Annotated in this window: 880 protein-coding genes, 8 tRNA genes, 5 pseudogenes and 1 riboswitch (2 of these 894 only partly in view); of the genes and pseudogenes, 504 read left to right on the top strand and 389 right to left on the bottom strand. The window is 63.9% G+C overall.

Annotation, left to right across the window (positions count from 1 at the left end; all coding sequences use genetic code 11):
- A protein-coding gene (locus BRA471DRAFT_RS26040; protein WP_007612686.1) for an alpha/beta hydrolase crosses the window boundary here: on the top strand, window positions 1-581 show its 3' end. It extends 1,270 nt beyond the left edge of the window; the window shows 581 of its 1,851 coding nt (coding positions 1,271-1,851); the start codon falls outside the window, past its left edge; it ends in the stop codon at window positions 579-581.
- Here BRA471DRAFT_RS26040 and BRA471DRAFT_RS26035 read toward each other — a convergent pair.
- A complete protein-coding gene (locus BRA471DRAFT_RS26035) occupies window positions 578-1,549 on the bottom strand; it encodes a CHAD domain-containing protein (protein ID WP_007612685.1) in 972 nt (323 codons plus the stop codon). The genes BRA471DRAFT_RS26040 and BRA471DRAFT_RS26035 overlap by 4 nt on opposite strands.
- A 12-nt stretch (window positions 1,550-1,561) precedes the next feature.
- Window positions 1,562-3,094, bottom strand: coding sequence for a bifunctional aminoglycoside phosphotransferase/ATP-binding protein (locus BRA471DRAFT_RS26030; RefSeq protein ID WP_035974275.1), 1,533 nt, complete (start codon window positions 3,092-3,094; stop codon window positions 1,562-1,564).
- Window positions 3,095-3,287: 193 nt separating this feature from the next.
- Between BRA471DRAFT_RS26030 and BRA471DRAFT_RS26025 the strand changes: the two genes are divergently transcribed.
- The gene (locus BRA471DRAFT_RS26025; protein WP_007612682.1) at window positions 3,288-4,118 is read left to right on the top strand and encodes a universal stress protein; all 831 of its coding nucleotides are present in this window, start codon (window positions 3,288-3,290) and stop codon (window positions 4,116-4,118) included.
- Between the two features lie 67 nt (window positions 4,119-4,185).
- Window positions 4,186-6,879: a bifunctional acetate--CoA ligase family protein/GNAT family N-acetyltransferase gene (locus BRA471DRAFT_RS26020; RefSeq protein WP_007612681.1), complete on the top strand. Its 2,694-nt coding sequence runs from the start codon at window positions 4,186-4,188 to the stop codon at window positions 6,877-6,879.
- Between the two features lie 9 nt (window positions 6,880-6,888).
- Here the strand turns inward: BRA471DRAFT_RS26020 and BRA471DRAFT_RS26015 are convergent, their stop codons facing one another.
- Both BRA471DRAFT_RS26015 and BRA471DRAFT_RS26010 read right to left on the bottom strand, forming a co-directional pair.
- Window positions 6,889-7,377 (bottom strand): hypothetical protein, encoded by a 489-nt coding sequence (locus BRA471DRAFT_RS26015; protein ID WP_007612679.1) that lies wholly within the window; start codon window positions 7,375-7,377, stop codon window positions 6,889-6,891.
- Window positions 7,378-7,653, bottom strand: coding sequence for a hypothetical protein (locus BRA471DRAFT_RS26010; RefSeq protein ID WP_007612678.1), 276 nt, complete (start codon window positions 7,651-7,653; stop codon window positions 7,378-7,380).
- A 175-nt stretch (window positions 7,654-7,828) separates the two neighbouring features.
- Between BRA471DRAFT_RS26010 and BRA471DRAFT_RS26005 the strand changes: the two genes are divergently transcribed.
- From BRA471DRAFT_RS26005 to BRA471DRAFT_RS25995, 3 genes are read left to right on the top strand one after another with little or no spacing between them, the layout of a single operon-like run.
- A complete protein-coding gene (locus BRA471DRAFT_RS26005) occupies window positions 7,829-8,965 on the top strand; it encodes an MlaE family lipid ABC transporter permease subunit (protein WP_007612677.1) in 1,137 nt (378 codons plus the stop codon).
- A gap of 2 nt (window positions 8,966-8,967) precedes the next feature.
- On the top strand, window positions 8,968-9,735 hold the full coding sequence (locus tag BRA471DRAFT_RS26000; RefSeq protein WP_007612676.1) for an ABC transporter ATP-binding protein: 768 nt from the start codon (window positions 8,968-8,970) through the stop codon (window positions 9,733-9,735).
- Between the two features lie 3 nt (window positions 9,736-9,738).
- Complete coding sequence (locus tag BRA471DRAFT_RS25995; protein WP_007612674.1) at window positions 9,739-10,842, top strand: MlaD family protein; 1,104 nt, start codon at window positions 9,739-9,741, stop codon at window positions 10,840-10,842.
- 6 nt (window positions 10,843-10,848) lie between these two features.
- On the opposite strand, the gene BRA471DRAFT_RS25990 is transcribed toward BRA471DRAFT_RS25995, so the two are convergent.
- Window positions 10,849-11,166 carry a cytochrome c gene (locus BRA471DRAFT_RS25990; RefSeq protein ID WP_007612665.1) on the bottom strand — a complete coding sequence of 106 codons (318 nt, stop codon included), beginning with the start codon at window positions 11,164-11,166 and terminating at the stop codon, window positions 10,849-10,851.
- 148 nt (window positions 11,167-11,314) lie between these two features.
- On the opposite strand from BRA471DRAFT_RS25990, the gene BRA471DRAFT_RS25985 reads away from it, so the two are divergent.
- Both BRA471DRAFT_RS25985 and BRA471DRAFT_RS25975 read left to right on the top strand, forming a co-directional pair.
- Window positions 11,315-12,025, top strand: a complete 711-nt coding sequence (locus BRA471DRAFT_RS25985) for a helix-turn-helix domain-containing protein (protein ID WP_007612657.1) — start codon at window positions 11,315-11,317, stop codon at window positions 12,023-12,025.
- Between the two features lie 499 nt (window positions 12,026-12,524).
- Window positions 12,525-13,253 carry a Crp/Fnr family transcriptional regulator gene (locus BRA471DRAFT_RS25975; protein WP_007601607.1) on the top strand — a complete coding sequence of 243 codons (729 nt, stop codon included), beginning with the start codon at window positions 12,525-12,527 and terminating at the stop codon, window positions 13,251-13,253.
- Here BRA471DRAFT_RS25975 and BRA471DRAFT_RS25970 read toward each other — a convergent pair.
- Entirely contained in the window at window positions 13,250-14,026 is a 777-nt protein-coding gene (locus BRA471DRAFT_RS25970) for a cyclase family protein (RefSeq protein ID WP_007612648.1), read from the bottom strand. The two genes, BRA471DRAFT_RS25975 and BRA471DRAFT_RS25970, sit on opposite strands and share 4 nt — an antisense overlap.
- 324 nt (window positions 14,027-14,350) lie before the next feature.
- On the opposite strand from BRA471DRAFT_RS25970, the gene BRA471DRAFT_RS25965 reads away from it, so the two are divergent.
- The 4 genes from BRA471DRAFT_RS25965 (at window position 14,351) to BRA471DRAFT_RS25950 (ending at window position 18,071) form a co-directional block, all read left to right on the top strand.
- A complete protein-coding gene (locus BRA471DRAFT_RS25965; RefSeq protein ID WP_007612646.1) occupies window positions 14,351-15,322 on the top strand; it encodes a TRAP transporter substrate-binding protein in 972 nt (323 codons plus the stop codon).
- A gap of 86 nt (window positions 15,323-15,408) precedes the next feature.
- Window positions 15,409-15,957 (top strand): TRAP transporter small permease, encoded by a 549-nt coding sequence (locus tag BRA471DRAFT_RS25960; RefSeq protein WP_007612645.1) that lies wholly within the window; start codon window positions 15,409-15,411, stop codon window positions 15,955-15,957.
- Complete coding sequence (locus tag BRA471DRAFT_RS25955; protein WP_007612644.1) at window positions 15,948-17,240, top strand: TRAP transporter large permease; 1,293 nt, start codon at window positions 15,948-15,950, stop codon at window positions 17,238-17,240. The genes BRA471DRAFT_RS25960 and BRA471DRAFT_RS25955 overlap by 10 nt, the downstream gene beginning before the upstream one ends.
- Before the next feature lie 24 nt (window positions 17,241-17,264).
- The gene (locus tag BRA471DRAFT_RS25950; protein ID WP_007612643.1) at window positions 17,265-18,071 is read left to right on the top strand and encodes an SDR family NAD(P)-dependent oxidoreductase; all 807 of its coding nucleotides are present in this window, start codon (window positions 17,265-17,267) and stop codon (window positions 18,069-18,071) included.
- A 9-nt stretch (window positions 18,072-18,080) separates the two neighbouring features.
- On the opposite strand, the gene BRA471DRAFT_RS25945 is transcribed toward BRA471DRAFT_RS25950, so the two are convergent.
- From BRA471DRAFT_RS25945 to BRA471DRAFT_RS25930, 4 genes are read right to left on the bottom strand one after another with little or no spacing between them, the layout of a single operon-like run.
- Window positions 18,081-18,779: a substrate-binding domain-containing protein gene (locus BRA471DRAFT_RS25945; RefSeq protein WP_007612642.1), complete on the bottom strand. Its 699-nt coding sequence runs from the start codon at window positions 18,777-18,779 to the stop codon at window positions 18,081-18,083.
- Window positions 18,776-20,911: a molybdopterin cofactor-binding domain-containing protein gene (locus tag BRA471DRAFT_RS25940; protein WP_007612641.1), complete on the bottom strand. Its 2,136-nt coding sequence runs from the start codon at window positions 20,909-20,911 to the stop codon at window positions 18,776-18,778. The genes BRA471DRAFT_RS25945 and BRA471DRAFT_RS25940 overlap by 4 nt, the downstream gene beginning before the upstream one ends.
- A complete protein-coding gene (locus BRA471DRAFT_RS25935) occupies window positions 20,908-21,378 on the bottom strand; it encodes a (2Fe-2S)-binding protein (RefSeq protein ID WP_007612640.1) in 471 nt (156 codons plus the stop codon). The genes BRA471DRAFT_RS25940 and BRA471DRAFT_RS25935 overlap by 4 nt, the downstream gene beginning before the upstream one ends.
- 15 nt (window positions 21,379-21,393) lie before the next feature.
- Window positions 21,394-22,350: a tripartite tricarboxylate transporter substrate binding protein gene (locus tag BRA471DRAFT_RS25930; protein ID WP_198287910.1), complete on the bottom strand. Its 957-nt coding sequence runs from the start codon at window positions 22,348-22,350 to the stop codon at window positions 21,394-21,396.
- A gap of 249 nt (window positions 22,351-22,599) precedes the next feature.
- Between BRA471DRAFT_RS25930 and BRA471DRAFT_RS25925 the strand changes: the two genes are divergently transcribed.
- Together BRA471DRAFT_RS25925 and BRA471DRAFT_RS25920 are read left to right on the top strand one after the other, a co-directional pair.
- Window positions 22,600-24,690 carry a molybdopterin-dependent oxidoreductase gene (locus BRA471DRAFT_RS25925; RefSeq protein WP_007612638.1) on the top strand — a complete coding sequence of 697 codons (2,091 nt, stop codon included), beginning with the start codon at window positions 22,600-22,602 and terminating at the stop codon, window positions 24,688-24,690.
- Window positions 24,691-24,827: 137 nt separating this feature from the next.
- Window positions 24,828-25,610 carry an enoyl-CoA hydratase/isomerase family protein gene (locus BRA471DRAFT_RS25920; protein ID WP_007612631.1) on the top strand — a complete coding sequence of 261 codons (783 nt, stop codon included), beginning with the start codon at window positions 24,828-24,830 and terminating at the stop codon, window positions 25,608-25,610.
- A gap of 209 nt (window positions 25,611-25,819) precedes the next feature.
- Here the strand turns inward: BRA471DRAFT_RS25920 and BRA471DRAFT_RS25915 are convergent, their stop codons facing one another.
- Both BRA471DRAFT_RS25915 and BRA471DRAFT_RS25910 read right to left on the bottom strand, forming a co-directional pair.
- Window positions 25,820-26,248, bottom strand: coding sequence for a heme-binding protein (locus tag BRA471DRAFT_RS25915; RefSeq protein ID WP_007612624.1), 429 nt, complete (start codon window positions 26,246-26,248; stop codon window positions 25,820-25,822).
- Complete coding sequence (locus tag BRA471DRAFT_RS25910; RefSeq protein ID WP_050992710.1) at window positions 26,241-29,252, bottom strand: FAD-binding and (Fe-S)-binding domain-containing protein; 3,012 nt, start codon at window positions 29,250-29,252, stop codon at window positions 26,241-26,243. The genes BRA471DRAFT_RS25915 and BRA471DRAFT_RS25910 overlap by 8 nt, the downstream gene beginning before the upstream one ends.
- Window positions 29,253-29,464: 212 nt before the next feature.
- On the opposite strand from BRA471DRAFT_RS25910, the gene BRA471DRAFT_RS25905 reads away from it, so the two are divergent.
- The 5 genes from BRA471DRAFT_RS25905 to BRA471DRAFT_RS25885 all read left to right on the top strand — a co-directional run bounded on the left by BRA471DRAFT_RS25905 (window position 29,465) and on the right by BRA471DRAFT_RS25885 (window position 34,886).
- Window positions 29,465-30,664 carry an alanine--glyoxylate aminotransferase family protein gene (locus tag BRA471DRAFT_RS25905; protein WP_007612621.1) on the top strand — a complete coding sequence of 400 codons (1,200 nt, stop codon included), beginning with the start codon at window positions 29,465-29,467 and terminating at the stop codon, window positions 30,662-30,664.
- A 61-nt stretch (window positions 30,665-30,725) separates the two neighbouring features.
- Window positions 30,726-31,523 carry an enoyl-CoA hydratase/isomerase family protein gene (locus BRA471DRAFT_RS25900; RefSeq protein ID WP_007612619.1) on the top strand — a complete coding sequence of 266 codons (798 nt, stop codon included), beginning with the start codon at window positions 30,726-30,728 and terminating at the stop codon, window positions 31,521-31,523.
- Between the two features lie 138 nt (window positions 31,524-31,661).
- The gene (locus BRA471DRAFT_RS25895; RefSeq protein WP_007612617.1) at window positions 31,662-32,648 is read left to right on the top strand and encodes a tripartite tricarboxylate transporter substrate binding protein; all 987 of its coding nucleotides are present in this window, start codon (window positions 31,662-31,664) and stop codon (window positions 32,646-32,648) included.
- Window positions 32,649-32,831: 183 nt separating this feature from the next.
- Window positions 32,832-33,374 carry a tripartite tricarboxylate transporter TctB family protein gene (locus tag BRA471DRAFT_RS25890; RefSeq protein ID WP_035974269.1) on the top strand — a complete coding sequence of 181 codons (543 nt, stop codon included), beginning with the start codon at window positions 32,832-32,834 and terminating at the stop codon, window positions 33,372-33,374.
- Window positions 33,375-33,386: 12 nt separating this feature from the next.
- On the top strand, window positions 33,387-34,886 hold the full coding sequence (locus BRA471DRAFT_RS25885) for a tripartite tricarboxylate transporter permease (protein WP_007612613.1): 1,500 nt from the start codon (window positions 33,387-33,389) through the stop codon (window positions 34,884-34,886).
- Window positions 34,887-34,910: 24 nt separating this feature from the next.
- Here BRA471DRAFT_RS25885 and BRA471DRAFT_RS25880 read toward each other — a convergent pair whose 3' ends face one another.
- The 3 genes from BRA471DRAFT_RS25880 to BRA471DRAFT_RS25870 all read right to left on the bottom strand — a co-directional run bounded on the left by BRA471DRAFT_RS25880 (window position 34,911) and on the right by BRA471DRAFT_RS25870 (window position 37,317).
- Window positions 34,911-35,399, bottom strand: coding sequence for a hypothetical protein (locus BRA471DRAFT_RS25880; protein ID WP_231170965.1), 489 nt, complete (start codon window positions 35,397-35,399; stop codon window positions 34,911-34,913).
- Between the two features lie 278 nt (window positions 35,400-35,677).
- A complete protein-coding gene (locus BRA471DRAFT_RS25875) occupies window positions 35,678-36,871 on the bottom strand; it encodes a CaiB/BaiF CoA-transferase family protein (protein WP_007612609.1) in 1,194 nt (397 codons plus the stop codon).
- Between the two features lie 134 nt (window positions 36,872-37,005).
- Window positions 37,006-37,317, bottom strand: coding sequence for a hypothetical protein (locus tag BRA471DRAFT_RS25870; protein ID WP_007612608.1), 312 nt, complete (start codon window positions 37,315-37,317; stop codon window positions 37,006-37,008).
- Window positions 37,318-37,514: 197 nt separating this feature from the next.
- Here BRA471DRAFT_RS25870 and BRA471DRAFT_RS25865 point away from each other — a divergent pair, with 197 nt between their 5' ends.
- The 6 genes from BRA471DRAFT_RS25865 (at window position 37,515) to BRA471DRAFT_RS25840 (ending at window position 46,913) form a co-directional block, all read left to right on the top strand.
- The gene (locus BRA471DRAFT_RS25865) at window positions 37,515-39,893 is read left to right on the top strand and encodes a M10 family metallopeptidase C-terminal domain-containing protein (RefSeq protein WP_007612607.1); all 2,379 of its coding nucleotides are present in this window, start codon (window positions 37,515-37,517) and stop codon (window positions 39,891-39,893) included.
- A gap of 1,128 nt (window positions 39,894-41,021) precedes the next feature.
- A complete protein-coding gene (locus BRA471DRAFT_RS25860) occupies window positions 41,022-42,446 on the top strand; it encodes a glutamate--cysteine ligase (protein WP_007612606.1) in 1,425 nt (474 codons plus the stop codon).
- 338 nt (window positions 42,447-42,784) lie between these two features.
- Entirely contained in the window at window positions 42,785-43,531 is a 747-nt protein-coding gene (locus tag BRA471DRAFT_RS25855) for a sugar transferase (RefSeq protein ID WP_007612604.1), read from the top strand.
- Between the two features lie 167 nt (window positions 43,532-43,698).
- Entirely contained in the window at window positions 43,699-44,757 is a 1,059-nt protein-coding gene (locus BRA471DRAFT_RS25850; protein WP_007612603.1) for a thiamine pyrophosphate-dependent dehydrogenase E1 component subunit alpha, read from the top strand.
- Window positions 44,754-45,773, top strand: coding sequence for an alpha-ketoacid dehydrogenase subunit beta (locus BRA471DRAFT_RS25845; protein WP_007612602.1), 1,020 nt, complete (start codon window positions 44,754-44,756; stop codon window positions 45,771-45,773). Before BRA471DRAFT_RS25850 ends, BRA471DRAFT_RS25845 begins: the two co-directional genes overlap by 4 nt.
- A gap of 27 nt (window positions 45,774-45,800) precedes the next feature.
- Window positions 45,801-46,913, top strand: coding sequence for a DegT/DnrJ/EryC1/StrS aminotransferase family protein (locus BRA471DRAFT_RS25840; RefSeq protein ID WP_007612601.1), 1,113 nt, complete (start codon window positions 45,801-45,803; stop codon window positions 46,911-46,913).
- Window positions 46,914-47,806: 893 nt separating this feature from the next.
- Here BRA471DRAFT_RS25840 and cysN read toward each other — a convergent pair.
- The 4 genes from cysN to BRA471DRAFT_RS25820 all read right to left on the bottom strand — a co-directional run bounded on the left by cysN (window position 47,807) and on the right by BRA471DRAFT_RS25820 (window position 53,244).
- A complete protein-coding gene (gene cysN, locus BRA471DRAFT_RS25835; RefSeq protein ID WP_007612600.1) occupies window positions 47,807-49,690 on the bottom strand; it encodes a sulfate adenylyltransferase subunit CysN in 1,884 nt (627 codons plus the stop codon).
- Window positions 49,690-50,622: a sulfate adenylyltransferase subunit CysD gene (cysD, locus tag BRA471DRAFT_RS25830; RefSeq protein ID WP_007612599.1), complete on the bottom strand. Its 933-nt coding sequence runs from the start codon at window positions 50,620-50,622 to the stop codon at window positions 49,690-49,692. Before cysD ends, cysN begins: the two co-directional genes overlap by 1 nt.
- A complete protein-coding gene (gene cysQ / locus BRA471DRAFT_RS25825) occupies window positions 50,619-51,413 on the bottom strand; it encodes a 3'(2'),5'-bisphosphate nucleotidase CysQ (RefSeq protein WP_007612598.1) in 795 nt (264 codons plus the stop codon). The genes cysD and cysQ overlap by 4 nt, the downstream gene beginning before the upstream one ends.
- Window positions 51,414-51,864: 451 nt before the next feature.
- The gene (locus tag BRA471DRAFT_RS25820) at window positions 51,865-53,244 is read right to left on the bottom strand and encodes an O-antigen ligase (RefSeq protein ID WP_007612596.1); all 1,380 of its coding nucleotides are present in this window, start codon (window positions 53,242-53,244) and stop codon (window positions 51,865-51,867) included.
- Window positions 53,245-53,455: 211 nt separating this feature from the next.
- On the opposite strand from BRA471DRAFT_RS25820, the gene BRA471DRAFT_RS25810 reads away from it, so the two are divergent.
- Entirely contained in the window at window positions 53,456-54,409 is a 954-nt protein-coding gene (locus BRA471DRAFT_RS25810; protein ID WP_007612595.1) for a sulfotransferase, read from the top strand.
- Window positions 54,410-54,564: 155 nt separating this feature from the next.
- On the opposite strand, the gene BRA471DRAFT_RS25805 is transcribed toward BRA471DRAFT_RS25810, so the two are convergent.
- Entirely contained in the window at window positions 54,565-55,260 is a 696-nt protein-coding gene (locus tag BRA471DRAFT_RS25805; RefSeq protein WP_007612594.1) for a class I SAM-dependent methyltransferase, read from the bottom strand.
- A 231-nt stretch (window positions 55,261-55,491) separates the two neighbouring features.
- Between BRA471DRAFT_RS25805 and BRA471DRAFT_RS25800 the strand changes: the two genes are divergently transcribed.
- Window positions 55,492-56,976 (top strand): lipopolysaccharide biosynthesis protein, encoded by a 1,485-nt coding sequence (locus BRA471DRAFT_RS25800; protein WP_007612590.1) that lies wholly within the window; start codon window positions 55,492-55,494, stop codon window positions 56,974-56,976.
- Here the strand turns inward: BRA471DRAFT_RS25800 and BRA471DRAFT_RS37115 are convergent.
- Window positions 56,973-57,197 (bottom strand): DUF2061 domain-containing protein, encoded by a 225-nt coding sequence (locus tag BRA471DRAFT_RS37115; protein ID WP_007612588.1) that lies wholly within the window; start codon window positions 57,195-57,197, stop codon window positions 56,973-56,975. The genes BRA471DRAFT_RS25800 and BRA471DRAFT_RS37115 overlap by 4 nt on opposite strands.
- A gap of 425 nt (window positions 57,198-57,622) precedes the next feature.
- Between BRA471DRAFT_RS37115 and BRA471DRAFT_RS37110 the strand changes: the two genes are divergently transcribed.
- Together BRA471DRAFT_RS37110 and BRA471DRAFT_RS25785 are read left to right on the top strand one after the other, a co-directional pair.
- On the top strand, window positions 57,623-58,396 hold the full coding sequence (locus tag BRA471DRAFT_RS37110; RefSeq protein WP_007612587.1) for a class I SAM-dependent methyltransferase: 774 nt from the start codon (window positions 57,623-57,625) through the stop codon (window positions 58,394-58,396).
- An 8-nt stretch (window positions 58,397-58,404) separates the two neighbouring features.
- Window positions 58,405-59,712 (top strand): nucleotide sugar dehydrogenase, encoded by a 1,308-nt coding sequence (locus tag BRA471DRAFT_RS25785; RefSeq protein WP_007612580.1) that lies wholly within the window; start codon window positions 58,405-58,407, stop codon window positions 59,710-59,712.
- Between the two features lie 28 nt (window positions 59,713-59,740).
- Here BRA471DRAFT_RS25785 and BRA471DRAFT_RS25780 read toward each other — a convergent pair whose 3' ends face one another.
- A complete protein-coding gene (locus tag BRA471DRAFT_RS25780) occupies window positions 59,741-59,974 on the bottom strand; it encodes a hypothetical protein (protein WP_035974255.1) in 234 nt (77 codons plus the stop codon).
- On the opposite strand from BRA471DRAFT_RS25780, the gene BRA471DRAFT_RS25775 reads away from it, so the two are divergent.
- The 11 genes from BRA471DRAFT_RS25775 to BRA471DRAFT_RS25720 all read left to right on the top strand — a co-directional run bounded on the left by BRA471DRAFT_RS25775 (window position 59,963) and on the right by BRA471DRAFT_RS25720 (window position 75,574).
- On the top strand, window positions 59,963-61,258 hold the full coding sequence (locus BRA471DRAFT_RS25775) for a glycosyltransferase family 4 protein (protein WP_007612577.1): 1,296 nt from the start codon (window positions 59,963-59,965) through the stop codon (window positions 61,256-61,258). The two genes, BRA471DRAFT_RS25780 and BRA471DRAFT_RS25775, sit on opposite strands and share 12 nt — an antisense overlap.
- Complete coding sequence (locus tag BRA471DRAFT_RS37105; RefSeq protein ID WP_007612575.1) at window positions 61,255-62,361, top strand: glycosyltransferase; 1,107 nt, start codon at window positions 61,255-61,257, stop codon at window positions 62,359-62,361. Before BRA471DRAFT_RS25775 ends, BRA471DRAFT_RS37105 begins: the two co-directional genes overlap by 4 nt.
- Window positions 62,249-63,832, top strand: coding sequence for a hypothetical protein (locus BRA471DRAFT_RS25765; RefSeq protein WP_198287839.1), 1,584 nt, complete (start codon window positions 62,249-62,251; stop codon window positions 63,830-63,832). Before BRA471DRAFT_RS37105 ends, BRA471DRAFT_RS25765 begins: the two co-directional genes overlap by 113 nt.
- 395 nt (window positions 63,833-64,227) lie before the next feature.
- Window positions 64,228-66,159 carry an SDR family NAD(P)-dependent oxidoreductase gene (locus BRA471DRAFT_RS25760; RefSeq protein ID WP_007612568.1) on the top strand — a complete coding sequence of 644 codons (1,932 nt, stop codon included), beginning with the start codon at window positions 64,228-64,230 and terminating at the stop codon, window positions 66,157-66,159.
- 1,469 nt (window positions 66,160-67,628) lie between these two features.
- A complete protein-coding gene (locus tag BRA471DRAFT_RS37100; protein WP_007612566.1) occupies window positions 67,629-68,543 on the top strand; it encodes an NUDIX domain-containing protein in 915 nt (304 codons plus the stop codon).
- A gap of 446 nt (window positions 68,544-68,989) precedes the next feature.
- Window positions 68,990-69,262 carry a hypothetical protein gene (locus BRA471DRAFT_RS25750; RefSeq protein ID WP_035974250.1) on the top strand — a complete coding sequence of 91 codons (273 nt, stop codon included), beginning with the start codon at window positions 68,990-68,992 and terminating at the stop codon, window positions 69,260-69,262.
- Window positions 69,262-69,618, top strand: coding sequence for a hypothetical protein (locus tag BRA471DRAFT_RS25745; protein WP_007612564.1), 357 nt, complete (start codon window positions 69,262-69,264; stop codon window positions 69,616-69,618). The genes BRA471DRAFT_RS25750 and BRA471DRAFT_RS25745 overlap by 1 nt, the downstream gene beginning before the upstream one ends.
- 54 nt (window positions 69,619-69,672) lie before the next feature.
- The gene (locus BRA471DRAFT_RS25740; RefSeq protein ID WP_157234096.1) at window positions 69,673-70,611 is read left to right on the top strand and encodes a spermidine synthase; all 939 of its coding nucleotides are present in this window, start codon (window positions 69,673-69,675) and stop codon (window positions 70,609-70,611) included.
- 1,257 nt (window positions 70,612-71,868) lie between these two features.
- Complete coding sequence (locus tag BRA471DRAFT_RS25730) at window positions 71,869-73,095, top strand: hypothetical protein (protein WP_035974246.1); 1,227 nt, start codon at window positions 71,869-71,871, stop codon at window positions 73,093-73,095.
- The gene (locus tag BRA471DRAFT_RS25725) at window positions 73,092-74,198 is read left to right on the top strand and encodes an acyltransferase (protein WP_007612560.1); all 1,107 of its coding nucleotides are present in this window, start codon (window positions 73,092-73,094) and stop codon (window positions 74,196-74,198) included. Before BRA471DRAFT_RS25730 ends, BRA471DRAFT_RS25725 begins: the two co-directional genes overlap by 4 nt.
- A 62-nt stretch (window positions 74,199-74,260) precedes the next feature.
- The gene (locus BRA471DRAFT_RS25720; RefSeq protein WP_007612558.1) at window positions 74,261-75,574 is read left to right on the top strand and encodes a GDSL-type esterase/lipase family protein; all 1,314 of its coding nucleotides are present in this window, start codon (window positions 74,261-74,263) and stop codon (window positions 75,572-75,574) included.
- 332 nt (window positions 75,575-75,906) lie between these two features.
- Here BRA471DRAFT_RS25720 and BRA471DRAFT_RS25715 read toward each other — a convergent pair whose 3' ends face one another.
- Genes BRA471DRAFT_RS25715 through BRA471DRAFT_RS25705 form a run of 3 tightly spaced genes read right to left on the bottom strand, consistent with a single transcriptional unit; the run spans window position 75,907 to window position 78,441 of the window.
- The gene (locus BRA471DRAFT_RS25715; RefSeq protein WP_007612556.1) at window positions 75,907-76,497 is read right to left on the bottom strand and encodes a hypothetical protein; all 591 of its coding nucleotides are present in this window, start codon (window positions 76,495-76,497) and stop codon (window positions 75,907-75,909) included.
- Window positions 76,494-77,639 (bottom strand): ERF family protein, encoded by a 1,146-nt coding sequence (locus tag BRA471DRAFT_RS25710; protein WP_007612554.1) that lies wholly within the window; start codon window positions 77,637-77,639, stop codon window positions 76,494-76,496. The genes BRA471DRAFT_RS25715 and BRA471DRAFT_RS25710 overlap by 4 nt, the downstream gene beginning before the upstream one ends.
- Window positions 77,623-78,441 (bottom strand): YqaJ viral recombinase family protein, encoded by an 819-nt coding sequence (locus BRA471DRAFT_RS25705; RefSeq protein WP_371258331.1) that lies wholly within the window; start codon window positions 78,439-78,441, stop codon window positions 77,623-77,625. Before BRA471DRAFT_RS25705 ends, BRA471DRAFT_RS25710 begins: the two co-directional genes overlap by 17 nt.
- Before the next feature lie 413 nt (window positions 78,442-78,854).
- Here BRA471DRAFT_RS25705 and BRA471DRAFT_RS25700 point away from each other — a divergent pair, with 413 nt between their 5' ends.
- From BRA471DRAFT_RS25700 to BRA471DRAFT_RS25685, 3 genes are all read left to right on the top strand, one after another.
- A complete protein-coding gene (locus tag BRA471DRAFT_RS25700; RefSeq protein ID WP_007612552.1) occupies window positions 78,855-79,415 on the top strand; it encodes an HAD-IIIA family hydrolase in 561 nt (186 codons plus the stop codon).
- Between the two features lie 2,594 nt (window positions 79,416-82,009).
- The gene (locus BRA471DRAFT_RS25690; RefSeq protein ID WP_035975130.1) at window positions 82,010-82,342 is read left to right on the top strand and encodes a hypothetical protein; all 333 of its coding nucleotides are present in this window, start codon (window positions 82,010-82,012) and stop codon (window positions 82,340-82,342) included.
- A gap of 74 nt (window positions 82,343-82,416) precedes the next feature.
- Complete coding sequence (locus BRA471DRAFT_RS25685; protein ID WP_007612551.1) at window positions 82,417-82,665, top strand: hypothetical protein; 249 nt, start codon at window positions 82,417-82,419, stop codon at window positions 82,663-82,665.
- Window positions 82,666-82,897: 232 nt separating this feature from the next.
- Here the strand turns inward: BRA471DRAFT_RS25685 and BRA471DRAFT_RS25680 are convergent, their stop codons facing one another.
- The 4 genes from BRA471DRAFT_RS25680 to BRA471DRAFT_RS25670 all read right to left on the bottom strand — a co-directional run bounded on the left by BRA471DRAFT_RS25680 (window position 82,898) and on the right by BRA471DRAFT_RS25670 (window position 85,633).
- Window positions 82,898-83,596, bottom strand: coding sequence for an outer membrane protein (locus BRA471DRAFT_RS25680; protein WP_007612549.1), 699 nt, complete (start codon window positions 83,594-83,596; stop codon window positions 82,898-82,900).
- An 85-nt stretch (window positions 83,597-83,681) separates the two neighbouring features.
- Window positions 83,682-83,807: a hypothetical protein gene (locus BRA471DRAFT_RS40035; RefSeq protein WP_256379918.1), complete on the bottom strand. Its 126-nt coding sequence runs from the start codon at window positions 83,805-83,807 to the stop codon at window positions 83,682-83,684.
- Window positions 83,808-84,086: 279 nt separating this feature from the next.
- Window positions 84,087-84,596: a hypothetical protein gene (locus tag BRA471DRAFT_RS25675; protein ID WP_007612548.1), complete on the bottom strand. Its 510-nt coding sequence runs from the start codon at window positions 84,594-84,596 to the stop codon at window positions 84,087-84,089.
- 383 nt (window positions 84,597-84,979) lie between these two features.
- Window positions 84,980-85,633, bottom strand: coding sequence for a DNA-binding protein (locus tag BRA471DRAFT_RS25670; protein WP_007612546.1), 654 nt, complete (start codon window positions 85,631-85,633; stop codon window positions 84,980-84,982).
- An 83-nt stretch (window positions 85,634-85,716) separates the two neighbouring features.
- On the opposite strand from BRA471DRAFT_RS25670, the gene BRA471DRAFT_RS25665 reads away from it, so the two are divergent.
- A complete protein-coding gene (locus BRA471DRAFT_RS25665) occupies window positions 85,717-86,508 on the top strand; it encodes an outer membrane protein (RefSeq protein ID WP_007612544.1) in 792 nt (263 codons plus the stop codon).
- Between the two features lie 222 nt (window positions 86,509-86,730).
- Here the strand turns inward: BRA471DRAFT_RS25665 and BRA471DRAFT_RS25660 are convergent, their stop codons facing one another.
- From BRA471DRAFT_RS25660 to BRA471DRAFT_RS25640, 5 genes are all read right to left on the bottom strand, one after another.
- Window positions 86,731-88,098, bottom strand: coding sequence for a DNA methyltransferase (locus BRA471DRAFT_RS25660; RefSeq protein WP_007612542.1), 1,368 nt, complete (start codon window positions 88,096-88,098; stop codon window positions 86,731-86,733).
- Window positions 88,099-88,175: 77 nt separating this feature from the next.
- Window positions 88,176-88,619 carry a hypothetical protein gene (locus BRA471DRAFT_RS25655; protein WP_007612540.1) on the bottom strand — a complete coding sequence of 148 codons (444 nt, stop codon included), beginning with the start codon at window positions 88,617-88,619 and terminating at the stop codon, window positions 88,176-88,178.
- A complete protein-coding gene (locus tag BRA471DRAFT_RS35820; RefSeq protein WP_007612538.1) occupies window positions 88,612-89,130 on the bottom strand; it encodes a DUF5681 domain-containing protein in 519 nt (172 codons plus the stop codon). Before BRA471DRAFT_RS35820 ends, BRA471DRAFT_RS25655 begins: the two co-directional genes overlap by 8 nt.
- Window positions 89,120-89,677, bottom strand: coding sequence for a hypothetical protein (locus BRA471DRAFT_RS25645; RefSeq protein WP_007612536.1), 558 nt, complete (start codon window positions 89,675-89,677; stop codon window positions 89,120-89,122). Before BRA471DRAFT_RS25645 ends, BRA471DRAFT_RS35820 begins: the two co-directional genes overlap by 11 nt.
- A gap of 441 nt (window positions 89,678-90,118) precedes the next feature.
- Window positions 90,119-91,342 carry a phenylacetate--CoA ligase family protein gene (locus tag BRA471DRAFT_RS25640; protein WP_007612534.1) on the bottom strand — a complete coding sequence of 408 codons (1,224 nt, stop codon included), beginning with the start codon at window positions 91,340-91,342 and terminating at the stop codon, window positions 90,119-90,121.
- An 86-nt stretch (window positions 91,343-91,428) separates the two neighbouring features.
- Between BRA471DRAFT_RS25640 and BRA471DRAFT_RS25635 the strand changes: the two genes are divergently transcribed.
- Window positions 91,429-92,583 (top strand): AGE family epimerase/isomerase, encoded by a 1,155-nt coding sequence (locus BRA471DRAFT_RS25635; protein ID WP_007612532.1) that lies wholly within the window; start codon window positions 91,429-91,431, stop codon window positions 92,581-92,583.
- Here BRA471DRAFT_RS25635 and BRA471DRAFT_RS25630 read toward each other — a convergent pair.
- The 6 genes from BRA471DRAFT_RS25630 to BRA471DRAFT_RS25605 form a co-directional block, all read right to left on the bottom strand.
- Window positions 92,580-93,422: an ABC transporter ATP-binding protein gene (locus tag BRA471DRAFT_RS25630; RefSeq protein ID WP_007612531.1), complete on the bottom strand. Its 843-nt coding sequence runs from the start codon at window positions 93,420-93,422 to the stop codon at window positions 92,580-92,582. The genes BRA471DRAFT_RS25635 and BRA471DRAFT_RS25630 overlap by 4 nt on opposite strands.
- A 143-nt stretch (window positions 93,423-93,565) precedes the next feature.
- Window positions 93,566-94,849, bottom strand: coding sequence for an ABC transporter substrate-binding protein (locus tag BRA471DRAFT_RS25625; protein ID WP_007612529.1), 1,284 nt, complete (start codon window positions 94,847-94,849; stop codon window positions 93,566-93,568).
- A gap of 46 nt (window positions 94,850-94,895) precedes the next feature.
- Window positions 94,896-95,969: a branched-chain amino acid ABC transporter permease gene (locus BRA471DRAFT_RS25620; protein ID WP_007612527.1), complete on the bottom strand. Its 1,074-nt coding sequence runs from the start codon at window positions 95,967-95,969 to the stop codon at window positions 94,896-94,898.
- Window positions 95,970-95,972: 3 nt separating this feature from the next.
- Window positions 95,973-96,866 (bottom strand): branched-chain amino acid ABC transporter permease, encoded by an 894-nt coding sequence (locus BRA471DRAFT_RS25615; RefSeq protein WP_007612526.1) that lies wholly within the window; start codon window positions 96,864-96,866, stop codon window positions 95,973-95,975.
- 223 nt (window positions 96,867-97,089) lie between these two features.
- On the bottom strand, window positions 97,090-99,021 hold the full coding sequence (locus BRA471DRAFT_RS25610) for a long-chain fatty acid--CoA ligase (RefSeq protein WP_007612524.1): 1,932 nt from the start codon (window positions 99,019-99,021) through the stop codon (window positions 97,090-97,092).
- Window positions 99,018-99,839 carry an ABC transporter ATP-binding protein gene (locus BRA471DRAFT_RS25605; RefSeq protein WP_007612523.1) on the bottom strand — a complete coding sequence of 274 codons (822 nt, stop codon included), beginning with the start codon at window positions 99,837-99,839 and terminating at the stop codon, window positions 99,018-99,020. Before BRA471DRAFT_RS25605 ends, BRA471DRAFT_RS25610 begins: the two co-directional genes overlap by 4 nt.
- A gap of 332 nt (window positions 99,840-100,171) precedes the next feature.
- On the opposite strand from BRA471DRAFT_RS25605, the gene BRA471DRAFT_RS25600 reads away from it, so the two are divergent.
- Entirely contained in the window at window positions 100,172-100,846 is a 675-nt protein-coding gene (locus BRA471DRAFT_RS25600) for a Crp/Fnr family transcriptional regulator (RefSeq protein WP_035975127.1), read from the top strand.
- 13 nt (window positions 100,847-100,859) lie between these two features.
- Here BRA471DRAFT_RS25600 and BRA471DRAFT_RS25595 read toward each other — a convergent pair whose 3' ends face one another.
- Complete coding sequence (locus BRA471DRAFT_RS25595; protein WP_007612520.1) at window positions 100,860-102,122, bottom strand: MFS transporter; 1,263 nt, start codon at window positions 102,120-102,122, stop codon at window positions 100,860-100,862.
- A 129-nt stretch (window positions 102,123-102,251) separates the two neighbouring features.
- Window positions 102,252-103,091 carry a uroporphyrinogen-III synthase gene (locus BRA471DRAFT_RS25590; protein WP_007612519.1) on the bottom strand — a complete coding sequence of 280 codons (840 nt, stop codon included), beginning with the start codon at window positions 103,089-103,091 and terminating at the stop codon, window positions 102,252-102,254.
- Between the two features lie 155 nt (window positions 103,092-103,246).
- Between BRA471DRAFT_RS25590 and purU the strand changes: the two genes are divergently transcribed.
- A complete protein-coding gene (purU, locus tag BRA471DRAFT_RS25585; protein WP_007612518.1) occupies window positions 103,247-104,110 on the top strand; it encodes a formyltetrahydrofolate deformylase in 864 nt (287 codons plus the stop codon).
- A 39-nt stretch (window positions 104,111-104,149) separates the two neighbouring features.
- On the opposite strand, the gene BRA471DRAFT_RS25580 is transcribed toward purU, so the two are convergent.
- Window positions 104,150-104,434, bottom strand: a complete 285-nt coding sequence (locus BRA471DRAFT_RS25580; protein WP_007612517.1) for a hypothetical protein — start codon at window positions 104,432-104,434, stop codon at window positions 104,150-104,152.
- Between the two features lie 524 nt (window positions 104,435-104,958).
- On the opposite strand from BRA471DRAFT_RS25580, the gene BRA471DRAFT_RS25575 reads away from it, so the two are divergent.
- The 6 genes from BRA471DRAFT_RS25575 (at window position 104,959) to BRA471DRAFT_RS25550 (ending at window position 110,822) form a co-directional block, all read left to right on the top strand.
- Window positions 104,959-106,149: an ABC transporter substrate-binding protein gene (locus BRA471DRAFT_RS25575; RefSeq protein ID WP_007612511.1), complete on the top strand. Its 1,191-nt coding sequence runs from the start codon at window positions 104,959-104,961 to the stop codon at window positions 106,147-106,149.
- 166 nt (window positions 106,150-106,315) lie between these two features.
- A complete protein-coding gene (locus BRA471DRAFT_RS25570) occupies window positions 106,316-107,185 on the top strand; it encodes a branched-chain amino acid ABC transporter permease (protein ID WP_007612509.1) in 870 nt (289 codons plus the stop codon).
- A gap of 8 nt (window positions 107,186-107,193) precedes the next feature.
- Window positions 107,194-108,222 (top strand): branched-chain amino acid ABC transporter permease, encoded by a 1,029-nt coding sequence (locus tag BRA471DRAFT_RS25565; RefSeq protein ID WP_007612507.1) that lies wholly within the window; start codon window positions 107,194-107,196, stop codon window positions 108,220-108,222.
- Entirely contained in the window at window positions 108,219-108,974 is a 756-nt protein-coding gene (locus BRA471DRAFT_RS25560; protein ID WP_007612502.1) for an ABC transporter ATP-binding protein, read from the top strand. The genes BRA471DRAFT_RS25565 and BRA471DRAFT_RS25560 overlap by 4 nt, the downstream gene beginning before the upstream one ends.
- Window positions 108,967-109,683, top strand: a complete 717-nt coding sequence (locus BRA471DRAFT_RS25555) for an ABC transporter ATP-binding protein (protein ID WP_007612498.1) — start codon at window positions 108,967-108,969, stop codon at window positions 109,681-109,683. The genes BRA471DRAFT_RS25560 and BRA471DRAFT_RS25555 overlap by 8 nt, the downstream gene beginning before the upstream one ends.
- Before the next feature lie 20 nt (window positions 109,684-109,703).
- Complete coding sequence (locus BRA471DRAFT_RS25550) at window positions 109,704-110,822, top strand: cobalamin-independent methionine synthase II family protein (protein WP_007612496.1); 1,119 nt, start codon at window positions 109,704-109,706, stop codon at window positions 110,820-110,822.
- A gap of 141 nt (window positions 110,823-110,963) precedes the next feature.
- On the opposite strand, the gene BRA471DRAFT_RS25545 is transcribed toward BRA471DRAFT_RS25550, so the two are convergent.
- Complete coding sequence (locus BRA471DRAFT_RS25545; protein ID WP_007612494.1) at window positions 110,964-112,682, bottom strand: caspase family protein; 1,719 nt, start codon at window positions 112,680-112,682, stop codon at window positions 110,964-110,966.
- Window positions 112,683-112,856: 174 nt separating this feature from the next.
- On the opposite strand from BRA471DRAFT_RS25545, the gene BRA471DRAFT_RS25540 reads away from it, so the two are divergent.
- The 6 genes from BRA471DRAFT_RS25540 to BRA471DRAFT_RS25520 all read left to right on the top strand — a co-directional run bounded on the left by BRA471DRAFT_RS25540 (window position 112,857) and on the right by BRA471DRAFT_RS25520 (window position 120,245).
- Entirely contained in the window at window positions 112,857-114,212 is a 1,356-nt protein-coding gene (locus BRA471DRAFT_RS25540; RefSeq protein ID WP_007612489.1) for a hypothetical protein, read from the top strand.
- Window positions 114,213-114,273: 61 nt separating this feature from the next.
- On the top strand, window positions 114,274-115,470 hold the full coding sequence (gene metK, locus BRA471DRAFT_RS25535) for a methionine adenosyltransferase (RefSeq protein ID WP_007612488.1): 1,197 nt from the start codon (window positions 114,274-114,276) through the stop codon (window positions 115,468-115,470).
- 202 nt (window positions 115,471-115,672) lie between these two features.
- Window positions 115,673-117,094 (top strand): adenosylhomocysteinase, encoded by a 1,422-nt coding sequence (gene ahcY, locus BRA471DRAFT_RS25530; protein ID WP_007601979.1) that lies wholly within the window; start codon window positions 115,673-115,675, stop codon window positions 117,092-117,094.
- A 159-nt stretch (window positions 117,095-117,253) separates the two neighbouring features.
- Window positions 117,254-118,714 (top strand): NAD(P)/FAD-dependent oxidoreductase, encoded by a 1,461-nt coding sequence (locus tag BRA471DRAFT_RS25525; RefSeq protein WP_007612487.1) that lies wholly within the window; start codon window positions 117,254-117,256, stop codon window positions 118,712-118,714.
- 313 nt (window positions 118,715-119,027) lie between these two features.
- A complete protein-coding gene (locus BRA471DRAFT_RS39095) occupies window positions 119,028-119,183 on the top strand; it encodes a hypothetical protein (protein WP_007612486.1) in 156 nt (51 codons plus the stop codon).
- A 132-nt stretch (window positions 119,184-119,315) separates the two neighbouring features.
- Complete coding sequence (locus BRA471DRAFT_RS25520) at window positions 119,316-120,245, top strand: aspartyl/asparaginyl beta-hydroxylase domain-containing protein (RefSeq protein ID WP_007612485.1); 930 nt, start codon at window positions 119,316-119,318, stop codon at window positions 120,243-120,245.
- On the opposite strand, the gene BRA471DRAFT_RS25515 is transcribed toward BRA471DRAFT_RS25520, so the two are convergent.
- A complete protein-coding gene (locus BRA471DRAFT_RS25515) occupies window positions 120,179-120,793 on the bottom strand; it encodes a Spy/CpxP family protein refolding chaperone (RefSeq protein WP_007612480.1) in 615 nt (204 codons plus the stop codon). The genes BRA471DRAFT_RS25520 and BRA471DRAFT_RS25515 overlap by 67 nt on opposite strands.
- Before the next feature lie 131 nt (window positions 120,794-120,924).
- Here BRA471DRAFT_RS25515 and BRA471DRAFT_RS25510 point away from each other — a divergent pair, with 131 nt between their 5' ends.
- A complete protein-coding gene (locus tag BRA471DRAFT_RS25510; protein WP_035975126.1) occupies window positions 120,925-121,383 on the top strand; it encodes a nuclear transport factor 2 family protein in 459 nt (152 codons plus the stop codon).
- A gap of 74 nt (window positions 121,384-121,457) precedes the next feature.
- On the opposite strand, the gene BRA471DRAFT_RS25505 is transcribed toward BRA471DRAFT_RS25510, so the two are convergent.
- The 3 genes from BRA471DRAFT_RS25505 to galE form a co-directional block, all read right to left on the bottom strand.
- Entirely contained in the window at window positions 121,458-122,159 is a 702-nt protein-coding gene (locus BRA471DRAFT_RS25505) for a fumarylacetoacetate hydrolase family protein (protein ID WP_007612477.1), read from the bottom strand.
- A gap of 35 nt (window positions 122,160-122,194) precedes the next feature.
- Window positions 122,195-123,997 carry an ABC transporter ATP-binding protein gene (locus BRA471DRAFT_RS25500; protein ID WP_007612475.1) on the bottom strand — a complete coding sequence of 601 codons (1,803 nt, stop codon included), beginning with the start codon at window positions 123,995-123,997 and terminating at the stop codon, window positions 122,195-122,197.
- A gap of 118 nt (window positions 123,998-124,115) precedes the next feature.
- Window positions 124,116-125,129 (bottom strand): UDP-glucose 4-epimerase GalE, encoded by a 1,014-nt coding sequence (gene galE, locus BRA471DRAFT_RS25495; RefSeq protein ID WP_007612473.1) that lies wholly within the window; start codon window positions 125,127-125,129, stop codon window positions 124,116-124,118.
- A gap of 125 nt (window positions 125,130-125,254) precedes the next feature.
- Here galE and BRA471DRAFT_RS25490 point away from each other — a divergent pair, with 125 nt between their 5' ends.
- From BRA471DRAFT_RS25490 to BRA471DRAFT_RS37090, 3 genes are all read left to right on the top strand, one after another.
- Window positions 125,255-126,292 carry a glycosyltransferase family 4 protein gene (locus tag BRA471DRAFT_RS25490; protein WP_007612472.1) on the top strand — a complete coding sequence of 346 codons (1,038 nt, stop codon included), beginning with the start codon at window positions 125,255-125,257 and terminating at the stop codon, window positions 126,290-126,292.
- A gap of 382 nt (window positions 126,293-126,674) precedes the next feature.
- On the top strand, window positions 126,675-126,956 hold the full coding sequence (locus BRA471DRAFT_RS25485) for a DUF1902 domain-containing protein (RefSeq protein ID WP_007612471.1): 282 nt from the start codon (window positions 126,675-126,677) through the stop codon (window positions 126,954-126,956).
- Complete coding sequence (locus tag BRA471DRAFT_RS37090) at window positions 126,953-127,147, top strand: type II toxin-antitoxin system HicA family toxin (RefSeq protein WP_007612469.1); 195 nt, start codon at window positions 126,953-126,955, stop codon at window positions 127,145-127,147. The genes BRA471DRAFT_RS25485 and BRA471DRAFT_RS37090 overlap by 4 nt, the downstream gene beginning before the upstream one ends.
- Before the next feature lie 9 nt (window positions 127,148-127,156).
- Here BRA471DRAFT_RS37090 and waaF read toward each other — a convergent pair whose 3' ends face one another.
- Window positions 127,157-128,245 carry a lipopolysaccharide heptosyltransferase II gene (waaF, locus tag BRA471DRAFT_RS25480; protein ID WP_007612467.1) on the bottom strand — a complete coding sequence of 363 codons (1,089 nt, stop codon included), beginning with the start codon at window positions 128,243-128,245 and terminating at the stop codon, window positions 127,157-127,159.
- A 173-nt stretch (window positions 128,246-128,418) separates the two neighbouring features.
- On the opposite strand from waaF, the gene rfaD reads away from it, so the two are divergent.
- The 6 genes from rfaD (at window position 128,419) to BRA471DRAFT_RS25450 (ending at window position 136,370) form a co-directional block, all read left to right on the top strand.
- The gene (gene rfaD / locus BRA471DRAFT_RS25475) at window positions 128,419-129,399 is read left to right on the top strand and encodes an ADP-glyceromanno-heptose 6-epimerase (protein ID WP_007612466.1); all 981 of its coding nucleotides are present in this window, start codon (window positions 128,419-128,421) and stop codon (window positions 129,397-129,399) included.
- 11 nt (window positions 129,400-129,410) lie between these two features.
- On the top strand, window positions 129,411-130,895 hold the full coding sequence (gene rfaE1 / locus BRA471DRAFT_RS25470; RefSeq protein WP_007612465.1) for a D-glycero-beta-D-manno-heptose-7-phosphate kinase: 1,485 nt from the start codon (window positions 129,411-129,413) through the stop codon (window positions 130,893-130,895).
- Window positions 130,892-132,181 (top strand): O-antigen ligase, encoded by a 1,290-nt coding sequence (locus BRA471DRAFT_RS25465; RefSeq protein WP_007612464.1) that lies wholly within the window; start codon window positions 130,892-130,894, stop codon window positions 132,179-132,181. The genes rfaE1 and BRA471DRAFT_RS25465 overlap by 4 nt, the downstream gene beginning before the upstream one ends.
- 108 nt (window positions 132,182-132,289) lie before the next feature.
- Window positions 132,290-134,203, top strand: a complete 1,914-nt coding sequence (locus tag BRA471DRAFT_RS25460) for an SDR family NAD(P)-dependent oxidoreductase (protein WP_035975124.1) — start codon at window positions 132,290-132,292, stop codon at window positions 134,201-134,203.
- Window positions 134,204-134,205: 2 nt separating this feature from the next.
- Window positions 134,206-135,426, top strand: coding sequence for a glycosyltransferase family 4 protein (locus tag BRA471DRAFT_RS25455; RefSeq protein ID WP_035974234.1), 1,221 nt, complete (start codon window positions 134,206-134,208; stop codon window positions 135,424-135,426).
- Window positions 135,423-136,370, top strand: coding sequence for an NAD-dependent epimerase/dehydratase family protein (locus BRA471DRAFT_RS25450; RefSeq protein WP_007612460.1), 948 nt, complete (start codon window positions 135,423-135,425; stop codon window positions 136,368-136,370). Before BRA471DRAFT_RS25455 ends, BRA471DRAFT_RS25450 begins: the two co-directional genes overlap by 4 nt.
- Here the strand turns inward: BRA471DRAFT_RS25450 and BRA471DRAFT_RS25445 are convergent.
- Window positions 136,358-137,377: a glycosyltransferase family 4 protein gene (locus BRA471DRAFT_RS25445; protein WP_007612459.1), complete on the bottom strand. Its 1,020-nt coding sequence runs from the start codon at window positions 137,375-137,377 to the stop codon at window positions 136,358-136,360. The two genes, BRA471DRAFT_RS25450 and BRA471DRAFT_RS25445, sit on opposite strands and share 13 nt — an antisense overlap.
- Window positions 137,374-138,333 carry a lysylphosphatidylglycerol synthase transmembrane domain-containing protein gene (locus BRA471DRAFT_RS25440; RefSeq protein ID WP_007612458.1) on the bottom strand — a complete coding sequence of 320 codons (960 nt, stop codon included), beginning with the start codon at window positions 138,331-138,333 and terminating at the stop codon, window positions 137,374-137,376. The genes BRA471DRAFT_RS25445 and BRA471DRAFT_RS25440 overlap by 4 nt, the downstream gene beginning before the upstream one ends.
- 216 nt (window positions 138,334-138,549) lie before the next feature.
- Here BRA471DRAFT_RS25440 and BRA471DRAFT_RS25435 point away from each other — a divergent pair, with 216 nt between their 5' ends.
- The 10 genes from BRA471DRAFT_RS25435 (at window position 138,550) to BRA471DRAFT_RS25390 (ending at window position 150,356) form a co-directional block, all read left to right on the top strand.
- On the top strand, window positions 138,550-138,879 hold the full coding sequence (locus BRA471DRAFT_RS25435; RefSeq protein ID WP_035974232.1) for a hypothetical protein: 330 nt from the start codon (window positions 138,550-138,552) through the stop codon (window positions 138,877-138,879).
- Between the two features lie 7 nt (window positions 138,880-138,886).
- Window positions 138,887-140,299, top strand: a complete 1,413-nt coding sequence (locus BRA471DRAFT_RS25430) for a mannose-1-phosphate guanylyltransferase/mannose-6-phosphate isomerase (RefSeq protein ID WP_035975123.1) — start codon at window positions 138,887-138,889, stop codon at window positions 140,297-140,299.
- 184 nt (window positions 140,300-140,483) lie between these two features.
- A complete protein-coding gene (locus BRA471DRAFT_RS25425; protein ID WP_007612455.1) occupies window positions 140,484-141,488 on the top strand; it encodes a Gfo/Idh/MocA family protein in 1,005 nt (334 codons plus the stop codon).
- Window positions 141,489-141,497: 9 nt separating this feature from the next.
- On the top strand, window positions 141,498-142,685 hold the full coding sequence (locus BRA471DRAFT_RS25420; RefSeq protein WP_007612454.1) for a DegT/DnrJ/EryC1/StrS aminotransferase family protein: 1,188 nt from the start codon (window positions 141,498-141,500) through the stop codon (window positions 142,683-142,685).
- Between the two features lie 275 nt (window positions 142,686-142,960).
- Window positions 142,961-144,487, top strand: coding sequence for a murein biosynthesis integral membrane protein MurJ (murJ, locus tag BRA471DRAFT_RS25415; RefSeq protein WP_007612453.1), 1,527 nt, complete (start codon window positions 142,961-142,963; stop codon window positions 144,485-144,487).
- Between the two features lie 163 nt (window positions 144,488-144,650).
- A complete protein-coding gene (locus BRA471DRAFT_RS25410; RefSeq protein ID WP_007612451.1) occupies window positions 144,651-145,064 on the top strand; it encodes an SRPBCC family protein in 414 nt (137 codons plus the stop codon).
- Between the two features lie 299 nt (window positions 145,065-145,363).
- Entirely contained in the window at window positions 145,364-145,642 is a 279-nt protein-coding gene (locus tag BRA471DRAFT_RS25405) for a DUF1127 domain-containing protein (RefSeq protein ID WP_007612443.1), read from the top strand.
- A 321-nt stretch (window positions 145,643-145,963) separates the two neighbouring features.
- Window positions 145,964-148,273, top strand: a complete 2,310-nt coding sequence (locus BRA471DRAFT_RS25400) for a xanthine dehydrogenase family protein molybdopterin-binding subunit (RefSeq protein ID WP_007612442.1) — start codon at window positions 145,964-145,966, stop codon at window positions 148,271-148,273.
- Window positions 148,274-148,362: 89 nt separating this feature from the next.
- Window positions 148,363-148,809, top strand: a complete 447-nt coding sequence (locus tag BRA471DRAFT_RS25395; RefSeq protein WP_007612428.1) for a cytochrome c — start codon at window positions 148,363-148,365, stop codon at window positions 148,807-148,809.
- Between the two features lie 251 nt (window positions 148,810-149,060).
- Window positions 149,061-150,356 (top strand): cystathionine gamma-synthase family protein, encoded by a 1,296-nt coding sequence (locus BRA471DRAFT_RS25390; RefSeq protein ID WP_007612426.1) that lies wholly within the window; start codon window positions 149,061-149,063, stop codon window positions 150,354-150,356.
- 76 nt (window positions 150,357-150,432) lie between these two features.
- Here the strand turns inward: BRA471DRAFT_RS25390 and BRA471DRAFT_RS25385 are convergent, their stop codons facing one another.
- A complete protein-coding gene (locus BRA471DRAFT_RS25385; RefSeq protein WP_007612424.1) occupies window positions 150,433-150,849 on the bottom strand; it encodes a CHRD domain-containing protein in 417 nt (138 codons plus the stop codon).
- A gap of 155 nt (window positions 150,850-151,004) precedes the next feature.
- Between BRA471DRAFT_RS25385 and BRA471DRAFT_RS25380 the strand changes: the two genes are divergently transcribed.
- Window positions 151,005-151,934 (top strand): cytochrome c, encoded by a 930-nt coding sequence (locus BRA471DRAFT_RS25380; RefSeq protein ID WP_035974230.1) that lies wholly within the window; start codon window positions 151,005-151,007, stop codon window positions 151,932-151,934.
- Between the two features lie 24 nt (window positions 151,935-151,958).
- On the opposite strand, the gene BRA471DRAFT_RS25375 is transcribed toward BRA471DRAFT_RS25380, so the two are convergent.
- Entirely contained in the window at window positions 151,959-152,204 is a 246-nt protein-coding gene (locus tag BRA471DRAFT_RS25375) for an Lrp/AsnC family transcriptional regulator (protein WP_007602021.1), read from the bottom strand.
- A gap of 129 nt (window positions 152,205-152,333) precedes the next feature.
- Between BRA471DRAFT_RS25375 and thiD the strand changes: the two genes are divergently transcribed.
- The 4 genes from thiD to BRA471DRAFT_RS25355 all read left to right on the top strand — a co-directional run bounded on the left by thiD (window position 152,334) and on the right by BRA471DRAFT_RS25355 (window position 156,235).
- On the top strand, window positions 152,334-153,134 hold the full coding sequence (thiD, locus tag BRA471DRAFT_RS25370) for a bifunctional hydroxymethylpyrimidine kinase/phosphomethylpyrimidine kinase (RefSeq protein WP_007612420.1): 801 nt from the start codon (window positions 152,334-152,336) through the stop codon (window positions 153,132-153,134).
- 184 nt (window positions 153,135-153,318) lie between these two features.
- Window positions 153,319-154,131 (top strand): UDP-2,3-diacylglucosamine diphosphatase, encoded by an 813-nt coding sequence (locus BRA471DRAFT_RS25365; RefSeq protein ID WP_007612418.1) that lies wholly within the window; start codon window positions 153,319-153,321, stop codon window positions 154,129-154,131.
- 13 nt (window positions 154,132-154,144) lie between these two features.
- Window positions 154,145-155,188: a glycosyltransferase family 1 protein gene (locus tag BRA471DRAFT_RS25360; RefSeq protein WP_007612417.1), complete on the top strand. Its 1,044-nt coding sequence runs from the start codon at window positions 154,145-154,147 to the stop codon at window positions 155,186-155,188.
- 63 nt (window positions 155,189-155,251) lie between these two features.
- Window positions 155,252-156,235, top strand: a complete 984-nt coding sequence (locus BRA471DRAFT_RS25355) for a threonine/serine dehydratase (RefSeq protein WP_007612414.1) — start codon at window positions 155,252-155,254, stop codon at window positions 156,233-156,235.
- Window positions 156,236-156,655: 420 nt separating this feature from the next.
- On the opposite strand, the gene BRA471DRAFT_RS25350 is transcribed toward BRA471DRAFT_RS25355, so the two are convergent.
- Window positions 156,656-158,470 carry a caspase family protein gene (locus tag BRA471DRAFT_RS25350; RefSeq protein WP_007612413.1) on the bottom strand — a complete coding sequence of 605 codons (1,815 nt, stop codon included), beginning with the start codon at window positions 158,468-158,470 and terminating at the stop codon, window positions 156,656-156,658.
- A gap of 164 nt (window positions 158,471-158,634) precedes the next feature.
- On the opposite strand from BRA471DRAFT_RS25350, the gene BRA471DRAFT_RS25345 reads away from it, so the two are divergent.
- On the top strand, window positions 158,635-159,078 hold the full coding sequence (locus BRA471DRAFT_RS25345; protein WP_007612412.1) for an RbsD/FucU family protein: 444 nt from the start codon (window positions 158,635-158,637) through the stop codon (window positions 159,076-159,078).
- Window positions 159,079-159,108: 30 nt separating this feature from the next.
- Here BRA471DRAFT_RS25345 and BRA471DRAFT_RS25340 read toward each other — a convergent pair whose 3' ends face one another.
- Window positions 159,109-159,426 carry an antibiotic biosynthesis monooxygenase gene (locus BRA471DRAFT_RS25340; RefSeq protein WP_007612411.1) on the bottom strand — a complete coding sequence of 106 codons (318 nt, stop codon included), beginning with the start codon at window positions 159,424-159,426 and terminating at the stop codon, window positions 159,109-159,111.
- Between the two features lie 121 nt (window positions 159,427-159,547).
- On the opposite strand from BRA471DRAFT_RS25340, the gene BRA471DRAFT_RS25335 reads away from it, so the two are divergent.
- Complete coding sequence (locus tag BRA471DRAFT_RS25335) at window positions 159,548-159,907, top strand: hypothetical protein (RefSeq protein WP_007612410.1); 360 nt, start codon at window positions 159,548-159,550, stop codon at window positions 159,905-159,907.
- A gap of 188 nt (window positions 159,908-160,095) precedes the next feature.
- Here the strand turns inward: BRA471DRAFT_RS25335 and BRA471DRAFT_RS25330 are convergent, their stop codons facing one another.
- Window positions 160,096-161,499: a hypothetical protein gene (locus tag BRA471DRAFT_RS25330; RefSeq protein WP_007612406.1), complete on the bottom strand. Its 1,404-nt coding sequence runs from the start codon at window positions 161,497-161,499 to the stop codon at window positions 160,096-160,098.
- A 75-nt stretch (window positions 161,500-161,574) separates the two neighbouring features.
- Between BRA471DRAFT_RS25330 and BRA471DRAFT_RS25325 the strand changes: the two genes are divergently transcribed.
- Window positions 161,575-162,771 carry a major facilitator superfamily domain-containing protein 6 gene (locus BRA471DRAFT_RS25325; protein WP_007612404.1) on the top strand — a complete coding sequence of 399 codons (1,197 nt, stop codon included), beginning with the start codon at window positions 161,575-161,577 and terminating at the stop codon, window positions 162,769-162,771.
- On the opposite strand, the gene dgcA is transcribed toward BRA471DRAFT_RS25325, so the two are convergent.
- Window positions 162,741-163,736 (bottom strand): N-acetyl-D-Glu racemase DgcA, encoded by a 996-nt coding sequence (gene dgcA, locus BRA471DRAFT_RS25320; protein WP_007612403.1) that lies wholly within the window; start codon window positions 163,734-163,736, stop codon window positions 162,741-162,743. The genes BRA471DRAFT_RS25325 and dgcA overlap by 31 nt on opposite strands.
- A gap of 143 nt (window positions 163,737-163,879) precedes the next feature.
- On the opposite strand from dgcA, the gene BRA471DRAFT_RS25315 reads away from it, so the two are divergent.
- Genes BRA471DRAFT_RS25315 through BRA471DRAFT_RS25305 form a run of 3 tightly spaced genes read left to right on the top strand, consistent with a single transcriptional unit; the run spans window position 163,880 to window position 166,681 of the window.
- Window positions 163,880-165,013 (top strand): ABC transporter permease, encoded by a 1,134-nt coding sequence (locus tag BRA471DRAFT_RS25315; RefSeq protein WP_007612401.1) that lies wholly within the window; start codon window positions 163,880-163,882, stop codon window positions 165,011-165,013.
- A 2-nt stretch (window positions 165,014-165,015) separates the two neighbouring features.
- Window positions 165,016-165,786, top strand: coding sequence for an ABC transporter ATP-binding protein (locus BRA471DRAFT_RS25310; RefSeq protein ID WP_007612400.1), 771 nt, complete (start codon window positions 165,016-165,018; stop codon window positions 165,784-165,786).
- Between the two features lie 16 nt (window positions 165,787-165,802).
- A complete protein-coding gene (locus BRA471DRAFT_RS25305) occupies window positions 165,803-166,681 on the top strand; it encodes an MlaD family protein (protein WP_007612399.1) in 879 nt (292 codons plus the stop codon).
- Between the two features lie 252 nt (window positions 166,682-166,933).
- On the opposite strand, the gene BRA471DRAFT_RS25300 is transcribed toward BRA471DRAFT_RS25305, so the two are convergent.
- On the bottom strand, window positions 166,934-172,576 hold the full coding sequence (locus tag BRA471DRAFT_RS25300; protein WP_007612396.1) for a negative regulator of septation ring formation: 5,643 nt from the start codon (window positions 172,574-172,576) through the stop codon (window positions 166,934-166,936).
- Window positions 172,577-172,719: 143 nt separating this feature from the next.
- The gene (locus tag BRA471DRAFT_RS38470; RefSeq protein ID WP_157234094.1) at window positions 172,720-172,974 is read right to left on the bottom strand and encodes a hypothetical protein; all 255 of its coding nucleotides are present in this window, start codon (window positions 172,972-172,974) and stop codon (window positions 172,720-172,722) included.
- Here BRA471DRAFT_RS38470 and BRA471DRAFT_RS25295 point away from each other — a divergent pair.
- Entirely contained in the window at window positions 172,973-173,347 is a 375-nt protein-coding gene (locus BRA471DRAFT_RS25295; RefSeq protein WP_088931159.1) for an Hpt domain-containing protein, read from the top strand. The two genes, BRA471DRAFT_RS38470 and BRA471DRAFT_RS25295, sit on opposite strands and share 2 nt — an antisense overlap.
- A 165-nt stretch (window positions 173,348-173,512) precedes the next feature.
- A complete protein-coding gene (locus tag BRA471DRAFT_RS25290) occupies window positions 173,513-173,833 on the top strand; it encodes a 2Fe-2S iron-sulfur cluster-binding protein (protein WP_007602043.1) in 321 nt (106 codons plus the stop codon).
- Between the two features lie 12 nt (window positions 173,834-173,845).
- Here BRA471DRAFT_RS25290 and BRA471DRAFT_RS25285 read toward each other — a convergent pair whose 3' ends face one another.
- Window positions 173,846-174,313, bottom strand: a complete 468-nt coding sequence (locus BRA471DRAFT_RS25285; RefSeq protein WP_007612392.1) for a thioesterase family protein — start codon at window positions 174,311-174,313, stop codon at window positions 173,846-173,848.
- A gap of 179 nt (window positions 174,314-174,492) precedes the next feature.
- Here BRA471DRAFT_RS25285 and BRA471DRAFT_RS25280 point away from each other — a divergent pair, with 179 nt between their 5' ends.
- From BRA471DRAFT_RS25280 to BRA471DRAFT_RS25270, 3 genes are all read left to right on the top strand, one after another.
- A complete protein-coding gene (locus BRA471DRAFT_RS25280) occupies window positions 174,493-175,521 on the top strand; it encodes an NAD(P)/FAD-dependent oxidoreductase (RefSeq protein WP_007612390.1) in 1,029 nt (342 codons plus the stop codon).
- A 116-nt stretch (window positions 175,522-175,637) separates the two neighbouring features.
- Window positions 175,638-176,240, top strand: coding sequence for a DUF2147 domain-containing protein (locus BRA471DRAFT_RS25275; RefSeq protein WP_007612388.1), 603 nt, complete (start codon window positions 175,638-175,640; stop codon window positions 176,238-176,240).
- 377 nt (window positions 176,241-176,617) lie between these two features.
- Complete coding sequence (locus BRA471DRAFT_RS25270) at window positions 176,618-176,974, top strand: hypothetical protein (RefSeq protein ID WP_035975119.1); 357 nt, start codon at window positions 176,618-176,620, stop codon at window positions 176,972-176,974.
- A gap of 89 nt (window positions 176,975-177,063) precedes the next feature.
- On the opposite strand, the gene garD is transcribed toward BRA471DRAFT_RS25270, so the two are convergent.
- The 8 genes from garD to BRA471DRAFT_RS25230 form a co-directional block, all read right to left on the bottom strand.
- The gene (garD, locus tag BRA471DRAFT_RS25265) at window positions 177,064-178,605 is read right to left on the bottom strand and encodes a galactarate dehydratase (protein ID WP_007612382.1); all 1,542 of its coding nucleotides are present in this window, start codon (window positions 178,603-178,605) and stop codon (window positions 177,064-177,066) included.
- 118 nt (window positions 178,606-178,723) lie between these two features.
- Window positions 178,724-180,172, bottom strand: a complete 1,449-nt coding sequence (locus BRA471DRAFT_RS25260; protein ID WP_007612381.1) for an aldehyde dehydrogenase family protein — start codon at window positions 180,170-180,172, stop codon at window positions 178,724-178,726.
- Between the two features lie 17 nt (window positions 180,173-180,189).
- Window positions 180,190-181,533: a glucarate dehydratase gene (gudD, locus tag BRA471DRAFT_RS25255; RefSeq protein ID WP_007612380.1), complete on the bottom strand. Its 1,344-nt coding sequence runs from the start codon at window positions 181,531-181,533 to the stop codon at window positions 180,190-180,192.
- Between the two features lie 24 nt (window positions 181,534-181,557).
- Window positions 181,558-182,502, bottom strand: coding sequence for a 5-dehydro-4-deoxyglucarate dehydratase (kdgD, locus tag BRA471DRAFT_RS25250; RefSeq protein WP_007612378.1), 945 nt, complete (start codon window positions 182,500-182,502; stop codon window positions 181,558-181,560).
- Window positions 182,503-182,626: 124 nt separating this feature from the next.
- Window positions 182,627-183,532 (bottom strand): LysR substrate-binding domain-containing protein, encoded by a 906-nt coding sequence (locus BRA471DRAFT_RS25245; protein ID WP_007602059.1) that lies wholly within the window; start codon window positions 183,530-183,532, stop codon window positions 182,627-182,629.
- Window positions 183,533-183,654: 122 nt separating this feature from the next.
- Complete coding sequence (locus BRA471DRAFT_RS25240; protein ID WP_007612370.1) at window positions 183,655-184,995, bottom strand: MFS transporter; 1,341 nt, start codon at window positions 184,993-184,995, stop codon at window positions 183,655-183,657.
- A gap of 299 nt (window positions 184,996-185,294) precedes the next feature.
- On the bottom strand, window positions 185,295-187,247 hold the full coding sequence (locus tag BRA471DRAFT_RS25235) for a hypothetical protein (RefSeq protein WP_007612368.1): 1,953 nt from the start codon (window positions 187,245-187,247) through the stop codon (window positions 185,295-185,297).
- Between the two features lie 152 nt (window positions 187,248-187,399).
- On the bottom strand, window positions 187,400-188,482 hold the full coding sequence (locus tag BRA471DRAFT_RS25230) for a YbhN family protein (protein WP_007612366.1): 1,083 nt from the start codon (window positions 188,480-188,482) through the stop codon (window positions 187,400-187,402).
- A gap of 416 nt (window positions 188,483-188,898) precedes the next feature.
- Here BRA471DRAFT_RS25230 and BRA471DRAFT_RS25225 point away from each other — a divergent pair, with 416 nt between their 5' ends.
- From BRA471DRAFT_RS25225 to BRA471DRAFT_RS25215, 3 genes are all read left to right on the top strand, one after another.
- Complete coding sequence (locus BRA471DRAFT_RS25225; protein ID WP_007612365.1) at window positions 188,899-189,405, top strand: ferritin-like domain-containing protein; 507 nt, start codon at window positions 188,899-188,901, stop codon at window positions 189,403-189,405.
- Between the two features lie 162 nt (window positions 189,406-189,567).
- On the top strand, window positions 189,568-190,971 hold the full coding sequence (locus tag BRA471DRAFT_RS25220) for an MFS transporter (RefSeq protein WP_007612364.1): 1,404 nt from the start codon (window positions 189,568-189,570) through the stop codon (window positions 190,969-190,971).
- Window positions 190,972-191,082: 111 nt separating this feature from the next.
- Window positions 191,083-193,482, top strand: a complete 2,400-nt coding sequence (locus BRA471DRAFT_RS25215) for an EAL domain-containing protein (RefSeq protein WP_007612363.1) — start codon at window positions 191,083-191,085, stop codon at window positions 193,480-193,482.
- Window positions 193,483-193,484: 2 nt separating this feature from the next.
- On the opposite strand, the gene BRA471DRAFT_RS25210 is transcribed toward BRA471DRAFT_RS25215, so the two are convergent.
- Entirely contained in the window at window positions 193,485-193,919 is a 435-nt protein-coding gene (locus BRA471DRAFT_RS25210; RefSeq protein ID WP_007612361.1) for a hypothetical protein, read from the bottom strand.
- A gap of 73 nt (window positions 193,920-193,992) precedes the next feature.
- Here BRA471DRAFT_RS25210 and BRA471DRAFT_RS25205 point away from each other — a divergent pair, with 73 nt between their 5' ends.
- Window positions 193,993-194,586, top strand: a complete 594-nt coding sequence (locus tag BRA471DRAFT_RS25205; RefSeq protein ID WP_007612360.1) for a hypothetical protein — start codon at window positions 193,993-193,995, stop codon at window positions 194,584-194,586.
- Between the two features lie 26 nt (window positions 194,587-194,612).
- On the opposite strand, the gene BRA471DRAFT_RS25200 is transcribed toward BRA471DRAFT_RS25205, so the two are convergent.
- Window positions 194,613-195,956: a PLP-dependent aminotransferase family protein gene (locus tag BRA471DRAFT_RS25200; protein ID WP_007612359.1), complete on the bottom strand. Its 1,344-nt coding sequence runs from the start codon at window positions 195,954-195,956 to the stop codon at window positions 194,613-194,615.
- A 184-nt stretch (window positions 195,957-196,140) separates the two neighbouring features.
- Here BRA471DRAFT_RS25200 and BRA471DRAFT_RS25195 point away from each other — a divergent pair, with 184 nt between their 5' ends.
- On the top strand, window positions 196,141-196,377 hold the full coding sequence (locus BRA471DRAFT_RS25195; protein WP_007612358.1) for a DUF1127 domain-containing protein: 237 nt from the start codon (window positions 196,141-196,143) through the stop codon (window positions 196,375-196,377).
- An 855-nt stretch (window positions 196,378-197,232) separates the two neighbouring features.
- Here the strand turns inward: BRA471DRAFT_RS25195 and BRA471DRAFT_RS25190 are convergent.
- The 3 genes from BRA471DRAFT_RS25190 to BRA471DRAFT_RS25180 all read right to left on the bottom strand — a co-directional run bounded on the left by BRA471DRAFT_RS25190 (window position 197,233) and on the right by BRA471DRAFT_RS25180 (window position 198,757).
- On the bottom strand, window positions 197,233-197,694 hold the full coding sequence (locus BRA471DRAFT_RS25190; protein ID WP_007612356.1) for a hypothetical protein: 462 nt from the start codon (window positions 197,692-197,694) through the stop codon (window positions 197,233-197,235).
- A 16-nt stretch (window positions 197,695-197,710) separates the two neighbouring features.
- Window positions 197,711-198,136: a universal stress protein gene (locus tag BRA471DRAFT_RS25185; protein WP_007612355.1), complete on the bottom strand. Its 426-nt coding sequence runs from the start codon at window positions 198,134-198,136 to the stop codon at window positions 197,711-197,713.
- An 87-nt stretch (window positions 198,137-198,223) separates the two neighbouring features.
- Window positions 198,224-198,757 carry a histidine phosphatase family protein gene (locus BRA471DRAFT_RS25180; protein WP_007612354.1) on the bottom strand — a complete coding sequence of 178 codons (534 nt, stop codon included), beginning with the start codon at window positions 198,755-198,757 and terminating at the stop codon, window positions 198,224-198,226.
- A 195-nt stretch (window positions 198,758-198,952) separates the two neighbouring features.
- On the opposite strand from BRA471DRAFT_RS25180, the gene BRA471DRAFT_RS25175 reads away from it, so the two are divergent.
- From BRA471DRAFT_RS25175 to BRA471DRAFT_RS25135, 9 genes are all read left to right on the top strand, one after another.
- A complete protein-coding gene (locus BRA471DRAFT_RS25175) occupies window positions 198,953-200,410 on the top strand; it encodes an FAD-binding oxidoreductase (RefSeq protein ID WP_007612353.1) in 1,458 nt (485 codons plus the stop codon).
- Window positions 200,411-200,495: 85 nt separating this feature from the next.
- Entirely contained in the window at window positions 200,496-201,008 is a 513-nt protein-coding gene (msrB, locus tag BRA471DRAFT_RS25170; protein WP_007612345.1) for a peptide-methionine (R)-S-oxide reductase MsrB, read from the top strand.
- Window positions 201,009-201,186: 178 nt separating this feature from the next.
- Window positions 201,187-203,439: a flagellar hook-basal body complex protein gene (locus tag BRA471DRAFT_RS25165; protein ID WP_007612344.1), complete on the top strand. Its 2,253-nt coding sequence runs from the start codon at window positions 201,187-201,189 to the stop codon at window positions 203,437-203,439.
- Between the two features lie 35 nt (window positions 203,440-203,474).
- On the top strand, window positions 203,475-205,358 hold the full coding sequence (gene flgK / locus BRA471DRAFT_RS25160) for a flagellar hook-associated protein FlgK (RefSeq protein WP_007612341.1): 1,884 nt from the start codon (window positions 203,475-203,477) through the stop codon (window positions 205,356-205,358).
- Between the two features lie 21 nt (window positions 205,359-205,379).
- A complete protein-coding gene (locus BRA471DRAFT_RS25155; RefSeq protein ID WP_007612340.1) occupies window positions 205,380-207,731 on the top strand; it encodes a flagellin/flagellar hook associated protein in 2,352 nt (783 codons plus the stop codon).
- Window positions 207,732-207,801: 70 nt separating this feature from the next.
- Window positions 207,802-208,584 carry a hypothetical protein gene (locus BRA471DRAFT_RS25150; protein WP_007612339.1) on the top strand — a complete coding sequence of 261 codons (783 nt, stop codon included), beginning with the start codon at window positions 207,802-207,804 and terminating at the stop codon, window positions 208,582-208,584.
- Window positions 208,574-210,223: a hypothetical protein gene (locus BRA471DRAFT_RS25145; RefSeq protein ID WP_007612338.1), complete on the top strand. Its 1,650-nt coding sequence runs from the start codon at window positions 208,574-208,576 to the stop codon at window positions 210,221-210,223. The genes BRA471DRAFT_RS25150 and BRA471DRAFT_RS25145 overlap by 11 nt, the downstream gene beginning before the upstream one ends.
- Before the next feature lies 1 nt (window position 210,224).
- Window positions 210,225-211,478, top strand: coding sequence for a RimK family alpha-L-glutamate ligase (locus tag BRA471DRAFT_RS25140; RefSeq protein ID WP_007612337.1), 1,254 nt, complete (start codon window positions 210,225-210,227; stop codon window positions 211,476-211,478).
- Window positions 211,475-212,971 carry an aspartate aminotransferase family protein gene (locus BRA471DRAFT_RS25135; RefSeq protein WP_007612329.1) on the top strand — a complete coding sequence of 499 codons (1,497 nt, stop codon included), beginning with the start codon at window positions 211,475-211,477 and terminating at the stop codon, window positions 212,969-212,971. Before BRA471DRAFT_RS25140 ends, BRA471DRAFT_RS25135 begins: the two co-directional genes overlap by 4 nt.
- Before the next feature lie 121 nt (window positions 212,972-213,092).
- Here the strand turns inward: BRA471DRAFT_RS25135 and flbT are convergent, their stop codons facing one another.
- Window positions 213,093-213,530 (bottom strand): flagellar biosynthesis repressor FlbT, encoded by a 438-nt coding sequence (gene flbT, locus BRA471DRAFT_RS25130; protein WP_007612328.1) that lies wholly within the window; start codon window positions 213,528-213,530, stop codon window positions 213,093-213,095.
- Window positions 213,531-213,849: 319 nt separating this feature from the next.
- Between flbT and BRA471DRAFT_RS25125 the strand changes: the two genes are divergently transcribed.
- The 5 genes from BRA471DRAFT_RS25125 (at window position 213,850) to flaF (ending at window position 224,535) form a co-directional block, all read left to right on the top strand.
- Window positions 213,850-216,129 (top strand): DUF1522 domain-containing protein, encoded by a 2,280-nt coding sequence (locus BRA471DRAFT_RS25125; protein ID WP_007612324.1) that lies wholly within the window; start codon window positions 213,850-213,852, stop codon window positions 216,127-216,129.
- 357 nt (window positions 216,130-216,486) lie between these two features.
- Window positions 216,487-218,766 (top strand): DUF1522 domain-containing protein, encoded by a 2,280-nt coding sequence (locus BRA471DRAFT_RS25120; RefSeq protein ID WP_007612323.1) that lies wholly within the window; start codon window positions 216,487-216,489, stop codon window positions 218,764-218,766.
- 325 nt (window positions 218,767-219,091) lie between these two features.
- Window positions 219,092-221,371: a DUF1522 domain-containing protein gene (locus BRA471DRAFT_RS25115; protein ID WP_007612322.1), complete on the top strand. Its 2,280-nt coding sequence runs from the start codon at window positions 219,092-219,094 to the stop codon at window positions 221,369-221,371.
- A gap of 215 nt (window positions 221,372-221,586) precedes the next feature.
- Window positions 221,587-223,875 (top strand): DUF1522 domain-containing protein, encoded by a 2,289-nt coding sequence (locus BRA471DRAFT_RS25110; RefSeq protein WP_007612321.1) that lies wholly within the window; start codon window positions 221,587-221,589, stop codon window positions 223,873-223,875.
- Between the two features lie 291 nt (window positions 223,876-224,166).
- Window positions 224,167-224,535, top strand: coding sequence for a flagellar biosynthesis regulator FlaF (flaF, locus tag BRA471DRAFT_RS25105; RefSeq protein ID WP_007612319.1), 369 nt, complete (start codon window positions 224,167-224,169; stop codon window positions 224,533-224,535).
- Window positions 224,536-224,678: 143 nt separating this feature from the next.
- Here the strand turns inward: flaF and BRA471DRAFT_RS25100 are convergent, their stop codons facing one another.
- From BRA471DRAFT_RS25100 to BRA471DRAFT_RS25085, 4 genes are all read right to left on the bottom strand, one after another.
- The gene (locus tag BRA471DRAFT_RS25100) at window positions 224,679-225,038 is read right to left on the bottom strand and encodes a hypothetical protein (protein WP_007612317.1); all 360 of its coding nucleotides are present in this window, start codon (window positions 225,036-225,038) and stop codon (window positions 224,679-224,681) included.
- A gap of 159 nt (window positions 225,039-225,197) precedes the next feature.
- On the bottom strand, window positions 225,198-225,695 hold the full coding sequence (locus BRA471DRAFT_RS25095) for a hypothetical protein (RefSeq protein ID WP_007612316.1): 498 nt from the start codon (window positions 225,693-225,695) through the stop codon (window positions 225,198-225,200).
- An 11-nt stretch (window positions 225,696-225,706) separates the two neighbouring features.
- Complete coding sequence (flgJ, locus tag BRA471DRAFT_RS25090; RefSeq protein ID WP_007612314.1) at window positions 225,707-226,072, bottom strand: flagellar assembly peptidoglycan hydrolase FlgJ; 366 nt, start codon at window positions 226,070-226,072, stop codon at window positions 225,707-225,709.
- On the bottom strand, window positions 226,072-227,196 hold the full coding sequence (locus BRA471DRAFT_RS25085; RefSeq protein ID WP_007602120.1) for a flagellar basal body P-ring protein FlgI: 1,125 nt from the start codon (window positions 227,194-227,196) through the stop codon (window positions 226,072-226,074). The genes flgJ and BRA471DRAFT_RS25085 overlap by 1 nt, the downstream gene beginning before the upstream one ends.
- A gap of 270 nt (window positions 227,197-227,466) precedes the next feature.
- Between BRA471DRAFT_RS25085 and BRA471DRAFT_RS25080 the strand changes: the two genes are divergently transcribed.
- A complete protein-coding gene (locus tag BRA471DRAFT_RS25080) occupies window positions 227,467-227,880 on the top strand; it encodes a flagellar assembly protein FliX (protein ID WP_007612313.1) in 414 nt (137 codons plus the stop codon).
- 4 nt (window positions 227,881-227,884) lie between these two features.
- Here BRA471DRAFT_RS25080 and BRA471DRAFT_RS25075 read toward each other — a convergent pair whose 3' ends face one another.
- A complete protein-coding gene (locus tag BRA471DRAFT_RS25075; protein ID WP_007612312.1) occupies window positions 227,885-228,256 on the bottom strand; it encodes a helix-turn-helix domain-containing protein in 372 nt (123 codons plus the stop codon).
- Between the two features lie 148 nt (window positions 228,257-228,404).
- Here BRA471DRAFT_RS25075 and BRA471DRAFT_RS25070 point away from each other — a divergent pair, with 148 nt between their 5' ends.
- Both BRA471DRAFT_RS25070 and dksA read left to right on the top strand, forming a co-directional pair.
- A complete protein-coding gene (locus tag BRA471DRAFT_RS25070; RefSeq protein ID WP_007612311.1) occupies window positions 228,405-229,016 on the top strand; it encodes an NAD(P)-dependent oxidoreductase in 612 nt (203 codons plus the stop codon).
- Window positions 229,017-229,231: 215 nt separating this feature from the next.
- A complete protein-coding gene (gene dksA / locus BRA471DRAFT_RS25065) occupies window positions 229,232-229,597 on the top strand; it encodes an RNA polymerase-binding protein DksA (RefSeq protein WP_008554760.1) in 366 nt (121 codons plus the stop codon).
- Between the two features lie 284 nt (window positions 229,598-229,881).
- On the opposite strand, the gene BRA471DRAFT_RS25060 is transcribed toward dksA, so the two are convergent.
- Entirely contained in the window at window positions 229,882-230,280 is a 399-nt protein-coding gene (locus tag BRA471DRAFT_RS25060) for a helix-turn-helix domain-containing protein (RefSeq protein WP_198287838.1), read from the bottom strand.
- Window positions 230,281-230,375: 95 nt separating this feature from the next.
- On the opposite strand from BRA471DRAFT_RS25060, the gene BRA471DRAFT_RS25055 reads away from it, so the two are divergent.
- Window positions 230,376-231,404 (top strand): aldehyde reductase, encoded by a 1,029-nt coding sequence (locus BRA471DRAFT_RS25055; RefSeq protein WP_007612308.1) that lies wholly within the window; start codon window positions 230,376-230,378, stop codon window positions 231,402-231,404.
- A 95-nt stretch (window positions 231,405-231,499) separates the two neighbouring features.
- Entirely contained in the window at window positions 231,500-232,279 is a 780-nt protein-coding gene (locus tag BRA471DRAFT_RS25050) for a 2-keto-4-pentenoate hydratase (RefSeq protein ID WP_007612306.1), read from the top strand.
- A gap of 295 nt (window positions 232,280-232,574) precedes the next feature.
- On the opposite strand, the gene flgH is transcribed toward BRA471DRAFT_RS25050, so the two are convergent.
- The 4 genes from flgH to flgF are packed head-to-tail and all read right to left on the bottom strand — an operon-like array spanning window position 232,575 to window position 236,062.
- The gene (gene flgH / locus BRA471DRAFT_RS25045; protein ID WP_007612305.1) at window positions 232,575-233,342 is read right to left on the bottom strand and encodes a flagellar basal body L-ring protein FlgH; all 768 of its coding nucleotides are present in this window, start codon (window positions 233,340-233,342) and stop codon (window positions 232,575-232,577) included.
- Window positions 233,343-233,345: 3 nt separating this feature from the next.
- On the bottom strand, window positions 233,346-234,485 hold the full coding sequence (gene flgA, locus BRA471DRAFT_RS25040) for a flagellar basal body P-ring formation chaperone FlgA (RefSeq protein ID WP_007612303.1): 1,140 nt from the start codon (window positions 234,483-234,485) through the stop codon (window positions 233,346-233,348).
- Between the two features lie 10 nt (window positions 234,486-234,495).
- A complete protein-coding gene (gene flgG / locus BRA471DRAFT_RS25035; RefSeq protein ID WP_007612302.1) occupies window positions 234,496-235,284 on the bottom strand; it encodes a flagellar basal-body rod protein FlgG in 789 nt (262 codons plus the stop codon).
- A 16-nt stretch (window positions 235,285-235,300) separates the two neighbouring features.
- The gene (gene flgF, locus BRA471DRAFT_RS25030; protein WP_007612301.1) at window positions 235,301-236,062 is read right to left on the bottom strand and encodes a flagellar basal-body rod protein FlgF; all 762 of its coding nucleotides are present in this window, start codon (window positions 236,060-236,062) and stop codon (window positions 235,301-235,303) included.
- Window positions 236,063-236,442: 380 nt separating this feature from the next.
- Here flgF and fliL point away from each other — a divergent pair, with 380 nt between their 5' ends.
- From fliL to BRA471DRAFT_RS25005, 5 genes are all read left to right on the top strand, one after another.
- Window positions 236,443-236,943 carry a flagellar basal body-associated protein FliL gene (gene fliL, locus BRA471DRAFT_RS25025; protein WP_007612300.1) on the top strand — a complete coding sequence of 167 codons (501 nt, stop codon included), beginning with the start codon at window positions 236,443-236,445 and terminating at the stop codon, window positions 236,941-236,943.
- A gap of 19 nt (window positions 236,944-236,962) precedes the next feature.
- Window positions 236,963-238,165: a flagellar motor switch protein FliM gene (gene fliM / locus BRA471DRAFT_RS25020; RefSeq protein ID WP_007602134.1), complete on the top strand. Its 1,203-nt coding sequence runs from the start codon at window positions 236,963-236,965 to the stop codon at window positions 238,163-238,165.
- Window positions 238,162-238,608 carry a DUF6468 domain-containing protein gene (locus BRA471DRAFT_RS25015; RefSeq protein ID WP_007612299.1) on the top strand — a complete coding sequence of 149 codons (447 nt, stop codon included), beginning with the start codon at window positions 238,162-238,164 and terminating at the stop codon, window positions 238,606-238,608. The genes fliM and BRA471DRAFT_RS25015 overlap by 4 nt, the downstream gene beginning before the upstream one ends.
- Before the next feature lie 9 nt (window positions 238,609-238,617).
- Complete coding sequence (locus tag BRA471DRAFT_RS25010) at window positions 238,618-239,376, top strand: MotE family protein (protein WP_007612293.1); 759 nt, start codon at window positions 238,618-238,620, stop codon at window positions 239,374-239,376.
- A 102-nt stretch (window positions 239,377-239,478) separates the two neighbouring features.
- On the top strand, window positions 239,479-243,252 hold the full coding sequence (locus tag BRA471DRAFT_RS25005) for a hypothetical protein (protein WP_050992660.1): 3,774 nt from the start codon (window positions 239,479-239,481) through the stop codon (window positions 243,250-243,252).
- A gap of 285 nt (window positions 243,253-243,537) precedes the next feature.
- Here BRA471DRAFT_RS25005 and BRA471DRAFT_RS25000 read toward each other — a convergent pair whose 3' ends face one another.
- The 3 genes from BRA471DRAFT_RS25000 to BRA471DRAFT_RS24990 form a co-directional block, all read right to left on the bottom strand.
- Entirely contained in the window at window positions 243,538-244,743 is a 1,206-nt protein-coding gene (locus BRA471DRAFT_RS25000; RefSeq protein WP_007612291.1) for a multidrug effflux MFS transporter, read from the bottom strand.
- 197 nt (window positions 244,744-244,940) lie between these two features.
- Window positions 244,941-245,702, bottom strand: coding sequence for a flagellar type III secretion system pore protein FliP (gene fliP / locus BRA471DRAFT_RS24995; protein ID WP_007612290.1), 762 nt, complete (start codon window positions 245,700-245,702; stop codon window positions 244,941-244,943).
- Window positions 245,699-246,667 (bottom strand): flagellar biosynthetic protein FliO, encoded by a 969-nt coding sequence (locus tag BRA471DRAFT_RS24990; RefSeq protein ID WP_007612289.1) that lies wholly within the window; start codon window positions 246,665-246,667, stop codon window positions 245,699-245,701. The genes fliP and BRA471DRAFT_RS24990 overlap by 4 nt, the downstream gene beginning before the upstream one ends.
- A gap of 351 nt (window positions 246,668-247,018) precedes the next feature.
- On the opposite strand from BRA471DRAFT_RS24990, the gene flgB reads away from it, so the two are divergent.
- From flgB to atzF, 9 genes are all read left to right on the top strand, one after another.
- Window positions 247,019-247,423, top strand: a complete 405-nt coding sequence (gene flgB, locus BRA471DRAFT_RS24985) for a flagellar basal body rod protein FlgB (RefSeq protein WP_007612288.1) — start codon at window positions 247,019-247,021, stop codon at window positions 247,421-247,423.
- Between the two features lie 18 nt (window positions 247,424-247,441).
- Window positions 247,442-247,867 (top strand): flagellar basal body rod protein FlgC, encoded by a 426-nt coding sequence (flgC, locus tag BRA471DRAFT_RS24980; RefSeq protein ID WP_007612286.1) that lies wholly within the window; start codon window positions 247,442-247,444, stop codon window positions 247,865-247,867.
- Between the two features lie 16 nt (window positions 247,868-247,883).
- Window positions 247,884-248,192: a flagellar hook-basal body complex protein FliE gene (gene fliE / locus BRA471DRAFT_RS24975; protein ID WP_007612285.1), complete on the top strand. Its 309-nt coding sequence runs from the start codon at window positions 247,884-247,886 to the stop codon at window positions 248,190-248,192.
- 173 nt (window positions 248,193-248,365) lie between these two features.
- Complete coding sequence (gene fliQ / locus BRA471DRAFT_RS24970) at window positions 248,366-248,629, top strand: flagellar biosynthesis protein FliQ (protein ID WP_007612284.1); 264 nt, start codon at window positions 248,366-248,368, stop codon at window positions 248,627-248,629.
- A 17-nt stretch (window positions 248,630-248,646) separates the two neighbouring features.
- Window positions 248,647-249,417: a flagellar biosynthetic protein FliR gene (gene fliR, locus BRA471DRAFT_RS24965; protein ID WP_007612283.1), complete on the top strand. Its 771-nt coding sequence runs from the start codon at window positions 248,647-248,649 to the stop codon at window positions 249,415-249,417.
- 11 nt (window positions 249,418-249,428) lie between these two features.
- Window positions 249,429-250,508: a flagellar biosynthesis protein FlhB gene (gene flhB / locus BRA471DRAFT_RS24960; protein WP_007612282.1), complete on the top strand. Its 1,080-nt coding sequence runs from the start codon at window positions 249,429-249,431 to the stop codon at window positions 250,506-250,508.
- 154 nt (window positions 250,509-250,662) lie between these two features.
- The gene (cckA, locus tag BRA471DRAFT_RS24955) at window positions 250,663-253,245 is read left to right on the top strand and encodes a cell cycle histidine kinase CckA (protein ID WP_007612281.1); all 2,583 of its coding nucleotides are present in this window, start codon (window positions 250,663-250,665) and stop codon (window positions 253,243-253,245) included.
- Between the two features lie 205 nt (window positions 253,246-253,450).
- Window positions 253,451-254,455, top strand: a complete 1,005-nt coding sequence (locus BRA471DRAFT_RS24950) for a Tim44 domain-containing protein (protein ID WP_007612274.1) — start codon at window positions 253,451-253,453, stop codon at window positions 254,453-254,455.
- A 225-nt stretch (window positions 254,456-254,680) separates the two neighbouring features.
- The gene (gene atzF / locus BRA471DRAFT_RS24945) at window positions 254,681-256,006 is read left to right on the top strand and encodes an allophanate hydrolase (RefSeq protein ID WP_231170964.1); all 1,326 of its coding nucleotides are present in this window, start codon (window positions 254,681-254,683) and stop codon (window positions 256,004-256,006) included.
- A 10-nt stretch (window positions 256,007-256,016) separates the two neighbouring features.
- Here atzF and BRA471DRAFT_RS24940 read toward each other — a convergent pair whose 3' ends face one another.
- From BRA471DRAFT_RS24940 to BRA471DRAFT_RS38465, 5 genes are all read right to left on the bottom strand, one after another.
- On the bottom strand, window positions 256,017-256,742 hold the full coding sequence (locus BRA471DRAFT_RS24940) for a Crp/Fnr family transcriptional regulator (protein ID WP_007612272.1): 726 nt from the start codon (window positions 256,740-256,742) through the stop codon (window positions 256,017-256,019).
- Between the two features lie 90 nt (window positions 256,743-256,832).
- On the bottom strand, window positions 256,833-257,672 hold the full coding sequence (locus BRA471DRAFT_RS24935; RefSeq protein WP_007612271.1) for an ABC transporter ATP-binding protein: 840 nt from the start codon (window positions 257,670-257,672) through the stop codon (window positions 256,833-256,835).
- Window positions 257,673-257,692: 20 nt separating this feature from the next.
- Window positions 257,693-258,541, bottom strand: coding sequence for an ABC transporter permease (locus tag BRA471DRAFT_RS24930; protein ID WP_007612269.1), 849 nt, complete (start codon window positions 258,539-258,541; stop codon window positions 257,693-257,695).
- Window positions 258,532-259,686, bottom strand: coding sequence for an NrtA/SsuA/CpmA family ABC transporter substrate-binding protein (locus BRA471DRAFT_RS24925; protein ID WP_231170963.1), 1,155 nt, complete (start codon window positions 259,684-259,686; stop codon window positions 258,532-258,534). Before BRA471DRAFT_RS24925 ends, BRA471DRAFT_RS24930 begins: the two co-directional genes overlap by 10 nt.
- Window positions 259,686-259,916 carry a hypothetical protein gene (locus tag BRA471DRAFT_RS38465; protein ID WP_157234093.1) on the bottom strand — a complete coding sequence of 77 codons (231 nt, stop codon included), beginning with the start codon at window positions 259,914-259,916 and terminating at the stop codon, window positions 259,686-259,688. Before BRA471DRAFT_RS38465 ends, BRA471DRAFT_RS24925 begins: the two co-directional genes overlap by 1 nt.
- Here BRA471DRAFT_RS38465 and BRA471DRAFT_RS24915 point away from each other — a divergent pair.
- Window positions 259,906-260,586 (top strand): hypothetical protein, encoded by a 681-nt coding sequence (locus BRA471DRAFT_RS24915; protein WP_007612263.1) that lies wholly within the window; start codon window positions 259,906-259,908, stop codon window positions 260,584-260,586. The two genes, BRA471DRAFT_RS38465 and BRA471DRAFT_RS24915, sit on opposite strands and share 11 nt — an antisense overlap.
- A 79-nt stretch (window positions 260,587-260,665) precedes the next feature.
- A complete protein-coding gene (locus tag BRA471DRAFT_RS24910; protein ID WP_007612261.1) occupies window positions 260,666-261,388 on the top strand; it encodes a glutathione S-transferase in 723 nt (240 codons plus the stop codon).
- Between the two features lie 82 nt (window positions 261,389-261,470).
- Here the strand turns inward: BRA471DRAFT_RS24910 and BRA471DRAFT_RS39090 are convergent, their stop codons facing one another.
- Both BRA471DRAFT_RS39090 and BRA471DRAFT_RS24905 read right to left on the bottom strand, forming a co-directional pair.
- Complete coding sequence (locus BRA471DRAFT_RS39090) at window positions 261,471-261,644, bottom strand: hypothetical protein (protein ID WP_007612258.1); 174 nt, start codon at window positions 261,642-261,644, stop codon at window positions 261,471-261,473.
- A gap of 237 nt (window positions 261,645-261,881) precedes the next feature.
- Window positions 261,882-262,355: a hypothetical protein gene (locus BRA471DRAFT_RS24905; protein WP_035975114.1), complete on the bottom strand. Its 474-nt coding sequence runs from the start codon at window positions 262,353-262,355 to the stop codon at window positions 261,882-261,884.
- A gap of 246 nt (window positions 262,356-262,601) precedes the next feature.
- On the opposite strand from BRA471DRAFT_RS24905, the gene BRA471DRAFT_RS24900 reads away from it, so the two are divergent.
- Window positions 262,602-264,257, top strand: coding sequence for a fumarate hydratase (locus tag BRA471DRAFT_RS24900; RefSeq protein WP_007612256.1), 1,656 nt, complete (start codon window positions 262,602-262,604; stop codon window positions 264,255-264,257).
- 161 nt (window positions 264,258-264,418) lie between these two features.
- Here the strand turns inward: BRA471DRAFT_RS24900 and BRA471DRAFT_RS24895 are convergent, their stop codons facing one another.
- The 6 genes from BRA471DRAFT_RS24895 to BRA471DRAFT_RS24870 form a co-directional block, all read right to left on the bottom strand.
- Window positions 264,419-265,339 carry an SH3 domain-containing protein gene (locus BRA471DRAFT_RS24895; RefSeq protein WP_007612255.1) on the bottom strand — a complete coding sequence of 307 codons (921 nt, stop codon included), beginning with the start codon at window positions 265,337-265,339 and terminating at the stop codon, window positions 264,419-264,421.
- 14 nt (window positions 265,340-265,353) lie between these two features.
- Window positions 265,354-265,650 (bottom strand): hypothetical protein, encoded by a 297-nt coding sequence (locus tag BRA471DRAFT_RS24890; RefSeq protein WP_007612254.1) that lies wholly within the window; start codon window positions 265,648-265,650, stop codon window positions 265,354-265,356.
- Between the two features lie 107 nt (window positions 265,651-265,757).
- Window positions 265,758-266,312, bottom strand: a complete 555-nt coding sequence (locus BRA471DRAFT_RS24885) for an inner membrane-spanning protein YciB (protein ID WP_007612253.1) — start codon at window positions 266,310-266,312, stop codon at window positions 265,758-265,760.
- A 12-nt stretch (window positions 266,313-266,324) separates the two neighbouring features.
- Entirely contained in the window at window positions 266,325-266,900 is a 576-nt protein-coding gene (locus BRA471DRAFT_RS24880; RefSeq protein WP_007612252.1) for a hypothetical protein, read from the bottom strand.
- A gap of 77 nt (window positions 266,901-266,977) precedes the next feature.
- Window positions 266,978-267,247, bottom strand: a complete 270-nt coding sequence (locus BRA471DRAFT_RS24875; RefSeq protein WP_007612244.1) for a hypothetical protein — start codon at window positions 267,245-267,247, stop codon at window positions 266,978-266,980.
- 41 nt (window positions 267,248-267,288) lie between these two features.
- Complete coding sequence (locus tag BRA471DRAFT_RS24870) at window positions 267,289-268,686, bottom strand: carotenoid oxygenase family protein (protein ID WP_007612238.1); 1,398 nt, start codon at window positions 268,684-268,686, stop codon at window positions 267,289-267,291.
- Window positions 268,687-268,793: 107 nt separating this feature from the next.
- Here BRA471DRAFT_RS24870 and BRA471DRAFT_RS24865 point away from each other — a divergent pair, with 107 nt between their 5' ends.
- Window positions 268,794-269,519 (top strand): TetR/AcrR family transcriptional regulator, encoded by a 726-nt coding sequence (locus BRA471DRAFT_RS24865; RefSeq protein WP_007612236.1) that lies wholly within the window; start codon window positions 268,794-268,796, stop codon window positions 269,517-269,519.
- A 50-nt stretch (window positions 269,520-269,569) separates the two neighbouring features.
- Here the strand turns inward: BRA471DRAFT_RS24865 and BRA471DRAFT_RS24860 are convergent, their stop codons facing one another.
- The gene (locus BRA471DRAFT_RS24860; RefSeq protein WP_007612234.1) at window positions 269,570-270,190 is read right to left on the bottom strand and encodes a hypothetical protein; all 621 of its coding nucleotides are present in this window, start codon (window positions 270,188-270,190) and stop codon (window positions 269,570-269,572) included.
- 165 nt (window positions 270,191-270,355) lie between these two features.
- Between BRA471DRAFT_RS24860 and BRA471DRAFT_RS24855 the strand changes: the two genes are divergently transcribed.
- Complete coding sequence (locus BRA471DRAFT_RS24855) at window positions 270,356-270,916, top strand: SET domain-containing protein (RefSeq protein ID WP_007612233.1); 561 nt, start codon at window positions 270,356-270,358, stop codon at window positions 270,914-270,916.
- A gap of 143 nt (window positions 270,917-271,059) precedes the next feature.
- Here BRA471DRAFT_RS24855 and BRA471DRAFT_RS24850 read toward each other — a convergent pair whose 3' ends face one another.
- Entirely contained in the window at window positions 271,060-271,458 is a 399-nt protein-coding gene (locus tag BRA471DRAFT_RS24850; RefSeq protein ID WP_007612232.1) for a hypothetical protein, read from the bottom strand.
- A 38-nt stretch (window positions 271,459-271,496) separates the two neighbouring features.
- Entirely contained in the window at window positions 271,497-271,727 is a 231-nt protein-coding gene (locus BRA471DRAFT_RS24845) for a hypothetical protein (RefSeq protein WP_007612230.1), read from the bottom strand.
- A gap of 101 nt (window positions 271,728-271,828) precedes the next feature.
- Between BRA471DRAFT_RS24845 and BRA471DRAFT_RS24840 the strand changes: the two genes are divergently transcribed.
- Together BRA471DRAFT_RS24840 and BRA471DRAFT_RS24835 are read left to right on the top strand one after the other, a co-directional pair.
- Window positions 271,829-272,650, top strand: a complete 822-nt coding sequence (locus tag BRA471DRAFT_RS24840) for a helix-turn-helix domain-containing protein (RefSeq protein WP_007612227.1) — start codon at window positions 271,829-271,831, stop codon at window positions 272,648-272,650.
- Window positions 272,651-272,717: 67 nt separating this feature from the next.
- Window positions 272,718-273,383 (top strand): DsbA family oxidoreductase, encoded by a 666-nt coding sequence (locus BRA471DRAFT_RS24835; protein ID WP_007612225.1) that lies wholly within the window; start codon window positions 272,718-272,720, stop codon window positions 273,381-273,383.
- 8 nt (window positions 273,384-273,391) lie between these two features.
- On the opposite strand, the gene BRA471DRAFT_RS24830 is transcribed toward BRA471DRAFT_RS24835, so the two are convergent.
- The 6 genes from BRA471DRAFT_RS24830 to BRA471DRAFT_RS24805 form a co-directional block, all read right to left on the bottom strand.
- Window positions 273,392-274,555: a GNAT family N-acetyltransferase gene (locus tag BRA471DRAFT_RS24830; RefSeq protein ID WP_007612223.1), complete on the bottom strand. Its 1,164-nt coding sequence runs from the start codon at window positions 274,553-274,555 to the stop codon at window positions 273,392-273,394.
- Window positions 274,556-274,697: 142 nt separating this feature from the next.
- Window positions 274,698-276,137 carry a cytochrome c oxidase accessory protein CcoG gene (gene ccoG / locus BRA471DRAFT_RS24825; protein WP_007612221.1) on the bottom strand — a complete coding sequence of 480 codons (1,440 nt, stop codon included), beginning with the start codon at window positions 276,135-276,137 and terminating at the stop codon, window positions 274,698-274,700.
- Between the two features lie 31 nt (window positions 276,138-276,168).
- On the bottom strand, window positions 276,169-276,558 hold the full coding sequence (locus tag BRA471DRAFT_RS24820; protein WP_007612210.1) for a DUF302 domain-containing protein: 390 nt from the start codon (window positions 276,556-276,558) through the stop codon (window positions 276,169-276,171).
- Between the two features lie 42 nt (window positions 276,559-276,600).
- On the bottom strand, window positions 276,601-276,804 hold the full coding sequence (locus tag BRA471DRAFT_RS24815) for a DUF2892 domain-containing protein (protein ID WP_007612209.1): 204 nt from the start codon (window positions 276,802-276,804) through the stop codon (window positions 276,601-276,603).
- Window positions 276,805-276,833: 29 nt separating this feature from the next.
- A complete protein-coding gene (locus tag BRA471DRAFT_RS24810) occupies window positions 276,834-277,277 on the bottom strand; it encodes a co-chaperone YbbN (protein ID WP_007612208.1) in 444 nt (147 codons plus the stop codon).
- On the bottom strand, window positions 277,274-278,560 hold the full coding sequence (locus tag BRA471DRAFT_RS24805; RefSeq protein ID WP_007612207.1) for an NAD(P)/FAD-dependent oxidoreductase: 1,287 nt from the start codon (window positions 278,558-278,560) through the stop codon (window positions 277,274-277,276). The genes BRA471DRAFT_RS24810 and BRA471DRAFT_RS24805 overlap by 4 nt, the downstream gene beginning before the upstream one ends.
- A gap of 109 nt (window positions 278,561-278,669) precedes the next feature.
- On the opposite strand from BRA471DRAFT_RS24805, the gene BRA471DRAFT_RS24800 reads away from it, so the two are divergent.
- The 4 genes from BRA471DRAFT_RS24800 (at window position 278,670) to BRA471DRAFT_RS24785 (ending at window position 283,667) form a co-directional block, all read left to right on the top strand.
- Window positions 278,670-278,969: a helix-turn-helix transcriptional regulator gene (locus BRA471DRAFT_RS24800; RefSeq protein WP_007612206.1), complete on the top strand. Its 300-nt coding sequence runs from the start codon at window positions 278,670-278,672 to the stop codon at window positions 278,967-278,969.
- Window positions 278,970-279,093: 124 nt separating this feature from the next.
- The gene (locus tag BRA471DRAFT_RS24795; RefSeq protein WP_007612205.1) at window positions 279,094-280,083 is read left to right on the top strand and encodes an efflux RND transporter periplasmic adaptor subunit; all 990 of its coding nucleotides are present in this window, start codon (window positions 279,094-279,096) and stop codon (window positions 280,081-280,083) included.
- The gene (locus BRA471DRAFT_RS24790) at window positions 280,080-283,301 is read left to right on the top strand and encodes an efflux RND transporter permease subunit (protein WP_007612204.1); all 3,222 of its coding nucleotides are present in this window, start codon (window positions 280,080-280,082) and stop codon (window positions 283,299-283,301) included. Before BRA471DRAFT_RS24795 ends, BRA471DRAFT_RS24790 begins: the two co-directional genes overlap by 4 nt.
- A gap of 9 nt (window positions 283,302-283,310) precedes the next feature.
- A complete protein-coding gene (locus tag BRA471DRAFT_RS24785; RefSeq protein ID WP_007612203.1) occupies window positions 283,311-283,667 on the top strand; it encodes a carboxymuconolactone decarboxylase family protein in 357 nt (118 codons plus the stop codon).
- 75 nt (window positions 283,668-283,742) lie between these two features.
- Here the strand turns inward: BRA471DRAFT_RS24785 and BRA471DRAFT_RS24780 are convergent, their stop codons facing one another.
- Together BRA471DRAFT_RS24780 and BRA471DRAFT_RS24775 are read right to left on the bottom strand one after the other, a co-directional pair.
- On the bottom strand, window positions 283,743-284,075 hold the full coding sequence (locus BRA471DRAFT_RS24780) for a hypothetical protein (RefSeq protein WP_035974224.1): 333 nt from the start codon (window positions 284,073-284,075) through the stop codon (window positions 283,743-283,745).
- 110 nt (window positions 284,076-284,185) lie between these two features.
- The gene (locus BRA471DRAFT_RS24775) at window positions 284,186-284,590 is read right to left on the bottom strand and encodes a hypothetical protein (RefSeq protein ID WP_007612201.1); all 405 of its coding nucleotides are present in this window, start codon (window positions 284,588-284,590) and stop codon (window positions 284,186-284,188) included.
- 200 nt (window positions 284,591-284,790) lie between these two features.
- Between BRA471DRAFT_RS24775 and BRA471DRAFT_RS24770 the strand changes: the two genes are divergently transcribed.
- On the top strand, window positions 284,791-285,024 hold the full coding sequence (locus BRA471DRAFT_RS24770; RefSeq protein WP_007612200.1) for a hypothetical protein: 234 nt from the start codon (window positions 284,791-284,793) through the stop codon (window positions 285,022-285,024).
- Window positions 285,025-285,278: 254 nt separating this feature from the next.
- Here the strand turns inward: BRA471DRAFT_RS24770 and BRA471DRAFT_RS24765 are convergent, their stop codons facing one another.
- On the bottom strand, window positions 285,279-285,521 hold the full coding sequence (locus BRA471DRAFT_RS24765; RefSeq protein WP_007612198.1) for a PilZ domain-containing protein: 243 nt from the start codon (window positions 285,519-285,521) through the stop codon (window positions 285,279-285,281).
- 180 nt (window positions 285,522-285,701) lie between these two features.
- Between BRA471DRAFT_RS24765 and BRA471DRAFT_RS24760 the strand changes: the two genes are divergently transcribed.
- The gene (locus BRA471DRAFT_RS24760; protein ID WP_007612197.1) at window positions 285,702-285,995 is read left to right on the top strand and encodes an HdeA/HdeB family chaperone; all 294 of its coding nucleotides are present in this window, start codon (window positions 285,702-285,704) and stop codon (window positions 285,993-285,995) included.
- A gap of 115 nt (window positions 285,996-286,110) precedes the next feature.
- On the opposite strand, the gene BRA471DRAFT_RS24755 is transcribed toward BRA471DRAFT_RS24760, so the two are convergent.
- On the bottom strand, window positions 286,111-286,575 hold the full coding sequence (locus BRA471DRAFT_RS24755; RefSeq protein WP_007612196.1) for a PaaI family thioesterase: 465 nt from the start codon (window positions 286,573-286,575) through the stop codon (window positions 286,111-286,113).
- Window positions 286,576-286,935: 360 nt separating this feature from the next.
- On the opposite strand from BRA471DRAFT_RS24755, the gene BRA471DRAFT_RS24750 reads away from it, so the two are divergent.
- Entirely contained in the window at window positions 286,936-287,247 is a 312-nt protein-coding gene (locus tag BRA471DRAFT_RS24750; RefSeq protein WP_007612188.1) for a hypothetical protein, read from the top strand.
- A gap of 105 nt (window positions 287,248-287,352) precedes the next feature.
- Window positions 287,353-287,607: a hypothetical protein gene (locus BRA471DRAFT_RS24745; protein WP_007612182.1), complete on the top strand. Its 255-nt coding sequence runs from the start codon at window positions 287,353-287,355 to the stop codon at window positions 287,605-287,607.
- 9 nt (window positions 287,608-287,616) lie between these two features.
- Here the strand turns inward: BRA471DRAFT_RS24745 and BRA471DRAFT_RS24740 are convergent, their stop codons facing one another.
- The gene (locus tag BRA471DRAFT_RS24740; RefSeq protein WP_007612180.1) at window positions 287,617-287,850 is read right to left on the bottom strand and encodes a hypothetical protein; all 234 of its coding nucleotides are present in this window, start codon (window positions 287,848-287,850) and stop codon (window positions 287,617-287,619) included.
- A gap of 91 nt (window positions 287,851-287,941) precedes the next feature.
- Window positions 287,942-288,148, bottom strand: a complete 207-nt coding sequence (locus BRA471DRAFT_RS24735; RefSeq protein ID WP_007612179.1) for a hypothetical protein — start codon at window positions 288,146-288,148, stop codon at window positions 287,942-287,944.
- Between the two features lie 298 nt (window positions 288,149-288,446).
- On the opposite strand from BRA471DRAFT_RS24735, the gene BRA471DRAFT_RS24730 reads away from it, so the two are divergent.
- On the top strand, window positions 288,447-288,704 hold the full coding sequence (locus tag BRA471DRAFT_RS24730; protein WP_035975111.1) for a DUF2798 domain-containing protein: 258 nt from the start codon (window positions 288,447-288,449) through the stop codon (window positions 288,702-288,704).
- A gap of 709 nt (window positions 288,705-289,413) precedes the next feature.
- On the opposite strand, the gene BRA471DRAFT_RS37610 is transcribed toward BRA471DRAFT_RS24730, so the two are convergent.
- Window positions 289,414-289,581 carry a hypothetical protein gene (locus tag BRA471DRAFT_RS37610; protein WP_007612175.1) on the bottom strand — a complete coding sequence of 56 codons (168 nt, stop codon included), beginning with the start codon at window positions 289,579-289,581 and terminating at the stop codon, window positions 289,414-289,416.
- A 249-nt stretch (window positions 289,582-289,830) separates the two neighbouring features.
- Between BRA471DRAFT_RS37610 and recA the strand changes: the two genes are divergently transcribed.
- On the top strand, window positions 289,831-290,919 hold the full coding sequence (gene recA / locus BRA471DRAFT_RS24725; protein WP_007602214.1) for a recombinase RecA: 1,089 nt from the start codon (window positions 289,831-289,833) through the stop codon (window positions 290,917-290,919).
- Between the two features lie 305 nt (window positions 290,920-291,224).
- On the opposite strand, the gene gcvP is transcribed toward recA, so the two are convergent.
- The 3 genes from gcvP to gcvT all read right to left on the bottom strand — a co-directional run bounded on the left by gcvP (window position 291,225) and on the right by gcvT (window position 295,896).
- Window positions 291,225-294,089, bottom strand: a complete 2,865-nt coding sequence (gene gcvP / locus BRA471DRAFT_RS24720; RefSeq protein ID WP_007612174.1) for an aminomethyl-transferring glycine dehydrogenase — start codon at window positions 294,087-294,089, stop codon at window positions 291,225-291,227.
- Between the two features lie 278 nt (window positions 294,090-294,367).
- Window positions 294,368-294,736 carry a glycine cleavage system protein GcvH gene (gcvH, locus tag BRA471DRAFT_RS24715; RefSeq protein WP_007612173.1) on the bottom strand — a complete coding sequence of 123 codons (369 nt, stop codon included), beginning with the start codon at window positions 294,734-294,736 and terminating at the stop codon, window positions 294,368-294,370.
- Between the two features lie 11 nt (window positions 294,737-294,747).
- Window positions 294,748-295,896, bottom strand: a complete 1,149-nt coding sequence (gene gcvT / locus BRA471DRAFT_RS24710) for a glycine cleavage system aminomethyltransferase GcvT (protein WP_007612171.1) — start codon at window positions 295,894-295,896, stop codon at window positions 294,748-294,750.
- A gap of 143 nt (window positions 295,897-296,039) precedes the next feature.
- Window positions 296,040-296,129, bottom strand: a riboswitch (glycine riboswitch).
- 233 nt (window positions 296,130-296,362) lie between these two features.
- Between gcvT and alaS the strand changes: the two genes are divergently transcribed.
- Both alaS and BRA471DRAFT_RS24700 read left to right on the top strand, forming a co-directional pair.
- The gene (gene alaS / locus BRA471DRAFT_RS24705) at window positions 296,363-299,056 is read left to right on the top strand and encodes an alanine--tRNA ligase (protein ID WP_007612170.1); all 2,694 of its coding nucleotides are present in this window, start codon (window positions 296,363-296,365) and stop codon (window positions 299,054-299,056) included.
- A 4-nt stretch (window positions 299,057-299,060) separates the two neighbouring features.
- Window positions 299,061-300,329, top strand: a complete 1,269-nt coding sequence (locus tag BRA471DRAFT_RS24700) for a cyclic nucleotide-gated ion channel (protein ID WP_007612168.1) — start codon at window positions 299,061-299,063, stop codon at window positions 300,327-300,329.
- Here BRA471DRAFT_RS24700 and BRA471DRAFT_RS24695 read toward each other — a convergent pair.
- Together BRA471DRAFT_RS24695 and BRA471DRAFT_RS24690 are read right to left on the bottom strand one after the other, a co-directional pair.
- Complete coding sequence (locus BRA471DRAFT_RS24695) at window positions 300,293-300,787, bottom strand: DUF3455 domain-containing protein (RefSeq protein ID WP_007612166.1); 495 nt, start codon at window positions 300,785-300,787, stop codon at window positions 300,293-300,295. The two genes, BRA471DRAFT_RS24700 and BRA471DRAFT_RS24695, sit on opposite strands and share 37 nt — an antisense overlap.
- A gap of 99 nt (window positions 300,788-300,886) precedes the next feature.
- Window positions 300,887-302,101 (bottom strand): NADP-dependent isocitrate dehydrogenase, encoded by a 1,215-nt coding sequence (locus tag BRA471DRAFT_RS24690; RefSeq protein WP_007612164.1) that lies wholly within the window; start codon window positions 302,099-302,101, stop codon window positions 300,887-300,889.
- A 368-nt stretch (window positions 302,102-302,469) separates the two neighbouring features.
- On the opposite strand from BRA471DRAFT_RS24690, the gene BRA471DRAFT_RS24685 reads away from it, so the two are divergent.
- Window positions 302,470-303,669 (top strand): TrmJ/YjtD family RNA methyltransferase, encoded by a 1,200-nt coding sequence (locus BRA471DRAFT_RS24685; RefSeq protein WP_007612163.1) that lies wholly within the window; start codon window positions 302,470-302,472, stop codon window positions 303,667-303,669.
- An 88-nt stretch (window positions 303,670-303,757) separates the two neighbouring features.
- Here BRA471DRAFT_RS24685 and BRA471DRAFT_RS24680 read toward each other — a convergent pair whose 3' ends face one another.
- Genes BRA471DRAFT_RS24680 through mddA form a run of 3 tightly spaced genes read right to left on the bottom strand, consistent with a single transcriptional unit; the run spans window position 303,758 to window position 306,283 of the window.
- Window positions 303,758-304,507, bottom strand: a complete 750-nt coding sequence (locus tag BRA471DRAFT_RS24680) for a hypothetical protein (RefSeq protein WP_007612162.1) — start codon at window positions 304,505-304,507, stop codon at window positions 303,758-303,760.
- Window positions 304,508-304,535: 28 nt separating this feature from the next.
- On the bottom strand, window positions 304,536-305,513 hold the full coding sequence (locus tag BRA471DRAFT_RS24675; RefSeq protein WP_007612161.1) for an NADPH:quinone oxidoreductase family protein: 978 nt from the start codon (window positions 305,511-305,513) through the stop codon (window positions 304,536-304,538).
- Window positions 305,510-306,283 (bottom strand): methanethiol S-methyltransferase, encoded by a 774-nt coding sequence (gene mddA, locus BRA471DRAFT_RS24670; protein ID WP_007612160.1) that lies wholly within the window; start codon window positions 306,281-306,283, stop codon window positions 305,510-305,512. The genes BRA471DRAFT_RS24675 and mddA overlap by 4 nt, the downstream gene beginning before the upstream one ends.
- A 144-nt stretch (window positions 306,284-306,427) precedes the next feature.
- Between mddA and BRA471DRAFT_RS24665 the strand changes: the two genes are divergently transcribed.
- A complete protein-coding gene (locus BRA471DRAFT_RS24665) occupies window positions 306,428-307,996 on the top strand; it encodes an alpha/beta fold hydrolase (RefSeq protein ID WP_007612158.1) in 1,569 nt (522 codons plus the stop codon).
- Between the two features lie 79 nt (window positions 307,997-308,075).
- On the opposite strand, the gene BRA471DRAFT_RS24660 is transcribed toward BRA471DRAFT_RS24665, so the two are convergent.
- Entirely contained in the window at window positions 308,076-308,756 is a 681-nt protein-coding gene (locus BRA471DRAFT_RS24660; protein WP_007612157.1) for a TetR/AcrR family transcriptional regulator, read from the bottom strand.
- Window positions 308,757-309,002: 246 nt separating this feature from the next.
- Here BRA471DRAFT_RS24660 and BRA471DRAFT_RS24655 point away from each other — a divergent pair, with 246 nt between their 5' ends.
- Genes BRA471DRAFT_RS24655 through BRA471DRAFT_RS24645 form a run of 3 tightly spaced genes read left to right on the top strand, consistent with a single transcriptional unit; the run spans window position 309,003 to window position 311,637 of the window.
- Complete coding sequence (locus tag BRA471DRAFT_RS24655; protein WP_007612153.1) at window positions 309,003-309,545, top strand: OsmC family protein; 543 nt, start codon at window positions 309,003-309,005, stop codon at window positions 309,543-309,545.
- A gap of 33 nt (window positions 309,546-309,578) precedes the next feature.
- Complete coding sequence (locus BRA471DRAFT_RS24650) at window positions 309,579-310,712, top strand: acyl-CoA dehydrogenase family protein (RefSeq protein ID WP_007612151.1); 1,134 nt, start codon at window positions 309,579-309,581, stop codon at window positions 310,710-310,712.
- A gap of 46 nt (window positions 310,713-310,758) precedes the next feature.
- Window positions 310,759-311,637 carry a sulfurtransferase gene (locus BRA471DRAFT_RS24645; protein ID WP_007612150.1) on the top strand — a complete coding sequence of 293 codons (879 nt, stop codon included), beginning with the start codon at window positions 310,759-310,761 and terminating at the stop codon, window positions 311,635-311,637.
- Window positions 311,638-311,856: 219 nt separating this feature from the next.
- Here the strand turns inward: BRA471DRAFT_RS24645 and BRA471DRAFT_RS24640 are convergent, their stop codons facing one another.
- Window positions 311,857-313,791, bottom strand: coding sequence for a sigma 54-interacting transcriptional regulator (locus BRA471DRAFT_RS24640; RefSeq protein ID WP_007612147.1), 1,935 nt, complete (start codon window positions 313,789-313,791; stop codon window positions 311,857-311,859).
- Between the two features lie 160 nt (window positions 313,792-313,951).
- Between BRA471DRAFT_RS24640 and BRA471DRAFT_RS24635 the strand changes: the two genes are divergently transcribed.
- The 4 genes from BRA471DRAFT_RS24635 to cynS all read left to right on the top strand — a co-directional run bounded on the left by BRA471DRAFT_RS24635 (window position 313,952) and on the right by cynS (window position 317,768).
- On the top strand, window positions 313,952-315,331 hold the full coding sequence (locus tag BRA471DRAFT_RS24635) for a CmpA/NrtA family ABC transporter substrate-binding protein (RefSeq protein ID WP_007612146.1): 1,380 nt from the start codon (window positions 313,952-313,954) through the stop codon (window positions 315,329-315,331).
- A 166-nt stretch (window positions 315,332-315,497) separates the two neighbouring features.
- On the top strand, window positions 315,498-316,340 hold the full coding sequence (gene ntrB / locus BRA471DRAFT_RS24630; protein ID WP_007612145.1) for a nitrate ABC transporter permease: 843 nt from the start codon (window positions 315,498-315,500) through the stop codon (window positions 316,338-316,340).
- Window positions 316,341-316,345: 5 nt separating this feature from the next.
- Window positions 316,346-317,269: an ABC transporter ATP-binding protein gene (locus BRA471DRAFT_RS24625; RefSeq protein WP_007612143.1), complete on the top strand. Its 924-nt coding sequence runs from the start codon at window positions 316,346-316,348 to the stop codon at window positions 317,267-317,269.
- 16 nt (window positions 317,270-317,285) lie between these two features.
- Complete coding sequence (gene cynS, locus BRA471DRAFT_RS24620) at window positions 317,286-317,768, top strand: cyanase (protein ID WP_007612142.1); 483 nt, start codon at window positions 317,286-317,288, stop codon at window positions 317,766-317,768.
- Window positions 317,769-317,823: 55 nt separating this feature from the next.
- On the opposite strand, the gene BRA471DRAFT_RS24615 is transcribed toward cynS, so the two are convergent.
- Window positions 317,824-318,147: a DUF1476 domain-containing protein gene (locus tag BRA471DRAFT_RS24615; protein ID WP_007612141.1), complete on the bottom strand. Its 324-nt coding sequence runs from the start codon at window positions 318,145-318,147 to the stop codon at window positions 317,824-317,826.
- A 309-nt stretch (window positions 318,148-318,456) separates the two neighbouring features.
- On the opposite strand from BRA471DRAFT_RS24615, the gene purC reads away from it, so the two are divergent.
- Both purC and purS read left to right on the top strand, forming a co-directional pair.
- Complete coding sequence (gene purC / locus BRA471DRAFT_RS24610) at window positions 318,457-319,224, top strand: phosphoribosylaminoimidazolesuccinocarboxamide synthase (RefSeq protein WP_171944915.1); 768 nt, start codon at window positions 318,457-318,459, stop codon at window positions 319,222-319,224.
- Between the two features lie 12 nt (window positions 319,225-319,236).
- On the top strand, window positions 319,237-319,479 hold the full coding sequence (gene purS, locus BRA471DRAFT_RS24605; protein WP_007602264.1) for a phosphoribosylformylglycinamidine synthase subunit PurS: 243 nt from the start codon (window positions 319,237-319,239) through the stop codon (window positions 319,477-319,479).
- Window positions 319,480-319,489: 10 nt separating this feature from the next.
- Here the strand turns inward: purS and BRA471DRAFT_RS24600 are convergent, their stop codons facing one another.
- Window positions 319,490-320,506 carry a magnesium and cobalt transport protein CorA gene (locus BRA471DRAFT_RS24600; protein WP_007612140.1) on the bottom strand — a complete coding sequence of 339 codons (1,017 nt, stop codon included), beginning with the start codon at window positions 320,504-320,506 and terminating at the stop codon, window positions 319,490-319,492.
- Window positions 320,507-320,671: 165 nt separating this feature from the next.
- On the opposite strand from BRA471DRAFT_RS24600, the gene purQ reads away from it, so the two are divergent.
- Together purQ and BRA471DRAFT_RS24590 are read left to right on the top strand one after the other, a co-directional pair.
- Complete coding sequence (purQ, locus tag BRA471DRAFT_RS24595) at window positions 320,672-321,373, top strand: phosphoribosylformylglycinamidine synthase subunit PurQ (RefSeq protein WP_007612139.1); 702 nt, start codon at window positions 320,672-320,674, stop codon at window positions 321,371-321,373.
- Window positions 321,370-322,359 (top strand): tripartite tricarboxylate transporter substrate binding protein BugD, encoded by a 990-nt coding sequence (locus tag BRA471DRAFT_RS24590; protein ID WP_007612137.1) that lies wholly within the window; start codon window positions 321,370-321,372, stop codon window positions 322,357-322,359. Before purQ ends, BRA471DRAFT_RS24590 begins: the two co-directional genes overlap by 4 nt.
- Here BRA471DRAFT_RS24590 and BRA471DRAFT_RS24585 read toward each other — a convergent pair whose 3' ends face one another.
- Window positions 322,360-323,316, bottom strand: a complete 957-nt coding sequence (locus BRA471DRAFT_RS24585; protein ID WP_035975106.1) for a DMT family transporter — start codon at window positions 323,314-323,316, stop codon at window positions 322,360-322,362.
- A gap of 75 nt (window positions 323,317-323,391) precedes the next feature.
- Window positions 323,392-323,871, bottom strand: a complete 480-nt coding sequence (locus tag BRA471DRAFT_RS24580; RefSeq protein WP_007612134.1) for a PaaI family thioesterase — start codon at window positions 323,869-323,871, stop codon at window positions 323,392-323,394.
- A 183-nt stretch (window positions 323,872-324,054) separates the two neighbouring features.
- Here BRA471DRAFT_RS24580 and purL point away from each other — a divergent pair, with 183 nt between their 5' ends.
- The gene (gene purL, locus BRA471DRAFT_RS24575; protein WP_007612128.1) at window positions 324,055-326,265 is read left to right on the top strand and encodes a phosphoribosylformylglycinamidine synthase subunit PurL; all 2,211 of its coding nucleotides are present in this window, start codon (window positions 324,055-324,057) and stop codon (window positions 326,263-326,265) included.
- A gap of 101 nt (window positions 326,266-326,366) precedes the next feature.
- Here the strand turns inward: purL and BRA471DRAFT_RS24570 are convergent, their stop codons facing one another.
- Entirely contained in the window at window positions 326,367-327,545 is a 1,179-nt protein-coding gene (locus BRA471DRAFT_RS24570) for an acyltransferase (RefSeq protein WP_035974221.1), read from the bottom strand.
- Window positions 327,546-327,715: 170 nt separating this feature from the next.
- Here BRA471DRAFT_RS24570 and BRA471DRAFT_RS37075 point away from each other — a divergent pair, with 170 nt between their 5' ends.
- Window positions 327,716-327,889, top strand: coding sequence for a DUF1328 domain-containing protein (locus tag BRA471DRAFT_RS37075; protein ID WP_007612121.1), 174 nt, complete (start codon window positions 327,716-327,718; stop codon window positions 327,887-327,889).
- A gap of 100 nt (window positions 327,890-327,989) precedes the next feature.
- Here the strand turns inward: BRA471DRAFT_RS37075 and BRA471DRAFT_RS24560 are convergent, their stop codons facing one another.
- Window positions 327,990-328,349: a DUF427 domain-containing protein gene (locus tag BRA471DRAFT_RS24560; protein ID WP_007612119.1), complete on the bottom strand. Its 360-nt coding sequence runs from the start codon at window positions 328,347-328,349 to the stop codon at window positions 327,990-327,992.
- A 211-nt stretch (window positions 328,350-328,560) separates the two neighbouring features.
- On the opposite strand from BRA471DRAFT_RS24560, the gene BRA471DRAFT_RS24555 reads away from it, so the two are divergent.
- Together BRA471DRAFT_RS24555 and BRA471DRAFT_RS24550 are read left to right on the top strand one after the other, a co-directional pair.
- Window positions 328,561-328,797 carry a BolA/IbaG family iron-sulfur metabolism protein gene (locus tag BRA471DRAFT_RS24555; RefSeq protein ID WP_007602284.1) on the top strand — a complete coding sequence of 79 codons (237 nt, stop codon included), beginning with the start codon at window positions 328,561-328,563 and terminating at the stop codon, window positions 328,795-328,797.
- 24 nt (window positions 328,798-328,821) lie between these two features.
- On the top strand, window positions 328,822-330,015 hold the full coding sequence (locus tag BRA471DRAFT_RS24550) for a low temperature requirement protein A (protein ID WP_007612117.1): 1,194 nt from the start codon (window positions 328,822-328,824) through the stop codon (window positions 330,013-330,015).
- A 185-nt stretch (window positions 330,016-330,200) separates the two neighbouring features.
- Here the strand turns inward: BRA471DRAFT_RS24550 and egtD are convergent, their stop codons facing one another.
- Window positions 330,201-331,172, bottom strand: a complete 972-nt coding sequence (egtD, locus tag BRA471DRAFT_RS24545) for an L-histidine N(alpha)-methyltransferase (RefSeq protein WP_007612115.1) — start codon at window positions 331,170-331,172, stop codon at window positions 330,201-330,203.
- Window positions 331,173-331,225: 53 nt separating this feature from the next.
- On the bottom strand, window positions 331,226-332,524 hold the full coding sequence (egtB, locus tag BRA471DRAFT_RS24540) for an ergothioneine biosynthesis protein EgtB (RefSeq protein WP_007612113.1): 1,299 nt from the start codon (window positions 332,522-332,524) through the stop codon (window positions 331,226-331,228).
- 226 nt (window positions 332,525-332,750) lie between these two features.
- Between egtB and grxD the strand changes: the two genes are divergently transcribed.
- Genes grxD through BRA471DRAFT_RS24520 form a run of 4 tightly spaced genes read left to right on the top strand, consistent with a single transcriptional unit; the run spans window position 332,751 to window position 336,226 of the window.
- On the top strand, window positions 332,751-333,077 hold the full coding sequence (grxD, locus tag BRA471DRAFT_RS24535; RefSeq protein ID WP_007612111.1) for a Grx4 family monothiol glutaredoxin: 327 nt from the start codon (window positions 332,751-332,753) through the stop codon (window positions 333,075-333,077).
- Window positions 333,078-333,080: 3 nt separating this feature from the next.
- Complete coding sequence (locus BRA471DRAFT_RS24530; RefSeq protein WP_007612110.1) at window positions 333,081-333,632, top strand: O-acetyl-ADP-ribose deacetylase; 552 nt, start codon at window positions 333,081-333,083, stop codon at window positions 333,630-333,632.
- A gap of 46 nt (window positions 333,633-333,678) precedes the next feature.
- A complete protein-coding gene (locus tag BRA471DRAFT_RS24525) occupies window positions 333,679-334,965 on the top strand; it encodes a serine hydrolase (protein ID WP_007612109.1) in 1,287 nt (428 codons plus the stop codon).
- Window position 334,966: 1 nt separating this feature from the next.
- Window positions 334,967-336,226 (top strand): serine hydrolase, encoded by a 1,260-nt coding sequence (locus BRA471DRAFT_RS24520; RefSeq protein WP_007612108.1) that lies wholly within the window; start codon window positions 334,967-334,969, stop codon window positions 336,224-336,226.
- Between the two features lie 105 nt (window positions 336,227-336,331).
- Here the strand turns inward: BRA471DRAFT_RS24520 and BRA471DRAFT_RS24515 are convergent, their stop codons facing one another.
- The 6 genes from BRA471DRAFT_RS24515 to murI all read right to left on the bottom strand — a co-directional run bounded on the left by BRA471DRAFT_RS24515 (window position 336,332) and on the right by murI (window position 341,265).
- Window positions 336,332-337,399 (bottom strand): low specificity L-threonine aldolase, encoded by a 1,068-nt coding sequence (locus BRA471DRAFT_RS24515; RefSeq protein WP_007612107.1) that lies wholly within the window; start codon window positions 337,397-337,399, stop codon window positions 336,332-336,334.
- A gap of 88 nt (window positions 337,400-337,487) precedes the next feature.
- The gene (rpsD, locus tag BRA471DRAFT_RS24510; RefSeq protein ID WP_007612106.1) at window positions 337,488-338,105 is read right to left on the bottom strand and encodes a 30S ribosomal protein S4; all 618 of its coding nucleotides are present in this window, start codon (window positions 338,103-338,105) and stop codon (window positions 337,488-337,490) included.
- 197 nt (window positions 338,106-338,302) lie between these two features.
- Window positions 338,303-339,070, bottom strand: a complete 768-nt coding sequence (locus BRA471DRAFT_RS24505; RefSeq protein WP_007612105.1) for a hypothetical protein — start codon at window positions 339,068-339,070, stop codon at window positions 338,303-338,305.
- Window positions 339,071-339,175: 105 nt separating this feature from the next.
- Window positions 339,176-339,559: a cupin domain-containing protein gene (locus tag BRA471DRAFT_RS24500; protein WP_007612104.1), complete on the bottom strand. Its 384-nt coding sequence runs from the start codon at window positions 339,557-339,559 to the stop codon at window positions 339,176-339,178.
- A gap of 72 nt (window positions 339,560-339,631) precedes the next feature.
- Window positions 339,632-340,405, bottom strand: coding sequence for an HpcH/HpaI aldolase/citrate lyase family protein (locus tag BRA471DRAFT_RS24495; RefSeq protein ID WP_007612103.1), 774 nt, complete (start codon window positions 340,403-340,405; stop codon window positions 339,632-339,634).
- Window positions 340,406-340,467: 62 nt separating this feature from the next.
- Window positions 340,468-341,265, bottom strand: a complete 798-nt coding sequence (murI, locus tag BRA471DRAFT_RS24490) for a glutamate racemase (RefSeq protein WP_007612098.1) — start codon at window positions 341,263-341,265, stop codon at window positions 340,468-340,470.
- 173 nt (window positions 341,266-341,438) lie between these two features.
- On the opposite strand from murI, the gene BRA471DRAFT_RS24485 reads away from it, so the two are divergent.
- Both BRA471DRAFT_RS24485 and BRA471DRAFT_RS24480 read left to right on the top strand, forming a co-directional pair.
- On the top strand, window positions 341,439-341,987 hold the full coding sequence (locus tag BRA471DRAFT_RS24485) for a cytochrome b (RefSeq protein ID WP_007612097.1): 549 nt from the start codon (window positions 341,439-341,441) through the stop codon (window positions 341,985-341,987).
- A gap of 66 nt (window positions 341,988-342,053) precedes the next feature.
- Complete coding sequence (locus BRA471DRAFT_RS24480) at window positions 342,054-342,695, top strand: glutathione S-transferase family protein (protein ID WP_007612093.1); 642 nt, start codon at window positions 342,054-342,056, stop codon at window positions 342,693-342,695.
- Between the two features lie 18 nt (window positions 342,696-342,713).
- Here the strand turns inward: BRA471DRAFT_RS24480 and BRA471DRAFT_RS24475 are convergent, their stop codons facing one another.
- A complete protein-coding gene (locus BRA471DRAFT_RS24475) occupies window positions 342,714-343,520 on the bottom strand; it encodes a Crp/Fnr family transcriptional regulator (RefSeq protein WP_007612089.1) in 807 nt (268 codons plus the stop codon).
- Window positions 343,521-343,798: 278 nt separating this feature from the next.
- Window positions 343,799-344,908, bottom strand: a complete 1,110-nt coding sequence (locus tag BRA471DRAFT_RS24470; protein ID WP_007612088.1) for a hypothetical protein — start codon at window positions 344,906-344,908, stop codon at window positions 343,799-343,801.
- A gap of 269 nt (window positions 344,909-345,177) precedes the next feature.
- Here BRA471DRAFT_RS24470 and BRA471DRAFT_RS24465 point away from each other — a divergent pair, with 269 nt between their 5' ends.
- Entirely contained in the window at window positions 345,178-347,085 is a 1,908-nt protein-coding gene (locus tag BRA471DRAFT_RS24465) for an acyl-CoA synthetase (RefSeq protein ID WP_007612087.1), read from the top strand.
- Between the two features lie 194 nt (window positions 347,086-347,279).
- The gene (locus BRA471DRAFT_RS24460; protein WP_371258289.1) at window positions 347,280-349,094 is read left to right on the top strand and encodes a caspase domain-containing protein; all 1,815 of its coding nucleotides are present in this window, start codon (window positions 347,280-347,282) and stop codon (window positions 349,092-349,094) included.
- Window positions 349,095-349,127: 33 nt separating this feature from the next.
- On the opposite strand, the gene BRA471DRAFT_RS24455 is transcribed toward BRA471DRAFT_RS24460, so the two are convergent.
- Complete coding sequence (locus tag BRA471DRAFT_RS24455) at window positions 349,128-350,300, bottom strand: M20 aminoacylase family protein (RefSeq protein WP_007612084.1); 1,173 nt, start codon at window positions 350,298-350,300, stop codon at window positions 349,128-349,130.
- Window positions 350,301-350,407: 107 nt separating this feature from the next.
- A complete protein-coding gene (gene purB / locus BRA471DRAFT_RS24450; RefSeq protein WP_007612083.1) occupies window positions 350,408-351,715 on the bottom strand; it encodes an adenylosuccinate lyase in 1,308 nt (435 codons plus the stop codon).
- Between the two features lie 572 nt (window positions 351,716-352,287).
- On the opposite strand from purB, the gene BRA471DRAFT_RS24445 reads away from it, so the two are divergent.
- On the top strand, window positions 352,288-352,875 hold the full coding sequence (locus BRA471DRAFT_RS24445) for a TetR family transcriptional regulator (protein ID WP_007612082.1): 588 nt from the start codon (window positions 352,288-352,290) through the stop codon (window positions 352,873-352,875).
- A 139-nt stretch (window positions 352,876-353,014) separates the two neighbouring features.
- Here the strand turns inward: BRA471DRAFT_RS24445 and BRA471DRAFT_RS24440 are convergent, their stop codons facing one another.
- Window positions 353,015-354,211, bottom strand: coding sequence for a calcium-binding protein (locus BRA471DRAFT_RS24440; RefSeq protein WP_007612081.1), 1,197 nt, complete (start codon window positions 354,209-354,211; stop codon window positions 353,015-353,017).
- Window positions 354,212-354,389: 178 nt separating this feature from the next.
- Here BRA471DRAFT_RS24440 and BRA471DRAFT_RS38455 point away from each other — a divergent pair.
- Window positions 354,390-354,521: pseudogene (locus BRA471DRAFT_RS38455) on the top strand (TetR/AcrR family transcriptional regulator); the annotation flags it as partial.
- 61 nt (window positions 354,522-354,582) lie between these two features.
- On the opposite strand, the gene BRA471DRAFT_RS24435 reads toward BRA471DRAFT_RS38455, so the two are convergent.
- From BRA471DRAFT_RS24435 to BRA471DRAFT_RS24420, 4 genes are all read right to left on the bottom strand, one after another.
- Window positions 354,583-354,882, bottom strand: coding sequence for a hypothetical protein (locus BRA471DRAFT_RS24435; protein WP_007612080.1), 300 nt, complete (start codon window positions 354,880-354,882; stop codon window positions 354,583-354,585).
- A 105-nt stretch (window positions 354,883-354,987) separates the two neighbouring features.
- Window positions 354,988-356,127: an MBL fold metallo-hydrolase gene (locus BRA471DRAFT_RS24430; protein ID WP_371258288.1), complete on the bottom strand. Its 1,140-nt coding sequence runs from the start codon at window positions 356,125-356,127 to the stop codon at window positions 354,988-354,990.
- Between the two features lie 137 nt (window positions 356,128-356,264).
- Complete coding sequence (locus BRA471DRAFT_RS24425) at window positions 356,265-356,915, bottom strand: response regulator transcription factor (protein ID WP_007612055.1); 651 nt, start codon at window positions 356,913-356,915, stop codon at window positions 356,265-356,267.
- Window positions 356,916-356,922: 7 nt separating this feature from the next.
- Window positions 356,923-358,293, bottom strand: coding sequence for a sensor histidine kinase (locus tag BRA471DRAFT_RS24420; RefSeq protein WP_007612054.1), 1,371 nt, complete (start codon window positions 358,291-358,293; stop codon window positions 356,923-356,925).
- A gap of 179 nt (window positions 358,294-358,472) precedes the next feature.
- Here BRA471DRAFT_RS24420 and BRA471DRAFT_RS24415 point away from each other — a divergent pair, with 179 nt between their 5' ends.
- The 5 genes from BRA471DRAFT_RS24415 (at window position 358,473) to BRA471DRAFT_RS24395 (ending at window position 362,828) form a co-directional block, all read left to right on the top strand.
- Window positions 358,473-359,258: a MotA/TolQ/ExbB proton channel family protein gene (locus BRA471DRAFT_RS24415; RefSeq protein ID WP_007612053.1), complete on the top strand. Its 786-nt coding sequence runs from the start codon at window positions 358,473-358,475 to the stop codon at window positions 359,256-359,258.
- Window positions 359,255-359,941, top strand: a complete 687-nt coding sequence (locus BRA471DRAFT_RS24410; protein WP_007612052.1) for a hypothetical protein — start codon at window positions 359,255-359,257, stop codon at window positions 359,939-359,941. The genes BRA471DRAFT_RS24415 and BRA471DRAFT_RS24410 overlap by 4 nt, the downstream gene beginning before the upstream one ends.
- Window positions 359,934-360,539, top strand: coding sequence for a hypothetical protein (locus BRA471DRAFT_RS24405; RefSeq protein ID WP_007612051.1), 606 nt, complete (start codon window positions 359,934-359,936; stop codon window positions 360,537-360,539). Before BRA471DRAFT_RS24410 ends, BRA471DRAFT_RS24405 begins: the two co-directional genes overlap by 8 nt.
- A gap of 117 nt (window positions 360,540-360,656) precedes the next feature.
- Window positions 360,657-361,397: a metallophosphoesterase gene (locus tag BRA471DRAFT_RS24400; RefSeq protein WP_007612050.1), complete on the top strand. Its 741-nt coding sequence runs from the start codon at window positions 360,657-360,659 to the stop codon at window positions 361,395-361,397.
- Window positions 361,398-361,403: 6 nt separating this feature from the next.
- The gene (locus BRA471DRAFT_RS24395) at window positions 361,404-362,828 is read left to right on the top strand and encodes a bifunctional serine/threonine-protein kinase/universal stress protein (RefSeq protein WP_007612046.1); all 1,425 of its coding nucleotides are present in this window, start codon (window positions 361,404-361,406) and stop codon (window positions 362,826-362,828) included.
- A gap of 24 nt (window positions 362,829-362,852) precedes the next feature.
- Here BRA471DRAFT_RS24395 and BRA471DRAFT_RS24390 read toward each other — a convergent pair whose 3' ends face one another.
- From BRA471DRAFT_RS24390 to rpe, 4 genes are all read right to left on the bottom strand, one after another.
- Window positions 362,853-363,044 (bottom strand): hypothetical protein, encoded by a 192-nt coding sequence (locus BRA471DRAFT_RS24390; protein ID WP_007602380.1) that lies wholly within the window; start codon window positions 363,042-363,044, stop codon window positions 362,853-362,855.
- Window positions 363,045-363,065: 21 nt separating this feature from the next.
- The gene (locus BRA471DRAFT_RS39085; protein ID WP_162847283.1) at window positions 363,066-363,242 is read right to left on the bottom strand and encodes a hypothetical protein; all 177 of its coding nucleotides are present in this window, start codon (window positions 363,240-363,242) and stop codon (window positions 363,066-363,068) included.
- Between the two features lie 4 nt (window positions 363,243-363,246).
- Window positions 363,247-363,387 (bottom strand): hypothetical protein, encoded by a 141-nt coding sequence (locus BRA471DRAFT_RS39080; protein ID WP_007612044.1) that lies wholly within the window; start codon window positions 363,385-363,387, stop codon window positions 363,247-363,249.
- Between the two features lie 149 nt (window positions 363,388-363,536).
- The gene (rpe, locus tag BRA471DRAFT_RS24385; RefSeq protein ID WP_007612042.1) at window positions 363,537-364,238 is read right to left on the bottom strand and encodes a ribulose-phosphate 3-epimerase; all 702 of its coding nucleotides are present in this window, start codon (window positions 364,236-364,238) and stop codon (window positions 363,537-363,539) included.
- A 251-nt stretch (window positions 364,239-364,489) separates the two neighbouring features.
- Here rpe and BRA471DRAFT_RS24380 point away from each other — a divergent pair, with 251 nt between their 5' ends.
- The gene (locus tag BRA471DRAFT_RS24380; protein ID WP_007612041.1) at window positions 364,490-365,293 is read left to right on the top strand and encodes an EF-hand domain-containing protein; all 804 of its coding nucleotides are present in this window, start codon (window positions 364,490-364,492) and stop codon (window positions 365,291-365,293) included.
- A gap of 12 nt (window positions 365,294-365,305) precedes the next feature.
- On the opposite strand, the gene BRA471DRAFT_RS24375 is transcribed toward BRA471DRAFT_RS24380, so the two are convergent.
- The 3 genes from BRA471DRAFT_RS24375 to BRA471DRAFT_RS24365 form a co-directional block, all read right to left on the bottom strand.
- A complete protein-coding gene (locus BRA471DRAFT_RS24375; RefSeq protein ID WP_007612040.1) occupies window positions 365,306-365,518 on the bottom strand; it encodes a KTSC domain-containing protein in 213 nt (70 codons plus the stop codon).
- A gap of 147 nt (window positions 365,519-365,665) precedes the next feature.
- Window positions 365,666-366,661, bottom strand: coding sequence for a P1 family peptidase (locus tag BRA471DRAFT_RS24370; RefSeq protein ID WP_007612039.1), 996 nt, complete (start codon window positions 366,659-366,661; stop codon window positions 365,666-365,668).
- Between the two features lie 58 nt (window positions 366,662-366,719).
- A complete protein-coding gene (locus BRA471DRAFT_RS24365; RefSeq protein WP_007612038.1) occupies window positions 366,720-369,530 on the bottom strand; it encodes a PAS domain S-box protein in 2,811 nt (936 codons plus the stop codon).
- A gap of 240 nt (window positions 369,531-369,770) precedes the next feature.
- Between BRA471DRAFT_RS24365 and BRA471DRAFT_RS24360 the strand changes: the two genes are divergently transcribed.
- On the top strand, window positions 369,771-370,157 hold the full coding sequence (locus BRA471DRAFT_RS24360; protein WP_007612037.1) for a response regulator: 387 nt from the start codon (window positions 369,771-369,773) through the stop codon (window positions 370,155-370,157).
- Window positions 370,158-370,238: 81 nt separating this feature from the next.
- Here BRA471DRAFT_RS24360 and BRA471DRAFT_RS24355 read toward each other — a convergent pair whose 3' ends face one another.
- The 5 genes from BRA471DRAFT_RS24355 to BRA471DRAFT_RS24335 all read right to left on the bottom strand — a co-directional run bounded on the left by BRA471DRAFT_RS24355 (window position 370,239) and on the right by BRA471DRAFT_RS24335 (window position 375,330).
- Window positions 370,239-371,357 (bottom strand): branched-chain amino acid ABC transporter substrate-binding protein, encoded by a 1,119-nt coding sequence (locus BRA471DRAFT_RS24355; protein ID WP_007612036.1) that lies wholly within the window; start codon window positions 371,355-371,357, stop codon window positions 370,239-370,241.
- A 157-nt stretch (window positions 371,358-371,514) separates the two neighbouring features.
- Complete coding sequence (locus BRA471DRAFT_RS24350; RefSeq protein WP_007612035.1) at window positions 371,515-372,255, bottom strand: ABC transporter ATP-binding protein; 741 nt, start codon at window positions 372,253-372,255, stop codon at window positions 371,515-371,517.
- Window positions 372,252-373,085 (bottom strand): ABC transporter ATP-binding protein, encoded by an 834-nt coding sequence (locus BRA471DRAFT_RS24345; RefSeq protein ID WP_007612034.1) that lies wholly within the window; start codon window positions 373,083-373,085, stop codon window positions 372,252-372,254. Before BRA471DRAFT_RS24345 ends, BRA471DRAFT_RS24350 begins: the two co-directional genes overlap by 4 nt.
- Window positions 373,082-374,401 (bottom strand): high-affinity branched-chain amino acid ABC transporter permease LivM, encoded by a 1,320-nt coding sequence (gene livM / locus BRA471DRAFT_RS24340; protein ID WP_007612033.1) that lies wholly within the window; start codon window positions 374,399-374,401, stop codon window positions 373,082-373,084. The genes BRA471DRAFT_RS24345 and livM overlap by 4 nt, the downstream gene beginning before the upstream one ends.
- Before the next feature lie 11 nt (window positions 374,402-374,412).
- Window positions 374,413-375,330 (bottom strand): branched-chain amino acid ABC transporter permease, encoded by a 918-nt coding sequence (locus BRA471DRAFT_RS24335; RefSeq protein ID WP_018455577.1) that lies wholly within the window; start codon window positions 375,328-375,330, stop codon window positions 374,413-374,415.
- Between the two features lie 341 nt (window positions 375,331-375,671).
- Here BRA471DRAFT_RS24335 and BRA471DRAFT_RS24330 point away from each other — a divergent pair, with 341 nt between their 5' ends.
- A complete protein-coding gene (locus tag BRA471DRAFT_RS24330; protein ID WP_007612026.1) occupies window positions 375,672-376,208 on the top strand; it encodes a hypothetical protein in 537 nt (178 codons plus the stop codon).
- Here the strand turns inward: BRA471DRAFT_RS24330 and BRA471DRAFT_RS24325 are convergent.
- The 3 genes from BRA471DRAFT_RS24325 to BRA471DRAFT_RS24315 all read right to left on the bottom strand — a co-directional run bounded on the left by BRA471DRAFT_RS24325 (window position 376,170) and on the right by BRA471DRAFT_RS24315 (window position 378,866).
- The gene (locus BRA471DRAFT_RS24325; protein ID WP_027567707.1) at window positions 376,170-376,562 is read right to left on the bottom strand and encodes a carboxymuconolactone decarboxylase family protein; all 393 of its coding nucleotides are present in this window, start codon (window positions 376,560-376,562) and stop codon (window positions 376,170-376,172) included. The genes BRA471DRAFT_RS24330 and BRA471DRAFT_RS24325 overlap by 39 nt on opposite strands.
- Window positions 376,563-376,691: 129 nt before the next feature.
- Entirely contained in the window at window positions 376,692-377,474 is a 783-nt protein-coding gene (gene pcaD, locus BRA471DRAFT_RS24320) for a 3-oxoadipate enol-lactonase (RefSeq protein WP_007612022.1), read from the bottom strand.
- A 36-nt stretch (window positions 377,475-377,510) separates the two neighbouring features.
- The gene (locus BRA471DRAFT_RS24315) at window positions 377,511-378,866 is read right to left on the bottom strand and encodes a 3-carboxy-cis,cis-muconate cycloisomerase (protein ID WP_007612020.1); all 1,356 of its coding nucleotides are present in this window, start codon (window positions 378,864-378,866) and stop codon (window positions 377,511-377,513) included.
- 185 nt (window positions 378,867-379,051) lie between these two features.
- Here BRA471DRAFT_RS24315 and BRA471DRAFT_RS24310 point away from each other — a divergent pair, with 185 nt between their 5' ends.
- From BRA471DRAFT_RS24310 to BRA471DRAFT_RS24265, 10 genes are all read left to right on the top strand, one after another.
- Entirely contained in the window at window positions 379,052-379,498 is a 447-nt protein-coding gene (locus BRA471DRAFT_RS24310) for a carbon monoxide dehydrogenase subunit G (protein ID WP_007612017.1), read from the top strand.
- A gap of 164 nt (window positions 379,499-379,662) precedes the next feature.
- On the top strand, window positions 379,663-380,148 hold the full coding sequence (locus BRA471DRAFT_RS24305; RefSeq protein WP_007602418.1) for a (2Fe-2S)-binding protein: 486 nt from the start codon (window positions 379,663-379,665) through the stop codon (window positions 380,146-380,148).
- Between the two features lie 33 nt (window positions 380,149-380,181).
- On the top strand, window positions 380,182-380,988 hold the full coding sequence (locus BRA471DRAFT_RS24300; protein ID WP_007612008.1) for a xanthine dehydrogenase family protein subunit M: 807 nt from the start codon (window positions 380,182-380,184) through the stop codon (window positions 380,986-380,988).
- 62 nt (window positions 380,989-381,050) lie between these two features.
- Window positions 381,051-381,989: a MoxR family ATPase gene (locus BRA471DRAFT_RS24295; protein ID WP_007612006.1), complete on the top strand. Its 939-nt coding sequence runs from the start codon at window positions 381,051-381,053 to the stop codon at window positions 381,987-381,989.
- Between the two features lie 147 nt (window positions 381,990-382,136).
- A complete protein-coding gene (locus BRA471DRAFT_RS24290; protein ID WP_007612004.1) occupies window positions 382,137-383,339 on the top strand; it encodes a VWA domain-containing protein in 1,203 nt (400 codons plus the stop codon).
- A gap of 9 nt (window positions 383,340-383,348) precedes the next feature.
- A complete protein-coding gene (locus BRA471DRAFT_RS24285) occupies window positions 383,349-383,672 on the top strand; it encodes an XdhC family protein (RefSeq protein ID WP_007602422.1) in 324 nt (107 codons plus the stop codon).
- Window positions 383,673-383,674: 2 nt separating this feature from the next.
- Window positions 383,675-384,376 (top strand): XdhC family protein, encoded by a 702-nt coding sequence (locus BRA471DRAFT_RS24280; RefSeq protein WP_007611999.1) that lies wholly within the window; start codon window positions 383,675-383,677, stop codon window positions 384,374-384,376.
- Window positions 384,373-385,977, top strand: a complete 1,605-nt coding sequence (locus BRA471DRAFT_RS24275) for an NTP transferase domain-containing protein (protein ID WP_007611995.1) — start codon at window positions 384,373-384,375, stop codon at window positions 385,975-385,977. The genes BRA471DRAFT_RS24280 and BRA471DRAFT_RS24275 overlap by 4 nt, the downstream gene beginning before the upstream one ends.
- A gap of 162 nt (window positions 385,978-386,139) precedes the next feature.
- Window positions 386,140-386,529: a DUF4189 domain-containing protein gene (locus BRA471DRAFT_RS24270; protein ID WP_007611990.1), complete on the top strand. Its 390-nt coding sequence runs from the start codon at window positions 386,140-386,142 to the stop codon at window positions 386,527-386,529.
- Between the two features lie 63 nt (window positions 386,530-386,592).
- Window positions 386,593-387,003 carry a DUF2000 family protein gene (locus tag BRA471DRAFT_RS24265; protein ID WP_007611989.1) on the top strand — a complete coding sequence of 137 codons (411 nt, stop codon included), beginning with the start codon at window positions 386,593-386,595 and terminating at the stop codon, window positions 387,001-387,003.
- A gap of 159 nt (window positions 387,004-387,162) precedes the next feature.
- On the opposite strand, the gene BRA471DRAFT_RS24260 is transcribed toward BRA471DRAFT_RS24265, so the two are convergent.
- From BRA471DRAFT_RS24260 to BRA471DRAFT_RS39825, 4 genes are all read right to left on the bottom strand, one after another.
- Window positions 387,163-387,576 (bottom strand): GFA family protein, encoded by a 414-nt coding sequence (locus BRA471DRAFT_RS24260; RefSeq protein WP_007611988.1) that lies wholly within the window; start codon window positions 387,574-387,576, stop codon window positions 387,163-387,165.
- Window positions 387,577-387,588: 12 nt separating this feature from the next.
- Window positions 387,589-388,053: an SRPBCC domain-containing protein gene (locus BRA471DRAFT_RS24255; protein WP_007611987.1), complete on the bottom strand. Its 465-nt coding sequence runs from the start codon at window positions 388,051-388,053 to the stop codon at window positions 387,589-387,591.
- A complete protein-coding gene (locus BRA471DRAFT_RS24250) occupies window positions 388,050-388,385 on the bottom strand; it encodes a helix-turn-helix transcriptional regulator (protein WP_007611986.1) in 336 nt (111 codons plus the stop codon). The genes BRA471DRAFT_RS24255 and BRA471DRAFT_RS24250 overlap by 4 nt, the downstream gene beginning before the upstream one ends.
- Before the next feature lie 96 nt (window positions 388,386-388,481).
- Window positions 388,482-388,655: a hypothetical protein gene (locus BRA471DRAFT_RS39825; RefSeq protein ID WP_231171171.1), complete on the bottom strand. Its 174-nt coding sequence runs from the start codon at window positions 388,653-388,655 to the stop codon at window positions 388,482-388,484.
- Between BRA471DRAFT_RS39825 and BRA471DRAFT_RS24245 the strand changes: the two genes are divergently transcribed.
- From BRA471DRAFT_RS24245 to BRA471DRAFT_RS24220, 6 genes are all read left to right on the top strand, one after another.
- Window positions 388,579-389,190 (top strand): TetR/AcrR family transcriptional regulator, encoded by a 612-nt coding sequence (locus tag BRA471DRAFT_RS24245; protein WP_007611984.1) that lies wholly within the window; start codon window positions 388,579-388,581, stop codon window positions 389,188-389,190. The two genes, BRA471DRAFT_RS39825 and BRA471DRAFT_RS24245, sit on opposite strands and share 77 nt — an antisense overlap.
- Complete coding sequence (locus BRA471DRAFT_RS24240) at window positions 389,187-389,975, top strand: HlyD family secretion protein (protein ID WP_007611983.1); 789 nt, start codon at window positions 389,187-389,189, stop codon at window positions 389,973-389,975. The genes BRA471DRAFT_RS24245 and BRA471DRAFT_RS24240 overlap by 4 nt, the downstream gene beginning before the upstream one ends.
- Entirely contained in the window at window positions 389,972-390,904 is a 933-nt protein-coding gene (locus BRA471DRAFT_RS24235) for an ABC transporter ATP-binding protein (RefSeq protein ID WP_007611975.1), read from the top strand. Before BRA471DRAFT_RS24240 ends, BRA471DRAFT_RS24235 begins: the two co-directional genes overlap by 4 nt.
- Window positions 390,901-392,064 carry an ABC transporter permease gene (locus BRA471DRAFT_RS24230; RefSeq protein ID WP_007611973.1) on the top strand — a complete coding sequence of 388 codons (1,164 nt, stop codon included), beginning with the start codon at window positions 390,901-390,903 and terminating at the stop codon, window positions 392,062-392,064. Before BRA471DRAFT_RS24235 ends, BRA471DRAFT_RS24230 begins: the two co-directional genes overlap by 4 nt.
- Before the next feature lie 31 nt (window positions 392,065-392,095).
- Complete coding sequence (locus tag BRA471DRAFT_RS24225) at window positions 392,096-393,403, top strand: adenylate/guanylate cyclase domain-containing protein (protein WP_007611971.1); 1,308 nt, start codon at window positions 392,096-392,098, stop codon at window positions 393,401-393,403.
- A 221-nt stretch (window positions 393,404-393,624) separates the two neighbouring features.
- Complete coding sequence (locus BRA471DRAFT_RS24220; RefSeq protein WP_007611967.1) at window positions 393,625-394,539, top strand: PhzF family phenazine biosynthesis protein; 915 nt, start codon at window positions 393,625-393,627, stop codon at window positions 394,537-394,539.
- Between the two features lie 143 nt (window positions 394,540-394,682).
- Here the strand turns inward: BRA471DRAFT_RS24220 and BRA471DRAFT_RS24215 are convergent, their stop codons facing one another.
- Both BRA471DRAFT_RS24215 and BRA471DRAFT_RS24210 read right to left on the bottom strand, forming a co-directional pair.
- Entirely contained in the window at window positions 394,683-395,144 is a 462-nt protein-coding gene (locus tag BRA471DRAFT_RS24215; RefSeq protein WP_007611965.1) for a DUF488 family protein, read from the bottom strand.
- Window positions 395,145-395,166: 22 nt separating this feature from the next.
- Window positions 395,167-395,988 carry a DUF72 domain-containing protein gene (locus BRA471DRAFT_RS24210; protein ID WP_007611963.1) on the bottom strand — a complete coding sequence of 274 codons (822 nt, stop codon included), beginning with the start codon at window positions 395,986-395,988 and terminating at the stop codon, window positions 395,167-395,169.
- Window positions 395,989-396,104: 116 nt separating this feature from the next.
- Here BRA471DRAFT_RS24210 and BRA471DRAFT_RS24205 point away from each other — a divergent pair, with 116 nt between their 5' ends.
- From BRA471DRAFT_RS24205 to BRA471DRAFT_RS24190, 4 genes are all read left to right on the top strand, one after another.
- Complete coding sequence (locus BRA471DRAFT_RS24205; RefSeq protein ID WP_007611959.1) at window positions 396,105-396,485, top strand: hypothetical protein; 381 nt, start codon at window positions 396,105-396,107, stop codon at window positions 396,483-396,485.
- Between the two features lie 89 nt (window positions 396,486-396,574).
- The gene (locus tag BRA471DRAFT_RS24200; RefSeq protein WP_007611954.1) at window positions 396,575-396,778 is read left to right on the top strand and encodes a hypothetical protein; all 204 of its coding nucleotides are present in this window, start codon (window positions 396,575-396,577) and stop codon (window positions 396,776-396,778) included.
- Window positions 396,779-397,052: 274 nt separating this feature from the next.
- Entirely contained in the window at window positions 397,053-398,186 is a 1,134-nt protein-coding gene (locus BRA471DRAFT_RS24195; RefSeq protein ID WP_035974215.1) for a glycosyltransferase family 2 protein, read from the top strand.
- A gap of 6 nt (window positions 398,187-398,192) precedes the next feature.
- The gene (locus tag BRA471DRAFT_RS24190) at window positions 398,193-399,695 is read left to right on the top strand and encodes a glycosyltransferase family 39 protein (protein ID WP_007611950.1); all 1,503 of its coding nucleotides are present in this window, start codon (window positions 398,193-398,195) and stop codon (window positions 399,693-399,695) included.
- A gap of 26 nt (window positions 399,696-399,721) precedes the next feature.
- On the opposite strand, the gene BRA471DRAFT_RS24185 is transcribed toward BRA471DRAFT_RS24190, so the two are convergent.
- Both BRA471DRAFT_RS24185 and BRA471DRAFT_RS24180 read right to left on the bottom strand, forming a co-directional pair.
- Complete coding sequence (locus BRA471DRAFT_RS24185) at window positions 399,722-401,611, bottom strand: CHASE2 domain-containing protein (protein ID WP_007611948.1); 1,890 nt, start codon at window positions 401,609-401,611, stop codon at window positions 399,722-399,724.
- A gap of 104 nt (window positions 401,612-401,715) precedes the next feature.
- Complete coding sequence (locus BRA471DRAFT_RS24180) at window positions 401,716-402,240, bottom strand: FecR domain-containing protein (RefSeq protein ID WP_007611946.1); 525 nt, start codon at window positions 402,238-402,240, stop codon at window positions 401,716-401,718.
- Window positions 402,241-402,896: 656 nt separating this feature from the next.
- Here BRA471DRAFT_RS24180 and BRA471DRAFT_RS24175 point away from each other — a divergent pair.
- Complete coding sequence (locus tag BRA471DRAFT_RS24175; protein ID WP_007611938.1) at window positions 402,897-403,970, top strand: DUF2778 domain-containing protein; 1,074 nt, start codon at window positions 402,897-402,899, stop codon at window positions 403,968-403,970.
- Window positions 403,971-404,038: 68 nt separating this feature from the next.
- On the opposite strand, the gene BRA471DRAFT_RS24170 is transcribed toward BRA471DRAFT_RS24175, so the two are convergent.
- Window positions 404,039-404,863: an SDR family NAD(P)-dependent oxidoreductase gene (locus BRA471DRAFT_RS24170; RefSeq protein WP_007611936.1), complete on the bottom strand. Its 825-nt coding sequence runs from the start codon at window positions 404,861-404,863 to the stop codon at window positions 404,039-404,041.
- A gap of 22 nt (window positions 404,864-404,885) precedes the next feature.
- Window positions 404,886-405,719 (bottom strand): MurR/RpiR family transcriptional regulator, encoded by an 834-nt coding sequence (locus BRA471DRAFT_RS24165; RefSeq protein WP_007611934.1) that lies wholly within the window; start codon window positions 405,717-405,719, stop codon window positions 404,886-404,888.
- Window positions 405,720-405,854: 135 nt separating this feature from the next.
- Here BRA471DRAFT_RS24165 and BRA471DRAFT_RS24160 point away from each other — a divergent pair, with 135 nt between their 5' ends.
- From BRA471DRAFT_RS24160 to BRA471DRAFT_RS24130, 7 genes are all read left to right on the top strand, one after another.
- Window positions 405,855-407,147 carry an ABC transporter substrate-binding protein gene (locus BRA471DRAFT_RS24160; protein ID WP_007611933.1) on the top strand — a complete coding sequence of 431 codons (1,293 nt, stop codon included), beginning with the start codon at window positions 405,855-405,857 and terminating at the stop codon, window positions 407,145-407,147.
- A gap of 106 nt (window positions 407,148-407,253) precedes the next feature.
- Window positions 407,254-408,174, top strand: coding sequence for a branched-chain amino acid ABC transporter permease (locus BRA471DRAFT_RS24155; RefSeq protein WP_007611932.1), 921 nt, complete (start codon window positions 407,254-407,256; stop codon window positions 408,172-408,174).
- A 5-nt stretch (window positions 408,175-408,179) separates the two neighbouring features.
- Window positions 408,180-409,223, top strand: coding sequence for a branched-chain amino acid ABC transporter permease (locus BRA471DRAFT_RS24150; protein ID WP_007611931.1), 1,044 nt, complete (start codon window positions 408,180-408,182; stop codon window positions 409,221-409,223).
- Entirely contained in the window at window positions 409,220-409,963 is a 744-nt protein-coding gene (locus BRA471DRAFT_RS24145) for an ABC transporter ATP-binding protein (RefSeq protein WP_007611930.1), read from the top strand. Before BRA471DRAFT_RS24150 ends, BRA471DRAFT_RS24145 begins: the two co-directional genes overlap by 4 nt.
- Complete coding sequence (locus tag BRA471DRAFT_RS24140) at window positions 409,960-410,661, top strand: ABC transporter ATP-binding protein (protein ID WP_007611928.1); 702 nt, start codon at window positions 409,960-409,962, stop codon at window positions 410,659-410,661. Before BRA471DRAFT_RS24145 ends, BRA471DRAFT_RS24140 begins: the two co-directional genes overlap by 4 nt.
- Complete coding sequence (locus tag BRA471DRAFT_RS24135) at window positions 410,662-411,321, top strand: ATP-binding cassette domain-containing protein (protein ID WP_007611926.1); 660 nt, start codon at window positions 410,662-410,664, stop codon at window positions 411,319-411,321.
- Window positions 411,322-411,347: 26 nt separating this feature from the next.
- Window positions 411,348-412,784, top strand: coding sequence for an NAD-dependent succinate-semialdehyde dehydrogenase (locus BRA471DRAFT_RS24130; RefSeq protein ID WP_007611920.1), 1,437 nt, complete (start codon window positions 411,348-411,350; stop codon window positions 412,782-412,784).
- Between the two features lie 18 nt (window positions 412,785-412,802).
- Here BRA471DRAFT_RS24130 and BRA471DRAFT_RS24125 read toward each other — a convergent pair whose 3' ends face one another.
- The 3 genes from BRA471DRAFT_RS24125 to BRA471DRAFT_RS24115 form a co-directional block, all read right to left on the bottom strand.
- The gene (locus BRA471DRAFT_RS24125) at window positions 412,803-414,167 is read right to left on the bottom strand and encodes a caspase family protein (protein WP_007611919.1); all 1,365 of its coding nucleotides are present in this window, start codon (window positions 414,165-414,167) and stop codon (window positions 412,803-412,805) included.
- A gap of 111 nt (window positions 414,168-414,278) precedes the next feature.
- Complete coding sequence (locus BRA471DRAFT_RS24120; RefSeq protein ID WP_007611918.1) at window positions 414,279-414,917, bottom strand: glutathione S-transferase N-terminal domain-containing protein; 639 nt, start codon at window positions 414,915-414,917, stop codon at window positions 414,279-414,281.
- 13 nt (window positions 414,918-414,930) lie between these two features.
- Entirely contained in the window at window positions 414,931-415,524 is a 594-nt protein-coding gene (locus tag BRA471DRAFT_RS24115) for a cysteine hydrolase family protein (protein WP_007611917.1), read from the bottom strand.
- A gap of 132 nt (window positions 415,525-415,656) precedes the next feature.
- Here BRA471DRAFT_RS24115 and BRA471DRAFT_RS24110 point away from each other — a divergent pair, with 132 nt between their 5' ends.
- The 3 genes from BRA471DRAFT_RS24110 to BRA471DRAFT_RS24100 all read left to right on the top strand — a co-directional run bounded on the left by BRA471DRAFT_RS24110 (window position 415,657) and on the right by BRA471DRAFT_RS24100 (window position 417,699).
- Window positions 415,657-416,490 carry a LysR family transcriptional regulator gene (locus BRA471DRAFT_RS24110; protein WP_007611916.1) on the top strand — a complete coding sequence of 278 codons (834 nt, stop codon included), beginning with the start codon at window positions 415,657-415,659 and terminating at the stop codon, window positions 416,488-416,490.
- 107 nt (window positions 416,491-416,597) lie between these two features.
- Complete coding sequence (gene lepB, locus BRA471DRAFT_RS24105; protein ID WP_007611915.1) at window positions 416,598-417,344, top strand: signal peptidase I; 747 nt, start codon at window positions 416,598-416,600, stop codon at window positions 417,342-417,344.
- A gap of 67 nt (window positions 417,345-417,411) precedes the next feature.
- On the top strand, window positions 417,412-417,699 hold the full coding sequence (locus BRA471DRAFT_RS24100) for a GIY-YIG nuclease family protein (protein WP_007611914.1): 288 nt from the start codon (window positions 417,412-417,414) through the stop codon (window positions 417,697-417,699).
- A 118-nt stretch (window positions 417,700-417,817) separates the two neighbouring features.
- Here BRA471DRAFT_RS24100 and groL read toward each other — a convergent pair whose 3' ends face one another.
- Window positions 417,818-419,458: a chaperonin GroEL gene (groL, locus tag BRA471DRAFT_RS24095; RefSeq protein ID WP_007602475.1), complete on the bottom strand. Its 1,641-nt coding sequence runs from the start codon at window positions 419,456-419,458 to the stop codon at window positions 417,818-417,820.
- Window positions 419,459-419,502: 44 nt separating this feature from the next.
- The gene (locus tag BRA471DRAFT_RS24090; RefSeq protein WP_007611913.1) at window positions 419,503-419,817 is read right to left on the bottom strand and encodes a co-chaperone GroES; all 315 of its coding nucleotides are present in this window, start codon (window positions 419,815-419,817) and stop codon (window positions 419,503-419,505) included.
- A 374-nt stretch (window positions 419,818-420,191) separates the two neighbouring features.
- Here BRA471DRAFT_RS24090 and BRA471DRAFT_RS24085 point away from each other — a divergent pair, with 374 nt between their 5' ends.
- Together BRA471DRAFT_RS24085 and BRA471DRAFT_RS24080 are read left to right on the top strand one after the other, a co-directional pair.
- Window positions 420,192-420,479 (top strand): usg protein, encoded by a 288-nt coding sequence (locus tag BRA471DRAFT_RS24085; RefSeq protein WP_007611911.1) that lies wholly within the window; start codon window positions 420,192-420,194, stop codon window positions 420,477-420,479.
- A gap of 153 nt (window positions 420,480-420,632) precedes the next feature.
- On the top strand, window positions 420,633-421,172 hold the full coding sequence (locus tag BRA471DRAFT_RS24080; protein WP_007611910.1) for a cupin domain-containing protein: 540 nt from the start codon (window positions 420,633-420,635) through the stop codon (window positions 421,170-421,172).
- 12 nt (window positions 421,173-421,184) lie between these two features.
- Here BRA471DRAFT_RS24080 and BRA471DRAFT_RS24075 read toward each other — a convergent pair whose 3' ends face one another.
- Both BRA471DRAFT_RS24075 and BRA471DRAFT_RS24070 read right to left on the bottom strand, forming a co-directional pair.
- Window positions 421,185-423,311: a tetratricopeptide repeat protein gene (locus BRA471DRAFT_RS24075; protein ID WP_007611909.1), complete on the bottom strand. Its 2,127-nt coding sequence runs from the start codon at window positions 423,309-423,311 to the stop codon at window positions 421,185-421,187.
- Between the two features lie 103 nt (window positions 423,312-423,414).
- A complete protein-coding gene (locus BRA471DRAFT_RS24070; RefSeq protein ID WP_007611908.1) occupies window positions 423,415-424,665 on the bottom strand; it encodes a NupC/NupG family nucleoside CNT transporter in 1,251 nt (416 codons plus the stop codon).
- Between the two features lie 158 nt (window positions 424,666-424,823).
- On the opposite strand from BRA471DRAFT_RS24070, the gene BRA471DRAFT_RS24065 reads away from it, so the two are divergent.
- Window positions 424,824-426,062, top strand: coding sequence for an MFS transporter (locus BRA471DRAFT_RS24065; protein ID WP_007611905.1), 1,239 nt, complete (start codon window positions 424,824-424,826; stop codon window positions 426,060-426,062).
- Window positions 426,063-426,232: 170 nt separating this feature from the next.
- On the opposite strand, the gene BRA471DRAFT_RS24060 is transcribed toward BRA471DRAFT_RS24065, so the two are convergent.
- From BRA471DRAFT_RS24060 to BRA471DRAFT_RS24040, 5 genes are all read right to left on the bottom strand, one after another.
- Window positions 426,233-426,991 (bottom strand): SDR family oxidoreductase, encoded by a 759-nt coding sequence (locus BRA471DRAFT_RS24060; RefSeq protein ID WP_007611904.1) that lies wholly within the window; start codon window positions 426,989-426,991, stop codon window positions 426,233-426,235.
- A 26-nt stretch (window positions 426,992-427,017) separates the two neighbouring features.
- Window positions 427,018-427,776, bottom strand: coding sequence for a proteasome-type protease (locus BRA471DRAFT_RS24055; protein WP_007611902.1), 759 nt, complete (start codon window positions 427,774-427,776; stop codon window positions 427,018-427,020).
- 123 nt (window positions 427,777-427,899) lie between these two features.
- Window positions 427,900-428,748 carry a transglutaminase family protein gene (locus BRA471DRAFT_RS24050; RefSeq protein WP_007611900.1) on the bottom strand — a complete coding sequence of 283 codons (849 nt, stop codon included), beginning with the start codon at window positions 428,746-428,748 and terminating at the stop codon, window positions 427,900-427,902.
- A gap of 109 nt (window positions 428,749-428,857) precedes the next feature.
- Window positions 428,858-429,802 carry an alpha-E domain-containing protein gene (locus tag BRA471DRAFT_RS24045; RefSeq protein WP_007611898.1) on the bottom strand — a complete coding sequence of 315 codons (945 nt, stop codon included), beginning with the start codon at window positions 429,800-429,802 and terminating at the stop codon, window positions 428,858-428,860.
- A 4-nt stretch (window positions 429,803-429,806) separates the two neighbouring features.
- Window positions 429,807-431,225: a circularly permuted type 2 ATP-grasp protein gene (locus BRA471DRAFT_RS24040; protein ID WP_007611895.1), complete on the bottom strand. Its 1,419-nt coding sequence runs from the start codon at window positions 431,223-431,225 to the stop codon at window positions 429,807-429,809.
- Window positions 431,226-431,502: 277 nt separating this feature from the next.
- Here BRA471DRAFT_RS24040 and BRA471DRAFT_RS24035 point away from each other — a divergent pair, with 277 nt between their 5' ends.
- From BRA471DRAFT_RS24035 to BRA471DRAFT_RS24025, 3 genes are all read left to right on the top strand, one after another.
- Window positions 431,503-432,240 carry a molybdopterin-binding protein gene (locus tag BRA471DRAFT_RS24035; RefSeq protein WP_007611894.1) on the top strand — a complete coding sequence of 246 codons (738 nt, stop codon included), beginning with the start codon at window positions 431,503-431,505 and terminating at the stop codon, window positions 432,238-432,240.
- Between the two features lie 36 nt (window positions 432,241-432,276).
- On the top strand, window positions 432,277-432,804 hold the full coding sequence (gene gpt, locus BRA471DRAFT_RS24030; RefSeq protein WP_007611893.1) for a xanthine phosphoribosyltransferase: 528 nt from the start codon (window positions 432,277-432,279) through the stop codon (window positions 432,802-432,804).
- A gap of 107 nt (window positions 432,805-432,911) precedes the next feature.
- Window positions 432,912-433,529 carry a hypothetical protein gene (locus BRA471DRAFT_RS24025; RefSeq protein ID WP_007611892.1) on the top strand — a complete coding sequence of 206 codons (618 nt, stop codon included), beginning with the start codon at window positions 432,912-432,914 and terminating at the stop codon, window positions 433,527-433,529.
- Here BRA471DRAFT_RS24025 and BRA471DRAFT_RS24020 read toward each other — a convergent pair.
- The gene (locus BRA471DRAFT_RS24020) at window positions 433,526-433,753 is read right to left on the bottom strand and encodes a hypothetical protein (RefSeq protein WP_035975104.1); all 228 of its coding nucleotides are present in this window, start codon (window positions 433,751-433,753) and stop codon (window positions 433,526-433,528) included. The genes BRA471DRAFT_RS24025 and BRA471DRAFT_RS24020 overlap by 4 nt on opposite strands.
- A gap of 4 nt (window positions 433,754-433,757) precedes the next feature.
- Window positions 433,758-434,780, bottom strand: coding sequence for a methionine synthase (locus BRA471DRAFT_RS24015; protein WP_007611891.1), 1,023 nt, complete (start codon window positions 434,778-434,780; stop codon window positions 433,758-433,760).
- 110 nt (window positions 434,781-434,890) lie between these two features.
- Between BRA471DRAFT_RS24015 and BRA471DRAFT_RS24010 the strand changes: the two genes are divergently transcribed.
- Together BRA471DRAFT_RS24010 and BRA471DRAFT_RS24005 are read left to right on the top strand one after the other, a co-directional pair.
- Complete coding sequence (locus BRA471DRAFT_RS24010) at window positions 434,891-435,496, top strand: 2-hydroxychromene-2-carboxylate isomerase (RefSeq protein ID WP_007611889.1); 606 nt, start codon at window positions 434,891-434,893, stop codon at window positions 435,494-435,496.
- Window positions 435,496-436,473: an NADPH:quinone oxidoreductase family protein gene (locus BRA471DRAFT_RS24005; RefSeq protein ID WP_007611888.1), complete on the top strand. Its 978-nt coding sequence runs from the start codon at window positions 435,496-435,498 to the stop codon at window positions 436,471-436,473. Before BRA471DRAFT_RS24010 ends, BRA471DRAFT_RS24005 begins: the two co-directional genes overlap by 1 nt.
- Window positions 436,474-436,587: 114 nt before the next feature.
- Here the strand turns inward: BRA471DRAFT_RS24005 and BRA471DRAFT_RS24000 are convergent, their stop codons facing one another.
- The 8 genes from BRA471DRAFT_RS24000 to BRA471DRAFT_RS23965 form a co-directional block, all read right to left on the bottom strand.
- The gene (locus BRA471DRAFT_RS24000; RefSeq protein WP_007611887.1) at window positions 436,588-437,478 is read right to left on the bottom strand and encodes a crotonase/enoyl-CoA hydratase family protein; all 891 of its coding nucleotides are present in this window, start codon (window positions 437,476-437,478) and stop codon (window positions 436,588-436,590) included.
- 147 nt (window positions 437,479-437,625) lie between these two features.
- Complete coding sequence (locus BRA471DRAFT_RS23995; RefSeq protein WP_007611886.1) at window positions 437,626-439,047, bottom strand: amidase; 1,422 nt, start codon at window positions 439,045-439,047, stop codon at window positions 437,626-437,628.
- Window positions 439,040-440,212, bottom strand: a complete 1,173-nt coding sequence (locus tag BRA471DRAFT_RS23990; RefSeq protein ID WP_007611885.1) for a M20 aminoacylase family protein — start codon at window positions 440,210-440,212, stop codon at window positions 439,040-439,042. Before BRA471DRAFT_RS23990 ends, BRA471DRAFT_RS23995 begins: the two co-directional genes overlap by 8 nt.
- 13 nt (window positions 440,213-440,225) lie before the next feature.
- On the bottom strand, window positions 440,226-441,731 hold the full coding sequence (locus BRA471DRAFT_RS23985; RefSeq protein WP_007611883.1) for a M81 family metallopeptidase: 1,506 nt from the start codon (window positions 441,729-441,731) through the stop codon (window positions 440,226-440,228).
- A 297-nt stretch (window positions 441,732-442,028) separates the two neighbouring features.
- Entirely contained in the window at window positions 442,029-443,678 is a 1,650-nt protein-coding gene (locus BRA471DRAFT_RS23980) for an ABC transporter ATP-binding protein (RefSeq protein WP_007611876.1), read from the bottom strand.
- A gap of 128 nt (window positions 443,679-443,806) precedes the next feature.
- On the bottom strand, window positions 443,807-444,694 hold the full coding sequence (locus tag BRA471DRAFT_RS23975; RefSeq protein WP_007611875.1) for an ABC transporter permease: 888 nt from the start codon (window positions 444,692-444,694) through the stop codon (window positions 443,807-443,809).
- 21 nt (window positions 444,695-444,715) lie between these two features.
- Window positions 444,716-445,657 (bottom strand): ABC transporter permease, encoded by a 942-nt coding sequence (locus BRA471DRAFT_RS23970; RefSeq protein WP_007611873.1) that lies wholly within the window; start codon window positions 445,655-445,657, stop codon window positions 444,716-444,718.
- Window positions 445,658-445,825: 168 nt separating this feature from the next.
- Entirely contained in the window at window positions 445,826-446,956 is a 1,131-nt protein-coding gene (locus tag BRA471DRAFT_RS23965; protein WP_007611870.1) for a M20/M25/M40 family metallo-hydrolase, read from the bottom strand.
- 280 nt (window positions 446,957-447,236) lie between these two features.
- Between BRA471DRAFT_RS23965 and BRA471DRAFT_RS23960 the strand changes: the two genes are divergently transcribed.
- A complete protein-coding gene (locus BRA471DRAFT_RS23960; protein ID WP_007611869.1) occupies window positions 447,237-448,844 on the top strand; it encodes an ABC transporter substrate-binding protein in 1,608 nt (535 codons plus the stop codon).
- 87 nt (window positions 448,845-448,931) lie between these two features.
- Here BRA471DRAFT_RS23960 and BRA471DRAFT_RS23955 read toward each other — a convergent pair whose 3' ends face one another.
- From BRA471DRAFT_RS23955 to BRA471DRAFT_RS23935, 5 genes are all read right to left on the bottom strand, one after another.
- Complete coding sequence (locus BRA471DRAFT_RS23955; RefSeq protein WP_007611868.1) at window positions 448,932-449,075, bottom strand: hypothetical protein; 144 nt, start codon at window positions 449,073-449,075, stop codon at window positions 448,932-448,934.
- A 53-nt stretch (window positions 449,076-449,128) separates the two neighbouring features.
- The gene (locus tag BRA471DRAFT_RS23950; RefSeq protein ID WP_007611867.1) at window positions 449,129-450,379 is read right to left on the bottom strand and encodes a multidrug effflux MFS transporter; all 1,251 of its coding nucleotides are present in this window, start codon (window positions 450,377-450,379) and stop codon (window positions 449,129-449,131) included.
- Between the two features lie 353 nt (window positions 450,380-450,732).
- On the bottom strand, window positions 450,733-451,590 hold the full coding sequence (locus tag BRA471DRAFT_RS23945) for a hypothetical protein (protein WP_007611865.1): 858 nt from the start codon (window positions 451,588-451,590) through the stop codon (window positions 450,733-450,735).
- Window positions 451,591-451,609: 19 nt separating this feature from the next.
- Entirely contained in the window at window positions 451,610-451,972 is a 363-nt protein-coding gene (locus BRA471DRAFT_RS38450) for a hypothetical protein (RefSeq protein WP_007611854.1), read from the bottom strand.
- Between the two features lie 340 nt (window positions 451,973-452,312).
- Window positions 452,313-452,401: transfer RNA gene (locus BRA471DRAFT_RS23935), tRNA-Leu, on the bottom strand.
- Between the two features lie 189 nt (window positions 452,402-452,590).
- Here BRA471DRAFT_RS23935 and BRA471DRAFT_RS23930 point away from each other — a divergent pair.
- A complete protein-coding gene (locus BRA471DRAFT_RS23930; RefSeq protein ID WP_007611853.1) occupies window positions 452,591-453,010 on the top strand; it encodes a hypothetical protein in 420 nt (139 codons plus the stop codon).
- 25 nt (window positions 453,011-453,035) lie between these two features.
- Here the strand turns inward: BRA471DRAFT_RS23930 and BRA471DRAFT_RS23925 are convergent, their stop codons facing one another.
- Window positions 453,036-454,238, bottom strand: coding sequence for an FAD-dependent monooxygenase (locus BRA471DRAFT_RS23925; RefSeq protein ID WP_007611852.1), 1,203 nt, complete (start codon window positions 454,236-454,238; stop codon window positions 453,036-453,038).
- A gap of 19 nt (window positions 454,239-454,257) precedes the next feature.
- Complete coding sequence (locus tag BRA471DRAFT_RS23920) at window positions 454,258-454,503, bottom strand: zinc-finger domain-containing protein (protein WP_007602543.1); 246 nt, start codon at window positions 454,501-454,503, stop codon at window positions 454,258-454,260.
- Window positions 454,504-454,808: 305 nt separating this feature from the next.
- Here BRA471DRAFT_RS23920 and BRA471DRAFT_RS23915 point away from each other — a divergent pair, with 305 nt between their 5' ends.
- Complete coding sequence (locus tag BRA471DRAFT_RS23915; protein ID WP_007611851.1) at window positions 454,809-455,945, top strand: hypothetical protein; 1,137 nt, start codon at window positions 454,809-454,811, stop codon at window positions 455,943-455,945.
- Between the two features lie 34 nt (window positions 455,946-455,979).
- The gene (locus BRA471DRAFT_RS23910) at window positions 455,980-456,735 is read left to right on the top strand and encodes an alpha/beta fold hydrolase (protein ID WP_007611849.1); all 756 of its coding nucleotides are present in this window, start codon (window positions 455,980-455,982) and stop codon (window positions 456,733-456,735) included.
- Here BRA471DRAFT_RS23910 and BRA471DRAFT_RS23905 read toward each other — a convergent pair.
- Complete coding sequence (locus BRA471DRAFT_RS23905) at window positions 456,721-458,094, bottom strand: hypothetical protein (protein WP_007611848.1); 1,374 nt, start codon at window positions 458,092-458,094, stop codon at window positions 456,721-456,723. The genes BRA471DRAFT_RS23910 and BRA471DRAFT_RS23905 overlap by 15 nt on opposite strands.
- 275 nt (window positions 458,095-458,369) lie before the next feature.
- On the opposite strand from BRA471DRAFT_RS23905, the gene cysE reads away from it, so the two are divergent.
- Together cysE and BRA471DRAFT_RS23895 are read left to right on the top strand one after the other, a co-directional pair.
- Window positions 458,370-459,194: a serine O-acetyltransferase gene (gene cysE, locus BRA471DRAFT_RS23900; RefSeq protein ID WP_007602549.1), complete on the top strand. Its 825-nt coding sequence runs from the start codon at window positions 458,370-458,372 to the stop codon at window positions 459,192-459,194.
- 138 nt (window positions 459,195-459,332) lie between these two features.
- Window positions 459,333-459,551, top strand: coding sequence for a DUF3126 family protein (locus BRA471DRAFT_RS23895; RefSeq protein WP_007602550.1), 219 nt, complete (start codon window positions 459,333-459,335; stop codon window positions 459,549-459,551).
- A 464-nt stretch (window positions 459,552-460,015) separates the two neighbouring features.
- Here the strand turns inward: BRA471DRAFT_RS23895 and BRA471DRAFT_RS23890 are convergent, their stop codons facing one another.
- On the bottom strand, window positions 460,016-461,857 hold the full coding sequence (locus BRA471DRAFT_RS23890) for a caspase family protein (RefSeq protein WP_007611847.1): 1,842 nt from the start codon (window positions 461,855-461,857) through the stop codon (window positions 460,016-460,018).
- A 315-nt stretch (window positions 461,858-462,172) separates the two neighbouring features.
- Window positions 462,173-462,880: a hypothetical protein gene (locus BRA471DRAFT_RS23885; protein ID WP_007611846.1), complete on the bottom strand. Its 708-nt coding sequence runs from the start codon at window positions 462,878-462,880 to the stop codon at window positions 462,173-462,175.
- 222 nt (window positions 462,881-463,102) lie between these two features.
- Here BRA471DRAFT_RS23885 and BRA471DRAFT_RS23880 point away from each other — a divergent pair, with 222 nt between their 5' ends.
- Both BRA471DRAFT_RS23880 and BRA471DRAFT_RS23875 read left to right on the top strand, forming a co-directional pair.
- A complete protein-coding gene (locus BRA471DRAFT_RS23880; RefSeq protein WP_007611845.1) occupies window positions 463,103-463,432 on the top strand; it encodes a hypothetical protein in 330 nt (109 codons plus the stop codon).
- A gap of 90 nt (window positions 463,433-463,522) precedes the next feature.
- Window positions 463,523-464,053: a gamma carbonic anhydrase family protein gene (locus BRA471DRAFT_RS23875; RefSeq protein WP_007611844.1), complete on the top strand. Its 531-nt coding sequence runs from the start codon at window positions 463,523-463,525 to the stop codon at window positions 464,051-464,053.
- Between the two features lie 2 nt (window positions 464,054-464,055).
- Here BRA471DRAFT_RS23875 and BRA471DRAFT_RS39075 read toward each other — a convergent pair whose 3' ends face one another.
- Window positions 464,056-464,220, bottom strand: a complete 165-nt coding sequence (locus BRA471DRAFT_RS39075; protein ID WP_007611843.1) for a hypothetical protein — start codon at window positions 464,218-464,220, stop codon at window positions 464,056-464,058.
- 142 nt (window positions 464,221-464,362) lie between these two features.
- Between BRA471DRAFT_RS39075 and BRA471DRAFT_RS23870 the strand changes: the two genes are divergently transcribed.
- Both BRA471DRAFT_RS23870 and BRA471DRAFT_RS23865 read left to right on the top strand, forming a co-directional pair.
- Entirely contained in the window at window positions 464,363-464,665 is a 303-nt protein-coding gene (locus BRA471DRAFT_RS23870; protein WP_007611842.1) for a hypothetical protein, read from the top strand.
- A gap of 103 nt (window positions 464,666-464,768) precedes the next feature.
- Window positions 464,769-465,137: a hypothetical protein gene (locus tag BRA471DRAFT_RS23865; RefSeq protein WP_007611840.1), complete on the top strand. Its 369-nt coding sequence runs from the start codon at window positions 464,769-464,771 to the stop codon at window positions 465,135-465,137.
- A gap of 180 nt (window positions 465,138-465,317) precedes the next feature.
- Here BRA471DRAFT_RS23865 and BRA471DRAFT_RS23860 read toward each other — a convergent pair whose 3' ends face one another.
- The 6 genes from BRA471DRAFT_RS23860 to BRA471DRAFT_RS23835 form a co-directional block, all read right to left on the bottom strand.
- A complete protein-coding gene (locus BRA471DRAFT_RS23860; protein ID WP_007611837.1) occupies window positions 465,318-465,812 on the bottom strand; it encodes a hypothetical protein in 495 nt (164 codons plus the stop codon).
- Between the two features lie 176 nt (window positions 465,813-465,988).
- Complete coding sequence (locus tag BRA471DRAFT_RS23855; protein ID WP_007611836.1) at window positions 465,989-466,720, bottom strand: aspartate/glutamate racemase family protein; 732 nt, start codon at window positions 466,718-466,720, stop codon at window positions 465,989-465,991.
- Between the two features lie 4 nt (window positions 466,721-466,724).
- Window positions 466,725-467,603: an ABC transporter permease gene (locus BRA471DRAFT_RS23850; protein WP_007611835.1), complete on the bottom strand. Its 879-nt coding sequence runs from the start codon at window positions 467,601-467,603 to the stop codon at window positions 466,725-466,727.
- A 3-nt stretch (window positions 467,604-467,606) separates the two neighbouring features.
- Window positions 467,607-468,566, bottom strand: coding sequence for an ABC transporter permease (locus BRA471DRAFT_RS23845; RefSeq protein WP_007602562.1), 960 nt, complete (start codon window positions 468,564-468,566; stop codon window positions 467,607-467,609).
- 4 nt (window positions 468,567-468,570) lie between these two features.
- Window positions 468,571-469,860 (bottom strand): PotD/PotF family extracellular solute-binding protein, encoded by a 1,290-nt coding sequence (locus BRA471DRAFT_RS23840; RefSeq protein WP_007611834.1) that lies wholly within the window; start codon window positions 469,858-469,860, stop codon window positions 468,571-468,573.
- Between the two features lie 42 nt (window positions 469,861-469,902).
- Complete coding sequence (locus BRA471DRAFT_RS23835; RefSeq protein WP_007611832.1) at window positions 469,903-470,889, bottom strand: ABC transporter ATP-binding protein; 987 nt, start codon at window positions 470,887-470,889, stop codon at window positions 469,903-469,905.
- Between the two features lie 265 nt (window positions 470,890-471,154).
- Here BRA471DRAFT_RS23835 and BRA471DRAFT_RS23830 point away from each other — a divergent pair, with 265 nt between their 5' ends.
- Window positions 471,155-471,862 (top strand): GntR family transcriptional regulator, encoded by a 708-nt coding sequence (locus tag BRA471DRAFT_RS23830; protein WP_007611826.1) that lies wholly within the window; start codon window positions 471,155-471,157, stop codon window positions 471,860-471,862.
- 42 nt (window positions 471,863-471,904) lie between these two features.
- On the opposite strand, the gene BRA471DRAFT_RS23825 is transcribed toward BRA471DRAFT_RS23830, so the two are convergent.
- Both BRA471DRAFT_RS23825 and BRA471DRAFT_RS23820 read right to left on the bottom strand, forming a co-directional pair.
- Window positions 471,905-472,834, bottom strand: a complete 930-nt coding sequence (locus BRA471DRAFT_RS23825) for a tripartite tricarboxylate transporter substrate binding protein (protein ID WP_231170962.1) — start codon at window positions 472,832-472,834, stop codon at window positions 471,905-471,907.
- Between the two features lie 163 nt (window positions 472,835-472,997).
- Window positions 472,998-473,810 (bottom strand): helix-turn-helix domain-containing protein, encoded by an 813-nt coding sequence (locus BRA471DRAFT_RS23820; RefSeq protein ID WP_007611818.1) that lies wholly within the window; start codon window positions 473,808-473,810, stop codon window positions 472,998-473,000.
- A gap of 353 nt (window positions 473,811-474,163) precedes the next feature.
- Between BRA471DRAFT_RS23820 and BRA471DRAFT_RS23815 the strand changes: the two genes are divergently transcribed.
- Entirely contained in the window at window positions 474,164-475,933 is a 1,770-nt protein-coding gene (locus BRA471DRAFT_RS23815) for a CYTH and CHAD domain-containing protein (RefSeq protein WP_007611816.1), read from the top strand.
- Between the two features lie 121 nt (window positions 475,934-476,054).
- Here BRA471DRAFT_RS23815 and BRA471DRAFT_RS23810 read toward each other — a convergent pair whose 3' ends face one another.
- The 4 genes from BRA471DRAFT_RS23810 to BRA471DRAFT_RS23795 all read right to left on the bottom strand — a co-directional run bounded on the left by BRA471DRAFT_RS23810 (window position 476,055) and on the right by BRA471DRAFT_RS23795 (window position 480,172).
- A complete protein-coding gene (locus BRA471DRAFT_RS23810; RefSeq protein ID WP_007611814.1) occupies window positions 476,055-476,681 on the bottom strand; it encodes a transglutaminase-like cysteine peptidase in 627 nt (208 codons plus the stop codon).
- Window positions 476,682-477,012: 331 nt separating this feature from the next.
- Window positions 477,013-477,624 (bottom strand): PilZ domain-containing protein, encoded by a 612-nt coding sequence (locus BRA471DRAFT_RS23805; RefSeq protein WP_007602573.1) that lies wholly within the window; start codon window positions 477,622-477,624, stop codon window positions 477,013-477,015.
- A gap of 68 nt (window positions 477,625-477,692) precedes the next feature.
- A complete protein-coding gene (locus tag BRA471DRAFT_RS23800) occupies window positions 477,693-478,859 on the bottom strand; it encodes a CynX/NimT family MFS transporter (RefSeq protein WP_007611812.1) in 1,167 nt (388 codons plus the stop codon).
- A 71-nt stretch (window positions 478,860-478,930) separates the two neighbouring features.
- Entirely contained in the window at window positions 478,931-480,172 is a 1,242-nt protein-coding gene (locus BRA471DRAFT_RS23795) for an MFS transporter (RefSeq protein ID WP_007611809.1), read from the bottom strand.
- Between the two features lie 420 nt (window positions 480,173-480,592).
- Between BRA471DRAFT_RS23795 and BRA471DRAFT_RS23790 the strand changes: the two genes are divergently transcribed.
- The 3 genes from BRA471DRAFT_RS23790 (at window position 480,593) to BRA471DRAFT_RS38440 (ending at window position 482,913) form a co-directional block, all read left to right on the top strand.
- Entirely contained in the window at window positions 480,593-481,744 is a 1,152-nt protein-coding gene (locus BRA471DRAFT_RS23790) for a zinc-binding dehydrogenase (protein ID WP_007611807.1), read from the top strand.
- 101 nt (window positions 481,745-481,845) lie between these two features.
- Complete coding sequence (locus BRA471DRAFT_RS38445) at window positions 481,846-482,286, top strand: VOC family protein (protein WP_084777549.1); 441 nt, start codon at window positions 481,846-481,848, stop codon at window positions 482,284-482,286.
- Between the two features lie 114 nt (window positions 482,287-482,400).
- Window positions 482,401-482,913, top strand: coding sequence for a hypothetical protein (locus BRA471DRAFT_RS38440; protein WP_007611803.1), 513 nt, complete (start codon window positions 482,401-482,403; stop codon window positions 482,911-482,913).
- Window positions 482,914-482,950: 37 nt separating this feature from the next.
- Here BRA471DRAFT_RS38440 and BRA471DRAFT_RS23775 read toward each other — a convergent pair whose 3' ends face one another.
- Window positions 482,951-483,304: a cupin domain-containing protein gene (locus BRA471DRAFT_RS23775; protein ID WP_007611801.1), complete on the bottom strand. Its 354-nt coding sequence runs from the start codon at window positions 483,302-483,304 to the stop codon at window positions 482,951-482,953.
- 464 nt (window positions 483,305-483,768) lie between these two features.
- Between BRA471DRAFT_RS23775 and BRA471DRAFT_RS23770 the strand changes: the two genes are divergently transcribed.
- Window positions 483,769-485,766, top strand: a complete 1,998-nt coding sequence (locus BRA471DRAFT_RS23770) for a DEAD/DEAH box helicase (RefSeq protein ID WP_007611799.1) — start codon at window positions 483,769-483,771, stop codon at window positions 485,764-485,766.
- Window positions 485,767-485,798: 32 nt separating this feature from the next.
- On the opposite strand, the gene BRA471DRAFT_RS23765 is transcribed toward BRA471DRAFT_RS23770, so the two are convergent.
- The gene (locus BRA471DRAFT_RS23765; protein ID WP_035975100.1) at window positions 485,799-486,305 is read right to left on the bottom strand and encodes a GNAT family N-acetyltransferase; all 507 of its coding nucleotides are present in this window, start codon (window positions 486,303-486,305) and stop codon (window positions 485,799-485,801) included.
- Between the two features lie 146 nt (window positions 486,306-486,451).
- On the opposite strand from BRA471DRAFT_RS23765, the gene BRA471DRAFT_RS23760 reads away from it, so the two are divergent.
- On the top strand, window positions 486,452-486,841 hold the full coding sequence (locus BRA471DRAFT_RS23760; protein ID WP_007611791.1) for a hypothetical protein: 390 nt from the start codon (window positions 486,452-486,454) through the stop codon (window positions 486,839-486,841).
- A gap of 13 nt (window positions 486,842-486,854) precedes the next feature.
- Here the strand turns inward: BRA471DRAFT_RS23760 and BRA471DRAFT_RS23755 are convergent, their stop codons facing one another.
- Window positions 486,855-487,409: a PAS domain-containing protein gene (locus tag BRA471DRAFT_RS23755; protein WP_007611788.1), complete on the bottom strand. Its 555-nt coding sequence runs from the start codon at window positions 487,407-487,409 to the stop codon at window positions 486,855-486,857.
- Between the two features lie 453 nt (window positions 487,410-487,862).
- On the opposite strand from BRA471DRAFT_RS23755, the gene BRA471DRAFT_RS23750 reads away from it, so the two are divergent.
- Both BRA471DRAFT_RS23750 and BRA471DRAFT_RS23745 read left to right on the top strand, forming a co-directional pair.
- The gene (locus tag BRA471DRAFT_RS23750) at window positions 487,863-488,699 is read left to right on the top strand and encodes a rhomboid family intramembrane serine protease (protein WP_035974206.1); all 837 of its coding nucleotides are present in this window, start codon (window positions 487,863-487,865) and stop codon (window positions 488,697-488,699) included.
- Between the two features lie 189 nt (window positions 488,700-488,888).
- Complete coding sequence (locus tag BRA471DRAFT_RS23745; protein ID WP_007611784.1) at window positions 488,889-489,317, top strand: CBS domain-containing protein; 429 nt, start codon at window positions 488,889-488,891, stop codon at window positions 489,315-489,317.
- Window positions 489,318-489,334: 17 nt separating this feature from the next.
- Here BRA471DRAFT_RS23745 and BRA471DRAFT_RS23740 read toward each other — a convergent pair whose 3' ends face one another.
- The gene (locus tag BRA471DRAFT_RS23740; protein ID WP_007611782.1) at window positions 489,335-490,378 is read right to left on the bottom strand and encodes a patatin-like phospholipase family protein; all 1,044 of its coding nucleotides are present in this window, start codon (window positions 490,376-490,378) and stop codon (window positions 489,335-489,337) included.
- A 242-nt stretch (window positions 490,379-490,620) separates the two neighbouring features.
- Here BRA471DRAFT_RS23740 and BRA471DRAFT_RS23735 point away from each other — a divergent pair, with 242 nt between their 5' ends.
- Window positions 490,621-491,694, top strand: coding sequence for a hypothetical protein (locus BRA471DRAFT_RS23735; RefSeq protein WP_007611780.1), 1,074 nt, complete (start codon window positions 490,621-490,623; stop codon window positions 491,692-491,694).
- A 302-nt stretch (window positions 491,695-491,996) separates the two neighbouring features.
- Entirely contained in the window at window positions 491,997-492,278 is a 282-nt protein-coding gene (locus tag BRA471DRAFT_RS39070) for a hypothetical protein (protein ID WP_007611778.1), read from the top strand.
- Window positions 492,279-492,355: 77 nt separating this feature from the next.
- On the opposite strand, the gene BRA471DRAFT_RS23725 is transcribed toward BRA471DRAFT_RS39070, so the two are convergent.
- On the bottom strand, window positions 492,356-493,348 hold the full coding sequence (locus tag BRA471DRAFT_RS23725; protein WP_007611776.1) for a zinc-dependent alcohol dehydrogenase family protein: 993 nt from the start codon (window positions 493,346-493,348) through the stop codon (window positions 492,356-492,358).
- Between the two features lie 104 nt (window positions 493,349-493,452).
- On the opposite strand from BRA471DRAFT_RS23725, the gene BRA471DRAFT_RS23720 reads away from it, so the two are divergent.
- The 3 genes and pseudogenes from BRA471DRAFT_RS23720 to BRA471DRAFT_RS23710 all read left to right on the top strand — a co-directional run bounded on the left by BRA471DRAFT_RS23720 (window position 493,453) and on the right by BRA471DRAFT_RS23710 (window position 497,827).
- Entirely contained in the window at window positions 493,453-494,304 is an 852-nt protein-coding gene (locus BRA471DRAFT_RS23720; RefSeq protein ID WP_007611774.1) for a LysR family transcriptional regulator, read from the top strand.
- 72 nt (window positions 494,305-494,376) lie between these two features.
- On the top strand, window positions 494,377-494,799 hold the full coding sequence (locus BRA471DRAFT_RS39820; protein WP_007611773.1) for a hypothetical protein: 423 nt from the start codon (window positions 494,377-494,379) through the stop codon (window positions 494,797-494,799).
- Window positions 494,800-495,365: 566 nt separating this feature from the next.
- Window positions 495,366-497,827: pseudogene (locus BRA471DRAFT_RS23710) on the top strand (putative bifunctional diguanylate cyclase/phosphodiesterase).
- Here the strand turns inward: BRA471DRAFT_RS23710 and BRA471DRAFT_RS23705 are convergent.
- Together BRA471DRAFT_RS23705 and BRA471DRAFT_RS23700 are read right to left on the bottom strand one after the other, a co-directional pair.
- Complete coding sequence (locus tag BRA471DRAFT_RS23705) at window positions 497,813-499,081, bottom strand: serine hydrolase (protein ID WP_007611771.1); 1,269 nt, start codon at window positions 499,079-499,081, stop codon at window positions 497,813-497,815. The pseudogene BRA471DRAFT_RS23710 and the gene BRA471DRAFT_RS23705 sit on opposite strands and share 15 nt — an antisense overlap.
- 63 nt (window positions 499,082-499,144) lie before the next feature.
- Window positions 499,145-499,708 (bottom strand): nitroreductase, encoded by a 564-nt coding sequence (locus tag BRA471DRAFT_RS23700; protein ID WP_007611770.1) that lies wholly within the window; start codon window positions 499,706-499,708, stop codon window positions 499,145-499,147.
- Between the two features lie 148 nt (window positions 499,709-499,856).
- Here BRA471DRAFT_RS23700 and BRA471DRAFT_RS23695 point away from each other — a divergent pair, with 148 nt between their 5' ends.
- Window positions 499,857-500,159: a type II toxin-antitoxin system HigB family toxin gene (locus BRA471DRAFT_RS23695; protein ID WP_035975099.1), complete on the top strand. Its 303-nt coding sequence runs from the start codon at window positions 499,857-499,859 to the stop codon at window positions 500,157-500,159.
- Window positions 500,160-500,169: 10 nt separating this feature from the next.
- A complete protein-coding gene (locus BRA471DRAFT_RS23690) occupies window positions 500,170-500,541 on the top strand; it encodes a type II toxin-antitoxin system HigA family antitoxin (protein ID WP_007611768.1) in 372 nt (123 codons plus the stop codon).
- A gap of 6 nt (window positions 500,542-500,547) precedes the next feature.
- Here BRA471DRAFT_RS23690 and thrS read toward each other — a convergent pair whose 3' ends face one another.
- Window positions 500,548-502,629: a threonine--tRNA ligase gene (gene thrS, locus BRA471DRAFT_RS23685; RefSeq protein ID WP_007611766.1), complete on the bottom strand. Its 2,082-nt coding sequence runs from the start codon at window positions 502,627-502,629 to the stop codon at window positions 500,548-500,550.
- Window positions 502,630-502,815: 186 nt separating this feature from the next.
- Between thrS and BRA471DRAFT_RS23680 the strand changes: the two genes are divergently transcribed.
- Window positions 502,816-503,988 carry an MFS transporter gene (locus tag BRA471DRAFT_RS23680; protein ID WP_007611765.1) on the top strand — a complete coding sequence of 391 codons (1,173 nt, stop codon included), beginning with the start codon at window positions 502,816-502,818 and terminating at the stop codon, window positions 503,986-503,988.
- A gap of 92 nt (window positions 503,989-504,080) precedes the next feature.
- Window positions 504,081-504,473, top strand: a complete 393-nt coding sequence (locus tag BRA471DRAFT_RS23675) for a hypothetical protein (RefSeq protein WP_007611764.1) — start codon at window positions 504,081-504,083, stop codon at window positions 504,471-504,473.
- A 31-nt stretch (window positions 504,474-504,504) separates the two neighbouring features.
- On the opposite strand, the gene BRA471DRAFT_RS23670 is transcribed toward BRA471DRAFT_RS23675, so the two are convergent.
- Together BRA471DRAFT_RS23670 and BRA471DRAFT_RS23665 are read right to left on the bottom strand one after the other, a co-directional pair.
- Window positions 504,505-504,831, bottom strand: coding sequence for a GrlR family regulatory protein (locus BRA471DRAFT_RS23670; RefSeq protein WP_007611762.1), 327 nt, complete (start codon window positions 504,829-504,831; stop codon window positions 504,505-504,507).
- Between the two features lie 167 nt (window positions 504,832-504,998).
- Window positions 504,999-506,345, bottom strand: coding sequence for an alpha/beta hydrolase (locus BRA471DRAFT_RS23665; RefSeq protein WP_007611758.1), 1,347 nt, complete (start codon window positions 506,343-506,345; stop codon window positions 504,999-505,001).
- A gap of 329 nt (window positions 506,346-506,674) precedes the next feature.
- Here BRA471DRAFT_RS23665 and BRA471DRAFT_RS23660 point away from each other — a divergent pair, with 329 nt between their 5' ends.
- Together BRA471DRAFT_RS23660 and BRA471DRAFT_RS23655 are read left to right on the top strand one after the other, a co-directional pair.
- On the top strand, window positions 506,675-508,042 hold the full coding sequence (locus BRA471DRAFT_RS23660; RefSeq protein ID WP_007611757.1) for an APC family permease: 1,368 nt from the start codon (window positions 506,675-506,677) through the stop codon (window positions 508,040-508,042).
- Between the two features lie 2 nt (window positions 508,043-508,044).
- On the top strand, window positions 508,045-509,259 hold the full coding sequence (locus tag BRA471DRAFT_RS23655) for a hypothetical protein (RefSeq protein WP_088931132.1): 1,215 nt from the start codon (window positions 508,045-508,047) through the stop codon (window positions 509,257-509,259).
- Here the strand turns inward: BRA471DRAFT_RS23655 and BRA471DRAFT_RS23650 are convergent, their stop codons facing one another.
- Both BRA471DRAFT_RS23650 and yidD read right to left on the bottom strand, forming a co-directional pair.
- Window positions 509,260-509,472, bottom strand: coding sequence for a hypothetical protein (locus tag BRA471DRAFT_RS23650; protein ID WP_007611754.1), 213 nt, complete (start codon window positions 509,470-509,472; stop codon window positions 509,260-509,262).
- Between the two features lie 90 nt (window positions 509,473-509,562).
- Window positions 509,563-509,901 carry a membrane protein insertion efficiency factor YidD gene (gene yidD / locus BRA471DRAFT_RS23645; protein WP_035974203.1) on the bottom strand — a complete coding sequence of 113 codons (339 nt, stop codon included), beginning with the start codon at window positions 509,899-509,901 and terminating at the stop codon, window positions 509,563-509,565.
- 241 nt (window positions 509,902-510,142) lie between these two features.
- Here yidD and BRA471DRAFT_RS23640 point away from each other — a divergent pair, with 241 nt between their 5' ends.
- The gene (locus tag BRA471DRAFT_RS23640) at window positions 510,143-511,042 is read left to right on the top strand and encodes a hypothetical protein (RefSeq protein ID WP_035974201.1); all 900 of its coding nucleotides are present in this window, start codon (window positions 510,143-510,145) and stop codon (window positions 511,040-511,042) included.
- Between the two features lie 58 nt (window positions 511,043-511,100).
- On the opposite strand, the gene BRA471DRAFT_RS23635 is transcribed toward BRA471DRAFT_RS23640, so the two are convergent.
- On the bottom strand, window positions 511,101-511,556 hold the full coding sequence (locus BRA471DRAFT_RS23635; RefSeq protein ID WP_007611750.1) for an iron-sulfur cluster assembly scaffold protein: 456 nt from the start codon (window positions 511,554-511,556) through the stop codon (window positions 511,101-511,103).
- 231 nt (window positions 511,557-511,787) lie between these two features.
- Between BRA471DRAFT_RS23635 and folE the strand changes: the two genes are divergently transcribed.
- The 4 genes from folE (at window position 511,788) to BRA471DRAFT_RS23615 (ending at window position 515,529) form a co-directional block, all read left to right on the top strand.
- Window positions 511,788-512,480 (top strand): GTP cyclohydrolase I FolE, encoded by a 693-nt coding sequence (folE, locus tag BRA471DRAFT_RS23630; protein WP_007602630.1) that lies wholly within the window; start codon window positions 511,788-511,790, stop codon window positions 512,478-512,480.
- 27 nt (window positions 512,481-512,507) lie between these two features.
- Window positions 512,508-512,930 carry a phosphoribosyl-AMP cyclohydrolase gene (gene hisI, locus BRA471DRAFT_RS23625; protein ID WP_007611749.1) on the top strand — a complete coding sequence of 141 codons (423 nt, stop codon included), beginning with the start codon at window positions 512,508-512,510 and terminating at the stop codon, window positions 512,928-512,930.
- An 83-nt stretch (window positions 512,931-513,013) separates the two neighbouring features.
- Window positions 513,014-514,147, top strand: coding sequence for a hypothetical protein (locus BRA471DRAFT_RS23620; RefSeq protein ID WP_007611748.1), 1,134 nt, complete (start codon window positions 513,014-513,016; stop codon window positions 514,145-514,147).
- 206 nt (window positions 514,148-514,353) lie between these two features.
- Window positions 514,354-515,529 (top strand): DUF2336 domain-containing protein, encoded by a 1,176-nt coding sequence (locus BRA471DRAFT_RS23615; RefSeq protein ID WP_007611747.1) that lies wholly within the window; start codon window positions 514,354-514,356, stop codon window positions 515,527-515,529.
- Between the two features lie 111 nt (window positions 515,530-515,640).
- Here BRA471DRAFT_RS23615 and BRA471DRAFT_RS23610 read toward each other — a convergent pair whose 3' ends face one another.
- From BRA471DRAFT_RS23610 to BRA471DRAFT_RS23600, 3 genes are all read right to left on the bottom strand, one after another.
- Window positions 515,641-516,219 carry an Hpt domain-containing protein gene (locus BRA471DRAFT_RS23610; RefSeq protein WP_007611746.1) on the bottom strand — a complete coding sequence of 193 codons (579 nt, stop codon included), beginning with the start codon at window positions 516,217-516,219 and terminating at the stop codon, window positions 515,641-515,643.
- 31 nt (window positions 516,220-516,250) lie between these two features.
- Complete coding sequence (locus BRA471DRAFT_RS23605) at window positions 516,251-516,796, bottom strand: response regulator (protein WP_007611745.1); 546 nt, start codon at window positions 516,794-516,796, stop codon at window positions 516,251-516,253.
- 88 nt (window positions 516,797-516,884) lie between these two features.
- The gene (locus BRA471DRAFT_RS23600) at window positions 516,885-517,664 is read right to left on the bottom strand and encodes an NAD kinase (RefSeq protein ID WP_007611744.1); all 780 of its coding nucleotides are present in this window, start codon (window positions 517,662-517,664) and stop codon (window positions 516,885-516,887) included.
- A 255-nt stretch (window positions 517,665-517,919) separates the two neighbouring features.
- On the opposite strand from BRA471DRAFT_RS23600, the gene BRA471DRAFT_RS23595 reads away from it, so the two are divergent.
- On the top strand, window positions 517,920-519,485 hold the full coding sequence (locus BRA471DRAFT_RS23595; protein WP_007611743.1) for a S10 family peptidase: 1,566 nt from the start codon (window positions 517,920-517,922) through the stop codon (window positions 519,483-519,485).
- Here BRA471DRAFT_RS23595 and BRA471DRAFT_RS23590 read toward each other — a convergent pair.
- Window positions 519,472-520,860 (bottom strand): serine hydrolase, encoded by a 1,389-nt coding sequence (locus BRA471DRAFT_RS23590; protein ID WP_007611742.1) that lies wholly within the window; start codon window positions 520,858-520,860, stop codon window positions 519,472-519,474. The two genes, BRA471DRAFT_RS23595 and BRA471DRAFT_RS23590, sit on opposite strands and share 14 nt — an antisense overlap.
- A 108-nt stretch (window positions 520,861-520,968) precedes the next feature.
- Window positions 520,969-521,511, bottom strand: coding sequence for a tetratricopeptide repeat protein (locus BRA471DRAFT_RS23585; RefSeq protein WP_007611741.1), 543 nt, complete (start codon window positions 521,509-521,511; stop codon window positions 520,969-520,971).
- Window positions 521,512-521,763: 252 nt separating this feature from the next.
- Between BRA471DRAFT_RS23585 and BRA471DRAFT_RS39060 the strand changes: the two genes are divergently transcribed.
- From BRA471DRAFT_RS39060 to BRA471DRAFT_RS40420, 4 genes are all read left to right on the top strand, one after another.
- Window positions 521,764-522,147: a His-rich protein BRANT gene (locus BRA471DRAFT_RS39060; RefSeq protein WP_007611740.1), complete on the top strand. Its 384-nt coding sequence runs from the start codon at window positions 521,764-521,766 to the stop codon at window positions 522,145-522,147.
- A 388-nt stretch (window positions 522,148-522,535) separates the two neighbouring features.
- On the top strand, window positions 522,536-522,931 hold the full coding sequence (locus tag BRA471DRAFT_RS23575) for a hypothetical protein (RefSeq protein WP_007602657.1): 396 nt from the start codon (window positions 522,536-522,538) through the stop codon (window positions 522,929-522,931).
- A gap of 288 nt (window positions 522,932-523,219) precedes the next feature.
- On the top strand, window positions 523,220-523,927 hold the full coding sequence (locus BRA471DRAFT_RS23570; RefSeq protein ID WP_007611739.1) for an outer membrane protein: 708 nt from the start codon (window positions 523,220-523,222) through the stop codon (window positions 523,925-523,927).
- A 253-nt stretch (window positions 523,928-524,180) separates the two neighbouring features.
- Window positions 524,181-524,423, top strand: coding sequence for a hypothetical protein (locus BRA471DRAFT_RS40420; RefSeq protein WP_007611734.1), 243 nt, complete (start codon window positions 524,181-524,183; stop codon window positions 524,421-524,423).
- Window positions 524,424-524,461: 38 nt separating this feature from the next.
- Here the strand turns inward: BRA471DRAFT_RS40420 and BRA471DRAFT_RS23560 are convergent, their stop codons facing one another.
- Both BRA471DRAFT_RS23560 and BRA471DRAFT_RS23555 read right to left on the bottom strand, forming a co-directional pair.
- Window positions 524,462-524,716 carry a hypothetical protein gene (locus BRA471DRAFT_RS23560; protein WP_007611733.1) on the bottom strand — a complete coding sequence of 85 codons (255 nt, stop codon included), beginning with the start codon at window positions 524,714-524,716 and terminating at the stop codon, window positions 524,462-524,464.
- A 303-nt stretch (window positions 524,717-525,019) separates the two neighbouring features.
- Window positions 525,020-525,394 carry a hypothetical protein gene (locus tag BRA471DRAFT_RS23555; protein ID WP_007611731.1) on the bottom strand — a complete coding sequence of 125 codons (375 nt, stop codon included), beginning with the start codon at window positions 525,392-525,394 and terminating at the stop codon, window positions 525,020-525,022.
- Between the two features lie 102 nt (window positions 525,395-525,496).
- On the opposite strand from BRA471DRAFT_RS23555, the gene BRA471DRAFT_RS39055 reads away from it, so the two are divergent.
- A complete protein-coding gene (locus BRA471DRAFT_RS39055) occupies window positions 525,497-525,661 on the top strand; it encodes a hypothetical protein (protein ID WP_198287837.1) in 165 nt (54 codons plus the stop codon).
- A gap of 3 nt (window positions 525,662-525,664) precedes the next feature.
- On the opposite strand, the gene BRA471DRAFT_RS23550 is transcribed toward BRA471DRAFT_RS39055, so the two are convergent.
- Window positions 525,665-525,844, bottom strand: a complete 180-nt coding sequence (locus tag BRA471DRAFT_RS23550) for a hypothetical protein (protein ID WP_156527113.1) — start codon at window positions 525,842-525,844, stop codon at window positions 525,665-525,667.
- Window positions 525,845-526,125: 281 nt separating this feature from the next.
- On the opposite strand from BRA471DRAFT_RS23550, the gene BRA471DRAFT_RS23545 reads away from it, so the two are divergent.
- From BRA471DRAFT_RS23545 to BRA471DRAFT_RS23520, 6 genes are all read left to right on the top strand, one after another.
- Window positions 526,126-526,845, top strand: coding sequence for a bifunctional 2-polyprenyl-6-hydroxyphenol methylase/3-demethylubiquinol 3-O-methyltransferase UbiG (locus BRA471DRAFT_RS23545; RefSeq protein ID WP_007611728.1), 720 nt, complete (start codon window positions 526,126-526,128; stop codon window positions 526,843-526,845).
- A 79-nt stretch (window positions 526,846-526,924) separates the two neighbouring features.
- Window positions 526,925-527,638, top strand: a complete 714-nt coding sequence (locus BRA471DRAFT_RS23540) for a class I SAM-dependent methyltransferase (protein ID WP_007611726.1) — start codon at window positions 526,925-526,927, stop codon at window positions 527,636-527,638.
- Window positions 527,639-527,740: 102 nt separating this feature from the next.
- Complete coding sequence (locus tag BRA471DRAFT_RS23535) at window positions 527,741-529,579, top strand: PQQ-binding-like beta-propeller repeat protein (RefSeq protein ID WP_007611725.1); 1,839 nt, start codon at window positions 527,741-527,743, stop codon at window positions 529,577-529,579.
- Between the two features lie 74 nt (window positions 529,580-529,653).
- On the top strand, window positions 529,654-530,067 hold the full coding sequence (locus tag BRA471DRAFT_RS23530; protein WP_007611723.1) for a GFA family protein: 414 nt from the start codon (window positions 529,654-529,656) through the stop codon (window positions 530,065-530,067).
- Between the two features lie 180 nt (window positions 530,068-530,247).
- Window positions 530,248-530,979 carry a Crp/Fnr family transcriptional regulator gene (locus BRA471DRAFT_RS23525; RefSeq protein WP_007611721.1) on the top strand — a complete coding sequence of 244 codons (732 nt, stop codon included), beginning with the start codon at window positions 530,248-530,250 and terminating at the stop codon, window positions 530,977-530,979.
- A 3-nt stretch (window positions 530,980-530,982) separates the two neighbouring features.
- Window positions 530,983-531,210 carry a hypothetical protein gene (locus tag BRA471DRAFT_RS23520; RefSeq protein WP_007611719.1) on the top strand — a complete coding sequence of 76 codons (228 nt, stop codon included), beginning with the start codon at window positions 530,983-530,985 and terminating at the stop codon, window positions 531,208-531,210.
- Window positions 531,211-531,324: 114 nt separating this feature from the next.
- Here BRA471DRAFT_RS23520 and BRA471DRAFT_RS23515 read toward each other — a convergent pair.
- Both BRA471DRAFT_RS23515 and BRA471DRAFT_RS23510 read right to left on the bottom strand, forming a co-directional pair.
- Window positions 531,325-531,399, bottom strand: a tRNA-Thr gene (locus BRA471DRAFT_RS23515).
- A gap of 165 nt (window positions 531,400-531,564) precedes the next feature.
- Window positions 531,565-532,074, bottom strand: coding sequence for a hypothetical protein (locus tag BRA471DRAFT_RS23510; protein WP_007611717.1), 510 nt, complete (start codon window positions 532,072-532,074; stop codon window positions 531,565-531,567).
- Between the two features lie 282 nt (window positions 532,075-532,356).
- On the opposite strand from BRA471DRAFT_RS23510, the gene BRA471DRAFT_RS23505 reads away from it, so the two are divergent.
- Window positions 532,357-532,842 (top strand): hypothetical protein, encoded by a 486-nt coding sequence (locus BRA471DRAFT_RS23505; protein ID WP_007611715.1) that lies wholly within the window; start codon window positions 532,357-532,359, stop codon window positions 532,840-532,842.
- 43 nt (window positions 532,843-532,885) lie between these two features.
- Window positions 532,886-533,419: a hypothetical protein gene (locus tag BRA471DRAFT_RS23500; RefSeq protein ID WP_007611712.1), complete on the top strand. Its 534-nt coding sequence runs from the start codon at window positions 532,886-532,888 to the stop codon at window positions 533,417-533,419.
- 66 nt (window positions 533,420-533,485) lie between these two features.
- On the opposite strand, the gene rlmB is transcribed toward BRA471DRAFT_RS23500, so the two are convergent.
- The gene (gene rlmB / locus BRA471DRAFT_RS23495; protein ID WP_007611710.1) at window positions 533,486-534,316 is read right to left on the bottom strand and encodes a 23S rRNA (guanosine(2251)-2'-O)-methyltransferase RlmB; all 831 of its coding nucleotides are present in this window, start codon (window positions 534,314-534,316) and stop codon (window positions 533,486-533,488) included.
- A gap of 206 nt (window positions 534,317-534,522) precedes the next feature.
- Between rlmB and BRA471DRAFT_RS23490 the strand changes: the two genes are divergently transcribed.
- Window positions 534,523-534,608: transfer RNA gene (locus tag BRA471DRAFT_RS23490), tRNA-Tyr, on the top strand.
- A 121-nt stretch (window positions 534,609-534,729) separates the two neighbouring features.
- Here the strand turns inward: BRA471DRAFT_RS23490 and BRA471DRAFT_RS23485 are convergent.
- Entirely contained in the window at window positions 534,730-535,761 is a 1,032-nt protein-coding gene (locus tag BRA471DRAFT_RS23485) for an LLM class flavin-dependent oxidoreductase (RefSeq protein ID WP_007611707.1), read from the bottom strand.
- 94 nt (window positions 535,762-535,855) lie between these two features.
- Window positions 535,856-537,913 carry an ATP-dependent helicase gene (locus BRA471DRAFT_RS23480; RefSeq protein ID WP_007611705.1) on the bottom strand — a complete coding sequence of 686 codons (2,058 nt, stop codon included), beginning with the start codon at window positions 537,911-537,913 and terminating at the stop codon, window positions 535,856-535,858.
- Window positions 537,914-538,041: 128 nt separating this feature from the next.
- On the opposite strand from BRA471DRAFT_RS23480, the gene BRA471DRAFT_RS23475 reads away from it, so the two are divergent.
- Window positions 538,042-538,632 (top strand): TMEM175 family protein, encoded by a 591-nt coding sequence (locus tag BRA471DRAFT_RS23475; protein WP_007611704.1) that lies wholly within the window; start codon window positions 538,042-538,044, stop codon window positions 538,630-538,632.
- 9 nt (window positions 538,633-538,641) lie between these two features.
- On the opposite strand, the gene BRA471DRAFT_RS23470 is transcribed toward BRA471DRAFT_RS23475, so the two are convergent.
- Window positions 538,642-539,028, bottom strand: a complete 387-nt coding sequence (locus BRA471DRAFT_RS23470; RefSeq protein WP_007611703.1) for a YciI family protein — start codon at window positions 539,026-539,028, stop codon at window positions 538,642-538,644.
- A gap of 198 nt (window positions 539,029-539,226) precedes the next feature.
- Between BRA471DRAFT_RS23470 and BRA471DRAFT_RS23465 the strand changes: the two genes are divergently transcribed.
- Together BRA471DRAFT_RS23465 and BRA471DRAFT_RS23460 are read left to right on the top strand one after the other, a co-directional pair.
- Window positions 539,227-539,418, top strand: a complete 192-nt coding sequence (locus BRA471DRAFT_RS23465) for a hypothetical protein (protein ID WP_007611702.1) — start codon at window positions 539,227-539,229, stop codon at window positions 539,416-539,418.
- A 29-nt stretch (window positions 539,419-539,447) separates the two neighbouring features.
- Window positions 539,448-539,651, top strand: a complete 204-nt coding sequence (locus BRA471DRAFT_RS23460) for a hypothetical protein (protein WP_007611701.1) — start codon at window positions 539,448-539,450, stop codon at window positions 539,649-539,651.
- 7 nt (window positions 539,652-539,658) lie between these two features.
- Here the strand turns inward: BRA471DRAFT_RS23460 and BRA471DRAFT_RS23455 are convergent, their stop codons facing one another.
- Window positions 539,659-540,372 carry an ABC transporter substrate-binding protein gene (locus BRA471DRAFT_RS23455; RefSeq protein ID WP_007611700.1) on the bottom strand — a complete coding sequence of 238 codons (714 nt, stop codon included), beginning with the start codon at window positions 540,370-540,372 and terminating at the stop codon, window positions 539,659-539,661.
- A 363-nt stretch (window positions 540,373-540,735) separates the two neighbouring features.
- Between BRA471DRAFT_RS23455 and BRA471DRAFT_RS23450 the strand changes: the two genes are divergently transcribed.
- The 3 genes from BRA471DRAFT_RS23450 to BRA471DRAFT_RS40415 all read left to right on the top strand — a co-directional run bounded on the left by BRA471DRAFT_RS23450 (window position 540,736) and on the right by BRA471DRAFT_RS40415 (window position 543,813).
- A complete protein-coding gene (locus BRA471DRAFT_RS23450) occupies window positions 540,736-543,159 on the top strand; it encodes an ATP-binding protein (RefSeq protein WP_007611698.1) in 2,424 nt (807 codons plus the stop codon).
- 355 nt (window positions 543,160-543,514) lie between these two features.
- Window positions 543,515-543,588 (top strand) — tRNA-Gly (locus BRA471DRAFT_RS23445).
- Entirely contained in the window at window positions 543,589-543,813 is a 225-nt protein-coding gene (locus BRA471DRAFT_RS40415) for a DUF2934 domain-containing protein (protein ID WP_083843267.1), read from the top strand.
- A 596-nt stretch (window positions 543,814-544,409) separates the two neighbouring features.
- On the opposite strand, the gene BRA471DRAFT_RS23435 is transcribed toward BRA471DRAFT_RS40415, so the two are convergent.
- The 4 genes from BRA471DRAFT_RS23435 to BRA471DRAFT_RS23420 form a co-directional block, all read right to left on the bottom strand.
- On the bottom strand, window positions 544,410-544,742 hold the full coding sequence (locus BRA471DRAFT_RS23435) for a hypothetical protein (protein ID WP_007611689.1): 333 nt from the start codon (window positions 544,740-544,742) through the stop codon (window positions 544,410-544,412).
- Window positions 544,743-544,806: 64 nt separating this feature from the next.
- Complete coding sequence (locus BRA471DRAFT_RS23430; RefSeq protein WP_007611688.1) at window positions 544,807-545,070, bottom strand: GlsB/YeaQ/YmgE family stress response membrane protein; 264 nt, start codon at window positions 545,068-545,070, stop codon at window positions 544,807-544,809.
- Between the two features lie 27 nt (window positions 545,071-545,097).
- Window positions 545,098-545,556, bottom strand: coding sequence for a YidB family protein (locus tag BRA471DRAFT_RS23425; RefSeq protein WP_007611687.1), 459 nt, complete (start codon window positions 545,554-545,556; stop codon window positions 545,098-545,100).
- A gap of 269 nt (window positions 545,557-545,825) precedes the next feature.
- Window positions 545,826-546,689 carry a formate/nitrite transporter family protein gene (locus BRA471DRAFT_RS23420; RefSeq protein WP_007611686.1) on the bottom strand — a complete coding sequence of 288 codons (864 nt, stop codon included), beginning with the start codon at window positions 546,687-546,689 and terminating at the stop codon, window positions 545,826-545,828.
- Between the two features lie 193 nt (window positions 546,690-546,882).
- On the opposite strand from BRA471DRAFT_RS23420, the gene BRA471DRAFT_RS23415 reads away from it, so the two are divergent.
- The 4 genes from BRA471DRAFT_RS23415 to BRA471DRAFT_RS39050 are packed head-to-tail and all read left to right on the top strand — an operon-like array spanning window position 546,883 to window position 549,095.
- Window positions 546,883-547,335 (top strand): DUF2231 domain-containing protein, encoded by a 453-nt coding sequence (locus BRA471DRAFT_RS23415; protein WP_007611685.1) that lies wholly within the window; start codon window positions 546,883-546,885, stop codon window positions 547,333-547,335.
- Entirely contained in the window at window positions 547,332-548,666 is a 1,335-nt protein-coding gene (locus BRA471DRAFT_RS23410) for a sorbosone dehydrogenase family protein (protein ID WP_007611683.1), read from the top strand. Before BRA471DRAFT_RS23415 ends, BRA471DRAFT_RS23410 begins: the two co-directional genes overlap by 4 nt.
- 18 nt (window positions 548,667-548,684) lie before the next feature.
- Entirely contained in the window at window positions 548,685-548,888 is a 204-nt protein-coding gene (locus BRA471DRAFT_RS23405) for a hypothetical protein (protein ID WP_007611681.1), read from the top strand.
- A 36-nt stretch (window positions 548,889-548,924) separates the two neighbouring features.
- A complete protein-coding gene (locus BRA471DRAFT_RS39050; protein WP_007611679.1) occupies window positions 548,925-549,095 on the top strand; it encodes a hypothetical protein in 171 nt (56 codons plus the stop codon).
- Between the two features lie 57 nt (window positions 549,096-549,152).
- Here BRA471DRAFT_RS39050 and BRA471DRAFT_RS23400 read toward each other — a convergent pair whose 3' ends face one another.
- Window positions 549,153-549,536, bottom strand: coding sequence for a type II toxin-antitoxin system VapC family toxin (locus BRA471DRAFT_RS23400; protein WP_007611677.1), 384 nt, complete (start codon window positions 549,534-549,536; stop codon window positions 549,153-549,155).
- Entirely contained in the window at window positions 549,533-549,790 is a 258-nt protein-coding gene (locus BRA471DRAFT_RS23395) for a type II toxin-antitoxin system Phd/YefM family antitoxin (RefSeq protein WP_007611675.1), read from the bottom strand. Before BRA471DRAFT_RS23395 ends, BRA471DRAFT_RS23400 begins: the two co-directional genes overlap by 4 nt.
- 347 nt (window positions 549,791-550,137) lie before the next feature.
- On the opposite strand from BRA471DRAFT_RS23395, the gene BRA471DRAFT_RS23390 reads away from it, so the two are divergent.
- The 6 genes from BRA471DRAFT_RS23390 to BRA471DRAFT_RS23365 all read left to right on the top strand — a co-directional run bounded on the left by BRA471DRAFT_RS23390 (window position 550,138) and on the right by BRA471DRAFT_RS23365 (window position 556,114).
- Window positions 550,138-551,529, top strand: a complete 1,392-nt coding sequence (locus tag BRA471DRAFT_RS23390) for an MFS transporter (protein ID WP_007611674.1) — start codon at window positions 550,138-550,140, stop codon at window positions 551,527-551,529.
- A gap of 118 nt (window positions 551,530-551,647) precedes the next feature.
- Complete coding sequence (locus BRA471DRAFT_RS23385; protein ID WP_007611673.1) at window positions 551,648-552,475, top strand: 3-keto-5-aminohexanoate cleavage protein; 828 nt, start codon at window positions 551,648-551,650, stop codon at window positions 552,473-552,475.
- 135 nt (window positions 552,476-552,610) lie between these two features.
- Window positions 552,611-553,816, top strand: a complete 1,206-nt coding sequence (locus BRA471DRAFT_RS23380; protein ID WP_007611665.1) for an MFS transporter — start codon at window positions 552,611-552,613, stop codon at window positions 553,814-553,816.
- Between the two features lie 182 nt (window positions 553,817-553,998).
- The gene (locus tag BRA471DRAFT_RS23375) at window positions 553,999-555,228 is read left to right on the top strand and encodes a CaiB/BaiF CoA-transferase family protein (protein ID WP_007611664.1); all 1,230 of its coding nucleotides are present in this window, start codon (window positions 553,999-554,001) and stop codon (window positions 555,226-555,228) included.
- Between the two features lie 157 nt (window positions 555,229-555,385).
- The gene (locus BRA471DRAFT_RS23370) at window positions 555,386-555,601 is read left to right on the top strand and encodes a hypothetical protein (RefSeq protein WP_007602925.1); all 216 of its coding nucleotides are present in this window, start codon (window positions 555,386-555,388) and stop codon (window positions 555,599-555,601) included.
- A gap of 120 nt (window positions 555,602-555,721) precedes the next feature.
- Window positions 555,722-556,114, top strand: a complete 393-nt coding sequence (locus BRA471DRAFT_RS23365) for a RidA family protein (RefSeq protein ID WP_035975097.1) — start codon at window positions 555,722-555,724, stop codon at window positions 556,112-556,114.
- A gap of 175 nt (window positions 556,115-556,289) precedes the next feature.
- On the opposite strand, the gene BRA471DRAFT_RS23360 is transcribed toward BRA471DRAFT_RS23365, so the two are convergent.
- Complete coding sequence (locus BRA471DRAFT_RS23360; protein ID WP_007611659.1) at window positions 556,290-556,952, bottom strand: TetR/AcrR family transcriptional regulator; 663 nt, start codon at window positions 556,950-556,952, stop codon at window positions 556,290-556,292.
- 223 nt (window positions 556,953-557,175) lie between these two features.
- Between BRA471DRAFT_RS23360 and BRA471DRAFT_RS23355 the strand changes: the two genes are divergently transcribed.
- Complete coding sequence (locus BRA471DRAFT_RS23355) at window positions 557,176-558,411, top strand: acyl-CoA dehydrogenase family protein (protein WP_007611657.1); 1,236 nt, start codon at window positions 557,176-557,178, stop codon at window positions 558,409-558,411.
- Between the two features lie 138 nt (window positions 558,412-558,549).
- Window positions 558,550-559,608: a phosphotransferase family protein gene (locus BRA471DRAFT_RS23350; RefSeq protein WP_007611655.1), complete on the top strand. Its 1,059-nt coding sequence runs from the start codon at window positions 558,550-558,552 to the stop codon at window positions 559,606-559,608.
- A gap of 108 nt (window positions 559,609-559,716) precedes the next feature.
- Here the strand turns inward: BRA471DRAFT_RS23350 and BRA471DRAFT_RS23345 are convergent, their stop codons facing one another.
- Together BRA471DRAFT_RS23345 and argE are read right to left on the bottom strand one after the other, a co-directional pair.
- A complete protein-coding gene (locus BRA471DRAFT_RS23345) occupies window positions 559,717-560,013 on the bottom strand; it encodes a GIY-YIG nuclease family protein (protein ID WP_007611654.1) in 297 nt (98 codons plus the stop codon).
- 253 nt (window positions 560,014-560,266) lie between these two features.
- Window positions 560,267-561,439, bottom strand: coding sequence for an acetylornithine deacetylase (argE, locus tag BRA471DRAFT_RS23340; protein ID WP_007611652.1), 1,173 nt, complete (start codon window positions 561,437-561,439; stop codon window positions 560,267-560,269).
- 174 nt (window positions 561,440-561,613) lie between these two features.
- On the opposite strand from argE, the gene BRA471DRAFT_RS39810 reads away from it, so the two are divergent.
- Window positions 561,614-562,006, top strand: a complete 393-nt coding sequence (locus BRA471DRAFT_RS39810; RefSeq protein WP_007611650.1) for a hypothetical protein — start codon at window positions 561,614-561,616, stop codon at window positions 562,004-562,006.
- A 366-nt stretch (window positions 562,007-562,372) separates the two neighbouring features.
- Here the strand turns inward: BRA471DRAFT_RS39810 and BRA471DRAFT_RS23335 are convergent, their stop codons facing one another.
- Complete coding sequence (locus BRA471DRAFT_RS23335; protein WP_007611648.1) at window positions 562,373-563,158, bottom strand: SDR family NAD(P)-dependent oxidoreductase; 786 nt, start codon at window positions 563,156-563,158, stop codon at window positions 562,373-562,375.
- A 134-nt stretch (window positions 563,159-563,292) separates the two neighbouring features.
- Here BRA471DRAFT_RS23335 and BRA471DRAFT_RS23330 point away from each other — a divergent pair, with 134 nt between their 5' ends.
- Together BRA471DRAFT_RS23330 and BRA471DRAFT_RS23325 are read left to right on the top strand one after the other, a co-directional pair.
- The gene (locus tag BRA471DRAFT_RS23330; protein ID WP_007611646.1) at window positions 563,293-563,991 is read left to right on the top strand and encodes a histidine phosphatase family protein; all 699 of its coding nucleotides are present in this window, start codon (window positions 563,293-563,295) and stop codon (window positions 563,989-563,991) included.
- Between the two features lie 115 nt (window positions 563,992-564,106).
- Entirely contained in the window at window positions 564,107-564,874 is a 768-nt protein-coding gene (locus BRA471DRAFT_RS23325; protein ID WP_007611644.1) for an SDR family NAD(P)-dependent oxidoreductase, read from the top strand.
- A 154-nt stretch (window positions 564,875-565,028) separates the two neighbouring features.
- On the opposite strand, the gene BRA471DRAFT_RS23320 is transcribed toward BRA471DRAFT_RS23325, so the two are convergent.
- Window positions 565,029-566,282, bottom strand: coding sequence for a serine hydrolase (locus BRA471DRAFT_RS23320; protein WP_007611642.1), 1,254 nt, complete (start codon window positions 566,280-566,282; stop codon window positions 565,029-565,031).
- Between the two features lie 163 nt (window positions 566,283-566,445).
- On the opposite strand from BRA471DRAFT_RS23320, the gene BRA471DRAFT_RS23315 reads away from it, so the two are divergent.
- A tRNA-Trp gene (locus BRA471DRAFT_RS23315) sits at window positions 566,446-566,521 on the top strand.
- Window positions 566,522-566,594: 73 nt separating this feature from the next.
- Here BRA471DRAFT_RS23315 and BRA471DRAFT_RS23310 read toward each other — a convergent pair.
- From BRA471DRAFT_RS23310 to BRA471DRAFT_RS23235, 16 genes are all read right to left on the bottom strand, one after another.
- A complete protein-coding gene (locus tag BRA471DRAFT_RS23310) occupies window positions 566,595-567,629 on the bottom strand; it encodes a Gfo/Idh/MocA family protein (RefSeq protein ID WP_035974195.1) in 1,035 nt (344 codons plus the stop codon).
- Window positions 567,630-567,632: 3 nt separating this feature from the next.
- Entirely contained in the window at window positions 567,633-568,838 is a 1,206-nt protein-coding gene (locus tag BRA471DRAFT_RS23305) for a class I SAM-dependent methyltransferase (protein WP_007611640.1), read from the bottom strand.
- Window positions 568,831-570,048 carry a class I SAM-dependent methyltransferase gene (locus BRA471DRAFT_RS23300; RefSeq protein ID WP_007611639.1) on the bottom strand — a complete coding sequence of 406 codons (1,218 nt, stop codon included), beginning with the start codon at window positions 570,046-570,048 and terminating at the stop codon, window positions 568,831-568,833. Before BRA471DRAFT_RS23300 ends, BRA471DRAFT_RS23305 begins: the two co-directional genes overlap by 8 nt.
- Window positions 570,041-570,661, bottom strand: coding sequence for a WbuC family cupin fold metalloprotein (locus tag BRA471DRAFT_RS23295; RefSeq protein WP_007611638.1), 621 nt, complete (start codon window positions 570,659-570,661; stop codon window positions 570,041-570,043). Before BRA471DRAFT_RS23295 ends, BRA471DRAFT_RS23300 begins: the two co-directional genes overlap by 8 nt.
- Complete coding sequence (locus BRA471DRAFT_RS23290; RefSeq protein WP_007611637.1) at window positions 570,639-571,304, bottom strand: class I SAM-dependent methyltransferase; 666 nt, start codon at window positions 571,302-571,304, stop codon at window positions 570,639-570,641. Before BRA471DRAFT_RS23290 ends, BRA471DRAFT_RS23295 begins: the two co-directional genes overlap by 23 nt.
- 25 nt (window positions 571,305-571,329) lie before the next feature.
- Window positions 571,330-571,722 carry an LIC12192 family sporadic carbohydrate cluster protein gene (locus BRA471DRAFT_RS23285; protein WP_007611636.1) on the bottom strand — a complete coding sequence of 131 codons (393 nt, stop codon included), beginning with the start codon at window positions 571,720-571,722 and terminating at the stop codon, window positions 571,330-571,332.
- Window positions 571,715-572,521: a sporadic carbohydrate cluster 2OG-Fe(II) oxygenase gene (locus tag BRA471DRAFT_RS23280; protein ID WP_007611635.1), complete on the bottom strand. Its 807-nt coding sequence runs from the start codon at window positions 572,519-572,521 to the stop codon at window positions 571,715-571,717. Before BRA471DRAFT_RS23280 ends, BRA471DRAFT_RS23285 begins: the two co-directional genes overlap by 8 nt.
- Entirely contained in the window at window positions 572,518-573,636 is a 1,119-nt protein-coding gene (locus tag BRA471DRAFT_RS23275; protein ID WP_007611634.1) for a DegT/DnrJ/EryC1/StrS aminotransferase family protein, read from the bottom strand. Before BRA471DRAFT_RS23275 ends, BRA471DRAFT_RS23280 begins: the two co-directional genes overlap by 4 nt.
- Window positions 573,626-574,732, bottom strand: a complete 1,107-nt coding sequence (locus BRA471DRAFT_RS23270) for a DegT/DnrJ/EryC1/StrS aminotransferase family protein (RefSeq protein ID WP_007611633.1) — start codon at window positions 574,730-574,732, stop codon at window positions 573,626-573,628. Before BRA471DRAFT_RS23270 ends, BRA471DRAFT_RS23275 begins: the two co-directional genes overlap by 11 nt.
- Before the next feature lie 8 nt (window positions 574,733-574,740).
- The gene (locus BRA471DRAFT_RS23265; RefSeq protein WP_007611632.1) at window positions 574,741-575,700 is read right to left on the bottom strand and encodes a transketolase family protein; all 960 of its coding nucleotides are present in this window, start codon (window positions 575,698-575,700) and stop codon (window positions 574,741-574,743) included.
- Window positions 575,701-575,710: 10 nt separating this feature from the next.
- A complete protein-coding gene (locus BRA471DRAFT_RS23260; protein ID WP_007611630.1) occupies window positions 575,711-576,559 on the bottom strand; it encodes a transketolase in 849 nt (282 codons plus the stop codon).
- Window positions 576,556-577,584: an aminoglycoside phosphotransferase family protein gene (locus BRA471DRAFT_RS23255; protein WP_007611629.1), complete on the bottom strand. Its 1,029-nt coding sequence runs from the start codon at window positions 577,582-577,584 to the stop codon at window positions 576,556-576,558. Before BRA471DRAFT_RS23255 ends, BRA471DRAFT_RS23260 begins: the two co-directional genes overlap by 4 nt.
- The gene (locus BRA471DRAFT_RS23250; RefSeq protein WP_231170958.1) at window positions 577,581-578,192 is read right to left on the bottom strand and encodes a hypothetical protein; all 612 of its coding nucleotides are present in this window, start codon (window positions 578,190-578,192) and stop codon (window positions 577,581-577,583) included. The genes BRA471DRAFT_RS23255 and BRA471DRAFT_RS23250 overlap by 4 nt, the downstream gene beginning before the upstream one ends.
- A 5-nt stretch (window positions 578,193-578,197) precedes the next feature.
- Window positions 578,198-579,199: an NAD(P)-dependent oxidoreductase gene (locus BRA471DRAFT_RS23245; protein WP_007611627.1), complete on the bottom strand. Its 1,002-nt coding sequence runs from the start codon at window positions 579,197-579,199 to the stop codon at window positions 578,198-578,200.
- Window positions 579,200-579,226: 27 nt separating this feature from the next.
- Window positions 579,227-580,798, bottom strand: a complete 1,572-nt coding sequence (locus tag BRA471DRAFT_RS23240; RefSeq protein WP_007611626.1) for a PfkB family carbohydrate kinase — start codon at window positions 580,796-580,798, stop codon at window positions 579,227-579,229.
- Between the two features lie 83 nt (window positions 580,799-580,881).
- Window positions 580,882-581,910 carry an SDR family oxidoreductase gene (locus tag BRA471DRAFT_RS23235; protein WP_007611625.1) on the bottom strand — a complete coding sequence of 343 codons (1,029 nt, stop codon included), beginning with the start codon at window positions 581,908-581,910 and terminating at the stop codon, window positions 580,882-580,884.
- Window positions 581,911-582,072: 162 nt separating this feature from the next.
- Here BRA471DRAFT_RS23235 and BRA471DRAFT_RS23230 point away from each other — a divergent pair, with 162 nt between their 5' ends.
- The 13 genes from BRA471DRAFT_RS23230 (at window position 582,073) to BRA471DRAFT_RS23170 (ending at window position 602,271) form a co-directional block, all read left to right on the top strand.
- Entirely contained in the window at window positions 582,073-582,660 is a 588-nt protein-coding gene (locus tag BRA471DRAFT_RS23230; protein ID WP_231170957.1) for an SIS domain-containing protein, read from the top strand.
- Between the two features lie 52 nt (window positions 582,661-582,712).
- Complete coding sequence (locus tag BRA471DRAFT_RS23225; RefSeq protein WP_371258287.1) at window positions 582,713-584,005, top strand: methyltransferase domain-containing protein; 1,293 nt, start codon at window positions 582,713-582,715, stop codon at window positions 584,003-584,005.
- A gap of 364 nt (window positions 584,006-584,369) precedes the next feature.
- Window positions 584,370-584,561, top strand: a complete 192-nt coding sequence (gene secE / locus BRA471DRAFT_RS23220; protein WP_007611620.1) for a preprotein translocase subunit SecE — start codon at window positions 584,370-584,372, stop codon at window positions 584,559-584,561.
- Entirely contained in the window at window positions 584,561-585,115 is a 555-nt protein-coding gene (gene nusG, locus BRA471DRAFT_RS23215) for a transcription termination/antitermination protein NusG (RefSeq protein ID WP_007602985.1), read from the top strand. Before secE ends, nusG begins: the two co-directional genes overlap by 1 nt.
- Before the next feature lie 130 nt (window positions 585,116-585,245).
- Complete coding sequence (gene rplK, locus BRA471DRAFT_RS23210; RefSeq protein WP_007602986.1) at window positions 585,246-585,674, top strand: 50S ribosomal protein L11; 429 nt, start codon at window positions 585,246-585,248, stop codon at window positions 585,672-585,674.
- 6 nt (window positions 585,675-585,680) lie between these two features.
- Window positions 585,681-586,373: a 50S ribosomal protein L1 gene (gene rplA / locus BRA471DRAFT_RS23205; protein WP_007602988.1), complete on the top strand. Its 693-nt coding sequence runs from the start codon at window positions 585,681-585,683 to the stop codon at window positions 586,371-586,373.
- A 92-nt stretch (window positions 586,374-586,465) separates the two neighbouring features.
- Window positions 586,466-587,413 carry a 2-hydroxyacid dehydrogenase gene (locus tag BRA471DRAFT_RS23200; protein WP_035975093.1) on the top strand — a complete coding sequence of 316 codons (948 nt, stop codon included), beginning with the start codon at window positions 586,466-586,468 and terminating at the stop codon, window positions 587,411-587,413.
- Between the two features lie 577 nt (window positions 587,414-587,990).
- The gene (gene rplJ, locus BRA471DRAFT_RS23195) at window positions 587,991-588,509 is read left to right on the top strand and encodes a 50S ribosomal protein L10 (protein WP_035975090.1); all 519 of its coding nucleotides are present in this window, start codon (window positions 587,991-587,993) and stop codon (window positions 588,507-588,509) included.
- A 54-nt stretch (window positions 588,510-588,563) separates the two neighbouring features.
- Window positions 588,564-588,941, top strand: a complete 378-nt coding sequence (gene rplL / locus BRA471DRAFT_RS23190; RefSeq protein WP_007602994.1) for a 50S ribosomal protein L7/L12 — start codon at window positions 588,564-588,566, stop codon at window positions 588,939-588,941.
- A gap of 483 nt (window positions 588,942-589,424) precedes the next feature.
- Complete coding sequence (gene rpoB / locus BRA471DRAFT_RS23185) at window positions 589,425-593,540, top strand: DNA-directed RNA polymerase subunit beta (RefSeq protein ID WP_007602996.1); 4,116 nt, start codon at window positions 589,425-589,427, stop codon at window positions 593,538-593,540.
- 128 nt (window positions 593,541-593,668) lie between these two features.
- The gene (rpoC, locus tag BRA471DRAFT_RS23180; protein ID WP_007611616.1) at window positions 593,669-597,865 is read left to right on the top strand and encodes a DNA-directed RNA polymerase subunit beta'; all 4,197 of its coding nucleotides are present in this window, start codon (window positions 593,669-593,671) and stop codon (window positions 597,863-597,865) included.
- A 191-nt stretch (window positions 597,866-598,056) separates the two neighbouring features.
- The gene (locus tag BRA471DRAFT_RS23175) at window positions 598,057-600,117 is read left to right on the top strand and encodes an FAD-dependent oxidoreductase (protein ID WP_007611613.1); all 2,061 of its coding nucleotides are present in this window, start codon (window positions 598,057-598,059) and stop codon (window positions 600,115-600,117) included.
- 132 nt (window positions 600,118-600,249) lie between these two features.
- Entirely contained in the window at window positions 600,250-602,271 is a 2,022-nt protein-coding gene (locus tag BRA471DRAFT_RS23170; protein ID WP_007611612.1) for an ABC transporter ATP-binding protein, read from the top strand.
- On the opposite strand, the gene BRA471DRAFT_RS23165 is transcribed toward BRA471DRAFT_RS23170, so the two are convergent.
- Window positions 602,199-603,437: an NAD(P)/FAD-dependent oxidoreductase gene (locus BRA471DRAFT_RS23165; protein ID WP_007611611.1), complete on the bottom strand. Its 1,239-nt coding sequence runs from the start codon at window positions 603,435-603,437 to the stop codon at window positions 602,199-602,201. The two genes, BRA471DRAFT_RS23170 and BRA471DRAFT_RS23165, sit on opposite strands and share 73 nt — an antisense overlap.
- 642 nt (window positions 603,438-604,079) lie before the next feature.
- Between BRA471DRAFT_RS23165 and rpsL the strand changes: the two genes are divergently transcribed.
- The 34 genes from rpsL to BRA471DRAFT_RS22995 all read left to right on the top strand — a co-directional run bounded on the left by rpsL (window position 604,080) and on the right by BRA471DRAFT_RS22995 (window position 626,065).
- The gene (gene rpsL, locus BRA471DRAFT_RS23160; protein ID WP_007603006.1) at window positions 604,080-604,451 is read left to right on the top strand and encodes a 30S ribosomal protein S12; all 372 of its coding nucleotides are present in this window, start codon (window positions 604,080-604,082) and stop codon (window positions 604,449-604,451) included.
- A 15-nt stretch (window positions 604,452-604,466) separates the two neighbouring features.
- A complete protein-coding gene (rpsG, locus tag BRA471DRAFT_RS23155; protein WP_007603009.1) occupies window positions 604,467-604,937 on the top strand; it encodes a 30S ribosomal protein S7 in 471 nt (156 codons plus the stop codon).
- A gap of 30 nt (window positions 604,938-604,967) precedes the next feature.
- Window positions 604,968-607,040, top strand: coding sequence for an elongation factor G (gene fusA, locus BRA471DRAFT_RS23150; protein WP_007611610.1), 2,073 nt, complete (start codon window positions 604,968-604,970; stop codon window positions 607,038-607,040).
- A 40-nt stretch (window positions 607,041-607,080) separates the two neighbouring features.
- Window positions 607,081-608,271 carry an elongation factor Tu gene (gene tuf, locus BRA471DRAFT_RS23145; RefSeq protein ID WP_007603012.1) on the top strand — a complete coding sequence of 397 codons (1,191 nt, stop codon included), beginning with the start codon at window positions 607,081-607,083 and terminating at the stop codon, window positions 608,269-608,271.
- Between the two features lie 82 nt (window positions 608,272-608,353).
- Window positions 608,354-608,662 (top strand): 30S ribosomal protein S10, encoded by a 309-nt coding sequence (rpsJ, locus tag BRA471DRAFT_RS23140; protein ID WP_002712302.1) that lies wholly within the window; start codon window positions 608,354-608,356, stop codon window positions 608,660-608,662.
- A 53-nt stretch (window positions 608,663-608,715) separates the two neighbouring features.
- A complete protein-coding gene (rplC, locus tag BRA471DRAFT_RS23135) occupies window positions 608,716-609,429 on the top strand; it encodes a 50S ribosomal protein L3 (protein ID WP_007603016.1) in 714 nt (237 codons plus the stop codon).
- A gap of 1 nt (window position 609,430) precedes the next feature.
- Complete coding sequence (gene rplD, locus BRA471DRAFT_RS23130) at window positions 609,431-610,051, top strand: 50S ribosomal protein L4 (RefSeq protein WP_007603018.1); 621 nt, start codon at window positions 609,431-609,433, stop codon at window positions 610,049-610,051.
- Window positions 610,048-610,350, top strand: coding sequence for a 50S ribosomal protein L23 (locus BRA471DRAFT_RS23125; RefSeq protein ID WP_007603019.1), 303 nt, complete (start codon window positions 610,048-610,050; stop codon window positions 610,348-610,350). Before rplD ends, BRA471DRAFT_RS23125 begins: the two co-directional genes overlap by 4 nt.
- 12 nt (window positions 610,351-610,362) lie before the next feature.
- Window positions 610,363-611,196, top strand: a complete 834-nt coding sequence (rplB, locus tag BRA471DRAFT_RS23120) for a 50S ribosomal protein L2 (protein WP_007611609.1) — start codon at window positions 610,363-610,365, stop codon at window positions 611,194-611,196.
- Window positions 611,197-611,208: 12 nt separating this feature from the next.
- On the top strand, window positions 611,209-611,487 hold the full coding sequence (gene rpsS / locus BRA471DRAFT_RS23115) for a 30S ribosomal protein S19 (protein ID WP_007603021.1): 279 nt from the start codon (window positions 611,209-611,211) through the stop codon (window positions 611,485-611,487).
- A gap of 10 nt (window positions 611,488-611,497) precedes the next feature.
- Complete coding sequence (gene rplV / locus BRA471DRAFT_RS23110; RefSeq protein ID WP_007603022.1) at window positions 611,498-611,884, top strand: 50S ribosomal protein L22; 387 nt, start codon at window positions 611,498-611,500, stop codon at window positions 611,882-611,884.
- A gap of 18 nt (window positions 611,885-611,902) precedes the next feature.
- Window positions 611,903-612,628, top strand: a complete 726-nt coding sequence (gene rpsC, locus BRA471DRAFT_RS23105) for a 30S ribosomal protein S3 (RefSeq protein ID WP_007611608.1) — start codon at window positions 611,903-611,905, stop codon at window positions 612,626-612,628.
- A 32-nt stretch (window positions 612,629-612,660) separates the two neighbouring features.
- Complete coding sequence (gene rplP / locus BRA471DRAFT_RS23100; RefSeq protein ID WP_007603024.1) at window positions 612,661-613,074, top strand: 50S ribosomal protein L16; 414 nt, start codon at window positions 612,661-612,663, stop codon at window positions 613,072-613,074.
- A gap of 5 nt (window positions 613,075-613,079) precedes the next feature.
- Complete coding sequence (rpmC, locus tag BRA471DRAFT_RS23095; RefSeq protein WP_007603026.1) at window positions 613,080-613,286, top strand: 50S ribosomal protein L29; 207 nt, start codon at window positions 613,080-613,082, stop codon at window positions 613,284-613,286.
- A 13-nt stretch (window positions 613,287-613,299) separates the two neighbouring features.
- Window positions 613,300-613,548 (top strand): 30S ribosomal protein S17, encoded by a 249-nt coding sequence (gene rpsQ / locus BRA471DRAFT_RS23090; protein WP_007603028.1) that lies wholly within the window; start codon window positions 613,300-613,302, stop codon window positions 613,546-613,548.
- A gap of 83 nt (window positions 613,549-613,631) precedes the next feature.
- Window positions 613,632-614,000: a 50S ribosomal protein L14 gene (gene rplN / locus BRA471DRAFT_RS23085; RefSeq protein ID WP_007603030.1), complete on the top strand. Its 369-nt coding sequence runs from the start codon at window positions 613,632-613,634 to the stop codon at window positions 613,998-614,000.
- Window positions 614,000-614,314: a 50S ribosomal protein L24 gene (gene rplX / locus BRA471DRAFT_RS23080; protein ID WP_007603031.1), complete on the top strand. Its 315-nt coding sequence runs from the start codon at window positions 614,000-614,002 to the stop codon at window positions 614,312-614,314. Before rplN ends, rplX begins: the two co-directional genes overlap by 1 nt.
- Window positions 614,307-614,864, top strand: a complete 558-nt coding sequence (gene rplE, locus BRA471DRAFT_RS23075) for a 50S ribosomal protein L5 (protein ID WP_007611607.1) — start codon at window positions 614,307-614,309, stop codon at window positions 614,862-614,864. The genes rplX and rplE overlap by 8 nt, the downstream gene beginning before the upstream one ends.
- A gap of 46 nt (window positions 614,865-614,910) precedes the next feature.
- Window positions 614,911-615,216, top strand: a complete 306-nt coding sequence (rpsN, locus tag BRA471DRAFT_RS23070; protein ID WP_007611604.1) for a 30S ribosomal protein S14 — start codon at window positions 614,911-614,913, stop codon at window positions 615,214-615,216.
- A 14-nt stretch (window positions 615,217-615,230) separates the two neighbouring features.
- Window positions 615,231-615,629 carry a 30S ribosomal protein S8 gene (rpsH, locus tag BRA471DRAFT_RS23065; protein ID WP_007603034.1) on the top strand — a complete coding sequence of 133 codons (399 nt, stop codon included), beginning with the start codon at window positions 615,231-615,233 and terminating at the stop codon, window positions 615,627-615,629.
- A 16-nt stretch (window positions 615,630-615,645) separates the two neighbouring features.
- Window positions 615,646-616,179 carry a 50S ribosomal protein L6 gene (gene rplF, locus BRA471DRAFT_RS23060; protein ID WP_007611603.1) on the top strand — a complete coding sequence of 178 codons (534 nt, stop codon included), beginning with the start codon at window positions 615,646-615,648 and terminating at the stop codon, window positions 616,177-616,179.
- A gap of 11 nt (window positions 616,180-616,190) precedes the next feature.
- Entirely contained in the window at window positions 616,191-616,553 is a 363-nt protein-coding gene (gene rplR / locus BRA471DRAFT_RS23055) for a 50S ribosomal protein L18 (RefSeq protein ID WP_007603036.1), read from the top strand.
- Window positions 616,554-616,600: 47 nt separating this feature from the next.
- A complete protein-coding gene (gene rpsE, locus BRA471DRAFT_RS23050; RefSeq protein WP_007603037.1) occupies window positions 616,601-617,188 on the top strand; it encodes a 30S ribosomal protein S5 in 588 nt (195 codons plus the stop codon).
- 25 nt (window positions 617,189-617,213) lie between these two features.
- Window positions 617,214-617,420 (top strand): 50S ribosomal protein L30, encoded by a 207-nt coding sequence (gene rpmD / locus BRA471DRAFT_RS23045; RefSeq protein ID WP_007603038.1) that lies wholly within the window; start codon window positions 617,214-617,216, stop codon window positions 617,418-617,420.
- A 72-nt stretch (window positions 617,421-617,492) separates the two neighbouring features.
- Window positions 617,493-617,978, top strand: a complete 486-nt coding sequence (gene rplO, locus BRA471DRAFT_RS23040) for a 50S ribosomal protein L15 (RefSeq protein WP_007611602.1) — start codon at window positions 617,493-617,495, stop codon at window positions 617,976-617,978.
- A gap of 152 nt (window positions 617,979-618,130) precedes the next feature.
- Window positions 618,131-619,462, top strand: coding sequence for a preprotein translocase subunit SecY (secY, locus tag BRA471DRAFT_RS23035; RefSeq protein WP_007611601.1), 1,332 nt, complete (start codon window positions 618,131-618,133; stop codon window positions 619,460-619,462).
- A gap of 278 nt (window positions 619,463-619,740) precedes the next feature.
- Window positions 619,741-620,622 (top strand): adenylate kinase, encoded by an 882-nt coding sequence (locus BRA471DRAFT_RS23030; RefSeq protein ID WP_007611600.1) that lies wholly within the window; start codon window positions 619,741-619,743, stop codon window positions 620,620-620,622.
- Between the two features lie 187 nt (window positions 620,623-620,809).
- Complete coding sequence (gene rpsM, locus BRA471DRAFT_RS23025) at window positions 620,810-621,178, top strand: 30S ribosomal protein S13 (protein WP_007611599.1); 369 nt, start codon at window positions 620,810-620,812, stop codon at window positions 621,176-621,178.
- 122 nt (window positions 621,179-621,300) lie between these two features.
- On the top strand, window positions 621,301-621,690 hold the full coding sequence (gene rpsK / locus BRA471DRAFT_RS23020) for a 30S ribosomal protein S11 (protein WP_007603045.1): 390 nt from the start codon (window positions 621,301-621,303) through the stop codon (window positions 621,688-621,690).
- A gap of 111 nt (window positions 621,691-621,801) precedes the next feature.
- The gene (locus BRA471DRAFT_RS23015) at window positions 621,802-622,833 is read left to right on the top strand and encodes a DNA-directed RNA polymerase subunit alpha (RefSeq protein WP_007603046.1); all 1,032 of its coding nucleotides are present in this window, start codon (window positions 621,802-621,804) and stop codon (window positions 622,831-622,833) included.
- Between the two features lie 119 nt (window positions 622,834-622,952).
- Entirely contained in the window at window positions 622,953-623,369 is a 417-nt protein-coding gene (gene rplQ, locus BRA471DRAFT_RS23010) for a 50S ribosomal protein L17 (protein ID WP_007611592.1), read from the top strand.
- A 160-nt stretch (window positions 623,370-623,529) separates the two neighbouring features.
- Window positions 623,530-624,318: an SDR family NAD(P)-dependent oxidoreductase gene (locus BRA471DRAFT_RS23005; protein WP_007611591.1), complete on the top strand. Its 789-nt coding sequence runs from the start codon at window positions 623,530-623,532 to the stop codon at window positions 624,316-624,318.
- 64 nt (window positions 624,319-624,382) lie between these two features.
- Window positions 624,383-624,679 carry a DUF1330 domain-containing protein gene (locus BRA471DRAFT_RS23000; RefSeq protein ID WP_007611590.1) on the top strand — a complete coding sequence of 99 codons (297 nt, stop codon included), beginning with the start codon at window positions 624,383-624,385 and terminating at the stop codon, window positions 624,677-624,679.
- Between the two features lie 57 nt (window positions 624,680-624,736).
- Window positions 624,737-626,065 carry a chloride channel protein gene (locus BRA471DRAFT_RS22995; protein ID WP_007611589.1) on the top strand — a complete coding sequence of 443 codons (1,329 nt, stop codon included), beginning with the start codon at window positions 624,737-624,739 and terminating at the stop codon, window positions 626,063-626,065.
- Between the two features lie 3 nt (window positions 626,066-626,068).
- On the opposite strand, the gene BRA471DRAFT_RS22990 is transcribed toward BRA471DRAFT_RS22995, so the two are convergent.
- Window positions 626,069-627,082, bottom strand: a complete 1,014-nt coding sequence (locus BRA471DRAFT_RS22990) for a zinc-binding alcohol dehydrogenase family protein (RefSeq protein WP_007611588.1) — start codon at window positions 627,080-627,082, stop codon at window positions 626,069-626,071.
- Between the two features lie 78 nt (window positions 627,083-627,160).
- Entirely contained in the window at window positions 627,161-628,774 is a 1,614-nt protein-coding gene (locus BRA471DRAFT_RS22985; RefSeq protein WP_007611587.1) for an OprO/OprP family phosphate-selective porin, read from the bottom strand.
- A gap of 313 nt (window positions 628,775-629,087) precedes the next feature.
- On the opposite strand from BRA471DRAFT_RS22985, the gene BRA471DRAFT_RS22980 reads away from it, so the two are divergent.
- From BRA471DRAFT_RS22980 to BRA471DRAFT_RS22965, 4 genes are all read left to right on the top strand, one after another.
- Window positions 629,088-630,494: a DegQ family serine endoprotease gene (locus tag BRA471DRAFT_RS22980; protein ID WP_007611585.1), complete on the top strand. Its 1,407-nt coding sequence runs from the start codon at window positions 629,088-629,090 to the stop codon at window positions 630,492-630,494.
- Window positions 630,491-631,825, top strand: a complete 1,335-nt coding sequence (locus BRA471DRAFT_RS22975; protein ID WP_007611583.1) for a replication-associated recombination protein A — start codon at window positions 630,491-630,493, stop codon at window positions 631,823-631,825. The genes BRA471DRAFT_RS22980 and BRA471DRAFT_RS22975 overlap by 4 nt, the downstream gene beginning before the upstream one ends.
- A gap of 78 nt (window positions 631,826-631,903) precedes the next feature.
- The gene (locus BRA471DRAFT_RS22970) at window positions 631,904-632,221 is read left to right on the top strand and encodes a HigA family addiction module antitoxin (protein WP_007611581.1); all 318 of its coding nucleotides are present in this window, start codon (window positions 631,904-631,906) and stop codon (window positions 632,219-632,221) included.
- Complete coding sequence (locus tag BRA471DRAFT_RS22965; RefSeq protein WP_007611579.1) at window positions 632,218-633,432, top strand: RluA family pseudouridine synthase; 1,215 nt, start codon at window positions 632,218-632,220, stop codon at window positions 633,430-633,432. The genes BRA471DRAFT_RS22970 and BRA471DRAFT_RS22965 overlap by 4 nt, the downstream gene beginning before the upstream one ends.
- Before the next feature lie 183 nt (window positions 633,433-633,615).
- On the opposite strand, the gene BRA471DRAFT_RS22960 is transcribed toward BRA471DRAFT_RS22965, so the two are convergent.
- The gene (locus BRA471DRAFT_RS22960; protein WP_007611577.1) at window positions 633,616-634,062 is read right to left on the bottom strand and encodes a hypothetical protein; all 447 of its coding nucleotides are present in this window, start codon (window positions 634,060-634,062) and stop codon (window positions 633,616-633,618) included.
- A 74-nt stretch (window positions 634,063-634,136) separates the two neighbouring features.
- Between BRA471DRAFT_RS22960 and BRA471DRAFT_RS22955 the strand changes: the two genes are divergently transcribed.
- The 4 genes from BRA471DRAFT_RS22955 to blaOXA all read left to right on the top strand — a co-directional run bounded on the left by BRA471DRAFT_RS22955 (window position 634,137) and on the right by blaOXA (window position 637,818).
- On the top strand, window positions 634,137-634,931 hold the full coding sequence (locus BRA471DRAFT_RS22955) for an ATP12 family chaperone protein (RefSeq protein ID WP_007611573.1): 795 nt from the start codon (window positions 634,137-634,139) through the stop codon (window positions 634,929-634,931).
- Window positions 634,932-634,988: 57 nt separating this feature from the next.
- Window positions 634,989-636,593 carry a flagellar hook-length control protein FliK gene (locus tag BRA471DRAFT_RS22950; protein ID WP_007611571.1) on the top strand — a complete coding sequence of 535 codons (1,605 nt, stop codon included), beginning with the start codon at window positions 634,989-634,991 and terminating at the stop codon, window positions 636,591-636,593.
- Window positions 636,590-636,850, top strand: a complete 261-nt coding sequence (locus BRA471DRAFT_RS22945) for an EscU/YscU/HrcU family type III secretion system export apparatus switch protein (protein WP_007611569.1) — start codon at window positions 636,590-636,592, stop codon at window positions 636,848-636,850. The genes BRA471DRAFT_RS22950 and BRA471DRAFT_RS22945 overlap by 4 nt, the downstream gene beginning before the upstream one ends.
- A gap of 149 nt (window positions 636,851-636,999) precedes the next feature.
- Window positions 637,000-637,818 (top strand): class D beta-lactamase, encoded by an 819-nt coding sequence (gene blaOXA, locus BRA471DRAFT_RS22940; protein ID WP_035975088.1) that lies wholly within the window; start codon window positions 637,000-637,002, stop codon window positions 637,816-637,818.
- Window positions 637,819-638,002: 184 nt separating this feature from the next.
- Here blaOXA and BRA471DRAFT_RS38420 read toward each other — a convergent pair whose 3' ends face one another.
- The 3 genes from BRA471DRAFT_RS38420 to BRA471DRAFT_RS22930 form a co-directional block, all read right to left on the bottom strand.
- Window positions 638,003-638,146: a hypothetical protein gene (locus BRA471DRAFT_RS38420; protein WP_371258286.1), complete on the bottom strand. Its 144-nt coding sequence runs from the start codon at window positions 638,144-638,146 to the stop codon at window positions 638,003-638,005.
- A gap of 57 nt (window positions 638,147-638,203) precedes the next feature.
- Window positions 638,204-638,797 carry a hypothetical protein gene (locus BRA471DRAFT_RS22935; RefSeq protein ID WP_007611564.1) on the bottom strand — a complete coding sequence of 198 codons (594 nt, stop codon included), beginning with the start codon at window positions 638,795-638,797 and terminating at the stop codon, window positions 638,204-638,206.
- 140 nt (window positions 638,798-638,937) lie between these two features.
- Window positions 638,938-639,342: a DUF4260 domain-containing protein gene (locus BRA471DRAFT_RS22930; protein WP_007611562.1), complete on the bottom strand. Its 405-nt coding sequence runs from the start codon at window positions 639,340-639,342 to the stop codon at window positions 638,938-638,940.
- A 149-nt stretch (window positions 639,343-639,491) separates the two neighbouring features.
- Between BRA471DRAFT_RS22930 and BRA471DRAFT_RS22925 the strand changes: the two genes are divergently transcribed.
- Window positions 639,492-641,024, top strand: a complete 1,533-nt coding sequence (locus BRA471DRAFT_RS22925; RefSeq protein WP_007611560.1) for an acyl-CoA carboxylase subunit beta — start codon at window positions 639,492-639,494, stop codon at window positions 641,022-641,024.
- A gap of 119 nt (window positions 641,025-641,143) precedes the next feature.
- Window positions 641,144-641,491 (top strand): hypothetical protein, encoded by a 348-nt coding sequence (locus tag BRA471DRAFT_RS22920; RefSeq protein WP_035975085.1) that lies wholly within the window; start codon window positions 641,144-641,146, stop codon window positions 641,489-641,491.
- Between the two features lie 25 nt (window positions 641,492-641,516).
- On the opposite strand, the gene BRA471DRAFT_RS39040 is transcribed toward BRA471DRAFT_RS22920, so the two are convergent.
- Window positions 641,517-641,669 carry a hypothetical protein gene (locus BRA471DRAFT_RS39040; protein ID WP_007611557.1) on the bottom strand — a complete coding sequence of 51 codons (153 nt, stop codon included), beginning with the start codon at window positions 641,667-641,669 and terminating at the stop codon, window positions 641,517-641,519.
- A 90-nt stretch (window positions 641,670-641,759) separates the two neighbouring features.
- Window positions 641,760-642,407, bottom strand: coding sequence for a glutathione S-transferase family protein (locus tag BRA471DRAFT_RS22915; RefSeq protein ID WP_007611556.1), 648 nt, complete (start codon window positions 642,405-642,407; stop codon window positions 641,760-641,762).
- Window positions 642,408-642,534: 127 nt separating this feature from the next.
- Here BRA471DRAFT_RS22915 and BRA471DRAFT_RS22910 point away from each other — a divergent pair, with 127 nt between their 5' ends.
- Both BRA471DRAFT_RS22910 and BRA471DRAFT_RS22905 read left to right on the top strand, forming a co-directional pair.
- Window positions 642,535-642,849 carry a hypothetical protein gene (locus BRA471DRAFT_RS22910; RefSeq protein WP_007611552.1) on the top strand — a complete coding sequence of 105 codons (315 nt, stop codon included), beginning with the start codon at window positions 642,535-642,537 and terminating at the stop codon, window positions 642,847-642,849.
- Between the two features lie 136 nt (window positions 642,850-642,985).
- Window positions 642,986-643,285 (top strand): twin-arginine translocation signal domain-containing protein, encoded by a 300-nt coding sequence (locus BRA471DRAFT_RS22905; protein WP_007611550.1) that lies wholly within the window; start codon window positions 642,986-642,988, stop codon window positions 643,283-643,285.
- A gap of 144 nt (window positions 643,286-643,429) precedes the next feature.
- On the opposite strand, the gene BRA471DRAFT_RS22900 is transcribed toward BRA471DRAFT_RS22905, so the two are convergent.
- The 3 genes from BRA471DRAFT_RS22900 to BRA471DRAFT_RS22890 form a co-directional block, all read right to left on the bottom strand.
- Entirely contained in the window at window positions 643,430-643,681 is a 252-nt protein-coding gene (locus BRA471DRAFT_RS22900) for a GCG_CRPN prefix-to-repeats domain-containing protein (RefSeq protein ID WP_007603074.1), read from the bottom strand.
- Between the two features lie 189 nt (window positions 643,682-643,870).
- Window positions 643,871-644,881 carry an alpha/beta fold hydrolase gene (locus BRA471DRAFT_RS22895; protein ID WP_007611546.1) on the bottom strand — a complete coding sequence of 337 codons (1,011 nt, stop codon included), beginning with the start codon at window positions 644,879-644,881 and terminating at the stop codon, window positions 643,871-643,873.
- 101 nt (window positions 644,882-644,982) lie between these two features.
- A complete protein-coding gene (locus tag BRA471DRAFT_RS22890; protein ID WP_007611544.1) occupies window positions 644,983-645,681 on the bottom strand; it encodes an ArsR family transcriptional regulator in 699 nt (232 codons plus the stop codon).
- 245 nt (window positions 645,682-645,926) lie between these two features.
- Here BRA471DRAFT_RS22890 and BRA471DRAFT_RS22885 point away from each other — a divergent pair, with 245 nt between their 5' ends.
- From BRA471DRAFT_RS22885 to BRA471DRAFT_RS22875, 3 genes are read left to right on the top strand one after another with little or no spacing between them, the layout of a single operon-like run.
- Window positions 645,927-646,235: an NIPSNAP family protein gene (locus tag BRA471DRAFT_RS22885; protein WP_007603076.1), complete on the top strand. Its 309-nt coding sequence runs from the start codon at window positions 645,927-645,929 to the stop codon at window positions 646,233-646,235.
- A 37-nt stretch (window positions 646,236-646,272) separates the two neighbouring features.
- A complete protein-coding gene (locus BRA471DRAFT_RS22880; protein WP_007611543.1) occupies window positions 646,273-646,623 on the top strand; it encodes an antibiotic biosynthesis monooxygenase in 351 nt (116 codons plus the stop codon).
- Window positions 646,624-646,674: 51 nt separating this feature from the next.
- Window positions 646,675-647,484, top strand: a complete 810-nt coding sequence (locus tag BRA471DRAFT_RS22875; RefSeq protein ID WP_007611542.1) for an oxaloacetate decarboxylase — start codon at window positions 646,675-646,677, stop codon at window positions 647,482-647,484.
- 58 nt (window positions 647,485-647,542) lie between these two features.
- Here the strand turns inward: BRA471DRAFT_RS22875 and BRA471DRAFT_RS22870 are convergent, their stop codons facing one another.
- Entirely contained in the window at window positions 647,543-647,935 is a 393-nt protein-coding gene (locus BRA471DRAFT_RS22870; RefSeq protein WP_007611540.1) for a hypothetical protein, read from the bottom strand.
- A gap of 164 nt (window positions 647,936-648,099) precedes the next feature.
- Between BRA471DRAFT_RS22870 and BRA471DRAFT_RS22865 the strand changes: the two genes are divergently transcribed.
- Complete coding sequence (locus BRA471DRAFT_RS22865; RefSeq protein WP_007611539.1) at window positions 648,100-648,750, top strand: trimeric intracellular cation channel family protein; 651 nt, start codon at window positions 648,100-648,102, stop codon at window positions 648,748-648,750.
- A 1-nt stretch (window position 648,751) separates the two neighbouring features.
- Here BRA471DRAFT_RS22865 and BRA471DRAFT_RS22860 read toward each other — a convergent pair whose 3' ends face one another.
- Window positions 648,752-649,978, bottom strand: a complete 1,227-nt coding sequence (locus BRA471DRAFT_RS22860) for a cytochrome c (RefSeq protein WP_007611538.1) — start codon at window positions 649,976-649,978, stop codon at window positions 648,752-648,754.
- 280 nt (window positions 649,979-650,258) lie between these two features.
- Here BRA471DRAFT_RS22860 and BRA471DRAFT_RS22855 point away from each other — a divergent pair, with 280 nt between their 5' ends.
- The 9 genes from BRA471DRAFT_RS22855 (at window position 650,259) to BRA471DRAFT_RS22815 (ending at window position 663,416) form a co-directional block, all read left to right on the top strand.
- Window positions 650,259-653,750 carry an indolepyruvate ferredoxin oxidoreductase family protein gene (locus tag BRA471DRAFT_RS22855; RefSeq protein ID WP_007611537.1) on the top strand — a complete coding sequence of 1,164 codons (3,492 nt, stop codon included), beginning with the start codon at window positions 650,259-650,261 and terminating at the stop codon, window positions 653,748-653,750.
- Between the two features lie 391 nt (window positions 653,751-654,141).
- A complete protein-coding gene (locus tag BRA471DRAFT_RS22850) occupies window positions 654,142-655,299 on the top strand; it encodes a thiolase domain-containing protein (protein ID WP_007611536.1) in 1,158 nt (385 codons plus the stop codon).
- Window positions 655,299-655,688 carry a Zn-ribbon domain-containing OB-fold protein gene (locus BRA471DRAFT_RS22845; protein ID WP_007611535.1) on the top strand — a complete coding sequence of 130 codons (390 nt, stop codon included), beginning with the start codon at window positions 655,299-655,301 and terminating at the stop codon, window positions 655,686-655,688. Before BRA471DRAFT_RS22850 ends, BRA471DRAFT_RS22845 begins: the two co-directional genes overlap by 1 nt.
- A 149-nt stretch (window positions 655,689-655,837) precedes the next feature.
- Window positions 655,838-656,698 carry a MaoC family dehydratase gene (locus BRA471DRAFT_RS22840; protein WP_007611534.1) on the top strand — a complete coding sequence of 287 codons (861 nt, stop codon included), beginning with the start codon at window positions 655,838-655,840 and terminating at the stop codon, window positions 656,696-656,698.
- A gap of 123 nt (window positions 656,699-656,821) precedes the next feature.
- Entirely contained in the window at window positions 656,822-657,700 is an 879-nt protein-coding gene (locus tag BRA471DRAFT_RS22835) for an SDR family oxidoreductase (protein WP_007611532.1), read from the top strand.
- Window positions 657,701-657,824: 124 nt separating this feature from the next.
- Complete coding sequence (locus BRA471DRAFT_RS22830; protein WP_007611531.1) at window positions 657,825-658,778, top strand: dihydrodipicolinate synthase family protein; 954 nt, start codon at window positions 657,825-657,827, stop codon at window positions 658,776-658,778.
- A gap of 4 nt (window positions 658,779-658,782) precedes the next feature.
- On the top strand, window positions 658,783-659,598 hold the full coding sequence (locus tag BRA471DRAFT_RS22825; RefSeq protein WP_007611530.1) for a hypothetical protein: 816 nt from the start codon (window positions 658,783-658,785) through the stop codon (window positions 659,596-659,598).
- Window positions 659,599-659,678: 80 nt separating this feature from the next.
- Window positions 659,679-660,605: a DMT family transporter gene (locus BRA471DRAFT_RS22820; protein WP_007611528.1), complete on the top strand. Its 927-nt coding sequence runs from the start codon at window positions 659,679-659,681 to the stop codon at window positions 660,603-660,605.
- A gap of 123 nt (window positions 660,606-660,728) precedes the next feature.
- Window positions 660,729-663,416: a PAS domain S-box protein gene (locus BRA471DRAFT_RS22815; protein WP_007611525.1), complete on the top strand. Its 2,688-nt coding sequence runs from the start codon at window positions 660,729-660,731 to the stop codon at window positions 663,414-663,416.
- 98 nt (window positions 663,417-663,514) lie between these two features.
- On the opposite strand, the gene BRA471DRAFT_RS22810 is transcribed toward BRA471DRAFT_RS22815, so the two are convergent.
- Entirely contained in the window at window positions 663,515-663,865 is a 351-nt protein-coding gene (locus tag BRA471DRAFT_RS22810) for a GrlR family regulatory protein (protein WP_007611523.1), read from the bottom strand.
- 257 nt (window positions 663,866-664,122) lie between these two features.
- Here BRA471DRAFT_RS22810 and BRA471DRAFT_RS22805 point away from each other — a divergent pair, with 257 nt between their 5' ends.
- Window positions 664,123-664,620: a hypothetical protein gene (locus tag BRA471DRAFT_RS22805; RefSeq protein WP_007611518.1), complete on the top strand. Its 498-nt coding sequence runs from the start codon at window positions 664,123-664,125 to the stop codon at window positions 664,618-664,620.
- Window positions 664,621-664,670: 50 nt separating this feature from the next.
- On the opposite strand, the gene BRA471DRAFT_RS22800 is transcribed toward BRA471DRAFT_RS22805, so the two are convergent.
- Window positions 664,671-665,054 (bottom strand): VOC family protein, encoded by a 384-nt coding sequence (locus BRA471DRAFT_RS22800; RefSeq protein ID WP_007611517.1) that lies wholly within the window; start codon window positions 665,052-665,054, stop codon window positions 664,671-664,673.
- A gap of 179 nt (window positions 665,055-665,233) precedes the next feature.
- Here BRA471DRAFT_RS22800 and BRA471DRAFT_RS22795 point away from each other — a divergent pair, with 179 nt between their 5' ends.
- From BRA471DRAFT_RS22795 to BRA471DRAFT_RS22785, 3 genes are all read left to right on the top strand, one after another.
- Complete coding sequence (locus tag BRA471DRAFT_RS22795) at window positions 665,234-665,803, top strand: hypothetical protein (RefSeq protein ID WP_007611516.1); 570 nt, start codon at window positions 665,234-665,236, stop codon at window positions 665,801-665,803.
- Window positions 665,804-665,964: 161 nt separating this feature from the next.
- Entirely contained in the window at window positions 665,965-666,498 is a 534-nt protein-coding gene (locus BRA471DRAFT_RS22790; protein ID WP_007611515.1) for a hypothetical protein, read from the top strand.
- 151 nt (window positions 666,499-666,649) lie between these two features.
- Window positions 666,650-666,726: transfer RNA gene (locus BRA471DRAFT_RS22785), tRNA-Arg, on the top strand.
- 60 nt (window positions 666,727-666,786) lie between these two features.
- On the opposite strand, the gene BRA471DRAFT_RS22780 is transcribed toward BRA471DRAFT_RS22785, so the two are convergent.
- The 3 genes from BRA471DRAFT_RS22780 to BRA471DRAFT_RS37055 all read right to left on the bottom strand — a co-directional run bounded on the left by BRA471DRAFT_RS22780 (window position 666,787) and on the right by BRA471DRAFT_RS37055 (window position 668,452).
- A complete protein-coding gene (locus BRA471DRAFT_RS22780; protein WP_007611514.1) occupies window positions 666,787-667,752 on the bottom strand; it encodes a helix-turn-helix domain-containing protein in 966 nt (321 codons plus the stop codon).
- A gap of 135 nt (window positions 667,753-667,887) precedes the next feature.
- Window positions 667,888-668,022 carry a hypothetical protein gene (locus BRA471DRAFT_RS40030; protein WP_256375665.1) on the bottom strand — a complete coding sequence of 45 codons (135 nt, stop codon included), beginning with the start codon at window positions 668,020-668,022 and terminating at the stop codon, window positions 667,888-667,890.
- A gap of 157 nt (window positions 668,023-668,179) precedes the next feature.
- Entirely contained in the window at window positions 668,180-668,452 is a 273-nt protein-coding gene (locus BRA471DRAFT_RS37055) for a hypothetical protein (protein WP_007611512.1), read from the bottom strand.
- Window positions 668,453-668,766: 314 nt separating this feature from the next.
- On the opposite strand from BRA471DRAFT_RS37055, the gene BRA471DRAFT_RS22775 reads away from it, so the two are divergent.
- Window positions 668,767-669,228, top strand: a complete 462-nt coding sequence (locus BRA471DRAFT_RS22775) for a host attachment protein (protein ID WP_007611511.1) — start codon at window positions 668,767-668,769, stop codon at window positions 669,226-669,228.
- A gap of 35 nt (window positions 669,229-669,263) precedes the next feature.
- On the opposite strand, the gene BRA471DRAFT_RS22770 is transcribed toward BRA471DRAFT_RS22775, so the two are convergent.
- Window positions 669,264-669,527: a hypothetical protein gene (locus BRA471DRAFT_RS22770; protein WP_007611510.1), complete on the bottom strand. Its 264-nt coding sequence runs from the start codon at window positions 669,525-669,527 to the stop codon at window positions 669,264-669,266.
- 289 nt (window positions 669,528-669,816) lie between these two features.
- Here BRA471DRAFT_RS22770 and BRA471DRAFT_RS22765 point away from each other — a divergent pair, with 289 nt between their 5' ends.
- From BRA471DRAFT_RS22765 to BRA471DRAFT_RS22755, 3 genes are all read left to right on the top strand, one after another.
- On the top strand, window positions 669,817-670,263 hold the full coding sequence (locus BRA471DRAFT_RS22765; protein ID WP_007611508.1) for a hypothetical protein: 447 nt from the start codon (window positions 669,817-669,819) through the stop codon (window positions 670,261-670,263).
- A gap of 101 nt (window positions 670,264-670,364) precedes the next feature.
- The gene (locus tag BRA471DRAFT_RS22760; RefSeq protein WP_007611506.1) at window positions 670,365-671,237 is read left to right on the top strand and encodes a DMT family transporter; all 873 of its coding nucleotides are present in this window, start codon (window positions 670,365-670,367) and stop codon (window positions 671,235-671,237) included.
- 97 nt (window positions 671,238-671,334) lie between these two features.
- Window positions 671,335-672,078, top strand: coding sequence for a hypothetical protein (locus BRA471DRAFT_RS22755; RefSeq protein ID WP_007611505.1), 744 nt, complete (start codon window positions 671,335-671,337; stop codon window positions 672,076-672,078).
- Between the two features lie 55 nt (window positions 672,079-672,133).
- Here BRA471DRAFT_RS22755 and BRA471DRAFT_RS22750 read toward each other — a convergent pair whose 3' ends face one another.
- Together BRA471DRAFT_RS22750 and BRA471DRAFT_RS22745 are read right to left on the bottom strand one after the other, a co-directional pair.
- Complete coding sequence (locus tag BRA471DRAFT_RS22750) at window positions 672,134-672,442, bottom strand: hypothetical protein (protein ID WP_007611504.1); 309 nt, start codon at window positions 672,440-672,442, stop codon at window positions 672,134-672,136.
- A gap of 65 nt (window positions 672,443-672,507) precedes the next feature.
- The gene (locus BRA471DRAFT_RS22745; RefSeq protein ID WP_007611503.1) at window positions 672,508-673,995 is read right to left on the bottom strand and encodes a deoxyribodipyrimidine photo-lyase; all 1,488 of its coding nucleotides are present in this window, start codon (window positions 673,993-673,995) and stop codon (window positions 672,508-672,510) included.
- Between the two features lie 95 nt (window positions 673,996-674,090).
- Between BRA471DRAFT_RS22745 and BRA471DRAFT_RS22740 the strand changes: the two genes are divergently transcribed.
- Window positions 674,091-675,821 (top strand): methyl-accepting chemotaxis protein, encoded by a 1,731-nt coding sequence (locus BRA471DRAFT_RS22740; protein WP_007611502.1) that lies wholly within the window; start codon window positions 674,091-674,093, stop codon window positions 675,819-675,821.
- Window positions 675,822-675,877: 56 nt separating this feature from the next.
- Here the strand turns inward: BRA471DRAFT_RS22740 and BRA471DRAFT_RS22735 are convergent, their stop codons facing one another.
- Window positions 675,878-676,537: a peroxiredoxin gene (locus tag BRA471DRAFT_RS22735; RefSeq protein ID WP_007611501.1), complete on the bottom strand. Its 660-nt coding sequence runs from the start codon at window positions 676,535-676,537 to the stop codon at window positions 675,878-675,880.
- Between the two features lie 392 nt (window positions 676,538-676,929).
- Between BRA471DRAFT_RS22735 and BRA471DRAFT_RS22730 the strand changes: the two genes are divergently transcribed.
- Window positions 676,930-677,502 carry a hypothetical protein gene (locus BRA471DRAFT_RS22730; protein WP_007611500.1) on the top strand — a complete coding sequence of 191 codons (573 nt, stop codon included), beginning with the start codon at window positions 676,930-676,932 and terminating at the stop codon, window positions 677,500-677,502.
- Between the two features lie 56 nt (window positions 677,503-677,558).
- On the opposite strand, the gene BRA471DRAFT_RS22725 is transcribed toward BRA471DRAFT_RS22730, so the two are convergent.
- The 5 genes from BRA471DRAFT_RS22725 to BRA471DRAFT_RS22705 form a co-directional block, all read right to left on the bottom strand.
- Window positions 677,559-679,424, bottom strand: a complete 1,866-nt coding sequence (locus BRA471DRAFT_RS22725) for an alkaline phosphatase family protein (RefSeq protein ID WP_007611499.1) — start codon at window positions 679,422-679,424, stop codon at window positions 677,559-677,561.
- Between the two features lie 881 nt (window positions 679,425-680,305).
- Window positions 680,306-680,623 (bottom strand): response regulator transcription factor, encoded by a 318-nt coding sequence (locus tag BRA471DRAFT_RS22720; protein ID WP_035974188.1) that lies wholly within the window; start codon window positions 680,621-680,623, stop codon window positions 680,306-680,308.
- A 48-nt stretch (window positions 680,624-680,671) separates the two neighbouring features.
- Window positions 680,672-681,895 (bottom strand): ABC transporter permease, encoded by a 1,224-nt coding sequence (locus tag BRA471DRAFT_RS22715; RefSeq protein ID WP_007611497.1) that lies wholly within the window; start codon window positions 681,893-681,895, stop codon window positions 680,672-680,674.
- Window positions 681,892-682,617: an ABC transporter ATP-binding protein gene (locus tag BRA471DRAFT_RS22710; RefSeq protein ID WP_007611495.1), complete on the bottom strand. Its 726-nt coding sequence runs from the start codon at window positions 682,615-682,617 to the stop codon at window positions 681,892-681,894. Before BRA471DRAFT_RS22710 ends, BRA471DRAFT_RS22715 begins: the two co-directional genes overlap by 4 nt.
- Window positions 682,614-684,041: an efflux RND transporter periplasmic adaptor subunit gene (locus BRA471DRAFT_RS22705; RefSeq protein ID WP_007611494.1), complete on the bottom strand. Its 1,428-nt coding sequence runs from the start codon at window positions 684,039-684,041 to the stop codon at window positions 682,614-682,616. Before BRA471DRAFT_RS22705 ends, BRA471DRAFT_RS22710 begins: the two co-directional genes overlap by 4 nt.
- A gap of 596 nt (window positions 684,042-684,637) precedes the next feature.
- Between BRA471DRAFT_RS22705 and BRA471DRAFT_RS22700 the strand changes: the two genes are divergently transcribed.
- The 7 genes from BRA471DRAFT_RS22700 (at window position 684,638) to BRA471DRAFT_RS22670 (ending at window position 688,327) form a co-directional block, all read left to right on the top strand.
- Entirely contained in the window at window positions 684,638-685,297 is a 660-nt protein-coding gene (locus BRA471DRAFT_RS22700; RefSeq protein ID WP_007611493.1) for a response regulator transcription factor, read from the top strand.
- A 165-nt stretch (window positions 685,298-685,462) separates the two neighbouring features.
- Window positions 685,463-685,864, top strand: coding sequence for a hypothetical protein (locus BRA471DRAFT_RS22695; RefSeq protein WP_007611491.1), 402 nt, complete (start codon window positions 685,463-685,465; stop codon window positions 685,862-685,864).
- Window positions 685,865-685,983: 119 nt separating this feature from the next.
- Window positions 685,984-686,376: a hypothetical protein gene (locus BRA471DRAFT_RS22690; RefSeq protein WP_007611483.1), complete on the top strand. Its 393-nt coding sequence runs from the start codon at window positions 685,984-685,986 to the stop codon at window positions 686,374-686,376.
- A gap of 30 nt (window positions 686,377-686,406) precedes the next feature.
- Window positions 686,407-686,784, top strand: coding sequence for a curlin (locus BRA471DRAFT_RS22685; RefSeq protein ID WP_007611482.1), 378 nt, complete (start codon window positions 686,407-686,409; stop codon window positions 686,782-686,784).
- Window positions 686,785-686,867: 83 nt separating this feature from the next.
- Window positions 686,868-687,281, top strand: coding sequence for a curlin (locus BRA471DRAFT_RS22680; protein WP_231170954.1), 414 nt, complete (start codon window positions 686,868-686,870; stop codon window positions 687,279-687,281).
- Between the two features lie 20 nt (window positions 687,282-687,301).
- Window positions 687,302-687,592, top strand: coding sequence for a hypothetical protein (locus tag BRA471DRAFT_RS22675; RefSeq protein ID WP_007611480.1), 291 nt, complete (start codon window positions 687,302-687,304; stop codon window positions 687,590-687,592).
- Window positions 687,593-687,886: 294 nt separating this feature from the next.
- Window positions 687,887-688,327: a hypothetical protein gene (locus BRA471DRAFT_RS22670; protein ID WP_007611479.1), complete on the top strand. Its 441-nt coding sequence runs from the start codon at window positions 687,887-687,889 to the stop codon at window positions 688,325-688,327.
- Between the two features lies 1 nt (window position 688,328).
- Here BRA471DRAFT_RS22670 and BRA471DRAFT_RS22665 read toward each other — a convergent pair whose 3' ends face one another.
- Window positions 688,329-689,171, bottom strand: a complete 843-nt coding sequence (locus BRA471DRAFT_RS22665; RefSeq protein WP_007611478.1) for a GNAT family N-acetyltransferase — start codon at window positions 689,169-689,171, stop codon at window positions 688,329-688,331.
- Between the two features lie 122 nt (window positions 689,172-689,293).
- Here BRA471DRAFT_RS22665 and BRA471DRAFT_RS22660 point away from each other — a divergent pair, with 122 nt between their 5' ends.
- Window positions 689,294-689,998, top strand: coding sequence for an SDR family oxidoreductase (locus BRA471DRAFT_RS22660; RefSeq protein WP_035974187.1), 705 nt, complete (start codon window positions 689,294-689,296; stop codon window positions 689,996-689,998).
- A gap of 264 nt (window positions 689,999-690,262) precedes the next feature.
- Window positions 690,263-691,084: an outer membrane protein gene (locus tag BRA471DRAFT_RS22655; protein WP_007611476.1), complete on the top strand. Its 822-nt coding sequence runs from the start codon at window positions 690,263-690,265 to the stop codon at window positions 691,082-691,084.
- Between the two features lie 71 nt (window positions 691,085-691,155).
- Here BRA471DRAFT_RS22655 and BRA471DRAFT_RS22650 read toward each other — a convergent pair whose 3' ends face one another.
- Window positions 691,156-692,211 (bottom strand): serine hydrolase, encoded by a 1,056-nt coding sequence (locus BRA471DRAFT_RS22650; protein ID WP_007611474.1) that lies wholly within the window; start codon window positions 692,209-692,211, stop codon window positions 691,156-691,158.
- A 371-nt stretch (window positions 692,212-692,582) separates the two neighbouring features.
- Here BRA471DRAFT_RS22650 and BRA471DRAFT_RS22645 point away from each other — a divergent pair, with 371 nt between their 5' ends.
- Together BRA471DRAFT_RS22645 and BRA471DRAFT_RS22640 are read left to right on the top strand one after the other, a co-directional pair.
- Complete coding sequence (locus tag BRA471DRAFT_RS22645) at window positions 692,583-692,975, top strand: helix-turn-helix transcriptional regulator (RefSeq protein WP_007611471.1); 393 nt, start codon at window positions 692,583-692,585, stop codon at window positions 692,973-692,975.
- A 2-nt stretch (window positions 692,976-692,977) separates the two neighbouring features.
- On the top strand, window positions 692,978-693,469 hold the full coding sequence (locus tag BRA471DRAFT_RS22640) for an SRPBCC family protein (RefSeq protein ID WP_007611469.1): 492 nt from the start codon (window positions 692,978-692,980) through the stop codon (window positions 693,467-693,469).
- 111 nt (window positions 693,470-693,580) lie between these two features.
- Here the strand turns inward: BRA471DRAFT_RS22640 and BRA471DRAFT_RS22635 are convergent, their stop codons facing one another.
- The 3 genes from BRA471DRAFT_RS22635 to BRA471DRAFT_RS22625 are packed head-to-tail and all read right to left on the bottom strand — an operon-like array spanning window position 693,581 to window position 696,713.
- Window positions 693,581-694,801: an ABC transporter substrate-binding protein gene (locus BRA471DRAFT_RS22635; protein ID WP_007611466.1), complete on the bottom strand. Its 1,221-nt coding sequence runs from the start codon at window positions 694,799-694,801 to the stop codon at window positions 693,581-693,583.
- Between the two features lie 22 nt (window positions 694,802-694,823).
- Window positions 694,824-695,798 carry a tripartite tricarboxylate transporter substrate binding protein gene (locus BRA471DRAFT_RS22630; protein WP_007611465.1) on the bottom strand — a complete coding sequence of 325 codons (975 nt, stop codon included), beginning with the start codon at window positions 695,796-695,798 and terminating at the stop codon, window positions 694,824-694,826.
- Window positions 695,799-695,834: 36 nt separating this feature from the next.
- Window positions 695,835-696,713 (bottom strand): IclR family transcriptional regulator, encoded by an 879-nt coding sequence (locus BRA471DRAFT_RS22625; RefSeq protein WP_007611456.1) that lies wholly within the window; start codon window positions 696,711-696,713, stop codon window positions 695,835-695,837.
- A 210-nt stretch (window positions 696,714-696,923) separates the two neighbouring features.
- Here BRA471DRAFT_RS22625 and BRA471DRAFT_RS22620 point away from each other — a divergent pair, with 210 nt between their 5' ends.
- Window positions 696,924-697,766, top strand: coding sequence for a hypothetical protein (locus BRA471DRAFT_RS22620; RefSeq protein ID WP_007611454.1), 843 nt, complete (start codon window positions 696,924-696,926; stop codon window positions 697,764-697,766).
- 4 nt (window positions 697,767-697,770) lie between these two features.
- Here BRA471DRAFT_RS22620 and BRA471DRAFT_RS22615 read toward each other — a convergent pair whose 3' ends face one another.
- From BRA471DRAFT_RS22615 to BRA471DRAFT_RS22605, 3 genes are read right to left on the bottom strand one after another with little or no spacing between them, the layout of a single operon-like run.
- Window positions 697,771-698,982, bottom strand: a complete 1,212-nt coding sequence (locus BRA471DRAFT_RS22615; RefSeq protein WP_007611452.1) for an ABC transporter substrate-binding protein — start codon at window positions 698,980-698,982, stop codon at window positions 697,771-697,773.
- A gap of 44 nt (window positions 698,983-699,026) precedes the next feature.
- Complete coding sequence (locus tag BRA471DRAFT_RS22610) at window positions 699,027-699,878, bottom strand: fumarylacetoacetate hydrolase family protein (RefSeq protein ID WP_007611450.1); 852 nt, start codon at window positions 699,876-699,878, stop codon at window positions 699,027-699,029.
- A gap of 23 nt (window positions 699,879-699,901) precedes the next feature.
- Window positions 699,902-701,389, bottom strand: coding sequence for a bifunctional 3-(3-hydroxy-phenyl)propionate/3-hydroxycinnamic acid hydroxylase (locus BRA471DRAFT_RS22605; RefSeq protein WP_035975082.1), 1,488 nt, complete (start codon window positions 701,387-701,389; stop codon window positions 699,902-699,904).
- A gap of 219 nt (window positions 701,390-701,608) precedes the next feature.
- Between BRA471DRAFT_RS22605 and BRA471DRAFT_RS22600 the strand changes: the two genes are divergently transcribed.
- Both BRA471DRAFT_RS22600 and BRA471DRAFT_RS22595 read left to right on the top strand, forming a co-directional pair.
- Window positions 701,609-702,757: an ABC transporter substrate-binding protein gene (locus BRA471DRAFT_RS22600; protein ID WP_007611446.1), complete on the top strand. Its 1,149-nt coding sequence runs from the start codon at window positions 701,609-701,611 to the stop codon at window positions 702,755-702,757.
- 33 nt (window positions 702,758-702,790) lie between these two features.
- Window positions 702,791-703,969: a cytochrome P450 gene (locus BRA471DRAFT_RS22595; protein ID WP_007611444.1), complete on the top strand. Its 1,179-nt coding sequence runs from the start codon at window positions 702,791-702,793 to the stop codon at window positions 703,967-703,969.
- Here the strand turns inward: BRA471DRAFT_RS22595 and BRA471DRAFT_RS22590 are convergent.
- Window positions 703,966-704,754, bottom strand: a complete 789-nt coding sequence (locus tag BRA471DRAFT_RS22590; RefSeq protein WP_007611436.1) for a DNA-binding transcriptional regulator — start codon at window positions 704,752-704,754, stop codon at window positions 703,966-703,968. The genes BRA471DRAFT_RS22595 and BRA471DRAFT_RS22590 overlap by 4 nt on opposite strands.
- 147 nt (window positions 704,755-704,901) lie before the next feature.
- On the opposite strand from BRA471DRAFT_RS22590, the gene BRA471DRAFT_RS22585 reads away from it, so the two are divergent.
- The gene (locus tag BRA471DRAFT_RS22585) at window positions 704,902-705,885 is read left to right on the top strand and encodes a VOC family protein (protein ID WP_007611435.1); all 984 of its coding nucleotides are present in this window, start codon (window positions 704,902-704,904) and stop codon (window positions 705,883-705,885) included.
- 15 nt (window positions 705,886-705,900) lie between these two features.
- Here BRA471DRAFT_RS22585 and BRA471DRAFT_RS22580 read toward each other — a convergent pair whose 3' ends face one another.
- Together BRA471DRAFT_RS22580 and BRA471DRAFT_RS22575 are read right to left on the bottom strand one after the other, a co-directional pair.
- A complete protein-coding gene (locus tag BRA471DRAFT_RS22580; protein ID WP_007611428.1) occupies window positions 705,901-706,563 on the bottom strand; it encodes a response regulator transcription factor in 663 nt (220 codons plus the stop codon).
- On the bottom strand, window positions 706,560-707,945 hold the full coding sequence (locus tag BRA471DRAFT_RS22575; protein ID WP_007611427.1) for a HAMP domain-containing sensor histidine kinase: 1,386 nt from the start codon (window positions 707,943-707,945) through the stop codon (window positions 706,560-706,562). The genes BRA471DRAFT_RS22580 and BRA471DRAFT_RS22575 overlap by 4 nt, the downstream gene beginning before the upstream one ends.
- 192 nt (window positions 707,946-708,137) lie before the next feature.
- Between BRA471DRAFT_RS22575 and BRA471DRAFT_RS22570 the strand changes: the two genes are divergently transcribed.
- Window positions 708,138-709,016 (top strand): DUF3280 domain-containing protein, encoded by an 879-nt coding sequence (locus BRA471DRAFT_RS22570; protein WP_007611426.1) that lies wholly within the window; start codon window positions 708,138-708,140, stop codon window positions 709,014-709,016.
- A gap of 15 nt (window positions 709,017-709,031) precedes the next feature.
- Here BRA471DRAFT_RS22570 and BRA471DRAFT_RS22565 read toward each other — a convergent pair whose 3' ends face one another.
- Genes BRA471DRAFT_RS22565 through BRA471DRAFT_RS22555 form a run of 3 tightly spaced genes read right to left on the bottom strand, consistent with a single transcriptional unit; the run spans window position 709,032 to window position 712,068 of the window.
- A complete protein-coding gene (locus BRA471DRAFT_RS22565; RefSeq protein WP_007611425.1) occupies window positions 709,032-710,063 on the bottom strand; it encodes an L-idonate 5-dehydrogenase in 1,032 nt (343 codons plus the stop codon).
- 25 nt (window positions 710,064-710,088) lie between these two features.
- Window positions 710,089-710,856 (bottom strand): SDR family oxidoreductase, encoded by a 768-nt coding sequence (locus BRA471DRAFT_RS22560; protein ID WP_007611424.1) that lies wholly within the window; start codon window positions 710,854-710,856, stop codon window positions 710,089-710,091.
- A gap of 12 nt (window positions 710,857-710,868) precedes the next feature.
- Window positions 710,869-712,068: a mandelate racemase/muconate lactonizing enzyme family protein gene (locus BRA471DRAFT_RS22555; protein WP_007611423.1), complete on the bottom strand. Its 1,200-nt coding sequence runs from the start codon at window positions 712,066-712,068 to the stop codon at window positions 710,869-710,871.
- Between the two features lie 180 nt (window positions 712,069-712,248).
- Here BRA471DRAFT_RS22555 and BRA471DRAFT_RS22550 point away from each other — a divergent pair, with 180 nt between their 5' ends.
- Both BRA471DRAFT_RS22550 and BRA471DRAFT_RS22545 read left to right on the top strand, forming a co-directional pair.
- Window positions 712,249-713,013, top strand: a complete 765-nt coding sequence (locus BRA471DRAFT_RS22550) for a GntR family transcriptional regulator (RefSeq protein ID WP_007611421.1) — start codon at window positions 712,249-712,251, stop codon at window positions 713,011-713,013.
- A gap of 19 nt (window positions 713,014-713,032) precedes the next feature.
- Entirely contained in the window at window positions 713,033-714,397 is a 1,365-nt protein-coding gene (locus BRA471DRAFT_RS22545; RefSeq protein WP_007611420.1) for an MFS transporter, read from the top strand.
- A 71-nt stretch (window positions 714,398-714,468) separates the two neighbouring features.
- Here BRA471DRAFT_RS22545 and BRA471DRAFT_RS22540 read toward each other — a convergent pair whose 3' ends face one another.
- The 3 genes from BRA471DRAFT_RS22540 to BRA471DRAFT_RS22530 form a co-directional block, all read right to left on the bottom strand.
- Entirely contained in the window at window positions 714,469-714,705 is a 237-nt protein-coding gene (locus tag BRA471DRAFT_RS22540; RefSeq protein ID WP_007611419.1) for a hypothetical protein, read from the bottom strand.
- 98 nt (window positions 714,706-714,803) lie between these two features.
- Window positions 714,804-716,054, bottom strand: a complete 1,251-nt coding sequence (locus BRA471DRAFT_RS22535) for an arsenic transporter (protein ID WP_007611418.1) — start codon at window positions 716,052-716,054, stop codon at window positions 714,804-714,806.
- A 289-nt stretch (window positions 716,055-716,343) separates the two neighbouring features.
- Window positions 716,344-718,821 carry a PAS domain-containing sensor histidine kinase gene (locus BRA471DRAFT_RS22530; RefSeq protein ID WP_007611417.1) on the bottom strand — a complete coding sequence of 826 codons (2,478 nt, stop codon included), beginning with the start codon at window positions 718,819-718,821 and terminating at the stop codon, window positions 716,344-716,346.
- Here BRA471DRAFT_RS22530 and BRA471DRAFT_RS38415 point away from each other — a divergent pair, their 5' ends adjacent.
- From BRA471DRAFT_RS38415 to BRA471DRAFT_RS22510, 5 genes are all read left to right on the top strand, one after another.
- A complete protein-coding gene (locus BRA471DRAFT_RS38415) occupies window positions 718,822-719,040 on the top strand; it encodes a hypothetical protein (RefSeq protein ID WP_157234090.1) in 219 nt (72 codons plus the stop codon).
- A complete protein-coding gene (locus BRA471DRAFT_RS22525) occupies window positions 719,037-720,119 on the top strand; it encodes a putative zinc-binding metallopeptidase (RefSeq protein ID WP_007611416.1) in 1,083 nt (360 codons plus the stop codon). Before BRA471DRAFT_RS38415 ends, BRA471DRAFT_RS22525 begins: the two co-directional genes overlap by 4 nt.
- Window positions 720,120-720,302: 183 nt before the next feature.
- Window positions 720,303-722,318, top strand: coding sequence for an acetyl/propionyl/methylcrotonyl-CoA carboxylase subunit alpha (locus BRA471DRAFT_RS22520; protein ID WP_007611415.1), 2,016 nt, complete (start codon window positions 720,303-720,305; stop codon window positions 722,316-722,318).
- A 167-nt stretch (window positions 722,319-722,485) separates the two neighbouring features.
- Window positions 722,486-723,352: an oxaloacetate decarboxylase gene (locus BRA471DRAFT_RS22515; protein ID WP_007611411.1), complete on the top strand. Its 867-nt coding sequence runs from the start codon at window positions 722,486-722,488 to the stop codon at window positions 723,350-723,352.
- Window positions 723,349-723,648 carry an acylphosphatase gene (locus BRA471DRAFT_RS22510; RefSeq protein ID WP_007611410.1) on the top strand — a complete coding sequence of 100 codons (300 nt, stop codon included), beginning with the start codon at window positions 723,349-723,351 and terminating at the stop codon, window positions 723,646-723,648. Before BRA471DRAFT_RS22515 ends, BRA471DRAFT_RS22510 begins: the two co-directional genes overlap by 4 nt.
- 8 nt (window positions 723,649-723,656) lie before the next feature.
- Here the strand turns inward: BRA471DRAFT_RS22510 and BRA471DRAFT_RS22505 are convergent, their stop codons facing one another.
- Together BRA471DRAFT_RS22505 and BRA471DRAFT_RS22500 are read right to left on the bottom strand one after the other, a co-directional pair.
- Window positions 723,657-725,177, bottom strand: coding sequence for a PAS domain-containing sensor histidine kinase (locus tag BRA471DRAFT_RS22505; RefSeq protein ID WP_007611409.1), 1,521 nt, complete (start codon window positions 725,175-725,177; stop codon window positions 723,657-723,659).
- A 151-nt stretch (window positions 725,178-725,328) separates the two neighbouring features.
- Window positions 725,329-726,183 (bottom strand): LysR substrate-binding domain-containing protein, encoded by an 855-nt coding sequence (locus BRA471DRAFT_RS22500; RefSeq protein WP_007611408.1) that lies wholly within the window; start codon window positions 726,181-726,183, stop codon window positions 725,329-725,331.
- Between the two features lie 112 nt (window positions 726,184-726,295).
- Here BRA471DRAFT_RS22500 and BRA471DRAFT_RS22495 point away from each other — a divergent pair, with 112 nt between their 5' ends.
- Entirely contained in the window at window positions 726,296-726,718 is a 423-nt protein-coding gene (locus tag BRA471DRAFT_RS22495; protein ID WP_007611404.1) for a 4-oxalocrotonate tautomerase family protein, read from the top strand.
- 61 nt (window positions 726,719-726,779) lie between these two features.
- Here the strand turns inward: BRA471DRAFT_RS22495 and BRA471DRAFT_RS22490 are convergent, their stop codons facing one another.
- A complete protein-coding gene (locus BRA471DRAFT_RS22490) occupies window positions 726,780-727,493 on the bottom strand; it encodes a DNA helicase (RefSeq protein WP_007611403.1) in 714 nt (237 codons plus the stop codon).
- Between the two features lie 198 nt (window positions 727,494-727,691).
- Window positions 727,692-728,438, bottom strand: a complete 747-nt coding sequence (gene lipB, locus BRA471DRAFT_RS22485; RefSeq protein WP_007611402.1) for a lipoyl(octanoyl) transferase LipB — start codon at window positions 728,436-728,438, stop codon at window positions 727,692-727,694.
- An 80-nt stretch (window positions 728,439-728,518) separates the two neighbouring features.
- On the opposite strand from lipB, the gene BRA471DRAFT_RS22480 reads away from it, so the two are divergent.
- The 3 genes from BRA471DRAFT_RS22480 (at window position 728,519) to BRA471DRAFT_RS22470 (ending at window position 729,922) form a co-directional block, all read left to right on the top strand.
- Complete coding sequence (locus BRA471DRAFT_RS22480) at window positions 728,519-728,761, top strand: FliM/FliN family flagellar motor switch protein (RefSeq protein ID WP_007603171.1); 243 nt, start codon at window positions 728,519-728,521, stop codon at window positions 728,759-728,761.
- Between the two features lie 185 nt (window positions 728,762-728,946).
- Window positions 728,947-729,031, top strand: a tRNA-Leu gene (locus tag BRA471DRAFT_RS22475).
- 282 nt (window positions 729,032-729,313) lie between these two features.
- Window positions 729,314-729,922, top strand: a complete 609-nt coding sequence (locus BRA471DRAFT_RS22470; protein ID WP_007611401.1) for a cysteine hydrolase family protein — start codon at window positions 729,314-729,316, stop codon at window positions 729,920-729,922.
- Window positions 729,923-729,934: 12 nt separating this feature from the next.
- Here BRA471DRAFT_RS22470 and BRA471DRAFT_RS22465 read toward each other — a convergent pair whose 3' ends face one another.
- From BRA471DRAFT_RS22465 to BRA471DRAFT_RS22445, 5 genes are all read right to left on the bottom strand, one after another.
- Window positions 729,935-731,095, bottom strand: a complete 1,161-nt coding sequence (locus BRA471DRAFT_RS22465) for a DUF305 domain-containing protein (protein ID WP_007611399.1) — start codon at window positions 731,093-731,095, stop codon at window positions 729,935-729,937.
- Complete coding sequence (locus tag BRA471DRAFT_RS22460; RefSeq protein WP_007603181.1) at window positions 731,092-731,271, bottom strand: CsbD family protein; 180 nt, start codon at window positions 731,269-731,271, stop codon at window positions 731,092-731,094. Before BRA471DRAFT_RS22460 ends, BRA471DRAFT_RS22465 begins: the two co-directional genes overlap by 4 nt.
- A 144-nt stretch (window positions 731,272-731,415) precedes the next feature.
- Window positions 731,416-733,020: an alpha-amylase family glycosyl hydrolase gene (locus tag BRA471DRAFT_RS22455; RefSeq protein WP_007611397.1), complete on the bottom strand. Its 1,605-nt coding sequence runs from the start codon at window positions 733,018-733,020 to the stop codon at window positions 731,416-731,418.
- A 27-nt stretch (window positions 733,021-733,047) separates the two neighbouring features.
- On the bottom strand, window positions 733,048-733,587 hold the full coding sequence (locus BRA471DRAFT_RS22450) for a hypothetical protein (RefSeq protein ID WP_007611395.1): 540 nt from the start codon (window positions 733,585-733,587) through the stop codon (window positions 733,048-733,050).
- A 12-nt stretch (window positions 733,588-733,599) separates the two neighbouring features.
- Window positions 733,600-734,775 carry a zinc-dependent alcohol dehydrogenase gene (locus BRA471DRAFT_RS22445; RefSeq protein WP_007611391.1) on the bottom strand — a complete coding sequence of 392 codons (1,176 nt, stop codon included), beginning with the start codon at window positions 734,773-734,775 and terminating at the stop codon, window positions 733,600-733,602.
- 172 nt (window positions 734,776-734,947) lie between these two features.
- Between BRA471DRAFT_RS22445 and BRA471DRAFT_RS22440 the strand changes: the two genes are divergently transcribed.
- Entirely contained in the window at window positions 734,948-735,730 is a 783-nt protein-coding gene (locus BRA471DRAFT_RS22440) for an SDR family oxidoreductase (RefSeq protein ID WP_007611390.1), read from the top strand.
- Window positions 735,731-736,073: 343 nt separating this feature from the next.
- Here the strand turns inward: BRA471DRAFT_RS22440 and BRA471DRAFT_RS22435 are convergent, their stop codons facing one another.
- Complete coding sequence (locus BRA471DRAFT_RS22435; protein ID WP_007611389.1) at window positions 736,074-736,478, bottom strand: response regulator; 405 nt, start codon at window positions 736,476-736,478, stop codon at window positions 736,074-736,076.
- Window positions 736,479-736,563: 85 nt separating this feature from the next.
- Between BRA471DRAFT_RS22435 and BRA471DRAFT_RS22430 the strand changes: the two genes are divergently transcribed.
- The 5 genes from BRA471DRAFT_RS22430 (at window position 736,564) to BRA471DRAFT_RS22410 (ending at window position 742,250) form a co-directional block, all read left to right on the top strand.
- A complete protein-coding gene (locus tag BRA471DRAFT_RS22430) occupies window positions 736,564-737,571 on the top strand; it encodes a chemotaxis protein CheB (RefSeq protein WP_007611388.1) in 1,008 nt (335 codons plus the stop codon).
- Between the two features lie 10 nt (window positions 737,572-737,581).
- Window positions 737,582-737,848 carry a hypothetical protein gene (locus tag BRA471DRAFT_RS22425; protein ID WP_007611387.1) on the top strand — a complete coding sequence of 89 codons (267 nt, stop codon included), beginning with the start codon at window positions 737,582-737,584 and terminating at the stop codon, window positions 737,846-737,848.
- A 170-nt stretch (window positions 737,849-738,018) separates the two neighbouring features.
- Window positions 738,019-741,186: a CheR family methyltransferase gene (locus BRA471DRAFT_RS22420; protein ID WP_007611386.1), complete on the top strand. Its 3,168-nt coding sequence runs from the start codon at window positions 738,019-738,021 to the stop codon at window positions 741,184-741,186.
- On the top strand, window positions 741,186-741,932 hold the full coding sequence (locus tag BRA471DRAFT_RS22415) for a Crp/Fnr family transcriptional regulator (RefSeq protein ID WP_007611385.1): 747 nt from the start codon (window positions 741,186-741,188) through the stop codon (window positions 741,930-741,932). The genes BRA471DRAFT_RS22420 and BRA471DRAFT_RS22415 overlap by 1 nt, the downstream gene beginning before the upstream one ends.
- 135 nt (window positions 741,933-742,067) lie before the next feature.
- The gene (locus BRA471DRAFT_RS22410; protein WP_007611379.1) at window positions 742,068-742,250 is read left to right on the top strand and encodes a hypothetical protein; all 183 of its coding nucleotides are present in this window, start codon (window positions 742,068-742,070) and stop codon (window positions 742,248-742,250) included.
- Between the two features lie 77 nt (window positions 742,251-742,327).
- On the opposite strand, the gene BRA471DRAFT_RS39805 is transcribed toward BRA471DRAFT_RS22410, so the two are convergent.
- A complete protein-coding gene (locus BRA471DRAFT_RS39805) occupies window positions 742,328-742,501 on the bottom strand; it encodes a hypothetical protein (protein WP_231170953.1) in 174 nt (57 codons plus the stop codon).
- A 419-nt stretch (window positions 742,502-742,920) separates the two neighbouring features.
- Here BRA471DRAFT_RS39805 and BRA471DRAFT_RS22400 point away from each other — a divergent pair, with 419 nt between their 5' ends.
- The 7 genes from BRA471DRAFT_RS22400 to BRA471DRAFT_RS39035 all read left to right on the top strand — a co-directional run bounded on the left by BRA471DRAFT_RS22400 (window position 742,921) and on the right by BRA471DRAFT_RS39035 (window position 746,981).
- Window positions 742,921-743,127: a hypothetical protein gene (locus tag BRA471DRAFT_RS22400; RefSeq protein WP_007611373.1), complete on the top strand. Its 207-nt coding sequence runs from the start codon at window positions 742,921-742,923 to the stop codon at window positions 743,125-743,127.
- A 2-nt stretch (window positions 743,128-743,129) separates the two neighbouring features.
- Window positions 743,130-743,330 (top strand): hypothetical protein, encoded by a 201-nt coding sequence (locus tag BRA471DRAFT_RS22395; protein ID WP_007611372.1) that lies wholly within the window; start codon window positions 743,130-743,132, stop codon window positions 743,328-743,330.
- An 80-nt stretch (window positions 743,331-743,410) separates the two neighbouring features.
- A complete protein-coding gene (locus tag BRA471DRAFT_RS22390) occupies window positions 743,411-744,487 on the top strand; it encodes a flavodoxin family protein (protein ID WP_007611371.1) in 1,077 nt (358 codons plus the stop codon).
- Window positions 744,484-745,389, top strand: a complete 906-nt coding sequence (locus BRA471DRAFT_RS22385) for an NAD(P)/FAD-dependent oxidoreductase (RefSeq protein WP_007611370.1) — start codon at window positions 744,484-744,486, stop codon at window positions 745,387-745,389. Before BRA471DRAFT_RS22390 ends, BRA471DRAFT_RS22385 begins: the two co-directional genes overlap by 4 nt.
- An 18-nt stretch (window positions 745,390-745,407) precedes the next feature.
- On the top strand, window positions 745,408-746,352 hold the full coding sequence (locus BRA471DRAFT_RS22380) for a cation diffusion facilitator family transporter (protein WP_035974184.1): 945 nt from the start codon (window positions 745,408-745,410) through the stop codon (window positions 746,350-746,352).
- Window positions 746,353-746,452: 100 nt separating this feature from the next.
- Window positions 746,453-746,782, top strand: a complete 330-nt coding sequence (locus BRA471DRAFT_RS22375) for a four-helix bundle copper-binding protein (RefSeq protein WP_007611368.1) — start codon at window positions 746,453-746,455, stop codon at window positions 746,780-746,782.
- A gap of 10 nt (window positions 746,783-746,792) precedes the next feature.
- On the top strand, window positions 746,793-746,981 hold the full coding sequence (locus tag BRA471DRAFT_RS39035) for a hypothetical protein (protein WP_007611367.1): 189 nt from the start codon (window positions 746,793-746,795) through the stop codon (window positions 746,979-746,981).
- 21 nt (window positions 746,982-747,002) lie between these two features.
- Here the strand turns inward: BRA471DRAFT_RS39035 and BRA471DRAFT_RS39030 are convergent, their stop codons facing one another.
- Window positions 747,003-747,260 (bottom strand): hypothetical protein, encoded by a 258-nt coding sequence (locus tag BRA471DRAFT_RS39030; RefSeq protein ID WP_179950104.1) that lies wholly within the window; start codon window positions 747,258-747,260, stop codon window positions 747,003-747,005.
- A 289-nt stretch (window positions 747,261-747,549) separates the two neighbouring features.
- On the opposite strand from BRA471DRAFT_RS39030, the gene BRA471DRAFT_RS22360 reads away from it, so the two are divergent.
- Window positions 747,550-747,924: a hypothetical protein gene (locus BRA471DRAFT_RS22360; protein ID WP_007611365.1), complete on the top strand. Its 375-nt coding sequence runs from the start codon at window positions 747,550-747,552 to the stop codon at window positions 747,922-747,924.
- Between the two features lie 6 nt (window positions 747,925-747,930).
- On the opposite strand, the gene BRA471DRAFT_RS22355 is transcribed toward BRA471DRAFT_RS22360, so the two are convergent.
- On the bottom strand, window positions 747,931-749,247 hold the full coding sequence (locus BRA471DRAFT_RS22355) for a polysaccharide deacetylase family protein (RefSeq protein ID WP_035974182.1): 1,317 nt from the start codon (window positions 749,245-749,247) through the stop codon (window positions 747,931-747,933).
- A 190-nt stretch (window positions 749,248-749,437) separates the two neighbouring features.
- The gene (locus BRA471DRAFT_RS22350; protein WP_007611363.1) at window positions 749,438-750,211 is read right to left on the bottom strand and encodes a polysaccharide deacetylase family protein; all 774 of its coding nucleotides are present in this window, start codon (window positions 750,209-750,211) and stop codon (window positions 749,438-749,440) included.
- A 116-nt stretch (window positions 750,212-750,327) separates the two neighbouring features.
- On the opposite strand from BRA471DRAFT_RS22350, the gene mgtE reads away from it, so the two are divergent.
- From mgtE to BRA471DRAFT_RS22330, 4 genes are all read left to right on the top strand, one after another.
- A complete protein-coding gene (gene mgtE, locus BRA471DRAFT_RS22345; protein WP_007611360.1) occupies window positions 750,328-751,749 on the top strand; it encodes a magnesium transporter in 1,422 nt (473 codons plus the stop codon).
- 162 nt (window positions 751,750-751,911) lie between these two features.
- Entirely contained in the window at window positions 751,912-752,244 is a 333-nt protein-coding gene (locus BRA471DRAFT_RS22340) for a DNA-binding transcriptional regulator (RefSeq protein WP_035974180.1), read from the top strand.
- 172 nt (window positions 752,245-752,416) lie between these two features.
- Entirely contained in the window at window positions 752,417-753,235 is an 819-nt protein-coding gene (locus BRA471DRAFT_RS22335; protein ID WP_007611358.1) for an aldo/keto reductase, read from the top strand.
- A gap of 49 nt (window positions 753,236-753,284) precedes the next feature.
- Entirely contained in the window at window positions 753,285-754,235 is a 951-nt protein-coding gene (locus tag BRA471DRAFT_RS22330) for a hypothetical protein (protein ID WP_007611357.1), read from the top strand.
- Between the two features lie 850 nt (window positions 754,236-755,085).
- Here the strand turns inward: BRA471DRAFT_RS22330 and BRA471DRAFT_RS22325 are convergent.
- On the bottom strand, window positions 755,086-755,799 hold the full coding sequence (locus BRA471DRAFT_RS22325; RefSeq protein WP_007611356.1) for a DUF599 domain-containing protein: 714 nt from the start codon (window positions 755,797-755,799) through the stop codon (window positions 755,086-755,088).
- Between the two features lie 124 nt (window positions 755,800-755,923).
- Here BRA471DRAFT_RS22325 and BRA471DRAFT_RS22320 point away from each other — a divergent pair, with 124 nt between their 5' ends.
- The 4 genes from BRA471DRAFT_RS22320 (at window position 755,924) to BRA471DRAFT_RS22305 (ending at window position 758,726) form a co-directional block, all read left to right on the top strand.
- Entirely contained in the window at window positions 755,924-756,586 is a 663-nt protein-coding gene (locus tag BRA471DRAFT_RS22320; RefSeq protein WP_007611354.1) for a glutathione S-transferase family protein, read from the top strand.
- A gap of 328 nt (window positions 756,587-756,914) precedes the next feature.
- Entirely contained in the window at window positions 756,915-757,118 is a 204-nt protein-coding gene (locus BRA471DRAFT_RS22315; protein ID WP_007611353.1) for a hypothetical protein, read from the top strand.
- Window positions 757,119-757,277: 159 nt separating this feature from the next.
- Window positions 757,278-758,243, top strand: coding sequence for a hypothetical protein (locus BRA471DRAFT_RS22310; protein WP_007611352.1), 966 nt, complete (start codon window positions 757,278-757,280; stop codon window positions 758,241-758,243).
- 42 nt (window positions 758,244-758,285) lie between these two features.
- On the top strand, window positions 758,286-758,726 hold the full coding sequence (locus BRA471DRAFT_RS22305) for a DUF1489 family protein (RefSeq protein ID WP_007603229.1): 441 nt from the start codon (window positions 758,286-758,288) through the stop codon (window positions 758,724-758,726).
- Here BRA471DRAFT_RS22305 and panC read toward each other — a convergent pair.
- Window positions 758,723-759,574, bottom strand: a complete 852-nt coding sequence (gene panC, locus BRA471DRAFT_RS22300) for a pantoate--beta-alanine ligase (RefSeq protein ID WP_007611351.1) — start codon at window positions 759,572-759,574, stop codon at window positions 758,723-758,725. The two genes, BRA471DRAFT_RS22305 and panC, sit on opposite strands and share 4 nt — an antisense overlap.
- Before the next feature lie 282 nt (window positions 759,575-759,856).
- On the opposite strand from panC, the gene BRA471DRAFT_RS22295 reads away from it, so the two are divergent.
- The 4 genes from BRA471DRAFT_RS22295 to BRA471DRAFT_RS22280 all read left to right on the top strand — a co-directional run bounded on the left by BRA471DRAFT_RS22295 (window position 759,857) and on the right by BRA471DRAFT_RS22280 (window position 763,653).
- Window positions 759,857-760,780, top strand: coding sequence for a division plane positioning ATPase MipZ (locus tag BRA471DRAFT_RS22295; protein WP_007611348.1), 924 nt, complete (start codon window positions 759,857-759,859; stop codon window positions 760,778-760,780).
- A 344-nt stretch (window positions 760,781-761,124) separates the two neighbouring features.
- Window positions 761,125-761,985, top strand: a complete 861-nt coding sequence (locus tag BRA471DRAFT_RS22290; protein WP_007611343.1) for an alpha/beta fold hydrolase — start codon at window positions 761,125-761,127, stop codon at window positions 761,983-761,985.
- Between the two features lie 122 nt (window positions 761,986-762,107).
- A complete protein-coding gene (locus BRA471DRAFT_RS22285; protein ID WP_007611342.1) occupies window positions 762,108-762,857 on the top strand; it encodes a hypothetical protein in 750 nt (249 codons plus the stop codon).
- Window positions 762,858-762,927: 70 nt separating this feature from the next.
- On the top strand, window positions 762,928-763,653 hold the full coding sequence (locus tag BRA471DRAFT_RS22280) for a DnaJ domain-containing protein (RefSeq protein ID WP_007611338.1): 726 nt from the start codon (window positions 762,928-762,930) through the stop codon (window positions 763,651-763,653).
- Window positions 763,654-763,877: 224 nt separating this feature from the next.
- On the opposite strand, the gene BRA471DRAFT_RS22275 is transcribed toward BRA471DRAFT_RS22280, so the two are convergent.
- Window positions 763,878-765,719 carry a D-alanyl-D-alanine carboxypeptidase gene (locus tag BRA471DRAFT_RS22275; RefSeq protein WP_007611337.1) on the bottom strand — a complete coding sequence of 614 codons (1,842 nt, stop codon included), beginning with the start codon at window positions 765,717-765,719 and terminating at the stop codon, window positions 763,878-763,880.
- A gap of 387 nt (window positions 765,720-766,106) precedes the next feature.
- Here BRA471DRAFT_RS22275 and BRA471DRAFT_RS22270 point away from each other — a divergent pair, with 387 nt between their 5' ends.
- Entirely contained in the window at window positions 766,107-766,445 is a 339-nt protein-coding gene (locus tag BRA471DRAFT_RS22270) for a phasin family protein (RefSeq protein ID WP_007603238.1), read from the top strand.
- Between the two features lie 73 nt (window positions 766,446-766,518).
- Here BRA471DRAFT_RS22270 and BRA471DRAFT_RS22265 read toward each other — a convergent pair whose 3' ends face one another.
- Window positions 766,519-767,820: a pilus assembly protein gene (locus BRA471DRAFT_RS22265; protein ID WP_007611336.1), complete on the bottom strand. Its 1,302-nt coding sequence runs from the start codon at window positions 767,818-767,820 to the stop codon at window positions 766,519-766,521.
- A gap of 487 nt (window positions 767,821-768,307) precedes the next feature.
- On the opposite strand from BRA471DRAFT_RS22265, the gene clpS reads away from it, so the two are divergent.
- From clpS to BRA471DRAFT_RS22250, 3 genes are all read left to right on the top strand, one after another.
- The gene (gene clpS / locus BRA471DRAFT_RS22260; RefSeq protein WP_018455182.1) at window positions 768,308-768,640 is read left to right on the top strand and encodes an ATP-dependent Clp protease adapter ClpS; all 333 of its coding nucleotides are present in this window, start codon (window positions 768,308-768,310) and stop codon (window positions 768,638-768,640) included.
- A gap of 294 nt (window positions 768,641-768,934) precedes the next feature.
- Window positions 768,935-771,340 (top strand): ATP-dependent Clp protease ATP-binding subunit ClpA, encoded by a 2,406-nt coding sequence (gene clpA / locus BRA471DRAFT_RS22255; protein ID WP_007611334.1) that lies wholly within the window; start codon window positions 768,935-768,937, stop codon window positions 771,338-771,340.
- Window positions 771,341-771,421: 81 nt separating this feature from the next.
- Window positions 771,422-771,967, top strand: a complete 546-nt coding sequence (locus BRA471DRAFT_RS22250; protein WP_007611333.1) for a cupin domain-containing protein — start codon at window positions 771,422-771,424, stop codon at window positions 771,965-771,967.
- 46 nt (window positions 771,968-772,013) lie between these two features.
- Here BRA471DRAFT_RS22250 and BRA471DRAFT_RS22245 read toward each other — a convergent pair whose 3' ends face one another.
- From BRA471DRAFT_RS22245 to BRA471DRAFT_RS22235, 4 genes are all read right to left on the bottom strand, one after another.
- Window positions 772,014-773,435 carry an MFS transporter gene (locus BRA471DRAFT_RS22245; protein ID WP_050992656.1) on the bottom strand — a complete coding sequence of 474 codons (1,422 nt, stop codon included), beginning with the start codon at window positions 773,433-773,435 and terminating at the stop codon, window positions 772,014-772,016.
- A gap of 146 nt (window positions 773,436-773,581) precedes the next feature.
- Window positions 773,582-773,743 (bottom strand): hypothetical protein, encoded by a 162-nt coding sequence (locus BRA471DRAFT_RS39025; protein ID WP_007611331.1) that lies wholly within the window; start codon window positions 773,741-773,743, stop codon window positions 773,582-773,584.
- Window positions 773,744-773,828: 85 nt separating this feature from the next.
- Window positions 773,829-774,854: an aldo/keto reductase gene (locus tag BRA471DRAFT_RS22240; protein WP_007611329.1), complete on the bottom strand. Its 1,026-nt coding sequence runs from the start codon at window positions 774,852-774,854 to the stop codon at window positions 773,829-773,831.
- A gap of 167 nt (window positions 774,855-775,021) precedes the next feature.
- Window positions 775,022-775,978: a helix-turn-helix domain-containing protein gene (locus BRA471DRAFT_RS22235; RefSeq protein WP_007611328.1), complete on the bottom strand. Its 957-nt coding sequence runs from the start codon at window positions 775,976-775,978 to the stop codon at window positions 775,022-775,024.
- Window positions 775,979-776,175: 197 nt separating this feature from the next.
- Here BRA471DRAFT_RS22235 and BRA471DRAFT_RS22230 point away from each other — a divergent pair, with 197 nt between their 5' ends.
- Both BRA471DRAFT_RS22230 and BRA471DRAFT_RS22225 read left to right on the top strand, forming a co-directional pair.
- Entirely contained in the window at window positions 776,176-777,192 is a 1,017-nt protein-coding gene (locus BRA471DRAFT_RS22230) for a carbon-nitrogen hydrolase family protein (RefSeq protein WP_007611326.1), read from the top strand.
- 28 nt (window positions 777,193-777,220) lie between these two features.
- On the top strand, window positions 777,221-778,261 hold the full coding sequence (locus BRA471DRAFT_RS22225; protein WP_007611324.1) for a phenylacetaldoxime dehydratase family protein: 1,041 nt from the start codon (window positions 777,221-777,223) through the stop codon (window positions 778,259-778,261).
- Window positions 778,262-778,266: 5 nt separating this feature from the next.
- On the opposite strand, the gene BRA471DRAFT_RS22220 is transcribed toward BRA471DRAFT_RS22225, so the two are convergent.
- A complete protein-coding gene (locus BRA471DRAFT_RS22220) occupies window positions 778,267-778,905 on the bottom strand; it encodes an HAD family hydrolase (RefSeq protein ID WP_007611323.1) in 639 nt (212 codons plus the stop codon).
- Between the two features lie 231 nt (window positions 778,906-779,136).
- Between BRA471DRAFT_RS22220 and BRA471DRAFT_RS22215 the strand changes: the two genes are divergently transcribed.
- A complete protein-coding gene (locus BRA471DRAFT_RS22215; protein ID WP_007611322.1) occupies window positions 779,137-779,433 on the top strand; it encodes a hypothetical protein in 297 nt (98 codons plus the stop codon).
- Between the two features lie 79 nt (window positions 779,434-779,512).
- The gene (locus BRA471DRAFT_RS22210; protein WP_007611321.1) at window positions 779,513-779,713 is read left to right on the top strand and encodes a hypothetical protein; all 201 of its coding nucleotides are present in this window, start codon (window positions 779,513-779,515) and stop codon (window positions 779,711-779,713) included.
- A 55-nt stretch (window positions 779,714-779,768) separates the two neighbouring features.
- Here BRA471DRAFT_RS22210 and BRA471DRAFT_RS22205 read toward each other — a convergent pair whose 3' ends face one another.
- Complete coding sequence (locus BRA471DRAFT_RS22205; RefSeq protein ID WP_007611320.1) at window positions 779,769-780,809, bottom strand: TRAP transporter substrate-binding protein; 1,041 nt, start codon at window positions 780,807-780,809, stop codon at window positions 779,769-779,771.
- 108 nt (window positions 780,810-780,917) lie between these two features.
- Between BRA471DRAFT_RS22205 and BRA471DRAFT_RS22200 the strand changes: the two genes are divergently transcribed.
- From BRA471DRAFT_RS22200 to tsaA, 4 genes are all read left to right on the top strand, one after another.
- Window positions 780,918-781,871: a lytic transglycosylase domain-containing protein gene (locus BRA471DRAFT_RS22200; RefSeq protein WP_007611319.1), complete on the top strand. Its 954-nt coding sequence runs from the start codon at window positions 780,918-780,920 to the stop codon at window positions 781,869-781,871.
- A gap of 117 nt (window positions 781,872-781,988) precedes the next feature.
- Window positions 781,989-782,729 (top strand): AzlC family ABC transporter permease, encoded by a 741-nt coding sequence (locus tag BRA471DRAFT_RS22195; RefSeq protein ID WP_007611302.1) that lies wholly within the window; start codon window positions 781,989-781,991, stop codon window positions 782,727-782,729.
- Entirely contained in the window at window positions 782,726-783,076 is a 351-nt protein-coding gene (locus BRA471DRAFT_RS22190; RefSeq protein WP_007603256.1) for an AzlD domain-containing protein, read from the top strand. Before BRA471DRAFT_RS22195 ends, BRA471DRAFT_RS22190 begins: the two co-directional genes overlap by 4 nt.
- A 31-nt stretch (window positions 783,077-783,107) precedes the next feature.
- Window positions 783,108-783,599 carry a tRNA (N6-threonylcarbamoyladenosine(37)-N6)-methyltransferase TrmO gene (tsaA, locus tag BRA471DRAFT_RS22185; RefSeq protein ID WP_007611298.1) on the top strand — a complete coding sequence of 164 codons (492 nt, stop codon included), beginning with the start codon at window positions 783,108-783,110 and terminating at the stop codon, window positions 783,597-783,599.
- A 91-nt stretch (window positions 783,600-783,690) separates the two neighbouring features.
- On the opposite strand, the gene BRA471DRAFT_RS22180 is transcribed toward tsaA, so the two are convergent.
- From BRA471DRAFT_RS22180 to BRA471DRAFT_RS22165, 4 genes are read right to left on the bottom strand one after another with little or no spacing between them, the layout of a single operon-like run.
- Window positions 783,691-784,119, bottom strand: coding sequence for an HIT family protein (locus BRA471DRAFT_RS22180; RefSeq protein ID WP_007611297.1), 429 nt, complete (start codon window positions 784,117-784,119; stop codon window positions 783,691-783,693).
- Between the two features lie 52 nt (window positions 784,120-784,171).
- Window positions 784,172-785,413: a GNAT family N-acetyltransferase gene (locus tag BRA471DRAFT_RS22175; RefSeq protein WP_007611290.1), complete on the bottom strand. Its 1,242-nt coding sequence runs from the start codon at window positions 785,411-785,413 to the stop codon at window positions 784,172-784,174.
- Window positions 785,414-785,467: 54 nt separating this feature from the next.
- On the bottom strand, window positions 785,468-786,214 hold the full coding sequence (locus BRA471DRAFT_RS22170) for a glycerophosphodiester phosphodiesterase (protein ID WP_007611288.1): 747 nt from the start codon (window positions 786,212-786,214) through the stop codon (window positions 785,468-785,470).
- A gap of 5 nt (window positions 786,215-786,219) precedes the next feature.
- A complete protein-coding gene (locus tag BRA471DRAFT_RS22165; RefSeq protein WP_007611287.1) occupies window positions 786,220-786,687 on the bottom strand; it encodes a RidA family protein in 468 nt (155 codons plus the stop codon).
- A gap of 235 nt (window positions 786,688-786,922) precedes the next feature.
- Between BRA471DRAFT_RS22165 and BRA471DRAFT_RS22160 the strand changes: the two genes are divergently transcribed.
- Window positions 786,923-787,768, top strand: a complete 846-nt coding sequence (locus tag BRA471DRAFT_RS22160; protein ID WP_007611285.1) for a cell envelope integrity EipB family protein — start codon at window positions 786,923-786,925, stop codon at window positions 787,766-787,768.
- Between the two features lie 252 nt (window positions 787,769-788,020).
- Window positions 788,021-788,422: a RidA family protein gene (locus tag BRA471DRAFT_RS22155; protein ID WP_007611284.1), complete on the top strand. Its 402-nt coding sequence runs from the start codon at window positions 788,021-788,023 to the stop codon at window positions 788,420-788,422.
- A gap of 92 nt (window positions 788,423-788,514) precedes the next feature.
- Here BRA471DRAFT_RS22155 and BRA471DRAFT_RS22150 read toward each other — a convergent pair whose 3' ends face one another.
- Genes BRA471DRAFT_RS22150 through BRA471DRAFT_RS22140 form a run of 3 tightly spaced genes read right to left on the bottom strand, consistent with a single transcriptional unit; the run spans window position 788,515 to window position 790,519 of the window.
- On the bottom strand, window positions 788,515-788,922 hold the full coding sequence (locus BRA471DRAFT_RS22150) for an ACT domain-containing protein (protein ID WP_007611276.1): 408 nt from the start codon (window positions 788,920-788,922) through the stop codon (window positions 788,515-788,517).
- A complete protein-coding gene (locus BRA471DRAFT_RS22145) occupies window positions 788,922-790,211 on the bottom strand; it encodes a DNA polymerase IV (protein ID WP_007611274.1) in 1,290 nt (429 codons plus the stop codon). The genes BRA471DRAFT_RS22150 and BRA471DRAFT_RS22145 overlap by 1 nt, the downstream gene beginning before the upstream one ends.
- On the bottom strand, window positions 790,208-790,519 hold the full coding sequence (locus BRA471DRAFT_RS22140) for a DUF3572 domain-containing protein (protein ID WP_007611273.1): 312 nt from the start codon (window positions 790,517-790,519) through the stop codon (window positions 790,208-790,210). The genes BRA471DRAFT_RS22145 and BRA471DRAFT_RS22140 overlap by 4 nt, the downstream gene beginning before the upstream one ends.
- Window positions 790,520-790,759: 240 nt before the next feature.
- On the opposite strand from BRA471DRAFT_RS22140, the gene BRA471DRAFT_RS22135 reads away from it, so the two are divergent.
- Both BRA471DRAFT_RS22135 and BRA471DRAFT_RS22130 read left to right on the top strand, forming a co-directional pair.
- Window positions 790,760-791,125 carry a response regulator gene (locus BRA471DRAFT_RS22135; RefSeq protein WP_007611272.1) on the top strand — a complete coding sequence of 122 codons (366 nt, stop codon included), beginning with the start codon at window positions 790,760-790,762 and terminating at the stop codon, window positions 791,123-791,125.
- A gap of 14 nt (window positions 791,126-791,139) precedes the next feature.
- Window positions 791,140-792,513: a PleD family two-component system response regulator gene (locus tag BRA471DRAFT_RS22130; protein WP_007611271.1), complete on the top strand. Its 1,374-nt coding sequence runs from the start codon at window positions 791,140-791,142 to the stop codon at window positions 792,511-792,513.
- Between the two features lie 244 nt (window positions 792,514-792,757).
- Here BRA471DRAFT_RS22130 and BRA471DRAFT_RS22125 read toward each other — a convergent pair whose 3' ends face one another.
- The 4 genes from BRA471DRAFT_RS22125 to BRA471DRAFT_RS22110 form a co-directional block, all read right to left on the bottom strand.
- The gene (locus tag BRA471DRAFT_RS22125) at window positions 792,758-793,060 is read right to left on the bottom strand and encodes a hypothetical protein (RefSeq protein ID WP_231170952.1); all 303 of its coding nucleotides are present in this window, start codon (window positions 793,058-793,060) and stop codon (window positions 792,758-792,760) included.
- 210 nt (window positions 793,061-793,270) lie between these two features.
- On the bottom strand, window positions 793,271-793,945 hold the full coding sequence (locus BRA471DRAFT_RS37570) for a hypothetical protein (RefSeq protein ID WP_007611269.1): 675 nt from the start codon (window positions 793,943-793,945) through the stop codon (window positions 793,271-793,273).
- A 49-nt stretch (window positions 793,946-793,994) separates the two neighbouring features.
- Window positions 793,995-794,267: a hypothetical protein gene (locus BRA471DRAFT_RS37565; protein WP_007611268.1), complete on the bottom strand. Its 273-nt coding sequence runs from the start codon at window positions 794,265-794,267 to the stop codon at window positions 793,995-793,997.
- Between the two features lie 195 nt (window positions 794,268-794,462).
- Window positions 794,463-795,071 (bottom strand): TetR/AcrR family transcriptional regulator, encoded by a 609-nt coding sequence (locus BRA471DRAFT_RS22110; RefSeq protein ID WP_007611267.1) that lies wholly within the window; start codon window positions 795,069-795,071, stop codon window positions 794,463-794,465.
- 129 nt (window positions 795,072-795,200) lie between these two features.
- Here BRA471DRAFT_RS22110 and BRA471DRAFT_RS22105 point away from each other — a divergent pair, with 129 nt between their 5' ends.
- The gene (locus tag BRA471DRAFT_RS22105; RefSeq protein ID WP_007611266.1) at window positions 795,201-796,439 is read left to right on the top strand and encodes an MFS transporter; all 1,239 of its coding nucleotides are present in this window, start codon (window positions 795,201-795,203) and stop codon (window positions 796,437-796,439) included.
- A gap of 112 nt (window positions 796,440-796,551) precedes the next feature.
- Here BRA471DRAFT_RS22105 and arsA read toward each other — a convergent pair whose 3' ends face one another.
- The 4 genes from arsA to BRA471DRAFT_RS22085 form a co-directional block, all read right to left on the bottom strand.
- Complete coding sequence (arsA, locus tag BRA471DRAFT_RS22100; RefSeq protein ID WP_007611259.1) at window positions 796,552-798,306, bottom strand: arsenical pump-driving ATPase; 1,755 nt, start codon at window positions 798,304-798,306, stop codon at window positions 796,552-796,554.
- Window positions 798,307-798,469: 163 nt separating this feature from the next.
- Window positions 798,470-799,969: an acetyl-CoA C-acyltransferase gene (locus tag BRA471DRAFT_RS22095; protein WP_371258330.1), complete on the bottom strand. Its 1,500-nt coding sequence runs from the start codon at window positions 799,967-799,969 to the stop codon at window positions 798,470-798,472.
- Window positions 799,970-800,050: 81 nt separating this feature from the next.
- On the bottom strand, window positions 800,051-800,803 hold the full coding sequence (locus BRA471DRAFT_RS22090; RefSeq protein ID WP_231170951.1) for a DUF6064 family protein: 753 nt from the start codon (window positions 800,801-800,803) through the stop codon (window positions 800,051-800,053).
- 114 nt (window positions 800,804-800,917) lie between these two features.
- Window positions 800,918-802,156 carry an acyltransferase gene (locus BRA471DRAFT_RS22085; protein ID WP_157234089.1) on the bottom strand — a complete coding sequence of 413 codons (1,239 nt, stop codon included), beginning with the start codon at window positions 802,154-802,156 and terminating at the stop codon, window positions 800,918-800,920.
- A 204-nt stretch (window positions 802,157-802,360) separates the two neighbouring features.
- Between BRA471DRAFT_RS22085 and BRA471DRAFT_RS22080 the strand changes: the two genes are divergently transcribed.
- Window positions 802,361-804,244 (top strand): caspase family protein, encoded by a 1,884-nt coding sequence (locus tag BRA471DRAFT_RS22080; protein WP_083843257.1) that lies wholly within the window; start codon window positions 802,361-802,363, stop codon window positions 804,242-804,244.
- A 64-nt stretch (window positions 804,245-804,308) separates the two neighbouring features.
- Here the strand turns inward: BRA471DRAFT_RS22080 and BRA471DRAFT_RS22075 are convergent, their stop codons facing one another.
- The 7 genes from BRA471DRAFT_RS22075 to topA form a co-directional block, all read right to left on the bottom strand.
- Complete coding sequence (locus tag BRA471DRAFT_RS22075; protein ID WP_007611247.1) at window positions 804,309-804,977, bottom strand: helix-turn-helix domain-containing protein; 669 nt, start codon at window positions 804,975-804,977, stop codon at window positions 804,309-804,311.
- A gap of 501 nt (window positions 804,978-805,478) precedes the next feature.
- Window positions 805,479-805,646 carry a 50S ribosomal protein L33 gene (gene rpmG, locus BRA471DRAFT_RS22070; protein ID WP_007603295.1) on the bottom strand — a complete coding sequence of 56 codons (168 nt, stop codon included), beginning with the start codon at window positions 805,644-805,646 and terminating at the stop codon, window positions 805,479-805,481.
- A gap of 124 nt (window positions 805,647-805,770) precedes the next feature.
- On the bottom strand, window positions 805,771-807,096 hold the full coding sequence (locus tag BRA471DRAFT_RS22065) for an LLM class flavin-dependent oxidoreductase (protein ID WP_007611244.1): 1,326 nt from the start codon (window positions 807,094-807,096) through the stop codon (window positions 805,771-805,773).
- Window positions 807,097-807,342: 246 nt separating this feature from the next.
- A complete protein-coding gene (locus BRA471DRAFT_RS22060; RefSeq protein ID WP_007611242.1) occupies window positions 807,343-808,092 on the bottom strand; it encodes an NUDIX hydrolase in 750 nt (249 codons plus the stop codon).
- A gap of 33 nt (window positions 808,093-808,125) precedes the next feature.
- Window positions 808,126-808,560 carry a DUF983 domain-containing protein gene (locus BRA471DRAFT_RS22055; protein ID WP_007611241.1) on the bottom strand — a complete coding sequence of 145 codons (435 nt, stop codon included), beginning with the start codon at window positions 808,558-808,560 and terminating at the stop codon, window positions 808,126-808,128.
- Window positions 808,554-810,908 carry a ribonuclease R gene (rnr, locus tag BRA471DRAFT_RS22050; protein ID WP_007611240.1) on the bottom strand — a complete coding sequence of 785 codons (2,355 nt, stop codon included), beginning with the start codon at window positions 810,906-810,908 and terminating at the stop codon, window positions 808,554-808,556. The genes BRA471DRAFT_RS22055 and rnr overlap by 7 nt, the downstream gene beginning before the upstream one ends.
- 7 nt (window positions 810,909-810,915) lie before the next feature.
- Window positions 810,916-813,675, bottom strand: coding sequence for a type I DNA topoisomerase (topA, locus tag BRA471DRAFT_RS22045; protein WP_007611239.1), 2,760 nt, complete (start codon window positions 813,673-813,675; stop codon window positions 810,916-810,918).
- Window positions 813,676-813,903: 228 nt separating this feature from the next.
- Between topA and BRA471DRAFT_RS22040 the strand changes: the two genes are divergently transcribed.
- Both BRA471DRAFT_RS22040 and BRA471DRAFT_RS22035 read left to right on the top strand, forming a co-directional pair.
- The gene (locus tag BRA471DRAFT_RS22040; RefSeq protein WP_035975069.1) at window positions 813,904-814,143 is read left to right on the top strand and encodes a hypothetical protein; all 240 of its coding nucleotides are present in this window, start codon (window positions 813,904-813,906) and stop codon (window positions 814,141-814,143) included.
- Between the two features lie 283 nt (window positions 814,144-814,426).
- A complete protein-coding gene (locus BRA471DRAFT_RS22035; protein ID WP_007611237.1) occupies window positions 814,427-814,774 on the top strand; it encodes a hypothetical protein in 348 nt (115 codons plus the stop codon).
- Here BRA471DRAFT_RS22035 and BRA471DRAFT_RS22030 read toward each other — a convergent pair.
- The gene (locus BRA471DRAFT_RS22030; RefSeq protein ID WP_007611236.1) at window positions 814,771-815,250 is read right to left on the bottom strand and encodes a helix-turn-helix domain-containing protein; all 480 of its coding nucleotides are present in this window, start codon (window positions 815,248-815,250) and stop codon (window positions 814,771-814,773) included. The genes BRA471DRAFT_RS22035 and BRA471DRAFT_RS22030 overlap by 4 nt on opposite strands.
- 121 nt (window positions 815,251-815,371) lie before the next feature.
- Here BRA471DRAFT_RS22030 and BRA471DRAFT_RS22025 point away from each other — a divergent pair, with 121 nt between their 5' ends.
- Window positions 815,372-816,145 (top strand): SDR family oxidoreductase, encoded by a 774-nt coding sequence (locus BRA471DRAFT_RS22025; RefSeq protein ID WP_007611234.1) that lies wholly within the window; start codon window positions 815,372-815,374, stop codon window positions 816,143-816,145.
- 175 nt (window positions 816,146-816,320) lie between these two features.
- Complete coding sequence (locus BRA471DRAFT_RS22020) at window positions 816,321-816,503, top strand: hypothetical protein (protein ID WP_007611232.1); 183 nt, start codon at window positions 816,321-816,323, stop codon at window positions 816,501-816,503.
- A 71-nt stretch (window positions 816,504-816,574) separates the two neighbouring features.
- Here BRA471DRAFT_RS22020 and BRA471DRAFT_RS22015 read toward each other — a convergent pair whose 3' ends face one another.
- Window positions 816,575-817,183 carry an FMN-dependent NADH-azoreductase gene (locus tag BRA471DRAFT_RS22015; protein ID WP_007611231.1) on the bottom strand — a complete coding sequence of 203 codons (609 nt, stop codon included), beginning with the start codon at window positions 817,181-817,183 and terminating at the stop codon, window positions 816,575-816,577.
- Between the two features lie 83 nt (window positions 817,184-817,266).
- Between BRA471DRAFT_RS22015 and BRA471DRAFT_RS22010 the strand changes: the two genes are divergently transcribed.
- A complete protein-coding gene (locus tag BRA471DRAFT_RS22010) occupies window positions 817,267-817,677 on the top strand; it encodes a helix-turn-helix domain-containing protein (protein ID WP_007611230.1) in 411 nt (136 codons plus the stop codon).
- Here BRA471DRAFT_RS22010 and dprA read toward each other — a convergent pair.
- Window positions 817,674-818,816: a DNA-processing protein DprA gene (gene dprA / locus BRA471DRAFT_RS22005; protein ID WP_007611229.1), complete on the bottom strand. Its 1,143-nt coding sequence runs from the start codon at window positions 818,814-818,816 to the stop codon at window positions 817,674-817,676. The genes BRA471DRAFT_RS22010 and dprA overlap by 4 nt on opposite strands.
- A gap of 90 nt (window positions 818,817-818,906) precedes the next feature.
- On the opposite strand from dprA, the gene BRA471DRAFT_RS22000 reads away from it, so the two are divergent.
- Entirely contained in the window at window positions 818,907-820,151 is a 1,245-nt protein-coding gene (locus tag BRA471DRAFT_RS22000) for an amidase (protein WP_007611228.1), read from the top strand.
- Here the strand turns inward: BRA471DRAFT_RS22000 and BRA471DRAFT_RS21995 are convergent.
- The 4 genes from BRA471DRAFT_RS21995 to BRA471DRAFT_RS21980 all read right to left on the bottom strand — a co-directional run bounded on the left by BRA471DRAFT_RS21995 (window position 820,143) and on the right by BRA471DRAFT_RS21980 (window position 824,387).
- Window positions 820,143-821,357: a patatin-like phospholipase family protein gene (locus BRA471DRAFT_RS21995; RefSeq protein ID WP_007611225.1), complete on the bottom strand. Its 1,215-nt coding sequence runs from the start codon at window positions 821,355-821,357 to the stop codon at window positions 820,143-820,145. The two genes, BRA471DRAFT_RS22000 and BRA471DRAFT_RS21995, sit on opposite strands and share 9 nt — an antisense overlap.
- 146 nt (window positions 821,358-821,503) lie before the next feature.
- Window positions 821,504-822,100 (bottom strand): glycerol-3-phosphate 1-O-acyltransferase PlsY, encoded by a 597-nt coding sequence (plsY, locus tag BRA471DRAFT_RS21990; RefSeq protein WP_007611223.1) that lies wholly within the window; start codon window positions 822,098-822,100, stop codon window positions 821,504-821,506.
- Between the two features lie 32 nt (window positions 822,101-822,132).
- Window positions 822,133-823,434 (bottom strand): dihydroorotase, encoded by a 1,302-nt coding sequence (locus BRA471DRAFT_RS21985; protein ID WP_035974174.1) that lies wholly within the window; start codon window positions 823,432-823,434, stop codon window positions 822,133-822,135.
- Window positions 823,435-823,439: 5 nt separating this feature from the next.
- Window positions 823,440-824,387 (bottom strand): aspartate carbamoyltransferase catalytic subunit, encoded by a 948-nt coding sequence (locus BRA471DRAFT_RS21980; RefSeq protein ID WP_007603315.1) that lies wholly within the window; start codon window positions 824,385-824,387, stop codon window positions 823,440-823,442.
- A 171-nt stretch (window positions 824,388-824,558) separates the two neighbouring features.
- On the opposite strand from BRA471DRAFT_RS21980, the gene BRA471DRAFT_RS35815 reads away from it, so the two are divergent.
- Genes BRA471DRAFT_RS35815 through BRA471DRAFT_RS21960 form a run of 4 tightly spaced genes read left to right on the top strand, consistent with a single transcriptional unit; the run spans window position 824,559 to window position 829,175 of the window.
- Complete coding sequence (locus BRA471DRAFT_RS35815; RefSeq protein WP_007611221.1) at window positions 824,559-825,953, top strand: caspase family protein; 1,395 nt, start codon at window positions 824,559-824,561, stop codon at window positions 825,951-825,953.
- Complete coding sequence (locus BRA471DRAFT_RS21970; RefSeq protein ID WP_007611220.1) at window positions 825,950-826,723, top strand: M15 family metallopeptidase; 774 nt, start codon at window positions 825,950-825,952, stop codon at window positions 826,721-826,723. Before BRA471DRAFT_RS35815 ends, BRA471DRAFT_RS21970 begins: the two co-directional genes overlap by 4 nt.
- A 20-nt stretch (window positions 826,724-826,743) precedes the next feature.
- Window positions 826,744-828,387, top strand: a complete 1,644-nt coding sequence (locus BRA471DRAFT_RS21965) for an acyl-CoA dehydrogenase family protein (RefSeq protein WP_007611219.1) — start codon at window positions 826,744-826,746, stop codon at window positions 828,385-828,387.
- Window positions 828,388-828,410: 23 nt separating this feature from the next.
- A complete protein-coding gene (locus tag BRA471DRAFT_RS21960; RefSeq protein ID WP_007611218.1) occupies window positions 828,411-829,175 on the top strand; it encodes a CPBP family intramembrane glutamic endopeptidase in 765 nt (254 codons plus the stop codon).
- A gap of 106 nt (window positions 829,176-829,281) precedes the next feature.
- Here the strand turns inward: BRA471DRAFT_RS21960 and BRA471DRAFT_RS21955 are convergent.
- Both BRA471DRAFT_RS21955 and ruvX read right to left on the bottom strand, forming a co-directional pair.
- Window positions 829,282-830,202: pseudogene (locus BRA471DRAFT_RS21955) on the bottom strand (AEC family transporter); the annotation flags it as partial.
- A gap of 3 nt (window positions 830,203-830,205) precedes the next feature.
- Complete coding sequence (gene ruvX, locus BRA471DRAFT_RS21950) at window positions 830,206-830,697, bottom strand: Holliday junction resolvase RuvX (RefSeq protein ID WP_007603328.1); 492 nt, start codon at window positions 830,695-830,697, stop codon at window positions 830,206-830,208.
- 46 nt (window positions 830,698-830,743) lie between these two features.
- Between ruvX and BRA471DRAFT_RS21945 the strand changes: the two genes are divergently transcribed.
- Window positions 830,744-830,962 carry a hypothetical protein gene (locus BRA471DRAFT_RS21945; RefSeq protein WP_007611216.1) on the top strand — a complete coding sequence of 73 codons (219 nt, stop codon included), beginning with the start codon at window positions 830,744-830,746 and terminating at the stop codon, window positions 830,960-830,962.
- Between the two features lie 48 nt (window positions 830,963-831,010).
- Here BRA471DRAFT_RS21945 and BRA471DRAFT_RS21940 read toward each other — a convergent pair whose 3' ends face one another.
- Together BRA471DRAFT_RS21940 and BRA471DRAFT_RS21935 are read right to left on the bottom strand one after the other, a co-directional pair.
- Window positions 831,011-831,946, bottom strand: a complete 936-nt coding sequence (locus BRA471DRAFT_RS21940; RefSeq protein WP_007611215.1) for a cyclase family protein — start codon at window positions 831,944-831,946, stop codon at window positions 831,011-831,013.
- Between the two features lie 215 nt (window positions 831,947-832,161).
- Window positions 832,162-833,052 carry a LysR family transcriptional regulator gene (locus tag BRA471DRAFT_RS21935; RefSeq protein WP_007611214.1) on the bottom strand — a complete coding sequence of 297 codons (891 nt, stop codon included), beginning with the start codon at window positions 833,050-833,052 and terminating at the stop codon, window positions 832,162-832,164.
- 97 nt (window positions 833,053-833,149) lie between these two features.
- Between BRA471DRAFT_RS21935 and BRA471DRAFT_RS21930 the strand changes: the two genes are divergently transcribed.
- From BRA471DRAFT_RS21930 to BRA471DRAFT_RS21895, 8 genes are all read left to right on the top strand, one after another.
- Window positions 833,150-834,127, top strand: coding sequence for a nitronate monooxygenase family protein (locus tag BRA471DRAFT_RS21930; RefSeq protein ID WP_007611213.1), 978 nt, complete (start codon window positions 833,150-833,152; stop codon window positions 834,125-834,127).
- A 17-nt stretch (window positions 834,128-834,144) separates the two neighbouring features.
- Window positions 834,145-835,221 carry a nitronate monooxygenase family protein gene (locus tag BRA471DRAFT_RS21925; RefSeq protein ID WP_007611212.1) on the top strand — a complete coding sequence of 359 codons (1,077 nt, stop codon included), beginning with the start codon at window positions 834,145-834,147 and terminating at the stop codon, window positions 835,219-835,221.
- A 77-nt stretch (window positions 835,222-835,298) separates the two neighbouring features.
- On the top strand, window positions 835,299-835,586 hold the full coding sequence (gene gatC / locus BRA471DRAFT_RS21920; RefSeq protein WP_007611211.1) for an Asp-tRNA(Asn)/Glu-tRNA(Gln) amidotransferase subunit GatC: 288 nt from the start codon (window positions 835,299-835,301) through the stop codon (window positions 835,584-835,586).
- An 18-nt stretch (window positions 835,587-835,604) separates the two neighbouring features.
- A complete protein-coding gene (locus BRA471DRAFT_RS21915; RefSeq protein WP_007611210.1) occupies window positions 835,605-835,817 on the top strand; it encodes a hypothetical protein in 213 nt (70 codons plus the stop codon).
- A complete protein-coding gene (gatA, locus tag BRA471DRAFT_RS21910) occupies window positions 835,814-837,289 on the top strand; it encodes an Asp-tRNA(Asn)/Glu-tRNA(Gln) amidotransferase subunit GatA (protein ID WP_007611209.1) in 1,476 nt (491 codons plus the stop codon). Before BRA471DRAFT_RS21915 ends, gatA begins: the two co-directional genes overlap by 4 nt.
- Entirely contained in the window at window positions 837,280-837,582 is a 303-nt protein-coding gene (locus BRA471DRAFT_RS21905; RefSeq protein WP_007611208.1) for a hypothetical protein, read from the top strand. Before gatA ends, BRA471DRAFT_RS21905 begins: the two co-directional genes overlap by 10 nt.
- Entirely contained in the window at window positions 837,579-839,057 is a 1,479-nt protein-coding gene (gene gatB / locus BRA471DRAFT_RS21900; protein ID WP_007611207.1) for an Asp-tRNA(Asn)/Glu-tRNA(Gln) amidotransferase subunit GatB, read from the top strand. The genes BRA471DRAFT_RS21905 and gatB overlap by 4 nt, the downstream gene beginning before the upstream one ends.
- A 1,646-nt stretch (window positions 839,058-840,703) precedes the next feature.
- Entirely contained in the window at window positions 840,704-840,970 is a 267-nt protein-coding gene (locus BRA471DRAFT_RS21895; RefSeq protein WP_007611206.1) for a hypothetical protein, read from the top strand.
- Window positions 840,971-841,123: 153 nt separating this feature from the next.
- Here the strand turns inward: BRA471DRAFT_RS21895 and BRA471DRAFT_RS21890 are convergent.
- Window positions 841,124-841,216 (bottom strand) — tRNA-Ser (locus BRA471DRAFT_RS21890).
- 532 nt (window positions 841,217-841,748) lie between these two features.
- Between BRA471DRAFT_RS21890 and BRA471DRAFT_RS40410 the strand changes: the two genes are divergently transcribed.
- From BRA471DRAFT_RS40410 to BRA471DRAFT_RS37030, 5 genes and pseudogenes are all read left to right on the top strand, one after another.
- Window positions 841,749-841,895 (top strand): hypothetical protein, encoded by a 147-nt coding sequence (locus tag BRA471DRAFT_RS40410; RefSeq protein ID WP_371258329.1) that lies wholly within the window; start codon window positions 841,749-841,751, stop codon window positions 841,893-841,895.
- Between the two features lie 111 nt (window positions 841,896-842,006).
- Window positions 842,007-842,309 (top strand): annotated as a pseudogene (locus BRA471DRAFT_RS40405) (hypothetical protein); the annotation flags it as partial.
- Window positions 842,310-842,435: 126 nt separating this feature from the next.
- Window positions 842,436-842,741, top strand: a complete 306-nt coding sequence (locus tag BRA471DRAFT_RS21885; RefSeq protein WP_157234087.1) for a hypothetical protein — start codon at window positions 842,436-842,438, stop codon at window positions 842,739-842,741.
- A gap of 479 nt (window positions 842,742-843,220) precedes the next feature.
- Window positions 843,221-844,735, top strand: a complete 1,515-nt coding sequence (locus tag BRA471DRAFT_RS21880; protein WP_007611199.1) for a porin — start codon at window positions 843,221-843,223, stop codon at window positions 844,733-844,735.
- A gap of 120 nt (window positions 844,736-844,855) precedes the next feature.
- Window positions 844,856-845,146, top strand: a complete 291-nt coding sequence (locus BRA471DRAFT_RS37030; protein WP_007611197.1) for a DUF3551 domain-containing protein — start codon at window positions 844,856-844,858, stop codon at window positions 845,144-845,146.
- Between the two features lie 163 nt (window positions 845,147-845,309).
- On the opposite strand, the gene BRA471DRAFT_RS21875 is transcribed toward BRA471DRAFT_RS37030, so the two are convergent.
- Window positions 845,310-847,739 (bottom strand): lytic transglycosylase domain-containing protein, encoded by a 2,430-nt coding sequence (locus BRA471DRAFT_RS21875; protein ID WP_007611196.1) that lies wholly within the window; start codon window positions 847,737-847,739, stop codon window positions 845,310-845,312.
- A gap of 294 nt (window positions 847,740-848,033) precedes the next feature.
- Here BRA471DRAFT_RS21875 and dapA point away from each other — a divergent pair, with 294 nt between their 5' ends.
- From dapA to BRA471DRAFT_RS21855, 4 genes are read left to right on the top strand one after another with little or no spacing between them, the layout of a single operon-like run.
- Window positions 848,034-848,924, top strand: coding sequence for a 4-hydroxy-tetrahydrodipicolinate synthase (dapA, locus tag BRA471DRAFT_RS21870; RefSeq protein ID WP_007603384.1), 891 nt, complete (start codon window positions 848,034-848,036; stop codon window positions 848,922-848,924).
- A gap of 52 nt (window positions 848,925-848,976) precedes the next feature.
- Window positions 848,977-849,393, top strand: coding sequence for a large conductance mechanosensitive channel protein MscL (gene mscL / locus BRA471DRAFT_RS21865; RefSeq protein ID WP_035975062.1), 417 nt, complete (start codon window positions 848,977-848,979; stop codon window positions 849,391-849,393).
- Between the two features lie 59 nt (window positions 849,394-849,452).
- A complete protein-coding gene (smpB, locus tag BRA471DRAFT_RS21860; protein ID WP_007611194.1) occupies window positions 849,453-849,926 on the top strand; it encodes an SsrA-binding protein SmpB in 474 nt (157 codons plus the stop codon).
- Between the two features lie 4 nt (window positions 849,927-849,930).
- Complete coding sequence (locus BRA471DRAFT_RS21855; RefSeq protein WP_007611193.1) at window positions 849,931-850,524, top strand: peroxiredoxin; 594 nt, start codon at window positions 849,931-849,933, stop codon at window positions 850,522-850,524.
- Here BRA471DRAFT_RS21855 and BRA471DRAFT_RS21850 read toward each other — a convergent pair.
- Together BRA471DRAFT_RS21850 and BRA471DRAFT_RS21845 are read right to left on the bottom strand one after the other, a co-directional pair.
- Entirely contained in the window at window positions 850,521-851,195 is a 675-nt protein-coding gene (locus tag BRA471DRAFT_RS21850) for a uracil-DNA glycosylase (RefSeq protein WP_007611191.1), read from the bottom strand. The two genes, BRA471DRAFT_RS21855 and BRA471DRAFT_RS21850, sit on opposite strands and share 4 nt — an antisense overlap.
- Window positions 851,176-851,823: an NYN domain-containing protein gene (locus BRA471DRAFT_RS21845; protein ID WP_007603390.1), complete on the bottom strand. Its 648-nt coding sequence runs from the start codon at window positions 851,821-851,823 to the stop codon at window positions 851,176-851,178. The genes BRA471DRAFT_RS21850 and BRA471DRAFT_RS21845 overlap by 20 nt, the downstream gene beginning before the upstream one ends.
- A gap of 329 nt (window positions 851,824-852,152) precedes the next feature.
- Between BRA471DRAFT_RS21845 and rpoZ the strand changes: the two genes are divergently transcribed.
- From rpoZ to BRA471DRAFT_RS21785, 12 genes are all read left to right on the top strand, one after another.
- Window positions 852,153-852,545, top strand: a complete 393-nt coding sequence (gene rpoZ, locus BRA471DRAFT_RS21840) for a DNA-directed RNA polymerase subunit omega (RefSeq protein WP_007603391.1) — start codon at window positions 852,153-852,155, stop codon at window positions 852,543-852,545.
- A gap of 209 nt (window positions 852,546-852,754) precedes the next feature.
- Entirely contained in the window at window positions 852,755-855,040 is a 2,286-nt protein-coding gene (locus tag BRA471DRAFT_RS21835) for a bifunctional (p)ppGpp synthetase/guanosine-3',5'-bis(diphosphate) 3'-pyrophosphohydrolase (protein WP_007611189.1), read from the top strand.
- A 44-nt stretch (window positions 855,041-855,084) separates the two neighbouring features.
- The gene (locus BRA471DRAFT_RS21830; protein WP_007611186.1) at window positions 855,085-855,837 is read left to right on the top strand and encodes a pyridoxine 5'-phosphate synthase; all 753 of its coding nucleotides are present in this window, start codon (window positions 855,085-855,087) and stop codon (window positions 855,835-855,837) included.
- On the top strand, window positions 855,834-856,253 hold the full coding sequence (gene acpS, locus BRA471DRAFT_RS21825; protein ID WP_007611179.1) for a holo-ACP synthase: 420 nt from the start codon (window positions 855,834-855,836) through the stop codon (window positions 856,251-856,253). The genes BRA471DRAFT_RS21830 and acpS overlap by 4 nt, the downstream gene beginning before the upstream one ends.
- 248 nt (window positions 856,254-856,501) lie before the next feature.
- A complete protein-coding gene (gene lepB, locus BRA471DRAFT_RS21820; RefSeq protein WP_007611177.1) occupies window positions 856,502-857,266 on the top strand; it encodes a signal peptidase I in 765 nt (254 codons plus the stop codon).
- On the top strand, window positions 857,263-858,114 hold the full coding sequence (gene rnc / locus BRA471DRAFT_RS21815) for a ribonuclease III (RefSeq protein WP_007611172.1): 852 nt from the start codon (window positions 857,263-857,265) through the stop codon (window positions 858,112-858,114). The genes lepB (BRA471DRAFT_RS21820) and rnc overlap by 4 nt, the downstream gene beginning before the upstream one ends.
- Window positions 858,104-859,030, top strand: a complete 927-nt coding sequence (era, locus tag BRA471DRAFT_RS21810) for a GTPase Era (protein WP_007611165.1) — start codon at window positions 858,104-858,106, stop codon at window positions 859,028-859,030. Before rnc ends, era begins: the two co-directional genes overlap by 11 nt.
- A gap of 21 nt (window positions 859,031-859,051) precedes the next feature.
- A complete protein-coding gene (locus tag BRA471DRAFT_RS21805) occupies window positions 859,052-859,432 on the top strand; it encodes a hypothetical protein (RefSeq protein ID WP_007611164.1) in 381 nt (126 codons plus the stop codon).
- Between the two features lie 121 nt (window positions 859,433-859,553).
- Entirely contained in the window at window positions 859,554-860,306 is a 753-nt protein-coding gene (gene recO, locus BRA471DRAFT_RS21800) for a DNA repair protein RecO (protein WP_007611162.1), read from the top strand.
- Window positions 860,307-860,406: 100 nt separating this feature from the next.
- Entirely contained in the window at window positions 860,407-860,691 is a 285-nt protein-coding gene (locus tag BRA471DRAFT_RS21795) for a hypothetical protein (protein ID WP_007611160.1), read from the top strand.
- A gap of 61 nt (window positions 860,692-860,752) precedes the next feature.
- Window positions 860,753-863,011, top strand: coding sequence for a DNA topoisomerase IV subunit A (parC, locus tag BRA471DRAFT_RS21790; protein WP_007611158.1), 2,259 nt, complete (start codon window positions 860,753-860,755; stop codon window positions 863,009-863,011).
- Between the two features lie 84 nt (window positions 863,012-863,095).
- A complete protein-coding gene (locus BRA471DRAFT_RS21785; RefSeq protein WP_007611157.1) occupies window positions 863,096-864,640 on the top strand; it encodes a GMC family oxidoreductase in 1,545 nt (514 codons plus the stop codon).
- Window positions 864,641-865,539: 899 nt separating this feature from the next.
- On the opposite strand, the gene BRA471DRAFT_RS21780 is transcribed toward BRA471DRAFT_RS21785, so the two are convergent.
- A complete protein-coding gene (locus BRA471DRAFT_RS21780; protein WP_007611147.1) occupies window positions 865,540-865,953 on the bottom strand; it encodes a hypothetical protein in 414 nt (137 codons plus the stop codon).
- A gap of 107 nt (window positions 865,954-866,060) precedes the next feature.
- On the opposite strand from BRA471DRAFT_RS21780, the gene BRA471DRAFT_RS21775 reads away from it, so the two are divergent.
- Window positions 866,061-866,996, top strand: coding sequence for a LysR family transcriptional regulator (locus BRA471DRAFT_RS21775; RefSeq protein ID WP_007611146.1), 936 nt, complete (start codon window positions 866,061-866,063; stop codon window positions 866,994-866,996).
- A 162-nt stretch (window positions 866,997-867,158) separates the two neighbouring features.
- Here the strand turns inward: BRA471DRAFT_RS21775 and chrA are convergent, their stop codons facing one another.
- The gene (gene chrA, locus BRA471DRAFT_RS21770) at window positions 867,159-868,544 is read right to left on the bottom strand and encodes a chromate efflux transporter (RefSeq protein WP_007611142.1); all 1,386 of its coding nucleotides are present in this window, start codon (window positions 868,542-868,544) and stop codon (window positions 867,159-867,161) included.
- Window positions 868,544-869,362 (bottom strand): chromate resistance protein ChrB domain-containing protein, encoded by an 819-nt coding sequence (locus BRA471DRAFT_RS21765; protein ID WP_007611141.1) that lies wholly within the window; start codon window positions 869,360-869,362, stop codon window positions 868,544-868,546. The genes chrA and BRA471DRAFT_RS21765 overlap by 1 nt, the downstream gene beginning before the upstream one ends.
- Before the next feature lie 195 nt (window positions 869,363-869,557).
- Here BRA471DRAFT_RS21765 and dmeF point away from each other — a divergent pair, with 195 nt between their 5' ends.
- The 3 genes and pseudogenes from dmeF (at window position 869,558) to BRA471DRAFT_RS39020 (ending at window position 872,378) form a co-directional block, all read left to right on the top strand.
- Entirely contained in the window at window positions 869,558-870,508 is a 951-nt protein-coding gene (gene dmeF / locus BRA471DRAFT_RS21760; protein WP_007611140.1) for a CDF family Co(II)/Ni(II) efflux transporter DmeF, read from the top strand.
- A gap of 78 nt (window positions 870,509-870,586) precedes the next feature.
- A complete protein-coding gene (locus BRA471DRAFT_RS21755; protein WP_007611139.1) occupies window positions 870,587-871,417 on the top strand; it encodes an N-acyl homoserine lactonase family protein in 831 nt (276 codons plus the stop codon).
- An 83-nt stretch (window positions 871,418-871,500) separates the two neighbouring features.
- A pseudogene (locus BRA471DRAFT_RS39020) lies at window positions 871,501-872,378 on the top strand (DMT family transporter).
- Here BRA471DRAFT_RS39020 and BRA471DRAFT_RS21745 read toward each other — a convergent pair.
- Both BRA471DRAFT_RS21745 and BRA471DRAFT_RS21740 read right to left on the bottom strand, forming a co-directional pair.
- On the bottom strand, window positions 872,375-872,566 hold the full coding sequence (locus BRA471DRAFT_RS21745; RefSeq protein ID WP_007611138.1) for a hypothetical protein: 192 nt from the start codon (window positions 872,564-872,566) through the stop codon (window positions 872,375-872,377). The pseudogene BRA471DRAFT_RS39020 and the gene BRA471DRAFT_RS21745 overlap by 4 nt on opposite strands.
- Window positions 872,567-872,597: 31 nt before the next feature.
- Window positions 872,598-873,755 carry an MFS transporter gene (locus tag BRA471DRAFT_RS21740; RefSeq protein WP_007611137.1) on the bottom strand — a complete coding sequence of 386 codons (1,158 nt, stop codon included), beginning with the start codon at window positions 873,753-873,755 and terminating at the stop codon, window positions 872,598-872,600.
- A 183-nt stretch (window positions 873,756-873,938) separates the two neighbouring features.
- On the opposite strand from BRA471DRAFT_RS21740, the gene BRA471DRAFT_RS21735 reads away from it, so the two are divergent.
- A complete protein-coding gene (locus tag BRA471DRAFT_RS21735) occupies window positions 873,939-875,198 on the top strand; it encodes an adenylate/guanylate cyclase domain-containing protein (protein WP_007611136.1) in 1,260 nt (419 codons plus the stop codon).
- A 144-nt stretch (window positions 875,199-875,342) separates the two neighbouring features.
- On the opposite strand, the gene BRA471DRAFT_RS21730 is transcribed toward BRA471DRAFT_RS21735, so the two are convergent.
- Entirely contained in the window at window positions 875,343-876,587 is a 1,245-nt protein-coding gene (locus tag BRA471DRAFT_RS21730; RefSeq protein ID WP_007611135.1) for an MFS transporter, read from the bottom strand.
- 167 nt (window positions 876,588-876,754) lie between these two features.
- Between BRA471DRAFT_RS21730 and BRA471DRAFT_RS21725 the strand changes: the two genes are divergently transcribed.
- Window positions 876,755-878,107: an Nramp family divalent metal transporter gene (locus BRA471DRAFT_RS21725; protein ID WP_007611130.1), complete on the top strand. Its 1,353-nt coding sequence runs from the start codon at window positions 876,755-876,757 to the stop codon at window positions 878,105-878,107.
- A 116-nt stretch (window positions 878,108-878,223) separates the two neighbouring features.
- Here the strand turns inward: BRA471DRAFT_RS21725 and BRA471DRAFT_RS21720 are convergent, their stop codons facing one another.
- From BRA471DRAFT_RS21720 to hemB, 3 genes are all read right to left on the bottom strand, one after another.
- Window positions 878,224-879,000: an arginyltransferase gene (locus BRA471DRAFT_RS21720; RefSeq protein ID WP_007611125.1), complete on the bottom strand. Its 777-nt coding sequence runs from the start codon at window positions 878,998-879,000 to the stop codon at window positions 878,224-878,226.
- 148 nt (window positions 879,001-879,148) lie between these two features.
- Window positions 879,149-879,688, bottom strand: coding sequence for an RDD family protein (locus BRA471DRAFT_RS21715; RefSeq protein WP_007611123.1), 540 nt, complete (start codon window positions 879,686-879,688; stop codon window positions 879,149-879,151).
- A 356-nt stretch (window positions 879,689-880,044) separates the two neighbouring features.
- Window positions 880,045-881,106: a porphobilinogen synthase gene (gene hemB, locus BRA471DRAFT_RS21710; protein WP_007611121.1), complete on the bottom strand. Its 1,062-nt coding sequence runs from the start codon at window positions 881,104-881,106 to the stop codon at window positions 880,045-880,047.
- Between the two features lie 122 nt (window positions 881,107-881,228).
- On the opposite strand from hemB, the gene BRA471DRAFT_RS21705 reads away from it, so the two are divergent.
- The 7 genes from BRA471DRAFT_RS21705 to ribD form a co-directional block, all read left to right on the top strand.
- Window positions 881,229-881,726 carry a DUF6163 family protein gene (locus tag BRA471DRAFT_RS21705; RefSeq protein ID WP_007611119.1) on the top strand — a complete coding sequence of 166 codons (498 nt, stop codon included), beginning with the start codon at window positions 881,229-881,231 and terminating at the stop codon, window positions 881,724-881,726.
- Between the two features lie 508 nt (window positions 881,727-882,234).
- Window positions 882,235-882,753: a transcriptional regulator LdtR gene (gene ldtR, locus BRA471DRAFT_RS21700; protein WP_007603420.1), complete on the top strand. Its 519-nt coding sequence runs from the start codon at window positions 882,235-882,237 to the stop codon at window positions 882,751-882,753.
- Between the two features lie 202 nt (window positions 882,754-882,955).
- Window positions 882,956-883,192, top strand: a complete 237-nt coding sequence (locus tag BRA471DRAFT_RS21695) for a hypothetical protein (RefSeq protein WP_007611117.1) — start codon at window positions 882,956-882,958, stop codon at window positions 883,190-883,192.
- A gap of 37 nt (window positions 883,193-883,229) precedes the next feature.
- Complete coding sequence (locus BRA471DRAFT_RS21690; protein WP_007603423.1) at window positions 883,230-883,451, top strand: hypothetical protein; 222 nt, start codon at window positions 883,230-883,232, stop codon at window positions 883,449-883,451.
- Window positions 883,452-883,705: 254 nt separating this feature from the next.
- Window positions 883,706-885,004, top strand: coding sequence for a serine hydroxymethyltransferase (glyA, locus tag BRA471DRAFT_RS21685; protein WP_007611109.1), 1,299 nt, complete (start codon window positions 883,706-883,708; stop codon window positions 885,002-885,004).
- A gap of 29 nt (window positions 885,005-885,033) precedes the next feature.
- Entirely contained in the window at window positions 885,034-885,516 is a 483-nt protein-coding gene (gene nrdR, locus BRA471DRAFT_RS21680) for a transcriptional regulator NrdR (protein ID WP_007603426.1), read from the top strand.
- On the top strand, window positions 885,513-886,168 hold the 5' portion of the coding sequence (gene ribD, locus BRA471DRAFT_RS21675) for a bifunctional diaminohydroxyphosphoribosylaminopyrimidine deaminase/5-amino-6-(5-phosphoribosylamino)uracil reductase RibD (RefSeq protein WP_007611104.1). The gene runs 493 nt beyond the window's last position; only the first 656 of its 1,149 coding nucleotides appear in the window; the start codon lies at window positions 885,513-885,515; the stop codon falls past the right edge of the window. Before nrdR ends, ribD begins: the two co-directional genes overlap by 4 nt.

Genomic DNA, 886,168 nt, shown 5'->3' with positions numbered 1-886,168 from the left:
TGCGCTCGAACGATCTGATCTGGTCGCGGCTCTCGCACAATTATCTGATGGGGGAGCGGGCGCCGCCGAGCGATTTGATGACCTGGAATGCCGACGCCACGCGCTTGCCCTATCGCATGCACTCTGAATATCTGCGCAAGCTGTTCCTCAGCAATGACCTGGCTGAAGGTCGTTACCGCGTCGACGGCAAGAGCATATCACTCTCCGACATCCACACGCCGATGTTTGTTGTCGGCACGGTCAGGGATCACGTGGCGCCGTGGCAATCCGTCTACAAGATTCACTATCAAGTCGACGCCGATGTGACCTTCCTGTTGACGAGCGGAGGCCATAACGCCGGCATCGTCGCGCCTCCTGAGGAGCCCGGGCACAGCTACCAGATCATGACCAAGGCGGCGGATGCGCCCTATGTCGACCGCGATGAATGGCTGAAACTGGCACCGCATGCGAAGGGGTCGTGGTGGCAAGAATGGTCCAGATGGCTGACCGCCCGCTCTGGTGTACTCAATGAGCCGCCACGGATGGGGTTTGGGAACGTCGACAGCCTGCCCGACGCGCCGGGAGACTACGTCCAAACCTAGTCCTCAGGCTCCGCATTCGGCGCAAGGTCGGCGGAGCGGAACGGCTTGGCCTTGTCGAGTTTCCGGTAGGCGCGCGAGGCGGTCCGCAACAGTTTCTTTTCGCGCTTGCGGTTGAGGAAGCGAATGCCCGCCTCGGGGACGGCCTCGTTCAATGACGCCGCCAAGGTTTGCCCTCGCGCATCGTCATTCAATTGCCCGAGGGATTTTTGCGCCTTGCGCAATTGCTTGAGGATCGACTTCTGCTTGGTCAACGACTCGTCGGCGAAAAGGTCCTCGAGCGATTCGATCGAATAGGTCAGCCGCTTGTTGAGAAGCCGCAGCTTGTGCCGTTTCCCGACGTCGAGCTTGCGGAGCTTGCGTGCTTTCTTGAGCAGCGTCCTTTCCCATTCCGTGAGTTTCGCTGTAGCGTGGTCGGCGAGCGTGCAGCGGCGTAGCCTGATAGCTTCCTTGCTGCGCCGGGTCGACCAGGGGCCGCTCTCGATCCAGGCTGACGTCTGCTCGACGAGACGGCGATACCGCGCGGATTGCAGCGCGCGCGCCAACTGGCGATGGCTCTCGGCGCGCTTTTCGTCCCAATGCTGGAGCTCGGCAATCACGGTCAACTCGCCTCCACTCTCGGCGATGACCCGCTCGATTGCCACGTCGAGGTCCCGCACCATGCCGAGTTGGCTGTTCAACCATTTTAGTTCGGTCCAGACCTCCGGCCGAAGGGCATCATCGACCATCGGCGAGAAGAAGCGGATGGCGGTGCGCAGATGCGTCAGTGCAATCCGGATCTGGTGCAGCGCCTCGGGATCGCCGCGGCAGGTGCCGTCATGCTGCGCGAGAACGGCGGCGAGGTGACGGCGGGCGATGATCCGGAAGGCCGTGTCGCAGACCATGCCGGGGCTGAGGCGGCCGGGCAGGGCATTGCGCCTCGCCGCAAGCTTGATGCGCGCGGCCGTCGAACTCGTGCTGGGTCGCGCCATCTGCAGATTGCCTTATTTGCTTTCGGCGATCGCGTCCCGGCAGTTCTGGAGCGTCTGCTCTTGCGTGCCGGATGCATCGATGGTCGCCCAACCGACATGGCCGATATTATAGTGCTCTTGCAGCGCGGCAACCTCTTGCGTGGCGTCGGATGCGTCGCCCCGGCGGCCTCCGATCCGCGCCTGCCGGGTCGGGAGATCCGCAACCAGAAACAGGCCGCTCAGCGGCACGTTGCGCTTGCGCGCCAGTGCGGCGACCGCGTCTCGTTCGTCCTCACGGGCGAACACGCCGTCGATGATCGCTGAATGGCCTTGCGCCAGCACCCGCCCGGCGTGCCCGGCCAACATGTCGTAAACGCGGGCCGTGACCTCCGGCGTGTATGCGGATGCCGGCAGCCGGTCCGTATCTTCGACCCCGAACATCTGCTTGCGGACGAGGTCGCTGCGCAGCACGACGGCCCCCGGCAGCGGCGTAATATCCGGCGCGAGCGCGCGTGCCAAAATCGTCTTTCCGGTGCCTGACAATCCGCCGACTGCTACCAGCCGGGGGGCTGGCGGCTGGATCAGCACGCGGGCGAGGCCAAAATAGCGCCGTGCACCGTCGAGAATGCCCGTATCATGGGGATGCGGCGGCTTCAGCCGTGCCAGCGCGACCTGGGCGCGGATCGCCGCCCGGATGGACATGAACAGCGGCAGTGCGGAGAGAGCGTCGAGATTCGCAACCGAAGTTGCGGCGAGGTAGCGGTTCAATACGATGTTGGCCGCGCGTGGTTGATCGTGATGCAACAGGTCCATCAATCCGAATGCGAGATCGTAGAGCACGTCGGTGGTTGCCATCTGGGCGTCGAACTCGATGGCGTCGAACAGCACCGGCTGCTCGTCGATCGCCACGATGTTCGCAAGATGCAGGTCGCCATGGCAGCGGCGCACGAAACCTTGACGGCCGCGCTCTTCGAGCAAAGGCCGGAGGCGGAGGAACATTGCGTGCGAGTCTCTGCCGAGCTGCGCGATCTCTTCGGCTTCGAAATGATTGCCGGCCCGCAGGCCATTGCTGTTGCCATCGATCAGGCCGGGGATGGAGGAAACCCATGCGTTGCCGTCGGCGCGAACAGCCTGCGCGTGCGAAGCCACGATCGTCTCGGCGACGGCCGATACAAGACTTTCATCCAGCGGGCCGGCCTTGGCCAGATGATCCAGCGTGCGGTTTTCGTCGAAGCGCAACATATCAACCGCGTACTCGATCGGCCGGCCGCTTCCGTCGACCTTCACCGATCCATCGGCCTCTTCCGTGATCGCGACGACGCGGTGATAGATCTGCGGCGCCAGCGGCCGGTTGATCCTGATCTCCTCCTCGCACGCCGTCCTGCGCTTCTCGAGCGTCGAATAATCGAGGAACGGAAATTGCACGGCGCGCTTGATTTTCAGAGCACGCCCGCCTTCGAGAAAGACCGAAGCTGCGTGCGTATCGATCCGCCTCACGTTTGGATGATCCGCGGAATTGGTGAGCGCCGCAAAGATCCGGTCCTGGGTCGCAGAATCGTCGGTCATTCCAGCTGGTACGTCCAGATGCGTCGGAAGGCGGCTCGCCCCGCGATCAGGGTAATCCATAGAAGCAGACCGCGGCCAGTCCTTGACTTCGGTCAACGCCTGTCTCCCTCCGACCGGTCGGAGTTCCCGGCCTTGACGAGGATCAAGCGTCCCAACGAAAGCCGGCCTATTCTGGTGGCCAAGGAGAATTCCGATGCCGATCAAGGACGTCTTTCTGCCGCTCGTCGGCCAGCCACGCGGCCCGGCCCTTGTTGCGATCGAGAAATGCGTGGCCGTTGCCGGCGACCTCGGCGCCCGGATCACCGCGCTGGCACTCGAAGAGGATGTTTTCGTGCGGCCGAAGGTGATGCTCCCCGATGCGGCCGAGGCAGACGGGTCGCTTGAGGCCGGCGACAGTCAGCATCTCCTGGATGCGTTCACCCGCGCAACCTCCCGCACCGGTATTCGCGCTCAAAGCCGGTCGGCCAAGGTGCCGGCAGACCAGATCGCGTCAGTCCTGGCCGAACACGGCCGCTTCAGCGATCTTACGCTGGTCCCCGTGAAGCCACACGACAGCCGAACCGAGCACATCATCGAGACGCTCCTGTTCGAATCCGGGCGGCCAGTGCTGCTCTGCCCGGAGCAGCAGGTGGACCAACTGCGCCCGGAATTCGAGAACATCATGATCGCTTGGGATCACTCGGCGCGTGCGGCGCGGGCGGTCGGCGACGCGCTGCCTATCCTTCAGGCAGCCGCCTCGGTCCGCGTGGTGACCGTAGCGGACGACAAGTCCGACGCGATCGTGCAATCCGGGACGGCTCTGGTCGATCACTTGAGGGAACACGGGGTCTACGCCTCGTTCGAAACCACGAAGGGCAGCGGCAGCTCGATTGGCAAAGTGCTCGGAAGCTGGGCGAATTCCCATGCCATCGATGCGATCGTCATGGGCGCCTACCATCATTCGCGCCTGAACGAGATCGTTTGGGGCGGTGTGACAAAGACCGTCATTGGCGAGCCACCGTGCTGGGTTATGATCTCGTACTAGGCGGGTCGCCAGTCTCGGCTTGATCGTCAACCATCGGAACCGCCACCGACCGGGCGCATTTGCTTTCATGTCAACCTATCGTCTGAAGAACCTGCTGTCGCCGCGTTCGGTCGCGCTCGTCGGTGCGAGCGCCCGCCCGGTCTCCGTTGGACGCGCCGTTCTGGAGAACATCCGCAAGGCTGGATTCACGGGACAGTTCGGCCTCGTCAATCCGCGCCATGCCGAGATCGGCGGCGTCGCGGCCGTGGGCAACCTCGATCAATTGCCGTTCGTGCCCGAGCTTGTGGTCATCACCGCGCCGGCGCGCGCGGTTCCCGGCATTGTCGATCAAGCCGGGCGGCGCGGCTCGGCGGGCGCCCTGATCGTCTCGGCCGGGCTCGGCCATGGACCGGGCTCCCTGCACGAGGCCGCCATCGCTGCGGCCCGCAAATACGGCATGCGGCTGATCGGGCCGAACTGCTTGGGCATCATGATGCCCGGCGTGAGCCTCAACGCCAGTTTTGCCGCGCACATGCCGGGGCCGGGGAATCTCGCGCTGATCTCGCAATCAGGCGCGATCGCGGCCGGCATGGTTGATTGGGCCGCGCAGCGCGGCGTCGGCTTCTCCGGCATCGTCTCGATCGGCGATCAGATCGACGTCGATATTGCCGATCTGCTCGACTATTTCGCGATGGATCACAAGACCCGCGCGATCCTGCTCTATATCGAGGCCATCAAGGACGCGCGCAAGTTCATGTCGGCCGCGCGCGCCGCGGCGCGCGTGAAGCCCGTTGTCGTGGTGAAGTCCGGCCGAATGGCGCAGGGTGCGAGGGCGGCTGCCACCCATACCGGTGCGCTCGCGGGCGCCGACGCCGTCTATGACGCGGCGTTCCGCCGCGCGGGCGTCCTGCGGGTCTCCGATCTGCGCGAACTGTTCGATTGCGCCGAGACGCTCGGCCGCGTCGAGTCGCCGGCAGGAAAGCGCCTCGCCATCCTGACCAATGGCGGCGGCATCGGCGTCCTCGCTATCGACCGATTGGTCGAGCTCGGCGGCATTCCGGCGACCATCTCGGCGGACGCCCGCAAGAAACTCGATGACGCGCTGCCGCCGACCTGGTCCGGCGCAAATCCCGTCGACATCGTGGGCGACGCCGATGCGTCGCGCTATGCGGCGGCGCTCGAGGTGCTGCTCGCCGACGCCGACAACGACGCGGTCCTGGTCCTCAATGTGCAGACCGCGATCGCCTCGGCCGCCGATATCGCAACGATGGTGACCGAACGCGTCAAGGCATACCGCGAGAAGCACCGCAGTTGGGCCAAGCCGGTGCTTGCCGCCTGGATCGGGGCAGACCAGAACATCATCGAAACACTGTCCGGCGCCGGCATTCCGAACTATCCGACCGAGGACGACGCCGTGCGCGGCTTCATGTACCTCGTGAGGCATCGCGAAGTCGTGGAGGAGCTGAGCCAGGTTCCACCCGCAATGCCAGACACTTTCGTGCCGGACGCACGTACTGCGAAGCAGATCATAGCTGCTGCCATCGCAGACGGCCGCCAATGGCTTGAACCCGTCGAGATCAAGCACCTGCTCGAAGCCTACGATATCGCGATGGTGCCCACCTACGCCGCGGCCGATGTCGAGCAGGCGGTGGCCTACGCGAGCGACATCTTTGCGCAAGGCGCCACCGTCGTGCTGAAGATCATGTCGCGCGACATCGTCCACAAATCCGATGTCGGCGGCGTCGTGCTCAATCTGACGACGGTCGAGGCGGTGCGCGCCGCCGCTACCGATATTCTCGCCCGCGCGAGCAAGCTGCGTCCGCAAGCTCGCATCGAGGGCGTCATCGTGCAGGCGATGGTCGTGAAGGCGAAGGCGCGCGAGTTGATTCTGGGCCTTGCCGACGATCCGACCTTCGGCACGGTCGTTGTGTTCGGCCGCGGCGGGACCGCGGTCGAGATCATCAACGACAAGGCGCTTGCGCTGCCGCCGCTCGATCTGCAACTGGCCCGCGACCTGATCGACCGCACGCGCGTGTCCCGGCTGCTTCGCGCTTACCGGGACGTGCCGGCGGTGAAGCCCGACGCCGTCGCCATGGTCCTGGTCAAGCTGGCGCAGATGGCCGCCGACATCCCCGGGATCCGCGAATTCGACATCAATCCGCTGCTGGCGGATGAAACCGGCGTGACCGCGGTCGACGCCCGCGTGGCGGTCGGGCTGCCGCAACGGAAGTTTGCCGGCTCCGGCGCCGCCAACTTCGCCGTTCGGGCCTATCCGTCGCAATGGGAGCGCCGCCTCAAGCTCAAGGAGGGCTGGCGGATCTTCGCGCGGCCCCTGCGTCCGGAGGATGAGCCGACCATCCACGCATTCCTGAGTCATGTCACGGCGCACGACCTTCGTCTGCGTTTCTTCGCGCCGATGAAGGAGTTCACTCACGAGTTCATCGCCCGCCTGACTCAGCTCGACTATGCGCGCGCGATGGCCTTTATCGCGTTCGACGAGGCGACCGGTGAAATGGTCGGCGTGGTCCGTCTCCATTCGGACTCGGTCTACGAGAGCGGCGAATATGCGATTCTGCTGCGGTCCGACCTCAAGGGCAAAGGTCTGGGCTGGGCCCTGATGCAGCTGATCATCGACTACGCGAGATCGGAGGGGCTCAAAGCGATTTCCGGTGATGTTCTCAGGGAGAACACCACGATGCTCGAAATGTGCCGGCAGCTCGGCTTCGAGGTGAAGCCGGATCCGACTGAGCCGGATATTTGCGACGTCAGGCTGAAACTCTGAGCGCGCCCGTTAGGGGCGCGCTTCAGCCGGATTTGCCGCGGCGGAGTCCTTGGCCGTTCTCCGCAAATTCTTGATCAGGACCGCAATCAGTGGCACCAGCACGGGCAAGATTGTGCTGAGCGGATGATGGACGGCGCCCGACACCTGGGCCTGGAGTGTGCGTGCCTCGAGCTGAAGAGCTTCGATGGATGCGCCGTGAATCTCGTTGGCGAGTTCGATGTCGCGGCCTGCAGGAGGCCGGCCGGCAATCACAAAGAGAATTGCTGCGATGGCAAAATTGACGGCGCCAAGGATGGCGGCCGCGCCAATGGCACTCCAGATCTGCACCAGTGCGAAATAGGCGGACAGCTCCAGCATCAGGAGCCCGAACGCGGCGATCAGCGCCGCAAAGGCGCGCAGGCCGAGGCCGATCAGCAGGTGGCGCAGCCTGATGTCCGCGATGATCCTGTCGGTACGCCAGAGCACTCGCAGATGTTTGACGACATTTTCCGTGTTCACCTAGTGCCTCCGCAGCATGAATCCGACGACCACGCCGAGCGCGAAGGCCGAGGCAAGCGATGTGATCGGGCGGTCCGTAATGAGGCCCTGAAGCTGCTCCTGCTCCTCATCGACGGTCTCGCCGAGCTCGGCGAGCGCAGCCTTGATCTGATCGGCAAGGGCCTCCGTGCGGTCTTTCGAACTGTCGAACATCTCCTCGCCGGCCGTGCTCAGCAAGCGTGTGACGTCAACCTTCAGCGTGCGCAGTTCTTCGCTCATCCTGTCGCTGTCGAACATGGACCTGATTTCCCCTTTAATGGAATCAAACCTAGGACCCGCCGGCGCGAGCGCTCTTGATTTGCGTCAAGGAGGCAGACGCGTCGTGGTCTTGAGACAGGTCAAACCGGCTGCCACATGCCGGCCTAGAATGACCGGCTGAATGGGGACCCGGTTGTCCCGATGAGGTGGAAGCGTGAACTCCGAACCGCTGTTGCTGGCAACGCCCTCCGGCGAAGAGCTGAAATTGTGCCCGGAAGGGCCGTGGATTGCCGCGAACGTGTCGATGCTGGAGACGTTGTCCCGGTCGGTCGGGGCGGATGTCGATCGATCCAGAACCGTGACGCTGGACATGTCAGGCGTCAGCGCGCTTGACACGCTCGGCGCCTGGGTCCTGGAAAAGCTGTCGCGCAGGGCTTCATCATCCGGTCGAACGGCCGAGTTTATCGGTGTCGCCGACCATTTCAGTGGCCTGATGGAGGAGGTGCGTCAGGTCAACCGCCACACCCCGCCGCCGGCGCCTGCACCCAACCCTGTCCTGCTAAGACTGAACGATCTCGGCAAGTCCACGGTCGGCGCGCGCGAAGACATCACGATCTTTCTTCAAATGCTGGGCGCGTTGTTCATGGCCGTGATCGGCGTGCTGCGCCGGCCGCGCTCGCTGCGACTGACATCGCTGATCTATCAGCTCTACCGCATCGGCTGGCAGGCCATCCCCATCGTCGTGCTGATCACCTTCCTGATCGGCGCCATCATCGCCCAGCAGGGATTTTTCCATTTCCGCAGGTTCGGCGCGGAATCCTACACCGTCGACATGGTCGGCATCCTGGTGTTGCGCGAGCTCGGCGTGCTGATCGTCGCCATCATGGTCGCCGGCCGCTCGGGAAGCGCCTACACCGCCGAGCTCGGCTCGATGAAGATGCGCGAGGAGATCGATGCGCTCTCGACCATGGGCCTCGATCCCGTCCACGTCCTGATCCTGCCGCGGGTTGTGGCCCTGGTGATTGCGCTGCCGATCCTTGCTTTCATCGGATCGATCGCCGCACTCTATGGCGGCGGCCTGATCGCGCAGTTTTACGGCGGCATGGCGCCGGCGATCTATATCGCGCGGCTGCACGATGCGATCTCGGTCGCCCATTTCGAGGTGGGCATCCTGAAGGCGCCGTTCATGGCGCTGGTGATCGGAATCGTCGCCTGCAGCGAGGGCTTGCGTGTGAAGGGCAGCGCCGAGTCGCTGGGACGACAGACCACGATTTCGGTGGTCAAGTCGATCTTCCTGGTGATCGTGCTCGACGGCCTGTTCGCGATCTTCTTCGCCTCGATCGGAATGTGATCATGGGCGAATCGCAAGAGCAGTTCGCGATCCGCGTCCGCGACCTCGTGGTCGGCTTCGGCCGGCAGACCGTGCTCGATCATCTGACGCTCGACGTGCGCCGGGGTGAAATCCTCGGGCTCGTGGGGGCGTCGGGTGGCGGCAAGTCGGTGCTGATGCGAACCATCATCGGCCTCATCCCGCGCCAAGGCGGCACCATCGAGGTCACGGGACGGCCAATCGGCGGCCGCACCGAAGGCGCGGCCACGACATGGGGCATCCTGTTCCAGCAGGGCGCGCTGTTCTCCTCGCTGACGGTCCGGCAGAACATCCAGTTTCCGCTCCGTGAAAATCTCGTCCTGTCGCAGGAGCTGATGGACGAGATCGCGATCGCCAAGCTCGAAATGGTCGGGCTGCGGGCGCAGGACGCCGATAAATATCCGGCGGAGCTATCCGGCGGCATGACCAAGCGCGTCGCGCTGGCGCGCGCGCTCGCGCTCGATCCGCCGATCCTCTTCCTGGACGAGCCGACATCGGGTCTCGATCCGATCGCGGCGGGCGATTTCGATGCGCTGATCGGGACACTGCAAAAGACCCTCGGCCTCACCGTGTTCATGGTCACCCATGATCTGGCGAGCCTGACCACGGTCTGCGATCGGGTCGCCGCGCTCGCCGACGGCAAGATCGTGGCGATCGGTCCGATGCGCGAACTGCTGCAATCCGAGCATCCCTGGGTGCGCGCCTATTTCCATGGCAAGCGCTCGCAGATGCTGCAACACGAGATGAGATGAGACATGGAAACCCGCGCTCCCTACGTGCTGATCGGCAGTTTCGTCCTGGCGGCGATCCTCGCGGTGTTCGGCTTCGTCTATTGGCTGAACAACACCGGCGGCATCGGGCCGCGCACGAGCTATCACGTGCAATTCCAGGGCCCGGTGCCCGGTCTTCTGGTCGGCGCCGGCGTGCTGTTCAACGGCATCCGCGTCGGCGAGGTCACCCAGCTCGGGCTTGCGCCGGACAATCCACGCTTCGTCAATGCGACGATATCGGTTGCTTCAACCACGCCGGTGCGCGCCGACAGCAGGGTCGGGCTCGATTTCCAGGGGCTGACCGGCGTGCCGGTGGTGACGCTGGAGGGGGGCATCATCGTCGCCAAAGCCGGCGAGCCCCCGACCTTGATTGCCGAGGCCGGTGCGGGCCAGAGCATGACGCAGGCCGCGCGCGATGCACTGCGGCGGGTCGACACCGTGCTGGAGGACAATTCGGGCCCGCTAAAGGACACCGTCGCCAATCTCAAGACCTTCTCCGAGGGGCTTGCGCGCAACACCGGCAGGATTGACGGCATTCTGGCGGGCCTGGAGAAGATGACCGGCGGCGGAACGCCGGCGCAGAAAGTCACCTATGACCTGCGCACGCCGCAGAACCTCGGTCCGGCCGGCAAGACGCTCTCGGCGTCACTGGCCATCCCCGAGCCGACGGCGGTCGCCATGCTGCAGACCCAGCGTATGCTGTTCGCGCCCGGCGGCGATAATCCGGGCTTTGCGGACTTCCTCTGGGCCGACAGCATTCCCAAGCTGGTGCAGGCGCGGCTGATCGACAGTTTCGAGAATTACGACATCGCCCACGCGCCGTTGCGCACGGCCGATCTCGGGCAGGCGGACTATCAGCTGCTGATCGACATCAGGCGCTTCCGCATTGCCACGGAAGGGGAGACACGGGTCGAGATCGGACTGTCGGCACGGATCGTCGACAAGAACGGCAAGGTGATTGCCTCGCGTCTCGTCGAGACCAGCGAAAAGCTCGACAAGGTCGAGCCGGCCGTAGCGGTCGCAGCGTTCGATACGGCCTTCACGCGCATCGCGAGGGAGCTGATCGGCTGGACGGTGCAGGCGGTGTGACGCCGGCTATTCCAGGGTCTTGAGGTAGGACAGGAGATCGTGGATCTGGTCCGGACTGAGCTCGAAGGCCGGCATGTCGGCGTGGCCGGTGTTGATGCCCTCGGCCAGCGCCTCCCCAAGGCTCTCGATCGGATAGCGCTGGTGCAGGGCCCGCAGCGGCGGTGCGATCTTGAGCGGACTGTTCGACGCACGGTCGATCGCGTGGCAGCGCGCGCAATTGGCTCGCGCAAAGGTCTTGCCGCGTTGTTCGGCGGTCGGGGCAGCCAGGGCAGGCGTCATCAGAAGCAACCCGATCAACCCGTGACGCAGCGTTCCTAGCAGCATGTAAAGTGGCCCCGTTTATGTCTGGGAGAAGAATAGGGCGGGGATTCCCTCCAAAATTGATCTGGGTCAACCGGCTTTGGCGCAGTGCAGTAAAATGCAGCCGCGCGACGGAATGGGCCTGATGGGCACCCGGCGCTTGGAGCGGTCGATGAAGCCCGTAGTCACGATTGAGCCGAACTGGCAGCTCTGCAGCGATTGCGCTGTCCGCGCATCGGCGGTTTGTTCGTCGCTGGATGCGGTCGAGCTTCGGGAATTCGAGCATCTCGGCCGGCGCGTCCATTTTTCCTCAGGCGAGACTGTGTTCTCCGAGGAGGACATCACGACCTCGTTCTACAATCTCGTTGAGGGCGTCATGCGGCTGTACAAGCTGCTGACCGACGGCCGCCGGCAGATCGTGGGCTTTGCCTTGCCCGGCGATTTCCTGGGGATGAATGTTTCGGGCAGGCACAATTTTTCGGCCGATGCGATCGGCGCGGTGACCGTATGCCAGTTCGCTAAGGCACCCTTCGGCCGTTTCATCGAGGAGCGGCTGCACCTCCTCAGGCGGATCAACGAACTGGCAATTTGCGAGCTGAACCAGGCCCGGGACCACATGGTCCTGCTGGGTCGCCGTTCGGCGGACGAAAAGGTTGCGGCCTTTCTGCTCGGCTGGCGCGAGCGGCTGGTCTCGCTGAAGGGGGCGTCGGACACGGTTCCGCTTCCGATGAGCCGCCAGGACATCGCCGACTACCTCGGCCTGACCATCGAGACCGTCAGCCGCACCTTCACCAAGCTGGAGCGCCACGGCGTGATCGAGATCATTCATGGCGGGATCAGCCTGCTCGATCCGGCGAAGGTCGAGGCCCTGGCCGCAGCCTGATTCCGACGCAGCGCGGCTCGATTTTGATCGGGATCAATGCGTTCGGCCGCGTGCCTCAGATAATGCCTGAAACCACAGGGGAGGGCATCATGCCGGCTGACGCGTTGCTTATGAGCATCTTTGTCGTGGCAATCTTTGTCACATTCGCCGGGGCACTGGTCTGGGCAGACCGGCAAACCAGTCCAGGCCGGCTCAAGTCAGACGTCAAGCGTCCTAGCTCCTGAGAATCACGGTCGCATTTTGAGGCGCCCGCGGCGCGGGCTATACCGTGCGAGCTCGGGACGGTTGGCAGCGCTTCAACGCAAGGCGGCGTGCGGCGCTTGCAACTCTGCATCGACAGGGACGCATTGGCTCACCCTTCGGATGCCGGCTTCGCGCCTGAACCGCGGCATTTTCGCTGCGTTTGCCTCAAACAGCTAGCATGCTTTCCGGTTGAAAAACTGGGCTACACTGACTACGCAGGGACCCCAGTGCCTCGCAGTCTTAGGAGCCCAGTGGCGTGCCTCAGGACAAGACCGGCGACGACCCCCGACAAGCGGCGGGGAATAAATTATCGGTCCTGCGCAAGCACCCGATCTTTGCGGATCTGGAGCCGGAGGCGCTGGATCAGCTCTGCCGTTACGCCAAGCACACCACGGTGAAGCGCGGCGCGACGATCGCTGCCAAGGGCGATCCCGGCAACAATCTGTTCGCGGTGATCACAGGGACGGTGAAGATTTCCTCTTCGTCGCCCGACGGCCGTAACGCCATTCTCAATCTGATCGGTCCCGGAGAGATCTTCGGCGAAATCGCGGTGCTCGACGGCGCCCCGAGGTCGGCCGATGCGACCGCCAACACCAATTGCGAGCTCTACATCATCGATCGCCGGGACTTCCTGCCGTTCGTGAAGAGCCAGCCGGCGCTCGCAATGAAATTCATCGAGCTGCTCTGCGCGCGCCTGCGCTGGACCAGCCAGCAGGTCGAGCAGGTGATCCTGCAAAATCTGCCGGGCCGGCTCGCGAGCGCGCTGCTCGGCCTCACCGAAGAGCGCAAGTTCGACTCCGGCAGCGGCACGCTTGCCATCACGCAGCAGGAGATCAGCGAGATGGTGGGGATGACGCGCGAGAGCATCAACAAGCAATTGCGCGCCTGGGCGGGCCGCAACTGGGTTCGGCTCGAGCACGGCGCCATCGTCGTGCTCGACATGGATGCCTTGCGTGAACTCGCCGAGAGCGGGCTCGACAGCTAGCTGTCGATGATCGCCACGGCGCGGGTCCAGCCCGCGGAGGCCCGCTCGATCTTCACTGGAAAGCACGAGACGGTGAAGCCGGTCGAAGGCAGCTGGTCGAGATTGTGCAGCTTCTCGAGATGGCAATAGCCGATGTGCCGCCCTGCCTTGTGGCCCTCCCAGATCAGGCCGGCATCTTTCGTTTCGGCATATTTCTTCGCGGTATGGACGAAAGGCGCGTCCCAGCTCCAGCCGTCGGTGCCGGTCAGCCGCACGCCGCGTTCGAGCAGATACATGGTGGCCTCATAGCCCATGCCGCAGCCTGAGCTGACATAGTCGGCTTGGCCGAACTTGGCGCCGGCACCAGTGTTGACGACGACGATCTCAAGCGGCGACAGCGCGTGCCCGATCCTCCTCAACTCCTTCTCGACGTCGTCGGCGCTCGCCACGTAGCCGTCGGGAAGATGCCGGAAGTCGAGCTTCACGCCGGGCTGAAAGCACCATTCCAGCGGGACTTCGTCGATCGTCCATGACCGCTCGCCGCGATTCATGGTCGGATGGAAATGCCAGGGCGCATCGAGATGCGTGCCGTTATGGGTCGACAGCGAGACCTGCTCGACCGCCCAGCCCTTGCCGTCCGGCAGGTCCGGTGCCGTGAGGCCGTCGAAGAACTGCAGCATCCGCGGCAGGCCCTGCTGGTGATCGATGTACTGGATCGTCGGGTGATTGCCCGGCGGATCCGCCGTCACGTCGTTTCTGAGCGGCACGGAGATGTCGATCAGCTTCCGCGGCATGGGCATTCCCCGGGATGGTCCGTTTTGGTTCGCAGCATCTTGAGGGGGCCGCACCGGGGGCGTCAAGCAACGCGCATGAACACTTCCCGCGGCCGACGGCAGGTGATTTCGGAAAAACAGGACGATGAGCCGGTTGTCTGCCCAAGGCCGGTCTGATCCATCGATGCAACTCTAGCATTGATCGATGCCGGATTTGGCTTGGACAGAGAATGCCGCGCGCCCTAGGGACGACAATGGCGCTTGACTTCCCACCGGAAGTGGAGCGACCCAAAGGCGGCCCGCAACATCTGCCCAACGACATAATCAACTCAGGAGGAAGCCCAGATGAAGATACTCACCGGCATCGTCGCAGCCGCTCTGCTGGCGGTCTCAGCCCCCTTGGCGACCGCACGCGATTTCCGTTCCGCCGACGTCCACCCCGCCGATTATCCGACCGTCGAGGCCGTCAAGTTCATGGGCAAGCAGCTCGCCGCGGCGAGCGGCGGCAAGCTCGGCGTGAAGGTGTTCCCCAACGGTGCGCTGGGCTCTGAGAAGGACACCATCGAGCAGCTCAAGATCGGCGCCCTCGACATGATGCGGATCAACGCATCGCCCTTGAACAACTTCGTGCCGGAAACGATCGTGTTGTGCCTGCCCTTCATCTTCCGGGACACGCAGCACATGCGCACCGTCCTTGACGGGCCGATCGGCGACGAGATCCTGGCGGCCATGGCGCCCGCAGGCCTGGTCGGCCTCGCCTATTATGACAGCGGCGCGCGGTCCATTTACACCGTCAAGGCTCCGATCAAGTCGCTCGCGGACGTCAAGGGCCTGAAAATTCGCGTCCAGCAATCCGACCTGTGGGTCGGCATGATCCAGAGCCTCGGGGCCAATCCCACCCCGATGCCGTATGGCGAGGTCTATACTGCTCTCAAGACCGGTCTGGTGGACGCTGCCGAGAACAACTGGCCGTCTTACGAGTCCTCGCGCCACTTCGAGGCCGCCAAGTTCTACAACATCACCGAGCACTCCCTGGCGCCCGAAGTTCTCGTGATGTCCAAGACGGTCTGGGACACGCTGAGCAAGGAAGATCAGGCGATGGTCCGCAAGGCGGCCAAGGAATCAGTGCCCGTCATGCGCAAGCTCTGGGACGAGCGCGAGCAGGCGTCCCGCAAGACCGTCGAAGCGGCCGGCGTTCAAGTCGTGACGATCGCCAACAAGAAGGAATTCGTCGACGCGATGAAGCCTGTGTACGACAAGTTCGCGGGTGACGAGAAGCTGAAGAGCCTCGTCAAGCGTATCCAGGACACGAAGTAAGGCCATAGCGTCGGTCCGGCGTTGCCGACTGGCGACGCCGGACCGACGCATTGGACGCGCGCAAGGAGACTTGCAAGGAGACTTGGATGACAGACCCTCACGTCGCAGACCACGAACTGGACGTAGCCGGACGCCCGTCCACCGGCTTGCTGTCCCGGATCAATGCTCCCGTCGCTCGGCTAGGGATGTATCTGTCGGTGACCGGGCTGCTCGTCATCGTCACCATCGTCTTCTACCAGGTGTTCGGACGTTACGTGCTCAATTCCAGCCCGACCTGGACGGAGAACCTTGCGTTGGTTCTGATCCTGTATGTCACGTTGATCGGCGCCGCCGTCGGCGTGCGCGATGCCGGGCATATCGGCATGGACAGTTTGCTGGTGATGCTGCCGGACCACGCGCGGGAGAAGATCGAGCTTGTGATCCACGTCCTGGTCGCCGGGTTCGGCCTTGCGATGGCCTATAACGGCTGGATCCTCGGAGCGTCGGTCGGAACCGTGAAGATCCCCAATCTCGGCCTGCCCGAGGTCATCCGCTACGTGCCGCTGATCGCCTCCGGCGTCCTGATCGTCTCCTTTTCAATCGAGCACATCATCGCTCTCCTGCGCGGCGAAGAGGTCGTCCCCTCATGGAACTGATCATCCTCGGCGCCACTTTTTTCGGCTTCCTGGTCCTCGGCGTCCCCGTCGCCTTCGCGATCGGCCTCTCGGCGATTTGCACCATCTTCTACGAAGGCCTGCCGGTCGCGGTCATCTTCCAGCAGATGATGTCGGGGATGAACATCTTCTCCTTCCTCGCCATCCCGTTCTTCGTCTTCAGCGGTGAGCTGATGCTGCATGGCGGCGTCGCCGACAAGATCGTGCAGCTCGCCAAGAATCTCGTCGGACACATCCGCGGCGGGCTCGGCATGTCGAACGTGGTCGCCTGCACGCTGTTCGGCGGCGTGTCCGGCTCGCCAGTTGCCGACGTGTCGGCGATGGGGGCCGTGATGATCCCCATGATGAAAAAGGAAGGTTTCGACACCGACTACGCCGTCAACGTCACCACCCATGCTTCGCTGGTCGGAGCACTGATGCCGACCAGTCACAACATGATCATCTATGCGCTCGCCGCCGGCGGCAAGGTCTCGATCGGCGCGCTGATCGCCGCCGGCCTCCTGCCGGCGCTGGTGCTGATGGTGTGCATGCTGGTCGCCGCTTACGCGGTGGCGGTGAAGCGCGGCTATCCGGCCGGCAAGTTCCCGGGCTGGCCCGCAGTTTTTCGTTCGTTCGCCGCCGCTCTGCCCGGCCTTCTGATCGTCGGCATCATCCTTTCAGGCATCCTGTCGGGCGTGTTCACGGCGACCGAGTCCGCGGCCGTCGCGGTCACCTACACGATCCTGCTGACGTTCTTCATCTACCGCACGATGACCTTGCCGAACTTCCTGGGCGCCGCGGCCAAGGCGGTGAAGACGACGGGCGTGGTGCTGCTGCTGATCGGCGTTTCCACCATGTTCCAGTATCTGATGGGACTTTACGAGGTGGCCGACTTCGCCGGCGAGATGATGAGCAGGGTCTCGACGCAGCCCTGGGTCATCTTCCTGCTCATCAACGTCATCCTGTTCGTGCTGGGCACGTTCATGGACATGGCAGCGACCATCCTGATCTGCACGCCCATCTTCCTGCCGATCGCGATGAAGGCGGGCATGGATCCGGTGCAGTTCGGAATGCTGATGCTGATCAACTGCGCGCTGGGGCTGAACACCCCGCCGGTCGGGACCACCCAGTTCGTGGGCTGCGCCATCGGCGGCATCTCGGTGGGCGCGGTGATGCGCACCATCCTGCCGTTCTACGCGGCCCTGATCGCAGCTCTGATGTTCGTGACCTACGTCCCCGCCTTCTCGCTGTGGCTGCCCCGCCTGCTGATGGGCTACAAGGGCTAGCAGCAACGCAGGGAGAATCTATCCGTGACTGACTATCGCAAGCTCTTCGATCTCACCGGCAAGACGGCTGTGGTGCTGGGCGCCGCCTCGGGCATCGGCAAATCGTCGGCCGAGGCGCTGGCCGGGCTCGGCGCCCGTGTCGTCTGCGCCGATCGCGCGCTTGACGCCGCCGAAGCGACCGCCGCCGGCATTCGTGAGAAGGGCGGCTGGGCCGAGGCGGCTGGGTGCGACGCGGCGAGCGCCGCGGAGGTCAATGCGCTGGCCAGGATCGTGATGCAGAAATTCTCGCGGCTCGACATCGCGGTGACGACGCCCGGGCTCAACATCCGCAAGACCATCCTCGACTACACCGAGGAGGATCTCGACCGCGTCCTCAACCTCAACATCAAGGGCACGGTCTGGTTCTTCCAGGCCTTCGGCCGCATCATGGTCGAGCAGAAGGGCGGCAGCATCATCGCCTGCTCCTCGGTGCGGGCGGTGACCATCGAGCCGGGCCTGGGCGTCTACGGCTCGACCAAGGCCGCCATCGGCCTGCTGGTGAAGGGCTTTGCGTCTGAGGTTGGACGCTCCGGCGTGCGCGTCAACGCGATCGCGCCGAGCATCGCCGAGACCGCGCTGACCGGCCCGTTCAAGCAGCGTCCCGACATCTACAATCTCTACGCCGGCCACACCGTGTTCAACCGCTGGAGCAGCGCCGACGAGGTCGCGACCGCCGTCGCCTATCTCGCCTCGGACGCCGCGAGCTATGTCAGCGGCAGCACACTGTTCGTCGATGGCGGCTGGACCGCCGTCGACGGTCCGCCGACCGGCCTCACCCAGTTGCACACATAGGGCGGTTATCTAGCCTGTAAATCCGACGCGCTGGCGCAGATCCTTGCGGTCTGCGCCGGTCAGCAACGCGATCAGCGCCGCCGCCTCTTGCGGATGTGCGGCTCGCATGGTCACGCCGGCCGTGTACATCGTCACGAGCTCGCAGCCCGGCGGCAACGCCCCTGACAGCACGATACCGTCGGTCGCGATGATCTCGGTCGCCTGCGTGCAGCCGATCGGATGCGCGGCGGTGGATGCCGCAAGCTCCCGCATCGAAGTCGCGCCGTTGGGAAAGATCTTGAGGCGCGAAGCGACCTCGTAGGCGATGCCGAGCTGATGCAGCACCTTTGCAACGTGCTGTCCCGCCGTGGAGGCTTTCGTGTCCGGGACGTAGATCGCGTCGGCGCTGCGCAGCGCCTCGCGCAGGTCAGTCTCGGTCTTCACCGTCACCTTGGGATCGCGGCTACGGACCGCCAGCGCGGTCTCGACCCGTCCGATATCCGAGATCGAGGAGGGGATGACGAGCTTCTCTTCGGCAAGCTTAGCAAGCAGCGCCTGCGTCAGGATCACCAGATCGGCCGCCGTTCCCGCGCGCAGCTTGTCGGCCATGACGCCGACCGCGCCGAACTCGCCGTCGATGCCGAAGCCGGTCTGCGTCTTGAAGGGTTCGCTGAGGCCGCGCACCAGGCCTTGCGCCGCGCCTCCGCTCAAAATGCTCACTGTGGTCACGATGCCAGCTCCATGGCTGCAATGATCTTGTCGCGGGTGATCGGCAGGTCGCGCACGCGTACGCCGAGGCAATCGTAAACGGCATTCGCGATCGCGGCCGTCACCGGGCCGTGCGCGGCCTCGCCGGCGCCGACCGGTTCGATCTCCGGCCGCTGGACGATCTCGACATCCACCATTGGCACCTCGCTGAAGGTGAGGATCGGATAGTCGGTCCAGGACGTCGATGTGATGCGCGTGCGGTCGAAGCGGACACGTTCCTTCAGCACCCAGCTCGTCGCCTGGATCGCGCCGCCCTCGATCTGGTTGATGACGCCGTCCGGGTTGATGACCTCGCCGACGTCGACCGCCAGCGTCAGCCGCTTGACGCGGATGTCATCGCTGCCTTCGATCTCCGCAATCGCGGCGCAATAGGCCCCCGTGTTCTTGTAGCGGGCGAAGCCGACGCCGTGACCGATGCCGGACTGCTTCTGCGGTTTCCACTGCGCGCGTCGTGCCGCGGCCCGGATGACGTCCTTTGCGCGCTCATCGCGCAGATGACGCAAGCGGAACGCGATCGGGTCTTCGCCGCGCAGGGCGGCGATCTCGTCGAGCAGGGACTCGATGGCGAACACATTGCCTTGTCCGCCGAGTGTCCGCAGTGCCGAGGTTCGCACCGGCATGGTCAGCAGCCGGTGACTCGTGACCGTCCAGGCCGGGAAGTCGTAGAGCGGAACGGAGTTGCGGTCGCCGCCGCCGCCATTGGCCGCGGGCGGATTGGTCGAGATCATGCGCGGCCAGGGGGTCGCAATCTCGGTTGCGGCAAGCAGCGCGGGCTGTGCCGCGCGCCCCGGCCGCGCCGCGTGGCCGTTGCTCCAGATCGCATGGCGCCAACCGACGATCTCGTTGTCCGCATCGAGGTCGGCCTCGATCTCGATCGCCATCGCCGCGCCGAACGGCGCATGGGACATCTCGTCGTGGCGCGACCATTGCACCCGCACCGGACGGCCGCCGGCAGCTTTCGCCAGCAGCACGGCATCGAGCGCGACGTCGTCGGCGGCATTGTGTCCGTAGCAGCCCGCGCCTTCCATGTGCTCGACGACGATATTTTGTGCCGGCAGCTTCAGCACGATCGCGAGATCGGCGCGCAGCAGATAGACGCCCTGGCTGTGCGTCCAGATATGGACGCGATCGCCACCCCATTGTGCCATCGCACAGGACGGTGCGATCGAGGCATGCGCAATGTAGGGACGGATGTATCGCCGGCGGAGGGTGCGAGCAGCCTTCTTTATCGTTGCCGCAGTGGTCCTGGCGTCGATCACGGTGGTCTCGACCGGCTGGCTCTTCAGGAATCCGGCCAGATCATTTTCATCCGGCAGCGGCTCACCGGCCGACCATGTCGCGCCCCTGCGCAAGGCTTTCAGCGCGGCTTCCGCCGCTGCCTCGCTGTCGGCAACCACCCCGGCAAAGCTGCCGTCGCGGACGATCGCGACGAGGCCGGGAACGGCTCGCGTCGCCATCTCGTCGAGCGCGATCAGTTTGGCGCCCGAGGTCTCCGGCCGCAGCACGCGTCCGTGCAGCAAGTCCGGCAGCGGACAGTCATGAATGAAGCGCGGCCGTGCGAACACCTTGTCGGGAATGTCGACGCGCTGGACCGAATGTCCGGCGACGGTGCGCTTGGCGACAATCTTCGCCGTCGCGCCCGCATTGGCGTCGTGGTCGAGCGAGATGTCATCGGCCAACTCCCAATAGCTGGTCCTGACATTGCCGGGGCCCGAGATCGTGCCGTCATGGATCTCGAGCAGCGATGCATCGACACCGAGACGCTCCGACGCTGCGAGGAGGAAGCGCTGGCGGATTTCGGCACAGGCATGGCGTAGCGCGCGGCCGGATTGCTGGATCGAAAGGCTGCCCGAGGTGACGCCCTCGTTCGGGCTTGCCGCCGTGGAGGCGCGGATCATCTCGATGCGGCCAATATCGACGTCGAGCTCGTCGGCTGCGATCTGCGCCAGGGCCGTGACGATGCCCTGGCCGATCTCGACCTTGCCGGGCGAGATCGCCACACGGCCGTCGCCGACGAGCTTCACCCAGGATGACAGCTTGGGATTGGCAGCAAGGCTGACCGGCAGTGTCGGGGCAGGGGACGGCGCACTCATGATGTCGCCATCTCCGCGGCCGCCCGCAGCACGGCGCGGACCATGCGGTTGTGCGATCCGCAGCGGCACAGATTGCGATCAAGCGCCGCTTTCACCTCGGCCTCCGTCGGCGACGGATTGCGCTTCAGCAGCGCCGCCGCGCTGATCAGGATTCCCGATACGCAATAGCCGCATTGCATCGCCTGCTCGGAGATAAAGGCACGTTGCAGCGGATGCGGTTGCTCCGCCGTGCCGAGGCCTTCCACCGTAACGATCTCCTTGTCCGCGACCGACCACATCGGCATGTCGCAGGAGGCCATCGCGCGATCACCGACCATGACATAGCAAGCGCCGCACTCGCCGGCTCCGCAGCCGAAATGCGGACCGGTGACGCCGAGCCGGCCGCGCAGCACATCGAGCAGCGTCTGATCCGGATCGGTATCCACGGCCGCCGCCGTGCCGTTGAGCTGGAATCGAATGGTCGGCATTGTCGCTCTGCGGCCTCAGGACTTGTCGAACTTCTTGACCACGTCGGCCCATTTCTCGATGTCGCCGCGGAGGAATTTGTCGAATTCCTCCGGCGTCATCGACATGGGCACCGCGCCCTGCGCAGTCCAGAGCTTGACGATGTCGGCCCGCTTCACCATTGCGTTCACGGCGGCATTGAGCTTGTCGATCACAGGTTTCGGCGTGCCGGCCGGCGCCATCAGGCCGAGCCAGATCGTGGCTTCATAGCCTGCTATGCCCGCCTCGATCGCCGTCGGCACGTTCGCCAGCACCGCTGAGCGCTGCTTGCCGGTGGTCGCGAGCGCTCGGACCTGGTTCTCGCCGATGTTCGGCGCCATCGCCGGCACCGCGTCGATCATCATCTGCACCTGCCCGCCGATCACGCCGCTGCGCGCCTCGCCACTGTTGCGGTAGGGGACGTGGACGAGATCGATGCCGGCCATGGCTTTGAACAGCTCACCGGCCATGTGATAGGGCGTGCCCTGGCCGGAGGAGGCGTAGTTCAACTTGCCCGGCTGCGACTTGGCCAGAGCGACGAACTCCTGCAGCGTCTTCGCTGCGACTTGCGGGTTCACAACGATGACGAGATCGGAAGCGTTGACCGGCGCGATCGGCGCGAGGTCACGCATCAGCTCGTATTTGCGCTTGTCCGGCGTCAGCAGGGATTCGTTCGCTGTCTGGGTGTTGGACATCATCAGCAGCGTGTAGCCGTCGGCGGGCGACTTCGCCGCTTCGACCGTGCCGATGACGCCGCCCGCGCCGGTGCGGTTCTCGATCACGAAGGGCTGGCCAAAACTCTCCTGGAGTGCATTGCCGATCTGCCGGGCCGCGACATCGGCCGGTCCGCCCGCACCGAAGGGCACGACGATCCGGACCGCATGATTGGGATAGTCTTGCGCCAGGGACGGGGCTGCAGAGCATGCGCTGAGCAGGCCGGCAGCCAGCGCCAGCATGAATTGTCGGGCCGTCACACCCACCTCCCTGATGTCGTTCTTGTTGGCGGCACTGTAGCGGCAGGGGAGGCGGACTGTCGACGCCTCACAAGGCCGATCGTGCCTGGAATATCCTGCGGTTTTCGGTGTGGCGGCGCGGCTTTTCGCGGTCGCGGCAGGAACCGGCGGCGCGCGATTTGAGCAAATCGCATGGGCGTTGCCGGATAAATACCCTCGGCTGACAGGTATTTTGGTGTTACCAAATTGGACATGAACCAGCACGCCAAGATCGAAATCCGCCATTCGACCTGTCCGCATGATTGCCCGTCTGCCTGTGCCCTCGATATCGAGGTGGTCGAGGGACGCAGCATCGGTCGTGTCCGCGGTTCGAAAAAGCAGACCTATACGGCCGGCGTGGTCTGCGCCAAGGTCGCCCGCTATGCCGAGCGCATCCATCATCCCGAAAGGCTGGTGTATCCGCTGCGCCGAACCGGGCCGAAGGGCTCCGGCCAATTCGCCCGGATCACCTGGGACGAGGCGCTGGACGAGATTGCGGATCGCTTCAACCAGGCCGAGCGCGAATTCGGCGCGGAGTCAGTCTGGCCCTATTATTACGCCGGCACGATGGGACTGGTGATGCGCGACGGCCTCAACCGGCTCACGCATGTGAAGAAATATTCGCGGTTCTATCAGACCATCTGCGCCAATGTCGGCCGCATCGGGTTCGCGATCGGCACCGGCAAGATCGCGGGCGTCGATCCGCGCGAGATGGCGCTGTCCGATCTCGTGGTGATCTGGGGCACCAACCCCGTCAACACGCAGGTCAACGTGATGACGCACGCCGCCCGTGCCCGGAAGGAGCGTGGCGCCAAGATCGCGGCCGTCGACATCTACGACAACGAGACCATGAAGCAGGCGGACATCAAGATCATCCTGCGGCCGGGCACCGACGGCGCGTTCGCCTGCGGCGTGATGCATGTCCTGTTCCGCGACGGCTATGCCGATCGCGCCTATATGGACAAGTACACCGATTGCCCCGGCGAGCTCGAGGCGCATCTGAAGACGCGCACGCCCGAATGGGCATCCGCGATTTCAGGCGTGCCGGTGGCGGAGATCGAGGCTTTTGCCAAACTGGTCGGCGAGACCAAGCGGACCTTCTTCCGGCTCGGCTACGGCTTCACCCGCTCGCGCAACGGCGCGGCGCAGATGCATGCCGCGAACTGCATTCCCGCGGTGACCGGCGCCTGGCAATATGAAGGCGGCGGCGCCTTCTTCAACAATTACGCGCTGTGGCACTTCAACGAATCCATCATCGAAGGCCACGACGCCATCGATCCAACTATCCGCGCGCTCGACCAGTCGCAGATCGGCCGCATCCTCACGGGCGATTCCAAGGCCCTGCACGGCAAGGGTCCGGTCAAGGCGCTGCTGATCCAGAACACCAACCCGATGACCGTTGCGCCGGAGCAGGCGCTCGTGCGGCAGGGTTTTGCGCGCGAGGATTTGTTCGTCGCGGTGCACGAGCAGTTCATGACCGAGACGGCGCAGATGGCCGACATCGTGCTGCCGGCGACAATGTTCATGGAGCATGACGATCTCTATTACGGCGGCGGCCACCAGCACATCTCGGTCGGGCCGAAGCTGATCGACCCGCCCGGCGAATGCCGCTCCAACCACGAGGTCCTGCAGGCGCTGGCGCCGCGGCTTGGCGCCAGTCATCCGGGGTTCGAGCTGACGCCGCGTGAATTGATCGACGCGACGCTGAAGCTCAGCGGCCACGGCGACATTACCGGTCTCGAAGCCGACCTCTGGCGCGACCTGCAGCCGGACTTCCGCACCTCGCATTATCTCGACGGCTTCGCCCATGCCGACAGGAAGTTCCATTTCAAGGCCGATTGGGCTCATCCGCCGTTCGGCCAGACGATGGGTGACTTCGACAAGATGCCGTCGCTGCCGGACCATTGGGCGGTGATCGAGCATTCCGACCAGGCCCATCCGTTCCGGCTTGCCACGAGCCCGTCGCGCAGCTTTCTCAACACCACCTTCAACGAGACGCCATCCTCCCAGGCGCGCGAGGGCAAGGCGAGCGTGATGATCCATCCCCTGGATGCGGCCGCGCTCGACATCGCCCAGGGCGACGCCGTGACGCTCGGCAACACCCGCGGCGAGACCACGCTGATCGCCACGCTGTTCGAGGGCGTGCGGCGCGGCGTGCTGATCGCGGAGTCCGTTCAACCCAACAAGAACCATATCGGTAATCGCGGCATCAACATGCTGACGGGGGCGGACACGATCGCGCCGATCGGCGGCGCCGCGTTCCACGACAACAAGGTCTGGATCAGGAAAGCGGTCGCGGCCTGAGCCGCGCGCGCGCTTCGATCGCCGTTCAAGTTTGTGTCGAGGCGCTAAAGCGGCGCCGCGCCGCAGTTTGCCCTTGCACCTTCCGCCCGAGCTGCCGCAAATGGCCGCTAAACGGGAGCCAAGGAAGCGAGCGTGCCATGACCGACACCACAGCCGTGATCACCGAGAAACGCGGGCAGGCGCTCTGGATCACCATCAACCGGCCCGAGAAACGCAACGCGCTGAATGGCGAGGTGATCGCCGGCATCGCACGCGGCTATCGCGACGCGCATGACGACAAGGACGTGCGCGTCATCGTGCTGACGGGCGCAGGCGACAAGGCGTTCTGCGCCGGTGCGGACCTGCAGAACTCCGGCGCGGCCTTCGCGATGGATCATTCGAAGCCGAATGTCGACTATGCCGATTTGTTGCGCTTTTCGCAGAACGCGACCAAGCCTGCGATCGCACGCGTCGGCGGGGTCTGCATGGCAGGCGGCATGGGCCTGCTCTGCATGACCGACATGGCTGTCGCCGCCGATCACGTCATCTTCGGCCTGCCGGAAGTGAAGGTCGGCGTGTTCCCGATGCAGGTGTTGAGCCTGTTGCAGTCCATCGCGCCACCTCGCCTTGTCAACGAATGGGCGCTGACCGGCGAGCCGTTCGACGCGAAGGCGGCATTGGCAGCGGGCCTGCTGAACTACGTCGTGCCCACGGCCGAGCTGGACGCCAAGGTCGACTGGCTGATCGGCCGCATCGTCGACAAATCCCCGACCGCGATCCGCCGCGGCAAATACGCGATGCGCGCGATCGCCTCGATGTCGTTCGACGAGAGCATCGCCTACACCGAAAGCCAGATCGCATTGCTCGCCATGACCGAGGACGCCAAGGAGGGCCTGAAGGCGTTCAGCGAGAAGCGCAAGCCGGTGTGGACGGGCCGGTGAGGCGACGATCTCCTGTCCCGGACGCGCTGCAACGCTCTTGCGTTGCTGCGCAGAGCCGGGACCCATGGTGGTACGGGACACGCGGCACGATGGGCCCCGGCTCAGCAGCGCACCGCTGAAGGAGCGCTGCGCTGCGTCCGGGGCACGAGAGTGCTCTCGACTAGCTCAAATTGAATTTTCAAATAGCAGACGCGCTTCGAGCGGCGATCTCACCCCGCGTTGGCCTTCAACCCCGCCGCCTGGATCCCCGCCACCGCACACGCCTCGTCATTGTCCGAGGTGTCGCCGGAGACGCCGACGGCGCCGAGCAGCGTCGCGCTGTCCATGATCAGCACGCCGCCGGGGACCGGCACCAGCGCGCCTTTTGCGATCGTGTTCACGGCGTCAATGAAATACGCCTGCTCCTGCGCGCGCTGGAACAGGGCGCGTGAACCCATGCCGAGCGCGAGCGCGCCATAGGCCTTGCCGTGCGCGATCTCGGCGCGCATCAGGCTGGTGCCGTCCTGCGCCGCGGCGATCTTGAGCACGCCGCGGGCGTCCAGGATGGTGACGACGAGCGGCTTCAGCTTCAGTTCGGTGGATTTCGCGAAGGCGGCGTCGAGGATCTTGCGGGCGGTGTCGAGGGTGAGGTCAGCCATGACTGGTTTCCTTTGCAAGGGGAGTAGTTGTGGATTGGGTCTTCGCACGATCGAGGCTCATCGCCAGCACGCGAGCAACGTGAAGCGCCTCGCGCTGGGCGCCGTCGTGGATCTGGTGCCGGCAGGAGGTGCCGTCGGCCACGACGAGCGTATTTTGGTCCGCGCGCCGCACGGTGGGTAGCAGCGACAGCTCCGCCATCTCGATCGAGGCATCGTAGGTGTCCGCGCCATAGCCGAAGGCGCCGGCCATGCCGCAGCAGCTTGACTCGATGGTCTCGACCTTCAGGCCGGGGATGAGGCGCAGCACCTGCTCGACCGGCTTGAAGGCGCCGAAGGACTTTTGATGGCAATGGCCGTGCACCAGGGCTTTGTCTGCGACGGTGCCGAGCGGCAGTTGCAGCCGGCCGGCCTCGGCCTCCCGCACCAGGAATTCCTCGAAGGTCAGCGCGTGGGCGCCGACGGCCTTGGCGTCATCGTCCTTGCGGAGCGAGGCGAGCTCGTCGCGCAAGGTCAAAAGGCAGCTTGGCTCGAGGCCGACGATCGGCACGCCGCGCGCGGCAAACGGCGCGAAGGCGGCGACAAGACGATCGAGCTCGACTTTGGCTTCGTCGACGAGACCGGCGGACAGGAAGGTGCGGCCGCAGCACAGCGGGCGGCTGCCGCTTGCGGGTTTCGGCAGATGCACGCGATACCCGCCCGCCGCAAGCACGCGTAACGCGGCGTCGAGATTCTCGCGCTCATAGATGCGGTTGAAGGTATCGGCGAACAGCACGACCTCGCGGCCGGTTTCCGGCCCGACCGCTTCGGCAGGCGGCACGAACACGTCGCTGCGGAAGGCGGGCAGCGCCCGCCGCGCGCTGATGCCGGCAAAACGCTCGAACAGCTTTCGCAGCAGCGGGCTGCGGTTGCGCAAATTCGCCAGCGGCGCGAAGCGCGACGCGAGGCCGGCATAGCGTGGGAGGTAGCCGACCAGGCGGTCGCGCAAGGTCAGGCCATGCGAGGCCGTTCGCGCGGCGAGCACCTCGATCTTCATCTTGGCCATGTCGACGCCGGTTGGGCATTCGTGGCGGCAGGCCTTGCAGGACACGCAGAGCTTCAGCGTCTCCATCATCTCGTCGGAGGAGAGTGCGCCCGCGCCAAGCTGGCCGGAGATCGCGAGCCGCAATGTGTTGGCTCGCCCTCGCGTCACGTCCTTCTCATTGTGCGTCGCGCGGTAGGACGGACACATCACGCCGCCCTCGAGCTTGCGGCAGGCGCCGTTGTTGTTGCACATCTCGACCGCGCCCTGAAAGCCGCCGCCGGCCCCGGGATAAGCGGACCAGTCGAGTTTTGTCTTGAGCTCAGCGACGCGATACTCGGGCTTGAAGCGGAATAGCGAACGATCGTCCATCCTGGGAGCGTCGACGATCTTGCCGGGATTGAGCACGCCACCGGGATCGAAGCGCTGCTTCACCTCGCGGAAATCGGCGACCAGGCGCTGGCCGAACATCGTTTCGTGGAATTCGGAGCGCACCAGGCCGTCGCCATGTTCGCCGGAATGCGAGCCCTTGTATTCGCGCACCAACTCGAAGGCTTCCTCGGCGATGGCCCGCATCGCCTTAACGTCCTTCTCCAACTTCAAATTCAGCACGGGCCGCACATGCAGGCAGCCTTCGGAGGCGTGAGCATACATCGTGCCGCTGGTGCCGTGCTTGGCGAACACCTCGCTCAGCCGCGCGGTGTAGTCGGCGAGATGCGGCAGCGGCACGGCGCAGTCTTCGACGAAAGAGACGGGCTTGCCCTCCTGCTTCATCGACATCATGACGTTGAGGCCGGCGGCGCGGAAATCGGCGATCCCGCTCTGCAGCGCGGGCTCGGTGATTTCCACCACGCCGCCCCATTTGCGCTTGTCGTTGTTCCAGCCGAAGCCGAGATCGCCCATCAGCTCGCCGAGCTGCTTCAGGCGAAGAAGATTGTCCGCCTGATCCTCTTCCGCGAATTCGACCACCAGCACCGCGTCCGGATCACCCTTGATCGCGGTGGAGATGATGGGCCGGAACATCGCGATGTCACGGCCGAGTGCGAGCATGGTGCGATCAACCAGCTCGACCGCGATCGGCTTCAACTTGACCAGATGCTGGGCCGCGTCCATGGCCTCGTAAAAACTGCCGAAATGGCAGATGCCGAGCACCTTGTTGCGGATGAGGGGCCACAGCTTCAGCTCGACCTTGGTGGTGAAGGCGAGGGTGCCCTCGGAGCCGACGAGAAGGTGCGCCATGTTGTTGCGCGCATTGCGCGGCACCAGCGCATCGAGATTGTAGCCGCCGACACGGCGCTGCACTTTTGGAAAGCGCGCCGCGATCTCCCCGGCCTCGCGGGCGCCGAGATCGAGCATGTCGCGGAACAGGGCGCGGGCGCTGTCGTTCGCATCGAGATCGGAGAGATCGCGCGACACCTCGCCGAAGCGGCTCAGCGTGCCGTCGGCAAGCGCGGCCTCCATCGACAGCGTATTGTCGCGCATGGTGCCGTAGCGCAGGCTACGCCCCCCGCAGGAATTGTTGCCGGCCATGCCGCCGATGGTAGCGCGCGAGGCCGTAGAGACGTCGACCGGAAACCAGAGGCCGTGCTTTTTCAGCTGGCGGTTGAGGTCGTCGAGCACGATGCCGGGCTCGACCACGCAGGTGCGCCCTTCGACATCGAGCGACAGGATCCGGTTCAGGTGCTTCGAGAGATCGACAACGAGGCCGTCATTGACGGTCTGGCCGCATTGCGAGGTGCCGCCGCCGCGCGGGGTCACCTTCAGTCCCTCGTCGCGCGCGATCGACAGCGCCTTGAGAGCCTCGTCCATGGTGCGCGGCACCACCACGCCGTAGGGCATGATCTGGTAGAAGGAAGCGTCCGTGGCGTAGCGGCCCCGGCTGAAAGCGTCGAACAGGACGTCGCCGGTCATTTCCCGGGCCAGACGTGCCGCGAGGCCGTCCTTTTTGGCCGATTCCTGTGATTTCCCGGGCACTTCCGCCGTCATGGTCCGCTCTTGCCTGTTCGCCGCCTCCGTCTTGCCTAGGGTCACGGCCCTTGGCAAGGCGAGCCCTGCTTCTTGTGCATTGACGGACCCCGCCTGGCGAGGGACAAGCCCGGCGAATAGTGATATTCGAGCGGCTCGCGCAGCCCCCTTCAGCCAACAGGCTCGAAGTCGAGCTGGGCTCAAGACAGACTCAAAGACCGGGAAGGACGCCGATGACCGTGCATACTGGAAGGCATTTTCTCCAGATTCCAGGACCGACCAACGTGCCCGACCGGGTGCTGCGGGCGATGGACATGCCGACGCTGGACCACCGCGGTCCGGAGTTCGCCGAGCTCGGTTTCGCCGTCCTCGCCGGCATGCAGCGGGTGTTCCGCACCAAGCAGCCCGTGATCATCTTCCCCTCGTCCGGCACCGGCGCCTGGGAAGCTGCGATGGTCAACGTGCTCGCGCCCGGCGACAAGGTCCTGATGTGCGAGACCGGCCAGTTCGCCGTGCTGTGGCGCGGCATCGCCGACAAGTTCAAGCTCGACGTCGACTTCATCCCGAGCGACTGGCGCCATGGTGCCGATCTCGCCGAGATCGAGAAGCGCCTTGCCGGCGACAAGCAGCACACCATCAAGGCTGTCTGCGTCGTCCACAACGAGACCTCGACCGGCTGCGTGACGCCGCCGCTGGATGTGCGCAAGCTGCTCGACCGGGTCAAGCATCCCGCGCTGCTGATGGTCGACACCATCTCCGGCCTCGGCTCGATGGAGTATGAGCACGATGCCTGGGGCATCGACGTCTCCGTCGCGGGCTCACAGAAGGGCCTGATGCTGCCGCCGGGCCTCGGCTTCAACGCCGTCTCGGAGAAGGCGCTCGCGGTGGCCAAGGCCAACCCCGGCATGCGCTCCTATTGGGATTGGCAGGAGGTCATCGGCTTCAACAAGCTCGGCACCTTCCCCTATACGCCGGCCACCAATTTGCTCTACGGCCTGCGCGAGGCGATCAAGATGCTGGAAGAGGAGGGGCTCGACAACGTCTGGACCCGCCACAAGCGCCACAGCGCGGCGACGCGTGCCGCGATCAAGGTCTGGGGCCTGGAGACGCAGTGCGCCGACCCTGCCGCGCATTCGCCGGCGCTGACAGGCGTGCGCGTGCCTGATGGCCACGATGCCGACGCCTTCCGCAAGGTGGTGCTGGAAAACTTCGACATGTCGCTCGGCACCGGCCTGAACAAGGTCAAGGGCAAGGTGTTCCGCATCGGCCATATCGGCCATTTCAACGATCTGATGCTGATGGGCACGCTCGCCGGCGTCGAGATGGGCCTCGATCTTGCAAAGATCCCGCACCGGAGCGGCGGCGTGTTGGCGGCCATGGACGTCCTGAAGGGACGCGACGTGGTGCAGATGACCAAGGCCCAGGTAGCTTAAAGGCCCAGGCGGCCTGAAGGCTCAGGTTGCCTGAGCCAACTTCGAGAAAAGAGAGCGCGCGATGAACGCACCGACGACTGCCAACGAAGACCTGCTCTACTCCGTCACGGACGGCATCGCGCGGATCACCTTCAACCGCCCGCAGGCGCGCAACGCACTGACCTTCGCCATGTATGAGCGCATGGCGGAGATCTGCCACGAGATCAACGCCGACCGCTCGATCAAGGCGCTGATCCTGACCGGCGCCGGCGACAAGGCGTTTGCCTCCGGCACCGACATTTCCCAGTTTCGCGCGTTCAAAACCGCGCAGGATGCGCTCGACTATGAAGCCCGCATCGATCGCGTGCTCGGCACACTCGAGCAGTGCCGCGTGCCCGTGATCGCAGCGATCGCCGGAGCCTGCACCGGCGGCGGCGCCGGAATTGCGGCGTGCTGCGACCTCCGCATCGGGACTGAAACGACGCGCATCGGGTTTCCGATCGCGCGCACGCTCGGCAACTGCCTGTCGATGTCGAACATCAGCCGCGTCGTCTCGCTGGTCGGCCCCGCCCGCACCAAGGATATGATCTTCAAGGCGCGCCTCGTCGAGGCGCCGGAAGCACTGGCCCTCGGCCTCCTCACCGAGGTCGTCCCTGATGTCGAGACGCTGCAGCGGCGCGCCGACGAGACCGCCAGGCTCGTGGCGAGCCACGCCCCGCTGACGCTCGAAGCGACCAAGGAGGCAGTGCGCCGCATTCGCCGCACGCTGTCGCGCGAAGAGGGCGAGGATCTGATCCTCAAGGCCTATATGAGCGAAGATTTCCGCGAGGGAATGGACGCCTTCCTCAACAAGCGCACGCCGAACTGGAAGGGCAAGTAGCGCATCTGCGGCTTAGCTTCGTCAGCCGAAAGTCATAGGCAGCGGCATGCCCGGGTGCTTGAACTTACCCGCATTAATCCGCACAATGCGTCTACAAATTCCTTGCAAACAAAGCCAATAATCCAGGGGACGAAACTCGTGCGAATTCTAGTGAAAGCTGTTGGCGTTGCAGCGGCGCTATCGTTGAGCGCGCCAGCCTTTGCCGGCTGGGAGCCGACCAAACCGGTCGAGATCGTGGTCGCGGCGGGCGCGGGCGGCGCCTCCGACCAGATGGCGCGGATGATGCAGGCCGCGATCCAGAAGAACAATCTGATGAAGCAGCCGATCGTGGTCTCGCTCAAGGGCGGGGCTTCCGGCGCCGAAGCACTGATGTACATGAAATCCAGCGAGGGCGACCCCAACAAGGTGCTGATCGCCTATTCGCTGATCTACATGCTGCCGCTGTCGGCGAAGATTCCGTTCAACTGGCGTGAGCTCACCCCGGTTTCGGTGATCGCGCTCGACCAGTTCGTGCTGTGGGACAACAGCGCGGGTCCCAAGTCGGTGAAGGAGTTCGTCGCCGCCGCGAAGGCGGCAGCCGCGCCGTTCAAGATGGGCGGCACCGGCTCCAAGCGCGAGGATCACGTGCTGACCGTGTTCCTCGAGCAGAAGACCGGCGCGAAATTCTCCTATCTGCCCTACAAGTCCGGCGGCGAGGCGGCGACCCAACTCGTCGGCAACCACACCGAATCCAACGTCAACAATCCATCCGAGAATCTTGAGGTCTGGCGCGCGGGCCAGGTGCGTCCGCTCTGTGTGTTCGACAAGGAACGAATCTCCTACACCAGCAAGGTGACGGAGACGCAGTCCTGGGCCGACATCCCCACCTGCAAGGAGGAGGGCGTCGATGTGCAGTATCTGATGCTGCGCGCGACGTTCCTGCCCGGCAAGGTCACCGCGGAACAGCAGGCGTTCTATGTCGAGCTGTTCCACAAGGTGACGCAGACGTCCGAATACAAGGACTACATGGAAAAGCAGGCGCTGAAGCCGATCTTCCTCACCGGCAAGGACATGGTGCAATTCCTCGAGGAGGACGATGCAGTCAACAAGTCGCTGATGACGGAAGCCGGGTTCGTCGCGAAGTAGCCGTCTCTTCTCCCTCGCCCCGTTCTTTCGGAGATGCGACGAGCTTTGCTCGCGATGGGAGGTTGGGGTGAGGGCCCTCTCCCCGAATCCAACCCTCGCCGTCCCCGTTGAGACGTCCCGCACCCCCCTCTCTCCGCAAGCGGGGAGAGGGGGGAATTGAACTTACTCCGTCCCAAACGGCTCATGCCCCAAACCGACCTTGAAATCGTCGTCGACGATCCGACCGCGCCCGAAGACGACTCGCCTTCCGTCGTTTCCTCCGGCACGATCGAGATATTCGTCTGTCTCCTGTTGCTCGCGCTGGCCGCCACGCTCGGCTACGACAATTGGCGCACCGGCGCCTCCTGGGATTCGACCGGGCCGGAGCCCGGCTATTTCCCGTTCTATCTCTCCGTCATTCTCGGTGGTGCCAGCCTCTACGGCCTGATCGTGGCGCTGGTCGCGCACCGCGCGGCACCCGCAACCTTCGTTACGCGCGCGCAAGCCCGCCGCGTGATGGCCGTGTTCGTGCCGACGCTGCTGTTCTGCCTGGCGACGCAGTTTCTCGGCCTCTATGTCGCGAGCTTCCTCCTGATCGCCAGCTTCATGCGCCTCGTCGGCAAGATCGCGCTGTGGAAGTCGCTGCTCACCGCTGCTGTATTCACGGCGATCATGTTCGTTACCTTCGACATCGCCTTCGACGTCATCATGCCGAAAGGGCCGCTCGAAGCGGCCTTCGGCCACTAAGGCGAGCCCGCGATGGAAGCTTTCGGCCTGTTGCTTCACGGCTTCGCCGTCCTGCTGACGTGGAAGACGCTCGTGCTGATGATGGTCGGGCTGGTGCTCGGCATCTTCGTCGGCGTGTTGCCCGGACTCGGAGGACCCAACGGCGTCGCGATACTGTTGCCGCTCACCTTCACGATGGATCCGACCTCGGCGATCGTGATGCTGTCCTGCATCTACTGGGGCGCGTTGTTCGGCGGCGCGATCACCTCGATCCTGTTCAACATCCCCGGCGAGGCCTGGTCGGTCGCGACCACCTTCGACGGCTATCCGATGGCGCAGCAGGGCAGGGCGGCGGAGGCGCTAACCGCGGCGTTCACGTCCTCCTTCATCGGCTCGCTGGTCGCGGTGCTCCTTATCACCTTCCTCGCCCCGATGATCTCATCCTTTGCGCTGAAGTTCGGCCCGCCCGAGTTCTTCGCGGTGTATCTTTTGACCTTCTGCTCCTTCGTTGGTCTCGGGCGCGAGGCCAAGCACAAGACCGTCATCTCGATGTCGCTGGGGCTGTTGCTCGCCGGCATCGGCATGGACACGGTGTCAGGCAATCTGCGCATGACGTTCGGCTCGTCCGAGCTGCTCCGCGGCATCAACTTCCTGGTCGCCGTCATCGGCCTGTTTGGCATCAGCGAGATCCTGCTGACGATGGAGGAGCGGCTCGCGTTGCGCGGACACGCGGCGAGCATTTCGTTGCGCGTCGTGCTTGCTGTGTGGAAGGACCTGCCGAAATACTGGGTGACGCTGCTGCGCTCCTCCTTCATCGGCTGCTGGCTCGGCATTACCCCGGGCGGGGCGATCGCGGCCTCTTTCATGGGGTACAATCTGGCAAAACGCTTTGCCAACGATCCCGAGAGCTTCGGCAAGGGCCGCATCGAGGGGGTGTTCGCGCCGGAGACGGCGGCGCATGCCTCCGGCACCGCGGCGCTGCTGCCGATGCTGGCGCTCGGCATTCCCGGCTCCGGCACCGCGGCGATCCTGCTCGGCGGGTTGATGGTGTGGGGGCTCAATCCGGGACCGCTGCTGTTCGTGGAGCACAAGGATTTCGTCTGGGGCCTGATCGCCTCGATGTATCTCGGCAATGTCGTCGGCCTCGTGCTGGTGCTGACGACGGTGCCGATCTTCGCCTCGATCTTGCGCGTGCCGTTCGCCGCAGTGGCGCCGATGATCGTGGTGTCCTGCGCGATCGGCGCCTATGCGATCCAGAACGCGATGTTCGACATCTGGCTGATGCTCGGCTTCGGCGTCGTCGGCTACGTCTTCAAGAAGATCGGCATTCCGCTCGCGCCGTTCACGCTGGCGCTCGTGCTCGGCAACCGCGCCGAGGACGCCTTCCGACTGTCGATGATCGGTGCCGGCGGCGACCTCACGGTGTTCTGGTCGAACGGCCTGGTCGGCTCGATCACGACCTTGGCGATCGTGCTGCTGTTTTGGCCTGTGATCGACCGTCTCCTCGGACATCTAAAATCGAGGAGGCGATAGAAAACCGCATGGTCTTCTATTCGCTTATTGCTTCGCGACTAGCGCGGTTGCCGCAACGAGGGCGGCGAAGGCGGCCTGGGACACGATACCAATCTGCCAGTTCAGCTTACGTTTAGTGTGTATCCAGACATGGAAGCGTTGAAGCGTCACGAGCGGTTCTCGCTTGTAGAGGCTATGCACGAACTGGAGCGGGTCGGGCAGCATGCCGGCGGCTGCGCCCAGTGCGATCACCCAAATCGGCGCGCTTGGGTAAAATAGAAGGATCGCCAAGGCGAATCCCGCCGATGCATCGGTTGCAATCGTGAGCAGGTCCATCCACAACCGACGATCCGCCTTCAACAGTCGGTTATCGGCATTCTTGCGAACTGAGATTGCTTGAAGAGGATAGTCCCAATGTGGAATTGCATCGATCACAAAATGGCTCACAAATCCTGCGACAGCGACCACGATCGGATGGGAGGGCAACATATAAGCGATGGCGCCGCCAACAATCGCGTGTGTACTTAGAATCATACCGGACCGTACCGCTCGAGCATCCGCCCCACAAAAGCACGGCCTCACCCAGAAGCACAAGGCCGTCCCCAGGGTGCGTCCCCCAGACACAATTGTGAACTCGCGACCTTTAACGAGGAGGCGGTCAGTAAACGCAGGCTGAACGAGCGTCTTCCGTTCGCTGACCATCTTGTTCCAAGGCGACACGAGCCGGGTACCGGACCGTGCGCGAGCGCGTTCACTAGGCGACCTGAGACGAGCGTGCTTTTTCATGTCGCTTTCTGCTCGTCACTTTGAATCTACACGACCCTCGCCGCCCTGAGAGCTACAATTTCTTCTTGATCAAAACCGAATTCTGCCAGCACTTCGTCAGTCTGCTCGCCGAACTCCGGCGGCCGCGCCACCATCCTGCTCGGCGTGCGCGACAGCGTCACGGGCTGGCCGACCAGACGGATGTCGCGATCCTCATCATTGGGCACCTCCTGCGCGATGCCGAGATGCTTGACCTGTTCGTCTTCGAACATCTGGTCGATGGCGTAGATCGGCCCGCAGGGCACGCCGGCCTCGTTGAGTTCACGGACCCAGGTCTCGGTGGACTTCGTCAAGGTACGCTTCTCGATCTCTGCATTGAGCGCGTCGCGGTTCTTGGAGCGGGCCGGCGCGGTCAGATAGTCGGGATGGCTGAAGAGTTCCGGTGCGCCGATCGCCTGCGCGCAGCGCTCCCAGATCCGGCCGCCCGTAGTGGCGATGTTGATGTAGCCGTCCGAGGTCCTGAACACGCCGGTCGGAATGCTGGTCGGATGGTTGTTGCCGGCCTGCTTTGCCACTTCCTTCTCCATCAGCCAGCGTACGGCCTGGAAGTCGAGCATGAAGATTTGGGCCTGCAGCAGCGAGGTCTGCACCCACTGGCCCTTGCCCGAAACCTCGCGCTCCAGCAGCGCGGTGAGGATGCCCATGGCACAGAACAGACCGGCGGTGAGGTCGGCGACCGGAATGCCGACCCGCATCGGGCCTTCGCCCGGCGCGCCGGTGATCGACATCAGCCCGCCCATGCCTTGCGCGATCTGATCGAAGCCCGGACGCTTGTGGTAGGGCCCGTCCTGGCCGAAGCCGGAGATGCTCCCGTAGACGATGCGCGGATTGATCCTGGCGAGGCCCTCGTAGTCGATGCCGAGCTTCTTTTTCACGTCGGGACGGAAATTCTCCACCAGGACGTCGGCTTTGGCGGCGAGGCGCTTGAATACGGCGAGCCCGCGCTCGTCCTTCAGGTTCAGCGTCATCGCTCGCTTGTTGCGATGCAAATTCTGGAAGTCGGAGCCCCGCCGCGGCCCGCCCGGCTGCTCGCCGCCGGCATCCTCGGTCAGCGCGTCGATCTTGATCACGTTCGCGCCCCAGTCCGCGAGCTGCCGCACGCAGGTGGGCCCGGACCGGACGCGGGTCAGATCGAGCACGGTGAAGCGTGACAGGGCTTCCGAGGCATGTGGAAAGGGCATCTTGATGGGCTCCGGGACAGATTGCGGGCCTACCATAGTGCCGAAAGACCATGCGGCAAGACATCACGCGGCAGGTCAGGGCCGCGCGGATGCCGCCTGTCGAAATGCAACGGCTGAGCGGCGCCCGCGCAGGATCAGCGCGCCAGCTGTTTCAGCTCGGCGCGCGCCTGCTCGGCCAGCGGGTCATCGCCGTGGCGCGCAATGAACAGCTCGAACGCCTCCCGCGTTCCCTTGCGACGGGCGGATTCGTACTCCTCCGCGACCGCCGCCAAGGGGTCGCGGGCCATTGGAACGGAGGGCGCGCGCGCTGTGCCGCCTTGTTTGCCGCTCTCATCCGCATTGGCTTTTCCGACCATGACAGGCAGTCCTCCGAAGGGGATATGGCCCGACCCGGAGAGCGCCACCAGGGCGCCAAACAGACCGGCCGAGAGTAGACGTACTTTCATGGTTCCCTCGCAAATCGCGGGCCGTCGGAACCGGTATCCTCCTCCGGGGCCGTATGACTACGGCATTTGATGGCTAACACGGCCTTATGAAAGGAGTCTGGATCGGTACGCCAAAATTAAACCAAACGTTTACTCCTCAAGCTAGAATCACCTGTCGCGCCCCGAATCGAACGGGGTTTGCTGCTCCGGAGATTCCCTTGGCTACCGCTGTCAACGTCAGTGCGACCAACAACGCCGAAATCGACGGCTTGCTGTCGGGCTACAAATGGTCCGGGGCGATCACCTACAGCTTTCCGGACGCTGCAAGCGACTACGCCAGTTCCTATGCCGGTGGCAGCGGTGAGCCGACGAAGTCAGGTTTTGCCTCGGCGCCGAGTCAGATGCAGGCGGCCATCAATTACGCGATTGGACTGATCCTCGGCTACACCAGCGCCAGCATCCAGTACGCCGGGACGAACGGCGCCGACATCATGATCGCGCAGTCGCCGTCGGCCAATCCGACATCCTACGCCTATTACCCCGGCAACTACGCGTCGGGCGGCGACGTCTGGTTCGGGACTGGTTACGACTACACGCAGGCGAAGCTCGGCAACTACTTTTTCACGACCGCGCTGCACGAGCTCGGCCATGCCCTCGGCCTCAAGCACAGTCAGGAAGCGGGCGGACCCGCCAATGTCGCGGTGCCGAGCGCGCACGATGATAGCGAATACACCGTCATGAGCTATCGCAGCTATGTCGGAGCTTCGACGACAAGCGGCTACACTAACGAGGCTTATGGATATCCGCAGACCTATATGGCAAACGATATCCTCGCACTGCAGACGATGTACGGCGCGAACTACACTACCCAGGGCGGGACCACCGTCTATACATGGAGCCCGACCACCGGACAGGAGTTCATCAACGGCGCCGGCCGGCCGGCCGACAATGGCGGTGCCGGTGGCTCGGCCAATCGCATCTATGAGACGATCTGGGATGGTGGCGGCGTCGATACCTACGACTTGTCGAACTACACGACGAACCTGAGCATCAACCTCAATCCAGGTGCGTCGTCCGTGTTCTCGTCGGTTCAACTGGCCAATCTCGGAAACGGCCATTACGCATCGGGCAACGTGTACAACGCTTATCTCTACAACGGCGACGCGCGCTCCTACATCGACAACGCCATCGGCGGCTCCGGCAACGACACGATTCTAGGGAACGCGATTGCAAACACCTTGAACGGTGGTCTGGGCGCCGACACCATGAAGGGCGGACTTGGCGATGACGTCTACGTTGTCGATAACCCCAATGACCTAGTGATCGAAAACCCCAATGAAGGAGCTGATTCTGTTCAGACCACACTGGCGAGTTATTACCTGGCGGCCAATGTGGAGAACCTCAGTTTTGCAGATAACGCCCCTCATACGGGCATTGGTAACTCGCTAGACAACGCGATTGTAGGAGGCGGCGGAAGCGATACGCTCAGCGGCGGAGCGCCGGGGGACGGCATCGCATCGTTCGGCGCTTGGAATGACTGGGGCAGCGGCGTCACAGCAGGTGACCAAGTCGTTGATGTCAATGGCGACCATATGGCCGACCTTGTGCATTTCGGTGCGAACCAAGTGAGCGCCAGTCTTTCAAACGGCTCAAGCTTCGGATCTTGGGCACATTGGGCAACCGGCATCACCTCAAGTGACCAGGTCATTGATCTCAACGGCGACGGTAATGCGGATCTTCTGCAACTTTATCATGGTCGTGCCCTTGTCGCGCTATCGAACGGGAGCGCGTTCGGACCTTGGACCGATTGGACGACGAACACCACCAGCACAGATCGGGCGGTGGATGTAAATGGCGACCATATGGCCGACTTGGTCCAGTTTGGTCCCGACAGCGTGTCGGTAGCCCTGTCAAACGGGACCAGCTTCGGCCATTGGCAGCAATGGGCCACCGGCATCACACCGGACGACCAAATTGTCGACCTGAACGGCGACGGTAATGCGGATCTCTTGCAGCTTTGGCATGGCCGAGCTCTCGTGGCCCTATCGAACGGCAGCGGTTTTGGAGCTTGGCAGGACTGGACAACTGGCGTTACGTCGAGCGACAAGGCCATCGACGTGAACGGCGACCATATGGCCGACTTGCTGCAATTTAGCACAGAGAACGTCAAAGTCGCGCTGTCCACCGGCACCTCGTTCGGTCCAGGGATCATTGGTACTGGCGGCATCACGCCAAGCGACAAGCCGATCGACGTGAATGGTGACGGCAGCGCCGACCTTGTCCAGTTTTACCAAGGCCGCGCCATCGTTGCGCTGAACCAGCCGGGTACCGGCAACGATACCCTGACCGGTGGAGCGGGCAGCGACAATTTCATTTTTGAGTTGTCCTTCGGGAACGACATTGTGACGGACTTCCACCCAGGCTCGGACACGATCCAACTCGACAAAGCGATGTTTCTCAGCTTTGCCGACGTTTCCGCCCACACTGCGGATGACGGTCTTGGTAATACCGTCATCGCGTTTGATGCGAACAACACGATTGCCTTGGATGGCGTCTTAAAGGCCTCGCTGTCCGCGAGCGACTTCCATTTCGTATAGCCGAAAATATTCACGATCCGCTGCAGATCTGCCGCAGCCTTACCGGTGCGGATGTTAGACTAGCCCGAAGCAGCGCTGAGCGTTGAGGCGCGCCCCCGTCCCTATACGGCGAATACGTGATCAGGATTGCCGGCGGACCAGACCGCCTCTCCCCGAACTCGCACCACCGGTCCCGCGGTGACCGCCGCCACCACCACCGAAGCTGCCACCGCCCAATCCCGCGCCTCCGTTACCCATGCCCGCGCCAGTACCTACGTGTCCTTCGCCTCCGCCAATCTTGCCGGGGTCGGCCCCCCGCGCCCCTCCATTAGCGCCATCGGTGCGTTGCCATCCGCGTCTTGCACGGACAGGTCGCTGCCTCCGAAGCGGGACCTTTGTGCGCCTACCTGCAAAAATCTCCTCAGATTAGGTTTCCAGAACCCGGAGGGCGAAGCTTCTCGGCTTCCAGACAGGCAGGACAGATGCCTTTTGACGGCCTGAGAACCGACATCATGACCGTGCCGAATTCGAGAACAGCTGCCGATCTCAAGGGTGGGCATCGTTCGTCGTTTGCCTAGGTGCCGCAACTCTGAAAACGGCAACAGCCTGTCGAAGACCTCAGAACGAAAACGGCTGATCTACCAAGTCGACGCATCGTTGAACCCTGACGCGCCCCTGTGTATGACCTCTCGGTCCGCAGCAAGCTCAGTCAAGACCTTATTGTGGACTATTCATCCCGTGAGCGATTGGTCATCCCACTCGATCGTGCGGGTTCGATCAACCAACATAACCAACTCCGTCGTCCCTGCTGGACAGCATCCCCTTGGCGAAGACACTGTGACAGGATAGCCACACTTCCGGGCCACCAGTATCATCGCCAAAGATGGGCCACCAAAGCCACGCAGTGCCACGTGGAAGGGACCGGTGCCTGAGTGATCGGGGCGCCCTCGAAGGTCAACCAGCTTCCACCCCCAAAGAAACAGATGCGTCAGGGCGCCCGTTAAGCGCATTGTCGTACCCAATTGATCGTTGCTAGCTCTACTATAAGGCGAGTTGATTTCTGAATTGGACCTTGTTTCACTGTTTCTCGTCGAGTATTCGAGGCGCCACGGAAATGAAACTCGACCTTGTGGTGGATTTGAGAGCCTTATGGCGAGAGACCAACTCGATATGACGCCGCTGCGATCGCGCGACGAGCTCGTCGCGTGGTTCGAGGCAGGCTGCAAGCCACCGTCCGAGTGGCGAATGGGCACGGAGCACGAGAAGACGCCGTTCACGCTCGAAGGTCATCGCCCGGTGCCCTACGAGGGACCGCGCGGTATCGGCGCGCTGCTCGAAGGCATGAAGCTCCTGCTCGGCTGGGAGCCGATCATGGAGAAGGGCAACATCATCGGCCTCTATGACGTCACCGGCGGCGGTGCGATCTCGCTCGAGCCCGGCGGGCAGTTCGAGCTTTCAGGCGCCCCCGTCGAGAACGTGCACCAGACCCAGAGCGAGCTGATGGCGCATCTGGCGCAGGTGCGCGAGATCGCAACGCCGCTCGGCATCGGCTTCCTCGGGCTCGGCATGACGCCGTCCTGGTCGCGCGCCGACATCCCCGTGATGCCCAAGGGCCGCTACAAGATCATGACCAACTACATGCCGAAGGTCGGCCAGTACGGCCTCGACATGATGTACCGGACCTGCACGGTACAGACCAATCTCGACTTCTCCTCCGAAGCCGACATGGTGAAGAAGCTGCGTGTTTCGCTCGCGCTCCAGCCGGTCGCAACCGCCTTGTTCGCCAATTCGCCGTTTACCGAGGGCAAGCCGAACGGCTTCCTCTCCTTCCGGTCCGAGATCTGGCGCGACACCGACAACGCGCGTGCCGGCATGATGCCGTGGGCATTCGAGGACGGCATGGGCTTCGAGCGCTATGTCGACTACGCGCTCGACGTGCCCATGTATTTCGTCAAGCGCGACGAGGACTACATCGACGTCTCGGGCTCCTCGTTCCGCGCCTTCTTCGATGGCCGCAACAACAATTTGCCCGGGGAACGTCCGACGCTGTCGGATTGGGCCAACCATCTTTCGACGATTTTCCCGGAGGTGCGGCTCAAGCGCTATCTCGAGATGCGCGGCTCCGATGGTGGCCCGTGGGGCCGACTGCCGGCGCTATCGGCGTTCTGGGCCGGGCTGCTCTACGACGATGTGTCGCTCGATGCCGCCTGGGACCTTGTGAAGCACTGGACTGCGCCCGAGCGTCAGTCGCTGCGTGACGACGTGCCGCGCTTCGGCCTCCGCGCGCACGTTCGTGACAGCTCAGTTCGCGAACTTGCAAGAGCTTGTCTTGATATTGCTCGAGCTGGATTGAAACGTAGGAAAAAGTACGATGCGAAGGGAAGTGATGAAGCCGTTTATCTCGCGCCCCTCGAGCGAATTGTGCGCACTGGAGTGACGCCGGCCGAAGAAATGCTGGCGAAGTTTCATGGCCTATGGGGTCACTCTGTGTCCGATGTACACAGAGAGTACAAATTCGACGAAGACGCGTTTCTCGAGCCAACGCTGCCGGTCGCAAGTGACCAGTTGGTCTAGTGCTTTGTAGAGTTGTAATCGATTGTGAATCGAGACGGCGCAACTCCGTCGATTTCTCCGGCGAAATGCGCTGAAGAAGGCTTCTGCACTTCCCGCTGTTTGGTTTTGGTCGGGGCTACGGCGAGCATGGTAACATTTGAAGTAGCGCCGGAATTGACAAGGTCAGCTCCTCGATTGTTGCGATGGTGGGGTTCTAATCTGTGACCAGAGATTCGCGAGATGCGCTGCAGCCTTATGTCCCGCGTTGACAGCTCGCTCGAAAAGTAGGAATTGCAACCCGGGTAGGAGCGGGGAACTTTGGAAGTGCTGCAGCTCGAACGTGCTTGGCTGGAGAACAAATGAAGATCCTCCGCTTGTTAGACATCTTGATTGCGGGGACCGCCCTGCTGCTCGCCGGCCCATTGCTAGTTGCCAGCATGTTCCTGATCTGGTGCCGAGACAGGCACTCGCCTTTTTACGTTTCCGACCGAGTCGGGCAGGATGGAAGGCTGTTCCGGATGATCAAGCTGCGCTCAATGGAAGTAGGAGCGGATCGCACGGGAGTTGATTCGACAAGCCGCGACGACGAACGTATCACGCCCGTGGGCCGCCTTCTACGACGCCTAAAGCTCGATGAGCTGCCGCAGCTCTGGAACGTCCTGAAGGGCGAGATGAGCTTGGTAGGACCACGACCTAATGTGAAGAGAGAAACTGATCTTTACTCGCCGGAGGAGCGCCGCTTGCTGACTCTAGCTCCCGGCATCACGGACTTGGCCTCAATTGTGTTTTCTGACGAAGGTGATGTTCTCTCAGGCTCGGCCGACCCTGACCTTGCTTACAATCAACTCATACGACCATGGAAGAGCCGTCTCGGGCTGTTGTATATTGATCATTGCGGGCTAGAGCTCTATTGTAAAATTCTTTTCAACACCGCTATTGGGATCATGTCGCGGAGACATGCACTTGCTGGGGTCAACGGTATCCTTCGAAAGTTCCGAGCTGATCCGGTATTGATCGAGGTAGCCCACCGACGACGGCCTCTTGATGCGGCCCCACCCCCTGGAATGTCGAACGTCGTGACCTCGCGGCAGCCGAGGCGTCGCTGAGATTTGAAATCAATAGGCCTCTGCACTGCGCTTACCCCTTGGTACCGACGTAAAGGGTTGCGCGACATATCGTATTTTTCTATGGTCCCGCGCGCTTCTGCAGCCTGGATAGTTCCTTGCAGGGGTCGAGCTTGGCAGCCGTCTTGAAGCTAGCCGCGGGGCACAAAATGCTGAACTTGGGTGACCTGGCGGATCCTCGCCAATTTAGAGATCCGATCAACCTTCGTAACGAGAATACTGAGGCTCTACTTCAGGATCTTGATACAATGCTGCGAATTCGGAGGGTCGAGCTCGCAATTGCGGCTCTAGTTCGCTCCGGAGAGGCCGCGTGCCCGTGTCATTTGGCGGTCGGACAGGAAGCGGTCTCTGTTGGCGTCGCCCGACACCTGCGCAAAACCGATCGTTGTTTCGGCAATCACCGCTCGCATGGACATTACCTAGCGCTCGGCGGGGCTGTGGGTCCACTAATAGCCGAGATTCTCGGCAAGGCGAGTGGGTGCTCGAAGGGAATGGGCGGTTCGATGCACCTATATGGGGGCGAATTCGGCTTCATGGGTTCTGTTCCCATCGTAGCTGGAACCATCCCTATTGCTGCTGGTGCGGCTCTTGCCGCTAAATTCTCGGGCCAGGGCGATGTGGCGGTCGCGTACTTTGGTGACGGTGCGTGCGAGGAGGGCGTGGTTCATGAGACGCTCAATATGGCAGCGGCAATGAAATTGCCGGTTCTATTTGTCGTTGAAAACAATCTGTTCTCTAGCCACCTCGATCTTCACTTGCGTCAGCCGGCGACCTCCATGTCACGGTTTGCCGAAGCTCACTGCATCCGTTCGGAGGTTGTCGACGGCAACGATGTTGTCAGTGTGGCTCAGGCGGCGGACAGCCTTATCGCGCCAATGCGCAGCGGCGCTGGACCCGGCCTGTTGGAAGCCGTGACGTACCGGTGGCTCGGACACGTCGGTCCGAATGAGGATGTAGACGTTGGTGTTCATCGAAGTCTCGCGGAACTGAATGCTTGGAAGAAGCGTGATCCGATACACAGGCTGGAGCAGTCTCTTGTTAGCGCGAGAGGGGTTGCGCAAGTGCGGCTGCAGGACATCCGAGCTGCTATCGATGACCAGGTAGAAAAAGCGGTCGAGGCCGCGCGTGCAGCCGAATATCCGAAAGCCTCAGCGCTCTTGGAAATGGTATACAAAAGCCCACGCCGTGCGCAGGAAAGCGAGCCATGAGTCGGATGAAATATGGAGACGCTATTCGGGCGGGGTTTGAATATCTGCTGGAGAACCATAAGGAAGTCTTTGTCCTCGGGCAGGGCGTGTGGAGCCCATGGTACGTTGGCAATACGATGCTCGAACTTGAGAAAAAGTTCGGCAAAGAGCGTATCATTGACACGCCTGTCTCTGAAGCAGCAACGACAGGAGCGGCAATCGGTGCAGCACTCTGTGGTTATCGGCCTATCGTTATTCACCCCCGAATGGATTTCATGATCCTCGCCTGCGACGCGATTGTTAATCAGGCGGCGAAATGGTCGCATATGCTCGGAGGCCAAGCGCACCCCGCGCTGACCATCCGTTCGATCATAAATCGCGGAGGTGAGCAGGGCGCGCAGCACTCCCAGGCTCTTCATTCGTGGTTCGCGCATATTCCTGGACTGCGTGTTGTGATGCCCGCGACGGCCATTGATGCCCGCGATCTCTTGATCTCGTCGGTGCTGTGTGACGACCCGGTTTTGTACATCGATGACCGTTGGCTGTACGATTCCGAAGACGAGATGCAACCTGTCTACGATCACCCGTTACATTTTCAGGGACCTGTAGTTAGGCGCAGCGGAACTGACGTGACAATGGTCGGTGCCGGTTGGGGATACAAGCTTGTGCAGGAAGCAGCTGATCTACTGCACGAGCATGGCGTATCGGCCGAGATTATTGACGTCCGGATTCTCAATCCTTTTGATCCGCGGGTCATCGTGGGATCTGTGCGAAAGACTGGCCGGCTCATTGTCGCCGACGGAGGCTGGCAAACGTGCGGCTTCGGTGCTGAGGTGATCGCAGCCGTCTGCGAACGTCTCCCTGTTTCAGCCTGGCGTGCAAATCCGCTTCGCATCGGCCTCGCGAGCGCACCAGCGCCGACAAGCAAGCCTCTCGAAGCGACATACTATCCTACTGCGGAAAGTGTATTTTCGGCTGCTCGGGACCTTGTGATCGATGCTGCCGGGGCTAAGTTGTCGCAGGTGGCTCCTCAGTAAGACCTCATCCGTATTAGGTTATTTCAAATGCAAGTTCCCTTCTTTGATTGGTCGCGCCTTTACACGGAACGAAGCGACAAATTTCGCGAAATCATGCATGAGACGTGCATGCGCGGAGGATTTATCCTTCAAAAGGATGTCGTCAAGTTCGAGGAAAACTTGCGCACCTTCTTGGGGGTCAAGCATGCTGTTGCACTGTCTGATGCCACGAACGCCATTCTGTTGGGACTGCGCGCATCGGGGATTCGCCCCGGAGATGAGGTCATTCTACCATCGCACGGTTTCGTTGCCGCGGCGCAATCGATCCACCACGCGGGTGGTGTGCCGATCCTAGTTGAGATCGGCGAGGATTGGATGGTCGATCCGGCTGCGATGGAGAAGGCAATTACTGAGCGGACCCGTTTTTTGATGCCCGTTCAGGTCAACGGTCGAACTTGTGATATGGATCAAATCCAGGCAATCGCTCACCGGCACAACTTGATCGTGATTGAGGATTCCGCGCAAGCGCTTGGTGCGAAATACAAGGGGCGGCCAACCGGCACGATCGGTCAATGGGGGTGCTATAGTTTCTATCCGTCGAAAACCCTGGGCTGCTTCGGCGACGGCGGTGCCCTTGTTACAAACGATGACGAGATCGCGCGCCGCGTGAAACTAATGCGCAACCATGGTGCAAATGAAGATAAAGTAATCGAGCCAGACATTGCCGTCTGGGGCACCAATTCGCGGCTCGACAATATCCACGCGGCTATCTTGAACTACAAGCTCGGCTATTACGCTGAAACCTTGGACCGCCGACGAGAGATCGCAAAGCGTTATCACGATGCATTTGCCGACCTTGAAGAAATATCCCGACCACCAGGGCCCGACTCAGATTCCGACCGAGTTGACGTATTCCAAAACTATGAGCTAGAGGCGGACCGCCGCGACGAATTACGCTCGCACTTGCGGGCTACAGGAATAGGTACGATCGTTCAGTGGGGTGGGCTTGGGATGCACCAGATGCGCGGATTAGGCTTCAGCCAAGAGCTCAAGCGGACTGATCGCTTCTTTGAGCGGTCACTTCTTTTGCCGATGAACCACATGCTAACTGATGCAGAGGTGAACTATATCATCGACCAAGTTAGACAATTTTACCGCTAGAAGAATAGCTTCGACGGTTGTCCGGTGCTGCTTTGGAGATTGGAGCGCGATGGGAGCGGCTAACAAATTCAGATTGGTTGCAGTGCAGGAGGACCCAAGTTAACTCCCCGACCTGGTTAGTCAGCTCGCATCTCTAAAGCGAGATAGATTAGGTTGAATAGATTCGGGATTTCCAATTCAGCTTGACTCAAATCAACATGCTGGCTGATAGGAGGCCAGCATGGATAGGCAAGTAATATTCTCTACGGCAAACCTGTCGCGTCGCGTTCCAGGTCGGGATATCGCGCAATCAATTGGGGACGCGAGCAGCACGGCAATAGGCTGGATGTAGCGCGTTGACGAGACGGCTACGTTGAGCCTGATTAAATAGGGCGGGCACAAGCCGATGGCAGTTTCGGAAGGTTTCGCCGACTGCCTAGTAGCGATCAAGGATAGCGATTTCACCATAAATGACCTCGTTGGCGAGCTTGCCGTACGCGGTTCGAAGGTCCCCATAGTTGGTATGCGACTTCGTGCACGCCGAGAAGCTTAGCTTCAAAACGGCGTGGCGGGCTGGCACGCTCCTCCCGAGGTTGCGCCACGCAAGCCCGAAGGAAAAGCATCAAGGTCGCGGTGAAGCTCAGCGACTGGCCTTCATCGACGAGAGCTGGGCCACAACCGAATATAGATCCTTGCCAATCTCAAGTACCTGCTTCGCAAAGCCGCCGAGCGACCTTCGACGCGGTCCGAGTCTCATCGCGCATGCAATGCTATCACCCCGCGGAATGCGCCAACTGTCTCAAAAGTTCTGGCTATCAAACCTGATACCGTCAAGCCTTAACGAATACCCCGTTGAGTGTCTCCAATGAGGATCGATGTCAGACACCGCTGCAGGACAATGATCATTCTTTCGGTCAGTTGCGACGGACGGCGCCGTGCTGTATCAATATTTCGATGACCTTGTTGGCCAGTTGGTCTGGCTGTTGTCCAACAGTTTCCAAACGAATCTCTGGGGCGGCCGGAGGCTGGTATGGCGCGTCCACCCCGGTGAAGTTTTTGATCTTGCCGGCCTTAGCTTTAGAATAGAGGCCTTTTGGATCACGCCGTTCACACTCCTCCATTGGCGTGTCGACGAAGACCTCCACGAACTCGCCTTCGTCGACGAGTTCTCTAATCATGTCCCGCTCGGCCGTGTAGGGCGAAATGAAAGAGCAGATCACGATCAGCCCGCTCTCGACCATCAATTTCGCAACTTCCCCCACTCTTCGGATGTTCTCAACCCGATCCGCCTCGGTGAAGCCGAGATCACGGTTAAGGCCGTGGCGGATGTTATCGCCATCCAGGAGCATAGTGTGACATGACATCGCGAATAGCTTCTGGTCGACAATGTTGGCGATGGTCGACTTACCTGCGCCGGAGAGCCCAGTGAACCAGATGATACAGGGCTTCTGGTGCTTCAACTCCGACCGCTCCTTCTTTCCGATTGCGAGTGGCTGCCAGGCAATATTGGTAGCGCGCCGCAGCGGGAAACTGATCATGCCCGCGCCAACTGTTCGATTGGTGTAACGATCGATCACAATGAACGAACCGGTGCGTCGGTTCAGTTCATATGGGTCGAAACTAACGGGACGCGCCGTGGCAACGTTGCAGAACCCAATCTCGTTCAGCCCGAGTGTAGTGGCCGCGAGATGCTCACGTGTGTTCACGTCGATCTTGTATTTGATCCCAGTGAAGCTTCCGGCAGGGATTGATTGGGTGCCAACCCTAAAGGCATAAGTCCGACCTGGCACCAAGGCTTCCTCGTCCATCCATATGACGTGGGCCGCAAACTGATCGGCGACGTAAGGGCTTTCCGTCGGCGTAGCCAAGATATCTCCACGGCCGACGTCAATTTCGTCAGTAAGCGTGATGGTTACGGCATCGCCTGCTTCAGCCCGCAAAAGTTCGCCGTCGTAGGTCACGATCTGCTTGACTTGGGAGTTGCGGCCCGAAGCCGCCACGACAATCTCGTCGCCGAGGGTGATGCTACCAGAAGCGACCGTTCCCGCATAACCACGAAAATCGAGATTGGGCCGGTTCACCCACTGCACCGGAAAGCGGAACGGCAGATTCGCAGTGTCGGAATCTACATCGACTCTCTCCAGGTGCTCCAATAGACAAGGACCCTGATACCAGTCTGTATTTCCCGATCGGCTGATGATGTTGTCGCCGTACCTGGCGCATACCGGGATCGGTGCAATCGAGGCGAAGCCAAGCGTCGACGCGAAGGCAGCATAATCGCCTACGATGCGGTCGAACACTTCCTTGCGGTAGTCGACAAGATCAATCTTGTTCACCGCTAGAACGATATGCCGAATGCCCAAGAGGGAACAAATGAATGAGTGGCGCTTGGTTTGCACCAACACGCCTTTGCGTGCGTCGATTAGGATTATGGCAAGCTGGGCGTTGGAGGCACCTGTCGCCATGTTGCGGGTATATTGTTCGTGACCGGGCGTATCTGCCACCATGAAGGCTCTGCGAGGTGTGGCGACAAAGCGATAAGCTACATCGATAGTTATTCCTTGTTCGCGCTCGGCCTCAAGGCCGTCAACTAGAAGGGCAAAGTCAATCTCATTGCCGGTAGTTCCGTGCCGGGTGCTGTCGCGGGCGAGTGCTTGCAATTGATCATCATAAACCATCTTGCTGTCGTGTAGTAGCCGGCCGATTAGCGTCGACTTTCCGTCGTCAACCGAGCCGCAGGTAATGAAGCGGAGATGATCTTTGCTGTCGGATGAGCCGGTCCGTCGCAATGTATCCATCAGAAGTAGCCTTCTCTCTTCTTCTTCTCCATCGAGGCCGCCTCGTCGGTATCTATCAGGCGCCCTTGGCGCTCCGAGACTTTTGCGACCTGCATCTCGGCAACGATGTCCTCAATGTTGGAAGCGTTGGACTCGATGGCACCGCTCAACGGATAGCAGCCGAGCGTACGGAAACGGATCATCCGAAGCTCCGGTCTTTCATTCGGTAACAACGGAAGCCGCTCGTCGTCGACCATTATCATTGCACCATTCCGTTGAACAACCGGCCGCTTTTTGGCGAAATAGAGCGGAACAACCGGAATTCTTTCCAGCATGATGTACTCCCAGATGTCGAGCTCGGTCCAGTTCGACATGGGGAATACACGCATCGATTCGCCGGGGCGGATTCGCGTGTTGAAAAGATTCCAGAGCTCAGGCCTCTGATTGCGAGGATCCCAGACATGTCCGTGGGAACGGAATGAAAAGATGCGTTCCTTAGCCCGACTCTTCTCCTCGTCCCGGCGTGCGCCGCCGAATGCCGCATCAAACCCATGGAGATCGAGCGCCTGCTTGAGCGCGTCGGTTTTCATCACTTGAGTGTGCAGGGCAGAGCCGGAGCCAATCGGATTGATGCCCCGGTCGACCCCTTCCTTATTAGTATGTACAATGAGATTGATGCCTAGACGCCTCACGGTCTCATCGCGAAAAGCAATCATTTCGCGAAACTTCCAGGTCGTATCGACATGCATCAACGGGAAGGGCAGCTTCCCCGGATAGAAAGCTTTCAACCCGACGTGCAACATGACGCTTGAGTCTTTGCCAATCGAGTAAAGCATGACTGGCTTTTTGAACTCGGCCAAGACATCGCGCATGATTTCGATCGATTCGGATTCCAGCCTGCGTAGATGCAGTGGCAATTTGCGGGTTTCAGGTTTGGTATTTTGTGCGTTCATTTCGAACATCCTGGTGACATTCCCCAAGCAACAAATTCGCCGTTTCGATAGTCCAACTTGCCATAGCGCATTGGGGAGCCGTTGAGCGCGACTACGCTGCCGCCTGCAGCGGAAAGAACAGCATGCCCGGCCGCCGTGTCCCATTCCATCGTTGGCGCGAGTCGAGGGTAAACATCAGCCTCGCCCTCAGCGATGATACAGAACTTCAGAGATGAGCCGGAAGCTCGGAAGTCGTTGATCTGGTGGCATTCAATCCACGCCTTCGTTGCCGCGTCCAGGTGAGAACGGCTGACGACAGCGCGCGGCCCTTGGGAGGGAGCTGTTCGCACCTTTATCGAATGCATGTTGCTGAATGAGAGGGCGGTATTGTCTCCGCGAGTGTCCAGCTTGAATGCAGTCGTGCCGCCCATATAGAGCTGGTGCAAGGCCGGAGCGTACACTGCGCCTGCAACAGGAGTGGCGCGTTCGATGAGAGCAATGTTCACTGTAAAATCACTCTCTCCCCGTATGAATTCCTTCGTTCCGTCAAGCGGGTCCACTAGGATGAAGCGGTCAGCTCCGAACGAGAGGACATTCGGGCTAGTCTCCTCGCTTACCACTGGGATGTTCGACAGGTTCCGCTCAAGGCAGGATCGGATAAGTTCGTCAGCTTCAAGGTCCGCGGCGGTCACAGGCGAGCCGTCCGCCTTAATTTTAGGGCGGCCAGAAGATTCCCGATCCTTCATGATGACCTCGCCTGCGCGGACGGCGATCAAGCCGAATAGCCGAGCGATCCTGTCAAATTCTTCCATCGGGACCTTCTCTTCAAGTGGGTATCTTTCAATTGAGGCCCGGAATAGGCTGACTCTATTCCACCTTCCAGGGCCGGAAGCTGCTTACAGGATACCGCAAGCACCCCACTAGCCCCTATAGGTCGTGAACGCTTTCCGCAATCCCGGTTTTGAGATCGTCTTGAGGTTGCTCGCATCGCATTTGAAGCCGATTGGAGCGGCCGCGCCCAACTACCAACAGCGGCAACGTTCCCGTTCCAGGAGGCTCAAGTTGCCGCCATAAGCGCCCAGGGGCTTGGCCGCAAGCTCCTTTGCTATCGACATATGGCGACCGCCAGGCGACAAGCGCCTTGTTATTTCTGGGTGAACTAATTGCTACTGAGCGGGCGGTTTATTTGCCGTTCTTAACCTATGGCCAAAAACTTGAGATATTTGGGGTAATCGAACGGATGTCCTTCCGCGCATCGAGGCGTCACGGGGACGCGCGCATTTCAGAGAGGGGGGCGGAGACCTCTCGCGACTCCTTGGCATCCGCATCGAACTTAATTGACATCCCACCGGCTACTCCAACTCCGATAACGTAGATCCAGCCCTCGACAAAATCGGAGATGTGAGAATTGAAAATAGAACCAACGATGTTCTGAACTACTAAGATCGTTCCGAGCCACGCGATCCACTGATCGTGACGAAAAATAGAAAAGTGAACGATCCACATCGCATAAAGCAGTCCTACGCCAACGACGCCCCACTGAATCGCGAAGTAAAACGTCTGGTTGTGCGGATTTTCTACCACTTCCGCCGAAACTCCCGTCCGTCCTACTGCATCTCGCTCGAACAAGCCTCGTATCGATCCAGTTCCATGGCCGATGAACGGTGACATCAGAAAAAATTTGACTGATTTGCGCCAGTACTCGAGACGCTCGCCTGAAGAAGTCGTCTGGTTGTCGTTCGTGTATTTTGAGTACTCCGTCACCGCATTTTCCATACGCGCTCGGAGATAAGGCGAAACTGTCCAGAGAACGGCTATAGCCACGCCAGCAGTGACAACTAAAGCAACGCATTTGCGCCGGCTAACGTGCCTAATCAGAAGAATGGCCAACAGCAGCGGAATAGAGACGAAAGCTGTTCGAGCCGAAATTACAACCAGCAAATCGGTGAGGAATGCAAATCCCAGCGCAATAGCTGCGATAGCAGTTTTCCTATGATGTGCGGCCCACAGGTTTTGCGCGGCAATTGCTAACCCGAACGCGCAAAGCACAAACTCCTGACTTTGGCTTATGTAGTTTTTGACAGGTACTCCAATGATATAGACCTTAAAAGGAAAACCAATCTGACGTGCCACGTTGTAGACAAAGGGAGGATTAAGATACGATAGCCACGACACCATCAGCAGCGCTGTGCAGGACGCCAAGAAGGCGATAAATACCCGTCGTCCGTGCCTTGAACGCTCAAAGTGGTAAATCAGCAGCGGCAGGACCAAGAGTTTCGCATTCGGCCCTATGTAGTAAAGCCGCGTACCCCAAGGGGCGTCGGACCACAGAGTCCCCACGACGGCCAAGACGAATAGCGCGATCGGCAGCGCGCAAACCGGTCGTCCCAACGATCGTATGAACGTTCCAAAATCAATCGTCGGGGCGGTCGTTATCAGCCATACTACAACCAGGATGGAAACCAACGACGTCGACCATGGAAGTGATGCCGCAAGTAAGAAGGCAACGTAATCCGCCATATCGGTCCGGACTCTGGAGCCGTGTAACAAAGACGGACGCATTTCTGGCGATGAACTGGCAGGATCGGCGCTCATGCTTGGTAACTTGTTGCTCGGGCGCGAAACATCAACCTTGGATACCATTTGACCTCAAGCGCACTATTCAAAAGTTTTGGGAGTCTGAAGTCTCGAGTTTTCGGCTCCCTTCGAACCTAGTTCGCCTTCTGGCCTGAAAATGCGGATCTCCAGCGGGTCGATTGCGAGCTTACTTGTCTTATCGTAGTTCTTTTGATAGGCCAAACAGCTCTCAAGGTGCCTTTCTCGGTACTCAAGGAAGGGCTTTCCGAGTGTGCTCATGAAATTGTCCCCGGGCCATCCCCAGAACATTCCGGATTTTCTCGTTATTGGTGCAGCAAAAAGCGGCACGACGTCGCTGTTTTTCTATCTCGCCCAGCATCCAGAGATATTCGTTCCGAGAACCTTTAAAGAGCCGGGCTTCCTATGTTTCGCGGGTCGTCAAGCGACGGCCAAAAATCCAGCCGCGCCCTTTCCCGATATGTGGTCAGGTGTCATTAGCGACTTAACAGATTACACGGCACTGTTCGATCCGGCCACGGCCGGGCAAAGGGTGGGCGAAGCGACGCCCGAATATCTTTATCTTCACAATGCGACAATCCATAATATTCGTGCGACCTACCGCCAACGTGCGAACTCACTGAAATTCATAGTGGTTTTGCGCAATCCGATCGCACGCATTTGGTCGCATTACTGGATGTTCGTTCGTGACGGTTACGAAACGCTGCCATTCGAGATCGCAACTGCCGATTCGACCATTCAGAAGCGACTATCGGCAGGTTGGCATCCCTCATATGATTATCGTGGCTTTGGTAACTATGCCGCTCAAGTCGCGGCTTGGCAAGATGCGTTCGGCGGGGACAGTCTCAAAATCATATTGGCTGACGACCTCAGCAGGAGCGCGGGGGCCGTCTGCAGGGAAATGTACGCACACATTGGTGTCGCGGATGACTTTGTGCCTGACACTTCGACGACTTACAATGTCTCGGGAAGATTACGCAATGAGTGGCTTCACGAACTGCTCCTCCGCAGGCAATATGGCCTGAAAAGTTTGATGCGCCGAGTTGTTCCACAGAAGGCGTTACAGAGCCTAAAGCAGCGGCTTCTGATCTGGAATACGGAGAAGCTACCTATGCCGGATGACGTCAAGGTTCAATTTCTCGACTTCTATCGCGGCGACGTCGAAGCTTTGCAGCATCGAATTGGTCGCAATCTGGATGCGTGGCTTCGCTAGTGTACGTTAAATCACGAAACGCATTGCTTGCTCAAAACCACGCATTGCGGTCTTGCGCGCGAGTCCGTGAGCTTTCGTAGAGCTCGGCCCAATGGCTCCGGAAAATTTCGGCCGCGCTGGTCCAACTGTCAGGCCGCTTTGTCCAAAAACGGAGGTTACCGATCGTGTTGTATCATAACGATCGCGCCATAACGGTTCCAGCGCTTGTCCCGCCAGACGTCCGCCGGGTAGGGTGATATCTCAACCTTGATTGCGGGTGTAGTAGCGAGCAATCGGCGATAGTCGTATACCCAAGTCTCCTCGTCGTAATGCACTGTTTGGACTGCTTCTGGACCTTTGTCGACCGATCCATCAAAATGCCAAGTGCTCAAAACGACTCCAAAACGCGAGACCCGCAACATCTCTGCAAGAGTTTTGGCAATTAAATCGGGTGGAATGTACATCAGGACAGCATCTGCAAGGACTACATCGGCGGAGCTGTCAGGCAAGCAGCAAAGTTGATCTGCGGCGCCGACTTCGAGGCCTATCGAACTCGCCTCGCGCTGCCGCATCTCCGCGCCAGCTCCGTCGATCGCTACTCGACTCGGGTCCATACCAGTTAGGGTTAGCCCGTGATCCGCCTGCCATAGGAGGAATAGGTTCGGTCCCATACCGCAGCCGATCTCTAACACCGATGCTGGCTTCAATCCCAGTACAATGTCTCGGAGTATCAGACGATGGGGCTGTCGGATTTGCGTTGCAAAGTCGGGTACGCGACCTATCAAATACTTAACCCGCCACTTGGCGAGCTGCCAAAGCCGCGCCAACGGACTATGATCGAGCCAATAGGCAATGATACGAAGTAGACGCACGTAGCCCGGTTTCCTAGAAGTAGCTGGTGTTCCTAGAAGGTGCGACACCCATTAGTCGAGGGCGATCAGTGTCGCAACCAAGGATTGATCTAAGTTGGATATCTGTTACCCTTTTGGAACCGATAAGCCAAGCCGAGTCGCAGCTTTATAGCGGTAGTTGTGCCAAAGCGCCTTTTGATCAGCCGAAAGCACGAGCTTTGATCCTTGTGAAAGGTCTGTTAGGCCAAGCGGATGCAAAACCGTTTGCCTTCACTAAGGCGAGATACGCTGATCTATGGCGTGGCAGTGGTCGTCGACCGGCTTGTGGGCGTGGCTCTTCTCCCCATTTTAACAGCAAATATGGACCGTTGGGCGTTCGGCGCTTGGACTCAGGTTCTAACCACATTTGCGCTGATGTCGAATATTCTATCTTTTGGCTTTTTCCATTCCCTCTCGCAATATGTGCCAGGATCCAAGCGCGGCGATATACGGCGGATCCTGAACGGAGTGCTTTTGATCGTCATATCAAATGGCATCATCTGCGTTGCATTGGCCCTGACATTTCCTAATCAGCTCGGCGATTTGATCTTCGGCGATCGATCGGCCGCTCACGCGATTATTGCGGCATCTGTGTTCATGGTCACAGAAAGTCTCTTTGAAATACTTGTCATTGGATTTTTACGGGCGGACAGCCGTCTCACGCTGTGCTCACTATACTACTCTGCCAAGAGCGCAGTGCGATTGCTCTTGATGTGGGGAGGGCTGTTGGCCGGCTTCGACTTGGCAGGGTTGCTGTGGCTTTTGTCCGTAAGCAATCTGCTCGTTGTAGCTGCTGTCTATTTTGTTCACGTTTTGCCGACACTGAGGGCAGCCACTGTTTCAACTTTGAATGGGTTCTGGACGAAGGCTTTTCTGCACTCCGGCGGCATTGTCTTATCGTCAAATCTGGCGTGGGCGAATGCCTCGCTTGGTCGTTTTGCGATTGTCCATATACTTGGGCTATCGTCGCTTGGGCTCTACTCCGCGAATTATTCGCTGGCATCGATTGTTAGCTTGAGCGCATTGGTGATAAATTTCACCGCGATACCCCACATGAATGCTGCATGGAACGCCGGGAGCGCCAATAGAGCGGTTTCAATTTTGACCGCGACGATTGAGCATTATCTCTTTCTAACGATCCCCGTAGCTGTTGCATTGGGTTTATTCTATGACCTCGCGGCGAGCCTGCTTATCCACGGTGATTTCAATCCTGAGCCAACGTTGATGTGGGCGTTGATCGTGACCATTTTGCTAATGGGCCTTGAACAGTTACTCAGCTTTGCGACCTTCATGGTTAGCTCGCGATTCAGTGTGGTCGTTAGGTTGGCCGGCTTGTTGCTCAATCTTGTGATTGTATATTTTTGTATTTTGCCGATCGGCCTGATTGCCGTAGCTATAGCTATGTCGGCTTCTAGTCTGGTCGTAATTTCGGCGAGTGCGGCTTATCTGAGTCGACTTGGTGGGTTTGTCTTCCCCTGGCGCTCAAGCGCTTGGCTCTGCGCCGCCGGATTGTCGATGATAGGTGCCGCGGTAGCGACGAAATTGTGGCTAGATTGGGCCTCTCTATTCGGTGCGGGTCTAGTAGGACTGATCGGGCTCTTGTCATTCCTGCTGGTCGAGAGTTTGCGGGACCAGTCTATCTGCAGGAACTCATTGCAGCGGCCCATCTCAGCCTGGCTCGATCGGCTGATGCACTAGTCTTTTTTCCTTCCCCATGGAATTAAGGCCCAAGCACGTTCGTGAAAATAGTAGAGGAAAATTTTTGTTACCACTTCTACTGAAGCGATCGCGCTCGCAAGGCCCGCCTTGCCGGTTACGATAAAGCTAATCACGAATGTGTCCAAAGACCCGGCGAGGCGCCAGCTGATCGCCTTTAAGAGGGATCGTACATGTGCCTCGTGTTTGTTGAAGGAACTCATCCGTTTTCCACTCTTGCTCGTGCACTTGGCCTCGGCCAGCCAATACCGAGATAATGGGATAGTACTCGAACGTAAAGCAGGTGGAGCCGACCCGTAACCTAGGGCAAGTGTCTGGTTTGTCTAATCTGTTCCTGCTTCCTGAGCCGCTGAAAAATGCTGCTTGACACCGTTGAGGCGGCTCTGACATATGCGCACTAACGCGAACAGCGGGGCGTCGCGCCCAAGCTCATAGTCTGGGGTAGTGTAGCTCCAGTGCAAAGTGAGAAAACAAGAGGGCGCCTCAATCGCACGTTTCTTGGGCGATGCCCGATAGGCGGGAACTCAGCTGTACCGCGATTGACTAATCAGCGTACCGTCGCGGTTGTGTCAACGTAGGTTGAACATTTGCAGCTTGAGCCCTCGAGACAGCACTGCAGCCCGCAAGTATGACAAAACATTTCCTTGAAGTTACAGAGCTGCCCGGAGAAGAAATTTCCCAGGAGCAGCTGGAACGTCTTTGTCATCGTTACTATTGGGCAGCCCAGTATGTTCAAAATCGGGATGTGCTCGAAGTTGCCTGTGGTGCGGGACCTGGCCTTCGATATCTCGCGCAACGAGCGCGATCGGTCACGGCGGGTGATCTGTCACCGGAGATCCTTGCACGCGCGCAGCAGCATGCTGGGAGTGACGTTGAATTAAGAGTCTTCGATGCTCAGGACTTGCCGTACGGAGATGCGAGTTTCGATACGGTCATCATCTTTGAGGCGCTTTACTACGTTTCATCAGCCGAGAGGTTCATGGCCGAGGCCAAACGCGTTTTGAGACCCGGCGGCCAATTGCTCATATCGAATGCTAATCGGGATCTTTACGATTTTAATCCGAGTCCCCATAGCGCCGTGTACCACGGCGTTGTTGGTCTGAGAGAGCTGCTCGACGCCGCGAATTTCCGACCATTGTTCTTCGGTTATTTGAAAGTGGATCAGATCTCATTTAGGCAGAAACTACTTAGGCCGATCAAGAAAATTGCTGTTGATCTGAACTTAATGCCCGCGACGATGCAGAGCAAGAAACTGCTGAAGCGATTTGTATTTGGTCAGATGGTGCCAATGCCTGACTCAGTTATCGAGAACCTTGTTTCTTATCACCCGCCGGAGCAGATCGATGCAACCAAACCAGATCGAATTCACAAAGTGCTCTATTGCGCAGCTACCTCGTTGTAGCCAAAGATATGCGCGACATGCAGCTAATTGAGAGGTTGAGGTCTAAGAGGGCCGTTATAGGAATCGTTGGTTTGGGCTATGTCGGCTTACCGTTGGCGCTCAGGTTCTGCGAAGTTGGCTACAAGGTCATTGGGCTTGATATCGACCCAACGAAAATCGACATTCTGGCCCGCGGCGAATCCTACATCGAACATATTGAGCCTCAACGTATAACAAATGTCATTGGCCGTTATTTCGAGCCAACCTCAGAATTCGCTCAGGCTTCTCGTGTTGATGCTCTCATTCTTTGTGTGCCGACGCCGCTCAACAAGTATCGGGAGCCAGACCTCAGCTTCGTTATCGGTACAATCGAAGGTCTGTTGCCCTTTTTGCATCCTGGAATGATCGTCTCCTTAGAAAGTACGACCTATCCCGGTACGACGGACGAAGAACTGAAGCCCCGCATCGAGCAGCAAGGATTGGTGGTTGGTCAAGACATTTATCTTGTCTTTTCGCCTGAACGTGAAGATCCCGGCAACAAGAATTTTTCTACGCAAACAATCCCCAAAATTTGCGGAGGGCATACCGCAAGATGTCTGGAGGCCGGACTTGAGCTGTATGGAGCGATTATTGACAAGGTCGTTCCTGTAAGTTCAACGCGCGTTGCGGAGCTAACAAAACTGCTCGAGAACATTCATCGGTCCGTCAATATCGGTCTGGTGAACGAGATGAAGATTCTTGCGGATAAAATGGGCATTGACATTCACGAGGTCATTCGGGCTGCCGCGACTAAGCCGTTCGGCTTTGTCCCATATCAGCCCGGCCCCGGAATTGGCGGACACTGTATCCCCATCGATCCCTTCTATCTCACTTGGAAGGCCCGCGAGTATGGTATGCATACTCGATTCATCGAGCTTGCAGGCGAAATCAACTCGTCGATGCCAGATTATGTTGTGGGAAAGATTGTCACAGCGCTAAACCAGAGGCGTAAGGCAATCAACGGAAGCAAAGTTCTGGTTCTCGGTATCGCGTACAAGAAGAACGTGGATGATGTTCGAGAATCACCGTCGGTGTTCCTGATGGAAAAGATGCGGTATCTAGGGGCGGTGGTTGCATATAGCGATCCGCATGTGCCCGTTTTTCCACGCATGCGTGAGCACCACTTCGATCTCACGAGTACCGTTCTCACGGAAGAGAGCGTCAAATCTTTCGATTGCATTGTTCTCGCCACTGATCACGATAAGTTCGACTATGAGTTCATAAAGGCAAAATCTCGGCTCCTAGTCGATTGTCGAGGAAAGTTTCTTGAGCCTGCGGAGAACATCATCAAGGCGTGACATTGCGGTGGTGCTCGGTCTTTCCATTTCAAATATGGAATCCGATCGACGGTCCTAGTTGGATTGTTATTTCGTTTGCATTCGCAGAAAGGATCGACATGAACTGTGCACTGGGGCAGTACATCTGCTCCGTCAATAGCAAAAGAATCGTCGCCGCTTTGCTGCGCAAAACGGCTCCCAAAGTTGGCATGGCGTGCATATCCGGCCGCCGCTCGGCGGTGAGCGCGGTCTTAACCCAGAATTGACGATAGTGGTCGCACATTATCCACTCAAGATTTGGCTGATTACGGTTGGAGAACCACTCCCGATCGATGGCAACTACGCCCGTCTTTGGCGCACAGGGCTCATTGCCAAGATGTTGGCCAACTCTGGCGACAGCGTTACATGGTGGACGTCAGACTTCGATCACTTTAGTAAGCGTCATCGCTTCGGTCGTCACACGACGCAGATCGCGGGCGGAATCGAATATCGACTCCTCCACGGGTGCGGATATCGCAAGAACATCTCGTTAAGCAGGCAGATTGATCATCTTCAGATTGCCCGCCAATTTGCAAAGCAAGCGAAGGCGCTACAGCAGCCGGATATCGTGCTCGCATCGTTGCCCACCATAGAGCTCGCTTATGCTGCTGTGAACTACGGACGTCAGCACAGCGTACCGGTGGTCCTGGACATTCGCGACCTATGGCCTGACATCTTTGCTGAGGAGGCCCCCCTAATCGCGAGGCCTTTGGCGAGGCTTGCTCTGATGCCGCTTGAGGCCGTCGTGAACAAGGCCTGTCGAGGGGCAGCTGGGATCACGGGCAATTCCGAGGATTTCGTTGCTTGGGGGGTGCGACGCGCCGGTCGGAGCAGAACGATGTTTGATCGCGTGTTTCCGTTTGGGTATCCCCAACTTGACACTGATGATACGACAACGAAGGCTTACACGGCCGCATGGCGCGCGCGTGGTGTCGCTAACGATGGCTATCTAACTGTGTGCTTCTTCGGGTCGCTCAGCGATAGATTTGACTATGAGACGGTGTTGAGTGCCGCGCGCTTGCTGCTGGATCGGAAGTCGAGCGTGCGTTTTGTCCTGTGTGGAAACGGAGAAAATCTGGCGAAGCTCAGAGAGGCTGCAGAGACGACCCCGAATCTCATCGTCCCCGGGTGGGTGAATGCGGCCGAAATCGAATCGCTAATGCGCATCTCGCAGGTCGGGCTTGCGCCATATCGAAATGGCGTAGGTTTCGAGGGGAATGTTCCGAATAAGCCCATCGAGTACGCTTCAGGCCGGCTCGCTACAGTTTCCTGCCTCAACGGCGCTCTCGCCGAGCTGATCCAAAAATACGACATCGGCGCACAATATGAAAGTGGGCGTTCTGCGTCCCTGGTGGCTGTGCTCGAGACTCTGGAGCAGAATCGGGACGTCTTGGAGCGAAAGTGTAACAACGCCCGCTCATTGTTTGAACGCTCTTACCGCGCTGAGGCTGTCTATAATGAAATGATCGATTACTTGAGATCAATAGCGGGGTCCTCGGGTCCAATCGAGATCAGGGGCGCGCCATGAAGATCTGCTTTTTGGCCACCGGAGAATCCGTTCATAGCTTCCGTTGGATCCGGTTTTTCGCCCAACGGGGACACGAGATTCATTGGATTTCGCTAAAACCGTCGCGCTTTCCCAGTCTTCCGAATACCACATTTTATGACATGTCAGGCCCAGGGAAGATTGTGAGCGTTGTAAGCGCGATGATCCGCGTTCGAGCACTCCTTGCTCGATTAAAACCTGACATACTTCACGCACATTACGCCGGGTCATACGGGCTGATTGGCGCCTTCTCAGGGTTGCAGCCCTATGTCGTTACTGCATGGGGATCCGACGTCCTTTTCGCAGGGCGGGCGCGGTTCAAAGGTGCTCTTGTAGGATGGGCGCTTCGCAATGCCGCGCTCGTTACATGTGATGCCTATCACATGATCGAAGCCATGGTCGCGATCGGAGTCACGCGATCGCGCGTTCATCTCGTGTTTTTCGGAGTCGAGACAGACACGTTTTCACCGGGACTCGCGAGCGAGGACATGAAGACAGCCTGGGACGCTCAGGGCAAGCGGGTTGTGATTAGCCTTCGTAATCTTGAGCCAGTCTACGATATTGGCACCCTGATCAACGCTGTCCCTCGTGTTATTAGTGTTATGCCGAACACCAAGTTCATCATCTGCGGATCAGGTTCGCGAGAGGCCGAGTTGCGCGAGCAAGTTCGGGTCCTCGGAGTGGCCGAACACGTTGTTTTCGGTGGCCGATACGACAACGTAAAGCTTCCCGATATGCTTAGGAGTTCCGACGTCTACGTGTCGACGTCACTATCCGATGCTGGGATTGCAGCAAGTACGGCGGAGGCAATGGCTTGCGGTGTACCAGCCGTAATCACTAACACGGGTGAAAACGATCGATGGATTGACGAGGGTCAGAACGGGTTCTTGGTTTCTCCAGGTGACAGCGATGCCCTCTCTGCTCGAATCACTGAGCTGCTCGGGAATGAGAGACTCCGAAAAGAGGTCGGGAATGCTGGTAGAACAAAAATCCTCGCCACCAACAACTATACGTCAGAAATGGAGCGCATGGAACAGCTCTATCAGCGCGTTCTGCTCGACCGATCGCGCGCTGTCCTGGTTTGACGTAGTATCGGCGCGCGCGGCGTCTCCTGCCTACTTCGCAATAACCACTGCGGCGATCGTCTTCAGCGCTGTCATGATCTCCGGATATGCAGTGCTTGACGAGATTGTCATTTACATACTGCTTGCTGCGTTCTTGCCATCATTGTTGCGCTCGGCGCCTCTGGACATGTCTGCACTTGAGAGTGTGCATCGTGCCCTGTATATAGCATTCTGCGTTTACTTCGCCGCCCAGGCGATCCGCGGAGCCATTGTTCTCGACATTCGAATCATCCGTTTCGTGATCATGTTCTTCGCGCTGGGTTTGATGGCCTGGCGACTGGTCCCGTCGAATGATTTCGACCGAACAGTTGTTGCGCGCCTGATCTGCTGGTCAGTCTCAGTTTATTTTCTTGGCTACATTGCGGCCGGTTTAATTGCCGAAAATCTCCTCGACATGAGTAGATTCGCGCTACAGGGTTTCGTTTGGAGTGGAACATCGGTCGCGGTGTTTCCGGCATTGCTTAGCTATCCCGCAATGGCGCAGATCGCGCGGTCGGCCTCGTCAGGATCCGACCGGACAGTGCTCTGCCTGACATTTGCGACAACACTACTTGCGGGATTCTACTATGAATCGCGGAGCGTCTGGCTCTCGCTCATTGTTTTTATCGTTTTGGCGGCACCGCTTCTCGGCGCGGCGCGAGCCATCGCTATGGCAGCAATCTACCTGTTGTTTGTAGTTGGATTTCCATGGAATCACGAAAAACTCCTCACCCCGTCACAATTCGTCCGCGACGTTGCCGCGATTGTGCAACCGAAGGACGACGGCGTTGGCGCAGTTCTTGAGCTAAAGACTGTAAGATTTGGGTTGGCAGTTTTTGGAGGGTTTCTTCCAGGACCAATTCGTGAGAGGGTTGCAGAAACGGCGGTGGTGCAACGGGCCATTGGCGACGCGGCGGCGAGCCGGTCCGCCTTTGCCGATCCGGCTGGTCTCGGAACTCAGGATATCGATCGTAAGGTTGCTCTTATCGGTGCAATGCGATTTATGCTGGATGACGGTATCACGCGCGTTTTGTTCGGGACGGGCTATTATACACATCGAGTCGTCTTGATTCCCGAATTTCACGAAGTCGCGCGGGAGTTCGGATGGAGTTTACCCAGAAGTTACGATACCGCCGTCCGAACCGCGACGCTAAGCGCGGCAGTAGTAGACACTGGTCTCATAGGCGGCGCGCTGTGGCTCTCCCTTTTCGGCTGTGCAGGCCTGCAATTAGTTCGTTCCTCGAAAGCGATGGCTGCTGTCGGACTAGCGACCTTTGGGTTCATTTTGATGTCCTACCTCGTATCGATGAACCTCGACATGATCGTCATGTACTTGGCGTTGATGCCGCGTGGGCCGATCTTAGCCTTTTATCCAAGTTGCTCGCGAAAACCGAACTCCTGGCATCAGGGCTTGGAGAATGTAAGCCGACATGACGTCCGGACGTCGAGTTGATCACACAGTAATTGAGAGGGGGCTTGCAACAGAGCTTGGTTAGGGTGCGGTGGCCACTCGTCACAACCAATTTAGATAAGACGGAGGGAGCATTAGCAGGTCTTAGATAGCACTCAAGTGAGCCGCTCCTCACTTTAGAATGCTCGAATTGGGGTCTCGTAGACTATCTGCGAAGGAGCTAATGCTCGCAAGGTGAATTCAGCAGATCGCGTGACATCAGGATGAGTCCGATTATGGCCGCCTCGTTTGAAATAGGGCTCGAGACACATCGCTGGGGAAGGGAGTGATGATCCTCGGACCTTTGCGGAATGCGCAAAATTGTGGCAGAAGATTTGTCTTGAGGACCCGTGCCGTGGAAAACTATCTCCCGGTTTCTTTCTTTGGACTGTTCACTTATGCTCAGAATATCTCAGCTCAATCGGCGTAACTTTCTGATCGCGGTCCACGATCTGCTTGCGACCGCGGCTGCGCTATTCACTGCGTTTTACCTGCGCGTCGAGGGCGGCAACGATTTCTATCAAAGCCTGCCGCTGCTATTTCATATTCTTCCCTATTTCTTGATCCTAACTGCCGTCGTTTGCTTCACATTTCAGCTGACCACGACGAAGTGGCGATTTGTTTCGTTGCCGGATGGAATCAGGATCGTTCAAGTATCTACTCTTCTTACGTTGGCGCTCCTGGTGCTCGACTACATACTCGTGGCTCCCAATGTTCTCGGGGGCTACTTCTTAGGCAAGGTAACTCTTGTCCTGTACTGGTTTCTTGAGATTTTTTACCTAAGTTTGCTACGAGTGGCTTACAGGTATTTCCGCTACACTCGGGTTCGTCGTCACGCAAAAATTGGCCAAGCAACTCCGACGCTCCTCGTGGGCCGAGCCGCCGACGCCGAGGTTGTCCTACGCGGGATCGAGAATGGAGCCATAAAAGGAATTTGGCCCACGGGCATTCTCTCGCCGTCCCGTGCGGATCAAGGGCAGTTGGTCCGTAGTCTTCCGGTCCTGGGAGACACGGACGATCTCGAAGACATCGTAGCTGACTTCGCGAAGCGCAAGCGGTCTATTGGCCGCATCGTCATGACTCCTTCTGCGCTTGAAGTGGAGTCTCAGCCTGAATCGATTATCATGCGGGCGCGGCGACTCGGGTTGATCGTCAACCGGCTGCCCTCACTTGAAAGCGGAACTGTCCCAAGGCTTACCAGCGTTCGAATCGAAGACCTTCTTCTTCGGCCTACCGCCAAGATCGATTACGCTCAACTTTCAGCGGCGGTGAGCGGCAAGGACGTTGTGGTTACCGGAGGTGGGGGGTCGATCGGGTCAGAGCTTTGTGAACGCGTTGCCACGTTCGGTGCAAGGCGACTCTTGATCATCGAAAATTCCGAGCCGGCACTTTACGCGATCTCTGAAGCGCTTGCAGCTTTGCGCAGCACTGCTTTGGTTGAGGCGCGCATCGCGGATGTGCGCGATCGCGAACACATCATGCGTCTCATGGCCGCCTTTAAGCCCGATCTTGTGTTTCATGCTGCGGCGCTGAAGCATGTGCCAATCCTCGAGCGTGACTGCAGCGAAGGGGTAAAAACGAATATATTCGGTTCAATCAACGTTGCGGATGCAGCGGTAGCTGCCGGCGCAAAGGCTATGGTTATGGTCTCGACTGACAAGGCAATCGAGCCTGTTTCGATGCTCGGTCTGACAAAGCGTTTCGCGGAAATGTATTGTCAAGCACTCGATCAGGACTTGATCGTGCAGCCTACATCTGAAAAGCCGACTACTCGGCTGATCTCGGTTAGGTTCGGCAATGTTCTGGGCTCGAACGGCTCGGTAGTGCCGAAATTTAAGTCGCAAATAGCTGCGGGCGGCCCTGTCACAGTTACTCATCCGGAGATGGTCAGATATTTCATGACAATTCGCGAAGCGTGTGATCTCGTCATCACTGCTGCGACGCACGCTGTTGCGACGGAGCGATCTCGAGTATCCGTTTACGTATTGAACATGGGCCAGCCCGTCAAAATCGTCGACTTGGCCGAGCGCATGGTTCGGCTCTCGGGACTTGAGCCAGGTTGCGATATTGAAATCGTATTCACAGGCGTGCGAGCGGGGGAACGCTTGAACGAAATCTTATTTGCCTCTGAAGAACCTACCATTGAGATAGGTATTCCTGGAATAATGGCAGCCGAACCCAACCGGCCCAGCATGTTTGCGATGAAGCGGTGGATTGTTGGTCTTGAGCAAGCAATTCAGCGCGATGATGAGCCGGTGATTAGGGAACTCCTTGAAGAGGCGGTTCCGGAGTTTGCACTCCGCAACGCGACCGGCGGCGCGCGGGCGTGATTTTGGAGAACCATTGGCGGTCTGTTCCACAAATGCCTGGCACCGATGAGACGACATGCGGTCTGCGTCAGTCTCTAACTGGCCGGATGCTGTGCAACATTGACCTGTAGATGGCTCCCAGATATTGAATTGGTCCGTCTGTACATCTGCTGCGGATTTTCAATCGGATATGGTGGGTAGCATGGCGGTACTTAATGACGACGGGTCGCTGGCGTGTATCTGCCACGAACACAATCCGGTATGCAATTGTGCTGAGAGTCGTCCGGAGCGGACCGTGCTCGGGTTTCTCCTAACGATGCGCTGGCTTGCGTCTGCTGTTCGACGCCTTTCGATATTTCGGATTACGCGCTAACTTTTCCGCGACTTTGCGTTGGCTTCGGTATCAGCCCGCACACCACCCAGAGCTCGTGGTTCCATCTTTTTTAGCGCTTTCCCTCTTAATAGGGGGGGATCGTCTTACCGGAAGTGCGGAACCTGACCTCTTTTTGGCTTTCAACATCGTTCCGTGCCGCTGCTTTCGCTTTTAGCGTTACGGTTGAGCAATACGGCCCTCCCAATTTGTTAAGCGTGCTTAGTCCAGACGTGCCGACCGGAGGCGGCAGCGGTCCACGAGAGCGGTGGCGGTAGCGAAGCAGCAGGCGTTCACCATGCCGGCGCCAAAGAGTCGGCGAGGGTTGCGCAAGAAGTCAGCGTTTCCGCCGGCGCGGCACCCGGTTCCAGCCCGCCTTCTCCGTGCAAGGCTTGGATAGCAGCGGCTCGAATGACGCTAACGGCGGCTGCAGACCGATATTTGCAAAATTGGTGGCCGTGGTCGCTGGGGCCCGGGCCGCATATGCTTTGGAAGAGGTGGCGCGAACGTAACGCGTGCAATCCATCACTCGCTTGGCCGGCTCTAAATTCGTAGCGGCTTTCTTCTTCAAACGTGGCGCCCCGTTAGTGTTTACTGAGTTGCGGGAGTGCTATCCGTCACCAAGTTCAGTCAGCATTCCTTTCTGACGGCACGAGCTCGAGCGGGGGGCGGCCCCTGATCAGGGGTGGCGCCTGGTGGTGTTCCAAAAAGGTCGTGGCTGAACGCGAGTGAGACACCGTAAGGAACGTATACCGCGACTGCAGCCCAGAGGCAGACAATCGCCGGTATAAAACATTGCATCCCGTCAAGCTGGACACAAAGATCCAAACTAATATCATCGCCACAGCAGTGAGCAAGAAGACGTCCCAACGATTCCGCTCGGAAACCGGCCAAGCTGCTAATGGTGAAAGTTTGGAAAGAGTAGATGTTGAGGTCGTACCGATTGAACCTCATCTCGCTTGCCTTCAATTGATCTCTCCAGGGAGGCTAACAGCAGATCGAAGCAAGCTGGCGCGAAATCGATAAAAATCTTAGAAAATGGGCAGATACTTTCGACCTGTCCGATCGCCGATACATTACGTAGAAGTCAAACGTAGCCACATTCCAAGAAACGTACCTGATGACCTCGCCCCGACTCCGAGATTTTTCCGCAGCAATTCTTATCGATAGCGCTGGGTGCCTCCTCCTGCAGCGCAGGGATGACAAGCTGGGCGTCGCACAGCCGGGAAAGATATCCTTTTTCGGCGGTCGTAGAGAAGAGCGGGAAACATCGCTCCAGTGTATCGTTCGCGAGGTCGCTGAAGAGATCGGAGCAACGCTATCACCGGATGAATTCGAGCACCTGGTCACGCTGGATATTCCCGATCCAGAGAACGTTGGTGGGCATGTGAAGGGCGCGTACTTCGTTGCTCGCGGCCTAGACGCATCCACTCTGAGGGTCACCGAAGGCCAGTTGGTCATCGTTGATACTGGAAGCTTCGCCGCCATCCGAGACAAAATCACGCCTCTTACCACCCTTGTGCTCAGCCGTTTTCTGGCCTCTCGAATGACTGAAGACCACAAGTCTGTACTTTTCCTTTGTACGGGAAATTACTACCGTAGTCGGTTTGCTGAGGAGCTATTCAATCACTCCGCTGAACGCTACGGACTACCGTGGCGGGCTTTCTCCAGAGGCACTGCGGAGAGGGGATCGCCCGAAAATGTCGGTCCTGTCTCAATTTTCACACTTGAGGCCCTGTGGGCGCGCGGCGTCAATCCAAAAAGGGCAGATGAAATGCCGCAGCCATGCACCCGGTCAGACTTGGATCGTGCAGACATAGTCATAGGTTTGAAAGAGGCAGAACATCGATCGATGATTGAACGCCGCTTTCCCGAAGCCGCGGGTCGTGTTTTATATTGGCAAATCCATGATATCGATGTCGCGCACCCCATTATTGTTTTGCCCCAGCTAGAACGAATGGTTGCGAACTTGATCTCGGTACTTAGAACGGAAGATGCAAATGCGAGCCCCCGTGCTTCGGAGGAGGGCCGTTGAGAGACTTGAATTGGATAAAGCTGAGCTTAGTGCCTGCATCGCTGTTTCCGGGAAGCGGATGGACCGGCTGGGTCTACCGAGTCAATCGATTGAGAGCAGGGATATTTCCGGAGTTCGCGCTCTTGCTCGACGGCAAACAGTACGGTCGATACAAGAACCCACCTGGCTGGCTGCAGAGTGGATACGTGCATCGCCGCAGCCGGTCTCAATTACCAGCAGCGTTATCGAAGGAGTGTTGATCTACAGCGAATCCGCTCTATCGATCTGCGACGTACCGTTCGGGCCCGGCTCGGAGATCCTCGATGTCGCGCCACAAGTCGCCAAGGGGACGCTCACCAGCCTGCCTCCGCGGCTCGTGCGCGCTCACGGTACTAACGCCTTCTTCGAGGAAACGCGTCAGGTGCTCGACCGGCTAGGCGGCGCACTTGCTGCCCCTGAAGCTTCTCATGCTTTCTGTCATCTCAACCTTGTTCATTCTGGTCGCTCCCGAGCTGATCTATCGTGCCGGTTTGAATCAAGAACGCCTGGTGCTCGACGCTTCCGCTGGTGACCCGTTGTCTTGGGCAGCACTCAAGTACGAGGTCTTCAGCTTCCTGACGCCGGCACTGCGCGAGCGTATGAATATCACGTGGACCAGTTGGGGTATCGCCGACGTGAGTGGCAGCGCCGTCGTTCAGTGTGTCGTTATTCTAGCGACGGCAACCGCGTTGATGGGTTGATGGCGCCAATCGTTTTTATATCCGGCTTTTTCCCACTGGTTCTCCAGTGCTATTCGAGCGGCCGCGATGAGACCGGGCGGAATGCGGGCTGGCTTTATTTCGTGCAGACCTGTGGAAACCTGCTGGGCGCGATCATCACGGGCCTATTGTTGTTGCCCTATATTGGGGCCATCAATTCGTTGAGGTTCATGGGGGTGTTTTTGACGATTGCGGCAGTCATTCTTGCGGGCGTGATGCGACCGGCTCGACTATACAGTCGTGCGATCGCTGCCGCCGCGGCTATCCTCGTTGTCAGTTTCTACCCAACAGATTTCTACGCAACGATCCGCAGCTATTATGATGCATATCGATTTTGACAGAGCGAACCTATCCGACCTTCGATTGTCCTTGAGAACGCTGTCGGGGTGACTTTGGCCTATCCGATCCCTGGTGGTTTGTGGGTTAATGCCGGTCGAGAGCGCTCGACATCGGTCGTGAAGGAGGCAAGTGCGTGGGAACTCTGGCCCTTGGAATTTGTCGCTGCGCTCAGGCCTGATGCCCGTAGTGCGCTGATCATTGGGATGGGGCCGGGTACTCACTTGCCGATATTGGAACGGCTCTATCCGGGTATACATATCGCAGTTGTCGAGCTTAACCCGGCCGTCGTTGAATTGGTCCGAGAGCACGGACACGAGGCGATCCAGGCTGCTCTGGCGCGGCAACCTGTCATCGTGACCGACGGCCGTCGCTTTGCGTTGCGAAATCCTGAGCGACGATATGACATCATTCAGATCGGAGTAAACAATGTGGCCGCCTCGGGGGCAGGAAATCTCTATACCCAGGACTTCCTGCAAACCCTTCGGCATATGCTCACCCCGGGAGGTGTTCGGACGACTTGGGCGAGCGCGCCGGCAGTCAAGGCTGCTACGCACGTCTTCCAAGATATTGCGGTCGCCTCGCCGGGTGCCAACGTTGGTCCTTCCGCAGAAGCCGCTCGCGCGTATAATGCCAAAGGCAGCGGTGCTCGAGTTGCACATCTCTTGGCCTGGAATGGCGACGACGGAGCTAGATTTCGCGAGCTTCTCACGTCAGCTGCAAGCAAGATACCTGCGCTAATGCCGATAGATCCTAAGTCGCCAAAGATAGCGGCTCGGCCAAACTGGCTAGATGGCTGTTTGATCTTTTCTGAGGACATTCAGCGTTTGCTTGTGCCGGTGAAGGCCGCGACTGATGATTTACCGGTCACGGAATATTTTCTAACACAAAGAGAGACTATTCTGGGTGTCAACCCCAGTCTAGATTCGAGATCTTGGGGCAAGCCTTCGGGCTGCATCGAACTTAATCAGTCGGGAACTTTTCTAGGGGACTAAGATGTCCGCCCGCGGCGCGGATCCCACAACGTAATGGCAAGGCCAGCCGTTGCGCGTCAGAATGATGTTAGCGCATCGTCTGCCGCCGCTATCCGCCGCGGCTCGTTCAGCTTGCGGAACACCGCGTGGAATGGGGATTGCAACTTCATGATGGCGTCGCGGGTCGAGACGCGGGATGGGGTGTCCGTCGCTTCGTGGTGAACGTCCACTTTGAGCCAGAGGGTGTGCCTTAGCATGTGAAGGCAATTCAAATCGTCGATGCATCGTCGGATGCGAGCGATTCTTGACAGTGATCAACTATTTTTCAGACCCGAATTCGATCAAGTGGCTTCCCATCGCCGGACACCCACTCCTTGACGTCCCCAACCTTCATATTCAAGAACCCTAGACACGATTCTCGAGCTAAGTGCGCGCAAGAAATTCCGCATTGGGATCGCGGGACAAGAAGCAGCTGCCTTGCCTTCTACGGCCCGCGATCGTGACCGCGAGAGAAAACTTGTTGCAGGGCTGCCGCAGGATTTGCGTGCGCGGCCAGCCTTCTGCCAGCCGGTAACGCGGAACACTGGTCGGGCGGTGGGGACCAAAGCCCGGGCGCTGCCGAGAGCGGTGGATTGCGGAGCGGCGCGCTGCGGCGCCCGGGGAAGGTGATGACGTTCGATGATGGTTCTCACTGGTTTCGGCCTCTCACAGCCGCGTCCGGTGGGCGACCGGAAGGAGAGCCTGCCAGTGGGACAAGTGCATCGCTTTTAAGAGAGAGAACTGGGCATCTCCCCTCTGGACAGAACGGCAGGCCCCGGCCATAAAGGTCCAGTCGATACCTCGCCGCCCACGCGTCCCGTTGAGCCCTTTAGCGGGCTCGTTGAACTGCCGCCTGTCGGTTGCAAGGCGATAGGGCAATTCTCGCAGGGAATGGGCTCTCACACCACCTCCCATCATGATTCCGGGGGGCGCCTTGGTGCGTTGGGAGGGCGAATACGAGCCCAGAGCGGCCGATTAGGTTAAAGGAAGAAGCTGCAGCCGAACTGCGCATGTCGCTCCGCTGGTGGAGCAATAGTTGACGACAGCGATGACGTCCTTTAGCTGAATGCCAGAGTTACCTCAAAGATGCAGGCAGGGACATTTGGCATCTGTGGTGGAAGTTTTTAGCAAGGTGCGGTCCTTCCTTGGGCCGATAGTTCTGACGTCTCTAACATTGGTTGCCACGCTTTTGCTCACGATAGGAACGAAGCAAGCGCAGCACATCTATCTGATGTTCTGATGCGCGTACGTAATGCTCTCATTGGCGCTGCCGTGTTCACCCTATCGGTATCGCTGACCTTGATTATCGCAGAGATCGCTTCACGAGCGGTGACAGCGATGACTCGACCCGTCGAGCGAGTCGCTGATAATGCGATGTACGGTCCTGACCCCGCATTAGGAGCACGTCCCAAGCCAGGCTTTTCGGATCACGATGCACGGGGCTGGCGCAACAAGGAGGCTCTCGATCGGGCCGACATTGTGGCCATTGGGGACTCTCAGACCTATGGCCTGGGAGGCGTCAAAGAAAATGCATGGCCTCAGCAGTTAGGGTCCATCCTTGCGCAAACTACGTATCAAATCGCCTTCGGTGGATACGCTCCCCCTCATTTTGTCCGGCTTTCATCCGAAATCTTTTCACTGCGTCCCAAGTATGTTGTTGTTGGCCTCTATTTTGGAGCGCAGTTCACATCATCCTACTTGAACGTTTATTTCCGAGCGAAAGACAACGGAATTGAAGGGCTGAAAAGTAACGACCCCGAGTGGTTGAAAGTTCTCTCGACAGCGCACCACATTGACGGGGATTGGTGGATACGGGCGCAGTTTATGGACTGTCAGCTGGCTCAGTACGTGCCGGATGCAAGGCTTTTACAGATCAAGGACATCCTTTCGTGGCCACCGCTTGGCCCTCTGCAATATCCGTGGATCGCGAGAAACTCCGATTTTCTAAGGCGGGCTGCTTCAAGGATGCCGAAACCTTCGGCGACGGTCCTTGCCGCACCGTACTGCGTTGATTTCAAGAAGGACGGCATTGAGGCTATTCTGACGCCCAGCTATCGTCTGATCAACCTCGAGCCAACGGACCCCAGAAATTTGGAAGGCGAAAGAAATACTGTCGATTCAATAATAGCCTTGAAGGACGAGGCAATTCGAAACAGTGCAAAGCTGGTCGTCGTCTTGATACCGACAAAGGAGCTTGCGTTCAGCGAGCTAGCGACGGGTTTGCCAGGGGAGCAGACTACTCACCTGCGGCGGTTGTGGGCGTCCGAGATTTCTGCTCGGAGCAGAGTGTCAGAGCGCTTGAGGAGCAACGGTATAGCTGTTTGCGACGCTCTGCCATCCCTTCAATCAATGCTTCGAACGGGCAGCGATCCCTACCAGGGCGCAACGGGCGATGGTCATCCGTCCGCCAGTGGTTATCGCGCGATTGCTGAGACAGTTGCCACCGAGATCCGGAGCCTTCAGTGAGGCGCCCCTCTCTTGATCTACTGCGTGGAACGGCCGCTATTGCCGTCGCTATCCCCCATCTTATTCTTGTCACCCGCCCAAATAATCCCGTTCTCGAAGGGGTAGCGATTTTAGGCGTCGAAGTGTTTTTCGTCCTCTCGGGGTACGTGCTTGCCCCGCAAATATTGCTTTGCTTCCGGAATCTCAGTCAGATCCCAACTTTTCTCGCGAGACGCTGGTTGCGAACAATTCCGCCTTACGTTCTTGCCTTGGTGTGTGCGACTTTCGTTGTCGGTGAACTCGGTACTGCGGACTTCTATCGATATCTCGTTTATTGTCAGAACTTCTTTAAACAAAGCAACTTGGTTGACTACTACCCTGTGGCTTGGAGCCTTAGCGTAGAGGAATGGTTTTACATCATTTTTCCTGCCGTGCTGCTCATCGCGAGGCCCTTCGTATCTCCGTCAGCGAAAAACCTAGTCCTGCTAGGTCTGGCGTTCATTTTGATCATTACAGTGATACGTCAGAGCCTTGGCGATTCATCTCACTGGGGATCGGACGTTCGCCGTGTCGTTTTATTCCGAGTTGACGCCATTGCGTATGGTGTCATCTTGCGCGCGCTGAATGTCCGCGTGAATCGTACCCACGCGGTACTGTTGCCCTTTATCGCGGCCGCTGCTTTATCGGCAGATTTGTGGGTTATCGGTACCAGAGCAACGCTGCACTGGCTTTTTTCTCCGCTGGCCGCCGCTTTCGGCATCTCGTTGATCTTGCTCGCGGAGAATTTCGACAAGCGGATTACTTCGAGTTCACTCCTCAGCAGCGCCAGTTTCTACCTAGGGCGTATTTCATATTCACTGTACCTTTTTCACGCCATCTTCGCTGCGTTGTTGATCGATCGAATGATGGCGCTTCCAGCATCGATGCGCATTGCTCTGGTCCTTGCCGCGACAATCTCGTATTGCACCGTGTTTTACGAGTTTTTTGAAAAGCCAATTTTGGCCGCGAGGCCGAGCTATCAACCGGAACCCGGCCGTTGCACAGCAGTCGCAAGCGGTCAACACCAAGAGGTTGAAGCCACTCGGCCGCTGGCTTCAGACAATTGGGCATTGCAGCGCGACTAGGGTTGCGCGCGAAATTCTTAACGCTGGATAACCCGAGGGATTGGGGCGGATCGGGAGGGGTGATGCGCAAGAAGGCCTTCTTTACATTCACGGTGACGTTGTTCGCTATCGAGTGTGCATTGGGGTTGGTATGGCTATTCGCGCCATGGCTTCTGCCGACCACGCCATCACCCTTTTACGAAAACATCTTTAACCGACCCGCCGAGCCGGGACCGGACGGCTTCGTGTTGCTCGATCCGCTGGCGGCGCATCGTGCCCCACAGCTATATCCCGACAGACTGGGTATCGGTCCGAACGACGTCCTGGGTTTTCGAAATCGATATGTCCCAAGCTATGTTGACGTTGTGACACTCGGCAGCAGTACCACTTACGGCAACAACGCTGTGCTGGAGGAGAACTGGCCGAGTCAAATGCAACAACTCCTTCGAGACAAGCAGGCTCTCGTCTATAACATGGCCACCGGAGGCTGGGGGCCGGTACAGGAATTTGGCGCCCTCGATTACGCGCTGCAATTCAGACCGCAGATCGTTGTGATCGCGTTCAATGGCTATAACGATTCGCTCAATTCCATTGTGATGGCACGCAAGGTCAAGCAGTGGAATTATCTGCTAAACGGTTTAGAACTCGCCCGGGGCATCTACATGACTCCTCCGGACCGAACGTGGAAAACCGCTCTAGAGAGCGGGCAGCCGCTCGAGTTCACTCCTGGGATGCGGCTCGTGTCTAACGATCCGGCAAGCCCTCAAGCAATGCTGGGCTATAAATTGATGGCGCGCATCAGTGAACTGATGGTCGAGAAGGCCAAAAAATCCGGCGTGCATTTGCTGTTCACAATAATCCCCACCAAAGAACTCGTATTCTTGCCATTGCTGACTGCACAGCAAGTGCAACTTGACAACACCTACGCGACTCTAACGAGGAGCGAGGCGGAAAATGCTTTGAAGCTGAAGAACGCCATCGAAAAGGCGGGAGGAGAGTTCGTCGACGTTCTCCTACCGCTGCAAAACGCGGTGAAAACCCATCCCGAGATCTATCCGGAAAATGATAGCCACCCGTTGGCGGGTGGGTACGAGATCATTGCCCAAACTATAGCTGCCTCAACACGGCGTTGGCTGAAGGACAAACCGCACGGATTCGTTGCGGTGCGTGCCGAAAGGGAGTACCCGTTCGACGAAATTTCCCCCTCAAAGGCGGGTTCTGCTGAACTCCTCAGCACCAGCCGGGGTAAATTTGCAGTGTATTTCGCTGATGCCGAGGGGAGCTGGCTTGTTGATCGGCTTCGCGACGTGCAGGGAGTCGATGTCGAATCTATTCCAGTGGTAGATTACAGGGACTTGGCAACCATTCCTATGAAGGGGTTCTACTCGAAGCGGTAGTAGAGCGTCAGGCATTGGAATTAACCGCGGTTTGCGACGCGCAGGGAACAGGATGCCTCTGCGCATCTGGCGAGGTGCGCTCGGCGAGACCATGGACTAGCGACGATCCTTTGGATGACCCGATACCTCGATGGCACATCGCCACGTAAGTGAAAGTTCCTTTCGGCGAAGAAGCTTTTGATGTCGATCATGTGATGATTTTTCGCTTTCGTTGAGCTTGCTCAAACAGTTTGCGACTGAGGCGCATCTTGCTGAACGCCGGAACTTATCGGTGTCCTCTAGCAACAATGGACGTCGAATTTGCGCATCGTTCAGCAGCCCATCAAACAGAGTTAGGAGTTCTCTGAGCGACCAATCGTCCGATGCGTCTTGCTCGTATGTCTGAGCTGAGTTATCTCCTTCATCAACAGCAGACGACGGAGCTGAGCTCCACTTAGAAGCGCTTCAAACAGGGAAAAGAGCTCTCGCGCCTGAACGTACACTTCCATGTTGATAGCATGTTGATCGAAGCCGTACGATCGAAGGCGCGCCTCGATGTCGAGCGCCGCAGAAGCATCCAATTGCCAGTCCAGCGCGTTACCAATGGTGTAGATTTCGGCTACATCCTGGAAATCCGGGGCGATGCCTGCGAGATCGACCCTGCGAAGGGTCATCTCGACGGCCTTTTGGCGATAGGTGCTCAGGAGCCTATGCCGGAGAACCCGGTAACGTTGCATCTCCCAGGAGAGCTCGGCGATGTCGACGGCGAGCAACCACTCGACCGCGGACTGGGGATCTAGGTCGCAGAAAATGGCTGCCTGAATAGCCTGATAATCATCAATGTCTTCGCCGGGAAGAAGTTGCGGCGGAGGACACAGCGCCTTGAATTGAGGCGGCAAGACGCTGGCCAACTGCGGCTTACGAAGGTTGAGAGAACCATTCATTGACCTTGCACCCCCGATGCCGGTCGCGGCGACGGTGCTGCAGCTGTTTCGCTGTTCATCAGATTGACGGGGCTCGAATCCCAAAGCTCCTTTGCGATCGGCAGAGGAGCGATCTGTAGATTAGTCCACCAAGCTTTTTCGTTCCCATGTCTGTGCAGCGATTGATGATGTGATCGACAAAGCGGCACCGTGAACTCGTCGCTTACCTTGCGGCCTAACGTTCTTGGTTGAGCAAACTTGAGGTGATGCGCATCGGCGGGGGTCTTCTGGCAGACCAGACAACCCTGGCTGCGAATAAAGCCGAGGTGATCCTTGCTTCGTCTCCGAGGCGGCTCTTTCGGGAAGGCGAGGCCGACCTCTACTCCGGGCGAGGCCTTGGCAGGCTCCTCAACGTCGCGTCTTCCAGCCGCCACCCGGGGTTGTTGGTCTGCTATATTGAGATCGGGAAGAACGGCTTCCTCGAGCCTCTTCTGGTAGGCAGCTTCGAGAACGCGGGCGTCTGCCTCCAGAAGAGTGTTCTTGAGCGGGAGGCTGATCTTGGCCCAGGCGAGCAGGTGCTCGCCCCCTTCGCGCACCGCAAGCTCGCCCAAGAGCCGATTTAATAACTCAGCGGAGCGGTCAGGCGGAAGGACAGGAGGGCGGTTCAGAACCGGTTTGAGTGGCTTGCCTTTCGGTCCTGGTGCGATCTGTGGTTCGGCGGCGGGAGGCGCTGCGATGAGGTCCGGGGCGTCCAGATCATCCTCCCCGGCAATTCCGACCAAGGCAAACAGGGCATAGCGCCGGGCATAGGTCAGCGCAGCCCCCATTCGGTGCGGCGCTTCGACCTCCTTGGAGGCGCAGACCGGGAGGTCCGAGGAGATCCATTCGCCTGAAGCGTGGGCGAGCAGGGTGGTGAGGTGGATCTGCCCGGTTGGCTGCTCGATCCGCGTGGTCTGGATGGTGGCGATCTCCTGCTGACTCAGGGTTTTGCGGATGATGTCCAAGCCGTTCGCGAGGGAGGCGTACCGGAAAGTCCGGTCTTCCTCCCGCGGGAAGGGCGACCTGATGACGGCGGTCAGGGTCTTCTCGGGGTTCATCAGTTCACCTTGGGCCCGAGCGAGTGCGGCTGCGATGGTCCCGATGCGCTCACTGGACTGGTGCATGGGAGCCCTCCGCCAGCTGGGTCTCGAAGCTGATCGCGCCCGACTTCGAGCGCTTGGCTTTGATGCCGTGGCCGGTCGCCTCCTTGGCATCCTCCGGCATCAGCTTTTTCAGATCCGCTTTGGCGGTCTCGTGCTCGCCATGGGCTTCTCGCGTCCGCAGGTAGGTCGCCGCCAGCTCAGCCCATTGGTTGGAGGTCGACATATCGACGACCTTGACCGCCTCGAGCCTTGGGCGGGGTGTTTCGATATTGAAGAGGATGGGCGGCTCGCCGGTTTGGACGCACCGCCAGAACTTCTTTTCGGCCGTGAGCAGGAGGTGCTGATAGAGCGGATCGGCGTGGATTGTGATCTCGACCCATTTGCCGCCACCGGTGATGATCGATAGCACCGCGCTGCGGGACGCGGTGACCCACATGTTGTGCTGTAGCTGCGCCATGTGCTTCTCGGCCGCAGCTTCCTCGGTAAAGGCCCAGGGCAGCATGAACTTGGCTTCGAAGACGGCGCCGGTCTGCTCGACGGTCCCATCCAACGTTGCGGCCATCCATTTGTGGATGGGATGGCGAATGCGCTTCTGGATGTCTTTGACGGTGTGACCGCTCGTGCGCTGGTACCAGGCGCGGTTCAAGACCTCCGTCACGGTCCCGAGCTGGACGATCAGATTGTCTGAGAGATCCTGCGATTCGATTTCGCCGCGTTTTTCTCGCCAAAGGCGGATGAGGTTCTCCTGGTCATCCCCCATGATGGTGCGGGCATCCGAGCCGCCGATGAAATGCCGCCGGTCGTTCGGGTTGAATCTGATAATCTGATGCTGTGGCCCGTCGGGGCCTTCACTCTGTACGCTACGCACGGGTATCTCCTACTCCAAGGACAGCGGCGCTCCCCGCCGCACTGCCTGAAGCCCCGCGTCCGCGAGGCGAGATACCGGCGCTACGATCGATGATGGCGCCCGGTCGAATCAGTAACGCTCCAATCCCGGATGAAGGCCAGTCATATCTGCAGCAACAATCTTGCTCGTTTTAGCGGCAGGAATGGCTCTTGTTCTCACGCTCTTAGGGTAAGAAGTATTAAACCGACAAAACGAAGCCAATTCACACATGAACAGAAGACCTAGATGCAAGAGGCGCTCGCAGCGATGTTGTCCGGTCGCATGAATTGTTGAAATAAAGCCGTGATTGTCGGAAGATCCGGCATCCCTCCAACTTGGGCCTGTGAGATTTGAAGCGTCCGGCGGTATTTTTCGATCGTGATGGCGTCCTCAATGAGGACGATGGCTATGCTTTCGATCCCGGCAAGATCCGGTGGGTAGAAGGAGCCCAAGAGGCCGTCAAAGCAGTCAATGACGCAGGGTATTTCGCGTTTGTCGTGACCAATCAGTCAGGAATCGCGAGGGGGTTTTACGAGGAGCGGCATGTACGCAATCTGCACGAATGGATGTCGCGTGAACTTGCTATCGTTGGTGCCCGTATCGATGCGTTCGAATTTTGCCCCCATCACCCCGAAGGTCTGGTTGAGCGTTACCGTGTCCTCTGCAACTGTCGTAAGCCGCAGCCGGGGATGATCAGAGCCCTCCTTGAGCGGTACGCGGTGGATATCGATGGTAGCTTCATGATCGGCGACAAGCAAAGCGATCTTGCTGCTGCGCAAACGGCCGGAATAGCAGCCTATCTGTTTGGTGGATCAAACCTCCATACGTTCATTGCGCCATTGTTGACGGATCCGTCGTACCCTCCGGATCAGTCACTTTCGCATCGCGGAGGAGCCGGAACCGAGGATTGAGGCCGTGGTCTTTCGGAACAAACGGGTTGCCCCATGGCCAAGTAGAAAAATCAAGGAGGCAAGTTGGCGTCAAAGCGACAAGTCGAAGCCAATCGCGCAAACGCAGCGAAGAGTACCGGGCCGCAAACAAGCGCTGGCAAAGCAGCATCGAGCCGCAACGCCTATCGGCATGGCTTATCTCGTTGGGAAGAACCCGCTGGTTCTGGCGTCGATGCAGTCCTTGCGGAAGACTTCAAAGGTACGGATATGGAAGTCGCACTTCAAGATCTGGTTCAAGCTAGGAGTAGGCAGGATCGCCTGCGAGCTCTTAGGTTGGGCCTGATCTCGGCGGTGATTGAGGGCGCGGAACCAACGCAAACAAAATATTTGTCGAGCTTGGAACGGTATGAGAAGACTGCCCTCTCGCGGCAACGGCGGGGGCTCAAACACTTGAAGCGAAATCCCGGATGAGAACCATAGGCCTGGGTGGGATCATCGAAGAGTAGGAGATCGGGAGGCGGGGCGTCGCACCGGGCGTAGTGGCGGAGAGTGGTGGACCGACCATGCCTGTCCACATCGGATGCGACATGAACCATCATCACGTACCGGAGCTAAATGCAAAGGAACCCGCTAGAGCCCGCTGCAGTATGTATTTTACGCCACTTGGCGACCTTATAGGATGCGTCGCTCTTCTGATTGGGAGAGGCGACCCGACTGCTTCGACTAGTGTCGAGAAACCGTAGCCGCCATTTAACGTCACCATACAGACTGCGGCAGTGATCGAAGCACTGTCCTGATCTCGTTCGGAATGGGTACGTTAGCCGCGTAATCAGAACCGAGTTCCTCAAGGCCCTTCGGGAAAGTCCATCGACAACGTATCCAATATCGAAGAAGCTCCGCCAGCATGAAACCGGCGGCCAAGCTCCTCCTACGAAACCATTGCCCGCTAGGAAAACAGCTTGAGACAGACTGTTCGGCAGTAGCGCCATCGAACCCGGGGCGATATGCTAAGTAGTAATGAGTTTGATCGGTCGGCGCATTGTTTACACGAACCTGGCCAATATGCGTTCAAAATCAGTTAGGGAGCGCACGGTCTCGCGCATTTTGGGCCGCCTTTTAGCGCCGACGCACCGCCCGCACGTCGATATGCCTGCCCACTGCGAACGGAAGGGCCAGAGCCAAAACGCCTGCGCCGCCGGTAAGCGGCGAGGCCCCGCCAGTATGAATTGGCGAGCTTCAATTTCGTAGCCTCTGATATTGCCCCGACGCGCCTACCCAATTCGGCTCTTTGTCTTTATTCCATCTGAGAGAGCATACGAATGGCTGCGCTCACGCAAGTGAATGCTCGATCACTGGCACCCATCGCACCAGAATGAAGCCTGACACCTCGCGCACTTTCGGTATTTCAAAGCGTGATCAGCCGTTGTACAGGTTGGGTCGGGATAAACCCGTACCATCCCACGAGATGAACTTGATCCGACGGGGCTCAGGTCGCTCCTAGAGAGTTGATTTGGTGAAGTGAAGCGTTACACGCCTCTTTTCTGTTTGCTCTTGTCAAGCTGTTCTTCAATTTGGGTAGAAGCCTCTGCGCCACCCCCTGCCGTTCAGCCATTTCAGCCGCCACGCCAAGAGGCCCTCCAAAATGGTGTCGGCAAGTCGGTTAAGGAGCAACATTTAGCGCAACCGGTTGAAATATCCGCGCCACGACAGTCAGACCACGGGCCAGGCCGATACTATGTTTGTTTACGGGAGATAAGCCCGTTGGTCGATAAGCCACACCTCACACATTCGGTGTTCTTCGATGACGATGCTTACAAGGGATCTCGACAGTCGGTGATCTTGGAGGACTGTGAGCACCAGCAGTATTTTCGGCTAGACATCGCAACAGCCGAAACCGCAAAAGCCCATCCGAGGCCATGACAGACCGAATCGTCGAACTCTTCCAAACTTATGGGCACCTCTCGCTGGCCTCAGGAATTGCCCTTGCGTTGTTCTTCTTGGCAGCATTGGTGGTTTTCCCCCGCACCATCCTCATTGTGGGAGCCGGTGCGTCATTGGAATAGTAGCGGCGCCGATCATCCTCGTCGCCCGCGCGGCCGGTAGTAGCTCGGCCGAATGACCTGGATGGCCCATTCGGTGACTGGAAGGATGGCAGGCTGGGACGTCTGAGCTCTTTGGCTGGCACTTACAATTATGACGCCGTTCTAGATGATCCAGAGGTTAAGCTGGCGCTAGAGAGACTCGCTGGTGATCGACAAGCAAGGAAGCTCCGAGACTATATGTCAGTTATGGCTCCGATATCGCTCATCGGTTCGGACCTCGTACTGAGAGGCGCCGCCGAGCATCAAGGTGGTATTAAGGAAGCAACCGTTTGGGTTTCGATACACGACGGCTCAATTCGCGCTGCGTTACTCGATGACGGCGGCGTTACGGTACTTGCGCGTGATGCCCGCTACGAGTACCTGCCCGGGGAATTCGCCTGGCCAGCGCGGATCGCAGGCAAATAAAATCCTTGCCTCTAAACGGCTGAGCGGCTTCTTTGCCCGGTAGCGTCCAAGCTGAATAATCAGCGGTCAGACTGCCTGCCCAAGGTGGTCGTTCGATTCGAGAAAAAGATGAAACGAGTGCTCGCTATAGCCGTGATGCTACTTCTGCCGATAACCTGCCTGAACGCCGGATCAACGATTGTGGGCGCTGGCTCGCAATCTTGTACCGCCTGGCTGAATAGGAAGAAGAACTTAGTCGTAAAGGCAGCCTTTGAATCCTGGGTCGTGGGCTTCGTCAGCGGGCTTAACGTGAGTGCCGAGAGAGACATTGTCGGCGGCGGCGATTTCTCCGCGATCGTTGCTTGGATGGACCGGCGCTGCAAATCTAATTCTTCAGATCAAATCGGAGTTGCAGCTCTGGATCTAGCGATGGAATTGGCTGGTAACGCGGCGAAGCGCTGATCTGCTAGACACGCCAGTTGAGGCCGCTAACGTCCTTAGGCCGGGCGGAGCCGCCCGTATTCACGGAGACACATGTGCGGATCAAGCTACCCGAGACAGACCTCAAGTCAGTGCAAAGTCTTGGTAGCATTGAGCTCAAAGACGAAGGGGGCGGACACGTCGGCCAATACTTTTTCGGAAAGGGTCACGGCCGGACCGTCTTCCTATTCGGGAAGTACAAGGGCACTTTCAAGACCCACGCTGAGTGTCAAGCGTTTATCGATGGCGTGACCGCTGTGATTGATGACAACCGCAGCTCCCGCAGCAAGGAAACTGAAGCGTGATGGCAATAGCTTCGATAGCTTGAGTTTTGCGGCAGTTCGCGCATTCTTCTGGCGCGCCGTGGCAGCGCAGACCGGAGCAAGTGTTTGAGCTGGGCGAAGACCTGTCCGATCGAGTTCAGCCGGGTGACTATTTTGGCCGACACGCAATCCTCGCGCCAGCTATTCCGGCTTATGAAAAAGGGCCAGCCCGTATGGCTGACCCTTTAGGTAGATCATGTGACTATGTAAGCCGTCAGTAACGAGAAGCCGACGCGGCGCCCCAATTGAACCGGTAGTTCAGGCCGGCCTTGATGGTGTGCTCGTCATTGCGAAAGCCGACGGCGGTAACAACACCAGCGGCGCTGGTGAAGAGAGCGTTCCGCGTGCCGAAGTCGTAGTACTGGTATTCGACCTTGCCCGACCAGTTCTGGGCGAACATGTATTCGAGACCACCGCCCACGGTGTAGCCGTCGCGACCACCGCCGTTGTTGGTGAAGGTGCCGCCGCCGAAGCCGTTCGTAAGGCGGGAGTCAGCCCAGGCATAACCGCCTTTGACGTACACCATCGCCGGACCCCAGGTGTAGCCGAGGCGACCGGTGACCGAACCGAGCCCACGGTTGACGAAGGGATTGTTATTGGTGTCGAGGAAGCTGTAGTTCGCTTCAATGCCCAGCACCCAGTTCGGTGAGAACTGATGGTCGTAACCGACCTGCGCGCCGCCCATGAACACACCGTCGTTGCTATTGGTGCCGGTGAAGCCAGGGGCCAGAATGTTGTTGTCGCCGCCGAATGCGCCGCCTACGTGACCGCCGATGTAAAAGCCGGTCCAGTTGTAAATCGGCGAGGCCTCCATCGCTGGGGCTTTGGTGTAAGGACGCGCGGCCATATTAGCCGCCGATGCTGTACCCGCTAGGGCGGCAAAAGCGACAGTGGCGAGAAGGAACTTTTTCATTTCGAGTCTCTCAGGTTTAAAGCAGTGCCAAAAGCTACTACCCCAATTCGCCGAATTTGCTGTAGCGGGGCAGACACACAGCGGACTAGAATGCTGAAGCAGCATCCCTTTCGCGAACGACCGCAGGCAACGGCGCTTCAATGCGGAACATTCTGCGCTCAATCGCCGTCACTCCGCGCTTGCGAAGATCAAGAGAGTAAAGCTTGGCCATCCATGCTGCCCTCGGCCCAGCCAGAATGTGGTGATCAGAGACACCCTGTTTTGCTAATCCCAAATCATTCAGCTTAACCTCATCTCGCTCTAGATGATCTCAGCTGACTGATTGGAACCTTGCCGTCGCTGCGGCCAAAAGCGGACGTCGCGCTGCCTGGTCTGAAAGGCGACTCGAGGCTTGCGCCACGTCAGACCTCTGCATCTTAGGAACTGGCCGAGGCGCGCTGCGACTCTTTAAGGAGCCGCACCGTCATCGCCGTGGCAAGACCCGTGGCGATCAAGTACGCGGGGGACATGTTCCACCCGCTACCAGGGTGAAGAAGGCCCAGATCGAATCGGCCTGTGCCCACATTGCGCCGTTGAAGAGCACCGTCGGCGCAAGCCAAACTGCGCAAAATGCCACCGATGCGCGCAACGGCACCCTTGTCGCTCGCCAGACGATCTGGGCCACAGCGATCGCGCAGCCCAACTCGAAGACGGCCGAGATCGCTTTCACGAGGGACAGTGGCTGCCCCAGCCAATCAAATCGCGCGGCAATCAGCAGGAGGTAGCTGTAAAACGGGGTGTAGTTGGTGAAAGGTTCCGCCAGCGCGCCGATCCCATGACTTCGAGCAAAGGCATACCACGGGATCAGGAACTGAATGGCGTCGTCCGTAGCGTGCTCCCGGGCGAGGTAACGGAGCGCAAGGCCTGCAAACCCGCACACCATCAGCAGGGCAATCGCAAGCCGCGAGTTCGTGTCGTCTGAATTGGTGCCGGGGCCGGGCCGTGCCACGGAGGCGATCACTGTAGCCTCTTTCGTGACGCGATACTCATGCTGGCGTTTTCTCGTTTGGATCACCCTAACGAGTAACAATGCAAAGGTTGTATGAGCAGCGTGTGTGCAGTTCGCGGGCTGCCTTCAAACAAATTGTTTGGTTACCGAAGGCTTTAGAGAACTGCCTCGAAAGAGACTCGCAGCAGGAGGGCAAGCCACAATAACCGGCCTTTAGGGTCCCCAGGTCTTTGCTGTTGGGGAAAATGATCGTTGAGCAAACGGTTTGGATTCAAGTGGTGGGCCGCATTGGTGATGCGCGATGAGGAACTGATTGGGGCGCCGTTTCCTTGGGGAAGCCCCTTTGTTGGGCGTCGATGATGTTGCGTCGTTCGGCCCCGAAGATTAGAGGCTCGTTAGCTAGAGGCTCTTGGAGCTTTTGGCGGCCGACCAAGCTTGGGTCGCGGTAGCGCTGATCTGTGTGGAAGCGCAACGATAAGCAGCCGAAGCTGCATTGCCGCGAGGACCTTCAAAATTCTGCTGAGATTTGGATCCACGGCGCCGCCGAATGTCTTGTACATTGTTCTTCGCTCGATCCCGGCCTCCCGCGCCAGGGCGGAGACATTCTGGGACAGCACGGCTTCTTTCAATGCGAGGACGGCCTCCTCGAAGCGGTTGCTGGCGAAGCCTTGCGTTAGTCGCTTTGCGAGCCCTTCGAACGCATCAGGGGCCGTCCAGCTCGGTGCACTCTGCACCTCAGACGGACCCGCCCGCACCACGGAGGCCTGCACGTTGAGCGCATCAAAAAGCCTCAGGATTCGGCTGAGCTGAGGGTCGATTCGCCCCCCGAATGTCCTGTACAGGGCATCCCGTCTTAGACCAGCGTCCCGCGCCAGCATCTGCACATTTTGGGCTCGCATAACCAGGCTGAGACCCGTCCGCGCGGCATCAAAGTCGTTTTCTTTCATCTTTTCAGTTAGATAATTGGCTATGGCCGCTGGATTGTCGCGGAAAAAGTCGGCCAGGATTGCCTTGTTGCTAGTCAGCATCGCCCATCGATTGCCCGTCACTGTGGCCCTCGGGTTACAGCATTTTGGGCCGCTTGGGATAGATTACCCAAGACATCGACGCACAGCGCTTGGGGATTTTTGTGATGAAGAAGATTTTGTTTGCTCTCACCGCGATCGCGGCGATGACGGGTTCAGCTTCGGCAGCTGACCTTGGCGCCCGTCCCTACGTGAAGGCCCCCATGGCGGCCCCCGTTGCCAACTGGACCGGGTTCTACATCTTCGGCGGCGGTGGCGGCGGTCTCTCCGCTTCCGACCAGCACGTCCAGGGTACGGTCAGTGGGCTTCCGCTGACGATCGACCAGCGTCAGGGCGGTTCGGGCTGGTTCGGCACCGTCGGTCTCGGCTATGATTGGCAGTTCAGCGGTACCTGGGTCGCCGGCGTGTTCGCTGACGGTCAGTTCGGCAGCATTCGTGCCACCGTCCAAGATCCGAGCTTCCCCGGCGGTGGCATCACCGGAAGCCAGAAGCTGGAGGACTCTTGGGCCGCTGGTTTGCGCCTTGGCTATCTCGTCGCTCCGAACGTTCTCTCCTATGTCAACGGCGGTTACTCAGGCGCTCACTTCGGCCAGACCAACTTCCTGACGCTGGCCGGCGTTCCCGCTGGTGTCCATCTCAACAGCTACAACCGCAACGGCTGGTTCATCGGTGGCGGCGTCGAAAACAACCTGAACATCTTTGGCATCCAGTCGCCCGGCTGGTTCATGAAGACCGAATATCGGTCGGCCTTCTACAATGCGAAGACTTCGAACGAGCTGTTCGATGTGACCAACACTCTCGTCGGCCGCGACATCCGCGCCAACACCTGGAACCAGACGATCTCGACCTCGCTAGTCTACCGCTTCAACTGGACCGGTCCGGTCGTTGCGAAGTACTGATCTGAACGCTAGGCTCAGACGGCAAAGCCCCGGGATCGCCCGGGGCTTTTTCGTTGTATGGCGTGCATCTGCATCGAGCGAGCGAGTAGGTTAGCGGACGCCGCAATTGAAGCCGGCCTGTTCCGTTAGGTTACGGAGCGTATTCTTGAGGCGAAATCTAGCGCGAACGTCCGGCGCCTCGGCCAGCCCGCGTTCGGCACCAGCCGAGCGCATTCCGGGCTATTATTCGGCAGCCTCCCTCATGCAAGCCTCTCCGCATTGGCGCCGTGCGGCGACCGCCCCAAACGGTTCTCCCGTCGCTTCCAGGACGGCATCAAGTCCGCAGACGGTCTGAAGTCGCCGTAGGGCGACATCGCAATACCGGGGATCAATTTCGATGCCGTATCCGATGCGCCCGGCGCGCTCTGCCGCAATCAGGGTCGTACCCGAGCCGAGGAAGGGATCGAGGATCAGGCCCTTCCTGCGTGAACAGTCGCGAATCGCATCCTCGACCATGGCGACAGGCTTCACGGTTGGATGCAGCTGAAGATCGGCGCGGTCCTTGCCGAAGGCGTTCACGCCGGCGTAATCCCACACGTTAGTCCGGTTCCGCCCGAACTTGCCGAGCTCGATATTGTTGATGTGGGGAGCCGTGCCGGATTTGAACACGCAGACGAGTTCGTGTTGCGACCGGTAAAACGAGCCCATGCCGGCGTTGTTTTTGGTCCAGACGCAGAGGTTCTTCAACTCAGTATAGACGCCCTCGGCGGCTGCGAGCATGTCCTGGATGTGTCGCCAGTCGATGCACTGGAAGTGTATCGCGCCGTTCACCGTGTGGGCGACGAGGTGACGGAAGACCGCGTTGAGAAAAGCGGTAAACTCGCCTTTCGACATCTCTCCCGAGGCCATGGCAAAGTCGGGGTGAATGATCTCGCCATGACAGGAAACGTTCCCGGCGATCGGCACGTTGTAAGGCGGGTCGGAGAAGACCATCTGAGGCCGCTTGGTCCCGAGCAGGGCTTGATAGGTCTTAGCTTCGCTTGAATCGCCGCAAATCAGGCGGTGCTCTCCTATCCGCCATAGATCTCCGCTTTGGCTGATGGTCGGTCCTGCAGCAGGTTCAACGAGTTCGTCGGCAGCGTCCTCGCTCGCGTGCGCCGCTTCCGCCACCTCGCCGATAAGGATATCGATCTCAGGGATTTCGAATCCTGTGATGGTGACATCGAGGTCGATTTCGAGGTTGGAGAGATATTGCAGCTCGAGGCCGAGCAGGCGCTTGTCCCAACCGGCGTTCTCCGCAAGCTTGTTGTCTGCGATGACATAAGCTCGGATTTCTGCCTCGCTCATATCCGCGAGCCGGAGGATCGGTACTTCAGTGATGCCGAGCAACTTCGCCGCGGCGAGGCGGCCGTGACCCGCGATCACGCCGTTATCTTGATCGACGAGAATAGGATTGGTGAAGCCGAATTGCCGGATGGCGGCGGCGATTTGCTCGATCTGCTTCTTGGAATGAGTGCGAGGATTGGTCGCTCGCGGGTTGAGTTTAGTTGGGTCCAGATAATTGATAGCGAGCTGGCTATGTCTTTGTAGGCGTTGCAGTCCGTTTTCCACGATGAAGCTCCTTGTGCGGTGGTAACAAGGCTTCTTAGCGGGCGGTCGAGACCTCCTCATTCAGAATAATAGACGGCCTATTTTTTTGAATGGACCTCATTGAGGAATGAACGCCAATCCATCCGAAGGTGCCATTCTAGGACAATGCGCTCCGCAGCCTTCTGATGCGGAGGCTTATGATCTGCACCCCTGATGACATGGGCCGGGCGGGCCTGGTCTTCCGCCTTTTGTTCGTCCACTAAGCGCGGAAGGAGGATTTTGTATTCGCCGATCGCCGCCCACAAGCAGAGCTGCGCCAAGGCGCTTTTTTGCGGTCGGCCCCGCTTGCCTTTCAGCTGGCCCCGCACTCCCATGATCACCAGTGGTCTGAGCCAAGGAGGCAGAGGATGCTCCGGGTTCGCCTCTAGCAGACATGCAAGCTGCTCCGGCGTGGGCAAAACGCCATCTTGAATTTGCCGCCTCCAATACTCGAAGCTGGTTTCGTCAAAGAGATCGTATAGCGTAGGGCCCTGGTTACTCATGTCGGCCGCTGTATTTCATATGGTACGCCAGCAAGGCCTGACCGTAGATCGTCGGCTCGCCGCGCGCGGCCTTGATGAATTCCTCCGCATCGAGGTTGATTGCGCTGCTGGGCTCAACCTTGTCTCTGTTTCGCTCCTCCTCTCGCGCGATGAATTCCTCCATCGATATCGGCTCCGGAACGACGAGGTAAGCCCTGGCTTGGTCGGTTGCGTTCGGTGTGATGCGCGCCCGGAGCTTGCTCAACTCTTCGGCTGCTGTGGCGGAGCCGTCGGCGGCAAGCGCTTTAAGTTTAAGGATAGCGACGTCAAGCCGCGTCATCAGCTGCCGTTTACCTCCCATTGTGACGGGGACCTTTTTGAGTGCAAATTTTCGGGTGATCCTGGTCGGACTGACGGCTCCTTTTGGCCGGCCGGCCGGATTGCCCGATTGGCCTTTCTTGAATTGTGAGGCCTGAGGCGGCAGCCTGCGCCGACCTGCCGCGCCGTTTGGGTTCGGCTCGTCAGTAGACATTCTCGCCTCCAGCGCGGGCCTGACGGAGCGCGTCCTCTTTGAGCGTTTTCAGACGAGCAAGATCGCGCTCATATTCGGCCAAATACGGCCTTAACGTCTCCTTGCTCCACGGAGGCCGGCCCTCGCGTATCAGAACGTAACATGCAAGGTCGAATGGTATGTCTTTCGGGGCATGAATCACGGCCGAATGCTGCAGGACCTCGGGGTCGAGCAGCCCGGCGCGTTCGCACTCGCGCAGGAACTGCTTGATCGGTCGAAGTTGCCCCTTGATCGTTCTCGCAAATAGGCCGTGAAGCGTGGCCTCGTGCGGGTGCAGCTTGGTCGTCCGCCCGTTGAGTTTGACCTCGATGGGCTGGTCTAGAAACCTTGCGAGATCTGATGTTCGTCCTGAACGAGCGCCAGTTGCCTCGCTATGCCGCGAGGGCTGCGGGCGTACTCCGAATTGAGTGGCCTTCGGCGGCTTCCCGTAACCGACATCGTACGAACGCCGCTCGGCTTGCACGGGTGGGGTGCCGCGCTTGCCGCCATCGCTTTCATCGAATCCCATCGTCTCAACTCCACTTTGGCATCCGAGCCGCGGAGTGAGACCTCTCGTGCAGCAGAAAGCTACGCAAAGACGCAACACACCGCGGCGCTGTTTGCGCGCATCTGGTTCATGTCGAATTTCTCTGGTGTTTCTGAGCGGCGACTTCGGGTCCGTTGAACCCTATCGCTACCGCTTATCTAGTCATCAAAATCTCAGTCGTCAAACATATTTGGCCGTATGCGAACCTGCATTGATGCAGAGGAGATGAGCAGGTCGGAGTGGCGCTTCTTCGCGTGACAGCCGTAGCGTTCCCGCAAACGAAAAAGCGAATTCCCGCGATCGTTTTGACGGGAATTCTGCGCCCAAAGCTTTGTTTCCATTGCTTCTTTCGCGAATTCACATCGATCAAGCACGTCTTTCGTGAAATCTGCCCTGTTAATTCCCGATGGTGTCCCAATCAATCTACCGCTCGTCCGCGATCACCTTGCCGTCGTTCGGTAGCGCGCCGGGCCCCACCAGTTCAACCTCGCCTCCAAGTTTCGTCACGGCGCGCAAAGTGCCTGCAATCTCCTCGCGCAACGCATCGTTCGCGGCCGCGGTCTCCGCTTTCAGCGTCATTGCATCGGCCTCGCCTCGGCGCGTGACGACGAGGCGTAATCTTCCGAGCGCGGAATGGCGCTTGCCGATCTCGGCGACCTGCTCGGGTCGGACGAACATGCCCTTGACCTTGGTGGTCTGGTCGGCGCGGCCCATCCAGCCCTTGATGCGCATGTTGGTGCGCCCGCAGGGGCTGGTGCCCGGCATTGCCGCGGTGAGGTCGCCGAGAGCGAGCCGGATCCAGGGATGGTGCGGGTCCAGTGAGGTCACGACGATCTCGCCGACGTCGCCGGGCGCCACGGCATCGCCGGTCCCAGGCTTGACGATCTCCATGATGAGATCCTCGTTCACGACCATGCCGTCGCGCGCGCTGGTCTCGAAGGCGATGAGGCCGAGATCGGCAGTGCCAAAGGCTTGGTAGGCATCGATGCCGCGCGCCTTGATCTCGGCCTGGAGCGAGGGCGGGAAGGCGGCGCCCGAGACCAGCGCGCGCTTGATCGAGGAGACGTCGCGGTCCGAGCTTGCGGCAGCATCGAGCAAGATCTTCAGGAAGTCCGGCGTGCCGCTGTAGCCGACGGGACGGTAGGCCTCGATCAGCTCGAATTGCTGCTCGGTATTCCCTGGACCAGCCGGGATCACGGCGCAACCCAGCGCGCGGGCCGAGGCATCGAAGATGAAGCCGCCGGGGGTGAGATGATAGCTGAAGGTGTTGAGCACGATGTCATCGGGCCGGAACCCGGCCGCGAACAGCGCCCGTGCGCCGCGCCAGGGGTCGGCTTGCCGCCCCTCCGGCTCGAAAATCGGCCCGGGAGAGGTGAAGAGGCGGGCGAACGAGCCGGGCGCCGCCGCGACGAACCCTCCGAAGGGCGTGGAGGCCTTGTGCAGGGCCGGCAGTTCCGACTTGCGCAGCACCGGCAGGCCCGCCAGTGCCGCCCTGGAGGTCACGGTAGCCGGATCGACGCCTTTCAGCCGATCGGCATAGGCGGGCGCGGTCATCGCAGAGCGCAGCACGCCGGGCAGGCGGGCGAACAGATCGACCTCGCGCGCGGCTTGCTCGCGCGTCTCGAGGGCGTCGTAATGGGCGGTCATGGCTGATCTTTCCGGGTTGGCATCCGTTGCGCGCCGCCGCCGGCATGGGTATCAGACGGCCATGGACGGGGTTTGAAGGGGACGCGATGGCGGACGAGGGAATCAGTGCGGCGGACGAGGCGGCGGACGTCGTCGCGCGCCTGAAGCGCCGCATGATCGACGAGGCGCTGCCGCTGTGGTCGACGGTCGGCTGGGACCATGGGGCGGGTGGTTTCATGGATCGGCTGCACCGCGACGGCACGGCGGACGTGACCGCGCCGCGCCGGGTGTTCGTGCAGGCCCGCCAGATCTGGTGCTACGCCAAGGCTGCGCAGATGGGCTGGTACCCTGACGGGCGCGCCATCGCGCTGAAGGGGCTCGAGCATCTGCTCGCCAAAGCAAAGACGCCCGACGGCCGGCCCGGCTACGTGCACCGGCTGACGCCGGAGGGCGCGGTGCTGGACGGCCGGCGCGACGCCTACGACCACGCCTTCATCCTGTTTGCGCTCGCGGCCGTCTATGCGCTCGACCAGGACGCACAAATTCGCGCCGAGATTGATGCGCTGCTCGCCTTCCTCGATGGCCATCTGCGCTCGCCGCACGGCGGCGTCCACGAAGGCCTTCCGGTCTCGCTGCCGCGCCGGCAGAACCCGCATATGCATCTGTTCGAGGCGATGATCGCGTGCTTCGACGCAACCCACGATTTGTCGTTCCAGAACCGTGCCGGCGAGTTCTTCGCGCTGTTTCTCGCCAATCTCTACGACAAGCGGACGCGCGCGCTCGGCGAATATTTCGAAGAGGACTGGTCGAAGATCGCGCCGGTCAGCGTCGAGCCCGGCCACCAGGCGGAATGGGTCTGGTTGCTGAAGGGGTTCGAACGCATCACGGGCTGCCCGACCGGACAGCGGCGCGCCGAGCTGCTGGAAACCGCGCTGCGCTATCGCGACGAGGCCACCGGCTGCCTGATTGACGAGGGTGACGATGCAGGCAACATTCGCCGCACTACGCGCCGGCTGTGGCCACAGACCGAGATTGCGAAGGCGTGGATCGCTCAGGCCGAATCCGGCGAGGCGGGCGCGGCGGGCGAGGCGCGCATGGCGCTGGCGCGGCTCGAACGCCATTATCTCAGCCATCCCGTGCGGGGCGGCTGGTACGACCAGTTCGAGCGCGATGGCAAATCGCTGATCGACACCATTCCTGCGTCGTCGTTCTATCATGTTCTCTGCGCAGTCACGGAAGCGGAACAGGTATTGGAAGGTTAAAGCCAGCGCTTGCGCCGCTTGAAGCTCTTGAGGTTCTTGAAGCTCTTGCGCTGGTCGCCGGCGCCGCCGAGGTAGAATTCCTTGACGTCCTCGTTGTCGCGCAATTCATCCGCGGTGCCGTCGAGCACGACCTTGCCCTGCTCCATGATGTAGCCGTGGCTCGCCACCGACAGCGCAGCGCGGGCGTTCTGCTCGACCAGGAGAATGGTGACGCCGAGGTCACGGTTGATCTTCTGGATGATCGAGAACACCTCTTTGACCAGCAGCGGCGACAGACCCATCGAGGGTTCGTCCATCAGGATCATCTTCGGGCGCGCCATCAGCGCGCGGCCGATCGCGAGCATCTGCTGCTCGCCGCCGGAGAGATAGCCGGCCAGTCCGGTGCGCTCCTTCAGGCGCGGGAAATAGTTGAAGACCATATCGAGATCGGCGCCGACCTCGCGGTCCCTGCGAGTGAAGGCGCCGAGCTTGAGGTTTTCCAGCGAGGTCATGTCGGCGACGATGCGTCGGCCCTCCATCACCTGGAAGATGCCGCGGCGGACGATTTTGTCGGGGTCGATGCCATTGATCCGCTCGCCTTCGAACACGATTTCGCCACGCGTGACTTCGCCGTCCTCGGTCTTGAGCAGCCCCGAGATCGCTTTCAGCGTCGTCGACTTGCCGGCGCCGTTCGCGCCCAGCAGTGCCACGATCGCGCCTTTGGGCACGTCGAGGCTGAGGCCGCGCAGCACCAGGATGACGTCGTCATAGACGACCTCGATGTTGCGCACGCCAAGGAGAGGCGGCGCGGGTACGACGGTCGGGGAGGGGCGAGCTGCTGCTTCGTGAATTTCGGTCATGCCTCATACTCCGCTGTCGTCGCCCGGCTTGACCGGGCGACCCAGTATTCCAGAGACGCCTGAGGACTCACGGAGAGATCCCGGCGTACTGGATCCCCCGCCTTCGCGGGGGATGACATTTGTGCGTAAGGTGAGCGCCAAGCTCACCAGCCCAGCAATTCCGGCTTGCGCGGCAGCTCGACGGTCTTGACCTTCTCGAGCTTGATCGCGCCCTTGGCCATGAGGTCGTTGAGGTCGCCGTCGGTCGCGCCCGCAATCTTGGTGCGGTAGAGATCGACCTTCAGCGTGCCGCGGTGGTCCTTGTCGGTCCAGGTCGAGGGATTGCAGACGCCCTCCATGCCTGATGGCACCCAGTCCTTCTTCTGGTAGAAGCCCTTGGCAACGTTCTCGCCGGTGGCGCCGCCGTTCTTGGCGGCCCAATCGATCGCCTCCTTCATGTAGAGCGCCGAGCACACCGCCGCGATGTAGTGCACCGGGCGATAAACCTTGCCGGTGGGATCGGACATCTTCGAGATCTCCATCACCGTCTTCATGCCGGGCGCATCGCCGCCCCAGCTCACCGCGGTGCGCAGCGGGAAGATCACGCCGTCGGCGGCATCGCCTGCGGTCTTGGCGGCGTTCTCGTCCATGCCCCATACGTTGCCCATGAACTGGATGTCGACGCCGGCGGTCTTGCAGGCCTTCATCACCGAAATGTTGGACGCGGCGGTGTTGCCGAGATAGGCGTAGTTGGCGCCCGAGGATTTCAGGCTCAGGCACTGCGCGCTGTAGTCACCCGGCGCGAGCGCGAACACCAGCGGCGGCAGCACCTCGAAACCGAGCTCCTGCGCCATGGCTTCGCCGGCGGCCTTCGGCGCGTTCGGATAAGGGTGGTTGGCGCCCATGTGGACGAATTTCGGCTTGCCGGACTTGCCCTTGGCCTTCCAGTCTTCGGCTGCCCACATCAGCATCGCGCGCAGCGAGTCCGAATAGCTCGGACCATAGAAGAAATTGTAGGGCGCGGGCTTGGCCTTGCCGCTGACGCCTTCGGGATCGGTGAGGGCGGCGGCGTAGGAGCCGGAGAGGTCGGGGATTTTATCCTGTGCGAGGAAGCCGGTCAGCGCTTCGGTGTCTGCAGTGCCCCAGCCCATGATCGCCGCGACCTTGGAGTCCGGCGCCGACCACTTCTTGTAGAGTGCGATCGCGCGCGGCACCTGATAGCCATAGTCGTTGGTGTCGACGTTGATCTGCTTGCCGCTGACGCCGCCGTTCTTGTTGACCCAGGCGAAGGTGTCGGCGACGGCCTGGCCGTAGGGCGTGCCGACGTCCGACGTGCCGCCGGAATAATCGGCGAGATGACCGATCGCGATCTGCGCCTGCGCGCCTGACGAGAATGCGGCGATCGCCAGGGCGAGCGAAGCGGTGCTCAAAAGGGATTTTGTCTTCATTGGTTGCCTCCTCCTGCTTATTTGTTGGTTAGAGAGTTGCCCGCGCTCAATGCGAGAACGGGTAGAGTTTCCAGTACGCCTTGATCTGTCGCCAGCGATGGGCGAGCCCGTCGGGCTCGAACATCAGGAACGCGATGATGATCACCCCGATCGCGATCTCGCGCAGGAAGGTGATGTTGTTGTTGAGCGACAGCGCCTTGTCGATCGCACCGCCCTTCAGCGCCACGCTGAGGAACTCCATCGTCTCGGGCAGCAGCACCACGAACGCAGTGCCCATCAGCGTGCCCATGATCGAACCGGTGCCGCCGATGATGATCATGGCGAGGAACAGGATCGAACGTTCGATGCCGAAACCCTCTTGCGACACCACGAGCTGGTAGTGCGCATAGAGCGCGCCGGCGATGCCGGCGAAGAACGCGGCGAGGCCAAATGACAGCGTGCGGTACTTGGTGAGGTTGATGCCCATGATCTCCGCGGAGAGATAATGGTCGCGGATCGCCACCAGCGCGCGGCCGTCGCGGGTGCGCATCAGATTGGTGACGAGGACGTAGCTCGCGATCACATAGGCGAGCACGACATAGAAATATTGCCTGTCGCCGCGCAGCGTGTAGCCGAAGATCGAGAATGGATTGGCGCTGGCCGGCACCGAGCCGCCGGTGAACCACTCCGCGCGGGAGAAGAAATCGAGCAGGATGTATTGCGCGGCGAGCGTCGCGATGACGAGGTAAAGCCCCTTCAGTCGCGCCGCCGGGATGCCGAAGATCAGCCCGACCAGCGCAGTGACGACGCCCGCGAGAGGGATCGCGAAGAACACCGGGATCGATGCGCTGTTGGAGATGTAGGCCGAGGTGAAGGCGCCGAGCAGGAAGAAGGCGGCGTGGCCGATCGAAATTTGGCCTGTGAAGCCGACCAGGATGTTGAGGCCAAGCGCGGCGATCGAAAAGATGCCGATCTGGATCAGGATGCTGAGCCAGTACCCACCAAGGAATTGCGGCACGAGGCAGAGCAGCAGCACGCCGGCGATCGCAAAATTGCGGCTGGTCGTGGTCGGGAAGATCGTGGTGTCGGCCGCGTAAGAGGTGCGGAAATCACCAGCAGGGATGAGGGCGGGGCCGGCCATGGATCAGATCCGTTCGATGTCGTGGGTGCCGAACAGCCCGTACGGCTTGATCATCAGCACGATGATGAGGACGTAGAACGGCGCGATCTCGTAGAGATTGCCCCAGTGAAGGTATTCGCTGTCGACATATTGCGCGATGTTCTCGAGTAATCCGATGATGATGCCGCCGAGCACGGCGCCGCCGACGGAATCGAGCCCCCCGAGGATCGCAGCCGGAAATACCTTTATGCCGTAAGCGGCAAGGCCCGAGGATACGCCGTTCACGACCGCAACGACGACGCCCGCCACCGCCGAGACCGTTGCGGAGATCGCCCAAGCCATCGCGAACACGCTTTTCACGGAAATGCCGAGCGATTGCGCGACCTGCTGGTTGAACGCGGTGGCGCGCATCGCAAGGCCGTACTTTGACGCGCGGAAGAACCAGGCCATGCCGATCATCATCGCGATCGAGACGACGAGGCTCATGACATAGACGGTCTGGATCTGAAGCCCGAACAGGCTGACGGACTGGCTCTCGAACACGCGCGGGAATGGCTGCGGATTGACGCCGAACATCCATTTCAGCGTCGCCTGCAGCACAGTGGACAGGCCGATCGTCACCATGATGACCGAGATGATGGGTTCGCCGATCATCGGCCGCAGGATCAGGACCTGCACCGCGATGCCGAACACGAACATGAACACCAGCGTCATCGGCATGCCGATCCAGAACGGCACCTGGTATTTCGCGAGCAAGGTCCAGCACACCCAGGCGCCGACAAGCAAGAGCTCGCCCTGCGCGAAATTGACGACCTGCGTGGCCTTGTAGATCAGCACGAACGACATCGCGACCACGCCATAGAGCGTGCCGACCACGAGGCCGTTGACCAGGAGCTGGATAAGGAAGGCGGTGTTCATGCGGATGTCCGCGTAAAATGCAGAAGCGATGACGGTGCACCCTCTCCCCTTGCGGGAGAGGGTGGCTTCGCGAAGCGAAGCCGGGTGAGGGGTTTTCTCCGCAGCGATGGTGCGGAGAGAGGACCCCTCACCCGAGTGGGGTCTTGGCTAATAGCGGAGATGCCCTCTCCCGCAAGGGGAGAGGGCGCATCGACCCGCATCGCGCTCTCGGTTCGAAGTAGGCTCACTCCGCCGCCTCCGCCATGTGCCCGTGCTCGCCCAGATCCACGACCCTCAGCGTTGTTCGTACGCGCTGCGTGGTGCCGTCCTGGAAGCGGATCATGGTGTCCACGGGGATGTCGGCCTGGCCGCGGTAGATCGCGTCGATGATGCCTTCGTATTTTTCGTTGATGACGCTGCGGCGCACTTTCCGCGTGCGGGTGAGCTCGCCGTCGTCGGCGTCGAGTTCCTTGTAGAGCAACAGGAAACGCGAGATGCGCTGTGCCGGCGGCAGAGTCGCGTTGACGGTCTCGACTTCCTTCTTGAGCAGCGCATAGACCTCGGGCCGCGAGGCGAGGTCGCTGTAGGTCGTGAACGAGAGCCGGTTCTTCTCCGCCCATTTCGAGATGATGGAGTAGCGGATGCAGATCATTGCGGCGAGCGCGTCGCGGCCTGCGCCAAGCACCACGGCTTCCGCGATATAGGGCGAGAACTTCAGCTTGTTCTCGATGAACTGCGGCGAGAATCGCTCGCCGCGCGAGGTCTCGGCGAGATCCTTGATGCGGTCGATCACCACGAGCTGCTTGTCTTCGTTGAAATAGCCGGCGTCGCCGGACAGCATCCAGCCGTCCTTGATGTCGGCGACGCTCGCCTCCGGGTTCTTGTAATAGCCGAGGAACATATTGGGATGCCGCACCACGATCTCGCCGACACCGTGAACGTCGGCATTGTCGATGCGGATTTCGACGCTGTCGGCCATCGGCACGCCGGTGGTGTCGGGATCGACCTTGCCCGCGGGATGCAGCGTGTAGGCCCCCAGCAGCTCGGTCTGGCCGTAGAGCGTGCGCAGCGGCACGCCCATGGCCTGGAAGAACTTGAAGGTCTCGGGGCCGAGCGCCGCGCCGCCGGTTGCGGCCGAACGCAGGCGGGTGAAGCCGAGGCGGTCGCGCAATGCACGGAACAGGATCGCGTCGGCAAAGCCGGAACGCTCGCCCTGTCGGAGCGCGGCAAGCCCGCTCTTCATGCCGATGTCGAACAGGCGTTGCTTGAACGGCGTTGCGTCCATCACCCTGGCGCGAACGTCGGCGGCGATCGATTCCCAAACGCGCGGCGCAAATAGGATGAACGTCGGTGCGATCTCGCGCAGATCGTTCATCATGGTCTCGGGCTCTTCGACGAAGTTGATCTTCATCCGGCACAAGAGGCCTTTGCCGAGCACATAGACCTGCTCCATGATCCAGGGCAGCGGCAGCACCGACACGTACTCGTCATCCGGCCCTTTCGGGTCGAAAGCCAGATACGTCGCGCAATGGCCGAGCACGCGGCCGGCGGCGAGCATCGCGAGCTTTGGATGCGAGGTGGTGCCAGACGTCGTGCAGAGGATCGCGACGTCCTCGCCCTTGGTCGCGTCCACCAGCCGGTCGTAAAGTTCCGGTTCGCGCGTAGCCCGCGCCCGGCCGAGTTCGCCAAACGTCTCCGCCGACATCAAACGCGGATCATCGTATTTCCGCATGCCGCGCGGATCGGAATAGATGATGTGCTTCAGCTTTGGGACGCGGTCGGCGAGCGTGAGCAGCTTGTCGACCTGCTCCTCGTCCTCGGCGAAAACGAGCTGCGCCTCGCCATAATTGAGGAGATACGAGGCTTCTTCGTCGAGCACGTCGCGGTAGAGCCCGAGGCTCAAGCCTCCAACCGCATGAGTGGCGATTTCCGCCGCGACCCAGTCCGGCCGGTTGTCGCCGATGATGCCTATGACATCTTGGCGCCCAAGGCCCAGTTCGACGAGGCCGAGCGCGAAATCGCGCACCCGCCTCTGGTAGGCGTTCCAGGTGAACGGGCGCCACAGCCCAAGATCCTTCTCGCGCAGCGCAATCTCGTTGCCGTACTCCTTCGCATTGAGCCGGAGCATCTTCGGATAGGTGTCGGCCTGCGCGACGCGGCCTGCATAATCCATCATGCCGCGCTCTCCTGCGCCGGCGGAGCATCGTCAGGATCGACCAGCACCTCGTCCTCTTCGCCGAGATAGGCGCGCCTGACGTGGGGATCCGCGAGCACGGCGGCCGGATCGCCCTCGGCGATCTTGCGACCGAAATCCAGCACCATGACACGGTGGGAGATGTCCATCACCACGCCCATGTCGTGCTCGATCATCACCACGGTCATGCCGAACTCTTCATTGAGATCGACGATGTAGCGGGCCATATCCTCCTTCTCCTCGAAATTCATGCCGGCCATCGGCTCGTCGAGGAGAATGAGGCGCGGCTCCAGCGCCATGGCGCGCGCGAGCTCCACGCGCTTGCGTAGGCCATAGGAGAGGGTGCCGGCTTGCGCCTTTCGCACCGACTGGAGATCGAGGAAGTCGATGATCTCCTCGACCTTGCGGCGATGTTCCAGCTCTTCCTTGCGCGCGCCGGTGAGCCAGTACAGCGAGCCCGTGAGGAAATTGTTCTTCAGGAGGTGATGGCGGCCGACCATGACGTTGTCGAGCACGCTCATGTGGTGGAACAGCGCCAGGTTCTGGAAGGTGCGGCCGATGCCGAGCGAAGCGCGCGCGTTGGGCGTCAGGCCGGTGATGTCGCGTCCCCGGTAGAAAAGCTGGCCTTCAGTCGGCTTGTAGCGGCCGGAAATACAGTTCACGATCGAGGTCTTGCCGGCGCCGTTGGGGCCGATGATCGAGAACAGCTCGCCTTCCCTGATGGCGAAGCCGACATCGCTCAGCGCACGAACGCCGCCGAATCGCAAGGACACGCCGCGCACTTCAAGACTGGTAGCCACCAAACAGATCCCTCCCGGTGATGGCGCATTCAGTGGCGCTCTTCGTCCGTTCTGTCGGGCGATCCTAGTACGACCGTGCCGGTGAGACCATGCAGCAGATGGTCTCGACCGGAGCCGCGCCACTCTCGTTCCCGCTTGGGATCAAAAGCCGCATCGCCCGAGGTGGTCCTCAATAGGGGAAAGCGCTATTTTGAAATGTCTCCCGCCTGACAATTCTGCGACAAAGTTTTCGGGTGGAAGCAACCTCCGTCTTTCGTCGGATGGTAGCCGAAACGGTCATGCTGCATTGCAGCAGAACAGGAGTGACGAACGGTGCGGCTGGCTTCGGGATCATGATTTCAGAGGATCAACTGAAGCGCGTCGCTGCCTGGTCGCGCGAGCTCACGCAAGCGGAGATCGCGGTCGCTCGTGGCGGGATCACGGAGCGGTCCTACGGCACCGGCGAGACCGTCTTCATGCGCGGCGACACGTTCGACTATTGGGCCGGCATGGTCTTCGGCCTTGCCCGGATGGGCGGAGTCTCGCGCGATGGCAAGGAGACGAGTCTTGCCGGGCTGACGGCAGGGGCCTGGTTCGGCGAGGGCAGCGTGCTCAAGAACGAGCCGCGCCGTTATGACGTGGTCGCGCTGCGCAACAGCCGCGTCGCATTGATGGAACGCAGCGCCTTCATGTGGCTGTTCGAGAACAGCGTCGGCTTCAACCGCTTCCTGGTGCGCCAGCTCAACGAGCGGCTCGGCCAGTTCATCGGCATGCTCGAAGTCAACCGCACGCTGGATGCGACCGCGCGGCTTGCACGCAGCATCGCCTCGCTGTTCAATCCGATCCTCTATCCCGAATCCACCGCGCATCTGGAGATCACCCAGGAGGAGATCGGCGCGCTCTCTGGCATGTCCCGCCAGAATGCCAACCGTGCGCTGAACCGGCTGGAGAAAGAGGGGCTGCTGCGGCTCGAATATGGCGGCGTCACCATCCTCGATATCGAGCGGTTGCGGGGTTACGGGGACTAGAGTTACTCGTTCGTCATCGCGTATTGGCGGGGGCGTGCACCGGCCAGAGGTCAGCGCGCCAGCGCACCGCGATCGCCATCATTGCGATGAACCCCGATACCGCATAGAGCGACCCCGTCGCGGAATAGCCAATGATGTCGATCAGGCTGCCGGCCGCGAGCAATCCGAGCGGCAGACCGTAGATCACCATCATCCGCACGCCCATCACGCGGCCGCGAAGGTGTGCGCTGGCCGTGCGCATCAGGATGACGGCAGCTGATATCATCGACATGCTCTGGGCGATGCCGGCGAGCACGAGGCAGGCCATCGCCACCGGCATGGTCCTGATCTCGACGAACACCAGCAGCATGGCGTACCACGCCAGCGTCGCGCCAATCAGGAGCCGGGCAATGCGCAATCCACTGACGAGGCTGAGCGTGATGGAGCCGATCAGCGAGCCGACGGCGAAGCTCGCGGAGAGATAACCGAGGCCGGTCTGGTCGGTATGAAAGATGTCCCGCGCGATGTAGGGCAGCAATCCGCCGGTGAAAGGAAATGCGGTCAGGTTGGCCAGGAAGGCGACGCACAGCGCCGCGCGCATCCCCGGACCATTCCAGGCGTAGACGATCCCTTCCTTCAAATCGCCCAGCAATCTTGAAACGACGCGGCTGTCTGCCGGAAGATCAGTTGTGGCAATGGTCCGTTCCGGCCGGGTCAGGCAGAGCATGAGAAGCGCGGCCACGAGATAGAGGCAGACGATCACCACGTAAACGAGGCCAATGCCGAGGACGGCAAACAGTCCGGCGCCTGTCAACGCGCCAGCGATGCGCGCGCTGTCCTGGGTCGTGCGCGCAACGCTGATCGCGCCCACCAGTTGCTCGGTCGGCATGATCTCGGCGAGCAGCGCGCCGCGAACGCCGAGGTCCGAGGGGCGAATCAGGCCCATGATTGCGACGATGATCATCACGCCTGGCGGCGTCAGGTGACCGGTCAGTGCCAGAGTCATGATGGTCGACGCGAGCACCATATAGGCAAGACGCATCGCGACCAGGAGATCGCGATGACCCATGCGGTCGCCGATCATGCCGAACACCGGCGCCACCAATGTCCCGACGAACTGGAGCGACGCAAGCACGGTGAGCAGCAGCACCGAGCCGGTCTCGACCATGATGTACCAGCCGAGCACCAGCGTCTCGATCTCGAATGCCCAGGAGGTGAGCAGATCGGACGGCCACTGGAAGCGATAGTTGCGGATGCGGAATGGCGCGAGCGCGGAAAGACGTATGGTCGTGCTCAAGTCTCGACGACGGGTATCACGGCGATTCCCTGCCCTTTGTTATTCGTTTTTCTGGTCGCAGGGTAACCCCGGCGATGTCCGTGTCAATCGGCGCTGCCGCATAGTGCCATGCTCGCCGACGACGCGCGATCAACGCGCAGGAGCTCGCTTCCGCTGCGCCAGCGCCGCCGCCATGGCCGAGATCAAGGGCCGCATGAAATAGGCTTCCTCAGGCGGCGAAACGTCCGTGCGCAAACCATGCGCGGTGAGCTCGCCCGAGACCGCCGGTCCTACCGACGCGATCAGCGTCCGCTCTAGGCCCGCGCGCAGCTTCGCTTCGCTACCGTGGGCTCTCGCAGCTTCGATCAGCCGCCGGACCTGGCCAAGATTGGTCAGCGCGATCGAATCGATCCGCCCTTCGGCCATGTCGTCGATGGCGGCGACGATGCTGGCATCCGCCGCCTTGGAATCGTAGGCATAGGGCAGCACGGTATAGACTTCGGCACCTTGCGCCGAGAGCGCACCGGTCAGCGCGCTGTGATCCTTGTCGGGATAGAGCTGGAGGCCGAGGCGGTGTCCCTTCAAATCGAGCTTGCCGAGCATCTCGATCACGCCCTCGGTGGTCGGCTTCTCCGTGGTCTGCTGCGCCTCGAGCCCGATTTCGCGCAATGCCTTGCCGGGCTTCGGACCGCGGGTGAATTTTCGCGATCTGGCAAGCGCCGCCACGAGAGCCTGGTCCAGTCCTCGCGCGACGGCGAGCTTCATGATCCGCCGCAGCCCTTCGCCGGTCATCAGCACGAGATCGTCGAAAGGCTTGTCGATGGCGCGGCGGATCCAGGCCTCGACCGGGGCGGGGTCCGGCGCATCCTGGATTGTGAACATCGGGCATTGCACGACCTCGGCGCCTTGCTCGGCCAGCAGCTTCGAAAACTGCGCCTCCTCGCGCGTTTCCAGGATCAGGATGCGGGTGCCGTTCAAGCGGTCGGCCATGGTGAACTCCGGTCAGTCAAAGCAATGGTGCGTTCATCCTGACTCGACGGTCGGGATTGGCGCAAGGTGGGGTCGGTGATAGAGCAGGGCGCAAATCGCGGGTCGTTCCGCAGCCGCTGCCCAAACCTTCATCAAGGCCCATTGTTTCAAAGACCATGCCCGATCATCAATATGTCCTGACCCTGTCCTGTCCGGATCGTCCCGGCATCGTCTCGGCGGTGTCGACCTTCCTGGCGAATTCCGGACAGAATATCCTCGACGCCCAACAGTTCGACGATATCGAGACCAACAAGTTCTTCATGCGGGTGGTGTTCACCGCCGCCGATCTCGCCGTAGAGCTGTCGGCGCTGCAGACCGGCTTTGCCGCGATCGCCGAGCGTTTCGGCATGGATTGGCAAATGCGAGATCGCGCCGCGCATCGCAAGGTGATGCTTTTGGTGTCGAAGTCCGACCACTGCCTGGTCGACATCCTCTATCGCTGGCGCACCGGCGAGCTGCCGATGACATTGGCCGCCATCGTCTCCAACCATCCGCGCGAGGTCTATGACGGGCTCGATTTCGGCGGAGTTCCGTTCCACTATCTGCCTGTTACGAAAGAGACCAAGCGCGAGCAGGAGGCGCAGATCCTCGACCTTGTCGCCAAGACCGGGACGGATCTCGTCGTGCTGGCCCGCTATATGCAGATATTGTCCGACGATCTCTCGGCAAATCTGTCGGGACGCTGCATCAACATCCACCACTCGTTCCTGCCGGGTTTCAAGGGCGCAAAACCCTATCACCAGGCCCATGAGCGTGGCGTCAAACTGATCGGCGCCACCGCGCATTACGTCACGCGCGACCTCGACGAGGGCCCGATCATCGATCAGGACGTCGAGCGCATCAGCCATCGCGACACGCCTGAGGATCTCGTCCGAAAGGGCCGCGACATCGAGCGCCGCGTGTTGGCGCGCGCGATCCGCTACCATCTCAACGACCGCGTCATCCTCAACGGCCGCAAGACCGTGGTGTTCGTGGATTGATTTGCTTCGCTCTCGCCGCAAGCGGCGAGGGGGCGCAACTTAACGCGCCGCGGTGCCGGACGCCGAGCCCGTTGCGCCCTTCTGCGCCTGCTCTTCCTTTTCGCGATCCGCTGCCGGCATCAGTCGCTTGCGCTCGCGCTCCTTCATGTAGGCATCGTATTGCGGCGTGCCCGCCCGCGGCGGGGCGTCCGCCGGCAAGCCGCCGGCCCATTGCGGGACGTAGTCGCCCATGCCGGACGAGAGCTTTTCGTTGACGGTGCCGCAGCCGGACAGGCTCGCCGAGAGCGCGAGGAGGATCAGGAGGGAACGGAAGGATCTAGGCATTGTACGGGGGGCGCGAGGTCAGTCGTGTTGGACGCCAGATAGGCTGTCGCCGGGAGAGTAGCTTTCAACAAGGTAAAATAGACTTATTCGAGGTGGGTAATGGGATACCGTAATGTGACGCCCGGGACCCTGCCGATGTTCAAATTCTGCAAACAAAAGACGAAATCCTCCATCCACCCGGGTGGCAGCGTTTCTAGACTGCAGCAAGGGCTCGCGACAAAGTCGCTTCATCCGAGATGGGGCTTTTTCGTTGACAGGTCCATTTTATTTGTACAATCGTACAAAAGATAGCAATCACGGTCACGATGCCCGGGTTACCTGGACGTGACCCGATATCGCATCTGCCGTCGGCAATCGGAACGCTCGGCTTGCGCCGAAGGGTCGCCAAACGTCCGATTGACAATAAGGGCGCGAAAGACGCCATGTTGCGCGCGACATCACGCGTGCGTGAGCTAGACTTAAGGCAAGGACCGGGCACTCGGTCCGGCGCACAAGCGATCAGGAATGAAGGGGAGGGACATCTGATGTTCGAACGCAAACAACTGTCTCGCAAGACTATTTGGGCCGCAACAGCTACCGCCATCGCGGGCCTCGCGGCCGTCGCTCCGGCCAAGGCCGAGGACAGCGTCAAGGTCGGCCTGATCCTGCCGATGACCGGCGGCCAGGCCTCGACCGGCAAGCAGATCGAGAACGCGATCAAGCTCTACATGCAGCAGAAGGGCGACACCGTCGCCGGCAAGAAAATCGAGATCATCCTCAAGGACGATGCTGCGATACCCGACAAGACCAAGACGGCCGCGCAGGAGTTGATCGTCAACGACAAGGTCCATTTCATCGCCGGCTTCGGCGTGACCCCGGCCGCGCTCGCGGCGGCGCCGCTGGCCACGCAAGCCAAGATTCCGGAAGTCGTGATGGCAGCCGGCACCTCCATCATCACCGAGCGCTCGCCCTATATCGTGCGCACCAGCTTCACGCTGGCGCAGTCCTCCACCATCATCGCCGACTGGGCGGTGAAAAACGGCATCAAGAAGGTGGCGACGCTGACCTCGGACTATGCGCCGGGCAATGACGCGCTCAACTTCTTCAAGCAGAACTTCACCGCCGGTGGCGGTGAGGTGGTCGAAGAGGTGAAGACGCCGCTTGCCAATCCCGATTTCGCACCGTTCCTCCAGCGTATGAAGGATGCCAAGCCCGACGCGATCTTCGTGTTCGTGCCGGCCGGCCAGGGCGGCAACTTCATGAAGCAGTATGCCGAACGCGGGCTCGACAAGGCCGGCATCAAGGTGATCGGACCGGGCGACGTGACCGACGACGACCTCCTCAACAACATGGGCGACGCCGTGCTGGGCACCGTCACCGCGCACCTCTATTCGGCCGCGCATCCCTCGCAGATGAACAAGGATTTCGTCGCGGCCTACAAGAAGGCGTACGGAAACCGGCCGGGCTTCATGGCGGTGAGCGGCTATGACGGCATGCACCTGATCTACGAAGCGTTGAAGAAGACCAATGGCGACACCGACGGCACCAAGCTGGTCGAAGCCATGAAGGGCCAGAAGTGGGAGAGCCCGCGCGGCCCGATCTCGATCGACCCCGAGACCCGCGACATCGTGCAGAACATCTACATCCGGAAGGTCGAGAAGGTTGACGGCGAGCTCTACAACGTCGAGTTCGCGACCTTCGAGGCCGTCAAGGATCTAGGCAAGACCAAGAAGTGACACGCGAAAGCGCGACATTCCCGAGCGCGCACTAGCCGCGCATCGGGGATCTCGCCCGCCACTCTCGTCATGCCCGGGCTTGACCCGGGCATCCACGCGGGAGCCGAACCAGGAACGTGGATGGCCGGGACAAGCCCGGCCATGACGATAACGCCAAGCTGAGACGATGACCTCAATTCTCACCAACCTGTTCGATGGCGTTGCCTACGGCATGCTGCTGTTCGTGCTGGCTTGCGGGCTCGCGGTCACGCTCGGCCTGATGAACTTCGTCAACCTCGCCCATGGCGCCTTCGCCATGGCCGGCGGCTATGTCTGCATGGTGCTGGTCAACCGGATGGGCTGGCCATTCTTCGCTGCATTGCCGCTTGCCTTCGTCTCCTCTGCTGCGATCGGCATCGTGCTCGAGCGCACGCTGTACCGACACCTCTATGCGCGCAGCCATCTCGATCAGGTGCTGTTCACGATCGGCCTGACTTTCATGTCGGTCGCGGCAGTCGATTACATCCAGGGCTCGTCGCGGGTCTTCATCAACCTGCCGGCCGCGCTCCAGGGCCAGTTCGACGTGTTCGGCGTCGGCATCGGCCGCTACCGGCTGATGATCATCGTCATCTGCGGGCTGCTCACCATCGGTCTCCAGATGGTGCTGGCCAAGACGCGGTTCGGCAGCCGTCTGCGCGCCGCGGTCGACGATCCCCGCGCCGCGAGCGGCCTCGGCATCAACGTGCCGCAGGTGTTCGCCTTCACATTTGCCTTTGGCTGCGGCCTGGCCGGTCTCGGCGGCGCGCTGAGCGCCGAGATCCTCGGCCTCGACCCGTACTTTCCGCTGAAGTTCATGATCTACTTCCTGATCGTGGTCACCGTCGGCGGCTCGTCCTCGATCACCGGCCCGTTTCTGGCCTCGCTGCTGCTCGGCATCGGCGACGTCGCCGGCAAATATTACGTCCCGAAGATGGGACCTTTCGTGATCTACACCATGATGATCGTGATCCTGATCTGGCGCCCGAACGGTCTGTTCGGCCGCACGGCCGCGCGTTGAGTTCGCCGATGAACGCTTCTTCCGACGTCGGTTATCACGCCCAGCGCCAGGCCCGTTGGCACTACGGCGAGGCCGCTTTCTGGCTGATCGTGCTGGCCTGCGGCTTCGTATTTCCGACGCGTTATTTGATCATGACGGATATCTTGCGGCTCGCGCTGTTTGCGATGTCGCTCGACCTGATCCTCGGCTACGCCGGCATCGTCTCGCTCGGCCATGCCGCCTTCTTCGGCGTCGGCGCTTACGCCGCCGGGCTTCTTGCGCTGCACGGGATCATCAACGAGCCCGTGCTTGCGCTTGTCGTCGCCGGCCTTGTCGCGATGGTGCTCGGCTTCGCCACCAGCTTCCTGGTGATCCGCGGCGTCGACCTGACGCGGCTGATGGTGACGCTCGGCATCGCGTTGTTGCTTGAGGCGCTGGCCGAACGCTTCTCCAACATCACCGGTGGCACCGACGGTCTGCAGGGTATCGAGATGCAGCCGATCTTCGGCCAGATCCCGTTCGACATGTTCGGCAAGACCGGGTTCTTCTATTCGCTCGCCGTTCTGTTCCTGTTGTTCCTGTTCGCTCGCCGGGTCGTGCACTCGCCTTTCGGGCTGTCATTGCGCGCGATCAAGAACAACCCGCTGCGCGCGGCGGCTATCGGCATCCCCGTCAACCGTCGGCTGATTGCCATCTACACGCTCGCAGCGTTCTATGCCGGCATCGCAGGCGCGCTGTTCACCCAGACCACCGCGATCGCCTCGCTCGACGTGTTCTCCTTCGAGCGCTCGGCGGACCTGATGCTGGTGCTCGTGATCGGCGGCACCGGCTATCTCTACGGCGGGCTGATTGGCGCAGTGCTGTTTCGCATGCTGCAGGAATTGTTCTCGACCATCACTCCGCAATATTGGCAGTTCTGGATCGGGCTCGTGCTGGTCGTGATCGTCCTGGTTGGCCGCCAGCGCCTGCATCGCTGGATGCTCTATGTGCCCAATCTGGTCATCAGGCAGATAGCCGGGCGCAAGGCCGTCGTCGCCGTGCCGGAGAGCGACGCATGACCATCGCGCTCGAAACCCAGAATCTCGAAAAGCAATTCGGCGGTCTGCGTGTCACCCGCGACTTGTCGCTCAAAATCGAACAAGGCGCCCGCCACGCGCTGATCGGCCCGAACGGCGCCGGCAAGACCACGGTGATCAACCAGCTTACCGGCGTGCTCAAGCCGAACTCGGGCCGTATCCTGCTCGAAGGCCAGGACATCACCGATCTGCCCGTGCACAAGCGCGTGTTGCGCGGCTTGTCGCGCACCTTCCAGATCAACCAGCTCTATCCCGACCTGACCCCGCTCGAAACCATCGGTCTCGCTGTTTCCGAGCGCCTCGGTCATGGCGGCGACTGGTGGCGGCGGATGGGCACGCGCAGCGACGTCAACGGCGAGATCGCCGACCTCCTCACGCGTTTCCACCTGCTCGACGTCATGAACGAGCAGACCGTGACGCTGCCTTATGGCAAGCAGCGCCTGCTCGAGATTGCGGTGGCGATCGCCGCCAAGCCGCGCGTGCTGCTGCTGGACGAGCCCGCCGCCGGCGTGCCCGAGAGCGAGCGCCACGACATCCTCGCCGTCGTGGGCAGCCTGCCGCGCGACGTGACCGTGCTGCTGATCGAGCACGACATGGACCTCGTGTTCTCCTTCGCCGACCGCATCTCTGTCCTGGTCTCCGGCGCGCTGCTCACCGAAGGCCCGCCCGAGCAGGTCGCGCGCGACCCGCAGGTCAAGGCGGTCTATCTCGGCGAGGAGGCGGTCAATGTCTGACCTGCTCGCGATCGACTCGCTTCGCGCCGGCTACGGCGAGGCCGTGGTGCTGCCGAGCATGTCCCTGCGTCTCGCCGAAGGCCAGGTGCTGGCACTTTTGGGGCGCAACGGCACCGGCAAGACCACCCTGATCAACTCGATCGTCGGCGTCACCCGTCGCTTCTCCGGCACTGTCGGGCTGGCTGGCACCGACGTCACGACCTTGCGGCCCGACCAGCGGGCGCGTGCCGGGATCGGCTGGGTGCCGCAGGAGCGCAATATCTTCCGCTCGCTCACGGTGGAGGAGAATATGTCAGCAGTGGCCCAGCCCGGTCCCTGGACCGTCGAGAGAGTCTACGAGATGTTCCCGCGGTTGAAGGAGCGGCGGAGCAATTTTGGCAACCAGCTCTCCGGCGGTGAGCAGCAGATGCTGGCAATCGGCCGCGCGCTGACCCTCAATCCGAAAGTGCTTCTCCTGGACGAGCCGACCGAGGGCCTTGCCCCCATCATCGTCGAGGAGCTCTTGAAGGCGATCCGGACCATCACGCGGGCGGGCGGCATCTGCTCGATCATCGTCGAGCAGAATGCCCAAAAGATTCTGGGGCTGGCCGACCGTGTTGTGATATTGGAGCGCGGAACGATCGTCCACGACGCCCCGAGCGCCGCGCTGAAAGCCGACCCGTCGGTCCTCGAGCGCCACCTCGGCGTTGCAGGGGCGGCGGCCCACTAAAAAATTCACGGGAGTTAAGAATGCAGCGAACCAAAGCCCCCTTCCGCGCCGACGAGGTCGGCAGTCTCCTGCGCCCCGCCAAGATCAAGGAAGCCCGCGCCAGGCTGGAGAAGGGCGAGATCTCAGCCGACGATCTGCGCAAGATCGAGGACATGGAGATCGAGAAGGTCGTGCATAAACAGGCCTCGCTCGGCCTGAAGCTCGCGACCGACGGCGAATTCCGCCGCTCCTGGTGGCATTTCGACTTCCTGGCCAAGCTCACCGGCTGCGAAATGTTCCACCCCGACACCGGCATCCAGTTCGCGGGCGTCGAGACGCGGCATGATGCGGTGCGGGTGATCGGAAAGCTCGACTTCCCAGATGACCATCCGATGCTGGATCACTTCCGCTTCCTGAAGAAGGTCGCCGACCAGGCTCATGTCACCGCCAAGATGACGATCCCGTCGCCGGCGGTGCTGCACTTCCGCGGCGGCCGCAAGGCGATCTCCAAGGACGTCTATCCGGATCTCGATGCCTTCTACGAAGACCTCGGCAAGACCTACCGCAAGGCGGTGAAGGCGTTCTACGACGCCGGCTGCCGCTATCTCCAGTTCGACGACACCGTGTGGGCCTATCTCTGCTCGCCGGACGAATTGCAGAAGGCGCGCGAGCGGGGCGACAATCCCGACGGTCTCCAGCAGATCTATGCGCGCGTCATCAACTACGCGCTGGCCGAGAAGCCCGCCGACATGGTGGTGACGACGCATGTCTGCCGCGGAAATTTCCGTTCGACCTGGATTTCGTCAGGCGGCTACGAGCCGGTTGCCGAGACCATGCTCGCCGGCACCAATTACGACGGCTATTTCCTCGAATACGACAGCGACCGTGCCGGTGGCTTCGAGCCGCTGCGCTTCCTGCCCAAGGGTAACAAGGTCGTCGTGGTCGGCGTCATCACCTCGAAATTCGGTGAGCTCGAGAAGAGGGATGATATCAAGCGCCGTCTCGAGGAAGCCGCCAAGTTCGCCCCGCTGGAGCAGCTCGCACTCTCCCCGCAGTGCGGTTTCGCCTCGACGGAGGAGGGCAACGTCCTCTCCGAAGAGGAGCAGTGGGCCAAGCTCGGCCTCGCCGTGGAGATCGCGAAGGAAGTGTGGGGCCAATAAGGCTCTACTCGCTCACTGTCATTCCCTGCGAAGGCGGGGAATCCAGTACGCCGCGGCTTCTCGGAGAATCGCTGACTTCTCGGCGTACTGGATCGCCCGGTCAAGCCGGGCGATGACAGCTGAGGGTGAGGCACGCGCCCCTCACTTCTCCGCCAGATAAACCTCTCCCAGCAGCGACGAGTTCGACCACGGCACCTGCTTGTTTTTCGTGGTTGACACCACCTCCGCCCGCACACGTGTCAGCATCTGCTGCACTTCCAGGCCGGGCGTGCCGAGATGGCGGGAGAGCGCGGCGGAGAACGGCGAGTTGGCACCTTCGCCGTCGAGCGCGACCTGTCCCGGCGCAGTGGCGAAAGCGATCAGCGTGCCGGCGCCGAGCGTCGCGCCGGCGCCCAGGCTCGTTGGCGCTGCGAGGCCCGAGGCAGCTTCGATGGCGCGGTTGGTGCCGGCTGATGCGACCTGCTGTGCCATCGGATTATTGCGACAGGCATCGAAGATCAAAATGTTGGTGCGGACCTGGTCGTCGAGGCCGGCCATGATCGTGTCCATGTCGATCATCGCGTCCGTCATCCTCGCGCCCGGCTTGAGTTCGACGTCGACGGGAATGAGATAGTTGCGGCCGTCGACCTGCACGCCGTGGCCCGCATAGTAGACCACTACGACCTGCGCCCGCGCCGCTTCCCGCAAGAAGTCACGCGTCATCTTCTGCATCGCCGCGCGGTCGAGATCGACGCCTTCTGATACAGTGAAGCCGATATCGCGCAAGGCCCTGGCAACGGCGCGCGCGTCATTGGGCGGATTGGGCAGCGCCTTGACATGCGCATAGGCGCCGTTGCCGATGATCAGCGCCATGCGCGTGCCGCGCGCGGCCGGGGCAGGCGAGGCGGGCGGCGCGGCACCGGTCTGCTGGGGAGCCGGTGCGTTTGCCGGCTCGGTCGTCGGTGACGGCGCATCGCGCGGGATCGGTGCGCTTGCGTCGGTGATCAGCGACAGCCGCACCTTTGCGGTGGCTTGATTGGCCTTGCTGCCGGCATCGGACGCCGCGATCGCCAGCGTGGCCTTGTAGTCGTCGCTCGCGTGCGCGTAATCGCCTTTCGCCTCATAGGCCAGCGCGCGATGGGTGTAGCCCGAGATCAGCACGCTGTTCGGCGGCGTCATGATATTGACGGGCGGGTTTTCCTTCGCGAGCCGGATCGCATCGCTGCCGTCGGCAATCGCGCGATCGTAATCGCCTCTGACACGCCAGATCGCGGTCCGGTTGATCAGCGGCTGCGGCAGTGTCGGGTCGAGCCGGATCGCCTGGTTGATGTCGGCCAGCGCGCCGTCGAGATCGCCAAGTGCCTCCTTCGCGATACCGCGGTTCTGGAACGAGAACGCCGATCTTGGATTGGCCTTGATCGACATGTCGTAGTCGGCGATCGCCTTGGCGTAATCGCCTTTGCCGCGCCAGGCATTGCCGCGGTTGTGGAAGATGGTGCCATCAGGCGGGCCAAGCTTCAGCGCATCGTCGAAATCAGCGACCGCGATCTCGTAGTCGCCTTTGTCGTAATACGCCGAGCCGCGCAGGTTGTAGACTGCCTGGCTCGGATGGAGCCGAACCGCTTCCGTGGCGTCAGTGATGACCTTGGCGTAATCGCCCTTCTTATTCCAGCCCACCGCGCGCCAGAAGTAGACCGTCGCGAGCTGCTCGCCTTTGAACACCTTCAGCGCGATGATCTTGCTGCAGGCGTCGATCATCTGGTCTGCCGGCGTGGTGTCGGTGGTGCAGAGCGGCCCAAGCTGGTTGCGCGCCTGCGCAAAAGCGGGCGCCGACCACAGGGTTGCGGCGAGCAGGCAGAGCGCGACGAGCAGGCGACGCATTGGCGGTGGTCCCGTAGAGGAGAGGCGTCTGTTTGTTGCCCGGCGGGGGAAGGTGGTTCACGGCTTCGCTATTGTGCACACGGCAAACGGGGGGTGTCGCTATCCCTATTCCCTCAGTGGGCAGAATTTGCTAGGAGGCGCTACCCAATCCTTCTGCCCACCGCGTCCCACTCCATGAAGAATGACGAAATCCTGAGCCAAATCACCGAGTTCTGCCGTAAGGCGGACATGGCGGAGTCGACGTTCGGCCGGCGCGCGGTGAACGATGGGAAGCTTGTGCACCGGCTGCGCGAGGGCAAGCGCATCACGATCGACACGCTGGACCGGATCCAGGCCTACATGGCCGCATCGATGGCCGGCGGCGTGCCGCCACCGCGGGGGCTTCAGGTGCCGCCGGAAAAGCGCGATCCGCGCGGCAATTTCCGCTTTTTCGAGAATCGGCAGAAATACCTGCTGTTCGTCCACACTTGCAGTGAGAAGCGGGTGGTCGCCGAGCGCGTGGCCCTGGAGCTTGCCAGCATCCATCCCCGGCCGCCGGCGCTGCGCGTGTTCGATGCCGGCGTTGGCGACGGCACGGTGCTGGCGCGCGTGCTGCGCTCGATGCATCAGCGCTTTCCGCACATGCCGTTCTACGTCGCCGGCAAGGAGCTCAGTCTCGAGGACCTCCGCCTGACGCTGGACAAGGTGCCGGATCGCATTTTCGAGCATCCGGCCTCGGTGTTTGTTTTTACCAACATGCTTTACGCGGAGGCGCCCTGGCTCACGCCGGCATCACCCGCGGCGGCGGCCGCGACCGTCTGGCATGAGGTTCCCCTGCGGGGTGCTTCCTCGGGCGAGTTCGAGACGCAAATCGCGGAATTGAAGCCGTTTTTGGAGCAGAACTGGCGCGCGGCGGTCAGCCCGCGCACGGGGATGCCTCTTTATGAGCGGCCTGTCGTGCTGGTGCTCTACCGTGAAGACCAGCGGTTTCTGCTTGATTCGACCATTCCACGGCCGGGCCAGGCCGAGGCCAATTTCGACCTCGTTATTGCATCCCAGCCATACCGCGCGCTGTCCTCGGTCAATTTTCGGGCAAAACGGATCATTGCGCCCCTGGCCCGGGCCTTGCGGGCAGGCGGCCGCCTGATCGGAATTCACTCCCACGGCCAGGATCCGGGCATGGAAATGATCCAGGCGATCTGGCCCGGAGAAAACCCTTTCTCTGTGAGCCGTCATGAGCTATTGCGCGCGGTGAAGTACGAGCTCGGCTCGGTGGGCCGCGACTTAAATTTTAATGCTTACGCAGATAACCGCTCGATCTTCAGGTATGATATGGAAGCTCTGCCCAACGAGGTGACAGGCTCTATCGGCACCTCGACGGCCTTTGCAGCGTGGAATGCGGCGGTGTACGTCGCTCAGATTGAGGACGACCGGTTGACGGAAATGACTCAAAACGGCCGCACTCTGGATGCCGCCAGGGACGTGCTGCGAAAGTACAATGGGCTCTGGTTTCTCGACGAATCCTACGTCATCTCGCGCCGGCGTGATTGACATCATTCAAAGCTAAATATCGCAAACGCCCGCCAGCTAGCGGCGGAACAAGGGGTTACTGATGCGCGCGTCCTATCTCTTCACCAGCGAGTCCGTGTCCGAAGGCCATCCGGACAAGGTGTGCGACCGGATCTCCGACGAGATCGTCGATCTGTTCTACCGCGAAGGACCGAAAGCAGGCATCGATCCCTGGCAAATCCGTGCCGCCTGCGAAACGCTCGCGACCACCAACAAGGTCGTGATCGCCGGCGAGACCCGCGGTCCCGCATCCGTCACCAACGAGCAGATCGAAGGCGTCGTGCGCGCCGCGATCAAGGACATCGGCTACGAGCAGGACGGTTTCCACTGGCAGAAGGCCGACATCGAGATCCTGCTGCATCCGCAGTCTGCCGACATCGCTCAGGGCGTCGATGCGCTGCAGCCAGGCGAAGTCAAGGAAGAGGGCGCGGGCGACCAGGGCATCATGTTCGGCTACGCCACCAACGAGACGCCCGATCTGATGCCGGCGCCGATCTTCTACGCCCACAAGATCCTGCGCCTCATCTCGGAAGCACGCCACTCCGGCCGCGAGAAGGTGTTGGGCCCGGACTCCAAGAGCCAGGTCACCGTCCAGTACGAGAACGGCAAGCCGGTCGGCGTGCGCGAGATCGTGGTGTCGCATCAGCATCTGGTCGAGGACATCTCGTCCAAGCAGATTCGCGACATCGTCGAGCCCTATGTGCGCGAGGCGCTGCCGAAGGAGTGGATTACGGCGAAGACCATCTGGCACATCAACCCGACCGGCAAGTTCTACATCGGCGGTCCCGACGGCGATACCGGCCTGACCGGCCGCAAGATCATCGTCGACACCTATGGTGGCGCGGCCCCGCACGGTGGCGGCGCGTTCTCCGGCAAGGATCCGACCAAGGTCGACCGCTCGGCCGCCTATGCGGCACGCTACGTCGCCAAGAACATCGTCGCGGCCGGTCTTGCCGACCGCTGCACGCTGCAGCTCGCCTACGCCATCGGCGTGGCGCGGCCGCTGTCGATCTACATCGACACCCACGGCACCGGTAAGGTGTCGGAGGCTGAGCTCGAGAAGGCCGCCGCCAAGGCGATGGATCTCACCCCGCGGGGCATCCGCAGCCATCTCGATCTCAACCGCCCGATCTACGCGCGCACCTCCGCCTACGGCCATTTCGGCCGTACGCCCGACAACGAGGGCGGCTTCTCCTGGGAGAAGACCGATCTCGTCGAAGCGCTCAAGCGCGCGGTCTAAACGCTCTTACCTCGCCCCGCTTGCGGGGAGAGGTCGCCGCGAAGCGGCGGGTGAGGGGGACTCTCCACTGGCTCAGTGCGCGGATGGAGCCCCTCACCCCAGCCCTCTCCCCGTAAGAACGGGGGAGAGAAAGAAGACTGTGCCGCAAGGCGCTTCGTTTGCTTCGTTACTGACACGCCAGACCCACCACTAGGAAACAGACATGAACGCGAAGCCCGGCTTCACCGATTACATCGTCAAGGACATTTCGCTCGCCGATTTCGGCCGCAAGGAGCTCTCGCTCGCCGAGACCGAGATGCCCGGCCTGATGGCCACCCGCGAAGAATATGGCCCGAAGCAGCCCCTGAAGGGCGCGCGTATCGCCGGCTCCCTGCACATGACGATCCAGACCGGCGTGCTGATCGAGACGCTGGCCGCGCTCGGCGCCGACATCCGCTGGGTCTCCTGCAACATCTATTCGACGCAGGACCACGCTGCGGCGGCGATCGCAGCCGCCGGCATTCCGGTGTTCGCCGTCAAGGGTGAGAGCCTGACCGAGTACTGGGACTACACCGCCAAGCTGTTCGACTGGCACGGCGGCGGTCACCCGAACATGATCCTCGATGACGGCGGCGACGCCACCATGTACGTCCATCTCGGCCTGCGCGCCGAGAACGGCGACACCAAGTTCCTGGACAAGCCGGGTTCGGAAGAAGAGGAAGTCTTCTTCGCGCTTCTGAAGAAGCAGCTCAAGGAGAAGCCGAAGGGCTACTTCGCCGAGATCGCCAAGAGCATCAAGGGCGTTTCCGAAGAGACCACCACGGGCGTGCATCGTCTCTATGACATGCAGAAAGCCGGCACGCTGCTATGGCCCGCCATCAACGTCAACGACAGCGTCACCAAGTCGAAGTTCGACAACCTCTATGGCTGCCGTGAATCGCTGGTCGACGGCATCCGCCGCGGCACCGACGTGATGATGTCCGGCAAGGTCGCGATGGTCGCGGGCTTCGGCGACGTCGGCAAGGGTTCGGCCGCCTCGCTGCGCCAGGCCGGCTGCCGCGTCATGGTCTCCGAAGTCGATCCGATCTGCGCACTGCAGGCTGCGATGGAAGGCTATGAAGTCGTGACCATGGAAGACGCCGCGCCCCGCGCTGACATTTTCGTCACCGCGACCGGCAACAAGGACATCATCACGATCGAGCACATGCGCGCGATGAAGGATCGCGCCATCGTCTGCAACATCGGTCACTTCGACAACGAGATCCAGATCGCGGGTCTGCGCAACCTGAAATGGACCAACATCAAGCCGCAGGTCGACGAGATCGAATTTCCCGACAAGCATCGCATCATCATGCTGTCGGAAGGTCGCCTCGTGAACCTCGGCAACGCGATGGGCCATCCGTCCTTCGTGATGTCGGCCTCCTTCACCAACCAGACGCTGGCGCAGATCGAGCTTTTCGCCAACAACAAGGACGGCAAGTACAAGAAGGAAGTCTACGTGCTGCCGAAGTCGCTCGACGAAAAGGTCGCGCGCCTGCACCTCGCCAAGATCGGCGTCAAGCTCACCGAGCTGCGCAAGGACCAGGCCGACTATATCGGCGTCAAACAGGAAGGTCCTTACAAGTCGGACCATTACCGGTACTGATCCGCTGATCGCATCTATTGTCGACGCAAAGCCTCGGAGCGATCCGGGGCTTTGTTGTCTTGTGCCCGACGCACGTATCTCTTCGCGGTTGTGTCGGGGCCGATTGCCAGTTGACGAGCGATGATCCCGGTCAGACAATCCTTGGCAGCGGAGGAAACAATGGCTCAAGACCATTTCGACGTGCTGATCGTCGGCGCCGGCCTGTCCGGGATCGGCGCGGGCTTCCACCTGCAGACCAAATGCCCGGGAAAGAGCTACGTCATCCTCGAGGGGCGCGACTGCATCGGCGGCACCTGGGACCTGTTTCGCTATCCCGGCGTCCGCTCCGACAGCGACATGTTCACGCTGGGCTATTCCTTCAAGCCCTGGACCGATCCGAAGGCGATCGCCGACGGCGCGCAAATCCTCAACTACGTTCGCGAAACCGCGGCTGAGAACGGCATCGAGAAGCACATCCGCTTCCGCCATCGTGTCAAGCGTGCGGCGTGGTCGACGAGTGAGGCGCGCTGGGCCGTCGAGGCCGAGCGCATTACCGGCGAGGGCGCGATCGAAACCGTGCGCTTCACCTGCAATTTCCTGTTCATGTGCTCGGGCTATTACAAATACGAGGAAGGATACACGCCGGAGTTTCCGGGCGTCGCGGATTTCGCCGGCCGCATCGTGCATCCGCAGAAATGGACCGGCGACATCGACTGCGCGGGCAAGCGCGTCGTCGTGATCGGCTCGGGCGCGACCGCGGTGACGCTGGTGCCGGAGCTCGCCAAGACCGCCGCGCAGGTCACCATGCTGCAGCGCTCGCCGACCTATGTGGTGTCGCGCCCGGCGCAGGATCCCGTCGCCAACAAATTGCGCCGCAATCTCCCGACGCGGCTTGCCTATCACCTGATCCGCTGGCGCAACGTGATGTGGGGGATGTTCTTCTTTCAGCTCAGTCGGCGCCGCCCTGCGAAGGTGAAGGAGCTGGTTCTCAAGGGCGTGCAGATGGCGCTCGGCCCCGATTACGACGTCGCAACCCACTTCACGCCGCGCTACAATCCCTGGGACCAGCGGCTCTGCCTCGTGCCGGATGGCGATCTGTTCAAGGCGATCCGCGAGCAGCGCGCCTCGGTGGTCACCAAGGAGATCGACACGTTCACGCACGACGGTATCCGCCTCAAGGACGGCAGCGAGCTTGCGGCGGACATCATCGTGACCGCGACGGGACTGGTGCTCCAGGTCGTCGGCGGGTTGGAGGTGAGCGTCGACGGCCGCGCCGTCGATTTTGCCAACACGCTGACCTACAAAGGTATGATGTATGCGGATGTGCCCAACATGGCCTCCGCCTTTGGCTACACCAACGCATCATGGACGCTGAAATGCGACCTCACCTGCGAATATGTCTGTCGGCTCATCAACTACATGGACCGGCACAATTTCCGGCAGTGCATGCCGCATAATGACGATCCCACGATTACCGCGCAGCCGTCGCTCGATTTCACCTCGGGTTATGTGCAGCGCTCGGTCGCAAAGATGCCGAAGCAAGGCTCGAAGCAGCCGTGGCGGCTCTACCAGAACTACGCGCTCGACATCGTCTCCTTGCGGTTCGGCCGGATCGACGATGGCGTGATGCAGTATTCCTGATCGCCGCCGTGTTGTCTTGCGCGTGGTAAGCGCCAGCTTCAAATCGATCGCGAGCGCAAGACCAACTGCGTCGCCGCCGAGCCGGAACAGCACACAATGGTCTCCTCCGCGGTGAGCGTCGCCGCACCCGGCGTCGTTCCCCTCCTGAAGAAGAGCATCGGCGCTCGCCAAGAATCGCAACCGCCAATGCGTTGTTTTGCGTATACGGCCGCTGGGCTGAATTGGCCATGTTGCCCGAACGGTTAACGCCGGATTAACCGCGGAGTCCTAGCCTGTCTCGGCCGGGGTTACTTGCAAGGCCGAGGTGAGCCCAATGGAAGCCCAGAGAATAGCGGTCGACGCCGTCGTCGCGTTGACCGATTGCGACCGCGACGCCGTCATCGCGTTCATCCGCCGCCTGTATCTCGCCGGCGTCACCGACCCCAAGCGCCTGACCTTCAAGGGTCTCCAGGCGCTGTCACGGGCCTGATTCGGCTCGTTTCGGCCTCAAGTTGCCATCCCTGATCTCCGGAGCGTGATTGCAACCCTCCGGTGAATATCTTGCCGCTCGGGCCGCGTCAGGATAGATCACGTTCCCGGTTGGACCACCGGGGAACGGGGGATGTTAAAACAGCTTTTTGCGCCGCAACTCGTCATTCTCTATGTGCTGGCGGCATCGACGATCTACGTTCATTTCCGCGGCAAGCAGCGGCTGCGCTTTACGCGGCAGCTCGGCGATCACTCCACCTATCTCGCGCCCTACAATGTGCTGATGTACGCGGGCTCGGCGGTGCCGAACAAGCCGGTGATCCCGGTGGAGCAGTTTCCGGAGCTGAAAGCCCTCAGCGAGAATTGGGAGACCATCCGCGACGAGGCCGTTCGCTTGTTCGACGAAGGCTTCATCCGCGCGGCGGCGAAGAACAACGATTGGGGTTTCTACTCGTTCTTCAAGAGCGGCTGGAAACGCTTTTATCTGAAATGGTACGATGACTTCCTGCCTTCGGCGCGCACGCTGTGCCCGAAGACGGTGGAGCTGCTCAACTCCATTCCGAGCGTACATGGTGCGATGTTCGCAATGCTGCCGCCCGGCGGCAAGCTCGGCGCCCACCGCGATCCCTTCGCCGGTTCGCTGCGATACCACCTCGGCCTTGTCACGCCGAACTCGAACAAGTGCCGCATCCTGGTCGACGGCGTCGAATGCGTCTGGCGCGACGGTGAGGCCTTCATGTTCGACGAGACCTTCATCCACAGTGCGGAGAATGCCACCGACGTCAACCGCATCATCCTGTTCTGCGACGTCGAGCGTCCGATGAAGTACGGCTTCATGACCGCGATCAACCGCTGGGTCAGCCACCACATCGTCAAGGCCTCTGCAACCCAGAACGTCGACGGCGAGAGCGTCGGCGTCCTCAACAAGGTGTTCGGAAAGCTCTACGAGATCCATCTTGCGAGCCGCAAGGTCAAGGCATGGAATCGCAACGTCTACTACACGCTCAAATATTCGCTGACGGCGCTGATTCTCGGCCTCATCGTGCTGTCGGCATTGCGGTGATTGCGTTTAGTGACGGTGCTTGTGTCCTTCGGAGCCATCAGGGCGTTGGTAACGCGCAACTCAGCGTATCGCTGCTTCTGGCTCGGATCGAGCACGGCAGTTGTCGACAGATGATATTTGAGGTGGCTTTCGCGGAGCAGTGCCTGGGTTTCCGAAATGGCAACGAGGGTCGCCCTGAGTGACTCCGATGTCGCGACGCGGGTGGAGAAGAGCCGGTCCAACTCCGTCTCCTGCTCGACCAGCTTGTTACCCAGCGAAACCGCCTCTTGCTTCATGGCGTCGAAGAGGCGCTGAACCTGGATGCGCTGATCCGCGGTCAACTCAAGCCGATCACCTAATTCAAGAACATGGCTCGGACCGGGATATCCATTGAGCTCGGCGGCAAGCGCCAGGCCCATGCCACGTCCGGCCCGAAGATCGTCGATCTGCTGCTGCGACAGCGCCTTGATGGGGCGATGCTCAAGGCCAGCATAAGGCTGACTGGACTGCGCGCTGGCAATATTGCACGAGATGATAAGCGTGGCCGCGAGCAGGAGAAGGCGTCTCATGAGGCTGGCTCCATGACATCGGCCCGGCTCGTCGATCGATCTCCACCGGTGCTCTCCATATATCTTGCTGGACGGTTCGCCCCATGGCAACAAAGATTGCCGTGATTGAGTTGCCGAACATGGAGCAGGCGATGGCCTCGTTGCCAGTTGCGAACACTGAGCTGCTGCAATTCTTCCGCGCGTGGCTGGAGACCTTCGCGGGCCATGTCCGCGAGGTCGACTATGCTTCGGCACGGCCGCTCTTCCATCCGGATGTGCTGGCTTTCGGCACCCACAACGATGTCATCCCAGGTCTCGAGCAATGGGTCTCGACGCAATGGGACAACGTCTGGCCGAAGACGGCCGACTTCCGCTTCGTCGTCGACCAGGCCTCGATCCTGGCATCGTCCGATGGCACGATGGCGACCGTGATCGTGCCGTGGACGAGCACGGGCTATCATCCCGACGGCAGCGCGTTTCCGCGCCCCGGCCGGGCCACGATGGTGTTTTCAAGACTTGGCGATGGTTGGCTGTGCGTGCATTCCCACATGTCGCTCAATCGCGGTGTGCCGCAGGCAAGCCACGCCAATCGGCCGGTGAAGGCCCGGTAGATCAGGCATCGTCCGCCTAATGCAAAAGGCCCCGGGGCATGCCCGGGGCCCTCATATTTGGAGCGCCGTCAGCCTTACTCGGGCTGGCCGATCGAGACCTTCAGCGTGCCGACGCCGTCGACGCCGCATTCGAGCTTGTCGCCGGGCTGGAGCTGCGACACGCCGGCAGGCGTGCCCGTCATGATGATATCGCCGGCGGCGAGCTTCACCTGCTGCGAGAGCTGCCAGATGATCTCAGGCACGTTCCAGATCAGCTCGGTGAGATCGCCTTTCTGCGCTTCCTTGCCGTTGACCGTGAGCCAGATCTTGCCCTTGGCGGGATGGCCTATCTTCGATGCCGGCTGCACCGCGGAGCAGGGCGCCGAATAGTCGAACGACTTGCCGATCTCCCAAGGACGCTCCTTCTTGCGCGAGGCGATCTGCAGGTCGCGGCGGGTCAGGTCGATGCCGACGGCATAGCCGTAGACGTGGTCGAGCGCCTTCTCGGCGGGAATGTTGAGGCCGCCGCTCTTCATTGCGACGATCAGTTCGACCTCGTGATGAAGATCCTTGGTCAGCGGCGGATAGGGAATGGTGGCGCCGTCGGGCACCAGCATGTCGGCGTGCTTGGCGAAGAAGAACGGCGGGGCGCGCTCGTCATTGCCCATCTCGCGGATGTGCTCGAGATAGTTGCGACCGACGCACCAGATGCGGCGCACGGGATAACGGCCACTCTCCCCGACGACGGGAAGAGAAGCCTGGGTCGGAAGCGGGATGACGTAGGAGGCGGCGTTCATGGTGCGATCTCGCTGCTCTTGAGGTGAAAGGAACTCTATGCGGTTGCGCTGATCGGCGCCAGAGCGCCGGCGTCGTGATGTTGCAGGCGGAAGAACGACGCATAGCGCCCGCCGCGGCGGAGCAGCTCGTCATGCCGGCCCTGCTCGACGATCTCGCCGCCCTCGACCACCAGGATCGCATCGGCGTGCATGATGGTGTGCAGGCGATGCGCGATCACGATGGTGGTGCGGTTCTGGCAGAGATGCTCGATCGCCTCCTGCACCTGGCGCTCCGACTCCGAATCGAGCGCGGCGGTGGCTTCGTCGAGGAGGATGATCGGCGCGTTCTTGATCAGCGCGCGCGCGACCGCGATGCGTTGGCGCTGGCCGCCGGACAGTTGCGTGCCGTGCTCGCCGACGGGCGTGTCGTAGCCGAGGGGGAAGCCCATGATGAAATCATGCGCGCAGGCTGCTTTCGCAGCATCGATGATTTGTTCTTCGGTCGCGCCCGCGCGGCCGAAGGCGATGTTGTTGCGGATCGTGTCGCGGAACAGATAGACGTCCTGGCCGACATAGGCGGTCTGAGCCCGCAGCGATTTTCGCGAGACGGCGCCGATCGACTGGCCGTCGATCACGATGTCGCCTTGCGTCACCTCGTAGAAGCGCAGCAGCAACCCCAGCACGGTCGATTTGCCGCCGCCGGAGGGCCCGACCAGCGCAGTGACCTTGCCGGGCTCGGCAACAAAGCTCATCCGGTTGAGGACGGTCTCGCCGTTGCGATAGGAGAAGCTGACGTCGCGCAGTTCGATACGGGCATTCGAGAGTTTCAGCGCCGGCTTGTCGTCGTCGGAATGCTCGCTCGCAGGGCTGTCGACGACTTCGAGCAGCATGCGGGCGCCGACGAGCTGGCTGTTGAGGTCGATGTTGAGCCGCGCCAGCCGCTTGGCCGGCTCGGTCGCCATCAGGAAGGCGGTCATGAAGGAAAAGAAAGCGCCGGGCGTGGCGTTGAGCGCGACCACGCTATAGCCGCCATAAAGCAGGCAGCCGGCGACCGCGAAGCCGCCGAGCATTTCCATCAGCGGATTGGAGCGGTTGGCGACGCGGGCCATCTTGTTGGCGTTGCGCTCGACGATCGCGATGTTCTCGTCGATGCGGGTCTGCATGGTGTCTTCGAGCGTGAACGCTTTCACCGTGCGGATGCCCTGCAGCGATTCCTGCATCGTCTCCAGGATGTCGGCGGTGCCGGTGAACTGGTTGTAGGCGAGGCCCTTGATGCGCTTCACCAGCTTGCGTAGCACCAGCATCGCCGGCGGCACCGCGACGAGGCCGATGAACGACATCACCGGATCCTGCCACACCATCACGCCGATCATGGCGAGCAGCATCATGAGGTCGCGCCCGACCGCATTGACCAGCATGTTGAGGACATCGGTGATGGACTTTGCGCCGGCCGTCAGCCGCGCCAGAAATTCGGACGAATGCCGCTCGGAGAAGAATCCGACGCTCTCGCGCATCAGCTTGGCGAACAGCTGGCGCTGGTTGGTGGCGAGGATGGCGTTGGAGATCTTGGTCAGGATCACCATGTGGCCGTACGTCGCCACGCCCTTGATGAAGAGCAGGATCACCGTGATGCCTGAGAACATCGCGATGCCCGGGATGTTCTTGTCGACATAGGCCTGGTTGATGACCTGGCCGAGCACGTAGGTCGCGCCCGCGGTCGATCCGGCGGCAAGCGCCATCAGCGCGAAGGCGACCAGATAGCGCCGCCAGTAGAGAATCCCCTGTTCCGTGACCAGGCGGCGAATCAGCACCGCTGCCGCATAGGGATCGTCAGTGATTTTCTTTGGAAACTGAGCCATCCGTAGTCCATTGACGGCACAGGAATAAGCCTGCCCGCGCGTCAGGGATCGAACGGCCTCTGTGCCCGCTAAGCCAGCGCTTTTCAAGCCCAATTAAGGGCTTGCGCTGGAATGGAATCTAGGCCGAGGCGGCGTGGCGGAGCTCGCCGTGACGCTCGCGGAACAGCTTGTCCTCCCAGGCCAGCGCATGGGCGGCGATGGTCTCGAGGTCGTCGTATTGCGGCTTCCAGTCGAGCAGGCCGCGGATGCGGCTGGTGTCGGCGACCATGGTCATGATGTCGCCGGGCCGGCGCGGGGCGTATTGCACGGCGAAGCTGCGGCCCGAAACACGACGCACCGCGTCGATGGTCTCCAGCACCGAGTAGCCGCGGCCATAGCCGCAATTGAGCGTCGTCGAGGCGCCGCCGTTGCGCAAATAAGCGAGCGCCGATCGATGCGCCTGCGACAGGTCCGTGACGTGGATGAAGTCGCGAATGCAGCTGCCATCCTGGGTCGGATAGTCGGTGCCGAACACGTCGATCTTGGCGCGCTGGCCGGTCGCGGCTTCCACCGCGATCTTGAGCAAATGCGTGGCGCCGACGGTGGCAAGGCCGATGCGGGCCTGCGGATCGGCACCCGCAACGTTGAAATAGCGCAGGGTCACGTATTGCATGCCGTAGGCGGCGGCGACGTCGTGCAGCATGATCTCGGTCATCAGCTTCGACGAACCGTAGGGCGACAGCGGCCGTGTCGGCGCATGCTCGGGCACCGGCACCTGGTCCGGATCGCCGTAGACCGCCGCGGTCGAGGAGAAGATGAAGCGGTCGATGCCGCGCTTGACCGCGACATTGAGCAGGTTGCGCGCGGTCGTGAAATTGTTGCGGTAATAGCCGAGCGGATCGCGCATCGAATCCGGCACGACCACCGAGCCCGCGAAATGGATGATGCTCTCGATGTTGTGCTGGGCGATCACGCCTTCGAGCAGGTTCTCGTCGCCGGCATCGCCAATGAACAGCGGCACGCCTTCGGGCAGATAGGCCGAGAAACCGGTGGAGAGATCGTCGATCACGACGACGTCCTCGCCGGCTTCCGCCAGCGCCAGAACCGTGTGGCTTCCGATATAGCCGGCACCGCCGGTGACAAGCACAGTCATGATCTCACCCGTCTTCGATCAACGCTCCAAGCTAACGTTTACGTGGTGAAGAGGGGGTATCGGCGCGGCTGAACTGGTCACTATGCTTAATGTTGCGTATAGGGACTTTCGAAACGGAGCGTGGCGTGGCGAATTCCCCAGGCGATCTCGAAGTGATCGTGCCAAATCTGCACAGGCGCTATTCCGGGGTCACCGCGACCAACCGGATGGTGGCGCCGCGGCTGGCAAAGCTGTTTCGCGCCGCGTGGTTCGGCTCCGACGCGCCGGAGGGGATCGCGCGCCTGGGCGGTGCCGATCTCCTGAGATTGTGGCGCCGCAAGGCGCCGGTGATCTGGCACGCGCGCCGCAACAACGAGATGATCGCGGGCGTGCTGTTGAGCGCGCTCGGCTGGCCGCTCAAGCTCGTCTTCACCTCGGCGGCGCAACGCCATCATAGTTGGATCACGCGCTGGCTGATCCGGCGCATGGACGCGATCATCGCGACATCAGATCTTTCGGCCTCGTTCCTGAAGGTGAAGGCGACGGTGATTCCGCACGGCGTCGACACCGCCGTCTATGCGCCGCCGCTCGACCGCACTGCTGCCTTCGCTGAAACCGCACTGCCGGGCCGCTACGCGATCGGCTGCTTCGGCCGGGTGCGCGCGCAGAAGGGAACCGATGTGTTCGTCGATGCGATGTGCCGCTTGCTGCCGCGCTATCCGGATTTCACCGCAATCATCGTCGGCCAGGTCACAGCCGAGCAAACCGCTTTTGCAAACGATCTGAAGAAGCGGATCGAGGCCGCCGGCCTGCAATCGCGCATCGTCATCACTGGCGAACTGCCGATCGAAGACGTGCAGCGCTGGTATCAGCGGCTGACGATCTACGCCTTCACCTCACGCAACGAAGGTTTTGGCCTGACCTTGATCGAGGCGATGGCGGCCGGCAGCGCGCTGGTCGCCGCGCGCGCCGGCGCGGCCGAACTCGTGGTCGAGGATGGCGTGACTGGCGTGCTGATCCCGACCGGTGATGCGGATGCGCTGGCTGCAGCGCTGGAGCCGCTGATGCGGGATGCGGCCATCGCAATCGCGATGGGCGAGCGCGGGCGGGCACGGGTGCTCGAACGATTCAGCCTCGATGCGGAGGCGTCACGGATCGGGGACGTCTATCGGCCGCTGCTTTGAGCCACTGCCGTAGCGGCATCAAAAACAAAAACCGCGAAAACAACCCCATGCACAGTAGCCGGTGCTAGCGGAATCAATGGTTTGGCGGCCGGTGTAGTGGGCTGCTGATTTTACGAAATGGATTTGACTCGTCGGGCAAAACAGGTCTAAAGTTCATCATCGCAGGTTCGCTGTCCCCGTTGTCAGCGTACGCCCCGTCGAGCGGGAAGCCCTTTTCCTCTCGACAGCAATCCAACATTGTTGCGCACAGAAAATGCGCATCAAATCAGTGTGTTATGTTGCGGGGCGGGTTTTCCTAACTTGGCGAGACTAACTAGGGTTTAATGCGTTGTCTGGCACTCTGCTTGCTATGCGGTTGCCATGACTAGTGAGGGCTGCTTTGATGAAAGAAATCGCCGCAGAGGGAATGCTGAAAATGGGCCATCTCATCGTCGTTCGAGCGAATTGGGATACCGAAGCGTCTGTGTGGACTGCCGAGAGTTCCGACCTCCCGGGACTCGTCACGGAAGCTGCGAGCCTTGATGAGCTCGATGCGAAGTTGCCCGATCTTATTCGCGATTTGTTGGAGGATGAAGGCGCCACTGAAGGGTATGAAGTCCCCGTCGAGGTGATTGCGAGCTTCTCCAAACGCATAAAGATCGGCTCCGCAAAAGAAGCCGCATGAATAGCTTTACTCCGGAATTGAAACGAATTCTGGAGAAGGCGGGATGCTTCTTCGTTCGACGTGGGCGCGGCGACCACGACATTTGGGAGAGCCCGGTCTCAGGTATCCGCTTTACGGTCGATAACAATATCAAATCTCGGCATACAGCGAACGCAGTTCTGAAACAGGCTGGGCTGCCCAAGCAGTTTTGACCTCCACGCTCACGTCGAAGCCCGCATCCCCACCTCACCCAGCACCCGCTCCGCAATCCCAACCACCTCGCTCGCCGCGATATCTCGCATGCAGCGGTGGTCGTTCATCCTGCAGGTCGTGCTCTGGCAGGGTTGGCAGGAGAGCACGCTCTTGTCCTGCACCACGGTCGCGGCGAGGCCGTTGAGGGGGGCCCAGAGATAGGGGCTGGTCGGGCCGAAGATGCCCATGGTCGGTGTGCCCAGGGCGGCAGCGATGTGCATCAGGCCGGAATCGTTGGAGATTGCGACGCCGGCCGCGGCCATGGCCAGCACGCCGTTGCGCAGATCATTGCCGGTAAGGTCCCGCACCCCAGGGCCGCCAGCGGTCCCGGCGCCGCCGGCCGCGACGATCTCCTGGGCCAAGCCCTTTTCCCCGGGGCCGCCGACAACCCAGACCTCGAGGCCGCGCTCGGCGAGCAGGCGGGCGGCCTCGGGATAGTAGGTCCAGCGCTTTGAGACGCCGACCGAGCCGGGGGCGAGCGCTACGGCAGCGCCTGCGCTTAGGCCATTGGCCTGCCGCCAGCGGACGATTTGCTCGGCCGGGACCCGCAATTGCGGCACCGGCCATTCCGGCGGCAGCGGGGCGCCATCGGGCTGGGCGAGGGCGGCGTTCTTGTCGATGAAGCGGGGCAGCTTCTTTTCGCCCCAGCGCCAGCGATTGAGCAGGCCGAACCGGAATTCGCCGACGAAGCCGACCCTTTCCGGAATCCCGGCCAAAGCGGGCGCGATGGCGGCCTTCCAGGTCCGGGGCAGCACCAGGGCGGTGCCGTAGTTCCGCTCGCGCAGGAGCTTCGCCAGGCCGAGCTGGCGGCCCACGGCGAGCCGGCCGCGCGGCAGGTCCCAGACGATCGCTTCGCGCACGCCCGGCATGTAATCGACCAAGGGCGCGCATAGGGAGGTCGTGAGCAGATCGATCGGCCGGTTCGGCCAGCGCTCATTGAGGACCCGCACGACGGTGTGATTCCGGACGAAATCGCCGATCCACATGTAGGGGACGATCAGGATCGGGCGCGTGTCGCCCCGATCTGCCTCGCCACTAAGTTGCGAATCTTGGTTCATTCGTTGATAAGGCCGGGGTGCGCTGATGTGGCGGTTCGGTTAGCCGCTCCGGGCCGGCAGGTAAAGCCGGCTGAGTGGCAATCCCAAAACCGCTTACACTTTGGCGGATCATGCGCTAGGGCAGAACCGGGCCGCAAAACTTCGGGCAGGCGGAATCTGGCAGGGAAGTTGGAATGTTGCTGGTGACCGGCGGGGCCGGTTTTATCGGATCGAATGTCGTCGCCGCGCTGAACGAGGCCGGCCGCAGCGACGTGGTGGTCTGCGATTTCCTTGGCAACGAGGGCAAATGGCGCAACCTCGCCAAGCGGCAGCTTGTGGATATCGTGCCGCCGGCTGAGCTGCCGGACTGGCTGAAGGGCCGCAAGCTCGATGCCGTGATCCATCTCGGGGCGATTTCCGCGACCACCGCGACCGACGGCGACCTGGTGTTCGAGACCAATTTCCGCCTGTCGATGCGCCTCCTGGACTGGTGCACGGCGAATGCGGTGCCGTTGATCTACGCCTCTTCGGCGGCTACCTATGGCGACGGCGAGGCAGGATTTGACGACGATTCCTCGGTCGCTGCGCTGAAGAAACTGCGGCCGATGAATCTCTACGGCTGGAGCAAGCACCTGTTCGATCTCGCCGTCGCCGAGCGCGCAGCGAACGGCGAGAGGCTGCCGCCGCAATGGGCCGGGCTGAAATTCTTCAACGTGTTCGGCCCCAACGAATACCACAAGGGCTCGATGATGAGCGTGCTGGCACGCCGCTTCGACGACGTCAAAGCGGGCCGCGTCGTGCAATTGTTCAAGTCGCATCGCGAAGGCATCGCCGATGGCGACCAGCGCCGCGACTTCATCTATGTCGACGACGTCGTGCGCGTGATCATGTGGCTGCTGGCGACGCCGTCGGTGTCCGGGCTGTTCAATGTCGGCACCGGCAAGGCGCGCAGCTTCAGGGACCTGATGCTCGCGGCCTATGCTACGCTCGGCGCCAGCCCCAACATCGAATACATCGACATGCCGGAGCAGATCCGCGGCAGCTACCAGTACTTCACCCAGAGCGAGGTCGATCGCCTCCACCGCGCCGGCTACAATGGCGGCTTCATGACGCTCGAGGACGCGGTGAAGGCCTATGTCGGGGATTATCTCGACCGGCCCGACCGCTTCCGCTGAGGCCCATCACCATGCCGACGCCCATTCTCGATTTCGATGCTCTCGCGCAAGCCATCTCGGGCCGCACGGTGCTGTGCATCGGCGACATCATGCTGGACGAGTTCGTCTATGGCGAGGTGTCGCGGATCTCGCCGGAAGCGCCGGCGCCCGTCATCGCGGCACAGCGCAGCGAGATCCACATCGGCGGTGCCGGCAATGTCGCGCGCAACGTCGCCGCGCTTGGCGCGCGCTGCATCTTCGTCGGCCTCGTCGGCGAGGACGATGCGGGCAGGCAGCTCGCCTCGACGCTTGCGGAGCAGGGCGCCATCGAAAGCGTGCTGGTGTGCGATCCCTCGCGTCCGACCACGCGAAAAGTCCGTTTCGTCTCCGAGCATTTTTCCACGCACATGCTGCGTGCGGATTGGGAGCAGGCACAGCCTGCTTCCGATACGATCGAGACCAAGCTGATCGAAGCGATCCTGCCGCAGATCGCGCGCGCCGACATCGTGCTGCTGTCCGACTACGCCAAGGGCGTGCTGACCGCCCGCGTCATCCGCCACACCATCGACGCCGCGCGAAAACTCGGCAAGCCCGTGATCGTCGATCCCAAGAGCCTGAACTGGGCGATCTATCGCGGCGCCACGCTGCTCACGCCCAATCGCAAGGAATTTTCGGAAGCGACCCGAAGCCGCGCCGACACGCCGCAGAGCATCGTCGATGCCAGCGAGGACGTGATGCGGCTTGCCGATTGCGAAGCGATCCTGGTCACCCAAGGCGAGCAAGGCATGACACTGGTGCCGCGCAACGGCGAGGCCGTTCACGTTCCGGCGTTTCCGGTCAAGGTGCGCGACGTCTCCGGCGCCGGCGACACCGTTGCCGCGGCGCTCGCGGTCTCGCTCGCCACGGGCGCGGACTGGGACACGGCGCTGCGCATGGCCAGTGCCGCGGCCGCCGTCGCCGTCGGCAAGCAGGGCACCGCCAGCGTGAGTGCGGCCGAGCTGAAGCGAAAGATCTTGCCGCATGCCTATCTCGCGGCCGAGGAGAAGATCGTGCTCGAGCCCGGTGCGCTCGACGCGCAGCTCGCGGAATGGAAGAAGCAAGGCCAGCGCGTCGGCTTCACCAATGGCTGCTTCGACATCCTGCATCCCGGCCACGTCAAGGTGCTGACAGCGGCGCGCTCCGCCTGCGACCGCCTGATCGTGGGCCTGAACAGCGACGCCTCGGTACGGCGTCTGAAGGGTACCGACCGCCCCGTTCAGGACGAGCGAGCGCGTGCGGAAGTGCTGGCGGCGCTCGAAGCCGTCGATCTCGTCGTCATTTTCGATGAGGATACGCCGATCGACCTGATCACTCGCATCAAGCCGAGCGCGCTGATCAAAGGGGGCGATTACACCCGCGAACAGGTGGTCGGCCATGAGGTCGTCGAAGCCGCGGGCGGGACGGTCGTGCTGGTCGACATTCTCCAGGGCTTCAGCACGACGGCGCTGGTTCATCGCGCGCGGGGAGAGGGCAAGTGACGACGCTCGCCGGGGAGACGACCGGCCAGCTGCTGTGGCGGCGTCTGCGCAGTCCGGCGGCCTGGTCCGAGACGGTCGATCTGTTCGCGATCCTGACCGCGGCCTCGTTGCCATGGTCGACGTCGCTTGCGGCGATCTTCAATGTCCTGATGCTGCTCTGCATGGTGCCGTTCCTCGACGGCCGTGAGTTCCTGCAATCGCTCAAGCGTCCGATCTGCGCGGCGCCGATTGCGCTGGTCCTGCTCGCGCTGGTCGGGACGCTATGGTCGGACGCGGCCTGGGGCGCGCGGTTCTACGCGGTCAATCCGACGGTCAAGCTGCTGGTGCTGCCGGTCCTGCTCTATCATTTTGCGCGCTCGCCGCGCGGACATTGGGTGTTCGTCGCCTTCCTGGTGTCCTGCGCGCTGCTGTCGGTGATGTCCTGGGTCGTCGCCTTCTACCCTGATCTTGCACTCAAATCCGATCGCGTCGAGCGCGGCATCTTCGTCAAGAACTACATCGACCAGAGCCAGGAGTTCACGCTCTGCGCGGTCGCGCTCGCCTATCCGATCGTGCAGTTGCTGCGCCAGAAGCGCTACTGGATCGCCGGGCTGCTCACGGCGCTTGCGCTCGCCTTCTTCGTCAACATGGTGTTCGTGGTGGTATCGCGCACCGCGCTCCTCACCATTCCGATCCTGTTCGGGGTGTTTGCGTTGCTTCATCTGAGATGGCGCAGCATCGCGATCATCTCCGCCGCCCTGCTCGTGGGCGCGGTTCTCGCCTGGCAGGCCTCGCCGCAATTGCGCAAGACCGCCGACAGCTTTGCCAGCGACTACACGCGCTATGTCGAGAAAGGAGCGCCGACCTCGGCCGGCTTGCGGCTCGAATTCTGGCGAAAATCCCTCGGCTTCTTCGCGGAGGCGCCGGTCAAGGGGCACGGCACGGGCTCGACGCGCGGATTGTTCGAACGTGCCGCGACGCCGGGCGATGCTCTGTATCAGGCATCCGCCGAGGTGATCGGCAACCCGCATAACCAGACGCTGAACGTGGCCGTGCAATGGGGCATCATCGGGGTCGCCGCTCTCTACGCCATCTGGATCCTGCATCTGCTGTTGTTTCGCGGCGACGGGCTCGCAAACTGGGTCGGCCTCCTGGTCGTCGTCCAGAACGTCTTCACCTCGCTGTTCAACTCCCATCTGTTCGACTTCCACGAGGGCTGGATGTACGTCATCGGTGTCGGCGTTGCCGGCGGCATGGTGATCCGGGCCCAGCAGGCCGGGGCGAAGCCGGCGGAAGCCGGTTCCTGAACGGCCGGCCGACGGCAAACCTTGACCGGCAAGCCCTGACTGGCATGTCCGGCCGAGATGGGTTATCAGCGCGATCAGGTTGCATCTTACTGGATTTTCGGTCAGCGGATGACGCGTCTTTCGCATCTCACCTTGCGCAATTTCATGATCGCGCTCCACGACCTGCTGGCGACCACGGCGGCGCTGTTCGCCGCCTTCTATCTGCGCTTCGAGGGCGGCGACGGCTTCTTCGACCGCCTGCCGCTGCTGATCCAGATCCTGCCCTATTTCCTCGCCTTCAGCGTGGTCGTGTTCTTCGTCTTCAACTTGACCACGACGAAATGGCGCTTCATCTCGCTGCCCGACGCGCTGAACATCATCCGCGTCGCGACCGTGCTGACGGTTGCACTCCTGGTGCTCGACTACATCTTCGTCGCCCCCAACGTCCGCGGCGCCTTCTTCCTCGGCAAGGTGACCATCGTCCTCTACTGGTTCCTCGAGATCTCCTTCCTCAGCGCGTTGCGCATGGCCTACCGCTATTTCCGCTATACGCGGGTGCGGCGTCACGCCCGCACCGGTGATGCCGCGCCGACGCTGCTGATCGGCCGCGCCGCGGATGCCGAGGTGCTGTTGCGCGGAATCGAGAGCGGGGCGATCAAGCGCATCTGGCCGGTCGGCCTGCTCTCGCCGTCGAGTTCCGATCGCGGCCAGTTGATCCGCAACGTCCCGGTTCTGGGCGGCGTCGACGACATCGAGGATGTCATCGCCGACTTCACCAAGCGCGGCAAGCCGATCGCGCGCGTCGTGATGACGCCGACGGCGTTCGAGCCGGAGGCCCATCCCGAATCGATCCTGATGCGGGCGCGCAAGCTCGGCGTGATCGTGAGCCGCATGCCCTCACTCGAGAGCGGCGATACGCCACGGCTCACGGCCGTCGCCGTCGAGGACCTGCTGCTGCGGCCGAGCGAAAAGATCGACTATGCGCGGCTCGAGGCCCTGATCGAGGGCAAGGCGGTGATCGTCACCGGCGGAGGCGGCTCGATCGGTTCCGAGATCTGCGAGCGTGTCGTCGCGTTCGGCGCCGCGCGCCTTCTGATCGTGGAAAATTCCGAACCAGCGCTCTACGCGATCACCGAAACGCTCGCGGCGCTCGGCACCGCTGCTTCGATCGAAGGGCGGATCGCCGACATCCGCGACCGTGAGCGCATCATGCGTCTGATGGCCGAGTTCAAGCCGGACATCGTGTTCCATGCCGCCGCGCTCAAGCACGTGCCGATCCTCGAGCGCGACTGGAGCGAGGGCGTCAAGACCAACATCTTCGGCTCGATCAACGTTGCCGACGCCGCGCACAGCGCCGGCGCCGAAGCCATGGTGATGATCTCGACCGACAAGGCGATCGAGCCGGTGTCGATGCTCGGCCTGACCAAGCGCTTCGCCGAGATGTATTGCCAGGCGCTCGACCATGATCTTGCGGCGGGCCACGGCGGCGCCAGGCGGTCGATGCGGCTGATCTCGGTCCGGTTCGGTAACGTGCTCGCGTCGAACGGCTCGGTGGTGCCGAAGTTCAAGGCCCAGATCGATGCGGGCGGTCCCGTGACGGTCACGCATCCGGACATGGTCCGCTACTTCATGACCATCCGGGAGGCCTGCGATCTCGTCATCACGGCGGCAACGCATGCGCTCGGAACGCAGCGCTCGGACGTGTCGGTCTACGTGCTCAACATGGGCCAGCCAGTGAAGATCGTCGATCTCGCCGAGCGCATGATCCGTCTCTCGGGCTTGCAACCCGGCTACGACATCGAAATCGTGTTCACGGGCATGCGGCCCGGCGAACGCCTGCATGAAATCCTGTTCGCCTCCGAGGAGCCGACCCGCGAGATCGGCGTCGCCGGCATCATGGCTGCGCAGCCGAACGAGCCGCCGATGCAGACGCTGCGCAAATGGATTGCGGCGCTGGAGCAGGCGATCGCGCGCGACGATCGGGCCACCATCAGGACCATCCTGAAGGACGCGATTCCGGAATTCGGGTCGACCGCGGCCTGATCATGCAGCCTCGAGGCAAGATCGTCGTGGCGAGCCAGCATTACCCGCCTGATCCGAGCACGACGGCGGCGATCATGGCCGAGATCGCCTGCCGCATCGCCGGGGATCACGAGGTCGTTGTGCTGTCGGGCTCATCAGGCGCGTTGCCGGCGTCGCAGACCGGCCCGGGCAAGCCGCGCATCGTCGCCGTCAAGAACCGCATGACGGGCAAGGCGGCGCTGGTGCGGCGCGGCGCCTCCGAGCTGCTGTTCGCGGTGCGCGCGTTCCTGGCGTTGACACGGGAGCTGAGGCGAGGTGACGTCGTGCTCACCGTCACCGCACCGTTCATGCTGCCTTACGCGGTCGCGGCGGCGGCGAAGCTGAAGGGCGCGCGTTCGGCGCTGATCATGCACGACCTCTTCCCCGACGTGCTGGTGATGGCGGGCCTGCTGAAGCCCGGTTCCATCGTGACCTTGACGATGCGCGCCGCCAACAGCCTGATGTTCCGCGCGCTCAATGCCGTCATCACCATCGGCCGCGATGCGGAACGGCCGCTGCTGAGCTATTCCGGCATGACGCGGAACAAGATCCGCTTCATCCCGAACTGGGCGACGCTCGCGGCCGCACCCCGGCCGGTGACGCCGGACAATCCGTTCCGCACAGCGCTCTCGGCGGATTTCGTTGTCGGCCTGTCGGGCAATCTCGGCTTCACCCATGATCCGGAGATCGTGTTCGAGGCGGCGCGCCTTTTGAGGGCCGAGCCTGGCATCCACTTCCTGCTCTCCGGTTGGGGCATCGGCTTCGAGCGGTTGAAGCAGTTGCAGACTGAGGCGAACTTGCCCAATGTCTCCTTCGTGGGGCGGGTCGAGGATGCCGAGCTCGAGGCCTTCCTGACGGCGGCCAATCTCTGGATCATTCCGTACCGGAAGGACGTTGCGGGGGTGTCGGTGCCGAGCCGGTTCTACAATCTGCTGGCGGTCGGCCGTCCCGTGGTGCTGGTCTCCGAACCGGAGGCCGAGGCCGCGTTGACGGTGGTGGAGAACGGGCTGGGCTGGGTCGTGACGCCCGGCCGTGCCGATCAACTGGCCGAGGCGATCCGCGCGGCGTCATGCTCCGACGGTGTCCCCATTGCGGAGCGCGCGGTGAAGGCGGCGGCGAAGTTCGATCGCGTCACCGCGTTGAACGCCTATGCCGCCCTGATCGACGAATTGTTGCGCAACCCCGAACTGGCGGAGCAACGATGAACGAGCGCAAGCCAGTCGTGCTGGTGACGGGTGCGAGCGGTTTCGTCGGCCGTCATGTCGTGCCCGCGCTGGCGCGCGAGGGATGGTCGATCCGCCGCGCGGTGCGCAGACCGGAAGGCTTGGACGACGAGGTCGTGATCGAAACCGTCGGACCGGAAACCGACTGGCAAGCCGCGCTTCAAGGGGTCGACGCGGTCGTTCATCTCGCCGCGCGGGTGCATCACAAGCACGAAGAGCATGCGGTCCAGCTCTACCGCAACGTCAACATCGCCGGCACGCTGCACCTGGCGCGCAGCGCGGCCACAGCCGGCGTACACCAGTTCATCTTCATCAGCACCGTTCTCGTGCACGGTCGCAGCAATGAGGGCCGCGCGCCGTTCAGCGAGGACGATGTCCTGACGCCGCGCGGTCTCTACGGCATGTCCAAGGCCGCGGCCGAAGCGGGCTTGAAGACGCTGGCGCGCGACAGCGCCATGAAGGTCTCGGTGATCAGGCCGCCGCTGGTCTATGGTGCGGGCGCCAAGGGCAATTTCGCGCTGCTGACGCGTGCAGTGAACCTCGGGCTGCCGCTGCCCTTTGCGGCGATCCGCAATCACCGCGCCTTCCTTGCCGTGCAGAACCTGTCGTCGTTCATCCTGCGCCGGCTCTCTCATCCAGATCCCGCGAGCAATTTCGAGATCTTCCTGGTGGCCGACAGGGAGCAGGTCTCGACGCCCGAGTTCATCGCGCGGCTGGCCAAGGCTGCCGGCAAGAACTCGCGGCTGTTCGGCATGCCGCCGGAGCTGCTCAGCACGCTGCTGAGCGTGATGGGCCGGCAGGATACGCAGGACAGCCTGATCGGTTCGCTCGAGCTCAACCTCGCCAAGGCGATCGCGACCGGGTGGCAGCCGCAGGTGTCTCTCGACGAGGGGCTGCGGCTGGCGCTGCTGGCTCAGGACGCTTGAGGACGGGAGAATCGCCGCAGCACGATGCTGATCGCGATTGCGCCCGCCAGCAGCGCGATCAACGTGATTGTCGTCGAGCCGGCGCGAGCGGTGACGATGGCAAGCCCCGCGAGCACGAGATTGAGCGCGAACACCTCCCCGATCACGCGAGAGACCGTGAAGCCGTGCTCGGTGGCGCGCTGGTAGAAATGCGAGCGATGCGCCGACCAGAATTGCTCGCGCCTGGCGACGCGCCGAAATAGCGTGATGGTGGAATCCACGAGGTAATAGGCCGGCAGCAACAGCGCTGCGGCGGGCTGCCCGCGCCAGGCGAGCTCGAGCAGGCACCAGCCGAGCAAAAGGCCGATCGGCAGGCTGCCGACATCACCCAGGAAGACTTTTGCGACCGGCTTGTTGAACGGCGCAAAGCCGAGCATGGCGCCGCACAGCGTCGCGGCGATCAGCGCGGCCGGCCACGACAGCTCGCCGAGCAATCCCAGCAGCAGCAGCGCCGCGGTGACGGGCACGACTTCCGCCACCGTCATCAAGTCGAGTCCGTCCATGAAGTTGACGAGGTTCACGAACCACACGCCTGCCAGCAGGATCAGTCCGCGCTCCAGCGCGAGCGGCAGCGCCGGCACGATGCGCACGGTCTCGGGCGTGGTGAACACGACGGCGCCGACGGCTGCGGCCTGCAGCACGAGCCGTACCAGCACCGGCAGCGACACGATGTCGTCGGCAAATCCGACCACGGCGATCAACACAGTCGCAGCGATCAGCGTCGGCGGAATCGCGACGTTCGCCCAGACTGCCCAGGCTGATGCGACCAGCAGCGTCGCTGATATCACGGCGATACCCGCACCCTGCGGGGTCGGGATGCGATGAGAGGACCGCGCGTTGGGCCGCGCCAATGCGTAACGCTGGAGCATGGGGCGGCTGGTCCAGGTGATGACGCCCGATACCAGCGCGGCAATCGCAACGGCAAGCAGCGAGGGTACGGCGCCGAGCGCATCGATGGCCGCGCTCACTCCGGCACCCCGAGCGGCGCCGATCCCTGCGCGGCTTTCTCGGCGCTGAGGATCCAGACCAGGCCGCCGATCGCGCCGACGATGAAGTACACGGCGCCGAACAGCAGCGAGACGTTGACCCCCTCGTTGGCGGCCAGCCCCGCGAAGCCGAACGCGAGGCCCATGGTGGCTTCACGCACGCCCCAGCCGGCGATCGAGATCGGCATCATCGTGATCAGCATCACCGGCGGCACGAGCATAAAGACGTCGCTGAATCCGACCGGCGCAGCGATCGACTGCACGACGCACCAGGCGACCACGACCGCCAGCACATGCACGGCGAGCGACAGGATCACGACGGCCGGTCCGCGCGAGCGGCTGAAGATCACGCGGTTGGCGATCACGGCACAGGCGTGGATGTGATGCGTGGCCCACCAGGTTCTCAGCCAGTGCCATTTCAGCGCGCCGAAGACCAGGAAGCCGAGACCACCCGCGAGCGCCGCGAGGTCGACGAACAGCAGCGCCGAGCGCCCGTGCGGATCGGCGATGAGGCTGTAGCTCCAGGGCAGGCTCGCGACGATGATGATCGCCAGCGCGATCAAGCCGATCGCGCGATCGACGAAGATCGAGTAGGTCGCGGCGCGCCAGCCTGCGCCGGCGCGCGCGACGAGCCACAGCCGGACCGCATCGCCGCCGATCGCCGACGGCAGGGTCTGGTTGAAGAACGATCCGATCACGTTGTAGCGCATGGCCCGGCCGAGCTCGAGCGGGGCGCCGCATGCGGCGCTGACCTCGCGCCAGCGCAACACGCCGACGAAGATTTGCAGGAACGCGATGGCGATCGCCGAGCCGATCCAGAACAGGCTGGTCACGGTGAAGCGCGAAAACAGTTCGGACAGATCGACCTTGCGCAGCGCCAGGTAGAGCAGCGCTCCGGAAATCAGGATCTTGGCCGTCGACAGCAGGATTCGGCGCATTTCGCCCGCATGAACAAGGGTTTTGAAGCAACCCGACGCAGGGCGCCGAATTCGGCCGCTTTGGTATGGTTTTGGCGTCGATCTTGCAATAGCGGTGATCAGGAGCCCGAATGCAGGGCGGCGGGGCTATTGCGACCCCGTCGACGCGGAGGCTAAAGAGGCGCCGCGGGTGAAAGATCGAGCGACGGATCGGGCGAAGCAGTCCTTGGGAACAGGATGAGAGATCAGGTGATTTTGGTCACAGGTGCCGCCGATTTCACCGGCCTGGTGCCCGCGGATGACCCGGCTGCCGCAAATGCGCCGTCTAAGCTCTACAATGTCGGCAATCACCATCCGGAAGAGCTGACGCACGTCGTCGGAGTTCTGGAGCCGGAGCTGGGTCGGACGGCGATCAAAGAATTGCTGCCGATGCGGCCGGAAGACCTCTTGGAAACGTTCGCGGATGTCGATGATCTGATGCGCGACGCCGGCGTTGCATCGTCAACGCCGATCGCGCACGGAGTTCATAATTTTGTCACCTGGTATCGGGACGACTTCAAGGTTTGAAATGACGATGGACAAACGCATTATCCCCCTGATCATGTGCGGCGGTGCCGGAACGCGGCTGTGGCCGGCTTCGCGCGAGGTGCGCCCCAAGCAGTTCCTGCCGTTGTTCGGCACGCGCTCGACCTTCCAGGACACGCTGTTGCGCGTCTCGGAGGCCTCGCTGTTCGATCGTCCGATCGTCATCACCAATGCCTCCTATCGCTTCATGGTGCTGGAGCAGCTCGCCGAGATCGGCATCGAGGCCGACGTGATCCTCGAGCCGATGCGGCGCGATTCCGGCCCTGCGATCGCAGCCGGCGCGGTGTTCGCGCAGAACCGCGCGAGTGAGGCAATCGTGCTCGCGCTCGCCGCCGACCACGTGGTGCAGGACAATGCCGCCTTCGTCGCGGCGTGCCGCCAGGGCCTCACCGCCGCGAGCGCCGGGCGCATCGTCACCTTCGGCGTCAAGCCGGAGCGGCCGGCGACCGAATACGGCTATATCAGCCCGGGGGAGGTCATCTCCGGCGAGGTGCACGCGGTCGCGCGCTTCGTCGAGAAGCCGGATGCGGTGAAGGCGGCCGACTATGTCAATTCCGGCTATCTCTGGAACAGCGGCAACTTCATGTTCCCCGCCACTGTGTTGCTCGACGAATACCGCAAGGTCGACGCGGCGAGCGTGGAGGCGATTTCCAATGCCGTGAGCAATGCCGGCCGCGATCTCGGCTTCGTGACGCTGGAGCCGGAGGCGTTCGGCGCGGCCAAGGCGATCTCGATCGACTATGCGGTGATGGAGAAGACCGCGCGCGCCGCGGTGGTGCCGGTGTCGTGCGGCTGGTCCGACGTCGGCTCCTGGCACGCGGTGTGGGAATTGTCGGACAAGGATGCGCAAGGCAATGCCGCGCACGGCACCGCGGTGTTCGAAGATAGCCGCAACTGCAACGTCACCACCGACTCCGCGCTGGTCGCGCTCGAAGGCGTCGACGATCTCATCGTGGTCGCGACTGCGGACGCGGTGCTGGTCTCGCGCCAGAAAGATGCCAACGGGCTCAAGCGGCTGGTCACAAAACTCAAGGCGGTCGCACCGAAAGTCACCGAGGAGCACCTCAAGGTGCATCGGCCCTGGGGCAGCTACCAATCGGTCGACAATGGCGAGCGTCACCAGGTCAAGCGCATCGTGGTCAAGCCCGGCGGGCGGCTGTCGCTGCAGAAGCACCATCATCGTGCCGAGCACTGGATCGTGGTCCGCGGCACAGCCCGCGTCACCGTCAACGAGACCGTCAAAAGCGTGCACGAGAACGAGTCGATCTACATCCCGATGGGCGCGGTGCACCGGATGGAGAACCCCGGTAAAATCATGCTGGAGCTGATCGAGGTCCAGACTGGAAGCTATCTCGGGGAAGACGACATCATCCGGATTGAAGACGACTACCAAAGGTCGTAACCAGCACACTCCGAATCACGCGACCCGGGCCAAAAGAGTGGTCTCTTTCAGAGGCTTAAGGCCCGGGGAACGTGTAACTTTTTGAATCAAATCGTGTCCGGACCGCTAGCTCCGCATTCGCCACAAATGTGGCGTCCGTGCTAGAAGCGCCCCGGGGATTTGCGTTGAATCGGGGTTTGCTCACATGAGTTCCACAGGATCTGCACCGGCAAAGGCCGGCTTGCGCGTCGGCGTCATTGGCGCCGGCGTGATGGGCAGCAACCACGCGCGCGTGCTCGCGGGTCTTCCCGGCGTCAGCCTCGTCGGCGTCGTCGATCCTTCGCCGGCACATCGCACCCGGGCGATGGAGCTTGCCAATTGCGCGAGCTTCGAGACGCTCGACCAGCTGCTGGCCGAAGGCGTCGACGCGGTCACCATCGCGGCGCCGACCCATCTGCATCACGAGGTCTCGCTCGCCTGCATCGCGAAGAACATCCACGTGATGGTCGAGAAGCCGATTGCGTCCACGGTCGCGGAAGGCCGCGAGATCGTCACTGCTGCGCAAAAGGCCGGCGTGACGCTGATGGTCGGCCATGTCGAGCGCTTCAATCCGGCGGTCGCCGCCGTCAAGCAGGCGATCGCGGGCGAGGACATTCTGTCGATCGCGATCACGCGCGTCGGCCCGTTCCCGCCGCGCATGTCCAATGTCGGCGTCGTCATCGATCTTGCCGTGCACGATATCGATCTGATCCGCTGGTTCACCGAGTCCGACATCGTCGAGGTGCAGCCGCAATTGTCGAGCGCGGTCGCCGAGCGCGAGGACATCGCGCTCTTGCAGTTCCGCACCGCCAACGGCGTGCTCGCGCACATCAACACCAACTGGCTGACGCCGTTCAAGGCGCGCAGCGTCACGGTCGCGACCCGCGGCAAATACGTGATGGGCGATCTCCTGACGCGCCAGGTCACCGAATGTTTCGGCTTCAAGCCTGACGGCAGCTATTCGATGCGGCATCTGCCGGTCGGCCATGACGAGCCGCTCCGCGCCGAACTGATCGCGTTCCTCAAGGCCGTGCGTCACGGCGAGACGCCGGCGGTCACCGGCGACGAAGGCGTCGCCAGCCTCGAGATCGCGACGCAGTGCCTGGAAACGCCGTCGCGGCCCGCGGCCACGTCGTCTGCCCGCAAGGGTCCGCGCCGCGTCGCTGGCTGAACTCTTTCCATGTCGACTAGCCAAGAAGGCTCCAAGAACCAGGCCATGAACCAGCATCTGCGTTCCGAATCCATTCCCTTCATCGACGTCGCCTCGCAGCGCCGCCGGCTCGGCGATTCGCTCGATGCCGCCGTGAAGCGGGTTCTCGATCATTGTCAGTTCGTCAACGGCCCTGAAGTCGCCGAGCTCGAGAAGCAGCTTGCGGCCTATTGCGGCGCCAAGCACGTCATCGGCTGCGCCAGCGGCACCGACGCGATCCTGATGGTGATGATGGCGAAGAATGTCGGGCCGGGCGACGCCGTGCTGTGTCCGTCCTTCACCTTCATCGCGACGGCTTCGCCGGTGGCGCGGACCGGCGCGACGCCGGTTTACGTCGACGTCGATGAGACCACCTTCAACATGAGCCCGGAATCGCTCAAGCGCGGCATCGCAACGGCCCGGAAGGCCGGCCTCAAGCCGGTCGCGGTCATTCCGGTCGATTTGTTCGGACAGCCCGCCGATCACGACGCCATCGCCGAGATCGCCAAGGCCGAAGGCCTGTTCGTGCTCGATGATGCAGCGCAAGGCTTTGGCGCGAGCTACAAGGGCCGCAAGCTCGGCACCCTGGCACTCGCCACCGCGACCAGCTTCTTTCCCGCAAAGCCGCTCGGCTGCTTCGGCGACGGCGGCGCGATCTTCACCGATGACGACGAGCTCGCGGCGACGCTGCGCAGCATCCGCGTGCACGGACAGGGCGTCGACAAATACGACAACGTCCGCCTCGGCCTGACCGGCCGGCTTGACACCATGCAGGCCGCGATCCTGATCGAGAAGCTGAAGATCTTCGACGACGAGATCGCCGCCCGCAACAAAGTCGCCGAGCGCTACGCGCGCGGTCTCAGCAATGTGGTCACCGTGCCGCGCGTGGCTCCCGGCAACACCTCGGTGTGGGCGCAGTACACGATCCGCCTCCCTGTAGGCACCGACCGCGACGGCTTTGCTGCCGCGCTGAAGGCCCAGGGCGTGCCGACGGCGATCTACTACGGCAAGTCGATGCATCAGCAGACGGCCTACAAGCAGTACCCGGTCGCAGAGGGCGGCCTGCCGGCTTGCGAGAGCCTGTCGCAGGACGTCATCAGCCTGCCGATGCACGCCTATCTGACCGAAGCCGATCAGGAGCGAATCATCGCCGCCGTGCGCGGGGCGCTTTCAACCTGAGTCGCCGTTCTTACCCTCTCCCCTTGTGGGAGAGGGTGGCAGAGGCGGCTTTCGGCCGCCGTTCTTAAGGACGCCGATGCATCGCATCGGCTATCGCAAAGCGGCGAGACGGGTGAGGGGTCTCTCTCCGCATCGAAAGCTGGGAGAGAGACCCCTCACCCTATCGAGTTTGTGTCTACTTGCGGCGCTGCCCTCTCCCACAAGGGGAGAGGGCACAGCAATGCGCATCGCAAGATGCAATCGACCTCTGTTCGATAAGTCTCTAAAACAGACGCATGCTCGGACGTATCTTCACGGTTGGTGGTTACACGCTGCTTTCGCGGCTGACGGGATTTGCCCGCGACATCATGCTTGCGGCGATCCTCGGCGCCGGCCCGGTGGCCGACGCCTTTTTCGTGGCGCTGCGGCTGCCCAACCATTTCCGTGCGATCTTCGCCGAGGGGGCCTTCAACGCAGCCTGGGTGCCGGCCTATGCGCATGTCCATGGCGAGCGCGGGGAGGGGGCGGCAAGATTGTTCGCCGACCGCATCTTCACGCTGCTGCTGGCCTCCCAGGTGGTGCTGCTGATCGTCGCCTGGCTGTTCATGCCGCAGGCCATGAGCATTTTGGCGCCCGGATTTTCCGAGGACGCCGAGCAACGCAAGCTCGCGATCGAGCTGACCCGGATCACCTTTCCCTATCTGCTGCTGATCACGCTGGTGACGCTCTATGGCGGCATGCTCAACGTGATGCAGCGCTTCGCCAGCGCCGCAGCCGCGTCGATCTTCCTCAACATCTCGATGATGATGACGCTGGCGCTTGCCGCCTGGTTTCCCAGCGCGGGCCACGCCGCCGCCTGGGGTGTCCTGATCTCCGGCTTCCTGCAATATGTCCTGCTCGCCGGCGATCTCGCCCGCCATGGCGGCCTGCCGCGCTTTGCGCCGCTCAAGCTCGACGAAGACGTCCGCGCATTCTTCAGGGCACTCGGGCCGGCGACGCTGGGCTCGATGGGCACGCAGCTCGCGCTGTTTGCCGACACCATCATCGCGACTTTCCTGCCCGCCGGCGCCCTGTCGGCGCTTTACTATGCCGACCGCCTCAACCAGCTCCCGATCGGCGTGATCGGCATTGCCGTCGGCACGGTGCTGCTGCCGGAGATGTCGCGGCGGATCACGGCGAACGATCATGATGGCGCGATGAAGGCGCAGCGCCGTGCGTTCGATTTCACGCTGCTGTTCTCGGTGCCATTCGTCGCCGCCTTCCTCACCGTGCCCGACGCAATCATGCGCGCGCTGTTCGCCCGCGGGGCATTCTCGAAAACCGATGCCGCCGCCGCCGGCGCCACGCTCGCGGCCTATGCCATCGGTCTGATCCCCTTCGTGCTGATCCGCAGTGCCGTCGCGACGTTTTATGCGCGCAAGGACACGGCGACGCCGGTGCGGGCGTCGCTGACCGGCATCGCGGTCAACGTCGCCCTCAAGGTCGCCTTGATGGGATCGCTGGCCCAGATCGGCCTTGCGTTGGCAACGGCCGTCGGTGTCTGGACCAACCTGCTGCTGGTGCTGTTCTTCGCGGTGCGGCGAGGTTTTCTCGTGCTGGACCGCGCCTGGCTGTTGTCGCTCGTCAAATTCCTGGTGACGGGGCTCATCCTGGCCGCCGCCTTCTGGCTGATCGCGCGCTTTGGCGGTCCTTCGTTGGGCTCGATGCACTTCCGGGACGAATTGACGCTGCTTCTGCTGGCCGGCGGGGGCACCATCGTCTATGCGCTCGCCATCCTTGTGCTGTTCGGCCGCCGCTGGCTGGTCTCGCTGGTGCGCGGCTAGCTTTTTCATATTTTCAACGCATGGACGGCTCGACCTTGTCGGCACGGGCCAATCTCGATCGTCCTTGGATGGACACATCTCGGAAGTGCGGTGGATGGACCCTGCACAATTGACGTGATGCCGTCACCTCGAGCCGGCAAAAATCGAACCAGGAGCACTGTTTATGAGGATCACCGTCGAAACCAACGTCGCAGCCCCCATCGATCAGGTCTGGCGCGCTTACACGACGCCCGCCGACATCATGAAGTGGAACGCCGCGTCCGACGACTGGCATACGACCAAGGCGACCGTCGACCTGCGAGAAGGCGGTGTCTTCTCATCGCGCATGGAGGCCAAGGACGGCAGCATGGGCTTTGACTTCGCCGGTACCTACACGAAAATCATCGAGCACAAGCGGATCGAGTACGCGTTCGGCGAGCGAAAAGCCGAAGTCGAGTTTGTGCCCGGCCCGAAGGGCGTTCTGGTCCGGGTTGTCTTCGATGGCGAATCGACGCACTCGGTCGAGCAGCAGCAAGGCGGTTGGCAGGCCATCCTCGACAACTTCGCACGATACGTGGAAGCGAAGAAGAAGTCGTGAAGGCGTTGACGGGCGTCGTCGGCTTCGGCGCCCGGCACCCTCAGGTAGGGACTCGCCTCCAGGATGCAGCGAACTCTACACATCTCTTGATTTTGCGCGATTGCTGTGGTAATCGCGTCGCATGATCAAATCAGTGCGCAAACTCAACCGCAACCACATGACCCGCTTCGGCTGGGCCGTGGAAGGAGTCGCGCGCTAAAGAATTCGACGACGACATCTTTTCACCAGGCCCCGCCGGCATCGGACGGGGCCTTTTGTTTGGCCACGCTTCCCTGCCGGCACAACAGCAGGAGCGTCCGATGCCACCCCAACAGACGAACATCACATCCGAGGCCGAGGGGCTCACCCTCGAACTTGCATCGACGCGCAGCATCCCAGGCTTGCTCGCGCAATACTGGCGTGTGCTCCAGGACTGGCGCTGGCGGCAGGGTCCACAAATCGCCTTGCAGGACCTGAGTGACAGGGAGCTGATGGATATCGGTCTGACGCGTGGCGAGGTCGACTATATCTCGCCTCAGCGAGCGATCGATACGTTGAGAAATAGCGCAACCTATCTATGGAGCCGCGGAGGGATGTAGGTTTTGAGGAGCTTGGCTGACTGCTTCTTCGCGGCCCATCCTTCGAGACGCCCGCCTATGGCGGGCCCTCAGGATGAGGTCGCGTTTTGCGGCGAGATGTTAAACCCTCATGGTGAGGAGCCCGCCAAAGCGGGCGTCTCGAACCATGCAGGCCGAGTTCGTTCTACGGTCACTGGTTGCCATATGCGATAGTCCGGTGGGTGACCGGGCGCGGCGCGTTCCCCTGCCTGCAATCACGTGCCACCGCCTAAACCCGTTTGCCTTGCCAGTTTTTCCACGGCAATATGCCGGCAAAACAACCATGCGAAACGGGATGAGAAAATGGCAGCCCCAATCAAGTTCGGCGTCGGCCAAAGTGTGTTGCGCAAGGAGGATGACGCGCTCATTCGCGGCAAGGGCCGCTATACCGACGATTATGCGCCGCAGGCCGCTTTGCGCTGCCTGATGCTGCGCTCGCCGCATGCGCATGCCAAATACACCATTGATGCGAGCCGTGCCCGCACCCTTCCCGGCGTCGCGCTGATCCTGACCGCCGATGACGTTGGGGATCTCGGCAATCTGCCCTGCCTGTTCAATCTCGAGACAGATCCCTTCACCGGGCCGCCTTACCCGATCCTCGCCAAGGACGAAGTGCGCCATGTCGGCGATTCCATCGCCTTCGTCGTCGCCGAAACCATCGACCAGGCCCGCGACGCGATCGAGGCGATCGAGGTCAAATGGAGCCCGCTGCCGGCAGTGACCGGCGTCGTCAACGCCGTGAAGAAGGGCGCAGCCTTGGTCTGGCCGGACAAGCCCGGCAACGTCCTGTTCGACGTCTCGATCGGCGACAAGAAAGCGACCGAAGCGGCGTTTGCCAAAGCGCATGCGGTGGCCGAGATCTCGATCGTCAATCCGCGCGTGGTCGCGAACTTCATGGAGACGCGCGCGGCAGTGTGCGAATACGACGCCAAGCGCGACCATCTGACGCTGACGGTCGGCAGCCAGGGCAGCCATCGCCTGCGCGACATCCTCTGTCAGAACGTGCTCAACATCCCGACCGACAAGATGCGGGTGATCTGCCCCGACGTCGGCGGCGGCTTCGGCACGAAGCTGTTTCCCTATCGGGAATACGCCCTTTTGGCAGTCGCCGCGCGAAAGCTGAAGAAGGCGGTGAAATGGGCGGCCGACCGCACCGAGCATTTCATGGGCGACGCGCAGGGCCGCGACAACGTCACCACCGCGAAGATGGCGCTGGCCGAGGACGGCAAGTTCCTCGCGATGGATTGCGACCTGATGGGCGACATGGGCGCGTATCTGTCGACCTTCGGACCCTATATCCCGCATGGCGGCGCCGGCATGCTGCCGGGCCTCTACGACATCCAGGCGTTCCACTGCCGGGTGCGCACCATCTTCACCAACAGCGTGCCGGTCGATGCCTATCGCGGTGCGGGGCGACCCGAGGCTGCTTACGTCATCGAACGTCTTGTGGATGCCTGCGCGCGGAAACTCGACATGACGGTGGATGCCATCCGCCGCAAGAATTTCATCCAGCCGAAGGCGCTGCCCTACAAGACCGCGACCGGCAAGGTCTACGATTCCGGCGACTTCGCCGCGCATCTGAAGCGCGCGATGGAGATCGCCGAGTGGAAGGAGTTTGGCAAGCGCGCCAAGGCGGCCAAGAAGAACGGCCTGATCCGCGGCATCGGACTTGCGAGCTATGTCGAGGTCTGCGGCACCATGGGCGAGGAGACCGCCAATGTGCGGATGGACCCCAATGGCGATATCACCGTCCTGATCGGCACCCAGTCGAGCGGGCAGGGCCATCAGACCGCCTATGCGCAGATCGTTGCCGAGCAGTTCGGCGTGGCGCCCGAGCGCGTGCACGTCCACCAGGGCGACACCGACATGATCGCCACGGGCCTCGGGACGGGCGGCTCGGCTTCGATCCCGTCAGGCGGTGTCAGCGTCGAGCGTGCGACCCGCGAGCTCGGCGCGCGGCTCAAGGAGATCGCCGCGCAGGCGCTGGAAGCCAGTGCCGGCGACCTCGAGATTACCGATGGCCTGGTGCGCATCGCCGGCACCGACCGTTCGATCTCGTTCGCCGATCTCGCCAAGCGTCCCGGCGTCGATCCGTCGAAGCTCAATGCGAGCGCGACCTTCGCCAGCGCCGACGGCACCTATCCGAACGGCACCCATGTCGCGGAGGTCGAGATCGATCCGGCCACCGGCATCATCAAGATCGTCAATTACGTGATCGTGGACGATTTCGGCATGACGCTCAATCCGCTGCTGCTGGCCGGCCAAGTCCATGGCGGCGCCATGCAGGGCATCGGGCAGGCGTTGATGGAGCAGGTGGTCTATGGCGCGGGCGACGGCCAGCTCGTCACCGCGACCTTCATGGACTACGCGCTGCCACGCGCGGCGGACGGGCCGGCCTTCGTGTTCGAGACGGCCAACGTTCCCTGCAAGACCAATCCGTTGGGGGTGAAGGGCGCGGGCGAGGCCGGTGCGATCGGGTCCTGCCCGGCCGTCGTCAACGCCATCGTTGACGGGCTCTGGCGCGAGTACAAGATCGACCATATCGACATGCCGGCAACCCCGGAGCGGGTGTGGATCGCCGTCAACGAGCACCATCGCCGTCACAGCCTGTGACAATCTTCCACGGGAATGAAATCTGCCGGGCGGTGTTGGCCCCATTGAGGGGTCGGCACGATCCTGTATCAACGAAAGGGATTTCGCGAATGAAGCGAGTGTTGGTTGTTGGGGGCGCGCTTTTGCTGGGTATGGGCGCGGTTTGGGCGCAGCAGGACTCCGTCAAGGAGGTCCAGATGCTGATGAAGGCCAACGGCAAGAACGCCGGCGCGGTGGCGGCGATCGTCAAGGGCGAGAAGCCCTACGATCAGGCCACGGTGGACAGCGCGCTGGCGCAGTTCGAGGACACCGCCAAGAAGCTGCCGAACCTGTTTCCCGCGAGCGCAAAGGGCATGAAGCCCGAGGGCGACTACAGCGCCTCGCCGAAGGTCTGGGAGGACAAGGCCGGGTTCGATGCCAAGGTCGCGAGCTTCGCCAAGGTCGTTGGCGAGGCCAAGGGCAAGATCAAGGATATCGACTCGCTCAAGGCGAATTTCCCCGCGATCGGCAAGGAATGCGGCGGCTGCCACGAGACGTTTCGCGTGAAGAACGGCTGACGGAAGAAAAAGATTCTGGGAATCGGGAAAAGGCGGTTGCGACAGCAGCCGCTTTTTTCATGTCGGCGCGTAGCGCAGGAAATTCTGTTCGCAAGGCCTGACGGATTGCTGGCGGAGCAGCTATCTTGGCTCCAGCCGCCGCGGCATGGGCGTGAGCTTTTGACGCTGACGCATCTTGCTCCTGACTGCGTTGCGACATCAGGAGTTCCAACCCGCGGCGAGCAGCTCAATCAGCAACAGCGAGACAAGCCATGGTCAAACCGTTCCCGTCGAAGACGCACATCGGCAACCATATGCTGCATCCGGAAACGCTGATGCTGACCTATGGCTACGATCCGCAATTGTCGGAAGGCGCGGTCAAGCCGCCGGTGTTCCTGACCTCGACCTTCGTATTCAAGACGGCCGAGGACGGACAGGACTTCTTCGATTTCGTCTCCGGCCGGCGCGAGCCGCCGGAAGGGATGGGCGCGGGCCTGGTCTATTCGCGCTTCAATCACCCCAACAGCGAAATCGTCGAGGACAGGCTCGCGATCTACGAGCGCACCGAGAGCTGTGCGCTGTTCTCGTCCGGCATGGCGGCCATCGCGACCACGATCCTGGCGTTCGTCCGCCCCGGCGATGTCATTCTGCACTCGCAGCCGCTCTACGGCGGGACGGAAACGCTGCTGACGAATACGCTTGCGCGTCTGTCGATCGGCGCCGTCGGCTTCGCCGATGGCGTCGATGAAGCCGTGGTCAGCCAGGCCGCCGAGGAGGCCATGCGCAAGGGAAGGGTCTCGATGATCCTGATCGAAACTCCGGCCAACCCGACCAACGGGCTGGTCGACATCGCCATGATGCGGCGTGTCGCCGAGACGATCGGAAAGACCCAAGGCCACGTTCCGATCATCGCCTGCGACAATACGCTGCTCGGACCGGTGTTTCAGCGGCCGATCGAGCATGGCGCGGATATTTCCCTGTACTCGCTCACGAAATATGTCGGCGGTCATTCCGATCTGATCGCGGGCGCCGCGCTCGGCGCCAAAGCGGTCGTGAAAGGCATCAAGGCGCTACGGGGCGCCATCGGCACGCAGCTCGATCCGCATTCCTGTTGGATGATCAACCGATCGCTGGAGACGCTGAGCCTGCGCATGGAAAAGGCCGACGCGAATGCGCGCCTCGTGGCGGACTATCTGCGCGATCACCCCAGGGTGGCCAAGGTGCACTATCTCGGTCATCACGACGCCGCGTCGCCGGACGGACGTGTGTTTGCGCGGCAATGCACAGGGGCGGGGTCCACGTTCTCGTTCGACATCGTCGGCGGTAAGGCCGCCGCCATGAAGTTCCTCAACGCGCTGCAAATCCTCAAGCTGGCGGTGAGTCTTGGTGGAACGGAGTCGCTTGCGAGCCTGCCTGCCACCATGACCCATTCCGGCGTTCCCGCCGACATCCGCCGGAAGATCGGCGTGCTCGATTCCACGATCCGGCTGTCGATCGGCATCGAACACCCGTCGGATTTGATCGCCGACCTCGCACAGGCGCTGAACGCGGCCGAACCTGAGGTGTGACGCCTGCGCCAGCGTACGCGGAATCGAAAAGGGCGGCTGCGATGGCAGCCGCCCTTTTTGCTGGTCTGTGCGAAGGTTACTTCATCACCTGACCGCGGATCTCGCCGCCCGGATTGGCCGCGGTGTGGATGTTGACGTAGAGCTTGCCGCCGAGCAGATCGGCCGCCTGCGCGTCGGTCAGTGTCGCCGAGCCCTCGGCCGGGCTGGTGGCTGCGCCGGGAATCGGGATCGCAACGCCGGCGTTCTTGCCGGGTTCGGCAGGTCCGTGGAAATGCGCGGCGGTGGCGGGGCCGGACAGACCGGAATAGGTGACCTTCCAGGACAGCTTCTTGCTGGCGGCGTCGTAATCCAGATCAGCCGTTCCGGTGCCGCTGCTGGTCGTTGCGGGGACCTCGGACTTGGCGTCGAGCGTTGCTTTCAGCTTTTCCGCGCTGGCCGAACCTGCAAGAGCAACGGCGCCAAGCAATGACATCGCGATGACGATCTTGTTCATGATTTTTCTCCCTGCTGAACCCGTTTGGGCCGCCAAACTTCCAACAGCCGGCATTTCAGTTTATTCCCGTTTCAGGCCGCGGTGGGCTAAATTCTTCGTGGCTGGAGCCGCGAGGACATCGGTCATAAGCTTCGCCGCGACGACGAAAGGACCGCATATTGCGACGAACAATCTCCGTGGCGCTGCTCGCCGCACTCGCCGCAGCCGGCGTCTATTGGTGGCTCAGCGCGCCGGTGGTGGCGGCCGCCGGCATCGCGCCTGCCCGCGTCCCTGATCTTGCCAATGGCGAGGTGATGTTCAACGCCGGCGGCTGCGCCTCATGCCATGCCGTCCCCGACCAGCCCGATCGTCTCAGGCTCGGCGGCGGCGTCGCGATCAAGTCGCCGTTCGGAACGTTCTACGCGCCGAACATCTCGTCCGATCCGACCGACGGCATCGGCAAATGGAGCCAGGCCGAATTCGTCAACGCGGTGATGCACGGGGTCTCGCCGGAGGGACGGCATTATTTTCCGGCCTTTCCCTACACGTCCTATCAGCACGCCAGGCGCGAGGACGTGCTCGATCTCTTTGCGTACCTGAAAACGCTACCGGCCGTTGCAGGCAAGGTGCGCGACCACGACGTGCGCTTTCCGTTCAATATCCGCCGCAACGTCGGCATCTGGAAATTCTTATTTCTGGACGGCAAGCCCTTCGTCGCCGACAGCGCGAAGTCGCCGCAGTGGAATCGCGGCGCCTATCTCGTCAACAGTTTTGGCCATTGCGCGGAATGCCACAGCCCGCGCAATGCGCTTGGCGGCATCATCGCCGGACAACGCTTCGCCGGCGGACCCAATCCGGAAGGCGAGGGGTGGGTGCCCAACATCACCCAGAAGGGCCTTGGCGAGTGGAGCGCGAAGGATATTGCCTATTTCCTGAAGACCGGCGAATTGCCCGACGGCGACAGCGTCGGCGGCGCGATGACGCGGGTGATCAAGAACACCTCGCAATTGCCGGACGACGATCTCGCGGCGATGGCGGACTATCTCAAATCGCTGCCGCCGGTGGACGGTCCGCCGCGTCCCAAGCGCAAGGAGGGCGGCGCCTGATCAGGCCCGCTCCTTTCCGGACGATCAACTCGCGCCAAACGCCTTGAAGGTGATGATGGTGAGGGTGTCCTGGATCCCGGGCAGCACCTGCACCTTCTCGTTGACGAAGTGGCCGATATCGGTGTCGTTGTCGACGTAGAACTTCACCAGCAGGTCGTATTGCCCGGCCGTGGAATAGATCTCGGAGGCGATCTCGGCTTCGGCAAGCGCATTGGCGACCACATAGGATTGACCGAGCTTGCATTTGATCTGGACGAAAAAGGGAACCATCGCGGTCACTCCGAAAGCATATCTGACGGCTAATAGGCCAAACCCGGCCGGATTTAGCAAGCGAACTTGCTGGGCTGGGGGAGGCGCGCTAGGACGGGCCATGGCTTCGAAAACGCGGAAAATCGCCCCATGACGACGCCCGTCGCGCTGACCATTGCCGGCTCCGATTCGAGCGGCGGCGCCGGCATCCAGGCCGACCTGAAGACCTTTGCCGCGCTCGGCGTTTTTGGCGCGTCCGCCATCACGGCGCTGACGGCGCAGAACACCTGCGGCGTCACCGGCATTCACGCGGTGCCCGCCGAATTCGTCACCGCGCAGATCGACGCGGTGTTCTCCGATCTCGAGGTCGGCGCGGTCAAGATCGGCATGGTGGCGCAAGCCGCCAGCATCGATGCGATCGCGGCCGCGCTGTCGCGCTGGGCGCCCCGGCATATCGTGCTCGATCCCGTGATGGTGGCGACATCGGGCGATCGCCTGCTCGCGTCCGAAGCTGTCGACGCCCTGCGCATTAAACTGATGCCGCTGGCTTCGGTGATCACACCCAATCTGCCCGAGGCCGCGGCTCTGCTCGGCGAACCGGTCGCGGCCAGCGAGGCCGAGATCGAAAGCCAGGGGCGCCGGCTGCTGGCGCTCGGCTGCCGGGCGGTCCTGATCAAGGGCGGGCACGGCGAGGGCGCCGAGAGCATCGACTATCTCGTCGATGCCAGCACCACGATCGCGCTCGCCGCGCCGCGCGTTGCCACTCGCAATACCCATGGCACCGGCTGCTCGCTGTCCTCGGCGGTTGCCGCGGGGCTCGCCCGAGGCGAGGATCTCGAGCGCGCCGTGCGCAACGCCAAGACCTGGATCAGCGCGGCGATCGCCGCCGCCGACCGCTTCAGCGTCGGCCACGGCCACGGCCCGATCCATCATTTCCACAAATTCTACTGACGCCGCTCGCGAGCGCGCCGCGGTTCCGGGTTCTTGCGGAGGCCGCTGCGACGCCATGTCGCCTGATTGTCGCATGCGACTGATATTCGCGGGGTGGGCGAGGCAAGCGCGATTCGTATCCGAAGGTGCCTCAAAGGTTCAATTGGTCATCCCCCTGTCACGGGACATTGTTACAGGCTGGCGCATGGGAAGTTACGATGTGAGTGACGAGAGCCCGGAGCGGCGCTTTCGCACGTTGTTCATCTCCGACGTTCATCTCGGAGCCCGCGGTTCTCAAGCCGACCTTCTGCTCGACTTCCTGCGTTTCCATGATGCCGACACGATCTATCTCGTCGGCGATATCGTCGACGGCTGGGCGCTGAAATCGAGCTGGCATTGGCCGCAATCGCATAACGACCTGGTCCAGAAGCTTTTGCGCAAGGCGCGCAAGGGCGCCAAGGTGATCTACATCCCCGGTAATCACGACGAGTTCCTGCGCAACTATTACGGCACGCATTTCGGCGGCATCGACGTGGTCGAGAACACCGTCCACTCCGGCGCTGACGGCAAGCGCTATCTCGTCATCCACGGCGACATCTTCGACCTCGTGGTGCAGAACGCACGCTGGCTCGCCCATCTCGGCGACAAGGCCTACGATTTCGCGATCCAGCTGAATCGCTTCGTCAACTTCTTCCGGCGCATGTTCAAGGTGCCCTATTGGTCGCTGTCGCAATGGGCCAAGCAGAAGGTGAAGAATGCGGTGAACTATATCGGCGCGTTCGAGCAGGCGCTCGCCGCCGAGGCGCGGCGCCACGACGCCGACGGCGTGATCTGCGGTCACATCCACTACGCGGTGATCCGCGACGAGGGCGGCATCCGCTACATGAATTGCGGCGACTGGGTCGAGAGCTGCACGGCGCTGGTCGAGCACGACGATGGCCGTTTCGAGATCATCACCTGGGCGGACCAGGCCGAGAAGCCGGCACAGGTCCCGCAGGTTGCAGCCAGAGCTGCATGACAAAGGCAGCCTGATGCGCATCCTGGTCGCGACCGACGCCTGGCACCCGCAAGTCAACGGTGTGGTTCGGACGCTGACCAAACTTGCTGACGGTGCCAAAAGCCTCGACGTCGAATTCTCGTTCCTGACGCCGCAATCGTTCCGCACCTTTGCGATGCCGAGCTACCGTGACGTGCGGCTGGCCATGCCGCGGCCGGGCAGAATCGCAAAGCTGATCGAAGAGGCGCACCCGGACAGCATCCACATCGCGACGGAGGGTCCGATCGGCCTGATGGTTCGGCGTTATTGCCGCCAGCGCAAGCTGCCCTTCACGACCAGCTTCCACACCCGCTTTCCCGAATATGTCCGCGCCCGCGTGCCGGTGCCGGGCTCGCTGATCTGGCGGGCGCTGCGCCGATTTCACAGCCCCAGCCGCGCCGTGATGGCGGCAACGCCGGCGCTCGCCAGCGAGCTGACCGAGCGCGGCTTCGACAATGTCGTGCTGTGGCCGCGCGGCGTCGACACCCATTTGTTCCATCCCCGCGCGATCGATCTCTGCCTGCCGGCACCGGTGTTCCTCTCGGTCGGCCGGGTCGCGGTGGAGAAGAATCTCGAGGCGTTCCTCGACCTCGACCTGCCCGGCACCAAGGTGATTGTCGGCGACGGTCCGGCGCGTGTCGCGCTGGAGGAGGCCTATCCGGACGCGATCTTCCTCGGCGAAAAGCACGGCGAGGAGCTGGCGGACATCTATGCGGCCGCTGACGTCTTCGTGTTTCCGAGCAAGACCGACACGTTCGGCCTCGTTCTGCTCGAAGCGCTGGCGAGCGGCCTGCCGGTCGCGGCCTTCCCGGTGAAGGGCCCCCGCGACGTGATCGGCGATGCCCCGGTCGGCGCGCTCGATCACGATCTGCGCGGTGCCTGCTTCGCCGCGCTGGACATCTCCCGGCAGGACTGCGTCGAATTCGCCGCCAACTACACCTGGGAAGCCTCGGCCCGGGCCTTTATCGACAGCATTTTGGCGGTCGATGCGGTGCTGCCGGGCCGGAACGGGGCAGAACCGGCGCGATTCGTCGCCTGAGGGGAAGAAGCGCTCGCGCAGACATGCCTTGCCCGCGCCTCATCCGCCGCGATAACATCGGGCATGACAGAACAGCTCCTCCCGATCGGCCCTGCCGATATCGATGCCGCAGCACGCGTGATCGCACCCTTCGCCGTCCGCACGCCGCTGCTGTCCTTTCCCGTGCTCAACGAACGCGTCGGCGCAAAGGTCTATCTCAAGCCGGAGATGCTCCAGCGCACCGGTTCGTTCAAGTTCCGCGGTGCCTTCAACAAGGTCGCCTCGATCCCGCAGGACAAGCGCGCCGGCGGCGTAGTCGCGTTCTCCTCCGGCAACCACGCCCAGGGCGTGGCGGCGGCGGCCAAGATCCTCGACATGCAGGCGACCATCGTGATGCCTGCGGATGCGCCGTTGTCGAAGCGCGAGCGCACCAAATCCTACGGTGCCGAGGTCGTGCTGTACGACCGCGACCGCGACGACCGCGAGGCGATCTCGCGCGGTATCGCCGAGAAGCGCGGCGCGACGCTGGTCAGGCCCTATGACGATCCCTTCGTGATCGCCGGCCAAGGCACGGCCGGCCGCGAGATCGCCGAGGACATGGCGGCACTTGGTCTCGCCCCAGATATCGTGGTAGCGCCGGCCTCCGGCGGCGGCCTGATCGCGGGCGTCGCGACGGCCGTAAAGGCACGCTTTCCGCTGGCCCAAATCGTCGTGGCCGAGCCCGAAGCGTTCGACGATCACGGCCTGTCGCTGACCGCGGGCCACCGCGAGCCGCACGCACCCGCCGGCCGCACCATCTGCGATGCGCTGATGGCCCTGATCCCCGGCGAGATGACCTTTGCAATCAACAGCAAGCTGCTCGCGCGCGGCGTGACCGCGTCGGACAAGGAAGTCGGCGCGGCCGTCGCCTTTGCCTATCGCGAGCTGAAGCTCGTGGTCGAGCCGGGCGGAGCGGTCGGCCTGGCCGCGCTGCTTGCGGGGCGACTTGATGTTGCCGGCAAGAACGTCGTCATTGTGCTCTCGGGCGGCAATGTCGACGCCGATCTGTTCGCCGAGCTGGTGGCCTGAGAGCAGTTTCCCTGTGGCCATCCTTCGAGACGCCCGCTTTGGCGGGCTCCTCAGGATGAGGAAGGCGTGCGCGGCAGCAGCTTCAATCGGCCCCGATGCTGATTAGCCTCATCCTGAGGAGACCGCGGAGCGGTCGTCTCGAAGGACGAGGCGCGCGCTCAGAGCGCGCCAATGCTGATCATATCTATTCCCCAATGCGAAGAGGGGCAGAGCGTCACCGCTCTGCCCCTTCTTTATTTGTCGCATGTGGGTTCGAACTCGCCGCTTTGCTCGGTGCAACCTCTCCCGCTTGCGGGGGAGGTCGGCGCGAAGCGCCGGGTGGGGGCTCTTTCCTCTCGCGGGATCCTCGTTTGTGGAAGCACCCTCTCCCCAACCCTCCCCCGCAAGCGGGGGAGGGCGCGCACCTTCTTCTTTGCATCATCAGTGCATGAAGCCGCCGCGGTGGTTGTTGCCGCTGTTGCCACCCTGGCTCTGGTTCATCGACTGGCGGAAGTTGTTGTTGCCATTGTTGACGATCCGGTTGTTCGTGTTGAACTGCGGGCGGTCGTTGTTCTGCACCTGCAGCTTGTTCACCGGGTTGTTGCTGATCTTCACGCCGTTGTTGATGCGGATCGGGTTGTTCTGGGTCTGAACGTTGACGGGCTTCGTATCGATGGTCGTGCCGCCCTTGCCGACATTCACCGGCATGCTCACGATCTTGCCAGGATTGCCACTGGTTGTGCCGTTGGCAGTGCCATTCGGCGTCTTATTGGTCGCAGGCAGCGTCACGATCTTGCCGATGCCGCCATTGTTGTTGGTGGTGTTGGTGGTGTTGGTCGGCGCGGGCAGGGTGGCGATCTTGCCCGGGGTCTGCGACGGCGTGCCGTTCTGCGGGTTGGGCTGGTTGTTGCCCGCCGGCAGGTTGATGATCTGGCCGCCATTGCCGAGCTTGCCGATGCCGTTGTTGTCGCCCGACTTCTGCACGATCGGAAAATTGCCGTTCACTTGCGCGCCGCCATTACCCTGCTGCAGCGGCATGTATTTGGGCTGGCCGAGATTGCCGATCTTGAAGGTCGGGGCGATATTCTGCGGCGCCAGGAATTTGGTCGCCTGCATCAAGGGAATCTGCTTCGGCTGCATCTGGAGCTTCAGCGCGACCTGCGCATAGGGCGTGTTGCCGTAGCTGTCGTAGAAGTTCTTGTAGCCGAGCGGCGAGTTCGCGAGCACCGCCTTGTGCCAGGCCTGCGTGAGCAGCAGGTTGTTGAGCAGCCAGCGGACGTGATCGCACAGCGGGTCGTGCGGATACATCGTGATGAATTCCTGATAGTACTCCGGCCGTGCTTCGGACACGACGTAGTCATAGGCTTGGCGGGTCGAGCGGCTCGGCAGGTTGGAGGCCATCTGCACCACAGGCGCATTCACCGGCGCGCGGTTGGCGGCAACGGCGGTGTCGCCGAAGAAGGTGAAGTCCGACGTCAGCGACGAGCTCTCCCACGGGATCTGCGCGCCGCTGGTGGTCTGGTTCACTTCGAGGCGCACGCGCTTGAACAGCTGCTCGATCGGCACGTTGGGCTCGCGCGCGACGTTCAGGAAGGCCTGCGTATAGGGGCTGTGGCCGCCGGTGCCGTCCTGCGCTTCCGCGCCCGGCGCGGTCGAGTAACCGACGATCGAACCGTTCGGCGCATCGACGATGGCCAAGCCGCGGCCGGCATCATTCACGTTCGGGAACGGGTTGTTGCGGCAGGCGTCGAGGATGACGATGCGCATGCGGCTCGGGATCGTCTCCAGCGTCGACATCACGTCGACCAGGCGGACGGAGTTGTTGACGAGCTCGGTCTGGCTCGAGACCTTGGCGTCGACGGGAACGAGGTAGTTCTCGCCGGCGAGCTGCACGCCGTGACCGGCGTAGTAGACCATCGCCACGGTGTTCGGACCGCGCGCCGACACTTTGGCGGAGAAGTCCTGCACCACGCGGAGCATGTCGTTCTGGGTGAGGTCGGTCGCGGCGACCACTTCGAAGCCGGCGGAGTTCAGGAACTTCGCCATGGACTCCGCGTCGTTGTCCGGATTGGCGAGCTGCGGCGCGTTCTGGTAGTTCGAATTGCCGATCACCAGCGCCACCCGCTGTTCCGGGCCTTGCAGCGCGGTGGGGGCCGGCTCGACCGGGGCGACTTGCGCGGAAACTGGGCCGCAGGCAAAGCCGAACAGGCTTCCCAGCAGGCTAGCCGTCATCAGGAAAGGTCTTAGGCGGAACATGGCGTGCTCCTTTGGCACTGATCTCGATACGAGATTGGTTGCCGCGGAGCTTGGCCGCGTTCGAGTTTGAGGTCCGTGATCCCCATCACCATGGTAGGCTGCGTGATCTGAATCACGCTTGGAACCTGCCAAGGTGGGCGCCCCATGGGAGGACAGTCCGTCACATGCTGAAATCGATCGATCCGATCCTCACGCCCGACCTGCTCTGGCTGCTGGCTTCCATGGGCCATGGCGACGACCTCGCTTTCGTCGATGCCAATCACCCCGCGGCACGCATCGCGCAGAGCACGAATTCGCAGCGCCTGATCCAGTTGCCGGGCATGCGCATGGAGACCGCGATTCGCGCCATCATGTCGGTCTACCCGCTCGACGATTTCGATCCCGATCCGGTACGCGTGATGATGCCGGTCGACGATCCCGACCGCGTCCCCGATGTGCAGCGCGCGGTGCTCGCCGAGATCGAACGCGCCGCTGGCCGGCCGGTCACGCCCGGAAAACTCTCCCGGCCGGATTTTTATCGCGCGGCGGCGGGGGGTTTTGGCGTGGTGCAGGTGGGGGACAGCAGGGGTTACGGATGCTTCCTGATCAGGAAGGGTGTGATCAGCTAGCAGCGCACGATCGAACGATGTGAAACCGCGTCACGCGTGCGCGAATGGTCCAACTTCGCGGATCACCTTGCAGATCTGCAGGAAGCCGCTGGCATAGAATTCGGCATGTCCCCGCTTCATCGTCTCGACATGTTCGGGATGGGTGCGCCAGGCCTCGAGCGCTTGCTCCGAGGCAAAACGGAACACGGTGAGCTCCTCGCCGTCACTGGCCTTGAACGACTTGACCGACACAAAGCCGGGAAGACGGCTGACGATGTCGTACATGCGCGCGCCGAGCCGGTCGTGTTCGTCGACAGAGGCGCCGTTACGCAATTGCAGATCGCCAATGACAATCACTTCGCCAATCATGTTTCCTTGACCCTCGGTGATGGATTTCCGTTCCCGATCTCTTCGGTTTCGCGATGGGCTTTGTTACATCGCCCCCCGAATTTGAATGGCCTGCCGGCATCCGACTGTTTATGGTCGGTCCATGTCGCGCCTTATGTGTCTATCTGTCGCTATCGTCCTATCGCTGCTGCCGGCTGTCGCGCCGGCTGCTTCGATCCAAAAGCGTCCCAAGCAAGCCTGGCATGGCTACGGCTTCCTGCCGGGCTATCGCCAGCCGCTGAGCAACAGCATCCCGCTCTACAAGCAGAAGGAAGCGATGCGGCGGATGTCGCCCAGCGACCGGCGCCATTGGTACATCGATCCAGTTCCGCAATATTACGGCTGGGACGGTGAGTGGCGCTATTTCGGCCGGCCCGGCTTCGGCGGCGGCCGCTACAATGGCGGTAGTTTTGGCCCGTGCTGGACGCGGACGCCGATCGGGGCAGTGTGGAATTGCGGATGATGGGCTGAGCTCCGATCCATCACCGTCATCCTGAGGCGCGCACTCTGCGGCGCGACAGCGACGCAGAGTGCGCCTCGAAGGGCGACGGCCCGGCTGCATCTCGGCCGCTCATCCTTCGAGGCTCCGCGCACGATGCGGCGCATCGTGCGCCTCGCACCTCAGGATGACGGAAGTGAGAGCGCATCCCCTTACGAGAAGAACGCGATCTTCTCGGCCTGGGTCATGCGGCGAATGGGCGCCATGGGATCGTTGGCGGCGGCGCGGGGCTTTTGCAGGATGCCGCTGGCGAGGATGGTGGCGCCGAGCGAGGCTTCCGGAACCGGCGAGGGCATCGGCAGCGTCGTGGCCTGCGCCGCGCCGAATGTCGCGGTGGCTGCCATCACCGGCGCCGGCTGCTCCATCACTTCGGCGGCGGCTTCCGCAATGGCGTTGGTGAGGCGCGCCAGCGATTCCATCGCGATCGGCGCTTCCTCCACGGGCTCCTCCACGACCGTTGCGGCGGCGACTGGCTCCGGTGCGGCCGGCTCCGGTGCGATCGGCTCCGGTATCTCGGCTGCGATGGGCGCTGCGGCCTCCGCAACCACCGGATCCGGAACGGTCGCTTCCATCTCCACGGGCTCGATGATCTCGTCGAATTCCGGATCGGGCGCGGCCATCTCCAACGCGATGGCCTCGAGTATGGCTTCGTCCTCGGCTTCGGCGGCGGCGTCGAGCGAAAATTCGTCCGTCACCTCGGCAAAGGCGGCGGACTCAGCGGACGGCTCTGCAAAAGCGGCGGCTTCAGGCGCGGCCCGGCTCTCCGCGAGGGTCTCCGGCTCCAGGGCGGCGTCCATCGCCTGTTCCATCACGGAGAAGGCCTCGGCGACGACGTCGGCCGCTTCCATGGTGGTTTCGGGCTCGATCGCCTCTGCGATGTCCTGCGGCGCCTCCCTAAAAGCCACGGCTGCTTCGCCGGCCATCGCCGCAGGCGCGGCCTCCGCAGGCGGAGCTTCCGCAGCGGGCGACGGTGCGTCCTGTACCGGAGCCGGCGAGGGGGGCGCGGCCTGCGGCGTTGCGTCAGCGTCGGTCTGGTCGATCCGGTCCTTGAGCAGATCGAATGCGGCCTTGAGGTCGGCGCGGGGATCGATGGTCGAAACCTGCGCGCAGGCCGCCTCGATGGATGCGAGCTGCGAATCAATCAGGTCGCAGATTCGCCCGTCCGCGCCGATCTCGCGCCAGCGCCAGGAGATCTCCTTGATGATGCGGAGACCGCGCGGGATCGGCGCGAGACTCGCCTCGATCGCCCCGGGATCGAACGCCGCGATCGCAATCGTCTCGGCTTCGCGGATCGCGTGCCGGATCGCGACCAGCGCCTCGGGGAGGCGGTCCTCGACGACGGGCTGGCGCTGTGCCGCAAGGGTTTCTTCGATTTTCGCGACAGCATCGAGCACCATGCGGGTGTCGGCGTTGCGGTTGCGCTTGGCGTATTCGCCGAGGAACCAGCGGCCGCGCGCGGTCTCCAGGAAGGCTTCGCGGATCGCGTCGTAATCCTGCTCGTTCGGCTCGGCCGCGCGGGCAGACATAGGCGAGAGGGCGAATGCTTCGTTGGCCATGTCAATCTCGTCGCGCAAATCACCGCGCGTTACAGTAACGATCATCACGATATCGACCGAATCGCAATTGGTTTGATGGCGCCCGAATCACAAATCCCCATCGCAGCAGCTCGGAAGCGGCGATTCGCCGTGAGCCTCGCGCTGTTCTATTCGGCCGTGTTCGCGGTGTCGGGAACGCATCTGCCGTTCTTTCCGGTCTGGCTGAAGGCCATCGGCATCGACGCGGCCTGGATCGGCCTCATCAACGCGCTGCCGGCGATCACGCGCTTCACCACGCTGCCGCAGATCACGGCCTTTGCCGAAAAGCGACATGCCATTCGCGCCGGCATGATGGTGTCCGTGCTGGCGACGGCGATCGGGTTCACGGCGGTCGGCTTGCAGCAGCAGCCGCTGGCGCTGTTCCTGATCTATGCGCTGACCTGCATGATGTGGACGCCGACCATGCCGCTGACCGACGCCTATGCGCTGCGTGGCGTCGCCCGCTACGGGCTCGACTACGGGCCGGTGCGGCTGTGGGGCTCGGCAGCCTTCGCGGCCGGCTCGCTCGCCTGCGGCTATCTGGTGGACCACATTGCGGCGCGCGATCTGATCTGGGTCATCGTCGCCTGGGCCGTGGTTGCGGTCGCCGCCGGCATGCTGCTGCAGCCGCTCGACGATGTCAGGCGAAGGACGACGGTGGCGCACGCCAGCAAGGCGCTGCTGCGCGATGCCGGCTTCTGGGCCATTATCGTTTCGGCCGCGCTGATCCAGGGCAGTCACGTCGCGTACTACACGTTCTCGGCCATCAACTGGCAGGCCCACGGCCTCGGCGGGCTGACGATCGCAGGGCTCTGGACGTTAGGAGTGATCGCCGAGATCGTCGTGTTCGCGTTGTCGCCGCGCTTCTCGCTGCACCCGTCCTCGCTCATGGCGATCGGGGGCGCGAGCGCGGTCGTGCGCTGGGTCGTCACCGCGCACGATCCGCCGCTCGCGCTGCTCGCGGTCGTGCAGCTCGGCCACGGCCTGACCTTCGGGATGACGATCCTCGGCACGATGAGTCTGCTGGTGCAGCGCGTGCCGTCGCATCAGATTGCGCGGGGGCAGGGCTATTACGCCGCGTGCAACGGGTTGCTGGGTGCGACCACCTCGATCGCGTCAGGCGCGATCTACGCCCGCATCGGCGACGGCCTCTATTACGTCATGGCCGCGATGGCCGGTGTGGGTGCGCTTCTGATCTGGTCGGCGCGGCACCGGCTGAAAGCTCATCCCCACAGCGACGAGTCCGGCGGATAGACCAGGCTGTCATCGTAACGCAGGCCATGATCGCGGTCGCGCGTCAGCAGCAACGGGCCGTCGAGATCGACGAAGCGCGCCTGCGGCGTCACCAGCATCGCAGGCGCCATCGACAGCGAGGTCGCGACCATGCAGCCGATCATGATCTCGAAGCCGAGCGCCTGCGCGGCATCGGCCATCGCCAGCGCCTCGGTGAGGCCGCCGGTCTTGTCGAGCTTGATGTTCACGGCATCGTAGCGCTCCCGGAGCGACGCCAGCGAAGAGCGGTCGTGCACGCTTTCGTCGGCGCAGACCACCAGTGGCCGCTTGATCCGGGCCAGCGCGTCGTCCTTTCCGGCCGGCAGCGGCTGCTCGACCAGGGTGACGCCGACGGCCTCGCAGGCGGCAAGATTGTGCTCCAGATTGGCCTCGGTCCAGGCCTCGTTGGCATCCACGATCAATTCGGATTCGGGAGCGGCCTTGCGTACCGCCGCGATCCGCTCCGTGTCGCCGTCGCCGCCGAGCTTGATCTTGAGCAGCGGCCGGTGCGCCGCTTTGGCAGTCGCCGCCGCCATGGCCTCGGGCGTGCCCAGCGAGATCGTGTAGGCCGTGGTGCGCTCGCCCGGCGACGGGCGGTCGAGCAGGCTCCAGGCCCGCAAGCCCGCCGCCTTGGCTTCCAGATCAATCAGGGCACAATCCAGGGCATTGCGGGCCGCTCCGGGCGGCATGGCGGCTTGCAGGGCCTGGCGGGTGAGGCCGCCGGCCACGGCCTCCCGCATGGCCTGGATGGCGGCAAGGGTCGCCTCGGGCGTCTCGCCATAGCGGGGATAAGGCACGCATTCGCCGCGGCCGGTCAGGTCGTCCCGGCTGACCTCTGCCACGACAGTGACGGCCTCGGTCTTGGCGCCCCGGCTGATAGTGAAACTGCCCGCGATGGGAAAGCGCTCGATTCGTGCGGCGAGGGCAGGAACTTTGCTGGAAGTCATTTTGAACTCTGGCGAAATCTGAACCTGCTGGTTACCTCTAGCAACTAAGGTTAACCAGTTGGGGATACCTTCTCCGGGTAAGGGCGCGTGCGCAACCATCTGATTTCAACCGTTTCTCGCGCCCCGGCACGGGAGCGGACATCTTGAACGGCGATCCGAAGCTGGAACGGATTGCGAAGGGCAATGCGCTGGCACTCTGCGCCACCGGAACCTGGACCGCGAGCTTCGCGCCGGTCCTGGAGCGGATGGTGGCCGACGCCGAGAAGCTCGCCGGCACCTCGCAAAGCATCTTCATCGACGTGTCCGAGGTCGCCAAGCTCGACACCTTTGGCGCCTGGCTGATCGAGCGGCTGCGCCGCAGCCTGACGCAGGGTGCCGTCGAGGCGCAGATCGCCGGCCTCTCCGCCAATTATTCGAGCCTCGTGGACGAGGTACGGCGGGTCAGGGCGACGCCCGTCATCGACACCAGCACGATCACCATCACCGGCATGCTGGAGCAGATCGGCCGGGCCGTGGCCGGTGTTGCCGGCACCGTCGCAGGCCTGATCGACATGCTCGGCGCGGTGCTCGCGGCGGTCGCGCGTACCCTGATTCATCCGCGCTCGTTCCGCCTGACCTCGACCGTGCATCATCTGGAGCAGGTCTGCTGGCGCGCGGTGCCGATCGTCGTGCTGATCACCTTCCTGATCGGCTGCATCATCGCCCAGCAGGGTATCTTCCACTTCCGCAGGTTCGGCGCCGACCTGTTCGTCGTCGACATGCTCGGCGTGCTGGTGCTGCGCGAGATCGGCGTGCTGCTGGTCGCGATCATGGTCGCGGGCCGCTCGGGCAGCGCCTACACCGCCGAACTCGGCTCGATGAAGATGCGCGAGGAGATCGACGCGCTGCGCACCATGGGTTTCGACCCGATCGAGGTGCTGGTGCTGCCGCGCATGCTCGCGCTCGTTCTCGCGCTGCCGATCCTGGCCTTCCTCGGCGCCATGGCCGCGCTCTATGGCGGCGGCCTCGTCGCCTGGCTCTACGGGGGCGTGCAGCCGGAGGCTTTCCTGCTGCGGTTGCGCGACGCCATCTCGATCGACCATTTCGTCGTCGGCATCGTGAAAGCACCGGTGATGGCCGCGGTGATCGGCATCGTTGCCTGCGTCGAGGGGCTCGCGGTGCAGGGCAGCGCGGAATCGCTTGGGCAGCACACGACATCGTCTGTCGTGAAAGGCATTTTTTTCGTCATCGTCATGGACGGTGTGTTCGCCATCTTCTTCGCCGCGATCGGGATGTGACGATGGCAGGCGAGATCCAGAATCCCATCATTCGCGTCCGCGACATCACCGTGCAGTTCGGCGCGACGCGCGTGCTCGACGGGCTGGACCTCGACGTCAAGCGCGGCGAGATCCTTGGCTTCGTCGGTCCTTCCGGCGCGGGCAAGTCCGTGCTGACACGCACCATCATCGGCCTCGTGCCGAAGGTCGCGGGGAGCATCGAGGTGTTCGGCGTCGACCTGGATGCTTCCAATACGTCGCAGCGTCGCAACGTGGAGCGGCGCTGGGGCGTGCTGTTTCAGCAGGGCGCGCTGTTCTCCTCGCTCACGGTGCGGCAGAACATCCAGTTTCCCATGCGCGAATATCTGCGGGTGTCGCAGCGGCTGATGGACGAGATCACCATCGCCAAGCTCACCATGGTGGGTCTCAAGCCCGAAGTCGCCGATCGCTTTCCGTCGGAACTCTCGGGCGGCATGATCAAGCGCGTGGCGCTGGCGCGCGCGCTGTCGCTCGACCCAGATCTCGTCTTCCTGGACGAACCGACCTCGGGCCTCGACCCGATCGGCGCCGGCGATTTCGACGAGCTGGTCAGGACGCTGCAGCGGACTTTGGGGCTGACCGTTTTCATGGTAACCCACGACCTCGATAGCCTTTACACAGCATGTGACCGCATCGCCGTTTTAGGGAACGGTAAGATCATTGCGGCAGGGTCGATCGCCGACATGCAGGCCTCGCAACATCCCTGGCTGAGGCAATATTTCCATGGCAAGCGCGCTCGCGCGGTGATGGGCTGAGGTGCCGGAGTAGCTGATGGAAACGCGCGCAAATTACGTGCTGATCGGGTCGTTCACGCTGGCGGTGATCGCCGCCGCGATCGGCTTCGTCCTGTGGTTTCAGTCGTTGCACACCACCAAGCAGCGCAGCCCCCTGCGCGTCGTGTTCGAGGGCCCGGCCGCGGGCCTGCGCAACGGCGGTAGCGTCAATTTCAACGGTATCCGGGTGGGCGAGGTGGTCTCGGTGAAGCTCGACAACCCGCGGCGGGTTGTCGCACTCGCCATGGTCGAGAACAATGCCCCGATCCGCAAGGACACCCTGGTCGGCCTCGAATTCCAGGGCCTGACCGGCGTCGCCGCGATCTCGCTCAAGGGCGGCGAGGAGGCCGCGCCGTCGCCGCCGCTCGACGAGGACGGCATTCCCACGCTGACGGCCGATCCCAACAAGCTTCAGGACGTCACCGAGGCGATCCGCGGCACGCTCCAGAACATCAACAAGATCGTCGCCGACAATCAGGAGTCGGTGAAGAACTCGCTGAAGAATCTCGAGACCTTCACCAACTCGCTCGCTCGCAACTCCGAGAAGATCGACGGCGTGATGGCCAAGGTCGACGGCGTCATGCTCAAGGCTGACAGCCTCATGCTTGGCCTCAACACGCTCGCCGGCGGCAAGGACGGCGGCGAGCTGTTCCAGGCGGTGAAGTCGATCCGCGAACTGGCCGACGATTTCGACAAGCGCTCCGGCGCATTGATGACCGACGGCCGCCGTACGCTCGGCGACATCAGCCGCGCCGTCAACAATTTCGACCGCAACCCGACCCGCGTCCTGTTCGGCGCCAGCAACAGCGGGCCGCCAGCCGCGCCGCCACCGCCCGAGCCGCCGAAGCCCGCCGTGCCGGAGCGCCGGCGGCAGTAGGGGGATCGCCTCGTGCTTCTCCGGCGTCGTCCTGGCGAAAGCCAGGACCCATTACCCCAAGGAGGAGTTTGGCGAAGAGCAGTCGTTCGGTACTTCCACCGGCGGCAATCGACAGACCTCGCGGTATGGGTCCTGGCTTTCGCCAGGACGACACCGAATGTTTGTCGATCGCTTCGTTCCTAATGACACCCAAAACAAAAACGGAGGCCGCGAGGCCTCCGTTTCCTTATTCGTCATTTGCGAGCTGGCCGCTCACCCCAGCCGTCCCGCTGCGTGGGCGAGCAGCGTATACACCAGGCCCGTCTCCGAGGTCAGGTGGTTGCGCAGCTCCTGCGGGCCGCGGCCGTCGCGGGCGACTTCGTCGAGCAGGCGTTCGAACTCGGCGACATAGCGGTCGACCGTGGCCTTGAAGTTGCGGTCGGAGCGATACTTGCGGGCGACCTCGTCAAAGGCCTTCTGGCCGGCGGGCGTGTAGAGGCGCTTGGTGAAGGCCTTGTTCTCGCCGCGCTGGTAGCGGTCCCACATCTCGGACGCGAGGTTGCGGTCCATCAGCCGGCCGATGTCGAGCGACAAGGATTCCAGCGGATTGCCGCCACCTTGCGGAGCCTGCGGCTGCGGAGCCGGTGCAGCCTGGCGGCCGCGCTGGGGCTCACGTCCGGTGGACGCACCCTGGTTGGCGTCCGTGCGGCTCAGGAGGTCCGACAGCCAGCCGTCACGGCCCTGGTCGTTTCCGGCCGGCGCGACCGGCGGCGCTTCGGTGCGGCGCGAGGACGCGGGCATGCCGAGGTCCGGCGGCGGCAGCGTCGAGGCGCTGGCGCTCTCGCGCATGCGCGTCTCGGTGCTGCGCGCGCCGACGGCCGCCAGCATCGGCTCTTCCTGGCGCTGCACGCTGGCGCGGCCCGTCGTGGAGACGTCGAGGCCGCGGCCGTGCTGGGCCACGATGCGGTTGAGCTCGGCGAGGGCCTCGATCTGGTCGACGATCACCTTGCGCATCTGCGCAGTGCTCTCGGCGGCCTCCTGGGGCATCTCGAGCACGCCGCGGCGCAACTCGTTGCGGGTGGCTTCGAGCTCGTTGTGCATCTCGAACGCCATCTGCTTCATGCTGGAGACGAGGTTGGTGAACTTCTCCGTCGACTGCTTGAACATCGCATCCGCCTCGTCGGTGGTCTGACGGTAGATGTCGTGCATGGCCTCGACGGTCTGGCGGTGCTCCTCTTCGGAGGCCGACCGCACCGCCTCGAACTGGCGAGTGATCGCGGCGGAACCTGCGCCGGCGGTCTCCGCCACGACGCGGGCGATGTCGCGGGCACGCTCTTCGGCGGCCGCCAGCGATTCATCGAGCAGGCCGGTGAAGCGCGACAGGCGCTGGTCGAGATCGGCCGTGCGCAGGTCGATCGTGGTGACGAGCGATTCCAGCGCCTCCTTGCGTTCGGCGAGCGAGGCGGTGGTGTTCTTGTTGCTCTGCTCGACGACCTGCGCGGCCTCGACCAGTGCCTTGCCATGCGCGTCGAACTGGGTCGACAGCTCGCCGAGATCCTGGAGCGCCCGCGTGGTCTTGCTGTTGAAGACGTTGAGCTGGTCTTCCAGGTTCTGCGTCGCAGCGCCGTTGCGCGAAGTGACGTCGTTCATCGCCGAGACGAAGTCGGCGACGCGCGTCACCAGCGCCCGCTCGAGCGAGTTGAGGTTGTCGTGCGCACCGGTCAGCACCTCCTGGAGCAGGATGTTGCCTTCGCGCAGGCGCTCGAACAGGGCGACCGTGTCGGTGCGCAGGATCTTGCTGGTCTCCTGCATTTCGGTGACGGCCGCGATCGAGACCTGGCGCGACTGGTCGATCGCCGCGCGCGAGGCCTGCTCGAGGTCCTTGAGCGACTTGTTGACGGCACCCGTCGCCATCTCGCTCGCCGAGTTGATGGTGCGCGCCACCTCGGAGCCGTTGCCCATCATGGTCTGCGAGAACGCATGTCCGCGCGTCTCGATCGACTTCAGCGCGTCGGACGTGACGCGGTCGATATCGAGCGTGAGCTGGCTGGTCTTGGAGCCGATCGCGTCCACGAGCGAGCCGCGCTTGGCGTCGATCATGTTGGCGAGACGGTCGGACTGCTGCTGCACGTAGGTGACGATCTCGTCGGTCTTGCCGGTCATGGCCTGGCCGAAGCTGCTGCTGGCGGCGAGCACCGAGCGCTCGACGTCCGCCGAGCTCGACTTGACCCGCGAGCTCGCCTCGTTGGAGGCGTTGATCAAGGCGTTCTGGGCGTTGAGCGCGCTGGTCTGGATGTCGTTGGTCGCGTTCGCGGTGGCCGTGCTCAGCGTACGCTCGATCTCGCTCGAGATCGTGCGGATCTGGCTTGCGGCATCCGCCGAGGTCGAGACCAGCGAGGTCTGCGCCTCACGCGCGCTGTTGAGGATGGTCGAGGCGGTGTCGGCGCCGACCGAGGTCAGCGTGCGCTCGATGTCCGTGGTCAACGACTTGATCTGGCCCGCAGCGTCCGTCGAGGCGGAGATCAGCGTGCCCTGGGCCTCGCGTACGCCGCTGGTGAGCGCTTCGATGGTGGCGCCGCCGGCGGTCGCCAGCGCGCGCTGCATCTCGGCCGCCAGCGAACGAACCTGGCCGGTCTGTTCGGCGGAGACCGCCAGCAGGGTGCTCTGGGCATCGCGGGCGCTGGTCGTGATCGTCTCGGCGGTCGACTGGCCGACCTGCGAGAGCGACCGATGCACTTCGGCGGCGAGGGACTTCACCTGGCTCGCCGCATCCGAGGACGCGTTGACGAGCGTGCTCTGGGCTTCGCGGGCGCCGGTCATGATGGTCTCGGCCGTCGCGGTGCCGGCCATCGAGAGCGAGCGCTGCACGTCGGAGGACAGCGCCTTGATCTGGTTGGCGGTCTCGCTCGAGGCCGCGATCAGCGCGCTCTGCGCATCGCGGGCGCCGGCGGTGATCGATTCCGCCGTGGCGGAGCCGGCCATCGAGAGCGAGCGCTGCACGTCGGCGGTGAGGGTCTTGACGTGGTTGGCCGCGTCCGAGGACGCCGTGACGAGCGTGGTCTGCACCTCGCGGGCACCGGCCAGGATCGAGGCGGCGGTCGCCGACCCTGCCGACGACAGCGTGCGTTCGACGTCGGCCGCGAGCCCCTTGATCTGGTTTGAGGCATCGCCCGAGGCCGCGACCAGCGTCGACTGCGCTTCGCGGGCGCTGGTCAGGATCGAGTTCGCGGCTCCGGTGCCGACGGCGGTCAGCGCGCGCTCGACCTCGGCGGAGGTCATCTTGAGCTGGGCGTTGACGTCGGAGGAGACCGTCATCAGCGACTGCTGCGCGGTGCGCGCACCGGTCTGGATGGTCTCGCTGGTGTTGACCACGAGGTTGGTGAGCGAGCGCTCGGCGTCCTCGACATGCGAGCGGATCGCGGTCGAGATCATCTCGGCGCGGGACATCATGTCCTCGCTGGCCTGGCGTCCGCTGCTCTCGATGCGGCCGGCGACGGCCTCGACGCGCGAGCCGAGCAGGTCCTCGAACTGCGCCACGCGCACGTCGATGTCGCTGGCGACCGAGCCGACCTTGGTCTCGATGGCCTGCTGGATGTCCTGGAAGCGCGCCGTGACCGTGTCGGTCAGGTGCATGCTGCGGCCGTCGATGATTTCGGTGACGCCGGTGATGCGGCGGTCGACCGCCTCGATCGCCTGCGCGGTGCCGTCCGTGAGCGTCGAGGTCAGGAGCGTGAGGCGGGTATCGATCGACTGCACGGCCTGCGAGGCGCCGTTCGTCACCGCGGTGGTCAGGTAGGTGAGACGCGTGTCGATGGATTCGAGCGCCTGCGACGCGCCGCCGGTGAGGGTGGTCGTCAGATGCGTAAGGCGCGTGTCGATCGTCTGGATGGTCTGCGATGCGCCATCGGTCAGCGAGCTCGTGAGGTGGTTGAGGCGGGAGTCGATCGACTGGATCGCCTGCGCGGCACCGTCGGTCAGCGACGAGGCGAGCGTGTTGAGCCGTCCGTCGATGGTCTCGGTGACCGACTTCGCGCGGGTATCGAACGACTGTTCGAGCGCGGCGACGCGGCCGACGAGCTGCTCGTCGAAGGTTTTGATGTGACCATCGATCGTCGAGTCGAGGCTGGAGATCTTGCCGTTCAGCGAGGTGTCGAGGTTGCTGACGCGCTCGCCGATTGTGGTCTCGAACTGTACCAGGCGCTGGTCGAGCACAGCCGTGATGGCGCCGCCGTTAGAGGTGAAGCGGGTGTCGAAATTGTCGACATAGGTCTTCAGCGACTCATGGATATCCTGGGTGCGCTGGCCCATCCGATCGACGATCTCGCCGCCGAAGGTCTTCACGGTGCGGTCGAACTCGGAGATGTGGCGGGTGATCAATGCGCCCAGCGTGCCGGAGTCGCGGGCGAACTTCTCGACCAGCTCGGTGCCCTGGTTCTTCACCAGCTCGTCGAAGGCGCTCATCTGGAGCGACAGCGAGTCGTGCGCGGTCTCGGTCTGGCTGACGACCTTGGCGACCAGCGTGTTGACGGTGGCGTCGAGCGCCTCACTCGCCTTGTCGCCGGAGGTCATGATCTGGCCGGCGAGGCGGTTGCCGGCGTCGTCGATCTTGGCGGACAGGTCGTTGGAGCGCAGCTCGAGCTCGAGCAGCAGCGAGTCGGACGAATTCTTCAGGCTGTCGTGCACCTGCTCGGTACGCTCGGAGATGCCGTCGACGATCGCGGCGGAGCGCTGCTCGAACTCGCCGGTGATGCGGTCGATGCGCTCGTTCAGCATTTCGTGGACGCGGTCGGCGAGGTCGACGAACTCGTCGTGAACGTGGCCGGTCTTGAAATTGAGGCTGGTGGTCAGCCGCTCGCTGGCGTCGAGCACGGCGCGCGTGGTCTCGTTGCTGGCCTCCTCGAGCCGGTCGAGCAGGTCGCCGCCGCGCTCGCCGAGCGCGAGGATCATGTTGTCGCCGGCGTTGCTGAGCGCACCGGTGATGTGGGCGCCGCGCTCTTCGAGCGCGCCGGTGATGGACTTGGCGACCTCGTCGACGCGCGAGGCAATCGCGTCCGAAATCAGCGCGATATCATGGCGCAAATCGATCTGCACGCCGGAGATGGCGCTGCGGACCTGCTCGGCCTGGCCGACCAGATTGTCGCGCTGATGTGCGATGTCCTGGAGCAGGGCGCGGATGCGCACTTCGTTGTCGGAATAGGCGCGTTCGAGCGCCGCGACTTCGTTGGCGACCAGCGTCTCGAGCTCGCCGGCGCGCGCGATGGCGCGCTCGATGCCGTCGCCCATCGCCGCAACCTCGCGGCGGATGGCCTGGCCGACGGTGACCATCGAATCCGAAGCCGAGCCTTCCGGCTCGGAGAAGCGGATCGCAACCTGGGCCATCGCCTGCGCGACCGAGCTCATTTGCTGGCCGCGCCAGACGAGGCTCGCCAGGAAGAAGAACAGCATGATCGGCGCGAAGAACATCGTGACCAGGCCGGCAACGGCCAACACGCCGCCGCTCTGGCCCATCGCCGCCTGGATCGAAGGCAGGAAGCCGACCGTCAGCGCGGCGCAGGCCGCCAGCCAGATGACCGTGAAGATTGTCGCGCCGGTATAGATGTTGCGGGTCGGGCGTCCCGTCTGCAACGTCTGCAAGAGCTGGCCGATGGTCGCACGGTCGTCATTGGCGGCGCGGCGCGAGGAGCGCGGCTCCTCGATCTGGTCGAACATCGCGCGTTCGTTCGCGGCAGGGCGCGCGTCGAAGCTCGGTTCGTCGAATATCGGGGGAGCCGGTGGCGCGACCGGGGGCGACGTTTCGCTGCGCATCGAGGCGTTGCGGCTGGTGTCCGCGGCCGTGTCGCTGATGTTCAGGGCTTCCTGGATTGCAGAAAGCGCATCTTCTGTGGGGTCTTTGACCTTTTTCGGAGTGTTTGCCATGTTCAGTCCGAGCCCTCGTTACTTGTACGCGTCCCCCCGCGAGCTCTGCGCGCTACGCAAGCCCACAGTCCGGATCATGCCGCTTGCGCGGATCTCCGAGCCATCCCCACCCGGACGGCTTGTCCGCCAATTTCTCCAACATCCTATTGGCAGAGCGTCGCGAATGAAATGCCCGCGATTAAGACATTCTTAATCATCGTTAACAGGATCGCGCCGTAAGGCCTTAGCAATAAATGCAATTCTCCACCGGACTCGCCGGATTGCGGCAACTTTTCGTCAATAAACAGGCAGATTTGCGCAAAACGGCCGGAACATTTGGTTAACCATTTCCGTGCTTGGGTAGAGGGAACTTGACCGCCGGACCGGCGGCCATCGCGCGATGCCGGGGCCTGCGCCATGATGCCTGAACTGCAACGGATGGACTGGATGCCCTCGCCCCCGCTTGCACCCATCGACAGCCCGCTCGACCTCGATCATCTCTCCCGCATGACGCTCGGCGATTCCGAGCTGAAACAGGAAGTGCTGGCGATGTTTGCCGAGCAGGCGGTGCGCTTGATGGCGGCAATGGCGGCGCTGCCGGCCGAGGCTGGTGCGCTCGCCCACAAGCTCAAGGGGTCGGCACGCGGGATCGGCGCCTTTGCGGTGGCGGATGCCGCCGCCAGCCTGGAGACCGCGATCCAGACCGGACAGGGCCGGCCTCACGCCTTCGCCGCGCTGAAAGAGGCGGTGACCGAGGCGCGCGCCGCAATCGAGGCGATCCTGAACCCTTAGGCCGACAAGGCCAGAACCGTGCTCTAGTCTTTTGTTTTGACGGGTTTTCTTCCCGCGAAACGGCATTCACGACTTATCAAAACGCTATGGCGCCGGGCTGAGCGACCCGTTATAGGACAGCCCGGACCCTCCTTCATTCCCTAGATCGCGGCAGCACGAGCACACATGGCCAAAATTCACTTTGTCGATCACAAGGGCGAAACCCGTACGGTGGACGTCGAGAACGGCGCGACTGTGATGGAAGCCGCCATCCGCAACAGCATTCCCGGCATCGAGGCCGAATGCGGCGGCGCCTGCGCCTGCGCCACGTGCCACGTCTATGTGGATGAAGCGTGGCGCGAGAAGGTCGGTAGCCCGACGCCGATGGAAGAGGACATGCTCGACTTCGGCTTCGACGTGCGTCCGAACTCGCGCCTGTCCTGCCAGATCAAGGTCTCCGACGATCTCGACGGACTCGTGGTGGCGACGCCGGAACGGCAGGCCTAACTCACTTATCTATCATGGGCTCGGCGGCGCGACGTCAATGCCGCGCTTGTGCCAGGGTCTGAGCTTCTCGAGCACTTCTGAGGTCAGCGGTGCCGGCCGTCGCGTCGCCTCGTCGAGCATGACGCCGACTGACGTCGCAGACGCAATGCACTTCCCGTTCGAAAACACGACCTGCTCGAACGTCACCGATGTCCGCCCGAGCTTCACCACGCCGAGGCCGAGCTCGATCGTATTCGGCCAGTGCAACTCGGCGCGAAAATGCATGTCGAGCCGCACCATGATCCAGGCAAGTCCCGGCGGCGTCAGGCCGTATTCCGGAAGCTTCATCAGCGTGACACGGCCGGTCTCGAAATAGGTGGCGTAGACCGCGTTGTTGACGTGCTGGTTGGGGTCGAGATCGCCGAAGCGGACATTGTCGCTGAGGCGAAAAGGATAGTCCTCCAGGCGCGGCGTCGTATCGAGGCGGCTTGGTGCGTTCACCGATTGATCTCCGTCATAGCGTTGCCCGTTACAGCCCAGTTATCCTGACCCGGCAAGTGGGCGTGGCTGCGGGGCGCTCCCGCTTTTATGCCTTCCCTGATCCATCCCCGTTGGCTAGACAGGCAGGGTCACCTCGGCCCACAGGGCGCCGTCCCACCGAACGACGATAAAGAGACGACATGAGCGACGCGATCAAAACGGATGTGCTGATTATTGGCGCCGGCCCCTGCGGTCTGTTCGCCGCTTTCGAGCTGGGCCTTCTCGACATGAAGACGCATTTCGTCGACATCCTCGACAAGGTCGGCGGCCAGTGCGCAGAGCTCTATCCGGAAAAGCCGATCTACGACATTCCCGGCATTCCGCAGGTTTCGGGGCAGGGCCTCACCGACGCGCTGATGGAGCAGATCAAGCCATTCCATCCGACCTTCCATCTCGGCGAGATGATCGAGACCGTCGAGAAAATCGGCGATCCCCTGTTCCGCTGCACCACGGACGCCGGGAAGGTGTTCGAATGCAAGGTGCTGGTGATCGCTGCCGGCGGCGGCTCGTTCCAGCCCAAGCGTCCGCCGGTGCCGGGGATCGAAGCCTATGAAGGAAGCTCGGTGCACTACGCCGTGCGCAAGATGGAAACGTTCCGCGACAAGAACGTGTTGATCGTGGGCGGCGGCGATTCCGCACTCGACTGGACGCTCAATCTGCATCCGATCGCCAAGCGTATCACGCTCTTGCATCGTCGCGACGATTTTCGCGCCGCCCCCCACAGCGTCGAGCAGATGCGCGCCCTGGTCGCGGCCGGCAAGATGGATCTGCGCCTCGGCCAGGTCACCGCGCTGTCAGGCAGCGAGGGCAAGCTGAGCGGCGCGACCGTCAAGGGCAACGACAACAGCGTGAGCGAAATTACCTGCGACACCATGCTGCCGTTCTTCGGCCTGACCATGAAGCTCGGTCCCGTCGCGAACTGGGGCATTGCGCTGGAGAACAATCTGGTGCCGGTCGAGACATCCGCGTTCGAGACCAACGTGCCGGGCATCTTCGCGATCGGCGACATCAACACCTATCCCGGCAAGATCAAGCTGATCCTGTGCGGCTTCCACGAGGGCGCGCTGATGTCGCAAAAAGCCCATCGCTATGTCTATCCGGAGAAGCGGCTCGTGTTCCAGTACACGACCTCGTCCTCCAGCCTGCAAAAGAAGCTCGGCGTCAACTGATGGCGGGGGCCAATGCCCCATGTTTCTGGTGCTGGAACAGTTCGCGAAATCGCCGTAGTCTGCGGCCATTGCAGTTGGCGGCTTAGCAAGGCGATTGGCTCAGCAAGGTGATGATAATGCGGACTCTCTTTTCCAGCTTTCGGCTGTTCTCGCTCCTCGCGCTAGCGATGTCGCTCGGTGCGGTGAGCCCGGTTGTGGCGCAAGTGCAGCAGCCGACCGCCGCAGGCCTCTGGCAGAAGGTCGAAGACGGCAAGACGGTGGGTTGGTTCCTCTTCATCGACCACAACGGCATCTTCGAAGGCGTCATCGCAAAAACCTTTCCGCGGCCCGGCGACGACCCGAACGAGATCTGCGCGAAATGCACGGACGATCGCAAGAACGCGCCGGTGCTCGGGCTTTCCTTCATCCGCGACATGAAGCGCGACGGCTTGAAGTATGACGGCGGCAACGTGGTCAATCCGCGTGACGGCAACATCTGGAAGGCCAAGATGACGGTCAGCCCGGATGGGCAGACCCTGACGATGCGCGGTTTCCTCGGCATCTCCCTGTTCGGCAAGGACGAGACCTGGACACGTCTTCCCGACGCCAACATCGCGCAGGTCGATCCCGCGATCGTCGCGAAATATCTCCCGGCGCAAGCGACCGCCGCGACCAAGCCGGTGCCCGCCCCTGCGGCGAAGAAAGGCGGCGCGATGATGGCGCCGGCGCCGAAGCAGTAGGGTCTACGTCGCGCGCTGTGCCGCCCGAACTTCCGTAGCGCCACACACCGCCGTCATTGCTCGCGAAGGCGGGGGCTCCAGTACGCCGCGGCCTCTCCGCGTTCTTGCGCGGTGTCCTTGGCCCCCGTGTGCAATCGCGCATCCGGCGATGACCGCGGAGATCTTGGCGCGCGAGTAGCGGTCATACCCGTCGAAAGACGAACGCGTGCCGGACGCGCGCCAGTAGTTCCCCGGAATGCGCTGTGGCGCCAGATTTGCATAGCTATCCGCAAAGCTGTTGGGGGAATGAGTCGCTGTCCTTGACGCCCTTCGCCGAGTCGCGGAAGGCGAACGGCAACTATCGCCCCGCGGCGATGATCTCGATCCGCGGAGACGACATGAGACGTGCAATATCGTGTGCCGCCATGCTGCAGGTCCTGACGGTGCTGCTGACGGTCCCGACGCTGGCACGCGACGACGGGCGCTACGCAAACTCGCCGCTCAAGCCCTGGTTCGAAAGCCTGCACAGCGAATACGGCCAATGCTGCTCGGATGCCGACGGCTATGTGGTCGCCGATGTCGACTGGGAATCCGATAAGGGCCGTTATCGCGTGCATCTCGACGGCGAGTGGGTGGTCGTGCCCGACGGCGCCGTCATCACCGAGCCGAACAAGATCGGCCGCACCATGGTGTGGAAGCACTATATCGACGGCCATCCCCGCGTGCGCTGCTTCATGCCGGGCAGCATGACGTAGATTGAAGCGTCATCCCGGGCGATGCGCAGCGTCGAAACGGGACTCGCACCGATGCATCCGCGCGGCGCGGCAGTGTCCGCGCGCAGCGGTCAGGTCACGGGCGCCGGATTGAACAGCGTCAAATCGTTGTGGATGCCCCAGCGATCCGACCAGGGCTGCGTGCGGCCGGAGGCGACATCGAGGATCAGGCGGAACAGGTCCCAGCCGGTCTCCTCGATGGTCTTCTCGCCGGTGGCGATGCCGCCGGCATCGAAATCGATCAGGTCCTTCCAGCGTCGGGCCAGCTCGGTCCGGGTAGCGACCTTGATCACGGGCGCAGCCGCAAGGCCGTAGGGCGTGCCGCGGCCGGTGGTGAACACCTGCAGCGTCATGCCGGAGGCGAGCTGGAGCGTGCCGCAGATGAAGTCGGATGCCGGCGTCGCCGCAAACAGCATGCCCTTCTGCGTCGCCTTCTCGCCGGGCGAGAGCACGCCGGTGATCGCGGACGAGCCGGACTTGACGATCGAGCCGAGCGACTTCTCGACGATGTTCGCAAGCCCGCCCTTCTTGTTGCCCGGCGTGGTGTTGGCGCTGCGGTCCGCGCCGCCGCGGGCCAGATAGGAATCATACCAGGCCATCTCGCGGACCAAAGCGCGGCCGACGTCCTCGTTGATGGCGCGTCGCGTGAGCAGCTGGATCGCGTCGCGCACTTCGGTGACTTCCGAGAACATTACGGTGGCGCCGGCGCGCACCAGCAGGTCGGCGGCGAAGCCGACGGCGGGATTGGCAGTGACGCCGGAGAAGGCGTCGCTGCCGCCGCATTGCAGGCCGATGACGAGATCGGCGGCCGGGCAGGTCTCGCGGGTGCGCGTGTTGAGGATCTTCAGGCGGGCTTCGGCCTGGGTCATGATGGCGTCGACGATGGCGCCAAAACCGTCGAAGGCTTCGTCCTGCATGCGCACGATGGCGTTGCTGACGCCTTCCGGCACCAGACGCTCGGGCGCGAGCTTTTCGCATCCCAAGCTGATGACCAGGATCTCGCCGCCGAAATTCGGGTTCTGCGCGATGTTTTGCAGCGTGCGGATCGGAATCACGGCATCAGGCGCGTTGATGGCGACGCCACAGCCATACGCATGCGTCAGCGGCACGACGTCGTCGACATTCGGATATTTCGGCAGCAGCTCGGCGCGGATGCGCTTCACCGCGTATTCCATCGTGCCCTTGACGCATTGCACGGAGGAGGAGATGCCGAGGATGTTCTTGGTGCCGACCGAGCCGTCGGAATTGCGAAAGCCTTCGAACGTGAAACCTTCGAGCGGCGGCAGCGGCGCGGGAACGGCGGTCGAGATTTCGAGCTTGTCGAGGGCAGGGGCCTCCGGCATGCGGATGCGCGCTTCGTCCACCCATTCGCCGGCCAGGATCGGCGCGAGCGCATGACCGATCACCTCGCCGTAGCGGATGATCGGGGCGTCCTGCGGGATGTCGACCAGCGCCGTCTTGTGGCCTTGTGGCACGAAGGCGCGCAGCGTCAGCCCGCTGGCGAAGCGGGAGCCGGCGGGAAGCCCGAAATCATTGACAACGATCGCGACGTTGTCGCGCTCGTTGAGCTTGATGTAGCGGGGCTGCTCTTTCGCTGCGACTGACTGGTCCATGGACGGACTCCGAAGTGTAGGGTGGGTTAGCGCAGCGTAACCCACCACCGTCTGCATCCGTCGAACCACAAGAGGTGGGTTACGCTGCGCTAACCCACCCTACGACACCTACGATCCATCAACCGGGATAGGTATAGGCAGTCTTCACCGTGGTGTAGAACTCGCGGGCATAGGAGCCCTGCTCGCGGGCGCCGTAGCTCGAGCCCTTCCGGCCGCCGAACGGCACGTGATAGTCGACGCCGGCCGTCGGCAGATTGACCATCACCATGCCGGACTCGCTGTTGCGCTTGTAGTGCGAGGCGTATTTCAGGCTGGTGGTGCAGATGCCGGAGGCGAGGCCGAACTCGGTGTCGTTGGAGATCGCGAGCGCCTCCTCGTAGTTCTTGGCGCGAATGACGGTCGCCACCGGGCCGAAGATTTCTTCGCGCGCGATCCGCATGTTGTTGTTGGCTTCCGTGAACAGCGCCGGCTGCAGGTAGTGGCCGGGCGTTTCGCGCTTGAGCAGCTCGCCACCCCATGCGAGCTTGGCACCCTCGTCCTGACCGATCTTGATGTAGCGCAGGTCCTGGTCGAGCTGGCTCTGGTCGACCACCGGGCCGATATGCACGCCGGCCTTGAGCGCGTCGTCCACCGTGAGGCCTTTGAGGCGCTCGGTCACCGCCGCAACGAAACGGTCGTGAATACCTTCGGTGACGATCAGGCGCGAGGAGGCGGTGCAGCGCTGGCCGGTCGAGAAATAGGCGCCGTTAACGGCGACTTCGACGGCAGTCTTGAGATCGGCGTCGTCGAGCACGACCAGCGGGTTCTTGCCGCCCATCTCGAGCTGGAATTTCTTCATGTTGCTCGAGGTCACGCAGGCCTGCGCGATCTTGCGGCCGGTCTGCACCGAGCCGGTGAAGGTGATCGCGGCGACGTCGGGATGCTCGATCAGGGTCTGGCCGACCACCGAGCCGGAACCGACCACGAGGTTGAACACGCCGGCGGGAACGCCGGAACGGGTGATGATCTCGGACAGCGCATGCGCCGAACCCGGCACCAGCTCGGCCGGCTTGAACACCACGGTGTTGCCATAGCAGAGCGCCGGGGCGATCTTCCAGGCGGGGATCGCGATCGGGAAATTCCAGGGCGTGATCATGCCGACGACGCCCATCGGCTCACGGGTGAGCTCGACGTCGATGCCGGGACGAACTGACGCACCCTTTTCGCCGATCATGCGCAGCGCCTCGCCGGCGAAGAACGCAAAAATCTGGCCGGCGCGGGCGACCTCGCCGATACCCTCGGGCAGGGTCTTGCCTTCCTCGCGGGCGAGCAGGCGGCCGAGCTCTTCCTTGCGGGCGATGATCTCGAGCGAAATCTTGTTCAGCGCGTCATAACGCGCCTGCGGCGTCGACTGCGCCCAGGCGGGAAAAGCGGCCTTGGCGGCTGCGATCGCCTTCTCGGTCTGCGCCTTGTCGGCCTTGGCGTATTCGCCGACGACGTCGTTGGTGTTGGAGGGGTTGATGTTCTTGGTGACGGCGGAGCCATCGACCCATTCGCCGCCGATGAAGTTCTTCAGGATCGCAGTCATAGCTTCCTCCAGAGTTTTTAACGAACCAGGCAGGGACGCTTGTCGTCGAAGGTCCAGCCGGGGATCAGGTCCTGCATGGCAATAGCGTCATCGCGGGCGCCGAGTCCATGCTGCTTGTAGAGGTCATGCGCGGCTTCGATGGCGGCCCTGTCGATTTCGATACCCAGGCCCGGCCTATCCGGCACGGCGATCTTGCCGGCCCTGATCTGGAGCGGCTCCTTCGTCAGGGCCTGGCCGTCCTGCCAGATCCAATGCGTGTCGATCGCGGTGACCTTGCCGGGGGCGGCGGCGCCGACATGGGTGAACATGGCGAGCGAGATGTCGAAATGGTTGTTGGAGTGCGAACCCCAGGTCAGGCCGTTGTCGCGGCAGGTCTGAGCCACGCGCACCGAGCCTTGCATGGTCCAGAAATGGGGATCGGCCAGCGGAATGTCCACCGCGCCGAGGCGCAGCGCGTGAGACAATTGCCGCCAATCGGTCGCGATCATGTTGGTCGCGGTCGGCAGGCCCGTTGCACGGCGGAACTCGGCCATGATCTCACGGCCGGAGAAGCCGCCTTCGGCACCGCAGGGGTCCTCGGCATAGGCGAGGATGCCGTGCATGTCCTTGCAGAGGCTGACGGCCTCGTCGAGCGACCATGCGCCGTTCGGGTCCAGGGTCACGCGCGCATCCGGAAAGCGCCTGGCGATCGCGGTGACGGCCTCGATCTCCTGCTCGCCGCGCAGCACGCCGCCCTTGAGCTTGAAATCGGCGAAGCCGTAATGGTCGTGGGTGGCTTCCGCGAGCCGCACCACGGTTTCCGGCGTCATGGCCTGCTGATGGCGGAGGTTGAACCACTCGGGCTTGCCGGTCTCGCCGGTGACGTAGTCGAGCTTGCTTTTGCTGATGTCGCCGACGAAGAAGAGATAGCCCAGTGTCTCGACGCTGTTGCGCTGCTGACCCTCGCCGAGCAGGGCTGCGACCGGCAGGTTGAGATGCTGGCCGAGCAAATCGAGCAGCGCCGACTCCACGGCCGTGACGGCGTGGATCATGACGCGGAGATCGAAAGTCTGCTTGCCGCGGCCGGCGGCATCGCGATCGGCGAAGGCGGTCCTGATATCGGCGAGGATGTTGTTCATCGCGCCGACGGTCTTGCCGATCACGAGATCACGGGCGTCCTGCAGCGTCTGCCAGATCTTCTGCCCGCCAGGGACCTCGCCGACGCCGGTGTGGCCGGCATTGTCGGTGAGGATGACGATGTTGCGGGTGAAGAACGGCGCATGCGCGCCGCTCAGATTGAGGAGCATGCTGTCACGGCCTGCGACCGGGATCACCTGCATCGCGGTGACGACCGGTGCGCCGGTGATCTCGGTCTTGGCCATCGCAGGCTCCTCCCTGTGTCGCTGTTATTCTGCAGCCTGTTGTGACGATCGGATGGCGGGCAGATTCTTCACCAGCGCCGCGACCTCCGCGATCTCCTGCTCGGTGAGATCGGTCAGCGGCGGGCGGACGGGGCCGGAATCGCGGCCGATCACCTTCATGCCGGCCTTGATGATCGAGACCGCATAGCCCTTCTTGCGGTTGCGGATCGCGATCAGCGGCAGGATGAAGTCCTTCAGGCCGGCGTGGATCTGCGCGTGGTCGCGCTTGCGCACGGCGGCGTAGAAGTTGGTGGCGAATTCCGGAACGAAGTTGAACACCGCCGAGGAGTAGGTCGTCACGCCCATGTCGAGATACGGCAGCGCGAAGGTCTCCGCGGTCGGCAAGCCGCCGATATAGGTCAGGCGGTCGCCGAGCTTGGTGTAGACGCGGGTCATCAGCTCGATGTCGCCGATGCCGTCCTTGTAGCCGACGAGGTTCGGGCAGCGCTCGGCGAGGCGGGCGAGCGTATCGGGCTGGAGGATGGCGTTGTCGCGGTTGTAGACGATGACGCCGATCTTCACGGAGGCGCAGATCGCTTCCACGTGGGCAGCAAGGCCGTCCTGCTCGGCATGGGTGAGATAGGGCGGCAGCAGCAACAGGCCGTCGGCGCCGGCCTTCTCCGCGCCGATCGCGATCTCGCGCGCGGTGGCGGTGCCGTATCCGGTGCCGGCGAGCACGGGAACGCGGCCCTTGGTCTCGTCGACGGCGATCTTGACGACCTGCGGAACCTCGGCCGCCGTCAGCGAGAAGAACTCGCCGGTGCCGCCGGCGGCGAACAGGCCTGCGACGTCATAGCCGCACAGCCAGTCCATATTGGCGCGGTAGGTCGCCTCGTCGAAGGAGTAATCCGCCTTGAACGGCGTGACGGGGAAAGACAGGAGGCCGGATCCGATCTTCTGGGCCATTTCCTGCGGGGTCATCTTGCTCATGGGCGCTGCTCCCTGGTCTCGTGTTGTGGAGGACGCAAAGGCTGCGCGTCCATGCGCCGTGGTTTAGGAGACCGTTCGATGCGGGTCCAAGCCAAAGCCTATATCGACCTATGCGAAATCAGCATCAATCTTCCATCACCTCCGCCGAGGACAATTCGCTCGCGATTTTGACGAGCGCCGACAGCAGCGGGTTCTCGTCGTCGCGGCGCCAGACCATGAACAGCTCGACCGGGACGCGGGTGCGCAGCTTCAGCGGCCGCAGGCGGACATCCGCGATCTTCAGGCTCGCTGCCGCCGCCGGCACGATGGCGAGGCCGAGGCCGGCGCGCACCATGGCGAGGATCGAGTGGATCTGGCTCAGGTGCTGGACATAGCGCGGCAGGATGTCGGCGCGGGTGAACAGCGCCACCAGCACGTCGTGAAAGTAGCGGCTCTCATAGGGCGAATACATCACGAAGGGCTGGTTGTCGAAATCCTTGATCGTGACGCTCTCGGCATTCGCCAGCGGATGCTTTTTCGGGATCGCGGCGAGCAGGGGCTCGGCGACGACGCGGCGGCTGGCGATTTCGGGGCGCGCGATCGGCGGCCTGAGCAGGCCGGCATCGATCTGGCCCGATGTCAGCGCCTCGAACTGGTCGCCCGACACCATCTCCTTCAGTGAGAAGTCCACCTCGGGCAGCTTGGCGCGGCAGGCGGCGACGAGCTCGGGGAGGAAGCCGTAGGCGGCGGCCGCGGTGAAGCCGATCTTCAGCGAGCCGGACTTGCCGAGCGCGATACGGCGGGCGACCTGCGAGGCGCTTTCCGCAAGCTTCAGGATGCGCCGGGCTTCCGGCAGGAAGCTGCGCCCGGCAGGCGTCAGGCGTACCGAGCGGCTGGTACGCTCCAGCAGCGGCGCATCGATGATGTGCTCAAGCACCTGGATCTGCCGGGACAGCGGCGGCTGGGTCATGTTCAGCCGCGCGGCGGCGCGGCCGAAATGCAATTCCTCCGCCACGGTGACGAAACAGCGGAGCTGGTTGAGGTCGAACATCGATACATGCCTTAGATGGATAAGGCGTTTCCCCGGCGCTTCTAGCATCGATTACTCCCAAAACAAAGACGGCGGCCGTGAAGCCGCCGTTAAGTTGCCTGGTCAAGCTCCCATGGGAGCCCTCAGGAGGAACGTTTGAGCACCACGCGCTCGATCTTGCCCACGACCACGAGATAGGCGAATGCGGCCACCAGCGCGTTGGCGCCGACGAATATCAGCGCGCCGTTGAACGAGCCGGTCGCGGCCAGGATGTAGCCGATCACGATCGGGGTGCTGATCGAGGAGAGATTGCCGAAGGTATTGAACAGGCCGCCCGAGACACCGCCGGCTTCCTTCGGCGAGGTGTCGGAGACGACAGCCCAGCCGAGCGCGCCGATGCCCTTGCCGAAGAAGGCGAGCGCCATGAATCCGACCACCAGTGCCTGGCCTTCGACATAGTTGCAGGCCACGATCGACATCGACAGCAGCATGCCGCCGACGATCGGGACCTTGCGTGCCATGGTCAACGAGCCGGTCTTGCGCAGGATCGCGTCGGAGATGACGCCGCCAAGCACGCCGCCGATGAAGCCGCACAGCGCCGGCAGCGTCGCGACGAAGCCGGCTTGCAGGATCGACAGGCCGCGCTCCTTGACGAGGTAGACCGGAAACCAGGTCAGGAAGAAATAGGTCAGGGTGTTGATGCAGTACTGGCCGAGATAGACGCCGAGCATCATGCGGTTGGAGAGCAGCTGGCGGATGTGGTCCCACCCGGAGCCGGCCTCGGCCGCGCGCTCTTCCTTGGGCGCGTCGAGATCGACCAGCGCGCCGCCGTCCTTGATGTAGTCGAACTCGGCCTCGTTGATGCCGGGATGCTCCTTCGGGCCATAGATCGTCTTGATCCAGACCAGGCCCATGATGATTCCGAGCGCGCCCATCACGAAGAACACGTAGCGCCAGCCGTAATCATGCGCGATCCAGCCCATCAGCGGGGCGAAAATCACTGTTGCGAAATACTGTCCGGAATTGAAGAAGGCGGACGCGGTGCCGCGCTCGTTGCTCGGAAACCAGGCCGCCACGATGCGAGCATTGGCGGGGAACGACGGCGCTTCGGCGATACCGACGAGGAAGCGCAGGCCGAACAGCACGGTGATCGCGGTGCCGGCGCTGAAGAATCCGACCCAGCCCTGCATAGTCGTGAACAGCGACCAGACGATGATGCTGAAGGCATAGACGAGGCGGGAGCCGTAGCGGTCGAGCAGCCAGCCGCCCGGCACCTGCGCGATCACGTAGGACCATCCGAACGCCGAGAAGATGTAGCCCATCGCGACCGGATCGAGGTGCAGCTCCTTGGAGAGCGCGGGGCCCGCGATCGACAGCGTGGCGCGGTCGGCATAATTGACGGTCGTGACCAGGAACAACATGGTCACGATGAACAGCCTGACGCGAGACCTTCTCACGTCCGCTGCGGACATCACTGCGCTCATGACGCGCCTCCTTAGAACTCGAAACGTTTCCCCACCGCGACTCCTAGAGGTGCGCGCGGCAAAGTGTCCAAGTTCAAGGCAGTATCGATCGATGCCGCTTTTGGATTGATGGAACGGCAGGTGGGGGGAACGATTGAGGTGATGGCGAACCCGATTGCACCACGCACGCCGTTGTCATTTCCCGCGAAGGCGGGAAATCCAGTACGCCGTGACGTCTCGATTCAATCACGTCTGTCACGGAGTACTGGATCGCCCGCCTGCGCGGGCGATGACAGCGTGCGGGTAGAGGCTGCGCGTGTCTACTGTTGCGCGCCCGGCAGCAGCGGTGCGAGCAGCCCGCGTGTCACCCCCGGCGGTGCCGCATCCAGCCCCAGCACGGCGCTTGCGGCCGGCAGCGCCGCGTCCGCCATCGCGGCGTGGCCTTCGGCGCTCGGATGCACGGCGCCGCCATAGACGGCGGAGAGGACGCCCCAGGTCGCGTCGTGGATGTCGGTCGGCTGGCTCGCCGCCGGCAAGCCTTGCGGATAGGTCATCGCGGCGAAATAGCTGTCATTGGCGTCGCGGATCCAGCGCGCGCGCGGCAAATAGGCGCGGAATTCGGAGGCACCGCGGCCGCACAGCATCGGCTGGCTCGCCGCGCTCACGATGTCGGGATTGAAGCTCTGGCCGTTCTCGGCAAAGCAGGTGCGGTCGAATTCCGGATCGTTGCCCGAATGGGCGCAGAAGCCGTGATCGGCGAACGCCGCCTGATGCGAATCCACGAAGGTCATGCGGTCGGCCTCGGGATCGCGGCAAAGTGCACCGCGGGTGCAGGTGGCGAGCCCCTTCAGCTGCGGCAGGAATTCGGTGTCGACGAAGGTCGAGACGCGGGCGAGGCGCTGCGGATCGGCGTTGAAGGCGGGATGGATGTCGAAGCCAGCGCGGCCGCCGCGACAGGGCACGCCACCATCGGCGAGCGCCGGGTTGGCGTAGGAGACGTAGACCACGTGCGAGAGGTCGCCGCCGACCAGCGGCTTCAGCGCCTCGCGCAGCTTGACGAAGTTCTGCGGCAGCTCGCGCGCCAGCGCATCGCGGGAATCATCGACGCTCGCCATCACGCCGGAGCGGCGGAATATGGCGCGCTCGGTTGAGGTCTCGACGATCACGTCGGCGACGAGGCCCGAGAAATAGACGTCGTTGGCGCCGACCGAGAGCAGCACGAGGTCGAGCGTGCGCTCGGGTTGGCGCTTCCTGGCGGCGGTGAGCGCCTCGCGCAGCTCGGCGACTTGCGCGTTCACGCTGGTGTTGCAGACGCCGGTCTTGCCGGGCGGGCATTCGCGGGCGCGCTGCGAGCCGAGCAGCCCGTCGCTAATGCTGGCGCCGGTGCAGGCGAGCGGCAAAAAGGTCACCGCGACGTGGGTGTAGCGTACCGCGAGCGCCAGCGCGGTGCGCGCCTGGTAGCTGTAGAGCGATCGGTGGCAAGGCGAGTTGAACCAGAGCGCGCTGTAGCGCTGCCAGTTGGCAAGCGTATCCGGCGCTTCGCAGGCGCGGCCGCCCTTGAAGCCGGCGCGGCTCGGCCGGTAATACTGCGCGCCGGCGGTGCCCAGATAGGAGCGGAAGCAAAAACCTTCGTCCGACAGTGCCAGCGGCCGGTCCGGATTGCCTTCGCCCGAGGCGATGCTGTCTCCGAGGCCAGCGACGAAGATATCCCGGACCTGGATCTCGGTCTGGACCCGCTGGGTCGGATCGAAGCCGGAGGAGACGTCGACGCTGGCAACCGTCTGCTTGCCGTAGCGGACCCGCAGATTGACCGGCTCGGCGCAGTCGAATGTGGATTGTTGCGGCCCATCGCCGTCGTCGAACGACCAGGCGCAGGTGGCGCCGACCGGCACTGCGCCGGCGAGGCGCACGGTGACGGGATGGTCGAGGGGGGTGAGGTAATTTTCCTTCGTGTTGTCGCGGGTGCAGGGCTGGTTGACCCGGCCCTGGAGGTCGATGCAGAGCCGGTTGACCATGTTTCGGGCCCAGCCGCGGCCCTCGCTCTGGAGCTCCAGCGATTGCTCGGCGGCGAGGATGCTGCGGTTACGCGCATTCTCGACATGGAGCAGGAAGTCGCGCTCTTCGCGGAACAGCCGGAAGCGGTTGCGCACCTCCCAGCTGATCTGCAGAGCGCCGGCGTCTTGCGCGGCCGCCTGCTCCGGCGGCAGGGCGGTGAGGAGCCCGGCGAGCAGCAGGGCACCGGCGAGCAAACGGCGAAGGGATACAGGGATCATGGCCCGCGTCTTCAACGGCAAAGTTGAGGCGGAAATAAGAGAGCTGCTTTCCGCCTGCAACATTGGTCTGACGGTTTTGCCGGCCGCCGTCTAGCGGACTATGTTGGAGCATGATCCTCTCGGAATCCGCTTCGCACTTTTCCGGATCATGCTCAGCGTTTGCTGGCCTGCCGCAGCGACCGCTCGCGCTCCATCGCTGCCACCTGCTTGGGCAGGTTGGCCTGCGCGCAGGCCTCCGCCAGCCGTCGGCGCTCCTGCCAGGGCTCCACCACATTCATCCAGAGCTCGCGTGTGCCCATGATGGAGATGGCAAGACCGAACGGGATCACGAAATAGAGGATGCGGAAGACGAGGAGCGTGGCCAGAAGCTGTTCGCGGCCGAATTCGGGCAACGCCACCAGCATGGCGGCGTCGAACACGCCGAGCGAGCCGGGGGCGTGGCTGGCGAAGCCGAGCAAAGTCGCCAAAATGAACACCACGGAGAGCGACAGGAAGTCGATCTGCGGAGTGGCCGGCACCAGAAGGTACATCGCCAGCGCACAGAATCCGAGATCGACGACGCCGATCAGGATCTGCACCAGCGTCAGCGGCGCTGACGGCAGTACCACCTTCCAGCCCTTTTGGCCGAGCTCGCGGCGCTTCTCGCCCATGCACAGCCAGACCAGATAGGCGCCGATCGAGGCGAGGCCGCCGATCGCAATCAGCCGGTTGATCGACGATGGCAGCTGATCCATGTAGGAGGCGGCATCCGGATGGATCGTCATTCCGATCGAGAGCACGAAGATGTTACCGAGCCAGAAGGTCAGGCCCGACAGGAAGCAGATTTTTGCGACGTCGATCGCATTCAGCCCGTAATCCGAATAGATCCGGAAGCGGATCGCGCCGCCGGTGAAGACGGTGGCGCCGATATTGTGGCCGATCGAATAGGACGTGAAGCTGGAGAGCGCTGCGATGCGATAGGGCACGTGCTTCTTGCCGATCGTTCGCAGTGCAAAAAAGTCGTAGAAGGTCAGCGTACAGAACGCGAAGCATACGCAGATCGCCGCGAGCCCGATATTACCGCGGGGGATCTCGGTCAATGCGGTCAGGATGACCCCGGTGTCGATGCCCTTCAGGGTCCGCACCAGCGTGGTGATCGCGAACGCAATGATGAAGACGCTCGCCGCGACGCCGAGTCGCCGCCAGCCGATCCATCTCTTGAAGCCGCGCTTCAGCGCGGTCAGCAGTCCGTGCATTCATCCTCCCGGCGGGGGGCAAGACCGACCAGGCCAGACATTGGCCGGTCGGATGCGATCAGTGCCCGATGTGGGCTTGGATCGCTAGGCATGATGTAGCTCATTTAAGGCAAAAACAGTAACTTGTGCAGCCCTTGACAAGGATAGGTTCTGGCTTGGGCCAGCCACTTTGTCATACGCGGTTCACATCGGACGCGCGTTAAGCATATGAGTCGTGGGACCGGTCGCGTCCGTCCGTGACATGATTTCAGATCCTGCACGGCCGGCATTGTTCCAGCGCAAGGGATGCGGGCTTTTTTGGAACGACGATGCCGTGCGCTGGTTAGTGCCCCATCAGCAATCGAACATGGCGGAATAACCGGCTTCTCCTGCAAGCCGGTGCCTCCGTGTTCCCACAACCCGAGAGGATCGGACCGATGGGATTGTTCACAAAAGACATCAAAACCATGAACGACCTGTTCGTGCATCAGCTCCAGGACATCTATTACGCCGAGCAGCAGCTCACCAAGGCTCTGCCGAAAATGGCGGATAAGGCGACCGATCCGCAGCTGAAGCAGGGCTTTTTGACGCACCTCGAAGAAACCAGGGAGCACGTCAAGCGCCTCGAGGAAGTGTTCAAGATGCACGGTGCGCAGGTAAAGGCGGTCGATTGCCCCGCGATCGACGGCATCATCGAGGAAGCCGACGAGACCGCCGGCGAAGTCGCCGACAAGGCGGTGCTCGACGCCGCGCTGATCAACGCGGCACAGGCGGCGGAGCATTACGAGATCGTCCGCTACGGCAGCCTGATCGCCTGGGCCAAGCAACTCGGCCGCAACGACTGCGCCAGCGTGCTCGCCAAGACGCTCGAGGAGGAGAAGGCCACCGACAAAAAGCTGACCACGATCGCCGAGAGCAAGGTGAACCTGCGCGCGGCCAGCTAGGGCGAGGCGTAGCCAGGATCAGGATAGAGCGTCGCGCGGTCATCCGCGCGACGCTCGAACATGAGGCCATCCGTCCCGCATCCATCATTCGATCCTTGTCGTAATATGGCGGCGAGCGGGAAGCGTATATCGTTCGCATGGGGCTGCAACCGAGATGGCAGCATGCGAGTCAGCACCGCCAGATACGAAGCCTTCGAAGCCGGCGTGCCGCATGCCGGCTCCCGCCTTGCGACGTCACTCACCCTTGCCGCGATGAGCCTCGGCTATGGCGTGGTGCAGCTTGACGTCACCATCGTCAACACCGCGCTCGACGCGATGGGCAGGACGCTCGGCGGCGGCGTCGCCGAGCTGCAATGGGTTGTCAGCGCCTACACCATTGCGTTTGCCGCCTTCATCCTGACGGCCGGCGCGCTCGGCGACCGCATCGGCGCCAAGCGCGTCTTCATGGCGGGTTTCGCAATCTTCACCGCGGCCTCGCTCGCCTGTGCGTTTTCGCCCAATGCGACCGTGCTGATTGGGGCGCGGCTGGTCCAGGGCCTGGGGGCGGCGATCCTGGTGCCAAATTCTCTTGCCCTGCTCAATCATGCCTATCCGGACGACCGCGAGCGCGGCCGCGCCGTCGCGATCTGGGCCGCCGGTGCGAGCCTCGCGCTCACCGCGGGCCCCTTCGTCGGCGGCGCGTTGATCACACTGGTCGGCTGGCGCGCGATCTTCCTGGTCAATCTCCCGGTCGGGCTCGTTGGCCTGTGGCTCAGCTGGCGTTGCGCCAGCGAAACGACGCGGGCGCGCTCGCGCGAGATCGACCTGCCCGGCCAGCTTGCCGCGATCGGCGCGCTGGGAGCGCTCGCCGGAGCGATCATCGAAGGTGGCGCGCTTGGCTGGGAACATCCAGCCGTGGTCGCGGCCTTCGTCGCAGCCGCAATTCTTGCCGTGCTCTTCGTCTGGCGCGAGAGCCGTGCGGCGCAGCCGATGTTGCCGCTGTCGCTGTTCGGCCATCGACTGTTCGCGCTGACCGCGCTCGTCGGTCTGCTCGTCAACATCGCGATCTACGGCCTGATCTTCGTGCTCAGCCTGTATTTCCAGAGGATCAATGGCCTGTCGGCGTGGTGGACCGGTCTCGCATTCGTGCCAATGATGGGGGTGGTGCTTCCGGTCAATCTGCTGGCGCCGCGCCTCGCCGAGCGTATCGGCCCATGCCCGACCATCGTTGTCGGCGCCTGCGTCTCGGCGCTCGGATGCTTTGGCCTGCTGTGGATCGAGGCCGGCACGAGCTATTGGGCGATCTTTGCGCAGATGATCGCAATCAGCAGCGGACTTGGGCTGCTGGTGCCGCCGCTGACCTCGACCTTGCTGGGCAGCGTCGAGAAGGCACGCTCCGGCATCGCGGCGGGCGTCCTGAACGCGACGCGGCAGACGGGCAGCGTGCTCGGCGTTGCGCTGTTCGGTTCGCTGGTGGCCTCGGAAGGCGCGTTCATGACCGGCCTGCACCTGTCGCTGGTCGTGTCGGCGGCCGTGCTGCTGCTCGCCGCCGCCGTGATCGGCCTCGGCGCGCCTTCGCGCGGATGAACAATCCGAGCGATTGAACACAGCTTCCGTTCACCATCCACGAAACAGGCACGTAGCCGGTTACCGACTGTCCATCTCTGTCGGTTCCAGTGCGGTCGATAGGGGCCCGCAATGTATCAAGTTCTCTACTGTCTCACCGAGGAGCACGACTGGCGGCTCGTCACGCTTGGCGGCGCGGTGTGCCTGCTCGCGAGCGCGGCGGCGATCAGCCTGTTTCACCGGGCGCGCGCGACGCACGGCCTTGGGCGCCTGGTCTGGATCGCCCTGGATGCCGTCGTCAGCGGATGCGGCGTCTGGGCGACGCATTTCATCGCGATGCTCGCCTACGGGCCGGGGGGCGCCGGCGCCTACAACATCCCGGTGACGATCCTTTCGCTGATCTTCGCGATCTCCCTAACCTTCGTGGGCCTGAGTCTGGCGGCATCCTCTGCGCGCGCGCCGTGGATCGTGCTCGGCGGCGCCATCGTCGGCACCGCGGTCGCGACGATGCATTATACCGGCATGGCGGCGCTGGAGATGCCGGCACGCGTCGATTGGATCGGGAGCACGGTTGCCGCCTCGGTGCTGTTCGGAATCGTATTCGCAGCGCTCGCGCTGTTCGTCGCTGCGCGGCGCGACGACCTCTTCCACGCGCTGACCGCAAGCGCCCTGCTGACGGTCGCCATCGTCGCACATCATTTCACAGCAATGGGCGCGGTCGTGTTGACGCCGGATCCGACGCTCGCGATCAGCGGGTTGTCGATCCCGGCGGACTCATTGTCCTTCTTTACCGCAGGTGCTGCGGTCGCGATCATCGCGATTGCGCTGGTGGCCGCGCTGCTCGACCGCCGCGCCAAGGGCGAATTGGGCCGCCAGCAGATTGTGCTGGACACGGCGCTCGAGAACATGTCGCAGGGACTGTGCATGTTCGACGCGGACGGCAAGATCATCCTGTTCAACGAGCGTTATGCCGCGATGCTCGGCCGCACCGACATCCTGCTCACCGGCCGGCTGCTGGTCGACGTCCTGCGGGAGGAGCAGGCCAAGGGGCAGTGGCAGGGCGATGCCGGCGAATTCTTCGCCCGCCTCGTCGCCGACGCGCGCGAGAGCCGCACCACGACCGACGTCGTGACCAGGTTCGGCCGCTCCATCCGGGTTGTGAACCAGCCGATGCATGGTGGCGGCTGGGTCGCGACCTTCGAGGACATCACCGAATGGCTGGAGGCCCAGGCCAAGATCTCGCACATGGCCCGCCATGACGCGCTGACCAGCCTGCCGAACCGCGTGCTGTTCCACGAGCAGCTCGTGCAGGGACTGCGCCGGACCGGATCGGGCGACCAGCTCGCGGTGCTTTGTCTCGATCTCGACCACTTCAAGGACATCAACGACTCGCTCGGCCACCCCATCGGCGATGCGCTGCTCAAGGAGGTCGGGCGCAGGCTGAAGGCCACCGTCGGCGAGAGCGACACCGTGGCGCGGCTCGGTGGCGACGAGTTCGCCGTGGTCCAGATCGGACGTTCCGAGGAAACCGCGGCACGATCCCTTGCCGGCCGCCTGGTCGAGGTGATCTCGGCGCCTTACGAGATCGACGACCATCAGATCATCATCGGTGTCTCTATCGGCATCTCGCTGTCGCCGCAGGACGGCGACAATCCCGATGAACTGCTGAAGAACGCCGACCTCGCACTGTACCGCGCCAAGGCGGACGGCCGCGGCACCTATCGCTTCTTCGAGACCGGCATGGATGCTCGCGCACAAGCACGGCGTCTGCTGGAGATGGACATGCGCGCGGCGCTGCAACGTGACGAGTTCCAGCCGTACTACCAGCCGATCCGCGACGTCGCCAGCGGTCGCGTCGTCGCGTTCGAGGCGCTGCTGCGCTGGAATCATCCGCAGCGCGGCCTGATCGCGCCCCTCAGCTTCATTCCATTGGCCGAGGAGACCGGGCTCATCATCCAGCTCGGCGATTTCGTGCTACGCTCCGCCTGCACCGACGCCGCCACCTGGCCTGACGATGTCGACGTCGCGGTCAACCTGTCGCCCGTGCAGTTCAGGAACCCAAATCTGATCGCATCCGTGACCGAGGCATTGGCGTTGTCGGGCCTCGACGCGCGCCGCCTCGAGCTCGAGATCACCGAATCCGTCCTGCTGCAGAACAGCGAGGCGACGCTGGCCACGCTGCATGACCTCCGCGCCATGGGCGTGCGCATCTCGCTCGACGATTTCGGCACCGGCTATTCGTCCCTGAGTTATCTGCGCAGCTTCCCGTTCGACAAGATCAAGATCGACCGCTCCTTCGTGTCGGAACTCGGGACGCGCGAGGATTCCATGGCGATCATCCGTGCCGTGACTGGCCTCGGCCGCAGCCTCGGCATCGTCACCACGGCAGAGGGGGTCGAGAACGACGGGCAACTCGAGCTGCTCCGGCGCGAAGGCTGCACCCAGGCGCAGGGCTATCTGTTCAGCAAGCCCCGGCCGGCTTCCGATGTCGCCATCATGCTGGACCGGCCGCAGTTGCGCGCGATCGCCTGAGGCTAGCCGCGGCGCAGTGCGAAATGCCCGCCGCAGAACGCCATCACGGCACCGAGGCCCAGCGCGGCAATTCCGGCCAGCACGCCCGAGACCGTCGGGACCGGGCTCGGCGCCGAGGCCACCTGGCCCGCACCCGCAAGCAGCAGCACGCCGACCGCGATCAGGAATTGCCGCATCCGTTGCGGGATCTGGCCCGAGACGGCGCTCTGCATCAATGTCGCCGTGAAATAGCCGCCGGAGAAGCCGACGGAGGCGATCAGCCACCAGGCGATCGCCGCGCCCGCCGGTATGAACTCGTGCGTGTCCGAGTGCCAGAGGCCGCCGAGGTCGAGCCCGTAGCGCGCGCCCAGCATGTGCACGGCGAGCGCGAGCAGCACGCCGGAGATCACGGCGGCGCCGAGAATCAGGCGGCGCGGAAAAAAAATCGTCTCAGCCATGTCCCGCTTGTAGGATGGGGCAGGGCGCTCACGCAAGCGGATCGCTGATGGGATCGCCCGGATTGGATCGATTGTGAAGACAGAGGATTCGGGAGCTGAGCCGGCTGCGGGCGCGAGCTATGCCTACAAGGCGTCGCTGATCGGCTCGGCGCATCGCTTCGAGCTGACGGAGGAGGGGCTGTCCTGGCACATCGGCGGCCGTTCGGGCCTGTGGCGTTACGACGAGATCAGTGCAATCCGGCTGTCGTTCCGCCCCGTCTCGATGCAGCAGCACCGCTTTCGCGCCGATATCAGCCACACTGGCGGCAGCCGCGTCGCGATCCTGTCGACGAGCTGGCAGACCGCGGCCCTGATGGCGCCGCAGGACAATGGCTTTCGCAATTTCATCGTCGCGTTGCACGCGCGCATGGCGCAGGCCGGCAGCCGCGCCGAGTTGACCGCGGGCCTTGGCCGCAGGACCTACGCGACAATGCTGGCTTTTCTTGCGGTGCTTGCAGTGGCGATGACTGCGCTCCTGATCCGCGCGCTTGCGATCGGCGAATTCGCCGGCGCGCTGTTCATCATCGGCTTTGCCGCGCTGTTCGCCTGGCAGATCGGCGGCTTCGTGCGGCGTAACCAGCCGCGGAGCTACAGCTTCGATCGCCTACCGAGAGCGTTGTTGCCCTAAATGGCCTTGCTGCCCTGGACAGCGCGCTACTCCGTCGAGTCGAAATCCTCTTCCTTGGTGCCGAGTAGCGACACGAGCGTGCGCAGGCCGGAATCGAGCTGCTCGAACGAAGGCGGGGCGAGCGCGAGCCGCACTGCGTTCGGTGCGTGGCCATGGGCGATCGCGAAGGTCGAGGACGGTGTCAGCGCGATGCCGCGCCGGGCTGCCGCGGCGACGAAGGTCTGCGAGCGCCAGTGTGCCGGCAGCGTGAGCCAGAGGTGATAGGAGCGCGGATCGGCGGAGAGCTGGTAGCCGGCGAGCAGCCTTGCCGCGGTCTGCTGGCGGCGCGCGGCGTCGATGCGTTTCAGCCGCGTCAGCTCGGCCACGGTGCCGTCTGCCATCAGCCGCTGTCCAGATGCGAGCGCATGGCCGGACGCGATCCAGCCGCCGGTGCGGACCGCGCTCATCACGCTCTCGCGCAATCGCGGCGGCGCGACCAGGATGCCGAGCGCCAGGCCCGGCGCGACCTTCTTGGACAGGCTGTCGATCACGATGCAGCGGTCGGGGTCGAGTGCGGCCAGCGGCGTGTCGTCGGCCAGGAAGCCGTAGACGGCATCCTCGATGATGGTGAGGTCGAGCTTCTCGGCGACGCGCATGATGTCGGCGCGCCGCGTCGCGTTCATGGTGACGCCGAGCGGGTTCTGGATGATGGGCTGGAGATACAACGCCGACAGATGCGCTTCGCGATGCGCCTTCTGGATGGCGTCTGGGCGCGCGCCGAATTCGTCGATCGGAATCGGGACCAGCGTCACGCCGAGCCGCGCGGCGATGCTCTTGACGTAAGGATAGGTCAGCGCCTCGACGCCGCAGCGGCCGCCGGTGGGAACGAGGGCTGCGAGGGCTGCCGCGAGCGACTGCTTGCCGTTGGCGGTGAAGACGATCTGCTCGGCCTGCGGCGCGAAATCCTTGCGCGCGAGATAGGCGGCGGCGGCATTGCGCGCGCTCTTGGTGCCGGTGCTGGTGGAGACGCGCAGCGCGGATTCGAGCGCGTCGACGCGCTCGAGGCCCGCAAGGCTCTTGGCAATCATCGCCCATTGCTGCGGCAGCAGCGGGTAATTGACCTCGAAATCGATCCGCGCGTCGCGCGGCTCGCTCAGCGCCTCGACCTCGCGCCTGATGGCGCCGGAGATGAAGGTGCCGCGGCCGACCTCGCCGACGACGAGGCCACGGCGGAGCAACTCCGTATAAACCCGGCTCGCGGTCGAGACCGCGATGCCACGGTCATAGGCAAAATTGCGCTGCGGCGGCAGCCGATCGCCCGGCCTTAACGTGCCGTTAGAGATATCGAGAGCAATGGCATCGGCAAGCTTCACGTATTCGAACTTGGACATTATTGCACCGAGAGCAATGTTTCACTTGCTCCGAGTAGTGTACTGGAGCATTTAAGTTCCATCAAGCTTCACGATTGAGCCGAGGAGAGCGAGAGCAATCCGACGGCAAATGAGGTGCATGCGCTCGGGCGCTTGCACCAACGGCATCCGTTTCGCCGCGTGGACAACAGGCCGGAGAAGGACAATGACCACGATCTCGCAGACCGCCGGGCGGAGTTTACGCTCATCCTCGTCAGACGGATTTTTCCGCAAGCTGGCCAACGGCGCCTATGCGCTGTTCGACAGCCTGGAGCGCCGCTCCGCCGTCAAGACGCTGAACGACCTCGATGACCGCGCCTTGCGCGACATCGGGATCACGCGCAGCCAGATCGAGGATGCGGTCTACGGTCAGGCCAAAGCAGAACTGACGCGCTACCTGTAAAGCGCTTCGCTCTTGTCCCGGACGCGCTGCAGCGTTTTTACGCTGCTGCGCAGAGCCGGACCCAGAGGGCCGCGCACTCGCTGTCGCATGGGCCCCGGCTCTGCAGCGCACCGCTAAGAGGCGCTGCGCTGCGTCCGGGGCACGAGACCGTTGTTGAATAACTGACATGGGCTCGCATCCTCGCGGCGCATTTCGCCCGAGCTTTGCTTCGTCGTCTCACCCTCAATTGAAAGAGGGCGCAGGGAAGACCGGGCGCCGGCTGGCACCCGCGGTCCACTGTGCGAAGTTGCAATAAAAAATCTGCACAGCGGCATACAGGTGAAGCCAAAACATCCGGCCTTCCCTGCGCAGTGGCTTTACGGCTTATGTCGTGATCTCCCCGGGGAGCGATGCACTATTGCCCCCGTCGCCTTGCGGATGGCTGACGCGCGTGCCCGGTTGGGCAACCCACATCACCGCAACACTTGGCGCACAGACCCCGGGCGCCAGGACCACACGATTTTGCCGTACGCCGATCACACCGGTCGTGTGCGCGACGCCTTCGCTCACGGTTGCCCGCCCTGCGAAGTCCTTCGCGCCGATGTGACCAACGTCCACCGCCGTCCGGCCCGCGTTCGTGACGATCGCGATACGCCCCTCTTCCTTGGGCCGGGTTGCGGCGACACATACGCGATTTCCGAATTTCGGTAAAGTGGAATATTTTTGGCGGCGAGCGTTGACCGAGCATTGGGGTGTTTTGCCCGACGGGCAACGCAAGGGCTTGTAGCCCGGATGAGCGAAGCGACATCCGGGATTCCTACCACGAGCTGTCCCGGGTATCGCTTCGCTCACCCGGGCTACGAGCTTGTATATGGCTCAGGCGAAGGCGGCCTGATCCCAAACACCGCCGAGAGCTCGATCGTCTTCGGAGCGCTCGGGCTTGCGGTGAGGTCGTGTCGCTGCGCCGCGTTGGCGCCGATGCCGGACATCCCGGCGCGGCAAATGTGCAGCGACGTTGCCGGCGAACCTGGCGATACGTGCGGCGGCCTGTTTAACGACGAACAGCATCGTCGTGACGCGGCTAAGCACGCCGAGCAGGATCAGCACCGAGAAGATGTCGATATAGGCGAGGAAGTCGCCGACCAGCATCAATTCCGGCGGGATTGGGATCCTGTGGTAGTAAGCCAGTACGAGGATCACGACGGGGATGAAGGCGATCACCTTCCGCACCGTCAGCCTGTCCAGCAGTGCGGCCAGTTGCACGACCAGCACCTCCCATAAAGCGTCGCCGATCGCGAGCGGGATCTCGTACGTCCATCTCCGCCACCATTGCTTCACACCATTGCTCCGACCCTCAGTGCCTCACCACCAGCACGGAGCATTTGGCGTAGCGGACGACATGCCCGGCATTGGAGCCGAGGAAATAGGTGCGCATCGCCGGCCGGTGCGAGGTCATCACGATCAGGTCGGCCTTCACGTGCACCGCTTCCTCCAGGATCTCGTGGTAGATGCCGCCCTGGCGCACCACGCTGGAGATGCGGGAAGGCTCGATGCCGGACTCGCGTGCGACGATGGCGAGGGCTTCTTCCGAGGTCTGGCGCTGCTGCTCGTCGAAATCGGCCGGCACGTATTCGGCCAGCATCACCGGCGTCATCGGCAGCACGTTGAGCAGGCGCACCACGCCGCTCCAGGTCTGCGACAGCGTTGCCGCGGTCGCGATCGCCGGCTTGGCCAAATCGGTGTCGGCGAGGTCGATGGGCACGAGGATGGACTTGAACATCTGCGCCTCCAAATCTTCCAGTCAGGACGTCTTGCCGGCACGTCGCGTGATCAACCCGATCGAAGCAGCCTTAACTTCGAAGTAGCCTCAACTTCGAAGCAGCTTTGGACTGACGAACAATACCAGCTTGCCGTGGCGGTAAGCCACGTCACCCCAATCCTTGACGTCAAAATCGAAGATCGCAAGCCCCGACGTGGGCAGGTTGTCGGCGAGCGCCTTGGCGGCGGTCGGATCGCCGCCGCCTGTCAGCATCAGGGCGATCTCGTGCATGCCCGGATTGTGGCCGACCAGCAGCAATTGTCTCGGATCAGCCGGAATGGTTGCAGTGCGAATGGATTCCAGGATCTGGGCGGGATCGGCGGCGTAGAGTTCCGGCAGGACCTCCACCTGCGGCGCGGCGACGCGGTCCTTCATGGTCTCCCAGGCAATGTCCCAGGTCTGCCGGGCCCGGACGGCATGCGATACCAGTACGGCCTCGGGAAAGGGGGGATGGGAGGCCATCCAGTCGCCGATCTCGGCGGCGTCCTTGTGGCCGCGGTCGTCGAGCCGGCGGTCCTGGTCACGGCCGCTCGGCGCGTCGGTCTCGGTCTTGGCGTGACGCAGCAGCATCAAACGGCGCATGGCATTCTCGAATCGTTACACGACCAGGATAATCTACAGGCGCCGGTCGAGGACAAGGTGACAAGCGGCCGCTCAGGCCCTTAAAGCGCGATGAGATTAGGGCGAATCGTCATCGCGCTTTAGGTTATTGTTTCGAGCATGATCTTTTCGGAAAACCGCTGCACACTTTTCCGGATCATGCTCTAAGAAAACAACATGAGCGAGACTTTCACAAGCGTGTCCCAGGAAGAAGCCGGCTTTCGCGACCGAGCGCGGCTGTCGTTCGACCTCGATGCCGATATCTGCGTCATCGGGGCCGGGCTTGCCGGACTGTCCATCGCGCTCGAGGCGGCCCGGCTGGGGGCCAGCGTCGCAGTGCTCGAGGGCCGCCACATCGGCTGGAACGCCTCCGGCAATCAACTCGGCACCGTGATGCCGGGCTTCGCGCTGCCGCTCGCCGAGCTGATCGAGCGCATCGGCTTCGAGGACGCGCGGGAATTGTGGACGCTGTCGAAAGAGGGGGCCGAGTTCGTCCGGGCCAACGCCACGGAAGAGAACATGCCGGGGATCGGCCCGACCGACGGCGTGATCGAGGTCTCCAACGTTGATGCCGGCGACCGGCTGATCAGCCGCTTGCAGATGCTGAACGAGGATTTCGACACCGAAGCCGAGGGCTGGCAGGTCGATCGCGTCCGCGCGGTGCTCAAGACCGATCACTATTTCCACGGCGTCTACTATCCCAAGGCATTCCAGGTCGACGGACGCAAATATGTGCACGGCCTCGCCGCGCTGGCGCGACGGGCGGGAGCGCGCATCTTCGAGGATACGCCGGTCGTCAGCATCGATCATTCCGGCATCCGCAAGCGCATCGTCACGCCCTCGGCGCGGCTGCGCGCCACCCATATCGTGCTCGCCGGCAACATCCATCTCGGTGCGCCCTTGAGGCGCCTGTCGGAGACGCTGCTGCCGGTCTGGCGCTATGCCGGCATCACCGCGCCGCTCGGCGAGCGCGTGCACGAGATCATTTCCTTCAAGGGATCGGTGATGGATTCCGACGGCGTCGATCATTTCCGGATCGTCGACGGCGACCGGCTGATGTGGGAAAGTCCGGAGACCACTTGGGCCGCGCGGCCGCAGCGCTTTGCAGGCGCCGTCAGGCGGCGGATCCGGTCGATCTTCCCTCAGTTCGGCAATGTCGAGATCACCGACATGTTCGGCGGCGCCACAGGCCAGACCGTGCATGGCATGCCGCAGATCGGCCAGTTGCGCAAAGGCCTCTGGGTGGCCAGCGGGTTCGGCCGCCAGGGCATGAACACCTCGGCCATGGCCGGGCAGATGATCGCCCGCAGCATCCTGTGGGGCGACGAGCGCTGGAAGCTGTTCTCGCCGTTCGAGCTGGTCTGGGCTGGGGGAACGACGGGGCGGGTTGCTGGCCAACTGGTCGGAATCTGGGGCAGGGCGAGTTCCGCCGCCGCAGGCTCGCTTGCCCGCTATCGCGAGCGTGCCAGGGTCAAGGACCGGGAACGCGAGGCGCGGCTGGCCGAGGCCAACCGGGCCGCCGGGACCGGTCCGCGACGTTCGCCGCCCGGGGTTCGGCCCCGGCCGGCCCCACCGCCGAAGCCTGTGGCGGAAGCCGTGGAACCAGTCCCGCAGGACGACACTGCCTCGCGATAAGGTGAGAAAAACTCCGCCCGGACGTGTAACGTCGACGGTTAGAGCCCGTATCTCAGGGCGTAGACGCTCCCGCATGGAGAATGAGATGTTTGACCGCCGCATCCTGTTGACGACTGTCGCCGGCCTGTTTGGCCTTGCGGCCTTCCGCTGGCTCAGAGCATCGCCCGCGGAGGCTGGAGAGAAAGCCGCGCAGAAATTCGAGATCGAGAAGACGGACGCCGAATGGCGTGCCCAGCTCACGCCGCAGCAATATGAGATCCTGCGCAAGGAGGGCACCGAGCGGCCGGGCTCCAGCCCGCTGCTCAAGGAGCACCGCAAGGGCATCTTCGCCTGCGCCGGCTGCGACCTGCCGCTGTTCGCCTCCGACACCAAATTCGAGAGCGGCACGGGCTGGCCGAGCTTCTACCAGCCGATCGAGGGCAATGTCGGCAAGACCGAGGACCGCACCTACGGCATGCTGCGCACCGAGGTGCATTGCCGGCGCTGCGGCGGCCATCTCGGCCACGTCTTCGACGACGGTCCGAAGCCGACCGGATTGCGCTACTGCATCGACGGTTTCGGGCTGGTCTTCCATCCCGCGGCGGCGTCCGCAACCTAGGTTTCGTCCCGGCAATTGTTGCCGGTCCCGGCAATTGTGCCCCGGTCGTCAGACCGGGGCTTTTTCATTAAGTCATTGATTTCGTGAAAGTACCCGCATTGGCATAGCCCTTGCGACAGTCTCCTCCGACTGCGGCCATGGTCGACCGGCCGCCGAGATCGGATCTGGAGACAAAGTTATGGGTATCTTCGATGCAATGAACACCTCGGTGGGTGGCCTGCAGGCGCAGTCCTACGCGCTGCAGAACATTTCCGGCAACATCGCGAACTCATCCACCACCGCGTACAAGGGCATCGGCACCAGCTTCGTCGATCTCATTCCCGACTCCTCGGTCCCGAGCAAGCAGGTCGCGGGCGGCGTGACGGCCAACGCGAAGGCCACTATCACCACGCAGGGTACGATCTCGGGCTCCAGCGTCGCCACCAACATGGCAATCACCGGTGACGGCTTCTTCTCGATCCAGAAGGCGACGGGCGTCGTCGACAATGCGCCGGTGTTCAGCGGCGTCACCTATTACACGCGGCGTGGCGACTTCCAGCTCAATGCCAACGGCAATCTGGTCAACGGCGCCGGCTACTATTTGATGGGTGTCACGGTCGACCCGAAGACTGGCAACCCGCAAGGCAACGTCGCGACAGTCCTGAAATTCCAGAACAACTTCATCCCGGCGCAGGCGACCACATCGATCCAGTACGCGGCGAACCTGCCGACCCAGCCGAACACGGTGGCGAGCACGACGGCGGCGACCAAGACGCTGCTGGCGGCCGGCGGACTGAACCCGTCGGACTTCGCGGCCAACCCGCTGCCGGTCGGCACGCCGCCTCCGCCGTATGCAAACGCCACAACGTCCGGCGCTGCCGCAACCGGCAATATCCGCTCGCCATACTCGTCGACCACTGCGACCGGCACAACGGCGCTCCAGAACAACTCTGCGGCGGTGGCATCGACCACCACTTCGCTCGACAACTCCGTGGGTACGCATCTCGCCTCCACGACCCTCACCGCGCTCAGCGGCCAGGTGCTGACCATCAACGGCAACACGGTCACATTCAACGGCGGCACCACCGTCACGACGGTCGGCAGCAACACCACAATCGGTCTCGGCGCCGGAACGACGGCCACGGTGGCCAGCATCCTGAGCGCGATCCAGACCGCCGGCGGTGCCGGCGTTACCGCAACGCTCAGCGCCAGCGGCAACATCGTGATCTCCAGCGGCACCACCACCGACGTAGCGGTTGGTAGCGGCCAGGCGGCCACAGCGCTCGGCATCAGCAGCGTGACGCGCGGCGGCAACGTGCTGTCCTCCCCAGCGATCTCGGGCGCCACGGTGTTGAGCGGCGCGGCGGCGGCCGGCGGCGCCGAGGTGATCACATCGGGCTTCTCCGCCGGCGACGTCATCACGGTCAATGGTCAGCCGCTGACCTTCATGGCCGCCGGCGCGTCAGGCCCGAACCAAATCAACGTCACTGACAACATCACGATGCTGCTCGGCAAGATCGACGCGCTCTCCGGTGCAACGGGGTCGTCGGTCAGCAGCAGCGGCGTGATCACGCTGAACACCGGCACGGCTTCCAATCTTTCGGTGGCGAGCTCCAACAGCGCCGCCTTCGCTGCGCTCGGGTTCACCTCGACCATCACCAAGAATCGTGACGGTGGTGGCGTTGCCGGCACCGGCGGCGTGATCGGCAACGACATCGCCACCTTCACCAAGGAATCGATCAGCGGTGGCGCGGTGACCGCCTACAACGCGGCCGGCACGCCGGTGAACCTGCAATTGCGCTGGGCCAAGACCGACAGTGCCTCGCTCGGCGCGGGCCATGCCGATACCTGGAACATGTTCTACCAGACTGACCCGAACGCGACCGGCACGACGGTCGGCTGGGTCAATACCGGCCAGGCCTTCACCTTTGCCGCCGACGGCTCGCTGACCTCGCCGAGCGGGTCGGGCATCACCATCAACAACGTCAGCGTCAGCGGCCAGTCGTTGGGCTCGGTCTCCTTCAACATCTCCTCGGGCGGACTGACGCAATATGCCAGCACCAGCGGCGCCGTCACCATCAACACCATCACCCAGAACGGCTACGCCGCCGGTCAGCTTCGCTCGGTCGCCGTCAACAACAACGGCCTCGTAGTCGGGACCTTCTCCAACGGTCAGAACCTCGACCTCGCACAGGTCTCGTTGTCGCACTTCAACGGCACCAACTACCTGAAGGCGCAGGACGGCGGCGCCTACGCCGCGACTGAACAGTCGGGCCCTGCCATCGACGGTGCTTCCGGCTCGATCAGCGGCTCGTCGCTGGAAGGCTCGAACACCGACATCGCCGACGAATTCACCAAGCTGATCGTGACCCAGCAGGCCTATTCGGCCAACACCAAGGTGATCACGACGGCGAATACGATGGTTCAGGATCTTTTGAACGTGTTGCGCTGATTGGTGCGTGACGTAACCAGAGGCGGCAAGCCAACATGGGTTTGAGTTCAGCCCTCGCCAGTGCGATGAGCGGTCTGCGTGCCAATCAGGCTGCGCTCTCGATCGTTTCCTCGAACGTCGCCAACTCGCAGACGCCGGGTTACGTCGTCCAGACGCCGAACCAGATCGAGGTCACCACCGGCGACTTCGGCTCGACGGTGACGACGACCGGCGTCAGCCGCGAGCTCGACACCTATGTACAGAAACAGCTGCGCACCGAGACCGGCGGCAGCGGCTACGCCGACCAGATGGCGAACATCCTGAAGCAGCTTCAGAATGTCTATGGCACGCCCGGCAACAGCGGTACGCTCGAAACCGCGCTGAACAGTTTCACCACGGCGCTGCAGGCGCTCTCGACCAATGCGGGCTCGTCGTCGGCGCAAACCGTTGCGCTCGGCGCTGCGCAGACGCTGGCGCAGCAGCTCAACCTCACCACCAAAGGCATCCAGTCGCTGCGCTCCAACGTCGAGCAGGATCTCAGCACCTCGGCGCAGCAGGCCAACGCGGCGATGCAGCAGGTCGCCGACATCAACTCCAGACTCCAGGGCCTTTCGGAACACGACCCCTCGGCCGCGACGCTGATGGACCAGCGCGACCAGGCCATCAACACGCTGTCGAAATATGTCGACGTCCACGTCACCACCGACGGGTCCAATCAGGCCAACATCTACACCACCACCGGCATCCAGCTGGTCGGCGCCGGGCTGGCCTCGCAATTCACCTTTGCCTCCGCCGGCGCGCTGTCGGCGACCTCGCTCTACAACATCGATCCGGCCAAATCCGGCGTCGGCGCGTTCAACATCAAGCTCCCGAACGGATCGTCGGTCGACGTCATCGCCAACAACGTTGTGTCTTCGGGCCAGATCGCGGCCGATCTGAAGCTGCGCGACCAGACGCTGGTGCAGGCGCAGAACCAGATCGACCAGTTCGCCGCGACGATGTCGAGCGCGTTGTCGGACAAGACCACGGCCGGCAGCACGGTCACCGGCCCGCCGGCCGGCTTCGATCTCGACCTTGCGGGAGCGGCGCCGGGCAACAGCGTCAACTTCACCTACACCGACACGACCACCAACACGAAGCGACAGGTCACGCTCGTCAACGTGACCGATCCGGCGGCGCTCCCGCTCCAGAACCCCACCAACGCCAATCCGATGCAGATCGGGGTGAACTTCTCCGGCGGCATGGGCGCGATCGCCTCGGCGCTCAACACCGCGCTTTCCGGCTCGCATCTGTCTTTCGCCGCCGCGCCGTCGCCGGCGACGGCCACCACATTGCGGGTGACCGACGACAACAGCGGCCTCGCCAAGGTCAATTCGGCCTCGATCACCAAGACGATCTCGTCGCTGACCTCGGGCAATCCGCAACTGCCGCTGTTCACCGATGGTGGGCAGGCGCTCTACACCGGCGCGATCACGGCATCGGGTTCGCAGATGACCGGCCTTGCCGGCCGCATCGCCGTGAACACACAGCTCGCCACCGACCCGACCAGGCTGTCGATCTACAACACCTCGCCGGTGACGCCCACCGGCGACACCACGCGCTCGGACTATCTCTATTCGCAGCTCACCTCGGCGGTGTTCTCCTATTCGCCGCAATCCGGTCTGGGCTCGGCCAGCCAGCCCTTCACCGGCAGCGTCTCGAACTACCTCCAGCAGTTCCTGAGCGTTCAGGGCAATGCCGCGACCCAGGCGACCCAGCTGCAGCAGGGCCAGAGCGTCGTGGTCTCGACGCTGCAGGCCAAGTTCAACTCGACCGCCAGCGTCAACCTGGACTCGGAGATGTCGAACCTGATCCAGCTCCAGAATGCCTATGCCGCCAACGCCCATGTCATGTCGGTGGTGCAGAGCATGATGAATACGCTGCTCCAGGCTCAAGTGTAACAAGTAACAGGGCTCTGAAACATGTCGATCAGCAGCATCAACTATTCCTCGTCGATTCTCGGCTCGCAGATCCGCAACATCAACCAGCAGCTCACCGACCTGTCGACGCAGCTCTCGACCGGCAAGCTGTCGCAGAACTATTCCGGGATGGGCACCAACGAGGGCTTTGCGATCGCCGGGCGCGCGCAGCTCTCCAACATCGCCGCCTATACCGACACGATGACCAACGTCAACGTCAGCATCAACCTCGCCAATACCGCGTTGCAGTCGCTGACCACGATCCGCAACACGGTGCAGACGGGCTCGGCCAACACCGCGCAGGATCTCAACGTCAATGGCCAGACGGTCGCGCAGAACACCGCAGCTGCGCAATTCGGCTCGATGGTCGGCGTTCTCAATACGCAATCCGGCAACCGCTATCTGTTCTCCGGCACCGCCTTCAACACGCCGTCGGTCGCGAATGCCGGCGACATCATCAACGGCACCACGACGCAGGCGGGCTTCAAGACCGTCATGGCGGAGCGCCAGGCCGCCGACCTCGGCGCCAACGGCATGGGCCGGCTGGTGCTGGCGACCCCACAGCCGACGCCGAGCTCGGTGAAGGTCTCCGAGGACGCGCCCGCATCGCCATTCGGCCTGAAGATCGCCGCAGTCTCCTCGACGCTGACCGGCGCGACGGTCACCGGCCCGAGCGGCTCGCCGGTGTCGTTCTCGGTCGACCTCAACGGCGTCAATCCGAACAATGGCGACAAGCTCAGCGTGCAGTTCACGCTGCCCGATGGCTCGACCGAGCAGATCGACCTGACGGCGTCCACCGCGACACCGACGCCCGTCGGCAGCTTTGCGATCGATGCAAGCGTCCCGGTCAACCCGAACAACACGGCGACCAACCTCAACACCGCGCTGAACACCGCGATCAAGAAGCTTGCCGGCACCTCGCTGGTAGCGGCATCCGCCGTCACGGCGGGGGACAATTTCTTCAACACGGCGGGATCCGCCACTGCGAATGTGGCGGCCACCGGCAATCTGCTCTCCTATACCTCAACGACCGGGACGGGCTCGGTTGCGTTGCAGGACAGCGCATTGGCGATTGCGTCTACGACCACGTCGCTCGATTCTTCGGCGACACCCCATCTCAACGGGACCATTCTCACCGCGCTCGCCAACGCTCCGACCGGTACCACCCTGACCATCACCGGCGCGAGCGGCGCCCACACGATCACCTTCGACCCTACCGTCACCACTGTCACGACGGCCAGCGGCAATACCACGATCGGATTGGCTTCGGGCAGCGCCGCGAAGGTGTCTGATATCTTGAATGCAATCGCGACGGCCGCCGGCATCCCCGCCGCCAACGTGACTCTGAGCGCCGGCGGCAATATCCAGATCGCGACCGGCACCGGCACCGACGTGGCGGTCACCGGCGGCGCGGCGGCCACGGCGCTCGGTCTCAGCAGCGTGACGCGCGGCAGCGCGGCGTCGACGCCTCAGATCACCGGTTCAACTGTGCTGAGCGGCACTGCGACCACGGGCGGCCCGGAAGTCCTCTCAGCGGCGTTCCAGGCGCCCGATACGATCACGGTGAACGGTCAGACGCTGACTTTTGTCGCCTCGGGCGCCATCGGCCCAAACCAGATCAACGTTACCGACAACATCACAACTCTCCTTGGCAAGATCGATCAGATCACCGGCACCACGAAGCCGTCGACCATCCATGGCGGCGTCATCACGATCAACACGGACGATCCCGGGAGCCTCAACATCACGAGCTCGAACAGCACGGCGTTCGCGGCGCTCGGCTTCACGACCTCCCCGGTCACGGCGGCAAAGGCTCCGCTGCGCGTCGGCTCTTCGCCCCTCGGCTCGGCGACGACGCTGGTCAACGGCTCGGCCACCACCGTGCAATGGTACCTGGGCAATGACGGCCCCGGTTCGCCGCGCTCCACCGCGATGGCCCGGGTCGACGATTCCGTCACGGTGCAGTATGGCGCGCAGGCGAACGAGGACGCCATCCGCAAGGAGCTGCAGGCGGTCGCCGTGTTCGGGACGTTCTCGACCTCGCCGACCGGGCAGTATGCGGGCGGGCAGGTCGCCGCGCTGAGCCTGCGGGTGACGCAGGCTCTGACCAAGCAGCCCGGCCAGCAGCGCATCGAAGACATCCAGACCGACATCGCGATGGCCCAGAACACCATGAAGGACGCGGGCACGCGCCAGACCCAGGCCAAGGCGCAGCTCCAGACCATCATCGACCAGGCGGAATCGGCCCCGCCGGACCAGGTCGCGAGCGAGATCCTGTCGCTCCAGAACGCGCTCCAGGCGTCCTACCAGGTGACCTCGAACCTCGCGCAGCTCTCGCTCGTCAAGTTCCTGTAAGCGGGCGTTAAGGCGCCGTTAACCATGCCTCTTTACCTCTTGGTGAGGATTGCAGCGGGCGGAGCTGACGATGTCGGACAAGATGAAACTGGTGGTGGCCACGCCATGTTTCGGCGGGCAGGTGACGAGCATCTATGCGAGCTCGATCTTCGCGCTCCAGCGTGCCGTGCACGGCATGGCCAATCTCGAGCTCAAGGTGCTGCTGCGCGACGGCGATGCGCTGATCACGCGCGCGCGGGCCAATCTGGCCGCGATGTTCCTGGACGATCCCGAAGCGACGCATTTCATCTTCATCGATGCCGACATCGGCTTCAAGCCGGAGCAGGTGTTCCGGCTGATCGAGTGCGGCGCGGACGTCGTCGCCGGCTGCTATCCGATCAAGCGGATCAACTGGGACAAGGCCGCGCGGGCGATCCAGTCCGGTCGCGCCGACGTGCCGGCCGCATCGCTCGACTACGTGCTCGAGATCGAGGACCCCGACCGCATCGTGGTGGTGAACGGCTTCACCCGCGTGCGCTACGCCGGCACCGGCTTCCTGATGATCCGGCGCTCCGTGCTGGAGGCGATGTGCCGCCATCCGGACTACGCGGCCTTGCAATTCTTCCGCGAGCATTCGCACGATACGCTGGCGGCGAGCCAGAACCGGTTTGCCTTGTTCGAATGCATGATCGATGCGGCGACCGGCACCTATCTGTCCGAGGACTTCGCCTTCTGCAAGCGCTGGACCGACATCGGCGGCGAGATCTGGGCCGACATCGAGAGCTCGCTCGATCACGTCGGGCCCTCGGTGTTCCACGGCGACATCACCTCGCAATTCGCACCGGCGCCCGCGGCGGCGGCCGATGCGGCGTGAGCGTTTCGGGATGAGCGCCGGCGCATCCCGTCTGTCAGCCAGCGAGCGCGCGTCCGACGGCGGCTCGCGCTATCGCCTGCGCGATCTGTTCACACCGCTGGATACGCTGCTCACCTCCGGCGGAGATCCGCGGCTGACGCTCGATCCGAACGACCGTGTCAACAGCTATGGCTGCGCGGCTTCGCCGGAGCCGGAGCTCTGGAATTTCGCCTCCGCGACCGCCTCGACGATCTCGCAGATGGCTTACGACCGCGCCGCGCTGGCGCGCGAAGAGCTGATGCACAAGTGCCTGTTCGACGAGGTCGAAATCGCCTTCGACGCCCGCTGCGAGGACATGCGCGAGGAACTGCGCGGCCACCTTGCGCTCTCGTCGCGCATCGACGTCGTGTTCTCGCCGTCCGGCACGGACTCCCAGCTTCACGCCCTGTTCGTGGCGCGCGCGGTGCTCGGTGCGGCGCCGGTGACGATCGTGGTCGGCGCCGACCAGACCGGAAGCGGCACGCCGCATACCGCACGCGGCCACCATTTCAGCACGATGACGGCAGGCGGCGTTGCCGTGCGCAAGGACGGCGCGGTAACGGGGCTTGCCGGCGACAGCATTGCGGTGCCGCTGATCGATATGGCGGCCGGCATAGCGATGCGCACCAATGCCGATGCCGCGGTGCTGCATGCGGTCGAGACCAGCCTCGCGCAAGGCCGGCGCGTTTTGTTGCAGATCATGGATTCGTCAAAACTCGGTTGGCGTGCGCCGAGCGAGGCGTGTCTCGACGAGATCGCGCGGCGCTGGCCGCGCAAGGTTCAAATTGTCGTCGATGCCTGTCAGGCGCGGCTCGGCCGCCGGCGGCTGCGCGCCTATCTCGATCGCGGTTACATGGTGCTGATCACCGGCTCGAAATTCTTCGGCGGACCCGCCTTCAGCGGTGCGCTGCTGCTGCCGAAAGGCCTGTCGCGATCGATCGACCGGATTGGCGGGATCGCGCCTGGCATCTTCGACTATGCCGGTCGCTGCGACTGGCCGATGGCGTGGACGACACTGCGCTCGCGGTTCGAGCGCCGGCCGAATTTCGGTCAATGGCTGCGCTGGGAAGCCGCGCTGGCCGAGATCGGCAGCTACTACGCCGTGCCGGGGGCTTTCCGCGCCAGGGCGCTGGCCGAGCTTGCAGCCGGCATCGACAGCATGATCGCGTTGTCGCCGTCGCTTCGTGCCGTTCCAACCGCGATCGAGAAGTCCGGCGCGGACGACGAGGAATTCGCGCAAGCCACGATCTTTCCGTTCACGCTGCTGCGCGACGGCAAGCCGGTCTCGATCGCCGAGACCAGCGCCGTGCATCGGGCGCTGGCGCGCGACATGGCCGAGGAGATCAGCGGCAGCGCGGCGGATCGGCAAGTGGCCGCCCAGCGCTGTCTCGTCGGGCAGCCGGTCCGACTGGAGCGGCAGGACGGCGCGCCGCAGGCGGTGTTGCGCCTCTGCGTCGGCGCACGATTGGTGACCGAGGCGTGGTCGCCGGATGCAATGCAGGCCGAGCGCAATGTGCAACACGTTCTCGATCGCATCGCCCATGTGCTGGTGAAGATCGAGCTGCTGCTTGATCGTGGCGCGGTCGCGGCCGTGCCGGCAAAGTCCGCGTTCGAGGTGTGAGATGCAACATCCAGTTTCCGCGCAGAGCGGCGTGACCGCGCCGAACCATGCCGACCGCATCGGCTTTGCGCAGTTGACGCGCCGCGCCTTCGAGGGCGGCGACCTGCATCCGTTGCGCGAGCGGCTGCTGGCGCGGATCGAGGAGGGGACGGCGGAGGCCGGGGAAGGCCTCGATCTCTCGCTGATTGCCCAGCTTCTCGGCGAGAAGGAGGCCGGGCTGGTGATCCAGACCGAAGTGCTCTCCTTCCACCAATTGTTTCGTACGCCTTGCGCTGCTGCAAAACCCCGGCTGCGCGTGCTCGCGCTCGCCGCCGATATCGACATGGGCGGCAACACGCCGATCGATTTCCTGCTTGAAGACTCCGACATCGAGCTGTTGACGCTCTACGTGGTCAAGGGCATCGGCCTGCCGGAGACTCTGCCCGAGCACGACGTCGCCATCGTGATCGCATCGGATTCCGAGGAGTGCCGGGAGGCACTCGCGCTGATCGAGAAGGCCGCGCCGCATTGGCCGAGGCCGCTGCTCAATCGTCCCGATCTCATCGGCAATCTCGATCGCGACAAGCTGTATCGGTTGCTGGCGGACGTGCCCGGTCTCGACATTCCCGTGACCGCCCCCACGACGCGCGCGCAATTGTCGGAGCTTTCGCAAGGCAAGATCGTTTGCGAGGAGATCACGGGCGAACTGCGTTTTCCGATGATCGTGCGGCCGCGCGGCACGCATGCCGGCGTCGGGCTCGCCAAGCTCGACGATGCGGAGGCGCTCGCTGCCTATCTTGCCGAGCGGCACGAACACGACTTTTTCGTCGCGCGTTTCGTAGATTATGTCAGTCCCGACGGGCTCTACCGCAAATATCGTCTCGCCATGGTCGACGGCAAACCCTATGCCTGCCATATGGCGATCGCCGATCGCTGGGACATCTGGTATCTCAACGCCTTCATGGCGTTCAGCGAGGAGAAGCGGGCCGAGGAAGCCGTCTTCATGCTCGACTTCGACCATGCGTTCGCAGCGCGCCACAAAATCGCGCTGGACGAAATGAGCAGGCGCGTCGGCCTCGATTACTTCATCGTCGATTGCGCCGAGAACCAGAACCGCGAGCTGCTGGTCTTCGAGGCCGACAACACCGCCGTCGTGCACAACATGGATCCGCCGGCCGTGTTTCCGTACAAGCCGCCGCAGATGCGCAAGATCTTCGCGGCGTTTACGGCGATGCTGTCGCGGCATGCGCGAGCGGGCGAGGAGAGTGCAGCATGAACGAGATCATCCGCAATACGCAAAGGTCCGTCACGCAGACTTCGCTCGATCCGCAGGACTGGAGCGAGTTTCGCGCGCTTGCCCATCGCATGCTTGACGAGACCATCGACGGGATCGCCAACGTTCGCGCGCGTCCAGTGTGGCAGCCGATCCCCGACGGCGTTCGCGCGGCATTCAAGGCCGACGTGCCGCGCGAGGCGAGCGATCTCGCCGACGTCTATCGCGACTTCACCGAACATGTCGCGCCCTATGCGACCGGCAACGTCCATCCCGCTTTCATGGGCTGGGTACATGGCGGCGGTACCGCGGTTGGCATGGTCGCGGAAATGCTCGCGGCAGGCCTCAACGCCAATCTCGGCGGCCGCGACCACATGCCGATCGAGGTCGAGCGGCAGGTCATCGACTGGATGCGCCGCCTGTTCGCCTTCCCGGAGAGCGCGAGCGGCATCTTCGTCACGGGCACGTCGATGGCGAATCTGATGGCGGTGCTGGTGGCACGCACGAGTACGCTCGGCACGCTGGCGCGGCAGTACGGCATCGGCAATGACGGTGCGCTTCTCACCGCATATACATCGCAGGCCGCGCATGGCTGCGTCTCGAGGGCGATGGACATCGCCGGGCTCGGCAGCGATGCGCTGCGCAAGATCGGCGTCGATGCCGATCATCGCATCGACGTTGCCGCGCTGCGTGCGCAGATCGCGATCGATCGCGAGGTCGGCTTCAAGCCGTTCCTGGTCGTCGCATCCGCTGGTACGGTCGACATCGGTGCGATCGACGATCTCAAGGCGATCGCGGAGCTGTGCCGCGAGGAGGGAATCTGGTTTCACGTCGACGGCGCCTTCGGTGCGCTCGCGATCCTGTCGCCCGAACTCGCGCCGCTGCTCGGAGGCATCGAGCTTGCGGATTCCATTGCGCTCGACTTCCACAAATGGGGACAGGTGCCTTATGACGCCGGCTTCCTGCTGGTGCGCGACGGCGAGCAGCATCGGCAGGCTTTTGCGCAGCCCGCGGCCTATCTGCGTCGCGAGGCGAGGGGGCTTGCGGCGGGCGCGGTCTGGCCCTGCGATCTCGGCCCCGATCTGTCGCGCGGCTTCCGTGCGCTGAAGACATGGTTCACGCTGAAGACGTTCGGCACAAATCGGCTCGGTGCGGTGATCGCGCGAAGCTGTGCGCTGGCGAAATATCTGGAGACTCGCGTTCTTGCCGAGCAGCGGCTTGAATTGCTGGCACCGGTCAATCTCAATATCGTCTGCTTCCGTTACCGCGCCGCGGATGAGGTCAATCGCGAGATCGTCGCGGACATCCAGGAGTCCGGCGTAGCGGCGCCGTCGAGCACCACGCTGGACGGCAGGTTTGCGATCCGCGCCGCGATCGTCAATCATCGCACCGACGAGACTGACATCGATGCGCTGATCGCGGCCGTGCTGGAATTCGGCGGACGGCGGAGCGGGGGAGTGATCGAGGTCGAGGCGCCGCCGCTCGCGGCGCAGTAGTATTGACGCAGGCCCGAAACGACAACGGCCCCGGAGGCGATCCGGGGCCGTTGCCGTTTATGAGGCTTGGTCGTCGTGCGGCCTGGTCGTTCGCGCGGCGTGGGCACGCGAACGCGTGGGATCAGGCGGCGGTGCTGACGTCCTGGTCCGCTTCCGTCTTGGGATGCGTGGCCTCGAACTGGCCCCGCAATTTCTCTTCATAGGCGATCAGCTTGCGGGCATCCTTCAGCGCGCGATAGAGGTCGCCGTTGAGGATGTTGTTGTTGATGCCTTCGATGATCGGCCACGAGCTCGGCACCGCGGTGACGATGTCGCGCACCAGGTTGAAATAGGTGCCGTGCTGGGTCTGCGGATCCGGCGAGATGTACATGAGCTGGACCGCCAGATAGACGAGCTTGGCAGGCGTATCGGCGGTCTCCGGCGTGAGGATGTCGCGTTCGCGCAGGATCGGCACGTTGTCGCCGTCGATCAGAAGGCGGGCGCGCTGGTCGGTGTTGGTTATTACGCAGTTACCGACGATGATGCGTTCGTGCGGTCTGAGCTCGACCTTGAGGGCCATGCCTGTTCTCCATCAACGCTTTCGTAACCGAGCGTGTATTGCGGCGGATCAGGGCGCAATACTCCATCAAGACTAGTTAACGAGTTGTAAATCCCGGCCGATGCCGCGGAAAAGCTCAATCATATCAAGGCTGAAATCGCCTGGCTGCGTGGCGTCGCGAGTGTGCGACTGGGCCGAATCGCGCGCCGACTCAGCAAAAGCGCCAATTTCATTTCATGTTTCGTTAGAGGACTCCGCCCCACGGTCCGCCGGTCGCTGGGTCACTCGATCCATGCAGACGCGTAACAGTAAGCGTCGTTTACCAGAAAGGTAACACCCAATGTCCGGTATCGTTCTCTCCTCGTCGGTTCGTCAGAACCTGCTCTCCCTCCAGTCCACCGCTGATCTTCTCGCCACCACGCAGAACCGTCTGTCGACCGGCAAGAGCGTCAACTCGGCCCTGGACAATCCCACCAACTTCTTCACCGCACAGTCGCTCGACAACCGCGCCAGCGACATCAACAATCTGCTCGACGGTATCGCCAACGGCGTGCAGGTGCTGCAGGCTGCCAACACCGGCATCACTTCGCTGCAGAAGCTGATCGACTCTGCGAAGTCGATCGCCAACCAGGCGCTGCAGACCACCGTCGGCTACTCCACCAAGTCCAACGTCTCCGCCTCGATCGCGGGTGCGACGGCGGCCGATCTGCGCGGCACCACCTCCTTCGCCAGCGCGACCGCGAGCAGCAACGTTGTGTATAGCGGCACAGCCGGCGGCACCACGGCGGCGAGCGGCAGCACGACCCTCGGCGCCACCATCGGCTCGTTCGCCAGCACTGGCGCAACGGCCGGCGACGGCACCACGGCGCTGACCGGCACCATCACGCTGATCGCGACCAACGGCACCACCGCAACCGGCCTGTCCGGCAACGCCCAGCCGGCCGACGGCGACACGCTGACCGTGAACGGCAAGACCATCACCTTCCGCAGCGGCTCCGCTCCGGCTTCGACCGCGGTTGCGTCCGGTTCGGGCGTCAGCGGCAATCTCGTCACCGACGGCAGCGGCAACACCACTGTCTATCTCGGCACCGCGGGCACCCCGGCTGCGAACGTCAACGATCTGTTGACCGCAATCGATCTGGCCAGCGGCGTGAAGACGGTGTCCATCACCGCGGGTGCAGCGACGTTCGCCACCAGCGTCGGCCAGACCGCCTCAACCGCTGCCGGCGGCGCCGTCACGCTGAAGAGCTCGACGGGTGCGGATCTGAGCGTCACCGGCAAGGCCGACCTGCTCAAGGCTCTCGCCCTGACGACGGCCGTGGGCGGCGGCAACGCCACCGTGAGCGTCAACCGGACCACGAGCGCGGCCTCGCTAGGTGCGACCATCGCCGACGGTTCGACGCTGAACGTCGACGGTCACGTCATCACCTTCAAGAACGCGCCGATCCCGGGCTCGACCGGTGCTCCGAGCGTTCCGAGCGGGTATGGTGCGAGCGGTAACGTCCTCACCGACGGCGCCGGCAACTCGACGGTCTATCTGCAGGCCGGCACGGTCAACGACGTGCTCAAGGCGATCGACCTTGCCACCGGCGTGCAGACCGCGACGGTCAATGCCAACGGCACCGCGACGCTTGCGACGGCGACCGGCCAGACCAACTCGTCGATCAACGCCTCGGGTCAGCTCAAGATCTCGACCGGCGTCAACGCCGATCTGTCGATCACCGGCACCGGCAATGCGTTGAATGCGCTCGGCTTCGCCGGCAATACCGGCACCTCGAGCGCCTTCACTGCGGCGCGTACCTCGGGCGTCGGCGGCATCAGCGGCAAGACATTGACCTTCTCCTCCTTCAACGGCGGCACGGCGGTCAACGTCACCTTCGGCGACGGCACCAACGGCACGGTCAAGACGCTCGATCAGCTCAACACGAAGCTTCAGGCCAACAACCTGACGGCGACGATCGACGCCAACGGCCTGCTGACGGTTTCGACCACCAACGACTACGCGTCCTCGACGATCGGTTCGAGCGCCGCGGGTGGTTCGATCGGCGGCACGCTGACCTCCTCGCTGACGTTCTCGACGGCTTCCAGCCCCGTCCAGGACACGGTTGCCCAGACCTCGCGTTCGAACCTGGTGTCTCAGTACAACAACATCCTGAACCAGATCGACACGACTTCGCAGGACTCCTCGTTCAACGGCGTCAACCTGCTGAACGGCGACCAGCTCAAGCTGGTGTTCGACGAGACCGGCAAGTCGAACCTGAGCATCACGGGCGTGACCTACAACTCCAAGGGTCTCGGCCTTGCTGCGCTGACCAGCGGTGTCGACTTCATCGACAACTCCGCGACCAACAAGGTGCTGTCGAACCTGAATGCCGCGTCGAGCACGCTGCGTTCGGAAGCGTCGAGCCTCGGCTCGAACCTCTCGGTGGTGCAGGTGCGTCAGGACTTCAACAAGAGCCTGATCAACGTGCTGCAGACCGGTTCGTCCAACCTGACCCTGGCCGACACCAACACCGAAGCGGCCAACAGCCAGGCGCTGTCGACCCGCCAGTCCATCGCGGTCTCCGCGCTGTCGCTGGCCAACCAGTCGCAGCAGAGCGTGCTGCAGCTGCTCCGCTAACAAGCGGACGACATCGCAAGACGACTATGGCGGCGGGGCTTCGGCCCCGCCGCTTTCTTTTTGCGCCGGCACCAAAGTGCCGCGGCAAAGCGCAGACGATGCATTCGGATGCAGCCGATTGCTCACTCTCAGTTATGGTTGACAAGTCGCAAACATCGCGTCGCTGCACGGAAAAGCGTCATCCAATCATGACGATATGAGCGAGCCAGATCCGGCTTCGATCGCGCACATGGTGAATCCACGCAAGGACTGGCGCGACACGCTTCATGCTTTGTTAGCCGTCTGCGTTCACCGTCCCGGACATCGATTAATCCTAATCGAAGTTTGTTGCGTTGCGTACCAGAAGGGTAACACTCAATGTCCGGTATTGTTCTCTCCTCGTCGGTTCGTCAGAACCTGCTCTCCCTCCAGTCCACCGCTGATCTTCTCGCCACCACGCAGAGCCGCCTGTCGACCGGCAAGAGCGTCAACTCGGCCCTGGACAATCCCACCAACTTCTTCACCGCACAGTCGCTCGACAACCGCGCCAGCGACATCAACAATCTCCTCGATGGCATCGCCAACGGCGTGCAGGTGCTGCAGGCCGCCAACACCGGCATCACCTCGCTGCAGAAGCTGATCGACTCTGCGAAGTCGATCGCCAACCAGGCGCTGCAGACCACCGTCGGCTACTCCACCAAGTCCAACGTCTCCACCACCATCGCAGGTGCGACGGCGGCCGATCTGCGCGGCACCACCTCCTTTGCCAGCGCGACCGCGAGCAGCAACGTCGTGTATAACGGCACGGCCGGCGGCACCACGGCGGCAAGCGGCAGCACGACCCTCGGCGCCACCATCGGCTCGTTCGCCAGCACTGGCGCAACGGCCGGCGACGGCACCACGGCGCTGACCGGCACCATCACGCTGATCGCGACCAACGGCACCACCGCAACCGGCCTGTCCGGCAACGCCCAGCCGGCCGACGGCGACACGCTGACCGTGAACGGCAAGACCATCACCTTCCGCAGCGGCTCCGCTCCGGCTTCGACCGCGGTTGCGTCCGGTTCGGGCGTCAGCGGCAATCTCGTCACCGACGGCAGCGGCAACACCACTGTCTATCTCGGCACCGCGGGCACCCCGGCTGCGAACGTCAACGATCTGTTGACCGCAATCGATCTGGCCAGCGGCGTGAAGACGGTGTCCATCACCGCGGGTGCAGCGACGTTCGCCACCAGCGTCGGCCAGACCGCCTCAACCGCTGCCGGCGGCGCCGTCACGCTGAAGAGCTCGACGGGTGCGGATCTGAGCGTCACCGGCAAGGCCGACCTGCTCAAGGCTCTCACCTTGACGACGGCCGTGGGCGGCGGCAATGCCACCGTGAGCGTCAACCGGACCACGAGCGCGGCCTCGCTGGGTGCGACCATCGCCGACGGTTCGACGCTGAACGTCGACGGTCACGTCATCACCTTCAAGAACGCGCCGATCCCGGGCTCGACCGGTGCTCCGAGCGTTCCGAGCGGGTATGGTGCGAGCGGTAACGTCCTCACCGACGGCGCCGGCAACTCGACGGTCTATCTGCAGGCCGGCACGATTAACGACGTGCTCAAGGCGATCGACCTTGCCAGTGGCGTGCAGACCGCGACGGTCAATGCCAACGGCACCGCGACGCTTGCGACGGCGACCGGCCAGACCAACTCGTCGATCAACGCCTCGGGTCAGCTCAAGATCTCGACCGGCGTCAACGCCGATCTGTCGATCACCGGCACCGGCAATGCGCTGAACGCGCTTGGCTTCGCCGGCAACACCGGCACTGCGAGCGCCTTCACCGCGGCACGGACCTCGGGCGTCGGCGGCCTCACGGGCAAGACGCTGACCTTCACCTCCTTCAACGGCGGCACGGCGGTCAATGCCACCTTCGGCGACGGCACCAACGGCACGGTCAAGACGCTCGATCAGCTCAACACGAAGCTTCAGGCCAACAACCTGACGGCGACGATCGACGCCAATGGCCTGCTGACGGTCTCGACCACCAACGACTACGCGTCCTCGACGATCGGTTCGAGCGCCGCGGGTGGTTCGATCGGCGGCACGCTGACCTCCTCGCTGACGTTCTCGACGGCTTCCAGCCCCGTCCAGGACACGGTTGCCCAGACCTCGCGTTCGAACCTGGTCGGCCAGTACAACAACATCCTTGCGCAGATCGACTCGACCTCGCAGGACTCCTCGTTCAACGGCGTCAACCTGCTGAACGGCGACCAGCTCAAGCTGGTGTTCGACGAGACCGGCAAGTCGAACCTGAGCATCACCGGCGTGACCTATAACTCCAAGGGTCTCGGCCTGGCCTCGCTGACCAGCGGTGTCGATTTCATCGACAACGCCGCGACCAACAAGGTGCTGACCAATCTGAACTCGGCGTCGAGCACGCTGCGTTCGGAAGCGTCGAGCCTTGGTTCAAACCTCACGATCGTGCAGGTGCGTCAGGACTTCAACAAGAACCTGATCAACGTGCTGCAGACCGGTTCGTCGAACCTGACCTTGGCCGACACCAACGTCGAAGCCGCGAACAGCCAGGCGCTGTCGACCCGCCAGTCCATCGCGGTCTCCGCGCTGTCGCTGGCCAACCAGTCGCAGCAGAGCGTGCTGCAGCTGCTCCGCTAACAAGCGGACGACATCTTAAGACGACTACGGCGGCGGGGCTTCGGCCCCGCCGCTTTTTTGTTTCGTCATTTGTCATTCGAGCAGCCACGCAGCGCTCCAAAAAGTAACCAGCGGTTATGGTTAATGGAGAGTAAGCGCGGATAAAAGCCAATGATTTCAGGCTGATTGCCGGCCGGGACCACGCCTTCCCCGCGCTTATGGTGAACCCGCGCTTAATGCGGGCGCGTGTCGTTTCACCCTTTGTTAGCCATGTCGCGGCACGCTGTCCCCGTCACTCGATCCGAAGCGATCGAACGAAGACGCGTAAACCAGAAGGGTAAGAGTCATGTCCGGTATTGTTCTCTCTGCGTCGGTTCGTCAGAACCTGCTGTCTCTCCAGTCCACCGCTGATCTTCTCGCCACCACACAGAACCGTCTGTCGACCGGCAAGAGCGTCAACTCGGCCCTGGACAATCCCACCAACTTCTTCACGGCACAGTCGCTCGACAACCGCGCCAGCGACATCAACAATCTGCTCGACGGTATCGCCAACGGCGTGCAGGTGCTGCAGGCCGCCAACACCGGCCTGACCTCGCTGCAGAAGCTGATCGACTCTGCGAAGTCGATCGCCAACCAGGCGCTGCAGACCACCGTCGGCTACTCCACCAAGTCCAACGTCTCCACCACCATCGCGGGTGCGACGGCGGCCGATCTGCGCGGAACCACGTCCTTTGCCAGCGCGACCGCGAGCAGCAACGTGCTCTATAACGGCACGGCCGGCGGCACCACGGCCGCAACCGGCACCACGACGCTCGGCGCCACCATCGGCTCCTTTGCCAGCACTGGCGCAACGGCCGGCGACGGCACCACGGCGCTGACCGGCACCATCACGCTGATCGCCACCAACGGCACCACCGCAACCGGTCTGTCCGGCAACGCCCAGCCGGCCGACGGCGACACGCTGACCGTGAACGGCAAGACCATCACCTTCCGCTCGGGCTCGGCTCCGGCCTCGACCGCGGTTGCGTCCGGCTCGGGCGTCAGCGGCAATCTCGTCACCGACGGCAGCGGCAACACCACCGTCTATCTCGGCACCGCGGGCGCCCCGGCTGCGAACGTCAACGATCTGTTGGCTGCAATCGATCTCGCCAGCGGTGTGAAGACGGTGTCCATCACTGCGGGTGCAGCGACGATCGCCACCAGCGTCGGCCAGACCGCCTCGAGCGCTGCCGGCGGTGCCGTCACGCTGAAGAGCTCGACGGGTGCGGATCTGAGCGTCACCGGCAAGGCCGACCTGCTCAAGGCTCTCGCCCTGACGACATCTTCCGGTGCAGGCAATGCGAGCGTGTCCGTCAACCGAACCACGAGCGCGGCCTCGCTGGGTGCAACCCTTACGGACGGTTCGTCGCTCAACGTCGATGGTCACACCATCACCTTCAAGAACGCGCCGACCCCGGGTTCGACCGGTGCTCCGAGCGTTCCGAGCGGGTATGGTGCGAACGGTGCGGTCGTCACCGACGGTAACGGCAACTCGACCGTCTATCTGCAGTCCGGCACCGTTGCCGACGTACTGAAGGCGATCGACCTTGCCACCGGCGTGCAGACCGCGACGATCAACGCCAACGGCACGGCGACGCTTGCGACCGCAACAGGCCAGTCGAACTCGACGATCAATACGTCCGGTCAGCTCAAGCTCTCGACCGGCATCAACGCCGATCTGTCAATCACGGGCTCAGGCAACGCACTGAATGTATTCGGGCTGGCCGGCAACACCGGCAGCGCGTCGGCATTCACCGCGGCGCGCACCTCCGGTGTCGGCGGCATTGCCGGCAAGACCTTGACCTTCTCCGCCTTCAACGGCGGCACGGCGGTCAATGTCACCTTCGGCGACGGCACCAACGGCACGGTCAAGACGCTCGATCAGCTCAACACGCAGCTTCTGGCCAACAACCTGGCTGCCACGATCGACGCCAACGGCCGGCTGACCATCACCGCGTCCAACGACTACGCGTCTTCGACGATCGGTTCGACCGTCGCAGGCGGTGGCATCGGCGGCTCGCTGACTTCGGCGCTGACCTTCTCGACGGCTTCCAGCCCCGTCCAGGATGCGGTTGCACAGACGGCTCGTGCGAACCTGGTGTCTCAGTACAACAACATCCTGAACCAGATCGACACGACCTCGCAGGACTCCTCGTTCAACGGCGTCAACCTCTTGAACGGCGACCAGCTCAAGCTGGTGTTCGACGAGACCGGCAAGTCGAGCCTCAACATCACCGGCGTGACCTACAACTCCAAGGGTCTCGGCCTCGCTGCCTTGACCGTCGGTGTCGACTTCATCGACAACGCCGCGTCCAACCGCGTGCTGACCAACCTGAACGCCGCGTCGAGCACGCTGCGGTCGGAAGCCTCAGCGCTCGGTTCGAACCTCTCGGTGGTGCAGGTGCGTCAGGACTTCAACAAGAACCTGATCAACGTGCTGCAGACCGGTTCGTCCAACCTGACCCTGGCCGACACCAACGTCGAGGCGGCCAACAGCCAGGCGCTCTCGACCCGCCAGTCGATCGCGGTCTCCGCGCTGTCGCTGGCCAACACCTCGCAGCAGAGCGTGCTCCAGCTGCTCCGCTAAGTAGCTGGTATCACTGAATAAAATAAGAGCGGCGGGGCCATTTGTCCCGCCGCTTTTTTGCGTCCGGAGGCGGGCAGGGACGTTCACCGCCCATTAACCCTATCCCTTAAACCGGCGTTAACCATACTTTAAAGGACAGCCTCTAAGACTGGACAAAAGCCCGCTTCCAAGACCGCGCGGCCGATTCGTACCTGGTTCAAGAGGAAGACTCGCCAATGTCCAACATCGTTCTCTCGGCGTCCGTTCGCCAGAACCTGTTGTCGCTGCAGTCGACGGCCGACTTGCTGGCCACGACGCAGGAGCGGCTGTCGACCGGTAAGAAGGTCAACACGGCGCTCGACAATCCCACCAACTTCTTCACGGCCCAGGGGTTGGACAACCGGGCGAGCGACATCGGCAACCTGCTGGATGGCATCAACAACGGTGTGCAGGTGCTCCAGGCCGCCAACACCGGCATCACCTCGCTGCAGAAGCTGATCGACAGCGCCAAGTCGATCGCCAACCAGGCGCTGCAGACCACGGTCGGCTATTCCACCAAATCGAACGTCTCCACCACGATTCCCGGTGCGACGCCCGCCGACCTCCGCGGCACGACCTCCTATGCGAGCGCGACCGCCAAGAGCAACGTGCTCTATACCGGCGCAGCCGGTGGCGTGACCCCGGTCACGGGAACCGCCGCGCTCGGCGCCTCGCTGGGCTCAAACGCAGGCACGAATGTCGGGTTTGCCGCGACCGCGGCCGACGGCACGACTGCACTCTCCGGTACCACCACGCTGGTCGGCACAACAGCATCCACCACCTTCGGCGCGGCGCCCGCGGACGGCGACACCATCACGGTCAACGGCAAGACCATTACCTTCCGCACCGGTGTTGCCCCGGCGACGCAGCCGACCGGCTGGGGCCTCAACCCCAGCGGGCACATCGCCACCGATGGTAACGGCAATTCGATCGTCTACGAGGGAACGCCGACTGCGCCCGGCGCGACTGTCAACGACGTCCTCAGCGCGATCGACCTCGCCAGCGGCGTCAAGACCGCGGCAATCAGTGCAGGCGCGGCAACCATCACGGTCAGCGGCTCGGCCGGTCCGGTCGGCACGCTGCAGGTGGCATCGTCCGTCACGGGCGGCCAGGTCACGCTGAAGAGTTCGACCGGCGCCGATCTGAGCCTGACGGGCAAGGCCGACTTCCTCAACAAGCTGGGTCTGACCGCGGCGACCGGCGCAGGCAATGCGAGCGTGACCGCAGACCGATCGACCACCGCGGGCTCGCTCGGCTCGCTCGTTCAGGACGGCTCGACGCTGAACATCGACGGCCACACCATCACGTTCAAAAACGCCCAGTCGCCCCAGTCGGCGTTGAGCGTGACCTCCGGCGGCGTCAACGGCAACATCGTCACCGACGGCAACGGCAATTCGACCGTCTACCTCCAGAGCGCGACCCTCACCGACCTGCTCAACTCGATCGACCTCGCCACCGGCGTCAAGACCGCCAGCATCTTCAACGGCGCGGCGACGCTGCAGACCACCGCGGGCCAGATCCCCTCGTCCGTCAACAGCAGCGGTCAGCTTGCGCTCTCCACCGGCATCAACGCCGACCTGTCGATCACCGGCACCGGCAATGCGCTCAACGCGTTCGGTCTCAGCGGCAATACGGGCACGGCGACCGCTTTCGCCGCGGCGCGCAACTCCGGTGTCGGCGGTGTCAGCGGCAAGACGCTGACCTTCACCTCCTTCAACGGCGGCACGCCGGTCAACGTCACCTTCGGCGACGGCACCAACGGCACGGTCAAGACGCTCGACCAGCTCAATGTGCAGCTTCAGGCCAACCACCTGACGGCGACGATCGACGCCAACGGCGTGCTGACGGTCACCACCGTCAACGAGTACGCATCCTCGACCCTCGGCTCGAGTACCGCCGGCGGTACGGTCGGCGGTACACTCACCGGCGTGCTGGCCTTTACCACCGCGCAGCCCCCGATTCAGGATCCCGTCGCGCAGACCGCGCGCTCCGGCCTGGTCAGTCAGTTCAACAACATCCTGGCGCAGATCGACACGACGTCGCAGGACTCGTCCTTCAACGGCGTCAACCTGCTCAACGGCGACACGCTGAAGCTGGTCTTCAACGAGAACGGCAGTTCGACGCTCGGCATCAACGGCGTCGTGTTCAACGCGGCCGGCCTCGGTCTCAGCAATCTCGTTCCGGGCACGGACTTCATCGACAACGGTGCCACGAACAAGGTGCTGGCCAGCCTGAATGCCGCCTCGAGCACGCTGCGTTCCGAGGGTTCTTCGCTCGGTTCGAATCTGTCGATCGTGCAGGTGCGTCAGGACTTCTCCAAGAACCTGATCAACGTTCTGCAGACCGGCTCGGCCAACCTGACGCTGGCCGACACCAACGAGGAAGCGGCGAACAGCCAGGCGCTGTCGACCCGCCAGTCGATCGCGGTGTCCGCGCTGTCGCTGGCCAACCAGTCGCAACAGAGCGTGCTGCAGCTGCTCCGCTAATTTCGCGGCGCAAGATCACTCATCGATTTCGCGGCGGGGCTAAGGCTCCGCCGTTCATTTTAGGGAGATCGCTAAGGCAGGATTAGCTGAGATCGACGCACACCACGCGTGACGTGTTTACAGCGTGCACATGCGCGTCTAGCTTCACAATGACGAAGAACTCCGAGACCCGTAATAATCCGGAGTGCTTCCAAGCACACATGTAAGCAAATCTTAAGCGGTGCTGCCTAGGGTCAGGAAAGAAATCCTTAAGCGCGTTCAACGGGCTAGGTAACCTCCAGGGTGTGATTGATGTCGAATTCCGCTGCCTCGGCCTACGCGCGTGTTGCAACGACCACCGCATCTCCTCGCGACATCGAAGCGCAGACCCTGCTCAAGGCCGCGAACAAGCTTCAGGATGCGATCAACAGCGCCGAGCCGTTCAGCGAACAGACCACGCAGGCGCTGATGTTCAATCGCAAGCTCTGGACGATTTTCCTGAGCGAGGCCATGCGCGAGAACAATCCGCAGCCGATCGACGTCCGGCAGAAGATCGCCAACATCAGCGTGTTCGTGCTGAGCCAGACCGCCGCGCTGCAGATGAGCCCGCAGTTCGATCACTTCCGTCCGCTGATCGAGATCAACCGCAATATCGCCGCTGGTCTGTCCGGCCGTCCGTGATCGAGCACGGCTCGTTCCGCTTCGGCAACATCAAGTTCATGCTGACGGATACCGGCAAGACGCAGATCAAGAACGTCGTTACCGGTCCACCGACCGGTTCGAGCGATCTCGATGTTGCCGTTGCGAGGCTCGACGCCCGATGGTCAGGCGCTGCGGTCCGTGCTGGCCGGACGCGAGGGCTCGGATTTCAAATCCTGCGCATGGAAATAGGCCCGCCGGCGCAGCATTGCTTCGTCGGGGAACTGGTTGACGACCGCGTCGGTCCTGTCGTTGACGACCTGGAAGACGAACGACGCCGCCGCCTGGTCGAACACGACCTGGCGTGAGATGTTCTCGTTGCTTCGCAAATCATTGCGTGCAGGCGCGCTCGCATCGCCAGCGGCCACTGTCTGGTTCACGGGCAGATCGGTTTGCACGGCCTCGTTCGCCGCCGCATTCGACGTCGTTACGATCTGCACGGCGACCGGTATCCCCACCGGCCTGATGCTGAAATCTGTACTCATGGCAGCCTCCTGGTTGCCTCGCGTGAGTCAAATCCCAACCCCTCTCAATACGCAACCATGGAACACCGGGATTGAACATCCGGTAAGGAAACGTGCCTAACCGCGCGACGATGTTGTCGCGCGGTTTTTCGTAAAATTGTCGCTTGTTGTTGCGCGCGCTCAGAGCGAGCGGCTGACTGCGAGCGGCGTGATGTGGCGCGGGCCGGGCGTGGCGCGTCGTCCCGCGGCCGTGTAGGTGTTCGGCACGTTGCGCTTCTGGATTTCGGCGTTGACGCCGCGCACGACGCTCTCCGACACCGCGTGAGCGGTTGCGAGCACGGTGAGGTTGACCTGGAGCATCGCGCGGAATGCATCGTGGTGCCGATGCAGCGTCGAGAGCAGCTCGGGCGCGGATTTGGCGAGGTGAGCCTGGTTCGCCTTCAACTGGGTGACGGCGCCGACATAGTTTCGCGACAGCTCCTGCTTCTTGCTCCCGAGGGTCATCGCCTCGCGGACCTGGCCGGCGCGCACGAGCTCGGTCTCGCGCTCGATCACACCGAGCAGGGCACTCATCGCATCCATCAACTGCTCGGCGATCTTGCGCGCCTCGGCGCTGCCGGGTGCGGTGTTCGGGCGCTGCGCTTGCACCGGCTGACGCGAGGCGTTGAAGTGGTTCATCTCGTTTGACCTTATGCCGTGCGGATCGTTTTTGCCTGCTGCATGATCAGGGTGCGATAGACGTCGGTGGCGATGCCGACGCCGCCGGCGTTGGCGAAGTTCTTGGAATATTGCTCGGTCAGCATCGAGCGCCACACGCCGGTGCCAGGCGTGTCGCCGAACGGGCCTTCGCCCTTCAGGCCCGAGGTCATCTGCGAGAACATGCTGTTGAGGAACATCGCCTCGAAGTCGGTGGCGATCTTCTGCGCCTTGGCCTGCTGCTTCGGCGAGACTTTTTGCAGTGCCGCCGCGAGATCGAAGTCCGGCCGGCCGTTGCGGCTCTCCACCGAGAAGGCGGAGCTGGCGAGCCGGGCGGTGTTGACCATGCCGGTCTGCATCACATCACCTCGATGTCGGCTTCGATCGCACCGGCGGCCTTGATCGCCTGCAGGATGCTGATGAGATCGCGCGGGCCGATACCGAGACCGTTGAGGCCGTCGACGAGCTGCTGAAGCGAGACGCCGTCCTTGACGACGGCGAACTTCTTGCCATCCTCGGTGACGCTGACGCTGCTGCGCGGTGCGACCACGGTCCGCCCCCGCGACAGCGGGTTGGGCTGGCTGACCTGCGGGCTCTCGGAGATCGTGACGGTGAGGTTGCCCTGTGCGACCGCAACGGTGGCGACGCGGACGTCGCGACCCATCACGATGATGCCGCTGCGTTCGTCGATGATGATCTTGGCGGCAAGATCCGGATCGACCTGGAGCTGCTCGATCTCGGTGAGAAAGGCGACGACGTTGCCCTTGAACTCCGGCGGGATCGCAAGCTGCACGGTCGACGGGTCGATCGGCTCGGCGGTCTTGACGCCGAGATAGTCGTTGATCGCGGCGGCGATCCGCTTGGCCGTGGTGAAGTCGGCATTGCGCAGCGCAAGGCGGACGTTCGGCAGGCGATTGAGCGCGAACTCGATCTCGCGCTCGATGATGGCACCGTTGACAATGCGTCCGACGGTCGGCACGCCACGCACGATTTTCGCCGCCTCGCCCTCGGCCTGGAAGCCGGAGATCGCGAGCGAGCCTTGTGCGACCGAATAGACATTGCCGTCCGCGCCGAGAAGTGGGGTGACGAGCAGGGTGCCGCCCTGGAGATTCTTGGCGTCGCCCAGCGCGGAGACGGTGACGTCCATGCGCGTGCCCTGGGTGGCGAAGGCCGGCAGATTGCCTGTCACCATCACGGCGGCGACGTTGCCGGTGCGGATGGTGGCGCCGCGGATGTTGACGCCCATGCGCTCGAGCATCGCTTGCAGCGACTGCTTGGTGAAGGGGATGTTGTTGAGGGTGTCGCCGGTGCCGTTGAGGCCGACGACGAGGCCGTAGCCGATGAGCTGGTTCTGCCGCACGCCTTCGATGTTGGCGAGATCCTTGATGCGCGATGTCGCGCTTGCAGAATTGACCGAGAGCACCAGCGCTGACAGCGCGGCGCAGGCCACCCCCACAAGTCTCACCCAACGAACGCTTGGCATCCTCTGCTCCCCGAGGCTCCTCAAATCAAAGGACCATCACGACACTCCCATGACGAGCTGGTCCGACGCTGTCCTTGCGAGCGCTGTGCCAACTCGGGGCAGCGGGGGTAGGTAGCTGAATTGGTTGAATAAATCTGTTTCGAGCGACCTCAGCCTGTGTTGTCCCTGAGGAGCGAAACTGCCGCCTGTCGGCAGATTTTGCCGGGCTGTTTACGGGCCGTTAACCATAAAACGGCGAATGTGGCGCATCGATCACCCGGATTGCTTCCGATGCGCATCTACGGACCGAACGGCACCACGCTTGGAACGCCGGCCAACCAGGCTAGGCGGACCAGCTCCGGCGGCTTCGTGCTACCCGACACCTCGTCGGCGCCGGAGACGCGAGGCGCCGCCGCACCGAAGGCGGCCGCCAACATCGACGGGCTGCTGGCGCTGCAAGGCATCGAGGAGGATCCGGTCGAGCGTCGCAAGCGCTCGGTCGTGCGCGGAAAGACCGCGCTCGACGTGCTGGACGATCTCAAGATGGGACTTCTCTCCGGCAAGCTCGACGCCTCGACCGTGATGCGGCTGCGTGACGCTGCGGCGAACCTGAAATCGTCCTCCGGCGATCCCGGCCTGGATTCGGTGCTGTCCGAGATCGAGCTGCGCGTCGAGGTCGAACTCGCCAAGGCCGGGCAGGCCTAGCGTCTTACGCCGCTTCATCCTTCAACTGCGCGTCGTAGCGGCTCTGGGCGGCGAGCACGTCTTTCAGATTCTGTTCGGCCCAATCGCGCAGCGGATCGACGGCGGCGGCGAGCGTCACGCCGAGCTGCGTGATCGAGTATTCCACGGTCACCGGCACGGTTGCGATGGCGTGACGCTTGAGCAATCCATCGCGCTCGAGCGACTTGAGAACCTGGCTCAGCATCTTCTGCGAAATGCCTTCGATCGTCCGGCGCAACTGATTGAAGCGCATCGGCTCCTCGCGCAGCAGCAGCAGGATCAGCACTGCCCATTTGTCGCCGACGCGGTCGAGGATCTGTCGCGTGGGGCAGTTCGCTGCATAGACGTCTGGCTTCATCGTCGGTCCTCACGATCCATTCCGCTCATTTGCCGGCCGCCGCCGGTTACTCCGGTGTAATCAGGTAAGCACAAAGTGCTCTCTTAACACCAGCGCTCTTTGCGATATCTAGTTACCGATAGTTACCAAAGAAGCAAAGGAGCCTTCCATGAAAATCGCAGTTGCCGGCGCCTCGGGCCGGGCCGGGTCGGAGATCACCAAGGAACTGTCCCGCCGCGGCCACAGGGTGACGGCCATCGCCCGCAACCCCGAGAAGATCGCGGTCCTGCCGAACGTCACCCCCACCAAGGGGGACGTGCTCGACCAGCCAGGCCTTGCCAAGCTGTGGGCCGGGCACGACGTCGCCGTGAGTTCCGTGCACTTCCTGGCCAGCGATGCGCTCAAGCTGATCGGTGCGGCCAAGGACTCCAAGGTCGGCCGTTATCTCGTCGTCGGCGGGGCCGGCAGTCTGGAAGTGGCTCCGGGCGTCAAACTGGTGACAACTCCCGGCTTTCCGGCTCAGTACAAGGCTGAGGCGGAGGCAGGTTCGGCCTTTCTCGACCTGCTGCGGCAGGAAAAGGAGCTGAACTGGACCTTCATCTCGCCGTCCGCCCTGTTCATCGAGGGGGAGCGCACCGGCAAGTTCCGGCTTGGGACCGATCAGCTTCTCGCAGATGCGAACGGGAAGAGCTGGATCAGCTTCGCGGATTACGCCATCGCGCTCGCCGACGAGATCGAGCGGCCGGCCCATGAGAGGCGGCGTTTCACGGTCGGCTACTAGGCCGTCGGCCGCTCCCGGGCCCTCCAGGATAAACCTTCCTGTGCAAGGGCTTGGGGGCGCCGGTCGGGCGATCAGGGAAACATTGTCTGTCACAGGAGGCCGCTATATAACGCCCCGCTCAGCGGACCCTGTTCCGCGAACGAGTCGTTGCTTAGACAGATAGGCCGCCCTTGGAAAAGTTGAAAAACTACCGACCGACCGAAAAAGAGCCTTTCATGAACGACAGGCAGAAGGAGTACTTCCGCTTGAAGCTCCTCGCCTGGAAGGATGAGATCCTCAAAGAGTCCAAACTCACCCTGCAGGCCCTGCAGGAGGAGAACGTGAACCACCCCGATCTCGCCGATCGGGCATCGTCCGAAACCGACCGCGCCATCGAACTCCGTGCCCGCGACCGCCAGCGCAAGTTGATCGCCAAGATCGACGCCGCGCTCCAGCGTATCGAGGACAACACCTACGGCTATTGCGAGGACACCGGCGAGCCGATCTCGTTGAAGCGGCTCGAGGCCCGTCCCATCGCGACGCTCTCGGTGGAAGCGCAGGAGCGCCACGAGAAACGCGAGAAGGTCTATCGCGACGAATAGAGTCCGAGCCGCAGCGATGCGGCTCTTTGTTTTTTGAACGCAAGGCGCGCCTTTTCGCGCCGTGATCGGCGTTTTGCCTGTCGCTTGCAACCGCGCGTTCGGCGCGCGAGCGCAATCACGAAAAGTGAATCGCGATCAATGGGCTAGACTCAACTCCTCCGAGCTCACGTGAGTTCGGATGAGAAACAGCCTTCACTTCAGGTGCGGGACGTTTTGCGAGTCGCATCAAGGACATCAACTCGAGTGTTGAGGCACTGATCCAGCAGCTTCACGCCTTGCTGCAATCAGGCCTGATGCGACGCTGCAAGGCGCGCATCCCCATAAAGCCTGGACCAGCTCAATATTTCCTTAAACGCCGGCAGCAGGCCGTAAGCCGCATCCGTCAGCCCGTACTCGACCCGCAGCGGCTTCTCCGAGAAGGCGGTGCGCGACACCAGCCCGTCCTGCTCGAGCTCGCGCAGCTGCACGGTCAGCATGTGCTGGGTGATACCGCCGATCGATCGTCGCAAAGCGCCGAAACGAACCGCGCCGTTCATCAGCGCGAACAGGATCTCCAGTTTCCATTTGCCGCCGAGGGCATGGATGGTTCGCTTGAAGTCGGCGAGCAGGATGGGGTCGGGGCTGCAATCGCAGTCGCCCTCGCAAATGCTGGTCAGGTTTTCCATACCGGTCTCGAAATCCATTCTACTTGTTCGGCAGCAGATAGTGACCAGATGCGGCGCTGGGCAGGGCCTGCGCGGAACCAATTCGCCGGTCCCGAGCAAAGGGAAATTTGACAATGAGCACCGTTCTGGTCACCGGCGGATCCGGCTTCGTCGGCATTCATGTCGTCCTGCAACTTCTGGCCGCCGGCCACGAGGTTCGGACGACGGTGCGCCGGCCGGACCGGAAAGCCGAGGTGCGGGCGATGCTGTGCGAGGGCGGCGCGGCCTCGCCCGACAGCCTGTCCCTCTTCACCGCGGACCTCACGGCAGACCAAGGCTGGCGCGAGGCAGTTGCGGGCTGCGACTACGTGCTGCATGTCGCTTCGCCCTTGTCGACCAGCGTGCCCGCGGACGAGAACGAGATGATCATCCCGGCCCGGGACGGCACGCTGCGGGTGCTGCGTGCCGCACGGGAGGCCGGCGTCAGGCGCGTCGTCATCACCTCGTCGCTGGGCGCGATCGGTTACGGCCATCCGCCGCGCGACAAGCCGTTCGACGAGTCCGACTGGACTAATCTCGACGGCGCCGATGTGCAGCCCTACGTCAAGTCCAAGACATTGGCCGAGCGGGCGGCCTGGGACTTTGTCGCGCGGGAGGGCGGCGGGCTCGAATTGTCCGTCGTCAACCCCGCCGGCATTTTTGGCCCCGTACTGGGGCCGGATTTCTCCGGCTCGATCGAAATTGTCAAATCGCTGCTCGACGGCGCCGTGCCGGCGGTGCCGCGGGTCTATTTCGGCGTGGTGGACGTGCGCGACGTCGCCGACCTGCACCTGCGGGCGATGACGGCGCCCGAGGCCAACGGCGAGCGCTTCATCGCAGTCTCCGGCGCGACGATGTCGATCCTCGACATCGCCAAGTTGCTGCGGGAGGAACTCGGACCGGCCGCGCGCCGGGTTCCTCGGCTCCAGGCTCCGGACTGGCTGGTGCGGCTCGCCGCGAACCGGATTCCGCTGTTGCGCGCCGTGGTGCCGATGCTCGGAAGGGTCAGGCATTCCACCAGCGTCAAGGCCAGGTCGCTGCTCGGCTGGCAGGCCCGCTCCAACGATGAAGCGATCCTCGCGACGGCCGAGAGCCTGATTCGGCTCGGCTTGGTCAAGGACTGAGGGCACCCTTGGCCGTTCTTCGGCCCGCGCTTGTCACGCCCCGGCCGGGATGCTGAAGTGCCGCCCCTGATTGCGTAGCGTGGGAGCCGGCGCCGATGGACAGAATTCTCGCAGCCGCAAAGGCGATCGCGCTGGCGCGCCGCAACCATGCGCCGCTCGCGGCGCTCGAAGTTCCTCCCGCCGATGAAGCCGAGGGCTATCAGGTCCAGCGCGCGCTGCACGATCTGCTGCTGCCGCATGCGGGCCCGCTTGTCGGCTACAAGATCGGCTGCACCAGCCAGGTGATGCAGGATTACATCGGCATTCCACACCCATGCGGCGGCGGCGTGTTCCAGAAGGGCGTGCACGACAGCGGCGTGCGGCTCGCCGCTGCCGACTATGTCCGCGTCGGCGTCGAGTGCGAGATCGCGGTGCGGTTGAAGCGCAATCTCGCCGCCGGCGAGGCGCCGTTCACGGCCGAATGGGTCGGCGAAGCCGTCGAGGCCTATCATCCCGCGATCGAGATCGTCGACGACCGCTATGTGAAGTGGGAAACGATGGGGGCGCCGACGTTGATCGCCGACGATTTCTTCGCCGCCGGCTGCGTGCTGGGCGAGGTCGTGCCGCGCTCGTCGGTGCCGGACCTGAAGGCCGTCAAAGGCCGCGCCATCGTCAACGGCGAGGAGGTCAGCCACGGCACCGGCGCCGACGTGCTCGGCCATCCCCACAACGCACTCGCCTGGCTCGCCAACCATCTCGCCGCCGAGGGCAAGGGTCTTCACGCGGGACAGCTCGTTCTCACCGGGAGCCTGGTGAAGACGCTGTGGCTGAAAGCCGGCGACAAGGTGCGGATGGAGCTGGACGGGCTGGGGACGGTGGAGGCGGAGTTTACTTAGGCGCCGCGGTACTCCCCGCAGTCATTCCCCGCGAAGGCAGGGAATCCAGGATGCCGCGGCTTCTCGGCTCATCACTGACGTCTCGAAATACCGGATCGCCCGCCTTCGCGGGCGATGACAGTTGAGAGGGCGGAGAGGGGGATAGCGGCGTCGCTACAATCGCGCGTGCCTGAGCGCTGTATGCAGCCATCGCCAAAATACATGCGGCCCTCGCCAGGGGAGCTAGCGAGGGCCGCGTCGTACATCGTCGTCCGCGCCTAGATTCGCGAACACGATGTGGGAGCTCGGGAGAAGGCTAGAAGGGCAGCAGCACGTCCATGACTTGCTGGCCATAGCGCGGTTGCTGCACGTCCATGATCTGGCCGCGGCCGCCGTAGGCGATGCGCGCCTGCGCGATCTTGGTGGAATCGATCGTATTGTCGCTCTGGATGTCTTCGGGGCGGACGATGCCGGCGACGATGAGCTCGCGGATCTCGTAGTTGACGCGGATCTCCTGCTTGCCTTCGACCACAAGGTTGCCGTTGGGCAGGACCTGGGTGACGACAGCGGCGACGTTGGTCTGCAACGCCTCCTTGCGGTCCACGCTTCCTTTGCCCTCGCTGGACGCGGTCGAGTCAGCGGTGAGGATGCGGCCGGGCAACACCTTCTGCGCTTGGGCGCCCAATGTCTTGGCGCCGATGAAGTCGGTGATTCCGGAGTCTTCCTTGTTGGTGCGGCTACGCTGAGTGTCGTTTTCGATATTGGCCTTGTCGGTGATGTTCACGGCCACTGTCAGGATGTCGCCGACCTGATGGGCGCGCTGGTCCTTGAAGAAGGCGCGGCTGCCGCTGCGCCACAGCGAGTTCGGATTGTAGGAGGCGACTTCCGGCTTCGGCATCGGCATCTGCACCGGCTTGTAACCGGGCTGCGTCGTCGGATTATCGATCGCCGACAATTTCGGCTGCTCGCCGATCTGCGACAAACGGTCGATCGAGGAGCAGCCGCTCGCCAGCGCGCAAGTCGCCAGCAGCAGGGCAGAGATCGCGATGCGACGGAGACGAAGAGCCGAACTGAACCTGGACATGACTTACTCTGACTTGGCTGGAGCTTGCGAGACGCGAACTTGCGGGATCTGGGCTTGCGCGATCTGCGCCGGGGATGCCGGGGTCTGGACCAGGTTCCGGACGAGGGCTGCGGTATCGACCGGGGCGGGCGCCTCGTCGCGCTTGAGCGAGGAGGTCTGCTCGACCGCGGCCGGCATCGGCGCGGCCTGGCTGGCGCCCTGGACCGTCACCTGGCCGCGGCCGGTGACGACGCCGCTCAGGGTGCGCTTGGTCTGCAGGTTGAGCACGCTGATGGTGTCGCCCTCGGCGCCGCTCTCGATCGCCTTGCCGCGTGTGGTGAGATAGATTCCGGGGACTTGGTAGATGACGGTGACGTTCTGGTCGCGCTGCACGAAGTCGGGCTTGACGATGTCGGCGACGCGGATCGGCGTCCCCGCCCGCATCGGCCGGCGGAGTTGCATGCCGAGCGTGCGATCGCGCGAGGCGGCCTCACCGATGACCTCGGCCTTCGGCCGGCGCTCCATGGCGACGTCGGACGCCTTCAGGAGATCGACGCGATCGATATCGCGCGTCAGCACCGCCACTTCCACCGTCTCGATCGCGGTGCCGGTGAAACGCAGCTTGGTCGGCGCCGGATTGTTGTCGTTGTTGATCTCGAAGGCGATGTCGAAACGGCCGCTGCGGGCGTCGTAACGGGTCGCGACCGGCTGCAGTGCGCCGGTGTTGGAGGCATCCAACCGCATGTCGGCGATGCCACGGTCGAACGTGACGGAGATGTTGGCGGCATCGCCAAGCCCGAAGCGGCGCTCGAGCGCCGAGGCGACCGCGGTTTCGAGGTCCTTGTTCACGAGCGTGCGGGCGAGACGAGTGACCTGGACCTCCTTGATGTCGCCGGTCATCACGCCGATCACCTGCTTCGCGCGCAAGACCGCCAGCACCTGCGCGACCGGCAGCGCACCGGTGGTGCCGAGATCGGGTGAGCGGTAGAGCGGGATCAGCGCGGCCGAGCCGGCATTGTCGATGAGATCGCCGACCCGCACCACGTCCGAGGTCACGGTGATGCTCGCGCGCAGCGTCGGCGTCGCGATGAAGTCGTCGGCGGCCCGTGCGGGCAGCGCCAGCACGAGGAGAGCGGAGATGGTGGCGAGGGTGGTGCGGATCATCGTCATCACCTCAGCGGAACAGCGCCGTGGTCGACTGCATCATCTGGTCGGCGGCGCTGATCACCTTGGCGTTCATCTCGTAGGCGCGCTGGGCGGCGATCAGGTCGCTCATTTCCGAGACGACGTCGACATTGGCCTGCTCGAGGCTGCTCTGGGTGATGTTGCCGAAACCTTCGGAGCTCGCGGTACCGTCCTGCGGCGGGCCGGAGGAGGGCGTCTCGGTGAACTGATTGTTGCCGACCGGCTGGAGGCCGGCCTTGTTGATGAAGCGGGTCAGGCCGATCTGGCCCTGGACTGCCGAGGTCGACGAACCCGGCAGCGTCACCGAGACCTGGCCCTGCACGTTGATGGTGAGGCCCGAGGCGTTGTTCGGGATCGTGATCGTCGGTTGCACCGGGTTGCCCTGCGCGGTGACGATGCGCCCCTGATTGTCCATCTGGAAGGTGCCGTCGCGGGTGTACTGGTAGCTGCCGTCGGGCATCAGTATCTTGAAGAAGCCTTCGCCCGTGATGGCCACGTCGAGGTCGTTGCCGGTCTGCGACAGCGTGCCCTGGGTCATGCTGCGCGGGGTGCCGACGGTCTTGACGCCGCCGCCGATGTCGACGCCGACCGGCAGGATGGTGCCCTGGTCGGACGACTGGGCGCCGACGCGGCGGACGTGTTCGTAGATCAGGTCCTGGAACGCCGCGGTCTGCTTCTTGAATCCGGTGGTGCGCAGGTTGGCGATGTTGTTGGAGATCACCTGAACGTTGAGTTCCTGTGCCGCCATTCCGGTTGCTGCGGTGTGAAGCGCCTGCATGTCAGTTCTCCCTCAATCAGGCCGGAACGTCGGCGAGCTTCTCGATCGCCGATTTGTGCATGTCACTCTGCTGCTGGAGCAGGTTGGCGATGGCGGTGTAGCTGCGCATGACTTCGACCATGCGGCTCATCTCACCGACCGAGTTCACGTTCGACTTCTCGACATAGCCCTGCTGCACAGTCGACTTGGTGTCGGCCTGCGGGACGGCGGAGCCGATGTCGTAAAGGTTGGCGCCGAGCTTGGTCAGCTTGGCCGCATCGTCGAACGAGGCCATGCGGATCTTGCCGCGGATGGAGTCGTTCTTGGCCGTGCCCTCGAGTACCGTGACGGTGCCGTCCGGCGCGACGTTGATGTCGTGGTCGGTCGGCTGGAAGGTGATCGGGCCGCTGGTGCCCAGCACGAGGTTGCCGTCGGAGGTGACGAGCTGGCCGGTGCTGTTGAGCGAGAATTTGCCGTCGCGGGTGTAGCGCTCGGCGCCATTGGCCTGAACCGCGAAATAGGCGTTGCCGCTGATCGCCATGTCGAGCGGATTCTTGGTCGGCTCCATCGGCCCCTGGCCGACGTCGCGGAAGGTGCCGCGGTCCTGCACATAGGAGACCCGGCGGTCGGAGGCGACGAAATTGTCCTCACGCGCGTTGGAGTTGAGGTACTCCTCGAACAGCGAATGATCGGCCTTGAAGCCGTTGGTGTTGGCGTTGGCGACGTTGTTGGCGATGACATCCATCTGCCGTTCCAACGTCATCTGTCGTGACAAGCCGATCAGAAGCGCGTTCTGCATCGGAAATCTCCCCTGAGTGAGATCCGCCAGCTCGCTCTCCCAAGCGCATTGGCCGATCCCGTGAACGAGACCTCGTGTTCTCCCAAACCTTGGGTCTCGGTCCTTTCTCAGCGAAACTCGTGCCAAGCAGGAATATCGCGCGATTTCAATATCTTGTCTGTTTTTAGAGGGCGCGGGGAGGCGGCAGAAAGGGTCTGTTAGCCATGTTTGCCCGGCAGATTTTTCCTAGCGAAGGCCCAATGGAAAGGTTCCGTTAACCATTATTACCGTAGCGTTTGCGGGTAAGAGGAGCACTGCGCTGGGGCATTTGTATCGCGTCATTGTCTGCCAGGAGCTTCGCTCTTTCGACCCTTTTTGAGAGATGAGCGAGCGCGGCGATCATGGCAGAGAATGAAGCGGAAGGTGGCGCAGCCACTGAGGGCGCGGCAGCCGCTCCGCCCAAGAACAAGTTCAAGCTGATAATCATGGTGGTGGGCCTGCTCGCCGTTCTCGGCGGCGGCGCGGCGACCTGGTTCTTCTTTTTCCGTCACGGCGACGACGAGCATCACGCCGAGGCGGCGCCTCCGCCGAAGCCGCCGTCTTTCGTCGAGGTTCCCGACATCATGGTCAACCTCGCCGGCGCGCCGGGCGAGCGCGTGCAATATCTGAAGCTCAAGATCGTGCTGGAGCTGAAGGAAGAGAAGCAGGTCGAGGCGATCAAGCCGACGATGCCGCGCATCACCGACATCTTCCAGACCTATGCGCGCGAGCTGCGCTCCTCCGACCTCAACGGTTCCGCCGGCATCTTCCGCCTCAAGGAGGAGCTGACCAAGCGCGTCAACGCTGCGGTCGCTCCGGTCCAGGTCAGCGCGGTGCTGTTCAAGGAAGTCGTGATCCAGTGAGCATGACGGGCTAGGGATCATGGCAGGCACTGACCAACCAGACCAGGATGCAATTGCCGCCCAATGGGAGGCCTCGCTCGATTCCGAGGATCCCGCCGAGGCCGCGAAGGCTGCTGCCGAAAACGAACTCTCCGAGACCATGGCCCTGCAATGGGCGGCCATGGTCGAGGATGGCAGCCGCGATCTCGGCGCGGGCAAGAATTCCGGCGAACGGGTGCTGTCGCAGGAGGAGATCGACAACCTCCTCGGCTTCGCGGTCGGCGACGTCACGCTCGACGACCATTCCGGCATTCGCGCCATCATCGATTCGGCGATGGTCTCCTACGAGCGTCTGCCGATGCTCGAAATCGTCTTCGACCGCCTGGTGCGGTTGCTGACGACCTCGTTACGCAATTTCACCTCCGACAACGTCGAAGTCTCGCTCGACCGCATCACCTCGGTGCGCTTCGGCGACTACATGAACTCGATCCCGCTGCCCGCCGTCCTCACCGTCTTCAAGGCCGAAGAGTGGGACAATTTCGGCATGGCTGTGGTCGATTCCAGCCTGATCTACTCGATGATCGACGTGCTGCTCGGCGGCCGCCGCGGCTCGAGCCAGCTGCGCATCGAGGGCCGGCCCTACACCACGATCGAGACAGAGCTGGTCAAGCGGCTGGTCGAAGTCGTCATGACCGATGCCGAACAGGCGTTCCGGCCGCTGTCGCCGGTGACCTTCACCATCGACCGGCTCGAGACCAACCCGCGTTTCGCCGCGATCAGCCGTCCTGCCAACGCCGCGATCCTGGTGCGCCTGCGCATCGACATGGAAGATCGCGGCGGCAACATCGAGCTCCTGCTGCCATACGCGACCATCGAGCCGATCCGGGGCGTCCTGCTCCAGATGTTCATGGGCGAAAAGTTCGGCCGCGACCAGATCTGGGAAGGCCATTTCGCCACCGAGATCGTCCAGGCCGAGATCTCCGTCGACGCCGTGCTCTACGAAGCCGACATTCCGCTCAAGCAGCTGATGCGGCTGAAGGTCGGCGACACGCTGCCGCTGGACATGCGCGCGGATGCCAACGTCACCGTCCGCTGCGGCGACGTCACCATCACCGAAGGACGCATGGGCCGGGTCGGCGATCGCGTCGCGATACGGGTGACGAAACCCTTGCGCAAGCCAAGTACGACACTTGCGATGTTCGAAAAGGTCGACGAGCAGAACAAGATGATGGAGGCCCCATGAACCACTCCCTGGGAATGGCGATCGAGACGCTGGTGGCTATCCTGCTGATGCTGACCATCGTCTACTGCGTCACGCTCAACAAGCGGCTGACGCGGCTGAAGGCGGACGAGCATTCGCTGAAGGCGGTCATCGGCGAGCTGATCACCGCAACCGAGATCGCCGAGCGCGCGATCGGCGGGTTGAAGCTCGCCGTGCGCGACGTCAACGAGAACCTCGGGAGCCAGCTTGCGTCGGCGACCCAGATGTCCGAGCAGCTCTACAAGCAGCTCGGCGAAGCCGATAACGTGGTGCGGCGGCTGTCCAAGATCGCGATCGCCGCGCGCCCCGTGACGAACCCGGAAACGGTCGCCGCGCCCGCGGCCAAGCCCTCGTCGGCGAAGGCGGTGGCGGCTGCGGCCGAAGCCTTCTCCGAACGTCGACGATCCAACGGTCTTGCCGCATAAAGTCAGGGTATGAAGTCTTTTCGCAACATCCGCGTCATTCCGATCGTGCTGGTTGCCGTCGCAGGCCTCGCCACGCTGAAGGTGGCGGGCCTCGTGCTCAATGGCGGCTATGTCTTCGACTACAAGCCGAGCCCGACCAAGAAGTCCTGGGCGCAGGAGAATCTGAACTTCCCGGCGAGCCGCGAGGATCCCGACATCACCGGCTCGACCCATGGCGCGCCGAAGGAGGCGCCGAAGCCGGCCGCACCCGATACCAAGTCCGAAGGCGCCGCGGTCAAGGAGGAAGCCCAGCCGCAGATCTCCGCCTCGGAGCGCGCGATCCTGGAACGCCTGCAGTCGCGCCGCCAGGAGATCGAGGCGCGCCAGCGCGAGATCGACATCCGCGAGAGCCTGTTGAAATCCGCCGAGAAGCGCATCGAAAACAAGGTCGAGGAGATGAAGGCGGTAGAAACCCGTATCTCCGCGACGCAGGCCGAGCAGAAGGCCGCCGAAGCCCAGCGCATGAAGGGCCTCGTGACCATGTATGAGGGCATGAAGCCCAAGGACGCCGCGCGGGTCTTTGACCGGCTCGAGATGGGCGTGCTGATCGAGATCGCCTCGCAGATCGCGCCGCGAAAAATGTCGGACATCATGGGACTGATGTCCCCGGAGGCCGCCGAGCGGCTGACGGTCGAGATGGCCCGTCGGGCCAATGGCGGCGGCGATCAGTCCGCCTCGGCCGGCGAGCTGCCCAAGATCGACGGCAAGCCGACGCAAAAGCCGAATTGAGGGCTCATACTTAAGAAGTCCTTAATTGCCAAAATCTACAGTCTGGGGCAGGGGCCGGCAGCAATACCGGCGTGGACCGTCGAACCGGAAGTAATGCCGCCAATGGCGCGAGAGGCTGCCGCTGGATTTGTGTCGCGAGCCCGCGCCCTGGCGCGGAGGCTGTCGCGTCATGTCCGCGCGGCGCCGCTGCTGGCAGCCAGCCTGCTGATCGGCTTCACGGCGCCTGTCCTGGCGGCCGACGCGATCCGGGGTGAGGCGACTTTCTCGGCGAGCGGCGGCTTTGCCCGTCTCGTGATCAAGCTCGGGGAGGACGTCCCCTCCGAGGTGACGACGGCCGGCTCCATTCTCGTCATCCGCTTCGACCGGGCGGTCGACGTTCCGGTCGACCGCGTTCCGGAAGGTGCGCCCGACTACGTCAACTCCGCCCGCCGCGATCCCGACGGCGGCGCCATCCGCCTTTCGCTGGCGCGGCGCGTCACCGTCAACACCATGAATGCCGGCGAACGCACCTTCATCGACCTCTTGCCGGAGGGTTGGAAGGGGCCGCCGCCGAGCCTGCCGATGGACGTGGTCAAGGAACTCGCCGAGCGCGCGCGCGTCGCCGAACGCGCGCTGCGCGCCCAGCGCGCCGCGGCGGAGAGCAAGAAGCGTCCGCAGATCCGCGTGCGCGCCTCGGTGCAGCCGACCTTCGTCCGCTTCGTGTTCGAGATGCCCGACGGCGTCGGTGTGTCCTCCGTGCTCAACGAGCAGAAGCTCACGCTCGCTTTCAACGCCAACCTCAATTTCGATCTGGCGGACGCGGTCGTCGCAGCGCCGCCGAACGTCGCCTCGATCAAGCAGAAGGGCGACATCGACCAGACCAGTGTCGAGATCGCGCTGATCGGCGATTCCGACGTGCATTCCTTCCGCGACGAGAAGAACTACGTCGTCGATATCTCTTTCCAGCCGGACAAGGGCAAGATGGCCTATTCGGCGGAGGCTGCGATCGCGCAGGCCAAGCCCCCCGCCCATGGACCGGCGCCTCCGCCTGAAAAGCCGGCGGCCGAGAAGCCGAAGGACGCGCAGCGCGAGATCGCGCCGCCGACGTCCGAGACGATCGCGCGCGAAGCCAGGATCGACGTCAAGCCCGAGGTGAAGGCGGAAGCGCCCGCGGCCATGCCGCCCGCTGAAGCGCCGAAACCGGTGCCGGCTCCTGCATCCGAAGCCGCGCACGCTGCGCAAGCGCCCAAGGAAGCGGTCAAGGAAGTTTCAAAGACTGTCGCGCCAGTTGCAGAAACTGCGGTCGCGCCTGCCAAGCCCGTCATGGCCGAAGCGCCTCAAGAGGTCGTGAAGGAAGCTGCCAAGGAACCTGTCAAGGAACCCGTCAAGGAGCCGGTCAAGGAAGCCGTCAAGACTGCGCCAGCAGAGGCGCCCGCCGCGCCACCACAGCCGAGCGGTGCCAGCGTCGATGTCCGTCGCGACAGCGACGGCCTGCGCGTGACCTTCCCGCTTCAGGTTGCAACGCCTGCGGCGGCGTTCCGCCGTGGCGACACCGTCTGGCTGGTGTTCGATACAGCGAAGCCGATCGACGTCGAGGCGATCCGCACCAAGGGCGGTGCGATGATCGGCGAGGTCGGCCGCGTCCCGCTCGAGAAGGGACAGGCGGTACGCATCCGTCTCACCCGGCCGCTGGTCTATTCGCTGTCGAGCGAGGAGGTCGGCAAGCAGACCAACTGGCTCTTGACCCTCGCCGACAGGATCCAGGCGACGCCGCTGCCGCTGATGATCTCGCGCAACATCACCGACCCGGCGCTTGCCAACATCGCGATCCCCTTCGCCAATCCGGGGCTCCTGCACAAGCTCACCGATCCCGATGCCGGCGACACGCTCTATGTCATCACCGCGCAGCGGCCGGTGCGCGGCTTCATCAAGCGGCAGGACCTCGTCGATCTCGCGCTGCTGGAATCCGCGCATGGCATCGCGATCCGGCCGAATTCCGACGAGGTCGGCGTCGAGGTCGGGGCCGACAAGGTCATCCTCGGCAAGAAAGGCGGGCTGACGCTGTCGCCGGTCGACATCTCGGCCGAGCGCGCGCCGACTGCAGTGCGGCCGGTCTTCAGCCCCGAAGGCTGGCGCAAGGGCCAGTCGGAAAATTTCATAGCGCGCCAGAACGAGCTGATCACGGCGATCTCCAACGTCGAACCGGCGATGCGTTCGCTGCCGCGGCTCGACCTCGCGCAATTCTACATGTCGCGCGCGATGTATCACGAGGCCAAGGCCGTCACCGAATTGATGCTGGCCGATCCCCTCAACAAGGAGGAGAGCGGTGCGCTGATCATGCATGCGATCGCGAGCATCCTGATCGGCCGGCCGGCGCAGGGCCTGAAGGACCTCGCCAACCCCGTGATCGGCAACAGCCACGATTCCCAGCTCTGGAAGGCACTCGCCTATGCGCGCCAGGGCAAATGGGCGGATGCGCGCGAGAAGTTCAAAAACGTCGAATTCGCCATCGCCTCGCTGCCGCTCGACATCCAGCGCATCGTGACGATGGAGGCAATGCGCGCTTCGCTCGAGGTGAAAGATTATGCCGGCGCCTCCAAGCGCCGCAGCGAGCTCGAGGTGGTCGGTGTCTCGCCCGAGGCCGCGCCCGGCTTTGCCGTGCTGCGCGGCCGGCTCGCCGAGGCGCTCGGCCACGACAAGGACGCGCTCGACGACTACAAGTTCGCGGTCGGCTCGTCCGACCGGCCGGCTGCGGCCGAGGCCAAGCAGCTCGAGGTCGCGCTGCGGCAGAAGCGCGACGAGATCGGCAAGGAAGACGCGCTGCGCGAGCTCGAAACGCTCGCGATGACCTGGCGCGGCGACTCGATCGAGGTCAAGACGCTCCAGATGCTGTCGCAGATGTTTGCCGAGAACGGGCGCTACCGGGATGCGCTCACCGCGGCGCGTACCGCGACAAAGCTGCAGCCGAACGCGGACGCCTCGCGCCAGGCGCAGGACCTCGCCTCCGACCTGTTCACGCAGATCTTCCTGGGACCCAAGGGCGACGAGCTGCCGCCGATCGAAGCGCTGGGGATGTTCTACGAGTTCCGCGAGCTGACGCCGATCGGCCGCCGCGGCGACGAACTGATCCGACGCCTCTCCGACCGTCTCGCCTCGATCGATCTGCTCGACCAGGCCGCCGAGCTCCTGCAATACCAGGTCGACCATCGCCTCGAAGGCGCGGCGCGTGCGCAAGTCGCCGCGCGCCTCTCCATGATCTATCTCGCCAACCGCAGACCCGACATGGCGATCACGGCGTTGCGCGCGAGCCGTATCAGCGACCTCTCAGGCGAACTCAGGCAGCAACGCCTGCTGCTGGAGGCGCGTGCGCAGAGCGACGTCGGCCGCCACGATCTCGCGCTCGACATCGTCTCCAACGTTACGGGGCGCGAGGTGCTGCGCCTGCGATCCGACATCTTCTGGGCGGCGCGGCGCTGGCGTGAGTCCGCCGAGCAGATCGAGCTCTATTACGGCGAGCGCTTTCGCGACTTCAAGCCGCTCAACGCGGTGGAGAAAAGCGACGTCATCCGCGCAGCCGTCGGTTATGCGCTCGCCGACGACTCGATCGGCGTGTCGCGCTTCCGCGAGAAATATGCGCCGCTGATGAGCGAGAGCGCCGATCGGCTCGCCTTCGACATCGCGAGCAAACCGACCGGCGCCTCCAGCGCGGAGTTTGCCGATATCGCCAAGCTGGCTGCCAGCGTCGACACGCTCGACGGCTTCCTGCGCGAGATGAAGCAGCGCTTCCCCGACGCCACCGCCCGCGCGCCGGCCTCTCCGCAGGCCAAGGACGAATCCGACCACACCGGCTCGCTGCCCACGATTCCGGTGGTGCGGCAGATCAAGATGACGCGGTAGGATCGCTGCTCCTTCTGGGCCTCGCGAGAGGTGTCCGTGACCAAGCTCCTCGAAGTGACGGGCAGGGGCCGAAGACGATCGTCCAGGGGCGCGTACTCATCAACCTGATCAGCCCGCGCGGACGTAAGCCATGTCCATTCAGTCTTTGAGACCGGACATGGCCCGTTTGCCTTTGCTAGTCGGCTGAGGGCTCCAAGTCCATTGTGAGAAACACATACTCCGCGAACCGATCTTTGGGCATAGAAACAGCGAAGCAGCTAAGGCCAGCAAGCGACGTTAACGGGCTTAATGGAGCTTTACTCGCACCTGATAAATTGCCGAGCCCAAGGTCGACGCAAGCACAAGCACAAGACCAAGCCCGATCATAGGGTTCCTTGCGATCACCGCCGCAAGCGATACCCCCAGCGCTGCGGCCAACATCTGCCAGAAACCCAAAAGGGCCGAGGCAGCACCGGCGCGATCGCCGAATGGCGAAAGAGCTTGCGCGCTGCAGAGCGGATTGACCATGCCCATGCCTAGCAGGAATACGCATGCGCCGACAAGAAATGGCAAAAAGCGCCCGTCGAAAAGCGCGAACAGCAACACCATGCCGCCACCGACGCAGGCCAGCGCGAGGCCGATGCAAATCGATCGGTCGAGACCAAGGTGCGGAACAATTTTTGTAGCGATAATGCCCGCGCTAAAGACGATCATGACAGTGCCTGCGAAGAACAGGCCGAGTTGCATGGGTGTGAAGTCGAGGCCTTCTATCAAGACACGCGGCAACGCCGAAAACATTGCAAACAGCGCACCTAAGATGAGGCTGACAGTTGCGGCAGGAACCAAGAAACGGCGGTCAGTCGATAGCGACCAGTAATTCTTGGCGATCGTCGAGAAATCGAACTCGGCGCGTGGCGCGTGGTGCGTTTCTCCGAAAGCCGCAAGAAATGCTGAAGCGGCGACGACGGCGAAGATTCCGACGAACACAAATGCTGAACGCCAGCCAAAAAAATGATCCAGCGCGCCACCGACCAGGGGCGAGAATCCGGGCGCCGCTGCCATCGCGACCATAACGAAGGTGAGCACGCGCGCTAGCTTTTCGCCCTGAAAAAGATCTCTTGCGATAGCTCGCGAAAGCACAGACGTGGCACATGCGCCACCGGCCTGCACAACGCGACCGATCAATAGTGCCGTCAAATCATTGGCCAACGCGCACCATATGCTACCTGCGAAAAATACAGCAAACCCGATCATCACGGGTATGCGCCGGCCGAAACGATCCGACAACGGACCGACAACAAGTTGTCCGACCGCGAACATGGCGAGGAATATGGTGATAGCTGACGTTACCTGAGCGCTGGAGACGCCTACCGCGACGGCGATACTCGGGAGCGAAGGCAACAGAATGTTAGTGGCCAACGTGCCACTCGCAGACAACGCAGCAAGAACGGCGACCTGAAGACCAAGCGGCACGATTCGAGCGAACGGACGGTTTTCGGCGTTGCTGGTCATAAGCCGCTTCGGATCAATGGATGATAACCATCATATCAACGGCCCATTGAGTGCGCAACCTGAGCATATTCCGGTATGTCACGACCCGCCGAACGCGCCCACGGTGGCGGGCCTCCGCCTTGCACTGGTAAGCTGAAGTGCATGCCTGCAAACCCTGGGCCAGAGAGGACGGGGGCGCTGACCGCTCCCCGGGCCCGCTACCCCCCGTAACTCTGCACCAGGCTCCCTGCCACCAGCGACCAGCCGTCGACCAGCACGAAGAAGATCAGCTTGAACGGCAGCGAGATGGTTGCGGGCGGCAGCATCATCATGCCCATCGACATCAGCACGGAGGCGACGACGAGGTCGATGATCAGGAAGGGAAGGAACAGCAGAAAGCCGATCTCAAAGGCGCGCTTCAGCTCCGAGATCATGAAGGCGGGGACGAGGATGCGTAAGCCGAGCTCGTCGGGAGTTGCGGGCGGCGGCTCGCCGGACAGATCCAGGAACAGCTTGAGGTCCTTCTCGCGCACGTTCTTCTGCATGAAGCCGCGCAGGGGGACGGAGGCGCGCTGAAGCGCGTCCTCGACGCCGAGCTGATTGGCGACGAGCGGACGGATGCCTTCGTCGTAGGATTTTTGCAGGACGGGTCCCATCACGAAGAAGGTGAGGAACATCGCCAGCGCGATGATCACCGAGTTCGGCGGGGCGGTCGCGGTGCCCATCGCGGTGCGAAGCAGCGACAGCACGACCACGATGCGCGTGAACGACGTCATCATGATCAGGATCGACGGGGCGATCGACAGCACCGTCAGCAGCGCGATCAGCTGGATCGCGCGCTCGGTGACGCCGCCACCGCCAGCGCCTCCACCGCCGAGATTGATGCTGATGTCCTGCGCATGCGCCGGCATCGCGAGCGAAGCCGCGCCGATCAGGACAGAAAGAAAAAAAACTCTACGCGGGAGGGCCGGCAGCCTCACGAAGACGGCTTCGGACGGCCGAGCAACGAGGCCATCTCGTCTTCGAGATTTTCAAAGCTGGTCTTTTCCGGAGCCGGCTTTGCGGGAGCGGCCGGTGGTGCCGGCGGTTCGCTGCGGGCCGCACGTGGAGGTGCGGCGGGGGGCTCCGGGGCGACCGGAGGGGCAAGCGTCTCGCCGGCGGGGCGGCGCAGCGCAGCTTCGAGTCGCTGCGCCATCTCGGCGAGATTCTGCTCGGCGCTCGATGGCGCCGCAGGAGCGGGCGCCGGCGGCGGAACGGGCGGAGCCTGCGGCAAAGGTGGAGGGGGCGCGGCTACGCGCTCGGCGCGCACTGGAGGCGCCTTCACCGGCTCGCTCTGGCGCGGCGGACGCGGCATCAGAGGGGGTTCGTTGCGCGCAACGCGCGGCGGAATAGGTTCGGGACGCAGCTCGCGCTCGGGGCGCGGCGCGATCGGCTCGGAGGGGAAGCCGCCTAGGGGCGGCTCGTTGCGGCGTTCGGCCAGGGCGGGAGAGGGCCGGCGCACTTCGTCGGCAAAGGAGGGGCGCGCGGGCCGCGGCGGCGGCTCGGGCATTTGCGGCTCGGGATGATCGAGCAGCTCGGGCCGCGGTGCCTCGTCGGCCCAGCTGCTGGTATCATGCATCGGCGCAAGACGCGGCTCGGTGGCATTGGGGCGCTGCGGGAGCTGGTCGCGGCCGGGCGCTGCGCGCACGATGTTGGGTTCGACGACGATGTCGGTGGGGCCGCCGATCATCAGAAGATGCTCGACATTGTCACGCCGGACCAGCACCAGGCGGCGGCGGCCGTCGACCGCGGCGGCATCGATCACGGCGAGCCGGGGCATCCGGCCGCGCTGGGTGTTGGCGCCGAGCCGGCTGGTTGCGAATCGGCGAACCAGCCATGCAGCGACGCCGATCAACGCCAGAACGACGATGAACGCGACGATGAAGGTGATAGGGCTGCCTTGCATACTTGTCCCCGACAAATGGCGCTGTTCTCGGGCCCGTGGTCAGATGCGCCAACCACCGGCTTACGTTGCCCCAAACTGCGATTTCTTAACGTCCCACGGCAAGTTTTGCCGTCCCCAACTCTTAATAACCCATGAATCGCTCGATCCAAAACGACTTCTTGGCCTGTGCATGCGCCGCCAAGCGGTTGGGTTAATGCCGCTTTTGGAGGCGTAGATCACGGGGCACGCGGCATTGGTGTCCCGGCGGGGGACAACTGCCTGCGATCTCCTTAACCAGCTGTTAACCATACAGGCGGCAAATTCTGCCTAGCTTCGGACCATGGGTCCTGCGAGGCGGAAGGAGCCGCAACGATGTCCATCAACGATCTTCCGGTGCTCTCGGCGCTTCGCACCAAGATGCAATGGCACCAGGAGCGCCAGCGCGTCCTGTCCGAGAACGTCTCCAATTCCGACACGCCTAAATTCCGGCCGCGCGACCTGGTCGAGCCGAAACTGGACAAGGCCGGCGCCGTCACGGGTTCGATGGGCCCCTTGAAGCTCACCCGCACCAGCGGTTCCCACATGGCGCCGTCAGGCGCGGCCTCCGGATTCGACCAGAACAAGAATGCGGGTTTTGAGACCCGCCCCGCGGGCAACGCCGTCAATCTCGAAGAGGAGATGATGAAGGCCGCCAGCAACCAGATGGATTATGCGGCGGCGACCTCGCTCTATTCGAAGAGCCTGCACCTGCTCAAGACCGCGATCGGCAAAGGCTAGAGCTAGAGGAAGCGCATCATGGCGAATGACAGCAGTGACTTTGCCCGCTCGATGGCGATCGCGACCTCCGGTCTGCGGGCGCAGGCCGGGCGCATGCGGGTGATCTCGGAGAACATCGCAAATGCGGATTCGACGGCGCCGACCGCCGGCGGCGATCCTTACCGGCGCAAGGTGCCGACCTTCTCCTCCGCGCTCGACCGTACACTCGACGCGCAGGTCGTCACCCTCGGCAGGATCAAGCCCGACCAGTCCAATTTCCGTACCAAATACGAGCCGAGCAATCCGGCGGCGGATGCGACCGGCAACGTCAAATATCCCAACGTGAACTCGGTGGTCGAGATGACCGACATGCGCGACGCGCAGCGGTCCTACGAGGCCAATCTCAACATCATCAGCGCGACGCGCCGGATGATCCAGCGCACCCTCGACATCCTCAAGAGCTGAACAGGACATTTGAACCATGGCAACACCGACAATTGCCGCCAACGCCTATGCAAACCTCGCGCGCGTGCTGGAGAACAGCGGTGCCGGCAAGGGCAGCGAGCCGAGCGGGCAGTCCTTTGCCTCGCTTCTGAAAGACACTGTCGGCAGCGTCCTGGAGTCCGGCCGCAAATCCGATGCGCAGACGGTGGCGATGGCCGCCGGCAAGGCCAACGTGATGGACGTGGTCACGGCGGTCGCAGACACCGACGTCGCCGTGTCCACGCTGGTCTCCGTCCGCGACCGCGTGATCGCGGCCTATGAAGACATCATGAAGATGCCGATCTGATTTTTGGTGCTCGCGCCCCCCCCAATCGTCATTGCGAGCGTAGCGAAGCAATCCAGAATCTTTCCGAAGCGGCAGTCTGGATTGCTTCGCTACGCTCGCAATGACGGGGGATAGGCCTTCGCATCGCTCGCAACAGCGATGGGGAGGCGAGGAATGAACAAAGGAACTGCGAAATGACCGGACCGGAAACCCTCGACGTCGCGCGTGATGCGATCTGGACCATCGTGATCGTGTCGTCGCCCCTGATGGTGGTCGGCCTCGTGGTCGGCGTCGTCGTGTCGCTGTTCCAGGCGCTGACGCAGATCCAGGAGCAGACGCTGATCTACGTGCCGAAGATCCTGGCCATCTTTGCCACAATGCTGTTGGCCTTGCCGTTCATGGCCGACGCACTGCATTCCCACATGCTGCGGATATCGTCGCGAATCATCGGCGGCTGAGGCACAATGCGCCCGTCATGCGCATCGACGTCTCGCTGCTGCCGGCGCTTGCCGCCTCCTTCATGCTCGCCTTTGCCCGGGTCGGCGCGATGGTGATGCTGTTGCCGGGCCTGGGCGAGACCAATATCCCGACACGGATCAAACTGTCGATCGCGCTGCTGCTCACGCTGATTATCCTGCCGCTGCATCGCAATGCCTATCAGGTCGACATGGGCTCGATCGCGCCGCTGCTGGTCCTGATGCTGCATGAGATCGTGATCGGCATCGTGCTGGGGGCGACCGCGCGGGTGACGTTGTCGGCGCTCCAGGTTGCCGGTGCCGTGATCGCGCAGCAGATGGGGCTCGGCTTCGTCACCTCGGTCGATCCGACGCAGGGACAGCAGGGCGTGCTGGTCGGCAACTTCCTGACGATACTGGGGGTCACGCTGCTGTTCGCCACCGACAGTCATCATCTGGTGATCGCGGCGCTGAACGACAGCTACACCATCTTCGCGCCGGGCGAGACGGTGTCGAGCGGCGATGTCGCCGCGCTGGCGACGCGTGCCTTCGCCGCCGCGTTCCGCCTGGGCTTGCAACTTTCCGGACCGTTCCTGGTGTTCGGCCTCGTCTTCAACATCGGGCTCGGCGTGCTGGCGCGGCTGATGCCGCAAATGCAGGTCTATTTCGTCGGCGTGCCGCTGTCGATTTTCGCCGGCTTCCTGGTGCTTGCCGTCGTGCTCACGGCGATGATGGGCACCTTTCTCGACTACTTCATCGGTGTCATGCACCAGATGATGCCACTCAAGTGATCGGGTGATCGATGGCGGAAGACAACGATCCAGAGAGTCAAACAGAAGACCCGACGCAAAAACGTCTCGAAGAGGCGCTCGAACGCGGTGACGTCGCCAAGAGCCAGGAGATCAACACCTGGTTCATGATCGCGGGCGCCACGCTCGTGGTCTCGAGCTTCTCGGGATCGGTCGGCAGCGGGCTGTTGGCGCCGATGCGCAACCTGCTCGCCAATTCCTGGATGATCAAGACCGACGGCAGGGCTCTGCTCGCCCTGATGCAGCAGATCGAAGTCGCGGTGCTCGCTGCGGTGGGCGTGCCGCTGCTGATGCTGGTGCTGGCGGCAATTGCCGGCAACATGCTGCAGCACCGCCTGGTCTGGTCGGCCGAATCCCTCAAGCCCAAGTTCAGCAAGCTGTCGCCTGCCGAAGGCCTCAAGCGCATCTTCGGCAAGCAAGCGGCGGCGAACTTCCTCAAGGGTCTCGGCAAGCTGATCGTGCTCGGCGCGGTCATGACCACGATCCTGTGGCCGGAGCGGCATCGCATGGAGGCGATGGTCAGGCTCGATCCGGCCGCCCTGCTCGGCGCCTCCACCAGCCTGACCATTCAGCTGCTCGGCGCGGTGGTCGCGGCGCTCGCGATCATCGCCATCGGCGACTATTTCTTCCAGTATCGCAGCTGGTTCCAGCGCCAGAAGATGTCGCTCCAGGAGATCAAGGAAGAGTACAAGCAGTCCGAAGGCGACCCGCACATCAAGGGCAAGCTCAGGCAACTGCGCCAGCAGCGCTCCAAGAAGCGCGTGATGGCGGCGGTTCCCAAAGCCTCGGTGATCATCACCAACCCGACCCACTATTCGATCGCGTTGTCCTACGAGCGCGGCATGTCGGCGCCGATCTGCGTCGCCAAGGGCGTCGACAACCTCGCTTTCAAGATCCGGGAGATCGCGCGCGAGCACGACATCCCGATCGTCGAGAACGTGCCGCTCGCCCGCGCGCTCTACGCCACCGTCGAGATCGACGAGGAAATCCCGACCGAGCACTACCATGCGGTCGCCGAAGTCATCGGCTACGTCATGCGTCTGAAGAGCGGATTTGGTGCCAGCCGGCAATAAAACCCCTGAAAAGTACTGGAAATGGCCGTAATCTGGGAATCAGCGTACCTTTCGCCCCTGCTGCCCTTGCGTCTGCGGGTCCGATTCAGGCAGGGAGGACCCTGCGCGCCCTGTAGCGCGTTGATTCTCTGCCGACAGGCTGTGCCAGCTTGAGATGACTGCCGAGACCGACCACGACCTCACACGCGAGCCCGTTGCGGCGCACGAACCGTCGCCGCGCTCGGGCAGCATTGCGCTGGTGCTGCTGGTGGCCGCCGGCCTCGTCGCCGTTGCCGTCGGGCTGATGACGCTTGGCCGCGCGCAGGCCCAGCCTTATATTCTCGGCATCCTCGCCGTGCTGGCCATGGTCGGCCTGTTCAACCTGTTCGCCTTCGCCGCCGGCATCATCCGCTTCGTCGATCGCAATCTCGATGATCCCGTGATGGGGCGCATCGCCGACCACGCCTTCGATGGCCTCGCCGTGACCGACCCGCGCGGCCATGTGGTCTATTCCAATGCGGCCTATCTGACGCTGACCGGCGCCGCCGGCCCTCAGGACGTGCGCCCCGTGGAGCGCGTCTTCATCGGCAACCCCGACGTCTCCGAAGCGGTGTTCCGCCTGTTGAAAGCCGCGCGCGAAGGCAAGCGGCAGCAGGAGGAGGTGCGCATCTCCGGCCATGACGGCAGCCAGGGCCGCTGGCTGCGCATGCGGGTGCGGCCCCTCGGCACCGGCAAGCGCGAGACGAGATACGCGGTGTGGTCGATCGCCGACATCACACGCGACCGCGAGCGCCAGGAGGACGTATTCCAGGAACTCCAGCACGCGATCGAATATCTCGATCACGCGCCCTGCGGTTTCTTCTCGGTCAATCCGGCCGGCGAACTCGCTTATGTCAACGCGACGCTGGCGAACTGGCTCGACTACGACCTCGCCGAGATCGGCTCGGGCGGGCTGAAGCTCACCGACATCGTCTCCGGCGACGGCGCTTCGCTGCTCACGGCGATCGTGGCGGTGCCGGGCGAGGTCAAGACGGAAGTCTTCGACATCGACCTGCGCATGCGTACCGGCAAGACAATGCCGGTGCGGCTCTATCACAAGCTCGCCTTCGGCGCCGACGGTGCGCCGGGGCCGTCGCGCACGCTGGTGATCAGCCGCGCCCGCGACGAGCGCAGCGATCCGGACCGCGCCGCCGAAGTGCGCTTCATGCGCTTCTTCGACCACACCCCGATGGCGATCGCGACGGTCGACCGCGGCGGCAATGTCGTGCGCGCCAATGCGCGTTACGCCAAGCTCGGGCAGGCACTGGGGCTCGACAGCGCCAGCAAGTCGATCTTCCGCGCGGTCAATTCGCGCGACCGGCACCTCTTGATCGCGGCCATCAACCAGGCCGCGGAGGGCCAGGCCGACGTCGCGCCGGTCGAAGTGGCGCTCGAAGGAACCAGAGAGCGCTGGGGCCAGTTCTTCGTCACGCCGGTGGACGCGGCCGAGAACGACGCGGAAGTCGCCATCGTGCACATGCTCGAGACCACCGAGCGGCGCGCGCTGGAGAACCAGATCAACCAGTCGCAGAAGATGGAGACCGTCGGCCAGCTCGCCGGCGGCATCGCCCACGACTTCAACAACGTGCTCTCCGCCATCATGATGGCGAACGACTTCCTGCTGAACGCGCACAAGCCGACCGATCCGTCGTTCCAGGACATCATGCAGATCAAGCAGAACGCGACGCGGGCCGCCACGCTGGTGCGGCAATTGCTGGCGTTCTCGCGGCGGCAGACGCTGCGGCCGCAGGTGCTCGACCTCGGCGATGCGCTCTCCGATCTCGCCATGCTGCTGCGTCGCCTGATCGGCGAGAAGGTCAAGCACGAGACCATCCACGGCCGCGATCTCTGGCCGGTCAAGGTCGACGTCTCCCAGTTCGAGCAGGTCATCGTCAACCTCGCGGTCAACGCGCGCGACGCCATGCCCGACGGCGGCAAGCTGATCATCCGCACCGCCAACGTCACCACCGAGGAAGCGGCCAGGCTGGCCTACAAGGGCATGCCGGCAGCGGACTATGTGCGGATCGAGGTCGCCGATACCGGTACCGGCATTCCTGCCGATATCCGCGACAAGATCTTCGAGCCGTTCTTCTCGACGAAGGAAGTCGGCAAGGGCACTGGCCTCGGGCTCTCCACCGTCTATGGCATCGTCAAGCAGACCGGTGGCTTCATTTACGTGGACTCCGAGCCGGGGCAGGGCACCTCGTTCCAGATCTTCCTGCCGCGCCATCATGCCGAGCCGGAGGTGCTAGTCGAGCAGCCGGCGCCGGTCGTTGGCGCCAGCAATGGTGCCGCGAAGGAGGCCGGGTCCGTGGCGGACGCCAAGCCCCGCACAGATCTCACTGGACAGGGCACCATCCTCCTGGTCGAGGACGAGGAGGGCCTGCGCGCGCTCAACGCACGCGGTCTGCGCTCGCGCGGCTACACCGTGGTCGAGGCCGAGAACGGTGTCGAGGCGCTGGAGGTGCTGGAAGAGCAGAGCGGCGGAATCGATCTCGTCGTGTCCGACGTCGTCATGCCGGAGATGGACGGCCCGACGCTGCTCAAGGCAATGCGCGAGAAGAACCCCGACATCAAGTTCATCTTCGTCTCTGGCTACGCGGAAGACGCATTCGAGAAGAGCCTGCCCGAAGGCCAGCAGTTCGACTTCCTGCCCAAGCCGTTCACGCTCAGCCAGCTCGTGGCGGCCGTGAAGGAGACGATGGCGAAGGCGGGGTAAGGGCCTCAACGCGATGACGACGGAAAAGCGGAATTTGCTGTCGCAAAAGCGCCGGTAACCCGCGACCGCGGTTCCGTCGCACACGCAGCCAAGCTGCCGCCAAAGAGAGGCTTTTGTCACATCCCCGCGACTGAGGGCCGCAGCCATAAGTTCCGATAGTGGCTTCCTTTTTACGGAAGGCTGCCCATCTTAGGGGCACGTCCCCATGCCGGGGATCTGGGAAACGAACATGAATTTCTCGCAACGCTCCCGCAGTCTCTTCAAGACGATTGCCGTCGTGCTGGCGCTTGCGCTGCCGACTGCGCTGGCGATCTCGTCCGCCGACGCGCGCGTCGGTGGTGGCATGTCGTCTGGTTCGCGCGGTTCGCGCACCTATTCGGCCCCGCCATCGACCACGACCGCGCCGGGCTCGACCTCGCAGTTCAACCGGACCTACACCCAGCCGGGCGCAGGCATGAATTCGGCTGCCGCCGCACCCGCGCGTGGCGGCCTGTTCGGCCGGGCCGGCGGCTTCATGGGTGGCCTCGCGGCCGGGTTCCTCGGCGCGGGCCTGCTCGGCATGCTGTTCGGGGGTGGCCTGTTCGGCGGCCTCGGCGGTCTGTCGTCGATCATCGGCCTGATCATCCAGATCGTGCTCGTGGTGCTCGTGGTTCGGCTGGCGATGTCATGGTGGCAGCGCCGCCACACCCCGCAGGCGGCCTATGCCAACGCTGACGCCGGTGCTGGTCCGGGACCGCAGGCGAACAACCGTAGTGGTCTTGGTAGCGGTCTTGGCGGCGGCTTCGGCTTCGGCGCCAACAACGCACCGCTCGAGATCAAGCCGGACGACTATGAAGCGTTCGAGCGCCTGCTCGGCGATGTCCAGACCGCGTGGTCGAATGAGGACGTGGCCAAGCTGCACACGCTCGCGACGCCGGAAATGGTCTCCTATTTCGAGCAGGACCTTGGCCAGAACCGCGCGCGCAACGTCGTCAACAAGGTCAGCGATGTGAAGCTGTTGCAGGGCGACCTCGCGGAATCCTGGCGCGAAGGCGAGACCGATTACGCAACGGTGGCGCTGCGCTTCGCACTCACCGACAAGACGCTCGACCGCAATACCGGCGCAATTGTCGCCGGCAGCGAGCAGCCGGGTGAGGCCACCGAAGTCTGGACCTTTGCCCGACGTCCGGGCGGCGCCTGGGAATTGTCGGCGATCCAACAGACCAACTGATCGCGTATAGCGACAAACGAGGGCGTCGTGCTTCGGCACGGCGCCCTTTTTGTTTGAGCGGCAGGTTTCCGGTCAGGCGGCCATTTGGGCGATGCACTTAATTGCTTGTTGGCCGCGCAGAGCTGCCGCAATTTCGCGCCTGCCGGTTGGATGAGGAGATATTCCGTGAGCCAGTGTGTCGCGCGCCTCAGGACAAACTACGAAGGCATTGCCAGGAGTTCGTCCGTGCTGCTGGAGGCGGTCGGAACGGCGTATGACCGGATCGAGGCCGAGGGCGACCGCAATTGCTGGATCTATCTTCGCCCACGGCAGGAGGCACTCGAAGAATGCCATAAGCTGGTGGCGCGCGCGCGGACGGGCGAAAATCTTCCGCTGCTCGGCATTCCCTTTGGTGTGAAGGACAATATCGACGTCGCGGGAATGCCGACCACTGCCGCATGTCCGGCCTTTAGCTACACGCCCTGGCATTCCGCGCATAGCGTCGAACGCCTCACCGCAGCCGGCGCAATTTGCCTCGGAAAGACCAATCTCGATCAGTTCGCCACAGGCCTGTCCGGCGTGCGCTCGCCCCATGGCCCCTGCGCGTCGGTTGCCGATGCGCGCTATGTTGCGGGCGGCTCCAGTTCCGGGTCCGCGGTCGCCGTGGCGGCCGGGCACGTCGCCTTTGCGCTTGGCACCGATACCGGCGGCTCGGGGCGCATACCTGCCGGGTTCAACAACATTGTCGGAATCAAGCCGACCGTTGGGCTGGTATCATCACGTGGCCTGGTGCCGAATTGTCCGACGATCGATTGCGTTTCGGTATTCTGCAATACCGTGAGCGACGGCGAGGCAATCCTCGACATCATCGAAGGGTTTGATTTCGAAGATCCCTATAGCCGCCTGCCCAGAACCTTTTTCCCCGCCAACGGAGCGGCGGCATCATTCCGGTTCGGCCGCGTCGCGCCAGCAGATATCGAATGCTTCGGCATGTCGGAATGCGGCGAACTCTACGAGAGCGCTTGCGAACGTCTTGCTCATATCGGAGGAACGGCGATCGAGGTGGACTTCGCCCCATTCCGCCAGGCCGGGGAGTTGATGTTCAGCGGTCCCTGGGTCGCGGAGCGGCACTCTGCCATTGCTTCGCTCATCGACGTCGAATCCGGCTCCTTGCTTGATGTCACGAGGACCGTGCTGGGCTCGGCCGCCGGCTATTCGGCGATCGACACGTTTGGCGCCATTCACCGGCTGCACCGGCTTCGCCGCGACGCCGAAGCAATCTTTGCCGGCATCGATGCCCTGGTGGTTCCGACTGCACCGCGGCCGTTCACACTGGAGGAGATGCATCGTGATCCGATCACCCTCAACAATCGTCTGGGCTACTACTCGTACTTTGCCAATCTACTCGATCTCTGCGGCGTCGCCGTTCCGAATGCGAAATTGCCAAACGGCATGCCCATGGGGGTGACCCTGCTGGCGCCGGCCTGGCACGATCGCGCGCTGATCGGACTGGCGCGGCGGTTCGAGGCCGGCGCAGACGGATCGGCGTTCGAATTGAACTCTGGCGGCTAAAGGGCGGACATTATCCCATCGCCTGTCCGAGCGTAGAAACATCCAGGATCGAAATCACGGATCTTTCGTATCTGATCACGCCTTCGTCCTGGAGCCGCGCGAGTTGCACGGTCACCCATTGCCGGGTGGATCCGATGAGGTTGGCGAGATCCCCGTGGGTAAACGGTATGCCGACGACGATCTCACCGTCGCGCTTTACGCCGTAGACATGCGACAGGAAGATCAGCAGGCTATGCAGCCGCTCGGTGACCGAGCGCGTCCCAAGCATCTGGGCCATTGCCGAATAGCATCGCGCCTTGAATGCGAGGGCATCCAGCAAGGCGACGGCGATTGCCGGCGATTCAAGCGCAAGCCGCCGCAACGCCAGTCCGGGCATGAACGTCAACCGGCTGCGCTCGGCCGCAACCGATGTCCACATGTGCGGGCCCGTCCCGAATATGTCGGGCCCACCGACGAAGTTGCCGGGAAACCAATAGGCGAGCGTGACTTCGCGCCCCGACGGCGCCGCATAGTAGCTGCGTATGCGCCCCTCGCTGATCAGGTAGATCCCGGCCTGTGCGTCGCCCTGAGACCAAACCAGTTGGCCGGCTTCCAGGATCTTTTCGCGTCCGATCGCACGCAAGCGATTGCAATCAGCCCGGTTGAGACCATCCAGCAAGCCGGGTAGCGGTCTGACGAGATCGTCCGACTCTGCGAGCATCACACCTGCCGCTATCGCGCTGTTCGCCCTGTGCATGGCCGGCTCCGCATGTGAGACCCGGCATCGGTTATTCAAGAACCATGCCAGCCCGCTGCGGTCCGCCTCAGACCCGCGGGCTCCGCGTCATCAGTCCGTGTCCGACTGATTGAACGCCCGCAACCCTTCTGCGCGGATGACGTCGAGACAATCCTTCTTGAGCGAAAGATATGCTGGCTCGACCATGACAGAACTCGACCGTGGGCGCGGCAGCTTGACCGCGACTTCGCGCAGGATGCGGCCGGGTCCCGCGCTCATGATGAGAACGCGGTCGGCCAGCACGATGGCTTCATCGACGTCATGCGTCACGAATACGATGGTCGCCTTGATCCGGTCGCGCAACGCCAGCAGATTGTCTTGCATCACCGCGCGGGTCTGCGCGTCGAGTGCCCCGAAGGGCTCGTCCATCAGCAGCACACGGGGCTGATTGGCCAACGCTCGCGCGATTGCCACGCGCTGTTGCATGCCGCCGGACAGCGTGTTCGGATAAGCGTCGGCGAAACGCTTGAGGCCGACCATCGCGATCAGATCGTCGGCGATGGCATACGCTTCCGTCCTGGACTTCCCGAGCATCCTGGGACCGTGGGCGATGTTGCTGCGGACGGACTTCCAGGGGAAGAGATGCGGCTGCTGGAACACCATGCCGACATCGGGACGCGGACTGTAGACAGGCGCGCCCTCGACCAGGATCTCGCCTTCGAACGGCACTTCCAGCCCGGCGATCGTATTGAGTACCGTCGACTTGCCGCAGCCGGAGGGCCCGGCGATGCAAACGAACTCGCCAGGCGCCACGTCAAACGAAACGCGATCGACCGCGATGATTTGCCCGCGCTTGGTGTCGAAAACGATGCTCAGGTTCGAGACTTGAATGGCCGGTTGTTTTCGCGCCGATTCGACGGAGGCAGGCGAACTTGCCAGCGCCAGTTTCATGCCAGATCGAGATCCCGACATCAGCGCCACCAGACAATACGTTCGGCAAGAGCCGCAAACAGCCGGTCGGCGATGAACGACATCAACCCGAGCGCAGCGAGCCCGCCCATGACCTGGCCCGTTTGCAAATTCTGCTGCGCAATCTCGATCCTGTAGACAATGCCGGCGAAAGCGCCGGCCAGTTCAGCCGCGACAAGCGTGTAGAAGGAGATGCTGACGGCGGTGCGCAACCCGACCACAATGTAGGGAAGCGCCCCCAGCAGCACGATCTCCTGCAGCATCTGCCGTCGGGGCGTGCCGAGCATCAACGCCGCCCGAATCAGGCCACGGTCGACCTTCTGCACGCCAATGTGAGTCGAAAGCCATACCGTGAAGAATACGCCCCATACGACGAGGAACAATTTTCCCGCCTCCGAGAGGCCGAACCAGAGAATTACGATCGGCACGAACGCAATCGGCGGAATTGGCCGCAAGATATGGAATAGCGGGGACAGCAAGCTCGAGATAACGGGGAATTGGCCGGTGAGAACACCGAGCAGGATGCCGAGCGCGCCGCCTATGATGAATCCTGTGGTGACGCGAAAGAGGCTGGCCAACAGATCGCTAAAGAACTGTCCGCTTCGTATCCATTCAAGCACGGCCGCAGCAACCACCGTCGGCGGCGGAAACAGCACCATGTTGACGGTCCCGGAACGGGAGACCAGTTCCCAGAGCCCAATGAACAAGGGAAGCGAAAGCGCCCCGACCAGAATATTGAGGCGGCGAAGCCGAACTGAATTCGGCCGCCGAGCGCGACCGCCAGTGCGGATGGCAATATCGCGTCCCGCTGACGTGGCTTCCTGCATGGCCGCGCGGGTGGCTATTTCCATGACAGGGTGACGCGTGCGGGGTCGACCTTTTTCAGTGGCTCGGTGACGACGACCTTGCTGAAGTCGGGCATCGCCGCTCCCGGAGGATGGTTGCCGCTCTCGAGGCGCCATGCGGAATGGGTCTTCAGAATCTCGATCAGCCGGTCGTCGAGACGCACCCGGTAAACATAGTCGGCCCAGATGGGGGCGAGTTCGTCCCGCTTCATTCCAACCGCGTCCGCCACTGTCGTGATTGCTTCATTCGGGTGTGCCTTCATCCAAATCTCGGCATCGATCAGTGCGGCGATGAAGTTCTCGACCAGCACTGGGTTGGCGTCCAGATAGGGCTTCATGACGACGATATTGAACGTCTCGGAGTAGGTGCCCTTTGTATCTATCTCAGCGACGGCTTCGCCCAGGGCTTTCTTCGCGTTGGCGACGTGGGGCTCCCAGGTGTCGATCGCGTCGATGCTTCCGGCTGCAAGTGCCGGCAGCATCTCCTGCGGCCGCAGATTGACGAGGGTGACATCCTTGGACGTCAATCCCGCCGACTTCAGCAAGGTCGCGGTGTAAACCTCGCTACCGGTGCCGGCAGTGAAGGCGATTCGCTTGCCGCGAAGATCTGCCCTGGTCTTGACGCCGGCCTTGGCCGCGACGAGTGTCTTGAGATCGGAATATTCCATCCCGGCGACGAAGGCGATGGGCTGGTTTGCCATCGTCGAAGCGGTGACCGGCGCCTCCGCCGTCGTCGCGATGTCGGCACCGCCCCCGATCACGGTGTCCAGGCACTGCTTGCCGGACGTGAAGTTCGACACCGTGATGTCCAGTCCGTGCTTTTCGAAAATTCCCTTCGACTTGGCGACGATCGCAAGGCCGGAGATCGGTGCGAGATTTTGCGCCAGCCGGGCCTTGAGCAGTTCCGCGGCCAGGGCGCAGTTCGGACCGATGGCAAGACCGACGGCAAGGCAGCAAAGGGTGGCACGGCCGGCAATTGCCGTGATTGGGCGGGTGGTGGTCCGGTGCATGACGATCTCCCTTGCGCCGCGCGCTGCGCAGCCCCGATGTGATCGCGGATACCGCCCTGAACGGTCCCGCCACAGTCCCCGCGTCCTCCCCTGGACGACCACTTGAGGATCGGCCCATTTGGTATGCTCGCCCGGCACCATTATTCCGGGAAGCAATTAATCGACATGGCGGTCGGGAAGCGGCTGGGAATCGTCGGCGATCCCGCTGACCAACTGATCGCAGACGACATGAAGAACAAGGCGTCGTGCTTCTTGCAGGGCGCCTTTTTCTTTTGGGCGTCTCGCATCGCGGGATCGGAATAAGCGGGCCTGCGTCGGGTTGAAATCTGGCGGCCAACGACAACACAAAGGGAGGACAGGATGATCCGCATTGAGAGATCCGTGACGATTTCAGGCCTCGCGCTCGCCGCGGCCTTGCTGGCGGCGCCATCGGCGCAGGCGCAGTCGGCCGATATGACGTTCTTCGTGACTTCCAACGGTCCTGGCAAAGGCGCCGATCTCGGCGGCCTGGAGGGGGCCGATGCGCAGTGCCAGAAGCTGGCCCAGGCCGGCGGCGCCGGCAGCAAGACCTGGCGCGCTTATCTTTCGACCCAGGCAGCCGACGGCAAGCCGGCCGTCAACGCGCGCGACCGCATCGGCAAGGGACCGTGGCAGAACGCCAAGGGCGCTGTGATCGCCAAGGACGTTGCCGACCTGCACGGGGCGGCCAACAACCTCACCAAGCAGACCACGCTCAGCGAGAAAGGCGAGGTCATCAACGGCCGCGGCGACACGCCGAACCGCCACGACATCCTCACGGGTTCGCAAGCCGACGGCACCGCATTCCCCGCGGGTGACGACAAGACCTGCAAGAACTGGACGTCGAGCACGCAGGGGGCGGCGGTCGTCGGCCACGCCGACCGTCAAGGCCTGCGCGACGACGAGCCGTCGAAATCGTGGAACAGCTCGCATCCCTCGCGCGGTCCCGACGGCGGCTGCTCGCAGGCCGATCTGAAGAGCACCGGCGGCGACGGCCTGCTGTATTGCTTCGCGTCGAATTGAGACGCGGAACTCGCTCCGCCGTCATGGCGTTCGTGGTTGCGTGCTACACTCGCCACCCCCGCAATCACGGACAGTTTCCATGAAATACGAGCTCTATTATTGGCCCGAGATCCAGGGCCGCGGTGAATATGTGCGGCTGGCGCTGGAGGAGGCGGGCGCGGCTTACGTCGACGCGGCGCGTGGCCCGCGCGGCACGGCTGCGATGATGAAGATGATGGACGCGCACGAGGGTACGCCGCCCTTCGCGCCGCCGTTCCTCAAAGCCGGCAAGCTCGTCATCGGCCAGACCGCGAACATCCTGCTCTATCTCGGCGGCCGCCACGCGCTCGCCCCGAAGTCGGAAGCGGGTCAACTCTGGGTGCATCAGCTCCAGCTGACAATCACGGATCTCGTGGTCGAGATTCACGACACCCATCATCCGCTCGGGCCCTCGCTCTACTACGAAGATCAGAAGCCGCCGGCGAAGAAGCGCACGGCCGACTTCTGGGGCGAGCGCGTGCCGAAATATCTCGGCTATTTCGAGCAGCTCCTTCGGGACAATGGCGGCGCCTATGTCACCGGCCGCAGGCTGACCTATGTCGATCTCTCGCTGTTCCAGATCGTCGCGGGGCTGCGCTATGCGTTTCCGAAGCGGATGAAGGCGTTCGAGACAGATATCCCGGGCCTCGTCGGTCTGCACGACCGCGTCGCGGCGCGGCCGAACATCAAGGCCTATCTCGAAAGCCGGCGCCGCATTGCCTTCAACGAGCAGGGCATCTTCCGCCGCTACCGCGAGCTGGATGGTCAAAGCACAGCAGAGTGATGCGCGCGCTCACCGAAGTTGCGGCCGGACACGCGAAAAGCCCGATCGACCGGATCGGGCATTTCATCTTCGACGCGGCTGATCAAGCGAGCTGATCGATCCGCGTACCCTGACCCGGCGGCAGCGGCGCAGGCGGCGGCGGCTTATAGGTCGGGTCGTTGTCCTTGGTCTTGATCTGATCGTCCTGCTGCTTGGTCGTGTCGTAGCTCGGCACCACGATCGCGATCGGCGGCGGCGAAACGGTAGAAACGCTCATCCACAAATCCTCACATATGGAAACAACTGACACTGCGCCGCGAGACGCGAAATTTCCTTCAAGCCAATCGTTAAAATGCGAGGGATCCGGTGCGGTGGAATGTGCTCTCGGGCCTCTCCTCGTCATTGCGAGGAGCCCTTGCGACCAAGCAATCCAGTCTGTCACCGCAGAGACAGTCTGGATTGCTTCGCTTCGCTCGCAATGACGGAGTGCGTGGAAAGAGCGGGGTCGCCCCGCCTATTCGTCTTTGCCGCGCGTGATCGCGATGGACGCATCCGTCTTGGTGCGGGTGCATTCCATGTTGAGACGCCGGTAACGCATGCTGATCTTGTCGCCGCGCAAGAGCCCCATCCGCTTCAGGCAGCGTGTGGCGCCCGTGGTCGTATCGTCCTTGGTCACGGTGAAGACGATCGCCGCCATCGACCCTACCAGCGCAAAGAACTCCGGCTTGGGCTTGCGATCGCCCTTGGCATAGAGCTCGATGGAATATTTGTCGCCACGGCAAGCCACGGACAATTCCTTGGCCGCCGGATGAGTCAGGTAGACGACATTCGCGGCGCGGAAATTCACCTTGAGGCGATCGACCTGGTTCGCCAGCTCCTTGGCGCTGTCATCGCAGCGGTCCGCGCGGGCGGGCGAGGCGATGGTCACAAGGCCGGTGATGGCGGCGGCGACCAGGATCGCGCCGCGGACGTGCAAGTTCAATGTCATGATGAAAAGCCCCTTAGCGGGCGCATTCAACCGTCGTCGCAGGCGGAGCGCAAGGGGTGCGCTCAAGGTCTTCACCGGCATCATGAGGGTCTGGTGTCCGCCGACAGCCGCCGAAAATAGGTCGCCATGCCGCCGAATCGGGATGCCCCGACCGCACCAGAGCGCCTTCCCTTTGCGGCAAAAAAGCTTAGAACGCTTCTATGAAAGGGCCCATGCGAGGGCCCCAAAACCCCGAGATTCCGGTCCATGAACGCTCCCACCGCCTTTCCCGATCCCGCCAAGCCCGTTCCGCCCTACAAGCACACGCCGCTGTTTCCGCTGGGCAAGGACGAGACGCCCTACAAGAAGATCACAGCCGAGGGCGTGCGGGTCGAGAAGGTCTTGGGCCGGGACATGCTGGTGGTGTCGCGTGAGGCGTTGCGGGCGCTGTCGGAAGCGGCCTTTGGCGACATCAACCACTATCTGCGGCCGGGTCATCTGAAGCAGCTCCGCGCGATCCTGGAGGACGGCGAGGCGAGCCCGAACGACAAGTTCGTCGCGCTGGACTTCCTCAAGAACGCCAACATCGCCGCCGGCGGCGTGCTGCCGATGTGCCAGGACACCGGCACCGCGATCATCATGGGCAAGAAGGGTTGCAACGTCATCACCGACGGTGACGACGAGGCGGCACTGTCGGAAGGCGCGCGTGATGCTTACCTGCGCCGCAATCTGCGCTACTCGCAGGTCGCGCCGCTGTCGATGTACGAGGAGAAGAACACCGCCAACAACATGCCGGCGCAGTGCGAGATCTACGCCGAAGGTGATGACGCCTACAAGTTCATGTTCATGGCCAAGGGCGGCGGTTCCGCCAACAAGAGCTTTCTATTCCAGGCCACGCCCTCGGTGCTGACCAAGGACCGGCTGCTCGCCTTCCTCAAGGAGAAGGTGTTGACGCTGGGCACCGCGGCGTGCCCGCCTTATCACCTCGCGATCGTAATCGGTGGCACCTCCGCCGAGCTATGCATGAAGACGGTGAAGTTGGCGTCGGCTCGTTATCTCGACGCGCTGCCGACACACGGCTCGCCCGACGGCAACGCGTTCCGCGATCTCGAAATGGAGCAAGAAATCCTGAAGATGACGCAGTCGCTCGGCGTCGGCGCGCAGTTCGGCGGAAAATATTTCTGCCACGACGTGCGCGTGATCCGCATGCCGCGTCATGGCGCCTCGCTCCCGATTGGGCTCGGCGTGTCCTGCTCGGCCGATCGCCAGGTGCTCGGCAAGATCACCAAAGACGGCGTCTATCTCGAAGAGCTCGAGCACAACCCGGCGCAGTATTTGCCGCAGGTCGAGCAATCGCTCGGCGGCGAGGTCGTCAAGATCGACCTCAACCAGCCGATGAAGGATATCCTTGCCACGTTCTCGAAGTACCCGACCAAGACGCGGGTCTCGATGACCGGCACCATGATCGTCGCGCGCGATTCGGCACATGCCAAGCTGCGCGAGCGGCTGGACAAGGGCGAGCCGCTGCCGGACTATTTCAAGAACCATCCGGTCTATTATGCGGGCCCCGCCAAGACGCCGGAGGGCTATGCCTCCGGTGCGTTCGGCCCCACCACCGCCGGCCGTATGGATTCCTTCGTCGATCAGTTCCAGGCCGCCGGCGGCTCGATGGTGATGGTCGCCAAGGGCAACCGGGCGCCGGCCGTGCGTGAGGCCTGCAAGAAATATGGCGGCTTCTATCTCGGCTCGATCGGTGGTGCCGCGGCGAACCTTGCCGAGCACTGCATCAAGAAGGTCGAGGTGCTCGAATATCCCGAGCTTGGCATGGAAGCGATCTGGCGCATCGAGGTCGTCGACTTCCCGGCGTTCATCATCATCGACGACAAGGGCAACGACTTCTTCAAGGAGTTGAATCTGGGTTAGTTCTTCACCTCGCTCCGGAATGCCAGAAGAGCTCGGCCTGCATGGTTCGAGACGCCCGCTTTGGCGGGCTCCTCACCATGAGGGCCTGATATCTCGCCGCGAAACACGACCTCATCCTGAGGGCCCGCCGGAGGCGGGCGTCTCGAAGGATGGGCCGCAGGCTAACTGCAATTCGTGACCTGGTTGGAGTACAGCCCGCGCCACCAGCCGCGAACGCCGTCCTGGCTCTCGACCAGACCCCAGAGACCGCTACAGGCAAGGATGCGCTTCGGCCCGCCATCGGTGTCGATCGGGCCGCCAAGCTCGCGCTGGGCCGGCATCCACTTCGCATCGACGAAGGGCGCCTGGAACAGGCCGCCCATGCGTGTCGCGCCATTGGCGTAGGACGCGCCGACCTTGTTGGAGGCGACCCAGCCGCGTCCGGCATAGGGCTTCGGCGCGCTACGCGGATATTTCTTGTCGTCCTCGTAGTCCTTGCCCGGCGGCTTGGCGCCTTCAATCAGAAACCAGCCGCTCTTGAAGCCGATGATGCGGAATTCGGTGAGCCAGCCGCCATCGGGCGTGTTCTCGCTGCCGCCGAGCTTGAGCCGGTAGGGCGGCGGAAGCGTGCCGAGCACACGCGCCTTGATCGATGGTTCGGCACGCACGTTTAGGCCACCAGGATCCTTGTCGACGGACCACGCGCCGAGATCGCACGGCTCGGTGCCGTCGGGGAGCGTTGAGCGCTTGGCGGCGAGATCGGCGTGCAGCTTTGCGAAATCAGTGTCGTCGTTTTCGGGATCCGGCCCGCTACGCGGCTCCAATGCGGCTGAGACTGCGTGCGTCGCATCCGGCGTCAGCGCGATCACGAGAGCCTGGCGCGCAGCGAACACGCTTGCAGGCGACTTCGGATCGTTCGACGAGGCCGGATAGACGGCGAGGTAGCCCGTCGAACCTTCGGTTCGATAGGCCGTGCCGGCGACATAGCCTGCTGGCACCATGGCGAGCGCGCTTGCCCGCCACGCCGGTTCGGCATTGGCCGCGCGCGCCGCTTGTGTCGCGACACACAGGATCGTCGCCGCGATGAGATCGAGCGCGCGCACGGTTGCCGCGCGGCTTAGGCGCGCGTGCCGGTGAACGGGAAGCTGCCCATCGGACCGATGCCCATCTCGCCGCTCATGCTGTCGCCGGAGACGGTTCCGATGAACTCGAGCGTCAACGGCATCGGATTGGTGATCGAGACCTTCCAGTTGACCGCATCGCCGCTGACGGTGCCGTCGAAGATCTCGGTGGTTTGACCTTCGGCCCCCTGCGTGCCCGTCAGCGTTCCGCCGGAGCTCAGGAGCGTAAGCGTTGCCTGACGCTCGCCCATCGGCGTCGTCATGGTCAGATTCCAGTTGCCGTCTACCGCCATTCCCGTCTCCCGAACAGATCCAGGCAGGCCGCGACGATCCGCAGCCAGTCCTGGGGCGAGCGTATAGCGCAACTCATGGCGGCTGACCAACGTCGCGTGAGCGGCAATCAGGCGCGGGCGGCGGCGCGCCGGCGGCTGGTGACGATGAGCCGCAGAACGACATATTGCACGGCGAAGGCGAGGATCTTGGCACCGCCCGCGACGACGGAGATGTAGAACGCCCACAGCTTCAGATCGCCGGTCGAGGCGACTGCGATCGTGCCCGCCCCGATCACGAACATCAACACGGCCCAGGCATAACCCGCGGCAGTTACATATTCAGGGACGGTCTCGGTGACGATCGGCGGCATGTAGCGCAGCATCCAGCCGCGCTTGAGCATGATGACGCCGATCGCGAAATGCGCGATCGCCGGCTTTGCCAGCATGAAGCGGGGATCATGTGTGAGCAGCGTGACCGCGCCGAGCACGATGACGAGTCCCAGACTGGCATAGGTCATGAAGCTCAGCTGCTGCCCTTTGACCCGCGCATAAATCACTTGCGCAAGCGCGCCGGCAATCGCCACCGACGTTGCCAGCACCACGTTGTCGGTGATGAGGTAGATGACCAGGAAGACGATGGCGGAGAGGAAGTCGGAGGCGAGGCGGGCGAATACGTCCTTCATCGTCGATCCTGTTCAGCGGGAGGTGGGCGTTGCGCTGGCCGGCGCACCGTACTTGATCTGCCGATATTCGGGATACCATTTTGTGAAGTAGATCGCGCTGTTGCGGGCGGCGAAGGCGACCGCAAGGCTCGACCAGAGCGGCAGGCCGGGGACATAGAGCAGCACGAGATTGGCGGCTGCCATCAGCAGCGCAGCCGCGGTCCAAGCGCCGGTGATGACGTAATTGGCATGGAGAAAGCCGGGCATTGCCGCGGTCTCGGCCGGCACGGCCTCCAGCGCGTATTGCAGCGTGAAGGGACGGCGGACCAGCATCGAGCCGAGCGAGATGACGAAGATGCCGATGTCGAGCGACAGCTTGACACCGAGCGTGCCGAGCGTCGGGTCGAACAGCGCGAGGTGGAGGCCGATTGCGGCGAATAGCAGTGCCGAGCCCATAGCCAGGATCTTCACCGAGCGACCGCGCACGACATCGATCGCGACGGTGGCGAGACAGATTGCCGAGGCTACGAAGACGCTGATCGTGGCCGAGGTCATCAGCATCAGGAAGGTGAAGGCGCCGTAGGGCGCGAGGATCAGGAAAATCGCCATGGTCCGCCTCGGTCAGGCCTTATCTTTACGGTGTAAAGATCAATAAGTCAGGAGCACGACGGGGTCAAGCAAAATCTTTACAGTGTCAAAATGACGTAAGCGACTTCCAAAAATTGAATTGCTGCAACGGCTTGGTCGGCCACCTCGTCGATGAATCCGGCCGGGGGCAGGTGCGACAGCACAGGTAACGCACAGGCGATCGAAAGGACGAAGGCGAGCAAGATGCCGCCGTTCAAGATGGTTTGGCCGCTCCGCCGCGGCCAGATCATCTGGAGCGTGATCCCGGCGCAGATCAGGACCAGGATCAGGACAGCGAGGCGGTCCGCGGCGATCGAGGGCATATGCATGAGAGACCTTTTTGGTGACATCAGCGATGTCGAGAGGAGAGCTACCGCGCGCCGACCCAATTGCCGTGAAAACCGTCGGGCACGCGATGGCCGAGTTGCACCAGCGCGACGGGACCGGCCTCGACATCCTTGGCGTTGAACACGGCGAGGTCGCTGCGGTTTTCCCGCGCACGCCAGACCACCGCCAGCAGCCAGCCGTCGCCTTCCGCGGCATCCTGCGACCGCTCGACGAAGACGGGTTCGGAAATGGTGTCGCCGACCGGCAGCAGGTAATGGCCGAGACGCTTTCCATGGCCGTCGACATGGACGACGCCGGACAACGCGCCGAACATCGGCAGCTTCGGATTGGCGCAGGCGTACCAGCCGTGACCGCTCTTCAATCCGGCGCGGCGGTCGTCGATGCGCGGGAATTCGCCGGTGAGATCGTCGAGATAGGTCTGCTGGAAGCGGTCGGTGTCGCCTGAGAGATCGAACGTCCAGCGGCAATGGCGGGCGCGCGACTTCTCCGGATCGGTCTGCCGACCGTCGGGATGCGGAAACAGCGGCGCTTCCTCGAACTGCATGACGTCGGCGATGATGCGGTTACCGTCCTCCCACGCATTCATGACGTGGAAGACGTAACAGGCTTCAGCGCGGAACCAGACGATGTCCTTTGCGCTGCCCTTGCGCTTGATCACGCCGACGTAGGCGCCCTTGTCCGGTTCCCAGGCATAGGGAGGCCGCCCGCTCATCGCGCGCTCCATGCTGCCGGTGATGGGCAGGATCGGAAACAACACATGGTTCTCGGTGACGATGAAGTCGTGCACCATGCTGGCATAGGGCGCCTCGAAGCGTTCGAAGCGCGTCGCCTTGCCGGACGCATCAATCGATCCGTAAGAGAGGGCAGGCGTCAGCGGACCCGCCGCATTGTAGCCGAAGAACACCAGCTCGCCGGTGACGGGATCGATCTTCGGATGCGCGGTGAAGCTGCCGGCGATGCGGCCCTGATAATTGTGATAGCCGCGCGTCGCGAGCGTGCCCGGCTCGATCTCGGTCGGCAAATGCGCTTCCTCCAGCGCCAGCAGCTTGCCGGCATGGAAGATGATGTTGGTATTCGCAACGCCCCCATCGGTCAGGTTCGCCGGCGCATCCGGCAGCTTGCGGCCAAAGCCGCCGAACAACGCGCGGCCGGCATCGTGCTCGGCCAGCCATTTCGGCGTCTGGATCCAGCGGTTGCGATAACTGGCGCGGCCGTTCTCGAGGTGAAAGGCGTGCAGCATGCCGTCGCCGACGAACCAGTGCGCGCCGGGCGACTCGAACTGCGGATTGGGGCCGTTGCGATAGAGCGTGCCGTTCAGTTCGCGCGGCAATTCACCGATGATTTTCAGGAAGGACGCGTCGGCCTCGAACGGAATCGGACCGAGATTGTGGCGGCGTTCGGCACCTGCGTCCTGCTGCACGGCGTATCCCTCCTTCATCTTTACATCGTAAAGATGAAATAGCCGTACGAGGGGTTCTCGTCAAGCGAAATCTTTACACTGTCAATATTGCGTCCTATAGCTGGCCCATGGGCAAGAGCGAAATAAGGACAGAAATTGCGCGCGGTGCGCGCGCTTCAAAAAAGGCGAGCGCGCCGGCGCGTCCCGCGCGACGACCGGCGAGCGTCAAGTCCGAGGCGCCCTATCACCATGGCGCGCTGCGCGAGGCGCTGCTCCAGGCCGCCGAACGGGTGCTGGAGCGTGACGGGCTCGCCGGCCTGACGTTGCGCGCGGTGGCGCGCGAGGCGGGCGTCTCGCATGCGGCGCCCACCCATCATTTCGGCGACCTCACCGGGCTTCTCAGTGAGCTCGCGGCAGTCGGCTTCCGCCAATTCAATGCGGCGATGGCGTCGTCCTCCAACGCCGCCACCACCCCGCTCGAGCACGCGCTGGCGCGGCCGAAAGCCTATGTCGCCTATGCCCAGGCTCATCCCGGCATGTACGGCATCATGTTCCGTACCGAGCGCCTCGACTATTCCAGGCCGTCGTTGCACGAGGCCGCCGAGGCGTCCTTTGCCGGGCTTGCCAATGCCGTCGGCATGATGCGGCAGGAGCAGATCAGCGGCGACGCGCTGACGCTCAATCAGGGCGCCGCGATCGCGCGCGCCTGGTCGATGGTGCACGGTTTTACCATGCTGCTGCTCGATGGGCGGCTGGAGGATATTCTGGGCCGCCTGCCCGAGGGGACGACGCCTGAACGCCTGCTCGAGGCGATGCTGATGTCGCCCGTGACGGGGAAGCCGCCGGGTCCCTGATTCAGCCGGGACGAACGCAACCTTTGCGGTGGTCGCGCCAAGACGAAAGCCTAGCGCATCGTCGCGAGCTCGACCGCGCGGCCGCGTGCGCCGATGATCTTCACCTCGTCCTTGCCGCAGGTAAAGCTGCGGGCGAACTCGTCCGCGGCCTTGCGCGCGAGCTCATTGGCGTTCGGGTTGGCGATCGCGTCGACATAGGCGACGTGGCAGAAGGGGCCGGGTGGCAGCCGGGTCACGATCAGCATGGCCTTGGTGTTCGGCCGCCCCTGCTTGTCGGGATCGGTGCCATCGGCGATGTGCCAGCGCTGGATCATCGCAAACGGCTTGGCGGCCGCGGTGCGCCATTCGACGGTGGTCTCGGACGAGTTGAACGGAGCGAACCAGACTTTTGCCGCCGGTTCCTCGGCCGCGGCCTTGCGATTGCGGCCGACGGAGACGATTTCGCGAAGATCGTCCTCGGCGATCAGGACCACGAGGCCATCCTTGCCCTTGCACACCCGGGTGGTGCTGCCGTCGAGCTCGCTGGGCTTGCCGATCTGGCGGCAATCCTTCGGGGCCGTCGAGGTATATTGGCTGCCCAGGGATTGGGCGTCGGCGCGGTCGAGACCGCTGCACATCAGCAACATGGCCAAGAGCAATACGGCCAAGGCTGCGGTGGTGATGCGGAACATGGCGACGCCTTTTGTCGAGCGGGAACTCCGTACCATCAGACGTCTTGATTGTGGGCAAGGTTCAAACAGGCTCGACAGACACCTGACAGCGGCGCGGAATCGTTCTAGAAGAGCGGCTTCGCTTGGGCTCTTTTAGCCTTGTTCGCGTCCTCGTTTTTCGTGATCATGCCAGCCACCTCCTCGAACAAACCTTATCGCGTCGGCCGCTCGAAAACCGGGCTCGGCCTCTTCGCAACCAAGCCGATCAAGAAGGGCACCCGGATTATCCGTTATTACGGACCAATCCTGGACTCCCGGATTCCCGAGCACGACGACATCGAGAACAAATACCTGTTCGAGCTCAACGGCCGCTGGACCATCGACGGCTCGGTGCGCAAGAACCTCGCGCGCTACATCAATCATTCGTGCCGGCCCAACGCCGAATCCGACGTCCGGCCGCGCGAGCGCAAGGTCTTCATCCGCGCCATCAAGAACATCGAGCCGGGCGACGAGATCAATTACGACTACGGCACCGATTATTTCAAAGCTTACCTGAAGCCGATCGGCTGCAAGTGCGAATCTTGCGAGAAGAAGCGCAAGAAGCTGCGCGCCGAGGCACGGGTCGAACGCGCCAAGGTGAAGGCGCGCGCGGAGCGTAAAGCGCAGAAGGCGGGGGCGAAGCCCGTCAAAAAGAAGAAGCTCAACGGCGTCGCTGTTGGCAAAGCCAACGGGCGCCCGCGGGCGTAGCCTGAGTTCGAGCTTCTGGCAAAACTGTCATGCCCCGCGAAAGCGGGGCATGACAGTACGCCGCAGCCTCTCCGTATGCGACGACTTCCTCTGGGATACCGGGTCGCCGGTCAAGCCGGGCGACGACAGCGAGTGATGTGGCCTCACGCGGCCAGCACACTCCCGCTCCTGCGCAATCCCACATATTGCAGTTCGGCAAACACGCCGGTCGCGATTGCCTGCGCCACGACCATGAGCTCGCCGGCAAGGTTCGGCGACACCGCGCCCGAGAGTAGCAGCGCGATGCTGCCGACCGTCCAGGCCGCGTTGCCGACCACGACCAGCACCACGAGCGGCTTTGCCACGGCGGCGCGTGAGGCAAGCCAGCCGACGAGTGCGGTGTAGGCGAGCAGGAACAGGCCGGTCTCGCGCAGCAGTGCTTCGGGCAGGTTGAACAGTGACGCGAACGCGCTGGCGCCGAAAGTGAAACCGAGAGCGGCGACGCCGCTGAAGATCGCGTCGGCAAGAAGCGCGCGGCGAAGGAAGGTGGATGCGTCGATCATCGTGGGTCTCCATGGTTGGGTTGGGCTCGAGGTGAAACTCAGTGCCATCCGCGCCACCAGGCGCGGAGCAGGCGGGCGAGGCGGAACGGACAGAGGCTCCTGCCGACGCTGTGCTCGAAGGCTGTGACCTGCGCGACGACATAGTCGCCGGTCGAATGCACCAGCGGCTCCGGCATGTTGAGGCTGCGCGCCAGCATCCGGGTTGCGAGCGCCATGGCCCAGGGAACAAGGTGGTCTGTGATGGTCCGGTAGAGCAGCAGTGCGATCATGGTCGTCTCCTGATGCGACCCAGGATGCGCCGACCCAAGGCCCAATTCGATTACCTCCGACGTAATGGAAGGGCCGAAATCTGCGTGCTAGGTTTTCGACCATGAACGCACATGCATCCGCGGCACAGGCCGAACGCAGCCAGCCGATCCATATCGGCGACCATTTGCGCGAATGGCGGCAGCGCCGCCGCATGAGCCAGCTCGATCTCGCCGGAGAGGCCGAAATCTCGGCGCGGCATTTGAGCTTCGTCGAGACCGGCCGCGCCGCACCCTCGCGCGACATGGTGCTCAGACTTGCCGAGCGCCTCGACGTGCCGTTGCGCGAACGCAACGTGCTGCTGGTCGCCGCCGGCTATGCCCCGGCCTTTCCACAGCGCCCGCTGGAGGATCCCGCCTTGAAATCAGCCCGCCAGGCCATCGACCTCGTCCTCAGGGCGCATGAGCCCAATCCGGCGCTGGCGTATGACCGGCACTGGAATCTGGTTTCGGCCAACCGCATGCTGGCGCCACTGCTCGCCGGCATTCCGCAGCGGCTGCTCGGTCAGCCCTTCAACGTGCTGAGGCTCGCCTTCCATCCCGAGGCGCTGGCGTCGCGCACGGTCAATCTCGCGGAATGGTGCGGACATCTCTTGGAGCGGCTGCACCGGCAATGCGAGGCGACCGCCGATCCCGAGCTGATCAAGCTGTACAACGACCTGAAGAGCTATCCGATCCCGGCGCGCGCGGCGCCGCTGTCGAGCGACAATGTCGCGATCCCCTTCAAGCTGCGACACGACGGGGAGATCCTCAGTTTCTTCTCCACCACCATGGTGTTCGGCACGCCCGTCGACATCACGCTGTCGGAGCTGGCCCTGGAAACCTTCTTCCCGGCCGACGAGCGCACTGCCGAGCGGCTCCGGCAAATGGCAGCAGCCATGAGTTAGCGGCCTTGCCTCGGAATGGGTTCGGCTTATCTTTGGGCACAACCCGCAACGCCCCAAGGAGGCGCTCATGAGCACCCTAAAGCCGCTCCAGATTGATGTCGTTTCCGACGTGGTGTGCCCCTGGTGCTATATCGGCAAGCACCGGATCGAGAGCGCGCTGGCGCTGGTGCCCGATGTTCCGGTCAAGCTCAATTTCCGTCCCTTCTTCCTCAATCCGTGGGTGCCGTCCGAGGGCATCAGCCGGGAGGAGTATCTCACCAAGAAGTTCGGCTCGGTCGAGGCCTATAAGGGCATTGCGGGGCGCGTCGTCGCGGCCGCGAGCGAAGAGGGGCTCGTCTATCGGCCCGAGCTTGTCGCGCGTCAACCCAACACCACCGACTGCCACCGCCTGATCCTCTGGGCCGAGGCGATCGGCAAGGCGCCCGAGATGAAGCAGCGCCTGATGGAGCTTTACTTCCGCGACGGCGGCGACCTCACCGATTTGAACGTGCTTGTGCAGGCGGCTGCCGATGTCGGCCTCGATGCCGACGACGTGCGCAAGCGCCTTGTGACCGACGAGGACGTCGCGCGCGTATCGGCGGACGCGCAGGAAGCCGCCGAGAAAGGCATCTCCGGCGTGCCGACCTACGTGTTCGCGCAAAAATACGCCGTCTCCGGCGCGCAGGATCCCAACATGCTCGCGCGCGCCATCCGCGAGGTCTCCGCGGAGATCAACGCCCAGGCGGCGGAGTAGGAGCTCTCTTATTTACGAAGCAGACGAACTGCGCGGCGCGCCGCCGCGTAGGCGATGCCGTGCGCGACGAGTGCTCCGTGAACAAGCGTCACGATGGGGTCGTTCCGCCGCAACGGTATCAGCACGTCGCCGACGGCGAAGCGCCCGCGCCAGATCGGATTGATCATGGGGTGATCGGCGCTCGCCGTGGAATCCGCGCTGGCGATGGCGGGATCGGCACAGAGGCGGCGGGTGAGCTCGAGCGTAAGCTGCACGCCCGGCGAATATCTTGCAAAGCGCTCGTCGATGCCGAGCTTGAAGAAGAAGGCGCGGTCCTGATGGCGCAGCACGATGCCGGCGGCCACCGGCGTCGCGCCCGCGCGAAGGGTGACGATCTCGCATTGCGCGGTTTCTGCCAGCGCGGGAACGGCGCGGCGGATGAAGGTTGCATCGCCGGCATGTTGGGCCAGCGCGGTTCCGCGCTTGCCTTTCCAGCCACTGGCTTCGAGCTGCAAAAATGTCTCGAGCGCCGGCCTGATCTCGTCGGGGCTGCGCGCGACGTCGAACACGGCTGCGCCATGTTCTTCGAGGCGATGCCGTTGGCGGCGTAGTTCCTTGAGCTTCTTGGTGCCGAGCGCGTCGCGTAGCAGCGTCTCGCCGTCTTGTGTCGCGTCGAGACTGGCGCGGATGTAGGAACTCAGGAGGCGCGGCCTCAGGCCGTCGCGATTCAGAACCTCGTTGAGGGCGGTCATTGCTGCCCCATCGAGCGCGACGTCGTTCAGCACGAGCGCATGGGCGCCGGTCGCGCGGGCCTGCTGCAACAGGCGCGTCGCTGCCTCGATCGGGGCATCGCGGTCAATCAGCGGGCTGCACAGCGTGCCGTAGGGATGCGCGCTCACCAGCGCGGGCAGGGGGATCTTCCATGCCCGCCAGAGCGAGATCACCGGCATCAGCCCGATCAGCCGCGATCCCTCGCATGCGGCAAGCGCCGAGGCATCGGTGCGGTCGCGCGCGGTTGCGCTGACAGCGAGTTCCCAGCCCGGCAGGTAATATCCGTTCGGCTCGATGGCGCGCTGCGCGAGGGCGCGCCACTGGCCGGGTTCGATCGCCGTGAGCGGGACGCGCGCGCGCGCGGCCGCGGCATGCTTTGCCGATGCCGGCTTGATCGCATCCTGGTGCGCGATGTCGACCACGTCCCGTCGTCCCCGTTCAGGAGGCCATGCTTAGCGCAAAGATTGGAAAATACCGTTGGGACGCCGCTTCAATTCGAGTGGTAATATTAACGTCTCGTTGAGCATCCGGCCGCGAGCCGCCGGATACCGCGGGAGACGGTGCCTAGCGGTCACCCGGTACGAAATGGTCGCGGGCGCTTGCACGTCCGCCGCCGGCGGCGTCGGTGATCCCGATGTCGATGTCGCGCGAGGTCTGCGGCAGCTGCGTCGGGCCGACCTGCACCGACAGCCGGACCTCGCGGGTTTGATCCTGCCCGACCTCGACGACGGGCTTGCCGTCAGTTCCAGCCTCGATGCCGGCGACGCGAATTGTCGCGCCCGGCAGGCCGGAGATTTCGAGCGCAAACGACCGCTGCGCGCCCTTGTTGAGGATGCGCACGGTGTAGTCGTTGCGGACGCCGCCATCGGCGAGCTGAACGAAGAGTGGATTGCGCTCGTGCAGCACGTTGACGTCCATCGTCGCGCGCGTGGCGAGCGCGTAGAGCATGATGCCGCCGACGATGGCAATGGCCGCAGTATAGATCAGGGTGCGCGCGCGGATGATGCGGTAAATCGGCGCCTTGCCCTCGCTCCGGCGCTGCATGTTGATGTCGGTATCGTAGCCGATCAGGCCGGCGGGCCGGCCGATCTCGCGCATGACGTTGTCGCAGGCATCGATGCACAGTCCGCATTGGATGCAGCCGAGCTGGATGCCGTGGCGGATGTCGACGCCGGTCGGACAGACATTGATGCACTGATGGCAGTCGATGCAGTCGCCCGCGATGTCGCCATGGCTGCGGGCGACTTCCGCCTTCTTCACCGACATGCGTGGCTCGCCGCGGTCGCGGCGATACGTGACGTTGAGTGCCCATTCGTCGGTCAGCGCCGCCTGGATGCGCGGCCAGGGACACATGTAGATGCACATCTGCTCGCGGGCGTGGCCTGCAAAGACGTAGGTCGTCGCGGTCAGGATGCCGATCCAGAGATAGGCGATGAAGGGAACCTGGAAGGTGGCGAGCTCCTTCACCAGCGTCGGCGCGTCCGCGAAATAGAGCACCCAGGCGCCGCCGGTCCACCAGGCGATCATGATCCAGAGGAAGTGCTTGGTTGCGACCTTCCGGATGTGACCAAAGGTCCAGTAGCGCTTGTCGCCCAGCATGCGCTCGCGCCGGTCGCCCTCGACCCAGCGTTCCACTGCATAGAACAAATCGGTCCATAACGTCTGTGGGCACATGTAGCCGCACCAGATACGACCGGCCACCGCGTTCATCAGGAACAGCGCCATGGCGGCAATGATGAGCAGGCCCGTGAAGTAATAGACTTCCTGCGGCCACAGCTCGATGAAGAAGAAATAGAAGCGGCGATGCGGCAAGTCGACCAGGACAGCCTGGTCCGGCAGGCCGGGTCCGCGGTTCCAGCGAATGAAGGGCAGCAGATAATAGGTCCCGAGCGTGACGCAGAGGATCGCCCATTTGATGCGGCGGAACGGCCCGTGGACCGATTGCGGGTAGACCTTCTTCCGCTTCTCGTAGAGCGGGCCTTCGATGATGGTGTCGTCGGTCATGGTCGGCCTCTGCAATCAGTTGCGAATGAAATCACGCAATGTCGGCCACGACTTGCTTCAGCAACTCGCGAACTTGTCCGGCGACGGTGCCGAGCTTCGGGTTCTCGACCGCCGCCATCGACGCGACGGGATCGACCGCGGAAATCTCGACCTTGCCGCCGTCGTGCTGCTGGATCACGACGTTGCAGGGAAGCATCGTCCCGATCTTGTCCTCGAGGGTCAGCGCCTCGTGGGCGAGCTTGGGATTGCACGCTCCCAGGATGAGATACGGCCGAAAATCGGCCCCGAGTTTCTTGTTGAGGGTGTCCTTGACGTCGATCTGGGTAAGCACACCAAAACCATGGTGCTTCAACGCCGCAATCGTCGCCGCAACCGCCGCATCGAACGGCAGCTCGACCGTCTTCGAGAAGTGATATGTCACGGGCTGTCTCCGTCGAACTAGGTTGTCTTTGCCGCGCCGCGCTCAAGAGAACGCACAGCCGCCTCGCAACCCGAGCTTCCGGAACACGACCGCTGCGGGGCAGAATCCGGTGAACGAGGCCTGGATCATGTTCAGGCCGGCAAAGGCCGTCAGCAGATACCAGTAGGCGTTGACGTAGGTGCCGAGCGCGAGTCCGAGCAGGACGACGAACCCCGCGAAGGCGAGAACGGCTTTGTCGACATTCATGGCAGGCTCCTCTGGAAGATATGGTGACGTCAGGAACGGGTAAGGCCGGTTTCGGTCCAGGCGACGATACTGCGTGCATCCATCGCGCCGGCGTGGCGCGCGATCTCGCGACTGCCGCGCATTAACAGCAGTGTCGGTATGCCCGTGATGGCGAGGCGCGACGAGACGGTAGGGGCAGTGTCGGAGTTGAGCTTCAGCAGCCGGACCCTCGGCTCGAGCTCCAGGGTGGCGCGCTCGAACATTGGTGCCATGGCGCGGCACGGGCCGCACCAGGGCGCCCAGACGTCGACCAGTACGGGAATGTCATTGCCGGCGACGTGGCGTTCGAAGCCATCTTCGTCGACCTCGATCGGGTGACCGGTGAAGATCGGCTGGTGGCAGGCGCCGCAACGCGCGCTGTTCGGCGCGCGCTCGGCTGGCAGGCGGTTGGTCCGCCCGCAATGTCCGCAGACGATCTGACGCATCTCGCTCATGTGCCGGTCCTGACCTCCTTGATCTTGGTGATGTTCAGCTTGTCGAGCAGGAAACGCTCATAGAAAGGCTCGCTCTCGCCGCGCCGCATCTTGCGGAGAAAGTATTTCTCGAAGGCGACCTTGGCGTAGTGCACCCACTCGCCTTTGGACGACCAGTTGACATTGCGCGGCGGGATCTGCGGTTGCGCCAGGAAGGCCACGCCGGAATCGCCAAAATCCGCAAGACAGATCGCATTCCAGGTCGGCTGCGCCGTCGGCTCCTTGCCACGGAGCAGAGCTCCGATGTTCAGGGCGGTCGCCGTCACCATGGACTCGATCATGAATCCGGTCTTCGGCACGCCGACTGGTACTGGCGTTGCCCCGACCGGCGCGATCGCAACGCAGACGCCGACGGCGAATATGTCCTGGTAGGTCGGGTTGCGCTGATGTTTGTCGACGATGACGAAACCGCGAGGGTTGGTCAGTTTCTCGATGCCCCGCACCGCCTCGACACCGCGAAAGGCGGGCAACATCATCGAATAGGCAAAAGGCAACTCGTGTGCTTTATGAGCCGTACCGTTCTCGGCAAGTTCCTCCACCGTCATCATGCCGGGCCCAACGTTGTCCACGCGTGCGTTGGTGATCCATTTGATGTGCTTCTCGCGCATCTCGCTTTCGAGCAGGCCTTTGGTATCGCCGACTCCGTCAAGGCCGAGATGTCCGATGTACGGCTCGGAGGTGACGAAGGTCATCGGCACCTTGTCGCGCAGCTTGCGGCGGCGCAGCTCGGTTTCCAGGATGAAGAGGAACTCGTAGGCGGGCCCGAAACAGGAAGCGCCCTGGACTGCGCCGATCACCACAGGACCCGGATTGGCCGCGAGCTTCTCAAACGCTTCATTCGCGCGGGAGGCGTGATCGACGTGACAGATGGACTGTGTGTGCCCTTGCGGACCCAGGCCCGGGATCTCGTCGAAGGCAAGCTCGGGACCTGTCGCGATAATCAAGTAGTCGTAATCGATCGAGGTACCGTCGCCGAGATCGATACGATTATGGGCCGGATGCACACGCTTGGCGCCCTGCGACAGCAGGCGGACGCCCTTCCGCTTCATGATATCTTCGAGATTGATCTCGATCTCGTCTCGCTTGCGCCAGCCGATTGCCACCCAGGGATTCGAGGGGACGAAATGATAGACTGCGCCCTGCGACACCACACTCAGGCGATCGTCCCGTCTCAATTGGGGCAGCAGCTCATAGGCCATCAGTGTTCCGCTCAGACCGGCTCCGACTACGACGATTTCCGCCATGGGTACCTCCATTGAAGATCGCTACGCCGGTTCAGTCCCGGCCGTTCTGCGCTTGACAATATATTCGTAATATCGTATATACGCAAGTATGAAAATAAATAGCGAAATCATGGAGCGGGCGGCCGACCAGGCGAGCGAATTGCTGAAGGCGCTCTCCAGCCGGCACCGGCTCCTGATCATCTGTCAGCTGATCGACGGCGAACGTTCTGTCGGCGAACTTGCCGAATTCCTGAACCTGCGGGACTCCACAGTCTCCCAGCATCTGGCGCTTCTTCGCAAGGACGGGTTGGTGTCCGCGCGACGTGACGCGCAAACGATATTCTATTCGATCGCGAGCGAGCCGGCGCGGGAGGTCTTGAAAACGCTCTATCAAATCTTTTGCGCGCCGAAGTCCACGAAAGCGAAATGAAACTACATGCATTCGAGTGGCGGCGCGTTGAGCGAGATCAACACGACATTCGATCGAGCTGATCAGATCACAGAGGCGCACCGCACCCCGGTGTGACGGTTCCATGATTTTGCGGATACAGCCCATGCGACCCTTGAGATTTCTGGTCGCGCTCGCGACCGCCGCCTTGCAGGCCGGTCTCGCGTCGGCGGAAACACTGACGGTAGCCCAGCACGTCGTCGCTGACGAAAAGGCCGTCTTCGCGACCGTCGAGAGCATCAGCGTGGTGCCGGCGCGCGGGCGTATTGGCGGAACCGTGGTCCAGCTCCAGGTCAAGGAAGGGGACCGCGTGACCGCAGGGCAAGCGATTGCCACCATCGGGGACGAGAAGCTCGGCCTCCAGATGAAGTCTCTGGATGCTCAGATCGAGGCGCTGCAGGCGCAGGCCAACCAGGCGCAGATTGATTTCACGCGGATCGAGGGCCTGGTCGAGCGCGGCACGCTTCCGCGCGTCAAGCTCGACGAGACCCGGACCGCGCTGAACGTGGCGGAGAACGGTCTCCGCGCCAAGACCGCCGAGCGCGCCGTGATCAACGAGCAGCTCAACCAGGGCCAGGTCCTGGCACCGACAGAGGGACGCGTTCTGAAAAGGCTCATTACGGTTGGTTCTGTTGTGATGCCGGGCGATCCCATCGTCACGGTCGCACAGCAGAACTTCAAATTGCGGCTGCGGGTGCCGGAGCGCCATGCGCGCCATCTCAAGGCTGGCGACAGGGTTCGCATCGACGGTGCGGAGCTTGGCGACGAAACCGCCAAGTGGGGCGTTATCGATCTCGTCTATCCGCTGATCGAGGAAGGACGCGTGATCGCGGATGCCACCGTCGAAAGTCTCGGCGAATATTTCGTCGGCGACCGGCTTCGGGTGTGGATCGCCGGCGGCACGCGGCCGGCCTACGTCGTTCCGGCAGGTTACGTGACGACCAGGTTCGGCATCGACTACGTGCGGCTGCAAAAGGCCGGGGCGGTGCTCGACGTTCCGGTTCAGCGTGGACCGGAGTTGCCGACGCCCGCGCTTCCCGATGGTCTTGAAATCCTGTCCGGCGTTCGCGCCGGCGACCAATTGGTGAGGCCGTGAATCTCGGACTCTCGGGCAGGCTCACCAAGGCGACGATCGCGTCGCCGCTGACACCGTTGTTTCTGATCGCTGCGCTCGTCGTTGGCCTGATTGCCGTCGTCGTAATTCCGCGCGAGGAGGAGCCGCAGATCAGCGTCCCGATGGTCGATATCCGCGTCAATGCCGACGGTTTGCGCGGACCCGACGCGGTCGAGCTGGTTACCAAGCCCCTCGAAGCGATCGTCAAGGGCATCGATGGCATCGAGCACGTCTACAGCCAGACCGAGGACGACCGGGTGATGGTCACCGCGCGGTTCCTGGTCGGCACCAAGGCGGAAGATGCTATTCTCCGCGTCCATGAGAAAATTCGTGCCAATCTCGACCGCATCCCGGTTGGAATTCCAGAGCCTTCGATCGTCGGCCGCGGCATCAACGACGTTGCTGTGACAATCCTGACGCTGTCGCCGAAACCGGAGGCCGCCGGACGCTGGACCGACAAGGACCTGTTCGAGCTTGCCGACAAGCTCCGCTCGGAGCTCGTGAAAGTCGACAACATCGGGCTGACCTACCTATCCGGTGGCGCGGCCCAGCAGATCCGGGTCGAACCAGATCCCGAAAAATTGTCGCTGTTCGGCGTCACGCTGCAACAGCTCGTGGCCAAGGTGAAGGATGCCAACCGTTCGTTCCTCGCCGGCCAGGTCCGCGATGCCGGCACCGTGCGCAATGTTGCGGCCGGCCAGACGCTATCAGGCATTCCTGACATCGGATTGCTTTTGATCTCGACCCGCGACGGGCGACCGGTCTACGTCAAGGATGTCGCTAGCGTCATCATCGGTCCGAATACGATCGAGCACCGGGTCTGGAACGATGCGCGAGCCGCGAACGGGCAGTGGACGCGGATGCCTGCGGTCAGCCTCGCGCTCGCCAAGCGCGCGGGCGCCAACGCGGTGGTCGTTTCCGCCGATATCAATCGCCGCTTGGAGGGATTGAAGGGACGCCTCATACCCGACGACGTCCAGGTGACGGTAACGCGGGACTATGGCGAGACCGCCAACGAAAAGGCCAACGAGCTCCTGTTTCACCTTGGGCTCGCGACGATCTCGATTGTGGTGCTGATTGCGATTGCGGTCGGCTGGCGCGAGGCAGTGGTGACCTTCGTCGTGATTCCGACGACGATCCTGCTCACGATGTTTGCGGCCAATCTGATGGGCTACACCATCAATCGGGTCAGCCTGTTCGCCCTGATCTTCTCGATCGGCATCCTGGTCGACGACGCCATCGTCGTGGTCGAGAACATCGCGAGGCATTGGGGCATGCGAGACGGGCGGCCGAGACTGCATGCGACCATCGAGGCGGTGGCGGAGGTCGGCAACCCCACCATCGTCGCGACGCTGACAGTGGTCGCGGCACTGTTGCCGATGCTATTCGTATCCGGCCTGATGGGCCCCTACATGGCGCCGATTCCGGCCAATGCTTCGGCGGCCATGCTGTTCTCATTCTTCGTCGCGATGGTGGTGGCGCCCTGGCTGATGCTGAAGCTCGCGCCGAAGGGCGACATTGCGCCGGCACATGCGGCGCAGGTCGAAGATCGGTTCGGCCGGCTCTACCGGCGCTTCGCCATGCCGATCGTACGTAGCAAGCGCTCGGCCTGGACATTCCTGCTCGGCGTAGGCATCGCGACGTTGCTGTCGATGACGCTGTTTGCGACCAAGTCGGTTACGGTCAAGCTTCTGCCGTTCGACAACAAGTCCGAAATTGCCGTGGTCATCGACCTGCCGGAAGGAGCGAGCCTGGAGGCGACCGAGCGCACGCTATTCGGCGCGGCCGAGATCGCGCGGCAATTGCCGGAGGTCACCTCGTTGCAAGCCTATGCCGGCACGCCTGCGCCGTTCAATTTCAACGGCCTGGTGCGGCATTACTATTTGCGGGAGCGGCCGGAGCTCGGTGAGGTGCAGGTCAACCTCACTGCGCGCGGCGAGCGCAAGCGCGCGAGCCACGAGATCGCGCTCGATCTGCGCGGGAGGCTGAAGGCGCTCGACAGTCCGAAAGGCACCAGCATCAAGGTCGTCGAGGTCCCGCCGGGACCACCCGTGCTTTCGACGCTGCTGGCCGAGGTCTACGGTCCCGACGCCGCGACGCGTCGCGCTGTCACGACTGAGCTCAAGAAGATTTTTGCTGAGATTCCCTTCATCGTCGATATCGACGACTCCATCGGCGAGAAGCGGCCGCGGTTAAGGCTGTCGATCGATCAGGACCGGCTCGAATTCTTCGGCGTCGAGCAGCGGGACGTTTACGAGACGATACAGGCGCTGTTCGGCGGCATCTCGATCGGCTATTCGCATCGCGGCGAGGACCGCAACCCGATCGAAATCGCAGTGCATCTGGGCAAGCGCGATCTGGTCTGGGACGAGGCGCTGGCCTCGACGCCAGTACCCGCCAACACCCTTCCCGGCAGCAAGACAATTGTCGAGCTCGGACAAGTCGTGAAAGCGACCGTGGAGGAGGGCTCGCCAACCATCTTCCGACGCGATGGCCGCTTCGCCGACATGGTGATGGCCGAACTTGCTGGTCGTTTCGAGGCCCCGCTTTACGGTATGCTCGCAGTTGCCGACCGCGTGGATGCGCATGACTGGGGGAGGCTGCCGAGGCCCGCGATCAGCCTGCACGGCCAGCCGGCGGACGAGTCGCGGCCCACGCTGCTTTGGGACGGCGAATGGGAAATTACCTGGGTTACCTTCCGCGACATGGGCGCGGCCTTCGGTGCGGCGATCCTCGGGATCTACGTGCTCGTCGTTGCCCAGTTCAAGAGCTTCCGCCTGCCGCTGGTCATCCTGACGCCGATCCCACTGACGCTGATCGGAATCCTGATCGGGCACTGGCTGCTCGCGGCCCCTTTCACCGCAACCTCGATGATCGGGTTCATCGCGCTCGCCGGCATCATCGTGCGCAATTCGATCCTGCTGGTCGATTTCATCCGCCACAGCGATGGCCGGGACAAGTCGCTGCGCGAGGTGGTGCTTGAAGCCGGCGCCGTGCGCTTCAAGCCGATTCTTCTGACCGCCCTTGCGGCAATGATCGGAGCTGCGACCATCCTGTTGGATCCGATCTTCCAGGGGCTTGCAATCTCGCTTCTGTTCGGTTTGGCGTCATCGACGCTACTGACCGTGCTCGTCATTCCCGCGATCTACATCGTCTTGCGCGCGCCGCGCGAGGCATCCACCAAGATCAAACCCGGTTAGAGAGGCACGATGGACAAGAATTACCCCGAGATCACCCGCCAAATCTCCGCCAACCTGCGCAAGCTGCGCAGTGACATTCCCGACACCATGAAGGGATTTTCCGCGCTTGCGCAGGCCGCCACGCGCGACGGCGCGCTGGACAAGAAGACCAAGGAGATGATTGCGCTCGCGCTCGGCGTTGCCGCGCATTGCGACGGCTGCATCGGTTTTCATACCGAAGCCCTGGTCAAGCTCGGTGCAACGCGTGAGGAGGTCGAGGAGACGCTCGGCATGGCGGTGTACATGGGCGGCGGGCCGTCGCTGATGTATGCCGCGGATGCGATCGCCGCCTACGAGCAGTTCCAGCAACAGACAGTTGCCGCCTGACGTCTGTGGTCCGAATCGCATGGGCGGGACCGGACGAGTTGTCTCGTCCGGTCCCGTCTGTCATGGCTTCATCGATTACCAGCGGTCCCGGCCGACACCGACGCCAATACTGACGCCGGGCGCGCGGATGCCGACGCCGCCGCGCGGACCATCGTCCCAGTCGCGATAGGTGCGGCGCTCATAGTAGCGGTCGCGCGGCATGGTCGCGTAGGAGTCGCGCACGATCACGCGCGAGCCGCCGCGGCTGCGATAGCAATTGCCGGATTCGTCGCAGACCAGCCGCACTTCCTGGACGAGATCGGGGCTGGTGTATTCGCTGGTCGTATAGACGTCGGCGGCCTTCGCGCCGCTCACCGCTGCCAAGGCTCCGACGCCAGCCAGCAATGCAATCGTGAATGTCCTCATCATGTCCTCCTCGAAACTGCCCTCGGCGGTAACAAGAAAGGGAGGCGATGATCGTTCCCGGCGGTCTTGCTGGTTTTTCCCGGAGCCGGATCGCATGTCGGCGTGATTTGTTCCTAGATCGGCTCGTAGCTTTCCGACCCGCAGATGTCGTCCGCCTCGGCGCGGCGGCGATCGACCACCTTTCCGCCTGATATGGTCACGATGTAGGTCTGTGGTCCGAGCGGCGATCCCGCCGCCGAGGTGAGCTGGGCCCGGACGCAAGCTGTCCAGCCCGGTCCCCGTACCTCACGATGGGGTGTGGCGACGTGCACCTCGCGCGGATAGGACGTGCTGAGGAAGACGAATTCGATCTGCTCGCGCACGACGCGTTTGACGTCGGGGGGCGCTTCCGGCGGCGGCTGCTCGGCCTCCTTCATGCGCATGAACTCGGGCACCGGTGCGCGGCTGTCGGCAAAGCCGCAGGCCCCGAGCGCGAGCGCGCTGCCCAGCAGCGCGGCGTGAGCAATAATCCGTAACATCCGTGAAGATCCCCTGCGGGCCAAAACATAGGCACGAATGCGATCCGACGAAGACCCGGCCGATCAAGATTTGCTGAAGCCAGGATTTCTTGGAGCCGGGATTTCCTGAAGCCAAGATCTCCTGAAGCCCTGAAGCCCGCGGCATTGGCTATTCCATCATTGCCGGCTAGTTTGTACCCCAGACGAGGGGGATTGCGCCCATGAGGATTTTGGTCATAGCGGCCGCCATGCTGGCGCTGGCGGTTGCCTCCGCGCAGGCGCAGATGGGTGGTGGCAGGCGTCAGCCTAACGAGGGCGGCCAGAAGGCGGACAACAAACCCAAGGTCGACGAGAAGGCCTACAAGGCCGCACTCGAGCGCATTCCCGAGTCCAAGGAGAAGTACGATCCGTGGAGCGGGGCGCGTCCGCCTGAACCTGCCAAGAAGCCGAAATAGGTGAGGCGGGCGTTGGCGAGCCGCCCGCGCTATTTGGCCGCTCTCATCACGCTCCTCGCATCGTCACCGCAGCCAAGCATCGGGCGGCAAACGGCTGGCCCATAGCGAGCCCGCTGGGCAGGCGAGGTTTCGTCGTCGTGCTCGACCGCGACACCGGCAAGCCCATGTGAGTCTGCGCGAGCCGTCGCCGTCGCATCAAAGCAATCATCATCGTGTTGTGGATGTGATGCGAACGATCATTCACATCATGTGCACTACTGTACGAAAGCGAGGCCGATGCGCTTCTCGCTACGCCAGACGGCGCGGCATTTGCGCACGAAATTGTCGCGCGCGATCGCGAGCGTGAACGATTGCGGCAATGTGACGGTGGCGTCGAGGTCGATTGCGGCTCCGTTCGCCGACATGTTTCGCACCGTGCACGTGATGCCGCTGTTTTCAAAGGTGATCTTTCCACCCTTGAAAACCCGGTAACGCTGCGCTGCACGCTTCTCGATCATCCACGTTAATCCATAATGATCTTTGTGATGTAGTGCATAGAAATTACGTTGAACTAAACTCAATACTGGCGCTACTTGCATAGTGCTTCAGATTTCGTTTACGACGTCGAAGCGGAAGTCACTCCGCCCATTTTTCCCCAAGCCGTTCCTTTGTGGCGCTACACGCCGATGGAGATATTGATGAAGACCACGTTCTCGCTTCTGTTCGCCGCAGCGCTCTCGCTGTCGTCCATGCCCGCCCACGCCACCAAGCTCGATCTCGCGACCATGAGCTGCAAGCAGTTCCTGGAGAGCGGCGACGACACCATCAAGATGGTGCTGACCTGGATGGACGGCTGGTACAAGGGCGATGAAGAGAACGCGATCATCGACACCGACGTGTTCGTCCAGAACGCCAAGCAGTTCGGCAGCTATTGCGGAAAAAATCCGAACGTCAGCATCGTCACCGCGGCTGACGAAGTGCTCGGCAAGTAATTTCTCCGCGTGACGGCGCGACGCGAGATCACAACCGCGTTTCCCGTCTCGACATGACGCCATTGAGAGCCGCGGTGCGCTTTGCGCTCACGCGGCTTTCTTCTTTCGAAGATGCTCACCCCGGCAGCATCGCGAACGCACTCGACACCATCGCCACCGGCTTGTTGTCGGTGGCCGAGAGCAGCGTGACCCGGCCAAAGCTCATGGTGCGCCCGAGTCGCACCACGCGGGCGTCGGCCAGCACGTCCGACGAGGAGACGGCGCGCATGAAATGCGTGGTCTGGTCGACCGTCGTCATCGGACGATAGCCGCGGTTGGCGGCGAGGTTCGCGATCACCATCGCGGTGTCGGCGAGCGCCATCAGCGCCTGGCCGCAGACCACGCCGCCGTTGCGGCACAGCCGTTCCGAGAACGGCATCCGCAGGAGCGCTGCGGGCTGCCAGTCCGGCACGTCCGGCGGCGGCAGGTGCTCGATGCGCTCGACCGACAGGTTGAGATCCTGGACCCAGGGCGCAAAGACCTCGCCGAGGATGCGTCGGGCCTCAGTGATGCCGAACTCGGCTTCTGGCTGCGATGGCATTGCTGTCGTTCCCTCCGTATTGTCGGATGTTCGGCATTCCGAGCGGGCCGGCGCGGCAAAGTCACCCGGTCTGCCGCGGGTCCCGTCGGCTTGAAAATGCCTGACTTCGCCCGGTATGATGCCACGGAGTGGGTATGGGTGGGTGATGTTGCGTCGGTATGTCCTCGTGTTTTGTCTGGCCGGGCTCGGCCTGTTGCTGAACGGGTGCACCAAGTGCGGCCCGATCTGGGACGACTGGCTCCACGCGCCGAAATCGTGCCGATCGGACCGGCTCTAGCGGGCCGAGCGGCCCCTGCGGTTGTGACAGGGGTGACAAGGCGCGGGCGACCCGCGCCGTCATGGATGATCAAGGAGTCAATGATGAAGCTTTTCCGTGTGGCCGCGGTGCTGGCTGTTCTGGCGGGACCGACCGTGCTGGCGGGACCGGCCTCTGCGCAACTGCCCAATATCAATTTGCTACAAGACGGGCCTAGCAAGACCCCGGAGGAGAAGGCCGCGGAAGCCGAGCGTGACAAGGCCTACAAGGAAACGCTGAAAAAGATTCCGGATTCCAAGGCGTCCAGCGATCCCTGGGGCGGCATGCGCTCCGACCCGCCGAAACAACCGGCGCCGCCAAAGGCGTCGGCCGCAACCGGGGCGCCGAAGAAGAAATCCGGCACGACTGCCAATTGACCTTCCGGCCGATCGGAGGCGGCTGGCGCCTTCGGCCGGGACTCCTCTTTGATCGGCCTGCTTCCTACATTGCGCGGGAGCGTATTGCGTCGAGGAGGACAGGGCATGGCCGATCGTCCGCGGGATCTCGCCGAGCGGATGGCGCGCCGGCGCAAGATGGGCGGCAAGCCCGGCCCGACGGCCGGCGACGGCTATCTGCGCGAGACCTTCACGCTGCCGCGCGCGGCGGCGCGGGAGAGGGCGCAGGCTTTCTTCGCCCGCTACCCCAAGGCCGGCTATATGAGCGCGGTCGAGACCTGGCGCGAGCTGCCCGGCGGCGACATCGAATTCACGATGCGGCGGCTGCCCAGCGCGGATTAGGCATGGCCCCTATTCGAAGGTTTCGGACGTGATGCGGATCCGGAACACGGGCTCCTTGGCCTCGTCCAGCAGCTCCATGTGCCATTCGGAATTTTCCTGGAGCTTGCGGGCGATGCCGGCGGCCATGTCGGCGCAGAGGCTGGTCATCTCCCTCCAGGCCAAATCGCGATTTGCAAATTCCGACGCCTGGTCGGCACAGCCGGAATAGCTGCCGTTCCGGATTCGAAAAAAGTAGAGCGGCATGGTTCGTACCGATCGCGCCTGATGGCTCAGTCCCCACGGCCATAATCGCGGCAGTCCAATCCCAAACCATCGGCAGATCAATTCCGGGCGGCTACGGAATAGCCTCCCATGGACGCGGCTTGCGACCGATCGCCTTCAGCTCCCGATCGATGCGCAGCTGCACCCGCCGGATCGCCAACAGATCGATCTTGGTCTCGGTCCTGCCGGTCTTGATCTGCTCGCCGATTCGGAACTGCCACCGCCAGATCCCGGGAATTGCCGTCTTGGCGACGGTGAACTCGATGCCCCTGTGATTCATGGCCATCTCCCACGATTCACTTCCATCACTGAGAACATGCTGGAGGGCATAATATTCCAGCGAAAGCCAAATCTGTCGGTAAGTCCCGGATAGCCCACGGCTATCTCGCAAGCGCACGCACTTCCGAAACATTCGAAATCGGATGTCGAAAGACGCCGGCCGCGCGCGGCGGCGCGAGACCTCATGCCCGTGGTTCTCCGACCAAGAACAGAGTTCCTGGGATGGGTAAGGGCGCCTTCCGGAACGCGGCGGCATGTGGCTTGCTTGGCCCGATGACGGTCAGCAACATGGGCGCGTCATGCTGGGCATTCCCCGCCGCTATTCTCATTTCGTGTTCGGAATCATCCAGTCCGGATTGACCTCGCTGGTCGCCGCGGGCATCGCCAGCCTTCCCTTGGGGAACGCGCTGGACTTCCTCGCGCACTGGCTGGCGTCGTGGCTGATCGCATGGGCGGCGATGCTGCCGATCGTGCTGCTCGCGGCGCCGGCGATCCGCGCCTTCTCGCTGCGCCTGACGCGGGAGGAGGGCGGTTCGCAAACCGGCCGGCCGGCATGAAAATCCGCAAGAAAATAAGCATGAAAAAACCCCGCTTGGGAGAGCCAAGCGGGGAGAAGGTTATTGGAGGCTGAGGTGCTGGGCTGCAACACCATAGCCGGACGACCCTAGCCGGCGCAGCTTACGACAGCCTGACAAGGCCCGACGGCGGCAGCGAAAGCCAGAGCTCGGGGGCCGCACACTGGCCCCGCACCGGTCCCAATTTCGACATCCGTTCGCACAACTCAGGACACAACGGCAGGCGAGATTTCGCAGCGACGGTGCTGCCATGGGGGAAACGTGGCGTGCCGGCAACGGGGTGGCATCATGGACAACGTAGAGCGGTCATTCGCCGCCGCGACGGCGGCTGGCTTCGTCGTGCTGGTGATCGGGATCGGGTTGCTGGTTCTGCTGTAGGCGGTGTTGGCTGCGGGAGACGGCTCGGGGTGAAAGGCCCATGCGCGCCTTTCAAAAACACGAAAACAACCCCATGCACAGTAGCCCGCCTGAAAATTCAACCATGAAATCAATGGCTTACTGGTAGTATTTAGATACCTCATCGGCTCGGACTCACCTCCATGGCCATCCGAATCTCGATCCCCGTGCCGATTCCCTGAGATCAACGGGGCGGCCGTTCCGGCACCGTCGCCGGCGCGTTGCCGCTGGCGACCACCGCCACGCCTGACGCGTCGGCCGGCTGGCCTCGGCTCCGCCGCCTTCGTCCCGGCGGCTAATGAACCTTGATCGCGTCCAGCGGCAAATGGAGTTCGGCGGCACGCTCTTCGCGGTCCTTCTTGCGGAACTCGTTTTCCTTGCGCTCGAACTTGCTCATCTCCTCCCGCGCCGCTTCCAGCAGCGGATTGCGCCGGGCCGTATCGTGATGCGTGTTGTTCGTCATGACTGAGGTCCCCAGAGTTGCGGTCCCGTCCAAGAGAAGACCGCAGACCGCGAAAGGTTCGGTGCCGCAGGATTACGGAATTCTGACGGCGCGCAGCTCATCCGTCTTTGATGCGTGTCAGGCAAGACCAAAATCGCAAAAGAACATATTGCGAACCTAGAACAAATGGGGTACATTGGTTTTATCGCCGCGCCGCCTCGCCAATCGTTTGTCCCTCACGCGAATCCTCGTCATAAGGAGCACGACCCGATGTCCACCACTGCCCTGCGTATCGTCGAAGGATCCTCCATGGACAAGAGTAAAGCTCTGGCCGCCGCACTCTCCCAGATCGAGCGGCAGTTCGGCAAGGGCTCGGTGATGAAGCTCGGCAAGAACGACCGCTCGATGGATGTCGAGGCGGTGTCCTCGGGGTCGCTCGGGCTCGATATCGCGCTCGGGATCGGCGGCCTGCCGAAGGGGCGCGTCGTGGAGATCTACGGGCCGGAATCCTCGGGCAAGACCACGCTGGCGCTGCACACGGTGGCGGAAGGGCAGAAGAAGGGCGGCATCTGCGCCTTCATCGACGCCGAGCACGCGCTCGACCCGGTCTATGCACGCAAGCTGGGCGTCAATATCGACGAGCTCCTGATCTCGCAGCCGGACACCGGCGAGCAGGCGCTGGAAATCTGCGACACGCTGGTGCGCTCCGGCGCGGTCGACGTGCTGGTGATCGATTCGGTCGCGGCCCTGGTGCCGAAGGCCGAGCTCGAGGGTGAGATGGGCGATGCGCTGCCGGGTCTGCAGGCCCGCCTGATGAGCCAGGCGCTGCGCAAGCTGACGGCGTCCATCAACAAGTCCAATACCATGGTGATCTTCATCAACCAGATCCGCATGAAGATCGGTGTGATGTACGGCTCGCCGGAAACCACCACCGGCGGCAACGCGCTGAAATTCTATGCCTCGGTCCGCCTCGACATCCGCCGCATCGGCGCGATCAAGGAGCGCGACGAAGTGGTCGGCAACACCACGCGCGTCAAGGTCGTCAAGAACAAGCTGGCGCCGCCGTTCAAGCAGGTCGAATTCGACATCATGTACGGCGAGGGCGTCTCCAAGATGGGCGAGATCCTCGATCTCGGCGTCAAGGCCGGCATCGTCGAGAAATCCGGCGCCTGGTTCTCCTATGACAGCCAGCGTCTTGGCCAGGGCCGCGAGAATTCGAAAGCGTTCCTGAAGGCCAACCCCGACATCACCGCCAAGATCGAGACCTCGATCCGCCAGAACTCCGGCCTGATCGCCGAGCAGATTCTCGCCGGCAGCCCCGAGCGTGACGCCGACGGCGAGGAGCCGGGGGACGAGTAAGCTTCAACAGTAAAGTTTTTCGCGAGGAGCGGGCGCTGAGGACGTTGAGTTGCCGACGTCTTCGGCGCCTGTTTCGTTTGGGATTGGTCGTGCTCGGGGGGCGCGATGAAGCGGTTGCCCGCGAAGACGACATGTGGCGCCACAACCGGATCTATCGCTGGTGGGGTGGCACGGAGCTGACCAACGAACGGCTGTGGCGATGGGATCGCGAAAGCCGATTGCTGGTTGCGCCTTAGATAAATAAAATCGTGTGCCGCAGGCTGTAGGATGGGTAGAGCGAAGCGAAACCCATCCTACGCAGCGTCTTACTCCGCCGCTTCCGCATAATCGCTTACCGGCGGGCACGAGCACACCAGGTTGCGGTCGCCATAGACGTTGTCGACGCGCCCGACCGGGGACCAGTATTTGTCGGTGCGCGAGGTGCCCGCGGGGAAGCAGCCCTCGGCGCGGGTGTAGGCGCGCTTCCAATCGTCGTCCGCGATGTCGTGCACGGTGTGGGGGGCGTTGCGCAGCGGGGACGCCTCGATCTTGAAGCGGCCAGCCTCGACCTCGGCGATTTCCTTCCGGATCGCGATCATGGCATCGCAGAAGCGATCGAGCTCCGCCTTGGATTCGGATTCGGTCGGCTCGATCATCAGCGTGCCCGGCACCGGGAAGCTCATGGTGGGCGCATGGAAGCCGTAGTCGATCAGGCGCTTGGCGATGTCGTCGACGGTGACGCCGGACGTCGTCTTCAGCCCGCGGGGATCGACGATGCACTCATGCGCGACGCGGCCCTTTTCATTCTTGTAGAGCACCGGGAAGTGCGCATCGAGCCTTGCTGCGACGTAGTTGGCGTTGAGGATCGCGATCTCGGTGGCGCGCTTGAGGCCTTCGCCGCCCATCATCAGGATGTAGATGTAGGAGATGGTCAGGATCGAGGCCGAGCCGAACGGTGCGGCCGACACGGGCCCGACCGGCGCTTTCCCATCCGTCACGGGGTGGCCCGGGAGGAACGGCGCGAGATGCGCCTTGACGCCGATCGGTCCCATGCCCGGGCCGCCGCCGCCATGCGGGATGCAGAAGGTCTTGTGCAGGTTGAGATGGCTGACATCGGCGCCGTAGTCGCCGGGCCGCGACAGCCCGACCTGCGCGTTGAGGTTGGCGCCATCGAGATAGACCTGGCCGCCATGGCCATGCACGATGTCGCAGATCTCGCGGATGTGCTCCTCGAACACGCCATGGGTCGAGGGATAGGTGATCATGACCGCGGCGAGGTCGTTCGAATGCTTCTCGGCCTTGGCGCGGAGATCGTTGACGTCGACGTCGCCGTTCTTCTGGCAAGCGACCACCACCACGTCCATGCCGACCATCGCGGCCGAGGCCGGGTTGGTGCCGTGGGCGGAGGAGGGGATGAGGCATATCTTGCGATGGCTCTGCCCACGCGCCGCGTGATAGCCACGGATGGCCAGAAGCCCGGCATATTCGCCTTGCGCACCGGAATTCGGCTGCAGCGAGATCGCGTCATAGCCGGTGATGTCGCACAGCCACTTCTCCAGGCGCGCGAACAGCGCGTGATAGCCGCGCGCCTGCTCGCGCGGGGCGAAAGGATGAAGCGAGCCGAATTCGGGCCAGGTCAGCGGCATCATCTCGGTGGTCGCGTTCAGCTTCATGGTGCACGAGCCGAGCGGAATCATGGCGCGGTCGAGCGCGAGGTCGCGGTCGCTGAGCTTGCGCATGTAGCGCAGCATCTCGGTTTCCGAGCGATGCGCATGGAAGACGGGGTGGGTGAGGAAAGAGGTCGCGCGCTTGAGCGCCTCCGGCAGCGCCTCGCGCGTGGTGGCGTCGATCTCGGCGTATGCAAGCTGCCCGCCGAAGGCGCGCCAGACTGCTTCCACCGTCGCTGGCGTGGTGGTCTCGTCGAGCGCGATCCGCAATGCGGTTTCGCCGACGCCAAGGTTGATCTTTTCGGCAGCGGCGCGCGCGACGGTCTCGGCGCGTTTGCTACCTGCATCCACGCTGAGCGTGTCGAAGAAACTGTCAGACTGCAGCGCAAAGCCGAGCTTGCGCAGGCCCGCGGCGAGCACGGCCGCGCGGCGATGCACATTGCGCGCGATCTGCGTCAAGCCTTCGGGGCCGTGATAGACCGCATACATCGAGGCGATCACGGCGAGCAGCACCTGCGCGGTGCAGATGTTGGAGGTCGCCTTCTCGCGGCGGATGTGCTGCTCGCGGGTCTGCAGCGCGAGGCGATAGGCAGGCATCCCGCGCGAGTCCACGGAGAGGCCGACGATGCGGCCGGGCAGCGAACGCTTCAGCGCATCGCGCACCGCCATATAGGCCGCGTGCGGTCCGCCATAGCCCATCGGCACGCCAAAACGTTGCGCCGAGCCGATGGCGATGTCGGCGCCGAGCTCGCCGGGCGAGGCGAGCAGTGTCAGGGCGAGGAGATCGGCGGCGATGATCGCGAGTGCGCCCTTGGCCTTCAGGCTGGCGATCGCGGGCCTGAGGTCGCGCACAGCGCCTGAACTGCCCGGGTATTGCAGCAGCGCGCCGAGCACGTCGGTCTTGTCGAGATCGGTGAGGGGATCGCCGACGACCAGGGTCCAGCCCAGCGGCTCCGCGCGGGTGCGCATCACGGCGAGCGTCTGCGGATGCACTTCCTTGTCGACGAAGAAGGCTTTTGCTTCAACTTTCGAGTGCCGCTCCGCGAGCGCCATCGCTTCGGCGGCAGCGGTGGCCCCGTCGAGCAGCGAGGCGTTGGCGACGTCGAGCCCGGTGAGGTCGCAGATCATGGTCTGGAAGTTGAGCAGAGCCTCGAGGCGGCCCTGGCTGATCTCGGGCTGGTAGGGCGTGTACGCCGTGTACCAGGCCGGGTTCTCCAAAATGTTGCGCTGGATCACTGCGGGCAGCATCGTGCCGGAATAGCCTTGGCCGATCAGGGAGGTGAAGACCTGGTTCTGGGCGGCGAGCTCGGCCATATGCGCGATCGCCTCGGTCTCGCTGAGCGGCTTGCCGAGATCGAGTGGGGCGGCCTGCCGGATCGAAGCGGGCAGCGTCTGCGCCATCAGCGCGTCGACGCTGTTCGCGCCGACGGCCTCGAGCATCGCGGTGACGTCGCGTGCCGAGGGACCGATGTGGCGGCGTACGAAGCCGGTGGTGTCGCCGTTGGATTTGCGGTGCGCGGTCATCATGGGTCCTCGCTTTAGGTCATCTGTCGTCGTCACGCCCGCAGGCGCAGGGGCAATCGCATAAGCGGATCACGTTGCTTCGGCACGTCCGTGCCACAAACTCGTCATGCCCGGGCTTGTCCCGGGCATCCACGTTCTTGGTGTCGCGCGAAGGCCGTGGATGGCCGGGACAAGCCCGGCCATGACGTTGTGGAAACATCCCGTACACTCTCGTGCGATAGCCCTGCGCCTTCGCGGGGCATGACAGTGAGTGTGTGGAGACGGATCGTCTCATATCCTCACGCCGTGTGAGCCTTATACGCCGCTTCATCCATGAGGCCGCCGAGCTCGCTCTTGTCGGCCATCTTGATCTTGAAGAACCACGCCTTGCCCTGCGCATCCGAGTTCACCAGCGCCGGCTCGCTCGCGAGCTCGGGGTTGGTCTCGAGCACCTCGCCGCTAACAGGCGCGTAGACGTCCGATGCGGCCTTGACCGATTCGACGACGGCGGCGGCTTCGGTCTTCTTCAGCGTCCGGCCGAGCTTGGGCAATTCGACGAACACGACATCGCCGAGCTGCGATTGCGCATAGTCGGTGATGCCGACGGTGGCGACATCGCCGTCGATCGCAAGCCATTCGTGGTCGGAGGTGTAGAGCGTCGTGGTCATTTTCTCGGTCCTCAGCGTTTGTAGGTGTTTTTCACGAAGGGCATGGCGGCGATTTGCACGGCCAGGCGTTGGCCGCGCACCTCGGCGAAGAGTTTTGTGTCGATCGCGCTCGATGCGGTGGGCACATAGCCCATTGCGACCGGCGCATTCAGGCTCGGGCCGAAGCCGCCCGAGGTGACCTTTCCGATCGGCTCGCCGGAGGTCGCGTCCGCAAACAGCAGCGCGCCCTCGCGCACCGGCGCGCGGCCCTCGGTCCGCAGGCCGACGCGGCGGCGGGATGCGCCGTGGTCGAAATGGGCCAGAATCTTTGCCGCGCCGGGGAAGCCGCCGGCGCGCGCGCCGCCGGTGCGGCGGCTCTTCTGCACCGACCATTCCAGCGCGGCCTCGACCGGCGTGGTCGCGGTGTCGATGTCGTGGCCGTAAAGACAAAGCCCGGCCTCGAGCCGCAGGCTGTCGCGGGCGCCGAGCCCGATCGGCATCACGACCGGATTGTCCAGCAGCGCCCTGGCGAGCCGTTCGGCATCGCCGGCAGGAACCGAAATCTCGAATCCGTCCTCGCCGGTGTAGCCGGAGCGCGAGACGAAGCAGTCGAGGCCGGCGACCCTGTGCGGGCCGGAATCCATGAACTTCATGGCGGGCGCCTCTGCACATAATTTCGCCAGCGCCGATTCCGCCTTCGGCCCTTGCAGCGCGATCAGCGCGCGGTCGGCAAGCTGCTCGATCATGCAGTCGTCCGAGAGATTCGCGCGCAGATGCGCCTCGTCCTCGGCCTTGCAGGCGGCGTTGACGACCAGGAAGAGGTGATCACCGAAATTGGCGACCATCAGATCGTCCAGAATTCCGCCCTCGCCATTGGTGAACTGGGCGTAGCGCTGCCGGCCCGGCGCAATCGCCAAGATGTCCTGCGGCACCAACCGCTCCAGCGCACGGGCGGCGTCCTCGACTTTGCCGGACTTCGGCCTGAGCGCGATCTGACCCATGTGGGAGACGTCGAACAGGCCGGCCGCGTTGCGGGTATGAAGGTGCTCCTTCAGGACTCCGGCCGGATATTGCACCGGCATGTCATAGCCAGCGAACGGCACCATCTTGCCGCCGAGCGAGACATGCAGGTCGTAAAGGGGGGTGCGTTTCAGGGAGTCTTTGTCGTCACGCGCAAGCATCGGGGGGGCCCTCGGCGGTTCCCCGGGAACGATTTCCCGTGGACACCAGTCGAAGCCCCATCTGTCGCTGTGCCTGAGAGTATTATCCCGTCGGCGGACGCTATCCGGGTTAAGCCCGTCGGCGCCTCTTTCCAGATGCTGTCAAAGCCACGCGGTCCTTTTGCCTGAGAGTTTCCGGGGCGGTTGCTCCTTCGGCGCCGGCTACCAGTGCCGGTCTCTCCCGACGTGGCCGTACGATACAGATAGGTAAAGACCACAGGCCGGCCAAGCCTGTCAACGCGGCATCGGCGGCTTTCCAACGGATTGCAAGGGGATTGCAAACCTGCGGCAACGCCTTGATCTGTCTGCACAGTTTCTGGACAGCGAAGCTGGCCTTGTCTAAAAGCGCTTTGACCCGCAGATATCAGCCCAAACTCGCGGTTTGGATGGCTGGAAGGCGGGTGCAAGCACACCCGATTGGATGAACATGAGCGGCGTCAACGAGATCAGGTCGACCTTTCTGAACTTCTTTGCCGAGAACGGCCACGAGATCGTGTCGTCCTCGCCATTGGTGCCGCGCAACGATCCGACGTTGATGTTCACCAATGCCGGCATGGTGCAGTTCAAGAACGTCTTCACCGGCGTCGAGAAGCGGCCCTATCAGCGCGCCACCACCTCGCAGAAATGCGTGCGCGCCGGCGGCAAGCACAACGACCTCGACAATGTCGGCTACACCGCGCGCCATCTCACGTTCTTCGAGATGCTCGGCAACTTCTCGTTCGGCGACTATTTCAAGGAGCGCGCGATCGAGCTCGCCTGGACGCTGATCACGAAGGAGTTCGGGCTCAAGAAAGACAAGCTGCTCGTCACGGTCTACCACACCGACGACGAGGCGGCCGGGCTGTGGAAGAAGATCGCGGGCTTCTCCGAGGATCGCATCATCCGCATCCCGACCTCGGACAATTTCTGGGCGATGGGCGACACCGGCCCGTGCGGCCCGTGCTCGGAGATCTTCATCGATCGCGGCGAGCACATCTGGGGCGGGCCTCCGGGCTCGCCTGAGGAGGACGGCGATCGCTTCCTCGAATTCTGGAATCTGGTGTTCATGCAGTACGAGCAGGTGACGAAGGAGGAGCGCGTGGCGCTGCCGCGTCCCTCGATCGACACCGGCATGGGGCTGGAGCGCATGGCCTGCATCATGCAGGGTGTCGACAGCGTGTTCGAAACCGACCTGTTCCGTCATTTGATCGACGCGACGGCGTCCGCGCTCGGAAGCGGACCGAACGAGCAGACCGTGGCCTCGTTCCGCGTCATCGCTGACCATCTGCGTTCCTCGGCCTTCCTCGTCGCCGACGGCGTGCTGCCCTCGAACGAGGGCCGCGGCTATGTGCTGCGCCGGATCATGCGCCGCGCGATGCGCCATGCGCAGCTGCTCGGTGCGCAAGAGCCGCTGATGCATCGGCTGGTCTGGGCGCTGGTGCGCGAGATGGGCCAGGCCTATCCGGATCTGATGCGCGCGGAAAATTTGATCGAGGAAACGCTGCGGCTGGAAGAGACCCGCTTCCGCAAGACGCTGACGCGCGGCCTCGCCATTCTCGACGAAAAGAGCGCGTCCTTAAAGAAGGGCGACATGTTCGACGGCGACGTCGCCTTCACGCTGTACGACACCTATGGCTTCCCGCTCGACCTGACGCAGGACGCGCTGAAGTCGCGCGGCATCAGCGTCGATCAGGCCTCCTTCACCGACGCGATGGAGCGTCAGAAGGCCAAGGCGCGGGAATCCTGGAAGGGGTCGGGCGAAGCTGCTTCCGAGGCGATCTGGTTCCCGCTGCGTGAGAAGCTGGGCGCAACCGAATTCCTGGGTTACGAGACCGAGAGCGCCGAAGGCGTGGTGACCGCGCTGGTCAAGGACGGCAAGGAAGCCACCAGCCTCAAGGCCGGCGACACGGGCGCGATCGTGCTGAACCAGACGCCGTTCTACGCAGAATCCGGCGGGCAGGTCGGCGACACCGGCGTGTTGACCGGCGAGGGCGGCATCAAATTCCGCGTCACCGACACGCAGAAGAAGCTCGGCGATTTCTTCGTTCACGTCGGCACGGTGGAGAGCGGGGAGCTGAAAGTTGGCACCGCGCTGCAGCTCGAAGTCGATCACGGCAGGCGCTTTTCGATCCGCGCGCATCACTCGGCGACCCATCTCATCCACGAGGCGCTGCGCCAGGTGCTCGGCGATCACATCGCCCAGCGCGGCTCGATGGTCGCGCCGGATCGGCTGCGTTTCGACTTCGTGCATCCGAAGCCGATCACGGCGGAAGAGCTCGCGCGCGTCGAGGACATCGCCAACGACGTGGTGCTGGAGAATGACGAGGTCTCGACCCGCGTCATGGGCGTGGACGAGGCCCGTGAGGCCGGCGCACGGGCGCTGTTCGGCGAGAAATATGGCGACGAGGTTCGCGTCGTCTCGATGGGCCGGACCGCGCGCGAGCGCGGCGCCAACGCACTCGGCTGGTCGGTCGAGCTGTGCGGCGGCACCCATGTCAGGCGCACCGGCGACATCGGCCTGATCACGCTGACGGGCGAGAGCGCGGTTGCCTCCGGCGTGCGCCGCATCGAGGCTTTAACCGGCAACTACGCGCGCAAACACGCCAACGACACCATGGCGCTGGCGAAGACCGCGGCCCACGAGCTGCGCACCTCGATCGACGACGTCCCGGCGCGCATTGCCGCGCTGATGGAGGAGCGCAAGAGGCTCGAGCGCGAGGTCTCCGACGCCCGCAAGAAGCTGGCGATGGGCGGCGGTGCATCCTCGAGCAACGGCGCGGCCTCCGGCGTGCGCGAGGTCGGCGACGTCAAGCTGATGGCGCGCGCGGTCGAGGGCATCGAGATGAAGGATCTCAAGAGCCTTGCCGACGACGGCAAGAAGCAGATCGGCTCCGGCGTCGTCGCCATCGTCGGCGTCACCGAGGACGGCAAGGCTGGCGTGGTTGTCGGCGTCACCGCCGACCTCACCTCGCGTTTCAATGCGGTCAATCTGGTGAAGGTCGCCTCCGAAGCGCTCGGCGGCAAGGGTGGCGGCGGGCGGCCCGACATGGCGCAGGCCGGTGGCCCCGATGGCGCGAATGCGGCCGCGGCGCTCACGGCGATCGAAAAAGCCATGACTGAACAAAAATCGGCCGGCGCGTAAGCAGGTGCGCCCCGTTCCGCGAGGACGTGGCTCAACCGATCCCGATCTGAGGGATCGCCTCTACGAATTGCTGGAGCACGATCCGCTGGCCTACTCGGTCGGATCGCGCTTCATCCAGCTGATCATCGGCGTCATCGTGCTCGACGTCGCTGCGATGATCCTTGCCTCGGTGCCGGAGCTGGACGCGCAATTCGGCGCGCTGTTCGCGGGCATCACCATCCTGTCCGTGATCGTGTTCGCGCTGGAATATGCGGCGCGGCTGTGGACCGTGGCGGGCCATACCCAGCGCACGGCGTCCGCGCTGTCGGACCGGCTCGGCTATGTCTTCTCCGCGCTCGGCATCATCGATCTCCTCGCGTTCCTGCCGGCCGCGATCGTGCTGGCCACCGGCCGGCATGCGACGCTGGCAGCGCTCGGCGTGCTGCCGTTCTTCAAGCTGGTGCGCTACTCGCCGGCGATGCGTTCGCTGCTCGCGGCCGTCCATGCCGAGCGGCGGGCGCTTATCGGCTGCATCGTCATCCTGATCGGCGCGGTTCTGACGTTTGCCTCGCTGCTCTACGCCATCGAGCGCGACGTGCAGCCGGACAAGCTCGGCACCATTCCGCAGGCGATGTGGTGGGCGATCGTGACGCTCGGCACCGTCGGCTATGGCGACGTCGTGCCGGTGACGGCGTTTGGAAAATTCATCTCCGTCTTCACCATCATCAGCGGATTTGCCATGATCGCGCTGCCGGTCGCGATCATCTCGACGGCCTTTGCGGAAGAGGTGAAACGGCGCGACTTCGTGGTCACCTGGGGCATGCTGGCGCGGGTGCCGCTGTTCTCGCATCTCAGCGCGTCCGAGATCGCCGACATCATGCGGCTGCTGCGGGCGCGCACGATCGAGCAGGGCGAGATCCTGGTGCGGCGGGGCGATGCGGCTTCGTCGATGTATTTCATCACCGCCGGCGAGGTCGAGATCGCGCTGCCGAACCAGCAGGTGCGGCTCGCGGATGGCACCTTCTTCGGCGAGATCGCGCTGCTGCACAAGACCAAACGCAGCGGCACGGTGACAGCGACGCGCAAGACCCGACTGCTGGTGCTCGACGCCCAGGACTTTCACGCCCTGATCGAACGCATGCCGACGCTCGCCGCGCATGTCCACAAGACGGCGAAGGCGCGGCTGGAGGGCAGCGGCGACCTTGCGGTGGCGGAGCTGGCGCAGGCGGAGCGCGAAGGCACCGACCCGCTGAGGGCTCAGCCTTTCTTCAGGAAGACATACTCGGCCGAATAGGGCGCGCTTCTGAAATCGCCGGCCTTGTCGCAAGAACCCTCGAGCTTGCCGCCATGGGTGTTGACGCGCTGAACCGTCGTAACCGGCGTGAGGATGCCGCTGCCGCGGTGGGCGGTCACTTCCAGCTTCAGCCAGGGAATGTCGGCAGCGGTGGTACCCGGCGCATTGCCGGCGGCCTTGGCGGCCACGGCGCTGCCGTCGGCATGCTCCCAGTTCGGCCCGGCATAGTGCCGGCCGATCGTCTTGCCCTCGGACAGCAGCGTGGCGATCGGCTCGCGAAAAGCCCAGGCGAGCTTGCCGTCGGTGCCGGCCTTGCACTCATAGACCTGCGCGCCCTCGGCGTGGACGCTGAGCACGATGCTCTCGCCGGGCGCGGCGATGGCGTCGGGGCGCGGGTCGGCGGCCAGAACCGGTCCAGCGAGCAGCAACAGGCAGGGGACGGCAAGCTTGATCGACATGGTCGCATCTCCGCGCAAAGGTCCAAAAAAGCGAACGGGCCGCGCTTACGACGCGGCCCGTGATGATGTCCGATCCAGTCGGGCGAAATTGCGGACGGCTTACGCCGCCAGCGCCTTCCCGAGGTTCTCGGCGACCTTGTCGAGGAAGCCGGTGGTCGAGAGCCAGCGCTGGTCGGCGCCGACCAGGAGCGCGAGGTCCTTGGTCATGTAGCCTTCCTCGACGGTGTCGACGCAGACCTTCTCCAGGGTGTTGGCGAACTTGGCGAGCTCGGCATTGTTGTCGAGCTTGGCGCGGTGCGACAGGCCGCGGGTCCAGGCGAAGATCGACGCGATCGAGTTGGTCGAGGTCTCCTTGCCCTTCTGGTGCTCGCGGTAGTGGCGGGTCACGGTGCCGTGGGCGGCTTCGGCTTCCACCGTCTTGCCGTCGGGGGTGAGGAGGACCGAGGTCATCAGGCCGAGCGAGCCGTAGCCCTGCGCCACCGTGTCGGACTGCACGTCGCCGTCATAGTTCTTGCAGGCCCAGACATAGCCGCCGGACCATTTCAGCGCCGAGGCGACCATGTCGTCGATCAGGCGGTGCTCGTAGGTCAGGCCCTTGGCGTCGAATTCCTTCTTGAACTCGCGCTCGTAGATGTCCTGGAAGATGTCCTTGAAGCGACCGTCATAGATCTTCATGATCGTATTCTTGGTCGAGAGATAGACCGGGTAGTTGCGCAGCAGGCCGTAGTTGAGCGAAGCGCGTGCGAAGTCGATGATGGAATCGTCGAGATTGTACATCTGCATGGCGACGCCGGCGCCGGGCGCCTTGAACACTTCACGCTCGATCACGGTACCGTCCTCGCCGACGAACTTCATCGTCAGCGTACCCTTGCCCGGGAACTTGATGTCGGTGGCGCGGTACTGGTCTCCATAGGCGTGGCGGCCGATGATGATTGGCTTGGTCCAGCCGGGAACCAGGCGCGGCACGTTCTTGCAGATGATCGGCTCGCGGAAGATCACGCCGCCGAGGATGTTGCGGATGGTGCCGTTCGGCGACTTCCACATCTGCTTGAGGTTGAACTCCTTCACCCGGGCCTCGTCCGGAGTGATGGTGGCGCACTTGACGCCGACGCCGACCTTCTTGATGGCTTCGGCGGCGTCGATCGTCACCTGATCGTTGGTCTCGTCACGGTACTCCATGCCCAGGTCGAAATAGAGCAGCTCGACATCCAGGAACGGGTTGATCAGCTTGTCCTTGATGTACTGCCAGATGATCCGGGTCATCTCGTCGCCATCGAGTTCGACGACGGGGTTGGACACCTTGATTTTTGCCATGATCGGGGAAGCCTCTTGGGAACGGCGCTTTGGCGCGCCACGGGAATATCCGCCGCCTCTTAGCACCGGGACGCGGCCGGCGAAAGCCAAGGGATTATGCACTTTTAGCTCATCCAGCCCCCGCAGATGGGGGGCGGGAGCAGCCCTGCCGCGGGGACCGGGCTGAGGTTTCAGACGAGATTCAAAAGTCGAATCCAACCCGTTATTTCCCTTGAGAATTTCGTCAGGACAGGCAAACGACAGGCGGACGGTCAGCCGGCCCGAGAGCAGGTCAAGACCGGGTCGAGACCAGGCCAGGACCGGCCTTGAATCGATTCATGAAGAGCGCCTCTCCAAGGCCTTGAGAACCAGTGTGAAAGCGAAGCGAGATGTCGGGGACTGACAAGAGCAAGGCGGGCCTTTCCCTCGACGGTCCCATCGTGATCCTGGTCGAGCCGCAGCTTGGCGAAAACATCGGCATGGCCGCGCGCGCCATGGGCAATTTTGCGCTTTCCGCGCTGCGCATCGTCAACCCGCGCGACGGCTGGCCCAACATCGCCGCCCAGCGCGCCGCAGCCGGGGCCGACTATATTCTGGACAAGGTCGAATTGTTCGACACGGTCGGTGAGGCCGTCGCCGACCTCGACCTGCTGTTCGCCACGACCGCGCGCCCCCACGACCAGGCCAAGCCGGTGGTGGGGCCGGAAGCCGCAGCTAGCGAGATTTCCGGGCACGTCGCGGCGGGCGGCAAGGCCGGTATCCTGTTCGGCCGGGAGCGCTGGGGCCTGACCAACGAGGAGGTCGGGCTCGCCAACCGCATCATCACCTTTCCGGTCAATCCGGGCTTTGCCTCGCTCAACCTCGCCCAGGCCGTGCTCTTGGTCGGCTACGAATGGTTCAAGCGCGCGACCTCCGGCCAGCTGCCGCACGCCATGCCCGAGCGCTCCGAGCGCGCCTCGCAGCACCAGATGCAGGCGTTCTTCGACAATCTGATCCGCGAGCTCGACCGGGTCGAATTTCTGCGCCCGGCCGAGAAGCGCGACACCATGCTGGTGAACCTGCGCAACATCTTCACCCGGATGGAGCCGACCAAGCAGGACATGCACACCCTGCACGGGGTGGTGATGGCCATTGCCGAGGGACGCAAGGGCCCGGCCAAGGGCGGCGTGCTCGACGGCGAGCAGGCCACGCGCCTGCGCGCGCTGCTGGCCGAACACGGTCAGGGCGGCGGTGTGCCCGACAGTGGCTCCACCGTACGCGGCCTCGCACGCCTGCTCCGCCGCAACCCGACCGATGCCGAGCGGCTGCTCTGGCAGGCGCTCACACGCGATCGCCGCTTCGCAGGAGGGTTCAAGCGCCAGACCCCTGTGGGGCGGCACATTCCGGACTTCGTCTCGTTCCCGCACCGGATCGCGATCGAGCTGGTCAACGCGGGTGAGAACGAGGCGATCGTCGCGGATCGTGTGGCGAGGCGAGCGTGGCTGGAGGCAAGGGACTATCGGGTGATCGAGATGCGGGCGGCGGATGTCGAGCGGGGTCTGGAGGCGGAGCTGGAGCGGCTTCAGGAGATGATGTCTCAGAGCGCGTAGGCTTCGTAGGTGGATTAGCCGAAGGCGTAATCCACCTCTTCTCGTACCGCTGCCAAAGTGGTGGATTACGCTTCGCTACTAATCCACCCTACGGAGTGCGCCCGAACTGCACCTCGCGATTGACCGCGATCCATGTCGTGCGCGCCACCGCCAGCAACTTCCCGGCTCCATCATGCACCGCAGCCTCGGCCATGCGCTTGCGGCCGTCGCGGCCGGTGGGCCAGGCCGTGATGATGCAGCGTTCTCCCGGGCGCGGGCGGGCCTCGATCCGCGCCGACATCCGCCCCAGCAGCAGCGGGGTCCGGTCGAAGCTGCCGGTCTGCTGATCGCAATTGCAGGCAAAGCCGGTGGGGCAGTCGAGCGCCGACCAGAGGAATTCCGGCGCGATCAGGCCGTCCTCGGCAGCGAGATTCTGATCCGGGGTCCAGCTCGCCGCGAGAACGGCTTTGTGACCACGGAGCGAACCGGCAAAAATGCGCAGGCCATCTCCCTTCGCCCTTGCGGGACCGCACACGAAACATGTCGGCAGCGGATGCTCGTGCGGCTCGATCGGGGTCAGCAATTCGGCGGCGCAGGCCTCCTCGAAGCTGGCTGTCTCCACGCGTGCAAGCTCCACGCTTGCCGCTCGCCCGGTCGCGACGATCTTGTCGCCGTCGCGAAGCTCCCATGTGCCGTCGTCTGTCGCGACTGCATCGAGCGGCGTGTCCAGTGGAGGCGGTGCGCGCAGCGTCACCTCGGCGCCGCCGGGAATGTGGCGGGCGAGCCGGCCGCAGACATAGCCGCCGTTGCCGGAGTTCGGAGGACCGCAAAAGCGTTTATCGATGATGATCTGTGTCATCGGCTTTGTTCTCTCTTCCCCGTGCACTTTACCTGATCTTGAGGACAATTCGGCCCTGAACCGTTCGGTTGGCCACGGCACGCATGGCTTCTGCGGCCTCCTCCAAAGGGAGGACGCGATCGACGTGCGGGCGGATTTTTCCGCCGGCCAGCAATTGCATCAGCGCGTCGTTCATGCGCGCGGCTTCCGCGGAGAATTTTTCCGCCCAGGCGCCGACGAAGACGCCGAGGATGGAATAGTTCTTCAACAGCGGCAGGTTCATCGGGAGCTGCGGAATTTCGCCGCTGGTGAAGCCGATCGGCATCAGCCGTCCGCCCCATTTCATCGACCGGGCCATCTGCTGGAATATCTCGCCGCCGATAGTGTCGAAGCCGATATCGATGCCTTCGCCACCGGTGATCGCCTTGATCCGGTCGCGCAGATTCTCGGTGCGATAGTTGATGATCTCGCTGGCGCCGTAACTCTGGACCAGGGCAGCCTTGTCATCGGAGCCGACACCGGCGATGACACACAGGCCCAGATCACGGCCGAGATCGGCCGCGGCAAGGCCAACTCCGCCGGCAGCGCCGGTGACGAACAGCGTTTCGCCGCGCTGCGCCCGGGCCCGCTCGACCAGCGCATAATAGGCCGTGCCGTAATTGTGCAGGACCGTCGCCGCGGCTTCGAACGCGACGCCTTCAGGCAGATGCACGCACTTCGAGTCCTTCGCGATCATCCGTTCGGCGTAGCCGCCGGTCCAGGCGCTGCACGCCACGCGGTCGCCGGGCGCGAATCCCGTGACCTCGTCGCCGACCGCGACGACGACACCGGATGCTTCCGTGCCGGGCACGAAAGGCGTCGGCGGCCGCATCTGGTAGAGGCCCGAGACCACCAACTGGTCCATGAAACTGACCGAGGCCGCATGGACGTCGATCAGGATCTCGTCGCCGACCGGCTTCGGCTCGTCGATCTCGCCGACGCACAAATCCGCAGGGCCAGTGAATGAACTGCACAGAATCGCTTTCATCGGGGTGCTCCGAAAAGACGCGGCAGCAGCATGGGAACGCGTCGGCGATAGTCCTGATAGGTCGCGCCGAATTCGGCGATCAGGTCGCGCTCCTCGAACTGAAGCGCGGCCAGGATGTAGGCGGTGTTTGCAAGCGCAAACAGAAGGTGGCCAACGGTCATCTCGGGCGTGGCCCAGAATGCGAGCAGAAAGCCGAGCATGATGGGATGGCGCACGATCTTGTAGAGCAGCGGCGTCCTGAACGACTGACCTGGTATCTCGCTCCCGCGGAACGCGACGAAGGCCTGGCGGAGGCCGAACAGATCGAAATGATCGATCATGTGGGTCGAGGCGAATGCGATCAGCCAGCCGAGCCAATGCACGCCGATCAGCAACCAGGCCGCTATCCCGCTCGCGTGCCAGACCGGCGTCGGGATCGGACGCCACTGCCAGAACAGCAACAGCAGGATCAGGCTGGAGAGCAGCACATAGGTGCTGCGCTGGCAGGCGAGGGGAAGGAATGTGGCCGACCATCGTTTGAAAGCCGGCCGCGCCATCACGCTGTGCTGGATCGCAAACAGGCTCATCAGCAGCAGGTTGACGACGATGGCCACGCTCAGGTCCGTCGGGCTGCCGACGCCGATTGGCATATCGATCGACTTATCAATCGACATATCTATCGATTTGGGCACGACATAATTGCCGACGAAACCGAGCGCATAGAGAAAGGAGACCGTGAAGATGACGTAGCTCACGATGGCGTAGAGCAGGATCAGGAGGCGCGAGATCATGTTTTTTCCTATTGTGCCTGATGCAGCCGTGCCGCATGCAGGAGCCTGAATTGCTCGCCGGCGGCTGGATCTGCCCCGACTGCTATCGCTGGACCGTCCCCTGTGCGTCCCCCCGGGGGCGCCGCGAGGGGAGGGAGGACTTTCATGACGGCTTTCTCGCTGGGGACGTTCGGGTTCCCGGAGGTCCACGCCGACGGCCACCCGATCAAATTGGCCCTCCGCAAGGGCCTCGCGCTGCTGGTCTATCTCGCGGAGGCCAAGGGCGCTGTGGCCCGCGAAATCGTGGCCACGCTGCTGTGGCCTGAAACTGACCGCGAGACCGGCCTTGCGCGATTGCGGCGGCTGCTTCACCGCATCGAGCTGACGCTCGGTCAGCAGGTGTTCGAGACCGACCGGACCAGCCTGCGATGGTCTCCGGCAGTCGCGCTGCAGGTCGATGCACATCTATTCGAGAGCGCCTGCGATCGCGGTGATTTTGACGAGGCCTGCCAGATCTATCGGGGAGATTTCCTCGCAGGCTTCTCGCCGGAGGACTGTCGGGAATTCGACGACTGGGCGTTCTTTCGCCGCGAGGCACTGCGCGGACGGCTGATGCACGCGCTGGAGCGCCTGGTGCAGGACAAGACCACCGCCGGCGACTACTTTGCCGCGGCCGCGCATGCGACCCGTCTGGTCGAGCTCGATCCTTTGAGCGAGGTCTACGGCCGGCATCTGATCCGCAGCCTGCTGCTGGCGGGTGACCGCAGTGCGGCAGAGCGGCACCACGCGGCACTGACGCAGCGGCTGCGTGACGAGCTTGGTGTTACGCCCGAAGCCGCGACCGAAGCGTTGATGAGTCCGGCGGCGGCACATGCGATTCCAGCGACGCGCTATGTCAAGGGCGCCGGCGTGCATCTGGCGTATCAAACCTATGGCAGCGGTCCGCTCGATATCCTGGTCATGCCGGGCTTCGTGTCGCATGTGGAACGCGCCTGGGAGCATCCCGCGAGCCGGACGTTTCTGGCCTCGCTGATGAAGCTGGGACGTCTGATCGTGTTTGATCGTCGCGGCATCGGGTTGTCCGACCGGGTTGGATCTGCGCCCGGTATCGACGTCACCGCGGAGGATATCGGCACCGTGCTGCGGGCCGTGGATGCGCGCCGCGTCGTGCTGTTCGGCGCATCCGAGTGTGGACCTGCCTGCATCAAATTTGCGGTGGACGAGCCACGTCTCGTGGCCGGGCTCATTCTGTTCGGTGCATTGGCCAAGGGCTGCTGGTCGCAGGACTATCCGCACGCGTTGCGCGCCAGCCAGTACGACGCCTGGAGCAAGCGCCTCATTGCGCAATGGGGAGGTCCGGTGGAGATTGAAACCTTCGCGCCGAGCCTAGCCGGCGATCCCCAGGCCCGCGCCTGGTGGGCCGGGCTATTGCGCGCGGCGTCCAGTCCCGGCGGCATCTCGGCGGTGCTCGAGGCGTTTCGCGACGCCGACGTGCGGCACCTTCTGCCGCAGATTGCCATGCCGACATTGGTGCTGCATCGTCGGGACGACAAGGCGGTACGGATCGCGGCCGGCCGCGATGTGGCGAGCCGGATCAAAGGTGCGCAATTCGTCGAGCTTGACGGCCACGATCACTGGTTCTTTGCAGGCGATCAGGGGCCGGTGCTCGATGCGATCAAAAGATTCATAGATCTGTTGCCGTGGGAGGCGAGAGCGGGCCGTAAGGTGCTGTAGCCCGGATGGAGCGGAGCGCAATCCGGGACAGTGCCCCCGCATTGCGCTCCGCTCCATGCGGGCTACGAAGATAGAGCGATCACACCGCCTCGAGCTGATCCGCCGCGCGCTTCTTCTTTGCCTTGGGCTGGCTGAGCAGGGGACCTGCCGTCAGCGCCGCCGTATCCGCCACGCCTGGATCGCGCGACACCATCGCGGCGACGATCGCGCCGTCGATCAGGAGGCCGAGCTGGTGCGCGAGCACGACGGGCTCGTTCGATCCGAGCTCGCCGGCGAGCTTCTCGATGTGGCCGAGCACGATCTTCTTGTGCTTCATCGCGATGTTGCGGAACTGCTTGGCGTCCTTGTCGTGCTCGCCGACCGCGTTGATGAAGGGACAGCCGTAGAAGCGCTCTTCCGCGAACCAGCTCTTCAGGGCCGGGAAGATGCGCGTGAGTTTGGCTTGCGCGTCGCCGCCGCCTTCTTCCATGGCGCCGATGAACCATTCGCGCCACTGCTTGCCTTCGCTCTCCAGTACCGCGTTGACCAGATTGGTCTTGGAGCCGAACAATTTATAGAGCGTGGTCTTTGCGGTGCCGGCTTCCGCGATGATCGCGTCGATGCCGGTGGCGTTGATGCCGTTCTTGCAGAACAGATGCGTGGCCGCGCTGAGCAGGCGCCCGCGTGCGGACTCGTCGTCACCCGCACCGGCGTGCGGCGACTGAGACTTCTGCTTAGAAGTCTTGTTCGGTGAGGGCTTGTTCAGTGAAAGCTTGGCCATGGGATGCAACTTAATCGCAGCCGCGCCGCATCAGCAAGCCGCATCTGTTCTGCGCTGAAAAGATTCGCACGGGAAAGCTCATCTGCATCGCCTTTGAGCAGACGGCCGCTGATCAATCCGCAGGCAGCGTTCGCTAAGCGGCTCCAATGCTTCGCCTTTTGATTTTGGCTGGGTCTGGCACGCTCCATGCAAGGAAACAGACCGTTCGGTATCCTACCGATTTCCACTTCTGCCAGGGAGAAGATGATGACTGCCGTCGTTCAAAAGACAGTGCTGACGGGTTGCCTCGCGCCCATCGACAAGAATGGCCTCGAGCAACTGATCGCCAACGGCAAGGCCAATCCGAAGGTCATCAAGACCTTGAAGTGCAAGACGGTCGCGGAAGGAAAATTCCGCCACGCCAACTACATCCGCAATTTGCAGCCCTACATCGTCGACGAGCCGCCCGGTCTGCTCGGCGACGACACTGCGCCCAATCCGTCCGAGGCCTCGCTCGCCGCGCTGGGCTCCTGCCTCGCCGTCGGCCTGCACGCCAACGCCGTGCATCGCGGCTGGATCGTCAACAAGCTCGAGCTCGAGCTCGAGGGCGATCTCAACATCACCGCGGTCTGGGGCACCGGCGACGTCTCGGACAAGCCGGTCGGCTTCACCGACGTACGCGTCAAGGTCGACATGGAATGTGAGGGGATCTCGCCGGACGAGATCAATGCGCTGGTCGCCCATGTGAAGCAATGGTCGCCGGTCGCAAACACCTTCACCCGCCCGGTCAATCTCGAGGTCGGCATCTAGTAGACGGCAACAGGAAAGGTGCGGGAGACGATCATGGGGTCACTGGCTTTATCACGGGCCGAAGTTTTGGATCAGCCCGCACCGTCCATTGCAGGCGAGGTGGCGCGGATTGCACGGGAGCAGCTCGCGCCGCTTGCCGCCGGCATCGATGCCGGCACCGTCTATCCGGCCGAGGTGCTGCGCCGATTCGGCGAGGTCGGCGCCTGGGGCAGTCACGTGCCGCACGAGGGGCCCGCTGACCTGCGCTGTGCCATCCAGGCCATGTCGGCGATCGGCGAGGTCTGCGGCAGCACCGCCTTCATGGCGTGGTGCCAGAACACGCTGGTCTGGTACGCCGCCAACTCGACCAATATGAAGCTCGCCAAGCGCTTCGGCGATGCGTTCTCGACCGGCCGCGTGCTCGGCGGCACTGGGCTCTCCAATCCGATGAAGAGCTTTTTCGGCATCGAAAAGCTCAAGTTGAAGGGGCGCAAGGTCGACGGCGGCTACATCGTACGCGGCGCGCTGCCCTGGGTCTCCAATCTCGGCCCCGACCATTACTTCGGCACCATCTTCGAACGCGAGGACGAGCCGGGCATCGCAAGTGGCGAGCCCGGCCAAGTGATGTTTTTGGCGGACTGCTCGGACCCCGCGATCACGCTGACGCCATGCAAGCCGTTCCTTGCCATGGACGGAACCGGCACCTACGGCGTGCAGTTCCGCGACGTCTTCGTGCCTGACGAGCTGATCCTCGCCGATCCCGCCGCGCCTTTTGTGAAGAAGATCCGCGCCGGCTTCATCCTGCTGCAGGCCGGCATGGCGCTTGGCCTCATCAAGGACTGCATCAACATCATGGACGAGGTCGATAATCCCCTCGGTCACATCAACCGCTATTTGCCGCAACAGCCGGTGCACTTCCGCGATCTCGCCGCCGAGCTCGAGGCCGAGACCATGGCGCTGGCGCGCGATCCCTACAACGAGGAGGAGACCTACTGGCGCAAGGTGATTGCGCTCAGGCTTCGCGCCGGCGAGGCCAGCGTCGCGGCGGCGCATGCGGCGATGCTGCATTGTGGCGCGCGCGGCTATCTCAAGTCCCACCGCGCGCAGCGCCGGCTGCGCGAGGCCTATTTCGTCGCGATCGTCACGCCTGCCACCAAGCAGTTGCGCAAGATGCTCGCCGATTCCTGAGTTCTACGAGCCCACCCACCATCTAACCTCAACGGAGAGGCTGCCAATGACGGACGTTCTGATCTCTGCCAGCGAACTTGCCGATCTCTTGAAAACCGAGCCCTGTGTCGTGATCGACACCCGCAACCCCGACGCCTATGGCGCCGGGCACCTTCCCAACGCCGTGAACGTGCATGAGATATTCACGTTCCTCGCGACCTCGACGCCGGAGGGCATGGCCGAGCTGAAGACCAAATTCGCCGACGCGTTCGGCGCTGCCGGTCTCTCCGGCAAGGAGACGGCCGTGATCTACGAGCAGTCGATGAACTCCGGCTTCGGCCAATCCTGCCGCGGCTACTACCTGCTCACCATGCTCGGCTATCCCAAAATCAAGGTGCTGCATGGCGGCTTCGACGCCTGGGCGGCCGCAGGTCTTCCGGTGACGAAGGATGTGCCGGCGCCGGCGAAGGCGTCGTTCTCGATCGTGCCTGAAGCGGGCGAGATCCTGATCGACGCCAAGACCATGCTCGCCGCGGTCGGCAAGCCCGGCATCGCACTCCTGGACGTGCGCGATGTCGACGAGTGGATCGGCGACAGCTCCTCGCCCTACGGCAAGGATTTCTGCCCGCGCAAAGGCCGCATCCCCGGCGCGGTGTGGCTGGAATGGTATCGCATGATGAAGCCGACCGCCGAGGGACCGCGCTTCAAGTCCAAGGACGAGATTCTGGCGGAATGCGCCACGGTCGGCATCTCGCCCTCCACGCCGGTCTATCTCTACTGCTTCAAGGGGGCGCGCGCCTCGAACACGTTCCTGGCGCTCAAGAACGCCGGCGTGAAGGACGTGCGGATGTATTTCGGCTCCTGGAACGAATGGTCGCGCGATCCGTCGCTGCCGATCGAGCAGGGATTGCCGATCGCATCGGAGGTGACGACCAAGGCGGCGTGATTACCGCTAACCGGCGGCCCGCGGACTCGGTACCCCTTCTCCCCTTGTGGGAGAAGGTGGCGCGGAGCGCCGGATGAGGGGTCTCTCTCCGCGATTCAAATCGGCGTCGGACTCGCGGAGACAGACCCCTCACCCAAGCGAGTCTGCGTCTACCGGCGTCGCTGCCCTCTCCCACAAGGGGCGAGGGCACATCAACATGCATTCCAATCTCGCCATGCTCTAACCGTTCGCGCCGGCCCGCGGACGGGGCGCGATTCCCAGCGCCTTGATCCGCGAGGCCAGCGTGGTCGGCTTGATATCCAGCATCTCGGCCGCGCCACCGGGGCCGAACACTTTTCCGGCGCAGCCCTCGAGCGCGGCCAGGATGTTGGCGCGCTCGTGGTCGCGCATTTCGGATGATGTCATCACAACGGGCCGTGCGTCAGCCTTCTGCCGCGTGGCGCCGGCTGGGGCCTGCGTGCCGGAGGAGTCGGGCAGATCGATCCGCAAACGGCCGTTCTGCGACAGGATCGCGGCGCGCTCGATCACGTTCTGGAGTTCGCGGACATTGCCCGGCCAGTCATAGCGCGCCAGCCGACGCGCATCGCCTTCCGACAGGCGCAGATTCGATTTCAGCGCCTTGCTCTCGCGGGTGAGGAAATGCTGGGCGAGCAGCGGAATGTCCTCGCGCCGTTCGCGCAGGGGCACCGTCTCGATCGGAAACACGTTGAGGCGGAAATAAAGGTCCTCGCGAAAACGCCCGCGCTGCACCTCCTGCTTGAGGTCGCGGTTGGTCGCGGCAATGACGCGGACGTCGACCGCGCGGGTGCGTTCCTGACCGACGCGCTCGAAATTGCCCTCCTGCAACACCCGCAGCAGCTTGCCCTGTAATTCGAGTGGAATCTCGCCGACCTCGTCCAGGAACAGCGTGCCGCCATCGGCGAGCTCGAACCGGCCGATGCGGTCGCGCGTCGCGCCGGTGAAGGCGCCGCGGACGTGGCCGAAGAATTCGCTCTCGAACAATTCGCGCGGGATCGCGGCGCAATTGACGCGGATCAGCGGCCGGTCGCTGCGGGTGGAATCCTCGTGGATGGCGCGCGCGATCAGCTCCTTGCCGGTGCCGGACTCGCCGGTGATCATCACCGCCGCGCTGGTCGGCGCCACCAGCTTGACCTGGCGCAGCGTCTTCTGGATCGCCTCGCTGCCACCGATGATGCCGCGCGGATTGGTCTCGATGCGGATTTCTTCCTGGAGGTAGGCGTTTTCGAGCTCTAGACGTTCGCGCAGGCGATCGACCTCGGCCAGCGCGGCGTGCAGCTTCTCGTCGGCCTCGCGGCGCTGGCTGACGTCGCGAAACACCACGACGGCGCCGACCACCACGCCGCGATCACGGATCGGCGTGGAGGTGTATTCGACCCAGGCCGGCGAGCCGTCCTTGCGCCAGAACACCTCGCCGTCGACCTGGTGCACGGCGCCGTCGCGGAACGCCGCGTAGATCGGGCAATCATGGTTGGGATAGTGCCGCCCGTCATGGTGGGTGTGGTGCATGATGGGATGGATTTCCTTGCCGACCAGCTCCTCGGCCGTCCAGCCCAGCATCCGCTCGGCGGCGGGGTTCACGAAGGTGGTCTTTCCTTCCGCGTTGACGCCGTAAATGCCTTCGCCGGCGGCGCGCAGGATCAGCTGGTTCTCGCGCTCGATGTCCTGGAACACGCGCTCGACCCGCTGCCAGGTCGAGATGCCGCTGCGCATGTGATCTTCAGCGGCGGCATCGACATTGCGGCGGCGGCGCGCTTCGAGATCGGTCAGGGTGATCTGGACCAGCGTGCGCCCGTCATGGGGCAGCACGCAGCCGGCATATTCGAGCCGGAGATTTTGCCCGGTGGCATGGCGCGGGTTGAGCGCCGTGGTCCAGTAGGCGCCCTTGTGCAGCACGGCCTGGGTGAACACGGTCAGCGCCGGAAGCTCGCCGGCATGCAGCGTGCTCGCCCTGGTCTGGCGCAGCAGCGCGCGGTCGTAGCCGAGCAGGGCGCAGGCGGCGGGATTGGCATCGACGATCTGGTCGCCGAAGGGGTCGACCAGCAGCGTCGCCTCGACCGAGGATTCGAAGGCCGCGACGCGCGGATCAACGGTCGTGGCCAGATCGTCGTGGGCGAGTATTGGCGTCGTTGCCATTACGAAATCTCGTTATTCAACTACGAAATATCGTTTATCACGAATTTTCGTAATGACCAAGTGTGAGCGAAAGTGCTGCGTCATCAAGGCACTGGCCGGCCTGAGGGTGGTGGCATGCTCCTTGCGTAATTCTCCTCGCAAATGACGCGCAGGAGGTCCGATGTCCACTTTCGACAATCCGTTTGATCCCGATCGCAACCTGCGAGCCGGCTGTGCCTGTGGTCAGCATCAATCCGCGGCGGAGCATGAGCAGGCCACCGCGTTGCGCTGTGCTCCCGTCGAGAGCGAAGAGAAGCGCTACGAGGGCGTGGTCGCCTCTGCCGTGATGCGCGCGATGTTTCCGCAGGACGTTGCGCGACGCGCGTTCCTGAAGTCGGTCGGGGCCTCCACCGCGCTGGCTGCGCTGTCTCAGTTCTTCCCGCTTCAGACCGCGACCGAAGTGTTTGCGCAAGCCGGCGCGCCGGAAAAGAAGGACCTCAAGGTCGGCTTCATCCCGATCACCTGCGCCACGCCGATCATCATGGCGGCGCCGCTGGGCTTCTATGCCAAGCACGGCCTCAACGTCGACGTGGTGAAGACCGCCGGCTGGGCCGTGGTCCGCGACAAGACCATCAACAAGGAATACGACGCCGCGCACATGCTGGCGCCGATGCCGCTGGCGATCTCGCTCGGCCTCGGCTCGAACCCCATTCCGTTCGCGGTCCCAGCGATCGAGAACATCAACGGGCAGGGCATCACGCTTGCCATGAAGCACAAGGACAAGCGCGATCCGAAGGACTGGAAGGGCATGAAGTTCGCCATCCCCTTCGACTATTCCATGCACAATTACCTGCTGCGCTACTATCTCGCCGAACACGGGATCGACCCCGATACCGACGTGCAACTGCGTTCGGTACCGCCGCCGGAAATGGTGGCAAACCTGCGCGCCGACAACATCGACGGTTTCCTCGCGCCCGACAACATCTGCCAGCGCGCGATCTATGACGGCGTCGGCTTCATGCATCTTTTGTCCAAGGAAATCTGGGACGGCCATCCCTGCTGCAGCTTCGCCGCCAGCCGCGAGTTCATCACCACGGCGCCGAACAGCTTTGCTGCGCTGACGCGCGCGATCGTCGATGCCACGGCCTATGCCTCGAAGGCGGAGAACCGCAAGCAGATCGCGGAAGCCATCGCGCCGGCGAACTACATCAACGCGCCGGTCACGGTGTTGGAACAGGTCTTGACCGGCACCTATGCCGACGGCCTCGGCGGCGTGAAGACGGATGCCAAGCGCGTCGATTTCGATCCGTTCCCCTGGCAGTCCTTTGGGGTGTGGATGCTGACGCAGATGAAGCGCTGGGGCCAGATCAAGGGCGACGTCGATTACAAGGCGATCGCCGAGCAGGTGTATCTCGCCACCGACACCAGGAAGCTGATGACCGAGATGGGCCTCGCGCCGCCAGCCGGCAGCTACAAATCGTTCGCGGTGATGGGCAAGACTTTCGATCCAGCCAAGCCGGAGGATTATTTGGCGGGCTTCAAGATCAGGAAGGCGTCGTGAGCGGCCGCGCTTTTTTTTCACCTCGCCCCGCTTGCGGGGAAAGGTCGGATTGCATCGTTAGATGCAATCCGGGTGAGGGGGACTCTCCGCGAGTTCGTCTCTCACCGAATATGCGGAAGCATGCCCCTCACCCCAACCCTCTCCCCGTAAGAACGGGGAGAGGGAGATGACCACCGCCTCCCTCCGTCTCCGCGCCGGCCTGGTATCGATCGTGCTGCTCGTCGCGTTCCTCGGCGTCTGGCATCTCGCCGTGCGCTCGACCGCACCGGTGGCCACGATGAGCGCGGAATACGCCAAGCTGATGGGCCTGACCGCGACGCAGGGCAAATCCGCCATGCCCGGGCCGTTCGATGTCGGCGCAAAGCTCTGGGAGCATTTGAGGAGGCCGTTCTACGACAACGGGCCGAACGACAAGGGGCTCGGCATCCAGCTCGGTTATTCGATCGCGCGCGTCGGCGCCGGCTATCTGCTCGCCGTGCTCGTCGCCATCCCGCTCGGCTTCCTGATCGGCATGTCGCCGCTGCTCAGCCAGGCGCTCGATCCCTTCATCCAAGTGCTGAAGCCGATCTCGCCACTGGCGTGGATGCCGCTCGCGCTCTACACCATCAAGGATTCCTCGATCTCGGCGATCTTCGTCATCTTCATCTGCTCGATCTGGCCGATGCTGCTCAACACCGTGTTCGGGGTCGCGAGCGTACGCAAGGAATGGATCAATGTCGCGCGAACGCTCGAGGTCGGAACGATCAGGCGCGCCTTCACCGTGATCCTGCCCGCGGCAGCACCGACGATCTTGACCGGCATGCGCATCTCGATCGGCATCGCCTGGCTCGTGATCGTCGCGGCCGAAATGCTCGTCGGCGGCACCGGCATCGGCTATTTCGTCTGGAACGAGTGGAACAATCTGTCGATCACCAACGTGATCATCGCGATCCTCTTGATCGGGGTCGTCGGCATGCTGCTCGACCAGATCCTCGCGCGTTTCACGCGCATGGTCACGTTTCCGGAGTAGGGCCGTTGACCGAAAAATTCATCTCCATCGAAGCCATCGCAAAGCGCTATCCGGGCGCGGACGGCGCGACAACGGCGGTCTTCGAGAATCTGTGGCTGTCGATGGCGCGCGGCGAGTTCTGCTGCGTGATCGGCCATTCCGGCTGCGGCAAGACCACGGTGCTCAACATCCTCGCCGGCCTCGATGCGCCGAGCGAAGGCGCGGTGATCGTCGACGGGCAGGCCATTTCAGGGACGAGCCTCGATCGCGCCGTGATCTTCCAGAGCCATGCGCTGCTGCCCTGGCGCACCGTGCTCGGCAACGTTGCCTACGCCGTGAGCTCGAAATGGCGGAGCTGGGATCGCGCCAAGGTGAAGGCGCATGCGCAGAAATTTATCGATCTCGTCGGCCTGACGGGTTCGGAACACAAGCGACCTTCCGAGCTTTCCGGCGGGATGAAGCAGCGCGTCGGCATCGCGCGTGCACTGTCGATCACGCCAAAGATGATGCTGATGGACGAGCCGTTCTCGGCACTCGACGCGCTGACGCGCGGCACGCTGCAGGACGAGGTGCGGCGCATCTGTCTGGAGACCGGGCAGACCGCGTTCATGATCACCCATGACGTCGACGAAGCGATCTATCTCGCCGACAAGATTTTCCTGATGACCAATGGACCCGGCGCGGTGCTGGCGGAAGTGGTCGAGAACCCGTTGCCGCGGGATCGCGGCCGCACCGATTTGCACCGCCATCCGCTGTACTACGCGCTGCGCAACCACATCGTTGATTTCCTGGTGACGCGCAGCAAGACTTTCGCGGCCGAGACGCCCGGTCAAGATCCGCGCAATGTACCGGTGGTGCATATCGGCAAGCCCGGACTGACCGTCGCGTCCGGTGGCGACGAGCAACGACAGACCTGGATACCCGGGACGAGTCCCGGGCTGACTGCTTGAAAAAGGAGACCCTGACATGAAACGCGAAGACCTCACCGAGAAGCTGCTCGACATCAAGCGCGAGAAGGGCTGGACCTGGAAATATATCTGCGAGCAGATCGGCGGCTATTCCGAGGTGCTGATAACAGGCGCGATCCTCGGCCAGATGAAATTGACTAAGCCGCAGGCCGCCAACGCTGCTGAGCTTTTCGGCCTGACGAAGGCCGAGACCACGATGCTGAACGAGACGCCGATGCGCGGCATGCCGATGCCGCCGACCGATCCCTTGATCTACCGCTTCTACGAGCTGGTCATGGTCAACGGTCCGGCCTGGAAGGCGCTGATCGAGGAGGAGTACGGCGACGGCATCATGTCGGCGATCGACTTCGACATGGTGATGGAGCGCCTGCCCAACCCGAAGGGCGACCGTGTCAAGATCACCATGAGCGGCAAATTCCTGCCGTACAAATATTACGGCGCCAGCGGCAATGTGCCGGAATATGGCTTCAAGGAGGGGTAGCTGGTTGGCATTCCGGGGGCGCGTCGCAGACGTGCCCCCGGAATGACGCTTCGTCCTATTTCCCGGCCTTCACCTCGGCCGCCGCCACCGCGATCAGCTCGTTCATCTTGGCCCGAATCGCCTGTTCGGTGACGGCCACGTTCTTGGCGGCGAAATCGGCCATGACCTTGCGCAGGACGTCGGCATCACCGGCTTCCTCGAAATCGGCCGCGACCACCTCCTTGGCATAGGCCGTGGCGGCATCGCCGGCGATGCCGAGCTTTTCGGCCACCCACAGACCGAGCAGCCGGTTGCGGCGGGCTTCCGCCTTGAATTTCTGCTCCTCGTCGAGGGCGAACTTCTTCTCGAAGCCTTCCTCGCGCTTGTCCAACGTGCTCATGCCTTTTCCAATTCCCTGCTGACTGGACCCGGCTGGCCCTCGTTGCGAGAGCCCCGGTGCATGCCTAGATAGGGGGCACGAATCGGCAAAACAACGAGCCGTTAAGCCGCAGGCAAGACGGTATAAGTTTGATGCCGGACGGCCGGATCGATTGTGCTGGGACAGCCAATCGGATAGGTTGCCTAAGGCTGGGTTCCCGTTCTGTTTCTTGGGGTTCCGGGCCGTTCACGGCAGCTCCGCTGTGGGTCGTAGTCTCGTCAACCGGAGCACACCAGATACATGGATTTCAACAAAACACGGTACATCCCCATGAGCCGTCGGCGTCGCATTTATGAAGGCAAGGCAAAGGTTCTTTACGAAGGTCCGGAGCCCGGTACCCTGATCCAGCACTTCAAGGATGACGCCACCGCGTTCAATGCGAAAAAGCATCAGGTGATCGAGGGCAAGGGTGTCCTCAACAACCGGATCTCGGAGTACCTGTTTCAGCACCTCAACGACATCGGGGTGCCGACCCATTTCATCCGTCGCCTCAACATGCGCGAGCAGTTGATTCGCGAGGTCGAGATCGTGCCGCTGGAAGTGGTGGTGCGGAACGTTGCCGCCGGCTCGCTGTCGCAGCGCCTCGGCATCGAGGAGGGCACGCAGCTGCCCCGTTCGATCATCGAGTTCTACTACAAGAACGACCAGCTCAACGACCCCATGGTGTCGGAAGAGCACATCACCGCTTTCGGCTGGGCGACGCCGCAGGAGATCGACGACATCATGGCGCTTGCCATCCGTGTCAACGACTTCCTCACCGGTCTCTTCCTCGGCATCGGCATCCGCCTCGTCGACTTCAAGATGGAGTGCGGCCGGCTGTTCGAAAACGACATGATGCGGATCATCGTCGCAGACGAGATCTCGCCGGATAGCTGCCGCCTGTGGGACATCAAGTCGAACGAGAAGCTCGACAAGGACCGTTTCCGCCGAGATCTCGGTGGGCTGCTCGAGGCCTATACCGAAGTCGCCAAGCGTCTCGGCATTCTCATGGAGAACGAGCGTCCGGCGGGCTCAGGCCCGGTGCTGGTGAAGAGCTAAGAGGGATCTGACGTGAAGGCACGTGTTACCGTGACGTTGAAAACGGGCATCCTCGATCCGCAAGGTAAGGCGATCGAGGGTGCATTGAAGTCGCTCGGCGTCGACGGCGTCGCCAGCGTCCGGCAGGGCAAGGTGTTCGACATCGAGCTCGCGGGCGCGGACAAGGCGAAGGCGGAGGCGGCGTTGAAGGACGCCGCCGACAAGCTGCTGGCGAACACCGTGATCGAGAATTATCGGGTCGAGCTGATCGGGTGAACGGGATGGCTCACAGCCATCCGACCCGACGAAAACGCCAGTAAAGCGCGCCGCACGCCGTCAGCATCACGCCGAGCAGCGTGTAATAGCCGTACTCCCAGTCCAGCTCCGGCATGTGCTTGAAGTTCATGCCGTAGATTCCGGCAAGCGCGGTGGGGATCGCGATGATCGCGAGCCAGGAGGCAAGCTTCTTGGAGACCGCCGTCTCCTGGGCCTGGCCGACCAGCAGGCTTGCTTCGAAGGCGAAGGCCAGCACCTCGCGCATCGAATCGATCCGCTCCTGGATGTTCCTGACGTGGTCGGTGACGTCGCGGAACAGCGGTTGCATCGTTGCGCGCACCATCGCCAGCTCGTCATGCTCGAGCCGGCGGCAGACCTCGACCAGAGGGCCGATCGCAGTCCGGAGCCGCAAGAGGTCGCGGCGCAGCATGTAGAGCCGCTCGATCTGCGCCTTGCTGATCGCCTTGGAGAGCACGTCATCCTCGATGCTCTCGACCTCTTCGTGAATGCTCTCGAGCACGGGCGAGTAGTTGTCGACGATGAAATCGAGAATGGCGTAGAGGATGTAGTCCTCGCCGCGCGCGAGCGCTCGCGGGCAGCTTTCGCAGCGTTCGCGCACCGGCGTGTAGGACGTCGACGCGCCGTGGCGCACCGAGACCAGATAGCCTTCGCCGACGAAGATGTGCGTCTCGCCGAAGGCGATCCGGCCCTCGATCAGTTGCGCGGTCCGCGCCACGATGAACAGGGCCTCGCCATATTGCTCGATCTTCGGTCGCTGATGGGCGTGGTTGGCGTCCTCGATGGCGAGTTCGTGCAGATCGAACTGCTTCTGCACCGCGGTGAGCAGCGCCATGTCAGGCTCGTGCAGCCCTATCCAGACCACGTGGCCGGGCTTCGCCCGCCAGCTCGAGGCCTCGCTGATGGCGATATTGGCGACGCGCCGGCCGTCGACATAGGCGCCGGCGGCGATGACGCCCTCGGTGGACACTGGCTCGGAGAGGGATGCGGGCAGCGAGGGGACATTCATGGCTTCAATCCCGGGCGAATCGATCGGCCGAATGGCGGGCTATGGCCTGTGCACAACGCTCGCGAGCAAGGCTAGCACTGGTAAAATCCCCGTCAAATGGATATGTCTGCTGCCGATTTGGCAGCCGTGCCAGCCCCATTCCAATCCTCGTTCGGAACCTCTGCCATGAAAGCCGCCATCCTCGTCTTTCCCGGAATCAACCGCGAGCGCGACATGGCGCGTGCCTTGAGGCTGATCTCGGGCAGCGAGCCCGCGATGGTCTGGCACGCCGAGACCTCGCTGCCTGCGGGGACCGATCTCGTGGTCGTCCCCGGCGGGTTCTCCTATGGCGATTACCTGCGCTGCGGCGCGATTGCGGCGCGGGCGCCGGTGATGGACGCGGTGCGCGACTATGCGGCCAAGGGCGGCCTCGTGCTCGGCGTCTGCAACGGATTTCAGATCCTCTGCGAATCCGGCCTCTTGCCCGGCGTCCTGATGCGCAATGCGCGGCTGAAATTCATCTGCCACGACGTGCATCTCCGCGTCGAGCGGTCCGACACGCCGTTCACGCGCGGCTACAATGCGGGGCAGGTGATCCGCGTGCCCATCGCGCATGGCGAGGGCAATTATGCGGCGGACACGGAGACCATCAAGCGGCTCGAGGGCGAGGGTCGCGTGCTTTACCGCTATTGCTCGGCCGACGGCGCGATCGACGATATCAGCAACATCAATGGCGCCGCGCAATCCATCGCCGGCATCGTCAACGACAAGGGCAACGTGCTCGGCATGATGCCGCATCCGGAAAACCACGTCGAAGACATCATGGGCTGCACCGACGGCCGCGGCCTGTTCGCCGGCCTCACCGCGCATCTGGAAAAAGCCGCGTGATTGCGTTCGTGCTGAAGCGGCTGTCGGCCGCTGTCGCCGTCGTTGCGCTCTCGACGGCCGCGTTCGCGACGGCGGCGTTCGCACAGGATTTCCCAAAGCGTCCCGTCACCATGATCGTGCCGTTCGCGGCCGGCGGCACGTCCGACGTGATCGCGCGCACCGTTGCCGAGCAGATGGGCATCGCGCTCGGCCAGACCATCGTGATCGAGAACGTCGCCGGCGCCGGCGGCTCGACCGCACTGGCGCGCGCCTCTCGCGCCGAGCCCGACGGCTACACCATTGCGATCGGCAACGCCGGCACCAACGCCGCGACCTATACGATCTATCCAAAGCTGCCGTTCACGCCGGATTCCTTCGTGCCGATCGCCATGGTGGCGAAAACGTTCGGCATCATCGCCGTGCGCAAGGATTTTCCGGCGAAAGACCTGAAAGAGTTCATCGCCCACGCCAAGGCCAATCCGGGCAAGATCAATCTCGGCCATGCCGGCGTCGGCTCTTCGAACTACCTGATCTGCAAGAGCTTCATCACAGCCGCGGGGATCGACGCGACGCTGGTCGGCTATCGCGGCGCCGCGCCCGCGCTCACCGATGCGATCGGCGGCCAGATCGACGGCGTCTGCGATGCGGCAGCCTCCGTCTCGCAGTCGATCAACGAGAAGCTGGCGCGCGGGCTCGTGGTCGGCTCGACCGTGCGGCTCGCGACAGTGCCGGATCTGCCGACGTCGGCCGAAGCCGGCCTGCCCGAATTCGAAGCGCAGGGCTGGAACGGCCTGTTCGCGCCCAAGGGCACCCCGCCGGCGGTCATCGCCAAGCTGAATGCCGCAGCACGCACGGCGGTCGAAACCGACGCGGTGAAGAAGCGGTTCGCCGACCTCTCGACCGTGGCCCCCGATGCCGACGAGCACACGCCCGAGGTGCTGCAAAAGGTCGTGACGCGCGACGTCGAGAAGTACCGCAAGATGCTGGCGGAAGACTCCAAGCCATAGCTAGCGTCGTTTCAGCCGTTCCGTCGGCACCGTCATCGCTGCGACGCCCGCCATGACCAGCACCAGTCCCAGCGCCAGGTTCGACGGCACGCTCTCGCCGAGCAGCAGCACAGAGAGGCCGACGCCGATCGGGATGCGCAAATAGCCTTGTGCGTTCGTCGTCAGCGTGCCGAGCCGTCCCAGGCACATGTAGAACAGCATCAGCCCCAAGGCGCTGGAGACGATGCCCATGACGATGGTGGCTGTGATCGCGGTCGGCGTCGGGTGCAGCGTCCAGGGCTGGTCGATGATCAGCGAAGGCGGCAGCAGCACGAGGCCGCCGAACAGCAGCGAACCGGCCGCCACCACCATCGGATCGTACTCGGACAGTCGCAGGCCGAAGATGGTGGCGCAGGCGAACGAGATGGTGGCGAGCAGGATCGCGATCTCGGCCACGATCTCGCTACCGAAGCCGCGCAATGCGTCGAGGCCAACGATGACGATGGTGCCGGCAAGGCCGAGGATCGCGCCCGCGAGCTTCAGCAGCGTGGCCGGCTCATGACGCGTGATCAGCGAGGTGATCAGGAAGGCGAAGATCGGCGTGGTCGAAGCCAACACCACCGTGTTCGACGCCGGCACATATTGCTGCGACCAGGTGATGATCAGGAACGGAAAGGTCGAGTTGATCAATTGCTGGGTCGCGAACAGCTTCCAGGCCTTCGCATCGGTCGGGATCCTGACGCCGCGCATCCACAGGATCGCGAACAGGAAGGCGGCCGCGATCAGCGAGCGCGCCGAGATGAAGGTCACGGGCGGGATCGTATCCAGCGCGAGCTTGGCCAGCGGATAGGTGGAGCTCCAGCAGCAGGCGAGCGCGACCAGCAGCGCATAGTCGCGCCAGTTGCGCGCGCCGGATGCGGACATGGACGGCAATTGCGAGGCCGTGGCGCGAGCCGTCGGCGGTGTGCTCTGCGGCACCTTGATGTTGCTCCCCGGCGCGACAGCGCTCGACATAAGTCTGGGCGAGAGGGCGCCAAAAGGGAAGGCGGCGAGCTATGCGTTTGGCTGCAGTGCCGGCTTCCGCTTCACCCGCTTGATCGTGCCGGAGAAGGTGAACAGGGGCCGCCCGCCTGATGTCAGCTTGCCGCGCAGGAAGATCAGCGAGCCGCCGGCGCGGGAGACTTCGCCGACGCATTCGATCAGCTCGCCTTCGCGCGCCGCGTCGAGGAAGTCGCAGGCGAAATTGGTGGTCACGGCTGGGCCATCCAGCTCGTGGGTGGCGATCGCGAACAGGCAATAGTCGGCAAACGCCATGAAGCAGCCGCCATGGACGTTTCCGGAGCCGTTGAGGTGCTTTTTCTCGACCCGGAACGCCGAGCGAACGCTGCCGTCGTTCTCGATCTTGTGCCAGAACGGGCCGATATGGCTCTCAAAACTGTCGCGAATCCAGGTTCGCCAGCCCTGGAATTCCCCGTCGGTGGCGACGTGGAGGTCGGGGCGGCGAGGCGGGGGCGCTTTGGTCAATTCATGCAAGGAAATGGGCCTTCAATTGCGGGTCTTTTGCCCTTAAATCCGATCTGTCCGCGCTGTGCAATTCCTGTTCCCGCAGCCCCCGGCCGCAAAACGTGGGACAGCGGGAAAATGCGCCATAAAGGGCTTTTCCAAGCCGCCCGATGTTCCTAAGAACGGCCAACTGCTGCCGAAAGCCCAAATTCCATGAAGAACGAACCCAAGATCACCCCCGAGCTGATTGCCGCCCACGGGCTCAAGCCCGACGAATATGAGCGCATCCTGAAGCTGATCGGCCGGGAGCCGAGCTTCACCGAACTCGGCATCTTCTCGGCGATGTGGAACGAGCACTGCTCGTACAAATCCTCGCGCCTCCATCTGAAGGGCTTGCCGACCAAGGCGCCTTGGGTGATCCAGGGCCCGGGCGAGAATGCCGGCGTGATCGACATCGGCGACGGCCAGGCCGTGGTCTTCAAGATGGAGAGCCACAACCACCCGAGCTACATCGAGCCATACCAGGGCGCGACCACCGGCGTCGGCGGTATCTTGCGCGACGTCTTCACGATGGGCGCGCGGCCGATCGCCTGCCTCAACGCGCTGAGCTTCGGCGCTCCCGAGCATGCCAGGACGCGCCATCTCGTTTCCGGTGTCGTCGCCGGCGTCGGCGGCTATGGCAATTCCTTCGGCGTGCCGACGGTCGGCGGCCAGGTCCGCTTCCACACCCGCTATGACGGCAACATCCTCGTCAACGCGATGGCGGTCGGCCTCGCCGATACCGACAAGATCTTCTATGCGGCCGCCTCCGGCGTGAACATGCCGATCGTCTATCTCGGCTCCAAGACCGGCCGCGACGGCATTCACGGCGCCTCGATGGCCTCGGCCGAGTTCGACGACAAGTCCGAAGAGAAGCGTCCGACCGTCCAGGTCGGCGATCCCTTCGCCGAAAAGCTGCTGCTCGAGGCCTGTCTCGAGATCATGGAGAAGGGCTGCGTCATCGCGATCCAGGACATGGGCGCGGCGGGGCTGACGTGTTCGGCGGTCGAGATGGGCGCCAAGGGCGACCTCGGCGTCGACCTCGATCTCGATGCGGTGCCGACGCGTGAGATCGGCATGAGCGCCTACGAGATGATGCTCTCGGAGAGCCAGGAGCGCATGCTCATGGTGCTCAAGCCCGAGAAGGAGAAAGAGGCCGAGGCGATCTTCAAGAAGTGGGGCCTCGATTTCGCTGTGGTCGGCTACACCACGCCGAGCAAGCGCTTTGTGGTCAAGCATGGCGGTGACGTCATGGCCGATTTGCCGATCAAGGAGCTCGGCGACGAGGCGCCGCTCTATGACCGTCCGCATGTCCCCTCCGCCGCGCTGCCGGTCGTGCATGCGCGCGAGGTAGCGGCGCCGATGGGTCTCGGTGCTGCGCTCGAAAAGCTGATCGGCACGCCCGACATGTGCAGCAAGCGCTGGGTCTGGGAGCAGTACGATCACGTCATTCTCGGCAACACCATGCAGCGTCCCGGCGGCGATGCCGCCGTGGTGCGCGTGCAGGACGGCCCGAAGGGCTTGGCGCTGACCGTCGACGTGACGCCGCGCTACTGCGAGGCCGATCCTTATCAAGGCGGCATGCAGGCCGTGGCGGAAGCCTGGCGCAACATCACCGCCGTCGGCGGCAAGCCGCTTGCGATCACCGACAATCTCAATTTCGGCAATCCCGAGCGGCCCGAGATCATGGGCCAGTTCGTCGGCTGCCTGAAGGGCATCTCGGAAGCCTGCCGCACGCTCGACTTCCCGGTCGTGTCCGGCAACGTCTCGCTCTACAACGAGACCAATGGCCGCGCGATCCTGCCGACGCCCTCGATCGGCGGCGTCGGCTTGCTCGATGACTTCACCAAATCGGCCTCGCTCGCCTTCAAGGCCGAAGGCGAGGCGATTCTCCTGATCGGCGACACCCATGGCTGGCTCGGCCAGTCCGTTTACCTGCGCGACATCTGCGGTCGCGAGGAGGGCGCGCCGCCGCCGGTCGACCTCGCCGCCGAGAAGCGCAACGGCGACTGCGTGCGCGGCATGATCCATGCGGGCACTGCGACCGCCGTGCACGATCTCTCCGACGGCGGCCTGCTGATCGCGCTTGCCGAGATGGCGATGGCGAGCGGCATCGGCGCAAAACTGCTCGCGGCGCCGACTGCGCTGGTGCCTCAGGCCTATTGGTTCGGCGAGGATCAGGCGCGCTATCTCGTCACCGTGCCTGAAACCGAGGCCGGCCGCGTGCTCGCCAAGATGCGCGGCTGCGAGGTGCCCTGCGTGCGGATCGGCACCACCGGCGGCGACGCGATCGCGATCGCGGGCGAAGCGCCTGTAACGATCGAGGCGCTGCGGACCTCGTTCGAGCGCTGGCTGCCGGAGTATATGGGCGGCAAGGCGGCGTAAGGCGCTGAACTTGTAGCCCGGATGAGCGAAGCGACATCCGGGTCTTTGTCGAGAGGTTTCCCGGATGTCGCTTCGCTCATCCGGGCTACGAGCGTCTTGCCTCACAACACGTGCGACGCCCCCGGAATCTTCCGTAAGGCCGCCGTCAGCCCCCAGCTCGAGATCACCGTGAGCACGAAGCCGATCGTGGCTTTCACGATCGCAGGCCAGCTGTAATCGAACAGCCCGTACTGGATCCACAACGCGATCGGGTAGTGCACCAGGAAGATGCCGTAGGCATCCGCTTGCATGCGGTCGAGCAGGTTCGGGCGCGGCGACTTCTGGTCCAGGAAGAAGGCGAGAATCGCGAGCAGGATCGAGCCGGAGAACAGCACGAAGAACGTGCCGTAGATCGCCTGATACCAGTGCGGCTGTGGGTCGGGATTACCGAGGATCTCGCGCTTGATGTAGATCATGACCCACATCAGGCAGTAAGGAATCAGCGTGGCGAGCACCCATAGCCAGCGCTGTTTCGGCAGTTGCCCGTCGGCGCTGAGGATGCCGCGATCGAAGTTCGCCGCTCCAACGCTGACGCCGATGAAGAAATAGGCGAAGTAGAGCGGGATGCGGCTCGCCTGCACCGAGAACGGCCCGAACTCGAACCAAGTGCTGCCGCCGAAATAGAGCAGCGCCGGCACGTAGGCGATTGTGGTGATGACGACGAGCAGCAGCCAGAATACGACCGGCTGTTCGAATCCGCGCAGCGAGACGCGATTGACCGGATCGACCAGATGCGCGGAGACCCGGTAGAGCAGGCTCGCGGTCAGGTCGAACGCCAGCAGCACCCACACGAACCAGATCGGGCCGCTCGGCCACGGACCAACCGTGATCGTCTTCCACCAGAATGCCGTAAAGCTCAGCCCGGGATCGTGCCGCAGCGCGATTGCGTAATAGGCGAGCGGGATGACGGTGAACGCCGCGATCGCGAACGGCAGCCCGAGCCGCAACAGGCGATTGCTGAGAAAAACGGACGGCGCCTTGCGGGCGATGCCAGGCCAGGTGAACAGTCCTGACAGGAAGAAGAACATCGCCATGAAGAAGCTGTCGGTGGCTAACACGACGATGTCGAAACCGGCCCAGGACGCCGGATCGGTGTGCCCGAAATAGGTGTAGGGAATGACGGCGTGGTGCAGCAGCACCACCAGCGTGAGGAAGGTGCGGGCGCGATCCAGCGACAAATTGCGCGCCTTGCTCCTCGGCGCCGCGTGCGCCTCTGCGCCGATCGTCGCTGAGTGTGACATCGTCATCGTGGCCGCCCCGGTCGCGCTTTCCGTCCCGGCCGGACTTTGCCGCCGGGAACCGGATTCAGCAAGGGTCGTTTGGACGCTAGGAACCAGTTCCCTGCGACGAAGTTAGCGTTCGCCAAAAGGGCTTGAGGACCGCGGCAGGCGGTACAATTTCGGAGCTGGCGATGACGATCCTGAAATGGGCGCTGATATTCTTACTCGTCTCGATCGTGGCCGGCGTGCTCGGCTTCACCGGCATCTCGGCCGCCTCCGCCGACATCGCCCGCTTCCTGTTCTACGTGTTCGTCGTGATTTTCCTGGTGCTGCTGATCCTGGGACTCACGATATTCAGGGCGTAGCTTCCTTCGTCATTCCGGGATGGTGCGTTAGCACCAGACCCGGAATCTCGAGATTCCGGGTTCGATGCTGACGCATCGCCCCGGAATGACCAACACGGGGCTACCCCACTTCCTCGATCTTCACCTTGTCCGGATAGAAGGCGAGGTGACCGGAAATCTCGGTCATCGCGGGGAAGGGCGCCTCATAGGTCCAGATCGCGTTGTCCAGCGTCTGGCCGTCGGCCTTGACGCTGTAATAGCTGGCATCGCCCTTGTAGGGGCAATGGGTGACGCGGTCGGTGCGCTCCAGCAACGCCATGTTGGCGTCCTGTCGCGGCACATATTGAACCGCCGGGTATTTCGCCTCTTTCAGCGTCAGCGCCTTGGTGGTCTCGGCGATCACAATGCCGCCGGCCGTGACGCGGACGCGCCGGGGATTCGGGGTGATGGTGATGGGGTGGTCGGGCCCTGGAAGTTTCATGATTTCACGCCTTTTTCGATCACTCTGCCGCGCGCGGCACTTTGTCGTGGCTTTATCCAGATCGGATCACCGATATAGTGCCGGAAGGCGTGACGTAGAAGGCCGTTCACGCTAAGTTTGGCCCCGCCGGCACGTTTGGCTTTGTAGACCCGGACCCCGGCAAGGATTCGACGACAAGGCTGATTGCAGCCGAGACAGGAGCACGACCCGAATGCCTATGGACGCCCACGATATCGAGGCGATGATCAAGGCGGCGATCCCCGATGCCGAAGTGACCATCCGTGACCTCGCCGGGGACGGCGATCACTATGCCGCGACCGTGATCTCGGAGACCTTCCGCGGCAAGTCCCGCGTCCAGCAGCACCAGATCGTCTATCAGTCCCTCCGCGGCCAGATGGGCGGCGTCCTGCATGCGCTGGCGCTGCAAACCGGTGTGCCGGGCGCTTGATCTGATCGTGACGGGGGGATGACGATGGCTGCGGACAATCCGCGCGGCGCGATGTTTCGCGTCATCCTGCCAAACCAGCACAGCCGCGTCACCAATGCCGAGCTGTTCTTCGACCTGGTCTTCGTTTTCGCGATCACGCAGGTCTCGCACACGCTGCTGCACCATTTCACGCCGCTCGGTGCCGTGCACGTCGCGGTGCTGTTCCTCGCGGTATGGTGGGTGTGGGTCTACACCGCCTGGGTCACCAACTGGCTCGATCCCGAGCTGACGCCGGTCCGGATCCTGATCTTCCTGATGATGCTGGGCGGCCTCGTGCTGTCGACGACGATCCCGACCGCCTTCGAGGGGCGCGGCCTGTGGTTTGCGATCGCCTACGCAACGATGCAGGTCGGGCGCACCGCCTTCTGGATGTTTGCAACGCCGCACCATCGAACTGCGGTCCGGCACAATGCGATCCGCATCCTGACGTGGCTCTCGGTCTCCGCGATCTTCTGGATTCTCGGCGGCCTCGCCCATGACGAGGCGCGGCTATGGTTCTGGATCGTGGCGCTGACGATCGAATACATCTCGCCAGCGGTGCGCTTCTGGGTCCCCAAGCTGGGCTTCTCGTCGGTCGAGGCCTGGGCTGTCGAAGGCGGCCACATGGCCGAGCGCTGCTCGCTCTTCGTCATCATCGCGCTCGGCGAGGCCGTCGTCGTCAACGGCGCGACCTTCGCCGAGCTGGCCTGGACCGCAGACAACATGCTGGCCTTCGTCTCCGCGCTGGTCGGCAGCATCGCGATGTGGTGGGTCTATTTCCACAGGGGTGCCGAGGCCGGCGCCGAGCGCATCTCGAAATCCGAGGAATCCGGCCGGTTGGCGCGGCTCGCCTACACCTATCTACATATGCCGATCGTCGCCGGCATCATCCTGACCGCGGTCTCGGACGAGCTGGTGCTGAAGCATCCGGTCGGGCATTCCGATATCAGGACTATCGTCAGCACGATCGGCGGTCCCTTGCTGTTCCTGGTCGGCACCATCCTGTTCAAGCACGCGATCCGCGGCTTCCTCCAGCTCTCGCACGGGATTGGCATCATCGCGCTCGCGGCGCTGTCGTGGTTCGCCGCCGAACTGTCCCCGCTATGGCTGTCGGTCGCCGCGACGGTGATCATGATCGTTGTTGCGGTGTGGGAATCGGTCTCGCTGGGATCGACGCCGGAAGAAGCCGAGGAGCATTGAGCACGGGCCGCGAGCGCCTGACTGAACGCCTCGTCCTTCGAGACGACCGCTCCGCGGTCTCCTCAGGATGAGGCTAATCAGCGCCGGTGCCCGTCGAAACTGCTGCCACGGATACCGTCCTCATCCTGAGGTGCCCGCCTAAGGCGTGCGTCTCGAAGGATGCGCCGCAGGAAACGGAGGAATTTCTACTCCGCCGCCTCCAGCGCGTGCACCGAGAACATCTTCGCCGCATCCGTCCAGCTCTCGCGCACCCGCCAGCCTGCGCCCTGCGCCAGCGCGGCGAAGCGCTCGAGGCTGTATTTGTAGCTGTTCTCGGTGTGGATGCTCTCGCCCGCGCGGAACGAAAAGCTGGTGCCAAGCAGGCGCACGGTCTGGCTCTTCTTACTGATCAGGTGCATCTCGATGCGGTGCCGTTCGCGATTGTAGATCGCGCGATGGGTGAAGGCGGAGAGGTCGAAATTGCCGCCGAGTTCGCGGTTGATCCGCACCAGCACATTGAGGTTGAAGCGCGCGGTGACGCCGGCGGCATCGTTATAGGCGTCGTGGAGCAGGCGCTCCTCCTTCTCGAGGTCGGCGCCGATGATCATCTGCGCACCCCGGCCCAGAATAGCGCGCGCGCTCTTCAGGAAGGCCTGCGCTTCATGGGGCTCGAAATTGCCGATGGTCGAGCCCGGGAAGAACCCGACCTTGGGCATGGTCGCCACCGCCTTGGGCAGCTCGAACGGTGTGGTGAAGTCGGCCGCCACCGGGTAGATGCCGAGTGACGGAAAATCCCGCTTCAGGCCGTTCGCCTGCGCCGTCAGGAAATCGCCGGAGATGTCGACGGGCACATAGGCCGCGAACTTGCAGTGGTTGAGCAGCAGGCGGACCTTTGTGGTCGCGCCTGCGCCGAATTCGACAAGGGCCGCGTGCTCCGGGATGATTTTCGCGATCTCGCTGCCGCGCTCCTTCAGGATCGCAAGCTCCGTGCGCGTCGGGTAATATTCGGGCAGGCGCGTGATTGCCTCGAACAATTCCGATCCGGCCGCATCATAGAAATATTTCGGCGACAGCTTTTTCGGCTGCTGCGAGAGGTCCTCGATGGCCTCGCGCGCGAAGGCAGTGGTCTGCTCGTCGGGAAGATGGGCTTCGGCCAAAGCGCTGGCGTGCACATTCATGGTACTCTCCTGAACGCGCTGTCCGGCGCGCATTTTGTCGTCGGATGAGAATTTTACTCGTAGTCGGCGAGCCGCAGTCCCGTGAACTGCCAGCGGTGGTGCGGATAAAAGAAGTTGCGATAACTGATACGGCTGTGCCCCTCCGGGGTTGCAAGCGAAGAGCCGCGCAGCACCAGCTGGTTAACCATGAACTTGCCGTTGTATTCGCCGAGCGCGCCTTCGATCGCGCGATAGCCGGGGTAGGGCGAATACGAGCTGCGGGTCCACTGCCAGACGATGCCGAAGGCATCGTTGAGCTGGCCGGCGCGGGCCGCGACCTCCCATTCCATCTCGGTCGGCAGATGTTTTCCGGCCCAGCGCGCGAAGGCGTCGGCCTCGTAATAGCTGACGTGGCAGACCGGCGCGTCGGGGTCGACCGGCTTGAGGCCGGCCAGCGTCATGACCTGCCATTGGCCGTCGACCTCGCGCCAATGGCCCGGGGCCTGCCAGTCGTCCTTGTTGGCGGCGGCAAAGCCGTCCATCAACCACAGTGTTGCGTTCGCGTAGCCACCATCGCGCATGAAGGCCAGCCATTCGCCATTGGTGACGAGATTGCGTGCGATCTTGACCGGGCCGACGAGGGCGCGGTGGGCCGGCTTCTCGTTGTCGAAATGAAAGCTGTCCTCGACATGGCCGACGGTGTGGATGCCCTCGTTGAGCGTCAGCCAGGCATTGCCGGCGCGCGTTGCGGATGGAAAGTGCCAGTCCGGATCGTAGGCGGGATAGACCGGGTTCTGCGCAAAGGCGTGCAGAATGTCGGTGAACATCAATTCCTGATGCTGCTGCTCGTGATTGAGCCCGACCTCGACCAATGGGGCGAGGGCACGGAGCTTGTCCTCGCCGGCCTCCCGGAAGAACTTCACGACCGCAGCATCCACATAACTGCGATAGGCGCCGACCTCGCTTGCACTGGGACGGGTGATGTCGCCGCGGTGATTCCGGGCATGACGGGGCCCTGCGCTGACGTAATAGGAATTGAACAGGAAGGCGAAGTCAGGGTGAAAGGGGCGGTAGCCGGGGCAATGCTCGCCGAGCAGAAATTGCTCCCAGAACCAGGTGGTGTGGGCCCGGTGCCATTTTGCGGGGCTCGCATCCGGCATCGATTGGATCTGCTGGTCCTCCGGCGAGAGCGGCGCGGCGCGGCGCTCGGTCTCGTTGCGGACCGTGAGAAAGGCATCCTCAAGCCGCCAGGCGAGGTTGCTCGGGTCGGCCGGCGGTGACGAAAGCGGCGGACTGGCCGTAGCGGAGGCTGGTTTCGTCACGTTTTTCTCCAGACAGGACAAGAGAACGTTGTTGGCGTTGCCCGGTTCCAAAACCTGGGTTCGTCCTAGATAGGGCGCCCGCTACGGGATAAAAGTGCTTTTCGACGATGATATTAATGTCATCAGCCTATGGTCCGGGCCGGCCAGCGGACCCCGTCGCCGCCATTTTACTTTGGATGCACAACGGTTTGGGCTACATATATGGGAGGTATCGGGTTAGATCGGCCGAGCCGCCCGAAGGGATTATTGAGGGCTCGCGCCCCAGAAGGACACGGATATGAGCATCGAGGAATTCATCGCCAACGAAGTGAAGTCGAACGACGTGGTTCTGTTCATGAAGGGCACACCGCAATTTCCGCAGTGCGGGTTCTCCGGCCAGGTCGTCCAGATCCTCGACCACATCGGCGTCGGCTATAAGGGCCTTAACGTTCTCGAATCCGCCGAACTGCGCAACGGCATCAAGGACTTTTCGAACTGGCCGACCATTCCGCAGCTCTACGTGAAGGGCGAGTTCGTCGGCGGCTGCGACATTGTCCGCGAGATGTTCCAGGCCGGTGAATTGCAGCAGCTCTTCTCCGAAAAGGGCGTCGCTATCGCGGCCTGATCCATGACCCAGCTGACGCGCCGGATCGGCGGCGCGGAGCTCAAGGTCATCGTAGCTGACATCACCACGCTGAGCGTTGACGCCATCGTCAACGCGGCCAACACGTCGCTCCTGGGTGGGGGCGGCGTCGATGGCGCGATCCATCGGGCGGCCGGTCCCGAGCTTCTGGCCGAGTGCCGGAAGCTCGGAGGATGCCCGACCGGCGATGCCAAGATCACGAAGGGCTACCTTCTTCCTGCGCGCCATGTGATCCATGCGGTCGGCCCGGTCTGGCACGGCGGCACTCGCGGTGAGGCAGAGGCGCTGGGCGCCTGCTATCGCCGTGCGCTTGAGCTCTGTGAGGCCAATCAGCTGACCTCCGTGGCGTTCTCCGCGATTTCGACGGGGGTTTACGGCTTTCCGGCCGACCAGGCCGCGAAGATTGCAGTCCATGCGACCATTGAAGCCCTGCCGGCCGCGCCGCTGGTCGTCGACGTCATATTTTGTTGTTTCTCGGAAAAGAGCGCGGTTCTGCACGCGGACGTTTTGGCGCGGTATGGCGGCCCTTGTGCCTGACGACGCGGTCGGTACACTCTGCCGGGCCATGTTCCGGGGAGGGGATATGATTTCACAGTCTGGACTGCGTGCGCTGGTCTGCGCCGCGCTTGTGTCGTTGGGTACGATGTCGTTCGCGCGGGCGGAGGGCACCTACGAGATTCCGGTCGGCGCGCATTTCAATCCGGACAAGCTCGCGAGGATCACCGAGTTCTTCAAGAACGAGGTTGCGATCGGCAAGATCGCCGGGGCAAACGTCCTCATCAAGCAACATGGCAAGCCCGTCTACCACGAAGTCTTCGGCGTGCAGGACGCGGTCAGCAAGGCGCCGATCACCGACAAGACGATCTTCCGCCTGTTCTCGATGAGCAAGGCGATCACGTCCGTCGTCGCAGTGAAGTTGATCGAGGAAGGTACGATCAAGCTCGACGATCCCGTCTCGAAATACATTCCGTCCTTCGCCAATGTGAAAGTCGGCGTCGAGAAGAAGACCGAGGACGGCACCAAGTCGCTCGAGCTCGTGCCGCCGAACCGGCCGATGACGGTGCACGATTTGATGACGCACACCTCGGGCGTCACCTACGGCTTCTACGGCGACAGCCTCGTCCGCAAGGCCTATCGTGAGGCCAACATCTATGCTGGCGATTTCGATCTCGCCGAGTTCGCCGAGCGAATCGCAAAACTTCCGCTGCACAACCAGCCGGGCGCGCTGTGGCAATACGGCCATTCCACCGACATCCTGGCGCGGGTCATGGAAGTCGCGGCCGGCAAGCCGCTCATCGAGATCGAACGGGAGAAGCTGCTGGACCCGCTCGGCATGGTCGACACCGGCTTCTTCGTCACCGATCCTGAGAAGCAGAAGCTGCTGGCGCAGCCGGTGCCGAACGACAGCGATTTCCGGGTCGGACGGATCAACGATCCGACTGTCGTCAAGAAAATCCAGTTTGCCAGTGGCGGTATGGTTACGACCATGGCGGATTATGAGCGCTTTACGCAGATGCTGCTCAACGGCGGCAATTTCGACAGCAAGACGATTCTCAAGCCCGAGACGTTCAAGCTGATGGTGACCGACCAGATCGGACCCAAGTCGGGCGTCGATCGCGATTATTTCTATTTCCCCGGCGACGGTTTTGGTTTCGGTCTCGGACTTGCGGTCCGCACCGACCCCGGCAACGCAAAACCGCCACCGCCCGGCGATCTCGGCGAATTGAAATGGGACGGCGCCTCCGGCTGCTATTTCGTGATCGACCCCAAGCAGGACATGTTCTTCGTGCTGCTGGAACAGACCCCGACCGAGCGCCAGCGCGTGCAGCGAACATTGAAGCAGCTGGTTTATGAAGCGATGGAGAATTGACATGTTCGGGCGCCGCGCATTGGTCGCGGCGCTCGTGCTTCTGTTCGGAGTCGTTGGTGCGAAGGCCGGCTCCGAGCGCGCCGCGCACAATCTCTCGCCGGAAGGCCTGGCAAGAGTCTCCGACTACATTCGGAAAGAGATCGCCGCTGGCACGTTTCCGGGCGCCATCCTGCTGCTCCAGCAGCACGGCAAGCCGGTCTACTACCAGAATTTCGGCGTCCGCGACGTCGCGACCGAGTTATCGATGAGCGCGGATACGATCTTCCGCCTCTACTCGATGTCGAAGCCGGTCACCTCAGTCATGGCGATGATGCTGGTCGAGGAGGGCAGGCTTACGCTCGACGATCCCGTCGCAAAGTACATTCCGGCCTTTGGCGGGATGAAGGTTGGCGTCGAGAGGAAGGCCGAGGACGGCAAGGTTGCGCTGGTGCTGGAGCCGGTGAATCGCCCGGTCACGATCAAGGACCTGATGCGTCACACCTCGGGGCTGCCTTACGGCTATCAAGGCGGCGGCGCGGTGCGCGAGCTCTACGCGGACGCCAATCTCTTCAACAGCGAACTCACCAACGCCGACTTCGTCGCGAAGATCGCCGCGCTGCCGCTGGTCGAGCAGCCGGGCACGGTGTGGGACTACGGCTTTTCCACCGACGTGCTCGGCCGCGTCATTGAGGTGATCTCCGGAAAGACGCTGCTCCAGTTCGAGAAGGAGCGGCTGCTCGATCCCCTTGGGATGACCGAGACCGCGTTCTTCATCGCCGATTCCGCCAAATTCCCGCGCATCGCCGAGCCGATGCCTGGGGATCGCAACATCAATCCGACAACGCAGGTCCGCGACATCAAGCGGCCCACGAGATGGGAATCGGGCGGCGGCGGCATGGTCGGCACGATTGGCGACTATGCCCGCTTCGCACAGATGCTGCTGAGTGGCGGCACCTATGACGGCCGGCGCTATCTGAAGCCAGAGACCATCGCGCTGATGGCCTCGGATCATATCGGGCCGGAGACGAAGATCGCGCGCGACCAGAACTATTATCCGGGCGGATCTTCCGGTTTTGGTCTCGGCTTCGCCGTGCGCACCTCGGTACCCCCTGGAACGGCGTGGCCGCTCGGCGAATATCGCTGGGACGGCGTCGGGGGCACGTTCTTCTTCATCGATCCCGAGGACGATCTGTTCGGGATCTTCATGGTGCAGACCCCAACGCAGCGCGGCCGGATTCAGCTGGCGCTGAAGACGCTGATCTATCAGGCGATGGGGCGGTGAATCGCCGATTTGTTTGTAGCCCGGATGAGCGCAGCGACATCCGGGATCCCTGCGCGTGAAGTCCCGGGTATCGCTGCGCTCACCCGGGCTACGGGACTGCTCGACTTACGCTCCGCGCACGATTTCGCGCACGTAGCCGATCGTCTCCTCGATCTGGCTGGCATTGACGTCGAGATGGGTGCAGGCGCGGATGCGGCCGTCCATCATTGCAAGCGTCACGCCGCGTTGGCGCAGCGCCGCGACCATCTTGTCGCCGGGAATGCCGGCACCATCGGGCTTGAAGAACACCAGGTTGGTCTCGGGCTCCTGCACCTCGATTCCTGCGATCTGCGACAGACCGCGGGCGAGCGCGCGCGCATTGGCGTGGTCGTCGGCGAGCCGCTCGACATGATGGTCGAGCGCGTAGATGCAAGCCGCCGCGCAGATTCCGGCCTGTCGCATCGAGCCGCCGAGCCGCTGCTTCCACTGCCAGACCGCATCGATGAAGGCGCGCGAGCCTGCCAGCACGCCGCCGATCGGCGCGCCCAAGCCCTTCGAAAAGTCGATCCAGGCCGAATCCCACCCGGCGGTCATGTCGCGCGGCGAGATGCCGCTCGCGACAGTGGCGTTGAGCAGGCGCGCGCCGTCCATGTGGGTGACGAGGCCATGTTGTTTCGCGATCGCGACGATCTCGTCGAGCGCAGCCTTCTTCCAGATCGTGCCGCCGCCGATATTGGCGGTCTGCTCGACGCTGACCACCGTCTGTGGCGGCTGGTAGCGCGTGCGCGGATGCAGCGCTCTGCGAAAGGTCTCCGGCGTGAACTGGCCGTCGGGTCCCTTCAATTGCGTGACTTGAAAGCCGCCGATCGCGGCATGCGCGCCGCCCTCGCGCGCGATGATGTGGGCGCTCTCATGGGCGAGGATCTCGTCGCCGGGGCGGCAATGCACCAGCGTCGCGGTGACGTTGCACATCGTGCCTGACGGCATGTACACGGCGGCTTCCTTGCCGAGCAACTCGGCGACGCGCTCGCACAGCGCGTTCACGGTCGGATCGTCGCCGACCTGCTCGTCGCCGACCTCCGCCCGCGCCATCGCCTCGCGCATCGCAGGTGTCGGCTTGGTCTGCGTGTCCGAGAGCAGATTGATGCGCACCGGCGGCGCTTTGGGGTCGATCGGGGGAGGGGTGTAGAGCATGCGACGCCTCCTGAAGGCAAACGGCCAATGAAGTGTGGCTCTTAAGCAAAAAGGCCCCGGCGAACCGGGGCCTTTCGATATTCAGATCTTAGCGCGAATAGAATTCGACGACCAGATGCGGCTCCATCTGCACCGGGAACGGCACGTCGGAGAGGTGGGGGATGCGAATGTATTTCGCGGTCATCTTGCCGTGGTCGACTTCGAGATAGTCGGGGGTGTCACGCTCGGAGAGCTGGCTGGCTTCGAGGACGTGGGCGAGCTGCTTCGAGGCTTCCTTGACCTCGATCACGTCGCCGATCTTGACCAGATAGCTCGAGATGTTGACCTTGCGGCCGTTCACCTTGACGTGGCCGTGGTTGATGAACTGGCGCGCGGCGAAGATCGTGGAGACGAACTTGGCGCGGTACACGACCGCGTCGAGACGGCGCTCGAGCAGGCCGATCAGGTTCTCGCCGGTGTCACCCTTGAGGCGGCTGGCCTCGACGTAGATGCTGTGGAACTGACGCTCGGAGATGTTGGCGTAATAGCCCTTCAGCTTCTGCTTGGCGCGCAGCTGCACGCCGAAGTCGGAGAGCTTGCCCTTGCGACGTTGGCCATGCTGGCCGGGGCCGTATTCGCGGCGGTTCACGGGGCTCTTCGGGCGGCCCCAGATGTTCTGGCCCATACGGCGATCGAGTTTGTACTTCGCCTCACTGCGCTTAGTCATCGCGTCCTCTTCAGGTACATGGTTTGAGGAAACGCGCCCTCCTGTGTGACGGGCTAGCCCGGCACTGACAGGTCCGATCCCCAAAGCTTAAGGGACGGGACCGCGGGTCGCGAAACGCTTCGCGGGCCGAAATCGGCCCGCGAGCAAGCGGCTTTTAGGGGGATTTGGGGCTCGCTGTCAATGCGAATGGCCTGAAATCACGTCCCGACCGCCCGGATCGGCTTGGGGCCCGCCGCCTGCAATTCGGCAGCGATTTCAGTGTTCAGGACCTGTTCCAGCCGGGTCAGGACCCGGGCGATTGGGGCGCCATCGGTGACCCGGTGATCCCAGCGGATTACGACATGGATGGTCTGATCAGGCCCGACCACCCCATAGCTGACGATGAAAGGCCCCGGTGTGATGGGGTGAAGCTCGCCGCCGCCATAGGCGGCCACCGAGCTCACCGCGAAGCTGCCGAACCAGTTGCCGCGCTGCCGGCCGAAGTTCAGCCCCATCGCCCAGGACAGCCGCCGCAGCGGCAGCGGCAGGCGGGTGGCCCGCATGATCTTGCGGAACATGGGAATTTCGTCGATCGGGGCGGTCTTGGCGCGCCGGATCTCGGCGTCGACCGCAGCCAGCGTCATGGCCTCGGGAGCCGCGATTCGCTGCGGGATCACGCATTCCTCGCCGCCCTCGACCCGGGCAATGGCCACCGACGCCACGCTCGTCGGCAGCTCGTAGAGCGACGGCCAGGGCCATTTGGCATAGACGGTACGCAGGACCGGCTCGTCCCTGGCGACGAGGGCAAAAGCCTTGACGAACATGGCCGCCCAGCCGGCTGGCGCCATCGCGCCCGCGCGAGCCTCCAGCAGGGGGCCGATATCGAGCGAACGTGAAAGCGACACGAAGGGCACGCCCATCGAGGCGTGCATGAGGTCGATAATCAGGCGACGCGGCAGCGAAATGGTCTTGGGAGTCCCGCGCATCGCTCTTTGGTTTCCCCTGATTAAAATTTGTGCAGCGAGCGGGGGTCCCGCTCGCCGCCTGCTCTAGCACGAACCAACGAGCTCAGGGCCGGTCGGTTCGCCGCATCAGGGCGCCGGCGAGGCCAGCGGCTTGGTCTTGTCGACGACGTAAACCCCAAGCACCTTCATAGCCTTGTCGCCGTGGGCTTTGGCGTCATGCACGACGCCTGCCGGGATCTGGTAGGAATCGCCGGCTTTCAGCGTCTTTTCCGGCTGCCCGTCGATGAGGAGATTGAGTTCACCTTCGAGCACGTAGCCGGTCTCAATGCCCGGATGGGTATGGCGTCCGGCCGAGCCGCCCGCCGGGACTTCCGCGATGGCGGTGACGGTGTTGTAGCCATCCGGAAATTCGACCTTCTGGAGCGGGGTGCGCTTGATGCCGGGCTGCTGGGCGAAGGCCGCAACAGCGAGGCTGGTGAAGGCGACAGCGAGCAAAGTCTTTTTGAGCATGGTTTTTCCTCCCTGGAACGGCCGACCCTAGCAGCGCCGCTGTTCCCGGCAAGTTGGCAATCGGCTTCGCCGTCAGCGCTTGATCCCTTCGAACGCCGCCATGATGCCGCGCTGGAACAGCGACCAGTCGAAACCGAGTGCGATCGCACGGTAGCCGCGATCGACCAGGGCGTTGGCCTGATCTGCGGTACGCGCCACGCCGCCGATCGGCACGCCGCTTCTGAGGATACCGGCCTCGGCCCGCGCCACCAGCTCCAGCAATTCCGGATCGTCCATCTGTCCGCGCTTGTTGATGGAGGTGGCGAGATCGCCGGGGCCGATCACGGCGACGTCGATGCCGGGCGTGGCCATGATCTCGTCGATGCGGTTGACGGCGTCGACGTGCTCGATGGTGATCATGCAGATCATCTCGTCGTCGGCACTGGCCATGTAGTCCGGCATCGACTGGCCCCAGCGGAATGGCGCATGGAACGGACCCCAGAGCCGATCGCCGCGTGGCGGATAGCGCACGCTGCGCACCGCTTTCTCAGCCTCCGCGCGATTGGTGATCATCGGGAAATTGATGCCGAAGGCGCCGATGTCCATCGGTGCCTTCGCAAGCCATGGCTCGTTAGCCGCGATCCGCACCAGCGGTGTGCAAGGTGTGCCGGTGGTGGCCGCGATCATCGCATGAGCTTCGGTCAGTCCAATCGGCCCATGCTCGAGATCGACGATGATCCAGTCGAGTGAGCGCGCCATGATCTGCACGGTCTGCACGCTCGGGATCGTCGCGATCGCGCCGAAGGCGGGACGACCCTCGCGCCAGAGCTGCCGGAGACGGTTGAGCGGCGTGGTCGGGACGGACATGGGGAAGAACCTGCAAGAAACGACGACGGCGGAGCCTAGCAGCGCGCCGTCGAGGCGCAAGGTCAGGCCGGAATGCGGCCGCCGAAGAACGGCATCAGCGCGGCCGAAAGACCATGCACGCGGTTCGAGGTGAAGATCATCTCGGCGCCGGATTGCGCGATGTCACCGGTGTGCGGACCGAGTAGATCCGAGACGCGGCGGGCGATCGCGGGCGCCGGATCGATCCAGTCGACCGGCCAGGGCGCGAGCTTTTTCAGCCGGTCGAGCAGCAGTGGATAATGCGTGCAGGCTAGCACGACGGTGTCGGTGCGTGCGCCTGCGTCCCCGGCATCGCCGACGAAACACGGGGCGAGCTCGGCGAGGATGGCGTCGTCGCTGACGGGAGAGCCGCTGAGCTCGGCTTCAGCCAGCGCGGCCAGCTCGGGCGAGCCGACCAGTGTCACCTCGCAACCCTGCGCGAAATCGCGGATTAGCGCCTTGGTGTATTCGCGCTTCACCGTGCCCTTGGTGCCGAGCACCGACACGCGCCGGCTCCTCGACTGCGCGCAGGCCGGCTTGATCGCCGGCACAGTGCCGACGAAGGGCAGGGAATAAGCGGCGCGCAGATGCGATAGGACCAGGGTGGACGCCGTGTTGCAGGCGATGACGACGAGGTCAGGATCGTGCGTGCCGACCAATTCCCCCATCAGCGGCACCACGCGGGCGATGATCTCGTCCTCGCTGTGGTGGCCGTATGGGAAGAAGGCGTCGTCCGCGACGTAGACATAATGCGCGTCGGAGCGCGCGGCCACGACCTCACGCAGGACCGTGAGCCCGCCAAGGCCGGAATCGAACACCAGAATCGTCGGAGAATTGGTCACGTGATCACTCTAGCCCGACATGGTTACCATTCGGTTTTTGGGGCGGTTTTGCGGCAGGGGCGCTGAGGGCCAATTTGGAACGATTCAATTTCGCGATTGCCGCATGGTCCCGCTATCAGCTGCCGTACTGCGGTGCGGATAGGGACAGGCCCGCAAAACTCCGGAGCGCCGACATGATCAGAAATACCAGCAGCGGCTGGGGCAGCATTTCCAGATGGCTGCACTGGAGTCTGGCGCTGACCATCCTCGGCATGATCGGCTTCGGGTGGTGGATGAACCACATCCCGGCGCGTCCCGACCGTTTCTTCTACCGCTCGATCCACGCCGATATCGGCTACGTGATCCTGCTGCTCACGGTGCTGCGCCTGGTGTGGCGCCTCGTCAACCCGACGCCGACCATGCCGGCCGAGGCCTCGCGCTGGCAGAAGGTCGCGGCCTATGTCAGCCACGGTGCGCTCTACCTCGCCGTCATCGTCGTCACCATGCTCGGCTGGGCGCATTCCGGCGCGCACGCACCTGATTATTCGGATTTCTTCGGCCTGTTCCACGTGCCGCAATTCACCGCTCCCGACCGCGCGGCGGCGGGCGCCTATGAAGACCGCCACATCCTCTTTGCCTATGTGCTGCTCGCCTTGATCGCGGTTCACGTGATCGCCGCCCTGTGGCACCATTTCATCCGCCGCGACCGCGTCGTGGCGCGGATGGTGACGGACGAGGCGTAATCGCAACCGCTCCTGTGCGATCTCGTGGCACATCCCACGTTCTGCTTCATCTCTTCAGGAGGCCTCATGCTCACCGTCCATCATCTCGGCAAGTCGCAGTCCGAGCGTATCGTCTGGCTGTGCGAGGAACTGGGGATTCCCTACGAGCTGAAGCGCTATACGCGCGATCCCGTCACCATGCTGGCTCCGGCCGAGTACAAGGCGCTGCATCCGATCGGGGCGGCGCCTGTGATCACCGACGGTGAGCTGGTGCTCGCGGAATCCGGCGCCGTCGTCGACTACATCGTTGCAAAATATGGCGACGGCCGACTCGTGCTCGGTCCCACTGATCCCGCCTTCGCGCAGTTTCTGTATTGGCTTCATTTCGCCAATGGCACCCTGCAACCCGGCATGGGGAGGATGATGATCCTGAGCCGGCTCGATCTCGCCAAGGACAATCCGACCCTGCTCGCGATGAAGGGGCGTCTCGATCGGGCCTACGATCTTCTCGACGCAAGGCTTCGCGAGGCCGAATATCTTGCGGGCAGCGCCTTCACGACTGCCGACATCATGACGGTGTTCTCGCTCACCACGATGCGCTACTTCCAGCCCTATGACCTCCAGCGCTGTCCGGACGTGGTCAAATATCTCGGCCGCATCAGCGCGCGGGCGGGCTACCGGCGTGCGATAGAGAAGGGCGATCCGGGCATGGCGTTGCTCTTGGACTGAACGGCGGCGTGCAGGCTATCAAGCGATCCTGTTCGTGGTCGCCGTCCGCTCCGACGCCAGCTGCTTCTGCAAGCGATCGATGTTCTGCAGTAGCCGCTGGCTGGTCAGCACCAGGAAGTAGTAGCCGAACTGCGGATCCTGGAAGTAGATCTCGAGCAACCGGTCATAGGTAATCGTCAGCACCTGCCCGTCTTCGATGCATTCAATCGTTCCGGTGCGCCGGTTGCCCGGCGTGAGGAAGCCGAGCTCGCCCATCAGCGCGCCCGGCATGATCTCGATATTGATCTCCTTGACCAGGAACTTGCCGGTGACCGTGAGGAGCATCTCCTTGGCTGGATCGCCGAGTTTGAACAGCGTGTCGCCGCGGCGATATTTGCGTTCGGTCATGAACGGCTTGAGCCATTCGATCGACATGTCGCCTTCGGCCGCATGGCGCGCCTTCTTGACGAGCTTGAGCATCTGCCGCAGGCGCAAGGCGTTGATCGGTAGCAGCAGGAGATAGAGCAGGAAGGTCGAGACGTTGGCGGAGAGCGCGCCGAAGACGGCAAAGAACGCGCAGCCGACCATGTTGGCGACGCGCAGCGGCACCATGGTCCGCATCAGGAGCGTGGCGACGAAGAAGCCGGCCCCGACCGCGGCGAACATATTAGCCAGCGTGATGTTCTGGACGAAGATCTCCAGCATCCGATTGAAGATCGAGTCATAGGTGACGTTGTTTGGATCGAGGCCCATCTGGACCAGGATCTTCGCGATCCTGAGGTTATCCGTCGCCGCCTCGAGAATGCGGTCGAGGATCGACGAAATGTCTGCGCTGCCGGACGGCATGGTACTATCCCCGCGTAAGGCCTTCAGTCCCGGTCGGTCTTCTCGACACCTATAGCCGAAATCGAACGACGACCTCTTGAATGAAGCTTTCGGCCGCCGTGCCGCAAGAGGCAAATTTTAGCCTGATCGGGCGTTTCGGCAATTGCCTGTTTGGCGGTGCGTATGACCGTGGCGCGCCCGCGATTCGGGGGCCACCGGCTACGAGCCTCGGCGTGGTGGACCTCGGCGGTCGACGGGGCGGGGCGGGACCAGGCGTGGGCGGGGGGCGATCCCCCGCCTCAGGGCTTGGCGGGCGGCACGACCTGCTGCTCGACCAGGCCGAGGTGCCCCGGCAGCGAACCGGCGCGCAGCAGCATGGCGACGCTGTTTGCTTCCTCCAGGGTGAAATTGCCGGAGATCTGGCCAGAGCCGCCGGTGATGGGCTCGCGGATTATGGGGGCGGAGATCACCTTGCCGTCGAGCACGATGGCGAACGGCTTTGCGATATTCTCCTCGGTGATGTGGGCAAAGCGCCGCGTGCCGCGGCCGTTGAAGCGGAACGAGGCGATCGGCTCTTTCGTGGCGCTCGCAAATCCCGGGCCCGCATAGCTGATGTCGTCGCCGTCGAGCACGCTGTCCTTGGCGACCAGATAAAGGCTCTTGTCCTTGAAGCCGGGCAGGACTTCCGTGCCTGTCGGCGGCGTGCCGGATTGCGCCTGCTCCGGCGGCATCGAGAGGTCGATCAGGCGGAAGCCGACCTTGACCCTTCGGGCGAAGACTGCGGTGACGCGCTCGGGCTCCATCACGCCGGGCAGGAAGATTCGGATGCGGTCGGTGCCATCGGGCTGGACGCTGGCGAGCTGGACGCCGGCCTCCTTCAGACGCTGCTCGATCATGGCGATGGCATCTTCGACGAGTTCGTGCAACCGCGCGGCGGATGCCGCATTCGTCGGCGCGAGCCTGACGAGTCCGTCGCTGCCGTCGGTCACGGCGAGTGCATGCGACGGCAATCCTTCCGCCGCTGAGGCGAGCTTGCGCGCGAGTTGCTCGCGGCCCTTGACGTCGGCAATCTTCAACTCGACGCCGCCGTCGCGGATCGCAAGACCGGAGAAGGCGATCTTGCCCTCCCGCAGGTTCTTGTAGACGTCGTCGCGCAAATCCGTGACGACGCTCTCGCGCAGGCCATCGGTGTCCACCTTGTAGACGATGCGTGACCCGCCGAGCTTCTCCATCTGGTCGCTGATGAAGGCCGAGATCTTGGCGCGCATCTTGTCGAGCTGGCCATCCTCCGCGAGCGCCGCGCGGGGCAGGGCGATCACCGATGTCATGATCACCGATGTCAAGATCCCCGTGGTGACGGCGAACGTGATGAACAGCCGGGTGGCGCAATCCCGCGGGGGCGTAGTCATGATCACCTCAAGTCTTGCGGCAGGGCGCTGGCAACGGCGCTGGCAAGGAAGCCGGCATGTGAGTCCGATGCCAGTTCTTGGTCCCCGGATCGGGCGCGCAGGTTCAAAGGCCTTTGCCAGAGCCCATTGTCGCCGACGGTAGGTCATGGACGAACGCCAAATCATCCATCATTCTGGCCCTGCTCGGCCGGCCATCGGTCGAGGCCCCGCCAACCCCAAAGTCAAAAGACAGGGCGCGGGGACATGCATCTGAGGGAGGACGGAATTTCATGGCGGGCATCCACGCGCTCGATCGGCTCATCGGCAGCGACTATCCGGACCTGGCGACGGACGCCGAGGTTCGAGCCTTCGAGCAGGTCCCCTACGTCGATCGCGTCGCGGCCGAGAGCACTTACGACGCCATCAGACTGGGTGCGGGCCGTAACCCCGACGGGCCGGCAATCCAGTTCCTGCAAAATGCCGATCCGGCCGACACGCCGGTCGTGGTCGCATACCGCGACCTCATCGCGCGCGTCACGCAGGCCGCCAACATGTTTCACGCGCTGGGCGTCGAGAAGGGCGACGTCGTCAGCTTCATGCTGCCGCTGGTGCCCGACGCCTTCGTAACGCTGTTCGGCGCGGAGGCCGCCGGCATCGCCAATCCAGTCAACCCGCTGCTGGAGCCGCACCAAATTGCGGAGATTCTGGAAGCGGCGAACACAAAAGTCCTGGTGGCGCTCGGGCCGATGCCGGGCACCGACATCTGGCAGAAAGTCGAGCAGATCAGGCCGCAACTCAAGCATCTCAAGGCGATCGTACAGGTGTTCGGTGGCGGTGACCCGGGGAAGGGAGTCTTTGCTTTCAGCGACCTGATCAAGCAGCAGCCTTCGGACCGCCTGATCAGCGGACGAAAGATTTTGGGCAGCGACGTCGCCGCCTATTTCCACACCGGCGGCACCACCGGCACGCCAAAGCTGGTGCGGCACACCCATACCAACCAAGTCTATCAGGCCTGGGCGCTCAATCTGCTGCTGAAGTCGAAGCCGGGCGCCAACATGCTGTTCGGCATGCCGCTGTTTCACGTCGGGGGCTCGCTGACGCAGGTGCTGACGACGCTGTCGGCCGGCGGTTCGCTGGTCGTGCTGTCGCCTAGCGGATGGCGCAATCCGAATTCCGTGAAGAACATCTGGGGGCTGGTCGAGCGCTTCAAGCCGGAGGCGCTGTCGAGCGTCCCGACGGTACTCGCCGCGACGCTCGCTGTGCCGCCTGGCAATGCGGACATCTCCAGCCTGAAATATGCAGCCGGCGGCGGCTCCGCGATCCCGGTCGCGGTCGGGTCTGCAATCCAGGACAAGCTCAAGCTGCCGGTCGTCGAGGTCTACGGCATGACCGAGACATCGAGCGTTCACACGCTGGCCTATCGGTCGCGGCCGATCCGGCTCGGTTCGGTCGGCCTTCCCATGCCCTACGCGCGCGTCCGCATCGTCCAGCTCGATGGCGAGGGCAAGCTGATCCGCGACTGCGCGCCGGACGAGATTGGCGTCGTCATCATGGCCGGCCCAGGCGTGTTCGGCGGCTATCTCAACGACGAGCACAACAAGGGTGCCTTCGTCGATGAAGTCTGGGTCAATTCCGGCGATCTTGGCCGGCTCGATGCCGACGGCTATCTCTGGATCACCGGCCGCGCCAAGGATCTCGTGATCCGCGGCGGCCACAACATCGATCCGGCGCCGATCGAGGAGATCATGTTCCGGCATCCTGCCGTCGGCTTTGCCGCGGTGGTCGGCCAGCCCGACGCCTATGCCGGCGAGCTGCCGGTGGGCTATGTGCAGCTGAAGCCGGGCGCGACCGTCGAGCCGGGCGAGCTGGAGACGTGGGTGCGCGAGCGCACGCCGGAGCGCGCGGCTGTCCCGGTGCAGGTCATCCCGATCGATCCAATGCCGGTGACGGGCGTCGGCAAGGTGTTCAAGCCGCAGCTGCGCTGGGACGCAGCCCAGCGCGTGTTCACCAAGGTGCTGACACCGCTCACCGAGCGCGGCATCGACTGCAAGGTCAGGGTCGGCGCTCACGGCAGCCACGGTTCGATCGCCACCGTGACGCTGGCGGGCCTGCCGGCGGATCGGCGCGAGGCGGTTGCGAGCGAGGTGCACGCACTGCTTGCACCGTTCGTGATGCGCCACGAGGTGGTGCAAATGTAACGGGCTCAACAGACGGCTTCGGCCGTCAGCTGCGAAAGCAGGGCGACGCTTCGCCGCATTATCCATACGCCCGATAGAGCCCCTATGTGACGAATATCACATAGGAAGCGTTGGCAATTGAGACATGGTCCGAATAGTCTCGTGCAATTGCATCCGGGGGGACGCAAGTGATTCCGTTTCGGATATTTGCTTTGTTGATTTTGGCCATTGGCCTCGCCTGCGGACCGGCCCATGCGGACCGGCGGGTCGCGCTTGTCATTGGCAATTCCACCTACAAGAGCGCGCCCAAGCTCGGCAATCCCGTCAACGATGCCACTCTGGTCGGCGGCATGTTCAAGAAGGCGGGCTTTGATTCCGTTGATGTCAGGCTGGATCTCAGTGCCAGCGAGATGCGGCGCATGTTGCGTGAGTTTGCCGGCAGGACGCGCGATGCCGACATGGCGGTCATTTACTACGCCGGCCATGGCATCGAGCTGGAAGGCACCAACTATCTTATTCCGGTTGACGCGACGCTGGAGACGGATGGCGACGTGCTCGACGAGACCATCCCGGTGGAGCGCGCGCTGTTCGCGGTGGAGCCGGCCAAGCAGCTGCGCCTGATCATCCTGGATGCCTGCCGCGACAATCCGTTTTCCAAGACCATGAAGCGGACGCTGGCCTCGCGCGCGATCGGAAGGGGGCTTGCCAAGGTCGAGCCGACCAGCCCCAACACCATGATTGCGTTCGCCGCGAAGGCCGGTTCGACCGCGTCCGACGGCGATTCCAGAAACAGCCCGTTCGCCGTCGCTTTGGTCGAGCACCTTCCGAAGCCGGGCCTCGACCTGCGCAAGGCGTTCGGATTCGTGCGCGACGACGTGCTCAAGAGCACCGGCTACAAGCAGGAGCCCTATGTCTACGGCTCGCTCGGCGGCGACGATGTACCGCTGGTGGCAATCAAACCGGCCGCGACCGGGCCGCAGGCCAGTCCGCAGGATTCTATTCGCAGGGATTACGAGCTCGCGCTGCAGCTTGCCACGCGCGACGGTTGGGAAGCCTTCCTGGCGCAATATCACGACGGTTTCTATGCCAACCTGGCTAAGGGCCAGATGAACAAGATCGCCGCTGAAGAGACGCGCGCGTCAGCCGAGCAGAAAGCGAATGCGGCCGAGCAGCAGAAGGCAAGGCTTATTGCCGAACGCGCTCAGAAGGCCGAGCAGGACAAGGCGGCCGCGGCGGCCAAAGCGGCCGAAGAGGCGCGGATCGCGGCGGAGAAGCAGAAGCAGATCGAGCAAGCAAGAGCGGACGCGGCGGAGCACCAGCGCAAGCTGGCCGAAGCTGCCGCGGCAAAAGCACAGGCCGAGAAGCAGGCGGCGGAGAAGGCCAAGGCCGAACTTGCCGCCAAGCAGGCCGCCGAGAAGGCGGAGCAGGCGGCAAAGCCGACGGCCGATCGGCAGATGCCTGAGGTCGAGCAAAAAGTTGCAGCTCTTGCGCCGGCGCCGGCATCCACATTGTCGGCGGCTGATCTGACAAAATCCGTGCAGAGCGAATTGCGCCGCGTCGGCTGCTTTGCCTCGGCTGCGGACGGCGACTGGAATTCAGCCTCGCAGCGCTCGCTGACACTGTTCAACAAATATGCCGGCACCCAGTTCGACGCCAAGCTTGCAAGCGTCGACGCACTCGACGCCCTGAAAGCGAAGCCCGGACGGGTCTGCCCGCTCATTTGCAATTTCGGCTCCAAGGCCGACGGCGATCAATGCGTGAAGATCACCTGCCGGGCCGGTTATCGCGTCGGTGACGACAACGAATGCGAGAAGGTGCTGGAGAAGAAGCCGGTCGCGACGCGCGAGGACGCAAAGAGGAGCGATCAGGACCGGAAACAGGCGGAATCTGCGACACCGAAGTCGCAAGCATCCGGTCAGATCGTCTGCGGCCAAGCAGGCTGCAGACCAGTCGCAAAGGGTTGCCGCCTTGGTCTTGTGCCCGGTCCAGGCAACGGAGTCACGAAGATTACCGGCGAGATCTGCAACTGACAAAACCGGGCCTTCCCACCGCCGCTGCCTGACCTACCCCGCCGGCATCCGCGTTTCGACGAGTCGCGCCCAATAGGACGCGCCATGGCCCAGGATGTTGTCGTTGAAGACATAGGCCGGATGGTGGCACTCGTTGCCGTCGCCCATGCCGACCAGGATCATCGCGCCGGGGCGCGCTTCCAGCATGAAGGAGAAGTCTTCGGCGCCCATCATCGGAATGAACTTGTCGTTGACGCGCTCGGCACCGACGATGTCGCGGGCGACGTCGGCGGCAAGGCCGGCCTCGCGCGCATGGTTCATGGTCACCGGATACATCCGCGTGTATTTCGTCTCGGCCGAGCCGCCATAGGCGCGTGCTACGCTGTCGGCGACTTCGCCGATGCGGCGCTCGACGAGATCGCGCACTTCAGGATCGAGTGTGCGCACGGTGCCGCCGAGTTCGGCGATCTCCGGGATGATGTTGAAGGCCGTGCCGGAGTGGAATTGCGTGATCGAGATGACGGCGGATTTCAGCGGATCGACGTTGCGCGCGACGATCGATTGCAGCGCGTTGACGATCTGTGCGCCGATCAGCACGCTGTCGATGGACTTGTGCGGACCCGCGCCGGCGTGGCCGCCCTTGCCGTGGACCGTGATCTGGATGTTGTCGGAGGAGGCGAGCATCGCGCCGGGCGTGGTCGCGAAATGTCCTTCTGGTAGGCCCGGCATGTTGTGCATGCCATAGACCTCCTGGATGTTCCAGCGCGTCATCAGCCCGTCCTCGACCATCGCCTTGCCGCCGCCGCCGCCTTCTTCCGCCGGCTGGAAGATCACCACGGCCGTGCCGTCGAAATTGCGCGTCTCGGCGAGATATTTGGCGGCGCCGAGCAGCATGGCGGTGTGGCCGTCATGGCCGCAGGCGTGCATCTTGCCGGGGACCTTGGAGGCGTAGGCGACGCCCGACGTCTCCATGATCGGCAGCGCGTCCATGTCGGCGCGCAGGCCAATGGTCTTGCCCGAGGCGGATTTGCGGCCGCGGATCACACCGACGACGCCGGTGCGGCCGATGCCCGTCACCACCTCGTCGCAGCCGAACTCGCGCAAGCGGTCGGCGACGATGCCGGCGGTGCGGTGGACGTCGTATTGCAGCTCCGGGTTCTCGTGGAAGTCATGGCGCCAGGCGGCCATTTCGTCGGAGAGGGCGGCAACGCGGTTGACGATGGGCATGGGGAAGGTCCGCCTTGATTTGTAGCCCGGATGAGCGAAGCGACATCCGGGATCTTTGTGAGAGAAGTCCCGGGTGTCGCTGCGCTCACCCGGGCTGCGAATGACGTTCAGCTTTCGCCGAACACGCGCTTGAAGATCGTGTCGACGTGCTTGAAGTGATAGCCGAGGTCGAACTGCTCCTCGATCTCGGCGTCGGTGAGATACTTCTTCACCTCAGCGTCTTTCTTCAGGAGCTGGAGGAAGTCGCCTTCGCCGCGCCAGACCGGCATGGCGTTGCGCTGCACGAGCTTGTAGGCGTCCTCGCGGCTTGCGCCCTTCTGCGTCAGCGCCAGCAGAACGCGCTGCGAATGCACCAGGCCGCCGAGGCGGTCGAGGTTCTTCTGCATGTTGGCGGGGTACACCAACAGCTTGTCGATCAGGCCGGCGAGGCGGACCAGCGCGAAGTCCAGCGTCACCGTCGCGTCGGGGCCCATCATGCGCTCGGCAGAGGAGTGCGAGATGTCGCGCTCGTGCCAGAGCACGACGTTCTCCAGCGCCGGCGTCACATAGGCGCGCACCATGCGTGACAAGCCGGAGAGGTTTTCCGAGAGCACCGGATTGCGCTTGTGCGGCATCGCGGACGAACCCTTCTGCCCTTCGGAGAAGAACTCCTCGGCTTCCAGCACTTCGGTGCGCTGCATGTGGCGGATCTCCACCGCAAAACGCTCGACCGAGGACGCGATCACGCCGAGCGTCGAGAAATACATCGCGTGGCGGTCGCGGGGAATGACCTGCGTCGAGATCGGCTCGGGCACGAGACCCATCGCCTTGGCAACATGCTGTTCGACGCGCGGATCGATCTGGGCAAAAGTGCCGACCGCACCGGAGATGGCGCAGGTCGCGACTTCCTTCCGCGCCGCGATCAGGCGCTCCTTGGCGCGAGAGAATTCCGCATAGGCATAAGCGAGCTTGAGGCCGAAGGTCACGGGTTCTGCGTGGATGCCGTGACTGCGGCCGATGGTCGGCGTCATCTTGTGCTCGAGGGCGCGCTTCTTCAGCGCCGCCAGCACCTTGTCGAGGTCGGCGAGCAGCAGGTCGGCGGCGCGGGTGAGCTGGACGTTGAGGCAGGTGTCGAGCACGTCGGAGGACGTCATGCCCTGATGGACGAAGCGCGCCTCGGGGCCGACGATCTCGGCAAGATGGGTGAGGAAGGCGATGACGTCGTGCTTGGTCTCGCGCTCGATCTCGTCGATGCGGGCGACGTCGAAAGTGGCGTCCTTGGCCTTGGCCCAGACCGTCCTGGCGGCCTCCTTGGGAATCGTGCCGAGCTCGGCAAGGGCGTCCGCCGCATGCGCCTCGATCTCGAACCAGATCTTGAACCGGGTCTGCGGCTCCCAGATCGAGGCCATTTCCGGGCGGGTATAGCGGGGGATCATTGGACTCTCCAGGAAGGTGGGCGGGCGACCCAGAAGGGGGCGACCTGCCAAAATGCTTTTTACGCCGTGATCTAGCAGAGCGGGGAGGGCGAAACAAACGGCGCCGGCAACGTAGCGGGGGATGATTGGGCTGGACAGGACCATCCGCGGCGGGGCGATGGACGCCCGCCTCAAGGGGGAGGCCCGCAGATATTAACTGTCAATCACGGATCATTGACTGACAGATATTGAAATCTGTCAGCGAGACGTGTATATCCGTACTCGGACGCTCCGATTGGGCGTCTGGCGGCATCCCGGGAGCCCGACGTCCCAAACAAATGGGGGATTGAGGGTCGCAATTGAACAATCGGGACCGCCAATTGATTGGAGACTTACGACAATGACGACCGAAATCATCAATTTGACCGGGACGATTGGGCACTGGCTCAATTTACTGGTGGCGCGCCAGATCGCGGCGCAGGCTGCAAAACTGCCTCATTAAGGCGAGAGCTTTCCGAAACGACCGGTACGGGCGCTTCGGAAGCAGCTCCGTCGCCGGGTAACTGAGCCCTCAACGGGAACATGGTGCTGGCATGAACGAAGCCGTTATCTTGACGCCGGAGCGGATCCTCGAAGTCACCGAGGACGTGCTGCGGCGTTACGGACTCGCCAAGGCCACAGTGGTCGACGTGGCCCGTGCGCTCGATGTGAGCCACGGCAGCGTCTACCGCCATTTCCCGAGCAAGGCCTCGCTGCGCGAGGCCGTCGCCAAACGCTGGCTGGACCGCATCGACGCGCCATTACGCCAGCTTGCCGAAGAGCAGGGCCCGGCCCCGGCGCGACTCGACCGCTGGCTGCGCACCCTGTTCGCCGCCAAGCGTTCGCGCGTGCTCGACGATCCCGAGATGTTCGAGACCTATCTGACCCTGGCGCGCGAGGCCTGTGCAGCCGTCAAGTGTCACAAGGACACCATGATCGACCAGATCGCGGCGATCCTGACCGACGGCGTGAAGCAGGGCGTGTTCGAGGTGGACGACGTCAAGGCCACCGCGCGCGCCATTTTCGATGCCACCGTCCGCTTCCACCATCCGGCCCACGCCGACGAATGGAAGGATGCCGATCTCTCGGCGCGCGTCGATGCGACGCTCGCGCTGGTGTTGCGCGGGCTGAAGGCGGCGTGAGGTTGCGGAGCCTGCTTACATCGCGGCTTGGGGCTTGATCCGCTCCTGCTCATGCCTTTGGCGATCGGCAGGATGAGGGGCCTGGCCTCGACGATTCTCTCGTGACCACCATCCCATCATCCTGCGTGGCTGTGAGCCGTCAGATGACGAAGTCCGTTGGGTGAAGCGCCGCCGTGTGCACGCCGTCCAACGTGATCGTATCGTTGGCGGTGAGGTGGATCACGGCATCGCCGGCGCTATTGTCGCCGATGAGGCTGGAGACGGCTGCCCAGTCTGCGAAGCCGTAGTCATGCAGGTTGATCACGTCGTGTTCGGTGGTGGTGCTGCCGACAGCCTGGTTGCCTTGATTGAAGTCGTTGATGATGTCCTGGCCGGAGCCCGTGTTGAAGACGAACGTGTCGTTGTTCGGGCCGCCCCACAGGAGATCATTGCCGCCGCCACCGTTTAGGGTATCCGTGCCTCCGGTGATCGAGCCGGGTGATGAAGGAGCGTAGCTCATCGCATCGCCCGCCAGGCGATCGGGGCTCGATCCCCCGGTGAGGCTGTCGTTCCCGCCGTGAGCATTGCCCGACATTGTGGGAGCGTCGCCGTACAACGTCGTGCTGAAAGCAGCTCGCTCGCCATCGACGACGGCGGTGAGGATATCGTTCCCGCCCTGGGCATTGTCGGACATGGACGTTCCGGAATCGCCCGACAGGCTTCCTCCTCCGAGCTGGGCGTCGCTGCTCGCCGCAAAGGTCAGGATGTCGTTTCCGCCGACCGCGTTGTCGGTCATGGCGCCAGTGGCATCGCCGCTGAGTGCGTCGCCGCCGCCATTTATCCCATAGTCCGTCGCGCTCAGCGTATCATTCCCGCCGTGCGCATTGCCGCTCATGGCGCCACCAGCGTCCCCGCTGAGCGATCCGAACGATCTCCATCCGGTCGACGCCGTCAGTGTGTCATTTCCGCCTCCCGCGTTGCCCGACATGTCACCTTGGACATCGCCATAGAGATAAACATTGGTGTAGAGCGAGTTGTGGGCATCGACATTGAGGGTGTCGTTACCGCCCCGAGTGTTGTCCGCCATGGATTGGGCATCGCCAACGGCAACGGCATTATCCCAGCCGCCATCCACGCTCACCACGAGACTGTCGTTTCCTCCGTGAGAATTGCCATGCATGGCCGCCAGGTCTTCCCCAACGAGCGTCACGTTCGAGTTGAGACTCGATATGGCTGCCGTCAGCGCATCGTTTCCGCCCCAGTCATCGGTTGCCAACCCGGGATCTCCGAGCACGGTCATGGATTGACCGAAGTCCGGCAGGGTGACTGCGATAGTGTCGTTTGGCAGGTGGTGCATGTCGCTTCACTCCGATTTCATTTCAGTCGCGGGGCCTGAAAGCAGCGGAGTCTTTGCGAGACGCGCTGTGGCCGCGCTTGACGTTGAATCTGCTCGGAGTTGATGGCGGAGATTTGCTTTGGGTTGGATTTCATTGCGGCCGGAGGAACTTCGGCGCGGGGTACGGAGCTCGACCGAGGTCAAGTCTACCGCGCGCGCCATCTTTGATGCGACCGTCCGCTTCCACCATCCGGCCCACGCCGACGAGAAGGACGCCGATCTCTCGGCGCGTGTCGATGCGACGCCCGCGCTACGCGGGCTGAAGGCGTAAGCCAACTTCCTTCACGCGTTCCGAAGCCGTGACACCTGACGTGACCTGTCGCGGTTCTATCTCAGACCTTATGGGCAACGCTGCCATTGCCGAGCGAGCGCGGATGATGGGTCTTTTTTCGCGCACGTAAGGCGGCGTTGGCCGATGGCACGACCGACGGGCTTTCCGGATAGGTATTGACTTCGATTTCGACCACGTCCTTTGACCGCTTTCGAAGGCGGTAGAACGCAAGTTCCTGTTCGAGAATGGGGCAGTGGAATTGGATCGTCGCTGTGTCTGGCAGACGGCAGAGTTCATCGATGAGCTCGCCGACAGTGATGATCGGGGGATGATGGATGGCTTCGCGGATAGCCTTACTCATGGCGCAACTCCCTCACTCCGCTACTAACCACGGCGCGACGGCGTCAGTTCCAATCCTACCCGGCCACACATGATGATCTAAAGATGCGAGCCGCGCGCCAGCGCCCTAAAGCGCGGGTGCCAAATGCGAGCTGCGCAAGCGCAATATGCCGAACGGGTCTTCGCGCCCCGCGAGTTTGCGATAGGTCGCAAGGTCGTCAAGCGTCGGACCTTCCCCGCGTCTGACATTCACGCCCGCAACCGTTGCAACCGGAATCGACGTGCCGAGGCCTGCGTAGAGATAGTTGTCGCCGAAAGCCTTCTTGAGCGCGGCAAAAGTCGGCTCACCGGTGCAATGTCCCGGGGCTACGCTGTCCACCTTGAACCTGTCCTTGAGGGCGGTAACGACTTTCGCGATAGCTTCGTCAGGTGCGACGACCAGATGAAATCCTCCCGCGACGAGATGAATCCTGGGATTGATACCCGTCGCCGCTTCGACGATGCGCTCGATCCCGGGGTGCGAGCAACCGACCAGAAGGACCATGCCGTCGGCCGTGTTGACAGCCAAGGACAGCTCTTTGAGTTCTCTCGTGCCCGGTGCGTCGGAAATCAGCGAGATAAGTGTGATACCGGGAGCGATCTCGGTGGTCTGATCGATCAGTTCGAAGTTCGCATGGGCCCATGCCGTGCCGAACTTCATCACCGCGGGCGGCTTGCCTGCATAGTACCGCATCTCCGGCGGCAAGGCCTCGTCCTTGCGGTAGAAGCCGGACGGCAGAGACGAGCCGTAGATGCCAAATCCTTCCTTTGGCGCGTAGATCTTGACGGTCGGATTGATGCTCAGGAGGTAGGACAAGCCCGCCATGTGATCGGAGTGGCGGTGCGACAGAACGACAAAGTCGAGGTCCGAGAGATCAACTCCCTTGGCCTTCACGTTCGCCGCGAAGATTTCGGGATCGTTACCCGTATCGAACAGGATGCGTTTTCCCGCGATTTCGACAAGGGCGGAGAAACCCCAGTCCTTTGTCATCGCCTCATCTGTGCCGAAGGCGTCATAGAGAATGGTGATCTGGTCTTTCGCCTCAGCTGCCGCGCTTCCCGTAAGCCCGGTCGCGAAAACGCTGGAGGCGATCAGTGCGGCAAGAAGGCTGTCCCTGATGTTCATGGAATCGTCTCCTGTTGTCGTGCAAGACATACAACGGGAACGAGGGCGGCTCCGAGAGCCGTCCAAATTGGCGCTCGTCGAAAGATCGAGCCGGACACACATCCACTGGCCGCTTGATGCTGGACGCTGTGCCTGTGGTGGAGCCTAGCACAATCTGACAGAGACTTGGAGACCTTCGTTGGGGGTGGCCAGTCGGGAACCAGATATTCCGGTCGCAGCAAACGGCACGCCGCCACCCTCTAGATCTTTGTCAGCCCACAATTGGCTGCCAGCCGCACCAGCTGCGCATCCGTGCGTGCGCCGGTCTTGGTCTTGATCAGATAGTGATAGTTCTGCACCGTCTTGACGCTGAGATTGAGATGCGCTGCGATCTGTTCGGTCGTGGCACCGCCGGCGAACTGGCGCAGGATCTCGATCTCGCGCTCGCCCAGTTGATCCAGCGCCGAGCCCGCCGACAGGCTGTCCTCCGCCAGGATGTGCGCGATGTCGTCGCTCATGGCGCGCTCGCCGCGGGCAACGCTGCGGATCGCGGCGACGACCGCGGACGGCTCGCTGCTCTTGGTGACGAAGCCGCTGGCGCCGGCATTGAAGGCTGCCTTCACCAGCACGGCTTCGTTGTGCATGGTGAACACGAGGATCCGCGCCCGCGGGCTGCGCGCGCGGATGTTGCGGATGGCTTCCAGCCCGCTCGCGCCGGGCATCGAGATATCCAGCAAGACCACGTCGGGATCGCGCGCCTTGAAGGCGCCGTAGGCATCCGCGGCGTTGTCGGCTTCCGCCACGACATGCAGATCGCCCTGGCTTTCCAGCACGCGCCGATAGCCTTGCCGCACGATCGGATGGTCGTCGACCAGCAGCACGGAGATGCCTGTTGCGGTAATCTCGTTCATCCCGGCCTCACGCGGCGAGCGGGATGGTGGCGGCGACGCTGAGTCCGCCGCGGGCGGGCAGGATCGAGAATGATCCGCCGGCCGCTGCGACGCGCTCGCGGATCCCCGTGAGGCCGAAGCCGGTCGACTGCGCAACGCGTGCCGCGTTGCCGCCGCCATCGTCCTCGACGCGGATCAGCAACGCATCGTCGTCGCCCGCGCGCCGCTCGACGTGCAGAGAAATCTCGCGTGCCGTGCCGTGGCGCAACGCGTTGGTCAGGCATTCCTGCGCGACGCGATAGGCGGTGGTCGCGGCCGGGCCGCTGATGTCGGTGAGGTCGCCCTTGAGATCGAGCTGGATCGTCGGCCGCGCCGCGCTCTGCGAGCGCCAGCTATCCACCAAATTCACGAGGCTCGCCTCCAGCCCAAGCTCGGCGGGCAGGGGATTGCGCAGGCGCTTCAGCGCGTCGCGCAGCGAGGCCATCAGATGATGCGTGGCCTGCGAGATCATCCGCGCGTCCTGCACGATGTCGCTGTGCTTGTCTGCCTTCGTGCTCGCCGTCTCGATGGTGTTGGCGAAGGCGAGGATGGCCGAGAGATTTTGTCCGAACTCGTCGTGCAGCTCGCGGGCGAGCGCGCGGCGTTCGTCGTCGCGGATCTCGATCAGGCGCCGCGTCAGCGCCGCGCGCTGTTCGGTCGCCTCCTCCAGCCGCCCGCCGAGCTCGCCGACGGCGCTGCCGATCATCGCCAGCTCCATCGAGCGGAAGCGCGGTAGTTTCGTGCGATACTGACCGCGCGCCATGCGCTGCAGGGCGGTCACGATCGTGCGTGCCGGCGCCAGCGCATGCGCAATCGCGAGCGAAGCCAGGAGCGCGATCGCTGTCGCCATCAAAAGCGCGACGTCGATCACGTTGAGGATGTATTCCCAGGCGAGCGAGATGGCGGCCGCTTCATCCGGCGTCGCAACCACCGCTCCGGCGGTCGCCGCGCGGGGACTGACCGGCCGTATCACTTCGGCATGGCTGCCGAGGAAGGTCGGCACGATCGACGCGAACCAGCGCGGCGGCGTCTTGCCCAGCCCCTCACTCTGGCCGCAGAGCGGCTTTTCGAAGGCGATGGCCGGTTGGAATTCGACGCAGACGCCGGGTGAGATCAGCTTCATCGTCTCCAGCGTGCGCCACTCCGGAACCGGCAGAAGTTGCTCGCGTGTTCTGCTGCTACGCAACAAGAATTCGTGCCAGTACAGAGCCTGAAGCGCTTGGGCGACCCGCTGCGCCGAGGCCGCAGTCGCCCGGTCGACGCTGCGATAGGCGTCGAACGTGGCCCAGATGGTCGCCGCGCCAAGGCAGAGGGCGACGATGAGAAACAGACGGGCGACAAGCTGAAGCACAAGGCGCATGCGATCACCCCAAAGTTTGGTAAGGTCAGCCTAACAACGCCGCCGCGCCTTGCCAATTGCGGGGATCGGCAGGATGGCAGCTCGGGCAAATTTCCCAAGCCGAATTGGGCATGGCTCTTTGGACCGGGCGCGGCGGCTTTGATCTAATGGGCGGAATTCACGGCCAGGAGCGGTGCAGCATGAGTTCGATGACGATTGGGCCGATCGCGGGGCCTGCTGCCGACCCATCCGAGCGTAGCGCGCTCCTGTTCTGGATGATCTTCACCGGGCTTTCGATCTTCGCGGTCGTGCTGCTGTGGCGGTTCGGCCTGATCCGTCTGATGCTGACCTCGGACCGGACCTACATTTCCAGCTTGATCGCGCTGCTCTATGTCCTCACCTGCGGTCATTGCTTCCTGCGCACGCGGGCCATTGCCCGCGAGGGCGCGGCGGCCCGGCGCTGCCGCGCGGTGCTTGCGGCGCCCGAGGGCGGCAGGGCGCTCGACGCCGGCGCAGCCGAGCTGCCACGCGGGCTGGTGCGGGACCACATCGAGAGCCTCGTGACCAAGGCCGCGGCGCAGGACTACCGCCTTGTCGACCAGACGCTGTTGCTGCGAACGCTCGCCGACCGCCTGCGCGGTTCCAACGGCTTCGGCGCCTTCGTCTCGGACACGCTGATGAAGCTCGGCCTGCTCGGCACCATCGTCGGCTTCATCATCATGCTGGCGCCGATCGCGGGGCTGGATGCTGCCGACAAGGTCGCGATGCGATCCTCGATGGGACTGATGAGCGACGGTATGGCGGTCGCGATGTACACGACGCTGGCGGGCCTGGTCGGTTCGATCCTGGTCCGCATCCAGTATTACATGCTGGATGCCGCGACCCAGAAGGTGTTCTCGGATGCGGTGGTGCTGACCGAGACCTATGTGACGCCGGTGCTGGAGCGCAAGGGTTCTGGAATCAAGGGCGCTGGAATCGCGACATGATGGATGATTTCGGTCTCTATCCGCGCGAGGAGCCGTTCGACCCGCTGGGCGTGATGCTGTTCAAGGCGCTCCAGGTGATCGCTTTCCTGTTCTTCCTGGCGCTGCTCGCGGTCTCGCCGGACGCCAAGGACGGCAAGATCGACTCCAAGGCCGAGTTTATGATCACGCTGGATTGGCCGGACAGCCATCCCGACGATCTCGACCTGTTCGTGCAGGATCCCGTGGGCAACATCGCCTGGTATCGCCACCGCGAGGCCGGCTTCCTCACGCTCGATCGCGACGACCGCGGCGGAGCCAACGACTTCATCGTGGTCAACGGCAAGAAGATTGCCTCGCCGATCCGCGAGGAGATCGTCACGGTGCGCGGCATCGTTCCCGGCGAATACACCGTCAACGTCTCGCATTTCGTCGCCACGACCGGCGAGCCCGTGACGGCCAATGTGAAGGTGCAAAAACTCAATCCGACGGCGCAGGTGATCTTCGATAACAAGTTCACGGTCGATCACACCGGCGACGAGAAGACCGCGGTGCGGTTCCGGCTCGACGCCGAAGGCAAGGTCGTCAATGTGGACCAGCGGCCGAAATCGCTGCTGGAGACCTTCCGCAGCGGCTGGCGCAACGGCGCCGATCTCGACCCGAACACCGGGGTGAGCAGGAACGCTGTGAGGGTGCGCCGTGACTAGCCTGCAGACGGTCATCCTCACACTATCGATAGCCTACGCCGTCATCGGCGCGCTGCTGCTGGTCGTGCTCGTCTATGCGCGGCTGCACTGGTCAATCAAGGCCGTCGCGGTGGTCGTGACCAGCGCCTTCTATGTCGTCAGCTTCACGGAAATGCGCGGGCTGCTCGGCTGGGCCAGCGCCGACCGGCTGCCGGCCTCCTTCAAGCTGCTGAAGACCCGCATCGTCGAGCCGCATTCGCTGGAGGGCGATCCCGGCTCGATCTATCTCTGGGTCGAGCAGCTCGACGAGGACAATCGGCCGAGCGGCATCCCGCGCGCCTTTCGTGTGCCCTACAATGACAGGCTGGCCGACAAGACCCATGCGGCGGAGAACGAGATCGCGCTGGGACATCCGCAAGGCGGCCGGGCCGCCGATTTCGGCGGCGGCGATGGCAGCCTCATCGACATGGTCAGGGAATATGTGACGCCCAAGACCATTTTGGAGACGAGCGGAGGCGATTCCTCGACCGGCGAATTCCTGGCACCACCGGCCGGCGCGCAGGGCGCCGTGTTCACGCCGTTGCCGCCGCCCCGGATGCCGCCGAAGGACGAGCAATAGGCTTTTCACCATCGTGACAGGGCAGTGCTGGCAAACCGCGCTCCGCTGGCGCATGTTCTTGACCTCCCTCAATTTGGCCTTATCGGCTCCCAATAAGGTTCGAGGGGTGGAGGGTGCGTGCTTCTCGCTGTCTTCTCGGATATCCACGGCAACCGGCAGGCGTTCGAGGCGTGCCTGAAAGTCGCGCGGGCGCGTGGCGCCGAGCGCTTCATCCTGCTTGGCGACTTCGTCGGCTATGGCGCCGATCCGGAATGGGTGGTGGATACCGCGATGGAGCTCGTTGCCCAAGGCGCCGTCGCCGTGCGCGGCAATCATGACCAGGCGGTGAATTCCTCGGCCGAGACCATGAATGCCGAGGCGCAAATCGCGATCGAATGGACCCGCGGCCGGCTCGACACCGCGCAGCGGCGGTTCCTGGCGGAATTGCCGATGCTGGTGGAGGACGGCGATCGCCTGTTCGTGCATTCGGAAGCCTCCAGCCCCCGAAGCTGGCACTATGTCCGATCGACCGCCGACGCCGCCAAAAGCCTGATCGCGACGCCAGCTCATGTCACGTTCTGCGGCCACATCCACCGCCCGGCGATCTATTCGATGTCGGTGACGGCGAAGATGTCGGGGCTCGTGCCCAAGACCGACGTCTCCGTACCGCTGCTGCGCGGGCGGCAATGGCTTGCGGTGCTTGGCTCGGTCGGCCAACCCCGCGATAGCGATCCATCCGCGGCTTTCGTGCTGTTCGACACCGTCTCGTGCCAGATCACCTATTGCCGCGCGCCCTACGATGTCGAGACGGCCGCGAACCGGATCCGCGAGAACGGCCTGCCGCATTGGCTCGCCGACCGGCTGTCGCAGGGGCGCTAGAGGCCGATGCCGAAACCCCTCGTCAAATCAGGCGCAGAGATCGACGGCTACACGATCGGCGAATGCGTCCATGCCGGCGGCATGGCGACGCTGTGGACGGTCACCCGTCCCGGCCTCGACGTGCCGCTGCTGATGAAGATTCCGCGGGTGTCGGAGGGCGAAGACCCCGCGGCGATCGTCTCCTTCGAGATGGAGATGATGATCCTGCCGCGGCTGGCCGGGCCGCACGTGCCCTCATGTTTCGGCACCGGCGACTTCGCCCACCAAGCCTATGTCGTGATCGAGCGCATCTCCGGGACCACACTCTACAAGCGGCTGCCCGACCTGCCGCTGCCATATGCCGAGGCGCGGCAGCTCGTCGCCAGGATCGCGACGGGGCTCGCGGATCTGCACCGGCAGAACGTGATCCATCACGACATCAAGCCGAGCAGCATCATGTTCCGCGAGAGCGGCGAGGCGGTGCTGATCGACTATGGCCTGTCGCATCACAACCATCTGCCGGACCTGTTGCAGGAGGAATTCCGCCTGCCTTACGGCACTGCGCCCTATATGGCGCCGGAACGGTTGTCAGGGGTGCGCGACGATCCGCGCAGCGATCTGTTCTCGCTTGGCGTGCTGCTCTATTTCTTCACGACCGGCGAGCGGCCGTTCGGCGAGGGCGAGACGCTGCGCGCGATGCGGCGCCGGCTGTGGCGCGATCCGCACCCGCCGCGCTCGCTTCGCGCCGACTATCCGCCCTGGATCCAGGAGGTGGTGCTGCGATGCCTCGAGATCGAGCCGGTGCGGCGCTATCCGACCGCGTCCCAGCTCGCCTTCGATCTCACCCATCCGGACCAGGTCAGACTCACCACACGCTCGGAGCGGATGAAGCGCGATCCGTTAAGCGTCGCTTGGCGGCGCCGCTTCAACCAGGGCGTCATGCAGCCGCGCGCGAAATCGGATGTCGCAGCCCAGATCGCATCAAGCCCGATCCTCGCGGTCGCGCTCGACACGGTGGAAGGCGCCCCCGAGCTGAACGAAGCGTTGCGCGTCACGACCGAGCGTATTCTCGCCACGCTGCCGTCGGCGCGGCTCGCCTGTCTCAACGTTCTGAAGCTTAACCGCATCGCGATCGACAGGACGCTGGATGAGCAGGGCTCCAATAAGCATATCGACCGCTTGGTGGCGCTCAGACACTGGGCCACGCCGCTCAAGCTGGATGAAAGCCGGCTGTCGGCTCACGTGCTGGAAGCCGTCGACCCCGCCGCGGCGATCCTGGAGTTTTGTGAGGTCAACCACGTCGACCACATCATCATCGGTGCGCGGCAGGGCTCGTTCAGGCGCACGCTGCTCGGCAGCGTCTCGGCCAAGGTGGCCTCGGAAGCGGCCTGCACCGTCACCGTGGTCCGGCCGCCGCGAATGGCTGCGGATGCGGGCGAGGAGGCCGGATAGGGCCGCGCTCTGGATACTGGAGGTTCAGGCCGCGTGAGCGGTGTGGACGGAGCGCTTGCGACGGATCGGCCAGGAGAATTGCGGGCCGGGCTCGCCGTGATCCGCGCTGCCGCCGAAGAACTGGATGATCTCGCGGCAGGGCTCGCAGTTGAACAGGTTACGCGACGCGGATGCCTTGGTCATTTCCTTCAGGCAGTTCGGGCAATGCGGCTTCATGAGTTTGGTCCAGAAAAGAATTCAATGCCGGCGCGGTGACCGGAGCGGGTGATCCAGGTCCATCTCGGGCCCGGTGTCGTCGCGCATCTCGCCTTCGGTGCGTTCGAGTCGACCGAAGAAAAAATCGAGATCAGGATGCGGGCGCCGCGGGATGCGGCACCGGCGCTTCGGTTGACGTTTCACAAGCGCGATCTGCATGGGGTCAGGCCCGATACCAGTCGCGACGAGCGATGCGGGCCGAGCGTAGCGAGACCTTCACCGGTCCGGCCGATGGACCAAACACAACAAACGCACAAAAACCAAGCCACAACGCCACGCCAGTCCAAACCAGGGTCGTCGTCATGATGTGCTCCCGCGAAACAGGCAAGAATCACTAGCGGTGATTTGCGCGAATCAGGGAAGCCCGGAGGAGTACGGATCAAGGTTGCAAATTTAGGCATTGCGCGCCGCAACACCCGTAGAAGCCGCACGTCGGCGGAGCCGAGCGGGCCCTCAGATCGCCTCGCCGCGTGCACCCGCGGCGGCGTTGCGGATTGCGGCGATGTTGGTCTTGTAGGCGTCCTGCGTGCCGCCCCTGAACACGGACGTGCCGGCGACGAAGGCGTTGGCCCCGGCTGCAGCCAGGGGACCTGCGACGTCGGCCCCGACGCCGCCATCGACCTCGATGTCGATCGGACGGCCCGCTGTCATGGCGCGGATGTCGCGGATCTTGCCGATTGCGGAGGGGATGAAGGCCTGGCCGCCGAAGCCGGGATTGACCGACATCACCAGCACGAGGTCGATCAGGTCCAGGACGTATTCGAGCGCACTGATCGGCGTGCCCGGATTGAGCGAAACGCCGGCCTTCTTGCCGAGTGCGCGGATCGCCTGAAGCGAGCGGTGCAGATGGGGACCGGCCTCGGCATGCACGGTGATGTGGTCGCAGCCGGCTTTCGCGAAGGCCTCCAGATAGGGGTCACAGGGCGAGATCATCAGATGCGCGTCGAAGATCTTCTTGGTGTGCGGGCGCATCGCCTTGATGACGTCGGGGCCATACGAGATGTTGGGAACGAAGTGCCCGTCCATGACGTCGAGATGGATCCAGTCGGCTCCGGCGGCGTCCACGGCGCGCACCTCCTCGCCGAGCCTGGAGAAATCCGAGGCCAGTATCGAGGGCGCGATTGCCAGGGGGCGGGGGACGAAGGCTTGGGTCATGGCGGTTTCCCGTGGCGGCCGTGAAAGATGGACTCGCCTAACATGGGCCTCTCAGCCGGGCAATGCAGGGGCGGCGTGCTTCCTGTGGGCGGAAATTTCTGCCGCGACCGGCATGAATTGCCGGTGTTCCCGGGCCGTGCAAAGTGTGGTGAAAGCGGATTTCATTGAGCTTTTTGCGCTGGCACGGCGTTTGCTGACTTGACCTGAACAGAACATTGGCCGCGGCATGCCGCATCGGTTGGAGTTGTGCAATGTTGTTCGCTCTTGGGGCCGTATCGAGCGCGCTCGACGCGATCCAGTCGCTGACAAATTCGAAATCGTCCTCGTCGACGCAGAAGACGGGGTCCTCGCAAAAGCCTCCGACCAATCCGTTCGCGATCGACAGCGGCAGCAACAGCACGACCGGCGCGACCTCGTCGGTCAATGCGGGCAAAACACCGCAGATCTCGCCGGAGACGATGAACGCGCTGTTCGCAGCGCAGAGCCAGTCGACGGACAGCACTGGCAGCGCCGCCAACTCGACCTCGTCGAGCTCGACATCCTCGTCCTCGACGCGCCGCGATGCCGCCCTGAAGGATCTGTTCTCGCAGATCGATGGCGATGGCGACGGCAAGATCACCAAGTCGGAATTCGAGAATGCGCTCGGCGCTGGTGGCACCAACCTCGCGCAGGCCGACGACGTTTTCTCGAAGCTGGATTCGAATACCGACGGCAGCGTCAACCTCGATGAGATGTCGAAGGCGCTGAAGAGCGGCCACCACGGCCACCATCACGCGCAGGGTGCCGGCGATGCCTCCGGCAGCGGCTCGGATTCCTCCTCGCCGTCCAGCGGCGGCTCGACCTCGACTTCGACGACCGGCGCCGACGGTTCGACCACCACCACCGTCACCTACGCCGACGGCTTCAAGATGTCGACGACGGTCCCGGGCGCCTCCAGCTCTTCGAACGGGGCAGGCGGGCGCAATTCGCCCTATGATTGGTTCGGGCAGATGATGCAGCGCCAGGCGCAGGCTTCGGCGGGATCATCGGGGTCATCGACGTCGATGACAGTGTAGCCGTGCTCACGGTTAGCCGGCATATTCGTGCGTGATGTCACGACAGGCATACCGGTCACGGATCTCATGGTTGAAGAACGTACCCTTTGAGCGCGCGTTCCTGAACGCCGCGGCGACCTCGGGCGGGACGTCCTCGTAGACATAGAGCCGTCCGCTGACGAAAGTCACCTTCATTTCGCGCGTCTCGGGCGCATAGCGGAAAAAGCGGATCACGGAAGACGGCATGGCGTTGCACCTTGGCCCGCCAGGGTAACGCGCTGTCCGCCGTTTCGTTTCTAAAGCGCGATGAGATTCTGAATCGTGATCACGCTTTAGGTTCTTGTTTGAGCATGATCTTTCCGGAAAACAGCTTCGCACTTTTCCGATCATGCTCTAGCCGAACCGATCCTTCCACGCCGGCGTTGCGCCGGCAAACGGCAGGGCCGTCGCATTGTAGACACCACGCGCGATCGCGCGTGCGACCACGTTGGCGGCGATCGTTCCGAGCTCGGTAAGGCCGACCAGCGGCTCGATCGGCTTCTCGCCCGTTGCGGCGGCGAACAGCACGTCGCCGTCGGTCGGGGCATGCACCGGATAGATCGCGCGGGCGAACCCGGTATGCGCGATCATCGCAAGCCGCTTGGCCTGGGCCTTGGTCAGCATGGCATCGGTAACGACGAGGCCGATCGTGGTGTTCTCACGTGCGCTCGCGGCCGGTCCGCCCTTGATGCGCATCGCCAGCATGTCCGGCGTGAACACGGACGGCAGCCCGCGCCCGCCGAACTCGCCGTTCTCCTCGAACGGCGCAGCCCAGAACCAGGGCCCTTCGCCAACAGTTGTGCTGCCGACCGCGTTGACGACCATGATCGCGGCGACCTTGATGCCATTGGCCAGGACCGCAGAGGCCGACCCCAGTCCACCCTTGAAGGTCGCGGTGGTGGCACCGAGGCCGGCGCCGACGCTGCCGAGTGCGAAATCGTCGCTGGCGGCCAACGCTGCGGCGTAGCCGAGATCGCGATAGGGCGCGAAGCGTCCCCAGGCCTTGTCGCCACCGTTGAGCAGGTCGAAAACGATTGCGCCCGGGACGATCGGAATCACTGCCTCGCGAATCCGCAAGCCACGGCCTTGTTCGGCGAGCCAGGCCTGGATGCCGCCGCCGGCGTCGATTCCAAAGGCTGAGCCGCCGGACAGCGCAATGGCGTCAACGCGATCGACGGTGCTGGCGAGGTCGAGCAACGCGTCTTCGCGCGTGCCGGGTCCGCCGCCGCGAACATCGATGGCCGCAACCGCGGGGGCGTCGAAGATGATCGCGGTCGTGCCAGTGGCGATTTTCGCGTCCTCGGCATGGCCGACGCGGACGCCGGCGATATCGGTGAGAAGGTTTTTCAAGGCGGCTCCGCAGGCTGAAAGGCGTCCGCTTCAGCGATATCGCAGGGATGCCGCAGGCTCAACCCGCGAGCGCGGTCCTCAGCATCTTGGCGAGCTCGGACTTGCGGTAGGGCTTTGCTAACAGCAGCACGCCGGAATCGAGCCGCCCGTGATGGACGATGGCGTTCTCGGTGTAGCCCGAGGTGAACAGCGTCTTCAGGTCGGGGCGGCGGCGAGCCGCCTCATCGGCGAGCTGGCGGCCGTTCATGTTGCCGGGCATGATGACGTCCGTGAACAGCAGGTCGATGTCCTTGTCGGCGTCGATGATGACGAGGGCCTCGGCCGCGTTGGCGGCTTCGAGGGCGGTATAGCCGAGGCTCTTGATCTGGGTCACGACATATTGGCGCACCAGCGCGTCGTCCTCGACGATCAGGATTTTTTCGTGACCGCCGGTGACGGGCGCGTTCTGGAGCGCCTCGAATTCGGTCTCCTGCACGCCGCTCGAGCGCGGCAGGTAGATCTTCACGCTCGTGCCGTGGCCTTCCTCGCTGTAGATCTTGATGTGTCCGCCGGACTGCTTGACGAAGCCGAACACCATGCTGAGCCCGAGGCCGGTGCCCTTGCCGACCTCCTTGGTGGTGAAGAAGGGATCGAACACCCGGTCGATCAACTCCGGCGGGATTCCGGAGCCGGTGTCGCTGACGGCGATCATGACGTAATTGCCAGCCACCACGTCGAGATTCATGCTGGCATAACCGTCGTCGAGGAAGATGTTGCGCGTCTCCAGCACCAGCGTGCCGCCGTCGGGCATCGCATCGCGCGCATTCAGCGCGAGATTGAGGATCGCGGTGGAAAGCTGACCCGGGTCGATCAGTGCCGGCCACGCATCCTCGGTGAGTTGCGGCATGATGGTGATCTGCTCGCCGAGCGTGGGATGCAGGAGCTTTGCGGCCTCGAGCGTCAATGCGTTGACGTCGATTTCGCGCGGCTGGAGCGGCTGCTTGCGGGCGAAGGCGAGCAGATGCTTGGTCAGCTGCGCGCCGCGCTCGGCGGCGTCGTCGATCAGCTTGGTGATGGCGGCGAGCTCGGGACGGTCAGCGACCGCGTCCGCCAGAATACCGATCGTGCCGGTGATGACGGTCAGCACATTGTTGAAGTCGTGCGCGACACCGCCGGTCAATTGACCGATGGAATCCATCTTCTGGACGTGCCTGAACTGCGCCTCGGCGGCCTGCTTCTCGGTGAGATCGCGGCCGATGAAGAAATGGCGCTTGACCGGCTCGGACCATGTGCCCATCCAGTTCAGGGTGACCTCGTGACCGTCGTAGTGGTAGTAGCGCGCCTCGAAGCTGCGCTTGACCGCGCCACGCCGCGCCGCGCGCATCTCGTCGCGCGTCTTCTGGAGGTCATCGGGATGAATGAACTCGGTGGCGCTGTGCCCGATCATGTCCTCCGGACTCAGGCCGAGAATGGTCTTCACGCTCGGGCTGACCTGGATGAAATTGCCAAAACCGTCGGTGACCAGGATCAGGTCCTGTGAGGTCTCGAATATCCGCTGCCGCTCCTCGACCTCACGGCGCAGTTTTTCTCGTGCCTGCTTCTCTTCCGTGATGTCGTGGGCGATCTTGGAGGCGCCGATGATCTCTCCGCTAGCTGATTTGAGCGGAGAAACATTGAGGACAACGTCGACGCGCCGGCCGTCCTTGCGGATGCGGACCGTCTCGTGCTGGGCGATCGTTTCGTTGCCGCCGACCCGGTTCAGGATACCCCTGACCTCAGCCTTGCGGTCCTCCGGCACGATGATGTCGATCGGCTGGCCGACGGCCTCCGCGGCGGCATAGCCGAACAGATGTTCGGCGGCCTTGTTCCAGCCCGTGATGACACCGTCGAGCGTCTTCGTGATGATGGCATCATTGGCGGATTCGACGACGGCGCCGTACAGGGCAAGGCGCTTGCCGTAGTAGTCGCGATCCAACGCCGACTGCTGGCGCAGCCTGCCGACGAGACCCAGCGTATGCGCCTGGAGGCGGACATTTTCGATCAGGAGCACCGCAAGCACGAAGGTCGCCGCGCAGAGGCCGTAGACACGACCGCCGTAGAAGCCGAGATCGAAACGCGCGACGTTGACGATCGCCGACAGCGCGATGTCGAACAGCCACGCGCACATCACAACCATGAGCCAGACGTCGATGACCGAATGCGGACGGCGGAACCACAGCGAGACCAGCGCGGCGAAGCTCAAGGACCAGACAAAGGACACCACGCCGATCATGATCTGCGTGTAACGGCCATCGCGCAGCAGGACCGGAAGCAGGTCGTGCTGGGCAGTGACGATCGAGGTCAAAACGATCATGATCGCGACGACGCCGACCACGCTGGCGTAGATCGCCTTGCTTGCCGAGCCCGCGATCTGGGCGCCGCCGTCGGCCTCCTTCAGCCAGGCGTAGGCCAGCACACAGAGTGGGAAGCCGCCGTGCCAGATCATGTAGAGCCAGACCGTGGTCTGCTGGTTGGCCCCCAGCAACCCGGCCGGCGAAAAGAGTCCGGGGAAGGTGAGGGCATGGACCACGGCCGCGGCGGCGGTGAACAGATAGCCGGTCGCGAGCACGAGCAGCGCGCGGGTCCTGAGCACCGCAAACTGCGACAACAGCAGGACCGCGGTGACGATGTCCGCGACCACGAGGGCGGATTGATAGCTCGCGACAAAGGCTGGCACAGGCAGCAGCGGGATACCTGCGAAGGGTACGGCCATTGCGAACAGGATCGAGGAGACGCCCACGATCGCCAATGCTGCGGTGCGGTCTTTCGGGGTAGCCGGCAGCGTCGAAAGGAATGTGTTCCGATCGGTCGGCGCGGACACGTGCAGCTCTCGCAGATCCGTCTTGAGCATTTTTGCCAATCTCATTTGGCCCAACGAATTTCCGTCCATGGTAGCGGGTTCTGGGCACGCATCATGACAAAACCGGTCGCGACTCAACCGAAGGTTACAGCTTACTTAATTTAATAGGGAGCGCGCACGGGGGATCGGGTAAGATGCGCTTTACTGGACGGTGCCATAATGCTCTCCCGCCGCTACGGGTTCCAGGTTTGAATCAAGCATTTTGAATTCAGGATCCGGGAGTTGTTCCCTATGTCCCGCGTTCTCATCATCGACGACCAGAAGGACGTCCGGGCGATGGTCGCGATCGTGCTGCGCGTCAACCGTTACGACGTCGTCGAGGCCGATAGCGGCGCAGCCGGGGTGAAAGCCTTCACCGAAGCCTGCTTCGACGCGGCAATCGTGGACATTTTCCTCGGCGACACCAGCGGCGTCGAGGTCATCTCGACCCTGCGCGAGCTTGCACCCGGCCTGCCGGTCGTTGCCGTATCGGGAATGACAGCGCTGGACTTCATGGAACAATCGCCCCACCTCGCCAACGTGGTCTGCCTGCAAAAGCCGTTTCGGCCGAACGATCTCCTTCAGGCGCTGCGGAAGGCCAAAGCCGCGGTGGACGGCGCGCTCCCCGCAGCCGTCTGACCCTGACGCAGGAAGAAACGCCCCGGGCAAGCCGGGGCGCGATGATGATTGGAGGAGGCCTTCAGGCCTCGGCAAGCGTGCTTAGGTGCCGTTGCCGCTGATCGCGGCGTAGCCGCCCTTGGCGTCCCATTTGTAGACGACGTAGTCGAGCTGCTTGATATCGCCCTTGGAGTCATACTCGATCGGGCCGATCACGGTATCCCACTTGCCGGCCTTGATGGCCGCCATGACCTTCTTGGCATCGGTGGTGCCGGCCTTCTTGGCCGCCTGCGACCAGACCTGCATCGCCGCGTAGGTGTAGAGCGTGTAGCCCTCGGGGTCGATGTTCTTGGCCTTGAAGGCCTCGACGATCTTCTTCGCGGTCGGCTTGTTGCGCGGATCGGGGCCGAAGGTGAACAGCGTGCCTTCGCCGGCGGGGCCGGTGATGGAGGCGTATTCCTTGTCGGCGAGCGCGTCGCCGGCCATCAGCACGGTCTTGAGGCCCTGGTCGCGCATCTGGCGCAGGATCAGGCCGCTCTCCTGATGGTAGCCCCCGACATAGACGAGATCGATGTTGTCGCGCTTCAGCCGCGAGACGATCGCGTTGAAGTCCTTGTCGCCCTTGTTGTAGGACTCGTACATCTTCTCGGTGACGCCGGCCTTGTTGAGCGCCTTCTTGGTCTCGTCCGCAAGACCCTTGCCGTAGGTGGTCTTGTCGTTGAGGATGGCGATATTCTTGCCCTTGTAGTTCTTGGCGATGTACTGGGCGGCGACCAGGCCCTGCTGATCGTCGCGGCCGCAGACGCGCGCCACGTTCCACAGCCCGCTATCGGTGAACTTCGGATTGGTGGAGGCGGGAGTAATCTGGAGCACGTTGCCGTCGGCATAGGCTTCCGACGCGGGGATCGACGACGACGAGCAATAATGCCCGGCCACGAACGGGATTTTCGCGCCGGCGATCTTCTCGGCGACCGAGCGTGCCTGCTTCGGATCGCAGGCGTCGTCCTCGATGGACAGCGCGAGCTTCTTGCCGTTGACGCCGCCGGCGGCGTTGATGTCGGTTACGGCCATCTCGGCGCCGTTCTTCATCTGGCGGCCAAAGGCGGACTCGCCGCCGGTCATCGGACCTGCGACTGCGACGGTGAGATCCTGCGCGAATGCCGCGCTCGACAGCGCGATCGATGCGCCGAATGCCAGACCGATGAGCTTCAGTGATTTCATGAGATACCTCGAGGGTGGTCGCCTGTGGAAGTTACCGGGCATGCCCGGTTCAAACCGGCGCCATTCTTGAATGAATTCGAGGAGAAGTCACCGGCAAAATACGGGCATTGGCAGAGATATCGCCAAATTCGGCCGCACGGGCTCGTCTTGGGCCGCCTCAGCCGTGCCGGCCGCCTTCCAGGTAGGCGGCGCGAATCTCGGGGCGCTGCAACAACTCGGCACCGGTCCCGGCCAGCGTGATCAGGCCATTGACCATGACATAGCCGCGATGGGCGAGCTTGAGCGCGTGGTTGGCGTTCTGCTCGACGATCAGCACGGTCAGGCCGTCCTGCCGGTTCAGAGTGCGGATCGCATCGAAAATCTGGCGCGCGATCAGCGGCGCCAGACCGAGCGAGGGCTCGTCGAGCAGGAGCAGGCGAGGACGGCTCATCAAGGCGCGACCGATGGCCAGCATCTGCTGCTCGCCGCCGGACAGGGTTCCGCCACGCTGGGCGTAGCGTTCCTTCAGCCGCGGAAACAGCGTGAACACGCGTTGTAGCGTCGCCTCGCGTTCGGCGTCAGTGCATTCCGTGGCGTCCGCCCCCATCTGGAGATTTTCCGCCACGCTCATGCGCGGGAAGATGCGGCGGCCTTCCGGCGATTGCGCGATGCGCAAATGCGCGATCTCGTGGGTGGGCACTTCGGTGATGTCGCGGCCTTCGTACAGGATCTGGCCGGCGCGAGCGCGGGGCTTGCCGAAGATCGTCATCATCAGCGTCGACTTGCCGGCACCGTTGGCGCCGATCAGCGCCACGATCTCGCCGGCATTGATCTCGAGGTCGACGCCCTTCAGCGCCTCGATCTTGCCGTAGGCGGCGCGAAGGCTGCGGATCGCGAGCAGGGCAGTGGGCGCCGTCACGACCCGCTCTCCATCACGGCCGCCGCCTCTTCCTCATCGGTGCCGAGATAAGCGGCGATCACCTTCGGATCGTCGCGAACCTCGCGCGGGGAGCCTTCAGAGATCTTCACACCGTGGTCCATCACCACGATGTGGTCGGAGATCTCCATCACCACAGACATGTCGTGCTCGATCAGCAGGATCGAGGTGCCGAGTTCGTTGCGGATCGACAGCAGCAGCTCGCTCAGGGCGGCACTCTCGCGCGCATTGAGGCCGGCGGCGGGTTCGTCCAGGCACAAGAGCGCGGGCTCGGTGCACATCGCGCGTGCGATCTCGAGTCGTCGCTGGTCGCCATAGGCAAAGTTACCGGCGGCATCGTCGGCGCGATCGAGCAAATTGACCCGCTTGAGCCAGTCTGTGGCGAGATCGATCGCGCGCTTCTCGGCGTCGCGATAGACGGGCGCGCCAATGAGCCCGAGCAAGGTGAAGCCGGAGGCGCGCATCAGCGTGTTGTGCTGCGCCACCATCAGGTTTTCCAGTGCGGTCATGCCGGGAAACAGGCGGATGTTCTGGAAGGTGCGGGCGACCTTGGCCTGCTTGGCGATGCGGAAATCGTTCAGCCGCTCCAGCGCGATCACCTTGCCGTCGTCATGGCTGAGGCGGATGACACCGCCGCTCGGCTTGTAGAACCCGGTGATGCAGTTGAAGACCGTCGTCTTACCGGCACCGTTGGGTCCGATCAGCGCGGTGATCTTCTTCCGCTCGGCAGCAAACGACAGGTCCTGCACCGCGACGATGCCGCCGAAGCGCATGGTGAGCCGGTCAACCTCGAGAATCTGGTCGCGGCTCATCCGTGCCCCTCCTTGACGAGGTCGGATGAGATCGCGTTGGCCTTGGTCAGATACACGGTCGGCGCGCGATGGCCGATCAGGCCGCGCGGCCGCCAGATCATGATCAGCACCATGGCCATGCCGAACACCAGCATGCGATAGCTCTCGAGGCTCCGGAACAGCTCGAAACCACCGATCATGGCGAGCGCTGCGAGCGCGACGCCAAGCTGCGAGCCCATGCCGCCAAGCACGACGATGGCGAGCACCAGCGCCGATTCCTGGAAGGTGAAGGATTCCGGGCTGATGAAGCCTTGGCGGGTCGCGAAGAACGCGCCGGCAAAGCCGCCGAACATCGCGCCGGTCGCGAATGCCGTGAGCTTGGTGGTCGTGGTGTTGATGCCGAGCGCGCGGCAGGCGACCTCGTCCTCGCGCAGGGCTTCCCAGGCGCGGCCGATCGGCAGGCGGCGCAGCCGGATCGTCACCCAGTTGGTGAGCAGCGCGAGCGCCAGGATCAGGTAGAACAGGAAGACGATGCGGTGGGTCGGCGAATATTCGATGCCGAGCCTGGCGGCGAGCCCGTTGTCGCTATTGTCGAGCGGGATGCCGAAGAAGGAGGGGCGGGGAATGCTGGAGACGCCGTTGGGCCCGCCGGTCAGATCCTGCCAATTGATGATGACGAGGCGGATGATCTCGCCGAAGGCGAGCGTCACGATCGCGAGGTAGTCGCCGCGCAGGCGCAGCACGGGGAAGCCGAGCAGCACGCCCCAGAATGCGGCGAGGACGCCCGCTAGCGGCAGGCAGATCCAGAATGACCAGCCGAAATTGGTCGCAAGCAACGCGTAGGAATAGGCGCCGACCGCATAGAAGGCGACGTAGCCGAGATCGAGCAGGCCGGCGAGGCCGACCACGACGTTCAACCCCCACCCAAGCATCACATAGGTGAGCACGAGAATAGCGAGATCGAGGATGTAGCGCTGGTCATGGAAGATCACGGGCACCAGCAGCGTGAAGATCAGGAGCGCCGGTGCGAGATAGCGGCCGAGGAACGACATTCCGCTCCGCACCGCCGGCGGCACCAGCTTCTCGGCGCCGGTCGGACCGATCCATTGCTTGAGCAGCTCGAGCACGATCGAGCCGCCGAATACCGCGGCGACGAGGGAGGCGACCTCGCCGAAGCGCGTCCAATAGGTGAGCTGGCCGTCGGAGCCGGCTTCGGTGCGGACGCCGACCATCAGCGAGAACAGCACCAGCGCGATCAGAGCGTTGAAGCAGGCGGTCTTCAGGAGAGCGGGGATGCCCGATGCAGTCTTGGCCGTATTGATCGAGGGAGTTTTCACGCGCGCGACCGTCAGACTTTTTCGACTTCGGGGCGGCCGAGCAGGCCGGTCGGCATGAAGATCAGCACGACGATCAGGATCGAGAACGCGGCGACGTCCTTGTACTCGACCGAGAAATAGGCCGACCAGAACGTCTCGATCAGCCCGATCGCGAGCCCCCCGAGCATGGCGCCGGGCAGCGAGCCGATGCCGCCGAGTACGGCCGCGGTGAACGCCTTGATGCCGGCGACGAAGCCCATGAAGAAATCGACCAGCCCGTAATAGAGCAGGTACATCAGGCCGGCCACCGCGGCGAGCGCAGCGCCGATCACGAAGGTCATGGAGATGGTGCGGTCGACGTTGACGCCGAGCAGCGCCGCCATGGTCTGGTCCTGCTCGCAAGCGCGCATATCGCGCCCGAGCCGGGTGCGCGACACCAGCCAGGTGAAGATCGCCAGCAGCACGATGGTGGTGATGACCACCACGATCTGGATGTTGGAGAGCTGGATGACGAAGCCATCGGCGCTCTCGTGCAGCGTGTAGCCGCCGGTGATCACTGGCGGCACTGGCTTCACCCGCGCGCCTTGCGCCACCTGCGAATAGTTGGTCAGCACGAACGACATGCCGATCGCCGACAGCATCGGCGCGAGGCGGAACGAGTGGCGCAGCGGACGGTAGGCAATGCGCTCGATGGTCCAGCCATACAGGGCGGTGATCGCCATCGAGACCAGGATTACGATCAAAAGGATCACCGGGACCGCAGTCAGGCCGGTCGAGACCAGGAGAAGGAAGGTGATCAGGGCGATGAAGCCGCCGATCATGAAGACATCGCCATGGGCGAAGTTGATCATCCCGACGATGCCGTAGACCATCGTGTAGCCGATCGCGATCAGCCCGTAGATCGAGCCGAGCACGAGGCCGTTGATGAGCTGCTGGGCGAAATAATCCATAGGCTGCCGTACCCAAATCTGACGCGGCTCAAAGGGAGCTCTTCGAGAGAGTGTGCTGGTTTCTTCGGGGCCCCGGCAGCCCTTAAGCATTCTCGTTTTGTAACAGGAGGGAACTGGCGGCTGCAACCGGCCCCGCCTCCGCATCAAGGCTTTTACAGAGATCATTTGGGGCTCCGGTTCCCCCACAAGGGGCGGAACCGGTTCCGCTGGCGCCCGATTGGATGCCTGTCGGGAGCAGGTAAGGTAAACGAAGGGTTTAAATTGCCGCCACAGTCTGATGCGAGTTAGCTCCCGGCAAGGCCTTCCATCGAAGGCGCGGGCTAAGCGAAGCGGGAAGCGGCATGTTCGGAAACTGGCGGATCGGTTCGGTCAACGGCGCACTTCTGGCGACCTATTTCATCCCGGCCTGGACCCTCGTTGCCTTCAACATTATGGTGGCGCCGGTTCACGGCCTTTATGAGCGGCCGAGCGTCGCGGTGGCTCTTTTCCTCAGCGACCATCTCCACATGGCGGGGATGGACACCGTGCGCGCCGCCTGGCTGCTGGCACTGGGGCGACTGACGGTGGTGGCGTTCTTTGCGATCTACCTTGCGCTGCTCTGCATCCCCCGCGTCCGCAACAACGGCGGCAGCGACGAAGCGCTCGGCATCGCGCTCGCGATCGGCAGCCTGATCTCGTTTGCGAGCATGATCATGGCTTCGAAGGTCGGCGAGATGGCCGCGCTGCGGCTGCACGCCACCGAGCTCCTGCTCCTGCTCGGTGCCGCGATCGTGGTGGTGATCGAAGGGCCCGCGGCGGCGCCCAAGATCGTTCAGAAGCCCGTCGAGGCCACCCCGCCGCTAGGTCTTGAGCAGGCCGAGCTCCTGCACAATCGCTGAGGCTTCCTTGACGGCGTGGTTCGCCGCCGGCACGCCGCAATAGATCGCCTGCTGCAGCAGGATTTCCTTGATGTCGTCGGGCGTGAAGCCGCCCTCGGCGAGGGCCGCACGCACATGCAGGCGGAATTCGTCCCATTGGCCAAGCGCAACCATGGTGCCGATCACCAGCACCCGCCGCGTGCGCTCGTCGAAATGCGGCCGCGTCCAGATCTCGCCCCAGGCGTAGCGCGTGATCATGTCCTGGAAATCGGTGTTGAATGCATTGCGACCCGCGATCGACTTGTCGACCCAGGCATTACCCAGCACTTTTCGGCGCACGTTCATGCCGGCATCGCGGCGTTTCTGGTCGTCCATGCTGTTCTCCTCCGGATCAGTCATTCCGGGGCGCCTCGGAGAGGCGAACCCGGAATCTCGAAGTGGGTGAATGCGGATCGAGATTCCCGGTGCGATGCTTCGCATCGCCCCGGAATGACGATGGCGCAATCAGCGTTGCGTCAAAAAGCCCACCACCGCGTCGGTGAACGCGTGCGGCTGCTCGACATTGGAAATGTGGGCGGCGTCGATGATGGTCATGCTCGCGCCGGGAATGCTTGAGCGGATCAATTCAGCCGCCGAAATCGGCGTCGCCATGTCGTGGCGACCGGCGATCACCAGCGTCGGGCTCTTGATCTTCGGCAGCAGCGCGCGCTGGTCGAGCGTCGACAGCGCCTCGCAGCAGGCGAGATAGCCTTCGACCGGCGAGGCCAGCAGCATCGCCTTCATCCTGGCGGTGATGTCGGGCGCGCGCTCGCGGAAATCCTGGGTGAGCCAGCCGGCAATAACGGCATCGGCGACGGCGGCGATGCCGCCCTTCTTCACGGCATCGATGCGTTCCAGCCATTTGGTCGGCTCGGCATAGTAGCAGGAGGTGTTGGCGAGGATGAGCTTGCCGAAGCGCTCCGGCGCGTTCGCGCCCAGCCATTGTCCGACCATGCCGCCCATCGACAGGCCGCACCAGTGCACTTTCTCGATATTGAGGTCGTCGAGGATCGCCAGCACGTCGCGGCCGAAGCGCTCCATCGTATAGGGGCCGGGCGGAACATTGGACTTGCCGTGTCCGCGGCGGTCGTAGCGGATGACGCGGAATATCTGCGTCAGTGCCTTCATCTGCGGCTCCCACATCTGCAGCGTGCAGCCGAGCGAGTTCGAGAGCATCAGCGTCGGCCCGCCGTCGCGGCCCTCGACGGAGACGTTGATCAGGCAACCGTCGGCATCGATCATGGGCATGCGGGCGTCTCCGTTTTATTTGCGCTCAGGACTGCTTCATTCGCGTTCGAGGCTGTCGAGCAGGCGGTCGATCAGGGCTTGGGAAGCGCCTTGATAGGCCATCGGCTCGAACAACGCCGCAATTTTCTGTGCCGTAAGATGCGCGGTGACCCGCGAATCAACCAACAACACTTCCCGCAGATGCTTCTTCTCGGCGACCGCGCGCTTGCTCGCGGCTTCAACGAGATGATGCGCATCGCTCTTGCCGATCGTCTCGGCTAGCGCAAAGGTGACCGCTTCCGCCATGATCAGGCCGTGCGTCGCATCGAGATTGCTGCGCATGCGCGCCGCATCGACATCGAGGCCTTCGGCGATATCGACGATCGCCGCGAGGGCACCGGAGGTGACCAGCATCAATTGCGGCAGCGTCGGCCATTCCGCGTGCCACGGGCCGGCGCTGCGCTCATGGTCCTGCACCTGTGCGGCAAAAATCGTCGCGGCGAGCTGGGGTGCCATGGTTGCGCAGCCCAGGGCGCTTGCTGCGGCCACAGGGTTGCGCTTGTGCGGCATGGTCGAGGAGCCGCCGCGGCCTTCGCCGGCAGGCTCGAACGCCTCGGCCACGTCGGTCTGCATCAGCAGCGAGACGTCGCGCGCGATCTTGCCGCAGCTTCCGGCGAGAATCGCAAAGCTCGACGCGGCTTCCGCGATGCGGTCGCGGTGGGTGTGCCAGGGGGCTTCTGGCAGCGGCAGGTTGAGCTCCTGCGCCAATCGCTCGGCGACCGCGAGCCCCTTGTCGCCGAGCGCGGCGAGCGTGCCGGCCGCACCGCCGAATTGCAGCGCGAGGCCTTCGCGGCGCAGCCGCCTGAGGCGGCAGCGGGCGCGGGCAAGGCTTGCGGCGTATTCGGCGGCCTTCAGCCCGAACGGCATCGGCAGCGCGTGCTGGAGCCAGGTTCGCGCCACCATTGCCGTGTTGCGGTGGGCTCGTGCCAGCGCGGCAAAGCCCTTGATGGCGCGGCTGAGATCGGCGTCCAACGCATCGATGCCGGCGCGAAGCGTGAGCATGGTCGCGGTGTCGATGACGTCCTGGCTGGTCGCGCCCCAATGCACGTAGCGGGCGGCCTCGGCGTCGGCCTTGCCGACATTGGCGGTCAGCGTCTTGACCAGGGGGATCGCGAGATTGCCGGATCGTGTCGCGGCCTCCGCCAGCGCAGCCGTGTCGAAGGTATCGGCCTTGCACGCGGCTTCGATCGGGCCCACCGCTGACGCGGGAATCACACCCGTTGCCGCCTCGGCTCGGGCCAGGGCTGCCTCGAAATCGAGCATATTCTGGAGGGTCGACCGGTCGTCGCAGACCGCGCGCATGGCCACGCTCGACAGCATCGGTGCGAGCAGGGGGGAGAGGGATGTGCTCATATTGTGCGGGACCTAACCACCATGGCCCGCCTGTGCCAATCCCAAACCGGCGGCGCAAGCTTTTTGCAGTTGCGAATATGCATTGCACGTGACCGAGGGCCACCCTTTCTTTTGCCGCCTCTCTGCGGTACTTGAGCAGCCTTATTTGTTGCGCGATCCAAGTTCGATATCCCGGGAGGCACCCAATGGCCATGACGATGAACGGCGAAGTCCAGCTTGCGGCGCCGCGCGAGGCCGTGTGGGCCAAGCTCAACGATGCCGAGGTGCTGAAGGCCTGCATCCCCGGCTGCGAGGAGCTGGAGAAGACCGACGATGGCGGCTTTCGCGCAACGGCGAAAATGAAGGTCGGTCCGGTGTCGGCGCGCTTCAAAGGCAAGGTCACGCTGTCCGATCTCGACCCGCCGAACGGCTACAAGATCTCCGGCGAAGGCGAGGGCGGGGTGGTCGGCTTCGCCAAGGGTGGCGCCGTGGTCAAGCTTGCGGAGAAGGACGGCGGCACGCTTTTGTCCTACGAGGTCGAGGCGCAGATCGGCGGCAAGTTGGCGCAGCTCGGCCAGCGCCTGATCAATGGCGCCGCCAAGAAACTGGCCGACGAATTTTTCGCGAACTTCGCCAAGGCGGTACAGGGCTGAAGGCCAATACCTCAAGCATTGCGACTTTCGGCATATCGCGTTTTGTCATGGCACCTTGCATTCCCGGTGATGTTGCCCCGGGGCATAATGGCCCATATGATGGGTTGGAATAATTATAAGAACCGCTTCGACGGGACCCGTCGGGGCGCTGATAGAGAGTGCTTATGGCAAAAATCTCCCTCATCGTGAACGGCAATCCTGTCACGGCCAATGTCGATCCCCGCACCCTGCTGGTGCAGTTCCTGCGCGAGAATCTGCGACTCACCGGCACCCATGTCGGCTGCGACACTTCGCAGTGCGGCGCCTGCGTCGTGCATCTGGACGGCAAGGCCGTGAAGTCCTGCACCACGCTCGCCGTGATGGCCGACGGCCACGAGGTCAAGACGATCGAGGGGTTGGCCGCCGACGGCGCGCCGCTGCATCCGATGCAGGAGGCCTTCCGCGAACACCATGGCCTGCAGTGCGGCTTCTGCACGCCCGGCATGATCATGACCGCGATCGACATCGTCCATCGCAAGGGCAACGAGCTCGACGACCACACCATCCGCGAGGAGCTGGAAGGCAATCTCTGCCGCTGCACCGGCTACCAGAACATCGTCACCTCGATCTCCGCCGGCGCCAAGGCGATGGCGAAATCCGATCTCGCTTAAACCGCGCGCGCACTCTGCGATCAGGACATTCAGATGTACGATTTCAAATACCATCGCCCCGGGACCGTTCGGCAGGCCGCCAACCTCCTGGTGAAGAACGAAGACGCCAAGGTGATCGCCGGCGGCCACACGCTGATTCCTGTCATGAAACAGCGCCTGGCCAGCCCGCCGCATCTGGTTGACCTCTCTCACATCGATGGTCTCAACACGATTGAGATGAAGGGCCGCGCGCTCGTGATCGGTGCCACCGCCAGGCATGCCGAGGTCGCAAGCTCCGCCATCGTCGGCGAGGCGATCCCGGCGCTCGCGAACCTGGCCGGCGGAATCGGCGATCCCGCCGTGCGCCACAAGGGCACGATCGGCGGCTCGCTCGCCAACAACGATCCGACCGCGGACTATCCGGCTGCCGTGCTTGCGCTCGGCGCGACCATCGTCACCAACAAGCGCCGCCTCAAGGCAGAGGAGTATTTCCAGGGCCTGTTCACGACGGCACTCGAGGCCGACGAGATCATCACCAAGGTGATGTTCCCGCTGCCGAAGAAGGCGGCCTATATCAAGTTCCGCAACCAGGCCTCGCGTTACGCGCTGGTCGGCGTGTTCGTGGCGCGGCGTCCCTCCGACGTGCGGGTCGCGGTCACCGGCGCCGGCTCCGAAGGCGTGTTTCGTGTCACCGCGTTCGAGGAAGCCTTGAAGAAGCGCTTCGCCGCGAAGGCGCTTGACGGCATCGAGGTGCCGGCGGACGGCCTCAACAGCGACATCCATGGCAGCGCCGAATACCGCGCGCACCTCATCGGCGTGCTGACGCGGCGCGCCCTCGACGCCGCCAACGCCAAGGAGTGAGTGATCCTCACGCCTCGGCCCAAACTTGTCCCCGGTGAGGGCGTAGCGAGACTGGCTTTTTCATGACCTCAGCGGCCAATACGCCCGGTGCCAACACTTCAGTTGTATTGCCGGCATCGGTCGATTCGATGCTCGAACTCCTGACGTCGCGCGGCTATCTCGCCGAGCGATCGCTGGCCACGGTGACCTATCTGTCGCTGCGCATGGGCCGGCCGCTGTTTCTGGAAGGCGAGGCCGGCGTCGGCAAGACCGAGATCGCAAAAGTGCTGTCGGCGGCGCTGGGGCGGAAGCTGATCCGCCTGCAGTGTTACGAAGGCCTCGACGTCTCCTCCGCGGTCTACGAGTGGAATAGCGCCGCGCAGATGATCGCGATCCGGATGGCCGAGGCCGCCGGCGACACCGATCGCGATCAATTGTCGTCCGACATCTTCGCCGATCGCTACATGATCAAGCGACCGCTGCTGCAGGCGCTGGAGCCCGACGTGGCCGGGCCGCCGGTGCTGCTGATCGACGAGCTCGACCGCGCCGACGAGGCGTTCGAGGCGTATCTGCTCGAAATCCTCAGCGACTTCCAGGTGACGATCCCCGAATTCGGCACCGTCAAGGCGCCAAGCCCGCCAATCGTCATCATCACCTCCAACCGCACCCGCGAGATCCACGACGCGCTGAAGCGGCGCTGTCTCTATCACTGGGTCGATTATCCCGACGCCGATCGCGAGCTCGCGATCGTCAAATCGCGCGTGCCGGGCATCTCCGCAAAATTGTCGCAGCAGGTCGTGCGCTTCGTCCAGGCGCTGCGCAATCAGGATTTCTACAAGTCGCCTGGCGTCGCCGAGACCATCGACTGGGCCACCGCGCTGTCGGAGCTCGACGCCCGCTCGCTGACCCCGCAAGTGGTCGGCGACACGCTGGGCGCGCTACTCAAATACCAGGACGACATCACGCGGATGCAGGGCGACACCTTGCAGAAGGTGCTGAAGGAAGCGACGAGCGAGAATTGACGCGGGCGCGTCATAACTGAGCTCGTCATTCCGGGGCGCGCGTAGCGCGAACCCCGGAATCCATTGGTGCGCAGAGTGAGTAGATGAATGGATTCCGGGCTCGCGCCAAGAGGCGCGCCCCGAAATGACGGCTGAGAGTGATGAAGCATGGCCATCAACCACCTTGCGCCTGAGCAAACCGAGCAATTCGCCGACAACATCGTCGGCTTCGCCCGTGCGCTGCGTTCGACGGGCATGCCGGTCGGGCCGGGTGCGGTCATCGATGCCATGAGCGCGCTTGAGGTGATCGACATCGGCAAACGCGCCGACGTCTTCACCACCCTGGAGGCGATCTTCGTCAAGCGCCACGAGCATGCGCTGATCTTCAAGCAGGCCTTCAACCTGTTCTTCCGTGCATCGGAAGAGTGGAAGCACATGCTGGATTCGGTGCCGTTGCCGGAACAGGCCAAGAAGAAGCCCCAGGCCGGCTCCCGCCGCGTCCAGGAGGCGATGTCGCAGCCGCGCATGACGGAGACGCCGCAGCACCAGGAGCAGGATTTGCGCCTGTCGGTCTCGGACAAGGAAATCCTTCAGAAAAAGGATTTTGCGCAGATGAGCGCGGCTGAGATCACTGAGGCGCTCCGCGCCGTCGAGCGGATGCGATTGCCGCAGGCCGAGCTTCTGACGCGTCGGCACCGGCCCGACTCGCGCGGGCTTCGCCTCGATTTGCGCCGCACCTTACGCGCGTCCTTGCGCACCGGCGGCGACATCATCGACATCCATCGCCTCGGGCGGATCGAGAAACCGGCGCCGATCGTCGCGCTGCTCGACATCTCGGGTTCGATGAGCGAGTACACCCGCCTGTTCCTGCATTTCCTGCATGCCATAGGGGACGCGCGAAAACGTGTCTCGGTGTTCCTGTTTGGCACGCGCCTCACCAACGTGACCCGGGCGCTGCGCCAGCGCGACCCCGACGAGGCGCTGGCGAGCTGCTCGGCCTCGGTCGAGGACTGGGCCGGCGGCACGCGGATCTCGGCTTCCCTGCACAATTTCAACAAATTATGGGCGCGGCGCGTGCTGAGCCAGGGCGCCATCGTGCTGCTGATCTCCGACGGACTCGAGCGGGAGGCCGATTCCAAGCTCGCCTTCGAGATGGACCGGCTGCACCGCTCCTGCCGGCGGCTGATCTGGCTCAACCCGCTGCTGCGGTTCGGCGGCTTCGAGGCCAAGGCCCAAGGCATCAAAATGATGCTGCCGCACGTTGACGAATTCCGTCCGGTACATAATTTGAGCTCGATCCAGGAGCTGATCGCCACGCTCTCCCGGCCGCTGCCGCCGCATCACCGCAGCCTGATCCGCTCCGCAGCCTGAGAGGTAGCCATGCTCGATCGCGACGAGGATATTCTGAAGGCGGCGGAGGACTGGCAGAAGGCCGGCCGTGGCGTCGCGCTCGCCACCGTGGTGGAGACCTGGGGCTCGGCACCGCGTCCGGCGGGCTCGAGCCTCGTCATCAACGACGAGGGCACGTTCCTGGGGTCCGTCTCCGGCGGCTGCGTCGAGGGCGCCGTGGTCACGGAGGCCATGGATGTGATCCAGAGCGGCAAGCCCAGGATGCTGGAGTTTGGCGTTGCCGACGAGACTGCCTGGAATGTCGGGCTGTCCTGCGGCGGCACCATCCGCGTCTTCGTCGAGAAGGTCGGTTAGCCGTGAAGCTCGAGATCCTGCACGAACTCAATACCGAGCGCGCCGCGCGCCGCCCGGTGATTTTGGTCACCGACACCGAGAGCGGTGAGCAGCGCCTGGTGAAGGCCAGGGACTTCGCTAGCGATCCCTTGCGCGCCGAGCTGAACAAGCAGCTCCGCATGGGCAAAAGCGCCAGCGTCGAAGCCGGCGGCAAGAAGCTATTCCTCAACGTCTATGCGCCGACCGCAAAGCTCGTCATCGTCGGCGCCGTCCATATCAGCCAGGCCCTGGCGCCGCTGGCGCGCTCGCTCGGCTACGACGTCACCGTGGTCGATCCGCGCACGGCCTTTGCGAGCCCCGAGCGCTTCCCCGACGTTCCGCTGGTCGCGGAATGGCCAGACACGGCGCTACCGCCGCTCAATGTCGATTCCTACACGGCCTTCGTCGCGGTGACGCACGATCCCAAGATCGACGACCCCGCGCTGCTGCACGCCTTCGAGCGCAACTGCTTCTATATCGGCGCGCTCGGCTCGCGGAAGACGCACGCCAAGCGCGGCGACCGGCTGCGGGCGCAGGGCGCCAAGGAGGCTGACATCGCGCGCATCCACGCGCCGATCGGGCTTGCGATCGGCGCGGTCTCGCCGTCCGAGATCGCGGTGTCGATCATGGCCGAGATCACGGCAGTGCTTCGCCTGCCGCCCAAAGAAAAAGAAGAAGCCGCATGAAGTTCGGCCCGGCGAGCCCCAGGGATGCGATCGGCGGGGTGACCGTCCACACCCTGCGACAGGGGCCGCTGGTGTTGAAAAAGGGCACGACGATCGGGCCCACCGAGGTCGAGGCGCTGGAGCGTGCCGCCATCAAGGACATTGTGGTGGTGCGGATGGAGGAGGGCGATGTCTCCGAGGACATCGCTGCCGCCAGCATCGCGCTCGCGGTCGGTGGCGATGGCATTCATGTCGAGCGGGCCTTCACCGGTCGCGCCAATCTGTTCGCCGCGCGCCCCGGCGTGCTGGTGATCGATCGCGCCGCGGTGGACCGCATCAACAATATCGACGAGGCCATTACCTTTGCCACGCTCTCCGCCTTCAAGCCGGTGGTCGAGGGCGAGATGGTCGGCACCGTCAAGATCATCCCGTTCGGGGTCGAAGGAAACTTGCGTGATGCCGCGGTGAAGGCCGCGGGTCGCGACGTTCTGAAGATCGCGCCTTACGTCATCAAGCGTGTCGGCGTGGTCTCGACGCTGTTGCCCGGCCTGTCCTCCAAGGTGATCGACAAGACGTTGCGCGTCACCGCCGAGCGGCTGGCGCCAGCCGGCGCCGGCATCATCGCCGAGCGGCGGGTTGCGCATGAGGAGCAGGCGCTGTCGGCTGCGGTCAAGGAACTGCTGGGACTTGGCGCCGAGCTCGTGATCGTGTTCGGGGCATCCGCTATCGCCGACCGTCGCGACGTGATCCCTGCGGCCGTGACCGGCATCGGCGGCGAGATCGAGCATTTCGGCATGCCAGTCGATCCCGGCAATCTGCTGCTGATTGCCCGGGCCGGCACCGTGCCGGTGCTGGGCGCGCCCGGCTGCGCGCGGTCGCCGGTCGAGAACGGCTTCGACTGGGTGCTGATGCGGCTGCTGGCCGGCATCAAGGTGACCCGTTCCGAGCTTATGGGTATGGGCGTCGGTGGCCTCCTCATGGAGATCGTCACGCGCCCGCAGCCGCGCGCAAAACCGGAGATCGAGGGCAACAACCACGTCGCGGTCATCGTACTCGCGGCGGGCCGTTCGACCCGGATGGGTGGGCCGAACAAGCTACTCGCCGAGCTCGACGGCAAGAAGCTGGTGCGGATTGCGACCGAGCAGGCGCTGGCCTCGAAAGCATCGGAGGTCATCGTCGTCACCGGCCACCAGACCGAGCTGATCGAGCAAGCCTTGCAAGGCCTGAAGGTGCGTTTCGCTCGGAATCCGGATTTCGCCGGCGGCATCGCAAGCTCGGTCAAGGCCGGCATTGCGGCCGTGCCCGAGACGTCCGACGGCGCTGTGGTGTGCCTCGGCGACATGCCGCTGATCGATGCCGGTCTGATCGACCGTCTCATCGACGCGTTCGCACCGGACCGCGGCAATCTCATCGTCGTGCCCGTCAGCGAAGGCCGCCGCGGCAACCCCGTGCTGTGGTCGCGCCGCTTCTTCAAGGAGTTGATGACGCTCGATGGCGATGTCGGCGCGCGCCATCTGATCGCCAAGCACACCGAGGCGGTCGCCGAAGTGCCGGTCGACGGCGAGAGCGCCTTTCTCGACATCGACACGCCGCAGGCGTTGGAAGCGGCACGGCGGGGCTGACGCTGACCTAGGGTGGACTAAGGCGCGTAGCGCCATGCCCACCATTCCCCAGACTGCGATCCGAAATTGGTGGCACGCCTCAATTTCAACGCCCCGTTCACCATCTGGAAACAACCGGCGCTTACAGTCCACTTCGCCTGCCTTGGGGGGAGGGGTTTTTCCATGGCTTCGAACGTCGTCGCGCGCCGTTGCGCGATGTTTTTCTTTGCGCTGTCCGTCTGCGTCGCGGGCGCTCGCCACATCACGGACGCACATGCCGCCGGTGCATTTGCAGTCGGCAAGTGCGGTGCCTATGGTCAGGCCTTCGATTATGGCGCCGAGCACGAAGCTCGCGCGGCGGCGCAGAAGCAGTGCAAAGGCGACTGCACGACCGTGACGATGAAGCGCGCCTGCGCCGCGATGTCGGTCGATCTTTCCAATCCCTGCGGCGCCTACGGCTATGCCGTCAAGCCGAAGATCTCGGCCACGCTCAATGCCGCCACGCGCGAATGCTACAAATACGGCGGCAAGGAATGCGTGATCCGCGCCTGGGCCTGCGACGCGAAGGGTTGATTCCTGTTGCAGTCATTCGGATGGTGCGTAGCATCGAATCCGGAATGACAGTCGAGGAGTTGCATGCAGTTCGATACCAAGATCGCCATCGTGATCCGCACCGATCTTCAAGCCTGGCAGAAGCTCAACGTCGCGGCCTTCCTCACCAGCGGCATCGCGGCTGCGTTTCCCGATTGCATTGGCGAACCCTATGAAGACGCGTCGGGCACGAACTATCACGCGCTGATCGGCCAGCCGATTCTGATCTATGGTGCCGACGGTTCCGCATTGACGCGCGCGCTCGAGCGGGCTCTGACGCGCAACGTCAAGCCGGCGGTCTATACCGAGGACATGTTCAAGACCACACATGATGCCGCCAATCGCGAAGCGGTGAGGGCGGTGGCGCGGGCCGATCTCAACCTCGTCGGTCTCGCTGTGCGCGCCGAGCGCAAGGTGATCGATAAGATCGTCGACGGGTTGAAGTTTCATAGTTGAGGCAGGTGCTTGGTGTTTCACCTCTCCCGCTTGCGGGAGAGGTCGCGCCGAAGGCGCGGGTGAGGGCTCTCTCCGCTTGGCGATTGTCCCGTTGCGGCGACACCCTCTCCCCAACCCTCGGCAAGCGGGGGAGGGAGCGCACCGTTTGCGCGGCAGCTATCACCCCGGCGGCATGCCCGCGAACTTCGGAAGGTCCGGGTCGAGGCGATCCCAGGCATGTCCGCGCGCGGCGTAAGTCACCACTTGCGGCTCGTAGCGGGCGGGTTCGTCGAGGCTTGCGGCGCGGATGGTGAAGATGTCGGGCATGGCCGCGAAGGTCAGATAAACAGGCAAGCCGCACTGGGCGCAGAAACCGCGTGTTTTCACGTTGCCGCTGTCGCCGACCATCTCCCAGTGCTTCGCTTCGCCCGTCACGGTGACGCCGGCGCGCGCGAAGGTCATGTACGAGCCGTGGCCGCTACCGCTTTCGCGCTGGCAGTCCCGGCACTGGCAGTGATTGCTGAACAGGGGCTCACCCAGAATCGAATAGCGGATCGCGCCGCAGGCGCAGCCGCCGGTAAACGGCTTGGTCATTGCGATAACTCCTTACTTGTCTTCGCCGCTGATCTCATCGAGCTGGCGGACGACCTTCTTCCAGCCGCCGCTCATGCCCGTGTAGGCCGACTCGTTCCTGGGTATGACGAAGCCCGCATGAACCAGACGGATCCGCGTGCCGGCCTCGACCGGGGTGAGGGACCACGTCACGACAGTGTCGAGCGGCGCGCCGTAACCGGTGTTGCGCTCATCCCCGCCCTTCCAAGCGTAGACGAGGCGGCGGTTCGGCATGACCTCCAAGACGCGGCAATGGATGACGCCATCCCAGGCGCCGCCCGGCGTGGTCTGGTAGGTGAAAGTGTTGCCTTCGACGGCCTCGAAACCGGTCGGCGGCATCAGCCAGCGCGCGATCAGCTGGGCGCTGGTCAGCGCCTTCCAGATCGTCTCCGGTGCGTGAGGGAGCACCTCGTCGAGGACGATGTCTTTTGTCTCGGCTTTCAATTCAACAGCACTCACGGATCGATCTCCTTCAAGAGGTCACGCAGGTTCTGGAAGCGCTCGCGCCAGAACACGCCGTAATGGTCCATCCAGGAGACCAGCGGTTCGAGGCCTTGCGGCGCGGCACGGTAATAGACGTTGCGGCCCTCGGCACGCTCGGCGACGAGGCCGGCCTGCTTGAGGGACTTCAAATGTTGCGAGATCGCACCTTGCGTCACGCCACTTCCGCGCGTGAGCTCGGCGACGCTGATCTCCTTGCTCTCGAAGACGCGCTCGAACACGGCGCGCCGTGTCGGATCGGCGAGGGCGCGCATCACGGTGGTCACGGGATTTGGAGCGGCTTCGATCATAGGATTCAGATTAGTATATGCTAATGAATTAGTCAAGGCTAATTTGTTTGTCAGATTGGGTCCGCCGTGCTGTCTTGACTATGACTGACTAGTCAGTCAAATATTGCGGATGACCAGAAAGCCCACCAAAGCCGCCACGCCACCCGCAGCTCGCTCCGACGCGAAGGCCAATTCACGCGCTGGCAACGACGCCATGCCCGCGTCGAGCCGCGCCACGCGTGCGGCGGAACGACGTGCGGCGATCGTGGAGGCCGCGATGGAGGAATTCATCGCGCGCGGCTTTGCCGCCACGCGGCTCGACGACATCGCGAAGCGCGCGGGTGTCGCCAAGGGCACCATCTACCTGCACTTCAAGGACAAGGAATCGATGTTCGAGGAGCTGGTGCGGACGGTGATCGTGCCTGTCGTGACCCGGTTGACGGCATTGCCGCCACCGGCGGGCTCGGTGCGCGATCTCGTCGAGGCGTTTGCCAGCAACTTCCTGAAGGAGGTCATCGGCACCAGGCGCGGCGATCTCGTGCGCCTGATAGTGGCCGAGGGGCCACGGTTTCCCTCCGTGGCCGATTTCTACTACCGCGAGGTTGTCTCGCGCGGCATCGCCGCCATGCGCGCGCTGATCGAGCTCGGCATTGCCCGCGGCGAGATCCGCCAGAAGAACCTGGCGCATTATCCGCAGATCCTGGTCGCACCCGCGATGATCGCGGTGATCTGGCAGAGCCTGTTTGCGCGGCACGCGCCGCTCGACGCGCAGGACATGCTGCGCGTTCATCTCGATTTGATTTTTGGCGAACGGAGCACGACATGAGGTCGTCGCAGGTAATTTTCGGAGCTGCACTGATCATCGCGCTCGCAACTGGGCTTGCTGGGTGCAAGGAGAAACGTGATCCCGGCTTCCAGGGCTGGGTCGAGGCCGACATGATCTTCGTCAGCCCGGACGAGGCCGGCCGCGTGACGAAGCTGAACATCCGCGAGGGCGACGAAGTCAAGGTCGGCGATCACCTCTATTCCGTTGACGACGATCTCCAGCTTGCCGATCTCAACCAGAACAAGGCGACGCTTGCCAACGCGCAGCAGACCTATGACCGCGCGGCCTCGCTGAGCAAGACCGGCTCGGGCACGCAGGCCAATCTCGACTCGGCCGTCTCCGCCTTGCGCGTCGCCGAGGCGCGGGTGGTGACCTCGGAGACGCGGATGGCGCGGCGCAAAGGGTTTGCGCCAGTCGCCGGCACCATCCAGCAGATCTATTTTCGCGAGGGCGAGATGGTGGCGGCGCAACGGCCGGTGCTCTCGATCATGCCGCCCGGCAATATGAAGCTGCGCTTCTTCGTGCCGGAGACCGAGCTGCCGAAGCTCGCGATCGGCGATACGGTGCGGATCGCGTGCGACAATTGCGCCGCCGATCTCACCGCAAAGATCTATTTCATCGCGACTTCGGCCGAATACACTCCGCCTGTCATTTACAGCCTTGAGGAGCGCAACAAGCTCGTCTACCTGATCCAGGCTCGGCCCTCGCGTCCCGATGCCTTGCGTGTCGGACAACCCATCGACGTCCATCTCAATCCAAAGACTCCGGTGGCGGACAAGCGATGAGCGGCGCCAATGGCATTGCGATCGACGTCAAGGGCCTGACCAAGTCGTTCGGCGGCCGCGAGGTCGTGCACGATCTGTCGATGCAGGTGAAGCGGGGTTCGATCTACGGCTTCCTCGGCCCAAACGGCTCCGGCAAGACGACGACCATCCGCATCCTCTGCGGCCTGCTCACGCCCGACAGCGGCGAGGGCACCTGCCTCGGCTACGACATCAGGCGCGATGCCGAAAAGATCAAGCGCCAGGTCGGCTACATGACCCAGCGGTTCAGCCTCTATCAGGATCTCTCAGTCCGCGAAAACCTCGAATTCGTCGCGCGGCTGTACGGCCTTCGCGATGCACGCGGCGCCGCGCGCGACATGATCAAGCGGATCGGGCTCTCGGGGCGCGAGGAACAGCTCGCGGGCGAGCTCTCCGGCGGCTGGAAGCAGCGGTTGGCGCTGGGTGCCTGCACATTGCCGAGTCCGAAACTGCTGCTGTTGGACGAACCGACCGCCGGCGTCGACCCGAAGGCGCGGCGCGATTTCTGGAACGAGATTCATGCACTGGCGGCCGACGGTCTCACCGTGCTGGTCTCGACCCACTACATGGACGAGGCCGAGCGCTGTCACGAGATCGCTTATATCGCCTATGGCCATCTGCTCGTGCACGGCACCGTGGAGGAGGTGATCGCGAAATCCGCGCTGACGACCTACACCGTGACGGGCGAGGACCTGAACGAGCTCGCGGCTGCGCTCACCGGCAAGCCGGGAATCGACATGGTGGCGCCGTTCGGCACGTCGCTGCACGTCTCCGGCCGCGACGTCGCCGCGCTCGAAGCCAGCATCGCACCATGGTGCGAGAAAAGCGGGCTGCACTGGCACAAATCGTCGCCGTCACTGGAAGATGTGTTCATCGAGTTGATGGGCCGTTCCAAGGACAATTTCCAATGACCGCCGTCGATCGTCCCGAACCACGGCACGCGATCCGGGAGCGCTTCGGCTTCTGGAGGCGCTCCTATGCGATGCTGATCAAGGAGTTCATCCAGCTCAGGCGGGACCGGGTGTCGTTTGCGATGATCGTGATGCTGCCGGTGATGCAGCTGCTCTTGTTCGGCTACGCCATCAACACCACGCCGCACAATCTGCCGAGCGCGGTGCTGCTCCAGGAGGACTCCGATCTCGCACGCTCGATCCTGAAGGCGCTGGAGAACACCGCCTATTTCCGCTTTCTCTACGAAGTCCACGACGTTGAGGATTTCGACAATCTCCTGAAATCCGGCAAGGTGCTGTTCGGCGTCGAGATCCCGCGTGGCTTCGAGCGGGCAGTGCGGCGCGGCGATAAGCCGGCGCTGCTGGTCGCGGCCGACGCCACCGATCCAGTGGCGGCGAGCGCGGCGATCGGCTCGCTCGGCATGGTCGTGCAGACCGCGCTCAAGCACGATCTCTACATCGGAGATCCTCCTGAGATGCCGTTCGAGATCCGCGCGCACGCCCGCTACAACCCCGCCGCCGCGTCGAGCCTCAACATCGTGCCGGGCCTCGTCGGCACCATCCTGACCATGACCATGCTGATCTTCACCGCGCTCTCGGTCACGCGCGAGGTCGAGCGCGGCACGATGGAGGCCCTGCTGTCGATGCCGATCAAGCCGGTCGAGGTGATGTTCGGCAAGATCATTCCCTACGTGCTGGTCGGTTTCGTTCAGGCGTTCCTCATCATCGGCATCGGGGTCGGCCTGTTCGGCGTGCCGGTGCTCGGCAATCTGTTCCTGTTGGCCCTGCTCTCGACGCTGTTCATCACGACCAACCTGGCGATCGGGTATACGATCTCGACGCTGGTGCAGAACCAGCTCCAGGCGATGCAGATGTCGATGATGTTCTTCCTGCCGAGCATCTTGCTGTCCGGCTTCATGTTCCCGTTTGCCGGGATGCCGGCCTGGGCGCAATATGTCGGTGAGTGCCTGCCACTGACGCATTATCTGCGCATCGTCCGCGCCATCATGCTGAAGGGCGCGAGCATGCAAAATTTGCGTTTCGATGCGTTGGCCCTGGCTGTCCTGATGCTGCTCGCCATGACCATCGCCGTGACGCGCTTCCGCCGCACGCTGGATTGAGGCAAGATGCCCCTGGAATCAAGGGGGCGGAATGGTCAGTTTTGCGAGCAGGAAGGCCCGGCAACACGCCGTGATGTCCGAGGACTTCGAGCGCGAGCTGACGCGGGAGGTGCTGCGGACCGAGCTGTTGCGGGTGAGGGCGCTGATCATGACGGGCTGCGTCATGATGCTGTTCCTCACTGCGATCAACCTGGTCGATCCCGCCGTCGTCGGCCGGGTGTGGCGCGGCACCGAAGGGCTGGCCGAGGTCTACGGCCTGCTCGTCGGCTTCATCCTGTTCGAGGTCTGGGTCCACACCCAGATCAGGAAGAACCTCAAGCTAGATCGCGATCTGCCGGTTGTCAGGCGCTATATCGGCGCGCTGATCGAAACCTCGGTACCCACGGTGATCCTGATCCTCCAGATCCGGACCATGGGCGCGAATCAGGCGCTGGGCTTCGCGGTGCCACTGATCTATTTCATCTTCGTCATCCTCTCGACCCTGCGGCTGGACTTCTGGCTCTCCACCTTCACCGGTTTTGTCGCCGCGGCCGAGCTGTTCGCCGTGGCGCTGATCTTCGATCCTGCCAGCGGGAGCGGCGAGCCGCAGATCTATTTTCACGCGGTACGAAGCACCATCATCCTGATCTGCGGCGTGCTTGCAGGCGCGGTCGGTGCGCAGCTCCGCCGCCAGTTCGCGGCGAGCATTGCGGCAGCGACCGCGCGCGACCGGGTGACCAACCTTTTCGGCCAGCATGTTTCGCCGCAGGTCGTCGAGCGGCTGATGGCGGCGGGGACGAGCGCCGCCGGCGACCTACGCCGCGTCGCCGTGATGTTCGTCGATTTCCGCGGCTTCACCGCCGGCGCGCAGTCGCGCACTCCGCAGGAGGTGGTCGACCGGCTCGACGGCGCCTTCGCCGTGCTGGTCGACATTCTCGACCGCGAGGGTGGCATCGTGAACAAGTTTCTGGGCGACGGCTTTCTCGCGCTGTTCGGTGCGCCGCTCGAGGCCTCCGACGCCGCGCACCGCGCGGTCGCCGCGGGCCGCGAGATGCTGACCGCGATGGAGCGCATCAACGCGCAGACGAGCTGGCCGCTCAGAATCGGAATCGGCATCCATTTCGGCGAGGTCGTCGCCGGCAATATCGGCTCGCCCCGGCGCAAGGAATACACCGTCATCGGAGACACCGTGAACTTCGCTTCCCGGCTGGAGGCGCTGAACAAGGAGTTCGGTTCGCAGCTCCTGATCTCCGCGGCCGTGCGCGAGGCGCTGGGCGAGGACGGCAGCGATGCCGTCGCGCTCGGCGAGGTCGAGGTGCGCGGCTATGAGCAAAAGGTGGCGGTGTTTCAATTGGGGTAACCGGTCTTCAAGCGCGAGCTGCACTTCGGTGAAGGCGCGTGATGGACTATCTCCGCTAGCTTTCGGGTCTTGCATTGTGGAAGCCGGCTCTCGGCTTCAACGCGTCATCGCGATTGCTCCGATTGCACCGAATTGTGGGGCATGACGAGCGGTGCCGCCGGCTTGTACACTGGCGCGCGATGCGGCCGGTTGCGGCCGCGCCTTGCATGAGGGAATGAAAGATGCAGCGCCGCTACATCACCGTCGACGTGTTCACCGACCGCGCCTTCGGCGGCAACCAGCTCGCCGTGGTACTCGATGCCGGCGGGTTGTCGACCACGCAAATGCAGGCGATCGCGACCGAGTTCAACTATTCCGAGACGACCTTCGTGCTGCCGCCGCGCGACAAGGCGAATGATGCCGAGGTGCGCATCTTCACGCCTGTCAGGGAGCTTCCTTTCGCTGGCCATCCCAATGTCGGTACCGCCTTCGTGCTGGCGACGATCGCGAAGGAGCCGAAGCCGCGCCTGCGGTTCGAGGAGAAAGCGGGTCTGGTGCCGGTCGATATCGTGCGAGAGCAGGGCCGCGTGATCAGCACCGAGCTCACCGCGCCGCAGCCTTTGGCGCGTTTGTCGCAATTGTCGGCCGCTGATGCCGCGAGCTGCATCTCGCTCGGTGCAGACGACATCAAGGTCGACCATCACGCGCCTCAGGTCGTCAGCGTTGGAACGCCGTTTCTGGTGATTGAGGTGCACTCGCGCGATGCGCTCAAACGGGCGAGATCCGACGCGGCGGCCTTCGGCAAGGTATTTCCGTGCGACGGCGCGTTCGCGGCGTGGTTCTATACGCGCGATGTGCCCGCGGCGGAGGCGCCATGCGAGCGCCAGGCGCGCATGTTCATGCGCGGCGCCAGCGGCCTCGCCGAGGACCCCGCCACCGGCAGCGCCACGGTCGCAGCGGCCGCGCTGTTCGCCGAGCTCGATGCCACGCGCGATGGCGAGTTGAAGCTCACGGTCGGCCAGGGCTTTGACATGGGCCGGCCCAGCATCCTGCAGACGCGCGTGCGCAAGCAGGACGGCAAGATCGTCTCGGCCCATGTCGGCGGCAGCTGCGTGCAGATGATGGAAGGGACGTTCAGGCTCGCTGGGGAGGGGTAGCCGCTCTCTCCCCGTCATCCTGAGGTGCGAGCTCTAGCGAGCCTCGAAGGATGTACGGCCGAGGTGCTGCATTGGCGTCACGCCGTCGTCCTTCGAGGCCTTCGCTTCGCTACGGCACCTCAGGATGACGGCTACGGCGGCAGCTACACCTGCCGTCCCGCCAGATTCTTCACGGTCACGCCATCCCGATCCTCGATGACCTCCGCGATCATCTGGCGGTGGCAATGGGTGTGATCGCGCTCGTAGCAGAGCAGGCAGACGGGACCGGCTTTCTTCACCAGTGCCGAGAGCTCGTCCATCTGCTCCCGGGCCTCCGGCGTTTTCAGGTGCTTTGAGAAAATCTTCTCCAGCACATCGTATTGCCCGCTGCGGGCGGCGAGGCGGCCTTCCTTGGGCGTTCCCAGCGCGGCGAGGTGGACATAGGCGATGCCGCGTTCATCAAGGCCCGCGGACAACTGCTTTTTGGAAAAGCCGGGCCGGCGCGATGACGTCACCGCGCGCACGTCGACGACGAGTTTGACGCCGGATTGCTCCAACTCGTCGAGCACTGCCTTGGGCGGCGTCTGCTCATAGCCGATGGTGAAGAGCTTTTTGGCCTTTGCCATGAGACACCTTTAGCGAAACACCTCAACTCACCCGCGCGATCAGTTCCATGGCGCCGGCCGGCGCACGCACCTTGCCCTCATGGATGACATAGGCGAACACGTCGCGGGGCTCCTTCTTCGGCTTGGCCTTGTCGACCTTCGGCAGGTCGTCGGGTTCACTTCCCTCGGCCCAGTCCTGAAAGCGCTTGGCCCAGGCATCGAGCTGCTTCGGCGGATAGCACGTCTTGATCTCGTCATTGCCCTTCTGCAGCCGGGCATAGACGAAATCGCCGGCGACGTCGGCGATCGCCGGATATTTGCCGTGCTCGGCGAAGACGACGGGCGTCTCGAATTCGCGGATCAGCGCGACGAAGTCCGGCGTGCAGAAACTGTCGTGACGGACCTCGACGACGTGGCGCAGCGCGCGTCCGTCGAGCTTGCGCGGCAACAGCTCGAGGAATTTGCCGAAATCGGCGCCGTCGAATTTTTTGGTCGGCGCGAACTGCCACAGCACCGGCCCAAGATGATCGCCCAGTTCCAGCACGCCGGAATCATAGAACCGCTTGATGGAATCTCCGGCCTCGGCCAGCACGCGCCGATTGGTGGCGAAGCGCGGTCCCTTGAGTGAGAACACGAAACCATCGGGCACCTCGCTCGCCCATTTGCGAAAGCTCTCCGGTTTCTGCGAGCCGTAATACGTGCCGTTGATCTCGATCGAGGTCAGCTTCGATGCGGCGTAGGACAGCTCCTTGGCTTGCGTGAGCTTCTCCGGATAGAACACACCGCGCCAGGGCTCGAAGGTCCAGCCGCCGATGCCGATGAAGATGTTGCCGGATTTTTTGGACGCGGTTTTTGCTTTGGCCACGGAGGATCTCGGATGACGGGAGGAGGACCTCCATCCTAATCAAACCAGTTGTGATTGGCCAGTTTCGACGTCCCGTCTAAGCTCGCGACGGGATCTGCGAAAAAATGGAGAACAAGATGCGGATGCTGATAGTGGGAGCGGCGCTCGTCATGATGACATCTGCTGCCATGATGTCTTCGGTCATGGCCGACGATGACGATGCCAAGGGTGCGCAGAAGCTCGCCATGCAGGGCCGCGATGATTATTGGCATTGCCTGGCGCGGGAATATTCGCGCGACGGCAATCAGGGCCTGTCGGAACAGGATTTTGGCCGCTCCGTCGCCGGAGCCTGTCCGTCGGAGCGGCAATATTACCGGGTGGCACTGCTCGATTATCTCACCACGCAATATCCGGCTATCGATGCCGGCGCCCATCTCGCGACCGCGAACAGGGCGGTGGAGGCGGCGCAGAAGGACATCGTGATGGCCTTCGTCAAGCACAAGCCGCCGCAGAAATAGCCCATTGAACCGGTGCGTCCGGCAAGCCCTTCCGGCAGCGCGCTCATCCATGGTATCACTGGGCGCATCTGGAACAGGGATGGGTTTCCATGTCGTCTGAGTCGGTGGGGGGCATTTTGGGCGCGATCGTCGCGGCGATCGTGCTTGCGGTCGCCGTCGTCTTTGGGCCGATCGGCCAGTACGGCAAGCCGCCCAAACCTGCGAAGGCTGAGCCGGCCGGGGTTGCGGCGCCGGCGGCCCCTGCCGCGCCCGTGCCGCGAGGGCCGGTAATCAAGGAAGTCCCGAACCAGTAAGGGCGTGAAAAAGGCCTCTTTCGACCCTTGTAAAGCGGCGTTGCCGTTCCCATTTAGCTTCTAACGGCGACGTTGAGCGAAAAACTCCGGCGCTGGAACGACCTTGGAATAGCACAGGCCGCGCCGGATGTACGCGCAGCCCGCCGTTCCGGGGTCGTTGGCATTTTTGGGCCCCTTTTGGGCCGCTCCCCAGAGAAACCCCGGCTTGCCAGCACAAGTTCTTGCCAGCACAAGTTCTTGGCAGCACAGGACGTGGCGGATATACGCTGCCGTCATGAATCAAGCGATCAGACCGGGCTCCGATACCCCACAGGCGGCTTCGCCGGCGCCGGACTTGTCGGTCGTCGTCCCGACCTTCAACGAGCGCGACAATGTCACGGTGCTGTACCGGCGGCTGGAGGCAGTGCTGGCCGGCATCGCCTGGGAGGTCGTGTTCGTCGACGATAATTCGCCTGATGGCACTTGGGACGTCGTGCGTGCGCTGGCCCAGCGCGACAGCCGCGTGCGCTGTGTCCGCCGCATCGGCCGCCGCGGCCTGTCGGGGGCCTGCATCGAGGGCATCCTGGCCTCCAGCGCGCCCTATGCAGCCGTGATCGACGCCGACCTCCAGCACGACGAGACGCAACTGCCGAAGATGCTGTCACTGCTCGCAAGCGGGCAGGCCGAACTCGTGGTCGGCAGCCGCTACATCGAGGGCTACAAGAGCGAAGGCTTCAACAAGCAGCGCGCCGGCGCCAGCGCGCTGGCAACGGAACTCGCCAGGAAAGCGCTGCGGGTCGAGATCGCCGATCCCATGAGCGGCTTCTTCATGGTTCGCCGCGACCGCTTCGAGCAGCTCGCGCCGAAACTTTCCGTGCACGGCTTCAAGATCCTGCTCGACCTCGTCGCGAGCGCCAATGGCAGCTTGCGCGCCATCGAAATTCCCTACACCTTCGGTGAGCGTCAGCACGGCGAAAGCAAGCTCGATTCCATGGTCGCGCTGGATTTTCTTGGCCTGGTGCTGGCGAAGTTCACCAACGATGCTGTCTCGTTGCGCTTCCTGCTGTTCGCGATGGTCGGCGGAATCGGCCTCGTGGTGCATCTCACCACCCTGTTCATATCGCTCGAGCTGTTCAAGGAACCGTTCGCGGAAGCGCAGGCCTCCGGCGCCATCGTCGCGATGACCAGCAATTTCGTTCTCAACAACTTCCTCACCTATCGCGACCAGCGGCTGAAGGGCTTTGCGCTGCTGCGCGGCCTGATCGCGTTCTACATCGTGTGCAGCGTCGGCCTGCTGGCCAATGTCGGCGTCGCCTTCTCGGTCTACGACCAGGAGCCGATCTGGTGGCTTGCGGGCGCGGCCGGGGCGCTGATGGGCGTGGTGTGGAACTACGCAATGTCCGGACTGTTCGTCTGGCGCAAGAAATAGCTCACGATGGGCGGGGCTGATGCGCGGATCGTCCGCAATACGGCGCTGGTGATCCTTGCGCTGGTCGGCTTGCGGCTCGTCGCAGCCGCCGTCACGCCGATCACCTTCGACGAAGCCTATTACTGGATGTGGTCGCAGAACCTCGCCGGGGGATATTACGACCACCCGCCGATGGTTGCCTACGTCATCCGCGCCGGCACCCTGATCGCGGGTGACACCGAACTCGGCGTCCGGCTGGTCTCGATCCTGCTCGCGCTGCCGATGAGCTATGCGATCTATCGCTCCGCCGCGATCCTGATCGGCGGCGCGCGGGTGGCCGCGACCAGCGCCATCCTGCTCAACGTGACGCTGCTGGCCTCGGTCGGCACGCTGATCGTCACGCCCGATGCGCCGCTGCTGGTTGCCTCCAGCTTCGTGCTGTTCTTTCTCGCCAAGGTGCTGGAGAGCGGCCGCGGCGTCTGGTGGCTCGCGGTCGGCGCAGCCGTCGGCGCGGCGCTCCTGTCGAAATACACCGCGATGTTCTTCGGGCTGGCGATCCTGATCTGGCTCGCTGCCGTGCCGAAACTGCGGCACTGGTTTCTCTCGCCGTGGCCGTATCTGGGCGGTTGCGTTGCGCTGGCGCTGTTCGCGCCGGTGATCCTCTGGAACGCCGATCATCAATGGGTGTCGTTCGCAAAGCAGCTCGGGCGCGCCAGGATCGAGGATTTTCGTCCGGTCTTCATTGCCGAGCTGATCCCGACCCAGATCGCGTTCGCAACCCCGCTGGTGTTCATCCTCGGCGCGATGGGGCTGCACGCGCTGACCTGGCGCCGGGCCGGCGCGCTGGCCTCGCGCGTGCTGATCGAGACGATGTTCTGGACCATCGTCGTCTATTTCGTCTGGCATTCCCTGCATGCCCGCGTCGAGGCCAACTGGTTCGCGCCCGTCTATCCGCCCTTCGTCATCGCGGCGGCCGCCGCCGCCAATCTCGTGCAGTGGAAGGCGCGGCAGCGTCGCCTGGTGGATTTCTGCCTGCGCTGGGCCGCACCCACCGGCATCGTGATGTTTGCCGCGCTGATCGTGCAGGCCAACACCGGCTGGCTGTCCGGCTATCGCCGCGATGCGACCGTGCGCAGCGTCGGCGTCGGCTGGCGCGAGCTCGCTGCCGAAATCGAAGCGGTGCGCGTCCGCAATGGCGCGACCTGCGTGCTTGCGCCGGACTACGGCACGACAGGCTGGCTTGCCTTCTATCTGCCGCGCGGCAGCTGCGTGGCGCAGCAGAACCAGCGCATCCGCTGGGCCAACATGCCCGAGCCGGATCCAAAGCTGCTTGCGGGCAAGCTGATCTATGTCGATGAGCTGCGTCCTGACGGCCATCCCGCCGTCCACGATCTCTTTGCGAAGGTGACGCAGGTCGCGCAATTGCAGCGCAAGCGCGGCCCGCTCGTCATTGAGACTTACAGCATCGATCTGCTCGAAGGCGCCAAGGGCGACGTGCTGGACCGCTCGCCACCGCCGGAAGCGCGGTAGCTCTTCGTCGGAACGACGGCGAAGGTTCAGTTGATCGTCTCGGCCTTGGTCGCGGCCTGGTTCGGCCTGTCCTGGTCGCGCCAGAACCAGACGGTCACGACGCCGGAGCGGCCGCGGACCTGCGTGAGCAGGGGGCCCGACAGAACGCCGTCGGGACCGCCCTGAAAGTCGGCCGCATCCAGCAGCGTGTCGCTGAGCGCGAGGCGCGCGCCGTTCTGAACGGCAACCTCCATCAACCGGCTCGCGACGTTGACGGTGTCGCCCGTCGCCGTGATGTGCTGATGGCTTTCGCCGAGGCGCGAGGCGACGATCGGGCCGAAATGCGCGCCGATCTTGAAGCCGAGCTGATCCCGCATCGCAGGCGGCAACGATGCGATCCAGCGTTCGACGCCACGGTGCAGGTCGATCGCGCATTTCAGCGCGCGCGCGGCGTCGTCGGGCATCGCGCCGGGCAGGCCGAACAGGATCATGGCGCCGTCGCCGAGAAAGCCGCTGATCATGCCACCGCAATCGACCGCGGTCTTCTCGACCAGCGCGTGAAACGCCTTCAGAATGTCCTGGAGTTCGCCCGGATCGATCCGCTCGCTCAGCGCCGTGAAGCCGGAGAGATCGATGAAGACCATTGCTGCGTCCTGCCGGACGGGTTTCGACAGGAAATTCGGATCGCGCGCCAGCCACTCTTGCACCGCCGGGGCCTGGAATTGCGCGAGCGACCGGCTCTTGGCTGCGAAATATTGCGTGCGGCGGCCTCCCGCCCATAATTGCACGCCGGCAAAGACCGCAACCGGCGGCACTGCTGCGGCGAGCGTGGTCGCGGCGTTCAGCCAGACGCCGTGCGTGAACGCGAACAGATTGAAGCCGGCCCAGGCGATCATCACCGTGGCCGCCGCCATGATGCCGGGCGCGCTGCGCCGCCAGGCGAGCAGACCCACCAGCAGCATCGGCAACAGGATCGCGATGAGCGCGTCGGCGATGTGGACCTTGCGGTCGCGCACGATGCTGTCGCCGGCAACCAGATGGGTGATCGCCGTGGAGACCACTTCGACGCCGGGCATCAGAGATTCGAACGGCGTCGGGTAGAAATCGCCTCCGCCGGCGACGGAGGCGCCGATCACGACGATCCGGTTCTCGATCGCCGCGCGATTGAGCGTGCCGTCGAAGATGCTCTGTGCGCTGACGGTGCGGATGGTCCGGCGCGGGCCGTAATAGGTGATCGGCAGCGCGAAATCGGTATCGGTCGGCACCGCGCGGTCGCCGAGCATCAGATGGTCCGGCGCGATCGTCAGCGACTTGTCGAGCGCGCGCGCCGCGACCCGCAACGGGAAGGACAGCTCGACCTTGTCGCTGGTCCGGAACAGCATCGGCACCGAGAGCGGCGAGCCCGATTGTCCGGTCGCAACGTTGACGACGCCGACCTCGGCATGATCGGCGAACGCCGGCAAGGGCAGCAGGAAGCGCTCGGCCTGCGGCAGGGCGGCGAGGGGACCTTGGCCGCTGGTCTCCACGGTCTCACTGGCGGACGGGAAGATCGCCGCGGCGGCAAGAACCATGGGACCGGTAGCCAGCGTATTTGCCAGCGTGGCGTCGCCGATCGCAGCGCTGCGGTCGACCAGGAGCAGGTCGATCGCGACGACCTTCGGCTTGAACTGCACGATGGTGTCGACGATTCGGGCGAGATCGGCCCGCGGCAGCGGGTAGCTGCCGCCGCGCTTCACGACGGTGTCGTCGATCGCGACGATGGTGACGAGATCGGGCGGAACCCGCACGCCGCGGACCTGAGTCCGCCAATCCGTCAGCGTCGCCTCGAGGCGATCGAGAAAGCGCAGACGACCGTTGGCGTGACCGGCATAGATGCCCGCGCCCCACAGCGCGGTGAGGACGAGTGCCACCAGGATCTGAACGCGTCGGCTACTCATGTGGTCGTGTTTCAATTTTTTCTATCGTCCAAATGCTGTTCGCCGGGCCCAGGTGACCCGAACTTATTGGCCTGGTTTTATTGACCTAGTCTCGTGACCTAGCCCTATTGACCAAGTCTTGCCATCAATGCGTCGACGCGCGGCTGGCCCCATGTCTTGACCGTCAACGCGCCTGTCGCTTCCACGTCGACGCCTTCGCCACGGCCTAATACCACGCTGCGCCCGCCGCTCCTGCGGCTCACGCCGACACGGCCGTCAGCCACGAAGACGGAGGTCTTGGCCTCCGCGACATCGACCGCCCATTTCGTGCCGCGCACCGCGGCGATCGCCTGCGGCGTCAGGACCTTGAATGGCTTGCCGCCAGGCTTCTTGGGCACCTCGACCAGCAGCGCTTTGCTGCTCAACTCCACCGAGTCTATATGTCCGTCGCGGTTAGCGTCCTTAAGTTCAAATCTGGCACCGCTTTCGGCAACGATCGTGATGCCGTTGTCGCAGCGCCAGGTCTGCGTACCGGCAGCAGACGGCGCCGCCGTGCAGCCCACATTGGCGGCAGGCTGGGCAATCGCATGTCCGATCAACAGAAACGACCCCGCCAGAGCGAAAAGCCCTGCGCGCGCGAACTCTCTCATGCCAGCCTCCGTTTGCGTGCCAGGCACAGTTCAAGGCGATGTTGATACGGTACCGTATCACACGCAGAGGCTGCTGAAAAGTGCCGGTTGCCGTAGCTATTTTCTCGCTGCGGCCTTTTCCAATGCGGTGCGATCAACTTTCGGTCAGGGCACCGGCTCGCGTGCGCGGTGTGTGATGTGGCTGCTGCCAACCGCGCTGCGGCTGCGGAGGAGAGGGTGCTGTGCGCACCAGCCTCGCGCAACGTTTGCCCGCTATCTTCCGGGTATTGAAGACCACGAAAACGACTTGGTTGGATGGCCTTAGAGATGCGGCCGGAGACGGTCGCCGGCAACGCCAAATCCCGCCGAGAATCATGGTTAACAGACGCGCTTAAGTCCGTAGTCCTGCGGGCTTTTTTCTCGAAATGGGACGACCCGAACGGGTTGCCCCACATCCGCCCGAACTTAATCCGCATTTAACTAAAAGTGGCCTTAATGACGCTCCGACCCTCTGCGAAATGCTGTTCCCGGATCGTGACCAGCGGCGCTTCGAAGGGGGACTGAGTGACACCGTTCTGGACGCAAGGCGAATGAGTACGAGTATCGCTGCGCAAGGCATCGCGGCACGAAAGTCCAAAGGATTCTCGAGCACTTCTTATCGGAAGCCTTCCCGGAAAATGACGACCCACAACGTGCTTGGCGCCGCCGTGATCGGCTGCATCGTGCTTGGCGCCGGCTGGACCGTCTACAGCAACATCTTTGCCGCCAGCGTCTATCCGACGGTCGGCAGCAGCGGCTACGACGAGCCTGTGATCAAGCGTGCGCCCCGGGTCGCGCTGCGTGAGGCCGGTGAGGCCGTCAAGGAAGCCTTTGCGCTCTTGCCCGACCGGTTGCAGGTGGCAGCGCCGATCTCGCGCGAGATGTTCAACGATCGCTTTGCCGCGGCTGCGACCCAAGGCGTGACATCGAATGCGGCCAGCGCCGCGCCCGCAACCAAGGTCGCCGAAGCCAAGGACGCGCCGAAGCCGAGCGTGATCGCGAGGGTCGCGGAAGTCCTGAAGCCAGGTCCCGCCAAGATCGCTGACGCCGCCAAGTCCAAGCGCGGCGCCGACGCGCCGGTGCAGCTTGCCTCGGCGGATCCGGCCGAGATCGTGCCGGCGCCTGAGGCGAAGCCAAGATCGATTGCCGATCGCGCCAAGGCTGCGGTGATGTCGATCACCGGACCGCGCCAGTCGATGGTGGAAAAGCTCTGGGGCAAGCGCGAGCCGTCCGGTGGGCTGCTCGCCTATGCCTCGGCCGACGCCAGCGTAACCGCATCCATCGCGCCGAGGGAGCAGAACCCCATGCTCGGCGGTTCGGCGCCCTATGAGCGCGACACCGCGGTCTACGACATCTCCGCCAAGGCGGTTTACTTGCCAGACGGCACCAAGCTCGAGGCGCATTCCGGCCTCGGCTCCAACCTCGACGACCCGCGCTCCTCGCGCGTCCGCATGCGCGGCGTGACGCCGCCGCACATCTACACGCTGAAGCCGCGCGAGGCGCTGTTTCACGGCGTGCCTGCGCTGCGCCTGACCCCGATTGGCGGTGAGAGCGCGATCTACGGCCGCGACGGCCTTCTCGCGCACACCTTCATGCTCGGGCCGAATGGCGATTCCAACGGCTGCGTGTCCTTCAAGGATTATTACGCGTTCCTCGACGCCTACCGCAACAAGGGCATCCGCAAGCTCGCGGTGCTGGCGCGGGTGGACTAGGCTTAGTCAATTCGAGATCACGCAAAAGGGCCGCCTGCAGCGGCCCTTTTTCGCTTCGCGCCTGCGTTTTAGCCCGGCCAGCACTGCCCGCCGCCGTCGATCCGCAGCACCTGGCCGGAAACGAAGGCGCCCATGGGGCCTGCGAAGAATTCGACAACGCGCGCGACCTCGTCGACCGTCGCGATCCGGTCGAGCGTGCCGGTCTCGACCATTCTGTCGGGGTCGACTGCGCGCGTTCCGAGGAAGCGGCCGGTGCGGGTATCTCCGGGCGCGATGCAGTTGACGGAGATATCGTAGGGGCGGAGCTGGTCGGCCAGGCATCGCGTGTAGTGGGTCACGCCGGCCTTCGACACCGCATAGATCGAGCCCTGAGTACGCCCCTTGAAAGCGGCGACCGAGCCAAGCGTGACGATGCGGCCGCGTCGGCGCTCCATCATGCCGCGCGCGACCGCCTGGCATGTCAGGATGGTGGAGAGCAGATTGCGCTCCAGCACCGCGCGCACATCGGCCTCCTTGATGTTCACCGCATCGTTCGGATCGGGCTTGCCGCCGCCGGCCGCGATATCGCCGCCGGCATTGTGCACGAGAATGTCGATCGGGCCGAGTGCCGCTTCGGTCTCCGCGATGACGCGTGCGATGTCCTCGCCCTTGGTGAGATCGCCGAGCACGCGCTGGCTGCGAACGCCGAATTCCCGTCCGATCTCGGCGGCGACCGCGGTGAGGGTGGTGCCCTCGCCATATTCGGCCGGCCCGTTCTCGCGCATGCCGTGAATGGCGAGGTCAGCGCCGAGCGCGGCAAGCTTCTCTGCAAACGCGCGGCCGAGCCCGCGCCCCGCGCCGGTCACCAGCGCAACTTTGCCCGCCAGAACCTTGTTGGTGTCATGCGATGTCATGATCTTGTTCCTGTTGTGACTATCAGTCGGCTGCGAGATCGAGGCCAATCGCCAACGCCTGCGCGAGGCACATCGGTGCGACAAGCGTGCGTAGCGCAGGCTCAGGCATGTCCTGGATCTCGAACACGACGCTCGCGCCCTCGACGATCGGGCTCAGGAGGCTGTCGGTGATGGAAATCGTGGGGACGCCCCGCGCGACGAGTTCGGGAAACAGCCGCGCCGTATCCGGATAGTAATTTCGGAAGCTGATCGCGACCAGTGCGTCCTCCGTGGTCGCGGCATGCGACTGCTCGTGGATGCTGCCGCCGGTGCCGTCGAGCAGGACGACACGCCGTCCCAGCTTGCGCAGCACGTAGGCCAAATGAATCGCAACCGGGAACGAGCCGCCGAGGCCGAGCAGATAGATGTCGCGCGCCTTGGCAAGGATCGCGGTTGCGGCGTCGAGTTCGCGCGCATGCACGGATTGGCTCAGCGTGACCAGCGCCGATTGGGCTTCCGAGACGAAGCGCGACAATACCGCGGCCGGCTGGCGGCCGAGCACTGACTTCTCCTGGCTCTTCATGCGGGCGAGGCGCGACTTGTAGCTTGGCGCGACGCCGGCGACGAGGCGTGAGCGGAACACCTGCTGCATCTCGGTGAAGCCGCCGAACCCGAGCGCATGCGCGAAGCGAACGATCGCCGACGGCGGCACTCTTGAGCGCTGCGCCACCTCCGCCACGGTGCCGAGTGCGACATCAGTCGGGTGATCGAGCACGAACTCCGCGATCTGCTGCAGCCGGCCGGACAGCGCCCGGTGCCGCTGCGCAATCGCGCCGCGCAGTTCGTCATAACTCATGGCGCCAGCCGCCTTGTTCATCGAGTCGGATCTCCGGATCGGTCGCCTGTTTAACTGCATTTCCCCGTTTGGATCAAATATTCTACTTTACATAACAGATGGAATGAATATTCTAATCGCACAAAAAGCAAAAGGCTACTGAGACGGGAGGACACGATGAGAGGGCGTCAGATCTCACGGCGAAGCGTTCTGAAGGGCAGCTTGATGGCGAGTGTCGTCGGCGGCACCGGCAGCTTCTTTGGGCCGTGGCGGCAGAATCATGCCTGGGCGCAAGGCGCGAAACCGATCAAGTTTGGCCTGACCTGCGATGCCAGCGGTCAATACGGCAACAGCGGCCAGGATGATTTCCGCGGCATCAAGATGGCGATCGACGAGATCAACGCCAAAGGTGGCGTGCTCGGGCGCCAGGTCACGTTCATCACCGCGGACACCGAGACGACGCCAGCCACCGGCAGCCGCGTCGCCGAACGCTTCATCACCCGCGAGGACTGCACCATCCTGATCGGCGCGCTGCATTCGGGCGTCGCCAACGCCATCACGCAGGTCGCCAGCAAATATGGTGTGATCTACATGAACACCAATTCCTCCGCGCCCAGCGAAGCCGGGGAGAACTGCTCACGCGTGAAATTCGTCTGGGACGGCAACGGCACCAATTTTTCCAAGGCGTCGGTCAAGAACGCGGTGGACTCCATCGGCAAGAACTGGATGCTGCTGACCAATGACTATGTCTGGGGTCACACGACGTCTGCCGCGACCAGGACGCAGGTCGAGAGCGCCGGTGGCAAGATCCTCGACAATCTGCTGGTGCCGCAGAACACGCGCGATTTTACTGCCTATCTGCTGAAGATCCAGCAGGCCAAGCCCGATGTCGTGGCGACCGCGGTTGGCGGCGACGATATCAAGGCATTGCGCGAGCAGGTGGCGCAGCTCAAGCTCGACGGCAAACCGGCCTGGATCAACAACCAGCAGGACTGGCCCGACGTGTGGGGCGCGCCCGACAGCCTGTTCGGCGTGTTCGGCACGACCTGGTATCACAAGCTGCCGCTGCCCGGCGTCGCCGAATTCGTCAAGAAGTGGCAGGCCGCCAACAAGGACGGCCCGATCCCGGTGCCTGGCAACGTCTCCTACAACGGCTACATGTCCACGCGCGAACTGCTTCGTGCGATCGAGCGGGCAGGGTCGACCAACAACGTCAAGATCATCAAGGAGCTCGAGAACCTCAAGGTCTCGGCGACCGACCGCATGCAGCATTTCGACGCCTACATGGATCCGATGACGCACCAGATGCAGCAGACGATCTATCTGGCGCGGCGCAACGCCAAGCCGGCCGACAATACCGATCTGTTCGAGATCATCAGCTGGACGGAGCCGAAATCCGCCGCCGACGATGCGGCGGCCGGCAAGTGCAAGCTCACGCCCTACGAGCAGGTGCCGACCGTCGACTCCTGAAGACGGTGCGTCACATCGCACAACGAGCGGCGCGCGATCTCGTGCGCCGCGCACCGGGACCGTCGGCGTCCCGGGTGAAACATGCCAGTTCCGAGAGCCCAAAACCTTGTTCGACCTTCTTCCGCATCTCCTCAACGGCCTGACGCTCGGCCTGTTGTTCGCACTGATCGCACTCGGCTTCATGCTCATTGTCGGGCTGATGGAGCAGATCAACCTCGCGCACGGCTCGCTGTTCGCGCTCGGGGCTTATGTCGCCATGCAGCTCACGGGGCCGCGCCCGCCATTGCCGATGGAACTTGCGAAAGCGTGGCTCGCGCTGCCGCTCGGCTGGCGCTATGCCGCCACGTTGGTCATCGCGCCCGTGATCGTGAGTCTGGTCGGCATGCTGATCGAGCTCTGCATGCGGCGCACTTACGGCAAGGATCCGCTCTACGGGCTGCTCCTGACCTTCGGCGCCGCGATGGTGATCGAGGAGATGATCCGCCTGGTCTGGGGCACGCGCGATTACGTGCTGCAGGTGCCGTCCGCCATCAATGGCGGCTTCCTGTTCGGCGATCTGATCTGGTCGACCTATCGCTTCTACGCAGCAGGTATCGCGGCCGGGATCATCGGCCTGGTCTGGCTGCTGATAGAAAAGACCTCGTTCGGCGCGACGGTCAAGGCCGGCGCTCATGACAGTGAGATCGTGCGCGCGCTCGGCATCAACCTGTCACGATTGCGGCTGCTGGTGTTCGTGTTCGGCACGATGCTGGCCGCGATCGCGGGCATCATCGTCGCGCCGATCTGGGGCATTCGTCCGCATATGGGGGTCGATGCCGTTATTCCTGCGTTCCTGGTGATCGTGCTCGGGGGCGTCGGCAGCTTTTGGGGTGCGGTCGCGGCCGGACTGCTGGTCGGCTTGTGTGTCGGCCTTGCCGGTGCCTACGCGTCCGAATGGTCGCTGTTGTCGATGTACATCTTGCTCGTTGCCGTCGTGACGTTCCGCGCGCGCGGCTTGTGGGGCAAGAAGAGCGTGCTCGAGGCCTAAAGGGAATGATTGTGAAATCAAAATCTTCACCGGACGCCGCGCGCCTCGTGACGCCGACGATGCTGGTGCTTTGGCTCGTGCTTGCAACGGTGCCGCTCTGGATCACGCGGGTCGGGCTCTATCATTATCTGGGGATTGAGATCCTGATCTGGTCGCTCTATGCGCTCGCGTTCAATTTGGTGCTGGGCACCGCCGGACTTCCGTCGTTCGGTCATGGTGCCTATTTCGGCATCGGCGCCTATGCGTTCGGTCTCTGCCAGTTCGAAATCGTTGCCAATCTCTGGATATGTCTGATTGCCGCGGCCGCGGTCGCGGGCCTCGCCGGCGTGCTGGTGGCGATGTTCATCTCGCACCGGCGCGGCATCTATTACGCCTTCATGACGATTGCGTTCGGCCAGATCTTCTGGACGCTGGCGATCAAATCGCACCGGATCACCGGCGGCGAAGACGGTCTTCTCAAGATCAAACGGTTGCCGGCCGATTTCGGGCTTGTGTCTTTCGATCTCAACGACAATGTCGCGTTCTACTATTTCGTGCTCGCCGTCTTTGCGGTCGGCACCGCCGCGTTGTGGCGGCTGGTGCACTCGCCTTATGGCCGCGTGGTCGCTGCGATCAGGCAGAGCGAAGTTCGGGCAAGCCATCTTGGCTATAATGTGTGGCTCTACAAGGTCGCGGTCTTTGCGCTGTCGGCCGCAGTTTCGGGCTTTGCCGGCGGATTGTTCGCCATGGCTCAGCTCGCCGCATTCCCTGACGTCATGAGCCTGCATCAATCCGGCTACGTCGTGATGATGACGCTCGTCGGCGGTGGGCTTGTCAGCTTCTGGGGTCCGGTGATCGGCGTGTTTCTCTTCCTCACCGCCCGAGACGTGATCGGCGCGCTGACCAATGCCTGGATGCTCTATTTTGGTCTCCTGTTCATCGCGATCGTGCTGTTTCGCCCCGAAGGCATTGCCGGCGCGATATCCGCTGCCGTGCAGCAACACTCACTTGGCGCCTTACGGCAGAGGGGTACGTCGGCGATGCGGCTGCTGTTCGGGAGCGGGCGATGAACATGATCGAGGCCGCAGCCGTTCATGTCCGCTTCGGCGATCGCGTCGTGCTGGAGAGCGTCGATCTCGCGGTCGCGGAGGGGGAGTTTCACGGTGTGATGGGTCCGAACGGCGCCGGCAAGACCACGTTCTTCAACGTCCTTACCGGCCGGGTGAAGCCGAACCGGGGCCGAGTCCTGCTCGGCGGCGAGGATGTCACGGGCCTCAGCCCGCACCGCATCGCCGCCAAGGGCATCGCCCGCTCGTTTCAGATCATGACATTGTTCGACGAATTCTCCGCGCGTGACAACGTCATGATGGGCTTGCCCGAGTTTCGCGCCCGTGGCCACGATATCGCGCGCGCCGCAGCGGGCGATAGCCGGTTTGCCGCGAAGTCCTCCGAAGCGCTGGCGGCAGTCGGGCTTGCAGACAAGGGCGACATCCGCGCCAAGGACCTGTCTTATGGCGACCGGCGCGCGCTGGAGATCGCGGTCGCCCTGGCGCAGGCACCGCGCGTGCTGTGCCTGGACGAACCGACCTCCGGCCTCGGCTCCGACGGGGTGCAGCGGCTCGCAGCCCTGATTGCACGCCTGAAGGGGCGGCTGACCATCGTCGCCATCGAGCACGATATGGAGTTCCTGTTCTCGTTGGCTGACCGGATCTCGGTCATCCATTGGGGCCAGGTGGTGGCACGCGGAACGCCACACGAACTGCAGCAGAACGAATGGGTGCGGCGCTCCAATCTCGGGAAGTTCGCATGATCCTCGAAGTGGACGCGGTCGATACCTTCTACGGCGAGACCCAGGCGCTGTTCGGCGCCTCGCTCGCCATCGAGCACGCCAAGGTGTTTGCGCTGCTCGGCCCCAACGGCGCCGGCAAGACGACCATGCTCCGCTCGATTCTCGGGCTGACGCGTCCGCGCCGCGGCTCGGTTTGTTTCGACGGTCACGATGTCACACGCGATCCGACCCACGAGATTGCGCGCGCCGGCATCGGCTGGGTGCCCGACGACCGACGGCTGTGCCCGACATTGACGGTCGCGCGCAACCTGTCGATCGCGCAAAAGCGCACGCGCTTTCGCCACTGGAGCGTCAAGGAGGCCGCTGCGATCTTCTCGCCGCTCGAATATCTCATGGAGCGCGACTGCGAAAACCTGTCGGGCGGCGAAATGCAGATGGTGGCGATCGCCCGCGCGCTGGTCGGCTCGCCGGGACTGGTGCTGTTCGACGAGCCGAGCCAGGGACTGGCGCCGAAAATCGTCGGCGACGTGCTTGCGACGATTCTGCGCATGAAGGACGAGGGCATTGCCTCGCTGGTTGTGGAGCAGAACGCCGAGATCGCGCTATCGGTCGCAGACCATGCCGCGGTGATCGATCGCGGCCGGATCGTCTGGACCGGGGAGGCCGCGGTCTTGCGGGATGATCGCGGGCTTCGTCAGCGCTTGCTGGGAGTACAATAAGTGGCCGCACCGCTGCTCGTTCTCGACGACGTTCGCAAGGTCTATACAAGGGGCCGCGTGATCCGCCGACCGACATTCACGCTACAGGCAAACCTGTCGCTGGACGAACCTGATATCGTTGGTGTCGTCGGCCCGAATGGCGCCGGCAAGACGACCTTGTTTGAGATGATGACGGGCTCGAACGCCCCGACCTCGGGGCGCGTGCTGGTCGCGGGCACCGATATCCATGGTGTCAAATATCGGGAACGCGACCGGCTCGCGATCCACTATCACCAATCCTATCAGGTCAGGCGCTTCCGCAAGCGCATTCCGTCCGCCTTCCTGGCGCCGTCGCCGACCCGGACGCCGCTGGTTCACCTGTTCGACGAACCGCAGTTCAACCTGCAGGATGGCTATATCGGCTTCATGCTCGATTTCTTCCGCAAGCTGCGCGACGAGGGCCGGCTGGTCATTCTCTGCATGCATCCGACAGCGGCCTGGCACCTCGACATTCTCGCCGAGATTGCCGGGCGATTCCTTTTTGTGGCCGGCGGCGGGGTGACGCGCGTGGCCGATTTCGGCGCTCTGGTCGCCGAGCCGCGCTTCCGCTCCTATCTTGGGCCGGAGATGACAAAGGCGGCGGACGCGATTTGTCACCGAGCCATTCCCATCCCGACCTAAGGCAAAAAAGACCACAGGAGAATCCGTTGGCCTATTCGAAAACCCAACTTTTCATTGGCGGCAAATGGCGACCGGCTCATTCGGGCAGGGTGATCGAGGTCCGCAATCCCGCGACCGAAGAGGTGATCGGCACCGTCGCTCATGCCGGACAGTCCGATCTCGACGAGGCACTCGCCGCAGCCAGCGCCGGCTTCAAGATCTGGCGAAACGTTGCCCCCTTCGAGCGCTGCCGGATCATGCGCAAGGCCGCCGCGATCATGCGCGAGCGCAATGACGAGATCGCGCCGCTACTCACGATGGAGCAGGGCAAGACTCTTGGCGAGGCCAAAATGGAGGCGATGGCTGCCGCGGACGTGATCGAGTGGTTTGCGGAAGAAGCCAAGCGCGCCTATGGCCGGCTGATCCCGGCGCGCGGCCCGGGCATCTACCAGATCGCGATGAAGGAGCCGGTCGGTCCGGTCGCGGCGTTCACGCCCTGGAATTTTCCGATCAATCAGGTCGTGCGCAAGCTCTCCGCCGCACTCGGCGCCGGCTGCTCAATCATCGTCAAGGCCCCGGAGGAGACGCCGGCCTCGCCCGCACAGCTGATCCGCGCGTTTGCGGATGCTGGCGTGCCCGATGGCGTCATCAACCTGGTTTACGGAGTTCCTGCCGAGATCTCTGAATATCTCATTCCGCATCCGGTGATCCGCAAGATCTCGTTCACCGGCTCGACGCACGTCGGCAAGCAGCTCAATGCGCTCGCGGGCCTGCACATGAAGCGCGCCACCATGGAGCTCGGCGGTCATGCGCCGGCGATCGTTTTCAAGGACGCCGACGTTACGTCGGCTGCGAAGATTCTGGCGGCAGCAAAATATCGCAATGCCGGACAGGTTTGCATCTCGCCGACTCGGATGCTGGTGCAGGATGACGTGTTCCGTGAATTCGTCGACACCTTTGTCGACAGCGCCAAGTCGTTCAAGGTCGGCAACGGGCTCGACCCCGAATCCAAAATGGGCTCGCTCGCCAATCCGCGCCGTGTCACCGCCATCGAAGGCATGGTGCAGGATGCCGTCGGCAAGGGCGCAAAGCTCGAGACCGGCGGCAAACGCGTTGGCAACAAGGGCCATTTCTTCGAGCCGACCGTGGTGAGCGACGTGCCGAAAGATGCGCGCGCCATGAACGAGGAGCCGTTCGGCCCGCTCGCGCTGATTTCGCGCTTCTCATCCTTCGACGAGGTGGTCGAGGAGGCCAACCGGCTGCCTTTTGGGCTGGCGTCCTACGCCTTCACATGCTCGGCAAAGACGGCGGCCGCGATCGGTTCGGCGGTCGAAGCCGGCATGATGTCGATCAACAGCTTTGGTCTCGCACTGCCCGAGGTGCCGTTCGGCGGCATCAAGGATTCCGGCTACGGTTCGGAGGGCGGCACCGAGGCGATGGAGGGCTATTTCAACACAAAGTTCATCAGCCAGACCGGCGTATGAACGCTGGACGATGCGCGGCTAGCGTTTGACGAAGACCAGATTGCAGGCGCGTGCCTCGTTGCGCTTGCCGTTGCCACGAGTGCGGTCGAACTGTGCATCGACCGTAAAGGCGTATGGCGAGCCGGGCGCGAGATTGTTGAGGGTATAGGTGCTCGCCCCCGTCGTTCCGCGCGCGCTCAAGGTGGTCTTGCCGTCCGCCGGGATCTGGCCGTCGATCTCCAGCCGGTTGACGGCGCCCTGGCCCTGGGCGTCGGCATGAAACACGCCGTTCGCAACCGTGGCCGACAGGGCCCTGGTGAAGCCCTGCGCCTTGCCGGAGGCCAGGCAGTTCATCGTCACGTCCCAGTTGCCGTCATAATCCTTGCTGCCGCCGGTCCGGCCGTTGCCTGAAGGCGCGAGCGCCACCTTCTGCTTCAGGCCTTCAATTCGCGCCTTGGCAAGCGTGGCGAAGATGCAATTGGGGAATCTCGTGAGATGGTCCTCGTAGGCGCCAAGGGTGCCGATGCCGTCCGCGGCCTTCCAGTGCGCCTCTGCGGCTGTGCAGGGATCAGCCCGGGGTGCGGCTTGCGGCGCCGCCGGCGCCACCGTGACCGACACCGGTCCGTTCAGGTAGAACTTGCCGATGATCGACAGCGACAGCTCCGGGAGCTGGGTCTTGCCGCTGGAATCGTAGACGTCGCTGCTGATGTCGCGAAAGACTTCGCCGATCTCCTGCGGCTCCTCGATGTGCTTCAGGAACGCCGTCGTGTAGGGACTGTTGCGACCACTGCCATCGGCCGCGGTCTGCCCGGACTGGGTTGAGAACGACACGATCGTGCCGCGCGGTGCTTCGACCTTCGACAAGCCTCGCCCGATCGAGGCGGCGCGAGTCGCAGAGCGCTTCAGCATGTCGGCCAGTGGATTGTCGCGGCAGGAATCGAGGATGAGGATGCGCAGGTTCTTGGCCTGCTGAAGATCGTTCACGATGTCGTCCACCCGCACGAATCGCTTCAGGTCGGCTTCGTCGCTCAGCACGGCATCGACAGGCATCAGATAGTTCACGCCGTTGTACTGCATCGCATGGCCGCTGTAGTAGAACATCGCGACGTCGGCTTTGCTCGCGGCGCGCGCGAAGCGGATGGTGAGGTCCTGCATGTCAGCCTGGCGCAGGTCGATGCCCTGGAGCACCTCGAAGCCGCTGCGCTTGAGCGAGGCGGCGACGTCTTCGGCATCGTGCGACGGATTGGGAAGCTTCGCCGTACTGGCATAGGCGCCATTGCCGATCACCAGCGCGACGCGGGTTTCTGCCGATGCCGGCGCAAGGAAAAGCCAGCAGGCCAGGAGGGCGAGACAGAGTCTGGCGAGGCAAAATCTGGCGAGGCAAAATCTGGAAAGAGCACGCATGAATGCCTTCCAAGGAAATGTCGAAAAATATCACTCCAGATTAGCGCATGCCGCGCCGACATCAATGCCCCGCCAGAGAAAACGCTTGGATTTCGCGGCCGTGACATCCTGTCACGCCGGGCTCGCCGTCATCGTCTTGCGCACCGCCATTTCGGTCGCAATCGCGTCCCGCACGGCGGGCCGCGCCTGCATGCGCGCGAGATAGGTCGACAAGGATGGCCATTGCGCGATGTCGACGCCTGCGGGACGAAGCAGCAGCAAAGCCCAGGTGAGGTGGGCATCCGCGACTGTAAAACTGTTGCCGACGAGGAATTCGCGGCCCTCAAGGTGCGCGGATGGCACCGATAATGTCTGCGTGATCCTTGCACGCGGCTTGGCGAGCGAGGCGTCGTCCTTGTACCAGAAGGTCGGAAACAAAAACGCCTTGTGGATCTCGGCCCCGATGAAGCTGAGCCATTCCTGGAGCCGATAGCGGTCGGGATCGCCGAATGCGGGTGCAAGGCCCGCCTGCGGCTTCAGATCGGCGATGTATTGCAGCACCGCCGCGCTTTCTGTCAGCCGTTCGCCATTCTCCAGCACCAGGACCGGCACCGCGCCCTTCGGCGAAACGCCGAGGAAATCGCGGCCGTCGTCGACGACCTGCTTGGTCTGGAGATGGACCGGATGATAGCGCGCATCGAGGCCCGCTTCCATCAGCGCGATGCGGCTCGCAAGCGAGCAGGCCATCGGCGAGAAATAGAGTTGCAGCATCGCCCACGCTCCTTCAGGTCAACGTCTCTGTTTGCGCGATGATCGCAAACCGGTCCGACAATTCGGCCAGGGCGACCTCGTGGATGGTCCTTGCCGAGATCGCTCCGCCGCGGCCGTCGGGAAGATCGCGTGTGGCACAGGCATCGGCTGCGATCGTCGTGCGCAGGCTGAGGTCGAGCGCGGCGCGGGCGGTCGAGCTGATGCACATATGGGTCATGAAACCGGCCAGCACGATGTTCGTGCGTCCGGTTGCGGCCAACTGGCCCTGCAGGTCGGTGCCGGCAAAAGCGTTCGGTAGCGCCTTTTCGATCACGGCTTCGCTGGCGAGCGGCGCCAGCTTGCCGACGATCGCGCCGCGCGCGGCCTCGCGGTCGAACAGGCTGCCGGCACGTCCCTTGTGCGCGATATGGAAGATCGCGGCGCCGCTCGCCCTCGCGCGGGCGAGCAGACGCGCGGCGGCGGCGATCGCGGGCTCCGCATCCGGCAAGGCGAGCGGGCCGGCGCAATATTCGTTCTGGATGTCGATCAGCACGAGGCAGGAATCGGCGAGCCTGGGCGGAGTGAGATCGGCGCCGGACAGTTCAAGCAGAGTTTTAGGGGCGGTCATGCGGGTCGGACCTTCCTGGGGAATATCGGATGGCGCGACAGTAGCGCGGTGGCCGCCTGCCAATGTGCAGGACTATTGCAGCATATGGCTGCATATTTGCAGGAGCCGGTCGGGCCTGCTAGGCTCGTTGCCATGAACTGGGACGATCTGCGCATCATCGCCGCGGTCAGGGACGAGGGCACCTATGCCGGCGCCAGCGCGCGGCTGCGCATCGACGAGACCACCGTCGGCCGCAGGCTCGCACGCATCCAGCGCGATCTCGGCGTGCCGCTGTTCGATGCGGTGGACGGCCAGCGCCGGCCGACGCGGAGTTGCGAGGCGGTGCTGGCGCATGTCGAAGCGATGGCCGCACATGCCGCCGAGATCGGTCGCGTCGGCGAGAGTCTGGCAGGCCCGGTGGGACGCCTGCGTATCGCCTCCACCAACACGGTCGCCGAGGAGGTTCTGTCGCCGCGCGCGAGCGACTTCCTGCGCGCCAATCCCGGCCTGACGCTGCAATTCCTCACCTCGAGCGAGAACGTCAAGTTCTCGCGGTGGGAAGCCGATCTCGCTATCCGGCTGCGCAAGCCCGACAAGGGCGACTTCGCGATCTCCAGGCTCGGTGACGTCAAGCTCTATTATTTCGAGCCTGTCGCGACCGAGGGCGAGCCGGTGCTGTGCGCCTATCCGGACGAACTCGGTGCCATTCCCGAGATGCAGTTCCTGCGCATGAAGCAAGCCCACGCGCGCTGCGTTACCGACAACGTTCGCGTCATCCGCAACCTGATCCGCGCGCATCAGGCCGCCGGCGTGTTGCCGGAGCATGTCTGCGCGGACTTGCTCGGCGATCGCCGCCTGCGCGCCACGCTGCTGCCTGGGCGCCGCGACGTCTGGCTGCTGGTGCAGAACCATCTCAAGCGCGATCCGGCGACGCGGCTCACCATTGAATGGATCCGCCGCTGCTTCAGCGATCTCGCGCGTGGCTGACTGCGGCGTGAACGCGAGCCGCGCGCGGCGCGACCAAGTTATGGGATTGCGCGCGCGCAAAGGTTGCGTAATCTCGCGACGACTACGGGCTTGATCAGGGCAGGCGCATGACCACTCTTCAGGAAACCATCCACCCGCAGGCCAAAGTGCGGGAATGGAAGGCGATCGTCATCCTGATCCTCCTGATCCCGGTGCTGTGGTCGCCGCCGTTCCTGTTTCGCATCTTCCTGTTTCAGCCGTTCAACATCCCGTCCGGCTCAATGACGCCGACGCTGGTCGTCGGCGACTACGTCTTTGCCGCAAAATATGCCTATGGCTATGGCCGCTATTCGTTTCCCTTCGCGCCGTCATGGATCTCCGGGCGTGTCCGGGCCGCCGAGCCCGAGTATGGCGACGTCGTCGTGTTCCGGACGCCAAAGGACACCTCCGTCGACTATGTCAAGCGCGTGGTCGGGCTGCCCGGTGATCGCATCCAGATGCGGCAGGGCCAACTCATCCTCAACGACCGCCCGGTGACGCGCGTTGCCCTGAAGGCGGTGGTGGCCGGCTCCACCTGCGGCGTGGATGACGGTGCGAAGGCCAAGCGCTGGCGCGAGACGCTGCCGAACGGCGCCTCCTACGTCACGCAGGACTGCATCGACAACGGCTACTACGACAACACCGACGTCTACACCGTGCCGCCAGGCCATTTCTTCGCGCTCGGCGACAATCGCGACAACTCGAGCGACAGCCGCGTGATGTCGTCGATCGGATTCGTGCCGATGGACAATCTGGTCGGCAAGGTGACGCGGATAATCTGGTCGCTCGACCAACACGGCGAGCCACACATGGAGCGGCTGGGGAAGGTGTGGTGATTCGAGTTCGTCATTCCGGGGCGGCACGAAGTGCCGAGCTCGGAATCCATAACCCCAGGCGGGCGTGATGGCCTACTACGTCTACATCCTTGCAAGTAGGAAGTACGGCACGCTCTATATTGGAGTAACCAACGATCTCGTGCGTCGCGTGTACGAGCACTGGACTAAAGCCGTTCCCGGCTTCACAACGAAGTACGGCGTCAAAAAGCTCGTCCTGTTCGAGATCTTCGACAACGCCGTAACTGCCATTGCCCGCGAGAAAGAGCTCAAGAAGTGGCGACGCGACTGGAAGACGCGGCTGATCGAGGAGCAAAACCCGAACTGGGATGATCTCTATCCCGGGATAGCGAACTGAGGCTCGTGGTTATGGATTCCGGGCTCGCGCTTCGCGCGCCCCGGAATGACACCGAATAACAAAAACCCCGGCATCGCTGCCGGGGTTTCGCATTTTGTCGTTTGCCAGAATGGCTGGATCAGAAATCCATGCCGCCCATGCCGCCGCCCGGGGGCATCGCCGGACCGGCGCCGCCCTTCTTGGGCAGCTCGGCGACCATGGCTTCCGTGGTGATCAGGAGAGCCGCAACCGAGGCTGCGTTCTGGATCGCGGTACGGACCACCTTGGTCGGGTCGATGATGCCCTTCTTGACGAGGTCGACATATTCGCCGGTCTGGGAGTCGAAGCCGTAGGCGTACGACTTGTTCTCGAGGACCTTGCCGACGATGACGGAGCCGTCTTCACCGGCGTTGATCGCGATCTGGCGAGCGGGCGCGGAGAGCGCCTTGCGCACGATCTCGACGCCGGTCTTCTGGTCGTCGTTCTTGGTGCGCAGGCCCTTGAGCTGCTCGGAGGCACGGAGCAGGGCGACGCCGCCGCCCGGGACGATACCTTCCTCGACCGCGGCGCGGGTCGCATGCATCGCGTCATCAACGCGATCCTTGCGCTCCTTCACCTCGACCTCGGTCGCGCCGCCGACGCGGATCACCGCGACGCCGCCCGCGAGCTTGGCAAGACGCTCCTGGAGCTTCTCGCGATCGTAGTCCGAGGTGGTTTCCTCGATCTGCGCCTTGATCTGAGCCACGCGCGCTTCGATGTCGGCCTTCTTGCCGGCGCCGTTGACGATCGTGGTGTTCTCCTTGTCGATCATCACCTTCTTGGCGCGACCGAGCATGTTGAGCGTGACGTTCTCGAGCTTGATGCCGAGATCTTCCGAGATCGCCTGGCCACCGGTCAGGATCGCGATGTCCTGCAGCATGGCCTTGCGGCGATCACCGAAGCCCGGAGCCTTGACGGCAGCGACCTTCAGGCCGCCACGCAGACGGTTCACGACCAGGGTCGCAAGCGCTTCGCCTTCGACGTCCTCTGCGACGATGACCAGCGGCTTGCCGGTCTGCACCACGGCCTCGAGCAGCGGCAGCAGCTCGTTCAGCGAGGAGAGCTTCTTCTCGTTGATGAGGATGTAGGCGTCGTCCATCTCAACGCGCATCTTGTCGGCGTTGGTGACGAAGTAGGGCGAGATGTAGCCGCGGTCGAACTGCATGCCCTCGACGACGTCGAGTTCGGTCTCGAGCGACTTGGCTTCCTCGACGGTGATGACACCCTCGTTGCCGACCTTCTTCATGGCGTCGGCGAGGAACTTGCCGATCTCTGCGTCACCGTTGGCCGAGATGGTGCCGACCTGGGCGATCTCGTCGTTCGAGGTGACCTTCTTGGAGTTCTTGACGAGGTCCGCAACGACGGCTTCGACCGCGAGGTCGATACCGCGCTTCAGATCCATCGGGTTCATGCCGGCGGCAACCGACTTGGCGCCTTCGCGCACGATCGCCTGGGCCAGCACGGTGGCGGTGGTGGTGCCGTCGCCGGCCGCGTCAGCGGACTTCGAAGCGACTTCGCGCACCATCTGTGCGCCCATGTTCTCGAACTTGTCCTCGAGCTCGATCTCCTTGGCGACGGTGACGCCGTCCTTGGTGATGCGGGGAGCGCCGAACGACTTGTCGAGCACGACGTTGCGGCCCTTCGGACCGAGCGTGACCTTCACCGCGTTGGCGAGAATGTCGACGCCGCGAAGCATCTTGTCGCGCGCATCGACGGAGAATTTGACTTCTTTAGCTGCCATCTGGATTTTTTCCTTAGGTGTTTAACTGGATGAGAGAGGGGCTCTTAGGCCGCCTTCTTCTTGGAAGCGGGGACGTCGAGGACGCCCATGATGTCGCTTTCCTTCATGATCAGCAGGTCGACGTTGTCGATCTTGACCTCGGTGCCGGACCACTTGCCGAACAGCACGCGGTCGCCGACCTTCAGGTCGATCGGGATCAGCTTGCCAGCTTCGTCGCGGCCACCCGGGCCGACGGCGACGATCTCGCCCTGCGAGGGCTTTTCCTTCGCCGTGTCGGGAATGATGATGCCGCCAGCGGTCTTCTCTTCTGCGTCGATGCGCTTGACCACGACGCGGTCGTGAAGCGGACGGAAATTCATGCAGTTCTCCTAAGCTTTTGCACGAGTTGGGAATTTTGGATTGTTAGCAGTCTGTGCCGGCGAGTGCTAGCACAGGCACAGCTGAGATAAGGCAGGATTTTGGCGGGAGCAAGGGCTTGTAGCAGAAAAATAGCACTCGGAAGCGCCGCCTGCCAAAATCTCTTTCCATCGTTAATCGCGCTCGGCGCCCGTATTAGCACGGGGCCATATCTGCTGCTAACGCGTTGAATTTCAACAGCTTGTTAAACTTTTGGGCTTGAGATGGATTGTCAGTTTGCGTCACATTTCTCTCATGTGAGCGCATCAGCAGCGGGTGGCTCTTAAGGCGCACCGGAAAGCCACCCCTTGAATGCGCTCCTGCAAAGGAGGTTGGCATGGGCTTGCGGAGTGGAGCCGTTTCGGACGATTTCCGGAAACAGCTGCTGGGTTACGGAATGACGACCGCGCAGATTCTCTATCGGATGCCGGATCATCCCTCACTGCTCCAGACTTACGTCTGGCAGGATTATGACATGTTTCCGAAATTTCCGGCGCTGAAGGATTTCCTGGCGTTCTGGCAGGAAAAGCTCGACGGACCGCTTCACTCGGTGACAGTGGCGCATTCCAAGCTGATCAAGCCGGCCGAGTTGCGTGCGGTGGACGGCGTGTTCCGGCTGCATTGAAGGCGAGCGCGGGGCTGTAGGTGGGTTAGCGTCAGCGTAACCCACCATGCTTCAACGGTTGCGGAAAGAAGTGGTGGGTACGTTAGCGCTAACCCACCCTGCGGTTTCGCATTCTGTGCTAGCCTCTCCCCATAACAACAGGGGAGACCGCCCATGGCCAAGAAAGCAAAATCGCGTAGCGCATCGCAGGCGGCGGTGAAGAAGCGAAGCGGGGCCAAACCCGCCGCACGATCCTCGGCGCGCAAGGCGGTGAAGGCGAAAGCTCGCGCGACACCGGCAAAGTCATCCGTCAAGAAACCGGCGCGCCCCAAGCAGCGCATTGCGATCAGCCATCACCGCGAGGAAGACTTCAAGGCCGACGGTCTGCGCACCTACGCGAAGTATCGCGATCTCGGCATCGCCGCCGCGAGCCACGGCCTCGCGCAGGCGCACGTGATCCGGCTGCAAGGCCCTTGCAATCCGGACGAGGTGTCGAAGCTGCACTTCCACGACGTCGAATTCCAGATGGTCTACGTGCTCAAGGGCTGGGTGAAGACCTATATGGACGGAGAGGGCGAGACGCTGATGAAACAAGGCAGCGCCTGGACCCAGCCGCCGAAGATCAAGCACATGATCCTGGACTATTCGGACGACGTCGAGCTGCTGGAGGTGATCCTGCCGGCGGAGTTCAGGACCGTGGAGTTGAAGGCGTAGGCGAGGCGGAGATCAGCCGCCGTCGTTGCAATAGCGTTTCCACATCGCGCGATAGGCATCGTCCACCGCTCGCGCGTATGAGACGGGGTTGCCGGCCGCGGCAGCCCTGATCTGTCCGGGCAGTTCGCCGCGCAACTTATCGAGCTCGCCGATCTGCAACCCACGGCTCGCTGCGATTTCGACATAGGCCTCATCGCTATCCGCGACCCACTCCGGCAGGCCCAGCGCGGTGAGGATGGAGCCGGCAGCACGGCTCGGCAGGCTGTGACCCAGCTTCGCCACCACCGGCACGCCCATCTGCAATGCTTCCCACGTGCTGACGCCGCCATTCTGGGGGAATGGGTCGAGGCCAATATCGACGCGATTGAACGCTGCCAGATGTTCGTCTCGTGACGTGGCTCCGAGCAGATCGACGCGTTCGGCCGGCAAACGGCAAGCGGCAAACCGCGCCAGTAGATTGTCGCGGACCAGCTGAGCATCCAGCGCAGTATCCTTGATCAGCAGTCGCGATCCCGGCACCCGCTCGAGAATCCTGGACCACACTTCCACCGCCTCGTTCGAAATCTTGCTGATGCGGTTGAAGACACCGAATGTGATGAAGCCGTTCGCAATCGCCGGCGTCGGCGCCCGCGCAATCCCGGCCGGCAGCGGCGCCAGCGTCACAAAGCACGGCAGGTCAACGATGGTCTCCGCAAACAGATGTCGAACCGCGACAGGAATCGCGACGGGGTCGGAGAATAGATAATCGATCGTTGGCAGCCCGGTGCCGGTACCATGGCCCCAGCCATGCGCTTGAACAGGTGCAGGCTTGCGCGCAAACACGCCGAGGCGGTTTCCGCTGGTATGGCCGGACAGATCGATCAGGATGTCGACGCCATCGGCGCGGATCTGAGCGGCGAGGCGATCGTCGGACCATTGCGAGGCGTCGCGCCAGCGATCGGCCATTCCCTGAAATTCGCGGGTCGTCGCATCCGTTTTCACTGAACACGCGTAGCAGACGATCTCGAATCGTGCCCGATCGTGGTGCTGCAGGACCGGCTTGAAAATGAACGCCGCCGAATGTGCGTGAAAATCCGACGAGACATAACCCAGTACCAGACGGCGATCCGGATCTCGGCTGTTCTCATGCGGTGCCGCCGCTGCCGAGGCGATCTTCGCACCGATCTGCTCCCACCATACATGTCGCGCTTGCTGATGCTGCGCAACGCTGGCGTCGGCGATAAAATCGAGGGTGAATATCTTGCTCGAGATCGTGCTCTGATCAGGCTCGATGTCGATAGCTCTGTCGAAACTGGCGAGGGCTTCGTCGACCCGGCCAAGTGCCGCGAGACATTGTCCGAGCAGGCTGTGGGCCTGAGAGAAGCCGGGATCGGTCGCTAGAGCCTTCTCGCAATCGGATAATGCTTCGGCAACTTGCCGGGTCAGGAGCAAGATACTGGCCCGCCGGAGCCATCCATTCGCGTCGTCGGGTGCAAGCGCGATTGCGCGATTGCAATCCGCCATGGCTTCGTCAAATCGCTGAAGTTCTCGCAAGGCAACGGCGCGGGTCGACAGCGCCGAGGCATAGTCAGGCTTGATCGATAGCGCGCGGTTTAAGCTTGCGATAGCCTCGTCATAGGCGCGCACACGGCAGAGCGCCCAACCACGGCCGTTATGGGCTTCGGAAAGTTTTCCGTCGATTGCGAGCGCCTTGTCGTAGCTCTCGAGCGCTTCCTGGTAAAGCTCCAGGGCCGCGCTCGCGTTACCGAGATTAGACAAAGCCAAGGCGTAGTTGGGTCGCAAGGCGAGGGCCTTTCGATAGCTCTCGCGGGCCTCGTTGTGACGTTTTAGCCCGTTGAGCGCGACGCCCAGGCTCGTATGAGCTTCGGCAGATCGCGGATCCACGGCAACCGCTCGGCTCAGCAGAACTTGCGCTTGCCGATAGTTTTTGGCTTCAGACTCCAAGGCGCCCAGCAAATGCAGCGCTATGAATTGGTTGGGCGCGAGCTCCAGGAGTTCGCGATAGACCGTCTTGGCCTCGCGGAGAAGTCCTGCCTTATGCAGCTGGAGGGCGCCCGCTAGCAACGGCCCCACCTCTGCTTTTTGCCGTTTCTGAAGCCGCGAGTTTTGAAATGCCCGCTGGCCGACGCTGTCGCTCATGAATCAATTCCACCCGAATCTCCCGACGAGATTAACATGGAAGGATTGTCCGGATTGCGCTGCGCCCCATCGGAGCGACGAGGACGCCAGCCTCACACAAGCTTCACGTCAGCACCCCCACCACCGCGCCCATCAAACACGTCGTCAGCGTCCCCGACACGATCGACTTCAGGCCCAGCGCGTTGATTTCCTCGCGCCGTTCCGGCGCCATCACGCCGAGACCGCCGATCATGATGCCGAGACTGGCGAAATTGGCGAAGCCGCACATCGCATAGAGCATGATCAGGCGCGAGCGTGGATCGAGCGTGCCGGGCGGCAGCTTCGAGAAGTCGACATAGGCGATCAGCTCGTTCAGCACGGTTTTCGTGCCCATCAGGCTGCCGGCAGTGATCGCCTGGTCCCACGGCAATCCCATCAGCCAGCACACCGGCGCCATCATGAGGCCGAGCAGGCGCTGCAACGAGATCGCGGCGCCGCCGATATCAGGCAGCAGGCCGAGGATCGCATTGACGAGGTAGACCAGCGCCACCAGCACCAGCAGCATGGCGACGATGTTGATCAGCAGCTCGATCCCCGCGCCGGTCCCTTTCACGACCGCATCCATCGTGCCGGAGACTTCCATGTCGGGATCTTCCAGTGCGCCGCCGGTGCGCTTGTCGGATGTCTCGGGCACCATGATGAGGCTGACCAGGATCGCGGCCGGCGCGCCCAGCACCGAGGCGATGACGAAATGCGCCGCTGCGTCGGGAATGAGGGGAGCAAGGAGCGTCGCATACAGCACAAGCACCGTGCCGGCGATGCCGGCCATGCCGCCGGTCATTACCAGGAATAACTCGCTGCGGGTCATCCGCGCGAGATAAGGCCGCACGAACAGCGGCGCCTCGACCATGCCGAGAAAGATGTTGGCGGCGGTCGAGAGTCCGACCGCGCCGCCGACGCCGAGCGTCCGCTCCAGCAGCCAGGCCATGCCGCGCACGATCGGCGGCAGCACGCGCCAATAGAACAAGAGCGTCGTCAGCACGCTCATGACCAGCACGATCGGCAGCGCCTGGAACGCCAGGACGAAATCGGCACCCGGTGCTTTCAGGTCGAAGGGCAGGGGACCGCCGCCGACATAGCCGAATACGAAGGAGGAGCCGGCGCGCGAGGCCGCCGAGATCGCGCCCACGGCGTCGTTGATGGCACCGAAGGCGCGCGCGACGATTGGCACCTTCAGGAGAACGATCGCGGTGACGAAGGTGGCGACGAGGCCGATCGCCGCCTGGCGCAGCGAGGCCGCGCGGCGATTCTCGCTCAGTGCCAGGGCGATCAACAGCAATGCGAAAACGCCGAGTGCCGATTGCAGCCGCAGCATGATGCCCCCAAACCCCGATGATTATGGCCACCCCTGCGTTGCAAACGCAATGCCGGGAGATTGGCGGGGCGTCACGCTGTTGACAAGCAGGTCCGCGTCAGCCACGCGGAGCACGTCGACATCAGGAGCCGGATAGTCCGAGCGTGACCGAAGAGGCGATGCCAGACCAGCCAATATCGGGAAACCCGCCGGTCAGTGCCCGCGCGCTCCTCTCCCATCGCGCCTTCCTGTTCTTCCTGCTCTCGCGCAGCCTGTCGCGTTTTTCCAGCCAGATCGCGGCGGTCGCGATCGGCTGGCAGATCTACGACCTCACCGGCTCGGCCTTCGACCTCGGCATGGTCGGTCTCGTGCAGTTCTTGCCCACGGCGCTGCTGGTGTTCGTCGCCGGCCATGCCGCCGATCGCTACGAGCGCAAGCGCGTGGTTCAGCTCTGCCAGTTGGTGGAGGCGGCGACCGCGCTCTACCTCGGCGTCATCACCTATCTCGGCTTGGTCAGCGAAGTTCAGATTTTCGTGGCAACCTTCGTGCTCGGCATTGCCGGAGCCTTCGAAAGTCCGACCACTGCCGCGCTGCTGCCGGCGATTGCGCCGCAGGGCTCGCTCCAGCGCGCCACCGCTGTCTCCAGTGGTGCGGCGCAGGTCGCGACCATTACAGGGCCGGCGCTCGGCGGTTTTGCCTACGCGGTCGCGCCGCATCTCGCCTACACCGTGATGGTGCTGTTCTGGATCTTTGGGATGATCTTGACTGGCTTCATCCGCCCGCGCCCGCAGGCGATCGCCAAGGATATGGCGGGCGCCGACAATATCTTCGCCGGCGTCCGTTTCATCCGCAGCAATCCGGCGATCCTCGGCACCATCTCGCTCGATCTGTTCGCGGTGCTGTTCGGCGGCGTCACCGCGCTTCTGCCGATCTATGCCCGAGATATCCTCCAGACCGGCCCGATGGGGCTCGGGATCCTGCGCGCCGCGCCGGCGGTCGGCGCGCTGCTGATGACCCTGGTGCTGGCCCGTCACGCCATTTCGCGGCATGTGGGCCTGCGCATGTTTCAGGCCGTGATCGTGTTCGGCGTCGCAACCATCGTGTTCGCACTGTCGTCCTGGATGTGGCTGTCGGTGCTCGCGCTCGCCGTTCTCGGCGCGGCCGATACGATCAGCGTCGTGATCCGCTTCTCGCTGGTGCAGCTCGCGACCCCCGACGAGATGCGCGGCCGGGTCGGTGCGGTGAACTTCCTCTTCATCAATGCCTCCAACCAGCTCGGCCAGTTCGAGAGCGGGGTTGCCGCCGCACTGTTCGGCGTCATGCCGGCAGCCGTGCTGGGCGGCGTCTGCACGGTCGCGGTGGCGCTGCTGTGGATGAAGCTGTTCCCGAGCCTGCGGCAGGTGGAGAGGCTGGAGTAGGAGCAGCAATCCAGAATCTTGCCGCGGTGGTAGTCTGGATTGCTTCGCTGCGCTCGCAATGACGATTGTTGAAGCAGTGCGGAGATTTAGCCGACCTCACGTCCGCTTGCAGAGCGAGGTCGCAACCCCATGCCGCCTACTGTGCATGGGGTTGTTTTCGCGTTTTTGATTCAGCCCCGTCCCACGAACGGCATCTTGGTTGCCATGACGGTCATGGTCAGCACGTTGGCATCGAGCGGCAGGCCGGCCATGTAGGCGACGGCATCGCCGACCGCTTTCGCATCCATGCGCGGCTCCTGCTTCGACGTGCCGTCGGGCTGCAGCACGCCGGGACCGTTGACCATGCGGTCGGTCATGGGCGTTGCGGCATTGCCGATGTCGACCTGGCCGACCGCGATGTCGTACATGCGACCGTCGAGGTTGGACGCCTTGGTGAGGCCGGTGATGGCGTGCTTGGTCGAGGTGTAGGCCGCCGAGAACGGCCGCGGCGCATGCGCCGAGATCGAGCCGTTGTTGATGATGCGGCCGCCGCGCGGGCTCTGGTCCTTCATGATGCGGAAGGCGTGCTGGGTGCACAGGAACGGGCCGGTGAGGTTGGTGTTCACCACCGACTGCCACTGCTCGAGGCTGAGATCCTCGAAATTCACCGGCGGTGCGCCCATGCCGGCATTGTTGAAGAGCACGTCGAGGCGGCCATAGGTGGCCTTCACCTTGTCGAACAGCGCGGCGATCGAGTCCGGCTTAGTCATGTCGGCGGTGACGCAGAGGCTCTTTCCGGCGGGGCCGAGCTTGGCCGTCTCCTCGAGCATATCCGGCCGGCGCCCGACGAGTACCACGGTGAAGCCTGTGTTCATCAGCGCAAGCGACGCCGCGCGCCCGACTCCAGTGCCGGCGCCCGTCACCACCGCGATCTTTTTCGCTTCACTCATCGTTTCCTGCCTTTTCTCTTGAGTTGTCAGGTTTTGGATTCTTTTTCGTTCTTGTAGGGCGGCCGCGGAATGTTCTGATGCGCGGCGCGCAAGGCCGCCGACCAGCGCGAGCGCAAATCGTGGAAATAGGGCTCCCCCGCCTCGATGCGGTGGTTGAGATCGGCCTCGCAGGCGTCGGCGCGCACCACCAGCACGTCGATCGGTAGGCCGACGCCGAGATTCGAGCGCATGGTCGAATCCATCGAGATCAGCCCGGTCTTCAGCGCCTCGTAGAGCTCGACGTCGTAATGCATGGCGCGGTCGAGCACCGGCTTGCCGTATTTGTGTTCGCCGATCTGCAAATAGGGTGTGTCGGTGGTGCATTCGATGAAATTGCCGGCGGTGTAGACCATGAACAGGCGCATGCGCGCGCCGCTGATCTGGCCGCCGAACAGGAAGGACACGTCGAACGACACGTCCTCTGATTTGAGCGCCGGCCCTTCGGTCGTGTGCACGGCCCGGATCGCCCGGCCGATGCGCTGGGCGGCTTGGAACATGGTCGGCGCGTTCATCAGCGTCTCGATCTCACCCGTGTTGGGGTCTTCGAGGCCCTCGGTCAGCGTCGAGAGCACCGACTGGCTGATCGCGAGGTTGCCGGCGCTGGCGATCGCCATGATGCGGTCGCCGGGCTTGGAGAAGATGTGGAGCTTGCGGAAGGTCGAGACGTTGTCGAGGCCGGCATTGGTGCGGGTGTCGGCGATCATCACCAGACCGTCCCGAACCAGAATTCCGCAACAATAGGTCATTTCCTGTCCCCGAACGCGTTTGCGCGGAATTACTAGCCAATTTCAAGGGCCGCTCCAACCCCCGATTGCCGCGGGGCGGCAGGGTGGAAACCGGCCGTGGCTGAGGGGCGCGCGCCGCGCGGCTCAGCTCTGCCGCTGGGACTGCGATTGCGACTGTCCGCCGCGGCCGGCTTGCTCGACCTTGACCGCCACCGAAAGCGTCTCCGCGCCGCCGCCATAGCGGGTGCCGCGCACGGGGGCTGCGCCGAGATAATCGAGCCCGATCGCGACGCGGACATGGGCGTCGGTGGCGCAGATGCTGTTGGCGGGGTCGAAGCCGACCCAGCCGAGGCCGTCGACATAGGCCTCCGCCCAGGCATGGCCCGCGTCCTGATGCACCGTGCCGTCGGAGCGCAGAAAGTGGCCGGAGACGAAGCGCGCCGGCACACCGCCGCTGCGGGCGCAGGCGATGAAGATGTGCGCGTAATCCTGGCAGACGCCGCGCTTGAGCGTGAACGCTTCCGCCGCCGACGTGCCGCTGTTGGTCGGGTCCTCGTCGAAGGTCATGTGATCGCTGATTTGCGTCATGAGCGTGTGCAGGAAGCCGAGCGTGTCGCTCTCGGCCTCGCTGCGCAGCTGGCGCGCGACCGCATTCATCGCCGGATTGACCGTGGTGAGGTCGGTGGCGCGCAAGAACATGCCGGCCGGAAAGCGCTCGTCGGCGCCGCGAAGAACGCCGCCGGTGTCGTGGGTCTCGATCAGGCCCTCGGCGGTGATCTTGATGTCGCCGACGGGTCCGCAGGACAGCACATGGGTGACGTTGCCGAACGCGTCCTCGTGGGTGTCGAGCTTGGTGTCGGTCGACACGTCGATCTGCCACTCCGCCACATATTGCCCGTCATGGCTGCCGGGCGTCATGCGCAGGATCTGGATCACGCTCGTGGCCTGCGGCTCGTAGCGATAGGTCGTGGTGTGCAGGATTCGCAGGCGCATGGGGGACCGTGATTTCTAGGTGGTCATTCCGGGGCGATGCGTCAGCATCGAACCCGGAATCTCGAGATTCCGGGTCTGGTCCTACGGACCATCCCGGAATGACAGAAGATCAGATCAAATACTGCTTCGTGATGATTTCGCCCAGCCTGGAATTGTCCGAGATGAATTCCTGAATGAATTCATGCACGCCATGCTGGAAAATGTCGTTCATATTGCTGTGTTCCAGCCGGTTGCGGATGCCGCGGGCATGGCGCTGGGCCGGGCCCTGGCGGCCATAGGCGACCCCGATCTGATCGAGATTGCGCACCAGATTGCCGTAGCAGCTTGCGAGCGAACGCGGCAGCGAATCGTTGAGGATGAGCAAATCCGCGATCAGCCAGGGTTTCAGCGTCTCGCGATAGACCCAGTGATAGGCCGTCAGCGCCGAGACCGAGCGCAGGATCGAGGTCCACTGGTAGAAATCGAGCGGGCCGCCGACATGCTCTTCCTCGGGCAGCAGCACATGGTATTTCACGTCGAGAATACGCGCGGTGTTGTCGGCGCGTTCGAGATGCAGGCCCATCCGCGAGAACCAGTAGGCGTCGTTGCGCAACATGGTCCGGTAGGCCGAGCCGTCGAAGCGCAACGAGGTCTCCTGCACGAAGCGCAGGAATTTCGCGAGGTCCTCGCGCGTGGAGGTCCCTCTGCTCCAGACCTCCTGCAATTCGATCCAGGCCGAGTTGATGGTGTCCCACATCTCGCTCGTCAGTGCCGTGCGCACCGAGCGCGAATTCAGCCGCGCCGCCTCGATGCAATTCCTGATCGACGACGGATTATCCGCCGAGAACGAGAGATAGTCGACGACGTTGCGCTCGTTGGCTTCTTCATACTGCTGATAGAAGCTGGCGGCGACGCCGGCGGTCAAAAGCGCCGAGTCCCATTCGTTGGTCTTGCCGATATAGGCGGCGGGAAGCGCGGTGACGCGCAGCGTCGCATCGATGGTGCGCGCGAGATACTCGGCCCGTTCGACGTAGCGGGCGAGCCAATAGAGGTTTTCGGCGGTACGCGACAGCATCTCTCTACTCGTCCAGGATCCAGGTATCTTTGGTACCGCCGCCCTGGCTCGAATTCACCACCAGGGAGCCTTCCTTCAGGGCAACGCGTGTCAACCCGCCGGGCACGATCGTGGTGCTCTTGCTGCCAGTGAGCACGAACGGCCGCAGGTCGACGTGGCGCGGCGCGAGGCCGGATGCCGTGCAGGTCGGACAGGTCGAGAGCGCCAGCGTCGGCTGCGCAATGAAGCCTTCGGGCTCGCGCTTGAGCTTTTCGCGGAAAGCCTCGATCGTCGCCTTGGTCGCGGCAGGGCCGATCAGCATGCCGTAGCCGCCGGAGCCGTGCACCTCCTTCACGACGAGTTCGCTCAAATTATCCAGCACATAGGCCAGATCCTTCGGTTCGCGGCAGCGCCAGGTCTGCACGTTCTTCAGAATCGGCTCCTCGCCGAGGTAGAATTTTACGATGTCCGGCATGTAGGAGTAGATCGCCTTGTCGTCGGCGATGCCGGTGCCGACGGCGTTGGCGAGCGTGATGTTGCCTGCCGCATAGGCCGACATCAGCCCGGGCACGCCGAGCGCGGAATCGGGGCGGAAGGTGAGGGGATCGAGGTAGTCGTCGTCGACGCGGCGGTAGATCACGTCGACCCGTTTCACGCCCTCGGTCGTGCGCATGAACACTTCGTTGTTCTTGACGATGAGGTCGCGGCCCTCGACCAGCTCGATACCGAGCTTGTCGGCGAGGAAGGAGTGCTCGTAATAGGCCGAGTTGTAGACGCCCGGCGTGAGCAACGCGACGGTCGGCTCGCCGGAGGCGCTTTGCGGCGCCACAGAGCGAAGAGCGGACAGCAACTCGTCCGGATAGCGTTCGACCGGCGCCACCCTGTGGCGGGCGAACAGGTCCGGAAACAACCGCATCATGATCTCGCGGTTTTCCAGCATGTAGGACACGCCGGAGGGCGTGCGCGCATTGTCCTCCAGCACGATGAAGTCCTCGGAATCGACCCGGACGATGTCGATGCCGGCGATGTGCACGTAGACGTCGTGCGGCACCTGCTGGCCATTCATTTCGGGACGGAAAACCGGGTTCTGAAAGATGAGGTCGTCGGGTACGATCTCGGCGCGGAGGATGTCGCGGCCGTGATAGATGTCGCGCAAGAACATGTTGAGCGCGCGCACGCGCTGCTTCAGGCCCTTCTCCAGCAGCGCCCATTCCTTGCCGGACATGATCCGCGGAATCACGTCGAAGGGAATCAGGCGCTCCGTGGACTCGGAGTCCCCGTAGACCGCGAAGGTAATGCCGATGCGGCGGAAGAGGAGCTCGGCCTCCTGGCGGCGATATTCGAGCGCCTCGGGAGGCGTCTCCTTGAGCCAGCGCGCCAGCTCCTGATAGGCGGGGCGAAGGTCCCCACCGGGAATGTTCATTTCATCAAACGCGACTGCCATAGATCCCGACTTGTCTCCGCAAGGCGTTGCGCCATTCGACAGGTCGCCAGGCCTTGGTGAAGACCGCAACGTCCTGGCCATGCGGCAAGAGTGCATGACTTTCATGCGGTAGCAAGGGCCGGGCCAGCGCGATAAGCATGGGGAGAGGACATTTGCCGGGGATGGCCGGCGGCTTGCCTGAAAAAATGGCTGAGGACTGCTTATTTCGGCAGCAAAACCGCGTGACTTCAACGCGTTACCTCGGCAAAGTCGGGCCGATAGGTGAGGGACTTGAGGTATGAGCGAGATCGTCACGGCGGGCATTCTGGTCATTGGGGACGAAATCCTGTCCGGCCGGACCAAGGACAAGAACATCGGCTTCATCGCCGAATACCTGACCAATATCGGCATCGACCTGAAGGAGGTCCGGGTCGTCTCCGACGACGAGCCCGACATCATTGCGGCGTTGGATGCACTGCGGCATCGCTACACCTATGTCTTCACCACAGGCGGCATCGGGCCGACCCATGACGACATCACCGCTGACAGCGTCGCCAAGGCGTTCGGCGCCGGCATCGACCATCACCCGGAGGTGGTCGCCCGTTTCCGCGAGCGCTGGAGCGAGCAGGACCTCAACGAGGCCCGCCTGCGCATGGCCCGCATTCCCGATGGTGCCGAGCTGATCCAGAGCGCGACCATCCTCGCGCCGGGCTTCAAGATCGGCAATGTCATCGTCATGGCGGGCGTGCCCTCGATCATGCAGGCGATGATGGACATCGTCTCGCCCAAGCTGAAATCGGGCGTGCGCATGCTTTCCGAATCGGTCCGCGCCAATGCGCGGGAGGGCGACATCGGCGGCCCGCTGCGGGCGATTGCCGCTCAACATCCCGACACCATCATCGGCAGCTATCCCTTCATGGATGAAGAGCAGAAGCCGAACACCAATCTGGTGGTGCGCTCGCGCGATGCGGACAAGCTCGCAGCCGCAATGGCGGCGGTGAAGGAAATGCTGGCGGGATTGAACATCACCCGCTAGCAACCTAGCTGCCGGCAGGCGAAGCAGGAGACGAGGATGGCTGGTGAAGCACCGGAACTAAGTGCGGAAGAACGGGCGGGCCGCCCCTTTCCGGTCTCGTGGGACCAGTTCCACCGGGATTGCCGGGCACTGACCTGGCGGCTCAATGAGGTTGGTCCGTTTCATGCGGTGATCGCGATCACCCGCGGCGGCCTTGTGCCGGCGGCGATCGTGGCGCGCGAGCTCGGCGTGCGCGTGATCGATACGGTCTGCATCGCCAGCTACGACCACGACAAGCAGGGCGACCTCAAAGTGCTGAAGGGCATTTCCGAAGACGTGATGAAGCTTGGCGGCGGCACCGGCAAGGGACTCCTGATCGTCGACGACCTCGTCGACACCGGCAAGACCGGCAAGCTGGTGCGTGCGATGATGCCCGACGCGCATTTCGCAACCGTCTACGCCAAGCCGAAGGGACGTCCGCTGGTCGACACCTTCATCACGGAAGTCTCGCAGGACACCTGGATCTTCTTCCCCTGGGACACCGCGCTGTCCTATCACCCGCCGCTTCGCGACGGGGCTGCGTGAGTATCACCGTCATTGCGAGCGCAGCGAAGCAATCCAGAAATGTGTCCGCGGAAACAGTCTGGATTGCTTCGTCGCTTCGCTCCGCGCAATGACGGGCGGAGGCGACCATGCCCCTGCAAAACCGCGTCACGCCGACCGGCGAGATCATTGCCACGCCGCACCGCGGCCTGTTCACCGGCAACCGCGGCATCATCCATGATCCCGCGACGAAGACGCTGTTGAAAAAGCGCTGGTCGTCGCCGGCCTGGATCACCTGCCTGTGCGAATTCCGCGGCTGGCGGCGGCCCGTGATGGCGCGGCGAAGCTGGACCGAGCTGTTCTTTCTCGACGAGGCCACGGCCTTTGCCGCAGGTCACCGGCCCTGCTTTTTCTGCCGCCGCGATGATGCGAAGCGCTTTCGCGCAGCATGGGAGATGGGCAACAATGCCCGCGGCATCAGCGCCAAGGCGATGGATGCCGTACTGCATCGGGAACGACTCGATCGTGCCAAGAAGCGGCTGCACGCGCTGCCGATGCCGCTCGCGGAATTGCCCGACGGCGCGATGGCGCAACAGGGCGATGACTGCTTCCTCGTCGCGCAGGGCAAGGCGCTGCTGTGGTCATCCGCGGGTTACGCCCCGCATTCGAGCGCCCTCGATCATCCGATGTTGCTGACGCCGCCTTCCACGCTGCGCGCGATCATCGCTGGATATCAACCTGTGCTGCATCCGACCGCGCGCAGCTAGCGCAGCGGCTTACCGTTTTCATCCACTGTCGTCCGCGCATCGCGCAACGCCCATTCGCGGATCACTTGGCGGCACCGTGTCAGCTCGGCTTCGCTCGCAACATTCGCATCCTTCGACGCACGCTCCACGATGGCTTTGCAATTGAGCAGCACGGAACGATCCTCTGCATGCGCAGGCAGCGCGAACGCTGCAAGCGCTGCAATGGTGAACGCCAGACGGATCACATCCTCAACCCAGCTTCTCGCGGGCCAGCGCGGCACCGGCGCCGAGCGCCATCAGCTTGGCTTCGGCGATCTCGCGCCGCATCGGCGCCATGCCGCAATTGGTAGTGGCGATGATGTTGCTCTTGGGCACGAATTTCGAAACGGCGTCGATCACCTGCACGACATCCTCGGCGGTCTCGACCGTGTCGCTCGCGACGTCGATCACGCCAGCCTGCACGATCTTGGTCTTGAGCAGGGCGAGCAGGTCGAGCGGCACCTTCGAGTTGCGGCATTCGATCGCGACCTGCTGGATCGGGCTGGCGTCGATCGCGGGAAAGATCTGCTCGTATTGCCGCCATTGCGCGCCGAGCGTTTCCTTCCAGTCGGTGTTGGCCTTGATGCCGTAGCCGTAGCAGATATGCACGGCGGTGGCGCAGGTCAGGCCCTGCGCGGCGCGCTCCAGCGCCTTGATGCCCCAATCGTTGACCTCGTCCATGTAGACGTTGAACGCGGGTTCGTCGAACTGCACGAGATCGACGCCGTCGGCCTGGAGCGCCTTGGCTTCCTCGTTTAGGAGTTCGGCGAACGCAAAGGCCATCTTGACGCGGTCGCCATAGTAGCGATCGGCAATGGTGTCGATGATGGTCATCGGGCCGGGCAGGGTGAATTTCAGCTTCTTTCTCGTGTGCGCGCGGGCGACGCGCGCCTCGTCAGCGTGGACGCGGCTCTTCAGCCGGAGCGGGGCGACGACCTGCGGCACCATCGCCTTGTAGCGATCCTTGCGGATGCCCATCTCGACCTTGTGGGCGAAGTCGATGCCCTCGATCTTCTCCAGGAAACCGTGGACGAAATGCTGCCGGGCCTGCTCGCCCTCGGTGACGATGTCGATGCCGGCATCCTCCTGGACTTTGACGGCAAGCATCGTCGCATCGCGCTTGGCGCGGACGAGCTCCTCGCCCTGCGACTTCCAGGGCGCCCAGAGCATGTTGGGTTCGGCGAGCCATTCCGGCTTCGGCAAGGAGCCGGCGATCGTGGTTGGAAACAGCATGGCGGCCCTCACGGCGGGTTATGATTGCGCCCCTTCCTGCCATGTCTTAACGTCGAGGTACAGAACAACAAAAGTCGCCTCGAAACCGGCGGCGCCGGACGGGAAACGCCATGATCGAATTCTTTTTCGACTGTTCCAGCCCCTGGACCTATCTCGCCTTCCACAACATCCAGCCGCTGGCCAGGGAGGTTGGCGTGGAGATCATCTGGCGGCCGATCCTGGTGGGCGGCATCTTCAATACGGTCAACCCAAGTGTCTATGCGCAGCGTGAGACACCGGTGCCGCTGAAGGCGCGCTACATGAAAAAGGACCTTGCCGACTGGTCGCGCTCGGCCGGTCTCGCGATCAAGATGCCGCCGACGGTGTTTCCGGTAAACAGCGTGAAGGCGATGCGCGGCTGCATCTGGCTCGGGCAGGAAACGGTGCCTTTCGCCACGGCGGTGTTCGAGGCCTATTGGGGCCAAGACAAGGACATCTCGCAGGACGCAGTGCTCGCCGAGATCTGCAGGAAGGTGGGCCTCGACGAGCAGAAATTCTTTGCGGGCATTTCGGGGCAGGGGATTAAGGACCAGCTCAAGGCCAACACCGAAGAGGTCGTCGCCCGCGGCGGTTTTGGGTCGCCGACGATCTTCGTCGGCAAGACCGACATGTATTTCGGCAATGACCGCCTGCCGTTGATCCGCGAGGCTCTGCTGCGCAAGGCGGGCGCGGCCTGATGGTGCGGGCTGTCGTCTGCCGCGCGCTCGGCGCGCCCGAAAAATTGCAGCTCGAAGAGTTTCCGTCGCGCGACCTGAAGCCGGGCCACGTCCGCGTCGCGATCCGTGCCGCTGGCCTGAATTTTCCCGACGTGCTGATGGTGGCCGGCGAATACCAGCTCAAGCCGGAGCTGCCGTTTACGCCGGGGATGGAGGCAGCCGGCGACGTGACCGAGGTTGGCGCAGAGGCGAGAGGCGTCGCCGTCGGCGACAAGGTCATCGTCAAGATGCGGCACGGCGCCTTCGCCGATGAAGCCGTGGTGATGCCGTCGCAGCTCACGCCGATGCCATCGACGTTCGATTATGCGGAAGCTGCGACCTATCTCGCCGGGCACGGCACCGCCTATCATGCGCTGATCGATCGCGGCCGGGTTGCGCCGGGCGAGGTGCTGCTGGTGCATGGCGCCGGCGGGGGCGTCGGCCTTGCTGCCGTGGAGATCGGCAAGATGCTGGGTGCGACCGTGATCGCGACGGCGTCCAGCGACGAAAAGCTCGCGATCGCCAAGGCGCGCGGCGCCGATCATCTCGTGCGCTACGACCGCGAGCCGTTTCGTGACGCTGTCAAGCGCATCACCGACGGTCGCGGTGCCGACGTCGTGTTCGATCCCGTCGGCGGCGAAGTGTTCGAGAATTCGATGCGCTGTATCAACTGGGGCGCTCGGCTGCTGGTGATCGGCTTCACCGGCGGCATCGGCTCGGCGAAAACCAATCTCTTGCTGATCAAGGGCGCGAGCGTGCTCGGCGTGCGCGCGGGCGAAGCGGTACGGAAAAATCCCGCGCTCGGTGAGGTGCGGCTGAAGGCGCTGCTCCAATGGGCAGAGGAGGGCAAGCTGCGGCCCAACGTCTCGCACCGCCTGCCGCTGGAGGAGGTTGCAAAGGCGATGCGGCTGCTGATCGACCGCAAGGCGATTGGGCGGGTCGCGTTGGTGATGGAGTGACCCCTATTACCGTCATTCCGGGGCGCCCGTAGGGCGAACCCGGAATCTCGAGATTCTCAGGTGCGCAAGTGCGCACCAGAGTTCTCGCTTTGCGAGCCCCGGAATGACGGCGAGCTACTTATACTCCCGCTCGGTCCACCACGGGAAATAGTCGGGCATGTCGCTCGATACCTTGTTCTTGAACTGCGCAGGGCGCTTTTCCAGGAACGACACCACACCTTCCTTGACGTCCTCGGAGCGGCCGCGGGCGTAGATGCCACGGCTGTCGACCTTGTGCGCTTCCATCGGATCGTCGGCCCCCATCATGCGCCACATCATCTGGCGGATCAGCGCCACCGACACCGGCGCCGTCTTCGCCGCGAATTCCTTGGCGAGCGCGCGGGCCGTCGGCAGCAGATCGTCTGGGGCTACGACCTTGCTGACGAGGCGACCGGCGAGGGCTTCCTGCGCCGGGAAGACGCGGCCCGAATAGCACCATTCCAGCGCCTGCGAGATGCCGACGATGCGCGGCAGGAACCAACTCGAGGCGGCCTCGGGCACGATGCCGCGCTGGGAGAACACGAAGCCAAAGCGCGCGGCCTCGGACGCGATGCGGATGTCCATCGCGAGCTGCATGGTGACGCCGATGCCGACCGCGGGACCGTTCACCGCGGCAATCACCGGCTTCAGGCATTTGAAGATGCGCAACGTCACCTGGCCGCCGCCGTCGCGCACCTGGGAATCGCTGTAGTCGACCTTGCCGTCGGCGAAGCGTTTGACGGGCCCGCGCCGCGCGTCGCGATCGAAAGTGTCGGCGCCAGACGAAAGGTCTGCGCCCGCGCAAAAACCGCGGCCGGCGCCTGTGACGATGATGGCGCGGACGTCGTCGTCCTTGTCGGCGGCGTCGAACGCGTCGATCAGCTCTCCTTGCATCTGCGCGTTGAAGGCGTTGAGCTTGTCGGGCCGGTTCAGCGTGATGGTGAGGATCTGCTCGGCGACCTCGTATTTGATCGTCTCATACGCCATGGTGGTTTCCTTCCTTTTCTTTGTTATTGGTTGCTACGCAGCCTGCCGTCATGCCCGGGCTTGTCCCGGGCATCCACGTACTTGCTTCGGTGCAAGCGTATAGACGTGGATGGCCGGGACAAGCCCGGCCATGACGGAGTATGTAGATTACTTCGCCGGAGGGCTCGGCCAGGGCTTCTGCGGCCCGCGCAGGCTTTCAAATGCCTTGGCCATGCCAAGCACGCCGATATCGTCGAAGCGGCGGCCGACGATCTGCACGCCGATGGGAAAACCCTTGGGGTCGAAGCCGCCGTTAATGGAGATCGCCGGATTTTCCGACATATTCCATGGCACGGTATAGGCGATGTGTTCGAACGGCTTCATGGGATCGTTGGTCGGCGAGGCCCACTCCGCCGGATAGTTCACGTTCGGCGCGGTCGGCGAGATCACATAGTCGAGCTCGCAGAACAGCTTTGATGCCGCAGCGCGGATTGCCATGGTCTGGTTGAAGCCCCTGATGACGTCGACACCCGAGAGCTTCGCGCCGGATTCGCCCCACTTGAAAATGTAGGGCAGCACCTTTGCCTGTTCGGCGGGCGTCAGCTTCGACAGATCATCCCACATCCGTGCGCGCCAAAAGTTGTCGAGGCCGTCGAGCATCTCGCGCGTGAGGATGCCGTCGACCTCGGTGACGACGGCCCCTGCGGATTCGAACGCTTTCGCCGCCTTCACAGCGACCTCGCGCACTGGTTTCTCCAGCGCCAGGCCAACGCCGGGATCGAGCATCAATCCGATGCGGAGTTTGCGCGGGGATTTCTCCGGCACCTTCCAGTTGAGGGGCTCCGCGGGCAGGCTCGTGCCGTCGCGCCGGTCGGGTTTTGCGATCACGCTCATCATCAGCGCGCAATCGTCGACTGTGCGGGTCATGGGACCGGCGACGCGGCCGACGTAGGTGGGATCGATCGGCACGCGGCCAAAGCTCGGTTTCAACCCGACAAGGCCGCACCAGCCCGCGGGCAGCCGGACCGAGCCGCCGATATCGGTCCCGAGATGCAGCGGACCATAGCCGGCCGCCGCCGCGGCGCCCGCGCCGGCGCTGGAGCCGCCGGGATTCTTGGAGAGGTCCCAGGGATTGCGCGCGAGCGCATGAAAGCTGGAGAGCCCCGAGGACAGCATGCCGTAATCGGGCATGGTGGTCTTGGCGAAGATGATCGCACCGGCCTCGCGCAGGCGCGCGGCCGGTGGTGCGTCCTTCTCGGCCGGCACGAGCTTGACGCTGGCCGCGCCCAGCGGCACCGGCACGCCCTTGGTCGCGATATTGTCCTTCACCGTCACCGGCACGCCGTCGAGCGCGCCGGACGGCTCGCCCCCGGACCAGCGTGCGGTCGAGGCCTTCGCGGCCTCGCGCGCACCGTCGGGATCAAATGCATAAAGCGCCTTGAGGTGCGGCTCCCACGCGGCGACGTGCGCGAGTACGTCTTCCAGCACCTCGCTCGGCGAGAACTGCTTGGCGCGATAGCCCGCGATCAGGTCGACCGCGGAGAGATCGTGCAGCGAGGTGACTTCCTCTTCGACACCCTTTTTATGCATGGGCACCCACCGGCATACGGGTCTCGATGATCCGGGCGAACATGCTGGCACCGATCGGCAGGATCTTGTCGTCGAGCACGAAGCCGGGATTGTGCACGGGTACCGAGCCGTCGTGGCCGACCCAGAAATAGGCGCCGGGAATGGTTTGCAGCATGTCGGCAAAATCCTCGCTGCCCATCTTCGGCTGGGCGCGGGTGATCACGTTGGCGGGGTCGACGATGGTGCGCGCGACCTCCTCGACCACCTTGGACTGCTCGACCTGGTTGACCAGCACATCGAAGGTGTCGCGGATGTCGACGTCGATCACGCACTGATAGGCGCTCGCGATGCCGGCGCAGATCGTGCGAATGCGTTCGCTGATCAGAGTGCGGACTTCTTTCGAGAAAGTGCGGATGGTGCCGCAAAGATGCGCGTCGCCGGGGATGACGTTGTACGCCGAACCGGCGTGAATCTGCGTGATCGAGACGACGGCGGCCTGCAGCGGCTCGACGTTGCGGCTGACAATGGTCTGGATCGCCTGCGCCAGCGTGGTCGCGATGATCACGGCGTCCTTGGAGCGTTCGGGCATCGCGCCGTGCGCGCCATAGCCGGTGATGCGGAGATCGAAGAAGTCGGCGCTGGCCATCGCAGGGCCGGGCAGGATCGCGATCTCGCCGTGGTTGAGGTCGGGCGCGTTGTGCAGGCCGTAAAGCTCGTCGCACGGAAATTTCTCAAACAGCCCGTCCTTGATCATGGCGCGGGCGCCGCCGAGGCCTTCCTCGGCCGGCTGGAAGATCAGGTGTACTGTACCGTCGAAGTTTTTGGTCTCGGCCAGGTAGCGCGCGGTTCCGAGCAGCATGGTGGTGTGGCCGTCATGGCCACAGCCGTGGAAACGGCCCGGGATTTTCGAGCTCCATTTCAGATTGGTGTTCTCCTCCATCGGCAGCGCGTCCATGTCGGCGCGAAGCCCGATACGCTTGCCGCCCGAACCCTTGCCCTTGATGACGCCGATCACGCCGGTGCCGCCGAGACCGCGATGCACCTCGATACCCCAGCTCTTCAGCTTGTCCGCGACGATTCCGGAGGTGCGCACTTCCTCGAACCCGATTTCCGGATGGGCGTGAAGGTCGCGCCTGATAGCTGTGAGTTCGTCGGCATAGCCGTCGATGCGGTCGATCGTGGGCATGTGTTCTGTCCAGTTAGCGTGAGGAGGGAGTGAAAACCGGGCCGTTCGGCTTGATGCGGATGCCCGGCCGTAGGCGCGTCCATGGCAGCGTGGCTGTGTCGGCGGGCATCGCGCCGGGGGCGGCGCAGATCATCAGCTTTTCCGCGATCGGCTCGAAATCGGCGCGGAAGTGCACCGAGCTCTTGTTGACCAGAATCTTCTCTTCGGTCGGTTCGATGCCGACATAGCGGTACATCGCCTGGTCGGCGAGTTGCGCCTTGTGCGAGGAGACGACGATTCGGACATCGCCGATCCGCAGGCAGGCGGAGGGGCCCATCTCCATCTCTCGGCCGCCATAATAAGGCCCGGGCGCGATGAAGCGGCCGTCGGAGAGCTTTTCGACCACGAAGGTTTCGCGATAGGGCTCGTCGCCGGGAATGCCGGACTTGCCGCCGAGCGACAGCGAGACGGTCGCCCCGACGCCGGCTTCATGCGCGGCTTTCGCCGATGCCGGATCGTAGATCGCGCCGGTCGCAGCACTCGCCTTGTTGCGCACCAGCGCGCGCAGCATGCCCGTCGTGTCGGAATCGCCGCCGGCGCCGGGATTGTCCTGGGTGTCGGCGATGATGATCGGCTTGCTCGCGCCCTTCGAGAGTTCCATCGCGTGACGCACGCCGTCATCGGGTGACCAGATCTTGCCGTCGAAATCGTCCTCGTGGCTCTCGATCAGCTTCACGATCGCATCCGCCGCGCGGTCGGCATCGGCTTGCGTCTTGCCATAGGCGAACACGCTCGGCCCGCAATCGCGAAAATCGGCGGCGGGGAAGCCGGGCGCGAAGGACAGCGTCGGAACCGCGTCGCTCTCCAGCGCGGCAAGTTTTTCGTAGATGCCCTTGGTCGGCTGGTCGTTGGTGCACTGCCAGCTGATCGGGATCAGGAACGGCAATTGCCGGAAGGCCTTTGCGAGACGCTGCTTTGTCTTCAGAAGCAATGCGAGATGTTGCGCGCAGGCGCGGCCGGTCTCGGCCATGTCGACATGGGGATAGGTGCGGTAGGCGATCAGCGCGTCCGCATGCTCCATCATCTCGGGGGTGACGTTGGCGTGCAGATCGAGGCTGGTGACCAGCGGAATGTCCTTGCCGATGACGCGTCGCACGCGCGCCAGGATCTCGCCTTCGCCGTCGTCGAGATGTTCCGTGACCATGGCGCCGTGCAGATCGAGATAGACGGCGTCGATCGGGCCGGCGGCCGCGATGCCGTCGATCATCGCTTTGACAATGCGCTCGAAGGCGTCCCTGGTGACGTGCGCCGAAGGACTCGCGCCGCAGGCAATTGTCGGAACGAGTTCCCAGCCGTTGGCCTCGGCGCTGTCGACGAAACCGGCGAGACCGACATTGATGCGGCGCATCACCTTCAGCACGTCGGGACCTTGCGTCATCGCCGGCCAGCCGCCGCCGTGCTGGAAGTCCGCGAAGGTCGCCTTCGTCGGAGCGAAGGTGTTGGTCTCGTGCAGGAAGCCGCCGACGGCGATGCGTGTCATCAACTCAAGTCCAGCAATTGAAAGTGCGCGACGTTAGCCCTGTGCTTGCGGCGAGAGCAAGCCGGGAAGCAATCGCGCCGCGCATAGGGTCAAGCCATTTTGGGATTGCTGCGGATGCGTGGGTGTTGGAGCTAAAGACGCCACCACGCTCTCGGTGTCGTCCCGGCGAAGGCCGGGACCCATAACCCCAGGGAGCAGTTTGGCGAAGACTGGATGTTTGGGATTGGCGCCGCACGCGATCGATAGATCACGCGGTATGGGTCCCGGCCTTCGCCGGGACGACAGCGGAGAGTGTTGCTACAGAGTGGCCGCCACGCCCTCGGCCACCGGCCGGAAGTTCGCAAAATCCCAGCCGCGGCCTGGCGCTGCCTCGAGCAGGGCTCTGGTGTACGCTTCCTTCGGATGCGTCAGCACTTCGGCGGCCGGACCCTGCTCGACGACGCGGCCGTGCTGCATCACCACGACCTCGTCGCAGATCTGTGCTGCGACGCGCAGATCGTGAGTGATGAACAGGATGGCGATGCCGAGCCGCTTCTGGATCTCGTCGAACAGTTCCAGCACTTGCGCCTGCACGGAGACGTCGAGGGCGGAGACCGCCTCGTCCGCCACCAGCACGTCGGGATCGAGCGCGAGCGCGCGGGCGATCGCAATGCGCTGACGCTGGCCGCCGGAGAACTGGTGCGGATAGCGCGCGACCGCATCGGCGGGCAGGCCGACCAGCTCGAGCAACTCGCGGGCACGCTTCATTGCGTCGGCATGCGACATGCCGTAATTGATCGGGCCTTCCGCGATGCTTTCGCCGACGGTGACGCGCGGGTTGAGCGAGCGGTAGGGGTCCTGGAATACGATCTGGATCTTCTTCCGATGCGGCTGCAACAGCCGCCGCGAGATGTCCGAGATCTCGCGGCCGGAGAGGCGTACGCCGCCGGAGGTCGGGTCGATCAGGCGGACGATGCAGCGCGCCACGGTCGATTTGCCTGAGCCGCTCTCGCCGACGATGCCGAGCGTGCGGCCCTTGCGCAGCGTCAGCGTGACTTTGTCGGCAGCGACGACTTCACGGCCTTTACCGAAGAACGCGCGCTCGCGGTAGACCTTGCCGAGTTCGTTGGCCTCCAGCACCACCGGTTCCTTGGTCTCAGGCCGTGCCGCGCGCGGCACCAGGCTCGGCACTGCGGAGAGCAGGTTGCGGGTGTACTCCATGGTCGGATTGCGCAGGATGGAATCCAGCGTTCCGGTTTCGACCAGTCGGCCCTGCCGCATCACCGCAACGCGGTCGGCGATTTCGGCGACCACGCCCATGTCATGGGTGATGAACAGCACGGCGGTGCCGTGATCGCGCTGGAGATCGCGGATCAGGGTCAAAATCTGCTTCTGCGTTGTCACGTCGAGCGCGGTGGTTGGTTCGTCGGCGATGAGCAGCTTCGGTTCGAGCACGAGTGCCATCGCAATCATGATGCGCTGGCGTTGACCGCCGGAGAGTCGGTGAGGGTAGGAGGCAAAGATGCGCTCGACTTGGGGCAGGCGGACCTGCTCCATCATGTCGAGGATGCGCTTCTTGCGCGCTTTCGCATCGAGTTTGGTGTGCGCGCGCAGGACTTCGTCGATCTGGCGGCCGACCGGCATCACCGGATTGAGTGCCGTCATCGGCTCCTGGAAGATCATCGCCATCCGGGTCGCGCGGAGTTGCCGCAGGCGGCGGTCGGTCGCGGTGAGAATCTCCTCGCCGACCAGCTTGACGCTGCCGCCGGTGGGAATCAGCGTGCCCTTCGGCAGCAGACCCATCGTGGTCAGGGAGGTCACCGACTTGCCCGAGCCGCTTTCGCCGACGAGGCACAGCGTCTCGCGCTCGTGCACCTGGATCGAGATGCGATCGATGATGTTTGCAGCATTCGGCTTCTTGCCGACGGATACGACGAGGTTGTTGATGTCGAGGATGGGGCTGGTCATCAGGTTACTCCGTCGTCATTGCGAGGAGCGAAGCGACGAAGCAATCCAGAAATCTGTCCGCGGATGCAGACTGGATTGCTTCGCTTCGCTCGCAATGACGGAACAAGGGGCACGGCCGGCGAGACAAATCATTTGCCTTCCCGCTGCTTCATGCGCGGATCGAGTGCGTCGCGGGCGGCGTCGCCGATCAAATTGATGCTGAGGATGGCGATCGAGAGCAGCAGGCCGGGCCAGAAGATCAGCGTCGGCTTGAGCTGGAAGTACTGACGGCCCTCGGCCATGATGTTGCCCCAGGTCGGCGTTTCCGGCGAGATGCCGGCGCCGAGGAAGGAGAGGATGGCCTCGGTGAGGATCGCGGACGCGCAGACGTAACTGCCCTGCACGATCAGAGGTGCGATCGTGTTCGGCATCAAATGCCGCCACATGATCTTTGGCAGGGATGTGCCGACCGAGATCGCCGCTTCAACATAGGGCTCTTCGCGCGCCGACAGCACGACCGAGCGCACCAGGCGTGCCACGCGCGGAACCTCGGGGATCGTGATCGCGATCAGCACGGTCCAGAGGCTGGCGCCGGACAGCGACACCACGGCGATTGCCAGCAGGATGCTCGGCATCGCCATCAGGCCGTCCATGATCCGCATCATGACGGAATCGACCAGCTTGAAGAACCCGGAGACGAGGCCGATCGCCAACCCAATGACGATCGACATGATCGCCGAGCCGATGCCGATCAGAAGCGAAATGCGCCCGCCATACATGACGCGCGACAGCAGGTCGCGGCCATAGGCGTCGGTGCCGAGCAGGAACTGCGCCGAAGAGGGCTTCAGCCGCTGCGAGGGCGCAAGCTGGATCGGATCATACGGCGCGATCAACGGAGCCAGGATTGAGATCAGCACAACCAGCGCCAGGCAGATGGTCGCTGCCGCGATGATCGGCGTCGAGGTCAGGAATCCGAAGCGCGGCCGCAGCGGCGACGTGATCGGGATGGACGACTGGGGAAGGGTATCGACCGACATTTTTTGTTGTTATCCTTAGCCCTAGTACCGGATCCGGGGATCGAGCAGCGTGTAGGCGACGTCGATAAGGAGGTTGACGACGACGTAGATCAACGACGTCAGCAAGATCATCGCCTGGATCACCGGATAGTCGCGCGCCAGCACCGCATCCACTGTGAGGCGGCCGATGCCGGGGATGTTGAACACGCTCTCGGTGACGACGACCCCGGAGATCAGAAGCGCAAAGCCGGTACCGATCACCGTGATCACGGGCACGGCGGCGTTGCGCAGCGCATGGCGCATCATCACGGCGACTTCGTTGATGCCTTTTGCGCGCGCGGTGCGGACGTAGTCCTCGCCGAGCACGTCGAGCATCGCCGCGCGCGTCATGCGCGCGATCAACGCGATGTAGATGAAGGACAGCGCACAGGTCGGCAGAATGATGCGCTCGAAGAACGGCCCAAAACCGTTCGAGATGCTGCGGAAGCCCTGCACCGGCACCCAGCGCAGGTCGATCGCGAAGATCTCGATCAGGATGTAGCCGACCACGAACACCGGCACCGAGAAGCCGAGCACGGACAGGCCCATCACGAAACGGTCGATCCAGGTGCCGTGCTTCCAGGCCGCGATCACGCCCAGGGGAACAGCGACGATGACGGCGAGGATGATGGTCGACAGCGCAATCGAGATCGACGGCTCGACCCGCTGGCCGATCATCTTCATCACCGGAAGGTTGGAGATGAGTGAAGTTCCGAGATCGCCATGCAGCAGCTTGTTCAGCCAGGTGATGAACTGCACGATCAGCGGCTCGTTGAGGCCCAGCGAGGTGCGGATGCGCTCGAGCCGCTCCGGCGTGGCGTTGTCGCCGGCAAGAATCGCGGCGGGATCGCCCGGGGTGAGGCGGAGCAGGAGGAAGACGAACAGCGCCACCACGCCCATCACGGGCACGGCGGCGAGAATTCGGCGAAGGAGATATCCGAGCAAGTTGGATCCCGTCAGATTAGAGTCAAATCAGAGACAGCGGCTGGAGCCTGGGGTTCTGCCACCAGCCTAACATTTCAGCAATTCCCATGCCATCCGGGCCGCGGTTTTTGCAGTGCGGTCACCCCGCTTTGGTGACCTGGCCCGGTTTTGGTGACGTGGCTCGCGCCATTACTCGAGCGTCGCGAGCAGCCCCGCCATCAGCCGGCCGCGTTCGACCAGACTTTCGACCTCGATATACTCTTCGAGCGTGTGGCCGTTGCCGCCACGCACGCCCAGGCCGTCGAGAGTCGGGATGCCCATTGCGCCGGTGAAATTGCCGTCGGAGCCGCCGCCGGCGCTCCCATGCGGCAGTTCTGCGCCGAGCGACTTGGCGATAACGCGTGCCTGTTCATAAAGCGCCATGGTGCCGGCATCGGGCTCCCAGACCGGACGTGTCACGCCGCGCGTCACCTTGAAGGTGACATCATTGGTTGTACCGGAGAGCGCCAGCATCCTCTCCACACCGCGATCGAGGTCGGCTTGGCGTTTGGCCATCGAAAGCGCTTCGCCGGTGGCGGTCGTGGCAACGCAATTGACCCATTGACCCCCGTGCACGACGCCGACCGAAAACGTGCAGTCCTCGCCCGTCATCGCGTCGATGGCGAGGATTTGCCGCGCCATCTCGCGGATAGCAGAGCGGCCCGCCGACAAGGTCGCCCCGGCGTGGCTGGGCCGGCCGATCGCCTCGAGATTGAAGCGCGCGATGGCGTAACGTCCGGTGGTGACACCGTTGTCAGCGCGCCCGGGCTCGGGCACCAGCACGTATTTGTTGCGCGCGGCCTCCGCCTCGATGATCTCGCGCGTGGAGGGTGTGCCGACTTCCTCGTCGGGCGTGAACAGCACGGTGATCGGCAGCGGCGTCGTGAACGAGGCGCGGGCCAGTTGCCGGATCGCTTCCAGCGAAAGATAATTGCCGCCCTTCATGTCGTAGATGCCGGGTCCGTAGCACTTACTGCCCTCTCGGCGCCATTTCAGCTTCTCGATGGTGCCCGTGGGGTGGACGGTATCCATGTGTCCGGCGATCAGGATGCCCGGCTCGCCCTGCTTCGGATGCGGAAAGCGGGCGCGGATCACGCCGCCAAAGCCCTGGCGACCGGCAATGCGCTCGATCGTCGCACCCATGATCGCCATCTCCCGCGCCGCGATATCGAGCATGCGGTTCACGGCGTTCGCGTCCCAGGTCGGGCTTTCGCATTCCACCCAGCCGCGTAGACCCTGGAGCATTGCTTCGGAATCGAAGGGAAGATTGGCTGGATTCATCTCAATGTCTCTCCAATGTCTCTTGGGCTTCGGAACATGGAACGCGCATTGCATCGGCGCAGGGCAGGACAGGCGGAGAGCGTTGTAGAGCCAAACCGATCCTTGTGGAGCCCGTGCGCGCGCCGCTTGGGCTTGCAGCGAAACCGGATTGACGCGCTCGGCACTGTCTGCAAGTCTCGAAAAGATAAAGGCATTGCATGAGGTTAGTTCGCCTAAAGAACGAACCGGATGCTCAATCGATAACCTGCCTTTGAACAGTTTCACGTCAGGAGAAGTTTTTATGTTTAAGTTGATGCGCCGGGGGCCTCGCGCGTTCGCCTCCAAACTTGCGCTGTCGGTCGTCGCGCTTTCGACCGCACTGGCCTCGCCGGTGCTTGCGGCCGGCAAGACCATCACGGCGGTGATGCACTCGGATCTGCGCATCATCGATCCGATCTTCACCACGGCCTACATCACGCGCGACCATGGCTACATGATCTACGACACGCTCGTGGCGCCCGATTCGAACTTCAAGATCCAGCCGCAGATGGCGGACTGGAAGATCTCCGACGACAAGCTCACCTACACGTTCACGCTGCGCGACGGCCTGAAGTGGCATGACGGTGCGCCGGTGACGGCGGAGGACTGCGTTGCCTCGCTCAAGCGCTGGGCCGCAGTCGACGGCATGGGCCAGAAACTGCTCGACTTCACCGCGAGCATCGAGGCGACCGATGCCAAGACCATCACGCTGAAGCTAAAGGAGCCCTACGGCCTCGTGCTCGACTCGATCGGCAAGCCGTCCTCCCGCGTTGCCTTCATGATGCCGAAGCGCCTCGCCGAGACGCCGCCGGACAAGCAGATCCCCGAGCAGATCGGTTCGGGTCCTTTCAAGTTCGTGCAGTCGGAATTCCAGCCAGGCGTGAAGGCGGTCTACGTCAAGAACACCGATTACGTGCCGCGCAAGGAGCCGTCGAGCTGGACCTCCGGCGGCAAGGTGGTGAAGGTCGACCGTGTCGAGTGGATCACCATGCCGGACTCGCAGACCGCGGTGAACGCCTTGCAGTCGGGCGACATCGACTTCGTGGAAAATCTTCCCTACGACATGCTCCCGTTGCTGGAAGCGAACAAGGAGATCACGATCGAGGTCTCGAACAAGTTCGGTTTCCAGACGCTCGGCCGAATGAACTTCCTTCATCCGCCGTTCGACAATGTCAAAGTGCGCCGTGCTGCCTTGCTGGCGATAAACCAGAAGGACGTTCTCGACGCGCTCGTCGGCAACGCCAAATATCAGAAGATTTGTGGTGCCTTCTTCGTGTGCGATACGCCGTTCGCGACCGAAGTCGGCGGGGAGACGCTGGTGAAGGGCAACGGCATGGCCGAAGCCAAGAAGGCGCTCGCCGAATCCGGCTATGATGGCACCCCGATCGTGATCATGGCCCCCGGCGATGTAACGACGCTGAAGGCACAGCCGATCGTTGCGGCTCAGTTGCTGCGCGAGGCCGGCTTCAAGGTCGACCTGCAAGCGACCGATTGGCAGACGGTCGTGAGCCGCCGCGCCAGCCAGAAGCCTCCGAAGGAGGGTGGCTGGAACATGTTCTTCACGAACTGGGTCGCGGCCGACGTCTCCAACCCGATCGCCAATCTCTCGATCGGCGGCCAGGGCAAGAAGGGCTGGTTCGGCTGGGCCGAGAACGCCAAGATCGAAAAGCTCAAGGACGACTTCGTTCGCGCCGCCTCGCTCGACGATCAGAAGAAGATCGCTGCTGACATCCAGAAGGAAGCCTATGAGCAGGTGATCTACATCCCGCTGGGGCAGTATCTCCTGCCGAGCGGCTGGCGCAAATCGCTGACCGGCGTGCTCGACGGTCCCGCGACCCCGTTGTTCTGGAACGTCGACAAGTCGGAGTAGGGCGAAGGCTCCTGGTCTAAAAGCGAAACGGCGCCGTGGATCCCTCCGCGGCGCCGTTTCCATGAAGCGGTACTGGCTCGACCTCTTCTAGCAGTGGCTGTCGCGCAGCTGCTCGAGCCCTTCACCTGCGAACGGCAGGCTTCTGTCCGGCTGCTGCTCAGAAACCGGTTGCCGTGGGGCGGGCCGCTCGATCTCGCGCGCGGGCTGGTCGAATCTGCTCTCGGGTTCCATCTCGCCTTCCTCTCGAATGTTGCAGTACAACATCGAGAGCGCCGCGAAGTTCCTCACCCGATGGCGCGATGATGCGGCTTGAACAGCCGTCCCCTCTCCACCACCAGCACGATCGCGAGCGCGGCGAGTGACGACACGAAAAAGCCGACCGAGAACGGCAGCAGCGTGCCGTCGAAGCTTTGTCCGATCGCCATGCCGATGGCGATGCCGATCAGCGTGGTGATCGAGCCGTAGAGCGAGGACGCCGTGCCGGCGATATGGCCCTGCGGCTCCATGGCGAGCGCGGTGAAGTTCGCGACCATCATGCCGAACGAGAACATCATCAGCGCCGAAAGCACCATGAACAGGGGAAGTGGCAACGCGCCAAGGCTTTCCGTCAGCAGCATCACGCCTGCCACCGTGGTGTAGAGCGTCAGGGCGCCGTGCGAGATCACGCGCATGCCGAGGGTCCCGACGAATCTTGCGTTGAGAAAGCCGGCAATGGCGGTGCCGGCCGCGATCGCGGCGAAGGCCAGCGGAAAATAATGGCCGAGGTGATAGATGCCGACAAAAACTTGCTGAGCCAAAAATACGTAGGCGAACAGCGCGCCCATGACGCTGCCGGCTGCGAGCGCGTAGCCGAGGGTTTGGCGATGGGTCACGGTCTGCCAATAGGCCGTGAGCACGTCGGCCGGGGCAAGCGACCTGCGTTCGCTCTCGGGCAAGGTCTCCGGAAGCCGCAGCACGGACCATGCGAGCGCGAGCAGACCGTAGAGCATCAGCACGACGAAGATGCCGCGCCACGCCGTCACCAGCAGCACCGCCTGTCCGAACGAGGGGGCGATCACGGGGACCGCGATGAAGATCATCATCGCAAGCGACATCACGCTCGCCATGCGGCGGCCGACGTAACAGTCGCGCACGATCGAGGTCGCGATCACGCGCGTCGCCGAGGTGCCGAAGCCCTGCAGTGCTCGCGCCAGCAGCAGCGTCTCGAACGAAGGCGCGGCAATCGCCAGCACGCTCGCCACCGCATAGACCGCCATCCCGCCGAGCAGCACCGGGCGGCGGCCGAAGCGATCCGACAACGGGCCCATGACGAACTGACCCGCGCCAAAGCCGATCAGGAAGGTCGACAGCACCAGTTGAAGATGATTGGCGTTGGGAATCTGGAAGGCTGCCCCGATATTGGGCAGCGCCGGCAGCATCATGTCCATCGCAAGCGGATTCAGCGCCATGATCGACGCGATCACGATGACGAATTCGGGAAAACCCATCGGACGGTGTCCCGAGGACACCCAATCGTCGGCATTGACGTCGGACAAGAAGCGCACCTCTGATTTTCAGAGGTCTTATCTATTGCCGATGTTGCGTCGCACAACCCATGTTTCGGGATAGCTGGCAGGCGTGGCGGATGCGGACAAGCCTTGCTGAGGTCGCCATCGACCCGCGACGGGTCATCGAAAGCAAAAGACGGCTGGCGTCTTCGATCTTGTAGGAGAGGTCGGCAGCCGTGGGCCGACGTGTAGAGCGCGCGATGCCGGCTTCCCAAGCTTGAAGCGCTCGCCGTGTCGAAACAGTATCCGCCGCGCCGTGTTGGGATTGTAGTCGAACATTCGGTCGATGATGCGGCATTCGCAGGTTGCGAGTCTCATGCAGGTCGCGATCGGTGCGACGATTATCTAAAGATGCGCCACAGCAAGCCCGCCTGCACGACTTGTATATTATTCACAAGCTGCGCAACCCGGTCCGGGTCGGATTCATAGACCAACGCAAAGTTGTTTTCATAATCTGCATTCGAGGGCGAAAATACCCGTACGACCACTACGCGAGCGCCACGACGATTTACATTGAAGCTGAGCGGGCCGTCCTGAGGCGAACCATTCGCTGGGTACGGGGTGAAGCGGATCAGGCGGTTGTCGAGCGTCTTGTATTTGACCTGCAATTGCGGATCGTAAGCACGGGACGTTCGAAACCAGCGGCGATCGTCCCAGGAATCGTGAATCCCGCCCTGCGGAGTGCCGTGCCACTTGCCAACCTTGTCATCAACGTTTTGGAGAGTGCCATCGGTATGCAAGCTATCCCACGTGTCGTGATCGAGTTCATCGGACGATAGGCTCTTGTCGTCATACGGGGGAAGGATCTTTCCGTCGCGTACGAACGCGCCCTTGCGCCTCAGAACAATCGAGCTGCTCTGCGGGTCGTCGTAGAAGCCGATAACTTGAACGCCGAGGTAGGTGGGCACGGCGGTATCTGTATCTGTCGCGCGGTGATTGACGATAACGCGAACGCATTCATCGGCGAGGCCCCAATAGATCGCGCCGCTCTTGACCAAGTAGGACCGTCGACCGGTCAGGCTCGTTGTGCCGCAGCCGCTTTTGACGATCAGACCAGACTGCGCCGCGGGCTGCCGCAGAAACTCGCTTCCATAGGTGGATTGCTCATTGAATACGAACGCGGCGCCGTATTGCGCATGAACCGCATCGGAGACACAGACGGCCGCAACTATCAGAAACGCTCGTAGAAGGAAGCGCATGGTGGACCTCGTATGACAGTCAGTCTTGGCGAGACGTGGGTACTAGCGGAATTGCGACGGTGACGAGAATCAAGACGACGCCGAGGACGACCGGGTTAATCATCTCGCTGCGGGTCGATGAGATGTTCAATGCCCAGATCGGGAAGGACGCTGTTGTGAAAGCAATCTGGAGAACGTTTGTTACATTCTGTATTTTCCAGAGGTACAAGGCACAAAACACCGTCAGAACGACGAGCGAGGCCCAGATGGGTGGGCTGAAGCCCTCTCCTGCAGGTACGAGCGAGTTGATCGCCAAGTACGCCGCTGACACCTCGGCTGGAATTAGCTTTGCTAGTTTGGCGGGATAGGAATCAGTCTCGTTGTCAACTTGGCGCCCGGGCATGTCATCTCCCAACGGAGAGCTTAAATCGCTAAAATAATACGTCTCAAGGTTGCACAACCGTGGGCGGTAGTAAAGTCTGCTTTACGTCCGGAGGACGCAGGGTTCGGTGGCAGTGCGCTAAAGCTCGCGTAATGAACACGCTGCTGAAGCTCAACCCGAGCCGGCTGACCAGGACGTTCAGTCACGGTGCGATCTGCACGATACTGCAGAGGGCCTCATGGAGATCGCATCGGCTCCTTTGGATGGGTTATTCTCGATATTTTGATGAGCTACCGGAGGGCCGGTCGTGACCGCAGAGCAATCAACAGCAGCGCGGGCCTGATCTTGGCCCCGTTGATCGTGGTGCGGGCAGCCGGGATCGAACCGGCACAGCGCTTGCGCACCGAGGGATTTTAAGTCCCTTGCGTCTACCAATTCCGCCATGCCCGCTTGATCCAACGAGATCAGCCACTTAAGTCCCTTACCGGCGGTCTGGAATTGGCGTTTGCAGGCCGGAGGGGCGGTTCTTCCTTAGGCGAGCCGGCGGCACAAGGCAAAGCCTCAATCCGGACATTTGTTGTTGCTTTAGGCATTCTCAATCCAGGGGGACTATTGATCCGGCATGTCAGCTTTCATCCAATGCCTGCTTTGATCCAATATCGCCTGCGCACATGCTGCGTGGCCGTCGCGCTGCTCGCGGCCGGCTTCGCGCTGTCCGGCTGCGCAGGCATGAGCGAGACGGTCGCTCCGGCCTTTGCGGATCCCGCCAAGTACGAATTGTACGATTGCAAGCAGCTCGAAGGCGAGCGCAAGTCGCTCGCCAGCCGGACCGGCGATTTGCAGAGACTGATGGACAAGGCACAGACCGGTGCGGGCGGCGCCGTGGTGTCGGAGCTTGCCTATCGCAACGAGTACATCGCGGTACGCGGGCAGGCGCAGATGGCCGAGGACGCCTGGCGCCGCAACAAGTGCCGGGAAACGCCGCTCGAGGCGACGCCGGCCGCTGCGCCGGCGCCCACAGCCAAGCCTGCTTCGAACAAGCCAAGAGCCGTGCGCTGAAACATCCTGCCGCCAGCGCCTCGCATCAGGGCCGCCAGCCGTAGATCCAGTCCTGCCGTGCCAGCATGCGTTCCGGGCCGAGCGCCCGGACCGCAAGATCGCGCGCGAACGCGAGCGGCCCAGTGAAATGATAGATGCGGCCCTGCTGCCGCGCAGTCCGCTGCACCCGCCGCACGCGCGCCTGCCGCGTCCGGCCGTATTGTCTCAGCGCAGCCGTGATGCCCGCGGTGCTCTCGGCGGCCTCAGGGCTCAAATGCTGCGCGAGCACAGCGGCGTCCTCGATCGCCATGCCGGCGCCCTGGGCCGCAAACGGCAGCATCGCATGCACGGCGTCGCCGAGCAGCGCGACCGGGCCTTTGCTCCAGGGGCAGTCGTCAGGCACGCCGAACAGCGCCCATTTCCGCCAGCTCTCCACCGTGGCGAGCATCATGCGCGCCGGCGGCGGCCAGCGCGGCGCGGCGAAGGCGTCCATCACCTCGCGGGGATCGCCGGGCGTGCTCCAGCCCGGTCTGTTCCAGGTGCCCGGCAGCACCGCGACCACGTTGATCTGGCGTCCGCCCGCGATCGGGTAGGCGACGAGATGGGCATTCGGGCCCATCCAGAGCTGAACCCGGCGCGCGGTGTAGTCCTTCGGCAGTTGCGTGGCATCGAGCGTACCGCGCCAGGCAATCAGCCCGGAGAAGCGCGGCTGCACCTCGGGAAACAGATGCTGGCGCACCGTCGACCAGATGCCGTCGGCGCCGATCAGCGCACTGGCAAGATCGCTGCGCCGGATCGTGCCGCTGCGATGGACGACCGTCAGCCCCTTGGCGTGAGGCGCGACGTCTTCGAAGGTCGCGCCCAGTTTCAGGTCGATATCGGGATGGTCGGAGACTGCGCCGGCAAGGGCGGATTGCAGGTCGGCGCGGTGCACCACCCAATAGGGGGCGCCGGCGCGCGCGGCGGCGGCTTCTCCCAGCGGCATGCGCAAAAGCTCGCCGCCGGCCCGCGCGCTCATGATCGAGACTGCCTCCGGGATCACGGCGCGCAGCTTGAGGCGCTCGGTGAGGCCGAGCTCGACCAGCACGCGGCTGGCATTGGGAGAGAGTTGCAGACCGGCGCCGACTTCCTCGAGCCGCTCGGCCTTCTCCAATACGACAATGCGGAAGCCGCGGGCCGCGAGCGCAAGCGCAGCCGTCAGTCCACCGATGCCGGCACCGGCGATGACAATCGTTCGGGAGAGCGCCACCCGTGGCCGATGGAAGCGGTCAGGCCACCTTGTCCTTCAGGACGCATTCCGGCGGACGGGCTTCGCCCGCCTTCAGGTCGGCGGCGAAACGGTACAGCGTCGAGCAATAGGGGCAGATGATCTCGTTGTCGTTGCCGAGGTCGAGGAAGACGTGCGGATGATCGAACGGAGGATTCGCGCCCACGCACATGAACTCTTGCGAGCCGATTTCGATGACGGGGACACCGGCATCGTTGTGGAAGTGCGGGACGACATGGTCGGACATCGTACTCATCCTGGAGTGGCAATGGCGGCAGACAACAATCATGACTGACGCGGCATTATTAAGGCGCCGCGGACCATACTGGTGGGTGTAGATGATTGCTAGTCCAGCGGAACCGAAAGCTCCGCAATGCCCCATGCTCATTTGCTCATGCAAATTCGACACAATCTTGCGGCCTGAGAGAAGCCCTTCTTTCGTCGGGGACGTTGTGTCGCAATTTTGGCATACTATGTCTGCGGACGCGTGTAATTGCGACGAAAGACGAACCGTCAGGCGTCAACGATCTCAGGACCGTCCAGGCTCTCCGCATGAAGTGGTTGCGAATCAGCACTACGTTGACCGGTATCGCGGCATGCGGCTTCATGCTCGCGCAGGTAGCACCGCATGCCCGCGAGGCCGGCGCGATTCTGGCCGCCCAAGACGATCCCGCCGCGCTCTCCGAGATCAAGCTCGACGCGCTGCTGCGGCACAACGACCGCCTGATTCAGGACAACATCGAGGTCGCGCTCGCATCGGGCGATGCCGATCTTGCCGACAGTTTTGTCGCGCTGGCGCGCGACCGCAACATCGGGCTGTCTGACGACCTCCTGAGCCGTGTCAGCGACGCGGTCAAAGCCGAAAACTCCACCTCGCATTTCGCAAAACGGTTTGCCACCGGTCTCGTCACCGGCAACGCGGACGATGTTGCGAGCTTGTCGGGAACCGTGGCCGGCGATCTCTTCGTCATCGGCGACATCAGGGACGTCGTGCGCGAGGGCAAGCACCTCGCCATGGGCGAGGAGACCGATCGCCTGGTGCTGGGCCTTGCCGCCGCCGGTCTCGCGGTCACGGCCGTGACCTACGTCTCCGTCGGCGGTGCCGCGCCGGTTCGCGCGGGGCTGACGCTGGTGAAGGACGCGCGAAAAGTGGGCCAGCTCGGCGAGGGATTAGCGACCTGGGCCGGCCGGTCCGCGCGCGAGGTCGTCGATACGCCGATGCTCCAGAACGCGGTTGCCTCCGGCTCCGTGTTGCGGCCGGGCGAGACCGTCAGCGCGATCAAGGCCGCGTTCCGCGCCGAGAAGGCTGGCGCGCTGGTTCGGCTCGGCAAGGATGTCACGCGCGTCGTCGAGAAGACCGGCACGCGCGGCGCGATGGATAGTTTGCGCATCGCCGAAGGTCCCAAGGACGTCGCACGCGCGGTGCGGCTCGCGGAAGCGCAGGGCGGCAAGACGCGCGCGATCCTGAAGCTGCTCGGCCGCGGCGCGCTGCTGCTGATCGGCGGGGCGTTCAATCTTGCACTCTGGCTGTTCGGTGCGGCCTTGACACTGTTCGGCCTGTTGTCCTCGATCAAGGCGACAACGGAGCGCCTGACCCAGGCCTGGTGCGATCGCAGACGGGCGCGGCGACTTCGCCAGGCGCGGATCGCCGCCGAAGTCGTTCCGGCAAGCGCTGCCGTCACGGCCTAAGATACCTCTTCCCCTCAAGATTGCGGAACTGATGATGCCGAGCTTTCACAACGGCGCCGTTGAAATTGCCTATCTCGACGAAGGCGAGGGTGATCCGATCATCCTGGTGCACGGCTTTGCCTCCAGCAAGAACGTGAACTGGGTCTATCCGACCTGGGTCTCGGAGCTGCGCAAGAACGGCCGCCGCGTCATTGCGCTCGACAATCGCGGCCATGGCGAAAGCGCAAAGCTCTACGAGCCGGCGCAGTACTCGATCCCGACCATGGCCGGCGACGTGCTCGCGCTGATGGATCATCTCGCCATCCCGCAGGCCGATCTCATGGGCTATTCGATGGGCGGGCGGATGACGGCCTGGCTCTCCCTCAACGAGCCGCAGCGCCTGCGCTCGGCAATCCTCGGCGGCATCGGCATCGGCGGCCTGATCGAGGGCACCGGGCCCGGCGAGAACGTCGCCAAGGCGCTGGAAGCGCCCTCGCTCGACGACGTCTCCGATCCCGTCGGGCGCACGTTTCGTGCTTTTGCAGACCAGACCCGTTCCGACCGCAAGGCGCTCGCCGCCTGCCTGCGCGGCACGCGCGATCTCATGACGAAGGACGAAGCCGCGCGCATCGACGTGCCGGTGCTGATCGCGGTCGGCAGCACCGACGACGTCGCGGGTTCGGCCAGTGCACTCGGTGCCATCATCCCGGGTTCGGAAGTGCTCGACATTCCGAACCGCGATCACATGCGGGCGGTCGGCGACAAGGTCTACAAGACCGGCGTGCTCGATTTCCTGTCACGCCGCGGCTGAGGTCGCGTCCGCGGCCTCGTCGCCGAACGAGCGAAACAGCGCAATCAGCACTGTGAAGGTCGCAACCCACACCATTCGCGCGCCGTAGCGATCATGGGGGCCGGAGATGACGGCGCAGATGAAGGCATTGCCGAGCAGCGCCAGCGTGACGGTCGCTGCCAGCAGCGTCAGATCGTCCAGCCGGCGATGTGCGAGCGCGTGGCCAAGCAGCACGAGGAGCGCCAGCATCGAGGCCAGCGCGACGGGCACGTGCAGCCAGTTGACGTAGTCGAAGTCGAGGGCCCAATGCTGCTGGCGCGCCGCGCGCATTGGCGCGACCTGCGCGGGGATGTAGCGCTCGATGATGCCATAGGTGTGCGGGATCCAGACACTTGCGCCTTCGCCGGTCGCCACATGCAGCAATTGCTGGCCCATCGCCCGCAACGCCGCGCCGGCCTGCCAGGCCGGATAGTCGGCGAGCGAACCCACGACGATGGTGCCCATCTCGTCGTTCATGCCTTCGAAGCGGCCGAGCGTGTTGAACATGCTCTTGCCCCACAGGAATTCGTCGGCGGTCGCCGGCAATTGGTCGCGATAGGGGCAGAGCTTGAGTTTTTCGCGCGGGCAATGGTCATGGAGATAACGCGCAACGATGCCGTCCTGCATCATGCGACCGAAGGCGACGCCGGTGCCGCCGGGCGTCCAGGCCCATTTGCCCGACAAGGCATGGTTCGCCGACACCAGCATCAGGCCGCCGGCGACGATGGTGAGGCTCGCTTGGGCCAATCCGGCGATCGGAAGCCGGCGCCCCAGCAATGGCCGCGCCATCCAGCCGGCGACGCAGAGCCCGAGCAGCACGCCGAGCGTGGCGCTGTGGGTCGCGGCGGCAAAGGCGGTGAAGACGAACAGCGAGATTTTTTCGAGCGCCGAGGTCCGCTGCCCACCGATGACCAGCAGGAATAGCGACAGCACCGACAGGCCTGCAAAAATGTCTGTGAGCAACATGCTCGCAAGCCAGGGCAGCGCAGTCGACAGGATCAGGAGCAGGCTGATCGCGACGAAGCGGAATGTCTGCATCAGGCCGAGCACGCGCAAGGTGAGCTGCAGCAGCCACAGCGTCGTCAGCGACTGGACCGCGAGGTTGATCCAGAAACCAGAACTCTCGCCATAGTGCAGATAGATGCCGAACATCGTGGAGCGGCTCGGGACGAGATAGCCCTCGTACCAGCGCGCCAGATAGCCTCCAGTATCCCATTGCAACAGCGGATAGCCGTTCCAGAACGCCGGCGCGATCATCACGAGCGGCAGGGCGGCCGCGGCGAGCCGCAGCCAGAGTGAACCCGCGGCGCCCGCGCGCGCATGATCGGTGGTGATGGTCAAATCCGCTCCGTCCTCACTCGGACCATGCCCGCAATAACGGTTGAGGCGGAATTCACCAATAGTTTGACGCCGCCCCGCTTGAATTTGGCGAAACCCTGACCATTTTGAGCCGACCTTGCCCCCCGGAGTGTCGGAAGAAAGTGTTTTGATTCAACGCGTTGGTATACTTCCGCGGGGCAACGCACTGTTCACTCTCAGGCAAGCCCGTCAGGACTTTGTCGCCTAGACTGTGTTATAGAACCACCGAAACGAGCCAATTCGAAAGAGCAGATCTCATGGCAGTGCATCAGGTCAATCCGGGAGGAAAGCTCGCAACGCTTGATCCGATCTGGGATCGGATCCGCGGCGAAGCGGAGGACATCGTCCATCGCGAGCCGGAGCTTGCGACCTTCATCTATTCGACGGTGCTGCATCACAGCCGCCTGGAAGATGCGGTTATCCATCGTGTCGCCGACCGGCTCGATCACTCCGCTCTGTCGGGCGATCTCGTGCGCCAGACCTATGACGAGGCGCTGCGCGACGATCCCGATCTCGGCAACGCCTTCCGCGCCGATCTCGTCGCCGTTTACGACCGCGACCCCGCGACCTCGCGCTTCATCGATCCCTTGCTCTATTTCAAGGGCTTTCACGCCATCCAGACCCACCGCCTCGCGCATTGGCTTTATCTGAAGGGCCGCAAGGATTTTGCGTATTATCTGCAGAGCCGGGCGTCTGCGGTATTCCAGACCGACATCAATCCCGCGGCGCGCATCGGCCGCGGCATCTTCCTCGATCACGCCACCGGTTTCGTCTGCGGTGAGACGGCACTTATCGAGGACGACGTCTCGATCCTGCATGGCGTCACGCTCGGCGGCACCGGCAAGGAGAACGAGGACCGTCATCCGAAAATCCGCCACGGCGTCCTGATCGGGGCCGGCGCGAAGATCCTCGGCAACATCGAGATCGGTCATTGCGCGCGCATCGCGGCGGGCTCGGTCGTGGTCAAACCCGTGCCGCACAACGTCACGGTCGCAGGCGTGCCCGCCAAGGTCGTCGGCGAAGCCGGCTGCGCCGAGCCGTCGCGCACCATGGATCAGATGATCAACGCCATGGGACTTTGAGACGGGACTTCGAGCTTGTCGGAAGGGCGGGGTTTTCCACCTCTTTCGGCCCCCAAATTCTTTGGCAATTCATGCTGGCGGTTGGTCGCGTCTCGTCCTAAAACCCGCGCCAACCCAGATTTCGATTGGAGACTTGCCGTGGACGTCAAGGAAGTTAGGAAGCTCGACGCGTATTTGAAGCGCGTATTCGGCAATCCCAAGATCCGCGTCGTGCCGCGGCCAAAGAAGGATGATTCCGCCGAGGTCTATATCGGCGAGGAATTCATCGGTGTGCTCTTCGTCGATGACGAGGACGACGATCGCTCGTTCCAGTTCCAGATGGCGATCCTCGAGGACGATCTGGTCGATCAGGAATAGTTGTTTTTACTCCGTCGTTACGAGCGAAGCGGAGGCTTCGCTCGTAACGGATTAGGCCGGCTCCCCAGGCATGAGGGCGGCCTGCGCGGTCGCAGCTTCAACCGGCACTGACGCCGATTAGACTCATCCCGAGGAGACGCGTAAGCGCCGTCTAGAAGGCGAGGCGTGCACGCAAGCCGCCGCTCATCAGTCATATGCGAGAGCCCTGCATCGATGACAGAGGCGCGCTCTCTCCACAGCATCATTGAGCGAAGCAAATCCAGAGTCTTCCGTGGTTCCACTGAGATCGTCTTTTATGACGAGATCATTGCACCCGAAGAACGCGCCGACGAAGTTCGCCCTAAACTGCGACGGTGCGGCTCCACTCAACCTCGTGATCGGGGCCGACGGCTGCATTCATCGGTGCGTAGGGGGCGCCAACAACAGGATTCAGGTGCAGGTTTTTTGCTCGCACTGCACTCGTCTTAGTTGCAGACTTCGAAGTTAACAAGCTGGCCGCCGTTTTGGCTTCTTGATTCGAGGCGGCAGCCCGGACCCACCGGCCTGCAACTAGCCCGCCCACAGATCATCTGTCCACTAGCTTGCGGCTTCGCGGGGGCTCCTTCGACCTTCTTCCGCTCGTCGTCGCGCGGTTTGTTATTCTCGCGCGTCGCAACAGGTTTCTTGTCCTGAACCTTCTCGCACTCATTGTCGTCATTGATGCGATAGCCGGCGCCGCAGGCGATCTTGACGCAATTATCGCCATCGGCCCTGAAGCCGCGGTTGCAGACCAACGGGCAGACCCGCCCCGGCTTTGCCTTGATGGCGTCGAGCGCCTCGAAGCTCGCCAGCTTGGCGTCGAACTTCGTGCCGGCATGCTTGTTGAACAGGGTCAGCGAGCGCTGCGAGGTCGCATTCCACTCGCCGTCCGCATTGCTCGCGAGACAGCCGACTCGGCGCAGTTCTGACTGCACGAGTTTGGCGGTCTCCTGGGGCGAGCGAGAGGGCGGCGACTGGGTCGGGGCCACGGCCGCGACCTTCTGTTCACCGTCACGCTGGGCCTTCTCAGCCGCCTGTTTCGCCGGCTCGGCAGCCGCCTTGTCGTTTGCAATCTTTTCCGCGAGCGTCTTTTCGGCAGCCTGCTTGTCGGCCAGCGCCTTGGCGACGGCTGCTTCTGCATCCTTCCTGCGCTGCTCGGCGGCCGCCGCCTTGGCCTCTTCGACCTGCTTGGCCTTCTCGGCCGCAATGCGGGCATCTTCGGCAGCCTTCGCCGCGGCCGCAGCCTTGTCCTGCTCAGCCTTCTTGGCGCGCTCTGCCACGAGCCGCGCCTTCTCGTCTTCAGCCTGCTTGGCTTTCTCTGCTGCGATGGCGCGGGCATCTTCGGCCCCGATCTTCTTCAATTGCACCCGCGCAAGGTTCGCGTAAAAACCCTCAGGGTAGGCTTGGAGGAACGCTTCCCATGCGTCGCGATCACCTGCCTGCAGTGCCAGCTCGTAATCGCGGCGAACTGCATCTTGGGGATTCGCTTGCGGCCCGGTCGCGACCGGCTTGGCCGGAACAAGGGCCACGTCGTCACCGCCGAGCGAGCCGTAAACGAAAGGCTCCTGCTTGTTGCCGGTGGTCTTGAGCACATCATCGCGAATGAATCGAAAGGCCTTGCCCAGGTCGAGCCCCGGCGTGGGCAGGCGTTCAACCAGAGCTGTGGCAAACGGGCTGTGCTTCGTATCGCCATCGGACGCAGTTGAGCCCGCCTTGGCCGCGAAGGCGACCATCGTGTTCGGGCTGGTCGGCTCCACCTTGGCAAGGCCGCGTCCGATGGCCCGCGAGGCTATCGTACGCTTCATCGTCTTGGCGAAGGGATTGTCGCGGCAGGCATCCAGGATGACGAGGCGCAGTTGCTTGGCTGGTTCGACCGCAAACAGCACCCGGTCGAGCGAAAACGCCTCGTCGAGAACATCGGTATCGGTCTCCAGGGCGCCATCGGTCGGGATCAGATAGTTGGTGCCGTCAAGCTCGATGCCATGGCCGGCGTAGTAGACGACAGCAACGTCCGCCTCTCGGACCTTGTTGCCGAACTCCCGCAGCGCCTTGCGCATGTCGACTACGGTCAGGTCGAGCTTGACGTCGACCGTATCGAACCCAGCCTTCCTGAACATGCCGCCGACCAGCGCCGCATCGTTCGCGGGATTCGCGAGCCTCCCCACGTTCTTGTAGGCCGAGTTGCCGATGACGAGCGCGACGCGCTTCTCGGCCAGCGCCGCGCCGGTTCCAAGCCAAGTCGTAAGCCAGCTCGCAATAATCAACAAACCAAACAGCCGAAGCCGCATTCCAGCCCCCGAATGCAATCGCGTCAGATTATTTCGCAGGATAGCCAAAAAGCAATCTATGATCAGTGATGCCAGTCACACATCGCTACGGCGATCCGGACAATTCCGCTATCGGGTGGAATACCCAACGGCATATTCAAATCGATCTTCCCATGTTGCCCATTGTGCTCCTGTTTTGCCCGACGGGTCAACGCTCGTTCGAAAAAGACGAAATGCTCGATGGCGCCAATGCTTGGCTACTGTGCATGGGGTTGTTTTCGCAGTTTTTGGTTTACGGGCTCCAGCCCAAGCCGAAGTCGGGCCGAGAAGCCCCGCTCAGCCCTTCGGGCCGCGCAGTTGCGCCGTCAGCTTCTCCATCGCTTCCGCCGCATCGCGCCATTGCGACAGCCAGCTGCGCGGAAAGCGGAAGGTGAGGTCGGCGCCGCCGACGCGGCGTTCGGCGAGGCACATGCCTGGCGTCGCTCCATCGCGCGTGCAGCGCGCGGTCAGCGCAGGGCTTGCGGCAGAATAGAGATCCTCGCTGCCGTAAGGCGTATCGGCGCGGAACACCCGCATCGTCAGCCCGTCCTGGGGCGTTGCCGCGGCCTGGTCGAGATAGCGCGGATAGATCGTGGCTGCGCGCTGCTCGGGCGACATCGCATCGCGATGCGCGGCGATCGACAGGAAGATGCGGTCGATCGGCTGCATCGCCGCATCCACGCTATCGGCGGTGACGTGCTTCGGCGCGCCCGGCGGCTCCAGCGAGGGATACAGGAAGTCGAGATCGATCCGCTCCTGCGGCCCGGAGTGGCGCTGGATCTTCATGCGGATCGCAGTGGTCGGCAGGTTGAACAGCGTGCCGCCGACGCTCACTGGCAGCTTGTCCGGGGCACTCGCGCCGCTCGGACCCCAGGTCGGCCACAACAAATAGGCGACGAGCGCGACGGCGCACAACGCGGCAGTGCCGCCGAGCACGATCGGGATGACGTGGGCCCGGGTGCGCGCCCGGGGCGATTGAGGGGAGGTTGCCGAAAATACCGTCATGAGCCGCGCGAATGAGCCGGAAATCGGCCGATGGCCGACGAATCAGCGGCGAATATGCCACGTGGTGGCGATTTCGCGGAGCGTTCGCCGGCTGCAGGGAAGGGAGAGAGGCCTGCGTGGAACGGCCGGCGGCGTTAACCTTCCCTTAAGGATAATGTAGCGTTAACCGGCACTCTTTGTCACAGGAAGGCACCTCGCGTTGCGTAAGGGCGGACCGTTCCGATGACACCTGAAGCTCTCAATACATTCTTCTCGATCGGCATCGGTTTCGCGCTCGCGGGCGCGCTCGTGAGCGGGTACCAGACGGTCGCACAGCGGCCCGCCGGCTTCGGTCTGTTGCAGGACGGCGTGGCGCCGAAGACCTTCGCGGCGGTTCCGTTCCTGGTGTTCGCGGCGCCTTTCATCATCATGCGCAACACCCTGCGCGGCAGGCAGCTGGAGAGCCGCCGCGTCGAATTCGTGATGATGGCCACCGTCATCGCCGGCTTCTGGAGCATGATGAGCGGCACCTTCTTCCTGATGACGCTCCGCGCGGCCGGCGTTCTGGTCTGATGCGCCCGCTGTAGGGCTGCCTGCACGGCGGGCCTTTGCGTCGAGGCTGCCGTTTCGCTATGGCTGGGGTTGACCCGACAGGAGACCCTCATGGCGATCTACGAGCTCGACGGGCAGGCGCCCGACCTTCCCGCCGACGGCAACTACTTCATCGCGGAGACCGCCACCGTGATCGGCCGCGTGCGCCTGAAGCCGGGCGCGAGCGTCTGGTTCGGCGCGGTGCTGCGCGGCGACAATGAGTGGATCGAGATCGGCGAGGGCGCCAACGTGCAGGACGGCTCGACCTGCCACACCGATCTCGGTTTTCCGCTTCAGATCGGCAGGAACTGTACGATCGGCCACAACGTCATCCTGCACGGTTGCACCATCGAGGACGGCGCGCTCGTCGGCATGGGCTCCATCGTGATGAACGGCGCCAGGATCGGCCGCAACAGCATCGTCGGCGCCGGCTCCGTCATCACCGAGGGCAAGGAATTCCCCGAACGGTCCCTGATCATCGGTTCGCCGGCGCGGGTGATCCGCACGCTCGACGACGCCCAGGTGCAGAAGATGGGCAGCGCGGCGAAGTTCTACGTCGCAAACGGCCCGCGCTTCACGAAGGGCCTCAAGCGGATCGGGTGAGCTCAGCTTCCTTCGGACTCGCGGGCTTCTATTGCGCTTGCGACCTTCTCGTGCCCCGCGGACCAAAGGGCATGCTCGTCGCTGCCGTCCTGGTACGGATTGGCTTCCGCCGGAATGTTTTGACGCGCCGCGCGTTCGCCTTCTGCAAAAGCATCGCGATCGTTCATCGTGACTGCGCCTTTCTGTTTTCCGGAGCAGAAGATCAGCTTGCGCGTGATCGTGCCGCCTGCCCGGTTTCAAGCTGGTGCGACGGCATTTGTTCCGGAACCGGTCTTGGCTGCGGCGGTTGACCGGCGAAGGAGAATTTCAATGGCCAGATTGCCCACAACCCGTTCAATCAAGATCGTGATCATGATCTTCGCCCTTGCCGCGATGCCGGCCGTATCGTTCGCGCAAGCCACCGGCGGCACTGCGGGATCGGCCGGAGGTGTCGCCAATTCTTCGGCTCCCGCGCCCGGCACCAACAGTCTGGGTACGGCGCAATCATCGGGAGCGAATGCCACCTCCGGAACCACCACCGGGAGCGGCGCAGGTGGATCCACCGACGCTGCCGTCAACGCCGAGAACCGGCTGCTCGACAAGAAGCTCAAGAGCATCTGCCGCGGCTGCTGATGCTCGCGCGGAAGTGAGACAGTGAGGCTGTCAGGAACGCCGCAAGCCAATTAGCTTGGTCCTGCTTTGAGCCGTGGAGCGTCTCCACGCGGAGGATCGAGTGATGTTACGGAAGATGATGTTGACGGCGCTGGCCGTGGTGGCGGTTGGGTTGTCGATGCCGCAGGCGGCACAAGCGGGCGGTCACGGCGGCTGGGGCCATGGCGGCGGTGGCTGGGGCCATGGTGGCGGCTGGGGTCATGGCGGCCACTGGCATGGCGGTGGCTTCTGGCCGGGCGTCGCCATCGGGGCGGGTATCGCCGGCGCCGGTTACTACGGCGGCTATTACGGCTACGGTTACCCCTCCTACGGCAGTTCCTATTACTATGGTACCGGATACGACGATGGCGGTTATGGTGGCTGTTACGTCGTCCGCAAGCGCGTGATGACGCCTGCGGGATGGCGATACCGTCGCGTCGACGTCTGCGAATGAGGCGGGAGGATCTGGGCCACTAAAAAACAAGGCCGTTGACGCAATATACCGTCAACGACCTTGCCAGCCCCGGACATTGAAATCGGCTCACGCCATCCGGTAACGGCGAGCATCGCTTGGAATCATACGGGCGAATGTGATCCAGTTCACAAGTCCAAAAATTTAGGCGGCGCCGACTGATCAGCCGCGGGAGCGCTTGCGTGCGCTGGCCTGGACGCGGTGCCGTGCAGGTTTCCTGCGGGTAACCGAGGGAGCCTCCGCCTCGGTCGCCCGGGCGCTGGCAAAGGATTGCCGCAGGCCGTCGATGGACTCGTTGAGTGTCGCGACCTGCTCGGACAGACGCTTGGTGTCGGCCTGCTGGAATGCGAGCAAGCGCTTCACACTCTGGAGCTGGTCCTGCACGACCTGGAGCTGGTCAATCGATTCCTGCTGGGTTGCTTCCAGCCCCTTGGTCTTCTCGACCAGTTGCTCGGAGGCCTGTGCGGTGCGAGCCTGTAGCTGCCGCGTCGCCACCACCCGGTCGGTCTCGGGAGCTGATCCGGTATAGGCGCGCCAGATCGCGATCGAGGTCACACCGGCGATCAGCAGGAGGAGGGCGGCGGCGGTCAGCGCGATGGGCTGGGCGCCGAGGCGAAGAAGCGGGTTGGACGGTGCGTCCTCTGCGAGATCGATCATCGCTGACAAAGCCCAAATTGAAACTTGGTGAGTGGCGAAGACCGGCAACCCTGAGGCCGCCGGGTGTCCCGAAAGCGTTACGTTTCGGCAAGGAATGGGACCAAAAAGAGGCCAAGAGCAAAAATACCAGCAATCAGGAGGCCTTGAGGCCTCCGAACGCCCGTCAGGGGCAGAGATCAGGGCTGAAACGGCGAAAACGGACCTGAATAGGTCTTCGAGCGCGGCGCCGCGTAGGGCCCGAGCCGGGAGGTCTTCAGTCCCAGTCGCACCAGCGATTCCGCCAAGCTCACCGCGGCGGCGACGCCGTCGATCACGGGGAGGCCGTGCGTGGCGGCGAGTTCATTGGCGAGATCGGCCATGCCGGCGCAACCGAGCACGATGGCCTCTGCGCGGTCGTCGCGGATCGCGGCCGTGATTTCCGTGGAGATTTTTGCGAGCGCATCGGTGTTGCGCTCCTCGAGCGCGAGCACCGGCACCTCGGCGGCGCGGACGCGGACGCAGCGATTGGCGAGGCCGTATTTCCGCAAATTATGTTCGATCGGCACGATGGAGACACCGAGCGTCGTCACCACGGCGAAGCGCGCGGCGATCAGGCTCGCCATGTGGAAGCCCGCCTCGCCAATGCCGATGACGGGTGCCTTTGCCGCGGCGCGTGCGGCGTCGAGGCCGGTGTCGTCGAAGCAGGCGATGACATGCGCATCCGCGCCGTCGCGGTCGGCCTCGCGGATGCAGCCGAGCATGCCCGGCACCGCGAACGCCTCGTCGTAAAATCCCTCGATCGAGACCGGGCCCATCGTGGGCTGGCGCGCGTCGATCAATGTGTCGGGCAGGGCGATGTTGCGCGCCGCGGCGGCGATCTTCGCCGTCATCGACGCCGTGGTGTTGGGGTTGACGACGTGGAGTCGCATCAGATCAGACAAGCCCTTTGCCGGCGTCCGAGCCTTTGGCCGCCTGCCGCCTGTTCAACATGTGGATGGTGCCGAGCGCAAGGCTGATCACCGTGAACGAGACGGCGGAGATCACGGTGCCGAGCGCATAGATGTCGGGGTTGGTCACGGTGGTGGTGAGGCCCTGGAGATCGAGCGGCAGCGTGTTCACCGCACCGATCGCCTGGCTGGAGCGTGCGAGCTCGTCCCAGGAGAGGGTGAAGCCGAACAGGCCGATACCGATCACCGAAGGCAGGATGATCGGCAGCACGACATGACGGAAGGCCTGCCACGGCGTCGCGCCGAGATCGCGCGCGGCTTCCTCAAGGCGCGGGTCGAAGCGGTTGAAGATCGCGAACATGATGAGGAGGCCGAACGGCAGCGTCCAGGTCAAATGTGCACCGAGGCCCGAGGTGAGCAGGCCCATCGAGGTTTCGAAATTCTCGTTGATGGTGCCCTTGATCAGATCGTCGATGATGCGGAATTCAAGCGAGATGCCGAGCGAAGTGATGATCGAGGGCACGATGAGGCTCGCGATCGCGGAGTAGAACAGGATGCTTTGCGCCTTGAACTTGCGGCGAAACGCCATGCCGGCGGCGACCGACAGAACGACGGTGACGATCATCACGATAATGCCGAGCAGCAGCGAGCGGCGAAAGGCCGCGCCGAGATCGACGATGCCGGTGCCCTGGAACAGTTTTGCGATCCAGAAAGTCGACACACCGTTCATCGGGAAGGTGAGGCCGCCCTGCGGCCCCTGGAACGACAGCACATAGATCGCGATCATCGGGCCGTAGAGAAACAGCGTGTAGGCCGCGAAGAAGATCGCGAGCACGTAGAAAGAGCGCGGGCGTCCTTCCTTCATGCTCTAGAGCTCCTTCTTGATGTCGACGATGCGCGACATCATGGTGATGATCAGGAAGGTGATGACGAGCAGGATCACGGCGTTGGCCGCTGCTGCCGGGAATTGCAGCGCATTCACCCGCGTCTCGATGATCTTGCCGGCGGCCGCGATCTGCTGCCCGCCCATCACGCCGATGGTGATGAAGTCGCCCATCACGATGGTGATGACGAAGATCGAGCCGATCACGATGCCGGGCTTGGCGAGCGGGATGATGACGTTGACCAGCGTCTGGAAGCCGGTCGCGCCGGCGTCATAGGCGGCCTCGATCAGCGATTTGTCGATGCGCACCATCGAGTTGAAGATCGGCACCACCATGAAGAAGGTGAAGAGGTGAACCAGCGCCAGCACCACGGAGAATTCGGAGAACAGCAGCCATTCAACGGGATGGTTGATCAGCCCCGTCTTCACCAAGCCTGAGTTGACAAGGCCATTGCGCCCGAGCAGCGGAATCCAGGCGATCATGCGGATCACGTTGGAGGTCCAGAACGGGATCGTGCAGAGCAGCGACAGTCCCATCTGCCAGGTTTTCGACTTGACGTGGAAGGCGAGGAAGTAGGCGACCCAGAAGCCGATGAAGAGGGTGATGACCCACACGAGGAAGCACAGCTTCAGTGTCTTCAGATAAGTCTTGGCGATGGTGCAGAGATCGGGGAGCTGCGCGATGCAGCCCTCGAACGTGTCGGTGTAGCCGCGGCCCGAGAAGGCCGGCAGCAACTGGTATTCGTTGTAGTCCCAGAACGAGACGATGACGACGAAGACGAGCGGGATCAGGAAGAAGGCGAGGAACACCAGCATCATCGGCCCGGCCTGAAGCCAGGAGATGAAGGACGGCGACAGCCGCGCCGCTTTGCTGCGGCGCGCCGTCTCCGATCCCCGGACCAGGTCCGGGGATGCCTGTTGCAAAATGTCCTCCGACGTGTCCATCAGGTTACGCCGCGATGAACTCGTTCCACTTGCGGACCATGTAGTCGTTCTCGTCCATCACGGCGTTCCAGCACGCGACGCCGCCCATGCGGTCCTCGTAGGAGCCGCCGTCGCGCACGGCGCCGGCCTTTTCCAGCAGCGAGCCGTCGGGCGCCTTGATGTCCTTCTCGGCCGCCTTGCCTTCCATCCAGTAGGCCCACTCGTAAGGCTCCATATGCGCCTTCGCGGTGGAGAGCACGGCTGAGTAGTAGCCCTGGCGGTTGAGGTAGGCGCCGGCGTAGCCGGACAGGAACCAGTTGACGAACTCATAGGCCCATTCGAGCTTCGCACCCGAGACGCCCTTGGAGACGCAGAAGCCCGAAGCCCAGGAGCGATAGCCTTCCTTGAGCGGCTGGAAGGTGCAGGCAATGCCCATCGAGCGGACCTTCGTCACCGCCGGCGACCACATCGACTGGATGACGGTCTCGCCCGAGGCCATCAGGTTGACGCTCTCGTTGAAGTCTTTCCAGAAGGCGCGGAACTGACCGGCCTTCTTGGCCTCGGTCATCACCTTCATGGTGAGATCGATCTCTTCCTTGGTCATGTTGCCCTTGTCGGCATATTTGTACTTGCCGGTGGCTTCCACGACCATCGCGGCATCCATGATGCCGATCGAGGGGATGTTGAGGATCGAGGCCTTGCCCTTGAACTCAGGGTTGAGCAACTCGGCCCACGAGCTGATCGGACGCTTGATGATGTCGGGACGGATGCCGAGCGTGTCGGCGTTGTAGACGGTCGGGATCAGGGTGACGAATTCGGTGGCGGACGTCGCGAATTTCTTTGAATCCTTGCCTTCGAGATAGAGCACCTTCCAGGGCGCGGTGCCCTGGTTGCCGATCTTCTTGCCACCGGGCGTCTGGCCCTTGGTGAAGACGGGCGTGATGTTGTCGAATTCCTTGATCTTCCTGGCATCGAGCGCAAGAATGTTGCCCGACGGCACCAGCTTCTTCAGCGAGAAGTATTCGGTGTCGAGCACGTCGAAGGAATTCGGCTGGGTCATCACGCGCTTGGTGACGTCGTCGGTGGTCGCGGTGATGTATTCGATCTTGATGCCGGTGTCCTTCAGGCACTGCTTGGAGATGTCGTCGCCCTCGTTCACTGCGGTGCCGAGATAGCGCAGCACCTTCGGCTCGGCCGACATCACATAGGGAAAGCCGGTGATGGCGCCGGAGCCGGCGGCAAGGCCGGCGAGACCCGCGGTGCTCTTCAGTAGCGTGCGGCGGCTAAGGCCCTTCTTCCTGGTCGTTTCGGTCATATCACTCACTCCTCTGTTGCGCATTCCGGTGATTGATCGGCGCTATTGCAGACGTTGCGCCTTGGCGGGATCCCAGGTAGCCAGCACGCGATCGCCCGGCCGGAACTGGTGGACGTCGAAGGCAGCCTCGGGAAGGTGGGAGAACAGGGCGGTCCCGTCTTCGAGCGTGAGCGAGACGGCGATGTAGGAGCCCTGGTACTCGGTCTGGGTCAGCAGCGCCGGCGCGCCGACCGCGCCGTCGGCGATCGGCACGATGCCGAGCTGATCGGCGCGCACGGCGATGAGTTTGCCTGCGTCGCTGAGGACGTTGTGACCGCCGATGAAGCGCGCCACGAATTCGGTGCGGGGATGATGGAAGATGTCGCGGGCACTTCCCTGCTGTTCGATCCTGCCCTGGTTCATCACCACGATGTGGTCGGCGAGCGCCATCGCCTCTTCCTGGCCGTGCGTGACCTGAACGAAGCTGATGCCGAGTTCGCGCTGCAGCCGCTTCAGTTCGCCCCGCATCTTCACCCGCAGGAACGGATCGAGCGCCGAGAGCGGCTCGTCGAGCAACAGGATCTGCGGCTCCGTGATCAGCGCGCGGGCGAGCGCGACGCGCTGCTGCTGGCCGCCGGAGAGCTGTGCGGGGAGGCGGGCCGCGTAGGGCGTCATCGCCACCAGCTCGAGTAATTCGCCGGCGCGCTTGTGCCGCGTCGCCCGGTCGATGCCGCGCATTTTCAGGGCAAACGCCACGTTGTCGAGCACGCTGAGGTGCGGAAACAGCGCGTAAGACTGGAACATCATCGCCGTGCCGCGCTTGGCGGGTTCGAGATCGGTGACGTTCTGCGGGCCCAGGATGATGTCGCCTTCGCTGACCGCCTCGTGGCCGGCGATCATGCGCAAGGTCGAGGTTTTGCCGCAGCCGGAGGGGCCGAGCAGGCAACAATAGGTGCCGGCCGGGATCTTCAAATTGACGGTGTCGACCGCCAGCGTCGTGTCGTAGCGCTTGCTTACGGCGACCAGTTCGAGGGCGGCGGGAGTGGCCATGGCGTGTCCGGGGCGAGGGCGATGCTGCGCCTCTCTCCGCAAGGTCCATGCCAATCGCGCTTGAATCGTTCTCGGCCGGCCGAATTCCAAAACAGTGCAGCGGAGTCAGATCGTTAGACCGAATCCCACGGGTCTGGGCGACTCGTGGCCTTCGCAGTTGCGTGCACACAAAACAGGCGCGGATTGTATAAAGTTTCGCCTGTGATTGGATACAGCTGGTCGATTAGGATTCGACGCCATCTTCGACGATCGAGTCCTCACCCCCATGGCCGCCAAGTCCCGACCGAAATCCGACGCGCCAGATGCGAGCGATCGCGTCAGCCGCATCCGGGAAGGCGTGACCGCGGCGATCCTCGAGCATCGCCTGCTGCCCGGCACGAAACTCGGTGAGGACGAGATCGGCGAGATCTACGGAGCAAGCCGGACGCTGGTTCGCACCGCGCTGCAACAGCTCGCGCATGAGGGCATCGTCAATATCGAGAAGAACCGCGGCGCCTTCGTCGCGCGGCCGACGCCTGCGGACGCCCGCGAAGTGTTCGAGGCGCGCCGCCTGATCGAGCCGACGATCGTCGATCACGCCGTTGACGCGGTGTCGCCGGCCTGGATCGGGCGTCTCCAGCGGCATCTTGCCGAGGAACGCGAGGCGGAGCTGCGTGGCGACGCGCGTGCTTCGGTCCGCCTCTCCGGCGACTTCCATCGACTCGTCGCCGAGATGAGTGGCCACAGCATCTATCTCGGTTTTCTCAAGGAGCTGATTGCCCGCTCCTCGCTCATCATCCTGCTCTACCGCCGGCACGACACGCCGGCCTGCGGCACCGATCATCACGCCGGGATCGTCGCCGCGATCCGCAAATGCGACAGGGAGGCCGCGCGCGCGCAGATGTTGTCGCATCTGAACGAGATCGAGGCCGAGCTGTTCCTGAAGGATCCCGCCGCCGACGAGTTACGGCTCGCGGACGTGCTCGGGGTCTGAGCTCAACGAGGCGCGTCCGCACCCGGGTGGGCGCGGCGGCGGCTATTGCGGCTCCAAACCGAGAGTCTTGATCGACTCGAGCCAGACCGGCCCTTCCTTTTCGTAGAGCGCAATCGAGGATGCGCGATCCATGGCCGGCTGGTCGACGCCGAAGGCATCGAGCAGCTTCTGCACGCGCTCCGTCTTGCCGCCTTCGACCATCAGCTTGGCGAGCATGTCGATCCGGTCTGCCGGCATCGCAGCGGGCGCCACCAGCGCGGTAAAGCTGATCAGCTGGAAGACATTGCCGGTGACCCCTTGTTCGGTAAACGTCCTGGTCTCGGGCAGCTTCTTCATGCGCACCGGCGTCGGCACGGCAATCGGGCGGCCGATGCCGGTATCGAGCACCGGCAGCGCAGCCTGATAGCTGCCGACCGCCGCCTGGATCACCCCGGCGGCCAGATCCTGCCACATCGGCGCTTCGCCGCGGTAATGCACGATGGAAATGTCGAGACCGAATTGGCGGTTGAGCTCGGCGATCGCAATATGCGCGAACGAGCCGATCCCGTACGAGCCGGCCGTGACCTTGTTGGCACGTGCGTACGCGACGAACTCTTCGATCGTCTTTGCATTGGTGGCGGAATGGACCACCAGCGGCAGATGCCCCGAAGGCGTCACCGCGACGATCGTGAAATCCTTGTCCGGATCATAGGCCAGCGATTTCAGCAGCAGCCGGTTACCGAGCAGGGTGGACGAGATCGTGTACATCAGCGTGTAACCGTCGGCCGGGGAATCCTTCACCGACTGTGCCGCCAGCGCGCCGCTGGCTCCGGTTTTGTTTTCGACGATGACCGGCTGGCCAAGCTTCTGCGAGATATACTCGCCATAGGCGCGGGCGAAGGCATCGGTGATGCCGCCTGCCGGCGTCGAGACGACGATCCTGATTGCCCGGGTCGGCCAGGCTTCGGCCCAAGCCGTTTCAGAAGCGGCCAACGTCAGGCATGCAATCGCGGCAGCCCAAATTCTCGCGGATGTCCGCACTTCGGCCTCCCCTTGTCCCTGTGTCATTGGGCAGCCGGCAGCCGCCGCAACGAGGTGTCACACGGGCGAGGAGGAGGGTCAAGAAATCAAAATATCGTTTCACTGTGTGAAATGATCATCGCCGACCTGCAGGAGAACCCGGCGCAGCAAGCTTGGCGCCGAGCGCCTCGGCAAGTGCGGAAGCGACCTTCTTCATCGGAGGTACGAAGCGGCGGATGCCTTCCTCCGGACTGACCGCTTCGCGGAGCATCATGACGTTCATGCTGCCGAACAGCCGGTTCTGAAGCGCGACGGGAACGCCAAGCGCCCAGACTGCGCCGCCGAAGATACTGCGGCTGTAGCTGTCGTCCATCACCGCGAACCCGGCTTTGCGGATCGTGCGCAGCGCCTTGGTGAGCTTGTCGGGATTGCGGGCCAGATCGTTCCAGGGCTCCGGACCGAGGGCAAGCCGCGCGGCAATGCGCTCCTGCTCGGCGGGCTCGCAGAAGGCGAGATAAGCGCGCCCCATCGAGGTGCCGAGGACTGGAAAGCGAAACCCCGGCGGGCGGCTGAACAGCAGCGATCCATCCACCCGCGTCGTGTGGGCGATGACCATGGACTCCTGATCGAGCACCGCGATGTCCGACGGCCAGTGGATTTGCTTGCGGAATTTGTTGAGGATGGGTTCGGCGATGCCGCCAATCCAGGTCGGCTCATCATAGCCTGCGCTGAGCAGCAGCGCCCGTCCCGTCGGCGCGTAGCTGGCGGGCTCGGTACGGCGTACCACATAGCCTTCGTGCTCCAGCGTCTCGAGCATGCGGACGATCGTTGACTTGTTCAGCCCCGTCGCTTTGTGCAGCGAGCCGACGGTCGACTGCCGTTCCTGATTGATCACACGCAGGACCTCGAGGCCCCTGGACAACGCGATGACGGGGCGGAACGACGTCATGGCAGCTCCTTGTGATTGCCTGTGCCGCTACCCAATGAAGCAACCGCCGGATCAGTCAACAGAGGTGATATTGTGACGCCAGGGATAGGGTAGCCGCTCGACGCCATGGCCTTCATCGATTGCGGGAAGGCTGGAATGAGTCAAGCTCGCTGACGCGTTCATTTCGGTTTCGAGAAGGGCGGGATTCGCAGTCAAGTCGATCGCTTGCTGCGCCGGTGGCAATTTAGTTCCTGTGGTCAAGCCGCTCGCAGCTCGTGTGGACGGTGGGGCACTGCGACGTAACGTGACTATTCCTCGCGGGCTGCAGCGGCTATACGCTGTCGCTCTGTCATCGAACTGTCATGTTACCTCAAATGCTGAAGTCAGACGCAACGCCGGTCCGTAAGCATCCGGGCGCGCGGGATGGGAGTCCTGTTGCGAAGGACAACAAGAGAACGAAAGTCCTCGCCGGCTTCCTCAGGCAACGTGAACCGGCCGTATCAGGCGCGGAACCTGTGATCGTCGAGGGCGCTGTGATCGATCAGACGCCATCGCAAGACCCGGAACCGGCAACGGAACCGCTCCGGTCGAGCGCTGCCGCGCAGGCCGCCGGTGAGATCGAACTCAAGCTTCTCGTCGATGCCGATCGCATGGCGCATCTCAGCGCTGCGCCCGTCATCGCGGCGAACGCGCGCAACAAGGGCACGCGCAAACATCTCAAGTCCGTCTATTACGACACGCCGGAGCGGACGTTGCGTCGCAACGGCTTGAGCCTGCGGGTTCGTCAGAGCGGTACGCGCTTCGTGCAAACCGTGAAGACCGATGCGGTGGACGATCCGCTCCGCCGCGGTGAGTGGGAGGCGAGCGTGCCTTCGCTTGCGCCCGATCTCGCTTTGGCAATGCCCTTCATTCCCGAGAAGCTTCGCGGCGACCTGGAAGCGCAGCCGCTCGAACCGATGTTCACCGCCGATGTCCATCGCCATGCGCGGCTGATCGACCTGCCGTCAGGCACGGTCGAGATCGCCTTCGACCGGGGCGAGTTGACGGCCGGCGATCGTTCACTGCCGGTGAGCGAGATCGAGTTGGAGCTCAAGAGCGGCAGCGCCAGCACGATCTACGAGATCGCGTTGCGGCTTGCAGAGCACGGCGTCGTGAAGCCGTCCATCCGCTCCAAATCGGCACGCGGCTTCGATCTTGCCGCCGACAAGCCGCCCTCGACGCGACGTCCGCGAAAATTTCGTCTCGATCCGTCAGTGACATTGGACGAGGCGTTTGCGACAATCCTGCGCTCCTGCTTCCTCCATCTGCTTCAATCGCTGCCGGCGGCCGAGGACGGCCGCAATCCGGAAGGAATCCATCAGCTGCGCGTCTCGCTGCGCCGGCTGCGGTCGGTGCTGGATCTGATGCGTTCGGCGGGCGTGTCGAGCAATGTCGATACGCTGCGAACCGAAGCCAAAAGGCTGGCGCAGGATTTGTCCGCCGCGCGCGACTGGGACGTGTTCCAGATCGAGACCTTGCCGACGATCGCTACAGCCTGTCCGTCGGTCGCGGGCTTCGATGCGCTGGGCCTGGCTGCGGCCGGGCACCAGTCCGACGCCTATCGCAAGGCGCATGGCGCCCTCGAAGATCGCCGCTGCGCCATGTTCCTGCTCGGCCTCGGCAACTGGATCGAGGCGCGCGGCTGGCGCAACGACGTCGCCACCGAGGATCTCGGCCAACTCGCCGAACCCGCGGCCGACTTCGCGGCACGCATCCTGTCGGCGCAATACGCCAAGCTGCTCAAGCGCGGCCGCCGCTTCAAGTCGCTTTCCGCCGAAGGTCTGCACCGTGTACGGCTCGCGACCAAGCGGCTGCGCTATCTCAGCGAGTTTCTGCTGCCGCTGTTCGCGGACCGCAAATCCGCGCGAAAATTCGCGCGCAGGCTTGCCGGCTTGCAGGAGCAGCTTGGCGCCTTCAACGACATGGCGGTCACGGCATCATTGCTCGACCGGCTTGATGCCGAGCCCGACGGCGCCATCGCTGCGGCGGCGATTGCCGGCTGGCAGGCGCGCGCGTCGGTCGGGGTGCAACCCGCCCTGCAAAGCACATGGCGCGATTTCACCGCCGCGCGCGTGCCCTGGTCGCGGCAGACGCCGCAGAACTAGGCGAAGTACGTCCCCAAAAAAGTTGCGGCCAGCCATTGGGGGATGGCTGGCCGCGCGCGAACCGGTCTGGGACGGGGAGGGGTGGGGATGTGACCGGGTCGCGTATCTCTTTCGTTTGTCTCTACTGATCCCTTGCGCTGGCGGTGGAGACCGCCGGCTTGGTGTCGCCGAGCGAGACCCAGACATTGGGATCGCTCTGCGACTGGCGCTTGACGAAGCGGTAGCCGGTCTCCGTCCAGGCAACGACGTTCTCGTTCTGATTGTCGAGAACGAACTCGCCCTTGTCGGTCTTCACCGTCAGCACCGCGTGTCCTTCGCCCTTCTTGTCGCGCACGACGGTGATGAGGAGGGCCTCGCGCGGCCATCCGGCATCGATCAGCATCTTGCGCTTCAACAGCACGTAGTCTTCACAGTCGCCGTAACCGTCCGACGGCAGCGACCACTTTTCGATCACGCCCCAGTGCTCCTGGTCGGTCAAAGGCTTGACGGTCTCGTTGACCCAGCGATTGACCTTGACGAGGTCGCGCCATGCAGCCTGCGACATCACGATGTCGCGCGGTTGCGTCGGCGCGCCCTGGCACTGAGCGGCATTATCCGCACAGAACTCGACCCAGCCGATCGGCGCACGCGTGGTGTCGCCGAGGCTCGCGTAGAGCAGACGGCCTTCGCCGGCCTGCGCTGTCGCGCTCATTCCGAAGAGCATGGCGGCGAGCGCCAATCCCTTCCCCTGTCCCCTGAAATCAAACATTGCGGCCCCCGTTTCTTGTTGGGACCACATTGCGCAGCGAGCTTTTGAGTTGCCGCTAAGTCAGCCAAGTCAAGTCGAGACGAATGCAAGTAAAACACGCGGCGAATTCGATCTATACTTGAGTCAAACTTGAATAAAATTCGATATGACTGCAATTGATTCAAATTTTATCGATTAACGCGGAAATGCTGGCGGAACCGTTGTTTGCATGCACCGGCAGCCTCCGCGTTAACCCACGCGAGGCCCGTCACGACCCATGAAAAAGGCGGCGTCCGCATCGCGGAGGCCGCCTTCAGTACTGGAAATGCAGTGGTTTTGGTGCCTTCGCGCTTTACCGCGCGGTAACGCTCTCTTCGAGAGTTTCAATTGGCTGCGAATGCATGAACTCGAGCGCGAAGCCGTCTTCGAGGTTTCGGACCACGCGGCCCTGCACCCGGCCGAGCAGAACCGTCGATTTCAGCGGAGGGCGGTTCTCGGCGGCGATGGCGGCGCCCGACAGCGAGAGGTCGATGATGCGGCAGGTCATCTTGGTGCCGTCCTCGAGCGTCAGCACCGCAATCGGATTGCGCGGCACGATACGATCGTGGCGGCGGTCTTCCGGCAAATTGAGGATGTCGCGGTTGGCGAGCCAGGTCAGCTGTGCCGCAAGCTTGTCGCGCTTTCGCGGCGTCGCACCGACCGTCATGGCGAAGCCATTGTCGATGATGCGGGTGATCTTGCCCTCGACGCGGCCGATATGGTCGAGATAGGCGACCACGCGGTCACCGACATTGCCAATGCCGGGGGCCAGCAGTGCCAGCCCGCCCGGCGACATGTTGATCACCTGGCAGGGGAATTCACGGCGGTCCGGCAGCATGTAGCGGCCGAGCAGGTGAACCTTCACCCGCTGGAAACGCCGACGTTCCTCGGCGGCCGGAAGAAATTTTTTGTGCGCCAACGCCATTTTCACAACCCGACCCCCCGCCTGGCGGAGTCAGGGACGACCCTAAGGTGCACAGGGTTAATGCCGCGTTAGGATCGGGCGCGGCGATGACGAACAGCCACAACGCGTTCGAAAAGCCACATCAGGGGCGGGCAGGCCAGCACCGTCAGCGCGCCGAGGTCCAGCGCGACCGCGGCAGTGCCGGCCGATTTGGCGAGCCGGCCCGCCACCGCCGGCCCCAGCATCATCGCGGCATAGAAGAGAGTGTAGAACACGCCCATCCCGATCGCCCTGGTTTCCGGCGCGAGTACGCGGGCGGCCAGGCTCATGATCGGGCCGGCGGGAAGGCCGCCGATCAAGCCGCCCAGGACGAGGATCGCGATCACAGCGTCGGACCGGGTCAGCCAGGCGAGCAGACCGGCCACCACGAGGCTCGCCGCGATCGCCACGACAAAGGGGCGCTTGGTGCGATCGGCGAGATATCCGCCTGAAGGCACCGAGATCACCGACAGCCACATCACGAGACTGATCGCCGAGCCCGCCGCCGCAATGCTCCAGCCGCGCTCGACGAGCAATGAGGGGCCGAACGAGAAAATCATGGCGAAGCCGATATTATAAAGGCCCCAGATCGCACCCGCGACGATCACCGCCAGAAGCGCGAGCGGATCGAGCCGCCCGGAGCCGGCCGCGCTGGCGGTTGCTCCCGGCGGCGCTTGGTAGAAAATGATCAGCACAATGCCGGTCGCGGTCAGCGCGCCGGTCACGAGAAACACGGCGCCGGCGCCATACGCCGTGCCGATCGCTGGCAGCACCAGCAGCGAGATCGCAACCCCTGCCGGCCAAGAGTTGACGAAAACCGCCATCGCGGTGGCGATCTCCTTCCCCGCAAACCAGTCGGTGCCCATCTTCGTGAGTTGCACGGTCAGCAGCACGCCGCCGGCGCCGGAGGCGAGCCGGCCCGCCATCTGCCAGCCCCAGACGTCGGTGGTGGCCATGACGAGACTGCCCGCCGTCATCAGCAGCAGCGCCACGATCGTGGTGGGCTTGTCGCCGAGCGTCCGGCCGATCGCGCCGCCCGGCAGCGCCAGCACGATGCCCGGTGTGAAATAGAGTCCGATCAGGATGCCGATATCGGCGAGTCCGACGCCGAAGCTCTGCTGCAGCAGCGGCGCGACCGCGGCCACGCTCTGGAACTGGAACGCGATGGTGAGGCGAACGACGAACAGGATCGCAAGTATGCCCCAGCGATTGCGCAACGTTTCATCTCCCCAAACCCTGTATCGAGCGTGCGGTGGGGAGACGCCGGAGTCAACCGCAAGCTCTGAGCTTACGTCTTCCTCGTCGCGCGCCCATAGAGAAGACATAGCAGCGCCAGCAGCACTGCGGCCGAGAGCCCGAGCGACCAGTGAATGCCGATCGCCGCACCGAACAAGCCGACCGTGATGCCGCTGAAGGCTCGCATCCCGAGCCCGGCCATGTTGTAGAGGCCGACGACGCGGCCGCGAATGTCGGACGGCGCGTTCAACTGCACCAGCGCCTGCGCCATGGTGTTGAACGACAGCTCGAAGAAGCCTGCAAAAAACAACAGCACGATCGCGACCGGGTAGATCCGCACCGAGGCGAAGCCGAGCAGCGCCACGCTCCACAGCATGGCGAGCATGATCGCGGTGCGCGGCGTACCCTTGAGCCGTCCCCAGGATTCCAGCGCGATGCCGGCGAGCAGCGCGCCGGCAGCATCGGCCGCGAGCAGCACGCTGTAGGAGATTCCGGGATCGCCGTGGCCGAGATCGCCGGCAAAGCCCGGCATCTGGGCGTGATAGGCGTTGCCGATCATGAAGGAGGTGAGGCCGGCGAGCCATGTCATCGCCGTCAGCACCGGCTGCGTGCCGATGGCGCGGATGGTCAGCATGATGTCGGCAAGGCCGCGCACGGCGAAGCGCCGCACCGCGACACTCTTGTCCCGCACCGGCGCCCAGAACAGCCACAGCAGCATCGGCAGATAGAACAGCGTGTTGAAGATGATGCCATGCGAGGTGCCGAGCGTGAGCATGATAATGCCGCCGACGGCAGGTCCGACCAAAATGCCGAGATAGCGTGCCATCGCGTTCAGTCGCACCGCGCTCGGAAGATCGGCGGGACCGACGAGGTCGTAGAGCAGGAGCTGGTTCGGCGTCTGCCACAACACGCCGGCGCAGCCATGGATCACCAGCAGCAGCATGGCGTGCCACATCTCGATGGCGTCGGTGATGAAGAAGAAACCCCATCCAGCCGAGGCAACGATGAACAGCAGCATGCCGCATTGAATGATGCGGCGCGGATCGATCCGGTCGGCCAGCCCGCCAACCGCGACCGAGAACAGCAGGAACGGCAGCCAGTGCGACAGCACCGCAAAGCCCGCCAGCGCCGGCGAATGGAATTTCTGGAACACCACCCAATAGCTGATCACGTGCTCGATATTGTCGGCCATCATCGCCAGCACGTAAGCGATGAACTGGAGCCGATACGGCACCGACTTCATCGCCGCGAACGAGCCGGACGCGACGACGGGATTTTGGGGGAGGGGGTTCAAGCGGGCACCTGGGTGGGACTTTCGCGCCGTGCCTACACGTTCGCCGTCGAGTGCTCAAGACACCTAGGCGTGCTTGGATATCTGTCATGCACTGCCGCCACAAGCTCAACCGTCATCCTGAGGTGCGAGCGCAGTGAGCCTCGAAGGATGAGCCGCAAGCTCCTGTGGCCCATCCTTCGAGGCGCGCAAGAGCGCGCACCTCCAGCGACAACCGCTTTGCGGTTGCGCGGGGATGACGGTGGTGAGTGTGGCAGGCACTGTAGCCCGGATGCGCGAAGCGATATCCGGGAACGCTGGCCCCGCATGTCGCTTCGCTCATGCGGGCTACGAGACCGCGGCTTGGCACGACCGCGCATCTCACATACGCTTCGCCTCAGCCCGCACCAATTAATCATAACAGACGGGCATCGAGGACACGCCATGGACCAGATCCGCGTCTGCACCCACGCAGGGCCCGGGAGCGAACCCGTCATCCGCACCGTGCCGTGGCCGAAGGTCGGCAAGAGGGGCGCGCTGATCAAGGTCGGCGCGTGCGGCGTCTGCGGCACGGACCTGCACATTCTGAAGGGGCATTGGCCGAAGCCGCTGCCATGGCCGTTCACGCTCGGCCACGAGCTCGGCGGAATCATTGTCGAATGCGGCGACGAATTCACCGAGGACTTCATGAGCAAGCCGCTGACGGTCGGATCAAAAGTGATGATCCCGCCGCTGATGCCCTGCGGCCGCTGCTATTACTGCATCCATTATCCCCTGACCGCCAACAAGTGCCTGACGCCGGTCTATTACGGCCGCTATCTCGGCTTCGATAAGGCGCCGCATATGTGGGGCGGCTGGGCCGAATATGTCTATGTCGATCTCGACATGCTGCCGGGCACCAAGATCTACAAATTGCCTGACGACATGTCGCTGCGGCTGGGTGCGCTGTCGGAGCCGCTGACCTCCTGCATCCGCGCCTTCAACCGCGCGAGCCGCGCCGGCGGTTTCACCTGGGGCGACACGGTGGTGATCCAGGGCTCGGGCCCGATCGGCATTCTCGCGGTCGCCGCCGCGCAGGAGATGGGAGCAGGGCGCGTGATCTGCGTCGGCGCGCCGGAGGAGCCGCGGCTCAAGCTCGCGCGCGCGTTCGGCGCCGAGGCGACGGTGAACATCGACGAACTGAAGTCACCACAAGACCGCATCGCGCGCGTACGCGACATCGTCGGCGGCTTCGGCGCCGATCTAGTGATGGATTGCTCGGGCCACCCCTCAGCCGGTCCCGAAGGCATCGAGATGCTGCGCGACGGCGGCACCTATGTCGAGATGGGCCAGTTCACCGACGCCGGCTCGATCGAGACCTCATGGCACCGCATCTGTACCAAGGACCTCAATGTGCTGGGCTCCTGGGGTTTTACCGGCAACGATCTGCCGCTCGGCGTCGACATGCTCTATCGCACGGCGGGCAAATATCCCTGGCTGAAGATGCAGACGATCTATCCGTTCACGGAAGACGGCGTCGCGCAGGCGGTCAGGGACGCGATGGCGATGAAGACGGTGAAGTCGACGATCGTGCCGTGGCCGGAATTGGTGGCGTGAGAAATTCGTAGCCCGGATGGAGCGCAGCGCAATCCGGGATTCTTGACCGTGGCTCCCCGGATTCCGCTACGCTCCATCCGGGCTACGGGCGGGCGTTTGGTATGAAGGATGAGATGACAAACGAACAAACGACCGAACCAGGCGAGCGCTCCCGTTCGCCCTTCAACGCCATTCGTGCCATCGACTACACCGTCATTTTCGTGCGCGACATGGCGGCGATGCGCCGCTTCTACGAGGAAGTTCTCGTGTTTCCGCTGCTGCGGGAGTTGTCGTCGAACTGGATCGAGTACGGCTTGGGCCCCAACACGTTGGCTCTCGCTACACCGGGCCGGACCGCGACTGACGCGCCGGTGCCTCACGGGAGCGCCTCGCTGCAACTGGCCTTCAAGGTCTCCCCGGCCGAAGTCGATGCGTGCGCCGATGAACTGGTGCGGCAGGGCGTTGCGCTGCTGTCGCCGCCAACGAACCAGTCGTTCGGGCATCGGACGCTGTTCTTCCGCGACCCCGACGGCAATCTCTTGGAGGTCTATGCGGAGATATGAACCGCGCAGCGGCGGGGCTGTGCACGAAAAGTTCCATTGAACATCCGCGAGTTATTCACGCCGGGGTGAAACTTAGACCGGGCTTTCGGCTTTCAGTTCACGGGAGAGTTCATCGTGAAGCGGATTCTGAAACCCGTCACTTACATCCTTGCCGCCATCTACTTCCTGGTGGATGCGGTCTTCATGGCCGTGGCGAGGCCGATCTCGCGCTGGATCGGGCGGCATATCGAATTGAAGCGATTGCGCGGCTGGATCAGATCGCTGTCGCCTTATTGCTCGCTCGCCCTGTTTTCCGTACCCGTCATCATCTTGGAGCCGGTCAAGCCCGTGGCAGCCTATCTCGCGGCGACCGGTCAGATCGTGAGCGGGGCCGTGACGTTCATCATCGGCGAGCTGCTCAAGCTCGTGCTGGTCGAGCGCCTGTTCCATCTCACGCGTGACAAGCTGATGCGAATTCCGGCTTTTGCCTGGGTCTATGGCAAGTTCACAGACGTCAAGGCCTGGCTGCAGGCGACCGAAGCCTGGCGTGCCGTTCGCGCCTTGGGCCGCGCGGCGAGGGACACCGTTGTGCGGGCCAGAGCCAGGCTGGCCGTTGGCTTCGGCAGGCTCGTCACCTCCAGGGATTAGGGCTGCAGGGATTAGGGCTGCGCCCGCGCGCTGCTCTCTATGCGAGCTTGCGCGATGCGGCGGTGGCCTTGTCGCCCGTGTTCGGCGTGCCGGTCGGCTCGATGAGCAGGAGATGAACTTCCTCGCGCGCTACCGGTCGATGCTCAACACCTTTGGGCACGACATAGAGTTCGCCCGGACCAAGCGTTACCGTGCGATCCCGCAATTCAATGTCCAAACTGCCTTTCAGGACGAGAAAGAAATCGTCGGTGTCGTCGTGCTTGTGCCAGGTGAACTCTCCCTTCACCTTCACCACCATCACGTCGCAGTCGTTGAAGGTCGTGATCGTGCGTGGAGACCAGAAATCCCCAAAAGTCGCGAGCTTGTCGGCAAGCGATATGCCGTCGGCCATGTGTCACCCTTATTTTGCTTCCGCGTGAGGCACGATTTGGGAGCGACGTGCTGACGCGGCAAGACTTGGGTTCGATGGCTTTGGTCTCGTCCCAAAGCGTGCAGTCGCCACACAAGCCCTTCGACCGAGAGAGGTCATGTGCGCATCCAGGGTGCCTAATGGCGCGCAATTTGGGCCGGGTGGACGTGGAAATCCCATGCTTCGGCACAAAATCCCTCTATATGCAGCGAAACGGCTCGAAAACGCTGGATGTAGTGGGTCGAGCTGGCCAGTAAGCTTATTCTCGGCATCACCAAAGCCATGCGTCATAGGCATGGTGATTTGCCCGCACTTGGCGTAAAGAGCGTCCAAATCAAATCACCACGCGGGCGGCTGGACCATTTGCCGCCTACGCAGCTTCAGGTCGCGCGGCTCGACGTTCCGCGCCTGGACCAACCAAGGTTTATCCCGTGTCTTTTCCGACCATGAGTGCGCCGCTCGCCCGAGCTTTGGCCGAGCGCAACTACGACCGTCCGACCCCTGTTCAGCTCGCCGTGCTCACGGACGAGGCCGCTGACCGCGACCTCTTGGTTTCGGCCCAGACCGGCTCCGGCAAGACCCTGGCCTATGGGCTGGCGATGGCCAAGGATCTGTTGGGCGACGCCGAGCGGTTCGAGCGGGCGGGTGCACCGCTTGCTCTGATCGTTGCGCCGACCCGCGAGCTTGCCTTGCAAGTCCACCGCGAGCTGGCGTGGTTGTACGAGCATGCGAGCGGGCGCGTCGTCTCCTGCGTCGGCGGCATGGATCCCAGGCGCGAGCAGCGCGAGCTTGCGGCCGGCGCTCATATCGTCGTCGGCACGCCCGGCCGGTTGTGCGATCATTTGCGCCGCGGCCGTCTCGATATCTCGGAATTGAAGGTGGTCGTGCTCGACGAGGCCGACGAGATGCTCAATCTCGGTTTTCGCGAGGACATGGAGTTCATCCTCAAGACCACGCCGGACACGCGCCGCACCCTGATGTTCTCGGCGACGTTCCCGCGCGGCATCGTCGCGCTGGCCAAGCAGTATCAGCAGCGGGCGTTCCGGATCGAGGTCGCCGGCGACGAAGGCGGTCATGCCGATATCGAGTACCGCGCGATCCGGATCGCGCCCGGCGATGCCGAGCACGCCGTCGTCAACGTGCTGCGCTTCTACGAGGCGCCGAGCGCGCTGGTATTCTGCAGCACGCGCGATGGCGTCCGCCATTTGCAGGCGGCGCTGCTGGAGCGCGGCTTCTCCGTGGTCGCTCTGTCAGGCGAGTTGACGCAGAACGAGCGAACCACGGCGCTGCAGTCGCTGCGGGACGGACGCTCGCGCGTCTGCGTGGCGACCGATGTCGCCGCCCGCGGCATCGACCTGCCGAGCCTCGACCTCGTCATTCATGCGGACCTGCCCAACGACGCCGAGGTCATGCAGCATCGCTCCGGCCGCACCGGACGCGCGGGCCGCAAGGGGACGAGCGTCATGCTGGTGCCGCCCGTGCGGCGGCGGCGTGCGGAAATGCTGCTCAACGTCTCGGGCATCGACGCGGTCTGGGGGACGGCGCCGCAGCCGGATGAGATCCGCAAACTCGATCACGAGCGCATGAAGGACGTGCTGTTCACGGAGGAGACCACCGCCGACGATCTGGCCCTGGCGCAGGCGCTCTTGGCCGAGCGATCGGCTGAGGAGATCGCCGCGTCACTCGCACGGCTCTATCGCGCGCGGCTGCCGTCGCCCGAGGACATCATGGATCCCGGCGAGCGAGCTGGCCGGCCGCGCGAGGATCGCGGTCGCAACGACACGCGCGCTCCGCGCGACGATGTCCGCGCATCGCGTGGCGATGATCGGCCCGAAAGGGCTCGACCCAAAGCGGGAAAATCGTCGTCGAAACATGGCATGGCGGATGGCAGCGTCTGGTTCCGGGCCAACATCGGACGAAAAAAGAACGCGGAAGCACGCTGGCTGTTGCCGATGATCTGCCGTCGTGGCGGCATCGACAAGAACGATATCGGCGCGATCAAGATCATGGACACCACGACCGAGTTCGAAATTTCCGAGCGGGTCGCGGACTCCTTCGCCGTGAAGATCAAGCGTCCGGACAAGGAAGACAATATCCGCCTCGAGCCGATGGCGGATGCGCCGCAGCGGCAGGTGGCTTCGGAAGAGCGGCCCCACGCGCCGCGGCGTGACAGCGGCGACAGCGATCATCGTGAACGCCAGGGCGAACGCGCGCGCGAGCCGAACGGGTTCAAACCGCAAGGCAAACCTCACGGCAAGCCACACGGCAAAACGTACGAAAAGCCGTACGCCGAGCGCACACCGAAATTCGACGATGCTCCTTCCTTCGCAAAGAAGAAAAAGCACAAGAACAAGCCGGGCTACGCTGAGCCCTCGGTCACGTCGTGGTCTGAGAAGGGCGCCCCCGGGAAGAAGCCGAAGACGAAAAAGAAGCATCGCGCCTGACGGCCGCCTTCCGGCGCCGACGGAGAGGGGCGTTACGTCGCAGCCAGGTCGCGCAGCATGTAGGTTGCGCTGTCGCCGTAGGTCGCGAGTTTTGCCCGCAGCTCCGCATCCGCGGTGACCGGCCGAAAGCCGAGGCGCTGCCACAGCGGCCGCGTGGCGTAGACCGACACCAATGCGAGCGTCGCGATCCCTGATGCGCGCGCGAGCTGTTCGATCGCGACGACATAGTCGCGCGCGACGCCGCCGCGAAAGTCGGGCAGCACCGCGACGTCGTGCAAATAGATGCAATCCGCATCGCCGGGCAATTGCTCGAGGAAGCCGTCGAGCGGCGGAATCCGGTGCTGCATCCAAGGATGCGCGAGACCGTAGCCGACGATTCCGTCGTCCGCGACAAGCACGCGGCAGCCGTCAGGACAGAGCCGCATCTTTTCCGCGAAGACCTCAGGCCGCTCAGGCAGGTCAGGATGGATCCGCGCTGCGATCGCGCTGATCGCCGGGAGATCGGAGGCGCGGGCGGGACGCCAATGCGGCTTGCTCATGTCGATCCGTCGTTCCGTCACAATCATCCCAGTTTATTCCGATGCGACGATGCGCGCAGCGAAAAATATCTTTGCCGCGATCTCAGGAATACGACGGCTCGCGCGGCGTCCTACCCATGCAAGCCCATTGCATGACAGGAGAGACCATGACGACATCCTCGATCCGCCTCGCGCTCACGCTCGCAATATCGCTGGCGCTGCTTCCCGCTGCCTTCGCGGCACCGCCGACCAAGACTGGCAAGTCCGACAAGGGGAACGTGCTCACCGACGCCAAGGGCATGTCGCTCTATACTTTCGACAAGGACGTGGACGGCAAGTCGGCCTGCAATGGTCCGTGTGCGACCAACTGGCCGGTGCTGAAGGCCGAGGCGAGCGATGCGGCCGCCGACGGCTACACCGTCATCACGCGCGACGACGGCTCGAAGCAATGGGCCTACAAGGGCAAGCCGCTCTACACCTTCGCCAAGGATACCAAGCCCGGTGACGTCACCGGCGACGGCTTTTTGAACGGCGCCTGGCATCTGGCGATGCCGTGAGCGGGGTGCACTCCTAGCGCAGCCCCTCATACACCATCAGCCCGCGTGCGATCTGCAGCTTGCGGATCGCGCGCGGCACCAGTTTTTCCGGCTGGTGCAGATAGCGCCAGGAGGTGAGGGCGAACGGACCCAGTGCACCGCATTCGTCGTCGAACGGCGCGAGCACGCCTGTCACGCTCACCGGTGTATGCGGGCGGGCATTGAACGGCAGCAGCAGCAGCTCGAGATGCGCCTTGCTGCCGTCCTCGCGCGCGGCGGTGACGCCGGCGATTGCGCCGAGGCTCTCGTCGGCGACGATGGTCGTGATCTCCTCGATCTCGCGGCGGCTCGCCTCGTTGAACAGCGCCGCAAAGCTCGAATCCTTGAGGTCGCGCCCTGCGAGTGCGCAGACGCGCGTGCCGGCGACGCGGAACGGAAAGCCGAGATGGGGCTCGCAGGACAGCACGAAGATGTCACCGAGCAGGCCGCGCACGGCGGCCGGATCGATATCGGCCCGGTCTGGCGCCCGCGCAGTGCCGCGCTTTGTGTTCCAATATGCGAAGAACTCGCGGCTCGACGGATGTTTCATGACTGAACGCTTACCCCGGGGCGCAACCTCGCGGGACAAATCTGTCCCGCTTCAGTGCAGCCGCGATCCCTGTGTTGTTGTGCAGGAGGGGCTTTGCAGCGTCCATGCCGCAGCGGCGTTTTCGGCGTCCCTGGCGCTGCCTTTGCGTCGTTAACGTTAAATTAACTATGCGCTTTCCGTGCGCCGCCCCGCTGCTATGGTGATCGCGGTCGCAAGCTTCGCCGCTTTTCTCCAGGTTCTCGGCGAGGCCTGTACACAGGCGTCAAACAGTTTGGTCACCGGCCGCGGGGAGGGGTGGGGATGTTCCCGTCTCTCTGGGTACCGGAAGTCCGACACGGATAGGCGGGGCCTTCCCAGGGCCCTGCCTTTTCCTTTTGTGCACTTGCGCAGGGCAGGCAAAGGCGACTATCTCCAAAGCCTGTCGCTCCGATCGCGCCTGAAAGCGAAGCCGCCTTGGATTCCCCGCCAAATTCTCCGCCGCAAGATCCTCCGTCGCAAGATGCTTCGCTGGGAGTGCCGGCCGTCGTCGAGGAGGCTCCGCGCGAGCCGATCCTGACGCTGCCGTTCGCGCTGACGGCCTATATCCTGCTCCTCGCGATGATCCATCTGCGGGTGCTGCTGCCGCCGGAGCTCGAGAACTGGACCATCGACGTCTTCGGCTTCATCCCCAAGCGCTACGATTCCTCGCTGCTCAATTTGGAGATTCCCGGCGGGGCCGGCGCCAAGGTCTGGACCTTCGTCACCTATTCGCTGCTGCACGCCAATCTCACCCATCTCGGCTTCAACGTGCTGTGGCTGTTGCCGTTCGGCAGCGCGCTGGCGCGGCGCTTTGGCGCCATCAGGTTCTTCCTGTTCCTCGCGGTGACGGCGGCGGCCGGCGCGCTCGCCCATCTCGTCACCCATGAGCATGCGGTGGCGCCGATGATCGGCGCCTCGGCCTCGGTGTCCGGCGCGATGGCGGCGGCGATCCGCTTCGCCTTCGTTCGCGGCAGCTTCCTGTCGTTCAGCCGATCGGATGCCGATACCGCCGCAAGAGTTCCGGCGCTGCCGCTGGCGCGCGCGCTGCGCGACGGGCGGGTGCTCGGTTTTCTTGCGGTGTGGTTCGGCGTCAACATCGTCTTCGGCGTCGGCGCGATCGGCGTCGACAGCGAGACCACGAGCGTTGCCTGGCAGGCGCATATCGGCGGCTTCTTCGCAGGGCTCCTGCTGTTCGCGCTGTTCGACCCCGTGCCGCGCGTGCGAAGCGATGCTGCGGATGCGTCATCACAGGACATTTCGGACGGTATTTGAAGCGGCGCTTGCGGCGCCGCCCGAATTCATCCATCATTCCCGAGAAGAATGTTCCGAAGCGACAGGCCGTTCGCGGCGATGCTTCGCAAAGCGCACGAGCCTGAAAGCGGCGCTGACACTGTTAGTTGAAGACTCGAAGAACAAGTCCGGACCGCGAACAGCGGACGGCTCCGATTCAGGGAGGCGACAATGACGGTACGTTCGATTCTCAACACCAAGGGCCACCAGATCATGAGCGTCGAGCCGGACGCGAAGCTGGCGGTCGCGGTCAAACTGCTCGGTGAGAAGAAGATCGGCGCGGTGCTGGTGATGAACCAGAGCCGGCTCGAAGGCATCCTGTCGGAGCGCGACATCGTGCGGGTGATCGGCGAGCGCGGCGCCGGCGCGCTGGAGGAGCCGGTCTCGCAGGTCATGACCCGCAAGGTCGTCACCTGCAAGGAGACCGACACGGTCGCCGAGCTCATGGAGATGATGACCACCGGCAAGTTCCGCCATCTGCCCGTGGTCGACAATGGCAAGGTGGTCGGCCTGATCTCGATCGGCGACATCGTCAAGCGTCGGGTGCAGGAATACGAGTCCGAGCAGGAAGCTCTGCGCGACTACATCAAGACCGCCTGATCGGTAAGACGGCCTGATCAGTCCTGCCGCTGGTCGGCTTTGGGCGCGGTGCCCTCGGGCGCGGGCGCCAGCTCGTGGATGGCCTCCTTGATGGACTCCAGCGCACGCTCGGCCGCGCGGGTGCCCAGGGCGATGAGGTCCTCGGAGCGGTGGAAATCGAACCAGCCGAATTGACCGATTCGCGGTGTGATCAGCATATCGGGCGGATCGCCGGCGAGGCGGGCGCGGGTGATGCGGTCCTGCATGATGTTGAAGGCGTCGACCATCACAGAAGAGAGGCCGGGCCGGGCGCTGCCGCCGCCGAAGAACTCGCGCTTCACTGTCTTCTCAGGCGAGAAGAATCTCGGGAAGCGTCGCTTTGACGCCGGCTCTTCGGTCGCGGGGGTCACCGGTTCAGGTATCGCGCCGTGCGAATAGACCGTCGTCGAATAGGTGAAGATGTCGCTGGAAAGATTTGCGGCGATGACGATTTCCGCGCCGAGCGCGCGGGCGGCCGAGACCGGCACCGGGTTCACCAATGCGCCGTCGACCAGCCAGCGATCGCCGATCAGGACCGGAGAGAAGATGCCGGGCAGCGCATAAGAGGCGCGCATCGCGTCCACCACGCGGCCGCGCGTCAGCCAGATCTCGTGGCCGGTGCGGACCTCGGTCGCGACGGCGGCGAACTTGACCGGGAGATCCTCGATCTGGCTCTGGCCGCAGGCAGCCTCGAGCCGGGTCGCCAGCTTCTCGCCGCCGATCAGGCCGGAGCCGTTGAGGCGGATGTCGAGGTAGCCGAGGATGTTGCGCATCCCTTGCAGGCTGCGGCCCCATTCTTCCAGCGTATCGAGCCGGCCGGCCGCATAGAGGCCGCCGACCACGGCGCCGATCGAGGTGCCGACCACGACTTCAGGCACGATTCCGTTGGCGAGCAGGGTCCGGATAATGCCGATATGAGCGAAGCCGCGCGCCGCGCCGCCGCCAAGCGCAAGGCCGATCACCGGTCGGCGGATGCTGCCCAGGCCGACTTTCTCGGCGACCTTATCGCTGTTCGAACCCCGACCCTTCAATATGTCCAGCACCGAAACTCTCCTACGCCGGGACCCGCCATCAGACTAGGCACCGCACTCGCGCTCCGCCAGAACCGGGCCGAAGCATGGTTTATGCCGGTTTGGGAAGGGCACGGGGCAGGAGTATGGCGAGGGACGGGTGCCCCTGGGGTAATCACGCAGGCGTCAGCCGGGTTCCAAAGAACCGTATTGGCCGTATTTCTCGGGGGTTCAGAGGCTTGAATTTGCCGCGTTTTCGGTGAAAAGCAGGTGGCATGACTCTCGGGGGTGACGGCATCATCGGATGGCGGCGCAGCGCATCGCTGCTGCCGGCGCTGGTCGTTGCTGCCTGCCTCTTTACCTTTGGCCAAAATGCTGCGCAGGCGCAGCTTTTCTCCGATCGTCCGCCGCCGGTACCGCCCGCGTCGGTCCCCGATCCCGGCGGTGCCGTCAGCCTCGCGCCGCCCTCCGGCCCGGGTGCCGGACCGCCGAGCCTGCCGCCGACCCTGTTGCAGCCGACCACGCCCAGCATGCCGCCGCCCGCGGTCACGACCGTGCCGTCCGCCGCACCGCTCAACGCGGCCGTGCCCGGACAGGGCGTGCTGTCGCTGACGGCGAAATACGGCAAGGACACCCCGCCGATCACCAGCGGCCTGGTCTGGCGCGTGTTTGCCGATCGTCCCGACGAGAACGGCACCTTCAAGCTGATCCGCGAAGACCGCAATGCCACGCCGAACATCGTGCTGCCGCCCGGCAATTACGTCGTGCACGTCGCCTTTGGCCTCGTCAGCGCGGTGCGCACCGTCAGCTTGAAGGCCGAGACCGATCGCGAATCCTTCGTGCTGCCGGCCGGCGGCCTGCGCATCGAGGGCCGCGTCGGCACCAGCCGCATTCCGCAGAACCAGATCTCGTTCGCGATCTACAAGGGCAGCCAGTTCGAATCCGGCGAGCGCGCCTCCCTGGTGCCGAACGTCGCCGCCGGTGACGTCGTGCTGCTGCCGGAGGGCACCTACTACATCATCTCGAATTACGGTGACGCCAATTCGGTGGTGCGCTCGGACATCCGCGTCCAGGCCAGCAAGCTCACCGACGTCACCATCACCCACCGCGCCGCCGTCATCACGCTCAAGCTCGTCAGCGACAGGGGCGGCGAGGCGCTCGCCAACACCGCCTGGTCGGTGCTGACCCCGGGCGGCGACGTGATCAAGGAATCGATCGGCGCCTTCCCGCGCGTCGTGCTCTCCGAAGGCGAATACCGCGCCATCGCCAAGAACGAGGGCAAGGTCTATGAGCGCGGCTTCAACGTCGTCAACGGCGTCGACGGTGAAGTTGAAGTGGTCGCGCGCTAGTGCTTGAGCGGTGATGCCGCATGCGGCCCGACGCTGGTCTTCGTGCCCAGTGAACACTTCTCATTCAGCGCACGGATCCCCCATATCTTATTACCGCCAGTCCCGTCACGTGTGCGAAAGAGGATGCTCTCGGCTCCTCCGTTGGTGTTGCGATTTGAATAGCTTTGTCAGCGCTACCAAGCAGGACCGATTAACACCGGCACCGGCGGCTTATTCCAGAGACGCCGCAACTTCGTCAAAGCCGGTGCAAGATACCTATTTCCGATAATCAATTTCATTCGCTTTCCATCCTGCTGCGTTATATGTCGGGCATCACTCCAACGGGGGAGGCCGGAGCAGGGTCGTGCGTCTGCGAGACCGGCAAGGAGCAGGGGACCAAGCTCGTCGGCATGTTCGAAGTGATCCTCACCAGGCGTAAGCGGTTCGGCTGGCGGTGGCAGGTGTGCGACCAATCCGGCAAGAAATTTGCCGATGGCTTCGAGCGCACCCGGCCGTCCGCCAAATATCATGGCGAGCGCGCATTGTTTTTTCTGTTGTCGCAGGCCCATCTGCGCAATCGCTTGGCGACGTCCAGCGAGGACTAGCGGCGTTCCCCGTGCGGGTCTCCGTACCCCGGCTTACGCCTCGCTCCATCCGCGACGAGACTTTTCAGCGAGCGCCGTCAGATCTCGACGACGAGCTTGCCCTGCGTCGCGTGATCGCGGATTAGCGCATAGGCGTCATCGACGTTCTCCAGTGTGAAGTGCCGGGCATCGAGCATCGGTAAGAGCTTGCCGGCCTCAACCAGGCGCGTGGCCTCCGCCATGATCTCTCCGTGATGCGCGCGGCCTTCCCCTGAGAGCAGCGGCAGCAGCGTGAACACGCCGGAATAGGTGGCGGCGCGGAACGAGAGCGGCGCAAGCCCATGCGTTCCCCATCCGAGCGCGCTCACGACATGGCCGAAGCGGCGTACGGCTTCGAAGGAGGCGTCGAGGACCTTGCCGCCGACGGTGTCGTAGACGACGTCGAAGCCGCGGCCGCCCGTATGCTCTGCAACATAAGTCGCGATGGCGGTATCACGATCGATGAAGGTCGCGCCAAAACCTTCGATGGTGGCGCGCTGCGATGCCGAGCCGGTGGCGAACACATCTGCTCCGAACGCGCGCGCGATCTGGATCGCGATGTGGCCGACGCCGCCTGCGCCGCCATGGATCAACACCTTCTGTCCGGCCTTCAGCGCCGCGCGGTCGATCAGTCCTTCCCAGGCTGTGATGAAGATGAGGGGCAGGGCGGCTGCCTCCCGCATGCTGAGATTGGCAGGCTTCAACGCCAGCAGGTCGACGTCGACAGCGGCGAATTCGGCGAGCGATCCCTGCACACCGCCGACGCCTCCCGTCATGCCATAGACCTCGTCGCCCCCCTTGAACCGCGAGACGTCACGACCGGTCTGTTCGATCACGCCGGCCAGATCCAGCCCGAGTATCGCAGGCAGCGGATGTCGCGCATGCGCCGCCGCGCCCGCATGGATCTTGGTGTCGAGCGGATTGATCCCGCTCGCGCGGATTCGCACCAGCACCTCGCGCGGGCCGATCTCGGGCGTGGAGAGGGTTGAGGGGCGCAGCGGCGCGTTGTGGGCCTCCAGCACGGCTGCGTGCATCGTCGATTGTCTCGTCATGATCGTCTTGCTCCGTTGTCGACCTCCAATATGCCCATGACTTTTTGCATGGGAAGGAATGAGAATGTACGATTGTCGTGCGTTTTTGTATGAGGAGGCTTCCGGTGGACTGGAGCGATCTGCGCATCTTTCTGGCGATTGCGCGCGAAGGCACTCTCGGCGCGGCCGCACGGAAGATCGGCCAGACCCAGCCGACAATGGGACGGAGACTTCGCGCGCTCGAACAGTCGCTCGGACAAACGCTGTTCCAGCGCACGGCGGATGGTTTCGTGCTGACCGACGAGGGCACAGCTGTGCTGCGCCATGCTGAGCGGATTGAAGAGGAGGCGCTCGCCTTGGAGCGGCGTGCGTCCGGCGCGGAGACGGAGCTCGATGGCTTGCTGCGTCTGTCGTCGTCGGACTGGTTCGGGACGGTGATGCTCTCGCCGCTGATTGCCGCCTTCGGCAAGCGCCATCCGAAGGTGACCGTCGAGCTTCTGACCGATGCGCGCCTCTACAGCCTGCCGCGCCGCGAGGCCGATCTCGTCTTCCGCATCAAACCGTTCGACGAGCCTGAAGTGATCTCCCGAAAGCTGCTCCACATTCCCTACGCGCTCTACGGCAAGAAAGGCAGCAAGCCGCCACGCGCCGGCGACGGAAGCGGTGTCCGCGTTGTGACCATGAATGCCGAATTCGCCGACATGCCCGATGCCCTCTGGTTGAAGCGCACGCTGCCGAATATGGAAATCGCCTCGCGCAGCAACAACAGGCAGGCGCAGGCGGAGCTTTGCGCGAGCGGCGGCGGGCTCGCGGTGCTGCCGCGTCCACTCGGCGACCGCGACCGCCGGCTGGTCGCGCTCGACATCGGCGCGACGCCACCCGGCCGCGACACCTATGTCGGCTATCACCGCGATCTCAGGCGTCTCGCCCGCCTGCGCGCGCTGCTCGACCTCGTGATCGAGCGATTGGCGGGGTGATTGCTCTTGATACGCTGCCGTGGCCAGGGTGTGCGCAGCGATATCCGGGACAGCTCGTGGTGGGAATCCCGGATGTCGCTTCGCTCATCCGGGCTACAAGTCCTTGTGTTGCCTGTCGGGCAAAACACCCAAGCTGTCGGTCAACGCGGGGCGCTAAAAATATTCCACTTTACCGAAATTCGGAAACGGCGTATCCATGCCTCACTCCGGCCCAAGGAAGAGGGGCGTATCGCGATCGTCACGAACGCGGGCCGGACGGCGGTGGACGTTGGTCACATCGGCGCGAAGGGCTTCGCAGGGCGGGCAACCGTGAGCGAAAGCATCGCGCACACGACCGGTGTGATCGGCGTACGGCAAAATCGTGTGGTCCTGACGCCCGGGGTCTGTGCGTCAAGCGTTGCGGTGATGCGGGGTGCCCAACCGGGCACACGCATCAGCCATCCGCAAGGCGACGGGGGCAATAGTGCATCGCTCCCCGGGGAGATCACGACATAAGCCGTAAAGCCACTGCGCAGGGAAGGCCGGATGTTTTGGCTTCACCTGTATGCCGCTGTGCATTGTTCTTACGACAATCTCGCACAGTGGACCGTGGGTGCCAGCCGGCACCCGGTCTTCCCTGCGCCCTCTTTCAATTGAGGGTGAGGCGACGAAGCAAAGCTCGGGCGGAATGCCGCGAGGCTGCGATCCCATGTCGGTTGTCCAACAACGGTCTCGTGCCCCGGACGCAGCGCAGCGCCTCTTGGCGGTGCGCTGCAGAGCCGGGGCCCATGTTGCAGCGATTGCTGTGGCTTCCTGGGTCTCGGCTCTGCGCAGCAGCGTAAGAACGCTGCAGCGCGTCCGGGACACGAGAGCAGCGGACCCTGTTGCGCACGTCCGCTCGCAATGACTATGCCGGACGCGCTCGGCGCCTTCGCACAACTGTCACAGTCTCTAACGCCCACTAACCAACGCCCGACTTTAAACTGTCATAATCGCCGAACGGAACCCGCGCTCGCGCTCTCTTTACACGCCGTTAAGTGCGGCTGCATTGGATGCGGCGGGAAAGTGCGTTGAGGACTGCCATGAGTGCCGTGAAGAAAGTGTCGGGAAAACCGGCCGCCGAAATGTTCGACGACATCCCGGTGCTTCAGCGCAAATGGCGTGCCGCGTTGAAGCCGGGCGAACGGCTGCCGCGCTACGAGGACGTGATGCTCGGCAGCCTGGGACGGCTCGCCGACCACATCGCGCTGCTCAAGGGCGACGGCGCGCTCGAACTGTCGCGCAGCGGACGTTACGTGCAGAAATGGCTCGGCGAAGAGCGTTGGGACATCCCGGTCGCCGCGCTCTCGCCCGATTGCGCCACCGCGCTGTCGGAAGCCGCGGCGAGTGCGCTCGCCAACGGGCGGCCGCACCTGGCCAGCGCCCATTGCGTGCGCGACGGCATGGTCAGGACATTTGATGTGCTGGCGCTGCCGACCGCATCGCGCTGGGGCGCGACGCTGGTCGGCGCCTACATCAACGAACGCGGCGCGCAATACAATCTCCTGGACGCGATCTTCGCTTCGACCGACGACGCGGTGGTCTCGCTGGCGACGCTGCGCGACGCGGGTGGCAAGCCGGTCGATCTCCAGATCGTCCACCACAACAAGAGTGCGGGCCTGCTGCTGAAGGCCGAAGGCGCTGACCTGTTGTGGCGCCGGATCGGCGAGGGAGACACGCTGCTGGCCTCGCTTGAGGTGATGGAATTCCTGCTCAGGGCCGTCTCCGGCGGTCGCGGCGAGCAACTCGAGATCGAGAGCGACGGACGGTATCTCCGGCTGAGCGCCACCGCGTTCGCCGACGTGGTCTCGCTGACGATCTCGGATGTCACTGTGTTGAAGCGGCGCGACGCCTCGTTCCGCCTGCTGTTCGACAACAACCCGATGCCGATGTGGGTGTTCGACGCCGCGAGCAAGAAGTTTCTCAGCGTCAACGACGCCGCGGTCCAGCATTACGGCTACAGCCGCGCCACCTTCCTGCGCATGAAGTTGCATGAGATCTGGCCGCAGGACGAATGGGGCAGCCACGCCGAGGCGCTCGAACGCATCGGCGACGCCTATCACTCCTCGCGCAACTGGCGGCATCTGCGCGCCGACGGTAGCGAGATCGAGGTGCTGACCTTCGGCCGCCGCGTCGCCTTCGACGATCGCGACGGCTATCTGGTCGCGGTGGTCGACATCACCGAACGGCGCAAGGCCGAGGCGCGGATCGCCCATATGGCGCACCATGACGGGCTCACCGATCTGCCGAACCGCGAATATTTCCAGGCGCGCCTGAAGCAGGCGCTCGACCAGGCCGGCGGAAAACGGGTCGGGGTGCTCTATATCGATCTCGACCTGTTCAAGAATATCAACGATTCCTTCGGCCATCCAGTGGGCGACCGCCTGTTGAAGGAGGTCGCCGCACGTCTGAGCGCCGCGGTCCGCGGCGCCAATCTCGCGGCCCGGCTCGGCGGTGACGAGTTCGCGGTGATCCTGGCGGCCGACGTCTCGCCCAACGAGGCCAGCGCCTGCGCGGGCTTGCTGATCGACATGCTGAAGGCGCCCTATGAGATCGACGGGCAGGAGATGGTGATCGGTGCCAGCATCGGCATCGCGCTGTCGCCCGGCGACGGTACGACGTCGGAAGAGTTGATGCGCAACGCCGACATGGCGCTGTATCGGGCGAAATCGGACGGCGGCGGCGTGCATCATTTCTTCGAGCGCGAGATGGATCTGCAGGCGCAGAAGCGCCGTAACATGGAGCTCGATCTGCGCCGCGCGTTTGCCAATGGCGAGTTCGAGCTGCACTACCAGCCGCTGGTCTCGATCGCCTCCGACCGCATCTCCGGCTTCGAGTCGCTGCTGCGCTGGCATCACCCCGACAAGGGCATGATCTCGCCGGCGGAGTTCATTCCGGTCGCCGAGGACATCGGCCTGATCACCCAGCTCGGTGAGTGGGTGCTGCGCGAAGCCTGCTCCGAGGCGGTGAAATGGCCCGTCGACGTCAAGGTCGCGGTCAATCTGTCGCCGGCGCAGTTCCGCAGCCGCAATCTGGTTCAGGTCGTGATCTCGGCACTGGCGCAGTCCGGCCTGTCGCCGACGCGGCTCGAGCTGGAGATCACGGAGTCGATCTTCCTGGCCGAGACGGACGCCAACCTCGCCATTCTGCATCAGTTGCGCGAGCTCGGCGTCAGCATCTCCATGGATGATTTCGGCACCGGCTATTCCAGCCTCAGCTATCTCCGCAGCTTCCCCTTCGACAAGATCAAGATCGACCGCTCCTTCGTCAAGGATCTGGCAGGGCGGCCCGATTGCGTCGCGATCGTTCGCGCGATCTCGGGGCTTGGCCGCAGCCTCAACATCACCACGACCGCGGAAGGTGTCGAGACCGAGGATCAGCTCGATTGGTTGCGCGCCGAAGGCTGCAACGAAGTGCAGGGATTCTTGTTCAGCGCGGCGCGGCCCGCCGCCGAGATCGCAAAACTGCTCGCCGATTTCGGCAGCGTGCTTCACGGGCGGCGTAACTCGGACGGATAACAGTCATAGACCAGCGCCTTGAAGGCGGGCGTGATGCGGCCGCGCTCGTTCTGGGTCTGCTGCATCAGCAGGTAGACCATGTCGAGCTTGGGATCGACGCCGAAATAGGTGCCGCTGCCACTGTCCCATTTCAACTCGCCGAGCGAGCCCGGCGGCGGCGGCTTGGCGTTGCCGGGATCGGTCCGCACCGCAAGGCCATAGCCATAGCCGAAGCCGTCGCCCGGAAAATAGAAGTAGTCGCGTCCCACGCCCGAACCCGGCCCGATATGATCGGTCGTCATGGCCTTGAACGCCGCAGGGCTCAGATAGCGCTTGCCCTCGAATTCGCCGCCATTGAGCAGCATCTGCGCGAAGCGCTGATAGTCGGTGATGGTCGAGAGCAGCCCGCCGCCGCCGGACTGCCATTCGGGATGGTCGAGGCGCTCGCGCTCGGCGGCGAGCAGGATGTTGTCGCTCGGCAGCGGCCGAGCCATCCGCGCGAGCTCGTCCTCGGTCGCCAGCGCGAACTTGGTGCTGCTCATGCCGAGCGGATCGAAGATGCGCTGCTTGAGGAATGCGTACAGCGTCTGGCCCGAGATGATCTCGATGACGCTGCCGAGCACGTCGGTGGAATGACCGTAGCGCCACAGCGTTCCCGGTTGCCGTGCGAGCGGCAGCCTTGCGATGCGTTCGGCGAATTCCCTGTTGTTGAACTGACCTTCGAAGATGTTCGCCGCCTTGTAGGCCTGCTCGACCCATTTGCCGCCGATATAGTCGTAGCTGATGCCCGAGGTGTGCCGCAGCAGATCCTCGATGTTGACGGGACGGACCGGGGCCACGAGATCCAGATGCAACGTGCCGTCGGGATTGGTGACTTCGAGTCCCACCTTGGTGTCGGCAAAGAGGGGAATGTATTTCGACACCGGGTCGGTGAGCGCGAGCTTGCCCTCGTCGATCAGCATCATCGCGCCAAGACACGTGACCGGCTTGGTCATGGAGTGGATGGCGAAGATCGTATCGGGCGTCATCGCGAGGCCCGTCCTGGTGTCGCGCACGCCGAAAGTCTTCAGATAGACCGGCTTGCCGTGCTGCTGGACCAGCACCACGGCGCCCGGCAGCCGGCCGCTCGTTACCTCGTTGTCGAAATAGGCTGTGATGCGGTCGAGTCCGTCGGACGACGGAGCAGGGGTGTCGGCGGCGCGTGCCCGCGCCATCGTGCCGGCCAGCAGCGCGGCTCCGACCAGAAATTCACGACGCTTCATCCGGGCTTCCTCCCTTGCCGGGATCAAAGCCGCAAGACGTCGAAGGCGTCAACACGCCTTCGATTAAAATCGCGTCACGATTTCGGAAAGGACCGGTCGCGGACGGTCCTCGCTCGGCTTGGTCGGCTTGCCGATATGGACGAAGCCGGCGAGCTTCTCGTCCGGCTTGAGGCCGAGGCCATCCAGCACGTCGCGATCGAACGAGAACCAGCCGGTCAGCCAGCAGGCGCCGTAGCCGAGCGCGGTCGCTGCCGTGACGATGTTCATGACGCTGGCGCCGGCCGACAATTCCTGCTCGAAGGCCGGCACCTTCGGGTGCGGCTTGGTGAAGCTGACGATGCCGATCACCAGCGGCGCATCCATGAGGCGTTTGCGCTCGGTCTCGACATCGGCCGCCGGCGCGCCGGGATTCTTCCGGGCAAACACCTTCGCGATCACCTCGCCGGCGCGCTGGCGCGCATCGCCCTCGAAGATGATGAAACGCCAGGGCGCGAGCTTGCCATGGTCGGGCACGCGCGCGCCGATGGTGAGGATGGTCTCGAGCTCGGCCGGGGAGGGGCCGGGTCCGGACATCTCGCGCGGCTTGACCGAGCGGCGGGTCTTCAGGAGTTCAATGGCGTCGGGCACGGGGAATTCCTTGTGAGACTTCTGTCCCTGTCGGAGATAGGCCCGGCCGAAGACGATTGGAAGGCATTTTAGAGGGATTATGAGGGCCGGGTCCTGCGCCAGTCGGAGAGTTTTGGTCCCAGCTTGGGACTATGCTAAGATGGCTTGGATGAGGATCATAGCGCTGATCACGGTCAAGGCGCTTCTCAGCCGGAGCGGCGACGTTTCCGATGCCCGCGAGCCCTTGATGGCGTGGTTCCGGCAGGTAAAGCAGGCTGACTGGGCAAAGCCCGCAGATGTCAAAAGGGACGTTCGCAGTGCCAGCATCCTCCGGGATGGCCGCGTCGTCTTTAACGTCGCCGGCAACAAATATCGCGTGGTGGTCTGGATCAACTATCCATACCGTGTGGTCTATATCCGCTTTGTCGGGACGGATCGGCAATACGACGTGATCGATGCGCAAACCGTTTAGAAGGTCGATGATGGAAATTGCGCCAATCAAATCCAACCGGGACTATCGCCGCGTTCTCAAGGAGATCGAGACGTTGATGAGCGCACGGCGCAACACGCCCGAGGGCGATCGACTCGACGTACTCGTGACGCTGGTGGAGGCGTGGGAGCGGAAGCACTATCGCCTGGACCTTCCGGACCCCGTGGAGGCGATCAAGTATCATATGGAGCAGAGTGGCTTGCAGCCGAAGGACTTGATCCCGTTTATCGGCAGCCGGAACCGGGTTCACGAAGTGCTCAACGGCCGGCGCGAATTGACGCTCAGCATGATCAGACGGCTGCATGAGGGCCTCGGCATTCCCGCCGAGTCCCTCATCAAAATCCGTCAAGACCGAGCCGCCTGAACGCCGTCAGACCGCGTCGCGCGCCCGCTTCACATCCGGCGGGGTCGCTTCGTCGACGAGGGCGGCGATGGCCTCCACCGTCGTCGTCACCTGCTGACCGTCACTGCCGAGCCGGCGGATCGAGACCGACTGCGTCTCGGCCTCTTTCTTGCCGACCACGAGCAGTGCCGGAATCTTGGCCAGCGAATGTTCGCGGACCTTGTAGTTGATCTTTTCGTTGCGCAGGTCGATCTCGGCCCGAAGTCCCGCGCGCCGGACCTGCTCCAGCACCTGCTTGGCATACTCGTCGGCTTCCGACGTGATGGTGGTGACCACCACCTGCACCGGCGACAGCCAGAGCGGGAAGTTGCCGGCATAGTGCTCGATCAGGATGCCGATGAAGCGCTCCATCGAACCGCAGATCGCGCGGTGCACCATCACCGGCGGCTTCTTGCTGCTGTCGTGGTCGATGTAGAACGCACCGAACCGTTCCGGCAGGTTGAAGTCGACCTGCGTGGTGCCGCACTGCCAGTCGCGGCCGATGGCGTCGCGCAGCACATATTCGAACTTCGGTCCGTAGAAGGCGCCTTCGCCCGGATTGATCTCGGTCTTGATGTGATTGTTCTGCGACTGGATCTCGCGCAGCACCGTCGCCATCACCCGCTCGGCGTGATCCCACATCGCGTCGGTGCCGACGCGTTTCTCCGGCCGGGTCGACAGCTTCACGGTGAGATCGCCGGTGAAGCCGAAATCGGCGTAGGTCGACAGGATCAGCTCGTTGATCTTCAGGCACTCGTCGGCGAGCTGATCCTCCATGCAGAAGATGTGCGCGTCGTCCTGGGTGAAGCCGCGCACGCGCATCAATCCATGCATCGCGCCGGACGGCTCGTAGCGATGCACCACGCCGAACTCGGCGAGCCGCAGCGGCAGGTCGCGGTAGCTCTTCAGGCCATGCTTGAAGATCTGCACGTGGCCCGGGCAGTTCATCGGCTTGAGCGCGAACCAGCGCTTGTCCTCGGCCTCCTCGCCGGCCGACTGCGCCGCGAACATGTTCTCGCGGTACCAGCCCCAATGGCCGGAGGTCTCCCACAGCGACTTGTCGAGGATCTGCGGGGCGTTGACCTCGCTGTAGTCGCCGGCCAGGCGCCGGCGCATATAGGCGATCAGCTGCTGGAAGATGGTCCAGCCCTTGGCGTGCCAGAACACGACGCCCGGACCTTCCTCCTGGAAGTGGAAGAGGTCGAGCTCGCGCCCGAGCTTGCGATGGTCGCGCTTTTCCGCTTCCTCGATCTGCTTCAGATAAGCGTCGAGGTCCTCCTGCTTGGCGAAGGCCGTGCCGTAGATGCGGGTCAGCATCGGGTTGTTGCTGTCGCCGCGCCAATAGGCGCCCGCCACCTTCATCAGCTTGAAGGCGTTGCCGACCTTGCCGGTCGAGGTCATGTGCGGGCCGCGGCAGAGATCGAACCAGTCGCCCTGGTAATAGATCTTGATCGGCTCGTTGCCGGGAATGGCGTCGACCAGCTCGACCTTGAACGCCTCGCCCTTGTCGCGGAACACCTGTTTGGTCTTTTCGCGATCCCAAACCTCCTTCGTGAAAGGCTTGTCGCGCGCGATGAGCTCGCGCATCTTTTTCTCGATCGCGGCAAAGTCTTCCGGCGTGAACGGCTCGTTGCGGAAGAAATCGTAATAGAAGCCGTTCTCGATCACGGGGCCGATGGTGACCTGCGTGCCCGGCCACAGCGTCTGCACGGCTTCGGCGAGCACGTGGGCGCAGTCATGGCGGATCAGCTCGAGCGCGCGCGGATCGTCGCGGTTGATCAGCTCGATCCTGGCATCGGCTTCGATGGGATCGTCGAGGTCGGAGACCACGCCGTCGAGCGCCATCGCGACCGTGCGCTTGGCCAGCGACGGCGAAATGCCTTTGGCGAGTTCGAGGCCGGTGATGCTCTTGGCGTATTCGCGCCGGGCGCCGTCCGGGAAGGTGAGGGTGATTTTTTCCGGTGGGGTCACGGGTCTCAAATTGCTGAGGCTGTACTGGAAGCCGGATTCGGATTTGGGCTGTTCGGACTTGGATTGGTCCTTGGACGGGTCCTTGGGCTGGTCGGTCATGGCATGTCTCCTGAGGCTCACTCCTGCGAACGAGCGCAGGTAAGCGGGAACGAGCGATATATCAGGCGATTCGGCCTGCGCAATCCGGCATTTCCAAGAAACCGGCGCGCAAAAGCGGGGGCGCTGCACGAACTATTCCGGGCAACGCCCTTTAACTGGACGCAGGGCGGTTCTACATGCGTTTGCATGGAAAATGCACGCGCCGGCCGTTTCGCGCCAACCGCCCTGATGCTCGGCAATCTCGTCACCGGCTGCTCGGTCTTGGCACCGGCGGGCATGCTGCCGGAATTGGCGAGCGGGCTCGACGTCAGCATCCATGCGGCCGCACTCCTGATCACCTTCGGGGCTGTTATCCTGTGCATAGGTTCGCCGCTGACGGCCTGGCTCACCAGCCGGATCGAGCGCCGGACGCTGCTCACCACGACGCTGGCGGTGCTCGCCTTTGGCAACCTCGCTTCGGCCTTTGCGCCCGACTATGCAAGCCTCCTCGTCATCCGCCTGGTGATGCTCGCGGTCGGCGCGCTCTACACGCCGCAGGCCGCCGGCACGGCGGCGTTGATCGTGCCGGTGGAGCGTCGCGGCAGCACGATTGCCTACATTTTTCTCGGCTGGTCGCTCGCTGCCGCCGTCGGCCTGCCGCTGATCACCTTCATCGCCAGCCGCTATGGCTGGCGCGCGGCCTATGGCGGGATCGGCGCGCTCGGTTGCGTCAGCTTGCTGCTGTTGCTGATGCGGCTGCCGGGGGGCTTGAAGGGGACGCCGGTGGATCTCAAGACCTGGGGCGCGGTCGGTCGCAACAAGACCATCCTGCTGCTGCTTGCGATCACGATGTTGCAGATGTCCGGGCAGTTCGTGGTGTTCACCTTCATGGGGCCGCTGCTCAACAAGCTGACCGGCGCAGGGCCCGATGCGATCGGCATGGTGTTCGCTCTCTATGGCGTCTGCGGCTTCCTCGGCGTTGTCATCGCGACCCGCATCGTCGACACCTCTGGGCCCTATCGCACCTCGCTGGTCTTCACCTGCCTGCTGCTTGCTGGAATCACGGGCTGGGCGCTCGGCGCCGGCACGCTCGTGTTGATGGCGGGTGCGGTCGCGATCTGGGGCCTCGGCTTTGCCTCGACCAATTCGATGCAGCAGGTGCGGCTGGTCTCGGCCGCACCGTCGTTGGCATCGGCGACCGTCGCACTCAACACCTCCGTCCTCTATATCGGGCAGGCGGTCGGCTCTGCCGTCGGGGGACTGCTGTTCGCCCGCGAACTCCCGCATACGCTCGGCTTCGTCGCGGTCGGTTTCGTCGTGCTGGCGCTGATCCTGGTGGTACTGACCCGGCCCCGGCCGGCAACTGCCGCCCCGGCCTGAACGTAAGCGTGTCCGTATGCGCAAGGTGCTTGGCAAACCGCGCGCCGGAAGGCTAGAAGGCCGGTCATGGGGACCAAAGAGGGTTGACTGAAATGAGGATGATTCTGGCGGTTGCCGCGGTGCTCTATTCAGCCTCCGCGTTTGCGCAAGCCGACAAGCCACCACCGATGGTCGGGGACAAGCCGTTGGTGCAGGTCAAGCCCAAGGGCACCAAGGCGGGTACCAAGGAGGCTGCGGCCAAGCCGGCTGCGGCGCCGAAGGGCAAGCCGCAATCGATCGCGGCGCGGCTCCAGGCCTGCCTCGACCTCGATGACGGCACCAAGGACCGGCTCAATTGCTACGACGCCGTGATCCCCCCGGCGCCAAAGCCGAAGCCGGCGAAGGCCAAGGGCTATGCGGATTGCCGTTTCTTCAAGGAAGAGGACGAGCGGCTGGCCTGCTTCAATGGGTTTGCCGAGAGCATTCCGAAGCTGCCAAAAACCTGAGGCCAATGGCTAAGGTCTGGAAGCCGGACGGTTAGTCGCTGATCCGGCTCAGCACGGCCCTGAAGGCAACGCCCGGCAGTTGCAGTGCGGTGCCTTCGAATTCCGCCGTGTCGCCATCCTCCCGTCCCGCGAGCGTCAGCGTGATCCGGTCGAGACCGAACAGTGCCTTGAAGCACGGGTCGTCATTGTGGCGCTCGGTCGAGATCTTGACCCTGATGCTGTCGCCTTCGCCCGTGCAGGTGCCGATGAATGCGAAAGCGGAATTGCCGCCGCGCATCTTGCCCTCGGTCACGTAGACGACGCCACAACCCGTCCCGTGAACCGTGTGGAAGTCGACCTTGTAGAGTCCCTGACGCACTGCCTGTCCCCGCAGAATTCCAAATTCAACTTGGCCGGCAAAGTATGATTGTTGCCAGTGGAAGCAATCCGGTCGGCCTCGGGACCGTCGGCCATCAACATCACATTTTGATCAAGGCTCGAGAGAATTGCGGGCCGTGCAGCCAGATGCCGACGGGCGCAATATCGCTACCGGCTCGACGCAGATGGATTGGTGGAGGCAACCCGCGTGAGCGCGAGTGATGGAGTCGCCGACATCTTCACCAGTACGTCCTTGAGCGGGTCCCGCGTCCACGCTCGGGTCACATAGTCACGATGGGTGATGCCGTCCCCGGTTTCGACGAACACCACGCTGCCCGGACGCAAGGGGCCGTCCATGTCTTCGGAGACGGTGATGCCCTTCTGCCGCAGGGTGCTCATCAGCTCGCGGTCGCGCCGCGCGGTGTAGCGGGTGTAGGAGCTGACGAAGAAGCCGGAGCGGTGGCTCTCGATCCATGAGGCGAACTTGTCCATTTCGCCGTAGACGGCGTCGAGCAGCACGACGCCGCGGACACGGTCGCCGATGCCGCCGACTTCGAGGCTCCAGGCCGTCGGCAGGAAGCCGCCGCTGTAGCCGACGATCACGATCGGCATATTGGCGAAGGCGCGGGCGCTGTTGGGATCGCCGGTGAGCCGGGCCAGATGGTTCGCAGATTCGTCCAGGAAGCGCTTGAGGCCGCCGGCCTGCCAGAATTTTCCGGCGCTGGAATCGGCAGCGTCAACCGCCATCTGCGGCGCAAGCAGGATGGCGTTGGCGCCGGAATCGGTGATCTGTTGCGGCACCAGCTGGCGGTCGCGCACGTCGCGCTCGAGTGTTGCGCCATTGCCGTGGAAGAACACCACGATCACGCCGGGCTTCCGCACGTCGAAATGTTCGGGCACGTGCATCAGGACGCGGTTATCGTTGTAAGTCTCGTCCTGCCAGAACACGCGCCCGGAATAGCTGCGGTGGCCGCGGCGGTCGCCTTTGGAGATGTTGAGGAACGGCGCGTCGGAGGCGGGGTTGTTGCCGAAATAGGGGAAGGCTGACGACTTCATGCTGACGAGCGTCGTCAGGTCCTCGCGTGGCGGACGCTGGTAGGGGGCCTGCGGCGCGAGCGAAGCGACCTTGTAAGGCGCCTGCTCCGGCTGCTGCTGCACGGCGCGCTTGGGTGAGAAGTCCGACATCTGCCGTTGCAGAAAACCCTCGCTCGCGGATGGGAAGCGCTCCCTGAACTGGGGGGCCGGGAAGCGATCCTCGAAGGTGTCGTTGCTTGCGACTTGCTGGTTTGTCTTCGCAACGACCTGAACGTTGGCTTGGGCGTTATTGCCTTGGGCGTTGGCCTGCGAGTTCGCCGCGAGCGCTGCCGGATTGGGCGCCTTGCCGCATTGAACCAAGGTCAGCGACAACGGCACCAAGGCTGAGATCAGAGCGACCCGAAGCGCACGACCGCGTGCGCCGGACGTGGTCCGGTCGGCGCGGATGTCAGCTCTCGGTTTCGGAACGGCCCCGACCATTCACCCATGACCCCAAGTCATGACCACAAGTCCATCGGCAATCATTAAGGCAATTGAGCCGATGGGCGTTTAGGCGACGTTAAGTGTCCGGAGAAACTTCCCCACATCCGGAACGCTCAAAAGGACCACGCAATCGTGTCGTGATTGTGGGGAAGGGAAACGTGATGTGCCGGTGTTTGGGAGGGTTTATTGGCCCAGACCTCGCATTAATGGTGCTGCAGTACCGATTTGGCCCGCCTCATTTAACCCTTGTTAACCCTGCTTGAATTGACTGGACCGAACTGCACGATGCTTCCCACGAGGCGTGACGCCTGAGGTTGAGGACGGCGATGACGGCATCAGATGCGGGTACTGCACCCTGGACCAGCCGGCTGACCGGAAGCGGGTCGGGGGTCTCCGTTCTGGTCGCAACCGCCATCGTCGTGGCCGACATGATCGGGGTCGGCGTCTTCACCAGCCTCGGCTTCCAGGTCAAGGACATTCCCTCGGGCTTCTCGATCCTCTTGCTGTGGTCCGTCGGCGGCATCGTCGCGCTGTGCGGCGTGTTCTCCTACAGCGAGCTCGGCGCCATGTTTCCGCGCTCGAGCGGCGAATACAATTTCCTTGGCCGCGCCTATCATCCCGCCTTCGGCTTTCTCGCCGGCTGGGTGTCGGCGACGGTTGGTTTTGCAGCACCCGTCGCGCTCGCCGCGATGGCCTTCGGCGAATACGCCAAATCGGTCGTGCCCGGTGTGCCGCCGATCCCGCTTGCCATCGCCGTGGTGTGGCTGGTCTCGCTCGTGCAATTGACCGGCGTCAGGCACTCCTCGACCTTCCAATTGATCTCGACCATTCTGAAGGTCGTGCTGATCGTCGCCTTTCTGGTCGCCGGCTTCGTCGTCGGCGTGCCGCAGCCGATCGCCTTCACGCCGCAGGCGGGCGATCTCGCGCATATCGTCAGCGCGCCTTTCGCGATCGGGCTCGTATTCGTGATGTATTCGTTCTCGGGCTGGAATGCCGCAACCTACATCATCGGCGAGATGAACATGCCGCAGCGGGACCTGCCGCGTGCGCTGCTCGCGGGCACGCTGATCGTGCTCGTGCTGTACGTCGCGCTGAATGCGGTGTTTCTCCATTCGACGCCGGTCGGCGCGCTCGCGGGTCAGCTCGACGTCGCCAGCGTCGCCGGCAGCGCGATCTTCGGCAATCTCGGCGGCCGGATCGTCGGCGCGATGATCTGTTTCGGCCTGATCTCCTCGATCAGCGCGATGATGTGGATCGGCCCGCGCGTGATGATGACGATGGGGGAGGATATTCCGGCGCTGCGCGTGTTCTCGCAGAGATCGGTGCGCGGCGCGCCGGCCTATGCCATCCTGTTTCAGCTCGCCGTCGCCAATCTGCTGCTGTTCACCCGCAGTTTCGAGGCCGTGCTCGACTTCATCCAGTTCGCGCTCTTGTTCTGCTCGTTCTTCACGGTCGCCGGCGTCATCAAGCTGCGCATCACGGATCCCGATTTGCCGCGGCCCTATCGCGCCTGGGGATACCCGTTCACGCCGCTCGTTTTCCTGCTCGTGACCGCCTTCATGATGTACTATTTGTTGACCGAGCGGCTCGTGCAATCGCTGTCGGGGATGCTCGTCATGCTCTCGGGCCTTTTGATTTATGCTGTTTTCCGCAGGCGGCCGGTCGCCGCTGGCACTTCATCACATCGCGAATAGACATGTTTCGACCCATGAGAATTGCGGCCGTCGCTTTCGCCTTGCTGGCTGCGGCCGTCTCGTCCGCACGTGCCGCCGAGGCAACCTTCGATGACACCGCGCGCTTCCTCGCGGGCATGCAGCCTTCTGCGAATTCGCCGCTGGCGCCGCTCACAAAGGACCCGGGCTGGCAACGCCACGCAAGATTCTTCGACGGCGCGTTCGCCCAGCTTGAGGAGCGCCAGCTCTCGAAGATCCGCAACTGGGCCGACGTCAATCTGGCCGCGCCCAGGCCGACCATGTTTTATTTGTTCAGCGGCCCCGATTTCCTCTACGCCAACGCCTTCTATCCCAAGGCCAGCACTTACGTGCTCGGCGCGCTGGAGCCGGTCGGTGCGGTGGCGGACCTGACGCGACTGCCGCGCGGTTCGGTCGGCGCCGCGCTCTACAATGTCGAGCGCTCGCTCGGCTCGATCCTGAGTTTTTCCTTCTTCATCACCAAGCAAATGAAGGTCGACCTGCACACCAACCAGGTCAACGGCACCTTGCCGATCCTCTACGTCTTCCTCGTCCGCTCCGGCAAGACCATCCGCAATGTCGAGATGGTCGCACTCGACGACAAAGGCGGCGTGCATGTCGGCAACGACAATCCCGGACCGAACGCGACGCGCGGCGCCCGCATCACCTTCGCCGGCCCCGACGGCGAGGCGCGCACGCTGTATTATTTCTCGACCGATCTTTCCAATTCAGGTGCACGCGCAGCCGGCTTCCTGAAGTTCTGCGAGACGCTCGGCCCCGGCAACAGCCTGATCAAGAGTGCGTCTTATCTGCTGCACTCCGGCAATTTCACCGTGGCGCGCGACTGGTTGCTCGCCAACAGCGCGACCATCGTCCAGGACGATTCCGGCATTCCGCTTTCGAACTACAATTCGCGGCAATGGCGCTTCTTCCCGTTCGGCCGCTATCTCGGACCCATCAGCGAATTTCCCGGCCGCTACCAGGAACGTTACGCGGCGCTGTTCACGCGCGCCCAGCCGATCGATTTCGGCGTCGGCTACCGCTGGCGTACGCACGAATCGAACCTGCTGCTGGCGGTGAAGGTGCCGGGAAGCGAGACGGCGCCCGGCGCGGAGACCACCTCGTCCGCCGAGCCGTCGCCGAAACCGCCGCGTCCGAAGCGGCCACGTCCGCCCGAGCCGGTCCCGCCGCCACCCGGGCGCTTTTTCTGGTCCCGTTGATTACCAGTGCACGCTCTGGCTCGGCACGATGAACGCCGTCGTACTGGGCGGCGTGGCCGTGCTCGCCGCCAGATACCAGCCGGAGCCGACGACGAGCATCAGCAGAGCGATGATGGCGATCATGTCGAGGGTTCTGGGATCGTGGCCTCGCGAACCACCCCGCGAATCCGGTCCAGACCTGACGTGAAAATGAGGGCTGATTTTCCAGCGCATTGTTTTTCCTCCCGTGGGAGCAGCAAATCAACGGGAGGAAAGAATTTCGGTTCCACTCAAGGTCGCGACACGTGAGGCGCCGCGTCGTGCTCAGGATGCGTTGACGCCGCGCCAGCGGCCGTAGCGCCAGGGCGAGTACCAGCGCGCACCCTGTGGCGCGGTGAGGGGCACGTTGTCGATGCCCGAGGTGCCGAAGGGGTTGCAACGGAGCAGGCGTGCGAGCGTCATCCAGCCGCCGGCCCACAGCCCGAACCGTTCGATCGCCTCATCGCCATAGGCGGAGCAGGTCGGCAGGTGCCGGCAATTGTAGCCAACCAGCGGCGAGAGCGTGTGGCGGTAGAGCCAGATCAGCGCGCGGCCGAATCTGCGTGGAAGCAGGAGCGCGCCCGCGACGGAATTGGAACAGTGCTCGCAGGCTGATTGCTTCATGGGCGCTTTGCCGAGATCGTGGGCGAGGTTCTGCGCGGTTCCGGCGCAGGGAACTATAAGCTGTTGTTTGTACGTCATATTTTGCATGCTTTTTGGGAGCAGTGCAGCAAGTGCCTATGGACGAGCTGTATTCCCCCGGATACCATTTTTGTGACGTTCATGTGAGACTCATTGGAACGTCAGAACGGGGCTTGGCTGAGTCGGCTCGCCGTGAGGCTTGGGACTTGGGGAAGGGACCAGTTTGAAACTTCTGAAGTCGCTCAAACTTCGCGGCTGGTTGCTGGTGGGAACCGCTGCTTGTGGAGTCGTGCTGGCTGGCGCCGTCGCGACGCTCGGGTCGTCGGCTCGGGCCGGTGCTGCCCTTGAAGAGCGCAAGCTGCCGATGAAGTTCGGCTGGGTCGCCTGCGAGCCGAATTGCCGCGGCTGGGTCAGTGCGGTCGGCATCATCACCGCCGATACGCCCAGGGATTTCGAGGAGTTTTCGCGCGGACGCCAGCTCGGCGGCGCCACCGTGGTGCTCGATTCCAGCGGCGGTTCTGTCAACGACGCGATCACGCTCGGCCGGCGCTTTCGCAATCTCGGACTTTTGACCACGGTCGGTGTCAGCGTTCAGAGCCGCGGCGGGCAGACGGTTCGTCCGGCGGTCGCGCCTGAGGCTTATTGCGAATCCATGTGCGTGTTCCTGCTGCTGGCGGGCAAGAAGCGCTACGTGCCGGAAACGGCCCATGTGCGGGTCCACCAGATCTGGATGGGCGATCGCGCCGACGATGCCAAGGCCGCGAGCTACAGCGCACAGGACCTGATGATCGTGGAGCGCGATATCGGCCGGCTCGCCAAATACACGTTCGACATGGGTGGTGCCGGCGATCTGCTGTCGCTCGCGCTGAGCGTCCCGCCGTGGGAAGATCTGCACGAGCTCGATGCAGGCGAGCTCAAGCTCACCAATCTCGTGACGACGAATCTCGCGGTCGACGTGCTGCCGCATGTCGACATCTCCGCGCCGGCAATGGCGGGGCTTGCACCGAAGAGCCAGGCGAGGTTCGGTGCGGAACCGGAGCAGTCTGCAAAGTCCACCAAGACGGCGGAAGCCCTGGTGCCGACGGGCGGCGTGGCCACGCCGGTTGCGGCGTCGCAGAAGTAAGCCTCGAAATCTGATCCCATTTGCGGGCCGAGCGACGAGCCCGGATCAGCCTCCGTAATCAGCCTTGCGCCCCAGCCGGCTGCTTTGCCTTCGCCTCGATCTGGCCGATGGCATCGACCACGGCATCGAAGGTCAGGAGCGTCGAGGCGTGGCGCGCCTTGTAGTCGCGGACCGGCTCGAGGAACTTGATCTCTGCCCATTTGCCTTCAGGAGGCGCGCCGTTCTCCTTCAGCATCTTGCGAACAGTTTCGCGTAACTCACGGAGTTCGCTCGCAGTCGATCCGACGATCTGACTTGCCATGATGGATGAAGAAGCCTGTCCCAGCGCGCACGCCTTCACGTGGTGGGCGAAGTCGGTGACCTTGTCACCCTCCATCTTGAGGTCGATCTTGACGGTCGAGCCGCACAGCTTGGAGTGGGCGGTAGCGGTGGCATCGGGATCCGGCAACCGTCCGAGCCGCGGAATATTCCCGGCCAGTTCGATGATCCGCTTGTTATAAATGTCGTTCAGCATGTGATGGAGTCCAGCAGGATCGGCCTTGGCGTGCGCCGTCCACGGCCTTATATAGGGTCGGAACTGGCGGAAAAACAGCCCGGCGCTGCAGCACTGGTGTGATCCAGGACCCTGTTGCCGACGTTATAATTTGCAGACCTTTTCGCCGAAACTGTTCTCTCAGGCGTCCGGCGGTCCGCCGCCCCGTCTGCCGGTGACACTCCGGCCGCAAGGCCGTCGAACGGAGTCGACATGGACGCTACCATCAAATCCATCCGCCCCAACAAGCCCTCCGATCGGCAGCCCGAGAGCCGTCCGGCGGAGCTCGATCCTTCCGAATTCCTCGCAGCCGCCGTCCGCGCCGACCAGCCGCGCCCGGCGCGCGCCGAGGCCGAGCAGGCGGTGAAGACACTGCTCGCCTATATCGGCGAGAACACCAACCGCGAGGGCTTGCTCGACACGCCGCGCCGCGTGGTCGAGGCTTTCGACGAACTCTATCAGGGCTACCACCAGTGCCCGGCCGAGGTGCTCGATCGCACCTTCGGCGAGACCGCCGGCTATGATGATTTCGTCCTTGTGCGCGACATCGAGTTCACCTCGCAATGCGAGCATCACATGATGCCGTTCTACGGCAAGGCGCACATCGCCTATACGCCGGTGGAACGCGTGGTCGGCCTGTCGAAGCTTGCGCGCCTCACCGACATCTTCGCTCGCCGGCTCCAGACCCAGGAGCACATGACCGCGCAGATCGCGGCGGCGATCGACGAGATCCTCAAGCCGCGCGGCGTTGCCGTGCTGATCGAGGCCGAGCATACCTGCATGTCGGTGCGCGGCGTCGCCAAGCATGGCGCCTCCACCTTCACCAGCCGCTTCACCGGCATGTTCCGCGATAATCCGGCGGAGCAGGCTCGTTTTCTGTCCCTGGTGCGAGGCCTGCAGCGCTGACCTCGCGAACAGACCGGCGAGGGCGTTGTGTCCGCTCACTCCCATGAAACCGAGGAAGGTCTCGCCTTCCTTCCCAGGTTCGACGCGGCCGGCCTCGTGACGGTCATCGCGACGGACGTTGCCACCGGCGACGTGCTGATGGTCGCGCACATGAATGACGAGGCGCTGCGCAAGACCATCGCGACCGGCGAGGCCTGGTACTTCAGCCGCTCGCGCAATGCCTTGTGGCGAAAAGGTGAGACCTCAGGTCAGACTCAGCGCGTGGTCGAGATCCGCACCGATTGCGATCAGGATGCGGTCTGGATCCGCGTCGAGCAGATCGGCGCGGCGTGTCACACGGGCCGCCGCTCCTGCTTCTACCGCAAGGTCGAGGCCGACGACGGCGGCGCCAGGCTCGTCTTTGTCGATGCGGACAGGCTGTTCGATCCGGACGCGGTGTACAAGAAATAGTCCTTCCGTCCTGCGGAGGTGCCGGCCCGAATTAACCCCGCATTAACCATGCCTGTCCCACGGTGAGACGACAGGGCGCCGAATTGCCGGCGCCGCTCAACGCCGCACGGGCCGGGCACTTCATCATGTCGGTCGACAATTCCAGTGTCTCACAGCCGGCGGTTCTCGATCCGTCGCGGGCACGCGTCGCCGGCGCGATCAATCAGGTCTCCAACCGGACCGGCGTCAGCTTCCAATACATGCTGACCACCGCCAAGATGGAATCGGATTTCGATCCCACGGCGGGGGCGACTACGTCATCCGCACACGGGCTCTACCAGTTCATCGACCAGACTTGGCTCGGCACCGTGAAGGAAGCCGGCACCCAGCTCGGCTATGGCAACTATTCCGATGCCATCACCAGGACGTCGTCGGGCACCTACACCGTCGATGATCCCGCGATGAAGCGGTCGATCATGAAGCTGCGCGACGATCCGGAGGCCGCCTCCAGCATGGCGGCTGCGCTGACGCAGTCGAACAGCTTCAAGCTCACTGGCCTGCTCGGCCGCAGGCCGTCCGACAGCGAACTCTATATGGCGCATTTCATGGGCGTCGGCGGCGCCGCGAAACTGATCGCCAATGCCGAGGACAATCCGCAAGCGGTCGGCGCCCGGTTGTTTCCTAACGCTGCGTCCGCCAATCGCTCGATCTTCTACGCCAGGGACGGCCGCGCGCGCAGCGTTTCCGAGGTCTATTCGGTGCTGGATGCACGCTACGCCAGCGCGGCAAATTCGAAAACCACCCGCAGCGCGATGGCGATGTATGGCGGCACGCCGTCGACCACGCAGGTCGCGAGCGCCAACGGCGTACAGCCTGCCGCGCCGCTGATCGACAATGCCGCGTATCTCCAGACCTTTCCGAACACACGCGCGGTGACGCCGGTCAGCGCGACGGCGCCAACGACGGTCGCGGACAATGCACCGATCAGGCCGGTGTTTCGCTCGATTTATCAGCCCGGCGACACTACTCAGCCGGTCTCGACGACCGTGCAGAAATTGTGGGGCAACAATGCCTCGCTCACCTCGGTCGCACCCGCGACCTCGGTCGCACCCGCGACCACGGTCGCACCCGCGACCACGGTCGCACCAGCGACCTCGGCCGCATCGGCGACGCCCGACGTCCGGCCGCCCCAGCCTCTTGATCTCTTCAGCGATCGCAGCGGCACGTTCTCAAGCTAATTCGCGTGCCCGTGTCTCGGATACGTCGCAGCGTGAACGCTGCGCGCAGGTCCCGGCGCGTGCAACAGGCCGCCTTTGTTCCCTTAACAAAACGTCAATAAAACCAGCCAGTTATGGTGAACGCTTTGTTAAGCGTCGTGGTTTATTTTGTGTTGCAGGTGACAAGCCGTCACCGCTTCGTCTTCGTTGCGTAAGCCGGAAGCACCATGATCGTTCGGCAGTTCATCAATTGGATCAGGACGGCGCCCGCTGGTGAGCGGGCCGAGGCAACGCGGGCGCTGGCCCGGGCCTGGCTGATCTCAGACCTTTCCCATGACGACCGTATTGCCGCCGAAGGCGCGCTTCTGATGCTGCTCGACGATCCCTCGCCGCTGGTGCGGCAGGCGATGGCCGAGGCGTTTGCGCGCAGTACTGAGGCGCCGGCGTCGATCGTGCGGGCGCTGTCGGCGGACCAGCCGACCGTCGCGTTGCCCGTGCTCGAACATTCTCCGCTGCTGATCGACGCCGATCTGGTCGACATCGTCGCGACCGGCAACGAGGAGGTGCAGTGCGCGGTCGCCCGCCGCATCGCGCTGCCGGTATCGGTCTGCGCTGCCATTGCCGAAGTCGGCTGCGCGGCGGCAGCGCTCGAGCTGATCGAAAATCCTCATGCCGAGCTTGCGCCGTTCTCCTGGGATCGCATCGTCGAACGTCACGGCCATCTCGCCGCGATCCGCGAGGCGATGCTGGTGCTGGAGGATCTGCCGTCCGCAACGCGCGCCGCGCTGGTGGCAAAACTCTCGGAGACGCTGGCTCAATTCGTCGTGGCCCGGAACTGGCTGACTGCCGACCGCGCCGAGCGCATCGCGACCGAGGCGCGCGACCGCTCCACCATGAACATCGCGGCGCGCTCCCGCGGCGAAGACATTGAAGGTCTTGTTCGGCACCTGCGCATCACCGGCCAGCTCACCGCGGGTCTCATTCTGCGCGCGCTGCTGTCGAGCAATCTCGACCTGTTCGATGCGGCGCTGGCTGAGCTTGCCGAGCTGCCGCAGGCGCGCGTGTCCGCGCTGCTGCACGATCGCGGCGGCAACAGCCTGCACGCGCTGCTTCGCCGCGCCGGGCTTCCCGAGGCGACGTTTGCAGCCTTCCAGGTCGCGCTCGATGCCTGCCACGAGCAGGGCTTCGTCGACAGCGACGACAATGCGGCGCGGCTGCGCCGCCGCATGGTCGAGCGCGTGCTCACCCATTGCGAGACCGATCGCGGCGCGACCGAGCCGCTGATGGTCTTGCTGCGCCGTTTCGCCACCGAATCCGCGCGCGAAGAGGCAAGGCTGTTCTGCGACGAGCTGGTGGCGGAGGAGGCGGTTGATCCGGTCTACGACGATCTGATTGCGGCGTAGTTCAAGGCCGACCCCACACTCCGTCATTGCGAGCGCAGCGAAGCAATCCAGAATCCCACCGCGGGGACAGTCTGGATGCTTCGCTGCGCTCGCAATGACGACAGGAAAGAGCTACCCGGCCGGCGCGATGCTCGGCGCCAGGATCACCTCGAGATGCTCTGGTCGATCGCGGTTGGCGTCGGCGAGATAATCGTCGGCGACCTTGCGCAGGCGCCGGCTGAGCTCGGCGGAGACGCTGATGGTGTCGAGCTTGGTGTTCTCGTGCACGATGGCGAGGATGGCGTTGATGTGGTGCGTGAACAGCTCGGCCGGCACCTTTTCGAGATCGGGCGCGTGCTCGATGACGCGGCACAGGCTCTCGGCTACGCCCGCCGCCGCCGGATAGCCGAAAGTCGCGGCATCGCCCTTGATGTCGTGCGCGGCGCGAAACAACTCGTCGCGCCTGTCCTTGGTGAAGCCATCGTGCCGGATGGCGACGTAGGCCGCCGACAGCCGGTTGATCTCGGTCGCCATCCAGTCCTTGAACTCGCCGGCGAGGCCGGCGAGCGCCTGTTCGGCGCGGCCGACCGGATCGTCCATGTCCTTCTCTTCGACGCGGCGCAGGACCGCCCGCAGCGGGTTGGGCTGCGTGATGATTTGATGCGTGGCGAAGGCCGTGATCTCGATGTCTCTTGCGCTGTTCTTCGCCATGATATCGGCCTCGATCGTGAGAGACGTTGCGCTAGATGGAGGAGCGGGCCTTGTCGAGCAGCGAGGGCTGCTGCAGCACCTCGTGCTTTTCGCCGACGCGGCGCTCGGGGCCCATATAGGCGGAGTTGATGTTGCGGCGCCGGTCCGGGCCGAAATAGGTCTTGGTCTTGATGAAGGGGCGGGGACTGGCGACCACGTTGAGGATGCGCTGGTAGAGCCCCTTGGCCGAGATAGGCTTGGCCAGGAATTCGGTGACGCCGGCATCGCGCGCCACCGTGACGCGGCGCTTCTCGGAATGGCCGGTCAGCATGATGATCGGCGCGTAAGGATTGCCCTTGGATTCCGGCTGCCGGATCATCTGCGCCAGCTCGAGCCCGTCGAAGATCGGCATGGCCCAGTCTGTGATGACGATGTCGGGCACGTAATGGCTGTACATTTCCAGCGCCGTGGCGCCGTCCTCGGCCTCGTAGACTTCGCGCGCGCCAAAGGAATGCAGCAGCGTCCGCAGGATGCGGCGCATGTGCGGATTGTCGTCGCAGACGAGGAAACGCAGCTTGTTGAAATCGATGCGGAACATGGAGCCCGGGCCGGAGCGGTCAACTTTCGTTAACCATATCTCGCCGGGGGTTAATGAAGGGTTGCGATCGGCAGTCCGGCGAGGCGGCTCAGGAGCCGAACTGCTCGCGCAGAATGCGCTCTTCCAGGCTGTGACCGGGGTCGAACAGCATGCGCATCGAGATGGTCTTGTCGGACAGCACCTCGACGCGGCGAACATCGCGCACCTCGTCGTGGTCGGCGACCGCCGCCACGGGGCGTTTGTCGCCCTCCAGCACCTCAATCACGACATAAGCCGTGTTCGGCAGCAGCGCGCCGCGCCAGCGTCGTGGACGGAAGGCGCTGATCGGCGTTAGCGCGAGGAGCGCGGCGTTGATCGGCAGGATCGGTCCCTGGGCGGACAGATTGTAGGCGGTCGAGCCGGCCGGCGTTGCCACCATGATGCCGTCGGCGATCAGCTCGGACATGCGCTCGCGCTCGTCGATCAGGATCCGCAGGCGCGCGGCCTGGTAGGTCTGCCGGAACAGGGCGACCTCGTTGATGGCGTGATGCAGGTGGACGCGGTCGTTGGCGTCGGTCGCGCGCATCAGGAGGGGGTGGATTTCGGATTCCTGCGCTGCCTCGAGACGGGCTCGAAGATCGACGGTCGAGTACTCGTTCATCAGGAAGCCGACGGTGCCGCGGTGCATGCCGTAGATCGGCTTGCCCGTATGCATGTGCTGATGCAGCGTCTGGAGCATGAGACCGTCGCCGCCGAGTGCGACCACGATGTCGGCCTCCTTCGGATCGCAATTGCCGAATTCGCTGGTGAGCTGGCCGAAGGCGGCTTGCGCCTCGCTGCTCGGGCTGGCGACGAAGGCGATCCGGTCGTATCGCGCTGGCTTGGTCATGGCTTCCGGGCAGGGCCGCTGGCTGGAGAAAGTTCCGCCGGGCTCGTCTAACGATGTCGACCTCGATTGTCGAGGATGACCGCCCTTCAAACGAGACCGGCAACTGCCCATTCCGATTTGAGGACGAAACCGGCTCGATTTGTGCCCAACCGGGCTCTTCGGGCACCACCGGAGCCATGATCCCCCAAACCGTCGCAATTCCGCGCTAGCCTTACAGTCCGCGCCGGTGGTCGTCGCCGGGCAGGGAGAACGATCATGGCCACGAATATGCCGGCGCTCCGCCGTGCGACCCTAGTGCTGGCGGTGTCGGCATTCGCGCTCGCCGGATTTGCGCGTGCCGACGATCCGCCGCAGCCGCGCGCCGAGGCGGCGGCGCCAGCCGGACAGAAGGGCGGACGCGGCGGCGCACAAAGCGCTTCGCAGAGTTCATCGTCATCCGCCGAGCCGCACCGTCTTCCGTCGGATTCGACCACCAAGCAGACGCTCGATCTTCCCGGCCGCACCCTCAATTTCGCAGCGACCGCTGGATCGATCCGCGTGTTCGACGGCAAGGGCGAGCCGCTGGCCGACATCGCCTATACATCCTATGAACTCGACGGCGCCGACCGTGCGACGCGCCCCGTCACGTTCCTGTTCAACGGCGGGCCCGGCGCGTCCTCGGCATGGCTCCAGTTTGGCGCGGCGGGGCCGTGGCGGCTGCCGCTCGATGGCGAAGCTCTGTCTCCGTCCGCCTCGCCCGAGGTGAAGCCGAACGCGGAGACCTGGCTCGATTTCACCGATCTCGTCTTCATCGACCCCGTCAGCACCGGCTACAGCCGGTTCGTCGCGACCGGCGATGACGCGCGCAAATCGTTCTACTCCGTCGACGGCGACGTCAATTCGATCGCGTTGGTGATCCGCCGCTGGCTCGAGAAACACGACCGGCTGACCTCGCCCAAATACGTTGCCGGCGAAAGCTATGGCGGCATTCGCGGACCGAAGGTGGTGCGCCAGTTGCAGCTCCAGCACGGCGTCGGGGTCAGGGGATTGATCCTGGTGTCGCCGCTCCTGGACTTCCGCGAGTTCACCGGCACCAGCCTCCTGCAATATGTCGCGACGCTGCCGAGCTATGTGGCGGTCGCGCGTGAGGCGAAAGGCCCGGTCAAGCGCGCCGATCTCGCCGAGGTCGAGGCTTACGCGCGCGGCGAATTCCTGGCCGACCTCGTCAAGGGCGAGGCGGACAAGGAGGCGACCAATCGTCTTGCCGATAAGGTCGCCGAGCTCACCGGCATCGAGCAGGCGGTGAGCCGCCGGCTTGCCGGCCGCTTAGACGTCGGCGAATTCCGCCGCGAATTCGACCGCAAGAGCGGCAAGGTGACGGGGCGCTACGATGCCTCGGTGCGCGGCTTCGATCCCTATCCGGATTCGAGCAGCTCGCGGTTCGGTGATCCCTCCGGCGATGCGCTGCAGGCGCCGCTGACGAGTGCTGCGGTTGACCTGTTGACACACAAGCTCAACTGGCGGCCCGATGGCTCCTACGAGGTGTTGAACGGCGCCGTCGAAGGCCACTGGGATTTCGGCCGCGGCATCAACCCGCCGCAGTCGGTCTCCGAGCTGCGCCAGATCCTCGCCACGGATGCGAAGCTGAACGTGCTGGTCGCGCATGGCTTGTTCGATCTCGCCACGCCCTATTTCGGATCGAAGCGGGTGCTCGACCAGTTGCCGGCCTTCGCAACACAGCGGGTCAAGTTCGTGGTCTATCCCGGCGGCCACATGTTCTATTCGCGCGACGGCTCGCGGCAGGCGCTTCGGAGCGAGGTCGAGACACTCATTCGGGAGTAGGCCGGCGCTTGCGCGGCTTGTATCGCCGCGCGATCTCGCGCGCCACGACGGCCGCAGGCTTGATATTGGCGCCAGCGATCCAGACGCCGCTGACCTTGCCGCGCTTGTCGCGGACGCGGCGCACCGGCTCGCCGTGGCTGGAGTAGCCGGCGGCCCAGGCGAGCTTGCCGGTGTCACGGCCGGTGACCTCGATCTCGGCGGCGTCCATGAACGGGTTGTTGAACTGGGGATTGGCGACCAGCACGCGGTTGCCCGCGGGTACCAGATCGGTCGCGCCCCAGATCGTCCACCAGCGGCCAGTCCAGTCCCGCACGCGGCGGTCGGGTGCGCCACGGGTCTGGAAGACGCGCAGGATCTGCATCGCGCCATCCATCCAGAACGGCGCCGCGCCGTCGATGGAGTTGCTGAGGATGCTGATCGCGAGCTCGCAAGCGGGGATGGAGCAGGTCCGGGAGATGTAACCTTGAAAGCCGCCGCCATGGCCGAACCAATCCCAGCCGTCGGTTTTGCCGGCGTTGACGCCGAGGCCGTAATAGGCCTCGAAGCTTTGCGGCACGCGCCAATGGTTTCGCGTCATCTCGCGTCGGCTCGCGACCGATAGCACGCTCTTCTTCGCATTGGGCGCGAGCTGCGCGTAGAAGCGGGCGGTATCGGCGGCGGTCGCGATGAAGCCGGCGGCGGCGGCCATCGCGTGGGTGGTATTGTCGCCGGGGATCACGCATCGCTCTCCGTAGGGCAGCTTGCGGGTGTGGCCGCGCGCGAACGGCGCACCCTTGGGAAGCGGCGCGTCCGGCTCGGTCTCGCGCAGGCCCGCAGGTTCGATGATCTCGCGCTTCATCCAGGCGCGGTAAGGCTCCTTCGTCACGGCCTCGATCACGAGACCGATCAGCCCAAAGCCGTGATTGGAATATTTGAAGCGTGTGCCCGGCTCGATTGCGGTCGGCAGCTTTAATGCCGCGAGCAGCTCGCTCGCGTCGAGATAGGGACGGCTGTCGATAAACTGGCCGGAATCGGCGCCGTCGCGCGTCAGTCCCGCGCTGTGCGAGAGCACTTGCGCAATCGTCGTTTCCGCGACGCGCGGATGCAGGCCGGCGACATATTGACCAATGGGATCGTCGAGCCGGAGCTTGCGCTGCTCGCGCAGCTTCATGATGCCGGCCGAGGTAAAGCTCTTCGAGTGCGAGGCGATGCGGAAGCGGTGGCGCGGGGTGAGCTTCTCGCCGGTGTCGAGATTGGCGAGGCCGAATGCGTGCTCGGCGACGGTTTCGCCGCGATGGGCGAATGCGATGACGACGCCAGGCTGCTGGATTGTGGTGTGCTGGAATTCGATCCAGGAGCCGATGTAGTCGATCGCGGATCGCAGCCACTTGTCCATTGCGCACCGATTAGCGAGGAGAGGATTGGTGGGCAAGCTAGCCGAGAACACAGAACGGGCACAACCCTGCGGTTGTGCCCGTTCGTCTCATTCGGAGATGCGATGTTCTTAATAAACGAGGGTTGCCCCGGTCGGCTTGTCGAGCGCGGCGGCGAGCGAGCGATACTCGGAGCTGTCGGTGCCGGCGAGCGAGGCGAGCTTGTTGAGATGATACTGCGCCTGCTCGCGGTTGCCCTGCTCGAGCTGCCAGAGGCCATAGTACTGCCAGGTGCGGACGTGGTTCGGATCGTCTTTCAGCGCCAGCTCGTAATAGATCTTCGACGACTGGTAATCGCCGAGCTTGCGATAGGAGTAGCCGATCAGATTGGCGACATCGGCGACGTCGTCGCGCTTGAGCGACTTCAGCTGGTCGATCGCGCCGGTGTAGTCGTGATTGTCGTAGATCGTGGTGTAGGCGGTGCGATAGGCAGCAAGGAATTTCGGATCGCTGACGGAGGAGCTCTTCTTCTTGCCCTTTTTGGTCGAGGTGTCCGACGCCGGCGGCGGCGAAGGGGAGTCGCCACCTGCGGCATAGGCGCTGGTCAGAGCCGGCCCGGCCGCCAATGTCATGGCGACAAGTCCCGGCACAAGAAGCGTTGAGAGTTTGCGCATCGAAGTTCTCCGGTATGGAACGTGGCGATCCTACACGATTGCCCAAAGACCGGAACACCCGTCAGGCAAAAACATTCCCGGCATCCTGGCCTATTCGCCCTGCGGGCGGATGACAAACTTGTCATCCAGATGAACGGGAGCCTGCGGCGGGCTTCAGATTGGGTTCAGTGCGTGCCCCCTAGCCTCCAACCTACGATCAAAGGGTTGGCGAGAGGGCGCCCGCCTCAAGATCCTTCCAAGAGGAGACCAACCATGTTGAAGACCATTTCCGCAGCCTTGCTCGCAGCTTCCGTGATCGCAGCCCCGGCCTTCGCAGCCGAGGCCGGCAAGACCACCACGACCACGCCGGTGATCAAGGCGGACCAGAGCCAGACCAAGGTGTCGACCACCGCGGCGAAACCCGACGCCGGCCTCAAGGCCAACGTCAAGGCTTCAGACGTCAAGGCTTCGGACGTCAAGGCCGACGCCAAGGTGGACGCGAAGTCGAAGGCGATGAACGCCAACGCCGCGGTCACACCGGACGCGCACAAGTCCGTGCGCACGCATCGCCACCACCACAAGCATCTGTCGGCGAAGAAGTCGCTGACGACGCAGCCGGACGTGACCAAGCCGGCGACGATGGACAAGCGCAGCTAACCACTGATCCCGCGCGGCGGCGTCCTTAGCATTGCCCCAGCCGCCGCGTGAGGAATTCAGGCCCGGCCCGTTCGTCACGCCTTGCGCGAAAGCTCGAGGTGCTGGCGGCGGGCCGGTACGACCATGCTGAAGCCCGCGAGCAACGTCCCAGGTTTGGCGGCCGCAAACAAAACCTCGAAAACAACCCCATGCACAGTAGCGGGTCGTAGATAAATCAATGGTTTGACGGGTGGCTCATCTGCGGATTTTACGAAGTCGTTTGACTCGTCGGGCAAAACACCTGTAGACATGCATCATTGCAACCTTGGGGCTGGAACGTCTCCGAGACTGATCGAGCGGAGCGTAAGTGGTGCGGCGACGAGCGGAACGCGCAGTGAGCTTGGCGTTGATGCTGGCACTGCCGCTGGCGCTCACCGGATGTTTCGGCAGCGATGGTGACCGTCCAACCCTGATGGACGGGACTCAGGCCGGAGGTCCACAACCGTTCCCGGATAATTTCCGTGGCGACACGCTGGCCTTGATGCGCAGCTATCTGAACAATCCCGTTGGCGTGCGTGACGCCAGCATGGCCGAGCCGGTGCAGCGCGAGGTCGGCGGCCGGCAGTTCTATGTCAGCTGCCTGCACTTCACCCCACGCGAGACCGACGGCAGCTACAAGGCCATGCGGGAACGCGCCGTGATTTTCGTCAATGGCCGGGCGGACCGCGTCGTCGATCGCGCCAGCGAGCTGTGCGCGGGCGCGGTTTACGTACCCTTTCCGGAACTTGAAAAGATGACGCGGTAGCGCAAAGCCCACCTTCATCGCTTGGTGATAGGACAAAGCCCGCCGGAGCTGCCGGATCACATTTCGGGGAGCTTTGAACGGAGTGGTTTTGCGTTGCGACTAATCGTTACGGCAGGTTTTGTCCCCGACGAAAAAAACCGTCGGCACGAGCCTGCGGGACGGAACAAAATCGCGTTGTTGCCGCTCCGTCACAGTCACGAACGATCAACGTTCCGGCATCGCCGCGAAGCAACCCAATTCACGCCACGTTGTTTCCTGAGTGTCGTAATTGAAAGAACGGGGATGATCATGAAGAGGATTTTGCTGGGTGCAGTTGCCCTGCTTGCGCTGGCCGCGCCGGCTGCCGCAGCCGACATGCAGGCGCGCACCTACACCAAGGCTCCGGCCTACGCGCCGCCGCAGGTGATCTACAACTGGACCGGCTTCTACATCGGCGGCCATGTCGGCGGCGCCTTTGCCGGCGACAGCAGCTTCCAGTCGAGCGACGCGCGCTTCCTCGGCGGTGTCCAGGGCGGCTTCGACTACCAGTTCGCGCCCAATTGGGTCATGGGTGTCGAGGCCCAGTATTCCTGGCTGCCGACCAACAATGGCGGCGCTACGTTCCCGCTGGGCACGCAGGTGACCTCCAATACCGACCAGCTCGGCTCGGTGACCGGTCGCATCGGCTACACCTGGGGACCGGCGCTGCTTTACGCCAAGGGCGGTTATGCCTGGCGTAATGGCGGCCTCGGCGTCAATGTCGCCGGCGTCCCGCAGCCCTTCACCGCCACCGGCAACAGCAAGGACGGCTATACCGTTGGCGCTGGCCTCGAATACATGTTCGCGCCGAATTGGTCGGCCAAGGCCGAGTACCAGTATTACAACTTCGGCAGCACGACGATCACCTCCGGTCCGGTCGACGTTGTCGGCGTTCGCGGCCGGGAGGATGAGCATACCGTCAAGGTCGGTGTGAACTACCGCTTCGGCTGGGGCGGTCCGGCAGCCTCGCGCTACTGACGCGCCACCAGCGACCACGATCTGACAAAGGCCGGCACCCGCCGGCCTTTCGTTTGCCGGGCTCCGGTTGCCAGCCTTCTGTTGTTTGCATTGCGTCAACCATCTGGCGCGTCATTTGCAAGCAAACGTTTTGGCGCCCGCTTTCTCACGCGCGTCATGGAGCTCGGGTAAAGCAAAAATAATTTTTGCAGCTTAGGGAACTCGCGCGCCGGAACGCGTTATATGACAATACCGGGCTGGTGGGACGACGGACATGCGTATCTTGGTGTCGGCAGTGCTGCTCTCGTGCTTCGTCAGTTTGCCGTGCGCTGCCCAAACAATCCTCAAATCCGAGCCTTTGATGCTGGCACCCTATGAGGTGGCCTTCGTCAAGGACGCCTCGTGCTCCTCCGGCAAGGTGCTCAAGGTCACCGGGGCGATCCGTGGGCTGCATCGCCGGAAGGCCTGTGTGGCTCTGGCGGGTGAGCAGGCCTCGCTCGCGACCGCGACCCCCTGAGCTTTTCCTGAGCTCTTGTTCCCAGCTTCGATCCGTCTTTAGGAATTCAGCTCGAGCTCCATCCTCGCCTGGCGATCGGCCTCCGCCTTGTTCCGGGCCGGGTCCTCGCCCTGTGCGGCCCGGCAGGGCTTGATCTCGTAATCGTTGTCGAGCACCCGGCGTGGCCCGGGGCGGTCGTCGTCCGCGGATACGTCCACGACGAGGCCGCTTCGCTGCGCGAGCCTCCAGACGTCGGACTCGTCAGGATAGGCCTTGCTGATCTGGGCATCGTTGCAGAACAGGGCGTAGGGCATTCTTCCCGCTCCCGGAAAGCGCATTAACGATTTTGCGGGGGAGGGGTTCCGGTCGCAGGTCGATCACGCGGCCGTGATCGGGGGCGCCCGGCCCTGAGTCCTTAACGAGTCCTGAATCCCGAAAAAAAGAATCCCCGGGACTCATTTGGCGGAATCAGCGGATGTTTTCGGCCATGACGACGGACCTGAAAACCTCTTGCGGGCACATGCTGCTGCCCCTCACGCTGGCCCTGTTCGGCGCCTGCGCGGCCAATCTCTGGCTGGTGTGGTCCTGGCTTTAGGCCAGCGACGGGAGATCCGGGTTTACTTGTCGGCCGGTGGACGGGAGGAGGGGTCGCGGATGGCGGCGCGCAGTTTGGTCAAAGTGGCCGCGCAATATTCCTCGCGCTCGCGCTCGAACCGCTCCTGATGCTTGCGGAAATTGGCGATGCGGGCCTGCATCTCGGTGCGGACGTCGTGGCTCGCCACCCGCGGCGGCGGGAGAGGTAAAGACTGCGGCGGAGCGGCCTGAAGTGGCTCGGTGTCGACAACGGTGTTGGCGGGGACGATCTGCACCGACGCGGCCACTGTCGCCATCGGGATCTCCGGTGGATGCAAGTCATCCCTTTTGCCGGTTACCGATTGGACGAAAGCCATTGTCTGCGCGATCAGCGCGTCGCGTTCCGTGATCCACTTCATGGTGCACCCTTGTTGGGGGTATTCCAGCAAAGCTGGCCGGCCGAATCAAGAAGGTGTTGGGTGGGGATTGCATATTTTTCCCGACCGCCCGACAGTGGGGGAATGGATGCCAAAGCAGACCATTCAGCCGAAGCCGAGGGCTTGAGGCTCGTCCGCGCGTTCCTGTCGCTGCCGCCCGACAAACGGGCGGAGGTGATCGCGTTCATTGAGGAGTTGGCCCGCGCCAAACGCCGTCCCGAGGAGGGCGCCGACGTCTCGCCGGGGTGAGCGCTAACGCTCCCGCGGATTGAGGTTGGGCTCGAACGGGGCCCCGACCACCCGAACCGGCGTCGGAGCGGTCACGTCGATCACTGCCCGCTGGGCCTGCTGCTTTGCCGGAGCCGGTTCGAACAGCGCCATTGCTCCAGCCAAGGCGCTACAGCACAGCGTCACCGTCGCCAGCAGAAACATGTTTCGGTTTTCTTCCCTGATCCGCATGGGCCGACAACGGACGACGCTGGCGACTGGTTCCGGTGCGCACTCATCGCGCCAGCAGAAATCCCATGGCGAATGCGAACAGCACGGCCGTCATGACGACGGCCGCCGCCGCGCCGGCGGCGATCCTGGCCTTCTCTTTGATGGTGGGGCGCATCGGTGCTGCAATCTACCTCATGTTGAACTCTGATCCAATCCATGATCAGTAGCCGCGCCCGCGACAAGCGCGGCCAACATGCATTCCCGAAGGTCGACCCATGAACGAGGATGTCAGCGACGGCTGGGCCGCGTCCGCGGCCGCTTGGATCGTCGAGCAGGGCGAGGACGGCGACTATGGCCGCCGCTTCGTGCTGGACGCGCCGATGCGGGCGCGGATCGAAGGGCGAGGCTTCCGCAATGCCCTCGACGTCGGCTGCGGGGAGGGACGCTTCTGTCGGATCATGCAGCGCGCCGGCATCCGTACCACTGGCGTCGATCCGACCGAAGCGCTGCTCGCGCGTGCCATGGAGTTGGACCCGCACGGCGACTACCGGCTCGGCCGAGCCGAGACAATGGAGGTGGATGCCTCCTATGACCTCGTCGTGAGCTATCTCAGCCTGATCGACATGCCCGATCTGGCTGGAGCTATCGTGAAGATGGTGGCAGCGCTGCGGCCGGGTGGTACGCTGCTGATCGCGAACCTCACCAGCTTCAACACGGCCGGTCCGCCCGACGGCTGGACGCGTGACGCTGATGGCGCCCTGCGCTTCACCATCGATCATTACATGGACGAGCGGACGACCTGGGTGACTTGGCGCGGCATCCGAGTTCAGAACTGGCATCGTCCGCTCAGCACCTACATGACGCTGCTGCTCGATCACGGACTCCAATTGCGCCTGTTCGCTGAGCCGCAGCCTACGGGCGGTGATCCCGACAGAATTGCCCGTCATCGCCGGGTGCCATTTTTCCACATCATGGAGTGGCAGAAGCCGGCTTGAGGGACGAGGCCGGCGATTTCGAACGCGCAGTTGAACTGCTAGTGTGTTCGCGACGGATTCTTGATTTGAGGTCCACCCGATGATCTCCAAGCGTCCACCCGTGCTCGCCCATGAGCGGTTCGCCGCCGACCGCAACAATTTCGCGGGCCTCGACCTCGCCGCGCGGTTCGCGCGGATCGAGCGGACAAACCTGTGGGGCGCGGCCAGTTCGGTGTCGGGCCTCGGCTCGGAGGATCCCGCGACCGCTGCGGTCCGCGAGATGCTTCCTCCACTGCTGCAACGGCTTGGCGCGCACTCGCTGCTCGATGCGCCCTGCGGCGATGCGGGCTGGATCGGCCGCATCAAGCTGGATCTCGACTACACCGGCATCGACATCGTGCCGTCGCTGATCGCGGCCAATCGCCAGCGCGTGGCTGGCGGCGAGTTGTCGGGCCGGTTTCTCGTTGCCGACATCACGCGCGATGCACTGCCGCGCGCGGATGTCGTTCTGTGCCGGGACTGCCTGGTGCATTTGAGTTTCCGTAATATCGTCCGCGCCGTCGCGAACTTTCGCGCCAGCGGCGCGCATTTCCTGCTGGTCACGACATTTCCCAAGTGGGAAGGCAATCGCGATTGCGAGGACGGCGACTGGCGGGCGCTGAACATGGAGAAGGCGCCGTTCGACTGGCCGGCACCGCGCGCGCTGATCAACGAGCGTTGCGAGGAGGGCGGTGGCGGCTGGCGCGACAAGAGCCTCGGGCTGTGGGCGCTGGATGAACTGCCCGATCGTGTCCTCACTGCCCCTGGGATATGACGGACGCGAGCGGAACGTCCGTTGCGTCAGTGATTGCCGTCGCGCTATACTTTTGGTTGCACGATGCCGTCTCGCATTGCGGTGACGATGCCGGAGCACGCCATGAGACCGAGTGTCGTGGTCGTCGCCTTCCTGGTCTGGTGCTGCGCGCCCGCGCTGGCGCAGCAGGACGGCGCTGCGCTCTACGCAAGCCACTGCGCGCAATGTCACGATGGCGGCGATGGCCAGAGCCGTGTGCCGAGCCGCGGAGCCATGCTGGGGATGTCGTTAGATCATGTGCTGGGAACGCTGACTTCCGGCAGCATGGCGGCGATTGCGAAGGACCGCAGTGAATCGGAACGGCGCGCGATTGCTGCCTTCGTCACCGGAAAGGCCGCGGTGGGGGACCATGCAGTCGATGCGGAGGGACGCTGCACGCAGCAGCTCAACTTCTTCCCGCAGCCGCTCGATGGTCCGCGCTGGAATGGGTGGGGTGTCGACGCTGGCAACAGCCGCTTCCAGCCGGCCGGCATGGCCGGGCTGACCGCGGAAGAGGTGCCGCGCCTGCGGCTGAAATGGGCTTATGCCTTTCCCGGCGCCTCGGTGTCGTTTGCGCCGCCGACGATTGTGGGCGGTCTGCTGTTCATCGGCGGTACTGACCGCAAGGTGCACGCGCTCGATGCGCGAAGCGGCTGCACGCTGTGGACGCTGCCGACTGATGCCGCGGTGCGCGCGGCGATCAGCTTCGGGCCGCTTCCCGGCACCGATCGGTTCGCGATCTTCTTCGGTGACTTGCGCGCCAATGCCTATGCGGTGAACGCACTGACTGGCGCGCTGATCTGGAAGACGAAGATCGAGGAGCATCCGGCAGCGCGCATCACCGGAGCGCCGACGCTACATTCCGGCGTGCTCTACGTCCCGGTCTCCTCGCTCGAGGAGGCCGCCGGTTCGCAGGCCAGTTACGAATGCTGTACTTTCCGCGGCAGCGTGGTCGCGCTCGAGGCCGTGACCGGCAAGCAGGTGTGGCAGGCCTACACGATTCCGGAGGTGCCGCACCCGACCGGCAAGAATGCAAGAGGCACGCAGCTGTTCGGCCCGTCCGGCGCGGCGGTGTGGTCGGCACCGACGATTGATCCGAAACGCAACGCCGTCTACGTCGCGACCAGCAATTCCTATTCGAATCCGCCGGCCGCAACCGCCGATGCGGTCCTCGCTTTCGAGCTTGCGACCGGTAAGCTGCTCTGGAAGCAGCAGGCGACCCCGAGCGACGCCTTCATTGTCGCGTGCTTCGGCGCGGACAAGACCAATTGTCCTGAAGATCACGGACCCGACCACGATTTTGGCCAGTCGCCGATTCTCGTGACCTTGCGCGATGGCAGGCGCGTTCTCGCCATCGCGCAGAAGTCCGGCGTCGTGCACGCGCTTGATCCTGATGATGGCGGCAAGATTCTGTGGCAGACGCGGATCGGGAAGGGCGGTGCGCTCGGCGGCAGCGAGTGGGGCTCGGCCGCCGATCAGGATCGCATCTATGTCGCTAACTCCGACGTGCGGTTCCTGCGCGATGGTACGCGGCGGCTCGATTCCACCCAAGGCGGAGGTCTGTTCGGCCTCGACCTCGCCAGTGGAAAAATTGCAATGGAAGTATCTCCCGTCGCCTGTGGCGATCGCCTCCAATGCAGCCCTGCGCTGTCGGCTGCCGTGAGCCTGATCCCCGGCGTCGTGTTTTCCGGCGGCGTCAGCGGCTTCCTGCGCGCCTACGCGACAGCCGACGGAAAGCTGTTGTGGGAATACGACACGGCGCGAGACTATACGACGGTGAACGGCGCGGCTGCTCATGGCGGCGCGATCGACGGCCCCGGGCCGATCATCGCTGGCGGAATGCTGTACACCAATTCCGGCTACGGACAGTGGGGCGGCGTCGCCGGCAACGCACTGCTGGCGTTCGAGGTTGCGAAGGAGTGAGGGTCCGTCCTGGATCGCCCGCGCTCCAGCCGAGCGACAGAACCCGTCAGCCAACTGAGGAGGAAGGAGTTTCGATGATCAGCGCGAGATGTCGTTGCGGCGCTCTGGCGCTGTCGCTTCCCGGACCTTCCAGCCTCGTCGTCGCCTGCCACTGCATTGACTGCCAGCGTCGAACCGGCGCGCCGTTCGGGGTCGGTGCGTTCTATCCGGCGGAGGCGGTCACGATTTCGGGGACGTCGAAGGAATACGTCCGGACAGCCGCAAGCGGCGGCAAGGTTCGCAGCTATTTTTGCCCCGAGTGCGGTTCGACGGTCTATTGGAAGGCGGACAATCTGCCTGCGATGATCGGCGTTGCCGTGGGCGCGATCGCGGTTCCGAACTACCCGGCGCCCATCCGCTCGGTTTTCGAACAGTCGAAACATGCCTGGGTGGAAATATCAGAGGCTGAGCACTTCCAGCAAAGCAGCGCACCGAAGCATTCGAAGTGAGCGTTGCGCCTCAAATTTCGCGCCGCCAAGGCTTCGCGGCAAGACGAATTGACGCCGTTCCCGTGTGGTTCCGCCGAGGGTTGGAATTAGCCGCAGTCCCTCTGCTTCGCGTGAGACAATAGCTAGCGGTCCCGGTTGGAACGAACGTGACAAAAACTCGTTTGCCGACCGGAGCTAACGATGAATAACGCGGAAATTTTCGAACCTTTCTTGAAGCGGTTGCGGGTCAGCACCGAAATTGACGAAGAGGATGAGGTCGCCATCCGCAATCTGCCAATCACGGTGAAGCGGATGGCTGGCGGTCAACCGGTCGTTTCTCTCGGAGATCGGCCTTCGGCATGCTGCCTTGTCGTTGATGGCTTTATCCTGAGATCAAAGATCGTCGGCAATGGCCACCGCCAAATCATGGCTTTTCACCAACCCGGCGACATTCCCGATCTGCAGGGTCTTTTTCTCCATGTGATGGACCATGACGTCAGCACGCTTGGCGATAGCGTTCTCGGCTTCATTCCCCATGCAGCCGTGCGCTCACTGATAGGAAAGCGGCCCAACGTGGCGCAAGCGCTTTGGCGCGATACACTGACCGACGCCGCGATCTTCCGGGAGTGGATTTGCAACGTTGGTCAACGCGAAGCCACAAGCCGCGTGGCGCACCTCGTGCTTGAGCTTTACACCAGATTGAAGGCGATCGGCCGAGCGGACGGCCTGTCCTTCGATTTTCCGGCCTCTCAGGCACTCCTCGCCGACGCCGTTGGCACGAGCGTGGTTCACATGAATCGAGTCGTTCAACAGCTGCGTGCTCAGCGCGTGTTGGACCTGGAGCGGGGAAGAATATCGATCCTTGATGAAGCCAGGCTGCGTCAAATTGCAGACTTCGACGTGCTTTACCTTCATCTCAATCCGTCGCTCTGAGCCATGAAGTTCTACTTCGACATCAAGGACGACTTTTTCGCTGCGGTCGACGAGGACGGGGTGGATTTGCCCGGCCCGGAAGCCGCCGAAAGAGAGGCGATCGCCATGGCGACCTCGATTGCCCGAGACGTCGCGTCGGCAAAGGGGACGCAGGTCTTTATTACAGTCAGGAACGAGAAGCACCCGCTGCTCGAGTTGAGTGTAACGGTCGCTCGGAAAGCTCTGACGTGATTGCGTCGGAAATCGATTCTCGCCGTCGTTAGCGTCCTGAAGACGTTCAAGAGACCTTGGCCGTCCGGGGGAGGAGTGCCCCGATCTATCAGGCCGCGGTGTCGGCTAAATCGATGGTGCCGGCTGAGGGGATTGAACCCCCGACCTTCGGTTTACAAAACCGCTGCTCTACCGCTGAGCTAAGCCGGCACGCTGGAGAAGCGGGGCAGGGCCAGCGTACGCCGGAGCCCTCCGCCCGTGCGCGCCGCAATACCAGACTTGACCGGAAAGTGCCAGAACCCGCGATCCCCGATGCAGACATGAATCAGGCGGCCCCGAGGGCCGCCTGATCTGTCGCGTTCGGTTCAAACCGCGTTACTGGCAGATGTGCGGGCGCCCGTCTTGGCCCTTGAACCAGGTGCCGGGCGTGCAGACGAAGCCGTTGCGCTGGGCGTAGGTGCGGGTGTCCCAGCCGCGGTTGTCCCAAGAATTATTCCACGAATTATCCCAACCATTGTCGTAGGCGTAGGCGTCGTTCGTGGCACGGAACGGGGCGGTTGCGATTGCGCCCGCAGTCCCGATGGCTGCGCCGGCTACGCCAGCGGCTGCTCCGACCGCGCCAGCGGCGACGTCGGTCGGCCAGAAGCCGGTGCGGCTCCTGTTCCAGTCGTTATTCCAGTCGCCGTTGTTGGTGTGGCGGTACGACACGCGACGATGCCGATAGCCACTGTCGGTGTACGGATTTCCCGGTCCGACGTTCTGGCAGTTGGCGTTGGGGAATTGCGCGGCGCAACGGCCGGGGTTGGTGATCGCGGTCTGCGCCATGGCAGAGCCTGCCACCAGGGTCGCCGCAATCGCCGTGGCTCCGAGAAGTTTGACGTTCATGATTGTTTGGCTCCCGTTTTGTTGACGGGGGCTAAACGCCGAAGACGCCGGACGTTCCGCTGAAACCGGTGGATTTTCGTCGGCGATGGTCAAACGGAAGTGAGCACGGGCCATGGTTCCCACTGCAGGGTCCGGCGGCGTTAATGCTTCGCTAGTTCGCTTTGGCGCATTTGAGCGGCGCGCAATCCTTACACATTAGGCTTACCGGCAATTGGTGAGAGGCCCTTAACCCTCTCTGCGCCGCCATCGGGTAGGTTGTCGCCGGATAAATGGGATCCCCTCATGCGCGCATCTGCGCTCGCCGCCTTTCTGATCGGACTGCCCGCGACGGCGTTTGCCGGCGGCGGCTTCGATATCGTCGTCCCCGGCCGTCCGGGCGTGCCCATCATCATCAACAACATCGACGCGTCCTATGCCGTGATCGAGGGGACCTGGGGTCTGGGGAAGAACGTTCAGGTGCAGCCCACGATCTATGGCGGCCGCTATGTCGCCGAGCGCCAGCCCACGGACGTCGGCCATTACTACCCGACGCTGGGCCTGCGGCCCGGCTATGGCCGGCTCGAGGTCGAGCCGCCCGCGAACCGCAAATTGCCCAAGCCCGCCGAAGGCTATTACCAAAGCTGGGGCGCGCAATCGGCGCCGCTGCCGCCGCAGATGGACGTGCCCGTCAATCCGCCGCCGGTGATCCTTGCGCCTGAGATCAACGACCATCCGCGGCGTCCTCGGCCGCGGCCGCGTGCAGAGATACCCGGCAGGCCGCCGGGTTAAGAAACGACAAAATCCAAAAAACGGAAATCAACAGGAGAGAGTAATGCGTCAGATGATTTCGGGACTGGTCGCGGCGGCTGCCGCGATGTTCGCCGCCACCGCGCCCGCCGCGGCCTGCGGCTTCGATCCGTGCCAGCCGGTCGCGCCGGTCTATTCCGGCTGCAACACCGGCTGCGGCGGTTATGGGGCCGGCTACGGCTACGGTTATGGCGCCTATGAGCGCCTCGCCGAGCCCACCACGCAATATTATCACGTCAACCAGGGCCCGACCTATACCGGCCCGGGCGCCTTCGCGCCGTATCCGACCTATCGTGAAGACGCGGTGGTTGCGCCCGCCAATTACGGCTACGGCCGTGGCTATGGTTACGGCAACGGCTATGGCTATCGCGCCGCCGCCGTCGAAGCCCCGGCCGCCTATCCCTACCGCCGCCCGTATTACCGTCCGTATCGCTACGGCTACGGCCCACGCGCCGGCTATCTGCCGCGCACGCATTACGGCTACGGTCCGCGCTACGGCTACGCTCCGCGCCACGCGCCGTACTATGGCGGCCACCGCGTGCTGCGCCGCTATTACTGATCGCTTGATCGGTTGAGCCAACGAAACGCCCGTCCGCGATGCGGACGGGCGTTTTCTTTTGTGTTGTTACCGCTTCATCAGCCCGAGACGGCTCGCGCCGACATAGAGCGAGAGCACGGCGGCATTCGAGACGTTGAGGCTCTTGATCTCGCCGGGCATGTCGAGCCGCGCCACGACGCTGCAGGTCTCGCGCGTCAATTGCCGCAGGCCCTTGCCTTCCGCGCCCAGCACCAGCGCGAGCGGCTCGCGCAGCGTGACGTCCGAGAGATCCGCGCTGCCTTCACTGTCCAGCCCGACAGTCTGGAAGCCGAGCTCGTTCAGCGTGGTCAGTGCGCGGGCGAGGTTTTGCACCGTCACCATCGGGACGAGCTCCAGCGCGCCGGAGGCGGCCTTGGCCAGCACGCCGGTCGCTTCCGGACTGTGGCGCGCCGTGGTGACGATCGCCTTCACCGCAAACGCCGCCGCCGAGCGCAGGATCGCGCCGACATTGTGCGGATCGGTGATCTGGTCGAGCACCAGCACGATGCCGTCCTGCTCCAGATCCTCGATGTCTGGCGAGGGCAGGGGATCGGCCTCGGCGAGCAGGCCCTGGTGCACGGCGTCGGGCGACAGCAGCCGGTCGATCTCCTGGGGCCGGACGATCTCGGGCGTGACCGGGATCGCGATGTCCTCGTCCGCCAGACGCCTTGCGGCGTTCTCGGTCAGCGTCAGCTTGCGGATCTGCCGCTGGGGGTTGGCGAGCGCCATGGTGACGGTGTGCCAGCCGTAGAGGATGACAGGCCCGTCGGTGTCCGAATCGCGATCGCGCCGGACCGGGCGGCCGGCCGATTTTCCGGGCCTGTTGAAGGGCTTAGACCCACCGCGGGGGCCCCTCGGGTTGAATTTTCGATCCTTCATGGGCTCGCTTGTGTCACGGGTCCCGGAATATGGCAATTTGGGTAGCTTCGGGGGCGATTTTAGCTGTTCGCCTCGGTTGACTTTACCCCACCGCTTCGCCGATAACCGCGCCCGGTCGCGCCCCCATCCGGGCTGTCGCGGCCTTCACGTTCCATGGCCGTCTTCGGTCGCCGGCAAGGTCCGGCCCGATTGTGCTGCCGTCGAGCGGGGGAGTGTCCCGAGTGGCAAAGGGAGCTGACTGTAAATCAGCCGCCTTATGGCTTCGCAGGTTCGAGTCCTGCCTCCCCCACCAGCCTTCGCTCGCTTCGCGAGCTACGGCTCGGCAAGCCGGCACCGATGGTCATGGCGCGAAGTTAGCGAAGGCTGTCGCGCCGTAGCCCGGAGGGCGCAGGCGGACTGGCTCAGAGCGCAAGTCACCCCATCATCTCCCGCACCATCGGCACCACCTTCCCCCCGTAGAGCTCGATGCTCTTCATCAGCTTCCCATGCGGCAGCGGGCCCGCTGAATACTTCAGTTGAAAGCGCGAAATGCCGAGTGCCTTTGCGGTTCTGGCGATCTTGCGCGCGACGGTCTCCGGCGAGCCGACATAGAGCGAACCGTGCTCGGCCTCGCTCACGAATTCGTCGCGGCCCATCGGTGGCCAGCCGCGTTCCTTGCCGATGCGGTCGCGCATCGCCTTGTAGTCGGGCCACAGCTCCTCGCGCGCCTGCTCATCGGTCTCGGCGACATAGCCGGGCGAGTGCACGCCGATCGGCTGTGCCGGGCGGCCGAACTCCCTGAACGCGCGGCGATAGAGATCGACGAAGGGCGCGAAGCGCGAGGGATCGCCGCCGATGATCGCGAGCATCAAGGGCAGGTCGTAATGCGCGGCGCGCACCACCGATTGCGGACTGCCGCCGACGCCGATCCAGGTCTTCAGCGTGCCGTTCTCGACCGGGGGATAGACCAGCTGCCCCTTCAGTGGCGGACGCAGCTTGCCTTCCCAGGTCACCGGCTCCTGCGACAGCAGGGCTACGAACAGATCGAGCTTCTCCTCGAACAGCGCTTCGTAAGCCCGCAGGTCGAAACCGAACAGTGGAAAGGACTCCGTGAACGAGCCGCGGCCGAGGATCACCTCGGCGCGCCCGTTCGAGAGCGCGTCCAGCGTGGCAAAGCGCTGGAAGACGCGGATCGGATCGTCCGAGCTCAGCACCGTCACGGCCGAGCCGAGATGGATGCGCCTGGTCCGCGACGCGATGGCGGCCAGCACGGTCTCAGGGGAGGAGATCGCGAAGTCGGCGCGGTGATGCTCGCCGAGGCCGATGAAATCGAGGCCGAGGTCGTCGGCCAGCACCGCCTCGTCGACGACGTTGCGGATCACCTGTGCGTGCGGAAGCATCGCGCCGGAGGCGTCCCTGGTGACGTCGCCAAAGGTGTCCAGTCCGAATTCGAGCGGTGCGGTCATTGCTGAGGTCTCTGCGGGAGGATCGATCGCATTTAAGGGACCGCAGCCGCGCGACAAGGTGGCTTTCGGAAATGCTCGGTTTCCGTTTGTCGGCCTACCGCCACATCCCGCGCATCCGCGCGCCGATGTCGACCTTTGGCCCTTGCGCGGCAGTGCGCGCTGAGCTTGCGCCGGCCTTTGGCCAGGCTGTGCGCTCGAACAGATAGACGAGCGGCTCCGGGATGAAGCGGGTGCGCGAGGCGTAGACGTGGCGGTCGCCCTTGGCGGCCTGGCCGTGGACGAAGAAGCGCTGCGGCACCACGAGGTGCAGATCGTCCTTGGCGCGCGTCATCGCGACATAGAGCAGGCGGCGTTCCTCCTCGAGCTCGGCGCTGGTGCCGGCGCCGAGATCCGACGGCATGCAGCCGTCGACGACGTTGAGCACGAATACCGATTTCCACTCCTGGCCCTTGGCGGAGTGGATGGTGGAGAGGATCAGATAGTCCTCGTCGCGCAAGGGTGGTCCGGATTTGTCGCTGGTCGCATCCGGCGGATCGAGCGTGAGCTCGGTCAGGAATTTCTCGCGCGAGGCATAGCCGCTCGCGATCTGCTCGAGCTGCATCAGATCGGCGCGGCGCGTCTCGGAATCCTCGTGGAGGCGATCGAGATGCGGTTCGTACCAGAGCCGCACGCGTTCGAGGTCAGTCGGCCATTCCGAATAGCGCAAATTTTCGATCGTGCGGACGAAGTCGGTCCAGTCCGCGCCGGTGCGCGGCGGCACCGGGAGCTGGCCGAGCACAGCCAGCGGATCGGAGCTCTCCGCCATCTGGTCGAGCACGCGCTGCGCCGTCGCAGGTCCGATGCCGGGCAAGAGATGCAGGATGCGAAATCCCGCGACGCGGTCGCGTGGGTTTTCGGCAAAGCGCAGCAGCGCCAGCACGTCCTTGACGTGCGCGGCATCGAGGAATTTCAGCCCGCCGAATTTCACGAACGGGATGTTGCGGCGGGTCAGCTCGATCTCCAGCGGGCCGGAATGCGAGGACGTCCGGAACAGCACCGCCTGGTGCTTCAAGAGCGCGCCTTGCTCGCGATTGGCCAGCACCTCCTCGACGATGTAGCGGGCCTGGTCGGCCTCGTCGTGCACGGTGACGAGCTGTGGTTTTTGCGTGCCGGCGCGGTCGGTCCAGAGGTTTTTTGTGAAGCGCTCGCGCGCCAGGCCGATGACGCCGTTGGCCGCCGCCAGCACGGGTTGCGTCGAGCGGTAGTTGCGGTCGAGCGTGATCATCTCGGCTCGGGGCGAGAAGCTCTGCGGAAAATCCAGGATGTTGCGGACAGTGGCGGCGCGGAACGAATAGATCGACTGCGCGTCGTCGCCGACGACGGTGAGGCCGCGACCGTCCGGCTTCAGCGCCAGCAGGATCGAGGATTGCAGCCGGTTGGTGTCCTGATATTCGTCGACCAAGACGTGATCGAAGCGGCCGCCGATTTCTTCCGCGATCAGCGCATCGCTCATCATCTGCGACCAGTAGAGCAGGAGGTCGTCGTAATCGAGCACGTGCTGGGCCTGCTTGGCCTCGACATAGGCTGCGAACAGGCCCTTCAGCTCGGCCGCCCAGCCTGCGCACCAGGGATAGTGCACCCCCAACACCTTCTCGATCTCCATCTCGGCATTGACGCAGCGCGAGTAGATCGACAGGCATGTGCCCTTGGCGGGAAAGCGGCTCTCCGTCTTCGACAATCCGCGCTCGTGCCGGACCAGGTTCATCAGGTCGGCGGAATCCTCGCGGTCGTGGATGGTGAAGGCAGGATCGACGCCGATCCGCTCGGCATATTCGCGCAGCAACCGTGCGCCGATGCCGTGGAACGTGCCGGCCCAGCTGAGCGCGTCGCGCATGATCGCGGCGTTGTTCTCGCCGAGCACTTTTCGGGCGATGCGCTCGACCCGGCCGGCCATCTCGGCCGCTGCGCGGCGCGAAAACGTCATCAGGAGGATGCGGCGCGGATCGCTCCCCGCGACGATCAAATGCGCGACGCGATGGGCCAGCGTATTGGTCTTGCCGGAGCCCGCACCGGCGATGACGAGCAGGGGCGCGCCCACGGTCGCGCCATCGGCCACGCCATGCTCCACGGCGCGGCGTTGCTCCGCATTGAGCGTGTCCAGATATGTCGCCACGAATCGCCCCGGTGAAACAGCCAGAGTCGGCGATCCCGTTGCGAATCGCAATGCGTCTGGACGGGACCGATGTTAAGACCCAGGGAAGAGACGGCCCAAGGTTCCATTCCAAAAAAGCGCCACCCGGCATGACCGAGCTCAAATCCGACCAGTTCGAGATGCGGCGGCTGGAATCGCTCAGCAACACCATCTTTGGCGTCGCCATGACGCTGCTCGCCTACGATCTGCCCAGGGCCGCGGTGTTCAGCAGCGCGCCGGACTGGAACGATCTCGCCCGGGTCTATTCCGGCAAGCTCGCGGGTCTTGCGCTCAGCTTCATCATCGCCGGCGTGTTCTGGATCAGCCATCACCGGCGGCTGGCGCGCCAGCCCGTCGGCAGCCGCGGCGCGGTGATCCTCAATCTGTTCTTCCTGCTCTCGATCGTGCTGCTGCCGGTGACCAACGGCCTCTACACCAACTACCCCGTGAGCAGTGCGGTCGCCGTGCTCTACGGCCTGCACCTGACCGCGATCGCCGGCCTCAATGCCTGGCTGTGGTGGAGGATCCTGGGCGGCTGGCGCCATGAGATCATGGCCTCGCTGTTTCCGCTGCTGGTGTTCATCCCGGGCACGGTCGTTGCGGCGTTCGCGCCGCAGGTCGCGCCGTTCGTATGGTTCATCGCCTTCGGCGGGCTGCTGATACAGCGCTTCTATGTCGGGCCGACCGGGCCGAACAATTAGGCCTGCCGCTCATTCGCCGGAGGGCGTCGCGCCAAACCCGTCGGCCGGCACGTAAAGCTTGACCGGGCGGATTTCGTAGACCGCTGACGGATTGACCTGGCGCAGGGTCCGCGCGGCCGCGATCGCCTCCTCGTCCGTGTCGTATTCGACGAGGTGGAAGCCCAGGAGCTGCTCCTTGGTCTCGGCAAACGGGCCGTCCAGCACGACGCCCGCGCCGGGGCCACGCAAGGTGCGGGCCTTTCGGGTCTCGTCCAGGCGGGCGGCCGGGCCGAAATGCCCGCTTGCCCGGAGGGGCGCCTGAACCTCGATGACTTTGGCCACGACCGCGGCGTCCTTCTCGGGCGTCCAGGACAAGATCTCGTCTTCCACGTGATAGGCCAGGATGGCGTAAAGCATTCGTCACCTCGTTGATTCTCGCTGCGCGCGTCCGAAGGACGTATCACCACCGTCGCAGCCGACAACGGGGTCGGGGAAAATATTGCGTCGCCGGGTGGGGCGACGAAACCTTCCCGAAACCCGATTGCGGCCGAAAGGTGTGAACGCCGCCCGAAATCGACGCGACTGATTGCCACCAAGAACACTTCGGAGGCGGCCATGTCGACCATCAAGATCATCTGCAAGATCATCTGCGACGCGCGTCGGGCGGGAAAGTCGGATGGTGCGGATCTGCACGACCAGAGCGGCCACCATCGCTATTACGGCAGCTCGGCCGAGAGCGGCGGCGAGCGCATCGTCGAGAGCCGGCGCGGCAAGCGGCCGCGTGCAATGAGCGTTTGCGGCTTCTAAGCCCGACGCTTGCAAAACAGCCTGCGACAATGAGCGTCGTGCAGATATCGATCGCCGCGATACCGTTCCTGCTCTCGCTCGCGAGCAGGTCCGGCAAGGCGATCGCGCCATGCCTGCTTGCGGGCATCTTCACCGTGCTTCTCGGCAGCGAGCCGCCGCGGGCGGCCATGGCCTGGTGCGTCGGGCTGTTGATCGCGGCGGTTGCGGTGCGGGAGCGGACTCGCGCGAACTGACCGCGTGTCACATCCCGCTCAGCACCTGCTTGATCAGCGTTTCCCGCAACCGGGCAAGTTCGCCGCTCGCCTCCATCTGCTCGATCATCTTTCCGACCTTCGGCACGAGATCGCGATGCCGCTCATGCAGATGGTGGTAGATGCTGATGCGCTCGAGGGGCGGTGAGAGCGGGTGGATCCTGGCCTGGAGATTGAGTTTCCTCACCGCAGCCAACCCGCTGAAGAGGTCGGTGACCATCACGTCGAAGCGGTCGGCATCGAGCATCTTGACCATGTTGTCGAGGCTTGTGGTCGCCGTGACCCGGGTCATGCCGCGCGTACCGGCTTCCGAAGAGCCGACGCCGCGTACGATGCCGATGCTGTAGTCCCTGATTGAATTCCAACCGGCGACGTCGAACTGCAGTTTCGTGGTGAAGACAGCGGGCTCGATGTAATTAATCGCGGGTGTCACCTGGATCAGCGTCGGGTAGTCGCGAGACAGCGTTCCGATCCGCTGGACCTCGCCGTCGACCTGGCCGGTGCTCGATAGCGCGAGCGCGCGCTTGCCCGGGACATCCTCGAATTCGAGCTTGATGTTCAGCCTGGCATAGACGGCGCGGATCATCTCGCCGCCGACATATTGATCGGGGATATCGGCGATGCGTGCCAGCCGGATGACCTCTTGCGCCTGCGACGGGCCTGCCGCGAGCAGCAACAGGCAGACCACGACTATCCGCCTCATGAGGCATCTCCCTGGCCATGCCTCTTGGGCGTGCCCTGCTACCATCGGATTCCGGTGCTGCGCGATCTACCGGAGATGGCAGCTGCACCGGTCCGCAACGTTTGCAGCGCGTTCGCGCTGTGCCGGCGGCTCCGGACTTTCACCGATGTCATTCTAGCACGCGAGGTGGTAGTTTGCCGGGGAATCCTGCTGCTGGGCGCAAGATATGACCCCGTCGAACTCAGGCCGCCCAAGGGCCGACAGGATCAAGGGCCGACAGGATCGCCACGCGTATCGCCTCTGAGGCAGCGCCTCACCGTACACTTTGCTCGCGGCTGCGACCGGTAGGCTGAGCAGGCGCCGCCATTTTCGGGGACGTGGTGCATGGGCAACGCAGGTGACGATGATATCAAGCGCGCCCGCGCCATTACGCCGGTGGCTGCGAAGCAGGATTTGACCGGCATTGGTGCCGCGCTCGCGCCTCCGATGTTCGGGGCGCTCCTGGCGCGGATCTTCAACTGGTCGCGCAGCGGCGTCGGGCCCCGGCTGCTTGCCGCCGTGCTGCTGTTCTCATCGGTCGTGACGCTGACCCTGACCGCGCTCCAGCTCTATCTGGATTACAATCGTGAGGTCGGACTGATCGAGACGCGGCTGGACGAGATCGGCCGCAGCACCACGGGCAGCCTCGGAGAGAGCCTGTGGAATCTCGACCAGAACCAGCTCAAGCTCCAGCTCAATGGCATTCTGCGCCTGCCTGACATCCGCTCGGCGGAGGTCCGCGAGATCGCCGATCGGCCCGATCCGATCCGCGTCGAAGTCGGCGAGCGAAACACCCGTTCGATCATGACCCGGGAATTTCCGCTGACCACCATGGTGCAGGGGACCTCGCGCGCCATCGGCACGCTCCGGGTCGAGGCAACGCTGACCGACGTCTATCAGCACTTGCTGAACAGGGCCCTCGTCATTCTGGCGAGCCAGGCGGCAAAGACGTTCCTCGTCTCGTTGTTCATCATCTACATGTTTCATCTGCTGGTGACGCGGCATCTCGGCTCCATCGCCGAGTACGTCGGCAAATATAGCCTCGGACGGCCGCCGCCGCCGCTGCGCCTGGAGCGCCGGCCGCCTGACGAGGCCGACGAGCTGGACAAGGTGGTCGTTGCCTTCAACGCGATGTGCGCCAACCTCGAACATGCCTATGGCGAGTTGCGCGAGGCCAATGGGAATCTCGAGCGTGACCTGAAGATCCGGCGGCACGCCGAGGAGAACGCCCGCGCGAGCGAGCAGCGCTTCCGTGATTATGCCGAGACCGCATCCGACTGGTTCTGGGAGACCGGCCCGGATCACGTGTTCACCTACATTTCAGATCGGGCCGATGCTTTCGGCATGGACCCGAGGGCGCTGATCGGGAGACGCCGTTCAGATGCCGCCTTCGACCGCGATGCCGAGCCGCAGAAATGGCGCGGTCACCTGGCGACGCTGGATCGCCACGAGCCGTTCCGGAAGTTCGAGTATCGCGGCCGCGATGCGGCTGGCCGCGCGCGTCATTTCAGCGTCAACGGCCAGCCGGTGTTCGGCGCCGACGGACGCTTCATGGGGTATCGTGGTTCGGCCACCGATCTGACCGAGCAGCACGAGACGGAGGAGCGGCTTCGCCAGTCGCAGAAGATGGATGCGATCGGCCAGCTCACCGGTGGCGTCGCGCATGACTTCAACAACGTGCTCACTGTCATCACCGGCACTATCGAGATCATCCGGGAGGGGCTGGCGGACAAGCCCGACCTCGCCGCGATCGCGCAGCTGATCGACGATGCGGCGACGCGAGGCGCGGAGATCACCTCGCAACTCTTGACCTTTGCGCGTCGCCAGCCGCTGGAGCCGCGCGAGATCGACGTCAACGGCCTCGTGCTCGAGACGGCGAAGCTGTTGAAGCCGATCCTGGGCGGAAACATCGAAATCGTGACCCGCCTCGCGGACAACGCCTGGCCGGCGATGGCCGATCCGTCGCAGCTGTCGTCGGCGATCATCAATCTCGCCGTCAACGCGCGCGATGCGATGCCTCGCGGCGGCACGCTGACGCTCGAGACCGCAAACCGCGAATTCGACGGCGCGGATGGTGCTGGTGACGGCGACGCCGCGCGCGGCGCCTTCATCATGGTCGCGGTGGCCGACACCGGCCATGGCATCCCCGCCGACATCCGCGACCGCGTGTTCGAGCCGTTCTTCACCACCAAAGGGGTCGGTCGCGGCACCGGGCTCGGCCTCAGCATGGTCTACGGCTTCGCCAAGCAGAGCGGCGGCAGCGTTGCGATCGAGAGTGAGGAAGGCCACGGCACCGTGATTCGGTTGTTTCTGCCGCGATCAGCTGGCGGAGCGCAGGCGAGGACCGGGGCGCTGCAGGCGCCCGCGGCGGCACGCGGGCACGAGACGATTCTCGTCGTCGAGGACGATCCGCTGGTGCAGGGCTATGTCATCGCCCAGCTCGGCAGCCTCGGCTATCGCACCCTCGCAGCCGGCGACGGCGCAACCGCGCTTGCGCTGGTGCAGCAGGGCGCCCAATTCGATCTGCTGTTCACCGACATCATCATGCCCGGCGGCATGAACGGACAGGAGCTGGCCGAGGCCGTGCGGCGCCTCCGCCCGGGGATGAGGGTGCTCTATACGTCGGGCTATACCGACCACGCCCTCGACCACGAGGGTCATCTCGGTTCCGGCGTTGCGTTGCTGAGGAAGCCGTACCGGAAGGCGGACCTGTCACTGAGGGTCCGCGAGGTGCTCGCCGACGAAACGCCCCCTGAGCAGCAGGCGTGATACCAACGAAAAAGGCGCGGCGGGGAGGCCCCGTCGCGCCCGATTTCTTGCTCGCTGGTCCAGGGCTGAGAGCGCCCCGATGCCAAGCCTTTATTCAAAGCTTAGCGGGCGATCCCAGCGAGGTGACAGCGCTTGGTAAAAGACACTGGATCACCTCCTTTCGTTGGTTGCGGAAGACATCAATATAGGCGGCAATTCCAGTGTTGTTAAGGGGAGGCGGGGCGGGAGGAACCAGCGGCTGTTCGTAAGGTCGGGAAGGCGCTGGAAAGCCGTCTCTTGGGCAGTTGATCCTGTCTCGGGCCGTTGATCCTGGGCAGTTGAGACCGCCGCCCGGCCGTGTTAGGGAGCCCCTGTCGCGGGTGTAGCTCAATGGTAGAGCAGCAGCCTTCCAAGCTGAATACGAGGGTTCGATTCCCTTCACCCGCTCCAATGCTTTCAATGTCCGGCCCGAAGACATGGGTGCTGTGGCTTGAAAACGGCTGTGAGCACGGTGAGGCCGAGATGCATTGGCTAAATGCTCAGCGCGAGGTCCTTGCAGCTGCGCTCGGAGGTGTGGCTCGTGTGTCGAATACCGCGAGCGGTGAGTTGAAGGCCAAGGCGAGCGCTCCCCGGAAAAAGCGGCGAGCTGCCTGGCCCAACGCCTCTTGGCCGTAGCGTCCGGCGCCGAGCGAAGGCAACCACGAGCTCAATTGGTTCGGTCGCTGGACCTGGCCTTCCTGGGTGAAGCTACACCTCGCTCCCGGTGGGACTTCGCAGGACCTTCAGGCTCGATCCCGTTCTGTTGGTCGAACTTCCTGATCCATGACTGAACGTAGCCCGGATCGTCCGGACAAAGCTGCTCAAGTAAACGAAGGTTCTGCGCTCTGAATTCCACTAGGGTTTTCGGCAATTGTGCCTCCTCAAAACCCTGCCCATATCTAGGCTGCTGCATCGGGAAAAAGTGGTCAAGCCAAAAGGGCGCTTGAAAAGTTCGGTGCGTTGATGCAGCGCCGACAGCGAAAACCCGGCCCGGGGGAAGCGGGGCTTTCTGAAAGGGGTGAAGCTTAGGGACGCTTCGACTGTATGACGCGCGATCGGCGAAAAGGCTCAAAGCTAAAAAGCGAACCACGCCAATACTGCAATGATCGGGATGATTACCACGCCCACAAGCACCAAGGGTGCAGGTTCATTGCCCGTCCTGTCGCTCATGCTGATCTCCTCAAAAAGTGCCGGGTTAGCGGCGTTGCCAAGGGGCTCTTAAGGGCTCAACGTCACGTTTTCGGACTTGGCTGCGGCGCAGGTGTGGCTTGCGGAGAAGGTGTCGGATTGCTCGGCTGCTGAGGCGCTGCGGCCTCGCCGCCTGCGTGAGGAACGCACGTACCGATGTTGCTGAGCAGCCGTTTGGCCTGGAGGTCGCGCACCTTTGAGTATTCGCGTCGTCGTTCGATATTGGCCGCGGCCCATCGGTCCCAGGCCTCGAAAGCGTCCGTATAGTGCTTTCGCATCTGCTCCTCGGCGGCAAGGCAATCGGCAAACTTGTCGAAAACCAGGTCGGTATTGACCGGGGTCATGCCTCCTACCAGGACAACGAGCATACATTTCATCGTGCCGATCGCCTTTCGCGCCGGGCGAATTCTCCGCTAACGCGAAGAATTCCGTTCGCGGTGGTTAGATGGCCCTGCGGCTGCGACCGGCCACAAAACCGTAGACGAGAAGCACGATGATGGCGCCTACCACTGCCCCCACCAGCCCCGCGCCTTCTCCGGGCCGATACCAGCCCAGAGATTGGCCAAGATAAGTCGCAACGAACGCACCCACTATCCCCAGGATCGTGGTGAGGATGAAACCCGAGGGCTCGTTGTCGCCGGGCATGATGAACTTCGCGATGACGCCTGCGATGAAACCGATGATGATCGTCCAGATAATGCTCATGTCTCTCCCTCGAGGCTTGCGATAGTGTTATCCCGCCGATTGCGCCGGGAGACGTCCGTCAGGCGTGTATTTGTCCACGGCCGTCGGAAGTTCGCGAGACAAGCGGTTGAGGATCTCCTGCTGCGACAGGCCGGTCTGCTGCTCCAGCTTTTGAAGAACGTCCGGACCGATAGCCTGCTGGAGTTCGGGCGGGGTGACTTCGCGGTTTGGCCCCTGATTGATCCAGGATTGAGCCGCATCGCCTTGTCCGTTCTGCTTGAAGTGCTCGAGCAACTCGCCGATCCCGCCATTCAGCAGCGAACCCACGCCACCGCCTCCCACAAGGCCGCCAAGATTGCCGAGCATGCCGCTCAGGGAATCCTTGGCACCCGCCGGCTGACCGGAGGTCGCATTGCGAAACATGTCGGCGAGCTTGTCCCGATTTTGATAACCGGCGATCGCGAGCATACCCAAGAGGGCGGTCATCGATGGCATTCCGCGACTCATTTCCGGCTCCTGAGTTCGATGATGGCAATCGTGCGCAAGAAATCGCGGCCCCGCCTTGTGCTGGCCGCCGCATCATTCATCGCCCACAACATACGTGGGCCTGGGAAGTTCCACGTTTCCCCAGGACCACGTTTCCCCAGAACGGTCAGTCATTGCCAGTCCCGAACAAGTGATGCATCTCGCTTGACCGACTTCGCACGTTGATTTGCTGAGGCAAGCTCGGCTCGCACCCATCGTTCCTGTCGAGGCGGCAGCTTTGTGCAGGCTCTTTATTCCCTGTGATCGTCGATCTCGGGGGCGACCTGTCCGTAGTTCAGCAGGGCGACGAGGGTCGTTCCGCCCACAATATTGCCGAGGAGCGTCGGTACGAAGAAATCCGAGGCATATTGTGAGAGCGACGCCCGGCCGCTCTGCACCAGGAAGGCGCACTCGACCGAGCCCGCGATGATGTGCGCGAACTGGTCGAGCGCGACCACATAGGTCATCACGATAATGATGTGCGCGCGCGATCCCTTCGTGGCCGGAAGAAGCCACGCCATCAAGGCGATCAGCCAGCCGGCAAAGATCGCCCGGACGAGGGTTGTCGCGAACGTGCCCTCGATGGTGTGGCGGCTGAGATCGACGAAGGCGTCCACGATGCGCGGTTCGAAGATGCTCGTGTGAGCGAGCACGGATCCGACGGCCCAGGTTCCCAAAATGTTGGAGGCGAGGACCAGGCCCCACAGTTTGATCACGCTTCCGAGCGTGCCGAGATCTCTGTTGTGCAATAGCGGCAGGATCGGTGTCAGCGTGTTCTCGGTGAAGAGCTGCTGCCGTCCCAGCACGACGACCAGGAAACCGACCGTGTAGCCGAGCGGCGCCACCAGGCGCCGGGTGGCCTCGTCGGAGATCAGCCCGTGAAACTCGCCCTGGACGATCAGGGACAATCCCATCGAAAGGCCGGCGGCGAGGCCGGACAGCACGATGGCCCACCACCGCCGCTCCAGTTCCTGCTCACCCTCGGCACGGATCGTCTCGTGAATGAGTGCGGCGTTCGGCCGGCTTTGAGATTCGATCTGTTTCGTCTGCCGCCGCGAGACGCCGTCGAGCTTCGAGGCTGGATTGAAGGAGGCGCCGTCGCCAGGCTGGTCCACTCCGCGCTCTCCTGAAGGACAGGTTCATCTCAAGGCCCGGATCAAGGCCCGGAGCGGCAAGGGGTTCCTCGTGAGTGCTTCGACGCCGCAGCGCTGTTGAGGCACAGCGGCGCCGTGGTCGACCATCAGGAACCTTCGTGGAAAGCGGGTGTTTTCCACCGGGGAGGGGCGGCGATCTGACAAGAGGCCAATCGTGCAACAAGACGTGCGCGTGCGCTCGACCGCACAAATCGCGGGCCATCCGATTCATCCGATGCTGGTGCCGATACCGATCGCTTGCTTCATCGGGGCGCTGCTGACCGACATCGCCTATGTCGTCAGTACCGAGATCATGTGGGCGGATTTTTCCGCCTGGCTTCTGGTCGTCGGCGTCATCTTCGGCGTACTGGCCGCCATTGCCGGCCTGACCGATTTTCTCGGCAACCGCCTGGTGCGGACGCAGCCGCCGGCCTGGCCACATCTGATCGGCAACGCGCTGGCGCTGGTCCTGGCGATCGTCAATGCGTTGATCCACACGCGCGATGCCTGGACCTCGGTGTGGCCGACCGGGCTCATTCTTTCAGCCATCACCGTATTGATCCTGCCGGTCACCGGCTGGCTCGGCTGGGCGATGGTGTACCGCCACGGTGTAGGAGTTGCGCGATGAACTCCGCAATCGCTCGGGCGCTGTTGTGTGCTTCGCTGCTGTGTCTGGCCGGCTGCAATGACGGCAGCGGCGATCCGAAGGCGCAAACCGGCGCCAACCCGACGCTTCCCGACATCCAGCAATATTTGCTGCCGCCGATGCACATCGCCCGCATCGTCGGCTGGAAAAAGGACGAGACCCCGGCAGTTGCGCAGGGCTTGCAGGCCAGGGCCTTCGCGACCGGCTTGCAGCACCCCCGATTTCTCTACGTGCTGCCCAACGGCGACGTGCTGGTGGTGGAATCCAAGGCGCCGAAGGGCGCTCCGATCAAGCGGCCCAAGGAAATCGTGATGGGATACATCGAGTCCTGGGCGACATCAGGCGGCGACACCGGCGAGAGCAACCGCATCACGCTGCTGCGCGACAGCAACGGGGACGGCGTCCCGGACACGCAAAGCGTCTTCCTCGACCATCTCAACTCGCCGTTCGGCGTCGCGCTGGTCGGCAATGATCTCTATGTCGCCAACACCGATGCGATCGTCAGATATCCCTACACCGAAGGCGATACGAAGATCACCGCGCCCGGCACGGTGCTGACGCAGCTGCCGGGCGGACCGATCGACCATCATTGGACCAAGAGCCTGGTCGCGAGCCCCGACGGTTCAAAGCTCTATGCCGGCGTCGGCTCCAACAGCAACATCACCGAGAACGGCATGGAGGCCGAGCACAATCGCGCCGCCATCCTCGAGATCGACCGTGCCAGTGGCCGCTGGCGCATCTTCGCAAGCGGCTTGCGCAATCCCAACGGTCTCAGCTTCGAGCCGCAGACCGGGGCGCTGTGGACGGTGGTGAACGAGCGCGACGAACTCGGTCCCGATCTCGTGCCGGACTACATGACGTCGGTGAAGGACGGCGGCTTCTTTGGCTGGCCCTACAGCTATTACGGCCAGCATGTCGATCCCCGCGTCAAGCCGCAGCGTCCTGATCTCGTCGCCAAGGCGATCGTGCCTGACTACGCGCTGAGCTCGCATGTCGCGCCGCTTGGAATGGCCTTCAACACAAGCGCGAGTTTGCCGGCCGCCTATCGCGGCGGCGCCTTCGTCGGCGAGCACGGCAGTTGGAACAGGCAGGTCTTGAACGGCTACAAGGTGGTGTTCGTGCCGTTCACGGATGGCAAGCCGAGCGGCCCGCCGCAGGATGTCGTCACCGGCTTCCTCAACAGCGACAACCAGGCGCGCGGGCGGCCCGTCGGCGTCGCCATCGACAAGACCGGCGCGCTGCTGGTCGCCGATGACAGCGGCAACACGGTGTGGCGGGTGACGGCGGCGCACCCGCAGCTCACGCAGCGATAGATCTGGAGGAGTTACACCATGGGCCTTGCTCAATACACGATCGTGCCCGTGCAGGACGAATGGGGCGTGCTGCACGACGGCGACGTCAAGAACAGATACTCCACCAAGGAAGCCGCGTTCGAATCGGCGGTGGCCGCCGCCTCGCTGGCGCTTCGCGAGGGACACGAAGTCCATGTCAGCGTGCCCGGCCGCGAAGCCGGCGAGAACGCGCTGGGAATTTGATGGGACACTCCGAGCAGAACACTTCAGGAGGCTGCGATGACCAAGCCCCGTGAGCCGAACGGTATTGAGCCCTCCCGCTCCGAAGACGACATTCAGCGCGACCAGCTCGGCCCGCGCGGCGTGCCGAATGCGCCGGATCCGGCCAAGATGACACCTCAACGCGACAAGAAAACCCCGAAGCAGGTCGATCCCGGCCATACAGCCTGACGGCTGCCCCGCGGCTTTTCTGTTCGGCCGGTAGGTCGCCGCCCGGCAGTCGTCGACTTACGCCGCCGCAACGATATCCGTCTTGGCAAAGTCGTCGCCGACGTAAAGAAGTGCGCAGCCATTCTCCTTGGCGACATCGTAGGCGAAGCAATCACCAAAGTTGAGACCGGCGGGACGAATGCCTTTGCCCCAACGCGAGTAGATCTGCGCCACGCGTTCGGCCGAAGTTTGGGTCACCGAGATTACGTTCAAACCGAGATCGTTGATCAGCCTGTTCATCTCTTCGTCGACGCCCCGCCGTGCCGCGGCGATCAGGCTTTCCGCAACGGAGGCGGCCGAGATCAGGATTTCGTCGGCGGTCTCCAGCGCGGTGATGCAAGCATCGGCTTGCGGTTCGTCGAGCACGATCGCCATGAGCGCGGAAGTGTCGACTGCGATCATTCCGGCAGTCCGTCATCGCCGAAAAGAAAGTCCTGACTGCGCGCGGCGGTCGGTCCGGGGATAGCTTTGGCCCCCCCGGTCCTTCGCGCCGCCTCGAGCACGGTCCGGCGGGCGGCGCGGTCCGGCGCAAGCTTGACCGGGACGAGCCGCACCGCGGGATGTCCATGCCGCGTCAGGATCACCTCGTCGCCGGCCTCTGCGCGGCGGACAAGATCGGTCAATTGTCCTTTTGCGTCGGTGACGGAGACCCGCATCTCATTGTCCTTCCTCAATTTTCATAAAATGGACCATGCAATGGTCCAATGTCAACCGCGGCCCACCCGCCATCGTCGGAGGCGATCTCGCGGCCGATCTCGGCATGAGCCTGCCGGCGGTGTTGGCCGGGACGTGGGGTCTCGCGCGCAAATAACATCAGGTTAGGTTTGTCGCATAACAGGGTAATTGTGTTAGCCCGGCGAAAGCCTATCGTCGCCACCAAGCAGACACCCATCGGTAGTGACAAGCGCTCGCGAAACTCCGCAGAGCGGCCGGAGAGTGCTGCCCAATTTTGAGCGAAGCCCGTCAACGGGACGTCAGCAAAACCCAAGGGAGGAATCTTGAGATGACCGCGATCCATCAGATGAGTCAGTCCAGGAAAGCCGCTGCCAGCGGCTGGATCGGGTCGGCTCTCGAATATTATGACTTCTTCATCTACGCGACCGCCGCGTCGCTGATCTTCCCGCAAATCTTCTTCCCGTCGGAGAACCCCACCGTCGCGATCGTTGCATCGCTGGCGACCTATGGCGTCGGCTATGTGGCTCGTCCGATCGGTGCCTTCGTGCTCGGACATTGGGGCGACACCCATGGCCGCAAGACGGTTCTCATCATCTGCATGTTCCTGATGGGCATCTCGACCATGGCGGTCGGTATCCTGCCGACCTATCAGCAGGTCGGCATGCTTGCCCCGATCCTGCTCGTCATTCTGCGCCTCGTGCAGGGATTTGCCGTTGCCGGCGAAATCTCAGGCGCAAGCTCGATGATCTTGGAGCACGCGCCGTTCGGTCGGCGGGGCTTCTATGCCAGCTTCGCCCTTCAGGGGGTGCAGGCCGGACAGATCCTCGCCGCAGCAATATTCCTGCCCTTGGCGGCCTATATGCCGACCGAGGCCTTCAACAGCTGGGGCTGGCGGATTCCTTTCCTGCTCAGCTTCTTCGTCATCGTCGCTGGCTACATCATCCGTCGCGAAGTCGACGAGACCCCTGCTTTTGCCCGCGAGGGCGAACGGGGAGAAACGCCGCGCGCGCCCATCGTCCAGGCCATCAAGCTGAGCTGGCGCGACATGCTCAGGGTCATCTGCATGGCGCTGATGAATGTCATTCCTGTCGTTGCGACCATCTTCGGCGCGGCCTATGCGGTGCAGCCGGCTTACGGGATCGGTTTTGCTAAGGACGTCTATCTCTGGATCCCCGTGCTCGGAAACATGCTGGCCGTGTTCGTCATTCCCTTCGTCGGCAATCTCTCCGACAAGGTCGGCCGCAAGCCTCCGATCATCGTCGGCGCGCTTCTCTCCGGCTTGCTCGCCTTTTGCTATCTCTATGCCATCAGCATCAGGAATGTGCCGCTGGCAATATTGGTGTCGCTGCTGATGTGGGGCGTCGTCTATCAGGGCTACAACGCGATCTTCCCGAGCTTTTACCCGGAGCTGTTTCCGACCCGCACCCGCGTCTCGGCGATGGCGATATCGCAGAACATCGGAACCACCATCACCGCATTGCTTCCCGCCCTGTTTGCGACCGTCGCGCCTCCCGGCTCGACCAACATTCCGTTGACGGTGGGGGCGATTGCCTTCGCGATCACGGTCATCGCCGCGCTGGCGGCCCTGACCGCGCGGGAAACCTATCGGATCAGGATCGACGATCTCGGCAACCCCAATGCCGTTCCGATGCCGCGGGCAGATTATGACCGTCAGCGCGCCGGCGATGCGGTAAGCGGGGCTGCCGCGGTTCGGACCTGACGGTATGATAGAGGCAACTGCCGCCGCGATCGATGTTCGCGGCGGCAGGGCCTCACTGCATAGTCAGGCTGCCGATTCGAATTTGTGCGCGTGAGCGCAATCAATATGAGGTTGCAAGATGAACCCTGCTGTCATTGCCGTCGCAATCACCGGCTCCGTTCCGCGCAAGAAGGACAATCCCGCGGTCCCGATCCTGCCGTCCGAGCAGATCGAGTCGACGCACCAGGCCTTCGAAGCCGGTGCCACGCTCGCCCATATCCATGTTCGCAACGATGACGAGACGCCGTCCTCCGATCCCGAGCGTTTCGCCGTGGTGCAGGCGGGGATCAGGAAGCACTGTCCTGACATGATCGTTCAGTTCTCGACCGGCGGGCGGGGCCGCGATCCCTCGGCGCGCGGATCGTCGCTCTACCTGAAGCCGGACATGGCTTCGCTGTCCACGGGATCGGTGAACTTTCCGACCATCGTCTACGAGAACAGCGCCGCGCTGGTGGAGACTCTCGCCACCGGCATGAAGGCGAATGGCATCCGGCCGGAAATCGAGATCTTCGATCTGTCACATCTGCACGGCGCCCGCCGCCTGATCGAGGCGGGGCTGATTGACCAGCGTCCGCACGTGCAGTTCGTCATGGGCGTCAAGAACGCCATGCCCGCGGACGAGCATGTCCTCGACATCCTGCTGGGCGAACTCAGGCGGCTGATCCCGAAGGCGACGTGGACGGCCGCCGGGATCGGACGCCACCAGGCCGAGGTCATGGGCTGGGCGCTCGCGCGTGGCGCCGATGCGGTCCGCACCGGGCTCGAGGACAATATCAGGATCGACAAGGCGCGCCTCGCCGCCAGCAACGCGGAGCTCGTGGCCATCGCCGGTGAGGCTGTCGCGCGTCACGGCCGCCGCGTGGCGACTGCGGCCGAGGCGCGATCCCTGCTCGGGCTCGCAGGGTAGGAAGCTCCTGCCGCCCCCTGGCATGCTCCCGGCCGCCTGCTGCCATTCGACGGCCGGCGTTTCCGTGCGCCGAGTCTCCGGGTAAGACTGGCGTCACAGGCGTGATCGGCGCCTGGCGGGCAGGCGACGGTTGGAATGCGGTTTTTGAAATCTGACAGCAGGCTCATCGGGGTCCTGCTGGTGCTCGCGGTCTCCCAGCTTGTCGGGTGGGGTACGATAGGTCTTCCCGCCATCGTCGGACGCGATCTCGCGGCCGATCTCGGCATGAGCTTGCCGGCGGTGTTCGCCGGGACGTCCGTGCTCTATGTGTCGATGGGACTGTGCGCGCCCTGGCTCGCCAGGTCGTTTGAGCGGCACGGCGCACGAAAGGTGATGATCTCAGGCACGGTCCTCACCGTGCCGGGCTTCATCCTGCTGTCCCTCGCGCGCGAGCCGACGCTGTATTTCGCGGCCTGGATCGTCCTCGGCATTGCCGGCAGCGCCACGCTTTCGACCGGCGCCTATATCATGCTGAACGAGGTCGCCGGGAGGCAGGCCAAGAATGCCATCGGCGCGCTCATGCTGGTGACGGGCCTGTCGAGCAGCATCTTCTGGCCGACGACGTCGTTCCTCAGCGGTCAGCTCGGCTGGCGCGGGACGTGCCTCGTCTATGCGGCGATGATGATCGTCGTCAACCTTCCGCTCTATGCATTCTTTGCACCGCGACGGAAAATCGCCGGGGATCATGGTGGTGAGTCGGTGAAGTCTTCGCCGCCGCCTGCGATTCCCAGGAGCACTTTCAGCCTCGTCGTTGCCGCGATCACGCTGAACGCCTTCGTCAATTTCGGCATCGGGGCCATCATGATCGAGTTGCTCCGGGCAGAGGGGCTTCCTCCGGCGCAGGCGCTTGCGTTCGGCTCGATGCTGGGCGTGATCCAGGTCAGCGCCCGCGGGCTCGATTTTCTCGGCGGAGGGCGGTGGGACGGAATCACGACCGGGCTCTTCGCCGGCACGGCGCTCCCGGTCGCCATGCTGCTGCTGATGACGAGCGGGGGCGCGACCTGGGCGGTTGCGGCCTTCATCCTGCTCTACGGCGCCGGCAGCGGCGCGATGGCGGTGGCGCGTGCGACGATCCCGCTCGTGTTCTACGATCAGACCGAGTTCGCCAAGGCGATGTCGATGATCGCGCTGCCGCTCAATCTTGCCTCCGCAGTCTCGCCGCCGCTCCTTGTCGGCCTGCTCACCCAGTTCGGCAGCCGCGGCGCGCTCGGTCTTACCTTCGTCTGCTCCTGCGCCACGGTGCTGATCCTGGTCCTGCTCGGCCGCCGGCGTCCGCAGGTGGCTGCGGCGGCAGTGACCTGAGAATATTCGCGCTGCGGAAATTCACCGCGCGGATGACCTGCGCCGGGCGGGCAGGGGGATAGCCGTATGCCCACAGTGCAGTGCTCGGGCCGCCAAAATAGTGTATCCGCAGGAGGCGCGGCCCGCGATCTCGCCGCCGCGCCAAGATCAGCTCTAAGATCCAGTTCCCGGAGGAATTCGATATGTCGGCCCTGCCGCTCTCAGGCATCAAGATCCTTGACCTCACCCGCGTGCTTGCCGGGCCTCTGTCGGCCCAGATGCTGGGCGATCTCGGCGCGGAGGTGATCAAGATCGAACGGCCGGGCACCGGTGACGACGCGCGCGCCTTCGGCCCGCCCTATCTGACCGACCCCGATGGCAAGGCCAACAACAACAACTCGTTTTACCTCTGTGCCAACCGCAACAAGAAGTCGGTCACGGTCAACATCGCCAAGCCCGAAGGGCAGGCGATCATCCGCGAGCTCGCCAAGGACGTCGACGTCTTCATGGAGAACTACAAGGTCGGCGATCTCAAGCGCTACGGCCTCGACTACGAGACCGTCAAGGCGATCAATCCCGGCATTATCTATTGCTCGGTGACCGGCTTCGGCCAGACCGGCCCCTATGCGCCGCGCGCCGGCTATGACGCCATCCTGCAGGCGATGGGCGGCCTGATGAGCGTCACCGGCCATATCGACGGCGAGCCCGGCGAGGGCCCGATGAAGGTCGGACCGTCGATCGTCGACTACATGACCGGCATGAACACCTCGATCGGGATTCTCTCGGCGCTGTACCATCGCGACGCCAATGATGGCGTGGGGCAGCACATCGACGTCTGCCTGTTCGACACCGTCATCGCATCGTTGTCGCACTGGCTGCAGATCTATCTCGTCAACGGCAAGACGCCGCCGCGCCGCGGCACCTGGGGCAATGGCGGCATGCCTGCCGGCGTGTTCCGCTGCACCGACGGCGAATTGATGCTGGTGGTCGGCAATGACGGCCAGTTCCAGCGCACCTGCGCCGTGCTCGGCGCGCCCGAGCTCGCGAGCGACAAGCGCTTCGTCAAGAACAACGACCGCGTCGTGCATGGCAAGGAGATCATGGCGATCTTCGCCGGCCTGTTCCTGAAGCAGCCGGTGGCCTATTGGCTGGACAGACTGGAGGAGGCCGGCGTGCCCTCCGGCCCGATCAACAATTTCGAGCAGGTGTTTTCCGATCCCCACGTCCAGTCGCGCGGCATGCGGGTGAAGGTCGACCATCCGTTCCAGCCCGATCTCTCGCTGATCCGCAACGCGCTGACGCTCTCGGAAACCCCGATCAAGGATTACCGCGCCCCGCCGCTGCTCGGTGAGCACACCCAGGAGGTGCTCGCCGGCAAGCTCGGCTATGATGCCGGCAAGATCGAGGCGCTGAAGCAGCAGGGCATCATCTAGCTTCGGCGGAGCGCAGATCGTGACGTCATCATGACACTCGCGCGACCTTGCGCGAGCCTTACGCGCAATCCCCAGATAAACCCGGTCCGTAAACACACAGGCTTCCGCTTCGCGCGCGACTCAGATTCGATGACGTCATTGGGTCGGGAGAGAACGCATGTCCTACACGATCGGGTTTCAGGCCAAGAACCAGAAGGCAATTCTGGCGACCGAGGCGGCAACGGCTAACCAGGCCGTCGCGATCGTTGCCGCGTTGCGGCAAAGCGCCGACGAAATAAAGTTCATCCGCTCGCCGCAGGAAGGCGACATGGGCATCGAGATGCTGCTGCTGCTCGCCAAGGAAGAGGCCGAGGAGATGCCGCAGCACGCCTAGGCGGTTCGGCGAGCAAACTTCGATCAGAAGCGAAGCATGACGGCTGCAAGCTGATGTAGCAAGCCGTCATCTCGCTTGAACCGAAGGTGGCCGCCCATGAATCTCGAAATGAAACGCGACATGAGACGCGAAGCGCTCCGCGTCGAGCCGATTTCGACATTCCTCGATCGCCGGCAGGCGCCGGTCTCGCCGGTCACGCGCGCCGGCAACATGATCTTCGTCGCCGGCCTGCCGCCATTCGACCCCGACACGGGCGAGATCGCGGACGTGCCGATCGAACGGCAGAGCGAGCTCGTCATGGAGCAGATGAAGCTGTGCCTCGAGACGGCGGGCGCGAGCCTCGACAACGTCATGAAGTGCAACGTCTACTGCACCTCGACAAGACACTTCGCCGCGTTCAACACCGTCTATGCGCGCTATTTCCCGCACGATCCGCCGGCGCGGATCTTCGTCTGCACGCCGGAATGGTTCGGCCCCTTCGACGTCGAGATCGACTGCATCGCGATGATGTGACCGCGCTTACTTACCTCGCCCCGCTTGCGGGGAGAGGTCGGATCGCGTCAGCGATCCGGGTGAGGGGGTACAGGTCCCTCGACGATCTCATGCGCGGAGAGAGGCCCCTCACCCCAACCCTCTCCCCGTAAGAACGGGGCGAGGGCGCGCACCGTCAGTGCGGCAACGAGTTGCGCTAACGCGCCGCCACCTTTGACGGCACCTTCGCCTCCAGCCGTCCCGCCGTCAGCGCCATCGTCGCCACGCTGACGACGCGCGCGACCACGTCCTCGACGTCGTCGAGGTCGCATTTGCCTTCCGACAGCTTTATCAGCCGCTCGCTCTCGCGGATGGTGTGGTGCGCCATGGCGAGCGCGAAATTCAGGCCCCAGTAGATATCGACGTCGCTGCGGTCGGGCAGGGCGCGGCGCATCGCGCCGGCGAATTTCCGCAAATGGTCGATCTCGCGGTTCTTGATGCGGCGGATCGGCGGCACGGATTCGATCGAGGCGCGGATCATGAAGCGCGCCGCGCTCGAGCGCTGGTTCTCCGGGCCGAGGCAGCCGCGCAGTGTCGGGCCGACCAGGGCATGCAGGATTACCTCGATCGGCGCGCGGCCGCCGCCTTGTTCTTCCGCCGCCTTCAATTCGCGCAGACGCTCGCGGTTGGTGGCGATCGAGCGGGTCACGAACAGCTCCGCGATCAACTCGTCCTTCGAGCCGAAATGATAGTTCACCGCCGCGAGATTGACATTGGCCTCCGCGACGATGTCGCGCAGCGTCACGTCGCCGAAGCCGCGATCGGCATAGAGCCGTTCGGCGGCGGCGAGGATGGCAGTCCGGGTATGATCGCTGGCCATGGGAGCCCCTCGGGGAGGGAGTTGCAATTCAAACAGTTGTATGAAACTATCGTTTGAAGGTCGGGAAAGTCAATCCGCAATCGGGACTCGTTCGCAAATGCGCGAAGGGGTTCCGGAGAGTCCGCAAGTCGCGCATTCGCACTTGCGGGTCGCACAATGCGGGTGGACAGTCCGGCGCAAAACAAGTTCGCCAAAACAAGTTGGCAAAGACGAGGAGCGTCCCATGGATTTCGATCTGTCGCCGAAGCAGAAGGAATGGCTCGACCGCGTGCAGTCCTTCATGGCCAAGCACGTGCGTCCGGCGGTGCCGGTCTATGATGAGCAGGATCGCAGCGGCGAACGCTGGAAGGTGATCCCGGTGCTCGAGGATCTCAAAAAGAAGGCGAAGGCCGAAGGTCTCTGGAACATGTTCATGCCGCCCAACGAGCATGAGGATGACGAATTCCGCGGCGCGGGACTGACCAATCTCGAATACGCGCTGCTTTCCGAGCAGATGGGCCACATCTCCTGGGCTTCGGAAGTCTTCAACTGTTCCGCGCCCGACACCGGCAACATGGAAGTGTTCATGCGCTACGGCTCCAAGGAGCAGAAGCGCAAATGGCTGCGTCCGCTGATGGACGGCGAGATCCGCTCCGCCTTCCTGATGACGGAGCCGGCCGTAGCCTCGTCTGACGCCACCAACATCGAGACCAGCATCGTGCGCGACGGTGACCACTACGTCATCAACGGCCGCAAATGGTGGTCGTCCGGCGTCGGCGATCCCCGCTGCAAGATCGCGATCCTGATGGGCAAGACCGATTTCAAGGCGGCCAAGCACCAGCAGCAGTCGCAGATCCTGGTTCCGCTCGACACCCCCGGCATCAAGGTCGAGAAGATGCTGCCCGTGTTCGGCTTCGACGACGCGCCGCATGGCCACGCCCAGGTGCTGCTCGAGAACGTGCGGGTGCCGAAGGAGAACATCCTGCTCGGCGAAGGCCGCGGCTTCGAGATCGCGCAGGGCCGTCTCGGTCCCGGCCGCATCCATCACTGCATGCGCACCATCGGCAAGGCCGAGGAGGCGCTGGAGAAAATGGTGAAGCGGCTCACCTCGCGCACCGCCTTTGGCAAGCGGATCGTCGAGCATTCTGTGTGGGAGCAGCGCATCGGCGAGGCCCGCACCAACATCGAGATGACGCGGCTGTTGTGCCTCAAGGCCGCCGACATGATGGACAAGGTCGGCAACAAGACCGCGCAGGCCGAGATCGCCATGATCAAGGTCGCAGCCCCCAACATGGCGCTGAAGATCATCGACGAGGCGATCCAGGCTTTCGGCGGTGCAGGCGTCTCGGACGAAGCCGGCCTTGCCAAGGACTACGCTCACATCCGCACGCTCCGTCTCGCCGACGGCCCGGACGAGGTGCACAATCGCGCCATTGCCAGGCTCGAGGTTCGGAAGTATGCAAACTCTTCCAGTCATTGAAATAGGGGAGCTGATGGCGCTCCCTTCACCGTCATTCCGGGGCGATGCGTAGCATCGAACCCGGAATCTCGAGATTCCGGGTCTGGTCCTTCGGACCATCCCGGAATGACGGACAAAGAAAAATAAGGGAGCGTCACATTGGCTGACGGCGTCAGGAAAGACGAAGAATTCTCGGGCACCAAGCCCGTCGAGGAGCGTCATCGTATCGACGAGATGCGGCTCGAAGCCTGGATGCGCGACAACGTCGAGGGCTATGAAGGACCGCTGGTCGTCCTGCAGTTTAGGGGTGGCCAGTCCAACCCGACCTACCGGCTCGACACGCCGAACCGCTCCTATGTGATGCGGCGCAAGCCGTTCGGCAAATTGCTGCCGTCGGCGCACGCGGTCGATCGCGAATACCGGGTGATCGCGGCCCTGGGAAAGCAGGGCTTTCCGGTCGCGAAGGCCTATGCGCTGTGCCAGGACGACAGCATCATCGGTTCGGCCTTCTACATCATGTCGATGGAAGACGGCCGGGTGTTCTGGGATCCGACGCTGCCGAGCCAGACGCCGGAAGATCGTCGAAAAATCTTCACCAGCAAGATCGAGACGCTGGCAAAACTCCACATGTTCGATCCCGTCGCGATCGGTCTTGGCGACTTCGGCAAGCCGGGTAACTACTTTGCCCGGCAGATCGACCGCTGGACCAAGCAGTACCGCGCGTCCGAGACCCAGACGATTCCGGAGTTCGAGAAGGTCGCCGAATGGTTGCCGAAGACCGTTCCGGAGCAGGCGCGCGTCTCGATCGTCCACGGTGACTATCGCCTCGACAACATGATTTTCCACGCAACGGAACCGCGCGTGCAGGCGGTCCTGGACTGGGAGCTGTCGACACTCGGTGATCCCATGGCCGACTTCACCTATCTGCTGATGCAGTGGGTCATGCCCGGCCTGGACGGCGCCGACCTCAAGGCGCTCAACATCCCGAGCGTGGAGGAAGCCGCGCAGATCTATTGCAACGTCACCAAGATGACAGTGCCTGATCTCAACTGGTATTTTGCCTACAACCTGTTCCGCCTCGCCGGCATCACGCAAGGCATCGCCGGCCGCGTCCGCGACGGCACCGCGGCGAATGCCAAGGCGCTGGAGTCAGCCAAGCGCACCGTGCCGCTGTCGAAAGCGTCTTGGGAGTATGCGCAGAAGGCCGGCGCGGTGTAGGGACTACGAAGGCGCGACTGAAGGCCGCGCCCTTTTTACCTCGATCGCGCCTCTCGTGTCCCGGACGTGGTGCAGCACGAAGTGCTGCTCCGCAGAGCCGGGACCCAGTCACGTCACCAACGTATTCAGCTCGTCGGTCAGATCGCGCCAGTCCGGATTGAGTTGTTCGATCAGCTTGAGCTTCCAGCTGCGTCGCCAACGCTTCAGCGAATGTTCGCGCGCCCGAGCTTCCAGTACGGATTCGAAGGTTTCGAAGTAGACAAGCAAGGTCACGCCGTATTTCTGCGTGAAGCCGCGTACGAGTTTGGCCTTATGCTCGGTCATTCGCCGAGCAAGGTCATTGGTAACTCCGACATAAAGAGTTCCGTTTCGTTTGCTCGCAAGGATGTAAACGAAAAAGGGCATGTACACGCAATCGCCGGTAATGCATCGTCACGACTTAAGATTGCATGTTTGAACGGTGCCGCCAAGTGTTCTGGGTCCCGGCTCTGCGGAGCGTCACTTCGTGCCGCACCGCGTCCGGGACACGAGACCGTATTTCCCGGCGTCTATAATTCCATCGTGGCGGGATGGATTAGCGGCGGTGCTCGTGTCCCGGACGCGCAGCAACGCATAAGCGTTGCTGCGCAGAGCCGGGACCCAGTAATTGCGAACTCCGCTACCCCTTCACGCAATGCGCGATCAGCTTCTCCACGAAGCCTGCGCATTTCTCCAGCTCCGCCATTTCCACGAATTCGTCCGGTGTATGCGCCTGCGCGATTGAACCGGGGCCGATCACCACGGACGGGATATCGGCCATGCTGGCGAACAGGCTTGCCTCGGTGCCGAACGCGACCTTGGCGTGGTCGTTGCGCCCCGCAAGGCTCTTGGCCAGCGTGACGATTGTCGCATCGGCCGCCGTGTCGAGCGCGGGATAGTCGAGGATCTCCTCAAAATCGATGCCGCAATCCGGATGCTGCTTTTTCATCGCGGGCTCGAGCTCGGCCTTGGCCCAGGCGACGATCGCATCCGTAACCTCGCGCGACTCGGTGATGCCGATGCCACGGCATTCGAAATCGACCGTGCAGCTATCCGGCACGATGTTCAGCGCGGCGCCGCCATGCACGATGCTGGTGAGCAGCGTCGAGTGCGGGACGTCGTAGAGGCTGTCGGCCGCTCGCACGGCTGCGAGCGCCACGGCGCGCCGTCGGATCTCGACGATCAGCTCCGCGGCGTATTCGATGGCGTTGACTCCGTCGGGCGCAATCGAGGAGTGGCGGGCGAGCCCCTTGAACGTGGCGCGCACGCCGTGCTTGCCCTTATGGCCGATGATGACCTTCATCTCGGTCGGCTCGCCGATGAAGGCGCCGAGCGGCTTCACGCGTTTTTTCGCGACCTCCCGCAGCATCGGCCGCACGCCGACGCAACCGATCTCCTCGTCATAGGAGATCGCGAGGTGAATGGGCGTTGCGAGCTTCGCCTCCAGCATCTCCGGCACCATGGCAAGGCACACCGCCACAAAGCCCTTCATGTCGGTGGTGCCGCGGCCATAGAGCTTGCCGTCGCGTTCGACGAGTTTGAACGGATCGTGGCTCCAGTCCTGGCCGGCCACGGGCACGACGTCGGTATGGCCGGACAGGACCGGGCCGGGGCGGTCCTCGGGTCCAATGGTGACCCATAGCGAGGCCTTCTGCCCGGTCTCGTCGGTGATGCGCTCACTCTTGACGTCGAGCGCAGCGAGATAGCTCTCGATATGCGCGATCAGGGGCAGGTTGGAGCGATCGCTGATGGTGTCGAAGCCGACGAGGTCGGCGAGCAGCTTGCGAATACGGTCGGGTCTCGAGCTTGGCATTGTCACGTTCTTGTCAGGGGGATGGAAGTTGAAGTGCTTGCACGAACCATACCAACGTCGTGCTCATGTGGGCAAATCAATGTCGGTCCCGTAGCCCGGGTGAGCGAAGCGAGACCCGGGGCAGCTCGTGGTAGGAATCCCGGATGTCGCTTCGCTCATCCGGGCTACAAGACCTTGCGTTACCTGTCGGGCAAAACACCCCAATTGCCGGTCAACCCGCGCCGCTCGAAATATTCCACTTTACCGAAATTCGGAAACGGCGTATGTGTCGCCACACTCCGGCCCAAGGAAGAGGGGCGTATCGCGATCGTCACGAACGCGGGCCGGACGGCGGTGGACGTTGGTCACATCGGCGCGAAGGACTTCGCAGGGCGGGCAACCGTGAGCGAAGGCGTCGCGCACACGACCGGTGTGATCGGCGTACGGCAAAATCGTGTGGTCCTGGCGCCCGGGGTCTGTGCGCCAAGTGTTGCGGTGATGTGGGTTGCCCAACCGGGCACGCGCGTCAGCCATCCGCAAGGCGACGGGGGCAATAGTGCATCGCTCCCCGGGGAGATCACGACATAAGCCGTAAAGCCACTGCGCAGGGAAGGCCGTGTGTTGGGCTTCACCTGTATGCTGCTGTGCAATTTTGTTCACGACAATCTCGCACAGTGGACCGTGGGTGCCAGCCGGCACCCGGTCTTCCCTGCGCCCTCTTTCATTTGAGGGTGAGGCGAACAAGCAAAGCTCGGGCGAGACAAGTCGCGAGGATGCGATCCGATGTCAGTTATTCATCAACAGTCTCGTGCCCCGGACGCAGCGCAGCGTCTCTTCGACGATGCGCTGCAGAGCCGGGGCCCATGCCGCAGCACGTGCTGTAGCTTTCTGGATCCCGGCTCTGCGGAGCGTCACTGCGTGCCGCACCGCGTCCGGGACAGGGGAGTTCGCGAACTAAACCGGCTTGCCCGTATACGGCATCGACGCCGTGAGGCCACCGTCCACCGGGAAGGCCTGGCCGTTGACATACGACGCCTCGTCGCTGGCCAGGAACAATCCCATCGCGGCGAGCTCGTGCGGCTGGCCGGGACGCTTGAGCGGATTGAGCTGGCCGATCTTGTCGGCGGTGCCGCGCTCCTTGGCGCGGTCGAAGATCGGCTTGGTCATGCCGGTCTCGATCAGGCCCGGGCACACCGCGTTGATGCGCACACCGGTGCCGGTGAGCGAGTAGGCTGTGGTCTGCACCAGGGAGATGACGCCCGCCTTGCTCGCGGCATAGGGATGTCCGCTGGCGCCGGCCTTGAGGCCGGCGACGGACGCGGTCAGCACGATCGCGCCGGACTGCTGCTTCACCATGTGCGGCATCGCATGCTTCACCGCGAGAAACGGCCCGATCAGATTGATGCGCAAAACCTCCTGCCATTGCTCGACGGTCTGCTCGCCGAGCGGGACGAGTCCGCCGGAGACGCCGGCATTGGCCCAGATCACGTCGAGCCGGCCGTGCGTCTTCACCGCCTTGTCGATCACGGCCATGACGTCCTTTTCGGAGCCCGCATCCGCTATCATCGCTTCCGCGACACCGCCGGCCTTCTTCACCTCGTCGACCGTCTCCTTCACCGCCTCGGTGCGATCGACCGCGATCAGCTTGGCGCCTTCTCTCGTGAACAGCAGCGCGGCCGCGCGGCCGATGCCGCTGCCGGCACCGGTGATGATGACGGATTTGCCTTGCAGACGGCCCATGCGGTTTCTCCCTTTGGTTCGCACGCGACGCTTGCCGCGCGACGGAATTTCAAACAAGATTTCAAACGGTAAAGTGTCTTGAGACACGTTCGCTACTGACGTACAGCGACATCAAACGGGATGGAAGGGTTTCGATGGCAGGTGCAGACAAGCCCAAAGTGGTCACGACACGCTGGTGGTGGGTCCGTCACGCGCCCGTGCGCAATGACGGCGGCAACATCTACGGTCAGTCTGATCTCGCCTGCGACACCAGCGATTCCTACGTCTTCAATGCTGTTGCCAAGGTGCTGCCACGCAAGGCGGTCTGGTATTCGAGCAATCTGATGCGCACGCATCAGACCGCCGAAGCGATCTGGGCGGCCGGCTTCCCAAAGCCTGCGGCCATGAAATGGGAAGCGGACCTCGCCGAACAAAACCTCGGCCGCTGGCAGGGCATGAATCGCGCCGAGTTCATCGCCAGCCGTCCCGTCGGATCGAGCTGGTTTGCCGACATCAACGAGCCTGCACCCGGCGGCGAAAGCTTCATGGACCTCTACAACCGCACCCGCCGCACCATCGAGCGGATCAACAATGAGGCCGCCGGGCAGGACGTGATCGCGGTCGCACATGGCGGCACCATCAAGGCGGCGCTGGGGCTGGCGCTCGACAATCAGCCGGAGCGGGGGCTCGCGTTCGATATCGACAATTGCTCGGTGACGCGGCTCGACTATTTCGCAAGTCCCGAGCGCAATGTCTGGCGGCTGCCGATGGTGAACCAGCAGCCGTGGATCGCGGACGATGCGCATGCGGCGATGCATCAACCCGCGGGACCGGAAGTCAAGAAGCTCGCCTGAGTGAGCTGTCATTCCGGGACGGTCCGCAGGACCGGACCCGGAATCTCGAGATTCCGGGTTCGGCTTCGCCGCCCCGGAATGACAATGAACACGAAGATCAATCTGGGAGAGAAACATGACCTTGTTCGACATGAAGGGGAAAGTCGCCGTCATCACCGGCTCGACGCGCGGCATCGGGCTTGCGATCGCCGAGCGCATGGCCGAGCACGGCGCCAAGGTGGTGATCTCCTCGCGCAAGGCCGACGTTTGCGACCAGGTCGCCAAGAGCATCAACGACAAGTTCGGCAAGGACACGGCGGTTGCGATCGCCGCCAACATCTCGTCGAAGGAAAACCTGCAGAACCTCATCGACGAGAGCAACCGCGCCTTCGGCAAGATCGACGTGCTGGTCTGCAACGCCGCGTCGAACCCGTATTACGGTCCGCTCGCCGGCATCTCCGACGATCAGTTCAGGAAGATCCTGGACAACAACATCGTCGCCAACAACTGGCTGATCTCGATGGTGGTGCCGCAGATGATCGAGCGCAAGGACGGTTCGATCATTATCGTCTCCTCGATCGGCGGCCTGAAGGGCTCGACCATCCTCGGCGCCTACGCGATCTCGAAAGCCGCCGACATGCAGCTCGCGCGCAATTTGGCCTGCGAATATGGCCCGCACAACATCCGCGTGAACTGCATCGCGCCCGGCCTGATCAAGACCGACTTCGCGAAAGCGCTGTGGGACAATCCGGAGAATTTGAAAGCCTCGACCGCGCGTTCGCCGCTGCTGCGCATCGGCGTGCCCGACGAGATCGCGGGCGCCGCGGTGTTCCTGGGCTCGAGGGCCGGCGACTTCATGACCGGCCAGACCATGGTGATCGACGGCGGCGCGACGATCAGTTGACGGTCTCGTGTCCCGGACGCGGTGCGGCGCGAAGTGCCGCTCCGCAGAGCCGGGAGCCAGAGGTGAGGGGGTCGAGATCGCGGAGGCATAGGCCCCGGCTCTGCGCAGCAACGCTAAGGGCGTTGCAGCGCGTCCGGGGCACGAGAGCCGGATCTCAATCCACCGCCGCGTACACCAGATCCCGCACCAGCGTTCGCGTATAATCGCGCTGCCCCGGGCCCTGGCTCATGAACACGACGAACAGATCCTCCTTGGGATCGATCCAGAAGAACGTCCCCGCAATGCCACTCCAGAAATACTGGCCGACGCTGCCGGGGAAGGGCGCGATGCCGGCCTCGCGGCGCACCGCGAAGCCGAGGCCGAAACCATGGCCGGGCGACAGCAGCGTGCCGTTGGTCACGACGTGAGGTCCGAGATGATCGGAGGCCATCAGTTCCAGCGTCTTGCGGCCGATGATCCTGTTGCCGTCGAGCGTGCCGCCATTGCGCAGCATCAGCGCGAAGCGGGCATAGTCCATGGTGGTGGAGACGAGGCCGCCGCCGCCGGACTCCATGATGGGCTGCTCGAGCATGTTGAACGGCGCGACCTTGTCGCCGGTCCAGGGATCGGCCGCGAACGGCTCGGCAAGCCGGCCGGCATTGGCCTCGGCTGTCGCAAAGCCGGTCTCGGCCATCTGCAAGGGCGTGAGAATGCGCTCGGTGAGGTACGTGCCGAGCGACTTGCCGCTGACCACCTCGATGATGCGACCGAGGATGTCGGTGGAGCGGCTGTAGTTGAACTCGTCGCCGGGATGGCAGACCAGCGGGAAGCTCGCCACCAGGGCGGCGTGCTCGGCGTTGGTGATCTTGCGGCTGCGCACCCGCGACTCCTGGTAGATCTTGTGCACGGGGCCGTCGCCCTGGTGCTCGTAGGTCAGGCCGGAGGTGTGGCGGAGCAGGTCCTGCACCGTCATCGGGCGCTTCGGCGGAACCAGTTCCAGCTTGCCGCCGCTGGTCACGCCGACCTTCTGATCGGCGAACTCCGGGATGAATTTCGCGACGGGGTCGGCAAGAATCAGGTGCCCATCCTCGACCAGCGTCATGATGCCGACCGACACGATCGGCTTGGTCATCGAGAAGATGCGGAAGATCGAATCATGCGCCATCGGCGCCGCGCCCGTCGGGCTCTGCCTGCCGAGCGCCTCGAACCAGCCGACCTGGCCGTGCCGTGCCACCAGCACGGTGACGCCCGGCACGGTTCCCCTGTCGATCTCGCGCTTGAAGGCGTCCGACATTGCCTGGAGGCGAGGGCGCGACAGCCCCAGCGTCTCGGGGCGGGATTCCGGCAGAGGCGGCGTCTTCGGCGCGGTCGAGGGGCGATGGGCGGCTGTCGCGGACGCTTGGGCAGTCGCAGAGGCTTGGGCAGTCATGGGCACTCCCGGTTGCTTATTATTGTTCGGAGCGGACTGTGGCCCAGAAGGCGCGGCACAAACAAGCGAAGCCAGCGCGCTTCACCCTTGCAATCCGGCCTTGCAATCCGGCCGCCCCCTGTGCTTCAAAGCGGCCTGATCCGCGCGGCAACGCAGGGTCCGTAGGAGTGTAGCTCAATTGGTAGAGCACCGGTCTCCAAAACCGGGGGTCGCAGGTTCGAGCCCTGCCACTCCTGCCAGCGAAATCAAACACTTAGCTAGAATGTGGGCAATCAGCCATCGCCCGGGTATTGCCGCCGGACGGCGTGAAGCCTAACCGCTGACCTGCCGTTTCCAGATCGCCTCCGCAAGGGCGATGTCGGCCACGGAATCTGCGCCGGAAGCCAGCGGCGTCCTCTGCTCCACGATATCGGCGACGAATGCATCGGCTTGACGCCGAAACGCCCAGCTCGTGTCGCGCGACAATCGCGTGCGTTGTCCTTGCTGATCGAGGATGACCTCCGCCTCCTGCTCGGCAAACGGTGGGGGCAATTCGATGGTCAGCGCGCCCTGTTCGAACGCGATGCTCAGCCCCTCGCGCCAGACGCCGTCGGATCCATTTGCGAGTTGCAGCGCGCAGGCGACGCCGTCGAAGTCGAGTGTCACGGTCGCCGCGCCCGAGCTCTCGATGGTGCTTTCCGCGACCGTCGGTGACGATCCGAGCATGTAGCGCGCGAGGTTGATGATATGGCTGAACACGTTCAGAAAACTGTCGTAGCCGGGTCGCATCGCACCCGGCATCCAGTCGGGGCCGTCCTGCCAGAGCTCGAGCCCGTCCGGCCGCACTTCGCCGGTCATGACAAAGTTGTCCTGGGACCGGCCAGTGCTGCCGCCGAAGCACCAGCCTCGCGCGCCGACAACGCGTCCAAGCGACTGATCCGCTCGTAGGCGTGCCAACTCGGCAATCGCGCGCGCCACCCCGGCGTCGTGACGCTTCATGTAGCCGATGCTGTAGACGAGCTTGTGCCGGAGCGCCGCCTCGGTCAGTGAAACGGCCTGAGCCGCGGTGTAGGCCATCGGCTTTTCCGACAGCACATGGCGGCCACTGCTCAACGCACCCAGCACGATCGGGCCGGTGGCGCGACGCTTCGTCACGACGACGACGGCCGACACTTCGCTGTCCGCCAGCAGTTCCCGGTGCGTGCCGTAGACCCGCGCGATGTCGAATTTTTGCGCCGCTGCGGCAGCGAGGTCGGGCCGGAGATCCGCGATCGCGACGACGCGGCAGGCGGGGTTGGCGACGAAATTGGCGAGGTGGCACATCTGACCGACCATGCCCGTTCCGATGATGCCAATGCCTGGCCTCACTTGCTAGGACCCCTCGAAGCGTTTCCGGATAACAAGAAAGTGCGCCGGCTGTCCCCAGGTGTTGATGAACGCCTGGTCGGACTGGGTGAGGGCCGTGACTGTGGACACGTCCCGTCGCCCGATCGCGCCAAAGATACGATGGAAGCTGTCGAGGGTCGCCATGATGGCATCGATGTCGGACGCATCGTCGGCGAGAATGTCTGTCGCCGGTATCGCCTCGCGCAGCGACGCAAGGCTCGCGATCACACGGGGCAGGCTATCGCCGAAGGGATCGTCGATCATCGCATCGACATCGACAACCAGTGTCTCGATCGAAGCCGAGATCGCCTCGACCATCTCGGTCTTGCCGGCCAGATAGAGCTTCCGTCCGCCGAGAAAGCTCAGACGGCTGCGACCGAGGTGGCGCGTCGCGCGCCGCAGCTTCTCGTCATCGGGCAGGACCTTCTTGTGCCAGTAGACGTCCAGGCTGTCGCGATAAGCCGGCCACCCTGAATGGATGTCGAATCCCTGCTCATGCGCCGCCGTGCACAAGGCTCCCGCGTCGAGGAAGTAGCGGTGCCGGACGAAAGGATTTTCGAGCACGTCCATCAGCCAGGATTCGAAGCTGCGCGTATGCGGGATGCTGTTCCATTTCGCGTCGAACAGCAGCTTCGCCGTTTCGAGCCCGGGACGGCCCGTCAGCACCTTGCCGGCCGCATGAATCGCCTTGAGCGCGAGCTCGAAGAAGCCGCCGTAGCGCTCGTAGTAGGAAACGACAGCGTAACCGTCCGGATGGAGCAGCCGGTGAAAGACGCCGAGCCAATTTTCAGTCGGCTGCACCGTGTAGATGAATCCTTCGGCATCGATGATGTCGAAGCGACGATCGCTGCGAAATCCTTCGACATCGAACGATACGAGTTCGCGCAGACGTTGAGCCTGGTTGAAATGTGCGAAGTAAGCCTGGATTTTCGCGTGCGCATGCCGGTTCGGCTCGGCGAGCGTCATGTTTGCGCCCCAGCCGGCAAACACCAGCGCGTTCTCACCGGAATCGGGGCCGAATTCGAGCACGTCGGCGTCGCGGAACAACCGTGGCGGCAGCACCAGCTTGTCGGAAAACAACTCGCGCCGCAGGCGGGCATAGGCTTCGAGTTCGGCGGCGGATTTGAAATTCCCGAACGTCGGCAGGACGTCCTGACGTTCGTAATAGTTGAAGAGCTTGTCCTCAGCCATGCCGCGACCCTGCGGCGGCCTCGAGGCGATCGAGCTCGCTCCAGATGTCCGAGGGCGCGAAGATCGATACGATGTGGAGCGGACGCTTCACGTTTTCGCGCAGCCGGCTGCCGACCTTGTCTTCGTTCTCCTGGTTGACGGCCAGAAGGCAGACGAGTGGATCCGACTTGCCGGCGAGGTTCTCCGGCGGGCGGATCGGAATGCCGGTGCCGGGCAGGAACAAGCCCTGGCGCTCCTTCTGGTCGTCGACCGAGAGGTCGACGAGATCCGCGAGTTCATGGGCATTGGTGAAGGTGCAGGCTCGACAGCCGGCGCCGTAGATGGCGATCTCGGCGCCGTTGGCGCGTGCCTTGGCGAGGATCGGGCGAAGACGCGCGCCGTACTCCCTGGCGCGCTGGCCGAACCTTTCGCCGACGCCGGCAGGAGCGGGCGGAGGCATCACGTCGCGCGTCGCGCGCCGGGCTGCGATCGCGAGGCTGCCGCCGCTGAAATTGTATTTCTTCACTGAAATCGCCTCGAAGCCGTGACGGGCCAGCAGCGCGATCAGGGTCGGTTCGGTGAAATAGCTGACGTGCTCCTCCCAGAGGACGGAGAGGTCGCCGACCGCGGAGCCGGGCGCGAAATCAGGCACATCGATGAAGAGAAGCCCGTCGTTGCGCAGCGCGATTTTCACGCAATCGAAAAAGTTCTCGAAATCGACAATATGTTCCAGCACCTGTCGCGAGACGACCAGATCGAACTTGCCGGCCTCGGCGACTGCGTCGTGACACAGCGCCGGGCTGATCATGTCGGCATAGACCTTGATGCCGCGCTCGCGGGCGATCTTGCCCGACACCGGGTTGGGCTCGACGCCCACCAAAACCTTCGCACCGCGTTCGCGAAGCCTGTCCATGAACAGGCCGTCATTGCATCCGATCTCGAACACGGATTGATGGGGCGAGAATTTGGCGATGGTATCGAGCTCGTCGACCTGATGCGGCTCCGGCTTCCAGCTGCTGAAATTGTAGTTGAACTGCCGGTACAGAATGTCGGGATCGATCGGCTTGACGATCTGGGGCAGGCCGCACTCGCCACACGCCAGCACCTCGAACGGATACCGTTCGTCCTGTTCGTCGCGGCTGTGCCGAAGCCGATGCGCAATCGGCATCTGTCCGAGGTCGATGACCGGGCGCAAATTGGTCGAATGGCAGAGGCGGCAATGATCAGTCATCGGTAGGAACCTCTGCTCGAATGGCTCGTGAAGTATGGCGATGGGCCAGATGCTCCGCGGCGAGCGCACCGGTCGATGTGACATAGTTCTGCACTGCCGCGGCATCGCTGCCATCCGGTGCCCAGTCGGGAAATGCCGTGCGGGAGGGGTCGAACGGACCCGCGGTGGTTTCGTGAAACACCAGCCACTCCGAGGTGATCAGGATCGAGTGAAACAACTGCTCGGGCATCCGGTAGTAGCAGAGCGCGCCCCGGCCGTACGGCGCCATCTCGAGCACGTCGCGAATGCGGCCGTCGTCCTCGAAGATCACGACCTGCGCAGTGCCCTCGATCAGGTGAAACGATTCAGGTTTGCCAAAGTGCTTGTGAGGCCGCACATAGGCCTCGCGATGATGCACGATCAGCATCTCGTGCAGGCCGGACGAGGGATCAGGATGCGTGCACAGCCGGCTGCGCAGACGCGGATTGCCTGCGGCGATGCGCTTCAGCTCCGCGATCGTGGCGTCATTCGCCGTGACGATGGCGTCGTCCGAATAATACACTTCGGGATTTTGCGCGCGTAGCGAGGCCGGCCGGCGCAGGCCCGTTGCTTCATTCGAAGAAGATGAACCCATGGTCGCCCCGGTAGCCGCATTTGTCGTAGATCCAGGCCCACGTCTCCGGACCATGAAAACTCAGGCAGGTGAGCTGCCAGTAGAGCAGGTTCGCCTTCTCGCGCTCGTCGCGGAACGACTCCACCATCAGATATTTCGAGGTGCCGCGCCCCACGCGCTCGATCTCCGACACGGCGCGGAAGACGTCCTCGAGCGGAAGATTGTGGAGCACGCCGAGCGACACCACGAGATCGAAGCTGTGGTCGGGGTAGGGGAGCTCGACGGCGCTGCCGACCTTCAATTGCGGTCGCACCTCTTCCTTGGCGTTGCCAATGCCATAGTCGGAGATGTCGATGCCGGCGATGGTGAGGCCAGGGACGAGCTGGGTGAGCTCGTAGAGCAAATAGCCCTTGCCGCAGCCGACATCGAGCACGCTCATCCCGGACTTGATGCCATAGCGGTCGATCAGGGTCTGGGCGAGCGGGCGCCAGCGTCCGTCGTAGCGGTAACCGCCATAGCCATAGCGGCGGTCGCCGTCCCAGTAGTCGCGCCCCCATTGCCGCGCGACAGTGGCGGATTCCGCCTTGTCGTGCTCGACAACCCGCTGAACGTAGTTCCGCTTGGTCGATGCGTGCATCGGCTGGAGCAGGTTGATCTCGGTCATTGTCCTCAACCGGTCCGCGGCATCGTCACAGGATGGTCGCGAATTTGTTGACGAGCAGGATGTCCTCGACGGCCTGGATGTTGTCGCGCGAGGACAGCGTGATCTCCTCGACGGCCGCGTGCAGATCGCAGCCCTCGCTCAGTACGCGGTCATAGATCTCTCGCCGCCGTGCCTCGTCGGGCGGCAGCATGAAGATGCTGTAGAGAATCAGGCCGCGCAACCGGGGTAGCTCGTCGAGGATGTCCTCGAGCACCATGTAGCTGCCTTGCATGGTGTGCTCGGCGGCGCTGAGCAGATAATGCAAGTTCTTCCGCCGCGCATAGTCGCGAATCACGATGTTCTGGACGTGCTGGGGAGTACGGCTGCCGTTCAGCGGCCGGGCGCCGATATAGCCGCGATGGCCGGCTCGCTCAGCCATGGAAGCCTCCCGGGAGCTTGTATTGCATGCCGACACGTGTCGCCGGACGCAGCAGGATCGGTTCGAAGAATTCGCCAAATCGCTTGTCCGCGTAGGGCGACATGATGCTTTTGAAACGGCAGTTCATGCTCCAGCGCGAGCCGGCTTCCTCGTTGATGCGATTGCCGTGCATCAGGGTCTGGTTGAACAGCATCACGTGACCGTAGGGAATCTCGATGAACGTCGCGTGCGGCTTGATGGTCTGATAGAGTTCCTCCGCGCTGCGCAGGCTGGCCATCCGGTCCTGCATCTCGCCGTTCAGGGATGGCGGCAGCAGATACATCGATTTGGTGCGGTGGACGTCGACCAGCGGTACCCACACCACGACCTCGAACGGCGAGTCGCCAGACCAGACGTCGGAATGGGTGGCGAGCAGCGACGAATCGTCGCCCGGCAGCTGGATGCTGAGATTGACGCGGCGCTGCATGCAGAGCTCGTTGCCCACGATGGTTTCGATCGTCGAGCGGGCTAGACGGAAATAGGTCGGCCGGAACCATGGCTCGGCGTTGAGGCCGTTGAAGACGTGCAGCCGCAGGCCGTTGAGATCATCTACGCTCACCCGCGTGTGGATGGTGTCGAGCATCGCGTAGGGGTCGTTGCCGTCTGGCAGCTTCAGATAGTCCGCCGCGAGTTCGGCGGCGCGCCGCTGGATCCGGTCGAGCCCGGCGCGGTCGTCGGCCGGCGTGGTGACGAAGCCGTCGTCGATGAAGCGTTGCGCCATTGCCTGCTCATCGGCCTCGAGGAAAGCCGTGTCCGTCATGCAAAGTACTCCCGGGCGGTCGCGCAAACATAGCTGATATCCGAGGCCGAGAGGAACTGGTTGATGGGAAGCGTGAGGATCTGATCCGCCTGCCGCTCGGTCACCGGGAACGCGCCGCGACCGTGACCCAGATGCGCCGCCGCCTGCTGGAGGTGGATCGGCACCGGATAGTGGATCGCGGTCTCGATGCCCTTGTCGGCAAGATATTTCTGGAAGTCGTCGCGACGGTCCGTCTGCACGACGAAGGTGTGGAACGTGTTGAACTCGATGTTGCGGCAAACCGGGATGAACAGGGGAAGGCCGGCGAGTTCGGCGCGGTATTGCGCGGCGTTGCTGCGCCGGCGTCCGATGACAGAGGGCAGGTGCCGCAAGCGAATCCGGAGCACCTCGGCCTGGACCGTGTCGAGGCGTGACACGATGCCCCATTCCTGGACGTCACTGCGATTGATCAGGCCGTGATTGCGCAGGCGGCGAATTCTCGCGGCAAGCTCGGCGTCGGCGGTGACGACGAAGCCGGCGTCGCCCGCCGCATTGAGGTTCTTCAGCGGGTGGGCGGAGAAGCAGCCGAACGTTCCGATGGTCCCGCTCATCCGTCCGTCATAGGTCGAGCCGACGGCCTGCGCGCTGTCCTCGATCACGGCGAGAGCATGCTTGGCGGCGATCGTCATCAGCGGGTTCATGTCGGCCATGCGCCCGGTCAGGTGCACCGGCATGATCGCCCTGGTCCGCGAGGTGACGGCGGCCTCGACTGCGGCGGGATCGATATTCTGGTCCGGTAGCACGTCCGCAAACACGGGCCTGGCGCCGACGGCGATGATGGCGGCGGTCGATGCCACGAACGAATTCGGCGGGGTGATCACCTCGTCCCCGGGACCGATGTTGAGCGCCCGCAACGACAGGATCAGCGCATCGGTGCCGGAATTCAGCGTCACCACATGCGGCGAGCCGAGATAGGTGGTGAGCTCTTCCTCAAGCTTCGCGACGGCCGCGCCGCCGATGAAATCGCCGCGCTGGAACACGCCCTCGACTGCCTGCAGGATCTCGACGCGCTCTTCCTCGAATTGCGCGGGAAGATTGACGTAACCGATGCGTCGGCGGCCGGTGTCACCGTCCATGGCAGAACTTCCGGACGATCTCGATGACGCGGTCCTGCTGGGCGCGCGTCAGATGCTGGTCGACGGGGAAGCTGATGACCTCCTGGGCATGGCGGTCGGTGACCGGGAAGGTGCCCGGCGCGTAGCCGAGGTGCTTGAGGCCTTCCTGCTGGTACAACGGGATGGGATAGTGGATCTTCGCTTCGATGCCGTTGTCCAGGCAGTATTTGTAGAGCTCGTCGCGACGCTCGGCGAACACCATGTAGAGATGGTAGACGTGCTTCACGTTGGGCCGGCGCGGCGGAATGCGCAGGCCGGGCAGGCCGGCAAGGCCCGAATCGTAATAGGCCGCGTTCTCGATCCGACGGCGCGTGATCTCGCTGGTCTGGCCGATCAGCCAGTTGCCGACGACCGCCTGGAGGGAATCGAGCCGCGAATTGCAGCCGAGGATCGCGATCTCGTCGCGATTCTTCATGCCGTGGTTGCGGATCAGACGAAGCCGCTCGTTCATCCCATCGTCATTGGTGACGACGACACCAGCATCGCCCCAGACGTTGAGGTTCTTGAGCGGATGCAGGGAGAAGCCGGCCGCGATACCGTGGGTGCCGGACCGCTTTCCCTCGAACTCCGACAGGATGCCCTGGCAGGAATCCTCGACCACGGGGATGTTGTGACGCTGGGCGATCGCCATCAGCTTGCCCATGTCGGTGACCTCGCCGGTCAACTGAACCGGCATGATCGCCTTGGTCTTCTCCGTGATCGCGGCTTCGACGTAATCGACGTTCATGCAGAAGGAGTCGTCGCAGTCGACCAGCACCGGGGTCGCGCCGGTCTCGGCGATGGCGCCGACGGTGGCGATGAAGGTGTTGGCGGCCGTGATGACCTCGTCGCCATGGCCGATGCCGAGCGCCTTGAGCGGCAACTTGAGTGCATCGGTGCCCGATCCGACGCCGATGGCGTGACGCACGCCGATCAGCTCGGCAAAGCGCCGTTCGAATTCGGCGACGGGCTTGCCCAGGGTGAAGTCACCCGTCGCCACCAGTCGGCCGATCTCGGCCAGGATCGGTGCCGGGTCGGAGAATTGCTCGAGCAGATAGGAATATCGAACGTCCTGCATGGGGCCCGTCAGGTGGAATGAAGTTGCGGAGAGGAGGTGTGCGAGGCGGGGAGCGCGCGCGCGATCGAGGTCGCAATGGCGTCGGCGGACAGTCCGTGTTTCTTCAGCAGCGAGTCCTGCGATCCGTAATTGTGAATGAACCGGTCCGGCAGCGACAACCGCAGCATCGCGGGCAGGCCAGAGCCGAGCTTGTCGATCAGCGCCTCGGCGACCGCGCTGCCGAGGCCGCCGGAGGGCACGTGCTCCTCCAGCGTCGCGACCAGCCTGGTGCCCCGGATCGCTTGTAGCAGCGCCTCGGTGTCGAGCGGCTTGACGGTGTGCATGTGCAGGATGCCGGCGCGAATGCCCTGCGCCGCCAGCAGATCTGCCGCAGCGAGTGCGCGCTGGAGCATGATGCCTGTCGTGACCATGACGACGTCGCCGGGGGGCCGCATCAGGATGGCCTTGCCGATCTCGAAGCCGTGCTCGGCCTTCGAGACGATTGCGTCGCCACCTTTGCCGAGCCGGATGTAGATCGGTCCGGTCCAGTCTAGCGTTTGCTCCATCAGGCGCGCCGCCTCGTCGGCGTCGCACGGGCAGACCACCGTCATGTTCGGCAGCGCCCGCATGATGGCGATGTCCTCGATCGCCTGGTGGGTGGGACCCAGCGGCGCGTAGACGAGCCCGCCGCCATTCGCGATCAGCCGCACCGGTAGATTATGCAGGCAGAGATCGACGGCGACCTGCTCGTAGCAGCGGCGGGTCAGGAACGTGGCGATGGTGTTGACGTAGGGCACGAAGCCTTCCATCGCGAGACCGGCCGACATGCCGATGATGTGCGCTTCCGAAATGCCTTCGATCAGATGGCGCTTGGGAAACTCCTTGCTCATCGCGCGCAAGGTGCCCGCGCCGGGATCGGAGCCGATGTAGAGCACACGCTCGTCGCGCGCGGCGAGCTTGTGGACCATGTTCATCGCGGTGTTGCGCATGAGGAGCCGATCAAAAATCGCCGACGGCGACGCGGATGGCGTCGAGCTCGCCGTCGGTGAGCTTGTTCTTGTGATGCCAATCGGCGTTGGATTCCGCGGCCGGCAGACCCTTGCCCTTGACGGTATGGCAGATGATCGCGGTGGGCTTTCCCGGAACGGCCGGGACCTGCTTCAGGACGGTGCGCAGGGCGCCGACGTCGTGGCCGTTGAGCTCCTGGACGGCAAAGCCGAAGCTGCGCCATTTGTCCGCGAGCGGCTCCAGCGGCAGGACGTAATCGGTGGGCCCGTAGCTCTGCAGCTTGTTGTAGTCGATCAGCGCGACCAGATTGTCGAGCCCGTGCTTGGCGGCGCCCATGGCGGCTTCCCACACAGACCCCTCGTTGATCTCGCCGTCGCCGAGCAGGACGAAGGTGCGATAGGAGCGCTCGCGCATGCGCGCGGCGAGCGCGAGGCCGACACCGATCGACAGGCCGTGTCCGAGCGCGCCGGTCGAGGCCTCGACACCCGGCACCATTCCGTACTCGGGATGTCCGCCTAAAATGCTGTCGGGGCCGCAGAAACCGTCCAGCTCCGACAAAGGAAAGAAGCCGCGATCGGCCAACAGCGCATAGAGTGCCAGACAGCCGTGTCCCTTGCTGAGGATCGCGCGGTCGCGGGCCGGATCGCGCGGGTTGTCCGGATCGATCCGCAGCACGTCGTCGTAGAGCACGCGGACCATCTCGATCAGCGACAACGCCGGACCGACATGTCCGCGCCCCGCGGAGCGGACAGAACCGAGCACCAGGCGGCGCAGATAAAGGCTGCGCTCATCCAACGTGCAGGTGAGGGCGGCTTCAGCGTGAGGTGAGATCTGGGTCACTTCGGTAAATCGGTTGGCCGAATCGTCTGGTGAAGCCGGCGGGCTTTGTCGAGCTGACCGGCGAGGCGGATCCTAACATCGCCACCTTGCGCAGCCATTGCGCGCCGGGAGCGGCTGTCCGGCAAATAGGCGTTCAGGACAATCAGGCACCAGATTCCCTTGAACACAGGATACAGTACGTCACGTCGGATCGCAAACGCGTCATCGCTCGCCTCGAAGGCGCGCGACAGCCGTTCGATCAAACGATTCGCGCTCGCTTCAGGCAGGTTGCTGCCGGGGTGAATGGCGGTGTCGGACACGAGCTTGACCGGATCGTCCCAGCCGAAATATTCGAAGTCGATGAATCGCAAGCGCCCGTCTTCGGCGCGCAACGCGTTGTGCAGTCCGAAATCGGACGGACTCAGCGCGCGATGGCTCGGCGCGAGGTCCGCCGTTGGATCCCAGCCCAGTTCCGCGTAGCGCCGGCGGAGCTGCCGAATCGCGACGCCAGTGCTGGGAACCAGGCTGCCTTCCATGAACGCGCGCAGGTCGGGATGATCATCCGAAGCCCGCCTCAGTCCGTCCAGCCGCTGCTCGTACTGGGCGATGGCCGCTTCGGGCGAAAAGATGCTGGCTGAGGCGTTGCGCAGATTTTGCGCGCCTTCGGCCTCGCGCAGCTTCTGCAGCTCGATGAGGAAATCGGCGAGCTGATCGGCATCGTCGCCTTGGGGGCGCAGCACCGCGGCCTCGCCCTCGAACCATTGGTACAGCGCGCAGAACGCATCTGCGTCCTTCGCGACCGGCTGCGGTGTCGACGTGATGCCGTGGCGCGCCAGGAACGAGAGTGCATCATACTCCTGTCCCAGGCGATCGCGTCCGTCGGACGGATATTGCTTGAGGGCGAGGGGCGGTCCCTCCGCCATCTCCAGCCGAAACACCCTGTTGTTGCCGCCGGACCGTGCCGGCTGGGCGGTTGCGACACGCGCACCGGCCAGGCGGCTGCCGATCGCTATCGCATCCGGCGCGGTGATGTCGGTCTCGCTCATGCCGCAAACACCTCGCGGCGGATATCGGCCCATGTCGCGATCGGCTTGCAGTGTTCGGGGTGGGGAGGCTGCGCCTGTGTGAACAGGATCGATCGCGTGGTCTTCGGAAAATGCGGTTGCTCGAAGACCTCGACGAGATCGTCGATGAAGACGTCGAGCTCCAGGCGCGCGAGCCTCGCGACTTTGGCGGCTAGTGTGTCTTCGAAATAGACGTCGCCGATGGCCAGCGCCGCATCCGCAGCGTCGATCAGGCTGGCTTCCCGTAGCCAGCTGCGCGCGGCGTCACGCAGGTCGATGCGGTCGGGGTCCTGATGACCGAATCGGGTCTTGTGGCTGACGATGGAGACCTTCGCGCCGGTCTGCCTGCACGCCGCCAGGAATTCTCGCACTCCGGGATAGATCTCGGCGCCGCCAATTCCCTTGCCGTAGACGAAGCCTTGCAGTCCTTGCCAGGCGAGCTCGCCGCCCGCGCGGGACCGGAGATGATCCCGTAGGTCGGTCTTCAGCCCCTCCCATCCTTCCGGCACCAGCCCACGCTGACGTGCGACGGCGGCAAAGACCTTGTCGTAGCAGATGATCGTGTTGTCGAAATCGATGCCGATCCGCACGCCGCTCACTTCAGGCTGATGTTCTGCATCATCTTGATGTTGAAGTACCGGGGGTCGTTGAGCGAGTTCGGCAGGCGGCCCCCCTTGAAGGCGTTCACGAGTCCGGACACGGCCTGCTCGATCGTGTGGGTCGGCGCAAAGCCGAGCTCGCGGCGGATCTTCTCCGAAGAGACGTGGTAGGAGCGGAGATCGTCGGTCGGCTCGACGACGACGTCGACATTGCTGCCGACCACCGACTTGACGATGTCGGCGATCTTCATCAGCGAATGGTTCTCGTAGCCGATATTGTAGGTCTTGCCGTCGATCTTTGCGTCATCCTGCTGGAGCAGGAACAGATAGGCGGCTGACATGTCCTCGATGTGCAGATTGGGCCGGCGCTGCGTTCCGCCGAACACGCGGATGCGGCCGGTGTTGACCGCGAGATTGGTCAGGATGTTGACGACGACGTCGAGCCGCTGCCGCGGTGCGTAGCCGCAGACGGTGGCGGGGCGAACCGTGCAGGTGACGAAGCCGGGCGCGGCCTCGTCGGCAAGGTCGGTCTCGCACATCGCCTTGAACTTCGAGTAGTCCGTGAGCGGCTCGCAGGAGAGGTTCTCGGTGACCTCAGCTTCGTCCTTGATGCCGTAGACGCTGGACGAGGAGGCGTAGATGAAGCGCTTGATGCCCGCCTTCTTGGCGGCGCGCACCATCGGCCGGAAGCAGTCGTAATTGATCGACTTGCCGAGCCCCGGGTCCAGCTCGAACGACGGGTCGTTGGAGATGCAGGCGAGGTGGATCACGGCGTTGTTGCCGCGCAGGGCCCCGTTGATCGCGGCTTCGTCACGGATGTCGCCCTTGATCAGGCGCAAATCGGGATTGTTGCGGACGCCATCGAACACGTCCTCGCCATACATGAACAGATCGAGCACGGTGACCTTGTGGCCCGCAGCGAGCAACTGGGGAACCAGCACGCTACCGACATAGCCGGCACCACCGGTGACCATCACATTCCATTTTTGACCAATCACTGTCGTTCTCCAGTATCTGCCGTCGCGCTACTTCAATAACGCGGTGACGAACTTGACCAGCGGCACCTTCTCGACCGAACTGCGGTGGCCGACGATCCCGACCTTGATCGCGCCGGCCGCGTTGCCGATGAAGGCGACGTCCTCGATGTTGCCGCCGGCGGCGACCAGCGGCGCGGTGATCGTCAGGAAGGCGTCCCCCGCGCCGACGGTATCGACGACGGTCTTGGTGAAGGCGGGGACGCGCGTGACGCCGGTTTTCGACGAGAAGGGGTAACAGCCGAAGGAGCCGTGCGTGATGATCATGTTGTCGCAGTCGATCTTGCCGTGCAGGCCGGCCTCGATCACGGACGCGATGTCGCTGAACTTGTCGGTTGCGGCCAGACGCGCCTCCGGCGCGTCGATGCAGATGTAGTCGGCCCGCGGATACCTCGTGATCAAATTGTAGCCGTGATTGCCGCTGTTGCTCTGGGCATTGACCGCCAGGAACTTGGAGTTGGCGATCAGGGTGTCGATCGTGCTCGACGCGATCATGCCGTGACCGAAATCGGTGGCGATCACCACGTCCGCGCCACGGACGCGCTCCGTCGTGATACGGTCGATCTCCTTCCGATCGGCCTCGTCGAGCGGCGTATCGTCCATGGTGTAGACTTCGAAGAGCTTGTGCAGATAGCCGAGCTCGACGTACCGCGATTTGCGGGTCGTCGGACGGCCCTGAAGGCGGATCGGCGTCAACGTGACATTCGGGCGGACATGCTCACGAATGAACTCCTCGGGGTAGTCGTTGCCACCCAGCGTCGTGACGATCTCCACCGACTTGCAGAAGCTCGCGACATGGTTCGCCGCGGCAATGACGCCGCCGGCAAATTGCTCGCCGCTCTTGAACAGCGTGGCGACGATGTTTTCCTTCGAGGCCTTTCCGAGCGCCGTGACGTACTGGTATTCGTCGATGATGGTGTCGCCGACCAGCACGACGTGCATGTCCTGCACCTTGTCGATCAGCTTCAGCAGGCGATCGGCGCCGCCACCTTCGCGGACCTTTTGCAGGTAGTCGCGGAGTGGAGGGTCGTAGATGTCGAAATACCGGTTCACCAGCGACGAGGAGCTAAACGTCACGTCGCGCGTGAACACGATGCGTCCGCCGTGACGCTCGACGGCGTCGCGCTCGCTCTGGATCTTGCCGGTTACATCGTCCTCGGGGTTTTCATAGTCGGACCCCTTCACATAGATGTCCGGCCGCACCGTATCCAGGATCGGCTCGGCGCTGGAGGTGTGATTGATGCCGACCCAATCGACCGTCGCGAGCGAGGCCAGCATCTCGGCCCGCATGTTTTCGGGGAAGATCGGCCGACCCGGTCCCTTGTTGACGTAACGGTCGGCGGTGATCGTCACCATGACGACGTCGCCCTCGTTGCGCGCAGCCTGGATGTGCCTGATATGGCCGAGATGCACGAGGTCGAAGACGCCGTGGCAGAGTGCAACTTTCCGGCCCCGCGCTTGCTCGGACCGCGCGATCTCGCCCAGTTCCTCGATCGTCTTGATCTTCTCGTGCGCCGCCAGCTGGTCGTTCAACGCGGGTCTGTCGGTCGGAATATTGCCCATGTGAATAACCTAAAGCGCCAGCCGGCGTCAGCCGGGCGGCCCGGAATTGATCGATTCGCGGCAACGATACCGGGTGAACCTGTTCACTGGCTTGCCTTCTGCGGCGCGCCGGACGCGGCGTCGTTGTTGTCCCCCAGATATTTGAACCAGCCCTTCGTGGCGTCCGCGATCTTGTCCACCGTCCACAGGGGGGCGTCCTTGTACTGATCCATCGACTTCAGCATCGTAGCGACCCCGCCCTCAAATTTTACCTTCGGCGTCCATTTCAGGACCCGCTTGATCTTGGTGATGTCGGCATAGGTGCAATCGGGTTCGCCGGGACGCTTGGGAATGTGGACCTTGTCGCCGCCGAGAAGCTCGATCAGCCGGTTGACACTGTAGGTGTTGTCGGAGCCGACGTTGAAAACTTCGTTCGAGACCTCGGAGCGCGCGGCGGTCACGAAAGCATCGGCGACATCGCTGACGAAGGTGAAGTCGCGGGTCTGCTCGCCGTCGCCGACCACCGTGAAGGGCTTGCCGGCGAACTTCTGCGCCATGAACACGCCGAACACGGCACCGTAGGTGCCCGTGGTGCGATGGCGCGGCCCGTACACATTGAACAGGCGCAGCGCGACCGCGGGCAGCTTGTAGACCTGGCACCAGTGCATGACGCACTGCTCGCCCAGATTCTTGGTGAGGGCATAGGGATATATCGGCCGGATCTCGGCGCTCTCCGGCGTCGGATAGACGTCGGGAATTCCGTAGCAGGAGGACGACGCGGCATAAACGAAGCGGCTGACGCCGGCCCGCCGTGCAGCCTCGAGAACGTTGACCGTGCCGTCGACATTGGCGCGGTGATACGGGATCGGGGACTCGACCGAGGGAACGATGTCGGCCAGCGCGGCGAGATGGAACACCCAGTCGATGCCGTCGAAATGCGGCGTGATCGATTCGAGTTCGGTGACGTCGGCCCGTACGATCTTGAGTCGACTCGAATCGACGCGCGAGGCCAGATTTTCGGGGCGTCCGATCACGAAATTATCGAGCGCGATGACCTCGTGGCCATCGTCGAGGAGGCGGTCGACGAGGTGACTGCCGATGAAGCCGGCGCCACCGGTAACGATGCATTTCATAGGAACATCCGTGATGCGAATGCCCAGCGAAACAGGCCCGCCAATGTTGAGTGTAAGGTGGAAACCGAATCGGCTGCTGGTCAACTTCGAAGGTAATATACCTTTGCAATCGCTGGTGATAGCCGGTATCAGGGCGTCATGTCGCCGTCGAGCCGCGAGCCCATGCCTGCCGAGTCCGTCGATCCCGATCACAAGGCTTTCCTTGTCGACTACGTAGGGCGCCTCCATCGTGCGACGGCAATTGACGAAGGGGTTTTCGCCAGGATTTCCGCCACCCGCACGGCCTGGTTGCGTGCGCGCGAGCAAGGCGGCCGCGTCATCTTTATCGGCAATGGGGGCTCGGCCGGCATCGCCTCGCATCTCGCGATCGATCTGGCGAAGAACGCATCGGTGCCCGCGCTCTGCTTCAGCGATGCCAGCATGATGTCGTGCCTCGCCAATGATTACGGTTTCGAGGACTGGCTTGCGCATGCTGTGAGGCTGAGCGCCCGCGCCGGCGATTGCCTCGTCGCGATCAGCTCGTCGGGACGCTCGAAGAACATTCTCAATGCGGTCGCGCAGGCGCGGACGATGAAGCTCGATGTGGTCACGCTGTCGGGCATGAACGCGGAGAATCCGCTGCGCAATCTCGGCGACGTCAATTATTACGTCGACAGCCGCAGCTACAACATCGTCGAGACCACGCATCAGTTCTGGATGATGGCCGCGGTCGACCTCATCATCGGTCGGGCGGAATATCCGGCGTCCTGAGGCGGTGCCGTCGATCTGATCACCACGGGGTGAGATTGCCTCACCTGTTCGCATGTCTCCGTCTTACGGTCCTACGATGAAAAACCTGTTCTACGTCCGTCATACCTGCCGCCTCTGTCATTCGGACAAGCAAGAGCTTGTCGTCCCGATGGCAGGCATGCCCATTGGCACGCCGAACTTCCAGGTGCCGGATGCAAGCGTCGATGATCCCGTCTTTCGGGCCGCGGTGCCGATGGCGCTGCACCTGTGCGCGGACTGCGGTCACCTGCAGATTCTCCACGTCGGCAATCCAGAGGTCCAATACCGAAACTACGTTTATACCACCTCGCTCTCGCTTGGTCTGCGGGAGCACTTCGCAGGTTATGCCAACGACGTCGTCAGCCGGTTCGCCATCGCGCCGGGCGCGCTGGTCGTCGAGCTCGGCAGCAACGACGGATCGCTGCTCGGTTTCTTCAGGGAGCGCGGCATGCGGGTGCTGGGTGTCGATCCCGCCGTCGACATCGCGCGGCGTGCGACGGAAGCGGGAATCGAGACCATCGGCGATTTCTTCACCGATGCCATCGGCCGCCGCATCCTGCAAAGCCATGGCGCGGCCAGCGTCGTGATCGCCAACAACATGATCGCCAATGTCGACAATCTCGACCCGCTGGTGATCGGCGTTCGCGACGTGCTTGCGCCGGACGGGCTGTTCGTTTTCGAAACGCAATATGGCGTCGACGTCACCGAGAAAAACCTTCTCGACACCGTCTATCACGAGCATCTGTCGTATTTTAACATCAAGCCGCTGGCGCGCTTCTTCGCGCGGCTTGGCATGGAATTGATCGACGTCCAGCACATCGAGACCAAGGGCGGCTCGATCCGGGTGACGGTGCAGCGTGCTGGCGGCGCGAAGACACCGTCCGCGGAGGTCGCGCGCTTCATTGCCGAGGAAGACCGGCTCGGCGTCGACCAGCCAGCCTACTATGTGCCCTATGCGAAGAGGATCGCCGCGATCCGCGACGAGCTGGTCGCGATGGCCGATGCCGCCCATGCGCGCGGCCAGCTCGTGGCCGGCTACGGCGTCTCGGTCGGGACCACGACCCTGCTGCCGCAGTTCGGCCTGGAGAACAAGATCGACTTCCTGGTGGACGACGACCCCAAGAAGGGGAACGTGATGGCCGGCCCGGGGTATGACATCCCGATCCTGCCGCCCGCCGCCCTTTACGAGCGCAAGCCGGCGTTCGTCGTCGTCTTCGCCTGGCGCTATGTGGATCCGATCCGGGCCAAGCATGCCGGCTATTTCGCCGAGGGCGGAAAGTTCGTTGTGCCGTTGCCGGGCATTTCGATGATCGATCGGGCCGATTGACCTTGAGGGGGCGGCGGCTGAGGGGGCCAGGTGGTGTCGTCCTGCGAGGAACGGGCTGGGGCCCTGGGACGGCGCTTTGCAGACGGCAGATAAGCCCTTGATCGGCCTGATCTCTGGTCGGTCGCCCGCGGAGTCGGTTTACCCTGGCGGATCCTCTCTATCTTGACCTTTGGTCCCATCCGCAGTAGATACCCCGCACTCGCAGCCGGCCCGTTAGACGCGGATCTCCGGCGCGGCTTTGAAATCCCCGAACAATCGAGCCCGGTTTCCGGCTCATCCTTCGAGACAGAGGGCTGGGCCAACGGCGGCTGTTCGGATCCCTGAAATTCATTCGCGTCTGTCGACGGACGTTGGACATCAAACGATGGCAGTCAGCCCGTTCAAGTTCTTGCAGGAAGTGCGCTCGGAGACCGCCAAGGTTACCTGGCCGACCCGCCGCGAGACCACGATCACCACCATCATGGTGTTCGTCATGGTCGCCGTGGCCTCGATCTTCTTCTTCGCCGCCGACCAGATCATCCGCTACCTCATCACCTTCCTTCTGGGCATTCACTGATGGCAACAGCAACGGCTCAATTGTCTGACAAGCGCTGGTACATCGTCCACGCCTATTCGAATTTCGAGAAGAAGGTCGCCGAATCGATCCGCGAGCAGGCCAAGCAGCGCGGGCTCGAGGAGCTGTTCGAGCTGGTGCTGGTTCCGACCGAGAAGGTCACGGAGGTGCGCCGCGGCCGCAAGATCGACGCCGAGCGCAAGTTCTTCCCGGGCTACGTGCTGGTGAAGATGAAGCTGACCGACGAGGCGTTTCATCTGATCAAGAATACGCCGAAGGTGACCGGCTTCCTCGGCGCGGAAAACAAGCCGATGCCGATCTCGGAAGCCGAAGCCATGCGCATTCTGCACCAGGTTCAAGAGGGCGTGGAGCGGCCGAAGGCGTCGGTGTCGTTCGAGATCGGCGAGAACGTGCGCGTGGCCGATGGCCCGTTTGCCTCGTTCTCGGGTGTGGTCGAGGAAATCGACGAGGCGCGCTCGCGCGTGAAGGTCGCCGTGTCGATCTTCGGCCGCGCCACGCCGGTCGAACTGGAATTCGGTCAGGTCGAGAAGGTCTGATCGCGTAGGCGTGAGACTTCGGTCTCGCGCAACAAGAGGCCGTGGGAGGGAGAGGGCGGTTGCCAGCCGCATCCGACCCAGACCACGAACCTGAAACCGCCGGCCCAGGCCGGCCCAACAGGAGTGATACATGGCAAAGAAAGTGACCGGATACCTGAAGCTTCAGGTCCCGGCCGGTGCGGCGAATCCTTCGCCCCCGATCGGTCCCGCGCTCGGTCAGCGCGGTCTCAACATCATGGAGTTCTGCAAGGCGTTCAACGCCCAGACCCAGAAGGAAGAGAAGAATACCCCGATCCCGGTGGTCATCACCATCTATGCGGACCGTTCCTTCACCTTCGAGATGAAGACGCCGCCGATGTCCTTCTTCCTCAAACAGGCTGCCAAGATCCAGTCCGGCTCCAAGGCGCCGGGCCGTGACAAGGCGGGTGCGGTGACCAAGGCGCAGGTGCGCGAGATCGCCGAGAAGAAGATGAAGGATCTCAATTGCGACTCGATCGAGTCGGCCATGAAGATGGTCGAGGGCTCTGCCCGTTCGATGGGTCTGGAAGTGGCGGGGTAAGGGCTCATGGCAATCGGAAAGCGTTTGAACAAAGCCCGCGAAGGTATTGATCGCGAAAAACTTTACCCGCTCGCGGACGCCATCAAGATGGTCAAGGAACGCGCGAAAGCGAAGTTCGACGAGACCATCGAGGTCGCGATCAATCTCGGCGTCGATCCGCGTCACGCTGATCAGATGGTCCGCGGTGTCGTGACCCTGCCGAACGGCACCGGCCGTACGCTCCGCGTGGGCGTGTTCGCCCGCGGCGCCAAGGCCGACGAGGCCAAGGCTGCCGGAGCCGATGTCGTCGGCGCCGAGGACCTGGTCGAGAAGGTGCAAAACGGCACGATCGATTTCGACCGCTGTATCGCAACCCCCGACATGATGCCGCTGGTCGGCCGCCTCGGTAAGGTGCTCGGCCCGCGCGGCCTGATGCCGAACCCGAAGATCGGCACCGTGACCATGGACGTCACCGGCGCCGTAAAGGGCGCCAAGGGCGGCTCGGTCGAGTTCCGCGTCGAGAAGGCCGGCATCCTGCAGGCTGGCGTCGGCAAGGCCTCGTTCACCGAGGAAAAACTGGTCGAGAACATCAAGGCTCTGGCTGACGCTGTCTCCAAGGCCAAGCCGGCCGGTTCCAAGGGCACCTACATCCAGCGCGTTGCGGTGTCTTCGTCGATGGGCCCCGGCGTGAAGGTCGAGCCGGGCACCATTCTCGGCTAAGGTTTGTAAATTGTATGAGGCGAGGGGCGGAATTGGGCAACCGATTCCGCCCCTCGTCGTTTGTGACGGCGTCCACCGGAAACAAGAACACAATGACTGACAAGGTCCTGATCTACTCGCGCTTTCCCAAGACGATGATGGCGCGCTTCGCCGAGCGGTTCGAGCTGCTCGACACCGGCGGCAAGCCGGCGCGGGAGATGTTTTCGGCCGCCGCGCTCGGCGATATCCGTGCAGTGCTCACCGCCGGCGGCACGCCGCTGGGCGCGGAGGCGATGGACCTGTTTCCGAAGCTCGGCGCCATCGTCTGCTACGGCACTGGCTATGACGGTGTTGACCTGAAGGCCGCTGCCGCCCGCAACATTGCGGTCGGCCATAGCCCGGGTGCCAATGCGGCCTCGGTCGCCGACATCGCGATGACCCTGATGCTCGCGGCCACGCGGCGAATTCTGGTTGCCGACCAGTACGTCCGAAGCGGCGATTGGGCAGCGTCAAAGCCCTCGCCGATGATGCGCCCGCAGGCCGGGATGCCGGGCCGCCGCATCGGCGTCTACGGCATGGGCGAGATCGGCCGCAAGATCGCGGCGCGCTGCGCATCCTTCGAGAGCGAAATCGGCTATTTCAGCCGCAGCAAATACGATCTGCCCTATCAATATTTCCCGACGCTGGAGGCGTTGGCCGACTGGTGCAGCGTTCTGATGATCGCGGTCCGGGCAGGAGCCGAGACCCAGCATGCCGTCAGCGCCGATATCCTCAAGCGCCTCGGGCCGGACGGTTACGTCGTCAACATCTCCCGCGGCTCGGTGATCGACGAGAAAGCCCTGGTGGTGGCGCTCACCGAGAAGACCATCGCCGGAGCCGGTCTCGACGTCTACGACAAGGAACCGCACGCTCCGGACGCGCTGACGGCGCTGCCCAACGTCGTGTTCGCTCCCCATATCGGGGGCCACACCCTCGAATCGCACGTCGCCATGCAGAGCTGCGTGCTGGCGAACCTGACCGCGTTTTTCGAGGGCGGGCCGCTGCCTTACGGGGTCAAATGAGCGAAAGCCGGCCCTTTTCGGCCACGGTTAAGCGCGAGTGGCAACGGTCTGGAACTGGTGTGAATTTTGCTCTTGGCAAGCAGGCCCCGAGCGGTTAAAGAACCGCTTCCGGACGTGCCGGCCTCGGCTGGCGCGTTCGTGCACGCATTCCGAAAACAAGAGATGGAGATCATTCCTTTTCAGGCCGTCCGTGAGGATTTGCCGGAAAAGGAGGGAAATTCGTCGGTTGTGGGATGCGGGCAGAGGTCGGACGGTTCGCCGGCTGACCTTGTCCTGTCCAAGACTGCAGGCGCCCGCGGGGAATTTCGATTTCTCAACGGCTTAATCGCATGGCCTGCATAGACGGGTGAAGACCGGATTTCACTTCGTGACCACCTTAGGGTCGGTTGCGGAATGGGTTTGGTTCGGACCTCGACACGCCGTGGGCCCCTGTGGGCTCCCGGAGGGCAGGCTTTGAATTGTCGTCTTGCCCGGCGTGTCCGATGGGTTTGGCCCTGAGGTTCAGGTTTGGGCGGGACGATGGGTGCAACCCGGCGGTCCCGCTTTCGCGATGACCGCCAACCGGAAAGAGCTTGCTGTGGAACGAGCGGCAAAAAAGGAAGCGGTCGAACAGCTCAATGGGGTCTTCAAGACCACGAGCGTCGCGGTCGTTGCCCAATATTCCGGCCTGACCGTTGCCCAGATGCAGAAGCTGCGCTCGCAGATGAAGCAGGCTGGCGCCTCGGTGAAGGTCTCGAAGAACCGTCTCGCCAAAATTGCTCTTGAAGGCACTGACGTCGTTGCCATCGGCCCCATGCTGAAGGGACCGACCGTGATCGCCACTTCGGACGATCCGGTAGCGGCGCCAAAGGTCGCCGTCGAATTCGCCAAGGCGAACGAAAAGTTCGTCATCATTGGCGGCTCGATGGGAAAGACCGTCCTGAATGTCGACGGCGTGAAGGCACTTGCCTCGCTGCCGTCGCTTGACGAACTGCGCGCCAAGATCGTCGGCCTGCTTGTGGCCCCGGCGACCAAGATCGCTCAGCTCGCCAACGCGCCCGCGGGCAAGCTCGCGCGCGTCATCCAGGCTTATGCCTCAAAGGGCGAAGCGGCCTGACGCCCTTCGCAAAACTCAAACCCGAACCAGACTTACATTCAAGGAAACTGAACAATGGCTGACCTGCAGAAGATCGTTGACGACCTCTCGAGCCTCACCGTGCTCGAAGCTGCCGAACTCGCGAAGCTCCTCGAAGAGAAGTGGGGCGTTTCGGCTGCCGCGGCTGTCGCCGTGGCCGGCCCGGCTGGTGGTGGCGCTGCCGCCGCTCCGGCCGAAGAGAAGACCGAGTTCACGGTCGTTCTTGCCGCCGCCGGCGACAAGAAGATCGAGGTCATCAAGGAAGTCCGCGCCATCACCGGCCTGGGCCTCAAGGAAGCAAAGGACCTCGTTGAGGGCGCGCCGAAGCCTGTCAAGGAAGGCGTGAACAAGGACGAAGCCGAGAAGCTCAAGGCCCAGCTCGAGAAGGCTGGCGCGAAGGTCGAGCTCAAGTAAGCATCGCTTACTGGCACGAGATCCCGGTCGGCTTCAGCGCAACCGGGATCTCGGTCCACTCTCCGGAAGGGGTGGGCCAGATGCAAAAGGCGTGCGACGGAACCGGCCGACGCAGGTCGAACACGAAAAAGTGTGGGGATTTGAGGGTTTGTCCCTCGAATCTGCACTAATGTCGCCCCATATCGGGTCGGCAGCACGAAAGCGCGGTGGGCAGGGATGTCGCATTCCCTGCAAGCCGTTGGGAGAGCAAGCTATTTCGGGCTTTTGCAGTCCGTGAAGAGGATGGTTGTGACGGGCGGGCGCGCTCCTGCGCCCCGCGCGTCGTTTTGCGTTTTGAAGGTCTGAAGAACAGATTCAGGACATTCCTGCCTGAAACTGAGTCTCCGGCCCCCAAGACGGGTTCGAAAAATTCAACCCGGGGAGCGGCGGTCGCCGCGTTCCGGAGGGCGCGCCCAAATCGGGCGACGAAAATGAGAGGCCACGATGGCGCAGCAGACATTCACCGGTCGCAAACGCGTTCGCAAGTTCTTCGGACACATCAAGGAAGTGGCCGAGATGCCGAACCTCATCGAGGTTCAGAAGGCGTCCTATGATCAGTTCCTGATGGTCGACGAGCCCCAGGGCGGGCGGTCGGACGAGGGCTTGCAGGCGGTGTTCCGCTCGGTGTTCCCGATCTCCGACTTCTCGGGCACCTCGATGCTGGAATTCGTCCGCTACGAGTTCGAGCCGCCGAAATACGACGTCGACGAGTGCCGCCAGCGCGGCATGACCTTCGCGGCCCCCCTCAAGGTGACGCTGCGCCTCATCGTGTTCGATATCGACGAGGAAACCGGCGCGAAGTCGGTCAAGGACATCAAGGAGCAGGACGTCTACATGGGCGATATCCCGCTCATGACGATGAACGGCACCTTCATCGTCAACGGCACCGAGCGCGTCATCGTCTCGCAGATGCACCGTTCGCCGGGCGTGTTCTTCGACCACGACAAAGGCAAGACCCATTCGTCGGGCAAGCTGCTGTTCGCCGCCCGCGTGATCCCGTATCGCGGCTCCTGGCTCGACATCGAGTTCGATGCCAAGGACATCGTCTATGCGCGTATCGACCGTCGCCGCAAGCTTCCGGTGACGTCGCTGATGTTCGCGCTCGGTCTCGACGGCGAGGCGATCCTGAGCACCTTCTACAAGAAGATCCAGTACAAGCGGATCAAGGAAGGCTGGCGCGTTCCGTTCGACGCCAATCGTTTCCGCGGCTACTCGACCATCAACGACCTGATCGACGCCGATACCGGCAAGGTCGTGCTCGAAGCCGGCAAGAAGCTCACCGTGCGCGGTGCGCGTCAGATGCAGGAGAAGGGGCTGAAGGCGCTGCGCCTGTCGGATGCGGAGCTGGTCGGCAACTACATCGCCGAGGACCTCGTCAATCCCAAGACCGGCGAGATCCACGCGGAAGCCGGTGAAGAGATCACCGACAAGTCGATGAAGGCTCTCAACGAGCAGGGCTACAAGGAGTTGCCGCTGCTCGACATCGACCATGTCAATGTCGGCGCCTACATCCGCAACACGCTCTCGGCCGACAAGAACATGACGCGCGAGGACGCGCTGTTCGACATCTACCGCGTGATGCGTCCCGGCGAGCCGCCGACGCTGGATTCGGCGCAGGCAATGTTCCAGTCGCTGTTCTTCGACGCCGAGCGCTACGACCTCTCGGCGGTCGGCCGCGTCAAGATGAACATGCGCCTCGACCTCGATGCGCCCGACACCCAGCGCACGCTGCGCAAGGAAGACATCCTCTCCGTCATCAAGACGCTGGTGGATCTGCGCGACGGCAAGGGCGAGATCGACGATATCGACCATCTCGGCAACCGCCGTGTGCGTTCGGTCGGCGAGCTCATGGAGAACCAGTACCGCATCGGGTTGCTCCGCATGGAGCGCGCGATCAAGGAGCGCATGTCTTCGGTCGACATCGACACGGTCATGCCGCAGGACCTCATCAACGCCAAGCCGGCGGCCGCCGCCGTGCGCGAGTTCTTCGGCTCCTCGCAGCTCTCGCAGTTCATGGACCAGACCAACCCGCTGTCGGAGATCACCCACAAGCGCCGTCTCTCGGCGCTTGGACCGGGCGGTCTGACCCGCGAGCGCGCCGGCTTCGAGGTGCGCGACGTGCATCCGACGCATTACGGCCGCATCTGCCCGATCGAGACGCCGGAAGGTCCGAACATCGGCCTGATCAACTCGCTCGCGACCTTCGCGCGCGTGAACAAGTACGGCTTCGTCGAGACCCCTTACCGCAAGGTCAAGGACGGCCGCGTCACCGACGAGGTCGTGTACCTCTCGGCGATGGAAGAGGGCCGCTACACGGTCGCGCAGGCCAACGTGCCGCTCGATCCGAAGGGCCGCTTCACCGAAGATCTCGTGGTCTGCCGTCACGCCGGCGAAGTCTTGCCGGTGACCCCGGACAAGGTCGACTACATGGACGTATCGCCGAAGCAGCTCGTTTCGGTCGCAGCCGCGCTGATCCCGTTCCTCGAGAACGACGACGCCAACCGCGCGCTGATGGGCTCGAACATGCAGCGCCAGGCGGTGCCGCTGGTTCGCGCCGAAGCGCCGTTCGTCGGCACCGGCATGGAAGGCGTGGTTGCGCGTGACTCGGGTGCTGCGATCGCAGCGCGCCGTTCGGGCGTGATCGACCAGATCGACGCAACCCGCGTCGTCATCCGCGCCACGGAAGATCTCGATCCGACCAAGTCGGGCGTCGATATCTACCGGCTGATGAAGTACCAGCGCTCCAACCAGTCGACCTGCATCAACCAGCGTCCGCTGGTGAAGGTCGGCGACATCGTCAAGAAGGGCGACATCATCGCCGACGGTCCGTCGACCGATCTCGGCGAGCTCGCGCTCGGCCGGAACGTGCTGGTCGCGTTCATGCCGTGGAACGGCTACAACTTCGAAGACTCGATCCTGCTCTCCGAGCGGATCGTGAAGGAAGACGTGTTCACCTCGATTCATATCGAAGAGTTCGAGGTGATGGCCCGCGACACCAAGCTCGGACCCGAGGAAATCACCCGCGACATTCCGAACGTGTCGGAAGAAGCGCTGAAGAACCTCGACGAAGCCGGCATCGTGTACATCGGCGCGGAAGTGCGCGCCGGTGACATCCTGGTCGGCAAGATCACGCCGAAGGGCGAAAGCCCGATGACGCCGGAGGAAAAGCTCCTGCGCGCCATCTTCGGCGAGAAGGCTTCCGACGTCCGCGACACCTCGCTGCGTGTTCCTCCGGGCGTCCAGGGCACCATCGTCGAAGTGCGCGTGTTCAACCGGCACGGCGTCGACAAGGACGAGCGTGCGCTGGCGATCGAGCGGGAAGAGATCGAGCGTCTGGCCAAGGACCGCGACGACGAGCAGGCGATCCTGGACCGCAACGTCTACAACCGTCTTGCCGAGCTGCTCGAAGGACGGCAGGGCATCGCCGGTCCGAAGGGCTTCAAGAAGGACACCAAGATCACCCGTGCGGTGCTCGAGGAGTACCCGAAGTCGCAGTGGTGGCTGTTCGCTTCGCCGAACGACAAGCTGATGGCCGAGATCGAGGCCATGCGGAAGCAGTACGACGAGTCGAAGAAGGGGCTGGAACAGCGCTTCCTCGACAAGGTCGAAAAGCTTCAGCGCGGTGACGAATTGCCGCCCGGCGTGATGAAGATGGTCAAGGTCTTCGTCGCGGTGAAGCGCAAGATCCAGCCCGGCGACAAGATGGCCGGCCGCCACGGCAACAAGGGCGTGGTGTCGAAGATCGTGCCGATCGAGGACATGCCGTTCCTCGAAGACGGCACGCATGCCGACATCGTGCTCAATCCGCTCGGCGTGCCCTCGCGCATGAACGTCGGACAAATCCTCGAGACCCATCTCGGTTGGGCCTGTGCCGGCCTCGGCAAGCGTATCGGCCAGACGGTCGATGCCTATTTGTCGAAGCAGGACATCCGGCCGCTGAAGGAAACCTTGAAGAAGGTCTACGGCGAGGACGAGACGATCAAGTCGCTCAACGATAACGAGTTGATCGAGCTCGGCCACAATCTGAGCCGCGGCGTTCCGATCGCGACGCCGGTGTTCGACGGCGCCAAGGAAGCCGACATCGAGGAGATGCTGAAGCTTGCCGGTCTCGACGCTTCGGGCCAGTCGACCGTCTATGACGGCCGCACCGGCGATGCCTTCGATCGCAAGGTGACGGTGGGCTACATCTACATGCTCAAGCTGCACCATCTCGTCGACGACAAGATCCACGCGCGTTCGATCGGTCCCTACTCGCTCGTTACCCAGCAGCCGCTGGGCGGCAAGGCGCAGTTCGGCGGCCAGCGCTTCGGCGAAATGGAAGTGTGGGCGCTCGAGGCTTACGGCGCGGCGTACACGCTCCAGGAGATGCTGACCGTGAAGTCGGACGACGTCGCCGGCCGTACCAAGGTGTACGAGGCGATCGTGCGTGGCGACGACACCTTCGAGGCCGGTATTCCGGAATCGTTCAACGTGCTGGTCAAGGAAATGCGTTCGCTCGGCCTCAACGTCGATCTGCACAATTCCAAGGTCGGACCGGGAACGGCGGAAGCGGCCGAGTAATACGACCCTCATGCCCGGCCTGAACGGCCGGGCATCGGCGCCCAGTCCTGGAGTCGCGAGGGCAGGGCGCCCCGCATAGTGATTTTCGAATTTGCTGCCGGAGGCGACCGGCACGCGAGGAGAAGACGATGAACCAAGAAATTATGAATCTCTTTAATCCGACGACGCCGGCTCAGGTCTTCGACCAGATCCGGATCTCGATCGCGAGCCCCGAGAAGATTCTGTCCTGGTCGTACGGCGAGATCAAGAAGCCGGAAACCATCAACTACCGTACCTTCAAGCCCGAGCGCGACGGCCTGTTCTGCGCCCGCATCTTCGGGCCGATCAAGGACTACGAGTGCTTGTGCGGCAAGTACAAGCGCATGAAGTACAAGGGCATCATCTGCGAGAAGTGCTCGGTCGAGGTCACGCTGTCGCGCGTCCGGCGCGAGCGCATGGGCCATATCGAGCTCGCAGCCCCCGTCGCCCACATCTGGTTCCTGAAGTCGCTGCCCTCGCGCATCGGCCTCCTGCTCGACATGACGTTGAAGGATCTCGAGCGGATCCTCTACTTCGAATATTACGTCGTGCTCGAGCCGGGCCTCACCGCGCTGAAGGACCGTCAGCTCTTGTCGGAAGACGAGTACCTGAAGGCGCAGGACGAATACGGCCAGGATTCCTTCACCGCCATGATCGGCGCGGAAGCGATCCGCGAGCTGCTCAAGGGCATGGATCTCGAGAAGCTCGAGCTGACCTTGCGCGCGGAGATGCAGGAGACCGACTCCGACATCAAGCACAAGAAGCTCGCCAAGCGCCTGAAGATCGTGGAAGCGTTCCGCCACTCCGGCAACAAGCCGGAATGGATGATCATGACCGTGGTCCCGGTGATTCCGCCGGACCTGCGTCCGCTTGTGCCGCTGGACGGCGGCCGTTTCGCGACCTCGGACCTCAACGACCTCTACCGCCGCGTCATCAACCGCAACAACCGTTTGAAGCGGCTGATGGAGCTGCGCGCGCCGGACATCATCATCCGCAACGAGAAGCGCATGCTTCAGGAGGCCGTCGACGCGCTGTTCGACAACGGCCGCCGCGGCCGCGTCATCACGGGTGCCAACAAGCGTCCGCTGAAGTCGCTCGCCGACATGCTCAAGGGCAAGCAGGGCCGGTTCCGTCAGAACCTGCTCGGCAAGCGCGTCGACTATTCGGGCCGTTCGGTGATCGTGGTCGGTCCCGAGCTGCGCCTGCATCAGTGCGGCCTGCCGAAGAAGATGGCGCTCGAGCTGTTCAAGCCGTTCATCTACTCGCGGCTTGACGCCAAGGGTCTGTCCACGACCGTGAAGCAGGCCAAGAAGCTGGTCGAGAAGGAGCGGCCCGAGGTCTGGGACATCCTGGACGAGGTCATTCGCGAGCATCCGGTGCTGCTCAACCGCGCACCGACGCTGCATCGCCTCGGCATCCAGGCGTTCGAGCCCGTGCTGATCGAGGGCAAGGCGATCCAGCTCCACCCGCTGGTCTGCGCCGCGTTCAACGCCGACTTCGACGGCGACCAGATGGCCGTGCACGTTCCGCTGTCGCTCGAAGCGCAGCTGGAAGCGCGCGTCCTGATGATGTCGACCAACAACATCCTGCATCCGGCGAACGGCCAGCCGATCATCGTGCCGTCGCAGGACATCGTGCTCGGTCTCTACTACGTCTCTATCATGCGCGAAGGCCTGCCCGGCGAGGGCAAGATCTTCGGCGAGATGGCGGAGCTCGAGCACGCGCTGCACGCGAAGGTCATCCACCTCCACACCAAGATCAAGTACCGGTGGGAAGGCATCGACGATACCGGCAAGATATCCAAGCGCTGGATCGAGACCACCGCCGGCCGCGTCATGCTGGGCAATCTGCTGCCGAAGAACCCGCGTGTTCCCTACGAGATCATCAACAAGCTGATGACCAAGCGCGAGATCTCCGGCGTCATCGACCAGGTCTACCGCCACTGCGGTCAGAAGGAGACGGTGATCTTCTGCGACCGCATCATGGCGCTCGGCTTCTACAACGCGTTCAAGGCCGGCATCTCGTTCGGCAAGGACGACATGGTCGTGCCGCACTCCAAGTGGAAGATCGTCGACACCACCCGTACGCTGGCGAAGGATTTCGAGCAGCAGTACAACGACGGTCTGATCACCCATGGCGAGAAGTACAACAAGGTCGTGGACGCCTGGTCGAAGGCCACGGAAGAAATCGCCAAGGCGATGATGAAGGAGATCTCCTCGACCAAGAAGACGGCGAGCGGGGCGGATGCCGACATCAACTCGATCTACATGATGGCTCACTCCGGTGCCCGCGGTTCGCCGGCCCAGATGCGCCAGCTCGCCGGCATGCGCGGCCTGATGGCCAAGCCGTCGGGCGAGATCATCGAGACGCCGATCATCTCGAACTTCAAGGAAGGCCTCTCGGTGCTCGAGTACTTCAACTCGACCCACGGCGCCCGCAAGGGCCTCGCGGACACCGCGTTGAAGACCGCGAACTCCGGCTACCTGACCCGTCGTCTCGTCGACGTCGCGCAGGATTGCATCATCACGCAGGACGATTGCGGCACCAAGCTCGGCATCAAGATGCGCGCCATCGTCGATGCCGGCACCGTGGTCGCTTCGCTCGGCTCGCGCATCCTCGGACGCACGGCCTGCGAAGACGTGCGTGACAGCACGGGCAAGGTGATCTTCAAGCGCGGTACGCTGATGGAAGAGAGCCATCTGGATGCCATCCATCAGGGCGGCGTCCAGGAGGTGAAGATCCGCTCGGCGCTGACCTGCGAACTCGTCAACGGCATCTGCGGCAAGTGCTACGGCCGCGATCTCGCTCGCGGCACGCCGGTCAACCATGGCGAAGCGGTCGGGGTCATCGCGGCCCAGTCGATCGGCGAGCCGGGCACCCAGCTCACCATGCGCACCTTCCACATCGGCGGTGCGGCGCAGCTGAACGAGCAATCTTTCGTCGAATCCAACTTCGACGGCAAGATCGTGATCAGGAACAAGGCCATCGCCCGCAACAGCGAAGGCCACCTGGTCGCGATGGTTCGCAACATGGTGATCGCGATCGTCGATGCCGACGGCACCGAGCGTGCGACGCACCGTATTCAGTACGGTTCGCGCCTGCACGTCGACGAGGGCGACATGGTCAAGCGCGGCCAGCGTATCGTCGAATGGGATCCCTACACCCGTCCGCTCCTCACCGAGGTCGAAGGCACCATCGGCTTCGAGGATCTGGTCGAGGGACAGTCGATCTCGGAAACGCTCGACGAGGCCACCGGTATCGCCAAGCGCGTGGTCATCGACTGGCGCTCGATGCGCGGCGGCGGGGACCTGCGTCCCGCCATCGTGATCAAGGGCAAGGACGGCAAGGTGCTCAAGCTCGCCCGTGGCGGCGATGCCCGCTACATGCTGTCGGTCGACGGCATTCTGTCGGTCGACGTCGGAGCCAAGGTCCAGGCGGGCGACATTCTCGCCCGTGTCTCGACCGAAAGCGCCAAGACGCGCGACATCACCGGCGGTCTGCCGCGGGTGGCGGAACTGTTCGAGGCTCGGCGTCCGAAGGATGCGGCGATCATCGCCGAAATCGCGGGCACCATCCGGTTTGGGCGCGACTACAAGAACAAGCGTCGCATCTCGATCGAGCCGATGGACAAGACCGACGAGCCGCGCGAGTACCTGATCCCGAAGGGCAAGCACATCCACCTTCAGGACGGCGACGTCGTCGAAAAGGGCGACTTCATCGTGGAAGGCAACCCGGCGCCGCACGACATTCTGGCGGTCAAGGGCATCGAGGAACTCGCGGCCTATCTGGTCAACGAAATCCAGGAGGTCTACCGGCTCCAGGGCGTGCTCATCAACGACAAGCACATCGAGGTGATCGTCCGTCAGATGCTCCAGAAGGTGGAAGTCACCGACCAGGGCGACACGGACATGATCTCGGGCGAGCAGATCGACAAGATCGAGTTCGACCAGATCAACGCGAAGGCCAAGGAAGAGGGCAAGAAGATCGCCACGGGAACGCCGGTTCTGCTCGGCATCACCAAGGCGAGCCTTCAGACCCGCTCCTTCTTCTCGGCAGCCTCGTTCCAGGAGACCACCCGCGTCCTCACGGAGGCGGCGGTCAACGGCAAGGTCGATCCGCTCGAAGGCCTCAAGGAGAACGTCATCGTCGGCCGGCTGATTCCGGCAGGCACCGGCGCCTCCATGGCGAAGATCCGCGAAGTCGCCGTGAAGCGCGACAAGATGATCCTCGACGAGCGCGAGAAGCAGGCGGCCGTCGTGCCGCCGGCGCCGGAAGTGGAGCCGATGGCGCTGCCACCTGCGGAATAATGGTTCATCCGTAGGAATACCGAGGACACTGAAAAGGCCGGCGCAAGCCGGCCTTTTTGCTGCTTTGTTTTCCTGTTGCGGTGCAGGATCAACCTTTGTTCATCTTTCCTTCAGGCGCAAAAGCGCTTCTGCTAGGAGAGCTTAGACCGGTGGTCCCGTGAAGGGGGCGGGCCGGAGACCACGGAATTCTCATGCTTGATCTCGCAATCGTAGGCGGCGGCCCCGGCGGGCTGATGAGCGCTTGGTATCTGAAGCGCAAGCTCGGCGACCTCTGCCGCGTCACCATCTACGAGGCATCCGACCGGCTCGGCGGCAAGATCGTCACGCGCAAATTCGATTCCGCGCCCGCGATGTACGAGGCCGGCGTTGCCGAGATCTACGACTACTCGATGACCGGGCCGGATCCGTTGCGCGAGTTGATCCAGCATTTCGGCCTGCAGACCATTCCGATGGATGCCGAGCAGGTGCAGTTCGGCGGCGAGCTCCTCAACGACGTCGCGGGCATGCGCCGCAAATACGGCGCCAAGACCGCGGCCGCGATCGAGGCGTTCCGTAAGCGCTGCGCCGAGGCGATGACGCCGATCGAGTATTACGAGGGCGTCGGCGCGCACGACAACGAGAATCCCTGGGCCTACAAGACCGCCGAACAGGTGCTCGACGAGGAGGTCGAGGACGAGACCGCGAAGCGATTCTTCAAGGTGATGGCGCGCTCGGACCTCGCGACCGAGAGCCACAACACTAACGGGCTCAACGCGCTCAAGAACTACCTGATGGACGTCGACGGCTATATCGGCCTCTATTCCATCCAGAACGGCAACGAGCAGCTCATCGAGTGCCTCCAGTCGGAGGTCAATGCCGACATCCAGCTCAATCATCGCGTCCTCACGGTCGGCAAGGCGCCGACCGGCCGCTATCAACTCAAGATGATGAACGGCAAGGGGCCGGAGACGCGCGACTTCGACCTTGTGCTGGTCTGCTTGCCGCATTCCTGGCTCGGGACCGTCGGCTGGGAGGGCGAACAGCTTCGCAAGTCGATGGTCAAGCACGTCTCGTACTTCGACCGTCCTGCGCACTATTTGCGTGTCTCGATCCTGTTCGACACGCCGTTCTGGGGCGACAAGATCGCCGGCGCCTGGTTCATGTCGGAAGCCTTTGGCGGTTGCTGCGTCTATAACGAGGGCGCGCGCCACGATGTGGGCAAGCACGGCGTGCTGAACTGGCTGATTCCGGGCTCCGACGCGCTGGCCTTTGCGAATCTCTCCGACCAGGAGCTGATCGATGCCGCACTGAAATCGTTGCCGGCATCGCTCGGCGATGCTCGCTCGCATTTCATGGAAGGCAAGATCCACCGCTGGCTGTCGTCGGTGAACGCGATTCCAGGCGGCTTGCCCGTGCGCGACGTCATGACCAATCACCGGCCCGAGCCGAAGGAACATCCCGGAATCGTGGTGGTCGGCGACTATCTGTTCGACTCGACGCTGAACGGCCTGCTCGATTCCTCGGACGCGGCGACCGACATCATCTTGACCGAGATGATGCGCCTGCGCCGCGAGCGTTCGCAGGACGACAAGCCGCTCTCGGACAAGATCGATCGCGACTATTTTGAGAATTATCGCGGCCAGGGTCCCTACAGCGAAGCGTGGCAACACTTCACGGATCCCGACTATCTCACAAAACTGATCGGCATCGTCTGGGGCAAGGCCAAAGGCACGAAGCTCTTGATCGCGGGCTCGGCCAGCGGCGAGCTTGTCGGCGCGCTGCGCGATCGCGGCATCGATGCCTTCGGCATCGAGAACAACCGCACCATTCACGCCAGAACGCCGAAGGCCTTGAAGAAGTACAACAAGCTCGGTTCGATCACCGACATGCCGTTCAAGGACGGCGCGTTCGACTTCGTGTTCGAGACCAGCCTCTGCCATGTTTCCCCGAAGCAGGTGGTTCGTGCGATCAGGGAGCTGAACCGCGTGGTCAAGACCGGGCTCGTGTTCGGCTCGATCACCTCGGACATGGCGCCGGCACTGATCGACCGCTACGACCTCCTGCGTGGGGTCAAGAAGCTCGGTACCTGGTGGGAATGGTCCGAATTGTTCTTCGGCAACGGCTTCGAGCTGTCGATGCACCGCAAGGACTGCACCGACGCGCTCTGGGAGGCGACGCTCGCCGCCAACAAGGGTCCGGGTCAGTGGTACGCCGACGCCGATTCCCTGCGCTATTCCTTTTTCGACAAGGTCGAGGACGAGGAAGACGACTAGCCGCCTGAAACGGGCGCCTTCGCCAATTGTTTTGCCGAATTCATCTTGATCGCATAGAATCGATGCAATAGCGGTTTCCGCTATTTCCGTCTTTCTCTGCGGTCATGCCGGCCGTCAGCATCGGTTGGTTTCATGGCGTCCAAGCCCCTCCCGCCCGACAAACAGAAGCTCGCCGCGGAACAGGCGGCCGAGCTCGACGACAAGCTTGTCCCTACCGCCAAGCCGGACCTCGAAGACGACGAGGACGATGAAGACGAGGAGGATGGGGGGCTGGAGCTCGACGACGACGATGAGGACGAGGACCTTGTCGTCTTTACCGCGCGCGAGGCCGCCGGCGCGCTCGCGACCATCCTGGGCTTCGTCAAACCCTTCCTGGTCAATTACAAGCAGATGCTGTCGTTCGTGGCGTTCGGCGTCTTCGTCGAGACGCTATTCAACGTCATCATGCCGCTCAGCCTGAAATACCTGATCGACGACGCGCTCGGCGAGGAGGATTTCCAGGCGCTGTACAAGATCCTCGGCGTGCTCGCGGTCGCGGGCATCTTCACCTCGATCGTCGCGGTCTGGTACGAGCGCTGGGATGCGCGGCTCGCGGCGTGCATCATTTCCGACGTCCGCAAACGGCTGTTCGAGCACGTCCAGGACCTGCCGGCGGCCTATTTCGGCCGAACCAAGCGCGGCGAGATCCTGTCGCGCTTCTCAGTCGACCTCGCGGCCTTCGAGGGCTCGGTCAAGACCTTCGCCAACAGCGCGGCATTGCCGTTCCTGGAGTTGATCGCGGGCATCATCCTGATGGTGTTCCTGAACTGGCAGCTCGCGGCGGTTGCGCTGCTGGTGTTTCCGATCACGCTGATCGGTCCGCGCATGCTGACGCCGAAGGCCGTTCAGGCGAATTACGAGCAGAAGCTCAATGAGTCCGCGCTGCTCGGCATGGTGCAGGAGAACGTCGCGGCGCAGGCCGTGATCAAGGCGTTCAGCCTGCAACGCCGGATGTTCGGCTTCTTCACCTTTCGCAACGACGAGACGCGAAACAGGATGGCCTCGGCGGCGTTTCTCTCGACCATGGTGGAGCGGACGGTCACCATCTCGGTGCTGCTCTTGCATCTCGTCGTGCTCGCGATCGGCGCATATCTGGCGACCAAGGGTCAGATCACCATCGGCACCTTCGTCACCTTCGAGAGCGCGTTCTGGGAGGTGTCCTACAACATCGCCCATGTGATGCATTTCATCCCCGTGTCGATCTCCGCGGCAGCCGCTATCCGTCATATGCAGGAGCTGCTCGACGAGCCCACGCGCAGCGCCGATCGTGCCGGCGCGCCCGATCTGCCCCGCATCACCAACGACATCACCTTCGACCACGTGACATTCCAGTACGAAGGCAGCCAGACGCCGGTGCTGGACAATCTCAGCCTCAAGCTCAATGTCGGCAAGCGCATTGCCATCGTCGGTCCCTCGGGCTCCGGCAAGAGCACGCTGCTGAATCTGATCCTGCGGCTCTATGTGCCGGATGAGGGGCGCGTCACCATCGACGGCGTCGACGTCCGCAAGGTAACGCTGGATTCCCTGCGCCGGAGCATGGCGGTGGTGTTCCAGGAGAACATGCTGTTCAACATGTCGATCCGGGAGAACATCCGGCTCGGCAAGGAGGGCGCGACCAACGAGGAGGTGGAGGAGGCGGCCAAGAAGGCCGAGATCCACCGCTACATCATGAGTCTGCCGCAGCGATACGACACGCCGGTGGGCGAGCGCGGCGATACCTTGTCGGGCGGCCAGCGCCAGCGTATCGCGATCGCGCGCGCGGTCATCCGTAATCCCTCCGTACTGCTGCTGGACGAAGCCACTTCGGCGCTCGACCAGACCACGGAAGCCGCGATCAACCGCACGCTGCTGAAGGTTGCCAAGGGCCGCACCATGATCTGGTCGACCCACCGCCTGACCTCGGTGGTCGAGATGGACGAGATCATCGTGATTTCAGGGGGCAGGGCGATCGAGCGCGGCTCGCATGCCGAGCTGCTCGCCAAGAACGGCACCTATCGCAAGCTGTGGAACGACCAAATCCACCAACCGCATGGCGCGCCGGCTCACGTCGACGAAGACAGCGACGATGACGACGAGGATGAAGACGATCTCGACGAGGACGATGAGGAGGAGTGACCGAGGAAGTTCGGCTCCAGATCGAAGGCTCCTCCAAGCGGTCGCAATAGCCCCTGAACCGACCAGGCAATGAAGCGTGCCCAGCGCTGCGCCGTCCAATAGGGGCTCGTCGCAATCGAGACTGAGCGGAAGTCGAACGCCTTCGCCGCCGACCAATCGTCGCACGCCCGCTTGACCGGATCTGCGTAGAAGGTGGCGATCTTGCTGGTATCCATCCCGTCGGAGGCCAGCCATCGCGGGATGTAGAGATTGCAGAGCCGCTCGACGTCGGTGAAGACCTTGTCGCATCCGGTGCCGGCGGCCGGGCACGAGGTCGAGAAGGCATCGCCCACCAGCACGAGGCCGGGTTGGCCGCTGGCATCGTTCACATAGAGATCGACCGGGCGGATTTTCAGCTCACCCGGAATGTCGAATGGTCCGGTGATGCGCTTGAGCCGTGGCAGCGCGGCGTTCAGCGTCTCGGCGGGCGCGCGGCGCAGCTCAAGCAGCCAGGGATCGTCGAAGCTGCGGTAGACGAACAGATTGGCGCGCATCCGCGTCCCGATCGGAAAAAGCGTCAGGTAGGGGATGCGGTCGCTCGGCCGTTCCGAGAAATAGGTCAGCGCCGGGAAGTCGAACGAGTCCCGTCCCGCGGGCACCACGTCGAACCCGATCGAAATCGAATGGCAGGCACTGACGATCTTTCGCGTGATTCCCAGCTGATGGCGCAGGCCGACATTGAGGCCGTTGGCGAGCACGACCAGCCGGGCGGAGACCATCTCGTCGTTGGAGAGAGTGACCTTCTGCCGCTCCGCACTTGTCTCGACCAAGACGGCCTTGGCGCAGATGCGCTCGACGCCGGCAGGAATTTCGTCGCGGACAGCGTTGACGAGGGAATCGTAGAGGATGTTGAACTGCCGGCTCGGCGCCTTGTCGAGAAGGCGGCCGAAGCGCGCGATCCAGTTCTCACCCACAAAGGTCGCGCGGCGCAGCACCGATTCGGCGATTCCCGTCTGCAGGAATCGCCCGACCTGCACGTGACCACTGAGTTTTTCGACTCGAAAGTCCGCAGAATAGCTCTCATGCGGATCGATCAGGATGGTCGAAATGCCGCTACGGCCGAGCATCGCGGCGGCGGTCGAGCCGGACAATCCCCCGCCGATAATGGCAATGTCGGTGTACCGCATGGCGCCAATCTCTGCCCAAGGCGGTACATTGGCGCTCCAACCGGAAAGAAAGCCTTAGCCAACGGTCATAAAAGTATATTTAACCCGGGTATAAATTGGATTCGAGGTGTCGGAACGCGCTCTTCGTTTCCACCTCGCGAAGGCGCAGCGAGCGACCCAGGGAGCGAATTCGACAGGCGCGGGAAGCGCTTCTGACTGACGTTTCGCCTTGACTTGACCGACTCCCACTTATAGAACCCCCTCACTTAACGACAGGCGGTGAGCATCGCCAACGTCGGAACGGGCCACCCGTTTGATCCCCTTGGGGATCGCCAGGACGGGCACCAACCTCGACGAATGCCGCTCAAACGCTGTCGATCATAGCTAGGCAATGCCAGTGCGATTTTAGGTCTCGTGAGCATGTTCTCTTGAGATCGAATTCGGATGCATGACCTCGGTGCGCGGACCGCAGCCTCAAGCTGACCGGTTCAACTACTGCGGTCCTCTGTGGCGTCGAAGCGCTTTCCGCCCGTTGATGGGTGGTTGGCGCGATTTCGCTTTGTGCGGATTGTTCCGCGCAAGGCGGCCTCGTCGGGCGGGTAGCTCGAAAGAATTTGCGGACCCGGCGACGGGCCGCGGCAGAACACAAAGGGTAATGCCAGGATGCCGACGATCAACCAGCTGATCGCTCAACCGCGGGAAGTGCAGAAGTCGCGCAAGAAGGTGCCGGCACTGCAGCAGTCGCCGCAGAAGCGCGGTGTTTGCACGCGCGTTTACACGACGACCCCGAAGAAGCCGAACTCGGCGCTTCGTAAGGTTGCCAAGGTGCGCCTGACCAACGGCTTCGAGGTGATCGGCTACATCCCCGGTGAGGGCCATAACCTCCAGGAGCACTCGGTGGTCATGATCCGCGGCGGTCGCGTCAAGGACTTGCCCGGCGTGCGCTACCACATCCTCCGCGGCGTTCTGGATACCCAGGGCGTCAAGAACCGTAAGCAGCGCCGTTCGAAGTACGGCGCCAAGCGTCCGAAGTAAGCGGGAACCAGGTCCATGTCTCGTCGCCATTCTGCCGAAAAGCGCGAAGTCCTTCCCGATCCGAAGTTCGGGAACATCATCGTCACGAAGTTCATGAATTCGGTGATGTACGCCGGAAAGAAGTCGGTCGCCGAAGGCATCGTCTACGGCGCGTTCGGCCTCATCGAAAGCAAGACCAAGCAGAACCCGCTCGGCGTGTTCGAGCAGGCACTCGAGAACGTCATGCCGACGATCGAAGTGCGCTCCCGCCGCGTCGGCGGCGCGACCTATCAGGTTCCGGTCGAAGTTCGCTCGGTGCGCCGTCAGGCGCTGGGCATTCGCTGGCTGATCTCGGCTGCGCGCGATCGCAACGAGAAGACGATGACCGAGCGGCTCTCTGCGGAGCTCCTGGACGCGTCGAACAACCGGGGTAACGCCGTCAAGAAGCGCGAAGACGTGCACCGGATGGCGGAAGCCAACCGCGCCTTCTCGCACTATCGCTGGTAACGGCGACACACGGAATCTAAGGAACACTCCATGCCCCGCGTTCATGCCATAGAGAACTACCGTAACTTCGGTATCATGGCGCATATCGATGCCGGCAAGACCACGACCACCGAGCGCATCCTCTATTACACCGGCAAGAGCCACAAGATCGGCGAAGTGCACGAAGGTGCCGCGACGATGGACTGGATGGAGCAGGAGCAGGAGCGCGGCATTACGATTACGTCGGCCGCGACCACCGCGTTCTGGGAAGGCAAGCGTCTCAACATCATCGACACTCCCGGCCACGTCGATTTCACCATCGAAGTCGAGCGCAGCCTGCGCGTGCTCGACGGCGCCGTGTGCGTGCTCGACTCGAACCAGGGCGTCGAGCCCCAGACCGAGACGGTCTGGCGCCAGGGTGACAAGTACAAGGTTCCGCGCATCGTCTTCGCCAACAAGATGGATAAGACCGGCGCTGACTTCTACAAGTGCATGCAGGATATCGTCGACCGCCTCGGCGCGAAGCCGATCGCGATCCAGCTTCCGATCGGCTCCGAGAATAACTTCAAGGGCTTGGTCGATCTCGTTCGTATGAAGGGCGTGGTCTGGGAAGAAGAGAAGCTCGACGCCAAGTTCGTCGACATCGATATTCCCGAGGACATGGTCGAGAAGGCCAAGGAATATCGCGAGAAGCTGTTGGAAGCCGCCGTCGAGCTCGACGACGACGTTCTCGCCGCATACCTCGACGGCAATGAGCCCGATCAGGCGACGCTGAAGCGCTTGATCCGCAAGGCCGTGCTGACTGGCGCGTTCTTCCCGGTATTGTGCGGCTCGGCCTTCAAGAACAAGGGCGTGCAGCCTCTGCTCGACGCGGTCGTGGATTATCTGCCGTCGCCGGTTGACGTGCCCGCCATCAAGGGCGTCGACGAAGACGGCAACGAGGTCGTTCGCCTGCCGGACGACAAGGAGCCGCTGGCTCTGTTGGCGTTCAAGATCATGGACGACCCGTTCGTCGGCACCATCACCTTCTGCCGCATCTATTCCGGCACGCTGCTGTCCGGCACCGGTGTCATCAATTCGACGCGCGACCGCAAGGAGCGCATCGGCCGCATGTTGCTGATGCATGCGAACAACCGCGAAGACATCAAGGAAGCCTATGCCGGCGACATCGTCGCATTGGCTGGCCTGAAGGAAGCGCGCACCGGTGACACGCTGTGCGATCCCGACAAGGCGGTGATCCTCGAAAAGATGGAATTCCCCGAGCCGGTCATCGAGATCGCGATCGAGCCGAAGTCCAAGGCCGACCAGGAAAAGCTCGGCGTGGCTCTGGCGAAGCTGGCCGCGGAGGATCCGTCTTTCCGCGTGTCGACCGACCAGGAGTCCGGCCAGACCATCCTCAAGGGAATGGGCGAACTCCATCTCGACATCAAGGTCGACATTCTTCGCCGCACCTACAAGGTGGATGCCAACATCGGCGCGCCGCAGGTGGCGTTCCGTGAGCGCGTCACCAAGAGGGCCGAGGTCAAGTACACCCACAAGAAGCAGACCGGCGGTACCGGTCAGTTCGCGGAAGTGTCGATCGTGGTCGAGCCGAACGAACCCGGCAAGGGCTACGAGTTCGAGTCCAAGATCGTCGGTGGTGCGGTTCCGAAGGAATACATCCCCGGCGTCGAAAAGGGCCTCAACAGCGTGATGGGCTCTGGTGTCGTCGCGGGCTTCCCCGTGGTCGACGTCAAGGTTCAGCTCGTCGACGGCAAGTATCACGACGTCGACTCGTCGGCGCTCGCCTTCGAAATCGCATCGCGTGCTGCATTCCGCGAAGCCTTGCAGAAGGGCAAGTCCGTCCTGCTCGAGCCGATCATGAAGGTCGAAGTGGTGACCCCGGAAGATTACACCGGCTCCGTCATCGGCGACCTGAATTCCCGGCGCGGTCAGATCCAGGGTCAGGACATGCGCGGCAATGCCAACGTCATCAACGCGATGGTGCCGCTCATGAACATGTTCGGTTACGTGAACAACCTGCGCTCGATGAGCCAGGGTCGCGCGACCTTTACCATGCAGTTCGACCACTACGCAGAAGCGCCGGCCAACGTGTCGGCAGAAGTCCAGAAGAAGTTTGCCTGATTGTCGTCGGTCTCGAACTGACGATTGAACGGAGAGTCAAATGGCCAAAGCAAAGTTTGAACGTAACAAGCCGCACTGCAACATCGGCACCATCGGTCACGTCGACCATGGCAAGACGTCGCTGACCGCGGCGATCACCAAGGTCCTCGCCGAAGCCGGCGGCGCGACGTTCACAGCGTACGACCAGATCGACAAGGCGCCGGAAGAGAAGGCGCGCGGCATCACGATCTCGACGGCGCACGTCGAATACGAAACCAAGAACCGCCACTACGCGCACGTCGACTGCCCCGGCCACGCCGACTACGTGAAGAACATGATCACCGGCGCTGCCCAGATGGACGGTGCGATCCTGGTCGTGTCGGCCGCTGACGGTCCGATGCCGCAGACCCGCGAGCACATCCTGCTCGCCCGCCAGGTCGGCGTTCCCGCGCTCGTCGTGTTCCTCAACAAGTGCGACATGGTCGACGATCCGGAACTGCTCGAACTCGTCGAGCTCGAGGTGCGCGAGCTGCTCTCGAAGTACGAATTCCCGGGCGACACCATCCCGATCATCAAGGGTTCGGCGCTCGCCGCTCTCGAAGATTCCGACAAGACGCTCGGCCATGAGGCCATCCTCGAGCTGATGAAGCAGGTCGACGCCTACATTCCGCAGCCGGAGCGTCCGGTCGACCTGCCGTTCCTGATGCCGGTTGAAGACGTGTTCTCGATCTCGGGCCGTGGCACCGTCGTGACCGGCCGTGTCGAGCGCGGTATCGTCAAGGTCGGCGAGGAAATCGAGATCGTCGGTCTGCGCGCCACGCAGAAGACCACGGTTACCGGCGTCGAAATGTTCCGCAAGCTGCTCGATCAGGGCCAGGCCGGCGACAACATCGGTGCGCTGCTTCGTGGTACCAAGCGCGAGGACGTCGAGCGCGGCCAGGTGCTGTGCAAGCCGGGTTCGGTCAAGCCGCACACCAAGTTCAAGGCTGAGGCCTACATCCTCACCAAGGAAGAGGGCGGCCGCCACACCCCGTTCTTCACCAACTACCGTCCGCAGTTCTACTTCCGCACCACCGACGTGACCGGTGTCGTGCATCTGCCGGAAGGCACCGAGATGGTGATGCCGGGCGACAACATCGCGATGGAAGTGCACCTGATCGTGCCGATCGCGATGGAAGAGAAGCTCCGCTTCGCGATCCGCGAAGGTGGCCGCACCGTCGGCGCCGGCGTCGTCGCCTCGATCATCGAGTAATTACGAGAATAGGGATCGGCAAATAGCGAATGTGACATTCGCTATTCGCTATTCGCCACCCCACTGAAGAAAGACCACGGCAATGAACGGCCAAAACATTCGCATCCGTCTCAAGGCGTTCGACCATCGTATCCTCGATACGTCGACCCGCGAGATCGTGAACACGGCGAAGCGCACCGGCGCGCAGGTCCGCGGACCCATTCCGCTGCCCACCCGCATCGAGAAGTTCACCGTCAACCGTTCGCCGCACGTCGACAAGAAGAGCCGCGAGCAGTTCGAGATGCGCACTCACAAGCGCCTGCTCGACATCGTCGATCCGACCCCGCAGACCGTCGATGCTTTGATGAAGCTCGACCTGGCCGCCGGTGTCGACGTCGAGATCAAGCTCTAAGATTTTTGGATCACGTTCGCCACTAGCGGACAGAAAGAACAGGAAGCACGCCGATGCGCTCCGGAGTGATCGCACAAAAGGTCGGGATGACGCGGGTCTTTACAGAGGCCGGCGAACATATCCCCGTGACCGTGCTGAAGCTCGGCAATTGCCAGGTCGTAGGCCACCGCACCGAAGAGAAAAACGGTTATGTCGCGCTCCAGCTTGGTTCTGGCAGCCGCAAGACCGTGTACATGCCCAAGGCGGAGCGCGGCCAGTTCGCGGTCGCCAAGGTCGAGCCGAAGCGGCAGGTCGAGGAATTCCGCGTCTCCGCGGATCAGATGATCCCCGTCGGTGCCGAGATCCTGGCCGACCACTTTGTCGTCGGTCAGTTCGTCGACGTCACCGGCACTTCCGTCGGCAAGGGTTTTGCCGGCGGTATGAAGCGCTGGAACTTCGGCGGTCTGCGCGCCACTCACGGCGTCTCGGTCTCGCACCGTTCGATCGGTTCGACCGGTGGCCGTCAGGACCCGGGCAAGACCTGGAAGAACAAGAAGATGCCCGGTCACATGGGCGTCGACCGCATCACCACGCTCAACCTTCGGGTCGTCCAGCTCGATGTCGAGCGCGGTCTGATCCTCGTCGAAGGCGCCGTTCCCGGCTCCAAGGGCGGCTGGATCCGCGTGCGCGACGCCGTCAAGAAGCCGCTGCCGAAGGAAGCTCCGAAGCCCGGCAAGTTCAAGGTTGCTGGCGAAGCGGACGCTGCTCCGGCTGCGCAGGAGGCGTGAGATGGAATTGAAGGTCACGACCCTCGAAGGTAAGGAAGCCGGCTCGGTCCAGCTTTCCGACACCATTTTCGGCCTCGAGCCGCGCCAGGACATCATTGCACGTTGCGTGCAGTGGCAGCTCAACAAGCGCCAGGCCGGTACGCACAAGGCCAAGGGCCGCGCCGAGATCTGGCGCACCGGCAAGAAGATGTACAAGCAGAAGGGCACCGGTGGTGCTCGTCACGGCTCGGCTCGCGTGCCGCAGTTCCGCGGCGGTGGCCGTGCCTTCGGTCCGGTGGTGCGTTCGCACGCCACCGACCTGCCGAAGAAGGTCCGTGCGCTCGCCCTCAAGCATGCGCTCTCGGCCAAGGCCAAGGACGGCGATCTCATCGTGATCGACAAGGCCGCGCTGGAAGCTGCCAAGACCAAAGCGCTGCTCGGTCATTTCTCCGGTCTGGGTTTGACCAACGCGCTGATCATCGACGGCGCGGAGCTCAACAACGGCTTCGCCGCTGCGGCCCGCAACATCCCGAACATGGACGTGCTGCCGATCCAGGGCATCAACGTCTATGACATCCTGCGCCGTCGGAAGCTTGTTCTGACCAAGGCCGCCATCGATGCGCTGGAGGCGCGCTTCAAATGACGAAGAACATCGAGCCTCGCCATTACGACGTGATCCTGTCGCCGGTCGTGACCGAAAAGGCCACAATCGCCTCGGAGCACAACAAGGTGCTGTTCAAGGTGGCCGCGAAGGCGACCAAGCCGCAGATCAAGGAAGCGATCGAGAAGTTGTTCGACGTCAAGGTCAAGAGCGTCAACACGCTGGTCCGCAAGGGTAAGACCAAGATCTTCCGCGGCAATCTCGGCTCGCAGTCGAACTCCAAGCGCGCGATCGTGACTCTCGAAGAGGGTCACCGGATCGACGTGACCACCGGTCTGTAAGGTCGTACGACGATGGCACTGAAGACATTCAATCCCACGACGCCGGGCCAGCGCCAGCTGGTCATGGTCGATCGTTCGGCCCTCTACAAGGGCAAGCCGGTCAAGGCGCTCACCGAAGGCAAGCACTCCTCTGGCGGCCGCAACAACACCGGTCGCATCACGGTGCGCTTCCGCGGCGGCGGTCATAAGCGGACACTACGTACGGTCGATTTCAAGCGTGACAAAGTCGATGCGCCCGCGACGGTCGAGCGGCTGGAGTACGATCCGAACCGCACCGCGTTCATCGCGTTGGTCAAGTACGAAGACGGCACCCAGGCCTATATCCTGGCGCCGCAGCGTTTGGCCGTCGGTGATTCCGTCGTTGCCGGCAATTATGTCGACGTGAAGCCGGGCAACGTCATGCCGCTCGGCAACATGCCGGTCGGCACGATCATCCACAACATCGAGGTCAAGATCGGGAAGGGCGGCCAGCTCGCCCGTTCCGCGGGCACCTACGCCCAGCTCGTCGGTCGCGACCAGGACTACGTGATCATCCGTCTGAACTCGGGCGAACAGCGCCTGGTGCACGGCCGTTGCCGCGGCACGATCGGCGCGGTGTCGAACCCGGATCACATGAACACGTCGATCGGCAAGGCCGGCCGCAACCGTTGGCTGGGCCGCAAGCCGCACAACCGCGGCGTTTCGATGAACCCGATCGACCATCCGCACGGCGGTGGTGAAGGTCGTACCTCGGGCGGTCGCCACCCGGTTACTCCGTGGGGCAAGCCGACCAAGGGCAAGAAGACCCGCTCGAACAAGTCGACCAACAAATTCATTCTCCTAAGCCGCCACAAGCGGAAGAAGTAAGGAACGCCGGACATGGTTCGTTCAGTCTGGAAAGGCCCGTTCGTCGAGGGTTCTCTGCTCAAGAAGGCAGATGCCGCGCGCTCGTCCGGCCGTCATGACGTCATCAAGATCTGGAGCCGTCGCTCGACGATCCTGCCGCAATTCGTCGGCCTGACCTTCGGCGTCTACAACGGTCAGAAGCACGTGCCGGTGGCCGTCAACGAGGAAATGGTCGGTCACAAGTTCGGCGAGTTCTCGCCGACCCGTACCTTCCATGGCCACTCCGGGGACAAGAAAGCCAAGAAGGCTTGAGGATTAAACGATGAGCAAACCTAAGCGCGAACGGAGCCTCGCCGAGAACGAGGCCAAGGCGGTCGCCCGGATGCTGCGGGTGAGCCCGCAGAAGCTCAACCTGGTCGCCCAGCTCATTCGCGGCCGGAAGGCGGCTGCTGCGCTCGCCGACCTGCAGTTTTCGCGCAAGCGGATCGCGGTTGACGTGAAGAAGTGCCTGGAATCGGCTATTGCCAACGCCGAGAACAACCACGACCTCGACGTCGACGATCTCGTCGTGGCGCAGGCCTTCGTCGGCAACGGCCTCGTGATGAAGCGCTTTGCCGCCCGCGGCCGTGGCCGTTCGGGCCGTGTCTACAAACCATTTTCACAGCTGACGATCATCGTTCGTCAGGTCGAAGCCGCAGCAGCGGCTTAAGGGACGCAGGAGAACACGATGGGTCAAAAGATCAATCCGATCGGTCTGCGTCTCGGCATCAACCGGACCTGGGATTCCCGCTGGTACGCCGGCAAGCAGGAATACGGCAAGCTGTTGCATGAGGACGTCAAGATCCGTGAGATCCTGCACAAGGAGCTCAAGCAGGCGGCCGTTGCCCGCATCGTGATCGAGCGCCCGCACAAGAAGTGCCGCGTCACCATCCACTCGGCTCGTCCGGGCGTGGTGATCGGCAAGAAGGGCGCCGACATCGACAAGCTGCGCAAGAAGGTCGCGGACATCACCTCGTCCGACGTCGTCATCAACATCGTCGAGATCCGCAAGCCGGAGCTCGATGCGACGCTGGTGGCCGAGTCGATCGCGCAGCAGCTGGAGCGCCGCGTGGCGTTCCGCCGCGCCATGAAGCGCGCCGTCCAGTCGGCGATGCGTCTCGGCGCGGAAGGCATCCGGATCAACTGCTCGGGACGTCTGGGCGGTGCGGAAATCGCGCGCATGGAGTGGTACCGCGAAGGTCGCGTGCCGCTGCACACGCTGCGCGCAGACATCGACTACGGCGTTGCGACCGCGTTCACGACCTTCGGCACCTGCGGTGTCAAGGTCTGGATCTTCAAGGGCGAGATCCTCGAGCACGATCCGATGGCCCAGGACAAGAGAATGGCCGAAGGTGAGACTGGTGGCGGCGGCGATCGCGGCGGCCGGCAGCGCCGTGACAACGCTGCGGCCTGACGCCAGCACAGAGAATTTGAGGGCTTGAAGCCATGATGCAACCTAAGAAAACGAAGTTCCGGAAGGCGCATAAGGGCCGTATCCACGGCGTTGCGTCTTCGGGCGCGACGTTGGCGTTCGGCCAATTCGGTCTGAAGGCGACCGAGCCTGAGCGCGTCACCGCGCGCCAGATCGAAGCCGCTCGCCGCGCGCTGACCCGCCACATGAAGCGCGCCGGCCGGGTCTGGATCCGCATATTTCCCGACGTTCCCGTGTCGAAGAAGCCTGCCGAAGTCCGCATGGGCTCCGGCAAGGGCGCACCGGAATTGTGGGTCGCGCGCGTCAAGCCGGGCCGGGTGCTGTTCGAGATCGACGGCGTCAACACCCAGACGGCGCGTGAAGCGCTGACCCTGGCGGCAGCCAAGCTGCCGATCAAGACGCGCTTCGTCGAGCGTATTGCGGAGTAATGGCCATGGCCCAGATGAAAATCGAAGACATCCGCGCGTTGAGCCCCGATCAGCAGGATGACGCCATCCTGAACCTGAAGAAGGAGCGCTTTAACCTGCGCTTCCAGCGCGCCACCGGGCAGCTCGAGAACACCTCGCGCCTGCGCGAGGCCCGCCGTGACATCGCCCGGATCAAGACCGTCGCCGCGCAGACGCGCGCGAAGAAGAAGTAAGAGGCTTACGAAGATGCCGAAACGTACTTTGCAGGGCGTGGTCGTCAGCGACAAGCAAGCCAAGACCATCGTGGTGCGCGTCGATCGCCGCTTTACGCACCCGATCTACAAGAAGACGATCCGCCGTTCGAAGAACTACCACGCGCACGACGAGAGCAACGAGTTCAAGCCGGGCGATATGGTGTGGATCGAGGAATCGAAGCCGATTTCGAAGTTGAAGCGCTGGGTCGTGATCCGGGGCGAACACAAGAAAAGCGCCTGATCTGTTGGCTTTAGCCGACTGACTTCAGGTAAATGTTGAGCGCCGGCTGGGCTGGCGCAAAGAGAAGAGGACGAGGTGCATCAATGATTCAGATGCAGACCAACCTCGACGTGGCCGATAATTCTGGCGCACGCCGTGTCATGTGTATCAAGGTGCTCGGGGGCTCCAAGCGCCGCTACGCCACGATCGGCGACATCATCGTTGTCTCGATCAAGGAAGCGATTCCGCGTGGCAAGGTGAAGAAGGGCGACGTGATGAAGGCCGTCGTGGTGCGCGTCCGCAAGGACATCCGCCGCGCCGACGGTTCGGTCATCCGCTTCGACCGCAACGCCGCCGTTCTGATCAACAATCAGTCCGAGCCGGTCGGTACCCGTATCTTCGGGCCCGTGCCGCGCGAGCTGCGCGCCAAGAACCACATGAAGATCATCTCGCTCGCGCCGGAGGTGCTGTGATGGCTGCGAAGATCCGCAAGGGCGACAAGGTCGTCGTGCTGACCGGCCGCGACAAGGGCCGCACCGGCGAGGTGTTCGAAGTGCGTCCCGACGCCGGTACGGCGCTGGTGCGCGGCATCAACATGGTCAAGCGTCACCAGAAGCAGACGCAGGCCCAGGAGGGCGGCATCATCTCGAAAGAGTCGCCGATCCAACTGTCCAACATCGCGTATGTCGGCAAGGACGGGAAGCCGACCCGCGTCGGATTCAAGATTCTGGCGGACGGCAAGAAGGTCCGCATCGCCAAGAGCTCGGGAGCTGAGATCGATGGCTGAGGCCGCTTACACACCGCGCCTGCGCGCGGAATACGACGCGAAGATCCGGACGGAAATGACCGAGAAGTTCGGTTATGAGAACGTCATGCAGGTTCCGCGCCTGGACAAGGTCGTGCTGAACATGGGCGTTGGCGATTCCGTCAACGACCGCAAGAAGGCCGAGAACGCCGCTGCGGAATTGACCCAGATCGCCGGCCAGAAGGCGATCGTGACCTATTCGCGCGTCGCGATCGCGACCTTCAAGTTGCGTGAGAACCAGCCGATCGGCTGCAAGGTCACGCTGCGCAAGGCCCGCATGTACGAGTTCATCGATCGCCTTGTGACGGTCGCGCTGCCGCGCGTCCGCGACTTCCGCGGCTTGAACCCGAAGAGCTTCGACGGCCGCGGCAACTACTCGCTCGGCCTCAAGGAACACATCATTTTCCCCGAGATCGACTTCGACAAGGTCACGGAATCCCGCGGCATGGACATCACCGTCTGCACCACGGCCAAGACCGACGACGAGGCGAGGGCCTTGTTGACCGCTTTCAATTTCCCGTTCCGGCAGTGAGACGCTGACCTAAAGCCTCTCAAACGCGGATACCCAGGAGCCAAGCATGGCAAAGAAGAGTTCAATCGAGAAGAACAACCGGCGCAAGCGGATGACGAAGAACGCCGCCCCGAAGCGCGAGCGGTTGAAGGCGATCATCGCCGACAAGACGTTGCCGATGGAGGAGCGGTTCGCCGCGACCCTGAAGTTGGCGGAAATGCCGCGCAACTCGTCGGCGACCCGCATCCGTCTGCGTTGCGAGCTGTCGGGCCGTTCGCGCTCGAACTATCGCTTGACCAAACTGTCCCGCATCGCAATGCGGGACCTTGGCTCCAAGGGCATGGTCCCGGGCCTCGTGAAGTCCAGCTGGTAAGGAGGGTCGTTTAGATGTCTACGCACGATCCAATCAGCGATCTCATCACCCGCATCCGCAACGCGCAGATGCGCTCCAAGAACAAGGTCTCCACGCCTGGCTCGAAGATGCGCGAGAACGTGCTCGAGGTGCTGAAGAGCGAAGGCTACATCCGCGGTTACGCCACGCTCGAGCACTCCTCGGGCCGCAGCGAGATCGAGATCGAGCTGAAGTATTTCGACGGCGAGCCCGTTATCCGCGAGATCGAGCGTGTCTCCAAGCCCGGGCGTCGCGTTTACGCCTCGGTGAAGAACCTGCCGCGGGTCAATAACGGACTCGGCATTTCGGTGTTGTCGACGCCGAAGGGAATCATGGCTGACCACAGTGCGCGTGAAGCGAACGTGGGCGGCGAAGTTCTCTTCACGGTGTTCTGAGAAGGATTTTTGATCCATGTCACGTGTTGGCAAAAGGCCGGTAGCGGTGCCGTCGGGTGTGACCGCGACCGTCGACGGGCAGACCGTCAAGATGAAGGGGCCGAAGGGCCAGCTTCAGTTCGTCGTCCATAGCGACGTCGAGGTGAAGCTCGACAACGGCCAGGTCAAGGTGAACCCGCGGGTCGAGACCAACCGCGCGCGGGCCCTGTACGGGACCGCTCGCGCCCAGGTCGCGAATCTGGTCGAAGGCGTCACCAAGGGTTTCGAGAAGAAGCTCGAAATCACCGGCGTCGGTTACCGCGCCGCGCTGCAGGGCAAGAACCTGCAGCTCGCACTCGGCTACAGCCACGATGTGGTCTACGCGATCCCGGAAGGGATCACGATCACCGTGCCGAAGCCGACCGAGATCACGGTGACCGGCAGCGACATCCAGCGCGTCGGCCAGGTCGCCGCCGAGATTCGCTCCTATCGTCCGCCGGAGCCCTACAAGGGCAAGGGCGTGAAGTATGTTGGCGAATTCATCTTCCGCAAGGAAGGCAAGAAGAAGTAACGGAGCCGGTCATGTCGAAAGCCAAGGTTACGAATGCCCGGCGCAAGCGCAGTGTACGTCTGAAGCTGCGCCGCTCGGGTGGCGGCCGTCCGCGCCTGTCGGTGTTCCGCTCGTCCAAGCACATCTACGCCCAGGTCATCGACGACCTGAAGGGCGAGACGCTGGCCTCTGCCTCGTCGCTCGAGAAGTCGATGCGCGATGGCGGCAAGACCGGCGCCGACATCGATGCGGCGAAGGCGGTCGGCAAGCTGCTGGCCGAGCGCGCCGCCGAGAAGGGTGTCAAGGAAGTCGTGTTCGATCGCGGCAGCTATCTCTATCACGGGCGCGTCAAGGCTCTTGCCGACGCGGCGCGTGAGAGCGGGCTGAGCTTCTAACAGAATTTGAGGATTGAGGCGTAAGCCTCTGAAGGACTGGAAAAACCATGGCAGAACGCGAACAACGTGGTGGACGCGATCAACGCGGCGGCGGACGTGAACGCAGGGAAGAGCGCGACAGCGAGTTCGTCGACAAGCTCGTCCACATCAATCGCGTCGCCAAGGTCGTCAAGGGCGGCAAGCGCTTCGGTTTCGCAGCGCTGGTCGTGATCGGCGACCAGAAGGGCCGCGCCGGCTTCGGTCACGGCAAGGCGCGCGAAGTGCCCGAGGCGATCCGCAAGGCAACCGAATCCGCCAAGCGCAACCTGACCCGCGTGTCGTTGCGCGAGGGCCGCACGCTGCATCACGACATCGCCGGCCGTCATGGCGCGGGCCGTGTTTATCTGCGCGCAGCTCCGGCCGGTACCGGCATCATCGCCGGCGGTCCGATGCGCGCCGTGTTCGAGACGCTCGGCGTACAGGACGTGGTTGCGAAGTCGATCGGCTCGTCGAACCCGTACAACATGGTTCGCGCGACCTTCGATGCGCTGAAGCATCAGGATTCGCCGCGCTCGGTCGCTGCCCGCCGCAACATCAAGGTGTCCACCCTCCAGTCCCGCCGTATCGGTGGCGACGCCGAGGCGGTTGCCGAATAACGGAAGCTTTTCGGAGTAGACGCCCATGGCCAAGAGTGCCGTTACGACCGCAAAGACGATCAAGATCGAGCAGACCGGTAGCGCGATCCGCCGCCATCACTCGCAGCGCTCGACGCTGATCGGGCTCAAGCTCAACAAGATAGGCCGCACCAGCGAACTGCCGGACACCCCGGCGGTCCGCGGCATGATCTTGAAAGTTCACCATCTCGTTCGCATCGTCGACGAGAAGTAAGCAAAGGCGCACGATCCCGAAGCGGGACCCGTTTTCGGTGAAGGTCATGCGCAAGAAACAAGGAGCAGGGCGATGAAGCTCAGCGATATCGCCGACAATGCCGGCTCGCGCAAGAAGCGTATGCGCGTCGGCCGCGGCATTGGTTCGGGCAAGGGCAAGCAGGCCGGCCGCGGTGGCAAGGGCCAGACCGCGCGTTCGGGCGTGCGCATCAAGGGTTTCGAAGGCGGCCAGATGCCCTTGCATCGCCGTCTGCCCAAGCGCGGCTTCAACAACATCTTCCGCATCGAGTTCGCCGAGATCAATCTCGACCGGCTCCAGGACGCGGTGGATGCCAAGAAGATCGACGCCGGCAGCGTCGTGAACGTCGAATCCCTGGTCAAGGCCGGCGTGCTGCGCCGCGCCAAGGGCGGCCTGCGGCTGCTCGGCCGCGGCGAGTTCAAGGCCAAGCTCAACATCGAAGTGCACGGCGCCTCGAAGACCGCGATCGCGGCAGTCGAGAAGGCCGGCGGCTCGGTGAAGATCCTCGCGCCTGCCAAGGAAGAAGGCGAGGCGGCGTAACAACTGCGTCATCGGCCCGCGGCTCGCGGGCCTTTACGCATGCGGGACGATGGACTTATCGAAGCCGTAGCCCCAGATAATGTCCGGTGTCCGGTATAATGTAGCCCGGCCGCGGGCATAACGGCGCAATAAGCGGCGGGAGAAAGTCCAAGATGGCCTCTGCAGCGGAACAACTGGCAGCCAATCTCAATTTCGGTGCGTTTGCCAAGGCCGACGAACTGAAGAAGCGCATCTGGTTCACCTTGGGTGCGCTGCTCGTTTATCGGCTCGGGACCTACATCCCGCTGCCCGGCATCGATCCCAACATCTGGGAGCAGGTGTTCCGCTCCCAGGCGGGCGGCATCCTCGGCATGTTCAACATGTTCGCCGGCGGCGGCATTCACCGCATGGCGATCTTTGCGCTGAACATTATGCCGTACATCTCGGCCTCCATCATCATCCAGCTCCTGACCACCGTCTCGCCGCAGCTCGAGGCGCTGAAGAAGGAAGGCGAGTCCGGCCGCAAGCTGCTGAACCAGTACACCCGTTATCTCACGGTGATCCTGGCCGCGTTCCAGTCCTACGGCATCGCGGTGGGCCTCGAAGGCGCCGGCAACGTCGTCAGCGACCCCGGCATGTTCTTCCGCCTGTCTACGGCGATCACGCTGACCGGCGGCACCATGTTCCTGATGTGGCTGGGCGAGCAGATCACCTCGCGCGGCATCGGCAACGGCATTTCCCTGATCATTCTCTCCGGCATCGTCGCCGAGTTGCCTGCGGCGCTCGCCAACATGCTCGAGCTCGGCCGTCAGGGTGCGATGTCGACCGGCCTGATTCTGGTCGTCATCATTATGGCGGTGGCCGTGATCGCCTTCATCGTGTTCGTGGAGCGCGCCCAGCGCCGGCTCTTGATCCAGTATCCGAAGCGCCAGGTCGGCAACAAGATGTTCGAGGGGCAGTCCTCGCATCTGCCGCTCAAGCTCAACACCTCGGGCGTGATCCCGCCGATCTTCGCGTCTTCGTTGCTGCTGCTGCCGACCACGGTTGCGAACTTCAACGCGGGCAGCGGGCCGGAATGGTTCCAGTGGATCAACACCCAGCTCGGCCACGGCCGTCCGCTGTTCCTGATCATGTATCTGGCGCTGATCGTGTTCTTCGCCTTCTTCTACACCGCGATCGTGTTCAATCCGACCGAGACTGCGGACAATCTGAAGAAGCACGGCGGCTTCATTCCGGGTATCCGTCCGGGCGAGCGTACCGCGGAATATATCGACTACGTGCTGTCGCGCATCACCGTGCTCGGCGCGGTCTATCTGGCGATCGTCTGCTTGATCCCGGAAATCCTGATCTCCTACGCGTCGGTACCGTTCTACTTTGGCGGTACTTCGCTGCTGATCGTCGTCAGCGTCACCATGGACACGGTGGCGCAGGTGCAGGGTTATCTCCTGGCGCATCAGTACGAAGGTCTGATCCGGAAGTCGAAGCTGCGCGGCCGCCGCCGTTAAGCGCGGCGTCCTCTCGGGCGGCGCAATTGCGCTGCCGATTCGCCGCGCGTGCAACGCGCGCGGACGGCGAGCCGGCATTCGGTCGCCTCGGCAGAGCCGCTCTTACTGTCGTGCAAGCACTGATCTCCAAGCACTGATCTCAAAGGCTTCTTGGCGTCCGGCCATTTGCTCCCCTATGATATGGGTAGCGGTGCGGCGCTGATTATGATTTGCACTGTAACTGGACTTCAAAGCACAGGTGCTCGACGTATCGCGCACCAATCGGGGGGCGTACGCCGATGAGAATTATACTTCTGGGGCCACCGGGATCGGGCAAGGGCACCCAGGCGCAGCTACTGGTGCAGCGCTATGGCATCGTCCAGCTCTCGACCGGCGAGATGTTGCGTGCAGCGGTGGCGGCCGGAACGCCGGTCGGTCTCAAGGCCAAGGAGATCATGGCCAGCGGCGGTCTCGTGCCGGACGATGTCGTGGTGGGAATCATCTCCGATCGGATCGATCAGCCGGATGCCAAAAACGGTTTCATCCTCGACGGTTTCCCGCGGACCGTGCCGCAGGCCGAGGCGCTGGATGAGCTGCTCAAGCACAAGCACCTCAAGCTCGACGCCGTGATCGAGCTCCGCGTCAACGAGAGTGCGCTCCTGAACCGTGTCGAGACCCGCGTCGCCCAGATGCGCGAGCGCGGGGAGGAGGTCCGGCTCGACGACACCCCGGAGGTCCTGACCAAGCGGTTAGCCAGCTACCGCAACCAGACGGAACCGCTGATTCACTACTATTCCGAGCGGCGGAAGCTCTCGACTATCGACGGCATGATGGCCATCGACGAGGTCACCCGCGCCATCCATCGCCAGCTCCTGGCGCTCGGGGCGGTCGAGCCCAAGACTCATGGCAAGTCCCGCGCCCGGAGCGCGACCAAGGCGGCCCCGGCTAAAAAGGCCAAGACGGCAAAAAAATCGGTCAAAAGGCCCGCGAAAGCTGCCAAAAAGGCTGCCAAATCCAATAAGGCGGCCAAGAAGGCTACGAAGGCAGGCAAGAGAATCGTCAAGAAAGTCGTCAAGAAGGCGGGGAAGAAGAAGGCAGCCAAAAAGACCGCCAAGAAGGCTGTCAAAAAAGGTGCCAAAAAGGCCGCAAAAAAGGTCACGAAAAAGCGAGCTAAGCGCTAGCAGCGGTTGACGAAAGCCCCCTGAATCCCCTAATAAGCCCCGCATCCAAGTCGGATAGTTTCAAACGATGCCGGGCCCCAGGAAGACCAGGGGTGGGCGTCGTGTTCGCGTTTGTGAACACCTGCCCGAGAAACCAAGCACTTAAAGCGCGATTCCTGACGAGGGATCGGCGACAGGAGAGAAGGCCGTGGCCCGTATTGCCGGCGTGAACATCCCGACCAACAAGCGCGTGCTGATCGCGCTCCAGTACATCCATGGCATCGGCCAGAAGATCGCCGGTGAGATCATGGAGAAGGTCAAGATCCCAGACGATCGTCGGGTCAATCAGCTCAGCGACGCCGAAGTGCTTCAGATCCGCGAAGTGATCGACCGCGACTATCTCGTCGAGGGCGATTTGCGTCGTGAGGTCGGCATCAACATCAAGCGTCTGATGGACCTCGGCTGCTACCGCGGCCTGCGCCATCGTCGCGGCCTGCCGGTACGTGGCCAGCGTACCCACACCAATGCGCGCACGCGCAAGGGTCCGGCCAAGGCCATCGCCGGCAAGAAGAAGTAAGTTTTCGCATCCAATCACGGCGTGTGGCGACCCGGGGATGACCCGTTCGCCACGCGCCTTTCGTTCCACAGGTGTAGCCGCTGGCATTACGGCGGCGTTGAGATCTTCAGGAAAGGTAGTCTATGGGCAAGGAAGCCACCCGCGTTCGTCGTCGTGAGCGCAAGAACATCGCCTCCGGCGTCGCGCATGTGAACTCGTCGTTCAACAACACGACCATCACCATCACCGACGCGCAGGGCAACACGATTGCATGGTCCTCCGCCGGCACGATGGGCTTCAAGGGCTCCCGCAAGTCGACCCCCTATGCCGCACAGGTTGCCGCCGAGGACGTGTCGAAGAAGGCGCAGGAGCACGGCATGCGCACGCTGGAAGTCGAAGTCGCCGGTCCCGGTTCGGGCCGCGAATCGGCGCTCCGCGCGCTTCAGGCCGCGGGCTTCACCGTCACCTCGATCCGCGACGTGACCACGATCCCGCACAACGGTTGCCGTCCCCGCAAGCGTCGGCGCGTTTGATACCAGATTGCGGGCGCATTGGCGCCCGCGATGACTTTTTGCAAAGCCGTGGAAATGATCTGCGGCCTTTCTCCAACGCCAGTGCCTGCGACAGCAGTCTGACTGGCCTGTATGGGTGAAACAGTGACGATCCAGAAAAATTGGCAAGAACTGATTCGGCCGAACAAGCTGCAGGTACAGCCCGGCAGCGATCCGACCCGTTTCGCGACCATCGTCGCCGAGCCGCTCGAGCGCGGCTTCGGCCAGACCCTCGGCAACGCGCTGCGCCGCATCCTGCTGTCCTCGCTCCAGGGCGCGGCGGTGCAGTCGGTGCACATCGACGGCGTGCTGCACGAGTTCTCCTCGATCGCGGGCGTCCGTGAGGACGTCACCGACATCGTGCTCAACATCAAGGACATCTCGATCAAGATGCAGGGCGAAGGCCCCAAGCGCATGGTCGTCAAGAAGTCCGGCCCGGGCGTCGTCACCGCCGGCGACATCCAGACCGTGGGCGATGTCGTCGTGCTCAATCCCGACCTGCAGATCTGCACGCTCGACGAGGGTGCCGAGATCCGCATGGAGTTCACGGTCGCAACCGGCAAAGGCTACGTGCCCGCCGAGCGCAACCGCCCCGAGGACGCGCCGATCGGTCTGATCCCGGTTGACAGCCTGTACTCGCCGGTCCGCAAGGTCTCCTACAAGGTCGAGAACACCCGCGAGGGCCAGATCCTCGACTACGACAAGCTGACCATGACGATCGAGACCAACGGCGCGCTGACGCCGGATGATTCCGTGGCCTACGCTGCGCGCATCCTGCAGGATCAGCTCAATGTGTTCGTCAACTTCGAAGAGCCGCGCAAGGAAGTCGCCCAGGAGATCATCCCGGACCTCGCCTTCAACCCGGCCTTCCTCAAGAAGGTGGACGAGCTCGAGCTCTCCGTGCGTTCGGCCAACTGCTTGAAGAACGACAACATCGTCTACATCGGCGACCTCGTGCAGAAGAGCGAAGCGGAAATGCTCCGCACTCCGAACTTCGGCCGCAAGTCGCTCAATGAGATCAAGGAAGTGCTGGCCCAGATGGGTCTGCACCTCGGCATGGAAGTGCCGGGCTGGCCGCCGGAGAACATCGACGAGCTCGCCAAGCGCTTCGAGGATCACTACTGATCCGAATGACAACAGGCTGAGGCGCGAATTCATCGCGCCTTAGCGGGCGAACGCAGGCAGCCCACCTGAGCAACTGGTCCGACGAACCGTCGCGACGACTGAATTCAAGGAATCAAAAAATGCGTCACGGCAAGGTTCATCGCAAGCTCAACCGCACCGCCGAGCATCGCCGCGCGATGTTCGCCAACATGTGCGCCGCGCTGATCAAGCACGAGCAGATCATCACCACGCTTCCGAAGGCGAAGGAATTGCGTCCGATCGTCGAGAAGCTGATCACCCTCGGCAAGAAGGGCGGCCTGTCCATGCGTCGCCAGGCCATCTCCGAGATGCGCGACAAGGATCAGGTCAGGAAGCTGTTCGACGTATTGGCGCCCCGCTACAAGGATCGCCAGGGTGGCTACACCCGCATCATCAAGGCGGGCTTCCGCTACGGCGACAATGCGCCGATGGCCGTGATCGAGTTCGTCGATCGCGACGTCGATGCCAAGGGTCAGGACTCCGGCCCGGTGCAGGAAAAGGAAGCCGAGGCGGCGTAAGCCGACCGGCAGAGAGTTTTCAGAAAGCGGCGCCTTCGGGCGCCGCTTTTTTATTGGCCGTCCTCGTTGGTTGCGTCCCGCTCCTCACGCGTCAGTGAGTGGCGATTGTTATCGTGCCGGTAGCGCCCAATATCTCCGCCAGCATCAACGGAGATCACGCATGAACATCGACCTTTCCGGAAAGACCGCCCTCGTGACCGGCTCGACCGCCGGAATCGGCCACGCTATTGCAAAAGGCCTTGCCGGCTCGGGTGCGAGCGTCGTGATCAACGGACGCGGCCAGGACAAGGTCGATGCGGCCGTACGCAGGCTGGAAGGGGCGGGGGCCAAGGTCCGCGGCATCGCCGCCGATGTGTCGACCGCTGCGGGCTGCATGGCGCTGGCCGCGGCGCTGCCAGATGTCGACATCCTCATCAACAATGCCGGCATCTTCGAGCCGAAAGACTTTTTCGACATTCCGGACGAGGACTGGAGCCGCTTCTTCGAGGTCAACGTCATGAGCGGCGTGCGTCTCTCTCGCGCGTACATGAAGGGCATGCTCAAGCGCAACTGGGGCCGAATCGTCTTCATCTCTTCGGAGTCCGGACTCAACATTCCCGTCGAGATGATTCACTATGGAATGAGCAAGACGGCCCAGCTCTCGGTCGCACGCGGCCTGGCGCAGCTCACCCGCGGCACCGGCGTCACCGTCAATTCCGTGCTGCCGGGCCCGACGATGTCGGAGGGCGTCGAGATGTTCGTGAAGGATCTCGCCAAGCAGAACGGCCAGTCGGTCGATGAGGCTGCGGCCAATTTCGTCAAGCAGCATCGCCCAAGCTCGCTGCTCCAGCGCTTCGCAAGCGTCGACGAGATCGCTAACATGGTGGTTTATGCGGCTTCCAAGGAAGCATCCGCGACCAACGGTGCGGCGCTGCGCGCGGAAGGCGGCATCGTCAATACGATTGCCTGAGCATGATCCGGAAAAGTGTGACGCGGTTTTCCGAAAAGATCATGCTCAAGACAAAGGACCGCTCATGCCGGCCTATGTGATCTCGGAGGTCGAGGCGCGCGATCAGGCCGCGATGGAGGCCTATCGCGCGCTGGCCGCAGCAACCATCGCGCGATATGGCGGCCGCTACATCGCGCGCGGCGGTGCCGCTGAAGTGGTGGAGGGCGGCCCGCCGCCCAAGACCATCATCATCGTGGAGTTTCCCTCAATGGAATGCGCGCGCGAATGGTACGCGTCCCCGGAATATGCGGAGGCGCTGAAGCTGCGGCAGACGGCGCTGGAGCGGCGGTTGATGTTCGTCGAGGGCGTGGTTCCAGTCTAGCTGGTCTGCTCGATACCCCCCTTCAATTCGGGACCTGACAGGCTAAAACTCCGGCTCATGCTTTGGCCCCTGTCGACCCGCCATAAACGCCTGTTCAGGCTGACATCCGCGCGATGGCAGCGGCGAGCAATCTTCGTGCTTGGTGGGATCGGGGTAGGCGCCGCGGCGGTGGCGCTGGCCCAACTCGCTGATCTCGCCCAGTACGCCTTTACGCTGCTGCTGGCCAAGTCGCGCTACGCCGTGCTCGCAGTGACACCTCTCGGCTTCATGCTCTCGGCCTTTCTGACCACCCGGCTGTTCCCGAACGCACAGGGCAGCGGCATTCCTCAGGCGATCGCCGCACGGCATCTGACCGACCAGACGGCGCGCGAGAGCCTGGTCTCGATCCGAATCGCGCTCGGAAAGGTGATCCTCACCTTGTTCGGTCTGCTGTGCGGTGGCTCCGTCGGCCGGGAAGGACCGAGCGTTCAAGTCGGCGCTTCCATCATGTTTGCGCTTGGACGCGTCTCGCCACGCCGCCAGCCCGGATTGATCCTGGCCGGCGCGGCCGCCGGCGTCGCGGCCGCCTTCAACACGCCCCTGGCGGGGATCGTCTTCGGTATCGAGGAGATGAGCCGGGCTTTCGAGACGCGTACCAGCAGCCTCATCATTGCGGCGGTGATCGCGGCCGGCCTGACCTCGCTCGCGCTGATGGGCAATTACGCCTATTTCGGCAGCAGTGCGACGTCTCTTGCCCGCGGCACCGACTGGCTGGCGGTGCCGGTGTGCGGCGTGGTCGGCGGTTTGGCTGGCGGCATCTTCAGCCGTATCGTCATCGTGATGGCGCGCGGCTTCGCCCATCCGCTCGGGCGTACGGTCAAGCGCCATCCGTTGTGGTTTGCGCTCGCGTGCGGATTGGCGGTCGCGATCTGCGGCCTCGTCTCCGGCGATACGATCTATGGCACGGGCTACCAGCAGGTAAAGACGGCCCTGGAGCACGGCGCACCGCTGCCGCAGGACTTCGGCATCCTCAAGCTTCTCGCCACCACCTTCGCGGCAATCAGTGGCATACCCGGCGGAATTTTTTCGCCGTCACTCGCCGTTGGAGCCGGCCTCGGCAGCAACATCGCGTCCTTCTTCCACGACGCTCCGCTCGGTGCGATCATGTTGCTCGGCATGGTCTCCTATTTTGCCGGTGTGGTGCAGGCGCCGATCACCGCTTTCGTCATCGTGACCGAGATGACCGACAACCACGCCATGGTGGTGCCGTTGATGGCCGCCGCCCTGATTGCACACGCCACCTCACGGCTGATCTGCGAAGAAGGGATCTACCACGCGCTCGCCAAGGGCTTTATCAAGCGGGCGACGCGTCCGCCTGAGACGAATGCGGCGCCCGCTTCGAGCTAAGACCTACCACCCCTCCAGCACGATCTTGCCGCGCGACTTGCCGCTCTCGAGCAGCGCGTGGGCCCGCTTGAGATTGGCCGCGTTGATCGTGCCAAAGGTCTGGTCGAGCGTGGTGCGCAGCACGCCCTTGTCGATGAGGTCGGCGACATCGTTGAGCAGATGATGCTGCGCGATCATGTCGGCGGTCTGGAACGAGGAGCGCGTGAACATCGATTCCCAGTGCACCGAGATCGCCTTTCCCTTGAACGTGCTCATGGTGAATTCCGGGGGATCGTCGATCAGGCCGAACTTGCCCTGCGGCGCCATAAACTCGACGATGCTCTTGTAGTGCTGGTCGGTGAAGGTGAGGCTCGCCACCAGCGCGACGGGCGGCAGCTTGAGCTTCTCGATCTGCTCCTTCATCGGTTGGCCGTGGTCGATCACCGCATGCGCGCCGAGATCGAGGCACCATTTTTGCGACTCCGGCCGCGTCGCGGTCGCGAGCACCGTCAGCCCGGTGAGGCGGCGGGCGAGCTGGATCAGGATCGAGCCGACACCGCCGGCGCCGCCGGTGATCAAGAGCGTACGCGGATCGACACTCTTGCCGGGCACTGCACCAAGCCGGTCGAACAACAGCTCCCAGGCGGTGATGGAGGTGAGGGGAAGGGCGGCGGCTTGCGCGAACGACAGGCTCTTCGGCTTGTTGCCGACGATGCGCTCGTCGACCAGATGGAATTCGGAATTGGTACCCTGGCGCAGGATCGAACCGGCATAGAACACCTCGTCGCCTGGCTTGAACAGCGTGACGTCGGGCCCAACGGCGTCGACGACGCCGGCCGCGTCATAGCCCAGAATCTTCGTCTCGCCCTCGGGCGGGGCGGCGCGCTTGCGCACTTTGTAATCGACCGGATTGGCCGAGATCGCCTTCACGGCGACGCGGATGTCGCGCCCGCCGGGCTCGGGCTTTGCGGTTTCGAAATCGAACAGCGCGTCCTGATCCTCGATCGGAAGCGACTTCTTGTAGCCGACGGCCTTCATGGCTTGTCTCCTCGGATAGCATTGCAGATGCTGGGTCCCGGGTTCGCGTTTTCGCGCCCCCGGGACGACAAGCGAGAATTAGAACGCGAACTGCGTCCGCATCGCGACCGCATCGAACTTCGAGCCGACATCGGCGGTCGAAATCGGCGAGGCCTGCCTCGACACCGTGCCATGCAAATAGTCCAGCATGAAACGGACGTTGCCGTTGACGTACCAGTTCAGCGCTGCCGTGTAGACGGTCTGCCGGCCGCCCGCGATGCCGGTGGCGGTCCCGAGCTGATCGTTGAGGTCGATCGTGGAGAAGCGTCCTGCGATTTCCCATGCGCCCCAGCCGCCGCCCTCGAGCGAGAACGGGTGCGCTGGCTTGACGCCGCCATAGGCCGCATTCGCCGCATTGTAGCTCCGACCCTCGCCCGTCAGCACGTAGCCGGCCTGCGCGTAGCCGCCCTGGAACTTGCGGCTCGGCGCACCCAGCGGCGGCAGGCCGGTATTGGCGCTGCGATCGATGTTGTACCAGAAATACTCGCCTTGCAGGATCAACGGCCCATAGGTGGCGGCCGCTTCGACGCTGTAGACCTGCGCGCCGGAGGCATTGGCGATTGCGCCGGTCGTAGCCAGCGCCGTGGGATCGATGCGCAGTTCCGAACGCTCGCTGAGCGTGACCGCCTGCGCACCCGTCACCATGTTGCGCGACGGCTGGATCAGCCATTCGGCGTTTCCGCCAAGATGCAGCGAGTAATCCTTGCCGCTGACGACCTGGCCGGCAACGCGGGCGACGGCGCCATACTGCTCGGAGGCACCGTTCGGTGCTGCGCTCGACGCCGAATGGATCGCGCCGGTCGAGGGTCCCGTGACATAGCCGCCGATCCAGAGCTGGTCGTTGTACCAGCGCGTGCCGATCGCCGAACGGAAGTCGCCCGCGGCGATGCTGGTGGCGACGACGCCGGCCGAAGCGCGCTCCATGAACATGATGTCGTTGGAGCTCGTGGCCTCATCGAGAGTGTAGGGCAGGTCCATGATGCCGCCTTCGATGGCCATCTTGCCGCCGAACGGTTTCAGGCCGGTATAGCTGAGATAGGCGTTCTCGATGCCGGAGACGCCGCCGCCGGGCAGCGAACCCGGAGCTGCGCCGCCAAACCCGTCGGAGGAGCCGCCGAAGTCGTAGATCAGCGCGAAATTCCAGTCGTTGAAGAACTTGCCGGCGAGACCGATGCGCGCGCGGCGGACGTTCTCGCCGCTGTCGAGCTTTTGCGGCACGGTCGCCGCCGTGTTGGGCCGATAGTCATAGCCGCCGACATCCCAATGCACGCGGCCTGTGATCCCGACGCAGTTTGCCCCATCGGCGGTGCAGATGGTCGGCCGGTTATTCGGCATCGTCACGACGACGCCGGAGGCGGGCGCCGGTCCCTTGAGCGGGATCGCCGCGTTGGCGTTGGCGACCACGGCCTTCGCCTCGGAACGCGCTTCGGCTTTCGCCTCCGCCTTCGCCTCAAGCCTGGCCTTCGCCGTGGCCGCGGTATTCGCGGCGGTCTGGCTCTGGAGCTTGTCGAGTTTCTGCTCCAGCATCTTCAACTGCTGCTTCAGGAGTGCGATCTCCTGGTCGCTGCTGCTGGCCGATTGGGCCTGGGCCTGCGAGGCTGCCAGTGCGCCGGCGAGACCAATCGCGGTGGCTGCAATTCCTGTCCTTCTCACGTCATGACTCCTTCGTTTGACGAACTTCCCCAAGTCACTGGCGGAGAGCCTAGGATCGATCGATGACTGCCCCGCGACGGCGCGGCCCGGTTGCGCGGTTCCCACTGGTGTAAATTCGCCGCAACCGAATCCGCCTTGCACCACCATGCAAGATGACGCACATCATGCCAATCCACAGCCCCGGCAAATTGCTATTTCGCACGCAGAGCTTGCAGGCCGGACACACCAAAAAGGGGGTCGAATATGCCGCCGGGCGCCCTTCTATTGGGGGGCGAACGCGCCTATATTCCGGCGTCTTTTCCAAGAGGTAGGAATGTTTCGATCGACCTGGACCGCCGTTGTCACGGCACTGTGCATGGCCTTTTCGGCCAACTTCAATCCGGCCGCCGCGCAGGACCGCCGTGTGCCGTCCTCGCCCGCCGAACTGCGGTTGTCCTATGCGCCGATCGTGCAGCGGGTGCAGCCGGCGGTTGTCAACGTCTATGCCGCCAAGGTGGTGCAGAACCGCAACCCGCTGCTCGACGACCCGATCTTCCGCCGCTTCTTCGGCGTGCCCGGCCAGCAGCAGGAGCAGGTGCAGCGCTCGCTTGGTTCGGGCGTGATCGTCGATGCGTCCGGGCTCGTCGTCACCAACGTCCATGTCATCGAAGGCGCCGACCAGGTCAAGGTGTCGCTGTCGGACAAGCGTGAGTTCGAGGCCGAGATCGTGCTGAAGGACTCTCGCAGCGATCTCGCGGTGCTGCGTCTGAAGGACACCAAGGAGAAGTTTCCGGCTCTCGAATTCACCAATTCGGACGAGCTGATGGTCGGCGACGTCGTGATGGCGATCGGCAATCCCTTCGGCGTCGGCCAGACCGTGACCCACGGCATCATCTCGGCCTTGGCGCGTACGCAGGTCGGTATCACCGACTACCAGTTTTTCATCCAGACCGACGCGGCGATCAATCCCGGCAATTCCGGCGGCGCGTTGGTCGACATGAACGGCAGGCTCGCGGGCATCAACACCGCGATCTATTCGCGCTCCGGCGGCTCGCAGGGCATCGGCTTCGCGATCCCTGCCAACATGGTGCGCGTCGTCGTCGCCTCCGCCAAGGGCGGCGGCAAGGCGGTGAAGCGGCCCTGGCTCGGTGCGAAGTTGCAGGCGGTGACGCCGGAGATCGCCGAGAGTCTCGGCCTGCGTTCGCCGACCGGTGCGCTGGTCGCAAGCGTCGTTCCGAACGGGCCGGCGGCCAAGGCCGGGCTGAAATCCTCCGACCTGATCGTCTCGATCGACGGCCAGACCGTGGATGATCCCAACGCCTTCGACTATCGTTTCGCCACGCGGCCGCTCGGCGGCACGGCGCAGATCGACGTGCAGCGCGGCGGCAAGCCGGTCAAGCTGACGGTGGCACTGGACGCCGCGCCCGATGCCGGCCGCAACGAGCTCGTCATCACCGCACGCTCGCCGCTCCAAGGCGCGAAGGTCTCGACCATCACCCCGGCGCTCGCTGACGAGCTGCATCTGGACGCCGATACGGAAGGCGTCGTAGTCACCGATCTCGGCGGCGACAGTGCGGCCGCGAATGTCGGCTTCCAGAAGGGCGACGTCATCCTGGCGGTCAACAACCAAAAGATCAGCAAGACCAGCGATCTCGAAAAGGCGGCGGCCGAGCGCCAGCGCATCTGGCGCATCACGCTGGTGCGCGGCGGCCAGCAGATCAACGTCACGCTGGGCGGATGAGTCCGAAGCGACCACAGGAGACGCCAACCCTCTTCGCCGCGGCGGGGCTCGATCACGAGGCTCCGCATCCGCTGCCGGATCGGCTGCGACCGCGGGCGCTCTCGGAGGTCGTCGGCCAGGATCACATCCTGGGTCCCGACGGCGCGCTGACGCGCATGCTGGAGACGCGCACGCTAGGCTCGCTGGTGTTCTGGGGCCCGCCCGGCACGGGCAAGACCACGGTCGCGCGGCTGCTTGCGGACGCCACCGATCTGCATTTCGAGCAGATCTCCGCGGTGTTCTCAGGGGTCGCCGATTTGAAGAAGGCCTTTGAGGCCGCGCGTGCACGCCGCGAGATGGGCAAGGGCACGCTGCTATTCGTCGACGAGGTGCATCGCTTCAACCGCGCCCAGCAAGATTCGTTTCTGCCCGTCATGGAAGACGGCACGGTGGTGATGGTCGGCGCTACCACCGAAAACCCGTCCTTCGAGCTCAACGCGGCGCTTCTGTCCCGGGCGCGCGTGCTGGTGTTTCGCTCGCTCGACGCGGCCGCGATCGAAAAGCTGTTTGCGCATGCCGAGGAGGTCGAGGGCCGTAAGCTGCCGCTCGACGAGGAAGCGCGCGCCGTGCTGGTGCGCATGGCCGATGGCGACGGCCGCGCGTCGCTGACGCTCGTCGAGGAAGTCTGGCGCGCCGCGCGCAAGGACGAGATTTTCGACGCCGCGCAGTTGCAGGAGATTTTGCAGCGCCGCGCGCCCATCTACGACAAGTCGGCCGACGGCCATTACAATTTGATCTCGGCGCTGCATAAGTCGGTGCGGGGCTCCGATCCCGACGCCGCGCTGTATTATCTCGCGCGCATGCTTGATGCCGGCGAGGACCCGCTGTTTCTGGCCCGCCGCGTCGTGCGCATGGCGGTCGAGGATATCGGGCTTGCCGATCCGCAGGCGCTGGTCATTGCCAACGCGGCCAAGGACGCCTTCGACTTCCTCGGTCATCCCGAAGGCGAGCTCGCGATCGCGCAGGCGGTGGTCTATCTCGCCACCGCGCCAAAATCGAACGCCGTCTACACCGCCTTCGGCAAGGCGATGCAGGCCGCAAAGCAGGCCGGCTCGCTGCTGCCGCCGAAACACATCCTCAACTCGCCGACCAAGCTGATGAAGTCGGAAGGCTACGGCGCATCTTACGAATACGACCACGACGCCCCCGACGCCTTCTCCGGCCAGGATTACTTCCCGGAAGCCCTGGGCCGCCAGACCTTCTACGACCCGCCCGACCGCGGGTTCGAGCGGGAGATCAGGAAGCGGCTGGATTATTGGGCCAAGTTGCGGAAGGAGCGGGGTGGGGCCTAACCCTTTCGGGCTTGCTGTAGGGTTCGATTTACGGTTTACGTAACGCGTAACTCACGCTAATCCGGCCAAGAAATCGCCATGCCCCGCACGCCCATACATCCCGGCGAACACCTTGCCGGAGAACTGCGACAGCTCGGCATCCCCGCCGCAGAACTCGCGCGCCAGATCGATGTACCCGTGAACCGGATCACCGGCATCATCAATGGGCAGCGGGGCATCACGGCCGATACGGCGTTGCGTCTTGGTCACTGGTTCGACACCAGCCCCCAGTTCTGGATGAACCTGCAACAGCAATATGAGCTGCGCCTCGCGGAAGACGAGGTGGGGGCGCAGGTTGCGTCGCTGCCGCGCCGCGCGACGGTGCAGTCGACACCAAAGCTTGGAAAAACCGCATGAGCCGCCGCATCAAGAGAATGAACCCAAAACCTCGCGAGCGCGATGAACGCAAGGAGGCGCGCCCGTTCAAGGCGCGCAGCGCGAAGCCTGCTGGGCTGCGGCCGGGCGGCAAGCCGGGCGCGAAGCCGCCGCGCTTTGCGAGCGAGCGCGTCGAGCGGCGCGCGCCCAAAGCCGAACCGGAAAAGGCTGCACCGGCAAAGCCGGTCGAGGCATTGCTGCCGACCAAGGTGCAGACCGTCAAGGTGACGGGCGACGAGAACAACATGCGCGTCGATCGCTTCCTCGAAGCGCACTTTCCCGGCCTGTCGTTCTCCCATATCCAGCGCGTCGTTCGTAAAGGCGAGCTGCGCGTCGACGGCAAGCGCGTCGACAGCAAGGACCGCCTGGAGGAGGGCCAGAGCGTCCGTATTCCGCCGCTGAAGCTCGACACCCCGAAGGCACCCAACCCGCAGTCGGAGGCGGCGCAAAAGACGCTTGCCGCACTGAAGGAGATGACGATCTACGAGGACGACGACGTTCTTGTGCTGAACAAGCCGGCCGGACTTGCCGTGCAGGGCGGCTCGGGGATGACGCGACACATCGACCAGATGCTGGAGGTGATGCGCGATTCCAAGGGCCAGAAGCCGCGCCTCGTGCACCGCATCGACAGGGAGACGTCGGGCTGTCTCCTGGTCGCCAAGACCCGCTTTGCCGCCTCGCATCTGACCGGCGCGTTCCGTTCGCGGTCGGCGCGAAAGACCTATTGGGCGCTGGTGCCGGGGCTACCGAAACCGAAGCAGGGCCGCATCTCGACCTTCCTTGCCAAGGAGGAGAGCGAGGACGACACCATCATGCGCATCGCCCAGCATGGTGATGAGGGCGCAAGCCACGCTGTGACATACTATGCGGTGGTCGAAACCGCCGGCAACAAGCTGACCTGGGTGTCGCTGAAGCCGGTGACCGGGCGCACCCACCAGCTGCGCGCCCACATGGAACATATCGGCCACCCCATCGTCGGCGATCCCAAATATTTCAACATCGAGAACTGGCAACTGCCGGGCGGCCTGCAAAACCGGCTGCATCTGCTCGCGCGCCGCATCGTCATCCCGCATCCCCGCGGCGGCGTGATCGACGCCACCGCGCCATTGCCGCAGCACATGCAGCAGTCATGGAACCTGCTCGGGCTCGATGCGAGCCGGTTTGATCCGATCGAGAACGCGCCGGAGGAGTAAGTAGAGGCGCGAACCAGTAAGGCGCGCGGCTAGCCACATTCTCCGCTGTCATCGCCCGACTTGATCGGGCGATCCAGTATTCCAGAGGCGGTAATGGATACGGAGAAGCCGCAGCGTACTGGATGCCCCGGTCAAGCCGGGGCATGACAGCGGTGGGTGGGGCCGTAGCCCCCAGCCACACCCTCAATTCCGAAACTGCTCCAGAAACATACGCAGGCTATCGTGCGGGCTCTCGACATCCGTGATCAACCACCCTTCGGGCCCGTTGATCAGGATGAAGTTCAGAGTCACCGGCCGGCTGTGGTTGTCGAAACTCGCCGCGACATAGGTCTTGTCGTATTGCCTGCGAATGACCGCGATCGCGATGGGGCCGAGCTTCCAGCTCGGGCTCTGCACCAGGAAATCGTAGGGCGCGACCCGCGGCGCGGACCACATCTTGCGCAAGGAGGGGTCGAAGAATTGCCGGGCGGTGGCGGCATCCCGCGGCAGGCCTTTCGAAAGCTCCGGCGCGCCTTGGCCGTAATGAGCGTAGACGTTGCGGACCACCGATTCCGGCGTCCGAAAGCCGGCCTGCGCCGCGGCCGGCCAAAACCCGGCTAGCAGAGCCACAATGCCCGCAAGTTCCCTCATACCTGCCGCTCGCTTTATCGGTCGCCGCTCTTACCTTACAAGCCTAGCATTGAGTGATCAGGGCCGAAAACTAGATGCGCGAATTGTTCGATGAAGCTGCGGGGCGATCCCCGCTTGATCCGCAGGAGTTGGTCCGCCAGGCCGCGCGCGTGCCGTTGCGCAAGCGCTTCTACAAGGAGGTGGGGGTGGCTGAGGCTGAGGACGGCTTTGCCATCACGCTTGACGGCAAGGCGATCCGCACGCCGTCCGGCCGCCAGGTGGTGATCCCATCGCGCGCGCTAGCCGACGCAGTGGCTGCCGAGTGGGCGGATCAGAACGAGACGATCAAGCCCATGACCATGCCGTTGACGCGGATCGCCAATAGCGTGGTCGAGGGCGTCGTCGACCGCGTCGACCTCGTCACGGACGACCTCGCAAAATACCTCCAGTCCGATCTGCTGTTCTATCGCGCCGGTCATCCAGAGGGGCTGGTCGCCCGCGAGGCCGCGCATTGGGACCCAGTCCTGTTCTGGGCCGCGGAGACGCTGGGCGCGCATTTCATCCTGTCCGAAGGCGTCATGCATGTGACGCAGCCGGAGGAGGCGGTCCAGGCCGCGCGTGCGGCGCTGCCGGGGGATGCCTGGTCGATCGCCGCGCTCCACGTGATCACCACCCTGACCGGCTCGGCCCTGCTGGCGATGGCGCTGGCCCATGGCGTCCGCGATGCCAATCAGGTCTGGGCGGCGGCTTATGTCGACGAGGACTGGAATGCCGAGAAATGGGGCGTCGACGAGGAAGCGGCCGGCCTCCGCGCCGCCCGCCTGCGGGATTTCGAGGCTGCCGTGGCGGTTTTGACTGCGGTGAAGCCGCCTGCGGCCAAAGGTCCTTAACGAGAGGTTTACGAGGGCGGCCTTAGGGTGGGGCCAGCGTTCCCTGGGCCCCTCGCGATGCCGACGCCGATAAGCTCGATCCTTCCCGTCAGTGCTGCCAGCCCCGTTGCTGACGCAGCGACGCCGGATCTTGTGCTGCAGGCCGGCAGCGTGGTCGACGCAAGAGTTGTCAGCCTGCTCGCTGATAATCTGGTGCGGATCGCGATCGCCAACCTCTCGATGGATGTGATGTCCGAGGTGGCGCTGACACCAGGACAAAATCTCCAGCTTGCGGTGTCGCAGAACGGCGGCACCATTCGGCTCGCCGTCATGGGCGGGGCAGGCGAGGCGGCCGGTGATCAGGTCATGCTGACGCCGGTTGCGGCATCGCTGGTTGACAGCCCCTCGCTTGCTCCGTCGGCGAGCGCGGGACGCAACGTGCTGACGCCATCGGAGCAGGTCGCCGTTACCGCAGCTTCGGTGGAGGCGGTCACAAAGCAGGGCAGCCAGGCGCCGCTGTTCGCCAATCTGGCCGCGGTCGTCACCGGCAGCGATCTTCCGGCGGGGCTGAAGCAGGCGATGCTGGGCGTGCTGGTGCAGCAGACGCCGCTCAACACCGGACTCGAAGGCGGCCACATCGAGTCCGCCTTCCAGAAATCCGGCCTATTCCTCGAGGCCTCGCTCGCCGCAGGCGTGACTCCGTCCTCCGGAACGATGCCGGATTTGAAAGCCGCGCTGCTGGTCCTGCGGCAGACCCTGACAACGCTCGAGACGGCGCCACAGGCGCAAGGTGCCGCCCTTCCTGCTGGGACCGTGGCGGCACCGCAGCTCGCTGCCGCGCAGACGCAGGCTGCACAGGCTGCATTGACCGCAACCGAACCCGAGATCGCCCAACCATCGCAAATGGCGCGCAGCGCCAATCTCGCACCCTCTGTGTTGGCGGACGTCGCTGGCGGTGCTCCGCAGGCCGCGGCGCCGCGGACCATGACCGCAGGCCTCGCCGCGAGCCTCCTGCAAGAGCTCACGCAAAACCTGCCGCGCATGATGGGGAACGTGCCGGGCTCGAACAAGGCCGTACCCGACGGACATTTTTTCGAAGCAGCCACGCGCGCGACGCCACCACCGGTTCGCGGCGCGTTGCCGTCGGCGCAATTCATTGCCTCGCCGTCACTCGTACCGGATACACCGCTCGCTGCGACCGTGCATCGCCTGCTCGATGATACCGATGCCGCGCTCGCGCGCCAGACCTTGCTCCAGGTCGCTTCGCTCCCCGATCGCACTGACGCTGGCGGTCACAGGATCGATCCGACCGTGCCGCAGTGGAATTTCGAGATTCCGTTCTCAACGCCGCAGGGCACGGCAATGGCGCAGTTCGAGATCTCACGCGACGGCGGCAATGAATCGGCCGATCCCGCCAAACGCGCCTGGCGCGCGCGGTTCACACTCAATGTCGAGCCGGCCGGTCCCGTGCACGCCTTGATTACTCTGAACGGCGACAAGACCTTCGTGCGAATGTGGGCGGAGCGGCCGGCGACCGCACAGCAGCTTCGCGCCGGAATTGGTGAGCTCAACCATGCCCTGACCAGGGCCGAGCTCAAGCCCGGCGATATCCTGGTCCGCGATGGCACCCCCCCACAGCCGGCACCGGCCCGCGCCGGCCACTTCCTGGATCGCGCCACATGAGCGACCCGTCGAAGCTTGCGATTGCGCTCCATTACGAGAAGGGCAGCAACGCGCCCGTCGTGGTCGCCAAGGGCAAGGGCACGATCGGCGAAAAGATCGTCGAGATCGCCACGGCCAACGACATTCCGATCGAGGAGAACGAGATTCTGGCCGGCGCGCTGTCCAAGGTCGAACTCGGCGAGGAGATCCCGCCCGACCTCTACAAGGCCGTCGCCGAAGTGCTCGTGTTCGTGCTGCGGCTGTCGGGCAGGCGGTAGAGCATGATCCGGACCCGAAGGGCCGCGTTAGCGCAAAGTGTGCAGCGGTTTTCCGAAGAGATCATGCTGAAGCAAATAACGTGTCATCGTTTTACCACGATAGCGGCTGCATGGTCGCGCCCGCTTTCATCGTTCAACGGACATCGCCCTTGCTCACCCGCCGTTCCACCGTCGGCCTTCTCGCCGCAGCTGCCGCTTTGCCATCGCGTGCATTCGCCCATGTCGCGCCGCCGCGCAACGAGATCCGTGACAGCCTTGCAAAGCGCTTCACCGACCTCGGCACATCAGGGACGTTCGTCGGCTACAAGGTCGAGGACTACCTGATCGTCGCGAGCGACAAGGAACGTTCGGGCGAGGCGAAGCTGCCGGCTTCGACCTTCAAGATTCCGAACTCGCTGATCGCGCTCGAAACTGGCGTCGTCACTGATCCCGACAAGGACGTATTTCCCTGGGATGGCGTGAAGCGTCCGATCGAGGCCTGGAACAAGGATCACACGCTGCGTAGCGCGATTCTCGTGAGCGCGGTGCCGGTCTATCAGGAGATCGCGCGCCGCATCGGGCGAGAGCGGATGCAAAAGTACGTCGATATGTTCGACTACGGCAATCGCGACATCGGCGGCGGCATCGACCAGTTCTGGCTCACCGGCGCCTTGCGTATCGATCCGGTCGAGCAGGTTGATTTCGTCGACAGGCTGCGCCGCCGTGTGCTGCCGATTTCGAAGCGCAGTCAGGATCTCGTCGCTGACATCCTGCCGGTGACCAAGGTCGGCGATAGCGTCATTCGCGCCAAGTCCGGGCTGCTCGGCGCCGAGCGCGGCGAGCCGTCGCTGGGCTGGATGGTGGGCTGGGCCGAGAAGGGCGAAGCGCACACCGTGTTCGCGCTCAATATGGACTGCAAGGAGCCGCGTCTGGTCGGCGAGCGCATGCCGCTGACGCAAGCCTGCCTTGCCGAGATCGGCGCGATCTAGCGCTACCGCGCTCGCGCTGCTCGACTAGCATCCCCCGGTCAAGAAAACCGGGAGGGACAGCATGAACTCAACGCCACTCTGGCCGTCGTCGCTCACGCTTGCCGCCGCGGGCGGCGAAGGCAGGCTTATCGTCCGACATTGTCAAATAAGCGCCTGCGAAGATGACCGACGACGAGGCGGTGGTCTACGACTTCGTCACAGAGCTCGCCACGATCTCGACGCAGGAATCCTTGTAGGTGAACGGCGCTTTCGTATCGCTGTTCATCAGCACGCCGCCGTCGCCTTCCTTGATCTGGCAGTTGCGCACCGTCTGCGCGCCCGCGGACACCGCGCCGCGGCACGAGCTCGGGCATGACGCCAAATCGTGAATGTGATTGCGCTCGTCTCAGGCGGGATCGGCCTTCTTAACCGTCAGCGCCTGGTCGATCGCAAAACCGCCAATCTCGCTCATCGCCTGCGAGATCACGTCGCCCTTGCGGGCAAAGCCGGCGGAGAGGACATCGAACTGGGTGCGCGCCAGCCGCAGCACCTCGATCGGCACCGAGATTGCGGTCTCGTTGAAGCTGTCGACCGAGGCGTGCAGCGTTTCCAGCTCGCTTGTGAGCTGGCCGATATGGCTCTCGGCGTGCTGCATCAGGCCGAGCAGCTTGCCGCGCTCGGCGTCGAATGCCGTGCGTTCGGCCGCCGCGGCCGCGGTGACCTCGGCAAGCTGGCTGCGCAGCGCGTCAATTTGCTTGACCATGGCATCGGACGCCATCTCACCGGCCTCGCGCAATTCGCTGTTGCGCGTGTTCTCTTCGTGCTCCCGATGATAGAGGCGTTCCGCCGACATCGCCCGCTGCGTCAGCGACTCGATCAGCGCGGCCGCGCGCAGCAACATTTCGCCGTTCCGCCCCGACACCATGCTGGCCATGCGCCGCAGGAAGTCGGTGGTTTCGGACGACGAGTTCGGCGGCAGGGGAACGACCGTCGCGGACATGGGGTGATGCTTGCAGCCGGAAATGATGACCGCCGCCGTACCGACTGAGCTCACGCAACATTCGGCGCCTGATCGTAAGCCTTGAGCAAGCCTGAATCGCCGCGCCCGGTCAACCGGGCGGGGCCGGATTTGCAACTGCGTCAGCCGGTCTTCCGCCGGCCGATCCGGCCGAGATGGGTGAAGCCGAACCCGGCCGAATATTTCAGGCCATAGCCGAGCGCCCGGTCGAGGCCGATATGGGCGAGCCAGATCAAGGCGATGGACAGGGTGAGCGGCGAGGCAAGGCCGAAACCGACGGTCAGCAGCGCGACCGGTGCCATGTAGCTGTGCGCGGCGTTGTAGACCAGCGCGCCGAATTTGGCGTCCGACAGATATGCCAGGAAGCTCAGATCGGGGACGAAGAACAGCAGGGCGAACACGAGCCATGAGCCGTCCCAGGCCCAGTAGAGCATCACCATGCCCACGAACAGGGTCAATCCTTCCAGCCGCAGCAGGATGTTGACGCCGCCCGTCGCCGCGCCGGTCTCGGCCGTTCCTTCGGTCATGGTCGTCTCCCAGGCAAAACTTTGAAATTCCTTGCGCTTTCCCGCTGCGACAAGGCAGCCCTGCGGGGCCGAAAGCCGCTTCCCGGCCTGCAAAATGCCGTGTTAGAACCCCCGGCAATCGCATTTAGGCTAAGAACTGGCGGGAGCAAATGAAGAATATCCTGGACGCCCTTGAAGACCGTCGCGCCGGCGCAAAGCTCGGCGGCGGGGAGAAGCGCATCGAGGCGCAACACGCCCGCGGCAAGCTGACCGCACGTGAGCGCATCGAGCTCTTGCTCGACAAGGGATCGTTCGAGGAATTCGACATGTTCGTCGAGCACCGCTCCACCGAGTTCGGCATGGAGAAGAACAAGGTGCCCGGCGACGGCGTCGTCACCGGCTGGGGCACCGTCAACGGCCGCAAGACGTTTGTCTTCGCCAAGGACTTCACCGTGTTCGGCGGCTCGCTCTCGGAAACGCACGCGCTGAAAATTACAAAGCTCCAGGACATGGCGATGAAGGCGCGTGCGCCCATCATCGGCCTCTATGACGCGGGCGGCGCCCGCATCCAGGAGGGCGTCGCAGCGCTCGCCGGCTATTCCTACGTGTTCCGCCGCAACGTGCTCGCCTCCGGCGTGATCCCGCAGATCTCCGTCATCATGGGCCCCTGCGCCGGCGGCGACGTCTATTCGCCCGCGATGACCGACTTCATCTTCATGGTGAAGAACACCAGTTACATGTTCGTCACCGGCCCCGACGTGGTGAAGACCGTCACCAACGAGGTCGTCACGGCGGAAGAACTCGGCGGCGCCTCGGTGCACGCCACGCGCTCCTCGATCGCCGATGGCGCCTTCGAGAACGACGTCGAGACGCTCTTGCAGATGCGGCGCCTGATCGACTTCCTGCCGTCCAACAACAGCGACGGCGTGCCGGAATGGCCTAGCTTCGACGACATCGGGAGGGTCGACATGTCGCTCGACACCCTGATCCCCGACAATCCAAACAAGCCCTACGACATGAAGGAGCTGATCCTGAAGGTCGTGGACGAGGGCGACTTCTTCGAGATCGCGGACGCTTTTGCCAAGAACATCGTCACCGGATTCGGCCGCATCGCCGGCCGCACCGTGGGCTTCGTCGCCAACCAGCCGATGGTGCTGGCCGGCGTGCTCGACTCCGACGCCTCACGCAAGGCGGCGCGCTTCGTTCGTTTCTGTGATGCCTTCAACATCCCGATCGTCACCTTCGTCGACGTGCCGGGCTTCCTGCCCGGCACCGCGCAGGAATATGGCGGCCTGATCAAGCACGGCGCCAAGCTGCTGTTTGCGTACTCGCAGTGCACCGTGCCGCTGGTCACCATCATCACCCGCAAGGCCTATGGCGGCGCCTTCGACGTCATGGCCTCCAAGGAGATCGGCGCCGACATGAACTACGCCTGGCCGACCGCCCAGATCGCGGTGATGGGCGCCAAGGGCGCCGTCGAGATCATCTTCCGCGCCGACATCGGCGACCCCGACAAGATTGCCGCGCGCACCAAGGAATACGAAGACCGCTTCCTCTCCCCCTTCATCGCCGCCGAGCGCGGCTACATCGACGACGTCATCATGCCGCACTCGACCCGCAAGCGGATCGCGCGGGCGCTGTCGATGCTCAAGGACAAGAAGGTGGAAACGCCGGCGAAGAAGCACGACAATTTGCCGTTGTGAAGACGTGTAGCCCGGATGAGCGTAGCGACATCCGGGTTTTCTATCCAAGTCCCGCATGTCGCTTCGCTCATGCGGGCTACCGATTCTGTTTCTGAGTTGGCATGCTCTATCCGAATCCAATGACCGAAGACGATTCGACCGACGAGATTTCAGACATCGAAGCGCGGATCGAGCGCCTCGCCGAGATCGCTGAGCGGTGCCGAAAGTACATCCTGGCATCCAAGCTCGCGATCGGTGGCGGTGCTGCGCTGTTGCTGATCACGATCCTCGGTTTATTCGGGATGGGTCAGACCGCTGCGCTCGGATCGATCGCTCTGATGCTCGGCGGCATCGTCTCGCTTGGCTCGAACGTCAGCACGTTGCGGCAGACGGAGAGCGCGATCGCCGATGCGGAGGCGCTTCGGTCTCAATTGATCAGCCGCATCGACCTTCGCGTGGTCGCCGATACGCCGATGAAGCTGGTGTGACGCGGCGGCTTGCGGGGTACGAACGTCACGCCGCAACCCTGCGCGTCAGTACCTGCAGCTCCTCGCGGCATTCGGCTGCGAACGCCTGAAGCTGCTCCGCGGTTTGCCGGTCGAGGATCGCCTTTGCCAGTCTTTCGGCGCGGGCAAGCTGGTCTCTGAGAAATGCGATGCGGGCCATGTGTCACCTTCCGCAGGGTTGATTTGATGGCCGTAACCCTACGGGCATCGCCGGATTCATTATGTGAGGCACATCACACCCCACGCCGCGTCAGCGGGTCGCGTCCGCCGCCGCGAAATGCGCCATCTGGTCGGCGTGGGCCTTGGCGAAGGCCGGGCGGGCGGTGGCGCGCGCGAGGTAGGCGCGGCAGGCCGGATGTTCCGTGAGCCCGTCAAAATGATCGACGAGGCGCAGCACGTCTGACATCAGGATGTCGGCGACGGAGAAGGAGCCCGCCAGCCATTCGCGCGCCGCCAGCACCGGCTCCATGTGCTTGAGGCGGAGCTCAAGGAAGTCGTCGAAAAACTTCACGGCCGGTGAGCCGTCGGCATTCCCGGTGAACCTGAAAAGCGCCCAGGGCAGGCTCGCCATCTCCACGGAATTGAGCGCGGCGAATATCCATTCTTTTGCCTCAACACGGCCGTGCGGATCAGTCGGCATCAGCTTCGCGCTGAGTTCGCCAAGATGCTGCAGAATCGCACCGCTCTCGAAAATGGAGATGTCGCCGTCAGTCAGCCATGGTACCTGGCCGAACGGCTGGTGCGCGAGATGCGCGGCGCCGCGGCCGTCGAACGGCACGCTTGCGACGCGGTAGGGGAGCGCCGCCTCCTCAAGGGCCCAGCGTACGCGAAGGTCGCGCACAAAGCCGCGCGGGAGTTCGGGAACCCAGTTGAAGGTGGTCAGGGTGAGGTCGGCCATAGGTCGTCTCCGTGCTTTCTTGCGCATAGGACGGACGAGGGGCGCGCGGTCCGACACCGCTGCCAACTCTTTTTGTCGTCGCCGACGTAACCGGCTAGTCTCACCCCAAACAACAGGAGGAAATCCGATGCCGTCAGCCTTCTTCGTCGTCCGCGCCGTCGTCACCGATGCGGGCAAGCGCGCCGCCTTCGATAGATGGTACGAGACGGAACATCTGCCCGACGCGGTGAAGGTATTCGGTGTAGCTAAGGCCTGGCGGTTCTGGAGCCTCGACGATCCGTCACTGCATCAGGCGATGTATCAGTTCGAGAGCGAGGCTGCGCTGCAGGCCATGCTGAAGGGCGATGCGCTGACGCAGTTGGTGGCCGATTTCAACCGCGATTGGCCCGACGTGACGCGCACGCGCGAGTTGCTGGTGCTGGCGCAGGAGTTCGGCAAATAGAGCACCGGGCTACGGCGCTGCGAATCCTCCTGTCACCTGCGCAACGAAGCTGAACGCGCGATTCAGCTTCGGTTCATGTCGTCACCGCGACACTTCCTCTGCATCACTGGCACGACCATCCAAGAGGAAAGAAGTCATGGAGCGCCGGAATTTTTTGAAATTTGCAATCGGTGTCGCGGCCGGAGCTGCCGCGTTCACGGCCGCCGCAAAGGCTGCGCCGCTGGCGCCGCAGCCGCTCGGTGACCCCAGCACGCTGCAAGGCAATCCCGACGCTCATCCCGCGGTCACCAGCAGCGATGAAGCCGCGCAGTTGAAGCCGGAGCAGGTGCACTGGCACGGCCACCACCACCATTGGGGCTGGCGTCACCGTCATTGGGGTTGGCGCCGCCGTCACTGGGGCTGGCATCGCCGGCGATGGCACCGCCGCCATTGGTAAGCTTCGCGCAAGCCAGGCTTGAACGGGGACCGCGATCGCGGTCCCCGTTTTGATTCGAAACATCCCGGTGCGACGTCAAACGTCCAAAATAAATGGCCGCGCAGGCTTTCGCCGCGCGGCCATTTAGCTATGCAAAAAACGAGATCAGAACGGACGGCAGCGGCCGGCGTACCAGCGGAAGCCGTAGGGGCACACGCGCGCGCGCGGCACGACCACGACAGGGGCCGGCGCAACCACGATCGGACCCGGGCGGACAACGACCGGACCGCGCATCGGGCGGCAGCCGCCATAGGCGCCGCGATACCAGCCGGGGCCGCAACCGCCGGCGGCGCTGGCCGCCTCGCTGAAACCAACGACCGCGCTGGCGAGCATCACGGCGGCAAACAGGTATTTCATTTGATCTTCCTTCTCGTCTTGGGGCAGGTTCTATAGGGCTTGGCACTTTCGGCGCACCATGAATCAAAAGACACGATTCGACACGTTAAAATCGCAACATGCCGACACGACGCGAGCCAAATCTGCCAATCATGACCTGAATGCGGCATGAACATTCCCCGCACGCGGCTCCGGACGACAGCAATGTCGCTAGCGGCCGAGAAAGTTCAGGACCAGCTCGTTGTACTTCTCAGGCGCCTCCAGGAAGACGAGATGGCCGGTGTCCGGGATCACCTCGGCGCGCGCATTCGGCATCTTCGCGGCGAGTGCCTTCGCCAGCTCGGCGTTCTCGCCCATTTTCGCGCGCAGCGCCTCCGGCGCGCTCAGTCGGCCCGGTGCGTTGTGGTCGTCGGCGCCCATGATGAACAGCGTCGGCTCGGTGATCAGTGCGATCTCGTGCGCCACCGGCTCACGATAGATCATCTGGCCCGAGCTGACGAAGGCGCGCAGCCAGCGCGGATAATCCGGGCTGCCCTTGATGTTGAAGCGGGCGTCGATGAACGGCGTGATCGCCTCAGCCGGCAGCTTGATCGCGTAATTGGTCTGGAGCTGCTTGCGATAGCCGTCGGCCGTGAGCTTGTCCTCGGTCTCGATGATCTTTTCGGTCGGCGTCGGCGGCACATACAGGCGGTAATCTTCCAGCCCGATCGGGGCCGTCAGAACAAGGTGCGCGACGCGGTCGGGAAAGGCGCGGGCGATGCGGACGCCCAGCATGCCGCCGAGCGAATGGGCGATGATCTCGGCCTTGTCGATCTTCAGATGATCGAGCAGCGCGATGGTGTTGCGCGCCAGATTGTCGAAATGCAGCTCGCCCGTCGGCTTGGAGGATTTGCCGAAGCCGATCTGGTCCGGCACCACGACGCGGAAGCCGGCCTCGCTCAGCATCTTGATAACAGGCGCCCAGTAGCTCGACGGGAAGTTGCGCCCGTGCAGCAGCACGACGGCGCGGCCGTTGGGCTGCGCAGGCGACACGTCCATATAGGCCATGCTGAGCTGCTCGCCGTCATTGACAACAGGCAGCAGGTGCACGGGGTAAGGATAGGCAAAGCCTTCGAGCGCGATGCCGTAAGGTTCGCGCGGGGCGGCGTCGGCGGCGCGCGTGGAGGTGAGCGGAGAGGCGATGAGGGCGGCGACGAGCGCGGCCCAAGCGAAGCGGTTCATGAAGTCTCTGAGGGTCATGGAACGATGGTTCGCATAATGACGTGGACGGCCGCGGGTCAAGCCCGGCCGCGACGAGAGACGTCGTTCACACGGAGTTGTGTCTATTCCCGCCCATCACCGAACAACGCGGCAAACTGCTTCTCGCCGGTGCGGGTGAAATTCACCACGCGGCTGCCGGGCGTGGCGTCGCGGGCGGCCCATTTCAGCTCGGCGAAACGCTGCATCATGGCGGCGCCCAGCGTGCCGGCGAGATGGTGGCGCCGCTCGCTCCAGTCGAGGCAGGCCTTGCAGACCGGCCGGCGCGGATGGGTGAGCATGTCGGGCGAGATCTGCAAATGCTTCGCCAGGAAGCGCTCGCCCTCCGCCGTCAGCTCGATCTCCTGCTTCTTCTGCCTGACCAGGTTTTTCGCACGCAGGGTGTCGAGCATCTGCACGCCGAGATCGCCGGCGAGATGGTCGTAGCAGATCCGCGCACGCCGCAGCGCCGGATCCTTCGGCCCGGTGCGCACGCGCATATGGCCGGTCCGCGCGGCGAGGCCCGCAAGGCCCTCCAGCACACCGGCGACGTCGTCGTCGGTGAGACGGTAGTAGCGGTGGCGGCCCTGCTTCTCCGGTTCGATCAGGCCACCGGCCTCGAGCTTGGAAAGATGCGAGCTTGCGGTCTGCGGTGTGATGCCGGCCTCCTGCGCCAGCTCGCTCGCGGTGAGCGCGCGGCCGTTCATCAGCGCCGTGAGCATATTGGCGCGTGCGGGATCGCCGACGAGCGAGGCGATCATGGCGATGTCGGGACCTGATTTCATGCTTCGATGGTAGCCGAAGCATTGCGGTCGGGCAAGCGCGTAGCGTTGTGTTGCTCGTCATTGCGAGCGAACGGCGTAGCACGACTGAAATCTCGATCCTCACCCTGAGGAGCGCGCTCTTGCGCGCGTCTCGAAGGGCGAGGTCACCGGCGGGGCCGTCATCCTTCGAGACGCTTGGCTCGCGCCAAGCTCCTCAGGATGAGGAGCTGGCGCTTCGCTCGCGCAAACAAGGAAAGGAAACTTAGATGTCCGTCACCGTCTTCATCCGCTACCAGCTCGATCCCTTCAAGCGCGCGCAGTTCGAGGAATATTCGAAGCGCTGGCTCACCATTATCCCGAAATGCGGCGGCGATCTGATCGGCTATTTCATGCCGCACGAGGGCACCAACAACATCGCGTTTGCGCTGATCACCTTCGAGAGTTTGGCTGCGTATGAGGCCTATCGCGCTCGGCTGCGTCAGGATACGGAAGGCATGGCGAACTTCCACTTCGCCGAGGAGCACAAATTCATCCTCGCGGAAGAGCGCACGTTTCTGCGCCAAGTGGTTTTGTAAGTGGTATCGTAGGCCATCAACTCAAGGAGAGACGCCCATGATCGCCGTGATCTTCGAGGTCTGGCCGAAGCCGGAACACCGCCAGGATTATTTCGACCTCGCGGCCGACCTCAAGCCGATCCTGCAAACCATCGACGGCTTCATCTCGGTCGAGCGTTTCGAGAGCCTGACCGACAAGGGCAAGATCTTGTCGATGTCGTTCTGGCGGGACGAGGCGGCCGTGCAAGCCTGGCGCAACACGATGGAGCATCGTCGCACCCAGGCCAAGGGCCGCGCGAAAATCTTCGCCGATTATCATCTGCGTATCGCCAGCGTCATCCGTGACTACAGCATGAATGATCGCGAGCAGGCGCCGAAGGACAGCCGCGCGGTGCACGACGCACACTAGCGCTCGCGGCGGCACGTCCCCATCTCTGCGCGGCAAACAAGGGAGAGAAACATGCATGTGACAACTGCTGACAAGCGCGCGACCTTCAGGAAGATGCACGAGAGCGGCTGCTTCATCCTGCCCAATCCGGTCGACGTCGGCAGCGCAAAAGCGTTGCAGCATCTCGGTTTCAAGGCGCTCGCGTCGTCGAGTGCCGGCTTTGCCTGGACCATCGGCAAGGCCGACAACCATGTCAGCGTCGAGGAGGTCTGTCAGCATCTGGCAGCACTGAGCACGTCCGTCGACATCCCCGTGAACGCGGATTTCGAGGGCGGCTTTGCGGTCGAGCCGCACCAGGTCGCGGACAATGTCGAGCGCTGTGCGCGCACCGGCGTTGCCGGCCTGTCGATCGAGGATTCCACCGGCGACAAGGACAAGCCAATCTACGAGCGCACGCTCGCAGTCGAGCGCATCCAGGCGTCGCGCAAGGCGATCGGCGATAGCGGCGTGCTGCTGGTCGGGCGCTGCGAGGCGTACCTGTGGGGCGTGACCGACCTCAAGCTCGTCATCGACCGGCTCACCGCTTACGCCGATGCCGGCGCCGATTGCCTTTACGCGCCGGGCCTGAAGAGCCGCGAGGACATCGCCGCGGTGGTGAAGGCTGTCGCACCCAAACCATTCAACCTGCTGATCGGCGGCTCTGGGCTGTCATTGCAGGAAGCTGCCGATCTTGGCGTGCGCCGGATCAGCGTCGGCGGTTCACTCGCTCGTGCCGCCTGGGGCGGCTTCATGCGGGCCGCGAAAGAAATGGCAGAGAAGGGCACCTTCGCGGAACTCGCGAGCGGATATCCCGGCGGCGAGCTCAACAAGATATTCAGCTAGAGACAGACGAAGGCGGCGGGATGTGAGTCCCGCCGCTGTCGCATATTGTTGCAAATCGTTACTTCGCGGCGCCAGCCGGTGCCGGCGTATCCGGGGCCGGCTTGCTCGGCGCGGCGCCCGTGGTCACGCCCGGCGCGGTGTTGGTGCGGGGCGTCACGTCACGCATGCCGGGCGGTGCAGCCGGATTGGTAGCCGGCGCCTGCTGGGCTGTCTGCGTTGCCGGCGTGGTGCTCGCCTGGTTGCTGGTGCCGGTGTTGTTCAGGCCATAGAATACGGCGCCCAGCACCAAGGCGATGGCCACTGCGAACAGGGCTATCTTGCCGCTGGAGGCGGGGCCTTCGCTAAGCTCAGGGTCGACCTGAAGCTGGGCATCCCGTCGCGCCGCATTGCGATACTCATCATCGGCGAGATTCGGGCGGTACGGATCGTTGGTAAAACGGTCGTCAGCCATCGATTGGTTCTCCTCGATTATTGCGGCTGGACAACCCTTAGATGCGAGCTTCTGTTCCGCCCTCCTTAGTGCTTTCGTCGTATGTTGCGCCCGCGGCGGGAATCGGGAACCTGTTCGCTGGGGTACCTGAAGGGTAAGTTCCGCTGGCGGGAAGGAACCAAACGATGTGGAGCTTGCCGCCGAGCGATAGCGTGCTGCATCTGTTGTCGCTGGTCGCGGTGGCGGCGCAAGGCATGACTGCCGCGCTCGCTGCCGGCCGCCGCAGCATGGATTGGCTCGGCGTCTGCTTCCTCGGCTGCATCACGGCGCTCGGCGGCGGCACCTTGCGCGATCTCTTTCTCGGTCATTATCCCCTGGCTTGGGTGCAAAACCCCATCTACCTCGCAATGGCCGGAGGCGCCGCCTTCCTCACCATCCTGATGGCGCGGCTGGTCCACCGGCTCAAACTGGCCTTCATCGTGCTCGATGCCATCGGCCTCGTCGTCTTCACCATGACCGGCTGCGACATCGCCTGGCAGATGGATGCCACGCTGCCGATCGTCATCGTCTCCGGCATGGTGACCGGTTGCGCCGGCGGGGTGTTGCGCGACGTGCTCTGCAACGACGTGCCGCTGCTGTTCCGCTCCGAGCTCTATGCCAGCGTCTCGGTGGTGACGGGGCTGTTCTATGCCACCGCGTTCGGTCTCAAGCTGAACGCCGAGCTCTGGACCATTTTGACGTTCGCCCTCGGCATCAGCTTCCGTCTCCTCGCGGTGCGCTACAAATGGGAGATGCCGAAATTCGTGTTCACGGAAGAGGAGGAGCGGGAGCCTTGAGCTAGGGCTCCTGCTTCCGCGCCCTCGCCACCTGCGCCGGCGTCACCAGCGGCGCGGCGTTGCCCCAGGAATTGCGGATGTAGTTCGTCACCGCCGCGACTTCTTCGTCGGAGAGCTGGCTGGAATAGGCCGGCATCTCGCCGGTGTTGGGCGCGCGCGGCGTGGTCACGGTGTGGGCGCCGTCGAGGATGATGCGCAAGGTCGAGGACGGATTGACCGATTGCAGCAGCGCGTTGGCAGGCAGCGGCGGATAGATGCGCGGTGCGCCTGTGCCGTCGGCCTCATGGCAGGCGATGCAGAGCTTGGCGTAGACGGCCTGGCCGGCTTTCATCTCGGCATCGTCGGGCGGCGTCACGATCGCCTCGCGCCGCGCCGGCGGCAGGTTCTTCAGGTAAACCGCGATCGCGCGCACGTCGGCATCGCTCATCTTTGAGGTCGAGTTGGCGACCACCTCTGCCATCAGCCCGCTGGCATGGCTCCTGGCGTTGCGCCCGCTCTGCAGATATTCCGTGACGTCCTCGACACTCCACGATTTCAGCCCGCTACGGGCCGCGCCATCGAGCCGTGGCGCGTACCAGCCGCCGACCTCGTTGCCCGCGAGGGCCTGCGCCTGCTTGTCCGCGCCGAAATAGTTCTTCGGCGTATGGCAGGCGCCGCAATGACCGAGCCCGGTGACGAGATAGCCGCCCCGATTCCACGCCGCGCTCTGGCTCTGGTCCGGCTCGAACAGGCCGGGTTTGAAATAGACCATTTTCCAGATCCGCATCAGGCCACGATAGCCAAACGGCCAGCGTAGTTCCGGCGGCTTGTTGCGGCTCGTGACGGCCGCGAGCGTTCCGAGATACGCCCGGATCGCCAGTGTGTCGTCCTTCGTCATCCGCGTGAAATAGGGGTAGGGGAACGCCGGGTAATAGTTGGAGCCGTCGGGCGCGACGCCGGTGCGCACGGCGCGGGTGAAGTCGGCGTCGGTCCAGGCGCCGATCCCGGTGTCGCGATCCGGCGTCAGGTTCGGCGCGTAGATCGCGCCAAAGGGAGTGGCGATGCGCTTTCCGCCCGCGAACGGTTTGGCGGGATCGGCGGTGTGGCAGCCCGCACAGCCGCCGGCCTCCACCAGCGCCTTGCCGGTGGCGATCAGCTCCGGTGACGGCTCGGCAGCGACGGCCGCGCTCGCAACCGCACTGCACAACGCCAGACCCACGACAGCCAAGCCAGCCAGAATCGTCCGCATCGAAAGCCTCTCCTGCGACCCATCGACGCCGTCCGGGATGACTGGGCGTCAATTCGTTGCGCGACGGCGGGGGTATGGTGACACAAAATGAAAATCGCGGATGCCAATGCAGCCACGAAATTGCGATTTTTACCCGGCGCTGCCTTTGGTCCAGAATTGTGATGCGGAGCGTGAAATATCCGACATAGAGTGGCGGAAATGGTCGGCGCGCCCTAGCTAAAAACAACGGGCAGGCAACGGCTTAAGCAGCCAAGCGCTCAAAAGGGCGGAAGAGGACATAATGGGCATCAACCAGGGTCCGATCAGTCTCGATCAGAAATACACCCAGGACACCGGACATATTTTCACGACCGGCATTCAGGCCCTGGTCCGCCTGCCGATGGCCCAGATCCGGCGCGACCGTGCCGCGGGGCTGAACACCGCGGGCTTCATCTCCGGCTATCGCGGCTCGCCGCTCGGCGGCTATGACCAGCAGCTGTTCGCCGCGCGCAAGCATCTCGAGCAGTACAACATCAAGTTCCAGCCCGGCGTGAATGAGGACCTGGCCGCGACCGCGGTCTGGGGCTCGCAGCAGCTCAACCTCTCGCCCGGCGCGCAGTATGACGGTGTGGTCGGCATCTGGTACGGCAAGGGCCCCGGCGTCGATCGCTGCGGCGACGTCTTCCGCCACGGCAATGCCGCGGGCTCCGCCAAGAACGGCGGCGTCCTGTGTCTGGCCGGCGACGACCACGGCGCAAAATCCTCAACGGTCCCGCATCAATCCGACCACGCCTTCATGTCGGCGCTCATGCCCTATCTCTACCCGTCGAGCGTCCACGAAATGATCGAGATGGGCCTTCTGGGTATTGCGATGTCGCGCTATTCGGGCTGCTGGGTCGGCATGAAGGTGATCACCGAGACGGTGGAGACCACCGCCGAGATCGACCTCACCGACGAGATGACGCCGTTCGTGATCCCGACCGATTTCGAGATGCCCGAAGGCGGCCTCAATCTGCGCTGGCCCGACGACCGCTTCGCCCAGGACCGCCGCCTGCAGGACTACAAGGGCTTTGCCGCGATCGCCTTTGCGCGCGCCAACAAGGTCAATCGCATCACCATGGACTCGCCGAACGCCCGCTACGGCATCATGGCGTCCGGCAAGAGCTACGAGGATATCCGGCAAGCACTGCGCGAGCTCGGCATCACGCCCGAGGTCGCCGCCAAGATCGGGCTTCGATTGTACAAGATCGGCATGCCCTGGCCTCTGGAGCCGGAAGGCGTCAGGCAGTTCGCCGTGGGTCTCGAGGAAATCTTCATCATCGAAGAGCGCCGCGAGATCGTGGAGAACCAAGTGAAGCAGGAGCTGTTCAACTGGCGCGACGACGTCCGTCCTCGGATCATCGGCAAGATGGACGACCACGACAAGCGCTTCCTCCCCTTTGCCGAAGAACTCAGCGTCGCCTCGCTGGCGAGTTCGCTCACAGAGCGTCTGCTTCGACTTGATCTCAATCCCGAAATTGCAACGATGCTGCGCGCCAAGGCCGATTGGTTCAACGGCCGCCAGGCGTCGCAAATGCAGGCGACCGCGCCTGTCGCCCGCACCCCGTATTTCTGCTCCGGCTGCCCGCACAACACATCGACCAAGGTGCCCGAAGGCAGTCGCGCCTTTGCCGGCATCGGTTGCCACTTCATGGCCCTGTGGATGGATCGCTCCACCGAGACCTTCACACACATGGGGGGCGAGGGTGTGCCGTGGGTCGGCGTTGCCCCCTTCACCAAGGAAGAGCACGTGTTCGCCAATCTCGGCGACGGCACGTATTTCCACTCCGGCAGCCTCGCGATCCGCCAGGCGATCGCCTCCGGCGCCAACATCACTTACAAGATCCTCTATAACGACGCGACCGCGATGACCGGCGGCCAGCATGTCGACGGCGAATTGTCGCCGCAGCAGATCACCTTCCAACTCCACAGCGAAGGCATCCGCGAGATCTATCTGGTCTCCGAAAATCCCGACGCCTATCCGGCGAACGAGATCGCGCCCGGCGTCAAGACAGCGCATCGTGACGAGCTCGACGCGGTCCAGAAAACGTTGCGCAAGGTCAAGGGCGCGTCCGCGATCGTCTTCGTGCAGACTTGCGCCGCGGAGAAGCGCCGCCGCCGCAAGCGCGGCACGATGGAAGATCCGGCGCGCCGTGTGCTGATCAATCCCGCGGTGTGTGAAGGCTGCGGCGATTGCTCGGTGCAGTCGAACTGCATTTCGGTCGAGCCGCTGGAGACCGAGTTCGGCCGCAAGCGCGCCATCAACCAGTCGACCTGCAACAAGGATTATTCCTGCGTCAAAGGCTTTTGCCCGTCCTTCGTCACCGTGGACGGCGGCAAGATGCGCAAGCGCGCGCCGGCGGGCGTTGGCGATATCGGCGCGCTGCCCGAGCCGGCATCGCGCCCGAACCTGGACAAGCCCTACAACATCGCGGTCGGCGGCGTCGGCGGGACCGGCGTGCTGACCATCGGCGCGCTGCTCGGCATGGCCGCCCATATCGAGGGCAAGGCCTCGATGATCCTCGACATGTCGGGCCTGGCGCAAAAGGGTGGGGCGGTGCTGAGCCACGTCCGTCTGTCCGATCATCCGGCCGAGGTGACCTGCTCGCGCATCGTCACCGGCACGGCCGATGTCGTGCTCGCCGCCGATGAGGTGGTCGCGGTTGCCAAGGACACCATCTCGCTTTGCGACAGCAGCCGCACCCGCGGCATCATCAACAGCCACGTCATCCCGACCGCCGACTTCGTCCTCAATCGCGATTTCAACTTCCAGACCCGCAAGCTGAATGGGTTGCTGGAAACCGCGCTGCACAAGGACTCGGTGTTCTTCGACTTCACCAAGCCGGCAGAGCAGCTCCTCGGCGACAGCATCGCCACCAACATGATGATGATGGGGTATGCCTATCAGAAGGGCCTCTTGCCGTTATCGGCGGAGGCGATCGAGCAGGCGATCGAGGTCAACGGCGTCTCGATCAAGATGAACAAGGAAGCGTTCAGGCTCGGCCGGCTCGCCGTCGCCGATCCCGCACGACTTGCCGACATGCTGAAGGGAACTGATGAGGCCGTTGCGCCCAGGACCCTGGACGCCATGACGCTCGACGAGCTCGTCGAGCATCGCGCCAGGCATCTCACCGCCTATCAGAACGGCCGGCTGGCCAAGCGCTACCGCAAGCTGGTGGACCAGGTCAGCGACGCCGCCAGGCAGGGCGGCTATGACGAGGCGTTGACGCGCGCCGTTGCGGTCAACTACGCCAAACTGCTGGCCTACAAGGACGAATACGAAGTCGCGCGCCTTTACTCCGACGGTGCGTTCGAAAAGCAGCTCCGCGATCAGTTCGAAGGCGACTTCAAGTTCAACTTCAATCTGGCGCCGCCTATTCTCAGCAGGGGCGTCGATGCGCTCGGCCGCCCGAAGAAGCGCGCGTTCGGCCCGTGGATGCTTCCGGTGTTCCGCGTGCTGGCGAAATTCAAGTTCCTGCGCGGTACGCCGCTCGACATCTTCGGTCGTAGCGCCGACCGCAAGCTCGAACGCGACCTGATCGTAGGTTACGAGAAGGACGTCGCCACCGTGCTCGGCCTGCTGTCGCCGCTCACGATCGACACCGCGGTGGAGCTGCTGTCGTTGCCCGACCGCATCCGCGGCTACGGCCCAGTGAAGGAGAAGGCCGTCGCGGACGCCAAGGCCCGCTACGCCCAGCTCGCCGCCGATTTGGCCAACCCGCCGCCCGCGCCGAGGCAGATCGCGGCGGAGTAGAATTTGTGGGGTGGGGGTCGCTAATCCACCCACCAAATTCCTGTTGGAAATCAACCACCCTTCTACTGTGCATGGGGTTGTTTTCGCGAAAAAGGGTTTTTCGATAAAACGAAATTACTTGTGCCGTCGGGCAAAACACCTTTAAGGTTCTGCCCGTCGTTCCCGTCATTGCGAGCGCAGCGAAGCAATCCAGAAATGCGTCCGCGGAAAGATTCCTGGATTGCTTCGCTGCGCTCGCAATGACTGCTCCGGAAGCAGAGGCGCTCCGACCGCACCGTCCACTTGCGCGAACCCGCTGCCCTCTCGCCCGGCGGAATATTTCCGCGCTTGCCAACAGGGCAGCAGCGGTTCAGAAAAAACCGGAAGTGAGACACGCCAGCGGAGACCTTATTTGACCATCAAGGGCAAGGCCTACATTGCCGGGATCTACGAACACCCGACCCGGCATGCACCGGACAAATCCACCGCGCAGCTCCATGCCGAGGTCGCCAAAGGCGCGATCGAGGATGCCGGGCTCAGCAAGGACGATGTCGACGGCTATTTCTGCGCGGGCGACGCCCCGGGCGGCGCCTGGCCGATGGTCGATTATCTCGGCCTGAACACCAAGAAACTCCGCCATGTCGATTCCACCGAGACCGGCGGCTGTTCTTACATCATCCATCTCGGCCACGCCGCTGAAGCGATCGCCGCGGGCAAGTGCTCGATCGCGCTGATCACGCTGGCCGGCAAGCCGCGCACCGGCGCGATGCCGCCGCGCGCGGCCGGCGCGGAAGCCGATTTCGAGACGGCTTATGGCGCGACCACGCACAATGCATACGGCATGTGTGCCATGCGCCACATGCACGACTATGGCACCACCAGCGAGCAGCTCGCCTGGATCAAGGTCGCGGCCTCGCACCACGCGCAATACAATCCGCATGCGATGCTGAAGGACGTCGTCACCGTCGAGGATGTCCTGAACTCCCCGATGATCTCCGATCCCTTGCACCGCATGGATTGCTGCGTCGTCTCCGACGGCGGCGGCGCGCTGATCGTGACCACGCCCGAGATCGCAAAAAGCCTGAAGAAGCCGCTGGTCAGACTGATCGGCCACGGTGAGGCGATGAAGGGCCCGCGCGGCGGCAAGGATCTCGACCTCACTTACTCCGCCGGCATCTGGTCCGGCCCGCGTGCCTTCGAGGAGGCCGGCATCACGCCGAAGGACATCAAATACGCCTCGATCTACGACAGCTTCACCATCACCGTCTTGATGCAGCTTGAGGACCTCGGCTTCTGCAAGAAAGGCGAGGGCGGCAAGTTCGTCGCCGACGGCAATTTGATCTCGGGGGTGGGCAAGCTGCCGTTCAACACCGATGGCGGTGGTCTCTGCAGCAACCATCCTGTCAACCGCGGCGGCATGACCAAGATTCTCGAGGCCGTGCGGCAACTGCGCGGCGAGGCGCATCCGAAGGTGCAGGTCAAGAATTGCGATCTCGCCATCGCCCACGGCACCGGCGGCCTGCTCGGCGTCCGCCACGCCGCCTCGACTGCCATTCTGGAGCGCGTGTGATGAGCGAAGCCAAGAAATATCCGGCGCCGGTGACGAACCCCGAAACTGCCGCGTTCTGGGACGCCGCCAAGCAGGGCAAGTTCATGATCAAGCGCTGCACCGCCTGCGGCGAGGCGCACTACTTCCCACGCGCGATCTGCCCGTTCTGCTACTCCGACAAGACGGTGTGGGAAGAGTCTTCGGGCGAAGGCACGATCTACACTTACAGCTTGATGCGGAAGTCGCCGACCGGTCCTTACGCGATCGGCTACGTCACGCTGAAGGAGGGGCCGTCGCTCCAGACCAATTTCGTCGATTGCGATCTGACGACGTTGAAGATCGGCCAGAAGGTGAAGGTGGTGTTCAAGCCGACCGACGGCGCGCCGCTGCCGTTCTTTACGCCGGCGTAGGGCGGTCCTCATCCTGAGGGGCTTGCGAAGCAAGCGTCTCGAAGGATGGCCACGACAAGAAAGCGTTTCGGGCATCCTCATGGTTCGAGACGGCGCAAGAGCGCCTCCTCACCATGAGGATGAGCACCACGGGGAGGAAAACAGCAAAAATGTCCGCCAGATACGACGAACTCAAAGGCCTCAAAAACCTCGGCCAGAAATATGCCTACACCGACCGCGAAGTGATGCTCTACGCCTACGGTATCGGGCTCGGCGCTGATCCGATGGACGAAAACGAGCTAGCCTTTGTCAACGAGGGCACGCTGACGCCGCGGCCGCTCAAGGTGGTGCCGACCTTTGCGTCCGTTGCCGCATGGGGCGCAGGGCCCGGCGAGATGAACCTCAACCGCGTGATGGTGGTGGATGGTGAGCGCGACATCACCTTCCACCAGTCGCTGCCGGTGGCCGCGCACATCACCGCCGATTCCTCCGTGGTCGAAGTCTACGACAAGGGCAAGGAAAAGGGCGTCGTCATCAGCCACCAGACCGTGCTCAAGAACGAGAAGGGCGAGAAGCTGGCGACGCTGGTTGCCTCGCGCTTCGCCCGCGGCGATGGCGGCTTTGGCGGGCCGAACCTGACCCAGCCGGATCCGCACAAGATCCCCTCGCGCGCACCCGACAGGACCATCGACATCGTCACGCGCCCCGACCAGGCGCTGGTCTATCGTCTCTGCGGCGACCGCAACCCGCTGCACTCCGATCCCGAATTCGCGAAGAAGGCCGGCTTCCCGCGCCCGATCCTGCACGGCATGTGCACCTACGGCATCACCTGCCGCGGCGTGCTCCAGACCTATGCCGACTACGACGCCTCCGCCTTCCGTCAGCACGTCGCGCGGTTCTCCTCGCCGGTGTATCCCGGTGAGACCGTGACCATGGACCTCTGGAAGGACGGCAGCGTGATCTCGTTCGAAGCCAAGGTGAAGTCGCGCGGCGTCACCGTGATCAAGAACGGCAAGACGGTGTTGGCGTAGCCTCCGCTGTCATTCCGGGGCGCGCGAAGCGCGAACCCGGAATCTCGCGCTACAACCTCCGGATTCCGGGTTCAGCGCTGCGCGCTGCCCCGGAATGACAATAGAAACCAGGGAGACGCCACCATGGGACTACTCGACGGCAAGGTTGCGCTGATCACCGGCGCGGGCGGGGGACTCGGTGAGGCCTACGCAAAGCTGTTCGCGCGGGAAGGGGCCTCCGTCGTCGTCAACGACCTCGGCGGTCCCCGTGACGGCTCCGGCGCCGACACATCGATGGCGCAGCTCGTGGCGGATGCGATCAAGGCCGAGGGCGGCAAGGCGGTCGCCAATGGTGCCGACATCTCCACCATGGAAGGCGGCCAGTCGGTGTTCGACGACGCCATCAAGCATTTCGGCCGCGCCGACATCCTCGTCAACAATGCCGGCATTCTGCGCGACCAGACCTTCGCCAAGGCCTCTGAGTCCGACTGGGACAAGGTCATCAAGGTGCATCTGAAGGGCACCTTTTGTTGCACCATGCCGGTGTTTCGCTGGATGCGGGAAAACGGCGGCGGCGTCATCGTCAACACCTCCTCGACCTCGGGCCTGATCGGCAATTTCGGCCAGAGCAATTACGGCGCGGCCAAGGGCGGCATCTGGGGCCTGTCCAACGTGCTGGCGATCGAGGGCCGCAAATACAACATCCGGATCTGGACGCTTGCACCGGGCGCGCTGACCCGCATGACCGCAGACCTGCCCCGCTATAAGGAGAACCCCGGCGCGGCGTTGGGGCCGGACGGCATCGCGCCGGCCGTGCTATACATGGTGAGCGACTTGTCCGGCGACCAGACCGGCAAGGTGCTGGGCGTGTCCGGGCCCCGCGGCGTGCGCGAAATGCGGATGATGGAAATGGACGGCTGGAAGCCGCCGCACACGGGCTGGAACGCCCGCGACATCGCCGATCATGCCGAGGAGATCTTCTTCTCCGAAGAGCAGATCAAGATGGGAGCGCGGCGGTTTTGACAGGCCGTCATCCCGGGGCACGCGAAGCGTGAGCCCGGGATCCATGGTAAAGCACGCGCAGCAGATAAATGGATTCCGGGCTCATGCTTCGCACGCCCCGGAATGACCGAGGAAGAGAGACCCAATGAAACTCACCGCCGACGCCAAGGGCACCTTCGCAATCGCGCCGACGCCGTTCCACGATGACGGCCGGATCGACGAGCGCTCGATCGACCGCCTAACCGATTTCTACGAGGAGGTCGGCTGCGACGGCGTCACGGTGCTGGGGATCCTCGGTGAGGCGCCGAAGCTCGATGCCGCCGAGGCCGAGCAGGTGGCGGTACGCTTCATCAAGCGCGCCAAGAAGATGCAGGTGATCGTCGGCGTCTCCGCGCCGGGTTTTGCCACCATGCGCTCGCTGGCGAAGGCATCGATGGAGGCCGGTGCAGCCGGTGTGATGATCGCGCCGCCGCCGTCGTTGCGGACCGACGACCAGATCATCGGTTATTACAAGCAGGCAGCCGAGGCGATCGGCCCCGACGTGCCCTGGGTGCTCCAGGACTATCCGCTGACCTTGTCGGTGGTGTTCACCCCCGCCGTGATCCGCAAGATCGTCACCGACAATCCGAACTGCGTGATGCTCAAGCACGAGGACTGGCCGGGGCTGGAAAAGATCTCGGCGCTGCGCAATTTCCAGAAGGACGGCTCGCTGCGGCCGCTCTCGATCCTCTGCGGCAATGGCGGGCTCTTTCTCGACTTCGAGATGGAGCGCGGCGCCGACGGCGCCATGACCGGCTATGCCTTCCCCGAGCTTCTGATCGACGTCGTGCGCCTTTCGAAGGAAGGCAAGCGCGACGCCGCCCATGATCTGTTCGACGCACATCTGCCGCTGATCCGCTACGAGCAGCAGCCCGGCGCTGGTCTTGCCGTGCGCAAATACGTGCTGCAGAAGCGCGGTATCATCGCCTCCAGCGCCCAGCGCAAGCCCGGCGCCACCATCACGCCGGCGGCGAAGGCAGAGGTCGAGTACCTGCTGTCGCGCGTCGCCCGCGTCGACAAGCGCGCCAATCTCGGCCCGCAATCCAGCGCCGCAGGTTAATCGAATGGCCGAGGCATCAGCATCACGCCCTGCGTCGACGATCCTCCTGCTGCGCGACGGCGCGAAGGTCGACGGCAAGAGCCGCGACGAAATTGAAGTATTCATGATGGTCCGCCATCATCAGATCGAGTTCAATTCGGGCGCGCTGGTGTTTCCCGGCGGCAGCGTCGATGCCGGTGATCAGGAGATCGTCAAGCGCTCCGACTTGTATTCGGGCGGCGAGGGCCTGAGCGAAGCGGACCGCGGGTTTCGGATCGCCGCGATCCGCGAGACCTTTGAGGAAAGCGGCATCCTGCTGGCGCGGTCGAAGGATTCGGGCACGCCGGTCGATGCCAGGCGCGCCGGCGAGATTGCGGAGGCGCATCGCGTCGCGCTCAACGAGCACAAGATCAGCTTTCTGAGCATTCTGGCCGACAACGAACTTCAGCTCGCGCTCGATACGCTCGTGCCTTACGCGCACTGGATTACGCCCGAGGGCATGCCAAAACGTTTCGACACCTGGTTCTTCCTTGCGGCGGCACCGCCTGACCAGCTCGGCGCCCATGACGGCAGGGAATCCACCGACTCGATCTGGGTCTCGCCGCGCGAGGCGGTGGAGGGCGGCGAGAGCGGCCGCTTCAAGCTGCCGTTCCCGACCACGCGCAATTTGATCCGGCTCGCCAAGCAGTCGAGCGTGAGCGCCGCGCTCGAGCACGCCCGCGGCATGTCCGTCGTGACGGTGATGCCTGTCATGACCAAGACCGAAACCGGCCGTCAGCTCCGCATTCCCCGCGAGGCCGGCTATGACGGCGAGGTGTTCGAGGTCGGTGCGATCGGCTAGGACACTTCGATACAAAACGAAGTATTGGCGAGGGCAGACGCGCTAGGTTCCGTCCCTGACAACGGGACGGGACGCGCGATATGGCCAACCGGCAGGACAATCGGCAGGACAACAACATCGCCGTCGAGCTGGCGCTGCTGCTCGCGCTCGCGACGCTCTGGGGCGGCTCCTACACCTTCATCAAGCTCGGCGTCGCCACCATTCCGCCGATCACGCTGATCGCGGCGCGCACCACGATTGCGGGCCTGCTGCTGCTCGCGATCATGTGGGCGCGGGGCATCAGGATGCCGACGGATGCCGCGACCTGGCAACTCTTTGCCTTCCAGGCCGTGCTCAACAGCGTGATCCCCTGGACGTTGATCGCCTGGGGCGAGCGCCACGTCGATGCCGCGCTCGCGACCATCCTCAACTCGGCCGGCCCGATCTTCACCTTCCTGCTCACGGCCGTTGTGACGCGTCACGAGGCGACGACACCGCGAAAGCTGATCGGCGTGGTCGCCGGCATGGCCGGCATCCTGCTGATCGTCGGCGTCGATGCCATCCATGATGTCGGAAGCGGCCTCGTCGCGGAGGCCGCCATCGTTGCCGCCACCATCTGCTACGCCTGCGCCGCGATCTTCGGTCGCAGCTTCAAGGGCCTCGATCCCATGGCGCCCGCGGCCGGCTCCTTGCTGGCGGGGGCAGCGGCGCTGATCCCGGCCTCGGTTATCGTCGAGCAGCCCTGGACACTGTCGCCTTCGCTGAGTTCCGTGCTGGCACTGCTCGCGCTGGCAACCTTCTCGACCGCCGCGGCCTTCGTGATCTATTTCCGCCTGATCCAGACCCTGGGCTCGGTCGGCACCACCGCGCAGGCCTATCTCCGCGTGCCGATCGGGGTCGCCATCAGCGTCGCCTTCCTCGGCGAGACCCTAAGCCGGACCGCCTGGATCGGCCTTGCCTGCGTCGTCCTCGGCGTCGCCGCCATGACCATCCCGGCCCGGCGGCCGGCCGGCGTCAAAACGTCATAGAACCGGGCCAAGGAGGGCGGCAGGGCTTCAATATTAAGGATATTCGGCGGCGAGAGGCATGTTCCCCCGGGACCGCAATACGTCGTATATTGGAGCTCAAATAGCCGGGTCCTCACATTACCAATGTCCGCTGAATTGACGCCGACCCCTGAGAAAAAGCGAACATTCTCGCTCTCCATCGGCCAGCTCACCTTCGGCAGCTTCCTTCTGGTGCTGGCGGTGATCATCGTCACCTCGACCGCGAGCGTGATCGCAATCCGGCACATCGACACGACCTTCGCCGAGCTGCAGCGGCTGCAGAGCGTCGGCGACCTCGCCGAAGACATCGACCGCCGCATGAACGAGCTGCGGCTCGCCGCGCGCGACTTCGTCACCGATCCCGGCGCCGGCATCCAGTTCAAGCAGGTGGGCGAGGCGGCCTCGACGCTCAGCGACATCCTGAAGAAGACCCGCATCGAGCTCGTGCCCGAGCAGCAGGATATGATCGACGGCGTCAGCGAGCGGCTTGCGACCTATCGCAGCGGCCTGGAGCGGATCTCGACCTTGATCGATCGCCGCGCCCAGCTGCTTGCCGGCCTGCCGCCGCTCCGCGACCAGTTCGACGCGGCTGTCTCCGGCACCGCGGACCGAGAGCTGGCGTCCCGCCTGTCGGAAGCGCAGAGCCGGATTGCGCTCGGGTTGCTTGCGCGCAACCCGTCTGCGGCCGAGCAGGCGGCCCAAAGCATGCGGGCGATGGGCGTCACTGATCCCAAGCTCAGATCGGCCGTCAACGACTACGCCGAGGCCATCATCGCGGTCGCTGTCCGTGAACGGCAGATCGCCGACATCGATCGCGAGGTGCTGGGAACGGAGGGCCGGCTGATCGGCCGGGTCACCGAATTGCTGCGCGAGGTCAGTGCCCGGCGCGGTCACGTGCTGTCGCGCGACTTTGCCCGCACGCTGACGGAGGCGCGCTGGCAGAGCATCGTGCTCGGTACCATCGGCGTGCTGATCGGCATTCTCGCGGCCGGCTTCGTGGTGCGGCGGACAGTCCGTCCGCTCGCCCAGATCGCGCGGTCGATCCGCGCGCTCGCAGCCGGCGAGAAGAACACCTCGATCCCGTCCGCCGACCTCGACAATGAGATCGGCGACATCGCACGCGCGGCCGAAGTGTTCCGCCGCGCGCTGGAGGAGGCCGACACGGCGCGCGAGGCGGCGGTGCGCGCACTGACCGAGCAGCGCCTCGCGGAAGAGAGCTACCGGAAACTGTTCGAGGGCTCGGTCGACGGCATCTACGTCACGACGCCGGCCGGCGACCTCCTCAACGCCAATCCGGCGCTGGCGCGGATGATGGGCTATGATAGCCCGCAGCAGCTGATCGACAGCATCAACGACATCGCCCATACCATCTACGTCAATCCCGAGGCGCGCGTCGAATATCAGCGGCTGATGGCACGCGACGGCATGGTGCGCGAGTTCGAATACCAGGTGCGCCAGCGCGGCGGCGACATCCTGTGGCTGTCCGACAGTGCCACCGGCGTCTGCGACGAGGCCGGCAACATCGTCCGCTACGAGGGCACGCTGCGCGACATCACCGACCAGAAGCGCGCGGAAGACGCCATCGCCGAAGGACGGCGCCTGCTCCAGCAGGTCATCGACACCGTGCCCGCGGTCATCAACGTCAAGGACCGCGACCTGCGCTACGTGCTGATGAACCGTTACATGGCCGGCATCTTCGGCATCGAGCCCGGCGATGCGCTCGGCCGCACCACGGCCGACCTGATGTCGCGCTACGGCGCGGCGAAGTCCGACGAGAGCGACAAGCGCGTACTGACGCTGCGAAAAGGTCTCGGCTTCTACGAAGAGGAGTACATTGATTCTTCCGGCCACATGCGGCAATGGCTCGTCAACAAGCTGCCGCTGCTCGATGCAGAAGGCGAGATCGAGCGGATCGTCACCGTGGCGCTCGACATCGGCGAGCGCAAGCGCGGCGAGCAGGAGATGAGGAAAGCCAAGGAATCCGCCGAGACCGCGCTGCGCAATCTGCGCGAGACCCAGGCCTCGCTGATCGAGGCGGAGAAACTGGCGGCGCTCGGGCGCCTCGTCGCCGGCGTCGCACACGAAGTCAACAATCCCGTCGGCATCAGCCTCACGGTCGCCTCCGCGCTGGAGCGCAAGACCGCGATGTTCACCGCCGAGGTCGAGCGGGGCGAGCTGCGCCGCTCCACGCTCAACGACTTCCTCCACACCAGCCGCGACGCGTCCTCGCAGCTCGTCTCCAATCTCAATCGCGCCGCCGAGCTGATCCAGTCGTTCAAGCAGGTCGCCGCCGACCGCAACTATTCGGACCAGCGCAGCTTCGATCTCGGTGACCTCACCGAGCAGGTAGTGATGAGTCTGCGGCCGGGCCTTCGCAAGCACAATCTGACGCTCAATGTCGAGTGCCAGCCTGATCTGACCATGAACAGCTATCCGGGACCGTACGGCCAGGTGCTGACAAATCTGTTTCTCAATGCGGTGGCGCACGCCTTCCCGGACGGCCGGCCGGGGACCATCGACATCCAGGTGCGCGAGTCCGGCAAGGACAATGTCGAGATCATCTTCTCCGACAATGGCTGCGGCATGTCGCTCGACGTCCGCCGTCGTGCCTTCGATCCGTTCTTCACGACGCGCCGCGACCAGGGCGGCACCGGCCTCGGGCTGCACATCGTCTACAGCATCGTCACAAACAGGCTCGGCGGACGGCTCGATCTGGATTCCGAACCGGGCAGCGGCACGCGTATCCAGATCATCCTGCCGCGCGTGGCGCCCCTCGAGCAGGCCGCGGAATAGCTCGAGCGTTCTCGAGCGAATTGGATGCCGGTCCGTGTGAAGAAAGCGCGTCGAAACAACAATTGAGAGCTTTGGTTGATTCGATCAGAACCGAAGCTCTAGTCGGCCTCTGCAAGCTTGTGCAGCGTCGCGCCGAAAATCTGGCTGGCCTTGCCGACCAGCGCGGTGCCCATCATGTCCCCGCGCGTCTCCGTGAAGGTGCCGCTGACGCCGATGCCGACCGCGGCAGGGCCGCCGAACAGCGGATTGTCGTCACCCCGCGGCGAGGTGTGACGCTGGACCAGCACCTCGCCCTTGAAGGTGTTGTCCTTCACCGTGTAGCTGCCGGTGTAATAGAGGTAGGCATCGCCGCCAAGAATCTTGCCGTCGCGAAAAAGAATCACGCCGCTGCCCTTGCCGACCCGACCATCGAGCAGGTTCACGTGAATCGAATAGAGGCCGTTCTTCATAACGTCCCGAGGCCGGCCGCCATCGCCCAATGGCGCAACCGGTAGGGCATTTATGCCAAAGGGGATGCGGCCACGCAACGCGGGAGTTTGGCCGCCGGCCTTGCGAGCCTGCCCGTGAGCCGTAGTTGTCCCGGCTTGTCTATGACACCGCCATGACGGTCTGATCATGAAGCGAGGCCAGTCGTTGCGAATCAAGTTGGCCCGCGAAATGCATAACCATTGTTGCACTGGCCGCGGGGTGCTGGAGCAAGACAAACGTGAGCAACTGGATCGATTCCGGCGGCGAGAAGCCGCGTCTGTACAGTGTGCGTCCCACGATTTGCGAAACACGACAACGGCGGACTGGCGGCGCGGCACGCTGGCGAAGCGTGGCGAGCCTCGCTTGCGCCCTGGCGCTGATCGCACTCGCAGCCCCCTTCGGGCACGCGCGCGACCGCGGCCAGTTCGTCAACACCAATGCCGAATTGAAAGCCTGGTTCGACGGACTGCGAAGCGGCAAGGGGCCTTGTTGCTCCGATGCCGACGGCTCGGCGCTCTCGGACACCGACTGGGACAGCAAGGACGGGCACTATCGGGTCCGCGTCCCGCGTTATGGCTACGTGATTGACGGCCGACCGCAGGAGCTCGTCTGGGTCGACGTACCCGAGGAGGCCGTGATCTCGGAGCCGAACCGGGTGGGGCGCACCATGGTCTGGCCGATCTACGGCTACATGGGCGTCGCGGTCCGCTGCTTCATGCCCGGCAGCATGACTTAGGCACGCGGGCCGGCAACGTCGCCCGGTGAGCCGATGCGGCGCGCGCCGTGTCAGGTGTATTTCTTGTCGCGCTCGAGCAGCTCGATGGAGATGCCTTCGGGGCCGCGGATGAAGCAGATGCGCACGCCGGGGCGGATCGTGGTCGGTTCGCGCGTGAAGGTGACGCCCTTGGCCTTGATCTCGGCGGCGACGGCATCGATGTCCTTCACCGTGAGACCGAAATGGTCGAGGCCCTGATGCGGGTGCGGCGGCGGCGGGTGGACCGCGTTGTCGCGCTCGAGTGGCGCAATGAAGATCCTTGCGCCGCCGAGGTTCACGTCAATCCGTCCGGGCGCTTGCATGATCTCGCCACCAAGGATGTCCCGCAGCCAGGCCGCCGTGGCCTCCGGATCAGGGCTGCGCAGATGGACGTGATCCCAAGTGACGATTGGCATTTCATGTTCTCCCGACGGGTCTTGATGTTGCAGCGCATGTTAGCGGCCTCGGCCGGTGACCGCCACCGCCCTTGCCGACTCGACAGCTGCGCGGGAACCTTAGTTCGTCTTCCGGATTAAGGTAAGCAGTGGCCGAATCCGTTGTCGAACGTGCTTCCGCCGCGATCGGTGAGGCAACCATGAACGCTGGGTTTGACCGCATCGGGATAGGGCGTCTCGCCGGAACCGGCGAGCGACTGGCGCGGGCGGTGACGATAGCGAGCGTTTCATTTGCGCGAGGCCTGCTGTGGCTGTTGGCGGCCATCATCGTCGGTTGCGGCATCTGGATGCTGCTCCCTCTTGCCAAAGGCAACAGCGCCGAACCGGTGAGGTCTGAGGTGGCGGCGGTCGAGACTGCGTCTTCGGGCGATGCGGCCGCCGCGTCGCCGCCTTCCGAAGCTCAGATTCCGACAATGGCCGAACTCGGTCGGATCAGGATTTCATCTCAGACGTGGCGCCGCGGCGGCCTTGGCTCGAAGGCGTTGGTGACGCTCACGCTGCGCAACGACAACGACTATGCCGTAAAGGATGTCGAGATCGTCTGCGCTTTTGCGCGGCGCGATGGGAGTCATCTCACCGACCGCAGCCGCGTTCTAACGGACCCTGTCGGCATGAAGAGCCGCAAGACTTTTGCGCGCATTCCTGTCGGTTTCGTCAACGTGAATGCCGATCAGGCGAAGTGCTCGCTTGTGGCAGCACGTCGGACATAAGGCCGGCATTGCCGGGTAGCGGAAAAGTTACTGTCCTGGGGGCTTGGCCGAAAAACTTGGCGTCGCCATTTGAACCGAACGGCTGGGGCCAGGAACCAATTAAGTGATCGCCTGCTAAGGCGGAGAGCCCACGCGGGGATGCGGCGGGCGGAGCGTGGCCAATGCCCATCTTTCGGTATTTCTTCTTTGTCGGGGGAGCCTTGCTCGCACTGCTGTTCGCGGCGAACTACGCTCTGCCAACTTCGGCTGTGACGCAGGCTATCGCAACAGCAAGCAACGAACAGCCGTTGATCCGGATCCGGTCCGATCGCCACCTGCCGGAGCGTGTCGTACTCGACACCAGTCAGCCGACTCTTGCCGCCCCTGCGGTGAAGATCGCCGCCGTCGCGGCTCCCCAGCCGCCCGTGGAGGGCATGTCACCGGCCTTCGCCGAAATTACAGCCAAGGCGCGGGTCCGCGAGACTTTCGCCCAATTCACGCCGGCCGCGAAGGCCGGTACCGCTACGGCCAAGAAGTCCGAAGCCAAGACGCAAATTCAGGCGCAGGCGCAGCTTCCTCAGGCCCAGCCACTTCAGACCCCAGCGCAGCAGCCCAAGCGCAAGGTCGCCAGAACGCATCCGGTGCCGCAGCAGGGGCGGCCGATGATGGTGATGGCCCAGCAGCCGCATTTCGGCTTCTTCAACAGCACCTGGTAAGAGCGGGTCTGACCCGTCTCGAATCGGGGCGGAAGGGCTTTTTATTGGCCGGCCTCTCTGCTAATTCGAACCCATCCGAACGTTGTCCGACCTGCTGGCTCGCCAGCAGCGATCTGAGGCGTCTCGGTTGCGGCCCAATCTCTGGGCCAGGGCGCTCGTAGCTCAGCTGGATAGAGCATCGGATTTCGATTCCGAGGGTCGGGAGTTCGAATCTCTCCGAGCGCGCCAATTCCGGATATGTTCCGAAGAGGGCGCTGACAACAACGACCGCCGCAGGGGGCTGCCTGGTCAGCCCGCCGTCGGACCGGCTTGCCGACCCCGCGCCAGCGTGTCGGACGGCGCTTCGTGGAAGGTCGCGCGGTAAGCTGCGGCAAACTCCCCCAAATGGTGAAAGCCTTGGGCGCGCGCGCATGTGGTGACGGTGGCGCCGCCGCCCTTGAGAAGGCGAGACCGGGTCGCCCACAATTTTTTCAGGCGAATGTACTGGTGCAAGCTCATGCCGCGCACCTTGCTGACGGCGCCGCCGAGCGTCCGGATCGAGACGCCGAACTCGCCGGCGAGATCGGCTGTATAGATCGGAGCAGTCGGATGTGCCGCGACGTAATCGTCGATCCGCTGCACGAGTTTGATCGACCGCTCGCCCTGGACGGAGGCACTCCGGTCCGAAAGCGGATCGATGCGAAACAGATCGTCGAGCGCGAGCAGCAGGCCTTCCTGGAGATGGGCGGCGACCTCGGTCGTTTCGAACAGGGCCGGCTGCACCGACGCGGTTCGCAGAATGTCGAGCAGGAGCTGGCGTATGTGGAGCAAAGCGGGGCGGTTCGCGCCAAAGGCCCGCAAATCGTCCGCCTGATCGAACCAGCCCCGGTCACTCAGGCCAGGTGAGAAGATGATCATCGCATGATGATTGGTCCGGCGCTCGACGAAATGGCATTCATCGCTGCCGCGGAGCGCGATGAAGAAACGCGCGTCCAGATCAATGCCCTTGGAATTGACCTGAAGGTCGTCTGTCATGGGCAGGATCACCATCCCGCCGGGCATCCGATAGGCCGCGTCGAGGATGCGCGCGAACGAGCGCATCATGACGATGCGGCAGCCGGGCAGGGAGACGACGGCGCGAGCCGCCGCGAAATTCTGGACGTCGAGCGGAATGCTTCTGGCGTCCTCCATCGACTCGATCGGCCGAAACGCATCGACGTCGGCAAAGCCGATCAATTGAAGCGCCGAGGAAGGGGCGAGGGCGTCGAACAACATGGGTGTGGCCGGTTGCCGCAATGTGACAATCAAATGAACGTCAGTACATCGCCATCAATGGCGAAACATCGCGCTTCAGTAAACCGGATTCCGGGCCGTAGTATTGCGGACATCATGGCATGAAGCCCGTCGTCGTCAACGGTCTCGCGTCATCGGCTGGCCGGTGGCGAGGTCGATGAAATGCAGCCGCGTGCAGGCGGGACAGGCGAAGGAGGCAAAGCTCTGCGCCTCCTGTTTCTGTTGCTTCTCGAGATGGGTCTGCACATTCATGCCCGTCTGGGGACATCGAAAAACGATCAAGTCGACCATCTTCGGAGAATGACGGCGTGGCGGATTTCGTCTTTGATCTAGATCAGTTTTGGAATGACTCCAGACCACCATCCTTGATCTCGCAAAGGCGAAGGGGCCCCGGAGGGCCCCTTTAAAATCACCAGCGGCGGTAGCGTGGTCCGTAGTAGCGAGGCCCACCATAGAAGCGCGGTGCATATCGGGGACCGTAGTAGGGCCGCGGCGCGTAGTATCCATAGTAGTTCGGGCGCCAGAAACAGCGTCCCCAGGCGTCACAGACCATGCGGACCTGCTCGACGTCCGAGACCTGCGGCGTCGCGGGAGCAGGCGCGATGGGCATGGCGGACGCCGCCGATGATGCAACCAACGCACCCAACAGGGACGCGGCGAGGAGGCCAATTCTAAGCTTCATGATGTCTTTCTCCGCTTACGCAATACAGGGATATCGAAGTTTGTTCTGATCAAATTGTGGCGGGACCGAAATGTAATGCTGATGAACAGGTCATCAGCCAGCCCGCCGCAGGCCTGACCTTTGGCTCCGGGAAACTATCCCAGGTTCGGCTCTTGACCAATGCTGCGCTTGCGTTTGCGTCCCCGCAGGACATTGCCGCCATCCTTGATCCCGCGCAATTCATCGGTGCGGCTTCGTCCCTAAGCTTGGCGTCGTGGCCAGCCTTTCGAGCATTTCGAAGCGCTGGCTCGCGAGGTCGCTTTGGAGCTGTGCAAATGGACAAAATGAGAATCGACAAGGGTGACTGGCTGGTCGTGTGCGACGGGCGCAAGGCGCTCATTCTGGAAAACCTCGGCGACGAGATGTTTCCGAACCTCCACACCAGGGAGGTGCACGAACAGCCCAATCCCGCGACTGCTGCGCAAGGGACCGACGCGCCGGGCAGGCTCCATGGCGCGGCCGGCAGCGCGCGCAGCTCGGTGGAGCAGACTGATTGGCACGACGAGGCCGAGCGCGCCTTCCTGCGCAGCCTGGCCGGACGGCTCGATGCCGCCGTCAGCTCAGGCGAGACCTCGGCCTTGACCATGGTGGCCTCGCCGCGTGCGCTTGGGATGATTCGCGCCGACTATTCGGATGTGGTGCGCAAGGCACTCCAGGGCGAGGTTGGCAAGGACCTCGTCAAACTGCCGGTCTACGAGATCGAGAAGCAATTGCTGCTGTCGGGCGCCGCCAAATAGCGGCCCCCCCCCCGCAGAGGACGCGCCTGCGCCACTCAGAAGCAGGGGTGCCGGCGGCGGTCCTGGCCGACATAGGCGGCTGCGCTCTGGTAGCAATGGTTGGTCGACGGGCCGTCGTAAAAGGCGAACGTTCCGGGCGTGATGCCGGGCCCGTAATTGTGCAGATAGCTGATCGGGTAGGGCAATGGGCTCGTGTAGTGGCGGTGGTACCGGTGATGTCCCCGCGCCTCTGCGAGTCCAGGGGCAAGGATGGCGGCCGACAGGGCAGCAATCGCGGCTACAAGCTTCAACTTGCTCATCTCGAATCTCCGGAACCCGCACGAATAGGTCAGCCGTTTATAGCCAGTTCGGCCCGCCGGAACACCCGTCTGCAGCCCGGAAATCGGGGCCAATCCCGCAGATTCCCGGGTGGGTGTGACAGAATTGCCGGTTCTGTGGTCCAGACTTGCCCATTTTTGGCCTTTTCGAGATGCTTAACGAATTCCCCACACAAGTGTGACCAAACAGAATTAGCTCAAGACTCCTGTTGCCGGCTTCTTGGGGTCCATAGGCCGGTCCATTCCTGAAGGCTTTCGCCGTCACCTCGCCATGCGCATCACGCTTCTGAGCCTGCTGTTGCTCTCGGTCGTCGCCGCCACGCCGGCGCGGGCCGAGCTGCACATCACCCGCGACCACGGCGGCTATGTCGAGGAGTACAAGGCCAAGTACAAGCGCGTCCGCGAGAAGGGCGAGCGCGTCATCATCGACGGCATCTGCAACTCGGCCTGCACCCTGGTGCTCGGCATCGTGCCGATGAACAAGATCTGCGTGACGCCGCGCGCCAGCCTCGGCTTCCATCAGGCCTACTACGACAAGGCCTTCACCTTCGGCATCAAAGTCACCAGCGCGGAGGGGACGTCCGACCTGATGGCCTACTACCCCGATACGGTGAAGGACTGGATTCGCCGCAATGGCGGGCTCACCACCGACATGAAAAAGATCAAGAACGGCATCGAGCTCTGGAAGATCATCGATCCCTGTCCGGACGAATGGTGAGCGGCTGAACCGTCCCGTCCGTCGCAGCGCAGCATCGTCTGGACGAAATTGGCCGAAATTCGCATTGCCGCATTGGCCCCCGGTGGGGCAATGAGGCGGCAATGAACCATAATCAAGAAGCCCTGACCGCCCGTGCCGCGCCAATCCTGTTCGTCCTGCTCTGGAGCACGGGCTTCATCGGCACCAAATACGTCGTCAACAATGCCGATCCCCTGACCTACCTCGCCATCCGCATGGCGTTCGTGGTTGGTCTGATGGCGATCATCGCTGCCGTTGCGCGACCGAAATGGCCGGACCGTATCGGCATCGCGCACAGCGCGGTCGCGGGCATTCTCGTCCATGGCTTCTATCTCGGCGGCACCGCAATCGCGATCGCGCACTCGATTCCGGCCGGGCTCTCCGCGCTCATTCCGGGCCTCCAGCCGATCCTGACCTCGACCATCGCCAACCGCTGGCTCGGAGAGAAGGTGACGCCGGTGCAATGGGCGGGGCTCGTGCTTGGCCTCGGCGGCGTGGTGCTGATCCTGCACGGCCGTCCCATGACCGGCGAAGCCGGGCTCGGCTGGCTCGCCTCCGTGGTCTCGCTGATCAGCATCACGCTCGGCACGCTCTATCAGCGTCGCTACTGCAACCACATCGACTGGCGCGCCGGCAATCTCGTACAGTACGTGTCCGTCACGATCTTCTTCGCGATCGGCGCGTTCCTGTTCGAGGACCGCGTGGTGCACTGGACGCGCGAGTTCATGCTCGCGCTGGCCTGGCTCGCCGTGGCGCTCTCGATCGGATCGATCGGGCTGCTGTACTGGCTGATCCGCCACGCCGCCGCCACCTCTGTTGCAAGCCTGTTCTATCTGGTGCCCGCCGTGACGGCGCTGATGGCTTATCTGCTGTTCGGAGAAAAGCTCGATGCGCTGGCGATCGTCGGCATGGTGATGTGCGCGGCCGCGGTGTTCGTGGTCAACCGACGCTTCTAGGACCGGCGAGCCGGGCGCCGGAATACATCCCTGACGTGCGCGGCAAGATCGTGCTACGGTGGACACATTTCAGTGCCCCTTTCACAGGTGATTTTCCATGAAGAAGGCGAGACGCGCATTGCTTGGCAGGTCCCTGAAGCCAGTCCGGATTGCCTGCATCAACTACGCCGAGCCGATGATTAGCGGTCGCAAGATGTCCAGGCTCACAGCGGCGCTCCAGAAATGCTACGACAAGCACTTCCTGCCGGTGTGGGGCTATCCGGTCGACCTCTATGTCACCGAAAAGCCGAAGCCGGGTGACTGGCAGCTGGTCTATTTTGACGAGGCCTCCCACAAGAACATGCTCGGCCGCCATGAGCTGACGCATCGCCGCCAGCCGATCTCAAAGATCTTCGTCAAGGCGTTGGGCGACGAGCCCGTCAGCGTGGCGGCCTCGCACGAGCTGTTCGAGATGGTGCTCGATCCCATGGCCAATCTCTGGGCCGACAAAAACCCGAACACCCAATATGCCTATGAGGTGTGTGACGCCGTGGAAGAGGACACCTTCTTCGTAGCCGGCTTTGAGATGTCGAACTTCGTCTATCCCTCCTGGTTCGAACCCTTCAAGCACCCCCGCGGCACGAAGTTCGACCACATGGGATCGCTCAAGGAGCCGTTCTCGATGACCGAGGGGGGCTACGTCATCAAGAAGGTGAACGGCAGGAGATTGATCAAGCAGTTCGGCTCACCCGAGAAGCGCCGGCGCTTCAAGGCCGAGGACCGGCGCGGCCATCGCAGCGAATTTCGCGATCCGCAAGGCGAGCATCACCCGGGCCGGCGCGCAGCCAAGCGGCGAGGGTAGGTATCGCTGGAGCCGCCTCCGGGCGCGTCCGCCCCCGGAGACTTGGGCTTTGCGATCAGCGCTTGGCCTTCTTTTTCGACTTGGCAGCTTTCTTGGTGGCCTTCTTTGCTGTCTTCTTGGCCGTCTTCTTCGACGACTTCTTTGCAGCTTTCTTCGAAGTCTTCTTGGCGGCCTTCTTCGACGTTTTCTTCGCAGCCTTCTTGGCTTTCTTCTTGGAAGCCTTCTTCGGCGCGACCTTCTTCGCGACCTTCTTGGCGGCTTTCCTGACCTTCTTCACAGCAGTGACAGCGGCGTCCTTGGTCGTTTCTACGGCGGCGGTGATCGTGTCCATCGCCTGTTCGGTGATCGGCTTGTCGTCGTCCATATCGTCCCCCACGGTTGCATGGAGCGATGACGATAGCGCGTTTCATAATTGTGTCAAAGCAACGCTCAACCTTTGCGGATCTTTGCGTAGGCGGCGAGCGCGCGCGCTCGTCCCTTGGCATGATCGACGATCGGCTGCGGATAGCTCTTGCCCAGCGTGACGCCGGCGCTCGCAAGCTCGATCGGCGTCGCCCGCCAAGGCTGATGGATCAGCTTGGCTGGCACATCCCTCAACTCGGGCACCCAGCGTCGCACATAGGCTCCATCCGGGTCGAACTTCTCGCCCTGGAGCACCGGATTGAACACGCGGAAATAGGGCGCCGCGTCGGCGCCGCAGCCGGCGACCCACTGCCAGTTGGCGGGATTGCTGCCGGCATCCGCATCGACCAGCGTGTCCCAGAACCAGCTCTCGCCGTCGCGCCAGTCGATCAGGAGGTGCTTGACCAGGAACGAGGCGACCACCATTCGGACCCGGTTGTGCATCACGCCAGTGTGCCAGAGCTCGCGCAGGCCGGCGTCGACGATGGGATAGCCGGTGCGGCCGCGTTGCCAGGCCGCGAGTGCCTTGGCGTCGGGCTTCCATGGGAAGCCGTCGAAATTCGCTTGCAGGTTTTCGGTGGCAAGGTTGGGATGGTCGTGCAGCAGGTGCCGGCAGAACTCACGCCAGCCGAGCTCGCTCAGGAACTTGTCGACACCGGGTCCGATCGCGGGGTTCTCGGCCGCGGCGAACCGCGCGGCGTGCCAGACTTGGCGCGGGCTGAGCTCGCCGAAACTCAAATGTGGTGACAAATGTGAGGTGCCCTCCCGGTCCGGGCGGTCGCGATCGCCGACATAGCCACTTGCGGTGTGCTTGAGGAAGTCGCGCAGGCGGGCGCGGGCGGAGGCTTCGCCGGGGGTCCATGTCTCGCGCAGGCCACCGGCCCAATCGGGCTTGCCCGGCTCGAGCTTCCAGGTGTCCAGCGGGTCGCTGGCGACTCCCGGCGCAGGACGCAGCTCCTTCGGTGCCGGCAGGGGTTTCGGCGGATCGCCGAGCGCCAGCACGCGCCGCCAGAATGGCGTGAACACGCGCAAGCCGCGGCCTTCCTTGTTGCGGATTGCCGCGGGCGGAACGAGCAGGTCGCCGGGGAAACTGTGCGAGTCGACGCCGAGCTTTGCCAGCGCTGCTTCGAGCTGCCGCTCAACCGCCTGATGCGGCGCCTGTGCGATCCCGTTCCAGTAGACCGCACGCCCTCCGCTCTCACGCGCCACTTCCGTGATTACCCTGGCCGCCGGCCCCTTGCGCAGGATCAGCGATCCGCCGCGCGTGGCAATGTCGGCGCCGAGCGCCCGCAGCGACTGCGCCAGCCACCAGCGCGCCGCAGCGCCCGCCGTTCGCCCGGCCGCGTCGTCCAGCACATAGAGGCAGATCACCGGCGCGCCGGTCTTCGCAGCCACCTTGGCGGCAGCGTGGAGGGCGGGGTGGTCGGACAAGCGGAGGTCGTCGCGAAACCAGACGATGATGGGCGGAGCACTTGGCGTAGTCCTTGGCGTGGTCAGGGCGTCCTCGTTTACCATTTGGAAAGCATTGGCGTCCGGCGATTGGAACCGCCGTTAATGCGACCGTAAGCCGATTGCACGAATATGCAGGAATTACAGGAGTCATTCCATTCATGTACGGACGAGCAACGGCGAAGTTTCTGCCGCAATTCAAACTTGGCACCAAGGCGCTCCTGTGCGCGGTGCTGCTGATCGCCATGAATACGGCGCTCGTGGTCGGGGCCGGCTATTGGTCGCTCAGCTCCGTGTTCAACGATCGTGCGCTGCGCGATATCGAGGTGAGTCTGCGCACGCTGGCGCTGGCCTTTGCCGAGACCAATCCCGACGCGAAGATCACCATGAAGGATGGCGCGGTGGCGCGCGCCGAGATTTCCAAGATGCCGGATTTTAAGGATCACGCCATCGTCGATCGCGCGGTGTCCTATGTCGGCGGCAACGCCACCCTGTTCGTGTTCGACGATGCGAGCGGGCAGTTCGTGCGGCGCTCGACCAACGTGAAGAAGGAAAATGGCGACCGCGCCGTCGGGACCCAGCTTGCCGCCGATCATCCGGCGCAGGCGCTGCTGCGTCGTGGCGAGGCCTACAAGGGCCCGGCCACGCTGTTCGGCAAGACCTTCATGACCGCCTATTTCCCGATCGCCGACGCCAGCGGCAAGGTCGCCGGCATCCTCTATGTCGGCATCCCGATGGCCCAGTTCGAGAGCATGCTGGCCCACACGATCGAAAGCATGGCGATCGCCGCCGGGTTCGCCGCGCTGCTGGTGATGGTCCTCACCTTGCTGGTCGTCCGCCGTGTCACCAAGCCGCTCACCTCGGTGACGCGCTCGCTGACGGCGCTCGCCGAAGGTCAAAGCGACGTCGAGATCGATTGCGAGGACCGCGCCGACGAGATCGGCGAGATCGCCCGCACGGTCGCGGTGTTCAGGAGCAATTCGCAGGAGCGGGCGCGGATGCGCAGCGAGCAGGCGGCGGCTTCGGCTGCAGCCGCCGAGCAGCGCAAATCCGACCTGCGCAATTTCGTCGAAGAGTTCCGCGGCGGCGTCGGCGGCATTCTCGACAAGGTGCTGACATCGTCAGGCGAATTCGAGCGGGCGGCGCGACAGCTCACCGACACCGCGCGCTCCACCGCCGATCTGTCGGCGCGGTCGGCCGGAGCTTCCGAAAACGCCTCCGAGCACGTGCGTTCGGCGGCGTCGGCCTCGGACGAGCTGTCTCAATCGATCTCCGAAATCACCCGGCGGGTGCAGGAATCGAACGTCATTTCCGCTGAGGCCGTGCGGCAGGCCGAGGCGACCGATCAGCGCATCGCGCAGCTCTCCGAGGCGGGCGCGCGCATCGGCGATGTCGTCAAGCTGATCACCTCGATCGCCGAGCAGACCAACCTGCTGGCACTGAACGCGACCATCGAGGCCGCGCGCGCGGGCGATGCCGGCCGCGGTTTTGCGGTGGTGGCCCAGGAGGTCAAGACGCTCGCCGGCCAGACCGCCAAGGCGACCGACGAGATCTCGAACCAGATCGCCAGCATGCAGCTTGCGACCGAGGAATCGGTTGTCGCCATCAAGGCGATCAGCCAGACCATCGAGCGCATCAGCGGCATCGCCGGCTCGATCTCGGCGGCGGTCGAGCAGCAGAAGAGCGCGACCCAAAACATCGTCGCCAGCGTTCGCGCGGCGGTATCGGGCACGGCCGATGTCGCCGTCAACGTCCGTCAGGCCGCCGAGGGTGCGAACGAGACGGGTGAGACGTCCAGCCGGATGTTTGCCTCCGCCCAGGCGTTGTCGGGCGAGAGCCTGCATCTGAAAGCCGAGGTCGAGGGCTTCCTCGAACGCGTGCGCGCGGCGTAAGAGCTAACATCGTCATCCCGGGCGGCGCTGACGCATCGCCCGGAATGACAGTTTCGTTATTTCGGCTGCGGCACGATCCGGATGTAGGGCTTCGGCTCCTTCCAGCCCTGCGGGTAGATCGTCTTGGCCTCGTCGTTGGAGACCGAGCCCGCGATGATGACGTCGTCACCCTGCGACCAGTCGGCCGGGGTCGCGACGCGGTGCTTGGCGGTGAGCTGGAGCGAGTCGATCACGCGGAGGATCTCCTGGAAGTTCCGGCCCGTGGTCATCGGATAGACCAGCACCAGCTTGATCTTCTTGTCCGGCCCGATGACGAAGACATTCCGAACGGTCTGGTTGTCGGCCGCGGTGCGCACAAGGGGATCGCCCGAGATCGCAGCCGGCAGCATGCCGTAGAGCTTGGAGACGTTGTAGTCGGTATCGGCAATCATCGGGAAGTTCGGCGCTGCGCCTTGCGTCTCCTTGATGTCCTCCGACCATTTGGCGTGGCGGTCGACCGGATCGACCGAGAGACCCATCAGCTTGACCCCGCGCTTGTCGAATTCCGGCTTCAGCCTGGCGAGCGCGCCGAGCTCGGTCGTGCAAACCGGCGTGAAGTCCTTGGGGTGCGAGAACAGCAGCGCCCAGCTATTGCCGATCCAGTCGTGGAACTTGATCTTCCCTTCGGTGGTCTCGGCTTCGAAGTCGGGGGCGGTGGCGCCGATCGGAAGTGTCATGGTTCTACCTCATGCCATTGAATTTGCTTGCGAATTCATCTTTGACCGTCGGGACCATTATAGGGGCTCCACGATCCCAAGTGAACGCTAACTGAACCGCTTCAAGTAAAATGTGAATTCCTTCTTTGAAGGCCTGATTTCCTAGCACCTTTTTGTTACAGCCGCGCCTGCGGCGAAACATCTCCACCGGGGCTATACGGGCGCGATTGCCCCGAGAAAGCCTTTTATGACTTCCATCACGCTCGCCCGTCGCTTGTCAGAACCGAAATGGTCCTGACAGCGACCAATTGGCAACCATCTCAAAAAGTCGCGATCCCCGTACCGAATCATTAACCACCCCTTTACGCCGGCATGAAATTGCTGGCCGGTCAGAAGAAATCTGGAAGTGAACTATGTCTGCCGCTGCGCATAAGTCTGTTGAGTCGCCGTCCCTTGAACCGTCCTGCCGCGATACCTCGGCCCATGCACTGACTATCGTGCGCGACGGCGTGATCACTGGCGAAGGCCCCACCACCAAGGGAAGGGTGCATTTCTCCCGCTCGCTCGATGCCGATGACACCGCCTGGTGTGCCCGCATTCTCACCGCCTCGGCTGTCAACGACCAGCCGGTCAGCCGTGCTGAGGCCGAAGTGCTGTTCGAGATCAACGAAGCCGCGACCGAGCGCACCGATGGCGGCCGTTTCGACGACCTGCTCGCCAAGGCCGTGGCCCATTATGCCGCCAGCGCCTCCGGCCTGAAGGTGCCGCCGCGCAGCGTCGCGCTGTCGGCCGAGTCCGATATCGAAGGATGGGCGCCGTCCTATGCCTCCAAGGTCAACAGCGAAATGCTCGAGTGGATCGCCAGCCAAATGCGCGGCAAGCGCCAGAACAACCGTCGCCTGATGGCGATGGTGGCGACCTTCCTGGGCGCCACCGCGCTGCCTCTGGCGGGCCAATTGCCCAACGTGTTCGACATCGGCATGTAAGATTTTGGGCATGTAAAATTCTGCGCCTCTCACGAGGACGCATTTGAACGGCGGGGTTATTTCCCCGCCGTTTTTTGTTTGCCGGCGTCCGGCTCCAGCCCGAGCGTGCGGCCCGGGAAACCGGCAGCGTCGAAATAGCGCTGGCTGCCGACGCGCTGGAAGTTCAGCACGGTCTGCAGGCCGTTCTCGGACTTCTTGGACTTCTCGACCCCCTTGTACGCCTTCGGCATGATTCCGTTGGGCAGGGCCTCCGACATCACGCGGCCAACGAGGCCGCCGTTCTGCGAACTGCGCAGGCCGAGGAGCTGGGCGGCCGTCATGCCGACGTCGGCATTGCTGACCGGGATCTCGCTGACATAGCCGGCTTTGAAGTCCGGACCGATCGCCGCCATGAAGTTCATGGTGTCACCGCGGCTGAAGCTGCCATGCATGCCCTGGCCCTGGCGCAGCACGGTGTCGGCGACCTGTACCGAGCAGTTGGTCGGCGCCTCGCCGCAATCGCTGGCATAGGAGCGGAAGTTGACGACGATCGCCGGCGTCGGCGTCGCCGCCTTGCCGCGCAGGTTGATGCTCGACAGCGGCAGGGTGCCGGGGAAGCGGCCGAGCGAGTCGTCGACGAACAGGCCGGAGACGTAGTCCTGCTCGAGCAGCGTCTTGATGGTCCTGGCCGCCAGCTTCTTGTCCTTGTTCGGTAGATAGATCAGGTCGGAGCCGCCATTGGTGGCGACGACGAGATCGGGCTTTTCCGGATCCTTGCCGAGGACGCCGTTGCCGGCCTTCGGATGCTTGTTACCCTCGACCTTGGCGTTCTTGTCGTTGGGATCGAACAGCGGCAGGTCGAGCGCCTTGGCGAGGTCGAGCGCCAGAAAGCCCATCGGCAAAAAGTCCTTCGGCGTGTCGTCATAGCTGACCTTGGCCGAGGGGCTGGTCTTGCTTTCCTTGGAGATGGTCGAGAAGCCGTGGTCGGCCTGGACCATGATGTTGGTGGTGGCGGCAAGGCCGAGCTCGTCCAGCGCCCTGCGGAGCTGGGCGAGGTTGCTGTCGGCATTCTTGATGCTCGCCATGGTGCTCGGACCGTTGATGCCGGGCATGATCTGGTTGAGGCTGTCGCCCTGGTTATGCTGGGTGCCATCCGGATCGCGCGACCAGAACACCAGCACGAACGGCTTGTTGCGCGCCTTGAACATCGGCAGCACGACCTTGGCCGCGACGTCGGCGAAATAGGCCTGCTGCGCGACGTTGGCGACCGTTGTGCCGGGCGTCTTGGCATCGCCCGCCTTGGAGTTGTCGCCGCGCGGCGGCGTGGCGAGGGGCAGGCCGGCCTTGGTCAGCGCGTCCTTGACCTCGTCCGACAGCGCCACGCCATTTTTGCCGCCGGTCGCATCGTCGAAAACGACCGAATGCAGGCCGGCCTTTTCAGGCTTGTCGGTGTGGTCGAACTGATAGGTCGGGCCGACCTTGCCGATCGCCGCGGTGCTCAGCCCCTTGTCGCGAGCCAGCTTCAGGATGGTTTCTTCATTGAGATAGTCGCCCTTGAAATGCTCGTCGATGTCGCCGAGCACGGCGTCGTTCTCGATGAAGGGGACGACAGTGTCGCCGGCGGGCACCGAGGTGTAGTTGGTCCAGATTGTGTTGGAGAATACACCGGTATCGCCGAGATAGTGGCCGGTCGACATCGCCGAGCCGTTGGCCATGGTGAAGGTCGGGAACAGCGAGTGCGAATTCTTGAAGTTGACGCCCTTGTCGCGGATTTCGGCCATTGCGGGGGCGGTCTCGGGGGTGACCTTCAGCGCCCGCAGACCGTCCGGAATGAACAGGATCAGGTTGCGGGGCGTGTTGTTTTCGGCGGAGGCAGGTCCGGTCGAGAGTCCGGCGGACAACACTGTCAGTCCGGCTGACAGCAACACCAGTGAACGGCGCATCAAAATCTCTCCCTGCGAGCGGCTTGGCCGCCAACCGCGGCCCCGGCTTCGTTTAGTTTCGCTGCATGACGCTTTTGTTACAAGAGCGGAGCGTCATGCAAAGAAGGGTGGCGGCCGCTCGCGTGTCCCGGACGCGCTGCAGCGCGTAGCGGTGCTGCGCAGAGCCGGGACCCAGCAGGTCCCACGGCACGCTGTTGCATGGGTCCCGGCTCTGCAGCGCACCGCCAAGAGGCGCTGCGTTGCGTCCGGGGCACGAGACCGTTGTTGGACAACCGACATGGGATCGCAGCCTCGCGGCATTCCGCCCGAGCTTTGCTTCGTCGCCTCACCCTCAATTGAAAGAGGGCGCAGGGAAGACCGGGTGCCGGCTGGCACCCACGGTCCACTGTGCGAAGTTGCAATAAAAAATCTGCACAGCGGCATACAGGTGAAGCCAAAACATCCGGCCTTCCCTGCGCAGTGGCTTTACGGCTTATGTCGTGATCTCCCCGGGGAGCGATGCACTATTGCCCCCGTCGCCTTGCGGATGGCTGATGCGCGTGCCCGGTTGGGCAACCCACATCACCGCAACGCTTGGCGCACAGACCCCGGGCGCCAGGACCACACGATTTTGCCGTACGCCGATCACACCGGTCGTGTGCGCGACGCCTTCACTCACGGTTGCCCGCCCTGCGAAGTCGTTCGCGCCGATGTGACCAACGTCCACCGCCGTCCGGCCCGCGTTCGTGACGATCGCGATACGCCCCTCTTCCTTGGGCCGGAGTGAGGGATTCTTAACAAAAATCCGAATTCTAATAAAGAGAAATATTTTGTCGCCGGTCCGTTGACCCCGGACTTGGGTGTTTCACCCGAAATGACGCAAGAGATTGTGGCCCGAGCCGTCAATCCGGCGCGGTCGGCACCGGCGTAGTCTGCGCGACCGCCTTGGCCGGCGCGGCCGTCGTGGAAGTGCGGCCGCCATTGGCCAGGTTGCGGCGAAGCGATGGCGGTGCCGCGTGCAGGGCAAAGATGATCGCGATCTGGGTCCGGTTCTGGAGACGGTATTTGCGCATGATGTTGCCGATATGGGCCCGGACCGTGTTCTCCGAGATCTTGAGCTCGTACGCGATGTTCTTGTTCTGCATTCCGCGCGCGATCAGCATCATCAGGTCCCGCTCGCGTGGCGTTGGTGTGATCGAATTTTTCGGATCCGGACTCATGACTGCTCCTCCGTGGCCTTTGGTCGATGCGAACACCCCAGCATGTTCTCACTCCGTCTTGAGTGCCTCGATCGGACTGAGCTTGGATGCCTTGTGTGCAGGATAAAAACCGAAGATCAGGCCGGTCGCGATCGAGAAGGCGAGGGCAAGGCCGATCGCCTGGCCGTCGATCGAGGTGATCCATCCTGCCATGCGAGCCACCGTCATCGAGAGCGTGACGCCGGCTCCGACGCCGATCGCGCCGCCGAGCAGGCAGAGCACGAGCGCCTCGCAGAGAAACTGAAGACGGATGTCCCGCATCCGCCCGCCAAGCGCGCGGCGAATTCCGATCTCTCGCGTGCGCTCGGTGACCGACACGATCATGACATTCATGATGCTGATGCCGCCAACGAGCAGCGAGACCGAGGCGATAGCGACGAGCAGGAGCGCGACGGTGCGGATCGCTCCCTGCTGCGCTTCCATGGCGGCGGCCGGATCCTGGACCTTGAAGTCGTCTTCCTGACCAGCGGGGATACGGTGGCGCTGCCGCAGCAGGTTTTCGATCTCCGTTCGCGCCCCCGCCATCTGTCCATCCGCAGCCACCTTGGCGATGATGTAGGCGACCGAATCCCGGTTGATGTTGCTCGCGCTGCCGAGGAAGCGCAGCTTGGCCGTGGTGAGCGGCACGAAGGCGACGTCGTCCTGCGCCGGCCCCTTGCGATCGAGAACGCCGACCACTTCGAGCGGCACCTTCATGATCCTGATCTGTGCGCCGATCGGATCCTCGCCGGGCGCGAACAGCTCCTGCGCCACCGTGCTGCCGAGGATCACGACCTTGCCGGCGCCTGCCTCCTCGGTGCTGGAAAAATAGCGGCCGGTCGCAAGCTGCCAGTCGCGCACCATGAAGTGCCCGGTCGTCGTCCCGTTGATCGTCGTGTTCCAGTTCTTGCTCTCGTGAATGACCTGGGCCGTTCCTGCAATCGAGCCGGCCGCTGCCTGGATCTCGGGGATCTGTTCGAGGATCGCCTGCACGTCGCTCTCGGTCATGGTCAGCTTGCTGCCATCCTTGAGGCGCACGCCGCCCTGGTAGACCGCGCCGGGGTTGATCATCAGCACGTTGGCGCCGATCGAGCGGATCTGCTCCTGGAGGCGAAGCTGCGCGCCGGATCCGATCGCAAACACGGTCACGATGGAGGCAACGCCGATCACGATGCCGAGCATGGTGAGGATGCTGCGCAACGGATTGAGACGCAAGGCGTGCAAGGCGATCTGAAAACCCTGGAGCATCGTCATGGCGCAGCGCTCCGTTTCGGCAGGATCGGAGCCGGTGTTTCGTCAGCGACGAGCGCGCCGTCATGCAGGCGGATCGTGCGCCGGCACTGGGTCGCGATGCCGGGGTCATGGGTGATCATCACGATGGTCTGGCCGGTCCGGTTGAGCGCGGCGAACAGGGCCAGTATCTCGGCGCCGGTGCGGCTGTCGAGCGCGCCGGTCGGCTCGTCGGCGAGCACGATCAGCGGGGAGGCGATCAGGGCGCGCGCGATCGCGACGCGCTGCTGCTCGCCGCCCGAGAGCTGCCGAGGGAAGTGGTGGGCCCGGTGCACCATGCCGACGGCCTCCAGGCTCTGCTCGGCGCGGGCCAGACGTTCCTTGCGGCCGATGCCGCAATAGACCAGCGGCAGCGCGACGTTCTCAATCGCATTGTGGCGAGCGAGCAGATTGTAGGACTGGAACACGAAGCCGATGCTGCGGGCGCGCAGGGACGACCGGTGGTCTTCCGAGAGATCGGCGACGTCGGCACCCTCGAGATATAGCGCGCCCTCGCTCGGCAGGTCGAGCAGCCCGATCATGTTCATCAGCGTCGACTTTCCCGAGCCGGACGGTCCCATCACCGCGACGATCTCGCCTCGTTCGATGTCGAAGCTGACATTGCGCACCGCAGTCACCGCCACTCCATCGGCGCGATAGGTCCTGGAGACCGACTGCAGGCTGATGAGGGGCAGGGAGGCTGTCATGACCCAAACCTGATGCCGAGAAATTCCATGCCGGCGGGCCGAATCGCCTGTCCCACGGCGACCTGGCTACCCTCGACGAGGTCTCCGCTCCTGAGCGCGACCTGCTCGGTGCCGGCCGCGCCGACCGTCACGGGAATACGCCTGAGTGAGCCGCTTGCGGTGCGCGCCCACACCCCGCTGCGCGCCGCGGCATCCGGCGGCGTGCCGGAGGGCTGGAAGCGCAACGCGGCAAGCGGCACTTTCAGCACGTCGTCCTGCCGCTCGATCACGATCTTCACCAGGGCGGTCATGCCCGGCAGCAACGCGCCGTCGAGATTGGAGGTCGCCAGGACGACGGTGTAGGTCACGACGTGCTGCTGGTTCTGCGGCGCCTTGCGCACCTGCCGCACCACCGCCTCGAAGCGGCGGTCCGGGTAGGCATCCACCGTGAAATGGGCGCGCTGGTCGGGCGCGATGCGCCCGATATCGGCTTCGTCGACCTGCGCGTGAATTTCCATGTCCTCCAGCCGGTGCGCGACCACGAAGGTGGTGCGCGATTCCAGTCCGACCGCGAGGGTCTGGCCCTCGTTGACGAACCTGCCGACGACGACGCCATCGATCGGCGAGCGGATCACGGTGCGGTCCAGATCGGCCTGGGCCGCAGCGAGAACGGCCGCCTTCTCCGGCACGGCCATTCGTGCCTGCTGCAATTCCGCCTCGATCCGGCGGACGTCGGCCTGCGCGCCATCGACTGAGTAGGCGTTCAGGGACATAAGCACTTCGGCTTCGCGCTCTTGGGCAAGCCTCGCGGTGAACTCCGTCTGGGCGTCATCCACCGCCGTTACCGCCACGACGTTTTGTGACTGTAGAGCCAGCTTGCGCTGCAAGGTCTTCTGCGCCGACGCCTTGACCGCCTGCGCGCTGTCGAGCTTGGCCACGAGGACGTCTCTGCTGCCCCTGGCGTTTTGCAGATCGATCCTGGCGCGGTCGAGCTTGGCCCGCTCGATGTCGACAAAGGAGTTCGCCACCGCCACGGCCGCCCTGGCTTCGTCGACCTTGGCCGCAAAGCTGCGCGGATCGATCAGGGCGAGCGGCTGATCCTTGCTGACCGTGTCGTTGAAATCGACATAGACCCGGGCGAGCTGCCCGGACAGTTGGGAACCGACCTCGATCGTCTTGACCGGCTGCAGGGCGCCGGTGACGGTGATGGTCTGCTCGATGCTGCCGCGCTGGATCGAGGCATAGCGGAATACGGGGGCGTCCGATCCGAAGGTCCGTGTTTCCCGCCCGACAGGTCCGAGCAGCCGCTGGGTCGATTCATAGGCGCGAGCCGCCTTCTGCGCTGCGGCCCCGGCCGCGTCGCTGATCACGGCTGGCCGGACGGCGTAGACCGCGGTGAGGCCACATGCAGTTCCGAGCAAGGCAATAACTGGCACAAATCGCATATCAAAAACCCGCCTCTTGAAATGGCATCGTTGGCGGCACGGAGAAAGATCGCGCTATGGTTGTAAATCTCTCAAAGCGCAGTCCATCGTCAGTGTGTCGCCGCTGCCGGGGCGACGGTCGGGTGCGCCTGATGATCCAGAAGTAAAATCCGCGGGCGCTGATTTTCATGGCTTGCCGGAGATGCATACGGAGCGTATCGATATGACGCGCGCGGTATCGAACTCGACAAGCTGACTTAACGTCCCGTCTGTTCTGGCTGAAGCGGCCAGCGCCTGGCGTTCAAGTCGGCACGTGGGTGGCGACGCCATGACGCAGCGGGCGATACCGAAGTTCCGACGCCAGATTGTCGCATTGTCGATATCGCGCCTCGCTGTGATGCCGCAGCTCCCGAGCGCGAATCCCCGCAATCACGAAACCCGATATGTGAACACCTTCACTCGTCTTGAACGGGTGTTGGCCCTAAGACGTCGAAGCGGCGGATCGGAGCGACTCGCTCGATCCCCGCGAATTCATCCAAGCACCTTGATCTCGCTTGCAAGAAGAATGGATGGCTCGTTGCGTGTTCATCGAGCCCCAAGCCGGGGAGCCCGTTGCCATGAGTTCAGGTCAAGCTACAGTTTATATCATTGATGACGAAATTCAGATTCGAACTGCGATAGGAAGTCTCTGCGAGGAGACCGGGCATCAGGTAAAATTGTTTGCATCGACGGACGAGTTCGTCGCGGGCAGTATTTCCGGCGGACCTTCATGTCTCGTGCTCGACGTCCGCTTTCCCGGCACGGCGCCGACCGGCCTCGAGCTTCAGCGCCGGCTCGCCGAGACGGGCGTGCTTATCCCGATCGTCTTCATCAGCGGCCATTCCGACGTCCGCGTCTCGGTCGAGGCCATGAAGCGCGGCGCAGTCGAGTTTCTTCCAAAACCGTTTCGCGAACAGGAGATCCTCGATGCGATCAGGCATGGCATCGAGCGCGACCGCAGGCGGCTCGAACGCGAAGATAGCGTGCGCGAAGCGCGCCAGCGCGTCGAAACGCTGACGGCGAGGGAGCGCGAGATCATGCTGTTGATGGCCGAAGGTCTCGTCGCCAAGCAGATCGCGGCGAGGCTTGGGGTGAGCGAAGTGACGGCCAAGGTCCATCGCGCCAGGATGATGCGAAAGCTGGAGCTTCGCTCGCCGATCGAGGTGGTGCGGTTGGTCGACAGCATGGGACGCGAAGACGAGACGACACGAACCGGCGCGGGACAACCGTACAGCTAGTACTGCGGGCACCAAGGCGGCGCGCAACGTCTAGTCCGTACCGATTAGCATGAACTGCAGTCTGTCGCACGCAGCACGATCGGTTCAAAGTCTGTCCTGCGATGTCGGCCTCCTCCAAGACGGCATCCGAACCCAGTCAGAGATCTTAGCCAGAAAGGATATTCCATGCGCAAATTGTTTCTTGCTTCCGTTGCCGTGCTCGCCCTGTCCTCCGCCGCGCAGGCCGCCAACACCTCGACCACCGTGCAAGTGGGCCTCGTGAACGGTTCCAGCGTCTCGCAGCAGGGCCTCACCAACGACACCTCGTCGACCAGCCAGCTCGGCCTCGTCAACAGCGCGACCACGATGCAGGGCACCAGCGCGGCCTCGCTCAACAACGGCAGCACGGTCAACCAGATCGGCGTGCAGAACTCGGCGACGACCGGCCAGGTGGCGTTCGGCAACAACGGCAGCTCGATCACCCAGAACTCGTTCGGGCCTGCCCCGCTCCAGAACAACGCCGCCGCCGTCGGACAGCTCAGCGTGTTCGGCACCAACGGCAGCACCGTCTCGCAGACGGCGCACTAAGCCAGCCCCGTTTGGCCGGACGCGCCAATTGCGGCGCGTCCGCGCCATTCTTGAAAGCACCGCCTCGGGCAGGACGACTCGGTGAGAGGTTGTCCGCCGACTTTTGCGGAGGAAATGTCATGCATCAGAAATATCTCGTTGCCACGATCGTCGCGTTCAGCCTGCTGACCGCCGTCGATGCCCAGGCCGGCAACTCGGCCAGCGTGCTGCAATTCGGCACCACCAACAACTCCTTCATCTCGCAGAGCGGCGGCACCAACAACAGCGCCACCACGATGCAATTCGGCGCCACCAATACTGCGACCACCCTGCAGACGGGTTCGCTCCTCACCGTCAACACCTCGGTGATCGGGCAGGGCGGTACGACCGCGACGGCGTCGAACACGGCGCTGGCCGGCCAGGCCGGTGGCTTCAATTCGAGCCTGATCGGCCAGATCGGCGCGAACAACGCGGCTGGCGTCGGACAGCTCGGAATCCTGAACGGCTCGACGATTTTGCAGCAGACTCCGTGATCGCAATCCTTTTCGATAGCGAGGCATTTCATGAGACATTTTTCAGGCGCCGCCTGTGGCGCACTTTTCACCTTGTGTTGCGTGGGTGCCGGCTCGGCCAGTGCGCAGACCGCCGATATCAAGACCATCGTGTCGCTCGGCGGCCCGCCGGTCGTGCTGAACCAGAACAGCCAGCTCAACATGGCCGGCGTGTTCATGATCGGCGGCAGCACCAGCGCGACCGTCACTCAGAACGGTACGAACAATGCGACCGGAATCCTGCAATTCGGCGGGACGACCTCGGCATCGGTCGGGCAGGCGGGCGTGAACAATGTCGCGTTTGTCGGCCAGGCCGGCCAGTCGACCAGCAGTTTCCTGTCGCAGTTCGGTGCGTTCAACTCGGCGACTATTGTCCAGAATAGCCATTGAGCCGGTCGCGACCTCAGCGTCGTCAGAAATGTAATGGGGGCAAGGCGATGAAACGCGGTAGACTTCTCCTGGCGTTGGCGGCGTTGCTCGCCGTTGTCAGCGTCGCGTCCGAGGCCTCCGCCGGATCCGTCCAGCGTGGCGTGACGAACCGGAACGTGAGCATCGAAACGGTCGTGCAGTTCGGCAACAATGTCCAGCCTGTTACGATCGAGGAGAACAGCCGCATCAATATCGCGCGCGTCATCCAGATCGGTGGCACGGGAACGGTCGATGCGACGATCATCCAGAACGGCACGCGAAATTATGTCGACGTGATCCAGGTGGGTGGCACGACCAATTTGGCGATCGGTCAGTCGGGCGTGAGCAACATTGCCGATATCACTCAGGTCGGCACTTCCACCAACGCCCTCCTGCTCCAGATCGGAGATATGAACACGGGAACGGTGCAACAATTCGGGCGCTTCAACTGGCTGTCGATATTTCAGTTCAGCCGGTGATCGAGAAGGTGAGGTGCAATATGAGGTTCATCGCGCTCGCAGCAGGAATGAGCATCATGATGGCAACGACAACCGGGCCGGCCGGAGCCGGCGAGTCAGGTGACGGCCACACCACCGTAGTTCAGGACGAGAATGGCACGTCCGTGATTACCCAGAGCGGCGATCCGGCCCAGGCCGAGGTCAAGATCGAGAAGGAGCCTGGGCGCACCACGGTCTATCGCCGCAGCGGTGGCAACACCGCCATCGTGACGCAGGGCACCGGGAATCCGCAGGATATGCTGGACTGGCTGCGCAAGCAGCAGGGCCGCTGACGCACGAAGGCCCATCGTCCGTGATGGAGGATGGGCCGCATCGTGAGCGAGCGTTACCAGCTGCGATAGACGCCGGTCAGGGTGCCGTTGTTGTTGCCCTCCCGGCCGACATCGCCCTTTTCCCGGAACACGAGCGACATGAGCCGGGGATCCCGGGCGTCTTGCCGCAGCTTGTTCCCCGTTAATCCCGTGCCTTAACCAATAATTAATTATACGTTTGCGGGTGGGCGACAGCCCGGCCTAGCGTGCGGTGGGGAGCCGCTATCCGCGAAGCCAAACGAGTTGGTGCGTATCATGATGTCCAGATCATTTGGGGCGTTGCTCGCCTCGCTCAGCGCAGCCGCGCTGCTCCTTGCTCCCAGCGACAGTTTTGCCAGGTCCGGCGGCACCGTCGCACATGCCGCCACGCCTTCCGGTCCGGTGGCGCGCCCGCCGATTGCGCCAGGTGCCAGGTTCCGTGGACGCAACACGCCCTGGGTCTACTGGCCGGGCGGCGGCGGCTTCTTCTACGACAATGCAGGCTACGGCCAGCCTTTCGCAGAGACCGCCCAACCCGTCACCAGCGACGTGCGCTACACCTATAAGTACGACGTTCCCTGGGATTGGACGCATCGCTTCCCGCCGAACGTGGTGCCGTCAGACCGGCCCTACGTGCCGAGCTGTCCGACGGAACAGGTGACTGTGCCCGGCCGCGGCGGCGGCGAGCACACCGTCAACATCATGCGCTGCTACTGAGCTAGCCCAGCTCAAAACTGGTCACGCCGAAGACGCGGTCGATCCGCAGCGGCGCGATCGGCCCCGTGTACATCCGCGCCGTCTCGAACACCGGCTTCAGCCCGAGCTTTTCCGCAAGTGCAATCGCCTCGCGATTGACGGCGGGGACGTCGAGGAAGATTTCGCCGCCGCTTGCGCCCGCCAGCAAGGCCTGCACGATTGCGTCCGCCGCCGCGCGATCGTCGGCGACGAGCGGGCCGATCTTGCGGCCGGTCCGGCACGGCCGGATCACACCCCATGCAGCGAGCTTGCCGTCGCGCAGCAGCGCGCGACCGAGATGTCCCGATGTGCCGATCCAGGTACGCAGGAAGGCGCTGCGCGGAGCCGGGAACACCGTGGCATCGTCGGCTTCAACCAACGCGAACGGGATCGTGTCGAGCGCAACCACATCGCCGGGCGGCCTCGATGGCGCGGCGACGATGCCGCCATAGCGGACGTTCGCGTAAGCGAGCTGGAAGCCGGACTTTTTGTAATTGCCCTGCTGCGCCGCGACGCCGTCGAGGCCGATCACGCGAGCGCCTGCATGCGCGATCGCCGCGTTCCAGATGCGAAGGCCGTGGCCTCTGTCGCGAAAATCCGATCGCACGATATAGAAGCCGAGAAAGGCGAAGCGATCGTCGTAGTTGACGCAGGAGACGGTCGCGACCGGCTCGCCGTCGATCTCGCCGACGAAGAAGCCCTTCGCGTCGGGGACGGCGAAACAGGCGGCGTCGGAGAGGCCCGGATTCCAGCCCTCCGCCGCGGCCCACTCGACGGCGGTGGCGATCTCCTCGGGGCGTAAATTGCGGATCTGCAAATCGCTCATCTTTCCAGTCGCTTTCGACGGTGGACCTTCCGGCCGGTCAGGCGGTAGAAGGCCTCATGATAGGCCGGGCCTGCGGCTCGTCTCAACGATATCTCAGAGGATGATCGGTCATGGCAGCAGAGATGGCAGCGGAGAAGGTCGCACTCGTGACCGCCGGCGGCAGCGGCATGGGGGCAGGAGCTGCGCGTCGGCTCGCAGCCGACGGCTTTCGCGTCGCCATTCTGTCCTCCTCCGGCAAGGGCGAGGCACTGGCAGCCGAGCTCGGCGGATTGGGGATCACCGGTTCCAACAAATCGAACGACGATCTGAAGCGGCTTGTCGACGGGGCGATGGCCAAATGGGGACGCATCGACGTGCTCGTCAACAGCGCGGGCCATGGGCCCCGGGCGGCGATCACCGAGATCACCGACGAGCAGTGGCACACCGGCCTCGATACCTATCTGCTCAACGTAATCCGTCCGACCCGGCTGGTGATGCCGATCATGCAGACGCAGAAGGGCGGCGCCATCATCAACATCTCGACCGCCTGGGCATTCGAGCCGAGCGCGATGTTTCCGACGTCTGCGGTGTTCCGCGCTGGCCTCGCCGCCTTCACCAAGATCTTCACCGACACCCATGCCGCCGACAACATCCGCATGAACAATGTGCTGCCGGGCTGGATCGACAGCCTACCGCAGCTAGATGCACGCCGCGACAGCGTGCCGATGCGGCGCTACGGCAAGGTGGAGGAGATCGCCGCGACGATCTCGTTCCTGGCATCCGATGGTGCGGCCTACATCACGGGACAGAACATCCGTGTCGACGGCGGACTGACGCGTTCGGTCTGAAACGCGGGGGGCTCGAATTGCGTTTCGCGCACTTGTCGCGATGCGACACGGACGTGCGTCGTGCGCCGCGGATGCGTGGCCTCTCGGTCACACCAGTCACGCGTTCGCGTGCCGCACGGCGCGCACTACGTCTTAGTCCCTATGAACTTCGCCGCAGCCCAAGACGGCGAGGGACCGGTAGCCTATGCCCGATCTGCGCCGGACAAATTTCCGCCCGCGCGCATTCGAAACGCGAGATCAATCGCGTGAGGCAAGGAGACTGGAATGAAGAAGTTTTTGCTGGCAGTTGCCGCGGTCGTTTTGGGCTCCGCATCCGTGCAGGCGGCCGATCTCGCGGCGCACTACACCAAGGCGCCGATGATGGCGACGGCCTACAACTGGACCGGCTTTTACGTCGGCGGCAATGTCGGCGGGCGGTGGGGCAGCGCCGATCCGGCCACCTCGACGGCGTTCGATCCCGCTGCCTATTTCGCAAGTTCCAGTGTTTCCGCGATTGCGGCCGTCGGCGCCCAGCGGATCAACAGCTCCAGCGTCACGGGCGGTTTTACCGCCGGCTACAACTGGCAACTCAACAACGCCGTGCTCGGCCTGGAAGGCGACATCAACTATTTCGGCTTCAAGGGCAGTGCGTCCGGGTCGGCGCTCTATCCCTGCTGCGCGCCGACCGGCTTCACGGTGTCGTCGTCGGTCTCGGCCGACTGGCTCGCCACCATCCGCGGCCGCATCGGCTTCCTCGCGGCTCCGACCTGGTTGCTCTACGCCACCGGCGGCGCGGCGATCGCCGAGGTGAAGGGCAATTTCAACTTCACCGACACGTTCGCCGCGGCGACGGAGTCGGCCGCGTTCCGCGATACGCGCGTCGGCTGGACCGCAGGTGTGGGCACTGAATATGCCTTCGGCGGCGGCTGGTCGCTCAAGGCGGAATATCTCTATGTCGATCTCGGCCGCAGCACCGTGACCAGCACCAATCTGCTTGGCGGCGCATTTCCGACCAACGTCTTCACCCACTCGGTCGATCTCAAATCGAACATCGCGCGCGTCGGCGTGAACTACAAGTTCGGCGGACCGGTCGTCGCCAGATACTGAGCTTCATCCCGTTCCTGATCTGGCGTGGAAAGCCCTGGCTCAGCCGGGGCTTTCTCTTTTCAGGGATGTGTTCAGTGCGGGCCCATGAGCTTCGCCAGCGCGGGCAGGATCCTGTAGCGGGCGATCTCGTGCGGGTATTCGCCGCGATTGGCCAGCAACACGATGCCGATCCGCAGCGCCGGCACGAGTCCGATATAGCCGGAGGCATTGTTGAGGCCGCCCGGCTTGTCGACGACGGTGACCTCGGGAAGATGCACCGTCTCCCAGGCCATGCCTTGTCCGAATTTCTCGTTGACCCGGAAGGCCTCGTGCTGCGTCATCCGCAAAGCCTCACGTAAGTGAGGGTCGACCGAGTGGCCATCGACGCAGGCCGCCACGAATGCGGCGAGATCCCGCGGCGAGGAAAACATCTGGCCCGTGCCGGGAAAATCAAAATAGCTCTGCTGGTTGCCGATGGGGCCGATCGCCATGCCCTGATCCGAGTAGCCCTGGACCGCGCGCTGCATCCGGGCCTCGTCCATGACGGCACGGCTGTCCTCGCCGCGTTCGGGCAAGGAGGTCGCATTCATGCCGATCGGCTTGAAGATGCGTTGTTCGAACAGGCGTGCGATCGGAGCGCCGTAGCAGCGCTCGAGCACCAGTTGAAGCAGCACATAGCCGGCATGGCTGTAGACGCGCTGCTTGCCCGGCACTTCGCCGGCTTGCGGTCTCCAGCTGTTGAACATGTCGATGAGTTGCGCGCGAGAAAAAGTGTCGCTCGGCCACGGCGGATGATCGGTCGGCAGCAGCATGCCTGAGGTGTGCGTGACGAGTTCGCCCACGGTGATGCGGCGGACATAGTCGCCGGTGAGCTCGGGGAGATATTTCGCCAGACGATCGTCGAGCTGCAGCTCGCCGTGGAGGGTGCCGAGCGCGACCAGCGTCGCCTCGAACGGCTTGCGCAGGGAACCGAGATTGAACAGGGTGTCCGGCGTGACCGGTCTTTGCGTGGCGTCGTCGGCAAAGCCGTAGTTGAAGAACTCGACATGGCCGCCGGCATAAAGCGCGGCGGCGAGACCGCCCGGCTGGTCCGGCGTCGCGGTCGGCGCCAGTTCGTTCGCGACGATGTCGCGCATCTGCGCGATCATGTCGGAATCCGCGGCGGCGCCGCGCGGCCAGGCAAGCGCGAGGGGAACGAGCGCCGCCCGGGCGAGCGCCCGTCGGGTGAGGTACGATGAGGTGACAACAGACGGCACGGCTCTGGCGCAGGATTCGATGCGCCCCCAGTCTCTTGTAGCGGGAAGGACCGCGCCTCCCTATTCACGATCGCGCGTGGTGGGTTCCGCGCGAGTGGTCCGTAGCCCGGATGGAGCGAAGCGCACCGGGAAAGTGCGGCAGGCGAGCGAGCGGCCCTGGATTACGCTTCGCTTCATCCAGGCTACCAGTCGGTAAAAATTTAACTTAGCTAATTGGCTAACAATCGTTGACGCGGCACGGCGGCAACCATATAGTTAGCTCCATGGCTAACCAATTATCCCGGCTCGATCAGGTTTTTGCGGCCCTTGCCGATCCCACCCGGCGGGCGATCGTGATGCGGCTCTGCGCCGGCGAGGCGTCGGTCGGCGAGCTTGCCGATCCCTTCGAGATGGCGCTGCCGAGCTTCATGAAACACATCCACGTGCTGGAGACGAGCGGGCTCGTCCTGTCGGAGAAGTCCGGCCGGGTGCGCACCTGCCGTCTCAGTCCCGACGCGCTCCTCAGCGCGGAGGACTGGTTCCAGCACCAGCGTGCGATCTGGGAGGCGCGGCTCGATCGCTTCGAAGCCTATGTGATGAAGCTGAAGAAGGAGCGGACGGCTGCCAAGCGGTCGTCCAAGACAAGTAACAAGACGACCAAACGGAAAGGTTCCTGACGATGACGAATTCTGCCAATCCCGCCTTGTCGCAATGGTCGCTCGACCGCGAGATCGTGATGTCCCGCGTGATCGACGCGCCGCGCGATCTGGTGTTCGAAGCGTGGTCCGACCCGAAGCACCTGCCGCAATGGTTCGGGCCGAAGGGGTTCAAGCTCGAGACCTTCGAGATCGACGTGCGCGTCGGCGGCGTCTGGCGCTTCAACATGATCGGCCCGGACGGCACGGTCTACCCGAACCGCATGCGCTTTCGCCGCATCGAGCGGCCGTCGCTGATGGAGATGGATCACGGTACCGACCAGGACGAGGATCCCGGAATGTTCCGTTTCACCGTCACCTTCGCCGAACAGAGCAACGGCAAGACGGTTCTGATGATGCGGCAGCTGGCGTCGAGCACGGCGCAGCGCGACGGCATGATCAGCTTCGGTGCCGTCGAATACGGCTACCAGACGCTCGACAAGCTCGTGGCTTATGTGGGTGGGATGAAGAGATAGGCGAGCAGCCACTTCCTCCCTCATGCCGAGGAGGCCGCGGAGCGGCCGCCTCGAAGCACGAGCACCACCGGTGATGCCTTCAGGCGCGCGCCCCTCGGGATGAGGGGCGCTTTATTCCTTGGCCTCGTCCGTGACGATGTCGCCGAGTTTCTGCCAGCGCTGGCCGTCGAACTGCACCATCTGGAACTGCTTGTTGACGCGATAGTCGGTCGGCGTCGTCGTCACCGAGATTCCCGGCAGCGTCAGGTCGAGTGTGATGTTGTTCAGGCTGGCGGCCTGGCGCATCACGTTCTCGCGCGTGAGATCGTCGCCGCATTGCTTCAGCACCTGGACCAGCAGCTGCGCGGTGATATAGCCGTAGACGTTCAGGTTCGAATCCTTGTCGCCCTCCGGGTAGTACTTGGCCATGAAGGCGAGATATCGCTTCATGCCGGGATCGTCCTTCCATTCGGGATCGGCCGAATCCTTGACATACCCAACGCTGACGACGCCCTTGGCGTTGTCGAGTCCGGCGGGTTTCAGCACCGCGCTGACCGAGGAGGCGTTGATGTCGATGATGTGCAGCGGCTTCCAGCCGATCTCGGCGACCTTCTTGATCGCCTGCGCGGCCTGTTTCGGTGTCGTGGCGCTGAACAGCACGTCGGCACCTGCGTCCTTCAACCGCAGGATCTGCGAATCGATGGTCGGCTCGGTGATCTCGTAGGAGGTCTCGGCAACGATCATCTTCGCCTTGTCACCGAGACCTGCCTTGAAGCCGGCGAGGTAATCCTTGCCGAGATCGTCGTTCTGATAGAGCACGCCGATCCTGGCGTTCGGATGGTTCTTCAGAAGATATTGCGCGTAGATCCGGCCCTCGACGAGGTAGGAGGGGTTGAAGCCCATGGTCCAGGGGAAGTTCTTCGGATCGGTGAAACGCGCGGCACCGGTTGCCGCGAAGAGCTGCGGGACCTTCTTGGCGTTGAGATATTTTTGCACCGCGACATTCGGCGCCGTGCCGATGATCTGGAAGGTCAGCAGCACCTCGTCGCTTTCGACCAGCTTGCGGGTCTGCTCAACCGTCTTCGGAGGCGAATAGGCGTCGTCATACTGGATCAGATTGACCTTGCGGCCGTTGACGCCGCCCTGATCGTTGATCATCTTCATGTAGGCGGCCTGGCTCTTGCCGATCACGGCATAGGCCGAGGCCGGCCCGCTGAGCGGGACTGTCTGGCCGACCTTGATCTCGGTGTCGGAAGCGCCGGGATCGTATTTCTTCTGCGCCTGTGCTCCCGGGATCGATAGCGCGAGAGCGATCGCGCCTGCCGCGACATGTTTGAGAAGTATTGTTTTCATTTCCATTCCCTGTTCGTGACTGTCACTCGCCCTTGAGGCCGGCCTCGCGGATCAGCCCGGTCCACTTTTTTGTTTCGTTGTCGATGAACTGGCCGAACTCGGCCGCGGTGCCGGCGCGCACTTCGAGGCCCTGGGCGGTCAGCTTGCCCTTGATCGCCGGCTCGGCCAGCGCGCGCAAGACCTCGGTCTGCAGCTTGTCGACGATGGCGCGCGGCGTCGTCGAAGGCGCCATGAAGCCGTACCAGCCGGCCGCGGCCACGTTGGGAAAACCCTGCTCGCGCAGGGTCGGCGCTTGCGGATAGAGCGCGCTGGGTTCGGCGGAAGCGACGCCGAGCACGATGAACTTGCCGCTCTGGATGTAGGGCAGTGCGGTCGGCAGTGCCGTCAGCGTGGCATCGACGCGGCCGGCGAGCAGCTCGGTGTAGGACGCGGCATCGCCACGGAAGGGAATGTTGAGCCCCTTGACGCCGGCATCCCTGAACAGGAGTTCGCCGGCAAGATGCGGCTGCGAGCCGGCGCCGGGCGAAGCGAAGGTCAGGCCATCCGGCTTCGATTTGCCGTAGGCGATCAATTCGGGGAGCGTCTTGAACGGCGCGTCCGCGCTGATGATCAGGAACAGCGGCGCGATCACAGCCATCGCGACCGGCTGCAGATCCTTGCGCTCATAGGTCAGCTTGCCGAACAGCGCTTCGGCGGTGGCGTAGGGCGCCGCGACATATAGCAGGGTATAGCCGTCGCCCGGCGCATGCGCGACCGTGTCGTTGGCGATGCGGGTGCCGGCACCCGGCTTGTTCTCGACGATGAACTGCTGGTGCAGGTTGCGGCCGAACTCTTCGGCCAGCAGCCGCAGCGAGATGTCGTTGGAGCCGCCGGGCCCGTAAGGGGAGATCAGCCGCACCATGCGCGACGGCCAGGCGTCCTCAGCGCGTGCGGCGAATGGAAGTCCTGATATCGAAAGGGCGAGGGTGCCCAATAATGTTCGCCGTGTGACGGTCATGGTGGCCTCCCGGTGGCGGAGCGCCGATTGTCTTGTTCATCGTCTGGCGCTCTTCTTGTTTTGCTTTTGTGTTTCGGTCGCCGGCGCCGCCCCAATCATGGTGCGGATGCTGTCAGCAAGGGCGGCAATGCGCGGGCCGATCTCGCCCTCCAGCTGGCCGGGCTGGAGCCGGAATGCGGGAATGCCGCAATTGATCGAAAAGGCCTGCTTCGCCTCACGCGCAAGAAACAGCGGCGCGGCGACGGCGTGGATCGAGGCGATGTACTCGCCGAAGCAAGTGCAGAAGCCGCGGCTGGCGCATTGTGCGAGGCCGGCGCGGTAGGTCTCGCGGAACGCCGACCACAGCTCGGTGTCCTCGCTTGCAATGCGCTCTTCGAGCTGTGCGGCATCGGCTTGCGGCAAGGTCGCCGCCGCGGCACGGCCCATCGCCGTCATCACCACGGAAATGGGCATGCCGATGTCGGGGACGTGCGGGCCGACGTCGCCGGAGCGCGCGGTCTCGACATAGATCATGGAGGTCGCATCGAGCAGGCCGATCGAGACCGTGCCGCGCACGCTTTGTGCCAGCTCCTGCATCATGGGACGCGCAACCTGGCGGAACTGCATGTCGGCGAGCAGCGGATGCGCCATGCGAAGTGCGCGCGCGCCGACGCGATATTTGGCGCGTTCGGAATCGTAGCGGAGGTAGCCGAGTTCGGCGAGCGTATGCGTCAGCCGCGCCACCGTCGGGCGCGGAATTCCGGTCAGCGTCGACAGCTCCATGTTGCCGAGCTGCGTCGCCCCCGCCTTGAACGCTTCGAGCACCACGAGGCCTTTTGCGAGCGTCGTCGCGAACGCCGCGTCGTCGACGCTGTCCGCCAGCACGGCGGCGGCGGACGAGGAGGCGCGGATCGGTTTGGACGCGGTTCTGGCCATGCAGGCTTAATGAACCGGGCCGGGCTTGTTGTCCAATAGATTCAGAAAAGGCCGTCCTATGTCCACTATTCGGACATGTGGCGACTTTGCCGGCGGGGACAAATGTGCGCGAAGAGCCCCCGCCGCACACAGATTTTCGTCGCGATTCCGTGGCTTGTTGTGACAGGATTATTACGATTGAATGTCAGATCGATTACAGCGGAGCGATTCATGTTGCAGTGGCAGGCGCGGACAAATCCCCTCGCGTGGTGGTGGGGGTCCCTGACGCTGGTCAGTGCTGCCAACATTCTCGTCTGGTTCATGCTGTACCGCGAGTTCTACCCGACGCCTGCCGGCAGCATCGGTGGCGGCTCCGACATCGGGCTGATGTTCGTGCTCTGCGCCGGCTATGTCTTCGGCTGCGCCTTCCGCTCGTTCCTGCCGCGCGCCGACGTGCAGCGCATCTGTCTGTTCGACACCTGGCTCTCCAGCGTCTTCGTCGGCCGCACGGTCGCGACCGTGGCCGAACTGTGCTTCGCCGCGCAATGGGCAGTCATCCTGCATCAGCTCGGGACCATGACGGGCGCCGAGACGGTCGTGAACATCGCGTGGGTGATCGTGCCCATCATCATCATCGCGGAGTGCTTCTCCTGGTATGCGGTGGTGACGACCAACTTCCTCTTCAACGCGATCGAGAACTCGCTGTGGGCGGTGACATTCTTCCTCGCGGGCATCGCGCTGTGCCGGCTGATGCCGGAATTCCAGGGACCGGTGCGTTGGGCGTTGATTGCCGGCATCATCGGCATCGCCTGCTTCCTGGCCTTCCTCGTCACCGTCGACGTGCCGATGTATCTCAGCCGCTGGCGGGCAGGGCATGAAGAGGGCAACAGATTGCTCGGCTTCCTCGAAGGCCTGCATGACGTCTCGACGCGCTGGGTCGTGACCCACGACATCGCACACTGGAAGGGCGAGCTGACCTGGATGTTCCTGTATTTCTCCGCCGCGGTGTGGTCGAGCCTCGCGCTCTGTGCGCTCTACGCGATGGATGGCTATCTCACGCGCTATCTGGCCTGATGGCTTATTTGCCGACCAGGCCGCACTTGCTGCGCTCAAGCGGGCGGAAGGCCTGGTCGGGCGGGATGGTCGCGACCAGCTTGACGAAGTCCCAGGGCCCTTTGGATTCCTCCGGCGTCTTGACCTGCACCAGATACAGATCATGCACCATGCGCTGGTCCTCGCGGATGCGGCCATTGGGTGTGTAAGCGTCGGAGACGGGCGTCGCTTTCATCTTGGCCATCACGGCCGTGCTGTCGTCTGAGTCGGTATCCTTCACGGCCTGGAGATAGTGGCGTACGGCGGAATAGACTCCGGCCTGGATTTGCGCCGGCATCGCTTTGCGGCGGGCGAAGAACGCATCGGAGAATCTCCGAGCCGCCGGCGAGACGTCCTCGAAGAACGAGGTGACGATGAGATCGCCGCGCGTCGCCTTCAACCCGACGGCCTCGATATCGACATTCTGGAATGACATCGGCACGATCTTGATGCCCTGGTCGGCAAGGCCGAATTCTTCCGCCTGCTTGATTGCGGTGGCGTTGTCGCCGGCAACGTTGATTGCCAGGATTTTTGCGCCCGAGGACTGCGCCTGAAGCAGGAACGAGCTGTAGTCGGGTGTGCCGAGCTGCGCCTTGACGCTGCCGGCGACCTTGCCGCCGAGCTCGATGATGCGGGTGCGCGCGGTTGCCTCGATCGAATGGCCGAAGGCGTAGTCGCCGGTGATGAAGAACCACGGCTGCTTGCTGGTCTGCATGATGCCGGATACCACCGCGGTCGCGGTCGAATAGGCGTCCTGGGTCCACTGCACGCTACTCGCTGCACAGGCTTCATCGGTGAGCTGGTTGGCGCCGGCGCCGGAGACGAGGAAGATTTTTCCGTTGCCGCGCACCAGTTCCTGCACCGCGAGCGCGGCACCGGAACTGCCGCCGTCCGCGATCGCCTGTACGCCCTCGCTGAACCATTTGCGGGCGAGCGAGGCCGCAAGGTCCGGCTTGTTCTGGTGGTCGGCCTGCAGGATCTCGATCGGCTTGCCGTTGATCTTGCCGCCGAACTCCTCAGCCGCCATGCGCGCCGCCTCGACCGAGCCCGGGCCCATCGCGGTCGCAAAGATGCCGTTCATATCGGTGAGGACGCCGATGCGGACGGCCTCGCCCTTGATCTCGGCACGCGCGGGGGTACCTGCGAGCGCCAGCGTGATCAACAGAGTGGCGGCGGTTGTCGTGCGGAGGGTGGCCATGGCGTTTCCTGATGTTGTTAGTTTTGATTGATTGGCGTCGGCAGTCAGGCCGGCTCGGCGACGACCTTGTTGCGCAGGATGCCGATGCCGGAGATCTCGACCTCGACAGTGTCGCCGGGGCGCATCCACAGAGGCGGCGTGCGCTTGGCGCCGACGCCGCCGGGCGTGCCCGTGACAATGACGTCGCCGGGGACGAGGGGGCAAATCGTCGAGATGTAAGTGATCAGCTCGGGGATCGCAGTGATCAGGAGATCAGTGGTAGTGTCCTGCACCACGGTGCCGTTCAACCGTGTCTGCAAGGTCAGCTTCGACGGATCAGGGATCTCGTCCGCCGTCACCAGCCACGGACCAAAGCTGCCGCTCTCGGCAAAGGTCTTGCCGGAGAGGAACTGGCTGGTGTGGCGCTGCCAGTCGCGAATGCTGCCTTCGTTGTAGCAGGAATAGCCGGCGATGTAGTCCAGCGCGCGGCTTGCGGGGATGTGGCGGCCTGCCTTGCCGATGACGAGCGCAAGCTCGCCTTCGTAATCGAAATCGTCGCTGACCTTCGGCTTCACGATCGGCTGGAGATGGCCGACCTGGCTGCAAGGGAAGCGCACGAACAGGGCTGGCTTCTCGGTGACGGTCCGGCCGGTTTCGGCGACATGGTCGCGATAGTTGAGGCCGACGCAGATGATTTTGCCGGGATCGGGGATGACGGGGGCAAAACTGATCCGGTCGAGGGCATGATCGGGCGCAGTCGACGCGACCAGCTTTGTCGCTTCTGCAACCCGACCGGCTTCGAGTACCTGTCGCAGCGTGGTGCAGGGCGCCATACGCGTGCCGAGATCGACCACGCCATTGTCCTTGACGGCTCCGAACGAGGGGCGTCCGTCGGCGATGAAAGAGAGCAGCTTCATGAGATATCCTCGAGAGACGTCGGTCAGGCCGCGGACGGCACGTGGGTTGAAGGCGTGATGGCGGCGATGAGACGGGCAAGCTCGCCGGTGTTGCGGGCGGCGCCACGGACGTAACGGTCGGGGCGGACGAGCGCGGCGATGATGCCGTGCTCGCGCAGCCAGCGTCCCACGCCGTTGGACTCGTCGCTGGTCAGGATCTTGATTCCCGGTGGCAGCGCAGCCGCGTTTTCGACGAGGAGAACATCGCCGTAGCCGACCATGTCGTCGCTGCGGCGGCCGTCCTTCAATTCGAATTGCGGCGCAAGATGCCCGGCCAACGGCAGGTCGCCGAGCGCGAGCCCGGGGCCGAGCAGGGGTTTCTTCACCTCCAGCTTGACCGGTGCGTTCTCGCGCGCTTCGCCGGCGGCCAGGCCCGCTTCGATCGCCTTGGTGTTGATGACGCCGCCGAGGCGGATGGCAAGTTCGATGAATTGGCGCACGTGGGGCTGGCGCTCGCTCTGATAGGTGTCGAGCAGATCTGCCTCCGCCCGTCCGTGCAGGACCGCCGCCAGCTTCCAGGCGAGGTTGGCGGCATCGCGGATGCCGGCACACATGCCCTGGCCGAGGAATGGCGGGGTCTGGTGCGCGGAATCGCCCGCCAGCAGCAGCCGTCCGCTGCGCCATTGCTGGGCGATGACGGAATGAAAAGTATAGACCGCGGCGCGCTCCAGCTCGGCATCGTCGGGCGTGATCCAGCGCGACAGCAGCTCCCAGACCTTTGCCGGCTGCGCGACCTCCTGGGAGTCTTCACCGGGGAGGACCGTGATCTCCCAGCGCCGCCGCGTGCCGGTGCCGCGAACATAGGTCGCCGGCCGGCGCGGATCGCAATGCTGGATACTGTAGTCGCCGAGATCGTTGCGGTCGCGCTTGAGCAGCACGTCGATCACGAGCCAGCGCTCGTGAAAGCCGAGGTCGTCCATGCCGGAGCCGATGAAGCGGCGCACCAGCGAGCGGGCACCGTCGCAACCGATGACATAGCGGGCACGGACTTCGCTGAGCGTCCCGTTGGAAAGGTCCTCGTAGCGAACGCGCACGCCGGTCTCGTCCTGATCCAGCGCGAACACGTCGCAGCGGTTGCGCAAGGCGACGTGCGGCCAGCGCGAAAGGCCGGCGATCAGCACGTCCTCCAGCTCGGGCTGGTGGAAGCGATAGCTGAGATTCCATCCCATCGGCGTCAATGTCTGTGGCCGCGACCAGTCCAGCAGCATTTTGCCGTCGGCGTCGAGAAAGAGCATGCCGGGGCTGAGGATGACGTGCGGCAAGATCGCCTCGGCAAGGCCGATGGTCTGGAACACCCGCATGCATTCGTCGTCGAAATGCACCGCGCGCGGCAGATGATAGGTCCGCGCCTCGCGCTCCAGCACCAGCGTTCGCACGCCGCACAGGCCGAGCAGGTTGGCGAGCGTGGCGCCGACCGGGCCGCGGCCGACGATCACGACGTCGAAGAGCTCGAGGGTGGATTTATCTTGCATGGGATATTTCTTCCCCATGGCGCCGCGTCGCTTCAACACCGCCGCGCCAAGTGTCCGCCCAGCGGACGGATGCCGGCTGGTCGGCCATCCGAGGCAGATGCCGAGCTGTCCGCCAGCCGGACACCTTGGTGATGGCGCTACGCGCGGCGGCGTCGTTTGGCTAGGGACAATGAAAAGGAAGCGCGGGCCGCCCGAGAGCGGCCAAGGGGAGAAATGGTGATGCTGCGATCCGTTCTGAGCGTGTGTGTTGCGCTGCAAATGTTCGCGTCGCCGGCTGTTGCGGCCGATATCAAGGTCGGGATCATCCTGTCCGCCACCGGGCCGGCGGCCGCGATCGGCAATGCCGAACGTAACGGCACCGCTTTTGGCCCCACCGAAATCGCCGGCAAGAAGGTCGACTATCTCTTCCTCGACGAGGCATCCGACAGCACTGCGGCGGTGGCGGCGCTGCGCAAGCTGTTTCAGGAGAGCAGCATCGACATCCTGATTGGCCCGACCACCACGCCGGGCTCGTTCGCCGCCATCGACCCCGCGGTCGAATACAAGCTGCCGGTGATCACGCTCGCCCCCGTCAATGCGCTGGTCGCGCCGGTCGACGCACGGCGTCGCTGGATCTTCAAGACCACGACCAATGACGACCACGAAGCGACGCCGTTGTTTGCGAACATGAAAAAGACCGGAGTCAAGAAGCTGGCGCTGATCGGCTTTGGCGATTCCTATGGCGACGCCTGGAGCAAGGTCAGTGCCCAGATGTCCGCAGCCGCCGGCATCGCGCTCGTCGCCGACGAGAAATATGCGCGAACCGATACCACGGTGGTCGGGCAAATCCTCAAGATCATCGCGGCGGCACCCGATGCTGTGTTGATCGCCGCCTCCGGCGCGCCGGCGGCGCTTCCGCTGCTGCAATTGCGCGAGAAGGGGTTTACTGGGCAGATCTACGGGACGCTCGGCGCGACGTTCGGCGACTTTCGCAAGCTGACCGGCGCGCAGGGCAACGGCCTGTTGGTGCCGCTCAGTCCCGCTGTCGGTGCAGCGTCCTTCCCGGACGAGTATCCCGCGAAGAAGGCTGCGCTCGAATTCATTCGACGGTACGAGAGCAGGTTCGGCGCCGGCAGCCGCAACATTTTCGCCGGCAGTGCCTATGATGCATTGATCCTGATCGAGCAGGCCGCGCCCGCCGCGCTCAAGGTCGCAGAACCGGGCACGGCGGAGTTCCGTGAAGCGCTGCGTGGTGCAATCGAGGGCCTCAAGGGCGTCGCCGGCTCGCGTGGCGTCTACAATTACGGCCCTGACGATCACACCGGTCTGGACCAGACGGCGCTGACGCTGGGCAAGCTCGAGAACGGCGAGTGGATTGCCGTGCGCTGAGGTGACGGTCGCGATTTGGGAGGAGCGCGGAGGATGTCGACCGTAACGAACTGCCCGGCCTATGACGTCGATCTCTACGACGACGACGTGCTTCGCGATCCGTATCCGCACTATCGCGCATTGCGCGAGCTGGGCGCCGTGGTCTGGCTGTCGCGCAACGGCCTCTACGCACTCGGGCGGTTCGAGGATGTTCGCGCGGCATTGCGCAATCCCGGCTCGTTCTCGTCAGCCGAGGGGGTCGCCGCCAACGCGGCGGTCAACGAAATGTCGAAAGGCACCACGCTTGCGAGTGACGCGCCGCTGCACGACCGGTTGCGGGCGATCATCGCCGCGCCGATGCTGCCGCGGGCGCTGGAGGAGATCGGTCCTCAGATTCGTGCCGAGGCGAGGCAGTTGGTCGACGGCCTCGTGAGGCGCGGGCAGTTCGACGCGGTGGCGGATCTGGCGCGGCATCTGCCGCTCACCATCGTCTCGAAGCTGGTTGGGCTCGAGGACCATGGCCGCGGCAGCATGCTGCGTTGGGCGGCCGCGACGTTCAACGTGCTCGGTGCCATGAACGAGCGCGCCTGCGCGGCCATGACGGACGTGCAGGAGATGCGGGGCTATCTCGGCGGCGCTGCGATCCGCGAGCGGTTGCGGCCGGGCAGTTGGGGTGAGCGGATTTTCGAGGCTGGCGATCGCGGCGAGGTCGAGCCGGAACGATGTCCGGTCCTGATGCGCGACTATCTGGGGCCGAGCCTCGACACCACGATCTTCGCCACCGCGAACCTGATCCTGCTGTTTGGGCGGCATCCCGAGCAGTGGGACCTGGTGCGTCAGGACCCCGCGCTCATCCCGAATGCGATTAACGAGGCGTTGCGGCTGGAATCGCCGATCCGCGGCTTCACCCGTTACCTGGCCGCCGATACAAAGATCGGGGAAGCCGTCATTCCCGCCGGAAACCGGGTGCTGCTGCTCTATGCTTCGGCCAATCGCGACGAACGGAAATGGCAGGACCCGGAGCGCTTCGACGTGCGCCGCCGCGCCAGCGATCATCTCGGTTTCGGCAACGGCACGCATATGTGCGCGGGCCTGCACCTGGCCCGGCTGGAAATGACCGCGCTGCTGGAGGTGCTGGTGGAGAAGGTGGCGCGTTTCGACATCGGCGAGCCCGTGCTGGCGCTCAACAACGTGCTGCGCGGGCTCGCCTCGCTGCCGGTTCGCGTGGCCTAAGGGCTGACTGGAATTGCGGAGGCGGTCTCACCCAGCAATGACACGAATTGCGCGATGGCCTCCTCGATCCCCAACGCAGAGCGGATCCAGATGATCGAGATGCAGCCGAACACGGCGCCGTCACGGACGATGGGGACGGCGATCGAGGCCGTCTTCGGATTGTATTCGCCCTCGCTGCGGATCGCGTATCCGCGCACCTGCGTCTCGGCGATCATTCGGCCGAGGCGGCCTTCTTCGAGGAAGGGGCGGTCATCCGCTTCGTCGATCCGGCGCAGATGGTTGACGATCAGGTCGCGCTCGCGCGCGGGGCAGGCGGCGAGATAGGCGCGGCCCGCAGAGGTCCGCAGCATCGGCAGGCGCTTGCCGATCATGCCGCGGTCGATCGAGAGCGGGCTGCGGGAATGCGTGGTCTCCTGGACCACCATCGCGGCGTTCTCATACGTTGAAAGATCGACCGGCCAGACCAGGGTCTTGCTGAGCTCGGCGAGGTAGGGCGCCGCTGCTTGGCAGATCACCACGCCAGGGTCGTAGCCATCGCCGAGGCTGAGTGCGAGGCGAGTGACGCGAAAGCGGTCGTCGCTGGCACTTCGAGCGACATAGCCGAGTTCCTCCAGTGTCTCGAGCAGGCGGTAGACGGTCGGGCGAGGCAGGTCGAGCGCGCGGGCCACGTCGCCGGCGCGAATGCCGCCGGAGCGGTTGACTTCGTGCAGCACGTCCAGCCCGCGCTTGAAGGCGCGGACGCCTTCAGACTGCCGCGGCTGACCGTTCGTCCGCTCCTTGGACACTTCGCATTTCCTCCCTTGTGGCCGGCAGCCCCGCGCTTATCGTCTTTGCGAACGCGAAGCGATCGCGGGACGCCACCGTAGGATCGCGCGCGGCCGGTATCAAGTTCGCCGCAGTGCGGCGGACGCGATGTCCTCGGGAGGAATTCGATGGAAATCACCGCGCTCGGCTATATCGGGATCAATTCATCCCAGCTCGATCAGTGGGGCCGGATGGCGACCGAGCTGCTCGGCATGCAGCAGGTCGATCGCGGCGGCAAGATGCGCGCCTTCCGCATGGATGACCACAAGCAGCGCCTGGTCATCGACGGCAGCAGCGATGCCGGGCTCGCGGTGATGGGATGGGAGGTTCCCTCGGCCGCGGACATCGACCGTCTCGCCGGCCGTCTGGAAAGCCACGGCGTGAAGGTGACCCGCGGCTCGCGCGCGCTGGCCGACGAGCGGCATGTGGCCGAGCTGGTCGTGTTCAGCGATCCCGCCGGCAACCGGCTCGAGGCCTTCTGCGAGCCGGAGCTTGCGATCGAGCCGTTCAAGCCTGGGCGGCCAATCTCCGGCTTCCGCACCGGTGCGCTCGGCATGGGGCACGTCGTGCTCAACGTCGAGGATGTCGAACTGCTGGTGCCGTTCTATCGCGACGTGCTCGGCTTTCAGGTTTCCGATTTCGGCCTCAAGCCCTACGGGCTCTATTTCTTCCACGTCAACGGCCGTCACCACTCCTTTGCAATGGTTGGCTCAGGGCGGAAAGCGCTGCACCATTTCATGGTCGAACTTGGCAGCCTCGATGATGTCGGGCAGGGCTACGACCTCGCGCAGCTGGACGACGGCCGCATCGCCTACACGCTTGGACGGCATACGAACGATCACATGACCTCGTTCTACGTGAACACGCCGTCCGGCTTCTTCATCGAATATGGCTGGGGCGCTCGTGTGATCGATCCGGAAACCTGGCAGCCACACGAAACCTTTGACGGCCCGTCGCTGTGGGGCCACGAGCGGCTCTACATGCCCGAGGAGCAGCGCAAGCGCCTGCGCGACATGAGATTGGATGCAGCGTCGCGCGGCGTCCGTGTGGCCGATCCCCGCGTGCCCCCACTGAATTGCGCGTGGCTGGATTCGGTGGTGGCGCGGGAGTAACCGGAGCGGACACGATCAGGCCTCGCCGAGATCGACCTCCGTCAAGATTCCCTGGCGCAGCGCCAGCCGGACCAGCTCGATGTCGGAGCCGACGCCGAGCTTGTCCTTGATCATGGAATGCAGGTTCGCCACCGTCTTCGGGCTGACATGGAGCGTCTCGGCGATCTCCTCTGTCGTGTTTTCGGCGAGCAGCAGCCGCAGCACCTCGAACTCGCGCGGCGTGAGGACGTCGGCGGCAGAGCTTTCCCCGGCGAGCCGGCTCAACGCGAGCTCATGGTCGATGTCGGGGCTGATCGCGATCTTGCCGGCGAGCACGTCCATCACGGCGCGCACCAGCGTCTCCGGCGGGCTGGTCTTGGTGACGTAGCCCCTGGCGCCGGCGCGGATCGCCTGCACGGCAAAGCCGGCATTCTCGTGCATGGTGAAGACCAGGATCCTCGCGCCCTTGTCCCATTGCCTGATGCGCCTGACCGCCTCGATGCCGCCGATGCCGGGCATGCTCAGGTCCATGATGACGAGGTCGGGTGCCTCCGATTTGTAGAGACGGTAGGCCTCGGCGCCATCGGCGGCTTCGGCGATGACGCGCAATCCCGGCTGCTTCTGGAGCACGGAGCGATAGCCCTCGCGGACGACCGAATGGTCGTCGACCAGCAGAATGGTCGCGTCGGCCGCGCTCATGCGGCGTGCTCCAGCGGCGGCCGATCGGCGGCTGCGAGCGGAATGACCACGCGCAGTGCGGAGCCGCCGTTCGGCGCGGCCTCGAAGCTCAACTGGCCGCGCAAGGCTGCGACCCGTTCGCGCATGCCGAGCAGGCCCATTCCGGATTTCGCGGCGGGATCGCTCGCGCGTCCGTCATCGTCGATCGCAAGCGCGATCGCGCTGGCCCCCATCGTCAATTCCAGGCTGACCCGCGTGGCGACGGCATGCTTGGCGGCGTTGGTGAGCGCCTCCTGCACGATCCGGTAGAGGCTGGCGCTGATCGTGGCCGGCAGGGTCTCGAATGCGCCGTCGAACCGGATCGAGAAACGCGTCTCGCCGCGGCTGCGCCCGTTCCAGCCCGCGACGAGGCCTTCGAGGCTGGCGACGAGCCCGAGCTCCTCGACATCGGGCGGCCGCAGCCGGAACAATGTGCCGCGCAACGTCTCCATCATGCCGGTTGCGGTCCGCGCGATGCCGTCGCATTCGCCAAGCAGGGAAGGGCAGTCCTGCGCGGCGGTCTGGCGGGCAGAGGAGGCGAGCGCGCGGATGGCGGCGAGCGACTGGCCGAACTCGTCATGCAGCTCGCGCGCGAGATGGCGGCGCTCCTCGTCCTGGAGCGCGATCAGCTTCCGCGTCAGCTCGCTGCGTTCGGCAAGCGCGGTCTCGAGGCTTTCGGCGAGATGGTTGAAGCCGTCGCGGATAGCGGAGAGCTCGGCAAGGTCGAACGGCGGCAGCCGCGTGGTGAGGTCGTTGGCGGCGATCCGCTCGAGGCCGGTGCGGATCATGCGGGTGGGGCGCAGCGCGCGTGCCAGCGCGGCGTAGACCAGCCCGCAGAGCAGCGGCAGCGCGATCGCGAGCGCCAGCATCAGGCGGCCGGCCTCGTGCCAGGCCTCCGCGGTCTGCACGGCCGGCTCGACCGAGACCACGGCGTCGCCGAGCTTCGCTCCGCGCACGATCACAGGCCGTGCCGCTTCGCGGCCGGGGTCGAACAAGCTGCGATAGAAGGCCGTGAAGGCTTGCGGCGGCGGGTTCGCCGGGGCGGGCGCGCCGCTGCAGAAACGCTGGAGGGTGTCGCCGCTCGTGCCGCGAAACGCCAGGCACAGGCCGGGCGTCATCACATAGGCCGAAACGGGATCGAGGTTGGGAAAGTCCGAGCGCGGGCTGGCGACCCACTGGATCTTGCCCTGCTGCAGCTCCAGCGTCTTGGCCACGATCGCGGCGATATCGTCGAGGCGCGAATGCGCCTCGCGGTCGGACGTAATCAGGAAGTAGGCGGAGATGGCTGCGAAGCAGGCGGCCGATATCGCGGCCACGCGCAACGTCAGACGGACTTTGAGATCGAACCTCGGGCGGTTCCACATCGGCAGGCACCTGGTGCGAACGGGTTGTCTCGCCCGCATTAAACGGCAGAACGCATCCGGCGCAAAGCCGCCAGGCGCGAGTGCGGTGCACCGTCGTGAAATTTTCCCGGCCATCACCGGGACCGGCGCCGCTGCATGGCATGATTGCGCCGTCCAGATTTGGCGCGCCGTTCCGTCACACGAGGCACATTTATGCACCTCCGCCGGTTGATCCTGTCAGTCTGTCTCCTTGTCGTCCTCCCGGCGTCTTATGCGCTTGCCGAAACCGCCATCGGCGTCGCCATGGACGATTTCAGTTATACCGATACGTCGGCTGAACCCGCCAACCAGACCGCCGCCCACGAGCGACGGCTGGCGGCCTTCATGGCGGCGCTCCGGCAAGACATCGGCGAAGACCGGCGCTACCGGCTCGCGCCGTCGGCCCAGGACGGCGCGGCGTTCAAGGTCATCGGCGGCATCCAGAAGACGAGCACGCTGGTACAATGGGCCAAGGTCGCCGTGATCGACGTCGGCGCCAAAAAGATCGTCATGGACAAGCTCTACACCTTCCGCGGCGACAATGATGAATCATGGCAGCGTGCCGAGATCTTCGTGTCGCGCGAGATCATGGCCGCACTCGCCACGCCCGCGCCGATCGCAATGGCCGTGTTCGATTTCGAACTGGAGGATACGACCGCCGCTTCGGCTGGCGCGTCGGCCACATCAGATGCGTCATATCTGGCCGAAGTGAGCGGGAGTGTTCGCGACGCCCTCGGCCGATCCGGCCGCTACCGCCTCGTCGATGTCGGCAGCGCGAACGAGAAGGCGGTGAAGGCGCGCGCTTTGCGCGACTGCGGCGGCTGCGAAGCGGCGATTGCGCAAGGGCTCGGTGCGGATCAGTCGCTGATCGGGGTGGTGCGGCGGGTCAGCCGTACCGAATATACGCTCGGCTTCCAGGTGCGCGATGCCAGGACCGGCGCGGTGCTCGCACGCGGCGACAGCGGCCTGCGCCTGGGCGCGGACTATTCCTGGAAACGGGGCGCGGTGCGGCTGGTCAATGATCGCATAATCGAGAACCAGCCGCAGCAATAGGCCTCAGGCACGGCCTCAAAACGTCAGCTGCACCTTCATCGATTGCGAGCGGTCGCTGGCGAGCTCGAACGCGGCGACCGCGTTCTCGAACGGCATGGTCGCCGTGATCAGCGGCTTGACGTCGATCAGGCCTTCGCCCATCAGCCGCACCGCCAGCTCGAATTCGGGATCGAAGCGGAAGGTGCCGCGCAGCTGCAATTCCTTGGCGACGATGGAGTTGATCGGCAGCGTCATCTCGCCGCCGAGGCCGAGCTGCACCAGCGTGGCACCGGGCCTGAGCACGTCGAGTGCGGTGCGGAGTGCGGCTTGGTTGCCGGAGGCCTCGAACAGCGTGTCGAACACGCCTTTGCCGGTGCGCCAGGGATCGAGCGCCGTGGCGTCGGCCGCGACATTGATGGCGTGAGTGGCGCCGAGCTTTCTGGCGACGGCAAGCGGCGCCTCCGCGACATCGGTGACCACGATCTCGGCCGCGCCGCCGAAGCGCGAGACCAAAATCATCAGCGCGCCGATCGGGCCGCAGCCGGTGATCAGCACGCGCTTTCCGAGGAGGGGCCCGGCCTGCTTGCCGGCATGCAGGCACACCGCGAGCGGCTCGGCGACCGCGGCTTCCGCCAGCGACAGCTTGTCGGCGATCGGAACGGCCTGCGCCGCATCGACCGTGATGAATTCGCGAAAGCCGCCCTGCACATGGGGAAAGCGCATCGCGCTGCCAAGGAAGCGCATGTCGAGGCACTGGTTGCGCATGCCTTCCTGGCAATGCAGGCACTGGCCGCACGGCTTGCTCGGATTGACTGCGACGCGGGTGCCCGGCTTCACGTTGGCGACGCCGTCACCGACGGCCGCGACCACGCCGGCGATCTCGTGCCCCAGCGCCATCGGCTGCTGGATCCGCACGACGCCGAAGCCGCCGTGATGATAATAGTGCAGATCGGAGCCGCAGATGCCGCCGTTCGCGATCTTGACGCGGACTTCACCCGGACCGGGCGCTGCATCGGGATAGAGGTCGATCCGCAGATCTTTCGGTGCGTGAATGACGACGGCGCGCATGGTGGGCTCCCTCAGCGTTTCGCGATTACATCGCGGCGATCATGCCGCCATCGACATAGATGATCTGGCCGTTGACATAGGTCGAAGCATCCGAAGCCAGGAAGATCGCAGCGCCCACCAGCTCGTCCGGTCGGCCCCAGCGCTTGGAGGGAACGCGGCCCATCAGCCAGGTGTTGAAGTCGGTATTGTTGACCAGCGCCTCGTTCATGTCGGTCAGCATGTAGCCGGGGCCGATCGCGTTGGCCTGGATGCCGTGCTGGGCCCATTCCACTGCCATCGAGCGGGTCAGGTTCTTGATGCCGCCCTTGGCGGCGGTGTAGGGCGCAATCGTGGGACGCGCGAGCTCGCTGCCGAGCGAGCCGATATTGATGATCTTGCCGTGCTTGAGCGGGATCATGCGTTTGGCCGCCTCGCGGCCGATCACGAAGGCGCTGGTGAGGTTGGTCTCGATCACCTTGCGCCACTCGTCGGTGGTGAACTCCACCAGCGGCTTGCGGTGCTGGATGCCGGCATTGTTGACGAGGATGTCGACCGCGATGCCCTTGTTGTCGAAGTCGTTGAAGGCGGCGACGATCGCAGGCTCGTCGGTGACGTTGAAAGCAGCACCCTCCGCCTGGTGGCCGGCGGCGCGAAACTCGGCGACGGCCTGCTCGACGCGCTTGGGATCGACGCCGTTGACGATGATCCTGGCGCCGGCCTTGGCCATGCCCTCGGCGATGGCGCGGCCAAGGCCGCGGGAGGAGCCGGTCACGAGCGCGGTGTGGCCGGAAAGGTCGAAGAGGGCGGTGCTCATCTCAAAATATCCTCACACGTTGGAACGGCGCACGGTCAAATCGGAACGGTCGAATACGGCGGGCAGAAGGTCGACGCCGAGGCCGGGGCCTTCCATCGGGTAGACGAAACCATCTTTGATCGTGGGCATGGTGGTGACGAGCTCATTGTACCAGCCCTTGTAGAAGGCGCGCACCGATTCCTGGATCAGCGTGTTGGGCTGGCTGAACGACATGTGGATGGCGGCGATGAAGCCGATCGGGCCGATGCAGTCGTGCGGTGCGAAGGGCCGGTGATAGGTCTCGGCCATCGCCGCGATCTTGCGGCCCTCGGTGAGGCCGCCGGTCCAGCACAGATCCGCCATCACCACGTGCATGGCGTCGCGGTCGAGCATGTCCTTGTAGGGGAAGCGCGAGCCCAGCGTCTCGCTGGCGCAGACCCAGACGTCGGTGCAGCGGGCGTATTCGGCCAGCGCCTGCGGCGAGTTCATCCGGATCGGGTCTTCGTACCAGGTCGGCTTGTAGGGCTCGAGCGCGCGCGCGATCTGTTTTGCGGTCGGCAGGTTCCAGAGCGAATGGAGCTCGACCATGATCTCCATCTTGTCGCCGACGGCCTTGCGGATTTTCTCGAACGGCTCGATCGCGTGCTTCATCTGGGCGGCAGTGATGTACAGGCCCTTGTTCTCCTGCGCCGCCGGATCGAACGGCCAGATCTTCATCGCCGAGATGCCGCTCTCCAGCAGGTTTTCGGCAAGCGCATCGGCGTGGTGCATGAAGCCGTCGAGATCCTCATAGGGCCCCTTGGCAGCGCCAAGATTCCAGTTCGCGACCGGGCTGATATTGGTCGAGCGGACATATTGGGTGCCGGCGCAGGTGTTGTAGATGCGCTGCTTGTCGCGGCAGAGGCCGCCGAGCATCTGGTGCACCGGCTGATTGCAGACCTTTCCGAACAGGTCCCATAGCGCGATGTCGATTGCCGACGCCGCGCGATATTCGACGCCGGTGGACGACTGCGCCATCGGCAGGTTCAGCATGTCGCGGTGGATCGCCTCGATGTGCAGCGGGTTGCGGCCGAGCAGGCGGCCGGCAAAGGTGTCGTGGATCTGGGCCTCGACCGCGCCGGCGCCGTAGAAGGTTTCACCGAGACCGATCATGCCCGTGTCGGTGTGGACGCGCACCCAGATGACGTTGGAGAATTCTTCGGTGCGCAGCGTCTCGATCGACGTGATCTTCACGGCAATACTCCTCCCATCGCAGGCGCGCGCAGCGCCGTCTTGTTGTCATTCCGCACCGCAACATGGTGCGGGCGCATGCCAAGTCTTACGCTCGCTTGTAATATATCACAACATGTTTTAGGGATATCACCAACAAGGCGCCGCCCTGCAACGACGGCGCGGGCTGAGGGGAGAGACGACATGGCAACGCGCAAGCGCGCGCTCGAGGTGGTGAGGAACGACGACGGCGAGGGCAAGCCCTCCCGGCGCAACCGTCTCAACTTCTTCGAGCTGGCCTATCAGAGGATCGAAGAGCTGCTCGTCCATTGCGAGCTCAAGCCCGGCCAGTTCATGACGATGCTGGAATTGCAGCACATCACCGGCTTCGGCCGCACGCCGGTTCATCACGCCGTCAATCGGCTCTCCGCCGATACATTGATCATCATCCGTCCGCGCCACGGTCTGCGCATTGCGCCGATCGATCTGGCACGCGAGCGCATGCTGCTGGCCTTGCGCCGCGACATGGAGCGCTTCGTGATCCGGCTTGCGGCCGACCGCGCCAGCCTTTCGCACCGCAATCAGGCGCTGCACATCGAGCGCCTTCTGCGCGAGCGCCGCGCCAATCTGACCCTCGACGAGTTCAACCACATCGACCGCCGCATCGACGCGCTGGTGCTGGAGGCGGCAGGCGAGCCGTTTCTGGTGCACACGCTGCGGCCGTTGCACACGCTGTATCGGCGCATCGGCTACATCCACCACCGGTTCATGCCGGGGCAGGCGGAACTGTCAGGAACAATCGATCATCATCTGGCTATTCTTAATGCGGTCGCCAGCCGTCGCGTCGAGGACGCGGTGAAGGCCAGCGATGCACTGATCGACTACATGGGCGAGATGTTCACCGGCATGGAGGTGGGGATCGACCCGCGCCTGCTCGATTGCAGCATCGAGCCGCTGCTCGGCACGTAAAAGTTCAGGAGGATCAAAGATGTCGACGATGGCGATGCCACAACCGACCGCGAGCGAAGCCGCGGTCCGCTACCTCATCACGAACTACAGCCCCAAGGGCAACAAGGTCGGCTGGCTGATGATGGCCTCGATCCTGGTCGAAGCCTGGGATCTCTATTCGATCGCCTTCGTGCTGATCTTCATCAAGGAGCAGTACAATCCCGATCCGCTGATGCTGGGCCTCGCCGCGGCCGGTACGCAAGGCGGCGCCATGATCGGCGCACTACTCGGCGGCTGGCTTTCCGACAAGATCGGCCGCCGCGTCATGTTCCTGGTGACGATGGTGATGTTCATCGTGCTGGCGCTGGCACAGGCCTTCGTGCCCAGCGTCGGCTGGCTCGTCGTGATCCGCTTCCTGCTCGGCATTCCGCTCGGCTCGGACATCTCGACCGGCTACACCTACATCATGGAATCCATGGCCAAGGGTGAGCGCGAGGTCATGGGCAACCGCTGGCAGTTCATGTTCGCGGTCGGTGAGGTCCTGACGATTGGCGTCATCGTGATCTTCCTGCTGTTCGACATTCACCACGAGACGCTGTGGCGGGTGACGCTCGGCCTCGGCGCGCTGCCGGCGCTGATTATCCTGATCATGCGGCACGACGTGCCTGAGACGGCGGTGTGGCTGGTGCAGAAGGGACGCTACCGCGAGGCCAAGCAGGTCGCGCGCGAGATGTTCAACGACGATCTCGCCATGCTGCCGGACCGTGACGTGGAGGTGCCCAAGGTCTCCACCCGTGCGTTCCTCGCCGACCTCAAGAAGGATCCGATCCGCTGGCGCGCCACGATCTACGGCTGGATCGCCTGCTTCGCGCAGGCCAGCGAGTTCTCGACCTTCGCGTTCTACCTGCCGGTGCTCTTTGTGATGGTCGGCGTGTCGAGCGTGCTCGGCATCAATCTGGTGACGATGGCGCTATTCTCCTTCGCCGCCGTGTCGGGCTGGGTCGGTCCGCTGCTGACCCCGAAGATCGGCCACCGCGGCATCTCGATCGCGGGCTTCTCGATCGTGCTGGTCTCGCTGTTGGTCGCGGCCTTCGCGCTCTACACCGACAACAAGATCCTGCTGCCGTTCGCGGCCGCCGCGATGCTGTGGGGCCATTATTGGGATGCGTCGAACTGCATGACGATCCCGACCATGGTCGCCAAGCCGAAATATCGCGGCACCGCCAGCGGCTTCGCTTACATGTTCGTGAAGCTGCCGTCGTTCCTGGCGATCTTCCTGTTCCCGACGGTGTTCGCCGCGATTGGGCAGGCGAATGCCACGCTGATGGTCGCGATCTTCCCGCTGATCGGATTGCTCGCCGCAATCTTTATCCTGCCGGAAGTCTACGGCTACGAGAACGATTGACGATGCGTGACCCGGTCGCGGCCGTGGTGGCCGCGATCGGGCTTTTCCCGTGGACGCGCCGGCGCGAACGGCTACGGGCTCAGGAAGATGGAATCGATCCCGGCGCCATGGCTGAGCAGGCCGATCGCCTGAAGCTGTGCGCTGTGCAGGTCGATCTCCACGATGGCGAACAGGGTCAGCAGCACCACGACCGAAAAGACCAATAGCGGGTGGGATGTTTCGCCCCGGCCCTGGTCCGCTGTGGTGAAGCCTTGAAACGTGCGGCGCAGGGAGAAGCTCTGCGGCAATGCTTTCGACTGGATCTGCATGATGAACCTTCCTTGCCGCGCGGTATCAGGCCGCGCGACAAGGTGCAGTATAGGCCCGGCGTCAGCGGCGACATTGATGCGCCGCAAACTGCGCGCGATTACCAGATCGCGGCCGCAAGCGCCGCGATCAAGGCGGGCGGCGTCACCAGCAGTCCGAGCTTCAGGAACGGCCAGGCGCCGACTTCGATCTTCTCCCGCCGCAGCGCCACCAGCCACAGGATGGTGGCGAGCGAACCGGTCACCGACAGATTGGGCCCGAGATCGACGCCGATCAGGATGGCGCTCACGACCGGCGCGGGCAAGTGATCGCTGGCGGCAACCGAGCCGGCAACGAGGCCGACGGGAAGATTGTTCGCGATGTTGTCGGCGACCGCGGTGGCGATGCCGACGCTCCACGCCGCCTTCGTCACGGATTGCCCGACGGCTTCATGCAGCAGCGCGCTGAGCTGCCCGATCACGCCCGTCTTGATCAGCGCTTCCACCATCACGAACAGGCCGCCGACCAGCGGCAGCACGCTCCAGGAGACGCCGCGCAGCACGGGGAGCGGCGATTGCCGGTTGAGCAGCAGCACGATTGCGGCTGTCACCACGCCGCAAACGAAGGTCGGCAGGCCCAACTCCTTGTCCAACGCGGAGGCCGTGACCAGCACGATTCCGATCGCCACGATGCCGATGGCCGTCAGCTTGCCGCCGCGGCCGAGCTTTGGATGCGGCACGCTGCTTGCGATCGTCTCTTCCTTCAGGGCGCGGTGCTGGGTCAGGCGCAGCACGACATAGGTCAGCAGGATCGAGGCCGCCGAGGGCAGGGCGAACAGGCGCAGCCATTCGGTGAGCGCAGGCATGTGGGCCCCGAACACGACCAGATTGGCCGGATTGGAGATCGGCAGCACGAAGCTCGCGGCGTTGGCGATGAAGGCGCAGACGAACAGGTACGGCAGCGGCTTGGCGCCGGCCGCGCGCGTCGCGGCATAGACGGCGGGCGTCAGCACGATCGCGGTGGCGTCGTTCGAGAGCAGGACGGTGACGAGCGTGCCGACGATGTAGATCAGCAGGAACAGCCGCTGCGGCGAGCCGCCGGCATATTCCACGGCGAGCGCTGCAAGGTAGTCGAACAGGCCTTCGAGCCGCGCCAGTTCGGCGATCAGCATCATGCCGATCAGGAAGAGATAGACATCCACGCCTTTCTCGATGCCGGTGAGCGCATCCCGCCACGGCAGCAGGCCGAGCAGCACGAGCGCACTGGCGCCGATGACGGCCCAGATCGCCTCCGGCAGGCGAAAGGGCCGGATGATGACGCCTGCGGTCGCGGCGACGATGATGCTCCAGGCCAGGATGGCGTCAGACGGCACGTTCGATCCCTAGGATGTGTCGGTTCATTCGGCAGCGATAGCGGAAGCCGACACCGCTGTCTTCCCCCGCGGGCGCGGACCGCCGTCTGCGATCTGCCGCGTCTCGGTGCCGAGTTTCGGTCTATGATTTTGTTCAAAAGCCTGTTGGGTTGGAGCGGCGCGATTGCGCCGTCATTGCGAGCGGAGCGAAGCAATCCAGACTGTCTCCGCGGAGCGAGTTCTGGATTGCTTCGTCGCAAGGACTCCTCGCAATGACGGAATCTGTGGAGGCGTCTCGCGATCGTCACACTCATCGCGCCATCGACGGCTTTGCCGTGATCGCCTTGCGCAAGATGCGCGACAGCGATTCGACCGAATACGGCTTCTGGATCAGCTCGAAACCGCGATCGGCGTTCTCGGCGAGAACGTTGCTGTAACCAGAGGTGAGCACGACGGGCAGGCCCGGATAGCGTTCGCGGATGATGCCGGCGAGCTCGACGCCGTTCATGCCGGGCATGATGACGTCGGAGAAGACGAGGTCGACGGCGAACTCGTTCTCGCCGAGGATGGCGAGCGCCGCATTGGCGTTGGCGGCACGGCGGACGACATAGCCGAGGTCTTCCAGCAGCTCCGTGGAGAACCGGCCGACCTCGTCGTCGTCTTCCACCACGAGCACGCGATAGCCGCGCCCGGTGGCCGCGGCCTCATAGGTCAGCGCCGCCGCTTCCTGTTCCGTGGCGGGGCTTTGCGCCTGCGGCAGATAGATGGTGAAGGTCGCGCCTTCACCAAGCGTGCTCGTCACGGCGATGTCGCCCTCGGACTGCTTTGCGAAGCCGAAGGCCTGGCTCAGGCCGAGGCCGGTGCCCTTGCCGACCTCCTTGGTGGTGAAGAACGGCTCGAAGATGGCCTCGATGTTTTCCGGCGCGATGCCGCTGCCGGTGTCGGCGACCGAGATCGCGACATAGTCGCCGCCGCGCGCCGATTGCGCTCGCAGGTTGGGGATGCCCTGAACTTTCCGGACCGCTATCGTAAGGCGGCCTTCGCCGTCCATGGCGTCGCGTGCGTTGATGGCGAGGTTGATCAACGCGGTCTCGAACTGCGCGATATCGGCGACCGTGAAGCAGTCGCCATCGTGAACCTCCACCGCGATGTCGATGCGGCCACCGACCAGCGGCCGCACCAGTTGCGCGACGCCTTCAACCTGGCTGGCGACGTTGAAGATCTGCGGTTTCAGCGGCTGCCGGCGCGCGAAGGCCAGCAGCTGGGCGGTCAGCTTGGAGGCACGCTCGACGGTGTCGGAGATGGCATCGACATAACGGCGGCGGCGCTCCTCCGGCAGCTCGCGGCGGCGCAGGAAATCGGTGGCCGAGCGGATGATGGTGAGCAGATTGTTGAAGTCGTGCGCGACGCCGCCGGTGAGCTGGCCGATCGCCTCCATCTTCTGCGATTGCCGCAACGCTTCCTCGCCGCGGCGGCGTTCGGTGATGTCGACAGCCTCGGGCACCGCGCCGGTGATGTTGCCGTGGCGGTCGAGCACCGGGCGCATGCCGAACTCGAAATCGCGCTCGCCGATGGGAAGGCGCAGGCGCATCTCCAGCCGCACGGCTTCGCCCTTGAGCACGGTGTCGAAGGCCTCGCGCACCAGCGCGCTCATGCCCTCCGTCGCGCTGAACCAGGGCGTCTGCCACAGCGGCTTTCCGATCACGTCCGCGGGGCTCGCCTTGATGCCGTCGAGTGCGTTCTTGTTGGCGTAAAGCAGCTCGCCCCTGAGATTGACGAGGCCCTGATACTGGTTGCTGGTCTCCAGGATCGCGCGCAGCCGCGCCTCGTTGGATTCGAGCTCGGCGGTGCGCTCGACGATGCGTTCTTCCAGCGTCTCGTTGAGCTGCCGGAGCTCGATCTCGGCCTGCTTGGCCACCGTGATGTCATGGGCAACGCCGATGAAGCCGATATGCCTGCCGGTCGGGTCCCAGCGCGGCTGCGATTCCGAACGTAGCCAGCGCCATTCGCCGGCGGCGTTCTTGTAGCGGGCTTCCAGCACGAACGGTTTGAGCGATGCTTCGCCCTGAACGGATTGCTGCAGCACGTGCGGCAGGTCGTCCGGATGCAGCACCTTGCGCCAGTCGAAGGCAATGGCCTGGTCGTAGGGCAGGCCGACGAAATCGACATAGGCCTGGTTGGCAAAGGACCGAGTGCGGTCGAGTTTCGTGACCCAGATCGGCACCGGCGCGCTGTTGGCGATCAGCCGGAAGCGCTCCTCGCTCTCGCGTAGGGTCTCGCGCACCAGCATCTGGTCGGTGACGTCGATATGGGCGCCGACGAGGCGGAGGGCACGGCCATCCGTGTCGCGCTCGATCTTGGCGACGACGCGGATCCAGCGGGTCTCGCCGTCGTTAGGGCGGATGATGCGGTATTCGGCGGTGTAGTCCTCGCTGGTGCCGGACAGCGCGTCGATGAAATGCTTCACCGTAGCGTCGCGCTCGTCGGGATGAATGCGATTGACCCAGTCCTCGTGCGACTCGTCGGCGGCTTCCGGCGGCAGGCCGTGGAGCATCAGATATTCCGGCGAACGGCGGTTCTTGAAGCCTTCGCGGAAGTCGACTTCGAGACCGCCGACCTTGCCGATGCGCTGGATGCGCGCAAGCTCGGCTTCGCGCTCCTGGAGCGCGCGATAGGCGTTGTCGCGCTCGCGTGCGACGTCTTCCAGGTGCTGGCGCAGCCTTTCGGCGGCGAAGGTCTCGGGCAAAGGATCGTTCAAGGCGGTGGCCGTTGTGATGCGGGAGCGCACGTGGCCGACCGATCTTCACACAGACGAAGCGTGATGGCCATTGCTCAAAGGAAATATGGAAAGAAAGACGTCGCCGAATGCAGTGTGGTGGGCATGAACGAACGCCGGGTCTGGCTATTTGTTCCGAACCTTGGAACGATGAGCCTTCCGGGCGCGTATCTCCGGGGCGCTACAACTTTCATTCCCAAAAGCTCCCTTTCCGAAGAGGCTAAATCTTGAAGCTTTTTGTCTGCCAGGCCTGCGGCAACGTGCTCTATTTCGAGAACCGCGCCTGCGAACGCTGCGGCCATCGGGTCGCGTTCCTGCCGGAGAAGGAGACGATGTCGGCGATCGAGCCCGACGGAGAGGCTCAAGGTGGGGCCTGGCGGACGCTGGCTACCAAGGGCGAAAGTCGCATGCTCTGCAGCAATGCCGAGCATGATGCATGCAACTGGCTGACGGATGCGGGCGATACCACCGGCTATTGCCGCGCCTGCCGCCATAACGGCGTCGTGCCGGATCTGTCGGATCCGGCGCAACTCGCCGGCTGGCGCGAGCTGGAGATGGCGAAGCACCGGCTGTTCTATTCCCTGATCCGCTGGAAGCTGCCGCTCCAGACCCGGCAGGACAATCCCGAACATGGCCTGATCTTCAATTTCCTCGCCGACGATCCGCAGAGCGGGCAGAAGGTCCTGACCGGCCACGACAACGGCCTGATCACGATCGCGCTGACCGAGGCGGACGACATCGAGCGCGAGCGGCGCAGGCTGGAGATGGGCGAGCCCTACCGGACGCTGCTCGGGCATTTCCGCCACGAGGTCGGGCACTATTTCTGGGATGTACTGGTGCGCGACGGCGGCAAGCTGGACGAATGCCGCGCCGTGTTCGGCGACGATTCCGCCGATTACGGCCAGGCCTTGCAGCGCCACTATGCCGAAGGCGCCCCGGCTGACTGGCAGCAGAACTACGTTTCAGCCTACGCGACCACGCATCCCTGGGAAGATTTCGCCGAGACCTGGGCGCACTATCTTCACATCGTCGACACCCTGGAGATGGCTAGCGAGTTCGGCATGGAGGTGCGGCCCAAGGTGGACCGCGACGGGGAGTTGACGACGCGTATCCGCTTCAACCCTTACGATGCGAGGGACGTCGAGGCCATCGTCAACGCATGGCTGCCTTTCACCTTCGCCATGAACAGCGTCAACCGCGCCATGGGCATGCGCGACCTCTATCCGTTCATCCTCTCGCCGGTCGTGGTCGAGAAGCTCGGCTTCATTCACGGCCTGGTCCGGGACGCCGCCAAGGCCGGGAAGCCGTAGGCCGTCCGGGGCCTGCCAGGCCCGTTTCGGTCTTGCTTCGGTCTTGCGCTGGTACGCCAGAGGGGCCGGATTTTGACCGTTGCCTCCGGCCTATTTTGATGTACCACGGGAGCCACACGGCCCCTCCCATAGGCTCCAACGGCCAGGGAAGGGTCCCGCCCAAGGTCGAGACTCAAGAAAAGCATGTTCAAACGCATTCTGATCGCCAATCGCGGCGAAATCGCCTGCCGGGTCATCAAGACCGCTCGCCGCATGGGAGTTCAGACGGTCGCGGTCTATTCCGAGGCCGACCGCGACGCTCTCCATGTCGAGATGGCCGACGAGGCCGTGCTGATCGGCCCGCCGGCTGCGGCCGAGAGTTATCTGGTGATCGAGAAGATCGTGGAGGCCTGCCGCAAGACCGGCGCCGAGGCCGTGCATCCCGGTTACGGCTTCCTGTCCGAGCGCGAGGCGTTTCCGCGCGCGCTGGAGGCGGCCGGCATCGTCTTCATCGGCCCCAACCCGGGCGCGATCGCGGCGATGGGCGACAAGATCGAATCCAAAAGGGCTGCCGCGAAGGCAAAAGTCTCGACCGTGCCCGGCTATCTCGGCGTCATCGAGGACGCCACGCACGCGGTCAGGATCGCCGACGAGATCGGCTATCCCGTGATGATCAAGGCCTCCGCCGGCGGCGGCGGCAAGGGCATGCGCATCGCGCATTCGACCTCCGAGGTCGCCGAGGGTTTCAACCTCGCCAAGGCCGAGGCCAAGGCCTCGTTCGGCGACGACCGCGTCTTCATCGAGAAGTTCATCGTCGACCCCCGCCACATCGAGATCCAGCTGCTGGGCGACAAGCACGGCAACGTGATCTATCTCGGCGAGCGCGAATGCTCGATCCAGCGCCGCAACCAGAAGGTCATCGAGGAAGCACCGTCGCCGCTGCTCGACGAAGCCACCCGCCGCAAGATGGGCGAGCAGGCGGTCGCACTCGCCAAGGCCGTGAATTACGACTCCGCCGGCACCGTCGAATTCGTCGCGGGGCAGGACAAGAGCTTCTACTTCCTGGAGATGAACACGCGCCTCCAGGTCGAGCATCCCGTCACCGAGCTCGTCACCGGCGTCGACCTCGTCGAGCAGATGCTCCGCGTTGCCGCCGGCGAGAAGCTCGCCATTGCGCAGAAGGACGTCACGCTGACCGGCTGGGCCGTGGAGTCGCGCCTCTACGCGGAGGACCCGTTCCGCAACTTCCTGCCCTCGATCGGTCGCCTGGTGAAATACCGTCCGCCGGCGGAAGCGAGCCAGGACGGCATCACCGTGCGCAACGATACCGGCGTGCAGGAGGGCGGCGAGATCTCGATCCATTACGATCCGATGATCGCCAAGCTCGTCACCCACGCGCCGTCACGCGCGGCCGCGATCGAGGCGCAGGCCACCGCGCTGGACTCGTTCTACGTGGACGGTATCCGTCACAACATCCCGTTCCTGTCGGCGCTGATGCATCATCCGCGCTGGCGCGAAGGCCGGCTCTCCACCGGCTTCATCGCCGAGGAATTCCCCAGGGGCTTTGCCGTCCGCGTGCCGGAGGGCGAGGTCGCACGGCGGCTTGCCGCGGTCGGTGCCGCCATCGATCACGTGCTCGGCGAGCGCAAGCGGCAGATCTCGGGTCAGATGGGCGGCCGCATCGTGCAGCGCGAGCGGCGCCGTGCGGTCTGGCTCGAGCGCCAGGAGATCCTGCTGGAGATCGCGCGCGAGGGCGAGGCGGTCGCGGTGCGTTTTGTCGATGCCGACGGCAAGGCTGGCAATGCGCATCTGTTGCAATCGCCGTGGAAGCCGGGCGATCCGGTCTGGCAGGGCACCATCGACGGGCACCTCGTGGCGGTGCAGGTGCGCCCGATCGCGAACGGCATCCGCCTCGCGCATCAGGGCGTCGAGGTGCCGGTCTATGTCTGGACCGAAGCGGAAGCTGCCTCGGCGCGGCTGATGCCGGTGACCACGGCTGCCGACACCGGCAAGAAGCTGCTTTGTCCGATGCCCGGTCTCGTGGTCTCGATCGCGGTGACCGAGGGGCAGGAGGTCAAGGCCGGCGAGACGCTCGCGGTGGTCGAAGCCATGAAGATGCAGAACGTGCTGCGCGCCGAACAGGACGGCACCGTAAAGAAGATCCACGCCAGCGCCGGCGCGACGCTCGCGGTGGACGCGCTGATTTTGGAGTTTGCGTAGGGGCCCAATGTCGTCCTGGCGAAAGCCAGGACCCATTACCCCAGGGAGTAGTTGTTGATGGCGATGGTGGCCGTCATTTTCTGCCACCATATCCAATTGTGGTAATGGGTCCTGGCTTTCGCCAGCACGACGGCGGGGACGCAATTCGCACTAACCGAGACATCACCATGGCCCTTCGTTCCCGCCGCGAAAAATTGCGATCGATCCTGTCGGGCGCGACTTGCGTCCATCCCGGCTCGGTCTACGACGCCATCTCGATCCGCATCGCCGAGGATCTCGGTTTCCCGCTCGGCATGTTCGGCGGCTCGGTGGCTTCGCTCGCGGTACTCGGCGACCCCGACATCACGTTGATCACGCTCACCGAGCTTGCCGAGCAGATGCGGCGGATGTCACGCGCGGCAACGCTTCCGGTGCTGGTCGATGCCGATCACGGCTATGGCAACGCGCTCAACGTGCGCCGCACGGTGCAGGAGCTGGAGATGGCGGGCGCCGCCGGCCTCACCATCGAGGACACGCTGCTGCCGGCTGGGTTCGGCGAGGCGAAGACGCAGCTGATCTCGCTGGAGGAGGGCGTCGGCAAGATGAAGGCGGCACTCGACAGCCGCGGCGATCCTTCGCTCGTCATCATGGGTCGCACCGGTGCGGCCTCGATCACTTCGACCGAGGATGCGATCCGCCGCGCCAGGGCTTATGAGGCTACTGGCGTCGACGCGCTGTTCTTCACCGGCATCAAGTCGCGCGCCGAGCTCGAGGCGGTCGCGTCCGCCACGCATCTGCCGATCGTGCTCGGCGGCGCGCCGGAGGAGTTGAACGTGCTCGAATACCTCGCTGGCCAGCGCGTGCGCATCGCGCTTCAGGGCCATGCGCCGATCGCGGCCGCAACACAGGCCGTCTACGAGACACAGAAGGCGCTGCGCGACGGCACTCCGCCGAAGAATCTCAAAGGCCTCCCGTCATCGGACTTGACCAGCCGCATCACGCGGGAGGCCGACGTCAAGGCGCGGAGCGCCGACGTCCTCGGACTGCAACAATGAGCCGGGCGATCCTCCAGGTCATGATCCGCGGCCGCGTGCAGGGCGTCGGCTACCGGGCCTGGCTCGAGTATCAGGCGACGACGTGCGGTCTCGAAGGCTGGGTCCGCAACCGCCGCGACGGCAGCGTCGAAGCGCTGTTCGCAGGGCCGCCGAAGCACGTCGCCGACATGGTGGCGCTGTGCCGCCACGGCCCGCCGTCCTCGCGCGTCGACAGCGTCACCAGCGAGACGGCCGACGCCGATGAGCTGAACTTGCGCCGGGCAGGCGAGGCGTTTTCGGTGTTGCCGACGGTGTAGCTCAAGAATCACCGCGGCAGCTTGGCGATTGCCTCGCTCAATTCGTGGATCTCGTAGGGCTTGCGCAGGATCGGGAAATCGCCGCGCACGCCTGCGGCGACTTCGCTGTAGCCGGTGGCGAGCAGGATCGGCAGGCCGGGGCGGATCTGGCGGAGGTGATGGGCGAGGCTGAGCCCGTCCATCTTGCCGGGCATGACGATATCCGAGAACACGAAGTCGACGCCGTTCTTCTCGATCTCGCTCAAGGCGGCTTCGGCGTCCGCGACGCGACGCACCTGATAACCGAGCTGCTCCAGAAGACCGATGCTGACGGCGGCGACGTCCGGATTGTCCTCGACCAGCAGCACCGTGCCGCTGCCCTGGAACGCCGGTTCTCCCGCCGCCTCGCGCGATGGCTCGTCTTCTCCGCGCGGCAGGAGGATGGTGAAGGTCGTGCCCTTGCCGAGCGCGCTCGCGACCCGGATCGTGCCGCCGGCCTGATGGGCGAAGCCGTGCACCTGGGAGAGACCGAGGCCGGTGCCCTTTCCGATCGGCTTGGTCGTGAAGAACGGCTCGAAGATCTTGTCGAGAACGTCGGAGGGAATACCGAGGCCGGTATCGCTGACGTCGATCGCGATGAATTCGCCCACGAGGGGATCCTCGTCGAGCACGAGATTGCGCGCTGCGATCGTCACCGTGCCTCCGTCGGGCATCGCGTCGCGGGCATTGATGACGAGGTTGAGCAGCGCGGTCTCGAGCTCGGAAACGTCGGTCCTGATCGGCCAGACGTCGTCGCTGACGTCGAAGGCCAGGCGCACGGAGCTGCCGACGCCGGCATCGAGCACCTCGCGGATCGCCGCGATGCGGTCGGCGAAGTCGATCGCCTGCGGATTGACGCTCTGCCGCCGCGCGAACGTAAGGAGCTGGTTGGTCAGCGCCGCGCCGCGCTTGGTAGCGGTCTCGATCGCCGAGATCGCGCGCTGAAGCTTGGCGTCGTCGTTGGCCCCTCGTTTCAGCATGTGGAGGCTGCCGCTGATGATCATCAGGAGGTTGTTGAAGTCGTGGGCGACCCCGCCGGTGAGCTGGCCGAGCGCATCGAATTTCTGGGATTCGGCGAGCTGCTTCTGCATCGCCTCGAGCTTGAGCTGGGTATTGCGGCGCTCGGTGATGTCGCGCGTGATCTTCGCGAAGCCGACCAGCTCGCCGGCCTCGTAGATCGGATCGATCACGACGCTGGCCCAGAAGAAGGTGCCGTCCTTGCGGACGCGCCAGCCTTCCTCCTCGTAGCGGCCCTTTTCCCGCGCAATCCCGAGCGCCCGGGCGGGCTTGCCGTTGGCGCGGTCGGTCTCGGTGTAGAAACGGGAAAAGTGCTGGCCGAGGATCTCCCCGGGCGAATAGCCCTTGATGCGCTCGCCGCCGATGTTCCAGCTGGTGATTCTCCCGGTGGGATCCAGCATGTACAGGGCGTAGTCCGCGACCCCTTCAACCAACAGGCGGAAACTGCGTTCGCTTTCGAACAAATCCCTCTGCTGACTAGACTTCTCGATCATTCCCGGACCCTGCCTTAACCGGGGCAAACGCGGTAGGTGGCGGATTGTTCCGAAGATTTGGAACCTTTTTAGGCAATATTGCGGGCCCGTATGCAGGGCGCAAGCTAGCGGACGCTCGCAGCGTTAGGCGATCTTGTAAACCGGTCTGGCGTCAGACCGCCGCCGCGCTCCGGAACGTCGCCGCCACCGCGCGCAGCGCCGCAAGCTTTGCGGGATCGCTGACCTTCGAATGCAGCATCACCTTGGAGCTGCCGAGTTTTGGCAGCTTCTGGACTGGCCCGATGTCGACCAGCCCAGGAGGTGCGATCCGTCGCGCCAGCGGTGCGATGGCAAGTCCGGCGAGCGCGGCTGCCACCACGGCGGTGACGCCACCGCCGACAAAACGCTCACGCCATGTGAGGCCGGCCTTGTCGAGCGCGCGCACGGCGATGGCGCGGACGCCGCAGGGCGGAGCGAGGGTTGCGAGCGGCAAAGGCTGCCCCTTTGGCACGGTGAAGCGTCTTGACGCGAACCAGCCGAATTCGTCCTCGGCCAGCCTCTCGCCGCCGCGGCGGCTGCCTTCCTGGCGCACGATCACCGCATCCAGTTGGCCGGAATCATAGGCCTCCTGCATCTCGCGTGAGAAGCCGATGGTGACGGCGAGGGTGAGGTTCGACGACATCGCATGCAGGCGTTCGAGCAGCGGTACCAGCTCCGGCCCCGCGGCATGGTCGGAGATGCCGAGCGAGAGCGACTGCGCGAGCGAGGCCTCGCCCGACAGCGCGCGGTCATGTGCCGCGATCAGCGCGCGGGCGCGATCGAGGAACGTCGCGCCGTCTGCCGTGAGCCGGACCGCGCGCGGCGAGCGCTCGACGAGGCGCCTGCCGAGCAGCGTTTCCAGCCGTTGCAGCTTGAGGCTGACGGCCGCCTGGGTCGTGCCAAGGACCTCGGCGGTGCGCGTAAAACTCTGGAGGTCGGCGACCAGCAGGAAGGCCTGGACAGTGGCGATGTCGAGCGTTGCTGTCATTATGATATCTTATCACTGGTATCAACAGAGATAAGATACCAAAATGTCGAGGGTCGGTCTAGCTTCTCATCAACGCCGCGCAACACCTGCGCGACATCCGAGGAGAACGACCATGCCGCTGATCACCGTGTCCTACACCACCTCCCGCCAGTCGCCCTCGCTGAAGGCCGACATCGCGAGCGCCGTGTCCGAACTCACCGCAAAAATCCTGCACAAGGACCCTGAGGTCACCGCCATCATCGTGAAACCGGTCGAGGCGGGCGACTGGTTCGCCGGCGGCAAGTCGCTCGCAGAGCAGAAGCTCGCGAGCTACTGGATCGACATCCACGTCAGCGAAGGCACCAATACCAAGGACGAGAAGGCCGCCTATCTCGCCGCGATGTTCCAGCGCATGGCCGGGATCCTGGGTCCGCTGCATCACGAGACCTATCTGCATGTCGACGAGGTCAAGGGCGACGCCTACGGCTTTGGCGGCCTGACCCAGGAGCGGCGCTACATCGCCGGCAAGCTCGAGGTTTCCCCCGAGAAGGCGTGAGGAGGGAGGCCGCGGGTGAACGATCTCACCCGCGGCCTGAACCGGTTGGGCCTCCTGATCGTCAGCTCGCTATGCGAAACTGAACTTCGTCCTTGTTCAGGAAACAGGTCTTGTCGAACAGCTTCAAATCAAGCGGGTTCGGCAGCCTGACATCGTCCAGGTCAGGGCAGGGTTTGAGCGAGGGATCATAGGAGCGGTCGATCTGCGAGATGAAGACGACGACCAATCCTTTGTCGCGCGCGAATGATTTCAACGCGCGCACCTGAACGGTGAGATCGGGATTTTCCCGCCGCTGATCGAGCAGTTGCAGATAGTCGATCACCACGACCGTGCCGCGCGGTGCTGCGGCCATCTGCTTGACGACGCAATCGGCACTGATGGCGTCGGAGCAATCGACCTCGAGGAGTTTTTCGAATTGCGCCGGGTCTACGCCGACCCTCCGAAGGCGATCCAGAACGTCTTTCTCGGTGTATTCGAGCGAGAAGAACGCGGCGCGGTGGCCCGACCGCATCGCCTCCACCGCAAGCTCGAGGCTCATCAGGGTCTTGCCCTGGCCGGCGCGCGCGCCCACCAGCACCAGGTCACCCGGTTGGAATTGCGGGAAAAACCTGTTGGCCGGGCTCGCTGCGGCCGCTTTCGCCGCGAGCATGCTCCAGGCGAAAAAGCCTTCCGTCGCGGCGATGCGGTCGAGCGCATCGTGTAGCGGAATGCCTTCCTCGCGAGACAGGCGCTTTGCTCTTCGCTTCAGATGATAGATGGGTGCAGACAGTCTCATCGCAAAAACCTCCCATTGCGAGCTGAAACGCAACCCCTCCTTATGCCTGGCGCTCGAACAGTCGGTCCGAAGATCAAATCGCCCGGCATGACATCTGCTTTCCCGGCGGAGGGGGGAGGCGTGGGCGACACCGGAATCGAGCCTAGCCGATTCCGCATTGGCGGAAAACGATAGAGGCGGGGCGCTCTACAGAAAGCGTTAGACGGCTTCCGGGATCAGCGCCCGGGTCGGCCCGAACAGCTCCTCGAAGGCCTGCCGGAGCGCGACGTCGACATCGGACATCGTCACGAGCTGGCCGAGATCGACCAGCGAGGTGACGCCGTAGCGGGGATCGGCGACGCCGCAGGGCACGATGCCGGCGAAATGCGACAGCTCCGGCTCGACATTGATGGCGATGCCGTGAAACGAGACCCAGCGCTTCAGTCGGACGCCGATCGCCGCGATCTTGTCCTCGTGCTCGGGTCCCTTGTCGGGCCGCTTCACCCAGACGCCGACCCGGTCCTCGCGCCGCTCGCCACGGATGTTGAAGGCGGCGAGCGTCCGCACAATCAGCTCCTCCAGGCTCGCGACATAGGCCCGGACGTCCGGCCGCCGGCGCTTCAGGTCGAGCATGACATAGGCCACGCGCTGGCCGGGCCCGTGGTAGGTGAGCTGGCCGCCGCGCCCGGTGGCAAAGATCGGGAATCGGGCATCGAGCAGGTCGGATTCCTTGCCGGAGGTGCCGGAGGTGTAGAGTGGGGGATGTTCCAGCAGCCAGACCAGCTCCGGAGCTTCACCCGCTGCGATCGCCGCGACGCGCGCCTCCATTTCGGCCACGGCCTCCGGATAGGGCACGGGCGCGTCCGAAATCCGCCACTCCACGGGCTCGCCGGAGGAGGCGGAAAACGCCGTCAAATCGAGCTCTTGACGCTGGTTTTGGCGGGGGTTTTGGGGTGAATTAACCATTGGCTAACCATAACCGGGTGATGATCCCAGGTGCAAATATCAAGTCCCTAGTCCTAGTCCCAAGTTGCGGTGGTGCTGCAGTGCCTACTCTCGACAAAGTCACCGTGGATCTCATGGTCGTCCTCGGGACGACCACCATGCCGATCCATCAGGTATTACGTCTTTCCCGCGGCGCCATCATCGAGCTGGACGCAACCGAGGCCGACGAGGTCAAGGTTCTGGCCAATAATTTGCCGGTCGCCTCCGGCGTCGTGCTGGTCGACCGCAACCGGATCGCGGTCGAGGTCAAGCAGATGCTGCCACGTATCCCGGGCACGCGGTAGCGGCCTGGGCATACGGTAGCGGCCCGGGCAGGCGGAAAAGGCCGATCCCGGCGCGAGGAGCCGGAACTTTCCTGCCAAGCTTGTGGAATTCAGGGCCTTTGGAGGCTTGTACCCCTCTGACGGATTTGTTAGATCGGCGCCGTTGATCCGGTTGGCCTTCAAGCCTCAAGCCGGCATCCCCAAAAGCGCTCGTGGCGGAATTGGTAGACGCGCTGCCTTGAGGTGGCAGTGAGTAAAATCGTGGGGGTTCGAGTCCCTCCGAGCGCACCATTTGGCCACCTCGGTATTGATATTCCTTGGTTATTGATGCCCTCCGGGGGCGTTGCTGCGCAGGGCCCGAATGGCGCTGCCGACGTGAGCCGGGGTCCCGAGCACCGTTCCGATAAAGCGATGATCGTCCTCATTCCATGGCGCCGGCATTGTTCGATTCGGCGCTGCGGCTGGATCGCGCGTGATGGGGAACGATGATCGTCGGGATCGCATTTGCAGTCGGTGAGGTCGCTGCGCAAATGCCGGCTGCGGCGCGTGGCTATGGTTCGACGGTGAAGGACGATGAGAGACAGCGCGTCGGAAGTGACCGACATCGGCGACGCCGTTCACTTGTGCATCGACATGCAGAACATCTTCGCTCCGGGCGGTCTCTGGGAGACGCCATGGATGGCGCGAGTGTTGCCGACGATCGCCTCGATCGTTTCGCGCCATCAGGCCAGAACGATCTTCACGCGATTTATCACGCCCGAGAACCCGGAGGATCGGCCCGGACAGTGGCAGCGCTATTTTCGTCGCTGGCAAGAGGCGACCCGCAAGCATCTGCCGCCATCCGGTCTCGAACTCGTGCCGGCCTTGAGCCGCTTCGTTCCGCCGGCTGCCGTCATCGACAAGCCGGCCTATTCGGCATTCAGCAATCCCGGCCTCGCGAGCCTGCTCATCGAGAAGAACGTCGGCACGGTCGTGATCACGGGCGCAGAGACTGACGTCTGCGTGCTCTCGACGGTCCTGAGCGCCGTCGATCTCGGCTTTCGGGTCGTCATCGTCGAGGATGCGCTGTGCAGCTCGTCCGACGTCGGCCATGATGCACTGATGACGATGTACCGCACCCGCTTTCACGGTCAGGTCGATCTGATGACCGCCGAGGAATTGGCCGAGTTCTGGCGCGAGTAGGGGACGATCCGCTCAATTGACATTGTCGCCGAGCATGTTGCGGAAGGCGGTGGCGACGACGGCAATGCCGCTGGCGCCGTGCATCAGCGCGATCTCGCCCTGCTGCTCGTGGCGGATGGCGTGGGCCATCACACGCAGGCGCAGATCGCCGCCGCTATGCCACATCTGGTCGGCCATCCTGACCGCGCCGGCGTGATGCTTGCTCATGGTCTCGACGAACAGCGTGTCGAATTGGTCCGCCGGCGCGGCCTTGACCTGTCGCATCTCGGCCTGTGTCAGGAAGCCCGGCATGGCGGCACGTTCGTCCGAGCTGCAATCGGGCATCTCGGTGTCGAACCAGCTCAGCCACCAGGTCTCGAAAATCCGGTTCTCGCCGGTCTGGCTTGCGACCATCAGCATCGCCAGCTTTCGCAGATGCGGGTCCTGCGCGCGCTCCGCGGCGATCCGCGCCAGGTCGATGCCCTGGGCGTGATGCGCGGTCATATGACGGATGTAAGTCTGGTCCGCGTCCCTGTCGCGGCCCATCCATGGCGGCTCGTAACCATGGCTGCCGAACAACGCGGCCGCGCCGAGCAGTACGATCAAAGCCATCGCGCCGGTGGTCCAGGCATTGGTGAAGCGAACATCGCGCGCGGGTGCCGCGCCTCGTCTCCAGCGCAACCGGGCGAACAGGGGATACATCACGGCGGAGGAGCCATGGACGAGCAGGCCGATCCAGTACGGCTGCTGCAGCGTGAACAGCGGCTGCCAGAACGGAAACAGCGGCACCAGCACGAACCATTCCATGCTTGACGAGAACACGGCCCAGGGCAGGGCGAGCAGCAGGATCGCCAGCGGCCGCAGGTCGGCGGTCCAGCGCCCGAGCAGGCCGAAGAACACCAGCGCCCAGGAGAAGTCCGCCCATTGGTGAAAGGCGATCCCGGCAAGGATCGCGCTCCACGACGGCTCTGCGCTGATCGCCCAATCGCGCGCGGGGATGGCGGCGACCGTCATCCAGTCGACGGCGGCATCGCGTCCGATCCGCGCGGCGAAGAGCTGGCTGACGATGGTCGAGAAGGTGCTGCTGATCAGGCCGAGTTCGGCGGCGGCGATCCAGCGCGAGCGTCGCCGTGAGGCGGCTTCATCACCGGGACGAATTGAACTGGAAATGGTTGACGGCGCGGCGGCGTTCACGTCAGCTGATTGAGTTTCTTCAACGGATTGAGCTCGCTCGGCTTGCTCTGTTCGTCCCGGCCGCGCTCGGCTTGCTCCTTGCCTTCCTCGTGGAGATCCTGATCGCCGACGATCTCGCCGACCGCCTGTTTCGCCTTGCCAGCGATCCGCTGACCGAGGCCCTTGGTCTTGCTCATGGTCTGCCTCCAGGCTCACGCCGCGGCGCCGGCGCTTGAAGGGGATGAGCGCCGGGGCCGCGGTTTCCTCTATTCAGCCTCCGGCAGGGGGGGACGTCGGAAGCGTTGATGAGACGCGCTGACGCGCGGATGGTTCCTCGGCCGTCATCTTGGCTCGAGTTCGATGATCACGCCTTCATTGCCGCGGAGCAGGATGGTGGCGCCCGGCAACGGCTCGGACGGCAGGTCGAGATGCGTCGACATCAGCAGGCGGCCGCGACCTTGCCAATGCCATTTCCGCGGCTCGGCGGCGATGTTGAGCGCGACCAGAATTTCCCTGCCGCCATCCGTCCGCCTGTAGGCAAGAACGTCGTTCTGCGAGCGTAGCGGCTCGTAGCCGCCGTGGCGCAGGCACGCGTGCTCGCGCCGCAGCGTCATGAGCGCGCGAAACAGCGCCAGGATCGAACGCGCATCGCGCTGCTGCGTGGCCACGTTGGCCGCGCCGTCGGGCGGCTCGAGCGGCAGCCATGGATCGCCGGTGGTAAAGCCGCCGTTGCTGCTGTCATCCCATCGCATCGGCGCGCGTTCGGGATCACGGCAAAGGCCATATCCCGGCACGAGCATCTCGAAGGGATCGCGGACGCGGTCGGCCGGAATGGGAACGCGCTTGCGGCCGATCTCGTCGCCCATGAAGAAGAACGGCGTTCCCCGCAGCGTCAGCAGCAGCATCGCCAGCACGCGCATTTGCGGCTCGCCGATCTTGCTCGCGATCCGTTGCTTGTCGTGACCACCGATCACCCAGACCGGCCATGCATGATCCGGGATGGCGTTGAAATACGCATCGATCGTTGCCTGCAGGGACAGCGCGTCCCATTGCGAGTCCAGCAGCGCGAAATTGAGCGGCAGATGCAGGCGCGGCCGGTCGTTGCCGTAGAAGTGGCCGATGCGGTCGGTCTTGCCCTGGACTTCACCGCATAACATGCGCCCTGGATAACCGTCGATCACCTCGCGGATGAATTCGATGCAATCCATCGTCTCCGGCCGATCGTCGGTAAAGACGGGTGTCTGGCGCTGCGGCGGCGGCTTGCCTTTCGCTTGCGGGTTATGCGGATTGTCGCGCAGCAGCGCGTCCTTGATCAGCACCGCGCTGGCATCGACGCGAAATCCGTCGACGCCGCGATCGAGCCAGAAGCGCATGGCATCGGCGATCGCGGCGCGCAGCTGCGGGTTGCGCCAGTTCAGATCGGGCTGCTCGACCAGGAAGGAGTGATAGTAATATTGCCGCCGCGCCTCGCACCATTCCCAGCCGCTGCCGCCGAAGCGGCTTAGCCAGTTGTTGGGCGGGCCGCCGTTCTCGGCCGCGTCGGCCCAGATGTACCAATCGGCCTTCGCGCTGTTTCGTGAGCTGCTGCTCTCGACGAACCATGCGTGATCGTTCGCAGTATGGTTGGGCACGAGATCGAGGATCACGCGGATCTCCGCGGCGTGCAGGGCCTTGAGCAGGCGGTCGAACGCCTCGAGGCTGCCGAACGCAGGGTCGATCGAGCAGTAGTCGGAGATGTCGTAGCCGAGGTCGCGGAACGGACTCTTGTAGATCGGCGTCAGCCACACCGCGTCGACGCCGAGCCATTTCAGATAGTCGATGCGCGAGGTCAGGCCGGCGAGGTCGCCCTTGCCGTCGCCGTCCGAGTCCTGGAACGAGATCAGTGCGATCTCGTAGATGACGGCGGATTCCCACCACGCACCTTCGTCACGGGACGCCTCGCTCATTGCCTTGCATCACCTCGTCGTGCGTCCTCAGGTCCGTGCCGCCGCGTGGGCTGCGATCTGCTTGGCCGCGGTTCGGGCGCTCTCGATGCCCTTGGGAAAGCCGCTGCGGTTCGGATACAGCTTGCGTCGGGCGTCGCGCGGCGGCCGTTGCGGCTTGGTGTCCTGCGCGGCGCGGTAGTCGAGCATCGCGATGCCGCCAACCATCAGCAGCGCCAGCGCGATATTGCCCTTTTTGGGATTGTCCGCGGTCATGCCCGAGAGCAGCGCGGCGGCATCGAGGCCGTCGCCACCGACGCGGGCCCACAGGCCGGCGTTCTTCTCGACCGAGAGGGTCATGACCCCGGCAAGGATTTCCCGCACGCCGAAGGCACGGACCAGCGTCTCGCTACCTTCCATGCCCAGCGTTTCCGTGACGCGCCGCGGCGCGAAGAATTCGACGACGCCGAGACCGATGCTGAACCAGCCGAGTGCGCGGGCGAGTTGGTCTTCGGGCCGCTTCAGGCTCGGGCCACCCTCGACGATTTTCGGATCGCCCTTGGTGCGAACGATGTTGGAGAAATGAAACATGGGCCTTGCTCCTCAGGGCTTCAGCACGACCTTGACGCAGGAGTCGCGCTTGTCGCGAAACACCTGATACATCTCGGGGCCTTGGCTAAGCGGGACGGTGTGGGTGATGACGAAGGACGGATCGATCTGGCCTTCCTCGATGCGATGGAGCAGGTCGTCGGTCCAGCGGTTGACGTGGGTCTGGCCGGTGCGCATCTGCAGGCCCTTGTTCATGAAGGCGCCCATCGGAAGCATGTCGGAGAATCCGCTGTACACGCCCGGCACCGAGATGATGCCGCCGGGGCGGCAAACATAGATCATCTCGCGCAGCACATGCGGCCGGTCGCTCTCCACCATGACCATCTGCTTGGCGCGATCGAGCAGCGTGTCGGGCAGGGAGGCCATCACATGCGACTCCATCCCGACGCAGTCGATACATTTTTCGGGACCTCTGCCGTCGGTGAGCTCCTCGAGCCGCTCCAGGACGCTTTCGGTTTCGAAGTTGATGGTGGTGGCGCCGCCGGCTTCGGCCATGCTGAGCCGTTCGGGCAGGCAGTCGATCGCGATCACCTGGTTGGCGCCGAGCAGGATGGCGCTGCGGATCGCCATCTGTCCCACGGGACCGCAGCCCCAGATCGCGACCGTATCGGTCGGCTCGATGTCGCATTGCGCGGCGGCCTGCCATCCGGTCGGGAAGATGTCGCTGAGAAACAGCAGCTTCTCGTCGGGAATGCCGTCGGGCACCTTGATGTGGGTGGCGTCGGCGAACGGCACGCGCAGATACTCGGCCTGGCCGCCGGGATAGCCGCCGGTCAGATGGGTGTAGCCGAACAGGCCGGCCGTCGTGTGTCCGAACGCCTTGTCCGCCAGATGGCGCTTGCGATTGGTGGTTTCGCAGACCGAGAAATTGCCGCGCTTGCACTGGTCGCATTCGCCGCAAATGATCGTGAAGGGCACGACGACGCGGTCGCCCTTCTTCAGCTTGCCGTCGACGCCTGAGCCGACCTCGACCACTTCGCCCATGGTCTCGTGGCCCATGATGTCGCCGGGCAGCATGCCCGGAATGTAGTTGTGAAAGAGGTGCAGGTCGGAGCCGCAGATGGCGCAGCTCGTGACTTTAATGATCGCGTCGCGCGGATCCTGAATCTCAGGATCGGTGACGGTGTCGCAACGAATGTCTTCCTTGCCGTGCCAGACCAGCGCCTTCATCTCTGTTCTCCCGCGAGCTACGAGGCATCCAAGTCGAACAACGAACGATGGTTGCTATCGCACGGTGCAAAATCTTTGCGCCGCACCGGCGTGCGTCCCGATAGGAACGAGCGGCGATTGCGGTGATTGGAGCGTCATCAATCCCACTCAAGGACTAGCGAAGGATACGCTCATGGCCGCCAACCAACTCGCCGTCGTCACCGGCGCCTCCACCGGCATCGGCCTGGAACTCGCCAGATGTTGCGCCCAAGGAGGCTTCAACCTTGTCATCGCGGCGGACGAGCCCGAGATCGAGAGGGTGGCCGTCGATCTCCGCAGGCTCGGCGGCGGCGTCGAGGCGGTCGAGGCCGACCTCGCCACCACCGAAGGCGTCGACAAGCTTTGCGCCGCGGTCGGCGACCGGCCGATCGACGCGCTTCTGGCCAATGCCGGGGTCGGCCTCGGCAAGGCCTTCCTCGATCAGGATTTTGCCAGGATCAAGCACCTCGTCGACACCAACATCACCGGCACGCTGTATCTGATCCATCGCGCCGGCAACGAGATGCTCCGCCGCAATTCTGGCCGTATCCTGATCACGGGCTCGATCGCCGGATTCACGCCGGGCAGTTTTCAGGCGGTCTACAACGCCAGCAAGGCCTTCCTCGATTCATTCTCGTTTGCACTGCGCGAAGAGCTGCGCGACAGCGGCGTCACCGTCACCTGCCTGATGCCGGGCGCCACCGAGACGGAGTTCTTCCGCCGCGCCGACATGATGGACACCAAGGTCGGCACCGAGCCGAAGGACAGTGCCTACGACGTCGCGAAGGCCGGCTTCGACGCCATGTTGCGCGGCGAATCCGACATCGTGACCGGAATGAAGAACAAGCTTCAGACCACCATCGCCAACGTCACGCCGAACGAGATGCTGGCCAAGCAGCATCGCAAGATGGCGGAGCCGGGCACGGCGAAGTCGTAGAACGACGCCGTCGCAATCTAAGCTGAGGGCCCGGCCGCTCCCGCGGACTGACAAAGGAGCACGCCGATTCACATAGCCTAATGCGCAAGGCTCCCCGAGCGCTCAGACTGGTCCGGCTGGAGTGAGGGGGCTGTGGTGCCGATGGATCGCGTTGAACAGGCCTTTGTCGCAACGGCAATCACAGGTTTCCTCGTGATGATGGCGGCGATCGTCTGGATGATGATGGGCTGATGGCCGGGAGGGTTGCTGATTGCGGATCGCGTTGCCGTATGCTGCAGTGCTCCTGTGCCTGGCGGTCACCGCCTGGCTCGCTTTCGCGCATCTGCTCTGATCGCCGTCCGGCTCAACCGTGCTGATCGGCGATCAGCGCGGCCAGCCTGTGGGCCATCGCCGGCATATCGATCGGTTTCTCCAGGATTGGCACGTCGTGGAATTCCGGACTGATGCTGATCTTGTCGTAACCGGTCGTGAACAGGAAGGGTATGCTGCGGGCCTTCAGTTCGCGCGCGACAGGGAAGATCATCTCGCTGTGGAGATTCACGTCAAGCACGGCGGCATCCAGGATGCCGCCATCTTGCAGGATCCTGAGTGCTTCATTGAGATCGCCGACTGGCCCCGCGACCTCGGCACCGAGCGCCTGACATGCCTTGCCAATGTCATCGGCGAGAAAATATTCGTCCTCGACAATGAATATCCGCCGCCCCGTGAGCGGCGACTGCGGATCTGACGATGTGGGCGCTATCGCCATGGCGCTTCCGTGGCTTCCTTCCGGTCCGTAGGAACATCGGGCGGTGACTGGCCTTGGTATAACCATACAACCGAAAGCGGGTTCCATGAGCAACCGCGATATCATCGTCATAGGTGGCTCGGCCGGCGCGACCGCACCGTTGAAGCAGATCCTCGGCCGGCTGCCGCCGGATCTGCCCGCGGCGGTGTTCATCGTGCTGCACATCCCGGCGCAGGGCATCGGCATCCTCTCGACGGTCGCCAGCAGCGCCGGTCCGCTCCCGGTCCGGCAGGCCGAAAACGGCATGAAGATCGAGCCCGGCCAGGTTTATCTGGCCGCACCGGACCATCATCTGCTGCTGTCCGGGGATCACCTGTTCCTCGGGCGCGGTCCGCGCGAGAACATGGTCCGGCCGGCCATCGACGCCTTGTTCCGCTCGGCCGCCATCAACTACGGCCCGCGCGTGATCGGTGTGCTCCTCAGCGGGCTGTTGTCCGACGGTGCGGCCGGTCTCAACGCCATCAAGCGTTGCGGCGGAATCTCGGTGGTTCAGGACCCCTCGGATGCCATCGCCGATGAAATGCCAAGGAGCGCCCTGGAGGCGAGCATCATCGATCTTTGCGTCCCCGGTGCCGGAATGGGCGACGTTCTGTCCGATCTCGCCAGGGAAGTTGCGGGTGCCGCGCTGCCGATCCCGCCCGAGATCCGGCTCGAGGTCGAGATCGCGGCGGGCGAACGGATCGGCAGTGACAAGCTCCTCTCGGTGGCTGATCCAGTTGCACTGACCTGTCCGGCCTGCGGGGGCGTGCTATCCGAGATCAAGGAGTCGCACCCGATGCGCTTCCGTTGCCAGGTCGGTCACGCCTACGCCGCCGACATCCTCGCAAAAGAGCAGGAGGGGCAAGTGGATGAAGCCCTGCGGGTCGCACTTCGCATCATCGAGGAGCGGGCTGAGTTGGTGCAGCGCATGGCCGCGGACGGACGGCGCAACGGCCGGCCCGCGGTTGCCGAGATGTACCAGGCGCGGGCTGCCGAATATCGCGAATATGCCGACATGATCCGGCGCGTGGTGCTAAAGTCGCTCGATCCTCCGGTTCGCAAGCGGGAGGCCTGAGGAGGTCGCCATGACCATTTCCCAGTCCGAATGGACCGAGCAGCTCGATACCGAGCGCCGCCATCTGATCAAGGCCGATCGGGATATCGAGGAAGGCTCTGAGCGCATTCGCGATCAGGAGAATCGGATCCGTGAACTCAGTGCCGGTGGTCACGACCCGGGCGAGGCGGAACGGTTGGCCGAGGTGCTGAAGCAGACCCTGACGGAATGGCTCCGGCATCGCGTCCTGATCGAGCAGCGGATTGCCTATCTTCGGCAGCAAGTCGGTCCGGAGTGATCCGGGGGACGTTGGCAGGCCACCTAAGCTCAATGCCGAACACCCAATGCTCGCTGTACGGAACGCAGCGTGACGTTTCCGCCTTGCATCTGTTGGGATAATATCAATTCTGCTATTTGCGGCGAGCGGGCGTCCTCTGGTTCCCGTCACTGAATGAGGCTATCGAGACCATGCATGAAATCGGCGACCAGCCGGTCGAAAGAGAGCGCCAGACCAGGTCTCCGCTGATTATCGGGGTGGGCGCGGCGCCGACAGCTCTGGATAGCGTCGAGCGGTTCTTGTCCAAGCTGACCGTGAGCGCCGACCAGGCGGTCGTGCTGGCGCTGCAACATCACGAGGCGCTCGACGAGCCGCGGCTGCGTCGGATCGTGCAGGATACCACCGGCGGCAAGATCGCCGACATCAGTGACGGCCAGACCATCGAGGGCGGCACGATCTATCTGTGCCCGCCGGCGATGATCACGACGATCCATGGCGGTCGCTTCGCGGTCCGCCAGGCCGAGCAGGCCCCCGGCGAGCGGGCCACGATCGACAGCTTCCTGGTGTCTCTGGCGGAAGAACGCGCCGAGCAATCGATCGGCGTGATCCTGTCCGGCGTCGGCGGCGATGGCACGCTGGGTACCGCGACTCTGAAGGATCACGGTGGCCTCGCCATCGCCGAGAAGGGCGCGAGCGACGAGGCTGATCATCTGAAAGAAGCCAACACGCCGGCGGCGATCGCCGACTACGTGCTCTCTCCGGAAGAGATCGCCGAGCACATCCAGGTCTATGCCCGTCACCTGCGGCGGCTGGAGGAGAAGCAGGGGTTCGACGAGGTGCTGGCCGCTGCGGCGACCTCGCTGTCGCGCATCGCCGACATCCTGCGCAGCAAGACCGGTAATGATTTTCACGGCTACAAGCAGAACACCTTCCTGCGTCGCGTGCAGCGACGGATGCAGGTGGTCCAGATCGCCGACATCGCCGCCTATGTCGATTTCCTGCGCAACGACCAGGACGAGGCGCAGCATCTGTTCAACGACCTCTTGATCGGCGTCACCCAATTCTTTCGCGACAAGCGCGAATTCGATGTGCTCGAGAGTCAGATCGTCCCGAAGCTCTTCGAAGGCAAGGACGCGCGCCAGCAGGTTCGCGTCTGGGTGCTCGGATGCGCCACCGGAGAGGAGGCCTATTCCATCGCTATCCTCCTGCGCGAGCACATGGCCAAGATGGACTCGCCACCGCAGGTTCAGATCTTCGCGACCGACATCGACGGACGGGCTCTGGCGACCGCTCGCGTCGGCCGCTACCGCACCAATATCGAGGCGGACATGACCAGCGAGCGTCTGGCGCGCTGGTTCGTGCGGGAAGGCGATACCTATTGCGTCGTCAAGGAACTGCGCGAGATGTGCATCTTCTCGCAGCATAACGTGATCAAGGACGCGCCGTTCTCGAAGCTCGATCTCGTCTCCTGCCGCAACCTGCTGATCTATCTCAATGCCGAATTGCAAAATCGGGTGATCCCGCTATTCCACTTCGCGCTTCTGCCGGATCGATTCCTGTTTCTCGGCAATTCCGAGAACGTCACGCGGCATCCAATACTTTTCGTGCCGATCGACCGCCGCGCCCGCATCTTCAAGAAGCTGGAGACCGGAACACGGCTGCCACCGGAATTTCCAATCACGACCGCTGCCGGGAGGGCGCCCGCCGAGGTGCCGCCGCTGCGCTCGTTCCGCCCCGACATCGGCCTGGAGCGCCGCGCACAGCGGATCGCCGAGCGCTACGCGCCCGCCTATGTCATTACCGACAGTAATTTTCAGGTGCTGCACTTTTCCGGGCGCACCGGCCGCTACATCGAGCCGACGGCAGGCGCTGCCACGCTCGATCTGCTCCAGCTCGTCCACCGCGATCTCCGCCTGGACCTGCGCGCGGTGCTCAGCCGCGCGACGGAGACCAACGAGCCGGCCCATGCCGAGCAGGTACAGCTCGGCGCCAACGGTCAGCACATTTCCGTCGACATCATGGTGGAGCCGATCCAGGAGGGCGGCAGCGACAACCGCAATTTCGTCGTCCTGTTCAAGGACGGCCCGGTGCGCGCAGTAGATGCCGGCGAGGGCAAGCCCAATGCGCTGGTCCAGTCCGAGCATGTCGAGCGTATCGAAGGCGAGCTGCGGGCAACACGGGAGCGCCTTCAGGCAACCATCGAAGAGCTCGAAAGCACCAACGAGGAGCTGAAGTCCTCGAACGAGGAATACCAGTCGCTCAATGAAGAGCTTCAGTCCGCGAACGAAGAGCTCGAAACCTCACGCGAGGAACTGCAGTCGGTCAACGAGGAATTGACCACTGTGAACGGCGAGCTGGCTCACCGCGTCCAGGAATTGACGCGCGCCACCAGCGATCTTCAGAACTTCCTGGAGAGCACGCAGATCGCGACCGTATTCCTCGACAACGATTTGCGCGTCATGAACTTCACGCCGGCGATCACGCAGGTACTGCATCTCGTCGAGACCGACACGGGCCGCCCCATCGCGCACATCAAGGCGCGCATCCCGATCGAGGAGCTCTATGACGACATTCGCGGCGTGCTGCGGACGCTTGCCAGTGCCGAGCGTGAGCTGAGGGACCCGGCCAGCGGCACGCGCTACATCGTGCGCATCCTGCCCTATCGCAGCATCGACAATTTCATCGCGGGTGTCGTCATCACCTTCGTCGACATCACCGCCATGACCCGGGCCGAGGAGCGGCAGCGCCTGCTGCTGGCCGAACTCCAGCATCGGGTACGCAACACGCTCGGCGTGGTGCGCTCGATCGCCCGTCGCACGGCCGATACGAGCTCGACCGTCGAGGAGTTTGCCTCCCATCTCGATGGCCGGCTCAACGCTTTCGCCCGTACCCAGGCGCTGGTGACCCGCGATCCCGAGGGCGGCGTTGATCTCGAATACCTCGCCGTCGAGGAACTGCTGGCTTATAACGCCAGGGAGGGGGAGCAGGTACGCGTCAGCGGCCCCACGGTGCGTTTCCAGTCGAAAGCCGCGGAAACCTTTGCCCTTGCCATACACGAACTCGCAACCAACGCGTTGAAATACGGCGCCCTGAGCCGGCCGACAGGGCGCATCGAGATTTCCTGGCGCCTCGAGCAGGGCACCGACCCGGCGGAGCTGGTGTTCGAGTGGCGGGAGCGCGGTGGGCCACCGGTTGCGCCCCCGCCGCACAAAGGATTTGGGACCGAGCTTCTGGAGCGCACACTCGGGTTCGAGTTCAAGGGGCAGACCAGGTTGGCATTCAATCCCAGGGGACTGGAATGCACGATCACCATTCCTCTCAGCAAACGGGCGTTTCATACACCGGCGGTGGCCAACTGATGCCCTTGTCGACGCTCGATCGCAGCCAGGTGGACCCGGTCATTCGCCGGCTGAACGTACTGAGGCCGTTGTCGACGGAGGCCCGCACCTCGCTCGAATACGCAATGCTCGAGGGACTCCAGCGCGCAGGGGCGGGCGAGGATCTGATCTCGGAAGGCGATCCGGTCGACAGCATCCGCCTCGTGCTGTCGGGCTGGCTCTGCCGCTACAAGACGCTCGAGGACGGCCGGCGGCAGATCGTCAATTTTCTTTTTCCCGGCGAAAGTTGCGATGCGCATGCGTTCCTGCTGCCGGTGATGGATCATTCCATCGCGGCGATGACGCCCGTCGTCTACACCGAAATCAAGCGCGCGCGGTTCGAGAGTCTGGTGGCTGCCGACCGTTCACTGGCGGAAGCTTTCTTGTGCGAGACTCTCATCAACAGTGCCATCCAGCGCGAATGGGCTATCAATCTGGGTCGCCGGGTGGCCTTCGAGCGCGTGGCCCATTTGTTCTGCGAGATCATCGAGCGGTTGCGTCCCGTCGGCATGGTCGAGAGCAATTCCTGCGTGATGCCGGTGACGCAAATGGATCTTGCGGACGCCACCGGCCTGTCGGTGGTCCATCTCAACCGCACGGTTCAGGAGTTGCGCGCCTCCGGCCTCATCGTGCTGCGCGATCGCACGTTGACCATCACCGATCTCGATGCGCTCAAGGACGCGGCGCTGTTCTCGCCGAGCTATCTGCAACTCTATCGGCGTGGCTGAGCGTTTTCTCTGGTGTTCCGGGAGACTTGATCCAGGTTAGCGTCCGCGGATGTTTTTTGAGCGGATGGCTGGTTTTGAGCAATTGACGTAACTTACGTAAAGGCGGTTTCGTCCCGAATCTTCTATCGTCGTTCCATGAACGACGTCCTGCTTGCCCGCGCTGAGCGCGCGATCGAAGCAAGCCGCGCCCTCCGGGCGCAGCGCAGAGCGGTCGCGGATCAGCTTGATGATGCCACGCGCGAGGTGCGCCGGGTGGTGATGGAAAGCGCGATGCTGCGCTCGGAGCTGAAGGCCCTCCGCGACAACCGGGAAGAGTAGGACCTCCGGCACCGCGTGCCGCCGGACTAGGGGCCGACGACACCAAACGTGCGGTACGCGCCGGGATGATGCCCCACTCAACGCCGCTTCGCTGCTTTGGATCGCCTGTTGTAAGGCGAGCGGTTGACGGGCTTGAGCGAAATGCCTTCGCGTTGCGCCTTGCTGCGAATGGCCGCCACCGGGCGCTGCAGCTTGATGCTCATGACGCCCGTGGGCGTGTTTCCTTTTGCGAGCTGCTTCAGCTTGCTCACGTCCGCAGGTGTCCACCGTTCGCGCGCCCGGCGCTTGTACGCGGGATTGGCCTTGCGCGGGCCTTTGCGGCCGATTGGTGAGCCCGGCCGCTTCCATGCTGCTTTCGCCATGATGATCCTCCTTCAAGTCCTTCATCAATCAGCGAATCAGCATTTCGGTTCCGGCGCAGACGAGGTGGCGCCGCGCGCGAAGGGAATGCGCGCATCCGTCGCTGCTCGGCCGCTTCGTTTCGCACCGGCAAAATCACGCACTGTTAACTTATTGAAATGCCGGAACCTGCGGTTGCGGCCGAAGCTGCCAACACTGCCGGGCTGGGCCGCCCCAACCGGCATGAACTGTGGCCCCGGCGCCGACCTCCCGCCGGGGCCAATTCCTCCCATCTCGATTCCTTCCATCTGAAGGGCTTTGTGAAAGTACAATGACCGCGAAACGCAACCGCAGGAAACAGACCCAATCGCTCCAGGAGCGATTGGCGGCATTCGCCCAAACCGCTCGCGAGCGCGCGCGCAGCCTGCCCCCCGGCAAGGAGCGCGACATGCTGCTTCAGCGCGCCATGCAGAACGAGGTGACCTCGAACCTGACGGACTGGTTGAGCGAACCCGTCTACCCGAGGCGAGGACCTTGACGATGCGGAGCATCAAGCACTACCGCGCGTTCCAGATCGATCCGGACGGGCATGTGTTTGGATGCATCAATTTGGCCTGCGACGATGATGAGCAGGCCAAGCGCGAGGCCGCCTCGCTGGTGCTGGTGCACCGCATCGAACTGTGGCGGCTGGACCAGCGCATCGCGCAGTTCGATGTGCCGCCGGTAGTTGTCCGCCAGTAGGGCGACGAGAGGAGAGCGAGAAGGAACCGCGCGCCGCGCCCCGGGTTGGTCGAACTGTACCGACCTCGCGAGGAGCCAGCATGACGGAAGCCGACATTCGCAAGGGGATGCCGCCCGTCAAGCTCTCGCGCGAGGCCTTCGAGCGCCGCTACAGGAGCCGGTTCGTCGATCCCGCCTTTGCACCGCTCCAGCGCGAGCTCGACGCCATCGTCGGCGCGGCCTGGGATGCCTACAGCAATTCACGCAAGGCCCCGCTGACGCGAAAGGCGGGCGCGGGTTTCTCCGATCCCGATTACGACATCGCCATCGACTGGCTCGATGCGCGCGCGAAGATCCTGGCGGCGCAGAGACGCCATGACGATGCGGACGAGACGCCGCGCATCCTCATCATCAACGGCTCGGCCCGTAGCGAGCACACCTGTCCCGGCGAGATGTCCAAGACCTGGCGTCTGGTCGAGCTCGCCGAGCCGGTCTTTGCCGAGCTTGGGTTTGCCGTCGACATCCTCGATCTGTCGCGCCTGGCTTCGGAGTTCGGCAAGACGATCCATCCCTGCAAATCCTGCGTCGGAACCGCGATGCCGCTCTGCCACTGGCCGTGCAGCTGCTATCCGAACTATTCGCTGGGGCAGACCGACGACTGGATGAACGATATCTATCCGCTGTGGGTCGCAGCCCACGGCATCCTGATCGTGACGCCGGTGAACTGGTATCACGTGCCCGCCGGACTGAAGGCGATGATGGATCGCATGGTCTGCGCCGACGGCGGCAATCCCGATCCGACCTCGACCCACGGCAAGAACGCGGACGAAGCCAAGGCGCTGGAGCTGAAGGGCTGGTCTTATCCACGCCATCTCGCCGGCCGTCATTTCGGCCTCGTTGTTCACGGCGATGCGGTCGGTGCCGAGGGCGTGCGCCGCGCCTTGTCGGATTGGTTGACCGACATGCAGTTGATCTCGGCCGGCCGCTTCGCCGAGCTCGATGGCTATGTCGGCTACATGGAGCCATACGCCACCTCGCACCGCGCGCTCGATGACGACAGCGCATTCCAGACAGAGGTGCAGAACGTCGCGCGCGCACTCGGCAATGCGGTCCGGCTGGCGCGGAGCGGACAGCTTCGCACGCCCGGTGCGGGCCTGTCGGATCCAAACCCCAAATGACGGCGAATGATCAGTCGTATGATTGCCTGATCGTCGGCGGCGGCCCCGCCGGGCTGATGGCTGCGATCTACCTCGCGCGATTTCGGCGCCGCGTCTGTGTCGTGGACGCAGGCGCGAGCCGGGCGGCGCTGATCCCGCGCAGTCACAATGTGCCGGGCTTCGTCCACGGCCTTTCCGGTACCGACCTGCTCGCGCGCATGTCCGCGCAACTGGGCGAGCTCGCGGTCACGCGCGTTGATGCCGAGGTCACCACTTTGCGGCGACACGCGCGAGGTTTTCAGGCGATCTGGAACGGCGGCGCGCATACCGCCGCCATCGTCGTCCTTGCCAGCGGCATCGTCGACGCCCATCCGCCGTTCGACGAATGGCGCGCGGCGGTCGCGGACGGGCTGTTGCGCTACTGCCCCGTCTGCGACGCTTTCGAGGCGATCGACCGTCGCATCGGCATCGTCGGTCCGCTTCACCGGGCCGCCGGCAAGGCGCTGTTCATGCGCGGCTACTCGCGCGACGTGACGTTGCTGGCAACAGGCGAGGATGACGGGAAGGCCACGGCATCGGAGCTGAATGACGCGGGTGTCGAGATCGTCGTCGCGCCCGGCCTGCGCCTGAGGCGGAGAGACCACGGCGTCGAAGCCGTCTTCGCCCACGGCCGGACGGCGCAATTCGAAATGGTCTACCCGGTGATGGGAGCGAAGGTGCGCTCGCAACTCGCGATGACGCTGGGGGCCGAACATACCGGGGAGGGATACCTGAAAGTCGACGACCATCAGCGCAGCTCGGTCGACGGGCTCTACGGGATCGGCGACGTCGTCACCGACCTGCACCAGATATCGGTCGCGTTCGGGCACGCCGCGCTCGCCGCCTGCACGATCCACCACAGCCTGCCGCGGCGGCTGGCGTGAGGAACGGGGTATCGGAGATTGGTGACAGAATCATCCTCGAAGACCGCGGTCTATGCGGCGCTGTTCGGCAATGTCCTGGTCGCGGTCACGAAGATCGGCGCCGCCGCGTGGACGGGAAGTTCGGCCATGACGAGCGAAGCAGTGCATTCGCTCGTCGACACGACCAACGAGATCCTGCTGCTCTACGGCTACCGGCGCGCGAGCCGTTCGCCCGACGAATCCCATCCGCTCGGCTATGGGCGCGAGCTGTATTTCTGGAGCTTCATCGTTGCGCTGCTGATCTTCGCGCTGGGCGCCGGTGTCTCGCTGTATCAGGGCATTCTGCATGTCGCCGCCCCCGAGCCGATCGAAAGTCCGATCGTCAGCTTCGTGGTGCTCGGGCTGTCGTTCCTGTTTGAAGGCGGCTCCTGGCTGGTTGCCCTGCGGCGCTTCAGCTCCGACGGCCAGCGGTTCGGATATTATCAGGCTTTCGTTCGGAGCAAGGATCCTCCGGCATTCATGGTGCTGCTCGAGGACAGCGCGGCGCTGATCGGCATCGCCATTGCCGCGGCGGCCACTGCGGCGGCCGTATGGCTGCGCCAGCCGGTCTGGGACGGGATCGGTTCGATCCTGATCGGGATATTGCTGGCGATCGTGTCGATCGGCCTCGCGCGCGAGAGCAAGAGCCTGCTGATCGGCGAGCCCGCCGATCCGGAGCTTGCACGATCGATCCTCGACATCGCAAGGCGGTCGCCCGGCGTGCTCAGGGCCAACGGCCTCCTGACGGTGCAGCTGTCGCCGGTCGAAATCGTTGCGGCGCTGAGCATCGAATTTGCGGATGACAAGCGCGCCGACGACATCGAGCGATGCGTCGTTGCGATCGAGACCGAGATACGCAAACGCCATCCAAGCGTGGCGGCGCTGTTCATCAAGCCGCAGACCGATGCTCGCTACCGGGCGGTGCGCGCGAGGCGTTACAGCTAGCTTTGCGAGGTTCCCCCTAAGCCACAATCGGCACGACAGCAGGAACGATCACAACATCCCACGGGTTGAGCGGTGCAGGGGCGAGCATTGGAGAAACCGGATGGCTCAATCCGAAGACATGACGCGCTGCATCGCGCTCTGCATGAGCTGCTATCAGACCTGCCTCGGCACGGCGATGAACCATTGCCTCGAGACCGGCGGCAAGCACGTCGAGCCCAAGCATTTCCGCCTGATGATGGCGTGCGCCGAGATGTGCCGGACGGCGGCGCATTTCATGCTGATCAACACGCCGCATCACCGGCACACATGTGGCGAATGCGCCGAAATCTGCAGCGAATGCGCCGAGGATTGCGAGCGGGTCGGTGGCATGGACGAGTGCGTCGCCATGTGCCGCTCCTGCGCACAATCCTGCCGTGCGATGGCGGCCTGAGGACAAGCCCATGCTGGAAGAGAAACTCACGGAAGCCATCGTCGAGGAGCTGAAGCGGCAGGCGGCCAACCGGCCGCAATTGCTGAAGGTCGAACGCGCGGACGATGCGAAAGACACGGAGGAGCTGATCGTCAACGGCCAGATCGACTTGGCCGCGCTGGTCATGGTGATCGCGGGATCGGTCGCCGGCGGGCCTTAAGTCCGGCCGTCAACGGCGCCCTCAGCCATATTCCTCGCCGATGCCGTATTCCCGGTAGATCTCCAGCGGATCGAGGTCGGGAAACAGCCGGCATTTGGCCTGGGCGAGATGCAGGGTCACCGCCGCCGGCTCCTTGCCGTTCGAGAGCATCTTGCGGATGTCGTCCATATGCGCGCTCGGCTGGTGCTTGGTGTCGAGCTGCTCCAGCGCGACCAGCGCAGTCGCCAGCGCCTCGGTCAGAACCCAGTCGTCGTGGCCGGTGATTCCCTTCTTCGGCATCGGCAGACCCCGCATGTGGCGGCCCCAGTCTATCGGGACTTCGGCCAAATCTCCAAGGAGCCGTTGCAGCCAGCAGGCCCGCGCACCGGACTGGCGGCCGTGCTCCGGCTTGCATTATGGCCGGGCGTGGCTAAAAGGCGGCATTGCCGGGGCAATAGTATCGTTGTCGAAACAAAGTTGGCGTAGACGGGCCTGCATTGGCATTCAGGCCGGGTGTTCCGGTTTGGGCTCCTGATCCCCGCATTTGCAACACGGTCCGGTTGCGCCACCCTTCAAGGCTTGAGCCCGCATGGTCTTTCTAAGCTTCGTCTATCGCTTCGTGACCAATTTCGCATTCATGGCGATGGTCTATTTCAGCCTGAATTTCATGGAGAAGTACCAGAACCGGGCGATCATCGCGATCCTGGTGCTGATCTATAGCGGCATGCGCGCGGCTTCGACGCTGCGGGCGTTTTACTTCTACCAGAAGATCGAGCGGCTGGAGGCTGAGACCAAGCGGCTACAAGGCCCGATCAATGACGGCGCGGGCGGAACGAACACGCGCAAGCAGGTCGTGGTTGACGTCGCGCGGCTGCGGCGCGACGGCGAGGTCAAGTCCTATATGGACCTGTTCTTCCTGGCGCTGATCGTATTGCTCTGCGTCGCCAACATCATGCGACAGTAGCGTCTGCTAGGCGCGCTTCTTCAGGCTCGCCACACGGGTCGGGCGCGGCGCGGTGCTCTTTGGCGCGGCGCTCTTGGGCGCAGTGCTCTTGGCTGCAGTGCCCTCGGCCTCTGCGGCATGCTTCGGTGTGCCATGAGCAGCGCGCGCGGTGCGGGGAGCGTGCGACTTGCCGGCTTTGCCCTTGGCCGTACGAGGCGTCTCGGCCGCCATTGCCAGGCGCGTCGCGGCGCGCCGCGACAGGGTCGTCGACAGCAGCACCTCGACCGAGCCTTCCGGGATCGCAAAGAGATCGCGGCCGGGCACGGGCAGGGTGGCCGCGACATCGGCGAACGCCATGGTCTTGCGCGGCAGCAGCGGTTGATGCGCGGTCTGCGCGTTGAGGTCGGCCAGCGCGGGCGCCGCAAGCGTCTCGGTCTGCGCGAACACGAAGTTCGGCACGGCGGGCCAGCGCGCGATCGGTGTGGTCTCGGTCGGCGGATGCAGCAGCCATTCCACCGGCGTCGTCGGCGTCGCCGGCTGCTCGGCGGTCGCGGGCACCACGTGCACGATTCGATAGCCGCGCGTCTTGAGATCGCGGATGATCTTCGGCAGCGCCGCCACGGTGCGGGCCTGGATGTCGTGTAGCAGCAGGATGCCCTTGCCCTTGGCCTCAAGCCGCTGCATCGCGAGCTGATAGACGCGATCGGACGACACATGGCGCCAGTCGTCGGCCGGGAAATCGGCGCTCCAGACCTGGATCCCGCGCGAGATCAGAAGGTTCTCGACCCCGTCGGCGCGCATCAGGCCGGGAATGCGGAAGAACGGCGCGAGCTTGGACGGATCGGTCATTGCGGCCGATGTCCACTCGATGCCGCCATTGATCTGCGCCTCGGCCTTGTCGAGCGGCATCCGGTCCATTGTGAGCGGATGCGTCATGCTGTGGGTGCCGACGGTGTGGCCCGCCGCGACCAGCTTGCGCACGCCTTCCGGGTTCGCCTTGGCCTGTTCGCCGATGATGAAGAAGGTCGCCTTGATGCACTCGTCGGCGAGGATCTGCAGCACCTGGTTGGAATATTTCGGCAACGGACCGTCGTCGAAGGTCAGGACGACTTCATGGTCCTTCAGCGGCAGCGTCTCGCGGTACTGCATGGTGCCGATGCGGGGATGCTCGTGCGGATCGACCACGAGCGTGCGGGAGGTCCCGAGCGCGTCCGGATGGCCGGGGCAGTCGGCCGCAATGGCCGGCGAGCCGATGGTCAGGACACCCAAAAATCCGCCGAGGAATCCGCCAAAGCAAAGGACGATCCACGATCGCGTCCGAGCAACAACGCTACTTCCGATCATGAACCCCGTCTGCCCTCTTACGCGATTGCCGCCATAGTAGGTCGGAGACATCGGCAAACGGTTCAGGCGCAAGAAACGCTACCCAGAACCCTGCCGCGACAAGTCCCCTCGATACTTGCATGGCGTAGCATGAACAGACTGTTAATAGGGCCCAAATCACCCCATTTTGCGCCGGCGTGACATTCCGGCATCAACGTGCGTCGGCATTCTTCTGTGATGTGCCCGCCGGCACGACGTGAACCACCCGATAGCCGTTCTCCCTCAGATACCGCAGGAAGGCCGGCATGATCGCGGCCGTGCGCGCCTTGGGATCGTGGAACAGGATGATACCCTTGCCGGCGGCGGCGAGCCGCTCGGTGACGAGCTTCAATTCCTGCTCCGGCGTTATCTCGTTCCAGTCGCTGGCCCACAGGTCAGCCCCGAACACCACGATGCCGCGGGACTGCAGCAGGTCGAGCTCGGCTTGCGTGGCCTCGAAATAGGGAAACCGGAAGAACGGCGTCGATGGTGTCGTCGTTGAGGTGCCGTGCAGCGCCATCTCGTCGGCGGCAATGCCGCGGTCGATCTCGCTCTTCGCCTTGTCGTGCGGGATCCGCGCCATGAACGGATGCGAGAAGGTGTGGTGGCCGATGCTGTGGCCCTCGCCGGCGATGCGCTTGACCATCTCGGGGTATTCGGAGGCGTGCAGGCCGATCAGGAAGAAGGTCGCGCGCACGCATTCCTGGGCCAGCGCCGCCAGCACCTTGGACGTCGTCGGCGGATACGGTCCGTCGTCGAAGGTCAGCACGACCTCGTGATCGGCGAGCGGCAAGGTCTGCGGAAAGCTCTTCAGGCCCACGCGCGGCGTGGTCTTGGCGTCGACGCTCAGAATGCGGGAGGTGCCGAGCGCGTCCTTGCGCGGGCACTCGGCGGCTTCAATCGAGGCGATGCCGGTGAGGGCGGCGAGGGCTGCGCCTGCCGCCATCGAGGCCCACCTCAGTCGAAGCATCTTTGTCATTGCGCTCAGAGTTGCCTTGTGGGTATTGCCTGAACCAACAGCTCAGACCACTCGTTCCAACCTGTCGGACGGCGAGGCGCGCCATGGATGAACATCTGGACGGTGCCGCGTTTGCCGCGGAATCGGTACTCGACCACGTGCCGATGCGCAATGAAGACGGCGAAATTCGTCACGAATTCGTCGCGGAAATTGCCCATGCGATCGAGGCCGGCGACAGCGCCGCGCTGCGCGCCTGCGTTGCCGAGCTGCACGAGGCCGATCTCGGCGATCTCATCGGGGCCCTCGAGCCCGACGATCGGGTCCGCCTGGTCGAACTGACGGGGCGCGATTTCGACTTCTCCGCGCTGAACGAGCTCGACGAGGGCGTGCGCGAGGAGATCCTCGAGGAACTGCCGCCGCAGACGGTCGCGGAAGGTGTGCGCGAGCTCGAATCCGACGATGCGGTCGAGCTGCTGGAAACGCTCGATCAGGCCGATCAGGAGGAGATCCTCGAGAAGCTGCCGCTCAAGGAGCGCGTCGTGCTCGAGCGCAGCCTGCTTTATCCGGAGAACTCCGCCGGCCGCCGGATGCAGACCGAGTTCATCGCCGTGCCGCAGGATTTCACCGTGGGGCAGGCGATCGACTACATGCGCGAGACGCCGGATCTGCCCGATCGCTTCTACGAGATCTACGTCGTCGACAAGGAGCAGCACTGGCAGGGCGCAGTCTCGCTCGATGTCCTGCTGCGCGCCCGCCGCCCGGTGGCCCTTGCCGAGCTGACCGACGAGGATCGCCGCCGCGTCTCCGTCCTGGAGGACCAGGAGGAGGTGGCGCGCATGTTCGGCAAGTACAATCTCGTCGCAGCCCCGGTACTCGACACCCAGGACCGCCTCGTCGGCGTCATCACCGTCGACGACGTCGTCGACGTCATCGAGGAAGAGGCGGACGAGGACCTCAAGGCGCTCGGCGGCGTCAACAGCGACGAAGAGCTGTCCGACACCGTGTTCACCATTGCACGCGCGCGGTTCAACTGGCTGCTGGTCAATCTCGCCACCGCCTTTCTGGCGTCCTCCGTGCTCGGCCTGTTCGAGGGCCAGCTCGAGAAGATGGTGGCGCTCGCCGTGCTGGCGCCGATCGTCGCAAGCCAGGGCGGCAATGCCGCGACCCAGACCATGACGGTCGCGGTGCGGGCGCTGGCGACGCGCGAGCTCGGCTCCTCCAACGCCTGGCGCGTGGTGGTGCGCGAGGGCCTGGTCGGCCTCGTCAACGGTCTCGCCTTTGCCGTGATCACCGGCGTCGCCGCGGTGGCCTGGTTCAGGATCCCGGGCCTCGGCCTGGTCATCGGGCTCGCCATCATCGTGAACCTCTTCGCCGGCGCGCTCGGCGGCATCCTGATCCCGATGGCGCTCGAACGTGTCAGGGCCGATCCGGCCGTGGCCTCCGGCACGTTCGTGACAACGGTCACCGACGTCGTCGGCTTCTTCTCCTTTCTCGGAATTGCGACGCTGTGGTTCGGGCTGAGGTAGGAGCTGTTGAAATCCATAGCCCGGATGGAGCGAAGCGTAATCCGGGGCCGCTGCATCCGTCGAGAGACGCCCCGGATTGCGCTTCGCTCCATCCGGGCTACCGGCCATCATCTTTAATCCGAACTTAAGCGACCTCCCGCATCATCGTCCCCGCTTGGGGGAATGAGCATGCGTGTGCGGCTGAAGGCGGACGGACGGATTGTCGAGTTGCGGGACGGACAAGAGTTTCCTGTCCAGCCACTTCCGATCCAGCCCTTTCCAATCCAGCCCGTACCTGACGCAGCGCCGCCCGACACCAGCTCGCTCGCCGTGCGCGATTTGCGCCGCCGCGCCTGCCTGACCCAGATGGAGTTCGCGGCCAAACTCGGCGTTCCCGTCGAGACCATCCGCAACTGGGAGCAGGGCAAGCGTGCCCCGCGGGGACCCGCCCGCGCGCTGCTCGCGGTGATCGCGCATGCGCCCGAGACCGTGTTCCAGGCGCTCGCCAAAGCATGAGCTCAAGGCCTGACGTCAAGGCTTGAGGTCAGAGCCTGGCGCGAACCTCCCGTTAGCATTGCGCGCAAGATCCGGCCCGGCGGCCGGTGTCGTCCGTTGGCAGTGTCGCCCGCCGGGTTCATAATGACGCCTGGATCATGATTTGGGGCGAGCGCGACAGAGAGGATTCCTCATGCTGTTCGTCGAGACCAATGGCGCAAGAATACCGGCGATCGGGCTGGGAACCTGGGAGCTGAGCGGGCGCATGTGCGCACGCGTGGTCGAGCAGGCGTTGCGGCTCGGCTATCGCCACATCGATACCGCACAGGTCTACGAGAATGAGCGCGAGGTCGGCGACGGCTTGCGCGCCTCGGGCGTGCGCCGCGACGACATCTTCCTGACGACAAAGGTCTGGACCAACCATTTCGCACCCCACGATCTCGAGCGCTCGGTCAAGGAGAGCCTGGCGCGCATGCGACTTCCCTCCGTCGATCTCCTGCTGCTGCACTGGCCCAATTCGCACGTGCCGCTGGAGGAGACGCTGGGCGCGTTGTCGCATGCCAAGCGCATGGGCCTGACCCGCCACATCGGCGTCTCCAATTTCACCGTCGCGCTGATCGAGCAGGCGGTGGCGTTGTCGCCGGAGCCGCTGGCCTGCAACCAGGTCGAGTACCACCCTTATCTCGACCAGGCGAAGGTGAGGGCGGCCTGCGATCAGCACGGGCTCGCTCTTGTCGCCTATAGCCCGATCGCCAAGGGGCGGATCAAGACCGACCAGACGCTCGCCGAGATCGGGCGTCTCCATCACAAGACGCCGGCGCAGGTCTGCCTGCGCTGGCTGGTGCAACAGAATGTCGCTGCGATCCCGCGCACCTCGCGCGTCGAACGCCTGTCGGAAAACATCGAGATCTTCGATTTCGAGCTTTCGGACGACGAGATGGCCCGGATCGCCGCGCTGGCCAGTCCCAGGGGCCGCCTGACCGATTTCGGCTTCGCGCCAAAATGGGATTGAGGGGGGACTGCCGTATGCTAGGACCAGCACGGCAACCTGAAGTCAGGCGATGGAACTGCGGAAGATCATACGGACGGACATTGCAGCGTCGGCGATCGCCCATCTGACGCTGGTCGCGCTGATCATCGTGATCAGCGAAGTCCATCCGTTTCACGCCAGCCCGCCCGAATCGGTTTCCGTCAGCATCGTGACGCCGGAGCAGGTGAAGCAGGAAGAAGCCAAAGCCGAGGAGAAGGCCGACGAAAAACTCAAGGCAAAGCCGCCGGATCCGATCCCTGACCTGAAACTGCCGAAGCTGGATTTCTCCGAGAAGGACAACGCGGCGGCCGCGCCGAAGCCCGAGGCGAAGCAGCAGGCCTCGCCTGAAGCGTCGCAACGGAAACAGCCGCAGCCCCAGCCTTCACAGACGCCTAAGCGCGCGGCAAATGCGCAGCCGCAACCGCAGCCTCAACAGCCACAGCCTCAGCCATCGCAGTCGCCGCCTCAGGCGACACCGCAGCCCCCGGCGCCACAGCTACTGCCACAAGCGATGCAGCAGCCAGAGGCCGCGCCGCCGCCGTCCTATCAGGCGCCGGAGCCCGACGTCACCGTCAAGTACGGCGTCATGCTGGGCCTGCCGCCGGAATTGCCGACGGAGCTGCCGAAAGATGCTCCCAAGGACGATGGCGGCGATGCCAAGGATTCAATCGCGGCCAAGCTGCCGGCCGAAATCATCGCCGAACTGCGTCGTCACTTGCGAAGCTGCGCCAAGCTGCCGGCGGGCGTCGCGCCGACCGACAACGTCAACATCAAGCTGCGCACGGTGCTCGCGACCGACGGCACGCTGGCGCGCGAGCCGATCCTGATCGAAGCCCCGCCGTCGGCAAAGGGCGTGGCGCTCGTGAAGTCCGCCATGAGCGCGCTTCAGGCCTGCCAGCCCTACAAGATGCTGCCGGCCGACAAATACGGGGAATGGAAGGTGATGGACCTGCCGTTCTCGCCGCGGGATTTCGGCGGGTAACAGGTGGTCATGTAGCCCGGATGGAGCGTAGCGCAATCCGGGGCCGCTCGCGCTGCGTTTCGCACCTTCCCGGATTACGCTTGCGCTCCATCCGGGCTACGGGACCGCGCCTGTGTCGCCCCGTCAACCCCTTCCCACAAAAATATTCCACTTTACCGAAATTCGGAAACGGCGTATGTGTCGCCCATCCCGGCTCATCCTTGAGGGGCGATCTCGTTGTCGTCTTGATTGCGAGCCGGGCTTGCGGTGGACGCGGCAGCGTCGGCATGAGAGGTGCGGGCAGGGCGGGTAGTCCCTGTGAGCCCGTGGCCAGGTGCGGACGAGCGGCGCTGTGAAGTTCGTCTCGTCGGTATTTCGATGGCCACGTGCACGAGGCGGTCGAACCCTGCGGCGAAATGGCGAATGCGCGTACGGCAAAACCGTGTGGTCCTGGCCGTCGTTGCTACGGTCAAGTTTTCGCGGAGGTGTGTGCGAGCCCAACCGGGCAGACAGCATCATCCAATTCGCGGAAGTGAGGGAGGCCAGAAGGAAAGTTCGGCTCCCGGGAGAGCACGGCATAAGCCGTCCAACCATCGCGCAGGGAAGGCCGAGTGATTGGCACCACCTGTATGCTGCTGTGCGGTTTTCCTGCGTGTGCTTTTCGCGCAGCGGACCGCAGGTGCGAGGTCAGCACCCGGCCTTCCCTGCGCCCTCTTGGATTTGAGGGTGGAGCGACCAAGCAGAGCTCGGGCGAAATGCGCCGCGAGGATGAGAAGCTGTGTCTGCAATTCAAAATGCGAGGTGGAAAAGTGGCATTGCCCCCTCATACTCCGTCACTGCGAGCGCAGCAGCGCGTCCGCACACGAGCACGTCAACGACCGCGCTTCATCTCCTCGCCATCCACCACCTCCGGCGCCATCGCCTCCCACGCGCTCGAGGCGAATTGCCGCCGCCAGGTCACAATCACCACAGCTGCCGTGGTCACGAACAACACCCAGGGGCTGACGAACCAGCCGAGATAGCCGAGTGCGAAGAAGAAGGCACGCTGGCCGCGGTTGAAATGGCGGCCGGCGGATTCGAACAGGCGCGAGGTGCGGATCACATGAGCTTCGGCCTCCGGCGTGTCACGCTGCGAAGCCGCCGGCATGCCGCCGAACAGGATCGCGACATAGTTGAACAGGCGGTACGACCAGGCGAATTTGAAGAAGGCATAGACGCAGATCAGGACAAGGCCGACGCATTTCAGCTCCCACATCGCCGGCGAGGTGCTGAGATCGATCGGCAGCTTGCTCAAGATCGTGATCGCGTCGTTGGTCGCGTGCAGCAACGCCAGCGCGCCGCCCAGCGCGATCAGGCTAGTGGAGGCGAAGAAGGCGGTGCCATTCTGCAACGAGGCCATGATCTGCATATCGACCATGCGCGCGTCGCGGTCGAGCAGCCGGCGCACCCACACCTCGCGGTAGCGGTTCATGCGCGCCGACAGGCTGTCGCGGCCATAGGCCGAATGCTCCAGCGTCAGCGCGTAGACCAGCCATTCGATGATGAAGAAGCCGACGGCTGTGATGTCGACCCAATGCCTGCTCATGTCAGTCTCCTGGCGAGGATCGCAACGCTTGCCACGCATGGCGAGGTGCAGCAACGATTGATTGGCGGCAGGCGATGGCGTTAAAAGCGGCTCGTTTCAAGGCGTATCGAGAAGGACTGATGACATGGCTGCGCTGAAACTCGCAATCGGCAACAAGAATTACTCGTCATGGTCGATGCGGCCCTGGCTCGCGCTCCGCGCCAACGACATCCCGTTCGTGGAGACCCTCATCCCGCTCTACACCGACAATCCCGCGGACAAGGAGCAGATCATCTCGTTCAGCCGCGCCGGCAAGGTGCCGGTGCTGCTCGACGGCGACATCACGGTGTGGGATTCGCTCAGCATCATCGAATACATCGCCGAGCGCTATCCGGAAGTGAAGCTGTGGCCGGACGACGCCGCCGCCCGCGCCCATGCCCGTTCGGTGTGTGCCGAGATGCATTCCGGCTTCATGGCCCTTCGCAACGAATGCGGCATGAACCTGCACCGCCCGGTGCGCCCCGTGACGCTGTCGGCGGAGGCTGAGGCCAATATCGCGCGCGTGCAGGAGATCTGGCGCGAATGCCGGACCCGGTATGGCGCCAATGGACCGTTCCTGTTCGGGCGCTTCGGCGCGGCGGATGCGATGTATGCTCCGGTCGTGCACCGCTTCCGCACCTACGCGATCGAGGTCACGCCGGAGACCAAGGCCTACATGGACACGATGCTGGCGCTGCCGGCGTTCCAGGAATGGACCCGGGACGGGCTCGCCGAAACGCTTCTCATCGAAAAGTTCGAGAACGTGTAATCCGTGGTTGCGATGGGGCCTCGCTTGACGCCGAACAAGCCGGCGGCGCTCGATCGCCCGAGTGGTCGGCAGGAGGGACCTCGCGGCCCAGGAACCGCCCAAGGCGGCGGATCACGCCAGCCCCGACGGTCGTTTGCCCCATACCCCGGAAGAACGGGTTCCAGCGGTATCATCGGCCGGCGGCATCACTCTGAAATAACTGCAAAATTCGTACGTTTGCCATGTCGCATACTGCTGGCCAAAAAAGCCCGCCGCATGCTATACAGCGGCCGGGTTTCCGGCCGGCCGACGCAGTGGGACCATGGGCGTGGCAGGCGTTGTTTGAGTGATGGAGAGGGTGTTGAAGCACAAATTCCCTATTGGCGCGCGCGTATTGTTCACCGCCAGCAATGTCGCACGCCCCGCTGCCAGCGGCTCGTATGAGGTCATCCGCCTCCTGCCGACCGATGGTGACGACTGTCAGTACCGGATCAAGAGCTCGACCGAAGCCTTCGAACGCGTCGCCAAGGAAAGCCAGCTCGCGCTGTCCTGAAGGCCGACGCTATCCGCGCATTGGCGCGTCACCGGGGAATTGTATTCTGCCGCCGTCAAAAGGCCCGCTTCACCTTCAAAAGGTGGGCCGGGGGCAGTTGCCGACTCTCGGTACTCGCTTTGACCATTCGCTCTCTGCTCGCGTGAGGGGACGTCGCGCATGAACTGGGCATGGGCCTCATCGCTCGACCAAATCTGGCGCTCGCCGGCCTTTCCGATGTGGATGATGCTGGCGGCTGCCGGCTTCTTCGGACTGATCCTCCTGGCCACGCTGCTACGCGCCGAGCGATCGGTCGCCAACGGCGCGCTGACCGTCGTTACGCTGCTTGCCATTGCCATCGCGCTGGCTGCTGTCGTGCGCGTCGATGGACCGGCGGGGCAGACCACGCCGACCGAGGCGCGCGCACAGGCCGCGATGACCGCGAGCCTGCCGGCGTTGTCTTGTCTCGACGATCTCGCCGGCGATGCCGTGGCCATTGGCTGCGAGAAAGCGCTGTTCGGGGCGCCTGACGCGGCGGCTGCGGCCGTCTCCACCACCGCGGCCAGAATCGACCGGCTGACGGCGCTCGGCGATGCCGCGACCGCCGAGAAGAGCCTGACGCCCGATATCAAGGTGCTGCGCAAATCGCTGGAGCGTGATCGCTACGGCCTGGTCGCGCAGGTGCTGGTCGTGCGCGACGGCTGCACGCAGTTCGACTGTGCGGCCTTCCGCTCGCTGACCGACCAGCAGCAGGTCGCCGCCAACATGGATTCCCATCTGTACGACACGCTGGTCGCGCGCTACGCCCCGACCTGGAATGCGCCTGCAGCCGCGCAATCGTTGCCGGCCACGGCCGCGCTCGCCGGACTGCCGCCGTCGATGCCGACGGGCAAGCCGACCAATGCGGAATTCCCGAGTGCCTCGTCGACGCCGCCGGTCAGCATCATGAATCCGGAGCCGTCGACCCGCCAGGCGGCGCCCACCGGGAACGCGGCGGCTCCGCGCCACCCGGCGGCGGCCTCGGCACAGGCCGCAGCTCCCGCCGCGAAGAAGCCGCCTGCGCCGAAGGCTGCGCGCGCGCCAGCGGCAGCACCGGTTCCGCTCGCGCCGCCGGCCGCGGCTCCCCCGGCTGCGGATAACGAGTAGATCGGCATTCCAAATGGGTGTCTGCCCGGCTAATGCTGGGGCATGCCACTACATCTGATCAAGCTCGCCGTCGGCTGCGAATCCGTCAAGGAATTGAAGGAGTGGACCGCCGAACGAATGCAGACCGCCAAGAAGAAGGGTCTGCCGCAACATCACATCCACATCACCCGCATGGTGCCCAAGCGCGACGCCGAGATCCTGTCCGGCGGGTCGCTCTATTGGGTGATCAAGGGCGAGGTCGCCGCGCGCGAAAAGATCATCGGCATCGAGCCGTTCCGCGACAAGGACGGCATCGGACGCTGCCGGATCGTGATGCAGCCGAAGGTGATCCCGGTGTCGCCGCGGCCGATGCGCCCGTTCCAGGGCTGGCGCTACCTGGCCGACGATTCGGTGCCGCCCGATCTCGGCAAGTCCGCCGCCGGCTCGATCGCGGCGATGCCGGAGCCGATGCGGCGCGAGCTGCGCGATCTCGGGCTGCTCTAAACCGCGATATTGTCGATCAGCCGGGTCGTGCCGAGCTTGGCCGCGACCAGGATGCGCAACGGTCCGTCGTTGCGCGAGCTGACCTGTGCCAGGGTCGCTGCATGGCGCACTTCGAAATAGTCGAGCTCAAAGCCGGCCGTCGTGATCATTGCGGCACCGCGCGCCATTGCGGCCGCGACCGCTTCGCCGGCGCGGATGCGCCCGGCGCTCTCCTTCATGGCGCGGTAAAGCGTGGTCGCGGTCTGCCGCTCCTGTGGCGACAAATAAACGTTGCGCGAGGACATCGCTAGCCCGTCGCGTTCGCGCACGGTGCGGGAGCCGATCACCTTGACGCCGAGGTCGAGGTCGCGGGCCATCTGCGCCACCACCCGCAACTGCTGAAAATCCTTCTCGCCGAAGATCGCGACATCCGGCCGGCACTGCGTGAACAGCTTGCCGACGACGGTGGCGACGCCGCCGAAGAAATGCGGGCGGAAGCGATCCTCGAGGCCGGCCAGCGCCGGTCCCTCCGGCACGATGCGGGTGGCAAAGCCCTGCGGATACATGGCCTCGGCGCCGGGATGCCAGACGATATCGACGTCCTCGGCGGCGAGCCTGGCGAGATCGGCCTTCCAGGTTCGCGGATAGGCGCCAAAATCCTCGGTCGGCGCGAACTGGGTCGGGTTGACGAAGATCGACACCACGACGCGGCTCGCGCGCCGCCTGGCCAGGCGCACCAGCGACACATGGCCGTCATGGAGCGCTCCCATGGTCGGGACCAGCGCGATCGTGGCCTTTCGCTTGCGAAGATTGCCGACGGCGCGTCGCAGGGTGGGGGCCGTGCGGGCGATCAAGGGGCTGCGTGACATCAGAACTCGATGGGATTGGGAATCGACGGGCGCGTCCCGGCGCCCGGCAGGCTAACCTTAACAAGCGGCGACCGTGGACGCCATGCATCCGGATGCGGCACAGCATCCCGCGCAAAGCCGCACAGGCGGTCGCGGCATTGTGGGTTGGATCACAGACGCGAAGCGGCGCGGCGATTCATGATGAAGGTCGGCGTGCCGCGATTTGTATTGCCTGTCACGCATTTCACTTGACCGCAGACGCGGCCAACTCGAAGATATTCGTTAGGGGTGTTGAGGATCGCGATGCTTGTGCAAGCTAGCCAAGGCCAGTCCGGCTCGGCGCATGTTGTCGTGCTCGGCAACGAGAAGGGCGGCTCCGGCAAGTCGACGACCGCCCTGCACATCGCGGTCGCGCTTCTGAAAGCCGGCCAGCGCGTCGCCACCATCGACCTCGACTGCCGTCAGCAGAGCTTTACTCACTACATCAACAACCGTTCCGCCTGGGCGCGCCGCACCAAGCTCGACCTCGAACTGCCGCTGCATCGCTGCATCAAGCTCGGCGAAACCATGCAGGTTGCCGAGAACGAGAATTCGGAGTTCCTCCAGTTCATGGAGGCGGTCTCGGCGGTCGAGAGCAGTTTCGACTTCATTGTCATCGATACGCCCGGCACCGACAGCTACCTGATGCGGCTTGCGCACTCGATGGCCGACACGCTGGTGACCCCGATCAACGACAGCTTCCTCGATTTCGATGTGCTCGGCACCGTCGATCCCGCCAATTACGCGGTGACGGGCGAGAGCCACTACGCCGAGATGGTGCGGGATGTCAGGCGCAAGCGTCGCCAGCTCGACGGCGCGACCACCGACTGGATCGTCGTGCGCAACCGCCTGTCGATGCTCGGCTCCCGCAACAAGCAGCTCGTTGCCGAGGGATTGAAGGATTTGTCGCTGCGGCTCGGCTTCCGCTACGTCGACGGCTTCGCCGAACGCGTCGTCTATCGCGAGTTCTTCCCGCGCGGCCTGACCGCGCTGGACGAGATCGACGAGGCCACCCTCGGCATGCGGCCCAATCTCGGCCATCTCACCGCACGGGAGGAGGTGACGAGCCTGCTCCGCCAGCTCAAGCTTCCGCTCGACGAGCGCGGACGTCGCCGCGCCGCCAACCGTGCCGAGTGGTTCAGCCAGGTCGACAAGCCGCTTGAGGTCCACGACATCCTCGGCGCCTGAGGCGGCGGTATATCGCTACTTCCAGTCGATCAAGCGGCCGGTCTCCCGTGGGAACCGAGCCCGCGCTCAACCGTTTTCACCCCGCGTTTACTGCAAAATTGAACCCGAACGAGACAGGTTGCGTCGGAAGGTGACGTGCACCCTGACGTAGCCGTATGAGAGCGAGATGCCCAAGAAACGTGTGCGCCGCACAATGAAAGGGCTGCCGGTTCACAATATTTGGCCTTCCTGTCACGCTGCTGTGACATATATTAGGGAATAGGCGACCAGGGGCCGAAGAGCCTCGGAAGAACACGATTTTCAACAGGGATTCAGGCCGCAAGAGCCTGAGGCTGAGGACGAAAATGAAGCGTGGAATTGCCGTTCTGGTTTCGGTCAGTGCCCTCTGCGGTGTCGCCTATTTCACGGTGAGCAAGTGGGCAATCAAGCACGAGACCATCACCTTCTACGATGCCTCGCGCGACAACCGTGCGGTGCCCGTCGATATCGCGATCCGTCGTGACAAGGAAATGCAGGCTAATGCCGGCATGATCACGTTGCCGGTCGCCGTGATCAACCACGGCAACACCGTCAAGAACACCGAGTACGGCTTCCTCGCCAACATTTTCGCCGCGCGTGGCTACCTCGTCATCAGCCCCCAGCATGACTTGCCGACCGATCCTCCGATGGTGACCAAGCCCGGCGAGATCTATGTCGGCCGGCTGCCGCAGATCCTGCGCGGCGTCGCCAACATCCATCTCGCCATGCAGGAGATGAAGAAGGTTCAGCCCAACGCCGACTACGACAGGGTGACGATGGTCGGCCACTCCATGGGCGGCGACATCACGATGTATTTCGCCAAGCAGTATCCGGATGAGGTCAAGAAGGTCGTCACGCTCGACAATCTTCGCGTGCCCTTCGTCACCGCCGGCAAGTTCAAGATCCTGTCGTTCCGCTCCACCGATCCGCAGTTCAAGGCCGATGCGGGCGTGATCCCGACCGACGAGGAATGCGAGAAGGCCGGCATCCAGGTCGTGAAGACCGAATTCCAGCACAACGACATGCGCGACACCGGTCCGGACGCTGCCAAGAACTCGATCCAGGGCATGCTCGACAAGTTCCTGAGCGCGACCGATAGCGAAGTGGCGCCGGTCGACACGCAGTCGTCCCCGCCCAAGATTCTCGAGCCCGGGCCGGTCGCTTTGATGGCGCCTGCCAAGAGCTGACGCCGCCCTCGTCGTCGATAGCGATTTTCAAAGCCTCCGCCGGCTGACGCCTGCGGGGGCTTTGCACATTGACCGGGTTGCATGTGCTGACCACATTAGCCGCTCACGCAAGGGTCAAGGAAATGTCCGGCGAACCCATCAAACCGCGCGGCCGCGATGCCGTCTCGGCGCAACCAGGCGGCGCTGTGCCGCAGGCGGGGACCTCGACCTCGGAGGACATCGCCGCCTTCGTCGCCAACGCGCGTGCGCTGTCACCGCATGCGCCCGGTGCGAAGGGGCGGCTGATCTTCGCGCTGGATGCGACGATGAGCCGGCAGCCGACCTGGGACATGGCTTGCGCGCTTCAGGCCGACATGTTCCGTGAGACCGCCGCGCTCGGCAGTCTCGACATCCGGCTCGTCTACTATCGCGGCTTCAACGAGTGTCGCGCCACGGGATGGATCTCCGACAGCGCCAGGCTTGCGGCGCTGATGAGCAAGATCGATTGCCGTGGCGGCGACACCCAGATCGGCAAGGTGCTGAGCGAGGCGCGGCGCGAGGCCGTCGCATCCGGCGTGCGCGCCGTCGTCTTCGTCGGCGACGCCATGGAGGAGAACGTCGACGAGCTCTGCGCCAAGGCTGGCGAGCTCGGCATGCTCAAGGTGCCTGTGTTCGTATTTCAGGAAGGCCATGACGCGGTGGCCGAGCAGGCCTTTCGCGAGATCGCGCGCCTGACCGGCGGCGCCTGGTGCCGGTTCGATCCGGGCGCGGCGGCGCAGTTGCGCGAGCTGTTGCGCGCAGCCGCCGCCTACGCGGCGGGCGGACGCGAGGCGCTATTGCAATTGGCGAAGACCGCCAGTGGCGCGGCCAGGCTGATCGGCCAGATGAAGTAGCGCTGGCGCGCGGTCGGCGGGGGCGCAAGGACACGATGCTTTTTGGCGGTAGGCCGACTATATTCCGGCCATGACCCTGATCGCCGGCGCTATCGCAATTATCACCCTTTATCTGCTGCTCCAGATGTTTCGTTCGGCCAATCCGGCCGTGCTGGCACGCGCGATCAGGTTCGGTGGCGGCGTGGTCGCGCTGGCTGTCGCAGCGTTCACGGGTTTGAAGGGCGAACTGGTGGTGGCGATCCCGCTCGGGATATTCGGCGCCGGGCTCCTAGGCTGGACACCGATGGCAAACGCCGGCTTCGGCCATATCGGCGGGCTGTTCGGGGGGGGCGCCACGCGCCCGGCCGGTCAGGCCTCGCGCGTGCGCTCGCAATTCCTGGACATGCGGCTCGATCACGATTCCGGCCAGCTCGGAGGCCGGATCGTCGCCGGGCCTCACGCCGGGCGTGATCTCGATGAGTTCGATCTCGCGGCCCTGCTGGCAATGGTCCCGGCGTTCGATGCCGAGAGCGTGGCCCTACTTGAAAGCTATCTGGACCGCCGGTTTCCCGCTTGGCGTCAGAACGCGCAGGGCGACGCGGCAAGGGGGCAGCGCCGCACGGTGGCGACCGGCAAAATGACGACGGAGGAGGCCTATCAGATCCTTGGCCTGCAACCTGGGGCGGGGCGTGACGACATCAGCCGGGCTCACAAGTCCCTGATGAAGAAACTGCATCCCGACCAGGGGGGCTCGACGTATCTCGCTGCCCGTGTAAACGAGGCCAAGGATACTCTGCTTCGCACGCATAACGGCTAACTCCGGCACCACGCTACAAACGCTCGTCCCGTGTGAGCCCCGCTTGCTCTGTTTGCCGTCGCCCCGATGCCCGCCATTGTCGGCGTGGTCGATCCCTTGCGTAAAGTTTTAACCGTAAATCCTTGACGAGAGGTTGTCGTGGAACAGCCTCGTCGGTCACCGCATCCCGAAAATGAAAATGCCCGCGCAAGGCGCGGGCATTTTCATTGGAGCGGTGCGAAAGATCAGTTGCGGACGGTCATGCAGGAGATATCGGCGCGCTTCAGGGTGCGGCAGACGGCTTCGGCCTGGTCGCGGTCGAGCCCGGCGAAGCGGGCGCGGTAGAGCTTGCGATTGTCTTTCGCGACGACCGGCTCGGTGAACGGGTCGGCCTTGCTGAGCAGGCCGCGAGCCGAGCTGCGCGCCGCGTCGATGCGCTGCTGGGCTTCGTTCTCGCTCTCGAGCGCGCCGACCTGGACGATCCAGCCGCTGTGGGTGGCGACCGGCTTGGTGGTGGCGCTCATTTGGATCGGCTGCAGCGCCGGGTCGGCTGACGCGAGCTTCGCAGCAGCCGGGGCGGGTGCGGCGGCCGGCAATACGCCGAGGATGCCGTTACCGGTGCCGAAGCCCGCCGGCTGCCGCGGCAGCTCGGTACGGGCGATCTCGGCCCTCGGGGCTTCCGGTTGGCTGGCGACCTCCGGCTTGTTGATAAGGTCTGCGCGGGCGACGACGGCACCGGAGGTTTCGGCGACGTCGGAGCGCGACGCGATCGTGCTCGTGACCTGCGGTGCGATCTGAGCCGGGGCGGCGGAGGCGACCTTCACCGCGCCGGCCTTGACCTGGACGGTCTTGACCCTGACCGGCTTCATCGGCTCGGACGAGCCGGGGATGATCGAGAGCGGCTGGCTCGAGATCACGCCATTCGTGAGCGGCGCAGGCTCGATCTTGGATTCTGTCGGCCGAACTTCAGGCCTGTTGGCTTCATATCTGGGCTGAGCCGGCGGCACCGCGGCAGTCGCAGCCGCAAGCGTCGACAGGCGCGCGGCGAGACGCGACGGGGCTGCTTCGGGAGCAGGGGCAGCAGCAGCCTGAACCTGCGGAGCGGAGCGGGCCGGGGTGTCCGATGCATCGGCAACCTCGACCGCGGCGTCGGAGCCGCTGCGCTCGGTGACCGCCGCGACGGTGTGGGTGGTCGCGGCCTTATCGAGGTTCTCCGCAAGCAGGTTGCGCATGATGGCGTCGCGCGAGCCGCCGCTGCGGCCGCCCAGCACCACGCCGATCAGGTGGCGGTTGCCGCGGCGCATCGAGGTCACGAGATTGAAGCCGGAGGCGCGAGTATAGCCGGTCTTGATGCCGTCCACGCCCTCGACATTCCCGAGCAGATGATTGTGGTTCCGGATCGACTGTCCGCGCCAGTTGAACGTCGAGGTCGCGAAATAGCGATAGTAGCGCGGGAAGCGCTCCTGGATGGCGCGGCCGAGCGTGGCCTGGTCCCGCGCGGTCGTGACCTGCTCGTCGTTGGGAAGGCCGTTGGCGTTGCGGTAAACCGTCCTGGACATGCCGAGCGAACGCGCCTTGCGCGTCATCATCTGGGCGAAGTCGTCCTCGTCGCCGCCAATCGCTTCCGCGATCACAACGGCTGCGTCGTTGGCGGAACGGGTGACGAGACCCTTGATCGCGTCCTCGACGCGAATGGTCTGGCCGGCACGCAGGTTCAGCTTGGTCGGATCCTGATCGGCGGCGTGCTGCGACACCGGCATCTCGGTGTCGAGCTTCATCTTGCCGGATTCGAGGCGCTCGAACAGTAGATAGAGCGTCATGATCTTGGTCAGCGAGGCCGGATGGCGGATCCCGTCGGGGCTCGTGGCCTGAAGCACGGAGCCGGAATTGCCGTCGACGATGATCGACGCGAATTTCGGGCTGGAACTCTCGGACACATCGTGCTGCACGCGGTGGTGCGCGGTGTGACGCCGGTGGCGCCGCGCCTCGGCAGCGTCGGTGGTGAAGATGACTGCGCTAGTGACCGCAAGAAGCCCAAAAACGCCAACCCGCGCCAAGCGCGAAGAAGACAAGTTTTTACGAAGCATGAAACCCCGTCCCCGTTTCTGACTTGATCACCGGCTCGTGAGGCGAAATTGTGCCCAAGGGACCCGGGATCATTACCTGCTCAGGCTGTCCTCCGCAGGTATTGGCCGCGGGGGACGTTGGGCCTGAGCCGCTGTTCTGGCTAAGGTGATGTTCTCCAACGGCTTTCGGCCGCTTCTGGAAGCTGAACACGTCCAGGGAATCAAAGTAGGGGGCCGCGGTTTCCAAAAGCTTAAGGAACCATTGCGGGAAACCTGGGGAATTTCTGCGATTTTGCATGTAATTTTGTGCGACGCACAAAATTCTTGACTTTTTTGTGCGTTGCACTAATTGTGAGCAGAGTCAGGGAGCCGGGGCTTCCCGACGAGAGCTAGGGAAAAGGATTCCGAATGTTCAAGGTTGAAGACTTTCAAGGCTACGGGAAAGAGCACTTCGAGCAGTACGTCGCCTCCGCGACCTCGATGCAGCACGGCCTTCAGGCGATCGCCAGCGCCTATGGCGACTACACGAAGAAGTCGTTCGAAGACACCAAGTCCTTCGTCGAGAAGCTTTCCGGCGTGAAGTCGCTGGACAAGGCCGTCGAAGCGCAGACCGAATTCGCCCGTTCCGCCTACGAGTCCTTCGTCGCGGAATCGCAGAAGATCGCCGGCCTCTATAGCGACCTCGCCAAGCAGGCGTTCAAGCCGGTCGAGACCATCGTGTCGAAGTTCACTCCGGCCGCCAGCTAACGTTTCCTGACGTCCTGGAATCAAAAGCCCGGCTGCAGCAGCCGGGCTTTTTTTGTGTCGCGGCGTGTCGATCTCAGCGCGCCACGCGCAGCTTGGACAGCGACGTGCCGATGTCCTTGAACACCGAGACGGTCTGATCTGCCTTCGTGACCAGATAGAACTTGTCGGTGCCGCTCGCGCAATGTTGCAGGACGCTGGAGGTCGGGTCGCTGCCGGTGTTCACCTGCACCGTATAGATCGTGATGTTCGCCGCCTTGGCGTTGTCGCACAGCTTCTTCTGCCGCGCGTCGATTTGCCAGGCGTTGCTGTACCAGCGGTTCTGGGTATTGAGACCGTCGGAGAGCAGCACGATCGCGTCCTTGTAGGTGTAGTTGGTATCTTTGGCTGGCGCGTTCATGGGATCGCCGGTCGACAGCGTCATCCAGCCCCAGGCGAGGCCAATGCCCTGGTTGGTGTTGCCCGTGGGCTTCATGGCGTCGATCCGGCTCTTGAGTGAGCTCCAGTCGTAGCTCAGCGGCATGATCGGCTGCAGATAGGACGAATTGCCGGTGTCGCAGTAGGAGTACTGTTCGGCCGGGAACAGCGTTCCCGCGTTGCCGCTCGTGGGCGTCGTGTTCTTGGTGTCATAGTCCTGGTCGCGGTCGACCACGCATCCCGTCCACGTGTTGTGGTTGGCGGACCTAGTGCCGCGGGCCGCGTCCCAATCGCTGAAATCGACCCAGTACTTATTGTAGTTGCCGGCGCCGACGTTGACGTCCTTGGCAAACGGAACGATCGAGATGTAGACGTCGCCATTGGTCTTGGCGAGTGGGCTGAGCTGGTCGACCAAGCTCTTCGCGGCGGTTTGCATCGCCGCCATCTTGCCGTCGTCAGCCATCGAGCCCGTGTTGTCGAGCACCAAGGCCACGCGCATGCGCACCAGGCCCCAGGCGCTGGTGGAATTGGCGCCGACGTCGAGCGTCGGGAAGCCTGCGACCTTCATGAAGGCGGTCGTGTAGGTGCCGGTGCCGGTGACCTCGATGGTGGAGCCCATGCTGGTGCTTGCGGTGTAAGTGGCCGCGATGCTGACCGACGGCAGGGAGTTGGTGGCGGTGAACAGGGCGTTGAAATAAGCCTGCGCCTTGGTGCTGATCTGCGATGTCGTGATGGTGCCGGACGACAGATCCTTGGAGACCATCAGCGAGGTCGAATCGAGGGCCGCCTGCATTGCGGAACGAGCCTGGGCCGCGCGGCTGTAATCGATTGCAGCTCCGACGAAGCCTAAAACCGGGAGCAGCGCGATGGCGAAGATCACGGCGATATTGCCTTGTTCGGCCGCTGCAAACCGGGAGAGGTGTCGACCAACAATACAGTTGACGAAGGGCAGGCGAGACATGACGATTCCCGGAAATCTGTGACTTTGCCCGTTTTCGCGCCACGCCATTGAACGCAGGGTAAATGGGTCCGTAGAAAACCGGAGATAACCCGCGCGGAGCCGCCGCAGCCGCGTTACCGGCCGGGTTCCTGGTCAACATCTTCTAAACCGGCGGGGCGGAAGCTTTTGTCAAATCAGTCCGGATTGATTAACCTTGGTGAGGATCGCCCGGACCGGGAATCGGGACCGCCATGGCCGCATCGGCCGAGCTGTCGCACGCTTGCGGCGAGCCGGGGGCAGGCCCATATTCGGTGAGGCCGATCCGGCTTGGACCGGACCGGCTGGAAGCGGCGATCCAACAAGGCGGTGCGCCTGTGCGAAGCTCCGAAGGCCGGGGCTGCGCGGCGAACCGTTATACGCTTCCGTGGGGAATTTGAACGCCTGAGCCATGCCGCAACTGTCTTCCAGACCAGATCCGTCCGCGGCCGCCGCCGCCCACGCTGCACTGATGAGCAACGACGAGAACCGTTCCGGCGGTCCTTCCGCGCCAAATACGTCCGTCATCACCAAGGTCAAGCCGAAGACCAAACGGCCGAACCTGTACCGCGTGCTGATCCTGAACGACGACTACACGCCGATGGAATTCGTCGTTCATGTGCTGGAGAAATTCTTCCAGAAGGACGCCGAGGCTGCAACCAAGATCATGCTGCACGTTCATCATCACGGGATCGGGGAGTGCGGCGTGTTCACCTACGAGATCGCCGAGACCAAGGTGACGCAGGTGATGGATTTCGCTCGCAAGCACCAGCATCCGCTGCAATGCGTGATGGAAAAGAAGTAAGACACGATACGTTACGGCGCGTTCGAAGCCGGTTCTTGTGCATGTCGCAGTCTGATTGCCGCGTGATGTCTGCGCGCGATGTTCGTTGCAAACGGCAAAACTACGGAATTTCGGACCGGTGCCGATCGTGCCCAAAGCGGAACGGGTTTTGCATCGAAAATACCGCAGCTGTGCAGCCGCCTGAGTCGCGGAACCGGTCTTTCGCCGCGATCTTGTATAACTATATGTGACAAAGGTTGTTGTTGCCTGACCGGGCGATGGCGATCATGATGGTGGGGGCCATAGAGGACGCGAATGCCGACTTTTTCCCAAAGCCTTGAACAATCCCTGCATCGTGCACTGGCGATCGCAAACGAGCGTCATCACCAATACGCGACGCTCGAGCATCTTTTGCTCTCCCTGATCGACGACTCCGATGCAGCCGCCGTCATGCGCGCCTGTAGCGTCGACCTCGACAAGCTCCGTACGAGCCTCGTCAATTATCTTGAGACCGAATTCGAGAACCTGGTGACGGACGGCGCCGACGACGCCAAGCCGACCGCAGGCTTCCAGCGCGTGATCCAGCGCGCGGTGATCCACGTGCAGTCGTCCGGTCGCGAAGAGGTGACCGGCGCCAACGTGCTGATCGCGATCTTTGCCGAGCGCGAGAGTCATGCCGCGTATTTCCTGCAGGAGCAGGACATGACGCGCTACGACGCCGTCAACTATATCAGCCACGGTATCGCCAAGCGGCCGGGCGTCTCCGAGGCGCGGCCGGTCCGCGGTGTCGACGAGGAGACGGAGACCAAGGGCAGCGAGGACGCCAAGAAGAAGGGCGAGGCGCTCGAGACCTATTGCGTCAACCTCAACAAGAAGGCGCGCGACGGCAAGATCGATCCGGTGATCGGGCGCAATTCCGAGATCAACCGCGCGATCCAGGTGCTGTGCCGCCGGCAGAAGAACAATCCGCTGTTCGTGGGCGAGGCCGGCGTCGGCAAGACCGCGATCGCGGAGGGCCTGGCCAAGCGCATCGTCGACAGCGAGGTGCCTGAGGTGCTGGCGGCTGCGACCGTGTTCTCGCTCGACATGGGCACGCTGCTCGCCGGTACGCGCTATCGCGGCGACTTCGAGGAACGCCTGAAGCAGGTGCTGAAGGAGCTCGAGGCGCATCCCAACGCCATCCTGTTCATCGATGAGATCCACACCGTGATCGGTGCGGGCGCGACGTCGGGCGGGGCGATGGATGCCTCGAACCTGCTCAAGCCCGCGCTCGCTTCCGGCACCATCCGCTGCATGGGCTCGACCACCTACAAGGAATACCGCCAGCACTTCGAGAAGGACCGCGCGCTGGTGCGGCGCTTCCAGAAGATCGACGTCAATGAGCCGACGGTCGAGGACGCGATCGCGATCCTCAAGGGCCTCAAGCCGTACTTCGAGGACTACCACCGGCTGAAATACACCAATGAGGCGATCGAGGCTGCGGTGCAGCTCTCTTCGCGCTACATCCACGACCGCAAGCTGCCGGATAAGGCGATCGACGTGATCGACGAATCCGGCGCGGCGCAGATGCTGGTCGCCGAGAACAAGCGCAAGAAGACCATCGGCATCAAGGAGATCGAGACCACGATTGCCTCGATGGCGCGGATCCCACCGAAGAGCGTGTCGAAGGACGATGCCGAGGTGCTCAAGCATCTCGAGCAGACCCTGAAGCGCACCGTGTTCGGTCAGGACAAGGCGATCGAATCGCTCGCCGCTTCGATCAAGCTGGCGCGAGCCGGCCTGCGCGAGCCGGAGAAGCCGATCGGCTGCTATCTGTTCTCGGGTCCGACCGGCGTCGGCAAGACCGAGGTCGCGAAACAGCTCGCGGCATCGCTCGGCGTCGAGCTGTTGCGCTTCGACATGTCCGAATACATGGAGCGGCACACCGTGTCGCGCCTGATCGGCGCGCCTCCCGGCTATGTCGGCTTCGACCAGGGCGGCCTGCTCACCGACGGCGTCGACCAGCATCCGCATTGCGTGGTGCTGCTCGACGAGATCGAGAAGGCGCATCCCGATCTCTACAACGTCCTGCTGCAGATCATGGATCACGGCCGGCTCACCGACCACAACGGCAAGCAGGTCAACTTCCGCAACGTGATCCTGATCATGACCACGAATGCGGGCGCGTCCGATCTCGCCAAGCAGGCGTTCGGCTTCACGCGCTCGAAGCGGGAAGGCGACGACCACGAGGCGATCAACCGGCAGTTCGCGCCGGAATTCCGCAACCGTCTCGATGCCGTCGTGTCGTTCGGCCATCTCAGCGTCGAGGTGATCGGTACGGTCGTCGAGAAGTTCGTGCTTCAGCTCGAAGCGCAACTCGGCGATCGCGATGTCACCATCGAGCTGTCCGACCCCGCCAAGACCTGGCTGGTGAAGCATGGCTACGACGAGCAGATGGGCGCACGTCCCATGGCTCGCGTGATCCAGGAGCACATCAAGAAGCCGCTGGCCGACGAGGTGCTGTTCGGCAAGCTCAAGGGTGGCGGCCATGTCCGCGTCGTTCTGGTCAAGGACGAGGCCGACGAGACCAAGGACAAGATCGGCTTCGAGTTCGTCGAGGGTCCGGTCACGCCGAAGCAGGAGAAGCTCCCGGGTGCCCGCAAGCGCCCGCCGGGCAAGTCCAAGCCCGGTGGCCCCGGCGGCTCGAAGGGGCCGACCAAGAGCCCGCTGGTCAAGGTTTGATCTGCACGCGAAGAATTGAGAAGGCCGGCTGAGAAGCCGGCCTTTCTTATGGGCAGTCAAATATAAGCAAGAAGATCCGGTATGACCAACACGCCTTCTGCAAACTCGTCGTCAGCTTCCTCGATCCCCGCCGACGATCCCGGCCGTACCCTGACGGTCGCCGATCCCGACGGCGCTGACGTGCCGCATATCTCTGTGGCCGGCGGCACCTACACGGTCCTGGTGTCGGGCGCGCAGACCGCAGGACGCTATTGCCTGGTCGACATGCTGGTGCCCGCCGGCGGCGGGCCCCCGCCGCACCGCCACGACTTCGAGGAAATGTTCACGCTGCTCGAAGGCGAACTTGAATTCACCTTTCGCGGTAAGTCCCACACCGTAAGTGCCGGGTCGACCGTCAACGTTCCGGCCAACGCGCCGCACGCGTTCAAGAACGTGTCCGGCAAGACGGCCCGTATGCTCTGCATGTGCACGCCAGCGGGACAGGACGAATTCTTCCTGGCGGTTGGCTTTCCCGTTGAAGGCCGCACATCGCCACCGCCGAAGCCGACCCCGGAAGAGATGGCCGAGAAAGGCAAGCTGATCGCAGCACTGCTGCCGAAATATCGCACCGAGATGGTGAAGATGTGAGGCGCGGCGGACGCAGCCGAAATCGGCCTTCCCAAATGGTCGTGCGCTATTCGCCGCGCAGACGCTGGTCGTCCTGCACCCGAACATGCTCGGCGCCGCGCGCTCCCGCGGGCGACAGCCGCAACATGCTCAGCGCCGCGCCGCAGAGCGCGAAGCCGACGCCGGTCAGCAACGCGATCCGGGTTCCCTCGATCGGATAGCGGCCGAGGAACAGCGCCACCAGCGCTGCGCCGGTGGTCTGGCCGAGCAGCCGCGCCGTCCCCAGCATGCCGCTGGCGCCGCCGGCACGCTCGCGCGGGGCGGCCGCGATCATGGTGCGGTTGTTGGGGGTCTGGAACAGGCCGAAGCCGGCGCCGGCCAGCGCCATCCGCCAGATCACGTCGAGCGGCGTGGGCGCCGCCGGCAACAAGGCGAGCGCAGCGAGGCCGCAGGCGAACAGCGTGAGGCCGATGCCGCCGAGCAGGCCGGCCGGATAATGCTCGACCAGGCGACCGGCGAGGGGAGCTGCGAACGCGACCGCGATCGGCCATGGCGTGATCAAGAGCCCCATATGCACCGCCGAATAGCCGAAGCGGCTTTGGAGGTAGAAGGGGATCGCGACGAAGGCCAGCATCTGCCCACAGAACGAGGCGATCGAGGTCGCAATCGACAGAGCGAACACCGGGATCCGCAACAGGTCGATCGGTAGCAGCGGCGAGGCCATGTGGGTCTCGCGGTAGATCAGCAGCGCGCCGGCGACGAGCGCGATGGCGAACTGCACGAGACAGGTGATCGCCGCTTCGCCATGACCGACGCTGTCGACGGCCGCGATGCCGACGCCGAAAGTGATCGCGGACAGCCCCGCGCTCTGCCAGTCGAAGGAATGGCTCGCAGGCGTGGTGTGCGGAAGGCTGCGCAGGCCCAGTACCAATGTCACCACTCCGAGCGGGACGTTGATAGCGAACAGCCAGGGCCAGCTGCCGAACGCGAGGATGCCGGCGGCGAGCGTCGGGCCGACCGCGGCCGAGAAGGCGACGACGAGGGCGTTGAGCCCGATGCCGCGGCCGAGCTGGCTGCGGGGATAAGTGAAACGCACCAGCGCCGCGTTGACGCTCATGATGCCGGCCGCGCCGAACCCCTGCACGATGCGTGCGATCGTGAGGAGCGGCAGCGTGTGCGCCAGCGCGCAGAATGCGGAGGCAAGCGTGAACAGCACCAGCCCGACCAGATAGACGCGGCGATAGCCGACGATCTCGCCGAGCGAAGCCAGCGGCAGCAGCGAGATCGTGATCGCGAGCTGGTAGCCGTTGACGATCCAGATCGAGAACGCCGGGCTGGCGTCGAGGTCGGCCGCGATCGTCGGCAGCGCGACATTGGCGATGGCGCTGTCGACCACTGCCATGATGATGCCGAGCGCAATGGTCAGGACCGCCTGGCTGCGCTGCGGCTGCGGCAGGCCGTCGGCGTGCTCCATGGGGGCTGGTGACATGATGGCGGCGGGCTTGATTCGAGCCGTGGTTCGTCTCCGGGTTAGGAAATTGCGAGATGCATCGCAACCCGGCAGGATACGGGCGGTTCCTGCGCCGGGCGCGGGTCTCCCGGCACCGCGGGCATGGGTCGGCACGGCCTCGCGGGTCACCAGCGCGAGGTCGACTTCCCAAACACATAGAGCGTGACGAGCCCAACCGTCACCGCGGTCGAAACGATCCGGATCGTGCGGTCCCAATCGATCCCGCTGCGCTCGGCGCGGTTGAGATTGAGAGCGGTGAACAGGGCCTTCATGGCAAATCGGCGCATCGGGAGTCTCGCGGGAGCCCACGATGCCACTGTCGGCGCGGGCCGGCTTGATGCAGTTCAAGCCGGACTGCGCCGCGCGCGGTCGCTACACCGCCGGCGGATTGCGGTCGGTGAAAGTTGTGCGCTGGTGCCAGTAAGGATAGGGCAGCGTCACCTTGCTCGCGGCATCGAGCTTTGCGACCTGGTCCTTGGTCAACGACCAGCCGACCGCGCCGAGATTTTCGCGCAGCTGCGTCTCGTTGCGTGCGCCGATGATCAGCGTCGAGACGGTCGGACGCTGCAGCAGCCAGTTCAGCGCGATCTGCGAGACGCTCTTGCCCGTTTCCTTGGCGACCTCGTCGATCGCGTCGACGACGCGGTAGACGTGCTCGTCCGGCACGGGTGGACCGAACTCGGCCGTCTTGGGCAAGCGGCTTATGTCAGGCTTTGGCTGGCCGCGGCGGATCTTTCCGGTGAGACGTCCCCACCCGAGCGGCGACCAGACCACCGCACCGAGGCCCTGGTCGAGGCCGAGCGGCATCAGCTCCCATTCGTAGTCGCGCCCGATCAGTGAATAATAGGTCTGGTTGGCGACGTAACGCGGGAAGCCATGCTTGTCGGCAACGCCAAGCGATTTCATCAGGTGCCAGCCCGAAAAGTTCGACACGCCGACGTAGCGGATCTTGCCGGCGCGCACGAGCACGTCGAGGGTGCTAAGCACCTCTTCAGGTGGCGTGAAGGCGTCGAAGCCGTGAAGCTGGAACAGGTCGATGTAATCGGTGCCGAGCCGGCTCAGCGAAGCATCGATGGCTGTGAGCAGATGCTGTCGCGACGACCCGATGTCGTTGGGGCCGTCGCCGAAGCGGAACGTCGCCTTGGTCGAGACCAAGACCTTGTCGCGGCGGCCCTTGATGGCTTCGCCGAGAACGCGCTCGGACTCGCCGAGCGAATAGACGTTCGCGGTGTCGAACATCGACACGCCCGCATCGAGGCAGATATCCAGAAGGCGCCGCGCTTCGGTCGCGTCAGTCGCGCCCCACGCAGCGAGGCGGCCAACGCCGCCGAAGGTGCCGGTCCCAAGACTCAAGGCGGGCACCATGAGGCCCGAGCGGCCCAAGCGTCGGTATTCCATCGATATGCTCCTCGGCTGGCCGCTGATTGATCCCCGCGGCCTCTGTGCGGATGGTAGAGCAAGCACGCGCCGTGTCCTACGCCGCGCTCACATACCGGCCCTGCTTGGGGACAGCCTGGTCGTGCAGACGCCTGAAGCGAAGGCTCGCACCAGTGGCTGCCCGGACCTCAATGCCGCGACTGGCTCTGCCGGAAGTCGCGCGGTGACATCCCGAAATGCTCGCGGAAGACGCGGCCGAAATGCGAGAGGTCGTTGAAGCCCCAGGCGAAGGCGATCTCGCTGATGTGGCGGCGAGCGAGCACGGGGGAGGCGAGGTCGCGCCTGCATTGAGCGAGGCGCTCACCGAGGACGTAGCGCTGGAACGAGGTATCCTCGTCGGCGAGGAGATCGTTGACATAACGGGACGAGATGCCGAGCGCCGCCGCTGTCTCGGACAGCGAGAGGTCGGGATCGGCAAGATGAGCCCGGATGTGCGCCTTCAGCCGGTAGAGCAGGGCGGAGCGATGGGTCGAGGACGGCAGCGGCGTCTTGCCCAGCCGTTCGCCCAGTGCCATCGCCAGGACATCGACGGCCTGTTCCGACAGAGCGGCGGCGTGGTGCGGATCGATCTGATCCGCGCTCTGGCAGAGCCGGTAGATGAAATCGTAGGCGATCCTCTGCAATGGCGAGTCCGGCCCGAAAGAGGTGGCGGTGAGAGTTTCGGTCGCGCCGAGCCGGCGCTGCAGCATCTCGCGCGGCACCTTGAAGATGGTCTGCGTGAAGGTGCCGTCGAATTTCAGCTCGTAGGGACGGGTGGTGTCATAGAGCGCAAGCTCTCCCGGATGCACCACGGCCTCGCGGCCGTCCTGCACCACGGCGCCGGCGCCGCGATTGCCGAGCGCGATCAGGATGAAATCCTGATCCGAGCGCGCGATGCGCGAGGGCGTGCGCAACACGTGTTGACGATCGGAGCAGACCTCGGAGCATTCCGTCTTGCCCAGGGATGCCCGGGTGACCGAGCCGCGAAAAGCGCTGCCAAGATCGGACTTGCAGTCGAGCCCGACGAAGACGTCGCAGACGATATCCTGCCAGAGCGCAAGCCGGCGGTGGCCTGGGCTGTCGTCTGTGGTGAACTGGATTGGCATCTGCAGAGCCTCCCTTTCACATCCCGCAACATCGCGCGTTGGCACAGGTCCCGCCTGGCCGGAGGCAAATCCCGTACCGGGCCGGCGTTTTCGTCCGGTCGAGTTTTTGTTCCGCCGCGGTAGAGCGCCCGCCGCCCAGCCTGGTCAAATAGACTGCATCGGACCTGGCTTCCGATCAACCGGCAAGGGAGGTGGGAATGGGCATCGAACACCCGAAATACAAGGTCGCGGTGGTGCAGGCGGCGCCCGCCTGGCTCGATCTCGACGCCTCGATCGACAAGTCGATCGCCCTGATCAGGGACGCCGCCGAGAAGGGCGCCAAGCTGATCGCCTTTCCGGAAGCCTTCATTCCCGGCTACCCCTGGCACATCTGGATGGATTCGCCGGCCTGGGCCATCGGCCGCGGCTTCGTGCAGCGCTATTTCGACAATTCGCTGTCCTATGACAGTCCGCAGGCCGGGCGGCTGCGCGACGCCGTGCGCAAGGCCAAGCTCACTGCCGTGCTAGGCCTGTCCGAGCGCGAGGGCGGCAGTCTTTATCTCGCGCAATGGCTGATCGGGCCGGATGGCGAGACCATTGCCAAGCGCCGCAAGCTGCGGCCGACCCATGCCGAGCGCACGGTCTATGGCGAGGGCGACGGCAGCGATCTCGCCGTGCACGCGCGGTCCGACATCGGCCGCATCGGCGCCCTGTGCTGCTGGGAGCATCTCCAGCCGCTGTCGAAATACGCAATGTATGCCCAGAACGAGCAGGTCCATGTCGCGGCTTGGCCGAGCTTTTCGCTCTACGATCCCTTCGCGCCGGCGCTCGGCGCCGAGGTGAACAACGCCGCCTCGCGCGTCTACGCTGTGGAGGGCTCCTGTTTCGTGCTCGCGCCTTGCGCAACGGTCTCGCAGGCGATGATCGACGAGCTCTGTGATCGGCCGGACAAGCATGCCCTGCTGCATGCCGGCGGTGGCTTCGCTGCGATCTACGGTCCCGATGGCAGCCAGATCGGCGACAAGCTCGCGCCGGACCAGGAGGGCCTCTTGATCGCCGAGATCGATCTTGGCGCCATCGGCGTCGCCAAGAATGCCGCTGATCCAGCCGGGCACTATTCGCGCCCCGACGTGACCCGGCTCCTGCTCAACAAGAAGCGATACCAGCGCGTCGAGCAGTTTGCGCTGCCGGTCGACACCGTCGAGCCCACGGACATCGCCGCGGCGGCGAGCTGATCGCCGGAATCGAACGGGAGGCACGATCATGGAATCCGCAATTCCTCTGCACCTCGAGACCCCGCGCACGCGCCACAAGCGCGTGCCGGACGATTACCAGCCGCCATACCCGTCCTTCGTGGCGCGCTATAAGCCTGCGGTGAACCGGGTCGCGATGGCCTATTTCGGCCTGCAATATCGCGGCACGGCGCCGGCGGCTGCGACGGACGCGCTCGCTGACATCGCGGCGCGGTTTGCCGCGGAAGGCGGTCCCTCGCATTGGGACCGCGCCCGCTATGTCGATCAGGCCGGCTGCGAGAACGTCGTCTCTGTGGCCTATTGGGACGACATTGCCAATTTCGACAAATGGTTTGGACCGGCGCGCGAGGCCTGGACCGGAACGCAGCCCGAGGGCATCGGCACTTTCATCGAGGTGCTGCGCCCCATTGTGGCGCGGCACGAGACGCTGTTCTCCTCGCTCGGCCGGCCCGAAGGCGTCGCGGTGATTGCGCAGGGCATGAGCGGCGAGGTGCAGGAGCACGCCTATTGGGGCGGCATGCGCGACCGCATCCCGCTGTCGCAGACCGATCCGATGTCGCCGGGGGGCAATCCCGAATTGATCCGCGACGGCGCGCGACTGCGCGTGCAGGCACACGACAATCTCTGCCTGATCCGATCAGGCCAGGATTGGAGCGATACCGAGACCTCGGAGCGAAAGCTCTATCTCGACGACGTCGAACCTGTGTTGCGCGAAGGCATGGATTTCCTGCGCGATGAGGGCTTTGGCATCGGCTGTTACGCCAATCGTTACATGCGCGTGCTTGCAGCCGGCGGGGACGCGAGTGAAAAGTCCTATGGTCAAAGCTGGTGGAAGAGCCTGGCGGCGCTGGAACGGTGGGCGGAATCGCATCCGACTCACGTCAAGATATTCGGAGCCGCGATGAAATACCTTTCGACGCTTGGCCCATCAGCAAAGCTGCGGCTCTATCACGAGGTCACTGTGGCGGCAGCCGACGAACAGTTCTTCGAGTACCTGAACTGTCACGCCAAGACCGGCATGCTGGCGGCGGTGGAGACCGTCGCCGCTTGATAGAGTTAGATCACGCAATGGCCGAGCAGCTCGGGATGCGCGGCGCAGATGTGATGCGCCCCGGCGTCCCGCAGCTCGGTCTCGCTGCCGTAGCCATAGAGCACGCCGATCGCGGTCATGCCGTTGGTGCGGGCGCCGACCACATCATGGCTGCGGTCGCCGATCATGATCGCGCTGGCGGGATCGACCCTGGCTTCGTGGAGCGCGTAGCGCAGCAGGTCACGCTTGTCGACGCGCGTGCCGTCGAGCTCGGAGCCGAATACGCGCTCGAAATACGATTTCAGGCCAAAATGCTCGACGATGCGGGTGGCGTAGACCGCGGGCTTGCTGGTCGCCACGAACATGCGCGGTGTGGTCGCAGCAAGCGTTGTCAGCGTGTCCATGATGCCGGCATAGGCTTCGTTCTCGAACAGGCCGACATCGCTGAAGCGCTCGCGATAGAGCAACAGCGCCCGGTCGGCGAGTTCCGCGCTGCCGGTGAGCTTTTCCAGGCTGGCATGCAGCGGCGGCCCGATGCACCAGGTCAGCTCGTCCTCGCTCGGCACCACGACGTTGAGCCGCTCGAGAGCGTACTGGATCGAGCGTGTGATCCCGGGCTTGGGGTCGGTCAGCGTGCCGTCGAGATCGAAATAGACTGTCACCATGTTGCCGCGCCTGTGTTGATGCCGCCTCTATTGCTTGACCTAAACGACGCCGTGGACCAAGGCAACGCGCAACAATTGCCATGCCGAAAATCGCCTTCTTGATACCGCGTATCCCTTAAATCTCGCTATTCGCGGGAGGGAAGCGTAGGGTCGCGCCATCACCGCCCTTCCATTGGCATCGACCGGTGACTGAGGGTCACCAGCGCTCCCGCCGACTGAGCAGGAGCGTGCATGACTCGGTTTCGTCTGGTCGACTGGATCCGCCGGGGAGCGCTTCTCGTCGCATTGATGCTTGGCGCATTGTTACTTGGCACACGGTCGCAAGGCGCTGCCGCGGCAGGGCCGGACTGCCGGGCGATCGAAAGCACGAGCGGACGTCTCGCCTGCTACGATGCTGCGTTTCCCCCGAAGGAAAAAAAGCCCGCTGCTGCGGAGAACGATGGGTCCCGTGCTGCCTACAAGGACCCGTTCGTGGCGGAAGAGGCCAGAACCGCAGCGAAGCTGAAGAACATCTGCCGCGGCTGTTGAGGGTTTCTCGTTCGCCGCGTTCTCGTTGATCGGCGAGTCCGAACGAGAGATCGAGACGAATTTTTTCAGGAGAGGCCGGATGAGCGAGCGACTTGAAACTCTGAAGAAGGCCCGTGATCGCATGATCGAGGACAGGGACGCGCATGCGAAAGTGCTGGCCGCTCCCTTTGTGCGCGACACGGCCGAGCGCGCGCGCAACAAGTTTATCGAGATCCAGGCGCTGATCGATGCCCTCGACCGCGCCATCCGGGGCGAAATCCCGGTTCCAGTCGAGAACTAGGGCGGTAGGCAGCGACACCAGCGGAGCGTTCACCGCAGCTGCCGCTACCGCTCCCTCATTGCTGTCTCGCCCATTCGACGATGGCGGTCGCCTCCGCGCCTGCCCGGGTTTCCCAGGCAGCGATCGCCTCCTTTGCTGCCTTCCGCAGCTCCGCGACAAGCAACGCAGGCGCCGGCTCCGCGATATGGACGCCATTGTCCCGCATGCGCCCATAGTTCTCGCTGGTGCGGTGGGTCAATAGCGCGAGCTGGCTCTGTTCTGTCTCGGCCGCCGCGGCCAGCACCTCGCGCTGCATCGGCTCGGACAGTTCGGCAAAGGCGTCGCTGCGGATGAAGGCGATCGAGATCGGCATCGCATAGTTGATGGCCGTGAAATGCGGCAGGAAGTCCCACAGCTTGCGCCCCGCGCCGCCGTCGCCGGAGGTGAGGAAGGCATTCAGCCGGTGCTCCTTCAGTCCGGCGAGCGCCGCGTCCATCGGCAGGAATTGCGCGTTTGCGCCGGCCGCGCGCATGACCGCGGTGGAATTGGCATCGTAGGTGCGCAAGTTCAGTTTGGGCAAATCGTCGGCACCGTCGAGCGGCCGCTCCGACCAGAGGCCCGTGGCCGGCCAGATCGTCACATAGAGCAGCTTGAGGCCGCGTGCCGCGAGCACCTTCTCATAGAGCGGGCGCGCCCGCAGATTGGCGGCGCGGGCGAGATCCACCGATTGCACCAGGAAGGGCAGGGTAGACAATCCGAGCACAGGGTCGAGGCCCGAGAGCGCGCCCGCGAAGGCATCGCCGCCCGCGATCCGGCCGTCCAGCGCCGCGCGCGGCATCTCGCCCGAGTTGATCTTGAGCTGGTTGTCGAAGGCGTTTGTCACGGTTACGAAACCGTGGGTACGGTCGGAGACGCGGCTGGCGAAAGTCGCGAGTCCAATCCCGGAGATATTATTCTCGGGGTATTCCGTGGTCATCCGCCAAGTGACCTGGGATGCGATCTGAGACGCCACCTGCGCCGCGGCTGGCGCGACGCTCAGGATGAATACGGCGAGGACAAGGATCGCGCGGATCCGTTTGGCGGGGTAACGCATTGGGAGAAGCAGGTCAGGCAGCATATATTGGCAACTCGTCGAACCATGGCACGATGCCACAACATGGCAGATCACACTGTCGCATGCCGCGCCGAGGCGCGCCACCGCCATGCCTGCACAGGATGGGTGCAGATGGCGATGTGCATCATCCCCGCGCTGCTTGTCTCGGCGACACAGGCGGCGGCGTGGGACAGTTCGCCCGCCAAGACCGATGTCGCTGTCCCCAGCGTCGAAGAGCTCGCGACGCCGCCGGCGAAGCCCGCGGACGCGCGGGAGAGCGACACGCGGGAATCGATCTGCCTGATCGTCGAGGCCGCGGCGCGCGATGCCAATCTGCCGCTGGAGTTCTTCGCCCGCGTGATCTGGCAAGAGAGCCGCTTCCAGGCCGATGCGGTGGGGCCCATGACGCGCAGCGGCGAACACGCGCAAGGGATCGCGCAATTCATGCCGGGCACCGCGAGCGAGCGAGGGCTGCTCAATCCCTTCAATCCGGTGCAGGCGCTGCCGAAATCGGCGGAATTTCTGAACGAGCTGCGCAACCAGTTCGGCAATCTCGGCCTGGCGGCGGCCGCCTACAATGCCGGGCCGCGCCGGGTGCAGGAATGGCTCGCCGGCGCCGGTGGCATGCCGGAGCAGACCCGCAATTACGTTCTTGCCATCACTGGCACGAGCGTCGATGCCTGGGCCAAGGCGGGCGCGACCGGCAAGGGGCCGCCGAGCGCGCCGCCGACGAGCTGTCGCGATCTGATGGCGCTTTTGAAGCGCGCGCCAAATGCCTTCGTCGCCGAGCTCGAGCAGCATGTGGAGCTCGCGGCTGCAAAGATCTGGGGCGTGCAGCTCGCCGCCGGCTTCGACCGCAACCGGGCGCTGGCGATGTATTCCCGCGCGGTCACGCGGCTGAGCGCCGTGATCGGCGAACGTGATCCGAGCCTGCTCAGCTCAGTGATGCGCAGCCGCGGCACGCGCGCCTTCTATCAGGTGCGGATCGGCGCCGATACGCGGAGCGAGGCGGATGAACTCTGTGGTCGCATCCGCAAGGCCGGCGGGGCGTGCTTCGTGCTGAAGAACCGAGGTGTGAGCGGGTAGGGCACGCGCCGCGAAATGACAGCCACGCGTGCATGCCAGCCCCGCCGCGCGCTTTCTTGACGCCAGCCGCCGGATTGCCCGTTATGCAGGCACGATTCCTCACCGGCCAAGACTCCCGTGGCGCTTCCTCCGCTCGATTCACCTCAATGGCAAAGTCCCTGGCGCGCCTTTGCGTGGGGACTGCGCTCGATCACGCAGACAATCCTCACCCTCGTCCTGTTCGCGACCTATCTCGGCATCGGCGCGCTCGCCCACGACACACATTTCAGCCTCCTCTGGGCGCTTTGCTCGACGCTGTTCGTCTGGGCGGGGCCGGCGCAGATCATCCTGATCACCACGCTCGGCTCAGGCGCGACGATCGTCCAGTCCGCGATCGCGGTCACCGTCAGTGCGATCCGGCTGTTTCCGATGGTGGTCTCGGTGCTGCCCTTGATGCGCACGCCGACGACGAAGCGGCGCGAACTGTTTTTCGCGGCGCATCTCACCGCGGTGACACTGTGGGTCGAATGCCATCGCTTCCTGCCGCAGGTGCCGCGTGAACGCCGCATCGCCTTCGTCAACGGACTTGGCTTCGGTCTTGTCTCGGTGTGTCTCACCGCCAACACGGTCGGCTATTTCCTTGCCGCGAATCTGACCCAGACGCTTGGCGCGGCGATCCTGCTGCTGACGCCGCTGTCGTTCCTGTTCTCGACCGCACGCAACAGCCGGGAGGTCGCCGACGTCGTCGCCCTGGCGCTTGGGGTTCTGCTCTATCCGCTGGCTGCGAAGATGAACTCCGGCCTCGACATCCTCGTCAGCGGCCTCGTGGCGGGCACGATTGCCTATGGTGTGCATTGGTGGCGGGAGGTGCGCGCATGAGCTTTGCGCAGCTCATTGGCGACTGGCACGCGCTGGCGGTGCTGTTCGTCGCCGGCGTCGTTCCCAACCAGATATGGCGCATGCTCGGCCTGTGGTTCGGCGGCGGCATCGACGAGGGCTCCGAGCTTCTGGTCTGGGTACGGGCGGTCGCCACCGCGATCCTGGCCGGCGTCATCGCCCAGATCGTGGTCGAGCCGCCCGGGGCGCTCGCGAGCGTGCCGGATGCCTTGCGCTACGGTGCGGTCGGCGCCGGCCTCGTCGTCTTCCTGCTGACCCGCCGCTCGATCTTTGCTGGCGTGGTCGCGGGCGAAGTCTTCATGCTGGCCGGCAAGTGGTGGTTGGGCTAAAACCGCCGGCGAACAGCAGGGAATTGGAAATATGGTTCGCGAAAACCAGCTCCGCGAGGGTGAAGTCTCCATCGAGCTGCCGCCGACGCAGGATGCCGGCCTCGTCTTCATCGGCCGCATCCGCACGCCCTGGACTTCGCGGATGGAGACCCCGCGCCAAGGCCGGCATGACGGCCCGATTTGTCGGCTCGAGGTCTTCGAGCCGTTTGTGCCGGCGATCAAGGGCGTCGATTTCTACAGCAATCTCGAAGTGCTCTACTGGCTCGACAAGTCCCGCCGTGACATCATCTTGCAAAGCCCTAAGAACAACGAGAAGACCCGCGGCACGTTTTCGCTGCGCTCACCGGTGCGCCCCAATCCGATCGGCACGTCGATCGTGAAGCTGGTCGGCATAGAGGGCAACGCGATTCTGGTGCGCGGGCTCGATTGCCTCGACAACACGCCGCTGATCGACATCAAGCCGGATCGTTGCGAGTTTACGCCGCTGGCTGCGCCGCAGCCGGGAGATTTCCAGACGGAGTGAGGGGGCGGCGATCGTAGCCCGCATGGAGCGAAGCGGAATGCGGGAAGGTCCCGGATTGCGCTCCACTCCATCCGGGCTACAGGGCTGATAGCTAGCCCGCCTTCAGCGCTGCGATCAGCTTGGTCGCGTTCTCTTCCAGCACCTTGACGTCTTCCTTGCGGCTGGCGGGCGGAAGCATCGCCACGCCATCGTGGCGCGGCATCACGTGCATGTGGAGATGAAACACCACCTGTCCGCCGGCCGCCTCGTTGAACTGCTGCACGGTGATGCCGTCGGCGTTGAACGCGGTCATCGCTGCGGCTGCGATCTTGTGCGCGCCGCGGGCGACATGGGCGTAGTCATCAGGCTTGATGTCGAGGATGTTGCGGGCAGGGGCTTTTGGAATCACCAGCGTGTGGCCAGGTACCCGCGGCATGATGTCGAGGAAGGCGAGCACGTGTTCATCCTCGTAAACCTTGTGGCAGGAGAATTCGCCGCGCAGGATCTTTGCGAAGATGTTGTCGGGGTCGTAGGCGGTCATGGCGGCGGCTCCTCGAAACTTTGCGCTTACTGTCACCAGCCGCGGGGGACCGTCAAGGCGCCTCGTCGGCGCCTTTGCGGAACGGGCCGAGCTCGGCCAGCTCCCGTCCGGCTTCCGCGATATAGGCGCGCTCGCGCTTGAGGTAATCGTCGATCGCGCGGCGCAAGCCCGGATCGGCGATGAAGTGAGCCGAGTGGGTGGTCCGGGGCAGGTAGCCGCGTGCGATCTTGTGCTCGCCCTGCGCGCCGGCCTCGACATTCCCCAGGCCGCGTTTGATGGCGAAGTCGATCGCCTGATAATAGCAGACCTCGAAATGCAGGAAGGGATGATGCTCGACCGCGCCCCAGTTGCGGCCGAACAGCGTGTCCGAGCCGATGAAGTTGATCGCGCCCGCGATCCAGCGGTCGTTGCGACGGGCCATCACCAGCAGCACGTCATCGCTCATGGTCTCGCCGATCAGCGAAAAGAATTCGCGGGTGAGGTACGGCCGGCCCCATTTGCGCGAGCCGGTCTCCATGTAGAACATGAAAAACGCATCCCATGCGTCTTCCGTTATGTCTTTGCCTGTAAGCCAGTGGATCGTGACGCCGGCTGCCAGCGCATCGCGCCGTTCGCGCTTGATCGATTTGCGGTGGCGGGAGTTCAGCGTCGCCAGGAAATCGTCGAAACTCGCAAAGCCTTCGTTGTGCCAGTGGAACTGCTGGTCGGTGCGCTGGAGAAAGCCGTGCTGGGCGAGCAGCTTCCATTCCGCCTCGAGGGCGAAAGTGACGTGCACCGAGGAAGCCTTGCTGACTCCGCATAGCGCCACGAGCCCGCTCGCCAGGGCCTCCGTGATGCGCTCGCGGTCAACGCCCTCGCGGACCAGCAGCCGCGGTCCCGTGGCCGGCGTGAAGGGAACCGAAACCTGCAGCTTCGGATAGTACCGGCCGCCGGCGCGCTCATAGGCATCGGCCCAGCCGCGGTCGAAGACATATTCGCCTTGCGAGTGCGATTTCAGATAGCAGGGTACGACGCCGGCGACGCGACCGTCGATCTTGGCCACGAGATGCCGCGGTCCCCAGCCGGTGCGGATCGTGGCCGAACCCGATTTCTCAACGGCCGATAGAAACGCATGGGAAACGAACGGGTTATAGGCGGGCTTTGAGAGGCCGTGGGAATCGTCTGGGAGCCCGGATGCGGTTCCCTCGCCATGCCCGTTACAAGACTTGCCGGGATTGGCGCAGGCGTCCCAGTCGTCCGGCGATACTTCGCCAATGGAAGGTACGGCCTCAAGGGTGATTTCGGATGGTGCCATCGTGCCCAAGATCGTGCATTGCAGCAGCGACTTCAAGAGTGGGAAACATCAAGCCTACGGTACGAAGCCCTCGAAGATCATCTGATCCGCATGTTGCGCGACCCGCGCCCGCTGCTCGGTCGTGCGCACGGTCCAGCCGAGCAGGGCGCAGCCGAACACATTGCGGGCGATCCAGGGGGCAGGGGCGGGCAGGTCGTCGACCCTGAAGGCGACGAACTGCGGCTGGGTCTGGAAGCCGTGGCGCAGGTACAGCATGCTGTCGCGCTGCGGCTGGGTCAGGTAAGCCCAGTATTCGTCGTGATAGCTCCGCTGCGCGACGATGCCGCGCGGGCGGGAGGGCAGCAGCTCGCGCAGCGCCAGCACCTGGTCCGGGTCGAAGGACATGCCGACGGCTGGGCCGTCATAGGACGCCAGCACCTCGGCCATCCGCTTTACCAGCTTGCGGTCGCCATCAAAATGGCTCTTGACTTCGATCACCAGCGGCACGCGGCCGGCGACCAGGCCGCAGAGGTCGCTGAGCGACATCATCCGCTCGGCCGTGTCCTTGAACGTCAGCGCCTTCAGCTCAGTGGCGGTCTTGTCGACCAGCGGGCCGGTGGCTTCGGTGAGGCGGCCGAGCGCATGGTCGTGATGGACCATGGCCTCGCCGTCGGCGGAGAGCTGGATGTCGACCTCGATCGAGAAATTGCTCTCAATCGCGGCCTGTACCGCGCCCGGCATGTTCTCGACGATGCCACGGGAAATGTCGTGCAGGCCGCGATGGGCGACCGGGCGGGCTGTCAGCCAATCAGGAGCGCGCATTCGCCTCAGGCGACCTCGAACACGCCTTCGACCTCGACCGCCGCATCCGCGGGCAGGGAGGCGACGCCGACGGTGGTGCGGGCATGACGGCCCTTGTCACCGAAGGCGGCGACCATCAGGTCGGAGGCGCCGTTGAGGACCTTCGGGCCGTCCAGAAAGTCCGGCGCCGAGTTGATGAACCCGCCGAGGCGCACCACACGCACGACCTTGTCGAGGTCGCCGAGCGCCGCCTTGACCTGGGCGAGCAGGTTGACGGCGCAGCCGCGGGCAGCCGCGGCGCCATCTTCGATGGTCACGCCAGCGCCGAGCTTGCCCTTGGCGATCAGCTTGCCGGCCGGATCGAAGCAAACCTGGCCCGAGACGAACAGCAGATTGCCGGTGCGCACGAACGGCACGTAATTGGCCACGGGAGTGGGGGCCTCGTGCAGCTTGATGCCCTGTTCCGCCAGCTTCTGCTCGACCGTGCCCGCCATGTCCGACCTCGTTGTCCAAAAATCCATCCGCCCGGGCGCATCCCTTGCAGCGCGGGCGGGCCCTGTTTCGCCCATCGTGCCGCCACATGCAAGCAACCGCCGGGGGTGGCAATTTGTTGAGGCAGGGCAGGAGGTTCAACCCAAGGGCCGCAACTTTACGTGAAACGGCCTCAGTTGCGACGCAATGGAACGGTCATTAAAATGTCGAATCTGCGCTTTCCCCAAGGGACCAGACATGCTGCACCTTTTCCGGACTTCGCTCGGTGTGACGGCGCTCGCGGCGGCCGCTCTCGGCCCCGGAGGCGGGGCGCTGGCCGCGAACGGTCCGTTTCTCGCGCATCAGGCGCTCTATGATTTGAGCCTGGTGAAATCGCGCTCCAATTCAATCAACAGCGCGCGCGGCCGCATCCTCTACAATTTCACGGGAAGTTCGTGCGAGGGCTACACCTCCGAATTCCGCCAGGTCTCCGAGCTCGACAGCGGCGAGGGCAAGGTCACGCTCAGCGACCTCCGCTCCAATTCCTGGGAGGACGCCGGCGGCAAAAGCTACCGCTTCAAGATCGAGACCCGGATGAATGAGGCGGATGCCGGCCGGGTCGACGGCTCGGCCGAGCGCGACGGCGACCACATCAACGTCAAGCTGAAGCTGCCGGCGCCGAAGAGTTTCACGCTCGACGGCAAGATCGTGTTTCCGACCGAACAGATCCAGCGCATCATTGCCGCCGCGAAGGACGGCAAGTCGCTGCTCGAGCTCTCCGTCTATGATGGCTCCGACGATGGCCAGAAGGTCTACAACACGCTGACCGTGATCGGCCAGCCGATCCCGGCCGAGCGCGAAGGTTCGCCCGATCCCTCAACGTCCGATGAGCACATGAAGTCGCTCAAGCGCTGGCCCGTCACTGTCAGCTATTTCGACCGCGAGGCCCAGCAGAAGGAAGGCGAGCAGACGCCGGTCTACGCGATGGCATTCGAGCTCTACGAGAACGGCGTCTCGCGCCAGCTCGTGCTCGATTACAACGATTTTGTGATTTCGGGCGCGATGGGGAAGTTCGACGCGAAGGACAGCAAGCCCTGCAATTGAGGGGTCCGCTGGGTACCTCGCTCTCCACCATCACCGTCACCCTGAGGTGGCCGCTTCTTCAGCGGCCCTCGAAGGGCGACGGCCCGGCTGCAACGGCGGGGCCGTACATCCTTCGAGGCTTCCCATGCGCCGCTTCGCGCCGCATGGCGCGCACCTCAGGATGACGGTGAATAGGTGTTGCGCGTCGCATCTAGCTCTCGGCGTGCTCTGCGGCTACGCTCCTCCCAACCACAAATATCCGGGAGGCTCATCATGCCCAAGCTCGATCATCTTCGCCCCAGCGGCCTGCATCACAATCCCGCCTATTCGCATGTCGTCACCGCCACGGGGGCGCGGACGATCTACATCTCCGGTCAGGTGTCGGTGGACGAGGAAGGGCGGATCGTCGGTGAGGGCGACATCGCCGCGCAAACCACGCAGGTGATGCAGAATCTCGGGCACGCGCTGAAAGCAGCCGGGGCGAGCTACGCCAATATCGTGAAGATCACGACCTTCGTTGTGAACTACAAGCCGGAGCTGCGCCCGATCATCGGCAAGGCCCGCTCGGCCTTCTTCGAAGGGGTGGAGCCGCCGGCGAGCACACTGGTCGGCGTCTCGGCGCTCGCCGCGCCGGAATGGATGATCGAGATCGAGGCGGTGGCGGTCGCGGATTGAGATCTTTCCCGTAGCCCGGATGGAGCGAAAGCGTAATCCGGGAAGCTGCGTCCGCAGATGCACTGTCCCGGATTACGCTGCGCTCCATCGGGCTACACCTCTCTCGTGCGCGACATCTCCTGCAGAAGAACCATCGCTTTGTCTGCCCTGTCAGCCGGCACAAACAGATGATCGTGGTGGAACGCCGAAACGGCGTTCGCGCTAATGCCGGCTGCGGCGAGACGTGCCGTGATCGCCGCCAGAAAGCCCACCGCATCGAGTGCGGAGTGAACCGTCAGCGTGATCAGGCACGATGCAAATGCGTAGCGTAGTCCCGCCGTTTCGGCCTCTTCGCGAGGGATCACCAGCGTCGTTCCTTCCTGCTCGCGGAACGTCAGCAAAGGGCCGAGCGCCGCGGGAATCGGCTGGTCTGCCGGGATGGTGCAGAATACGAAGATGCCCGGCCGCACCTCCGGCTTCATGTGTCTCAGCAGTGCGTCGAGGTCGCGTTCGCCTGTCATCACTCCTGCGCCTTTTCCGGCCCCTCATATGCGATGCCGCGGATCACTGCGGCGCTGCCGAATTTCTTGCGCAAGCTGTCCACCGCGCGCTCGGCATGGGCGGCGCGGCGGTCGAGCATGTCGGTGTCGTCGGCGACTGAACCCTCGCGCAATGCGCTGACGCCGGCGCCCATCAGGCGGAAGGCGGTGCCGTCGATCTCTTTCGCCAGCATCTCGCGGCAGATCGAGAAGATCTTTGCGGCAAGCTGCGTCGGGGCCGTGATCGACTGCGAGCGGGTGCGTTGGCGGAAATCGGCGGTCTTCAGCTTCAACGTGACGGTCAGGCCGGCAAGCTCGCTGCTCTTGAGGCGAGATGACGTCTTCTCGCAGAGCCGCCACAGGATCTTCTCCAGCGTCGCGAAGTCGCGGATGTTGGTCTCGAACGTCGTCTCGCTCGAAATCGTCTTGGCGCCCCGATCAGGCTCGACGCGGCGGTCGTCGATGCCGCGCGCGAGCCGCCACAGCCTGCGGCCGTCGCTCGGGAACTGCCGCATCATCTCGATCTCGTCGGCCTTCTGCAGGTCGGCGATGATGCGGAAGCCGCGCTGCACCAGACGCTCCTGCGTTGCGGGCCCAACGCCGAAAATGAAACCGACCGGCTTCTCGGCCAGCATCGAACGAGCTTCCTCCTGGTCGAGCGCGGCAAACCCGCGCGGCTTGTCGAGGTCGGAGGCGATCTTGGCCAGGAACTTGTTGCAGGAGAGGCCGACCGAGACGCTGATGCCGATGTCGCGCTCGATGTCGCGGGCGAACCGCGCAAGCACCTTGGCCGGGATCATGCCGTGCACCCGCTCGGTGCCGGAGAGATCGAGGAAGGCCTCGTCGATCGAGAGCGGCTCGACCAGTGGCGTCAGCGCCTGCATGGCCTGGCGCACCTCGCGCCCGACCCGGACATATTTCGCAATGTCCGGCGGGATCACGGCCGCATGCGGGCAGGCTTCCAGCGCCTTGTACATCGGCATGGCCGAGCGCACGCCGTAGGTGCGCGCGATGTAGCAGGCGGCCGACACCACGCCGCGCTTGCCCCCGCCGATGATGACGGGCTTGTCGGCGATGTCGGGATTGTCGCGCTTCTCGACGGTCGCGTAGAAGGCGTCGCAGTCGATATGGGCGATGGTCAGGCTTGCAAGCGCGCGGTGGCGGGCGAGGCGGGGGGAACCGCAGGCGGAACAGCGCCGCACGCCCATATCCAGATCGGCCGAACAATCCCGGCAGAAGCAGCGGGGCCCGGCCGTCTCCAGGGAGGTCACGGCACGTCGCGCTCCCAATGGGGGTCGCCGAGCGCGTCACCGAGAACCTGCCGCGCTGCGGCAACGTTGGTCGGATGCAGTTCCGCAGCGCTGGCAAAGGCCTTCACGGTGGCGTCGTCGCGCATCACGAAATCGAGCACGCTGAGCAGGAAATTGGGGTCCGAGGCGGCCTTGCGCAGCATCTCCGGGCCGACCCCTGTCTCGGCCAGGAACAGGCCCAGCCGCTCGGGTTCGCCCGCGACGAAGGACAGCGCCTGAAGCGCAACGATTTCAGCGACTTCGCGCGGGTTGTGAACAGGCTTTTTCACGGGGCCGGTTTGCCTTTCCGTTAACTTTCGGTGTCTACTTTGGGCCACCATGCCCGAGTCTCGTTCGTAAGTCTTGCGACCCCCGACAAGCAACTGGAAACCACATCGCAGAAAGTCGGCCCTCGGGTTTAACGAAACTCAAGCGAATTCGAGGCTAGTTTGAATCCAGTTTTCGAAGCGCCGGCGACCGGCGCCTGAGGCGTCACATGCATCGGTCTGCGGACCAATCAGGAGGGCGGGATGGCTAAGACCGTCCTGATCGTGGAAGACAACGAGCTCAACATGAAGCTCTTCCGCGACCTGTTGGAGGCGCACGGCTACCAGACCACCGGCACCAGCAACGGCTACGAGGCGCTCGACCTCGTTCGCAAGATGCGGCCCGACCTCGTGCTGATGGATATCCAATTGCCGCAGGTCTCGGGCCTGGAGGTGACGCGCTGGATCAAGGACGATCCGGAGCTGCGCAATATTCCCGTCGTCGCCGTCACCGCGTTCGCGATGAAGGGCGACGAAGAGCGCATCCGCGAGGGCGGCTGCGAGGCCTATTTGTCCAAGCCGATCTCGGTCGGCAAATTCATTGAGACGGTCCGACGTTTCATCGGATAGGAAGTGAGTTCACAGTGTCCGCGCGTATCCTCGTCGTCGACGACGTTCCTGCCAACGTCAAGCTGCTCGAAGCCCGCCTGTCCGCCGAATATTTCGACGTGATGACCGCCGCGAACGGCACCGAGGCGCTGGCGATCTGCGCCCGCGCCGAATGCGACATCATCCTGCTCGACGTCATGATGCCGGACATGGACGGTTTCGAGGTCTGCCGCCGCCTCAAGACCAATCCGGCCACGCATCACATTCCCGTCGTGATGGTCACCGCGCTCGACAGCCCGTCCGACCGCAACCGCGGGCTGGAAGCCGGCGCCGACGATTTCCTGACGAAACCCGTCTCCGACGTCGTGCTGATCGCGCGCGTGCGCTCGCTGACCCGGCTGAAGATGATGACCGATGAGCTGCGCATGCGCGCCATCACCTCGCTCGAGATCGGCATGCAGGCGCCTGAGCGCAGTGCAATCTCCGACACCGGCAAGGGCGGCCGCATCCTGCTGGTCGACGACCGCCAGTCCTCCTATGAGCGGCTGGCGACGATCCTCGCCGCCGAGCACACCATCGACGTCGAGCCGAACCCGACGGAGGCGCTGTTCCACGCCGCCGAGGGCAATTACGATCTGCTGATCGTCTCGCTTGACCTCAACAATTTCGACGGCCTTCGGCTGTGCAGCCAGGCGCGCTCGCTGGAGCGCACGCGGCATGTGCCGATCCTGGCGATCGCCGACCCCGAGAACGCGACGCGGCTGCTGCGTGGGCTCGAGATCGGGGTCAACGACTATCTGCTGCGTCCCATCGACAAGATCGAGCTGCTGGCGCGTGCCCGCACCCAGATCCGCCGCCGCCGTTACACCGACCATCTGCGCGACAACGTGCAGAACTCGATCGAGATGGCGATCACGGATGCGCTCACCGGCCTGCACAATCGCCGCTACATGGAGAGCCATCTCGCGACGCTGGCCGAGCAGGCCGCGACCCGCGGCAAGCCGCTGGCGCTGATGATCCTGGACATCGACTACTTCAAGTCGATCAACGACAATTACGGCCACGATGCCGGCGACGACGTGCTGCGCGAATTCGCCGTGCGGGTGCGCAAGTCGATCCGCGGCATCGACCTTGCCTGCCGCTATGGCGGCGAGGAATTCGTCATCGTGATGCCCGAGACCGATCTCCACGTCGCCGGCATGGTCGCCGAGCGCCTGCGCCGCTCGATCGCCGGCGAGCCCTTTGCGATCCACAAGGGCACCAAGCGCATCGAGGTCACGATCTCGATCGGCCTGACCACGCTGGAGCAGAAGGGCGAGGCGGTTGGCGACGTCCTCAAGCGCGCCGACACCGCGCTTTATCGCGCCAAGCACGACGGCCGCAATCGCGTGGTGTCGCACGCGGCGTGAGGCCGCTCGCACAGGCCGGCGCAAAAAAGCGCGAAAACAACCCCATGCACAGTAGCCGACGCTAGCTAAATCAATGGCTTACGCGCGTTGCAAAACGGCTGATGCAGACAGCAATGCCGTTTGACTCGTCGGGCAAAACAGGAGCATGCTGCTAGCATCACGAACATCCTACGATCTTCGCTGTCATCGCGCAGGCGAGGAATCCGGCACGCCATGGCGAACAAGCGGGCGTCCACCCTTCAAGTCAGGGAGGATACGGCTCCGACCATTCTGCCTTGGCCAGGGCCGCGCCCGTGCTGGACTTTGCGATGATCTCGTAAGTGTACAGGCCGGAATTGCAGGGGCCCCAGGTTCGTAAGCTCTCCGGCTTCACGATGTTATCCGAGGGAAATGGGATCTCCTGGCCGCCCATCTCGTAGTTCTTCTCTCTGCGAAACTTGACGACGATCGTGCGCGTGCCGGGCGGAACACTTTTCAACTTGATTTCGGGATTTGGAAAGACGGTGGTGCAGGGCCGCGGAGGTCCAAACGTGAATTGGATCTTCATCTCGTCAGCCGCGGCCGGGGTGCAGATGATCGGGAATGAAATTAGCAGCAACGACGAAAATCTAATCATGGGCACGCCCCAAAAAGAAACCAGTGTATCGGCAGGGCCGCCTGATGCCAAGTTTACCCGTTTTTCGCTCTCGCAGCCCTCTTCGGGACGTCACAAAGAGGCCCGCCGTAGCGGGCCCTGTGGAGATGGAGAAAGTCCGGGTCACTTCTGATCGACGTTGCTGGTCCCCGAACCGGGCGTGCCGATCGGCAAGCCGTTCGCCGCGTGACCGACGCCAACGCCCGGCGCACTGACAGCTCCTGGAGTTTGATCCTGCGGAAGCGTCTTGATCCCCGTCCTTGCTTGCTCCGCGGGGCTCATCTGGCCCTTGTTGTCGCTGTTGGCACCGTTGGTTGCCGTGATGCCGGACTTGTCGGTCCCGTTTGGCGTGCCCGCCTGTGTCGACCCGGACGCGGTGTTGCCCGTGCCCGAGCTGCTTGGTGCGGCCGGTGTGCTCGCGGTGTTGCCGTTCGGCGTCGGGGCCTGAACGTTCGGGTTGGTTGGAGAGTTGTTGGTGTGAGCGCCGGTCGAGGTTCCGTTTGTGCCCATGCCGGATGGCGCCGAGGGGCCTCCGTTGGCGGCGCCAGACGTGCCAGTGCCTGCGCCAGAGCTGGCAGATGATCCGGACGCGCCGCCGCTCGCGGCCGCGCCACCTGCGCCTCCGCCGGCACCGCCACCACCACCTCCGCCGCCGCCGCCGCCTTGTGCGAAGACGGGAGCGGCAACAGCGAAGGACAGTGCGGCTGTAAGAAGAAGCGATTTTCGATTCATGACCTTCTCCGGTGTAAAGAAGGTCAACGACGCCGAAATGGCGATTGTTCCTTTCAGTTCGGTCATGCAGGTGACCGCTCCCGGATTTCCGAGAGCGGCTGTTTCGTGTGGCTTGTCAGGCAGCCTTTTCCTTGAGTTCGAAGTCCATGGTCCATGTCGATTTTCCCGGCTGCGTGCGGAATATCCATATCGTCACGCTCGAACCGGGCGGGATGACGATGCTGTCCCCTTCGTGCATCGTGAACTGCCGGATGTTGCTTTCGGTCGCCCAAATCGAATGAGAATAAACGTCCTTGTCGCTGGTCTTTGTGCAGGCCAGAACTCCTCCGTTCATAACGGCGCGGGTGGCGGTCTGGCTGACGGACGAGTCCATGTGGATGGTAGGCATCGTGGCAATCTCCAAGGGAATGAAAAAACGCCAGATGCTCCCTTAGGTTGTGGCTGGCTGTCAAGCGTCACGTGACGCCCTGTCCGCTCCCTTCAGGCGATCGAAGGTGAAGCGCGGCAAACGGACGTTGGAATGCGTGCTCGCCGATCCGGACTTCTTGCCGCGGGTCGATGGGGTTCTGATCTTGCAGCTGCTTCACGGATGCCGGGCCGCCCGCTTGCCTGACTTCACTGCGGCCTCATCCCCTACGTCCACCCCGGCATTCCGCAGCAACACCTTCGCCACTTCCTTCGCGGCACGCGCCATGGCTGGGTCGTCGCGGACGAGGTCCTGCGCGATGGAGCCGTCGACCAGCAGCACGAGTTGCGTTGCGAGCGCCTCCGCGTTCGTCACGCCAAGCTCGTTCAGGCGGTCGCGAAACCAGACGCGGCGGCTTTCCTTGAAGGCGATGGCGATCTTCTTCACGGCGCGGTCCGCCGGGCCAAGCTCGGCGACCGCATTCACGAACGGGCAGCCGCGAAAGTCTTTTGCGGCGAAGCGGCGCTCCAGCGAATCGAAGGTGGCGAGGATCTGCTCGGCCGGGGGCTTGTCGGAGGGGCGGGGCTGCACGAAGCGGCGCTCGAGATAGGCCGCGATCAGCGCGTCCTTGGAGGGGAAGTGGTTGTAGAGCGTGCGCTTGGAGATGCCGATCTCGGCCGCGATGGTGTCGACGCCGATGGCGCGAATGCCCTGCAGATAGAACAGCTTGTCGGCGGTCTCGAGGATCCGCTCTTTCATCGTCTGTGGGGCGGGCGGGGGAGCCATGCGGCGGTGAATGTCCTGTTGGCTTGACAGCGCACGCCAACCATAGCCTAAGTACACAGGTCTGTGTAACCAAAATCAACTGATATTGCAGACGACGGCGCTCGCGCCGCGCCCCCAAGGGAGACAAAAATGCCCCTGTTGCAGGTTCTGCGCCCGACATTGCCCATCCTGATCGGCGCCTCGATCATGCTGACGCTGAGCATGGGGCTGCGGCAGAGCCTCGGCATCTTCATGCAGCCGCTGACCCACGACATCCATCTGTCGATCTCCGATTTCACGCTGGCGCTGGCCGTGCAAAACCTCGCCTGGGGCTTTCTCCAGCCGCTCGCCGGCGCGATGACCACGCGCTACGGCTTCCGTCCGATCATGATCGCTGGCTCCTTCATGTACATCGCGGGCCTGGTGCTGATGGCAACCGCGAGCGGTCTCGTCGCCATCATGATCGGCGCCGGTGTGCTGATCGGGACGTCGCTGGCCTGCACCGCGGCGGCGATCGCAATGTCGGTGGCGGCGCGCGCCGTGCCCGCGACGGTGCGTTCCACCGTGCTCGGCATCGTCTCCGGCGCGGGCTCGCTCGGCGCACTGCTGTCGGCGCCGATCGGGCAGATGCTCAACGAGGGCTTTGGCTGGCGCGTTGGGCTGGCCGGCTTCGTGGTGATGTCGGTGCTGATGATCCCCGCGGCCTGGTATGCCGGACGCGTCGACGCGGTCCCGCTGCCGAAGCCCGCGACTGACGAGATCGTCGATGCCACGGCCATGATCGCGGCGAAGACCGCATTCGGCAACGCGTCGTTCGTGGTGATGACCTGCGCCTATCTCGTCTGCGGCATGCAGCTCGTGTTCCTCACGACGCACCTGCCGTCCTATCTCGCGATCTGCGGCCTCGATCCGATGCTGAGCGCGCAGACGCTCGGCATGATCGGCGGCTTCAACGTGCTGGGCTCGCTGTTCTTCGGCTGGGCCGGCCAGCGCTGGAACAAGCTCGCGCTGCTCGGCGGCATCTACGTCTTCCGCTCACTCGCGCTGGCCTGGTACTTCATGCTGCCGGCGACGCCGGCCTCGACCTTGCTGTTCGGCGCGATCATGGGCTTCCTCTGGATGGGTGTGGGACCGCTGGTCGCGGGCGCCGTCGCCGAGATGTTCGGCCTGCGCTGGCAGGCGATGATCCAGGGCCTCGCCTTCATGAGCCACCAGATCGGCAGCTTTCTCGGTGCGTATGGAGGAGGCGTGCTCTACGACGCGCTCGGCTCCTATACGATGGCTTGGCGCATCGGCGTCGCGCTGGGGCTGGCCGGCGGCATCGTGCAGGTGGCCTTCGCGCTGATCCGTCCGTCGCAACCGCCGGCGCCGGTGTTGCGGACGGCGTAGGCGAGCCGTGTCTTCAGTGGTGCAGGCTTTCGGGAGCCGAATCGAAGTCGCACGGCTTTGTTGTCATTGGGGGCTTCAGGCCGAAGCGGTGGTCATCACCCGCGAGCAAGCTTCATGACAGGGTTCGAAGCTCTTCGACACCGACCGGCGGTTTGCTTCGCCAGTCGACGATGAAGGCACGTTTTGCGAGCCCATTCTGAACGCGAGCTATCTGCGTCCGCTCCGCAGCGAGCCGAAGCCGCAACAGGGGATCGCGTGTCCCCGAGACGGTGAGGCTTTTATTGATGACCCAGCCATATGGTTCGACTTCGGCACGCCGCAAGTCATCCTGAAGGGAGGCGGCCTCGGAAACCGGCGTCGTCTCCGGCAGCGTCACCAGAATGACCTTTGTGTGGGTTGGGTCCTGCAGTCTCATCAGGGGGGTAACGATACGTCCCGGACCGCTCGTCGCAAGTTGGCTCGTCATCTGGCGATGATAGGCTCCGGTGGCGTCCAGCAGGAGCAGCGTATGGCCCGTCGGCGCCGTATCGAGCACCACGAAGGCGCTCCGGGCCTCCGCAACGACGTGCGAGAAGGCATGAAAAACAGCGACCTCCTCGGTACACGGCGAAGCAAGATCCTCCAGCAGAAGAGCCTTACCCTGCGCGTCGAGGTCACGGCCACGATTCGCCATGATTTTCGCGATATAGCGCTCCGTCTCGGCCCGGGGGTCGATCCGGTCGACCGTCAGACCTGGCATCACGCCATCGACGACGAAACTGACGTGAGCTGCGGGATCGGTCGTGCTGAGATGGACGGCGTGACCCCGCTTCGCCAATCCCACCGCGATGGCGGCAGCAATCGTCGTCTTTCCGACGCCGCCCTTGCCCATCACCATGATGAGGCCACGCTTGCCCTGCGCGATGTCATCGACCAACCGGTCCAGGCCCGGCAAGTCGACCGGTTCTGTGTTTGACTCGCTGGATAGAACCGATGGCTGATTGGTGGGCGACAGGAGCGCCCTTAGAGCGGTCAGGCCGACGATGTCGAAGCCAAGCAAAGGAATCTCGTCTCGTGGCAGTTTCGCGAGCGACGCCGGCATTGCGGCCAGCGCCTCGTCCTGGTCCCGCTCAAGGGCAACTGCAACGACATCAGTCGGGTCCGTGGCGTGGAAGCGCCCGTTCACCACGAGGGCCTGATTCGAGAGATTGAGCGCATCAAGTTCGCCCGATGTCCTCGCCGCCTCGCGGACGGCGCCGCGATCGGCGCGGGTGACCAAGATGATGGTGGTTTGCCTGGCATCGCCCAAGGCCTGGAGCGCCTTTCGAAAGCGGTCCTCCTGCATCTTCAGACCTGAATGCGGCCCGAGGCAGGACGCGCCCCGATCATTGTCCTTGAGAAAGCCCGTCCATGCCTTGGGCAGGCTAAGGAGCCGCAACGTGTGACCGGTCGGAGCGGTATCGAATATGATGCGATCGAACCCAGCCACATCGCCGTCCAGCAGTCCCACGAACTCGTCAAAGGCGGCTATTTCGGTGGTGCAGGCGCCGGAGAGCTGCTCACGCACAGTCGATCGCTCGCCGGTGGTAACTTCGGGTCCGAGCTGTTCGAGGACTCGGCTACGATAGTTTTCGGCAGCTGCCTCGGGATCGATATTCATCGCCGAGAGTCCGGTCACGTTTGGCACCGGCGTAGGGCGATCGGTCAAAGTGACTGCGAGCATCTCGTCGAGGTTCGATGCAGGGTCGGTGCTGACGATGAGAACGCGCAGTCCACGGTCGGCGAGGCCAACGGCCGTGGCGCACGCAAGAGAGGTTTTGCCGACGCCGCCCTTTCCGGTGAAAAACAGATACGGGGTTGGGGCGGTCAGCGCGCGAAAGTGCGGCATCGTAGGTTCTCTTGGGGCTGTCGCGGTCATGCGACGGATTTTCGCCTGGTCCAGGTGCCGCGATGAGCACTGCGTTCGAGATGATTCATCGGCTCAACGCTTCCGGCATGCCGGACGACCGCCGCGCCCAGGCAGCTCATACCTTCTTTTCGCGAAGACGCGCTCAATTCATCGATTCAAGCGCAAGCGCGATTCCCTGGCCGCCGCCGATGCAAAGAGTGACAATACCCTTTTTGACACCATCGCGTTTCATAGAATGCAGCAGTCGAGTGGTAAGCACCGCGCCGGAGGCACCGATCGGATGACCATGCGCGATCGCGCCGCCCTCCACATTGACGATGCTGGGTTCGAGGCCCAGATCCTTCGCAACCGCAATTGCGATCGCCGCGAACGCCTCGTTGATTTCAATGCGCTGGATGTCCGAGTTTTTCCAGCCGGCCCGTTCGAGTGCCTGCTTTACCGCCGGAACCGGCCCCAATCCGAACATGCCTGGTTCGACGGCGCCGATTCCGTAGGCGACCAGGCGCGCCATCGGCGCCAGGCCCTTCTTGTCGGCCCAAGCGCGATCGGCCACGATCATCGCCGACGCGCCGGTGTTGAGCCCGGGCGCGTTGCCGGCTGTAATGGTGCCATCTTTACGGAACGCCGGCTTCAGCTTTCCGAGGCTTTCCATCGTGGTATCGGGCCGGTTGTGCTCGTCCTTGTCGAACTTTGTCGGACCCTTGCGGGAGGCAATTTCGACCGCCACGATTTCCGCGGCAAATTTGCCACCAGCCTGTGCCGCAGAAAAGCGCCGCTGTGAGCGTTCGGCCCAACGGTCCTGCTCTTCGCGGGTGATCTGATGTGAGGCCGCGAGATCTTCCGTATGCCATCCGGAATGTTGACCGGAGAAAGCGTCATTAAGACCATCCATCAGCATCGCATCGAATATCTTCGCGTCACCCATGCGATAGCCCCAGCGCCCGGAGCCCATGAGATACGGGGCACGGTCCATGTTCTCCATGCCGCCGGCAATCGCGCTGTCTGTGAATCCGAGCATCACCTCCTGAGCAGCACTCGCAATCGCCTGCGCACCCGAACCGCAGACTCGGTTGACCGTCAGCGCCGGAACACTAACCGGAACGCCGCCATTGATGGCCGCTTGCCGGGCTGGGTTCATCTTGTTGCCGGCCTGAATGACGTTGCCCATGACGATAGTGCCGACATCGCCGGGAGACAGTTTCGCGCGTTCAAGCGTAGCACGGATTGCCACGGCACCAAGTTCGACCGCAGGTAGATCCTTCAGCGCGCCGCCATACGTGCCGATCGCTGTACGCACGGGTGAGCAGATCACGACTTCCTTATTGGCCATGGGAAAGAACACCAACCCCATGGTCGCCCATCCGAGCACGCCGTATGCCATTCCTTTGATCGCTCCGATATTGCCGGGCAGCCATCGATAGAGATGTCCAAAGGCGAGACTGACGAAGGTTGAGCCATTCAGGAATGAAAATAGCCACGGCACCACTGGATGGATTGCCGTGCCGGTCACATGGCTCAGCGTCGTTTGGAGGCTTTCGTAGGGCTGGAATGATGGAAGCAGTCCAGCCCAAAACTTGAAGTACATCAGCAGCGAATGCGCGATGCTTCCGCACAATCCTGCAACCACTGCCTTCCAAATCATGTTGCCTGAAGGCATGCCAAGTCGTCCATTCTCGGAAGTAGCTTTCCAACATGGGCGCGCGGTCGCTGCCACTCGTTGCAATCATGGGCTCAATTCGGTTGAGGGCGTCAATCTCGTCTCGGCTAGTACGGCAGGTGCATGTCGGTTCCCGACGACGACGATCGGAACGGCCATGAAGCCGCTAATCAGAAGCAGCCAATCCTGCCGAACGTCCAGGAAGATAGCTGCGCTCCCGCCGATGATTGACCAGATGAAGGGGATCACCAGGAGCGAGTATGAGAAGCGGTCGGTCGTCATAAGTAAAAAGCCGAAGGTGAAGATGGTAACAGGGCAAGGAGCTACACCGAACATCGGTAACGTCGGCCAAGAATGCCCCGCTGCAATTCCGATCATCGGATAGATGAGAGATGCGTAGAGAATAAACCCCGCGCCGATCACCGCTCGAAGCCCGAAACTCATCGCGAAGCGAAGTCGGCCGCAGACGACACCCGTGTAGAGCAGTGCCACGCCCTCTATGACGAACAAGACGCCAAAGGCGAACGCGGCCTTGTTTACCGAGGAGAAGAAGACGCCGTGATAGAAAATACCGGTGCTCAGCCACATCAATCCGAGGACGGCTGAGACAACGCGATCAGAGGCACGGCCTTTCCAGAGAACGGCGGCGACGGCGATGGCGCCAAGCGCATAGGCAAGAATTTGCGCGGGCCAGATCGCCGTATTGTAGGCCGCGAAGACGCTGAGGAACTGCTCAGGCGTGAAGGGAAGCATGGTGCGCTCCTGCCCGATCGTTTGAGCGTAGAGGACTGCGTTGCTTCGCTGCTTGATGAGGATCAACGTCCCTCGGGGTCAGCTCGCGGCCGAGGGGCGACATGGAGGCTGTCCGTCGCAGCCGCCGACACCGGTGTTGCGGATGGCCTTGCGGCCAGCAGAGCTCTTGTGAGAGCGCGGCTAGGACGCCGCGACCGTCACCTTGACCGAGACGGGCAGCGGAAGGCGCAGCCCTCGAGCCAACGCCGGACGTCTCGATTTCGGCTGTCTCTCCGGCAGCTTTCCGAAATACGCGACGGTCAGTGTCAGCGCGCTTCTGACGGCGGGCTCGACCTTCGCACAAATGAACCAGCAGACCAGAACAAGCATGCCCAACGCGACCCATACGGCCGAGGTGGCGTCCCAGCCGGCATCGATCAGGGCACGAATGATTGCCGTGCCAATGACGTTGTGGGTGAGATAGAGCGGATAGGTGATCAGTCCGAGCGTTCTCAAATAGGCTGGCGTCTTGGGGGACGCGATGCCCGCAGAATGCCTGTGCCGATTCGCGGCGAGGGCAATGAGGAGTACCGCAGCCGCCCAAACCGCGATCGGCACAAGGGCTGACTGATCCGAGATGGCGGGGATGGACGTCAAGAAGAACGAGGCGAAAAAGTAGATTTCCGCTGCGCCCGAAAGACAGGTGATGGCGATTGCGAGCTGTTCGAGCGCCGTCAATTGTCTGTTCGCGGAAATGAACAGCCATATCCCCAGCGCAAAGAAGCAGCCATGCGACAACAGGAATGCTGCGCATGGCACCCGAAACATCAGGATGATAAGATAGGGCAAGTCGGATGGCGTCGTGCATGACAGCACGAGCAGCGCGACGGCGTTGAAGATTGCGCTGTAGATGGTGAGACCCCAGGCCAGGTGCCGCAGGGTGATCTTCTTCGTGAGCATCGCGCAGAACACGAGGCCATAAAACGCCGTCTCGGCCGCCAGCGTCCAGTAGACCTCGTCGAGCCACTGTCCCGTGACTCCCTTGGGAACCATCAGCATCGCGTGAATGTAGGGCAGAACGAGTTCGGATGCCGGTCCGCTCCCGAAGATAAAAAGAACGAGGAAGGTCGCGGTGGCGCAAACCCAAACCGCCGGATAAATCCGGAGTGCGCGACCAAGAAGAAACTCGCCCGGCGAAGATGTGCTTGCAGAATTCGCGATGACGAAGCCGGAAATGACAAAGAAGATTTCAACGCCGACCCAGCCGAACCATGTGAAGGGCGCGGCGGACGGGTAGAGAACATCGGCGGCGACGGTGCGTTCGAAACCCGGGACGCCAATCGACACCCAAGCCCAGGACCAGAACATCTGGTGAAACACGGCGACGCCGAGGGCGGCGGCGAAGCGCAGCGGATCCAGCAACGGCAAATGGCTCTTCACGGGAATGGACCGGGTTCATGCAACGATCCCGCTGGAGGTATTGAATTGCTCCATCAAGCTCTTTGAGATGGGTCACACTTGCTTCCTCGCGCTCCAGTCCATTGCCGTCGCAGGTCGGATTTTTGCGTGATGGGCGTCACAGAGCCGGAACTTGCCTTTTGGCAGGCTCCGCCTAGGCTGCGCATACTGCTATCTGGGGCTGTCATGGGCGCGTTTCGCTGGCTTTTATCGTGTCTTTTCATCGGACTGTCCTGCGGCTCAGCACAAGCCGAGCGCCGCGTCGCGCTGGTGATCGGAAACTCCGCCTACAAGAGCGTGCCGAAGCTTGCCAATCCGGCGAACGATGCCGCCCTGGTCGGTGGCATGTTCAAGAAGGCGGGGTTCGACTGGATCGACGTCAGGGCCGATCTCAATGCCTCCGCGATGCGAAAGGCTCTGCGCGATTTCGGCGGACGGGCGCGAGACGCCGAGGTCGCCGTCATCTATTACGCCGGTCACGGCATCGAGCTCGACGGGACCAATTACCTGATCCCGACCGATGCCACTCTGGAGACCGACAGCGACGTTCTCGACGAGACCGTGGGGCTTGATCGTGCGCTGTTCGCGGTCGAGCCCGCGAAGCAGCTTCGGCTTATCATTCTCGATGCCTGCCGCGACAATCCGTTTGCCAAGACCATGAAGAGGACTGTTGCTGCACGCGCTATCGGCCGCGGTCTTGCCAAGATCGAGCCGACCAGTCCGAATACGATGATTGCATTCGCCGCGAAGGCGGGGTCAACGGCTTCGGATGGCGATTCCAGGAACAGCCCATTCGCTGCAGCGCTTGTCGAGCGCTTGCCGACACCGGGCCTCGACTTGCGCAAGGCGTTCGGATTCGTCCGCGACGATGTATTGAAAAACACCGGCTACAAGCAGGAACCCTATGTCTACGGCTCGCTCGGCGGCGAAGATGTCTCGCTCGTCCCCGCAAAGCCGGTCGTTGCCGGACCGCAGGCAAACCCCGACAGCGAGATCCGGCGCGACTATGAATTGGCGCTCCAGCTCGGCACTCGCGATGTGTGGGCCGCCTTTCTCAACCGATATCCAAGCGGGTTCTACACCGACTTGGCCAAGGCCCAGCTGAATCGGATTGCTGCCGAGGATGCGCGTGCTGCGGCCGCAGAGAAGGCTCGGCAAGCCGAAGAAGAGAAGGCCCGGCTCATCGTCGACCGAGCCAAGAAGGGCGAGCAGGACAAGGCGGCAGCCGCCGCCAAGGCGGCCGAGGATGCCCGGCTCGCCGCCGAGAAGGCCAAGCAAGTCGAGGAAGCCAAGGCGGCCGCAGCCGAGCAGCGGAGGAAGGAGGCCGAGGCGGCAGCTGCGACGGCGCTCGCCGACAAGCTCAGGGCCGAGAAGGCCCTCGCCGACAAGCTCGCGAGCGACAAGGCCGTTGCCGAACTGGTCGGGAAGCAGGCGGCCGAGAAACAAGGCTCTACCGCCGCGGAGGAGAAGATCGCAGCTGTAACACCTTCTTCGATCGTGCCAGCGATGTCACCGCAGGAAGTGACAAGACTGGTGCAGTCAGAACTCCGCCGCGTCGGTTGTCTGGCAGCCTCGGCGGATGGCGACTGGAACGCTTCGTCACAGCGCTCCCTGACGCTGTTCAACAAGCATGCGGGGACCAAACTAGACACCAAGCTCGCGAGCTTCGATGCGCTGGATGCCATCAAGGCGAAGTCAGGCCGGGTTTGTCCGCTGGTTTGCGATCAAGGTTTCAGAGCAGAGGGGGATGCTTGTACGAAGATTGTCTGCAAGAGCGGCCTTGAGCTCCAGGAGGATGGAAGTTGCACGCGGCCCAAGAGCGGGGCGACAGCCCGATCTTCGCCGGCGGACGCCGCAGGCACGAATGCGAAACCGCAACGATCGATTCCGTCCGTCGATTTTTCGTCCGGTCGCAAACTCCCCGGAGAGCCGCCGGACGGGTCAATTCCAACCGGTGCGCGAATGATCGTCCAAAGCAGCGCTTGCGGTCGCGGACAGGTGCTGGAGCTGATCGGAGGATCTGTCGCTCACGGCGTTCGTCGCCAGAAGCGATGCATTTCAGCTAATTGATCGCAGCGGCCCCGCAATGGTCAGTCGCGTGAGACCCCAGGGAGACCAAATGCATCAATTCCGCTCATTGATCGAACTCGGTCAATTTTGCTCGATCTCGCAATATGATTTGTCGCTGGGACTGCCCGATGAAGCTGAGAATGTCACGGTCCCTGAGTTGTGACAGGGCACGTGACACCGTTTCCAGCGTCAGCCCCAGATAGTCCGCGATATCGCGACGGTTCATGGGAAGGCTCATCACTCCGGCCGCAGTCAAGCGGACGTCCATTTCGATCAAGAAAGCCGCGACTTTCTCGATTGCCGTTTTCCTCCCGAGTAACAGCATGTGAGTTTCGGCATGTTGAAGGCTGCCCGTGACGAGCCTGAGCACATTGTTCGTCGCGGTCGCACTGCCACACTTCTGTTCGACGACATTCTGGCGATCGGTCAGCCGGACAATCGTTTCGACAATCGCCTCAGCGGTAAATCGGTGAGCTGAACCGTTCTCGACGCCGAAGATATCACCGGGTAGATGAAAGGCCATGATCTGTCGCCGACCGTCAGCCAACAATTTATAGCTCCGAACCGCTCCGCTCTTGACCTGGTAAAGATATTGGATCGGCTCCGCTTCTCCGAAGATCTCGGTGCCGCGTCGATACTTGAATTCGCTGCAAAACACCGCGTGCCCGGCGAGCGCATTCAGTTCGCTCGAGCTTGGCCGTTGAGGCACAATTTGTTGCTTTCTTACGAGCATCGTTCCTCCCCCGCGTTTTGCGGAACCCAACTGAGGGTATGGGAAAAAGCGGCAGGCAAGGTTGAGGAAGATCAAGTTCAATGTGATGAGCGCAGCGGTACGGAAGCAAGGCGACAAAGGCCGCCAGCTCTTGGGTGCGCTGGCGGCTCAATTGGGGGAAGTCGCTGGGTTCGCTAGGCACTGTTTTGGTTTAATGATCCGCCGGCAGACCATGTTGATCTGAATCGAGTTAAGCCCTTGCCGCAATGATCACGGGCGGAGGCGTAAACCAAGATGCCTGTGGTGGTTCAGATTTTTGAGTTCGCGGCCAACGCACGTCCGCTCGAAGATGTGCCGCAAAGCCGGGACCACGTCTCCGTATTGCGCTATGTAGCTTCTGGGTTCGGTTCTGCGCAGCCGCGCAAGGGCCCTGCAGCGCGTCCGGGACACGAGAGGATGGGGCGCATAATGAAACGGGGCCCGAAAGGGCCCCGCAAAAGTCTTCTACGTTCCGCGATCTTCTTACTTGATCTTGGCTTCGCGGAATTCGACGTGCTTGCGCGCGACGGGATCGTACTTCTTCTTGACCAGCTTGTCGGTCATGGTGCGCGAATTCTTCTTGGCGACGTAGTAGAAGCCGGTGTCGGCCGAGGACACGAGCTTGACCTTGATGGTGACCGCTTTGGCCATGTTCAGAACCTCAGGAATGAAGGGAATCTGGAGCCGGCCAAATGGCCCGCGTTGGCCGGCAACCTAGCCAGAAACGGCCTGATGTCAAGATTTTAGGGCTCGAAAAGCACCCAAATCGGCCCGATCAGGCCTCGAAGAACCGGTTTTTAGGCCGCGGCAGGCCGAGATTCTCCCTCAAAGTGGGCCCTTCGTACTCTTTCCGGAAAATCCCGCGGCGCTGCAGCTCCGGGACCACCTTGTCGACGAAATCGTCGAGGCCGGCGGGCAGGAACGGGAACATGATGTTGAAGCCGTCGGAGCCGCGCCCGACCAGCCATTCCTCCATCTGGTCGGCGATGGTTTTGGCCGTGCCGACGAAGGATAGCCCGCCATAGCCGCCGACGCGCTGGGCGAGCTGGCGCACCGTGAGCTTGTCGCGCGCGGCGAGGTCGACCATCCGTTGGCGGCCGCTCTTGCTGGCGTTGGTTTCGGGGATTTCGGGAAGCGGTCCATCCGGATCGAAGCCGGAGGCATCCGTGCCGAGGATGACCGAGAGCGAGGCGATGGCGCTGTCGTAATGCACGCGGCTGTCGAGCAGCGCACGCTTCTCCCTGGCCTCGTCGACGCTGTCGCCGACCACGACGAAGGCGCCGGGGAGAATCTTGAGGTGTTCGGGATCGCGGCCGACCTTCTCCATGCGGCCCTTGATGTCGGCATAGAGTTTCTGGCTGTCGGCAAGGCTGCCGCCGCCGGTGAAGACGGCTTCCGCGGTCTCTGCCGCGAGCTGCCTGCCGTCCTCGGAGGCGCCGGCCTGCACGATCACCGGCCAGCCCTGGACCGGGCGGGCGATGTTGAGGGGGCCGCGCACTTTCAGATATTTGCCGTGATGGTCGAGCACATGCATCTTCGCGGGATCGACGAACACGCCGCTTTCGACATCGCGCACGAAGGCGTCGTCGGCAAAGGAATCCCACAGGCCCGTGACGACGTCGTAGAACTCGCGGGCGCGCTTGTAGCGCTCGCCGTGCTCCATGTGGTCGTCGAGGCCGAAATTCAGGGCCGCATCCGGGTTCGAGGTGGTGACGATGTTCCAGCCCGCACGTCCGCCGCTGAGATGGTCGAGCGAGGCGAAGCGCCGCGCGACGTGATAGGGCTCGTCGAACGTGGTCGAGCCCGTCGCGACCAGGCCAATCCGCTCGGTCACGGCCGACAGCGCCGACAGCAGCGTGAACGGCTCGAACGAGGTGACCGTGTGGCTGCGCTTGAGCGCATTGACCGGCATGTTCAGCACGGCGAGGTGATCGGCCATGAAGAAGGCGTCGAACTTGCCGGCCTCGAGCTTCTGGATCAGCGTCTTGATGTGGCCGAAGTTGAAATTGGCGTCCGGCCAGGCCCCGGGATAGCGCCAGGCGCCGGTGTGGATGCTGATCGGGCGCATGAACGCGCCAAGCTTGAGTTGCCGTTGTGCCATCGCCCGGTGTCCGTTCTTGGTGTCGTTCCGGAAGACATAGGCATGCCGCGGAACTCCGCCATCGGGGAAGGCGGGAAGATTATTTTGTTTTTGAGTGGCCGCTCAGCACATTCCCGTCATTCCGGGGGGCCGCGTAGCGGCGAACCCGGAATCCATCGAGCAGCAAGGACGGTGATGAATGGATTCCGGGCTCGCGCTTCGCGCGCCCCTGAATGACGGAGGAGAGACGTGGGCCCGCGCGGCCAGTCAGCTCAAAATATCCTTCTGCATCTTGCCGCCGTAGAAATGGAAGAACGGCACCGGCGCATCGTGGCGGAGCGGGCCGGTGGCGAGGCGCGCGTCGAGTTCGTTGAGCACGTTGCGCGTCATCGGATGCAGATCGGCGAGCGGCTTTGAGCCGAGCTCGACCCAGACCAGCTCGACCAGCTCGGCATCGGCATGGATGACGCCGTCGACGCGATGGGCGATCGCGGAGGCGTCCGCCGTGAAGAAGCGCGTGTCGAAGCGCTTGACGCGACCGGGCGGGGTGATCGCGCGCGCGATCAGGAACAGGCTGGACGGGTCGGGCAGCAGGCCCGCATCCGCGAACGGCCTCCAGGCGCCTTCGAGCTTGGCCTTCACCTCGGCTTTGCGCCCGAGGCAGAGACCGGTCTCCTCGCAGGCCTCGCGGATCGCGGCAATCGCCAGCGACTTCGCGCGCGAGGCGGGCGTCTTCGGACTGCCCTTGGCGAGATTGGCTTCAAGCTCGGCGGTGACGGGCGCCGCGCACGGCACGCGATAATCGTCCTTGTCGACGCGGCCGCCGGGGAAGACGAACTTTCCGGGCATGAACACCACGTTGTCGTGGCGCTTGCCGACCAGCACTTTTGGAATGGCTCCGCTGCGATCGACCAGGATCAGTGTCGCGGCATCTTTCGGGCGGAAATAGGGATGGTGATCGGCTTCCTTGCCCTCGTGGATCTTGGCCTTGTCGGCTGTCTGCGACGTATCCGTCATGTCCTCACCCAAACCACTTCTTGCTTACTTTGCTTACACCGGCGGAATACCATCCGTCGGGTTGTCGTCAAACCCATGCATGCGCAGAGCCCATTGCAATCCGACCACGGCTCCCTTCACCGGCTGCAGCAGTGCCAGCGAGGCGGCGAAGGTGAAGGGCAGATAGGCCGCGAAGCTGATCCAGACCGGCGTGGAGTAATTGGTCTCGATCCAGAGGACGGTGGGCACCACGATGTGGCCGACGATGACGATGACGAGATATGCGGGCAAATCGTCGGCGCGGTGCGGCGTGACATCGAGGCCGCAGACCGAGCAATTGTCCGCGGTCTTGAGAAAGGCGCGGAACAGCTTTCCCTTGCCGCAGCGCGGGCAGCGGCCGCGAAAGCCGCGCCTCATCGCAGCAAAGACGTCGCGCTTCTCGACGAGGCCGGTCTCGCGGGTCCAGATCTTCGGCGCCGTGCTCACCATGCCTTGCCCTTCTGGCCCTTGCCCTTGCTTTTTCCCTTGGCTTTTTTGCCCTTCCCGGGCTTTTTCGGCCTGTCCGGCTTGCGCTTTTTGTCGGGGCTGCGCCCGGGATGCGCCTTGAACGAGGGGCGGCGCTGCGGACCGGAGGACCTGCGACCGCGGGGCGCGGTCTCACCGGTCGAGGACAGCAGCTCGAAGCGCAACGCGCCTGCGATGGGAGCCGCTTCGATCAGGCGGACGTCGACGACGTCACCGAGCTGATGCATGGTGCCGCTGCGTGTGCCGACCAGGGCGTGGCGGCCTTCGTCGTAATTGAAATATTCCGTGCCGAGGGATCGGATCGGGATCAGGCCGTCGGCGCCGGTCTCAGCCAGCTTGACGAACAGGCCGGCGCGCGTGACGCCGGAGACACGGCCCTGGAAGCTCGACCCGATGCGGTCGGCGAGGTGATGGGCGATCAGGCGGTCGACGGTCTCGCGCTCCGCTTTCATCGCGCGCCGCTCGGTCACCGAGATGTGGGCTGCGACTTCGCTCAACGTTTCCGGCGTCTCGGTGTCGGGCAGCGCGCCTTCGCCGAGGCCGAGCGCGCGAACCAGCGCACGGTGCACGACAAGGTCGGCATAGCGGCGGATCGGCGAGGTGAAATGCGCATAGCGGCGCAAATTCAGGCCGAAATGACCGTAATTCTCCGAGGAGTATTCGGCCTGCGCCTGGGCGCGCAGCACGACCTCGCTCACCAGCGGAAAGTGGTCGTGACCTTCGAGCTGCGCCAGCACGCGGTTGAACAGAGCGGGGCGCAACGCGCCGCCCTTTGCGAACGGAACGTCCAGCGTCGCCAGGAATTCCGCGAGCGCGTGGACCTTTTCCAGGGTCGGCTCGTCATGCACGCGGTAGATCAGCGGCAGCGATTTCTTCTCAAGCATCTCGGCTGCCGCGACATTGGCGAGGATCATGAACTCCTCGATCAGCTTGTGCGCGTCGAGCCTGTCGGGCACGACGACGCGGTCGACCGTGCCGTCACTCTTCAGCAGGATCTTGCGCTCGGGCAGATCGAGATTGAGCGGATCGCGCTCGTCTCGCGCGCGCTTGACGCAGGCATAGGCGGCATAGAGCGGCCTCAGGATCGGATCGAGCAGGGGGCCGGTGGTGTCGTCCGGCCTTCCGTCGATTGCGGCCTGCGCCTGGGCATAGCTCAGCTTGGCTGCAGAGCGCATCAGGATGCGATGGAAGCTGTGCGATCGTTTCCGCCCGTCCGGGGCGATGATCATCCGCACCGCGAGCGCGCCGCGCGGCTCGCCCGGCACCAGCGAGCACAGATTGTTGGAGATGCGCTCGGGCAGCATCGGCACGACGCGGTCGGGGAAATAGACCGAGTTGCCGCGGTCGAGCGCGTCGCGGTCGAGCGCGGTGCCGGGCCGCACGTAGAAGCTCACGTCGGCGATGGCGACATCGACGATGAAGCCGCCCTTGTTGTTGGGATCGGGATCCGGCTGCGCGTGCACCGCGTCGTCGTGATCCTTGGCATCCGGCGGATCGATGGTGACCAGCGGGACGTCGCGCCAGTCCTCGCGCCCCTTCAAATTGGCCGGCTCCGCCGCTTCGGCCTCGCGCTCCGCCGCGGGGCGGAATTGCAGCGGGATGTCGTGCGCGTAGATCGCGATCAGGCTGATCGCCTTCTCCGACTTGACCGAGCCGAGCTTCTCCTTGACGCGGCCTGACGCCAGCCCAAAGCCGCGCGAGCGGATGATGTCGACGCTGACGAGATCGCCGTCCTGCGCGCCGTGCGTCTCGGTCGGGGCGATGTTCAGCTCGCGGTCGGCGGACTTCTTGTCGACGGGGATGATCCGCCCGCCGCCTTCGGGCAGGCTGCGGAAGACGCCGAGGATGCGGCTCTTGGTCTTGTCGAAGACCTTGATGATGTGGCCGCGATAGGCCGGGCCTTCGGTTTCATCCGAGCGCTCAACGCGCAGCAGCGCGCGATCGCCAACGCCGGCCGCGGTGCCGGGCTTGGGCCGGCGCGGCATCGTGATGAGGATCTTTGGCGGTTCGCCGCTTTCGACCTCGTCCCATTCGGTCGGGGAGGCGACCAGCTCGCCGTCGGCGTCGCGGCCGGTGATGTCGGCGACCAGCGTCGGCGGCAGGCTGTCCGGCTCTGAAATCGTATGGCGCTTTTTCTTGACGAGCCCGTCGTCGGCGAGCTCGCGCAGCATGCGCTTGAGCTCGATGCGGTCGGCGTTCTTCAGGCCGAACTCGCGCGCAATTTCGCGGGTTCCGACCTTTCCGGGATTTGCCTTGATGAAGGCGACGATGGCTGCCCGGTCGGGAAAGCCACGGTCATTCTTGCGTTTCACTTAACCTCTATTTGGTGCCGGCACTTTTCTTGGCCGGAGCTTTGGCGCCAGCTGCCTTGGTCGGCGACGTCTTGATGGCCGAAGTCTTGGCCGTCGACGACACGGCGGCGCGCGCCTTGCTGGTGGATTCGGATTTGGGTTTGGCCGCCTTCTTCGCGGCCGGCTTTTTGGTTTTTGGCGCGGCGTCATCGCCGTCGGCGGCCTTCGCCGCAGCCTTCTTGGCCTTGGCCGGCTTAGCCGCCTTCTTCGGCTTCTTGCCGCCGCCCTTGGCCGCGCGCTCGTCGATCAACGCGATCGCCTGCGGCAGCGTGATGGCGTCTTTCTCGATGTCGCTCGGGATCGTCGCGTTGACGCCGCCGGCCGTGACGTAGGCGCCGTAGCGGCCGCCCTTCACCGTGACGGTGCCGAGGGTGGGATGATCGCCGATCGCTTTGCCGGGATCGGCGCCGAAGCGGCGGCTCGGGCCCTTGGCGATCTTCTCCGCGATCAGGGTCACCGCGCGGTTGATGCCGATGTCGAACACTTCGTCGCCGGCCTCGAGGCTGGCATAGGTCTTCTCGTGCTTCACGAACGGCCCGAAGCGGCCGAGACCCGCGGTGATAGGCTCACCGGTTTCCGGATGCTTGCCGATCTCGCGCGGCAGCGACAGCAGCTTGAGCGCAAGCTCGAGCTCGACATCTCCAGGGGACGTCCCCTTCGGAATGCCTGCGCGCCTCGGCTTCTCGCCCTCCGCATAATCCTTCTGCTCGCCGAGCTGGATGTAGGGGCCGAACCGGCCGGCCTTGACCCAGACATCGCGCCCCGTATCAGGGTCCTGGCCGAGCGAGCGGTCAGCCGTGGCCTCGCCGTCGGCGGCGAGCTGACGGGTGTAGCGGCATTCCGGATAGTTCGAGCAGCCGACGAAGGCGCCGAACTTGCCGGCCTTGAGATTCAGCCGCCCGTTGCCGCAGCTCGGACATTGCCTGATGTCGCCGCCGTCGGTGCGCGCCGGATAGATGTGCTGTCCCAGCATGTCGTCGAGCACGTCGAGCACCTGCGCCACGCGCAGATCCTTGATCTCGTCGACGGCGCCGATGAAGCCGGTCCAGAAATCCTTCAGCACCTGCTGCCAGGAGATCTCGTTGTTGGAGATGCGGTCGAGCTGCTCTTCCAGATTGGCGGTGAAGTCGTATTCGACGTAGCGGGCAAAGAAGCTTTCGAGGAACGCGACCACGACGCGGCCCTTGTCCTCGCCGTGCAGGCGCTTCTTCTCGAGCTTGACGTAGCCGCGGTCCTTGAGGACCTGGAGGATCGAGGCATAGGTCGAGGGCCGGCCGATGCCGAGCTCTTCCATGCGCTTGACCAGCGAGGCCTCGGAGAAGCGTGGCGGCGGCTCGGTGAAGTGCTGGGTGACGGCGAGCGACTGCCGCTTCAGCGCGTCGTTGGGGCTCATCGCGGGCAGGCGGCGGGAGTCCTCGTCCTCCTCGTCGTCGCGGCCTTCCTGATAAAGTGCGAGGAAGCCGTCGAACTTGACGACCTGGCCGGTGGCGCGCAGGTCCAGCGTGCGGCCGCCGACCTTCGCCGTGATGTCGACCGTGGTGCGTTCCAGCTCGGCCGATTCCATCTGGCTCGCGATGGTGCGCTTCCAGATCAGTTCATAGAGTCTCGCCTGGTCGGATTCGAGCTTGCGGCTCATGCTGTCGGGGCGGCGCGACATGTCGGTCGGCCGGATCGCTTCGTGGGCTTCCTGGGCGTTCTTGGCCTTGGCCTGGTACTGGCGCGGCGCGTCCGGCACGTAAGCGTTGCCGTAATCCTCGCCGATCACCTTGCGTGCCTGGGTGATCGCGGACGGATCGATCTGCACGCCGTCGGTACGCATATAAGTAATGAGTCCGGTGGTCTCGCCGCCGATGTCGATGCCTTCATAGAGCCGCTGCGCGATGCGCATGGTGTGCGCCGGCGCAAAGCCATATTTGCGGCTGGCTTCCTGCTGCAGCGTCGAGGTCGTGAAGGGCGCCTGCGGATTGCGCCGGGCCGGCTTGGCATCGACCGCGGTCACGGCGTAGGCGGCTGCTTCCAGCGCCTTCTTGAAGTCCTCGGCTTCCGCGCCGGTGCCGATGTCGAGGCGCTGGATCTTCTTGCCGTCGGCGCCGACCAGACGTGCCTCGAAGGCGTCGCCGCGCGGCGTCAGCAGGGTCGCGATCAGCGACCAGTATTCGCGCGCAACGAACTTTTCGATCTCGAGCTCGCGGTCGCAGACCAGCCGCAGCGCCACCGACTGCACGCGGCCGGCCGAGCGGGCGCCCGGCAGCTTGCGCCACAGCACGGGAGAGAGGGTGAAGCCGACCAGATAGTCCAGCGCGCGCCGCGCCATATAGGCGTCGACCAGCGCACCATCGATCTGGCGCGGATGCTTCATGGCGTCCGTGACGGCCTGCTTGGTGATGGCGTTGAACACCACGCGCTCGATCTTGTGGTCCTTGATCGCACGCTTCTCTTTCAGGACCTCCAGCACGTGCCAGGAGATGGCCTCGCCCTCGCGATCAGGGTCGGTGGCGAGAATCAGGCGATCGGCGTTCTTGAGGGACTTGGCGATGTCGTTGAGCCGGCCGGCCGCCTTGGGGTCGACCTCCCAGATCATCTTGAAATTGGCGTCGGGATCGACGGAGCCGTTCTTCGCGGGCAAGTCGCGGACATGGCCAAACGAGGCCAGAACCTCGTAGGACGAGCCCAAATACTTGTTGATCGTCTTGGCTTTCGCCGGCGACTCCACAATGACGATATTCATGTAGTTCCAGTAACTTATGGGGAAATTTGGGGCCGAATTCGATGAGATTCGGGTCGACCCTTTCGTCCCGAACATGGGTGGTGAGGCCCTCGCTGTCAAATCGAGGGGTGTTGAAAGCCATCCCGATGGGAAAAGTTTCATATCGAGAAAGTTGCAAATTACCACCTTTGAGTTGCGGCCGATGTCGGCGTAATGTTTCTGCGGGGCGATGGATTCGGGTGGGGGCTGGTGACTAAGCCAGGAAAGAAACGGGCGGGCGCCGCAGCGCGCGCGGCGGGAGGCTCGCGTCACGAGGAACCGGGGGAGGGTGGCGTCGAGGAGGCGGTCGCCTTCATCGCCGAGCAGGTCGGGGCACTGCGCGAGCTTGCCGAGCGGCACAAGCTGGACGTGCTGCATTATCTCCTGGGAATGACCAAGCTGGAGGCCGACGAGCATCTGCGGCTACGGAGCAAGCGCAAGCTGTCGTGAAGCCACCCGGCCAGTATCAGACCCGCCATCCGCGCGCGAGCGCGTAGCAAAGCATCGCGCCGGGAGCCTCGAGGATGAGCGGCCGGGATTCAGCCGGGCTGTCGTCCTTCGAGGCTCGCCCTGCTTTGCACGACGAGCACCTCAGGATGAGGGCGAGAGATTGGAGCTTGCTGCGCCAAAGTCCTTGTGCGAGCCAGGGAAGAAACGGGCGCGCGCCGGATCTGGTACGCCGGGCCTATCTGGGCTGGTGAACTGCCGCGCTCGCGCCGGCGACCAAACGGACATGAAGAACGCCTTCAACCCAGAGTCCCGGGCGGGCAGGCTGCCCAGCGACGTTCGCGGCCTGGTCATCGTCGCCTCGCTGATCGGAGGATTGATCCTCTGGTTCACGATCACCGGCCGGACGGACCGCGCCATCTATCGCGGCTTCGACCCGGCATGGGCGGAGACCGGTGTCGTCCGTCTCAAGACAGATCCGGCGGGCAATTACGTGATCGAGCGCAATGCGGAATTCGACGCAATGAAGATCGGCTGCGTCTACGATCTCAACTATGACAACGTGTTCGGCCGCCATAATCAGAGCAGCACCCGCATCAAAACGGTCCGCCAGGCTACTCTCGTAGGATGCTAGCGAGACCGCCTCTGGCTGCCTTGCTGCGATGAACGACGCGGTTTGAGCGTCGTATCGGCTTGCGTCAGCAGCCGCCCGTCCTCCGCGCGCAGCTCGAGCTTTTTCACCGGGCGGCCTTTCTCGCGATCGACCAGGATGGTCGCGATCTCCGACGGGCGATCGTCGAAGGCCTCGCTCCATTGCCGCAGGGCTACCAGGATCGGGAAAGTACCGCGGCCCTTTTCCGTCAACACATACTCCTGATAGGCGCTGCCGTCCGACGCGGGGGCCGTCGTCAGGATTCCGTGGTCGACCAGTGCGCTCAGCCGCGTCGACAAGATGTTTTTGGCCATGCCGAGCTTGCTCTGAAACTCGCCGAAGCGGCGCAGGCCGAACAGCGCCTCGCGGATGATCAGCACCGACCAGCGGTCGCCGATCGCTTCCAGCGATCGCGCGATCGGACACGCATCGCCCTCGAAGCTCGTTCGTTTCACCATGGTCTGGTCCTTTCGCGATCGCACGGTCCTGTCGCCGATCACGCGCTCGTGTGGTTGCATCATAAAACCATATGTCCTAGATGGCAATCGTAGTTTTATGATGCAACCACTGGAGGCGAACGTGAGACTGAAGAACAAGACGGCCCTGATCACCGGCGGCAATAGCGGCATTGGACTGGCAACGGCAAAGCTGTTCGTGGCCGAGGGCGCCAAGGTGGTGATCACCGGGCGCAACAAGGAGACGCTCGAGGCGGCCGCGAAGGAGCTCGGTCCGAACGCGCTCGCGCTGGCCGCGGACGCCACCGACATCGCCGCCACCGAAGCTGCGATCAAGAAGGGCGCCGAAAAGTTCGGCAAGTTCGACATCGTGTTCGCCAATGCCGGCATCGCCGGCGGCACGCCGCTCGGTTCGGCCACGCTGGAGGTCTTCGAGAAGGTCATCAGCACCAATCTGACCGGCGTGTTCTTCACCGTTCAGTCCGCGCTGCCTTATCTCAACGACAACGCTTCGATCATCCTCAGCGGCTCGGTGATCTCCGTGCTCGGCATTCCCGGCTATTCGGCGTATGGCGCCGCCAAGGCCGGCGTGCGGGCGATGGCGCGGATCATGGCATCAGAACTGTCGCCGCGCGGCATTCGCGTCAACGTGGTCGCGCCCGGTGCGATCCGCACGCCGATCTGGGGGCCTGCGACCGCGACGCCCGAAGCCGAGAAGGCGTTCGAGAAGCGGATCGCACTGACGACGCCGCTGGGGCGCATTGGTGAAACAGATCACGTCGCGAAGACGGTGCTGTTCCTCGCCTCCGACGATTCCGCGCATGTGCAGGGCCAGGAAATCTTCGTCGATGGCGGCGCGGTCGCCTCGCCGAGCGGCGCGCCGATCTATCGCGGCTGATCGATTGAAGTGAAAATTGAATCGGTCGGCGCGCGCAAACCGGTTGCGCCGGCCGGTTCCCACGCCTCGCGAGCTGTATTTTCTGAACCTTGCGTGAGGCGTTGAACCTTCGCTTGCGCTGCCAAGACACTTTTACGGGCAGGGTCACGAAGACTCATTTTCAAGGGAGCCCGATATGCCAAAGGCAGCTCGTATTATTTCCCCGATTTCAGCACCGCGTATTTACACCGAAAACTCCGCAGCTCCCGCCAAGCGTTCCGACACCTCCGAGTTCATCGGGATCGTTCTTTTCTCCGGCATCGGCCTGTTCGTTTCGCTGGTCGCCGTCATCCTGGGCATTCAGGGCGCCTGGTTCTAACTTCGCCGATCGCGCGCCGTTCAATCAGCCGCCGCGACCGAGTTGCGGCGGCTGATGATGTGCGGGTTGCCTCAGGCCGCGCGCAGGGTGGTCGCCGCCTCGAGCGCGCTTGCGAGCGACTTCTCGCGATGCTCCGGCCCGACCTGGATTCCATCGGCGGTGATGAATTCGGGATGATGAATCCCGATGAAACCGAACACGCCACGCAGATAGCTTTCGAGGTGCTCCAGCGACGCGGTGGGCGTGCCCGCGCCGTAATAGCCCCCACGCGAGATCGCGAAGATCACGCGCTTGCCGCCGGCAAGGCCCTGCGGTCCGTTCGCGCCGTAGCTGAACGTCTTCCCCGCCACCAGGATCCGGTCGATCCAGGCCTTGAGCTGGCTCGGAATCGTGAAATTGTACATGGGCGCGCCGATCACGACGATGTCGGCGGCGAGGAACTCGTCCAGCGCGGCCTTACTGGCGGCGAGGTCGGGGCCGAGTTCCGCCGGTGCAGGCGCGCCTTGCGCGGCCGCGAGATGCGAACCGGAGAGATGGGCGAGCGGGCTCTGCGTCAGGTCGCGATAGACGATGTCGAGCGATGGCGTCGCCTGCCTGAGACGGTCGACGATGGCGGCGGAGACCTGCCGGGAAACGGAGTGGGGGCCGAGCACGCTGGAGTCGATGTGGAGGAGTTTCATTCGGGATCACCCTGGTATAAGTTTGTAACCAGAGCTACATGAGTGACTATCGAAATCCTCGCAAGAACGCACCTTTTTGAGCCATGGGCACATCCCTGAAACCTGCGCACATCGATTTGCCCGCCGCACCAAGGCCGGATCCCAACCATGCGGACTGCCGCGGCGTCGCCTCGATCCTCGCGCGCGTCGGCGACAAATGGAGCGTGTTCGTCATCATGATGCTCAGCGATGGGCCGAAGCGCTTCAACGAGCTCAAGCGCATGATCAACGGCATCTCGCAGCGGATGCTGACCTTGACGCTGCGCGGGCTCGAGCGTGACGGCCTGGTCACACGCACGATCTTCCCGACCATTCCGCCGCGCGTGGATTACGAGCTGACCGATCTCGGCCGCGGGCTGCAGCAGCCGGTGAAGGCACTCGGCGAATGGGCGATCACGCATCAGGAGCAGATCGCCTCGGCGCGCACGCGCTTCGACGAGCGGAACACTCCTTAAAGCAGCGAGACCAAGCCTCCGCCGTGGCGTTCGAGCCGGCCGGCGAGTTCGAGCTCCAAGAGCACGGTGCGCACGATCGCAGGCGAGGCGCCGGACATCCGCACGAGATCGTCGATCGTGACAGGGGCAGGGCCGAGCAGGCCGGTGATCTGGTCGCGGTCGTGTCCTTGCGGGTCGCTTTCGAACGGCTCGCTGTCCGGCTCGCGCGCGGTGCGCATCAGCGGCCGCTCCATGATCGGTGCGACAGCGTTGACGACGTCGGCGGCTTCGGTGACGAGCGTCGCGCCCTGCTTGATCAGATCATTGGTGCCGGCGGCGCGCGGATCGAGCGGCGAGCCCGGCACAGCGAACACTTCGCGGCCCTGTTCGGCGGCCATGCGCGCGGTGATCAGCGAGCCCGAGCGATGCGCCGCCTCCACCACGACCACGCCGAGCGCGGCGCCCGAGATCAGCCGGTTGCGGCGGGGGAAGTCGCGGGCGCGCGGCTCGTGGCCGAGCGGCATCTCGGAGATCGCGGCACCCTTGCGGTCGAGGATCGCTGCGAGCAAATCGCCATGCTCGGGCGGATAGATGCAGTCATGGCCGCCGGCGAGCACGGCGATGGTGCCGCTCTCGACGCTGGCGCGGTGCGCGGCCTGGTCGACGCCGCGGGCGAGGCCGGAGATGACGACAAAGCCTGCTTCTCCAAGTTCGCGGGCGAGCTGACCGGCGAATTTCAAGCCTGCACCGGAGGCGTTGCGCGAGCCGACGATCGCGATCATCGGCCGCATCAGCGTTGCATTGTCGCCGCGCACGGCGAGCAGCGGCGGCGCATCGTCGAGGGTTGCCAGCCGCGCGGGATAGCCGTCCTCGCCGGGCGCGAGCCAGGCGATGCCGAACTTGCGGCTCGCGGCGAGTTCGGCTTTCGCCTCTTCGGCGCTACAGATGCGCGCCGATCGCTGCGCACCGCCGCGGCGTGCGAGATCCGGCAGCCGCTCCAGCGCCGCGCGCGCCGTGCCGAAATGATCGACCAGCGACCGGAACGTGCGCGGCCCGACATTGTCGGACCGGATCAGCCGCAGGCGGTCGATCCTGTCGGCCTCGGTCAGCTCCACGCTGGGATTGATGGCGTCCACGGCAGCTCCTTGCAGGCGCAGCATGGAACAACCTGAGGGCGTAGGCAACAGCGACGTGCGCTTGCGCGGCGTCGGCCCGATGCTAAAAGCGATACCAATAAGAAGGGTATTGCCATGATCTCACTCGCCGATCTCCAGCGCCGCATCGAAGCGGGCGAACTTTCGCCCGAGGCCGCCATCGCGCAATCGCATGCGGCCATCGAGGCCAGGGAGAAGGACGTCCACGCCTTCGTCCGTCACGACAGCTCCGCGAAGGCGCAAGGCGCCGGGCCGCTGCGCGGCATCGCGGTCGGGATCAAGGACATCATCGACACCGCCAATTTTCCGACCGAGATGGGATCATCGATCTATCGCGGCTGGCAGCCGCGCGCGGACGCGCCTGTCGTGATGATGCTGAAACGGGCGGGCGCCACCATCATCGGCAAGACCACCACCACGGCGTTCGCCTCGCGCGATCCGACCCCGACGCTCAATCCGCACAATCTCGGCCATACGCCGGGCGGCTCGTCCTCGGGCTCGGCCGCGGCCGTCGGCGCCGGCATGATCCCGCTGGCGCTGGGCACCCAGACCGGCGGCTCGGTGATCCGCCCCGCCGCCTATTGCGGGACCGCCGCGATCAAGCCGTCGTTCCGGATGCTGCCGACGGTCGGCGTCAAATGCTATTCATGGGCGCTCGACACGGTCGGCCTGTTCGGCGCGCGCGCGGAAGATCTCGCGCGCGGACTGCTCGCGATGACCGGCCGCACCGAATTCGCCGGCATCGTCCCGGCGAAAGCGCCGCGCATCGGCGTCGTCAGGCAGGAGTTCGCCGGCGACGTGGAGCCGGCCGCGGAGGAGGGGCTGCAAGCCGCGATCAAGGCGGCGACGCGGGCGGGCGCCAGCGTGCAGAACATCGATCTGCCGCAAGCGGTGCAGGAGGCCTGGCGCATTCATCCGATCATTCAGGACTTCGAGGCGCATCGCGCGCTCGCCTGGGAATTTTCCGAACGCCACGACGAGATCGCACCGATGCTGCGCGCCAGTCTCGATGCGACGGTCGGTCTCACACCCAAGGACTACGACGACGCACGCCGGATCAGCCGTCGCGGGCGTCGCGAGCTTGGCGAGTTGTTCGAGGGGTTCGACGTGCTGCTGACCTATTCGGCGCCGGGCACGCCGCCGGCCAAGGAGCTCGCGAGCACCGGCGACCCCCGCTACAACAGGCTGTGGACGCTGATGGGCAACCCTTGCGTCAACGTGCCGGTGCTCAAGGCCAATGGCCTGCCGATTGGCGTGCAGGTGATCGCGCGGTTCGGCAACGACGCGCATGCGCTGGCGACGGCGTGGTTCCTGGAGCAGGCGCTGGCGAAATCAGGCTAGCGCAGGTTCGCGGGCAACGATGCGCTGGCCGGATGCGGCCGGCGCTGCGCCGTGATCGGTACCTTGCTTGAGCCAGCGCCCGGCGGCCTCGCGGCCGCTGCGGTGAAGCGCGCGAATGAAGCCGCGGCCGAGATCGGTGGACGAGCGCTGCGCCAGGCCGTCGACGAAATCTTCCGCGGCGATCCTGGAGAGCCTCAGCGACGATGCGGCCTGCGATTGCGCCCATTCAATCGCCGCGATCTCGGCATTGAGGGCGGCGTTGGCCGCGATCTGGTCCAGCCTGCGGTCGATCGCGGCGAGCGTGATCGGCACGTAGCTGTCGCGCGCCGGCGTGACCTGGACCAGCAGGATTTCGGCGCTCGTCGTGTCCTGCACGAGCCGCAGCAGGGGCGGGTTGCCGCCGAGGCCGCCGTCCCAATAAGCCTCGCCATCGATCTCCACCGCGCAATGAACCAGTGGTGGACAGGTCGAGGCCAGCGCGACGTCGGCGGTGATCACGTCGTTGCGGAAGATCTGCTGCTGCCCGTCGCGGATCCGGGTTGCTGCGATCAGCAGCTTCGGGCAGCGCGGGTCGCGCAAGGCGGAAAAGTTGATGTCGCGCGACAGCGCCTGCCGCAGCGGATCGAGATCGAACGGATCGAACTGGCCGGAGCGCAGCGTCGGACCGAACGCGACCGAGCTTCCCGCCGGCGAGAAGCCGCCGATCAGCATCAGCGATCGGAACGAGGCCTCGTGCATCAGCCGGATCCAGAACCGGTTCAGCCGCGCGCGCGCGCCTTCACGGCCACCCTCGGCGAAACCGGAGGCGAGCAACAGCGCGTTGATGGCGCCGGCACTGGTGCCGCTGATGGTGTCGATCGCGATCGATGGCTCTTCCAGCAGCCGCTCCAGCACGCCCCAGGTGAAAGCGGCGAAGGTGCCGCCGCCCTGAAGCGCCAGCGACAGTTTTTGCGGCGGCCATGGGTTGGCGCGGAGCCGCGCGGGTGCAACTGGCGCCGCAGCGATCACGGCCTCAACTGTCAGAGGAGCTTGCGCGATGCGAGCAGGCGGCGGCGCTGGTGGCGCAACGGGCAGAGGCTTGGGAGCAGGAGCCGGCGAGGGCCCCGCGGACCAGATATCCGTCGTCGAGAGCAGCCGGCTTGCTGCGGTGCAGGCAGCACCTCGCAAATCGCCATCGTCTTGCGCGCTGACAATCTTCTCGCTCATTCTGAGCAACCGCGTAGAGCCATGCCCACGATCAGGGCCAAGGCCTGGAACCCGTTCGTCCATACAGCCGTGATTCGGCCGCAAGTTGCGAACACCATTTGCGATATAACGCAGAAGGGGTGCCGCGGTATCCGTGGATTCCCGGCTTATGCCTTCTCGCCGATCCGGCTTTCCTTGCCCGATTGCAGCCGCTTGATGTTCTCGCGATGAGCGTAGAACAACAGCAGCGTCAGCACTGCCGCCAGCGCCGCGAGCGCGGGTTGGCCGAACCACAGCAGGAACAGCGGGGTGATGAACGAGGCCACCAGGGCCGAGAGCGAGGAATAGCGGGCGGTAAAGGCAGTCGCCAACCAGAGCAGGCAGAACACCACCGCGGCCGGCCAGAACAGCCCGAGCATGATGCCGATATAGACGGCGACGCCTTTGCCGCCTTTGAACTTGAGCCAGACCGGGAAGAGATGGCCGAGGAAGGCGCCAAGCCCGGCCAGCATCGCGGCATTGGGACCGGCGATGTAGCCGGCGATCACCACCGCCACGGTGCCCTTGAGCGCGTCGAACAGCAGGGTCGCGGCGGCAAGGCCCTTGCGCCCCGTGCGCAGCACATTGGTGGCGCCGATGCTGCCGGAGCCGATCGAGCGGATGTCCTGGGTGCCGCCGAGCCTGGTCAGGATCAGCCCGAACGGAATCGAGCCGAGCAGGTAGCCAATGGCGAAAGCCACCGGCAGGAACAATTCAAGCGCCATGTCTGCAAATTCCCTGGCTGCAGCTCCGCACGTCAGACATGCTCGTACACCGTCCGTCCGCCGACAATGGTGCGCACCACGCGCCCTGTAAAGCGGGCCTCATCGAACGGCGTGTTCTTGCAGGGCGATTTGAGGTCGGCGGGATCGACCACCCAGGGAACATCGGGGTCGATCACGATGACGTCGGCGGGGCTGCCCGTGCGCAGGGTTCCGCCAGGCAATCCCAAAATCTCGGCTGGCCGGGTCGACATCGCCCGGATCAGCGTCTTGAGGTCCAGCTCATCATTGTGCACGAGGCGAAGGCCCGCCGGGAGCATGGTCTCCAGCCCGATGGCGCCGGGGGCTGCTTCCGCGAAAGGCAGGCGCTTGACCTCGACGTCCTGCGGATTGTGGTCGGACATGATGACGTCGACGAGGCCGGAGGCGACGGCGGCGACCAGCGCGCGGCGGTCGTCCTCGGTGCGCAGCGGCGGCGACAGCTTCAGGAACGAACGGTAAGGGCCGATGTCGTTCTCGTTCAGCGCAAGGTGGTTGATCGAGGCCGAGGCGGTCACGGCGAGGCCGGCGTCGCGGGCGCGCTTGAGCACGTCGAGCGACTCGATGCAGGTCAGTGAGGCCGCGTGATAGCGACCGCCGGTGAGCGCGACCAGACGCATGTCGCGCTCCAGCATCACGGCCTCCGCCGCGTTCGGGATGCCCATCAGGCCGAGCCGCGATGCGAACTCGCCCTCGTTCATCACGCCTTCGCCGACGAGATCGCGATCCTCGGTGTAGTGCACGATCAGCGCGTCGAAATCGCGCGCGTAGGTCAAGGCGCGGCGCATCACCTGCGCATTGATCACGCTCTTGTCGCAGTCGCTGAAGGCGATCGCGCCGGCCGCCTTGAGCAGGCCGAACTCGGTCATCTCCTCGCCGCGCATGCCCTTGGTCAGCGCCGCCATCGGCTGGATGTTGACGATGGCGGTGTCGCGGGCGCGGCGCATCACGAAGTCGACGGTCGCCGAATTGTCGATCACCGGCAAGGTATCGGGCTGGCAGATGATGGTGGTAATGCCGCCGGTCGCTGCCGCCTGGCTCGCGGACGCAAAGGTCTCGCGATGGCTGAAGCCGGGCTCGCCGACGAAGGCGCGCATGTCGATCAGGCCGGGTGCGACGATCTTGCCGGCGCAGTTGACGACATCGGTGCCCTCGGGGACGCCGGCAGCGCCAATGCCGCGGCGGGCCTCTCGGATGATGCCGTCGGCGATCAGGACATCGCCGGGGCCATCGAAATCCCTGCTGGGGTCGACGACGCGGGCGTTGGCAAGCAGGATGGGTCGGCGGTCGGTCAACATGAGCATCACGCGTTCGGCAGGTTGCGGGCGAGCGCTTCCAGCACCGCCATGCGCACGGCCACGCCCATTTCCACCTGTTCGCGGATCAGGGACTGCGCGCCGTCAGCAACCGCAGTGTCGATCTCGACGCCGCGGTTCATGGGGCCGGGATGCATGACGAGGGCGTCTGGCTTGGCGTAGGCGAGCTTCTTCTGGTCCAGCCCGAAATAATGGAAATACTCGGAGGTCGACGGCACGAAAGAGCCGTTCATGCGCTCGCGCTGGAGCCGCAACATCATCACGATGTCGGCACCGTTGAGCCCCTCGCGCATGTCGCGCGCGACCTCGACGCCCATCCGCTCGATGCCGGGCGGCAGCAGCGTGGAGGGGCCGACGACGCGGACGCGGGCGCCCATCGCGTTGAGCAGGATGATGTTGGAGCGGGCGACGCGCGAATGCAGCACGTCGCCGCAGATCGCGACCACGAGGCCTTCGAGCCGGCCCTTGTTGCGGCGGATGGTCAGCGCATCGAGCAGGGCTTGCGTCGGATGCTCATGCGCGCCGTCGCCGGCGTTGATCACGGAACCGTCGACCTTGCGGGCCAGCAGTTCCACCGCGCCCGAGGCGTGATGGCGCACCACCAGGATATCCGGGTGCATGGCGTTGAGCGTCATGGCGGTGTCGACCAGCGTCTCGCCTTTTTTGATGGATGAGGAGGACACCGACATGTTCATGACGTCGGCGCCCAGCCGTTTACCGGCGAGCTCGAACGAGGATTGGGTCCGGGTGGACGCCTCGAAGAAGAGGTTCACCTGCGTCCGTCCACGCAGGACGGTGCGCTTCTTGTCAACCTGGCGGTTGAGCTCGACATATTCTTCGGACAGGTCGAGGAGGCCGGTGATGTCGGCCGCGGAAAGGCCCTCGATGCCCAGCAAATGCCGGTGGCCGAGGACGAAGGTCGATTTCGATGTCATTAAAGCGAGAGCTATAGGCGGGGATGGCCGGGGGGGCAAGGGCCAAAGCCCGGGCGGGGAGTTATCCCCCGACACTTGCCGGAGGGAGGGCTCCGCCCGCCCGTGTTCGGGGCTACCGCTTTGCGCTAGACTCGCGCCATTCGTTGCGTCACGGGCCGGAGCATGACGGGCATGCGGTATTTTAATCGACTGGTGCGCAATGCTGCTGCGCTGGCGGCGGTTTGCCTTGTCGGCGTGGCGACACCGGCGCTGGCGGAGAAGCGCGTGGCGCTCGTGATCGGCAACGACCTCTATCCTAACCTCCCGCCGGACCGTCAATTGAAGAAGGCGACCAATGACGCAACCACCATCGCGGATGCGCTGCGATCACTCCGTTTTGAGATCGTGCTGGGGACCAACCTCGGCCGCCAGGGCATGATCGACCGGCTCGCGGATTTCACCGCGCGGCTCGAGCCGGGCGATACCGCTGCCGTGTTTTATGCGGGGCATGGCGTTGCGATCGCCGGTGTGAACTACCTCGTGCCGAGCGATGTGCCTGCTGTCACCGAGGGCGCTGAAGCGCGGGTGCGCGGCGCCTCAATCGCGGAGCCCGATGTGATCGCGGAGCTCCAGGCGAAGTCGGTGCGCGTGGCCTTCGTCGTCATCGATGCCTGTCGTGACAATCCGTTTCCGCGCGCCGCGGGTCGTTCGATCGGGAACACACGAGGGCTCGCTGATGCCCGGCCCGCGCGCGGGATATTCACACTCTATTCGGCGGGGATCGGCCAAACCGCGCTCGACCAGCTCGGTAGCAACGACACGGCTCATAATTCGGTGTTCACGCGGATATTCGTCGAGCAGCTGAAACGGCCCGAGCTGCATCTCGGAGATCTCGCGGTTGAGGTGCGCGAACGCGTGGCAGCTCTAGCGCTGATCGCGACCGATGGCGGCGGCCAACCCGCGCCGCACGAGCAAACACCGGCCTATTACGACCAGACCCTCGGCGGGCGCATCTATCTCTGGGCGCCGCTGTCGTCGGAGCGGCCAGTGGCGGGCATGCTGGTGAAGCCGCAGGCCGGGCCTGCGGTCGCGGAGCGCGCGACCATGCGTCCACCGCGCCCTTCCGCGCCAGGTGAAAGCTGCGCCCGCAGCGGCTTTGAAACTTATTGCGTCAGTTCGATGCTAAAGCCGCAATTCGGCAATTCATACGGCGCGACGAACCTGTTTGACGCCTCGACGGGGACGGCCTGGGTCGAGGGCGCGCCAGGCAACGGTATTGGCGAATGGGTCACGGTCGAGTTCGAAACCCTGCGACGGGTCAAATCGATCCATGTGCAGAACGGCTACCAGAAGAGCCCCGACATATTTGCCAAGAACAACAGGGTTCGCCAGCTCCGCGTGTTGTTCTCCGGCGGCGAGTCGCAGATCTTCATCCTCGACGACAAGCTGTCGGCGCAGCTGCTGGGATTGCGCTCGCCAATAGCCGCCTTTTGGCTGAAATTCATCATCGACGACGTCTGGGCCGGCAATAAATACACGGATACCGCGATCACAAAACTTCTGGTCAACTCGGATACGGTGCAATGACCGCAAAGACTGGGATCGCGGCGCGCGCAGCGCTTATTGGGCTGCTGGCGACGTCAGCCCTCGCGCCGGTGCGGGCACAGACATTGCCCGGCGGTTTCGTCTATTTGCGCGACATCGACCCCAGCATCATCCAGGACATCCGCTACGCCACCGCGAACAATTTCGTCGGCCGTCCGCTCGCCGGCTACGGCGCCGGCGAATGCGTGGTGAAGCGGGAGGTGGGCCTGCGGCTGAAGGCGGTGCAGCAGGAACTGGCGGCGCAAAATCTCTCGCTGAAGATGTTCGACTGCTACCGGCCGGCGCGGGCCTCGCTCGACATGGTCAAGTGGTCGCAGAACGGCCACGAGACCGCCGCCGAGCGGCGCTACAATCCCAAAATTCCCAAGACCGAGCTGTTCCGCCTCGGCTACATCGCAAGCCGCTCGCAGCATTCGACGGGTGCTGCGCTCGACCTCACGCTGGTCGATCTCAAGGCCGACAATTCAGGCAAATACGACCCGTCAAAGGCCTACGCCGACTGTACCGCGCCGGTCGAGTCGCGCCCGCCCGAGGGCAGCGTCGACATGGGCACCGGCTATGACTGCACCGACGTGAAAGGGCACACCGCCGCACCGTCGATCAGTCCGGACCAGCGCGCCTGGCGCAAGCGGCTCGTGGCAGCGATGGCGAGGCAAGGCTTTGTGAACTATGCGAAGGAGTGGTGGCACTTTTCACTGCCGGGGGCGGGAGGGGCGGCCTATGATTTCCCGATCCAGCCCCGGCGGAACTGATTCCGCGCCGAGGACACGAGATGACCCAGCCCAGCTTCGCGACCCACGAGGTCTTCAACCAGTCACCGCCGTTCGAGGACGTCGATCTGTTCGCCGTGGACCAGCCGCTGGTCGCGGCGGTCAGGACCAATGGCGGCGCGGCTGCGGAGCGGGAACTATCCGAGTTCGGCAAGCATTGGGGCTCGGCTGCGATGGCCGACCGGGGGCGCGCCGCAAACGAGAACACGCCGAAGCTGCGCAGCTTCGATGCCAAGGGCAATCGGCGCGACCAGGTCGAGTTTCATCCGGCCTATCATGAACTGATGGCCCACAGCGCCCGGGCCGGCGTGCACAATTCGACCTGGACCGCGGATGGAAGACCCGCGGGCGATGCCGCCGAGGTCGTCCGCGCGGCAAAATTCTACATGGCCGCGCAGGTCGAGACCGGCCATCTCTGCCCGATCACGATGACGCGCGCCTCCGTGGCGGCGCTGGCGATACAGCCTGATCTGCTCGCCAAAGTGATGCCAGTGCTGTCGACGAAGAGCTACGATCCCTCCTTCGCGCCGTGGTGGGAGAAGCGCGGCATGACGCTCGGCATGGGCATGACCGAGAAGCAGGGCGGCACCGACGTGCGCGCCAACATGACGCGCGCGGTGCGCGACGGCGATGCCTACCGCATCACCGGCCACAAATGGTTCATGTCGGCGCCGATGTGCGACGCCTTCCTTGTGCTGGCCCAGGCCGACCAGGGACTGACCTGTTTCTTCATGCCGCGCTTCGCGCCGGATGGCTCGGTGAACGCGATCCAGTTCCAGCGGCTGAAGGACAAGCTCGGCAACCGCTCCAATGCGTCGTCCGAGGTCGAGTTCGTCGGTGCCTATGCGGAAGCCGTCGGCGACGAGGGCAAGGGCATCCGCACCATCATCCAGATGGTGCAACTCACCCGGCAGGATTGCGCGATCGCCTCGGTTGGCCTGATGCGCTCGGGGCTCGCCCACGCGCTGCATCACGCCCGGCACCGCAGCGTGTTCCAGAAACATCTAGCCGATCAGCCCTTGATGCAGGCCGTGCTCTCCGACATGGCCTTGCACGTCGAAGCAAGCACAGCCTTGGTGATGCGGCTCTGCCGCGCCTTCGATCGGACGCCGCACGATCCGGCTGAGGCCGCCTACATGCGGCTGCTGACGCCTGCGATCAAATACTGGACCTGCAAGAGCGCGCCGCCGTTCCTCTACGAAGCCATGGAATGCCTCGGCGGCAACGGCTATGTCGAGGACGGCGTTCTGGCGCGGCACTACCGGGAGGCGCCGGTCAACGCGATCTGGGAAGGTTCGGGCAACGTCATGTGCCTCGACGTGCTGCGCGCGCTCTCGCGCGAGCCGGAGGCGGCGATGGCGGTGCTGCAAGCGCTTGCTGCCGAAACGAACGGTCTGCCAGGGGCAGGTGATGCCGTCTCGTTCATCGGCAAGACTTTCCGACGCTCGGACGGCGAACGCGTCGCGCGCCTTGCGGTCGAGAAGCTGGCGCTGCTTGCGGCCGCCGCCGCCCTCAACGGCGTGTCACCGCGTCAAGCCGAACTGTTCGCCGCCACGCGCCTCGCCACGAACCACGCCAGCATGTACGGCGCGGTCGATCTCGAGAGCGGCGATGTACGCGCGCTGCTGGAGCGGGCGCTGCCGTGAGCCTTCCTAACGAAAGCGCTTTAATGGACTCCCTCAATCCCGATCATCCTCCGCTCACCGGGACGCCGGCGCCACCGCGGGTCTGGAAATTCTGGGGCACGGCACTGTGGGGCATCGCTATCTTCGCAGCCATGTTCGTCGGGCAGATCGGGGCCATCGTCTATCTGGTCTGGGTCGCCCGCGACCCCATCGACCTCGCGTCGATGCAGCACGTCGGCGGCGAGCCGGCGTCGCTCGCGTTGTCGGTCACGATGGGCCTGCCGGCGACGCTGGTCGCCGTGTGGCTGGCGATCCGCATCAAGAAGGCCTCCTTCGTCGACTATCTCGCGTTCTATTGGCCGTCCTGGAAGCAACTCCTGTTCGGCGCCGTCGGGCTGATCCTGATCGTGGTGGCCTGGGAGACGATGTCGCGGAGTCTCGGCCGCGAGGCGACGCCGGGCTTCATGACCGATCTGTTGAAATCCGGCCGTGACAAGGGCGCCGCCGTGATGCTGCTGTTCGCCTTCAGCGTGGCGGCGCCGATGTCCGAAGAGGTTTTGGCGCGCGGCTTTCTCTACCGCGGCTGGTCGGCGAGCTTCCTGCGCGTCCCCGGCGCGATCATCCTCTCGTCGCTGGTGTGGACGGTCGTGCACCTGCAATACGACCTGTACTTCCTCGCCGAGGTCTTCTCCATCGGTCTCTGGTTCGGCTACATGCGCTATCGCAGCACCTCACTGTGGCTCACGATCGTGCTGCATGCGCTGAACAATCTGACGGCGGTGGTGCTGACGATGTGGTTGGGGAGCTGAGGCCCCATACTCCGTCATTGCGAGCGAAGCGAAGCAATCCAGAATCTTTCGGCGGAGACAGTCTGGATTGCTTCGTCGCAAGAGCTCCTCGCAATGACGAGTTCTGGGCCACCAGCGCGATCGCGATCGGCATGGTGATCGCCGCCAAAATCGTCTGCAGCGTGATGATCTGCGCCAGTAGCGGTGCATCGCCGCCCATCTGGCGGGCCAGCACATAGGCGCTGGTCGAGGTCGGCACCGCGGCGCAGATCGCGACGATCGCGAGGCTGTCGCCGGACAGTCCGAACCAGACGGCGAGCACCAGCGCGATCACGGGCATCAGCACCAGCTTGAACACCACGCCGATAGCGGCACCCGTGCTGGGGCGCAAAAGGCCTTCAAGATGCAGGCCGGCGCCCGTGACGAGCAGGCCGATGGCGAGCGAGGAGCGGCCAAGTGCGTCCGCCACCTCATGCCAGATCTTCGGCAGGGGCAGATGGATGACGTTGACGACGAGCCCGATCACGCAGGCCCAGATCAGGGGATTGCGGACAACCGTCATGACAACGGTGCGCGCGGATTGCTTCTCCGGCGCTGCGTAGTGGGCGAGCACCGCGACGCTGAGGACGTTGACCAGCGGAATGATCGCCACCATCGCGACGGAGGCGAGCGCCAGCCCGACCTCGCCGAACATATTGGCGGAAACGGACAGCGCCACATAGGTCTGCCAGCGGATCGCGCCCTGGAAGATCGAGGTGAAGGCGGGGCCGTCGATATCGAGCCGCGACAGGGCCGGGCGGAGCGCGAGGCAGAGCAGCGACATCGCGAGCGCCGAGAGCAGCAGCGCGCCGCCGACGCCTGCGACCGGGACCTTGGACAAGTCGGCCTTCACCAGCGTCTGGATCAGCAGCATCGGAAACAGCACGAAATAGGTCAGCCGCTCCAGCCCGTTCCATTGCGTATCGAGCCGCATCAGCGTGCGCTTCAGCACCACGCCAAGGACGATCAGGATAAAGACGGGGAGGAGCGCCGCGATCACGACGGCCATGGATCAGTCAGGCCCCGGGGCTGCGCGCAGATTGGCGAGGCGGTCGAGCGCGCCTTGCAGGATGAAGATCGCGGCGTGCTCGTCGATCACTTCGGCGCGCTTGGCGCGGCTGACGTCCATGCCGATCAGTTCGCGCTCGACCGCGGCGGTCGACAGGCGCTCGTCCCAGAGGCCGATCGGCAGCGCGGTCAGGCCGGCGAGGTTGCGAGCAAAGGCCCGGGTGGATTGCGCGCGCGGGCCCTCGCTGCCGTCCATGTTGATGGGCAGGCCGAGCACGAAGCCGACGGCCTTGCGTTCACTGGCAATCGCGAGCAGCCGAGCGGCATCCTGCTTGAACGCCTTGCGCTGGATCGTCTCGACGCCGGTCGCCAACCGACGGTCCGGATTGGACACGGCAACGCCAATGGTCTTGGTACCCAGATCAAGGCCGACCAACCCGCCGCGTTCGGGCCAGTGGGTTGCAGCATCGACGAGAGGCAGGATAAGAGCCGGCATGGGATTAGCGCATATCACGCGTCGCGCTGCGGAGTGAACCCGGAACATGGATGCGCTGACATTATTCGGCTTGTTCGCCGTGACAGCCATGCTGGTCACTTACGCTCTGGAAGACCGCAGCCACTGGTTCGTGCTGCTGTTCGCAATGTCCTGCGTGCTCGGTTCGGCTTACGGCTTCCTGCAAGGGGCCTGGCCGTTCGGCGTGGTCGAGGCGATCTGGGCCGTCGTGGCGCTGCGGCGGTGGCATCTCAGGCCGGAGAGATAGGCCGGGCGAGGGCGTCTGCGGACTGCAGGCTCCTCGCCCGGTATCGGATCAACGGATCGCGATCGGGTTGATCATCGCCTGCACGCCGCCGGTCCAGCGCGGCTGGCCCAGCACGAACAGGAATTCGTAGCCCTTGTCTCGGGCGAGCGCGGCCGTGTCCATGTTCTCGAGGATGTAGGTCCCGTTCATCGCGAGCAGGATCTGGTGCACCTCGAACACGTTCTTGGATTCGAACGGCAGCACCTCGAGCGCCCAGGTGTCGGCACCGATCGCGACGACACCCTTGCTGGTCAGGTATTTTGCGCCTTCGACGCCGAGACCGGGCTCTCCGGCCGAATAGCGCTTGTCGTCCTTGCCGATCAGGCTGAGCCAGCCGGTGTGGAAGATGACGACGTCGCCCTGGCGGATCTCGACGCCCTGCTTCTTGGCAACCTCGTCGATCTCCTTGACGTTGAAGGCGGTGCCTTCCTTCACGATGTCGGTGCCGTAATAGGCCGCCATGTCGAGCAGCACGCCGCGGGTCACGATCGGCGGGACCTTCTCGATCCCGAGCTTCTTCAACCCGTTCGGGTCGGCGAAGTCGGCGAGCTTGTTGCCGTTGTAATAGACGTGCTCGACGCCGAGATGGCCGAGGCCGTCGATCTGGCTGCCGATGCCGACCCAGGTGTCCAGGATATCGTCGTTGTAGGTCGCCTTGTTGGGACCGAGACCCGGGATGCCGGCCTGTCCGGGTTGCACGATGGTGAGCTTGAATGCGCGCGGCGGATAGGCGGGCGTTTGTGGTGTAACGGGAATGCCGAGTGCGTAGGTCTTTCCGGTCTTCACCAGAGATGCAGCCTTCAGCACGAGTTCGGGCGTCATGTAGTTGGCGGCACCGATCTCGTCGTTCGGTCCCCATTTCGACTTGGTCCAGTCCTGGGCGCTTGCTGTTTCGATCGTCGCAGACAACGCGGCGACACAGCACAACACGAGCGTATTGCGCATCGATAGTCCTCCCGATGTTTTTGCCGATGTTTGGCTTCGTTATGATTTCGCGCTGGCCAGTCGCTCATCCTAACGTAGAAAAGCCGCGGGCTTCAAAACTTTTTGGGGGGCCATGCTGCGGCGGCTGAACGCAGCACTCACCGCGCGCAGCGTCGATTGAATTAAGTGCGACACATTTGTGACATTGAATTTCGCGCGGTGGAACGCGCTGGTATTCAGGCCGCGATGACCTCGTCGTCTTGCTTGAGGCAGGCGGCAAACCCGTTCAGCGCGCTGGTTTGATGTCCGGCACGACGCTGGATGAAGAGCGTCTCGACCTGCGCGTGCGAATGGCTCAGCGCGTGGATCGACACGCTGCCGTTGATCGCACTGCGTTCGACCACGGCGCGCGGCAGCAGCGTCACGCCCATGTCGGCGGCGACACAGCCGATCATGCCGTCGAGCGTGCCGAGCTCGAAGCGTGCGGCCGACGGCCAGCCGAACTCGACAAAGATCTGTTCCAGCCGCTGCCGGTAGGTGCAGCCGGTGCGGAACGCCAGCGCGGTTGGACCGGATTCCGGCGTGCCGGCGCGCAGCTCGGCGAGCGTGGCCCAGCGCCGCGCGCTCACCAGCACCAGCTCTTCGCGGAACGCGCTTGTCGCGGTGAGATCTGCATGCGCGATCGGACCTGCGACGAAGGCGCCGTCGAGCGTGCCTTCGAGCACGCAAGCGACGAGGTCGGCGGTGGGCGCGGTGCGCAGGCTCAGCCGGACGGCGGGAAAGCGGTGATGAAAGTCCGCGAGCAATGGCGGCAGCCGCACCGCCGCGGTCGTTTCCATCGAGCCGATCGCGAGCGGTCCCTTGGGCTCGCCGTCGTCGCAGGCGGCGAGCACGGCCTCGCGCGCTAGTGCGGACATCCGTTGCGCGTAGGGCAAGAGGCGCTTGCCCGCGCCGGTCAGGGTCATGCCGCGGCTATGGCGTTCGAACAGCGGCGTGCCGATCTCGGCTTCCAGCGCCTTCACGCGCTGGGTGACGTTCGACTGCACCGTGTTGAGCTCTTCGGCAGCACGGGTGATGCCCCCGGTACGGGCGACGGCAGCGAAGGTCTGGATGTCGCTGAGTTCCATAATATCGTTTCTCTTTTGAGATGGCAGCGTTCGCAAGAATTCAATTTCAGAGAATGGTATTCGCGCCTAGTCTCCCTGTCCAGACCTGGGAGGAGCCATGCCGATCGCGACGTCGCTGACCACGCTGTTGGAGATTGAGCATCCGATTTTGCTGGCGCCGATGGACGTCGTGGCAGGCAGCCGCCTCGTCGCGGCGGTGAGCCGTGCCGGCGGCTTCGGCATCCTGGGCGGCGGCTACGGCGAGAGGATTTGGCTGGAGCAGGAGATTGCCAAGCTCGCTGGCATGAAGGCGCCGTTCGGGATCGGCTTTATAACTTGGAGCCTCGCCAAGCGACCCGAACTTCTCGATATCGCGCTCGCCGCAAACCCGTCCGCGATCATGTTGTCGTTCGGCGATCCCGCACCCTTCGCCGCCAGCATCAAATGCGCCGGTGCACGCCTGATCTGCCAGGTGCAGGACGAGACGATGGCGCGGCAAGCGCTCGATGCGGGCGCCGATGTCCTGATCGCACAGGGGACGGAGGCCGGCGGTCACGGCGCTTCGCGCACCACGATCGATCTCGTCCCGGCAATCGTCGATCTTGCCGCGGGTCGTGTGCCGGTGGTTGCGGCCGGCGGTATTGCCGACGGGCGGGGACTTGCGGCCATGATGATGCTCGGTGCAAGCGGCGTGCTGCTCGGCACGCGCTTCTACGCGAGCCAGGAGGCCGATGGCGCAGACGAGGCCAAGCGGCGCATCTGCGCGGCAGATAGTGGCGCAACGGTGCGGGGCATCATTTTCGATCTCTCCCGCAACAATGTCTGGCCCGCGCCGTTTACCGGCCGGTGCCTAGTCAACGATCACGCCAGACGCTGGATCGGCCGCGAGGTCGAACTGATGCAGAATGTCGCCGCAGTCGGGCCCGACTATGCGGCTGCGAAGGCCGCCGGGAATTTCGACATCGCCGCGGTGATCGCGGGCGAGGCGGTCGGCCTGATCCATGATATTCCGACGGCCGCCGAAATCGTCGAACGTATCGCGACCGAGGCCGGGCAACTGCTAGCCGGCCGGCGTAATTCCAGCGTGTCCGCCTAAACTGCGAGAGAACAACCATGTGGCCGAACCGTCGACTGATCGATCTCTTCAAGACCGAATTTCCGATCGTGCTGGCGCCGATGGCCGGCGTAATGGACGCGGAGCTGGTGATCGCCGTTGCGCAAGGCGGGGGGCTCGGCTCGCTGCCGAGCGCGATGCTGTCGCCGGAGAAGGCGCGCGAGCAGGTCAACATCATCCGGCAGCGCGTCTCCGCGCCGGTGAACATGAATTTCTTCTGCCACACCCCGGTCGAGCTCACGGCCGAGGCGGAGGCGCGCTGGAAGCAGCGCCTCGCGGGCTACTACAATGAGCATGGCCTCGATCCCGCCGCACCCATCAATGCCGCGAACCGCGCGCCGTTCGACGCCGGCTTCTGCGAGGTCGTGGAGGAGCTGAAGCCGGAGATCGTCAGCTTCCATTTCGGCCTGCCGGAGGCCGCGCTGCTCAAGCGGGTCAAGGCAGCAGGATGTCTCGTCATCTCCTCGGCGACGACGGTGAGGGAAGCGGTCTGGCTCGAGCAGCACGGCGCTGATGCGGTGATCGCACAAGGTGCGGAGGCCGGCGGCCATCGCGGCATGTTCCTGACCGACAAGATCTCGGAACAGCCCGGCACCTTTGCGCTGGTGCCGCAGGTGGTCGACGCGGTGAAGGTCCCGGTGATTGCGGCGGGCGGCGTTGCGGATGGCCGCGGCATCGCGGCGGCGTTCGCGCTCGGCGCGGCAGGCGTGCAGATCGGAAGTGCCTATCTGCGCTGTCCGGAATCCAAGGTCAGTGCGGCGGCCCGCGCGGCGCTCGCCGAGGGACGGGATGATTCCACCGTCATCACCAATGTCATGACCGGGCGGCCGGCGCGCGGCGTCCAGAACCGCCTGATGCGCGAGGCCGGCCCGATTTCGCCGGACGCGCCGCCATTTCCCCACGCCGCAACGGCGCTCGGACCGCTGAAGGCGGCTGCCGAAAAGCAGGGCAGGGTGGATTTCACAAATCTCTGGGCCGGGCAGGCGATCGCCTTGGGCCGCGAGGTCCCGGCAGCCGAATTGACCCGGGATCTGGCCAAATCGGCCCTGGCGCGCCTGCGCCAGATGGCTGGTTAGATTCCCGCCGCCGGTTGCGGCGCAAAAGCGGCCTCTGCTATACGGCACATAGGTTTTGCCGTGAGAGGCCTTGTATAATGTCCGTTGACGCCGCTACCGTCCGCCGCATCGCGCATCTGGCGCGCATTGCGGTTTCCGAGGGCGAGGTTCCGCATCTGCAGGGCGAGCTCAACGCCATGCTCGCCTTTGTCGAGCAGCTCTCGGAGGTCAATGTCGAGGGTGTGGAGCCCATGACCTCGGTCACCCCGATGCAGATGAAGAAGCGGCAGGATGTGGTCAATGACGGCGAGATCGCCGACGATATCGTTGCCAACGCGCCCGCGACCGAGGGTCACTTCTTCCTGGTGCCGAAAGTGGTCGAGTAATTCTTAGGACCAAGTCCGATGTGCATGCTTTGCGACGACGAGAAGGCCTATCAGGCCTACATGAACTATCTCGACAAGATGGAGCGGCAGGGCAAGGCTGCCGATCCGAACGTCGCCGTCAATGCCGTGCTCGACGAGATCGAGGCGGCTGCGAAAGCGGCCGCCAAAAAAGACGACCCGGCCAACGACAAGTCCCTGTCTCCCTTCTTTTGCAGCCCGATCAATAAATGACCGATTTGACATCGCTGACGCTGGCCGAGGCCCGCAAGGGCCTCGCGGCCAAGACTTTCACGTCCCTCGAGCTGACCGACGCGCATCTGAACGCGATCGAAGCCGCGCGCGTGCTCAATGCTTTCGTCATGGAGACGCCGGACCAGGCGCGGACCATGGCGCGCGAAGCGGACGCCAGGATCGGGAAGGGCGATGCGGGGCCGCTTGCCGGCATTCCGCTCGGCATCAAGGACCTGTTCGCGACCAAGGGCGTGCGCACCACCGCGTGCTCGAAAATCCTCGGCAATTTCGTGCCGACCTACGAGTCCACGATTACCTCGCAGCTGTGGCGCGACGGCGCGGTGATGCTGGGCAAGCTCAACAATGATGAGTTCGCGATGGGCTCGTCGAACGAGACCTCGTGCTTCGGCCCGGTCGGCAATCCCTGGCGGCGCGACGGAAGTAACACGACGCTGGTGCCGGGCGGCTCATCCGGCGGCTCGGCCTCGGCCGTGGCGGCGCTGCTGTGCATGGGCGCGACCGCGACCGACACCGGCGGCTCGATCCGCCAGCCGGCGGCGTTCACCGCGACCGTCGGCATCAAGCCGACCTATGGCCGCTGCTCGCGCTGGGGCATCGTGGCCTTTGCCTCCTCGCTCGACCAGGCCGGTCCGATCGCGCGCAGCACGCGCGATGCCGCGATGCTGCTGCGCTCGATGGCCGGTCACGATCCGAAGGACACGACCTCCGTCGACATGGCCGTGCCGGACTACGAGGCTGCGATCGGCAAGTCCGTGAAGGGCATGAAGATCGGCATTCCCAGGGAATACCGTCTCGACGGCATGCCCGCCGAGATCGAAAAGCTTTGGGAAGCGGGTGCGGCCTGGCTGAAGGCGGCCGGCGCCGAGCTCGTCGAAGTGTCTCTGCCGCACACCAAATACGCGTTGCCGGCCTACTACATCGTGGCCCCGGCGGAGGCGTCCTCAAACCTCGCGCGCTACGACGGCGTGCGCTTCGGCCTGCGCGAGCAGGGCCGGAACATCAACGAACTCTACGAGAACACCCGCGCAGAAGGTTTTGGCGCCGAGGTGAAGCGCCGCGTCATGATCGGCACCTACGTGCTCTCGGCCGGCTATTACGACGCCTATTATTTGCGCGCCCAGAAGGTGCGCACGCTGATCAAGAAGGACTTTGAGGATTGCTTCGCCAAGGGCGTCGACGCGATCCTGACGCCGGCGACGCCGTCGGCGGCGTTCGGCATCGGCGAGAAAGGCGGCGCGGACCCCGTCGAGATGTACCTCAACGACATTTTCACGGTCACCGTGAACATGGCGGGCCTGCCGGGCATCGCCGTGCCCGCCGGCAAGGACGCGCAGGGCCTGCCGCTCGGCCTGCAGCTGATCGGCCGTCCCTTTGACGAGGAGACGCTGTTCTCGCTCGGCGAGGTGATCGAGCAGGCCGCCGGCCGCTTCACGCCGGCGAAATGGTGGTGAATGTCGCGGCTTTCATCGCGAGCCTCGGCGGCGCTACGCCGGCGCCGGACCTGAACGCGCCGCTCGCCGGTCTCTGGTGGGCTGCGAAGGGCGACTGGGACCAGGCGCACAGAATCGTTCAGGACGACAATGGTCGCGACGCCGCCTGGGTGCACGCCTATCTGCACCGCGTCGAAGGTGATCTCGGCAATGCCGGCTACTGGTACCGTCAGGCCGGCCAGCCCACGGCAAATGATTCATTACAGGCAGAGTGGGAGCGGATCGCTGCCACGCTGCTCGGGAGCAAGACATGAGCACGGCCACGCACAAGCTTCTCAAGGGCTCAACCGGTGACTGGGAGATGGTCATCGGCCTGGAGGTCCACGCTCAGGTGACGTCGAGCGCGAAGCTGTTCTCCGGAGCCTCCACCGCGTTCGGCGGCGAGCCGAACTCGCATGTGTCGCTGGTCGACGCGGCGATGCCTGGCATGCTGCCCGTCATCAACGAGGAATGCGTCAGGCAGGCTGTCCGGACCGGCCTCGGGCTGAACGCGCAAATCAATCTGCGCTCGGTGTTCGACCGCAAGAACTATTTCTATCCGGACTCGCCGCAGGGCTACCAGATCAGCCAGTACAAGTCGCCGATCGTCGGCGAAGGCGAGGTCGTGGTCGAGCTGGATGGCGGCAAGACCGCCACGATCGGCATCGAGCGGCTGCACCTGGAACAGGACGCCGGCAAATTGCTGCACGATCAGTCGCCGACCATGTCCTATGTCGATCTCAACCGCTGCGGCGTGGCGCTGATGGAGATCGTGTCGAAGCCCGACATCCGCGATGCCGAGCAGGCCAAGGCCTATGTGACCAAGCTGCGCTCGATCCTGCGCTATCTCGGCACCTGCGACGGCGACATGGAGAAGGGATCCTTGCGCGCCGACGTCAACGTCTCCGTGCGCAAGCCCGGCGCGCCGCTGGGCACCCGCTGCGAGATCAAGAACATGAACTCGATCACCTTCATCGGCCAGGCGATCGAGTACGAGGCCAGGCGCCAGATCGAAATCCTCGAGGAGGGCGGTGCGATCGACCAAGAGACCCGACTCTACGACCCCAACAAGGGCGAGACGCGGTCGATGCGGTCCAAGGAAGAGGCGCACGACTATCGCTACTTCCCCGATCCCGACCTGCTGCCGCTGGAGTTCTCGCAAAGCTTCGTCGACGAGCTGAAGGCTGAGCTGCCCGAGCTGCCGGACCAGAAGAAGACGCGCTTCGTCGCGGATCTCGGCCTGTCGGCCTACGACGCCAGCGTGCTGGTCGCCGAGCGCGAGAGCGCGGTGTTCTACGAGACCGTGCTGGAGAAACTCGCCAACCGCGCGCGCGACGGCAAGGTCGCCGCGAACTGGGTGATCAACGAGCTGTTCGGTCGTCTCAACAAGGAAGGCCGGGATATTACGGACTCTCCGGTCGATGCCGCACAGCTCTCGGGGATCATCGACCTGATCGGCGAGGGGACGATCTCCGGCAAGATCGCCAAGGATCTGTTCGAGATCGTCTGGCAGGAGGGCGGCGATCCCCGCGCGCTGGTCGAAAGCCGCGGCATGAAGCAGGTCACGGATCTTTCGGCGATCGAAAAGGTTGTCGACGACATCATCGCGGCCAATCCCGACAAGGCGGCGCAGGTCAAGGACAAGCCGCAATCACTCGGCTGGTTCGTCGGCCAGGTGATGAAGGCATCCGGCGGCAAGGCCAACCCGCAGAGCGTCAACGAGCTGCTCAAGTCCAAGCTCGGCATCTGACCTCGCGCGTTTGAACGAGGTGACGGACAGGCGTCGTCACCTCGCTTTCGGTTCGCGATGCGACGCTCGCGCGCATCCTCCGCGACGAACTTCAGCCGCATCGAACGCGATACGCCGACCGAATCGCCGTCACGCGATTCGCGCAAAACGGCGACTTGCACACGCTCTGACGAGCGCTCGCGCCGTTAATCATGAAAATATTTTCGTTGCCAAAAGTCGCGACTCAGAGTCCGCGAAGCGCCTTCGCGAGGCGCTCGCGCGATCGGCAGGATGCATCGTTGCAACGATCGCGCGCGATGCACGCGTGCAAGAAAATACTTGCTGCATAGTGTTTTTCTACAATCGCATCTTTTGCAACGGTCGATGCCGCGGGCACTCTCTGCGATCGCGCGCACACCTCATGCAGTCCGTTTGCATCGCGTTCGCCAGCGCAGGCGCGTTTCGCCGTCAACACTTCTTTAAGCGAGACGCTGTTTTTTTCGTTGTGTTGGTGTATTCGGGATGAGTGTGCACTCGATCCCCGACTGCATGCAGCGATTAAGCCATCTCACACATCGGAGGGCAACATGGCCAAGAAAGCTAAGAAGGCAAAGAAGGCGAAGAAGGCGAAGAGCGCAGTGAAGAAGACTGCGAAGAAGACCCGCAAGGTCGCCAAGAAGAAGTAACTTCGCTTTTTGAAGTTGCCGGCTCCTAGAGAGCCGGCACGTCATCAGCGCCTCTCAAAAGGTTCTGGTCGACGATAGAGGGTGTCGGCGAGACATCAGGTCAACGGTCGGATCGTTCTCTTCGCGGGTTCGCTCGCTAAGCCCGGTCCGGCAGAAGAAACAAGTTTTCTTCGTTCGGTGCGGTTCTCCGTAAGGGCTCCGCAATTTCACTGGCGGTCTTCGGGCCAACGTGGAATCTGGTCCTGACGTGTTCGCCGACGCCCTCGTTCTCTTGAGGCCGGGGTATTGCCGGCATTCCCATATCCCGACATTGCTGATCTGACCGCGGCGTGGCCGTTCTGCTCTTGAGCAGTCAGGCTCTCGCATATGACGTCTCAGCGACGCCTGGGCGAGCGCCTCGTCCTTCGAGACGACCGCTTCGCGGCCTCCTCGGGAGGAGGCTCAGCTGCATCCATCTGCGTTGAGCTGCCGCATCCTCATCCTGAGGGCCCGCCGGAGGCAGGCGGGCGTCTCGAAGGATGGCCGCAGTCGAGCTTCCAGCCACATGTTTCTTCATAAGCGCGCCCTGCTTGAGCAGGGAGGCTGCGGCGCACTTGCACGCCGTTCGCGCGCCGCTTGTAGTGAAACAATTGCTGTCTCTGGAATACGGTGACGACGTCGGGCGGGGACACAACAGGACGCGCCTCACCGTGCGCGATGGTTATCGTTCTCCCAAAATCCCAAGGTAAACCGAATCTGACGAATTGCAGAAGTGCCTGCAAAACCGGGACTTCTTGCATTTGTCGTGCGCGCGTGGCGCGGGCGCGTTTACGTCTGCTTCATCGCGATACTTAAACTGCCATTCAAATTTGCCCGCCATCATTACCTCCAACAAGCCGGCAAACGGCACGGGCAAAAAGCCTCGGGGATGAGTTGAACAGTTGATTGGACGGGAGCCGCGCTCGGGGGACGAGGCGGCATAAAGAAAAAAGGGGATGCGTTATGTTTCAGGGTACTTTCGATCTGGAGACCGCGACGCCGATCGACGCAGGCGCGCTGTCGGACGTGCTGTTCGAGCGCGGCCTCTACTGGGCGAGCGGACGATCCGGTCTCGTCGATCTCGTCGCCGCGCACAAATGGTTCAACCTCGCCGCGCTCAAGGGCCGCAAGGACGCCGTGACGCTGCGCCAGGAAGTCGCTGGGCAGATGTCGGACGCCGATATCTCGGCGGCGCAGCGCGAGGCGAGGGCGTGGGTCTCCGCCCATTGAGCGGAGAATCACGTCCCGGCCGTCGTTTCGCAGGTGAAGCTGATTTGTGCTGAATCAGGTTCCCTCGTGGTCAGCCACCGGATTCGGAGCGGCATGAGGCCACCGTCGCGTGTCAGGTGAAGGAACGCACAGATCTCGGATTCTGCCGCGGAGTGGCGGAGAGGGAGGGATTCGAACCCTCGATACAGCTTGAGACCGTATGACGCTTTAGCAAAGCGTTGCCTTCAGCCACTCGGCCACCTCTCCGGTGCGAGCCTTATGCATCTAATTACTTGGCCTGGTCAATTTGGAAGCGTGTGTTTTTACTCGAATATTCCCAGCGAATTCCGAGACCAAGCGGTTTGCTCCCGGGGCGAGAACGTAACGCCGCGATAACGGACACAAAGCCGGAGGTTCTGGCGCTTGTATTAAGCGTGGTTCTGGCGTGGACAAAGGCTCCCTTCATCTACATAAACGATTGATTTTGCTCTGATTTGATCGGATGCCTCGCGCGGGGGACGGCTGCCTTCGTCGGGATAACTCGCTCGCCGACCGAGGAGCCGCCCCGTCGCGCCAGGCGTCGCCGCAATCAGGAAGAGTCTGTCCTGGCGCGCTTTCGGTCGGAACGGCGCCCGGGAGATCAAGCGAGGAAGGCTGCCGGGCTGGCACGCTTCGCTCGTCCCTCGACCGCCCGGCTACCTGCAACGGTCTCATCTTGCAATGGGTTGGCCGAGGTGAAGTTTTCACCGATCTCAATCGCTAGGACGAGGCGCTTGCCGCCTTCGACAAGGCGCTCTCGATCAAGCACGACATCGAGGGGGCCTGGAGTGGCCGGGGCAATGTCTTTACCGAGCTCGGGCGCTATGACGAAGCTTTCATCGGCTTCGACAAGGCGGTGTCGATCAGGCCTGACCTCGAGGGCATCGAGGGTTGCGTCTTCTTGTGAAGATGAACCTGTGCAATTGGGACAATCTGGACGAAGAGATCGACCAGTTGATTTTCGCAAGCATCCGGTCGGGTACCTCACTGCCGAGAGCTCCGAGAGTCACGATCCCGACTGTTTCCGAGACGTCCACGTTTTCAATCGGCTCCCGACGACAACAGCGATCTGCGCGAGCGCCTCGAAAACTCATTTCATCGCTGCGTCGATTGCGAGCACGAGCCCGACGGCGAAGTCCTGAAAGCGATCGACGATGGGTCGATATTCTTGTCGATTTTGCCGGCCGTACGCACAACAGCCGGGCTGTCCTTGTTTGCGTCCAGTCCGGCTCCGATCGCCGTCAACTATCTTGGGTTCGCGGGAACGTGGGGGAGCAGGGAGCTCTTCGACTACATCATTGCCGGTCCAATCGTGCTGCCAGATCAAAACAGCAATTCTTCGACGAGAAGGTCGTTGGTTTGCCCGGCAGCTTTATGCCGCGGGATAACACGTCGGGACAATCGACGATGCTGCGTCCAATCGGGTCCATCACGATTTGCGGCAGGAATGGATAGTGTTTTGCTGCTTCGACAATGCCGGGAAAAATGCAATCCGGCTGTCTTTGGCTCCTGGATGAATATCTCGAAGAGCGTGGACCAGTGGGTCTTGTGGCTGTCCGACGTGGGCGAGATCGCAAAATCGAATCTGCGGAAGGAAGCCGATGGCCGGGGCGTCGATCCAGATCCCCTGGTGTTTGCAAGGCGCGTTGCGTCTTCACGAGGCTATGTATCAACGACATCAGGCCGGCTTGCCGCCGGAACATATCGACGTTCAAGCGCGCGGATGAAGGCGACCGTCGCGGCCGCTGATTAGTCAGGCCGGCCAGTTCCCGAAGGGGAGCGCCCGCCGAGTCCCAAGTTGAATCCACGATTCGGACGCCTCAGACCCACAGCAGAGCGTCTCCAGGGATGTGAGGGGCCGGTGTCGGAACTTTTGACGCAAATGGAACCTGTCTAAAAAAGATAATGGATTCAAGGTGTTACAAGGCCGCTCCGATCACATCTGCGTGTTATTTGTGCAACACCCGTCGGAAAACACGCTCCATCGGCTCGTTCTGAAGCGTTCTGTTGTTGTGTGTGCAAGGGCGTTCGGTAATTGTGACTGAGCGACGGAGGGGGGCATCCCGAGGTCGTCCCGTCTTAGGTGGTTCGCTTAAGTCCCTCGCGTTCAGCGGGTGTGTCCGAAGGCGCGAAGCGACTAAGCGGTGAATTTAAGGGACAAGGGAACCAACCTTAGGGTGTCTTCACCCAGCGGATCCGGAACCTTCCCTATGGCAAACTTGGAGGTTTAACATGAAGTTGGTTAAGAGCCTTTTGCTCGGTTCCGCGGCGGGTCTCATCGCCGTTGGCGGAGCGCAGGCAGCCGATCTCCCCGTAAAGGCCAAAGCGGTCGAATACGTGAAGATCTGCTCCCTGTACGGTGCGGGTTTCTACTACATCCCCGGCACCGACACCTGCATCAAGCTGGGTGGTTACTTGCGTGCTGACATGGTTTTGGGCGGCGCCGGTGACTACGGCTTCAATCAGAGCCAGGGCGCTGTGGCCCCTGCGACTGCTGGCAACGGCGGTTCGAACAACCGTCTGACGAACTACTTCTACAGCCGCGCTCGTCTGGACTTCAATATCGATACCCGCACGGCGACCGAATACGGCGTTGTTCGTACCTACGCCGACACGATCTTCACCTATGATACCGGCACCATCAACGGCAGCAACCCGGCGACGTTCGCTGGTGCCGCTCCGTCGCTCGGCCTCTACCATGCGTTCATCCAGTTCGCTGGCTTCACCTTCGGCCGCACGGTCTCGATCTTCGATGCCCCGTGGCAGAGCTATCCGGCTGGCGGTCCCGATTCCATTCCGGGCGGCTCCAACCACGTGACCGGTATCAACCAGGTCGCTTATACGGCTGACTTCGGACAGGGCATCACCGCTTCGATCGCCTTGGAAGACCCGACCACCCAGTCCAACGGCCAGGGCAACCTGTGGAACGTCAACGCTGCCAACGCGGCGACGTTTGTTCAGGGCATCTACGGCAACAACGGTTGGGGTGGAACGCGTTCCCCGGACATCGTCGGTGCGGTCCGTGTCGACCAAGCCTGGGGTCTGTTCCAGCTGTCGGCCGCCGCGCATGACCTGCATCCTGGCTACTACGGCACGACGGAACCCACCGGTCACCCGTCGGACAAGTGGGGCTGGGCTGTGCAGGGCGCCTTGTCGATCAAGAACATCCCCACCGGCGCTGGCGACTCGCTCAACTTGCAGGCCGTCTACACCGATGGCATGTCCAGAGAGAACTTCCAGATCCTGTTCCCGCAGGCGTTCTTCATGTACAGCGGTTCGGGCATCGCGTACCAGAGCGTCGGTTTCGCTGGTATCTCTGACGGCGTGTTCAGCACTGCCGGCGGTGGCATCGAGACGACCAAGAGCTGGGGCGTTCGTGGTGGCTTCACCCATAACTGGAACCCCAACTGGGCGAGCGCAATCTACGGCGGTTATGCTGCGTTGAGCTACAGCACCACTGCCAAGGGCATTATCTGCGCGAACTTTGCTGCCCTCGGCCCCTCCGCTGGTGCGACTTGTAACCCGGACTTCAGCTTCGGTGTTGTTGGTGTCAACACCGTCTGGACCCCGGTCAGGAACCTGGCGTTCACGGCCGACCTGAGCTACTCGCGTCTTGATCAGAAGTACTCCGGTACGGTCAGTGGCGCGAACACGGCGGTTGCTACTGCTGCGAAGCCCGTGGCGGTGTACGAGCTGAAGGATCAGAACTCTCTCACTCTGCTCCTTCGCGCTAACCGCACCTTCTAAGATCAATCTTCGGATTGGTTAGAGACCCCGGCAGGAAACTGCCGGGGTTTTTATTTGCGGGCCGTGCACCGAGTACCTAAATGGTAAATCGTCGAGAGCACGGTAAGGGAGCTTCTGGTCATGACCATTTCGTCGACATGGGGACGGATGCTGAGCGTGCTCGCCGGGACATCAATGCTTGCTGTGATCGCGCCGGCAGCTGCCGCGCCCTTGGACTCCAGCTATCCAGTGTGCCTCCAGCAATGGGAGTGGGGCGGCAGCAGCAAGACGTACTGCGGTTACCGGTCATGGGAGGATTGCCAGGCTTCTGCACGGGGATTGCCGGCGATGTGCCTCACGAACCCATATTGGTCACAGCCAACTTCAGTTCGCCCGCCTCACCGCCGGTACGTCCCCGACAGGATGTGGTGAGAAACGACCTGCGCTCAAGGAAGCGGGGCGTCGGCTTGCCTGCGAGCTGCGCCCTCTCGACGAGCGGATAGCGCTTGTTCCCATCGCCATGTGGTCTGCACAGTAACGGAATTTTGCCAAGCCTGCCGCATCACGGCCCCGGGATCGGCTTCATCGACGGAGGCTATTCCACGCTGCCGGCGCCGCGGCGCAAATCGGCCTCGATCTGCAACCGCGTGCCGCCGCCGAAGCGAGCGCGGTAGACCTGAAGGTTCTCCATGATCCGCTGCACATAGTTGCGCGTCTCGGAGAACGGGATCAGCTCGACCCAGTCGACCGCATCGACTTTGGGGTCGCGCGGATCGCCGTAGCGATCGATCCACTTCTTCACACTGCCTCGGCCGGCATTATAGGCGGCGAAGGTCATGATGTAGGACCCGCGGTAGTCCTCGAGCAGCCCACCGAGCTCGGCCGAGCCGAGCGTGGCGTTGTAGGCCGAATCGTTCTTCAGACGCGCCAGATCGTAGGTCCCGCCGTGCCGCTTGCAGACATAGCGCGCGGCGTCCGGCGTCACCTGCATCAGGCCGTAGGCCTGTGCCGGCGAGACCACACGGGGATTGAAGGCGCTCTCCTGCCGCGCGATGGCGTAGATGATGCTGCGCTCGACCTCGGGGCCGATCGGCGTGAACTGCGGAATGCCGTTGACGGGATAGGCATAGAAATCGAACGGCAGGCCGCGATTGAGCGCGGCCTTGCCGAGCAGCAGCATGCCGCGCGCGTCGTTGTGGCGCTGGGCGAGCTCGCCAAGGCCAGCAAGCGCTTCGGGATCGCCGTTCTCGCCCATGTCGGCGAGCAACGGTATCGCCATCTCGCGCTCGTCGAGTTCGTAGAGCAGCTGCGCGGCGCGCACGATCTCCAGCCGTTCGGCACCGCGGCTGCGCGGCGGAGCGTTGAGCTCGATCTGCGGCAGGCCGAGCTTGGCGCGTGCGAGCTGGCCGTAATAGCTGGTGGATTGCTCGGCGGCGCGCGCGTAGGCGTTGCGCGCCTCCTGCTGACGGCCTGCAGCTTCGGCGGCGCGGCCCTGCCAATAGCCGGCGCGCGCCAGCGTGGTCGGATTGACGCTGCCGATCCCGATGCGGGCAAAATGCTGGGTGGCGGCCGCGGGATCGTTGAGGAAGCGCAGCGCGATCCAGCCCGCAGTGAACTCCTGCTCGGTCTTGTAGATGTCGCGCGAGGGCAGGGCCGCATCGCGCGCGATCAGATAGGCGCTGCGGAATTCCTCGGTGTCTATCATCTTGCGCGCCAGGAGACGCCGCTCGATCCACCATTCGTCGAGATTGTAGAGCCGGCCCGGATCCTTCGGTGCCGACAGCATGAGCTGGGCGGCCTCCGCAAATTTCTCCTCGCGGCGCAGCAGCTGGATCTTGCTGAACATGAAGCCGGGATCGCCGTGCAGCTCGCGCGGCACGGCGTCGAGCAGCGCACGTGCGTTCGGCGCTTTCTTGAGGGAGGCGATGCGAGCCTTGGCGAGTGCGACATAGCCGGCCCCGAGGCGCTTCGCGGCACGCAATGCGGCTTCGTTCTCGCTGCCGTAGAGCAGCGTGTCCATCCGCGCTTTCTGATCGCCGGGCGTCAGCAGCGCGCCGAACTGGTCGAGTGCGTTGTTCTCGGTCTCTTCCGACATCGGGTCACTGCGCCAGGCATCGCGCACCAGACGTTCGGCGTTGGCGCGGTCGCCGCGCGCCAGCATCGCCTTGGCGAGCGTGAAGCGGCCCTTGGCGGACACGGGGGATTCGTTCTCGAACCACGACCACGCGACGGAATCGTCGCGCCTGTCGTCCCACATCGCGGCCTCCAGGCGCCGGCGCAGGAAGGTCTGCGAGGGCCAGCTCGGATTGGCCGACAGGAAGGCGCGGTAGCGCTCCACAGTCGCGCCATTGTCCTCGCTGCGCAGGATGATCCATTCCGCGAGTTTTCGCGCGACGGGATCCGAGATCGTGCCCGCGGCATTGGTGGCCTCGCCCGCCTTGCGCTTGCGCACGAGCTCGATCACGGTCTCCAGCGTGTCCTTGTCGGCTTGCGACGTCGAGGAGGTCGCAGCGACCGCAGCCGGTGTGACCGGCTTGCGCGGGGCGGCATGCTGGCGGGTCGCCGGAGCCAGGACCGGAGCAGCGACGGGCTTGGCAGCGGCCGGGGCGGTCGGTCTGACGGTGGCCGTCGCCGCCGGCGCGGGTGCCGTCTTCGGGGCCGAGCCACCAGAAGTCGGCTGAGATTTCGGCGCGGCAGCCGTAGGCTTCAGCTTGTCCTTCGCAGGTTCCTTGCCTGCGTTCTTGGCTGCGTTCTTGCCAGCATCCTTGCCGGCGTCCTTGGCAGACTTCTTCGCGGCATCCTTGGCGGGGGCACTGGTCGCGCCCTTGCTTGCGCCCTTACTTGCCCCCTTGGCGGCGTCTTTCGAAGTTTCCTTGCCGGTTCCCTTGGGCGCGCCCTTCGCAGCATCCTTGGCGGCTGGCTTGGCGGCGGGTTTGGCGGCTGGCTTCGCGGTTTCCTTCGCGGTCTCCGCGGTTGTCTCATTCGATTTGGCCCAGGCGGCGCAGCCGGCCGACAGCCCTGCCATCAGGCACACGATCAGACCGGTGGATCGCCATGCGGCGCGCGGAAAGGAGATCACGGCGTTTCGTCGCCCCGAATCAGTCAATTGGCTCAAGACCCAGCTGTACAAGATCTGGCTGTATTTGATTGAATATGCGGACAAAATACCAACAGCCGCTTACCTTTGCCCGGTTTGCACCACCACCGCGGCAAAATCGCGGCCTAAAGCCGTGCGTCACACCGAAGCGGGTCTTTTACCGGCGGGATAGACCCGATATGAATGCGGCTTGCTCGAGATCGCCGCGTACGGAGGAAGTCCATGGCAGCCAAGACAAAATTCCGGGGATCGTTCACCGCCTTGGTCACGCCGTTCAAGAACGGCTCGCTGGACGAGGCGGCGTTTCGCTCCCTGGTCAACTGGCAGATTTCAGAGGGCACCAACGGCCTGGTCCCGGTCGGCACCACCGGGGAGAGCCCGACGCTGAGCCATGACGAGCACAAGAAGGTCGTCGAATGGTGCATCGAGGAAGCGAAAGGCCGCGTGCCTGTCGTCGCCGGCGCCGGCTCCAACTCGACCAAGGAGGCGATCGAGCTCGCCCAGCACGCCGAGAAGGCGGGCGCGAACGCGGTTCTGGTCGTGACGCCCTACTACAACAAGCCGACCCAGGAAGGCATGTACCAGCACTTCAAGGCGATCAACGACGCGATCGGGATTCCGATCATCATCTACAACATCCCGCCGCGCTCGGTGATCGACATGTCGGTCGACACCATGGCGCGGCTGTGGGAGCTGAAGAACATCGCCGGCGTCAAGGACGCCACCGCCAGCATGGTCCGCGTCTCGCAGCAGCGCGCGGCGATGGGCGAGGATTTCAACCAGCTCTCGGGCGAGGATGCGACCATCCTCGGTTACATGGCGCATGGCGGCCATGGCTGCATCTCGGTGACCTCGAACGTCGCGCCGCGGCTGTGCTCGGAGTTCCAGGCCGCCTGGGCGAAGGGCGATCATGCCACCGCACTGAAGCTGCACGACAAGCTGATGCCGCTGCACAACAACCTCTTCATCGAGAGCAATCCGGCGCCGATCAAGTACGCGCTGTCGCTGCTCGGCAAGCTGGACGAGACGTTGCGGCTGCCGATGGTGCCGGTCACCGAGCCGACCCGCGTTGCCGTGCGCAGCGCGATGGTTCATGCCGGCCTCATCAACTGACGCGCTAGCCGATCGGGGAGCTTTTATGGCGATCGAGGAAAGAGGCACGCGGATGCTCACGGAGTTCCGCGAGTTCGCCATGAAGGGCAACGTCGTCGACCTCGCGGTCGGCGTCATCATCGGCGCGGCCTTCGGCGCGATCGTCACATCGCTGGTCGGCGACGTGATCATGCCGATCATCGGCGCGGCCACCGGCGGTCTCGACTTCTCGAACTACTTCACGCCGCTTTCGAGCAAGGTCACCGCCGCAAATCTCGCGGACGCGAAAAAGCAGGGCGCCGTCTTGGCTTGGGGCAACTTCCTCACGCTGACGATCAACTTCATCATCATTGCCTTCGTGCTGTTCCTGGTGATCCGTGCCATGAACAAGTTGAAGCGCAAGGACGAGGCGGAGCCTGCCGCTCCGCCGAAGCCGTCGGCCGAGGTCGAGCTGCTGACCGAGATCCGCGATCTCCTCAAGAAGTCTTGACGCGCGGGCTTCATCCAAACTGTTAGCGTCCTCGCGCATCTCGATCAGGTTTGTCTCCCATGGCCGACAAGAACGAACGTCCGATCAAGGTCATGGCGGAAAATCGCAAGGCCCGCTTCAACTATGCCATCGAGGATACGATCGAGGTCGGCATTGCGCTGACCGGCACTGAGGTCAAGTCGATCCGCAACGGCAAGAGCACGATCGCGGAATCCTACGCCGATTCCAAGGACGGCGAGATCTGGCTGATCAACGCCACCATTCCGGAATATCTCCAGGGCAACCGCTTCAACCACGAGCCCAAGCGGCCGCGAAAACTGCTGCTGCATCGCAAGCAGATCAACAAGCTGATGGGCGCGGTCGACCGCGAAGGCATGACGCTGATCCCGCTCAAGCTTTACTTCAACGAGCGTGGTCGCGCCAAATTGGAGCTCGCGGTTGCAAAGGGCAAGAAGCTGCACGACAAGCGCGAGTCCGAGAAGAAGCGCGACTGGAGCCGGGAGAAGGGCCGCCTGATGCGGGCGAGGGGATAGCGGGATGACTCAGAGAAACCTGCTCGAGGTCGATTGGACCCGGATTCCCGCCCCCGCGGATGATGGCGGCGCCGCGCACCTGAAAGGCATGACGCTGCCGCCGGTCAGCCTGCTTGCCACTGACGACACCTCAGTCGCGCTGTCGGCGCTGCGTGGCCGGACCGTGGTGTTCGCCTATCCGCGCACCGGCGAGCCCGGCAAGATCGCGCTGGTCGACGATTGGGACATGATCCCGGGCGCGCGCGGCTGCACGCCGCAGACTTGTGCATTTCGCGATCTGTTCGCCGAGCTGAAGGCCGCCGGCGCCGCGCAGGTGTACGGCCTCTCGACCCAAAGCAACGCATACCAGACCGAGATGGCCTCGCGGCTGCATCTGCCGTTCCCGGTGCTCTCGGACGAGAAGCTGGCGCTGACGCGCGCCCTGAATTTGCCGACGATGGAGGTCGCCGGCCTGACGTTGATCAAGCGCCTCGCGCTGATCATCGACGACGCCAGGATCACGCATGCGTTCTATCCGGTGTTTCCGCCCGACCGGAACGCCGGCGATGTCCTGGACTGGCTGAAGGCCAATCCGGCCAAGGGCTTGTCGAAGGATTAGTCGAGGTCGGCCTTCACCTTCGCGAACACGGAGCGGAACATGTCCGGCGTCAGCACGCGGGTGTTCGTGTTGTAGCGGGAGCAGTGATAGCTGTCGTACAGGCTGAATGCGCCGGCCTGATGCACGGCGCCGTGGCCGAAGGGGGCTTGCGATCCCTTCAGGTTCAGCGGCTTGAGCACGGTGTCGTGCGCAATGCGCCCGAGGGCGACGATCGCGCGCAGGTTCGGCATCGTTGCGAGATTCGCCGCGAGGAACTGCCGGCAGGTGTTGATCTCGACCGGCAACGGCTTGTTCTGCGGCGGCACGCAATGCACCGCATTGGCGATCCGGCAGTCGACCAGCTTCAGGCCGTCGTCGGGACGCGCCTGATATTGGCCCTTGGCGAAGCCGTATTCGAGCAGCGTGGCGTAGAGCAGGTCGCCGGCATAATCTCCGGTGAAGGGACGGCCGGTGCGGTTGGCGCCCTGCATCCCCGGCGCAAGGCCGACGATCAGCAGGCGCGCCTTGATGTCGCCGAAAGGCGCAACCGGTGCATTGTGCCACAATGGCTCGCGCGCGCGGTTCGCCTCGCGAAAGGCGACCAGGCGCGGACAGAGCGGACAGTCACGGTCGGGGACGAGGCTGAGAGGCTGGCGGCTTGACCGGGCCGCCTCACTCCTCGAAGTCGTCATCGCCCCTCGCCGGCGCCATCGTGGTTGCGCGCTGGAGGAACTGCGGAGCGTGGTGGCGCGCCTCGCGATCGCCGCGGTCACGCGGGGCGGGGCGTTCGGACGGGTCGCGGCCGAGCTTGGACTGCAGCTCGACGAGGTCGGTGAAGACGTCGGCCTGGCGGCGCAGCTCGTCCGCGATCATCGGCGGCTGGCTGGCGATCGTGGAAATCACGGTGACCCGCACGCCGCGGCGCTGAACGGCCTCGACCAGGGAGCGGAAGTCGCCGTCACCCGAGAACAGGACCATCTGGTCGATGTGCTCGGCGAGCTCCATGGCGTTCACGGCGAGCTCGATGTCCATGTTGCCCTTGACCTTGCGGCGGCCGGAGGCGTCGATGAACTCCTTGGTCGCCTTGGTGACGACGGTGTAGCCGTTGTAGTCGAGCCAGTCGATCAGCGGCCGGATCGAGGAGTACTCCTGATCCTCGATGATCGCGGTGTAGTAGAACGCCCTAAGCAGCGTCCCGCGGCTCTGAAACTCCTTCAGCAGGCGCTTGTAATCGATGTCGAAGCCCAGAGTTTTCGCCGTCGCGTAGAGATTGGCTCCATCGATGAAGAGCGCGATCTTGTCGGTAGAGGAAGGTGACATTCAGTTTGCTCGCGTAGAGTTCGTGATTGATCGTTTATTGTTGGCGCGGCGACAGCAAGCCGCGCACTTCTAAAGTCCCGCCGAAACCCGTCGAAACCGCAAATCCGGAGAAGTCGGGGCAATCAAGGTATAGTTATGGCCAACTTGCACAGACCCGGCGCCGCCGTCGCCGGCAGACCGCGAAACCACCCATCCCAGCCCCAATGTGGGGGTAGCAGAGCCGTTTGGCGAGGCCAAATCACAAATTGGCCTTGCGAAACCCTCCCGGCCCCTATAACTAGCGGCATTCATCCACATATTTCGTCCCACCCACAACGGAGCGACAGTCGATGGCTCGCGTCACCGTAGAAGATTGTATCGACAAGGTCGACAACCGGTTTGACCTGGTCCTGCTGGCCGCCCACCGGGCCCGCATGATTTCGTCTGGTTCACAACTAACGGTTGACCGCGATAACGACAAGAACCCTGTTGTGTCTTTGCGCGAAATTGCAGAGACCACCATTTCGCCGGAAGACCTCCGCGAGGAGCTGGTGCACTCGCTGCAGAAGTTCGTCGAGGTCGACGAGCCCGAGCCGGACACTGTGCCGCTGATCGGTTCCGCCGGTGCAAGCGTGGATGCAGACGATACGGAAGTCGCGGTTGAGCGCATGACGGAAGAAGAGCTCCTGAAGGGTCTCGAAGGCCTCGCGCCGCCCGAGGAGCAGCCCGAGGAAGACGAGTAAATCGTCCCGTCGCTCTCATCGACTTCTTTGTGATCTGATCAAAGGCCCGAACCGTCGTTCGGGCCTTTGCTTTTGTTGGCGTTTTCGTGGTTACCATAGCGTCGTCGGTTCGCGCCTGTCCCTGTCACTGAATTGATCGGACACGCGCGCGATCGGAGCTAAGATGTATACAACGGGCCGTGTCGTGGTCCGTTTGAAGGCAGGACGGCATGGTATATCGACGCCGCACACCAACGCAGATGCAGGCCGCAACCGAATCGGTTGCCGTGGCCCCGACTGCGCCGGTGGCGCGCCCGGCGAAGCCTCGCGCCCGCATGATGCGTCAATATGACCTCGTCGAGCGCGTCAGGTCCTACAATCCCAACACCGACGAAGATCTGCTGAACCGCGCCTATGTCTACGCCATGAAGGCGCACGGCTCGCAGACCCGCGCCTCGGGCGACCCGTACTTCTCCCATCCGCTCGAAGTGGCGGCGATTCTCACCGACCTGAAGCTCGACGACGCCACCATCGTGGCTGCGCTGCTGCACGACACGATCGAGGACACGGAAGCGACGCGGGCCGAGATCGACCAGATCTTCGGGCCCGAGATCGGCGCGCTCGTCGAGGGCCTGACCAAGCTGAAGCGGCTGGAGCTGGTGTCGCGGGAGGCCAAGCAGGCCGAGAATCTGCGCAAATTGTTGCTGGCGATTGCCGACGACGTCCGCGTGCTCCTGGTGAAGCTCGCCGACCGCCTGCACAACATGCGCACGCTGGACTTCGTGCCGACGGAATCGCGACGGCGCATTGCCGAGGAGACGCTCGACATTTATGCGCCGCTGGCCGGGCGCATGGGCATGCAGGAGATGCGCGAGGAGCTGGAGGACCTGTCGTTCCGGACCCTCGACCCGGAAGCCTATTCGGTGGTGATGCAGCGGCTCGATGCGCTGGCCGAGCGCAACCGCAATCTGATCGGCGAAATCGAGGACCAGCTCTCCAACAATCTGCGCCATCGGGGCCTGGGGGCGCGGGTCTATGGCCGGCGCAAGAAGCCATTCTCGATCTGGACCAAGATGGAGCGCAAGTCGGTCGGCTTCGAGCAATTGTCCGACATCTTCGGCTTCCGCGTCGTCGTCAACGACATCGAGGCTTGCTACCGCGCGCTCGGCATCGTCCACACCAACTGGCCTGTCGTGCCCGGGCGGTTCAAGGATTACATCTCGACGCCGAAGCAGAACGACTACCGCTCGATCCACACCACCGTGATCGGCCCCGGCAACCAGCGGGTCGAGTTGCAAATCCGCACCGAGGCGATGGACCAGATCGCCGAGCGCGGCATCGCCGCGCACGTGTTCTACAAGGAAGGCGTGGGCTCGCCGACCGAATTCCTCAAGCGGGAGTCCAATGCGTTCGCCTGGTTGCGCCACACCATCGGCATCCTCTCGGAGAGCGCCAACCCCGAGGAATTCCTCGAGCACACCAAGCTCGAGCTGTTCCACGACCAGGTGTTCTGCTTCACCCCGAAGGGCAAGCTGATCGCGCTGCCGCGCCACGCCAACGTGATCGACTTCGCCTATGCCGTGCATACCGACGTCGGCAACAGCGCGGTGGGCTGCAAGATCAACGGCCAGTTTGCGCCGCTGTCCTCGGAGCTCCAGAACGGCGACGAGGTCGAGGTGCTGACCTCGGAAGCGCAAGCGGCGCCGCCGTCCGCCTGGGAAACGCTCGCGGTCACCGGCAAGGCGCGCGCCGCGATCCGCCGCGCCACCAGGACTGCGGTGCGCGATCAATATGTCGGCCTCGGCCGGCGCATCGTCGAGCGCCTGTTCGAGCGAGCCAAGATCGAATACGCCGACGACAAGCTCAAGGGCGCGCTGCCGCGACTGGCACGAACCTCGATCGAGGACGTCATGGCGGCTGTGGGACGCGGCGAGATCAAGGCCTCCCACGTCGCGCGTGCGATGTATCCCGACTACAAGGAGGAGCGCATCGCGCGCTACGGCGTCAAGAAGGGGCTTGCCGCCAAGCTCAAGGAGAAGTCGTCCGAACCACCGCGCAGCCCGGTCGCGATCCCGATCCGCGGCATCAATTCCGACCTGCCGGTGAAGTTCGCGCCGAACGGCGGCGCTGTGCCCGGTGACCGCATCGTCGGCATCGTCACGCCGGGCGAGGGCATCACCATCTACCCGATCCAGGCGCCGGCCCTGAAGGATTTCGAGGAAGAGCCGGAGCGCTGGCTCGACGTGCGCTGGGACATCGAGGACTCCGCGCCGCAGCGCTTCCCGGCCCGTATCAAGGTCGAGAACGTCAACGAGCCCGGTGCGTTGGCGCAGATCGCGACCGTGATCGCCGAGCACGACGGCAACATCGACAACATCAGCATGCAGCGCCGCTCACCGGATTTCACGGAGACGACGATCGATCTCGAAGTCTACGATCTCAAGCATTTGAGCGCGATCCTGGCCCAGCTGCGCGCGAAGGCGGTCGTCGCCCGCGCCGAACGTGTTAATGGATAGACGCCTTCCGTCTTGTCTATTCCTATGATTCCGTGAGTCCTGAAATGCCTGCACCTCCGCTCCGCCTCGGCGTCAATGTCGACCATGTCGCGACCCTGCGTAACGCGCGCGGCGGCCGCAATCCCGATCCGGTGCGCGCGGCGCTGCTGGCGATCGAGGCCGGCGCCGACGGCATCACCGCTCATTTGCGCGAGGATCGCCGGCACATCCGCGACGAGGACATGGCGCGGCTGAAAGCCGAGATCTCCAAGCCGCTCAATTTCGAGATGGCGGCGACCGAGGACATGATGCGGATTTCGCTCGCCACCAGGCCGCACGCGGTGTGCCTCGTGCCGGAGCGGCGCCAGGAGGTGACGACCGAAGGCGGGCTCGACGTCGTCGGCCAGCACAATGCGCTGGCGCCTTATATCGCGCGGCTGAACGATGCTGGCATCCGGGTGTCGCTGTTCATCGCGGCCGATCCCGCCCAGATCGAGATGGCAGCGCGGCTGCGCGCGCCTGTGATCGAGATCCACACCGGCGCCTGGTGCGACGCCGTCGTCGACGGTCACGCCGACAAGGCCGAGGCCGAATGGCGGCGGATCGTGGCAGGGGCGAAGCTGGCGAGGGAAGCGGGGCTGGAGGTTCACGCCGGACACGGGTTGGACTACGCGACGGCGGAGACGATCGCCGGCTTGCCGGAGATCATGGAGCTCAACATCGGCTACTACATGATCGGCGAAGCCCTGTTCGTCGGTCTCGCCGAGACGGTTCGCAGCATGCGCGCGGCGATGGACCGCGGCCGGAGCCGGGCATGATCATCGGCATCGGCTCCGATCTGATCGACATCACCCGTGTCGGCAAGGTGATCGATCGCCATGGCGAGCGCTTCCTCGACCGCATCTTCACCGCGGCGGAGCGGGCCAAGGCGGAGCGGCGCGCCAAGAACGAGAAGATGGTGGTGGCAACCTACGCCAAGCGCTTCGCCGCCAAGGAGGCCTGTTCCAAGGCGCTCGGCACCGGCATCAGGCGCGGCGTGTGGTGGCGCGACATGGGGGTGGTCAACCTGCCGGGAGGGCGGCCAACCATGCAATTGACGGGCGGGGCGCTGGCCCGGCTCCAGGCCCTGACGCCGGAAGGGTTCGCGGCGCAGATCGACCTGTCGATCACCGATGACTGGCCGTTGGCACAGGCCTTCGTCATCATTTCCGCCGTGCCGCTGGCCAAACCCTGACGCCACTCCGATCATTTTATAATTCGCATTCAAAATCAAACGCTTATGCAGTTTTGATGCGATCCTTGATTGCGTGGCCTCCGACAACCGTCTAAAAGTCCGCGGACGCAAATCAGGCTGGGCGAATTCGGCTTTACGCCGGAATTGGCCCTCATTATCAGAATCAGGACAATCTCCTTGGGCCGCGAGCGATGGGCTGCTCGCGCGAGGAGGGCGCGCTGTGACCGCCCGCCGGAATTGAGAGAGCAATGAGCGTGACTTCAGGAACGAAAACTGAGAGCGGCGTCGGCGAAACGATCCGGGTCGTGATCCACGCTCTCCTGATTGCGCTGGTGATCCGCACCTTCCTGTTCCAGCCGTTCAACATCCCATCCGGCTCGATGAAGGCGACGCTGCTGGTCGGCGACTATCTGTTCGTCTCGAAATATTCCTACGGCTACAGCCACTACTCGATCCCGTTCTCGCCGCCGCTGTTCTCGGGGCGGATCTGGGGCTCGGACCCGAACCGCGGCGACATCGTCGTGTTCCGCCTGCCGAAGGACGATTCCACCGACTACATCAAGCGCGTGATCGGCCTTCCCGGCGACCGCATCCAGATGCGGGACGGGCTGCTCTACATCAACGACACGCCGGTCGAGCGGCAGCGCATGAGCGAATTTGTCGGCGAGGACCCCTGCGGCGCCGAAGGCAGCGGCGTCTCCCGGGTGAAGCGCTGGAAGGAAACGCTGCCGAACGGCGTGTCCTACGAGACGCTGGACTGTGCCGACAACGGCTACGTGGACAACACCAACGTCTACACTGTGCCGACCGGCCATTTCTTCATGATGGGCGACAACCGCGACAACTCGACCGACAGCCGCTTCCTTGGTCAGGTCGGCTACGTGCCGAAGGAGAATTTGATCGGGCGCGCCCAGATGATCTTCTTCTCGATCGCCGAAGGCGAGCATGCCTGGATGTTCTGGCGCTGGCCGTGGGCGGTGCGCTGGAATCGCTTCTTCAAAATCGTCCGATGAAAGACGAAGCCAAGGACATCGCGACCCTGCCGACCGAGGCGCAAGCGGGCCCCGACGGCGAAGCTGCGACCAAGAGCCTTGAAAGCAAGACGCCTGAAAACAAGACGCCTGCGAAGAAGAAGCGGGTGCGGAGCAGCAAGGTCAGGGGCTCGGATGCGAATGCGGGGCTCGAGGCACGCATCGGCTACAGCTTTGCCGATCCGAACCTCTTGATGCAAGGCATCACGCATGTCTCCGCGCTGAAGTCCGGGCGCAAGCGCGGCGACAGCTATCAGCGGCTGGAATTCCTCGGTGACCACGTGCTCGGGCTCGTCGTCTCCGACATGCTCTATCACACCTTCCCGAACGCCGACGAAGGCGAGCTGTCCAAGCGACTTGCCGAACTGGTGCGCAAGGAGAGCTGCGCCGATGTCGCCAAGTCGCTCGGTCTGCTCGACGACATCAAGCTCGGCTCGGTCGGCTCCAGCGCCGACGCGCGCCTGCGCAAGAGCGTACTCGGCGACATCTGCGAGGCCGTGATCGGCGCCGTCTTCCTCGACGGCGGCTACGCGGCGGCGGCCGATTTCGTCAAGCGCAACTGGACGGAGCGCATGCACAAGCCGCGACGTCCCTTGCGCGATCCCAAGACCGTTCTCCAGGAATGGGCGCAGGGCAAGGGATTGCCGACGCCCGTTTATCGCGAGGTCGAGCGCACCGGCCCGCATCATGATCCGCAATTCCGCGTCGCGGTCGATCTTCCGGGACTCGCTCCGGCGGAAGGCATCGGCGGCAGCAAGCGCGCGGCAGAGAAGGTGGCAGCTTCAGTGATGATTGAACGTGAAGGCGTTGGCGGCGGCAATGACGGTTGAAGCAAGCGGCGAGGCGCCCACTGCTACGCGCTGCGGCTTCGTCGCGCTGATCGGCGCGCCCAACGTCGGCAAATCCACGCTGGTCAATGCGCTGGTCGGGGCCAAGGTCACGATCGTCTCGCGCAAGGTGCAGACCACGCGCGCGCTGATCCGCGGCATCGTGATCGAGAACAACGCACAGATCATCCTGGTCGATACGCCCGGCATCTTCCTGCCCAAGCGCCGGCTGGACCGCGCCATGGTCTCGACCGCCTGGAGCGGCGCGCATGACGCCGATCTCGTCTGCGTGCTGCTGGATGCCAAGGCCGGCATCGACGAGGAAGCCGAGGCGATCCTCACCAAGGTCGCCAGCGTCAAGCACGAGAAGATTTTGGTCATCAACAAGGTCGACCTGGTCCAGCGCGAGAAGTTGCTGGCGCTGGCGCAGGCCGCCAACGAGCGCATGGCCTTCGCAAAGACCTTCATGATCGCGGCGATTTCCGGCGACGGCGTCGACGACCTCCGGCATACGCTGGCCGAGATCGTGCCGCCGGGGCCGTTCCTCTATCCCGAAGACCAGATGTCGGACGCGCCGATGCGGCAGCTTGCGGCCGAGATCACCCGCGAGAAGATCTTTCGCAAGCTGCACCAGGAATTGCCCTACCAGTCCACCGTCGAGACCGACAAGTGGGAGGAGCGCAAGGACAAGTCGGTGCGCATCGAGCAGACGATTTTCGTCGAGCGCGAGAGCCAGCGGAAGATCGTGCTCGGCGCGGGCGGCGCCACCATCAAGTCGATCGGCGCGGACTCGCGCAAGGAGATCGGCGAGATCCTGGGCGTGCCGGTGCACCTGTTCCTGTTCGTCAAGGTGCGCGAGAACTGGAGCGACGATCCCGATCGCTACCGCGAGATGGGCCTGGAATTTCCCAAAGAATAACCAAGAAAAGATCGGTTGGCGATGAGCGTACCCAGCAACGTACGGCGCTTCGAAGCGTTGCTCTATGCATCGTTGATGCTGGATGCCTTGTCGATGGCGGTGCAGGACCGCACGCCGAATGCCGAGATGACCGAACAGATGATCATGACGTCGACGCTGCTTGCCGGCGGCATGATCCTGCTGCTGGTCTATTTCGTCCGGCTGGCCGCGCGCGGGCGCAAGAACTGGCCGCGCTGGGTACTGGCTGCAGCACTCGTGCTGTCGGTGATCTCGCTCGGCCAGATCATCGGCCAGAAGGGCATGGAACTCGACAGCGCCATCGAGATCGTCTCCTGCGTGCTGACGGCGATGGGATTGTATTTCTCGTTCCGCGGCGACGCGCAGGGCTGGTTCAACGCGTGAGGCCGTGTCGGGTGGATCGGCGGCGCGCAATTCACCTTCCAGGAGTGCATCCGCGATTGGCCGATTAGGCCTTCGGCCATCCGCCCTACGATTGAAGACCGGAATCCGCTAGACTTCACCCATGGAATGGACCGACGAAGGCATCGTGCTGGGGGTGCGGCGGCATGGCGAGAGCAGCGCCATCGTCGAGCTGCTGACCCGCGCGCACGGCCGCCATCTCGGTCTCGTCCGCGGCGGCGCCGGCTCGCGGATGCGGCCGCTGCTGCAGCCCGGCAACAGCCTCAGCGTGGTGTGGCGGGCGCGGCTCGATGAGCATCTCGGCACCTATGCCATCGAGGGCCTCAAGCTGCGGGCGGCGACGCTGCTGGGATCATCCCACGGCGTCTACGGCATCACCCATCTCGCCTCGATCGCGCGGTTGCTGCCGGAGCGCGATCCGCACGAAAACCTCCTGGCGCTGCTCGAACATTCGCTGGACGATTTCGACGACATCGGCAGCGCGGCCGTGCACGTGATCCATTTCGAACTGGCAATGCTCACCGAACTCGGCTTCGGGCTGGCGCTGGAAAACTGCGCCGTGACCGGAGAAACCAACGACCTGATCTACGTCTCGCCCAAATCCGGCGGCGCGGTGTCGCGCGGGGCGGGCGAACCGTGGCGCGACCGCCTGTTGCGGCTGCCGCCGTTCCTGCGCCAGGGCGAGGTGCAGGGCGACCTCACCGATCAGGATCTCCAGGACGGCTTTCGACTGACCGGCCTTTTCCTGCTGCGTCACGTGCTGGAGCCGCGCGGGCAGGGCCATTCCGACGCGCGGGCAGGCTTCATCAACGCGCTGATTCGACAGCAGGCAAAGGCCGCCATTCCCGCGCCATGAGCCTGGCGCGGCCCTGCGTTGCCTCAGCGGGCCAGCCGTTGCTGGAACAAAACTGGGTTCCCCGGACTTGCCAATTTGGGTTCCAATCGGGGATAGGCTCATGCTGATCAAGGGACTTGTGATATCGGCAGCGCTGATCGCGCTGGCGCCGGACGCCCTCGCGGGTGAGCAGCCGGGCGTCTTTCGCCGTGCCTCCTGCACCGTCGTCAGGTTCTATGTGGCCAAGTATTCGGCTGCGGCAGCCGAGGCCTGGGCCCGCTCAAAAGGCGCGACGGAGGCCGAGATCGAGACGGCCCGGCGGTGTCTGACCAATGCCCCAGCCACCACCCAGGCCAAAAACGCCCAACCCACCCAGACCTTCACCGCAGGCTGGGCCGGCCAGTAGGCCGCCCCCAGGGAACCAATCGATCCTTGCCCGATTCGCTTCCACGGTTTAACCGGGCGGCATGGGAAAACGATTGATTCCGCCGGAGGAACCGGCCGAAATTCACGAGGTGCCGCTGCGTGAGGCGCTGGAAGAGCGCTATCTTGCCTACGCGCTCTCCACCATCATGCACCGCGCGCTGCCGGATGCGCGGGACGGCCTGAAGCCGGTGCACCGGCGCATCCTCTATGGCATGCGCCTGCTCCGGCTCGACCCGGGCACGGCGTTCAAGAAATCCGCCAAAATCGTCGGCGATGTGATGGGCTCGTTCCATCCGCACGGCGACCAGGCGATCTACGACGCCATGGTGCGTCTCGCCCAGGATTTCTCCTCGCGCTACCCTCTGGTCGACGGCCAGGGCAATTTCGGCAACATCGACGGCGATAATCCCGCCGCCTACCGCTACACCGAAGCGCGCATGACCGACGTCGCGCGGCTTCTGCTCGACGGCATCGACGAGGACGGGGTCGAATTCCGTCCCAATTACGATGGTCAGTCGAAAGAGCCGATCGTGCTGCCCGGCGGCTTCCCGAACCTGCTCGCCAACGGCGCGCAGGGTATCGCGGTCGGCATGGCGACCTCGATCCCGCCGCACAACGCGGCCGAGCTCTGCGACGCCGCGCTGCATCTGATCGAGAAGCCCGACGCGAAATCCAAGGCGCTGCTGAAATGGGTCAAGGGTCCGGATTTTCCCACCGGCGGCATCTGCGTCGATTCCAAGCAGGCGATCGCTGAAGCCTACACCACCGGCCGCGGCTCGTTCCGCGTCCGCTCCCGATGGGAGCAGGAAGAGGGCGCGCGCGGCACCTGGGTCGTCGTCGTCACCGAGATTCCCTTTCTGGTGCAGAAATCGCGGCTGATCGAGAAGATCGCCGAGCTGCTGGACCAGAAGAAGCTGCCGCTGGTCGGCGATATCAGGGACGAGTCGGCCGAAGACGTCCGCATCGTGATCGAGCCGAAGTCGAAGAACGTCGATCCCGCGCTGATGATGGAATCGCTATTCCGGCTGACCGAGCTCGAAAACAAGATTCCGCTGAACCTCAACGTGCTGATCAAGGGCCGCATTCCCAAGGTCGTGGGGCTGGCGGAATGCTTGCGCGAATGGCTCGACCATCTGCGCGACGTGCTGATCCGTCGCACCAACCATCGCAAGGCCGAGATCGAGCGCCGGCTGGAGATTCTCGGCGGCTTGCTGATTGCCTATCTGAACATCGACGAGGTGATCAGGATCATCCGCAATGAGGACGAGCCGAAGCCCGCGCTGATCAAGGCGTTCAAGCTCACCGAGGTGCAGGCCGAAGCCATCCTCAACATGCGGCTGCGAAGCCTGCGCAAGCTCGAGGAAATGGAGATCCGCAGCGAGGACAAGGATCTTCGCAAGGAGCTGAAGGGCATCGAGGGACTGCTGGCGTCCGAGCCCGAGCAGTGGAAGAAGGTCGGCGAGCAGGTCGGCAAGGTCCGCGACATGTTCGGACCGAAGACCCCGCTCGGCAAGCGCCGCACCACCTTTGCGGACGCGCCCGAGCATGATCTCGCCGCGATCGAGGAGGCCCTGGTCGAGCGCGAGCCAGTGACGGTGGTCGTCTCCGACAAGGGCTGGATCCGCACCCTCAAGGGCCATGTCGAGGATCTCTCGGGGCTGGCCTTCAAGCAGGACGACAAGCTCGGGTTCGCGTTCTTCGCGGAGACGACCTCAAAGCTGCTGCTGTTCGCCACCAACGGCAAGTTCTACTCGCTCGATGTCGCAAAACTTCCGGGCGGCCGCGGTCATGGCGAGCCGATCCGCCAGTTCATCGATCTCGAGCCGGAGGCCGCGCCGGTCACGCTGTTCGTCAACAAGGGCGGGCGCAAATTCCTGGTCGCGAGCCACGAGGGCCAGGGCTTCGTCGTCAACGAGGACGATTGCGTCGGCACCACCAAGAAGGGCAAGCAGGTTCTCAACGTCGACATGCCGAATGAGGCGCGCACGGTCACCGAGGTGCTCGGCGACACCGTCGCGGTGATCGGCGAGAATCGCAAGATGCTGATCTTCCCGCTCGACCAGGTGCCGGAGATGGCCCGCGGTCGCGGTGTGCGTCTGCAGAAGTACAAGGACGGCGGCCTCTCCGACATTGCCGTGTTCGACGCCAAGACGGGCCTGACCTGGAAGGACTCCGCCGGCCGCGAATTCTCTGCGACCATGAAGGAGCTCGCCGAGTGGAAAGGCTCCCGCGCCGACGCCGGCCGTCTACCGCCGAAGGGATTCCCGAAGTCCAACAAGTTCGGCAGGGTGATCGGGTAGTCGGGCGACAGTCTGGTTCCGCCGGTGCGCGCGGTCTGATACCGTCCGGCATCCCGGTGTTCTGGAATCTTGAGAAGTAGCCCGATGTACGATGTCATTGTTGTCGGCGGCGGCTCCGCCGGCGCCGCTGTTGCGGCGCGGCTCACGGAGGATCCCGCACGGCGCGTCCTGCTGCTCGAAGCCGGTCTGGACTGGCGCGCCGACGAGGCGCCCTGGGAGGTGAGGACGCCAAATCCCATTCCGATCATCCACAAGCGCGAGTACCAGGAGAAATGGCAATGGCCGGATCTTCTGACGCGCCGTGTGGCGGGGCAGGAGCCGCGCTTCTACTGGCGCGGCAAGGGGCTCGGCGGCTCGTCGATGATGAACGGCCAGATCGCCATCCGCGGCGTTGCCGATGCGTTCGACGAATGGGCCGCCAATGGCTGCACCGGCTGGTCCGCCAAGGACGTCATGCCGTTGTTCTCGGTGATCGAGGATGATCTGGAATTCGGCGACGCCGCCGGCCACGGACGCGGTGGACCGCTGCCGGTCTATCGGGCGCCGCCGGACAAATGGGGCCCGATCGATCGCGGCTTGCGCGATGCGGCGCTGGGGAGCGGCTATCCCTGGTGCGCCGACGTCAACGGCCCCGACGGTGAGGGCGTCGCCTGCTATCCCATCAACAGCCGCGACAGCCGCCGCATCACCACCAACGAGGGTTATCTGGAGCCCGCGCGCGGTCGCGCCAATCTGGAAATTCGCGGGCATGCGCTGGTCGACCGCGTGCTGATCAGCGACGGCCGGGCGACCGGCCTCCGTGTTCACATCGAGGGGCAGGGCACCCACGAGATCAGCGCGCGCCAGATCGTGCTGTGCGCCGGCGCCATCCACAGTCCGGCGATCCTGTTGCGCTCGGGCCTTGGACCGGCCGGTGAGCTGCAGGCGATGGGGATCGCGGTCGAGCGCGACCTGCCGGTCGGCCGTCACTTCTTCGACCACCCGCTGTTTCGCGCCACGATCCAGCTCCACGAAAATCTGCGGCCCACCGATCCGGACACGCGTCATACCAATTGCTGCGTGACCTATTCCTCGGGCCTCGCCGACGGCGGCAAGCGCGACATGATCCTGATCGCCTTCAACCACCGCGGCATCGGTGTGCCGGGCGCGATCGGCGCCGGACTGTTCAACGCGTATTCTCGTGGCACGCTCAAGCTGACCTCGACCGACCCCGCGATCGATCCGGTCGTCGAGGAAAACATGCTGGCCGATCCCCGCGACATGCTGCGCATGATGGATGCGGTGAAGCGGCTGGCCGTGATCACCTCCCAGCCGGCGCTATCAGGCATCGCCGACTGGATCCGGCTCGCCGACACCGATCTGAGGCTGCAGCAAGCCGCTGCGCTGCCGGAGCATGAACTGGATGCGCTGCTGCGGCGTGAGACCGGCGACATCCAGCATGCCGCCGGTAGTTGCCGGATGACCGGCATCAACGACGCCGACGGCGTGGTCAATCCTGATGGTACGGTGAAGGGCATCGCGGGCCTGCGCGTCGCCGACGCCTCGATCATGCCGTCGGATTGCCGGGCCAACACCCACTTCACGACGGTGGTGATTGGGGAAGCGATTGCGCGGATGATGATGAGGTAGAGCGACAACGACGGTGTCATGCCTCGGCTCGACCGGGGCATCCAGTACGCCGCGGCCTCTCTTCTCGATCGCGACTGTCTCGGAGTACTGGATCGCCCGCCTTCGCGGGCGATGACAGTGAGAATAGGGCTAGGACCTACTGTCGCGCCGATCCACGCTTCAAACAGCGGACGAGAGTTCGCGATCTCGCGGCTGCTTCCGCCCGAGTTTTGCGTCGTCGCATTGCCCTTGTTGAGACAAGGGCGCAGGGAAGGCCGGGCGCCGGCTGGCACCCGCAGGTCCGTGCGCGATAGAAATGCACACGGGGTGGACCACAGGTTCGCCGGATCGCCCGGCCTTCCCTGCGCGATGGTTTTAACGTGTCCTTCGTGCTCTCCTCGGGGAGCGATGCACTATTGCCCCCGTCGTCCTGCAGATGACTGATGCGCGCGCCCGGTTGGGCCGCCACATCGCTGCAGGACTTGACGCACAGACCCCGGGCGTCAGGACCACACGACTTGTTCGTCCGCGCACGTCTTCGCATGTCGCTTCGAGTGCTGGCGTGTGCTCACACCCGAAGCCATGCGAAGGCGCTGTCGGCATCGTGTCGTAGGCACGAAAGCCTGTGCTCACGGTTTCCCGCCCTGCAAGGCTCGCCGCGCCCGGCGCCGTCGCGTCCATCGCTGCCCAACCCGCGGTTCGTGACGATCGCGATCCGCCCCTTGTCCCGGGTCAGGGTATGTCGTACGTACGACAAATCCGAATTTCGGTAAAGTGGAATATTTTGCGAGGTGGGCTTGACAGGCGATGTGGCGGAAGTGATCGCGGCTGTTTTGCCCGACGGGCACGGGGAGGTGCTCAAGGACAAATTCCAGATAAGCTCCGTTAAGGCGAATGCAGAGGCAGTCGCCTCGATGCGTTCACATCGCCTTCGCGAGCGCGAACAGCCGGAAATCCTCGAGCGCCGCGTGCCGATGCGGGGCGGCTTCGCGCCGGTAAATCTCGGTGTCGACGATCGAGCGGAAGGTGGCGAAATCGCCGTATTCATTGATCGCCGCTTCGTCCCAGCGTTCGCCTGGCGAGCCGACGAGGCTCGTTAGGACCGGCCCGGAAAACATCCGCACGAGCGGCTTACCGGCCGCGAGACGCCGGAATGCCGGCCTGTAGCGTTCATGGAAGGCTTCGCGGCCCGAGCAGGGCGCGGCGTCGAATCCGTCCTCGTAACGCGCAAACGCGCGGTAGCGCAGCAGATTGAGCATATAAACCGGCTGGCCGGGTGGAATCGCGCGCTCGGCGGCGTCAAGGGCTTGCAGGGTGATTTCGATGGGGTTCATGGGACTTCCCGCGTTTCCAGCGCCGCAGAATGCGGGCTGACGCTTCCTGTTTAGCCGTTCGGGAAGGGCTCTTGTAGTGACCACGCAGCCATGACTATGTGGACTGCATGTCCACAACGACTTTACCTCCCGACCTCTCTCGTCTCCTCGCCTTCGTCCGCGTCGTCGAGGCGGGCTCCTTTGCCGAAGCCGCGCGGCGCGCGGGGACGACCACCTCGGCAATGTCCAAGGCGGTCGCCCGCTTTGAAAAGGCTCGCGGGTTGCGGCTTTTGCATCGCTCCACCCATTCGTTGGCGCTGACCGAAGAAGGCGACAGGCTGATGGCGGCGGGACGCGCGTTGGTCGAAAGTCTCGCCCATGTCCAATCCGCGCTCGGCGAAGTCGCGGGCGACGATGGCGGACGGGTGCGCGTGACCGCCCCCGCCTCGTTCGCGCGCGCCTGCATCCTGCCGCGACTGCCCGCGTTCCTGCGGGAACGGCCGGAAATCGAGATCGAGGTCAAATTCCGCAACGAGATTCTCGATCTCGCGGCGGAAGGCGTCGACGTCGCGATCCGCTCAGGGCCCCTCGACCGCGCGCCCGGCCATCAGGCGCGGCGGCTGTGCACGTTCTCGTGGATCGCTTGCGCCTCGCCTGCCTATCTGAACGCGCGCGGCGCGCCGGCGACTCCATACGAGCTTTCCGCGCACGACCACGTCGGCTTCCGGAATCCCGCGAGCGGTCAGATCCTGACCTGGCGCTTCGCCGACCCGCGCGGCAAAGGACCCATTCGCATCACGCCCAAACCCAAGCACATTTGCGACGACGCGCACGCTTCGCTCGCTTTGATCGCGAATGGGTTTGGGGTCGGCTGGGGGCCAGCGTGGCTCGTCGACGAAGACCTTCGCGCCGGCCGGCTGGTCGAAGTGCTTGCGCCCTGGCGCGCGTCCGGGGAACCCCTATGGATGCTGCGCACCTCCGACCGCCGCCCGCCGCTGCGCACACAGCGCGTCATGTCGTTCCTCGCCACGCTTCCCGCCGCGTTCAGCGACAAGAGGGTGTGAAGCATCGGTCGTCACCGAAATTCAGGCGCCAAGAAACTGAGCTCAAGGTCCTGGGGATTCGTAGGGAAGCCCCCCTTGGCCTATAGCCGCCATGCAAACCTGACGGCTTAGTGACGCCTTCCATTGGCAAACCGGGACGCAACGAACCACTGAGTTCGCGTCCTAGATCACCCCCGCCAGCCGCAGCGCCACGCCAGCGGTACACGAGCCGGCGAGCACCGTCAGCATGCCGAGCTTGAAGCGGAAGATCGCGGTTGCGGCAGCGATCGACAGCGCGAGCGCGGGGATATCGACGCTGGTCAGGACCGGCATGTCGAAGGCAAACGGAAACGCGTGCACCGGCACGGTCTCGCGGAATAGCGTGTGCAACGCAAACCAGATCGAGAGGTTGAGGATCACGCCGACGACGGCAGCGGTGATCGCACTGAGCGCACCGCCAAGGCCCTTGTTGCCGCGCAACCGTTCGACGTAAGGGGCGCCTACGAAAATCCAGAGGAAGCAGGGCGTGAAGGTGACCCAGGTTGCGAGCAATCCGCCGAGCGTAGCCGCGAGCATCGGCGACAGGCCGCTTGGATCACGGAAGGCGGCCATGAAGCCCACGAACTGAAGCACCATGATCAAAGGACCGGGCGTGGTCTCGGCCATGCCGAGGCCGTCGAGCATCTCGTGCGGCTTCAGCCAGTGATAGTGCTCGACCGCCTGCTGGGCGACATAGGCCAGCACCGCATAGGCGCCGCCGAAGGTGACCAGCGCCATTTTTGAGAAGAACAGAGCAATGTGGCTGAAGACATTGTCTTGTCCAACAGCGAGCAACAGCGCGATCACCGGCACCAGCCAGAGCGCCAGCCACAGCGCGCCGACCCGGATCGCGCGCGCGGTGTTGGGGCGGACATGCTCGGGCACAGCGTCGCCGAGCATGCTGTCGATCACGGCGCTGCTGCCGCCAGGGCCGTGACCGGCCGGCGCGAATTCCGGACGGCCCTGTTTGGCGCCGATATATCCGATGATGCCTGCGGCGATGATGATGACCGGGAAGGGGATCGCGAAGAAGAAAATCGCGACAAAGGCGATCGCGGCAAGCGCGATCATGACGCGGTTCTTCAGCGCGCGCTTGCCGACGCGCACCACGGCCTCGACGACAATGGCGAGCACGGCGGCCTTCAGCCCGAAGAACAGCGCCTCGACGAAGCTGACATTGCCGAAGGCGGCGTAGATATAGCTCAGGCCCATGATGGCGATGATGCCGGGCAGGATGAACAGCCCGCCTGCCATCAGCCCGCCGGCGGTGCGGTGCATCAGCCAGCCGACATAGGTCGCCAGCTGCTGTGCCTCCGGACCGGGAAGCAGCATGCAGTAGTTCAGCGCGTGGAGGAAACGGGCTTCGGAGATCCAGTTCTTCTCCTCGACCAGGATGCGGTGCATGACCGCGATCTGGCCCGCGGGCCCGCCAAAACTCAGGCAGGCGACACGGAGCCAGACGCGAAAGGCTTCACTGAAGCTGACGCCGTGACCGGCGTCAGCTCCTGTTTCGGTCGTACGGGTGTCCATCAAGCCTTTGCCTTGTTGGTCGGCCAGTTATGGGTCTCAGACGTCGCGTCACGGCACCAGCGATAGAAGGCGTCGTAGAGCAGCATGCCGGCCTCGAGCTGTTCGAGATCGTCATCATACATCCGCGACAGCCCGAGCGAAGCCGCGAGCAGGCCGGGGGCCTCAGGGGCGAGGTCGGGGCGCCCGGTGTCGGCGCCGCGCACCAGCGTTGCGAGCCGGAGCAGCGCAGGCGCGGCAATCCCGAACTCCTCGATCATTACATCGAAGGTGCAGAGCTCGCCACGGTGGCTCCAGAACACGTTCTCGATGTCGAACGGGGCTGCGTTGAAGCGTTGCCCGACCGCCACCACTTCCGAAGGCGCCACGAACAGGAAGACGGCCGTGGGATCGACGAAGCGTCGGATCAGCCAGGGGCAGGCGATGCGGTCGACCTTTGGCCGCGCCCGCGTCACCCAAACGGTGCGTCCCTTGGCGTCGCGCGGCGGCAGCTTGCGGGTGTCGACCAGCGGCAGTTTTGCCGCCTTCCAGCCCTCGAAGCCGCCCTCCAGCGTCTCGGCTTGCACGCCGAGCTGCCTGAGCCAGGCGGCGGTGCCCTGCGCGAGTTTTTCGCCGCGCAGGCAGGAGACGATCGCGGAGCGGCCGGCGAAGTTGGCGCCCCAGTCGGGAACATTTTCGTGGCTGAGCTTGATGGAGCCGGGGATCAGCCGCCGGTCGGCGGCAAAATCCTCGTCGGTGCGGACATCGATCAGGACAGGCGCATTCGCCGTGCCGATCAGCCGTGCCATTTTTTCAGATGATATCGTCGTGTAGGAAGACATGATGCGCCCTCGTAAGAACAAACGGGACGCGATACTTGGGCATGTCGCCTCGTGGGGAGATCGCTCAAATCCCCATGACCTTTATTACATCGAAACGGCACCCGCCTGTCAATCGGCTCGTTTCGCCGATTTTGTCCGAGGACCCCGCAGGTCTATATTGCGGGTCAACGGACCAGACCTTCCGGAGAATTTTCGATGCATTCCCATTCCATCGAACAATGGACCCATGACCACGCCTTTCTGGGCGACAAGCACGACGAGAACGAGCGGCGCACCTGGCTCGTCGTCATCCTGACGCTGGTCATGATGGTCGGCGAGATCGTCGCCGGCTCGATGTTCGGGTCGATGGCACTGCTCGCCGACGGCTGGCACATGGGCACGCATGCGGCGGCGCTGGGGATTGCGGCGTTCGCGTATCGCTTTGCGCGGCGGCACCTGGGGAGCTCGCATTTCAGCTTCGGCACCGGCAAATTCGGCGATCTCGCCGCCTTCGCCAGCGCGATCATCCTCGGCCTGATCGCGGTCGAGATCGCCTATGAGAGCGTGCTGCGGCTGATCAATCCGGTGCCGATCGTCTATGGCGAGGCCATCGTGGTGGCCGCCCTCGGTCTGTGCGTCAATCTCGCCAGCGCCTGGCTGCTCCGCGGCAGCCACGATCACCACCACCACGGTCATGCGCATGATGATCACGATGATCATGAGCATGATCATCATCACCATCATCACGACAACAATCTCCGCGCCGCCTATGTCCACGTCATGGCGGACGCGGCGACCTCGGTTCTGGCGATCGCCGCGCTGGTGGTCGCCATGTATTCGGGATGGGCCTGGGCCGATCCGGCGGTCGGCCTGATCGGCAGTGCCGTGATCGCGAGCTGGGCGTTCGGCCTGATCAAGACATCGGGCGCGGTGTTGCTCGACGTGCGCGCCGACGAGAAGCTCGAGCGTGTGATCCGGGCGCGTATGGAGACCGGTGATGACCGCGTCACCGATCTGCATCTGTGGCAGGTCGGCCCCGGCCATTGCGCCGTGTTGGTGTCGGTGGTGTCGGACAAGCCGAAGCAGCCGGCCGTCTACAAGAGGCGGCTCGCCGGGTTGAAGGGGCTGAGCCACGTCACCGTCGAGGTCGAGACCTGCCCGCATTGAAGCGGGTTGCGGGAATTCTGCGAACGGACCGGGGTTGATCCTCGGTCACAGCCGACAATGGCTGCAAGGGAGGAACGAATGACGCCAAGGATCACGCTCGCTCTCGCCGTCGCTGCCCTCGTTCTGTCCTGTCATGCGGCGCTGGCACAGTCCGAAAAGACCGGTGTCGAAAGGCTCTACGTCCTCAATTGCGGCGAGGGCACCGCCGGCGACATCTCGCGCTGGACGCCCGGCCTCAACGAGGGCAAGACGATGGACTTCGTCGACAGCTGCTATCTCATCAAGCACGCCAAGGGCTGGTTCCTGTGGGACACCGGCATCGCCGACGCAGTCGCCGCGATGCCGAACGGCCTCGCGCCCGCCGATCCCAAGGCGGTGAGCTGGCGCCGGCCGAAGACGCTTGCCGCCCAGCTCGAACAGCTCGGCCTCAAGCCCGGTGACGTCAAGATGATGGCCGTCTCGCACACCCATCCCGACCACACCGGCAATGTCGAGCTGTTCCCGCAGGCCATGCTCTACGTGCAGAAGGCCGAGTATGACTGGCCCGGCGCCAACAACGAGCCGCGATTCAAGCCGTCACATCCGGTCGAGCTGCTTGCGGGCGACAAGGACGTGTTCGGCGACGGCAGCGTGACCATCCTGTCGACGCCCGGCCATACGCCGGGACACCAATCGCTGCTGGTGAAGCTGCCGAAGACCGGCGCGGTCGTGCTGTCGGGCGATGCAGTGCACTTCAAGGATAATTGGGACAACCGCCGCGTGCCCAGCATGAACGCCAACAAGGACCAGAGCACGGCCTCGATGCAGAAGATCGCCGACACGCTCGGCAAGGAGAAGGCGCAGCTCTGGATCAACCACGACAAGTCCCAGCGCGACAGCCAGAAGATGTCGCCGGAGTTTTACGACTAGCTTCCCGCAACACCCCTGTTGCCACTATGGTGGCAACAGGGACGTGCTAGCGCCCTCGACAAGCTCCGCAACGGGAGACGATTGTGGGTGAGTGGGCCGGGGTTGCGATCGCACTGGCGTCGAGCAGCCTTGGCGGCACTGCCGCGGCGATCACCCGCTATCTGGTCGGCGGCGCCGATCCGATCCTGCTCGCGATCCTGCGCTGGGGGATCGGCTCTCTCTGCCTCCTGCCGTGTGCCCTGATGCTCGGCGTGCGCTGGCCGCAGCGGTCCGACTGGCCGGCCGTGGCGCTGCTCGGCATCTGCTTTTTCGGCCTATTCTTCATCCTCTACAACATCGCGGTGTCCTACACGACCGCCGCGCGCGCCAGTCTCGCGCTTGCGACGCTGCCGCTCCACACCATGGTGGTCGGCGCCATCCTCGGCGTCGAGCGGCTGACGTCGCGCAAGGTCATTGGCGTCGGCATCGCGGTGCTCGGCGTGGCGGCGGCGCTGGCCGCGGGCCTGGCGCAAAGCCCGCCCGGCGCCTGGCGCGGCGAGCTGATCATGACCGGTGCCGTGTTCTGCATGGCGTTCTACAACGTGCTGTCGCGGCCGCTGATGCAGCGCTCCAGCCCGCTCGGCTTTCTCACGGTCGGCATGGGTGCGGGCGCCGCCGTGCTGGTGCTCGCGGGTCTGGTGAAAGGCAGTTTCGCAGCGCTCGGGCAGTTCACGACGGCGCATTGGATTGCCGGATTTATCTGGGCATCGGCGGCGGTGCGCTCGCCTTCATCCTCTGGGTCATGGCGCTGGCGCGCGCGACGCCGACCCGGGTCGCCAATACGATGACGGTCAACCCGATCGCCGCGACCTTGCTCGCCGCGCTGCTGATCGGCGAGCCGATCACGCCAAATCTCCTGATCGGGCTGGTCGCCGTGTTCGCCGGCATCTGGATCGCTACCAGCGAGACGAAGCCGGCTTAGCTGCGCGGCGCCGTGACCGGCGGCGGGCTCGCGTCCGGCATCTTCTTCGGCTTCAGCGAGCCGGCGTAGAAGGAGATCAGCCAGACCAGGATGATGGCGAGGAGATAGACGCCCCAGGCCTGCGGCGGCGTGGTCGCCCAGCGCAGGAGGCCTTTGAATGTGCGGGGCGGGCGCGTGTCTTCGGTCATGCTCCGCTTGTGCGCGAAAGCTCCCGCCCGGTCAATCCGGCCGCGGTTGCGTGCGGATCATGAACAGCGCGGCCAGCGCCGAGAGGCTGAGCGCGGAGGAGACGATCAGCACCTTGGCCCCCATGACGTCGATGAGCAGGCCAAAGGCCAGCGGCGCCACGGCCTGCGCCATCCGTGCCGGCGCGCCGATGATGCCGAGGCGATAGCCGAAATCCTTGGGGCCGAAGATCGAGAGCGGCAGCGTGCCGCGCGCGATGGTCAAAATGCCGTTGCCGGAGCCATGGAACAGCGCAAACGCACTGGCCGCGGCGCCGCCCAAGATGGCCACGACCACGGCGCCGATGGGGTGGGTGAGGCAGGCGAGCCGCGTCGACCATAGCGGATGAAAGCGACTGAGGAAGCCTGCTTCCAGAACCCGCGCGGCGACTTGCGCGGGGCCGATCAGCGCTCCGGCCGCGATCGCCTCGACCGGCGTCGCGCCTGTGGTCTCCAGGATGCGCGGAAAATGCGCGGCCATCGCGCCAGTGACAGTCCAGACCGCTGCGAAGACGAACGCGAGCAGGATCATGGTGCGGTCGAGCGGCAGATGCGGCTTCTCTGCTGTCGCCGCGGCCTGCCTGGCGCCCTTGATGGTCGGCAGCAAGAAGAAGTTGAGCGGCAGGCCGATCAGGATATTGGCGGCGGCCCAGGCGAAGCAGGTCTCGCGCCAGCCGATATGGGCAAGGCCCCAGGCGGTGAGCGGCCAGCCGACGGTCGATGCAAAGCCCGCCATCAGCGTGATGCCGGTGATCGGCCTGCGCGCCTCGGTGCCGTAGATGCGGCCGAGCGCGGCGAAGGCAGCGTCGTAAAGCCCCATCGCCATGCCGATGCCGAGCACCAGCCAGGCAATCGCCATCACCGCCACCGATTGCGAGAGGCCGAGCAGAACGAGGCCGGCGGCGATCGTCAGGTTCGACACCGAGAGGACCTGCCGGCCGCCGACGAGATCGATCTGTCGCCCGATGCGCGGGCCGAGCAGCGCCGAGATCACCAGCGAAGCCGAGAACGCGCCAAACACCCAGTTGGAGGAAATGCCGAGATCGCGCGCCATGGGATCGGCGAGCAGGGCCGGCAGATAGTAGCTCGAGGCCCAGGCCAGGGTCTGCGTGGTACCGAGCGCCAGAATGATCGGAAGCTGGCGCTGGCTCATATCCCCGTATTTCTGATCGGCAGTGTCATCATTCGCATTTGCCGCCCGAGGCGGGAGCGCGTCAACAGCGTCCGCGACATATGCGACCTGCCGCGGGTGGGAGCCTTGGCCGCTGGCGGGAGCCTTGGCCGCGAGCTCCGCGCCCCGCCTTTCGCTCGTCACGAATGCACGGCATAATGGCGCATGCAATTGACCTCGCGACTTGCGCTGATGAACTGGTTGGCCGGCCAGGGGCTCACCGGCCTGCCCGAACCCGAACTGCTGCGCGGCTTCTGCGAGCGCTGCCGCGCCGAGGGGCTGGAACTGTCGCGTGGGCTTGTCGTGATCGATACGCTGCACCCGATCTACGAGGGTCGCGCCTTCCGCTGGAGCGATACGCCGACCAACGAGAGCGACGTGGTCGAATACGGCTCGACGGCCGAGGGCGACGCGGCCAACAATTGGCGCCGGTCGGTGTTCTATCATTTGCTCGAGCATGGTCACGACGAGATGGTGATCGACCTCGCCGACGCGCCCTCGCTCGATTTCTCGCAGATCGGCGAGCTCGCCGAAACGGGTCATCGCCATTTCCTGGCCTTTGTGCATCGCTTCGGGGAGACCGGAGCGCTCGGGCAGATGGACTGCCTCTACTCCTCCTGGACGACGCGACGCGACAGCGGCTTCGCCGACGCCGAGCTCGCAGCGCTGCGCGACCTCGTGCCGGTGCTGGGGCTCGCGATCAAGTCGGCGCAGCAGGTCGACATCGCGCGCACGCTCGGTCGCGTCTATCTCGGCCGCGACGCGTCAGAGCAGGTCTTGAGCGGACGTATCTCGCGCGGCGTCACCGAGCGCATCAACGCCGTGCTCTGGTATTCGGATCTGCGCGGCTCGACCGGAATCAGCGAGAGCATCGGCCCGGACGAGATCATCCCGTTCCTCAACGACTATGCGCAGGCCGTGATCGATGCGATCCACGACGCCGGCGGCGACGTGCTGAAGCTGATCGGCGACGGCGTGCTCGCGATGTTCACCGGTGAAGACATGGCGCATGCTCGGCGCGCGGCGCTGCGCGCCGAGCATCTATTCCGCAAGAACGTTGCAGCGCTCAATCTGCGGCGGGGCGCCGAGGGCCGTCCCACCACGTCCGCCTATATCGGCCTGCATGTCGGCGAAGTCTTCTACGGCAATATCGGCAGCGAGGACCGGCTTGATTTCACTGTGGTCGGTCCGACCGTGAACGAGGTCAGTCGCATTGCCTCGATGAGCCGTTCGGTCGATCGCGAGCTGCTGGCCTCGGCGGAATTCTACAAGGGCCTCGATGCCGCCGGCCGCCGCTATCTCGTCTCCACCGGCCGCTACGCGCTGCGCGGCATCGGCCGCGCACAGGATCTCTACACGCTCGATCCGGAGGTGGACGCGAGCGAGCCGGTGACGGGGAGCTACGAGCGGTATCTGGCGAGTTAAGTGCCGCTGCTCCCTCAATGTCGTCCTGGCGAAAGCCAGGACCCATAACCACCGACTGTAGTTTTGCGAAGACTCGTAGTTGGCGATTTTTGCCAAACTGCTCCCTGGGGTGATGGGTCCTGGCTTTCGCCAGGACGACGCCACCTAACACCGCGCCGCCGCCTCATCGCCCACCATGTCGGGCTGCCGGTCCAGCGCCACCGCGGGCGAGAGCCAAATGACCAGCGCCTGCACGCCGAACACGGCAGCGGCGAGATAGAGGCACGCTTCCGCGCTCCAGAGGCCGCCGACGATCGCACCCAGTGCCGAGCCGACCGGGCGGGCGCCGTAGCTCATGATGTTGATGGCGGAGACGCGGCCGAGCAGGCGAGGCGGCGTCACTGACTGGCGCAGCGTCGTGGTCGAGATCACCCACAGGATCGGCCCGACGCCGAGCAGGAAGAAGCTCAAGGCCGCAAGCAAGGGCGAGGGGACCAGCACCGTCAGCGCCATCACCATTGCGGCGACGAAGCCGGTGACGGGGCCGAGGCCCACGACCGTGCCGAACGCGATGCGCTTCATCACCCGCGTGGCGAACAGCGCGCCGATCACCATGCCGACGCCGTACATGGTCAGCACAGTGCCGACGCCGACCGCGTTCAGGCCGAGGTGACGCACGGCGTAGGGCACGAACACCGCGATCTGCAGGAACCATCCGGTGTTGAAGATGAACTGGGTGATGAAGACCGGCCGCAGCAGCGGATGGTGAAACACGAAGGCCGCGCCCTCGCGGATGTCCTGAAGCGGATGCCGCCGTGGTGCCGACGTGCGGGCGGGCTCGTAGATACCGGAGAGCAGCACGACGGCGATCGCGGAGAGCGCAGCCGCAAAGCCGAAGGCCGGGCTCGCGCCCCACCACCCGACCAGCGCGCCGCCGAGCGCAGGGCCGCTGGCGAAGGCGATGGTGCGTGCGAGCTCGATCCGCGCATTGGCCGCCGGCAACAGGTCCGAACTCACCAGCGAGGGCACCAGCGCCGGCGCGGCCACGCTGTAGACGACGGTGCCGCACACGGCGGCAAAGCCGAGCAGCGCCAGCAGCGGCAGATTGAGCGCGCCGAGCGCGAGCAGCAGCACGATCGCCGCAAGGGCCGCGGCCCGCAGCGCCTCGGCGCCCGCCATCAGCGAACGGCGGGAGATGCGGTCGGCCAGCAAACCGGCCGGGATGGCGAAGAGGACGAAGGGCAGGGTCAGCGCGGTCTGGAGCAGGCCGGTCTGGCCCTCGGCAACGCCGAGCGTCAGCACCGCGACGATGGGGGCCGCGGCCAGCGCGATCTGTTCGGCCGACTGTGCCGCCAGGTTGGACCAGGCGAGGCGGTTGAATGTCTCGGGGAGGTGCGGGGGAATTGACATGGCTCATTTCCTGCAAAGTCGGGTTGGCGCCACTATCCGCCTCCGATGACCGCCAAACCCACCCGCTTCCCGACAGGGGCCACAAATAGCGACCGCCGAGGGACCGATGCGGCTAGATGCAGTTGCAAATGAGTTGCAATAAGGCTCGACTTCGGTATTCTCGCCGCATGGATGCTCGCTCTCCCGATCTGACCCGAGATGCCGCCGGCTGGCGCAATGACGCGCCTGCCACCAAGAGCCTGGCCGAGGTGAATGCCTCGGTCGCCCTCCCCATCGCGGGGGTGTGGTGGCGGCGCCTGCTCGCCTTCGTCGGCCCGGGCTATCTGGTCTCGGTGGGGTACATGGACCCCGGCAATTGGGCGACCGATCTCGCCGGAGGGTCCAAGTTCGGCTACACGCTGCTCTCCGTCATCCTGCTCTCGAATTTGATGGCGATCCTGCTGCAATCGCTGGCGGCACGGCTCGGCATCGTCACCGACCGCGACCTCGCACAAGCCTGCCGCGCGACCTATTCGCCGGCCGTGAACTTCATGCTGTGGCTCGCCTGCGAGGCGGCGATCATCGCCTGCGATCTCGCCGAGGTCATCGGCACGGCGATCGCCCTGAAGCTGCTGTTCGGCATTCCCCTGATCGGCGGCGCGCTGATCGCTGCGTTGGATGCCTTTTTGCTCCTCATCCTGATGAACCGCGGCTTCCGTTTCCTCGAATCCTTCGTCATCGCATTGCTCGTCGTGATCGCTGTCTGCTTCACGGTCCAGCTTGCCGCGGCAGCACCGCCGGTGGCCGAGATGCTGAGGGGATTTGTGCCGAAGACCGAGATCTTCACCAACCCCGAGATGCTCTACATCGCGATCGGCATCATCGGCGCAACCGTGATGCCGCATAATCTCTATCTGCATTCCTCGATCGTGCAGACGCGCGCTTATGAGCGCAACGACACCGGCCGGCGCGAGGCGATCAAATGGGCGACGACGGACTCGACCATCGCTCTGATGCTGGCGCTGTTCATCAACGCGGCGATCCTCGTCGTGGCTGCCGCAACCTTCCACAAGAGCGGCCATTCCGACGTCGCCGAGATCGGCCAGGCCTTCGAGCTGCTGTCTCCGCTGCTCGGCCTCGGCATCGCCTCGACGCTGTTCGCGGTGGCGCTGCTCGCCTCGGGCCTGAATTCAACGGTGACGGCGACGCTCGCCGGACAGATCGTGATGGAAGGCTTTCTCGACCTGCGCCTGCCGAGCTGGGCGCGCCGGTTGCTGACGCGCGGCATCGCGATCGTTCCCGTGATCGTCGTCACCGCGATCTATGGCGAGCGGGGCACGGCCGATCTGCTGGTGTTCAGCCAGGTGGTGCTGTCGATGCAGCTGCCCTTCGCGGTCATCCCGCTGGTCCGCTTCGTCTCCGACCGCCGCAAGATGGGCAAGTTCGTCATACCGGTGTGGGTCGCGGCGATCGCGTGGATCGTCGCGGGCATCATTGTGATTTTGAACTTGAAGCTGCTCGCAGATACGCTGTTCGGGTGAACACGGCTGTCGTCGTCCGGCTCGACCGGACGACCCAGTATTCCAGAGACAGTTGTGAATGACCCGAGGCGTCGCGGCGTACTGGATGCCCCGCTTTCGCCTGGCATGACGGAGAGCTAATCCTGCGGCTCGGACGCGGCATCGCCTTGCGCGTCGATGCGCAGCCAGCCTGAGGGCGCGAGGCGCTGCTGCGGCAGGAAGCGGGCCTTGTAGTCCATCTTCTTCGAGCCTTCGATCCAATAGCCGAGATAGACGTAGGGCAATCCCTGCCGGCGGGCGCGGGCAATGTGGTCGAGGATCATGAAGGTGCCCATCGAGCGGCTGACTTCGCCGGGCTCGAAGAACGAATAAACCATCGACAGGCCGTCGCTGAGCACGTCGGTCAGCGCGACCGCGATCAGCTGCTCGCCACGACCGGTGATGCCACTGTCGGGACCACGCTTGCGGTACTCGATGATGCGGGTTTCGACATGGCTGTCCTCGACCATCATGGCGTAGTCGAGCACGGTCATGTCGGCCATGCCGCCATGGCGGTGACGGGAATCGAGATAGGCGCGGAACACCGAATATTGCTCGGAGGTCGGCACCGCGCTGCGCTGCTCGCCGATGATGTCGGCGTTGCGCGAAATCACCTTGCGGAAGTTGCGGGACGGACGGAACTCGTTGGCGATCACCCGGACCGAGACGCAGGCGCGACACTGGTCGCAGGCGGGACGGTAGGCGATCGATTGGCTGCGACGGAAGCCGCCATGGGTCAGGAGGTCGTTGAGATCACCGGCGCGCTCACCTACGAGGTGCGTAAACACCTTGCGCTCGTGCCGGCCCGGCAGATAGGGGCAGGGGGACGGCGCCGTGAGGTAAAATTGTGGGGTGTCGCGCGAGTGCTGGGTCAAGGGACGTCGTGGGCCTCCAAAATGTGCATCAGCATCGCGCTACGAAAGCCCCCGGTCAATCGGTCTACTCGGCAGGTCAGATCGGACAGCATAGCGGGTTCAGGTTGATAGGTCCTTGATCCGGGTTCGTTGATCAGTAGGTCGTTGATCAATAGGTCCTGGCGCCCTGAGGCACCGGCGCGCGAACGGAATTGTTGATCACGACCGTTCCCAGCACGAAATCCTGCAGCAAGCGCCTGCGGCCGTTGAACAGCCCGACCAGCACCACGAAGGGCGACAGGAACGAGACGGTGACCCAGAACAGCACGGCGTGGGTGGCCCCGAGCACGAAATAGCCGGGCGCGCCGTACCAGGTGCGCAACTCAAGATCCATCACGCGCATGCCGATCGTCGCGGACGACGGACCGCCGATGCAGGCGCCGTAATAGACGATGGCCCAGATCACGGAGGCCGGCCAGGCCAGCCAGAACAGCGCCCAGCCGATGCCGAGCGTAACCACGCCGAACACCGCGATGAAGAGGTAGCCGAGGATCACCGGCACCGAGATCACGACCATGTCGATCAGGAAGGCGAACACCCGCCGCGTCGCAACACCGCGGAACAGTTCCGGGTGCAGATAGGGATCGTAAGCATGCGGCTGCGCCCCACCGTCATTGCGCCAGGCATTGCCCGAGTCCGAATACGACATGACCGTTCTCCCGAGGGAAACTCCCGTGGCAGGACTCCCGTGGAAGGACATGGGAACAGGCCGTCCGCGTGCCAAGGGCGCCGGCATTAACAAGCCGAAATATTCCGGCGATTCGGGGGCGGGGGAGGTGGAAGGAACGGTGTCGGCGTGCCAAACCCTCCGTGTCGTCCTGGCGAAAGCCAGGACCCATCACCCCAAGGAGAAATTTGGCGAACACTGGGAGTTGATCCCTTCGCCGGTATCGATACCGCGTGCTCTCGATAGATCACGCGGTATGGGTCCTGGCTTTCGCCAGGACGACGGTGGGGAAGCAGGGTGCCAACCTTCGCCGGGACGATATTCGGTGGTAGCGTACCTTACCCCTGAGCGCGCAGCTTCTCCGCTGCCTTCGGTGCGAAATAGCTCAGCACACCGTCGGCGCCGGCGCGCTTGAACGCCAGCAGGCTCTCCATCATGGCGCGGTCGCCGTCGAGCCAGCCATTGTTGGCGGCGGCCGCGATCATCGCGTATTCGCCGGAGACCTGGTAGGCGAAGGTCGGCATGGCGAACGTGTCCTTCACGCGGCGGACGACGTCGAGATAGGGCATGCCGGGTTTGACCATCACCATGTCGGCGCCCTCGGAAATGTCGAGCTCGACCTCGCGGAGCGCCTCGTCGGTGTTGGCGCTGTCCATCTGGTAGGTGCGCTTGTCGCCGGTGAGCGTCTTGGCCGAGCCGATGGCGTCGCGGAACGGGCCGTAGAAGGCGGAGGCGTATTTTGCGGCATAGGCCATGATCTGCACGTCGAGCAGGCCGGTGCGATCCAGGCCCTCGCGGATCGCGGCGACGCGGCCGTCCATCATGTCGGACGGCGCGATGATGTCGCAGCCGGCTTCGGCCTGCACCAGGGCCTGACGCACCAGCACGGCGACGGTTTCGTCGTTCAGGATCTTGCCGTCGGAGATCAGGCCGTCATGGCCGTGGCTGGTGAAGGGATCGAGCGCGACGTCGCAGAGAATGCCGATCTCCGGAAACTCCTTCTTGATCGCGCGCACCGCCTGGCAGACCAGATTGTTCGGGTTGGTGGCTTCCGAGCCCTCCTCGTCGCGCAGGGACGGGTCGGTGTAGGGAAACAGCGCGAGGCAGGGGATGGTGAGCTTCATCGCGCGCTCGGCGTCGCGCACGGCCTGGTCGACGCTGAGACGCTCAACGCCCGGCATCGAGGCGATCTGCTCGCGCTTGTTGTTGCCATCGATCAGGAACAGCGGCCAGATCAGATCGTCCGTCGTGAGCACGTTCTCGCGCACCATGCGCCGGGCCCATTCGGCCTTGCGGTTGCGGCGCGGGCGGACGGTCAGATCGAGGGCAGGGGAGGCCCCAGTGCCATCCCGGCGCGAGACCTCGCGCAATTCGATCGGACGTCCGTATTTGATCGCCATCACTCTTCCTCCGGCTGGAATTATTCTTATACCAGCTCGCATGGTTCCCGTCACCGCGGCTTGACGTGCCGCAAAAGATGGCAGCCGATTGATTTTGCGGGGCAAAGCAGCCAGAAGGGGGCATGTCCGAGATTTCCACCCGCGATGCGGCCCGCGACAGCACCAGGGACGCCGTCCGAGACAATGCCCGAGACAGTGCAATGTCGGTGGCGGCGATCTCGTCGGAGCGAGCCGAGTCCGACGACAATGTCTGGACGCGCCGGCTCGTGCTGTTCCTGCGAGTCATGGCGCTGCTCTCGATCCTCAAGGGCCTTTATCATTGGGCTCAGGTCACCGGTTTCGTCGGCGGCGAGGACGAGGCCTTCGAGAACCAGTCGATGGCCTGGCAGGCCTCGACCATCTACTTCGCCGTGATCGAACTCGTTGCCGCGGTTGGGCTGTGGCTGGCCACGCCTTGGGGCGCCGTGGTGTGGCTGACGACCGTAGTGTCGATGGCGGTGATCGAGCTGATGTTCCCGGGCATCTACGGCGGCAGCCTGGTCGTGGTCGGGGTCGAAGCCTTCATGCTGGCCGCCTATCTCGCACTCGCCTGGATGGCCGCACGCGAACGGCCGCCATAGGCGAAGTCATTTCAACGTTCTCTCTCTCTCTCTTGCCCCGGACGCTGCGCAGCACGCAGTGATGCGCTGCTGAGCCGGGGCCCATCTCTCCACAAGCGCGTTTGTGGCCCCTCGTGTCCCGGATCTTCGCTGCGCTCGTCCGGGACACGAGGGCGCAGTTGTGCCCGCTTGGTTGACGGTTGGTTGCGTAAAATTCGACGTAAGTTTTCGCTAACCAGCGTGTTCCGCCACAGCTCTTACGCGGCCGTTTCGAAACGGGGCGGGGCTGTTCTGGAATGCGACAATCGGGGCGGACGGAGGGTGAACAGGACCTTGCGAGAGTCAACAGAGAGTTGCGAAAAGTGCTTGTGGCACAGGCTTAATCCGCAATTCACTGTCTTAAATTCATGATCTCTTTATTCTCTTATTTAAGCCGATCTTCAAACGAGCCCCCTTAAGTTGCACCTATCAGACGGGACACAAGTTTCGTCGAATGAGTGTCGATAAAAACGACAACAGGGGAAGTGTCATGATGAAAGCCGTCGCAACTGCGGCAGATACCGCAGAGCGCGTCTCCGGCCAGCAGGGTTCGGTGCAGACGCTCTATCTGGAAGCTTTGACTCTGGTGGAGCGGCTGCATCGCCGGCTGCTCGACGTCATCAAGGACGAGTTCGATCGCCGCGGCCGTGCGGACATCAACTCGGTGCAGGCGCTGCTGCTCTACAACATCGGCGACAAGGAGCTGACCGCGGGCGAACTGCGCACGCGCGGTTATTACCTCGGCTCCAACGTCTCCTACAATCTGAAGAAGCTCGTCGAACTGGGCTTCCTCGATCATCAGCGCTCGCGCGTCGATCGCCGCTCGGTGCGCATCCGCCTGACGCCGCAGGGCCAGGAAGTCCGCCGCATCGTCGACTCGCTCTACCAGAAGCACGTCAAGACGGTCGAGCAGGTCGGTGGCATCTCGGGCGAGGAGTTCTCGACCCTGAACAAGTCGCTGCACCGCCTCGAGCGGTTCTGGACCGACCAGATCCTGTATCGTCTCTGAGTTCTTTTCGACGGGACAAGGCCAAGCCGGCCCACAACAAGACCGGCAAGCCTCCCGAACGTGCCTGAGCTTCCCCAAGCGCGCCGGCCCGGCTCTGCCCGGACCGGTGCGTTTTTCCATTTCGCGGTTGCGAAAAAAATCCCCAACCGCAGGGAACGAGTTCCCGGTTCGGCGCTTATCCTCTTCGATCGGAGGGCGGACGATGCTGGTCGAGCGTGGCGTGGGGGTGATGAACGTGGAACTCGTGAGCGAGGCCTACGCCATCGCCGCGAACTATCTTCGCCGCTCCGGCGCGATCCGGGACACCCTCGTCACCGACGAACGCCTGCTCGAAATCGTCATCAAGCTGCTCCAGCGCGGCGAACTCAACAAGATCAGGCTGGCCAACAAGGCCATCGTCAGGTTCGAGGCGCAGTCCGAGGCCAAAGCGGTTGCCTGATCTCAACTCCCAAACGCGGCAAGAACCAGAGGGTGCCATGGAAGCTGCCATCGACCGGATCATGCATACCTACGATTTGCTCGCCAACCGCACGTCTGCGGCGAGCGCGGAGGCGCGGGAAAAGGTGACGAACTACCTCAACACCTTGATGGAAGCCGGCGAGAAGGACACCCACAGGTTGACGGTTTGCGGCCTCACCTATCTGCGGCAGCTCGACGGCAGTGTGGATCCCGTGAAGGCGGGGTATACCGGGCTTTAGAGGCCGGCCGGACGTCAGCCGGTCGCACCGCGGCGTTTCGAGCGCAAAGCGGACCCTCCCGGGCATGGACGACTGGATGCCGGCCGGTCGTCCAATTTTCCAATCCCACCATATCTTGCATAAATCACAGGTCCGACCCGCAAACCCTTGGCCTGTTGCGGGCGATGTGGTAGATCGCGCTCGCCGCTTCCGATCGCCACACCAGACCCGCCCGTAGCCCACCAAACGGCTGCGGCGGTGGAGATATTCGCAAGATGACCTTCGCCAAAACCGCCTCCGCGCCCGATTCGTTTTTCACCGCCTCGCTCGAGCAGGCTGACCCGGAAATCGCAGCCGCCATCAAGGGCGAGCTCGGCCGCCAGCGTCACGAGGTCGAGCTGATCGCCTCCGAGAACATCGTCAGCCGTGCCGTGCTGGAAGCGCAGGGTTCGGTGATGACCAACAAATATGCGGAAGGCTATCCGGGCGCGCGCTACTACGGCGGTTGTGAGTGGGTCGACGTCGCCGAGAACCTCGCGATCGATCGCGCCAAGAAGCTGTTCGGCGCCAACTTCGCCAATGTGCAGCCGAACTCCGGCAGCCAGATGAACCAGGCAGTGTTTCTGGCGCTGCTTCAGCCCGGCGACACCTTCATGGGCCTCGATCTTGCGGCCGGCGGCCATCTCACCCACGGCTCCCCCGTCAACATGAGCGGCAAGTGGTTCAAGGCCGCGCACTACACCGTGCGCCGCGAGGACCAGATCATCGACATGGACGCCGTCGCCAAGCAGGCCGCGGAGGTCAAGCCGAAGCTGATCGTGGCCGGCGGCTCGGCCTATTCGCGCGCCTGGGACTTCAAGCGCTTCCGCGAGATCGCGGACAGCGTCGGCGCGTACCTGCTGGTCGACATGGCGCACTTCGCCGGTCTCGTCGCCGGCGGCGTGCATGCCTCGCCCGTGCCGTATGCGCACATCACCACCACGACGACGCACAAGTCGCTGCGCGGACCCCGCGGCGGCCTGATGCTATGGAATGACGAGGCGCTGACCAAGAAATTCAACTCGGCGATCTTCCCGGGATTGCAGGGCGGACCCTTGATGCATGTGATCGCGGCGAAGGCGGTCGCCTTTGCCGAGGCGCTGCGGCCGGACTTCAAGGTCTATGCCAAGAACGTCGTCGAGAACGCCAAGGCGCTGGCCGAGGCGATGAAGGGCCACGGCTTCGACATTGTCTCCGGCGGCACCGATAATCATCTGATGCTGGTTGACCTCCGGCCGAAGGGCCTGAAGGGCAACGCCTCGGAGAAGGCGCTGGTTCGCGCCGCCATCACCTGCAACAAGAACGGCATTCCGTTCGACCCCGAGTCACCGTTTGTCACCTCCGGTATTCGTCTGGGCACGCCGGCGGCGACCACCCGCGGGTTCGGCGTTGCCGAATTCCAGCAGGTCGGCGGCATGATCGCCGAAGTCCTCAACGCGATCGCACAATCTTCCGACGGCAAGGCGCCGCTGGTCGAAGCCGCGATCAAGGAACGGGTCAAGGCGCTCACCGACCGTTTCCCGATCTATCAGTAAGGCTCAAGACAACCGGTCAAGGTCAACGGATGCGCTGCCCGAACTGCAACAGTCTCGATACGCAGGTGAAGGACTCGCGTCCGACCGAAGACTCTTCCGTGATCCGCAGGCGGCGCGTGTGCGTCGCCTGCAATTTCCGCTTCACCACCTTCGAGCGGGTGCAGCTGCGCGAGCTCACCGTGATCAAGCGCAACGGCCGCCGCGTGCCGTTCGACCGCGACAAGCTGATGCGCTCGGTGTCGATCAGCTTGCGCAAGCGGCAGGTCGAGCCTGAAAGGGTGGAGAAGATGGTCTCCACCATCGTGCGCGAGCTCGAGACCGGGGGCGAGGCCGAAATCTCCTCGGAGGTGATCGGCGAGACCGTGATGGAGCATCTGCGCACGCTCGACGACGTCGCCTATGTCCGCTTCGCCTCGGTCTACCGCAATTTCCGCGAGGCCAAGGATTTCGCCGACGTGCTTGGCGAGCTCTCCGGTGAGGAGGAAGCGCGGCTCGCCGCGATCCGCAAATGATCTTCCGCATCCTGGAAGATCAATTCGCGCAAAAGGCGCGCGAGTCCAGGGATGCCGACCGGCGCTTCATGGAGCTTGCGCTGGCGCTCGGCAGGCGCGGGCAGGGACGTACCTGGCCCAATCCCGCCGTCGGCGCCGTCATCGTCAAGGACGGCGTGATCGTCGGCCGCGGCTGGACCCAACCAGGCGGACGGCCGCATGGCGAGCCTGAAGCGCTACGGCGTGCGGGCGAGGCCGCGCGCGGCGCCACGCTCTACGTCACGCTGGAGCCGTGCTCGCATGTCGGCAAGTCGCCGCCGTGCGCCGACGCCGTGATCGCCGCCGGCATCACGCGGGTGGTGGCCGCGATCGAGGATCCCAATCCGGAAGTCGCGGGTCAGGGCCATGCGCGCCTGCGCGCCGCCGGAATCACGGTGGATGTGGGTCTGTGCGCGCGCGAAGCCGCCTTTGATCATGCCGGGCATTTCCGTCGCATCAGGGATCACCGCCCGCATGTGATCCTGAAGCTCGCGGTCTCGCCCGACGGCAAGATCGGCGCAGCCGGCGGCAAGCCGGTCGCGATCACCGGCGAGGCGGCGCGCGACCGGGTGCATCTTCTGCGCGCCTCGAGCGACGCCATCCTGGTCGGCATCGGCACGGTGCTGGCGGACGA

It is taken from the genome of Bradyrhizobium sp. WSM471 (assembly GCF_000244915.1).
Taxonomy (GTDB): domain Bacteria; phylum Pseudomonadota; class Alphaproteobacteria; order Rhizobiales; family Xanthobacteraceae; genus Bradyrhizobium.
This window is presented reverse-complemented; position numbering and strand designations above follow the sequence as displayed.

Coding starts and splice junctions, on each gene's coding strand:
- BRA471DRAFT_RS26035 (WP_007612685.1), bottom strand. CDS start 1,549: ATGGCGCGACCCAGCACGAGTTCGACGGCCGCGCGCATCAAGCTTGCG.
- BRA471DRAFT_RS26030 (WP_035974275.1), bottom strand. CDS start 3,094: ATGACCGACGATTCTGCGACCCAGGACCGGATCTTTGCGGCGCTCACC.
- BRA471DRAFT_RS26025 (WP_007612682.1), top strand. CDS start 3,288: ATGCCGATCAAGGACGTCTTTCTGCCGCTCGTCGGCCAGCCACGCGGC.
- BRA471DRAFT_RS26020 (WP_007612681.1), top strand. CDS start 4,186: ATGTCAACCTATCGTCTGAAGAACCTGCTGTCGCCGCGTTCGGTCGCG.
- BRA471DRAFT_RS26010 (WP_007612678.1), bottom strand. CDS start 7,653: ATGTTCGACAGCGACAGGATGAGCGAAGAACTGCGCACGCTGAAGGTT.
- BRA471DRAFT_RS26000 (WP_007612676.1), top strand. CDS start 8,968: ATGGGCGAATCGCAAGAGCAGTTCGCGATCCGCGTCCGCGACCTCGTG.
- BRA471DRAFT_RS25995 (WP_007612674.1), top strand. CDS start 9,739: ATGGAAACCCGCGCTCCCTACGTGCTGATCGGCAGTTTCGTCCTGGCG.
- BRA471DRAFT_RS25990 (WP_007612665.1), bottom strand. CDS start 11,166: ATGCTGCTAGGAACGCTGCGTCACGGGTTGATCGGGTTGCTTCTGATG.
- BRA471DRAFT_RS25985 (WP_007612657.1), top strand. CDS start 11,315: ATGAAGCCCGTAGTCACGATTGAGCCGAACTGGCAGCTCTGCAGCGAT.
- BRA471DRAFT_RS25970 (WP_007612648.1), bottom strand. CDS start 14,026: ATGCCGCGGAAGCTGATCGACATCTCCGTGCCGCTCAGAAACGACGTG.
- BRA471DRAFT_RS25965 (WP_007612646.1), top strand. CDS start 14,351: ATGAAGATACTCACCGGCATCGTCGCAGCCGCTCTGCTGGCGGTCTCA.
- BRA471DRAFT_RS25960 (WP_007612645.1), top strand. CDS start 15,409: ATGACAGACCCTCACGTCGCAGACCACGAACTGGACGTAGCCGGACGC.
- BRA471DRAFT_RS25955 (WP_007612644.1), top strand. CDS start 15,948: ATGGAACTGATCATCCTCGGCGCCACTTTTTTCGGCTTCCTGGTCCTC.
- BRA471DRAFT_RS25940 (WP_007612641.1), bottom strand. CDS start 20,911: ATGAGTGCGCCGTCCCCTGCCCCGACACTGCCGGTCAGCCTTGCTGCC.
- BRA471DRAFT_RS25935 (WP_007612640.1), bottom strand. CDS start 21,378: ATGCCGACCATTCGATTCCAGCTCAACGGCACGGCGGCGGCCGTGGAT.
- BRA471DRAFT_RS25930 (WP_198287910.1), bottom strand. CDS start 22,350: ATGCTGGCGCTGGCTGCCGGCCTGCTCAGCGCATGCTCTGCAGCCCCG.
- BRA471DRAFT_RS25925 (WP_007612638.1), top strand. CDS start 22,600: ATGAACCAGCACGCCAAGATCGAAATCCGCCATTCGACCTGTCCGCAT.
- BRA471DRAFT_RS25920 (WP_007612631.1), top strand. CDS start 24,828: ATGACCGACACCACAGCCGTGATCACCGAGAAACGCGGGCAGGCGCTC.
- BRA471DRAFT_RS25915 (WP_007612624.1), bottom strand. CDS start 26,248: ATGGCTGACCTCACCCTCGACACCGCCCGCAAGATCCTCGACGCCGCC.
- BRA471DRAFT_RS25910 (WP_050992710.1), bottom strand. CDS start 29,252: ATGACGGCGGAAGTGCCCGGGAAATCACAGGAATCGGCCAAAAAGGAC.
- BRA471DRAFT_RS25905 (WP_007612621.1), top strand. CDS start 29,465: ATGACCGTGCATACTGGAAGGCATTTTCTCCAGATTCCAGGACCGACC.
- BRA471DRAFT_RS25900 (WP_007612619.1), top strand. CDS start 30,726: ATGAACGCACCGACGACTGCCAACGAAGACCTGCTCTACTCCGTCACG.
- BRA471DRAFT_RS25890 (WP_035974269.1), top strand. CDS start 32,832: ATGCCCCAAACCGACCTTGAAATCGTCGTCGACGATCCGACCGCGCCC.
- BRA471DRAFT_RS25885 (WP_007612613.1), top strand. CDS start 33,387: ATGGAAGCTTTCGGCCTGTTGCTTCACGGCTTCGCCGTCCTGCTGACG.
- BRA471DRAFT_RS25880 (WP_231170965.1), bottom strand. CDS start 35,399: ATGATTCTAAGTACACACGCGATTGTTGGCGGCGCCATCGCTTATATG.
- BRA471DRAFT_RS25875 (WP_007612609.1), bottom strand. CDS start 36,871: ATGCCCTTTCCACATGCCTCGGAAGCCCTGTCACGCTTCACCGTGCTC.
- BRA471DRAFT_RS25870 (WP_007612608.1), bottom strand. CDS start 37,317: ATGAAAGTACGTCTACTCTCGGCCGGTCTGTTTGGCGCCCTGGTGGCG.
- BRA471DRAFT_RS25860 (WP_007612606.1), top strand. CDS start 41,022: ATGGCGAGAGACCAACTCGATATGACGCCGCTGCGATCGCGCGACGAG.
- BRA471DRAFT_RS25855 (WP_007612604.1), top strand. CDS start 42,785: ATGAAGATCCTCCGCTTGTTAGACATCTTGATTGCGGGGACCGCCCTG.
- BRA471DRAFT_RS25850 (WP_007612603.1), top strand. CDS start 43,699: ATGCTGAACTTGGGTGACCTGGCGGATCCTCGCCAATTTAGAGATCCG.
- BRA471DRAFT_RS25845 (WP_007612602.1), top strand. CDS start 44,754: ATGAGTCGGATGAAATATGGAGACGCTATTCGGGCGGGGTTTGAATAT.
- BRA471DRAFT_RS25840 (WP_007612601.1), top strand. CDS start 45,801: ATGCAAGTTCCCTTCTTTGATTGGTCGCGCCTTTACACGGAACGAAGC.
- cysN (WP_007612600.1), bottom strand. CDS start 49,690: ATGGATACATTGCGACGGACCGGCTCATCCGACAGCAAAGATCATCTC.
- cysD (WP_007612599.1), bottom strand. CDS start 50,622: ATGAACGCACAAAATACCAAACCTGAAACCCGCAAATTGCCACTGCAT.
- cysQ (WP_007612598.1), bottom strand. CDS start 51,413: ATGGAAGAATTTGACAGGATCGCTCGGCTATTCGGCTTGATCGCCGTC.
- BRA471DRAFT_RS25820 (WP_007612596.1), bottom strand. CDS start 53,244: ATGGTATCCAAGGTTGATGTTTCGCGCCCGAGCAACAAGTTACCAAGC.
- BRA471DRAFT_RS25810 (WP_007612595.1), top strand. CDS start 53,456: ATGAAATTGTCCCCGGGCCATCCCCAGAACATTCCGGATTTTCTCGTT.
- BRA471DRAFT_RS25800 (WP_007612590.1), top strand. CDS start 55,492: ATGCAAAACCGTTTGCCTTCACTAAGGCGAGATACGCTGATCTATGGC.
- BRA471DRAFT_RS37115 (WP_007612588.1), bottom strand. CDS start 57,197: ATGAGTTCCTTCAACAAACACGAGGCACATGTACGATCCCTCTTAAAG.
- BRA471DRAFT_RS37110 (WP_007612587.1), top strand. CDS start 57,623: ATGACAAAACATTTCCTTGAAGTTACAGAGCTGCCCGGAGAAGAAATT.
- BRA471DRAFT_RS25785 (WP_007612580.1), top strand. CDS start 58,405: ATGCGCGACATGCAGCTAATTGAGAGGTTGAGGTCTAAGAGGGCCGTT.
- BRA471DRAFT_RS25780 (WP_035974255.1), bottom strand. CDS start 59,974: ATGTGCGACCACTATCGTCAATTCTGGGTTAAGACCGCGCTCACCGCC.
- BRA471DRAFT_RS37105 (WP_007612575.1), top strand. CDS start 61,255: ATGAAGATCTGCTTTTTGGCCACCGGAGAATCCGTTCATAGCTTCCGT.
- BRA471DRAFT_RS25765 (WP_198287839.1), top strand. CDS start 62,249: ATGCTGGTAGAACAAAAATCCTCGCCACCAACAACTATACGTCAGAAA.
- BRA471DRAFT_RS25760 (WP_007612568.1), top strand. CDS start 64,228: ATGCTCAGAATATCTCAGCTCAATCGGCGTAACTTTCTGATCGCGGTC.
- BRA471DRAFT_RS37100 (WP_007612566.1), top strand. CDS start 67,629: ATGACCTCGCCCCGACTCCGAGATTTTTCCGCAGCAATTCTTATCGAT.
- BRA471DRAFT_RS25750 (WP_035974250.1), top strand. CDS start 68,990: ATGCTTTCTGTCATCTCAACCTTGTTCATTCTGGTCGCTCCCGAGCTG.
- BRA471DRAFT_RS25745 (WP_007612564.1), top strand. CDS start 69,262: ATGGCGCCAATCGTTTTTATATCCGGCTTTTTCCCACTGGTTCTCCAG.
- BRA471DRAFT_RS25730 (WP_035974246.1), top strand. CDS start 71,869: ATGCGCGTACGTAATGCTCTCATTGGCGCTGCCGTGTTCACCCTATCG.
- BRA471DRAFT_RS25720 (WP_007612558.1), top strand. CDS start 74,261: ATGCGCAAGAAGGCCTTCTTTACATTCACGGTGACGTTGTTCGCTATC.
- BRA471DRAFT_RS25715 (WP_007612556.1), bottom strand. CDS start 76,497: ATGAATGGTTCTCTCAACCTTCGTAAGCCGCAGTTGGCCAGCGTCTTG.
- BRA471DRAFT_RS25710 (WP_007612554.1), bottom strand. CDS start 77,639: ATGCACCAGTCCAGTGAGCGCATCGGGACCATCGCAGCCGCACTCGCT.
- BRA471DRAFT_RS25690 (WP_035975130.1), top strand. CDS start 82,010: ATGAAACGAGTGCTCGCTATAGCCGTGATGCTACTTCTGCCGATAACC.
- BRA471DRAFT_RS25680 (WP_007612549.1), bottom strand. CDS start 83,596: ATGAAAAAGTTCCTTCTCGCCACTGTCGCTTTTGCCGCCCTAGCGGGT.
- BRA471DRAFT_RS40035 (WP_256379918.1), bottom strand. CDS start 83,807: ATGGCCAAGCTTTACTCTCTTGATCTTCGCAAGCGCGGAGTGACGGCG.
- BRA471DRAFT_RS25665 (WP_007612544.1), top strand. CDS start 85,717: ATGAAGAAGATTTTGTTTGCTCTCACCGCGATCGCGGCGATGACGGGT.
- BRA471DRAFT_RS25655 (WP_007612540.1), bottom strand. CDS start 88,619: ATGAGTAACCAGGGCCCTACGCTATACGATCTCTTTGACGAAACCAGC.
- BRA471DRAFT_RS35820 (WP_007612538.1), bottom strand. CDS start 89,130: ATGTCTACTGACGAGCCGAACCCAAACGGCGCGGCAGGTCGGCGCAGG.
- BRA471DRAFT_RS25645 (WP_007612536.1), bottom strand. CDS start 89,677: ATGGGATTCGATGAAAGCGATGGCGGCAAGCGCGGCACCCCACCCGTG.
- BRA471DRAFT_RS25640 (WP_007612534.1), bottom strand. CDS start 91,342: ATGACCGCCCATTACGACGCCCTCGAGACGCGCGAGCAAGCCGCGCGC.
- BRA471DRAFT_RS25635 (WP_007612532.1), top strand. CDS start 91,429: ATGGCGGACGAGGGAATCAGTGCGGCGGACGAGGCGGCGGACGTCGTC.
- BRA471DRAFT_RS25630 (WP_007612531.1), bottom strand. CDS start 93,422: ATGACCGAAATTCACGAAGCAGCAGCTCGCCCCTCCCCGACCGTCGTA.
- BRA471DRAFT_RS25625 (WP_007612529.1), bottom strand. CDS start 94,849: ATGAAGACAAAATCCCTTTTGAGCACCGCTTCGCTCGCCCTGGCGATC.
- BRA471DRAFT_RS25620 (WP_007612527.1), bottom strand. CDS start 95,969: ATGGCCGGCCCCGCCCTCATCCCTGCTGGTGATTTCCGCACCTCTTAC.
- BRA471DRAFT_RS25615 (WP_007612526.1), bottom strand. CDS start 96,866: ATGAACACCGCCTTCCTTATCCAGCTCCTGGTCAACGGCCTCGTGGTC.
- BRA471DRAFT_RS25610 (WP_007612524.1), bottom strand. CDS start 99,021: ATGATGGATTATGCAGGCCGCGTCGCGCAGGCCGACACCTATCCGAAG.
- BRA471DRAFT_RS25600 (WP_035975127.1), top strand. CDS start 100,172: ATGATTTCAGAGGATCAACTGAAGCGCGTCGCTGCCTGGTCGCGCGAG.
- BRA471DRAFT_RS25590 (WP_007612519.1), bottom strand. CDS start 103,091: ATGGCCGACCGCTTGAACGGCACCCGCATCCTGATCCTGGAAACGCGC.
- purU (WP_007612518.1), top strand. CDS start 103,247: ATGCCCGATCATCAATATGTCCTGACCCTGTCCTGTCCGGATCGTCCC.
- BRA471DRAFT_RS25580 (WP_007612517.1), bottom strand. CDS start 104,434: ATGCCTAGATCCTTCCGTTCCCTCCTGATCCTCCTCGCGCTCTCGGCG.
- BRA471DRAFT_RS25575 (WP_007612511.1), top strand. CDS start 104,959: ATGTTCGAACGCAAACAACTGTCTCGCAAGACTATTTGGGCCGCAACA.
- BRA471DRAFT_RS25570 (WP_007612509.1), top strand. CDS start 106,316: ATGACCTCAATTCTCACCAACCTGTTCGATGGCGTTGCCTACGGCATG.
- BRA471DRAFT_RS25565 (WP_007612507.1), top strand. CDS start 107,194: ATGAACGCTTCTTCCGACGTCGGTTATCACGCCCAGCGCCAGGCCCGT.
- BRA471DRAFT_RS25560 (WP_007612502.1), top strand. CDS start 108,219: ATGACCATCGCGCTCGAAACCCAGAATCTCGAAAAGCAATTCGGCGGT.
- BRA471DRAFT_RS25555 (WP_007612498.1), top strand. CDS start 108,967: ATGTCTGACCTGCTCGCGATCGACTCGCTTCGCGCCGGCTACGGCGAG.
- BRA471DRAFT_RS25550 (WP_007612496.1), top strand. CDS start 109,704: ATGCAGCGAACCAAAGCCCCCTTCCGCGCCGACGAGGTCGGCAGTCTC.
- BRA471DRAFT_RS25545 (WP_007612494.1), bottom strand. CDS start 112,682: ATGCGTCGCCTGCTCGTCGCGCTCTGCCTGCTCGCCGCAACCCTGTGG.
- BRA471DRAFT_RS25540 (WP_007612489.1), top strand. CDS start 112,857: ATGAAGAATGACGAAATCCTGAGCCAAATCACCGAGTTCTGCCGTAAG.
- metK (WP_007612488.1), top strand. CDS start 114,274: ATGCGCGCGTCCTATCTCTTCACCAGCGAGTCCGTGTCCGAAGGCCAT.
- ahcY (WP_007601979.1), top strand. CDS start 115,673: ATGAACGCGAAGCCCGGCTTCACCGATTACATCGTCAAGGACATTTCG.
- BRA471DRAFT_RS25525 (WP_007612487.1), top strand. CDS start 117,254: ATGGCTCAAGACCATTTCGACGTGCTGATCGTCGGCGCCGGCCTGTCC.
- BRA471DRAFT_RS39095 (WP_007612486.1), top strand. CDS start 119,028: ATGGAAGCCCAGAGAATAGCGGTCGACGCCGTCGTCGCGTTGACCGAT.
- BRA471DRAFT_RS25520 (WP_007612485.1), top strand. CDS start 119,316: ATGTTAAAACAGCTTTTTGCGCCGCAACTCGTCATTCTCTATGTGCTG.
- BRA471DRAFT_RS25515 (WP_007612480.1), bottom strand. CDS start 120,793: ATGAGACGCCTTCTCCTGCTCGCGGCCACGCTTATCATCTCGTGCAAT.
- BRA471DRAFT_RS25510 (WP_035975126.1), top strand. CDS start 120,925: ATGGCCTCGTTGCCAGTTGCGAACACTGAGCTGCTGCAATTCTTCCGC.
- BRA471DRAFT_RS25505 (WP_007612477.1), bottom strand. CDS start 122,159: ATGAACGCCGCCTCCTACGTCATCCCGCTTCCGACCCAGGCTTCTCTT.
- BRA471DRAFT_RS25500 (WP_007612475.1), bottom strand. CDS start 123,997: ATGGCTCAGTTTCCAAAGAAAATCACTGACGATCCCTATGCGGCAGCG.
- galE (WP_007612473.1), bottom strand. CDS start 125,129: ATGACTGTGCTTGTCACCGGCGGTGCCGGCTATATCGGAAGCCACACG.
- BRA471DRAFT_RS25485 (WP_007612471.1), top strand. CDS start 126,675: ATGAAAGAAATCGCCGCAGAGGGAATGCTGAAAATGGGCCATCTCATC.
- BRA471DRAFT_RS37090 (WP_007612469.1), top strand. CDS start 126,953: ATGAATAGCTTTACTCCGGAATTGAAACGAATTCTGGAGAAGGCGGGA.
- waaF (WP_007612467.1), bottom strand. CDS start 128,245: ATGAACCAAGATTCGCAACTTAGTGGCGAGGCAGATCGGGGCGACACG.
- rfaD (WP_007612466.1), top strand. CDS start 128,419: ATGTTGCTGGTGACCGGCGGGGCCGGTTTTATCGGATCGAATGTCGTC.
- rfaE1 (WP_007612465.1), top strand. CDS start 129,411: ATGCCGACGCCCATTCTCGATTTCGATGCTCTCGCGCAAGCCATCTCG.
- BRA471DRAFT_RS25460 (WP_035975124.1), top strand. CDS start 132,290: ATGACGCGTCTTTCGCATCTCACCTTGCGCAATTTCATGATCGCGCTC.
- BRA471DRAFT_RS25455 (WP_035974234.1), top strand. CDS start 134,206: ATGCAGCCTCGAGGCAAGATCGTCGTGGCGAGCCAGCATTACCCGCCT.
- BRA471DRAFT_RS25450 (WP_007612460.1), top strand. CDS start 135,423: ATGAACGAGCGCAAGCCAGTCGTGCTGGTGACGGGTGCGAGCGGTTTC.
- BRA471DRAFT_RS25440 (WP_007612458.1), bottom strand. CDS start 138,333: ATGCGCCGAATCCTGCTGTCGACGGCCAAGATCCTGATTTCCGGAGCG.
- BRA471DRAFT_RS25435 (WP_035974232.1), top strand. CDS start 138,550: ATGAGAGATCAGGTGATTTTGGTCACAGGTGCCGCCGATTTCACCGGC.
- BRA471DRAFT_RS25430 (WP_035975123.1), top strand. CDS start 138,887: ATGGACAAACGCATTATCCCCCTGATCATGTGCGGCGGTGCCGGAACG.
- BRA471DRAFT_RS25425 (WP_007612455.1), top strand. CDS start 140,484: ATGAGTTCCACAGGATCTGCACCGGCAAAGGCCGGCTTGCGCGTCGGC.
- BRA471DRAFT_RS25420 (WP_007612454.1), top strand. CDS start 141,498: ATGTCGACTAGCCAAGAAGGCTCCAAGAACCAGGCCATGAACCAGCAT.
- murJ (WP_007612453.1), top strand. CDS start 142,961: ATGCTCGGACGTATCTTCACGGTTGGTGGTTACACGCTGCTTTCGCGG.
- BRA471DRAFT_RS25410 (WP_007612451.1), top strand. CDS start 144,651: ATGAGGATCACCGTCGAAACCAACGTCGCAGCCCCCATCGATCAGGTC.
- BRA471DRAFT_RS25405 (WP_007612443.1), top strand. CDS start 145,364: ATGCCACCCCAACAGACGAACATCACATCCGAGGCCGAGGGGCTCACC.
- BRA471DRAFT_RS25400 (WP_007612442.1), top strand. CDS start 145,964: ATGGCAGCCCCAATCAAGTTCGGCGTCGGCCAAAGTGTGTTGCGCAAG.
- BRA471DRAFT_RS25395 (WP_007612428.1), top strand. CDS start 148,363: ATGAAGCGAGTGTTGGTTGTTGGGGGCGCGCTTTTGCTGGGTATGGGC.
- BRA471DRAFT_RS25390 (WP_007612426.1), top strand. CDS start 149,061: ATGGTCAAACCGTTCCCGTCGAAGACGCACATCGGCAACCATATGCTG.
- BRA471DRAFT_RS25385 (WP_007612424.1), bottom strand. CDS start 150,849: ATGAACAAGATCGTCATCGCGATGTCATTGCTTGGCGCCGTTGCTCTT.
- BRA471DRAFT_RS25375 (WP_007602021.1), bottom strand. CDS start 152,204: ATGGTTCCCTTTTTCGTCCAGATCAAATGCAAGCTCGGTCAATCCTAT.
- thiD (WP_007612420.1), top strand. CDS start 152,334: ATGACGACGCCCGTCGCGCTGACCATTGCCGGCTCCGATTCGAGCGGC.
- BRA471DRAFT_RS25365 (WP_007612418.1), top strand. CDS start 153,319: ATGGGAAGTTACGATGTGAGTGACGAGAGCCCGGAGCGGCGCTTTCGC.
- BRA471DRAFT_RS25360 (WP_007612417.1), top strand. CDS start 154,145: ATGCGCATCCTGGTCGCGACCGACGCCTGGCACCCGCAAGTCAACGGT.
- BRA471DRAFT_RS25355 (WP_007612414.1), top strand. CDS start 155,252: ATGACAGAACAGCTCCTCCCGATCGGCCCTGCCGATATCGATGCCGCA.
- BRA471DRAFT_RS25350 (WP_007612413.1), bottom strand. CDS start 158,470: ATGTTCCGCCTAAGACCTTTCCTGATGACGGCTAGCCTGCTGGGAAGC.
- BRA471DRAFT_RS25345 (WP_007612412.1), top strand. CDS start 158,635: ATGCTGAAATCGATCGATCCGATCCTCACGCCCGACCTGCTCTGGCTG.
- BRA471DRAFT_RS25340 (WP_007612411.1), bottom strand. CDS start 159,426: ATGATTGGCGAAGTGATTGTCATTGGCGATCTGCAATTGCGTAACGGC.
- BRA471DRAFT_RS25335 (WP_007612410.1), top strand. CDS start 159,548: ATGTCGCGCCTTATGTGTCTATCTGTCGCTATCGTCCTATCGCTGCTG.
- BRA471DRAFT_RS25330 (WP_007612406.1), bottom strand. CDS start 161,499: ATGGCCAACGAAGCATTCGCCCTCTCGCCTATGTCTGCCCGCGCGGCC.
- BRA471DRAFT_RS25325 (WP_007612404.1), top strand. CDS start 161,575: ATGGCGCCCGAATCACAAATCCCCATCGCAGCAGCTCGGAAGCGGCGA.
- dgcA (WP_007612403.1), bottom strand. CDS start 163,736: ATGACTTCCAGCAAAGTTCCTGCCCTCGCCGCACGAATCGAGCGCTTT.
- BRA471DRAFT_RS25310 (WP_007612400.1), top strand. CDS start 165,016: ATGGCAGGCGAGATCCAGAATCCCATCATTCGCGTCCGCGACATCACC.
- BRA471DRAFT_RS25305 (WP_007612399.1), top strand. CDS start 165,803: ATGGAAACGCGCGCAAATTACGTGCTGATCGGGTCGTTCACGCTGGCG.
- BRA471DRAFT_RS25300 (WP_007612396.1), bottom strand. CDS start 172,576: ATGGCAAACACTCCGAAAAAGGTCAAAGACCCCACAGAAGATGCGCTT.
- BRA471DRAFT_RS25295 (WP_088931159.1), top strand. CDS start 172,973: ATGATGCCTGAACTGCAACGGATGGACTGGATGCCCTCGCCCCCGCTT.
- BRA471DRAFT_RS38470 (WP_157234094.1), bottom strand. CDS start 172,974: ATGGCGCAGGCCCCGGCATCGCGCGATGGCCGCCGGTCCGGCGGTCAA.
- BRA471DRAFT_RS25290 (WP_007602043.1), top strand. CDS start 173,513: ATGGCCAAAATTCACTTTGTCGATCACAAGGGCGAAACCCGTACGGTG.
- BRA471DRAFT_RS25280 (WP_007612390.1), top strand. CDS start 174,493: ATGAGCGACGCGATCAAAACGGATGTGCTGATTATTGGCGCCGGCCCC.
- BRA471DRAFT_RS25275 (WP_007612388.1), top strand. CDS start 175,638: ATGCGGACTCTCTTTTCCAGCTTTCGGCTGTTCTCGCTCCTCGCGCTA.
- BRA471DRAFT_RS25270 (WP_035975119.1), top strand. CDS start 176,618: ATGAGACGTGCAATATCGTGTGCCGCCATGCTGCAGGTCCTGACGGTG.
- garD (WP_007612382.1), bottom strand. CDS start 178,605: ATGGACCAGTCAGTCGCAGCGAAAGAGCAGCCCCGCTACATCAAGCTC.
- BRA471DRAFT_RS25260 (WP_007612381.1), bottom strand. CDS start 180,172: ATGACTGCGATCCTGAAGAACTTCATCGGCGGCGAATGGGTCGATGGC.
- gudD (WP_007612380.1), bottom strand. CDS start 181,533: ATGGCCAAGACCGAGATCACCGGCGCACCGGTCGTCACCGCGATGCAG.
- kdgD (WP_007612378.1), bottom strand. CDS start 182,502: ATGAGCAAGATGACCCCGCAGGAAATGGCCCAGAAGATCGGATCCGGC.
- BRA471DRAFT_RS25245 (WP_007602059.1), bottom strand. CDS start 183,532: ATGTTCGACCTCAACCAGCTCCGCTGTTTCGTCACCGTGGCGGAGGAA.
- BRA471DRAFT_RS25240 (WP_007612370.1), bottom strand. CDS start 184,995: ATGAGCGCAGTGATGTCCGCAGCGGACGTGAGAAGGTCTCGCGTCAGG.
- BRA471DRAFT_RS25235 (WP_007612368.1), bottom strand. CDS start 187,247: ATGATCCCTGTATCCCTTCGCCGTTTGCTCGCCGGTGCCCTGCTGCTC.
- BRA471DRAFT_RS25230 (WP_007612366.1), bottom strand. CDS start 188,482: ATGCACGGACTGCTGACCGCGCTGAAGCGCGGCTTCAAGAGATGGATC.
- BRA471DRAFT_RS25225 (WP_007612365.1), top strand. CDS start 188,899: ATGGGATTGTTCACAAAAGACATCAAAACCATGAACGACCTGTTCGTG.
- BRA471DRAFT_RS25220 (WP_007612364.1), top strand. CDS start 189,568: ATGCGAGTCAGCACCGCCAGATACGAAGCCTTCGAAGCCGGCGTGCCG.
- BRA471DRAFT_RS25215 (WP_007612363.1), top strand. CDS start 191,083: ATGTATCAAGTTCTCTACTGTCTCACCGAGGAGCACGACTGGCGGCTC.
- BRA471DRAFT_RS25210 (WP_007612361.1), bottom strand. CDS start 193,919: ATGGCTGAGACGATTTTTTTTCCGCGCCGCCTGATTCTCGGCGCCGCC.
- BRA471DRAFT_RS25200 (WP_007612359.1), bottom strand. CDS start 195,956: ATGTCCAAGTTCGAATACGTGAAGCTTGCCGATGCCATTGCTCTCGAT.
- BRA471DRAFT_RS25195 (WP_007612358.1), top strand. CDS start 196,141: ATGACCACGATCTCGCAGACCGCCGGGCGGAGTTTACGCTCATCCTCG.
- BRA471DRAFT_RS25185 (WP_007612355.1), bottom strand. CDS start 198,136: ATGTTCAAGTCCATCCTCGTGCCCATCGACCTCGCCGACACCGATTTG.
- BRA471DRAFT_RS25180 (WP_007612354.1), bottom strand. CDS start 198,757: ATGCGCCGTTTGATGCTGCTGCGTCACGCCAAGACCGAGACCGACGCG.
- BRA471DRAFT_RS25175 (WP_007612353.1), top strand. CDS start 198,953: ATGAGCGAGACTTTCACAAGCGTGTCCCAGGAAGAAGCCGGCTTTCGC.
- msrB (WP_007612345.1), top strand. CDS start 200,496: ATGTTTGACCGCCGCATCCTGTTGACGACTGTCGCCGGCCTGTTTGGC.
- BRA471DRAFT_RS25165 (WP_007612344.1), top strand. CDS start 201,187: ATGGGTATCTTCGATGCAATGAACACCTCGGTGGGTGGCCTGCAGGCG.
- flgK (WP_007612341.1), top strand. CDS start 203,475: ATGGGTTTGAGTTCAGCCCTCGCCAGTGCGATGAGCGGTCTGCGTGCC.
- BRA471DRAFT_RS25155 (WP_007612340.1), top strand. CDS start 205,380: ATGTCGATCAGCAGCATCAACTATTCCTCGTCGATTCTCGGCTCGCAG.
- BRA471DRAFT_RS25150 (WP_007612339.1), top strand. CDS start 207,802: ATGTCGGACAAGATGAAACTGGTGGTGGCCACGCCATGTTTCGGCGGG.
- BRA471DRAFT_RS25145 (WP_007612338.1), top strand. CDS start 208,574: ATGCGGCGTGAGCGTTTCGGGATGAGCGCCGGCGCATCCCGTCTGTCA.
- BRA471DRAFT_RS25140 (WP_007612337.1), top strand. CDS start 210,225: ATGCAACATCCAGTTTCCGCGCAGAGCGGCGTGACCGCGCCGAACCAT.
- BRA471DRAFT_RS25135 (WP_007612329.1), top strand. CDS start 211,475: ATGAACGAGATCATCCGCAATACGCAAAGGTCCGTCACGCAGACTTCG.
- flbT (WP_007612328.1), bottom strand. CDS start 213,530: ATGGCCCTCAAGGTCGAGCTCAGACCGCACGAACGCATCATCGTCGGT.
- BRA471DRAFT_RS25125 (WP_007612324.1), top strand. CDS start 213,850: ATGTCCGGTATCGTTCTCTCCTCGTCGGTTCGTCAGAACCTGCTCTCC.
- BRA471DRAFT_RS25120 (WP_007612323.1), top strand. CDS start 216,487: ATGTCCGGTATTGTTCTCTCCTCGTCGGTTCGTCAGAACCTGCTCTCC.
- BRA471DRAFT_RS25115 (WP_007612322.1), top strand. CDS start 219,092: ATGTCCGGTATTGTTCTCTCTGCGTCGGTTCGTCAGAACCTGCTGTCT.
- BRA471DRAFT_RS25110 (WP_007612321.1), top strand. CDS start 221,587: ATGTCCAACATCGTTCTCTCGGCGTCCGTTCGCCAGAACCTGTTGTCG.
- flaF (WP_007612319.1), top strand. CDS start 224,167: ATGTCGAATTCCGCTGCCTCGGCCTACGCGCGTGTTGCAACGACCACC.
- BRA471DRAFT_RS25100 (WP_007612317.1), bottom strand. CDS start 225,038: ATGAGTACAGATTTCAGCATCAGGCCGGTGGGGATACCGGTCGCCGTG.
- BRA471DRAFT_RS25095 (WP_007612316.1), bottom strand. CDS start 225,695: ATGAACCACTTCAACGCCTCGCGTCAGCCGGTGCAAGCGCAGCGCCCG.
- flgJ (WP_007612314.1), bottom strand. CDS start 226,072: ATGCAGACCGGCATGGTCAACACCGCCCGGCTCGCCAGCTCCGCCTTC.
- BRA471DRAFT_RS25085 (WP_007602120.1), bottom strand. CDS start 227,196: ATGCCAAGCGTTCGTTGGGTGAGACTTGTGGGGGTGGCCTGCGCCGCG.
- BRA471DRAFT_RS25080 (WP_007612313.1), top strand. CDS start 227,467: ATGCGCATCTACGGACCGAACGGCACCACGCTTGGAACGCCGGCCAAC.
- BRA471DRAFT_RS25075 (WP_007612312.1), bottom strand. CDS start 228,256: ATGAAGCCAGACGTCTATGCAGCGAACTGCCCCACGCGACAGATCCTC.
- BRA471DRAFT_RS25070 (WP_007612311.1), top strand. CDS start 228,405: ATGAAAATCGCAGTTGCCGGCGCCTCGGGCCGGGCCGGGTCGGAGATC.
- dksA (WP_008554760.1), top strand. CDS start 229,232: ATGAACGACAGGCAGAAGGAGTACTTCCGCTTGAAGCTCCTCGCCTGG.
- BRA471DRAFT_RS25060 (WP_198287838.1), bottom strand. CDS start 230,280: ATGGATTTCGAGACCGGTATGGAAAACCTGACCAGCATTTGCGAGGGC.
- BRA471DRAFT_RS25055 (WP_007612308.1), top strand. CDS start 230,376: ATGAGCACCGTTCTGGTCACCGGCGGATCCGGCTTCGTCGGCATTCAT.
- BRA471DRAFT_RS25050 (WP_007612306.1), top strand. CDS start 231,500: ATGGACAGAATTCTCGCAGCCGCAAAGGCGATCGCGCTGGCGCGCCGC.
- flgH (WP_007612305.1), bottom strand. CDS start 233,342: ATGTCCAGGTTCAGTTCGGCTCTTCGTCTCCGTCGCATCGCGATCTCT.
- flgA (WP_007612303.1), bottom strand. CDS start 234,485: ATGATCCGCACCACCCTCGCCACCATCTCCGCTCTCCTCGTGCTGGCG.
- flgG (WP_007612302.1), bottom strand. CDS start 235,284: ATGCAGGCGCTTCACACCGCAGCAACCGGAATGGCGGCACAGGAACTC.
- flgF (WP_007612301.1), bottom strand. CDS start 236,062: ATGCAGAACGCGCTTCTGATCGGCTTGTCACGACAGATGACGTTGGAA.
- fliL (WP_007612300.1), top strand. CDS start 236,443: ATGGCAGAGAATGAAGCGGAAGGTGGCGCAGCCACTGAGGGCGCGGCA.
- fliM (WP_007602134.1), top strand. CDS start 236,963: ATGGCAGGCACTGACCAACCAGACCAGGATGCAATTGCCGCCCAATGG.
- BRA471DRAFT_RS25015 (WP_007612299.1), top strand. CDS start 238,162: ATGAACCACTCCCTGGGAATGGCGATCGAGACGCTGGTGGCTATCCTG.
- BRA471DRAFT_RS25010 (WP_007612293.1), top strand. CDS start 238,618: ATGAAGTCTTTTCGCAACATCCGCGTCATTCCGATCGTGCTGGTTGCC.
- BRA471DRAFT_RS25005 (WP_050992660.1), top strand. CDS start 239,479: ATGGCGCGAGAGGCTGCCGCTGGATTTGTGTCGCGAGCCCGCGCCCTG.
- BRA471DRAFT_RS25000 (WP_007612291.1), bottom strand. CDS start 244,743: ATGACCAGCAACGCCGAAAACCGTCCGTTCGCTCGAATCGTGCCGCTT.
- BRA471DRAFT_RS24990 (WP_007612289.1), bottom strand. CDS start 246,667: ATGCAAGGCAGCCCTATCACCTTCATCGTCGCGTTCATCGTCGTTCTG.
- flgB (WP_007612288.1), top strand. CDS start 247,019: ATGTCCATCAACGATCTTCCGGTGCTCTCGGCGCTTCGCACCAAGATG.
- flgC (WP_007612286.1), top strand. CDS start 247,442: ATGGCGAATGACAGCAGTGACTTTGCCCGCTCGATGGCGATCGCGACC.
- fliE (WP_007612285.1), top strand. CDS start 247,884: ATGGCAACACCGACAATTGCCGCCAACGCCTATGCAAACCTCGCGCGC.
- fliQ (WP_007612284.1), top strand. CDS start 248,366: ATGACCGGACCGGAAACCCTCGACGTCGCGCGTGATGCGATCTGGACC.
- fliR (WP_007612283.1), top strand. CDS start 248,647: ATGCGCATCGACGTCTCGCTGCTGCCGGCGCTTGCCGCCTCCTTCATG.
- flhB (WP_007612282.1), top strand. CDS start 249,429: ATGGCGGAAGACAACGATCCAGAGAGTCAAACAGAAGACCCGACGCAA.
- cckA (WP_007612281.1), top strand. CDS start 250,663: ATGACTGCCGAGACCGACCACGACCTCACACGCGAGCCCGTTGCGGCG.
- BRA471DRAFT_RS24950 (WP_007612274.1), top strand. CDS start 253,451: ATGCCGGGGATCTGGGAAACGAACATGAATTTCTCGCAACGCTCCCGC.
- BRA471DRAFT_RS24940 (WP_007612272.1), bottom strand. CDS start 256,742: ATGCACAGGGCGAACAGCGCGATAGCGGCAGGTGTGATGCTCGCAGAG.
- BRA471DRAFT_RS24935 (WP_007612271.1), bottom strand. CDS start 257,672: ATGAAACTGGCGCTGGCAAGTTCGCCTGCCTCCGTCGAATCGGCGCGA.
- BRA471DRAFT_RS24930 (WP_007612269.1), bottom strand. CDS start 258,541: ATGGAAATAGCCACCCGCGCGGCCATGCAGGAAGCCACGTCAGCGGGA.
- BRA471DRAFT_RS24925 (WP_231170963.1), bottom strand. CDS start 259,686: ATGGTGCCGGGCGAGCATACCAAATGGGCCGATCCTCAAGTGGTCGTC.
- BRA471DRAFT_RS24915 (WP_007612263.1), top strand. CDS start 259,906: ATGATCCGCATTGAGAGATCCGTGACGATTTCAGGCCTCGCGCTCGCC.
- BRA471DRAFT_RS38465 (WP_157234093.1), bottom strand. CDS start 259,916: ATGCGGATCATCCTGTCCTCCCTTTGTGTTGTCGTTGGCCGCCAGATT.
- BRA471DRAFT_RS24910 (WP_007612261.1), top strand. CDS start 260,666: ATGAAATACGAGCTCTATTATTGGCCCGAGATCCAGGGCCGCGGTGAA.
- BRA471DRAFT_RS39090 (WP_007612258.1), bottom strand. CDS start 261,644: ATGAGCGTTTCTACCGTTTCGCCGCCGCCGATCGCGATCGTGGTGCCG.
- BRA471DRAFT_RS24905 (WP_035975114.1), bottom strand. CDS start 262,355: ATGACATTGAACTTGCACGTCCGCGGCGCGATCCTGGTCGCCGCCGCC.
- BRA471DRAFT_RS24900 (WP_007612256.1), top strand. CDS start 262,602: ATGAACGCTCCCACCGCCTTTCCCGATCCCGCCAAGCCCGTTCCGCCC.
- BRA471DRAFT_RS24890 (WP_007612254.1), bottom strand. CDS start 265,650: ATGGCGGTAGACGGCAACTGGAATCTGACCATGACGACGCCGATGGGC.
- BRA471DRAFT_RS24885 (WP_007612253.1), bottom strand. CDS start 266,312: ATGAAGGACGTATTCGCCCGCCTCGCCTCCGACTTCCTCTCCGCCATC.
- BRA471DRAFT_RS24880 (WP_007612252.1), bottom strand. CDS start 266,900: ATGGCGATTTTCCTGATCCTCGCGCCCTACGGCGCCTTCACCTTCCTG.
- BRA471DRAFT_RS24875 (WP_007612244.1), bottom strand. CDS start 267,247: ATGCATATGCCCTCGATCGCCGCGGACCGCCTCGCTGTCCTGATCCTG.
- BRA471DRAFT_RS24865 (WP_007612236.1), top strand. CDS start 268,794: ATGGGCAAGAGCGAAATAAGGACAGAAATTGCGCGCGGTGCGCGCGCT.
- BRA471DRAFT_RS24860 (WP_007612234.1), bottom strand. CDS start 270,190: ATGTTCCGCATCACCACCGCAGCCTTGGCCGTATTGCTCTTGGCCATG.
- BRA471DRAFT_RS24855 (WP_007612233.1), top strand. CDS start 270,356: ATGCCAGCCACCTCCTCGAACAAACCTTATCGCGTCGGCCGCTCGAAA.
- BRA471DRAFT_RS24850 (WP_007612232.1), bottom strand. CDS start 271,458: ATGATCGACGCATCCACCTTCCTTCGCCGCGCGCTTCTTGCCGACGCG.
- BRA471DRAFT_RS24845 (WP_007612230.1), bottom strand. CDS start 271,727: ATGATCGCACTGCTGCTCTACCGGACCATCACAGACCACCTTGTTCCC.
- BRA471DRAFT_RS24840 (WP_007612227.1), top strand. CDS start 271,829: ATGAACGCACATGCATCCGCGGCACAGGCCGAACGCAGCCAGCCGATC.
- BRA471DRAFT_RS24835 (WP_007612225.1), top strand. CDS start 272,718: ATGAGCACCCTAAAGCCGCTCCAGATTGATGTCGTTTCCGACGTGGTG.
- ccoG (WP_007612221.1), bottom strand. CDS start 276,137: ATGACCGACGACACCATCATCGAAGGCCCGCTCTACGAGAAGCGGAAG.
- BRA471DRAFT_RS24815 (WP_007612209.1), bottom strand. CDS start 276,804: ATGAATGTCGACAAAGCCGTTCTCGCCTTCGCGGGGTTCGTCGTCCTG.
- BRA471DRAFT_RS24810 (WP_007612208.1), bottom strand. CDS start 277,277: ATGAGCGAGATGCGTCAGATCGTCTGCGGACATTGCGGGCGGACCAAC.
- BRA471DRAFT_RS24805 (WP_007612207.1), bottom strand. CDS start 278,560: ATGGCGGAAATCGTCGTAGTCGGAGCCGGTCTGAGCGGAACACTGATG.
- BRA471DRAFT_RS24800 (WP_007612206.1), top strand. CDS start 278,670: ATGGAGCGGGCGGCCGACCAGGCGAGCGAATTGCTGAAGGCGCTCTCC.
- BRA471DRAFT_RS24795 (WP_007612205.1), top strand. CDS start 279,094: ATGCGACCCTTGAGATTTCTGGTCGCGCTCGCGACCGCCGCCTTGCAG.
- BRA471DRAFT_RS24785 (WP_007612203.1), top strand. CDS start 283,311: ATGGACAAGAATTACCCCGAGATCACCCGCCAAATCTCCGCCAACCTG.
- BRA471DRAFT_RS24780 (WP_035974224.1), bottom strand. CDS start 284,075: ATGATGAGGACATTCACGATTGCATTGCTGGCTGGCGTCGGAGCCTTG.
- BRA471DRAFT_RS24775 (WP_007612201.1), bottom strand. CDS start 284,590: ATGTTACGGATTATTGCTCACGCCGCGCTGCTGGGCAGCGCGCTCGCG.
- BRA471DRAFT_RS24770 (WP_007612200.1), top strand. CDS start 284,791: ATGAGGATTTTGGTCATAGCGGCCGCCATGCTGGCGCTGGCGGTTGCC.
- BRA471DRAFT_RS24765 (WP_007612198.1), bottom strand. CDS start 285,521: ATGATCGAGAAGCGTGCAGCGCAGCGTTACCGGGTTTTCAAGGGTGGA.
- BRA471DRAFT_RS24760 (WP_007612197.1), top strand. CDS start 285,702: ATGAAGACCACGTTCTCGCTTCTGTTCGCCGCAGCGCTCTCGCTGTCG.
- BRA471DRAFT_RS24755 (WP_007612196.1), bottom strand. CDS start 286,575: ATGCCATCGCAGCCAGAAGCCGAGTTCGGCATCACTGAGGCCCGACGC.
- BRA471DRAFT_RS24750 (WP_007612188.1), top strand. CDS start 286,936: ATGAAGCTTTTCCGTGTGGCCGCGGTGCTGGCTGTTCTGGCGGGACCG.
- BRA471DRAFT_RS24745 (WP_007612182.1), top strand. CDS start 287,353: ATGGCCGATCGTCCGCGGGATCTCGCCGAGCGGATGGCGCGCCGGCGC.
- BRA471DRAFT_RS24740 (WP_007612180.1), bottom strand. CDS start 287,850: ATGCCGCTCTACTTTTTTCGAATCCGGAACGGCAGCTATTCCGGCTGT.
- BRA471DRAFT_RS24735 (WP_007612179.1), bottom strand. CDS start 288,148: ATGAATCACAGGGGCATCGAGTTCACCGTCGCCAAGACGGCAATTCCC.
- BRA471DRAFT_RS24730 (WP_035975111.1), top strand. CDS start 288,447: ATGCTGGGCATTCCCCGCCGCTATTCTCATTTCGTGTTCGGAATCATC.
- BRA471DRAFT_RS37610 (WP_007612175.1), bottom strand. CDS start 289,581: ATGACGAACAACACGCATCACGATACGGCCCGGCGCAATCCGCTGCTG.
- recA (WP_007602214.1), top strand. CDS start 289,831: ATGTCCACCACTGCCCTGCGTATCGTCGAAGGATCCTCCATGGACAAG.
- gcvP (WP_007612174.1), bottom strand. CDS start 294,089: ATGACCGCGCACCGCAAATCCAACGGCGACACCACCGGCTTCGTACGC.
- gcvH (WP_007612173.1), bottom strand. CDS start 294,736: ATGACCACGACGCTCTACACCTCCGACCACGAATGGCTTGCGATCGAC.
- gcvT (WP_007612171.1), bottom strand. CDS start 295,896: ATGCTTGCGCGTGACGACAAAGACTCCCTGAAACGCACCCCCCTTTAC.
- alaS (WP_007612170.1), top strand. CDS start 296,363: ATGAGCGGCGTCAACGAGATCAGGTCGACCTTTCTGAACTTCTTTGCC.
- BRA471DRAFT_RS24695 (WP_007612166.1), bottom strand. CDS start 300,787: ATGTCGATCAAGCTTGCCGTCCCCTGCCTGTTGCTGCTCGCTGGACCG.
- BRA471DRAFT_RS24690 (WP_007612164.1), bottom strand. CDS start 302,101: ATGGCAAAAATCAAGGTGTCCAACCCCGTCGTCGAACTCGATGGCGAC.
- BRA471DRAFT_RS24685 (WP_007612163.1), top strand. CDS start 302,470: ATGTCGGGGACTGACAAGAGCAAGGCGGGCCTTTCCCTCGACGGTCCC.
- BRA471DRAFT_RS24680 (WP_007612162.1), bottom strand. CDS start 304,507: ATGACACAGATCATCATCGATAAACGCTTTTGCGGTCCTCCGAACTCC.
- BRA471DRAFT_RS24675 (WP_007612161.1), bottom strand. CDS start 305,513: ATGAAAGCGATTCTGTGCAGTTCATTCACTGGCCCTGCGGATTTGTGC.
- mddA (WP_007612160.1), bottom strand. CDS start 306,283: ATGATCTCGCGCCTCCTGATCCTGCTCTACGCCATCGTGAGCTACGTC.
- BRA471DRAFT_RS24665 (WP_007612158.1), top strand. CDS start 306,428: ATGACGGCTTTCTCGCTGGGGACGTTCGGGTTCCCGGAGGTCCACGCC.
- BRA471DRAFT_RS24660 (WP_007612157.1), bottom strand. CDS start 308,756: ATGGCCAAGCTTTCACTGAACAAGCCCTCACCGAACAAGACTTCTAAG.
- BRA471DRAFT_RS24655 (WP_007612153.1), top strand. CDS start 309,003: ATGACTGCCGTCGTTCAAAAGACAGTGCTGACGGGTTGCCTCGCGCCC.
- BRA471DRAFT_RS24650 (WP_007612151.1), top strand. CDS start 309,579: ATGGGGTCACTGGCTTTATCACGGGCCGAAGTTTTGGATCAGCCCGCA.
- BRA471DRAFT_RS24645 (WP_007612150.1), top strand. CDS start 310,759: ATGACGGACGTTCTGATCTCTGCCAGCGAACTTGCCGATCTCTTGAAA.
- BRA471DRAFT_RS24640 (WP_007612147.1), bottom strand. CDS start 313,791: ATGGCAACGACGCCAATACTCGCCCACGACGATCTGGCCACGACCGTT.
- BRA471DRAFT_RS24635 (WP_007612146.1), top strand. CDS start 313,952: ATGTCCACTTTCGACAATCCGTTTGATCCCGATCGCAACCTGCGAGCC.
- ntrB (WP_007612145.1), top strand. CDS start 315,498: ATGACCACCGCCTCCCTCCGTCTCCGCGCCGGCCTGGTATCGATCGTG.
- cynS (WP_007612142.1), top strand. CDS start 317,286: ATGAAACGCGAAGACCTCACCGAGAAGCTGCTCGACATCAAGCGCGAG.
- BRA471DRAFT_RS24615 (WP_007612141.1), bottom strand. CDS start 318,147: ATGAGCACGTTGGACAAGCGCGAGGAAGGCTTCGAGAAGAAGTTCGCC.
- purC (WP_171944915.1), top strand. CDS start 318,457: ATGAGCCGTCGGCGTCGCATTTATGAAGGCAAGGCAAAGGTTCTTTAC.
- BRA471DRAFT_RS24600 (WP_007612140.1), bottom strand. CDS start 320,506: ATGAATGTCCCCTCGCTGCCCGCATCCCTCTCCGAGCCAGTGTCCACC.
- purQ (WP_007612139.1), top strand. CDS start 320,672: ATGAAAGCCGCCATCCTCGTCTTTCCCGGAATCAACCGCGAGCGCGAC.
- purL (WP_007612128.1), top strand. CDS start 324,055: ATGAAGAACGAACCCAAGATCACCCCCGAGCTGATTGCCGCCCACGGG.
- BRA471DRAFT_RS24570 (WP_035974221.1), bottom strand. CDS start 327,545: ATGTCACACTCAGCGACGATCGGCGCAGAGGCGCACGCGGCGCCGAGG.
- BRA471DRAFT_RS37075 (WP_007612121.1), top strand. CDS start 327,716: ATGACGATCCTGAAATGGGCGCTGATATTCTTACTCGTCTCGATCGTG.
- BRA471DRAFT_RS24560 (WP_007612119.1), bottom strand. CDS start 328,349: ATGAAACTTCCAGGGCCCGACCACCCCATCACCATCACCCCGAATCCC.
- BRA471DRAFT_RS24555 (WP_007602284.1), top strand. CDS start 328,561: ATGCCTATGGACGCCCACGATATCGAGGCGATGATCAAGGCGGCGATC.
- BRA471DRAFT_RS24550 (WP_007612117.1), top strand. CDS start 328,822: ATGGCTGCGGACAATCCGCGCGGCGCGATGTTTCGCGTCATCCTGCCA.
- egtD (WP_007612115.1), bottom strand. CDS start 331,172: ATGAATGTGCACGCCAGCGCTTTGGCCGAAGCCCATCTTCCCGACGAG.
- grxD (WP_007612111.1), top strand. CDS start 332,751: ATGAGCATCGAGGAATTCATCGCCAACGAAGTGAAGTCGAACGACGTG.
- BRA471DRAFT_RS24530 (WP_007612110.1), top strand. CDS start 333,081: ATGACCCAGCTGACGCGCCGGATCGGCGGCGCGGAGCTCAAGGTCATC.
- BRA471DRAFT_RS24525 (WP_007612109.1), top strand. CDS start 333,679: ATGATTTCACAGTCTGGACTGCGTGCGCTGGTCTGCGCCGCGCTTGTG.
- BRA471DRAFT_RS24520 (WP_007612108.1), top strand. CDS start 334,967: ATGTTCGGGCGCCGCGCATTGGTCGCGGCGCTCGTGCTTCTGTTCGGA.
- BRA471DRAFT_RS24515 (WP_007612107.1), bottom strand. CDS start 337,399: ATGCTCTACACCCCTCCCCCGATCGACCCCAAAGCGCCGCCGGTGCGC.
- rpsD (WP_007612106.1), bottom strand. CDS start 338,105: ATGACTAAGCGCAGTGAGGCGAAGTACAAACTCGATCGCCGTATGGGC.
- BRA471DRAFT_RS24505 (WP_007612105.1), bottom strand. CDS start 339,070: ATGCGCGGGACTCCCAAGACCATTTCGCTGCCGCGTCGCCTGATTATC.
- BRA471DRAFT_RS24500 (WP_007612104.1), bottom strand. CDS start 339,559: ATGCTCAAAAAGACTTTGCTCGCTGTCGCCTTCACCAGCCTCGCTGTT.
- BRA471DRAFT_RS24495 (WP_007612103.1), bottom strand. CDS start 340,405: ATGTCCGTCCCGACCACGCCGCTCAACCGTCTCCGGCAGCTCTGGCGC.
- BRA471DRAFT_RS24485 (WP_007612097.1), top strand. CDS start 341,439: ATGATCAGAAATACCAGCAGCGGCTGGGGCAGCATTTCCAGATGGCTG.
- BRA471DRAFT_RS24480 (WP_007612093.1), top strand. CDS start 342,054: ATGCTCACCGTCCATCATCTCGGCAAGTCGCAGTCCGAGCGTATCGTC.
- BRA471DRAFT_RS24475 (WP_007612089.1), bottom strand. CDS start 343,520: ATGCCGTCCGGCAGCGCAGACATTTCGTCGATCCTCGACCGCATTCTC.
- BRA471DRAFT_RS24470 (WP_007612088.1), bottom strand. CDS start 344,908: ATGACTACGCCCCCGCGGGATTGCGCCACCCGGCTGTTCATCACGTTC.
- BRA471DRAFT_RS24465 (WP_007612087.1), top strand. CDS start 345,178: ATGGCGGGCATCCACGCGCTCGATCGGCTCATCGGCAGCGACTATCCG.
- BRA471DRAFT_RS24455 (WP_007612084.1), bottom strand. CDS start 350,300: ATGCCCATCGTCAACCGCGTTGCCGCCCTCTCCGACGAAATGGCCGCC.
- purB (WP_007612083.1), bottom strand. CDS start 351,715: ATGATCCCCCGCTATACCCGCCCGGAAATGGCCTCGATCTGGGAGCCG.
- BRA471DRAFT_RS24445 (WP_007612082.1), top strand. CDS start 352,288: ATGAACGAAGCCGTTATCTTGACGCCGGAGCGGATCCTCGAAGTCACC.
- BRA471DRAFT_RS24440 (WP_007612081.1), bottom strand. CDS start 354,211: ATGCACCACCTGCCAAACGACACTATCGCAGTCACCCTGCCGGACTTC.
- BRA471DRAFT_RS24435 (WP_007612080.1), bottom strand. CDS start 354,882: ATGAGTAAGGCTATCCGCGAAGCCATCCATCATCCCCCGATCATCACT.
- BRA471DRAFT_RS24430 (WP_371258288.1), bottom strand. CDS start 356,127: ATGTGTGTCCGGCTCGATCTTTCGACGAGCGCCAATTTGGACGGCTCT.
- BRA471DRAFT_RS24425 (WP_007612055.1), bottom strand. CDS start 356,915: ATGAACGAGATTACCGCAACAGGCATCTCCGTGCTGCTGGTCGACGAC.
- BRA471DRAFT_RS24420 (WP_007612054.1), bottom strand. CDS start 358,293: ATGCGCCTTGTGCTTCAGCTTGTCGCCCGTCTGTTTCTCATCGTCGCC.
- BRA471DRAFT_RS24415 (WP_007612053.1), top strand. CDS start 358,473: ATGAGTTCGATGACGATTGGGCCGATCGCGGGGCCTGCTGCCGACCCA.
- BRA471DRAFT_RS24410 (WP_007612052.1), top strand. CDS start 359,255: ATGATGGATGATTTCGGTCTCTATCCGCGCGAGGAGCCGTTCGACCCG.
- BRA471DRAFT_RS24395 (WP_007612046.1), top strand. CDS start 361,404: ATGCCGAAACCCCTCGTCAAATCAGGCGCAGAGATCGACGGCTACACG.
- BRA471DRAFT_RS24390 (WP_007602380.1), bottom strand. CDS start 363,044: ATGAAGCCGCATTGCCCGAACTGCCTGAAGGAAATGACCAAGGCATCC.
- BRA471DRAFT_RS39085 (WP_162847283.1), bottom strand. CDS start 363,242: ATGCAGATCGCGCTTGTGAAACGTCAACCGAAGCGCCGGTGCCGCATC.
- BRA471DRAFT_RS39080 (WP_007612044.1), bottom strand. CDS start 363,387: ATGACGACGACCCTGGTTTGGACTGGCGTGGCGTTGTGGCTTGGTTTT.
- rpe (WP_007612042.1), bottom strand. CDS start 364,238: ATGACCCAAGCCTTCGTCCCCCGCCCCCTGGCAATCGCGCCCTCGATA.
- BRA471DRAFT_RS24380 (WP_007612041.1), top strand. CDS start 364,490: ATGTTGTTCGCTCTTGGGGCCGTATCGAGCGCGCTCGACGCGATCCAG.
- BRA471DRAFT_RS24375 (WP_007612040.1), bottom strand. CDS start 365,518: ATGCCGTCTTCCGTGATCCGCTTTTTCCGCTATGCGCCCGAGACGCGC.
- BRA471DRAFT_RS24365 (WP_007612038.1), bottom strand. CDS start 369,530: ATGCTCAAGACGGATCTGCGAGAGCTGCACGTGTCCGCGCCGACCGAT.
- BRA471DRAFT_RS24360 (WP_007612037.1), top strand. CDS start 369,771: ATGTCCCGCGTTCTCATCATCGACGACCAGAAGGACGTCCGGGCGATG.
- BRA471DRAFT_RS24355 (WP_007612036.1), bottom strand. CDS start 371,357: ATGAAATCACTGAAGCTCATCGGTCTGGCATTCGGCGCATCGATCGCG.
- BRA471DRAFT_RS24345 (WP_007612034.1), bottom strand. CDS start 373,085: ATGAGCCGCGACCAGATTCTCGAGGTTGACCGGCTCACCATGCGCTTC.
- BRA471DRAFT_RS24335 (WP_018455577.1), bottom strand. CDS start 375,330: ATGGATTATTTCGCCCAGCAGCTCATCAACGGCCTCGTGCTCGGCTCG.
- BRA471DRAFT_RS24330 (WP_007612026.1), top strand. CDS start 375,672: ATGTTCGGAAACTGGCGGATCGGTTCGGTCAACGGCGCACTTCTGGCG.
- BRA471DRAFT_RS24325 (WP_027567707.1), bottom strand. CDS start 376,562: ATGGACGACCAGAAACGCCGCGATGCCGGCATGAACGTGCGCCGAAAA.
- pcaD (WP_007612022.1), bottom strand. CDS start 377,474: ATGCCCATGATCGATGCCGACGGTTGCCTGATCAACGTCTCCGTCGAG.
- BRA471DRAFT_RS24315 (WP_007612020.1), bottom strand. CDS start 378,866: ATGAGCACATCCCTCTCCCCCCTGCTCGCACCGATGCTGTCGAGCGTG.
- BRA471DRAFT_RS24310 (WP_007612017.1), top strand. CDS start 379,052: ATGGCCATGACGATGAACGGCGAAGTCCAGCTTGCGGCGCCGCGCGAG.
- BRA471DRAFT_RS24305 (WP_007602418.1), top strand. CDS start 379,663: ATGGCAAAAATCTCCCTCATCGTGAACGGCAATCCTGTCACGGCCAAT.
- BRA471DRAFT_RS24300 (WP_007612008.1), top strand. CDS start 380,182: ATGTACGATTTCAAATACCATCGCCCCGGGACCGTTCGGCAGGCCGCC.
- BRA471DRAFT_RS24295 (WP_007612006.1), top strand. CDS start 381,051: ATGACCTCAGCGGCCAATACGCCCGGTGCCAACACTTCAGTTGTATTG.
- BRA471DRAFT_RS24290 (WP_007612004.1), top strand. CDS start 382,137: ATGGCCATCAACCACCTTGCGCCTGAGCAAACCGAGCAATTCGCCGAC.
- BRA471DRAFT_RS24285 (WP_007602422.1), top strand. CDS start 383,349: ATGCTCGATCGCGACGAGGATATTCTGAAGGCGGCGGAGGACTGGCAG.
- BRA471DRAFT_RS24275 (WP_007611995.1), top strand. CDS start 384,373: ATGAAGTTCGGCCCGGCGAGCCCCAGGGATGCGATCGGCGGGGTGACC.
- BRA471DRAFT_RS24270 (WP_007611990.1), top strand. CDS start 386,140: ATGGCTTCGAACGTCGTCGCGCGCCGTTGCGCGATGTTTTTCTTTGCG.
- BRA471DRAFT_RS24265 (WP_007611989.1), top strand. CDS start 386,593: ATGCAGTTCGATACCAAGATCGCCATCGTGATCCGCACCGATCTTCAA.
- BRA471DRAFT_RS24260 (WP_007611988.1), bottom strand. CDS start 387,576: ATGACCAAGCCGTTTACCGGCGGCTGCGCCTGCGGCGCGATCCGCTAT.
- BRA471DRAFT_RS24250 (WP_007611986.1), bottom strand. CDS start 388,385: ATGATCGAAGCCGCTCCAAATCCCGTGACCACCGTGATGCGCGCCCTC.
- BRA471DRAFT_RS24245 (WP_007611984.1), top strand. CDS start 388,579: ATGCCCGCGTCGAGCCGCGCCACGCGTGCGGCGGAACGACGTGCGGCG.
- BRA471DRAFT_RS39825 (WP_231171171.1), bottom strand. CDS start 388,655: ATGAATTCCTCCATCGCGGCCTCCACGATCGCCGCACGTCGTTCCGCC.
- BRA471DRAFT_RS24240 (WP_007611983.1), top strand. CDS start 389,187: ATGAGGTCGTCGCAGGTAATTTTCGGAGCTGCACTGATCATCGCGCTC.
- BRA471DRAFT_RS24235 (WP_007611975.1), top strand. CDS start 389,972: ATGAGCGGCGCCAATGGCATTGCGATCGACGTCAAGGGCCTGACCAAG.
- BRA471DRAFT_RS24230 (WP_007611973.1), top strand. CDS start 390,901: ATGACCGCCGTCGATCGTCCCGAACCACGGCACGCGATCCGGGAGCGC.
- BRA471DRAFT_RS24225 (WP_007611971.1), top strand. CDS start 392,096: ATGGTCAGTTTTGCGAGCAGGAAGGCCCGGCAACACGCCGTGATGTCC.
- BRA471DRAFT_RS24220 (WP_007611967.1), top strand. CDS start 393,625: ATGCAGCGCCGCTACATCACCGTCGACGTGTTCACCGACCGCGCCTTC.
- BRA471DRAFT_RS24215 (WP_007611965.1), bottom strand. CDS start 395,144: ATGGCAAAGGCCAAAAAGCTCTTCACCATCGGCTATGAGCAGACGCCG.
- BRA471DRAFT_RS24205 (WP_007611959.1), top strand. CDS start 396,105: ATGCGGATGCTGATAGTGGGAGCGGCGCTCGTCATGATGACATCTGCT.
- BRA471DRAFT_RS24200 (WP_007611954.1), top strand. CDS start 396,575: ATGTCGTCTGAGTCGGTGGGGGGCATTTTGGGCGCGATCGTCGCGGCG.
- BRA471DRAFT_RS24195 (WP_035974215.1), top strand. CDS start 397,053: ATGAATCAAGCGATCAGACCGGGCTCCGATACCCCACAGGCGGCTTCG.
- BRA471DRAFT_RS24190 (WP_007611950.1), top strand. CDS start 398,193: ATGGGCGGGGCTGATGCGCGGATCGTCCGCAATACGGCGCTGGTGATC.
- BRA471DRAFT_RS24185 (WP_007611948.1), bottom strand. CDS start 401,611: ATGAGTAGCCGACGCGTTCAGATCCTGGTGGCACTCGTCCTCACCGCG.
- BRA471DRAFT_RS24180 (WP_007611946.1), bottom strand. CDS start 402,240: ATGAGAGAGTTCGCGCGCGCAGGGCTTTTCGCTCTGGCGGGGTCGTTT.
- BRA471DRAFT_RS24175 (WP_007611938.1), top strand. CDS start 402,897: ATGACGACCCACAACGTGCTTGGCGCCGCCGTGATCGGCTGCATCGTG.
- BRA471DRAFT_RS24170 (WP_007611936.1), bottom strand. CDS start 404,863: ATGACATCGCATGACACCAACAAGGTTCTGGCGGGCAAAGTTGCGCTG.
- BRA471DRAFT_RS24165 (WP_007611934.1), bottom strand. CDS start 405,719: ATGAACAAGGCGGCTGGCGCCATGAGTTATGACGAACTGCGCGGCGCG.
- BRA471DRAFT_RS24160 (WP_007611933.1), top strand. CDS start 405,855: ATGAGAGGGCGTCAGATCTCACGGCGAAGCGTTCTGAAGGGCAGCTTG.
- BRA471DRAFT_RS24150 (WP_007611931.1), top strand. CDS start 408,180: ATGATTGTGAAATCAAAATCTTCACCGGACGCCGCGCGCCTCGTGACG.
- BRA471DRAFT_RS24145 (WP_007611930.1), top strand. CDS start 409,220: ATGAACATGATCGAGGCCGCAGCCGTTCATGTCCGCTTCGGCGATCGC.
- BRA471DRAFT_RS24140 (WP_007611928.1), top strand. CDS start 409,960: ATGATCCTCGAAGTGGACGCGGTCGATACCTTCTACGGCGAGACCCAG.
- BRA471DRAFT_RS24125 (WP_007611919.1), bottom strand. CDS start 414,167: ATGCGTGCTCTTTCCAGATTTTGCCTCGCCAGATTTTGCCTCGCCAGA.
- BRA471DRAFT_RS24120 (WP_007611918.1), bottom strand. CDS start 414,917: ATGCTGCAACTCTATTTCTCGCCGATGGCCTGCTCGCTTGCGAGCCGC.
- BRA471DRAFT_RS24115 (WP_007611917.1), bottom strand. CDS start 415,524: ATGACCGCCCCTAAAACTCTGCTTGAACTGTCCGGCGCCGATCTCACT.
- BRA471DRAFT_RS24110 (WP_007611916.1), top strand. CDS start 415,657: ATGAACTGGGACGATCTGCGCATCATCGCCGCGGTCAGGGACGAGGGC.
- lepB (WP_007611915.1), top strand. CDS start 416,598: ATGACCACTCTTCAGGAAACCATCCACCCGCAGGCCAAAGTGCGGGAA.
- BRA471DRAFT_RS24100 (WP_007611914.1), top strand. CDS start 417,412: ATGGCCTACTACGTCTACATCCTTGCAAGTAGGAAGTACGGCACGCTC.
- groL (WP_007602475.1), bottom strand. CDS start 419,458: ATGGCAGCTAAAGAAGTCAAATTCTCCGTCGATGCGCGCGACAAGATG.
- BRA471DRAFT_RS24090 (WP_007611913.1), bottom strand. CDS start 419,817: ATGAATTTCCGTCCGCTTCACGACCGCGTCGTGGTCAAGCGCATCGAC.
- BRA471DRAFT_RS24085 (WP_007611911.1), top strand. CDS start 420,192: ATGGGCTTGCGGAGTGGAGCCGTTTCGGACGATTTCCGGAAACAGCTG.
- BRA471DRAFT_RS24080 (WP_007611910.1), top strand. CDS start 420,633: ATGGCCAAGAAAGCAAAATCGCGTAGCGCATCGCAGGCGGCGGTGAAG.
- BRA471DRAFT_RS24075 (WP_007611909.1), bottom strand. CDS start 423,311: ATGAGCGACAGCGTCGGCCAGCGGGCATTTCAAAACTCGCGGCTTCAG.
- BRA471DRAFT_RS24070 (WP_007611908.1), bottom strand. CDS start 424,665: ATGCTGCGGCTGCAATCGGCACTCGGCGTTTTCGCATTGCTGTTGATC.
- BRA471DRAFT_RS24065 (WP_007611905.1), top strand. CDS start 424,824: ATGCCAGACCAGCCAATATCGGGAAACCCGCCGGTCAGTGCCCGCGCG.
- BRA471DRAFT_RS24060 (WP_007611904.1), bottom strand. CDS start 426,991: ATGAGTGAAGCGAAAAAGATCGCGGTGGTGACGGGCGCCGGCACTGGA.
- BRA471DRAFT_RS24055 (WP_007611902.1), bottom strand. CDS start 427,776: ATGACCTATTGTTGCGGAATTCTGGTTCGGGACGGTCTGGTGATGATC.
- BRA471DRAFT_RS24050 (WP_007611900.1), bottom strand. CDS start 428,748: ATGCGCCTGCGAATCCTGCACACCACGACCTATCGCTACGAGCCGCAG.
- BRA471DRAFT_RS24045 (WP_007611898.1), bottom strand. CDS start 429,802: ATGCTGTCGCGTACCGCCGAAAACCTCTATTGGCTCGCCCGCTACGTC.
- BRA471DRAFT_RS24040 (WP_007611895.1), bottom strand. CDS start 431,225: ATGGCAGTCGCGTTTGATGAAATGAACATTCCCGGTGGGGACCTTCGC.
- BRA471DRAFT_RS24035 (WP_007611894.1), top strand. CDS start 431,503: ATGAGCGAGATCGTCACGGCGGGCATTCTGGTCATTGGGGACGAAATC.
- gpt (WP_007611893.1), top strand. CDS start 432,277: ATGGCTGGTGAAGCACCGGAACTAAGTGCGGAAGAACGGGCGGGCCGC.
- BRA471DRAFT_RS24025 (WP_007611892.1), top strand. CDS start 432,912: ATGCCCCTGCAAAACCGCGTCACGCCGACCGGCGAGATCATTGCCACG.
- BRA471DRAFT_RS24015 (WP_007611891.1), bottom strand. CDS start 434,780: ATGCTGTTTCCAACCACGATCGCCGGCTCCTTGCCGAAGCCGGAATGG.
- BRA471DRAFT_RS24010 (WP_007611889.1), top strand. CDS start 434,891: ATGATCGAATTCTTTTTCGACTGTTCCAGCCCCTGGACCTATCTCGCC.
- BRA471DRAFT_RS24005 (WP_007611888.1), top strand. CDS start 435,496: ATGGTGCGGGCTGTCGTCTGCCGCGCGCTCGGCGCGCCCGAAAAATTG.
- BRA471DRAFT_RS24000 (WP_007611887.1), bottom strand. CDS start 437,478: ATGGCGTATGAGACGATCAAATACGAGGTCGCCGAGCAGATCCTCACC.
- BRA471DRAFT_RS23995 (WP_007611886.1), bottom strand. CDS start 439,047: ATGCATAAAAAGGGTGTCGAAGAGGAAGTCACCTCGCTGCACGATCTC.
- BRA471DRAFT_RS23990 (WP_007611885.1), bottom strand. CDS start 440,212: ATGCCCACGATCGACCGCATCGACGGCTATGCCGACGAACTCACAGCT.
- BRA471DRAFT_RS23985 (WP_007611883.1), bottom strand. CDS start 441,731: ATGACACGCATCGCCGTCGGCGGCTTCCTGCACGAGACCAACACCTTC.
- BRA471DRAFT_RS23980 (WP_007611876.1), bottom strand. CDS start 443,678: ATGACCAGCCCCATCCTCGACATCAACAACCTCGTCGTATCCGTCGGC.
- BRA471DRAFT_RS23975 (WP_007611875.1), bottom strand. CDS start 444,694: ATGTCGGTCGATACCCTTCCCCAGTCGTCCATCCCGATCACGTCGCCG.
- BRA471DRAFT_RS23965 (WP_007611870.1), bottom strand. CDS start 446,956: ATGAATCCAGCCAATCTTCCCTTCGATTCCGAAGCAATGCTCCAGGGT.
- BRA471DRAFT_RS23960 (WP_007611869.1), top strand. CDS start 447,237: ATGTTTAAGTTGATGCGCCGGGGGCCTCGCGCGTTCGCCTCCAAACTT.
- BRA471DRAFT_RS23955 (WP_007611868.1), bottom strand. CDS start 449,075: ATGGAACCCGAGAGCAGATTCGACCAGCCCGCGCGCGAGATCGAGCGG.
- BRA471DRAFT_RS23945 (WP_007611865.1), bottom strand. CDS start 451,590: ATGCGCTTCCTTCTACGAGCGTTTCTGATAGTTGCGGCCGTCTGTGTC.
- BRA471DRAFT_RS38450 (WP_007611854.1), bottom strand. CDS start 451,972: ATGCCCGGGCGCCAAGTTGACAACGAGACTGATTCCTATCCCGCCAAA.
- BRA471DRAFT_RS23930 (WP_007611853.1), top strand. CDS start 452,591: ATGCCTGCTTTGATCCAATATCGCCTGCGCACATGCTGCGTGGCCGTC.
- BRA471DRAFT_RS23920 (WP_007602543.1), bottom strand. CDS start 454,503: ATGTCCGACCATGTCGTCCCGCACTTCCACAACGATGCCGGTGTCCCC.
- BRA471DRAFT_RS23915 (WP_007611851.1), top strand. CDS start 454,809: ATGAAGTGGTTGCGAATCAGCACTACGTTGACCGGTATCGCGGCATGC.
- BRA471DRAFT_RS23910 (WP_007611849.1), top strand. CDS start 455,980: ATGCCGAGCTTTCACAACGGCGCCGTTGAAATTGCCTATCTCGACGAA.
- cysE (WP_007602549.1), top strand. CDS start 458,370: ATGGCAGTGCATCAGGTCAATCCGGGAGGAAAGCTCGCAACGCTTGAT.
- BRA471DRAFT_RS23890 (WP_007611847.1), bottom strand. CDS start 461,857: ATGCGGCTTCGGCTGTTTGGTTTGTTGATTATTGCGAGCTGGCTTACG.
- BRA471DRAFT_RS23885 (WP_007611846.1), bottom strand. CDS start 462,880: ATGACGGTATTTTCGGCAACCTCCCCTCAATCGCCCCGGGCGCGCACC.
- BRA471DRAFT_RS23880 (WP_007611845.1), top strand. CDS start 463,103: ATGACACCTGAAGCTCTCAATACATTCTTCTCGATCGGCATCGGTTTC.
- BRA471DRAFT_RS23875 (WP_007611844.1), top strand. CDS start 463,523: ATGGCGATCTACGAGCTCGACGGGCAGGCGCCCGACCTTCCCGCCGAC.
- BRA471DRAFT_RS39075 (WP_007611843.1), bottom strand. CDS start 464,220: ATGAACGATCGCGATGCTTTTGCAGAAGGCGAACGCGCGGCGCGTCAA.
- BRA471DRAFT_RS23870 (WP_007611842.1), top strand. CDS start 464,363: ATGGCCAGATTGCCCACAACCCGTTCAATCAAGATCGTGATCATGATC.
- BRA471DRAFT_RS23865 (WP_007611840.1), top strand. CDS start 464,769: ATGTTACGGAAGATGATGTTGACGGCGCTGGCCGTGGTGGCGGTTGGG.
- BRA471DRAFT_RS23860 (WP_007611837.1), bottom strand. CDS start 465,812: ATGATCGATCTCGCAGAGGACGCACCGTCCAACCCGCTTCTTCGCCTC.
- BRA471DRAFT_RS23855 (WP_007611836.1), bottom strand. CDS start 466,720: ATGCGACTCCACGTCGTCAACCCCAACACCACGGCGTCGATGACGGCG.
- BRA471DRAFT_RS23850 (WP_007611835.1), bottom strand. CDS start 467,603: ATGAAGGAAGGACGCCCGCGCTCTTTCTACGTGCTCGCGATCTTCTTC.
- BRA471DRAFT_RS23845 (WP_007602562.1), bottom strand. CDS start 468,566: ATGGACACGTCGGAGGACATTTTGCAACAGGCATCCCCGGACCTGGTC.
- BRA471DRAFT_RS23840 (WP_007611834.1), bottom strand. CDS start 469,860: ATGACCGAAACGACCAGGAAGAAGGGCCTTAGCCGCCGCACGCTACTG.
- BRA471DRAFT_RS23835 (WP_007611832.1), bottom strand. CDS start 470,889: ATGGCCACTCCCGCCGCCCTCGAACTGGTCGCCGTAAGCAAGCGCTAC.
- BRA471DRAFT_RS23830 (WP_007611826.1), top strand. CDS start 471,155: ATGGCCGCCAAGTCCCGACCGAAATCCGACGCGCCAGATGCGAGCGAT.
- BRA471DRAFT_RS23820 (WP_007611818.1), bottom strand. CDS start 473,810: ATGACGTCGTTCCGCCCCGTCATCGCGTTGTCCAGGGGCCTCGAGGTC.
- BRA471DRAFT_RS23815 (WP_007611816.1), top strand. CDS start 474,164: ATGCTGAAGTCAGACGCAACGCCGGTCCGTAAGCATCCGGGCGCGCGG.
- BRA471DRAFT_RS23810 (WP_007611814.1), bottom strand. CDS start 476,681: ATGTTTGATTTCAGGGGACAGGGGAAGGGATTGGCGCTCGCCGCCATG.
- BRA471DRAFT_RS23805 (WP_007602573.1), bottom strand. CDS start 477,624: ATGGCGTTGGCGCACAAAAAATTTCTTCCGGCCGCCGAGGAACGTCGG.
- BRA471DRAFT_RS23790 (WP_007611807.1), top strand. CDS start 480,593: ATGGACCAGATCCGCGTCTGCACCCACGCAGGGCCCGGGAGCGAACCC.
- BRA471DRAFT_RS38445 (WP_084777549.1), top strand. CDS start 481,846: ATGAAGGATGAGATGACAAACGAACAAACGACCGAACCAGGCGAGCGC.
- BRA471DRAFT_RS23775 (WP_007611801.1), bottom strand. CDS start 483,304: ATGGCCGACGGCATATCGCTTGCCGACAAGCTCGCGACTTTTGGGGAT.
- BRA471DRAFT_RS23770 (WP_007611799.1), top strand. CDS start 483,769: ATGAGTGCGCCGCTCGCCCGAGCTTTGGCCGAGCGCAACTACGACCGT.
- BRA471DRAFT_RS23765 (WP_035975100.1), bottom strand. CDS start 486,305: ATGAGCAAGCCGCATTGGCGTCCCGCCCGCGCCTCCGATCTCCCGGCG.
- BRA471DRAFT_RS23760 (WP_007611791.1), top strand. CDS start 486,452: ATGACGACATCCTCGATCCGCCTCGCGCTCACGCTCGCAATATCGCTG.
- BRA471DRAFT_RS23755 (WP_007611788.1), bottom strand. CDS start 487,409: ATGAAACATCCGTCGAGCCGCGAGTTCTTCGCATATTGGAACACAAAG.
- BRA471DRAFT_RS23745 (WP_007611784.1), top strand. CDS start 488,889: ATGACGGTACGTTCGATTCTCAACACCAAGGGCCACCAGATCATGAGC.
- BRA471DRAFT_RS23735 (WP_007611780.1), top strand. CDS start 490,621: ATGACTCTCGGGGGTGACGGCATCATCGGATGGCGGCGCAGCGCATCG.
- BRA471DRAFT_RS39070 (WP_007611778.1), top strand. CDS start 491,997: ATGTCGGGCATCACTCCAACGGGGGAGGCCGGAGCAGGGTCGTGCGTC.
- BRA471DRAFT_RS23725 (WP_007611776.1), bottom strand. CDS start 493,348: ATGACGAGACAATCGACGATGCACGCAGCCGTGCTGGAGGCCCACAAC.
- BRA471DRAFT_RS39820 (WP_007611773.1), top strand. CDS start 494,377: ATGTCGCTTCGCTCATCCGGGCTACAAGTCCTTGTGTTGCCTGTCGGG.
- BRA471DRAFT_RS23705 (WP_007611771.1), bottom strand. CDS start 499,081: ATGAAGCGTCGTGAATTTCTGGTCGGAGCCGCGCTGCTGGCCGGCACG.
- BRA471DRAFT_RS23695 (WP_035975099.1), top strand. CDS start 499,857: ATGAGGATCATAGCGCTGATCACGGTCAAGGCGCTTCTCAGCCGGAGC.
- BRA471DRAFT_RS23690 (WP_007611768.1), top strand. CDS start 500,170: ATGGAAATTGCGCCAATCAAATCCAACCGGGACTATCGCCGCGTTCTC.
- thrS (WP_007611766.1), bottom strand. CDS start 502,629: ATGACCGACCAGCCCAAGGACCCGTCCAAGGACCAATCCAAGTCCGAA.
- BRA471DRAFT_RS23680 (WP_007611765.1), top strand. CDS start 502,816: ATGGAAAATGCACGCGCCGGCCGTTTCGCGCCAACCGCCCTGATGCTC.
- BRA471DRAFT_RS23675 (WP_007611764.1), top strand. CDS start 504,081: ATGAGGATGATTCTGGCGGTTGCCGCGGTGCTCTATTCAGCCTCCGCG.
- BRA471DRAFT_RS23665 (WP_007611758.1), bottom strand. CDS start 506,345: ATGGTCGGGGCCGTTCCGAAACCGAGAGCTGACATCCGCGCCGACCGG.
- BRA471DRAFT_RS23660 (WP_007611757.1), top strand. CDS start 506,675: ATGACGGCATCAGATGCGGGTACTGCACCCTGGACCAGCCGGCTGACC.
- BRA471DRAFT_RS23655 (WP_088931132.1), top strand. CDS start 508,045: ATGTTTCGACCCATGAGAATTGCGGCCGTCGCTTTCGCCTTGCTGGCT.
- BRA471DRAFT_RS23650 (WP_007611754.1), bottom strand. CDS start 509,472: ATGCGCTGGAAAATCAGCCCTCATTTTCACGTCAGGTCTGGACCGGAT.
- yidD (WP_035974203.1), bottom strand. CDS start 509,901: ATGAAGCAATCAGCCTGCGAGCACTGTTCCAATTCCGTCGCGGGCGCG.
- BRA471DRAFT_RS23635 (WP_007611750.1), bottom strand. CDS start 511,556: ATGCTGAACGACATTTATAACAAGCGGATCATCGAACTGGCCGGGAAT.
- folE (WP_007602630.1), top strand. CDS start 511,788: ATGGACGCTACCATCAAATCCATCCGCCCCAACAAGCCCTCCGATCGG.
- BRA471DRAFT_RS23615 (WP_007611747.1), top strand. CDS start 514,354: ATGATCGTTCGGCAGTTCATCAATTGGATCAGGACGGCGCCCGCTGGT.
- BRA471DRAFT_RS23610 (WP_007611746.1), bottom strand. CDS start 516,219: ATGGCGAAGAACAGCGCAAGAGACATCGAGATCACGGCCTTCGCCACG.
- BRA471DRAFT_RS23605 (WP_007611745.1), bottom strand. CDS start 516,796: ATGTTCCGCATCGATTTCAACAAGCTGCGTTTCCTCGTCTGCGACGAC.
- BRA471DRAFT_RS23600 (WP_007611744.1), bottom strand. CDS start 517,664: ATGACCAAGCCAGCGCGATACGACCGGATCGCCTTCGTCGCCAGCCCG.
- BRA471DRAFT_RS23595 (WP_007611743.1), top strand. CDS start 517,920: ATGGCCACGAATATGCCGGCGCTCCGCCGTGCGACCCTAGTGCTGGCG.
- BRA471DRAFT_RS23590 (WP_007611742.1), bottom strand. CDS start 520,860: ATGGACAAGTGGCTGCGATCCGCGATCGACTACATCGGCTCCTGGATC.
- BRA471DRAFT_RS23585 (WP_007611741.1), bottom strand. CDS start 521,511: ATGCGCAAACTCTCAACGCTTCTTGTGCCGGGACTTGTCGCCATGACA.
- BRA471DRAFT_RS39060 (WP_007611740.1), top strand. CDS start 521,764: ATGTTGAAGACCATTTCCGCAGCCTTGCTCGCAGCTTCCGTGATCGCA.
- BRA471DRAFT_RS23575 (WP_007602657.1), top strand. CDS start 522,536: ATGCTGGCACTGCCGCTGGCGCTCACCGGATGTTTCGGCAGCGATGGT.
- BRA471DRAFT_RS23570 (WP_007611739.1), top strand. CDS start 523,220: ATGAAGAGGATTTTGCTGGGTGCAGTTGCCCTGCTTGCGCTGGCCGCG.
- BRA471DRAFT_RS40420 (WP_007611734.1), top strand. CDS start 524,181: ATGCGTATCTTGGTGTCGGCAGTGCTGCTCTCGTGCTTCGTCAGTTTG.
- BRA471DRAFT_RS23560 (WP_007611733.1), bottom strand. CDS start 524,716: ATGCCCTACGCCCTGTTCTGCAACGATGCCCAGATCAGCAAGGCCTAT.
- BRA471DRAFT_RS23555 (WP_007611731.1), bottom strand. CDS start 525,394: ATGAAGTGGATCACGGAACGCGACGCGCTGATCGCGCAGACAATGGCT.
- BRA471DRAFT_RS39055 (WP_198287837.1), top strand. CDS start 525,497: ATGGATGCCAAAGCAGACCATTCAGCCGAAGCCGAGGGCTTGAGGCTC.
- BRA471DRAFT_RS23550 (WP_156527113.1), bottom strand. CDS start 525,844: ATGTTTCTGCTGGCGACGGTGACGCTGTGCTGTAGCGCCTTGGCTGGA.
- BRA471DRAFT_RS23545 (WP_007611728.1), top strand. CDS start 526,126: ATGAACGAGGATGTCAGCGACGGCTGGGCCGCGTCCGCGGCCGCTTGG.
- BRA471DRAFT_RS23540 (WP_007611726.1), top strand. CDS start 526,925: ATGATCTCCAAGCGTCCACCCGTGCTCGCCCATGAGCGGTTCGCCGCC.
- BRA471DRAFT_RS23535 (WP_007611725.1), top strand. CDS start 527,741: ATGAGACCGAGTGTCGTGGTCGTCGCCTTCCTGGTCTGGTGCTGCGCG.
- BRA471DRAFT_RS23530 (WP_007611723.1), top strand. CDS start 529,654: ATGATCAGCGCGAGATGTCGTTGCGGCGCTCTGGCGCTGTCGCTTCCC.
- BRA471DRAFT_RS23525 (WP_007611721.1), top strand. CDS start 530,248: ATGAATAACGCGGAAATTTTCGAACCTTTCTTGAAGCGGTTGCGGGTC.
- BRA471DRAFT_RS23520 (WP_007611719.1), top strand. CDS start 530,983: ATGAAGTTCTACTTCGACATCAAGGACGACTTTTTCGCTGCGGTCGAC.
- BRA471DRAFT_RS23510 (WP_007611717.1), bottom strand. CDS start 532,074: ATGAACGTCAAACTTCTCGGAGCCACGGCGATTGCGGCGACCCTGGTG.
- BRA471DRAFT_RS23505 (WP_007611715.1), top strand. CDS start 532,357: ATGCGCGCATCTGCGCTCGCCGCCTTTCTGATCGGACTGCCCGCGACG.
- BRA471DRAFT_RS23500 (WP_007611712.1), top strand. CDS start 532,886: ATGCGTCAGATGATTTCGGGACTGGTCGCGGCGGCTGCCGCGATGTTC.
- rlmB (WP_007611710.1), bottom strand. CDS start 534,316: ATGAAGGATCGAAAATTCAACCCGAGGGGCCCCCGCGGTGGGTCTAAG.
- BRA471DRAFT_RS23485 (WP_007611707.1), bottom strand. CDS start 535,761: ATGACCGCACCGCTCGAATTCGGACTGGACACCTTTGGCGACGTCACC.
- BRA471DRAFT_RS23475 (WP_007611704.1), top strand. CDS start 538,042: ATGACCGAGCTCAAATCCGACCAGTTCGAGATGCGGCGGCTGGAATCG.
- BRA471DRAFT_RS23470 (WP_007611703.1), bottom strand. CDS start 539,028: ATGCTTTACGCCATCCTGGCCTATCACGTGGAAGACGAGATCTTGTCC.
- BRA471DRAFT_RS23465 (WP_007611702.1), top strand. CDS start 539,227: ATGTCGACCATCAAGATCATCTGCAAGATCATCTGCGACGCGCGTCGG.
- BRA471DRAFT_RS23460 (WP_007611701.1), top strand. CDS start 539,448: ATGAGCGTCGTGCAGATATCGATCGCCGCGATACCGTTCCTGCTCTCG.
- BRA471DRAFT_RS23455 (WP_007611700.1), bottom strand. CDS start 540,372: ATGAGGCGGATAGTCGTGGTCTGCCTGTTGCTGCTCGCGGCAGGCCCG.
- BRA471DRAFT_RS23450 (WP_007611698.1), top strand. CDS start 540,736: ATGGGCAACGCAGGTGACGATGATATCAAGCGCGCCCGCGCCATTACG.
- BRA471DRAFT_RS40415 (WP_083843267.1), top strand. CDS start 543,589: ATGCTTTCAATGTCCGGCCCGAAGACATGGGTGCTGTGGCTTGAAAAC.
- BRA471DRAFT_RS23435 (WP_007611689.1), bottom strand. CDS start 544,742: ATGAAATGTATGCTCGTTGTCCTGGTAGGAGGCATGACCCCGGTCAAT.
- BRA471DRAFT_RS23430 (WP_007611688.1), bottom strand. CDS start 545,070: ATGAGCATTATCTGGACGATCATCATCGGTTTCATCGCAGGCGTCATC.
- BRA471DRAFT_RS23425 (WP_007611687.1), bottom strand. CDS start 545,556: ATGAGTCGCGGAATGCCATCGATGACCGCCCTCTTGGGTATGCTCGCG.
- BRA471DRAFT_RS23410 (WP_007611683.1), top strand. CDS start 547,332: ATGAACTCCGCAATCGCTCGGGCGCTGTTGTGTGCTTCGCTGCTGTGT.
- BRA471DRAFT_RS23405 (WP_007611681.1), top strand. CDS start 548,685: ATGGGCCTTGCTCAATACACGATCGTGCCCGTGCAGGACGAATGGGGC.
- BRA471DRAFT_RS39050 (WP_007611679.1), top strand. CDS start 548,925: ATGACCAAGCCCCGTGAGCCGAACGGTATTGAGCCCTCCCGCTCCGAA.
- BRA471DRAFT_RS23400 (WP_007611677.1), bottom strand. CDS start 549,536: ATGATCGCAGTCGACACTTCCGCGCTCATGGCGATCGTGCTCGACGAA.
- BRA471DRAFT_RS23395 (WP_007611675.1), bottom strand. CDS start 549,790: ATGCGGGTCTCCGTCACCGACGCAAAAGGACAATTGACCGATCTTGTC.
- BRA471DRAFT_RS23390 (WP_007611674.1), top strand. CDS start 550,138: ATGACCGCGATCCATCAGATGAGTCAGTCCAGGAAAGCCGCTGCCAGC.
- BRA471DRAFT_RS23385 (WP_007611673.1), top strand. CDS start 551,648: ATGAACCCTGCTGTCATTGCCGTCGCAATCACCGGCTCCGTTCCGCGC.
- BRA471DRAFT_RS23380 (WP_007611665.1), top strand. CDS start 552,611: ATGCGGTTTTTGAAATCTGACAGCAGGCTCATCGGGGTCCTGCTGGTG.
- BRA471DRAFT_RS23375 (WP_007611664.1), top strand. CDS start 553,999: ATGTCGGCCCTGCCGCTCTCAGGCATCAAGATCCTTGACCTCACCCGC.
- BRA471DRAFT_RS23370 (WP_007602925.1), top strand. CDS start 555,386: ATGTCCTACACGATCGGGTTTCAGGCCAAGAACCAGAAGGCAATTCTG.
- BRA471DRAFT_RS23365 (WP_035975097.1), top strand. CDS start 555,722: ATGAGACGCGAAGCGCTCCGCGTCGAGCCGATTTCGACATTCCTCGAT.
- BRA471DRAFT_RS23360 (WP_007611659.1), bottom strand. CDS start 556,952: ATGGCCAGCGATCATACCCGGACTGCCATCCTCGCCGCCGCCGAACGG.
- BRA471DRAFT_RS23355 (WP_007611657.1), top strand. CDS start 557,176: ATGGATTTCGATCTGTCGCCGAAGCAGAAGGAATGGCTCGACCGCGTG.
- BRA471DRAFT_RS23345 (WP_007611654.1), bottom strand. CDS start 560,013: ATGCCCTTTTTCGTTTACATCCTTGCGAGCAAACGAAACGGAACTCTT.
- argE (WP_007611652.1), bottom strand. CDS start 561,439: ATGCCAAGCTCGAGACCCGACCGTATTCGCAAGCTGCTCGCCGACCTC.
- BRA471DRAFT_RS23335 (WP_007611648.1), bottom strand. CDS start 563,158: ATGGGCCGTCTGCAAGGCAAATCCGTCATCATCACCGGTGCCGGCAGC.
- BRA471DRAFT_RS23330 (WP_007611646.1), top strand. CDS start 563,293: ATGGCAGGTGCAGACAAGCCCAAAGTGGTCACGACACGCTGGTGGTGG.
- BRA471DRAFT_RS23325 (WP_007611644.1), top strand. CDS start 564,107: ATGACCTTGTTCGACATGAAGGGGAAAGTCGCCGTCATCACCGGCTCG.
- BRA471DRAFT_RS23320 (WP_007611642.1), bottom strand. CDS start 566,282: ATGACTGCCCAAGCCTCTGCGACTGCCCAAGCGTCCGCGACAGCCGCC.
- BRA471DRAFT_RS23305 (WP_007611640.1), bottom strand. CDS start 568,838: ATGGCTGAGGACAAGCTCTTCAACTATTACGAACGTCAGGACGTCCTG.
- BRA471DRAFT_RS23300 (WP_007611639.1), bottom strand. CDS start 570,048: ATGACTGATCATTGCCGCCTCTGCCATTCGACCAATTTGCGCCCGGTC.
- BRA471DRAFT_RS23295 (WP_007611638.1), bottom strand. CDS start 570,661: ATGGGTTCATCTTCTTCGAATGAAGCAACGGGCCTGCGCCGGCCGGCC.
- BRA471DRAFT_RS23290 (WP_007611637.1), bottom strand. CDS start 571,304: ATGACCGAGATCAACCTGCTCCAGCCGATGCACGCATCGACCAAGCGG.
- BRA471DRAFT_RS23285 (WP_007611636.1), bottom strand. CDS start 571,722: ATGGCTGAGCGAGCCGGCCATCGCGGCTATATCGGCGCCCGGCCGCTG.
- BRA471DRAFT_RS23280 (WP_007611635.1), bottom strand. CDS start 572,521: ATGACGGACACGGCTTTCCTCGAGGCCGATGAGCAGGCAATGGCGCAA.
- BRA471DRAFT_RS23275 (WP_007611634.1), bottom strand. CDS start 573,636: ATGGACGGTGACACCGGCCGCCGACGCATCGGTTACGTCAATCTTCCC.
- BRA471DRAFT_RS23270 (WP_007611633.1), bottom strand. CDS start 574,732: ATGCAGGACGTTCGATATTCCTATCTGCTCGAGCAATTCTCCGACCCG.
- BRA471DRAFT_RS23265 (WP_007611632.1), bottom strand. CDS start 575,700: ATGCGCAACACCGCGATGAACATGGTCCACAAGCTCGCCGCGCGCGAC.
- BRA471DRAFT_RS23255 (WP_007611629.1), bottom strand. CDS start 577,584: ATGAGCGAGACCGACATCACCGCGCCGGATGCGATAGCGATCGGCAGC.
- BRA471DRAFT_RS23240 (WP_007611626.1), bottom strand. CDS start 580,798: ATGGGCAATATTCCGACCGACAGACCCGCGTTGAACGACCAGCTGGCG.
- BRA471DRAFT_RS23235 (WP_007611625.1), bottom strand. CDS start 581,910: ATGAAATGCATCGTTACCGGTGGCGCCGGCTTCATCGGCAGTCACCTC.
- BRA471DRAFT_RS23230 (WP_231170957.1), top strand. CDS start 582,073: ATGCCTGCCGAGTCCGTCGATCCCGATCACAAGGCTTTCCTTGTCGAC.
- BRA471DRAFT_RS23225 (WP_371258287.1), top strand. CDS start 582,713: ATGTCTCCGTCTTACGGTCCTACGATGAAAAACCTGTTCTACGTCCGT.
- secE (WP_007611620.1), top strand. CDS start 584,370: ATGGCAGTCAGCCCGTTCAAGTTCTTGCAGGAAGTGCGCTCGGAGACC.
- nusG (WP_007602985.1), top strand. CDS start 584,561: ATGGCAACAGCAACGGCTCAATTGTCTGACAAGCGCTGGTACATCGTC.
- rplK (WP_007602986.1), top strand. CDS start 585,246: ATGGCAAAGAAAGTGACCGGATACCTGAAGCTTCAGGTCCCGGCCGGT.
- rplA (WP_007602988.1), top strand. CDS start 585,681: ATGGCAATCGGAAAGCGTTTGAACAAAGCCCGCGAAGGTATTGATCGC.
- BRA471DRAFT_RS23200 (WP_035975093.1), top strand. CDS start 586,466: ATGACTGACAAGGTCCTGATCTACTCGCGCTTTCCCAAGACGATGATG.
- rplL (WP_007602994.1), top strand. CDS start 588,564: ATGGCTGACCTGCAGAAGATCGTTGACGACCTCTCGAGCCTCACCGTG.
- rpoB (WP_007602996.1), top strand. CDS start 589,425: ATGGCGCAGCAGACATTCACCGGTCGCAAACGCGTTCGCAAGTTCTTC.
- rpoC (WP_007611616.1), top strand. CDS start 593,669: ATGAACCAAGAAATTATGAATCTCTTTAATCCGACGACGCCGGCTCAG.
- BRA471DRAFT_RS23175 (WP_007611613.1), top strand. CDS start 598,057: ATGCTTGATCTCGCAATCGTAGGCGGCGGCCCCGGCGGGCTGATGAGC.
- BRA471DRAFT_RS23170 (WP_007611612.1), top strand. CDS start 600,250: ATGGCGTCCAAGCCCCTCCCGCCCGACAAACAGAAGCTCGCCGCGGAA.
- BRA471DRAFT_RS23165 (WP_007611611.1), bottom strand. CDS start 603,437: ATGCGGTACACCGACATTGCCATTATCGGCGGGGGATTGTCCGGCTCG.
- rpsL (WP_007603006.1), top strand. CDS start 604,080: ATGCCGACGATCAACCAGCTGATCGCTCAACCGCGGGAAGTGCAGAAG.
- rpsG (WP_007603009.1), top strand. CDS start 604,467: ATGTCTCGTCGCCATTCTGCCGAAAAGCGCGAAGTCCTTCCCGATCCG.
- fusA (WP_007611610.1), top strand. CDS start 604,968: ATGCCCCGCGTTCATGCCATAGAGAACTACCGTAACTTCGGTATCATG.
- tuf (WP_007603012.1), top strand. CDS start 607,081: ATGGCCAAAGCAAAGTTTGAACGTAACAAGCCGCACTGCAACATCGGC.
- rpsJ (WP_002712302.1), top strand. CDS start 608,354: ATGAACGGCCAAAACATTCGCATCCGTCTCAAGGCGTTCGACCATCGT.
- rplC (WP_007603016.1), top strand. CDS start 608,716: ATGCGCTCCGGAGTGATCGCACAAAAGGTCGGGATGACGCGGGTCTTT.
- rplD (WP_007603018.1), top strand. CDS start 609,431: ATGGAATTGAAGGTCACGACCCTCGAAGGTAAGGAAGCCGGCTCGGTC.
- BRA471DRAFT_RS23125 (WP_007603019.1), top strand. CDS start 610,048: ATGACGAAGAACATCGAGCCTCGCCATTACGACGTGATCCTGTCGCCG.
- rplB (WP_007611609.1), top strand. CDS start 610,363: ATGGCACTGAAGACATTCAATCCCACGACGCCGGGCCAGCGCCAGCTG.
- rpsS (WP_007603021.1), top strand. CDS start 611,209: ATGGTTCGTTCAGTCTGGAAAGGCCCGTTCGTCGAGGGTTCTCTGCTC.
- rplV (WP_007603022.1), top strand. CDS start 611,498: ATGAGCAAACCTAAGCGCGAACGGAGCCTCGCCGAGAACGAGGCCAAG.
- rpsC (WP_007611608.1), top strand. CDS start 611,903: ATGGGTCAAAAGATCAATCCGATCGGTCTGCGTCTCGGCATCAACCGG.
- rplP (WP_007603024.1), top strand. CDS start 612,661: ATGATGCAACCTAAGAAAACGAAGTTCCGGAAGGCGCATAAGGGCCGT.
- rpmC (WP_007603026.1), top strand. CDS start 613,080: ATGGCCCAGATGAAAATCGAAGACATCCGCGCGTTGAGCCCCGATCAG.
- rpsQ (WP_007603028.1), top strand. CDS start 613,300: ATGCCGAAACGTACTTTGCAGGGCGTGGTCGTCAGCGACAAGCAAGCC.
- rplN (WP_007603030.1), top strand. CDS start 613,632: ATGATTCAGATGCAGACCAACCTCGACGTGGCCGATAATTCTGGCGCA.
- rplX (WP_007603031.1), top strand. CDS start 614,000: ATGGCTGCGAAGATCCGCAAGGGCGACAAGGTCGTCGTGCTGACCGGC.
- rplE (WP_007611607.1), top strand. CDS start 614,307: ATGGCTGAGGCCGCTTACACACCGCGCCTGCGCGCGGAATACGACGCG.
- rpsN (WP_007611604.1), top strand. CDS start 614,911: ATGGCAAAGAAGAGTTCAATCGAGAAGAACAACCGGCGCAAGCGGATG.
- rpsH (WP_007603034.1), top strand. CDS start 615,231: ATGTCTACGCACGATCCAATCAGCGATCTCATCACCCGCATCCGCAAC.
- rplF (WP_007611603.1), top strand. CDS start 615,646: ATGTCACGTGTTGGCAAAAGGCCGGTAGCGGTGCCGTCGGGTGTGACC.
- rplR (WP_007603036.1), top strand. CDS start 616,191: ATGTCGAAAGCCAAGGTTACGAATGCCCGGCGCAAGCGCAGTGTACGT.
- rpsE (WP_007603037.1), top strand. CDS start 616,601: ATGGCAGAACGCGAACAACGTGGTGGACGCGATCAACGCGGCGGCGGA.
- rpmD (WP_007603038.1), top strand. CDS start 617,214: ATGGCCAAGAGTGCCGTTACGACCGCAAAGACGATCAAGATCGAGCAG.
- rplO (WP_007611602.1), top strand. CDS start 617,493: ATGAAGCTCAGCGATATCGCCGACAATGCCGGCTCGCGCAAGAAGCGT.
- secY (WP_007611601.1), top strand. CDS start 618,131: ATGGCCTCTGCAGCGGAACAACTGGCAGCCAATCTCAATTTCGGTGCG.
- BRA471DRAFT_RS23030 (WP_007611600.1), top strand. CDS start 619,741: ATGAGAATTATACTTCTGGGGCCACCGGGATCGGGCAAGGGCACCCAG.
- rpsK (WP_007603045.1), top strand. CDS start 621,301: ATGGGCAAGGAAGCCACCCGCGTTCGTCGTCGTGAGCGCAAGAACATC.
- BRA471DRAFT_RS23015 (WP_007603046.1), top strand. CDS start 621,802: ATGGGTGAAACAGTGACGATCCAGAAAAATTGGCAAGAACTGATTCGG.
- rplQ (WP_007611592.1), top strand. CDS start 622,953: ATGCGTCACGGCAAGGTTCATCGCAAGCTCAACCGCACCGCCGAGCAT.
- BRA471DRAFT_RS23005 (WP_007611591.1), top strand. CDS start 623,530: ATGAACATCGACCTTTCCGGAAAGACCGCCCTCGTGACCGGCTCGACC.
- BRA471DRAFT_RS23000 (WP_007611590.1), top strand. CDS start 624,383: ATGCCGGCCTATGTGATCTCGGAGGTCGAGGCGCGCGATCAGGCCGCG.
- BRA471DRAFT_RS22995 (WP_007611589.1), top strand. CDS start 624,737: ATGCTTTGGCCCCTGTCGACCCGCCATAAACGCCTGTTCAGGCTGACA.
- BRA471DRAFT_RS22990 (WP_007611588.1), bottom strand. CDS start 627,082: ATGAAGGCCGTCGGCTACAAGAAGTCGCTTCCGATCGAGGATCAGGAC.
- BRA471DRAFT_RS22980 (WP_007611585.1), top strand. CDS start 629,088: ATGTTTCGATCGACCTGGACCGCCGTTGTCACGGCACTGTGCATGGCC.
- BRA471DRAFT_RS22975 (WP_007611583.1), top strand. CDS start 630,491: ATGAGTCCGAAGCGACCACAGGAGACGCCAACCCTCTTCGCCGCGGCG.
- BRA471DRAFT_RS22970 (WP_007611581.1), top strand. CDS start 631,904: ATGCCCCGCACGCCCATACATCCCGGCGAACACCTTGCCGGAGAACTG.
- BRA471DRAFT_RS22965 (WP_007611579.1), top strand. CDS start 632,218: ATGAGCCGCCGCATCAAGAGAATGAACCCAAAACCTCGCGAGCGCGAT.
- BRA471DRAFT_RS22960 (WP_007611577.1), bottom strand. CDS start 634,062: ATGAGGGAACTTGCGGGCATTGTGGCTCTGCTAGCCGGGTTTTGGCCG.
- BRA471DRAFT_RS22955 (WP_007611573.1), top strand. CDS start 634,137: ATGCGCGAATTGTTCGATGAAGCTGCGGGGCGATCCCCGCTTGATCCG.
- BRA471DRAFT_RS22950 (WP_007611571.1), top strand. CDS start 634,989: ATGCCGACGCCGATAAGCTCGATCCTTCCCGTCAGTGCTGCCAGCCCC.
- BRA471DRAFT_RS22945 (WP_007611569.1), top strand. CDS start 636,590: ATGAGCGACCCGTCGAAGCTTGCGATTGCGCTCCATTACGAGAAGGGC.
- BRA471DRAFT_RS22935 (WP_007611564.1), bottom strand. CDS start 638,797: ATGTCCGCGACGGTCGTTCCCCTGCCGCCGAACTCGTCGTCCGAAACC.
- BRA471DRAFT_RS22930 (WP_007611562.1), bottom strand. CDS start 639,342: ATGACCGAAGGAACGGCCGAGACCGGCGCGGCGACGGGCGGCGTCAAC.
- BRA471DRAFT_RS22925 (WP_007611560.1), top strand. CDS start 639,492: ATGAAGAATATCCTGGACGCCCTTGAAGACCGTCGCGCCGGCGCAAAG.
- BRA471DRAFT_RS22920 (WP_035975085.1), top strand. CDS start 641,144: ATGACCGAAGACGATTCGACCGACGAGATTTCAGACATCGAAGCGCGG.
- BRA471DRAFT_RS39040 (WP_007611557.1), bottom strand. CDS start 641,669: ATGGCCCGCATCGCATTTCTCAGAGACCAGCTTGCCCGCGCCGAAAGA.
- BRA471DRAFT_RS22915 (WP_007611556.1), bottom strand. CDS start 642,407: ATGGCCGACCTCACCCTGACCACCTTCAACTGGGTTCCCGAACTCCCG.
- BRA471DRAFT_RS22910 (WP_007611552.1), top strand. CDS start 642,535: ATGCCGTCAGCCTTCTTCGTCGTCCGCGCCGTCGTCACCGATGCGGGC.
- BRA471DRAFT_RS22905 (WP_007611550.1), top strand. CDS start 642,986: ATGGAGCGCCGGAATTTTTTGAAATTTGCAATCGGTGTCGCGGCCGGA.
- BRA471DRAFT_RS22900 (WP_007603074.1), bottom strand. CDS start 643,681: ATGAAATACCTGTTTGCCGCCGTGATGCTCGCCAGCGCGGTCGTTGGT.
- BRA471DRAFT_RS22895 (WP_007611546.1), bottom strand. CDS start 644,881: ATGAACCGCTTCGCTTGGGCCGCGCTCGTCGCCGCCCTCATCGCCTCT.
- BRA471DRAFT_RS22890 (WP_007611544.1), bottom strand. CDS start 645,681: ATGAAATCAGGTCCCGACATCGCCATGATCGCCTCGCTCGTCGGCGAT.
- BRA471DRAFT_RS22885 (WP_007603076.1), top strand. CDS start 645,927: ATGTCCGTCACCGTCTTCATCCGCTACCAGCTCGATCCCTTCAAGCGC.
- BRA471DRAFT_RS22880 (WP_007611543.1), top strand. CDS start 646,273: ATGATCGCCGTGATCTTCGAGGTCTGGCCGAAGCCGGAACACCGCCAG.
- BRA471DRAFT_RS22875 (WP_007611542.1), top strand. CDS start 646,675: ATGCATGTGACAACTGCTGACAAGCGCGCGACCTTCAGGAAGATGCAC.
- BRA471DRAFT_RS22870 (WP_007611540.1), bottom strand. CDS start 647,935: ATGGCTGACGACCGTTTTACCAACGATCCGTACCGCCCGAATCTCGCC.
- BRA471DRAFT_RS22865 (WP_007611539.1), top strand. CDS start 648,100: ATGTGGAGCTTGCCGCCGAGCGATAGCGTGCTGCATCTGTTGTCGCTG.
- BRA471DRAFT_RS22860 (WP_007611538.1), bottom strand. CDS start 649,978: ATGCGGACGATTCTGGCTGGCTTGGCTGTCGTGGGTCTGGCGTTGTGC.
- BRA471DRAFT_RS22855 (WP_007611537.1), top strand. CDS start 650,259: ATGGGCATCAACCAGGGTCCGATCAGTCTCGATCAGAAATACACCCAG.
- BRA471DRAFT_RS22845 (WP_007611535.1), top strand. CDS start 655,299: ATGAGCGAAGCCAAGAAATATCCGGCGCCGGTGACGAACCCCGAAACT.
- BRA471DRAFT_RS22840 (WP_007611534.1), top strand. CDS start 655,838: ATGTCCGCCAGATACGACGAACTCAAAGGCCTCAAAAACCTCGGCCAG.
- BRA471DRAFT_RS22835 (WP_007611532.1), top strand. CDS start 656,822: ATGGGACTACTCGACGGCAAGGTTGCGCTGATCACCGGCGCGGGCGGG.
- BRA471DRAFT_RS22830 (WP_007611531.1), top strand. CDS start 657,825: ATGAAACTCACCGCCGACGCCAAGGGCACCTTCGCAATCGCGCCGACG.
- BRA471DRAFT_RS22825 (WP_007611530.1), top strand. CDS start 658,783: ATGGCCGAGGCATCAGCATCACGCCCTGCGTCGACGATCCTCCTGCTG.
- BRA471DRAFT_RS22820 (WP_007611528.1), top strand. CDS start 659,679: ATGGCCAACCGGCAGGACAATCGGCAGGACAACAACATCGCCGTCGAG.
- BRA471DRAFT_RS22815 (WP_007611525.1), top strand. CDS start 660,729: ATGTCCGCTGAATTGACGCCGACCCCTGAGAAAAAGCGAACATTCTCG.
- BRA471DRAFT_RS22810 (WP_007611523.1), bottom strand. CDS start 663,865: ATGAAGAACGGCCTCTATTCGATTCACGTGAACCTGCTCGATGGTCGG.
- BRA471DRAFT_RS22800 (WP_007611517.1), bottom strand. CDS start 665,054: ATGCCAATCGTCACTTGGGATCACGTCCATCTGCGCAGCCCTGATCCG.
- BRA471DRAFT_RS22795 (WP_007611516.1), top strand. CDS start 665,234: ATGAACGCTGGGTTTGACCGCATCGGGATAGGGCGTCTCGCCGGAACC.
- BRA471DRAFT_RS22790 (WP_007611515.1), top strand. CDS start 665,965: ATGCCCATCTTTCGGTATTTCTTCTTTGTCGGGGGAGCCTTGCTCGCA.
- BRA471DRAFT_RS22780 (WP_007611514.1), bottom strand. CDS start 667,752: ATGTTGTTCGACGCCCTCGCCCCTTCCTCGGCGCTTCAATTGATCGGC.
- BRA471DRAFT_RS40030 (WP_256375665.1), bottom strand. CDS start 668,022: ATGAATGTGCAGACCCATCTCGAGAAGCAACAGAAACAGGAGGCGCAG.
- BRA471DRAFT_RS37055 (WP_007611512.1), bottom strand. CDS start 668,452: ATGAAGCTTAGAATTGGCCTCCTCGCCGCGTCCCTGTTGGGTGCGTTG.
- BRA471DRAFT_RS22775 (WP_007611511.1), top strand. CDS start 668,767: ATGGACAAAATGAGAATCGACAAGGGTGACTGGCTGGTCGTGTGCGAC.
- BRA471DRAFT_RS22770 (WP_007611510.1), bottom strand. CDS start 669,527: ATGAGCAAGTTGAAGCTTGTAGCCGCGATTGCTGCCCTGTCGGCCGCC.
- BRA471DRAFT_RS22765 (WP_007611508.1), top strand. CDS start 669,817: ATGCGCATCACGCTTCTGAGCCTGCTGTTGCTCTCGGTCGTCGCCGCC.
- BRA471DRAFT_RS22760 (WP_007611506.1), top strand. CDS start 670,365: ATGAACCATAATCAAGAAGCCCTGACCGCCCGTGCCGCGCCAATCCTG.
- BRA471DRAFT_RS22755 (WP_007611505.1), top strand. CDS start 671,335: ATGAAGAAGGCGAGACGCGCATTGCTTGGCAGGTCCCTGAAGCCAGTC.
- BRA471DRAFT_RS22750 (WP_007611504.1), bottom strand. CDS start 672,442: ATGGACGACGACAAGCCGATCACCGAACAGGCGATGGACACGATCACC.
- BRA471DRAFT_RS22745 (WP_007611503.1), bottom strand. CDS start 673,995: ATGGTAAACGAGGACGCCCTGACCACGCCAAGGACTACGCCAAGTGCT.
- BRA471DRAFT_RS22740 (WP_007611502.1), top strand. CDS start 674,091: ATGTACGGACGAGCAACGGCGAAGTTTCTGCCGCAATTCAAACTTGGC.
- BRA471DRAFT_RS22735 (WP_007611501.1), bottom strand. CDS start 676,537: ATGACACTTCCGATCGGCGCCACCGCCCCCGACTTCGAAGCCGAGACC.
- BRA471DRAFT_RS22730 (WP_007611500.1), top strand. CDS start 676,930: ATGTCTGCCGCTGCGCATAAGTCTGTTGAGTCGCCGTCCCTTGAACCG.
- BRA471DRAFT_RS22725 (WP_007611499.1), bottom strand. CDS start 679,424: ATGCGCCGTTCACTGGTGTTGCTGTCAGCCGGACTGACAGTGTTGTCC.
- BRA471DRAFT_RS22720 (WP_035974188.1), bottom strand. CDS start 680,623: ATGAGTCCGGATCCGAAAAATTCGATCACACCAACGCCACGCGAGCGG.
- BRA471DRAFT_RS22715 (WP_007611497.1), bottom strand. CDS start 681,895: ATGACGATGCTCCAGGGTTTTCAGATCGCCTTGCACGCCTTGCGTCTC.
- BRA471DRAFT_RS22710 (WP_007611495.1), bottom strand. CDS start 682,617: ATGACAGCCTCCCTGCCCCTCATCAGCCTGCAGTCGGTCTCCAGGACC.
- BRA471DRAFT_RS22705 (WP_007611494.1), bottom strand. CDS start 684,041: ATGCGATTTGTGCCAGTTATTGCCTTGCTCGGAACTGCATGTGGCCTC.
- BRA471DRAFT_RS22700 (WP_007611493.1), top strand. CDS start 684,638: ATGAGTTCAGGTCAAGCTACAGTTTATATCATTGATGACGAAATTCAG.
- BRA471DRAFT_RS22695 (WP_007611491.1), top strand. CDS start 685,463: ATGCGCAAATTGTTTCTTGCTTCCGTTGCCGTGCTCGCCCTGTCCTCC.
- BRA471DRAFT_RS22690 (WP_007611483.1), top strand. CDS start 685,984: ATGCATCAGAAATATCTCGTTGCCACGATCGTCGCGTTCAGCCTGCTG.
- BRA471DRAFT_RS22685 (WP_007611482.1), top strand. CDS start 686,407: ATGAGACATTTTTCAGGCGCCGCCTGTGGCGCACTTTTCACCTTGTGT.
- BRA471DRAFT_RS22675 (WP_007611480.1), top strand. CDS start 687,302: ATGAGGTTCATCGCGCTCGCAGCAGGAATGAGCATCATGATGGCAACG.
- BRA471DRAFT_RS22670 (WP_007611479.1), top strand. CDS start 687,887: ATGATGTCCAGATCATTTGGGGCGTTGCTCGCCTCGCTCAGCGCAGCC.
- BRA471DRAFT_RS22665 (WP_007611478.1), bottom strand. CDS start 689,171: ATGAGCGATTTGCAGATCCGCAATTTACGCCCCGAGGAGATCGCCACC.
- BRA471DRAFT_RS22660 (WP_035974187.1), top strand. CDS start 689,294: ATGGCAGCGGAGAAGGTCGCACTCGTGACCGCCGGCGGCAGCGGCATG.
- BRA471DRAFT_RS22655 (WP_007611476.1), top strand. CDS start 690,263: ATGAAGAAGTTTTTGCTGGCAGTTGCCGCGGTCGTTTTGGGCTCCGCA.
- BRA471DRAFT_RS22650 (WP_007611474.1), bottom strand. CDS start 692,211: ATGATCGCGCAGATGCGCGACATCGTCGCGAACGAACTGGCGCCGACC.
- BRA471DRAFT_RS22645 (WP_007611471.1), top strand. CDS start 692,583: ATGGCTAACCAATTATCCCGGCTCGATCAGGTTTTTGCGGCCCTTGCC.
- BRA471DRAFT_RS22640 (WP_007611469.1), top strand. CDS start 692,978: ATGACGAATTCTGCCAATCCCGCCTTGTCGCAATGGTCGCTCGACCGC.
- BRA471DRAFT_RS22635 (WP_007611466.1), bottom strand. CDS start 694,801: ATGAAAACAATACTTCTCAAACATGTCGCGGCAGGCGCGATCGCTCTC.
- BRA471DRAFT_RS22630 (WP_007611465.1), bottom strand. CDS start 695,798: ATGACCGTCACACGGCGAACATTATTGGGCACCCTCGCCCTTTCGATA.
- BRA471DRAFT_RS22625 (WP_007611456.1), bottom strand. CDS start 696,713: ATGGCCAGAACCGCGTCCAAACCGATCCGCGCCTCCTCGTCCGCCGCC.
- BRA471DRAFT_RS22620 (WP_007611454.1), top strand. CDS start 696,924: ATGTTGCAGTGGCAGGCGCGGACAAATCCCCTCGCGTGGTGGTGGGGG.
- BRA471DRAFT_RS22615 (WP_007611452.1), bottom strand. CDS start 698,982: ATGGCCACCCTCCGCACGACAACCGCCGCCACTCTGTTGATCACGCTG.
- BRA471DRAFT_RS22610 (WP_007611450.1), bottom strand. CDS start 699,878: ATGAAGCTGCTCTCTTTCATCGCCGACGGACGCCCCTCGTTCGGAGCC.
- BRA471DRAFT_RS22605 (WP_035975082.1), bottom strand. CDS start 701,389: ATGCAAGATAAATCCACCCTCGAGCTCTTCGACGTCGTGATCGTCGGC.
- BRA471DRAFT_RS22600 (WP_007611446.1), top strand. CDS start 701,609: ATGCTGCGATCCGTTCTGAGCGTGTGTGTTGCGCTGCAAATGTTCGCG.
- BRA471DRAFT_RS22595 (WP_007611444.1), top strand. CDS start 702,791: ATGTCGACCGTAACGAACTGCCCGGCCTATGACGTCGATCTCTACGAC.
- BRA471DRAFT_RS22585 (WP_007611435.1), top strand. CDS start 704,902: ATGGAAATCACCGCGCTCGGCTATATCGGGATCAATTCATCCCAGCTC.
- BRA471DRAFT_RS22580 (WP_007611428.1), bottom strand. CDS start 706,563: ATGAGCGCGGCCGACGCGACCATTCTGCTGGTCGACGACCATTCGGTC.
- BRA471DRAFT_RS22575 (WP_007611427.1), bottom strand. CDS start 707,945: ATGTGGAACCGCCCGAGGTTCGATCTCAAAGTCCGTCTGACGTTGCGC.
- BRA471DRAFT_RS22570 (WP_007611426.1), top strand. CDS start 708,138: ATGCACCTCCGCCGGTTGATCCTGTCAGTCTGTCTCCTTGTCGTCCTC.
- BRA471DRAFT_RS22565 (WP_007611425.1), bottom strand. CDS start 710,063: ATGCGCGCCGTCGTCATTCACGCACCGAAAGATCTGCGGATCGACCTC.
- BRA471DRAFT_RS22560 (WP_007611424.1), bottom strand. CDS start 710,856: ATGAGCACCGCCCTCTTCGACCTTTCCGGCCACACCGCGCTCGTGACC.
- BRA471DRAFT_RS22550 (WP_007611421.1), top strand. CDS start 712,249: ATGGCAACGCGCAAGCGCGCGCTCGAGGTGGTGAGGAACGACGACGGC.
- BRA471DRAFT_RS22545 (WP_007611420.1), top strand. CDS start 713,033: ATGTCGACGATGGCGATGCCACAACCGACCGCGAGCGAAGCCGCGGTC.
- BRA471DRAFT_RS22540 (WP_007611419.1), bottom strand. CDS start 714,705: ATGCAGATCCAGTCGAAAGCATTGCCGCAGAGCTTCTCCCTGCGCCGC.
- BRA471DRAFT_RS22520 (WP_007611415.1), top strand. CDS start 720,303: ATGTTCAAACGCATTCTGATCGCCAATCGCGGCGAAATCGCCTGCCGG.
- BRA471DRAFT_RS22515 (WP_007611411.1), top strand. CDS start 722,486: ATGGCCCTTCGTTCCCGCCGCGAAAAATTGCGATCGATCCTGTCGGGC.
- BRA471DRAFT_RS22510 (WP_007611410.1), top strand. CDS start 723,349: ATGAGCCGGGCGATCCTCCAGGTCATGATCCGCGGCCGCGTGCAGGGC.
- BRA471DRAFT_RS22505 (WP_007611409.1), bottom strand. CDS start 725,177: ATGATCGAGAAGTCTAGTCAGCAGAGGGATTTGTTCGAAAGCGAACGC.
- BRA471DRAFT_RS22500 (WP_007611408.1), bottom strand. CDS start 726,183: ATGACAGCAACGCTCGACATCGCCACTGTCCAGGCCTTCCTGCTGGTC.
- BRA471DRAFT_RS22495 (WP_007611404.1), top strand. CDS start 726,296: ATGCCGCTGATCACCGTGTCCTACACCACCTCCCGCCAGTCGCCCTCG.
- BRA471DRAFT_RS22490 (WP_007611403.1), bottom strand. CDS start 727,493: ATGAGACTGTCTGCACCCATCTATCATCTGAAGCGAAGAGCAAAGCGC.
- lipB (WP_007611402.1), bottom strand. CDS start 728,438: ATGGTTAATTCACCCCAAAACCCCCGCCAAAACCAGCGTCAAGAGCTC.
- BRA471DRAFT_RS22470 (WP_007611401.1), top strand. CDS start 729,314: ATGAGAGACAGCGCGTCGGAAGTGACCGACATCGGCGACGCCGTTCAC.
- BRA471DRAFT_RS22460 (WP_007603181.1), bottom strand. CDS start 731,271: ATGAGCAAGACCAAGGGCCTCGGTCAGCGGATCGCTGGCAAGGCGAAA.
- BRA471DRAFT_RS22455 (WP_007611397.1), bottom strand. CDS start 733,020: ATGAGCGAGGCGTCCCGTGACGAAGGTGCGTGGTGGGAATCCGCCGTC.
- BRA471DRAFT_RS22450 (WP_007611395.1), bottom strand. CDS start 733,587: ATGTTTCATTTCTCCAACATCGTTCGCACCAAGGGCGATCCGAAAATC.
- BRA471DRAFT_RS22445 (WP_007611391.1), bottom strand. CDS start 734,775: ATGAAGGCGCTGGTCTGGCACGGCAAGGAAGACATTCGTTGCGACACC.
- BRA471DRAFT_RS22440 (WP_007611390.1), top strand. CDS start 734,948: ATGGCCGCCAACCAACTCGCCGTCGTCACCGGCGCCTCCACCGGCATC.
- BRA471DRAFT_RS22435 (WP_007611389.1), bottom strand. CDS start 736,478: ATGGCGATAGCGCCCACATCGTCAGATCCGCAGTCGCCGCTCACGGGG.
- BRA471DRAFT_RS22430 (WP_007611388.1), top strand. CDS start 736,564: ATGAGCAACCGCGATATCATCGTCATAGGTGGCTCGGCCGGCGCGACC.
- BRA471DRAFT_RS22425 (WP_007611387.1), top strand. CDS start 737,582: ATGACCATTTCCCAGTCCGAATGGACCGAGCAGCTCGATACCGAGCGC.
- BRA471DRAFT_RS22420 (WP_007611386.1), top strand. CDS start 738,019: ATGCATGAAATCGGCGACCAGCCGGTCGAAAGAGAGCGCCAGACCAGG.
- BRA471DRAFT_RS22415 (WP_007611385.1), top strand. CDS start 741,186: ATGCCCTTGTCGACGCTCGATCGCAGCCAGGTGGACCCGGTCATTCGC.
- BRA471DRAFT_RS22410 (WP_007611379.1), top strand. CDS start 742,068: ATGAACGACGTCCTGCTTGCCCGCGCTGAGCGCGCGATCGAAGCAAGC.
- BRA471DRAFT_RS22400 (WP_007611373.1), top strand. CDS start 742,921: ATGACCGCGAAACGCAACCGCAGGAAACAGACCCAATCGCTCCAGGAG.
- BRA471DRAFT_RS22395 (WP_007611372.1), top strand. CDS start 743,130: ATGCGGAGCATCAAGCACTACCGCGCGTTCCAGATCGATCCGGACGGG.
- BRA471DRAFT_RS22390 (WP_007611371.1), top strand. CDS start 743,411: ATGACGGAAGCCGACATTCGCAAGGGGATGCCGCCCGTCAAGCTCTCG.
- BRA471DRAFT_RS22385 (WP_007611370.1), top strand. CDS start 744,484: ATGACGGCGAATGATCAGTCGTATGATTGCCTGATCGTCGGCGGCGGC.
- BRA471DRAFT_RS22375 (WP_007611368.1), top strand. CDS start 746,453: ATGGCTCAATCCGAAGACATGACGCGCTGCATCGCGCTCTGCATGAGC.
- BRA471DRAFT_RS39035 (WP_007611367.1), top strand. CDS start 746,793: ATGCTGGAAGAGAAACTCACGGAAGCCATCGTCGAGGAGCTGAAGCGG.
- BRA471DRAFT_RS39030 (WP_179950104.1), bottom strand. CDS start 747,260: ATGCCGAAGAAGGGAATCACCGGCCACGACGACTGGGTTCTGACCGAG.
- BRA471DRAFT_RS22360 (WP_007611365.1), top strand. CDS start 747,550: ATGGTCTTTCTAAGCTTCGTCTATCGCTTCGTGACCAATTTCGCATTC.
- BRA471DRAFT_RS22355 (WP_035974182.1), bottom strand. CDS start 749,247: ATGATCGGAAGTAGCGTTGTTGCTCGGACGCGATCGTGGATCGTCCTT.
- BRA471DRAFT_RS22350 (WP_007611363.1), bottom strand. CDS start 750,211: ATGGCGGCAGGCGCAGCCCTCGCCGCCCTCACCGGCATCGCCTCGATT.
- mgtE (WP_007611360.1), top strand. CDS start 750,328: ATGGATGAACATCTGGACGGTGCCGCGTTTGCCGCGGAATCGGTACTC.
- BRA471DRAFT_RS22340 (WP_035974180.1), top strand. CDS start 751,912: ATGAGCATGCGTGTGCGGCTGAAGGCGGACGGACGGATTGTCGAGTTG.
- BRA471DRAFT_RS22335 (WP_007611358.1), top strand. CDS start 752,417: ATGCTGTTCGTCGAGACCAATGGCGCAAGAATACCGGCGATCGGGCTG.
- BRA471DRAFT_RS22330 (WP_007611357.1), top strand. CDS start 753,285: ATGGAACTGCGGAAGATCATACGGACGGACATTGCAGCGTCGGCGATC.
- BRA471DRAFT_RS22325 (WP_007611356.1), bottom strand. CDS start 755,799: ATGAGCAGGCATTGGGTCGACATCACAGCCGTCGGCTTCTTCATCATC.
- BRA471DRAFT_RS22320 (WP_007611354.1), top strand. CDS start 755,924: ATGGCTGCGCTGAAACTCGCAATCGGCAACAAGAATTACTCGTCATGG.
- BRA471DRAFT_RS22315 (WP_007611353.1), top strand. CDS start 756,915: ATGGAGAGGGTGTTGAAGCACAAATTCCCTATTGGCGCGCGCGTATTG.
- BRA471DRAFT_RS22310 (WP_007611352.1), top strand. CDS start 757,278: ATGAACTGGGCATGGGCCTCATCGCTCGACCAAATCTGGCGCTCGCCG.
- BRA471DRAFT_RS22305 (WP_007603229.1), top strand. CDS start 758,286: ATGCCACTACATCTGATCAAGCTCGCCGTCGGCTGCGAATCCGTCAAG.
- panC (WP_007611351.1), bottom strand. CDS start 759,574: ATGTCACGCAGCCCCTTGATCGCCCGCACGGCCCCCACCCTGCGACGC.
- BRA471DRAFT_RS22295 (WP_007611348.1), top strand. CDS start 759,857: ATGCTTGTGCAAGCTAGCCAAGGCCAGTCCGGCTCGGCGCATGTTGTC.
- BRA471DRAFT_RS22290 (WP_007611343.1), top strand. CDS start 761,125: ATGAAGCGTGGAATTGCCGTTCTGGTTTCGGTCAGTGCCCTCTGCGGT.
- BRA471DRAFT_RS22285 (WP_007611342.1), top strand. CDS start 762,108: ATGTCCGGCGAACCCATCAAACCGCGCGGCCGCGATGCCGTCTCGGCG.
- BRA471DRAFT_RS22280 (WP_007611338.1), top strand. CDS start 762,928: ATGACCCTGATCGCCGGCGCTATCGCAATTATCACCCTTTATCTGCTG.
- BRA471DRAFT_RS22275 (WP_007611337.1), bottom strand. CDS start 765,719: ATGCTTCGTAAAAACTTGTCTTCTTCGCGCTTGGCGCGGGTTGGCGTT.
- BRA471DRAFT_RS22270 (WP_007603238.1), top strand. CDS start 766,107: ATGTTCAAGGTTGAAGACTTTCAAGGCTACGGGAAAGAGCACTTCGAG.
- BRA471DRAFT_RS22265 (WP_007611336.1), bottom strand. CDS start 767,820: ATGTCTCGCCTGCCCTTCGTCAACTGTATTGTTGGTCGACACCTCTCC.
- clpS (WP_018455182.1), top strand. CDS start 768,308: ATGAGCAACGACGAGAACCGTTCCGGCGGTCCTTCCGCGCCAAATACG.
- clpA (WP_007611334.1), top strand. CDS start 768,935: ATGCCGACTTTTTCCCAAAGCCTTGAACAATCCCTGCATCGTGCACTG.
- BRA471DRAFT_RS22250 (WP_007611333.1), top strand. CDS start 771,422: ATGACCAACACGCCTTCTGCAAACTCGTCGTCAGCTTCCTCGATCCCC.
- BRA471DRAFT_RS22245 (WP_050992656.1), bottom strand. CDS start 773,435: ATGTCACCAGCCCCCATGGAGCACGCCGACGGCCTGCCGCAGCCGCAG.
- BRA471DRAFT_RS39025 (WP_007611331.1), bottom strand. CDS start 773,743: ATGCGCCGATTTGCCATGAAGGCCCTGTTCACCGCTCTCAATCTCAAC.
- BRA471DRAFT_RS22240 (WP_007611329.1), bottom strand. CDS start 774,854: ATGGAATACCGACGCTTGGGCCGCTCGGGCCTCATGGTGCCCGCCTTG.
- BRA471DRAFT_RS22235 (WP_007611328.1), bottom strand. CDS start 775,978: ATGCCAATCCAGTTCACCACAGACGACAGCCCAGGCCACCGCCGGCTT.
- BRA471DRAFT_RS22230 (WP_007611326.1), top strand. CDS start 776,176: ATGGGCATCGAACACCCGAAATACAAGGTCGCGGTGGTGCAGGCGGCG.
- BRA471DRAFT_RS22225 (WP_007611324.1), top strand. CDS start 777,221: ATGGAATCCGCAATTCCTCTGCACCTCGAGACCCCGCGCACGCGCCAC.
- BRA471DRAFT_RS22220 (WP_007611323.1), bottom strand. CDS start 778,905: ATGGTGACAGTCTATTTCGATCTCGACGGCACGCTGACCGACCCCAAG.
- BRA471DRAFT_RS22215 (WP_007611322.1), top strand. CDS start 779,137: ATGACTCGGTTTCGTCTGGTCGACTGGATCCGCCGGGGAGCGCTTCTC.
- BRA471DRAFT_RS22210 (WP_007611321.1), top strand. CDS start 779,513: ATGAGCGAGCGACTTGAAACTCTGAAGAAGGCCCGTGATCGCATGATC.
- BRA471DRAFT_RS22205 (WP_007611320.1), bottom strand. CDS start 780,809: ATGCTGCCTGACCTGCTTCTCCCAATGCGTTACCCCGCCAAACGGATC.
- BRA471DRAFT_RS22200 (WP_007611319.1), top strand. CDS start 780,918: ATGGCGATGTGCATCATCCCCGCGCTGCTTGTCTCGGCGACACAGGCG.
- BRA471DRAFT_RS22190 (WP_007603256.1), top strand. CDS start 782,726: ATGAGCTTTGCGCAGCTCATTGGCGACTGGCACGCGCTGGCGGTGCTG.
- tsaA (WP_007611298.1), top strand. CDS start 783,108: ATGGTTCGCGAAAACCAGCTCCGCGAGGGTGAAGTCTCCATCGAGCTG.
- BRA471DRAFT_RS22180 (WP_007611297.1), bottom strand. CDS start 784,119: ATGACCGCCTACGACCCCGACAACATCTTCGCAAAGATCCTGCGCGGC.
- BRA471DRAFT_RS22175 (WP_007611290.1), bottom strand. CDS start 785,413: ATGGCACCATCCGAAATCACCCTTGAGGCCGTACCTTCCATTGGCGAA.
- BRA471DRAFT_RS22170 (WP_007611288.1), bottom strand. CDS start 786,214: ATGCGCGCTCCTGATTGGCTGACAGCCCGCCCGGTCGCCCATCGCGGC.
- BRA471DRAFT_RS22165 (WP_007611287.1), bottom strand. CDS start 786,687: ATGGCGGGCACGGTCGAGCAGAAGCTGGCGGAACAGGGCATCAAGCTG.
- BRA471DRAFT_RS22160 (WP_007611285.1), top strand. CDS start 786,923: ATGCTGCACCTTTTCCGGACTTCGCTCGGTGTGACGGCGCTCGCGGCG.
- BRA471DRAFT_RS22155 (WP_007611284.1), top strand. CDS start 788,021: ATGCCCAAGCTCGATCATCTTCGCCCCAGCGGCCTGCATCACAATCCC.
- BRA471DRAFT_RS22150 (WP_007611276.1), bottom strand. CDS start 788,922: ATGACAGGCGAACGCGACCTCGACGCACTGCTGAGACACATGAAGCCG.
- BRA471DRAFT_RS22135 (WP_007611272.1), top strand. CDS start 790,760: ATGGCTAAGACCGTCCTGATCGTGGAAGACAACGAGCTCAACATGAAG.
- BRA471DRAFT_RS22125 (WP_231170952.1), bottom strand. CDS start 793,060: ATGAAGATCCAATTCACGTTTGGACCTCCGCGGCCCTGCACCACCGTC.
- BRA471DRAFT_RS37570 (WP_007611269.1), bottom strand. CDS start 793,945: ATGACCGAACTGAAAGGAACAATCGCCATTTCGGCGTCGTTGACCTTC.
- BRA471DRAFT_RS37565 (WP_007611268.1), bottom strand. CDS start 794,267: ATGCCTACCATCCACATGGACTCGTCCGTCAGCCAGACCGCCACCCGC.
- BRA471DRAFT_RS22110 (WP_007611267.1), bottom strand. CDS start 795,071: ATGGCTCCCCCGCCCGCCCCACAGACGATGAAAGAGCGGATCCTCGAG.
- BRA471DRAFT_RS22105 (WP_007611266.1), top strand. CDS start 795,201: ATGCCCCTGTTGCAGGTTCTGCGCCCGACATTGCCCATCCTGATCGGC.
- arsA (WP_007611259.1), bottom strand. CDS start 798,306: ATGCCGCACTTTCGCGCGCTGACCGCCCCAACCCCGTATCTGTTTTTC.
- BRA471DRAFT_RS22095 (WP_371258330.1), bottom strand. CDS start 799,969: ATGATTTGGAAGGCAGTGGTTGCAGGATTGTGCGGAAGCATCGCGCAT.
- BRA471DRAFT_RS22080 (WP_083843257.1), top strand. CDS start 802,361: ATGGGCGCGTTTCGCTGGCTTTTATCGTGTCTTTTCATCGGACTGTCC.
- BRA471DRAFT_RS22075 (WP_007611247.1), bottom strand. CDS start 804,977: ATGCTCGTAAGAAAGCAACAAATTGTGCCTCAACGGCCAAGCTCGAGC.
- rpmG (WP_007603295.1), bottom strand. CDS start 805,646: ATGGCCAAAGCGGTCACCATCAAGGTCAAGCTCGTGTCCTCGGCCGAC.
- BRA471DRAFT_RS22065 (WP_007611244.1), bottom strand. CDS start 807,096: ATGGCACAACGGCAACTCAAGCTTGGCGCGTTCATGCGCCCGATCAGC.
- BRA471DRAFT_RS22060 (WP_007611242.1), bottom strand. CDS start 808,092: ATGACGGATACGTCGCAGACAGCCGACAAGGCCAAGATCCACGAGGGC.
- BRA471DRAFT_RS22055 (WP_007611241.1), bottom strand. CDS start 808,560: ATGGTGAGCACGGCGCCGAAGATCTGGACCCGCGAGACCGGCCTCGTC.
- topA (WP_007611239.1), bottom strand. CDS start 813,675: ATGAATATCGTCATTGTGGAGTCGCCGGCGAAAGCCAAGACGATCAAC.
- BRA471DRAFT_RS22035 (WP_007611237.1), top strand. CDS start 814,427: ATGAAGAACGCCTTCAACCCAGAGTCCCGGGCGGGCAGGCTGCCCAGC.
- BRA471DRAFT_RS22030 (WP_007611236.1), bottom strand. CDS start 815,250: ATGGTGAAACGAACGAGCTTCGAGGGCGATGCGTGTCCGATCGCGCGA.
- BRA471DRAFT_RS22020 (WP_007611232.1), top strand. CDS start 816,321: ATGCCAAAGGCAGCTCGTATTATTTCCCCGATTTCAGCACCGCGTATT.
- BRA471DRAFT_RS22015 (WP_007611231.1), bottom strand. CDS start 817,183: ATGAAACTCCTCCACATCGACTCCAGCGTGCTCGGCCCCCACTCCGTT.
- BRA471DRAFT_RS22010 (WP_007611230.1), top strand. CDS start 817,267: ATGGGCACATCCCTGAAACCTGCGCACATCGATTTGCCCGCCGCACCA.
- dprA (WP_007611229.1), bottom strand. CDS start 818,816: ATGCTGCGCCTGCAAGGAGCTGCCGTGGACGCCATCAATCCCAGCGTG.
- BRA471DRAFT_RS22000 (WP_007611228.1), top strand. CDS start 818,907: ATGATCTCACTCGCCGATCTCCAGCGCCGCATCGAAGCGGGCGAACTT.
- BRA471DRAFT_RS21995 (WP_007611225.1), bottom strand. CDS start 821,357: ATGAGCGAGAAGATTGTCAGCGCGCAAGACGATGGCGATTTGCGAGGT.
- plsY (WP_007611223.1), bottom strand. CDS start 822,100: ATGGCGCTTGAATTGTTCCTGCCGGTGGCTTTCGCCATTGGCTACCTG.
- BRA471DRAFT_RS21985 (WP_035974174.1), bottom strand. CDS start 823,434: ATGTTGACCGACCGCCGACCCATCCTGCTTGCCAACGCCCGCGTCGTC.
- BRA471DRAFT_RS21980 (WP_007603315.1), bottom strand. CDS start 824,387: ATGACATCGAAATCGACCTTCGTCCTCGGCCACCGGCATTTGCTGGGC.
- BRA471DRAFT_RS35815 (WP_007611221.1), top strand. CDS start 824,559: ATGCGGTATTTTAATCGACTGGTGCGCAATGCTGCTGCGCTGGCGGCG.
- BRA471DRAFT_RS21970 (WP_007611220.1), top strand. CDS start 825,950: ATGACCGCAAAGACTGGGATCGCGGCGCGCGCAGCGCTTATTGGGCTG.
- BRA471DRAFT_RS21965 (WP_007611219.1), top strand. CDS start 826,744: ATGACCCAGCCCAGCTTCGCGACCCACGAGGTCTTCAACCAGTCACCG.
- BRA471DRAFT_RS21960 (WP_007611218.1), top strand. CDS start 828,411: ATGGACTCCCTCAATCCCGATCATCCTCCGCTCACCGGGACGCCGGCG.
- ruvX (WP_007603328.1), bottom strand. CDS start 830,697: ATGCCGGCTCTTATCCTGCCTCTCGTCGATGCTGCAACCCACTGGCCC.
- BRA471DRAFT_RS21945 (WP_007611216.1), top strand. CDS start 830,744: ATGGATGCGCTGACATTATTCGGCTTGTTCGCCGTGACAGCCATGCTG.
- BRA471DRAFT_RS21940 (WP_007611215.1), bottom strand. CDS start 831,946: ATGCGCAATACGCTCGTGTTGTGCTGTGTCGCCGCGTTGTCTGCGACG.
- BRA471DRAFT_RS21935 (WP_007611214.1), bottom strand. CDS start 833,052: ATGGAACTCAGCGACATCCAGACCTTCGCTGCCGTCGCCCGTACCGGG.
- BRA471DRAFT_RS21930 (WP_007611213.1), top strand. CDS start 833,150: ATGCCGATCGCGACGTCGCTGACCACGCTGTTGGAGATTGAGCATCCG.
- BRA471DRAFT_RS21925 (WP_007611212.1), top strand. CDS start 834,145: ATGTGGCCGAACCGTCGACTGATCGATCTCTTCAAGACCGAATTTCCG.
- gatC (WP_007611211.1), top strand. CDS start 835,299: ATGTCCGTTGACGCCGCTACCGTCCGCCGCATCGCGCATCTGGCGCGC.
- BRA471DRAFT_RS21915 (WP_007611210.1), top strand. CDS start 835,605: ATGTGCATGCTTTGCGACGACGAGAAGGCCTATCAGGCCTACATGAAC.
- gatA (WP_007611209.1), top strand. CDS start 835,814: ATGACCGATTTGACATCGCTGACGCTGGCCGAGGCCCGCAAGGGCCTC.
- BRA471DRAFT_RS21905 (WP_007611208.1), top strand. CDS start 837,280: ATGGTGGTGAATGTCGCGGCTTTCATCGCGAGCCTCGGCGGCGCTACG.
- gatB (WP_007611207.1), top strand. CDS start 837,579: ATGAGCACGGCCACGCACAAGCTTCTCAAGGGCTCAACCGGTGACTGG.
- BRA471DRAFT_RS21895 (WP_007611206.1), top strand. CDS start 840,704: ATGTTTCAGGGTACTTTCGATCTGGAGACCGCGACGCCGATCGACGCA.
- BRA471DRAFT_RS21885 (WP_157234087.1), top strand. CDS start 842,436: ATGGATAGTGTTTTGCTGCTTCGACAATGCCGGGAAAAATGCAATCCG.
- BRA471DRAFT_RS21880 (WP_007611199.1), top strand. CDS start 843,221: ATGAAGTTGGTTAAGAGCCTTTTGCTCGGTTCCGCGGCGGGTCTCATC.
- BRA471DRAFT_RS37030 (WP_007611197.1), top strand. CDS start 844,856: ATGACCATTTCGTCGACATGGGGACGGATGCTGAGCGTGCTCGCCGGG.
- BRA471DRAFT_RS21875 (WP_007611196.1), bottom strand. CDS start 847,739: ATGGCAGGGCTGTCGGCCGGCTGCGCCGCCTGGGCCAAATCGAATGAG.
- dapA (WP_007603384.1), top strand. CDS start 848,034: ATGGCAGCCAAGACAAAATTCCGGGGATCGTTCACCGCCTTGGTCACG.
- mscL (WP_035975062.1), top strand. CDS start 848,977: ATGCTCACGGAGTTCCGCGAGTTCGCCATGAAGGGCAACGTCGTCGAC.
- smpB (WP_007611194.1), top strand. CDS start 849,453: ATGGCCGACAAGAACGAACGTCCGATCAAGGTCATGGCGGAAAATCGC.
- BRA471DRAFT_RS21855 (WP_007611193.1), top strand. CDS start 849,931: ATGACTCAGAGAAACCTGCTCGAGGTCGATTGGACCCGGATTCCCGCC.
- BRA471DRAFT_RS21850 (WP_007611191.1), bottom strand. CDS start 851,195: ATGACGACTTCGAGGAGTGAGGCGGCCCGGTCAAGCCGCCAGCCTCTC.
- BRA471DRAFT_RS21845 (WP_007603390.1), bottom strand. CDS start 851,823: ATGTCACCTTCCTCTACCGACAAGATCGCGCTCTTCATCGATGGAGCC.
- rpoZ (WP_007603391.1), top strand. CDS start 852,153: ATGGCTCGCGTCACCGTAGAAGATTGTATCGACAAGGTCGACAACCGG.
- BRA471DRAFT_RS21835 (WP_007611189.1), top strand. CDS start 852,755: ATGGTATATCGACGCCGCACACCAACGCAGATGCAGGCCGCAACCGAA.
- BRA471DRAFT_RS21830 (WP_007611186.1), top strand. CDS start 855,085: ATGCCTGCACCTCCGCTCCGCCTCGGCGTCAATGTCGACCATGTCGCG.
- acpS (WP_007611179.1), top strand. CDS start 855,834: ATGATCATCGGCATCGGCTCCGATCTGATCGACATCACCCGTGTCGGC.
- lepB (WP_007611177.1), top strand. CDS start 856,502: ATGAGCGTGACTTCAGGAACGAAAACTGAGAGCGGCGTCGGCGAAACG.
- rnc (WP_007611172.1), top strand. CDS start 857,263: ATGAAAGACGAAGCCAAGGACATCGCGACCCTGCCGACCGAGGCGCAA.
- era (WP_007611165.1), top strand. CDS start 858,104: ATGACGGTTGAAGCAAGCGGCGAGGCGCCCACTGCTACGCGCTGCGGC.
- BRA471DRAFT_RS21805 (WP_007611164.1), top strand. CDS start 859,052: ATGAGCGTACCCAGCAACGTACGGCGCTTCGAAGCGTTGCTCTATGCA.
- recO (WP_007611162.1), top strand. CDS start 859,554: ATGGAATGGACCGACGAAGGCATCGTGCTGGGGGTGCGGCGGCATGGC.
- BRA471DRAFT_RS21795 (WP_007611160.1), top strand. CDS start 860,407: ATGCTGATCAAGGGACTTGTGATATCGGCAGCGCTGATCGCGCTGGCG.
- parC (WP_007611158.1), top strand. CDS start 860,753: ATGGGAAAACGATTGATTCCGCCGGAGGAACCGGCCGAAATTCACGAG.
- BRA471DRAFT_RS21785 (WP_007611157.1), top strand. CDS start 863,096: ATGTACGATGTCATTGTTGTCGGCGGCGGCTCCGCCGGCGCCGCTGTT.
- BRA471DRAFT_RS21780 (WP_007611147.1), bottom strand. CDS start 865,953: ATGAACCCCATCGAAATCACCCTGCAAGCCCTTGACGCCGCCGAGCGC.
- BRA471DRAFT_RS21775 (WP_007611146.1), top strand. CDS start 866,061: ATGTCCACAACGACTTTACCTCCCGACCTCTCTCGTCTCCTCGCCTTC.
- chrA (WP_007611142.1), bottom strand. CDS start 868,544: ATGGACACCCGTACGACCGAAACAGGAGCTGACGCCGGTCACGGCGTC.
- BRA471DRAFT_RS21765 (WP_007611141.1), bottom strand. CDS start 869,362: ATGTCTTCCTACACGACGATATCATCTGAAAAAATGGCACGGCTGATC.
- dmeF (WP_007611140.1), top strand. CDS start 869,558: ATGCATTCCCATTCCATCGAACAATGGACCCATGACCACGCCTTTCTG.
- BRA471DRAFT_RS21755 (WP_007611139.1), top strand. CDS start 870,587: ATGACGCCAAGGATCACGCTCGCTCTCGCCGTCGCTGCCCTCGTTCTG.
- BRA471DRAFT_RS21745 (WP_007611138.1), bottom strand. CDS start 872,566: ATGACCGAAGACACGCGCCCGCCCCGCACATTCAAAGGCCTCCTGCGC.
- BRA471DRAFT_RS21740 (WP_007611137.1), bottom strand. CDS start 873,755: ATGAGCCAGCGCCAGCTTCCGATCATTCTGGCGCTCGGTACCACGCAG.
- BRA471DRAFT_RS21735 (WP_007611136.1), top strand. CDS start 873,939: ATGCAATTGACCTCGCGACTTGCGCTGATGAACTGGTTGGCCGGCCAG.
- BRA471DRAFT_RS21730 (WP_007611135.1), bottom strand. CDS start 876,587: ATGTCAATTCCCCCGCACCTCCCCGAGACATTCAACCGCCTCGCCTGG.
- BRA471DRAFT_RS21725 (WP_007611130.1), top strand. CDS start 876,755: ATGGATGCTCGCTCTCCCGATCTGACCCGAGATGCCGCCGGCTGGCGC.
- BRA471DRAFT_RS21715 (WP_007611123.1), bottom strand. CDS start 879,688: ATGTCGTATTCGGACTCGGGCAATGCCTGGCGCAATGACGGTGGGGCG.
- hemB (WP_007611121.1), bottom strand. CDS start 881,106: ATGGCGATCAAATACGGACGTCCGATCGAATTGCGCGAGGTCTCGCGC.
- BRA471DRAFT_RS21705 (WP_007611119.1), top strand. CDS start 881,229: ATGTCCGAGATTTCCACCCGCGATGCGGCCCGCGACAGCACCAGGGAC.
- ldtR (WP_007603420.1), top strand. CDS start 882,235: ATGATGAAAGCCGTCGCAACTGCGGCAGATACCGCAGAGCGCGTCTCC.
- BRA471DRAFT_RS21695 (WP_007611117.1), top strand. CDS start 882,956: ATGCTGGTCGAGCGTGGCGTGGGGGTGATGAACGTGGAACTCGTGAGC.
- BRA471DRAFT_RS21690 (WP_007603423.1), top strand. CDS start 883,230: ATGGAAGCTGCCATCGACCGGATCATGCATACCTACGATTTGCTCGCC.
- glyA (WP_007611109.1), top strand. CDS start 883,706: ATGACCTTCGCCAAAACCGCCTCCGCGCCCGATTCGTTTTTCACCGCC.
- nrdR (WP_007603426.1), top strand. CDS start 885,034: ATGCGCTGCCCGAACTGCAACAGTCTCGATACGCAGGTGAAGGACTCG.